We start from the raw sequence: 922,746 nt of genomic DNA, 5'->3' as shown, positions 1-922,746 counted from the left end.
GTTGAGAATGACAATAAGGAATTGGCATATCAATTTGCACATAAAATGAAACCCAATCTGGAAATGTTTGGGATCGACGTTTTAAAGGATATCACTGCTATCGAGGCCTGGACCCGAACTTCAAAGAATAAAGCAGCCATCACTTCAAATCTTGACAAGGTAGTAAGTACCGTGAAAACAGTGCTCAAAGAGCTTAAAGAAGATTTCAACTTATAATGCTTGCAGAGATCATCACCATTGGTGACGAAATTCTAATAGGTCAGATTGTTGATACCAATTCGGCCTATATTAGTAAGGAATTGAATAAACTCGGGATCCAGGTTTATCAAATTACCTCCATACAAGACGATCGCACACACATACTTCAAGCCTTACGGGACGCTCAAGAACGCGTAGATCTGGTCCTGGTGACCGGAGGTCTTGGTCCCACGAAAGATGATATCACCAAACAGACCTTTTGCGACTTTTTTAACGATGTATTGGTAGAGGACAAAGAAGTATTGGACCACATCTATTTCCTGTTCTCCAAGTATTTCGACAAGGAGCCCTTACCTTCCAATTTACATCAGGCTATGGTGCCTTCAACAGCAACGGTTTTAAAGAACGAACACGGCACGGCTCCGGGGATGTGGTTCGAAAAGGACGAGGTGGTATTTGTGTCAATGCCGGGCGTTCCTTACGAAATGAAACATTTACTTCAGAAAGAGGTATTCCCGCGTGTAATAAAACGGTTTCACACACCATTTATCTATCATAAGACCTTACTTACCTACGGACTGGGAGAAAGTGCCATCGCACATCGTATTGCACAGTGGGAGGACCAGCTGCCAAGGGAAATACGATTGGCGTATCTGCCTTCTTTGGGAAGGGTACGCCTGCGTTTGTCTTCCAGAGGAACCAACGAGCGCGTCTTAAAAGAAGCCGTTGAGGCCAAAATGAAACAACTGCACGCCTTACTGGACGATATTGCCGTGGGCTATGAAGAAGAAACCAGTATTGATCAGCGTATCGGGGCGCTTTTAAAACAAAAAGGACAAACCTTAAGTGTTGCCGAAAGCTGTACCGGAGGCGCCATTGCCGAAAGCATCACAACCAATGCAGGCGCTTCCACATACTTTATTGGAGGGGTGATCCCCTACGATACACAAAAGAAAGTTTCAGTACTGGGTATCGATGCCGGGCTTATTGAAGAACATACCGTTGTAAGTGGTCCCGTGGCCGAAGCAATGGCCGTACACTCTAACCGTTTGTTTAAAAGCGATTACGCTATTGCCACTACAGGTATTGCCGGCCCCACCAAAGGCGATGGTGAGGACGATATAGGTACGGTTTTTATTGCCATAGCAGGGCCGCATGGAGTGATCTCAGAAAAATTCAGTTTTGGTACGGCACGGGAACGTGTCATCACAAAAGCCACCAACAAAGCAATGGAATTGCTTCTCAAAGAAATTTTAAAAAACTGATTTTCTTTTGTTGCCCAGTCCGATTAATTTTTTTAAATTTGCAGCCTGTTTTAAAATAACTAATTAAAGTACAAGCAATGTCTAGAGTTTGTGAGCTTACCGGAAAGAAAGCGATGGTTGGAAACAACGTTTCGCACGCGATGAACAAAACGAAGCGCAAGTTTGATGTAAACTTGATGAAAAAGCGTTTTTACATTCCTGAAGAAGACAAGTGGATCACCCTTCGTGTATCAACTTCAGCGATAAAAAATATTAATAAAAAAGGAATTTCTGCTGTTATCAAGGAAGCGCGCGAAAAAGGCTTCTTGAACAAATAACAGTTGGACCATAAAAGTCGATTACAATGGCTAAAAGAGGAAATAGAGTACAAGTGATCTTAGAGTGCACAGAGCATAAAGAGTCGGGAAAACCGGGAACTTCACGTTACATCACAACGAAGAATAAAAAGAACACGCCGGATAGAATGGAATTGAAAAAATTCAACCCTATCTTAAAGCGTATGACCGTTCATAAAGAAATAAAATAAGTAAGTCATGGCAAAGAAATCAGTAGCATCGTTACAAACAGGATCCAAGCGATTAACAAAAGCCATTAAAATGGTAAAATCGCCAGAAACAGGAGCGTATACGTTCGTGGAATCTATCATGACTCCGGAAGCAGTAAACGACTGGTTAAATAAAAAATAACCACTAGACACTATATTTTTAAAGCCACTTTTTTAAAGAGTGGCTTTTTCTATTTTGTATCTTTACGGGCGTTTCCCCGCCTTTTGCGGGGCCGGGCTATCCGCTGTATCCCCAAAGTCGGTTGGGGGATGCCGCTCCTATCCCTAACGCAACTAATTCACAAAAGATGAGCTTCTTCAAGAAAATATTTACAAAAGATAAAAAAGAAACCCTGGACAAGGGACTTGAAAAGTCCAAGAATTCTTTCTTCGATAAACTAAGCAAGGCTGTTGCCGGAAAAAGTAAGGTCGACGACGATGTGTTGGACAACCTTGAAGAGGTGCTCGTTTCCAGTGATGTAGGTGTAAATACCACGCTAAAGATCATCGAGCGTATTGAAGCACGGGTGTCGCGGGATAAATACTTAGGCACAGAGGAGCTCAACGCTATATTACGTGAAGAGATCGCTTCTCTTTTAAGCGAAACCAATACAGGCAACGAAACCGAATTTGCCATACCGGAAAAGAACACGCCATACGTGATCATGGTGGTAGGAGTGAACGGGGTGGGGAAAACCACCACCATAGGGAAACTGGCCTATCAATTCAAAAAAGCAGGGAAGAGTGTTATTCTGGGCGCGGCAGATACCTTTCGCGCAGCTGCCATCGATCAATTACAGATCTGGGCAGATCGAACCCAAGTCCCCATTGTACGACAGCAAATGGGGAGCGATCCGGCCAGTGTCGCTTTCGACACATTGCAAAGTGCCGTAAATCAAAATGCAGATATTGTTATTATCGACACGGCAGGACGGCTTCACAATAAGGTGAATTTAATGAACGAGCTTACCAAAGTGAAACGGGTCATGCAAAAAGTAGTGCCCGATGCACCGCATGAGGTGCTATTAGTCCTCGATGGTTCTACCGGACAGAATGCCTTCGAACAAGCCAAACAATTTACCGCTGCCACAGAAGTAACCTCACTGGCTGTCACCAAGTTGGATGGAACCGCCAAGGGTGGAGTTGTAATAGGAATTAGCGATCAGTTTCAGATTCCGGTGAAATACATTGGCGTTGGAGAAGGGATGGAAGACCTTCAGGTGTTCAATAAATTCGAATTTGTGGATTCCTTCTTTAAATAATTTGCTCAGAACCGGAAGGTTATTTTTAGTGGTGAAGGGATTTGTCAGGTAATCTGTCCGCTGTTTTCTTAGTTCTTACAACTGTCAGGATCAATCTGCATAAGCGCCCTTACCCACTTTGAGCCACCACTTCTAATTCGTAATTCTAAATTCGTATATCGTAACTCCCAATTCGTAAATCCTAATTCGTAAATCATAAATCCCAATTCGTAATTCGGTTATCGTATAAATATTTATGTACATTTGGGTATAACTAAATAGAACTTGAATTTTTTATGATCCATCCGCATACGGAGTTACGATTTATCAGTGAAGAAATAGGACATGGCGTTGTCGCCACAAAATTCATTCCTGCAGGAACCATTACCTGGGTTCTTGATAAACTCGACCGAACCTTCAGCATACAGGACTTTCAGAAATTAGACAAGCTGTACCAGAACATCCTGGAGTATTACACCTACCGAAACAGTAAAGGGCAGTATGTACTTTGTTGGGATCACGGCCGATTCGTGAATCATAGTTTTAAATCCAATTGTTTGTCTACCGCTTACGATTTCGAGATCGCCATACGCGATATTCATCCGGGAGAACAGTTGACAGATGATTACGGTTATTTGAACGTAGAGACACCCTTTCGCGCAGCAGAAGAAGGTACGAAGCGTAAAACGGTCTACCCGGACGATCTTAAGAACTATCACAAAGTTTGGGATAAGAAGATTGCATCGGTCTTCCCCAAGATCAACAAACTGGAACAACCCCTCGGGCATCTACTGCAACCTGCCACCCAAAAAGAGATCGATGCTGTTATCGCAGGGGAAAAGGAACTTGCTTCTATTTTAGAGATCTATTTCCCTCAGTAACACATCTGTGTTTCGTTTTCTATTGTTTTCCCGTTTTTAAGGGGTATCTTTGCACACTTTTTTACGGGAATAGCATAGTACCGGTATTTTTCAGAAAGAAACAAAGATGAGAACCAAATCACTTAAAAAGAATAAAATCAACGTGGTCACTTTAGGGTGTTCCAAGAATGTATACGACAGCGAAGTGTTGATGGGACAGTTGCGCGCCAACAACAAAGAGGTGGTACATGAAGAGGAAGGAAATATCGTGGTGATCAATACCTGTGGTTTTATTGCGAATGCCAAGGAGGAAAGTGTGAACACCATTTTGGAATATGTTCAAAAGAAGGAAGACGGTTTGGTGGATAAGGTTTTTGTCACAGGATGCTTGTCCGAACGTTACAAACCCGATCTTCAAAAAGAAATTCCTTTAGTAGATCAGTATTTTGGAACGACCGAATTGCCCGGGCTGTTAAAAGCATTGGGTGCCGATTACAAGCATGAACTAATAGGGGAACGCCTCACGACTACTCCCAAGAATTATGCATACCTCAAAATTGCTGAAGGTTGTGACCGACCTTGTTCCTTTTGTGCCATTCCCATTATGCGTGGGAAACACAAGAGTACTCCAATGGAAGATCTGGTCACCGAAGCCGAAAAGCTGGCTGCGGCGGGCGTAAAGGAGCTTATTCTCATTGCACAGGACCTTACGTATTACGGACTCGATCTCTATAAAAAAAGAAACTTGGCCGAATTGCTTCAGAAGTTAGTGAAAGTCGAGGGGATCGAATGGATACGTTTGCACTATGCCTTTCCTACCGGATTTCCTATGGACGTATTGGAAGTGATGCGCAACGAACCTAAAGTATGTAATTATATCGATATTCCGTTGCAGCACATAGCAGACCCAATCTTAAAGTCGATGCGCCGGGGAACCACCAAAGAAAAGACCACGCGGTTGTTGGAAGAGTTCAGAGCGGCTGTTCCCGAAATGGCGATACGTACAACGCTTATTGTAGGATATCCCGGAGAGACCGAAGAAGATTTCCAAACGTTGAAACAATGGGTGCAGGAAATGCGATTTGAACGTCTTGGCTGCTTCACCTATTCGCATGAAGAGAACACGCATGCTTATAACCTGGAAGATGATGTGCCCGAAGAGATCAAGATGCAAAGGGCCAATGAGATCATGGAGATCCAATCGCAAATATCATGGGAATTGAATCAGCAAAAGATTGGGAAGTTATTTAAAGTCGTGATCGACCGCAAAGAAGGTGGTTATTTTGTGGGGCGTACCGAATTCGATAGTCCGGATGTAGACAACGAAGTCCTTATCAATGCCAAAGACGGCTATCTGCGTACCGGAGAATTCTTCAATGTGAAGATCACCGCTGCCGAAGATTTCGATCTCTATGGAGAATTGACATAGCTTGTTTTAAGCTTCGTGGAAAGCGTTGATGCGTTATAATTGCCCGGATTATTTTAGTACTTTTAAGGGTCAATAACCATTTTATATGATTCTTCGATCCCTACTCCTTGCAACATGTATAATTCTATCTGTTTCGTGTAAAAACGAGATTAAAAAAGAAGTGGAGAACACTTCCGAAGCGAAACAAACGGTAATAGAAACTCTCCAAAATCCTGCCACCGGCAATAGCACTTTACCACGCCTATTTAGTAACGGATCACAATTATTCCTCTCCTGGGTGGAGCAAAAGGATTCAGTCTCTTTATTAAAATACTCGGTCATGGCTCGGGGAGCTTGGCAAAAACCGGTTATGGTAACTTCTGGAGCAGACTGGTTCGTGAATTGGGCCGATTTCCCTGCGATCGCAGAGAACAACGGAAATATTCTCACGAGCTTCCTTCAGAAATCGGCAGAAGGAACCTACACATACGATGTAAAGCTGAATCTCTTCACTTCAGGTCGTTCGGACACATCTAAAGAAAAATGGAAAAAGAATTTTATCCTTCATGACGATGGTACAAAAAGTGAACACGGTTTCGTATCCATGATTCCCAGTGGTCCCGATGGCTTTTTTGTGAGTTGGTTGGACGGACGTCACACGAGTGGCGGACACGACACCCATGACGGACATAGTGAAGGGGGGGCGATGACATTGCGGGGAGCCGTGGTGACTGCCGAAGGAGAGATCACTCAGGAATTTGAACTGGATTCGCGCGTGTGTGACTGCTGTGGAACTTCGGCTGCGATGACCTCCAAAGGTCCCGTAGTGGTGTATCGGGACCGATCCGGGGACGAGATTCGGGATGTATCCATTGTACGTTGGGAGGCAGGAGCCTGGACCGCTCCAAAAACAGTGGCGGCAGACGATTGGAAGATAGCAGGATGCCCCGTGAACGGACCCGCTGTGGACGCAAAAGGAGATGCATTGGCAGTGGCCTGGTTTACTGCGCCGCAAGGAGAAGGAGATATTAAGGTAGCCTTCTCCAGCAATGGAGGCGTTAGCTTTGGACGTTCGTTTCGAATTGATGGAGAGAATGCCAACGGCAGAGTGGATGTCGTTATGCTCAATCAAGAAGCAGCTGCCGTATTGTGGATGGAACCTCGAGGTGAAGAAACAGTCCTTCAACTTATAAAAGTGAATATCCATGGTTATACCGAACCGCCTGTCACTATTGCAATAACCAGTGTTGAACGTACCAGCGGATTTCCGCAAATGGAATTGGTAGGCGATACGCTTTATCTGGCCTGGACGGAGGTAGAAGAAAACAGTAAAAGCATTAAAACGGCTTCAGTAGCTATAAGTGATCTTTAGGAAAAAAATTGAAAACACTACTCATTATTGGGCACACCTTCCCCGAACCTTCCACCACGGCAGCAGGAACCCGAATGATGCAACTCGTCGATCTCTTTCTAAAGGCCGATTATACCATTACTTTTGCCAGTACGGCGCTTCGTTCTGAGCGTGCTGCCGATTTGGATCTCTTCGGAATTAAATCTGTAGGAATTCAGCTCAATGATCCTTCGTTCGATCGTTTTATAACCCCATTGAGCCCCACCGTTGTCGTATTTGACCGTTACATTACTGAAGAGCAGTTTGGTTGGCGGGTAGCTGAAGCATGTCCCCTTGCACTGCGCATTTTGGATACCGAAGATTTACACTTCCTGCGCAAGGCACGTCAGACAGCCTATGAAGAGAAGATAGCTGTACAACAAGCTTATCTCTTCACCGAAACCGCTAAACGCGAATTGGCGAGTATTCTTCGTTGTGACCTTTCTTTGATCATTTCTGAAGTGGAAATATCGTTATTACAAAGTGTTTTTTCAATTCCGAAGACCTTGCTGTACTATCTTCCTTTCTTGATTGACCCTCCGTCTGAAACACGTATCAAGAGCTTACCGCGATTTGCAGACCGTAAAGATTTCATGACGATAGGCAATTTATTGCACGCGCCTAACAAAGAGGCGGTAAAGGAACTTAAACATACAATCTGGCCTAAGATCAGGCAACGTTTGCCACAAACACAAATACATGTGTATGGTGCTTATGCAAATCCGGAATTACAGACATTTCACAATGAAAGAGAAGGGTTTATCATACATGGCTGGGCACCTTCTGTTGAAGAGGTGATGCATAAGGCGAGGATTTGTTTGGCACCACTCTATTTTGGCGCAGGACTCAAGGGAAAGATAGTAGATGCTATGCAGTACGGCCTGCCTGTAGTAACTACTGCCATTGGTGCCGAAGGAATCTATAATGAAGACAGGTCCCCAACCAATGTACAGGACAGTGTTGACGATTTTGTGGCAGCTTCGGTCGAACTCTACACACAAGAGAATAAATGGCTTGAATTGCAACAAAACGGTTTCCATACAATAGCGACACGGTTTCGGAAAGAGGACCATTCAGAAAAATTCACAAAGCGGCTCCGTCTTCTTTTACAGCAACTCAAGGAACACAGAAATAAACACTTTATTGGCCAGATTCTTCAGCATCACAGTCTTCAAAGCACAAAATACCTAAGCAAATGGATCGAGGTGAAGAATAACCTAACAGGTTTATAGGATCAGGCTCAAGTTTCACGGCCGGGCGGGGAAACGCCAACTTTTAGTAAGCAACTTTTTTGCACTTAACGACCTCTGTGCTGAGTTCATGGCTACATCGAATGTCTAGCTTCAACTCCTTGTTCCCATAATTCAATGCACCACCTCTTTCAATTAAAATCGTATCTTTAAACCACTTGCATTAACCAAATAAGGGATCTTTTTGCATACGATCCTCCCGTTTAAATGTACAATGCTTTTATATCCTATTCGCATGCTGCCGATGGCAAGTTAGCACCTGCTTTACAGCTAGCGCTGGAAAAATTTGCAAAACCTTGGTTCAAGCTTAGGAACCTGCACATTTTTCGTGACGAATCCAGTCTGGCCGTTACGCCACAATTATGGCAGAATATTAAAAATGCATTGAGCGAATCAGAATACCTGATTTACCTGGCATCTCCGCGATCGGCTGCCAGTAAGTGGGTTTGCCGTGAAATAGAATATTGGCTGGAACATAAATCATTGGAAACCCTCCTTATCGTCCTTACAGAAGGGGACATTTCTTGGAGTGACAGCGCAGGCTCCTTCTATTCGTCGAACAACGCGTTGCCAGAAGTATTACAGAAATACTTTAAGTCGGAACCCTTATATGTGGATCTGCGAAGTTTTAATGAACAAGAGGATGTTTCACTGGCCAATCTGAAATTCAGAGAGAAGGTTTTGTTGCTCGCGGCCCAGTTACATGGGAAGGCTCCCAACGACATGGCCGGAGTAGAGATCAGGGAACACAAACGAATGATACGTACCCGTAACGCCGCTATTTTATTGTTATCTGTATTATTCATTGCTGCGGTCTCCGCTGCCATAATTGCAAACAGGAATGCCCGAGACCTCAGTGTTCAAATTAAACTCACACGGGACAGTTCTCGAGTGGCTCAAGAAGAAAGGGACAGGGCACAGGCCAATTTTCTTATTGCCGAAGCTCAACTGGAAAGTAACCCTACCAAAGCACTGCGTATTGCGTCACGAGCCTATCATAAACGTAAAGACTCCGTTATTTTAAGTAGAGCGTATCGTATCTATCAGAATAATAATATTTACACCCCGTTACAGGTTTCGGACACTCTTGGTTTTCCCATGACCGTATCTTTTATAAGCGACAGCAGTTATTTTATAATCCACCACAGCGCTAAGAACGAGCTTTTGAATGTGAGCGGAGATAACAGGGTTAGGGGAAATGTTTCAGAAGAGGGAAAAAAGCAAGAACGATTTGTCCTTCGTGATCTCACAGGTGCGGAAGTTGCGCAGTATGCTCCGGCATATAAAAATGTCTTTCAGGAAAAAAAACAGCAATTACTAGAAGGAATTCGCTTTACAGTAAACTATTCGGACGACCGATTTTATCTTCGGAATAAGCAAAACAACAGCCTTCTCAAGACGCTCGTATTCTATCAGGACGGAGCGAAAGAAAAAGCGAGCTTTATTTCACCGGATAATAAAAAGATTGTATCTGTTTGGAACGATGGGGCCATCCGAATGTGGGATATAGAGACCGAATTTCTTTCGGTATACAAAACCGGCAGCTTGCCAACCATTGAATTTGGTATGTCAATGGGAGAGGCAGCTTTTTTAGATTACAGCTCCTTGATTTCGTTGTCAACAGATGGAAAACACATGGTGGTAGCGACAGATTCAGAACTTCAGTATTGGGACTTACAAAACAAAGCATTAATCAATTCTTACTTGCTCAAGGACAACGAATTTGTGAACTGTGCAGGTTTTGATGAGACGTCGTCTTTTATTCATTTCAACACTACAACGGATAGTAGTTACACGTGGAATATAAATGAGGAGACCGCTAGTCGAATGACAAAGACCCAATCTCCGTGTAACTCGAGTGATGAGGATACAGATGCACAACCATATAAGATTGGAGGAAAGTGGAAAGAACGACTTTTTTTGGAAACAGCTTCCGTAGAACCCCAGTGGGTGGTAAAGTCGAATGAGCCTATTGAAGCCTATGTTCGTCTCCCGAAAACGGAACGGATTTTAACCATTTCTAATGATACGTTACGACTCTATAAAGATCCTTCTTATGATCTTAAGCGAAAACGTTTCTTAGCACCCCTTCGAAAACTAGTCAAGGAGGATCCAAAGGACGATTTTAGAAAGGTCACGTTTTCTCCTGATGAAACCAAAATGCTAATAAGCTTTATTGATTATGATGAGATGGAGCTCACCTACGAGCTTTGGGATCTGGTCGCCGGAGAACGTATGAGTGATTTCCCTTCCATTTTCGCCATGTTTAGTAGTGATGACCCTATCATCTGCTTCTCTCCCGACAGTAAGAAAATCCTTATTACCTATGGTAACAGACTCACCGTTTGGAATTGCCCGAAACCCTTACAGGAGATCCCTCTTTTCAGTAAAAACGACAATTAGTAGAGTTTTGCCAAGTCGCTCTCTGCCGCAATATATCCAAAGGAAGTCCAGTCGTCCTGTTCCATCATGATCTCGAAGACCTTTTCGGCTTGGGCAGCATTGCCTGTGTAATAAAGCCAGTTCCCCACAGCATAGGACAATGCAGATTTGGACGCTTCGGGAGCCTGCGGATTATTGTTTAGGGCGTTGAGCTCGATAGCTCCTTTGTAAAATAGACAGGCTCGGTGATAGGCTTGGTTCTCGATCACGTCCATATCTTCGGTAATGGGTTTCACCACGGCTTCGGCAGCGGTCTCATTTCCCATCCGGCGGTGTATCATATAGAGCCAATGTGACGTAGCGACAATATTGTCCGGATTGGTGGAAGTGTGTAATGCTTTATTGAATGCTGACAGCGCATTTTCCATATCGTGCTTTAAATAATATGCCAATCCCAAATGATAATAGATATTCCCGTGCAAGGTACTTACGGGAATGTTCTTTTCGTTTGGCATACCGTCGGGTTCAACCGTATCTTTTGTTCCCTCAATAAGTTGTGCTGCTTTTTTGAGATCGGTTATGGCCTTTTCGAATTTACGTAACGTAATGTAACGATGACCCCTGTGTCTAAGCAATCGGGCTTCGTTTGGGTATTTCTCTAAACCTTTGCTATAGACTGCAATAGCCTCATTATAATTTCCTGAATAAGCCGTAAACCTACCGTGCCAAATGATATTCTCGAGGGCATCCGGGTTTTGCAGATACGTTTCTTTTTTCTCGTTGGCTTGGTCGATCAGTTCTTTGGAAGGAGAAGGAGCATACAATGTGTCCCCCAACAGTGATATAGCTTCGTAGGAGGGGCCGGAGATCATTGCTTCTTTTGGAGCAGAGACGGGATTGTTCTCTTTTTTTGAATTGTTACACGCTATACATAAAAAGGCGATAAGAAGGAAAATGAGTGGTTTCATATATACATTTGTGAAAGGTAAAGATAAGGATTAAACGGCTGTTTTGGAGGTGTGATGAAGCACGCCTTAAATTTTTTATACAGTTAATCATGAAATCGTTTTTTTGCTATTTTTATGGGTGCTAATATGTTAAGCGATGAAAACTATTCAACACGGTATCATAGGTGCTGCATGCATCGTACTTTTTTTGTCTTGCGGGTCAACACGTACTACCGGAAATTCAAATCAAATACTTCGTGATGCACTGGATGTACCTGCTGTTTTTGAACCCGCCGAAGGCGTGTCTTTGGATGAGACATCTTGTAAAAGCCTCATGGTCGACACCAGAAACGGAACAAGGATCGTATTGGTATCTTCCGGACAAGGTGTAGGGGATTATCGGGTTCCTCCGCTGGCGTACGGACTTAAAGATGGAGAGTTGCTGCGACTGGACTGCAGCAGCGGTGCGGTGTTGGGTATTGTAATGGAATAACGTATACCATATCCTTATAGAACTCCATTGGCATTTCCCTGCAGTGGATTATGGTAGATACACATACTTGTTGAGATGAAGTGACAAAGTGAATTTGGACCATAACCTTAGAAGGCGAAGGAGATTCAATTAGACTGTAAGAATATTGTAAAATGAAAGGGACAACCGGAACGATTGAAATAGCCAAATCAAATTGATCTAAAATGAAAAACAAACGATTTATCATAATTATAGCAACAGTTGTGTTCCTATTGTTTTTGCCCTTTGTCGCCATGCAGTTTACTACACAGGTACGCTGGACATTGTTCGATTTTGTGATCATGGGAGTCCTTCTGTTAGGAACTGGCTTGTTGTGCGAATGGATCCTTCGGAAGGTGAATAAGACCCCCCAACGTATCCTCCTCTGTGTTACTGTCATAGCGGTATTTCTTCTAATTTGGGCCGAATTGGCCGTTGGCGTGTTTGGAACCTATTTTGCGGGACAATGAGCATGTTACAAGATGAATATTTTTCTATATTTATATCAATTTAGGACACCATGATCTTTTTAATACTCCTAGGTCTAGTTACGCTTACTCTTGCGGGTATTATTGTTGCAGTTCGTACCAAGAATAAACAAACCCGCCGCACCGTAATAGTGTCGGTGGTCCTTATTAACATTGTAAGTGCAGTGTCACTATTCTATCTCATTCGTATGTTTGGAGGGGGTAGGTGGTAATTTTTTCATTATGAAAAATCTATTTTATCTGTTATTTTTATTACACTGTGTGCAGGGTGCAATAATGATTCGGGAACAAACACAGAAGAAGCGTTGCGCATCCGACTAGCGAATAAAAGTCAATATTTATATGAGTCAATTCGTGTAAATACCTCCACAGGTTCGGTCTCTTTTGGCGATCTTTCGGCGATGCAAGAGAGTGCATACAAAGAATTTGAACTCGCATATCGATATGCCTTCATAGAACTTGAGATTGGAGGTGTTATTTTTACCATTCAGCCTATAGATTATGGGGGTGAAACACCCTTAAAGAACGGTAAATACACCTACGAAATTCGCGCAAATGATTCGCAGGATCGCTACGGAAAACTAAGTCTGTCCTTGGTAAGAGATGAGTAATCACAGTAAATGCCGTAAAGTGTCAACACATTCTTTCGGTAACAAAAAAATCAATAAAAGGAAATACCACTTTAGAGATATTTTATTTTATGGATTCGAAACCGGCTATTTGTTTGCGTCTCTTTGTTAAAAACAGTACCTTTTTTTAAATTGCATTCATGATAACTCAAATCTTTATAGCACTTTTGTTCATCGCCTTGGGAGTGCTTATTAAATACGGAAAAGCCTATGGCTTGATCGCAGGCTATAATACAATGTCCAAAGAGGAAAAAGCTCACTACGATATTAAAGGTATTGCCACACTTTTTCGAAATGTGATGTTTACCATGGCGGCTATACTTCTGTTGGGAGTGTTATTGTCTTATTTGCTGAAGGAACCTTCCATAGAAACTATTACATTATTCGTGGCAATCCTTACCGGGGTTCCCTATCTTTTAGTACGGTCTAATTCGAAGATCTACCGAAAGGAGAAATAAGCGGTCAAGCAATAGGATGTGTTCCTTCTATTTCTGCTACCTTTACCATTCGATCCTAAATTCAATTCATGCACTTTACCGAGCTCGCACTCAACAAACCAATACTAAAAGCCTTATATGAAAAAGGCTATGAAACCCCAACACCCGTTCAAGAGATGACCATTCCCATTGTTCTGGAAGGTAAGGATGTGATCGCTTCTGCCCAAACAGGAACCGGAAAAACGGCAGCTTTTGCGTTGCCAATGTTGCAACGTTTGTTCCACCGGCAGGATGTAAAAAAAGGGAGTGGAAAGGTGCGTGCTGTGGTCGTGAGTCCAACACGCGAATTGGCGGTACAGATCGCCGAAGAATTTAAATTATACGGTAAATACACCAACCTGCGTTCGGCAGTGGTCTTTGGCGGTACTTCCTTAGAGCCGCAAAAAGATATTTTAAATAAAGGGGTCGATATTTTGATCGCCACCCCGGGACGTTTGCTGGACCTTCGCAAACGGGAAATTGTGGATCTTAGCGAGGTGGAGATCCTTGTTATCGATGAAGCCGATCTCATGCTGGATATGGGTTTTATCGATGATGTGCAAAAGATCGAACGCTTATGTCCTGAATCCAAGCAGATTTTATTGTTCTCTGCAACACTTCCCGTAAAAGTGGTGCAACTTGCCAAAACGATCTTAAAAGAACCGGAGCGAGTGGAAGTGACACCTTTGGGTACTTTGGGAAAACAAGTGGAACAACTGTTATACTATGTGCCTAAACGCAATAAAATTGAATTATGCTTGCATTTGCTTCGGAACGAGATCAAAGGTAATATCTTGATCTTCCGAAGAACAAAAAATGGAGTCGATAAACTTGAACAAACGCTACTGAAGAATAATTACAACGCAATTAGCTTACATGGTGATAAGACCCAAAGCGCACGTCAGTTAGCACTTAACGATTTTAAAGCCGGAGAAGCGTCCATTCTTATAGCTACCGATGTCGCCTCACGCGGAATCGATATCGACGGACTGGATGCTGTGATCAATTTCGATCTACCTAACATCCCGGAAACATATATTCACCGAATAGGTAGAACAGGTAGGGCAGGTCTCAAAGGGATGGCGTATTCCTTTTGCGCAGCCGATGAGAAAGCCTATGTAAAAGAGATCCAGAAGATCATTCAGGGGGCGCTTCAGGTGGTGGAGGATCATCCGTACCCGCTTGATCCGAAAGCAAAACCACCCGTCCATAAGAAAAAGGGTAGCAAACACAAAAAGGGTCGTAAATCTGCTGCTTCCAAAAAGAATAAAAAACGATGGTATTAAAAGAAAGACCAGAGGTAGGTAGTACATCTAAGTAACGCCCCTTTTATCGAATAAGTAAGAAAAAGATTACAATTTTAAATTGTAATTGTAAATTTTATCCTACATTTATTCATACCCCTTACGCTTTACTTAGGACACAACTGCTTGTGCTTTTAATTTTTACAAAGATGGAAAAAGCACTTAACTACCGTTTTACACGCCGTTCTGCCAATTATATGGAATGGTTGTGTCACGTGATCAAATCGGAATATTATTTTCAAGTGGATTCTAGGATCCTTCCCACTGAGAACAGTGCACGGCAAACCTATTAGTGAAATTTGCCAAGCTCTGGGTATTCCAAATGCTACAATGTAAACGCATTATTGTTCACGAAGAACACAGCATTTACTAAGAATAACTTGCCATTTTCCCAAAACGAACGGAACAGCACATCGTCGACCAGATAGATAATACTGCCTCGTCCCATGCGTGCTTCTCCAAAGACCAAAGAATTCTTTAATCCTGCTTTGGCATCTGCGCCGGAAAAACCGGAAACACTCACGGCATCTCCCTTGATATACCCTACGTTATAGCCACTTTCCAGAAATTGATAAGATTCATTTCCTTGTTTTAAACTGAAATACGTATCGCCATACCCATAAGCCAGAGGGTGTGAACCGTCTACTGTCACTCTGTAGATACTTCCCGTGATAAAATCTTTTACACTTTCTCGCTCCCTTTGATCGTATGGAATGAGATTTCCTTTTTCAGTTTCCTCTTTTTCTTCTTCCGAAGCATTATTCTTAAGGTCAAATCCGTCCTTGCCTTCAAAAGTGCTTACGGCACGTCCCATAGCGATCAGCTTACCTCCATCGCGAATCCAATCCTTGAGGTCGTCCATAACACTCTCATTGAATACGCGTCCGTACCAACCTTCGGGCAGAATGATCACATCGTATTTTCTAAGGTCTATCCGAGGGAAATCTTCGGTATCTATAGATGTGATAGGATATTTTAACTGCTGCTCAAAGAAATGCCACAGGGTCCCATAGCTCAATGAAGAAGTTCCGTTTCCTTTCAACACAGCAATGCGCTGTTTGTTCACCAATTTTACATCGGGAGAACCAAAATCGGTATTGGTATCCCCAAAACTAGTAGGGGATGCAAATAAGGCTCGTTGATGTGCATTGGCGATCTGTGTCACCTTCGTGTCAAAATCTTGGTGCATACGGTTATCGCTTCGGGTGATGATCAGGCTTCCTTTGTCAAATTTATTACCGGCAAAGCTCACATCCTTTTCAGTGAACCGTACACGAATACCCTCTTGCAGTAATTCCGCCAGAAAACCGGCATCTTGTAAACTGTTCCATTTTGCAATATAACCCGCCGAGCCAGGTGCGGGTGAATTTAAAGCACTTGCTGTTGGCGCATTCCCGGTGGAGGAAACAAGCGTTGTGCTGGCGATGGTTTCTAAGCCGTAGGCATGGGGGATGCTCCAGGCGGTGATGTCGTAGGTTAACGGATCACTCAATTTCGCATCCGGTTCAAATAAGACCTTAACCATTTTTCCTTTTGGCTGATTGGTACTTACTACCAGTGCGCCGTTGGCATCCATATTGCCTTTTTCATTTTTTGAATAGTTGAAACCACTCACGGTACCTCCACTCGCAAAACCATACTGTATCTCATGCTTGTCAAGAAGATCGGTCAGCGATTTTATCTTGTCCGGATTTCCTTTTAACACATAGCTTTTATAGAGGAGGTCACTATTATTAAAGAATTTTTTGAATTCGGTATTAAGCTTTGCGGCATTTTGCGATGCGATCTCCACGGTAGAAAGACCCGTGGTGGTATGGTGAGCGACACGGTCCACCAAGGTCAGTACATAGCCCTCGTCGGTCTCGATGCCCAGTCCGGCCATTCCATGACCTGCTTGTTCATAGGTCATACCAATGGCCCCCATAAACGTAGGGTAGGTGTCCCCATAACTTGGGTACAAAAGATCAAACCGCTCTCGGGTGAAGAACAGCCATCCTTCCTTATCGAAATAGCGTGCATGATTCTTCCCTATCTGGGTTTGGAAGTCGCGCTGCCAAGGAGAAATCACTTCGTGGTAAGGCTCTGCTGCGGGCGCAAAATAATAGGGTTCGTTGATGCCTTGTTCGTGAAAATCCACGTGTACGTGTGGCATCCACTGGTTATAGATCTTAAGCCGTTGTCTGCTTTCCACCTGAGTGGCCCAGGCCCAATCCCGGTTAAGATCAAATAGATAATGGTTAGGTCTGCCGCCCGGCCAGGGTTCATTGTGTTCTGTCGCATCTTGGGCAGTATTATAAGGTGTAGCTTTTACCTGGTTGTACCAGTTTGCATAACGATCACGGCCATCGGGATTGACACATGGGTCAATGATCACTACCGTGTTTTGCAGCCAATCTTTCTTTTCGGTAATAAGGGTATATAAGGTTTGCATCGCAGCCTCGGTGCTGGAAGCTTCGTTGCCATGTACATTATAGCTAAGCCAAACAATGGTGGTAGTAGGAGAAGCATTTCCGGAGAGCATGCCAATGTTCTTTAAATTATCGGTACGTATGGTCTCAATGTTTGCAAGATTCTGCATACTTGACACTACGGCATAGGTAAGCGGCCTCCGCTCATTTGTCTTGCCGTAGGTTTGGTAGGTGACCATATTACTGTTGGCTGCTACGTGTTCGAAATAGCGAACCACATCGGCATGTCTTGAAAATTGTGTGCCTATCTCATACCCTAAGAACTCTGAAGGCGATTGAAGTTGTGCAGAAATGGTTATGGAAAAAAATAATAAGAGAAGCGTAAGTAAACGTGTCATGAAATGCATGGATTAATTTGAAGGTTAAAGCTAAGAAACTATTCCCAAATACAATTTCTGAATTTCGTTTTTTTAAGATTAACGTATCTTTAAACCTTAAACCCGTTAAACTGTTTATTTTTGTTACAGTTTTCTAACTTCGCTTATGTCCGTTACTACTTTTCCGTATTCTGAAACCGGTTACTTTTCAAAGCTTATATGCGATTATCTTGAAAAAGTGCCTTCACTTTCGGCATTTTATCACCGGGAACCGGATATTTCGGCCTTCAAAGAACAACTTGAAGAAAAACGAACGCAGTTCACGGCGGCTCAGCGAAAAGTATTGGCTACTCGCCTTTTGGCGCAATACAAAGATCTGCCGTTGTCCCAGGCAACGCTTAGCAATATCGATCTGCTCAAAGAATCGAATACCTTCACGATCACAACCGGTCATCAACTCAACCTTTTTACAGGACCCTTGTATTTTTTATATAAGATATTTTCGGTTATCAATCTGGCAGAGACCCTTTCTGCAACGCATCCCAACGACCATTTTATACCTGTGTTCTGGATGGCGACCGAAGATCATGACTTTGAAGAAATCAATTATTTTAATCTCTTCGGAAAAAAAATTTCATGGGAAAACGCTTCCGGTGGTGCTGTGGGACGCATGGCTACGGAAGGGCTTTCCAACCTATTACCGGAACTGAAGGAAGCTTGGGGCGAGGGTGAAACAGGAAAAAAATTGCTGTCCTGGTTCTCTGAAGCTTATACCCAACACAACACCTTGGCCGATGCTACAAGGTATTTGGCCAATACACTTTTTGCTCAATACGGGCTGGTGATCATCGATGGAGATGATGCCGAGCTAAAAAAGCAATTTATTCCCTATGCCGAAAATGAACTGACCCAAAAACAGTCGTTCCAACACATCACGCGCACGACACAACAGCTCACAGACCTCGGTTATCCCGAACAAGTACACCCAAGGGAGATCAATTTGTTCTATTTGAAGAACGGGCTGCGGGAACGGATCATCGAGCGTGACGGAACTTATTTTATAAATGAGACGCGGCAATCTTTCACGGCAGAAGAAATACTTACTGAGCTGCATACCTACCCGGAGCGGTTTTCCCCTAATGCGCTGCTGCGACCTCTTTATCAGGAAATAATTCTACCTAACCTCTGCTATGTTGGCGGCGGCGGAGAATTGGCCTATTGGTTTCAGCTGAAGGATTATTTCGACGCCACAAAAGTCCCGTTCCCTGTACTGCTTCTACGTAATTCGGTGCTGCTGCTTCCGAAGCAACTTTCAGAAAAACTTAATAAATTGAAGGTACCGATCAAGGACCTTTTTAAAAGCCCTTCAGCATTGCGTACACAATGCACGCACCGGGATTCAGACATTGAGATAGACTTTTCTAAGCAACGCACACATTTGCAACAACAGTTTAAAGAGCTCTACGATCTCGCCGAAAGGACCGATGCTTCGTTCGTAGGGGCGGTGGCGGCACAGGAAAAGAAACAACTTAACGGACTGGATCATCTGGAGAAACGTCTGCTGAAAGCGCAAAAACGAAAACTCGCTGATGCGCTGGACCGGGTATCAGCGCTGCAATCGCAATTATTCCCCAAGGAAAGCCTACAAGAACGAAACGCAAATTTCTCTGAATTCTATCTGGTGCATGGCGATAGTTTGCTCTATGAGCTCAAAGAAAAGCTCGATCCCCTTCATCCCGAGTTTACGGTCATTACTTTATAAAGTAGCCAAGCGGCTGTTGAAGAGATAGTCCTCGTACGTATTGTTATAGTGAACCTTCTTTTCGATGGATCTGATCACTTGGGTGGAGAAATCGGTTTCATACATATCGCCCATTACATTAAGACCGCCGGGACTAAAAACATTGATCTCCATCAATTTATCACCTACAATGTCAATCCCTACCAAGAACATCCCGTCTTGTACCAATTTGGGGCGAACGATCTCAGCCAGTTCTAAAATTTGATCGGAAATTTTTGCCTTTTGCGGTCTTCCGCCTGCATGAATATTACTGCGAATATCCCCACTGGCATTGACACGCTTCATAATAGCATACTGTCCGTCTTCCGCCTGTAACGGGACGCCGTTCATAAGAAAAAGACGGATATCACCATTTTTGGCTTCCGGCAAGTATTCCTGTGCGATCACAAATCCGTCTCTACTTATAGCATCAATGGTCTGGGCCAGGTTGTGTTCGTTCTTCTTATCCATCATAAAAACATTGGTCCCCCCGGAACCTTGCAACGGCTTTAATATCATTTTTTGCTTCTGCTCTTTAAAGAACTCTTTTATCTCCTTATGATCGCGGGTAATGATGGTCTTTGGTCGAAGGATCTCAGGAAAATGCTGAAAATACATCTTATTTACAGCGCCTGCGAGACTGCTTGGGTGGTTGAGAACAATCACATTGTCTCGCGTAGCGATCTCGCCAAAGATGAAAGCAGCATTTTGAGCCCAGTCACGTTCGTTGATCTCATCCGAAGGATCATTCCGAAGAAATAGAACATCCAGCTCCTTAGACGTTATCTTGGTGAATTCTTCTTTTTGCACCGCCTTGAAATAGGTCTCCTGCGATTTGAAATTCTTACCGGTGATCGTTTTACACCGAGCCGATAAGTGGCCGTCACTGGCATAGGCCAATTCACCTACGCCAATAAAATATACATCGTGATCCCTCTTGTAAGCTGCAAACCCCAAAGCGGGGGTAGTGAAATTGGGTTTTTCGGTAGTATGGTCATTAATAATGAATGCAATTTTCATAATAGTTAATTTAAGAGATCTGTAATGTGAATTCCTTTTTTTACGCGTTCTAAGCGCCTCTCTACGCCTTCCCTGTCCAGAAAACGTGGCAGTTCCGGAGGCTGCAACACCTCACGGTGTAATAGTTCTTCCACAAGGGGAACATGATTGGTATTGAATTTTCCGGTGTAGAGTGTTTCAAGCCTCCCTCCGTTTTCAATATAGTCCAGTACATGCTGGAGACCCGATAGGTAGACTGCGTCTTTGGTAAGTCCCCCGCCACGATAGATACGCATTGTTATGTAATAGGCTGTTTTTTCGGGGAAGTTATGTGTGTGGTGTAATAGTGTGAACGTCTCGATAAAACTGGCACCTCGTGTAAGGGAATGTGCAGCCACCACTCGTCCTGCTAATAATCGTAAGCGATTGATGGTAAGACCATCGACCAGATATTCCGCCAATACTGCCAGTCCTTCTTGTAATTGATCGTATCCCGCAAAGCCGGCATACATTTGTTTTATAGGTTGTTTCTTACCATTACAATAGGTGAGGATATGGGTGGCGATCTCGTGTTGGATAAGCGCGTCACATCTACTGGCGTCCATGGATAGCTCATCGCTAATAAGTAAGCGCGTTTCCGACACCATGATCCCGGCAACGTCCTTTCGTATCTCGATGGAAAGCTGCTGCTTCGGAAATTTTTCTTGATAGTAATCCAAACTCTCCTGGGCATGTTCGGCAAATTCATGGCAATTGATGCGCTTCATGGCCGTATCCGGCGCTCCTTTTCTGAATTTTTTCAGCAAGGCCATGGCTGTATTTAAGGTGTCCTCTTCAATGCCACCATATAAACTCTCACCAATAAACCGAAAGTTATCGGTACCGCGTTCCTCAAGCATGGTGAGTTGTTTTTCGATCTCTAATCGTTTGTCCCTAAGAATGAATGCCAGAGTAGGGTCGTCTATCTTCTCAATTGGGATATCGTATAGTTTTCTTTTTTCTTTTTCCGGATCCAAGGCGACCAATCTATAGGTAAAGGCCGGATCCTTGGTAAAGTCACTCTCTTTAAACCGTTCCCACTGTTGGGAGCTGTTTACAGGTGTGGTTCGAAGTAAAAAGGACATGCCTTCACTTATTTCAGCAAGCGCCTGGTCTGCTTCCAAAGTGATCCTGTCGATATTTGTTTTACCCAACATCAGGTAGTGATGATACGGATTTGCCGTTTGTACACGGATGAATTCGTAGACGGCTCTCTTGATGATCTCGGACAAGCGTGAAACGAATTTTCGATAGAAAATAGAGAAAACTGCGTTCTCTTCGGGGCGTTCATAGATGGTGGGTACCGCCAGACCCAACGTAAGGCTTCCCGTTGCCTTGGATTCTTCTATATTGAGCAAAGGCGATAAGTGTTCCGGGTGTCGCTGTGCGGTATCGGTTACGACAACAGAAATTTCCGGATAAAGAATGCGTAGTTCGTTAATGCCATTCTCGAAAGCCGCGATGGTAGCCGGAGCTTTGCCTTTTGGACAGGATACCATAAAGGAGGCTTGGTGGTCTTCCCGTACGGGCCACATTTCAATTATTAGAAATGAATTGAGTTTCTTGGAAATGCTTCTTGATAAACATTCAATAAACTCCGAAATGGGAACAGTATCCTTTACGATCAAATAGGATGCTTGTGTCTTTAACAGACCCGAAAAGTAAGGATCGTTTTTTTTATAACGATACACACAAATATATGGTAAGAGCTTATCGATATGTAAGCGTCCGTTTTCCGGAAGGATTTCGTCTACCGGTAATTCCGCTTCCAGATTCTTGCAGATGTCGTGAATGAGTGATGATTCGATCATATCATTAAAAATACCACATTTACACACCTGTTGCCGCTGTGATGATATGATTTAGCATAGTTTTAACTGAAAACGGAGGTTCTATAACGTTCCCTTAGGAAATCTCGAAAGGACGGGAAAAACCTGTAAATTTTTTGCGAAGCGTTTTAGTCAAAATGAATTTTTACCTTACTTTTGCCTATGCAAAACAACGTCCTTATTTTAGATTTTGGGTCGCAGTACACGCAGCTTATTGCAAGACGCGTTCGAGAACTGAATATTTACTGCGAGATTCACCCCTATCATCACATTCCGGAAAATTTAGAAGAATATAAAGCCGTCATTTTATCGGGTAGCCCGTTTTCGGTGCGCGCCGAGGATGCGCCGCATCCAGACCTTTCAAAGATCAAAGGTCACAAACCGCTGCTGGCGGTTTGTTACGGCGCGCAATACCTCGCTCACTTTAATGGTGGAAGCGTTGAACCTTCTAATATTCGTGAGTACGGACGTGCAAAACTATCGACCATTATTAACAGTAACGGACTCTTTGCCGGCATCGAAGAAGATACTCAAGTGTGGATGAGCCATAGTGATACCATCGCCAAACTTCCAAAGAACGGGGTACGCCTTGCAAGTACCGATGACGTTGCAAATGCAGCATTCTTTATAGAAGGAGAGGAAACCTACGGGATCCAATTTCATCCGGAAGTATACCATACAACCCACGGCAAACAATTGCTGGAGAATTTCTTGGTTCATATCGCCGAAGTTCCCCAAACATGGACCCCGGCGGCTTTTGTAGGAGAGACGGTTCAAAATTTAAAAGATCAGTTGGGAAATGACAAGGTCGTTCTTGGACTGAGCGGTGGCGTCGATTCAACCGTAGCAGCTATCTTGCTCAACAAAGCCATCGGCAAGAACCTATATTGTATTTTTGTGAATAATGGCTTGCTTCGGAAAAATGAGTTCGATAGTGTGCTGCACCAGTATAAGGATATGGGCTTAAATGTAAAAGGAGTAGATGCTTCGGCACGTTTCTTGAAAGCCTTAGAAAATATAAATGATCCCGAAGCGAAACGGAAAGCAATCGGAAATGCGTTCATTGAAGTATTCGATCACGAAGCACATTTAGTAGAAGATGTGCACTGGCTGGCACAAGGGACCATTTATCCCGATGTCATTGAAAGTGTTTCGGCTACGGGTGGTCCTTCGGCTACTATAAAATCACACCATAACGTAGGCGGTTTGCCGGATTTTATGAAATTGAAAGTTGTGGAGCCTTTGCGAATGTTATTCAAAGATGAGGTGCGGCGCGTTGGGAAAGAGATGGGGATCGACCCCGAATTACTGGGGCGTCATCCTTTTCCCGGACCTGGTTTGGCCATTCGAATTCTAGGGGATATCACTGCCGAAAAAGTACGTATCTTACAGGAAGTTGATGCGATCTTTATCAACGGACTTAAAAAATGGAATTTATACGATAAGGTTTGGCAGGCAGGCGCTATATTGCTGCCTGTACAAAGTGTGGGTGTGATGGGAGATGAACGTACATATGAAAAAGTAGTGGCGCTGCGCGCCGTGGAATCGACAGATGGGATGACGGCAGATTGGGTAAATCTTCCGTATGCATTCCTGCAGGAAACAAGCAATCATATAATAAATAGAGTAAAAGGCGTTAATAGAGTAGTGTACGACATAAGTTCGAAGCCACCTGCTACCATTGAATGGGAATAATATGAAACTATTGATCTATATTACATTTGTTTGCTTCTTGAGCTTAGGTTGCGGAACTGCAGCACAACAGGAACAATACAAAACGCACGTGGTGCAGCCCGGAGAAACGGTGTACAGCATTGCTAAAAAGTACAACACGACCGAGGCGGCCATTTATAGGCTTAATCCCGATGCGAAACAAGGGGTTCAAACCAATGCGGTACTTATCCTGCCCTTATCTAACATGGTCAGTGCAGGGAATGAGAACACCTCTTTTAACATGCACAGGGTGAAGCGAAAGGAAACGCTCTTTAGTATTTCCCAACTTTATAACGTGCCTGTAGAAGATATTAAAAAATACAACAAGGAGTTGTATTCCCGTCAATTGAACAAAGGAGAGAAGATCCGTATTCCAATCGCTTCGGAAACAAATAATGCTACGGTGATTACCAATACTTCACAGACGAACACTCCTTCTAAAAATGCTACCCATAAGGTATTACCAAAGGAAACTAAATTCGGGATTGCCAGAAAATACGGTATCTCTGTAGCCGAACTGGAAAAAATGAATCCAACACTGGGAGTATCGCTTCCGGTGGGAATGGTGCTAAACGTACCGGAGGATTCTGTTACCGAATCGGCTGTGATCGAAGATGAGAAGTACGACTTTTATGAAGTACAGGCAAAGGAAGGCTTCTATCGCCTTAAAGTGAAACTGGGATTGACCGAAGAAGAGATCGTTGCCCTCAACCCTTACACAAAGGATGGACTAAAGGAAGGGATGGTGCTCAAAGTTCCAAAGCAAGGTGCCGCTGTGATCGGTTCAGAAGCGAAGAAGGTAGATCTTGAGAACTATATTAAAAACAAAGCTAAAAAGAGAGTGGCCGTGCTTTTGCCTTTCCGATTACAAAGAGCAGAAAGCGATTCCACCGATGTGAACATCAGCCTGCTAAAAGGGGATGCTACCTTGCGCGTAGCGCTCGATTTCTATAGCGGTGTGCTTATGGCAGCAGACTTTGCCAAGGACAAAGGTATTTCGGTTCAACTGGATGTGTATGATACCGAAGCCAGTACAAGTGCGATCGGGAATATAATCGCCCGTAATAATGTAAAGGAAGCAGATGCAGTGATCGGTCCGCTACTGCGACAAAACGTAGAGAAAGCAGTATCTGATCTTAAAGGGACCTTAACACCGGTTTTTTCGCCGCTTAGTAACAAGCAGATCGAATCTGCTCCTAATTTGTTTCAAACCTTACCTTCAGACGAACTACTTCAAAATACTATGTTGCAGTTCTTAAAAACGAGTACTACAGATAGGAATGTGATCTTGGTAAGTGATGCGACCAAAACCGCTCAAAAGAATACAATCATGACAGCAATTCCCAGAGCACGCCCTGTAAGTCCGCGTAAAGGGAATTTTTTATATCAAGGAGATATCGCCTCAAAAATGGAAGCCGGAATGGAGAATTGGGTAATTCTGGAATCCACCGACCCTGTATTGGTAAGTAATGTGGTAGGCCTTTTAAATGGTATCCCCGAAAGTAACAGGGTTCGTCTCTTCACTTTAGACAAGAATGAAGCGTATGATTACCACGATGTGTCCAACATGCACTTGGCAAAATTAGGATTTACATTTCCGTCTGTTAACCGAAGTTATAATTACAATGAGAGAAATGCATTTTTAATTTCCTACAAGAACACCTATGGCGTGCTTCCTAACCGGTATGCGGTAAGAGGATTTGATGTAACATTGGATGTACTGCTGCGCTTGGCCTCCGCAGACGATCTTTACGATTCCATGATAATGGATGTAGAGACCGAATACATAGAAAACAAGTTTAGATATACAAAGAATCCTTTCTCAGGTTATGAGAACCAGGCTGTCTACCTTATAAGATATACCAACGACCTGCAATTTGAAGAAGTAAGATGAGTACGGCCAAAGTAATATACTTGGGTGATCTTCGCACCGAATGCAAGCACTTGCAATCGGGTAGTACGTTCATTACCGACGCACCTCTGGATAACAACGGCAAAGGGGAGGCCTTTTCACCAACCGATACCGTCGCAACGGGATTAGCCAATTGTATGCTTACCATGATGGGCATCAAGGCTCGGGACCTTCAGGTAGATCTTAGCGGGACGACGGCGCTTGTCACCAAGACCATGGCGGCAGACCCGCGACGTATCGCTAAGATCGAAGTAGAGATGCACCTTCCGGAAGGGATAGACGACAAATCTAAGATCATTTTGGAACGAACTGCCAATACGTGCCCTGTTCATTACAGCCTGCATCTTGACATAGAACGAGTAGTTATCTTTCACTGGAACGGTACCGGCGCCTAACACGCAACCCGACTCAATAAAACAGGATTTTTCACGTTAATTGCTTATGAAATTGCTCACGGCCATTCTTATTTTATTGGTTGGATTATTTTCTTCGGAAAATGCCTCGGAAAAGATTCCTTGGCGCGGACCTGATCAATTGACGTGGTCCGATTTTCAAGGCATTCCGGAGGGAAATAGTAGTTATGTGGCCAGTACCAATTCGGGTTTGTCCTTTTCGTATTCCTATTCTGAAAGGAACGGGGAACGCATTTTCGAGTATACTATACAAAGTAATTTCTATCCGAAGCTCTCTTGGTATCGTCCCGAAGCTGCTTCAGCATACATTCTGAAGCATGAACAAACACATTTCGATATTTCCGAACTCCATGCTCGTATCTTCAGAAAGCGAATGGCGGAATTCAATTTTTCAGAAAAAAGAAAAGAAGAGGTCCGCCGTATCTACGAAACGATCGAAACCGAACGAAAAGCAATGCAGGATCGCTACGATGAGGAGTCCGATCATTCAAAGAATGAAGTAGGAGAGCGTGCCTGGCGCATTTTTGTAGCAGAACAATTAAAAGCTTACGATGCCTGGAGATAACCATCTAGGCCCTAGCCGCGAACATCTTATTGAACTCGCTAATTATAAAATGCCCTTTGGCAAATATAAGGGGCAATACCTCGTAAACCTTCCCGAACCCTATTATGTGTGGTTCAAACAGAAGGGCTTTCCTCCCGGGAAACTGGGCAATCTTATGGAAGAGATGTTTGAGATAAAACGCAACGGACTCGAAGATCTGCTTAGAAAGCTCATTGATAGGTAGCAGGATTTTTACCCCTCATCCTTCTTTCGCTAATACTATTGCATAGAATCATAAATTGGGAAATCACTATTTCCTTTCCATAATAAAAATGTATCTTTGCATCCCGTATAGCTAATTCAGCAAAGTCACTCATGAACACTACTAAGTACATCTTCGTTACGGGCGGGGTATCATCTTCATTAGGAAAAGGAATTATTGCAGCTTCACTGGCTAAACTACTGCAGGCCAGAGGGTATCGGGTGACCATACAAAAGCTGGACCCATATATAAATGTCGATCCCGGAACCCTGAATCCATACGAGCATGGCGAATGTTATGTTACCGATGATGGAGCTGAGACCGATCTTGACCTGGGTCATTACGAACGGTTTTTGAATGTATCTACCTCGCAAGCAAATAATGTAACAACCGGGCGCATTTATCAGAGTGTGATCGAGAAGGAACGACGCGGAGAATTCTTGGGCAAGACCGTTCAAGTGATCCCGCACATTACTAATGAAATAAAAGAACGTGTTCAGTTACTGGGCAACACCGGTGAATACGACATCGTTATCACAGAGATCGGGGGTACCGTAGGGGATATCGAATCATTACCTTATATAGAAGCGGTGCGTCAGTTAAAGTGGGAGCTGGGAGATGATAATGCCTTGGTGATACATCTTACGTTGGTTCCATATCTTTCGGCTGCGGGTGAGCTAAAAACGAAGCCTACACAACACTCGGTTAAAACTTTAATGGAAAGCGGAATACGAGCCGATATATTGGTATGCCGCACCGAGCACGAGCTTTCCGATGACCTAAAACGAAAATTAGCACTTTTTTGTAATGTGAAGAAAGAAGCAGTGATACAGTCTATTGATGCTTCCACGATTTACGATGTGCCTAATATGATGCTTGATGAAGGCCTTGATACTGTGACCCTTCAAAAATTAAATCTTACCGAAGCCAAGAATCCCGACCTCACACGATGGAATCAATTCTTGCAGCGACATAAAAACCCCAAAGGAAAAGTTTGTATAGGCCTTATAGGTAAATACGTAGAGCTACAAGACAGCTACAAATCCATATTGGAAGCCTTTATCCACGCCGGAGCCGAAAATGAAGTGAAAGTAGAGGTAAAAGCGATCCATAGTGAACACATCGATGCAAAAACCATAGAGAGTGAATTGTCTAATCTCGATGGTATTCTGGTCGCTCCCGGTTTCGGAGAACGGGGGATCGAAGGGAAGATCGAAGCCGTGCGCTATGCACGTGAGAACAACCTTCCTTTCTTAGGGATATGTTTGGGCATGCAAATGGCAGTGATAGAATTTGCACGTACCGTATTGGGCTTAAAAGATGCCAATTCGACCGAAATGGACGAGCATACTGCGCATCCGGTCATTAGCCTGATGGAAGATCAAAAATCGGTAACGATGAAAGGCGGAACCATGCGTTTGGGTGCATGGAAGTGCGAACTAAAACCGGGAAGTCTGGTAGAGGGGATCTATAACACACAAATGATCGCAGAGCGCCACAGACATCGTTACGAATATAACAATTCATATCGCGAGCAGCTTAACAAGGCCGGGATGGTGGCTACCGGGATCAATCCCGATACCGGGTTGGTAGAGATCGTTGAGATCCCATCACACCCATGGTTTGTTGGTGTGCAATACCACCCGGAGTATAAAAGCACCGTAGCAAATCCGCACCCCCTTTTCGTTGCATTCGTCAAGGCGGCTCACGAACACGCAAAAAAAAAGTAAACGACAATTTGGCGCAATCTGCAGTTGGGCTGGATTCTTGATTACCGAAAGTGATATTACAAATAATTGCTTCTGAAAAAAGTTTGGAAGCCACATGAATTTATGGAAGAAAAGAAATTTGACAGAAACTCGCTTATTGGGTTCTTATTGATAGGAGGGGTATTGGTCTGGATGCTCTATTTTCAAAGTCCTGCACCCGAAGCAGAAGGGACACAACCTTCGCAGACCGAACAGGTATCGAATACTACAGATCCTTCAAAGACAAATACAGATAGTACAACGGTGGCTTCAGGTGCCAATGATATTGTTTCTGGAACTACGTCAGATTCCCTTGCCTTCGAACAAGCAAAGAACCGATTGGGATCTTTTGCATATTCTGAAACGCTGGCTTCTGCAAGCAATGCCACGACAACACTGGAGAACGATCTACTCTCCTTAAAAATAAGCAACAAAGGGGGCTATATCACCGAAGCGAAGCTGAAACAACACACGATGTACACGGGAGAACCTGTATATCTCATTAAGGATGATAATGCATCTTTGAACCTTCAGTTTTCTTCAGAAAATAGAATGCTTAATACCAAAGACCTTTACTTCGAACCGAAGCTTACGCAAGAGGGAGAGAACAAGGTACTTACCATGCGCCTTAAAACTTCGGAAACTGCTTTTGTGGAGTATCAATACATTTTGCCCCCCAATGAATATATGCTGGGCTTTAATTTGCGTACGCAGGGGTTGGAGAATGTATTGAATACCTCGCAGCCCATGTATTTGGATTGGGAGTTGAAAGGATACCGTCATGCCAAAAGCATCACCTACGAGAATCGATATTCCCGACTCACCTACGAATTTGAGGACGGGGACGATCATTCTAAACTATCGCCCTCGGGAGACGATGAAGAATTGGAGAAAGATGTGACTTGGATGAACTTCCGTCAGCATTTCTTTAGTTCCATGTTGTTAACCGATACTCCTTTTAAAGAAGTGAAACTTACCTCTACAGATTTTGTGATCGACGAGGAAGTGGATACGGTCTATACTAAGAAGTACGGTGCCAATATGCTATTGGAACCCAAAGGAGGTACTCTGGCTTATACAATGAACATGTATTACGGTCCTACTGATTACCAGATCCTTAAGACCTACGACAGAAATCTCGATGAGGCCATGCCGCTTGGATGGGGAATCTTCGGGATGATCAATAAATATATTATCATTCCTCTTTTTGGAATGTTAAGTGATTTCCTGCCGGCCGGTATTGCTATTATCGTCTTGACCATCCTTATTAAACTGGCCTTATCGCCGGTGCAATACAAACAGTATTTGTCACAGGCGAAGATGAAGGTCTTAAAACCCGAATTGGATGAAATTCGTGAGAAGTATAAGGATAACAAAATGAAGGTTCAGCAGGAAACATTGAAACTTCAAAATGTGGCAGGTGCAAGTCCGCTCAAGGGTTGTTTGCCGGCATTGCTTCAGATCCCGGTATTTTATGCGCTGTTCACTTTTTTCCCAACGGCTTTCGACCTCCGGCAAAAAAGCTTTTTGTGGGCCGAAGACCTTTCAAGCTATGATACTATCGCCGAACTACCATTCCATATACCGTTCTATGGCGATCATATTAGTTTATTCCCTATACTCGCATCCCTCGCGATATTTGTCTATATGATGATGACCATGGGGCAAAGCATGCAAACACCACAGCCCGGAATGCCCAATATGAAGATCTTGATGTATATCTCGCCACTATTCATGTTGGTATTCTTCAATAATTATGCAAGTGGTCTGTCATTGTATTATTTTGTTTCAAACCTCATTACCATTGGGATCATGCTTGTGATCAAGAACTTTATTATTGACGAAGAAAAGATCCATGCCAAGATACAGGTAAACAAGAAGAAGCCTAAGAAACAAAACCGTTTTCAGCGCAAGATGGCAGAGATGATGGAACAGGCAGAACAACAAAAGAAAGCAGGAAAACGCTAAAAAATGGCATCTTTTTTGTTTTGTTGCTTGTGAGAATCAATAGAATAACGATTCCGTCGTTATAGTATAAATTTCAGTCTATGAGAGTGTTTTTTTTGGTCTTCTTCGGAATGATATTTACAAGTATGTCTTCTTTTGCACAAGACGACATCAATCAAGTTGACGCCGAGGGCAAACGTCATGGTGTCTGGAAGAAATATTATCCTAATTCTAAACAGCTTCGGTACGAAGGAACTTTTGATCACGGAAAAGAAGTGGGAACCTTCAAGTTCTATTGTGAAGAATGTAAAGAAAATCCTTCCGCAGTAAAAGAGTATAAACCTAACTCGAATATTGCTCGGGTAAAGTATTATACCATTAAGGGGAAGCTGGTGAGCGAAGGTGACATGGACGATAAAGATCGTATAGGGGAGTGGGTCTATTACCACAAGAAAACTAACGATGTTATGACACGTGAATTCTATAAGAACGGAAAGTTGGACGGAAAGAAGATCACCTATTACCCCAATGGCACCATTACTGAAGAAGTGAACTATACCAACGGACTTATGGAGGGGCCTAATCTATACTACTCTCCCGAAGGTGTGCTCATTAAAAAATTGAAATATCGTAACGATCAACTGCAAGGTGAGGCGTTCTATTACGACGCATCCGGTAATGTCGTGATCGAAGGATTCTACAAGGACGGTCAAAAACACGGCTTGTGGAAATATTATAAAGACGGTAAAGTCGTACTCGAAGAGACCTATCCCAAGCCTGTGGAAAGAGGGAACTAAAGGTAAAGCGGCTTTTAGCTGCTTTTTTTATTTTGTAACTTTGCACATTCATAAATGATGAAGAAAAAAAGAGTTGTCGTTGGTTTAAGTGGAGGCGTGGACTCCAGTGTAGCCGCCTTTTTACTAAAGGAACAGGGCTATGAGGTCATTGGTCTGTTCATGAAGAACTGGCATGACGACTCTGTGACCATATCAGACGAATGCCCTTGGCTGGAAGATAGTAATGACGCTATGTTGGTCGCTCAAAAACTGGATATCCCTTTTCAAACAGTAGACCTTAGTGAACAATATAAAGAGCGAATTGTGAATTATATGTTTCACGAGTATGAAATGGGACGAACCCCCAACCCCGATGTGCTTTGCAATCGAGAGATCAAATTCGATGTGTTCATGAAGATCGCTCTCAATCTGGGTGCCGATTTTGTGGCCACAGGACACTATTGCCGTAAAGGAACCCTGGTAAAAGAGGGGAATGAAGTGTATCAACTACTGGCGGGCAAAGACCCTAACAAGGATCAAAGTTATTTCTTATGCCAATTATCGCAGGCGCAATTGTCTAAAACACTGTTTCCGGTTGGCGAATTATTGAAGCCGGAGGTGCGGAGGATCGCTTCAGAACAAGGATTGATCACAGCCGAAAAAAGAGACTCGCAAGGCTTATGCTTCATAGGTAAGGTGCGGCTTCCGGAATTCCTTCAGCAGCAGCTGGCACCTAAAGAGGGTGTGATCGTTGAGGTTCTTTCTGAATTTGAAGGTTACAAAAAAGGAGTGCCCAGCTTTGCTTCCGAAGAAGAGAAACTAAGATATTATTCTGAAAAAACCAGTTATTCAAAAACCGATGGTAAAGTAATCGGCACCCATCAAGGAGCTCATTATTTTACGAAAGGACAACGAAAAGGACTGGCTGTAGGCGGAACTCAGGAACCGTTGTTCGTGCTGGACACCGATGTCAAAGAAAATGTGATCTATACGGGACAGGGGAAAACGCACCCGGGCCTCTACCGAAAGGGCCTGTATGTAACCAATGACGAGGTTCACTGGATACGCGAAGACCTTACGCTTTCCACAGATGAGACCATGGAGGTCCTTGCGCGTATTCGCTATCGACAGCCCTTAGAAAAGGCGACCTTGCATCAAACTGTTTCAGGACTTTATGTTATCTTTGAAAGACCGCAGTCTGCCATTACCGAAGGTCAATTTGTGGCCTGGTATCGTGACGATGAATTGTTAGGCAGCGGCGTCATTGCTTAAAAGGTTACTATGAAAAGATCATTACTTATAATCGCATTCTTAGTGTTTCAATGGGGGAGCGCTCAGATCGAGGATGCTCTTGTCTTCTTTGCAGATAAAGAGAATGTCGCAGCTTCTATTGCTAATCCTATTACGATTCTTACTCAGGATGCCATCGACAGGAAACAATTACATGGTACAGTCATAGATGCACGAGATGTCCCGGTGAATGAAAATTATATCACGCAGCTAAAGAATACTCCGGGAATCACGGTATACGCTAAGTCGAAGTGGATGAACGCCGTTTATGTGCGGGGCACACAAACAACGATTGAAAATTTGTTGAGTTTGTCTTTTGTAACACAGGTAGAGTTCATGAATAAGAATCTCAACTTTGCACCCGCAGCTTCCGGGCCCAATGATAAATTTGCGTTTGAGACCCAACAAGGCCGAACGATCTATAATTACGGCGCAGCCACAAATCAAGTAGAGATGTTGGCTGCCGACTATCTACATGAGCAAGATCTTACAGGTGACGGCATGGTGATCGCCGTATTAGACAGCGGTTTTCCCAATGTGACCTCTAATCCTGCTTTTGCCGAAATTATTTCTGAAGGTAGGTTGCTGGGTACCTACGATTTTGCCGAACGACAAGTGAATGTAGATGGAACAGGATCACATGGGGCACTCACTTTTAGTGATATTGGTGGCTTTTTGCTGAATGAATTTGTGGGAACAGCTCCCGAAGCATCCTTTTATCTCTTTCGAACCGAATATGCTCCCACCGAAAATCCCGTAGAAGAGGCGTGGTGGGTTGAAGCTTTGGAACGGGCAGACAGTCTGGGTGTGGATGTGGTAAACACCTCCTTGGGCTATCAAGATTTTGATGACCCTAGTTACGATCATACATATCAGGATCTAGATGGTGAGACCACCATCGCTGCACGTGGTGCCAATCATGCTTTTGATAAAGGGATGTTATTGGTCACTTCTGCCGGAAACGACGGCAATGGATTTACTTTTGTCGCTACACCTGGGGACGCGATCGGGATCCTTACGGTTGGTGCCGTAGATGAAGATGGTAACTATGCTTCTTTTAGTTCTATAGGACCCACCGTAGACGGTAGGGTCAAACCCGATGTCATGGCGCAAGGACGCGACGCTGCAGTGGTATCGCAAAACGGAAATGTGACCACTGCCAGCGGGACCTCCTTCAGTTCTCCTATCATGGCCGGTGCAGTAGCTTGCCTTTGGCAGGCACGTCCCGAATTGCGAAACGATCAGGTAATGCAAATCGTAAGGGAGTCGGCAGATCTTTACAACAATCCCACCCCTCAAATGGGCTATGGTATCCCTAATTTCGAGGAGGCGTACAATGCTGCACTGCTGTTGGGGGCCGAAGAATTTTTCTTGGAACAACAATTTGCTGTCTATCCCAATCCTGTAGTGGACCTATTAAATGTGTCCTTTCCGAAGAACATCTCGGGTGCCACATTGGAACTTTACAATGTCTTGGGTGAAAAAGTACTTTCAAAAGAGATCTCTAAAACCGATAATTACGTGAACTTATCGCATTTCGCCTCCGGAATGTATATCGCAACCATTAGGTCTGGTGACGCTGGTAACGCGTTTAAAATCATTAAAAAATAGTGTCAAATAGAATTACCCAACTTTTTAATATTCAATTTCCACTCATTCAAGCAGGGATGATATGGAACAGCGGCTGGAGACTTGCCAGTGCTGTTAGTAATGCCGGAGGCTTGGGACTGTTGGGTGCCGGCTCTATGTATCCTGAAGTCCTACGCGAGCACATCACAAAATGTAAAAAAGCAACCACTAAGCCCTTCGGTGTAAACGTCCCAATGCTTTATCCGGATATTGATACTATAATCGATATCATTATCGAAGAGGGAGTGAAGATCGTTTTTACTTCGGCGGGAAATCCAAAGACCTATACTGCAAAACTAAAAGATCATGGGGTAACGGTGGTACATGTAGTGAGCAGCGTTAAATTTGCCCTAAAGGCACAGGAAGCGGGTGTAGATGCTGTTGTAGCCGAAGGATTTGAAGCCGGGGGACATAACGGACGTGAAGAGACCACAACCTTTACGCTTATTCCTATGGTGAAAGAGCAGATAACAGTACCGTTGATCGCTGCGGGCGGGATTGCAAACGGGCGTGGCATGCTGGCGGCTATGGTGTTAGGGGCAGACGGCGTACAAGTGGGCAGTCGCTTTGTTGCTTCAGAAGAATCGTCCTCTCACCGCGCTTTTAAACAAATGGTAGTAGATGCCAAAGAAGGAGATACGTTGCTTACCCTAAAAGAACTGGCGCCCGTGCGTATGCTTAAGAACAAGTTCTTCGAAGACGTGATGGAATTGTATACGACCAATCCCACCAAGGAAGCATTACAGGAGCTATTAGGCCGTGCACGTGCAAAACGCGGTATGTTCGAAGGTGACCTGGAGGAAGGTGAATTGGAAATAGGACAGATCGCCGGGCTCATACACGATATTAAACCGGCGGCACAGATTGTGGAAGAAATGATTTCTGAATTTGAAGCCGTAAAGAAAGAAGCAGCAAATCTTTAAGACGCTCTTTCAGCTATCCGTACAACGTGTGTGGTTGTATGTGATTCCAATGCTATCGTATTTTGGACACATGACCAAGGTTTTCTAAATATGCCTAGTTCTCCCGGTATTATCGTCTTTACCCAAGTACCTACAGATCGATTTCCACCTGGTTTCGTATGATGTCCTCGAAAGTTTCTCGCTTTCTTATAAGATGAGCCAATCCCTTATACCAAAGTACTTCTGCAGGTCTGTAGCGCGAATTGTAATTGCTGGACATTGTAAAACAATAAGCCCCGGCATTATGGAACGCAAGGATGTCACCTTCACGAATCTCTGCGATCCGGCGATTGTTGGCGAAGGTATCGGTCTCACAGATGTAACCTACTACACTGTAAAATCGTTCGCGACCTACGGGGTTAGAAATATTCTCGATCTCATGCTGCGAACCATAGAGCATTGGGCGAATTAAATGATTGAACCCACTGTCTACTTGAGCGAAGACCGTAGAAGTCGTTTGTTTAACAACATTCACCTTAACCAAAAATTGTCCCGCATCACTTACTAAGAATTTCCCGGGTTCGAACGCCAGGGTGAGGTCCTTTCCGTAAGATTCGCAAAATGCATTGAAGCGTGTGCTCAACTTTTCTCCCAACTCTTCAATATTCGTTTCTATGTCTCCTTTCTTATAAGGTACTTTGAAGCCACTGCCAAAATCAATAAACTCCAGATCGTTAAAGTTAGTAGCCGCTTGAAACAGAATTTCCGAAGCATACAAGAATACATCAATGTCAAGAATGTCACTGCCAGTATGCATGTGGATCCCGTTGATGCGCATTTTTGTATTTTCTACTATCCTCTTGATATGAGGCATTTGGTGTATGGAGATCCCAAACTTGCTGTCGATATGCCCTACTGAAATGTTGGTATTACCGCCTGCCATGACATGCGGATTGATACGAATACACACGGGAATAGAAGGATGTTTTGTCCCAAATTGTTCTAGTATAGATAAATTGTCAATATTGATCTGCACGCCTAATTCTGCGGCACGCTCTATCTCCTCCATAGACACCCCATTGGGTGTGTAGATAATGTCATTGGGTTCAACGCCTGCTTCCAAGGCCAGTCGTACTTCTTGAATAGAGACCGTATCCATACCACAGCCAAAAGAACGAAGAAGCTTTAATACTGAAACATTCGATAATGCCTTTACCGCATAGTTGACCTTAAGGTTCTTTACGTTCTTAAAAGCTTGTGTTAATCGTTTGTATTGGCCTTCCATGATTTGGGCGTCGTACACATACACAGGACTATCAAATTCCTGAACTACTCTTAAAAGGTCTTGCGAATTCATTTTGTTTCAGTTTATAAAATAATTTGCCAAAATTACACTCTATTGAAAGATTAACTTTAAAAAAAGACCTAAAAGTTCCGGATTTTTTTATTCTGAAGGGATTTCGGGAGAAGCCCTTCAAAAAAGATTAGTGCAATCCTCTAACATTTGCTATTTTTGCTGTTCCAAAAAACGACAAACACGTACTATGAATTTACACGAATATCAAGGAAAAGAAATATTAAATAGTTTTGGTGTTGAAATACAACGTGGCATCGTCGCTACAACTCCTGCCGAAGCTGTAGAGGCCGCGAAGAGATTAACCGAAGAAACCGGTACCGGATGGCATGTTATCAAAGCACAGGTCCATGCCGGAGGTCGCGGAAAAGGGGGTGGTGTAAAACTGGCCAAGAATCTTCAGGAGGTAGAACAGATCGCAGGAAACATTATTGGAATGAATTTGGTAACACCTCAAACCAGTGCAGAGGGTAAAAAAGTACATCAGGTGTTGGTTGCCGAAGATGTCTATTATCCGGGTGATAGTGAACCCGAAGAATATTATATGAGTGTACTGCTTAACAGAGGCACCGGAAAAAACATGATCATGTACTCTACCGAAGGAGGCATGGACATTGAAACCGTTGCTGAAGAGACACCACACTTGATCTTTCACGAAGAGATCGATCCTGCTACTGGATTAATGCCATTTCAGGCCAGACGAATTGCCTTTAACCTTGGGCTAAACGGTCAGGCTTTTAAACAAATGACCAAATTCGTAACTGCATTATATAAAGCCTACGAGAATAGTGATTCCTCACTTTTCGAGATCAATCCTGTCTTAAAAACAAGTGATGATAAAATAATTGCCGTCGATGCCAAAGTGACCATTGATGATAATTCATTGTTCCGCCATAAAGATTATGAGGCAATGCGAGACCTTCGTGAGGAAAATCCTACCGAAGTAGAAGCGAAAGCAGTAGGCTTGAATTATGTGGACCTTGACGGAAACGTTGGATGTATGGTGAACGGTGCCGGATTGGCAATGGCTACGATGGACCTCATCAAGCAGGCAGGCGGAGAGCCGGCAAATTTCCTGGATGTTGGAGGAACAGCAGATGCCGAACGTGTGGAAGCTGCTTTTAAACTTATTTTAAAGGATCCTAATGTGAAAGCGATACTTGTCAATATTTTTGGAGGTATTGTTCGTTGTGATCGTGTGGCACAAGGAATTGTAGATGCTTACAAGAACATGGGTACCATTCACGTTCCCATTATCGTTCGTTTGCAAGGAACCAATGCGGATATTGCAAAGGAGATCATTGATAATAGCGGACTGGATGTGCATAGTGCCATCGAATTCCAAGAGGCAGCCGATAAAGTGCAAGCTGTGCTCGCATAAGTCCGGGACATATACTTATAGTACGCCTTCTCAATTTTTTGGGAAGGCTTTTTTTTTGATTGATACACAGAACATTGCGTTAACAAAATGTTAAATGTACGGTTGAAGCGTAACACATCTAACAGAATACGAGTCTATTAAGTATATCAATCTTTAAAACGAACAGTTATGAAACAAATGAAAGCCTTTTTGGTAGCCGGAGTGCTACTTGTAGGAACCCTTGCATCGGCGGCAAGTCTGCCTTCCGAAATTGAACTAGACCCAACTACCCTTCAGTTTGAAAAACTTTTAAAAAGCCCCTCTTTCGAGGTTGAAAACGACGTACCGGCCATGGTCACCTTTATGTTGAATGACGAGAGTGAGGTGGTTGTCCTTTCTGTGGAAACCGAAATGAAAGTCGTAGAATTGTATGTAAAATCACGTCTTAATTATAAGAAATTGGACGCCGATCTGGATACAGGCAGAGTTTACAAGCTACCTGTCCTGCTTAGATCTGAAGGTTAATTGTTGCAAGTTATTCATAAAATCCCGGCCTCATCATCCGGGATTTTTTTTATTTTTACGGCATGGATAAATTTGTGAACAAAGCACTTATTAGTGATCTTATTGCCCTGGCAAGGGCCGATGAGAAAGTAACCGAGGTAGAATATGATTTTATCGTACGTTTGGCAGAACGTATGCGAATTTCTTCAGCTGAAGTGAAAGAACTTTTCGAGAACCCGTTACCCTCAAAGCCATTACTAACCGAACTGGAACGTATCACACATTTCTACAAACTGGTATTAGTTATGAACGTAGATAAGGAAACCCACCAAAAAGAGATCGTTGCAGTACGTAATTTTGGTCTTAAGATGGGGATACGTCCCGGGGTGGTCGATCAAATCTTACTACGGATGGAAGAATACGAAGATAAGATTATTCCTTCAGAACAACTTCTAAAGATATTTCAGACGTATTACAACTAAATATTTTTGCTGGCTTGTGCTACTTTTTTAACATCTGTTGCCGAATCAAAAGCTTCTTTGGCTTCCTTCAGAAGTAAGCTCAATTCCTTCTCTATCATTTCTGTATACCCTTCATCAAATGGTGATTGCTCTTTAAGGTATCCCAGCATCCATATAAGTTTTTGGACGATGATAGGATCGTGTTTACAGTACGTGCGCAAACTAGCCATCACGTTATACAGCAATTCTTCGAAGTTGACGACAGCGACCTTCAAATAGGCGTTCCCTTTATAAACCAATACCCCCGAATCCCGTTTTTGCATTCGCAACGAGAATAATTCAGTTAGGTAATCTATGGCATTGATAGCGGTGCCGGGATCATTGACCCCCGGAGACATGGCTTTCACGGCAATCTCGGTAATTTGCTTAAAGGCAAGAATATAATTGTCTTCTACCAATTCTCCTCGGGCAAAATTAATGTTGGAAAGTATTTGTTTCACTGTTTCGTCTTCCAGCTTCTTTTCAGAATATAAGAACGGCGCATTCTTTAAAACAAATAGCCCTTTGGGCACTGAGATATAGAATCGAGTATCTAGTTCTTTAGCAATGGTAATAATATTGCGCAATGAAATGTTTTGAAAATACCCGCTCGTAATTGGGGTATAGGGATGCCAGTCCTTGGTATCAGGAAAATTTTCAATAAGCGCGGCATCCTTTTCATTCTCTTTTTCGATAATGGTACTCAACCGTTTGCGTGACTTATGGTAGATGGAATCCAGAATATTATTGATCTGAATGCTCTGGGAAATATTATGGATAAAATATAAGAACAGTACCAGACATAAAATGGTGAATACAATACCCAGCAGGATCGAAAAGCCAGGCAGTGTATATTTTTCGTCTGTGGGTTCGATGGAAAATAAAGTAAAGATGTTGTAGAGGATGGTGGCGAGATAGGAACCCAGAATGATCTGGTGGTTTTTATCGGAGATCAAGCCCGGTAATAATCGCGGAGAAAAATTACTGGACGCTTGGCTCAGTAGTAGCATGACCATCGAGAAACTAAAGACCATCATCGAAATGAGTCCGCCTATACAAACACTCAATATGGTAAGTGCCGTATCACCGTCTTCTAAGACAAGTTGAGGAAATTTTTCAATCAGCTTCTTGGATATTCCTTTATCTTCCAGAGACATCATGAAAAATGCGAATGCGAATCCTGCGATGGATATTAGGGTGGGGTAGAACGCGATCTTACTTTTTATGGTGTTAAAGAAAGTGACCAATCGCACGTAAACGTCTTTCATAAGCCTCGGTATTGTTTTTAAAAGTACCTATATTCGGATGCTTTTTTCTTAAAATTCATTTAAATCTTATTTTAAAAACTCATGAATGCGTCAAAAAGGCAGCTTATCAACTCGTTTTTAGGTCAAAATGTCCTGATGGATATTGTGGAACCTTTATTGTTATATCTGGTATAGAAAAAGTGAAATTTTTTATACTAAAACATAATGAAAGTAGTTAATAAAAATAACGTTTGGTTCCCTTCATTTTTTGAGGGTCTCATTCCTGAAAACAGACTGGATGTGTCTAATTATGAAAACTTTAGCATTCCATCTTTAAATATTAAAGAGAATTTATCGACCTTTGTAATTGAACTGGCAGTGCCCGGTTTAAAGAAGGAAAACATTGCTGTTGAAATCGAAAAAGAAGTATTAAAAGTTTCTTCAAAAGGTTCGGAAGAAAATGAAAAAAAGACTCCTTTTAAGTACGCTCGTAAAGATTTCGATTTTACAAATTTTGAGCGGTCTTTCATACTTCCGGAAACAGTTGAAGCCGAAAAGATTGATGCTTCGTATAACAACGGTATTTTAATGATACAAATACCAAAAAAGGAAGCTAATAAAGAGATTAAAAGAATGGTTGAGATTTCATAATTGAAATTTAATTTGGTTAGTTAGTTGAAAATGACCACGTGCTACTCAATCGGTGCGTGGTTTTTTTATGCCCTAATTTTCAGGTTTATCCGCGTCCTCTTCTCCGTCTGCCGGAAGTTCTTTCTAGACGTGTGGCTTGCGGTGCGTTATCTGAATGTGAAACAGCATCTTTTAAGCCCTGCAATTCCTTCGCTGTAAGATCGCGCCATGATCCTGTTGGCAGCGATCCCAATTCAATATTCATGATGCGTATGCGTTTCAATTCCACGACCTCATATTCCAGATAGTCGCACATTCTTCTTATTTGTCGGTTTAACCCCTGTACCAGAACGATCCTAAAAACAAATCTACTTACACGTTCCACCACACAAGGTTTGGTAGTTACTTCCAACTCGTGTAGCGGTACACCCTGACTCATTTTCTTGACAAACTCATCGGTTACCGGTCGATCTACCTTAACAATGTATTCCTTTTCATGTTCGTTCCCGGCCCTTAGGATCTTATTCACAATATCGCCGTCGTTGGTCATTAACAATAAGCCTTCGCTGGGTTTGTCCAACCTACCAACATGAAAAATCCGCTCCTTATGGTTTATAAAATCAACCACATTTCCTTCTACACGCCTATCTGTGGTACAAGTAATACCTACCGGTTTGTTCAAGGCGATATAGACAAGCGTATCATTCTCGGTGATCAATTTCCCATCCACCCGTATCTCATCATCGGGCATGGCACGATCGCCTAAGGTTACCTTAGTGCCGTTCAACGTAACACGACCTTCCTCAATGAGGGTGTCTGCTTTTCGACGTGAACAAAAGCCACTGTCGCTAATGGCTTTATTGATTCTAATGGAGTCGGGATGGTTTGACATAACACGCAAAGATACTACAATGAAAACGTTCTTCGAAAAAAGGTTAAACTTCCATTAAAGATAAAGACTGTTTTTTAGGGTTTCAGTACTTTTAAACACTAACAAGATGTTATGGCAATATTGGGGAGTATCATAAAAACAGCTATCGACCTTAGGGATTCTTTGGTTTCTGAAAAGACACCTTCTGAAGCACAGCAAATGGTACTTAAACACTTATTGGAAACTGCAAAGGATACAGCCTTCGGAAAGTATTACGGTTTTAAGAAGATCCTTTCTTCCGAAGCGATAGAGAAATCTTTTACCGAAGCCGTTCCCTATCACGATTACAGCAAAATGAAAGAGGAATGGTGGGATCGAGTCATCGATGGAATGGAAGATATCACCTGGCCGGGAAAACCGGCTTATTTTGCGCTTAGCAGCGGGACTACAGGTAAATCCAGTAAACGGATACCGGTAACCAAAGAAATGATAGATGCCATTCGAACGGCAGGGGTCAAGCAGGTGGGCGCATTGACCAATTTCGACCTTCCCTCCGATTTTTTCGAGAAAGAGATCATGATGCTGGGAAGTTCAACAGACCTCCAATCTCGTGGAGAGTTCCTCGAAGGAGAGATCAGCGGGATCAGTGCCAGTAACATTCCTTTTTGGTTTCAGGGCTATTACAAACCGGGTGAGGACATTGCAAAGATCGATGACTGGGATGAACGTGTCGAAACTATTGCAAAACGTGCAAAAGAATGGGATATAGGCGCTTTAAGCGGAATTCCGTCGTGGATAGAGCTTATGATGAAAAAAGTGATCGACTATCACAATGCGCGAACCATTCACGATGTATGGCCAAATCTGCAAGTGTATACCAGTGGCGGCGTGGCCTTTCAGCCATACGAGAAATGTTTTAAACAGTTGTTGTCCAAACCGGTAACCGTGATCGATACGTACCTTGCTTCAGAAGGATTTATCGCCTTTCAGCAACGCCCCGAAACAACCGCAATGAAGTTAGTGACCGATAATGGTATCTACTTCGAGTTCGTGCCTTTTAAACCCGAATATATTTTGGAAGACGGCTCTTTGGACCAAAAAGCACCGGTTGTGAGTCTTTCCGAAGTGCAGAAAGATATCGATTATGTTTTACTCATAAGTACGGTGTCCGGGGCCTGGCGTTATCTTATTGGTGACACCATTGCTTTTACCAATGTTGAAAAGGCCGAGATCAAGATCACCGGACGCACCAAATTCTTTCTCAACGTGGTGGGATCACAACTTTCAGTCAATAAAATGGAGACGGCTTTGAGAGAACTGGAAAAAGAATTTGATATTGAGATTCCCGAGTTCACCTTGGCAGCAGTAAAGATCGATAATGAGTTTTACCACAGTTGGTATTTGGGCACGGAGGCCGGTACAGACCCCAAAAAACTTTCCGAAGCACTGGACGAGGCACTAAAAGAAGCGAACAAAAACTATAAGGTCGCCCGATCCAAAGCTTTGAAAGGGGTAAAGGTAACTACGGTATCTCCCAATGTTTTCTACGAATGGAATGCACGCAATAAAAAGAAGGGCGGACAAGTAAAAATGGAGCGCGTCATGAACGAAGAGAAATTTGCAGATTGGGAAGCCTTTGTAAAAACCCAATAGACGACTACGCCAATTCCCCTTCATTGATCAGTTGCATGACCTCTTCAGGCGACATATACAGATTTCGAATACGCTCTTTATATTTTTCTGAAATGTGGGCATGTTCCAGGATAAAATTCTTGGTCTGCAAAATATAATCGCCCATCCCATGTCTAATGGCATAGGTGTCTGCAGCACGTTCCACTTCCTGAATATGGGCCCGTGAATATAGATACTTGATCCCAAAGAGCAGCATCGAGAAACGCCCCCTGTTCCTGTAATCCATTACATGACCCAACTCGTGGCCCAGCCAGCCAACGATCACGTCGCTTGGAATATCTTCAATGGTGAATTCTTCCTGATCGATCTGTATGCGACGGCTTATTAGAATTATATACGAACGATTCTTTCGGGTGGTCAGGAAGCTCTTCCAGGTAGGCTGCGCCTGCATCGTCGATTTCTTGATATGATCCTTGAAGCGGAAGATGATCTCGCTTGCATATAGCTCCGGATAATGCGAAAGCGCTGTTAAGGCCTCTTTTTTAATGCTATCCGGAATTTGTTTATTATCAAGCTGAATGTCTTCTGAAGTTATCATAGGGAAATATACAAACTACAGAAGCTACCTACTGTTAAGGGGGTTATAAAACTTCTTCCAAGCTTTTCTGAAGCGTCTTTATCTTATCCCGAAGCTTTGCAGCCATCATAAAATCGAGATCCTTCGCTGCTTTTTCCATGGCTTTTCGGGTGTCACGTATCTTCTTTTCGATCTGGGCCTTGGTCAAATATACATCATCAGGTTCGGCGGCGGCCAATGTATCTGCCGTTTCAAAGGTATAAGCCTGCTGCTTGGATTTGGTAAGTGAATTCTCAAAGGATTTTTTTATTGCAGTGGGTGTAATGTTATGTTCGGCATTGTAAGCCAGTTGTTTCGCTCTTCGGTATTCGGTCCCGTCAATGGTTGCCTGCATGCTTTTAGTGATCTTGTCGGCATACATAATGGCTTTTCCGTTAAGGTGTCTTGCCGCTCGCCCAACTGTTTGTGTAAGCGATCTATTACTTCGCAAAAATCCTTCTTTATCTGCATCAAGGATCGCTACGAGTGATACTTCAGGAAGATCAAGTCCTTCCCGTAAAAGATTCACCCCTACCAATACGTCGAAGAGTCCTAAACGAAGGTCCTGCATGATCTCAACACGCTCCAGGGTATCCACATCGCTGTGAATATAGCGACACCGTATTTGAACACGGGTCAAATATTTGGTCAACTCCTCGGCCATTCGTTTGGTAAGTGTGGTGACCAAAACGCGTTCGTCTTTTTCGATACGCAGCTGGATCTCTTCCAAAAGGTCGTCGATCTGGTTGAGACTTGGACGCACTTCTATAGGAGGATCTAACAGTCCGGTGGGGCGAATGATCTGTTCGACATAGACACCACCGCTCTTTTCCAACTCATAGTCTGCGGGGGTAGCACTCACGTAGATCACCTGATTTTGTAACGCTTCAAATTCTTCGAATTTAAGAGGGCGGTTGTCCATAGCCGCGGGTAGTCTGAACCCATACTCCACCAAATTCTCTTTCCGAGAGCGATCTCCGCCATACATGGCGCCCACTTGTGGGATGGACACGTGACTTTCATCTACGATCATCAAATAATCTTCGGGAAAATAATCCAATAAACAAAAGGGACGTGTCCCGGGGAGTCGCCTGTCGAGATAACGCGAGTAGTTCTCGATGCCGCTGCAATACCCCAGTTCCCGGATCATCTCCAGATCGAAATTGGTGCGTTCTTCCAATCGTTTTGCCTCCAGATGCTTTCCGATCTCTTTAAAATAATCAACTTGTTTCACCAAGTCATCCTGTATATCCCGAATGGCACTTTGTAAAACATCCGGAGAGGTAACAAACATATTAGCCGGATAAATATTGAGGCGATCATATTTTTCTAGAACCTCATTGGTTTTGGGGTCAAATGATTCGATCTCTTCGATCTCATCTCCAAAAAAGTGAATTCGGAACGCCATATCGGCATAGCTCGGGAACACATCTACGGTATCTCCTTTTATTCTGAAACGGCCGTGGTTGAATTCAGCCTCGGTACGGGAATACAGACTCTGGACCAACATGTGTAATAACTTGGTGCGAGAAATGATCTGTCCGCTCTGCAAACCGATTACGTTCTTCTGGAACTCGACCGGATTCCCAATGCCGTACAAACACGATACGGAAGCAACTACTAATACATCCCGTCGTCCCGAAAGGAGAGAGGATGTTGTACTCAATCGCATTACCTCGATCTCTTCATTGATAGAAAGGTCTTTTTCAATATAAGTTCCACTTGAAGGAATGAACGCTTCCGGTTGATAATAATCATAATAAGAGACGAAGTATTCAACCGCATTCTTGGGAAACAGGTTCTTGAACTCCGTATATAATTGTGCCGCCAGTGTTTTGTTATGCGCCAGGACGAGCGTAGGTTTTTGTACCGCTTCCACTACATTGGCTACAGTAAAGGTCTTTCCACTTCCTGTAACACCTAGGAGTGTTTGGTATTTTTCATCTGTTTCGAGTCCTTCTACTAAAGACTTGATCGCCGTGGGCTGATCTCCCGTTGGTTTGAAATCGGATGTGAGTTTGAATTTCATAGCTTATTATCAATCCATGGTAAAGGTAAAAAACCTAAAAGTATTTAGATTATTTACAGCTAAAAGAAATAGTGGACCTTTATTCCTGCGGAAATATTTATTCCTGTGACACTACCTTCCTCTTTCTTGAAGTTTAAAGAGTCGCCTAGTTTAAAGATCTCAAAAAAAGCAGGGGCATATACTATATCTGTTTCTTCCGGATTCACAATATTCTTATAAGAGATATCTCGTGTTTTCAGTCCTAATCCGTAATACAGATTGAGTCCAAAGCGGTTGCTTAGGGATATCAAGTGGCCGTGCTTCAAATGAAGGCCGTACTTTTCTCTTTGAAAATCGGCTCGGTCATATTGTACTTCGGTATTCGCGCCTTCCGGAAGGTAAGAGGCATCCTGAAAAGTATCTGTGTGATTTATATAGAATACTTCAAAGGAGAAATAGTTTATTAATTTTTTTCTTTCAGAATATAAAAAATAAATTTCCGGACGAATTTCCCATAATCGATAGGCAGTTCCTCTACTATCCGAATTGAAATTTAATCCTTCACTTCCATACCCAAGATCGATCCCAACGGCCCACTTTTCATTTATTCTCCCTGTAATACCTATACGGTATCTTGGGTGTATGAGATCAAATGGGGTGGATGTGTTAAAGGAGAGATAGAAAGAGGAAGAAATAGTTGTAGTGTCTTTAACTTCAGTTTTTTGTGCCATTGCCATTAGTGAAAGCAGCAAACACACAGAGATAAGTAGGTATCGCATCAATTTAATTTATAGGGGCAATCTTAATAATTAATATATACAAATCCTAGGTACGGCTTCGGAAATTCGGGGTCATTTAACTGCAGTACATAATAATAAGTGCCCACAGGTACCAGGTTCCCGGTGAAGAGAAGTCCTTCGGTAGCAACGCCATCCCAGAATCCGTCATCATTTCGGGAAGTGTGAATAAGATTTCCTTCTCTCGAATAGATCTGCAATTTGAAATCAGAAAATACATTCAGTAAACCGGTGATCTCAAAGAGATCGTTGATGCTATCACCATTAGGAGAAAATCCTTGTGGAATAAAAGGGGCGCAATTTTCGGTAGTCAGTAAAAATTCGCCCACGGTAAAACATATTTCGTTTTCAAGGCGTACATAGATGGTTTGTGGATCTGCACCGTTTACATAGGCTCCCGGATCACTTATAGGATCTACTTGTGCCACGGCATTGTCGAAAGTGGTGTAGTAGGTGATCTCATCATTTGGATCTGTAGAAATAAGATCATTTTGTACGGTAAGATCGAAAGTTGCGGTATCATTTCCTTCATCGCACAATAAAAGATCTGGCAGCGGACCAATAGGAGGGATGCTGCCAAACACAACGTTTACATCGAACGTATTATTGAAATCGTTCAACTCGAACACCACACCGTTTCCGGTACCGTCATCATCCACCACTGCTGTTAACAGGAACATGTCGGGCGTATTCTGAGGTAATGTAAATTCGATCACTCCAGCCTCGCTTCCACCAATGGGAATAGTCGTGGTTGTTTGAGACTGTGCTACAAGTTGGCCATCTACATAGAAGGCAATGGGTGTATTTGATGGAAGTTCGGCGGTTGCTTCCAGATTATAGACCGTATATTCAACTACCAGATCGCGTTGGCGGCAGGCATTCAGATCGTTATCAATGGTGATGGTAGCATCGGGCAGCGGACATTCGACAACTTCAATAGCAAAACTATCGACCACAAAGCAATCCGGATTACTCACGCGTATCCAGATGGTCTGTGGATTGGTGGTATTCTGATAATTCTGCGGATCGGCAATTGGATTCTCATCGTTTAAAGCATCTTCTTCAGTAAGGTGATATGTGATGGTATTTACAGGATCTATTTGCGCCGTAGCTTCAGAAAGATCGAATAATTCGGTTCCAAAGACATCACAAAGCTCAAGGTCTGTAAGACCTATGATCTCCGGAAAAACCAGAAGATGAAAGTCCAGTAGAAATCCATTATTGTCCTCGTTCGTTTCATTCACGATCCCCGTTCCGGTGCCATCGTCGTCCACAAATGCCTTCAGGATAAAATCGGCAGGGATCCCGGGAGGAATGGTAAGGCTAATAGAACCACTTTCCGATCCGCCAATAGGAAGCTCCATAATGGTGGCAGCTTGTCCAATAAGTTGGGTATTGGCATAAAAGGCAATAGGTGTATTGGCCGGAAGTTCATCGGTGCTGTTAACGTTGTACACCGTATAATCAACTTCAATGTCACGATCGCCGCACTCGGTAGCACCTGTCACGTTATCGATCTCGATGGTCGCATCGGGCAGTTCGGTATTAAGAACTGTGATCACATTGTTGACGATCACAAAATCCTGTCCGGAAGTAAGTCGGATGGTCGCATTTTGATCACCGGGCTGGATGTTGTTCTCTATATTATAGAAATCAATATCCATATTGTACAGATCATTGGCGCCCGTAAAGCTGTTGGTACTGTTAAATTGATTGTCTGCAGGATTTAGTGGCGGATTACTAATCACATTCCCGTTAATGGACAAGGTCTCATCAACAGCAAGGGACGCATCCCCTTCCCAGGTGAGGAACCCGATCTTGGCGCCGGTATTGTCAAGTACGTTGAGGTTGTCTAATGTAATGACCAATTCACTGTTGACGGCAGAGACAAATTCAAATCCGTCAAAAATGTTCACCTGATTGAGCGGTAGTGATGAATCTTCGTAGATCACATTGATAGCCCAGCCCCCAAAATTGGTAGTACTTCCTGCACAATAATTAATAATATCTGCAGTGATGTCGAATTCTGAAAGAGTATAGGTGCCGTCACCCATTGCCTGAACAAGGTCGGTCACATCGGCATACGCACCAAAGTAGGTTCGAATTTGTCCTGTGATCAATTCGAATGTTCTTTCTGCTATGACAGGGGTGCCGTTAAGTTCTACCTCAAAATCACCTTCGCTTGAGCCGGCCCAGTAAAGTTGCGCAGCTATTAGCGTCCTTCCTGCTCCAAGCGTAAAGTCGGCACTGCTCTCCGTTAAAATTTCACAGGGAGCCGGATCGCCGTCAATGACAGTATTTTCGGTTAAATTAAGAGTGTTTCCGAAGGCAAGATAATCATAACGACCGTTAAATTGTTGAAAGAGCTCAACGTCCTGAGACAGACCGGGTAAAGCCAATAGCAATGATAGTAACAGTGTAATTTTTCGGAATCTCATAGCGTCTGTTGATTGCTTTCTAAATATAGGCAATTTTACAGTAGTTTCCGAAGCGAAAAGATCACAGTGCTTAAAGGTCTCTTCGCTTAAGGATCAAGAACGACCAATAAATGAATAAAAAAGTCCATGCCAATGCAATGGCGATCGCAATGGGAGAGACATCATAACTTTTGGTAAAGGCGTCTCCCAATTGACTTGCGGCAGATTGCACAGCTCCCAATCGGGAAAACGGTTCAATAATAAGATTGGACATGGCCTCCAGAGGGAAAAACTGCATGACGGTATCTGCCACATCGCTGTCGCGAAACAATCTCCATTCTAAAACGCCGTAAATGATCTTCTCGATAATGTACCAAATGATCAGGAAACCTAAGGCAAAAGCAGAACGTTTTACCAGAACTCCCAGAAAAAGACAGAATGAGAAGAACGCCACCAGCTTTATGAAGTACGCCAGAATATATTCAAAATCACTAAAAATAATTCCTATCTCCTTATAATCTGAAAAACTCATCCCCAAAATAAAAGAGACGATAAAGAGGAATATTGTTGAGATAACAGCAAATAATAATACGGTAAGAAATTTAGAGATCACGAACTCTTTTTTACTCAAACCGTCAATGAGATTCTGTTTTAGCGTTCTATAGCTGTACTCATTAGACATCATAGAAACAATAACAATGGCTAAAAAGATTTTTAGCAAAGCCCCCATGTACGAATTAAAATGCCAAATAAAAGGGAAGTTGAAGATTCCTTGATCTGCTACCCTAAAATTAAAACTCCCAAAATTGAATTCTATGGAAGCGATCAGGGCGATGAAGGTGATCAATACAAAATAAACTATGGAGATCACCCTGGCCGCACGGTTGTATCTTAGTTTTTGAAGTTCAATGTTGAGCAGTCGTAGCATGGCGTTAGTTTTGGTGTTTGGTGAGTTCAAGGAATTGTTCTTCAAGGCTCTCCTTGCGTTTCACTAAATGAGATACCACAATACCTTTTTCGAACAGAAACCGATTCAGTTCGGCGCTATCCATAGGGGCATTCAAATAAGCGATCAAAAGTTCACCTTCACGCTTCAGCAAGCCAAAATCTGAATTCCCTTCGAGTGTGGCTTGTAATGCCACCATATCTGCAGCTTGTAAAGTAAAGAACCCATGACTGGCATTCATAGAATCCACACTTCCCACATAAAGGCTCTTTCCTTTTCGAAGGATCACCACGTGCGTACATACTTTTTCCACTTCATCCAGTAAATGGGAGGCGAGTAGAATGGTTGTACCTTCGGAAGCAATTCGTTTAATGATCTCCCTAATTTGATGAATCCCCTGCGGATCCAGGCCGTTGGTGGGTTCGTCCAGAATTAGGATCTCGGGATCGTTCAGCAAGGCCGAAGCGATCGCCAACCGTTGTTTCATTCCCAGAGAAAATGTACTGAATTTACTGTTCTTCCGCTCAAGGAGCCCTACGGTCTCCAATTTCTCTTCTACCTTTGAAGCATCGACCTCTTTGATCTTACATACCAGTTCTAGGTTCTGAACTGCCGTCATATACGGATAGAAATTGGGTCGTTCAATAATAGCACCTACCTTCTTTAACGCTTCATGTGTCGTGCCCTTGCCATCGAACCAATGAAAATTCCCACTGGTCTTGTTCACTACATTGAGAACGATTCCCAGGGTTGTACTTTTTCCGCTTCCATTGGGCCCTAAGATCCCGTAGACATTGCCCTTCTCTATAGTAAAAGAAAGATCGTCCACAGCTGTAATAGGACCAAAGCGTTTGGTGAGGTTGTTAATGGTAAGAATGCTTTCCACAAGCTTGAAGGTTTGATTAGTTATCTATGTGACGATTGTCTGCGGGTTTTGTTACAAACTAGCTTTTTTGTTCTTGATTGAAATACACGAGATAATAGTACATTTGCTTTTCTTCATCCCAGCCCTTTTCAACGAATTTCTCGGCGCTTTCAGCATTGACAAAATCTAATTTTATTTGAATGTTCGTATCGAGATTGATCACATTCTTGATCTTTTTTCGCGCTGCGGTAACCGCTGTATTTGCGATAGGGAACGTGGTAAGGTCCTCAATACTGTATTTGGGTGCACGTTCGGATTTGTAATGATTGAACTCCGGAATAAGATCCGGGTTTTCGATGACCTCATTCATGAACGCCGATTCCTCAAAGGTATCGTTCTTGGCAAAATGATTCACAGCGCGGTTCATGAACATCACCTCCTCTCTTTTATCTTCGGCAGGGAACACAACGTCTTTGGCAAAATCCTGACAGAACTTCAAATATTTCTTTGTCAAAAAATTCTCATCTTCAAAGGCACCTACACCCAAGAAACTTTCCAGCCAGTAGCGTGCATCGTAACGGTTGCTGTCTACCGAAAGCACCTTATACCCTTCCTCTTTCTTTACGTTGAAGATAAGGCAGCCTTTGTCAAGCTTATTGAGGTTCACGCCTTGCTGAAGGTTGGCTTCCAACTGATTCTCTTTTTCTGAAAACTGGAGAAAATCTTGTTTGATCTCTGATTTGAAGATACCAATTCCGTCCACCTTTTCATTATCAATCTGGAGGTTTTCCAAGTACGCTATATACACTTCACCGCTCTTAATATGCGGATGCATGGATTGGTCGTACAGGTGCTTGGTGATCTTCTTGCTCTGTTCGTGAATACTTTCAGGTTGCAGGAATATTTCAGAAACAATGGTAAATAACTCATGAAATTCGAGATCGGTCTCATGTGCAAATTGATAGTAATTCTCTTCCTTATCACGAAATGGCTTCAGAAAGAATTCCTTCAATAGAGGTGTTAGTTCATCGTTGGTCTTATATGGTTCCGAAGAGAGTAATATGGGTTCGTTTTTACTCTTGTTGCCTACGCGATGAATGGAAAGTGACGCAATATGCGCCGAATATAGATTGATCATTCGTTAGAATCGGGTTTTAATTGTTAGGTGAATGTGAAACGACGTGAGCTGTTTAGTTCCAGTTTTCGTCGAAATCAAGGTTGTCGTAATCTTCAGGATCGAGATCGTATTCTTCGTCAAAGTCATCGTCTTCATCGCCTTCTGCCATAAATTCTGTTTCCGGAGCTTCTTCCGGGATCTCACCATGTGCGAACATTAGGTTGGGGTAGATCATTCCAGCTTCAGGTTCGGCCACCTCTGCCAATTCTACCAAGAAGGTCCACATGGACAAAAAATCGTAGATGTAGATCATTTTTGTTTCCTCTTCAGAAACGACGTCTTCAATATGAGTTTCGTTCATAACACGCAAAGCACCGGGTTCTTCGCTCATGTCAAACAGGGCGATCTCCTCGTTCTGCTCCCATGCATCGTTACTGGTATAAAATGAAGCCATTTCCTGACCTCCAAAACCGAAAGCCTGGGTGATCGCATTGTGAAAATCTTCAAGCGTGTTACTTGCTTCAATCTCAATATCTCTGAAGACATCTTCGTGGGTGTCTAGAATTACTCTGAAACGATAGATCATGATAATGAAAAATTAGAGGGCAAAGTTACGAACTTTTCCACTCATTTCTTTGCTGAAAGACTTGTAAAACCATGTAAAATTGGACGCCAAATAATACTGCAGCCAATACAAGATGCAAGGGTTGTGACAGAATTGGAAAATCGAAATAATACATAGAGATTCCCGTAACGGCTTCTGCGATCACAAGTAGTAGCAATAAGGTTGTTCTTTTCAGTCCATAGTCCAGAACCCGATTGTAGTACCAAATCACCAAATGTACGAGTACGATAAGGATGGAGAAACTGCGGTGAAAGTAAAAGGTAAGATCGGGATGTGTAAGCCACTGCGATTTTGCTTCGTACCCCAATAATGCGATCTGTTCATCCACAAATTGGCGTACTTGGGTGCCTAAAATTATCTGTACAAAAGTGAAAACAAAAGCAAACAGCACCACGTAGCGATACCCAAACGAAACATTGTAGTTCTTGTGCTTTTTCTTGGCGATGTACAGCAGGTACAGAAGCAGCGCAACGATCACCAGTGCCATGACCATGTGAATGGTGATCTTTACAGGAGCCAACACCGAATAAACCACCGTTGCGCCTAACCAGGCTTGAAAACCCAGTAAAAAGACGGCTAACCAGGATAGAAGGGTAATGTATTTTTTCTTTTTCCATTTCCTGAAGGAAATTACAGCCATGATCAAGATGGCAAGGCCGGAGAGTGCTCCAAATAATCTATTTATATATTCGATCCATGTATGCCATACATTAAAGATGGCATAATCGTGTTTTGTATAGGCTTTCCACGAAGCAGGATTATAGGTTTCGGAGGTTGTAAAATCTTCGATCGCAACCTTTAAGGTATCATTGCGGATTATTACCTGTCCTTCTTTAAAGCTTCGGTTGGGTTGCCATTCCAGCTCCGAGGCATCGGTGGGAGGGATATAGTACCCAAAGCACTTAGGCCAGTCCGGGCATCCCATGCCGGAACCCGTCATGCGCACCATGGCACCGGCAATAATTACTAAATAGACTAAGATTAGTGAAATTTTAACCCATTTACGGTACATTATTTTACAGGTGTTAAGTTAAGTTCTGCGCCTTTTTTTAGCATATATTCTTTGGCTGCATCGTATTCATTGGGGATCGTTCCTTCAAGTATAGCCTCTTTTATGGCATCTTTAATAATTCCAATTTCTCGTGAAGGCTTTATAGCGAATGTTTCCATAATTTCCTCTCCGCTTACAGGAGGCTGGAAATTTCGAATGTGATCGCGCTCTTCTACTTCCTCGATCTTATCGCGTACTAATTTAAAATTATTTTGGTATTTCTTAAATTTCTTCGGATTCTTTGTGGTGATATCTGCCTCGCAGAGCGTCATTAGGTCTTCTACATGCTCTCCGGCATCAAATATGAGTCGGCGTACGGCACTATCGGTCACGTCTGTTGCCAATACAATGGGTCGAGAACTCATAAGCACCATTTTTTGAACAAACTTCATTTTGTCATTCAAGGGCATCTTTAAACGCTTGAACAACTTGTACACCATTTTGGAACCTACAAACTCATGGGCATGAAAGGTCCATCCAATTTGTTTGTCAAATCGTTTGGTGGGAGCCTTCCCGATGTCATGGAGCAACGCCGCCCAGCGCAGCCATAGATTATCGGTAGCTTTCGCTATATTATCCACAACTTCCAGCGTATGCCAAAAATTATCTTTATGGCGTTGCCCTTCTTTTTCTTCAATTCCTTCCAGCGCAACAAGTTCAGGAAAAATATAGGGCAGCAATCCCGTTTTGTGCAAGAGGGCAAAACCTTTTGAAGGTTGGTCTGCGAGCAGGATCTTATGGATCTCGTCTACAATACGTTCTTTCGAGATGATCTTAATGCGATCTGCATTTTTGGTTATCGCATCCAGCGATGCTTTTTCGATGACAAAGTCCAATTGTGTTGCGAACCGAATGGCCCGTAACATGCGTAGCGGGTCGTCACTGTAAGTTACTTCCGGGTCGAGGGGAGTTCTAATTATCTTCTTTTCTAGATCCTCAAGACCGTTGAAAGGGTCTAACAGTTTTCCGAATGTATCACTTTGAAGGCTTAGGGCCAGTGCATTGATCGTAAAGTCCCTTCGGTTCTGGTCATCTTCCAGCGTGCCGTTCTCTACCGCGGGATTCCTGCTGTCCTCTGTATACGACTCTTTACGCGCCCCAACAAATTCCAGTTCAATCCCTTGGGACTTCAACATCGCTGTTCCGTAGGTCTTAAATATCGAAACCTTCGGATTACCGGGCAATAATTTGGCAACTTCCTTCGCCAGAGCGATACCACTTCCCACCGCAACAATGTCTATATCTTTAGCTTCCCCGCGCTTCAGAAGAAAATCCCTTACATAGCCTCCTATCACATAACTATCCATTTGTAAATTACCGGAAGCTCGAGAGATCAAAGAAAAGATGGGGTGCTCTAATGCGGTTCTATACGTAGGATTTGGATGCATTGTTAAGATCTAATTACTTGCACGGTGCCATCATTTTTTAGCTTGATGATCGCCGACGGAGAAACGGATTTTCTATCGCGATGCAAATTTACGACATAGTCTACGCCCTCCAAAATTTGAGGACTCATTTCTTGAAAATGCATTGGGGTCGCTTCCCCGCTAATATTGGCAGAAGTTGAGACCAGAGGGCGGCGCAGTTTGCGTATCAAGCTATTACAAAACTGTTCTTTCACGACGCGAATGGCAAGCGAGTTGTCTTCTGCAATTAAATTTTCGGCTACGCGAATTGGGTCGTCATAAATAATGGTCGTGGGCTTGTTGGCGAACTTCAGTACATCATAGGCCACTTCCGGTACACGTTCTACATACTGTTCCAGCATTCGAAAATCATTCACGAGACAGATCATGGATTTGCGCTCTTCCCGTTTTTTTAATTTAAATATCTTTTGAACCGCGGCGGGTTGGGTCGCATCACAACCTATTCCCCAAACAGTATCGGTAGGATACAGAATGATGCCCCCTTTTTTTAATACGTCCAAACAATTATTGATCTCTTGTTCCATTACGCAAGCTTTTGTATTGTGTTCTTTTCAAAAATATAAACAGGTGCCACCTCATGTAGCGGAATTCCCAGAAGTACTTTTTTATATAGATCCAGATATTTTTTTGTCATAGCTTCGGAATTGAAGGTCGAAACAGCATGCTCATGGCATTTTTTTGGATCATATTGAAAAGCATGTATTGCCGCTACCAGTCCTTCCGAAGCATTTGAAACCACACCTACCTCCGGAGTGATCAATTCCGGCAGAGAACCGTTGGTAGTGCCAAAAACCGAACAACCGGCATACAAGCTCTCTATAATGGCTAGCCCAAAGGGTTCATGCCACTCTACCGGAAATATCAACGCTTTGGATCGTGACATGATCGTTATTTTTTCACGATCATCTACCATGCCCTTAAAATGAACTTTAGGGTTCACTAGGTACCGTATTCCACGATTGATATTGCGAAATGTCCATCGGTCACCTCCCATAATTTTAATGGGCCATCCCGCCATTACCGCTATTTTTGCCGCGCCAAAGGCGTTTTTCACTTTCCAGGATACCTTTCCCAAAAAATGAAGGTAGGTGCGTTCATGATCTAGGTTAGGTTTCGGGTAATCACTCCAGTCCAATCCGTTGTGAACAAACACTTCCGATCCGTACCGCTGCGCCTGATTTCTGGATATGAATACCGTATTGAGGTCAATGATATCACCCGGCGACGGATTCCCGTGCATGGTGATGAGGTAAGGTTTGTGTAAAGGTCGGTCGGGCCTATAGTTCATGTGTACAACATCGATATCGTCCGGGACCTGTTCGTTAAGGTCCTTGGAAACATCCAAAGGAAGGATACGAGCAAATCTGCCGCCGGAGCCACCCGGTACCAAAAAAGTAACTTCGTGCCCCAAGGCATGCAGTGCTTTTCCTAAACCCCAGATCACTCGTTCTGTTCCGCCATAGGTCGTGGCTGGGATTTTTCCCGAACGGTCTACAATCAATACCTTCATGAAGTTTTCTGCTAAAGCTCAAAATTACTATATATTTGTGACTTCAACGGCAGCTATTTCCTATGAAAATACTACACATTTCCGGAGCCCGAAGTTGGGGTGGCAACGAACAGCAATTGGTCGACCTTATCCCGGAACTGGAAAAATTAGGGGTGGAAAATATCATACTAGGCGTCACCAATTCTCCGCTCCACAATTACATAAAGACAACCTCAATTCAATTTATTGCAGCGAAAGACCATAAACTGAACAAGCGATCCAACTATCGTTATTTAAAAACAGTGATAAAAACACAGGACCCGGATGTCATTCATTTGCATACAAGCGACTCTGTGACGGTCTTTACAATATCCGATCTGCTCTACAATTTGAAAACACCTTCCGTCTTTTCAAAAAAAGGAATGGGGAACAGTATGAGCCGGCTTAGTATCTTCAAGTACAACTATAAGCACATTAAGGCTATTATTTGTGTTTCAGAAGCAGTAAAAAGATCTATGGAAGAACTGGTGATGAAACCAAAGAATGCACACAAGCTCAAGGTAGTCTACGACGGGATCAACACCAACAGACTTACTCCAAAACGATTCGAACAGCTCACAGAACTATTTCCTATCCCTAAAGACAAACCGCTGGTGGGCAATATTGCCAATCATGTAAATGCAAAGGATCTTCCGGTCTTGCTTCGGGCGATCCAACACATGGTCCAAACATTGAACTATACAAATTTCCATCTGGTTCAAATAGGAGAGGGGAGCCGGTTGACACCGGAATTGGAGCAGTTGGTGCAAGAGTTGTCTATCGGTCCCTATATCACTTGGGCGGGATTTCAGCAACACGCCACAGACTTTTTACCGCAACTGTCGGTCTACGTTATGAGTTCCCAGCGTGAAGGACTCCCTTTGACCATCTACGAAGCTTTTTATAAGAAAGTACCGGTGGTAAGTACGCGTGCGGGAGGGATCCCAGAAGTGATCACAGATGGGGAAAACGGTTTTCTTGTGGATGTGAAGGATCACGAGGCCTTGGCAAAAAAACTGAAAACACTTTTAGAACATCCTGAAATGCAAAAATCGTTTGCCGAAGCGTCCTATAAAAAGTTTATTGAGAATTTTGAAGCGGCGCTCACGGCACAGAATACGTTAAAAGTGTATGATTCTATTTTATAATGAAAACAGCCTTACTCATATCTACTTATAACTGGCCACAAGCTCTTGAGCTTGTTTTTAAAAGCCTTGAGAATCAATCGATGAGGCCCAGTGAAGTGTTGATCGCCGATGATGGTTCGAATGAGGAGACCAAGCATTGTATTGAAAATTTCGCAGGTAGCTTCACTGTACCGGTTAAGCATATTTGGCATGGGGATGATGGCTTTAGAAAAGCGACTATTCTGAACAAAGCAATTGCGGTCTCTACAAGCGATTATATCATTCAAATTGACGGGGATTGCATCATGCATAAAGATTTTATTAAGGATCATATTTCAAGTGCTCAAAAAAAAAACTATTTGTATGGAAGTCGTGTAACGATCAAAAAAGATTTTGTCGATGCTCTATTTTCTGAAAAAAAAATAAACTTTAATTTCTTCTCTAAGGGAATTAAAAAGCGAACACGCACATTGCGGATACCATTTTTAAGCGGGCTTTATAAACCGCAGAAGAATTTCTCAACCAAGTTTAGAGGATGCAATGTTTCCTACTGGAAATTGGATGCAGTTGCTGTTAACGGATATAATGAAGATTTTACCGGGTGGGGCCGTGAAGATTCAGAACTGATTTTAAGAATGATCAATTTTGGCATAAAAGGAAGACGTCTTCGATATAAAGGCCTCGTATATCATATTTGGCATCCTATAAAGTCTAAGGATAACCTAGATAGGAATAACGAACTGGAACAGCGAACCATTCGAGAAAGGATTTCATGGTGTGTAAACGGTATTGATAAATATTTATAATGAATGAGATCAAAGATTCAAAACGACTTTAAGGCAAGAGGCACGGCGTTAAAAGAATTAATTGCTAATTTTAAAAATCACGGAAAAGTTCTTGGTGACGGAGAACGAAACACGATAAAGCTTTTTGAGCTGGACGAAATAACAATCAATGTAAAGTCCTTTAAACGTCCCAATCTCTTAAACCGCATTGTCTACCGATATTTTCGGAAATCGAAAGCCGAACGTTCCTACACGTACGCCAATATGTTGTTGGAAAAAGGCATTGGAACCCCGCAACCCATCGCATATTTTGAAAACAGCGATCTTCTAGGACTGAAAGACAGTTATTATTTGAGCCGGCATTTGGATTATGACCTTACCTACCGCGAATTGGTGCATGAGCCGATGTACCCGGATCACGAGAATATTCTTCGTCAGTTCACCGCCTTTACTTGGAAATTACACCAAAACCGGGTGCTTTTTAAAGACCATTCCCCGGGCAATACCCTTATCGTGAAAGAGCGGGAGGGATATGCCTTCTATCTGGTGGATCTTAACCGTATGGAATTTAAACCGCTCACCTTCGAAGAGCGAATTCGAAATTTTGCCCGACTTACCCCAAAAAAGGAAATGGTTGCGGTAATGAGTGATGAATATGCCAAACTTACAGGTGAAGATTATGAAAAAATTTATGACTTGATGTGGGAACTTACTTCAAAATTTCAAGAAAAATACCACCGGAAAGTGCGTCTCAAACAAAAATACCTATTCTGGCGCCGCAGACCGTAACCGCTTTAGTTCTTTATAGCGTTCTACCACGCTCAACGCATTGAGCTTGCTTATAATCCAGCCTTTCTTTCCGTCTAATATCCCCAGGCGAATGATATAGTGGGTTAGAAATTTGTACAACGGCTTCAGATAGTGCTTTAAGACAAAATAACGTTCCCCTTTCAGAAATAATTCTTTTCCCTTCAAACGACCGTAAGCGATCATTTTTCCCTTATAGGTGTCGTAATCGTCGTAAAAATAATGGAGTAATTTATGTTTCAGGATACCGCTTTCTCCATTTACCTCCAGATTTTCGTGGACCAATTTCGACGGAATGTAGGTCGCTTTGTCCTTCTGAAACAAGCGGTAGATCTTATCGCTTTGCAGTCCGCTAAACCGAAGTGGTTTTCCGCAGAACATAAATTGTCGGTAAAAAAAATAGGCCGCTTTTGGTTGCTGAAGTGTTAGAGTGTGTTCGATCTCCTTCCGAAGCATACCCGGAATACGTTCATCGGCATCCAAAAATAAGACCCACCGGTTCGATGCTAAGGAGAGTGCATAGTTACGCTGCGAAGCATAATCTTCAAATTTCTTTTGGAACACCTGTACCCGCCTATCATTTTGAAGAAACTCAAAGGTGCCGTCGGTACTGTATGAGTCTACCACAATAATTTCATCGGCAAAAGCCACCGTATCTATAGCTTCCGGAAGGTGTTTCCGTTCGTTGAAGACGATCAATAAAGCACTAAGTTTTGGCATGAGCAGCAGTTCGCGATCAAAAATAGTTATTTTTGCACAATGGCAACGCCCAAACTTTCAGTAATACTCAGCACATACAATCAGCCGCAATGGTTGCAAAAAGTCCTATGGGGCTACGAACACCAAACCGAGACCGATTTTGAATTGATCATCGCCGATGATGGTTCTTCGGTAGAAACGCAGCATCTTATTAAAGGTTTTCAAAAGCAGTCTGCGTTGAAGATCGTTCATGTATGGCACGAGGACAATGGATTTCAGAAAACGATCATATTAAACAAGGCCATAGAAGCTTCAACCACCGATTATCTGTTATTTAGCGATGGCGACTGCATTCCGCGGAAGGATTTTGTAGAAAAGCATCTATTGAACAGGGCTTTCGGATATTTCTTATCGGGAGGATATTTCAAGTTACCTATGGACATTTCAGAAATGATCACACAAGACGATATTCGTTCCGAACGGTGTTTTGATGTGGAATGGCTTAAGAAGCACGGGCTAAAATCCTCATTTAAGAACAACAAGCTAAATGCCTCAGGTTCAAAAGAAAAGTTCCTGAACTGGATCACTCCCACCGAAGCAACCTGGAACGGTCATAACGCCTCAGGCTGGAAAGAGGATATTGTAAAGGTCAATGGTTTTGACGAACGGATGCAATACGGGGGCGAAGACCGCGAGATGGGAGAGCGGCTCTTTAATTTGGGAATAAAGGCAAAACAGTTACGCTACACCGCCATTTGTGTGCATCTGGATCATGCCAGAGGCTATGTAAAACCCGAAATGCTCGAGAAGAATGCCGCCATTCGAAAAATAACCAAAGAGACAAAGGCTGTCTACACGCCTTTTGGGATTAGAAAAAGCTAAGTGGTAATTCTATTTAAAAAATTCTTAAGCTCAGGAATTATAAAGTCCGGAGCAAACTGTCTGTACAGTCCGGCGAATTGTTTTTTGTAGTGTTTAGGATGCTTTTGGTAAAGTGAGGGATAGAAATCCTTTAAATGCACCGATGCGTTCGTTCCTTCATTTTCATAACTGTTCCAGGCTTCCTTTAAGATCCAGGGAGCAAAAATGGAGAAGGTAGGGATGCCCAAGGCTTTCGCCATATTCACGGCGCCGCCTTCGTTGCCAATAAGCGCATCACATTGAGCCGTGAGCGCCAAGAATTCCCGAAGATCCTTCCCGTATACATCCTTGTGAATGTATTCTCTCGTCTTTTTAGCGCATAAAGAGATTAAAGTATCTGCTTCAGCCTGTTGTTTCGGGATATAATTGAAAAGCAGTTGAGCGCTGGTATATTCCACAATAGCATCCAGCAGTGTTGCCATATAGGGCAACGGGTACGTTTTTTCGAGACCGCTTCCTAAAATCCCGATCATAAATACAGAAGACGCTCCTCCTATCTTTTTTTCTTCAAGCATCTTCGTGGCAACCTGCAATTCGGCCGGCTGTAGATAGATCTTGGGTTTCGGGATCTCTGAAACAGGACCAATTAAGGGTTCAACCAATAATACCCGATTCTCAATGGCAAGTCCTTCATTTTTTTGTGAGGAGGAAGCAGGCTTTACGGTTTGGGTATACATGGGTTGAGTATACCATTTAAAATAGGAGATACGCTTTGACGCTTTGGTAGCTTTTGTTAATAAGGCACTTCTAAGCTTTGCATACACATCGATGACAACATCGTATTTTTCTTTGACGATCTCTCTTTGAAATAAATTGGCCGATTTCTTGGAGGTTTCCATTTCTGAAGTGAAAACCCATAACCTATCAATAAAAGGATGATGTGCCACTACCGCTTGTGTGGACGCATTAATAAGATAATCTAACCGTGCAGCGGGATATTTTTCTCGTAACAGTTCAAAGAGAAGTGATGTAGTAAGGACATCACCAATCATTTTATGTTGAATAACGAGAATTTTCATAGGTTTCAGTTACACCGCCACATCGTATTCACGGAGTGCATCATTCAACGAAGTTTTTTTATTGGTACTTTCCTTACGCTGACCAATGATCAAGGCGCAGGAAACCTGATATTCCCCCGCCGGAAATTTTTTGGTATAACTTCCGGGAATAACCACCGATCTTGCAGGAACAATACCTTTCATCTCTTTGGGAGTTGCACCGGTCACATCTATAATTTTCGTTGAAGCCGTAAGTACTACATTGGCACCCAGTACTGCTTCGGTCTCTACTCGAACACCTTCCACCACAATAGAACGTGAGCCAATAAAAGCGTTGTCTTCAATAATCACGGGGGCGGCCTGTAAAGGTTCTAACACTCCGCCTATCCCTACGCCACCGCTTAAATGCACATTCTTGCCAATTTGAGCACAGCTGCCAACGGTGGCCCAGGTATCGACCATGGTACCTTCGTCGACATACGCACCAATATTAACGTAGCTGGGCATCATGATCACCCCCTTCGAGATATAAGCGCCATGGCGCGCGACCGCATGAGGAACGACACGGATTCCCTTTTCGGCATAGCCTCTTTTTAAAGGAATCTTATCGTGATATTCGAAGATCCCAACTTCCATGGTTTCCATCTTCTGAATAGGAAAATATAGCACCACGGCCTTTTTTACCCACTCATTTACTTGCCAGCCCGTTTTGGTTGGGGCGGCACAGCGTAAGCTGCCTTCGTCACAAAGGCGTACTACTTCACGAATGGCACGAATTGTATCCGGATCTTGTAATAAGGAGCGATCCTCCCAGGCCTTTTCAATGGTTTGTTGTAATGGAGTCATGTGCAATTGGCGTGTTATTCTCAAGAAAAGGTGTCATCGTATGTATGTTAGCCCTTTTGTATCCTGAAAAGCGTTCGTTATAACTACAAAGATACAGGTCAAAATGAAATGTATGTACTATTTAGCATACTATTATCGAAACCCTTATTTTTGCAGCACAATGGGACGCATACTAGCTATTGATTTCGGAACAAAACGCACGGGTATAGCCGTTACAGACGCATTACAAATTATTGCTTCTGGATTGACTACCGTGGCCACCGCAGAATTGATGCCTTTTTTAAAGCAGTATATTGCTTCGGAAGGGGTAGAATTGGTATTGGTAGGCGAACCAAAGCAAAGGGATGGCAGCCATAGCGATGTAGAAGAGGAGATTCAAAAATTTCTGAAAGTATTTTCAGAAACCTTTGAAACACTACCGGTAAAAAGAGTGGATGAGCGGTTTACAAGTAAAATGGCGTTTCAGACCATGATCGATAGCGGACTCAAAAAAAAACAGCGGCAAAATAAGGCGTTGATCGACGAGATTAGTGCGACTATCCTGCTGCAGGATTATTTACTTACTTTGAATCGCTAATGTTTTTTAGTTTAAAAAGTATAAGCGTGGTCCAGGAATACATTAGAAATATTATAAAAGAATGATTTTACCCATAGTAGCATACGGAGATCCGGTTCTTCGAAAAAAAGGAGAGGAGATCTCCAAGGAATACCCCAAGCTCGATGCCCTCATAGAAAACATGTTCGACACCATGTATGGTGCGAGAGGCATTGGATTAGCCGCCCCGCAAATAGGCGTGGCTATTCGATTGTTTATAGTGGATGCCACTCCCTTCGAGGATGATGAGGACCTTTCCGAAGAGGAACAAAAATTTGTTTCGACCTTTAAAAAGGTATTCATTAACGCCAGAATCTTACAGGAAGAAGGAGATGAGTGGGCCTTTAACGAAGGTTGCTTGAGCATCCCGGATATTAACGAAGATGTATTTCGGCAACCGAAAATCACCCTGGAGTACTATGATGAGAACTTTAAAAAGCATACCGAGGTGTACGAGGGTATCGTGGCAAGGATCATCCAGCATGAGTACGACCATATTGAAGGAATTTTATTTACCGACAAACTATCTCCGCTTAAAAAACGTTTGATCAAAGGGAAACTAGCGAACATTTCCAAAGGAAAGATAGAGCCCAAATACCGAATGCGTTTCCCGCTTGCTAAAAAGAAACGTTAACACCTTTGGAAATAAAAATGAAACCAAGCATATTTGCACCTTCCTTTTTAAAAGTAACATCAAAGGACACTTAATTATACAGGACTAATTTTATGAGTTTAGAAAAGATCTTATCGATTGCCGGAAAACCCGGTCTTTATCAATTAAAGACACAAACCCGAAATGGTTTTGTGGCCGAATCACTGCTCGACGGAAAGAAAATTACCGTAGGAACACGACACAATGTGAGTTTGCTTTCAGAGATTGCGATCTATACCCTAACTGAAGAAGTTCCGTTGCGAGAGGTGTTTCAAAAGATTTCTGAGAAGGAGAACGGTGGCGCAGCAATGAGTCATAAGGCTTCCAAGGATGAATTGGAGGAATACTTCTTCGAAGTACTCCCGGATTACGATGAGGACCGCGTCTATGCGAGCGACATCAAGAAAGTGATCCAGTGGTACAATTTATTACACAAGAGCGGGATCACCGATTTTTCTGAAACTGAACAGGAAGCATCACAAGATAAGGAAGCTTCAGAAGCACCCGTCACCAAAGAGCCGAAGAAAAAGGCAGCGCCAAAGGCTGCTAAACCCAAGTCCGATGCGCCAAAGGCCTCTTCAGCAAAAAAGGGAGGAGCCTCAAAAAATACTTCAGCAAGAAAAAAATAAGTTATAAAGCCTATATATAAAAGACCTGTCACTGTTCGAGCGACAGGTTTTTTAGTTCGTACTTTTTAAAGAGAGCAAGTACATGAACGAAGCATTTCCATTACTTTTGTTTTATGAATTCTAGAAAAGACCAACTGGCTGCACTGGATCGGCTGCTTACGATCATGGATGAGCTTAGGGAACAATGCCCTTGGGATAAGAAACAAACCATGCTCACCTTGCGGCACCTCACTATTGAAGAGACCTACGAGCTAGGAGATGCCATACTCGAAAACGATCTTCAGGAAGTTAAAAAAGAACTTGGCGACCTGTTGCTTCATATCATTTTTTATGCGAAAATTGGAAGTGAGACGAACGATTTTGATATCGCCGATGTTGCCAATGATATTTGCGAAAAATTGATCTCGCGGCATCCGCATATCTATGGTGACATCACCGTGGCAGATGAGGAGGAGGTGAAAAAGAACTGGGAGAATTTAAAATTGAAAGAAGGGAAAAGCAGTGTGCTCGAAGGTGTGCCCAGATCGTTACCTGCGCTTGTAAAGGCAAATCGTATTCAAGACAAGGTAGCCGGTGTGGGCTTTGATTGGGAAGAACCCAAGCAGGTTTTTGAAAAGTTACAGGAAGAGCTGGCAGAACTGCAGCAGGAAGTAGCGGCCGAGAATACTTCAAAGATCGAAGCCGAATTTGGCGATGTGCTGTTCTCTATGATCAATTATGCCCGCTTCCTGAAGGTCGACCCCGAAAATGCATTGGAGCGTACCAATAAAAAATTCATCAAGCGCTTTCAGTATTTGGAAGGAAAGGCCAAAGAGATGGGCAAATCAATGAAAGACATGACCTTGGCCGAAATGGACGTGTTCTGGGAAGAAGCGAAACTCTTAAAGTAGTACAGAAGTTGTGAATTTGTGAGTTGTTCATTTTGTTTTGCTCACTGAAAGCCGTCATTTTGTAAAATAGCTGAGTCGTCCGTCGATCTTCAGGCCGGAAAACCCAAGATGCGTCCGGATCCATTGCAGGGTTTCTTCCGAGTAGAAGATCACGTGTGTAGGGTCGTTCTTATAATACCACTCCTCAAAAGATTGCTGTTTCGGGAGGAGCTCTGTCATACAAAACAGTGTTCCGCCGGGGCGCATTATTTCATATAGTAATTTGAATTCGTCCAAAGGGCGATGGAAGTGTTCGATCACCTCACAGCTCACTATAAAATCGTAGGTGCGTGAAAGCACTTGCTTTTCAGGATGAAAAAAAGGGTCATACAGCTGCATAGCGTACCCTTTTTCCGAAAGTAATTTGGAGATCACCGGACCGGTTCCCGCACCAAAATCCAATCCCGTTGCGCCCTTTTTGAACATTTTGGTCACATGTTGCACAATGGGACTGACAAAATGTTGATAGTTAAGGTCTTCTACATCATTTTCATGAAGAAGGTAGCGTCCTTTTTCGGTTTCGGGGTCTAGAAAAACAGATGGGTCCTTAAAAACGGAACTGCAATTACCGCATTTCCAATAAGGAATGGCCGCGAAGGTCCCTAGAAAACTGACCTTATCACTATGGCACAAAATACAGGGTACCACAGTCATGAGTTTTTATCGTATGGATTTGATCTTGGAAAGTTTTTCCTTCCAAACTTCCAGTTGTTCTTTGTGTTTTGCAATATTCTTACGCACTTCCTTCACTAACGGATTATCGCTTTTCGCATCCTGAAAGAAACCAAGATTGTTCTCCAACTGTCTAATCTCGTCCTTAGTTTCACTTATCTTCTTAGTGATAAAGAATTGTTCGTTCTGAAGTTTGCGTTCATCTTCCTGTGAGACCATACTGTTCAGTTTGTTCTCGAACTTAATAAGTTCGGCCTCTTTTTTACTCAGGTCGAGTTTTTTAAACAGGGCATCCAGCGTTGTATTGAATTTTTGGTCAATGTCCTTTTTGTTGTAAGGAACGCGACCCACCTTCTTCCATGCGCTAATCGCTTCTTTGATCTTAGTAAGATCTTCCTTGGGATCCTCGCCAAGCTCAAAATTTGAAAGGGCTTCCAGCTGTTGTTGTTTAATCTCCAGATTCTCCTTCTCTTCTTTACTGGCTTCATTTTTTTGAGCGTGCAATCGATCAAAATAATGATTGCAGGCACTTTTAAATTGTTTCCAGATCTTGTCGCTGTCCTTACGCGGCACATGACCAATCTTTTTCCAGTCGCTTTGGATCTTTTTCATGAGGGGCGTTACCTCATTAAATTCGTCACTATCCTTATGCTCTTCTGCGATCTTGATGAGTTCCAGTTTCTTCTCAAGATTTTTGTATTGCTCTTTCTTTTGATTCTTATAAAACGAATTTTTCTCATGATTGAAGGATCGTGTAGCATCCTTGAACATACTCCAGATCTCCTTGTTGTTGGCACGGGGAACCTTTCCGAGGGCAAAATATGCGTCGCGCAATGCCTGTACCTTCTTCATGGCATTTTGCCAAGATTGATGGTTTGGTTTAGTGTTTGCCGTAATGGAAGCGATCTCTTCCACCAGTTCTTTTTTCTTTTCAAAATTGACCACGAATTCCTTCTCCATCTCCGCGAGTTGCTCCTGCCGCTTATCATGGATGACCTTGGTGGCTGCGCTAAATTTATCCCAGACCTCCTCTCTGTATTCTTTGGCAACAGGACCAATATCTTCCTTCCACATCTTGTGAAGCATCTGTAATTCTCTAAAAGCCTTATTGATGTCTTTTTCCTGTGCGAGCTCGTCTGCGCGGCCTATTAATTTCAGCTTTTGCTCAAGATTGTGCTTAAAGTCCAGATCCCGAAATTCACGGTTGAGATGGAGAAAATCGTAGAAATTCTCAACGTGGTGGTGATAGGTATTCCAGACGATATTGTATTTATCACGGGGGATGGCGCCGGCTACGTGCCAACGATCCTGTATGTCCTTAAAGTGTTTGTAGGTGGTGTTGATATTCTCTTCGGCATTGAGCAACCCCTTTAGTTCTTCAATAAGCTCTAAGCGTTTGTTGAGGTTTTCCTGCAGGTCCTTCTTCAGGCTTTTATAATAATTGTTTCGCTTTTCTTTGTAGTCGAAATACAGCGAATTGAACTCCTTTTTTAACGGGGTGGTATAATGAAAATCGATGATGTTGCCACCTTCTTCCAAAAAGGTCTCTTTCTTCTGTTCAAGTTCTTCGTTGAACTTGGCATTGAACTCGGTCTTGATCTCTTCTGCCTGATTCTTAATTTCTTGTACGGGCTTCGTTTTTAAGAGTTTTTCAAATTCTGAAACAAGTTCTTTCTTTGTAAGTGAATGATAATCCTTTTCTTCTTCGGAATCGTCGTTCTCATCGTCCTCTTCCTCGTCCGAAGAGCTTATTTCCTCCTCGTCCTCCTGTTCTTCATCCTCGGTTTCGGTTTTTTCTGAAACTTTTTCGGGAGAAGATTTTTTTTCTGCTTCTTCCGAAGGAGCCGCAGTAGCCTCCTTTTCTGTAGGTTCTTCGGTTCCACCTTCTGAAGGATCCTCCTTTTTTTGAGCCACAGCTTCCTCTACCAAGGCCGAAGCGAGGGCTTCATTCTCGGCTTCCTCTTTTGGAGCTTCCAATTGCTTTTCGGCAACTTTTTCAGCCTCTTCCTGCAGGGCTTCACCAATGGCATTCTCACCTTCGGGAGCGTCCTTTTTTAAGGATTCTTTCGCAGCTGCCGTTTCTTTTTCTTCGGGGATATCACTCTTATTCTTGTCAGACATATCTTTCAATGTTAGGTTCGTCATTCTTGAACGTTCAAGATACTAACAACTGTGCACTTGGCAAAGAAACCCTTTGAAATTTGGGTAATTTTTGAAGAAATTTATGATTTCCAGATACTCCAGGATTTCTTCGCTTGATATTCGAGCATTTTCATACCATTACTCACGCGAGCGCCTTTAGCAAAGCCGCGTTTCATAAATTCGGTTTGAGTGGGATTGTAAATGAGATCGAAGAGAACATGGTCTTTTGTGAGACCTTGATAGGGAAGGGGTGGAAATGCTTCGGTGTTGGGAAAGGTTCCTAAAGGCGTACAGTTTATAATGAGGAAATACCTGGAAAGCAACTCTGATGTTACATCCTTATAGCTCAACTCTAAGGCAGCCGGAGTTCTCGACACGAAAAGGTATTCAAAGTCCATCGTTTTTAACACATACGCAATTGCTTTGGAAGCGCCTCCCGTGCCTAAGATCAGCGCTGTCTTTCCGCGCAGCGGTAACAGATCGGCCAATGCTTTTGCAAAACCGTAATGATCTGTATTGTAACCCACCAGAGAGCCATCCTTATGTATCTTGATGGTGTTGACCGCACCAATCGCTGCCGCTTCTTTGTCCACCTTATCGAGATAAGGAATGATAGCTTCCTTATACGGAATGGTAACATTGAGACCTCGCAAATCGGCATGATTTTTAAGGATCGCCGGGAAGTCTTCCAGCGTTTGTATATCAAAATTTTGATAGGTATCCGGGCGCTGTTCCTTTTCAAACTTATACGTAAAGAATGTTCGGGAAAAGGAATATGCTATGTTCTTGCCTATTAAACCGTATCTAGCCATCTTGTTGGGTTCGTGCTTTTTGATACCAGTCCAAACTAAGGACCAATAATATTCCTACAATGATAAAAAATATGGCGAAGATTACCTCGAGCGAAAATTCTGAAGGCCAGTATCTATCGTACCCCATAATGATCTCCCGTCCATTGGCATCGAATTGCACGTCGCCATTTCTATCGTAAGCCAAGAGCTTTTCCTTCCACGGCCATACCACACCCAGAGAGCCGGCTATAAACCCAATAATCACTGCATAGGTCGCTTTTTTGAAACGCTTTAGAACATAGGCTAGTAAATGCGACAGCGAAACAAGACCGGCAAGAGATCCCAGGGCAAAGACCACCAGCACCTTTAGTAATTCAATTCTTCCGGTATTGTCCACAAAGCTGAAATCCCACTGGAAGATATCGGCGACGGTATCGAACAGCGCATTGACCGAATCGACCAACAACAACACATAATTCCCTAACAGGATTAAAATAAAAGACCCCGAAAGGCCCGGCAGGGTCATGCCGGAAACACCTATTATTCCGCAGAAAAAAACAAAAAAGAGATTGCTGTTCTCCCTTGCCGGTTCCAAAAAGCTAATACTCACCCCGGCCAGGATCCCGCAGAGCAGATAAGCCACGTACTTTCTGTTCCAATCGCCAAAATCTTTAGCGATAAAGTAAATGGAGCCAATGATCATTCCGAAGAAAGCACTCCAAACATACAATTCGAAGTGTACAATAAGGTAATCCAGTGCTTTTGAAACACTAAAATAACTTATCACCATCCCCAGTATGAGCAGTCCCAGAAAGCGCCCGTTCACGTATCGAAAGAAACTGTTGAATCTGCCGTTTATCAAAAGGGCGAAAGCTTTCCTGTTTATTTTTTGAAGCGAGTAGATAAATTCTTCGTAAAATCCCGCTACAAAAGCAACGAGACCCCCGGATACACCGGGAACTTTATTGGCAGCACCCATTGCCAGTCCCTTTAAGACGAGCCAGACTTTATCACCAAAGGAACGTTTTTCGTACATGGTTGCTTTTTAAGACTGAAAGCTAATGGTTTCAGGTTAGGGTTTAAGTTACGGATGCAATAGTAATTGTTTATTATTCTTCGACGCCATGATGTTCCTTCTTTCCAACGGCAATTCGCTCAAGAACAAAGATGCTCAAAAAACCGAAAATTATAAAGAGCAAGGCCATCAACAGTTGCGGATCTTCAGCATATTGGGTTGGAAGGATACTTCTTTCTATAAAGGGCACTTGGAGGCCGTCATGACTGGTGCGATAGGAAAGCACTTCTTTCCACGGCCAAATTTTATTGAGTGCACCAATCATAAATCCGGTTAGAACTGCCAGGATCATGTTCTTATGGTGTTTAAACATCCAGTTAAGTACTCGAGAGAAAACCTTAATTCCAACAATGGCACCTAAACCAAAGATGCACACCTTTAGAAATGCTTGTGAGAAAATTTCCCAGTTCGCTTTTGAAATGCCTTCGCCCAGATCGCTTAACGTACCGATGATCACTTGGTAGGCTCCCAGTAATAACAAAATAAAGGCGCCTGAGATCCCGGGGAGGATCATGGCAATAATGGCTATAAACCCGGCAAAGAACAGAAACCAGATGCTGTCCACCGAACCAAATGGTTTTGCCAGGGTAATGAGATAGGCAAAGACCGCTGCCAGGATCAAGGCTACGATCACTTTTCCGTTCCAGCAGGCGATCTGCTTACCTACAAACAAGATACTGGCAATCACAAGTCCGAAGAAGAACGACCATACAAGAATAGGATGGAATTCTAAGAGCCAGGTGATGAGTTTTGCGAAGGACAGGATGCTAATGGCGACCCCCAAGAACAGCGCAGCTAAAAAACCAAGATTGTAGTGCCTCCATGCCGCAAGGAAACCTTTCTGTTTCCAAATCGTGAAAAATCCTAGATCGATGGAATGTATGGTCTCTATAAGTTCTTCATAGATTCCGGAAATAAATGCAATGGTTCCGCCCGAGACGCCCGGAACGACATCGGCGGCACCCATGGCCAGTCCTTTTAATGTTACAACAAGATATTGTGCGAGATTACGTGAGGGCATACGTTTTTTTGGTTACCCTTCAAAAATACACAAATAAACCTGATAAGGTCTAGTGGCTTTTTATAATTTCTTTCACCCGTTTATTTTGGAAGACAGTAGGAAACAATTCTTCAATAATTAAGATGAATTCAGGATCATGAGAAAGCGCATTCTTTAAATGAAACTCTCCTTTATTGTCTTCATTGAGATAGTAGAACAAACCTGCCAGTCTGTATTCGATCTCGGCATTTTCCTGATAGAATTCCATGGCCTGAAGGAGGTTGTTCACGGCAGCTTCATATTCTCCTAATCGAATAAGGATGTCGGTTCGGGAAAGCCAAGTTTCCAATTCATAATTACCTAGTTCTATGGATCTCCTAAAGCCATGTTCGGCCTCTTCGAACTTGCTTAGTCTATTGCTTATTTTTGCATATCGCTTCCAGTAGAGCACATTCTCGCTGTCGATATTGATAGCTTTATCGATATAATAGAATGCTTTTTGATAATTCTTGCGCTTAAAGTAGAAATCGGTGATGGCGATCCAGCCTTTGTCCAATAACGCATCTTCTTCCACACACTTGGTGTAGAATTGTAAGGCGAGCTCGGCGTCGCCTAATTTTTCATAACATTTTCCTATACGCAGCAAAGCAAAAGAGGTAGGATCGTCTAAGCCTAGTGTGATCGTATAACTGTCTATGGCTTCATTGTACAACTTCATGCGCTCAAGCACTTTGCCTTTTTCAAGATACGCTCCAATAAACTTGTCGTCACTAATTATGGCAAAATCGAAAGCCGCCAAAGCCTTCTTATAATCCTTAAGCTCCATGTATTGTTTCCCAATCTGGTGCCATGCGACCTCGCAGTAGGGATTCTTGTTTAGGAAATCGTTGAGATAATCTATGGCAGCCTCATGCTCTTCAAGGAAGTCAAAACAGTAGATAATGTTATAAAGGGCCGAGTAATCCTGCTCGTCCTCTTCCAGACATCTCATAAAATAATGCTTGGCGTTCTGGAAATCCTCCAAGAAAAGATATTCCATACCCAGTAAGGACAATACATCTGCTTGATCTGCAGTGATCTCCAGGGCTTGTTCTAACAGCTGGATCGCCTCTTTATGCTTATCGCGTCGGGAGTAGATGTTGGCTTTTTGAATGTAAATCTCCTCGTTGGACTGTTCAAGCACATATAGTTCGTCTAACAGTGCTTCGGCAGTGTCCAACTGATCCTCAAAAATGTACATCTCAATGCGGAATAGTTTGAGATTGGTAGAGGAAGGGTGTTGCTCCAAACCCAGTTTGGTCGCCTTCTTTGCAAGGGCGATCTTTCCATTTTCAAGATAATAGTGAATGATCTCCTCGAATTCTTCAGAGTCGAAGAAGAGAACACTATTAGTTTTTAGCATGGATTCAAATCGGGTAAGTGAGAAGTTGTTATGCTCGTTAGGGCTCAATTGCATACGCAGCGGTTTAACTGTTTCTTCTATTTTAAAGATAATAATGTAATAAGGAATTCAATAGTTATGCCGTGATTGTTGTTAACAGGCTTATTAACAGAATTTTTAGTGTTTAGTTTCTTGAGAATCAAAGGGCTGCTCACGATATATTTTTCTCAACCGAGTCTAGCACATCGGTCAGAATGTCACATCCTTCTATTATTTCTGCTTCTGAAATTGTTAGCGGAGGGGTAATACGTATCGCTCTGCCTTCAAATAGCAACCAAAATAGGATCAACCCCTTTTCCTGGCATTTAAGGATTATTTCTGAAGCAATTTCCGAAGATTCCACCATTACAGCCAACATGAGGCCTTTGCCGCGTACTTCCTTGATTAAATGGTGTTTCAGTAACTTTCGGAAGAGTTCTTCCTTACGAGGCACCTGTTCCATGAGGTTGGTTTCGGTAATCTCTTTTAACGTTGCCAAAGCCGCCGAAGCTATTACCGAATTCCCGCCAAAAGTGGTAATGTGTCCCAGTTTTGGTTGATCACTAAGGGTTAGCATATGTTCCCGCGACGCGGTGAATGCACCGATGGGAAGTCCGCCACCCATCCCTTTTCCCATAACGAGAATGTCGGGGATACAATTAAATTGTTCGAACCCGAAAAGGGTTCCCGTTCTGCCAAAACCGGGTTGGATCTCGTCCAATATCAATAAAGTCCCAGTTGCATCACAGCGCTCACGCACCTTCTTTAAATAATCGTTTTGGGGCTGGATGAAACCTGCTCCTCCTTGAATCGTCTCTAATATAACAGCGGCTGTCTTTGTGGTGATCTTTTTAAGGTCTTTTTCCAAATTAAAGGCAATAGGGTGGCAGTGAGGAATCAAAGGACCAAAAGGAGTTTTTCGCTCTTCAAAACCCATCACGCTCAAGGCTCCAAAGGTGTTTCCGTGATAGGCGTGGTGCGCATATAAGATCTCAGAACGACCCGTTACGCGACGCGCGAGCTTCATTGCGCCATCAATGGCTTCGGCACCACTGTTCACCAAATACGTCGATTCTAGGGGTGCAGGAAGTTTTTCAGCAAGAAGCTTCGCAAGTGCCACCGCCGGTGTTTGGATATATTCTCCATAGACCATCACGTGCAGATAACAGTCCAGTTGTTCCTTTACTGCGTTGATTACTGCCGGATGGCAATGTCCTAAGGAACAAGCCGAGACGCCCGCAACGAAGTCCAAGTACCGCTTGCCCGATCTGTCAAAAATATAACTCCCTTGGGCATGGGATACTTCCATTGCTAAAGGATGGGGGGTCGTTTGCGCCTGATATGAAAAGAAATCCTCTAACATCACTTATTGTCTTTCTTTACTGAAGCTCGTTTCAGTGCAGTGCTGTCTTTTTTCGAAATTCCTTCTTCCAGCTCGGACGTTTCTGTCATGGGTTGAGGTGCTTCTGGATCGTTCTGAAGGTCCTTCGGTTTTAATTTAGAAGCTTCGGGGATATCAAGGTCTTCTTCCGGTATTTCATCAAAAAAGGCACCTTCATCTTTGGGTAGCGGGATTCCCTTGATCCTGGGTAGGACGGGTGCCGGCTTCCCTTTAAAAAGATCGTTCACCGAATATAGCCGTTCCTCACCCCGCCAATTAAATCCGGGTAACAGTCGCGCATTCTCCGGAAATTCTGAAGGAGGGTAGATCTTTCCCTTCGCTTGTTTTATGAATTTGATGCCGCTTATTTGCTGTTCCTCCAAATATAGCTGTATGGAACTTGAGACCGTATTATTGATGCCTATCAACTCCTGCTTATCGTTTCGGGGATAATAGATCACTTGAGCGTTCTTAATGATATTCACCGTATCCAGCTCGTTATTAGTGAACAAGCCTATAAGCCGTTCTCCCGAAACCTGGTTGTATCCGGCGCTGTCCTTCTGAATCAGGAAGGCGTTGTTGAAGACCTTCAGAGTATCCAGTTTTTCGGTTTTTGTATTGGAAAGAATATGGATGGTATCGCCTATCATTTGATTCTCTCCTGTCCACAGCACCGGATTCCGAAGTAATTTTGTAATACCTTTCTGTTCATTTACGTAGATAGAATCGCATTTTCCGCTTGTGGGGTCTTCTCCCGGCAAGCCTTTTTTAAAGAGTCGCGCCCTGTAAAACCCTTTAATGATGCGTTGCTCCTGCTTTCCGGTTACCTGTAGTGTGTCCGCATGCACATATATGGAATCGTTATCTCTTAGGGTAACCGCTACGGCTCGTTTTGTGATAAAAACGGAGTCCTTGTCCCGAAAAACTTCTGCATAATGCCCTCGTATAATGCTTTTGTTGATAGTGTCTAAAACTCGAATATTGTTGGTGGCAGAGGCGAAACTCTTGTTCCGGTCGAAGTAAATACTATCGCCATACAATATCCTGTTATTGTAATCAACCCTTGAATTCTTTACAAAATAACCTGTATCGTTTCGGGTATCGTAATAACCGCGTTCACAATAAACGGTGCTGGTCTCACTCACAATAGTGGATTCGCCATAGAGATAAGCACCTCCGGTTTCAGAATAGAAATCCAATTGCGGACTGTGTACCGTATATTTCGGATTTACGATCTTCACATCCGACAAGAACTGGTATTTTTTCGTTTCGGCGAAATACCTCCCAATACGACTGGTCAAAGTGCTTGCAGTGTCGCGTACCGTCCCCCCGGTGCGATAATAAGCTTGTTGTTTAATACGGTCAAAATACAGCGTATCGGTGCGCAAAGTGGTCTTTGGTTCGGTAAGAACGACATCACCACTGGCGAAGGCAAATTGCGTATTTCCGTTGTATTCGGCGTATTTGCTGTTCATCGATACGGTGTCACCCTGCGTAATGCGAACCGTTCCGTAGGCTTTTACAAAATTATCTTTTAGATAGACAAACGCCTGATCGCACCACATTTCCACTCCTTCGTGAATGATATAAACTTGCCCTGTTTCATCTTTGGTATAAATGACGGCATCGGGGAATTCGGGTTTTTTTTCCAGATAACCCGATTGAACGGAGACGACCGTCTTTTCTTTACCGGTTTGTGCTATAGAAACATTTCCGAAGAAAAAAAGGACAAACAGAATTATGTAACCTGATAGTTTCAAAAAGAGTGTTTTATGTGTAACAACGTCAACTATCAACGAAACCGTATGTTATCTGTGAATCGTTTGTGTTCTGTCCGGCCCTACTGAAACGATCTTGATAGGCCCTTCCAGTTCCTTCTCTAGGAATTCGATATAGTTGATGAGCGCTTTTGGCAGTTGAGAGGCATTATTCATTTTGGTGAGGTCCTCTTTCCAGCCTTTCATTTCAGTATAGATAGGGGTTACGTTCTCGGCTTCGATATTATAAGGGAGGTGGGTAATCTTTTCTCCTTTATAATTGTAGGCTGTACATACTTTCAGCTTATCAAAGCCGCTTAATACATCCCCTTTCATCATCATGAGTTGTGTAACTCCATTCACTTGAACGGCGTACTTTAGTGCAACAAGGTCCAGCCAGCCACAACGTCTGGGTCGTCCGGTCGTAGCACCAAATTCGTTTCCTACACGTCCCATGGTCTCGCCATAGCTGTCAAAAAGTTCCGTAGGGAACGGTCCGCTCCCAACGCGGGTAGTATACGCTTTAAAGATCCCAAATACCTCGTTGATCGCCCCCGGAGCAACTCCCAATCCTGTACAAGCACCGGCAGCCGTGGTATTCGAGGAGGTCACGAAGGGATATGTTCCGAAATCGATGTCCAATAACGAACCTTGAGCTCCTTCCGCCAGAACGGTCTTATTGTTCTTCTGTGCCTGATGCAGGTATTCTTCACTATCGATAAACTGCAGTGATTTAAGCACTTCAATTGCTTCAAAGAAGTCGGCTTCCAGTTCGGCCAGGTTGTATTGGAGGTCAACATCGTAAAAATCGATCATGGCTTCATGTTTATTTGCCAGATTGCGGTATTTCTCCTGCCAGTTGCTTAGTTCGAGATCTCCTACGCGAATGCCGTTACGGCCTGTTTTGTCCATATATGTAGGACCAATTCCCTTAAGGGTGGAGCCAATCTTAGCCTTTCCTTTTGAAGCTTCGGAAGCTGCATCAAGCAAACGATGTGTGGGTAAGATAAGATGTGCTTTTCGAGAGATGAGCAGATTCTTTGTGAAATCCCTGTTGAACTTGGCGAGATTGTCCAATTCCTTCTTAAAGATGACCGGGTCGATCACGACTCCGTTCCCTACCAAATTCACAGCATTGTCGTGGAAAATTCCACTGGGGATGGTGTGCAGAACATGCTTAATGCCATCGAATTCTAAGGTGTGTCCCGCATTTGGTCCACCCTGAAAACGGGCGATGATATCATAGTTTTTAGTAAGTACGTCGACGATCTTTCCTTTTCCTTCGTCTCCCCATTGTAGTCCGAGTAGTAAGTCTACTGCCATAGTCATTTAAGAATTGTCCCGTGTTGTATCGGGTGTTTTTTTGTTTCCGTAGAAATACAGCGAATGTTTTGTGATCTCTATATCGAAAACCTCTTCAATAGTTTTTTTTATAGTCTGAATACGCGGATCGCAGAATTCTATCACTTCTCCGTTCGAAAGAATGATGTGATCGTGTTGGCGATCGAAATACGATTTTTCGTAATGAGCTTGGTTTTGACCAAATTGATGTTTGCGAACCAGGCCACACTCTAACAACAGCTCAATAGTATTGTACAAGGTAGCTCGACTCACACGATAGTTCTTGTTCTTCATATTGATGTACAAAGACTCAATATCGAAGTGATCATCGTGATCGTAGATCTCCTGCAAAATGGCGTAACGTTCAGGTGTTTTACGATGGCCTTTCTCTTCCAAGAAGCCTGTAAACACATTCTTAACGATCGCCTGATTATTTTGGTCTGTTTTCGAACTCATTGCAAAGCAGCAAAGTTACTCAATTATGAGCGTGTAACTTTATCAATTCCGTTTATTTTTTTAATGTTGGCCACCAGGTTCTCAAGAATAGTTTTGTTCTTCACTATGACCACGATCTTACCGGTAAAAACTCCGTCATTACTGTCGAAGTGAACACTTTTCATATTGATGTGGAGGTTGTTGGAGATAACTTTAGTTACTTCGTTCACCAAACCTATTGTATCAATCCCAGTGATGGAAAGTTCGGCTTTGAACTCACGCTGTGTGGAATCGATCCACTTGGCCGGCATGATGCGATAGCTGTAATTGCTTCGAAGCTGCACTGCATTTGGACAATTCTTCTTATGGACTTTTATGCCTTCATTTACGGTCACGAAGCCAAACACGTCGTCTCCGGGAATAGGGTTGCAGCAATTGGACATCTTGTAATCCAATTTTTCTTCCTCTTTTCCAAACACCAGCTGATCGAATTTCTCGGTGATCTCATCTCTGTTTATCTCCTCGAGATTTCCGGGTTTACGAATACGGTTCTTAAAGAAACTTACAAAAGCGTTACTTCTTGAAGCAGCAAAATCCTTTAGTTTTTGATTGTCTATAATACCGGCTCCTACGCGATAGAACAAATCCAGACTGGTCTTAACTTTAAAATATATAACGAGTTGGTTAATGGTCTTTTCGTCGAGTGTTATCTTGAGCGACTTGAGCTTACGGGCCAATACTGCCTTGCCTTCTTCGGCAATTTGTTTTTGCTCTTCTTTTAAGGAAGATTTTATCTTGGAACGGGCACGTCCGGTGGTTGCGTAATCCAGCCAGTTTATGGTTGGTTTGGCTTTTTCGGAGGTCATGATATCCACTTGATCGCCACTCTTCAATTCATGGCTTAAGGGAACTAATTTTCCATTTACCTTAGCACCTCGTGTATGAAGTCCTACCTCGGTATGAATGTGGAAAGCAAAATCCAGAGCGGTCGACCCTTTTGGCAAAGAATAAAGGTCTCCTTTGGGCGAGAAGGCGAAGATCTCTTTAGCATAGAGGTTTAATTTAAATTCTTCTACAAAATCGACGGCATTGATCTCGGCATTTTCTAGGGTATCCTGTAATTTGTTCAACCAATCGTCAAGTCCGCCGTCCTCTTTCTCCTTATTCTTGTACTTGTAATGTGCCGCATATCCTTTTTCGGCGATCTCATTCATACGTTCACTGCGAATTTGTACCTCTACCCACCGACCTTTGGGACCCATTACCGTTATATGGAGGGCCTCGTAACCGGTAGATTTTGGAGAAGAGATCCAATCGCGCAGCCTGCTGGGGTTGGGTCTAAAATGATCTGTGACAATAGAATAGATCTTCCATGCCAGAAATTTTTCAGCTTCTATGGTGTCACTTTTATAGATGATCCTCACCGCAAATTTATCGTAAACCTCGTCAAAGCTCACATTTTGAGACATCATCTTCCTGCGAATGGAAAAGATGGATTTGGGACGCCCCTTGATGGTGTAATCAAGATTTTCTGCATCCAGGGAATCCTTTAGGATCTGAGAAAAGGTATCTATATACTCGTCTTGCTTTTCTTTGCTTTCCCGGATCTTACTGTGGATGTCTTCGTACACTTCCGGCTCGGTGTATTTAAGACCTAGGTCCTCGAGTTCGGTCTTGATATTGTAAAGTCCTATACGATGGGCCATAGGAGCGTAGATGTAGAGTGTTTCCGAAGCGATCTTTGCCTGCTTCTCTGCCGGCATCGACTCCATGGTCTGCATGTTGTGAAGTCTATCGGCTATCTTAATGATGATCACCCTTATATCTTCGTTTAGGGTAAGTAGCATTTTTCTGAAATTCTCTGCCTGAAGCGATACATCCTTGTCATACGGCATGTTCGAGATCTTAGTAAGTCCGTCGACAATGCGCGCCACCGTCTCTCCAAACATTTGTTCGATATCGGCCAGGGTGTACGAAGTATCTTCCACGACGTCATGAAGCAGCGCTGCGACAATAGAAGTGGCATCCAGCCCTATTTCTGAAGCTACAATTTTCGCTACAGCAATGGGGTGGAAGATATACGCTTCTCCCGATTTTCTTCGCTGGTCCTTATGTGCATCTACGGCAACATCAAAAGCCGACCGGATCAACTTTTTATCTTCGGCTGAAAGCGTACGATAACTGATCTTTAATAACTCTTTGTATTGTTTGGCGAGTTCCTTCTTTTCTGCTTCTATCACCTCTTCTGTCATACCTCTAAAGTACAATTTACCAATGGAACAAACAACAAAAGTTATGCCTCAATAATGCCCTTCTGCAAAGGATTTAAACAGTTACTTGCGTTTCAAATTCCGGAAACGCTGTAAGAGAGGTGGGTGGGAATAGTGAGCAAAAACATACGCAGGATGCGGCGTTAAGTTGCTAAGGTTGTTGCGAGATAACTTCTTTAGGCCCGAAATAAGTGGTTGAGCATTATACGTCGCTTTAGCAAAATTGTCGGCTTGAAACTCGAATTTTCGGGAGATGTAATTAAGCAAAAGGCCTATTACTTCGGAAATAGGGGAGTAGAGTACTCCAAAAGCGATCAACCCTATATGAAAGGACGGTGTAGCGACACCCAATGCTTCAGAAAGTAATACACTGTCAACGAACAATGAAAGCAACCAAAATGTAAACCCTGTAGTGACAATCGAAATAATCAAATTGACAATAATATGATTCCGCTTGTAATGCCCTACTTCATGTGCGAGCACGGCTACGATCTCTTCTTCCTCAAGATCTTTCAGCAAGGTGTCGTATAATGTTACTCTTTTTTCTCTTCCGAAGCCTGAAAAATAGGCATTGGCCTTTGTACTTCGCTTGCTGCCGTCAATAACAAAGATCTTATCCAGTTGAAAGCCTACCGTTTGCGCGTAAGCCTCGATCTTGGTGCGGAGCATCCCCGGTTCTAAGGGCGTTTGCTTGTTGAAAACAGGTACAATGAGACGTGCATATAACAGGTTCATGAGGATGGTCACCACAGTTACGATCGCCCAGGCATATATCCAAAAATTAGGCCCCGTCGTTTCATAGAACCATATAATAGCTGCTAGCAGAATTCCTCCCAGTATGGCAAGCATTGCCCAGCCCTTCAGTTTATCGAGGATAAAGGTTTTAAGGGTGGTTGTGTTGAAGCCGTACTTCGCTTCTATGACAAAGGTGTTATAGTAGCTAAAAGGAAGACTTAAAAGATCACCTGCAAGAAGAATACTTCCGAAGAAAATAAGAGCGATCACAATACTGTTTTCACTATAGGAGCGTGCCCATGCATCTACCCAGGCAAAACCGTCCAGAAAGAAAAAAGCAATCGTGATCAATAGTGTGAAGGTGCTGGTAAGAAGCCCGAAGCGATATTTCTCTTTTTTATATTTCTGAGATTTCCGGTAGGTTGCTTGATCGTACACATCTTCCAGTTCTTCCGGAATGGGATCGTTAAAATGCCGTGCGTTTAAATGATCAAGAATTTTGTCAAAGATGAAACTTAACGTTAAAATTCCAATGATGATGTAAAATACTACCTCCGGTGTCATATTTTTAAAAGCTGTTGCTTCAATTAACCAACCACACTCGTCATTTTAAAAAGTTGCGTTGTCGTTTGGCCTCAAAGATAAGGATTCCTGCAGCTACCGATACATTCATCGAATCTATTTCGCCTTCCATTGGAATGATAATATTTTGGTCGCTGTTTGCCAGCCACTCACGGGAGAGACCATCGGACTCGGTTCCTACGACCAGGGCAGCTGCTTGTGTAAAATCGCAGCTATGGTAAGGTTTGGATGCCTGAAGCGCAGCGCAGTATACGCGTATATTCTTATCCTTTAAAAATTGCAGGATCTCTGTAGTACTTCCGGTAGCCACCGGATTGGTGAACAGGCAGCCCACACTACTTCTAATAATATTAGGATTGTAAATGTCGGTTCTGGGATTGGCGATAATCACCGCATCCAAACGTGCTGCATCGGCTGTACGAAGCAACGCCCCAATATTTCCGGGTTTTTCGGTCGCTTCCGCAACGAGAATCAAGGGATGTTTTGATGTAAATGAAAGACGCTCCAAAGATAGAGATCGTGCTTCAGCAATGGCCAGAATGCCTTCAGTAGAGGAGCGATACGCCAGTTTCTGGTATACATCTATCGTGATCTCGATAAATTCGGCCTTACTGTTGGACATTTCCTTGATCACGTAGAGGTCTTCTTCGGAAACGATATCGGAACAGAACAAAACGGTCTTCAGAAAATAACCTCCTTTTATCGCCAGATGAATTTCTCTTTGACCTTCGATAACAAAAAGGCCGGTCTTCTTGCGTTCACGTGACTTCTCGGAAAGCTGAAGGATCTGTTTCACCAACGGATTTTGCAGACTGGAGATTGTTTTTTCCATGATGCAAAGATAGAAAGAGGTTTACTATTTAAATATTATTATCTTTCGAAAAAATTTTTGATTATGAAAAGATGGTTACTCCTCACGCTTGTTGTTTTTAGTTGTCAGTATACCATGGCTCAGGTCACAGCGGGTGTTCCGGACCCGATCATTTTATGTGATGTAAACAATCCGGGTGACGAGACCGAAGTATTCGATCTTACCATTCGAGAGGGGCAAATTATTAATGGACAGAGCAACGTGGTGGTGAGCTATCATCCAACTTCCGGAGATGCGCTAAGTGGTACTAATCCGTATCCCAATCCTATGGCGTTAACCAATATTGCCAATCCACAAGTGGTTTTCGTTCGACTTCAAAGTACGGCAGGACAAGGTTGGGATGTCACAACTCTGGACCTTATCGTTCCATTAATTCCTGTAGTAGCAGCGGTTCCTGATGCTATTTTTTTAAATGAAGGAGATAACGATGGCAGTGCTGTTTTCGATCTTACCATCAATGAGTCACAAGCGTTAGGTTCCCAAGATCCATTCAGGTTCCAGTTTAAATACTACCAGGCTGAAGCGGATGCAATTGCAGATGAGAATCGTATTACAGACCCCGAAAATTTTCAAAATACGGCGAACCCTCAAACGATATTTGTGCGTATGGCGCCGCTGGAAGATCAATGTGATTTTGAGGTATACAGTTTTACTATCGAAACCGATGGGGTTTTGGGTGTTTTGGACATTAGTTTGAGTAATTGCAGTATTTTTCCTAACCCGGCTTCAGAAACGGTCACTATTTCATTTAACCAAATGGTTTCGTCTATTCATGTGGTGCTTTATAATGTATTGGGAGAGAACGTATTCTCTGAAACTGTTTCGGTACAGAAAGGACAAAGTCGTATTGACGTTTCGACATTACCCGAGAACATATACTACTTAACAATTTCTTCCGAAGAACAAACAGTCGTCAAAAAGCTCATTAAGATTTAACTGAATTTTCGCTTACTCCTTACTGTCGGGTTTTAGAACGATCTGTGATGATTTACGGATCCCTAGTCCGGATCTGGCTTCTTTCACGTCCAGTTCGGTTTTTTTGGTATTGAAGTTCGCTTTAAAAAGTAGGGGCGTGCTACCCGGTCTTTTTAATGCCTTGACCTCAAAAGCAAACGTATCACCCTTTTTGGTACCTACCCCTTCCATCATGAGTCGGCCGTTGGTGTTGATAATATGGATGTTATAAGAAGTAGCATCCGTATCCTTACTCACGAGTATGTGGTAGCGTATAAAATGACCTCCGGGACAATAATCGTCCTCAGTGATCTCGGCTATAATACCGTTGGTGTCGTAATCGTACGTATTTTCAATGATCTTTTCATTGAACAATAAACTGAGATCTTTCCCCTGGCAAACCAATTTCTTTGCCTTGGCAGGGGATAAGGGTATTGCGACATGTTCGTCCTGAAGCTCATTTAATATCTTGGTGGCTTTCACTACCGAAAGGCTTTGTTTTTCGATATCCTGGGACTTCATTCCACGAAAACTTTCCATTTTTTCTGCTTCGGAAGGAGGTAGTACGACTTTATTATCACCCAGGCGATAGCTTATCATCGTCTTGGCAAATTTGGCCTTTTCGGCAATTAACTTGTCTGCTTTCTGTTCTTTTAGGAACGTATCGATTTTCTTATAACTGCTTGTATCGCCTTTATATGCCAAAATATGAAGGATACTTCTGGAAACAGATGGATCTACCTTGCCTAAGAAGTTCTCTAGGGTAGCGATCTTTTTTAGTTTACCTCCCAATCGCAATACGGTGTTGCTTTTAATAACAGCCGGTTCTTTCTTGTCTTTTAACACTGTTGTAAGCAGGTCCGTTGGGTCCACGTCTTTTTTGCGGCTCAGCAAATTGAGCGCATTGATGCGTGTTTCGGGTGCAATTTCCTTCGACCGACTTAACGCTATCAACTTGGTCTTAGTCGTCCGACTACTTATTTTTCCTATATCGTTACTATACATGATCTTATGGTTTTTTATTAACAACCCGAATTCATTAAACAATGACTCTTCATATCATTTCCTTGACTATTTGTTAGGTTAACCGAGGTACGCATGTTCCCGCCCGGGACGCTGCCGCTTTGTTGCATCAAGTTATTATTGGTGCTGTTCTTGTGTTTAAGTTTTAGGTAATGGCCAACTTCATGAGCGAACGTTCTTGAGGCCTGTTCGGGACCCCACAGCCCGAACACCGAACCATTCATGCCTTTGTCGTCTTTGTCTTCGCACGGGCCATTGACCGCAGACCTTCCTAAGATAACACCCGTGCCGCTTGGAACGTTCAAAATAATAGGGACAAAGGTGTCGATGCCATCATTATTCACTGTCCACGTGTCTGTGATGTCTTCCATCTCTCCCTTGGTGGTACAATTCTCATGTCCTTGTGCGTCGGCAGTATCGACAGAGAAGTGTAGGATTCTTCCAACGCCCACGCCACGTTGGCGGTAAATGTTACGTATACGATAGATACAGTAATCAATAAGGTGAAAATGATCGTTGGAGGGGAGGCTTGTAGCCGGATTGGTATCCACTACAAATTGATCTGCCCCAATTTTAACGATATTCAAATTTACAAAATCATCATCCAGGTCGTTTGCCAATTGCAGTAAAGAAACAGAAGATGTTGTAGTTCCTGTTAAGCCTTCGTCTGCCGGTACCCGCGAACGTCTAAATCCGAAGAAGTCCCCCAAGACAGAAAAGTTCCCGGTAGTGTCAATGCCGGCGCAGTTTGCCAATGCTCTTATCGATGCCATAATTCTATTATTGAAGGTTTACAAGTATATCTACATAACCTCTTCCGTTTGCGAGAGGCGTCAAGGCTTTGCCAATTATAGTTCCCGGCTTGGCATTATCTTCTGCTTTCATGGCATGTCCTTTCGTGAGCGATGTTGTTAACATATCGCCTACTTCAATAGGAAAATAATCGGCATCTACCTTACAGGACACTTTACCCAACATTGCCACAGGGGACCTGTTCTCACGTTCGGGGTGACGGTCTAGTATCATTCCGGGTTGATAATTACCGGCACCGCTAATCACACCAACCACAGTAGTGTCATATCCCACTGTACAAGGTTTCAGCTTCCCTTTTTTGTCAATGACCACCACCGATCCCGGATCGACGCCCGAAGCGGGTAGTACATCGAAATCTTCAGCAAAATCAGCATTCTTCAAAATGATATCGCCTGTGTCCCCGTTAAGCTCAATAGTTCGCTCTCCATTGGAATTATTGATGAGCAGATCACCGTCATGGCCATTGGCTCCTAGTTCAATATTGCCGTGTTCTCCGTTTAAATGAATGGTTTGCACCCCGTCTGATGATTTCATAAAGATATCTCCATCACGACCGTTTGCCCCAAGGGTGATATTACCTTCCTCGCCATTTAACTGTATGGTTTCTACATCGCCTGCATTCTTAAGACTAATATCTCCGTCGTGTCCTCGTCCCCCCAAACGCAGGTTCCCGTGGTCACCGTTAAGGTGAATGGTATTGACGCCGTCCGAAGCAAAGAGGGTGAGATCTCCATCACTTCCGGCTGCGCCTAAAGAAATATTACCGTTATCCCCGTCCAAGTGAATGGTCTGTACGCTTTTCGAATTTTGAAGGGTTATATCGCCGTCATGTCCCTGTCCTCCCAGCCGCATATTTCCGTGATCACCGTTAATATGCACAGTATTGGTTCCGTCTGACGCATAGAGGGTGATATCCCCGTCGTGTCCTTGCGCTCCCAGAGAGAGATTTCCGTTGTCCCCGTCTAAATGAATGGTTTGCACATTATTTGAATTCTTCAGGAAGATGTCCCCGTCATGTCCCTCTCCTCCCAGTCTCATATTTCCATGATCACCGTTGATGTGAACTGTGTTGGTCCCGTCGGAGGCATAAAGAGTCACATCGCCGTCGTGTCCCTCAGATCCTAAACTAATGTTTCCGTTGGCACCGTCGATGTAAACCGAGTTGACGCCGTCTGTATTCCTAAAATACATACGTCCTGCCGTACCGCTCCGTCCTACATAGCAATTGGCACTACTTCCCGAGAACTTTATTGTCTCTTCATTAGCTGTGTTAGCAATGTTAATGGTTCCGGCTTGATCGGGGCCGCCAATGATAAATGTGCCGTTGCTTGATTGAATGGTACAAATTGTATTTCCGGAGGTATCCTTTATTATAAGGTTCCCGTTCGCTCCTGTAGTTCCAATAATCACTTCGGCAGTATTGCCATCGAGTGAAATAGTTGGTACTTTGTTCGTGTCGTGGATGGTGACTAAACCTTCATGTTCAACAGCCATAATTAAAATTTTTAAGTTAGTATGTTATTTTAAAGATTCGATAGCGCAGTTGGGGATGTTAGTTGCACATTTTAATATTTAGTAAAAGTAAGGTAGGATCTCAATTGATATTCAAGGCATTAGATCCTTTTTAATAGAGGATTTTCCCTGTTTTTTTTAAGGGTTTTCTGAAAAAACACTTATTTGTTAAAGGTTTCTGAAGTTGAAGCGACCAAGCAGTAGGATTTCTTAATTTTATAATGCAACCGAAAAAATTTTAACCATGCGAACGATCAATCTGTTAGTTACAAGTCTTCTGGTTTTTACAGCATGTAAGAACACAGAAAAGGAAACTCCTGTTTCTGAAACAACCCCTATGGAAGAAACTGTCGGGGATACCACAAACCACCCTCAAGTTCTTGCCGCTGTTTTTGAAGCACACGGCGGCTTCGATCGCTGGCAGCAAATGAACAACCTTTGTTTTGAAATGGAAGGTGCAAGCGGTACAGAAACACATACCATTTCATTAAATAACCGATATGTGAAGGTGGAGACCAAAGCCTGGACCATTGGGTACGATGGGAACGATGTTTGGCTCCTTGAAAATAAAGACGATGCTTACAAGGGCAATGCTCGTTTTTATCACAATCTTATGTTCTATTTTTATGCCATGCCCTTCGTACTTGGGGATGAGGGTATTGAATACACACAGATGGAACCCACTACCTTAGATGGTGTGAGTTACGGTACACTCAAGATAGGCTATGAAGCAGGCGTAGGAGATTCTCCGGACGACGAATATATTCTGTACTATCATCCGGAAACTTATAAAATGACATGGCTGGCGTATACCGTCACGTATGGTGAAGGTGAGAAAAGCGATGACTGGCACTTTATAAAATACGATGACTGGCAGACCGTAAATGGTATTGTATTGCCAAAAAAACTAACATGGTACAATGTTGAAAACGGTAAACCCACCGATGAGCGTAGTGATATTACGTTCGATAAGGTCACCCTTACCGAAACAAACCTGGAAGCTTCGGTGTTTGAAAAACCGGATAAAGCTGTAATTGTAGCCCAGTAATAAAAAAAAGCAGCTCACCTAGCTGCTTTTTAATGTTGCATACCAAACTTATTGTCTGGAATACTTTTCTGTGTAGCGTTTCCATAGTTCGGTTTGATGCGTTTCTAAAGAGATCTGCCTTCCATCGATGAATGCATGGGTAAGCTTATTAGTTCTCATATCCAATGCATCTCCTTCAGAAATAAAGAAAGTGGCACTTTTCCCGGGTGCCAGCATTCCGTAGGCATCATCTATTCCCAATATCTTGGCTGTATTAGAAGTGATCAATTGCAAAGCGGTCTCTTTGTCCATGCCTTGTCCCACCAGTTGTCCGGCGTAAAACGGTAGGTTTCTGGTTTGAAAGTTCGCCGCATCCGAATTCTGTATCGCTACCAACAGACCGCCATCGACCAGCAGCTTTGGTAATTTGTACGGGAAATCGTAATCGTCATCTTCCATAAAGGGTAAAGAATGAGTGTGACGCACCAGGACGGCCACATCGTTCTGTTTTAGAAAGGGAATGATCTTGTCTGCTTGATAGCCGCCAACGATTACCACATGTTGAATACCGCTCTCCTTCGCAGTGGAGACGGCATCGATCATTTCTTTCTCTCCATTGGCATAGACATACAGTTTCTGAGTTCCGTCGAACAGACCCTGCATGTTCTTAAAGCCTTCATTTTCATAGGAAGCATCGGTCTTACCATAGGCCTTTGCGTTCGCTATGAATACTTTTAGTTTATTGATATCTTCTTGGTATTCTTTATTAGGGCTCCAACCACGGCCTTCACCCATCCACCAGCGTCCCCGCCGAAAACTGTTGGGCCAGTTAAGGTGTACGCCATCATCTACTTTTACTGCAGCATCTTCCCAGTTCCAGGCATCAAACTGCACCACCGAAGACGTCCCGGAGATCATTCCTCCCTGAGGGGCGATCTGTCCGAGCAATACGCCGTTAGGGCGCATACTTTCCACCACTTTGCTTTCGGCGTTATATGCGATTATGCTTCGAATGTTAGGAATATAATCTCCTAATTCGTCTTGGTCGTCCGTGGCACGAACCGCATCCACCTCTACCAATCCCAAGGATTTTGCAGGAGCGATGAAACCGGGATAAAGGTGTTTTCCCTGAGCGTTAATGACGGTTCCTTTTAATGGACTGCTGGGTCCGCCAACCATAGTGATCTTACCATTTTCGAATGTGATCACACTGTTCTCCATAACAGTTCCATTGCCAAGATGTGCGGTAGCTCCGGTAATCGTGATCGTCTCTTTTTGAGCAGGAGCAGGGGTTTGTTGTGCCGTTGCGATCGTCCCTATACTCAATGCCATTAGCAGGCCTATTTTTTGTAATGTCTTCATGTTCGTTTAGTTTAGGGTTTCACATTCAAATTGGATATTTTCTTTTCGTTGGGGCGGTCGTGTCTTGCCACCACCTTCTTTTTCGGTAAGCATCATCTTTATCAATTTGTTGCGCTCTTCGGCGATCGATTGGCGTTTTGCTTTGTCCCGCTCTATATCGAAATAGACTGTTCCTTCTATGATGGTCTTTTCAGCTTTGGCATAGACCGATAAAGGGTGGTCTGTCCACAATACAAGATCGGCGTCCTTTCCTTCTTTGATACTTCCCACACGGTCATCCAAATGGAGCAATTTAGCAGGGTTAAGCGTGACCATCTTCCAGGCTTCTTCTTCGCTCATTCCACCATACTTCACCGTCTTTGCTGCCTCTTGGTTCAACCTTCGGGACATCTCGGCGTCATCACTGTTGATAGCTACAGTAACTCCTTGGTTGCTCATGATAGCAGCGTTGTAGGGGATGGCATCATTTACTTCAAACTTATACGCCCACCAATCACTAAACGTAGAGCCACCCACACCGTGTTCCTTCATCTTGTCGGCTACCTTATAGCCTTCTAAAATGTGCGTAAAGGTATTCACCCGGAACCCAAATCGTTCGGCAACTTTCATGAGCATATTGATCTCACTTTGAACGTACGAGTGTGAGCTAATAAACCGTTCTCCGTTTAAAATCTCTGCAATGACCTCCATTTCCTCGTCGTACCGAAAGGGTTGCCCGCTTTTCTTTTTTGCATCGTATTCTTTTGCTCTATTGAAATAGTTCACGAACAGCTGTTCCACACCCATACGGGTTTGTGGAAATCGCTCAAAACTTTGCCAGTTGGATTGTTTTACGTTCTCCCCTAAGGCAAATTTTATAAATTTCGGACTGTTATCGTAGATCAGGTCATCGGCACTCTCACCCCATTTCAGTTTAATGATGGCAGAGCGACCGCCTATAGGATTGGCTGAACCATGAAGTATCTGTATGGAAGTCACGCCTCCGGCAAGGTTACGATAGATATCGATATCCTCCGGATCGACAACGTCCTCGATGGTGACTTCTGCCGACGAATTATGTCCTCCTTCGTTAATTGCCAATGCAGCAATATGGGAATGCTCATCGATCACCCCGGCTGTTAGGTGTTTTCCGCTGGCATCGATCACCATGGCACCTCCCGCAGACAGATTTTTACCAATTTTAACGATCTTACCATTTTTCACCAGAACATCTGTATTTTCCAGCACTCCTTCGGCTTCACCGGTCCACACGGTTGCATTTTTGAATAACATGTCTTGTGGACGCGGCTTCGTCTCAAACCCGTAGCCTACATTAGGATACGTGACCGGGACGATCTCCGGAGCTTTATCTTTAGTGTTTTCTTTCTTTTCTTTTTCTTTTGCTTCGGAAGCATCGCCGGTTCTAACAGCTGTAAAGGTGGTTTCATTTCCATTGGGAAGGATTAGCTTGCCCGAAAAAGCGGTTCCTTCCGAAGTGATCAAAGAAGAGGTCATATAGGTCTCATTTGTACTTTCGTCGGTAAATGAAAGGGTAACCCAATTACCCGAGTAGTCCAGTTTTGAAGGGTAGGTCGTTTCACCTAGTTTTACTTCAGATTTCAGTTTTGAAGGTTCTCCCGAGATCACCAACGTAAAGTTCTTTCCGTTTGCAGCTACACTATAAGTTCCACGAATGTCCTTTTGATCCATATCATTGATCACGTTTTTCTGTCCCTGCACCCAGTTCTCGTAGAGCGTGGTTTCTTTATCGAAGATGGGTCCTGACGTAATCAGGAAATTAGCATAGCGTCCTACCTGCAAGGATCCTACCTTATCACTTTGTCCTAAGAGCGACGCAGGAATGGTGGTAAGCGCCTCCAGCGCTTTGGTCTTATCAAGTCCATACTCGAAGGCCTTGTTCAATTTTTCGTTAAATTCTGAAGGTTTTTTAAGTTCGTGTGTGGTAAGTGCATACACAATGCCATTGTCTGAAAGTACTTTCGGGTTCATGGGCTCCTGGTTCCAGGCGCGCATGTCTTCCAAAGAAATATAATTGGCCAGATACGGGTTGCTAACGTCGAAAGCATCGGGGAAGTTCACCGGAATTATATATTTAGAATTGGTAGCTTTAATATCCTCTATAAGCTCATATTCATCACCGCCACCCACAATTACGTAGTTGACGTTGAAGAGGTCGCCTATTTTATCGGCACGCAGGTTATTATCCTTACTCCCTGCTTCGAAGATAGAAACAAGGTTCTTGTTTTCGATCAAGGCCTCCAAAGAGCGATCCTTTGTAGGTGCATTGCCCTTAGAATACCAATCGGCATCGTAATACATTTGTCGTAACAGTGCCATGGATCCCATGAGTGAGCCGGGGTAGGATTGCCGGCTGGTAACACTTTTTTCGAAGGAAAAGAAATTCCCTGAGGCATCTTCCAGGATGCGATTGGCATCCCCCTGAGTATCGTTAAGCGCAACCAGAACTCCGGTTCCACGGGCAATACCGTCCATGATATGAGTATTCACGACACCAAATCCTGCCTTTCGAAACTCGTCGGCATCTTTACTGTCGTACTTGAATTTAGAGATCGCTGCGCTCTCGGGCATAACGTGGTCATTCCAGTAATAGCCTTCCCTGCTTGCTTCGTATTGTGGAGAACGGCCGTTCCCTTCGGCTCTTTTTGGTTTTTCTATTCCGAAACTGGTATATGGATCTATAAAGGAGGGATAGACGTGTTTGCCGTCCAGATCCACAATCACCGAGTTCTTTGGGATCGTAACCGACCGACCGACAGCGACCACCTTACCATTTTGAATCAATAAAGTTCCGTTTTTAATTACCTCTGTGGGCGTTACGTACACGGTTGCATTGGTAAACGCCGTGTAGTTGTTGTTCTTTTCTTTAAGACCATCGTTTTCAGGAAAATAGACCTGAGCTGTAAGCAGTGAGGTAAAGAAGAAAAGTAGTAGAATACATGAGAGTTTTTTCATTTGAAGGATTGTATTTTTAAAAGGTTTTAAATATAGGAAGCTCAACTAAATTACGAAGGACTTCGGTCGGGCTTTTAACATCTTCTTAAGATTTTTAACATTAAAAGGGTTTGTCTTCAAAATAATTCACGACCAGAGCCACCATATAACTATAGCTCATAATTCCCTGCGATTGGTTATTGGCTTTTAAAAATTGATCCCAGAAGCTTTTCGAGAAGGTCTCGAAGGGATTTTGGTAGCTCGCCCAGAACTCCCGCATTTCTTTATAACTTTCTAGAATACCCGGATTTACAGTGAGCAAAATGGTATCGTAGGCATCGATATCCCTTCTTGCGATCTCGTTTATGCAGTAGCGTAGCGCAAAGATATAACCGGCATATTGAATATAGGGATCTTCATTGTGCAGGGTGGCCAAAGTAGCGATGAAATTTGCTTCATTTTCGCGCGCATAACCTATTTGGTGGGCCTCTTCGTGGCAACTCACCACGGGAAACTTATAGGTCTTTATGAGGTTGTTAACTTGTGCCTCTCCCGAAAAAGGATTATAATAACCACTGTAACCCATATAGGTGAGTCCCAAGCTCCAGCCACTTTTTTTGATACTCTTTGGAGAATAAGCAAGATTAGGAAATTCTTTTTCCAGTCGTTTGTAGCCATTTATCGATTTTTCGAACATCTCTTTTTGGGTATACGGCAGCTCGATTTTAACAGTATCGGCATAACCCAGTTCGCGGTGCAATTCATTGGATTTTGCAATGAGCCGCTCTGTAGTTTGTATAAGCTGCTCGGTGGTGTAATCACTGTTGAGCTCTAAGGTGGTGTGTAGCGGAAGTCGGTAATAATTTAACCCCCAGACTATATTAAAGACAAAATAGATGATGGACAGAGTCGCTGTTATATCTACAAAGAACCATACAGGTTCACGCCATAATCTATGGTAATTCTTGTAGATCCACCGTATGGCCAGGACTATTAATAGGATATAAAATACGTCTCCAATGGAAAAAGGAATCCACCCGAAGAGATATCTGGGAATTTTTGATAGGATAGGGTAGATACCCTGACTGTAATACGTCTCCACAAACCGGGGATAATGCCTCAAGATCTGTAAAAAGACAATTTGAAGTGGAAATGCCAAGGCTAAAATGAGTTTGGGATTTCGGAGCGAGAATCTTCCTCTAAACGAATTATTCAATGAGTATCTTTTTTGTAATGAATGTTCCGTGATGTTTAAGACATAAAAAATAAATGCCGGGTGTAAGTTGTGATATGTCGTATTCCCTGTAGTCTGCCTGAACGTAAAACGGAACCTGCAATTGTGGTCCTTATGTATTTGTGAATGTTATATTTTCGACTTGCTGAAAACTCGGCAATACTATTCTGTTTTTAGAATCTTTCATAAAAGTAATAAAAGCTTGTAACTTTGTGCTAAATTTTAAAAATACTATGAACGAAGCAATAAAAAATCTGGAACCAAAAGCCGTTTGGAAGAATTTTGCCGATCTGAATGCGGTACCTCGTCCTTCTAAAAAAGAAGAACGCGTGATCGCCTTTATGAAAGACTTCGGAAAGCGATTGAAGCTGGAAACTGTGGAAGATGAAGTGGGGAATGTGATCATTCGAAAGCCTGCCACGCCCGGTATGGAAGATCGCCAAGCAGTGGTGATGCAGTCACATTTAGATATGGTGCATCAAAAGAACAATGATACACAATTCGATTTCGACACCCAAGGTATTGATATGTATGTAGACGGAGATTGGGTTCGGGCCAAAGGAACTACTCTGGGAGCCGATAACGGTTTGGGTGTCGCTACCATCATGGCTATTCTTGAAAGTGACAATATAGCACACCCGGCACTGGAGGCATTGTTCACTATCGATGAGGAAACGGGAATGACCGGTGCCATGGGATTGAAAGGCGGATTGTTGCAAGGGGATATTCTTCTAAATCTCGATACTGAAGAGGATGACGAAATAGGAGTAGGGTGTGCCGGCGGCGTCGATGTGACTGCCACCCGAACGTATGATGAGCTGGTTGGTCCTTCAGCATCCGAAACCTGGGTTGTTGCCGTAAAAGGATTACAGGGCGGGCATAGTGGTATGGATATTCATAAGGGACTTGGCAATGCAAACAAATTAATGAACCGTTTGCTATACGCCACCCGGGAATACCTTCATATTCATGCTATCCATGGGGGTAGTTTGCGTAATGCCATTCCCCGAGAAAGTGAAGCATGGGTCGTGGTTGCTTCGGAAAAGGAAAAAGATTTCAGATCGGCCTTTAACGCTCAAAAAGAGGCAATACTTTCAGAATATAAAGAGCTGGAGCCCGGTTTGAAGATCACTATAGAAGCAGCTTCATCTTCAGCAGAAAAGGTAATGGACAAAACCCATCAAGAAGAACTGCTAAACGCTGTTTATGCCGCACATAATGGTGTGTACCGAATGAGTCCGGCGATTGAAGATCTGGTAGAAACCTCGAACAATATTGCGAAGATCACTGTTGCAGATGGTAGAATTAAAATTGAATGTTTAACGCGCTCCTCTGTAGCTTCTTCGAAAAATGATTTAGCCAATACATTAAAAGCTACGTTCGAGTTGGCAGGTTGTGATGTGAAATTTTCCGGTTCCTATCCAGGCTGGGCACCTAATATGGACAGTCCTATTTTAAAAGTTATGGACGAACTGTATACAAAACTGAATGGTGAGAAAGCTCACGTTGCTGCTTGTCATGCCGGGTTGGAATGCGGCATTCTTGGTCAGCATTATCCGGATATGGATATGATCTCATTTGGCCCGACCATAAAAGGAGCTCACTCCCCGGATGAGCGTGCCAGTATTTCTTCCACGCAAAAATTCTGGGAATTTGTTCTGGAAACCTTAAAGAACATTCCGAAGAAATAACGATGTATACCATTAAAAAAGCCGCTTTTTTAAAGCGGCTTTTTTATTTTTATTCTGCGGTGCCTACCAATTCCAGTTCAAAAACCAGATCGGTATTAGGTGCGATCGTTGGCGGATACCCTCGTTCTCCATACGCCAAATGCGAAGGGATAAAGAGTGTGATCTTATCGCCCGTTTGCATGCTCAACAACCCTTCTCTAAAACCTGGGATCAATCGGGCATCAGTGCTGTAAACTGTAGTGACCGGCGCATATTGTCCGGCCGCTTTTCTGCCTTCATCAACGGTGTTGTATCGTTCAGCTACTTCAAGTATATTCGAATCGAACAATCTTCCATTCTCGAAATAACCTGCATAATTCATAAGAACTTCGCTTCCCTCTTTCGGTTTTGGACCTTCTCCTTTTTCATTGTAGTAGATCATAATACCGGAAGGTAGTGTTTCGGCTTTTTCTTTAACTTCATCCAATTCTTGTGCTTTTACCTTGGCGATCTTATTGAGCGCTTCTTCCTTTTCCAGCTTTTCCTTTTCTATGGTTTCCATTTGTGTAGTGAAGTTGGGAACTTTCGCACCCTTTTTAACGATGATATTCACCTCTTGCATTACAACGGGATCTACCGGTTTGTCGCCTGGCTTGGTGGTTTCTACCTGGCCTATGGCGTCCACGATCTCTTGTCCTATGACTATTTCCCCAAAGACCGTATGCTTATTGTCCAGCCAGGGTGTTTCTTTTAAAGTGATGAAGAATTGGCTGCCATTGGTAGCAGGGCCTGAGTTGGCCATGGAAAGGATTCCTTTGGAATCATGTTTTAAGCTGTCCACAAACTCATCCGGAAAACGGTAACCCGGATTTCCACTCCCATCACCTTTTGGGTCTCCTCCTTGGATCATAAAATCTTTGATCACACGATGAAATGTGAGACCGTTGTAGAATTTCTTTCCTTTATATGTAGAATCCACCATGCTGTTATTTCCTTCGGCAAGTGCCACAAAGTTGGCTACCGTAAGCGGAGTGGCCTCATGATGTAGCTTTGCTACAAAGGTTCCCTTGTTGGTAATAAATTCAGCATACACCCCTTTTTCAAGATCGGGGTATTTATCTTCGCAGGCGGCGAAAGACAGGGTTACTAATAATAAGAGCAATGTGATTTTTTTCATAGGTTCTATTAATTTTCTTTTGGTTCTTCTATTGATTTTAACGTAACTGTACTTTGCACCGGTATATTGGTGCCAAGTTTATCTTCAATGCCATAATAGCCAAATGCTTTATACGAGGGAAAGAGAAAGGTAACCTGTTCACCTTCTTTCATTAGTTTTATTCCGTCACGAATCCCGGAGATCAATTCTTGATTGGTTTGGTCTACGATATAGGTCTGTAGTCCGTTCTCTTCTTCCGAAAGGATCGTAGTGCCTCCAAGATCTTTAATGTCGAATGTGAAGGTTACTTCATCTCCAAATTCGGGCATTTTAACACTTACGGTGTCTTTAACATTGTAAAAATACCAAAATCCACTTTCTGAAGCAATGTAATCCCGTTCGGGATTTGCTTTCATGAGTTTGGTGATACGGGCTTCTTCTTTCTGAAAGATCTTTTTATTCCGTTCGGCCGATTCCTTTATAAAACTTCCGGACTTCTGTTGCACGGGGCGTCGTGCTTCAGGAGTTTTACATGCCGAGAGGCTTAATGTTAAGAAAGCCAGTATAAGTAGGTTACGATACATGAGTAAGTTCGTTTTTATAGCTAGGCAAGATACTAATAAATTCAGTAATTGTTTCATTCAAGGATTTTGAACTTCTCCCTCCGGCGGCATTGATATGACCGCCACCGTTATAGTGATTGCGGGCAAAGTCGTTTACAGAGAAGGTCCCTTTGCTTCTAAACGACATCTTTACGATGCTTTCCTGTTTGTTCTCGATAAAGATCACGGCAAAATAGATCCCTTGAATGGATAAGGCATAGTTTACGAAACCTTCGGTATCTCCCTTTTTGAAGTTATGTGCATCCAATTCCTGTTGTGTCAATGTGATGTAGGCGGTATGCAAATCCGGTAGGATAGTGAGGTTGTTCAATGCTGTTCCCAGTAGCTTCATCCGTTCGGGGCTATTGGTATCGTAAACCGCTTCGTGGATTTGTGCATTGGAAGCCCCGGCTTCCATAAGTTTGGCGATGACCAAGTGTGTCACTGCCGTAGTCGATGGAAATCGGAATGAACCCGTGTCGGTCATAATTCCGGTGTATAATTGTGTGGCAATGGTCTCGCTCAACTTGTCCAATCCATCCAAAGCTTCCATAAAGTGATACACCATCTGTGAGGTAGAACTCATGGAAACATCGCTGTAAGTAGCAATGGCATAATCATCGGGGGCTTGATGGTGATCGATCATGACAAAAGCTGCCTCGCTTTCTTTGAGGATGTGCTGAAGGTCACCAGTGCGGTCTAAGCTGTTGAAATCCAGAGTGAATATCACATTTGCTTCAGAGATCAATAGTGCACTACGAGACGTATCTTTTTCGTGAATGACCATCTGGTCGCAACCCGGTAGCCATTTTAAAAAATCGGGAAAATCGTTGGGCATCACCACGGTTGTTTCATGACCTAATTGCTTCAGAAAATTTGCAAGAGCCAAGCTGGAGCCCACGGCATCACCGTCGGGATTCTTATGGCCAATGACCACTATTTTTTTTGGTGTTTCCAGTAGTTTTTTAACTGTAGACGTTGTTTCGGCATTCATAGGCTGCGAAGATACAATTAATTCGCATTTTTGACTTCAGCTACCTTAAAACACTTCCGAAGTGCATAGCGTATTAAACTATTGTAAATAACTTGTTTTTGTAGCTAAATGGGTTACTTTTGCACAAAATTTAAAAAAACCATGCGAACAAATAGAACGTTTACAATGTTAAAGCCCGACAGTGTTGAAAAAGGACACGTTGGTGCTATTTTGGAAAAGATAAATGCTGCCGGTTTTAGGATCGTAGCCATGAAATTAACGCAGATGACCACGGCCGATGCCAAGGCTTTTTATGCGATCCACAAGGAACGCCCTTTCTTTGGTGAGTTGGTAGAATATATGACCCGAGGTCCTATTGTTGCTGCCATCCTTGAAAAGGACAATGCAGTGGAAGATTTCCGTACCCTTATTGGTGCTACCAATCCGGCCGATGCCGCCGAAGGGACTATTCGTAAATTGTACGCGGCTTCTATTGGAGAGAATGCGGTACACGGAAGTGACAGCGATGAGAATGCTGCCATCGAAGGCGCATTCCATTTTTCGGGTAGAGAGATGTTCTAGAGCATTTTTAAAAAATAAGAAGACTGTATAAAAATTAGTGCTTAACGACAAGGCTTACTAGTTTTTTATACAGTCTTTTTTTTTTACCGAAGGATGAGTTTCTTTATCAACGTTTTTCCCATGTGCTCATTGAGCAATCTAATGATCTTTTCTTTTCCGTAGCTCAACTCCTCACGCAGCACCGAAGAACTCAAGGAAACATAGAGCGTGTCGCGGTCCAGCTGTACCTGCAAGGTGTATTTGTCTATTGTTTCACCCATAACAGCATGCCAGGCATCTTTTACCGAGACCTTGTCTAATCCGGACTGAAGACGATTCGCCTCAATAAAATTTTTGAGGACATCACCCAGGGTATTTTCTCCATCTCGTTTGGCCATACTTTTTTATTCTGAAAGATTAAACCCCCGATAGCGTCGGTAGGTGTATTCCTTTTGATCTCGGTTCTTTACTTTTAACACGCTATCCTTGACAAATACTACTGTTTCCTTCCAGCTGTCGAAGGCAGTATTGTAATGGATACGTAAACTATCGTCTTCAATGATTAACTGAAATTTTTCCGACGAATCGGTCACCGCAAAACTGCCGTCAAATTTTGGCGCAACCTTTTTTCGAACCCCGCTGTCACCGGTTACCTCAATAAAATCGATCAAGGGACTCATTCCAAAATCGCGTTTTGTCCCGTCTGCCAAGGTCACCGATGCTATCTCCCAATATCCTTCCAGCAGTTCTTTTTGTTCTTCGGGTGTCTGTGTGTTGCATGCAGCCATGAGCAACATAAGTGAAAGGATACAGAGTAAGGTTGATTTCATGGTTTGAATGTTATGCCGCATACAATTATTGATCCGTTCCCAAGGGGAACATTTTATAGGTTTGATGCACTTTTTTCACTACTTCTTCTGTGCGGCTGGCATGCGTGTCGCTTATAAACAATTGTCCAAAATCTTCGTTATCGACCAAAGTGATGAGGTGCTCCACGCGCCGCTCGTCCAATTTATCAAAAATATCATCCAATAACAAAATAGGCGTTACGTTGCTCTGCGATTTTATAAAATCGAATTGCGCCAACTTTAATGCGATCAAGTACGATTTTTGTTGACCCTGCGAGCCAAATTTCTTGATGGGATGCCTGTCAATTTCAAAAAGAAGATCGTCCTTATGGATTCCGAAATTGGTATACTGAGTGACCTTGTCTTTGGTTAGATGCTCTTGAAAAAGGTCTATCAACGGCTTATCTTGTAACTGGCTGGTGTAGGTAAGTGAGACGGTTTCACTACCGCTGCTGATCGATGCATATCTTTTTAAGAAAATAGGAGTGAATGCTTCTAAAAATTCGGTCCGTTTCTCGTAGATGGGCGTGCCAAGTGCGTGCAATTGTTCGTTGTATATCTCAAGTGTATCCCGGTTAAACGTATTGTTGACGGCAAAATACTTTAAAAGTGAATTACGCTGAAGCAATACCTTGTTGTAGTTGATCAATTGCTGTAAGTAATGCGAATCTCCCTGCGAGATCACACCATCCATGAATTTCCTTCGCGTTTCGCTTCCTTCAATAATAAGGTCTCTGTCGGCCGGGGAAATAATAACCAGAGGCAGGAACCCTATGTGTTCACTAAATTTATCGTAGGCCTTTCCGTTGCGCTTGATAAGTTTTTTTTGTCCGCGCTTGGCGCTCACCACGATCTTTTCGTCGTGTTCTTTCTTCTTGTAAAGCCCTTCTACTACAAAGAATTCTTCGCCGTGACGAATATTTTGTGTGGTGATGGGATTGAAGTAGCTCTTACCAAAGGAAAGGTGATAGATCGCATCGAGCACATTGGTCTTTCCTATACCATTATTTCCAACAAAACAATTGATTTTAGGATCGAAGGAAAAGCTTTCCGATTCAAAATTCTTGTAGTTTAATAATGACAATGATTGTAAATGCATGCGAATGAGACTGGTATGATTTAGAGTTTGGGTGTCAACTTTTCAGAAAAAAATCAAAAAGCAGGTTGCAAATTATCGAAAAATAAGGAATCTTTTCCCTTTTAAATTCTAATAAAAATTTTATTTTTGCGCTTCAATAAAGAAATCTATGGCAACCTACAAGAAAAGAGGTGGTAAACCGAAAACAAAAGTTGAGAAACAATCTCAACTAGAAGAGAACAGTACAACAGCAGAGGTATTCAATACCTTAGATGAAGGTGCTTCCAGAACCGAGGCCTGGGTAGAAAAGAACCAAAAGTATATTCTTATTACTGTTGGTGCTGTAGCTGTGTGTGTGTTAGGTTATTTAGGATATCAGCAATTTATCCAAGGTCCCAAAGAAAGTGAGGCCATGAACGAGATGTATCAAGCTCAGGCTTATTTCGAGCAGGCTTTGACCGCAACTTCGAAGGATTCTCTTTATAACCTGTCCCTAAACGGTGGTGAAGGTAAATACGGTTTCTTGGACATTATCGATAATTACGGTGGGACGCCGGCAGGGAATCTTGCAAGTTATTATGCGGGAATGGCGTACATCAATACAGGAGAATATCAAAAAGCGATCGATCATTTGGACGATTTCAAAAGTGACGATGCGATGCTCGGTCCCTTGGCCAAAGGTGCTATTGGCGATGCGTTCGCTCAATTGGGACAACCCGACGATGCGTTAGGGTATTATGAGAAAGCGGTTTCATTAAGCGATAATGAGGTGACAGCACCCCGTTTTCTTCTGAAAGCCGGTTTAACGGCCATGAATCTTAACAAATTTGATGTGGCGTTGAAACATTTCAACCGCATTAACGAAGAATATCCGAAATCGGCTGAAGCTACAAAAGCACAACTTTATATTGGTCAGGCCGAAGCAATGCAAGAATAGATGGCTACACACCATAAAAATTTATCAACTTACGATAAAGACACGATCCCAAACGCGAAAGACTTTCGGTTTGGGATCGTTGTTTCTGAATGGAACCATGAAATTACCGAAGGTATGTTTCAGGGGGCTTTTGACGCTTTAAAAGATTGTGGTGCGATCAACGATAATATTGTGCGATGGGATGTGCCGGGCAGCTTCGAACTTATTTACGGTTGCAAGCGCATGCAACAAAGCTACGATATGCTGGACGCCATCATAGCCATTGGAAGTGTGATCCAAGGGGAGACCAAACATTTTGATTATGTGTGTGAAGCCGTTGCACAGGGGATCAAAGACTTGAATGTGCAGAATAATATTCCTGTAATCTTTTGTGTACTTACCGATAATACACGCCAACAGGCGATCGACCGAAGCGGTGGTAAACACGGCAATAAAGGCACCGAAGCTGCTATCGCCGCCATTAAGATGGCGCAATTGCGTAAGGATTCCAAATTTTAAAATTTCAGAGCGGTTCCCGGTTCGGAACGATAATTGTTTACAAGAATGGACGGCAAAGTACTTCTAAAACTGCCGTAATTTAAGTACATTTGAAAACGATTAGTTATGGGAATTTTAAAAACACGCAAGAACAAAAAATTTAGTTATAATCCGCGTTACTACAAACACGAAGGCGACGGAAATCCTTTTGAGATAAGACATAAATTCGACGAATTTAGATCGACTGTAGGGTCTTCTCCCGGGTTGAAGGGAAAATTCAAGCATGCCTGGGAAGAACTCAGAGCCTCTAAGGATCGCGGTGTCAATAAACGCATTATCCTAATCGTGGCGGCTTTGGTCTTGCTATTTCTGTATATTATCGATTTCGATTTGTCCATATTTTTTCAGCAATACTAATGACTGATATCATCCAGCTTTTACCGGATCATGTTGCCAATCAAATAGCAGCCGGAGAGGTCGTTCAACGTCCCGCTTCTGTGGTCAAGGAATTACTGGAAAATGCCATAGATGCCGGGGCAACCAAGATAACGTTGGTGGTGAAGGATGCCGGGAAGACGCTCGTACAGGTCACCGACAACGGGATTGGGATGAGTGTGACAGATGCACGTCTTTGTTTTGAAAGACATGCGACCTCCAAGATCAAATCGGCCGATGATCTGTTCAACTTACACACCAAGGGGTTTCGGGGAGAGGCTTTGGCCTCTATCGCAGCCATTGCACATGTGGAGCTGAAGACCCGTACCGAAGCTTCGGAAGTTGGAACGAAGATTTGTATTGAAGGCAGTGAAGTGACCTCCCAAGAAGCAGCCGTAGTGCCTAAGGGGACTACCATTTCAGTAAAAAATCTATTTTATAATATTCCGGCGCGTCGAAACTTTCTTAAAAGCAATCCGGTAGAGACGCGGCACATCATCGATGAGTTCCACAGAGTTGCACTAGCGCATCCTCAAGTGGCCTTTTCAATGTTGCATAATAATGACGACGTGTTCAATTTACCGGCGAGTAATGCGCGGCAGCGTATCGTTAATATCTTCGGAAGTAAGACAAATGAAAAATTGGTCCCCGTTTCCGAAGAGACCGAGATCGTAAAAGTTGAAGGGTTCGTCATTAAACCACAGTATGCAAAAAAAAGTCGGGGTGAACAGTTTTTCTTTGTGAACGATAGGTTCATAAAGAGCCCGTACTTGCATCATGCGGTAAGCAATGCCTTCGAAGGACTGCTCAAGGATGGGTTGCAACCCGGTTATTTCCTGTTCCTTGCGGTGGACCCGCACTCCATCGATATTAACATTCACCCCACTAAAACAGAGATAAAGTTTGACGATGAGCATGCTATTTATGCCATGCTTCGGGCAACGATAAAGCATAGTTTGGGGCAGTTCAGTATTGCCCCTGTGTTGGATTTCAACAAAGATTCGGGCTTCGACACTCCCTATGATTACAGTAAGAAACAACCTGTCGCACCTACGATAGAGGTGGATAAGAACTTCAACCCATTTCAGAAGGAAAGCTTGCAGCGCAATAACTCCGCCGGCTACAAACGGGAGAAGGGTTCCTCCTGGGAATCACTTTATGTAGGACTGAAGCAGGAAGAAGGTGTCGTTTCGGGATTGGAGAATATCGAATTTGAAAGTGAAGAGGTAAGCGGACGCTTGTTCGATACGGCTGTGGATGTCGATGGACAAATCACCTTTCAGCTACATAATAAATACATTATTAGTCCCATTAAAAGCGGGATGATGGTGATCCACCAACACTTGGCTCACCAACGTATTCTCTATGAAGAATTACTGAAGAACATTACCCTTCAAGAAGCCGTTAGTCAACAGCTTTTGTTTCCGTTGACGCTCCATTTTTCGAATCCCGATCTGGAAATTCTTGAAAAGGTAAAGGAACAATTGGAACATACGGGCTTTGCTTTTTCAGAAATAGGGGGTGAACAACTTAGTATCAATGGTATTCCGGTAAATTTGCTAGAAAGTCAGGTAGGGGATGTGTTGGAGCGGCTTATCAATGATATCAAGGAAGAAGTACCGGATGCAGGCTTTAGCCAAAACGACCTGTTGGCAAAATCCATGGCAAAAAGTATGGCAGTTAGAACCGGAACTGCCTTGAACCGAAGCGAACAGGAACATCTGGTAAATCAATTGTTCGCTTGTAAGGAGCCAAGCATCGCTCCCAACAACAAACCGGTGTTGGTTACGTTTGATGTAACCGACTTCGATAAAAAATTCAATTAGATGGGAAGAATCACCGAAACTGTTAAAGTATTAATCATCATCAATGCGCTGTTCTTCATTGGCACGTTGTTGTCTGAAGATATTTCCTATCGGTTATTTTCCTTGTACTATTTTGAAAATCCGAACTTCAAGTTCTGGCAGCCGGTAACGCACATGTTCATGCACGGCGGCTTCATGCATATTCTATTCAACATGTATGCGCTTTGGGCCTTTGGTTCGCCATTGGAAATGCGATGGGGACGAAATAAATTTCTCTTTTTCTATTTCTCTGCCGGATTGGGAGCTGCCTTGATACATACACTGGTAGGGTACTTTCAGTTTCACAGCGGATTTGATACATTGAGTGCATTAGGCGCCAGTGACACAGAGATATGGGAAATGCTGAATAAAACCCTGGAACCCGGCAGTTGGCGGGATATTTCCAACGTAAGTAGTGAAGCTATGCAGCAGTTCTTTGGAGCATGGAATGTCCCTGCAGTAGGGGCTTCCGGAGCGATCTACGGGGTGTTAGTGGCCTTTGGCCTTATGTACCCCAATGTGGAACTGATGTTGATCTTCCTGCCCATACCCATTAAAGCGAAATATTTTATCCCGGCCTTGATCCTTTTGGACCTCTTCTCCGGCGTAACAGGTTTCTCATTGTTTGGGCAGAACATTGCCAATTGGGCACACATTGGAGGTGCATTGTTCGGCTTCATCATGGCATATTACTGGAAAAAGAATAGTTTTGATAACACACGCTGGTATTAACTATGGCTGCGAATAATCTATCGTATCAATTTAAAACGGCTTCGGTAGCGATCAAATTGATTGTTATCAATCTGTTGATCTTCTTAGTGGTGAATCTGGGCGCTTTCCTGTTCGATGTTCCGCGAGAACAATTAACAGCTTGGTTCGTACTTCCGGATTCCTTTGGAGAGTTCATACTGCAACCCTGGTCCTTCCTAACATATAGTTTTTTGCATTTTGGGTTTTGGCATTTGTTCTGGAATATGCTGTGGTTGTATTGGTTTAGCGGATTTATCTTAAATCTTTTCAGTGCCAAGCGATTCCTGGCAGTATATCTTTTGGGTGCCCTTTGCGGCGGACTCCTTTATGTGCTGTCCTATAATTTGTTTCCTGTGTTTACCAACAGCAGGGGTTATCTATTAGGAGCTTCGGCAGCGGTTACGGCCATTGTTGTATTTATAGCTACATATTCGCCAAATACCCAAGTTCGAATTATTTTCTTTACCGTAAAACTGTGGCATATCGCAGCGTTCTTTGTGATCAAGGATCTGGTTCAGCTTCCAACCTCAGGGAATGCCGGTGGATTGCTTGCCCATTTAGGTGGTGCCATATTAGGCTACGTGTATGCCTTACAACTGGCAAAAGGAAACGATATAGGGAAATGGTTTGAAACCCTTATGGACAGGGTAGCACAATGGTTCACGCCGCGTGCTAAAAAACCATTCAAAAAAGTACATCGTACAACACCGCATAAAACAGGACGTTCTAAAAAGACAGAAGACAAGTCCGGCTATCAGAAAAAAGTAGATGCCATATTGGATAAGATAGGAAAGAGCGGGTATGACAGCCTTACCAAGGCCGAAAAAGATTTTCTGTTCAAGGCAGGAAAAGAAGACTAACGAATGCGTTCAAAAAAGGGGCTATTACATTCGGTGATTTACTGGAGCAATATCATTGCTGTGATATTGCTGTTGGTCTCGTTTGTATTGCCGTACCTTAGGCCATCGGCTTTTCCAACGCTAGCGTTATTGAGTCTGGCGGTTTCTCCCTTATTGTTGCTCAATGTGTTATTCATGATCTACTGGATGTTTCGGGGGAAACGTACCTTTTTAATCTCGATGGTAGTATTGATCATCGCTTACCTTCATTTTAATCCGTTTTTTGAGTTTTCTTCGGAAGGGGATGCTTCAGAATATACGCAATCCCTGTCGCTGTTGAGCTACAATGTGCGCCTTTTCAATGCCTATGAGGAGGATCCTTCCGAAGGGGTTTCAGAAACAATAAACGCTATCATTCAAAACGATACACCGGACATCTTGTGTATTCAGGAGTATTACCGGGAAAGTACGTTCGATTTTTCAGAATATCCCTACCAATTCATTCATTTTAAAGACGGGAATAATAAACTGGGGCATGCGATTTTTTCAAAATTTCCGTTTGCGAAGACAGGCGCTTTCGATTTTGAAGATTCGCACAACAATACCTTGTTTGCCGATATTGTAAAAGGCCCCGATACGCTGCGTGTCTACAATCTGCATCTGCAATCGCTCGGGATCCTTCCCAGAGTAGAATATTTGCAGGAAGGGAATAAAGAGCGTTTACGTAAACGTATGTCACGGGCATTTGTAATGCAGGAAGAGCAAGCCGCAGCGATCCTTGCTCACAAAGCGATGTCGCCCTATCCGGTGATCATTAGCGGTGATTTTAACAACACCCCCTTCTCTTACGTATATAGAACCCTGCAGGAGGGAATGACCGATGCCTTTGTAGAACGAGGTTCCGGGATAGGAACTACTTTTAAATTTGACGGATATCCTATGCGGATCGATTATATTTTACCGGAAGCTTCGTTTGACGTACTGCGCTTTGAAACAATAAGAGATTCCTTTTCAGATCATTATCCGGTAAAGGCGACCGTGGGTTGGGGCGCTAAAAAAATGGAAGAAGACGATTAGATGAATGCTAGCTTTTGCTTTTCTAAATAATGAAGTGCATTAGGGCCTTCATTGCATAACAGGTCTAAGACCGAGAGATTGGGTAAAAAACCGTGGTGTGCTTCCAAAACCTGGGTATAAGGTTCCAGTTCATACTTCTTTTCTCTGCGGGCATTTACCATTTCCCGAAGATCCTGCTGCGCAGGAGATCTATAGTATTCGGTGGTGGTTGTAATGGGAACCTCCATGCCCAGCAGGTCGTGCAGCACCTTAAAAATACGCAGATTATGCGTCTGTAAACCGGCTACTTTTTCAGAAAAAAAAGGCGCCAGCTCATCTTCATAAAATTCAAAGAACGGAGAGGTTCGATAGGCAGTTTGAATCGATCTCCAATGCTGTTTCTGCCAATCGAAATCATTTTCAACCACTACATCTTTTGTCTTTTGTCTGTTTCCATCGGTAGCGTGTTTTACAGGGACATTAAGCAGTAGCCTGCCATTATTATGCGCTATGTAAGTGCGGTTGCGATAGGTTTGTTTCTGGTAGTTGTCTTCAAGCTCCAATACTACCGCATCAGCCTGTGCAGCAGCTGCCATCTGTGCGATGCATGGGAAATAGGTAGGATAGATGAGAATTTCTTTCATAAGTAATTCCTTGATTAGAGGCCTGCTCGAGGTCTTGTGATCATGCCGGTCGTAGTGAAAATACTTTGGTACGATACAACGGTGAGGCCATCCAATGCTATTATTTATCCTTTTTGTTTTTTTCTTCTTTTTCTGAAGAAATCAAACCCAAACCAAGCGATCACGGCAATAAGGAAATACTTAAAATAAGAGACCGGTTCACCGCTGCCACCCACCGTTGTGAACATACGCTCCCATCTAATTTTATTGGCAATACCTTTTCCATTGGTATTCCAGCTCATCCAGACGAAAACAGGTTTCCCAACCACATGGTTAAAGGGAACATATCCCCAGGTGCGCGCATCTTGGGAGTTGTTTCGGTTGTCTCCCATCATCCAATAGTAATCCATTTTAAAAGTATACTCGGTAAGTGCAGCACCATTGAGCATGATTTGTGTACCGGACTGTGTGATCTTGTTATCGATCCCTATTTCACTTCCCTCATAGACTTCAATAATCCTTTTATAGAAAGGCAGGCTTTCGGGTGTGATCGCAACTGTGGCTCCTGCTTTTGGAATGTAAATAGGGCCAAAGTGATCGTTGTTCCATTGATAATTTGCATCATAGGGAAAAACAGATTTGGTAAATTGTCCTTTTGGAGCGCCGGTTTTAACAATAGTGTCCAGATTGGGGTAATTCTTGAACTTCTCATATTCCTCATCGGTCATGTGTGTTTGAAACACTCTGTAAGATGGTGGATCGTCCAGGGGATAGAGGTCTGTAATGTTGTATTGCTCCGCAGCGAACTTTGGGTTCAAGGGCTTTGAGGTTGCAAACTGATAACCAAACTGTAATTTGGCGCGGTCCGGTAATTCGTTTTGCTGTCCGTTGATATACACATAGCCATCACGAACCTCCAGGGAATCACCGGGCAAGCCTACACACCGCTTTACATAGTTCGATTTCTTATCGATGGGTTTTTGCACGCTGCCTCGCATGGTTCCGGGGTTGATATCGATCAAGGTATCTACAGGCCAGCTAAACACGACAATGTCGTTGCGTTCTATCTCTTGAAATCCCGGAAATCTAAAGTATGGGATTTGAGGTTTAGGAAGGTAGGACCGTGTCTTGACCACAGGGATCGTATCGTGCACCATAGGAAAAGATATAGGCGTCATAGGTGCCCTCGCTCCATAATGATATTTGCTTACAAACAGAAAATCACCCACCAGTAATGTTTTCTCCAAGGAAGAAGTAGGTATCGTGAACGGCTGCATAAAGTAGGTATGCACAATGGTGGCTGCTACCACGGCAAATAAGATACTGCTTACCCATTCTCCTGTGGATGTTCTGGGCTTTAGACTTCTGTCCTTGATATGCACTACCTTTTGGGTGTAGTTCACATAGTAAATGTACAATCCTAACGTAATAAGCACGAATGCCGTATCGGAAGTACTGTTCCTTCCAAAGCTGCGCAGAGTTTCCACCCATACCACCGGAAACATGATGAGGTTTACAATGGGTACAAAAAGAAGGATGGTCCACCACCACGGTCTGTTGATAATCTTCATAAGGATCACTGCATTGTAAATAGGTATGGCAGCTTCCCATGCATGCCTTCCGGCAACCTTATATAATTTCCAAGTTCCTAAAAAGTGAACTATTTGTATCAGCAAGATAAACAAGAACCATTCTGTCCAACTCATATATGTATTTTTTCTGAAGGCTAGGCCTTTATTTAATTATTCGGTGATCTGAAGCACATCTTTCATGCTAAAAACACCCTTTTTCCCTTGCAGCCATTCCGCAGCTAGGATCGCTCCTTTCGCAAAACCGTCCCGGGTATGCGCCTCGTGTTCAAGTGAGACCGAATCAACTTCAGATTCGTACCGAACGATATGGGTGCCTTTCACGTCATCTATACGCTTTGCCGTGATGGTAATAGCGTCTTCCTTTTGTTCGTCCAATTTCCACATTTTCTTACCAGAATGCGTTAGCATTCCTTCTGCCAACGAGATGGCCGTACCACTTGGCGCATCTTTCTTTTGAGTATGATGGATCTCCTCGATCGATGCAATATACTCTTTCCATGGTGCAAATACCTTTGCGGCATACGCATTTATGCTGAAAAACAAATTTACTCCCACACTAAAGTTGGACGCATATATGAAGCTTGCGTTACGGTCTTCACAGATTTTTAATACTTCTTGATAACGATCCAACCAGCCGGTGGTGCCGGACACCACAGGAATATTGTGTTTAAAACAGTTGGTGATGTTTTCTACGGCTGCTTCAGGAGAGGAGAATTCAATAGCGGCATCGGCTTCGTCTAAATTCCCTTCCGAAGTACTGCTGGACTGTTTATAAACGATCTCATGCCCTTGTTCTTTCGCAAGCCGTTCGATGGTGTGTCCCATTTTACCATATCCCAATAGTGCTAATTTCATTTTAGATGATATTTTAGGGAAATTCCGTAGTTAGGATGCGAGTCGATGCGGTTCAACTCGAAATTGGGCTGTAGTGAAAGGTCATCGCTTACATTGAATTGTTTTAAGTGCGCATCCACATTTGCATCTACAATATTGACCAGATAGAACGCCAAAGCCACAATGATACTTACATCTTTATTTTTTTGTGCGGTGCGCTGTGCATCGATCAATCGGTCGGTAGAAATGCCTTGAAACTCATCGTCGGTAAATCCCGCCAATCTGCGCTTATACGCATCTCGAAATCGGTCGTAATCGTTGTCATTGTCAATATAAAAGTACACGCCCGTCGCTATCCCGGCATACACGATGGGAATTTTCCAGTATTTTTTATTGTACGCTTGTCCCAGTCCCGGAAGCACGGCAGAGTAGAACGCGGCCTTTGAAGGGGCCAACGGATTGTATGCTTCTTTAGGGGTATTGGTATTTTCAACGATCAACACTTTTTCTTCAGTGACTGAAAGTGAATCCGTAGTTTGGGAAAAAACAGTTCCTGAACATAGGAGAAATAAGAAGATATGGAGTCCCTTACGCTTCACTTTTAATTAGCTTGAGGATGCGTTGCAGGTCTTCCTTACTTTTAAACGGAACGATGAGTTGTCCTTTCCCCGAACCGGAAACTTTTACATCTACGTTACTGTCAAACAAAGCGGCAAGTTCTTTTTTAGCTTCCTTCGCAAAGGAAGGAACAGTTTTTTGTTTAGGCGTGTCGGTGTTGGCAGGCGACTTGTGTTTACGAACCAATGCTTCTGTATCGCGAACCGAAAGTTGTTGCGTTAAGATCTTTTCGTAGATCTCCAGTTGATCGTTGGTATCTTCGATATTGATGAGGGCACGACCATGTCCCATAGAAATGAAACCGTCACGCATTCCTGTTTGTACAATGGGATCCAGTTTTAACAGACGTAAATAGTTGGCAATTGTAGAACGATTCTTACCTACGCGATCACTTAATTCTTCTTGAGTGACCTCTATCTCTTCTATTAACCGTTGGTAGGAGAGGGCGATCTCTATTGGGTCCAGATCCTGACGCTGAATATTTTCCACCAACGCCATTTCCAGTGATTCCTGGTCGTTCGCTATACGAATATAGGCCGGGATGGTTTCTAATCCAATTAATTTTGAAGCGCGGAAACGTCGTTCTCCACTGACTAACTGGAATTTATTGAAGTCCATTTTCCGAACCGTAATAGGTTGGATGACCCCTAATTCCTTAATGGAAGAAGCTAATTCCCGAAGCGATTCTTCATTAAAACTGGTTCGAGGCTGAAACGGATTTACTTCTATGGTATCCAACTCCAGCTCTACGATACTCCCTACCACCTTGTCTGCATTCTTATCGGTTGCAGATCGTATATCGTTGGAAGGATCTTTCAGCAGCGCAGAAAGTCCGCGTCCCAAAGCCTGTTTTTTTGTTGCCTTTGCCATTAGCGCTTATAGATTTTTTTCAATTAATTCCTGTGCCAAACTTAAATAATTATTGGCTCCTTTACTGCCGGCATCGTAGCTAATTATACTCTCGCCAAAACTGGGAGCTTCACTTAAACGCACGTTTCGTTGAATGATTGTTTTGAATACCATCTCATCAAAATGTTTTTTAACTTCATCCACCACCTGATTTGAGAGTCGGAGGCGGGAATCGTACATGGTAAGCAACAAGCCTTCTATATCCAATTGCTCGTTGTGGATCTTTTGTACACTTTTAATGGTATTCAACAATTTTCCTAATCCCTCCAGAGCAAAATATTCGCATTGGATTGGGATGATCACACTATCTGCTGCGGTAAGAGCATTAAGGGTCAATAAACCAAGAGAAGGCGCACAATCGATCAAAATAAAATCGTATTCACCTTTAAGGTCCTGAATGGCCTTTTTCAACATCGATTCACGGTTCTCCTTATCCACCAGTTCAATTTCAATGGCCACAAGGTCAATGTGTGACGGAATGAGATCGAGATTGGGGGAACTGGTCTTTATAATTGCCTCTTTCGCTTTAATGGTATGTTCCAGCAATTGGTACGTGCCAATCTCCACATTCTCCACATCTATTCCCAGACCGGAAGTTGCATTGGCTTGAGGATCTGCATCTATCAGTAAAATTTTCTTTTCCAGCACGCCTAGTGAGGCGGCCAGATTAACTGAAGTTGTGGTTTTCCCTACACCTCCTTTTTGGTTTGCGATCGCAATTATTTTACCCATCAATTTCCTACAAGATTAAGGGTTAAAAATACGATTAATTATGCGGATAGAAAATGAATTTTGTTAACAGGAAGTAAACAGAAGAAGGAAGAGCTAACAGGCTTATTATTTGGGCCTTTCAGAAGGAGTTGAATAAGGGAAAAATTCGTTTCCCCTTAAAAGAAAACGCAGACTGCTTACAAAGATTGACATTTCCGTATCTTTATCCTGAAAAAGCAATGGCGTTGAAACGAATTAGGATATTTTCGGTGAAAGGTATGTTGATCCTGCTGATGACAGGCTTGGTCGTCGTGGCCATTGGGTATCACTCGCTGTCCAACCGGCACCAAGCGATTGTTAAGACCAAACTGCTTCATGCGTTTCGGATCATCGACCCCGATTGGGAGATCCGGCGAAACGATGCAGGGGTTGTTTTGGAGTCACCGGACCTGTTGGTTGATAATATCTATCAATCTATGGATGGGCCTCAGGCTATGCTAAACCTTGATCTTAACCCGGATGCGGCTGCAGTGAAATGGATCACGGGATTCAAGGCTGAAGTGTATCGCGAGGGCACGAACGTTCATAACAACGATTTTTTGTGTCACACCAACATCGACTTTTTTGATCCCATCCACTATAAGAATTTAAATTTTCCGCAGCGTATCAATGCGCAATACCCGCGTTTGGGCACTTTGTCCAATGGAATTAATGATCTGCAATTTCCTCAAGGATATGGATTTCCGGTAGCTGCTAACGATAAGTTCATTGTAGCATCCAGAACCCTGAACCATAATATCGAAGATGCCTTCTTTAAAGTGAAGCACCGCATTTCTTTCGAGTTCGCGCCGCCTCAAAGTCATTTAAAACCGTTAGTTCCAAGGGCACTTGTCCTATTACAGGACTACGACCGGGAGAACCCTTATAATCCAAATAAGAAGAAGGACCCTTCACTGTGTACGCCTATCGACCTCAAGAATCACTCGTTCTTAAATAAGGAAGGTGAGAAACTGTCGGCACATTGGATCTTACCCGAAGGAAACCATAGATACGAATTTGATGTCACCTACCAGTTAGAGTTGAAAGAAGACACAACAATCCATGCCATGGCCGCACATTTACACCCGCACGCACAGTCCTTTACGCTATATGATATTACAGAGGAAACTGCCGTGTATACGTTTGAATGTGAGAATTACAATAATAAAATCGGACTGAAAAAAGTACCGGTCTATGCAAGTGAGGAAGGCTTGACCCTGTACGCCGATAATAGTTACAAATTAATTCTGGAAACCAAAAATCCATCTGAAGGCTTCAGTGATATGATGGCGGTTCTCTTTGTGTATCTATACGACAGGGAAATGGATGATCATCTGAGATCGCAAAGGTCTCTGACTAGCGTCTTAGACTAGCTAAACTTCGAATTTCCGGGCTAACACAACCAAACCGAAACCTATACTTTTTGGAACGAATCATGGCAAGTGTTTTAATAACGCCAAAAACCTAAAAAATGGTTGCGCTGCAATTTATCCATTTTTATTTTTTGCCACCACGATACCTTTATTTGCTCTTTTTGGAACGTATCATGGCTTCGAGCATATCCCACATTTCGGAGGGGACATCTTCCAATAAATTCATTTGTCCGGCACCTTTAAGCCATTCTCCGCCATCGATGGTCACTACTTCGCCATTGAGGTAGGCAGAGAAGTCTGAGACCAGATACGCAGCTAAATTTGCGAGCTCCTGGTGGTCACCTACGCGTTTCAGAGGTACTTTTTTAGCAAGATCGAATTTCTCTTTCAAATCGCCCGGCAACAGTCGGTCCCAGGCTCCTTTGGTAGGGAAAGGGCCCGGGGCTATCGCATTGAACCGCATACCATATTTTGCCCATTCTACAGCCAGTGAACGTGTTAATGCCAGTACTCCTGCCTTGGCTGTGGCACTGGGAACCACGTACGCAGATCCGGTCCAGGCGTAGGTGGTTACAATGTTGAGTACCACCTTATTGGTTTCTTTTTGTTCTATCCAATGCTTTCCGAAAGCAAGTGTGCAGTTCTTTGTTCCTTTTAGAACGATATCGATAATGGTGTCGAAGGCATTGGCCGATAAGCGTTCGGTGGGTGAAATGAAATTACCTGCCGCATTGTTCAGTAAAACATCCACCTTGCCAAATTCTGCTACCGAAGCTTCAACCATGGCTTCCACTTCGTCATAATTTCGAACATCACATTGCACCGGAAGTACTTTTCCTCCGGTTTGCGCTTCGAGTTCTGCTTTGACATGCTCCAGTTTTTCAATATTTCGAGAAGTGATCACAACATTGGCCCCCAATTCAAGAAAATAGGTGGTCATCGATTTTCCCAGTCCGCTGCCGCCTCCGGTAACTACTATTGTTTTTCCTTTTAAAGCGTCGTCACGTAACATTTTCCCCGAGTAATTCATAAAGTGTATTTTAAATGTCTTGTAAAAGTAAGGTATTCTGTCATATATGTTATGCGTGCACAGCGTTTATTTCTGAACGTTGCTTTCGATAGGCGATACAATATTCAAATCGATCGTCATTGGCGAGTTTTGGATGTTCAAAGGTACCTGCATACGACATTCCGATCTTTTGCATTACTTTTTCTGAAGCGGTATTACCCTGAGCCGCGAATGCATATACTTCGTCTAACTGAAATGCCGTAAAGGCCGCATGCAGACACACCGCAGCTGCTTCGGAAGCATACCCCTTTCCCCAGGCAGATCGCTTTAAGCGCCAACCCATGTCGACGGCCGGAGTAAATTTGCTCTCCCAAGGCTGTTGCATCAATCCCGTAAAGCCGATAAACTCGTTCGTTTCCAGGAGGTCTACGGCAAAGTAACAATAGCCGTAGGTAACAAAATGATGTTGCATTCTTTCTATAAAAGCTTCAGATTCATCAAGGGACAAAAGTTTCGGAAGGTATCGCATCACCTCGGGATCGCGCCCCATTTCAGCAAAAGGAATAAGGTCAGACTGCTCCCAATTCCGAAGTCCGAGTCGTTGTGATCTAATGAGGTATTCCATTAATCAACCTCCGAATCCATTAATATCTGAAGCATTTCGATCGCGGCCACACTGATCTTGGTACCCGGTCCATACACCGCAACGGCTCCGGCATCGAACAGAAACTGATAATCTTGCGAAGGGATCACACCTCCAACGATCACCATAATATCATCACGACCGTAGCCTTTCAACGCTTCTATTACTTGTGGTACTAAAGTTTTGTGCCCGGCAGCAAGGGATGAGATCCCCAGGATATGAACATCGTTCTCGACAGCTTGTTTGGCAGCTTCGGCCGGGGTTTGGAACAAGGGGCCAATATCTACATCAAATCCTACATCGGCATAACCGGTAGCTACTACTTTGGCTCCCCTGTCGTGACCGTCCTGACCCATTTTTGCGATCATGATACGGGGACGACGACCTTCAGATTCTGCAAATGCATCCGCCATGGCTCTCGCTTTTTCAAAAGAAGGGTCTTTTTTAATTTCTTTACTATACACGCCGCTAAAAGATTTTATTTGTGCTTTATACCGTCCAAATTCGGCTTCAAGCGCATCACTTATTTCCCCCAAAGTCGCACGTAATTGCGCTGCTTCTACCGCTAAAGCTAGTAAATTTCCTTCACCTGTCTTGGCACATTGGGTTAATTTTGATAAGGCAGCGGCCACGGCTTCTGCATCGCGCTTGGCTTTTATGGAATCAAGGCGCTCTATTTGTGAAAGACGCACCTTCTGGTTGTCCACATCCAGTATTTGTAAGGGATCTTCCTTTTCTAAACGGTATTTGTTAACTCCAACGATCACATCCTGGCCACTGTCGATGCGTGCCTGTTTACGTGCGGCCGCCTCTTCGATCCGCAGTTTTGGAATACCGGCTTCAATTGCTTTGGTCATCCCGCCCAGGGCTTCTACTTCCTGGATGAGTGCCCATGCCTTTTCAGCGATATCGTTCGTTAGCTTTTCGACGTAATAACTACCGGCCCATGGATCTACTGTTTTCGTGATCATGGTTTCTTCTTGTAGGTATAGCTGTGTGTTTCTTGCAATACGAGCTGAGAAATCTGTAGGAAGGGCGATGGCTTCGTCCAGTGCATTGGTGTGAAGAGATTGGGTGCCTCCAAAGGCGGCCGCTGCGGCTTCAATACAAGTGCGCGCTACATTGTTGAACGGATCTTGCTCCGTCAAGCTCCATCCGCTGGTCTGGCAATGAGTACGAAGCGCCAGCGATTTGTCGCTTTTTGGCTGAAACTGCTTCACTAGTTTGGCCCATAACATTCGTGCTGCCCGCATTTTAGCGATCTCCATGAAATGATTCATCCCAATCGCCCAAAAGAAGGAGAGCCGGGGTGCAAAACTATCAATGTCCATTCCTGCTTTTAGACCGGTGCGAATATATTCCAAGCCGTCGGCAAGCGTGTACGCAAGTTCAATGTCGCAGGTAGCTCCGGCTTCTTGCATGTGATAACCCGAGATGGAAATGGAATTGAACTTTGGCATGTTTTGAGAGGTATATTCAAAGATATCGCTCACGATCTTCATGGATGGTGTAGGGGGGTAGATATAGGTATTTCGTACCATGAACTCTTTTAGGATATCATTTTGAATGGTCCCTGCCAGGGCTTCGGGTGCAACGCCTTGTTCACGGGCAGCGACTATGTAGAACGCCATTATAGGAAGTACGGCACCATTCATGGTCATGGAAACACTCATCTTATCCAGGGGGATCTCATCGAAAAGAATTTTCATGTCTTCTACGCTGTCAATGGCAACTCCGGCCTTTCCCACATCGCCCACAACACGAGGATGATCGCTGTCGTATCCTCGGTGTGTCGCCAGATCGAATGCAACCGATAAACCTTTTTGTCCGCCCGCCAGATTCCTTCTGTAAAAAGCATTGCTTTCTTCGGCAGTGGAAAAACCTGCATATTGTCGTATGGTCCAGGGTCGGCGCACATACATGGTAGCATAAGGCCCCCGGAGGTTGGGGGCAATTCCTGCCACAAAGTCCAAATGCTCCAGGTCTTCGATATCCTTAGGGGTATAGCGATTCTTTAGATTGATGTCTTCTGCTGTTTTAAAAGTTTCAGTGTTCTCAGTGTTGAATTCTGAAGCTTCCAAACGAAGGTGCTGTATGTTCTTTCTACTCATGGTCCAATCGTTGCTGTTCTACTTTTTCTGCTAACCGTTTTTCGATAATGGGCGCTAAGAGGGTTTTTCGGGCTTTGGTCTTGACAAAGGGGAAAAGCTCTATGGTATCCTTCATGCGGTCGTCAGGATGTTGTTGGATATTGGTGCCCACCAGTTTTAAGTCTCCGCTGTCGAACAAGGCTTGCTCTTTCTCTGCACTTTCCTTGATCTTGCGTTGTAAGGTCCCGTCTTTTAGTTGTGTTAGAAACCCACCGCCGGCTTCGATGGTTTTAAATACATCAAGTGCCTTTTGCGCCATTTCGGCTGTTAGTGATTCCAGATAATACGCGCCGTCTGCCGGATTACTTACGGCATCAAAATAACTTTCAGCTTTTAAGATAAGCAACTGATTGCGCGCTATGCGTTCTCCAAATTCGTTGCTTTTGTGATAGATGGCATCGTAAGCCATATTGCAGACCATATTAGCACCCCCTAAAACAGCACTCATACATTCGGTTGTGGTGCGCAGCATGTTTACATTGTAATCGTATAGTGTCTTGTTGCGCTTGGAAGGAGTTGCCATAATATGGCACGTTTCTGAAAGGCCGTATTCTTCAGCCAAGACAGCGTAAAGTTTTCTCAGGGCCCGGATCTTTGCGATCTCAAAAAAGTAATTGGAACCCACAGCCACTTGAAATGTTACGGTGGTTTGGGGAGCAAGCATTCCCTTTCCAGAAAGGTGATTGAGATATTCATGAGCGTGCGCCAGAGCGTACGCCAATTGCTGTACCATGGTGGCTCCTGCATTTTGATACAGACCACTATCGACACTTAAGATGTTAGCCGAAGGATCTTTTTGAAAGATGCTTTCGAGGATGGTATGATCCTGCTTCAGATTATGGTACCAATTTCCGGTACGGGCTAAATTCCCAACCAGATCAACGTTGTAGTAGACTACGGCCTTGTTGGCGTTGAGGTATTCTTTCAGCAGCAAAAGAAATGCTTCCGAAAGGAAATGCCATTCAAAATAAATAGGGGTAGTGTCGAAAGGAAATTCAGCAAAGACAGCAGGAATGTCAAATTCGTGTGCGGCTATAAAATAGACGGTCTCTGCACCTCTTTTAACAGCGTCCCGTGCAATGGTATTAGCGATCTTCTCGTCGTCTATAAAAACAGCTTGACCAATGGACCACGACTGCGGTGCGCCGGGAACAGCGCCAAACGGATGTGAGACATCATCTCCGTGATAAAAAGGCTTTACATCAATTCCCTCCGGACTGTTCCAGACCAAGGTTTCATTATAATCGGCTCCTTTTAACTCATACTGGATCTTCTGTTTCCACTGTTTGGCAGAAACCGGATCAAATTTGTCAAACAAAAATTTACTCATTCTTTTTCTTTTCTTGAATACTGTCCTCGTGTTCAATAAGGAAAATATCTTCGTTCTCTTTCTTCAAATAATATTTTTCACGGCCAAACTTCTCGATCTCATTGCTGTCTTGCATCTTTTCAATAAATGCCTTGTCGGTATTGATCTCATTCTGGTAGAATTCCTTGTTTTCCTCCAGAGCATCAATGTCGTCGTTGAGTTCCTTGTGGATAAGAAAGGAATTGGTATCAAAAAAAAGCATCCAGACCACAAAGAACAACAGGATAAGTACATAGGTGCTGCCCAATATCTTTATCCATCTTTTATTTTTTATTTCTGAAAACTTCATCATACTATGCTAGTTTTTGATGAATGATGGTTCTAATAAGCTCCACTGCCACAGTGTTATACCTATTGGTAGGGATGATGATATCTGCAAACTCTTTTGTGGGTTCAATGAATTGCTGATGCATGGGTTTAAGCGTTGTTTGATATCGTGTAAGTACTTCAGTAAGATCGCGTCCTCTTTCGGAAATATCTCTTTTTAAACGTCTAATGAGACGCTCATCACTGTCGGCATGCACATATACCTTAATATCGAACATCTCCCGAATTTCCGGGTGTGTTAGGATGAGGATCCCTTCTACAATAACTACTTTTTTGGGATAGGTGGTCACGGTCTCGGAGGTGCGGTTATGCGCTACAAAGGAATAGACGGGTTGTTCAAAAGATCTTCCCGCTCTAAGTTCTTCCAGATGTTCCACCAGTAAATTAAAGTCAATAGCCTGTGGATGATCGAAATTGATCTTTACCCGTTCTTCAAAAGAGAGGTGACTGGTATCTTTGTAGTAGGAATCCTGTGAGATGACGCACACTTCGTCTGCGGGAAGTTCTTCGATGATCTGTTGAACAACCGTAGTCTTACCACTACCTGTTCCTCCGGCGATGCCAATAATGAGCATAGAATTTTAATTTTGACAAAGGTAATGAGATTTGGCCTTTTAGAAGGATTCTGGTTTTTCTTTATTTTGCCACTGCAGCAACTTCTTCTTTGGTAACCGGTTTTGTTTGACTGTTTCCCCAGGAATTCATTACGTAGTTAAGAACATCTGCCACTTCTTGGTCGCTCAGGCCCATGGGGGCCATCACGCCATTATACACAACACCATTAACGGTGATCTCTCCTTGTTGTCCGTATTTTACGGCATGAATGCTTTCGGTTCGTTTTTCGCTTAGCCAGTTGGAATTTGCCAAGGGTGGAAAGTTTCCGGGAATTCCTTTACCATCGGCCATATGGCACTGCATACAGAAATCTGAATACACAACGGCTCCCCGCTCCATGCTTTTTTTCAAGGGGTCCTGGTCATTAGAAGCGACGGTTTCCGCACCTATTTTAAGGGAGGTTTTCTTTTTTTCTGAATTGTTACACGAAACACCTGCAAAATAGATCAACAGAATGCTTAGGATTTTCTTCATAATTTAATGTTGATAAGGGATGAGAATTATAGTTTTTCTAAACTGCATACAACTATTTTAAAAGTGATCACTACATGTTTATAACACTTAAACTACAGAAAAATTTTCGATAAAAAAACTTTGTAAAAAAAACTCATAAGCGTTAACCTTCTTCTTGAATAGCTGCAAAACCGCAAGGAAGTCCTTTCTGGTTTTTACTAAATGTTTGTAATCCTCACTATGATAATTGTCATATTTCTTTCTTCCATTCTATGATTATAGTCATAGTTAGTCATATCTGTCGCCCATACATTTGTATTAAATAAAACATAGCGATATGAAAACGAGACTTCTATTACTTTTCTATTTTTTTCTAAGCAGCAGTGCATTGCTCCTAGCGCAACAATCAGAACAGGCTGATACCAATGTAACAGATAAAGTTCTTTTACAGGAATTCAAGTTGAATGGAAACAAATCCACCTTTCTTATTAAGGGAACTTCTTCTCTACACGATTGGGAAATGATATCAAAATCTTTTAATGGATTCTTCATTGTAGAAAATGCCGAATCTGCGAACCCGACTCTTAAAGACATCCAAGTAACATTGGGAGTAACAACCCTGGAAAGTGATAATAGGGTAATGAACAAGAAGACGTATGATGCTTTAAAGAATGATGAACACCCTAAAATATACTATAAGCTCAAACAAGTGAAGAGTATAAAGGCGGTAGGTAATGATACATACAAAGCCATACTAAACGGGACTTTAACTATTGCAGGTAAATCAAAAGTAGTGGACATTGCGGCCACACTGGTACTAAATAGTACTAAGGTAAGTATTCACGGAGAAAAGGCTTTAAAGATGTCAGATTTTGATGTAGAACCTCCCACCGCATTATTGGGGACACTCAAAACTGGAAACGATATAACAATTGAGTTTAACTTAAACTATTTATAACCATGAAACACTTAATGAAAAAATTAACCGTATTAGGTCTATTCTTCATGTTCGTAGTAAGTTACGGACAAAATAAACGAAGTTTAAATAACTTTAGAGAGCCAAGTAAAGAAGGTATTAATGTCTTTGAAGCTCCCAAAGATACTTCAATAGTTAAACCCTTTGATGGTGTTAAAGTTCGTGTAGGTGGATCATCCGCTTTACAGTTTCAAGCTTTAGACCACGAAAATGGGTTTGTAGCTACAGACGACCCCGCTAACCCTTGGTATGAAATGTTACCTCTTATAGAAATAGGGGATAATTTTAATCTTGCCACAGCCAATTTAGATCTTGATGTTGCTTTGGCAGATGGGTTGCGTATGCACCTAAGAACTTATCTTTCTTCAAGACACCACCCGGAACCTTATGTAAAAGGAGGGTATCTGCAAATTGATAATCTTAACTTTATTCAAGAAGGCATGTTGGGCAACCTAATGAAATATGTTACTGTTAAAATAGGGCATATGGAAAATAACTATGGTGACCAACACTTTAGACGTTCAGATAATTCATCGGCTATCTACAACCCCTTTGTAGGAAACACAATTCTTGATGCCTTTACCACCGAAGTTGGTGGGGAGTTATATTATCGAAACAACGGATGGATAGCAATGGTAGGAGTTTCTAACGGTAAGTTGAACCAAGCTGTAAACAATCCAGAAACTACTTCTCCCTCATTATTAGGAAAATTAGGATATGACAAACAAGTAAATGAAGACTTAAGAGTTAGGCTAACTGGTTCTATCTACAACACAGCACATGCCAGTCGAGTTTATTTATATTCTGCCGATCGCGCAGGATCAAGATATTACTTAGTTTTAGAAGATGAAGAGGCCAATACTACAAGTAACTTTAGATCCGGTAGATATGACCCTGGATTTAGAAATGAAGTTACTGCCATCATGATAAACCCATTCGTGAAATATCAAGGTTTGGAAATATTTGGACTGGTCGAGTTTACCAGCGGGCGTGCAGATTCTGAATTTGAAGATTTCATCACGTTTAAACAAAAGAAACGTGATTGGACACAACTTATGGTAGAAGTGCTCTATCGATTTGGCAGTAACGAAAACTTCTATTTAGGTGGCCGTTATAACACTGCTAGCGGCGAAGAAGCAGGCAGCGGACTGGATGTGACCATCGACAGAATTAATTTTGGCGGTGGGGTGTTCTTAACGAAAAATGTTTTAGCTAAACTTGAGTACGTTTCTCAAACCTATGATGGATTCGCTCCAGGAAATATTTACAATGATGGTAAATTTAGTGGAGTCGTATTCGAATCTGTCATTAGTTTTTAAAAGTTTTTATTGAAAAAAGAAGAAGGTCGTTACTTGGTAACGACCTTTTTTAATTATTGGGTTCAATTTTAACAATTCCTTCTCCTTCAATAGCAATATAGATATAGCCATCCGGGCCTTGTTTTACATTCCTTACCCGTCCCACATCCTCTGCGACCTTTTCGCGATCGACCACCTTATCGCCTTGCAAGCGCAACAGCTCAACGTAATTAAATTTTAAGGACCCTACTAAAAGATGTCCTTTCCAATCGGGGTAGCGATTACCGGTCACAAATGTCATTCCGCAGGGAGCAATGGAAGGCACCCAATAATAGACAGGCTGTACCATTCCGGGTCGCGAAGTTTCATCGGTAAATTTGGTTCCGCTGTAATTTATTCCATACGATACCACCGGCCAGCCGTAGTTGGCACCCTTCTCTACAATATTGATCTCATCACCGCCTTTAGGGCCATGCTCGTGCATCCAGATAGCCCCGGTCTCGGGATGTTTGTCCATGCCTTGTGGATTGCGGTTTCCGTAGGTATATATGGCTTTTATCGCATCCGCTTGATCTGCGAACGGGTTATCGTCCGGGATCCTTCCATCGTCATGCAGGCGATAGATCTTACCCCCGTCCAGCGTGATATCCTGCGGATTGGTATCTCGATCGCCACGATCACCAATAGAAAAATACACATACCCCTGATCATCGAATTCGATACGGGATCCAAAATGTTGCCCCCTCGTGGAATTTGGGGTGGCTTTATATAATTTTTCGATAGAGACAAGAGCATTGTCCTCCAGTTTACACCTTATAAGCGCGGTATTTCCACCCTCACCCTCACCTTCAGAAGAGGCATAGGTAATATAGATCCAGCCGTTATCGGTATAACTGGGATGTAGTTCTATGTCCAGAAGTCCGCCTTGACCACGGTTGTATACTTCAGGGACATTGGCGACGGATGTTTTTTGGCCGTCTTTATAGTGAATGAGCTCGCCGCTTTTTTCAGTAATTAGCATACTGCCATCCGGGAGCCATGTCATTCCCCAGGGATTAGAAAGCCCTTCTACCACTGCTTCGATGGTGTAGGTACGAGCTTCTGTGGTAAGCGCCACATCGTTCTTCTTCTTGGGCTGTGCACAGGCAACGACCAATGGAAGTAATAAGGTGTAAAAATTGATCTTTTTCATAGTATTCTGATTGAATGAAAAGATACTAAAAATGGACTACAATTGAAAAACCCCGATCAGAATTTTGATCGGGGCCTTTGCGGGGGATTTTGTCTACCTGCATGAAAATGAGAACTTCGTTGCAAGGTCTCTGACATACTATATACGTAAAAATGGCAAAACGGATTTTCTTAAACCCAAATATTCATACAGTAAACATGCAGGGAGACGACCTTTGTCAGGCTTGTAGGGGATCACCGGGATATGACCTTAGAATCAATACTTTGCATATTGTATACAGTATAGCTATAATATAGTTATGGTATGCCAATAGCGTAGTTACAGCGTACCTATAGCGTAGTCATAGCGTACTTATAGCGTAGTATCCCCGGTAATAACTCCTATATACCCTATGGATACTTCTACCCTAAAGGCATTGTTAGTTAGGAGCACTCGCAGTATGATGTGGTTACCATCTCGGGATACCGCACGTTCTTACCCGTATTGAGGCTTTAACTGGGTATAGATTCCAGGCGCAAACGTATTGTAAAAAATAAAACAGAATCTCACTTGTCCGGCTTTCAAATTTACCTATTTTTGCACCTTGTTTTTCGGGTCTGTTACTGTTGTATTCCAACAGCGAGCCACAAAACGATTTATTGATGACCATTTCGGGGTGTAGCCCTTCGACGCTGTAAGGTGTCGCTCAGGATAAACTCCGCCCGGTTATCGCGCCACGCTATGGCGTGGAGGTCGTCACGCCGAGGCGTGACCACCCCAAGCTAGAGAAGATGAGAGTATATATTCTTTACAGCAACACACGTTCTAGATATTATGTAGGTCAAACTACAGATGTCGAAAAGAGATTGAAAAGACACAACAAGGGATTAGTTCCATCAACAAAGTATGGCATCCCTTGGAATTTGATTTTGCAGATTGAGGTTGATGATCGGTCTCAAGCCATGATGTAAGAGAAGAAAATAAAGGATCGTGGAGCAAAACGATTTATTGATGACCATTTCGGGGTGTAGCCCTTCGACGCTGTAAGGTGTCGCTCAGGATAAACTCCGCCCGGTTATCGCGCCACGCTATGGCGTGGAGGTCGTCACGCCGAGGCGTGACCACCCCAAGCTAGAGAAGATGAGAGTATATATTCTTTACAGCAACACACGTTCTAGATATTATGTAGGTCAAACTACAGATGTCGAAAAGAGATTGAAAAGACACAACAAGGGATTAGTTCCATCAACAAAGTATGGCATCCCTTGGAATTTGATTTTGCAGATTGAGGTTGATGATCGGTCTCAAGCCATGATGTAAGAGAAGAAAATAAAGGATCGTGGAGCAAAACGATTTATTGATGACCATTTCGGGGTGTAGCCCTTCGACGCTGTAAGGTGTCGCTCAGGATAAACTCCGCCCGGTTATCGCGCCACGCTATGGCGTGGAGGTCGTCACGCCGAGGCGTGACCACCCCAAGCTAGAGAAGATGAGAGTATATATTCTTTACAGCAACACACGTTCTAGATATTATGTAGGTCAAACTACAGATGTCGAAAAGAGATTGAAAAGACACAACAAGGGATTAGTTCCATCAACAAAGTATGGCATCCCTTGGAATTTGATTTTGCAGATTGAGGTTGATGATCGGTCTCAAGCCATGATGTTAGAGAAGAAAATAAAGGATCGTGGAGCAAAACGATTTATTGATGACCATTTCGGGGTGTAGCCCTTCGACGCTGTAAGGTGTCGCTCAGGATAAACTCCGCCCGGTTATCGCGCCACGCTATGGCGTGGAGGTCGTCACGCCGAGGCGTGACCACCCCAAGCTAGAGAAGATGAGAGTATATATTCTTTACAGCAACACACGTTCTAGATATTATGTAGGTCAAACTACAGATGTCGAAAAGAGATTGAAAAGACACAACAAGGGATTAGTTCCATCAACAAAGTATGGCATCCCTTGGAATTTGATTTTGCAGATTGAGGTTGATGATCGGTCTCAAGCCATGATGTTAGAGAAGAAAATAAAGGATCGTGGAGCAAAACGATTTATTGATGACCATTTCGGGGTGTAGCGTAGCCCGGTTATCGCGCCTGCTTTGGGAGCAGGAGGTCGCAGGTTCGAATCCTGCCACCCCGACAAAAAAATCTGAACAGAAATGTTCAGATTTTTTATTTGTACAAGCCTTTAAAATACCTATTTTTGCAATTCCAAATTCGGGATGTGGCGCAGTCCGGTTAGCGTACACGGCTGGGGGCCGTGTGGTCGCAGGTTCAAATCCTGTCATCCCGACTAAATAAAAGCTTTGGTTTTTGTAGAAAGTTTACTTTCTTAAAAAAACTAAGGCTTTTATTTTTAAATAAAGCAAAGCTTTATTTGCACTGAGGGTTTATTAGGATTCTATAAATCCCTTTTTGTGTATTATAAATTTCTTAAAAAAACTAAGGCTTTTATTTTTAAATAAAGCAAAGCTTTATTTGCACTGAGGGTTTATTAGGATTCTATAAATCCCTTTTTGTGTATTATAAATTTCTTAAAAAAACTAAGGCTTTTATTTTTAAATAAAGCAAAGCTTTATTTGCACTGAGGGTTTATTAGGATTCTATAAATCCCTTTTTGTGTATTATAAATTTCTTAAAAAAACTAAGGCTTTTATTTTTAAATAAAGCAAAGCTTTATTTGCACTGAGGGTTTATTAGGATTCTATAAATCCCTTTTTGTGTATTATAAATTTCTTAAAAAAACTAAGGCTTTTATTTTTAAATAAAGCAAAGCTTTATTTGCACTGAGGGTTTATTAGGATTCTTTAAATCCTGTCCGCCCACTTCAGATTAAAATACTCTGTTTTATCGTATGACCTTCTTTCAGTATACTACTAAAAAACTTAGTCCATGCTTCCGAAAATAATTTACCTATCTGCTTCCGTTAATTCTTTTTTTACAAGATAGAAATCAATTTTCTCATGGGAGGTATTTGAAACACGCTCCTCCATCTCTTCCAGGGTCTTTGGAGGCGGTACTATTACTTTATCCCCTTTTTTCCAATTGAGAGGGAGGGCTACTTTGTGTTTATCTGACACCTGTAATGCTTGTAATACGCGCAAAATCTCATCCATGTTGCGGCCCACATTCAAAGGATAGTACATGACCAAACGAATCTTCAAATAGGGATCAATAAAGAAAACGGCGCGTACAGCAGCAGTTTCACTTTCATTGGGTTGCAACATGCCATAGAGCTTCGCCACCTTCATGTCGATGTCTGCTATAATGGGGAAGTCCAGATATACATTGGTTTTTTCCTTTACGTTGTTCACCCAGGCGAGATGCGAATGAATGCTATCGATACTTAAACCTATTAACTTTGTGTTCAGCGCCTCGAACTCTTTTTTTCTTTCGGCAAAACCGCTAAGTTCGGTGGTGCATACCGGAGTGAAATCGGCCGGATGTGAAAATAGTACGACCCATTTTCCGTCTGCGAATTCTGAAAAGTTCAACTTTCCATGTGTCGTCACTGCATTAAAATCCGGTGCGTCATCTCCAATACGCGGCATAGTGCTTAATTCATTTTCTTGAATTTCCATAGTTCTTGAATTTAATGATGTTTAATGATGCTAATGTAAGATACCCTCTTGTTCACGACAGCAACTTATGTTACACAGTATTGAACACCGTCGCTTTGTACATCTTATAAAGGTATGGCTGTTTCTCGTTTACAACTATGACTTACATCATACCTCTTTTTCTTCTGAAAACTGAGCGTTATCATGGTAGTTCCGGAGATCATGAGCTACATTGTACCAGCTTAAAAAAAATTCAATATGAGACATGTAGCGATTACACTATGCTTCACAATGTTGCTTTTAGGCAGCAACACTGCATTATCACAAAACAAGTGGTCGGCTGAGTTCCGACCCGGGATTAACTTTCCTACACAAGAGATCAATGATTCGGAACTCAACACGGGTTTCGGATTTGAAGTCAAGGTTTCATACCACCTCATGCCGCATCTATCGGCATACGGTGGTTGGGGATGGAATCAATTTAAGCTGGAGGAGCGTTCTTTTGGAGATCCCAAGATAGACCTTGAAGAGACAGGGTACACCTTTGGCTTCGAATTGACCATTCCGCGGGGAACAGCTCCTATTTCATTTTTTGTGAATGCCGGAGGGGTTTACAATCATTTCGAATTCGAGAACAATCAAGACGGCACTGTTATAGACAGCGACCACGGACTGGGGTGGCAGGTAGGAGGAGGAATGGCATACGAATTCATCGAGAACTGGTTCCTCCGTCCCGAACTGCGCTATCGAAGTCTGTCCAGAGATTATACCGTAGCAAACACCCCCGTTGAAAGTTCGTTGCGCTATGTTGGCTTCGGAATAGGTGTGGCTGCTACATTTTAAGTAGGGAACATGAAAGTAGTATTTGTCATCCTGCTCGCTTTACACGGATTGATCCATTCCATCGGATTCGTAAAAGCATTTGAACTGGCCACGATCGATCAGTTTCAAACATCGGTCACAAAACCGCAAGGAATACTATGGGGCTTGGCGACATTGCTTTTTCTGGTAGCGGCTGTACTCTTCTTATTACGGCAGGAATATTGGCCTGTGGTTGCACTTATAGCAGTGATCGTATCTCAAATTTTAATTGTACTTTTTTGGAAGGATGCCAAGTTTGGAACAGCGGCAAATATTATTGTGTTGGTCGTTGCCACGATCGCGTTTGCATCTAATATGTTTGAGAAGCGCACGAACAAAGAAGTGAGCATGCTGTTTGGGGAAACCGGGATTGATGCTAAGGCATTGATCATAGCCGAAGATCTACACGAACTTCCTGCCGTGGTTCAAAAATGGTTACATCATTCCGGCGTTCTATGGAAACCCGCAATTGCTGCCCTGCGACTGAAGCAGCGTGGTGAAATGAAAACGACAGGTGAAGGCGTCTGGATGCCTTTTACAGCCGATCAATACATTAGTCTTACAGATCCCGGGTTTGTATGGACCACACGGGTACAAATGAACAAACCCTTATTTTTATTGGGTCGAGACAAACTTTACAAAGGTGAAAGTGAGATGCGTATTTCGTTGCTTTCTTTATATAATGTGGTGGATGAAGGTCCTAATGCGAAGATCGATTCCGGCGCCATGCAGCGTTTCTTGGGAGAAATGTGCTGGTATCCTTCATTTGCAGCAAGTAAATTCGTGAGCTGGGAAGAAGTAGATGCAACTTCGGCGAGGGCTACGCTTCGGTTGGGAGATAAAGAAGTTTCGGGACTTTTTGTTTTTTCCGAAGAAGGAAAACTTCTTACATTTGAAGCAGACAGGTATTACGGAGGGACTGAGGATGCCAAGATAGAAAAGTGGATTATTACCGTAGATTCCTATAAAGAATTCGGGGGTTACTATATTCCCAATAAATGCAGCGCCACCTGGAAACTGGAGACGGGAGATTTTACCTGGTTAAAACTGGAGATCACAGAAGTGGATTACAATAACACCCTCTTATACATGAACAAATGATTGAAGCACTGAAAGAACATTACGGATCGTTATTCGAGACCGAACTGCTTGAAGAAATTGCCGAGGTTGGTATCTTTAAAGAAGTACCCGAAGGTCATAAGTTCATCGAGATTGGGGAGTATGTTCGTTCCATGCCATTGCTGCTTTCAGGGGCGATAAAAGTGTTAAGGGAAGATAACGACGGCGATGAGTTGTTGCTTTATTTTTTGGAAAGAGGCGACACCTGTGCTATGACCATGACCTGCTGTATGGGACAAACCAAAAGTGAGATCCGGGCCATCGCCGAGCTGGACACACAACTCATCATGATCCCTGTTCAGAAAATGGAAGAATGGACCGGAAAATACAGATCGTGGAGAAATTTTGTATTCGAAAGCTACCACGACCGCTTTAATGAACTCCTGCACACGATCGACAGTATTGCTTTCTTCAATATGGATGAACGATTGCTTAAATACCTTCAGAATAAAGTAAAAATAACCCAGGAGGATTTGCTGAACACCACCCACCAGGAAATTGCCTATGAGCTCCACACATCCAGGGTAGTGATCTCTCGCTTGCTGAAAAAACTGGAGAATTTAGGAAAGATAGAACTCCATCGAAATAGCATAAAAGTAAATTCTTTATAACTTCTCTGTAACAATAGTTACTTCTTTATAGTATCTTGCCATCTACTTTTGCCAAAGATAGAGTCGATTAAAAAGTGGAAATAACCGAAATTTTAGGATACATAGGGGCATTGTTTATTGGGGTCGTTCTGGGTCTTATTGGAGGGGGTGGGTCCATACTTACCGTGCCTATTTTCGTATATCTGCTGTACATCAATCCGGTAACCGCTACGGCATATTCCTTATTTGTAGTAGGGCTTTCGGCCTTGGTTGGGGCCTTTCAAAATATGAAGAAGGGGCTCGTCGATTTTAAGACCGCCATTGTTTTTTCTATTCCGGCTTTTATTGCCGTGTACATCACTCGAAAATTTATCGTGCCCGCAATACCGCAAACACTTTTTACGGCAGGTGATCATGTGATCACAAAAAATGTAGGTATCATGGTATTTTTCGCCATTATCATGTTGTTAGCTGCGATCTCCATGATACGGTCCAATGGCAAAGAGGGTGTCGAGACGACGAAGGTGCAATTCAATTATCCCTTGATTGTTATTGAAGGTCTGGGGGTTGGGCTGCTCACCGGAGTGGTGGGTGCAGGTGGAGGATTCCTCATCATTCCTGCCTTGGTGTTGCTCGCTAAACTACCTATGAAAAAAGCAGTCGCCACATCCTTGTTGATCATTGCAATCAAATCCCTTATTGGTTTTATTGGCGATATTGAAAATCTGGACATCGACTGGACCTTCTTACTAAGCTTTTCAGCCTTGTCGATCGGAGGGATCTTTGTGGGTATATGGTTGAATAACTTCATCGACGGGAAAAAGCTTAAAAAGGGCTTTGGATGGTTTGTCTTGCTAATGGCCTTATATATTATTCTCAAGGAATCCTTTCTGTAAACTTCGTGTAACAAAAGTTACTGTGGTTTGCAATAATTACTACAATCTTTGTCGTAGCTACAAGAAAGCTTATTACTAATCCTTACGGCAGGTGTAACCTTACATCGATAGTGCAAAGCGGAATAATGCTTCAATAAAATATATATTGGTAATACATTTTCACGCCGACTTTGTTGCGGCTGGGACAACCTAAAGGATGTAGAGGGCGGCTTTCAAGCGATCGCACAGACCAACGTACCCAGATCGGAGTGCGTTGGTCCAACGACCTTAGGCTAATGATTGCATCCGGCCGGGGTGAGGCCTGTCCGGATGGTTTTTGGTTGATTTGTTGAAGAATAGCCCGGCGAGCGCCGGGCTATTTTTTATATTGGAAATCCAAACAGTTAAGTGCGTTCACCACCCTATGATATTTATCATTTTATATCCCTCTGTGCTGAAGTATTTTTATGCTATATAAATTAAACAATTAGCTATGACCATTCGAATCCAGTTTGTCAAGATCCCTACCAGCGAAACAATGTCTAACTATGCGACCAAAAAGCTTGAAAAACTTGCAGCCAAATTTCCATGGTTGATCAATGCCGATGTCTATTTTAAAGTGGCAGATACCGCTTCGGGGACCGTACATAGTTGTGAGATCGAATTGAGTGCTCCGGGTCCCAGAATATTTGCCAGTTCTACTGAAAAGAATTACGAACTGGCGGTGAAGAATACGATATCCGACCTTCAGAAACAATTAAAGAAACGCAAAGCCACCTTTACGGCTCACTAATCTAAAAATAGAACAGATGAAAAAAATTCTAGTACCCGTCGATTTTTCAGAATATTCAGACTATGCCCTTGAAGCTGCGGCTTCCATAGCCAAATCTCAAGATGCCGAGATCATTGCGCTGCACATGATGGGCCTTTCGGAAGCAGTGATCAATAAGGACGAATCCAAGGAAGTCTTTGAAGCCATGTACTACTTGAAATTGGCACAAAAACGATTTGAGGAGTTCTTAGATAAAAAATACCTAACAGATGTTAAGGTAACAGACACCGTATACAATTACAAAAACTTCAACGAGATCAACGATGTGGCAAAGGAGCACGGAGCCGATCTAATTGTAATGGGATCTCATGGTACCAGCGGATTCACAGAGGTGTTTGTTGGCTCTAATACCGAAAAGGTAGTGCGGACTTCAGAGATCCCGGTGCTGGTCATTAAAGGCAACCCCAAACAATTCTTATTGGAAAATGTGGTGTTCGCCTGCGATTTTGAAAAGGAAAGCATTCGCGCGTATCAAAAGGCAATGAAGCTCTTTAGACAATTCAACACCAACGTGTATTTGTTGCATGTCAATTTGCCAAACGAACGTTTCAGAAGTACTTCAGAGATCGAAGAAAAAGTAAGAGAGTTCCTGTATCAAGCCGATCTTGGAAATTTAGATTCTCTTGACAATGTTGTCTATGTTGCAGATTATTCGGTGGAAGACGGTGTCTTCAGCTATAGCAATAAAATAAATGCAGATGCGATCGCTTTAGCCACACACGGAAGAAAAGGACTGGCGCATTTTTTCTTCGGAAGCGTAGGCGAGGACCTGGCAAATCATTCAGATATTCCGGTACTTACTTTTAAGATCTAGTTTCAACCAATTAACTAAGTTTTTTGCAAGAGGTTTCAGCAATGGGACCTCTTTTTACGTTACCGTATGGAGCGCTATCTCGATCATAGTGCTAAAGGTAGATTCTCTATCGTCTGCCGAAACCTCCTTTTTAGATACCAAAGAGTCTGAAATAGTGAGAATAGCCAGTGCCTTGACCTTGAATTTAGCTGCAATAGTGTACAGTCCGGCCGCTTCCATCTCGACGCACAACACTCCAAAATCAGCCCATTTTTTATACGAATCGAAGTCATCGTCGTAGAATTCATCTGCCGAAAGCACGTTGCCGGCTTTTATGGGGATGCCCTGGGCTTCGGCGTATTTCGCTGCCTTCATAAAAAGCTCGAAATCTGCGGTGGGGGAATAATCTGAATTGATAAAACGTGAGTTGTTGATCCCCGAAGTAGAAGAAGCGGCCATGGCAATAACAATATCCCGCAACTGGATATCGGGTTGATACGACCCGGCGCTGCCCACACGAATGAGGTTCTTCACGCCGTAATCGTTTATTAGTTCGTGACAATAGATAAGTGCCGAAGGGATTCCCATACCCGTTCCCTGTACAGAGATTCTTTTGCCATGATAGGTTCCCGTATACCCCAGCATGCCGCGAACATCATTATAACAAACGGCATCCTGCAAAAATGTATCGGCGATCCACTTTGCACGCATGGGATCACCCGGTAACAAAACCGATTCTGCGATCGCTCCTTTCTTGGCTTCAATATGTATGCTCATGCTGTTTTTTTTAGGTTTCTGAAACAATTGCGATACCCGATGAGGTGCCAATGCGACTCGCCCCCAGTGTTATGAACGCACGTGCCGCGGCCGCATCTTTTATTCCTCCTGAAGCTTTCACTTTAACAGCGGGCCCTACTTCTTCCAACATAAGGGCAACATCGTCCCGGGTTGCACCGCCCGTACCAAAGCCTGTCGAGGTCTTTACATAATGTGCACCCGCTTTTACGGCTATATTACAGGCAATACGTTTTTCTTCATCGGTGAGAAAACAGGTTTCAATAATGACCTTGAGAACGGCCTCTCCAATACTTTCTTTGACAGCGGTGATCTCTTCGCGAACACTTTTGTATTGATGTGCTTTTAAGAGGCCAAGGTTCATGACCATGTCGATCTCATGGGCCCCATCTTTAATGGCACGCTTTGCTTCGCTTCGTTTCGATTTGCTCGAGGCTGCCCCTAAGGGAAATCCAACGGTCGCTGCTACTTTTACGGGTGTGTTTAAAAGCTCGTTACTCGCAAGAAAGACATAACAGCTGTTTACGCAAACGGCATAAAAATGGTATTTTTTTGCTTCCTCACAAAGTTGCACCACATCTTCTGGTGTGGCAGTAGGAGAAAGTAAGGTATGATCGATATATCGCTGTAACTCCATTAATTATGTGCGTTTATAGCTGCGATGATCGCATCCTTTTGCAAGACACCCGACTGGCGCCAGCGTTGCTGCCCGTCTTTAAAAAGCAAAAGTGTGGGAACTCCCCGAACATTGAATTTAGCCGCGGCCGCTTGATTTTTATCCACGTCTATCTTTACGATCTTTATGGTATCTCCCAGTTCGTCTTTAACTTGTTTCAGGATGGGTGCGAGCATTTTACAGGGACCACACCAATCGGCATGGAAGTCTATAAGCACAGGAGTTTCAGAATCTATTATGGTACTAAGGTTTTGTTTCATACTAACGGTTTTGTGATATAGAAAGGTAGTTCTTTCCGAAGAAATATTAACCCAAAAGCGGATTGTTCTTATACTTTCGAAGCACCGGAAGCAACTTTGTTAAGGGTATTTGAATAGAATAGGTTCCCGTATAGGAAGGACATATTACACAGTCGTCAAAATAGAATTCCACCATATTATCATCGACAACAAAATTGTTCTTGTATTCAAAGAAATCGTCTTCAGAGATCTCCCAACAATCGTAGAAGAATTCGCCCGAAGCGATCTTCTCGTTCAATAATTCGTTCAGGATCTTCCGCAGTTCTTCTTCGGAGCCATCGATAAAGAAATCCTCATAGTTCATGAATACCGAACGCACCAGATCGAAATTTAGACAGTCGAATGTGTAAGAAGGATGCATGGCACCGGCATAGTAGTTCTCTTTGTAGAAAAGCACGCTAATTAGCTTTTCGTTAATAGCATAGATCTTGTAATCTACCTTTCGCTTTTCCCGGTAACGATTGGTGCGCAGCGTATCACAGTACAGTTCCTTATCTTCCAGGATCTGTGCTTCCACCCCTTTTATATCGATATAGTACTTTTGGAGGTATTCATTAAAATTATTGTAGGAAGGCTTCAGGGATTCATTAAGATACGGATATTTAAAATCCAGCACATACAGATCTTCCTCTTTAAAAAAAGACTTTGCAGTTACCAGTTCTTCAAGCTCCGATCGTTCATCCTCTTTCTGGATGAGTTCCGTTCGCTTGATCTCTATGGTCTGCTGTTTTTTTAGGTCGGAATCTTCCAGTGATCTCACGAGGGAGTCTTCCACAGGATCTGTGGCGTCTTCAATAAAAGTTCCATCTCCCTTTTTATCGGGGTCGTTTTTACAGCCGAAGAGGATTGCTACAAGGGTTACTGCTAGAATTACTCTTAGAATATGCATGATTTGCTTTTTAAGAACTGAGGGTTAATTTTAATTTGGAAAGGAGAACCAATTCCGATTTGTTGGTGCCGGCAAAGGCATCGGCGATGGCATGCGCCGTTTTCCAGATAAGTTTCTTTCGCTTGTCGTCAAAAAGGTTCTCATGCTCCATTTTGAACTCGCGAAATTCTTCAAAACAATCATCGGCTTGGGCATTGTTGTAATCAAGCCATCCAAATACGATCTCGATCTGGAATGCCGCATCGCTGTGAAATTCATCTTTAACTTCATCTACGTTCATCCAGTGCGATGAAACTATGTCCAAAAGCATATCATATTCGGCTTTGCGAACGACGTTATCGGCAGCCGCCACGGCGTAAAAAAGTTTTCCAATCTTTTGGTAGAATTCCAATTCGGCCGGATGTGTAGTGTCCATAATTTCAGTGTTTTAAATATTGGTTAAAAATAACAAATTCCGCCGGCATGTTTTATGATAAAAATCAGTTCCGATAACTCTATTAAAATCATTACATTTGGGGGAATGAAGGTTTTTGAAGAAAAAAAGGACACCATTTTCAAACTTCTTTCTGAAGCTATTTCTGAAGGAATCATTATTGTAAATGCCCGTCAAGAAGTGGTTGCTTCAAATGGGGCTGCCAATGCCATGTTCGGGTACGAGGGCGATGAATTGATCGGGCAATCTTTAAATCTTCTTATTCCGAAGGAATACCACAAAAAACATGAGGGACACTTTGAAGCGTTTGTAGAAAATAGTGACAAGCGACAGATGGGACATGGGCGTGATCTGTATGGGTTGCGGAAGGATGGTAGTGTCTTTCCTGTAGAAGCCGGCCTCAACCCTTTCGAGATCAATAAGAGTACCTACGTGATGGCCTTGGTGAGCGATATTTCCGTACGGAAGCAACAAGAGAAGGAAATAAGAGTGCTCAATGAGAGCTTGGAGCAACGGATCGAACAACGTACGAAAGAGCTTCACAGCACCATCATCGAATTGAAAGATGAGGTAATCAAGCGAAAAGAGGCAGAGAACAAGATGAAAGAATCGCTTCGCAAGGAACGTGAATTAAACGAGTTAAAGACAAAATTCCTCTCCTTGGTCTCTCATGAATTTAAAACACCCTTGAGTGGGATCCTTACTTCGGCTACTTTGGCGAGAAAATACACCCAGACCGAGCAACAAGAAAAGCGGGAAAAGCATTTAAAGACCATTCAAAGTAAAGTGAAATACCTCAATAATATCCTGGATGATTTCTTATCCATAGAGCGTATTGAAACGGGTAAAGCTACCTACAAATTTAGCGAGTTCCCTTTGAGTAAGGTGATCAATGAGGTGATCTACGACGCGAACATGTTGTTAAAAGACGGGCAAAAGATCAATTACCCTCAAAATATTGATGATATCGTGATCGAGTTTGATGAGAAGATACTGGAACTCATTCTAACGAATTTAATTAATAACGCGATCAAGTATTCTCCGGAGCACACGGTGATCGATGTTCAGATAAAATTGAAAAAGGACGATTTGTCGATTTCTATAACAGATGAAGGAATGGGTATCCCCGAAAAGGAACAAAAATTTATATTCAATAGATACTTTCGGGCCGAGAACGCCCTTTTGGACCAGGGCACCGGAATTGGCCTCAATATTGTGAAAAGTCATTTAGAAAACTTGGGCGGTACTATCGTGTTCAGCAGTAAGGAGCATAAAGGGAGTTCCTTTACCGTGGTCCTTCCCATAAAACATAATTCATAATGAAGCGTAGCATGAAAACCATACTTATCATAGAAGACGATGTCGCCCTTCGAGAGAATACGGCAGAGCTGCTGGAACTTTCAAATTACAACGTATTAACATCGCCTAACGGCGCTGCCGGCATTGAGCAAGCCAAGAAGGAAAAACCCGATATTATTGTATGCGATATCATGATGCCCGAAGTGGACGGATATGGGGTGCTACAGGCACTTGCCAACGACGTTAATACACGACAGATCCCCTTTATCTTTCTTTCTGCAAAAACCGAACATAAGGAAATTAGAAAGGGAATGGATCTGGGGGCCGATGATTACCTCACAAAACCCTTCGATGAAGAAGAACTTTTAAGTGCCATAGAAAGCCGCTTGGCCAAATCGAGCATTCTGTCGGCCATGGCAAAAGAGATTCAGCAAGCAGCGTTAGCGGAACAGGACGAGGATAGCGTTCGCAGTTTGCACGAGCTAAAGAATTTCTTCGACGATAATGGAACGATCATACAAGTAAAAAAAGGAGAACCCGTCTATAAAGTAGGGGATCATTCCAACAACATTTTTCTAATTTTAAAAGGGGTGGTAAAAAGTCATAAGATGGATGAAAGCGGAAAGGAATTAACGACCGCTTTGCACAAAGCCGATGACTTTCTGGGCTTTACCTCATTTGATGAAAATTTCCCTTATCAGGAATCGGCAACCGCCGTTGAGGATACCGAGCTGGCAGCGATCTCCAAAATGGAATTAAAAGAAGTACTGGGCAAAAGCAGGAACGTTTCCTTGGAGTTAATGAACGTGCTCACCGACAACCTTTCAGAAATAAAGGAACAACTGCTGCAAATGGCTTATAGTTCCGTTCGGAAAAAAACAGCACAGACCATCCTTCAATTTGCCGAGGTATTGAACAAGAAATCGGAAGACTCCATAAAAATATCCCGCAATGATCTTGCGAGTGTGGCAGGGATCGCCACCGAGAGCCTCATTAGAACCCTATCGGGCTTTAAGAAAGAGGGACTTATAGAGATCGAAGGGCGAAACATTAGAATACTCGACCTGGAGCGCCTTCAAACCATCGAGTAGTTTTTTTCTAAAACTGACTATTGTCATTCTTTAGCTGACACGTTCCAAATACTTTTGTCTTGTTACAAAGTAGTGAGATGAAGAATATTCTTATCCCGACAGATTTTTCTAAAAATGCCCAGAATGCAATTAGGTATGCATTGTCTTTTTTTGAGCATACCCCTGCCAATTTTTTTCTGTTGCATGTCTCGCTGGTGGAAGAATTGAATGAAGAAGAATGTTTCTATAAGTATTCTGAAACGGTTCTGGACCAAAAAGTGGTCTACGACCCTTCCGAAACATTAACCGCCGAACTTAAGAAAATGCAAAAACTTGCGGTCAACAAAAGACACCGGTTTTATGCAGTTCATGAGTATATTCAGTTTGTGGAAGCCATACGCAAACATGTGGATGAGAAGAAGATCGACTACATCGTCATGGGAACCAAGGGAGCTTCCCAATTGAACGCATCTACCATTGGCAGCCATACAGGGGAAGTCATTACCCGCGTAAAATGCCCGGTACTGGTGATCCCGGAGCAGGCGAGGTATACCCCGCCTAAGAACATTCTTTTTCCTACCGACTTCAATATGTTTTACAAGTCCCGGATATTGAAGACCCTTTCAGAAATACTTCAGTTAAAAGAGGCTGTCCTAAGTGTATTGTATGTTTCCAAGAAAGTGCATGAATTGAGTTCCCTTCAGCAAAAGAACAGGAATTTCTTGCAGGAGCATTTTGATAATAAGCCGCATCAGTTCTATTATATTACAGACTTGAATATTGATAATGCCATTGAGAGTTTCGTGGCAAAGAATAATACCGATATGATCGCTATGGTGGCCAAAAACCTTAATTTCTTTCAGCGTATATTATTCAGGCCTACGGTAGAGAAAATAAGTTATCATACCAAGATTCCTTTCCTGGTCTTGCACGAATAGAACTATTTGTTTTTACCAATGGGATGATCGTCGTAAAAATCATCGAAGGTTTTGTGGGTTGTGTAATCATCTGTTAGGACGCGGTAGACAGTATAGACCAACACCGCCTGGCCCAGGGTTGTAAGATAGAATACCCAACCAAAAGGCATGTCCATAGCGACAAAGATTACAACGGTAAGCAGGATTAAGGTGGTAATGGCCACCCATGTTAGTGCACTGGGTTTCATTTTTTTATTTACAAGGTACCATTTGTGCCGTAATTTTTATCTTAAGGTTTCGCTAAAAATCAAGCGGTTAGCTGATAATTGTCATTCTTTTTGTAAGGCTCTCAGCTTATATTTGAGACTACTAAAATGTAATCCTCTACCATGCGAAAAGTACTCATTCCAACCGATTTTTCTGAAAATGCCATGAATGCGATACGCTATGCGTTAGAATTGTTTAAATACGAGCGAAGTGAGTTTATCATTTTTCATGCGTATGCAGATGAGGTCTATGAGAACACCCTCGAGATGTCTCGGGAACTCTTTGAAGCGTATAGAGAAAAAGTTCAGGAAAAGTCGGACACCGAACTACAACATGTTCTTGCCCAAATGCTTGCCATTTCGCCCAATCCCAGACATGCATATCATTCTCTATCGGTTTTTGGAAGTTTGGTAGATGTATCGAACGATCTGGTAGATAAGGAGAATGCCGATGTTTTGGTGATGGGAACCCGAGGCGCTACCGATCAAAGAGACATCACTTTTGGGAGTAACACGTTACAGGTTATCAAATACGTGAAGTGTCCCGTTCTCGCCATACCTTCCCGGTTTCACGACGTACATCCAAAGCATATACTCTATACAACAGATTATTTACTGCCCTGCCAGCGTCGGGAGATCAAAATGCTGAGCACCCTGGCCAGAAAATTTGTTGCAACCCTCCATTTTCTGTACATTACTGCGTTCGATAATTTGTCGTACCGGCAGCAGGACAATAGGACCCTGTTGTCTTGTTTGCTGGACGAGAACAAGACGGTGTTCCACCAACAAGCCGGAAAGGACATACCGGCTGTTATAAGGGATTTTATTGAGACACATGATATTGACCTATTGGTAATGACCAATTCTCGGCATTCCTATTTGGAATCGCTTTTACACACCTCCAAGATTCAGGATATCGGTCTGAAGATCCAGATCCCGTTTCTGGTATTGCAAAATTTACCTCGAAATTGAACGTAAACTCACAGTCATGAAAAAGATCCTATTACCTACCGATTTTTCTGAAAATGCCATGAATGCTTTGCGATATGCCATGAAATTTTTTGAAAAGGAATCCTGTACTTTTTATTTACTGAACACCTTTACACCGGCCGCTTACAATGTAGGAATCATGGCCGATAGCTATTCGGCACTTCGATTGCAGGAGATCGTTCGGGATAATTCTGAAAAAGGACTGGAGCGTATCGAGAGTTCCCTGCAAAAGGAATTCAATAATCCCAAGCATTCTTTTGAACGTATCGCCAGTTTTAATCTGCTCGTTATGGAAATGATCGATCTGGTAGAAACAAAGGGAATTGACCTTATTGTCATGGGAACCCAAGGCGCAACAGGGGCGAAAGAGGTCTTTCTGGGAACCCACACTACGTATACAATTAAAAAAGTGAAGTGTCCTGTCCTGGCCGTACCTTCGGGATTCCATTATGAAGCCCCAAAGGAGATCCTGTTCCCTACCGATTACACCTTGAATAAGACGAACCCCTATCTTTCATTGATCAAAGAGATATGTAAGGACCACGTGGCCCGACTCAATATTTTGAACGTGTACTACGGGGAACCCTTATCAGAAGAGCAGGAAGGCATCAAGGACTTTCTCGATCATTATTTTGAAGAGAACGCACATCTTTTTCACATTGCCGAAAATACCGATGTTCTTGGAGCGATCGAAACCTTTCAGATAAAACAAAAGATCAATTTGCTGGTGATGATCCACAACAAGCATTCCTTTTTCGAAAATATGCTTTTCAAGCCGGTGATCAATCAAGTGGCTTACCATACAAACATTCCCTTTTTGGTAATCCCGTCTCATAATAATACCTGAAAAGGCAGGTGGCATTGATGCCCAATGAAACAACATTCTAATAGCTAACAGGACCTCCATAGTTTTAAAGTTTTGTTAGAATTTGACCTTCGTTTTTTTCGTTTCGAAAGTCTTTTTTAAATTGATTCTAAAATCTGAAAATATGAAAATTAAACAATTTGAATATGAGCCCCTTTCACATTTTTCGTATGCTATTATCAGTGACGGAAAAATGGCACTGGTGGATCCCGAAAGAAATCCTCTTCAGTATTACAAGTATGCAGAAGATAACGATGCAGAGATCGTAGCTGTGTTTGAGACACACCCGCATGCCGATTTTGTGAGTTCACATCTGCAGATCCATAAGGAAACCGGTGCCACCCTTTACTGCAGTAAAAAGACGGGGGCGGATTATCCACATGTAGCTTTCGACGATAACGATGAAGTGGTTATAGGAGACTGCACCTTTCGGGCGATCAATACACCGGGCCATTCCCCGGACAGTATCACTATTATTGCTTCGGAAGAGAATAAAACAGCCCTATTTACAGGGGATACCTTATTTGTGGGCGATGTGGGGCGTCCGGACCTGCGTGAAAAGGCCGGCCATATGAAGGCCAAACGTGAAGAATTGGCAAAAATGATGTATGATACCATGCAAAATAAGTTCACAGATCTGCCGGACACTGCCTACGTCTATCCTGCACACGGCGCAGGCTCCCTCTGCGGAAAAGGAATGAGCGAGGACGCTTCGTCAAGTACATTGGGTAATGAACGAATTGGGAATTGGGCATTTAAAAAACAAACCGAAGAACAATTTGTAAATCATTTGTTGGATTCACAACCTTTTATTCCGCACTATTTTGGTTACAACGTGGATGTGAACAAAAATGGAGCTGAAAACTTACGTGCTGCTTTAGGCAAGATCCAATGTAAAATGAATGCAACAGAAGCAGCGCAAGACCCACTCATAATAGACATTCGAGATGAAGAGAACTTTAAAAAGAATCACCTGCCGGGAAGTATAAACATTATGGCGGTTTCGGACACATCAAAGTTTGAAACTTGGTTAGGATCGATCGTACAACCGGATGAGAAATTCCATTTGGTTGTGGACGCTATCGAAAACGTTGAAAGAATCCTTCAACGTACTGCAAAGATCGGCTATGAAGCGAATGTCGAAACTGTTCTTACTCTTGGCAAGGTAAATTTGGAGAAGTCGCCGTCATTTCATTTGGAAGCTTTCAAAAAGAACCCGAAAGATTACACCATCGTAGACGTTCGTAACGAGAGTGAAGTTTCCGAAGGGAAATTGTTTGAAAACGCTATCCCTATTCCGTTGCATCAATTACGTGAAAATACAAACGAGATCCCTACGAATAAACCTATTGTGGTACACTGTGCCGGCGGATACCGTAGCGCAGCGGGAACTAGTATTCTTCAGAAGGCGTTCGAAGCGACCCCTATTTACGATCTTAGCGATGACGTAAAAGACTTCAATTAACAAAATTCGCATTATAAAAGCTAATGGCTTCGTTTATTACAGACACCCCAAAGGGGTGTTTTTTTTTACACGTTAAAATCCTTCGGTAACATTGGTTACTGACCCACCTTTTTATACGCCGTAGGTTTGCATCAAATTAAACGTTGTAATGAAGATCAAAAATATAATTAGATTAATCGCTTTGCTGCCTGCAATGATGATCGCGCAGCAAACAGTACCCATTTCCAAGGCCGAGGTGCTGGCAAAGGTGATTCAGCAAAACAATAAACTAAAAATTGGCCGGCAGCAGGTTCTTGCCACAAAAGGTGATTACAATCAGACGAATGCTGTTTTTCTACCAAACATAACCGCTTCCCATAGCGCGACCGCAACTACAAATCCGTTGATGGCATTTGGCTTTAAGCTGAATCAGGAAATAGTTACCCAAGCCGATTTTGACCCTAACAAACTGAACGACCCTTCGCAGATTGAAATTTTCGCAACCAGATTGGAAATCCAGCAACCCCTTATAAACCTTGACGGAATATTCCAACGAAAAGCTGCAAAAGCAACATGGGAGGCAACTCAAATGCAGTTGGCGCGCACGGGAGATTACCTTTCCCTAGAAACCGAAAAGGCCTATATGCAGTTGCAGTTGGCCTATAAAAGTGTCACCGTATTGGAAACCGCTCTCAAAGCAGCCAAGGAGAACTTTCGGTTGGCAAACAACAGTTTTAAACAGGGTTATTTGCAACAAAGCGATGTTCTGGCGGTGCAAGTACGCGTTACCGAAGTGGAAAACCAGTTACAATACGCCAGGAGTAACGTGATAAATGCTTCGGAATATCTTGAAGTGCTAATGAATGAAGAGATTTCGGGTGTTTTGAAACCAACAGATTCTTTAATGGTTGCTTCGGAAATGAATTCCGCAGAAACCCTTTCCAATTCCCGAGCAGATATACAGGCAATGGAGTTTGCAGCAGAGGCCTACAAACACAATTACAATGCAGTTAAAATGACGTTTTTGCCAAGACTGAATGCTTTTGGAAGCTACGAACTGTACGATGATAAGATTTTTCAAGCAGACGCCAATGGGTATTTGTTTGGTGCAGCCTTGACCTGGAATCTTTTTGAAGGTTCAAAGCGTTTCGGGAAAACACAAAAGAGCAAGGCCGAATTCAACAAGGCGAACCTGGAACTGGAACAGTACAAGGCCGAAAGCCAATTGGAGCTGAACAAAGCAAAACGGATGTATCAGGATGCAAAGAACAATTTAAACCTGACCGAATTGGCGCTGGAACAATCTAAAGAAGCTCTTAGAATCCGAACCAACAGATTTGCGGAAGGCTTGGAAAAAACCACAGATCTCTTGATGGCCGAGACACAGTATTCCCAAAAACAGTTGGAGTATTTCAATACCGTTTTTCAGCATAATTACGCCTTGGCATACCTACAATTCTTAACAAAAAACTAATCAGTGATGAACAAAATATATACACTACTACTATTTTCGGCAGTACTCAGTTTTACTGCCTGTAATAATTCTTCTGAAGAGAAGAACACAGCTAAAACGTCTGCAGTGCCTGTAACGGTAAGTTCAGTAACTGCGGAAAACAATACGCCATTTTTAACCGCCAGCGGAAAGATTGAAGCTGCCAACAGTGCAACCCTCAGCACCCGAATGATGGGCTTTGTGGATAAGGTTCACGTGAATGTGGGTGAAAAGGTTACAAAAGGACAGTTGTTGGTAAGCATCAATAATGCTGACCTATCCGCAAAACAAGCGCAGACCAGCGCTGGCATTACCGAGGCGCAAGCCGCTTTTAAGAATGCGGAAAAGGATTATCAGCGTTTTCAAAATCTATTTGCCGATAACAGTGCGAGCCAAAAGGAACTCGACGACCAACGCGCCCGCTACGAAATGGCAAAGGCCAGATTGGAAGGAGCCAAGCAGATGAAGAACGAAGTGCAGTCCCAGTTTGCGTATGTAAATATTCGTGCGCCTTTTAACGGTGTAGTTACCAATAAATTCATTGAAGCCGGCGATATGGCAAATCCCGGTGTTCCACTTGTTTCAGTAGAAGGCCCGGGCAATTTTGAAGTTACTGCCTCAGTGCCCGAAAGTGATATCTCAAAAATAGAATCGGGAGTGGAAGTACAAGTGGTCGTAAAATCTATAGATAAAATACTTCCGGGAACGGTTACCGAAGTAAGCACTTCGGCCAAAAACACGGGCGGGCAATATTTGGTAAAAGTGGTTCTGGACAAAACAGATGCAGACATTCTCTCGGGAATGTACGTAACGGTACAATTCCCCATGGAAAAGAAAACAGCGGTGAATATGGTCTTGATACCGCAGGAAGCCTTGGTGAAACGCGGACAATTAACCGGGATCTACACTGTGAGCCAAAGCAACACGGCCTTACTGCGCTGGTTGCGTTTGGGAAGGACCTTTGGCGATAATGTGGAAGTGCTTTCCGGTTTGGCCGCAGATGAAAACTATATTATTTCTACCGAAGGAAAACTTTTCAACGGTGCGAAAATAACCATTAAACAATAATCATGAAGGACGGATTAGCAGGCAAAATTGCCAAGTTATTTATAGGCTCGAAGCTTACGGTGCTGTTGATGATCGTTTTCATGGTCGTAGGCGTATGGAGCTCTTTTTTGATTCCGCGGGAGGAAGAACCTCAGATTGATGTGGCGATGGCCGACATCTTCGTGGGCTATCCCGGTGCTTCCCCAACCGAAGTAGAATCGAGGGTGGTAAAACCTTTGGAGAAACTGGTTTCCAATATTCCGGGGGTGGAATATGTGTATTCCACTTCCTCAAAAGAAGGGGCGATGGTCATCGTGCAGTTTTATGTGGGCGAAGATATAGAGCGTTCTTTCGTAAAACTTTACAACGAAATGAACAAGCATATGGACCAAATGCCTCCGGGCGTAACCATGCCGCTTGTAAAACCACGTGCCATTGATGATGTGCCTATGCTTGGGATAACGCTTTGGAGCGAAAGCTACGACGATTTTCAACTGAAGCAGATTGCAGACGAACTCACGCAGGAAATTGAAGAAGTAAACCAGGTTTCCGCTACCCAGAAAATTGGAGGGCGAAACCGACAGCTGCGAGTAGTTTTAGATAAGGATAAACTGGCGGCAAGTGGTTTGGACTTTTTGGGCGTTGCCGACATGATAAAGGCAAACAACCAGCAAATGAGCTCAGGTAGTTTTGATAAGAACGATACAGAGTTTTTGGTTACTACGGGGAATTTCCTAAAATCTGCCACCGATGTTGAAAACCTGGTTGTTGGTGTGCAGCAGAACCAACCCATTTATTTAAAGCAAGTGGCCGGTATTTTTGACGGTCCCGAAATTCCGAGGCAATATGTTTCCTTTGGTTTTGGTGGTGCGGCTGAAAATGCTTCAGAATACCCTTCGGAATATCCTGCCGTGACCATTTCCGTAGCAAAAAGAAAAGGTGCCGATGCCATGCAGATCGCCGATGTGATCATAGACAAGGTGGATCATTTGCGAAACAACCTGATCCCCGACGACGTTCACGTAGAAATTACACGAAATTACGGGGAAACGGCTTCACAAAAAGTTTCGGAACTGTTGATGCATCTTTTGGGAGCAATCCTGGCCGTTACCTTGATAGTGATGCTCGCAATGGGCTGGCGCGGGGGTTTGGTGGTATTCCTTTCGGTGCCGATCACATTTGCGTTAACACTTTTGAGTTATTATTTACTTGATTACACATTGAACAGAATCACACTGTTCGCTTTGGTATTCGTAACGGGCATTGTGGTGGACGACTCCATTATCATTGCGGAAAATATGCACCGGCATTTCAAAATGAAACGCCTGCCATTTAAACAAGCGGCTATTTACGCAATAAACGAGGTGGGTAACCCAACCATTTTGGCAACTTTTACGGTAATTGCTTCGGTATTGCCTATGGCTTTCGTATCCGGATTGATGGGGCCGTATATGTCGCCAATGCCTATTGGGGCTTCCATTGCGATGATATTGTCGTTGTTCCTGGCGCTAACCATAACACCGTATTTGGGGTATATATTCCTTCGTGAAAAAGAGAAGAAGGGAAAAGCTCCCAAAGAAGAAAAACCTTTGGAAAGTACTTTTATTTACAGGATTTATTCAAAACTTGAGACCCCTTTAATCGAAAACAAAAAGACACGTTGGTTGTTTTTGGGAATTACCGTGGTGATGCTTTTGGGTTCCGTGATGATGTTCTTTACCAAATCGGTTGCCGTGAAAATGCTTCCTTTCGACAATAAAAACGAAATGCAGGTAGTGATCGATATGCCCGAAGGAACCACTTTGGAGCGTACTGCAGTGGTTGCCCGTGAAATTGGTCAATATCTTTCCGCACAGCCGCTTGTAGTAAATTATCAAAATTATGTGGGCACTTCGGCACCGATAACCTTTAATGGTCTGGTACGCCATTACGACCTTCGCGGAGGCAGCAATATGGCCGATATTCAGGTGAATTTGGTTGGAAAAGGAGACCGAAGCGAACAAAGCCATGACATTGCGAAACAACTTAGGCCACATATACAGGAAATAGGGAAGAAGTTTGGCGCGAATGTAAAAATCGTGGAAGTGCCGCCGGGACCACCCGTGCTTTCAACCATTGTGGCAGAAATTTATGGTCCTGATTACGATCAGCAGATTGCGGTTGCTAAGAAAGTTGAAAACATCTTGAACGAAACCCAAGATGTGGTTGACGTGGACTGGATGGTGGAAGCAGACCAAAAGGAATATGAGTTCATAATAGACAAGGAAAAGGCGATGCGCTACGGCGTGACGCCTCAGCAGATTGTTTATACCATGAATATGGCGCTTTCAGACAGCCCGGTAACGAATCTGTATGCTGAAGATGCTACAGATCAAGTAGGCATTTTGCTTGCCTTGGATGAAATGGAAAAATCCACGATCCAGGATATTTCACAATTGAAGATTGCTTCAAAACTTGGTAATATGGTTTCGGTGGGTGATTTGGTAAATATTCAAGAAAACACCCGAGCCAAGAGTATTTACCGTAAAAACCAAAAACGAGTGGTTTATGTTTTGGCAGATATGGCGGGAGAGCTGGAAAGTCCTGTATATGCAATTTTGGGAATGACCGATAAGCTGAACAATATAGAACTGCCAGCAGGCTACAAAATGAACGAACTCTACTTGCAGCAACCCGAACACGAAGATGATTTCACCGTGAAATGGGATGGCGAATGGCAGATAACCTTGGAGGTTTTCCGCGATTTGGGGATTGCTTTTTTAGGAGTCATCATCATCATTTACATTTTGATTGTAGGTTGGTTCCAAAATTTTAAAGCACCGGTCGTAATGATGGTTGCCATTCCACTTTCATTAATAGGAATTGTGCTCGGTCACTGGATTATGGGAGCGTTCTTTACGGCTACATCTTTTATTGGGATGATCGCCCTGGCGGGAATAATGGTGCGAAACTCGGTGCTGTTGATCGATTTTGTAAACCTGCGAACCGCGGAAGGCATACCGTTAAAGCAAGCCGTAATTGAAGCCGGTGCCGTACGGACCACCCCAATTTTATTGACGGCGGGCACTGTAGTAATTGGTGCTTTTGTAATCCTCTTTGACCCAATATTCCAGGGGCTTGCCATTTCACTAATGGGAGGCACCATAGTTTCCACGGTGTTAACGTTACTCGTTGTGCCGCTGGTCTATTATATGATTGAACGAAAAAACTTTAAAGAATAAAACGATGAAACTACTAATTGTAACCGTTGTGGACGCATTTCAAAAGGATGTTCTGCAACTTTTCAAAAAAGCGAATATTGAGAGCTACAGCGGCTCCGATATTGAAGGGTATAAAAATGCTTCTTCCTTTATGATGAATTCCAGTTGGTTTCCATCGGAAAAAGGAGGAGCGGACAGCAGTATGTTTTTCTCTTTTACTGAAGATGAAAAGATTGATTCCTTTTTCAACTTAGTGATTCGATTCAATGAAACGTTGGAAACCAATAATCCTATTCATGCGGTGGTGGTGCCCATAGAGCGGAGTATATAAATAGTTTCCCAACTCCCCAATGGTGCGTACTTGTTTGCGTTCCTCCTCCATTGGAGGCGTTTTGGGAAGAAAAGCAATAAATAGTAACTCTAAATTCAATAGTATGATTAACAGATATATCAGGGCAATTGCCGGAACTTTTATTTTGATCAGCCTCCTTTTGGCTGTGTATGTGAATATCAATTGGTTGTGGTTCACAGGTTTTGTGGGCGCCAACTTGTTGCAATCATCCTTTACAAAATGGTGTTTGATGGAGAAGATCTTAAAAAAGCTTGGTGTAAAGGATAGTGATGAAATGTGCTGTGCATAAAAAATGATCGCCTTATAAACTTTTAAACCTGTTTCGTAAATTTATTCGGAACGGGTTTTTAGGTATTTAAATCTTTCTGAATCAGGGAATATGATTTTAATCATTTAAAAACTGTATTGTAAGGAATATATTTGAATTCACCGGAAGAGTCAACAAATACGGTATTGAGCAGCACAATGATTCATTGACAACTCAAAATTTATTCTTCGGGTTTTAAAAATGGTAAAAATGAAAAAAATCCTTGTACCTACCGACTTCTCAAAAAATGCATATGCGGCACTATTTTATGTCTCCAAGCTATTTGGGAGCGAAGCCTTGCAGATCACGCTTGTCCATTCTTTTGGTGATGAGATTAGCACACTTACAAGTCGTGTGGACATTGGCCGTTCTGAAGGTATTGTTGACAAACTTTACGCTCAATCTGAAGATGATGGCAAAAAGTTTATGCATACAATTAAACTTGACTTAGGGGATCTGCCCCATACGTACGATATTATTTCTACACCTGCACAATTGCCTCGCCTAATTAATACCATGATAGCCGAAGAAGGGTTCGATCTTGTAGTGATGGGATCCAAGGGCAGAACAGGAGCAGAAGCTGTACTTATGGGAAGCACGACCCTAAAAGTAATCCAAAAATTGGAAGGGTGTCCATTACTTATAGTACCCAAAGAAGTAGATTTTAATATCCCATCAAACATTGCCTTTGCTACAGATTTTAATGAATTTTACCAACTTTCAAAGTTAAAACCATTGCTTCAGTTGGTGCGACATTATAATTCCACCCTTCATGTAACTCATGTAGGAGAAGCCGAGTTAAATGAGGAGCAGCGGCATAATATCGAGCAGTTTAAAAATGATCTGATTGAATTTAATTCAGAAATACACTGGCTTCAGAAAAAAGAAAATATTTCAAACACATTGCACACTTTCATCGATGATAAAAACATTGATTTGTTGGCGCTGGTATATCATAAACACAATTTCATCGATACACTTTTCCGTGAACCTGTGGTGAAGCGGATGGGAAAAAACACACACACGCCAACCTTAGTGATTCCGATTAAATAATAAAAACAATAATGATGAAGAAGAGAATATTAATCCCAACCGATTTCTCCAAGAACGCGTGGAACGCCATTGCCTATGCTGCCGATCTCTACAAACGCGAAGAGGTAGCCTTCTATTTGGTGCATGCGTATGGAGATTCCCGTTCGAAGATCGCAAAAGAAAAAGCAGAAAAAGAACTGCAAAAGACCTTACAGCATTTAGAGATACGAACCATCTATTCCGGACATACCTATGAATCGTTGGCTTTAGATCTTTTACCATTAAAGGCACTTAAGAAAACTATTGAAAAATACGATATTGAACTTGTGATTATGGGAACCAAAGGTCAAACCGATGCGACAGATGTGCTCTTTGGAAGCAATACCATCAATGCCATGGAAAAAATACGAAACTGCCCCGTGCTGGCAGTGCCAGGTAACGTAACCTATCAGGAGCCAAAGGAGATCGTTTTTCCTACCAGCTACAAGACCCATTACAAGAAGCGTGAAATGCAGTATTTGTTCGAAATTTCCAGGATCACGAATGCGCCTATACGCATTTTGCATGTTCAAGAAAAGGAAATACTTAGCGATACGCAACAACACAATAAAGAATTGCTTGAAGACTGTTTGGATGGCACACATTTTACTTTTCACTGGCTGGAGAACGTAAATATTCAAGAAGGGCTTATGCAGTTTGTAGAAGAACGCAAGAGCGGTATGATCGCTTTTATTAATAAAAAGCATCTTTTCTTCGGAAGTGTTTTTTCGAACCCTTTAGTAAAAAAATTAGGTCTGTATTCCAAAGTACCGGTCCTCGCATTACACGATTTCCGAAATTAACCATAGATGAAAGAAAGCCCTCAAAAATTTGATGTTGTGAAGTCATCGGGTGAGGTGGTACGATTCTCTGTGGAGAAACTCAAACGTTCCTTACTGCGAAGCGGAGCAGATGATAAAGCCGTGGAGCATATCATAGATATTGTCCGGGATGAACTCTACCAAGGAATTTCCACAAAGGAGATCTACAATCGTGCATTTGCGCTACTCAAGAAAAAGAAATCGGTGTATGCTTCCAAATACAAGTTAAAAAAAGCGATCTACGAATTGGGTCCTACGGGTTTCCCCTTCGAGAAATTCATAGCTGCCTTACTGTTCTATTCAGGTTATGAGACAAAGACCGGGCAGATCTTGCAAGGGCGTTGTGTAGATCATGAGGTAGATGTTGTCGCTCTTAAGAACGGCCAACATATTGTGGCCGAATGCAAGTTCCACAGCGAGGAAGGACGTAACTGCAATGTAAAGGTGCCCCTCTATATTCATTCCCGGTACAGGGATATTGTCGCTTATGGCACAGAACTTAAGAACACGGAGATCACGCCCAATGAAGGATGGGTCGTTACCAACACCCGTTTTACCAAAGATGCGATCGAATATGGTACTTGTGCAGGCCTGGTATTATTAAGCTGGGATTATCCTAAGGGCGACAGTTTAAAGGAACGCATCGACCGTTTGGGATTGTATCCAATTACCGTATCTACCTTGCTATCCTCAAGAGAAAAGCAGTTTTTATTGAGCAGGGATGTAGTACTCTGCAGAGAACTGGTCAATGATGCGTTCTATTTGGATCATCTGGGGATCTCTAACGGCAGAAAGATCAAAATTCTAGCAGAGGTATCTTCTCTGTGTAAAGTTACACTATGACAAAGATCAAAGTACATTTTTTAGGTGCTGCAGGAACGGTTACAGGGTCTAAATTTCTTCTGGAAACACCGGAGCAGACTATTTTAATTGATTGCGGAATGTTTCAAGGGTTGAAAGAGCTTCGGGAAAAGAACTGGGAATATTTGCCCATCGAAGTTTCAGAAATAGATGTAGTACTCCTTACTCACGGACACCTGGACCACACAGGTTATTTACCGCGATTGGTAAAGCAAGGCTTCCGCGGAAAAATTATAGGTACTGCGCCAACGCTTGCGATTACCAAAATAATATTACTGGACAGTGCGAAAATTCACGAGGAGGAGGCAGATAAGGCCAATGAAGAAGGCTATTCCATACACCAACCTGCCGAACCTTTTTATAGCGTGGAAGAAGCTGAGGTAACCTTAGGTTTTTTCCATGCTGAAGAAAAAGATAAATGGATTGAACTTTCAGAAAATATAAAATATAGATTTAGATATAACGGCCACATTATAGGTGCCACTTTTATTGAACTTGAGATCTTCGGAAAAACCTTTGTTTTTTCGGGAGATATCGGGAGAGAACACGATTTGCTTCTTTTTCCGCCGGAACGACCGAAATGGGCAGATTATCTTTTTCTTGAAAGTACCTATGGCAATAAGCTTCATCCGCAGGAAAGTGTTTCAGAAAAACTGGTAGAACTCATCACCAAAACCATTCACAACCGTGGGAATTTGATCATTCCTTCTTTTGCGGTGGAACGGCTACAGGCGTTGATGTTTCTGCTTTGGAAATTGTACAACGAAAACCGAATTCCGAACATCCCGATATTTATAGATAGCCCTATGGGCAACAATGTGCTTTCTGTGTTTCAGAATTTTCCCGATTGGCATAAACTGCCTATAAAGGATTTCAACGCAATGAACAACCGGATGAACATAATCACTTCCTATAAAGAAACCTGGGAAACCATTGACAATCCGCAGCCAAAAGTGGTGATAGCCGGTAGCGGAATGGTAACCGGCGGAAGGGTTTTAACCTACCTCAAACAAATGATAGATCAAACCAATACCACCGTTTTATTGGTAGGTTATCAAGCCGAAGGCACTCGCGGAAGACAACTTTTGGAAGGGGCGAATGAGTTGAAATTCTTCGGAAAATATTATCCCGTAAAAGCCGAAATTCATCACATTGAAAGTCTTTCGGCCCATGCAGATCAGCAAGGACTATTGGATTGGGCAGGTAACATTAAAAACATCCCTGAAGAAACATTTCTTATTCACGGGGAGCCTACGGCACAGGATGCGTTGCGGGTGAAATTACAGAATACGTATGGCTGGAAGGTAACTATTCCGAAGTTATATGAGATAAAAGAGATTTTTGTCTAACGATTTTACATTGAAAGCTGAGGGATATCATATTTAATCAAGTGCTGTTTTTCTAGTTTTAATACGTAATCAGGCTTTTATAACAAGCTGAATGCGAACTCTTGTATTAATAATTATTAAAAGGAACCTATTAAAACCATTTCAAACAAAAGATCATGCGAATACACTATATTTTTTTAGGATTACTATTGGGAGTCTTGAGCGGATGCGCCTCCAGTAGATTGGTGAACCAATGGAAAAGTCCGGACACCCCGGTCTTTGAAGCAAACAAGGTATTGGTGATCGGGATGACGGCCAACATCGATTCAAGAAGGATGTTTGAAGATGAGTTGGTGACCCGTTTGGAGAAGGAGGGAGTGATCGCGGTGAAAAGTGTTGACTTCTTTGATACTTCCTTCACCAATGCCGAAAGGACGGAAGCCGAACTCAATACCATCGAAAACCAATTGTTGCAAGCAGGTTTCGACGCTGTGTTGATATCGAAGGTTATTGGTTCCGAAGATCGAACTACCTTAGTAGGATCGATCAACGCATTTCGAAAGGACATGGGGTCTTTTAGGGAATATTATTATGAGAATCAGCGTATCTATTCGGAAGCGCAACAGTCTTCCTCTTACAAGGTCTATCACACCGAAACCTCTCTCTTTTGCTTATGTCCGGGAAAAGAACGCGAGTTGTTATGGAAAGGCATGATAGATGTTGTGGATCCGCAGCGCCCGCAACGTGCCGTGGCAGATTATGCCAGAATTCTAATGAAGGAAATGGCACAACAACAAATGCTGTTGGTCGCCAATTAATTGAGTTAACAATGTATTATTAATAAGGGAATCGGACTTTCATAACTTATTTTTGAAGTTGTCGATCCAAAAAGCAATCTATCCAGAAAGTGTTGTTCTTCCACTATTACCGTATGCAATTCCACAGGCATGAGTTGCTCAAACGCTTTTATTGCCATAGCTTCCGGAATATCCTTTACGCGAAATAACTGGTAATTGAGCATCTTTTGTAAACGGTCTAAGTTGGCAGTATTACCTTTTGTTGTAGCAGCGTTTCCAGTTTCTTTAATATCCAGAACTTTCAAATTGGCTTTGTGTAATGACAGGACCTCTTTTAATAAGGGAACCTGTGATATGGGAAAGGTCTGGTAATTAAGAGACAACAACACCGAACTAATTGGAACAAACCGATAGTCTTCAGGAACCGTAAGCACTGTACAATCTACTTTGCGGATTACCTGCAGTGTGTTACTGCCAAACACAACTTCTCTGGCATTGGTAGCACCATTTGTGCCCATAATAATAAGGTCTATATTGTGTGTTACCACCGCTTGGTTCACGGCATCTGTAAAGACGTCATAGTCCAGCAAAGGTTCAAACGTATATGTTTCTTCGGAAGATTCCTCACGCAGGCTTTCGGTCAATTCTTGAAGTTTGGCTTCATTGTCCTCAAGAACTCCTTCATAGATGGATCCCGAAGGAGAATTCGTCATCAGTTCAGATAAGGTATAGTCTGATGTTTTTTGAACATTCAGCACATAGAAATGAATAACTTGACCCTTAAAGAAATGCATGGCGTATGTTATGGCATTCATCGCATTCACTGAAAAATCTGTAGGTAAGAGTATATATTTCATAGGATCAGAATTTAACTCAAAAATAGAAAGAATTGTAAAGGACCTATATGATTTATATCATATAGTGCTTCAAGGAAAGCTTATTCCTTCAAATGCGCTAAAGTAATATTCTTGAAACGTTCGCGCAGTGCCGTCTTTTCGTCCACTATAAGTTCGTGAATGGCACAAGGGTTCTCGGCATCACAGTTGTCTAAATTTAAAACACACTCCTGGAGCCGGTCTTTTCCTTCCATTTCAATAATAATATCCAATACCGAGTTCTTCAATTGTGCTTCAGTAAGGTAAAATCCGCCGTGTCTTCCCTTGGTAGAAGAGATGTAGTTTTTAGCAGCCAATTGCTGAAAAAGTTTAGAAAGAAATGCCTTCGGAATATCGGTTGCTTCAGCAATCTCCTTGACCAGTAATTTATGTTCTTCCGAAGCATTTGCCACTAAATAGACCAGTGCCTTTACTGCATATTTCGACGAATGTAACAACATGAGATCGCATTGTTGAGCTTGCTGGGATTAAAGATACATTATAAAAAGAGAAAACAATCCTTTTATGATAAATATCATATTTTAAATTGGTTTCCGCTAGTACTTTTGGCCCATAATATTTAATCAAATGTACCATGAAATATCTATTTAAATCGCTGTCGGTTCTTTTTGTCTTCACATTATTAAGCTGTGGAGGAGGCGATGAAAAAAAAGAAAAGGAACAAGTTAAAATTGGAAGTTACAAAAAAGAAGAAACAACCAAGGCAGTGGAATCGACTCCTGCCAAAACCGCTACTATCGATCTATCCAACAAAGGAGTAGGACCTATTAAGAGCTTGGAATTACCAGCAACGATAGATCAAGGTTTGGCAGCTCAAGGACAGGAATTATTTAAAACCAAATGTACAGCGTGCCATAAAGTAGGTAAGAAGTTTATTGGGCCTGCTCCAGATGGTGTCACTAAAAGACGTTCTCCCGAGTGGATCATGAACATGATCTTGAATCCGGAAGAAATGGTACAAAAAGATCCTATCGCAAAGCAACTGCTTATAGATTATAATGGTTCTCCAATGGCAAACCAGAGTTTGACCGAAGCAGAAGCACGAAGCATTTTGGAATATTTTAGAACCCTGGAATAATAATTCACCAACCAATCAACCAGTCAACAAACACTTTATAGTGATTTTGGCGCAAACACGAACCCCATGAAAACAATCATTAAACTCGTACTGGTTTCAATCTTAGTTTTTTTTACCAACTGTAAATCTGAAACCAAAAATGAATCATCTGCCGCCGCCTCACCGGCGACAACAGAAGAAGTTGCAGATTCGGATCGACAAGGGCAGGCATTTTTAAAAGATGACGAAGGAAAGCCTACCGTATTGCACATTGCAATTGGATCTAAGGACCACTCTACCTTGGTTGCGGCTGTACAAGCAGCACAATTAGAAAATGCGCTTGTAAATGCCGGCCCGTTAATGGTCTTTGCACCAACGAACGAAGCTTTTGAAGCCCTTCCTGCTGGAACCGTAGAAGATTTACTGAAGCCTGAGAACAAGGGAAAACTAGCCTTTATCTTAAAGCATCATGTTACTCCCGGAAATTACGACAAGGAATTTTTGAAAAAGTTCAAATCGCTGGGGCAAGCGAGCAATGAGAACGTTCCTGTTGAAGTGAAAGGTGACGATGTTTATGTAGGAGGAGCCAAGATTATTGCAAGTGTTCCTGCCGGGAACGGTATCGTGCATGTGGTCGATAAGGTGATTCTTCCAAATAATTAATTCAGAAAAACAACCATTTAATCAAATACTATCATGAAAAAATCAATTTATTTCCTATTGTCGTTTGTGGTCCTGTTCGGGATGATAAGCTGTAACAATAGCGAATCATCCAGCAACAAGAATAAAGGAGCTTTAAGCTCCAATGCCGCAGAGAAGGTCTATGTGGCCCCGGGAGAATACGATGAGTATTATGCGTTTATTTCCGGAGGTTTTAGCGGACAGCTCTCTGTCTACGGATTACCGTCGGGGCGTTTGTTCAAAGTAATTCCTGTGTTCTCACAAGACGCTGAAAAGGCGTGGGGGTACAATGAAGAAACTAAACCCATGTTAAACACTTCTCATGGATTTGTGCCTTGGGACGATGCGCACCACCCGGATATTTCTCAAACCAATGGGGTTTTGGATGGCCGTTGGGTGTTCATTAACGGTAACAATACACCGCGTATCGCAAAGATCGACCTGACTACCTTCGAAACGACCGAGATCATTGAGATACCTAACAGTGCCGGTAACCACAGTTCTTCATTCGTAACCGAAAATACAGAGTATGTTGTGGCAGGAACACGATTCTCTGTACCAATTCCACAACGGGATATGCCTATTAAAGACTATAAAGGGAACTTTAAAGGGTCATTATCATTTATAAGTGTTGATCCGGAAGACGGGGGAATGGATATAAAATTCCAGTTGTTAATGCCCGGATTCGATTACGATCTATCCCACCCAGGGAGAGGAAAATCACACGGATGGTTCTTCTTTACAACGTATAATTCTGAAGAAGCCAACACCCTGCTAGAAGTAAACGCTTCTCAAAACGATAAGGATTTTATTGCTGCGGTGAACTGGAAGAAGATAGAGGAATATGTGAACAACGGCGGTGGTACCAAAATGCCTACCAACTATGCGCACAACGTATACGACGAGGAAACACATACGGCAACTTCTACCATGAAGAAGGAAGTATTGGTGGTTGATCCCACCGAAGTACCGGGAGCTGTTTTCTTCTTACCAACACCAAAATCACCACACGGTTGTGACGTAGACCCTTCGGGAGAATATATTGTTGGAAACGGAAAACTATCGGCTAACCTAACCATACACTCCTTCACCAAGATGCTGGATGCCATTGAGAACAAGAAATTTGACGGTGAGGCATACGGTATCCCGATCTTGAAATTTGAGGATGTACTGGCCGGAGTGGTTGAACAACCGGGATTAGGACCGTTACACACCGAATTCGACGATAAAGGAAATGCATATACTACTTTCTTTATCTCTTCGGAAGTTGTTAAGTGGAAATTAGGAACCTGGGAAGTAGTCGATAGACAGCCATGTTATTATTCTGTAGGACACTTAATGATCCCCGGTGGAAACTCAAGAGAGCCTTCAGGAAAATATGTGGTTGCCATGAACAAGATCACAAAAGACCGATACCTGCCAACAGGTCCGGAAGTTACCCAGTCGGCTCAATTATACGACATATCCGGTGAGAAAATGGAACTGTTGCTGGATTTCCCAACCATAGGGGAACCACACTATGCAGCAGGTATTGCAGCCGATATCGTAATGAAGAATTCTAAGAAGATCTACAAGATTGAAGATAACAAACACAAGTACGGTATCAAATCTGAATCTGAAGCTCGTGTGGAACGACAAGGAAATGAAGTGCATGTATACATGTCCATGATCCGAAGCCACTTCAATCCGGACAATATCGAAGGGATCAAGGTTGGGGACAAAGTATATTTCCACGTGACCAACCTGGAGCAAGATTACGATGTGCCTCACGGTATTAGTATGATCGGTGCTAACACATCAGAGTTATTGATCATGCCGGGACAAACCGAAACCTTTGTCTGGGAACCTAAACAGGTGGGTGTATGGCCATTCTATTGCACAGATTTCTGTTCTGCGCTGCACCAAGAGATGCAAGGATATGTAAGAGTATCTCCCGCTTCATCACCACTCGAACTGAGCTGGTCATTGGGAGAGGATTAATTAGTTGTTAATAGCGGAAATACATTTGCGTAGTGATTAGTGGTATTTCCATAAAAAGACGGGAGTTTTCGACTGCTCCCGTCTTTCATTAAAAAATAAATTGTCATGATAAAATCGCGTATACTAATGGGACTTTCAGCCGTGTTGATCTTAGGGCTGTTTCTTTTCCCGCTTTGGAATATAACTCTAGAAGCACCACAATATCCTATTCCGTTGGGAATGGATATCTACATCAATGATTTTGCCGACACAAACCCTCATGATATTAAGAATATAAACCTCATGAACCACTATGTGGGAATGAAGTATATCCCGGAAAGTATACCGGAATTTCAAATCTTTCCCGTAGTGATCATTATAATGAGCGTACTTGGCCTGTTCCTTGCTTTCAAAGCAAATTACAAATGGTTCTTGGGATGGTTTCTGCTTATGTTCGTATTGGCCGCAGCAGGGATCTACGATTTTTATCTCTGGGAACATGACTACGGACATAACCTGGACCCTAAGGCAATTCTAAAATTTACCAATAAGGATGGTACCGTTATGGGTTTTCAACCTCCTTTGTTTGGAACTAAAGATATTCTTAATTTTAAAGCACATAGTTATCCGCAATTTGGAGCCTACTTTCTGGCAGCAGGTATGGCCTTGTCGCTGGTTGCCTATATTTTGGGTAAAAGGTTCAAAAAGTTACATTGAAACATTAACAACATGAGAACGATTTTTCACTTACTGCTTATTTTTAGCCTCTTTGTGTCTTGTACAATCAAACCGCAAGAAATTCACTATGGCGAAGACGGCTGCGTCTATTGTAGTATGACCATAGTCGACAGGCAACATGCTGCACAGTTGGTGACCGATAAGGGAAAAGCGTACAAGTTCGATGCTGCGGAGTGCATGCTGCATTTTATGGTAGAAAACGATATGGAGGTGGAACTTTACCTCGTCACCGATTATTCTCAACCCGAAAAACTTATTGATGCCACCACGGCTACCTTTATTATTTCTGAAAATATCCCAAGCCCTATGAGAGCCAATCTTTCGGCTCTGGAATCAAACGAAGTGGCCCGGGAACTTCAGAAAGAAAAGGGAGGCACTCTTTTTACCTGGGAAGAGATACAAGATCAGGTTTCAAAATTTTAAAGTGTTCACATCATTTACAGGTTTCTTGAAAAATCCATTGGTACATAGCATCCTTTTTTTCCTGTTTGGCATCCCAGTGTTGTTTGCTAATACACTGGAAGTTTGTTCTTCTTGCTCCTTTAAAGGTATTCGGGAGGCGGTGCAAATGGCACAACCTTTTGATACTATCTTGGTACGAAAAGGAACCTATATAGAATATAATATCATTATTGATAAACCCCTTACCATTCTGGGAGACAATTACCCTGTGATCGACGGGCAGAATAAAGGCGAGATCATTCAGATCGTTGCCGATAATGTCACTTTGGACGGGCTTTTTATCATTAATGTGGGCACCAGTTATACCGAAGATTATGCGGCGGTACGCGTGGTAAAAAGCAAGAATTTTATCATTCAGAATTTGGTCTTGGAAAAACTTTTCTTCGGAATTTACCTAGAAAAAGCAAGTGACGGGAAGGTGTTTCACAATAAAATTATAGGGGATGCCAAAGAAGAATACAATTCAGGTAATGGTATTCAATTGTGGTACAGCAAGAACATTGAAGTAGATCAAAACATCATCACACACGTAAGGGATGGAATCTATCTGGAATTTTCAGATTTTTGTAAGATCACGAACAATACAAGTTCGCATAATATAAGATACGGCCTGCATTTCATGTTCTCCAATGACGATGTTTATCAGGATAATACCTTTCAGAATAACGGCGCGGGTGTCGCTGTGATGTTCTCCAAAAGGATCGAGATGTACAATAATATCTTCAAGGATAATTGGGGATCTGCTTCCTTCGGAATTTTACTGAAAGAGATCAACGATTCTGAAATTATAGGTAATGTCTTTGAAAGTAATACCGTAGGTATCAACATAGAAGGATCCAACCGTGTGAACTATAAAGACAACGACTTTATTAACAACGGATGGGCCATTAAATCCCGCGGAGCCTGCTATGCCAATCTTTTTACAGAGAACAATTTTTTGTATAACTCATTCGATCTTTCGTATAACAGCAAGCTCAACGATAACAGGTTCAGTGATAATTATTGGAGCAATTATACAGGATACGACTTGAACAAAGACGGTATCGGGGATGTACCCTATCGTCCCGTAAAACTGTTTTCTTACGTCGTGAACAGAACCCCCGAAGCTATTATCCTGCTGCGAAGTTTGTTCATCGATATTATCGATTTTTCAGAAAAAGTCTCACCGGTATTTACACCGGATAACCTGGTGGATGCTTCCCCTAAAATGAAAAGAATACCCCATGATTAGCGTACAGAACTTACATAAGAAATTTGGAAAGAACCAGGTGCTGCAAGGTGTAGATCTGGAAATAGAGCAGGGGGGGATCTTCGCTATCCTCGGCCCTAACGGTTCCGGGAAAACAACACTCATTAAAAGTATCCTGGGGATGGTGATCCCAAATTCGGGCGTTATCAAAATTGAAGGAAAACCAATTAAAAAGGACTGGAAGTATCGGCATAAGATCGATTACCTTCCGCAGATCGCCAACTTTCCTTCAAATCTTACGGTTCAGGAACTTATCAATATGATAAAGGACCTTCGAGGAAAAAATAACGTGGACGACCAACAACTTATAGAACTTTTTAAGTTACAACCTTTCTTAAAAAAGAAACTTGGTAATCTTTCCGGAGGAACCAAACAAAAGGTGAACATTGTACTGGCCTTTATGTTCGATAGTCCGCTGCTTATCTTGGATGAACCTACCTCCGGTCTCGATCCAATATCCTTGTTGCGCTTAAAGGATTTGATCAATTCAGAAAAAGAAAAAGGAAAGACCATCCTTATCACTTCCCACATTATGAGCTTTGTGGAACAAGTGACCAACGATATTGTCTTTCTACTGGAAGGAAAGATCTATTTTAAAGGAAGCATCACACAACTGAAGAAGCAGACAAAGCAACCTGATTTCGAGCACGCCATTGCGTCAATTTTACAACAAAGCTATGATTAAAATTCTCAAATATAGTTTTTACGACCTTATGCGTAGCCGCTGGAGTTACGTATACTTCGCCTTCTATCTTTTGCTAGGGGTCGTCCTGCTTTTTCTCAACAACGATCTGTCTAAAGCGGTGATCACGCTCATGAATGTGATCATTGTGCTGGTACCTCTAATCGGGACCATCTTTGGGGTGATGTACTATTACAATTCGAAAGAGTTTACCGAACTGCTATTGGCACAGCCCGTAAAGCGCACTTCCATATTTTTGGGTCAGTATTTAGGGGTTGCACTTTCACTCTCCATGAGCCTCATCATTGGGTTGGGGGTTCCCTTTATTTTTTACGGCATCTTTAAGTCCAGTGCCATTTGGGACTTTTCATTATTGCTGATAACCGGAACTTTTTTAACGCTCATCTTTACTGCCCTTGCCTTTATGATCGCACTGTCCAATGAAAATAAGATAAAAGGATTTGGGTATGCCATTTTACTGTGGCTGTTTATGGCGGTTATCTATGACGGGATCTTTCTAATGTCCTTGATCGCTTTTGAAGAGTATCCCTTAGACAGTTTTTCGCTTATAGGCACCATGGCAAACCCTATTGATTTGTCGCGGGTGCTTATTTTACTGAAACTTGATATATCGGCCCTACTTGGATACACGGGAGCGGTCTTTCAGAAATTCTTCGGAACCAGTTTCGGTGTGATCGTATCTATTGCCATGTTGTTATTGTGGGTGGTTATACCCACCTGGATCATTCAGCGAAAAGCAAAACGGAAAGATTTCTAGGATATGAGCATTATCATTTTCTGAAGCGCTGTAAAGGCCCACCTTTGCCGAAAATTACTTCTATGAATGCTACTGCCCATAACACTATTAACGTTGTATCTGCCGCCGATGCGGTCTCTCTTGTTAAATCCGGAGATCGCGTTTTCTTTCAAGGTGCCGCAATGACCCCCAATGTGTTGATCAACGCATTGTGCGACCGATATGAAGAACTTTCAGATATCGAGATCCTTCAGATCCACACACATGGTGATGCCAAATATACGCGCGAGCCTTATTGTAAAGCTTTCAACCTTCACAGTTGTTTTGTAGGAGAGAATGTACGAAAAGGTGTTGCGGCACATACGGGGGATTATATTCCGGTGTTCTTGAGCGAGATCCACTGGTTGTTCCGCAGGAATATCCTTCCGCTGGATGTTGCTTTTATTCAGGTTTCTCCTCCTGATAAGCATGGGTATTGTTCCTTAGGTGTTTCGGTAGATATTACATTGCCGGCCATTCAAACAGCAAAGAAGGTAGTAGCGCTAATCAATCCCCGTGTCCCCAGAACCCACGGAGACGGGATTATTCATGTGGACAAGATCGATTTTGGCGTGAAGATAGATGCCCCTATTCATTTATCACCCTTGGGGGAACCTTCAGAAATAGAAGCCACCATTGGAAAATATGTGGCAGGTTTAGTAGAAGACGGTGCAACATTACAAATGGGGATTGGTAATATACCCAATGCCGTACTAAGCAATCTTATGAATCATAAGCGTCTGGGGATCCACACCGAAATGTTCAGCGACGGATTATTGCCACTGGTAGAAAAGGGCATTATTACCGGAGAAGAGAAGGAGATCAAGACCGGCAAGATAGTAACCTGCTTTGCCATGGGAACCCAGAAACTGTACGATTTTGTGGACGATAATCCCATTGTGCATTTCAAGGAGGCCGGCTATACCAACGATACCGCCATTATTAGACAAAATCCTAAGGTAACGGCCATCAACAGCGCCATCGAGATCGATCTTACCGGGCAAGTTTGTGCAGACTCCATAGGGGCCTATCAGTATTCGGGCGTTGGAGGGCAGATGGACTTTATTAGAGGCGCATCTCTTTCCGAACGCGGAAAGCCTATTATTGCCATGCCCTCGGTGACCACCAAGGGGTTGTCCAAGATCACTCCCTTCTTAAAAGAAGGAGCCAGTGTTACTACAACACGTGCTCACGTCCATTATGTGGTTACCGAGTACGGCGTTGTGAATCTCTTTGGTAAAAGTTTGAAACAACGGGCTAAAGCCCTTATTTCTATCGCCCATCCAGACCATCGGGAAGCATTACTTCGAGAAGCTTACAATCGTTTCAGCATCTGCTAAACGCTTTCATACTGAAGAAGCTAAAAAAACTTTTTAATAAAGGGTTATCGATGATATCTTTCTATTGTTAATAACCCTTTTAATAACTCTAGTGAACACTATCTGATATTCGCCATAATCTTACTTAATTTTATAAAAGATAAAAAGGTCTTTTATACTTAATTATGTATTATCACGATTTTCAAGTTGTTCTGCAAGAAGTACCCGGCGAGATTAGTTTATGTTTCTCAATTTCCGGATGTCCCCTGCGCTGTGAGGGCTGTCATTCTCCTTACCTATGGAAGGAAAAGCAGGGAACACGTCTCACCTGTAGTCTTTTCCATCAAATCGTATACAGGTACAAGGGCTTTGCCGGCTGTGTTGTTTTTATGGGTGGGGAATGGCATCGAAAAAAGCTTATCAAGCTCCTTAAGATCGCCAAAAGTGAAGGCTATAAAACCTGTTTGTATACCGGGGAAGAAGAAGTAGCACCGGAAATAAGGACTCAATTAGATCTTCTTAAAACCGGTAGATGGGAAGCGGCCAGGGGAGGTTTGGACAGTGCAAATACAAATCAACGATTCACCGAAGTTAAAACTAATAGAAATCTCAACCATTTATTCACCAAAAACTCAATGATATGATACGACTCACAAATGCTCAGGTACACAAGAAGATTGATTTTATAGATCATTACATCTGTTCGTCCAATGCTGCCGATGGCTCTAAGGTAGACGCCAATGCCAATGTCACCTCCAAGAATATTGCCACTATGGAGGCAGAATTAAATAAGGACATCAATATTCAAGTAAACAGGGCACTGGTAGCTCGTAAAATTGCACAGCTCTTTGGAGCGTCTACAGCAAATGAATACCTGCGACAAATTGAAAGCCATGAAATTTATGTACACGACGAAACTTCTTTGAAACCGTACTGTGTAAGTATTAGCATGTATCCTTTTTTGCTTGACGGACTTACTAAACTGGGAGGGGAGAGCAGAGCCCCAAAGCACTTGGAAAGCTTTTGTGGTGAGTTTGTAAATCTGGTATTTGCGGTAAGTTCACAGTTTGCCGGAGCCTTGGCAACGGTGGAATTCCTTTTGTATTTTGATCATTTTGCTGTCAAGGATTACGGAAAAGAATACCTCACGACCCATGAAACCCTTATCGCAAATCACCTGCAACATGTGGTCTATGCGATTAATCAGCCGGCAGCGGCACGCGGATATCAATCGGTGTTTTGGAATATTTCCCTTTACGATGAGGCCTATTTTAATAGTATGTTCGGAGAATTCGTTTTTCCGGATTTGGTGAAACCGGAGTGGGAAAGCGTGAAGCGCTTACAAGCTTTTTTTATGAAGTGGTTTAATAGGGAACGCACCAAAGCGGTGCTCACTTTTCCGGTGGTAACTGCCGCTATGTTAGTGAATGAAGGAAAACCGGTAGATGCCGAGTTTACCGAGATGTGCGCCCAAGAGTTAAGCGAAGGTAATTCCTTTTTCATATACCAATCTGAGAATGCCGATAGTCTGGCTTCCTGTTGTAGGCTTCGGAATGAGATAAGTGACAATACATTTAGTTATTCGCTGGGAGCCGGAGGTGTTGCGACCGGCTCTATTAATGTGATCACTCTTAATATGAATCGGTTGGTGCAAAAAGGAGCGGATATTGTGGCAGAAGTTCAGAAAATACATAAGTATCAGGTTGCCTACCGAAAGCTTATTGAAGAATATGAAGTCGCAGGCTTATTACCCGTCTACGATGCGGGTTTTATTTCACTGGAGAAGCAATTTTTAACAGTAGGGATTAATGGCATGGTTGAAGCTGCAGAGAGTGTGGGAATTGCTGTAAAGAACGAACATACTTACAAGCAATTTGTAAATACATACCTCAAAGCCATTTATGATGAAAATAAGAGAGCCAAAGAAAAATACGGATATATGTTCAATACCGAATTCGTCCCTGCAGAGAATCTGGGAGTAAAAAATGCAAAATGGGATAGGGAAGACGGGTTGATGGTGCCTAGAGATTGCTACAATTCTTATTTCTATGTTGTGGAGGACGAGCAGACCAATTCACTCGACAAGATTCTATTACACGGAAAGGAAATCATCCAATATCTTGATGGCGGCTCGGCTCTGCATCTCAATTTGGAAGAAACCCCTAACAAAGAAGGTTTTATTAAGCTAATTCACGCAACAGCTGCAGCCGGGTGTAATTATTTTTGCTTTAACATTCGTATAACCATCTGCAATGAATGTGAACATATCGACAAGCGAACCCTTTTCGAATGTTCGCATTGCGGTTCTGCGAATGTGGATCATGCGACCCGTGTAATAGGTTATTTAAAACGGGTGTCCAGTTTCAGCTCTGGACGTCAAAAAGAACATCATTTGAGGCATTACCATAAACAGAAAAAAACACACACGGTAATGGAACACCGGGCAGCTCTTTTCAACACAAAACTTTCTCAGGAAAACCATTCTGTACGGCATCTTTTAAAAGGCTAAACTAGAGCAACTTTGACCAATATCTTTTCTCTTTTCTGAAATGATTTCCAGAAAATGATATTGGTCATATTTTAAAACAGAAAGAAAACCAAATATTTGTGTAAAAGATAAAAAGGTCTTTTTATAATTTTAAATTCGATTTTTATGCTATCCAAAAAACAAGCCCGAGCCTTTTTTCTCGGAGGGACATTAGTCACTTTTTTAGTGTTCATCGGACTCACCATTTTCTCTTTTAGTAAGGGACAAGATCAAACCAATTACGAAGCCATCACCGAACAGGTCGTTCGAGGAAAGCACATTTGGGAGACCAATAACTGTATGGGATGCCATACATTATTGGGCGAAGGTGCATATTATGCGCCTGAACTTACAAAGGTCATGGATCGCCGTGGCGAAGGTTACGTTAAAGCAGTGCTTACAACGCCTAATGCCTGGGCACCCAACGGTCGTAAAATGGTTGCATATGGTTTTTCAGAAGAAGAGGCCATGGATGTGATCGCCTTCTTTAACTGGATTGGAGAAATCGACTTAAACGGTTTCGATCGGGTCGTTTCACCTTTAGCGAAAGATGAACCATCAATAGAGAACAATTAAAAACCAACGAACATGAAATACAAATCACAGAAAGTAGCCTATTGGTTCTTTGCCTTATCAATGCTATTGCTCGTTCTTCAGCTTACCTACGGATTTATAATGGGTTTTGCGCGAATCGGGTTGGATGGCCTCCACGAATTTATTCCTTTTAACACTGCCAGAGCAGTACATACTAATTTATTGGTGGTGTGGTTACTCTCCGGCTTTATGGGAGCGGCATACTATATTATTCCCGAAGAGGCCCAACGGGAACTGGTAAATGTAAAACTGGCTTATGTACAGCTCATCTCCCTCGCGGTGGTGGGGGTTGCAGCTATTGTGGGTTATCATTTCAACTGGTGGGAAGGACGTAAATTCCTCGAGATTCCAAGACAACTGGATTTCCTAGTGGTCGCAAATGTCCTGTTGTTTCTGGCACTAATCCTTCTCACCCTTTTTAAAGGAAAAAGAAAGACCACCACAGCTCTGGTACTGTCTATGGGACTTCTTTTTGCTGCCTTGTTATATCTGCCGGGAATGCTTCCTTTCGACAGTCAGGTGACAGATTCTTTCTTCCGCTGGTGGGTCGTTCACTTATGGGTGGAAGGTGTTTGGGAATTAATTATGGGAGGTATTCTCTCTTTTCTCTTGATTAAACTTACAGGTGTCGATAGAGAGGTCATTGAAAAATGGTTGTACGTTATCGTTGGTCTTACCTTCCTGTCCGGGATACTTGGTACCGGTCACCACTATTACTACATAGGTGTAAATAAAATTTGGTTGATCGTAGGAGGTATATTCTCAGCTTTGGAACCGTTGGCATTTCTTGGAATGGCCTTGTTCGCGGTCAATATGTACCGCAAAGGGGAAAAGAAACACCCCAATAAAATAGCGTTGTTCTGGACACTGGGTTCTGCTATTGTATCTTTTGTAGGTGCCGGTTTGTTAGGATTTGCTCATACGCTGCCGCAAACCAATATCTACACCCACGGAACACTAGTTACCGCTATGCATGGCCACTTAGCCTTTTGGGGAGCCTACGCTATGATCGTTCTCGCAATTATAAGTTATTCCTTGCCAAACATGACCGGAAGGAAGTTTTATGACGGGGTGCGCGGCCGACTCGCTTTTTGGACAGCAAACATAGGAATGATCGGGATGACGGTCGCATTTGGAGTTGCCGGGGTAGCTCAAGTATATCTGGAACGTAAATTTAAAATGGATTTTATGGCTGTACAGAACGAGATTAGTATACACTTCGTGGTACTTATTCTTTGCGCCACCTTATTTGCTGTGGGCATCACAACCTATATTATCGATTTTGCCAAACATGGGCGCCCCACAGACGAAGCCTTGGAAAAAATAGAAACTTAAACACTTTTGGCTAATTCAACGAAAAAGGTCTGAAGCAGGTTCCGCTCATACCTAAACCTTGACTCCTTTCAATGTAGAAGCTGTTCTCGGGCCTTTTTTAAACAATCAACAACATGACAAATATCGCTTCAATCAACGGAAAAAAAGTAGATCTCGAAACAGAGGCACGAACAATTACCCAACCTTTTTACAAGGCCGTGGATCGTGAGATAGAAGTTTTTCAGCACGCCTATAAGAATAAGTTACCTTTACTCCTTAAAGGTCCAACCGGTACGGGTAAAACACGCTTTGTAGAATTTATGGCTCATGAACTCCATCGGCCAGTGATCACCATTTCGTGTCATGAAGAAACCTCTTCTACCGACCTTATTGGGCGTTATATCATTAAAGGTGCCGAAACCGTCTGGATCGATGGCCCATTGACGCGAGCCGTTAAGGAAGGAGCCATTCTTTATATGGATGAGATCGCCGAAGCCCGACCCGATGTGATCGTGGCCATCCATTCGCTTACCGACCACCGCAAGGAACTTCATATCGATAAATTAGGACTCACAATCGCAGCACATCCTGAGTTTATGCTGGTGGCTTCCTTTAACCCGGGGTACCAAAAAGGGTTTAAAGAGTTAAAACCTTCCACAAGACAACGCTTTATAGCACTCTCCTTTTGTTATCCCAGTGAACGAAACGAGGCAGAGATCGTAACTCAAGAAACAGGAGTGGAACGGGAAATTGCTAAAAAACTGGTCCATATTGCCAATAAGATTAGAAACCTAACAGAACTGGGGCTTACTGAGACCGTCTCTACAAGACTCCTTGTAGATGCAGCCATGTTGATCGTTACGGGATTGCCCAAAAGAATCTCGGTAAAAGTTGCCATAGTAGAACCGCTCACTGATGATGTCGAGATCACTTCGGCTCTTACCGATTTGTGTGATCTAATGATCTAACTGCCGCTGTTATGTTCGAACCCGATGAATTCCTTTTTTCGAAAGTAGCCAATTTCCTTAAGAACCGGAAGAAGATTGCCCGGGAGGCAAATCTACATGCCGTAGAGCTCATGCTAATCAAACCAAGGCTTACCCTCATTGCGAGGGCCGTATCCGGTGCAGCCATAGAAATCTATCCTGCAGAATATGAGGGAGGATACAAGAATAGTAATTTTTTCCTGCCGACGCGGTTTGATAGGTTCCCTTTGGAAGCAGAAAATACAGCTTTCTACCTATATCGTGTACTCTATCTTGCTATACAGAAGAGTCTGAACTTCAATTTTGTTACGGGCCAAGAACACACTCTGGAAGAGGCCCGCGAGAATGCCTTGGAAACTTCCGAAATGGTCCTGGCAGAACTTTTTCATCAATATCCCATGGTGGAACCCATCCATGACAGGCTAAAAGCATTGTTTATAAAAGATGCTTCGGAAAAAGGACAACCGGATACTTCCTTCCTTTACGGGAAATGGATGCACAACGATCCTGAAGCAATTGCAAAAAAAACACTTCAGCATATTTCAGAAAAAGTGAAAAGCGCCATTGAGGAGGAGATACATACCATTCTTAAGGCGAATGCCGTGGAAGAGATCGTCTCTCTCGAAATTGACAAGAAAGCGCAAGAAGATTATGTGTTGACCCATAACTTTGAAAAAGTGGAAACCGCCGAAGAGTGGGAAGGGGGTTGGCGCGATTTTGACGGAGATGACGAATTGGACGACCACGCCAACGCATTGGAAGATCTGCAAATGAAACAGACCGTTAGGGTGGATGATCCCACGCATTCGATCTATCAAGCCGATTTTATTGAGAATACGACAATTTCAGAAAGTGCTTCGGTAGCTTCGAAAGCTTTTCATCTGCTTTACGACGAGTGGAATTACGCCAAACGCATATATAAGCCCGATTTTTGTAAGGTCTATCCAAAAATTCAGCAGGAGACGGATAGTGCTTATTATAAGCGAACGATCCAAGAGAATGCTTCTACTTTAATGGGACTTCGGAAAATGCTAACTTCTGTTAATAATAAATACCGCCAACAGCGACGACAGACCGATGGCGAAGAATTCGATCTGGACGCAATCACAGACCTTTTTGTGGATGTTCATTCCCGGCGCACGCCTTCAGAAAAAATTTACTTGTCAAAACGGAAGAAGGAAAAGGATTTGTCCATTTTAATTTTACTGGACAGCAGCCTTTCCAGTGACGGGTATGCCGCCGGGAATAAAGTGATAGATGTGGAGAAACAGGTTTCCATCATCTTTGGAGAGATTTTGGAAGAGTTCAACGTCGATTTCTCTATCCATTGTTTTTACTCCAAAACCCGAAATTACAGCACGTATCTAACCATAAAAGGATTTGATGAAGACTGGAACAAGGCTAAGCACCGTATTGGTGCGGCAGAACCCTGCGGTTATACTCGAATTGGCGCCGCATTGCGACACTCCGGAGCTTTATTGGATCAGCGAGACTCTAAGAACAAATGGGTGATCTTGATCTCTGACGGAAAACCAAATGATTACGATAAGTACGAAGGAACATACGGGATACAGGATGTGAAACAAGCACTTCGGGAATTGAATCAGCGGGAAATACATTCCTACGCCCTTGCGATTGAGGCACAGGCGAAATACTATCTTCCCCAGATGTTCGGCCAAAACCATTATCAGATCCTCACTACACCTGTAGAACTTCTTCAGTCTTTAGTGAAACTGTACGATAAGATAAAACACCAAAGTTAGTATCATGGGATTTGCAAAAATTGATTATAAAAACCTTTATTATCCGCCGGGGGGTATTTTACTTTGGATTGTTATCTATTTAGAACTGATCACTTTTGGAATCGCCCTGGTATTTATGGCTTTAGATGCACAGGAAAACCCTCAGTTATTTCATGATTCAAGACTATTGCTCAATCGAACCTATGGGATGATCAATACAGTTTTCTTGCTCAGCAGTGGTTGGTGTATGGCCCAATCGGTTCAATTATTTAAAAAACAGGAATATCAAAAAAGCCGAAAATTTTTATTGATTACCATTTTGGGAGGATTGCTTTTTTTGGGGTTAAAAAGTATCGAATATTATGATAAGGCAGCAGTTGGATTAGGGATAGACTATAATACTTTCTTCTCTTATTATTGGATGTTAACTCTATTTCATGTAGTGCATGTGCTTGTGGGACTGGTAATCTTAGGCAGTTTGTATTTAGGACTTCGTGATAACCCCTACGGGACAAAAACGGAAGACATTGAAGCCGGCGGGGCCTTTTGGCACTTGTGCGACCTTATCTGGTTGCTGCTCTTTCCCGTTCTCTATTTACTTTATTAGCTATGGAAAAGACACTCAACATAACTTGGCTATTGCTCTTATTTCTTACTATTACCTCTCTTATCTTCTCTAATCCGGAGTTGCAACAAACGGCTTCTATCCTCATGGGGCTGGCGATTCTAAAGATCATTGGAGTAGCTTTTTATTTTATGGAACTTCGACGCGCTCATCTGTTCTGGAAACTTCTCCTTATTTTCTTTTTACTGTTGCTTTGTGCGGTTTTACTTCTTTTGTAAATAAAATTCTAGGGAATCGACCTGTCAATCTTCACACGAACATCTACCGCTAAAAGGGTGGTGTTTGTACCAATAAGCGGGTTGATATCCATCTCGGTGATCTCGGGGGCGATTTGTACCAGGCCGGCGATTCGCTTAATGATGTCAATGAACACGGTCTCATCAATCCCTTCAGTACTGCGCACCCCCAGCAGCAATTTGTAGCCCCGCAGGGAACGGAGCATTGCTTTCGCTTCTCTTTCTGAAATGGGAGCCAAGCCGGCAGCGAAATCATTGAGGATTTCTATAAAGATTCCGCCAAGACCACAAAGAATGGTGTGAGGAAAATAAGGTTCTTTTGAAACTCCCACGAACAATTCCAACCCTGTTAGTTGCGGCTGAACCATCACAGCAGTAGCTGCTTCAATTCGCATCAATTGATCGAACGCTTCCGAAGCCTCCTCTAAAGAAGTAATATTGAGAAGCACCCCTTTTGCATCCGTTTTATGCAGTGGACCAACGACCTTCATTACCACCGGGAAATCCAGTTTTTTTACTTCGGAAAGAAGGACATCTTTTTGGTTTTCCACAAGCATTGTTATTTGAGGAATTTTTGCCGCATACATGAGTGCTTCGGTGTCTTTGATATTTAAATACCCGTCTTTGTTTCTGTCGATGATTGCTCGTATGCTTTCAGAATCCATGGCAGGAAGTCTTACTTCTTCCGAAGCAGGTTGCGGAGTTTTATATACTTGTGTGAGTGCTTTCCCCAAAACCACTTCATCGGGAAAATTAATATGCCCCTGAGCGATAAAGGATTGAATTTCCTTTTGGGCATTGATCACCGAAGGCAATACCGGAAATATGGGTTTTTTACAAAGGTCCAGCTTTACGCGAAGCACATTGTAAACATGTTCCACATCGAACAGCCCCGGACTGCCAAATACTACCACCATCGCATCAATGTGATCGAATTTATGCTCACAATAATCGATGATGATGCCTAACTGTTCGGCCGTCCCCGTAGCCAGAAAATCGATAGGATTGGCCACAGAAGAACCGGGGTGCAGATAGGTCTTTAATTTCTCGGCATCGGGGCCCTGGATAGGAGGAATGTTCAATCCTCCGTTGGCTAAGGCATCGGCCAGCATCACAGCCGAGCCCCCGGCATGGGTTATTATCGCAATGTTCTTTCCCTGCAGTGGTTTGTATTTGAAGATGGAAGCCACACTCAACAACTCTTCCCGACTGCTGCAATATACAATTCCCGCTTTTCGAAAAAGAGCTCGAACCGTCATGTCGCTACTAGCCAGGGCTCCTGTATGTGATGTTGCTGCCCGACTTCCTTCGGCTGTACTTCCGGCTTTAATAGCAGCTATTTTCACACCCTTTTTTCGCAACGAAGTTGCGTGTTTCTGAAGTTTTGCAGGATCTTTTATTGTCTCCAGATAGAGCAGTTTTACCGGCGCATCTCGGGAGGGATCAAAATGGAGGTCCATATACTCCAAAATATCCTCGGTGCTTGTCTGGGCGCCGTTTCCAACCGAGAATACATTGGCGAAAGTGACTCCTAACGCCATCCCGGCTTCAATGATAAATACTGCGGTCGCCCCAGATCCCGAGATAAGATCACACCCTCCTGGGTCGAAAGTGGGAATTGGAGACGTGAAAACTCCTTTATAGTTTTGCGTGATCACCCCTATACAATTGGGACCTATCAAACAGCCGTTCACGCTGTTCACCACATCGGTAATTTGTTTTTCTAAAGCTGCCCCTGCGGGATCTGCTTCTCCAAAACCAGCCGAGATGATAATAAAGGCTCTGGTCCTTTTTTGTTGGGCAAGAATCGTGACAACTTCCAGGCAATAAGGAGCAGGAATGGCCAAGATCGCAAGATCGGTCTCGGGTAAAGATTTTACCGAAGCATGGGTGGCAATACCCTGTACCTTTTCTTCTTTCAGGTTTACCACAAAAAGGTCGCCTTTAAACCCTCCATCGAGTATATTCTTCAGCATTTTGCCGCCCGGTTTTTTTACATCATTGGAGGCTCCAACTACTACAATACTTTGTGGGGACAGTATTTCTTTATTCAGCATAGGTTCAGAAAATAAACTTATAAAATTAGGAAACAGAAATGAGCTTCAGAATGATTAAAATCATATCTCTGTTATAGAATTAATTTTTTTTAAAATGAGAACAAGACTGATAAATGTCATATTTGAAGGAAACGTTTTTGGGTATTTTTAACAACTTATTATACCTAACTAAAATGTCAAAAATTACAAAAAGGTACATTTTTGTGATCGCAATTTTACTTGCACTCTTTTCAGTTTACAATTACTTTATTTACACTTCCGAAGCATACACGGCCACAGCGGCTCTTTCGCCACAGGCGGTAAAAGGACAGGAGTTGTGGCAGGAAAACAATTGCTGGTCCTGCCATCAACTATACGGTTTGGGCGGTTATTTGGGACCCGATCTCACCAACGTGTATTCTCACCCCGACAAAGGTCCTGTTTATATCAATGCCTTTTTGAACAGTGGTGTGAAAAGTATGCCGAAATTTCAGTTTTCAGAGAATGAGAAGGCCGCTATTATTGAGTATTTGCGTATGGTTGATGAAACTGGTTATTATCCCAACTTTGACGCCAGCATCGAAAACAGCGGTTGGGTTACCTTAAAATACAAAAATGGCAGATAAGCGTTCTCTGTACTTTCTTATTTTTGCCTTAAGTGCTCTTTTGGCGGGGATCATTTTCGGACTTACGGCTTCGCTTCAGTACGTCTACCCCGAACTTTTAAAAGAATATACTCCCTTTACCAAATTACGGCCTTTTCATGTTACTTCAGTTATCTCATGGATCGTATTGGCAGCCACAGGAAGTATTTATTTCTTCCTTACGCAGGTAGAAAATCTAAAGCTGTTCACCCCGCGTTTACTGGGAGTTCACTTTTTTCTTTTTTTACTCACGGGAATAGGGATCTACATTTCCTACGCCCTTGGATATATGGAAGGAAGGGAATATTTCGCCTTTGCGCCTGTTTTTGTCATCCCTGTTCTTATAGGGTGGGTTCTCTTCGGAATTAATTATTTTGGGACACTTCGGAAAAAAGTACGCAACTGGCCCGTCTACTATTGGATGTGGGGAACAGGAATCGTTTTTATGGTTTATCATATTTCTGAAGCACATCTTTGGCTTTTTGACTATTTCAAAATACATTTTGTAAAAGACATGTCCGTGCAGTGGAAATCCTATGGTTCTTTTACGGGCTCCTGGAACATGTTGGTCTATGGTATCTCAATCTTTGTGATGTCCAAAATTAAAAAGGACAGCCAGCTGGCCACTAGTAAGATCGCCTTTTTTTTCTACTTTTTAGGGCTAACAAATCTTATGTTCGGGTGGGCGCATCATACCTATTTTTTGCCTACACAACCCTGGATCCGGTATGTCGCCTACGCAGTTAGTATGACAGAGTGGGTGGTCTTGGGATCCATAATCTACAATTGGAGACGATCACTTCCTAAGGTGGACCGCATGAACCACCCTATGGCTACACGCTTTATGATGTCTGCAGATATATGGATCTTTCTAAATTTAATACTGGCCTTGCTTTTTTCCATACCGGCGATCAATTTTTTTACACACGGCACCCATGTTACAGTAGCCCACTCAATGGGCACAACTATAGGGATCAATACCACTATTTTGCTTTCTGCTCTTATGTTTATTATAGGAAAAGCAAATGCAGCTTTTACGACCCAACAATGGCTTATTAAAAGAGGACTGCAGCTTTTCAATGTGTCGCTTTTTCTTTTTTGGTGTGCCTTGCTTATGGCAGGAATCAAGAAAAGTTATTGGATGTACGGTATCCGGCAGGGCATTTTTTCTGAAATGCAGGACGGTCTCACAATGGTATATGGGGCGATAAGTTTCTTCGGGTTGATACTGGTCATTTCTTTATGTATGATCGTAATACCCTTATGTAAAGGGTTTGTTCAAACAGTTCGTTTGGGACGGACTTAAAGTATCTCAGTTTGTTTTAAGGTGAGATAGGTTCCTTTTTCCAAGGATTCTGCTGCAAATTCTGCAATGGTTTTATCACGAAAATTTGTAAGGATCTTTTCTTTAAAAGGGGCTACCATGGCGTGTGCAGGGCAGGGGTTTCGATCATTACATTCTGAAAGCCCTAAAAAACACTGATTGAACTTATCGGTACCGTCAATGCAGGTGATCACGTCCCAAAGCGACTTTTTTCGATTCTTCTCGTCCAGATAAAATCCGCCGTTGGGCCCTTTTGTTGAAGATACCAATCCGTTGTTGGTAAGCTGCTGTAATAATTTAGCTAAGAACGAAGGTGGTGTTTCCAGTTCTTCAGCGATCACCTTGACATTTATCTTTTTTGTTTCTGAAGTATGAGTTGCCAGATATAAGATCGACCGGATGGCATATTTTGAAGCGTTTGAAAGCATTAAAGGGGTAATTTTATTCAGGCTAAGATACATAAAAAGAGATAAAGGTCTTTTTTGTTCCTGAAATTATCGTAAGCGCTTTACGATTAGCAGTTTTAAAGGACACAACAATGATTTTAATCATATTTATTGAAAGGCAATCTGTTTAGTTTTGCGAGAAAAGTAACTCCCTTGAAAGAAAACTTAACTGAAGCCATTGCGAAACTTAAAAAAGAAAAGAACGCAGTTATTTTGGCACATTACTATCAGGAGCCGGACATTCAGGAAATAGCCGATTATGTAGGAGATAGTTTGGGACTGTCCCAAAAAGCGGCAGAGACCAATGCAGATATCATTGTTTTTGCCGGCGTTCATTTCATGGCAGAGACGGCCAAGATCTTAAATCCTGCTAAAAGAGTAGTCCTGCCCGATCTTAATGCGGGGTGTTCTTTGGCCGATTCGTGTCCGCCGGAAGCCTTTGCGCAACTTATCAAAGAGCATCCACAGCACGTAGTCATTACCTACATCAATTGTTCCGCAGAGATCAAGGCCATGAGCGACCTGGTATGTACTTCTTCCAATGCGTTGCAAATAGTAAATTCTATTCCAAAAGAAGTTCCCATTCTCTTTGCACCCGATAAGAACTTGGGAAAATATATTCAGAAAAAAACAGGGAGAGCGCTGTTATTGTGGGACGGTGCCTGTATCGTCCACGAAGCATTTTCCATAGAAAAACTTTTGGCACTTTACAGTGAATACCCGGGCAGTAAGATCATTGCTCACCCCGAATCGGAGGCGCATATACTGGATGTTGCCACTTATATTGGTTCTACTGCAGGGATGATCGACTATGTTAGGTCTTATCCTTCGGAGACATTCATTGTCGCCACCGAAGCGGGCATCTTGCACAAAATGCAACAAGAAGTGCCCAATACTACTCTTATCCCTGCTCCGGCAGAGGAAGACAACAGTTGTGCCTGTAGTGAATGCGCCTTTATGAAGCTCAATACACTTCAGAAACTATACAATTGCCTTCTATATGAAACACCTCAGATCGAAGTTTCAGAAAGCATTCGGCAACGTGCGCTAATGCCTATTGAACGTATGTTGGAATTATCAAAGTAATATGACAGAGACACAGTATCTTATTATAGGATCGGGCGTAGCGGGTTTATCCCTGGCGATCAAACTGGCCGGTGAATTTCCCGAACGAACAGTCACTATTGTGACCAAATCCCACGTGTCGGAGTCCAATACCAAATATGCACAAGGCGGTGTAGCTGCTGTATTTAATGCTGAAGTAGATTCCTTTAAGGAACATATTCATGATACGCTTGTGGCAGGAGATGGGTTGTGTGATACTGCTGTGGTAGCACGTGTAATTGAAGAAGGACCGAAGCGCTTGCGGGAACTCATGGACTGGGGTGTTCGATTCGACACAGATCCACAGGGAAATTTTGCCTTGGGAAAAGAAGGCGGGCATTCAGCATCACGTGTATTGCACCATAAAGATACGACCGGATCTGAGATTGAGCGCGCTTTGTTGGATCGCGTCCGGCGATTTGAAAACATTCGAATATTAGCCCATCATTTTGCGATCGACCTTATTACCCATGCTCCGTTGCCGGGAAGTCAAAGGGATACCACTCAATGTTATGGGGCCTATGTGCTCGATGAGAAGACCGGCGAGATCATAACCGTTAAAGCAAACAGCGTTACGCTGGCAACAGGAGGCGTTGGGAAGGTCTATGGGCATACTACCAATCCTGCTGTTGCAACGGGAGACGGAATCGCAATGGCATACAGGGCAAAAGCCTGTATTCGGGATATGGAATTTATACAATTTCACCCCACCGCTTTGTACGAGGGCCACGACGGAGCATCCTTTCTTATTTCGGAGGCAGTCCGGGGTTTTGGGGCGTATTTGCGAAATTCCAAAGGAGAGCGTTTTATGCGTTATTACGACGACAGGGAAGAACTGGCATCCCGGGATATTGTAGCACGGGCGATCGATTCTGAAATAAAAGCTTCAAAAGTACCCTATGTCTATCTGGATTGTACACATCTCGATATTGAGGCCTTCAGGCATGAGTTTCCCAATATTTACAAGGCCTGCGGGCATAAGCAGATAGCTATTTGGAAAGATTGGATCCCGGTGGTTCCGGCGGCACATTATGTGTGTGGCGGGATTGTGGTTGATCGCTGGGGGAGAACCTCGGTTAGGAATCTTTTTGCCTGCGGTGAAAACTCCCGAACAGGATTACACGGCGCCAACCGACTGGCCTCTAATTCCTTATTGGAAGCTGTGGTTTATGCTCATCGAATTTACAGTTATCATTGTAAGCATACTATCGAACCTTCGACTGTGGCACTACCCGGATTCCAAATGGAAAAAGGCCCGCTTCTGAAGGGGAAACTGCTTCAGAAGACCACAGAGAAATTACAGCAGCTTATGCGAACACAGGTAGGAATAGTACGAAGTACTTCCCAGCTGGAAAAAGCCAAAGAAGACCTTGCTCAAATCCATGAAATTACCGAAACGCTCTACAGAGACCATTCGTTGCATACTGCATTGTGTGAATTGCGTAATATGGTGACCGTCGCGCACTTGATCATCACACATTCTTTGGAACGTACTGTAAACAAAGGAGGTTACTTCAATATTGACTATTCAGAATCAAATAAAACAAAAAAACACGTATGAAAAAACTTATAAAAGATTCCGTAATGGCAGCCATGACCTATGCTGAATATATGTTGCTGTTCAAGCAATTGGTGCAAAACGGGCAAACCACAGGAGAACTGACAAAAGAGAAGATAGATTTTACAAAACTTAATTACAGCCGAAGCAAAAGACTGGATAAAACTCTTTTCCTAACAGAGATCCAGGCCAAACGACTTAAAGATAGTTCCCAACCGCAAACCTGGTTGGTCCTTTCCGAACCTTGGTGCGGAGATGCAGCGCAAACTCTTCCCTTACTCAACAAAATTGCAGAAGCGGTGCCTGCTATTCAATTAAAAATCGTTCTAAGAGATGAACACCCCCAATTAATGGACGCCTTTCTTACAGCGGGTGCACGGTCCATTCCAAAGCTTTTAATCTTGGATGAAGAATTTGAAGTGACGAGAAGCTGGGGCCCGCGTTCTCAGGCAGCCACGCAATTGGTTTCAGACTATAAAGCAGCCCACGGAGCTTTGGATGCAGCGTTTAAAGAGACGCTTCAAATGTGGTATAATAAGGATCGCGGACAAGCCATCATCAAAGAACTCATGGAGATTGTGGAACAGGAAAACCCTAAAGAAGTTAAAATAGATTAGGTTGCTTTCTTGGTAAATTGTTTAAGGAACAAGATAGCGATAGCAATAAGAAGGAGCAGGCTGGCTGCCGAAAGTAATGAATGATAACTGCTGAATAATCGCCCGTTCGTCCACACCAGAACTCCTTTATAGAACATAAGCATTTCAGTAAGTAAAAATCCGATAAGATAAAGTATATAGGTGAAACCTGATAAACGGAGTAATTGGAATTGTTTTAGAAAAGCAAGAATAGCAATGCTAACCACTCCTAAAAAAACCCAGTGGATATAACTTATTAGGAGATCAATGTTGGATGAGATACGCTGTGCGAAAAGCGGAAAGGCTCCCAAACACTGGGCGGCAAGTTTTACCGTTAGGAACACTCCCGAAGTCGCCAGCAGGAAGAGAACTGCTGGTGAAAGAGAATGCTTCAGAAGCGCACGTTCCTTAAAAAGTCTCAAGAACAACATTCCGAAGGCTGTTAATTGAAAAACACCTCCCAGCACCGCCAATAGGTAAAAAACAGGATGCGGATTCATCCACAATACCGATAAAAAGAAGGTAAGGAGTACCCCGGCATTCAGCAGAAAAAAGAATTTACTGAAGGCTTTGCGGGAAAACGTAAAATGATACCGTTCCAGGATCACGAAGAATATTCCGCAAATGGCGACAATAAACCATCCGTTATACTGAAAGTGAAGAAAAAAATAGATCGCATTGCGATACCAGGGAGAACTGCTTCCCAAGGTGGTCATAATGGCCCCTAAAGCCCATGGGCCAATGCTGGAAATAATCAAATACCAAAGCGATATACGGATCAACTTAAAAGAAGGTAATTGTTTTTTAGAAGCCGGAACGTTTTTCAGAAAAAAATAACAAAACCAATAGGAAGCCAGTAGGAAAAGTGTGGAAAACAAGATGGAGAAGAAGGCATATCCTGTAAAAGGAAAGGATACCATCATTCCCACAATGGTAAGCTGTGTGACCCAAAAAATAACCCGATACTTTTTTTCAATTGGTTCCTTTTGAAGAAAACAATAATATAAAAGCGTAGTGAGGGCCGTATACACCCAGCCCAGCAACGCGACATGAGAATGAGTGTGTACAATGAACCGATAGGTCACAGGGACATCCACCACTTGGTACAAGCGCAAAACAACACCCAGCAGCGCAATGATCAAAAAATAGCCAAGGGCGATCTGTATGTGTGTTTTTAAGTGCATTTCGAGCTTCACCTACAAAAATAAAAAAGGAAGCGTAATGCCGCTCCCTTTTTTATGTACAGGACATTGTTCTTATTTTAATTGCTTTTCCAATTGAAGTGCTTTGGGATGAAGTATATTGTTCTCCAAATGAATGTGCTTGTGCAGATCCTGCTCAAATTCATCCAGTTTATCGTATAAAGCCTTAAAGGTGTTGCAAGCCTCTTGTGGCGGAGTATATTGATTGGTGAGTCTCGCGATCTCTTTAAAGCGATCCCCAACCTCTTCATGCTCGTGTTCCATCATACGAATAGGATTATCTACCGAACCAAAGTTACGTTCGGGTACCGAAGTTCCCTCTTTTTCGGCTCTTACCATCTGTTTGATAAACGGGAAGAGGATCAATTCTTCTTTTTTCATGTGCGCAGAAAGTTCAGAAGCGATCTCGCGAACCAGACGGTCGATTTCGATCACCTCACTGTAATGATGTCCGTGTACCTTGGATACTTTGGAGGCGTACATTAGCAAGAGCGGAAGATTTTCTTCCACATACTCATGATGGATGTTCACAATGTAATCGATCAAAAATGGAAGCTTCCAAGTATTGTAATCGTTCGAATCTTCTACCGAAGAACTAATTTGCAGGAGATCGTTCGCTAAGGTCTCATAAGCGACACCGTTCTTTTCGCATACTTTTTCAATGGTCACACCTCCGCCACAGCAGAAGTCGATATTGTATTTTTTAAATACATGAGAGGCTTTGATGTTTTCGGTAACGATCTGGGCTACGGTTTTATCTTTTGTAATTGTCATAGTAGTTGTTTTTACACAGCAAAAATCGAAAGGAATTTCAGGGTAAAAAATGATATTTCTCATAAAAAGATAAAATTATCTTTTTTTAAAAGTATGGCTTTTTGTTATGACATTTGTCATAGGTCTATTTTGTTGTGTGACTGATCTTTACAATAGATTATTAAATGTTTTTGATATGAAAAAAAATATGGGCGGCACAGACCGCATGCTTCGCATTGTAATTGCACTGGGAATCTTGGCACTTTACTACTTCAGAATTATTGAAGGGACGCTGGGGATCGTACTTTTGGTACTTGCCTCAATTTTTGTGATAACCAGTTTCGTGAGCTTTTGTCCCTTGTACGCTCCTTTTGGGATCAGTACCTGTAAAAGGAGATCTCAAAAAGAATAAAGGGTTCGGTTGATAGCTGACATAAATCATTTTTTAAAAAACTCATAATCCTAACCTTTGCCAAAGGTATAATGAGCAAATTTTAATCTATGGCTATATGCTTCCATTGTGGGGATACTTGTGTTGACGCGGTCATTCCCTACAACGAAAAGACATTTTGTTGTCATGGTTGTAAAACCGTTTTTGAGATTCTTAGCGAGAACGATCTGGGTTATTATTACGATCTCGAGAAGACTCCGGGAACGACTCCCGGTGAAGTTTCTGGTAAATTCGATTTCTTGGACAACACTGCAATTGTCGATAAGCTTCTGGAATTCAACGACACGAGTACTCAAATAGTTTCTTTCGTTATACCTTCCATTCATTGCAGTTCTTGTATTTGGATACTGGAAAACCTTCAAAAATTACATCCGGCAGTAACGACCTCTCAAGTTAATTTCCCGGAAAAGACCGTTCGAGTCACATTTCAATCTGAAAAAGCTTCTTTAAAAGAGATTGTCTTGTTAGTGTGTCGTATTGGCTATGAACCCAATATCTCGCTGGAAGATTCGAATAAGAAGAAAAAAAGATACAACCGAAGCCTTATCTATAAGTTAGGGGTTGCAGGGTTTGCATTTGGAAACGTGATGTTCCTTTCATTCCCCGAATATTTTGACCTGGGAAGGGGAGAAGAAGAGTTTTGGCTGGAGCAGTTCAAACATGTTTTTCGCTGGTTAATGTTTACCTTCTCACTGCCGGTGGTTTTCTACTCCGGGCGCGACTATTTTACCGCAGCGTTTAGAGGAATGCGTTCGGGTTTTTTAAATATTGACATTCCTATTGCAATTGGGATCGCAGCACTATTCATTAGAAGTACAATGGATATTGTCTTCGACTGGGGTTCGGGCTTTTTCGACAGCCTCACCGGACTGGTCTTCTTTTTGTTGTTGGGAAAATTCTTTCAGCAAAAAACCTATGCCTTCCTTTCTTTTGAACGTGACTACAAGTCTTATTTCCCCATAGCCGTAACTCGTTTGCACAGGGACGATCGGGGAATTATTTCCGAAGAACAAACAGAGGTCTACGAAGTTAAAAAGGGCGATCGCCTGCTTATTCGAAATAACGAATTATTGCCGGTAGATGCCATTCTTATCAAGGGAACTGCTTTGATTGATTACAGTTTTGTAACAGGCGAAGCCGAACCGCTAACCAAGGGAAGCGGAGATAAGCTTTTTGCCGGAGGAAAACAAATGGCGGGTGTGCTGGAAGTTGAGGTGCTAAGACCTGTAGAGCAAAGTTACTTAACCCAATTGTGGAGTAACGAAGTGTTTCAAAAGGAGCGACCCAATCTGTTTCAATCCCTTACAGACAGTATTAGCAGGAGATTTACAGTAGCGGTCCTGTCTATCGCTTTTGTATCGACCCTTTTTTGGTTATTATACGATCCGTCTCAGGCGTTCAACGTATTCACGGCCGTATTGATCGTTGCATGTCCCTGCGCCATTGCGCTGGCTTCTCCATTTACCTTGGGAAATTTACTGCGAATCTTCGGAAAGTATAAATTCTACCTAAAGGAAGCTTCAGTGATCGAGCAGATCGCAAAAGTGGATACTGTGGTGTTCGATAAGACCGGAACTCTTACCACACATAAAAAAAGTTTGATCACGTATGAAGGGATCGCACTTACTTCGGAAGAAGAAACCTTGTTAACCAATACACTGCGTGCGTCCAATCATCCGCTAAGTCGGGCTTTGTACGATATGCTGAAGGATAACGGCATACAAACCTTAGACGAGTTTGAGGAAGAGACAGGTCTGGGAATGTCTTCGCGTGCTAATGACCTTCGTATGAAGGTTGGGTCGTCTAGTTTCGTGGGCAGCGGTAACAAAACCGAAGCAACCCTGTCGGCACAGGGTGCGGCAAGAACTAAAGTACATGTGAGCAGCAATGAAGAGTACAAAGGATGCTATGTTTTTCATAACGAATATAGAGAAGGGGTCGCTCAGGTTTTCGAAGACCTGCATAAGGACAAGGAGCTTATCGTATTATCGGGGGATAACGAAGGTGAACGAGAGCGGCTGCAGGGGTTGCTCCCATACGGTACCCGATTGCTATTCAACCAAAAACCTAATGACAAGTTAGAATTTATTCGTTCGTTACAAGAACAAGGGAGGACGGTAATGATGGTAGGGGACGGGCTCAACGATGCAGGAGCATTAAAGCAGAGCAACGTAGGGATCGCTATTTCTGAAAACATAAACGTTTTCTCCCCGGCCTGTGACGGTATCTTGGATGCTTCCCGTTTTTCAGATATCACCCGGTTTTTTTCTATCTCAAAGAAAGGGATCAAGATCATAAAATGGAGTTTTCTATTGTCTTTGCTATACAATATTGTAGGTGTTTCGTTTGCTGTTACAGGAAATTTACTACCAGTGATCGCAGCTATTTTAATGCCGTTGAGCTCCATAACCATTGTAGTATTTACCACCCTGGCAACACAATATGTAAGCACTCACTTAAAACGATTTTAAATAAGGTATAACTGACCGATGTCATATTTTAGGGAACCCTACGGTACTAATTTTACAGCATAATTCAGGTAGGTATGAGTATTATTTATGTATTACTAACCATAAGCGTTATTGTAGCTTTGGTATTCTTCGCAGCATTCATTTTCTCAGTAAAAAGAGGTCAGTACGACGACACATACACCCCTTCGGTTCGTATGCTCTTTGAAGACGAATTGATCAAAGACACCACAATTTCAACCCAAAATAAATCGAATAAACAATCAAACACTAATCAAGAGAAACACGAATCACTATGAAAATAGAACAATTCTATTACGACAATAAAGTCGTTAAGAAATTTATCTGGGCCACCCTTATTTGGGGGATCGTTGGTATGACGATTGGGCTCATCCTCGCGTTTATGTTCATGTTCCCTAACATGACCGATGGGATCTCCTGGTTAAGCTTTGGACGCTTACGTCCGTTGCATACCAATGCCGTGATCTTCGCCTTTGTGGGGAATGCCATTTTTGCCGGGGTATATTATTCTTCCCAACGTTTGCTAAAAGCCCGTATGTGGAGTGATTTTCTAAGTAATCTCAACTTTTGGGGTTGGCAGTTAATTATTGTTGGGGCTGCTATTACGCTGCCCTTGGGTTATACCACTTCCAAAGAATACGCAGAATTGGAGTGGCCTTTTGATATTGCCATTGCCTTGATCTGGGTGGCCTTTGGAGCAAACCTGATAGGAACTATTTTAAAACGCAGACAACGACACTTATACGTGGCGATCTGGTTCTATCTGGCAACTTTCGTTACGGTGGCTGTGCTTCATATCGTCAATAGTATTGAATTACCTGTGAGTGCCTTAAAGAGCTATTCGGCTTTTGCCGGAGTACAGGATGCTTTGGTACAATGGTGGTACGGGCACAATGCGGTGGCATTTTTCTTGACCACTCCGTTCCTGGGATTGATGTATTACTTTGTCCCCAAGGCCGCCAATCGACCCGTATATTCCTATAAACTATCTATTGTTCACTTCTGGTCGCTCATATTTATCTATATCTGGGCCGGGCCTCACCACTTGCTGTACTCTGCATTGCCCGATTGGGCACAAAATTTAGGAGTTGCGTTCTCTGTTATGTTGATCGCACCCTCATGGGGTGGTATGATCAATGGGCTTTTGACCTTGAGAGGAGCGTGGGATAAGGTACGAACCGATCCTGTTTTAAAGTTCATGGTCGTTGCGATCACAGGTTATGGAATGGCAACTTTTGAAGGTCCCATGTTATCTTTGAAGAATGTAAATGCCATCGCTCACTTTAGCGATTGGATCATTGCGCACGTGCACGTAGGTGCCTTGGCGTGGAACGGCTTCTTGACCTTTGGTATGCTGTATTGGATGGTGCCTAAATTGTTCAAAACAAAACTATACTCCATCAAACTGGCGAACTTCCATTTTTGGATCGGGACCTTGGGGATCATTATGTACGCGCTTCCTATGTATGTCGCCGGATTTGTTCAAGCATCTATGTGGAAACAGTTCAACCCGGATGGAACGCTTACGTATGGAAACTTCCTGGAAACAGTGAGTGAGATCATGCCAATGTATTGGATGCGCGCTATTGGCGGTAGTTTGTTTATTATAGGTGCCTTTATTTCTCTTTACAATGTTGTTAAGACCGTACGTAACGGAAGTAAGGTTTCCGATGAACTTGCCGAAGCTGCAGCACTCGAGAAAGTGACCAAGAAGCGAACCGCAAAAGAGGGGTACCACACCTGGCTGGAGCGTCGCCCTGTAAAACTCACAATCTACGCTACTATTGCGATCTTAATTGGAGGAATGGTGCAGATCATCCCATCGCTTATGGTCGATGAATACGTACCTAAGATCTCCAGTGTAAAACCTTACACACCGCTAGAACTTGAAGGACGAGATATTTACATACGGGAAGGATGCGTTTCCTGTCATTCACAAATGATCCGTCCGTTTAGAAGTGAAGTGGAACGCTATGGAGAGTACTCAAAGTCCGGTGAATATGTTTACGATCATCCATTCTTGTGGGGTAGTAAACGTACCGGCCCCGATCTGTTCAGGGTAGGTGGTAAATACAGCGACAACTGGCATTTGAACCACTTCTATGATCCACAGAGTACGTCTTCCGGCTCTATCATGCCATCGTACAAATGGTTGATACAAAGCAAACTTGACAAATCCATGACCGAAGCCAAAATGGAGGCAATGGTTTCTCTGGGCGTACCTTATACTGAAGAGGACATCGCACGGGCACAGGAGTGGATGGATGAGCAGGGCGCAACGATACAACAAAACCTTTATAGTGATCCCGATTTCGTGAAAACCTATGAAGCCGACAAACAATATGCGCAAGAGAACGGTGAGACCTTTATTGAAATGAAGGACCGTGAGGTGGTCGCGATCATCGCTTACCTGCAACGTCTTGGAACCGATATTAAAGTAACCAACAATGCTGAAGCTTCAGCGCAAAACGATTAAGTATGTTACGATTTATCAAAGGAAATTTAGAAAACATCGATGGGGTACAGATCTATCCTATTATTTCACTGTTGATCTTCTTCATATTTTTTGTAGTCCTTTTTTGGTGGGTCTTTACCGCTAAGAAAGAACACATTAGTGAAGTTAGCAACATTCCACTTGAAACCAACAACCAACAAAACGACGATTTATTATGAGAACAGGAACCTCCTATTTACGGATCATCACCTTTATGGTCCTCGCATTTTTTCTACTGGAGTTCACTATAGATTCCGGCGATCAAATGGCCATTGAGAAATATCCAATTATCTGGGCAGTACTTGCCATGTTGGTATTGTTTGCCATCGCTGTGGAAATCATTTCGGAAACTTTGAAACGTATTCTTTTTAACGGGTTATCTCCGGAAGCTCAAGGGCGATATCTGGCTGCGGAAGCAGCTAAAAAAGAAAATCGGTTTGGTTGGTTCAAGCGGCTCTATAAGAAGTTATTGGGAAGCAAGCCGGTAGAGAAGGAAGGGGAGATCATCTTAGATCATAACTACGACGGGATCAAAGAACTGGACAATAATCTGCCGCCTTGGTGGGTATATATGTTCTACGCTACCATCATCTTTGCCGTAGTGTATATGGTGCGCTATCATATATTCGATGATGCCAATCAGGATGAGGAGTATGAAATTGCCGTAGCAGAAGCCCGTGCGGAGATCGAAGAATACAAGAAAACAGCCAAAGACCTTGTAGACGTAAATACAGTAGAACTTCTTACCGGTGCCGAAGATATCAACATTGGAAAGACCATTTTTGAGGCGAACTGTGTTGCCTGCCATAAATCTGATGGCGGCGGGGGAATTGGACCCAATCTGGTAGACGATTATTGGATCTTGGGTGGAGGTATAAAGAATGTGTTCAATACCATTTCTGAAGGAGGCCGCGCAGGAAAGGGAATGGTGGCTTGGAAAACCGACCTTAAACCGGCCGAGATGGCCCAGGTGGCCAGTTATGTATTATCGTTGCATGGAATTACTCCTGCCGAAGCGAAAGAGCCGGAAGGGGAACTTTGGATAGACGAAAATGCACGAGTGGACAATGTTTCGGTCGAAGTGATCGATTCTACCAAAGTACAGGTGATCATGACCGATGATCCGGTCGTGGAAGATCTCACTACAGACAATCAATAACGCAAGAATTAAAAATATAACGACCCTTGGAGACCCCAAAGAACGAAAAGTTTAGAGACAGTATTGGAACTGTTACCAAAGAAGGCAAACGGGCTTGGGTCTTTCCTAAGAAACCTTCGGGAAGGTTATATGAGTATCGCAAATATGTGAGCTACGTTCTTTTAATTTTTCTATTTGCCGCTCCTTTTGTCAAGATCAATGGAAACCAGTTTTTAATGTTCAACGTGCTGGAACGCCGTTTCAATATTTTCGGGTTCCCTTTCTGGCCTCAGGATTTTCACTTGTTCGTGATCATGATGATCATTGGGGTAGTGTTCGTAATCTTCTTTACGGTTGCCTTCGGAAGGATTTTTTGCGGATGGATCTGCCCGCAGACCATTTTTATGGAAATGGTCTTCCGAAGAATCGAGTACTGGATCGACGGGGATCGCGGAAAACAGATACGATTGAACAAGATGCCGTGGAATGCTGAGAAGATCAGAAAGCGTGTTCTTAAATGGACCATTTTCTTTATTATCTCTTTTCTAATAGCCAATGTGTTCCTGGCTTATTTGATAGGGAGTGATCGGTTGATACAATACATATTGGACGGGCCTTTTAGTCATTTGAGCACGCTCATCTCTTTATTGATATTCACGGGCGTGTTCTATTTTATCTTTGCCTGGTTCCGCGAGCAGGTATGCATCATTGCTTGTCCGTATGGCCGCTTGCAAGGGGTTTTACTAGATAACAAATCGATTGTGGTCGCGTACGATCATAAACGTGGTGAGAAGGAAGTGGGGCGTGCGAAATTTAAAAAGAATGAGGACAGAGAAGCCAGTGGAAAAGGTGATTGTATAGACTGTTTTCAATGTGTGCATGTATGCCCTACCGGGATCGATATTAGAAACGGGACACAACTGGAATGTGTTAATTGCACCGCGTGTATCGATGCGTGTGACAGTATTATGGAAGCCGTGAACTTACCCAAAGGGCTTATTCGTTATGCAAGTGAGGATAATATCGAGAAAAAAGCAAAATTCAAGTTCACACCGCGTTTAAAGGGATATACGGCTGTCCTGTTTATTTTGGTTGCTGTTCTTACGGGAATGTTGTTTCTAAGGAATGACGTGGAAGCAAGGATCTTACGTCTGCCGGGGCAATTGTATGAGCATAAGGATAATAATATGATTAGCAATGTGTATACCTTCAAATTGGTGAATAAGACCAGTGCGGCAATCGAAGGGGTACGATTTGAGTTGCTTTCGCACAAGGGGGAAGTGAAACTGGTGGCACATGACGAATTCGTTGTTCCTCCGCAAGGGCTATCTGAAGGAACGTTGTTCATTGAGATCAACGCCAGTGCGTTGACAGGTGATAAGGATAGAGTGGAAATAGGGGTTTACAGTGGAGACCGACTGGTAGAGACCACCACGGCTGCCTTTTTAGGACCGCGAAGTTATAAGTAAAATGCGTGAGGGACCCGCCGCAGGCGGGCTGGTAGAGCGAAAATCCCGCAACCGCGTAAGCGGTGAGGAATTGCAGCGATAGCCCGACGCAGGGACGACGGGGTGAAAACCCGGCGACACTGGGGCACGCCCGGATAAATAAATTTAACTAAAACCGCGTCTTAAGACGCATACTATTATGAAAATAAACTGGGGAACGGGATTAGCGATAGGAATGGTGCTTTTTATAGGATTCATCATGTTCATGGTGATTACCATGAGTACAGACGACCGATACGATTACGATCTGGTCACTGAAGAGTATTATAAGAAAGAACTTGCCTATCAACAGGAGATCGACGCCGAATCGAACCTGAAGGATTTCTCGAAAGCAATTTTGGGAAGGAAGGTAGCAGAAGGCTGGCAACTCACATTTCCGGAAGAAATCGATGTAACAAAATTGCAGGGTACAGTGTTCCTATACAGACCGTCTAATAAGCAACTGGATTTCGATCTCCCAATCGAAGTGTCCGGATACAATTTGCTCATACCTGACGAACGCTTGTTAGACGGTCGATGGAACATTACCATGGCGTTGCGCTATAATGATAAAGACTATTTATACAAAGCAGAAATAACCTATTAATATGTTCCTATCGGCATTGATTTTTGGGCTTTTGGGTAGTTTTCACTGCGTTGGCATGTGCGGACCCATTGCCTTTTTATTGCCGGTAGACCGTAAGAATCCCGTAAAGAAATCCGGGCAGATCGCGCTATATCACATTGGCAGATTGGTTTCGTATGGGATAATTGGCTTGCTCTTTGGATTGCTGGGCAAGAGTTTTTATCTCTTCGGAATGCAGCAGCAATTGTCCATAATCGTTGGTCTTTTAATGATCTTATTGATCCTCCTGCCATATAGAACCGTGAGCAGATATAACTTCTCCAAACCCATTTTTAAAGCAATTTCTGCGGTTAAAAGCCGTTTAGGAGCGGCTCTAAAAAAACGAAGCCCCGATACCTTTCTAACCATAGGTTTTCTAAACGGATTTTTACCATGTGGACTCGTTTATATGGCGGTTTTTGGAGCCATCGCTTCAGGAAACGCGGTGGAAGGGAGTCTGTATATGGCGGTTTTTGGCTTGGGAACGATACCTTTGATGACCACTGCTATTTATTTTGGAAATTTTCTAAGCGGCAAAGTGCGACAATATATACGGAAGTCGATTCCGGTATTTGTGGTGCTCATGGGCTGTTTGTTCGTTGTACGAGGCCTGGGACTGGGGATTCCGTATATCTCCCCAACACCCATGATGGAGACCGTCTCTTCGAGCTATCAATGTCATACCCCGGTCCTTTCTGAATCATTGGGGCCGGAATATCAACCTTTAAAATAAGTACCTATGATTGTATCTAAAATACCATTAGTGGATTGGGGCATGGGCACCGCCATTATCGTTGTTTTTGGCGTGGTTTGCGCCGTGATGATCCTTGTCGTTCTTAACATGGTCAAGGGAGATAAGAAAAAATAGGATGCTCGAATGAAAGCTGTTTAAAGATCAATGCGGTATAAGAGGACGTCTTCCGATTTACCCCGAAGCTTCAATTCTCCTAGTTTTGTGAACGAGAACGACGTGTTTGGAGGAAGTTTTCTCATTAAAGCTTCCGAGATCAATGCTTTGGCGTCGTAAGTGTTGCACTGTGCTTGTATTCTGGCAGTGGTATTGAGCACGTCGCCCGTATAGATAATGTCCTTCTTAATGATACCTATCTCACCGGTAGTGACCTCTCCAATATGGAAGCCGGCCTTAAAGGAAGGCACAATGCCAAATTCTTCCAGATATTTTTGACGATTCTTAAATAGATCCTTCTCTATTTTGCAAAAGCAATTGATACAGTTGTTCTTATAGAGCCCTTTCTTTTCGGGCCAAGAGATCACAATTTCATCACCAACGTATTGATAGATCTCTCCTGAGGTTTCAAGGATAGCGTCCGTCATATTGGCGTAATAGGTCTTAATAAGCTGAAAATACTGGGCATGGCCCATATTCTCGGCAATGGTGGTGGATGATTTCATGTCGAGGAACATGAAGATCCTGCATTCCTGATTGGGATGATGGTATCTTCCGAGTAAAAAATTATAAAGCAATCTCCGCCCTATGTATTCTTGTATGTCTGAAAAAATCAAGGCGATGTTCAAGGCAACTCCTGCGTAGATCACGATAGACCAAAAAGAGAATTGCCCCATGAATTCCTGAATTCGGGCTGTTGCAGAAGCATCCAACGTTCCCGAAGGCGCGTTCACCCAACTTGTGACTATCGTAAGAACCAGTAAGAATAATAGGATAAGGAACAAATAGATGAGACTTTTCCAAAAGATCTTTACCCATAAAGGCTTATTTACAAACTGTTTGTGAAGCCAGAATACCTCTATCGACCCTTGTGCAACGCCCATTAGCAGACTTCCCAAGCTGAAATACAGGATGTTGTTTCCAAAATAATAATCGATCCCGGTTGTGGGATATGAAGTGGTATTACCCAAAAGTCCTACCTCCAAAAGGGCATACAGCATTCCAAAGATGAGCCAGATGATCGCAAAAACGATTATTTGACGAAAGTAATGACCGTATTTTGGATGTATCATTAGTTAAAGATATAAAATAGACGCATACCTTCCTCTCGATATTTGATACAAAAAAAAAGGGAAGCCATTGACTTCCCTTCACCTATTAAACTAAAAATCAAACGCTATATCGTCATAGAGAATAATTGCGTTTCGGGTTTTTTACGTTGGAGCAACAGATCGAAGGCCATGCAAATGTTTCGAACAAAGGGACGTCCTTTTTCGGTGACTATTAATCCGTCTTTTTGAAATTCGATCAAGCCGTCCTTCTCGATCTCCTTTAATTTTACCAATACATCCGGCAGTTCTTGAAAATAGTCTTTGGGGTCACTCCAATAGGTTTCAAGCGAGCACATGAGATTGAGAATGTGTTTCCGGATCACCAGATCTTCGTTTGTGAGTACATGTCCGCGATATACGGGAATTATGTTATTTTCCACCAGATCCTGATAGGCTTCCACACCTTTCTCATTCTGTGCGAAACTATACCAGCTGTCGCTAATGGCTGAAGCTCCCAAGCCAATCATTACCTGCGTTTTGGAGTCGGTGTAGCCCATAAAGTTTCGGTGGATGGTCTTCGATACCGAGGCCTTGAATAAACTGTCTGTAGGCAAAGCGAAATGATCCATGCCAATTTCAACGTAACCGGCATCGAGCAGCATCTGTTTCCCGGTTTCGTATTGCACTCGTTTTTCTTCAGCCGAAGGCAAATGCTCCTCTTTAAAGCCGCGTTGTCCATTTCCTTTTAGCCACGGCACATGTGCGTAGCTGTAAAAAGCAATTCGATCCGGCATGAGTTCTTTGGTTCGCTCGATGGTATGAATAATGTGTTCTTTTTTCTGAAAAGGAAGGCCAAAGATAATGTCGTGCCCCACCGAAGTAAAACCGGCATTACGTGCTGCTTCGGTCACTTTTTTTACATTTTCGAAGGGTTGGATTCGATGGATCGCCTTTTGCACTGTCTCATTGTAATCCTGCACGCCGTAGCTTACACGTGTAAACCCAAAGGAAGCCAATACGCACAGATGCTCGTCACTGGTATTATTTGGATGACCCTCAAAACTAAGATCGGCGTTAGGAGCTTTTTTTGTTCTTCGGAATAGCCCTTCCAGGAGCATTTGCAGATTTTGAGGCGTAAAAAATGTAGGTGTTCCACCGCCCAGGTGTAATTCTTTAATTACGGGGCGTTCCTCAAAGATATCGATATACAGCTGAAGCTCTTTAAGAACCGATTTCAAGTACGGGACCTCTACATCGTGATTTTTGGTGATTCGCTTATTACACCCACAAAAGGTGCAAAGGCTTTCACAAAAGGGTAAGTGGATATACAGGCTAATGCCTTGTGAATCGTTGCTTTCTAAAAAACTTTTCTTCAGGGATTCTTTCCAACGTTTTAATGAAAAGGTCTCATTGTCCCAATAGGGAACCGTGGGGTAGCTGGTATAGCGAGGCCCTGCGACATTGTATTTAGTGATAAGGGGTGCACACATATTTTTCGACTTTTATAGAGCAAAACTAACGGACATACCTGATGTAGAAAATGATATATATCAGCTTCACAAGAGCATATACGTGGTGCGTAATTAGCGGTTTTTTTTGGGCCACATCGCGTCTTTTTTATTTTACCAAACAAGAAAATATGCTATTTTTGTAGTCCCTTATAACCGAATACCTACTTTCATTGTTTAAAAAAGACGTTATATACGTACTCGTTCAGTTTTTCTTTTTTGCCTTGTTTTTCATAGCATGGGAAGACAATTTTGGTATAGAACTTCCGCAGTGGTTCGCATTTGTGTGCTTAGCATTTGTAGGCTTTGGAATTCTGGTTATTGTTCTTGGTATTTTGAATCTGAGCGATTCCTTCAATATTTTTTCTCCCCGAGAAAAACATGCTAATCTAATTTCTTACGGAATCTATAAATACGTACGACATCCTATCTATTTAGGAATCCTTATTTCAATGATCGCTTATGCCATTTACAGTGTTTCGGTTATAAAATTGGTCATCTCCTTAGCCTTGATCGTTGTTCTCTATTTGAAATCTTCATACGAAGAGAAACTGCTAATGAAGGATTTTTCAGATTACAAGGACTATAAAAAAACTACGGGACGTTTTTTTCCGAAGAAAAACGATAGGCATTTGCAATAATTAAATACCTATTATTAATACCTTTTACTATCCTATTTTTAAGTAAAGTTGCTACTTTTGCAGTCTACTAATTTATTAGAAAGAATTATATTATGTCTGATACCATAGAAAGAATAAAATGTTTGATCATTGGATCGGGTCCGGCGGGATATACAGCTGCGATCTACGCTGCCAGAGCCGACCTGAAGCCCGTGATGTATACCGGAATGGAACCCGGCGGTCAATTGACCACCACCACCGAAGTTGATAATTTTCCCGGTTACCCCGACGGGGTAGACGGACCGACGATGATGGTACAATTGCAACAACAAGCCGAACGTTTTGGTACCCAAGTACGTATTGGTATGGTGACGGCAGTAACGTTTAGTGATGAAGTGGGTGGTATCCATAAGATCACAGTGGACAATGCCACAAAACTGGAAGCTGAGACCGTGATCATCTCGACAGGAGCCACTGCAAAATATCTGGGATTGCCTAGCGAGCAGCGCTTGCGTGGCGGCGGCGTATCGGCCTGTGCCGTTTGCGACGGATTCTTTTATAAAGGACAGGACGTTGCCATTGTAGGGGGCGGAGATACCGCGGCTGAAGAAGCGACCTATTTGGCCAACATCTGTAATAAAGTGACCATGCTGGTGCGTAAGGACTATATGAAAGCCTCGAAGGCAATGCAACACCGCGTTACCTCGACCAAGAATATCGATCTTAGGTACAATACAGAGATCGATGAGGTTTTAGGAGACACCGTTGTGGAAGGATTACGTATGATAAACAATGAAACCGGAGAGAAGGAGACGATAGCCATCACCGGATTATTTATAGCCATCGGGCATAAGCCAAACACAGAGATCTTTAAAGGACAGATCGACATGGACGAGACAGGATATATCATCACCAAAGGGAAAAGCACCAAGACCAATAAACCGGGTGTTTTTGCGAGCGGAGACGTACAGGACAAAGAATATCGTCAGGCTGTGACAGCTGCAGGAACCGGATGTATGGCGGCACTGGATGCAGAGCGTTATCTGGTAAGTATTGAAAGTGAGGTTCCGGCCTAAGACAGTACCACGTTTATAAAATAATAAATTCGAAGTGCTTAAAGTGCTTCGAATTTTTTTTACAATTTACTGAAGGTCAAGAACTGCATACTGCCGTTGGTACTTTCATCGAAGAGCTCTACTCGGGTAGCACTGGCAGAAGTGATATGCCAATTATCTGAAAGTTCTCCCAGTAAGGTGGCACCGGTGAACGTTAACAATAATTCTTCGTCATTTTCAATTCCATCATCGTCTGAAGCATCATTGGACGCATCTTCGTACTCCCAATTTCCTGTTTCGCTAAAAATATCGTTGACTGCATCCACAGATCTGTCTGTTTTAAAATTGAAAGTGAAAGAGGAATAGTCGTTTGTGTGATCGGCGTTGTTATTGAAAAAATAGGAAATCCGCCATGTTCCTTCCGGAAGGTCGCTCACTACATTTGCATTGACATTAGTGACTGCATCGTCATCATTGGATTTGCAACTTTTGAAAAATAAGGCAGAAAAAATTAAAAAAAGCAGTGCTGAAAAAGGAACTACATACGATCTCATGGGGATAAACTTTGTGCTAGTGTAACGATAATTTTTTGAGTTTATTTTAGAGATTTCAGAAAAATTGAACCTCTTTGTTTACGTATAAAATTAAGGAGCTTTGTGGTCGTAGCTCAAGACTCTGGCCAATTGCCAATGGCCCTCATTCAGTAACCAAAGATGTGTGAAAAGCGCCGTACTTCCGGGTGTTTCCATTGCCCCGTTCCTGCTTTCGAAAAACCGATGGCTCCCCATTTGAATCGCTCCGTATAGTGTTCCATTATCGTAGAGGGGAAATACTTTTAAACTTCCGGCAACGAGTTCGCGGCGCGACACAAAGTCGGGGGAACCGCAAATGTTTTTCTTCATTACTTCCATGAACTCTTTCTTTGAATGTTGAATTCCCCCTTGATCGTGATAAAACTCCAGGTCTTCTCGAATAAGAAGATGCAAAGGTGAAGGATCACAACGATTGAAGGCCACATCGAACAACAAACTGTCGTTGGATTTCAGCGTTTTAAAGAGCTCTGATGAGGTTGCAACTTGGGCGGTTGCATTTGTGGTAAAGAGAATAAAGAGGATGTATATTATTTTCATAATGGATAAATAAAAATAAAACCCCTAAGCCATGGAACAACTTCGGGGTCTTAATGGTTGGTTAGACCGTTGATTTTACATTTTGTGAACTCCTCCGCTGCGGCTGCTAGTATTGGTGACCGCTGTCGGGTCGCCATAGTAATTGATATCACCACCGCTACTGGCATCGGTTCGAAGTTCGTCCTTTACGTGCACAGTAATATCGGCACCACTGGAAGCTTCGGCGTTGCAGGTTAGGACCAGTAAGTTCTTGGCATTAAGATCGCTTCCGCTGGAAGCATCTGCAATTAATTTTGAAGCTTTCCCGCTAACCTTTAGATCGGCACCGCTACTGGTTTCAGCATAGACTTCCTTTGCAAAAACTTCAGCTTCGAGGTCGGCTCCGCTACTGGCATCAAGAGAAACACGCTCGTTTCGTACCACAGAATTAGCGATCACATCGGCACCGCTGCTGGCTGCTATCGCAGTGAGTGAAACGTAGGTTATATGCACTTTTTTTGCTTTGGAGCGACCAATATTCTTTCCGTTGACCACTCCAACAGAAAGTTTTCCATTCGTTATTTCGGTCGTGATGATATCGTGCAGGTTCTCATCGGCTTCTACCACGATCTTTTGTTCCGTTCCTTCGGAAAGGAACACATCTATTCCGGCACTGCCTTTTACTTGATCAAATGCTTCGGTGGCAGGGCGTTCTTCGGTAACAACATTTCCGTCACCATCGGTTTGACCCAGTGAAATATCGAAATTACAAGAGGCAGTCGCCAAGGCGATAAAAAGTACAGCTACAATTTTAATTGCTTTCATATCGTTGATTTTTAAATTAGTTATCTATGGTAAGTTGAATTGAATCTGAATGACTGCCCGGATTGATCTTTACCCCGTTCTCATTAATGATGATCTCGTGCGGACCATCATCTTCATTCCACTCTTCTTCCAGTTCTTTTTCCCAATCATCTCCTTCGGTCTCGGGATCTCTTTCTGAAGGATCCATATCCTCAACGGGACAGTCCAAACATTCGGTCTTGTTGTTCAAGATTCGCAGGTAATGAGATTCATCACCATTGTCCAGAATATCTCGATAGCTCGATGAATTGCGGTGAAATGAATAGGTGTTCTCTTCAGCATACAGGATCGTTCCTACAGGCAGATACAACAGCACCTGTACTTCCTGGTCACGGTATTTATTTTCGATCCCGGTTAAAAAATACCCATCTAGCATAAGTTTAGTTCCTTGAAGATTGTACGCATAGGAAATGGCCTCTGCGCGTTGTCTGGCTTCAAGGAGACTTCGGCCTTCCGCGTGCTTTTCGATCACGATCTTCGCTACAGAATCGTTGGTAGAACGAACGATCAACCTGATATCATTTGAATAAATGATCTTCTCATCGTTCTCGTCGTATTTGATCTCAACACCTCCGCTACGTCTCACCGTGTATTCATATAGATTATTCGCCGCCATCTCCAGACGCAAGGTGTCCCCGGTACGAACGGGTAGGGTGGACTCTTCAATGAATTCGCCGTTATAGGCTTGTTCTGAAGCTTGTTGTACTCCTAAAATTCCCAAGCCAACAATACTGAAGAACCACACCACAAGCAGGATGATCTTGGCCGGTGTTCCAATGGATTTTAAATTATCTATAAGTAGTTTTAACCCGAGGATGAACAATACAAAGAAGGGAATCCCTACGGCAAAAAAGACCAGTAGTGAGATAAGCCACAACGGTGCATTGGTAGTGTCTACCAGCGAAATGTAATCCATGACCTCACCATGTCCCCATAGGTCCATGGAACCAAATGTGAACAATCCCACGATCAATCCTACCAAGGTCGATAAGGACACAATAATTAAAATCACTCCTATGAATTTGACAAATATTTTAAGAAGGGTAAGAAGGATACTACCGAGAGCATCGAAAAAACCGGAAGCACCGCTTTTTACTTTTTTCCCGTATTTGTCATAGTCTGCGTTCTTTACCTTATCCGCGACAGTATCATATCCTTCTTTGAACTTTTTTTCAATATTCGATATATTGATGGCCTCCCCGGTCATTTTTAGTTTGTCTGATGTACTTTCTGCTGCGGGGACCAGTATCCAAAAGAGGATATAGATCACAATAAAGAATCCGCTGGATAATACAGTAAGTAATACCCATGCCAATCGTATCCAGATGGCGTCTATACCCATGTAGTGACCTAATCCTGACGATACTCCCGAGATAAATTTATTATCGATATCCCGAAACAGTTGTTTGTAGGAAGTAGTGCGTGTGCGGGATTTTACCGAAGGCGGGACATCTTCAAAGATCTCTTCGTCCACCATGTAGTCTTCCGGCTGTCCCATGACCTTTATAACGGCGTCCACTTCTTTTAGGGTAACAACATGTGCGCTGCTTTCTAATTTTTCAGAAAAAAGCTCTGCGATCCTTGCTTCAATGTCGCGCAAGATCTCGTCACTTCCCTGAGGATCTGACAGCGATTTTTTTATCGCGTCCAAATAGCGTGATAATTTTCCAAAGGCATCTTCATCGATGTGGAAAAATGTGCCTGCTAGATTTATATTTACTGTCTTGTTCATTTTGTGGTTTTTTCGCTGGTTACTCTATTTACAGCCTGCTGCAATTCGCTCCAGGTGGTATTTAGTTCTTTTAAAAATAGTTTACCGGTTTCGGTCAATTCATAATACTTGCGCGGTGGTCCGCTGGTGGATTCTTCCCATCGATACGCCAGTAGTCCCGCATTTTTAAGACGGGTCAACAGCGGATAAATGGTTCCTTCCACGACAAGCATTTTTGCGTCCTTAAGGGTTTCAAGAATATCGCTCGTATAGGCCTCCCCGTCTTTAAGAATGGAAAGGATGCAATATTCCAGAACTCCTTTACGCATTTGCGCTTTTGTGTTTTCGATTTTCATCTGTCTCTTCTGTTTTTAAATCATTTGGAGCAGTTAGGTACTATGTCTTTGTGATTAGTAAAGACACCACCGGCTTACTTCACCTGCTCTTTTTTACATGTTGTGAATAACTGTTCGTTTTTGTTGATGCAATGAGTGTTCGTAGTATGAAATGCTTCTTTACAAAGATCTGTCGCAGCAAAAGACGTCTCTTTTGCCTGCAGTTGCATTCCACCTCCCGAAAGAGTGTTCATGACAATCGCCAATAAAATACTAACTAGTGTGCTCATTATTTGATTGCTTTTGTCCCGAGCTAGCTCGAGGGGTTGTTTTTATAAAAGGGATACATAAAGGATATTTGTACTCTTCTCCTTGGGCGGCACGTAATGTGGCCGAAATGACTGCGTATAGTTCCAGAACAAAAAGTCCAAACAATAACAATACGATCAAAAAGAACAATAATATATAGCCGCTAAGGTTTCGTATATCCGAAAAGTGTATGTCACGGGCCGTATGCTCCACAGCATCGATCAAGGACACAAAGTCTGTTACAAAAAGCAGGAAAAAAGGTAAGCACAGCAACCCTATGAGTAAGGTGTAAACAAAAAGGCTTAATTGAAAATTGATCGCTTGCTTGCCGTGATGATCCACAAATTCGTTCTCCTTATTGAACGTCCATAGTAATAATGGAGCAAAAAAATTGGCGAACGGAAAAAAATACTTCAGAAAAGTGGATAGGTGTATAAACGCGCCCAGATTCTTGTGTGTATTAGTTGTAGTTGCTTCCATGATTTTCAGTTTCCTATACAAATATATGTCTAAAAGAAGGTATTATGTTACGCATAGTACTATAATTAACATTTTTTTAACATAATTTAATTGTCCTTAAAATGTGATATCTTAGCCGAAAATCCTTCAGAAATGCCTTTAAAGCCTAGTCAGATCAACACTTTTTTATTTTTCAAATTACCTTCGGCCTTCCTGTGTGGTGTTCGCCTTCGGTCCATTTCCGAAGTAAGTTGCACAACAACTGTTCGGCATAGATGGATCAATCAAAATCCTTTTAGATCGATGTTTTGGGCCGTTCAAGGCATGGCAGCAGAGTTAAGTACAGGTGCGTTGGTGATGTCCTATATAAAAGAGAGCGGCGCACCGGTATCCATGCTTGTAGCAAATAATAAGGCGAGCTTTTTAAAAAAAGCACGTGGAAGGATCAGCTTCACCTGCACAGACGGACAAAAGATCCGAGCGGCTATAGACGAAACCCTGGCAAACGGGGAGGGGGTTACCTGCTGGATGCATGCAGAGGGGGTAGACGCACAAGGAGATGTGGTCTCTCGGTTCGATTTTGAATGGACTGTGAAGCGGAAGGGCTGATTTTTTTCTTCGGAAATGGAGTGGATATAAATTCTTACTTGTAACAAAACAGGTATGCTTTCTACAAATAGTTGCAATAACCAAAAAACCAATACGCATGCAAGCACATGAAATAGATTACACCATCTACGGTGAAGAAATGCAATACGTAGAAATAGAGCTGGATCCCAATGAAGGCGTCGTGGCAGAAGCTGGGAGTTTTATGATGATGGACGATGGAATCAAGATGGAGACCATCTTTGGCGACGGATCTTCGAAAGACAATACGGTCATGGGTAAGATCTTTGGCGCAGGCAAAAGATTGCTGACAGGGGAAAGCCTTTTTATGACAGCTTTTTATAACACTCTGCACGGGAAAAAACACGTGAGTTTTGCTTCTCCCTATCCGGGAAAGATCATCGCGATCGACCTACGTAAGTTCAATGGAAAATTTATTTGTCAGAAGGATGCTTTTCTGTGTGCGGCCAAAGGAGTTTCCATTGGTATTGAATTCTCTCGAAAATTGGGTCGCGGACTCTTTGGAGGCGAAGGATTTATTATGCAGAAGCTCGAAGGAAACGGTATGGCCTTTGTGCATGCCGGCGGAACCACTGCGACAAAAGAGCTTGCCCCGGGAGAAAAATTGAAGGTCGACACCGGATGTATCATTGGTTTTGATCATACAGTGGATTACGACATCGAATTCGTGGGAGGGATTAAAAATACGTTGTTTGGCGGAGAAGGTCTGTTCTTTGCGACCCTTACAGGACCGGGAACGGTATATATTCAATCATTACCGTTTAGCCGATTGGCAAAAAGGGTATGGGCATCGGCTCCGCAAGGTGGCGGAAAAGATAAAGGAGAAGGCAGTATTTTAGGGGGATTGGGTGATCTTTTGGATGGAGACAACCGATTTTAACACCTCATTTTTCTTCAAAATGAAATAATGAATCGATTTTTTTGTTATCTTTAAGGAGCTTAATCTAAAAATCTTCTGCCTATAGCATAACAACTACGTAACCTATTTTAAATTCAATTTAACTATGGCTAGAGCAATGTTTGACTACACAAAAGCTGTACTCGCAAAAGTTAGTTTTGATGTTAATCTGTTCTGCAAAGAGTTGAAAAAGGCGATGACGCGATTGCTTCCTTATGAAATCGAGGAACTTAAAATCTGGGTTGACTCTTTGATCAAGCAGAACCCCCAACTAAATCAATGTTTAATCTATTTAAATCCATAAAAAAAGGCTCTGTTTACAGGGCCTTTTTTAGTTTTTAGGCTTCGGACTTATGATCTTTACATCCTGAAAGGCGATCGCACCGCGGATCACCCCGGAAATACTATCGTACAGCGCATTGATGATCTGCAATTTTAACTCATTCTTATTGTACAAAAGACTTACCTCTCGGGCGGGAGAAGGTTCGGCAAAGTAGCGGAGGTTCTTTTTGTATTCTTCTGAAATGTCCAGCGTATGGAGAAAAGGCAATAAGGTCATCCCTAAACCTTCATTAGACAATTTAACCAGTGTTTCGAAACTACCGCTCTCCAACTGAAAGCTCTCACCCGCTTGCAATTTTGATGCCTTGCAAAGATTAACCACCCCGTCCCTAAAGCAATGACCGTCTTCCAACAGCAAAATATCATCCAGGTCCAGATCCTTCCCTTCTATCTTCTGTTTTTCGTACAGGCGATGTTGCTCCGGGACATAACCTACAAAGGGTTCGTAATACAATACCCGTTCTTTTATACTTTCAATTTCCAGCGGAGTAGCTGCAATGGCCGCATCCAGATGCCCGTCCTTTATTTTATGAATGATCTCATCGGTCGTGAGCTCTTCTATCTTAAGCTGGACCTTGCCATAGCGTTTGGTAAAATTCTTCAAGAACATTGGGAGCAGCGTAGGCATGACAGTAGGAATGATCCCTAACTTGAAAGCACCTCCAATAAACCCTTTTTCTTGATCTACCACATCTTGCATGCGATCGGCCTCATTGACGATATTGCGGGCCTGATTCACTATTTTTTTCCCGATGGAAGTAAGTTCGATGGGTTTCTTACTTCGGTCGAAGATTTGAATGCTCAATTCTTCTTCCAGTTTCTGAATTTGCATACTCAAGGTAGGCTGTGTCACAAAGGTCTTTTGAGCAGCTTTGGTAAAATTTTGATGTTCGGCTACCGCCAAAACGTATTTTAACTGGGTGATGGTCATAACTAAACTAAATTAAGACCAAAGATACGATTTTGTATTGATAAAATCTATGACAGAATTCGGTATAAAAAGTTTTTATCTATAAAAAAAGGTCCGAAGCACGTACTTCAGACCTTTTCATGGGATCGGGTAAAATCACATAATGATTTCTAAGGTCAGAGGTTGGTCGCCGACATCAAATTTTGCTTCTTTCCATTGCGGGGGACCAAACGCAAGGACATTGTTGGAAGCGCCAAACATTTCTTTTGGCATTCCATTCGCTTCAAAATCCATTTGTTTGTTGTCGTTCTTGTCATGAAAGAGAACGACAGCATAAGTGCCGGGCTTTACGTTGGTAAAGGTGACCGTTGCCTTGCCATCGACAATGGCGCTTTCCAACCCCATAAGTGGTTGTTTTAAGAATGTAAGCTCATCGTACAATCCAAAAATAACATGTCCTTCTGTGCTTTGCACGGGTACAGTAACAGTGAGGGTAATTCCTTCGGAAGGAGATACGGTTTCAGATTGCGCTTGCAGTAAGAAGGAAGTTAGTGTAAGGCTGAGGGTAAATAAAAGTGTTTTCATAATTTGAATGTTTAGCGTTAGTGTTTTCTTCTGAAGCAAAACTCCAATAAAACCTGATGGTGGAAAAATGAAAACATCCCAATTGTCGTTTGCTTGGGATGAATTGTATGTTTTTGAGTTGTGGGAAGTTTGGCGCGGTAAATAAAACTTCTATTTTAGACCCTTCGCTCTGTTACAATAAGCCCTTTGCTTTGATCTCGAGATATTTGTTGATTGTGTTGACGGTAAGATCTTCCGGAGCGGTCAAAACAGTTTGTATGCCGCGTTGCTGAAGTTCTCGAACCATCACTTTTTTATCGAACTGAAATTGCTGTGCAATGGTTTGATCGAATATTTCAGGGATGGTTGTAGTTTCTGTTTCACTCAGGCTTTTTAGTTCGGTATTTTCAAAAAAGATTACGACCAGCACATGCTTCTTTGCAATTGCGAGCAAGTAAGGGAGTTGCCTGTGTAACGCAGAGATATGTTCAAAATTAGTATACAAAAGGAGCAGGCTTCTATGCGTTATCCTTCGTTTCACAAGCGCCTGAAGGGTGCCAAAATCTGAATCCAGGAATTTGGAATCTATATTATAAAGTGTGTCAAGAATTGTGTTGAGATAGGTCTTTTTGGCAACCGCGGGTAGGTAGCTTCCCAACTGATGCGAAAAATCCACCAGGCCTACTTTGTCTCCTTTTTTCAATGCAATGTTCGAAAATGCCAATGCACTGTTGATCGCGTAATCCACCAGTTTCAAACCATTAAAAGGCATTTTCATCACTCGGCTGGTGTCTATGACCGAGTAAACAGGTTGCATCTTTTCATCTTGAAACTGATTTACCATTAATCTCGCCTGCTTTGCCGTGGCTTTCCAATTCACAGTTCGAACGTCGTCGCCTACCACATATTCCTTGATCTGTTCGAACTCCATAGTGTGACCTATCTTTCGAATCTTCTTTAGACCTATATGTGTCAAACGGTTATCGATCGCTAAGAAATCATATTTTTTCATTTGAATGAATGAAGGGTACACTTTAACCATCTGTTCTTTGTTAAAGGTATACCGTCTGCGTATCATACCAAGGCTGCTGGTGGCATAGCAGTTCATATTTCCGAAGATATATTCCCCGCGTTCCACCGGTCGGACGATATAGGACATTGTGTTTCTGTTTTTCCCGGGAATAGTTATTTTTCTGAAAAAATCCCGCTTTTGAAACTGCACCGGTAGTTCTTCAACTATCGCGACATTCACAGTAAAGGAATATGCATTCTTTAGCTGAAGCAGTACTTCATTTTCATCACTATTGGAGAATTTTTCGGGTAGAATGCGATCCCCCTGAAGCCCTGTCGTGCTGTACAACATGCTCATCTCGATGATCACGACAGCTGCAAAGAACACTACACCTATCCAAACAATACCATAGAGGGATGGTACCCAATACGAGAGGAGAAATAAAAACGCGATCGAGCTAAGCGTGAAAAAGAAACGCTCACTTAGATACAAGGATTTGAGGAAGGTGATCACTAGCGGGGTATTTCAACAGATTGTGCAATCATATCGATCACTGTTTCCGGGGTCATCCCTTCCATTTCACGTTCGGGTGACAGAATAATACGATGCCGCAGCACCGGAGCCAAAGCTCGTTTCACGTCATCGGGGGTTACAAAATCTCGTCCGTTAATGGCGGCAAAGGCTTTCGAGGCGTTCATGATTGCCAGTGACGCACGTGGAGACCCCCCCAAATATAAATGTGGGTGATTTCTAGTCTTGTCCACTACTTGAGCTATGTAGTTAAAGATCTTCTCTTCAATAAGGACCTCCTGTACCTGTGCCCGAAATTTCTTCAAGGTTTCGGGTGTGATCACTGCTTCAATTTGCTCTTGTGGAAGATCGAACTTCCTGTCGTGATGTGTTTTAAGAATAGTAACCTCATCTGCCAGGCTGGGATAGCCAACTTTTATCTTAAAAAGGAATCTGTCCAGCTGAGCTTCGGGAAGGGCGTAGGTACCTTCCTGTTCGACCGGATTTTGAGTCGCCAAGACCATGAACGGATATTCCATGATGTACTGCTGACCATCCATAGTGATTTGTCGTTCTTCCATCACTTCAAAAAGGGCGGCCTGCGTTTTGGCAGGCGCTCGGTTGATCTCATCGATCAAGACCACATTTGAGAAGATAGGTCCCTTCTTAAACTCGAATTCGGAGGTTTTCATGTTCAACACAGATGTGCCAAGCACATCACTGGGCATGAGATCCGGTGTAAATTGTATCCTGCTAAAATCTGTATGCAGGGTTTTGGCAAAAAGTTTTGCGGTGATGGTTTTGGCGATCCCGGGCACCCCTTCTATTAGCACATGACCGCGAGCCAAAAGACTAACAATAAGAAGTTCAACAAAATCGTGTTGACCAATAATGATCTTTCCCAGTTGGGATTTGATACCATCTACTGCTTCTTTTAGTTCGTCCAGCGGTATGCGGTTGTTAAAATGTAATTCGTCGTTGGGTACTTCAGGATTTTCCATCGAGTGTCTTTTTATAGGTAGTAATTCTTTTGTTGAGTTCCAGTAGTTCTTCCTTAGAAGTCTGTTCTTGTTGCAGTATCTTTTCCATAAAAGTAAACAGATTTTTGGTGTCTTCAAGACTGTTGCCGCTTCGTGCCGCCACTGCTGTAAAAAAGCGGTTGTTTGTTGTGTCTGTCGGGATCCGAAGACGGGTGCGGATGTATTCAAAAAAAAGAGTGATCTGCTTTTTAGCGATCTCTTGTGTTTGCTGTTGATCTAAATACATCCCGGAAATGGTTTGAGTGTATTCGAATGTTTTGTTGGTAACAGGATTAACAATAGGAATGCTGCGTTGTTTTCTTTTTCCTTCAAACAAAACAAAGAGTACAGCACCTATAAGTACCGTATAATAGGCCCATTTCAAATACTTATTATTTAATAAGATATATAAAGGCGATATGTTTATGCTTTTTCCCGATTTGTAGTGCGTATCCCAATACACAGGGCGCCCATCGTTGATATAACCTAACATATCCTCTGTATAACGTATATGTTGTTCCGTGAGCAGAAAGTAATTTGAGAATACTTCAGGTTGAGTGTGCAGGTAGAAAGTGCCTTTTCCCACTGGTGCCTTAATAAAATTGATCAGGGGTTTTGTGATCTGCAAGGTGTCATTATAGGGTTCACTTACGCCAAGTACGGTTTGCGACAGTGTATCCAATTCTGAAAAATAGGGCATTATCATATCCCGTTGAACGTGATAAGGCTTGTCTTCCTTAAAATTCTTGTTCACCAGTTGCAGCATAGGCTCTGTTACAAACACATCCGGCAACCATGCGTTCTTTGTTTCCAGCTGAAGCGTATCCAGTAATGGTGTGCTGTGGAAGGTGGCGGCGGCAAATACCGTGTTCCCCTTAGCCACCCAGGCATACATTCGCTCCAGTTCTGCATCGTCAAAAGAAAGGTTGTTATTTATAAATAAATAGGTGCCGGACAAGGACGTGTCTCGCAGGTTTTCGAAGGGTGGCTGCCGCATGTCAACAAGATCTTCCCCAAGGCGTTTCTTCAGGACATCATGCATCACATAGGTGCCCAAGGGTATTTTGTCTTCTTGGGTGTAACTGGGAAACCAGTTTACAGGCAAGGGGCGTGTTGCTTCCAAATAAACCAGTGCCGCTACCATGAGCAACAATCCGAAAAATACGAGCTGTTGTAGTTTAGTCATTGGTCTTAGGGAGTTGTTGTTCTAATTTCTGAAAGGTTCGTTGCGCCACCTGATAATCGGTTTCGGTGACGGTAAAACTGCCGTACCAGATATAATCGTAAAGATTAGTGACTTTTTGAAACTGAAGGTTGAGCGGTCCCGAAGCCATTTCGGCTATATAATCGCTGTTCGTTTTATCGAATTCGTAATCGATAAGATGAGCATCGCTCAATTGTTTCAAGATCAACAGATACGAATACCGTACCGCCATACGGTAATCCTTTTCCTCCAGCGCTTTTTGAATAAGGTTTTTAATGTCGCGGGTCTTTATGATCTCTTCTTCTTCGGTAAAGAAAACATCCGGAGCCTCGGCCGACTTTAAAATTTTGGCCCCGGGATTAAGCCTGTAGAACAACCAGATGATAAACCCGATAATTCCGGCAATAATAAGATATGGCAGGATCTTTAGCATAAAACCCCAGAACCTTTTGTTCATCGAGTCGCCCAAGAGCCATTCCCAAAATTTAAACCACAGTCCGGCCAACCAGCGCTTGAATTGTTCCCACCAATTATCTTCATCGGGTGTTGCTTCGGTGTAATTGAAAGCTTCGTCCTTTTTATAGTTCGCAATGGTCTCTTTACTTAGTTCCATAGGACGCACCTCACTTATGGTATCGTACTGAAGTACTTTTTCTTCAGTAACCGTAAGGGAGTCCTGTGCCTGCGCTTCCGAAGCACAGAAAAAAAAGAATACTAAAATTAAAAGAATTCGCATTTGTCTATACCTCGCGGTCCCCTAAAGATTCGATAGTTTCCATGGTTCCTGTGAAGTGTTTCTTCTCATTTAAATTGTAATAGATAAGCGCCGTAGCGATCACGATGATCGCCTGCAGTAAATATTGAGCAATGATGCCAATAGAACTCAAAGCCATATAGATCCAATCGAACATCTCACGCGGATCTGCCGAAACTGTTTCGGCGATCGCAAATCCCTTGATGAAAAAATAAATGTATTGCGGAATTTGAAAGATCATAATAACGATATAGTACAGGATCATAAGTACCAGTAAGGTGGCAAATGTGATCCACCACTCTCCTTTAATAAGCTGGAAGCTATAACCAATACTATCTGTTACGTCCTTTTTGTCGAAAACATGTATGGAAAATGTAATCGATAGAACCACCGCAAGATAGATGCCGGGGGCGATACAAAGCACAACGCCAATTGCGATCATCAAGCCTCCCAGGATGCTCAATCCCAGCAGACTCCAAAAATGCTGCCGTACACCGGCTGTTACTTCTTCTTTGATGATCGTTCCATCGTTTTTTATATAGGACTTTATGCTGTGTAATACGGTGCCGTAAAGGAGCGCATAATATGCCATCCCTGAGATCATAAGAACGAATAACGAGACCATAAAACTTCCTGTGAAATTTTCTATGGAAGTTCCCATTCCTAAGCCTCCCATTCCCATGCCTCCAAAAACAGTTTGCATATAATAAACATAAGCGAGTACGAGTATCACCAGGGCAGGCCCCGCGATCCTAAAAATAAGACCGAAGAGTTGCTTTCCGTTTCCTCGTAAAAACTTGAAGGTATCGCTTAGGATGTCGCCTAATTCTCGTTGCTGCTTAAACTGCACGTGATCTTTCATGGTCTCTTTTAAGTTTTATGGGGTAGTATACATAATAGAACAAAATAAGGAATAAAGAGCTGCCAATGATCAAAATTGCCAGCCAGTCGGGCATTTCGGTGTGACGTGTCACAAATCCTTCCAAAAATCCGGCGATGATAAAGAACGGGATCGTGCTCAACAGGATCTTGATGCCATCCTTGGCACCACGAACAAAAGACTGTCTTCTGGTATAGGTTCCCGGAAATAAAATACTGTTTCCCAGTACCAGCCCTGCACAACCGGCAATAATGATAACTGATATCTCAATGGTCCCATGGATCCAGATAGTACGAGCCGATTCCCATAGCAGTCCTTGGTCGTAGAAGAAATACTGAAACGACCCCAGCATGATGGCATTGCGCATTAAAATGAACAAGGTACCCAGGCTCAAAAAGATCCCAAAGCTGAAAGCCAAAAGTGCCACCCGTATATTATTGATGGTAATACCCAAAAACATATTGAGCTCATTCATCTCTTTGTAGACCGCCATAGCGTCGCCTTTCTCAATATTGTTAAGGGTCATGTTCACATAAGCGTCCCCAAGGATCAACCGAACGAAATTTCCATCGGTCGCAGCCGAATATGCTCCAATCACTGAAAAAAGCAGAAAGGTTATAAATGCAATAAGCAGTTGTTTGTGATAGCGTGAAAAGAACAAGGGGAATTCCCGGGTGTAGAACGTGATAAAACGCGATCTGGATTCCCGTTTGGTTTTATAGATCTTTTGATGCGCCAATACAGATAAGCCGTTGAGGTATCGAAGTGTATTGCTTTTAGGATAAAAGGTTTGAGCATAACTTAAATGGTCGGTAATTTCAAGATAAAGCGCACTTAATTCGTCGGGATGAATTTGAACATTATTCCGAAGAACACTTTCAAATCTTAACCATTTATCTTTATTTTGTTTCGCAAAGGCAGCTTCGCGCATGATCTCACAATTGGTTTGCCTCAAAGAAACAGATTTAATGGATAATTTTCAAATAGAAACCGCTCAAAATGTAAACATTTCGCAGAATGTAGCGGGGGTGGGAGAGCGTATTCTTGCCTACCTTATCGATTCGGTTCTGATTGTAATTTACGTCATTGGAGTGCTTATTGTCCTGGATGCCATCTCGTATGTGGACGACGATGCTATCTTTTTACTTTTTATGTCTCTGGGGCTCCCTATATTCTTATATCATCTGTTGTGGGAAACCTTCTGGAACGGGCGAAGTCCGGGGAAAGCCGCCATGAAGATACGGGTGGTCAAACTGGATGGTTCCAAGCCGGCATTCTCTAATTATTTTATTCGTTGGCTGCTGCGACTCATTGATGTAAGTATTTCCAGTGGAGCCGTAGCAACCGTTACCATCCTCCTAAATGGTAAGGGACAACGACTGGGAGATATCGCCGCTACCACAACCGTCATCACCGAAAAGAAAACGGTTCATTTTTCGGAAACTTTGCTCATGGACCTTCCGGATGATTACACCCCAAAATACCCGCAGGTAACTGTCTTCACCGATACCGAAATACAGACCATTAAGAATGTTCTTTTGAAAGCAAGATTTAATGGAAATAAAGAAGTGATACTCAAACTATCCGATAAGGTAGCTTCGGTGATGGAAGTAACCACAGACGAAGAACCTGTCGCTTTTATTGACAGAGTGATCAAGGATTATAACTATTATACCCAGAACATGTGAGTTTATTCTTCATCATCGACATCTTAGGAACGATTTCCTTTTCCATTTCCGGCGTCTTGACTGCCTTAAAGAAGCGAATGGATCCTTTTGGCATTCTCATCATCGCTTTTGTCACCGCCGTAGGAGGCGGAACCTTACGGGATGTGTTGATCGATTTCCCCATAACCTGGATGCGTAACCTCACCTTCGTATATGTGATACTTGGCGCGGCTGTGTTTGCGGTGATCTTTAGACGTTGGTTGGGGTATATTAGAAGGTCTCTCTTTTTGTTCGATACCATTGGGATCGCTTTGTATACCATTGTGGGTGTGGAGAAGGGCCTTGCTGCCGATCTCCCGCCGCTTATCTGTATCGCCCTGGGGACGATGTCGGCTTGTTTTGGAGGGGTGATCCGGGATATCTTATGTAATGAGATCCCGATTATTTTCAGAAAGGAGATCTATGCCACGGCCTGTATTTTGGGTGGGGTGACGTATTTTATATTGCTGAAAACTTCCCTTAGTGAGAATTGGGTCGTGATTCTGTCGGGTTCTGTGGTGATCACCATTCGGTTGCTGGCGGTGTATTTTAAGCTATCATTGCCCAGTATTTATACGAAGAAGGAACTTACTCAACACTAACATCCTGTATATATACATTTTGAAGCGGCCAGTCACCATCGTCTGCAGGAAGGTTGGCGATCTTTTCAACTACGTCCATTCCATTGGTGACGCGGCCAAAGATGGTATAATTGCCATTAAGGTGTCCGGTAGCGCTCCGGGGGCCAAGAAAAATAAAGAATTCGAAAGGAGCGGACTGCTTATCGGGGTTCTCCCGGTATTCCTTCGCTCCGCTTACCGTTCCATAGGTATGTTTCCTTCCCGGTACGATCTCTGCCGGCAGCAGATAGTCACTTCCTATCGCATTTCTTTTGCGGGGCGTACTCACATTATCGCTATTACCGCCTTGGATGATAAAATTCTTGACCACGCGATGAAAAAAGGTGTTGTTAAAATAATTCTGTTTTGCTAAATACACAAAGTTTGCCCGATGCATGGGCGTATCCTCATAAAGCCGGATGTCTATAGTGCCGTGATTTGTGGTAATACGAACCTTCGTTTCAGGATTTTCGGTCCCGTACTGAGTAAGGAAAGAAACGACGTTCTCCTGAGTGATCTTGGGGTAGGAAGTTGCTTCAGAAACAGCAGTGGTATCTGTTTTTTCAGTTTCCGAAGCGATCGTGTCCAGCGGTGTTTTTACGGTCGTTTCGGTTTTTTCTTCGGAAGTGTTTTTCTTATCTTCACAACCTTGTAATAACCCCACACAAACAATTCCTAACACGAGTAACTTTTTCATAATGCACTTTCAAGAATTTGAAAAACGGATTGTAAAAGTAACAAAAATGGATCTTCCCGGAGAATCCATTCAGCTAAAAATGGCTCCTATCGAGCGTTTGCTGGAATTGAAAGCCATCGCCAGACAGCAGACCAAACCTCGTAAGGCAGGCGTTATGGCGTTGTTCTATCCGTCGCAAGCCTACGAAACACATTTGATCCTGATTCTAAGAAAAACGTATAAAGGAGTACATTCTGCTCAAGTGGGTTTTCCGGGCGGTAAAATGGAATCTGGTGATGCTTCCTTGCAGCATGCCGCATTGCGGGAAACCGAAGAAGAGGTAGGTGTACCGTCCAACCGTATTGCGGTGCTTAAGGAACTAACAGAGATCTACATTCCGCCAAGCAATTTCTTTGTACAGCCGTATTTAGGAATCACAGCCGAAACACCCTCTTTCGTGCCGCAGGAAGATGAGGTTGAGGCGCTAATAGAAGTTCCATTACTGCATTTTATGGACGACAGTATTCTGGTGACCAAAACACTTACCACTTCGTATGCCACAGATATAGAAGTTCCGGCCTTTTTACTGAACGGTCATGTGGTCTGGGGCGCCACTGCCATGATGCTGAGCGAAGTACGGGAATTGCTGAGACAAGTACTGTAACGGGGTATTTTTAGTATCTTTGTGTTTCGGTTTTTTTAGAACTGAAGTTTGTAATAAAGAAAATTGAAATCAAACACATGGGGCTTTTTAAAAGAAATCCATTTGGACATATATTATTTCTGAAGCGCTGGCTCATAAGGATACTGGGTGCGCTTACCCATAGACGATTTAAAGGATTCAATACGTTAGAGATCGACGGTAGTGAGATCATTAAAGCCTTACCCGATAAGAACGTTCTCTTCGTGTCTAACCATCAAACCTATTTTGCCGATGTAGTGGCGATGTTCCATGTCTTTAATGCTGCTTTGAGCGGGAGGGAAGATAACATCAAAAATATTGGGTATCTGTGGAACCCGAAGCTCAACATCTACTTTGTTGCGGCCAAAGAAACCATGCAGTCGGGATTACTGCCAAAAATTCTTGCGTATGCCGGTTCTGTGAGTATTGAACGTACCTGGCGTGAAAAAGGCAAGGAGGTGAACAAGCAGGTAAAGATGAGTGACGTAAGCAATATCTCCAAAGCCTTGAACGACGGATGGGTAATCACTTTCCCTCAGGGAACCACCAAACCATGGAAACCCATTCGGCGAGGGACGGCTCATATCATAAAACAGAACAAACCCATTGTAGTCCCTATTGTGATCGACGGATTTAGGCGTTCATTTGATAAAAAAGGAATCCGGGTTCGAAAAAAAGGGATCCTTCAATCCATGGAGATCAAAAAACCCTTAGATATTGATTATGAGAATGAGACCATGGACCAAATCGTTGAGAAACTGGAATATGCTATCGAACAACATCCTTCCTTTCTAAAGGTGATCCCGGCAGATGAATTAAAGACCGAAGAAGAATTGAACAAAGAACGACAGTGGCGTTATTAATTTAACTTTATTGTACCCTTCCAATCTACTCCTAAGACATATTTCTATTAAAGAAATGGAGATCCTCTTAGATCTCCATTTTTTCCAGTTCATTGTAGTTACGTTTAAGTCGGCGTAGTAAGATTCCGTAGATCAATCGATAGAAAAGGAGTAGCAGTCCAATTATAATAACCCCGCCTATTAATTGACTTAAAAAGAATACCGAGGTAAAACTTTCGGGTGGAATGGCGCTGTAACCCTCGTACGTACTGGTCATTAATTCGTACAGTTGATCTTTTTTAGTGTAGTAAAACATATTTACCCCAATAAAAAGTAATACCGAAACACCAACATTATAGATCACGAAGTATTTTACTGTTCTTCGGGTTTTAAGGATGTTCCCCATTAATTCTTTGATGGAATCCGTCACCCGAATCGTGCGGTAGTTCTTATAAAACAGAAGGATGAACACCACAAACACGGCATAATGGAAGATGTTGATGATCATGAAAGTGATCTTAAGACCAATGCCATTATTGATCTCTCTGCTTGACTCCGGAACTAGAAATGCCAAGACGGTCCATAGTACGATCTCTCCTATACTTATTAGGAAGATCCATTTTACGATGGAAGAAGACTTTTTGAGTAACATCTTATAGATGTCTTGATACGACAATTTAGGAAACTCCTGCTCCCTGGTCTGCCACTGCTTCTTTAATAATTCTAACTCATCCATTGGGGGTTACGGATTTAAAATAGTTCTTAATTTCTCTTTAATACGGTTCATCTTCACTCGGGCATTGACTTCTGAAATTCCCAGTGTTTCTGAGATCTCTCTATAATTCTTATCTTCCAGATAAAGGAACACAAGTGCTTTGTCAATATCATTTAGGTCCTTCACTGCGCTGTACATTAATTTTAACTGCTCTTCTACGGTATTATCGTAGGCTTCGGCTGTGATCTTAAAACTCACGGCTTCAAAATCCTGCGTTTTTATGGACCGTTTTGATTTTCGGTACAATGTGATCGCAGTATTCAGTGCCACCCGATACATCCAGGTACTAAACTTCGAATCGCCCCGAAACTTAGGAAACGCCTTCCATAATTGAATAGTTATTTCCTGAAATAGGTCGTTATGCGAATCGCTGTCATTCGTGTACAAACGACATATCTTGTGGACAATGTTTTGATTTTCTTCCAGCTGGGTTACAAAACTATGTTCAAGCTCTTTTGTCAATGGTTTTTTGTTAGTTAATCAATTAGTGTGGTTGCTCACTTCTTTGTTACAAAAATCATAAAAATTATAGGAATTATAGGCGCTTCACGAGACAAATAGTACCTTTATGGAAGAAGAAGCATCTTATGAATATTCCCGAAACGAAACACCCCCGAATTGTAGTGATTGGGGGTGGATTTGCCGGTATTGCCTTATTAAAACAGCTAAAGAAGGTTCCCGCCCAGATCGTCCTTTTCGACCGTCATAACTACCATACGTTCCAGCCGTTGCTGTATCAAGTTTCAACTGCCGGACTAGAGCCGGATTCCATTGCATACCCGCTTCGGAAGATCTTTAGAAATTTAGAGGATTTTCATTTCCGATTGGCGGAAGTAGTTCAAATTCATCCCCAACAAAAAGAGGTAGAAACATCCATTGGCAGTCTGGCCTACGATTATCTTGTTATCGCCACGGGAACGCGTACCAATTTCTTCGGAAACAAGAACATTGAAACACACAGTATGCCCATGAAGACGGTACCGCAGGCATTGAATATTCGCAGTTTGATGCTTCAGAATATTGAAGCCGCCGATATTACCGATGATCCCGAAGCACGAAAGCGATATCTCAATTTCGTGATAGCCGGTGCCGGGCCAACCGGAGTGGAACTAGCCGGTGCGCTGGCTGAATTCAGAAAAGGGATCCTTGAGAATGACTACCCCGAACTGGCGGAAGAAGATATGGGGGTTCACTTATTAGAGGGTTTTGATCGTGTCCTGCCACCTATGAGCGAAAAATCTTCTAAAAAAGCACAACGCTTCCTCGAGAAGCTGGGAGTTGAGGTCCACTTGAATACTATGGTGGAAGACTTTGACGGCACCACGGTGACCACTAAAGATGGAAAAACTTTTAAAACAGCCACTTTTATTTGGGCCGCCGGAGTTACAGGAGCACCTATAGCGGGAATCGACGGGGAAGCACTAATTCAAAAAACCAACCGCTACAAAGTAGACCGATTTAACAGGGTAGCAGGGTTCGAAGGGATCTATGCTTTGGGTGATGTGGCACTCATGGAAACAGAGGATTTTCCCAAAGGTCACCCGCAAGTAGCACAACCGGCCATCCAGCAAGGGAAACATCTAGGCAAGAATTTGAAGCGTATGTTCGAACAAAAGGAGTTAAAGCCTTTTTCGTATTACGATAAGGGTACCATGGCCACCATAGGTCGTAATAAAGCTGTAGTCGATCTAAAGAAATGGCATTTTGCAGGAGCTTTCGCCTGGTTCCTGTGGATGTTCGTGCATTTGTGGTTCTTGGCCGGATTTAGGAACAGGGTTGTGACCTTTTTCAACTGGACCTATAATTATATCAATTACGATCGTGCCGCCCGACTTATCATTAGGCCATTCAAGAAATCTTTATAGATAAAAATAGTTCTTGACACGGTTTCTTTACAGTCAATACCTACTCTACTTTAACACGTAAGGGCCCGCCATTGGAGATCCATCCGCCGCCAACTTCATCAATATTGACGTCCAGTTCGTCGCTGGTGTCGATGCTTTTTATGTTCACTTTTACTTCTTCATACGTATCCACACCTTTTAAGTTCACATTCAATTCATCGTAGGTGTTGATATCTACGATGCGTACATCCATAGTATTGTTTTCTGAAATGGGAACCAATTGATATTTCGTCTTTGCTTCCGGTATTGAAGACCCTTCCGAAGCATACGCAACAGGAACAATGTCCAGTTCTTTCATAACATTAAGGGTAAGACAGATCGCTATTACGGTAAGGATAACTTTTGTATACGTATCGGTTTTCATAATAATAGGTATTAAGATTTAAAAGTATTTATCAAAGATCATTCCCAGAGTAGGTGACGAGTTCCATTTCTTCTGCTTTTCCGCGCAATTTTTCTTTACCTACTTCCTGTTTTTCAATTCCTTTGGGCGTTTTATACGCTATGTTGGCAAACTCTTTAGAAGCGAGGATGTCGACACCAAGTTCATTGCATAAGGAGACAATACGAGCGGTGGTGTTGAGCACATCCCCCGAAAAAGCGATCTCTCGCTTTATTTGTCCTATTTCACCTACCATAACGGGGCCAAAATGATAGCCGGCTTTGAACTCCGGAGCGAAGCCGTATTTTTTTATATAGCGCGATTGTTTATAGGCAATGATGCGTTTCATACTATAGTAGCATTGTAAGGCATTGGCATTTTTTAATCCCCATTTCATTTTCCATGATACCACCACTTCGTCACCTACATATTGATAGACCTCCCCGCGGGTTTGTACGATGGCAGGGGCAATATCTCGAAAGAAATCCTTCAGAAAATTGAAATACTTTTCTTCACCAAGTTCTTCGGCGATACCGGTGGCATTACGTATGTCGGCAAACATGAAGATCCTTCGCTCACTCTTCGGCATAAAATAACGTCCCATGAGGTAATCGGGAAAAACACCGGGACCGTATTTGTCGTTAACGATCAATACAATAAGTGTTACGATCACGATCACAAGCCAAACAATGAAGTTCTTGATGAAGAGCCAGGTCCCAAAGAACAATTGTACCTCATAGATCACATCGGGATGGTAGAAGGGGAGTCCCGCATCTTCACTGTAAAAATAGAGTGCGCCAATGGTACTTACCATGAGTGCCGCAATGACATAAGCGATCACAATATAGAGAAGTGCTTTCCAAAAAGCATGTTTTCGAAGCCAGCGCTCCATGAGATTCACTGTAACGATCCCTCCAATAATTCCTGCAGAGATCCCAACGATCAAGTTGGCCGTAAAAGCTTGCTGGAAGTCGAAACTTGAGCTTAGTACCCCATTGCTGATGAGCGTAAAATACTCATAAAAGAACAGCGCATTGGAGATCAATACCCAAGCGACGAGGATCCAAAAGGCACGCCGGGTATAGAACCAAAGCTGTCGGGAGGTATATCGTTTAAATCGCGGTGCTTTCAACTCTTAGCAGTTTTTGTATTTATCATGCAATCCCACACCCTTTAGAATCATGGGTTCGATCTTCTCAAGTCTGCTCTCTTTTGTTTTTTGCTGTTTGGCATCACCAATATAAGCGGCGTATTCGCGCTGTTTTCCCGGGGTTAATGCGTGGAAGGCCTCCTTTAGTTCATTATTGTGTTTCAAAGCCTCTTTAAGCAGTGGCGGTAGGATGACCCCTTTTTTGCGTTTTATTTTCACTTCTATCCCCTCAATACAATTTTTAATGGCTTCCTGAAGGTATTGCAGGACGATATGACGCTCGATTGTATCACCGGCTTCAAACCGCCACTGTCGCAAAGCCTTGGTTACACCTTCCTGTGCATTGACCAATTTTTGATGGGTGTCTTTAAGGAAGACCCCTTGGTGAAACCAAATGGCGTAATGATTTTTAAAGGCCGCCATGCCTGCTACTAATTTCCCGTTCAATGTGTATGTGGGGGATCCCCATTTAACCGTTTCCTTTAGTTCAGTTTGCTGAAAAATTTCACGAAGTTCTTCTAATTTGTCGGTCCATTTTTCATGCGTTTCGATGTATCTGTCTATTTTTTCTGAATCGGTCATGAATGTTGTTTTATCTTTCGAAGATACCCTTTTTCACAGTCACAATTTTTAAAGAAATGTTATAATTCATTTTACAGTTCGTACTGCTTATCCTACAGTTGAGTTGTTTTTTTTCTGAAATTGTTGCCTCATTATGCAATTTTGATCTCAATAATCAACCAATCGATATCATGCAGCATCCTTCGTTAAATGTACCGTACACTATTCTTCTCTTTCTAATCATGGGTTTTCTTCCCATCTTGGCGCTTGGCCAAACCATCGTTTCAGGAACTGTAACCGAAGCCAACGGAATGCCCATTCTGGGGGCGAACGTATATTTAGAAGGAACGTACGACGGGGCTTCCACAACCGAACAAGGGGGTTTTTCGTTTGAAACTACCGCCACAGGGGTACAGGTTCTGGTGGTGTCTTTTCTTTCTTTCGAAACCTTTACCATGGCAGCCGATGTATCTCAACTGCAAGATCTAACCATAAAACTGCGGGAAGATGTTAATTCACTGGATACTGTCACAATTTCGGCAGGGACATTGGAGGCCAGCGATAACAGCAAGGTTTCGGTGCTTAAGCCTTTGGATGTAGTTACTACGGCCAGTGCCTTGGGCGACTTTGTAGGTGCCCTGCAAACACTTCCCGGTACGACCACCGTAGCAGAGGACGGCCGACTGTTCGTAAGGGGAGGGGATGCCGGAGAGACACAGATCTTTATCGATGGGATCCGGGTATTTACGCCATATACACCTACCACCAACAATATCCCTACACGCGGTCGGTACAGTCCGTTTTTGTTCGACGGGATCACATTTTCAACAGGAGGCTATTCTGCCGAATACGGACAAGCATTGTCATCGGTGTTGCTTTTAAATACCATCGATGAGCCGGACCAAGAAAAGACCGAGATCTCCTTAATGACCGTAGGAGGTGGACTGGGCAACACCCAGAAATGGGAAAAGAGCTCCCTTAGCGTAAATGCAACCTATATCAATCTGGCACCTTATATTGCCGCTTTTCCCGACCGGAATGATTGGCAGAAGCCTTTTGAAGGGTATGCCGGTGAGACAGTCTTTCGGCATAAACTTAAAAATGGTCTCTTTAAATTGTATGCAGCCTTCGACGGCACCGATTTCGAACTTACACAGGAAGATATTGACCTTCCTGAAGGTCTCGATTTCAAGCTCAATAACAAGAATTTTTACACCAATGCAAGTTACAGTGCTGACCTTGGCCTCAATTGGAAGCTATTTGGCGGCGGCAGTTTTACGTATGCCACCACAAAACTTGGTATCGTGGATAGCGATATCAAGGATACCGAAAGCTCCGCACATATAAAGGTAAAGCTTCGGAAACGGTTTAGTAACAGGGTCAAGCTTAGCTTTGGAGCTGAGCAGTTCTTGACCGATTTCAAAGAGGATTTTAAAGACCCTGCTTTTGCTGAAAGCTATGGCTTTCAGAATAACATCGCTGCGTTATTTACGGAATGGGATCTTATCTTTTCTCGAAAGTTTGCAGTAAAACTGGGGCTAAGAGGAGAGTACAGTGCCTTGTTCGATGACGTAACCGTCTCGCCACGATTTTCAGTAGCCTATAAAACAGGAAAGAACAGTCAGCTGTCGTTGGCCTACGGAGATTTCTTTCAGCAACCCAATAGTGATGTATTGAAATTCGAAACCAATCTGGAAGCCAGGAAAACACAACACTACATTCTCAATTATCAATATACTGCGGACAACCGCATTTTTAGGGCCGAAGCCTACAGAAAGCAATACAGCAGTTTAATAACTTATGATACCGACTTTACGCAACCCGACAGCAATTTTACGAATGACGGAGATGGCTTTGCACAAGGCATTGATATTTTTTGGAGAGATAATAAGAGTATCAAAAATGTTGACTATTGGGTGAGCTATTCATTGCTGGATACAGAGCGTACATATCAAAATTTTCCTGTAGCCGCAACGCCTTCTTTTGCAAATACGCACAATGTTTCGGTTGTTGGGAAATACTGGATCGATGCATGGAGAAGTCAGGTTGGGTTTAGTCATCAGTTTGGCAGTGGCCGCTCTTTTACAGATCCTAACGAACCGGGATTCCTTCAGAAAAAAACACGCGATTTTCACAGCACAAGTTTCAATTGGGCTTATTTGATCTCCCAGCAACAGATCCTCTATTTTTCGGTGAACAATGTTTTTGCGTTCAACAACGTGAACGGATACCAATACGCGAGTACCCCTAATGCAAATGGAGTGTTCGATCGCAGAGCACTGACTCCGGCGGCAGATCAGTTCTTTTTTATTGGCTTCTTTTGGACGATAAGCGAGGACGGCAGCGATAACCAGCTGGATAATCTGTAGCATTTGACAAAATCAAAGGTTGCGATGTCTACAATTCATCCCCAAGATCCTACAGTTGAGTTATTCTCTTTTTTATAAAAGTCTTGACCATCGCATCTTTGAACCATCACTTTTAAATCAATACACATCATGCAAACAGTAATTACGTATCTAAGCTTTCTTATCACCACAATGATCCTTCACGGTCAAAACACCATTGAAGTAACCATGACCCATTTCGACAGTAACGCGGGAATAGTAAAAGTAGGTCTTTACAATGCTGAAGACACCTTCCTGGAATGCCCTTACAAAGCGCTGTCGACCAACATTTCCGAAGAAAGGGCGCAAGTAATTTTTTCTGAAATCCCCGACGGTATCTATGCGATCTCTTGCTATCACGATGAGGACAATAACGGCAGTTTGAACATGTTCATGGGTATGATCCCAACCGAATCCTACGGGACCTCGAACAATGCTCCCTCCAGATTTGGCCCGCCAAAATGGAAAGATGCCGCGTTTGAAGTGAAGGACGGTGTGGTGCGTAAACTGGAAATAAAATTATAGGAAAGCGACCAGCATGAATGACTGTGGCTTCCTTAAAAATGAAAAAATACAGGTCATATAAGGTCATTCTTAATAAGAGTATTAATTTTAGTTGGCGGAACGATCTTCCTCCACATCAAAACACAGCAACCAATGAGAAATCTAATAATCTTCAGTTTTTTACTAATCTCAGTTTCAGGGATCAGTCAGACCCAATATGAGCAAGGTATGCGCAAGGCCTTTGATCTGTGGCAAGGTGACAAGCCGTGGGAAGCCGCCAATCTGTTTGAACGCATCGCCAATGCAGAACCGGACAATTGGTTACCGGCCTTTTATATTGCGCAGATCAACATTATTAATAGTTTTTCTGAAAAGGACCCTGAAAAGCTCAATGCACAATTAAACAAAGCACAGGAATTTTTAAACAGTGCTAAGGCCTTATCACCCAATAACCCCGAAGTATTGGTATTGGAAGCACAGTGGTATACGGCCTGGGTGGTGTTCGACGGACAAAAATACGGGATGCAGTATGCTGGAAAAGTTGCCGAGATCTATCAAAAGGCAATGAAATTAGCTCCCGAAAACCCGAGGGTAGTACTCGGAAAAACCGAATGGGATATGGGAACGGCACGCTATTTTGGTCAGCCTATCGACGGGTATTGTGAGGAATTGAAACGAGCCGTTACATTGTTCGATTCGTTTACTCCCGAAGGAGAATTTCATCCGCAGGGAGGAAAAGAGTATGCCGAAAAAGTAGTAGCTTCCACTTGTAACTAACAAACTATGAACAGAATTCTTAAAGAGCTTGGTAAAGCCTTTTTTGTAGGAACGTTGATCTTTATTGTAATCGGGATCATTCGTTACTTCAATGGGGAACGTATCGATAATGGCAAGCAATTGCTTATCATGTTCGGGTACAACCAACTCTACTCGGTAGTGCTCTATATGGCCAATGCCTTGTTGATTATCTATTTGTTAAAGCGCTATAAGAATGAGCTTTTTAAAGTGTATAATTTATCTAAGGGGATTCTGGGAGCCATTGCAGTAACGATCCTTAGTTTATTCTTCCTTCGATTTATTACGGAAGTAATGATCGCCGGTGACACTCTCACCGAATTCATCGCAGGAGAGAGTGTACAATATTATTATGTGTCGTTTATTATCTCGGCCGTAGTGACCTCCATTTTTTACGCATTCTATTATTACAAGTATTCTCAGGAAAAGAAGGTTAAGGAACAAAAGATCATTGCCGGTACTGCTTCTGCAAAGTTCGATGCGCTGAAGAATCAACTGGATCCTCATTTCCTTTTTAACAGCTTAAACGTTCTTACCAGTCTTATTGAAGAAAATCCGGAAGCAGCGACCCGGTTTACCACCTCTTTATCCAAGGTATACCGATACGTCCTAGAACAAAAGAACAAAGAACTGGTTACCGTAGCCGAAGAATTAAAATTCGCTCAGCTCTACATGTCGTTGTTAGAAATGAGGTTCGAAGATAGTATCGTATTTACGGTTTCTGACAGTATCACAAATACCGATGCAAAGGTCGTACCGTTGGCGCTTCAATTGTTGTTAGAGAATGCCGTAAAACACAATCAGGTTACACCGGAGCGAAAATTATTTATCACCATATATGAGGAAGATGGCAATTTGGTGGTCAAGAACAATGTGCAGCCCAAACAAGTTGTAAAAGAAAGTAGTGGTGTGGGGCTGCGTAACATTCGACAACGCTACTATTTACTCACCGATAGACCGGTAACGATTCGGGAGGACCAAAAAGAATTCAGCATTGCCATACCAATGCTTACTAAAGAAACAAATATCATGAAAACACAAGAGACCTATATTTCAGAAAAAAAATACGAACGCGCTAAAAAGCAGGTAGAAGAACTAAAAAGCTTCTATGTACATCTCACCATATACTTACTAATGATCCCGGTGTTCGTCTGGCTCAATTTTCGCTCCACAGGATTCCCTTGGGCAATTTTCCCCATCGTGGGTTGGGGATTTGGGGTCATGGGCCATGCTATGGAAGTGTTCCATTACAATCCGTTTCTGGGGAAGGATTGGGAAGAGAAGAAAATCAAGAAACTAATGGATGATGATAAATTTAAAGACCTTTGAATATGAACGATCTCGAAAAGCAAAATAAATACATCCGTGCGAAAGAGCGGGTAGCCGATATTAAAAAATTCTATACCAGTTTGATGTTGTACGTTGTGTTTATAGGATTTCTAGCAGCGCTTAACTATTACACCAACGAACTAAGATATCCCTGGTTTCTATGGGCAGCCTTCGGTTGGGGGATTGGTATCGTGATCCAGGCCGTTAAGGCCTTTCGATGGATGCCTTATATGAATAAGGAATGGGAAGAAAGAAAGATCAAGGAGTATATGGAAAAGGATTCAGAAAATAGCTCCGGGAATCGGTGGCAGTAACAAACAATGACATGAATACACCCTCCAATAAATACCATAGAGCAAAGAGTAAAGTACAGGCTATTAAAGGATTCTATTCCCATCTGTTCTTGTACTTACTGGTAAATGCCGGACTGCTGTTCTTTAGGATAGAATGGGCCCCAACGTTGTTTTCGGACCAGGACGCAGCATTTATCTCTTGGCTGGACTGGAATACGTACGGCATTACCCTCTTCTGGGGATTAGGATTGCTCTTTCACGCAATTTCAGTCTTTGTGTTTAAACTAAATTTTCTCAAAAAGTGGGAGGCACGTAAAATAAATGAACTACTAAAAAAAGAAGAAGAAACCTATAATCGACACGACTAAATTGACTCTTATTATGGAACCTTTTGAAAATGAACAATATAAAAAAGCACAAAAGAAAGTCAAAGAACTAAAAGGCTTTTACTCGCACCTTACCGTGTATATTGTGATCAATCTCGTTTTGCTGGGATTACAGCTGCTAGTATTTCAAAATGGTACCTTAGGATTTGAGGTTCCTCGCTGGTCCATGTTCACCACTCCGTTTTTCTGGGGTATTGGTTTAACATTTCACGGTTTGTATGTCTTTCAGGATAGGTTCCGCTTTTTTAAGAACTGGGAAGAACGAAAGATACGAGAGTATATGGAAAAGGACGAAGAAGAAATGAATAAAACAAAAACGTGGGATTAGGCGTAGTTAAAAAAAATGTTATTCCGGAAACCTCAAATAGATACACCCTCATTGAAAAGAAAGACACGAAAATTCTCAATACATTAATAGTATGAACGTACTCATTATAGAAGATGAAAAACCTTCGGCACGTCGCTTACAGCGAATGTTGACCACTTTAGATGTCAAAGCCGAACAAATGCTTCACAGTGTTGCAGAAGCCATAGAATGGTTTTCGAACAATCCGCACCCCGATCTTATTTTTTTAGACATTCAGCTAAGTGACGGACTTTCCTTCGAGATCTTTGAGACCGTGACTGTGGAAAGTGCTATTATCTTCACCACCGCTTTTGATGAATACGCCTTGCAAGCCTTTAAATTGAATAGTATTGATTATTTGCTGAAACCCATAGACGCTCATGAACTTGAGACGGCAGTAAAAAAATATAAAAATCTGAAAGCACCCGCAAAGAAGGTTCAGTTAGATTTCGAGGATATTAAGAAATTACTCGTCAATCCGGTAGAACGTGAGTACAAGAAACGATTTACCACGCGAATCGGGCAGCATATCAAGATGATCCCCGTGGACGAGATCGAATGTTTCTATTCTGAAAACAAAGGAACCTACGCCCATACGGTCGATGGCCGGGATTACCTGTTGGATACTACCTTAGAACAACTGGAAGCCGAGTTGGAGCCACAGACTTTTTTTCGAATTAGCCGAAAGTTCTATGTCAACATTAAAGCCATTCGCGACATTATCTCTTACACCAATTCTCGTTTGCAACTTAAACTGAACAGCTTTAAGGCCCAAGATGTGATTGTAGCCCGTGAGCGGGTTAAGGATTTTAAAGTGTGGCTGGAATAAAAGAAAGAAAGCGATTATTTCTTTTTTGGGTCGATCCTGTTCTCATTGAAGGAAGAGGGTAAAAGCTTCGGAATGAATTTCACCAACAACGGAAGGAGCACCGTGCCGCCGGGCAGCAAAAAGATAGTAAGCGAAGGGATGGTTTTGCACACATCTAGTAACTGCTCCTTGACTTTGTGTCTTTCTTCTTCGGAAAGATCCCGTACCGTAGATTGTGAAAGCAAGACCAGAAGCTCGCCACTTTCCTCCAGCTCTTGTTGTAAGCGCTTCTTGTTCCGAAGGATCAGTAATTTAACAGTGGCGGCAGATTGTTTGTAGAAGAGACGTACCGGATTGGAATACTCAAAAAGTTTTATCTTACTTCCGTAAGCTTCAGAAAATAGACTTAGCTCCTTCAGACTTTTGGTGAGTTCATCTTCCGAAAGTTGCATAAAAGCGATAAGGTCTTGTAGAAATTTAAACTCTGCCAAGTCCATCTGGTGATCATCCCATACGGCGATCGTGCAAATATCCAACAGATACTTTTTTTCCAGAAGGTTCAGTTTTTTCAATCTGGAAAGGTTTTGCAGGGTGATCACCTGTGTTCCCGATGCTGTCTCGATAAGATATTCCGAAGAAGATTCGAACAGTTCAATAAGAAGTCGGTCGTATTTTGTTTGTTTCCTTTTGGCCTTCAGTGCTAAAAAACAACAGCTTATCACTAAGGTTTCCAGCAGCTTAGCGTAATTTTTTATGGCTCTGGGAGTATCCAGCCATCGCATGAATGCTAATACATCGGCATAGAGTAAGGCGTAAGTAAGAATAGAGGTGTTATTCTTTTTTAGGGAGGTATTGGTCTCTTGAAGCCTTGCGGACAAGATATGTTCCAGTTCCTGGGTGGGAGTTTGGGACAATGTCAACTTTTTAAAGAAGCCGGTCTTTCCTTTTTCCAATTGTTGGTAAAACGTAATGATCTTTGGTACGGCTTCACTGAAGTTGTTCGTATTGTTAAAATAACAGTAAGTAGTCAATAATGCATGGAATAAATTGACCTTGGTGTATTCTTCTTTGGTAAGTTGTAAACTACTTACATTCTTTCCCAGCAATGAGGAGACTGAAACCCCAAAGATAAACCCCACCGATTTCAAATCTGAGTAGAAATCAACTTCGTTCTTATTTGAGCCAAGGAGATCCTCAGGCCTAAAGCCGTTTAATAGTTTTGGTATCCAGTCGGTCGCAGAAGGATTCACAATAAATAAAAAGGATTATCTTAAATTAGTATTAAATGACGGCACTTAACAAAGGATTGGGTGATTCGTAGATTACATTAACAAAAGATTAACTGTGGGTGCAAAACCAACACTGTACTTTAGACGTAAATAACTATGAACAAGTAAAAATAATTAATTAAAAGAACTTAAATTATGAAAAAAACGAAACTTTTAGCAGCCATAGGAGGCTTTGGCTTAGCGGTGCTTGCAGTATTTTTAATTGCTGCAGATCACATCGACGCTCCGGCTGTTGCAGGGACTACAAGTGACATTGCAGATTTTTATGCATTTGAAGGGGATAATCCTAACAATACGGTGCTTATCGCAACCTTACAAGGACCCTTAGAGCCCGGAACAGTCACTAATAACGCTCAGTTCGATGAAGATGTATTAGTGGAATTCAATATTGACCGTACAGGTGATTTTGTTGAAGACCTTGTAATACAGGCAATAAAAAGAGGCGATTCTATGTACTTTTTTGGCCCGGTAGGACCAACGCAAACAGGTCTTTCGAGTATTGTGGAAACATCTGTAGCACCTACAGCTGTAAAGATATCTACATCTGCCGATGTGCAAACTGCAACCAACAATGGAATGACCTTCTTTGCTGGTCCGCGTAGAGATGCATTCTTCTTCGATTTTAACCGATTTAATATGGTTGCGTCAGGATCTGTAGCACCCGAAGGATTTTTACCACCGGGACAGGCAGATGACTTCTTTGATAATTTGAACGTCCTGGCGATTGTAGTAGAAGTGCCTAATTCTTTATTGGGAACTGCACCTACACACGTAGCTGTTGCCGCGGGATTATTTCCTCCGGGAGCACTGCCAAACGCCTATAACGTTTGGGTAACTACAAAAAGAAAGCAATAATTAAATAACCATTTTAAAAGATATAAATATGAAAACATATAAATTCAAATTTTTACTAATAGCTATTTGTGCTTCCATTTTTGTTGTTGGCTGTAGCGATGATGATGATAACGTAATTGAACAAATAAGTTGTAGTGATGGCATACAGAATGGAGATGAAGAAGGTATAGATTGTGGAGGAACGGCATGCGGACCTTGTATCTCTGCTTTTACAGGTACTTTCGTACAGGAAGATGCAATGGGACGACCGGGGATCAATACCGTGTTTAGTTCTAATGCTACGATTAAAAATAATTTCAACACGACCATTGTAAGTGGACGAAGTGCATTTACCGATGGATTCGAAGCACAGTTAGAAGGATACCACGATGTATATGGAACTGCATTAGGAATCGATATTGACTATGAAACAAATATATTAGGTTTGGACGCACCAACCTTTGCCTTTGTTCTTTCACAAACAGATGCATTGCAGGTAGCACCCAACGGAACGACTACCTATTTTGATGGTACCAATGCGCTCACAGGGCGTACGTTGAGTGATGATGTGATCGATATCTCGCTTACCTTAATGTTTGGAGGTGCCGATGGAATGCGTTTCGACGGAAACAATGGAACCCCTCAACTTACCAGCGATGGTGTGGATGCAGGTGACCGTGACTTTTCATTACCGTTCCCGTATTTGGAAACTCCAAATCAATAATACCTAATACCAATAAGAAGAAAAGGGCAAGCGATTGCTCTTTTCTTTGTTTAAAACTATTTCAAAATGAAATATATATACTATACCATATTACTGTGCTTGGGAATATCCTGTACTTCTAAAATAACTGAAGAGCCTGTAACAAGCGCAGAAGATTATAATACTTATTTAAAGAATTCTTCCAGCGACTCTTTTAAATCTGCGACCGAATCCAAAGAATTTTGGAACCAACGGCTCGCGGCAGATACGTCCGGAGTAGGGGAGATTGGACCATTGGCCGGTGCTTACACCTCACTTTTTGATGCTACCGGCAACGTACAGAACTTAAAAGATGCAGAAGTCCTCATTAGAAAAGGATTGGCAATTTCTGCCAACGACAAAGAAGGTTTTGCCCGTAGTTTGGCGCACAACCTAATTGCGCAACATCGCTTTAAAGAAGCACGAGAGGTGCTGGAGCAATATTATTCCGGGCCTTCCAATAAAAAGGATACCGAATATATGCTCTTTGATGTGTATATGGAAACCGGCGATTATCAAAAAGCCGATACCTATTTGGGTAAGATAAAATCCAACGGGGATTATAATTATCTCATTAGGTTGGCAAAATGGAGTGACTTCAAGGGAGATCTCGATGCTGCGATCAAGTATATGGAGAAAGCAAAGGATGTTGCAGAATCCCGTAATAGCACACCGCTAAAGATCTGGACCTATTCAAATCTTGGAGATTTTTATGGACATGCCGGACGTATTGAAGATGCCTATACGATGTATTTGAAAACTCTTGAGTTTCAGCCCGACAATGCGTATGCAAAAAAAGGAATTGCCTGGATCGCGTATGCTTCGGAAAAGAACACTGAAGAAGCCAATCGTATTCTGGATTCCATCATGGTGCAGCATAAGGCACCCGATTACTATCTTCTGAAGGCTGAAATGGCTGAATACAATGACGATGCTTCCGAAGCAGCAGCATTCACCAACAAATTTATCGCTGCTGTGTCACAACCTCAGTATGGTGCGATGTACAATGCTTATCTTATCGAGATCTATTCCGAAGAAGACCCACAAAAAGCCCTGGAAATGGCAAAGCAGGAAGTGGAGAACCGCGCAACTCCCGAAACATATCACTTACTGGCCTTAGCACAACTAAAGGCAGGGAACGAAAAAGAAGCGCTGCAAACCGTACGGGACCATGTTGTAGGTAAAACATTCGAGCCTATGGCAACTTATCATACCGCACTTGTATATAAAGCGAACGGCATGGAAAAGGAAGTAGCACCTTTAAAAGAAGAATTACTTACTGCCCAATTTGAATTAGGCCCTGTTTTAACAGAAAAAGTAAGACAATTATAATACTATTAGAAAACCAATACCGCCAAGTTTGCGTAAGTATAGTTGAAAGGTTGGTCATCTATCAGTTTTGATAGGTAGTTGACTTCCGGTATTACCGGTTTTCAGAGTTTTTTTGTTAGTTGAAGCGCCCTCTAAAAGAGGGCGCTTTTACTTTATATACTAAGAAAATACTTTGGTAATTAAGGTGCTACGGCACCTAAGGTATACAGTTGTGACAGCGTAGGCGTTTCACTTCCACCTTCTGGTTCCAGCGTAATTCCAAACGCTTCCGGGTCGGGGATGTTCTCAAATTTGTAGACACCTTTTTCACTAGCGGTTACAGCACTAAGCAATCCCACGCTTGTAGGTGTTAGCGGGTCTAACTTAAGTGACCATACTTGGTACACTGTTCCCGCTGGAGGTGTTGGCAAGCCAGAAGCATCGATATAGGCAATATTATCGGTTTTGTTATAATATACCTTGGCGTAGGCGGCTGGAGCCACGGCTTGATTTCCTGGCAATATAATGGTGTTGTACTCCTTAGAACGGATCACGGTTAAAATATCATTGGCTTCTGTTAACTCGCCTTCAATTGTTGTAAGCTGTTCTCTCAATTGCTCATTCTCTGTCGTGGTTAACTGTATATCATCCTGTAAGGCTGTATTTTGCTGAAGCATCCAGAAGATACCTGCAATACACACAATTGCTGCTGCCCACCCTGCGATCGCAGCCCAATTGGTAGAAGATCGATCGGTGTCCTTTATGGATCGCACCTTGCGAATCGAATTCAGGATATAGGTCCAGATCATCGCCGGAAGGGTAGGTGCTACCGCTTCAGCGAGATTGATCAATGAAGCTTCAATGGTTTCCACTTCGCCTCGCAGTTGCGGGTACGTAATTAGTGCCTCTTCTACCTCTGTGATCTCTTCCGAAGAAAGGGATCCACAAACGTACAGCTCTAATTTACCCGAATCTATAATTTCTTTTGCGCTCATAGTTGTTTATTGACCAAGAACCATGGTTCTTAAATCTTTAATGCAATTTCTATTCCGTGTTTTTAGTGTCCCCAATGGAATATCGAGTTCTTTCGCAGCATCAGCCTGCGTAAACCCTTTAAAGAATAACAGATCAATGATCTTTATACAAGCAGGTTTTAGGGCGTCCACGAATTTTTGTATTCCAATGGCATTTGTCTTTTGGTTTAGGTTATCACTTCCAGACAAAATATCTACGAAATTTGTAGTACTTAGGTTTTTCTTACTGTTCTTAAAGGCCTTGGAACGTGTTTTATCGATAGAGGCGTTTCTCGCAATATTCAAGAGCCAAGTGAAGAATCGACCCTTGGAAATATCGTAAGAAGCCGAATTCTCCCAAACCTTTACAAATACATCTTGCAGCACCTCCTGTGCAATATCTTCATCCAGAACAATGCTGTAAATAATACCATAAATCGCTTCAGAATAAAGCGAATAAATTCTTGAGAAAGCAGTTTCATTTTTATTCTGCATTTCTAAGATCAACGAATTGGGTTGTTCCATAGGATTTTTTGTTAATGCGCTAATGTAACATTTTTTTTTTTTCATTTCTACGATTACTTCGGTTTCAATAAATTCAAACTTTTTGAAAGAATATGATTAGCAGTGTGTTAAAATTGTTTTTACGATCATTAAAAATTTGTTTCCCACGCTAATTTTGATAGCTTTGTGAATCATCAAGTAACCTACTTATATCTAATCTTTAACTTTTATTCAATGAAGAAAATTACTTTAAGCATCGTCATGGGACTGCTGTGTGCCTTTTCAGGAAACATGTTAGCTCAGGACAACGCAAAAGCTATCAATGACCAATTGCGTCAGTTGGTAGAGAACGGCACCCACACAGCACAGGATGTCCAGTGGGAAATTACTAGCGAACACACAAGTCGTATTAGTAATACTCACCATATTTATTATAGACAGATAGTAAATGGTCTACAGGTCTATGGTACCGAGTCTGGCATTCATATTCTTTCTAATGGAGAGATTTTGGCGGCAGACACTAAATTTATTGGTGGAACTTCTGCCAAATTACGTGGTTCGGCTACTCCTTCTTTAGGAGTGGTACAAGCGGTACAGGCAGCAGCCGGTCAGTTGGGTTATACCATAAGCGGCTCCTTAGAGGTGCTTACCAGTAAAAGCACACTCGATCAAGAATCTTTGTTGAGTGAAGGAGGTATCTCCTTAAGCCCGATACCGGCGAGATTGATGTATCAATTAAATGAAGCCAACGAGCTTGTCCTGTCTTGGGATATCTCGATTCAAGAAAAAGCCCAGCAGAACTGGTGGAGCATGCGGGTAGATGCATCTACAGGAGCTATCATCGATAAAGTGAACTGGATGGTGAGTTGTTCTTTCGAACATGACCACAGCGAACATGAAGTAGAATACGATTACAATAAAAATCTCTTCGATATTCCTAATTATGCTGAAATAGTGGCGAACGGATGTTCTACAACCTGCTATGAGGTTTTTGCCATGCCTCTTGAAAGTCCGTACTACGGGACGCGCTCTATTTTGAGTGATCCTTCCGATGCTACCGCCTCACCTTTTGGATGGCACGATACTAACGGCGCTCCGGGAGCTGAATTCACCACAACCCGAGGTAATAATGTGAATGCTTATGAAGATGGGGACAACCCCGGATACCAGCCGGACGGAGGTGCAAACCTTAACTTCTCCGGACCCGGATATCCTTTTAGTCAAATTTATTCAGCAGGGAACCAATATGAGAATGCTGCGATTACCAACCTTTTTTACTGGAATAATATTATTCATGATGTCCTGTATCAATACGGATTTGATGAAGCAGGAGGAAACTTTCAGGAGAACAACTACGGAAACGGAGGTTCGGGAAGTGATTCGGTGAACGCTGAAGCTCAAGACGGTTCCGGAACGTGTAACGCAAACTTTGGAACTCCTGCCGATGGTGGGAATCCTACCATGCAAATGTATGTTTGTAGCGATAAGGACGGCGATTTCGATAACCTAGTAATCGTTCACGAATACGGTCATGGGATCTCCAATAGATTAACCGGAGGACCCGCTGCGGCCGGATGTTTAGGAAACAATGAGCAAATGGGAGAAGGCTGGAGTGATTTCTACGGTGCCTTGATGACTATCGAAGCCGGAGATACGGGAACAGATGCACGTGGCGTTGGAACCTACTTATTCGGACAAGGAGCCGGCGGCCCGGGAATTCGTAATTTCCCCTACAGTACCGATTTTGCCGTAAACCCTCAGACCTATGATGATATTAAGACTACCTCAGGGCCTCACCCTCTTGGGTCCATCTGGGCAACCATGCTATGGGACGTAACCTGGGCGTTGATCGATGAACACGGATTTGATACAGACTTTTACAATTTTACCGGAGATCCAAACCTTGATGCGGGGAACATACAAGCCTTCGCATTAGTGACCGAAGGGATGAAATTACAGCCTTGTAGCCCTGGATTTGTGGATGGTCGTGATGCGATTCTTGCAGCCGATCAAGCGATCTACGGAGGTGCTAACTATTGTCTTCTTTGGGATGCTTTTGCAGCAAGAGGATTAGGATTTAGCGCAGATCAAGGCTCATCGAACAGCCGAACCGATGGTACCGAAGCTTTCGATACGCCTTCAGGGGTAGCAACTTTTACCGCACCAGATGATGTATGTGCAAACACCGAAGTACTTACCGGACTAGGCGGTGGCTCACCTATTGGAGGTGTCTACAGTGGACCGGGCATTACAGATGACGGAAACGGACTCACGTACTCGTTCGATCCTGTTGCAGCCGGTGTAGGAGTACACACCATTACATACAGTGTCGCAGCAAGCGCTTGTGCTGCAGCGACTTCAGCAACAGATTCTATTGAAGTATTGGCAATTCCACCCGGACCAACTACGGTAGGAGTAAGTGATTTTTGTGTGGGGGATTCTGTAACACTTACCGCTACATTGGTAGATCCTGCCAATGTTATACGCTGGTTTGACGCACAGGTTGGAGGCACCTTCTTGTTTGAAGGAACAAGTTACACCTTTACACCTACAGGAGATGTAACCGTATATGCGCAAGAAACGCCTCCCGGACCATTATCACAATTAAAGATTTCTGAAGTTTCCACCGAAGTACCGGACCGTTTGGAAATTCAAAATGTGGGCTTGGCTGCAGATTATACCGGATATACTGTTGCAGTAAGCGATAATTATACCGATATCAACGATGTAAATTCTATAACGCAAACGCTGGGTGCCATGGCAGCAGACTCGGCCATCGAGTACAATGATGATGGCGGCCCGAACGATTGGGGAAATAATATCTTCTGGGATAACAATGGAACCGGATGGATCCTCATTATAGATGATGCCGGAAATGTGGTCGATTCTGTATTCTGGAATTGGACAGCAGCCGGTATTTCGAACTTCAACGTTACTATTAATGGATTCAATATCACCGCAGCCGACCTTGACTGGACCGGTGACGGAGCAGATTTTTCGGTTGCTTGTAATGATTCTTACAGACGACATGGAGAGACCGATGGCAGTGCCGATTGGGCTGCAGGATGCGAGGCTTCAGATTACGGAGTGGCGAACGGCGACATCAACCTCGGATTTGCCGGTTGTTTAGGAGATCGTACTCCTACCGATGCTACAGTGGAAACAATCGATCCCGTGATCACTTGCCCCGCAGATGAGACCGTGACCGTTAATGAAGGAGAAATGTATATGCTACCGGATTATACCGCTTTAACAACAGCAACTGATAATTGTACTGCCTCTCCTTTGATTTCTCAGGATCCACCCGCAGGGACTATGGTGGGCGCAGGTACTACGGTGATCACCATGACTGCCACAGATGAGGCAACGAATGATGCTGAATGTACCTTCACACTTACCGTGGAAGAAGTATTAGGTGTTGCCGATTCAGAACTATATGCTGCAATTGTGCTATATCCTAATCCAACAAGCGGACAATTAACATTGTTGAACAATTCTACAACGCCTTTGGTTGAGGCAGTGATAACCGATGTGAACGGAAGAACGATCCAAACGATCGACCTGAAAGATCAAACCGGAGCTACCGAATTTACCATTGAAACCCTGTCCACCGGATTGTATTTTATTACCATACATGCGGAAACGACTACTATTGTTAAAAGAATAGTGAAACAGTAAGTTTAACACAGATATTTATTAATCAAACCCTCGTACTTAGCAATAAGTTCGAGGGTTTTTTATAATTTGATAAGTTTGGTAGGGTTTTTGTCTATTTAACTGTATACTATATAGATGCTTGTAATGAAACATAAAGTAAACATGAATAATCCCCTGTGTCCCTAAAAAGAAACATTGCGAGGAGCATCTTACAAAAAAGCCCGTCCCGGAAGTATTCTTCCGGGACGGGCTTTTTATTTGCAAAACGTTTTCTAAGAAAGATATCTATTGCTGAATAATCCCTCCGCAACTTACACGAGCACCGGCATCACCGCTGGGCTGACTTTTAAAATCGTCTGCTCCTTGATGTACAATAATGGATTTTCCAAGAATGTCCTTCTTTTCATCCCCACACCCTATACACCATTCATCGGTTTGCATGGAGATAGAACCACTTCCGGATTCATCTGCTTCAAAATTACCGATGTCTCCTTTGTGATATCCACCTTCATCTCCCCACTTACCGTGTGGAGCGAATGTAGGGTTCCAGTGTCCTCCCGCCGATGAACCGTCTGCTGCCGAACAGTCTGCAGATTCATGAATATGAATGGCATGGGTACCCGGATTGAGGCCTTCTACTTTAGCTTCAAAAGAGACGATTCCGTTCTCCTCCGTAAAATATGCTTTTCCAGAGGCTTTTGAGTCGCTCTTGGACATGAGGCGAAGTTCGACACTTTTAACTTCCTGTTCCACCTCTTTGGTATCTTCTACCATTTCTTCGGTGGTTTCATTTTCGGCATCCAGTTCTTTTTTATCGTTCTTACAACTCATAAAGCCCAGTAGAGCTATGGTCGCAACGGATAAGGCTATTTTTTTCATTGTTTCAGTTTTTTATGGTTATTATCGTAAATATTAAAGGTACTATGATTCCGCTCTGTAGCCAAAACCTTTACAAAATCTTAGCACTTAGTGCGGTGATTTTATCAAATCTTTGGGATCTGTGATCCCTCTTTTTATATTTTCTGAAATGTGGAGTGCTTTGTCGATACGTGTTTGCGAATTCTTGAACCGAAGGATATAATAGATGAGTGAACGTTTTTTCCCATCACTGAAGGCTTCAAACATAGCTTCAGCTTCAGGATCACTTTCTAGCACAGCCGAAAATTCTTCGGGCATTTCAACACCGTATTTTGAAGTGTCCTCTACCATCTCCACCATGAAACAGTCTTCGGAAAAAACGCCTAACTCTTTTTGATATCGCTTTCCGAAGCTCACAAGAAACCGTCCCTTTATTTGTTTTAGTGCTCCATGGAACTGAATTTCAGTATCCTTGAAATAGGCGCAAAACTGCACCCTGCTGTGTCCTTTTTCAATAAAGGGAAGAGCAATGGCCTGAGGGATTTCAAGAGTATGTGTTCCTTTCACGGCTACTTCAAATCGTTTGGAACGCAGCAACCCCATTCTTTTAGGCGATTAGTTTGGTGATGACCTGCGTGGCCGTATGCAATGTCTTATGGACCGGACATTTTTCGGCGATTTCAAGCAGTCTTTTTATCTGCTTTTCATCCAGATCGCCCTCCAATCGTATTTCACGAGTAAATGTATCGATCTTGGCTGTATCCAACTCACAGTTCTCACAATCCTGCGCATAATCTTTATCATAGCTGGTATGCACTTCTACGTGCCGTACATCCCAGTTCTTCCGGCGGGCGTACATTTGAATCGTCATTGCCGTACATGCCGATAGACCTGCCGAAACAAGTTCGTATGGGGTAGGACCAAAGTCGTTGCCGCCAACACGCGTTGGCTCATCTGCTACCATATAATGACTTCCTAATTTCATTTGGGTGGTGAAACCGTTAGCTGCCTCCAAACTGGCAACAACGTCGTGTTGTGTCCTCACCTTCGTTACTTCCGGAATGCTGAGATAGCGAGAGGCCCATCCCGCAATCACTTTTCCGACATACAAAGAATCTTGCTTTAAGGATAAGAGGTGGTCTGCTCCGTCTAACGAAACAAAACTTTTGGGATGATGGGCTGCCAGATACAGTTCTTCTGCGTTCCGGATGCCTACTGTGGTGTCCTGGGGTGAATGGAGAATAAGAATAGCTTTGCGTAAATCCTTCAATACCTTTTGAAGGGACTTCGTTTCAAGATCGTCTAAGAACTGTTTCTTTATTTTGAATTCCCTACCACCTAAATTTACCTGTGCCACGCCCTTTTGCTGAATTTCAGCCAGTTCACTTTTTATCAAATGCTGCACGTGCAACGGATTGCTGGGAGCCCCAATAGTGGCTAAGGCTTCTACAGAGGGTAGTTGCATCGCTGCATAGATAATTGCAGCACCACCTAGGGAATGACCTACCAGTAGGGAAGGGGCTTTGTGATGTTGTGACAAATAAGCTGAAGCAGCAATAAGGTCTTCCACGTTTCCTGAGAAATTGGTGTCTGCAAATGCGCCTTCACTTTCGCCCAATCCTGTAAAATCGAATCGCAATACCCCAATTCCTGAAGCAGTGAGGGCTCTGCTAATATTCTTCACGGCCAGTAAGTTCTTGGTACAGGTAAAGCAGTGTGCGAATACCGCAAAATTGTGAGGGTGTCTATCTACAGGAAGTTCTAAACGACCTGATAGGGTTTGCCCCTCAGCATTCTTAAAACTTACTTTTTCAAAGTTCATACATTAATTGGTTTCGGGTTGTTTCTTTCTCAGGTCTGTGTTTATGTTCAATACAAGTTGGAGTCGGTCATAGGCTCTGCCGGGAAGGTGCAGCTTCATATAACCTACCTGTATGGCAATATCTTGTGTGATTCTTCGGCCTAACGCACCAAATAATCTGTTTTGGTTGAAAACAGGTTCTCGCAGGTCCAAGAATATTTCATCAAACGCTATTAAGAACCATTTTTCCGTTAAGGGGTAATTTACTTGCAAGCGACCACGAACCCGATGACGGGTTATGGATTGTGCGGGAAGCTCAATGAATCGATGTTCTATTCGGTATCGATTCTGTAAGCCAAACTTACCAATTCGGGTGCTATGAGTGAATTGTTCAAAAATCCTGTTCTCCCATGTATTCTTCTCCAAGGGTGTGTCCTCGAAGGTGGGGTCTCCGTTAAAATACCCGTAACCCAGCGATGCCTGGGCATTTTGTGCTACGGCATAGTTCAATGCTGTGATGGCCCAAAATTGTTCCAAATGGGACGTTACTTCATATACATTATACTGCAGCTCGCTGTGAAAACTTAGCTTATCACTCAGGGTATTCGTGCCAAAGTAAACATACCAGGCTCCCAACGTGTTTTCTCCTGTGTTTTGGGCATCGGTACTTATAACCCAAAAAAGGATCAATAGTCCAAGTAAGTAACGCTTAGAGCCCTTCATTTTCACTACAACTCAGCGTCGATCTTAGTGGTGTTGGAAGTGCCATCATCCATGGCTTCCATACCTTCCCCTTTTAAATATTTATCTAAGAATTCTTTAATTTTTCCGTAAGCTTCTATCTGGTTCTCCTTTTTAACGAATCCATGACCTTCATCTTCAAAAAGGACGTACTCAACGGGGACTCCGTTTTTTCGAACCCCTTCGACGATCTCATCAGATTCCACTTTCAGTACACGCGGATCTTGAGCTCCTTGAAGCACGATCAAAGGTTTGGTGACCTTGTCCGTATGGAATAGCGGTGAAATTGTACGTAAGCGAATAGAATCTTCAGTATTGGGATCACCCATTTCGGTATACAGCGCATCCTTAAAAGATTCCCACCATGGCGGAATGCTCTTTAAGGTTCGCAACCAGTTGGTCACTCCAAAAATGTTCACGCCTACTTTAAATTCTTCCGGCGCATAGGTAAGTGCTGCCATGGTCATATAGCCTCCATAGGAACCTCCCAAGATACCAATCTTATCACCATCGATCACATCTTGCTGTGCAAGCCAATCTTTACCGGCGATACAGTCCTTTAGATCCTTATCACCGTGATTTTGATCATCCATTTTAAAGAAGGTCTTTCCGTAACCGCTACTTCCACGGTTGTTGACAGCCAGAACAGCATATCCGTGATTTACCAAATATTGGATGGTAGAATTGAAGCCTTGACGTGATTGTCCGCCCGGTCCGCCATGTACCCAGACCAAAGCCGGAACTTTGTTGTCCTTAGAAGCTTGTTTAGGTTCGTAATAGATGGCAGGGATCTCAAGTCCGTCAAAAGATTTAAAACGAACTACTTCGGCAGCAACCAGATCATTAGCGTCAATGGCTTTATTCAGCACGTCGGTAAGTTGTACTACTTCTTTGGTCTTTAGGTTATAGCTGTAGGTATTGCTTGGCGTATGGGATCCCCCAACACTAAGCAAGGCCATACTCTCGTCTTTTGAGAAATCTACATCATAAATACTTTGTCCGTCAAATTTAGGAAAATCCACTCGATCACCGGATACAACTTCTACAACTTCCAATACGGTTTCGGCATCTTCATTAGTAAATAATAATTGATACGTCCCGTCTTCGGTAAAATAAAAGTTAGTAATATCCCAGGGTTTGTCCATTGCTTTCACCTTGGTGCCTTCGTTTAAATTGTACTTCATTAAATAACTGAACTCTGCATCTTTATCTGTTGTATAATAAAATGCTTCTCCGTTCGGTGAAAAATCTTGTGCTGCATTACCACTAATGGTGTCATTGATCTTTGTAGTGGTATTGGTTTCTGTATTTAAAAGGAACAGATCTACATCGTTTGTATTGACCGCTTTGGACAAAGCCATGTACTTTCCGTCATCGCTCATTCCACCATATTCCATTCCTTCTTCGTTCTTGTAGAGCATTTTCGATTTGAAGTTAGTGATGTCCATCTCATAATGGTCCATATACCGTGGATCACGCTCATTGCTTCCATAAAAGAACCGCTTTCCATCTTTGGACCATCCTCTAAAAAGTGCACGTACATTTTGTGCAGGGGTAAGTCTCTGGATCTCTTCACCGTCCTTTACATAAATCTTGTAGATCTCATCGCCATTACCATCCATTCGGAATAAAATACGGTCGTCTTCGGGGAAATAAGAAATTCCAAAGACCGACGCACTGTCCGATTTGGTAACAGGCATCCATTCACCACCATCAGAAGGCACGGTATACATATTATAGATACCGGATCTATTACTGGTCATTAGAACCTTCGACTTATCGGGGGAATACCCGTTTGCGAAGGCGTTCTCATTGTCCATGAATTGCTCGATAGTATACTGTTCCACCGTTTCGGCTACTTCAGTTTCTTTTTTCTCTTTTTCCTTGCAGGCAAAGAAAAGTATCGAGAGGGTGCATAAAATTAAGACTCTTTTCATTGGTTTCGTTGTTAGTTCGTTTTGAATGTTTTCACCTCTTCAAAAGGTGAAAGTGTTAATTGTTCCATCTTAGACCTATATTCGGGCCATTCGGTTACAAAAAAATCATTGGTAATTTTCAAAGCCGCGTCCAATTGATCTTCAGCATGCTTTAAAAGTGTTTGTTCGGTTTGGGTCAAACCATTAGGACGGCTACCGCTGTACCAGTTCGCGGTTCCAATACGCTGCATAACGGTTACTTCAGGATTACGGGTAATCCCTTGACGGTCGTCTTCTTTACCTAAATATAGCGCTACGATAGAGTCGATCTTCTTTACGATCTCCTTGCTCGCTTTTATCTCATCTTTATATTTTTTGTCATCCTCTTTTTTCAATTTTTTACTGAAATCTTCGGCCGTGTTCTTACTTTCTATTAGTTGTTTTACAGCATCCGCCGCTGTTTGTGTAAGAGCTTCCAATTGTTTGGATGCGGCGTAGCTTTCATCGATTGCTTTTTTGGGAACGATCAATCGTGGATCTGTAGCCACATTAATGCTTGTAGTAGAAGTCATATCCATATATTGCAGCTCTACTTTATACGACCCCGGTTTTACTGAAGTACCGCCGGGCTCATTCTTTCGCTCCCGCAAATTTCTGGAAGGGCGATCCACCCCTGCCTCATCCATGTACCACGTCCATTTATAAATTCCTGTGCTATCCGGCACCTTGGTCTTTAGAGTACGTATAAGACGGCTGCCATCATAGATCTTCATATAGAGTGAATCTTTAGAGGGGCCTTTATCTTTTTCTTCGGAAGTGGTTGTGTCTTCAGCCGTGTCTTTTGATTCGTCCTTGTCTGTTTCTTCTTTATTAGCTTCCTCCTTTTTCTGAAAGTAATAGGCGATCTGTGCGCCATAGGGTCTATTCTCGCCATTGTAGATGGCATCAGCTCCAAATCGGCTGCCTGTAGGCTGTTGGTAGGAAGCTTGATAGGCGGTAGGAGGGTCGAACACCTTTATGTCTGATGACAGAAGTGCTTTGTTCTTGGCAATCTCCCGAAGCGGACGAATATCGTCCAATACCCAGGCGGCTCGTCCAAAGGTTCCTATTACAAGATCGTGCTCTCGCGGGTGTATCACCAGATCCTTTACCGAAACCGTTGGAAATCCATGAGTCCATTTCATCCATTTGGCACCTGTGTCGAACGAGATATACAATCCGTCGTCGGTTCCCAAGAACATTAAATTGCGTTCTACGGGATCTTCTACAATACTTAAGGTATAACTAGCAACATCGTTGGCATCTACGATCCGTTCCCAGGTCTTTCCGTAGTCTTTGGTGCGATACGCATAGGGCGTATAATTGAATCTTCGATAATCGTTTGCAACAAGCAGTGCTTCTCCCTGCTTCTTGTTGGAAGCTTTAATTTGGGTGATCCAACTGCCTTCAGGAAGTCCTTTAATGTTCTTGGAAACATCTGTCCAGCTTTGTCCGCCGTTTTGAGTGTAATGAACACGGCCGTCATCGGTTCCTACCCATAGCATGTTTTGCTCCAGCGGTGAAGGTTCAATGACCAAGATGGTGGTATGATTCTCGGCACCTGTTGCATCCATAGTCAATCCGCCACTTTCGCTTTGTTTCTGCTTTTCTGGATCGTTGGTGGTAAGGTCCGGCGAAATGACCTCCCAAGTGAGTCCTTTATCTGTACTCTTGTGAACAAACTGGCTTCCAAAGTAGAGTGTATTGTTATTAAAAGGGTCGATATTGATCGCCGCGTTCCAGTTGAAACGCAGTTCTACCTCCGGGTCGGGATGCGTAGGTCGCACGGTATAATTGTTTCCGGTGAGGTAGTCGTACCGACTTACAAAACCTTGTTGGCTCATACTCCAGCCATAACGACTGTCGTCCACATCGGGAACGACATCAAAGCCATCTCCAAAGGAGATCTCTTGCCAATAGTCATTACGGATGCCTTGATCCTTCCAGACGTACGCAGGGCCTCTCCAGCTTCCGTTATCTTGCATTCCGCCGTATACATTATAGGGAAATTCGTTGTCTACATTAATATGATAGAATTGGGCGACAGGTAAGTTTCCAACAAAACGCCAGGTTTTTCCGCCATCATGTGTGATGTTCATACCACCATCATTGCCGTCTATCATAAAACTGCCGTCGGTAGGATGGATCCACCAGGCATGGTGATCCGGATGGACACCATTGTCCACTCCGTAAGCCGGCATCAATTCTTCAAAATTCTTTCCGCCATCTTCTGAAACATTCACATAGGTAAATACCGAGTAAACACGATTTTCGTTTTGCGGGTCGACATAGATTTCAGAATAATAAAAAGGGCGGTTCCCGATATCTTCTTTATCGTTGATCATCTTCCAGGTGAATCCGCCGTCTTCACTTTTGTATAATGCATTTTTCTTTGCTTCCACCAATGCATAGACCACATTCGGTTTGTTACGTGCAATGGCAATACCAATACGCCCCAAGTCTCCTTTTGGAAGTCCGTCTTCATGCGTGCGTTCCTCCCAGGTATCTCCGCCATCGTGCGTGATAAAGATACCGGAGCCATCACCGCCAGATGTAAAGAACCATGGATCGCGTTTGTGTTCCCAAAGCGCAACGATCAATTTGTTGGGATTGGTGGGATCCATGACCATGTCTGCTACTCCTGTTTTGTTGTTGGCGAAAAGAATCTTGTTCCATGTTTTTCCGCCATCGGTTGTTTTAAAGACCCCCCGCTCCGGATGCTCTCCCCAAGGAGAACCGATAGCACCCACATAGACCGTGTTAGGATCGGTAGGATCTATGATCACACGATGAATGTGTCGCGTTTTCTCTAATCCCATGGATTTCCATGTCTTTCCTCCGTCCAGTGATTTGAAAATTCCATAACCACCGTTCAAACTATTACGCGGATTTCCTTCACCCGTCCCTACCCAGATCACAGAAGGATTGGATTGTTGAATAGCAACTGCCCCTATCGAGGCCGTCACTTGTTCGTCAAAAACAGGCGACCATTTAATACCACCACTGGTAGATTTCCATAAGCCACCGGATGCAGTCCCTACATACATGATATCTGGATCATTGGTGACCACATCAATGGCTGTCACCCGACCCGACATACCCCCCGGGCCAATGTTTCTGGGTTTCATGTCTTTTAAGATATCCATGGATATTTCTTGAGCAGATAGAGTGGCTCCTATACAAAGTAGGAATAGAAGAAAGATTTTTTTCATTGTTTATTGATTGATAAAATTTTGAATTGTGTTTGAAATTATAAAGTTACTAAAATGTTCCAAGCTGCCAACTCTTAAATAGCTGTTAATCCCTTCTTCATCCTTTCAATTTATAGTAAATTTAGAAGATGAAAAAGAATCTTGCACGCTCCGGCTTTGTGTTCACTAAACACACTCCCCAAGAGCAGTCATTATTTGAACGCCTTTTTGAGATATTTCAAGAACTGATCACGCATACTTCCGGAGATTTTGATGAAGCCATCGATTGGCTGCGGCAATTGGACGAAGAATACAAGCTTACAACGCCTGAATATTCGATCGATGACTTTATAGAAGATCTAAAGAAACGGGGTTACATTCGAGAAGAATTTCGTCCGGATGGCAGCGGGAACGGTGACGGAAAAGGATCGAATACCATGACAGAAAAGTTGGAACGTTCGTTGCGAAAAAGGGCGTTGGAGCAGATCTTCGGAAAGTTGAAGCGAAGCGGTTCCGGGAATCACAAGACCCGCTATACCGGGCGTGGCGATGAACAAGCGGGAGAATACAGGGATTATCAATTTGGGGATCGACTGGAACAGATCTCCATGACCGAGAGCTTAAAGAATGCCCAAATAAACCATGGTCTGGGAACATTCAATCTGCAAGAACGGGACCTCATTGTAGAGGAAACCACCTACAAAGCACAAATGAGCACTGTGTTGATGATCGATATTAGTCATAGTATGATTCTTTATGGAGAAGACCGTATTACGCCTGCCAAAAAAGTAGCGATGGCTCTTTCTGAACTGATCACTACGCGATACCCTAAGGATACCCTGGATATACTGGTTTTTGGAAATGACGCCTGGCCCATAAAGATCAAGGATCTACCTTATTTAAATGTAGGTCCGTACCACACAAATACCGTGGCCGGATTACAACTTGCCATGGATATGTTACGACGAAAACGAAACACAAACAAGCAAATCTTTATGATCACAGACGGTAAACCCAGTTGTTTGCAACTTCCCGATGGGCAGTATTACAAAAATAGCAACGGATTAGATCCATACATTGTAAATAAGTGTTACGCTATGGCAGCTCAGGCGCGAAAGCTACATATTCCAATCACAACCTTCATGATCGCCAGCGATCCCTATTTACAGCAATTCGTGGATGAATTTACACTGGCAAATAAAGGAAAGGCCTTTTATACCGGGCTGCAAGGCTTAGGTGAAATGATCTTTACCGATTATGAAACTAACAGAAAAAAAAGAATTAGATAGTAGGAAATAATGAAAACAGAAAATATTAAAACCTTCGGACAATTAAAGCAGGCAGGATTCTCAAATCGTTCTATTAAGGATGAACTGCGGCAAAATCTCCTTCAGAAAATAATGAAGAAAGAAACTACGTTCGAAGGGATACATGGCTATGAATACAGTGTGATACCAGAGTTGGAACGCGCTATTTTATCCAAACACAATATCAATCTATTGGGCTTACGCGGGCAGGCGAAAACTCGTCTGGCACGTCAAATGGTCCAGCTCCTGGACGAGTACATTCCTATTGTGGCGGGTAGTGAGACCAATGACGACCCTTTTGCACCAATTTCCAGGTATGCGAAGGAATTGCTGCAAGAGAAAGGAGACGGGACACCTATTTCTTGGCTGCATCGTGACGATCGGTTTGCTGAAAAACTTGCGACGCCGGATGTCACCGTAGCCGATCTTATTGGGGACGTGGACCCGATTAAGGCCGCTAATTTAAAACTTACATATGCCGACGATCGTGTGATCCACTTCGGAATGATCCCCAGAGCGAATCGATGTATTTACGTGATCAATGAGCTACCCGATCTGCAAGCGCGCATACAGGTTGCATTGTTTAATATTTTACAGGAAGGGGATGTGCAGATTCGCGGATTTAAACTGCGCTTGCCGCTGGATATACAGTTTGTGTTTACTGCCAATCCCGAAGACTATACCAATAGAGGTAGTATCGTTACACCGCTGAAGGATCGTATAGGTTCACAGATCTTAACACATTACCCTGAAGACATAGACACTGCACGAACTATTACCCAGCAAGAAACCTTACAAGCCATCCAAGAAAAACAACATGTCTATGTTCCCGAACTTGCTAAAGATATTTTAGAACAAATAAGCTTTGAAGCTCGTGAAAGTGAGTTTGTAGATTCAAAAAGCGGAGTAAGTGCACGATTGAGTATTACCGCTTTTGAGAACTTATTAAGTACCGCAGAACGAAGGGCACTTCAAAATGGAGACGCACAGACCACCGTTCGCTTGAGCGATTTTATGGGAATCATTCCTGCGATTACAGGAAAAGTGGAGTTGGTCTATGAAGGAGAACAAGAGGGAGCCTCTCATGTGGCAAGACAGCTTATTTCGAACGCAATTCGGAGTCAGTTTTTGGAATATTTTCCCAAAATCGAAAAGCTCCAAAAGGAAGGCGATCCGGATCCTTATAGCGCTACGGTCGCATGGTTCTTTGAAGAGAGTGGATTCGAATTACTCGATGCTCTTTCAAACGAAGCGTATATCGCTCAACTAGACCGCATAGGACCGCTGGAAGATATATTAGCTACCTATGTGCCGGATATTTCAGAAGAAGAGAAGCCTTTTTTTAAAGAATTCATTTTGTGGGGATTGGTGGAATTCAAGAAGTTGAGCAAATACAATTTAAGTGACGGTATTCGTTTTAAAGATATCTACGGAAGCTATATAAGTGGGCTATAGGAGATCACTCATTGCTTTTACAAGCAATACCAAGCCGCTTATCACCATGATGGCGATTACCCATTTTCTGAAAGCAAGTCTGCTCATGCGCTGAAGCAGTATCTTTCCGAAGAGATTACCGAGAGTGGCCCCCAGACCCAACGCAATCCCGTAGATCCATAGCTCTTTGGTGAGCAAACCAAAATAAGTGTAACTACCTATTTGTGCCAGCCCCAGAAAGAAAGCCTGTGCCGCTTTTGTTCCTACCAGCTCCTCTTTTTCAATACCAACATTCAACAAGAACGGATTTAAGATAGGGCCCATCCCACCGGTAAAGGTTCCTATGATAGAGATAAAGAAACCTAATGGAATGAAATACCAAAGTTGTACAGGGAAGGAACGTTCTTTTTTCCCGAAACGATACTGAAAAAAGGTACTTACCAAAAACAAACCCACTACAATCTGTATCCATACAATATTGGCTTCAGTAAATAACCAGGCCGCTAGAATGGCACCTAGCATGGCCGCAGGGACATAATACCAAAAGACACTCCACACAATATGTTTCCAAAAAATGATAATACGCGACGGGCGACTTATCATGGTGCCCAAATTTAGAACCGGCGCAGTTTGAGAGGTTCCAATAAGAAGGTTCAAGATAGGAATTTGCATTAATGCACCACCCCCTCCGCTAATGGTAGAAAGGGTAAAGGCAGCGGCCCCTAGGGTAAATAGAACTGCGAGTAACCAGAACTGTATGTCTGCAAAAAATTCAGTCATAAAAAAACTGCCGTAAAACGGCAGTCTTAAATTACATTATTTTATAGAATTATTGTTTTGGAATGACCAATTCTTGACCAGGATGTATCATATCGGGGTTCTTTAATTGATCGCGGTTCGCTTCAAAAATAGCATTGTACTTCATGGGGTCTCCATAATAGTGTTTAGATATTTTGCTAAGGGACTCACCGCTCTTTACCTTATGGCGTGCATACACCGAGGTGTCTGCTACCTTAATGTCGGCCATGATATCGTTTGGGTTTTCACCTCCTACACGTTTTATCTCATCCCACAGGCGGTCTTTATCATATTGTGTGTTCGCCACCCCACGTACTTCTAAGGTATTTCCTTTTACTTGAACATCGCCGTTCTGAATCTTTAATTTTTCACCCAGATCGAGTACGCTTTGATACTTTGCTTTAACCATTTTTTCCTTTTTTTAAGTTGATTCTTTAAAGATACAAATTTAGAAAGTGAGAATTTTAACTTTAGGTATTTTTTAACCGTGTAACCGCCTGTTATTGTTGTGATAAGAGCGAAAATCGTTTAAGGAACATTTAACATATAATTAATTCGGCTTTAATACAATATTCACAATAGTAGGAGTACATTTGATTCAAACAAAAAATCAACGTTATGAAATTTAAAACAATGTTATTGTCCTTAGCAGTCGTAGGAATGCTTTTTGCTTCTTGTGATGACTCTAAGAAAAAGGAAGCTGAAGCGAAAGCTGAGGCAGAAAAAATGGAAATGGAAGCTAAAATGGCAGCCGAAAAAGCGGAAGAAGAAGCTAAAATGGCCAAAATGGAAATGGAAAAGAACTCCATTGCCTCAATCGCTATGGGAAATGAGAACTTCTCTACCTTAGTAACTGCTTTGAAAACAGCCGATCTAGCCCAAACTTTTATGGAAGAAGGTGAGTATACTGTTTTCGCTCCAACCAATGATGCCTTTGCTAAAGTACCACAAGCTACGTTAGATAATTTAATGAAGCCGGAAAATAAAGAACAACTTCAAAACTTATTGAAGTATCATGTAGTTTCCGGTGAGTGGAAAGCAGATGCGGTTGTGAAAGCCATTCAGGAAAATAACAATAAATATAATGTAACTACCTTACAAGGAGAAAATCTTGTATTGTCTTTAAAAGGTGACAAGGTTATTGTTAAAGATGCCAAGGGTGGGACAGCTACAGTTGTTATGGCAGATGTGGATGCTTCAAACGGAGTAATTCACGCGATTGACAAAGTAGTGATGCCTAAGAGCTAAACTATTTTACATACAACACATGAAAAGGACCTCGATAGCGAGGTCCTTTTTTTTATAAATTAGTTGTTAGTCATTGCTTCTAAAACTAAAAGAAAGCGAAGTCCCGCTGTGTGTTTGAAAGCAGAGCTGTTGTATCTCAATATCGTTTTCTAGATTATTGATGTGTGCTACAACTGCATCCCCCGTCCATAAAACTATGGGTGTCTTCGTGCCAGGGGAAGGCTTGATTGTACTTGTTCTGTTCCCAATAAAACGGCTTTCGCTCTTTGGGTCGGTTTCCAATTTCGTTCATGGTAGTTGCGTCGTATAATCGGCCATTGGACATCACCATCTCGATGGTACGTGTATTCTCAATCGCTTCCAAAGGATTCTCTGTAAGAACGATCAAATCGGCTAATTTGCCTTTTTCCAGCGAACCGATATCGTTTCCGGCTCCAATATATTGAGCGGCGTTGATGGTAGCTGTTTTTAGCGCCTCCATGTTCGTCATCCCGCCGGCTTTCAGCATCCACGTCTCCCAGTGTGCGCCAAGTCCTTGTAATTGTCCGTGGGCACCCATATTGACCTTTACGCCGGCATCGCTCAAATCCTTCGCTGTTTCAGAAACTAATATATGTCCCCATTGATATTCTTCATCGGGGACCATGGTTCGATGTCTGGCCCTGCTGTCTATTACGCTGCGAGGGGTGAATTGTAATAACTTATCGTTTTCCCATACATTATCACGTTGATAATAATAGAATTCGCCATTCAACCCTCCATAGTTTACAATGAGGGTAGGGGTGTAACCGGTGCCGCTCTTACCCCATATCTCCAAGACATCTTTATAGACCGGTGCCACCGGAATGTTGTGTTCAACGCCCGTATGACCGTCAATGATCATGGTTATGTTGTGATAGAAGGTAGAACCTCCTTCGGGTACGACATTGATCTTCATTTCACGTGCCGCTTGTAATACTTGCTGACGTTGTTCTCGTCGCGGCTGATTGTAACTTTTAACACTTTTTGCGCCAAATGCTTTTGTACGCCGAATGCTGCTCCGTGCATCTTCCAAACTGTTGATAAGTGCCTTGAAATCACCATCGGCTCCGTATAAAATAAACCCAGTGGAGTAAAGGCGTGGTCCTACCAGTAAACCTGCTTTTTGTAGTTCGGAAAGTGAAAAAACGGTTTCTGTATTTGCTGATGGGTCGTGGGCAGTAGTGACACCAAAGGCTAAATTTGCCATGAACTGCCAGTTCTGTTGCGTGGTTAATCCATTTCGAAAGGCGCCAATATGAGCATGTGCATCAACAAGCCCCGGCATGATCGTTTTTCCTTTGGCGGGATAGATCTTCGCATCCGATGGTATCGCGATCTTAGAAGAAGGTCCTACCGCTTCAATAGTTGCGCCATTTACCACAATGGTTCCTTCTTCAAAAACAGTATCACCCTCCATGGTAATGATACGGGCATTGGTAAACGCAATACGCCCAGTAGGTTTATCCACAGCGGCGGTCAATCCAATTTGGATGCCTTCATTTTGGAGTTCGGGTACTGTTTTAGGAGATCCGGGTAAAAAAGTAAATCGGTTTTTAAGTTCATTGCTGTAATAGCGATCTCCCAACGTCCACATTATTTTTTTACTGTCCGGAGACCAATGGATACTTATCCCCGCATCTTCGGCGATCTGCGAAACCGGAACATAATTGGATTTGTTATCGAGATCTATGGTTTGACCGTTCATCACCAAAGGAGCAACAAATACTTTGTGAAGATTTGTAAAGGCGATCCATTCGTTATCGGGGCTGGGGATCAATCTGTTGGCATACTTGGAAGTTACATGTTCTTTTTCGTCATTTCCTTCAAGATTAACACTAATCAATTTTTTTTCGAGGCTTCCAAAATACGTTCCTCCAAGTTGTAAGAAAATTCTTTTTCCATCCTTCGTGAACATAGGGAACTCTCCTTTATCGGTAACTTTTTTTAGAGCATCGCCATTAGAACGCATGGTGTATATCCCGGAATTCTTTGTATAAGTCTGGCCTTGATCAATATTTCCATTCTCTTTTCTGAAAGTGATGTGCGTCCCATCGGGAGCGTAAGAAGGAGTGCGGTATATTCCTTTTTCTGAAGTTAATTTAACAGGAATACCTCCTGAAGCAGAGATTTTAAAAATGGCACCTTTCTCAAGATCGTTCCAGGTAACGAAAACAATATCGTTTCCATTCGGGGAGAATACAGGTTCGAACTCAAAATCGGTGCCGGTTGTAAGTCTTGTTGGCGTTCCGTTGGGCAATTCTTTCTTCCAGAGATGTCCAAGGGACTGAAAGATAATCATTTTTCCGTTAGGCGAGGTCACAGCCTGCCGGATCATTTTAGGAGTAAAGGTTTCTGTTTCAATAGGGGTTGTAAAGTGCACCGTTTCGGCAAGATCGATAGTGACATCTACTTGAAACGGTATGTTGGTCACTGAAAGTGTTTCAGTATCTATTTTTTGGATCTTTCCGCCACTCCAGAATACAATCTCGGTATTGTTGGGCATCCAACTGAGATTCGGATAAACCCCAAAGATCGCCCAAGCTTCCTGTTGATCTTTATTGAGTTGGTCAAAAACCGGCCATTCTTCACCGGTTTCCAGATCATGTATGTAGAGTACACTTTTGGCGCGAACCCGTTTTACAAAGGCTAATTTCTTTCCATTGGGAGAAACCGTTGGACGTGCCGCTCCACCGGGTCCGCCGGTAATTGGTGTTGTCTCACCGGTTTCAAAATCATACCGTTTTATGACGTAGATTTCTTTGTTGGGATCCTTGTTGTACTGAAAAAAACCTCCGGGGTACATATCCTCACTATAATAAAGATATTTTCCATCTGCTGAAATAAAGGGTTCGTTGACGTCCTGCTGATCGTTTTTTCGTTTGGTAAGTTGGAGTCCGCTGCCTCCGGTGATATGATATTGCCACATTTCTCCTGCACCTAAACTTCGACCCGAGGTAAAATGTTTTCGAGCTACTAAATATCGACCATTCGGCATCCAGACAGCGTTGTTAAGCAACCTGAAATCTTCTTTGGTAACTTGTTTGGCATTGCGGCCATCGGCATCCATGATCCAAATATTATCGCCGCCCCCTGCGTCACTTGTAAAAGATATTTTTGTTCCGTCCGGACTAAATCTTGGCTGGATCTCAAACGGAATTCCGGTGCGTATGGGTATAGCTTTTCCTCCGGTAACAGGCAGGGTGTAAATATCACCCAATAGATCAAAAACAATGGTCTGTCCGTTGGGACTTACATCTAAGTTCATCCAAGTACCTTCGGTCGTTGTAAAACTATGTGGTTTGTATTTAAAATCTTTTCCGGGAGCTGCTACTTTCCAAGTAGTATCCTCTTCTTTTTTATCCTTCTTCTTTTGAGCTGAAAGGTTGAATGTTAGGAACAAGGTTATCAATAGGAGTACAAATCGCATAATCATTGTATTTATAGAATGCTAAAGATACAATTTATGAACAAAGTAAGCGGGTGGTCTTGTATAAGAAGGGAGATACTTCCTCCATTAGAAAAATCTTAGGTCGTTGCAGGAATAGCGATCGACAAAGGAGTGTCACAAATGGTAGCGTGAATATTCGTGGCACTCCCTTGATATTCTCCGTCGATTTGAAACGGGACCGGTTCTTTGCATCGAATGCGCGCTTCCGTGGTAGAATAGTATTCTGCAAATTCGGGTGGAAGTTCGACTTCATCGCGAAGTGTCTTTAGGATCTCGATAATATCCAGACTTTTAAAAATAACCACTTCAAAATTACCATCGTTCACCGCTCCTTTTGGATTTATGGTGGCCCCTGTTCCAAATTTTTGTGCATTGGCGATCGCCAATAAGATTCCTTTCTTCTGAAAGCGTTCACCATTCAACGATATCTCAAATTCAAACGGATAATCGCAAGATAATAAGGTAGGAATGGACTGTAGAAAATATCCAAAGGCTCCGCGAATATTGGAAGCTTCATAATGTTTTATAAGTTCTGCATTGATGCCCAGATCCGAAATATGAAGGCAAAATTGATCGTTGATTCGTATGCGGTCCAACCTGGCGATTGTATCTCCTAGCGCCACTTCGATTTGTGCGTCTAATGCGGTAGGAATTTTTAAATTATTAGCCAGGCCATTGGCAGAGCCTCCCCGCAGGATGCCCAAAGGAATTACTTGATCTGTGATCGCTTCGGCTGCTAGTTTTATGGTCCCGTCACCGCCAAGCACAATGATGCGCTGAAATTCGTTTTTGGAAAGCACCTTCTTCAGCTTCACCAGATCCTCCTGTCCAGAGGTGACAAAGGATTGTATATGTAGTTTTTGAAGCTTTACAGCTTCATTTAAAGTGCGAACAATACCGTCTTTCTCAATGGCTCCGGAAATAGGATTTATAATGAGCAAAATGTTTGAATCTAACTGCATTCAGAGGAATTTATCATTAAAATTAGTTATTTTGTGATATATCAGGCGTTAGGAAAATCTTAATTTGTGAAAGTAGATCTTAAGTTATATCGGGGTTATGTGAGTGATGCAGAGTTGATAGTATACGGCCATGTTTTTAAATCATGGGCTCCGGATAAATATCGTATTGATCGAAGGGGGCTTAAACACGCTTATTCAATTTTGCACATGTTCCTCATTTCACCTATGCGCAATGCGAAGATCACCTTGGAGTTCAAAGATATTTCTGTTACGACAAGGACACTGGATGACGGGTATTTTCGGTTTACCATTCCCTATAACTATCCCTTGGAAAGCGGCTGGCATCCCTATACGGTAAGTTGTGACACGGGTCGTTTTGGGGTCGTGGAAAGAGGAGAGCTCTTAAAACCGTTTAAAAGTAAGTTCGGGATCATTTCGGACATTGATGACACTTTTCTAATTTCTCATAGCCATAACATCTTTAAAAAACTTTATGTGCTTCTTTCCAAGAATATTAATAAACGAAAGATATTTAAAGATGTGGTTGAACATTATCAGGCGTTGAGCAGATTTGGGCAAGAGGGTGAGCTTGCCTTTAATTCCTTTTTTTATGTGAGCAGCAGTGAATGGAACCTGTATGCCTTTATCGATGAATTCGCCCGTATTCATGAACTTCCCAAGGCCGTGATCAAACTGAAAAAGATAAAATCGGGCATAACAGATTTTCTCTTTACCGGCGGCGGGTCTCATGATCATAAGTTTGAGAAGATAAAGGATATCATCAGTTTTTATCCAACACTCACCTATGTGTTGCTGGGAGATGATTCACAAAAGGACCCCTTTTTATATGAGCGCATCTGTAAAATTTTTCCGAAGAACATTAAGGTGATCTATATACGGCAAACCGGAAGTAAACAAAAGGATAAAGTGAAAAAGACCTTAGCCAATATTGAACAAATGGGGGTCACAATCTATTACTACAAACACAGCCACGATGCGATAGCGCACTCAAAGCAGATCGGGATCATTTGATCATTGCCTGGACTTTATACCCTCTAAGCATAATCGAACGATCTCTTTTACTCGTTTCGCACGTGTTTCGGGGCGTTTTGCCTGAAAGAGCCAACTTAAATAACTTTTGCGATATCCTGCTGCAAATTGATTGAAATTATCGAAAGCTGCGGGAGATTTATTAAAGGCCTTCTCAAGCTCGGGAGGGATAACACCGTTTTCCACATCGTCCATAGCATTCCAGGTACCGGATGCTTTGGCGTGCCGTATTGTTTTCCAGCCACTTTCATGTATCAAGCCGGCTGCTTCCAATTCTTCAATGTACGACTTGTTGAGTGCACTCCAATAGCTTTTTGGATTGCGAGGGCAGAAGTATTGTTGCCGTTTTCCATTGCCCAAACTTCGCACCGTACTATCTATCCAGCCGTAGCATAGCGCTACTCTCACGGCTTCCTCCCACCGCATGGTTGGCACGTTTGTTTCTAATTTGTAAAAGACGAGCAAGACTCCTTGAGGGTGGGAGTGATGGTGTGTTTGTAACCATTCACGCCATTCTATATCCCTGGGAAAATAAAGCTCCGGCTTTTCTTGCACTATTCCAGTTTTTCGGAGTTTACAAAAAAGTCTCTTTTAATTTCTACGGATTGTATTTTTTCTGAAAATGTTTTCGATTTCCATTCTGAAGTAGGAAAGATCCATTCTTCCTCTTCATTGACCAGAGCGATCACCGGCATGTCGAATCCTTTAATAATATCCTCATACCGAAACGACAGTTGGTTGCCGTCCACCTTATACTCTACTAAAGGGATCATGGTGGTACGCAAATACTGTTCCCAGAACTCGGTTAAGTCAATACCCGAAGCTTTGCTTATATATTGCTCGACCATTGCACTGCTAACAGTTTGATGGTAAAAATCTTTGTTCAAACCTCTTAGAATGGCGCGCCACCTTTCATCATCTTCAAGCAATTGCCGAAGCGTATGCAAAATATTCGCCCCTTTGTAATACATATCACTGCTTCCTTCATGGCGCACGTTGTAAGTCCCAATAATGGGGCGGTCGTTCTGTATCATTCGGCGGGTCCCGATGACATAGTCGGCGGCGGCATCCTTTCCATAGTGATAGTCCAGGTATAGATTTTCGGAATAAGCGGTAAAGCCTTCGTGCAACCACATATCGGCCACATCTTGATTGGTAATATTATTTGCGAACCATTCATGTCCTGCTTCGTGGATAATAATAAAGTCGAATTTTAAACCCCACCCGGTGCCTGAAAGATCATTCCCAAGATATCCGTTACCGTAATTGTTTCCGTAGGTCACGCTACTTTGATGCTCCATGCCAAGATACGGTACTTCAACTAGCTTGAAACTATCCTCATAAAAAGGGTAGGGGCCAAACCAATGCTCAAAAGCTTCCATCATTCCTGCTGTTTGTTGAAATTGCTTGCGGGCTTTTGCTTCGTTCTCTCGCAATACCCAGTAGTCCATGTCCAAATCGCCTTTCAATCCGCTATAGGTTTCTCCAAAATGCACATAGTCCCCAATATTGATGTTCACACCATAATTGTTTATGGGATTGCTCACATTCCAATGCCAGGTCTTCGAGTTGTCATTTTCGTTAGTACCCACTAATCGTCCGTTTCCTACACCCACCAGATCCTTTGGAGTAGTTATACTTATGCGAACACCTTGATCGGGCTCATCGTACGGGTGGTCTTTATTAGGCCACCAGACACTGGCGCCAATTCCCTGATTGGCGTTTGCGATAAAGAACTTTCCGTTCGTATCTTTTTGCCAGGTAAACCCGCCATCCCAGGGAGGACGCCTTGCTACGCGCGGCTTACCCGAAAAGTAAATGGCGAGCTGTTCATCACTGTCCTTAGGTTGTTCTTTTGTAAATTGAATAAAATGGGCAGTCCCTTCCGAAGTGAAAGAAAGTGATTTTTGCCGGTAGATTATAGAATCTATCTCCATGGGTGCCTGGAGGTCGATCTGCATTACATCATGAGATTTCAATACTCGATAACGTATGGTATTGCTTCCTTGTAAAGATTTTGTGTTGGGGTCAACAGTTACCTCAAGTTTGTAGTGTTTTAGATCCCACCAAGAACGTTCGGGTGTGATACTACCTAGAAGCGAGTCCTGCCGATTGAACGTTTGAGCACTACTGTTTATAATGCTGAAACAAATAAAACCAAGTAAAAAAATAGTTCTTTTCATTAGGCTATCTGAAGTTTGAATTCGGAAAAACGACCACACTTTCATGACCGTTGGCACCCACCGCAGCGACACCAAAAAAGAAGTTATCAATGACTATACCGTCAAGCGTAAACTCTGAAACATCACCCACATATCTGCTATGGTCCCAGGTTGGGGAAGTGGTATCGCGCCAATAGATCTTATATCCGGTTGCGCCCTCAACCTTATCCCATTTTAATTTCGCCGAAGGTTCTACGATCCCCCCAATAGCAACGTTTTCCGGTGCCGGGGGTGCCCACGCAAGGCTCGCCATTGTGATCGCATTCACCGCGGTTAATTTTTTTGCGTAATCGAAATTGACGAATTTCAATTTGTCTCCGTACTCTATGCCGTCCTCGGTTCGAATATCCTGATGTTGCTGGGTGTAATTCTCATGCGCCTCCATAATTCTAATACCGGCCCATCCCAGATCGTTAAACGGACGATGATGCCCGCCCCGGCCAAAACGGTCCAGACGGTAGATAAGCATAGGGTTCATTTCGGGCATATAGGTTTGGGTAGTTTTATGGACATAGCGCGCCAACTGTCTGGATATTCCATCTACTTCTCCTCCGTAGAAACGACGGGCATTTCGTTGCCGGTCTGTTTCGGTAGGAGGAACAGGTTCGCTAAATATCCTAAAATCAACGTTACTAATTATTCCATCTACGCCTTGAATGTTTCCAATCATATCATTATTGAGCACACCTATTATATCCCAACCCTGGGCTTTGGCATACTCCGCAAAACCTTTACCTCCAAATAGTCCTTGTTCTTCTCCGCTTAATCCTAGATAGACGATACTGCTTTCAAATTTATATTTGGACAGCACTCTCGCTGCTTCAATGGCTCCCGCCATCCCGCTGGCATTATCGTTGGCTCCTGGCGCATCTTTCGTATAATCACTGCCATCGCTATTTCGGGAATCGATATCACCACTCATAATGATGTATCTATTGGGATACTTGGTTCCTTTTTGGACAGCAACGACATTTACAATCCACGTATCCTTTGGGATACGGTCATTGCCATCGGCTTTTACAAAATCTTTCTGCGTAAATACATCTAGACAATTTCCACAATCCTGCGACACCTTTTCAAATTCGGCTTTTATCCACCGTCGTGCAGCACCTATACCACGAGTGTTGCTTAGTGTATCACTAAAAGTATTTCGGGTGCCAAATCCGGCGAGCTTGGTAATATCCGCCTCTATTCTTTCTGCTGAGACCGCCTCAATAATATCGTAAATACGCGCATCTGTCTGGCCTGTTACTAACGTACCAAAAAACAATAGGAGTAATAAGAATCTATATTTCATTTTCTGAATTTTTCTTAAAAATACTAAAAGTTCTCAAGTTTCCTTATTGTATAAAGGTAACTTTCGAGATCCGTCCGTCCGCTACTTCATAGATCGCGATCGCTTGTAAGGTGCCGTCATTTACGGTGACTTTTTCTTCATCGATCACCTTGTTCCCAATTACGATACGATTTTGAATTTCACAATGTAAATTTGGCGTGGCAGCAAAAAAACCGGCATAGCCGTTGCGCATTGCAAGTTTACCTTTTGTAGAAAGCGTATCGGGAAAATTAAATAATTCTATATCCTCTGCATAGGTAGCCATAAAAGCATCAATATCCCGATCATTGTATGCCTGCAGTTGTGTTTGCACAATTGCTTCGGGTGCTTCGGAAGGATTAGTATCTTCAATAAAGGTCATGCTTTTTATCTTTCCGTTGTCGACCTCATAAATGGTCACCTGCCGGTGTGTTTTTCCATTAATCGCCACCTGTTCCTCGTCAATAACAGTATTTTTCAGCGTGATCCTCGTCACTACCGAAACATTAGAAGTGGCCGTCCTGTCGAAGAATTTTTGATATTCATTGCGTAGGTTGTCCTTTCCTGTATAGAGCACCTTATTTGGAAAGCGACGAACGATCACATCTTCTGAAAATACATTTACAAAGCCTTCCAGATCCCTCAGGTTAAAGGGCTCTATATGACTTTCAACAATTGCTGCCGAAGAAGGTACCGCAGGTTCTGCGACTAGGGCCAGCATCTTCCCGTCCGGACTAGCTGCGAGTCGGGAGATGTTCTTAATTGCCAGAGAAGACAGATCTGCCAGCGGTTGCCAGTCGTTGTCTGAAAAAGTATCGTAATGATATAAGCGGGCACCGCTGCCCAATATCATGGTACTTGCGTCCAGCCACGTATAGTCTTGAATTCCAACGGGTAATTCGGTTACGAAGAAACTTTCTTTGGTATCCATGTCCAGAAGGTAGATATCGTGATTCCCGGCATCATTGACCGCCGTGTAACTTAGAGAATTTCCTCCGGGGACCTTATGGATGGATCTTCCTGAATTTTGAAGTAAGGTGTCGATGGTTTTTTTCTGAAGGTCGATCAACACAAGGTCCAGTCGATCATCGCTTAATACCGAGGCGAGGATCTTCCGGTCATTGTAAGCTGCAAAATAAGCCACTTGAAGTCCTTGGATCATTTCAGTTGGTTGTGCTTTTCCCGAAGCTCCCTCGTAGCGATACAAACGTTGTAATCCGTTGGTGTCCAATCGCACTGCAGCAATCGAAGCGGACTCAGGGATGCGCTGAGGAGAGTATTCACCACCGGAAGAGGGTGTGTTGTACCATTCTTTTGTAGATGTTTCAAGATCGTAGCGCGCAATATCGGTCTGACCGTTATTGTTTCCGGCAAAGAGTAATTGAGAGTTGTTGAGAAAAGACGGCTGACTGTCATAGCCGGGATCCCGGGAGATATTCTGAATTTTTTTGATATGCCAAATTCCGTCGTTAGAAGGAACCTTCAGCAAAAAAACATCTGTATTGGACTGCCCTGTGAGAATACCTATTCCGAAGAAAAAACAAAACGCTGTAAAAAAGATTTTCATGTAGAACGAATTTGTTCTAAAGATAGCAAAGTTTGGACCATTTGTATAGAATCAAAAAACCGCTTCGAAAGAAGCGGTTTTTTTCAACTAACTAACCAATTTTCAATTTATGAAAAAAATTGAAGTCTTAGAACGGATATTTATTCTCCGCCGTTACCTTTTCGGCAATCATATTGCGTAATGCTACTATATTAGGCATGTTCTGGTATTTGGTAAAACGTTTAAGCCCCATAAGGAGCATACGTTGTTCGTCCCCTTCTGCGAAAGAAATAATGGCCTCTTTCGCCTTGGTATCGATAATATCGACGGCATGATACAAATAGAGTTGTGCCATGGCGATCTGTTCTTTATAGGTATCCTTTCCGAAGCGTTTTGCATTTTTCTCTACACGTAATATGGCGCTTTCTGCCATATAGATCTCAATAAGTATATCTGCTGCTGCCAAAAGCATCTGTTGGTGTTCTTCCAGTTCGGGGCCGTATTTTTGAACGGCGCTTCCTGCCACCATAAGAAAAACCTTCTTGAGTTTGGCAATCATGGCTTTTTCTTCGGAAAGCAATTCGGAATAATCCGGTGTTTCGAAAGATGGGATGCCGGTAAGCTCTTTTCCAACTTCGGTAGCAGGGCCCAATAGGTCTACATGACCTTTCATTGCTTTTTTAACCAACATTCCCACGGCAAGCATTCTATTGATCTCGTTGGTCCCTTCATAGATCCTTGCGATTCGTGCGTCACGCCATGCAGCTTCCATGGGGGTGTCGGCACTAAAGCCCATTCCTCCAAAGATCTGGATTCCTTCATCGGCGCAGTTCTGGATATCTTCCGATACTGCCACTTTTAAAATGGAACATTCTATGGCGTATTCTTCCACTCCCTTCAATTCTGCTTCCTGATGTGTGTTTCCTTCAGCCTGACGAATGGCGATCCTGTCTTCAATATCCTTTCCGGCACGGTAGGTAGCACTTTCACTCACGAACATGTTGGTGGCCATTTCTGCGATCTTTAATTTTATCGCACCAAATTTTGCAATGGGTGTATTGAACTGTACCCGTTCGTTTGCATATTTTACGGCTTCGGTGATTACACGGCGTTGTGCATCCAAACTTGCCGCAGCCAATTTGATCCTTCCAACGTTCAAGGCATTCATCGCGATCTTAAATCCGTTACCTCTTTCCGAAAGCATATTCTCCACAGGTACTTTTGTTTCGTTGAAGAAGACCTGACGGGTGGAGGAGGAATGAATCCCTAATTTTTTTTCCTCTTCTCCCATAGAAATCCCGTTGCTGGAATCATTTTCTACAATAAAACCGGTAATGTTTTTGTCGTCTTCAATACGTGCAAAGACAATAAACAGGTTACAAAAGCCTGCGTTGGAGATCCACATTTTCTGACCGCTGATCTTATAATGCGTCCCGTCTTCAGAAAGAACTGCTTTGGTCTTTCCGCTATTGGCGTCACTACCTGCACCCGGTTCGGTCAAGCAATAGGCACCAAACCATTCTCCGGTAGCGAGTTTGGGAACGTACTTCTTTCGTTGTTCCTCGGTCCCGTACAAGGTAATAGGCATGGTTCCAATACCGGTGTGTGCTCCAAAAGCCGTGGCGATAGAACCAGTCGCTCCGGAGATGTAATCGCAAACCAACATTGTGGTCACAAACCCCATTCCCAGTCCGCCGTACTCCTCAGGGACCGCAATACCCAAGAGCCCCAGTTCTCCGGCTTTTTCCATGATCTCCTCGGTGAGTGCGTAATCCTTATGCTCGAAGCGCTCTTTGTGCGGCCAAATCTCGCGATCCACGAATTCTTTCACCGAGTCACGCATCATTTTTTGTTCTTCTGAAAAGTCCTCGGGGGTGAAAATTGCCTCGCAAGGCGTTTCTTTCACTAAAAATTGTCCGCCGCGGAGAAGATTGTTATTTTTTGTTTCAGTTTCCATAATTGCTGTTATTTACGTGCTCCTCCGGGATTAGTTATAAAGACATATTTTTAACATTTCCCTGTATGTTGTAAGGAGATATTTTATACTAATTTCTATTTCAAAAACTCGTAGATGCCGGCTGCACCTTGTCCGGTTCCTACACACATGGTTACCATGCCGTATTTACCTTTCATATTTCGTTTTCGCATTTCATCGAATAATTGTACCGAGAGTTTAGCTCCCGTACACCCTAATGGATGCCCTAGGGCAATTGCGCCGCCATTTACATTGACGATCTCTTTGTTGAGGTCTAGTTCCCTAATAACCGCAAGAGATTGTGAGGCGAAAGCTTCGTTCAACTCGATCAACTCAATATCCTTTTGCTCTAAACCGGCTTGTTTTAATGCTTTTGGAATTGCCTTTACAGGACCGATACCCATGATACGCGGTTCTACCCCGACAGCGGCAAAGTTCACCAAACGCGCAATAGGTTCTAAATTGAGCTCTTTCACCATCTCTTCGCTCATGACCATGACAAAAGCCGCACCGTCACTCATTTGCGAGGAATTACCTGCGGTCACACTTCCGCCTTCGGCAAAGACAGGACGTAACTTGGCAAGTACCTCTAAGGAGGTGTCTGCTCGCGGTCCTTCATCTTTAGAGACAGTATATTTGGTGGATTCTTTTTTACCAGCATCGTTCACGAAGGTGTGTTCTATTTCAATAGGAACGATCTGGTCATCGAATTTACCTTCCTTTTGAGCGTTGAGTGCTTTTTGATGGGATTGATAAGCAAACTGGTCCTGATCTTCACGGGAAACATTGAATTGCTTGGCGACTGCTTCCGCAGTGAGTCCCATTCCCCAGTAGTAATCCTCATTCCCGGATTTTGCAACTTCATAATCGGGTGTAGGCTTATATCCACCCATGGGGATATAACTCATGCTTTCGGCACCACCTGCGATAATGCATTGGGCCATCCCACTTTGAATTTTTGCGGTGGCCATGGCAATGGTCTCGATTCCTGAAGCACAATACCTGTTCACCGTGACACCCGGCACATCTTCTATCTTCAACCCCATAAGAGATATAAGTCGGGCCATATTGAGCCCCTGTTCGGCTTCCGGCATGGCATTCCCAACCATCACATCGTCGATCCTGGTCTTTTCCAATTGCGGGAGTTCCTTCATGATGTATTCAATGGTCTCCGCAGCCAGTTCATCCGGTCGCTTGAAACGAAATAGTCCTCGCGGTGCTTTCCCGACGGCCGTTCTATATGCTTTTACTATATATGCTGTTTTCATTGTTTTGTATTTTGAATTATTGGCATTTTTGGATTTTTTGGAAATCTAAAAACTTCAGTATGGAATAATCTAATTTCTAAGCGGTTTTCCTTTTTGGATCATGTGTTGTAATCGTTCCAATGTTTTTCTCTCTCCGGCCAGCGACAAAAAGGCTTCCCGCTCTAGGTCAAGAAGGTATTGTTCGCTTACCATTGTGGGTTCAGAAAGATCACCGCCGGCCATCACATAGGCCAACTTGTTAGCAATCTTCTTATCGTGTTCACTTATGTAATTTCCGGCTTCCATGGAGTCGGTTCCAACGAGGAACATACCCAGTGCCTGTTTTCCCAATACTTTTACATCTTTCCGTTTCACGGGTTTGGTGTACCCTTGATCTGCCATCATTCTTGCTACTGCTTTTGCTTCGGCGATCTGTCTGTCTTTATTGACGATCACTATATCTTTTCCTTTCTGAAGGATACCTGTATCGTATGCTTCGTAGGCCGACGTCGATACTTTTGCCATTCCTATAGTAAGGAAATACTCCTGAAGCCTGTTTAGCTCTACGTCGTTCTTCTGAAACGTATCACTTGCCCGAAGTGCCATTTCTTTCGATCCACCGCCGCCGGGAATGACACCAACTCCAAATTCCACAAGGCCAATATAGCTCTCTGCAGCAGCAACAACACGGTCGGCATGCAGGGTCATCTCACAGCCTCCGCCTAAAGTCATACCGTGTGGGGCGACAACGGTTGGGATAGAAGAGTAGCGTAAACGCATACAGCTATCCTGAAAATATTTTACCGCTGCATTCAATTCGTCATATTCCTGTTCGACAGCCATCATAAAGATCATTCCAATATTGGCTCCCACAGAGAAATTGGTTCCCTGATTTCCAACAACCAGTCCGTCGAAATCCTTTTCAGCAATATCAATAGCCTTATTAAGTCCTGCCAACACATCACCTCCAATGCTGTTCATCTTGCTTTGGAATTCCACGTTCAGGATTCCGTCGCCCAGGTCTTCGACGACAACGCCACTGTTTTTAAAGACCTCAGCCGATTTTCGGATGTTGTCCAGAATGATAAACGCATCTTGACCGGGTACTTTAACATGTTTCTTTTTAGGAATATCGTAGTAGTAGGAAGCACCCTCTTTTACTGTATAGAACGAATCGATACCTGCGTCGAGCATTTCCTGTACCCAGGCTGCGGGTTCTTTGCCAATAGCTTTAATTAGTTCAATTCCTTTTTTAACACCTACGGCGTCCCAGATCTCATACGGGCCATTTTCCCAGCCAAAGCCGGCTTTCATAGCATCGTCGATCTTGTAGAGTTCGTCTGTGATCTCTGGAATACGTTTTGAAACATAGGCAAACATCCCCCCAAAGTTTTTGCGGTAGAACTCACCAGCTTTGTCCTTACCATCGATGAGGATAGGGAAGCGGTCAACCACTTTATCCACAGATTTAGTAAGTTCGAGGGTAGGGAAGGAGGCCTTTTTTCCGGATCGGTATTCCATGGTTTCGAGATCCATGCCTAAGATCTCGCTACTGCCATCCTCTTTTTTCACCTTTTTATAGAAACCTTGACCCGTCTTGCTTCCCAGCCAGTTATTATCCATCATGGTATTGATGAAGTTAGGCAATTCAAATACTTCGTGCTCTTCATCTTCGGGGACATTCTCATAGATGCCATTGGCAACATGCACTAAAGTGTCTAGTCCTACGACATCCACGGTTCGGAAGGTAGCTGATTTAGGTCTCCCTATCACAGGTCCTGTCAGTTTATCAACTTCTTCAATAGTTAAGCCCATATCCTTTACAAGATGGAACAAACTTTGTATCCCGAAGATACCAATGCGGTTCCCTATAAATGCCGGAGTGTCCTTTGCAATTACAGAAGTCTTTCCTAGGAACTTCTCGCCGTAGCCATTGAGGAAATCAAGCACTTCGTTGGAAGTTTTGGGACCGGGTATGATCTCAAAAAGTTTTAAGTATCGTGGCGGATTAAAGAAATGTGTTCCGCAAAAATGTTTCTGAAAATCGTCGCTGCGGCCTTCGCTCATAAATGCGATAGGAATACCTGACGTATTTGATGTGATCAACGTACCGGGAGTTCTGTGTTTTTCCAGCTTTTCGAACACTTGTTTTTTGATGTCCAGACGTTCTACCACCACTTCAATGATCCAATCTGCCTCTTTTACCTTAGCAATATCATCCTCCATATTTCCGGTCGTAATACGATGGGCAAAATCCTTATGATACAAAGGTGCCGGTTTCGATTTTATGGCAGATGCCAAAGCTTCATTGACCAATCTGTTGCGAACCACCTTATCATCCAACGTAAGCCCTTTTGCCTGTTCTTTATCTGTAAGTTCGCGTGGTATGATATCGAGTAGGAGCACTTCCACTCCAATATTTGCGAAATGACAAGCGATCCCGCTTCCCATGATCCCGGAACCGATAACCGCTACTTTATTAATTCTTCTTTTTGACATGATATACTAAATTTTTTCTTTAGAATAAATCTTTTTATTGTTAATGAGCTCCACAATAGTGTGTGCAACATCCTTGAAAGTTTGCAGGTCTTCTTCGGAAACGGATTCTTTTATGGCCTCATCAAACCGAAACACCACACTCTTGGAGAATTCCCGCATCTCTTTTCCGAAGGGAGTGAGGTGAACAATAACTCCTCTTCCGTCTAACGGATTAGGTTTTCTAACAATGAGTCCCTTCTCTTCCATAACCTTTAAGGTACGGGACAAACTAGTAGATTCCATTCCCATCTTTGGGCCTAAGGCTGTAGAAGCTGTTCCTTCTTCGGGATCAATGCTTATTAGCGCAAACCCTGTAGCCATGGTACTCCCTTTTTTCCCGGCTTCTTCGTTATACATTTTCTGAATACTCATCCAAGTGGAACGAAGTATGTAGTCAATGGTCTTTTCCTTCATACAAAACAATTGAATCTCAAATATACAAAATATTGTTATGCATGCATAACAAATAAGGAGAAATTTTCTGTTTGTAAGAAAAAATTTATAGTTTGGAAGGTAGAGTGCTTACTATTAGGTTTTTACGACAAAATCAATCAACACGCTTATTACCGTATTTGAAGCTTCTATGGTGAATACACTAAAAAAAAAGAGCCTTTTGGTGAAGGCTCTTTTTTTTTTCTGTTTCATAGTATCTTTATTCCTGCTCATAGATCTTTTTATACAGGTCCATATATTTTTCTTTGATCACTTTCCGTTTCATTTTCATGGTAGGAGTGAGGTGTCCATCTTCAATACTCCATACATCCGGAGTAAGTTCGAATTTCTTTATCTTTTCCCACTTTCCGAAGCGTTCATTGTAAAAATCAACCTCTTTTTGAATACGTGCGATAAGAGTTTCGTCCTGCACCAGTTCTTTAGGATCTGAAGATAAGTTTTTCCCTTTCCGTTTGTTCCAGTCTGAAACAAACTCCCAGTTAGGTTGAATGAGAGCTGCCGGCATTCTTTCTCCCTCTCCAATTACCATAATCTGATCGATAAACCTAGATTGTTTCATGGCATTTTCAATAAGTTGAGGTGCCACATATTTACCACCACTGGTTTTGAACATCTCTTTTTTTCTATCGGTGATCTTCAGGAAACCATCACTGTCGATCTCACCAATATCTCCTGTATGGAAATAGCCGTTTTTAAGTACCTGGGCGGTCTGTTCGGGATCTTTGTAATAGCCCATCATGACCTGGGGTCCTTTGGCAAGGATCTCACCATCGTCTGCGATCTTTATTTCGGTATCGGCAAGTGGTTTCCCAACGGTACCTATCTTAAATCCACCGTTACGCATATCGTTTACCGTCAATACCGGTGAAGTTTCCGTAAGACCATACCCTTCCATGACCGGAATTCCCGCTGCATTGAAGACACGCGCCAAGCGTGGTTGCAGTGCTGCACTACCCGATGCGATCGCTTCCAAATTGCCTCCAAGCGCTTCCTGCCATTTGCTGAAGATTAGTTTACGAGCCAATTTTAGTTTAGTTTCATACCACCAACCATTCTTTCCGTAGGGCTCCCATTGAAGGCCTAGATCCACCGCCCAGAAGAATAAATTTTTCTTTACGCCTGTAAGATCAGACCCTTTCGCAATGATCTTGTCGTATACCTTTTCCAGCAATCGAGGAACCGCCGTCATTACGTGAGGTTTGATTTCCTTTAGATTGTCACTAATGGTTTCAAGACTTTCAGCAAAATGGATGCTCACCCCACAGTATTGATACATATATAACAACATACGCTCATAGATATGGCACACCGGCAGGAAACTGAGCGCTTTCGATTTTCCAAATTCAATAGGAAGTCGTTTTTCGCTGTTCTTGGCGTTGCTCGAAATATTCTTGTGAGAGAGCATCACCCCTTTAGGACGACCTGTAGTTCCTGAGGTGTATATAAGAGTAGCTAGATCATCTTCTTTGATGGCTTCCATTCTAGCATCGAGTTCACTTTGATTTGAGGTGTCTTCTCCCAAGGAAAGGACTTCGCTCCAATTGGGACAGTTGTCAAGTTCGTCGAAACTGTAAACTCCTTTTAAAGAAGGGACGTTGTTCTTGATCTTAGCTATTTTGGCATAGACCTCGGCACAAGAAACAAAGCAGTATACCGACTCGCTGTGATTTAATACATATTCGTAATCATCTTCACTTACCGTAGGATATATGGGCACATCTTGTGCTCCTGTTTGTAATATGCCGATATCACAAATATTCCATTCGGTGCGATTGGTCATGGAAATGAGCGCCACTTTGTCGTTGGGTTGTACTCCCAGTCGCATGAGGCCCCGGCTTATAGCTTTTGCTTTATCTATATATTCTTGGGTAGACGTAGCTACCCAAGTTCCGTTTACTTTACTAACTAAGGATGCTTCCTGAGGATATTTCTCTAGCTGATAATAAGGGAAGTCAAATAGGCGTTTTGGATCTGTCATGGTTGATTCAATTGTGAAATTGCAAATTATGAAAAATTATTCAGTTTTTCTGAAATAAAAAAACCACGGCAAAGACCGTGGTTTATAGTGCTGTTAAGCTGCTTTTAGTATTATTCCTTAAGGATCTTTACTGTTTGGGTAGCTGTTTCCGAAGTAATCTTCAGAAGATATAATCCCGAAGCAAAACTTCCTGAATCGATTGTTTGTAATCCCGAAAGATGATGTGACCGCATCACCAGTTGTCCCTGTAAGGTATATATTTCCACAGCGTAATCGCTCGCCGTGGTGCCGATGGTAAATTCTTCATTTACCGGATTTGGATACACGCTAAAAGTGTCTTTTGAAAGATCATTGGTTCCCAATACCCCTTCTTCAAGGATATTTATCGTAAGGTCGTCAAAATAGAAACCATCCTGTTGTAATCCATTGTCAGACCGAAACTGGAATCGAACTAAAATAGTTTCGCCTAGATAATCGCTTAAATTAATTTCTTCCAGCACCCATTCCGGCTGATTTCCATCGTATAAAGGTTCTCCGGTTGGCTGGGCATTATTGGTACTGCCGGGATTGGTAAATTTTCCACACTGAGGGATCCAGCTGTTACTATTATTAGTGGAAACCTCAAACTGAACATAATCATAATCGTTCTCGATCTCCCAGGTAGCATAAAAGGTCACATTCGCTCCTATGGCGGTCGTAAGATCGATAGGAGAACTCAGGGAAATGGTCTTATTGGCATTCGCCGAATAGTTCCCGGAAGGGGAATCTGTAATTGAACTGGAAGGAGATACAAAAGTTGAAGAAGTAGTGCCCCATCCATTATTCGTAAAATTCTCTGTAACACTATCACCGGGATCCTGAAATACGACAGCTGTATTTCCTGCAATTCTGGTGACGGTTCTAGTACTGTCGAAACTTCCGTTATTCACTATAAGTTCGTAGACCACCACGTCGCCGGGCTGAGTACTGCCGGCCAAGGTGAATTGTATACTGCCTGTTTCTTGTTGAAGCACATCCAAAGAATTGAAACTTACTGGGCTGCTATTCGCTATAATATTTGCAGAAATGGGATTAAGTCTCACCGTAAAGGAACCCGATCCCGCTACGCCTAGACGCTTGATAGAAAAATCTGCATCCACGCTCACATTGGATCCGGTAAACAATGGAGCCGTATCTTTTACAGTCGCAAAGTTATTCACCATCTTGGCCGCGGTGATGTTGTGATACATCATTCCTTTCGAAATACTCACGATCTGGTTTGAAGGCGGCCAGAATTCCGGTCCTATTTCGGGAGTGAAAGCGTATATCTTATCGTGGGTACCCACGGTTCCATACATAAAGTCATCACTGTCTCCGGAAGCCGGGTACAGTTCGGAAGACAGGATGTTGTTAAACCCGTTTTGTGAGACCAGTTCTTCTGAAATACCTTTAAACAGAGCATCTTCAGGGGTAGGGGCATTTGCTGTATAACCATAAGGATACAATAATAAGTCGCCGGAAGTGTGATTGTTGAAGGCCATCACAAAATCATGATTTTCCACAAACCATTTCATCGCCTGCGTTTCCACTTCAGAAAAAGGAGAAGGTCCGTGATAGGTCTCACTATTGGGATTTGACGAAGCCCCTTCGCCACCCCAAATACCATTGTTTGGATTTCCGTTGATATAATAATCGTAATTTCTGTTGAGGTCTGTTCCTGTGCTGTTTTTGCGGTTCTTACGCCATAGTCCACCACCGTTCGGATTGGTCTTTTCGTTATAGAGATATCCATCCGGGTTGATCACGGGAACAAAATACAGTTCGGTGTTGTTTAGTATACTTTGTATTTCGGGATCACTGTTATAATTTTCCAACAAATACCACATAAAAAAGACCAGCTGAGAGAGCGAAGCGGGTTCGCGTGCATGGTGAATTGCAGTGTATAATATTTGGGGTTCTCCTTCGGAAGTGCTGTCCGGATTGTCACTAATTTTAACCCACTTGATACCGTTTCCTCCAATGGATGGAGTCGTAGAAGCATCGGGTTGTCCTTCGGTTAAAAAAGTACTGATATTCGCTTTCGCAGTAATTAGATTTGGATATAGTGCTTTCATGGCATCCAGTTCGTCCAACAGCTCCTGATAGGTTAAATACCCTCCCATACTGCCCAATTCAAAATTTGCCGGGGTTGTGTAGTCGATCGTTCCGTTCCCTTCGCAGCCAGGGTTCTTTTGAGGAGCTTCAGTATTGGCATTTCGTTGCAAAAAATAAGCCGCTACATCTTCAATGAGGACATCGACGGTAAATCCGGCATTACGCGCTACTGACAGTTCGGTACGCGAGAAATCTGAAATAATATAAAACCCCTTTTTGTGAGTTCCATGTTCAATAGGGATGCCCAGAGCACTTAAGCGGGAGAGGTCTTCCATAGAACTATAGTTAATCTTCGCGCGATGGTGTATTTCCTGAAAGTTTTGAGAGAAGCTTACTGTAGCAATAAGCAATAATAGAAATGCTAATTTTTTCATTAATTGGAGATGTTTGTGCGATTTGGAGAGCACAAGATAATGAAAACTAATAAGGTTTAGTAGCATTTGACAAATCTTAGTTATCAGCCATTTTGCAGTCAATTGCTAACGCGCCAGATTTTGATCTATCGAGCTTATCATGAAATAGAAGTAGTCTCCTCCCGCAGCATTTACTAATTTTGAATAGTTAAGCGCAATGATTTTATCATTTTTTTCCCAAACATAGGTTGTCATCGTATTTGAAATATAACCCGCGGTTGGCGTTTCGGTTATTTTCTCGGCAGGCTCAAAACCCAGTTTGGCAATTAATTCATTTTTTATCTCATTCACTTTGACCAAAGCAGTTTCATCGGTATAGATGATTCTGTCGAAAACGCCAAAGATCGTCGCATAATAACCGATTGTTCTGTTGTTTTTAATGTAGAAACCAATTAGATCTCCCTGATATACATTATCCTTTCTTGCAATGGAATAATCGAAGGTACCATCCGTTTCATTTTTAGTTTTATATACTCTCTTAAATGCCGGATAGGTTTTCTTTACTTCGTCTTCGGTAAGTCCTAGGCGGTAATTTTTAAAATACATAAAATCCATAAAGTTCTCATCGTTGGCAGGATTTGAAACCACGGTTTCTGCTTTTACCTTTTGTGGTTTTCCCTCTATTATTTGTATCCAATTGGGATATTTTTCTTGATAAGCTGTCATTGTAAGTTGGTCCCAATCTTTCCGTTCCTGTACCAATATTTCTTCTGTAATTTTTCCTGAAGCCTTTTGTAATAGTCCATATAAGGCGGTGATATTTGATACCGCACTTATATTATTTTCAACCGATTTATAGAATTCAATGTATTTCGGGTGTAAAAAATCTACAATTTCACCATTTTCATAGACCTTGGTTTTTATGTGGTCGTCCGGAAAATAAAGACGTGTATACAATAATTCCGGAGTTAAATTCCCGTACACAATGTGATTTGCTTTGGTGATATCGATCTTTTCAGAAAGATATAACAACGCTTTACCGTTATTGGTTTTATATACCGCATGGGTTGCCAAAAGGTTGTGGACATACAGGTGGAAGTTATCGTCCGGAAAACCCAAACTGTATATTTTATCGTTTTCAACAAATCCGAAATTAGTAGCAGATCGCTGCATTTGACTGATATTGGCTGTTATTGAATCCAACTTTTCGTAATCCACAGCTTGTGCGCAGGCTGTAAGCACAAAAATAAAATATAACGAGAGGGTTGTGAGTTGTTTCATATTTGAAGTACTATAGGTTTTGATTATTGGGTTATTTTAACAACCAGATTCGAACTAAAATAATTGCAATTATCAATGCAACCGACCAAAACTACCCATTCACCCGGTTCCGGATTTGTAAATGTGCATAATTCTTGTGCTCGATTTAAATTAGTACTTGCACAATCGGCTTCCCATGTATAATGCGAGTATTGCTTAAATGAGACCGTTGGATTTATTGTACGTCGAACAAAAAGATCGGCACTATTTTTAGAACCTATGCCACCTTCCTGTAAGATGACCTCCATAAATGACACCCCTGAGGGTACCTTAAAGCGAACTATCTTTTGATCTCCTCTATCTCCTTCAACCAAAACATTTATAAGTTCGGTGGTTCCTCCTTTATTCTGCGCTACCACTATTTTTTCTTTTATTTCGGTATCTTTTTTTAGGGCGATTTCTTGTACAGCTTTTGCTTCAGCCTCTTCCTTTTTAATTCTATTGGCTTCAGAAACAGCGAGTGCTTCCGCTGCTGCCAGTTGTTTTGCTTTGTTTTCGGTAAGACGTCGTATGTCTTCACTCTTTTTTGCTTCTTTGTCTTTCTTGCCTAACTCAATACAAGCAGGACATGGTGTGGCCCCTTCAGCATTAAAATTAGCCGCCTTTTTAACGAATCTGCATTCAGACATCACTCCGGAGAGATTGTGAGATTGCGCTAGCATAGGTAAGAAACCAAACATAAGCAACAAAAGGAGCAGGTAGTTATATATGTAATTTTTCATTTTTTAATTTTAGTGGGTATTTCTTACAAAAGTGTGTAACAAATCAATAGGAATCGCAGGGCTAAAGCAATACCCCAAAAGGAGTATTTTTTGAAAACTAAATCATTTCATGATTTTTACTTTCAATATATGAAACTGGTAATATAGCAAGACAACTTCTAGAAAATAGGATCGATGGGCTCTCCACTGTCTTCTGTTGTAAAGCAAGTATCCAAATAGATGTTACAGTTTGGCATACGTTCTTTGAGGGTAAAAGCTTTCTCAAGAATGTTTTCTTCATTTTCCTCTGAAGATAAAAATACTTCTTTAAGGCTTTTATTATCTAAAAGCTCATATACATCGGTTAATGAAATACTTGTTAATGTGATGTTTAAACTTTCCAATGATTTCATCGCATTAAAATACGGAATGCTTGTTTTGGTGATTTCTTTGTGTTTTCGCAAGTAGAGTAACGTTAATTCTTTGAAACCGGTCATGTGTTTTACACCTTCATCTGTAACATAGGATTCTTTTAAAATAATTTCATGAACTACAGGAACGCGTAGGCTTATAAAGTAAAAATATTCGTTGGTTTGATAATCCCCAAATCCATAGCCGCCAATAATTTGCCATTCTTTTTGAATGTCTTCGAGTTTTTCGATTCGAAAATGCCTTTGCCAGAATTTTTTTTCTTCCTTAGAGAGGCTTTTTTCATTCACAGGAGTCATCTATTTTTTAATATAAAGTATATAAGATTATTAATTATCCCACTCAGGACTCCATTCTGTTTCAGGAATCTTGGCTACAATCACGAGTTTTTCTTTAAATACCCAGCTCCAAATTTTATGTTTATTCGTGCGAACCCTCCATTCTGTTTGATTAAAATTTGGTTGACCGAAAAGAGCGTGTGCTTTATACACTGGTTGTTGTTGGGTTGAGTAGGTAATAATAATCTCATATAATGGCTTCTCTCCATCTAAATCGAAATAATAAACAATTTTTTGAATTTCTGATGTAGTTAAGTTTTCGAGAAAAACTATTCTGAAAGAATTTTCTTCAACAAGCTCTACACTTTTAATGATTTGTTCAAATTCACTTAATGGCATCCCAAAATAGATTTCTTTATTAATGCCTTCGGGAAATATATGTTCTTTAAAGGTTGCTTGGTTTTGAGCTAGTAATATGGTGCTCGAAAAAAACAACAATAGGTATAGATAGTAACTTGTATATCGCTTTTTTGTCTTCATATTCATTGTAAATTTAGTGTCTTGTATTCTTCCAATCCCTAACAATTTTCAAAAATTCTTCCTTATCTTCTAAAAGAATAAAGCAGGTAAATGAATTCACTTCATTACTTTCTTCTATCTGTTCATCATCGATATAATTGTATGTTATGTCTTTTGAAAATCTGAATTCACAAGATACATATTGTTCGTCAACAATTTTTGTGTAAAGTTCAAAATGATCCCAATTAATTTCAGAATAGGTTTCTTCAGTTTGAATACCCTTCCAATCTGTTTTGTATACAAAAGATTGGCTGGAAACCTTTTGTGAAATTACCATAAGATCACCACCGTACATAACCTTGGTAAATTTTTCCAGAAACGACTGAATTGGTGGATAATCATTTAATGGCAGTTCGCTTTTAGCCAAACTTGTTAGTGTAAATGTTGTGACAATAAACAGACAGATTGTAATGGCTCTTTTCATGATTTATTTATTTTAAACCGCTGTGCTAAAATTTCGTGATCAAAAGATAACACTCATAGTATTCCAATTCAGGCGAGCTTTTTCTGTTATAGACTTTAATCCAAACTCTGGTCGCCTCTTCTAAGGTGATGTTCAGGATAGTGATTCCATCTATTTCAGTATTTTCTTTTGCGATTAATTCATCGGTATTATAGTTATAGATAAATAAATCAATATCCTTTACTTCTGAAAATCCTCCCATACCAAAAATTTTATAATCTCCCGGTGCAAGTGTAATAAACGATGAACCCAGTCCGTCTTCCTGCAACTCAAATTCGACATCATGGATGTGTTTTAACCCGTTTTCTATTGCTTGGGCTTTAATTTTATCGAGGATTGTTTGTCCATAAGTAAATGAGGTAAATAAACTAACAAGTAATAAAAGCATAAGTTTTTTCATAGCTTACCGGGTTATAGTTTTTAAATAATAATAAGTGATTTTCAATTTGAGATCTTTTACAACAAGCTCCGAATTGGAGTTCTTTTTTACTTTGAAGCTGTTTTTTTCTGCTGTCTCCCATTCCATATGTAGCTTTTTTTTGTCCAATAAGTATTCCCCGGAAAGAGATTTATCCGGATTTCGTGAAGTATTGTAAAAGGCGCCGGAGTCTTTAAACTCAATTGTTGTCTGAAAAAACTTATCCAACAGTAATTCTGCTTCAGCATTGGTGCGTTCTAATTCGTCTACATTTAATTTTTGCCCCTCTGAAAGCTGATCATATAATGCAGTTTTAAAAATATCGATTAGTTTTCCTTCGCTAGCTTCAGAATTTTGAGCGACTTTTTTTTTGAATTCTATTTTCTGTAGTTGCCATTGCCCGGAGAATTGCTCGATCTTTTGAGCTGCTATTGTGTTAGTGATAAAGAAACTTATAAGAAGTGTGTATGGAACCCAGGCATTTATCTTTTGACGAATTAACGCAGGATATAACGATTTTCTTTTCATCGTAATTTTGACTGACGAGCTATAAAGGCTTTAATGCAGTGAACAATGAAACAAATAAAACGGTATTTTATAGTTCAAGCAATACCTACAAAGGAGTATTTTTCGGTACTATTTATAGCAACCCGGAGAGTATACTTTCTTTAATTAATTGAGAAGTATTTTTACAATTGGACTTGTTTAGAATATTAGTGCGGTGTTTTTTTACCGTTAGCGGACTGATATAAAGTTGGGAGGCAATTTCGTTTGTGGTATTTCCTTCGGCTATAAGTCGTAAAATATCCAACTCTCTTTTGGAGAATTCGATGGCAGCCTTTGACTGATTGACAGCGATATTCATATAAGAAGGCAAATTATTTAAACCGATAAGTGAAAACTGACCTGTATTTTTTTTAGCCAAATGATCTATTCGTGTGTGTATGTTCAATGATTTTCCAAACCCTCCATTTTCGTCCAGCGTTAAAATCAGGGCCTGATGATTTAACAGTGCATATTCACCGTTTTTCATTTTACTTCGAAACGAAAAGCAGGATTTATACTGTAAGACTTTATCAACCCCCAATGTCTTGAATAGAAACTCAATATTAGCTGCTTCGGCCTTTGCAACAAAATCCATGTCATCCGGGTGAATGGTATCAAGAATATCATTAAAAGTTACAGTTTTTGGATCGAAGCCGTGTATTTCTTCTATCGCCTCGCTTACGTTAGACAGAGACATATCGTAAAAATCGATCACATAATAATAAAAGGGTCCGGTGCTAATTAGGGAGCCAATTATTTTTTCAAAATTAATCTGTGGCAAAGCGGTATTTTCGCCGGCTGTCTTTTGAGACTGCTCCCATACAAGGTGGAGTTTGTCAATCTCTTGGCTCATAAAGATTGGGGTACATATAAGTAGTGTTTAACCAAACATTTGATTAAATTTCCATTTGGTTTTATTCCTTATAAAGAACGTTTATTTATTTTGATATCTGTTGCATACCTTCAAAAAAATCTTCTTTTTTAAAGGGTAGCGGTCCTTCGCCAAGATTTATGGCATCTGTGATGTGGTCATTGACAGGCTGCGCGATTAATTTTACACTTCCAAGTGAAACAGTAACGGTAAAAAGGAAGAGTATCAAAGGTGTAATACATGTTTTCATGATGGATTGTTTAAAATTTACACCACGAAACTAGAAGAGATGTCATTCTTATAAATAAACCAATTGACAATCGGTAGGTTTGAATTGACAATTTACATACACACAACCTATTAAAACCAAAAAGCCGATAAAGATTATCGTAATCGGCTGTTCCTAAAAATAGGTCTATTGTTTTTCAAGCCACAAACGTGCGTTCACAAAAGCCTCAATCCAAGGAGAAACCTCGTCTCTTCGATCCTTAGGATAATAAGGCCAATTCCACGGGAACGTAGAACGCTCTAAATGCGGCATCATGACCAAGTGTCTGCCTGTGGCGTCTGTCATCATCGCTGTGTTGTAATCACTGCCATTAGGATTGGCGGGCATACCTTCATAACCATATTTTGCAACAATATTGTAGTGCGATTCTTCCTTTGGAAAACTAAACTTCCCTTCACCGTGAGCTGCCCAGATACCCAGGGTGCTGCCTTCCAGCGAAGAGAGCATGACCGAATTGTTCTTCTGAATGGTTACAGAAGTAAAATTACATTCAAACTTGCCGGTATCATTGTGCAACATCTTTGGTTTTTCAGTGTCATTAGGAGTAAGGAGCCCTAATTCCACGAACAATTGACAACCATTACAAACACCTATGGAAAGGGTGTCATCCTTGGCAAAGAAATCTTTTAGCGCTTTGTTTGCCTTTTCGTTGTACAAGAAAGCTCCGGCCCATCCTTTGGCACTTCCCAGAACATCGCTGTTCGAGAACCCTCCTACAGCCGCCATGAATTTGATGTCTTCCAGAGTTTCACGTCCTTCTATAAGGTCGGTCATGTGTACATCCTTTACATCAAAACCTGCCAGGTATAAGGCACTTGCCATTTCCCGCTCACTGTTGCTTCCTTTTTCCCGAATCACGGCTGCTTTTATTCTTGGTTTGTTTTCCGGAATAGCAGGCAGCGTTCCTGAAAATTGCTTCGGAAAGGTGAACGAGAGGGGTTGGTTCTTATAATTGTCAAATCGTTCCTTTGCGTTTTCCGGACCGCTTTGTCGTCGATCCAGCAAATAGGAAGTTCGGTACCAGACATCGCGTATTTCTGGAATACTGAACTGTATGTTCTGTTGCGGATGCTTCAGCTGAAGGACTTCCGTTTCAGAAACACTTCCAAGTTTTACCACTTCAATATGCTTTTCTGAAAGGATTCTTTCGAGTGTTTCATCTTCCGAAGCCTGTATCACTACACCACAGTTTTCAGCAAACAAGACCTTTATAAGGTCATTTTCCCCTAAACCTGTAAGATCGAGGTTCGCACCCAGGTCTTGGTCGGCAAAACACATTTCGAGCAAGGTTGTGATCAATCCGCCCGAGGCAACATCATGACCCGCCAGGATCTGGTCCTCCATGATTAGTTGCTGTAAGGTGTTGAACACATTTTTAACGTAAGAAGCATTCTTTACGGTAGGAACTTCGGTTCCCACAGCATTCCGTATTTGGCCAAAGGACGATCCCCCCAGTTTAAAGCTATCCTGCGATATGTTGATGTAATAGATACTACCGCCCTTTTTTTGAAGGACCGGCTCGACGACCTTCTTGATATCTTGACAATGTCCTGCCGCCGAAATAATGACCGTCCCCGGAGCGATCACTTCTTCATTCTTGTATTTTTGTTTCATGGACAGGGAGTCTTTACCCGTAGGAACGTTAATTCCGAGGTCGATGGCAAAACCACTCACTCCTTGTACGGCTTCGTATAACCTCGCGTCTTCACCGGGGTTGTTACAAGGCCACATCCAGTTGGCAGATAAAGAAACACTTTTTAATCCCTTCTCCAGAGGCGCCCAAACGATGTTTGTAAGTGCTTCGGTAATAGAATTTCTAGATCCTGCCACCGGATCCACCAATCCGCTAATAGGAGAGTGCCCAATGGAGGTGGCAACACCTTCTTTACCATTATAATCTAAGGCCATAACACCGCAATTGTTCAAAGGTAATTGCAAAGGGCCTGCACATTGTTGTTTCGCAACACGACCCGTCACGCATCGGTCTACCTTGTTCGTGAGCCAATCCTTACAAGCTACGGCTTCCAACTGAAGCACCTGGTGAACATAGTCTTGTATGTTTTGTAGATCGTATGACGGATCTTGGTAATACCTTGCGATACGTTTGTCTTTTAGGATCGTTTTAGGGGAACTTCCAAACATATCGGCAAGTTCAAAATCCATAGGTTTTACACCAGTACTAGCACTTTCAAAAGTAAATCGGTGATCGCCTGTAACTTCCCCCACTTGGTACATGGGAGAGCGTTCTCGTGCGGCCACCCGTTGCAGGGTTTCAATATATTCTTTACCAATTACAAGACCCATACGCTCTTGTGATTCGTTCCCTATGATTTCTTTTGCTGAAAGAGTAGGGTCCCCCACCGGTAATTTATCAAGATCTATCTTTCCACCTGTTTCTTCCACGAGTTCACTCAAACAGTTAAGATGTCCTCCTGCGCCGTGATCATGAATGGAGACAATGGGATTTTTCTCACTTTCCACCATACCCCGAATGGCGTTGGCAGCTCTTTTTTGCATTTCAGGATTGGAGCGTTGTATGGCATTGAGTTCTATACCGCTAGAAAATTCGCCTGTATCTGCCGAAGAAACCGCAGCTCCCCCCATTCCAATACGATAGTTCTCCCCTCCAAGGATCACCACTTGATCTCCCGTCTTTGGAGTTTCTTTGATCGCTTGGTCTGCTTTTCCATAGCCAATTCCACCAGCCATCATAATCACTTTGTCGAAGCCGAGGGTACGGGCATCTTCTTTATGTTCAAATGTAAGCACAGAACCTGCGATAAGAGGTTGTCCGAATTTATTTCCGAAATCGGAAGCTCCATTACTTGCTTTAATTAAAATATCTAAGGGTGTTTGATACAACCATTCGCGTTCCTTTACAGCTTTTTCCCAAGGGCGATTGGCTTCTAATCTTGAATATGAGGTCATATAAACAGCCGTTCCCGCTAGGGGTAAAGAACCTTTTCCTCCTGCCAGTCGGTCACGGATCTCCCCGCCACTACCGGTTGCTGCTCCATTAAAGGGTTCTACGGTGGTTGGGAAATTATGGGTTTCGGCTTTTAAAGAGATGACACTGTCGAACTCCGTGTGTTGGTAATAATCCGGTTTATCCGCACTTTTAGGTGCGAACTGGGTTGCTTTTGGCCCTTTGATGAAGGCCACATTGTCCTTATAAGCCGATACGATATCGTTTGGATGTTCTTGGGATGTTTTTTTTATAAGCCTGAAAAGAGAAGAAGGCATTTCCCGTCCATCGATCTCGAAGGTGCCGTTGAATATCTTATGACGGCAATGCTCGCTGTTCACCTGGCTAAAGCCAAACACTTCGCTATCGGTAAGTTTGCGGTTCAGTTTTTCTGAAAGTGCTTCCAAATATTCGATTTCTTCAGTATTGAGAGCCAATCCCTCTTGTGCATTATAAGCAGCTATGTCATCGATCTCTTTAATAGGTTCGGGCTGGATCTTTATGGTAAAGAGGTCTTGATCCAACACACTGAACTTTTGGGAAAGCATAGGGTCGAAGTTGATGAAATCCTCATTAACATGCGTGAATTCCTCAATTCGAATAATTCCTGAAATACCCATATTTTGAGTGATCTCTACCGCATTAGTGCTCCAAGGTGTCACCATGCTGGTTCTGGGCCCAATAAAAAAATCCGTAACAACGGATTCCTCTAGTTTAGGCTGATTACCAAAAAGCCATTCTAATTTTTGAATAGAAGTAGGAGAAAGTTCGGCGGTAGTTTGGACAGCAAAAAGAGTTTGTTTTACATTCCCAAAAAAGTGGATCATCCAGAGAGTATTTAAATGAATTTGAAAAGTAATATTGCCATTTTTAGCAAAATGCAAAGGTAAATATTTTTAGTGGAATCTTATGTACTAAAAAGTTGTTGAGGTTTGCAAGAATTACAAACAAATATAGAAGTCTATTGTTTTGCTAGGTTTTTAGTTTCAGTTTTATAACTTATCTTGCAGATTCTAAGATTTATATTTAATAATCAAACATCAACTTATTATTTATTTAAAAACAAAACTATGAAAATGAAAAATTTACTTGTGGCGTTTGCCGTACTTTTTGGAGCAGGTCTTATAGCTCAAGAAGGTTCCGGTCCTACCGATGTGATCGTTGGAACATTTTTGGGTGAGACGATGCCGCTTCGAGATTACGCAAAGCTTGAAAGCGATCCCACCCGAACGATCCAGGAATTGAAGATCGTTGCCAACGGGAGGCGATCGAATGAACAAACCAACCCTAACGCACTACCAAGTGGGGAGGATCCCTTGCGCCAAGAAGATTTTGGGGACCAATACCGTTTTGCGTTAGAACAGAATTTTGATGGAGGATTTTCTTCAGAATCCGGTTTTATACCACCCGATCCAACCGGTGCTGTAGGACCAAATCACTATGTACACGCTTTTAATTCGGCGGTGAAAATTTTTGATAAATCAGGAACACTGTTAGTGGGTCCTGTTGCTCTAGGAACATTTTTAGGGAATGGAATGAATAACGGCGATCCCATTGTTATGTACGATCAATTGGCAGATCGATTCTTCGTGAGTCAATTTGGAACAGCAAACCCTTCTGCTCCAACAAATACTTTGGTAATTGGGGTATCGACTACAAATGACCCTACCGGAACCTATAATGTCTATACATTTACTTTTGGTGGTTTTCCAGATTATCCTCATTATACGGTATGGCCTGATGGTTATTACCTTACAGCAAATAAGCTGGGAGGAGATGCAAACAGAGTGTATGTAATGGAGCGCGATGTTATTTTAGCCGGGGGGCCTTCTCCACAGATAGTGGGATTCCCGTTACCGGGGATTGTTTTTAATCCCAACACTATTGAGAGTCCTGAGCCCGCAAACTTGTTAGGAACAACATTTCCTGCAAACGTTCCGGGTTACATTACTTTTTTACAGGATGACGGATGGAGCGGCGTAAGCTTTGATCACTTGAAAGTATGGGAGATCGATGTAGATTGGGGTACTATAGGTAACTCAATGATTTCGGCACCACTGGAAATTCCTGTAGCAGAATTCAATTCTACCTTTTCGCCATTCGGACAAGGAGATGTGAACCAACCGGGAACATCACAAAAAATTGATATGCAAGGAGGGATTATTTCGTACGCAGCGAATTACCGTAGTTTTGCCACGCATAACTCGTGGGTGATAACTTTTAACGTAGATGTCGATCTAGCCAACACTTCGGGAGTACGATGGGTTGAACTAAGAAATAATGCCGTAGACTCATGGACAGTTTATCAAGAAGGAACGTATGCTCCAGATGACGGTCACAGCCGCTTTATGGGGAGTGCCGCAATGGATGAACTGGGTAATATAGGAATGGGTTTCAATATTGCGAGTGCAGAGCTGCGCGCCGGTATTCGATTTACGGGTAGATTTAATGGAGATCCGCTTGGTGAAATGACTCAGGCAGAACAAGTGATCGTGGAAGGTAATGGTGTACAGACCTTTTCTAACCGATTTGGAGATTATTCACATTTGTCTATGGATCCTAACGGGACGACCTTTTGGCATACAGCACAGTATTTTGCTTCGATCAACAATTGGAGAACACGAATCGCCTCTTTCTCATTGTCTACGCAACTGGCCAACGATGTTGGGGTCGACAATATTATAGAACCCAATGATGGCGAACTTACAGCTACAGAGACGGTTGATATATCTATTCGTAATTTCGGATTGGCACCTCAAACCAATATTCCTTTGGAACTCTATCTGGATGGGAACTTGGTCGCTTCAGAAACTTTTACAGGTGTTATAGCGCCAAACGAAGCAGGCTCTTACACATTCACAGCTACGGTAGATCTATCTGAACCAAACCAGACCTATGAGTTGGAAGCAAGAACTGTTTTGACCGGTGACCAGTTGGCTGTAAACGATGCATTTGTTAAAGAAGTGGAGAACATTACTCTTGGTATTGATGATTTTGCCACAGAGGACTCTAAACTTATTATAACTTCTAGCGCTAAGAATCAATATAATATCTTATTAAAGTCACAGTATGAAGGCGTCGCCTATATTGCTGTTTACAATACATTAGGACAACAGATGGGTGTTAAAACGGTCCAGAACGAAGGAGGAGAATTCCGTCTTAAACTGGACATGTCTTATGCATCAAGTGGCGTCTATATTGTAAAGGTAGGAGGTCTTACCTCGAACGGTTATAAATCGGCGAAGATTATTGTCGAATAAATATTACAGAAAGTTGTAAAATGAAAGAGCGGACATTGTCCGCTCTTTTTTTATTCTACAATGATCTTTTTAATCACTTTTTTTTCTTGCTGCTGAAGCTCTAAAAGATAGATCCCTTCAGCAAAGGAAGCAAGGGAAATTGTGGTCTGCTGCGTATTTAAATTATTCTGAAAAACAATGCGTCCCAGCGTGTCATAAAGTACAACTGAAGATGGCTGAAAAGCACTTGTGGCTTTAATATGGATCACTTCCGAAGCAGGGTTTGGATATAGTATCACTTCACTAGCGACAAAAGCATCGGCAGATAGTAAATTCCAGCGATCTTCTGCCGCCGGGCCTCCCCAAATTAGCGTTGCCAGATACGGATTATCGATAAAAGGGTTTCGGTTGCCGTAGGCCGTTTCCAAATACGGATTGCGTTGGTCTTCATATTCACTTACAGGATCTTCGGCATTCCATTCCAGAAACACTTGAAGCATTTGCGTGCTACCCTGCGTGCTACCTACACCATTGAGAACAGGCAGGCAGCGGTCCCCATATCGGGTATACATATACATCATCATACGGGCCACATCACCTTTCCATTCGTCTCCGGGATACCAATTGCCACTACCTACATTGCCGGCAGTACCGGAACCATCTGCAAATTTCTTGCTCCCTTTGTTGTTGTTCATCTGCTGGTCACTGGCTCGCAGATTATGAGGATCAGCCCCGATGCCCGTGGTGCCATTGTTTACATCGCCCATATCGGGGTTGGCATTGGACCTGGCAAATACATGTTCACGATTGTATTCACAGCTTAAACCTCCAAAGTCGTCCTCGTCTCTAGTTCTGTCTGTAGTACAGTTTCCGTCTGTGTCATTATAACCATAGATTAAAAGGACATTGTTCGTATTGTTCGGGTCTTCATCGGTAATTTTAAGTGCATCACGAACATCACCATACGTAAATGTATTGTTAGAAATATCGATCTTGGATTGTAATTCAAAATAAAGGTCTTGTCCTGTTAAAGAAAGATCCACATCGTTATAATATGGTTGTTGACCATAAGTAAGCTGAACCGCCCATAAAAGTGAAAGTGTAAGGAGTACTACGTTCTTCATTCTGCATTATTTTTTTTAAGCAACGCCATGTAGAATCCATCGAAACCGGATTCACTCGGCCATATTTTTTTATCTTTTACTAAGCTGAAATCCTTACCCTCATCGCGTTTTAGGAAGGCCTTGATCTGAGCATCATTCTCAGACGGGAGGATAGAGCAGGTGGCATACAAAAGTTCTCCTCCGGGTTTTACCATTCTGGAATAAGAATCTAAGATCTCTGCCTGATTTTTTTTGATCTGCTTCAAAAATTCCGGATCCATCTTCCATTTGGAATCAGGATTTCGTTTCAACACACCCAATCCCGAACAAGGGGCATCGATCAAGACTTTGTCTGCTTTTTCAATAAGCTTTTTTATCACCTTGGTCGAATCGATCACTCGCGTTTCAATATTGTGAATTCCATCCCGCCGTGCACGGCGTTTTAGTTCATTTAATTTATTTTCATAAATATCCATGGCGATCACCTGTCCCTTATTCTCCATAAGCGAAGCGATATGAAGGCTCTTGCCACCGGCACCGGCACAGGCATCGATAACTCGCATCCCGGGCTTCGGATCAAGCAATTGCGCTACAAGTTGGGAAGATGCATCTTGCACTTCAAACCACCCGTTCTTAAAAGCTTCCGTAGAGAAAACATTGGCGCGTTCCTTCAGCTTTAAGGCATACGGATTACCGGGAACAGTTTCCGTTTCAATTTCTAGATCGGCCAGTTCATTTTGTACCTCGACCACCGTAGCTTTTAACGGATTTACACGAAGGACAACATCGGCCAACTCATTCAACGCAGCGATCTCTTTGTCCCATCGCTTGCCCAACTCTTTTTCCCCCAACTCATCGAGCCAGTCGGGGATGGACTCCCGATATTTTCTAATTTTAGACAGTTCATCAAAACGCCCTTTAATTCGGCGTACCGGGGTATCTTCCAGTTGCTTCCAATCCGGAAGTTTGATACCGTTAAGGGTTGCCCAAACTGCGAATAGACGAAAGAGGTTGGGACGGTCAAACGGTTCCTTCACTTCCGCGATCTCTGCATAGAGTCGTTTCCAGCGAACAATATCGTAGGTAGTTTCGGCGATGAAACTACGGTCCCGGGCACCCCAGCGTTTGTCCCGCTTTAGGGTATTTTTTAATACTTTATCGGCTTGCTTCTGCTCATTGAAGATCATGTGAAGTGAGTCGATAGTAGCAAAAACTAAGTTTCGGTGTAATTTCATTGCTTTATTAAAATTGGACTGCAAAGGTATCACAATCGGTATGAATTGTTTTGATTACTTTTGACAAAATTTTTTTCATGCGGTTCATTCCTGTCCTTTTCATTTCCTTATTACTATGGTCCTGTTCTACAGAACCAAAAAACACTTTTACTTCGGTTTCCGTAACCCCCGTTTTTTCCGATAGTTTGAGTATTCGCGCCATTGCGCCTATTGATGCTCACAAAGTGTGGTTTGCTGCAAATGAAGGGATGGTGGGCTTTATAGATGGAACTACGCCAAAATTGGCAACAATTAAATACGAAGATTCCTTCTTGCATTTCCGCGCGATCGCCACAATCGAAAACGCAGTGTTTGTGCTCAGTATTTCAAATCCTGCAGTGCTCTACAAAATTGGATTTGATGGTCGAAGCGCTACATTTATAGAAGAAGTCTATTTTGAAGAAGGAGAACGTGTCTTTTATGATTCCATGGCTTTTTGGAATGACAAAGAAGGAATTGCCATGGGTGATCCTACCGATGGCTGCTTGTCGGTTATAATCACCCGCAACGGTGGAAATTCCTGGGAGAAATTGAGCTGCGATCTGTTGCCACCTGTCACCGAAGGGGAGGCAGCTTTCGCAGCAAGTAATTCGAATATCGCTATTTACGGTGAACACACTTGGATCGCGACCGGAGGAAAGCGTGCACGTGTATTCCATTCGCCGGACAAGGGTAAGACCTGGGAGGTATTCAACACGCCTATAATTCAAGGAAAGGCGATGACCGGGATTTACAGTATTGATTTTTATAATGAAAAGGTGGGCGTGATCTTTGGGGGTGATTGGGAGGATAAAGCATTCAATGAAGGGAATAAGGCGATGACAAACGATGGAGGCAAGACATGGAAACTAATTAGTAATGGGGCCGGCCCGGGATACCGATCCTCGGTGAAGTTTGTTCCGGGAAGTAGTGGAAAAGGGCTGGTTGCAGTTGGATCACCGGGTATCTCCTACAGTGCCGACGAAGGGCGTTCGTGGAGCGAATTATCTACGGAAGGGTTTTTTGCACTGGAATTTGTAAATGATTCATTGGCCTATGCAAGTGGACAATATAAGATTGCAAAACTGAAGTTTCAGCAATAAAAAATGGGGTCTTCAGACCCCATTTTCGAATTGAACTTCATAAAAAATCACAATTCACAAAAAACCAACCAATTATTCTTTTCCTTTTCGTTGTCTGTATTGTTTGAGCAATTGTCGTTTAAAATCATCTTCTGCCTTTTTTAACCGAAGGATTTTCTTTGCCGACAAAACATTTTTGAGTTCTTGAAGTAATGCCGTACGGTATTGGTATTCCTTCGTGTGGAACTCGTTTATTTTTTCAATGAGTGTGTTAGCTTCCGACTCACTAATCACTTCGATACCATCATTCTTAAAAACTCGAAACTCGTTGCGTTCACTTTGTTTTAGCGTGTGCATTTTCTCTTCGTAGCTATTGTAGATAGGCCAAAACTTTTCGGCCTCGGCCGTTGTAAGTTCAAGTTCTTCGGTGATATATGCGCGTTTCAGTGCTTTTATCTTTTCATGGCGGTCTTCCTGCGCTACGGCGGTTACGCCAATAAGGACTAAAAGAATTACAATTCTTTTCATTTTTCTTGTATTAAGGTTGTTTCTTCCACATTATCTAAAAGATACTCTTCCACAGCAGCTTTTTTAAACAGAGAATTTTCGAAGGTTATTTCTGTAACATCTTCAGTCTCCAGCATGGCCACTACGTCGTAAAGATCGATATCCACATCTTCTTCAATATATTGGGTAAGCATATTCGTTTCTATGTTTTGGACTCCTTCAGAAGAAATAGAATTTTGTTGCAGCATAGAGAAGAACAATAACAGACTCGCGGCGATCCCCGCCACAGCAACCACGAAACGACGATCGAAGAGGGGGCGCACCTTGCCGGTTTCTTCTTCCCCAAGAACCGAATCCATAATGCGTTCATCCAACGATTCAAAATATCCATTGGGCGCAGAAAAACCGGTATTTTTTGGAATTCCTTCCGAAGCGATCGTTTCCATAAGCCGATCGTCTAAGGAGCCAAAATAGCCTTTTGGAGCCTTGAAACCGTGATCCGGGATGTTGTGTTCGTTGTTCATTGTAATTTTATGACTCTAAAAAAGTCAAATAGTTTCATCTGTCTTTATGTAGGCGGTAATTTTTTTCACGGCAATGTGGTAGCTGCTTTTCAATCCACCCACTGACGTATCCAGCACTTCCGATAATTCTTCGTACGTAATATCGTCAAAATACTTCATGTTGAAGATAAGTTGTTGTCTTTCCGGAAGGGTATTTATAGCTTGTTGTAATTTAAGCTGAATGGCAGAACCTTCAAAATAGACGTCACTTTCCAGTTTTTTAATGGCATTTTCTTTTGCTTCTTCTGAAGTAATCTGCGCTCGCTTCGCTCGTTTGTTTATAAATGTGATTGCTTCGTTGGTGGCAATACGGTACATCCAAGTGTAAAGCTTGCTGTCACCTTTAAACGAATCTATGTTGCGAAAAACCTTTACAAAAGTATTCTGAAGCACATCATCAGTATCATCATGATCCAGTACAATTTTTCGTATATGCCAATACAAGCGTTCCTTATACTGGGAGACAAGTTCCCTGAAGGCAGCTTCTTTTTGATCTTCCGATTGTAAGGCACTTACTAATGTATGTTCTTCAACCACGAAACAAATGTAATTTACATTAGGACTAAAGTTACTGGCAATGGTTTAATTATTAATAAAAAGGATCATCTTTTTGTGAAAAGATGTTGTTTATCGATAAAATGCAAAATATTCAGTTAAAAAGTAAAAAATATTTTTTTGTAGGAAAAATTTTACTACTTTTATCACATACTTCTTATGTATATGTTCTTTATTATTAGCCCCAACTGTAATAAGAACGCACTAAACGGGCCTAAGCGGGGGCTGGCCCGTTTTTTTTATGTCTTCTATCGAACTTAAATTATTCATCAAAAATGTAGGAATTATATTAACATTAGTTGATTAAAATATCGATGAAATGCATAGTTCATAGATTAAATGCAAAAAAAATTTGGTGAATTCGAAAGTTAAATATATATTTGACTCATACTTATGTTAAAACCGTCATCGCGTGCCCCAAATGCGATGACAAAGAAGTGAAAGAGCGGTGCCCCAAATCGCTCTTTTTCTTTTTATGCCAACGACTGCATTTCTACCAAATTATAGTACGTTCCTTTTTTTGCCAACAATTCGTTGTGTTTCCCTTGTTCTACGATCTTTCCTTTGGAGAGGACCACGATGAGATCTGCATTCTGGATGGTTGAAAGTCGGTGTGCTATAACTACAGATGTACGGTTCTTCATCATATTCTCCAATGCCTGTTGTACCAACCGCTCACTTTCGGTATCAAGAGCAGAGGTAGCCTCATCGAGGATCATGATAGGAGGGTTCTTTAAAACGGCACGTGCGATACTAAGCCGTTGTTTTTGTCCGCCACTCAATTTGTTGCCACTATCACCGATATTAGTATTAATGCCTTGTGGCAGACTTTTAACGAACTCCCAAGCATTGGCCACTTTTAAGGCATCGATGATCTCCTCATCGGTCGCTGTCATTTTTGCAACCAAAAGATTTCCCTTTACCGTCTCGTTGAATAATATAGAATCTTGTGTCACCAACCCTAAAAGTGCACGCAGTGACTGCTGGGTCATGTCCTTGATATCAATGCCATCTATAGCGATCCTTCCTAAATTCACATCGTAGAAACGGGTAATCAAATTGGCTATAGTGCTTTTCCCGCTTCCGCTTTGGCCTACTAACGCAACCGTTTGTCCTTTAGGAACACGTAACGAGAAATCTTGTAGCACCCATTCTTCTTCGTATTTAAAAGAAACACTTTCAATGTTAATTGCTTGCTCGAAAGCTTCTTTTTGTATGGCACCCTGTTTGTCTTTAATGGAAGATTCTGTTTCAAGGATCTCTAGCACCCGTTCGGCGGCGGCATTTCCTTTTTTAACGCCATAGCTCGCTTTGCTTATCGCTTTGGCAGGGGTTAGTATATTATAAGCCAATCCCATATATACAATAAAGAATTCGGGCGCGAGGGTCTTTTCAACCAATACCATGGAGCCACCGTACCAAAGCAATATGGCGATGACTACGATCCCGAGGAATTCGGAAATAGGGGAGGCCAAATTCTGGCGATTTAACAAGGTATTTGAAAATTTAAAAAAACGGTCGGTAGATTCAGAGAATTTATTTCTGAAGATCTTTTCTGCATTAAACCCTTTAATGATCTTAAGTCCGCCAAGCGTCTCCTCCAAAATCGACAAAAAGTATCCTTGTTCCTTCTGCACCTTATCGGAATGTTTCTTCAAGCTTTTTCCGATTCTGGAAATGATAAAACCCGATACCGGAATAAAGATGAATACGAAAATGGTTAACTCTGTGCTAATCGCCAACATGGCGATGATCGTAAACAGGATCATCAAGGGTTCCCGTACGATCAATTCCAAGATCGACAAGAACGAATGTTGTATCTCCAATACATCGCTCGTAATTCTTGCGATGGTATCTCCTTTGCGCTTTTCAGAATAAAATGAGACCGGTAGCTCCACGGTTTTCTTGTACAGGTCGTTCCGAAGGTCTTTGAGGACACCATTCCGAAGAAAGGTAATAAAGAACATCGCCAAGTAACCAAAGAGGTTCTTTAATAGGAAGGTGGCGATCACCAGGCCTATCATCATCATCAATGTATTCAATTCACCGTCTGAAGCGATCTTCTCATTGATAAAATAGTTCATATAATCCTCAAAATAATCTCCCAGTTTCAACACACCTTCGTAAGTAGGTTTTTCGCTCACCCGTTTCGAATTGTCGAACAACACCTTAAGCATGGGCATCAAGGAAACGAAGGCCAGCGTCCCAAAGAGAGCGTAGAAGACATTCGAGATAATGTTAAGCCATGCATACCCTTTGTAAGGGCGTGCATAACGAAGTATTTTTTTGAAGTATTTCATCAAGAAATGGTTAGGTGAGTGCGGATATTGTCTATTTTCTTCTGAAGTTGCGAAAGATCTCCCGAAGTATTGTGGACACTAATATAGAACTTGATCTTAGGCTCAGTACCACTGGGACGGGCCGCGATCTTACTGCCGTCTTCCGTATAATAAATAAGGACGTTCGACCGTGGGATTTTTAACACTTCGGAAGTATTGTTTTGGGCGTCTTTTGCAATACCAGACTCATAGTCTTCAATGCGAATCACAGGGCTCCCTGCGATCTCTTTGAAGGGGTGTTCACGAAGGTTCTTCATTATATTGGCGATCTCTTCGGCTCCCTTTTTTCCTTCCTTCACCAAAGACACCAAAAATTCTTGGTATGTTCCGGCGTGACGATAGATCTCCTGTAAATAATCGAACATACTGCTTCCGGCAGCTTTCTTTTGAGCAGCGATCTCACACGCAAGCAGGGTAGCGGTTACCGCATCCTTGTCGCGTACAAAGTCACCTACCATATATCCAAAACTTTCTTCGCCGCCGCCAATAAATTCCATTTCGGGAAAATCGTTGACCATCTTTGCGATCCATTTAAAGCCTGTAAGACCCTCCTTGTATTCTACACCAAAATGCTCTGCGATCTTACGCACCATAGGTGTTGAAACGATGGTGCTTGCCACAAATTGATTTCCGTTGAGCTTTTCATCCTTCTTCCATTGTTCCAAAAGGAAATAGGTCATGATGACCATGGCTTGATTGCCATTGAGAAGTTTTAAAGTCCCACTTGAATCCCGTACTGCGACGCCCAAACGGTCACAATCGGGATCGGTACCTATAACGATATCGGCCTGTTGTACTTCGGCATGCTCCAGTGCAATGCGCAAGGCTTCCGGTTCTTCGGGATTGGGAGATTTTACCGTAGGAAAATCACCATTGGGGGTAGCCTGTTCTTCTACAATATGCACGTTTGTATATCCGGCTTGTTCCAAAACCTTTGGCACCATAGTGATGGAAGTACCGTGTAAGGAGGTAAATACGATCTTTAGATTTTGTTTTGCTGCTTCAGGAGTGTTGAAACTACCATTTCGAAGCGATGCTTCGGCAAAAGCAGCGTCCACTTCGGTATCGATTGTTTCAATTAGTGCCTCATTGGCATCAAAGTTCACATCGGTATATTGTAATGTGTTTATTTCAGAAATGATCTCTGCGTCCTGAGGCGGTACCAGTTGACCACCATCTTCCCAGTACACCTTGTATCCATTGTACTCGGGAGGATTGTGAGATGCTGTGAGTACAATTCCGCATTGGCAGTCAAGATGCTTTACCGCAAATGAAAGTTCCGGGGTAGGGCGTAATTCAGAAAATAAAAAAACACGAATCCCATTGGCCGAAAAGACATCGGCCACCACTTTAGCCAGTTTTTTACTGTTATGCCTGCAATCGTATGCAATCGCAACCTTGATCTCTTGATCCGGAAATTGTTTCTTTAGATAGTTGGAGAGCCCTTGGGTGTTCTTTCCCAGAGTATATTTGTTGATCCTGTTGTCGCCAACGCCCATTTTTCCTCGCATCCCTCCGGTTCCAAACGCCAGATTTTTGTAAAAGCTGTCCTCAAGTCCTTCGGGGTCATGAGCGATCATATCTTTAATGGTCTGTTGGGTTTTTTCGTCAAAAAAGGGAGTAAGCCAAGCGTTTAGGCGTTCTAAGATTTTTGGATCTACGTAAATCATTCTGCTTAATTAGACTGCAAAAATAATGATTCTTAGCGGTTATTGGTTGAAGTTTCGCTGTTCTTTAACGATGTAGTTCTTCGCCTCTTTTTTGCTTCGTAATAATAATTCACCAAGAAATCCTGCCAAAAACAATTGCGTTCCCAGGATCATGGCGGTCAAGGCAATATAGAACTGCGGACGTTCTGTAATGAGCCTTCCTGTAGGGTTGATAAACAATTTGTCGATACCCAGATACAGGGCAAAGCCGAAACCAACAAACAAAGTGAAAGCTCCCCAGGCCCCAAAAAGATGCATGGGACGTTTCCCGAAACGAGACAAGAACCAAATGGTGATAAGGTCTAAAAAGCCACGTACAAAGCGTTCTGCGCCGAACTTGGTCGTGCCATATTTTCTCGCTTGATGTACCACCACCTTTTCTCCGATCTTGTTAAATCCGGCATTCTTTGCCAGTACTGGAATATAGCGGTGCATTTCGCCGGTAACCTCAATGGTCTTAACGACATTGTTTCGGTAGGCTTTCAATCCGCAATTAAAATCGTGTAATCGGACACCTGAGGTCTTTCGGGCCGCAAAATTAAACAACTTAGAGGGTAGGTTCTTTGCTACAACCGAATCGAAACGTTTCTTTTTCCAGCCGGAGACCAGGTCATAGCCTTGTGTAGTGATCATTGTATAGAGATCGGGGATCTCTTCGGGATTATCCTGAAGATCAGCGTCCATGGTGATGACCACATCGCCAATGGCTTTTGCGAATCCGGCATGTAATGCTTGTGACTTTCCGAAATTCTTTAAAAAACGGATTCCTTTTACCTCTGTGTGTTCTTGTGCCAGACGGTCTATGATCTCCCAGGATCCGTCTGTGCTACCGTCATCTATAAAGATCAATTCGTATAAAAAACCATTGGACCGCATGACTTTTGCGATCCAATGGTATAATTCGGTAATTGACTCTTCTTCGTTAAGAAGTGGGATGACAATAGACAGGTTCATGCAGTTGCTTCTAGTAGTTTTCCGGGCGGTTTTGTTTCATGATCAATCCGGCGATCAATGAAATGATAAAGCCAAAGAACAACGATGCAATAAGGCCCATGGCCGTCATAAACCACGGAGTCATGAACTTTTCGGTCATGCCCATAGCCATTTCCAATTGTTCTTCGGTCATTTGCGGATTTTGTTCTATCATGTTTTCACGAGTTACATCCAAGAGTTGTGTAACAAAATCCGGTTCGATCACGGTGACGAAAATATAGGTAAAAATAGAGCCAATAACGCCGGCAACCAACGATATGGCAAGTCCGGTTTTAATAGCCTCGCCTAAGGATAAAAACCCGCCACTTTCTTTTTTAAATGTTTTAAGTCCGTAGACAATAGCCGCTGCCATAATAATAAAGTTCAATGCCGACTGCCACCAAGGCTGGTCCATATGCATGCCTAGTACATAAACGATCACTGAGACCACGATGGTTCCAAGTGCCAATAGCAGTCCGTAATTAAGTGCGATCTTTTTCACTGAGGGTGTTTGAGTTTCCATGTATTGAAGTTTTTTGGTTTGGTCTGTTAGTAAACAAAGATAGGAAAACGTTACACATAATTATTGTGAAGAACGTATTCTTACTGCGTATTTCTGAAGGACGTAGGAAACAATCGTAATAGCAATGAACGCCGGAGTGATCGATAAAACACTTCAGAATAAAAAATACTTGAAAAAAATTGTTCATTTCTAAATTATCCTTAAATTTGCAGACTTAAAAAAACAGAAAGATTTTAAAAATAGAACTGATGAAACAAGGTATCCATCCTGAAAATTATAGAGTAGTAGCGTTTAAGGACATGTCTAACGACGATGTTTTTTTAACGAAATCTACTGCAGATACGAAAGAAACAATCGAAGTTGATGGTGTAGAGTATCCGTTGGTTAAATTGGAGATCTCAAGATCATCGCACCCGTTTTATACCGGTAAATCTAAGTTGATCGATACTGCCGGACGTATCGACAAGTTCAAGAACAAGTACGACAAGTTCAAGAAAGCACCTAAAAAAGAAGAAACGAAGTCTGAAGAATAAGCCTTCCCTTCTATAGATATTTAAAAGCCTTTGAGAAATCGAAGGCTTTTTTGTTTCAGGTCACAACACAACCTAACTTCTTTACTATCTTTACAAAAACCAACGCTAGTTCTTACGCATGAATTACATCTTATTCGACGGCAACGTACGCAATCAATTACTTCCCTTTACCTTCACCCGCCCTGTGGCCGATATTCGCATAGGGATCCTTACCATACGCGAAAAATGGGAACACCTGCTGGGGTTTACCACCACTACCGTAACCGAAGATTACTTAGCCGAAAAATGGCCTATGGTAGAGTTAGAGAAGAACGTTTTGATCAATGCCTCCTTTATTCCTTCTGAAAACTTGGCAAACCTCGTTAAAGGCCTTGCTGAAAATCAGGCACTATTCTATAAGGACGAGCCACTGGCTTTTTTTACTACTGAAGGACAGGAGGTCGATTTTGAAGCGTATGAGGTGATCCAGTATACGCACAACGATGTATTGCGCATTGAACACACCTGGGATATCTTTTCGAAAAATCACGAAGCGATCGAACGCGATTTTGAGATGTTAACAAAAGGCCGTAGCTCGCAACCCATCCCCGAAATGACCGTAACTTTCAACAAAGAACAGATCTTTATTGAAGAAGGGGCCCGTTTGCCGTTGTGCTCCCTCAATGCAACCGAAGGACCCATCTATATTGGTAAGAACGCAGAGATCATGGAAGGTAGTATGATCCGCGGCCCTTTTGCACTTTGCGAAGGAGCTACCGTTAAAATGAACGCCAAGATATATACAGGGTGTACGGTAGGCCCTTACAGTAAAGTAGGTGGGGAGTTGAACAATTCGGTGATCTTTGGCTATTCCAATAAAGGTCATGACGGCTTTCTAGGCAATTCTGTGATAGGAGAATGGTGCAACTTGGGAGCCGACACCAATAACTCCAATTTAAAGAACAACTACGCCGAAGTGCGCTTGTGGGATTATGAGACTGAGGGATTTGCCCGCACCGGATTGCAATTTTGCGGCTTGATGATGGGAGATCACAGCAAATGCGGTATCAACACCATGTTCAATACCGGGACGGTGGTTGGGGTAAGTGCGAATATCTTCGGAAGTGGTTTTCCCCGAAATTTCATTCCCAGTTTCAGTTGGGGCGGCAGCGGGGGTATGACCACTTACAAAACTCAAAAAGCGTTTGAAGTTGCCAAAGTGGTAATGGACCGGCGAGGTGTCGAATTTTCAGAAACCGATGCAGCCATCTTGGAACATGTGTTTGAAGAAACGGCGAAGTGGCGGCGCAATTAAGATGTTTGAGGCCTGATAATACAGGTACTTATTTTTCCTTCTTGACACGTTTCAGGATAAGGAAATTCTGCGGATTTATCCCTAAACCACTCACTTTTTTGTTCACGAAACGTACCGCCATGTCGTAGAACAAAGGGACTATGGGAGCTTCACTTATTACAATAGAGTCCATTTTTGTGTACAGTACTTTTCGGTCTTCAATATTAGACAACGTCAAAGAACGTTGGTATAAGCTGTCGAAGACAGCACTCTTAAAATGTGTGTAATTGGGACCGTTGGGCGTAAAGTTTGGACTGTAGAATAATGATAAATAGTTCTCTGCATCGGGGTAATCGGCGATCCAGCTGGCGCGAAAAATATCCAGCTCCCCGCTGCTTTTCATTTGTCGTAAAGTTGACGGTGGCACCACATCAATGGATACGGCAATCCCCAGCTTCTGGAGCTCCCTTTGAATGTATTCGCATAAATCCAAATATTGACTATTGGTTCCAATGACGATCTCGGGACGCTCGTCTCCGGTCTCAGCTTTGTATTGTGCTATTAATTGACGGGCCAAGGCAGGGTTGTGATCGTAGCCTTCAATGGTCTCATACCCCGGTAATCCTTTCGGGATGAAACCATGTGTGGCAGGAATGCCTACTCCGTTTCGTAAATAAGTAACCATTTTAGAGCGGTCAAAGCCGTAATTGATCGCCTGTCTTAACGCTTTGGACTGAATCTCCGGTGATTCGCTATCCATAAAAAACCCTAGATATTCTGTATTGAGAAAAGGACCCTTAATAAGGTAAAAATCGTCTTTGTAGTTTTTTTGAAGCTGTCCGGTAGTGGTAAGGATCTCATCCTTGTATGAATTATCCAAACTGTTCAGAAAATCCAGTTTTCCCTGTACAAACTGCAAGAACTCACTTTGCTTATCGGGTAAGAAGGTAATGGCTACAGCTTCTAGATATGGTAATTTGTGCCCTTCAGCATCAGTTTCAAAATAGAGCGGGTTCTTCCGCAGGACCAATTTTACATTCTCTTCCCACAGTTTAAACTGAAAAGGACCTGTCCCTACGGGATTTCTTCGGAATTCAGTACCGTAGTGCTCTACCGCTTCTTTTGGAACGACAGAGCAATATCTCATAGAAAGTAAGCCCAGAAAGGCAGGAAAGGGTTGTTTTAACTGAATCACTAGGGTGGTATCGTTGACTGCCCGATACGATGCTACATTTTGCATGACCCAGCTACCGGAGGACGCTACGTTTTCATCGGTGAGACGGTCGAAACTATAGGTGAAATCTGAAGCAACTACCTTTCTCGTTTCTTTTGCGCCAAAAGCCTTGTTTTTATGGAAATAAACGTCATCTCGTAAGTAGAAAGTATAGGTCGCTGTTGAATCGTTCACTTCCCAGCGTTTTGCGATATCGGGCTTGATATTGAGCGAATCATCAAGTTGAACCAGTCCGTTGTACAGTTGATTCGTAGGCCAAATGATCTGTGGATTTCGTGCAAAAGCAGGGTCTAGGGTTGGGATGTTACTGTGTTCGTTGTAGCGAAATACCAAATGATCGCGTTCACTCTCTGAAGGACCGGAGCAGGAGGTAACAGCAAATATGGAAAGCACGATGGTCGATTTGTAAAGTAGAGAATGGATTCGCTGTATCATACGTTTTAGGGAACCAATTTAAGTTCGTATTTTTGCCCCACGTTTGTCAAAAGTACAAGAATGAACGCTACAAAAAAAGTTGCATTTTACACTTTGGGCTGTAAATTGAATTACAGCGAAACTTCCACGATCGCAAGAAATTTTAAGCAGGAGGGATTTGATCGTGTTGATTTCAACGAAAAGGCAGATATCTACGTGATCAATACGTGTAGTGTTACCGAAAATGCCGACAGACGCTTCAAGACCATTGTAAAACAGGCGCAACAATCCAACCCCGAGGCTTTTGTAGCTGCAATAGGTTGTTATGCACAGCTAAAGCCACAGGAGTTGGCAGATGTCAACGGTGTGGACCTTGTATTGGGAGCGACCGAAAAGTTCAAGATCACAGATTATCTCAATGACCTTTCTAAGAACGATATGGGAGAGGTGCATTCCTGTGAAATCGATGCTGCAGACTTCTATGTTGGTTCGTATTCCATAGGCGACCGCACCCGGGCTTTCTTAAAAGTGCAGGATGGCTGTGATTATAAGTGTACTTATTGTACGATTCCTTTAGCGCGTGGGATATCTAGAAGCGATACGATGGAGAATGTCTTAAAAAATGCCCAAGAGATCGCAGAACAGGGTATACAGGAGATCGTGCTTACAGGAGTGAATATTGGAGACTACGGAAAAGGGGAATTTGGTAATAAAAAACACGAACACACTTTCTTAGATCTCGTTAAGGAACTGGACAAAGTTCCCGGTATCGAACGACTTCGTATCTCTTCTATTGAACCCAACCTATTAAGAAATGAGACTATAGAATTTGTAGCAAGGTCCAGCACCTTCGTTCCGCATTTTCACATTCCGTTGCAAAGCGGGAGTAATGCAATTTTAAAGTTGATGCGTAGAAGGTACCTACGCGACCTTTATCGGGATCGTATTGCTAAAGTTCGGGAAGTTTTGCCGCATGCCTGTATTGGTGTGGATGTTATAGTTGGCTTTCCTGGAGAAACTGAGGATCATTTTTTAGAGACCTATGAGTTCTTACACAGTCTTGATGTTTCATACCTGCATGTGTTTACCTATTCTGAAAGAGATCATACACCGGCAGCAACGATGGATGGAGTGGTTCCTAAAAAAATAAGGAACAAACGAAGCAAAATGCTTCGCGGATTATCTGCAAAGAAAAGAAGAGCTTTTTATGAATCTCAACTGGGAAAGACAAGAACCGTTTTGTTTGAAGGGGAGAACAAGCTGGGATATATACATGGCTTTACCGAAAATTACGTAAAGGTGAAAGCACCTTGGAATCCTGAATTGGTGAATACGCTCCATAACATCCAACTTACTGAAATCGATGAGGACGGATTGGTTCGGTTCAATTTCACCGTAGATACAGTACCGGCATAAAATTTTAAGAAAAGAGTTAAATACTAATACCCACAGGGAGCAAGTCCTTGTAAACGCGTCTGTTCTTCCTCATAAAGGAAGCAATTTCTGGACTGGTTGGAACCAAACTGATGCCCCTTTCTTTCACTTCTTCAAAAACCGCCTTGATAAATATTTCTCTAAACCCTTGATCTTCCATGTCTTGTGGCATGTCGTATTTTGTAAGAAAGATTTTTCGGTCTTGAAGCGCATACTCGATACGAGCCATATTATCGCCCACCTCAAGTTCAAATTGTCTTAAAAATTCATTGTCTGTAATCTGCACATCTTCTATCATGGGAGTTTATTTTAATTTAATTCATAGGAACTTCAATTAGAAGCACCCTGCTGTTTTCTTTTATGGTAAGGGAGATTGTATCTGTTTCCCAAACCCCAAAAGCGTCGCGATCGGTAAGTGTTTCATTATCAACAAAAACAGTACCAGTAATTACGAAAATATAGGCACCGTGGTTTTTATGGTGAAGCGTATAGGTAAGCTCTGTATCTTCTGAAAATTCGCCAATATTGAAGTATGCCTGCTGATGGATCCAAAGATCATCTCCGGCAGCTTCCGATCTTGGTTTCACTACAGCACTGAAGCAATTGGGTGTTAGTAACGGAGCAATTCGCTTCTGGTCGTATCTGGGGGTTACATTCTCAGTTTCCGGAAAGACCCAAATTTGAAACAAGGTGACAGCTTCTGTGGTACTCGCATTTTGTTCGCTGTGCTCTACACCACTTCCTGCGCTCATAACTTGGATGTCACCCGCCTTGATAACTCCTTCATTACCCATACTGTCCTGATGCTTCAAGGCTCCCGTTTGTGGAATTGTGACGATCTCCATATTTTTATGAGGGTGTTGACCAAAACCCATGGCAGGCGCCACAAAATCATCATTTAACACACGAAGCAATCCAAATTGAAGACGGTTTGGGTCAAAATAATTAGCAAAACTAAAGGAGTAATTGGCTTTTAGCCAACCGTAATTTGCAGATCCTCTGGTAGCTGCAGGATGTAAGACCTTCTTCATTGAACGATGCCCCTTTTTTTGGAATAAGATAATAGTATCTTTGTTCCGTAAATTTACGAAATATCTTTGGTCAAAACCATTTTTTCTACTACTAAAGCGTGATGAGCGAAGGAAAAACACATATCTATTTTGTTCCCGGGATGGCGGCCGGTGCTGAAATTTTCAGAAATATTTGTTTACCCGAAGATCAATTTGTGATTCACATCATAGAATGGTTGCTGCCCGAAAAAAACGAATCCATAAAAGGATATGCTAAACGGATGGCCGCTATCATCACCGAACCCAATAGTGTATTGGTAGGCGTGTCCTTTGGTGGGGTCGTGGTACAGGAAATGAGCGCTTATCTCGAATTGAAAAAGCTTATTATTATCTCCAGTGTGAAAACGAAGCACGAATTGCCTCGCCGCATGCGCTTTGCACGTAAGACCTTCTTCTATAAGATCATTCCAACGAGTTTGGTGTTAAGCGCAGAAGATCTCACAAAATTTGCCATTGGTCCGCGAACGGAAAAACGCCTTAAGATCTATCAAGAATACCTGCATGTTCGGGATAAGGGGTATTTGGATTGGGCGATCAAGAATATGGTTTGCTGGAAGCGAAACACTGCACTTCCCAACGTCTTTCATCTGCATGGTAATAAAGATGTGGTCTTTCCGTTAAAGTACATTAGCAATTGTGAGGTCATAGAAGGTGGAACGCATATAATGATCTTAAATAAAGGAAGAGAATTGTCCGATAAAATCATAGAAATCGTACAAAAATAAAGCTCCTTATCCCTTTTAAAAGGGCGGGTTTATGTTTATCTTTAAAGAAAATTAGATGTTATGAGCATATTGTCAAAAATTGGTTTGGTCACGGTACTTTTTGGGGTAAGTAGCTTGTGTGTAAATGCAGTACAGGAAGCCCCAACCGATGAGACCTTGGAGAAGAAAATGATAAACGATTACAATGTGTATGCGCTGCCTATTCCCGAATATATGGAATTTGCAGGGGAACCCGTACCATTGAATGAACCGGACATACGGGAACGTTTGGACAGGGAATTGTTGGTGAACACATATTGGCAGTCTAATATGCTGCTTATGATAAAAAGAGCACATAAATACTTTCCGGTGATCGAACCCTTGTTAAAAGAGCATGGCCTCCCCGACGATTTTAAATATCTGGCAGTCGCAGAAAGTGGTCTGGATAACGTACGATCTCCTGCAGGAGCCGCTGGTTTCTGGCAATTCTTGAGCAGTACCGGAAAGGAATACGGTCTTGAGATCAATGATTACGTAGACGAGCGCTATAATTTAGAAATGGCTACGGAAGTGGCCGCAGAGTACCTAAAGAAATCAAAAGAGCGATTTGGTAGCTGGACCCTGGCAGCGGCAGCTTATAATGCCGGTAACGGAGGTGTGAACAAGCAGATCACACGGCAAAAGACAGATAACGATTATTACGATCTTTTACTGAACGATGAAACAAGTCGTTATGTGTTTCGCATCTTGGCGTTCAAAGAAATCCTTTCGAACCCCAAAAAATACGGCTTCAACTACAGAGATAAAGACCTTTACAAGCCGGTGCCTACATACAAAGTGAAGGTGACGACCCCTGTAGACGATTTTGCCGATTTTGCGAAGACGCACGGAATCAATTATAAGATCCTTAAGATCCACAATCCGTGGTTGCGGGATACGTTCTTAAAAAATGCTTCAGGAAAGGAATACTTGATCGAAATTCCGGAAAAGGGATATTACAATACCGGACAATAAAGCATTGAATTGCTTTACAGGAGAACCAACGAAATCCCTTCGGATGCAGTTCTATGTCTTATGGTTTTGGATGATCCTTCGTAACGACGCCGTCCAGCGAGGCAGGAGGATTTTTCAGAAGGGATATTCCGTTTAAAAAAGCGTTGTAATTCAATTCGAAGGATAGATTGTAGGCTTCACTGTAAGGCAAGAGAACACCGCGACGTACGTCTACAATTTTTTTGGAGTCATCGATGAAGAACGAAGTGGGAAAACCAAGACTGTGTTTCATGGTCTGTACGATGTGGCAATGTGTGTTCTCTGTTTCGTCCACATACACAATCTTTATTCTTTTGCTGTATTCTTTTGCAATTTTTTTAATGTTTTCCTTGCTGTCCCAATAAAGGACCACAAAGTCCACATCTTTATAATTGGCATCTGCGATCTCATTGAGCGCAGGGATTTCACCTACGCCCGGAGTACACCAGGAAGCGTATGTCATTAAAAAGATAGGCTTTTTGAAATTGTAGAATTCTATGGTGCGCCCGGATAATTTCTTCACCTTAAAATTATCCATAAAGCTGTTATTTACCACATTGTTTATTAAGGAATCGAACAGGAATTCAGCCCGTTCAAAATCATTCTCTTCGTAAGCCAGCTGTGATTTTTGGGTATATTTCTTAATGTTTTTTCCTATCATCTGGGAAAAAAGGGTTTCGGGTTCAATTTTTTGAGATTGAACAGAGAAAGAAACCAATAAGAATAGAAGTAGTAGTTTTCTACCCATACGCATTGTGAGATTAAGTGAAACAAAAGTAGTAACTGTTAATCGCTATTGCGTAACTATTCGTTAAATGTACTAAAATACTCGTTAAAAAGCCAGCATTAGTAGGAGAAATCGCATGTAATTCAGTGAGTTATCGTCTGCCGCCTCGTCCGGAGCGTCCACCGCCAAATTGTTGTCTGGGTTGTCCCACACGTTTCATTTGTTCTTTCATCATTTTAATCTGCTCGTCCAGCATGTTGTGCTTGTCGAGCTTCTTGGCTTCGGCCAGAAGTTGTTCGGCTTCACGCTTTCGGTTCTTGGTCATAGCGATGCCGGCCAGATTTAATTTGGTCATAGCCATGTCTGCATCCATATTCAAGCCAAGAGAGACCGCTTTTTTAAAGTATTTTTCGGCTTCGTTCATATTTGTTTGGGAAATCATAAGGCCGTTGAGGTAATTGTAATAGCCCTGTTGTTTCTTCACTAGGGCTGCTTCCGGGTCCTGAATACGGTCCAACCATTTTTTTGCCCCCGGAAAATCTTGTTTCCGAAGACGCAAGAAGGCCATTAATATCAACTCATTCTTATAGTACAGGAAAATGAAAATTAGCGAAAAGAGGATGAGCATGATGCCATTTCCAATATTCCCTTCTACGAACTGCCAGACCGCAGCTGCAATGATCAATGCGGCTAATACTAATTTGATATTTTTGTTGAACATGAAATCCTTTTTTTGTGGGCGTCAAAGGTACTAAAAACATTCAAAAATATTTTATGTTTTCCGTTTGGGAAAGTAAAAAATGATTGTATATTTGCACCCGCCTACGCAAAACATTGTTATGTAATTGCTTCGGCAGGTAAATTCGGGACTATTCTAAGAATTTGCATAAAACATAAGAAAAGATTTTTCAGAAGATAAAGCACTAGAAAATGAGTAAAAGAACATTTCAGCCATCAAAAAGGAAGAGAAGAAACAAACACGGTTTTAGAGAGCGTATGGCGTCTGTAAACGGTAGAAAAGTACTTGCGGCTCGTAGAGCAAAAGGTAGAAAGAAACTTTCCGTATCTTCTGAAACGCGTCACAAAAAATAATGTTGATAAGTACTAAATAAAAGGTGTTGTTTTTAAAAGCAACACCTTTTTTTTATACCCTGTCGTATCGTAATTTTACAGCATCTTAAAAGGAATAAAAAAAATGCCTAAGAATCCCAATTTAAAATCCATCTTAATTATTGGTTCAGGTCCCATCATCATTGGGCAAGCGTGTGAATTTGACTATTCTGGTTCGCAAGCACTTCGCTCGCTTCGTGAAGATGGAATAGAAACTGTTCTCATCAATTCGAATCCGGCGACCATCATGACAGATCCCTCCATGGCAGACCATGTGTATCTGTTACCCTTAACAACCAAATCGTTGTTGAAGATACTTAAAGAACATCCACAGATCGATGCGGTATTACCAACTATGGGAGGTCAAACCGCTCTTAACTTGTGTATCGAGGCCGATGAAAAAGGAATTTGGGAAGATTTTGGAGTGAAAATAATTGGTGTTGATATTGATGCGATCAATATCACCGAAGACCGTGAGAAATTTAGAACACTCATGGAGAAAATTGGTGTAAAAATGGCTCCTCAAGCCACAGCAACTTCCTTCTTAAAGGGAAAGGAGATCGCTCAAGAGTTTGGGTTTCCATTGGTGATACGGGCATCGTATACCTTGGGAGGTGCCGGCGCATCCATTGTATACAGAACCGAAGATTTCGATGACCTACTTTCACACGGACTCGAAATTTCCCCTATCCATGAGGTCATGATCGACAAGGCTATGATCGGGTGGAAGGAATACGAACTGGAATTATTACGAGACCGTAACGATAATGTAGTGATCATATGTACGATCGAAAATATGGACCCCATGGGAATCCATACCGGAGATTCCATCACGGTAGCACCGGCAATGACGCTAAGCGATCGTACTTTTCAAAGAATGCGTGACATGGCTATACACATGATGCGAAGCATTGGAGATTTTGCCGGTGGTTGTAATGTGCAGTTTGCAGTGAGCCCAGATGATGAGGAAGAAATTATCGCAATTGAGATCAATCCGCGGGTATCTCGTTCTTCGGCGCTAGCCTCAAAAGCGACCGGTTACCCAATTGCGAAGATCGCTGCAAAATTGGCCATTGGTTATCACTTGGATGAACTTCAGAACCAAATAACGAAATCGACTTCTGCTTTATTCGAACCTACTCTGGATTATGTTATCGTGAAGATCCCTCGATGGAACTTCGATAAGTTTGAAGGATCAGACAGAACATTGGGACTGCAAATGAAAGCCGTTGGCGAAGTGATGGGGATTGGACGGTCCTTCCAGGAAGCCTTGCATAAAGCTACCCAATCACTGGAAATAAAACGAAACGGACTGGGTGCAGACGGTAAAAGTTATACCAATTATGAACAGATCCTGGACAAGCTCAAAAACGCCAGTTGGGATCGTGTGTTTGTTATCTACGATGCCATTCAGCTTGGCATTCCCCTTAGCCGCATCCATGAGATCACTAAGATCGATATGTGGTACCTGCGGCAGTATGAGGAGTTATATATGTTGGAACAGGAAATTTCACGGTATACACTCGATACCTTACCGAGGGAACTGCTTCTGGAAGCTAAACAGAAAGGTTACGGAGACCGCCAGATTGCACACATGCTAAAATGTTTGGAAAGCCAAGTGTATAAGAAACGCGATGAAATGAACATACAGCGTGTTTATAAATTGGTGGATACGTGTGCAGCCGAATTTAAAGCTGAAACACCCTATTATTATTCCACTTTCGAAAACGAGATGGAAACCGAAGACGGTACGCGCTATTCTGAGAATGACAGTGTGGTTACCGATAAGAAGAAAATCATTGTCCTTGGGTCCGGACCCAATAGAATAGGACAGGGGATAGAGTTCGATTACTGTTGCGTACACGGGGTACTTGCTGCCAGTGAGATCGGGTATGAGACGATCATGATAAATTGTAACCCTGAAACCGTTTCTACCGATTTCGATGTCGCCGATAAATTATATTTCGAACCTGTTTTCTGGGAACATATTTACGATATTATTCGTCATGAAAAACCGGAAGGAGTGATCGTGCAATTGGGGGGACAGACGGCTTTGAAATTAGCAGAGAAGTTGGATCGCTACGGAATAAAGGTTTTGGGAACCAGTTATCAGTCCCTTGATCTTGCAGAAGACCGTGGAAGCTTTTCTCGCTTACTGAAAGAAAACAACATTCCCTACCCTGAGTTCGGTACGGCCGAAACTACCGATGAAGCTCTGGCATTGGCAGATCAATTGGATTTTCCATTGCTTATTAGACCCTCCTACGTATTAGGCGGGCAAGGGATGAAGATCGTGATCAACAAAAAAGAACTGGAAGAACATGTGGTCGATCTTCTGCGAAAGATCCCCAACAACAAATTACTACTCGATCATTACTTGGATGGAGCTATTGAAGCAGAAGCCGATGCCATTTGTGACGGAGAGAACGTGTATATCATTGGGATCATGGAACACATTGAGCCTTGCGGTATTCACTCCGGGGATTCTAACGCCACATTACCACCGTTCAACCTTGGTGAGTTTGTCATGCAGCAGATAAAGGACCACACTAAAAAGATCGCACTGGCCTTAAATACAGTGGGACTAATCAACATACAGTTTGCGATCAAGGATGATATGGTCTATATCATTGAAGCAAATCCTCGCGCCTCGCGAACCGTACCTTTTATTGCGAAAGCCTATGGAGAACCGTATGTGAATTATGCCACCAAGGTAATGCTAGGACATAATAAAGTAACCGACTTTGAATTCAATCCGCAATTGGAAGGCTATGCCATAAAGCAACCCGTATTTAGCTTCAACAAATTCCCGAATGTCAATAAGCAGCTAGGACCGGAAATGAAGAGTACCGGAGAAAGTATCTTGTTTATTGACAGTTTGAAAGATGACGCTTTTTACGATCTATATTCGCGAAGAAAGATGTATTTAAGTAAATAATATTTTTATATTTACGACCCATACCTTTTTTCATGACGCATTTTTATTGTTTTTGGCTTGCCGGTTGTATCTCTATTGCCGCTTACTCACAACGCAAATCAGATCCGTTACCCGAAGACGTCTCCCTTGCCCAACAATTCCTTGGTCTATAAAACTAAAAAGGTCTATGCTAAACGATATTATCAAGCTTCCGAATGGGCAGAAATGCTCCCGTGGTTGGATGCTGCTTATGAATTTAGTCAGGAAAAGGTGCTCTTCAAGAAAGGATAGATTTTTTCTGAAGGTAGGGTTTGATTAAAACATCCTGTTATACAAACAGATGCAAATTTTAAAATTGTATCTTGTATCATGCGTAAAAATGATCCCTATGAAAAAAATTACGATCCTTCTTTGTTTATTGTCTGTTACACAACTTTTTGCACAAACCACATTTGAAGTAGATTGGGACCAAAGTGTTGGGGGTGCTGCTACCTTCACCATTGAGACGGGAGATACGGTGAAATGGATCTGGGCGAATGGTGTTCCGCATAGTGTCACTTCCCAACCCGGTAGCGCCGAAATGTTCGATAGTGGGATTCTCACAGGAATGGGAACCGAATTTTCACAAACATTTACAGTTGTGGGATCCAACCCTTATTCGTGTGACGTCCACCCAAACATGACAGGTACCATTACGGTAGAGCCATCGCTCTCTGTCGAAGAAAAGTTTGCGAAAAACATCAAGCTATACCCTAATCCTGTTTCCAGCGAGTTAATGATCGCATCACTTTTTAGATTTGATTCCTATGAAATTTATGATATTACAGGGAAAAAAGTGGGTCAAGGAATAGGCGAGGGCACCTATACCTACTTAAATGTCTCTTACCTCAATACGGGTGTGTATTTTGTAAAAGTGAGAGCGGGAAATCTTCAGGCCACTACAAAACTCATAAAGAAATAGCATAATACTAAGTTGAAGGAAAAGTTCATGAAAAGTTAAATGATGTTAGTTCCTGTTGAAATGAGGTGATTGTTCTTCTTCCACTTTGGTGATAAAATAGTTTGTGTCCCCCCAGAAAAAGAAGGTGTCAAAACGTTCTACATACGTAAGTTTTACATACCGCCCTTGAAATTCTTGTAGTTTGGAGATTACCTCTTCTTCTCTATCCAGCACTGAAAATTCAAAGATCTGGGCACCGCTAATTCCCTGACTTATCTCGCCTTCCCAAGTCTTTACGATAACACCTTTATGACTAAACTTAATTAATTCCCCGGCACGCGTACCTTCGCTATATGGTACAAAAGCAACAAACGCAAAATATATTAAATATAGCGCGAGAATACTTCCTAATATGATGAAGAGGATCTTTTTCATGGGGTGTGGCTTAAGGATTGTAAAGTTAAGTAAATCTTTTAGGTGTGGACGTTGAATTAATTTTCAATTAACTATCAATAAGACCGAATACCTAGAATGATTCCTTTATGCGCACCACAGAACTTCAACTTCCCTATTGTTGTAGCTATGCGACATTAACTCTCGTTTTCATCTTCAGCTTTCTTTAGAAGTTTATCGTTCATGGACTTACTTGCTTTGGAACCAAGCCTTTTTAATTTTTCGACTCGGGTAATAAGATTCCCTTTGCCCGTCAATTTCTTCATGGTAGAATCGTAACTTCCCTTGACTGTATTTAATTGGTTACCCACTTTAATAAGATCTTCGGTTAGATTGACAAACTGGTCGTATAGACGTCCGGCCTGTGTCGCGATCTCTAACGCATTCTGCTGTTGTTTTTCATTGGTCCACATACTGTCAACCGTACGTAGGGTAGCTAATAGGGTAGATGGCGTGACGATAACAATGTTCTTTTCGAAAGCCCAGTTATACAGGCTGTTGTCCTGATTTAAAGCTACGGCAAATGCGGGTTCTATTGGGATAAACAGAAGTACAAAATCCGGACTCTCGATCTTATAGATGTCCTGATAGTTTTTAGCACTTAGTTGATCGATATGTTTCTTCAAAGAAGCAATGTGGTCCCTTAGGTAGCGAGCGCGATCATCTTCTTCGTCTTCATTCACAAAACGTTCGTAAGCGACCAGAGAGACCTTAGAATCGATGATCATTTTCTTGTTGTCCGGAAGGTGCAAAACAACATCCGGTAATATGCGTCGCCCTTCGTCATTCGTAAAACTGTTCTGAATGAAATATTCACGATCCTTTTCCAATCCGCTCTTTTCCAATACCCGTTCCAATACCAGTTCCCCCCAATTTCCCTGTATCTTACTGTCGCCTTTCAAGGCTTTGGTAAGGTTGGTCGCTTCTTTGCTCATTTGTTCATTAAGCTCCTTTAATCCAATAATCTGTTGGCGAAGCATCGCATGGCGGTCGATACTCTCTTTATGGCTGTCTTCAACTCTTTTTTCGAACTTGTCTATTTTTTCCTGAAGCGGTTTTAAGATCCCATCCAGATTCTCCTTGTTCTGTTTGGTAAACTTCTCCGATTTGTGATCCAAAATCTTATTGGCAAGATTCTCGAATTCTTTGGTAAATTTCTCCTGAAGCTTTTCTACTTCGGCTTTCTGTTCTTTATTCTTCAGGTCGAGATTTTCGAAGGCCGCATTACGCTTTGCGAGTTCAACATTTAGAAATTCTTTCTCCTTTCGAATATTTTCCTTTTCAAGTAAGGCGACCTCCAGACGCTCGTTCTGGTTCTTTTCTTGTTGTTTTAATTGTTCTAAACGTGCTTCGAGGGCCGTAGTTTCATTCTTGCTGCGCATACGGGCAAATAGATTTCCAACAAAAGCGCCTATAAACAGGCAAACGAAGGCAATGATGAAAAGCAGAAGGGTTTCGTTCATGGATGCATCTTTTGCGTAAAGATACTTATTTCAAGAGTGACTTCACAACACCAAAACAGCTAATTGATTCTTATTTTATGCTTCCAAAGCGCCCCGTTTTGGGATCGAAACGGATAACATCTTTAGGGAAAAGTGCGTCAAATCTCCCGGCGGTGATCAAATTGCACGGCTGGTCCACAAAGGTTCCGTCGCTGGACATTACAACCATGAGATCACTCAATTGTATGGCGAGATCAATTTCATGGGTAGAAAATAGAATGCATTTATTTTTCTCCGTAGCCAGTCGTTTCAATAATTGAAGCACGTACGCTCTGTGATACAGGTCTAAATGAGTGGTGGGTTCGTCGAGAAGAATGAGCGGCGTATCCTGTGCCAGCGCTCTCGCAATATATACCCGTTGCAGTTGTCCGTCGCTTAGTTCAAAGCACTTTCGCCGGGATAAGGAATTGGTATCTGTGACCTCCATGGCCTCATTGACGACCTTTATATCTATTTCTGAAAGTCTTCCCATCCAATTAGTATAGGGTTGTCTTCCAAGAGAGATCAACTCTTGAACGGTCAAATTCTTAGAGGCAGGCGTTTCGGTTAGAACGACGCTCAATTGGGCAGCCAGACCTAAAACCGAATAGCTCTTAAAGGGTTCTCCCTGAAGCAAGACGGAACCTTCCAACGGGGGTTGCATACCGGACAACGTTCGAAGCAAGGTGGATTTTCCAATTCCGTTAGCACCTACCAATCCTACAAGGGTGCCTTGCTTCAGTGAAAACGATATCCCTTCAGCGATCACGTTCTTATCCTTTTTAAGCGCGTATCCTATCGCCAGTGCATGAACATCTAGTATGGTATGTTGTTCTTCCGAAGCCATTAAAAAAGTAATTTTCGTTTACGTACCAATAACCAGATCACAACCGGAGCTCCCACTAACGATGTAATTGCATTGATGGGGAGTGTGTATTCACTAAAAGGCAATTGTGCGATCGTATCACAAATGAGCATCAAGATGCTCCCGCACAGCATGACGGCAGGAATGAGCGTAAAATGATTTGAAGTAGTGAACCATTGTCTGGTGAGGTGGGGGACCGCCAGTCCTACAAATGCTATGGGACCTACAAACGCTGTGATACTCCCGGCCAGAATACTAGTGATGATGATAATCCAAAAGGTCGTTCGTTTTAGGTGTAATCCCATGCTCTTCGCATAATTTTCACCCAGCAGTAGTGCATTTAACGATTTACTGCGCAAAAAACTTAACAAAAAACCACCGCCGCAGAAGAGACTTAGCATAGCAACACCTTGCCATGACTGGTTTCCTAAACTTCCAAAACTCCAGAAAATATATTGTTGAAGTTGTTCTGCATTACTAAAATAAGACAGCACAGCAACCACCGCCGCAGTAATACTCCCAAACATCAATCCAATAATAAGAATGGCCATGGTATCTTTTATTCTGAAGGTGACGACTAATACGGTTAAAAGAACTAAAAAACTACCCATTGCAGCAGCAAGTACCAAGCTCCACTGACTTAGAAGCAGTCCGCTTACATATCCTCCAAAAGCACCGGCTCCCAAGATAAGCAATGCAACCCCCAAACTGGCACCGCTGCTAATTCCTAAAACAAAAGGTCCCGCCAAAGGATTTCTAAAAAGGGTTTGCATCAATAGGCCGGAGACCGCCAGACCTCCTCCGGCTAAGACGGCTACTACCGCTTTGGGTAATCTATAGTCCAAAATAATAAAGTGCCAGGAGCTTTTACTGGCCTCCCCTCCAATAAGGGTGGTGACGATCTCATCAATTGGGATGGCGACCGAACCGAAACTAATATTTATTAAAAGCGCAGCAAAAAGCAACAGTATGAGAAATAGGAACGAGACTCTGTATGTTTTTAAACGCTCCACTATTCAAGTTTGCTGAAAAAAAAGAATTCGTACTCCGGAAGTAGGTGTGGGTGGAGGATCTTTATCATGTCCTGTAAAACAAGATCCGGCCGGTTAGGGGCCAACTCATAGTAGAGCACTCCTCCTGTAACACCTTTGTTAGTAGTAAAGCTGAAGACGTTCTTTTGTTGAAAGGCTTCAAACTCGGCATATACGGGATGGGATTCCAGCATCTGTTGCAAGCCTGTAAACTGCCCCGGTCCAATCCAAAAGTCGGCATGTTGTCCCTTTTCCAACACGGCTTCCAGATTCAAAGAAATACTACCGGTTCCTTCCGTAGCATGCCAGAGATATTCACCATGAGCATCTTCGATCAACTGCGCTGCCCAGCTGTTACCTTGTGGAAGATACCACACATCCTGATACATAGCCCCACTTAGCACGGTGGGCTTTCGTCCGGCTGAAGCTGCGAGCTCCTTTGCGGTCTGGTAGTTGAATTCGATCTCTTTAAAAATACTGTCGGCTTTCTTTTCTTTTCCAAAGAGCAGCCCAAAAAATTTGATCCATTCTGCCTTTCCCAAAGGAGTTGTTTCGGTCCAATCTGCGTTGTACAGCACCGGAATTCCGGTTTTTTTGATAGCATCCACGGTTTTGTTGCCTCCTTCTACGGCAAAGGTCACCACCGCATCGGGATTGAGGTCGATAAGGACTTCGGTATTGATGGCTTCGTTCTTTCCAAGTTCTTTAATGGCACCCGCATTGATTCGATTTCGGGTGGTCTGCGATGATATATAGTCTAAGTTAGGAAAGCCTACCAAAGCGGAAGATACGTCCAGCATTTCCAACGAAGGAATGTGCGTGGTAGAAGTAACCACCACAGATCTTACCGGAACTTCTATAACGGCATCGTATTGTTTGGAAGTAGGGGCATTTGTGCCTTTTTCGATCAGCAGGTAGGTGAATTCTTCTTTGGCACCCGGCCACGGATTCGTGATCGTGATGGTTTTATAGCCGTCCATATAGGCGATTCTAAACCCTTTGGCATGTTTTAATTCTTTTGTGTGTACAGCTCCTGCTTCCGAAGAAGAAGTTCGCTTTGGGTCTTTGCATGAAATAGAGACCAACACAAAAAGTATAAGAAGGATGGGTATTCGCATGTTCAAAAATAGTAGTTTTTGTGTTGTGTGACTACCGAATTAAAATCTTATTTTCGCAGTGAATTTTGGTGCGTACCTTCCTAATCCGGAAAATACGCTTAATAGGGAATTCGGTGCAATACCGAAGCTGTACCCGCAACTGTAATCTGTCATGCCGTTGGCATGATCGTACAAAACTTCAAAAACCACTGTCAGCTTTAGGATGACGGGAAGGTTGTACATGAGAAAGCCAGGAGACCTGCCAACATTCAATAATGTTAAACTTTCGGGATAAAAGTTTGGATTGAAATGCGCTACTGTTTCCTGATTCATTTAGGTATACCGGCGTTCTATTTTAAATCTTTTCCTTTTTCCGTTTTAATTCGTTCCTGTAAGGAGCAAGAAAACGATGATAAAAGTATGTATTACCCTTTGCGGGTTCCTGCTTGCTATTACTGCAGCAGCACAAACAAGTGAAACAAGGGAGCAACTGGATTCGGTTACCATAGTGACCAAACGACCAACCGCTCGAAAGAACACAGGAAAGGTCACTTCCAGTATTACTCAAGAAATGCTTAGCTCCAATCCCGGTAAAACGGTAGCGCAATGGATCAATGAGGTTTCTGGGATAGAAATTAACGGTAGTTCCGGTAATGAAGGACAGAACCTTGGCTACTTTGTACGTGGAGGGCGAAACAGGCAGGTACTCATACTTGTGGATGGTGTTGCTTTATCAGATCCGTCACAAATTGCGAACGACTACGACCTTCGGCTACTTCCCTCGTCTGCTATTGAGCGAATCGAGATCATAAAAGGGGCTTCCAGCGTCCTTTATGGCTCCGGAGCTGCAACGGCCGTGATAAGTATCACTACGCGAAAAACGTCCGAGGCACCAGTTGCCGCTACGTTCACGTCCAGTTACGGTACTAATTCGGCTGCCGAAGACGATGACAGTGACAGCACGATCGAGGCTTTTACAAATCATGTGGCCTTTCACGGGACGCTCCGCAAGTTTTTCTATAGAGCCGATTTTGGAAATAGGTATACCAACGGACTTTCGGCTGTGGCAGCACCCGCAGGAGAGCCACCCTTCGAATCTGACCGCTTCAACAGGATCAACGGACGCTTCAATCTGGGGTATCAATTTTCAGAAAACGTAAAAATGAGTCAGTTTTTCAGCTTTGATAAGTTCAAAGCGGGTTTTGACAATTTCAGCTACGAAGATGCTAACCACTTGTCGGTCACAGAACAATTGCGTACCGGTGGAAATTTTGAATGGAAATACAGTAACGGAATTTACGTTTTTAATGATACCTACACATGGGTCGAGCGAGTGATCACATCGGGCATTCCTGCGCGCTACGATTCGAAGGCCTACAATTTGGATAATTATGTGAATCATAAATTCTCAGAACACCTTTCTGTCATGGTAGGATTTGGGTATCAATACAGCGCATTCAACGCCTTCACCATCCCTTTTGGAGGAACTACTTTTATTGAGGATGTAAACGAGGACAATGCCAAATTTAACGGTTTCGACCCATACGTCAACTTTGTTTATAGCGCACCTTTTGGGTTGAATCTAAGTGCCGGAATGCGTTTAAACACACATAGCAGCTACGAGCCTCACTTGGTCTATCAAATCAATCCGTCGTATGGATTTCACTTCGGAAAGGGTACAATGAAACTGCTGGGGTCTTACAGTACAGCATTTATTACGCCTTCGCTGTATCAAGTATTCGATCCGCTCTACGGAAACAATACCTTGTTGCCGGAAGAGAATGCAACCATAGAAGGAGGATTCGAGTTCACTTCAGAAAAAGAGATTAGAATAAGCGCTATTTACTTCCGAAGGAATGAAAAGAACTATATTGATTTCATCCTAGCAGACCCGGACCAGTTCGAATATCAATATAGAAATACAGATGAAGTTTTTGAAACCGAGGGTGTGGAAGTAGAAATATCCAAGCGGTTCTTTGAGTTGTTGCGGTTTTCGGCAAATTACACCTTTACACAAGCCGATGCGCAGTTTGCACTGCGTATTCCGAAACATAAGATCAATGGAAATGTAAGCTATCAAATTAATGATAGATCCACCATAAGCGCGCAGTATCGTTGGACAGATGATCGCGAGGATTCTTATTTCGACCCCGTAACATTCGAAAATACAAGGGTGATTTTGGGAGCTTACAATGTGCTGGACCTTAATGCATCAACCAACATAGGAGAGCATCTAACTCTTTTTGCCGCACTAACAAACGTTTTGAATACCGAATATGAAGAACTATATCGCTATCAAACACTGGGCAGGAATTTAAATATAGGTTTTACCCTTCGATTTTGATCGCGGCAGACGCACGTGTCCCTAAGAACAACTCATAAAAGCCCATGTTAGTGTTTTTCTGCAATCATGATTTGATGAACCGGCGTTAAGGCTTTACTTTCAGAAAGTTCTTCCAAAGGCATAAAGGGTGACCGTAACGGAACAGGAGTACCGGTGATGGCATTCAAGGCAGCAGCCAGTAAAGGTTCATTTACGTTCCCCAGGGTTCCCAAATTGCTGTAGTCTTCCGTTAGCTGAATGTCCGGCATCAAACCATCCACATAATCTGTAGTGCCATTGGCATTTGCGGTTTTGAAAACAAGCGGTAACATCGCATAGGTGTGCCCCGGATTGGCCTGACTTCTACTGAAATTGGGAGCAGGAGCGTCATACAGCAGGAAAGAAGCTTGGAATTTTCCGGTGGTTGCACCGCCTACTTGTACTACATTTATATAAGGTGTCAATCCGTTTATAACAAGTTCACTGGCAGAAGCAGTTCTACTAGTGGTCAAGACATACAGATTAGTAAGATTTAAACTATTGAGCGGTTCTCCCGATCGCAAGCTTGTAGTAAAGACTCCGTTCTGGGCATATTCTGCCTGACGATCTTCGTTCCATTGTTCGGTATAGAACAATTCTCCGGCGAATTGTCCTGTGATCATTCCGGAAAGATCCGTTGCCGTGCGAACAGAACCACCCCCATTATAGCGCAGATCTAGAACAAGATCGGTCACGCCTTCTGCCTTAAATTGCGCAAAGGCCGCATTCAATTGAGAATCGAAAGACCCAGTAAATGCATTATACATAAGGTATCCTATCTTTTGTCCATCGACATTTAAGGTAGTAGCAATGTAGATTGGGTTTTCGGCTATTTCCGCTTTGGTAAGGGTTACACTACTACCTGTAGGTATAATGTTTTGTCCGTCGAAATCCGCCAAGCCAATGGTATAGGTCACCGGACTTAACAGTTCGTTGAAATTTGATTCAGTGAGTTGTTGGCCATCTACGGTATTGAAGATCACGCCTCGTTCCAGTCCGGCTGCAGCAGCGCTGGTGTTGGGGATCACATAACGAACATAGCCAAATACATTCCCGCTTCCATCGGGATAAAAGACGAGCCCGTACTCCATACCGTTGTTTAGTGTGATACCGTTTAGAGCATTTTCCAGCGCAATATAATCATCTACCAAAAGGCTAAAGCGATCCTGTGGAGCTTTCAGAAAATCAAAGAGTGATTCCGGAGTGTCGAAAGCACTTAAAAAGGCGTTCAATTCCTCCGCATTTCCAAATGCATCGTTTGCTAGTTCCGGGGTTTCAGCTTTATAGAGATAAAAGAAGTTAAGCCCTCGGTAAATAAAATTTTGAATATCGAGTGTGGTGGATACCTGTGCGTTATCATCGCGATCCTCGAAACAGGAGGTAAAGGTTATTGAAACGCAAATTAAGAGTAGTAGGGTTGTCTTTTTCATAAAAATAATATGGGATATCTCTTGTAAACCCCTAAAATAGATACATTATTGTGAAACATCAACTAAATTGTAACAAAATTGTAAGTGACTCGTCGTAATGATAGACCGCCCTGCTTTTTGAAGTTAAGATAGCGGGAGTTCTAACCAACCAACACATGAATCAAAAGGAGTTTTTAACAACCGTCATGCCTTTTAAGGATAAGCTGTACAGGCTTGCCAAACGACTGCTTGTGTCTCGTGACGAAGCCGAAGATGCCGTACAAGAGGTCTTTTTGAAGTTGTGGAAGGGAAAGCAGCACATGAAGCGTTATAAGAACCCCGAAGCTTTTGCCATGACGATGACGAAGAACTATTGTTTGGACCGGTTAAAGTCGAAACAGGCAGGAAACCTGAAGATTGTTCACAGTAACTTTCAGAATCATGAGAATCTGGAAAAGAAGATAGAAGCAGAAGATGGTGTGGCGTTGGTCTTTACAATCATGGAGACGTTGCCGGAGCAGCAAAAGATGATCCTGCAATTGCGAGACGTAGAACAATTTGAATTTGCAGAGATCGCAGAAATTTTAGACAGTAATGAAACAGCCATCCGTGTGGCATTATCACGGGCCCGTAAGACAGTTCGGGAAGCATTGATAAAACAATATAAATATGGAATTAGCTAAAATAGAACGGTTATTAGAGTCCTATTTTGAAGGGACGACCAGCTTAGAAGATGAGCGAATGCTCCGTGAATATTTTTCTGGCGCAGCGGTAGCCGGGCATCTGGCAGTTTATAAGCCAATGTTCGCAGGACTACAGCAAGCACGTCAAGAAGTTTCCCGAAGCGAAGTTTCATTGCCTAAAGATACGAGTTCAAACTCCAAATGGTGGTATGGAATTGCCGCACTACTGGTGGTGGGATTGACCATAGGAAGTGTCTTTTTCTCCCAACCCGGATTAACCAGTGAAGAGCGCGAGGCATTGGCAGCTTTGGAACAGACCCGAGAAGCAATGTTATTGTTATCTGCCAATTTTAATAAAGGAGCGGAAGAATTGGGATACTTGAACGAGTTTACCAAAGGAACTGCCACCATGAAACATATTGAAGAATTTTCAGAATCTAAAAACAAAATTTTAAAATAATCTATAAACACCAAGCACATGAAAAAGTTAGCAATTTTAGTAGCCCTTGCATTCGCACCACTGGTTTCGAATGCTCAAAACTTCGACTCTTTTGAAGATGAGAAGGATGTCACTTCGGTTGTAGTGACCAAGAATATGTTCAAACTTCTTAGTAAGATCGATCTGGAATCGAACGATCCCGAAGTGAAAGAATATATGGAACTGGTCAATAATCTAGATAACATCAAGGTATACACCACCGAAAATCCTGCTGTGGCACAAAAAATGAATACCGCAGTAGCCAATTATATTGGTAAGGCGAAAGGTTTAAGTGAATTGATGCGCGTAAAGGATGATGGAAAGAATATAAAATTCTATTCCAAAGAAGGAAAGAATGAGAATTTTGTAAGTGAGCTGCTTATGCACCTTGACGGTGAAGTTGATGGAAAGAAAATGACAGTGATCATGAGTATTACAGGAAATATCGACCTCAAGAAGATCTCCAAGCTTACGCAGGATCTTAAAGTTCCGGGAAGCGAAGAACTTAAGAACATTGACAAGAAAAAATCATAACCATGGTACTTTTAAAATATATAACAGCACTCACTCTCGCTCTATTGGCCTTGACCGGTTGCAATGATGGAACCTCCTTGCAACGCTATTTAGTAGATAAGCAAGATGACGATAAGTTTGTAAAGATCGATCTGGCAACCAGTTTGTTGCAAAGTGACGATGCAAGTTTTACCGAAGAAGAAAAGGAGATCCTCAGCACCGTTAAGAAGATCAACGTGGTTGCCTACCCAATAAAAAGCGGCAATGTTGCAGAATATGAAGCTGAAAAGGCAAAACTGAAGGAAATCATAGGGCAAGAGAAATATAAGACCCTTATGAAAATGGGCTCTAATAATCAAGGTGCTACTTTAAAATACCTTGGCGAAGAGGATGCCATCGATGAACTAATTGTATTTGCCAGTGACAATGAAAGAGGTTTTGCCGTCTTCAGACTTTTAGGAGACGATATGCGGCCGGACAGCATGCTGAAACTGATGAACTCTATAGATCGGGGAGACATTGATGCCTCTCAATTAAAAACAATTGGAGAATTATTTGAAACAAAAACCGATAGTAGCGCTATGTAATTAGGCACTGTCAAAATAAAAAAAGGCTTCATCATGAAGCCTTTTTTTATTTAAATCCCGGTGTAATTTCCGGGAGTGATAGCATGCATTTCTTTTTTTACGGCTTCATGGATCTCTAACGATTCAATAAAATTGGCAATCGAGGTTTGATTGATCCGTTCGTTGGTTCGTGTGAGACCTTTTAATGCTTCATACGGATTGGGATAACCTTCACGCCTAAGGATGGTCTGGATGGCTTCTGCTACGACCGCCCAATTGTTTTCCAGGTCTTCTGCAAATTTCTCTTCGTTTAGAAGCAATTTGTTCAAACCCTTTAATGTGGATTGAAACGCAATAAGCGTATGTCCAATAGGGACTCCTATATTTCGTAGTACGGTGCTATCCGTAAGATCTCGTTGCAACCTGCTAATAGGAAGTTTGGAAGACAAATGTTCAAATAGTGCATTTGCAATCCCCAGATTTCCTTCACTGTTCTCAAAATCAATAGGATTGACTTTATGGGGCATAGCAGAGGAACCTACTTCCCCCTTTTTAATCTTTTGCTTAAAATAATCCATGGCTACATATTGCCAAATATCACGATCCAGGTCGATAAGAATGGTGTTGATGCGTTTTAAGCAATCGAATAAGGCTGCCATGTGATCGTAGTGCTCAATTTGGGTCGTAGGGAACGAATGGTGAAGCCCCAGACGGTCTTGTACAAACTCAGTTCCAAACGCTTTCCAGTCGGTAGTGGGGTATGCCACTTTGTGTGCATTGAAATTTCCTGTTGCACCTCCAAATTTAGCAGCACTCTTGATGTCGTTCAAAAGATCGAATTGTTCATTCAGCCGAACCACAAAAACCTCGATCTCTTTACCCAAACGCGTTGGTGAGGCCGGTTGGCCATGAGTGCGTGCCAACATGGGTATGTCGGCCCAGTCTGACGCTAATTCTTTTAGTTTATCCCTTACTGTAAAGAGTTGCGGAACATACACGGCATTCATCGCATCCTTTAGGGAGAGGGGGATAGCCGTGTTATTGATATCCTGCGACGTAAGTCCGAAATGGATGAATTCTTTGTATTTCTGAAGACCTAAAGCATCAAATTTTTCTTTGATAAAATATTCTACCGCTTTTACGTCGTGATTGGTGATCTTTTCGGTTTCCTTTATGTGTGCCGCATCTTGCACAGAAAATGAAGTATACAGTTCCCGTAAATCGGAAAAAAGAGTCTTGTCAAAATCAGATAACTGAGGCAGCGGAAGCTCCACCAATGCAATAAAATATTCTACTTCAATCTGCACCCGATACCTAATTAAGGCTTCTTCAGAAAAAAAAGGAACAAGGGCAGCTGTCTTAGTGGCGTATCTACCGTCTATAGGCGAAATGGCTTGTAAAGCATTGGTGATCATAAGCGTTATTTTGAAGCTGCAAAGATACGGAAGTATCCACAGTTAGACCGTACGGGTGTGGATTTTTTAATGAGATCGTTTTCGCGGGGGAGTCTGTAATTTTTTTAGCAGGTGTTTGCCTCGAGCGCGATAGGCGGCACTGTGTGCATGCATATTATCGGTGAGGATGCGAAGCAGCTCGGGATGGATCCACCGGAATTCGGTACCAAGATAATAAAGGCCGGACATGGCATATACCTTACAAGCGACCTTTTCGTTCCCCAAAAGCCAATCGAAGCAACATGAGGTCATTTGCTCCTTATGCCGGTTCGTAAAAGCTGCCGTGATCTTTGGTTCTCTATTCTTGTAATTTGCAACTGCGATCATTTCACAAATCTTAGCTATAGGGCGCAATGCCTGATCTTTTTTCACTCTGGGCAGGGATTCGAAAAATAAATCAAAATGCGGGATCAGCAACGATAACTCTTCCATGCATACAAATTCCAGCACCCACGAAGCACGAAAGGAGATTTCGTCTTCTACTTGGTAGCAATACTGTAGAAGTTCCGGCAGTGTTTCGGGGTGAGATAAGACCCATTGCGCAACCTCCAGACGTGATTGGCGGTAAGCTTTAATATGTTCCAGTTTTTTAAAGAGCGCTTCAGATTTCATACCACTACGAATTTAATGCAGCGACTACCTTTGGGACACCCGTGGTCGCTTTTTCGGCAAAAACGGTGACACGTTCTGAGGACCGTATGGATGGATTGGGATCTACAAAATAAACGGAAGTGTTGTAAGAGGCGTATTGTATCAATCCTGCCGCAGGGTACACCTGCATGGAAGTACCCACAATAATAAGGACTTCGGCTCGAGCTACGATATCCATCGCGACTTCCATTAAGGGAACCGCTTCTCCAAACCACACAATATGCGGACGCAGCTGATGATTGTGCTCACAAAAATCACCAATATTGAGATCCTGTTTCCAATCAAGAATAAGTGATTCGTCGAAAGTACTGCGCACCTTGAGCAGTTCCCCATGTAAATGAATTACATTACTGCTGCCGGCGCGTTCATGAAGATCGTCCACATTTTGGGTAATGATGGTAACTTCGTGATCCTTTTCCAGATCTGCTAGGGCATGATGAGCGGCGTTGGGAAGCACTTCAAGCAATTGTTTGCGACGTTGATTGTAAAAGTCGAGTACCAGAGCAGGGTTTTTATGAAATCCTTGTGGGGACGCAACTTCCATGACATCGTGCCCTTCCCATAATCCATTACTGTCGCGAAAGGTCTTTAGACCACTTTCGGCGCTAACTCCGGCGCCTGTAAGTACTGCAATTTTCAAAATAAAACTCGTTTTGGTTGCATTACGAAGGTATGTTTTTTTGCTGAAAATACACATGAAGTGTAAGGCGCCTCTGGATACTGAAGCTTCATAGATCCATATACCGCTTGCCATGCACAGATGTTCAGTTTCCCGTTATTCCGTTTCCCAATAAGTTGTCTATTGATTGTTTCCGAAGAAAAAAATACACTGTATCTTAGCGAAAATCTCATGCTTTTGGACTTACAACTGTTCGAATACTTACAATCATTATTAACCGACAGGAGGCGGCAACTCTTCTCCAATGTCCTTTCGCAGCGTACACGTCATTTCACGGTGGTGACAGAAGATGTGTATCAATTGCATAACACCAGCGCTGTAATGCGCACTTGCGATGTGTTTGGGATCCAGGACCTGCATGTAGTAGAGGAACGGCTGGGAAAACGTATCGACCGTGAGATCGCCATGGGTGCACAAAAGTGGGTAAGCCTCCACAGATACAACGGGATAAAAGAGTGTATGAAAACGCTTCGGGAGAACGGCTATCAGATCATTGCCACCACACCGCACAACGATGCTACCTTGCTTCACGATTTCGATGTTGCGAAAAAGAGTGCTTTTTTCTTCGGAAAAGAAAGCGACGGACTTAGTGATACGGTGCTTCAGCAAGCGGACGGATTCCTAAAGATCCCTATGTATGGTTTTACTGAAAGCTTGAATATTTCAGTATCGGCAGCCATTATCCTACAGGAAGTTGTCACTAGAATGCGCATTGAAAATGTAGACTGGGCTCTTTCCGAAGCAGAGAAACTTGAGATCGAAATGGAATGGACCCAACGAACCATAAAAAGCTCGCAAGAAATCATTGAACGTTTTTACAATGATAAAAAGTCGTAAATTTAATCCAACAACCAAAAACTCCTCACTATGATTTTCCTTTATATTTTATTAGGCATTATTGCACTGCTCATTATTTTAGCGCTGGTGGCTCCTAAAAAGTACGATGTACAACGAAGTATCCTTATTCGAAGACCGCTTCCCGAAGTCTACAATTATCTTAAATTTATAAAGAATCAGGATCATTGGTCGCCATGGAAAAAACGAGACCCAAATATGAAACAAACGTTCACAGGCACAGACGGTACCGTGGGTTTCATTTCAAAATGGGAAAGTGACCACAAACAGGTGGGCTCCGGAGAGCAGGAGATCATGACGCTCATTGAGAACGAAAGGGTAGGAACCGAGATACGGTTCTTAAAGCCCTGGAAGTCTGTAAGTAATGGGTACTTGCTGGTAAGGGAGGTAGAGCCTAATGAAACCGAAGTGATCTGGGGCTTCAACGGCGAGAACAAACCACCTATGAACATCATGATGCTATTCTTCAATATGGACAAAGCAGTTGGCAAAGACTTTGAAGAAGGATTGGCTTCCTTGAAAATCGAATTAGAAAAAAATAACCTGTAAGACTATGGAACATAATATGTTTGCTTGGATCGAGATACCGGTCAATGATATGGCGCGGGCTCAAAAATTTTATGAAACCGTTTTTAAGATCGACATTCAGCTAGTGAATTTTGGCGGATTCGAGATGGGTTGGTTTCCCTTTACTAAAGACGCTCCCGGTGCTGCCGGAACGCTTGTGAAGCAGGAGAGTTATATTCCCAGTACCGAAGGCCCTTTGGTCTATTTTTATAGCAAGGATGTGCAAATGGAACTGGATAGGGTAGAAAGTGCAGGAGGAAAGATCTATCAAAAGAAGACCCAAATTTCTGAAGAACATGGATACATGGGTGCCTTTATAGATTCTGAAGGCAATCGAGTAGCGCTGCATTCTCAAAAGTAAGTTTTAAACTTAAACCTACAATCCAAGAATCCAATAATCCCCTCGCCACCTATGCAACTTGTATTTGCCACGCATAATAAAAATAAATTCATAGAAGTAAAAGCGCTATTGCCCAGCCACTTAGAGCTTTTAAGTTTAACCGATATAGGGTGCCTGGAAGATATTCCCGAAACGGCTTTCACTATTGAAGGAAACGCCGCTTTAAAAGCAAATTATGTACGTGATCGCTACGGATACGATTGCTTTGCCGATGATACCGGCTTGGAGGTGGCAGCACTTAATAACGAGCCGGGTGTCCACAGTGCCAGATATGCGGGTCCGGAAAACGATGCCGATGCCAATATGCAGAAACTGCTGTACAATTTGAAGGGAAAGCAAGATCGTTCTGCTCGTTTTAAGACCGCGATCGCCCTTACCCTTAAGGGTGCAAATACTATGTTTACCGGTATTTGTGAGGGGGAGATCACAACTTCGCCGCGTGGAGAAAAAGGATTTGGTTACGACCCTATTTTCTTGCCCAAAGAATCATCACAAACCTTTGCAGAGATGAGTCTCGTCGAAAAAAGCCGGATTGGACATCGCGGCAAGGCCATGCGCCAGCTTATCGAGTACCTTTCAGAATAGATTATCCTTTCGAAAGAATGCGATTGAGGGGAACTTTGATCCCTAAATAATGATGTACTCTTGTAATATCATCTTTTACCACACGGGTAGCAGAGGTGTGTATCCCCAGATCGATCGTAATAATGTCTGTAATACGATAGTTGACCGCCATTTTTATAGGGATATCAAATGATTGAATGTCTTCTTCGTTGACATTATAATCACCGTCAAACATAGACGTATCGAGCATATATGCAAATCCACCACCCAGGTTCAAATAAATATTGGTATTCCATAGCTCGGCTGTTATATAGGGGATGAAGTTAAGGGACTTAAATACGTTGTCATCAAATTCGGTGGCGGAAGTTTCGGTGTAGTAGAGCTCTCCAGCGATGCCAAAATGTTCGTGGAAATAATAGGTGCCGTACGCACCTACACTATAATTGGTTTCGAAACCGGTGGTTCGTGAGCCTTCAGAACCGCCTCCCGGTCCGCCAATCACAATAAAAGAACTATCCGGAATATTAAAAGAGGTACGGTCGTAGTTTACCATCGGACCCACTTCCAATTGCTGAGCCATGGCTGGAATGGAAAAAAGGGAACATAGAAAGAAAATTAAAAGTGCTGAGTTTTTCATGAAGCGGTATGAGTCTTTGAATAATTAAACGCGTTAAATATAGATAAATATTCGAACTGTTTTTTTCTGAAAAAGAATTGTCCGATAATCATAAAAATCTCACAATCAAAATTGAGAATCGGAATTAAAGAGTATCTTTGCGCCCTCGTTCGCCGAATCAAAGTACGGCGAATTAGAAAATCCTCAGGGTGAGGTAGTACTGCACGAAGTGATAAGGTTTATTTGTCGAGTCCGCTTCAGTAAGTACAAATAAACACTTATTATTCAATATGTCTACATTTAAAGAGTTAGGCCTTAACGAGCAATTGCTTCAGGCCATTACCGATATGGGTTTTGAAACCCCTTCGGAAGTACAAGAAAAAACAATTCCAATCCTTTTAAGCAAAGAGACTGATCTGGTTTCACTGGCACAGACCGGTACCGGAAAGACGGCTGCATTCGGGTTTCCCATGTTGCAAAAGATCGATGCTCAAAGCAGAACGACCCAAGGATTGATCCTTTCGCCCACGCGAGAGCTATGTCTGCAGATCACCAACGAGATGAACAGCTACGGAAAGTATATAAAAGGGCTCAATATTGTTGCAGTTTACGGAGGTGCGAGTATTACCGAACAGGCCAAACAGATCAAAAAAGGGGCTCAGGTTATTGTAGCGACACCCGGCAGGATGAAAGATATGATCGGTCGAAGAATGATCGATATCTCCAAAATAGAATATTGTGTTCTCGATGAGGCCGATGAAATGCTAAACATGGGTTTTTATGAGGACATCACCGAGATCCTTTCACATTCGCCCGAAGATAAGAGTACCTGGTTGTTTAGCGCTACGATGCCTAAGGAGGTTTCCACCATTGCCAAAAAATTTATGCACACTCCTGTCGAGATCACGGTAGGGTCTAAAAATGTAAGTACTGAAGCCGTCTCTCATGAGTACTATTTAGTAAATACACGAGACAGATATGCTGCATTAAAACGACTTTGTGACGCCAATCCCGATATATTTTCGGTGATCTTTTGTAGAACGAAGCGCGACACTCAAAAAGTGGCAGAACAACTTATCACTGACGGCTACAATGCTGCAGCGTTGCACGGTGACCTGAGTCAGAACCAGCGTGATCTGGTGATGAAATCCTTTAGAAACAGGCAGATCCAGATGTTGGTTGCTACAGATGTGGCAGCGCGGGGGATTGATGTAGATGATATCACTCACGTGATCAACTATCAACTCCCGGACGAGATCGAGACCTACACCCACCGAAGTGGTCGAACGGGACGTGCTGGCAAGAGTGGTGTGTCCATGGTGATCGTTTCCAAAAGTGAAGTTCGAAAGATAAGTGCTATTGAAAAGATCATTCAGAAGAAATTCGAAAAAAAGGATATTCCCGGCGGAATGGAGATCTGCGAAGTGCAGTTGTTCCATTTGGCTAACAGCATCAAGAACACGAAGATCAATCACGAGATCGATATGTATCTGCCAAATATCAACGAGGTATTAATAGATTTCAGCAAAGAGGAATTGATTAAAAAGGTTTTCTCGGTTGAATTTACAAGATTCTATAATTACTACAAGAATGCCAAGGACCTCAATGCACCTGGTGGAAGCGGGAGAGACCATGACGACAGTGATTCTAAAGATTCCACTCGCTACTTTATTAATATAGGAGGGAAGGATGACTTCGATTGGATGACGCTAAAAGACTTTTTACGCGATCTGTTAGGTTTGGAAAAGGACGATGTGTATAAAGTAGATGTAAAAGATAGTTTCTCATTCTTTAATACCGATACCAAACATGAGGAAATGGTTTTGGGTATTTTCAACGATTTCAAACTCGACGGAAGAAACATTTCTGTAGAAGTTTCTAAGGATCGCGGCGGAAGAGGACGAAGTGGCGGGGGCCGAGGCCGCAGTGACCGAAGCCGAAGCACCCGTGGTGATAGTAAACGAGGCAGTTTTAAGAGTGAAGGCGGCTCAAAAGGAGGCTTTAAAAAACGCGGAAGCGAAAGCGGCGGAGATCGTCCCAAGTTTAGCGGTAAAAGTCGCAGGAAAAATGAGAAACCTCAAAATACAGGGACAGGCGGGAGACGTCGCCGTAAAGGATAATTTCTGAAAAATACAGATTCATTGAAACTTTCGGGAGAAAAAGACGTCTATATTGTGTACTTTTATGCCTTCACGCTATGAAACATCTTCTTGTACTTATTTTTCTCCTTACGTCAGTTTGTGCGATTTCCCAAGAGTCTATTGTTACGCCACCCTTGATAAAGGGTAAGGTGCTCAATGATGCAACAGATCAACCGTTGGAGAATGTGAATATTGTCAATTTGAACAGTGTTGTGGGTGCTACTTCCAACGCCGAAGGGGATTTTGAGATCCGGGCGGTAGTCAATGATACCTTATATTTTAGCTATTTAGGGTTTAAATCAATTAGAGTACGGGTTACCAATGACTGGTTAAAATTTGGGGACATCAAGATCAAGATGACCGAACTGGGAATTGCCTTGGAGGAGGTAGTCGTGCGACCAATACAACTTACGGGCTATGTGGAGGTGGATGCGAAGACCATTCCTATTTACGATAATTACCGATATCGAATAAGCGGTGTAGGCTCCGGTTACGAAGGAGGGAACCAGCAGCCCGGTGCAGTGACCAAAGTGCTGAGCGCTATTTTCAATCCGGCTGATTTTCTATATAATGTGTTTGGAAAACGACCCACACAAATGCGAAAGCTTCGGAAAATGAAAGAGGATGATGAGATACGTAATTTGCTTCAGAGTAAGTTCGACAGAGAAACCCTCATGGCCGTGCTTCAGTTGGAAAAAGTGGATATTGACGAAATTCTGAATAATTGTAATTATTCAAAAGATTTCATTCGCACAGCGAACGACCTTCAGATATTGGACGCCATCAATGAATGTTACGAAGAATACAAAGTGTTAAATAGAAAGAAAAAATAGTTTTCATTTTATTTAACAAAATCGTAGTTCTTTTAGGGTATTTTTAAGCGAATACAAATTTTAAGCAAACCATGAAAGAGATCATTGCTCAACAACGTACTTTCTTCAATACCCATGCCACGAAAGAACTCTCCTTTCGACTGGACCAGTTAAAAAAATTGCGAGATATGCTTAAAACGCATGAGCAGCAGCTGGATGAGGCTATTTATAAAGATTTCAAGAAAAGCCCCATAGAAAATTATATGACGGAATTGGCCTTGTTGCACAAGGAGATCAAGGACGTAAAGAACAATCTTCATTATTGGGCCCGCAAAAAGCGCGTGGCTACCAATCTGGCAAATTTTCCTGCTTCCAGTTATCTGTATCCGGAGCCGTTAGGGGTCTGTTTAGTGATAGGAGCTTGGAACTACCCGTATCAATTGTCGTTCGCACCGGTGATCGCGGCCATAGCTGCAGGAAATACTGTGGTACTAAAGCCTAGTGAGTTGCCATCACATACATCCTCTTTAATGGCAAAATTGATTCAGGATCACTTCGATCCGGCGTTTTTTACGGTAGTAGAAGGAGGTGTTGAAGAAACTACTCAATTATTAGATCAAAAGTTTGATAAGATCTTCTTTACCGGTAGTACAAAGGTTGGAAAGATCGTTTACAAAGCCGCTGCGCAGCATCTTACCCCTGTTACTCTGGAAATGGGAGGTAAGAGCCCGGCCATTATTACAAAAGATGCTCATTTAAAAATGACGGTGAAACGTCTCATTTGGGCAAAATTTCTGAATTCGGGTCAAACCTGTATCGCTCCGGATTATGTGATGATCGAAGAAGGGATTGAAGAAGAATTTCTGAAACTTGCTAAAGAAGAGATTCTAGGCGCAGAATACGCTTTTGAAAATGATAACTACGTACAGATCATCAATAATTCCAATTTTGATCGCCTTGTTGGCTTACTCAAAAAAGATACGATCTATTATGGCGGTAAAACAGATAAGGAAATGCGTTACATACAACCAACGCTTATGCACAATGTCACTTTTGAAGATGCCGTGATGCAGGAAGAGATCTTTGGACCTCTTTTACCCGTAATACGTTTTGGCAGTTTAGACCAGGCCATTGAAAAGATACAAACTTTATCAAAACCTTTGTCTTGCTATATCTTTACCGGCAGTAAGCAAACAGAGCGCAAGCTATTGAAAGAACTATCGTTTGGCGGAGGAGCCATTAACGAAGCGTTGATGCATGTGAGCAATCCTCACTTACCCTTTGGTGGTGTAGGGAAGAGTGGAATAGGAAATTATCATGGCGAAGCCGGATTTGAAGCTTTTTCACATTATAAAAGCATCCTAAAAAAGCCAACTTGGCTGGAACTTCCGTTAAAGTATCCGCCTTATTCGTCTTCGAAGTTTAACTGGTTAAAGCGACTTTTGAAGTTATAATTTCACCTGTTGATGCTACAATTTATTCTTCATTACAGCTTACACTTTTTGTTTCCGGGACTGGTGACCTGGGTCTTTTTCAGACACCAATGGCGGCTTGCCTGGGCGATCATGGTCGCAACCATGCTGGTGGATCTGGACCATTTACTGGCAACGCCAATTTTTGCCGAAAACCGCTGTAGCATAAATTTTCATCCACTGCATTCGTATGTTGCCATTGCGGGATATGCGCTTCTGCTGTTTTTTAAGAAAACCCGAATTATAGCTGTAGGGTTATTGCTGCACATGGTAACCGATGGGATAGATTGTATCTGGATGAAATAATCTATTGATGATGGTACGGCTCGTTTTTAAGGATCGTAAAAGCACGGTAAAGTTGCTCCACGAAAAACAACCGTATCATTTGATGGGAGAAGGTCATGGCAGACAGGGATAGCTTCCCATTGGCTCTTTGGTACATTGCTTCGGAAAATCCATAGGGCCCTCCAATAACAAAGACCAACTGCTTGAGACCGCTGTTCATTTTTTTCTGAAGGAATTCAGAAAAACCAACAGACGAATGCGTTTTGCCTTTTTCATCCAAGAGTATTACAGTATCGCCGGGTTGTAGTTGCTTCAGGATCAATTCGCCTTCTGCTTGTTTTTGTTGTTCTTCTGAAAGATGCTTCGCATTTTTGACATCGGCAATGACCTCCATAGCAAAGGGCACATAAAAGCCCAAGCGTTTAGCGTAATCTTCCGTCATAGCTGAAAGTTGAGTACTGTCGGTCTTGCCAATAACGAGTAAGGTAATTTTCATGGGCACATCATTCAGAATTCAAAAATACAAAGATAAAATTTGTGGTCTTCCCCGCGAACCCTTCGGTCTTCAAACTTTTTAAGTTATTTTAGCTAAAAATTGGCTCGCTATGATTTCAAAAAAGCAATTCAATAAAGAAGTGGATCGTATTATCTCCAATGCGATACGGGAAGATGTAGGTGACGGTGATCACAGTTCTCTTGCCTGTATCCCTGAAGATGCTAGGGGGACGGCAAAGCTGCTTGTGAAAGATGACGGGATCATTGCAGGAGTAGATTTCGCACGACAGGTTTTTGAGTTTGTAGATCCGGGTCTGGAGCTTGACATAAAAATTACAGATGGAAGCGCCGTGAAATACGGGGATGTATGTTTTTATGTTTCGGGTTTGTCACAATCGATCTTAAAAAGCGAACGCTTGGTACTAAACGCCATGCAGCGAATGAGTGCCATAGCGACCAAAACACGACAATATGTTGAGGTTTTGGAAGGAACAGGAACGAAGATCCTCGATACCCGCAAAACAACGCCGGGGATTCGTGCGCTCGAGAAGTGGGCTGTGAAGATAGGAGGTGGTGAGAACCATCGTTTTGCACTTTACGACATGATCATGCTAAAGGATAATCATATTGACTTTTGTGGCGGGGTGACGAAAGCCATCGAAAAAACCAAGGAGTACCTTCGTGAGAGCAGTATAAACCTAAAAATCATAGTGGAAGCGAGGGATCTTTCAGAAATTGAAGAGATCCTAAAGAACGAAGGTGTGTATCGAATTCTTATCGATAATTTCAATTATGAAGACACTAAGAAAGCCGTTGCCATGATTGGCGACCGCTGTCTCACCGAATCCAGTGGAGGGATCACTTTGGAAACGGCAAGAAAATACGCCGAATGCGGGGTAGATTATATCTCCAGTGGTGCTTTAACACATTCCGTTCACAACATGGATCTAAGCCTAAAAGCAGTTCGATGAGCACCGATGCCGGCAGAAAGACCACGCTACTTACACGATTGAAATCCTGGTTGACACACAGGATCGATCTTTTGGTAGCACGGAGTAAACGAATTAAACTTCCCGGTTTTCACGGCCTTACACTCTATGACCTTATGGATATTTATGGATCCGGGATCATTAAAGGGACTTTTTCATCACGTGCCACTTCTATTGCGTATAGTTTTTTTGTGGCTTTATTTCCCTTTTTACTTTTTATACTCAACTTAATTCCGTTGGTTCCCATCGAGGGATTTCAAACCCGCTTCCTAATATTCATTGAGGATCTATTGCCTCCTCAGACGGCAGAGTTCTTTTACCCGACCATAGCAGATATTGCAGTGAACCCAAGAGGGGGAGGGCTGCTTTCTTTTGTATTCTTCTTATCACTTTTTTTAGCGGCAAACGGTGTGAACGCCATCTTTAGTGCGTTTGAATATTCCTTTCACGTTACCATGAACAGAGGGTTCTTTAGACAGTACAGTATTGCGCTGGTGGTCTCTATCTTTTTGGCATTGTTGTTGTTAATTACGGTTGGGGTCATCCTGTATGGTGAATATATAATAAACAACTTGAAAGGAAATGAATACATCCAGAATGACCTTTTTTGGATCTCAACACTTCAATTAATTGTATTTGTCGTTATGGTGTATGTAATTATTTCCACCCTCTATTATTACGGGACCAAAGAAGGAAAAGAATCCCGCTTTTTTTCGGTGGGAGCATTGATAACCACCTTATTGTTTATGTTAACCACATACCTCTTTGGTATCTATATAAATAATTTCTCAAATTATAATGAGTTATATGGGTCCATCGGTGCACTTTTAATAATGATGTTATATATTTGGATCAATGCAAATTTGCTGCTGCTAGGGTTTGAATTGAATATTTCGTTGCAGCGGCTTAAGGATAAATATTAATTTTTTAGAACTAAAAACGTAAATACACTCTCATGAAAAATCTACTATTACTAATTATTGCTTTGGTCACCGTGAATGTTTCCATGGCACAAACCCAGGTTGGCAGTGTTACATTGCCCAATTCACTTAGTTTTAGCGGCGATGACCTAGTATTGAACGGTGCGGGTATCCGAAAAAAGGCGATGATACTTAAATTGTACTCCGGCGGATTGTACCTTCCAAAAAAGTCAAGTGATGCTAAGTCCATAATCAATGCCGATGAATCCATGGCGATCAGACTGGTGATCACTTCTGGTTTTGTATCCAGTGACGCCATGAAAGAAGCTGTGGAAGAAGGTTTTGATGCTTCCATGGGAGGCGATACTTCCTCTTTGAAATCGGAGATCCAAAAATTTATTAAGTTCTTTAATGACGAGATCGTGGAAGATGATACCTTCGACATTACCTACCAAAAAGGGAAAGGTGTCGTAGCCTATAAGAATGGCAAGGAGCTTGGCACGATCCCCGGAATGAAATTCAAAAAAGCTCTTTTTGGGATCTGGATGGGAAATGACCCGGTAGATAGTAAGTTGAAAAAAGCCATGCTCGGAAACTAAAGAAGGCACCATGAAACTAAAATCAATTTTTTTATTCGTTCTCGCCATAACTGCTTCTGCCGTTCACGCCCAAAGTGTACTGGGGAAATGGAAGACGGTAGACGATAAGACAGGCGTCACCAAATCGGTGGTGGAAATCTACGAACAAGACGGAAAGGTCTATGGAAAAGTAGTAGAGATCCTGAATAAAGACAGACAGGACGCTGTTTGCGATCAGTGTGAAGGAGCCGATAAGAACAAAAAGATTTTAGGGCTTACTATAATTCGCGGACTGGAAAAAGACGGTGAGGAGTACAACGATGGTCACATTTTAGATCCCGAGAATGGAAAATTGTATAAATGCTATATCGAATTGGAAGAGCCTAACAAACTAAAAGTAAGAGGCTATATAGGATTTTCCCTCATAGGGCGATCTCAATATTGGTATCGTGTGAAATAAGACTTGTTTATAAGTAATGAGAAAGGCCGCCTGTTATATGGATGGCCTTTTTTAATTTTATACAGAAGTTCCATATTCAGCCTTTGGTGAAGAGGGAACAATTCGAAAAGCCTTTTCATATTTTTAAATTACTGTACTAAAACAAGAATAATAGGCAACACGCCACAATGTCAAGTAGTGTATTTTATAGATGTCATATTACCCATTCCCCTAAAACAAGCCTTCACATATCACGTGAACAAAGACGAGGCGGCATTTTTAAAACAGGGGATGCGGGTGGCTGTGCCCTTTGGTAAGACCAAGATCTACACCGGGATCGTGTATCAAGTCTATGCGAATAATCCGCCGGGGTATGAAACCAAATCGATCGACCAGATCTTAGATGAGACGCCCATTATTACGGCTACTCAAATACGTCATTGGGAGTGGATGGCAGATTATTATATGTGTACACTTGGCGAAGTGATTCGAGCCGCTTTGCCTAGCGCATTTTTGTTGGAAAGTGAAACTATAGTGATGTTAGCTTCGGAAAAGGAAGTAGATGAATCCGATTTCTCAGACGAGGAATTTCTCGTGTTCGAAGCGTTGCAGCATCAGTCCGCACTTCACATTAACGATATTAGATCGATCCTGGATAGGAGCAACGTAGTAAAAGTTTTGCAAACAATGCTTCAGAAAGGGGTGATACAGGTGCAAGAAGAGGTGTTCGAACAATACACACCCAAATTAAAGCGCTACATTAAACTTAGCGCTCACTATTCCGAAGAAGAAAACCTAAAAGAGCTGCTGGACCTTTTAACACGTGCTCCAAAGCAGCGTGCCGTATTGATGACGCTCTTTATGCTATCGTCACAACAAAAGCGTCCGGTGGATTCGGTCACCCTTCAGAAAAAAAGTGATGCCTCGGCAGCGGTGCTTCGATCCTTGCTTGATAAAGGAATTCTAGAAGAGTTCTTTATACAAAAAGATAGAATTGAATATTCGGGTGAAGATACCGCAGCGATTAAAACGTTGAATCCCGCACAAGAGCAGGCATTTGAAGAAATTAAGACATCGTTCGAAACAAACGATGTTACCTTACTTCACGGGGTTACTTCCAGTGGGAAGACAGAGATATATGTGCGCCTTATTGACGAACTGCTTGATAGCGGAAGACAGGTGTTGTACATGTTGCCGGAGATCGCATTGACGACACAGCTGATCTCCCGGCTTCAAAATTATTTTGGTGAACGGGTCTCGGTCTACCATTCCAAACACTCTATTAATGAACGAGTAGAGGTGTGGAAGAACGTTTTGGAAATGCAACAGAAAGCACGGATTGTAATTGGTGCGCGCTCGTCACTTTTTCTGCCTTTTCAGAATTTAGGACTGGTCATCGTAGACGAAGAGCACGAACCTTCTTTTAAGCAATACAGTCCGGCCCCACGTTATCACGGACGCGATAGTGCTGTGGTGTTGGCGCAGTTGCATAAAGCAAAGTTGGTCATGGGTTCTGCAACACCTGCCATAGAAACGTACCACAATGCCAAGACCCATAAATATGGCATGGTAACTTTAAAAAAACGCTTTGGAAATGTGCTCATGCCCGAAATATCACTTATTGATATCAAGGAGAAGCATCGGAAAAAGCAAATGACGGGGCATTTTAGTGATGTGTTATTGGAAGAAATCACCGAAGCACTGGACAATGGAGAACAAGTGATGTTGTTTCAAAACAGAAGAGGATTTTCACCTGTGGTGGAATGCACCACCTGCGGGATAGCGCCTCAATGTCCCAATTGTGATGTAAGTCTAACATACCATCAGCATAAAAATGAATTACGCTGTCACTACTGCGGATATCATATGATAATGCTCCAAAGTTGTACAGCCTGCGGAAGCGAAACACTGGATACCAAGGGTTTCGGCACCGAACAAATTGAATCTGAGCTTCGTGTTTTATTCCCCGAACAACGTATTGCGCGCATGGACCAAGACACCACGAAGGGGAAATATGCCTATGCAAAATTGATCGATGCCCTGGAAAACCAAGAGATCGATATTCTTGTAGGGACACAAATGCTTGCGAAAGGATTGGACTTTAGAAATGTGAGTCTGGTGGGTGTGATGAATGCCGATAACCTTTTAAATTTTCCCGATTTCAGGGCTCATGAACGTAGCTTTCAGTTGTTACAGCAAGTTTCGGGGAGGGCAGGCCGTACTCAAAAACGCGGCCGGGTATTGATACAAACCTATAATCCATACCACCAAATCCTTCAGCAGGTAAGTGTTAATGATTATGAAGGTATGTACAAGCAGCAGGTAGAAGAACGCTATCAATATCAATATCCGCCGTTTCACCGACTTATAAAGATCACCTTTAAAGATAAGAATCAGTATAAGATGCAGCAAGCTGCTGCATGGTATGGGCAGGCATTGGAGTTAAAACTGGAAGAACATGTGCTCGGGCCTGTAGCGCCGCCAGTCGCACGAATAAGAAACAAATATATAGCCAACATACTGGTGAAAGTTCCCAAGACGCTCTCTTTGAAAAAAACAAAGTCGTACATAGCAGGAGTGCAGCGAAGTTTTAATTCACTGAAAGAGTTCTCCTCGGTAAGAGTATTAATAGATGTAGATACCTTTTAAGATCGGATGCTGGCGGCAAGCGCCTCCACTAGGTCTGCTTTACGGTTTCTACTAAGTGGCAATTGCTCTTTATCCAGCTCGATCACCTTACTGTTGTAGCGTTCTACCTTGTCCAAATTAACAATATAAGATTTATGGATACGTAAGAACCGATCCTCCGGCAATAAGGATTCGAAGGCTTTCATGGTAGAAAGAACCACAAGAGCATCGTGCTCGGTGACCAATTTTACATAATCACCCAAGGCCTCGATATAGCGGAGTTCGTTGAGAAACACCTTCCGTTTTTTAAGGTTGCTCTTCACAAAAATAAAGTCTTCTTCGTCAAAGCCGTCGTCGTTCTTAAGCTTGTAGTTAGTAATAGCTTTGTGAACAGCATTCAGGAAACGTTCTTTGGAGATCGGTTTCCGGAGGTAATCAACAGCATCGTAATCGAAAGCTTTAAAAGCATATTTCGTCTTCCCGGTCACAAAGATGATCTGTGGTTTATGGGTAAGGTCATCTAAAAGGTCAAAACCGGATAGAATGGGCATTTCTATATCCAGAAAGATAAGATCGATCTCGGTAGTGGCCAAACCCATTTTCGCTTCAATAGCATTGTTATATTCGGCTACCAAATTTAGAGAAGGATGGTTTTCAATAAGTTTGACGATGGAAAGTCGTTGCAACGTAGAGTCGTCTACAATAGCACATTTAAGTATTGGTTTATCCACTGTTAGCTAGTTTAATAATACAGCAATTATAAGTAAAAAATCGATGAATGGCAAGTTTTTTTAACATTTGTCGTAAAAATTACACACTTTATCTTTTTTTGTAGGAAAAGAACCATGTTTTGAAAGTATTTTAATAAGGGTTTGAAAATTAGAATTAATGTAGTATTTTTGCACGCTCTTGGCAAAGCGCCATGAGTGTATAAATAATTTTTAAGTACGATTTTTTATGAATCATTATGAAACTGTTTTCATCTTAAATCCCGTTTTATCTGAAGAACAGATAAAGGAAACAGTTAAGAAATACGAAGATATTCTTGTTTCTAAAGGTGCTAAGATGATATCAAAAGAGAATTGGGGGTTAAAGAAATTAGCCTACGCAATTCAACACAAAAAAAGTGGTTTTTACCATTTGTTCGAGTACACCGCTCCCGGTGACGCTATCAACGATTTAGAGGTTGAGTTTAGAAGAGATGAACGTATCATGCGTTATCTTACCGTTACTTTAGACAAGCATGCGATCGCTTGGGCAGAGAAAAGAAGAAACCGTAACAAACAAACCGCATAATCATGGCAACTTTACAACAACAAGCAAAAGGAAAAAAGGACGGAGAGATTAGATACCTTACTCCGTTGAACATCGAGACGTCAAAAGCTAAGAAATACTGCCGTTTTAAAAAGTCTGGTATTAAGTATGTGGATTATAAAGATCCGGATTTCTTATTGAAGTTTGTGAACGAACAAGGAAAGATCTTACCAAGACGATTAACAGGAACATCGTTGAAATACCAACGTAAAGTAGCTGTTGCCGTTAAGAGAGCTCGTCATTTGGCATTGATGCCTTATGTGGCCGATTTATTAAAATAAAAAGCAGATAGGATTATGGAACTTATATTAAAGAACGACGTAGAGAACCTAGGATTTGCAGACGATGTAGTGACTGTAAAGAGTGGATACGGAAGAAACTTCTTGATTCCTAACGGGCACGCTGTGTTGGCAACTCCTTCTGCAAAGAAAGTGTTGGCAGAGACGTTAAAGCAACGTGCTTACAAAGAAAAGAAGATCATCGAAGATGCTCAAAAAGAGGCTAATAAATTAAACGGTCTTGAAATCAAAATGACGGCTAAAGCCGGAGAAGGTGACAAATTGTTTGGATCTGTTACCAATGCCGACCTAGCGGAAGCTTTGGAAAAAGAAGGTGTTTCTATCGAAAAGAAATACATTTCTATATTGGGTGGTAGTATTAAGCGTACCGGTCAATACGAAGCCACAATTCGTTTCCACAGAGATGTGATCTCGAATTTCACATTCGACGTAGTAGCGGAAGCAAAGTAATTTTTTGACCAGAACATATAAAACCCTCCCTGTGAAAGCTTCGGAGGGTTTTTTTATTACATCTCATGAAATATACCCGACTTACAAAAGAGCAGTTTGAAGCATTGCACTCCGAATTTATCAATTTCTTGGCCACACAATCTATCACGGCCGAAGAATGGACCTCTATCAAAGCGAAGCAGCCAGAAGTAGCCGAACAGGAACTGGATGTTTTTAGCGATCTTATCTGGGAAGGAGTGCTGTCTAAAGCAAAATATCTGGAGAATATATCGCCTCAGCAACTGTTCCTCTTTAAATTGGAAGCAGAGAAGATGCGGTTGATAGTTGTGAAGGTAACCGATACGACCAAAGATATTACGACAGCCGAAGGCTACCGATGGCTCCAACAGAACTATGCTTCAGATACCGTAGAGTTCCTTCAGGCCTCAAAGGAATATTCAGATGACAAGCACATGGATATCTTTGAATTGATCCGGCAAGGATCGGTCATTACCAAAGGAGAACTCTTCTCGTTCTTCAGTAAATTACTTCAGCAATAGAATAAATAGAATATTGTCGTAGATCTGCCAAAGCTGCTGCTGTATGCTAGGTGTTATGACTATTCGTAGCGTAAACTTTCTATAGGATCCAGTTTAGCTGCCTTTGCAGCAGGGTAGGAGCCTGCGATCACTGCCACCAAAAAGGTGATCAATGTCGCCCAGAGCATGGCTGCCCACGGCAAAGAATAATCGAACTCAAAAATGTTGGAGATCAAGAAACCGGCAATAACACCCAGCAAAATGCCAAGAATACTGCCAAACTGACCAATAACGATGGTTTCCATAAAGAACTGGGTAGAGATGGTAGAACTTTTGGCTCCCATCGCTTTTCGTACCCCGATCTCGCGTGTGCGTTCGGTGACCGAAACCAACATGATGTTCATAAGAGCGATGGAAGATCCCAGAATGGTGATGATGCTAATGATCCACGCCGATATTTCCAGAACTCCTGTGATCTGTCCAATACGATTTATGAGGTCGTCACTGCGTTCAATTCCAAAGTTATTCTCCTCCACAGGGTTCAATCCTCTTACATTTCGGAACGATACAATGGCTGCATCTTGAGCTCCCTGCATCATTTCTTTATCCTGAACCATGACACTAATGGTGTAATTAATATTAGGGTCGGTAAATATGCCGCGAGCGACCTGTATGGGGATCAGTACTTTAAGATCTTGGTTGTTTCCGAAGGTGGAGCCTTTCGATTCCAAAATTCCCACGACCTTGAACTTTACGCCGCGAATACTAATGGTCTTGTTGAGTGGATCGTCATTTTTGAAAATACTCTTGACAAAATCAGACCCTATTAGACACACCTTATTATTGTTCTGAATATCAAAAAAGGTGAATGCACGTCCGCGATCAACTTTTGTACCTGTATTCTCCAAATAATTCTCGTTCACCCCATACACCTGTACTTCGGGATCTGTCTTCTCACTCTCAAATTTCACCTCAGCCGAACCGGTACCTCGAAAGCTCACCGATGTTTGAGAATAGGGAAAATCGTATACATCTATAAACTCCCGGATGTTGTCATAACTAATAATAGGATTGATCTTTTCTCTTTCGCCGCTCCCTCCGCGCTGTACATTGAATTCGTATTGTTGAATGTTGAAGGTATTGGCTCCCATCGAAGCAAAATCGTTGGAAATGGTGTTCTCTAAGGCTTTCACTAAGCTTAAGATTCCTACCAATGCAAAAATTCCAATTGCAATGATTACGATGGTCAGGACCGTTCTAAGCATCTGACTTTTAATCGAATCGAGAGCGATACGAACATTTTCCCGAAAGAGTGAAAACATAAAGAAGTGGTTTGGTATTTCGTTAGACTATAATATGTCTATAAAGTTACAATTTCCCCAATATTTTAAGATATTTGCAGAGAGTAAAATTAAACCGTATGTCATACTCAGCTTGCTGAAGTGCAGTCGATGGTTTAAGACTTAAAAATCCAACAATCCAATCACCGTGTCAAAAAAGCCCTCCATTCCCAAAGGAACCCGAGATTTTTCTCCTCAAGAAGTTGTAAAACGCAATTATATCATCGATACCATAAAAGCGAGTTTTACACGCTTTGGTTTTCAGCCTATTGAAACACCTTCGTTCGAGAACAGCGAAACACTTATGGGTAAATATGGAGAAGAAGGTGACCGGTTGATCTTCAAGATCTTGAATAGCGGTGATTTTCTTTCAAAAGTTGATGATACTTTATATGCTGAAAAAGACAGTGGTAAAATAACACAACGTATCTCCGAAAAAGCACTTCGTTACGACCTTACTGTTCCGTTTGCGCGTTATGTGGTGCAACATCAAAACGAGATCACCTTTCCCTTTAAACGGTATCAGATCCAGCCGGTATGGCGCGCAGACCGCCCTCAAAAAGGACGCTTCCGAGAGTTTTATCAGTGTGATGCCGACGTAGTGGGCAGTGATTCTCTATGGCAGGAAGTGGAATTTGTGCAACTGTACGATGCGGTGTTCGCTAAGCTGAAGTTGGACGGAGTAACCATTAAACTGAACAACCGAAAGATATTAAGCGGTATTGCTGAAGTAATCGGGGAAACCGATAAGCTCATCGATTTTACCGTGGCTTTGGACAAACTGGACAAGATAGGCGAGGAGGGAGTGAAGACCGAAATGCGAGGCAAAGGTATTTCTGAAACAGCCATACAAAAAGTACAACCGCTATTTGAAGCCAAAGGGAATGCTTCAGAAAAACTAACGCTGCTAAGCGAACTTTTAAAGACTTCAGAAACAGGTAAAAAAGGAGTTTCAGAACTGGAATTCATCGTGTCTACAATTTCAGAAATAGGGCTTCAAACGGCAAATTTGGAGATCGATGTCACCCTTGCACGCGGACTCAACTATTATACCGGAGCGATCTTTGAAGTAGCCGCTCCCGAAGGTGTGAATATGGGAAGTATAGGCGGCGGCGGGCGTTATGATGATCTTACAGGTATCTTCGGTCTGCCAAATGTAAGCGGCGTGGGCATTTCCTTTGGCCTGGATCGTATTTATCTTGTGATGGAAGAATTAAACCTGTTTCCCGAAACGGTTGCGGAAGGCAGCAGGGTGCTCTTCATCAACTTTGGAGAAGCAGAAGCACGGTACGCATTAAAAGCTGTCACCCGACTCAGGCAACAAGGTATTAGCGCCGAGTTGTATCCTGATGCGGCAAAAATGGGCAAGCAAATGGGGTATGCAGACAAGCGGGATATTCCGTTTGTGGTCTTGGCAGGTGAAAAGGAAATGGAGGATGGCCAGTATACGCTCAAGAATATGAAGTCCGGGGATCAGGATCAACTTAACTTAGATGCACTTTTAAACGCCTTAAAATAAAAAAACCCTTCCAAACGGAAGGGTTTTTAGTAGCGAGAACGAGACTTGAACTCGTGACCTCCGGGTTATGAATCCGACGCTCTAACCACCTGAGCTACCTCGCCGTATTTTGCGACGGCAAAGATAGAAACAAATTCATGGGTCGCAAAGATTAGTTTCATTTTTTTAATCTTCATTTCAATAAAAAAATGTAGCTTTCATTTATCCGTTAAAATTAAAATATATATATTGGGCTGCAGCTAACTAAAACTATGGACGACAAGATTAAATACGAGATGGAGTTTCCTATACATGTTTCACCTTCTCTTTTATACCAGTACATTTCAACGCCTTCCGGCATGAGCGAGTGGTATGCAGATAATGTAAATTCCAGAGGTGAATACTTCACTTTTATCTGGTCCGGCAGCGAAGAAAAAGCGCGTTTGCTGGGAAAGAAAAGTGGTGAGCGTATTAAGTTCAAATGGGTGGACGATGAGGAAACCGATTATTATTTTGAATTGCGCATTCAAGTAGATGAGATCACCAAAGATGTTTCTTTGATGGTCACCGACTTTGCGGAAGAAGATGAGATCGAAGAAGGGAAAATGCTATGGGAAAATATGATCTCCAATCTTAAACAAATATTAGGTTCAGCTTAACAGATCAATCGCACCCTTACTTTATGTTCGGGATAAATAATAGTATCTTTGCGCCGTTTCCAAAACTAAAGAAACGGCTTTTTTTATGATCAATTTCAACGGAATCATCAACGATACTTTCGAGAACAATGCCCTTGCTTCTAATAGGGGTTTGCAGTACGCCGATGCAGTATTTGAAACGATTAAGGTCTCTGCCGGAAAGATCCTTTTTTGGGAAGATCACTATTTTAGGTTAATGGCGTCTATGCGTATCCTGCGTATGGAAATACCTATGGACTTTACCATGGAATTCTTGGAAAGTGAGATCCAAAAAACGGTTGCCTCCCAAAAGAATCAGGGATCGGCCTTTCGCGTGAAATTACTGGTATGGAGAAAGGCAGGAGGGATGTATGCGCCTGCTACGCATGACGTGGATTATCTTATTGTCGCTAAGGTGTTAGCGGAGCCTTTCTACACACGTAACGAAGCACCTTACACCGTGGAATTGTTTAAAGACCACTATGTCACCTCAGGATTGCTGTCTACGCTAAAGACCACGGCTAAGACCATTCATGTATTAGGAAGTATTTATGCTTCAGAAAATGATTATGACAATTGTTTCCTCCTCAACGAGAAAAAGCAGATAGTGGAAGCCCTTAATGGGAATATTTTTCTGGTGAGTGGTTATAAGATAAAAACGCCGCCCTTGGAAGATGGTTGTCTCAATGGGATCCTTCGGAAACAGATCATGGCTATTGTAGGGCAATTACCCGATTATATACTTGAAGAAGCCTCCGTTTCTCCCTTCGAACTGCAAAAGGCCGATGAGATCTTTATCACCAATACCATTATGGGCATTCAGTCTATTTCGGCATACAGAAAAAAGGAATATAATTCAGCGGTAGCAAAAGACCTATTGGCGAAGCTTAATGTGAAGGCACGCCTCGGCTAATTGTAGATTGGATTTTCAGGGGCATTGGACCATATCACATAATCGCCTCCAAATTCTATCATTTTCTCTTTCCAGAAGTTAGAGTACGATTTTCCAATAATATCATTTTTATAGTTATTGGGGGCCACTACCCAACTGTTTACTTCCAACTCCTGCTCCAACTGATTGCTGTCCCAACCGGAATATCCTAAAAAGAATCGAATTTGATCTTCACTCAGCCTGTCTTCTTGAAGCATCCCGATAATGGCGTTGAAATCACCACCCCAATAGATACCGTTGGAGATCTCAATACTATCGGGTATGAGTTCCGGAATACGATGAATGAAATAAAGGTTGTCCTGTTCTACAGGGCCGCCGTTGTACACCATTAGGTTGGATTGCACCTCGGGCACAAAATCTTTTAGACGATACTCTAATGGTTTGTTTAATATAAACCCTACAGATCCGGATTCATTATATTCGGCGAGAAGCACCACCGAACGATTGAACGAAACGTCTCCTATAATAGAAGGTTCGGCCACCAGAAGGACTCCTTTGGTTGGTTTTAACGATGTCATCTTTGGGTTTTAGTTATTTAAATCTAAGTATTAATTTTTGAATAAACAACATCTGCCCCGGAAACTATGGGATATAAAAGAGAAAACCCTCTGCAACATCGTTGCAAAGGGTTTTCAAATAGATACGAGGTATCTAAATTAGTTTACAGCATTTGCAAGTTCAGAACCTGCTTTGAATTTAACTACTTTCTTAGCTGCAATTCTGATAGTTTTTCCAGTTTGCGGGTTTCTTCCGTCTCTGGCAGCTCTTTTAGATACTGACCATGATCCGAAACCTACCAATGATACTCTATTTCCTTTTTTTAGGGACTTCTCAACGTTTCCTAGGAAAGACTCTAAGGCTTTTTTAGCGGCTGCTTTTGTGATTCCGGCATCTTCTGCCATTGCATCGATTAAATCTGATTTGTTCATAGTTTACTGTTTAAATTAAAATTGTTGGTTAAACTTCTATTAATTGCTCTACAAATTTAATCGGATTATCCATCCATGCAAGTAATGACGCGGTAAATCCGCGTTTTTGTTGATAACTTAGAACCATTGTTAATAAAGCAGGCGTATTTTCTGTCAATTTTGCAATAGCAATAGCAGCAAGGCTTCACATCACTTTGGCGTCTTCGGCTATGGTATAACCATTTAAAAGATCAGCTGCAGGCATCCTGCGTTTCCCGGGTAATTGCAATTCCTTTATATGAAGGTAACCGTCTTTGACAGCTATTTTCATCTCTTTTTTGGTGGTATGTATGCTCCCCGGTGTACGGTCATGAGATACGATCTCGGGTGTGGCTTCATAGACCTTCACCTTTAACGCTTCGCCATGGTTGTTCAATATGGTCCAGGCCACCGGATAAGGATACAGGCCTCTTATAAAGGCATCAATTTGCATGACTGTGTTATTCCAGTCGATACGCGTATTCTCAGGGTTCAGTTTTGGCGCCTCCTTATAAGAAGAGGATTGCGGTTGGCGCGTGGTTGTAACCGTCCCTTTAGCGATCTTTTTAACCGTCTCTACCACAAGGGAGCTGCCCAGTTCTATAAGGGTGTCGTGCAGACTTCCTGCGGTCTCTCTTGAAGCGATCTCGATCTCTTGGGAAGCAATGATGGCGCCGGTGTCGATCTTCTCATCAATAAAGAAGGTAGTGACCCCCGTTTTCGATGCTCCGTTCATTATCGCCCAGTTAATTGGAGCGGCACCTCTGTATTCCGGCAGTAATGAAGCGTGTAAATTGAAGGTCCCATATTTAGGCATGGACCAAACAGCCTTTGGCAGCATTCTAAAGGCTACGACTATTTGGAGATCAGCTCTTAAATTTGCTAAGGCAGATAAGAATGCATCCGATTTTAAATTGGGGGGTTGTAAGATCTTCAAACCTTGGGATTGGGCAAAACTCTTTACTGCCGACTCACTTACCTTTTGGCCGCGTCCAGCGGGCTTATCGGGAGCTGTGATGACACCTACGACCGTGCAACCGGCCTCAAGTAATTTTTTTAAGACACCCACGGCAAAATCCGGGGTTCCCATAAATACAATTCGAAGGTCTTTCATGACACTATATAATATTGGTGTTTGGTGTTCATTTTTATTTTTTCTGAATCAAGCAACAGCTGAAGCACTGAAAGTACTTTTGCTTCAGTGAAAGTAAGCTTTTCTGAAATGGCCCGAGAGCTCATTTCGCTTTCTTCCAATAAATGAAGTATCGCTCCAGCAATGACCTTTGCTTCTTTGGGGCTGGTCGTTGATTTTTGTGATGCGCATACGCTACAAATTCCGCAGGGAGAAAGCGTCTCTTCCCCAAAATACGAAACCAATTGCATGCTGCGACACGTTGTATCGTTCTCGATATACCGAAGCACAGCCATGACCTGTTCCTGTTTCTTGGCATGTAGCACCTCTACGTCTTTCGCCACTACATTGATGGTCTTGTCATCTTCTCTGGGGACGAGAAAGGTAATGGTTGCATCGGTTTCATAGATCATAAGCTCAATGAGAGCATCCCGTTCCAGCTGTTTAAGAACTTTAAGAACTTCATTCATGGGCTGCCCGGATTTTTTAACAACCAGATCTAGATTGATGAAAGTTGCGGTATCGAAAATACCGCTGTACAAGCGCAGAATGGTTTTTCCTACCACCGATGCAAGGATATCTTTTTTAAAGTATTCCAGCACTTTTTCTGAAGAGACCAAAAACTGTAATTTCGATTTTCTTCCAAACTCCTTGGAGAGTTGAAGCACGCCTAATCGATCCAGCGTGTTCAATCCGTTATAGGTGAGCAATGAATTTAAACTATAGGTTGCGCAGAACTCAGTAAAATTGAAGTTGTGCTGTGTAAATTCGCCCTCACCATAAGATACATGAAAGTAATTGCTAAGGGTGCGGTATAAAAGCTTAAGGTCTTTTGGAGTAGGGAGGGAGGCTATAAACTGTTTCTTTATTAAGGTTTTGTCGTATTCACTATACAGGACAATGGCACAGGCAAAATTTCCGTCACGTCCTGCGCGACCGGCCTCTTGAAAGTAGCTTTCCAGGCTTTCCGGCAGCTGTATGTGGATCACGAAACGAACATTGGGATGGTCTATTCCCATCCCGAAGGCATTGGTCGCTACCATGGTACTAATACTTCCGGCCTGCCAGGCACGTAAGCGTTCTTCACGATCAGTTTTGGAAATTCCGCCATGATAGAATGATGAAGAGATTCCTAGGTTCTGAAGGTGCGTGGCAGTCTCAACGGCACTGTTTCGACTTCGTACATACACTATGGCAGATCCGGTGTTCTTCTTCAACAGTTGTTCCAGTCGATACAGTTTATCTTCTTCAAAACAAACTTGATAAGAAAGGTTTTGGCGAACAAAGGAACTTTTAAACACCGAAGGCAGTTCCATTTGCAACTGTGAGATCGTGTCTTCCAGAACCTCGGATGTTGCGGTTGCCGTAAGGGCGATCACAGGCACCAAAGGGTGCAGCTCCCGTAATACAATGATATTCCTGTATGCAGGTCGAAAATCGTTACCCCATTGTGAAATACAATGTGCTTCGTCCACAGCAATAAGGTTGATGTTCATTTGCCGTAAACTGTTTTGCACGATCTCCTGCTGTAATCGTTCGGGTGAGAGATACAAGAATTTGTAATTTCCGTAAATGGCATTGTCCAAGAGCGTACGAACTTCTTCAAAGCTAAGTCCGCCGGTGATGCTCAACGCTTTGATCCCCTTGTCTTGCAGGTTTTTTACTTGATCGTTCATCAATGCGACCAGTGGAGAGATCACGACACATATTCCTTCCATGGCCAGGGCCGGTACCTGGAAGCATAAGGATTTACCGCCGCCTGTGGCCAGTAGAGCCACTGTGTCCTTTCCATCCAATACCGAAGTAATGATCGCTTCCTGCATGGGTTTGAAGGAAGGATAGTTCCAATAGGTGGCGAGGATTTGATGTGGTGTGCTCAATAGCTGTTTTCCAAATGACTTAAAATATAGTTTCTTCTACTGTCAATAGATCCCACAGGTACTTCGTGCACGGAATACCCGTATTTTTTATATCCTTCCAATAAAAAGCGATAGATCTTTTCGGCTTCTGCAAACGACTCGTAACGCTCATTATCCTGCTCGTAAATTGCTTCCCACGGAGGTAACAGAAAAATGGCATCGTAGCGATGCGTGTTACAAATCTCAGAAAAATTCTCGGGATAGTGCGATTGTACATAGTCCATATACGCTGTGACATCAGGCATGCCTCTATCATAGAACAAGAAATCGGTACTTTCATACTCCTTGGCATGGTGGAACTGCTCCAAACGTCCTTCCAGAAGTTTTTTACTGAACAGGATTGGATTTTCTAAAAAAAGCTGAGCAATACCCTCTTTTTGGGCATCTCGAATCACGTCTCTTGAGATTTCGTGCATGCACTTATAACCGGAATTTTCTAAATGACTTATTAATGTGGTTTTTCCAGAGCCCGGGCCTCCGGAAATCACAATTCTTTTCGTTTTCAATCGTTTCAATTTTATACAAAGTACGTAAATATTATTGAGACCGAAAGTGTATCTTTGTCGATGCATCCCCTAGAATTACTTCATGAAACAAGATAAGAATACCCAAGAATTTTACCAGCGTCTAAAACAACAACTTAGCGATGATACCGTATGGCCGGCTCCGTATTTATTCAAATTCATAGTGCCTGCCGAACTGGAAAAAATTGCTGAGATCGAAGCTATTTTCGACGGTACCGAAGCTGTGATCAATACCCGTGATTCATCCAAAGGGAACTACACAAGTGTTTCCATTAAAGTAAATATGGCATCGCCCGATGCGGTGATAGAGAAATATCTTGAAGTTTCTAATGTCGAAGGGGTTATTTCATTATAAATTTAGTATTTTGCAGTCAAGATTTACTTCAGAGTTCAAACTTTCCATTTAACTACACTATTTTGATAGATAACTTAGAATACAATACAGAGCGTCCGCATTTGATCATACCTGAATACGGTCGGCATATCCAAAAAATGGTCGATTATGCCATTTCAAAAGAGGACAGAGAAGAACGCAATAAAGTGGCAAAAAGCATCATTTCGGTGATGGGAAACCTCAACCCGCATTTGCGCGATGTACCTGATTTTCAACATAAATTGTGGGATCAATTGTTTATCATATCCGATTTTAAATTGGATGTGGACTCTCCCTTCGATAAGCCTTCAAGAGAAGAATTGATGGAACGCCCGCAACCGCTTGAGTATCCACAAAATCATCCTAAATATCGTTTCTACGGAAACAATATCAAACGAATGATCGATGTTGCGAATAGCTGGGAGGAAGGAGATAAGAAAGAAGGCTTGATCCTGACCATTGCCAACCACATGAAGAAATGCTTTCTAAATTGGAATAAGGATACTGTTGAAGACGATGTGATCTTTCAGCATCTTTTTGAACTTTCCGAAGGAAAAATCAATTTAAAGAACAGCGATGAGGATTTGTCGAAACCACATGACCTGTTGAAGAACAAAAAAAGATTCAGCACCAGCAATACAAATACCTCCAGTAAGAAGAACTACAAAGGAAACCGTAACCGAAAACGTTACTAAAAAAGCACGCGCACAAAATATGGGAACTTTTCAAATTGAGGGCGGTCACAAGCTAAAAGGTGAAATTCGCCCGCAGGGTGCAAAGAATGAAGCCTTGCAGATTTTATGTGCCGTATTGCTGACTTCAGAAGAGGTAATTATAGAGAATATTCCGGATATTCGTGATGTCAATAAACTTATTGACATCCTGGGGAATTTAGGCGTTAAGATCCAAAAACTGGCCAAAGGTAAATTTGCTTTTAAAGCAGATGACCTTAAACTGGAATATCTAGAATCTGAACTTTTTAAAAAGGAAGGAAGCTCGCTTCGCGGGTCGATCATGATCGTTGGACCATTGCTGGGACGCTTCGGAAAGGGATACATACCACGTCCGGGTGGAGACAAGATAGGGCGCCGACGTCTGGATACCCATTTTGAAGGATTCATTAATTTGGGGGCAAAGTTTCGATACAATAAGGAAGAACGATTTTATGGGGTAGAAGCGCCTAACGGACTTACGGGAACGTATATGTTGTTGGATCAAGCTTCGGTGACCGGAACGGCTAATATTGTAATGGCCGCAGTTCTTGCCAAAGGGACCACTACCATTTACAATGCAGCTTGTGAGCCATATTTACAGCAGTTGTGTAAAATGCTCAATGCGATGGGAGCAAAGATAAGCGGTGTTGGTTCTAATTTGCTTACTATTGAAGGTGTTGAAAGGCTGGGAGGTTGCTCTCATAGAATCCTTCCCGACATGATCGAAATAGGGAGCTGGATTGGTCTGGCAGCTATGACCCAGAGTGAAATCACCATAAAAGATGTAAGTTGGGAGAATCTTGGGTTAATACCCGATACCTTCAGAAAACTAGGTATTACACTGGAAAAGAAAGGGGACGACATCTACATACCTTCACAAGATGAATACGAAATACAAGGCTATATAGACGGATCGATACTTACGGTGGCAGATGCGCCCTGGCCGGGCTTTACTCCGGATCTCCTAAGTATTGTACTGGTTGTATGTACTCAGGCAAAAGGCAGTGTGCTGATTCATCAAAAGATGTTCGAGAGTAGATTGTTCTTTGTCGATAAGCTAATTGACATGGGGGCTAAGATCATCTTATGTGATCCGCACCGTGCCACCGTGATCGGACATAATTTTAGCTCTACGCTTAAAGCTACAACAATGGTATCGCCCGATATTCGGGCCGGGATCTCATTATTGATCGCCGCCTTGTCTGCTAAAGGAACGAGTACAATTCACAATATAGAACAAATAGACAGGGGATATGAGAATATAGATACCCGCCTAAGGGCCATTGGCGCAAAAATCACACGGATCGAATCATAAAAAAAGCCTCCAATAGGAGGCTTTTTTTATGATTTCGATTTTCGATTCTTATTGATCTCGTCCTGGAGTTTTCGTCGTAACTGTTGTTGTTGTTCGATTGTCTTTTGCCTGTGTTCCTCGAATTCAATTTCGGTTTCGGCAAGTTTTAATTGTGCCTCCTTTGTAACCGAATTACTATTCTTGTACTTATAGATAAAGAAGCCTAATGCCACTAGCAACATTAGTATAATCGCCCACATGATGGAATTGTAAGTGGATTTCTCTGTAAGCATTCCAAATAGCTCAATTCCATTTTCCTTTTTTCGGGAGAGCGCCAGGTCTTCTTTTGTACTGGCAAGTTCCTGTGTTAATGACGAGATCTTGTTTTTTTGTTGATCCAGGGATCCTTCCGAAGTTTGAATTTCGGCTTTAAGTGCAGCGATCGAATCCATGATATTTTCGCGCAATTTGTTGATCTTGGTTTTTTTGATCACTTTGTAATCCTGATAATTGTTGGAATTATCTACCACGTCCACAAATTGATCTTCCAACGAGTTGGTAAGCGTCTCTTGCGCTTCCTCTTGTGCGTTGAGCATGAAGACACAAAAAAGAAAGGGGAGGAGTGTCGTTACTTTTATTTTCATAGGTCTAGTGTTAGGATTGTTCTCGTTACTTAACACTGCAAGAGTAGAAAAATTGTACTAAACAACCCAAAATTAAGCCCTAATTAAAATTTATTTAACAGAAACCAAGGCGTCGTTATAGCAAAAATTTAATGCACCGGAAGGGCACTTTTTAATTTGTGAAATGATCTTTTCGGTTTCAGCTCCATCCAGATCGATCCACGGTATTACTGTGGTTCTGAAAACTTCTGAAAGGCCTTTGGCACATTTCTCGGCGTGGATACATTTTCTGGGTTCGAAAGTTACGGTAATCTCACCGTTGGTGAATTGATTGTCATAGGTTTCCATAAGCATACATTTGGGGGTTATGTAACTACCTTATATTCAATTATATCGATAAATATATGCAATTTATCGGATAAACAATTAATTATTTTAGAAAATTCCTACAAAAAAGATTAAGAGACTGCTTTTTTATAGGTAGACAAAGCTCTTTCACGGGCTTCCTTATGGTCCACGATCTTTTCCGTATAACGATCTGTATCAAACTCTTCGACCCACTTTTTAATATACTTATGGTCCTTATCAAACTTCTCAATTTGAGTGGTAGGATTGAAGATCCTGAAATACGGTGCTGCATCCACACCGCTGCCGGCAGCCCACTGCCAATTGCCCACATTGCTGGCTTGTTCGTAATCCAATAGCTTTTCAGCAAAATAAGCTTCCCCCCACCGCCAGTCGATCAACAAGTGTTTACATAAAAAACTCGCTACCACCATGCGTACTCGGTTGTGCATATATCCTGTCTCATTTAATTGCCGCATGCCAGCATCCACCAACGGATATCCTGTTTTTCCTACTTTCCATTTTTCGAACTGTGCTTCGTCGTTCTGCCAGGTAATTCTATCGTATTTTTTCCGAAAGGCATTCTCTACGGTCTCCGGGTAATGCCAAAGGATCTGCATAAAAAATTCTCTCCAGATCAACTCTTGCCAAAAGGTCTCATTCTTTTCTGCAATCGCTTTTTTGACCATTTTTCGAATGCTCACTGTCCCAAATCGCAAATGCGGTCCTAAATGGGAAGTGGCATCTTGTGCAGGGAAATTACGTCTCTTTTCATATTCATGAATGGTGGTCGGAGTTACATCGTAGTCGGGTACTTCTATCTTCGATCTTTTAAAGCCCATGTCCGATAGGCTTAAGTTTGGCAGCCGTGAGTGTTGGAGTAGAGAATTTAAATGTTGTGATGTGTAAAAGATATTAAGATCGAACTCATTCTTGAATTTTTCCTTCCAGGTTTTCATATAGGGAGTATAGACGACATATGGATCTCCGTCATCTTTTACAACTTCATCTTTCTCAAAGATCACTTGATCCTTAAACGTGTGGAATCCAATCTCTTTTTCTGAAAGGAAGGCACGCACGTTATCATCCCTTGATCTCGCATAGGGTTCGTAGTCGTGATTGGTGATAACATTGGCGACATTAAATTCAGAAAGAATGTGCTCAAAAACTTCTTTAGGGGATCCATGATACAATGCAATGCTACTGCCATGCTTCTGAAGCTCTTTTCGCATGTTCTGAAGCGTTTCAAAGATAAAACAAACTCGGGCATCGTCCTCGGGAAGTTCGTCCAGGATCTCAGTATCAAAAATAAAAATCGGGAGGACGGGGTGCTTTCCATGCAGTGCTTTGTAGAATCCTACATTGTCATCTAAGCGCAGGTCTCTCCGAAACCAAAATATATTTACGAGATCTGCCAAATTACTGAATGTTTAAAGTTGACATTCCGCCGTCTACACCAAATATCTGACCCGTGATCCAACTGGAAGTATCTTCCAATAGAAATGATGCCATCGCCGCAATATCTCCGGTGGTACCAACACGCTGCATGGGGTGACGCTGCGCCATAGTATCTTTCTTTGATTCGTTGGACAATAATCGCTTGGCGAGCGGTGTATCGGTAAGCGAAGGCGCAATAACATTTACTCGAATAGTAGGTGCGTATTCTGCGGCCAGCGCTTTTGCAAATCCTTCTATAGCTCCCTTAGCAGCAGCAACACTGGTGTGAAAAGGCATTCCAACCTTTACGGCGACTGTGCTAAAGAAGACCAGGCTGGCAGTTTCAGCAGTTTTAAGTTTGGGTAACAGCCCGTGGACAATTCTCACCAGAGAGAAAAAATTCACCGACATATCCTCTTGGAAGTCATTTTCAGACAACATTTTAAAAGGCTTCAGATTAATACTGCCGGGACAATATACCAATCCGTGAATGGTTTCCGGAAGTTCCAGGTTGGTAATGTCATCCTCCAGCGCATTAAAGGTATGGTGGGTGGTACCTTCAGGTATGGATTCGCGGCTTCGGGAAGCAATATGGACATCGTGTGTATCTTTCAACAATAGGGCGATCTCCTTACCTATACCGTAAGAGCCTCCAATAAGCAATACTGTTTTCTTCATAGTTTATAATTTTCCGAAGAGCATTTCTAACTTTTCTTTGCGATAGTTGAAGATTTCGTCCAGTTTGGGTTTTACAAGGACAGGGTGGAGCCATTGGCCAATAATTCCGAAGGGCAATTTGTAATGGATAATATCCTCCATTTCCACGCCACCTTCTATTTCGTTGATAAAATGTTTATGATGCCAAAGAGAGTAGGGACCAAAACGTTGTTCGTCTACAAAATAATTTGTGTCTTTAACATGGGTGATCTCCGTTACCCACTTCGTTTTTATATTAAGAACGGGAGTGACGATGTATTCGATGATCTGGCCAGCATACATGGATCGGTCTGCTCCCGATTGAATATGGAAACCCATATAGTCCGGAGTGATGATCTTTAGATTTGCTGGATCTGAAAGAAAATCCCAAGCTTGTTGTTTTGAGATGGGAAGTCTTTGCTTGGCATGCAGTGAAAATATCTTCATAGAGTCGTATCAACGAATTAATTTCCCAGATTTCTGTAGGAAAATTTTTTGTTGATACGTACCAAACGATACAATTCAAAGCCCTTGACTTTTTTCTTTCTTCCGAAAATTTTTTTTAGAAACGCGAACATGATTTCAACTTTTTAGTAAAGTTAAAACCGTTTGATGATTAAATCTAATACTTAAACAAAAGATTAACAGAATGTTTCACAGCAGGTATCGTCCTTAACCAATCTGCAACTCATTACAGCAAATAAACATCCTATTATTGGAGCAACAATATAAACCCAAAGATGTTGAAGGTTCCACGACATCAGTGCAGGCGCTATGGATCGCGCCGGATTCATACTCGCTCCTGTGATAGGACCGGCAAACATTGCTTCTAATAACACCACACCGCCAATGGCGATCCCTGCGATCACCCCGATCTCTTTGGATCCGGTGGAAACATTAATTATAACCACCATTAAAAAGAACGACAGCAAGATCTCAAAAATAAAGACGCGCCACACTTCTATTTGCGGGATGGTGGCACCCAGGGTCTCACCCTCGGGAAAAAGCATCCATACGAAACCGCTGGCTAACAGTGCGCCCAGCAGTTGTGCTATAATGTACAATGGCACATCCTTCCAGGGGAATTTCTTTGCATACGCAAAAGCAATGGTGACTGCCGGGTTGATGTGTGCTCCGCTTATATCACCAAAAGCGTAGATCATCGCCATCACGATGAGTCCAAAGGTAACGGCAACTCCGGGATGCGTCACAGCACCCTGTGTTACCTCATTGATAACGATGGCACCCGTCCCGCAAAAAACCAGTCCAAAAGTTCCAATAGCTTCAGCAATAAAACGTTTCATTGCGCAAAGGTACACTTGTTTTGGAAACTGAATTTAAGGTTTTGTTAACTTTTTAAAGAAAGTGTTGTTGTAACTTCGTAACACTAAAAAATCCATAAAATCTCATCCAATGAAAAAATTATTTCTATTTGTTTGTACGGTGCTTATCGCTTCCGGCGGTTTTGCACAGATACAGACTCCGGCACCAAGTCCGTTTCAAAAAATTGAGCAAAAAGTTGGCTTGACCGATGTTACACTTGAGTACTCAAGACCTGCCATGCGTGGAAGAACCATTTTTGGGGATCTTGTTCCTTACGATAAAGTGTGGCGTACAGGTGCCAACGCAAATACCAAGATCACCTTTAGTGACGATGTCATGATTGGTGGAAACACGTTAAAAGCAGGAAGCTATGCTATATACACCAAGCCCGGCGCACAAAACTGGGAGGTCTATTTTTATAGTGATGCCAACAACTGGGGAACACCTCAAACCTGGGATGACAGTAAAGTTGCTGCCAAAGTAACAGCCAGTACTTATCCTCTGCCTATGGATATTGAATCGTTTACCATGAGTTTCGATGACATTACAAATGACTCAGCAAACCTTGGTATCATGTGGGAGAAAACCTATGTAGGGGTTCCTATAAAGTTCCATACCGATAAGATGGTAGGGGCAAGTATTGATAAAGTGATGAACGGCCCCGGAGCGAACGATTATTATGCAGCCGCTGTATACTATCTGGAAGCCGGTAAAGATATCAATAAGGCAAAGACCTGGATCGACAAAGCGATCGAATTGCGTGAGCAGCCTGCATTTTGGTACCACAGACAGCAATCGTTGATCTATGCGAAGGCTGGGGACAAGAAAGGCGCTATCAAAGCCGCAGAGAAGTCATTGGAATTGGCTAAAGCAGCCGGAAACGATGATTATATTGCCTTGAACCAAAAATCGTTGAAAGAATGGGGGGCGATGTAAATCACCTCTCTTTATTAATAAAAAACCCCGTACTTACGGGGTTTTTGTTTTTATTGCAATTTAGGATTTTGCGATATGTTTAAGGGCAGCGCGTATCTTCTTCTTAAGATCTTTGTTTTCGGTATAAAGCACAATTCCCGAACGTTTCAATGCGTAGGGATTATAAATATCCTTTTCGTTGAATTCATTAAGATCGATGCGGTCAATATTTTCTGAAGCGAATTCATAAATAAGATCCTCAAGTTCCGGATTGCGTTTAAGGTCCAACACCAATCCCTTATTTTTCGAGTAGATCATTCCGAAGCGGATCGAACAGCTTTCAGAGCAGGGAACCTTCTTAATTCCCGGCTCTTTACTTAGGGTCGCCACCTCTTGATACTCATCAAAATACCTATCGTCGGTTACGATCTTGGCTACGATCATTTCTATTTTTTCATCCAAAGTAACCGCCTTCTTATATTCTGTGATCCAAGCCTTGTTCTCTGCCTGAAGGGTACATTGATCAGTCCCTATATGCTGTCCGCAGAGAACCGCATTAGATAAAACGAAAAACAACAAACAGATCTTTTTCATGATGACCTTTTTTAGAGTCACCATAGCATAAATAAGTAGACAGGGTATAACGAAGATAGTAAAATTCCTTCACCCTATGCGAACTTTCCTACGAATTTCAAATAGAAGTATTCTGAAAAACAACCGTTTAGACGTGTGTTTCTCTCATGCGCTGTATTCCGAACGCCATAGCAATTACGGTCACACAGCCCACAAAATTAAGCCACAGGTATGGCAGATTGATCAGCTCGTATTTGTCCAGAAGGAACAAAGCGATTACCAGTACTTGATTGATAAGCGCTGCTGTAAATACGGCATTGCCCTTTACATATTTAAAAAAGAAGGCCAAAAGGAACACTCCCAGGATGTTTCCATAGAAAATGGAACCTATAATATTCACTAACTGAATTAGATTGTCGAATAGATTTGCGACACTCGCTACCAGAATGGCGATCACACCCCACAAGAGCGTAAACCATTTTGAGGCACGGACAAAGTGTTTTTCATCGCGATTACCCACAGACCGCTTATAGAGGTCAATAGTGGTGGTAGAACCCAGCGCGTTCAGTTCGGAGGCGGTAGAGGACATGGCAGCACTAAGGATCACAGCCAGCAACAATCCAATCAATCCGCGGGGCAGGTTATTCAATATAAAATGGATGAACACATAATCCTTGTCGTTTGTTTCGGCAAGTGGATTCGCTTTTAGTATCAACGCTTTGGATTGTTCGCGTAATTCATTTTCGGTGATGTTAATGATCTGTATCTCTTCCTGAAGCATTTCTTTTTCTGAAAGCGTTTCGGTGCGGGCAAATTCTAACTGCTTTGCTATTAACTGATCGTCTAAAGCATCTTTTTCTTTCTGAAGCTGCTCATAATCTGAAGCATATTCCGAAGCAAGTACATCCGCTTCCGCAGCCGGATTAAAATGCAATGGTGAACTGTTGAACTGGTAAAAAACGAATACCATCACACCCACCAATAAAATAAAGAACTGCATTGGAACTTTTAGCAAACCATTGAATATCAGTCCCATTTGACTCTGTCTCACAGATTTTCCCGAAAGATAACGCTGCACCTGACTTTGGTCTGTCCCAAAATAAGAGAGGGCCAAAAAGCTCCCGCCAATGATTCCGCTCCAAAAAGTATAACGGTTATTAAAATCGAAAGAAAAATCCAGGATGTCCATTTTACCGCCGGCTCCTGCAATGTCGAGGGCTTTGGTGAAACTAATGTCAAGCGGCAAATAATTCAGTATTAATAAAAAGGCAATGAACATTCCGCCAAAGATCACCGCCATCTGTTGTTTTTGAGTAACACTTACGGCTTTGGTACCGCCACTCACAGTATAGATGATCACTAAAGTTCCAATAATTATGTTCAGGTACAATAAATTCCATCCTAATACGGCCGAGAGAATAATTGCAGGTGCAAAGATGGTTATCCCGGCGGCGAGTCCGCGCTGTATCAGAAAGAGAATAGCGGTAAGGGTACGTGTCTTACGGTCGAAGCGCGATTCAAGGTATTCGTAAGCCGTAAAGACCTTTAATTTGTGATAGATAGGGATAAACACAAGACAGATTACCACCATGGCGATGGGAAGGCCAAAATAGAATTGAACGAACCCCATTCCGTCGTGAAAAGCCTGACCGGGCGTAGATAAAAATGTAATGGCACTGGCTTGCGTGGCCATGACACTTAACCCTATGGTCCACCAACGGGCTTCGTTCCCGCCTTTTAAATAATCGGTTACGTTCTTGCTGCCACGTGTCTTATAGGTACCGTAAAGAACTATAAATAATAAGGTGCCTCCCAATACAATCCAGTCTATCTGCTGCATATTATGTATAGTGTTGCATTAGAAGATAGAATAAAAAAATGTAGATCGCATTAAGAACCAGAACCACGGTGTAGCTCCACTTCCATACGAATGGGTCGCGTTCTTCGCTCATATTATTTTCCAATTGAAAGCAGGTTGGCAAAAAGGCGATAAGCTCCCGGAACACCTGCCGGTAATTCCCTGAAAAAGCTTAGTCCAGTGTAAATATAGTACCCTTTTCCATAACTGGCAACCAACAAGGCACCCTTTGTTTGTGGCTCTCCCTCGTCATTCATGCCTAAAATAGGGGTAAACTCCTCCGACCATTCATTTGGAAAATACAATCCCCGCTCCTGTACCCAATTATCAAAATCTTTTGTTGTAATTGTATTTGGCGTATTCATCACTTCATGCTTTGGCGCCAAGATACGCACCTCACTTTCCTCGTCGGTTACCCTGTCTCTGGACAATGACAAGGGGAGGGGTGCAAGTGCATCAGTCACCAATCCGCGGCTGGTGTTGTATTGGACAATAAGTGTTCCGCCGTTTTCTACGTATGCATTGAGTTCCTGCTGTTTAAAAGCCATTTCCGGAACGGTGTTATAGGCACGTATTCCAACGACTATCGCATCAAATTGCTTTAGATTTTCTCGGTATATTTCTGAAGGTGGGATCGTTGTCACTTGGTACCCTATCTGTTTTAAACTTTCCGGAACTGTATCTCCGGCGCCGTTGATATAACCAATGTGTGCTCCTTTTTTCTGAATATCGATTCGCACTACTTTCGCTTCCGAAGGGACCAAAACACTCTGTACCGGGATATGGTCATAGTCTATGGTGATCAATTCGGAGTCATGGAAAGTATCCCCTACCTGAAGCAGTGGCCGTAATGTGCCCTCACTCTGCTGTTTGGGAGGTGTTACAGTAAATAGTAAGGTTTGTTCTTGCCCCTTATTGGTGATCTCGAAGAATTGCTGCTTTGGCGTCACGGTCCATCCTTCCGGATGTTGCAAGATCGCCGTGCCGCTTACATTATCGCGACCGGCACGAACAATGACGGGAACCTCTCTTTCTTCTTGAGAAGCGAAGATAAGAACCTTTTCCGGGAGGCTCGAGGTCACCTCAGGAAGCACCTCAAAAGGCTGATATACCTCCCCATCCACGGGGTCGTTGTATTTATAAACAATGTTCCGAACCATTGGAATCTCTACACCGTTAATAGTTAGCAAAAACTTTACAGGAAATTGATTTACCTGCTCCGGAAGACCGATCAGGGTCGGATCTTCTACACGGTACATTCCCAAAGTCCCTTTTTCTTTGAGCCAATAGGGAGAACTGTAGGAGGTGGCTGAAAAAGAATATTCACTGCTTTCTAAAGTATAGCGTTCGTTCTTCTTTAAGGGTGTTGGAACAAAGGTAGCCGGAAAAGCAATAATTGGAGACGTCACCGCATTAAGTGCGATATTGGCGCTGGAGCGGTTCACAGCTTCCACGGTCACCACAACAGCACCTTTAGGAGCTACTGAAGCCTGATTAGCAACCGCTTCCAAAAAAAGTCCCGAGCAGTCTGCAATCACGGCTTTCAGTTCTTCTGTCTTTATTGTTTTCCAATGACTCTCGGGTAGCTTTTGAAGTAATTGGTACGCTTGCACCAGTTGTGGAACACTTTCTGAAGGATCCTTGAAATTGAAATTCTTTTCGACTTTTTCTAATATCGCACCAATGGCAGCTCCTCCCTCCAGGCGTGACCACGACGTGTCGATTCCATCGAAAAGATTGGTTCTGTCCTTGGGGAAATCGCCTTTTAAAAATTCCAGATATTCTGTTTCACTCCCTCTGGAGCCGGTACTTCCAAACCCCTGCGACTTGTGCATGCTCCGACTTAAGGAAGCGATCTCTCCATTGGAAAGTCCCAAGGATGGATAAAAATTGCCGGTCTCCACTTCTACCAGGTTGGTCTTATCGGCTTTATCAAAATTCTCCCGGCTTCCGTAGAACCACCAGGAGGTATTAAAAAATAAGCGCTTGGGCTGCCATGTTCCGTATTCTTTTGCGATCTCGGGATATTGGGTTGGATCATTTACAAGATCAAAAGCTTCAAAACTCAACATGGCCGAGGAAGTGTGGTGGCCGTGGGTCGACCCCGGATTTCTATGGTCGAATCGATTTACGATCACATCGGGTTTAAATTTTCTAATGGCCCGTACAACATCGGCCAGTACTTCATTCTTATTCCAGATGGCGAGTGTCTCATCGGGGTGTTTTGAATACCCGAAATCATTGGCCCGGGTAAAATACTGTAGGCCTCCGTCCGTTCGTCTGGCGGCCAATAATTCTTGGGTACGGATCACACCCAGCAACTCTCTGATCTCGGGTCCAATAAGATTTTGTCCGCCATCACCACGTGTGAGGGAGAGGTAAGCGGTTCTGGCTTTCACGTCATTGGACAAGAACGAAATAAGTCTGGTATTCTCATCATCGGGATGTGCGGCAATGTAAAGTGCTGAACCTAGAAAGTTAAGCTTCTGAATATTCTGAAAAATTTCTGAAGCCGTTGGCTTTTGAGGTTGTTGTGAATGTAAATAAGAGGTTGAAAAGGTATAAACAAATAGGATCGCAAGTAGTGTACGCATGGAAACTTCTTTGAGATGAACAAGGTTTCCAAAGATACCCAAATTAGAAAAAGGCATTAATCTATTGGCTGTTCTTTAACATTTTTGTCTTCTTCAAGTAAAAATTCATCCAATTCATCAGGTTTAATAACACTTACGCCTTTTTGCAATAAAAGTGAATTAGGATAGGTGACAATTTCGCCTTGCGTGGTACGTATAATGAGATGAAATGCTTTAATGTCTTCAATTATCCCGCCATAATCGTACTCCTTATCGTGTATCTTGATATAATCACCAATCTTGTAGGGAAACGTAAAGAACATGATCACACCGCTTGTAATATTGCTTAAGATGGACCATTGAGCGAAAAACCCTATCCCGATCACTGCAAAAACAGAGGACATAACCCAACCAAGATCCTTGAATTCCACACCCCATATTAGGATCAAGCCTAGGATTATGAGGAAGATCGTTGCAAAATCTATATATTTTATGATCAAACCCGTTCGATGTTCTACCCGTTCCGATTTTCTGGCAAATCGTTTTACAAGCCGCACTAGAATGAGACGTACAATAAGGAAAATGACCAGATGGGCTCCGGTTTGAATAAGTTGGGTAAAATAGTTTTCTAAGATCATTGTGTTTATCTTAAGCCTAAGGAATCCCTTAATACTTGGTCTTTATTTCGGTTTTGTGTCCAATAGGGCGTCCTAATACGTTTCATTTTTACCGCCGTGGTTTTAAGTCGGAGTGTGTCATTAGGATCGGTAGCATTGGTTTCTTCCCACTTCTCGATCTCGTAGGGGAACCTACTTGTAAAATACCAGGTGATCTGTCGTTGGAGGTTTGGATAATTCACAGTGTAAGAAGTAAGAGAATCTCCTTGTTTTAAACTCGCAAATGCCGGGTGGGCTGCGGCTTCTTTATGACGCAGACGTAAATATTCAAAAGCCGGTATTACAGATACATCACCGGTGGGTAGTTCTTCCGGGTTGATACGAATAATATTCCACAGTTCATTTTCCAACCATGTGCGCTCCAGTGTAAACTCTTGATCGGCTTCACCTTCAAAATATGAATGCGAGATTATTTCAAAGTTCTTTTGGTTATTGAGTTGCATATAAACTTGACCGCACCATTCTTGTACCGAGTGACTTATTTTTTGAGCGTGCCCTTGCGTTTCGATAGGACTAAAAACACTTGTCATAATAGCGTAGGGATAGATGCCGGTCACAAAGTTTTTTGTACTGTTCAATTTTAAAACGGCAAGTGTTTCTTCGGACGGTGAATTGGCCTTAACCTGCGCCTTGGGTAAAAAATCCTCGGTGACAAAGATGTTTACCGCTGTTCCCTCCCTAAGCTCTCCGTAACGTTCTTGCGACAACTGGTACGAGGTGATTTCAGCCACACCCGAGAACCAGTATTCCTTAAACGCGTCAGTAAGCGTCCGGCGCTTTTCCTGCTGCTCTTCAGTTTTGTGGGTCGTGCTGCCGGATAGTGAGGAATCATTTTCCTTATTCTTACATCCTAACAACAAGGAAAGGGTTACTAAGGTAAGTAAAACAACAAAAAAGGGGTATTTCATGTGCTGGAATTTTCAGCAAAAATAAAGGAAATCTAACGTTTTCCCAGTTCCATTAACGTTTTGTAAACAAGTCGGGTAGGTAACCCCATGACATTGAAATAGCAGCCTTCAATTCGTTCGATCCCAATGTAGCCTATCCATTCCTGTATTCCATAACTTCCTGCCTTGTCGTAGGGTTTATAGGTATCCAGATAATAATCGATCTCTTCTTCCGAAAGAGATTTAAACCAAACTTTGGTAGTATCGTGAATGGTTTTTCGGAAATCTTTTCCTGAAAAACATACAGAAGTAATCACCTCATGCATATCATTGCTTAAAAGCTTTAGCATACGTTTGGCATCTTCACGATCCTTGGGCTTTTCAATAGCTCCATCTTTCCAGACAATGGTATCGCTGGTGATCACCAGTTCTTTTTCTGAAATATTTTGAAAGGCAGCAGCCTTTAGTTGTGACAGATAATCTGTAATAGCGGCACCTCTTAATCCTTCGGGAAAGGTTTCATCTACCGGGCGAACGTCTGTGGTAAAATCTAAATCCAGCTCCTTAAAGAAATGTTGTCGCCGAGGGGATCCCGATGCGAGAATGATTTTATAATCTTTTAGATATTGTTTTAGCATAGCGTTTCAGTTAAAATACAGCTCATTACGAATATAAATAGTTAAGGGTAGATGGCCATGGAGCAAATTCCGAAGAACATTATAGCTTTCAGTAAACGTGATAAAATGAGGTAATCCTTGGGTTGTTCTGCGTTCCAGGAACGTACACAAAAATAGAGCATGGGGGCTACAATAAGAAACAAAAAGTACAATACCGTTAACCTATCATGATATAGATACCTGTACATATAAAGGACTACAAGTAATGTAAGCAACAGACCAAGCAGGAACACAACGGTAATCGTTCTTTTACGTCCAATGGCTATGGGTAATGTGGTTAGACCACCGTTCTTATCGCCGTTGATGTCAACGATATCCTTCACCAACTCCCTGATGAAATTCAATAGCAACGCAAAAAGACCGTAGTGCAGTAAAATTTGAAAAACGCCGGCTTGTGTTTCACGGTTATCGACGGTAATGGCCGGAAGCAAATCAAAAAGTCCTACGATCAACAGACTTATGGCTACGAGTCCGGCAATTAAAAAATTGCCAATCAACAAGACACCCTTTACATAGGAAGCATATAGGTACAGCAGTGCCGCGATCACAATAAACAAGGCCGCAAACCCCGGTCGGTGTATACTGTTGGAAAGATAGAAACCTAATACAACACCTGTGATGGTACATATAAAATACACTCTCAAAGCGAATTTTTCTGAGATCGTCTTTCCAATGAGCCGTGATTTTGGCTTATTGATCCTGTCGATCTCTACGTCGTAGATATCATTGATGATATATCCTCCCGCAGCAATAAAGATAGTGGCCAGCAGAAGAATTGTAAACTGAATCCCATCCAGAGCAGTGGATGCTTCCAGATTTTGAAAGAGTCCGTATTTTGTCAATAGCTGCACCAATGCTATAAGCAGGAGATTTACAGGGCGGATGAGTCTAAGAAAATTCATGAAGCGAAGGCATGAACTGTTAATCGTATTTAGCACTGGCAGGACCGTTGCTTATCCATTTTCCTTGAACTTTTAGTACCTGTTCAATGATATCACGAACGCAACCTTTTCCTCCTTTTTTATGCGAAACATATTTGGAGATCTGTTTGATCTCCTGGACCGAATCCTGCGGACAGCAAGGCAGGCCCACATATTGCATGACCTCCAGATCCGGCAGGTCATCACCCATAAAAAGTACGTTCTCACGATTTAAACGGTGCGACTCCAAATAGGTTTGCAGTGCTTCGGTTTTGTGATGGGTCCCTAAAAAGATATCGGTCACGCCAAGTCCCTCAAGTCTTTTCCGAACGCCTTCGTTGGTTCCTCCCGAAATGACACACACCTTAAACCCGTTTTCGAGGGCAGTTTTCAAGGCATAACCATCCTTGGTATTCATGCTGCGGTACATTTCACCGGAAGTTGTAACGAGTATATTTCCGTCGGTAAGTACTCCATCCACGTCAAAAACAAAGGTAGTGATGTGCTGAAGGTATTCTTTATAGCTTTTTTCCATAGGATTTCTGAATGGATTCCGTTAGCAATTTGTACAGTTCCTTATACCTGCTGTCGTGAAGCAAATGTACATGTTTTTCAATAGTATTTAGATCCTTGCGCCTAGCGGGACCGGTTTGTGCTTCGGAAGGGGATAAATCCTCGATCTTCCGGGCAGTTTCAGCAATGAGAGGTTTTAAGAGCTCGAAAGGTACACCCGATTGAGACGTGATATCTGCCCCAATTGCGTAAAGATGGTTCACAAAGTTGTTCACGAACACGGCTGCCAGATGTAATTTGGCGCGTTCTTCGGAAGAAATTGATACTACCTGATGCGATAGTACGACCCCCAGTTTTTGAAGCAGATTGCGATCCTTCTCATTTCCCGCTTCTATGCAAATAGGTGTCGTTTTGAGATTTACAGCCCGTTCTTTCGAAAAGGTTTGAAGAGGGTAAAACACCCCTTTTCGGTTTTTTTCTGAAAGTGTTTCCATGGTCACTCCGCCGGAGGTGTGAACCACCAGTTTATCGCGAAACGGCAGTGCTTCAGAGAACGAAGCAATGGCATCATCGGGAATCCCGATAATATAAACGTCTGCGGGTTGCAGTTGCGAAAGCTGCCGGGTGAATGGTATGCTATCTATTTCCGAAGATAAACGAATATTATTTCGGCTATATATCTGTTTAACAGATACTTGTTGTTTTTTATGTAAAGCAGTACATAAATGATGGTTGACATTCCCGAAACCTAAAAAAGTCACTGTGATCATACCACAAAGTAAAAACTTTTTAATGAGTCTGTTTTCAAATTATCCAATAACTTTGTAACACCATGAGAACAGATATCACCAATAGGGAAGACATCTCACTTTTAGTACGGACCTTTTACGGTCGTGTACAAAAAGATGCGTTGCTAGGTCCTGTCTTTAACACCACCATCTCGAACTGGGAATCGCACTTCGAGCTGCTCACAGATTTCTGGGAAACCAATTTGTTCTTTAAAAAATCGTACAAAGGAAATCCCATTACGGCACATATTAAAGTCGATGAGGCCTTTCATGGCGGTATAAACGAGGTCCATTTTGGAACGTGGATCAATCTTTGGCATCAAACGATAAACGATTTGTTTGAGGGAGAGACAGCACAAATTGCCAAGAACCGAGCTAGAAACATGGCTACCTTCATACATTTACGAATGTTTGAAGCTCGTAAAAAATAATAACGTTAAAACGCACATTTCGTCTTCAAATTAAGAGGTTAAAATGCTTGCAATTTCATAAATTTGCACCAAAATTCGCCTCATGCAAAAGAAAATAGCTGCCGTCCTCTTTTCCACACGTTTAACTGCTGTTTTATTCCTTGTTTTTGCTGCTGCCATGGCACTTGGTACATGGCTGGATCGCTTTGAAGAAACCTCGCCAACTCCTTATACACGAGAATTGATTTATAACGCCTGGTGGTTCGAAGCCATCATGGTGATCTTTGTGATCAACTTTGTTGGGAATATATTCAAATACAATCTGCTACGGAAAGAAAAGTGGGCAACCCTCACTTTACATTTAGCTTTTATATTGATCTTAGTTGGAGCTTTTGTTACACGTTATATAGGCTATGAAGGAGTAATTAGCATTCGGGAGGGAGCTACCGAGAATACCATGCTTTCGGAGCATACCTACCTTACAACCTTTATCGACGGTGATTATGTGGTGGATGGCGTCCCACAACGTCGTAAGGTGCCACCCAAACGGTTGAATCTTTCGGAGCGGTTGGACAATGATTTCAGTATTACCACCGACTATAACCAAACCCCGGTTACAATCACTTTTAAAGAATTTATTAAAAATGCCAAAGAAGGACTCGTTCCTTCCGAAGATGGTGAAGAATATCTCAAGATCGTAGAAGCAGGAGACGGAAACCGTCATGATCACTGGGTAAAAGTGGGTGGCGTAAGTAATATCCACAACGTGCTTTTTGCTGTAAACAATCCTACCGAAGGCGCTATAAATATCACCTATCATACAGATGGCAGTTATACGCTGGAAACTCCGTTTGAAGGAAGTTTTATGCGCATGGCAGACCAAATGCAAGGTCGGGTGGTGCAAGATAGCACACAACCCCTCATGCTACGGTCGCTATATCAATTGGCGGGTATGGCCTTTGTGATACCGGAACCGGTAACCAAGGGAGCATACGGCATTGTGCGCGTGCCCAAGACTGAAAAGACCAATAAAGATGCTTTGATCGTAGAAGTTACTGCCGCCGGTGAAACAAAAACTGCCGAACTGCTAGGAGGGAGGGGGAGCGTTCCGGATCCTACCAAAGTAGAGGTAGGCGGACTGGATGTATATCTGGCGTATGGAAGCAAAACACGCGAATTGCCTTTTAGTATAACGTTAAACGATTTTATTGCCGATAAATATCCGGGGACCGAAAAGGGGTATTCAGCTTTTAAGAGTAAGGTCACGGTAAATGATTCTGAATCGGATTTCTTTGATTATGAGATCTATATGAATCATGTTTTGGACCACAAAGGGTATCGCTTTTTTCAGTCTGGTTTCGATCCCGATGAGAAAGGGACCATACTTTCTATCAATCACGACTGGTGGGGCACCTGGATCACATATATAGGGTATTTTCTCCTTTATCTAGGTTTGATGGCAATCCTTTTCGACAGGAATACTCGTTTTGCCTCTTTAAAGAATATGCTTAATAAGATCAAGAAGAAAAAATCTAAAATGGCAATGATCTTTTTGCTGTTCTTTACCCTGGTTGGATATGCTCAACAGCCCGCGGTAAACCCTAAACATACTAAGGCTACGAAGACACAGATCGATTCTATGATTCAAGCCAATGCCGTCTCCAAGGAACATGCTGCTAAATTTGGCCAGTTGATCATCCAGGACAACGGACGGATGAAACCGGTAAATACATTTGCAAGCGAATTGCTTCGGAAAGTGAGTAAAAAGAACAGTTACGAAGGACTCAATCCGGATCAGGTGTTCTTATCTATGACCGAATTCCCGGCACTTTGGTCTCAAACACCCATTATCGCCTTAAAACGTGGGAACGACAGTATTCGGAATGTGTTGGGTATGGCGGAAGACACTCAAAACATTGCACTTTTAGATCTTTTTGATGACGAGGCTAATTTCAAACTACAACCGTATCTTGAAGCAGCGACAAGCAAGGCGAATCCCAATCAGTTTGAAAAGGATCTGGTAAAGGCGTATGAAAATTTCTATGTACTGAACCAAGCGTTGAGCGGAAGCATTCTGAAGATATTTCCGCTACCCGACGACGAGAACAATAAATGGGTTTCCTATCCCGAATTGAATGAAGCAAACTTTAAGGGTATGGATTCTACCGTGACCCGCACCATTCTGCCTATCTATTTCCAAACGCTTCGTCAGGCACGACAAACAGGAGATTATTCCGAAGCAGAACAGATCCTGGATGGTCTCACGCAATTTCAGAAAAAATACGGTAGCGAGGTAATGCCTTCCGAAGAAAAAATAAAGGCAGAGATTCTATACAACAAAGTGGATCTGTTCAACCGCCTGTATAAGTATTATGCAGTTTTAGGTGCATTGATGTTTCTTTTTATCATCCTTCAGATCTTCACTCAAGCCAAAGTGGTTACAGGAATTATAAAGACCTTTAAAGTGATCATTTGGATCTCGTTCATTCTTATGACGGTGGGCTTGGCCGCGCGATGGTATATTAGTGGTCACGCACCTTGGAGTGACGCATACGAGTCGGTTATATATGTAGGCTGGGCCACGGTCTTCTTTGGACTCGCTTTTGGCAGAAAAAGTGATCTAACTGTGGCATCAACTGCTTTCGTTGCTGCTATAATTCTCTGGGCCGCACATTTAAACTGGTTGGACCCCGCAATAGCAAATTTACAACCTGTATTAGATAGTTATTGGCTAATGATCCACGTGGCAGTGATCGTAGCCAGCTATGGACCATTTACGCTGGGAATGATCTTAGGGATGACTTCTTTACTGCTTATGCTGCTCACAACTAAAAAGAATGTGCTGCGAATGGATCTCAATATAAAAGAGTTGACGGTCATTACAGAGATGTCGCTAACTGTTGGACTTGTTATGCTGACCATTGGAAATTTTCTTGGCGGTCAATGGGCCAACGAAAGTTGGGGGCGTTACTGGGGCTGGGACCCTAAAGAAACATGGGCCCTTATAAGTATTATGATCTATGCCTTCGTAATTCATATGCGTTTGGTTCCCGGATTGCGCGGGAGATGGTTCTTTAATGTTATGGCTGTTTTTGCCTATGCCTCCATCATGATGACCTATTTTGGAGTGAATTTCTATTTAAGCGGATTGCATTCATACGCGAGCGGAGATGCTCCTGCAACTCCTACTTTTGTTTATTACATTGTAGCGTTCGCCTTGATACTTAGTACTGCAGCCTATTTTAGGTATAAAAAATTCTATAATAAAAAAGGATAAGCTTTTTAAAGCTTATCCTTTTCGCCATTAGTTGGTATTTGGTCGGGGATATATTGGGGGGCTAGTTATAGATATAGTCCGGCTGATTGTCGACCATGCGGTAATCCTCTTGAATCTGTTCGCTGATCTCCAATTTGTGATATAGTTCTTTGGTTAGAAATTCGATATCGTTTTCGGTAGTTTTAAGTTTTCGAGCTATTTTCGCATTATCTTTTCCTTCTGAAATATATTGAAGAAGCTTGATTTCCAATCCGTCGAGATCGTAATGCATGATCAAATTTTCTAAATAAACATCCTCCATAAGCTTTGCTGCATTCTTACGGTTCATTACCTCTTGACGCTTTAGAAAGATGCGAAGCTCTGTTTGACGCAACTGATTTTCTTCCTTGATAGCACGCATGCGATATACAATTGCATAGCTAATAACCAGCATTTCTACCAGAAGAGCAGCTTTTAAATGGTACGTTTGCGTCATTAGAAAGTCGCTTCCTATATTCTTTAATACAAAGAAATCGATTGCAAACAATAAGGGTATGCAGGTAGCGATCACGTAAAATTTAGGATAATTCTTCCTGCTGAACAACAGTGCACCTACTACAAAATAGGTAATCATGATACTCATGAGAACGGCATTGGTAATCGTCGCCAAAATTGTGGTTTCCGAAATCCATGCCACCGTAGCTGTTACAGCAGTTATTCCCAACAGTGCCATGGTCACCCATCGCAATTTGGGAAAATGCTCACTTAAACTCAGGTATTTTGAGGCAAATGAAGCAGCAAATCCTACTGCGAATAGCAGTAAGGTCGATTGCAAGGCCGCGGTATTTGAAATTATATCAAGTCCGAAAAAGGCAAACAATCCGTCATTAAAGAAGAACGCGCTTATAAAGCCCGTTAGTGCCAGAGAATAATGTAAGAATAACTTCTCATCAAAAAGGAAAAAGCAAACAAGGTTCAATAGTATCACCATGATTGCAAAACCGTAGTACATTCCATTTTTAAAGGAGACGGCTAATTTTTGTGCAGCAAGCGGCGTAGTTGCCATCATAACTTCGGAAGCATTTTCCAAACTTCCTGTAGAAATTACTGCATTATTGTAGGAATTTTCCTCAATCAATGAATATTGAAGGCTCGTTGCGTTGATCGTATTGTGATACGCCAAACTGCTTTTCGGGGATTTATATGTATTTGTTTTGGGGAGTGTGCCCACCGGGGTGTCCGGTGTTTTTAACTCAATTAATTTTTTTGAAGTCGCTTTAAAAGCAAGGAGTTCCGAGCGATTCATGGATGTGTTATTTGCCGAAAATACTGTAAGCGGACTCACAAAAAAGGCAAATACAAGACACAACGCGAGGGGTAAAAATCGTAGCCTCATATAAGTAGGTTTTAATAATTTGGGTATTCGAATATACACAAAAAATACATTTCACCTAATAAATTTGCGTTTAATCGATATTTTAACACAAAAAATAGCCGAGATGTATTCCCGGCTATGTACGATTTATTTGCAGGTATTGGTTTTTACAGCTTCCCAACCATATCCTCGGGTTTTACCCAGGCGTCAAATTCTTCGGCAGTAAGATAACCAAGATTCACCGCTTCTTCTTTTAAGGTAGTACCGTTTTTATGGGCCGTATTGGCTATTTCAGCAGCTTTGTAATACCCGATTTTAGGGTTAAGAGCTGTGACCAGCATAAGAGAATTGTTCAATTGTTTCTTGATCACATCGTAATTTGGTTCGATTCCCTGCGCACAATGTACATCGAAAGATACGCAAGCATCGCCTATCAGTTGTGCAGATTGCAGGAAATTAGCAGCCATGACGGGCTTGAATACATTCAATTCGTAGTGACCTTGCATTCCTCCCACAGCTATGGCCATATCATTTCCTACAACTTGTGCGCATACCATGGTGAGTGCTTCACATTGCGTAGGATTCACCTTTCCGGGCATGATGGAAGAACCGGGTTCGTTTGCAGGTATGATGATCTCTCCAATTCCGCTTCGAGGGCCACTGGCCAGCATTCTAATGTCATTTGCGATCTTGTTGAGCGCTACGGCCAATTGTTTTAAAGCGCCGTGCGACTCTACAATAGCATCATGTGCTGCAAGAGCTTCAAATTTATTTTTTGCCGTGATAAAGGGAAGGTCTGTAAATTTTGCAATAAACGAGGCAACGTTTTCAGAATACCCTTCAGGAGTATTGATTCCCGTACCCACGGCAGTTCCTCCCAAGGCCAATTGTGCAAGATGGGGCAGCGTGTTCTGTAATGCGATCAAACCGTGTTCCAGTTGTGAGGCATAACCGCTAAACTCTTGTCCCAACGTTAAGGGCGTGGCATCCATTAAATGAGTACGTCCAATTTTTACCACTTTTTTAAAATCTTCGGATTTTTGAAGCAAGGTCTTGTGAAGTTGCTGTACGCCCGGAATAGTATTCTCGATAAGCTTCTTATATGCCGCAATATGCATCCCTGTAGGAAAGGTGTCGTTAGAGGACTGCGATTTATTCACATCGTCATTAGGTTGCAATGTTTTATCACCCTCACCAATCTTTTTACCCGCCAATTGATGTGCTCGGTTGGCGATCACCTCATTCACATTCATATTGCTCTGAGTCCCGCTTCCGGTTTGCCAAATCACCAAAGGAAACTGTTCGTCGTGCTTACCGGTCAAGATCTCATCACATACCTGGGCGATAAGATCGCGTTTTTCTTCAGAAAGGACTCCTAGTTCGCAATTGGTGTACGCGGCAGCTTTTTTTAAATAGGCGAAACCATAGACGATTTCCAAAGGCATGGAAGCCGGGGTTCCTATTTTAAAGTTATTTCGGGAGCGTTCGGTTTGAGCGCCCCATAATTTATTGGCAGGTACTTTTACCTCACCCATGGTATCTTTTTCAATTCTATAGTCCATAATATACGTTTCAAAAAGCAGTACAAAGGTACTGAAATAGGTAAAGGTACTCAACCAGAGAACGGTTAATTTCCGGTGAATAATTCAGAATTTTTTATTGTTTTTTCTGAAAAAATCCCACTATCTTTGAAACGTCTTAGAAAAACACGTTTTATTATGTTCGAATTTGATCAATACTTAGGATTTTTAGCATTCTTGACCATCTTGACCATTGGCTTTTGGTTGATGATCTTTTTAATTTCTTTTATTCCTTATTGGATAGGAGGAGCGTTGTACGAGAATTGGAAATTGAAACGTGAAGCAAAAAGAAAAGAAAGAGAAGCGTAATAACTGCATTTAAATTATATAAAAAAAGGAGCTACACAGTAGCTCCTTTTTTTATGTGGCAAATTACCTTTGAATCCTAACCCTCGAAATCGAAGTCGTCATCTCCACCGTTGCCATCTCCACGGCCCCGCTGACGCTTTTTCTGTTCGTTGAATCGATACGTAAAAGAGAATGTGAATTGACGTTGTCTCCATTGAAATTCGCTGTAACTTCTAAACGTTTCAGTTTCAGTAAGTGACTGTCGCTTTCTTGTGTTGAACAGATCACTTACATTGAAGGCCAAAGTCGCATTGTCATTGATGATATCTTTACTTAGAGCAAGATCTACAGATAAGAGCCCTTCTGTTTCTGTTTGTGCATTATTGCTCGGTCCCCGATAAAAGGCATTTGTTTGCCAATCGATCTTCGCAGGTAGGGTCACTTTGGCACTTCCACGAGCGAACCAACTTGTATTTTCAGCACCGTAATCCACACCGTTGAACGCTCCGTCGGTCACGAACTTAAAGAAATTGAAACTACCATTAAGACGTAGCCATTTTAACGGATTGTAGAGTGCTCCGGCTTCAAAACCATAACGTTGATTGGTGGACAAGTTAATTGGAATGGTTCGAATGATGGGAATTCCATTAGGGGTCAATTCTCCGGTGTCTTCCTGAATACGTTCAAAAGAATCGGTTTCGTATTGATAATAAATAGAGGACGTTAGTGTGAATTTCCCCCATCGCTTTAAATATCCAAGATCGAATGCGCTTGCATAAGCAGGATCTAAATTCGGATTCCCTTGAAACACATTCGCTTCGCTGGACCGCGATGGAAAGGGGTTTATAAACCAGCTGCGAGGTCTGTTGATACGTCTATTGTAACCTAGGGTTACGTTCTCGCTTTCTCCTAATTCGTAAATTAAATTTACTGTAGGAAATAAGCCCGTATAGTTCTTATCAAAATTGATATTGAGGTCGTCATTGCCCGAACCACCCACATCTTCGGCGTCTACCTTTCCTTTTAATTGTGTGTTCTCCATTCGCAACCCAAGTAAAAAGGAGAACTTCCCGAACTTATTTCCGTATTGCGAGTATAATGCATGTACATTTTCATTGTAAGTAAAGATATTGGACAAGCTGTCGTTTCTTACAAAGCTTCCGCTTGTTCCCACTTCTTCCAATAGGAGATAGTCGGTAACAGTTTCTTCAAAATTTCCACGATATCCGGCTTCAAACTGGGCATTTTCGCCAATAGGCAAAACATAATCGATTTGTGCCAAATATTCTTGCTGATCTTCTACAGTTGTAATGTCTTCGGCAGAGAGTTCTTGGGAAACCGGAAAGGTATTTCGCTCCTCAATAAAGGATTTTTCGGTCTCTGTATCATTCTCATACTGGAAATCGGCGGTAAGTTTATGACCGTCCTCACTAAAATTATTTACGTAATTAAGCGAGAATTGATAGCTTTCATCTTCTTCGGTTTCAGTTTCAATTCGTGTTCTGCTTACCGCAAGTGCATTACTTCGGTTAAATTCATTGGTAATATTGGTAGTGACATCTTCGTTGTCTCCCGTTCTTAGAAATCCGGTTGCCGTAATTGAGGAATTGTCCGTAAGGAAATATTCAAACCCCAAGTTGGTATTGAATCCTTTACGTAAACGATCGTAATCGCGATCTTCGATCACCAATGGATTCTCACGAGTATCTGAAAAGTATAAATTTTCAAAATAAGCATTTCCGGGAGCATCACTGTAGCGAATTCCGGTGGTGTTAAAAATATTGAATTTGTCCGTACGCAAATTGATGTTACCGGTGATACCGCTGCTTATTGGGATTCCCAGATTGGTTTGGATAGAACCGTTTAATCCTAAGGTCTTTTCTTTCCGAAGGATAATATTAATAATACCTGCCGTACCTTCGGCATCATATCGCGCAGAAGGAGAAGTGATCACCTCTACGCGTTCAATGGATTCGGCCGGCAATTGTCGCAAGGCATCGGTTGAACCAAATCCTGCAATGGCAGATGGTTTTCCGTTGATGAGAATACGTACATTCTCATTCCCGCGCAAACTAATGGCTCCTTCCACATCCACATTCACCGAAGGAACATTGTTAAGCGCATCACTTACCGTGGCTCCACTGGTAGTGAGGTCTTTTCCAATGTTGTATATCTTCTTGTCCAATCGCACCTGCACCTCAGTGGTCTCTGCCCTAATCACAACTTCGTCAAGACTGGCGGCATCTACTGCTAAGGTCATGGTGGGGAGAGTGGTATCCTCAAATAACCGCTGATTGGGAAGTTGTTTGGTCTTGTAGGAAATAAATTCAAATTGAACGGTATAAACTCCGGGAGCTACATCGATGGCGTAGTTACCATCTATGTCCGTAATTCCGCCGGTTACAATATTCTTATTTTGGTCGATAAAGGCAACAGTTGCATATTCTAAGGGAATATTCGTTCCATCTTCTATAATCTTTCCTGAAACGGTAACAGGGCCGTTGTTTTCAGCACGTTGCGAAAAAACGGTGGCTGTGGCTACTAAAAGTAGCAGGGCAAAAATTTTTTTCATTGTCGGTTTTACTTCTTTCGACTGCGAAAATACAGGCAGGTTTAAGCCGCTTATGCCAAATTTTTGTTAAATAAGTAAAGGCTAATTATAAAATTGAATCTACCGCTTCCAAGGGTCTGCCGATCACTGCCTTAGCTCCTTTTACTACAATAGGGCGTTGTATTAACCGTGGATGCGTTACCATGGCTGTAATGATCTGGGCGTCGGTCAATTCTTTTCCTTTGTAATCGGATTTCCAGATCGCTTCATTGGTACGAACAAGTTCTATAGGAGAGATCCCTAATTTTTTAAGCAGTTCCTTAAGTTGTGTTTTGGTGAACGGTGTTTCCATGTAATTGATGACCTGTACTTCTTCCGTTAAGGAAGTAAGGTGTGTGTTACATTCTCGGGATTTGCTGCAACGGGGATTGTGGTATAGCGTGATCATTTTAAGTTGGAAATTTTAGATTATTAGTGTTTTGTGAGTTTCTTAAAAGGGTAGCGATTTAAGTTCGGCGGTATAATCAAATTGCAGGTCTTCATGAAGTGCCTTGATCTTTCGCTCGATCAATTCCTTCTGCTTATCGTAGACATACAACATAGCCTTGTTCTTTTGAATAGAAGGGCTGAAAGCTGACATCTTCTCACAAAAATAGAGTAATAACTCTACCTCAGTCTCCTTGTTTTGAGAATACCGAATGTACCGCTTTAGAATGCGAAGGATCTTTCGCAAGCTTTTTTTGATATAGTAAAAATTGGTGTGATGTATTTCTGAAAAATAACGATCCAGTTCTTCCTTGGTATTTTGAATAAAACCCGCTTCATCTTCTACATCAAACAGTAAATAGGTGAGGAGCTCTTTGTTTTCTGTCTTGTGTTTTGTCAATCGAATGACAAGCGCTTGCAGTTCGTCAACCGATTTGTGTTTCAGTTCTTTCTTTAGTTGTGCAAGGCTGGCGGGTTTCAAATATTGATAGTTCTTTTAGGTTCACACCAAAGATAGCCATTCATCTCGAATCGCTTTCAACTAAATAATCGTTATCTTTTTTTTGATGTTAAATATTTGATAAAGAGAATAGTAAATAAATATTTTGTTGTATATTTAGTCTATCATATTGGGGTGCTAATTTATAGCTGAGAATATACCCATAGAACTTCGTCGGGTAATGCCAACTGAAGGAATATGATTTGCAAAGGGAACGTTGGTGTTTTTAAATCAAGTTCCCTTTGTTTTTTTATAATTCCTCGCTTTTTTCTCCTTGCCCGGTCATCATCAAATACGCTTTTAAAAAACCGTCGATCTGTCCGTCCAGAATCGCATCTGTGTTACCGCTTTCATGACCGGTTCGCACATCTTTTACCAGTTTGTAGGGGTGCAGGACATAGTTCCGTATTTGTGAACCCCACTCGATCGCCATCTTGCTGTTCTCGATCTCTGCACGTTGCGCCTGTTGTTTCCGAAGTTCGATCTCATACAGTTGCGATTTTAACATTTGCATTGCTTTCTCACGATTTTCCAACTGCGATCGCGTTTCACTGTTATGGATCACAATACCACTGGGATGATGGGTGAGTATGGCCTTTGTTTCAACTTTATTCACATTTTGGCCCCCAGCGCCACTGCTTCGAGCAAAATCCCAGGAAATATCGGCAGGATTGATGTCGATCTCGATCGAATCATCGGCAAGCGGATATACGTACACGCTTGCAAAGCTTGTGTGCCGCTTCGCATTACTGTCGAAAGGAGAGATCCGTACCAATCGATGCACCCCATTCTCGCTCTTCAACCAACCAAAGCCATAATCGCCCTCAATTTCAAGGGTGACCGTCTTAACACCGGCAACGTCTCCTGCTTGAAAGTTGAGTTCTTTTACCTTAAAACCGTTTTTTTCGGCCCACATGAGATACATACGCATGAGCATGCCGGCCCAATCGCAACTTTCGGTGCCTCCGGCGCCTGCCGTGATCTGAAGTACCGCACTTAGATCGTCCCCTTCTTCACTCAGCATGTTCCTAAACTCCAATGCTTCAATCGCTTCGAGGGCCTCCTCGTAGCGGGTCTCCACGTTTTCGGCAGTTCCTTCTCCTTCTTTAAAGAATTCAAAGATCACCTCGGCATCGTCGGTGAGTGTGACAGCCGTTTCATAATCGGTGACCCATTTCTTTTTATTCCGAAGGATTTTCATAAAAGCTTCGGCTTCCTGTGGGTTATTCCAAAAGTTGGGATCGAAGGTTTTCTCTTCGTCGTTGGTAATTTCTATTCGCTTTCCGGCAACGTCAAAGATACCTCCTTAACGCATCCAGGCGATCTCTAAGATCTTTAAGCTGATCGTATGTAATCATAGCTAAGTTTTCAACAAAAATAGAAATACCCCCGTCAAACCGAAACTATTTTATCTGAATTTTATAGTTTTAGGGCTAACTAATTGTGTAGTAGTTCTAAAAGCGACCTTTTCAAGGAGCATTAGGGGGAGAATTGCTGTCGGAAATCAAATTCTATGAAATATGTGATGTGTTGTATCGCTTTGTGCTTCGGAATGTCTACCGTTACCGGGCAGTTTTTATCAAAAAAAGAGCATTTGCAAAAGTTTGAAGGCTATTTCAATTTCTACTATTCTGAAGCAGAAGGAAACATCTATCTTGAGGTCGATCAACTGGATACCGAATTCTTATACGTCCATTCTCTGCGTACCGGGCTGGGCTCGAACGATATTGGTCTGGACCGAGGCCAATTGGGAGGCGGTGAGGTTGTAAAGTTCGTAAAGGCCGGCAATAAACTTTTATTGATACAATCCAACCTTCAATACCGTGCCGATACCGATAACGAACTTGAAAAACGCTCCATTACCGAAGCCTTTGCTCGCTCGGTATTATTCGGTTTCGAAATTAAAGAGACCCAAGGAACAAAGTACATCATTGATCTAACTCCCTTTCTCCTGCAAGACGCTCACCAAGTAGCCCAAACCTTGAAGAACAATAAGGAAGGCACCTACAAGCTAGATAAGGATCGAAACGTTCTTTGGATGGAACGCACCAAAGCTTTTCCAAAGAATGTAGAGTTTGAGGCGCTCCTTACTTTTACAGGCGAACCTTCGGGACGCAATCTTCGTACGGTTGCCCCCAATGCGAACGCTGTTTCCGTAATTCAGCATCATAGTTTCGTGGAACTGCCCAAGAACACTTATAAGCCCAGGGTATTCGACCCGCGTAGCGGTTCGTACCCTATGAGCTATATGGACTACAGCACGCCTATTTGGGAACCTATCACCAAACGGTTTATCATGCGGCATCATCTTGAGAAAAAAGATCCTAACGCGTTGCGTAGTGAGGCAAAAGAGCCTATTGTCTATTATCTTGATCCGGGAACACCCGAGCCCATTCGGTCGGCGTTGTTGGAAGGGGCTCGTTGGTGGAATGAAGCTTTTGAAGCTATTGGGTATACCAATGCCTTTCAGGTGCATATGCTGCCCGAAGATGCAGACCCAATGGATGTACGTTATAATGTAATCCAATGGGTACATCGTTCCACACGCGGGTGGAGCTATGGATCGACCATTTCCGATCCCCGTACCGGAGAGATCATTAAAGGACACGTAAGCTTGGGAAGTCTTCGCATTCGACAGGATTTCATGATCGCACAAGCCTTGGCCAATCAACCTTTTGCACAGAGCGATACCAACTACCGGCAAATGCTGGATATGGCTCTGGCGCGAATTCGACAACTCTCTGCACATGAGGTTGGTCACACCATTGGCTTTGCACATAATTTTGCAGCAAGTACCAACGGACGTGCCAGTGTTATGGATTATCCGCATCCCACGCTTCGGTTAACAAATGGAATCGTAGATTTTAGTGATGCGTACGCTACAGGAATAGGAGCGTGGGACAAAGTGACCGTAGCCTACAGCTATAGCGATGTGCCCGAGGGGATCGATGAAGAACAATATTTAAATTCGCTGTTACGTACAGCATTTGAGAATGGCTTGCGCTACATCACAGACAGCGATGCACGAGCGCGCGGGGGCGCACATGTTGGTGCCCATTTATGGGATAACGGAACGAATGCTTCAGAAGAACTGGAAGCCGTATTAGCCCTTCGGAAGAAGGCGATCTCAAATTTTTCCGAAGATAATATCCGAACCGGAGAGCCTTATTCCCTCTTGGAGGATGTCTTCGTACCACTCTATTTCTACCATCGGTTCCAAACTGAAGCTGCGGTAAAGCTCATAGGCGGGTTAGACTACAATTATGCTCTTAAGGGCGAAGCAGGAACGATCGTCACCACCCTTCCGAAGAAACAACAGCAACGGGCACTTAATGCGGTGCTAAGCACCCTAAGCACCGAAACCTTGGCCATACCCGAGGTCAAATTAAGGCTGTTTCCTCCACGAACATACGGATATGGACGCACTAGAGAATCGTTTAAAAGTGAGATGGGCGTGGCTTTTGATGCCCTGGGAGCTGCTGCCACCTCCAGTAATATGACCCTTGGGTTGTTATTACACTACGAACGTGCCAACAGATTGGTACAGCAATATGCCCTCGACCCGAATAACCTGGGATTGGAAGACGTGTTAAATCAATTGGTGAAAGCAGTTTTTTCACCCTCTGAAAACACCGCCTACAGAAAAGAAGTACAACAAACCATCCAGTATACCACATTACAAGCTTTAATGCAGCTGTCGCTTCATAATGGAGCAATCGCACAAACCAAAGGCCTTGTGAACGAGACTATTGACCAACTGGCCAAGGAGCTATCTAAAAAGGAAGATGCCTTTAGTAAACAATTGAACCGGGAAATTGCTACATTTAGGGTCAAGCCTGAAAACTTCAAAGTGGTGGCACCGCCCGATATTCCGGATGGCAGTCCTATTGGGAGTTTTCAATGCTTTGCTATTCATCCATAAAATTGATAATCATGAAAAAACTAACCATTTTATTGATCATTTGTACAGTCTCCTTAAGTATGGCACAGCGCGATGAGGTCTATGTCCGTAATGAGGTCTCGAAATTCGCTAAAAGTTTGCAGGAGCGGGGGATTGATACTTTTTTTGTGAACGAACGGTTCTGCACAGGAACTGTAGAAATGTTTACACTTGATGATGGCTCCCGATGTATCACACAAGGTACTTATCTTGAGAGCTTTGTATTTTGGGAAGAAGAGGGAGCGCCTATGATCAAGAAATTTGACAATTGCGGTTGGTTCTATAGTCTTCCTTTGGAAACCAATGAAGCTATTGATTTTTACAAGGAACATACCATGGATTTACAGACCAATAAGGTAAAAAGGTACGATGCAGGACCTATGCGAACCGGTCCGCTGCTTCGCACCGAAGTGAACAATTGCCATAGAGGCTTTGATTTTTACAGTGCAGATAGTATAAGCAGTCATGAATACAATCTACTTTATTTAAAAACGAACCGAGATGCTCCCAATATGAACTACGATTACAACCAGAGACTTAAAGTAGTTGCACTGGATACCCTTTTAGATCCTATTATTGAAAAAGCTCAACCAAATTTCCGAAGACAAAAAATATAACACATGCTTATTGACCTACGAAGTGATACGGTGACCAAGCCCACCAAGGGCATGATGGAAGCCATTCTCAATGCCGAAACAGGAGATGACGTATATAAGGAAGATCCAACAGTTAATGAGCTGGAAGCAAGATTGGCAGCACTTTTTAAAATGGATGCGGGTTTGTTCTTTCCAACCGGAAGCATGGCGAATCAAGCGGCCATTAAAATGCATACACAGCCCGGAGAACAATTGATTTGTGACAAGTGGGCGCATGTATATAATTATGAAGGCGGAGGTGTTTCCTTTAACAGCGGTGTATCCTGCAAACTAGTCGATGGCGACCGAGGAATGATCACTGCCCATCAAGTGAAGGAGGCTATTAATCCCCCGGACTTTTATCACAGTCCGCTTACCTCTTTGGTTTGTTTAGAGAATACCACGAACAAGGGGGGAGGAGCCTGCTACGATTTTGAAGAGATGTTGCGAATTCACCAGGTAGCCAAAGAACACGGCTTAGGTCTGCATTTGGACGGTGCACGGTTAATGAATGCGATTGTTGCAAAGAAAGAGGCACCTGAACAATACGGTAAGATCTTCGATACCATCTCCATCTGTCTCAGTAAAGGCCTTGGTACTCCGTTGGGGACGGTATTGATAGGAAATAAGGAAATCATGCAAAAGGCAATGCGGGTGCGTAAGGTGCTGGGAGGTGGTATGCGTCAAATAGGCTATATGGCCGCAGCAGGGTTATATGCGCTGGATCATCATGTAGAGCGCCTGGCCGAAGATCACAAGAAGGCCGGAGAGATCGCCAAAGCCTTAGAAGCACAAAATTATGTTCGAAAGGTTGAACCTACCGAGACCAACATTGTAATATTTTACCTTTCCGAAGGGATGTCCGAAATTAAATTCATGGAAGATCTTTCGCAGTTACAAATTAGGATAAGTAATATGGGGCAGGGGAAGCTGCGTGTGGTAACCCATCTGGACTATAACGATGCCATGCATGACCGATTTCTGAATGTACTAAGCAATTACAATTAAAAAAAACCTCTGGCGTGAGGTTTTTTTATAGCTGTTACTAAGTAAACTCTGGTTATTCTACCAATTTCACATCGGCACCGGGAGCATTCTTCGCAACCGAAGCCATACCGTTCTTTGCGCCAGATTCACCTGCATACATTTGGCTACTGCCAATTATTTGGCCATTACTTGACTTTATGTTGAAGTGGACCTTTCCGTTCTTGGCGGTCTTCATTTCGAAAGAATTTTCATCACCGCAATTCTTTTTTACCGATTCGATACCATTCATTGCAGATGCTTTGGAAGCATACATTTGGCTCGATAGAATTACCTGACCATTTCCGGCTTTTAGGACAAAGTGAAATTTGTCACCACTTTTCTTTAGTTCAAACATTTTTTTTTGATTTTAAAATTAGACTTGAAAATGTTCTTCAATATCGCAAAAAAAATCAAGTTTTAAAACGAAAACGTCATAGGATTTCTACAGAAGCTCTTGTCAATTATTTCCTTACCTCAAAAACAGTCTATTCAAGCTTATAGAACCCCTGTTGAAAAAGAGTCATTCTAAAATATATATAGAGGCTCGAAAGCGGATTGATCATTATTTGAACATATCCAATCCCGGAATATTAGGCATGCCCTCCTTGGCAACCGCAGCGATCTCGGCTTCATGGATCTGCGTTGCTTTATCAATCGCCTTATTGAGGGTCAACACCAAATAATCTTCAAGCTGTTCTTTGTCTTCCAGCAGGCTATCCGCAATTTCAATATTCTTCAATTTACGGTTGGCAGTGATGGTAATTTTCAATAATCCGTCTGAACTTTGCTCGTCTACCAGTACGCTATCCAGCCTTTTTTTTGTCGCTTCAACTTTTTCTTGGGTTTCTTTGAGTTTACCCATCATACCCATAATATCTCCAAACATAATTTTATCATTTTAATTCAGGCAAATTTACTACTTTGCATTTCTAATATTCAACATTTCCTTTATGAAATATCTGATCGCTATGTGCGCAGTAACCCTTACTTTTGCCGTTTCATGCAGCAATAAAGAATCTTCAGAACAAACTATGGATAGTACGCCACCTACTGCCGAAAAAATCGCCAAGAACCTTGAAAAGCACGGAGACGTGAGGATCGACAACTATTATTGGCTCAACCAAAAGGATGATGCCGAAGTGATCGATTACCTGGAACGAGAAAATGATTATTACGAAAAGATGACTTCGCATACCAAGAAGCTAAAGGAGGATCTTTTTGAGGAAATGAAGAGCAGGATCAAAGAAGACGATGCTTCGGTACCTTATTTTTATAATGGATACTATTACATCACCAAATTTGAAACGGGAAAAGATTATCCTGTTTACACACGAAAGAAGGGTTCATTGGATGCAGAAGAGGAAATAATGTTCAATGTGAATGAAATGGCCAAAGGGCACTCCTTTTACGACCTAAGAGGTATCAACGTGAGTCCCGACAACAAATGGGTTGCTTTTGGTGTCGATACTTTAAGCCGAAGAAAATATACCCTACATATTAAGAATCTTGAAACCGGTGAGATACAGCCTCAATCGATCCCGCTTACCACCAGTGGTTCTACTTGGGCGAACGACAATAAAACACTTTTTTACACTAGAAAGGATGAGCAAACACTGCGCTCCAACCAGATATTCAGGCATGTACGGGGCACCGACCCGGCAAACGATCAATTGATTTATACAGAAGAAGATGAAACGTTCAACACTTACGTCTATAAAACTAAATCTGATAAATACCTCGTCATTGGCAGTTACAGTACATTGACCTCCGAATTTCGCACATTGGACGCCAATACCCCCAACGGAACATTCAAGGTCTTACAGCCAAGAGAGCGCGGACTCGAATATAACATCTCGCATTTTGGAGATCACTTCTATGTATTGACAAATAAAGATGCTTCCACCAATTTTCGTCTTATGAAGACTTCAGAAAATAAAACCTCAAAGGAAAACTGGGTCGATGTGATCCCGCATCGTGACGATGTGCTTTTAGAGGACATCGATATATTTAAGGACTTCTTGGTAGTTAGTGAACGAAGCAATGGGTTGAACAAGATCAGGATTATGAGTTGGAATAATCAGGAGGATTACTACTTGCCATTCGATAATGAAACCTACACTGCTTATACCACCCAAAACCCCGAATTTGATACTAAAGTACTTCGCTATGGGTATAATTCCTTAACCACTCCGGCCTCTGTGATCGATTTTAATATGGAGACTCGCGAAAAAACAGTTAAAAAGGAAGTTGAGGTTTTAGGGGGTAAATTCGATAAGAATAATTACGAGTCCAAGCGTGTATGGGCTACTGCAACCGATGGTACCAAAGTGCCCGTTTCCCTGGTGTATCGCAAAGGCATTAAGAAAGATGGTAGTAACCCGCTGCTATTGTATGGTTACGGATCTTATGGAGCTACCATCGATCCCTATTTTTCATCTTCGCGGTTAAGTCTTTTAGACAGAGGCTTTATTTTTGCCATTGCCCATGTGCGAGGAGGGGAGTATCTGGGGCGTAAATGGTATGAGGACGGGAAGTTATTAAAAAAGAAAAACACCTTCACCGATTTCGTTGATGCGTCAAAATTTTTAATCGCAGAAGGCTATACATCCAAGGAGCACTTATATGCTTCGGGAGGTTCTGCAGGAGGGCTTTTAATGGGTGCAGTAGTGAATATGGCACCCGATATCTATAACGGGGTAATTGCATCGGTGCCATTTGTAGATGTAGTAACAACGATGTTGGACGACAGTATCCCTTTAACAACGGGAGAATATGACGAATGGGGTAATCCAAATGAATTGGAGTATTATAATTATATGAAATCCTACTCACCCTACGATAATGTTACAAAACAGGCATATCCCAATATTTTGGTAACGACGGGTTATCACGATTCGCAAGTGCAGTACTGGGAACCGGCAAAATGGGTTGCGAAACTTCGTGAATACAACACAGGCGATAGTAAAATCTATTTTCATACCAACATGGACGCGGGCCATGGAGGGGCTTCAGGTCGATTTGAGGCCCTGAAAGAAGTAGCCATGGATTATGCATTTTTACTCGATTTGGAGGATATAAAAGAGTAATTAAAAATTTTAATGTACCTTTGTACGGTTTTTAAACTTAGGAAGGATTGTCTAAGTTTTGTAAAAAAACTCCCTATATGAAAGAAGCAATTCAAGCCCACAGTAATGTGTTAGAACTTATAGGTAACACACCTCTTATCAAGCTCAACACTATTACTTCAAAAATGAAAGGCAACTACTTCGCAAAAGTGGAAGCTTTTAATCCGGGACACTCTACAAAAGATCGTATTGCACTTTACATCATCGAACAAGCCGAAAAGAAAGGCATTCTAAAGCCTGGTGATACCATTATTGAAACTACGAGTGGTAATACCGGTTTCAGTATAGCGATGGTGAGTATCATAAAAGGATATGAATGCATCCTTGCCGTAAGTTCGAAATCCTCCAAGGACAAGATCGATATGCTGAAGACTATGGGAGCCAAGGTATATGTATGTCCCGCCCATGTGAGCGCCGATGACCCGCGATCCTACTATGAGGTGGCAAAACGCCTTCATAATGAGATCAAAGGTTCAGTATATATCAATCAGTATTTCAACGAATTGAACATAGATGCTCATTATTACACCACAGGTCCAGAAATCTGGAACCAAACCAACGGAAAGATTACACATCTTGTAGCCTGTAGTGGAACCGGAGGAACGATCTCCGGTACAGCGCGTTATTTAAAGGAACAAAATCCGGATATCAAAGTTATTGGGATCGACGCATTTGGTTCAGTTTTGCAAAAATATCACGAGACCCGTGAATTCGATGCAAATGAGATCTATCCATATAGAATTGAAGGATTAGGCAAGAATTTGATCCCTACTGCGACCGATTTTGATACCATTGATTCATTTATAAAAGTTACAGACGAAACAAGCGCACATACTGCGCGAGAGCTCGCCAAGACCGAAGGCCTGTTTGTTGGGTATACCAGCGGTGCGGCCATGCAAGGTCTAAAACAACTGGACGAAGAAGGCATTTTTACTGAAGAAAGCAACGTAGTTGTGATATTCCCGGATCACGGTTCACGCTATATGAGCAAAATCTATAGTGATGACTGGATGAGCCAGCAGGGCTTCTTCGATGCAAAATCAGAATCGCACGTAAGTATTGAATACATAAAATAAAACCAAATATTCCCATTAGAAGCCGTTGCGAAAGTAGCGGCTTTTTTTATGGATGCTTCTTAAAAATAAATGTGTTATAATACTAAATTTAAGTATTTTTGCGCCATACAAAGAAACAAGCTGTATAGATGAAAGATTTATTCGATAAGATTTATAAGGATAAAGGGCCTCTTGGAAAGTGGGCGGAACAAGCAGAAGGCTATTTCGTATTTCCAAAACTGGAAGGACCTATTTCCAACCGAATGCGTTTTAAAGGAAAAGAGGTAATCACATGGAGTATCAATGACTACCTTGGATTGGCCAATCATCCCGAAGTTCGTAGGGTAGATGCGGAAGCCGGTGCAAAATATGGCTCGGCATATCCAATGGGTGCTAGAATGATGAGTGGTCACACGGATCTTCATGAACAATTGCAACGTGAATTAGCAGCCTTTGTAAAGAAAGAAGCTGCATATCTGTTAAATTTCGGGTACCAAGGAATGGTCTCTACCATCGATGCCTTGGTCTCAAAAGACGATGTGATCGTTTATGATGTGGATGCCCATGCGTGTATCATCGATGGCGTTCGCCTGCATTTAGGACAACGATTTACCTATAAGCACAACGATATGGAAAGTATCGAAAAGAATTTGAAACGTGCCGAGAAAGTTGCCGAAAAGACCGGAGGCGGTATTCTTTTAATTTCTGAAGGTGTCTTCGGAATGAGAGGGGAACAAGGTAAATTGAAGGAGATTGTTGCCTTAAAGAAAAAATATAACTTTCGTTTGTTCGTGGACGATGCACATGGTTTTGGAACCCTCGGAAAAACAGGTGCCGGAGCAGGAGAGGAGCAAGGCGTACAAGAAGAGATCGATGTCTATTTCGCAACATTTGCGAAGTCTATGGCCAGTACAGGAGCATTCATCGCAGCCGATGAAGAGATCATTAACTACCTAAAATACAACTTGCGCTCACAAATGTTTGCTAAATCGCTGCAAATGCAACTCGTAGAAGGTGCACTGAAGCGCCTGGACATGTTACGCACCATGCCGGAATTGAAAGACAAACTTTGGGATAACGTAAATGCCTTACAAAACGGGCTTAAAGAACGTGGTTTCGATATTGGTACCACACAAAGTTGTGTGACACCTGTGTATTTGAAAGGAAGTATTCCTGAAGCAATGGCTCTGGTAAAAGACCTGCGTGAGAATCATGGTATTTTCTGTTCTATTGTAGTGTATCCCGTGATCCCTAAAGGCTTGATCCTTTTACGTATGATACCAACTGCTTCGCATACCATGGAGGATATCAACGAAACTCTTGAAGCATTCTCGGCGATACGAGAGCGATTGGAGAATGGTACCTATAAGCGTCTTTCAGCTGCTGTAGCAGCTGCTATGGGAGAGTAAATAGTAGATAAGATTTTGTATTTATATTAAAAAACCTTCTCGTTGTGGAAGGTTTTTTAGTTATCTATTCAATTTATAGAGGTTTTCCAAGAATTTAACTTTTTCTTCTTCATTCCATTTATCTGTAAATACAAGTAGACTTAAGAAATTGCCATTTACAGACCCAAATAGAAAAATATTATCCATTTTTCCATCATTGAATTTCCAAATTATATATTCCAATTTAGAATTTTCTTTGAGTTTATCAGTTTTTTGCTTCAGTTCTATTCTGTAATCTGAATCCCATTTGTAAAATTCTTGTACATTTTCAAAGTCCGACGCTAAACTCTTGTAAAAAGGATAAGCCTTCTTAGGATTTTTAGCAACAGCTATTATTACATTTTCTTCATTTTTCAAGTAGGTTTGTCCAGAGTCATCGATCGAATTTAGCTGCGTCCACGCACCAGGAATTCTAACTTCAGTAGTGTTGGTCATCACCGTTGTGAAATTATTGACCTCTTGACTAAACACCAAAAGCGGCGTCATTAAAAGAAGGATAAATATTGAGCTCAATTTTACCATAATTTTCGTTTTTTTTTACACGTAACGCCTGCTATAATGACTTTCTAAAGGTACTCCGCTCTTTGTGCTGTACCGGATTATAATCTTTCCAAAGCAACTGTACAGCAGTATTCTCAATAAGCTCCGGATTGGTTTCTACCGTTTGTATGCCCTTGGCATTGAACAAATGCTGCATTTCTTCAAAAATAATTGCAGTCACTCCTTTTCCCTGATACTCCGGATCGATACCAATAAGGTAAAAGGCGGCTTTGTCGTTCTTCTTTTGAGCCTGTAATATGTGATACCAACCCAGCGGCATTAACTTTCCATTTGCCTTTTTTAAAGCTTCGGAAAAAGAGGGCATCACAATGGAGAATGCAATTAGCTTTCCTTGTTGGTCCTTGATACACGTAATATAATCCGGGTGGATAAAACTGAAATATTTTTCCTTGTAATAATCAATTTGGTACTGCTGAATGGGGACGAAGGTCTGTAAGGTATTGTAGGTTTTATTCAGTAAACCGAACATGGCATCCACATAAGGAAGGATCTCTTTCTTGTTCTTAAACCGAATTACGCTAAGTCCGTAACGCTCCCGAATGATCTTACTGAACTTTTGTACCTTTTCGTAAATAGTATCCGGAATCTTCATGGTGTATTCCACCCAGGTGGCTTGCTTTTCGAATCCCAGCGCTTCCATGTGTTTTGCATAGTATGGAAAGTGATACCATGTGATCATGGTATTTAATTCTTCGAAGCCTTTTGTGAGAATTCCGGCCTTTTCCATATTGGAAAAGCCTACCGGCCCTTCGGCGTATTCGAGCTTGTTCTCTCGCCCCACCTCATATACCTTCTCCATCAATGCCTTAGTGATGTCCAGGTCATCGATCATATCCAACCACCCAAACCGTACTTTTTTCTTGCCTATTTCGTCGATCTCTAATCTGTTGATGATCACGGCAATCCTTCCTGCCGTCTTTCCATCCTTCTTTGCTAAATAATAGGTAGCTTCAGCATTTTTAAAAACAGGATTCTTTTCAGAATCGAGTGTATTCATCTCGTCTTTGATCAAGGGAGGGACCCAATACTTGCAGTTTGCATAGAGCTGAAAAGGAAAAGTAACAAACTCTTTTAGTTGCTTTTTATTGGTTACTTGTAAAACTTCTATCATATAATCAGTGTGCTAGATTCCACCATCGCCGCCATCACCATCGTCTTCCACGGCGTCCATTCGTTTATTCTTTTTCTTTTCTTTTTTGTTCTTGGCCTTACGTTCTTTTCGGCTGGCTCTGCCTGCTTTGCCCTTTTCTTCGATATACTCATCGGAGTCATGCATGTCAAACCGATATGCCATTCCAATGCGCCCATAGGTGCGCGAGGGTGTATCCTTGAAATTAAGTATCACAGATCCGTCCACATGAAAATTCTCGTTTATAAGGACGGCCACACCGCCGCGAAAAAGCTGGTCGGCATAGAAATCACTTTTAATGCCTTGATTCTCGACAAAAACAGAAAACCAATCGGTAGGGGTATGTGTAAGCGTTAGGATGTAGGAATATACAGGTTCTTCGGTAGTTACCCTGTCGACGATAATATTGGTCACGAAAACAAATCCACCTATCCAGTTATTTTGTGTGGCTAAAACGAATTTAGGACTTATGGTAAGATCGTCCATTGAAGTAGAAAACGGATTGGTAAGTTTATCCACGGCATTTTCGGTAAAATCGATATTTGCTCCGGCATATACTGAAACTGCGGGAACAAGATCTTTCCACTGAAAACGGTTATTGGCTTTCCAGCTATAGAGATTAGGGCCTTCCTGATCCATTTTCCGATAAGGATCGTACACTAAATATTTTGCACCTATGGTATTGCTTCGGAAATTACTCACTTTAAAATCCGGCCGGCCCGCAAGCGTAGGGTACGAATAGGTATTGGACTGGAATTCACCCATTAAACTCACTTCAAGTTCTTCTTTAAAAAAACCATAGCGCACACTGTAATCCAAAGCAAAGGCACTGGTCTCGGTTTCTAACAAGCGATGTTCCTCTTTTCCCAAACTGAAACCGCTCTCAAACTGAAGCACTCGCTTTCCTACCGAAAAGGCACCTTGCGAAGCCCCGGGGCGATTGGAATTAAGTTCGTCTGTATATTGACCCGAAACATGAATAAAAGGAAACAGAATGAGGAAAAGTATTGTGAGATTTTGGGTTCGCATACAATGTTCGGTTTAGTTCAAAGATATAAGATTTTATCATTTATTTAATAGTAGAATTTCGTCTTTTTCTGTGTCAATCCGTACTTTTGAAGAAGATTTGTATTCCTTATGATAACTTTTTTAAAAACGGTTTTAATCATTCTTCTGGTATACTTCGGGTTAAAGTTTTTAATCCGACTGCTAACCCCTTATATCATGCGGTATATAGCTAAAAAGGCAGGGCAACGATTTGAACAAGCATTTGGGAATAATCCCTTTGATGCTCAAGAAAAGAAAAAAGATGGCAGTATTACCATCGATAAAATGCCATCCTCTCGCAATAAATCCAAGTCTACCGTTGGTGAGTACGTAGATTACGAAGAAATTGATTAATTTTCAGCCTTCATAATTCATTCGTAAGCTATGCAGCGATTTTTCAAGAATTTTCTTCCTCATATTGTTATCCTTTTATTATTCATTATTGCTTCGCTGGCGTATTTCAGTCCGGTATTACAAGGAAAAAAAATCTTTCAAAGTGATATTGTCCAATATACGGGCATGGCGAAACAGCACAATGATTACAGGGAGTCTACAGGGAAGGAAACCTACTGGACCAATGCAGCGTTTGGTGGCATGCCTACCTATCAGTTAGGCGCTAAGTATCCCCATAATTACATTAAACAACTGGACCTGACGCTACGGTTCTTACCGCGTCCTGCCGATTATCTCTTCCTGTATTTTATAGGGATGTACATTCTTTTTTTAATACTGAAAGTAGACTACAAGCTGGCATTTCTGGGGGCATTGGCATTTGGATTTTCAACCTATCTTATTATTATCCTGGGTGTGGGACATAATGCAAAAGCACACGCCATTGCATATATGCCTCTGGTGTTGAGTGGTATCATTCTTACGTTTCGCGGGAAGTATGTCTGGGGTTTTATTCTAACCACCATTGCTTTGGCTTTGGAATTGGCAGCCAATCACTTTCAAATGACCTATTACCTGTTACTTTTGGTGTTGATCATTGGAGCAGTATATCTGGTGGATGCATTCAGAAAGAAAATGATCCCTCATTATTTTAAGTCGGTAGCGATCATGGCCGTGGGCGCCCTTATCGCCGTAGGTCTAAATGCGACCAACATTATGGCGACCAAAGAATATGCCGATACCTCCACACGGGGTAAAAGTGATCTTACATTACAACCGGACGGCTCACCCAAGGTGGAATCCTCCGGGCTTGATTACGAGTATATTACCGAATACAGTTACGGACGGTTAGAGAGTTTTAATCTCTTCATTCCCGGGTTTATGGGAGGTGGTTCGGGTGATGCCTTACCCGATGACTCTGAAACACGAGAACATCTTCTGCGCATGGGCGCTTCTCCCCAAGATGTCAATCAAATATTGAATCAGGTACCGGTATATTGGGGAAAACAACCCATAGTTGCAGGACCAGCCTATATAGGCGCCGTTGTTATTTTTTTGGCTCTTCTAGCTCTTTTCTTAGTGAAGGGTCGTTTAAAATGGTGGATCAGCGTTGCATTTCTGCTTAGCTTATTCTTGTCGTGGGGAGACAACTTTGCCTTTTTAACCAATTTGTTCATAGATTACGTTCCCTTATACAATAAGTTCAGGGCTGTGTCTTCCATACAGGTGATTATCGAATTGGTACTTCCTATATTGGCGATTGTTGGCTTGCATCAGTTCTTTTCATCTTTTGAACGTGAGGAAATAAAAAAGAAGGCCTTGCTGTATGCAACAGGAATTGCCGGAGGCATCGCAATACTATTCTTGTTGTTAAAATCTACGTTGTTCGATTTTACGAGTCCCTACGATAAATTTTTTATTGAAGAACTGGGCATGCCTTTTATAGAAGCTGTTCGGGGGGATCGCATGTCTATTATGACCTTAGATACGCTTCGCTCGCTTATTTTTGTACTTCTTACTTCTTCGGTGCTTTGGCTTTTCATGAAATCGAAACTGAAATCGATGACGACATTGGTAATCCTTGCTGCCTTGTTGCTTATCGACCTCGTTGGGGTTGGAAAGCGTTATGTCAATTCTGAAAACTTTGTTGCAGCACGCGTGGTTGATGAACCTTTTCAGAAAAATGGAGCCGATCTTCAAATATTGGAAGACGACGGTTACTACAGGGTTTTTGATGCTACAACCAATCCCTTTAACAGCGGTCGTGCCAGTTATTATCATAATGCTTTAGGCGGCTACCATGCGGCGAAACCCGGACGTATGCAGGACATAGATACCTATTATCTTTCAAAAGGGGATATTGGTATTTTGAACATGATGAATGTGCGTTACATTATTACGCAGGGAAGAAATGGTGGGGCTGTGGCACAACGCAACCCGTATGCGAATGGAAGCGCATGGTTCGTGGAGAACGTAATGATCGCCGAAAATGCCGACCAGGAGATACGTCTGTTAGACAGTTTAAACACCAAAGAAACAGCAATTGTTCATGCCGATTTTGCTTCAGAATTACCCCTAAAAGATATTCAGCGGGATTCTACGGCAACCATTGAACTAGTACGTCACCAACCGGACCACCTGGTCTATGAAACATCGTCCTCTTCGGCTCAATTGGCACTTTTTTCAGAAGTATACTATCCAAAGGGATGGAATGTGTATATCAACAATAAACCTGCTTCATATTTTCGTGCAAACTATGTACTGAGGGCCATGACGATACCGGAAGGGAATCACAAGATAGAATTCAAGTTCGAGCCTAAAGTGATCCAGACCGGCAGTATGATTAGTCTTGGAAGTAGTGTGCTGTTGGTACTACTAATTTTTGGCGCACTCTTTTATAACTACCGCAAGCAAACGTCTGTAAAACATAAAGATTCTTGACCAAACGAGTACTCATTATAGCCTATTACTGGCCGCCGGCAGGAGGTCCCGGGGTGCAACGATGGTTAAAATTTGTAAAATATCTTCCACAGTTCGATGTCGAGCCTATTGTATATGTACCCGAAAATCCAAGTTACCCTATCATCGACCGAAATTTGGAAGATGAAGTACCACAGGACATCACTATTCTAAAAAGTTCTATCAAAGAACCGTATCGATTTGCGCGTTGGTTCTCTAAGGGAAAGACAAAGAAATTGAGCAGCGGAATGGTTCCTGCCAAGAATCCCGGACTCTTGGAGCGTTTTTTACTTTATATTCGGGGAAATTTCTTTATTCCAGACGCACGAATAGGCTGGGTAGCACCTTCCGTTCGTTATTTGAGTGCGTACCTGGATAAAAATCCGGTGGATTTAATTATAACAACCGGACCACCCCATAGTTTGCATTTGATCGGCCTGGGCTTACAGCAGCAAATGTCGATCCCCTGGCTGGCAGATTTTAGGGATCCCTGGACAACAATTCATTATCATAAATCTTTACAACTCACCAAGGCATCGGCACGAAAACACAAGCGACTTGAGGCGCGGGTATTACGTCTAGCCGATCATATTCTTGTAACGAGTCCGACGACCAAAAAAGAATTCGAGATGATGACAGAAACGCCAATTTCGGTGATAACGAACGGTTTTGAGATCGCTAATGACATCGTTCGTAGACCGGATACAGCATTTTCCATAGCGCACATCGGTTCTTTGTTGAGTGAACGCAATCCAAAAGTATTGTGGAGGATTCTTTCTGAAATAGCTTCGGAAGAAAAAGAATTCAAGAAGGATCTGGTATTGAAATTTGCCGGTGTAGTAAGCGACACAGCGATGGCGAGTATTACGGCTTTCGGACTTGAGAGAAATGTAGAAAACCTGGGATATGTTTCCCATTCGGAAGCATTACAGCTTCAGCATAATGCTCACGTATTACTGTTAGTCGAGATCGATCGTCCCGAGACCCGTGCTATCATTCCGGGAAAACTCTTCGAGTATCTGGCAGCCAAACGGCCTATTATTGCCATTGGACCCGAAGGCAGTGATGTAGAGGTGATCCTTTCAGAAACTAAAAGCGGTCATTATTTTACCTATCACGACGAGGAACGCTTAAAGTCACATATCCTCGAACAATACAAAGCTTTTAAAAACGGGGAGTCGACTACTACTACCGATGCTGTGGAACAATACAGTAGACCTGCTTTGACCAGGCGATTAGCTTCCTTACTGAAAGAAATAACGCAGTAAAAGGCGAAACCCCCATTTGGCAAATGCCGCCTGAGGGTTTCTAACTAACCAACCAAAAAAATCTTACTGTCCTCGGCCTCTTCTTGAGGTATTTTTTGAACCTGAACTCTTTCGAGCTCCGGTCGAGGATTTGGAAACTTGTTTTCTAGTATTTGTTTGTTTCCGAACATTGGATTGTTTTCTGGAAACAGAATTACTTCTTGTGTTCACCGAACTCTTACGAGCGTCTGATCGTTTTATCGCCGAACTACGCTTTGAAACACGTCCTGTGGATGATACCTTGGAGCGTGATTTGTTAACGGCATTTCTATTGTTCACCTGAGGCCGGCCTTTTGAAACCGAATTCTCTCGCTTTGAGTTGCCTTTAGAAACAGTGCTTCGTGTATTTCTTGTCGTATTCTCTCGCTTAGCGATGCCGCGCGAACTGCTGTTGTCGACCCGATTCACATTCGAGTTGCTTCGGCTTTTATTGTTAGAAAAGCGGTCGTCTTTGTTCGCAATACCTCTTGAATTGGTATTACGGGCATTATTGATCTTATTGCGATCATCCTTTGAAACATTACCTCTACTGTTGCTGCCACGATCGTTAGTTCCATATCGATTCTCCTTACCAGCAATTCCTCTAGCATTATTATTGTTTCTGGACGTTACATTCTCCCGTCTCGGATTGTTCTGCGCCATAGAATTTCTTCGGTTGGCATCGTAATCGCGGCGTTTGGCTACACGGCCGTCTTTATAATGTACACGACTCCCGGGTCTGTGAAAATCTCTTCTTCCGTTGTGGTACGCCACTCTATGTCTGTTGTTGTAATACTGTCTATGGTGATGCCAGCTGTAACGGTGCGGATTATAATATCTTCTGTATGGATAATCGTATACGATACACGTAGAATAGAACGGGCGGGCGTAATACACATGCCAAGGGCGATAAATATATCTTGGGGTCCATAGATTTATATAACCTGTACAGTGTGAAAAGTAGCCATAAGGATTATAATATACATGTAATCCACCTACACGAACGATGCGTCTATCGTTATAGCGAATTTCTGTAGAACCAGCCTGTACGATGCGTCCGTATTCATCGTAATAAATGGGAACATCCTCAATTTGGATCACTGCGCCATAATCGTCGTATTGTATATATGCATCATAGTCGTACCCGGAATTGAAGTTAATATTCACATTCTGGGTGTTGATATTTACATTTACGTTTCCGCCACGATCACGACCCAGGTAAACAAAGTCAAACTGACCATCGGGAAAAACTGAAAACTCTACGCCTCCTTCTACAAAGATGTAGGCAGAGCCATCGTAAGAATAATTGGCGGGAGCACTCTCCGGTGCAGATTCCGCTTTGCTGGTAATGCCTATCATAAAGAAGGCAAATACTAATGCTACTGTCTTTTTCATACTGTTAAGATTAAGGTTGTACTTGCTTTAATTTTTTTGGTCAGCTTGTACACTCTGTAAATAAACAACGACCGTGCCAAAAATGTAAAATATTGATCTACAGGGGTTATTGAGATTTTCCTAACAGTGTTTCGTATAAAAACGAAATCCGCCGAGTCTTTTAACAGATTCGACGGATTTCTAACTAACCAACCAAAAAAACTATAAACTAATTTTTCTTTCTTTTTCGTTCACGGTCATTCCAGTCTTCATATTCATCATCACATTCATAACCGTGGTCATTATAATTATACCAACCTTCGTGCCACAATTTTTTATTGTATCGATTTACATATCCGATTATATCACGAATTCTTCCGAAGCGATCATAGACAAGGGTCATTTCACCTACTTGTACTAATCGGCCTCGATGATATCTAAGGTAGATACTACCAATCGATTTCACTTTCCCGTTTCGTTGATATGTAATATAGGAATCCCCTATACTTCGTACACGTCCAAAACGGTCTGTAGTAATTGCGTTCTTATAGTGGTAGCGACCTGTTCTATAATGAACTGCTCCGGGAGCTCCATTGTAGTACACTACTTGATGTCCTCTGCGTGGACGGTTCGATACCGGAGTTTCACCTGTAAAATCATAATAAAAAGTTCCATCGGTGGCAATAGTAAAAAGAACACCATTTTCTACAAAACGAATTTCCTGCGCGTTGTAATAGCGATGTTTCTTACCCTTTTGAACCTCGTATCGATGGTTCTTTTGTGCAAAGATCTGTGTAGTGCTTCCCACGAGGAATACAGCTACTAAAAAGACTGCTTTTCTCATAATACTTTGTTTTTGGGTTATGTCACACATTAGCTGTGTAACGTACGCTATTTCATTGGAAAGAACCAATAGCCATGCCAAAAATGTAAGTATTTGATTCGCAGGGAGAAACAATAAATAGGATAGATACGGATCGTTCTAGATCTTGTCTTTTAAATAGTCGGCAGTATATGAAGCTGATGTTTTGGTGATCTCCTCGGGTGGACCTTGGGCTACTACTTCGCCACCTTGTTCCCCTCCCTCTGGACCCAGATCAATAATGTGGTCTGCGCATTTAATGAGATCCAGATTGTGTTCTACCACGATCACAGTATGGCCCTTATCCAGCAGCGCATAGAAAGAAGCCAATAATTTTTTAATATCGTGAAAGTGAAGTCCTGTGGTAGGTTCATCGAAAATGAACAGGGTTTTATCGCTCGAGGTTCCCTTAACCAGAAAAGATGCCAATTTAATTCGTTGTGCTTCACCACCCGAAAGGGTAGAGGAACTCTGTCCTAATTGTACATAGCCCAATCCTACGTCTTGTAAGGGTTGTAGTTTTGACACGATCTTTTTCTGCTTATGTTCATTGAAGAAAGCGATTGCTTCATCTACGGTCATAGTAAGCACGTGATGGATGTTCTTTTTTTCAAACATCACTTCCAGGATCTCTTTTTTAAAACGCTTGCCGTTGCACGTATCGCATTCTAAGTGTACATCGGCCATGAACTGCATTTCTATGGTTACTTCCCCTTCTCCTTTACAGGTTTCACAACGTCCGCCGTCCACGTTAAAACTGAAATGTTTCGCTTTATACCCACGAATATCCGATAGTTTTTGAGAAGCGTAGAGATTTCTGATGTCATCGTATGCCTTGATATAGGTCACGGGATTGGAACGACTGGATCGTCCAATTGGATTTTGATCTATGAACTCAATACTTTTTATACTGCTGAAGTTTCCTTCCAATGAAGAGAACTGTCCCGGTTTCTCACCATAACCCCCAATATGACGTAAGAGGGCAGGGTAGAGAATTTTCTTTACAAGTGTACTTTTTCCACTTCCTGAAACACCTGTCACCGCCGTAAAAACACCTAACGGGAAGGTAACATCAATGTTTTTTAAGTTGTTATGTCGTGCTCCTTTAATCTCGATAGCATTTTTCCATGCGCGTCTTTTTTGAGGTACTTCAATTTCCAATGCCCCATTTAGATATTTTGCCGTTAATGAGTTTGAAGCAAGAATTTCCTTAAATGTACCTGTAGCCACTACTTCACCACCAAACGTTCCTGCTTCCGGACCGATATCGATAATCGCATCGGCTGCTTTCATGATATCCTCATCATGCTCCACAACGATCACGGTATTGCCGAGATCACGCAGAGACCTCAATACGCCAATAAGACGTTCGGTGTCCTTGGGGTGCAGACCAATACTGGGTTCGTCAAGTATATACATTGAACCAACCAAGCTACTACCCAACGAAGTGGCTAAATTAATTCGTTGGGATTCCCCTCCTGAAAGCGTGTTAGATTTCCGGTTTAGGGTTAGGTAGCTTAAGCCTACGTCCATTAAGAACGAAAGACGGTTGTTGATCTCCAATAAAAGGCGCTTTGCCACTTTTTGGTCGAATTCATTCAAGGTAAGCGTTTTGAAGAAGTCTGCGACCTTATGGAGTGGTAATTCAACTAGTTCTTGTATCGCTTTGCCTTCAATTTTTACGTACCCGGCTTCAGGGCGTAGCCGTTTTCCTTTACATGTGCTGCACTTCGTTTTACCGCGATAGCGAGAAAGCATCACCCTATTTTGGATCTTATAGCTTTTGGATTCAAGAAAACTGAAAAAACTATGTAGTCCTTCGAAGTATTTATTGCCATCCCAGACCAATTGTTGTTGTGCTTCGGTGAGTTCGAACCAAGGTTTATGGATAGGGAAATCGAATTTATAAGCATTGTGCACCAGTTGATCACGATACCATCCCATACTGTCGCCGCGCCAAGGAAAGATCGCATTCTCGTAGATGGACAGTGCAGTGTTGGGAACCACCAAGTCCTCGTCGATCCCTATCACATCGCCATATCCTTCACAGGTAGGACAGGCCCCATACGGATTATTAAAACTGAACAAATGCACATTGGGCTCTGTAAATATAATTCCGTCGGCCTCAAATCGGTTATTGAACTCTTGAATCTTATTATTTGAAAGATTCTCAATAAATAATTCTCCCTTTCCTTCAAAAAAAGCAATTTGTACTGCATCTGCCAAACGATGATAAAAATCTTCGTCTTCTTTGGTAATAACGCGATCTACCACAAGCAGAACCTTTTCTTTCGGGATATTACCATCCCACGCATCGATCCGCACGACGTTTTCACCTACTTTAATTCGTGCATATCCTTGTTGGGCAAGGGTTTGTATCTTGTTTTCCAAAGTTCGGCCTTCTTCTAAATGAATAGGGGCAAGGAGGAGAAGCTTTTCGTTTTCGGGAAACTTCTTGAGAAATGCAATTACGTCGCTTACAGTATCTTTTTTCACCTCTTTTCCTGAAACGGGAGAATATGTTCTTCCAATTCGGGTATAGAGCAGTTTCAAATAATCGTATATTTCTGTTGAAGTGCCTACGGTCGATCTAGGGTTGGTGGAGTTCACTTTTTGCTCGATGGCAATCGCAGGAGCGATTCCCTTGATCGAATCGACTTTGGGCTTGTTGAGACGTCCCAAGAATTGTCTGGCATATGAGGAAAGACTTTCTACATATCGCCGTTGCCCTTCAGCATACAAGGTATCGAAGGCCAAGCTTGACTTTCCGCTGCCGGAAAGGCCTGTTATAACCACTAATTTGTTCCGTGGAATAGCAACAGAGATATCCTTGAGATTGTGCAGTTTTGCTCCTTGGATTAGGATATTCTTTTTAGTATCTATCGGTTCAGTAATCAAGCTAATTTGCGGTTTTTTTCGATCCTTTTTGCGATTGGGAATGCAAAGATACTATATAGATTTATGGAATGCACGTTAACATTTATTATATTTTTTTTAAGAAAAAACTCACTTTTTTTTGCAATTGTGATTTCTTTGTTGTTATATTTACCCCTCATAACGTCATTCTCTAAAATTATTGCCTATAGCATATTATTACTTTCAATAAAAAAACATAGCAGCTGAGCAACCAATATAATAGTTGTTTATTTTTTAAAAAAAAGTATTAGTATGAAGCAAAGTCCCACAACCGATGCCTTCCTTGTGAGCGCATATATGAATGGCAATGAATCTGCTCTTTGTGAACTTATTACCCGTCACAAACAAAGAATCTACAGTTTTATCTATTCCAAAGTCTTCGACCGCGATGTTGCGGAAGATATTTTTCAAGACACTTTTATAAAGGTTATCAAGACTTTAAAACGAGGTGCTTATAACGAAGAAGGAAAATTTCTCCCTTGGGTCATGCGTATTGCACACAATTTGGTGATCGATCATTTCAGAAAGAACAATCGAATGCCAAAGTTCGAGAACAAAGACGATTTCAATATTTTTTCGGTACTGTCAGACGGAGCCTTGAACATTGAGAAACAAATCATAAAAGGGCAGGTGGAGAGTGATGTAAGACGGCTTATTGAAGAGTTGCCGGACGATCAAAAACAGGTCTTGGTCATGCGTATATATAAGGATATGAGCTTTAAGGAAATTAGTGAGCAAACAGGGGTGAGTATCAATACTGCTCTGGGAAGAATGCGCTACGCACTTATTAACTTACGTAAGGTCATTGAGAAACATAATATTATATTGACGAACTAATACAATAAAGCATTTTTTGCGACGTTATTAGGTAACATTAACCTCAAAATTACGTTCTATGCAAAAAATGTACTCTGAAACTTCACGTACGGAGCGCGTGAATAAAGAACTAGCTCCAAAAGAAGAAACCATTCGATTTCTTCTGGATTATTCGAAGGCTTTAAGTGTTATAGATTATAATAAATTGAAGTTTGAAGCACTTCTAAACTAAACTTTGGAAAACCCCCGAACAGCGTTTCGGGGGTTTTTTTATGCCTTTTTTAGAGAGATCTTCTTGTTGTATTCTGAAAGTACTGACTTTCTACCTATCGTTCTCGTAATTATATCTTTTTCCAAGTCCCAGCCACGCGCCGGGGAATATTGCCTTCCATACCAGATAATTTGCAAATGTAATTTGTTCCAAAGGTCTTGCGGAAATAACCTTTTGGCATCTTTTTCTGTTTGGACCACATTTTTTCCGGTGGAAAAGCCCCAGCGGTACATGAGACGATGGATATGTGTATCAACAGGAAATGCAGGGATATTAAACGCTTGGGACATCACGACACTGGCCGTCTTATGACCCACAGCAGGAAGCGCTTCCAATGCCTCAAAATCAGCCGGAACCTTACCGTCGTGTTTATTAATCAGTATTTCTGAAAGTCCGTGGATCCCTTTAGACTTCATAGGGGAGAGGCCCACCGGTTTTATGATGTCTCGAATCTCTTCTACTGAAAGTTTCACCATATCGTACGGATTGTCTGCCACTTCAAATAGAATGGGTGTGATCTGGTTTACCCGTACATCTGTACTCTGTGCCGAAAGTAATACAGCGATCAAAAGCGTATAGGGATCTTTGTGGTCTAATGGGATGGGAATTTGAGGATATATGTCATTTAACGTTTCAATAACGAAATCTACCTTTTCTTGCTTGGTCATTTTACCTATTTTTATACAAAAATAGCGAAATGAAGACATTACAAGCAGGCGATACAGTGCCAAATTTTACCTCGGTCGATCAGGACGGCAATACAATCAAACTATCCGATTATAAGGGAAAGAAACTCGTCGTTTTCTTTTATCCGGCGGCTAATACACCAACTTGCACCGTAGAGGCTTGCAATTTAAGTGATCATTACAAAGAATTACAAAAAGCAGGGTATGAGATACTAGGCGTGAGTAAGGACACACAACGCAAGCAAAAGAATTTTAAAGAAAAATACAATTTTCCATATCCGCTACTCGCAGATACCGAAAAGGAAGTTATCAATGCCTTTGGTGTTTGGGGACCTAAAAAGTTTATGGGACGCAGCTTTGATGGCATCCACCGTATAACGTTTGTGATTGATGAAAAAGGAGTTGTATCACGTGTTATTGATAAAGTGAAAAGCAAGGAGCACGCTGCTCAGATCCTTAATTCGTAGCTTCTTTTGCGGGTAAGGCAGCACAACTAAAGAGACACTTCTCCTTAATGATCTCTGAGACACCTTTGGGAAGCATTTCTTCCCAGCCTTCTTCTCCGTTTTCGATCATGGAAAGTACTTCTCTTGAGAAGATATCGAGGATATCGGGGTTGAAATCTGTGATGTCCACTACTTTTCCGTTATACTTGAAGAATTTGTAGAGTTCCTTCATTCGCGGATGCACTTTCAGGTTCTCACTATTGGTGTATTCGCCAGTTTCAGGATCACGCATAGGGTATAAATATACCTTTAGATCTTTAAAGAACAGCTTTCCGAAGGCTTCCAGGATACCACCACTTAAATGGCGGTAATATTTCTCATCAAAGATATCTACCAGATTATTGACACCCATGGCCAAACCAACCCTCATTTTGGTATAACGACTAAAATATTCTACTAGTTTATAATATTCCTGGAAATTGGAGATCATTACCGTATGTCCCAGCGAACACAGGAGTTTGGCGCGATCCATAAAATCTTCTTCATCGATCTCACCTTCGGCCCGAAGGTTTGAAAGGGTGATCTCAAAAATAACCTCTGTGCGTTCCTTTTCTACCTTGTTTTCCTTCAGAAACATCTCACACGACTTTTCGTACATATCGATGTTTACCTTGGTTACCGGTCTGAAACTTCCCCGAAGGGCTAAAATATTCTTTTTGTAAAGGATCCTTGCCGGTAGGATATTGTTACCGTCGGGACCAAACATGATGGCATCGGTCATGCCATTTTTAATAAGCTGTAAACTCATAAGGCGGTTGTCCACCTTTTCAAATTTAGGGCCGGAGAAATTGATCGTATCGATCTCGATCTTATCCTTGTCTATATGATCGTAAAGATATCGAAGGAGTTTTTTTGGCGTGTCGTACTTGTAGTATGCTCCATAAATTAAATTTACACCTAAGATCCCTAGCGTGATCTGCTGTAGCATGGCGTCGTTCTCATGGAATCGTATGTGCAGCGTGATCTCGTTGTAACCCTCCTTTGGATCTACTTGATACCGTATGCCTACCCAACCGTGGCCTTTGTATTTCTTAGCAAAATCAATGGTTGCAACGGTATTGGCATAAGCGAAGAACAATTTATTGGGATGCTTTTCTCTAATGATACGTTCCTCGATGAGGTTCATTTCATGGGAAAGCATTTTTATTAATCGTGATTCGGTCACGTACCGGCCATCTTCTTCGATGCCGTAGATCGCATCACTGAAATCCTTATCATAGGCCGACATGGTCTTAGCGATCGTCCCTGAGGCGCCACCTGCCCTAAAGAAATTACGCACGGTTTCCTGCCCGGCACCTATCTCTGCAAAAGTTCCGTAAATATTCTCATTGAGATTTATACGGAGGGCCTTACTTCTAATGGACGGAATATTCTCAAATTCCTTGTCACCTAAAATATGTTCGGGCATAGCAATTTCCTATTAAGACATCTTTCCTACAAAGGTAACAAATACCATAGGTAAACAAAAAAAATACTGTTATTTTTGTGCCAATGAAACAGCCCTTGACGATTACATTTTTAGGTACCGGAACCTCGCAAGGAATCCCCGTTATTGGCAGTGATCATCCCGTATGCAGAAGTACCGATCCTAAAGATAAAAGGCTACGGGTTTCGGTCTTGTTACAGTGGGATACTTTTTCGTATGTGATCGATATAGGTCCCGACTTTCGGCAACAGATGTTGCGTGAAAATTGTAAACATCTCAATGGTGTTCTTCTAACCCACGAACACAGCGATCACACAGCAGGGATCGATGATATTAGACCATTTTACTTTCGGCAAGGAGATATCCCGTTTTATGCACACCCAAGAGTGTTTCAGCAACTCCATGAGCGCTTCGCTTATATTTTTGAATTAGAGAACAAATATCCGGGAGCCCCTACCATTACTGAAATTGCCATAGAGAAGGATACCGAGTTCGAACTTCATGGGAAACGAGTTACCCCTGTGGAAGCATTTCATCATAAGCTACCTGTTCTTGGTTTTAAAATAGATGGGTTCACTTATCTTACCGATGTGAAAACGATGGCAGCTTCAGAAATAGATAAAATAAGAAAGACCGATGTCCTTGTGGTAAATGCCCTTAGAGAACAGGCACATCCTTCGCATTTTAATCTTTCAGAAGCCTTAGCATTTATAGAAGAGGTTCAGCCTAAAAAAGCTTACTTAACGCATATAAGTCACTTATTAGGCTTTCACGAAGAGGTGTCAAAACAGTTGCCGCCTAACGTGTTTCTTGCTTACGACACCCTTAAAATCACTTTATAGTTATGAGAAAAAGCATCTTTATGTATTTGTTCTTCTTTGCGGTCCTGTTTATTATTTTTCAATATATGAACGAAAAAACCATTTTTGAGGCTCAGGAGAAAAAGATCACGGTACTTTCCGAAAAAGTTGCAGCGAATGAGACTGTGATCGATTCTCTTAACCAACGCGTAGTGGACCTCGACTATTTTACGCTTCAGGGAAATGAGAACGCCATGGTCTATCTGGAAACATCGGGTTTTGAAGCCGCCGCGGTGGAGGCATTGGTGAGTGATGTCATCTACGAGAACAACTTTGTAAAAGAGGGAAATCCCCTAGTGCCATTTGAGGGTATGAACGGTCCCATGCGCATCAATAAGGTTCGCTTCTTAAATCATCGATGGGTATTGGCAGATTTTACAGACGGTACATATTGGGGGGAAATGATTCTGGAGTATTCATTCAATGCGCAACAGCAATTAGAATTTAACACCTTGGCATCATTGCTGTACCCAAAATCCTAATGTTTTAAAAGCCATTCTTTCAGCTCATCGAAATTTTGAGGTGCTACGCCATGACCTACCGGAAATTCGGAATATTCACAAGGAATATTGAGTGCTTTTAAGAAGGGCTGGGTCTTTCGGGCCCATTGAACCGGAATTACCTGGTCGACACTTCCGTGCGAAGTGTATACGTTTAAGGAAGAGAAATCATTTTCGCTGTAGCCCTCTTTTAGGATATCTTCATTTATGTAGCCACTTAATCCTATCACATTCTTAACTTTTTCGGGATAGCTTAAGGCAACGGCAAAGCTCAATATGGTCCCTTGACTAAAGCCCAACAATGTGATTTCCTTCGGATTTGCGTTATAGACATTTACCACGGCATCGATACAATTTGAAATAAGATCCCTTGATGCAATGGCTTGTTCGGTATCGCTAAATTTTCCGTCGGAATTGTCGAAATAGATATTATACCATGCATTTCCATACGGTTGCATGGGTATAGGTGCCTTTAAGGAAATAATATGATGGGTTTCGGGCAATTCTGAAGCAAATGAGAAAAGATCGTTTTCGTCGCTTCCAAAGCCGTGTAGTAAAATGATGGCCGGTGCCATGTCGACACCCTCTTTAGGGGCTCTGTAATTATGTTGTAAGGGCAGTTCTTTCTTTAGCATGGTTCAAAAATAAAAAGATGTCACTTGCTAAGTGACATCTTAGTCATTAAAATTTTTATAAAATTTTATCCAATCCCCTTAAACCAGTCCTGAAACTGTTCTCCTAAAAGCGGAACTAACTTCTTTTCCCCTTGAATGGCTCCTATAAATCCTAGGATCCAGAATACTAAGATCGCCAATTGCAGGATCCATCCCAAGATTGGAATACCTACAACCGAAATTATAATGCTCAATACCACAGCCACTACCATAATCCCTAATGTCTGCCTAATGTGAAAAGCCCCGAAGTCGGTTTTTTTATCGTTGTGCATCACCAGTGCGATGATCCATCCAATAATTGTAATGTAAGCCAGAATGGCTACAGTTTTTCCGTTGTCTACTGAAGTGTTTGTCATGAGTTTTGATTCGATTAGTATTTAGTTAGATCCCTTAAAGATAGGATAACTAATCTAAAAATGTAAACCACGACTGAAATTTCTCACTTAACCAAGGAATTCCCATCTTTCTGTTAGTCAGCGCCATAACCAGGCAAAACAGCCATAGCGCGACACTCAACCAATAGACGTAGATTCCAATAGGATAATTCTGTAACGCTACCGCCACGAACAACAGAATGACCAACCCGAACATATTTTTTATATGCCAAGTAGCAAATTCGTGCTTTTCATCTCGATTCATTGAAATCGCAATGAGCATGCCTATAAAAGTGATATACGCAATAATGGCTTTGTTCTTTCCGGGAGGAGTGCTCATGTGATTAACTGTTGAGGACTAATTTTTTATTGCCATAGATCCCGTAGGCTTTGCCCTTCAACTCTTTACCTCTGAACGCAGCGTTCTTGGAGGTGGAAACAATATCTTTTTCTGAAAAGGTCCAGGAAATATCAGGATCGAAAAGGGTGAGTGTTGCCTCGGCACCTTCAGTAACGGAAGTGACAGGAATTTTAAAAACCGATTTTAAACGAGTAAGAGCTGCAATGGCAGTTTCGGTATCAACAACACTTCGCAAGGCTCCGAAACAGCTTTCCAGACCGATACTTCCAAAACTGGCATGGTCGAACTCTGTTTTCTTATGTTCTATATCAATAGGGTCGTGATCGCTTGTAACTCCGTCGATCACGCCTTCTTTTAATCCCTTTTGCAACGCTTTTATATCTGTAAGGGTTCGCAATGGCGGCATAAGTTTGTAATCGGTATCAAAGCTCTCCAGCAGGTCATCGGTAAGACAAAGATTGGCAACGGCTACGCTGCAACTTATTTGCAAACCATTCTTTTTTGCCTCTTTAATAAGGTTTACTGATTTTTTGGTGGAAACAGTAGGAATGTGGAGCTTACCACCGGTATACTCCAAGAGGTACAGGTCTCGCGTGATCTGTAATTCTTCGGAGAGAGCAGGAATTCCCTTGAGTCCAAGTTTGGTACTATTCACTTCCTCGTTCACCATACCGTTGCGCGCTACGGAAGGATCGAATGGAAACGATTGTACAAGCGCATCGAAATTTTGAGAATATTGTAGTGCGATCTTTATAAGGTTCGCATTTTCTATAGACCTTTTGTAATCGTAGAAGGACACCGCTCCTTCGTTGCTCATGTCATACAATTCTGCTAGATCCACTCCTTTACTTCCCAATGTTAAAGCACCTATGGGATAAAGGGAAACCGGTTGCCCTTCAGCTTTGGAGCGAAGGAACTTGATGTTCGATTTACTATCGGTTACCGGGTAGGTATTGGCATTGACAGCTACCTGTGTGAAACCGCTGTGAGCAGCAGTCTTTAGACCATGGGTTAAGGTCTCCCGTTCTTCAAAACCCGGCTCTCCAAAGGAGACACTAGGATCAAACCAACCCTGTGATATGTGTAGGTTGGGGAGTTTTATTTCTTTAACCTTCTTTGGGTTGCTTATAGAAGTGCTTATTTTAGAGATCTTGCCTTTCTCGATAAGTACATCCCTCTTTTTTAAATGATGCTTACTGGTAGGGTCAACAATTACGGCCGATTTTAGTAGTACGTTCATTTATAGAATTTTAAGATAAGCATTTCCATGACAAGAAATAATAAGGCAAAAATAGCAAACCATTTCCAAAAACTGTTAATAGAATTTGCTTCACTTATAGTTTCAAACAATGCTTCAACCGATTTGTGAATTTCGACACCTTCCCAATCCTCCGGATCTGCATATTGTAACACGCTTTCATCCCGATCGTAATTGAAACTAAGGTGTTGAATAAATTCTGTGCCCTTTTCAATTTGATACGTCCCTGCCGTTGCAGGCTCGTCCTGTGTAGTGATATCTACTTTATTTGCCTTTGTTTGCTGAAGCGGAATGAACTGTAAACTACTGTCCCTTATCTTCACGATCTCATCCTGAAGCAGCGTTACGGGTACCGAAAACTGATTTTGTTTACCAATCTCGTAGTACAACTTAGGCAGCGGTAAACTCTGTTGCGCCATATTGTACAATGTAGGAACAATAAGCGGAGAATTTTGAAAATTAGAATTTTCAGAATTGATAGAGGTTGCAAAGAGATAGCTTCCCTTATTTCCTATCAAGAATGGTTTGCCGTCTTCAAAGGCCAGGGCCGAAGTGGCATTTGTACTAAGCGGGAAGTAGGAATTCACCTTTGGATACTGGAAATTGACGACCCGCTTTTCAAATACGTTTTCATAGAGTGGGTGATCGAAAACAATTTGTGTGATCTTACGTTCTTGATCCACTCCCACAGCAAAACTACCCAGACCAAAAAGACCTAAGGCCGAATTATAAGAACTTAGATCGCCGGTTTCAGAAGGAATTATTAAGAGGCTACCTCCATTATTCACAAACGATCGCAATGCGGTGACGAGGGAAGAAGGCAATTTTTCCAATTCGTTCAGAATAATAAAATTCTGATTCGGAATTGTATTGTAATCTACGGCATCATGTGCCAGTTGTGTGTATTCAAATTCAGGTTGATCGAACAAACGCTGTAGGAAGTTGGCATTTGCTTCATTAATGCTTAGAACCTTTATCTTTTCAGGAGCATTACTGCTAAAAAAAAGTGTGTTATCGTACACGATGTTAGGATCGTTCAATGTCACATACCCTACAATGGCACCCGTATTCTCTAAGTCGAATGTAATGGTTTCTGAAGTTTTTTCAGAAAGATCAACGGCCGATTTAGCGATGAGATTGGCCGCTTTGTAGAGTGAGACCGAAATGGGTTGTGTGTATGTTTCCGAAGCAGAAACGACCACCTTCAACTGTATAGTATTCACCGACTTCGAAGCAATATAAGCGGTGTCGATACCAATGTGGCCGGTAGCGACAGGGCGAAGGGGTACAGCGTCGATGCGCAGCTCTTCGGGAATCTCCGGAAACGCTTCTTTTTGTTGAAAATCGGAAATATAAATAAGCTGCTTTGAAGCATCGGGGGCGTTAGAAAACAATTGCTGTGCCTTTAGAACGACTTCGGCCGGGGTGAGTTGCTTTTGGGTATAATCCACTCGCAATAATTCATTCTTGAAATCTTGTACAGTGACATTCCTTCGGTCTTGATTATTGGTGAACCAACTAATTTGTTCATTTCCCACAGTTTGCTCAAATACATCTTGTAGGGCTCGTTGTAATAACGGACCCTGCGGACCTTTTGCCTGCATACTAAAAGAGTTATCCACGTATACCACCGTTTCCTTATTTGTGTTCAGGGCAGAACGTGATGCCGTAAAGGGTTGAGCAAAAGCCACGATAATACAGGCCAATGCTAGCAGGCGCATAAGAAGCGTTAGCCATTTTTTAAGTTGTGAACTTTTTCTGGTCTGGATGGTGACTTTTTGGAGGAAAGCCACATTGGTAAAGTCTATCCGCTGGAATTTTCGAAGCTGAAAAAGATGAATAATAATTGGGATGAGCAGTAGAAAAAGGGCATAAAGTATTTCGGGGTGTTTAAACTGCATTCCAAGAACAATTTGTCATCTCAACCGGATAGGTCGCAGAAAATTTTATCCAAGCTTTTACACGTCTAAGTTAAATCCGCTGCATCCGGCTGGGGCCAAAGATATAAAATGCATCCGATTTATAGCTATTTCTTAATGGTAAACGTAAAAGTACTTCCAACACTCATTTCCGAATCGAGATGTATGTCACCTCCCAACTTGGTCACAAGGCTCTTTACAGTAGCCAACCCAATTCCTGTACCTTCTTTACCCCTGCGATCCTTGATCCCCGCTGTCTTGAACAGTTGGAAGATCTCCTCCTGTTTTTCAGGTTCGATACCTCTTCCGTTATCGGTTATTTGAAAGGTATAATAACTATCGTTTTCTGAGACCACAGCTGTAACGGTGCACAGTTCTTTCGGATTGTATTTGAGGCCGTTGTCAACCAAATTCAGCACGATTTGTGTTAACGCTGCCTTGTTGATATTTCTAAATATACCGTTAGTAGGGTAGCAAAATTCAGAATCCTTTAAAATGAGCATTTCGCTAATGGCATCAAAGAATTCACTATAACTAACATCTTCTTTTTGTGATTCCGAAAGACTGTCATTCCTGTAAAACCTAAGTATCCCGTTGATATACTCCTTTAGTGTTAAAGAAGATTCTTCCATATATTCGAGATATTGTAATGAGGTTTCGCTCAATGTCGTTGCATTCTCCTCTCTTAGTAAACGCGTAAGACTGGTGATATTGGCCAACGGTGATTTAAGGTCATGAGAAACGACATGTGCGAACGAGTGGAGACGTTCGTTTCGCCGCTTTTGCTCTGCCTGCAATTCCAACAGGTGTGCATTTTTTCTATGTAGTTCAAATAGGTTTACCACCTGTTTTGCAAGAAGTTTCAATGAATTTTTTTGTTTTTCTGAAAGGGCTCTCGGCTTCACATCATAGATACATAGGGTCCCCAGGGCATAACCGTTCTCATTGCGAAGTGGGGCGCCGGCGTAAAAAACAGTACCGTATTCTTCAATAATAGGATTGTCGTAAAACCGTTCGTCCTTTCGAGCGTCCTCTACAATAAACAGGTCATTGTCGTTTAAAATGGCATGACCGCAAAATGAAATATCACGCGGCGATTCCTGTATATCGAGTCCAAAATGAGATTTCAAAAAATTACGGTCCTTATCCAAAAGGGTCACTAACGAAATAGGCACGTCGCAAATGGAAGCGATCAAAGCAGTGATGTTGTCGTAATCAACCTCGGGGAGCGTATCTAATAAATTGTAAGAATGTAATTCGGCCAAACGTTCGGCCTCATTATAAGGGGCTTTTGGGGAAATCATAGTTTACTGTTAGCAGGTGAAATATACGTAAGAAAGGACACCTCTGGATGTTAAGAAAGTGATAAAGTTGATGAGGGTTGTCAAGTTATTTAAACGTGAATTCGAACGTAGTGCGTTTTCCAAGTTCTGAATTGACACTAATGTTGCCACCCATTCCATTGACTAATTTTTGGACGGTAGAGAGACCGATCCCGTGTCCTTTTTTGCCATTCCTGTCTAAATTGCCCACGGTAGTGAACAGATCGAAGATCTCGTTTTGCTTGTCTTTAGGGATTCCCATACCGTTATCGGACAATACAAAATGATACATATCGTCGGTTTTGGTACAGGTCATATCGATCACGATCTTTTCCTTATCGTTATACTTTAAGCTGTTACCTATTAAATTGAGAAGGATCTGCTCTAAGGCGGCCCTGTTGCAGGAGAGTTCGAGATTTTCTTCAGGAAAGTTGATCTCACAATCAATATCGATATTCAATAGGTCCACGATTTCTTCCAGAAGTTGGTTGAGGTCGAAGGTCTCATGTGAGCCGGAGGTTAGTTTGTCACTCTCGTAATGCGCCAGTAACCCCGAAATATAATCGCTCAATGTAAAGGATGACTGCTTGAGGTACGATATGTATTTCTGAGCCTGAGTATCTAGTTGTTCTGAATATTTTGCTTTGAGAATATCTGCTGTCAGGATCATATTTGCTAAAGGCATTTTCATATCGTGCGAGATCACGCCTGCAAAGTTCTTTAATTCATCGTTTTTGTTCTGCAGCTCCTTTTGAAGCAGTTCTAATTGTTTGTTCTTTTTTCGTTCTTCAAACAAGTTCATCACTTGACGCGCTAGGGCAAGTAAGGTCTTTCTTTGTTTGTCATCCAGCGTACGCGGCTTTACATCGAAAACGCAAAGTGTTCCAAGAGGAAATCCATCCGGATTTATAAGTCGGACCCCTGCATAGAAGATCGCACCCTGCTCGCTTACCAGAGGGTTGTTTTTAAAGCGATCGTCCTTTCTGGCATCTTCAACAATAAAGATGTTGGATTCGTCCAGAATGGCATGTCCGCAAAATGAAATGTCGCGTGGCGACTCATTAAACGGAATACCATAATGAGATTTTAAGAAATTACGATCGGCATCCAGAAGTGTAACCAAAGATATTGGAACGTCACAAATACTTGCCACCAGCGCAGTAATATTATCGAAGTCCTCTTCGGGTAGCGTGTCTAACAGGCTATAAGATTTTACTGCGTTAAGGCGCTCTTGTTCATTCTTCGGAAGCGTAGGTGTGATCAATGTAAGATTCTGTTTTATTTGATAGACCTACAAATATCGTAAAACCGAAAGTGTTACGTTAACATTTTACACAAAAAAGTTAACGCGTAACATTGCTTCTTGACTGTCATCCCTCTTTGATGCAAATAACAAAGAGGTTGCTAATAAAAAAAGCTCCAAAGATCCCATGAGGATTTTGGAGCTTCTATGTATTAATACATTTTGGTTATGGTATGCAAACTTCGAACATCATAGACCAGTTGTTCCCTCCAATTGATTCACCATCTCCCCAAGCAGTTTCCGATTGACCGGTAGCGGCATTGGTTACAACGGCATGTGCTGCCACAGTGACACATTCACCCGATGCAGCAGGAATTGTGATAACCGTTACAGTAGTAGTTCCTGCAGGGTGAGTCCCTTTGTATGGGAATTTTCCAATCTTAGGATTTCCTCCTCCGTTAACGGGCAAATTACTCAAGTCTCCCACAAATAAGTGTGTCTCATCAATACCCCAATCACCTTCCGAAGCATAGGTGACTACAATAGTGCCGTCTATATATTCCACATTTACGGTACCGGCATACATATTTTGTCCTGCCATGAGATCCGTCGTATAAATGGATGAAGTGGGATCCGGCACCGTTCCGTCACCAATTTCAATGATAAGATTTGAAGAATCATTGACGGGTAAAGTATCTTCTTTTTGGCAACTAAGCAGTACTAAAGAACAAAGCGCAAGTAGTGTAATTTTAGTTTTCATAATAAGTAGGTTAAGTTGTTAGGTATCCAAACATACAAAAAAAATACATATAAACGATAAAATGTGTGTTTTATCGATAAAAGTGTAATGTAAATTTATTATGTTAAAAATTTTCGAAGACCCCCAAACCAAACAACGCAAAATCATATTTAACAGGATCAATTGCATCCAAACGGCGCAGGGAAGTGTCTAATTCTACTAAGGCCTTTGCATCATTTTGCCTCCGGTTCAACAACTGTAACTTTCGTGCCACATTACCGCTGTGAACGTCCAACGGGCAGGACAATTGAGAAGGGGAGAGGCGTGACCAAATTCCAAAATCGACCCCGGCAGCGTCCCGGCGTACCATCCATCGTAAAAACATATTGATACGTTTCGCCGCAGAATTCTTCAAAGGATCACTGAAATGTTTTTCGGTTCGGGGGAGGTGAGGTAATGCAAAGAACAAGCTTCGCACGTGGTGGATCCCTTGCTGCAGGGTTTTTCCTTCCGAAGCATTTTCAAACACCTGTTCCAGTCCGCCATGATGTTGGTAAATGTTCTGTAAGGCTTTCAGAAAATAAATAAGATCTTTTTCATTGAAAGTACGATGTACAAAACCGGCAAATCGTTGGGTGTCTTTTTCAGAAAAGTGCATCACGAAGTCATAAGGTGACCATTCCATAAGCTCCATGAGCTTCGTACCATTTGTGATAATGCTTTTTCTGTTCCCCCAGGCAATAGTGGCTATTAAAAACGCTGCGATCTCAATATCCTCTTTTTTCGTGAAAAGATGGGGAATTTGAATGGGATCGGTCTCAATGAACTTCGGCTGATTATAAAAGGCGGCTTTTTCGTCCAGAAACTCCTTTAGCTCACTCCGGTCCATAGATTATACTAAAATTTTTCCGTCCTGCATGGTCAATTTACGATCGGCCATATTAGCCAACTCCTCATTGTGTGTAACGATGACAAAAGTTTGTCCAAAAGTATCGCGAAGGGTAAAGAACAGTTGATGCAGATTCTCTGCACTTTCGGTGTCTAGATTTCCGCTGGGCTCATCGGCCAGAATGATGGCCGGATCATTCACCAGCGCCCTTGCCACTGCGACTCGTTGTTGTTCCCCGCCCGAAAGTTCGTTGGGTTTATGACCTTCCCTATGTGAGAGGCCTAAGAAACGAAGCAATTCTTTGGCTTTCTTTTCTGCTTCCGAACGTGTGGTGTTCTTAATGAAAGCCGGAATACAAACATTTTCAAGTGCTGTAAATTCGGGTAATAACTGATGAAACTGAAAGATAAAGCCTAGATTTTCATTCCTGAACTTAGCCAACTGCTTTCCTTTAAGGGTAGCGATGTCCGTCGCATTGATTTCTAAGGATCCTTTAGCTGTCTCATAGCCATCTAAGGTCCCTAGAATTTGAAGGAGCGTGGTCTTTCCTGCCCCCGAAGCACCTACAATAGAAACGATCTCACCTTTCGAAATATGGAGATCTACTCCTTTTAATACATGGAGGTCGTCATAATATTTGTGGATATTCCGGGCTTCGATCATTATTTTTTTGTTTGGGATGAAAATACTACAATTTCATAAAACTGGAACTAAGAGTCTGTGTTTAAAAGTCCCCTTATGTTATTGTAGTCCACAAAATAAGTAATTCGGAGAGAAAGGGTATTTTGCTGGGGTTGATCAAAAAGGTTTTTAAGGCTTTCTCCATACCCTAAGGTCGATTGAGAATCGAAATTAAAGATCTTGTTTCGATACAGGAGTGTCGCCTCGCTTCCCGGTGCAAAACGCCAGCGAAAACTGAGGTCTAAGTTCCAAATGTTGAAATTGGCATTGGGATCATTTTCTGAAAAATCGTAATCAGCCTCGGTAAGCGTGCCATCTTCGTTTAAGGTAAAAAATACATCTTCCGAATAGTCTGCGGTACTCCAAAAGTTTCGGAAACGTAAATCCACTGCTTTATAAGGATCGAAATTATAACTCGCCCGAATACTGTTTTCAATATTAATACGCTCTCGCTGGCCAAAGAAAATTTCTGTTTCTGTATTGTCAACATATCCAAAATCTTTCTCCCGGAACGAAAATTCAGAAGAAAGGATCATTAAAAATTTATCTGAAAAGCGATAGCGGGGTTCAATATCGAAAAACGTGTTTTGTCGGCTTTGGGTATCGAAATAGGTACGGTATCCAAAATTTATATCGTAGGCAAACTTCCTGCGATAATCTGAAGAAACAAACACATTGCCACCAAGGCTGGCACCAAACGCCACGAAGCGCCCGGGGACTCTTGGCTCAAAATAGTCATCATCTTTCGAAAAATAGCTCATATTTCCTCCAAAGGCGAATCTGCTCTTTAAGACGAAGAACGTATTTAAGTTCAGGGTGTTACCTATCTCCACATCCGGGCTATAGCGTCTGCGATGTCTTGCTGTAAGCTCAAAACGATAGCTGTTGAACCACTGGGTAGGTTCGAATATTTGGTAGGAGGCACCCGCTACAAAATTGTTGAAATTATTCTCAAAATTCAACCCCAGATCATTAATGTCGTAAGTGGTATTGGCAAAATCGTGTCCTACCCGATATCGAAACTTCCCTTTTATCCTAAAGATATCCAATTCTGAAAGGAACCCGGTCTTTGTGCCGTCAACACTGTTCACATTGCTTACAATCGCTCTACCGGAGCTTCGGTAGTTGTTGCCTTTATCGGCCACATCGAAAACAAAAGCAGACGTATTTCCGTCCCTAAAGCTCCCTTCGCGCGTTACATTGGTGTTGATTAGCGATACTGAAGAATTACCGTTAAACTGCTGGTCTAATACAACAATATTATAATTGGAGAGCGGTTCTACAAGTACGCTTCGGTTGATGTTGTTCACCGTATCACGAATGGTGGCATAGGTCTTTTCAGTTATGGCATTAAAGAATCCAACGCCTAACTTTTCTTTTGTCCTTCCGGAGATCTTGAGTGCATTCAGCAAGTTTACTTTAGCGGGATAGTTGTCAATGACCTCTGTGTCTTCAAGGTCACCCACATCGCCTGTAGGACCACTGCCCACGCGTCTTGAGAAAAAGATACGTCCAATATTGAAGAGGTCGGTTCCTTCTGTGAAAAACTGGCGGTTCTCTCCAAAGGTTTGTTCAAAAGGGCCTAAGTTTAATGTCACCTCATCGAAAGATGCCTGACCAAAATCGGGGATGAGGGTGGCATCCAGTGTAAAACTGTCGCTCAACCCATATTTAACATCCATTCCCGCAGAGAGGTTTGTTTCTGTTTCACCATCGAAATTAGTGACCACGCCTTGTCCGAAGGGAAAGAAAGTAAGCCGAACCGGCGGATTGATATCTCTTACACCTGTAACTAGGCCATTGTATTGTGTTTCTTGTCCTACGCTGTTCTTTATAAAATTCCAAGTGTGGGTCTGGTTTTCCCGTATTAAACGCCGATAGAAATTTACACTCCAGTCCTGCACGGTCACTTCGGGAAAACGAAGGGCGTTATAGGGGATTTTAAATTCGGCATACCATCCTTTGTCATCCTTGGAGATCTTACACTCGAAGACTACATTGTAGCTGAAATCGAAGTTATTCTGCCCTCGTATCGCATCGCCAATGGTCCCTGCACTTGTAACATAGAACCGCGTTTCGTTAATACCATCGTTATACGTATTAAGGGCTACCGAAAAATAATCGGCTTGAACAAAAACCTCGTCCCGTTGTGAGAACTGACTTAAAATGCGGTCGGGTTGAGGATCGTATAGATACGCAGCCACATACACTGCTTTATCGTCGTATGCCATTTTCACTTCGGAAGCATACCCTTCGGGGATCCTGCCTTCATTTCCGGGCTCGTACATAAAAAAGTTCCCGTAAGCCGGTAATGATTGCCATACGGCATCGTCTAAGATTCCGTCGATACGCGGCGGTTCCTCAATTCGGACTGCTTCAATGGATTTTTGTTCTTGAGAGAAACTCTTCAGAAAACTTAAAAAAAGAAAACAAAAAAATAGAATAGAAAAGGTTCTGGATATATTGCCCATTTTGTGATTTTGATTGATGACAAAGGGATCGTCGACAAAGCTAACGCACTACATTGGCCGGAAGTATTAACAAAAAGTTAAAATGACGACATAGAAAGAAAAGCGCAGCTTTTAAATTGTAATATTGTTTAATATATGACTAAAAACTTAGAACAAATAGTACTGGCAGGAGGTTGTTTTTGGTGTACGGAAGCCGTTTTCCAGCGCATTGAAGGTGTTGAACAGGTGATCTCCGGCTACACCGGAGGAACCATTAAGAATCCGGCGTACAGAGAAATATGTACAGGCAGAACCGGACATGCCGAGGCAATTAAAATTTCTTTCGATCCTGCCACTGTGTCTCTGGAAACTTTATTTGAGGTTTTCTTTGCCACCCACGATCCTACCACCTTGAACAGACAAGGAAATGATAAAGGAACGCAATACCGCAGTGCGATCTTCTACGAAAACGAAGCTCAGAAAGAGCAAGCGGAAGCCTTTATCCGGTTACTAACGGAGCATAAGGTGTTCGATCGGCCTATTGTGACCGAAGTGAGTCCATTGGATGTTTTTTATAAAGCTGAAGAGGATCATCAAAACTATTACAATGACAATACCCAACAGCCCTATTGCCAATTTGTAATTACGCCAAAGGTAGATAAGGTCAAGAAATTCTATTCAGAAAAACTAAAGACAACATAAATGGGATCCTACAAATTCTTTGAAGAATACAACCACGAAGTGACCGACGATCTTCGCAATAATTTTTCAGAAATACTAAAAGGTGTTGGAGAGGATATTACCCGAGAGGGGATCGTAAAAACCCCCGAACGGGCCGCCAAAGCCATGCAATTCCTTACTTCGGGTCATTGTCAGGATCCGGAGGAAGTACTGCGAAGCGCCATGTTTGCAGAGGGCTATAACGATATGGTGATCATCAAGGATATAGAGTTATATTCTTTATGCGAGCACCACATGCTGCCTTTCTTCGGAAAAGCACACATCGCATACATCCCCGACGGCCATATTGTTGGTCTAAGTAAGATTCCGCGGGTAGTGGATATTTTTGCACGCAGACTCCAGGTACAGGAGCGCCTCACCCATGATATTCTGGAGTGTATCAATACAACATTAAAACCCAAAGGAGTCGCTGTGGTCATTGAAGCTTCTCACATGTGTATGATGATGCGGGGGGTTCAAAAACAGAACAGTGTAACCACGACATCGGGTTTTAGAGGACAATTTGAAAAGATAGAAACACGCAGTGAATTCCTCAAGCTCATTAGTAGTGATCTTGCATAATTTTGGCATCTTTATTGCGTTCTATGTATTGAACTAAATAAAAAACTATGCAACAGTCTAAATATAAATTACTTCGGAAAGGGTTACTCTTTGATGCTGTGGGTATGATCACCATGGCGATACCGGTCGTTGGTCCCTTTTTAGACCTTCTTTGGGCACCTTATGCCGCAAAGAAGATGAATGATATGTATTCCGGAACATCCGGAAAAATAGCTTCGGTGATAGTGTTCGTAGAAGAAATTCTACCCGTAAGCGACTTTATTCCAACTTTCACCCTCATGTGGTTGTATACCTATGTTTTTTCAGCACAAAAGCATCCTCAACCGCAACCAATTGAAGTTAAAGTGAACGAATAAAAAAAGCCCCGTACGGGGCTTTTTTATTAGATCGACAATTTTAATCGTATCAATATATTTCTTCCAATATCAGGAATACCGTCATTTTTAAGTCTGGACAGATGTGAAATGTAGGTCTCGTTGGTAAGGTTATTGACAGTCAATGAGCCTTCCAACAAAACTTCCTTGAACTGAAAAGAGCTGCCGCCTCCTATGCTCAGCAAACTGTACCCGGGTGTTGAAGTTTCAAAAGTACTCACATTAGATTGATCGAATACATTTTTGAGTCGGATAAAAGTATAGGTGTCCTTTCGAATTGTCCCGGGATTGAATTCCACTCGCAGAGTATTTGTAAGTGCGTTTGCCGGAATCAACGGTAAAAACGCTTCCGAAGATAATTTCCCCGTAACCGTTTCAAAACTGCTTTCCACATGCAACCAATCCAATGGATGCGGATGTATATGCAAGCCAAATTCACCACCATACAGATATGCATCGTTTTGTACATAATCGAACACCGGATTTTCGTCAATAAATGTTCCGGTAGGTGTAATAAAGATATAATCGTTGATGGTGTTGTAAAAACCGTTGGCGATCAATTCAAAATGATCGTTTCTAAATTCTAGTGAAAGATCTGTTTGAAAGTTCTGCTCGTTTGTAAGATTTGGATTACCAACTTCATACCTATTGGTGCCTTCATGCACCCCGTTTGAAGTAAGTTCGGCCAGGTTGGGCGCCCTAAAACCACTGGCAAGGTTAAGTCGGCCTAACAATTGCTTCGTGACATCCCATTTAACTCCAATGGCAGCATTAAGACTGCTAAAACTTCTATCCAAGGCAGGGATATATTCCGGGTCATCTACTGTTCCTGAAGCTTCACTTTCCAGAACACGGTTATCCAGTCGCAACCCCGCTTGAATATCTAATTTCTCTAAGTGATAATGGGTTGTGGCCAATATTCCAATATCCTTGGTCGTAGCATCAGGGATGAGGATCTCTTCGCCAAAATTCTCGTTGGTCTGGTACATGCCTTGCAGGCCGACAATGGTTTCGAATTTGCCCATTAGCGGCAGGTGGTAAGCGAGGTCGTAGTTTAGCGTATTAAGCTTTAACCTAAGAGCAGCTTCATCCATTTCGGGTGTGTTAGGCTCTTCGGCTTCTTCAAATTCCCGTCTGTCATTAAATAAATAACCTACTTTGGCGTGAAGACTGGAATTGTTGAAAAAGAAAACATTGTCCCAACTCAAGATATGATTATCAACTTCCTGATAAGGTGCTAATAGTTCTCTTGATGAAGAGGTTTCTCCAAGACTTTCGGGCAGTCCCAAGTTTGACCGATTGTAATTATAACGAAGTGTCGATTTTAGTTTTGTATTCTGAAATTGCACTCCGGAAGTGATGTCGGTTTCATTGAAACGCGAGTTAATTACATCCAGATCGTTTCCTGTTCTATAATCACTATGTGTTCCGTACATAGCACGTAACAAGAAGCGAAACTTTTCCGAAGAAGTTTTAAAACCCATGTTGGAAGCACTTCCAAGTGTGTTTGTAAAATAAGTGGTCTCCAGATCCACATGTAGGCTATCGGCTGTTGCGAAGCGCTCGGGATTAAGATAAAGGACACCTCCCAGTGCGTCACTTCCATAAAGCAGGGTAGCAGGCCCCTTTATAACTTCTACGCTTTCAACACCTGCGCCGTTAATACCCAGTCCGTGTTCATCTCCAAACTGCTGGTTCTCTAGCCGTACGCCCTGCGCATAGGTAAGGACTCTGTTTGCACTTAATCCGCGTATCACGGGTTTTCCAATACTTGTACCTGTGCTAATGGATGCTACACCGGGGATGTTTGTTATTCCTTCGGAAAGCGTTGTAGAACCTTGTTTCTTTAATTGGTCCATCGAAATGCGCTCTACCTTCATTACATTATCACTCTGGAGTTTGTGAAAAGGGGTCGAGATGATCACTTCTTCGATCTCTACCGCACTTTCTTCAAGGGTAATAGATACTATCTCTTCTTTTCCTTCTGAAAAGAGCACGGTACGCGACACGGTAGCATACCCCAATAGCGAGTAGATTACTTTGTAAGTTCCATTTGGAATATTGGAAATAGTATAGGTGCCATCCAAACCGGCAATAGTTCCTTTTTCAAGATGTGGTAGGTAAATAGTAGCGGAAAGCGGCTCATTTTCTAATGAATTGACCGTTCCCGAAAGGGAATTCTGAGAATTTGCTGAAGCTATAACAAAGACAGCTCCCAGCCATATATATAGGGATTTCATAATTTTTTTCTTAATAATTAAACAATGGTATTAACTAATAAGAAAAGTGGGGAGGCCCACGCAGGTGGGGGTGTTGAAGAGCTATGGTTTGTAAAAGCCCTTCTTGAAAAGAATCAATTTTAGAATAGGGGAGCGCTACGGCAATAGGAGGATTATAGCGAGGCTCAAAGTTAAAACTACTAAGGTGAAAGTCACAGATAGGGCAATCGGTGTCGGTTTCATGAAAATGCACTGAATAGTCGTTGCAAACAGTGTGCTGGTGCTCTTCAAAAAGATGAGAGAACTGAAAAACAGAAGGGAACAGCAAGGCAAACACCAAGAAAGGCGTTATAAAATGCTTGCTAATTTCGTTCTTCAATAACATTATTCGTTCCTAATTAAAAACCCTAATCTTAAACTACGCAACATCTTCTTTTCAAATTCCCAAAAGAAGGTATACTCACCAAATAACCACCCAAATAGTACTAATAATACTTGGTAAAGCGGAAAAATGATCACTATACGAACTGACCAATAGAGTGCCCAGCCCATTTCTCTGGTAATCCCTACCCAGCTTGTTAAGGGTCCTGCAAATTTTGCAGCAGTACTACCTGTGATGGCGAACACCACAAAAATAACAAAAAGCTGCCAGTTAGAGTTGATGTTCCAACGTTCTTTCAAATGCTTCATCGCAGCCGCTGCCTGTATTTTTGTTCGAAGTATTGAAAATAATTATAGAGCAGGTAATTTACCTCATGACCGTAATCTATATTCGATCTATATTCGATCTCCTGTGGGTACAGTGTTCTTGAAAATGACAAATTGCGAACGCGGTTGTTGTATTCCAGCACGTAGAAATAATTGCGGTTTTCCAAATAGCTTGTTTCATAATAAGATCGAGGGGGTTGTGTGATCAACCAAGCATCGAAACCTGGCTCAATGATTAGGATCTCATATTCTAAGCTGTCATTAGCGATACGAATGGTATCTGATGTGCCGCTCGTTAAAGTATCTCCCTTCATTGCAGACTTGCTAGAATCGCAGCTGTAAATACCAAGAGCGAGGATACATAAAACTAAAAAGAATCTCATAGTATACATTTTCATAAAATTACAAAAGGTTCTTGTTCGTGTGAATGATTTTAACGGGCTTTAACATAAAAAAACCACGCAAGGCGTGGTTAAAGGTTTTTTTATGAATTTATTATCTTCCGAAGAGACCTCCAAGAAGCCCTCCCTTTTTAGATTTATTCCCGCCGCCAAGCACCATACCTGCAATATCATCGACCACGCTACCGTCGCCATCGCCATCTAACAATGTTTCAATAAGACTCTGCTGCTTCTTTTGCTGCCTTCGTCCGCCCCCTAACAGGCCTCCGAGTAAACTGTCTAATCCCGACTCCGATTGTACGTTTTGCTGTCGCTTTTCTTTCCCCAGATATCCTAAGACAATAGGAGCAAGAACAGCTAAGATTTGCATGACAGAATTGCTGTCTACACCCGACTTTTTTGAAATAGCGCCTACTACATTATCTTGAGAACCGCCCAATACATGCCCTAAGATACCGAGTCCGTCGATCTTTACCTCTTCATCGACACCGCCACCAAAAAGCCCTCCAAGGTTATCTAATATACTCCCGTCATGCTTTGCGTTCAAGGCATTCATTAATCCGGAAGCACCCTCTGATTTCGAGGTATTTCTTTTCATGGCACCCATTAATAAAGGGAGAGCCATGGAGACGACTGCTGCGGTCTTATCTTCGGGCTGGTTTGTTTCGTTACTTACCCCATTGATTATTTGTCTTCCAAGATCACTTTGGATTAAATCTACTAGGCCTGCCATATATTTTGTTTTTAGTTAAAGTATAAAAGTATGTAACTATCTGGTGGCAGGCTTTAAGATTGCCACGATCTGTTCTGCCAACTCGGTGCCAATTCGGTCTTGAGCCTCGTCTGTAGCCGCCCCGATATGAGGGCTCAATGAGATCTTTTCATTCATAAGAACTTTAATAGCAGGAGTGGGTTCCTGTTCGAAGGTGTCCAGACCGGCGAAAGAAAGTTGTCCGCTATCCAGTGCTTCAATAAGTGCTACTTCATCGATAACACCGCCACGGGCAGCGTTTATTATGGCCGCTCCCTTCTTCATTTGACCTATTTCCTTGCGTCCAATTATATAGTCTTTTTGTGCAGGAACATGAAGGGTGATGAAATCACTGTGTTTTATTAATTCTGAAACCGGTTCTGTCTTGATCTTTAATGTAATTTCTTGTCCGTCGTAAAACTTTAATGTTATATCTGCTTCTCCTACATGACTGTCACTGGCGATCACCTTCATACCGCAGCCCAATGCAATTTTTGCTACTTCACGTCCGATACGACCAAATCCAATGATACCGATGGTTTTTCCGCGCAATTCACTTCCGCCGGCATAACTCTTCTTAAGGTCTTTGAAACGGCTGTCTCCATCCAAAGGCATGTTTCTGTTTGCATCATGCAGGAAGCGTACGCCTCCAAAAAGATGGGCAAAGACAAGTTCCGCCACCGACGAAGAAGAGGCAGCTGGGGTATTGATCACCTCTATTCCTTTCTCACGGGCATAGGCCACATCTATATTGTCCATTCCAACACCACCCCGGCCAATCACTTTAATTGAAGGACAAGCGTCGATCACGTCTTTTCGAACTTGAGTGGCACTGCGAACCAGAATAACGTCAATGGAATGCTCGTTTATAAAGTTAATGAGTTGTTCTTGTGCGACTTTGGTGGTGATCACCTCAAAACCTTCTTTTTCCAATGCTTCGATTCCGGACTTTGAAATGCCGTCGTTCGCTAATACTTTCATAATACGTGTTAATTTTTAATTTTTTCTCTGGTGTTATTGTTTCGTTTAGACAGTTTTAATTTGTCCGTTCTAATTCCTGCATTACATCTACCAACACCTGCACGCTTTCCAAAGGTAAGGCGTTGTACATAGAAGCGCGATAGCCCCCAACACTGCGATGCCCGTTCAGTCCATTGATGCCGGCCTCTTTCCAAAGGTTGTCGAAGCGGTCTTTTTGGGCACTGTCGGTTAGATTGAAGGTTGCATTCATTTTCGATCGGTCATCTTTATTCGCAACGAATCCTTCGAACAAAGGGTTGCGATCTATTTCATTATAGAGTAGCCCTGCTTTTTGGTTGTTTATTTTTTCAATGGCAGCCACTCCTCCCATGTCCTTTAACCATTCTAACGTTAACATGGAGACATACACCGGGAATACCGCCGGGGTATTGAACATGCTTTCTTTGCCAATGTGAACTTTGTAATCCAACATAGAAGGGATCTTTCTCGAAACCTTCCCTAAAATATCTTCTTTTACAACAACCAAGGTAGTTCCCGCCGGGCCCATATTTTTTTGAGCCCCTGCGTATATAAGTGCAAATTTTGAGAAATCCAATTGCCTTGAAAAGATGTCACTGCTCATATCACATACCATAGGCGCTTTTATATCCGGGAAACTTTGTATTTGGGTGCCAAAGATGGTATTGTTACTGGTACAATGAAAATAATCGACGCTTGAAGGCACCTCATAATTTTTTGGTATGTAGTTGAAATTACTTTCTTTAGAAGAAGCTACTTCAACAATATCTCCAAGCAGCTTTGCTTCTTTTATGGCCTTATCGCTCCACGTACCTGTATTCAAATAGGCAGCTTTATTCTCCAATAAATTATAAGCTACCATTAGAAATTCTAAACTGGCACCTCCTTGTAAGAATAATGCTTGATAGCCTTTATTCTGGAGTCCCAGATGCTCGAGGGCCAAGGCACGTGCTCGGTCCATCACAGCTACAAAATCTTTACTGCGATGTGAGATTTCTATGAGTGAGAGATCCAAGCCGTTAAAGTTCAAGACTGCTTCTGAAGCTTTCTGCATTACCGACTGCGGGAGGATACACGGACCGGCACTAAAATTATGTTTTTTCATTGAATGTGAATGTTTTGCGATACAAAGATGTAAATTCTAACAGCAAATGGGGTTAATATATTGATAATTTATTAAGATAATTTCAACAGGAATGTGAGGGTGTCCACGCCATCGGCGTAGTCCCATAAACGAGGTGTTTGTGCCTCGCCAAAAGGTATGTCGTCTTTAGAAACGATACATTGAATATAATCATCCTGTGCATTCAGTGTTTTGCGTACTGCCGAAACATCTGTGTACGATTCCCAAAAAACGACGGAGATAGGTGAGGAGAAGCCTGTGTCGTTCTTCAGCAAAAGAAACTCATTGTCCAAAAGGTCCATCCCGCTCATGAGATAAACCGCTTTATTGTAATCGTAATTATTGATGTATTTCGTGTTATAGATAATGTCTTTCCAGGAATACATAGCCTTAAAGAAAGAGTCGAAATTATAGCCTTGAGGAACATAGATCTTAGATACATTGCGGCATCCCAGTCCGAAATACCTGAAAATATCATTGGCCAGGTGTTCTAATTGCTCCTGCGTTTCGTCACCTGTAAGAATAGCGACAGCATTTCGGTTCTTTCGGATGATGTGCGGATACTTTCCAAAGTAATATTCAAAGTACCGTGCCGTATTATCACTTCCGGTAGCAATCACTGCGTCAAAATCCTGCAGTTTTCCTTCGGAAAAGGTTATCATTTCATCAAACTCCGGTTCTACGGCAACCAAATAAGATGCCAGATAAGGCAGTAGTTGCTTGTCGTTAGAGGATAGTTTACCAAGAAAGCGATGCCCCGAGATCAATACGGAAAGGAAATCGTGAAAACCTACTAAGGGTATGTTTCCGGCCATGATAACGGCAATCGTCTTGGAAGGTGTATTATTGAAGGTATACGCAGATAGCCAGGTTTTGATCTGTGATTCGGAAAGTGCTTCAGACCAACTTTTACAGGCAAACCGAAGGTTTTCAGGAGTAAACCAGCCGTTGTGGTGCTGTGCTTCTTGCAAACGTTGCTGCATTCCGAAGAAAAATTCAGAATTAAATGGTATATCTTGCTTCATCTCAGCATTTTCCTCACCAAATTGGTCCAGAAACCGGCCTAGTGTACTAAATGCGTTAATTCTTTGTTGTAATTGCATACGAAGTTTGGAGTTGCCCTTTATAGACCTTAAATTTGCGGCAAAGTTAGAAAAAGAAATACCGATGGCCATTATAATAACAGATGAATGTATTAATTGCGGAGCTTGTGAGCCGGAATGCCCAAATACTGCGATCTATGAAGGAGCAGATGACTGGCGCTATGCAGATGGAACCGATCTGGAAGGAAAGGTTGTACTTCCTAATGGAAAGGCTGTGGATGCCGGTGAAACGCAAGAACCTATAAGTGATGAAATATATTACATAGTTCCCGATAAATGTACCGAGTGTAAAGGATTCCATGATGAACCGCAATGTGCGGCTGTTTGTCCGGTGGATTGTTGCGTGCCGGACGAGGATCATGTAGAAAGTGAAGAAGTCCTGTTGGGCAAACAGGCATTCTTACACCATAAGGAATAGCGTTATAATACAGAAAATGTCATCCTCGTTCCTTTACAGGAAGTCTCTGGATGACATTTTCTTTTTGTTGCGAGGGCGTTTTGGCCTCAAGTTACATTTTATCTTTCTTCATGACCTTTGTTTCTGCCGGGTCCAACTTGTATATGGTGTATACAATGGAATCGGTTTGAGGATCATAACTTTCCACTACAAAATGTCCGTTCTGGTTAAAATAACCAAATGAGTTATCTCCGTTTTGAGACATTAAATAGTATCCTTTTTGTGACGACGGACGTATTACTGCATATTCCATAGGTTTCGTGTCGTCTTCTGTCATGGTCATCAATTGAAAACCATTGGTAGAATGTGGCTCGAAGCGGTATGAAACACCATCATTGGAATAATTCACATCTGTTTTCACCTGGACCGGCTCCATGACAGTATTGAAATTGTGTTTTCCATCGAAACTGGTTAGTGCCAAATCCTGACTCTGTTTGGTCGTAACTTCCTTCGTTGTAACGTCCATTCCTTTACTGTCCTTAACGGTAGTTTTTGTTACCGTGGTGGTCGTTTTTTCGTTCTCGTTCTGAGTTACCTGCGAAAACGCAGTTGTACACGCTGCTAAAGCGAATACCATTAATATCTTCTTCATAATAGTTTCAGTTTTAGTTTTGATTAATACTTAATTAAAAGTACAGTAGACGAATGTTAAATACCGATAACGGCATGATAAGACTTTCCTAAACTTTTTTGAACCACCCAGTAATTATCTTAATTTTTCTTAAAATATAGGTTTTGAAGTGGCTGTGGTGCCTCATATATCAAATCCGCAGTTTTTCGTACTTTAGACACATGCCCGCTTGGTTAAACATTCTTATTACGGTACTTGCCATATATATTGGTATTAGTATAGCCCTGTATTATCTTCAGGAATACTTCTTATTCAAGCCCGAAAAATTACCCAAAGATTTTAAATTCTACTACGACAACCAGATCGTGGAAGAATACAATCTGGAGACGCGCGATGGTGCGACCATCAATGGCTTGCATTTTCGGGTCAAGAATCCGCGTGGGGTAGTGATGTACTTAAAAGGAAATTCAAAAAGTATTAAAGGGTGGGGGAAATTTGCTGTAGATTTCACACGAAACAAGTACGATGTTATCATGGTCGATTACCGCGGTTTTGGGAAAAGTACCGGAAAACGCTCTCAAAAAGCGATTAAAAACGATCTACAGTATGTTTACAACACCATACGAGAGCGCGTGGACGAAAAATATATAATTCTGTATGGCAGATCTCTGGGGTCCGGCTTTGCTACAAAGCTTGCCTCGATGAACAACCCGAAAATGTTGATACTCGATGCCCCTTATTACAGTCTTTCCAAGGTAACAGGTCGTTACATGCCCTTTATGCCTTTGTCTATTATCATGCGTTATCCGCTGCCTACTTATAAATGGCTAAAATATGTAAACTGTCCGGTACGTATTATTCATGGAACCCAAGACAAGCTCATACCATTTAGCAGCAGTGTAAAGCTCTCACAGATCAAACCAAAGCAAACCCGGCTGTACCCTGTAATAGGTGGAGGGCACAAGAACCTGAACAATTTTGAGGAATACCATAAGATCTTGGAAGAGATCATCACAGCAAAGGATGCTAATATAGATCTTTCCACTACAAGCCTTCATGTTAAACATTCAGCGAAAAAATAAGATGGGATATTTCAAAAAAGCACTCATCGTTATTCTATCGGCGCTCCTGCTTTCCCTTACATTACTTTATGCTATGCAAACAAAACTTCTTTTTCATCCCACCCAACTGCCGCAGGATTACACGTACACTTTTAAAGAACCTTTTGAAGAGCTTTTCTTGGAGACTCAAGATGGGGCACGCCTCAATGCCCTTCATTTTAAAACAGACTCTCCCAAAGGAGTGATTCTATATTTTCACGGAAATGCGGGCGATCTTTCCCGATGGGGCGATATAACAACATATTTTCTTCCTTTTGGATATGATGTCTTGGTCATGGATTACCGAACTTTTGGGAAAAGTACCGGAAAACTTTCCGAAGAAAACCTTTACGAGGATGCGCAACTCTGGTATGAGCATTTACTGAAAAAATGGCCCGAAGAAGCCATTGTCGTATACGGGCGTTCCCTTGGAACTACTTTGGCGACTTATGTGGCGGCAAAGAATAACCCCAATCAACTTATTTTGGAAACCCCCTTTTACAGTATGACCGATGTAGCGCAACGCCGATTTCCGATACTGCCAGTAAAATACTTGCTGAAATTTAATTTTCCTACCTACTCGTTTACAGGAAACATCGAGTGTCCTATAGTGATATTTCATGGAACCAATGATGCCGTGGTACCGTATGCTTCAGCAAAAGATCTTGAAAGTCAATTTCCCGAAGCACTGGTATCGTTCGTCACCATTCCGAAGGGAGCCCATAATAACCTTGTGGAATTTGAAGAGTACCAGGCGGCGATTGCTGAGGTATTAAACTAAAAAGCCCTCGAAACATCGAGGGCTTTTTGTGGAGTGACGTATTTAATGACAGCGATTAGTTGTCTTTTTTAAGCTTGGCCATTCCTTTTGGACGGCTTTCCAGTTTCTTCCTATTCTCAAGCATTTGCGCCTCGAGTTCTTTCTTTTTTGCGGCTAAAGCAGCTTTTTCAGCTTCCGCTTTTTCAAATTCTGCTTTTTTTGAAGCTTCCAGGTCGTTCTCCAACGTTTTCTTCTTTACGGCAACCATTGCCTTGTTTGTAGTGTTTTCTTCGTTGGCTTCGGCAACTACCGCTGTCTTGTCGGCATTTTTGGTGATCACTTTTGCTTCTTGGTTCACCGCTCCGTTCTCTTCCACCTCGATGACATCGATATCGGCTTTGGTCTCTTCAACTACTTTAGTGACAACCTTGTCATTATCTGTCATTGTGACCTTTTTGACGATGGTCTTTTGTTGTATATCCTTATTTTCTTGCGCCTGCATGGTAAAAGTTCCCATGGCAAGCAGACAAAGTATTCCCATTAATTTTTTCATGATCCGGTTTTTTAGATTATTGAAGTAAAAGTAGCTAAGGACTTGTTAAAAGTCTGCCAATTTCAAGTCAAAGTTTTCCTATATTTTAGGATAAAAGTTCCCATGAAAATTCTGCCGATTTCTTTTTCTGAAACCCTATATTTGCACCCTCAAAACAAATTATAATGAAAGCAGGGATCGTAGGATTGCCCAACGTAGGGAAATCCACTCTTTTTAATTGTTTGTCGAACGCTAAAGCACAGAGTGCAAACTTTCCGTTCTGTACCATAGAACCCAATATAGGTGTTGTAAACGTGCCGGATGAACGTTTGGTGAAGTTGGAAGAAATGGTAAAACCCGAGCGAGTGATACCGGCTACTGTCGAGATCGTTGATATCGCAGGTTTGGTAAAAGGAGCGAGCAAAGGAGAAGGGTTAGGGAATCAGTTTCTCGGAAATATTCGTGAGACCGATGCGATCTTGCATGTCTTGCGATGCTTTGACAATGACAATATTGTTCATGTAGACGGTAGCGTGAACCCCATTCGGGATAAGGAGACCATAGATATCGAGTTACAATTGAAAGATCTGGAGACGGTCGAGAAAAAGCTGGAAAAGGTAAAAAGAGCTTCCCGTACCGGAAATAAGGAGGCCGTTAAAGAAGAAGCGGCACTTCAAAAGATAAAGACGGGATTGGAAGCAGGTATTTCTGTTCGTGCCATAGACTTGTCTGCCGAGGAGCGTGAAGATTTTGTAAAACCGTTACAATTCATTACCGACAAACCTGTAATGTATGTCTGTAATGTGGATGAGAATTCGGCTGCTAATGGAAATGCCTATGTGGAGCAGGTCAAAGAAGCAGTTGCCAATGAGAACGCCGAAGTGATCGTTCTGGCTGTTGGTACTGAAGCCGATATTACAGAGCTGGAAACTTTTGAAGAGCGACAACTTTTTCTGGAGGATCTGGGATTGCAGGAACCCGGTTCGGCAAAGTTGATACGTGGGGCCTATAAATTATTAGACCTTCAAACCTACTTTACAGCAGGTGTAAAAGAAGTGCGTGCATGGACCATTCCGGTAGGGGCGACGGCACCTCAAGCAGCCGGCGTGATACATACCGATTTCGAAAAAGGGTTTATTCGTGCGGAGGTTATTAAATACAGTGATTATGTGACCTTTGGAAGCGAAGCGAAAGTGAAGGAAGCAGGAAAGATGGGGGTAGAAGGTAAAGAATATATTGTTCAAGACGGGGATGTGATGCATTTCCGCTTTAATGTATAACAGAAAAAGCAGCGTTATTGCTGCTTTTTTATTTCAGTAAAATTTAAAACTTTTAAAATGTAAGTCGTAGCGCCATCCCGCGATACGCATCCCCGGTCATATTATTTCTGCCTACTGAGGGATATACTGAAAGGTTGTCATTTTTCTTTTTATGTAATTCAGGAACAAGGATTCCTGTAGCCGCTCCTAATACGTATCCAAGGGTAACATCGGTTAAAAAATGCTGCCCTGCCTCGATCCTTAAATAAGCCACCACTGCAGGTACAGTAGCTGCCCCGGCCCAGACCCAGGCTTTTCCGGCTGCATCAGGATTGAAATCGCTGTAAACCTTCGCTGCAAAAAAAGTAGCCGTAGCGGAAGCTGCCACATGTCCTGCGTAGAAAGAGCGTTGACCATTATTAGACAATCGTCGCGACATGGAAGTATCGCCGCTATCATCATACACATACGGTCGTGACCTGTCAATAAGGCCAGCCGTAAACGAATACATGGTGGCGGTTGTGGCGAGCGTTTCAATGTATAATACTGCGATCTGACCGGTATGATCGTTTATTTCATCGTCGAATAGAAGTAAAAACGGAGATCCAAAAGAAAAGGCAAAGGGAATGTCACTTAGTTTACTTGCAGACTCCGAATGGTTTCCGGCAGCCCATCTGTCAATCCCGTTAATGTCATCAATATTCAAGTTATTGAACTCCTCAAGGGTAAGATCATCTTTGTTCTGTATTATAAGGAGCCCACCTGCGCTCCCGGCAAGACCTAAGCCTGTCCAGATCGCATCTGTTGTCCAATCTAATTCATATGGAGAGCCATTTTCTTGAGCAAATGACCGAAACTGCGTAGCGAGTGCCATAATAATAGTGATGGCTAGTATTGTTGTTTTCTTCATATCTCAAATATAGATAAGGCACCTTGGGTTTCATTTTGGTTTAACATTTCCTTAGTTGAATTTTAGGGAATGATTCGGAAATGATATCTTCGTGATCATGGAACATTTTAACCTTCAAGGCAAGAAGTGGTGGGTACTCGGAGCTATTTTCATAGTATTGCTGCTGGAGTTTCTGTTGTTTATGGATCGACCCTTCTTTTGGGATGCTCTTACCAAAGCGCAACGTGCTAACTGGCTTTATACGCACGATTTTTCCCAACTTGTGGTTCCAACCGACTTAAATTCGGGGCACCCTCCTTTGTGGATCGGAGGGATCGCTCTTTTCTGGACGATCTTCGGAAAGGCGCTCTGGTCTGCAAGGCTACTATTACTTCTTGTGAATCTTGGGGTGTGCTATCAACTGTGGATCATGTTATGTCGTTTTTTCGGAAAGGAAGTACCTTGGTGGTTAATGCTTCTTGTTTTTATAGAACCCACCTTTCTGGCGCAAACCACAAGCCTTAACAACGACATGCTTCTTTTATTTTTTACTTTGTTAGGCTTAAATAGCTTGCTTGCAAACAAGTGGAATTGGTATGCGCTTGCCTTAAGTGGCATTCTACTCACCAACTTACGCGGTATCTATATTTTTATAGCTCTTACGGTGCTTCATGTTATATTGGTTAGAAAAGACCTGCTGGTGTATCAAAGCAAGATGCTTAGAGGGTATCTCATTGGTCTCTTCGTGTTCCTGATGTTCCTCATCTATCAATACGTAATCCTTGGCTGGGTCATTATCACGCCAAACCCTCATTATTCCGGTCACAGGGAAGCGGTTCCTGTGCGCAGTGTGTTAAAGAACACTGTGGTGTTTATAAAGAGCATTCTGGAAAATGGACGGCTGTTGGTGTGGATACCACTGTTTCTGTTACTTTGGCGTTCTTTCCGAAGGAAAACAGTGCTGTCTGCTTCTATACGTTCGCTGCTGTTGGTCTTATCGGTTTTTCTTGTTGTTTTCTTTTTGGGTTTTGTGCCGTTCAGCAACCCTATTGGTCCGCGCTATTTAATGGTCTGTTACTTGCTGGCAGGGGTATTGTTCATTAAGCTCCTCTATGAGTTGCCTGTAAAGGGATACCTTCGGAAGGGTTTGTTGGTCGCTATGGTGATTGGGTATGTAAGTGGCCACTTTTGGATCTATCCGCCCACCATTGCACAAGCCTGGGACAGTTCTTTGGCCTACGTACGCTACGACGCTGTAGAGGAGGACATGCTGGAGTATATCTCAAAAAAGAATATCCCTGTTTCTGAAATAGGTTCGCAGCTTCGCATGAACTTTAGGAAGATCGCAGCCGCAGATGCTTCAGATGTGAAGGACCTTTATTTTGCAACTCCAAACTTAGATGTCAATCCGTATTACTTGTTCTCCAACATCGAGAATGCCACTTCAGACGAAGAGATACGGGAACTTCAGCAACATTGGGAAGTGATAAAGAACATCGATCACTGCGGGGTATTCATCACCCTTTATAAAAATCCGGAATTTTAAAAAAGAGTGTCTTCTTCTGTTCAAAACTTAGCTTTATATCCATGCGTGATTGCTATATTTTCTTAACAATGACACCGTATTTATTGTTAATTACTTTCCCTTTTTAAGGTTTCCATTTTGTAGCTGAAACCCTATATTTAGGCACATTCAAGAAAAATCATGTCACAAACACAATACACAGAAGATAACATACGCTCGCTGGATTGGAAGGAGCATATTCGTATGCGTCCGGGTATGTATATTGGTAAATTGGGCGACGGTTCGTCACCCGATGATGGCATTTATATATTGCTGAAAGAGGTCATAGATAACTGTATCGACGAATTTGTGATGGGCGCAGGGAAGACCATTGAGATCCGGATCAAGGATAAAGAAGTGAAAGTTCGCGATTATGGGAGGGGAATTCCCTTGGGTAAGGTCGTGGACGTGGTTTCCAAAATGAACACCGGTGGGAAGTATGATACGCGCGCCTTTAAAAAATCGGTGGGGCTTAATGGGGTAGGAACCAAGGCCGTAAATGCGTTGTCCTCTTTCTTTCGAGTAGAATCGGTTCGAGACAACCAAATAAAATATGCCCAGTTTAGTCAAGGGGAGCTTACTGAAGATTCAGAAATAGAAGAAAGTTCAAAACGCAAAGGTACCAAGGTGATTTTTTCACCGGATGAGAGCATTTTTAAGAATTTCAAATTCCGAAGCGAATACGTCGCAAAGATGCTTAAAAATTACGTTTACCTTAATCCCGGGTTGACGATCGATTTTAACGGTGAGAAGTTCTTTTCGGAAAACGGGCTGAAAGACCTGCTGGAAGATAACATGTCTAAAGAAGATATGTTATATCCCGTGATCCATTTAAAAGGAGACGACATTGAGATCGCGCTTACACACAGTAAAACCCAATACAGCGAAGAATATCACAGCTTTGTTAACGGGCAGAACACAACCCAAGGAGGAACGCACTTAGCGGCCTTTAGGGAGAGTATCGTAAAGACCATTAGGGAATACTTCGGAAAGAACTATGACGCCAGCGATGTGCGCAAATCGATCGTAGCGGCGATCAGCATTAAAGTGATGGAACCCGTTTTTGAGAGTCAGACGAAAACAAAGCTCGGTTCTACAGATATGGGAGGGAAGCTGCCAACCGTTCGTACCTATATCAATGATTTCATAAAAACGCAACTTGACAATTACCTTCATAAAAATACCGATATCGCCGAAAAGATCCAGCGGAAGATCATGCAGGCCGAACGGGAGCGTAAGGAGCTATCCGGTATCCGAAAGCTCGCAAAGGACCGTGCAAAGAAAGCAAGTTTGCACAACAAAAAACTGCGTGATTGTCGCGTTCATTTTGGAGATATTAAGAACGAACGAAATTTAGAGAGCACCTTGTTCATTACCGAGGGAGATTCGGCAAGCGGAAGTATAACCAAAAGCAGGGATGTCAATACGCAGGCGGTTTTCAGCTTAAAAGGAAAACCACTCAATTGCTACGGTCTCACAAAGAAGATCGTGTATGAGAATGAGGAATTCAACCTGTTGCAGGCAGCCTTGAATATAGAAGAGTCTATGGAGGACCTGCGCTATAACAACATTGTGATCGCAACCGATGCCGATGTCGATGGGATGCACATTCGTTTGTTGCTTATTACATTCTTCCTTCAGTTTTTTCCCGAGATAATCAAGGAAGGGCATTTGTATATCCTTCAGACGCCTTTGTTCCGTGTGCGAAATAAAAAAGAAACGATCTACTGTTATTCCGAAGAAGAACGCATTGCGGCGATTGAAAAACTTCGACCAAAACCGGAGATCACCCGATTTAAAGGTTTGGGCGAGATCTCTCCGGACGAGTTTGTGCATTTTATTGGGGAAGACATACGTCTCGACCCTGTAATGCTGGACAAGTCGATGAGCATAGAAGAATTGTTGTCTTTTTACATGGGCAAGAACACGCCCGACAGACAAGAGTTTATCATCGATAATCTAAAAGTTGAACTGGACAAAGTTGAAGCCTGATGGGATTGTTGTATGATAAGCGCTGCTGCGTTTGCGGCAATAGTGTTATGTCTAATAAAAGTGATTAAATTTTCATGAGCGAGGAGTTAGAAAATAACGAAGAAGCGAAAAATTCCGGTCCAGATTATCTGGGAGAACACGAAGATACCAGCGGCGATACTATTACCAAAGTAACGGGAATGTATCGCGATTGGTTCCTGGATTATGCGAGTTATGTGATTCTGGAACGAGCCGTTCCCGCCATTGAGGATGGTTTTAAACCGGTTCAAAGGCGCATCATGCATTCCATGAAGGACTTGGACGATGGTAGGTATAATAAGGTCGCCAACATCGTAGGACATACCATGCAATACCACCCGCATGGGGATGCGAGTATTGCCGACGCCATGGTGCAAATAGGGCAGAAGGACCTTCTTATCGATACACAGGGGAACTGGGGTAACATTCTAACGGGCGACCGGGCAGCTGCATCACGGTATATTGAGGCACGGTTGTCCAAATTTGCGTTGGATGTAGTATACAACCCTAAAATCACTTCTTGGCAGGCCTCCTACGATGGCCGAAAGAAGGAACCTATTAACCTGCCGGTCATGTTTCCACTGTTGTTGGCACAAGGAGCGGAGGGGATTGCGGTAGGTCTTTCTACAAAGATCCTTCCGCATAATTTTATAGAATTGATCGATGCCTCCATAAAGCATTTGCAAGGCAAACGATTTACCCTTTTACCCGATTTTCCTACGGGCGGGATCATGGACGCAACCAGCTATAACGACGGGCTTCGCGGAGGAAAGGTAAGAAGTAGGGCCCGTATCTTGCAACACGATAAGAACACCCTGGTGGTGCGTGAGATACCCTTTGGCACTACAACCACTTCTTTAATAGAATCGATCCTAAAAGCCAACGAAAAAGGGAAGATAAAGATCAAAAAGATCGAAGATAACACGGCAGCACAAGTAGAGATCATGATCCATCTTCCGGGCGGTATTTCACCCGACAAGACTATTGATGCCCTGTATGCCTTTACGGCCTGTGAGACTTCCATTTCGCCTTTGGGTTGTGTGATCGAGGACAATAAGCCATTGTTTATTGGTGTTTCTGAAATGCTTCGCCTGTCGACCGACCGAACCGTACAACTTCTTAAGAGTGAGTTGGAGATACAATTGGAAGAGCTTGAAGAACAATGGCACTTTGCTTCTTTGGAGCGTATCTTCATCGAAAACCGAATCTATCGCGATATAGAAGAAGAGGAGACATGGGAAGGGGTGATCCGGGCGATTGACGAAGGATTGCAACCCCACATAAAACATCTAAAACGTGCCATTACCGAAGAAGATATCGTCCGACTCACTGAAATACGCATCAAACGCATCTCTAAATTCGATATCGATAAGGCACAGCAAAAGATTGATGCGCTGGAAGATCAGATCGCTGAAGTGAAGCATCACCTTCAGAATTTAATTGATTACGCCATCGATTATTTCAAGCGGCTTAAAAAAGACTACGGCGAAGGGAAAGAGCGAAAAGCGGAAATTCGTGTCTTCGATGATATTGAAGCAACCAAAGTGGTGATCCGCAATACAAAACTATATGTGAATAGGGAAGAAGGATTTGTGGGAACCAGCCTTAAGCGTGATGAATACGTAACCGATTGCAGCGATATCGACGACATTATTGTTTTTACCGAAAATGGAACGATGATGGTCACTAAAGTGGATGCAAAGACCTTTGTTGGAAAAAACATCCTCCATGTGGCTGTTTTTAAGAAAAAAGACAAACGGACCATCTACAATATGATCTACAAGGACGGCCCGCGTGGGGCTACCTATGTGAAACGCTTTGCCGTAACTTCCATAACAAGAGACAAAGAGTACGATCTTACGGCAGGAACTTCGGGGTCTAAAGTGCTTTATTTTACAGCAAACCCCAATGGTGAGGCTGAGGTCGTCACGGTGCTTCTCCGGCAGACCGGAAGCATAAAGAAGTTGAAGTTCGATCTTGATTTCGCCGATCAGTTGGTGAAAGGACGTGCCTCCAAAGGTAATATTGTAACCAAATATGCTGTTAAGCGCATTGAGCTTAAAGAAAAAGGACTATCTACCCTAAAACCAAGAAAGATCTGGTTCGATGACACCGTACAGCGCCTTAATGTGGATGAACGCGGAGAGTTGCTGGGGGAGTTTAAAAAAGAAGATCGTTTGTTGATCATTAATCAGAAAGGTGTAGTAAAGACTGTCATCCCCGAGCTTACGCTTCGTTTTGACGACGATATGATCGTTTTAGAGAAATGGGAGCCCAATAAGCCTATTTCGGTGATCTACTGGGAAGGTGAAAAGGAACTTTTCTATGTAAAACGCTTCTTGATAGAAAATGAGGATAAAGAAGAACTTATTATCACAGACCACCCAAAGTCATACCTGGAACGTGTTTTTACTGATTATCGTCCTGTTGCCGAAGTTGTTTTCGTTAAGGAGCGCGGCAAGGAAAGAAAGGATAATGCTGAAGTAAATTTAGAAGAATTTATTGCCGTAAAAGGAATCACTGCCATGGGTAATCAGTTGACGAAGGACAAGGTGCTGGAGATCAATGCGTTATCTTCACTCCCATACGATCCGCCAAAACCGATTCCTGCCGAAGAAATGGATGTTGTCGATGAAGAAGCCGTTGTCCCGGAAACTACTTCAGAAAAAAAGGATAAGGAAGAAGAGCCGCCTACCGATGAAGAAGGTCAAACCCTGTTATTCTAACTATAATTCATGAAAAGTTTTATTCGAGAGTTTAAAGATTTTGCCATCAAAGGCAATATGATTGATATGGCGGTAGGTATTATTATTGGTACTGCATTTAACAATGTGGTAAATACCTTGGTGAAGAAAGTAGTAATGCCACCCCTTTCACTACTCACCGATGACGTAAATCTTGCAAATAGAAAATACCTGTTACGAGAAGCTACAGACACAGCCGAAGAAGTTGCCATAGGTTACGGCGAGTTGATCGAGGTATTGATTGATTTTGCGATCATTGCGCTCACGATTTTTGTGGTCATCAAATTTATCAATCGCTTTAGGAAAAAATCCGAAGACCCTAAAAATAAACAAGTTCCTACCCCCAAAGATATCGAGCTGCTTGCCAATATCGAACGCCTTATGGAACAACAAAATGAACTAATAAAGAATGGCTCGAAGAAATTATAAAAAACCTTGTAGCTTTGTAGGATATTTCTTAATTAGCTGACACTAATAAAAATACTCGAAATCTATTTATAGGTTTCCACAAAAAAATGGTTATTATCCCCAAACGCTACTATTGGTTCTCCTTTGGTATTATGCTCGCTATTAGCATTACCTGTCTGTTTATCTACGGAAAAGCCAAGCAACAACTCGATAACGAATACAAGGCCCAGATCCAGACGGTAGGACGACTATCTGTTCAAGATTTTGAGCGGACCGTTCGGAATAATATAGGTTCCCTCGAAAATATAAAGGATCGAATTGAGGAAAGTGAGGGTGCGTTTATGCAGTATTTCGAATCGGATGCCAATCGTATTATTTCACAGCATCCATCGTTTCGTTTTATTGAATTTATAGACAGTGATGGGATCATTCGTCAAATTGTACCATTGATCGCCAATGAAGAAGCTTTGTTGCTGGATATAAAGCCATTGGAGTATCGCTATTCAGAATGGATCAATAATAGTCGAAAGGATATTACAAATATGACACCTTGGATCCCGCTGACGCAAGAAGGAGAGGCATTTTTAGTAGATGTACCTGTCTACATAAAAGGAAAATTCTATGGTACGGTGACCGCGGGGATGGATTTTAGTTCGCAATTTGATGAGATCTGTGAAACATTTAAGGACCATTCGGTATTGTTAACAGATCAAAACGGCACAGTCTTTTATTCATACAACGAACCCAATCCGGGCGATTTTCCTACCGATAGGCAATTTGAGGCAGGAATGAAGCCTATTGGCGCCTCAGGAAAGACCTGGTCATTTCAGTTGCTATACCGCGATAATGAGATCTATAAAGAACGTGAATTGATTCAACTTATAGGTTTATTCTTCGGATTTCTACTTTCGTTTGTTATTAGCTTGCTGGTTTTTCTGTTTCTGAAATCTCGACATAATAAGGCTCACCAAGAAACGATCAACACCACGCTATCTCTCTTAAATACGGAATTAGAGGAACAAAAGCAGGAGGCTCAGAAAGCCTCAACGGCAAAATCGGATTTTCTCTCGAATATGAGCCACGAGATACGAACACCTCTAAACGCTATTCTTGGATTTGCTGATATTCTTCAGACCAAGGATTTGCTTAAAAAGGAACGCGTTTATTTGAAGCTAATGCGAAACTCCGCGCAAACACTTTTGGTCCTTGTAAACGACATCCTGGATATGGAAAAAATCGAATCAGGGAAGATGGAAGTTTCCGAAGATCGATTTAAACCAGCCGACCAGCTTCAGAAAATCATCAATACCTATAAACCTCAATTACAAGAAAGAACATTGGAGGTGAATAAGGAGTTTTCATCGCACTGTAACAGCACCGTCCTGGGAGATGTGTCAAAATTCAATCAAATCTTTACTAATTTGCTTACCAATGCCATAAAGTTTACCAAAACCGGTGGCATCACTATTCGATATACCGAATCCTTTGAGAAAGACCGGTTGAAAGTCTCCTATTCGGTTTCCGACACCGGCGTGGGGATTCCAAAAGATAAATTACCGTCTATTTTCGATCGCTTTGTTCAAGTTGAAAACGGCTTTAGAAAGCGCCATGAAGGGGGCGGATTAGGATTAGCGATCACGAAAGAGCTGGTTCACCTGTTAGAAGGAGAAATAGGTGTGACAAGCAAAGTGGGCAAAGGAAGCTGCTTTGCCGTGGAAATGTCCTTTCCTTTGGTCGAGGACCGGCCCGGCACGATCAATGAAAGGAACAAGGACCTATCGCACATAAAAAGTCTTATTGTTGATGATAATAGAATTAACAGAATGATCCTTTATAATATACTTCTGCAAGTGGGAATACGTTCGGAAAGTGTAGGCAGCGGATTAGAGGCCATAGAAAAGACTAGGAAGCATAACTACGACCTTATCTTTATGGATATTCATATGCCTGATATGGATGGTTTTGAAGCCACTGAGAAATTACTTCAAATACAGGAAGATCTAGTTGTTTTAGGTCTTTCGGCAGACGTCACCAAAGAAGCCATTAGAAACGGCAGAGCGTCCGGTATGTGTGATTATCTCACCAAACCGATCGATAAAGAGGCCTTGTTTAGGATATTGAACAAGCACTTTTCTTCAAAACCTCTAATATCAAAGAGCTCTTGACTTTTACAACCCTAGAGGTGTGCTTATTTTTCAGTTCGTTTTAGTTGCCGTACGCCGGCGATCAAGAATAAATCCCCAACGACTATTAGTCCCAGCCAATAATACCAGTCCGGGGCTTGCGCTTGAAATTCAGTAACGATAAAATAGATGCCTATCCCTAAAAGAATCAATCCGGTTATGAGCATTAAATATGCGTTACGGCGTGCTGTTGGTTTATCCATTTGTCATTTGGTTTAATTATCTAAATTCTCTTCGGGGAGTGTTGAAACGATCTCACTGGTCGTTTTTCGATAACGCATATTGAGAAATTCAATAAATAAGGAGAATGCAATTGTAAAGTACAGGTACCCCTTTGGGATCACCCCAATCTCATTACCGAATACAACCAAATGCGAGAGGTGAGCTCCTTCCGCAATCAGCATAAAGCCAATAAGGATCAAAAAGGCCAGCCCTAATAGTTGGACCGTGGGGTGTTTATTAACAAAGCGGCCCACCGGATTTGCAAAGATCATCATGATAAGTACAGAGATCACAACCGCAATCACCATGATCACCAAAGCGTCGTTGGGGTCGTTACTAATACCATTGGTCATACCTACTGCGGTTAGGATAGAGTCGAAAGAAAAAACAATATTTATTAAGCTTATTTGAACGATTGCTTTACTTAAAGAGGTGGCTCGGCTCTTTTTCACTTTCCTTGCATCGTGTCCTTTATCCTCCACTTTCTCATGGATCTCGCTTGTACTTTTATATAAGAGGAACAGTCCTCCTATAAATAAGATAAGTCCTTGTCCGCTTATACCGGCTTCAATCCATGACAGGTGAATGTTCCAAAAAGGAGCCTCCATAGCGACGAGCCAAGAGATGCCAAACAGCAGGATGACCCGTATAAGCATTGCGAGAAAGAGCCCTATGTTGGTTGCTTTTTTCTGAAGGTTCGAGGGTAGTTTGCTGGCAGCCAGCGAAATGAAAATGATGTTGTCGATCCCCAGAATAATTTCCAGGAAAGTCAAGGTTAACAATGCCACTAAGGCATCCGGCGAGCTTAAGATTTCGAACATTATTTTACTTTTTTAGCGGTTCCTTTTTGTTTTCTGGTTTCTCCTACTACGTTGTACTCAAAGACATATTCGTTCTTGCCGGTAGTGAGGATCTTCATATGGATGGCTTTTTCTTCAGACCGGTTCTTTGGGTTTTTCTTTTTAACGATGTACTCGCAATCGTTTATCCATCGCACCGAGGAAGTATCTCCTTTACCTCTAAAATAATCAATTTCTATGGAATCGTTACGTATAAAAGTTGTTGTAAGTACTTCTGTACCTACAACAGCTTCAAATTCAAAGGTTCCTGTTTTAAAGTCGGTGCAATTTCGTTCCGGCTCATAACAACCCACAAACAAAAGCAGTGAAAAAAGATAGCAGAAGCGCATTTTTTTAGATTTTATGCGAATTTCTGAAATTTTAAGGAGAATAATTAATTTTCGTAGGTCTTAAAAGTACCGTCGCTATAAAAAATCACGATCCGTTCTATAACTGCTGAAGCGGAAGTAGTTTCTGAAGGATGCTTAGTCGGAATGGAAACGGATTGTTTTGTCGCTTCTTTCATTTCTGAAGCAGTTATCCGGGAAGATGGGGCAGAAGGAGTCGGATCATTTTTCTTATCGGACGGGAAGTCACCTTTTCCGTTTAACAACCAGTATAATTCTACTTCTGGAAATTGCTGAATCACCTTCATCACAAAATCCAAACTGGGTTTGTTTCTACCCGATAGCAAATGCGAAATAGTGGACCTGTTAAAATCGATCGCATCCGAAAAAGCCGTAGCCGATAACCCGTAATAATCGAGTATTTTTTCCAGTCTTTTCGAGAAATCGTTGCTGTTTACCATTGTAACAAGGGCGTTTGTTGTAAAACGTTTACAAATGTAAATTATTTTATCTATGATACCAATTATACTGGGTAATTAATGTTATCTACCTATAATTAATTGTTTATATAACTACATTTAATACACTGAAAAAGAATATAATAAAAATATTTGGTGCATTGCGAGCATATTACGTGGTGTTTTTCTCGCTTTAGACACATAAATTGTTTACAAAAGTACCCCCAACTGCTGTTTTTACTTGTTTACACATGTAAACAAGGCTTTGTTTACCTTTGTAATCACATAGAATTTGTATGAACTTATCCACTTGGTATGCTGCCCATTTTGAATCCCGATTAAGGGGAAGATATCTTAGCTTGAAGCATATCGATCCCTTGCTGAAAAGTTTCAGTAACCGACTAAAAATTTCGTATCCGGGAAACTCTGAACTGGGTAAAAAAATTCCACTTATTACATTGGGTCATGGATCGAAGATCGTTCTTGCATGGTCACAAATGCACGGCAACGAATCAACAACTACCAAAGCACTTTTTGATCTGTTTCGGTTTTTAGACCAGAAGAATGACTTCCAAGAGGAAATTGAACATTTTCTACAGGAATACACTTTGTATGCTTTTCCTATCCTCAATCCCGATGGAGCAGAACGGTATACCCGGGAGAATGCCAACGGTGTAGACCTCAATAGGGATGCGGTGACACTGTCGCAATCCGAAAGCAGGTTGCTTAAACAGGTATTTGATGAAGTACAACCTAATCTTTGTTTGAATTTACACGATCAGCGCACTATCTACGGACTTCCAACGGGTTTACCGGCAACGATATCATTTTTAGCACCGGCAGCCGATCCACAGCGGGCGCTTACGCCTGCCCGCGAGGTAGCCATGCAGAAGATTATAGTGTTGAACGCCTTTTTGCAGAACTATGTGTCCAATCAGATTGGGCGTTATGACGATACGTTTAATGTAAATTGTGTAGGCGATGCATTTCAACAGGCCGGTGTCCCGACCATTCTCTTTGAGGCGGGGCATTTTCAAAATGATTACGAACGCGAGATTACGCGGAAGTATATTTTCTTGGCATTTTCGAAGCTTTTTGGCTTGCAGGGTGCTTCAGAAGTAGTTTCAAGTACCGATCAATACTTTTCTATTCCGGAGAACCGTATTATTTACAAAGATGTGATCATTCGGAATGTTTGCTTCAACAATAACAATAAACCCCGGGATATTGGAATCCAGTTTTCAGAAATACTTACAAATGAACAGATAGATTTTGTCCCTCATATCGACGAACTTGGCGATCTTTCCAATTATAAAGGGCATAGAGAGATAGATGGCCAGGGGTGCACCGTATTGGTTAATTCTCATCAAAATACAAACGTGGGACAGAAAGTTTCAATTATATCTAACAAAACAGGAGATTCTGTATTATTTATTCCTGAAATTTGACCTTAGACTACTAAAAACATATTAATTTTGTTACAGAAAACAAATTCCTTCTGCCATGGCAAAATTTAAATTAGACGAAACAGACCATCAAATTCTCGATATGCTTATCGAGAACACCCGTACTCCTTTTACCGATATCGCAAAACGGCATAAAATTTCCGCAGGAACTGTGCACGTGCGTGTCAAGAAAATGGAAGAGGCCGGAATCATTATTGGATCTTCCCTCACCCTGGATTATCAAAAACTGGGTTATTCTTTTATTGCTTATGTTGGTGTCTTTTTAAATAAGACCTCGCAAACTCAATTTGTGTTGGAACGAATTAATGAGATCCCTTTTGTAACCGTGGCCCACGTTACTACAGGGAAATTTAATATCTTCTGTAAGATCCGGGCAAAGGATACAAGCCATGCCAAAGAGATCATTTATAAAATAGACGATATAGAAGGAGTTACACGTACAGAGACCATGATCTCCTTAGAAGAGAGCATTAATGATAAGAAACGGTTGATGCACTCAATCTTTCAGAACATTACAACATAACTGCATGACAACTGCCGATCTTTCTCTCTCTGAGTATCAACCGTATTTTAAGAATTATATGGATAGCGTTGGGGAAATGTCCCTTATGGAGAGCCTTACAAAAGGACTTTTAGAGACGCAGTCATTTTTTGAAAGGATCCCCCAAGAAAAACATGCGTATCGCTATGCGCCGGACAAATGGACTCCCAAAGAGATCTTGTTACATCTTATAGATTCCGAACGGGTCTTCTGTTCTAGAGCCCTGCATTTTGCCAGAGCAGCAAACACCGAATTGCCTGGGTTCGATGAAAATGAATTTGCCGCAAACTCGAATGCGAATTTCCGTACAATGGACAATTTGGTAGAGGAGTTTGTAGCTGTTCGAAGGGCGTCTGTCCTTTTGATTTAGAGCTTTTCTAAGGATGTGTTGCTGCAAAGGGGAAAAGCCAATCAGGCGGAGGTGTCCGTGAGAGCCTTGGGTTTTCTTATTGCCGGACATGCTGTTTATCACTTGAAAGTGATCGAGGAACGCTATTTATGACCTCACAGGCTGTATTACCAATTCCTTAACTAACTTTAAATAAATCTTAGCATCAAATCTTTTGAATTGCCTGTTATTACTGGTATACTTGGGTATAGAAAAATTAGTAATAACAAAAAAAGAAAAGATTATGGAAAAGAGAATTGCAATATTAGCGACCAACGGATTTGAAGAATCAGAATTGAAATCTCCAAAAGAGGCGATGGAAGCTGAAGGTTTTACCGTAGAGATCGTAAGTGAAGAAAGTGGAAAGATTAAAGGTTGGGCCGATGGAAATTGGAGCAACGAATATCAAGTAGACAAGACACTTAGTGATGTTTCGGCAGAAGACTATAATGCGCTCATGCTTCCCGGTGGCGTCATCAATCCGGATAAACTAAGAAGAAATGAAGACGCATTGACCTTTGTGAGGGATTTCTTTAAACAAGGAAAGCCAGTGGCAGCCATTTGTCACGCACCACAAATACTTATTAGCGCCGATGTGGTGAAAGGCAGAACAATGACTTCGTTCAACTCCATTAAAGATGACTTGAAGAATGCTGGCGCCAATTGGGTAGACAAAGAAGTCGTAGTAGATGAAGCACTCGTTACGAGTAGAAATCCAAACGACCTTCCGGCATTCAACTCAAAGCTCATCGAGGAAATAAAAGAAGGAAAGCATGAATTACAGCATGCATAATCTTTAACAATTCATACACAAAAAAAAGAGGCGATATTCGCCTCTTTTTTTATTCTTCTTCATCTTCTAAGATTTTCTTTTCGGGGATTTCAACAATGGGTTCTGTAAAATCTTCTTCGGCATAATCTTCTTCATCAAAATTGGCCATAGTTGTTTCTAAGCGTGAACTCACCTTTACAAGGTATATGGTATCTTCTGTACGAACCTCGACCGCTTCGACCGTTTCATTCTTCGCATTCTTAAAGACAATTACATGATCGTCGTCATACCCGTCGGGATACTTCTCCACAAGTAACGAGAGAATTTCGGGAGTTAGTTTTCTATAGTCTACAATAATGCGTTTCATACTTTGATGTCACAAGTTGGTTTGGGTTTTAAAACTACTAAAAAATGTATAGCCACAAATTAATTCAGTGTAAATTTTCAAAAATTTTTATAGTAATCGAACGCTTTGTAAATAACCTCATTAGGCACTTCGCAACACATCTTGTGCTTACCAATATCTTTCAGTAGCACAAAACAAACCTTCCCGTGACTGTTTTTCTTGTCAAAAACCAGCAGTGCTACAATTTTTTCTATATCCTCTTTTGTGAAGTCTGTTTTCGGAAAATGCTTCAGAATAATGCTGGTGATTTCTGAAAGTTTTTTTGATGGAAAGCCTTCCAGTTCCGAAGAAATATAGGTAGCCAGGATCATTCCAATGGCAATAGCTTCACCGTGCAATAAGGTGGTTTTTTGGGTAGATTCCAGACAATAGGACTCAATGGCGTGTCCCAGTGTATGCCCGTAATTCAAGGTCTTGCGCTCGTTCTTTTCCAGCGGGTCCTTTAATACTATGGTGTTTTTTATCAATACAGAATCCCAGATAAGCTGTGCTGTTTCCTCATGATTTTGCGGGTTGAACGATTGAATCTTCGTCCAGTATTCTTCGGAATGGATTAAACCATGCTTTAACATTTCAGCATAGCCGGAAGTAATGTGTTCGGCCGGTAAGGTATCTAAATAGCCAGGATCTATGAAAACAGCGAGAGGTTCTTTGATGACCCCGATCTGATTTTTCAATGCCCCCAGATCCACACCATTTTTGCCACCTACCGAAGCATCGACCATAGCGAGTAGGGATGTGGGGACATGAATAAACTCAATCCCTCGTTTAAATGTAGCCGCAACAAATCCCCCAATATCTGTCACCACGCCACCCCCTAAATTGATGAGCAGGCTTTTCCTGTCGGCTCCGCGACTGGAAAGATCTTCCCACAGGGCAACACAGGTTTCAATGTGTTTGTGTGCTTCCCCGGCTTCAATTACAAGAACTTCGGGTTGCTCCAAAAATTTAATTTCTGAAAGGAATTTAGGTAAACAAACTTCGAGCGTGTGGTTATCGGTAAGTATGAATATATGCGAAGGTTTCAAGTCGTCCAGTACTTTTTTGAGGTAGGTAGGAAGGTTGTTCGTTGCGTAGACCGATCCGCGCTCTTTATGAATAATTTTATTCGTCATGAAACCCATTTTGTTATTTAAATAGACACCAAATCTAACTATATTTGTGAACTTTATTTTCAATTTATGGTATCAAAATCGCTTTTTGATAATACTGAAACGGCCTTTGCTCTTAAAAGTGATTCAGAATTAGAACGCGCCTATTTTCTCTTTAAAATGATTGCCAATGAACCTTTGGTTCGTATTGGAACAGCCGCAACAAAACTGGCTTTGAATATGCATCTTCCGGTAGAAGGCTTGATACGCTCCACCGTTTTCGATCATTTTTGTGGAGGGGTGAACGAAAAGGATTGTATGTCTACGGTCGATAGTCTGGAGGAAGCAGGGGTCTCTTCGGTGCTGGACTATTCAGTCGAAGGGAAGGAGGAGGAGAAGCAGTTTGATGCCACCATGGAAAAGATCATAGACCTAACCCGCTTCGCAAAAAATAAATCGGCTATGCCGTTTTCGGTGTTTAAACCTACCGGACTGGGCCGTTTTAAGATCTGGCAAAAAGTAACCGAAGGCGCCACACTTTCTGAAGCTGAGCAAGGGGAGTGGGAACGTATAAAACAACGGTACCATCATGTTTGTAAAGTCGCACAAGAGTGCAACATCGCTTTATTGATCGATGCGGAAGAATCCTGGATGCAGGGAGCAGCCGATGGGCTCTGTGAGGAGATGATGGAGATCTACAATAAAGAAACACCTATTGTCTTTAATACCCTGCAGTGCTACCGCTGGGACCGTTTTGAGTATTTGAAGGAGCTCCACAAACGCGCGAAAGCAAAAGGATACTTACTCGGATTCAAAGTAGTGCGTGGTGCTTATATGGAGAAAGAGCATGATCGTGCCGAAGATAAAGGATATCCCACCCCAATATGTGCCAGTAAGAGTGCCACCGATGAAAACTTCAATACTGTAACCGATTATATCTTAACCCATTTAAGTGACATCTCACTGTTTTTAGGCACCCATAATGAGGTAAGCAGCTATTTGGCCATGGAGACCATGGAAACGGAAAGTTTGTCGAAAAGCGACGGACGTATTTGGTTTGGTCAGTTATACGGGATGAGCGATCATATTAGTTTTAATCTTGCGAAAGAAGGGTATAACGTAGCAAAGTACATTCCTTTTGGGCCGGTAAAGGATGTTATGCCCTATTTAATACGGCGAGCCGAAGAGAACACCTCGGTGGCCGGACAAACCAGCAGAGAACTTACCTTGCTGAAACGAGAGAAGGAACGACGTAAATTGTAGTGGTTGGATATTGTATCAATAAAAAGCACGAATGGAATCGTGCTTTTTACATCAAACTAACCAACTATGAAAACAATTAACAGGGAGTAATACTTTCTGAAAATTCAACTAAAGGGCTTTTACTTTTCAACTCCCCAGTTTACTCAAGTAAAAGCCTTTAGCTGAGGTAAATAAAATGAAATTAACACTATAAATTTTCGGGTTTTTTCCGTCAATTGCAACCCTTCCATATCGCCATTCTTGAATAAGCAGTCGTTATTCACGAATGCCTGCTTCCAAAACAGATCCTACGCATTTGATTTTCAATAAAGTATAAGCCGTGTCCGGTAAATTCAAGGTTCTTCGCCGATATTGCGGTCAGCGTGGCAAATTTTAATAACTTTAAATAGTTTGTTTTAATATGCGTTTACCGCTTCTCATATTAAGTCTTCTCGTCCTCACCGGTTCCATGTTGGGGCAATCTAAGCTACCCCAAAACCTACATGCTCTTGAGGATGAAGCTCTATTATATTGGTTCGATGAAGTAGGGGGTGACTCCATCACTCAAGAAAGAATCGCACGGGTTTATTTAGAGAGGGCACGAAAGGAAAAGGATACCATCAAAATGGCCCGGGGCTACGATCGCTTGGCCCGGATCTTTCATCCGGAGAAGAACCTTCAATTTGCCGATAGTGTTATTGAACTAACTAAGCATAAAAAGCACATAACATATCCAGCATTAGGATACATATTAAGAGGTTATAACTATAGTGAATTGGGAAATTTAGTTCAATCCACCAAAGAATATTTTAATGCCTATTTATTATCAAAAGAACAGAATAACTTACAACAACAAATTTATATTCTAGATGTATTGATATCATCAAAATCAGTTTGGGGTAATAAAGAGGAAGCCCTAGATCTGCAACGTAAACGTCATAAAATAGTATTTTCAAAAGAGTTTTATTCAGAAATTATTAAAAGCACGAGAAAAGAGTTCCAAAATAATCTTAAAATAATAGCGGATCGGGAAAAACTATCATCTTGGGAGAATTTTGTTTTTTGTTTTATAAATTTAGTCAAAGTAGATTCAGCTAGATTCTACTCAAAAAAAGCATATAATCAGCTTGAAAAATATAATGGACTTGACAAAAGTTTACATTTGCGTTGGTTATTAGAAGCTGATATTGATATTGAATATTTAGATCAGAACTATGACTTGGTGATTAAAAAGGGTAGAACATTTCTTGATTTATATCCTGACTCTAGTCCAGATACAAAATTTAATATTTATATGCTTAACGGATTATCTTTAATTGAAAGAAATGACTACCGAATGGGAATTAAAAATCTTTTAAAAGCTGATTCTATATATAAACGGAATGTTTTGAAAATCTATCCTGCCGACAGAAAATTGTTTGAAAAACTTTACGATTACTCATCTTTAGAAAATAATATTCCAAAACAAATAGAGTATTTGAACAGTTTATTATTCATTGACAGTATTTGTAAAAAAAATTATCAATATTTTGAACCTCAGATAATTAAAAATGTTGAGACTCCTCGGCTACTGGCAGAAAAAGAAAAATTAATCAATGAACTTCAACGTAAAAATGAAATGGCCACTATATCAAATTGGGCCATTGCTGGATTATTAATATTAAGTACCCTAGGATTTTTTTATTATTTCAACCGTCAATTGCTCTATAAGAAACGATTTGAGAAGCTGGTGGCATATTCACAGAATGAAGCGACCCCTACTAATGGAGAACAAGCTCTTCCGGCCAAGCCTTCTAATGAGTTAGTAGAGAACATTCTGCAAAGTCTTGTAGCGTTCGAGAGAAATAAAGAATACCTCTCCCAAAAGATATCTCTGGGGTATTTGTCGAAACGGCTGGATACCAATTCCAAATACCTCTCTCAGGTGATCAATATGGAAAAAGACAAGAGCTTTACACAATACATTAATGATCTTAGGGTCACGTATGCTTTTAAAAAGCTGGCTGCAGATCCAGTCTTCAGAAAATATACTATTAAAGCTATCGCCGGGGAATGTGGCTTTAAAACAGGAGAATCCTTTTCAAAAGCTTTTTATAAGAAATACGGAATTTACCCTTCTTATTATCTAAAGAGTCTGGAAAAGAAAGAATCTCTAGATTAGTTTTTTGCTTCTACCGAAGCTTTTAAGATGGTTGCTCGTTCCTCGCAATTTTCAACCATAATGGTGATCACTTTTGCGGTAACTGTTCCTTCGATCACATACTGCTTGCAGGTCTGCAGATCGGTATTGCTTTCAGAGAAAAGTACATCACCGTCATTTAATATAGATTCGATGGCGGTGGAGTCCAAACCATTACGACGTAACGTACTCAAAGCATTCTCCGAATAGAATCGTTCCTTTAAGCGGATGTTTTTTAAGGTGCGGGCATTTGGGCCATAATCACAGGAAGCGCGCTTTCCTCCCAGAAAAAAAAGTAAGATGACAATACCAATGCTAAATCCACCCAGATAATAGGCGATACGATGTGCTAATTTCATGCTGATTAAAATATAAGTAGGTTGATATCGCTGTAGGAAAGATCGAACCACTCGGCTACCGACTGACTTGTTAGTATACCGCGGTAAAAATACAACCCATTTCGCAAACCGCTGTCAAAACGGATGGCATTTTCCAGTCCGCCACATTCTGCAATATCCAAAAGATAGGGGGTAAAAATATTGCTTATGGCTATAGAGGCCGTTTTGGGATAGCGGGCGGGTATATTAGGAACGCCATAATGTATAACTCCGTACTTAATTTGAGTAGGTTCTTTGTGCGAGGTCATTTCAGTTGTTTCAAAGCAGCCGCCCATATCGACACTCACATCTATCACGACGGCACCATTCTTCATGTTTTCGACCATGGTCTTGGAAACGATAATGGGGGAACGGTCTTTGCCTCGTACAGCTCCGATTGCCACATCACAGCGGCGCAGTGCTTTCATTAAATTTTTAGGCTGTAGGGTAGAGGTGTAGAGGGTTCGCCCTACGTTGCACTGAAGGTTTCGTAATTTGGTAATGGAACTGTCGAATACTTTTACATTCGCTCCTAGTCCCAAGGCAGACCGTACCGCAAATTCTCCCACTGTCCCGGCGCCTATTACCACGACTTCCACGGGAGGCACACCACTTATATTGCCAAACAGCAAACCATTTCCTGCTTTGGCGTTGACCATGATCTCTGCCGCTACCAATACCGATGCCGTCCCTGCGATCTCACTTAATGCTTTAACCACAGGGTAGCTGTGATCTTCGTCTTTTATAAATTCGAAGGCTAAGGCCGTAATTTTCTTTTTAGCAAGTGCATCGAAATATTTTTTTTGCTGTGTCTTTAGCTGCAGTGCCGAAATAATCACCGTTTTGGGCTTGATGAGTTCGATCTCCTCCAGAGTAGGGGGTTCCACTTTAAGAACGATGGGGCATTCAAAGACCTGTTTGCGATCTTTGGTGATCTTTGCTCCGGCCTCACTGTATTGTTGATCGGAATATCCGGCTTCATCTCCGGCGGCTGATTCTACCAGTACCCGATGTCCGTTATTCACAATGGCTCCCACCGCATCGGGCGTTAGACAGATACGTTTCTCCTGAAAATACGTCTCTTTGGGGATACCAATATACAGTTCTCCCTGCTGCTTGAAGACTTCCAGTTTCTCTTCCTGGGGTAACAGTTGTGCTTTGGTAAATGGTGAATTGGATGTGGCCATAGGTGCTACAGGTTGGTAGTACCAAGGTACATATTTAATTTAAAATGTAAAACCGGCAACTTAGCGAAATAAGTCCTTGATCTGTTGCCAGGCAGTTTTTTTTGTAAATAATTCTTGTTCGAAAGATTGTAAATCATTTTCTCTAATTTTAGAGAATAATTTAGCTCTAACCAAATATACTGCAGGAACTAAAACCATCATTAAAGGTATAACATAGTATATTTCTAACTCATCCATTCCCCCATTTTCATTTATTACACCCCACAATTGAAAAGCATACATTGCGATGGGTACGAGGATGATCCAGTGCCACCAATGACGACATGTAAAGAACCAAATCAAGAGAAGAAATAATGGTACTGCTTTACCAACGCAGTACCAAGCCAAATGATACAAAGAAGGATAACTTGTCCTTAATGTAAAAAAATAAGTTTCCCAAGAAGTTGAATCACTTGGGAAACTTTCATATGAATAAAATACAAATGGAGTAGCTGCTATAAACATTACTATTATACCACCTACAAATAAAGAATATTTACCCGTTTTGTAACGGCTTTGGCTTGTCAATTTGTTGTGGTGTTTGTCCATCTTCTATGCTTTCCGGAGTACAAGAGATAAATAATCCAGCCCCGAAAATTGCAACGATTAAAAAGTACTTTGTTAATTTCATAATATTTGTTTTTGTGAGGTTTATCATACAAACCTAGCACGAAAAAAAACAAGTATTTCAAGTATGTTCGCCGTATCTTTATAAGTTAGCTTTAAGCCAAAAAAATCCTGCTTAAAAACTACTGCGATTTGGGGCGAGCATGATTAAGAATCCTTGTGTTTATTATGAAATCTCGTTACAATTTACTTCACTGGCAATATCTTTAGGGTTCTACTTCCGTTTTGGTTTTTTGTTAGTTGTATGCTTGTACTGTCTTTTGGTAATAATGTTTCAATTTTATTTGGCCACTCGATAAAATTCCAATGACCGGAATAAAAATAATCCTCTATTCCTATATCCATCGCTTCTTCATTGCTCTCAATTCTGTAAAAATCGAAGTGATATAACATATCATCCTTCAGCATGTATTCATTAACGATAGAAAATGTTGGGCTCGTAACTGTATCAGTTACACCTAAGTGCTCTGCAAGTGCTTTAATAAGTGTAGTCTTTCCTACACCCATATCTCCATAAAATAGTAAGGTCTTGGTGGGGGCTGCCAACAAGAGTTGATCGGCTATTGCCGGAATATCTTGGAGAGTATATGTCAACTGCATGTCACTAGATTGCGAGCAAATATAGAATAATTTCTCGATTATTAACAAAAAATATCGATTATCTGTATTTAAATAAGTAAATTCCTACAAATTATTTGGGTTCTAAGACCGCAAATGGAATGATCATCTCTTCCAAAGAAACACCGCCATGCTGATAGGTGTTGCGATAATAACTTACATAATGATTGTAATTATTGGGATACGCAAAGAATAGGTCGCCTTTTGCAAAAATAAACGAACTGCTCATATTTATAGTAGGGAGATGTATTTTTTTAGGGTCTCTGGCGGCCAGCACATCCTTATCTTCGTAGGTAAGACTCTTTCCTGTCTTGTAACGTAAGTTCAAACTGGTATTCTTATCTCCAATCACTTTGGAAGGGTTTTTTACATTGATCGTCCCATGATCGGTCGTAAGGATTAATTTAAAGCCTAATTGGGCTGCCTGCTGAATGATCTCCATTAGAGGCGAGTTTTTGAACCAACTCTGAGTGAGAGAACGATAGGACTTATCGTTGGAGGCCAGTTCCTTGATCACTTCCATTTCAGTTTTGGAATGGGAGAGCATGTCTACAAAATTGTACACCACCACAGTAAGATCTTCTTCCTTGTGGGTCTTAAAATTTTCAACAAGTCGCTTTCCTTGTTTTAAACTGGAAATTTTATGATAACTCCAATTTACATTCAAGCCTAATCGCTTTAACTGCGATGCCAGAAACTGCTCTTCGAACATGTTCTTTCCACCTTCCTCGGTATCGTTCAACCAATAATCGGGATGCAGCTTCTCCATTTCGCTGGGCATCAATCCGCTAAATATGGCATTACGGGCATACTGTGTTGCTGTAGGCAGAATGCTGTAGAACAATTCTTCCTGTGTTTTTTTATAGGAACTCTTCAAGAAGGGCTCAAAGGCCTTCCATTGATCATAGCGTAGGTTGTCAATGACCACAAAAAGCGTTTGTTGTTGGTCCTTTAATTGCGGCACTACCTTTTCCTTAAATAAGGTATGTGACATCACAGGTGCCTCGTTGCCGCTCTCAAACCAGGAGGGATAATTCTTATCAATAAACTTACAGAATTGGCTGTTGGCTTCTATTTTCTGAGATTCCAAGATCTCGAACATGCCGGAATCTTCAATATTCTCCAGTTCTAATTCCCAGTATACCAGCTTTTGATACAGTTCTGCCCATCCTTCAAAAGTATTGATCATGGACATATCCATTGCGATCTTACGGAACTCCTGCTGATAATTGGAAGTAGTCTTTTCTGAGATCAATCGCGAATGATCCAGATTCTTTTTTAAACTAAGTAGAATTTGATTCGGATTTACCGGTTTTATCAGGTAGTCGGCGATTTTAGATCCTATAGCTTCTTCCATGATATACTCTTCCTCACTCTTTGTAATCATAACTACGGGAAGTGCTGCTTGATATTCCTTGATTTCAGCTAAGGTCTCCAGGCCTGTTAGCCCGGGCATGTTCTCATCCAAGAAAACGATGTCAAAATTCTGGTTTTTTATTTCAACGAGCGCTTCGGTACCACTTTGTGCCGTAGTTACCTTGTAGTTCTTGTTTTCAAGAAAAATGATATGGGGTTTTAACAAATCGATTTCGTCGTCTACCCAAAGTACTTTAATGTCGCTCATATATGTATATTTGTTTATTATTGGAATTGCGGTTGAGAGGTTTCCTGCTAACACTTCAAAATTAATTCCAAAGTCACGCACAAAGGTACGTGTCAATACTAATTAAAAGTTAAAGTTTGAATACCACAGGCAAACTCAAAATTATAAACGACCCCATCTATGGTTTTATTACCATACCCAATTCGCTGGTCTTTCAATTGATCGAGCACACCTACTTCCAAAGGCTGCGTCGAATTTCTCAAATGGGCATGTCGTATTTAGTATATCCGGGGGCGCACCACACACGATTCCATCATGCACTGGGCGCCATGTTTCTTATGCAAAGGGCCGTACAAGTACTGCGACAAAAGGGTGTTTCAATTTCAAATGATGAAGAAGAGGCACTGTGTGTTGCGATCCTTTTGCATGATATTGGGCACGGGCCATTTTCTCATGCTATGGAACACAGCATCGTTGAAAATGTAAGCCATGAGTATATTTCTCTCCTGTTTATGGAGGAATTGAATCGAAACTTTAACAACAGATTAACGCTTGCCATACGCATATTTAAAGACGAATACGACCGAAAATTCCTGCATCAGTTAATTTCGGGACAATTAGATATGGACCGGCTCGATTATTTGCGGCGGGATAGTTTTTATACCGGCGTACAGGAAGGAACCGTAAATTCTCAGCGTCTTATCACTATGCTTAATGTTCACAACGATACTTTGGTCGTGGAAGAGAAGGGGGTGTATTCGGTCGAAAAATTTATTATCGCCCGGCGATTCATGTATTGGCAGGTCTATTTACACAAAACAGGGATCGTTGCAGAACAATTGTTGATGAACCTGCTTAAGCGTGCAAAAGAGTTAACACAACATGGTCAGGAGTTACCGGCCAGCGATGCATTGTCCTTTTTTCTGAAGAACGCTATCGATAAAGATCAATTTTCAAAAGAAGTATTAAATACCTTTGCAAAACTGGACGATTACGATGTGGTTTCAGCTATGAAATCCTGGATGACTCACGACGATTTTGTGCTCCGCAATTTGGCTGAAATGCTTTTGAACAGGGACCTCCTAAAGATTAAGATCAAGAAAAAACCTTTTTCAGAAATACAGATACAGGAAAAACGAACTTCGTTAATGGAGAAGTACAAGTTGAGTAACGCCGAAGCCAAATACTTTGTATTTAACGGGGAAATAGAAAATTTGGCCTATAGAATGGACAAAGACGCCATCTATTTGCTCACAAAAACAGGGAAAGTGGTAGATGTTGCCAGGGCCAGCGACCAACTTAACTTAAAAGCATTGTCTAAAACCGTAGTGAAATATTATCTGTGCTACCCAAAACCCAAATACTAATCCTTTTTTTCTATTTTTGCAAGGTTATCAAAAATAATACACTATTAATTTTTGATTATGAAGGATTTATGTCGTAAAGCACAGCCAAAAAACAGTAACAACTTGTTAAATGAAATTTACAGCAGCCCAAATCGCAGGAATTCTTAATGGTGAAGTTGACGGAAATGAAGACGTGGAAGTTTCGAAACTTGCAAAGATCGAAGAAGGCAGCGAAGGGAGTCTCACCTTTCTAGCCAACCCTAAGTACACACATTTTATCTATTCTACCGATGCTTCTATCACTATTGTGGATAAAGGTTTCGTTGCTGAAAATTCAATTTCTACTACATTGATCCGCGTGGAAAACGCCTACAAGGCTTTTTCACAACTATTAGAATATTACAATCAGGTGAAGATGAATAAAACGGGTATCGAGAAGCCGGTTTTTATTTCTGAAAGTGCCAAATACGGTGCAAATATTTATGTGGGCGCCTTTGCCTATATCGGGGAAAATGTGACCATAGGCGAGAATGTGAAGATTTATCCTAATGTATATATAGGTGATAATGTAACCCTTGGCGACAACGTGGTGGTATTCGCCGGAGCTAAGATCTATTCTGAATCGATCGTTGGAAACCATTGTGTGATACACAGCGGAGTGATCTTGGGAGCTGATGGCTTTGGGTTTACTCCAAATGATAAAGGAGAATACACCAAAGTTCCGCAAACCGGAAACGTGATCCTTGAAGATAATGTGGATATAGGAGCCGGAACCACTATCGACCGCGCTACCTTGGGATCCACGGTAATTAGAAAAGGAGTCAAGCTGGATAACCAGATACAGATAGCACATAACGTTGAAATTGGAGAGAACACGGTAATAGCCGCACAAACAGGGATTGCCGGATCTACAAAGATTGGGCGTAATTGTATGATTGGCGGTCAAGTGGGTATCGTGGGGCACATTACCATTGGGGATAATGTGCGAATACAAGCACAAAGCGGAATTGGTCGAAATGTGAAGGATAATGAGACCTTACAAGGCTCACCGGCTTTAAATTACGGCGATTTCAATAAAAGTTATGTACACTTCAAGAATCTTCCAAAATTTGTCGAACGATTTAATACTTTTGAAAAAAAAATAAACAATGACTGACTGCATGGTAAAACAGCGAACGATTGGTAAGGAGGTATCCTTAACGGGAGTCGGACTTCACACCGGGAAGGAAGTGACCATTACTTTTAAGCCTGCCCCCGAGAATCATGGGTATGCATTCGTACGCGTGGATCTTGAAGGGAGCCCCGTGATCGAGGCAGATGCCAATTATGTGGTCAATACCCAGCGCGGAACGAATTTGGAGAAGCTGGGTGTTAAGATCCAAACTTCCGAACATGTTCTCGCTGCATTGGTGGGAATGGAAGTAGATAATTGTTTAATGGAGCTGAATGCTTCCGAACCACCCATCATGGACGGATCGTCCAAGTTCTTTGTGCAGGCCATTTCCGAAGCAGGGATCGTAGAACAGGAGGCACCACGGGAAGAATATATTGTCAAAGAAGTAATATCCTATCTTGACGAAGAAACGGGAAGCGAAATCACAGTGATTCCGGCCGATGAATACCAGGTAACTACCATGGTCGATTTTGGCACCAAAGTACTGGGGACACAAAACGCATCGCTCAAACATCTCTCCGAATTTAAAGATGAGATCGCCGACGCTCGTACCTTTAGTTTTCTGCATGAGATCGAAATGCTGTTGGAGCACGGCCTCATTAAAGGCGGGGATTTAAATAATGCAATAGTCTATGTAGATAAAGAATTGTCTCCAAAGACCATGGAGAAATTGCGTGAGGCTTTCGGAAAAGACAAAATATCTGTGAAGCCTAATGGTATCCTGGATAATCTAACACTTCATTATCCCAATGAAGCAGCCCGTCACAAACTGCTGGATGTAATTGGAGATCTTGCACTGGTGGGAATGCGTATTCGCGGGAAAGTGATCGCTAATAAACCCGGTCACCATGTAAACACACAGTTCGCTAAGAAGCTATCCAAAATTATCAAGATAGAAAGCAGGAACAAGATACCTCAGTTCGACGTGTCGCTTCCTCCGGTAAAGGATGTGAACCAGATCATGGAAATGCTACCACACCGTCCACCGTTCTTATTGGTGGATAAGATCTTGGAGTTATCAGACACTCATGTGGTAGGTTTAAAGAACGTAACCATGAACGAACCCTTCTTTGTTGGGCATTTCCCGGGGGCTCCCGTAATGCCCGGTGTTCTTATTGTGGAGGCAATGGCACAAACGGGAGGGATATTAGCATTGAGTACCGTGCCCGACCCCGAGAACTATCTTACCTTTTTTATGAAGATCAACAATGTAAAGTTTAAACAACAGGTAAATCCTGGGGACACACTTATCTTCAACTTAGAGCTCATAACCCCTATTAGAAGAGGGATCGTGCACATGCAGGGAAATGCGTATGCCAATAACAAACTAGTGACCGAAGCCGAACTCATGGCTCAGATCGTCAAAACAAAAAATGTAGAATGAATCAACCGTTAGCATACGTCCATCCGGGCGCTAAAATCGCAAAAAACGTGGTCATTGAACCTTTTACCACCATTCATAACAATGTGGTGATAGGTGAAGGGACTTGGATAGGGTCCAATGTGACCATAATGGAAGGAGCGCGCATTGGAAAGAATTGCAATATTTTTCCGGGAGCGGTCATTTCGGCTATTCCGCAGGATCTTAAATTCAATGACGAAGATACCACTGCAGAGATTGGAGATGGAACGACCATTCGCGAATACGTGACTATCAATAGAGGTACATCAGATCGTGGAAAGACCGTAATTGGCAAGAATTGCTGGATAATGGCCTATTGCCACGTTGCGCATGATTGTATTGTGGGGGATCATTGCATCTTTTCTAACAACAGTACATTGGCCGGACATATTACCGTGGGCGATTATGTTGTACTGGCGGGAATGACCGCAGTACATCAATTTTGTATGATAGGAAACCACGCCTTTGTTACCGGAGGATCGCTGGTTCGAAAGGATGTGCCGCCTTATGTAAAAGCGGCTCGAGAGCCTCTTTCCTATGTGGGGATCAATTCTATAGGTTTACGCCGAAGAGGGTTTTCTCCTGAAAAGATCCGGGAGATCCAGAACATCTACAGAATTCTCTACCAAAAGAATTATAATAACACCCAGGCTGCGGAGATCATCGAAGCAGAGATGGAGGCGACGCCGGAGCGCGACGAGATCCTTCAGTTCATCAAGAATTCCAAACGTGGGATTATGAAGGGCTACTTCAGTTCAAATTAATTAATTTCAGAAAAAAAGACACCGTATATATGGCAACAAGCTCAGACATTAGAAAAGGATTATGTATTCGTTATAACAATGATATTTATAAGATCATCGAATTTCTTCACGTAAAGCCCGGAAAAGGTCCGGCATTCGTTCGAACAAAGCTTAAGAGTGTTACTTCAGGAAAGGTTATAGACAACACATTTTCTGCAGGACACAAGATCGAAGACGTACGTGTAGAAACGCATAAGTTCCAGTATTTGTACAATGAGGGAGAAACCTATCATTTTATGAATACGGAAGATTATTCCCAAATACGACTTCAAAAGGACGCTTTAGATGTGCCGGAATTGATGAAAGAAGGAGAAATCGTAACTGTGATCATCAATACCGAAGATAATTCACCACTTTCGGTGGAAATGCCTGCGCATGTTATCCTGGAGGTCACTGCTACCGAGCCCGGAGTAAAAGGAAACACGGCTACAAACGCCACAAAACCGGCTACTGTTGAAACTGGGGCAGAGGTGAACGTTCCTTTATTTATCAATGAAGGTGATAAAATTAGAATCGATACTGAAAAGGGGCAATATCAGGAGCGTATTAAAGAATAATACGGGACTATGAAGCGAAGCCTTGAGGAGATTGCCAAAACCGAAGCCGAATATTGGAATGAAAATAAGCTAGACCGACGAAAGATAAAGAAACTTCGAAGGCATGCTTTCTATTATTCCTATAAACGCGAGGCCGGGATTCTTCAAGAGATCGTAGCTACATTTGATGGTAAGGAACTGCTCGAGATCGGCTCTCATTCCTGGATGGCATGGATCAAAAATAAAACCACGCCAAAAAAGATCACTTGTATAAATATTTCTGAAGTTGAACTTCAAAAAGGAGCAGCTCATGCCCAGGAGGTTGATTTTCCAATCGATTTTCACCTAATAGATGCCAACAATCTTACGTTTCCGGATGCTTCATTCGATGTGGTATACGGCGGGGCGATCCTTCACCATCTCGATATAGAGAAAGCAATGTATCACATTCACCGTGTGCTGAAACCCGGGGGTTACATTTTGTTTACAGAACCATTGAACATCAACCCGCTCTACAAGGTGTATCGCAGACTAAATCCGAAGGAGCGCACACCCGATGAGCATGCGCTGGTATCTTCAGATTTTAAACTAATCCGAAAGAAATTCACCTTCAAACATCATTTTTTTGATTTTTTTAGTGTTATTTTTGGGTTCGTGGCATTAAAAATCTATGGCGATAAAAATTACGATAATTGGATCAATAAACTTGGGTATCAATTGGATGTACTATTTTCAAAAGTGCCATTTTTACATTTCTTATTTGCCCGCGTGATCATTTACGGAGAAAAAAAATAACAACACCATGAAATTTGCACACCCCCAAACCTTAGAGGAGATTGCAGCTATAATTAGTGCAGATTACGTTGGTCCCGCCGATTTTCCGGTGTTGGGGATGAACGAGATCCATGTGGTGCGTCCCGGAGACATCGTTTTTGTTGATCACCCTAAATATTACGAGAAAGCCTTGAATTCTCAAGCGACCATTATTCTTATCAATAAAGAAGTAGAGTGCCCGCCGCGAAAAGCATTGTTGATATCAGATGATCCGTTTCGGGATTTCAATACGCTTACCAATTATTTTAGACCGTTCAAACCGGCTACAGCCGTAATCGCACCTTCGGCATCGATAGGTAAAAATACAGTTGTGCAACCCAACACATTTATTGGTAATAATGTGGTCATTGGCGATAACTGTACCATTCATTCCAATGTGTGTATCTACGACCACACCATTATTGGGAACAATGTTACCATACATTCCGGAACGGTCTTGGGAGCAGATGCCTTCTATTATAAGAACCGCCCCGAAAAATTCGACAAACTTATAAGTGGTGGAAATGTTGTCATTATGAATAATGTAGACATTGGCGCACTGTGTACCATCGACAAAGGGGTTAGTGCATCTACTATCATTGGTGAAGGCACTAAACTGGATAATCAGGTGCATGTAGGTCACGATACAGTAATAGGAAGTCGTTGCCTCATTGCCTCTCAGGTAGGTATTGCAGGATGTGTCCTTATCGAGGATTTTGTAACGATCTGGGGGCAGGTAGGTATTACAAGCGGCATCACCATTGGCGAGAAGGCGGTTATTTCGGCGCAGAGTGGTGTGAGTAAGTCGCTACCGGGACACAAGTCTTATTTTGGCACCCCGGCAGATGAATTCAGAAAAAAATACAAGGAATTGGCATCTATACGGCTCATTCCAGATATAATTGATAAACTTGACAAAATACAATGAGTAAAGCAGCTAAAGAAATAGTTCGAAATTTTTATCGTTCCAATATCTTAAACGACGATACCATCCTCGACCGTTTTTTTCATAAAGACATCGTTCTAATATGGAACAGTTCCAATGGACTGTCTATCATGCATTATGATGATCTGGTGAATTTCTTTTCGGAAGTACGTCGATCCTATAACGATCTGCGAGTTGAGGTAAGTCATTTGTTATCCGATGCTAACCATGTAACCATTCGATACAAATATTATATCCGTACCATGGAAAACCCTGATGAAGAACTGGGCATCGCCCATTTTATAGCTATTTGGGAGGTGAAGGATGATAAGCTGTATCGCGGTTATCAAGTGAGCCAACCGGTGACCGATAAAGATGACACCACAGAATCCTATCACAAGGTTAAAGTGTAAATTCCTTTAAAATCGTAGAGAATTACAGTATCTTTGCCATCGATTTTTAGATCGATCACCAACAAATTTTTAATCATAAATAGTAAGAGACAGCATGAGTGTTTTAGTTAATAAGGATTCAAAAATAATTGTTCAAGGGTTTACCGGAAGTGAAGGAACATTTCACGCCGAACAAATGATAGCCTATGGTACCAATGTGGTTGGAGGTGTAACGCCCGGTAAAGGAGGGCAATCCCATCTCGACCGTCCCGTGTTCAATACTGTTGAAGAGGCAGTGAAGGAAACCGGTGCCAATACGACTATTATTTTTGTTCCACCTGCTTTTGCTGCCGATGCTATTATGGAAGCGGCCAATGCGGGGATCAAGGTGATCATTACAATTACCGAAGGAATCCCTGTAGGAGACATGATCAAAGCTGCAGACTATATTAAAGATAAGGACTGTCGATTAATTGGTCCTAACTGTCCCGGAGTGATCACACCGGGCGAAGCGAAGGTTGGGATCATGCCCGGTTTCGTTTTCAAAAAAGGAAAAGTGGGTATTGTTTCTAAATCGGGAACACTTACGTACGAAGCTGCAGATCAAGTGGTAAAACAAGGGTTAGGCATTACTACAGCAATTGGAATTGGTGGTGATCCAATCATTGGAACTACCACTAAAGAGGCGGTAGAGTTGTTGATCAATGATCCTGAAACAGAAGCTGTGGTAATGATTGGTGAGATTGGCGGACAACTGGAAGCCGACGCCGCCAACTGGTATAAGAACAGCGGGAGTAAAAAACCTATTGTAGGCTTTATCGCAGGTGAGACTGCACCAGCAGGACGAACCATGGGGCACGCAGGAGCCATTGTTGGTGGAAGCGACGATACAGCACAAGCCAAGAAGAAGATCATGAGAGAATGTGGGATACATGTGGTAGATTCACCCGCCGAAATAGGGAAAAAGGTTGCCGAAGTAATGGGATAATGCATTGATGCTATAGATATAAGCCTCCTAACAAAGTTGGGAGGCTTTTTTTATGGCAAAGCCGAAGTGATTTCCTATATTTGAAGGGATTCAAAAACGCATAACACAATGAAACTATTAGAAGGGAAAACAGCCATTATTACAGGGGGTAGCCGCGGAATTGGAAAAGGAATTGTTGAAGTATTCGTGCAACACGGCGCCAATGTTGCTTTCACATACAGCTCCTCCTCCGAAGCAGCCGAAGCGCTGGCTAAAGATCTTTCCAAAACCGGTGTAAAGGTCAAAGCATATCAAAGTGATGCTGCTAATTTCGAGCAATCCCAGGAACTTGCCAATACTGTCCTAGAGGAATTTGGGAGTATTGATATTTTGGTGAATAATGCCGGGATCACTAAAGACAACCTTCTTATGCGTATTTCTGAAGAGGACTTCGATAAGGTGATAGAAGTGAATTTGAAGTCGGTGTTTAACATGACCAAAGCCGTACAACGCGCTATGCTCAAGCAGCGCAAAGGCTCAATTATCAATATGAGCTCGGTGGTAGGCGTTAAAGGAAATGCCGGACAAACTAATTATGCAGCTTCAAAGGCCGGTATCCTCGGCTTCACGAAATCGGTAGCACTGGAACTGGGTTCTCGCGATATTCGATGTAATGCCATTGCCCCGGGATTCATAGAAACAGAGATGACCGGAAAACTGGACGAAGCTACTGTACAATCCTGGCGCGATGCTATTCCGTTAAAGCGTGGCGGGACTCCCGAAGATATCGCAAATGCCTGTGTGTTCTTAGCAAGTGATCTTTCTGCATATGTGACCGGACAAACATTGAATGTGGATGGGGGAATGCTTACCTAAAAGATTACGCTTTTCTGTGCCAACCAAAAAAGAAGGCCTTTTAACAGGCGTTCCTTTAAAGCGCACACCTTAAAAATTCTATGACCGCAGAAATCATACTTTATATAGTAATAGCCGCTGTGATAGCCTTGGCTGTAGCAGTGTTTATGTACGGATATAAAGTTACCTATTCGGCGTCCTTGAAATGGGTATTTGGCGTTCTTCGCTTCCTGACCATTTTTCTTATTTTGTTGCTTTTAATTAATCCGAAGTTTAGAAGTGAGACCTATACAGTCGTAAAACCAAAACTTCCCGTGCTTATCGATAATTCAAGTTCTATTAGCGAACTGGATCAAACCTCCAGTGCTTCGGAAGTGCTTTTACTCTTTCAAAATGACGATGACCTGAACGATAAGTTTGATGTTTCGTATTATAGCTTCGGAAGCGATTTTAACGCACTTGATTCTTTGTCTTTTTCAGAAAAGAACACAAATATTTCGAAAGCACTTACCGGTGTGGACCGATTGTTTCGCAACGAGATCGCCCCAACTGTTTTGATCACCGACGGGAATCAAACCATAGGGAATGATTATGAGTTTTCGGTATCGACATTTAAAAATGCGGTCTTTCCGGTTGTATTGGGCGATTCCATTACTTATACCGATCTAAAAATCGAACGGCTCAACACCAACAGATACGCTTTTTTAAAGAATGATTTTCCCGTAGAGGCCATAGTGGTGTACAACGGGAGTAACACGTTTACCACACAGTTTAGTGTGACACAGGGTGCAGCGGTTGTGTATAGGGAGAATATCTCTTTTTCTGAAACCGACAATTCAAAGACCATCTCCTTTACTCTGCCGGCTTCCAGTGTAGGACTTCAGAAATATACAGCACAAATAATTCCGCAGGAAGAAGAACGCAACAAGGTGAACAACAGCAAACGATTTGCCGTGGAAGTGATCGACCAATCTACGAACGTGCTAATTGTGAGCAGTATCATTCATCCCGACCTGGGTGCCTTGCAAAAATCCATTACTACCAACGAACAACGAAAGGTCACCGTAAAGAAACCGGGAGAAGCCGTTTCCCTGCTTAACGATCACCAGCTTGTATTGCTGTATCAACCGGATAGAGCGTTTTCCTCTGTCTATCAGGAACTGGAACGACTGCAGAAGAACGTTTGGGTGATCACGGGGATGCAAACCGACTGGAATTTTCTTAATGCCGTGCAAAACAATTACTCCAAAGAAGCAAGCAGCGAACCTGAGGATGTTTCAGGGATGCTGCATCCTAATTACGGTACCTTTGCCGTAGAAGATATTGGTTTTGATTCTTTTAGGCCGCTTACAGCTTCATTTGGTCTTTTGGAGATGAATGTGCCGCATGAGACGCTATTGGAACAAACGATCAATGGCTTTACCACCGGTAATCCTATGCTTGCTACCTTCGAGATCGACGGAAGGAGAGGAGCGCTGTGGGACGGTGAAGGACTGTGGAAATGGCGTGCAGAGACCTATTTGGCCACCAATGAATTTGAGGCGTTCGATCAATTTATTGGGAAATTAGTACAATATTTGGCATCTAATAAGCGGCGAAGCCGACTCGAAGTATCTAGTGAGACCTTTTATTATAACAATAACCCGATAAAGGTCACGGCCCAATATTTTGACAAGAATTTTGTTTTTGACCCTAGAGCGTCGCTCTCCATAGCCGTACTTAATACAGAAACGGAAGCACGTGTTACTTTTCCCATGTTACTGCGTAACAACTTTTATGAAGTAGATCTCAATAGTTTACCGGCGGGAGAATACCAATATACGGTCTTGGTGAAAGATGAGGCCACGAGCCGAAGCGGGAATTTCACAATCTTGGATTTCAATGTAGAACAACAATTCTTGAATGCAAATGTAACAAAGCTAGAGCGGGTAGCGACTAATAGCAAGGGAAGTGCGTTCTATGCTTCGGAAACAGAAAAGTTAATAGCCAATTTGGTGGCAGATGATCGTTTTCAATCTATTCAAAAAAGCGAACAAAAAGTGGTACCTTTAATCGATTGGAAATACCTGCTGGGACTTATTGTTCTTTTGTTGGCTTCAGAATGGTTTATCCGCAAATACAACGGACTTATCTAATTTAAAACATAATATACCTCATGGAAAAATTACCTAAAATCGGGATTCCCGTAATTATCATTTTAATTCTTTTAATCATTGTTATTGCCAAGTCGGCCGTTACCATAGGCTCGGGAGAAGCTGGCGTCCTTTACAAGACCTTTGGCGGAGGTGTGGTTACAGATGAATCACCCCTAGACGAAGGATTTCATATCGTAGCACCTTGGAACAAAGTATTCATCTATGAAGTGCGACAACAAGAATTGTTTGAGAAAATGAAAGTGTTATCCTCAAACGGATTAGAAATTCAGATCGATGCCTCTGCTTGGTTTCAACCGGTATACGGTGATCTTGGGAAGCTTCACCAAAACCTTGGAGAAAACTATTTACAACGGGTGATACAGCCGGCCATTCGAAGTGCGGCACGAAGTGTGGTTGGTCGTTATACTCCGGAGCAGTTGTACAGTAGTAAGCGGGATGTGATTCAAGATGAGATTTTTGTAGAAACAAAGAAGATCTTGGACAAGCAGTTTGTGCAATTAAATGAAGTGCTGGTAAGAGATGTTACATTACCGGGCACTATAAAAGACGCTATTGAGCGTAAGTTAAAGCAGGAACAGGAATCGTTGGAATATGAATTTCGTCTTGTTACGGCAGCAAAAGAAGCAGAGAAAGTAATCATTGAAGCGCAAGGAAAGGCAGATGCAAACCGTATTCTAAGTGCTTCATTAACCGATAAGATCCTTCAAGACAAAGGGATTGAAGCAACGTTAGAACTGGCAAAATCTCCTAATACCAAAATAGTTGTGGTTGGTTCCGGCGAAAGTGGCTTACCATTGATCCTGGGAAATAATTAACTAATAAAGATCATTTTATCCTCAAACCGCTTCAGCAAAGGAGCGGTTTTTTTATTTCCGCTTCCACAATTTAAAAATAAGAAACGCCGATACTCCCGCGATAATAATAAGCACGGCCGCTCCTATTGTATTTCCGTAGATCACGTACCCGGTAGCAAATAAGGACACATACACAAATAAGATACCTAATAGCATGGAAGCGAGGTCTCGGGTAAATACATCTGTCGTAGTCTTGAGGGGAATGTTCTTTTCTTCAGCGATCTTTTTAAAAGGTTGCCAGCCTTTTCCATAAGGGGTAATGGCATTGTAGAAGGTGGCGAGTGTTTTAGTGTCCGTGGGTCTTGTAAGCAATGTCACTGCTATCCAACTTACCGTGGTGATGCCTACACCAATAACTAGTTTTTCATGGTCCTCCAAACCAAGTTCTGCGAATTCAAAGACGAGTGCTACCACAAAGGAGACTACCATGCCCGTAATTTCACTATATGCGTTCACACGCCACCAGAACCATCTCAGGATAAAGATCAATCCTGTGCCCGCACCAATCTGTAATAAGATTTGAAACGTACTTAGAGCACTACTCAAGGCTAACGCTAGTAGCGCTGCAAAAGCCATCAACAGTACCGTTGAGATCCTCCCAATCGCCACGAGTTCTTTTTCTGAAGCTTCCGGTTTTACAAAACGTTTGTAGAAATCTAAAGAAATATAAGAAGAACCCCAGTTAAGGTGTGTTGAGATGGTGCTCATAAAGGCCGCGATAAGGGATGCTACAACCAAACCTAGTAAGCCGGCGGGAAGATTGGTTAGCATGGCAGGATACCCAAGATCATGGCCCAGAACCGCATTTGGAAATTCATTTCCTATGTCTGAAAGCTGCGGATAAAGAACTAGTGAAGCCAAAGCGATAATGATCCAGGGCCAGGGCCGAAGGGCATAATGGGCCACGTTAAAAAGTAGTGTTGCCCCTATGGCATTCTTCTCGTCTTTAGCCGAGAGCATTCGCTGTGCGATATATCCGCCGCCGCCCGGTTCGGCTCCGGGGTACCATACGCTCCACCATTGAACCGCTATTGGGATGATCAATAAAACTAAAATAGATTTGGTGTCACTAAAATCAGGTAAGAAGTTAAGCTTTCCTGCCACATTCTCATGAGCCAATAGATTGTCAAGACCGCCAATCTCGGGCATGGATACAATGTAGTACGCTGCCCAGATAGATCCTATCATCGCTACGATAAATTGAAGGAAGTCTGTAAAGATGACACCTCGTAATCCTCCAATGGAACTATACAGCACCGTTACTATAGACGCATACAACACACATTCCCAAGGAGCGAGATCGAACATGATACCGCCAATCTTGATGGCTGCCAAACATACGGAAGCCATGATCATCACATTAAAGAAAACACCCAGATACAGGGCTCTAAAGCCTCGTAGAAAGGCAGCTTCTTTGCCGCTATAGCGTAACTCGTAGAACTGAAGGTCGGTGAGCACCTTAGACCGACGCCATAGCTTGGCATAGACAAAGACTGTTAACATACCTGTGATCAAGAAGGTCCACCATACCCAGTTGCCGGAGACACCATTTTGCCGCACGATATCGGTCACGAGGTTGGGGGTGTCTGCAGAGAATGTAGTTGCTACCATGGAAATACCCAATAACCACCACGGCATATCTCTACCCGATAGAAAAAATTCTTGAGTGTCTTTACCCGATCGTTTCGCAACAATGATCCCGATCAATAGGAAAATAGCGAAGAAGGAAACTATAAGGATCCAATCGAGGGATGCTAACTGCATATTAGTATACTTTTAAAGCTTTGGCTTGTCCTACCCAGTTATCGCGCTCTATTCGGCCGGGGAAGAAATCTATGAGCTCTGTAATGGTACGAATGTCTTCATCTTCCAGTCTGCTTATTTGTTCGAAGGTGTAAATGCCTATTTCGTTTAGTTTCTGCTCGATATAAGGGCCAATCCCGTTGATCTTGGTTAGATCGCTTCGTTCCGAAGCATCGGCGTATCCAAAATTGTCAAAATTTAGTTCAGGAGCCGATTTGGTGTAGGTCACATAGCTTGTGCGTGCCTTTTCCATGATTTTCTCGGGAGCGGGTGCAGCGGCAGCGGCATGTTTGTTCTCTTCTTGAGTTTCCTTCACTACCTCGATGATCTTTGGACGAATTTCAGTAAAAATGGTCTCTATATCATGTACGTTGGAAGGAGTTCGCAGTAAATTAACCTCTTTTTTCAAGCGATTTATAGTTTTTCGATACTTCGACTTATTGAGCCACCAGGACGCGAAATAACCAATGAGGAAAGTGCTTAACATAAGGATGAAGATGCCGCTGTAAGCCGGTAATTGGTTTAAGAATTCGGTGGTGTCTGTCATTTGTCTAAATAAAATTTAACCTCCACTCTTCGGTTGGCATCCCTGCCTGCGTCGCTTCGGTTGGTGTCGAGGGGTTCTGCTTCGCCTTTGGAAACAGCTTTGATTTTAGTAGGACTAATATCGCCTTTATTTATTAAATACCAACGTACCTGGCGCGCATATTGGAGACCTAAGATATAATTGTCGTTGGCATTTCCAACATTATCGGTGTGTCCTACCACCTCCATTTGGATATCGGGATTCTGTTTTACAATAGTAACTACTTCAGCAAGAAGCGTTCGCAAATTCTCGTTCACTAATATTCCTGTGGTCGTAAAATTAGGATAAGCGATCCTGCTTTCGGGAATTTTACTGGTAAGTTCGTTGATACGAGCCGTGTCCAGAGGTTTAAAGAAAAAGGTAAAACTATTGCTAAAGGTATTGTTATTATCAAACTCTATCGACTTAATGTGCGGTTTGATAACGATTCTTTCTGAAGGAATACCGGTTTTGATCAATATTTCTTTCAATTGCTGCCCTCGCTGGATTCCTAAGTTGGGAGACTGTATATCTTCTGAAGCACTATACTGAGACGAAATATGAATCTCTCTGTTGGGATGCTCCAGTAAATAGGTGTTCAGTTTGTATTTGAAATCGACAGCGCTTGGCGGTATCTTTAAAAGAGCGCTGTTCTTCGTGATGGTTATTCCTTCCGGAAACAAGAATATAATATCGCCTTCATTAGATATCGCCTTTAGACCCGACGGTGCTTCGGAAATTTCTTTTTGATTCTCCTGGGTTACAAATATGGAATCTTTAATGGACTGTATGGGTAGAATCGAATCACCAAGGTCTTCATACAAGTCATTAGATACGCCGTTAGTCTTGTTCTCCTGCTGTTCTGCAGTGGGGTTTAAATTTGCTTTGGCCGTTTCCTTACCGGGCTGAAGCCAGAAATACAACCATAACCCAAAGAACGACCACACCAAAAAAACAGCAAATGCAATTAAAAAATTTTTCATTTCGGGGGTGAGGTCTGTATTACAATGGATTATGGTTACTAATGGGTCTTAAACAAATCTATAAAAATTAATCGGCTTTATTTTGATAAACATTCACATCTTTTTCAACGAATTTTGAACAATATTTTACCTATATTTGTTCCCAACAATGAGAAATCTAAATGTACATCATCATATCACGGTCTTCGCTCACGCGAGGTGATATGGTATTTGTAACTTTTAACAATATCCAAAAACCCGTTTGAGCAATCAAACGGGTTTTTTTATGCCTTACAACCAAGGGACTTTATAAACAGTAAAAATGAAGAAATGAAAAAACTTAAAATTGCGATTCAGAAATCAGGACGACTTCACGACGAATCGATTGCACTGCTAAAAGATTGCGGGATCGCCATCGACAACGGCAGGGATCAACTCAAGGCACCCGCCAAGAACTTTCCGCTGGAGATCTATTATTTGCGCAACGGAGATATCCCGCAATACCTTATTGATGGGGTTGTAGATTGTGCGATCATTGGCGAAAATCTATTGGTAGAAAAAGGAAATGGGATTCGTATCGCAGAAAGGCTGGGCTTTTCTAAATGCCGTGTTTCGTTGGCCGTAGCAAAGATCTTTGAATACGATTCTATTCAGGATCTTCAGGGAAAACGAATTGCAACATCCTATCCGGTCACGACTCAAAAATATTTGCAAGACCGGGGTATTGATGCCGAATTACACATTATTAACGGAAGTGTGGAAATAGCTCCCAACATTGGACTGGCAGATGCTATTTGCGATATTGTAAGTAGTGGCAGCACCTTGTTCAAGAACAATCTTAAAGAGGTTGAAGTCCTTCTTAAGAGCGAGGCGGTTCTGGCTGCTTCCCCGAGAATCACAGACGATTCGTTGCAAATACTCAAAAAATTGCAATTCAGGATCCAGTCGGTATTAAAAGGGCGGGATTTCCGCTATGTATTATTGAACGCACCCAACGACCGCATAGAAGCGATCACAAAGATCCTTCCAGGGATCAAGAGCCCAACCATTCTACCGTTAGTAGACGCGGGATGGAGCAGCATACACTCTGTGGTGAACCAAGAGGTTTTTTGGGATGTGATTGAAGAATTAAAATCAGCCGGGGCCGAAGGAATTCTGGTATGTCCTATCGAAAAAATGATATCTTGATGAAACGTTTTTATAATCCACCACAAGACCAATGGGATTCTATCCTGGAACGTCCCACACAATCTCAAAAAGAGATCGAAGCGACCGTAACCGAACTTTTTTCTGAAATAAAGGCCAAGGGCGATAGTGCTGTGCGTCGATTTACGCAGCTTTTTGATGGCATTGAGTGTGCTGCATTTCGCATTTCTGAAGAACGCATTGACCAATCACAACATAACATTTCAGTAGAGCTTAAAGATTCGATCGCACTGGCTAAGGAAAACATTACGAAGTTCCATGCGGCACAAAAAACCGAAAGGATCTTTGTTGAAACTTCACCCGGAGTTAGCTGTTGGCAGGAAAAAAGACCTATTGAGAAAGTAGGCCTCTATATTCCCGGTGGCTCTGCACCTTTGTTCTCAACAATATTGATGCTGGCTGTTCCGGCAGTCCTCGCAGGCTGTAAGCAGATTATTCTGTGTACGCCTCCAAATTCACAGGGCGAAGTGCCTCCGGTCATTCTATACACCGCTCAACTGTGTGGTATTTCCGAGATCTACATGGTAGGGGGTATACAGGCGATTGGAGCTATGACCTTTGGAACTGAAACCATTCCAAAAGTGTACAAGATATTCGGACCCGGAAATCAGTATGTGACCGTAGCCAAACAGCTGGCTACTAAGTACGGTGTTGCTATCGATATGCCGGCAGGCCCCAGTGAGTTGCTGGTTTTTGCAGATCAAACTGCTAATGCGTCCTTCGTTGCAGCCGATCTCCTTAGTCAGGCCGAACATGGTGCAGATAGTCAGGTGATTTTAGTAACTACTTCCCGTAGCATTATAGAGCAAGTAGCGGAAGCCGTGGCTCTGCAATTGGAAGTATTGCCTCGGAAAGAGATCGCCCGGCAAGCTCTTGAAAACTCAAAACTCATTCTGGTGGATTCCAATGAGACCGCTTTACAGTTGATCAACAGTTATAGTCCGGAACATTTTATTGTAGTAGCCAAAGATGAAACATTCTTTACACAGCATATCATGAATGCAGGTTCTGTTTTTATTGGAGATTACACCCCCGAGAGTGCGGGTGACTACGCTTCAGGAACCAACCATACACTTCCAACCAATGGCTATGCCCGTCAATACAGTGGTGTCAACTTGGATAGTTTCTTTAAAAACATGACCTTTCAGAAAATCACTAAAGAAGGCATCCGTACACTTGGTCCTGCGATCGAACGAATGGCAGAGGCAGAAGGTCTTCAAGCGCATAAGAATGCAGTAAGCATCCGTTTAAAATCCTTGGAAAATGAAAGATAGTTTTAATATGTCAAAACTCCTGCGTTCCAATGTCGCCCGCTTAGACCCTTATCGGTCTGCAAGAGATGAATTTAAAGGAGGAAATGAACCAATGGTTTTTCTGGATGCTAATGAGAACCCCTATCCCAATGGGGTGAATCGTTATCCGGACCCATATCAGCAGGATCTAAAGGAGGTTTTATCTCGTTTAAAGGACGTCCATACGTCTAAAATATTATTAGGAAACGGAAGTGATGAAGTGTTGGATCTGCTTTTCAGAGCATTCTGTGAGCCGGGGATTGATAATATAATTACGGTGCCACCCAGCTACGGAATGTACAAGGTTCTGGCAGGGATTAACGATATTGAGAACAGAGAAGTGTTTTTGTCTCCAAATTTCGAGCTTAGGGTACAAGAGATAGTAGGAGCTCAAGATGAACGATCCAAATTGTTGTTCCTTTGTTCTCCAAACAATCCTACAGGAAATAGTTTTTCTGAAGAATGTATTCTACAGCTGTTGAATGCATTTAATGGTTTGGTAGTTATTGACGAGGCTTATATCGATTTTTCCGAAAAGGAAAGCTGGTTGAAAAGACTCGATCAATTTCCAAATCTTGTGATCGTTCAAACCCTTTCTAAAGCATATGGTTTGGCCGGAATTCGCTTGGGGATGTGTTATGCTTCCGAAGCGATCATTGCAGTATTACATAAAATAAAGCCACCTTATAATGTTAATGAACTTACGCAGCAACGTGCGATGGATCGTTTGCTTAAAACAGATGAGGTAAATAATGAAATTAGTTGTCTTTTAGATGCTAAGGAGATATTATATAAACAATTACTTGACATATATTTTGTGAGTCATGTCTATACATCAGATGCTAATTTTATATTGACAAAAGTAGATGATGCATCCAAGAGATATGAACAATTGATTAAAGCCGGTGTGGTGGTGCGCGACAGAAGTTCCCAGCCTTTATGCGAAAACACCTTACGCATTACTGTGGGCACAAAGACCGAAAACGAACACCTTATAGCTGTATTAAAAACCTTATAACATGAAAAAGAGAGTACTATTTATAGATCGCGACGGGACTATTATTAAAGAAACAAAGGACGAACAGATTGATGCTTTTGATAAGATGATCTTTTATCCGAAGGTTTTTAGCGGATTGGGGCGTATTGCCAAAGAGCTTGATTATGAACTGGTAATGATCACGAATCAGGATGGTCTTGGGACAGAGGCATTTCCTGAAAATACATTTTGGCCGGTTCATAATTTTATTATCAATTCTTTTGAAAATGAAGGGATTGCGTTCAGGAAGGTTTTCATTGACCGCACCTTTCCCCACGAGAATGCCAACACCCGAAAACCGGCCACAGGGTTGCTGTCCGACTATTTTTCAAATGAATACGACCTTGAAAATTCGTTTGTAATAGGAGACCGTTTAACCGATATTGAGTTGGCAAAGAATTTGGGCGCAAAAGGGATCTTTATTAACGATGAAACTAATCTCGGTACTGCAGAGATCACGGTTAAACGAGAAGCTCTGAACCCTTATATCGCTTTAGAAAGTAACGATTGGGAACAGATATATACTTTCTTACTGAAAAAGGATCGCACCGATGTTTTAAAACGTACTACCAACGAAACAAAAATCTCTATTGAACTCAATCTTGATGGTACAGGGGAAAGCGCTATTGATACAGGCTTACCCTTCTTTGACCACATGTTGGATCAGTTGGCTCGTCATGGTCAAATGGATCTTAGTATTCAAGTGATAGGAGACCTTGAAGTAGACGAGCACCACACTATTGAAGATACGGCCATTGCATTGGGAACGGTTTTCGCCGAAGCATTGCGCAATAAACTAGGGATCGAACGGTACGGATTTTGTCTTCCTATGGACGATTGCTTGGCGCAAGTAGCGATCGACTTTGGAGGACGGAATTGGTTGGTGTGGGATGCTGAATTCAAGAGGGAAATGATTGGAGAAATGCCTACCGAGATGTTCTTTCATTTCTTTAAATCCTTTAGCGACGGGGCCAAAGCCAATATAAATATTAAAGCAGAAGGTACCAATGAGCACCACAAGATAGAGGCCATCTTCAAGGCGTTTGCCAAGGCGATCAAAGCAGCCGTAAAAAGAGATACCGAAAAAATGGTACTGCCTTCAACTAAAGGAATGCTATAAAATGAATGTTGTAATAATAGATTATGGAGCCGGCAACATACAGAGCCTTCAATTCGCTTTAAAACGCTTAGGCGTGGAAGCTGTACTCTCAGGGAACGCAAACGTAATACGTGCAGCCGATAAGGTTTTATTTCCCGGAGTGGGCGCTGCCGGGAGTGCTATGGACAAACTGCGTGTTACCGGATTAGATAAGGTAATTCCCTCGCTAACCCAACCGGTGTTGGGCATTTGCTTGGGAATGCAGCTACTTTGTGCAGCTTCAGAAGAAGGCAATACCCAAGGTTTGGGTGTTTTTTCAGAAAAGGTAGTGAGATTCCCACCTACGGTCAAAGTACCTCAGGTGGGATGGAATACCATACATAGCTTGAAAGGCCCTTTGTTTGAAAGCATTGCCGAAAACGAGTTTATGTACCTTGTACACAGTTACTATGTGCCTCCTTGTAAAGCAGCAGTAGCACTTACAGAGTATGGAGTGACATACGCCGCAGCAATTGAGAAAAATAACTTTTACGGGGTACAGTTTCACCCCGAAAAAAGTGCGCAGACCGGAGCGCAGCTTTTAGATAACTTCTTAAAATTATAATATGAGGATCATTCCTGCAATTGATATTATCGATGGAAAATGTGTGCGACTCTCAAAAGGCGATTACAGCACTAAAAAGATCTATAACGAACACCCGTTGGAAGTTGCAAAACAATTTGAAGCACATGGGATACAGCATTTGCATCTGGTTGATCTGGATGGTGCCAAAAGTAAGCATATTGTGAATCATAGTATTCTGGAACAGATCGCGACCAAAACCTCCCTTAAAGTCGATTTTGGAGGAGGCTTGAAAAGCGACGAGGATGTGAAGATCGCATTTAACAGCGGAGCCTCGCAGGTAACAGGCGGGAGTATAGCTGTAAAGGACCCGGAACTGTTTTTGGATTGGTTGCGGCGTTACGGGGATGATCGTATTATTTTGGGGGCCGATGCGCTTGACGAGCAAATAGCAATAAGTGGTTGGCAAGAAGCTTCGGGAGAAGAAGTTATTCCGTTTATTAAGAACTACAGTGAAAAAGGTATCCGCTATGTAATCTGTACCGATATTAGCAAAGACGGGATGTTAGCAGGTCCCTCGTTTTCCTTATACCGAAAGATCCTTACCGCGATTCCCGAAATCCAACTGATCGCTTCGGGTGGTATCAGTACTTTTGAAGATCTACCAAAACTGTTTGAAATAGGGTGTGAAGGTGCTATTTTAGGAAAGGCAATTTATGAAGGACGAATCACACTATCACAATTAGAAACCTATATACAATGCTAACAAAACGAATTATACCCTGTTTGGATATAAAGAACGGACGTACCGTCAAAGGAGTCAACTTTATCAATTTAAGAGATGCCGGGGATCCTGTGGAGCTGGCGACACTTTATTCTGAAAATGGGGCAGACGAACTTGTGTTTCTGGACATATCGGCTACCGAAGAAGAACGGAAGACATTGGCAAAACTTGTGTTGCGTATTGCTGAAGCTATCAATATTCCCTTCACGGTAGGCGGCGGAATTGCTTCGGTCGAGGACGTACGGTTGCTGTTGCGAAACGGAGCCGATAAGATCGCTGTGAACTCTTCCGCAGTAAAAAATCCAAAACTTATCTCGGAACTGGCCGAGGCTTATGGTTCTCAGTGCATAACCGTAGCGATAGATGCCAAACGCGTCGATGGTGGGTGGAAAGTTCATTTGGTTGGTGGAAAGGTAGCGACTGACCTGGATCTCTTTGAGTGGGCAAAGAAGGTAGAAGCACTGGGTGCCGGTGAGATCTTGTTCACCTCCATGGAACATGACGGCACGAAAAACGGCTTTGCGAACGAAGCCCTGGCAGAGCTTTCTAAGGTGGTCAATATTCCTGTTATAGCTTCGGGAGGAGCAGGGACCATTCAACATTTCAGGGATGCATTTCAGTTGGGAAAGGCAGATGCTGCCTTAGCGGCCAGCGTGTTTCATTTTAAAGAAATAGAGATCAAAACATTAAAAGAAGAGTTGCGGGATGCCGGCATCCCGATGCGCTTATAAACATATCGATATGAGAATAGATTTTCAAAAATACAAAGACGGACTTGTTCCTGCGATCGTACAAGATTTTGAAACACAGCAGGTATTAATGCTTGGCTTCATGAATGAAAAAGCCTACGAAGCAACCAAAAAGGGTGGGCATGTTACTTTTTACAGCAGAAGCAAGGAACGCTTGTGGACAAAAGGAGAAGAGTCCGGCAATTTTTTAGAGCTCGTCTCCCTTGCAGTGGATTGTGATTCCGATACATTATTGGTTCAGGCACGTCCAAAAGGACCGGTATGTCATACAGGAACCGGGACTTGTTGGGGAGCGGAAAACAGGACTAAGTTCGGGTTCTTGACTACGTTGGAAGGCATTATCCAAGATCGAAAGGAGAATGTAGACAAGGAAGATTCGTATGTATCAAGTTTGTTTCGGTCCGGGATCAATAAAATAGCACAAAAAGTAGGAGAGGAAGCGGTGGAGGTCGTGATCGAGGCAAAAGATGATGATGCTAGTGCTTTCTTAAATGAAGGGGCCGATCTCTTATTCCACTACCTCATTTTACTAAAGGCGAAAGGCTTTGGTTTGAAAGATATTGAAGAAACCCTAAAGAAGCGGCATTTATAAATACATTTGTTTTCCTATCTTTAAAAAGATAAAATATAAAATATGGCTGCAAAGCGAAAACGCAAGATCAGAATCCCAAAAGTAAAGCCGAGGAAAGTACAGAATTCAGTTCCCGGAACGGTCACTTATACAGGGAAGAAGCGAGCCTTGGTCACCAAGTTAGAGATCATTGATTATTCGAGGGACCATTACGACAGGATCGACACTTCCGACGTAGAGATCGCATTTAAATTCAAAGGTACCAATCACGTTACATGGATTAATGTTAATGGGTTAAACAATACTGAAGAGATCGAACGCCTGGGGAACTATTACAATCTGCATCCGCTTATACAAGAGGATATCGTTACCACCAATCAACGGCCCAAGATCGACGAATATGAAGATTATTTATTTATTGTGTTCAAAATGCTCCATTATACCGATGATGGAGAATTTGTGAACGAACACGTGAGCATGGTGGTGGGAAGAGATTATGTGGTGACCTTCCAAGAGGCCGATGGAGATGTCTTTGATGGCGTACGTGATCGACTGGAGAATGGCAAGGGCCGTATTCGCAATGCGGGAGCCGATTATTTGATGTTCGCATTGTTAGATGCCGTGGTAGATAATTACTTTAGTGTTATAGAATATCTAAGCGGGAAGATTGAAGAACTGGAAGACCTGTTGTTCGAGGCGAAAATAGAAGATGATATTACTCAGGACATCCAAGACCTTAAGAAGGAAATACTGCGTATTCGGAGGGCTGTGGTACCGCTACGGGAGGTCATCAACCGGTTGGAAAAGACAGATACTCATTTGATCGAGGACCGCACACAAAACTACATTCGCGATCTCTACGATCATATTATACAAGTAAGTGAAAGCGTGGACATCTACCGTGAAATGATCTGGGGCCTCATGGATATGTACATGACGACCATTAGCAATAAAATGAACGAAGTAATGAAGGTCTTAACTATCATGGCTTCTATATTTATTCCGCTAACATTTATGGCTGGTATCTACGGTATGAATTTTGAGCACATGCCCGAGCTTCATTTTAAATACGGATATTATTATCTGTGGGCAGCAATGATCCTAGTGTTTATTGGGATGCTTTATTATTTTAAACGAAAGAAATGGTTATAAAAAAAAGGCTGAACACGTTTCAGCCTTTTTTTATATTGGGTCGAAGAGCTTATCGCAGCCACCCTTTTTGTGCTGCTCCTTTGCTGTAATAATACAAAAAGATAGCAACTATTATTACAAAGAGCGGCATGGCTATAGCTTGAGGGCCATAAACATCCATGGCGGCAGTTGCCAAAAGCCAGTACAACATTTGAACCAGCACTGCGATCAAGGAGATAAGGAACAATGGGATGGCCCATCGCTTGCGGAGTAAAAGGAACAGACTGCCTAGGAGTCCCCCAAATACAGCTGCAGCAAATACTGCGATATACCATGAAGGCAGACTGTCTACGAGTGCAATTTGTTCTACAGTCATTGCCTGCTGTATTTCTTCTTTCATCGTGGTCATAGAAAGGAATTGGAAAATACCCATACAGTTCCAAATAAGTGCGATGATCGCAATGATCCAAAAGCCTGTGTTGGGTTTGGTTGGAGTAGTCATAATCAATTGGTTTAAGAGTTGTATCTCATAAAAGTACATATTTTAATTTATCTTTATGTTTCAAAATATAATAGATGAACCCAACAGTACCCAAAGAAGCCTTTACTTTTCTCGCTGAATTGAAAGAAAACAATCATCGGGATTGGATGCAGGAGCACAAGAAGGAATATCAGCGAAATGAGCAAGCCTTAAAAAAGTTCTACGGCTCGGTGGCGGAAGGGTTGAGCAAGAACGATGAGATCGCAAAAATGAAAATTTTTCGTATCAATCGCGATATTCGTTTCAGTAATGACAAAACTCCTTACAATGTACACCGTAGTGTAAGCTTTAGTAGGGCAGGAGATCACAGGCGCGGAGGGTATTATTTGCGGTTGGAGCCCGGAAATTCTTTAATGGCGGGAGGTTTTTTTGATCCAAATACGGGCGACTTATTGCGAATTCGGAAAGAATTTGAAATGGACGCTTCAGAAATACGGAAGATCCTTCAGCAAAAGGACTTCAAAAAAGCTTTTGGAGGTTTTAATCAGGAATATGCCGTAAAGACTGCTCCCAAAGGTTTCAGCAAAGAGGATCCCAATATCGATCTCATCCGCTTGAAGAGTTATTTTGTCACTCATTCGTTTTCTGACGAGGAGGTGGTTGACCCTAATTTTAAAGAGAACCTGCTTTATCAATACGGCCTTTTACGACCCTATTTCAATTATATGAGCGATGTATTAACGACCGATCTTAATGGGGTTTCATTACTATAAATTGAAATAAAGCAGAAATTACTTGTAATTATAAGCTTATTTGCTTATTATTGCTAATTATAAGCTTTAATGCTTGTTATTATTAAATATAAGTGTAACGCCTTTTTCTATGAAGGAAGTAGCCATACTTAGCGGAGATCTTATCAATTCTTCAAAATATCCCAAAGGGGTACTTCTGGAAGTAATCGCTGCTATCAAAACAGTTTTCTCATCCTTGGAAACACAGTATCCAAAATCCGGAATATCCTTCTCAATATACCGCGGGGACAGTTTTCAAGGGGTCACAGAACAGCCGGAACTGGCATTGACCGTAGCGCTACAACTTAAAGCGGCAGTGAATATGTACACTGCGGAAAAACATTCGACCAAAGCCAAAACACCTGTGGCCGATCTTCGCATTGCCATAGGTATAGGGGAGGCCGAGTATCAAAAAGGTTCTTTAGCCGAAAGTAATGGACCGGCATTCCAGTACTCGGGAAGAACCCTCGATGCAATGAAGGCTGAAGGAGTGAAAATGGCATTGACCACGGCGTATCCGGAGATCAATGATGAGTTCAAGGTAAGTTTGAAGTTGTTGGACTCCATTACAAACCGCTGGTCTACAGCATCGGCAGAGGTGGTGTTTTATTTGCTGAAAGGTCTTACAGAACAACAGATCGCAAATGAACTTGATAGAAGCCAAGCTGCCATCCATTTACGCAAAAAAGCTGCGGGTTGGGAAGAGATCCAATTGCTTTTACAAAGGTATCAACAGATTACTAAAAAGTACTTTTCATGAACCCTCAACTTATCCTTGCCCTGCAACTATTACTAGCCCATGTGATCACCGATTTCGTACTGCAGTCGGGGACATTGATAGAACAAAAGCGCCTTAAAAAAGCAAAAGCACCCTTTCTGTATCTGCATGCCTTCTTGGCCGGGGGGATCACGTATCTTTTATTACAAGATTGGTCCTTGTGGTATGTAGCCCTCATTATTAGCGTGACTCATTTCTTTATAGATCTTTGGAAGCTGCACCAAGGAGAAGATTCGCTTTCATATTTTATAATAGACCAACTGTTACATCTCTTTGTATTGCTTCTTATTTGGCTGTGGCTCACGGCTTCCTTTTCGAAAGTGTTACCGTTTATAGACACCTTTTTTACTTCAACCAATGTATTGGTAGTGCTTATCGGCTATCTAATTGTGATCTATCCCGTTGGGTTTCTTATTGGTAAAGCAACGCAACGCTGGCAGGAAGAGATCGCAAAAGAGGGAGAGCGTACCAGCCTGGAGAAAGCGGGGAGGTACATTGGAATTTTTGAAAGAATTCTTGTGCTCACTTTTATTCTGAGCGATAATTTTTCGGCTATCGGATTTTTGATAGCAGCAAAATCCATTCTAAGATTCAGTGATAAGAACAAGAGCGGCGCACGAAAACAAACCGAATACGTGCTTATAGGCACGCTCATGAGCTTCGCTCTAACGATTATTATCGGGTTCTTAATGCGCGTACTCGTATTCTAACAACTGAATATTACTTTTTAATCGTTCTTTTACGATATTCATCATGCGTTTGTTCAAGGCTGAAGAATTCCGGATATAACTTTCGTATTCAGCTAGTGTGAATTGTCCAATGATGATCCCTTTTAAGGAATTTCTGAATTTCATGTCCTTGTGAATGGCATTCTCAATATAATCCAGTCTTTTTTCAATAGAAAGGTCGTAAAAGACCCTTTTATGCTTCTGCACATAATTCTTAAAAACAGCCACCAACAGATCGTTCTGTAGTTTGGCTACAGGTCGCAAGGTGTTGTTTTGAAAATATTCGTCGGTGGACATTCCGGGTAAGACTTGAGCAGATTTGATAATAGGGCGTAATTGCAGCAAGGCGGCATCGCGAGGTTCCATAGAAATTGGGTTTTACTAAAAATAAGGATTGTTTTGTAGCTATTTTCTGAAAAAAGCCATAGTTATAAACGTGGTTTTCAACAATTTTCAAGTTAAAGTAATCTTAATCAGATGCCCGTTGTACAAGGGTTTATATAACTTTAAAACAAAAAACATGGCCACAGTTACTTCTGTTAATCCGTATTCCGGAAAGGAATTAGAATCCTATAAAACGCATACCAAAACTGAAATCTCCGAAATTTTGGAAAAGGCCAGCGACAGGTTCCTTTCTTGGCGGGAAACATCTTTTGCCGAACGGAAAAAGTTACTACTCGCCGCCGCGACCGAACTTAAAAAGAATACTAAAGAGTATGCAGAAACAATAACGCAGGAAATTGGAAAACCTATTTCCCAGTCCGCTGCTGAGGTTGAAAAATGTGCATGGGTCTGCGAATACTACGCCGAAAATACCGAAAAACATCTTCAGGATGAAGTCATTAAAACCGATGCCAAGAAGAGCTACGTGTCATTCGAGCCCATGGGTGTCATACTCGCGGTCATGCCCTGGAACTACCCCTTCTGGCAAGTATTCCGTTTTGCGGCTCCTGCACTTATGGCCGGTAATATAGCGGTATTGAAACATGCCTCCAATGTATTTGGCAGCGCGTTGAACATTGAAAAAGTATTTAAACGGGCAGGATACCCCGGTCATTGTTTTACTACTTTACTTGCAGGAAGTGATGCTATAGAAGAAATCATTGAAAATCCTATAATCAAAGCGGTGACGCTTACGGGTAGTGTTTCGGCGGGAGCAGCAGTAGCAGCGACCGCTGGAAAAAATATTAAAAAGACGGTACTGGAACTTGGAGGGAGCAACAGTCTGGTGGTTTTAAAAGATTGTGATATGGAAGCTACGTTAGATATATGCGTTCAAGCGCGTTTTCAAAATACGGGTCAAAGCTGTATTGCAGGAAAACGTTTACTGATTGATGCTTCCATTGCTGACGTGTTCGTAGAGAAATTACTTGTAAAGGTAAGAGAGCTTAAGAGCGGCGATCCTATGGACGAAAAGACATATATAGGAACACTGGCCCGAGAGGACCTTGCAAAGGATCTGGAGGAGCAGGTCAATGTATCGTTAAAAGAGGGCGCCCAACTTAGAATAGGAGGGAAACGGCAAAGGGCATATTTTGAACCAACCATCCTTACTGAAGTATCGCCCAAAATGAAAGTGTTCAAAGAAGAGACATTTGGGCCTGCTTTGGCAGTAACCACATTTAAGTCCATCGATGAAGCGATCGAGCTTTCAAATAACTCAAAATTCGGATTGGGGGTTTCTGTTTTTACAAAGAACGTGGAGGCCGCCGAAAAAATCGCATACCGCTTTGAAGAGGGTGCTGTATTCATCAATGAATTGGTGAAGAGCGATCCTCGGCTTCCTTTTGGTGGAGTCAAGGACAGTGGTTATGGCAGGGAACTCAGTCAGCACGGTATTCGTGAGTTTGTTAACCGAAAAACGATCTATATCAATGAATAAAAAAAACCTCACTTAAAAAGTGAGGTTTTGCATTATAATTTGATAAAGATTAAGCCTTGCTCAAGAACTCCTCCTTTGGTTGAATGCTAGGTTTTGTCATATCATTCTTTTCTAAAAAGTTCATAAACTTTTCACCTTCCTTTTTCATGATATTCTCATACCGTTGCTTTGCTGCTTCAAAATCTTCGGAAATAAGTTCGAAATTCTGCTTTAAAGCTCCTGAAACACGATCGTAACTGGTGGCTACATTGCTATATAAAGCGCCCATGCGCTCTCTAAGTTCAGGCTCGGCAGATGCCACATAGTTGTCTCCGGTGGTGATCACAAGGTCTTTCCGAAGGGATTCCAGCGCATCGTAGAGTTTTTGGGCGTCTTTTTTTCCTTTTGGATGATTGGCAATGACATCTTGTGCTTTTTCTTGTGTTGCCGTGATCTCATGCACCATATACGCAAGGTCTTCCACCATAGTATACAGCGTATTGGTAAGCTCCTCTTGCTCTTTACGCTCTGCCAGCGTACCTAGCGAATCTTCATCATAAACTACATCAATGGTGTGTGTATAGGTGTCCTTGCCTTTGGTAAGAACAACCTTATATGTTCCGGCGGGAACTCTTGGTGCTGTAAACCCGCCAAATGAAAGCGTTTTACCTTCGGCCATTTTGGGTGCTACTGTATTAAAGCCCCAGTTTACTACATTGATCCCTTTAGATTTTCCAGGAGAAAGTGTTGTAAGGGTGTTTCCTTCCATATCCTGAATTTCCATGGTCATTTTTCCGAAGGTATGTCGTTTCTGAAGGTAGTATACAATGCGCGCAGCGTTGCTTTTGTTGGCACCAACAAATTGTGTTTCGGCACCAAAACTTCCTGAGAATCCGCTTCCTTCTGTCATAGTGAAGGGTTCCGTTTTAAAGAAATGAACATCTTTTGCTAAAACTGTTTGATCCAGTTCTCGCAACGGACTGATATCGTCAATAATGATCACCCCACGACCATGCGTTCCCATAACCAGATCGTTGGTTTGTTTTTGAAGATCGATAAAGTGAACCGCAACGGGAGGCATGTTATTTGTAAAATGCGACCAATTGGCGCCTCCGTCTATAGTAACATACAGACCCATTTCAGTGCCTAAGAAAAGCAAATCCTCGTTTTTATAATCTTCTTGAATGTTTCTTACAAAGGCATTCTCTTGAATATCATCACTAATGATCGATTTCCAAGTTTTTCCATAGTCTGTTGTCTTTAGTGCGTATGGTTTCATGTCGCCGCTGGTATGGCCATCGAATACGGCATAGGCGGTCCCTTTTCCATGAACACTTGCTTCAATATGATACACCCAGGTGTTTGCAGGGATACCAATAAGATTAGGAGTGACATTGCTCCAGTTCTTTCCGCCATCGGTGGTGACCTGTACATTGCCGTCGTCCGTGCCAACCCATAGGATGTTTTGATCCAGGGGAGATTCTGCAATGGTAAAGATGGTCGTGTGATTCTCTGCGCCGCTGTTATCTACTGAAAGTCCACCGGATTTCGCCTGATCCTGTTTCTTAGGATCGTTGGTGGTAAGGTCGGGAGAGATGATCGTCCACGTGTCCCCCATGTCGTCCGATTTATGAACGAACTGACTTCCCATATAAAAACGATCGGGGACATGAGCACTCACAGCCATAGGAGCATTCCAGTTGAAACGCAGTTTTACATCACCTTTCTTCGGAAGGGGTTGAATGGTCTTTGTTCTGTTCTTATCAACGTCGTATCGCCAGACATTATCTGCGCCTTGCATTTCAGAATAGATAATATTCTTGGTAGGATGTTTTAATACCCGAAAGCCGTCACCATAGCCCACACTGTTCCAATCTCTGGCGGTCACACCACCCGGAGCTGAGGAAGGCCCGTACCAAGAACCGTTGTCCTGAAGTCCTCCATAAACGTTATAAGGTTCTGCATCGTCCACACTAATGTGGTAGAATTGAGAAAGCGGAAGGTTTTCGACAATTTCAAAAGTTGTACCTCCGTTCCACGAGCGGTAGACGCCTCCGTCTGTACCGGCATAGATAATATCGCTGTTGTTGATGTCGAAAACGATATCGTGAATGTCACTGTGCATATTCCCGAGATTTTTGAATGTCTTTCCTCCGTCGCGACTAATGGAACCTGTCAATCCTCCCTTTACAACTACATCCGGATCCTTAGGATCGACGGTGATGCGGCTGAAGTAGAACGGACGAACGACGAGCCCAAAATCATTGTTCAAATGTTCCCAGCTCTCACCTGCATTGGAAGAACGCCATAATCCATTCTTCTTTGGGTCTTCTGTTTCAAGCACAGAATAGAGAATGGCTGGATTACTGGGCGCTACAGCGATCGCAATGCGACCCAATTTCCCCTTTGGGAACCCGTTGTGTATCTTGTTCCAGGTCTTTCCTGCATCGGTTGATTTATATAAGGCACTGTTTTCTCCCCCGGAATTGAATCCCCAGCCTGTTCTTCGAAATTGCCACATGGAGGCATACAGTGTTGAAGGGTTCTTTGGGTCCATGATCACATCTGCCGCTCCGGTAGAACCATCCACATAGAGAATCTTATTCCAGGTTTTTCCGCCATCGGTCGTTTTGTAGACCCCGCGATCCTCGCTATCGCTCCAAAGTGCACCAAGCACGCCCACATATACTTCGTCTGTATTATTTGGATTGATCACAACAGAAGCAATACGTTCACTGTTCTCAAAACCGGGAATTTCTTTCCAGTTATTTCCTCCATCGGTAGACTTATATAAACCGTCTCCAATAGATACCGAATTACGGGTCCAAGTTTCTCCTGTACCCACCCAGATGACCTCATCGGGTTTTTTTGGATCGAGCGCAACTGCGCCAATAGATTGTACATGATTATCGAAAATAGGAACAAAGGTGGCACCCCCGTCGCTGGACTTCCAGACACCACCTCCGGCGGCACCTGCATAAAGAATCCTTGGATTGGTGGGATGTGTTTCCATGTCGTTGATACGTCCACTCATAAGAGCGGGTCCAATGTGGCGCGCATTCATGTCGCCAAACAGTTCTTTTCCTTTTAATGCGATCTCCTGAGCTTCGGTAGCAATAGGGAGAAGGGCAAGGCCTAGTAATGCAATGAGTATTCTTTTCATTTAAGTTGGTTTTAGGTAAAAAAAAACCCCATATAAGGATGGGGTTTCGTAAGGTGGTTAACAGTTATTTTTCTTCTGGATAGGAAAACATAGTGTCGTCGATATCCGGATTCAGTTTAATTTCAGTAAGTGTGATCTGCATGCCGGGCTGGTCCTTTACTCCCTGAACAATAGCGAATGGGAAATACAACCCGTCCACTTCTTGATAATCACTAAACTTAACCTGAGCCATCATCCCTTTTCCTGGGCCTTGAGTAATTTCCTCTTCTACTACAATAGGAACAAAATTTTCAGTATCGAAATAATAATAGCTTACATCTTCCACTTCATTCCCGTCTACCATGATAGGTTCTTTTACCAATTTTATCTTATAGGTCTCAGTGCCTTCGATAGTTTCGTTTCCAATGAGCTCGACGGTGTAGTTCTTATCTTTGTAATTCAAGAAAGGATCCGGGAAGTCATTGAGATTATTCTTAAAATTGTTGGTCGTTTCGGCGTCGCTCTTTTCGGCAGCCATCGTCATTTGGTTGGTTCCCCAAAGGGTTTCACCATCGTATACTTCCTGATAAAAAGTTTGGCCCTGTACATCGGCTTTCATCATTTGTTTACCCGATTTGGTTTGCACCTGAATAATGGGCAATTGCATTCCCTGAACATTGATTTTTCCGGTAAATTCAATACCGCTAAGCTTTTCCCAGTTCTCAGCTCCTCCGGTATTTTCAAGATAATTTGCTATGATCTCATCAGCGGATTGTGCACTGAGAGGTGCGATTGCTACAAATAGGAAAGCAAGTATAAAAAGTTGTAATGTCTTCATGTCGTTCTTTTTAGGTTTACGTTTACGTAAAGGTAAGTCTCAATTCTTACTTTTCTGTTACACCCGCTTTCTTTTTTTTCTGAATTTTAACATACTACATTCCCTATCTTTATAAAAAATGGCCTCATCATGAACTTCGGAAAAGTCCAGAACCCTGCCGAGATCGATTTTACGCTACCGGCCGATCACGCAGGTACCGGTAAAAAACTTTCAGAATACATCCCAATAGAAAAGCCATCACTTTACGTGGGATGTGCCAAATGGAATCGTGCCGACCTAAAAGGATTTTATCCCAGAGGAACTAAAAATGAATTACAGTACTATTCCACTCAGTTTAACAGCATCGAACTTAACGCGACCTTTTATCGAATTTTTCCGGTGGAGACCTTTGCAAGGTGGTATGAAAAGACACCTTCGGATTTCCGATTCTTTCCCAAGGTCTTTCAAGGGGTAAGCCATTGGAAACGGCTCAACGATTTTGAAGTGTACCTTAACGAGTATATACTCCATGTCTCGAACCTTAAAGAGAAATTACAAATGCCCTTTTTGCAAATGCACAATAACTTTTCACCCAAAGATATCGACCGGCTACCCGGTTTTTTTGAAGCGCTTCCTAGTGATATTAAAATAGCGGTTGAATTTAGACATACCGATTGGTTCAACGACCCCAACGTAGCCAGTGAACTGTACGCCATTTTAGAGCAATACAAAGTGACAAACATCATTGTCGATACCGCCGGACGGCGCGATCTGCTGCACATGCGAATGACGAGTGATTCGGCTTTTATTCGTTATAATGGTGCAAACCATAAGAGTGATTACGGCCGACTTGATGACTGGATCGACCGGCTGGAAGCTTGGGTAAAAATGGGATTGCAGCACATTTATTTCTTCGTGCACCAAAATGTGGAAAAAGCATCCCCCTTACTAGCAGCCTATTTTATTGAAAAGGCAAACCATCGCTTTGGTACTTCGCTTCATATTCCGGTCATGGATTCGATCGCTACAAAGGTCTAGCTACATGTCCAATTCCACTTTTTGAACCCCGTTCGCCTGTTCCTTAGCGCGTTTCAGTTGTTCTTCAGAAGGTGGCTTTGGTTGCTGCTCAGCCTTTTTATCTGGCTCGTACGTAAGATTTGTATAGGTAGGAAAATGGTCCGAATTAATATCGGCTCCCAATTGTATCTCCTTCAGCCGAAATTCCGAAGAGATAAAAACGTGGTCTAACGGCCACCGAAGAATGGGGTTGTTGGCATTAAAGGTATTAAAGAAACCTCGTCCGCGACGTACATCCAACAATTCTCCTACATTTTGAAAGAGTTCGGTAGTTGCAGACCAGGCGACATCGTTAAAATCCCCCAAAACGATCACCGCCAGTTTCGATTCACGCGAAAAATTAGCGATCTTCATCATCTCCGCATCGCGGTCTGAAGAACTGGGGTTGTGCTGCGGCATGGGAGGGGTAGGATGGATGGTATACAATTGCACGCTATCCCCGGAGCGAAGCACCACCTTGCTGTGAATGGAAGGAATACTGTCGTCCACCAAATAGTGCACTGTGGGGGCTACGAGCTTTAACTTGGAATACAACAACATCCCGTAAGTATTGTCCAACGGCACTTCCACACGGTGATTGTATTCTGAAGGCAGATCTTTTACGATCGCATTACGCCATCGTGCGTTGGTTTCTACAAGCAGAAGGATATCAGGGTCCTTCGCCTTAATATCATCCATGAGGAGCTGTGTTTTTTTATTTTTCTGAAAGACATTGGCAGTGTAGAGCTTTAATTCCAGATCTGGTGTTTCGTTGGTGGCGGCTAAAACTTCTTCTGAAGCGTACGGCATATATGAATGAATCTTGAGATATTGAAAAACAAAGCAGCCAATTAGAACACTTACAAAGGCATAATCTTGCCAAAGCTTTATATCAAATCGCATAAAATAGGTGATAAGCGCGACCATTGTAAGTATGGTGAGTTGTATGTGCGGAAAGTCGAACATTCGTATCCACCAATAATCCATGGCGATCAATGGAATGAGTGTTAAAACAACAGCAACCGCTCCAATAATTTGGAGCACGGGCTTTAGAGACATAGGTTTTTAAGGTTGGTTGGTTTAAAGATACCCAACACTTTCTAGAATCAAGGTGACTTTAACAGGATTTTATTGAGATCACTCCCCGATGGAGACTCAAATACCTCTAATCCAAAGTAGGGGACGGCAGCCAAAAGATGGTCGAAGATATCGGCCTGAATGTGTTCGTAGTTTTCCCAGTTCTTATCATAACTAAAGCAAAAGATCTCAATGGGGATCCCTTTATCGGTAGGAGCTAAATGTCGCACCATTAAAAACAGATCTTTGTTGATGGCCGGATTCTCATGCAGTAAGGCATCTGCGTATTTTCTAAAAATCCCGAGGTTGGTTTGATTCCTGCCGTTGATGAGCAAACTCTTATCGGCTTCGACCAAACGATTGTATTTTTCAACGTCACGCTGCCGGTGTTCGATATAAGGTTTTATAAGCTGTATCTTCTTAAGATCCTCAAGTTCTTCGGCAGAAAGGAACTTGATCGAATTCTGCTTGATATGGATCGATCTTTTTATTCGGCGCCCTTTGGATTCCTGCATGCCGCGCCAGTTCTGGAACGAATCTGCAATAAGACTATAGGTTGGAATGGTTGTAAAGGTGTTATCGAAATTTTGAACACGAACCGTGGCAAGGTTGATCTCTGTCACATATCCGTCAGCACCATATTTGCTGAATGTGATCCAATCGCCAATACGAACGATATCATTCACCGAAACTTGAATACTGGCCACAAAGCCTAATATGGTATCCTTGAAAATAAGCAGGATCACTGCCGAAGCAGCCCCCAGCGTAGCCAAACTTGTCACCGAATAGCCGGTGAGCTGATTGATGATGAGGAACAAGCAGATACCCCATACAAAGATCATCATCACTTGTATATAACTGTCCAGAGGTTTGTCGTTGTACCTTTCTTTCCCTTGAAGATAATTACGTGTGGTCCGCAAGACACTTCGCACTACGAGAGCACATAAAATAACCAAATAGATATTGATAGCCACCAGTGCAATACTCTGTATAAAAGGATACTCTAACAGAATGATAGGAGCGAGGTACCAAACCACCGCCAAGGGAACAAAATGTGCAATAAAACGCGGGAAGTTACTTTGTACCAGATAGTCGTCAAAGCTTGTTTTCGTTTTTACACTGAAGGCTTTAAACGCCTGAACGATGAATTTCCTTACAATAATGTCTAAGATAAAAACAACAGCGCTTACAATTACGATATTTATAAGCGTATTTAGTGCGGTTGCCAAGGCAGGATTCATACCTTCGTTAATGAAAACATTTTGAAGGATACAACTGTACTCAATAATTGTTTCTTTGTCCATTATAAGTACTTTTTTTCTACATAGAACGGTCCGAATGGGATCACCGAACAGCCCATGACAATAAGTAAGGTTCGTACAGACCATTGTAGTTTTTCATACATAAAATAGGCTCCAATGAGGTACAAAATAAAAAGAACTCCGTGCGCCATTCCAACGATCTGTACCATCTGCGGAAGATCCCAAATGTATTTAAGCGGCATAGCGATGCCTAATAGGACCAGGAACGAAATGGCCTCGAGCGTACTAATTATTTTAAATGCTTTTACTGAAATGTCCACGAAAAAATTTTGCTGCAAAGATACAGCAACTCGCATAGCTAGATAAATTTTAAGAATATTTTATAGAAAATAAGTTTTTGAGAAGGCGCACAGGGTGGTATCTTTAAAAACCTAACGATCCTCTATGATAATACAAGATACGTCTCCGACCGAAACCATCACACGTTCAATCGAATCTTATTACGATAAGTTTTTAGCGGTACTTCCACGTATTGCCCTTGCGATCTTTATAATAGTAGCGGGAATCTTGATAGCGCAATTGATCACTAATTTCTATAGGCGAAGGATCCTAAAGCGTGCTACAGACCCGCTAATGGCCCGATTTCTGGCGCAGGCTATAAAGATTATCCTCATTTTAATAGCGGTCATGATCGCCCTTCAGGTTGCAGGACTGAGTGGGATCGCCACAGGGGTTTTAACGGCTGCCGGTGGTGCCGCCATTATTTTAGGATTCGCTTTTCAGGATATCGGTAAGAACTTTCTGGCGGGGATCATATTAGCTTTTAACAGACCTTTCAGCATAAATGATACTATTAAGATTGAAGAAATGTTTGGGAAAGTGAAGGCACTTAATTTTAGATACACACATATTAAAACAACCGATGGTAGGGATATTTACATTCCTAATAGCGACGTTTTGACCAAACCCGTAGAAAACTATACAGCCGATGGGTTTTATCGTGTCGATTTTGTAGTAGGAATAGGGTATGAGGATGATATTGAGGCTGCCAAACAGCTTATTTATGAAATATTGAAACATCATGACGGAATCGTTCAGGATAATGAACATGAGAATTTTGTGATCGAGGACGAGCTTGCAGCCTCTACAGTGAACCTTAAGATTTTCTTTTGGGTGGAAACATTAGATTACCGAAAATCATCTCGCGTATTGCGTGGGATCGTGATCAAAAAAGTGAAGGAAGCCCTTAGTGAAGCCGGCTTCAACTTACCGGCAGATATCACCGAGCTTAAATTGTATGGGAATGAAGAAGATATCCCGTTGCGTGTTCGTAAAGACCCTCGTGATGAAACACCTTTATTGCCAAAAGACACTTCTAAGGAGTAAACCTATTTTGGGCAAGGCAGGGGAGTGTTCAAGGTTTTAAAGTTCCAATTCTTTTGATAGCTGAAATGCCACCATTCGGTTCGAATGGTCTGGAAGCCATGCGCTCGCATACCTTCAATAAGCAGCTTTCGATGGAACAGGATCTCTTCTGAAAAGTTATAATTATCTATATGGGCGGCACGACCAAAGAAATCGTAGTCGCTCCCCATATCCACAAAACACCCGTCCAGGGTCTCTAAGGTGATATCCACGGCGGCTGCTTTGTTGTGGATGGAGCTGTTCCCATACGGATTGGCGACATAGGTTGGACGCGGAACCTTGGCCCACATTTTCTTCTGAACGTCCAGCGGTCTATAGCAGTCGTAGATCTTGATTCGGTATCCTTGTTCGCAGAAATACTGATTGGCGCGTAGTAATGCTTCTGCTACTTCCGGACGCAACAAGCAAACAGCACAGTCGTACAGCGTTTCACCAATAAAATTATCGGGGGTGGCATATCGTATTTCATAGGAGAATTCAGAAGAAAGTTCAGAAAGGTCCACCAACGGTTCTTGGGTAATTTCTTCCGAAGAAAAACCTAAAATTAGAACCCCAATGGCAAGGTAAAGTACTGTCCTCATCGTCCTTAAATTTAAGGATTAATTAATAAGAATTGAAAACACCCTTTGTAACTTTGAAAAAAAGAAGAAAAATGCAAAGACTAGAAGGAAAAACAGCACTTATCACCGGAGGCACTAAAGGAATAGGCTACGGAATCGCCCAAGCCCTCTTAAAGGAAGGAGTAAAGGTAGCGATCACCGGACGTGAAGTGGGCTCAACACAAAAAGCAGCAGAAACCTTGCAGCGTGAATCAAATGGCACTGCGTTGGGACTTGCGGCAGACGTACGCAGTCTTAAAAGTCAAGAACAGGCCGTTCAAAAAATTGTCAACTCGTTTGGGCACCTAGACATTGTTATAGCAAATGCCGGTTTAGGACATTTCGCAACCGTAGAAGATCTTACTGAAGAACAATGGAAGGAGACTATAGAGACCAACCTAACCGGTCCATTCTTTACACTCAAGGCTACGGTGGATCAATTAAAGAAAAATAAAGGTTATTTTATAAGTATTAGCAGTTTGGCAGGGACCAATTTCTTTTCTGGTGGTGCTGCTTACAATGCCAGTAAGTTTGGCCTTACCGGTTTTTCACAGGCAGCCATGCTGGATCTCCGTAAACACGAAGTTAAGGTAAGTACCATCATGCCCGGATCTGTCGCTACTCATTTTAACGGGAATGAACCGGATGCGGGAGATTCATGGAAGATCCAAATAGAAGATATTGGAAAATTAGTGGTCGATTTGCTAACGATGCATCCGCGTACCTTACCCAGCAAGATTGAAGTACGCCCTACCAAGCCGTCCAACGGTTAAGAAATAGGAAATTTTAATGGGTACTATGTTTTGCTAGATAGCGTTTACACGCTATGATTACTTAGACAGTGAAAAAGATATTGCCCAATTCTCTGCATCCTCTAATCGTTCAAAAAAGGCAAAACTCTTGTCGAAAATCTCTTGTTCCTGCATGGCTCTTTCTCGTTCGGCTTGATTGCGTGAAACAATCGCCAAAGCTTGGGTGTTTTTGAGTCGGTTCTGTTTGTAGATATTGAAGTCAATACCATGATCATTTTCCCTGTCTGCAATTAGTACGATAGGTCGATTCTTATAATGATTTCGGAGTTTGCGGCGCAATTCGTTGGTAATTTTAAGATCAAAGTGCACGCCTGGTTTTACCTTTATGATCGCATATGTATCAGAGAAGGTAAGATCATAATATTCAGTGATGAGTAGTGTCTTCATAGAGATTCAATTACCTATACTATAAATATAGTATTTTCAGTAATTGGTTTTACAAAAAAAAAAAAGCGACTCTTTTGAGTCGCTTTCCGAATAGTTGTTTACTTTCTTTTAATTGGCAGAAAGCAAGGCCAAGAACTTATCTAAGTTAGGTAATATTACGATTCGTGTTCTTCTGTTTGTCGCACGCCCTTCTTTGGTTTCGTTTTCGGTTAGGGGATGAAAACTACTTCTGCCAGCTGCGATCAATTTCTCAGGTTCAACTCCGTACTTCTCTTGAAGGATTCGAATTACTGCCGTAGAGCGTTCAACACTAAGATCCCAGTTATCTTTAATGTATGACCCTTCTTTCACGGTTTGCGAATCGGTGTGACCTTCTACCATTACTTCTAAGGCAGGCTCACTGTTGATCACATTGGCAAGACGCTCTAGCAACTTATTCGCATCTGGGTTCACGCGATAACTTCCAGATTTGAACAAAAGTTTGTCTGAAATAGTGATCATAACTACCGTTTCATCGATGTCGATCTGTATATCATCCTCTTCACCTTCAGCAACCAGACTATTGTCAAGGTTCTTTTTCAGATTGTAAGAAATAATAAGATTCATAGAATCCTCAAGCGTTTCCGCCTTGGCTAATTCAGACTGGTCCACATTCGCCAATGCTTGCTTCATTTTCTCTTTATCGTCGTTAGAGATGACAACATTCTCATACTGTTGAAGTCGGTTGTTGTTGCTGTCGGTAAGAGATTGGATCTTCGCGTTATAACTGGCAACACGTTCTTCGATCTTGGCGTACTTCGCTTCAATCTCTTCTTTTTCAAGTTGCGTTTTAGCCAGAGTAGAGCGAGTGTCGTTATACTGACCTTCTAATTCAACGTACTTTTTTTTCGAAACACAGGACGTGGTAAGAAATACCCCGGAGAGCAGGGTTAGTGCAATTAATTTTTTCATTTTACTAAGTTTTTAGGTTTGTATGACAAAGGTAGGTACAAGTGGCACCAAAATATTCTTTATGAAATCCCATTGTTTTGTTAAATAAGCCTTAAGATCGGGGCACACTGTTAATTGTGTTCAACCAGTAGCACTTTGAAAAGAACAAAAAAAAAGGATACTCGTGGCATCCTTTTTTATATGTATTAAAGCGATTCTTAAGAATCGGATTGGAGTCGAAGTTGATTCTTTCCAAAATCCAGTGTTCGAATGGGAAATGGAATGTTGATATCCGCCTCATCGAAATGTTTCTTGATTAATTTGATCGCTTTGTGTTGCGCTGCTAATTTGGGTTTGGGTTTCGTACTTTCGATCCAGAATCGTGTCACGAAATTAATAGAACTGTCGCCAAATTCCGTAAAAAAGAATTCAACCCCTTCATCCTCCTTTTGTTCAAAATTTTCTGAAATGATCTTCATGACCAGGTCTTCCACTTGCTGAAGATCACTTTCATAGCCTACACCGCAAGACACATCGACCCGTGAGCGGTTGCTCCATGAATAGTTAGTGAAAGGATTGTCCACAAAAGTGGAATTTGGGATGATTACATATTCGTTATCGGTTTGACGTATCACAATATTCCGAAGCGTGATCTCGGAAACATATCCCTTCTTATCTTGTGTTTCTATAAAATCTCCAATGCGCACTTTTGGCAAAAACGACAATACAAGCCCAGATACTGTATTGCCCAGCGTGCCTTGCAGCGCCAAACCAATGGCCAATCCTACAACACCCGCACCGGCCAAAATAGAGGTAAGTGCCTTGTCGAGTTCCATCACGCCTAATGCGATAAAGAAGCCCACCAGAACGATAACAGCAAATACCAGTTTGCCCAGCATTTGACGGATAGATTCCTGATTGATCTTTTTGAATAAAACTTTTTTCGAGAATTTCGAGAGTATTTTGGCCAAGAACCAAAACAAAAGCATTACAAGAATGGCTACTGCGAAATTGGGTAATTTTAAAATGATCGCATCCAACCAACCATCTAGTTTGTCCCATAGGTTAGCTACGGCATCATCGAGTGAGAATTTGTCTTCCATAATATTTAAAATAAGGTGGAAAGCATAAACGTCCCTGTAATCCAAAGAATAAGGGAGAGAATACCTCCAATAATTAAAAAATGTTTGAATTTGTAAATACCCATACCGTAAATTAGGGTATTGGTCTGATAGCCCATAGGCGTGAAAAAACTAAAATTGGCGCCAAAGAGGACAGCGAGAATAAAGGGTTTAAGGGGCAGCATTAATCCCGCAGCTACTGCAATGGCAATAGGCGTCATGATGATGGCCGTTGCATTGTTGCTAACCACGCCACTCATGATCATAGTAAATAAAAAGATCAAACCGATGATCACCATATTGGAACGCCCACTTAAAAAGTCGAGAAGTTTGGCAGACAACCATGTATCTGCTCCTGTATTGTGCATAGCAATTCCCAGCGGAATCATTCCTGCCAATAAAAAAATGACTTGCCAATTGACGCGGTGGTATATATCATTAAGCTCGATACAGCGGGTTAATAATAGCAAGCTCACCCCCAGAAGTGCACTTATTAAAATACTAAGCACACCACTCGCGGCCAGTCCAATAACCAACAGAAGGATGGAAAAAGCAGTTCCTCTTTTTAGCGGGCTGCCTTCCAGTTTTGATTCGTGTTCCCGAAGTACCGCTACATTTTCTATTTGACTTAGAATATGGATATCGGGCTTTGGCACTTCTACTAATAAACGGTCTCCTGGTTTTATCCTGATTTTTTGAATATCCTTTCTAATAAGACGTTCCTTTGTGTTACGTATGTTCACCCGTTTCTTAACAGCTATGGGCGTCGCTTTTAAAAGAGTTTGCTGTCTGATTTGAGTAAGCGTTTTTCCAATAAGATTGGATCCCGGGAGAATAAGTAATTCGATAAGGGCATTGCCAAGGAATGCTTTTTTAGATTCTTTTTCATCGCCATCCGGTTCCGGAAGCTGATCATTTGGAACACGATCTTCATGTATGGTAAGCCCTTCGGCATCGTTTAAGCGAGTAAGGTTTTCCAGATCACACATTAGCAGTAACGCATCTCCTTCCTTTAGGGTTATATATTGTCCCGGGGCATTTGTGATCTGTCCGTCACGAGTAAGCTTCAGTAAGGAGACATCTTTATTGTTGAATAAGAACGTATTACCTATTTGTTTGTCGATCAGGGACGAATCTTTGTTGATCACGGCTGTAGTTACAAAATTCTGAAGGCCGTAGCGATCTTCTATAGAATCTTCGGAATCGTTTGGGAGCCATCTAGACGCGATGGTTACCACTATGATTCCTATGAGAAGAAAAACACTTCCGAAGAGGGTAAATTCAAAAAAACTGAAGCGTTCTGCACCCAGATTTTGTGAGACCGAATTAACAATCAAATTGGTCGAAGTACCCATTAAGGTACAGCTTCCGCCCATAATCCCCGCAAAAGATATGGGGAGCAAGAGTTTCGATTTTGAGATGTTGAAGCGCTTGGAGAGTTCGTCTATGATCTTGATAAAAACAATCACAACGGCCGTAGTGCTTATAAATGCCGAGATCCCTGCGGTAATGAACATAAAGATTGGAAGCAGGATGACCATGGGGAGTATGTGTAGGTTTTTAAGCATACGCGCCAGAGCAGAGATCACACCGGTATCTTCCATGCCAATGGCAATGATCATAAGAGATAGCACCGTAATGGTAGCAGTGTTGGAGAATCCGGCGATCGCCTCTTCCGGACTCACCAATCCAAAAAGCGCAAGGGATACTACAATAAAGATTGCGATCTTATCTACCGGAAAGACTTCAAGGGCAAATAAAAGTATGGTACTAAGAAGAATGGCAAAAACAAGTAGAATTTCCAGAGTCATAGGCCCGTATTGGTCAGTACCCTAAAGATACAAGTAGTGCCCAGACAAAACCATTAAGAAAAACTTAAAATATTGTCTAGGCACTTATTATCTTGGTTATTTTAGGGAAATACTATCCCAAAAACTTCTTTAAAATATGACTCTTCGATTGTTGACGCAAGCGTCGTATTGCTTTTTCGCGAATTTGTCTAACGCGTTCCCTGCTAAGATCGAATGTATCTCCAATCTCCTGCAGCGTCATGGCGGGTTGACCACTAAGACCAAAATTCAGTTTTACTACATCGCCTTCGCGTGGTGATAAGGTGTCGAGGGCGCGACTTATCTCAATCTGCAACGACTCATGGATTAGATCTTTATCCGGGTTGGGACTCTTCGAAGAACTTAACACATCATAGAGATTATTATCGTTCTCACCTTCTTGAAAAGGCGCATCCATCGATAAACTTCTGTTTGCGTTCTTCATGGATTGTTTCACACTGCTAATGGTCATGTCCAGCTCTTTAGCGATTTCTTCTGCAGAAGGTAATCTTTGGTGAATCTGTTCCAGATGGACAGATGCTTTTCTAATCTTATTGATATCACCAATCTTATTAAGCGGTAAACGAACAACTCGGGATTGCTCGGCGATCGCTTGAAGGATCGACTGGCGAATCCACCATACAGCGTACGAAATAAACTTGAATCCGCGTGTTTCATCAAAGCGCTTGGCCGCTTTTACCAAACCAACATTACCTTCATTGATAAGGTCCGGAAGGCTCAATCCCTGATTTTGATATTGTTTGGCAACAGAAATTACAAACCGCAAGTTCGCACGTGTTAGTTTGTCCAATGCTCTTTGGTCTCCTTCACGAATTCTTTGTGCCAACTCAACTTCTTCCTCAGCGGTTATCATATCGATCTTGCTCACATCCTGTAAATAGGTATTTAAGGATTTCGTCTCTCTGTTTGTAACCTGCTTCGTAATCTTGAGTTGTCTCATATATTTATCTGTTTAATTATTGATAACAAGGCATAATATCACTTAAAGTTAACAATTCCAAATTCTTAACATTATTTGTTAAAATAGCGTGCTGTTACGTACATTTTAGTATCTTAAATAAAAAAATGTCAATTCTTAAACCGTTCTTTCTTCTGCTTCTGTTGTGCAGTTCTAGGATGATCGCACAAATTCCAAAAGAAGTGCCGCATCCGGATACCAATTCGCCCGTTGATCTTACTAATCCGGCCGATGTGATTATTTATATTGTCATCCCGCTACTCTTTGTTGGGCTCTATTTTATTTGGCGACGCGGAAAAAACAGAAAATAGTTTCATAGTATTATATTTGGTGTAATTATTGCTATCATTGTTTCTGAAATTTATGTGGACCCAACGTATGAGACTATTTCTTTCCTTTATTTTTCTTTTCGCAGCTGTATTCGCCTCTGCTCAGATCGAGAATCCAACGGGAACAGTTCAATTTGAAGCTTCAGAAACGACACCAAATAACGATCCTTCCGGATTTGAGCTCCCGGCTGTAAAAACACCTAGTTTAAGCAACCCTGATACGCCTTCAAAATACGATTACCTGGGTGATACTAAAGAAGAAAAGCTCGATATTACCAAGGGAGACGGTCTATTAGAATATAAAACCGACACAGCTCCGAAATATTTCACCAAGGATAAAGCAGTCACCAACGAAGTAGGAGGGGACCAACATTTAGGGGATATTAAAACAAAATCAGGGATCGTAACTATAATGTATCGTGATCATGAATATGTAGATGGTGATAATATCCGAGTTTTCGTCAATGAAGATATTGTACAATCGAATGTTACGTTAGGAGGCAGTTTCGGCGGAATTAATATCACTTTGGATTCAGGTTTTAATCGAATCGACTTCTTAGCCCTGAATCAGGGAACGTCCGGACCGAACACAGCAGAACTTCATGTGTACGACGAAAATGGAAAATTGATCTCTGCAAAAGAATGGAACTTGCTCACCGGAGATAAAGCCACTATTGTCATTGTAAAGGAATAAACCTTGTCTTGGCAAAGTAGTTTAAAGTATATTTTTAGAATGTAAAGTTTACTTTACAAAATAATAACTATATTTGTCATATTGTTAACTTTACTTATACATTATGACCTTAAAAGATATATACGAATGGGACAAACGAAGTTTGGAACGCATCAAGAAGTTTCAGTTAGCCACAAAATACAAGAAGGTGGGAATTGGGCTGAGTTGCTTTGTTGTCCTAGTCATGGTCGCTCTAAGATTCACTGAAGCAGAACCCGCCTGGATAAAACCACTGCTCAACAACCTTATGTTACTTGGTCTTTTGATCGTTTCCGTTTCAAAAGAAAAAATTGAAGATGAATATATAGTCATGTTGCGATCGCAATCATATCGTGTGGCATTTCTGCTGGGCGTTGTATATGTTTTTGTACAACCTTATGTCACCTATGGTGTTTCGCTGTTAATAGAACCTGAAACGGCTCGTGTGGAGATGAGCTATTTTCAGGTGTTGACATTTATGCTTTTAATCCAGCTTATGCTCTTTCATGTGCTCCTAAAGAAATGTCACGCATGAAAAATACACTTAAGGTAGAACGCGCCATTCTTGATCTTACACAAGATGAACTGGCCCAAAGAATTGGGGTCTCGCGCCAAACCATTAATTCGATTGAAACCAACAGATATGTACCTTCTACGGTTCTTTCATTAAAATTATCGGCTGTCTTCGGAAAATCGGTAAACGCTATATTCTCACTCGAAGAAGGAGATTGATATATTCTTTTTCTTCCATGCGATCGTTCATGGTTCCTATATTTATTTTTTTTATGTCTGAAGGGTCTCTCGTACGTTTCAAGATTTAAGAAGTATCTTTACTGAAAATATTTTTTATGGGATTGACCAACAATGATATCATGAAGAAATTGCGTGTGGCTCACAAATTACGGGATGAGGATATCGTTCACATTTGTAGTTTGGTAGATTTTGCAGTTTCAAAAAGCGAACTGGGTGCGATCTTCAGAAACCCGAATCATCCTAAATATATGGAATGCGGGGACCAGTTCCTACGGAACTTTTTAAACGGACTCGTAATCCATTTGCGAGGCCCCATGCCACCTAAACAGCCTTCAGAAAAAAAACCAAAAAAAAGCTGAAAGAATCCTAAAGGATCCGTTCAGCTTACTTCTGGTCGGTCGGTCTGCTTTTTAAAGTACACTCGGCTTCATACGTATCCAGTTAGGATCTTCGATTGAAGTGGGTTCGTTCACATTGGCGTGAAGAACGAACGGGCGTAATTTTGTTCTAATTGTTTTGATGCGATGCATCGTGCGGCGTGATTTCATTTTATTCGATTTTCTGATTGATGGGACAGGTAGCTGCCTATCTAAAACGACGCTTGTTGTTCCAAACATACGCCTTGGAAGTACTTATTCTTTCTGTTAATTGATTGCTGTCTAAGGTTCTCATAATTTTAAGTTTTAAATGGTTTATACTATATAGACGACAGGGCTTTAAATTTGTTACAGTACTATGCATTACAAAGTAATGATTTAACAAAAATTTAAGATTTGAACAAAAAAAATCCCTGAGATCATCAGGGATATAGTCTTCTTATGTGCTATGCGCTTTAGAAACCTTCGGGCAGGGGAGCGGTCCCGGTTTCGGCATTTCCCATATCAATTGTAACAGCGTCCAATGTTTTTGATATAAATCCTTTTCTGTATATAATCAAATTCAAATACATGTCGATAGGTGTGGCGGCGAATGCAGACCCTATACGAGTATGAAACTCTGAATTGTTCACAAAGGCACGTAAGAACCAAGTTTGTGTCACAGGATTTGCGTACGCGTAGATTTGATATCCTTCAATATTGTCGTTAGCGATCGTACTGTGGGTCATGATGTCTGTGTCACTGCTAACCGTTTCTAAAAAATAATATCCCTGTACGGTCACGATATAATCTTCAGTGGAAATCTTGGTATCGTAGTCTTGCAACCCGTCCTTTGATAGATTTCTAAAAACAAACTCGGCATAATTAATAGGGCCGTATTTACTCTGAGAAATATCATACTGCACAATATTATCTGAAGGAGACAAGATCAAAAGTTTTGAGCCGCGTATTTCTGTAAAATCTCCGGGATTCTCCAGATACAGACTGCCTTCGGTTTTAACGTCCCCCACCACATCGAGGGTCGTAGTGGGGTTGATGGTGTTGACACCCACTTGTGCAACTATTGCAAGGTTGCTTAGGCCCAATAACAATAAAAATATAGCTTGTTTCATAATTAATACAGGTTAGGAACCGATGAAGCGATGCCGGTATTGCTGCCGCCAAGGTCGGTTACAATAGGGGTCAAGTTTCGGTAATAGGATTTGTCGTATATTATTAAGGTCACATGATAATTCACGGTATCTCCGGGTGATAGGTCCAGCGTTCTGTTGCGGATCTCTAGATGCCAGCTACCGCCACTGGTAAAGGTACGCACCACAAAATTTCCAATGGATTTTGTTGTGCCACCTGGTACTTTCTTAATGGCATCTCCTTCGTACCTAAAATTAGCGACCCCTACCACATACTTACTATCGTCAAACTGAAGATCGAGGTCGGTAAGATTGTCGAGCGATATATTGGTAAAAGAGTAGTTCACTACATTTACCGGAGCAACGTTTAATGTATTTACATCGAGAACAGTGATCTGTCCAACGGGTGTGGTATTTGTGGTTCTGGTGATAAGTTTAAAGTCTTCATCGGCAGAAGAAACGGTCCCAAGGGAACCTACCTTAAAGGTATCTTGTATCAAGGCATCTCCAACCACATGAAGATCGGCTTCGGGTGTGGTGGTTCCAATACCCACTTGACTCATGACAAGCGGCGTTGCGAATAGCAAACAAAGGGTTTTTAAAGTTTTCATAGGGAGTAGGTTTACTGAATAATTGGGGTTACGGCACTTCCGGTAGTCCCATCGCCCATGGGAATATTCACAGTGCCAAATTGTTTTGAAAGATCTTTCGAAAAAATTAGGGTCTTTATGGTCCAAGTTCCAATGGCATTCACATCGAGATTGGCTACCATGGGGTAATCTGCAATAATATGCCAAGTACCATTTTTAATAAAAGTTGCGGTATAAGGTAAGCTTGCGTTATCAATAGCGTTGGCAGAGGTACTAATCACCAATTCTTCATCAAAATAAGCCGAGATGGTAATTAATACAAATTCTGAAGCATCAATACCCGTGTCAAAATCCCGTACCCAGTCCAAGTTGGGATTGGTGATCACATATTCTTGAATATATCCCAGGGCAGCTCCGGTAGGATTACTTACATCCAGAGATTTTAAGCTGTCATCTGTATCTTGAATGAGAAAGGTAGATGCCTGTCCCTCCTTAAGAGGATCCATGGCTACATCAATAGAACCGGAGATTTGAACATCTCCATTTACTTCCAGCATTTTTCGGGGTGTGGAAGTATTAATTCCTACTTGAGAAAGTACGGGGGCACTTATGCATAGGATCCATGCGAAAAGCAAAATGCTCTGTAGGTAACTTTGTTTCATAATCAATCAATTTGGGACTACAAAGATAGACCCTTGACACGTAACTTGTTGTTAAAGAATATTTTGCGAGATGTTTTACAACGAGTATTAAATGCATTTCATCGAAAAAATAAAGAAACATTGATTTTTGTGTAGGAAAAAGTAAGAAAGAGGCAAGAAAATGGACTACAAAATAGATAGGCTCCTGAAGCTTATTTAATTCACGATTTAGAAGGGGATATTCCCGGGTGGATATACGTTTCGTTTTGGATATTATGAATCTTCATCTTCGTCATCTTCATCTTCATCGTCCTTATAGATGAGCGGATGCTCGTCTTCCTCGAGGCCAACTACCCGAATAATGCTGGTAACCGCATTGTAAAGCATGAGCACCACACTTATTAAGGCACCACTCAATAAGGCAGAAACTCCCAGGGAAATATAGTAAATGGTAACAAACCAGTTGTTGGGTACATTATCTGCTTCCGAAAAAGGTATGTTCAGCACCTGAAAGGTTACCAAAGCAACAATAAATACAGCGGTATCTATACGTGCAATACGCAACACATGTTTGTAATGCGCTTTTTTCAATTTCGATTTGGATCCCGAACTAATACTTAATAGAGTGAGTAATAACGCCAAGATGGTCGCAGAAGCCAATGCGATCGTGTTGCATAGGGTGTTGATCCCGGGTAGGGAAGAGGCCAATAGGTCTCTCGCTTCATAACCGCTTAGATTACCAAGGAGAAATGCTCCTGTACCTGTGACAATGGTAGCAAAGATACCGCCAAATAAAGCACGCTTGTTGTATGTGGTCAATCTCATATAAATGTGGTATGATGGTTCTCTCAAAGATACACAATTCTCTCACGAAGAGGAAAAAGGGAATTGCCCTGTAATTTGGTCAATCGTTGCGTATTAGCGTATTCTTAACTTTTTTTCCAACACAATATCTGTATATTTGCAGCGTTAACCTACACCATCATTTTACTAAAATAGTACCGAATATAATATTGCACATGAAATCAGCCCCTAAAACAAAGAAGTACAGTCTAAAAAGACTACATACTTATTACAGTTATACAGGATTTTATCGTTTTGTGGGAGCGAGCCTAAAAAAAGCTTTACTACCCATTGGCGGTTTTATTCTTTTGATCGTTCTGTTAGATCAGTTTGTAATCGATTTCAGTGATTTCTTCACACATGTTACCAATACCTATGCACCCGTGGGTATCTTGTCGGTGTTTTTTGCTTCAGAATCTCTTCTTGGGCTTATTCCGCCGGAGATATTCATAGCGTGGTCCGATAAGACAGCCTCACCAATGGTGTATCTTAGTCTCTTGGCTATTCTTTCGTATCTGGGTGGTATCGTTTCCTATTTTATAGGAAAATTGATCCTTCGTATTCCTTCGGTATATAATTACGTGGAGGTGAAAATGGCAAAACATTTACGTAATGTACGTAAATGGGGAGGCTTCCTAATTATAGTTGGTGCTTTGCTTCCCATACCTTATTCTATGACCAGTATGGCCGCCGGGACGATAAACTACCGATTTAGAAATTACCTGCTGTTTGGTACCTTACGCTTTGTGCGATTTTATCTTTTTGCTATCGCAATATTCAGCTTGGTATAACGGGCTTATTCCCGGGTTTCGAACGTCGCTTCCACCAGTTTAAAAGGGAACGCATTCTTCGTTTTTTCCATTTCTGCTTCGGAAAGTGTTCCGGATTCTTTCTGAAAGGTTCTCAGGGCATACATGCTTCGTAACTCACTATAGGCGGCCGTGATCTCATCCTGTACCGCAATGAATACCGAATAAGGTGCTTTTCGATGTGTTGTTAGAGATAAAACGGCTTCTTTTGGATTGTCGGAAGAAGCGTTACTTCCTTTTCCGAAGCAATACAAACAACTCCCATCCCCATTGTTCTGCACGAACTCTTTAATGTGATGTTGAAGATCGCTTAGGGGCATAATCTCCCTATTGACAAGTAGATCACCTTCAGCACCTACCACAATGCGAAACACGTTTCTTTCAATGTGTTCGGTGGTACAATCTGCTCCCACGGGACACGGCTCCGGAAGCCCACGAACAATACCCTTATCGTTAGAAAGCGTAGTTGTGACCAAAAAGAAAATAAGTAATAGAAAAGCAATGTCTGCTGTACTGCCTGCATTGATCGCAGGTGTTTTGTTTGAAGATCTCATAATACGTTCAATTAGTGTTGATTAGAGAAACTTCAAAAAAGATGCCACACCTGCGCTAGCTATTCATTCACGTGCTCCATGAGCTGCTCGTAGGTCTCAACGTTTATGTATAGTTTATTGTCCAGACTTACTACCGGATTGGTCATTGCGTCCAACGTGGTTGAAGCTCCCACAAAGGCCTTACTTAATTGAGCCTCCATTTCCGGCACTTCGCTCAACACGAGTTTTCTATATTCGTATACACTGGCATCGAGACCACTTACAATGGCATCGCACGTAGTACACTGATCTGTGATATAAATGGTAATGTGTTTCTTTGGAGCGATCTTTATAAGTTCATGCTCGGGTTTCAGCACCCGTACCGACAAACTATCGTTCGCTTCAATGGTGTAGGTGTATTTGGGAGTTTCACCTCTTTCAATAATCAAGCTCTTCACATTTACTTTAGACGTGGCAGGAACACGAACCAGACGAGGCTTTCCTTTAGGCTGCCGAAAACCGGTGCCCTCCACGGTTAGCAACACATCGTAATCTTTGAGATTCTCATTGATGGCATATAGAAATAGGCGGTTTCCTTTTTGTTCTTCCAAGATGGTTATTGGTTTCTCCTGAGAGAAGGAGTTCATAAAAGCTAAAAGAAATAAGACTAGAGGAGTAATTTTATACATAAGATCTAATTTTTTCGAAAGGTATAAAAAAGTTTAAACTTTCACATTTTTAGTTGCACACCATCAAACGATCACAAATTACTGTAACAGAATTATAATTATTACTTAAATTGAAACAGGAAACGGTACATTCTTTGTAATTTAACAGTATCTAACAATAAAAATTGATACTATGACAATTCTAAAAGTTTCTATTGCGCTTTTTTCAATGGTCTTTTTGCTTAATTGCAACACTACAAAAAATACCGGGAATGCTATGACTTCAGATACCTCTAACAGCACAACATCTAACTCCGGCAACGATATGAGCGGTGAAAATAACGAAGCGAGTATGATGGAATCCGGATACAGTAAGGGTGTTATTGTCTATTCCGATAAAGAAGGTGATTGTCCTTATACCATTCAGGTGGTGGGTAGTGATGCCATGTTCGATCCTGTGAATCTAAGTGAGAATTTCAAAAAAGCCGGAGAGAAGATCTGGTTTACGTATTCACCATTGCGCATGATGAACCGATGCGACAAAGCAAACCCTGTAAACGTAGATGATATTAAAACACGATAGGCCTTCTATTGTATATTTAAAAAAAAAGTTGCTTGCAGTTTGGTTGCAAGCAACTTTTTTTAGTTGTTGAAAATTGTCCTTATTAATTATTGTTTGATGACCTTAAGTTGTCCGTTGCCCTTATCCGAACTTAAGGTGATAACGTACAATCCATTGGCCAAGCGGTCTTCCAGCTCAAAACCCAATTCGTTCACCCCTTTTTGCAATTGAACCGCTCTTTCGGTGATCAATTGCGAATTGATGTCGTAGATACGTAATGTCGCCGCAGCAGGTCGGTGTGTTTCGATACGTACATTGAAATATTTCTGAATTGGATTGGGGTAAGCGGTAAGCCGGATATCTTTTACCTCAGGAAACGAAAATAGTTCTACGGCTAATGTCCCGCGTGGAACTGCGATAAAGACATTTTCCTGTAAGGTCTCTATATCGGTGTTCCGAAGAATGATCTCCGAAAGGGTCGTGTTTTTCAATGCCGTGATCTCATCACTGCTAAAGGCGGGATCGTTCTCATAATAGAACCGATCTCCATCACGTAAAAACTCGAATTGCATCTTTAGAAGGGTAGACATACCTTCGCCTATAATACTATTAGGAAGGTGATCCTCGCTCATAAACCCGATCCACGGATCCACTTTGCTTATGTCTCCATAAACCGTTTGTAATACCGAACTTAGGTTTGGATCAGAAGTTAGGCTGTTAAAATCAGCATGAGGGGTAAGCAGGATGTCTTGGCGTATGGTGTTGTAATCCGGCAAGCCTCGCTCACGGGCACGAGCAATATTAATGGATAGTAGGTCAAGTCCGCCCGCACCCGGAGGTCCGAAAAGAAAATTTCGAATATCATCCATGATCATCGGATCGACCTTTTGATGTTTCTGTGCCGCAAGACCGCGAAAGAACGGTGCGATACCGCCTTCGTCCTTGAGGATCAACGGATTAAAAAATGCATTTCTAAGATCTACAGCTCCAAACGACCAATCGTTCCCAGCTTCGTCGTATCGAACAATGCGTCCGTTCACCATGGTATGCCCAAAGCGATAGCCTGCTGCCGAAAAAACATTCATAATGGTTGGGTCGACCGTGGGATCATAACCTGTGTAGGGCGCCAAGGTAACACCCATAATAGGTAAGAACTCTTCGTAGGTGACCACTTCAATCAGCGCGCCTACTATCTTTCTGGCTCTTTGGAACAGTTGTTCGTCGGTCCAGCTAGGATGCTGCACTTTCAATTCGTCACATAAACGGTTGTGCTCCAACACCCATAAGGTGTGAAATGCCATAAGTCCGGGTTGTTCATTGATTCGAACATCACCGCCTACAAAGAATTTTTCCGGCAGTGGAAACCCGTCCAGTACCATGAAGGGTGCCGTTGGGTCGATCTCACTGCCGTACTCCCCGTCAACTGTATTCCATGGAAGTAAGTTTCCTGCCGAGGTCTTTAACTTCCCGTCGATGTGGGTACGCAACCAGTTTGCTCTGTTCTCGTCACTTCCATACACACCAGATCCGTCTATAAAGCTGGTGATCTCATTAACATGTTTACGCGGATTTCCGGCATTGGTCCCCGTAGCAGGATCGCTCAAGGAGCGGAACATTCTAATAGTGACGGTGCCCGTACAGAAGGGATCAAACAAAGCATCGCATTCAGGGACGGGGATATCATGAGCTTCAGAGAAATTATCGTCGTTCAGATTTACATCGTGGTCTATAAATTGACCCCAACCCCAAACAAAATCACTTAAGTCCAGTTCATTGGCCATAAATTCAGACTGGCTTCCTAAGGCATTGCTCACCACCCGCGGGTTTTCTCTATCCAAGCCGCCCGGTTCACTAATAAGATCTGTGTACCCGTTGGTCGTGTAATTTCTAAAGTTTTTCTTCGCTACACCCCAATCTGGGTTGGCAGCATTATTTCCGGTTCCGTCAAAACTGCGATTCTCTTGCGCAAGACCTTCAAGGCCTATAAGCAAGAGGCTAAGGAGTAATAGTCTTTTCATAATTGGCATAATTCTTTGTTAGTTCCCCAAATGTACAAGGAAATCTTCAATTGGAGAAACACCCCATTGCTTTTGGAGATGTTGTGACTTGAGGGTTGTCCCTTCGGAATGTATTTCAGTTAAAAGAAACTTTAACAAGGAACATTATTTTTTCAGAAACCTTCATGGAAAACCTATAAAAGGGAGTATTTTTGCACTCCCGAAACCAAGGAAGGCATGTCAGAAGAGATTATAGGATTACAAGAACGAAAGACCGACAAAGAGCTGTATAGCTACCAGCAAGGAGCTATTAGTAAGATCTTCGAAAAATTCGAATCGGCCCCGGACGATTATCACCTGCTGTACCAATTGCCCACAGGAGGCGGGAAGACCGTTATCTTTTCTGAAATGGTCCGGCAATACCTTAAGCACCACAACAAGAAGGTGCTCGTGATGACTCACCGTATCGAGTTATGCAAACAAACCTCCGAAATGCTTACCAGTTTTGGTGTTGTTAACAAAGTAGTGAACAGCAGCGCCAACTTAGAAGACCAAGGCAAATACAGTTGTTTTGTCGCGATGGTGGAAACCCTCAACAACCGTCTTAACGAAGATAAACTCGACATCTCCGATATTGGACTCGTAATTATCGATGAGGCCCATTACAATTCCTTTACCAAACTCTTTAAGTTTTTCGACAAGTGCTTTATTCTGGGCGTCACCGCCACGCCTTTAAGTTCTAACCGGAGTTTGCCCATGAACGACAATTACGACGAGCTCATTGCAGGTGAATCCATTGAGAATTTAATTGAGAACGAATTTCTGGCCAGAGCCGAAATCATTCAGTACAATATGTCGCTCACGTCACTGGAAGTAGGTTCCAATGGTGATTATACCGTAAAATCTTCAGAAGATCTCTATGCGACTAATTCTATGTTAGATACCCTTTTGGAGGCGTATAGAACCCATTCCGAAGGAAAGAAAACACTTATCTTCAATAACGGGATCAACACTTCGGTACAAGTGTACTACACCTTCAAGGCGGCAGGGTTACCCATCGCACACCTCGATAATACGGCTTCCAAGAAACAACGTAGGAAGATACTACAGTGGTTTCGGGAGACACCCAATGCCATATTAACGTCGGTGAGTATTCTTACTACCGGTTTTGATGAACCTACCATTGAGAGTATTATCCTGAACAGAGCGACCAAGTCTCTTACCTTATATTATCAAATGATTGGACGCGGATCAAGGATCCTGAACAACAAATCGACATTTACAGTAATTGATCTGGGTAATAACTGTTATCGCTTTGGACCCTGGGGTGCAAATCTGGATTGGCAAGCAATTTTCAGGTCACCCGATTATTACATGGACCGGTTGCTGGACGATTTTGAACTGGAAAGCAATTTTCGATATGAAATGCCGGAAGCTGTCCGAGAACAGTTCTCAAAATCCAAAGAGGTGTATTTCGATATCAAGGAAACGTATACCGATGCTATTACCAAAGGAGAATCCTCCAAAGTGGTTTTAGAGCGTTCTATTGAGCACCATGCCTATATCTGCACCGAGAACAGCGAGGATGTGTATGACGCTCTCAATTTGGCCAAATTACTTGGAGATGATATCGATCACCGAATTGAGAAATATGCGCAATGCATCAGCAAGAGCACACACAACTTTATAAGCTGGTTAAAGGACGATTACAGGTTGAAACTACGATCGTACCTTCGTGAGCATTTCGACGCTATTTTTGAATCGATACATGGTCATCCGCCGGAAGACTAATGTTTTATTTTAGTTGAATGGCCCCAATGCCTGCACTCCATAGTTCTTGATTATAGGCAGGGATGGAAGTTCTCAACAATGTATTTCCACGAGCCTTTAAGTTTTTCCATTGAGCGTCCAGCTCGGCTTTCCTTTCTTTTGAAGGTGTATTCACACTGGGCAAACTGCTCTCGGTGTGGTTGATCAAAAAGAGGTATTCGGCTGTGAATTTATTAGGGAAATTCTCCACATCATCGTAGGCTTGTGATTTTCGTTGTATCATTTCCTCATCCCACGCCTTCAATTGCTGCAGTAAGGCGGTTCCGGAAGCAATCAAGGACCTATGTTCATTTGTTTCTTTAAGAAGTGAAACAATACCCGAGACCTGATCTTGAGCATCTTTTAAGGTGTTCACCATGTGATGCATTTCGGTAAGGTTCGCTTCCATCTCTGTCATAAAGCGGTCGTACTCTTCATACTGCCCGGACGGCAAGCTAAACGCAGGATTGGGTAAGATAACGGCTTCCGTGGATGCTTTCGCTCCTTGATGCATTAATGTGATCTGGTAGGTTCCCGGCGGCACCACATGTCCCCGGAATCCGGCCTCGATATAGGTATTGGGTATACCCGGCATAATAGGATGCCGCATGTCCCATACAAAACGATTTAATCCTTCATTTTTTGAAAGGACGGGAGCAGGAGGCGGGCCTCCGCCATCGTTAGGGACATACTTTTTGTCTTTTTCTGAAGATACTGTGCGTATCACTTCGCCTTTCGCATTCTTTATTTCCATACGAATTGGGATCGAGTCATGTATCTTCGGAAGGGTGTAGTACAGCACAACTCCGTTGGCAGGATTTACGCCTTCAAAGGGATCGGTGCCATCGAAAGCGGCGGCATTTCCGCTCAGCGGACTGTACCATGAGCCATTGACGGCAGGCTCCGGCGTGAAGATATGTAGCCCTTCTTTCTTTTTCTTGTATTGTGCGATCACGGCGAGGTCGTCCAGGATCCAAAAGGAACGACCGGAGGTTGCTACCAACAGGTCACCCTTATGCACCTTAAGATCGGTAATGGGAGTTATAGGCAAATTGAGTTGAAAAGGTTCCCACTGTACGCCTCCGTTCCAGGAGATATATACCCCTGTTTCGGTACCGGCATAAAGAATGTCTTTATCTGAAGGATCCTCTCGGACCACTCTCGTAAATGCTCCGTAGGGAATACCCTTGCTAATATTCTGCCACGTTTTTCCGTAGTCGCTGGTTTTATAGAGCGCCGGGGTATAATCGTTGAATTTATACCGTGTCGTTGCAATGTACGCCGTTCCCGGCGAGGCATGCGAAATATCGATAGCGTTAATGAGGGTTTCCTGTAACCCTTTGGGAGTGACATTCTCCCAGGTCTTGCCGTTGTTTCTGGTGATATGGACGAGACCATCATCACTTCCGGTCCAGAAAACACCTTTTTCATGTGGCGATTCAATTAAATAACTAATGGTGCCGTAATTCTCTGCACCTACGGCTTCATTGGTATACGGTCCGCCTCCGTTTCCTTGCTTCTCATCCTGATCTCTGGTAAGGTCAGGAGAGAACTCTTCCCAGTTCTTGCCCATGTCTGTTGTCTTCAATACCAGTTGTGCGGCGTGATAGAAAGTTCCCGGTTCATGCTGAGACCGGATAATGGGAGCATTCCAGTTGTAGAGGTATTTCATGTTCCTTGCTTCCCTTCCCAGATATTGGATGGGGGCTGCCATGATATTCGTACTTGCCTTGGATTCCATATCCAGTACTTCAATCGTGCCTAAATAACTTCCTCCAAGTACATATTTCGGTTGGTCGGGGTCAAAAGCCAGGAAAGCACTTTCACCTCCCGCAGCATAGGTCCAATCTTGCGCAGTAATGCTACCACGCCCTAAGCTAAGGCTAGGGATCCTAACCGATGTGTTGTCCTGCTGACCTCCATAAAGGTTATACGGGTACAGGTTGTCCGCACTGATGCGATAGATCTGAGCCGTTGGCATATTGTCTTGAGTCGACCAGCTTTTTCCGTAATTAAAAGAAACGGCTGCGCCTCCGTCGTTTGCGATCACCATATTCTTAGAATTCTTTGGGTTGATCCAAAGATCATGATAGTCACCATGGGTTCCTGTGATCTCTTCCCAGGTGGTCCCGCCGTCAATAGAGCGAAGGGCAGGAGCACTAAGCACATAGACTACATTTTCATTATTGGGATCTGCAAATACTTCGGTGTAGTACCAGGCACGTTGGGTCAACCGATTGTCGCCGCTTACCTTCGACCAGCTTTTTCCGGCATTGTTCGAAACAAATAGGCCGCTTAAATCTTTTTCAGTGTCGCTTTCTATAAGCGCATAGACCTTTTCAGAATTGGACCTGCATACAGCGATCGCCATCTTCCCTTTTTCTTCAGGGAGTCCCTCATGGATCTTATACCAACTGGTACCTCCGTCTTCCGATTTATAAAGGCCGCTGCCTTCACCACCGCTGAGCACCATCCACGGCATGCGCTGGTGATGCCACATGGCGGTATAGAGCACATTGGGATCGTTCATGTCCATGGACAATTCGGTGCTGCCCGTCATCTCGTTGACGAACAATACTTGTTCCCAGGTCGTTCCCCCATCGGTGGAACGATAGACCCCACGCTCTTTGGTTGGACCGTGAAGTGCACCCTGTGCAGCAACATATACGATATCGGGATTTGTAGGATGGATCACGATACGAGCGATCTGCTGGGTCTTTTCCAAACCGAGTTTTTTCCATGTCTTTCCCGCATCGGTCGATTTGTATACACCATCGCCGTAGGAGGTCATCACGCCACGAACGGCATGTTCTCCCATACCACAATAGACTATATTCGGATTTGATTCGGAAACGGCAACCGCACCTACTGAACCGGTCTTAAAAAACCCATCGGAAATATTTGTCCACCGCTGCCCGGCATCCTCGGTTTTCCACAGTCCGCCCCCGGTTGTTCCCATATAGTAGGTGAGAGGATCGCCCACAACACCGCTGGCGGTCACAGAGCGGCCTCCCCGAAAGGGACCAATGTTCCTGTATGTTAAAGGTTCAAAAAAATGGTTGGCTTCTTGTGCTATGCCAACTGCTGTAAAGAGTATAAGTAAAAGTGAAGTGGTTAGTTGTTTCATATAGTTGAGTGTTCAAGGTCTTTCTCAAAGATAGATGAAAAAGATCAACCTTCAAACACACTTAAAACAGTTCAAAGACATATCCCAATAGCCAATACAAAATAATGAATACCACTATGGTCCCAATGCAGCCACATCTTCCGCCTCCTATCTTTTTGGCTCCCCAGGCAGCTGCCAGAATACGCAATAATTTTTTCATAACTCAAGTTCTTTGTTTAAAAGTACAGCATTTTGACGGTGCGTGAAGCAACGCTAACAGTTTTATAACAAATTAATTTTTACGGAATGGCATGTTTTATTTCCTGCATTTGTTTTAGCTTCGTAGCACGCTTATGAAGACTAACGATCCTTATGCAGCCCTTCGTTTTAGGGAGTTCAATATCTTTCTTTTGGTACGTTTTGCCATGGTGTTCGCATGGTCTATGCAGTTTGTTGTCATTGAGTGGGAGGTGTATAGTTTAACCAAAGATCCTCTTTCCTTGGGGATCATTGGGTTGATGGAGGTAATACCCGCCGTGGGACTGGCCCTTTTTGCCGGCCATGTTGTGGATCAAAAGGAGAAACGTGGATTGCTGCTATGGTGTATTTTAGGCTTCTCGGTTATCAGTCTGGGTCTGTTCTTGATCACGTGGCCTGAAGTAGTAGGTGATCTTAGTACCCAAAGAGTGCTTTATGTTATCTATGCTCTGGTATTTCTTGGGGGTGTGGTACGTGCGTTTATAGGTCCCACGATCTTCTCGCTGTTCTCCTTGTTGGTTCCGAAGAAAATATATCCCAATGCCGCGACCTGGAGCAGTTCTGTATGGCAGATGGGGACCGTTGTAGGTCCCGCGATCGCCGGACTTTCCATCCATTGGATCGGGGTGCACTGGTCTATGTGCTTTGTATTTTTCTGCTCATTGGTGGCTGTGATCGCGCTTATATCCATTCCGAAGAAACCTATATTAAATCCGAAGCTGGGAGAACCGGTACTGAAAAGCTTAAAGGAAGGTGTGAAATTCGTGCTTTCCACCAAGATCATCCTGGGTGCTATCACCCTCGATATGATCGCAGTGCTCTTTGGAGGTGCCGTGGCATTATTACCCATCTTTGCGCAAGATATCTTGAAGGTAGGTCCCGAAGGTTTCGGAGTGCTGCGTGCGGCGCCTGCCGTGGGTGCGTTGCTCATCATGTTCACCTCGGCCTATTTTCCATTGAACAAGAACGCCGGTTTGAAGTTGTTGGGGGCCATCTTCGGATTTGGGGTATGTATCATCGTCTTCGGATTGTCCACCTGGTTCTGGATATCGGTCATAGCGCTCTTCCTTAGTGGCGTCACCGATGGTATTTCAATGATCATACGGCAAACCATCTTACAACTGCGAACCCCCGACCATATGCGCGGCAGGGTGGCTTCGGTAAATTCGATGTTCGTGGGGTCTTCTAATGAACTGGGAGCTTTTGAAAGCGGACTAACGGCCAAGTGGATGGGAACGGTGACGGCCGTAGTGTTTGGAGGAAGTATGACCCTGATCACTGTGCTCTTCACGGGTGCGATCTCACCTGCCTTTAGGAAGTTGGATCTACGGAAAGATATTGAGGCGTATGAACGGGATGAGCCAAACACATAACTATTCAGAAAAAATAGATCTAATAACGAAAAGACAGTAAAAAGGAATACGTACTATTGTATTCGCATTCCAAACGAACATTATGCCCAAATCTGCCAATCTTACGCTGGTCATCCTTGCTTTCTTTTCCATCTATGTGATCTGGGGCTCTACATATTTGCTCAACAAAATAGCCGTAGCAGAGCTTGCACCGTTCATGTTGGCCTCCATTCGATTTATATCGGCGGGGCTGCTGATCTTCGGGATCTGTAAGGTCATGGGAATTTCCATTGCCATTTCAAAGCGTCAACTTATCAATACCGCCGTAGCGGGCTTTCTGTTCCTTACTTTCGGTAACGGTCTCGTGGTATGGGCATTACGGTATGTAGACAGTGGCTTTGCCGCTCTTGAAATATCGGCTCAACCCCTTGTTATCCTTATCCTGATGCGGGTCTTACAAGGGAAGAAGATCAAAGCGATGTCTGTTATTGGCATTATTTTAGGCGTTATTGGTGTCTATTTGTTGGTTAGTCAGAAGCAAGTGCTGCATCAGGAAAACAGTGTCACGGGCATGGTGATGATCTTTCTGTGTATGGTAAGCTGGGCGTATGGCAGTCTATTTGTCGGCAAGGCCGACCTTCCCTCCAATTATTTTGTGAATACAGGATACCAGATGTTGACTGGCGGATTGATGCTTCTTCTCGCAAGCTTATTGATGGGGGAGACGTGGAGTCTGCCTGCGGCATGGAGTGCATCGGTGCAATGGTCTATGGTCTTGTTGATCGTCTTCGGAAGTATTGTTGCCTTTACATCCTTCAATTATTTACTGAAAGTCGTTTCTCCCGAAAAAGTAGCGACCTCCACCTATGTCAATCCCATTATAGCACTCTTATTGGGGTGGTATTTTTTAGACGAACAGATAACACTGCAATCGGTCGTGGCGGCGGTGATCCTGCTTACCGGGGTCTATTTTATCAATACTTCGAAGAAACTGGCGGGCTACGAGCGCTTCGCTACGCGATCCAAGCACAAACCTTGACCGGTGTGGCGTTGCGGCTTTCAGAACCTCTTCAGAAAAAGTGAAAAACAGGCTGTAACAAATTATAAATAGTTGCGTCTACTACAAATAAAACTCTTTATGAAACATTTACTGGTATGTGGCCTTGCGCTGAGCCTTCTCGCCTGCGGCCCTTCTAAAACAGGAAACGATCTTGCAGTACAAACTCCAATAAAAACAGCCCTTGACCTTACCAAAGTGGTGGATGACAAGGTGCCTGTGACCATCGATCCGGGACGCTTTACACAAGAAACAGTAACCTACAGACTACCTAAAGTCGTGCAGGGGACGTATGCGATTAGCGACTTCGGTTATTTTGTGGACGATTTCACTGCCTACGATTATAGTGGAAATGTGTTGCCAAGCACAAAGGTCGATACCAACACCTGGACGATCACCAATGCCACACAGCTAGACAAGATCACTTATTACGTGAACGATACGTTTGATGTTGAAGGAGAAGGGAAATCTCCTTTTTCACCTTCAGGGACCAACATTGAGCCCGACAATTACGTATTGAATCTACATGGTTTTATCGGGTATTTCGATGCCTTGAAGAACAATCAGTATCAACTGGATGTGACCGCTCCGTCCGATTTTGAGCGGACATCGGCGCTTCAGAATACAGGAGAGACCACCAATGCAGACGGGACGATGACCACCAGTTATTTCGCACCGCGGTACTTCGATATTACCGACAACCCTATGATGTACGGGAATCTTTCCGTAGAGAAATTCATGGTAGGCGGCATTGAGATCGTACTAAGTGTCTACTCGCCCAATAAAGTACATTCGGCCACCAGCCTCAAGCCTGTGATGTATAAAATGATGGAAGCGCAAAAAGCCTATTTAGGGGATATCGACAGCACACCGCGTTATGATATCTATCTTTATCTTTCGGATGGAAGTGATGATGCCCCTTCGGGATTTGGTGCTCTGGAACATCACACCTCCACGGTAGTCGTAATGCCTGAAGGCATGCCTGTGGACATCCTGGAAAACGGAATGGTAGATGTGGTAGCGCATGAGTTCTTCCATATTGTAACACCGCTTTCAGTACATTCTGAAGATGTGCATTACTTCGATTACAACGATCCTACCTTCTCAAAGCACTTGTGGATGTATGAAGGTGTCACCGAATATTTTGCACAGCATTTTCAGATCTATGAAGGTCTTATTGAAGCCAACGATTTCTACGGCATCGTTATGGAGAAGATCCAAACCTCTTTGGGGCTCGATGACAGCATGAGCTTTACGGAAATGAGCGAAAATGTGATTGATGAGCCATACGCTTCGAATTACTACAATGTGTATCAGAAGGGTGCATTGATAGGTATGTGCATCGATATCCTGATGCGGGAAGAAAGCAATGGCACCCGAAGCATGCTTTCACTTATGAAGGAACTTTCACAGAAATACGGAAAGAACAAACCTTTTGAAGATGATACTATTATTGCAGAGATCACCGAGATGACATATCCCAGTGTAGGTGCATTTCTTAAAACGCATGTGGAAGGAACCACACCGATCGACTATAACACCTTCTTCGAAAAAGTAGGATTACAGATGGTCGAAGGACGTGTAGAAGGGAATTTTATCATGAACGGGAATGTACCCATGGTAAGCGGAAGCCCCGATAAAGGGATCTTCTTTACCAATCTGGCGACACAGAACAGTTTCTGGGCTGAGCAAGGAGTACAGGCCGGAGATGTGATTAAAAGTGTGAATGGGACCGAGGTTACCCTGCAGAACGCCAACACCATCTTCCAGGAGGTGTACGGATGGGAAGTAGGAAAAGAGATCTCTGTTATTCTGGAACGAGACGGATCGCCTGTGGTGATCGAAACCGTGACCACACAACCGTATGTCACCGGACAGAAACTGGAAGAAAATCCTGCTGCCACAGCACAACAGATCGCTTTACGCAAAGCGTGGTTGAAGGGATAGGTTTCTGAGAAGCTAGATAATAGATGTTAAATAAAAACCTCAAAGATGTAAAACGCATCTTTGAGGTTTTTTTATGGGTATGTTTGTAGTATTCGATGCTTCCCTGCTCGAAGCACAGGCGAGGCTCAGACTGACAACACTTTAGGCTTAATTGCCCTCGTCCAGGCCACCGCGGCGGTTAGGGGACTTGGGTTCCGGCCATTCCAGTTGTTCTCCGGTTCTGGAGCTTACGGGCAGTATGCTCTTTTCCCGGGAGGTTGTGTCGGGATCCTCGCTGGCCATATACGCCAGAATCGCCGTAAGGATCACATTGTCCCGTACATCATCAAAGATGATCTTATCGTAAGTATCTCGGTTGGTATGCCAGGTGTAATTCCAGTACGACCAGTTAAGTGAACTCAGACTGAACGCAGGCGCACCCGCTGCCTGAAACGAAGCATAATCTGATCCTCCTCGTGCCGGCGTTCCCGGGAAGGTCGTTTCGATGCCATCGGTGATGCGGTCCGGGACAGGTTCCAGCCAGCTGGAAAGATAGTCGTAGGCGTGCAGGAAGCCACCGCCGGACAGGCGTACCACGCGGCCTGTTCCGTTGTCCTGATTAAAGACCGCCTGTACATTCGCGACGATCTCAGGATGGTCTTCCACAAAGGCCCTGGAACCGTTGAGCCCCTGTTCTTCACTGCCCCAGTGTCCTGCCAGAATGGTACGCTTCGGATTGGGGTAATATTTTTTAAGAAGGCGCATGGCTTCCATCATTATTAGCGTTCCCGTACCATTGTCGGTTGCACCGGTACCGCCGTCCCAGGAATCGAAGTGAGCCGAAAGAATGATGTATTCTTCGGGCTTTTCGGAGCCTTTTATTTCAGCAATGGTATTGAAGGTAGGCACCACACCCAGTTCTTTGGAGAGCGCCACCACATTGAGTTTTGGTGTGTGGCCCGATTGCGCCAGACGGTACAGCATGCCGTAATCTTCCAGTTCAAGATCCACCGTAGGGATCTTCTTGGTGCGCGCACTAAAGATCTTGTTCACTCCAAAACCATTGGACCAGTTGGATGTCACTATGCCCGCAGCCCCTGCCGCTTCGAGAGCTGCCGGTAAGGTTCGGGAGGAGTAGCCCATACGTTTTAAATTGTCTCTCCATGCCGTGGTCTGTTGCTCACGTTCTTCTTTCATCTTTGCAAAGGAAGCTTCCGTAGCGAACTCTTCCCAGTTGTAATCGGGGCGACCGGTGGGCTCCAGCATATCGATCAAGACCAGTTTTCCTTTTACGTTAGGCAACCAACGAACAAACTCGAGGGAATCTTTGACCGTTGGCAGAATAATCACCTCTGCGGTCACACCTTGTTTTGAAGTACCAGGGTTCCAGGCCAGCTGCGTCCCACGCAGGCTTTGTACCCGCGGGTGGATCATATCGATATGGGTGATGCCCCGTTCCCAGCCGCGCCATTCCCCATAGGCTTCGTTTCTGGCCGGAATACCCCAGGAAGCGTATTTCGCGACCGCCCAGTCGTGGGCCTTCTTCATTTGCGGTGTACCCACCAGTCTGGGACCGATGAGATCCATGAGTTCGTGACCCAGAGGTTGTAATTGAGAATTCTCTGTAGCTTCTTTTACGATGTTGTCGATCACCGGATCGTTGTTCTGGGCGAAGACGGTATGCAATGTCAGGAAGCACAGGAGGAGAAGGAATCTTTTTTTCATAAGGTTGGATTTACAATTGGAATTTTAAATATAACAATACTTCTTTTACTATTTAGTTGATATTTTAGAATCGTACATGATTTCAGGAATGGATCATAAAAAAACCCTGCCAAAAGCAGGGTGTGAGGTTGATAGAACCGTATTTTCTTAACGATGGATGGCATAGCTGCTCGCCCTGCCATACAGGGCCAGTTTTTCCCAGACCCCCCATTCTTTAAGTTGTTCGTTCCATTGTTGTAGTAATTTCTTCATACGCTTTCTGTTTAATGGTTCCTATTATCCGTTTCATTCCCTAAACGAGCTTCAGTGTGAACTGTAATCGTTTCAGAAAAGAACAGACCTTGTATTCCAAGCGCCGGAAGGAACAGGATCATGAAGAAACGCCGAAGCGTTCAGAAATAAGAAGAGGGGGTATGCTATAAATGTACGAAAATTCTTCCATATAAGTGCTGCTTTTCAGAAATATTTATCTGAATATCAGCTTATTTCCCCTTCGCCCACGGGTTCATCGGTCGTAGCGATACGGGAATTATTGAAACCGCTGTTGTCGTTAAAATGGACATATACCGGGCCTTCGTTGCGCAGCATGTCGATTAGGTGTTCCAGTTGTGACTCGCGGTAGTAGAACCAGTAATAGTTGCCCGAATTGGTAGCAGGAGGGAGGTCGGTGACGGAATCCTCCTTAAAGTTCACAAAGCATACCTTTCCGCCGCTGCCTTTCAGGTTGAGATTGGTGCGGGTGGTGTTTCGTGAGGACCAGGAGTAATAGTTATAGGTAGTCACCTGAAAAGAAGAAGAAGCCATAGTGTTGTGGTTTTAGTTTCCACAAAGATCGGCAGTAGCAGCGGGACGGCTGTATGGTAAATGCCTGAAATACTCGGAGGGAAAACCCCTATTTTTTTGAGGGATGCGTATAAAAAATCCCGCAGTTGCGGGATTCGTGTTGTTTGATATTGCGTGGATTAAGAGGTGGCGTCGTGCGCTTCGGCTTTGGCTTTCCCTTTTAGTTCTTCGTACTTATCGGTCAAGGAACGTTCTACATCCTGAGCGCCTTCTTTAATCTTCTGGCCCACATTGTTGACCTTTCCTTTTAAGCGCGCTTTCTCGTCATCACTCATGTTCTTGTACTTCCAAAATGCGAATGCACCGGCTGCGACTCCTAACAGTGCCAGCAAACCTTTTCCTTTGTTGTTCATAGTATCTGTTTTTTTATTTGTTGTGTATTAAAGGTACGTCGGGATTTCGGTTGAACCATAGGGAATGGGGACTTTAGGATAAGTTTAATACAGAGTGCTAAGGAAGTATTAAAATGGGGTATTGGATTGTTCTTTTTCTCATTGCCGTGGAATGTTGGTGTAAATGAAATTTTCTTTTTATTTATTTTCTTTTTTTGCTCCTCCAAAAAAAGAACGAAAAAAAGGAGGCCTTTTACGAGGAATTTCCCGGCCTTTGATGCCGGGAACCGCCCCCAAAACTCCGCGTCAGCCACCGTTGGTGGCTTCCTGGATCTCGAAGTTTTGTGTGCATATTCTGGCGTAAAAGGGTTGTCCTTCATATCAAAATATTCGTATTATATGAAGGTTTTAGGTGAGTAGCAAAATCAAACTAATTTATTTATTCGCAAACCCCTATTACCCTTCACTAATCACCGTTCACTGCTCACTATCAAGGGCGTATCGTAGGAAGCAAGCGTCGAATCGGAAGGACTTTTTTTCCTATCGAATTTATTCAATACTATTTACTAAGTCCTAACCCCTAAGTCCTTGCTATTCACTATTAGCATATGTCACTTCGAGTGATGCGCCGGAGGTGCATTGTATCGAGAAGTATTGTTTTTCTTTTTTTATTTCTGCTTTTTCCCATTGCCGCAAAAAGAAGCAAAAATGTCTAGGCTGCAGAAACCATCCCTAAATGCTACGTCGGTTCGCTACACGTTCCGAACTCGGGCTGCTTTCGCAGCCCTCAGACAGCGATTTTACGGGATATTTTCTGAGGCCGTGTTTTGATTCTAAGAGGCTTTCTCTTTTATAGTGCTGACTCATTACTAAATCCGTAACTCCTAAGTCCTAATCCCTAAGTCCTAGCTGCTCACTCCTCAGGGGTAAGGTGGGGATAAGGTGGGGATAGAGTGGGGTTAAAGTGGGGTTAGAGTGGGGATAGGTATTTAGGAAAAAACGGACAAAAACGGACAAAACGGACAAAACGGACAAAACGGACACATGGCTCATTTATGGGTCTATTTTGGTTAAACTTCCAGTGCCGTAAGATTTCAATTTCTTTCAGAAAGGATACTGCACCAATTAAAGTGTTGTAAAATAATCATCAATTAGATTCAGCAATTCATTGGCCCTCCTCACTATAATCGTTGCCCAAACTCTAGTTCTCCCGGCTATCGTTATTTCGAGGTTACAAACTTGATAAAAACGCGAAGAATTTACCTTTTCCATGAAATAGTTCTTATCAAACGAATCCAATTTAGCCGGAATGTCATTATTTTGATATTGAATAGAGTTTATAAAATCAGCATATTGAGTGTTATACTTGTCCAGTTTATTTCCTGCAATTTTTAATCTGCTGTAATACTCTATAATTTTTTTTCGGAGACTATCATTTCTTATTTTTCGGAGATTTCCTGTGCTTTCTAATTCATTAAATGTATTGGTATGACCCGACCAAATAAATCCCGGACCCTCTCCGGCAATTTGAAGATCATTGATAAAGCTAATTGTATCATTTACAACAAACTCACCTTTGTAAAAATCACGACCTAATTCTAATCTTTGAAGTTTCAATTCGTATTCATCTAGGATGTACGCATTAATCGCAGAAATGTCTTTTTTTATATCTTCTTTGATGCTCAATAAGTAACTTTCTTCTATTCTTTTATTTTTAAAAGACTCATGCTCATTATTAATTTGTAAGGCAATCAAGATTCCAATAACCACTAATATAATCTCTCCTAGTCCATACATTAAATACGTACGAATTTTGTTTTCGTTGAGAAGGCGTTTTCTGATTTTTCGAAAAAATTGAATCATCAAATACTTGTTTTTTTCTTAATATGTATTAAAAATATAACAATTCGGGATTTCAAAAATAAAGATTACCCGGTCTTGAGCATGATTAGCTGCTTTATCTGTTAGCAATAGGGATAGTGTTGAGCTTTGCAAGTACACAGCAAACCGAAAATCCTCGCAGATTTTCAGAAGTAGGCGAGAACAAGCAATTACTTATAGCCATTGTTAGCCTACGTTATTTTTAGATGTTTTGGCAATCGATTGTACCATTTTATTGTGCTATAGCAAGCTTTATGCATAAATACATTCAGTTGCTCTAAATCCTCTTCAGGACATTCAATTCCAGTTGATTCAAAGTTAGATTTTGCGTGAACAATTCCATTTCGTGTTGAGTATAAAACGTTCCCCAAATGATTAATCACTCGGTCTTTGATGTCTTTCTTTGATTTATATTCTAATTTTTCAACGTTAGCTCCATTTCTTATTGACAAAGGCAAATCATCGTAAATGTCTACAAGGTCAAATGTGTTGTCTATTAGAGATTTAACCAGTTCTTTATCTCTAATACTTTTTTCATAGTTCTTGGTCAAATCAAAGATTGATGCAATGAAGTCGGCATTTAATGATGTGGCATTAGATGAATCTAATTTTTTACGCATAGCCTCAAAAGCATCTATTTTAGAATAAAACGGTGCGAAATATTCAAAAATCTTGTAGTACGTGAGGTATTTCAAATCATCACTAATAGCTTGATTCGCTTGGATGAATAAATCCATTGCAGGATTATAATCTTCTGTGGCATCCGGAAGATTACTAATTTCTTGCTGAAATTCTTCTTCATCGAATTCGTCTGGATGGTGGAAAGTTGAAAAATTGAATCCTATTTTATAAGTGTGAGACAACTCAAAAAAATATGATTTTATTAATTTTTCTTCATCCTCATCTGATAAACGACTTTCTTTATTTGGATACATTACTTCAACTGCAACGTGACTTGAACAAGGTGGATGATATTTGCTGTATTCATCCTTTTTTGTAGCAGCAATACCTATTAAAATAGGTTCTGTTACTATCTGTAAACTGATTCCATCTTTAGTGGTTGATTGTAAAAATCCTAAATAGAAAATTGGTCCAAGCTCACTTGCCGTAATTACTCTTTGTGTAATAGTATCAGTAGTTACCTTGTTATAATCGTGGATTTTTAATGATTCTATTTCATTTAAATAAACAAGTAAATTATCGGTTTCTACTTCTATTTCAGCCTCTTCCCTGGGAAATGGAAAGTAGACATATTCCAAATCCTCATCTATTTCATCTTCAAGAGGTTCAATTCCATAATCCGTTTCGAGTATTTGGAATCCCTTTTTAATTAATTCTATTTCTTCTTTTGATATTGGCATTTTTCTAATGTAGGCTAACACCTGCTATCCTATAATAAGTTAACGATTATATAGGTCATGAAGGGCTATCGTGCAATTTGTTATAAAGGGGAGAACTCAAATATAGAAAATAATTGAATAGGGGTGTGGGGATGTTTTGTAAAAACGTAACTAATTAGTCAGTACGTTGGCACTGTTGTTCGATAGGATATAGCTATCATGACACCAGTTGATGGATAAATTTCGCTACAACGCGCCATGTGGGAGTGTCAAAAAACAATACTTCAAGTACATGTTCCAAAATTATAAATGCTCCCACATATTTTAAGACCGGGTGTACGCTGCCATTTTTCCATTTGTCCCATAGTATAGCGATCAAAATCCAACTGTCGGCTAATACAACGGCGAACCAAATGTCGGGTCTGGTTATATCCGGAAAATAATGCCGGAACCGAAACCAGGCAGGCCAGAGCACTACTAGTGTTGCTAATAGCATTAACCGTTTGTGCGCTGCTCCATTCTTCCTATTTATGACACCGGCAAGAACAAGACTGATAAACATTAGTGCTGACGTAAGGACCCCCAGAAAACCTGAAATTGCAGTATCCCCGAATCCCAGTCCTAGTTCTTTGTGGACTGCATAGAGACCAACCGGTACCATGGTGAATGTAGTTCCAATCGCAATTAATACGCCTACAATGCCAAGCGTCATATGAAGGCGGTACTTATTAATATTGATAAGGAATGTTTGAATAAAGAAAAGGGTAATCCAGCTAAATGTAAATGCTCCATGAACATACACGATACCTGGAGCCGAAAAGCTGCCTTCAGTTATCGGAATAATGAAGGTCTTTGCAAAGCCAATAAGTACTGCCAAAAGGCCTACAATGGCCATGAGAAAAAAATAAGATGGTTTTGAAGTCTTTATACTTTCCATTGGTACTAGCCTTTTTTTGAATATCGCGTAACAAGTGATCGAATCAAAAATAGCTTGGCTATTATGTTTCTTATTACCAGTGTACTACGTATTGTGTTGTATTAGGGGAGAACTCAAATATAGAAAATAATTGAATAGGGGGAAGGGGTATTGTGGAAATTGGGTTTGTTGTTTTTCTTTTTTTCCATTACCGCGGCATGTTGGTGTAAATGAAATTTTCTTTTTATTTATTTTCTTTTTTTGCTCCTCCAAAAAAAGAACGAAAAAAAGGAGGCCTTTTACGAGGAATTTCCCGGCCTCTGATGCCGGGAACCGCCCCCAAAACTCCGCGTCAGCCACCGGTGGTGGCCTCCTGGATCTCGAAGTTTTGTGTGCATATTCTGGCGTAAAAGGGTTGTCCTTCATATCAAAATATTCTTATTACATGAAGGTTTTAGGTGAGTAGCAAAATCAACCTAATTTATTTATTCGCACCCCTATTGCCCTTCACTAATCACCGTTCACTGCTCACTATCAAGGGCGAATCGTAGGAAGCAAGCGTCGAATCGAATGGACGTATCCCTTCTTTCGAATTTATTGCTAACTCCTAAGTCCTAAACCCTATTACTGGCTATTCACTCTTCACCACTCACCACTCACTACTCACCACTCACCACTCACTACTCACCATTCACCACTCACTACTCACTAATCCCTACTCTTTACGCGGCTTCAGCGGGGTTGGGGGATTTATTTTCAATATTTTAACATAGTATTGTGAGGTGGCGTGTGTGATTCACCTACCTTTGGTTCAAATTATGAGTAAGCCTTTCTTCCTTTAGTATCCTTTCCGAACAAACGAATCATTTGCTTTTCTTCATTCTTTACCCGCTTTAAGACAGGGTTTATAACACAGGTATGTCCGTTATTTAATACCGTACGGAATGCTTGTTATTGATGTCTTCTCATTTAATATTTTAAAAATCATGATCAAACAATTGATACAACGATTACGACCTACTAAAAACAGAACAATTATTAATACAATTAAAACAACAGTAATGACACACGGAACAGTAAAATTTTTTAACTCAGCCAAAGGATTTGGCTTTATCACAGTAAAAGACACCAATCAGGAAGTTTTTGTACACACTACCAATCTTATCGATGACATCCAGGAAGATGATCACGTTCAGTTTGACGTAGAAAAAGGCGAAAAAGGCCTGAGTGCCGTTAGAGTAAGTCTGGTATAAACCACCTTATTTTTCGACAGAAAGTAAAACCATCACCATCGTGATGGTTTTTTTATTTTTAAGGATGCTGAAACTGAATTACATCGCAGGATGGATACAACTGATACGCCTTCACTGTTCACTGCTCACTGAATCTCGAAGTTTTGTTTATGCCTTCCTCTCGCTATGCTCGTCGGAGGCCGGCTTGATGAAAAGGATGTCTTACGATTAATAATTACGGTGTCACTTCGAGTGATGCGCTGGAAGCGCATTGTATCGAGAAGTATTTTTTCTCTTCTTCTCATTACCGCGGATGTGTTGTCTTTAGTATTGATTATTTTTTTTAGATCAACTTTCTTTTGCTGGTCCAAAAGAAAGTTGCAAAGAAAAAGACCCTTCCTCCGTTTCCTAGGAATTTTTCAGCAAGCTGAAAACCACCTCGCCAACTCCGCGTCGTTGCTTTTAGCAACTCCTGGATCTCGGAGCTTGGCTTCGGTTATTCTGGATGAAACGGATGCCTTAAATTGAAGCATTATGCTCTAAGATGTTTTCTGAGGCCGTGTTTTGATTCTAAGCGGCTTTCTCTTTTATAGTGCTGACTCATTACTATCTACTAAGTCCTGACTCCTAAGTCCTAACCCCTAATTCCTAAGTCCTAACCCCTAATTCCTAAGTCCTAGCTATTCACCACTCACTATTCACTGCTTACCGCTCTTTGTTCACTACTCACGAAATACTAATTTTACTAATGTTGTTCGTGTTTTTATCACTACCTTTAGGACTCGCTAAACTAAACCCTTCCTTGCATGAAAACATCACCTGTAAAAGCCTATGGAACCAAAGCACCCGATGCCGATCTGCAACAAATGGAGATCAGCAGGAGGGAGCTCACAGCCGGTGATGTAGAGATCGATATCCATTATTGCGGGGTGTGTCATTCCGATCTGCATTTTGCACGCAACGACTGGGGGATGACCCAGTATCCTGTGGTGCCCGGTCATGAAATTGTTGGTACGGTGAAGCGGGTAGGGGAAGACGTTACCCGTTACAGTGTGGGAGATCTGGTGGCCGTGGGCTGTCTGGTCGATTCCTGCCGAACCTGCGATAATTGCAAAAAGGATCTGGAACAATATTGTCCGGAATGGGTAGGTACCTACGGTGGCTACGACAAGCATCTGGATACCAATACCCATGGCGGCTATTCGGAAACCATTGTGGTGGACGAGGCCTTCGTATTGCGCGTACCGGATAATCTGGATAAGGCAGGCATAGCGCCTGTTCTGTGTGCTGGAATTACCACCTGGTCGCCCTTACGACACTGGAACGTTGGTAAAGACAGTAAGGTGGCCGTTGTAGGTCTGGGCGGTTTGGGTCATATGGCGATCAAACTGGCGGATGCGCTGGGTGCCCATGTCACCCTGTTCTCCAGATCTAAGAGTAAGATAGAAGATGCCAAAGCCTTAGGCGCCGACGCAGTGATCATTTCCACAGACGAAGCAGCCATGGAGCGTGCCGCAGGCACCTTCGACCTTATTATCGATACGGTGCCCTATGCCCATGACCTCAATCCTTATGTGGCGACACTGAACACCAACGGGACGCTGGTGGTTGTAGGTTATTTGGGACCATTGGACCCCATGCTGGTTACCGTTCCCATGATCATGGGACGTAAATCGGTGGCAGGGTCTTTGATCGGTGGTATTGCAGAAACACAAGAATTACTGGATTTCTGCGGAAAGCATAACATCACGTCGGATGTGGAGGTCATCCCCATTCAAGACATCAATGCCGCTTACGAGCGGATGTTGCAAAGCGATGTGAAATACCGCTTTGTGATCGACATGAGAAGCTTAAAGCAATAAGTAATTAGAAGCGCATAACATAAAGTATTTTAGACAGTTAAAAATAAATTATAAATAGAGTAATAATCCATAAAATATAACATTGGGAAAATCGCAACAAACGTATAGTAAAACTGAAAAGGAAAAAAAACGTGCTAAAAAACGGGAAGACAAACGCAAAAAAATGGAAGCCCGTAAATTAGAAAAAGAACAAAACGGGACCACAGGCATCGAGTTCGCCTACGTGGACCATTTGGGAAATCTGGTAGATACGCCACCGGATCCCAGTAAAAAGATAAAAGTAGCCGCAGACGAAATCGTCATTGGGGTTCCTAAAATGAAAGACGAAGATCGAGAGGTCTTCGATCCGGTACGAAAAGGAACGGTGTCGTTCTTTGACCACTCCAAAGGCTTCGGATTTATTATCGATGGCGAGAACCAAGAAAAATACTTCACCCACGTAAGCGGGCTGATCGATGAAATAGCCGAAGGCAACGCCGTATCCTTTGAACTTGAAAAAGGGCAACGCGGGATGAACGCCGTAAAGGTAACCCTGGTAAAATAACTCTAGGTCACTTTTAGTGCCGAGCTTGCAAGGCGCATTGAGAGGTCAATAGATTTCAGTTGACCAATCCGTAAATCATTTTTAAAAATTTGTAAAAGACCTTGTGTGGGTTTATATTACTACTGTTTTTAGTAAAAAATAGTACGAAATGTCAAAAACTTCACTTGAACGATCGCTCGGATTTTGGGATATACTGATGTTTGGGGTGGGAGGTATCGTGGGTGCCGGTATTTATGCCATTATCGGACAAGCAGCAAGCCTGAGCGGGAATATGCTTTGGTTGAGCTTTACGATCGCTGCTTTGGTCGCACTTCTTACGGCCCTTTCGTATGCAGAGTTTGTGAGTCGGTTTCCCGATGCAGGCGGGAGTTTTGAATATATCAAACAAAGTTTAGGATATAAAACCGCACTGGTCCTTTCGGTGGCAATGACGTTTACCGGTATCGTTGCCCCTGCTGCCATAGCCATTAGTTTTGCCGAGTATTTAAGCCGACTCATACAGTTACCCAACTGGGTTGCGATAACAGGAATTATCGTTCTGATGGCCTTGTTCAATATAGTAGGGTCTAAGTACAGCTCTTATTATAACATCGTAGCCACTATAATTACCCTTCTTGGGTTAGGAGTGGTCATTGCATTCTGTGTGCCAGATTGGGGTTCTGTAGCCTTATTTGAAGTGGGTGATGCGGGGTATATAGGAATCATGGGCGGCTCTGCCCTTATCTTTTTTAGTTATGTTGGTTTTGAAGATCTGGTAAAAATGGCCGAGGAAACCAAAAAGCCGAAGAAAACAATGCCAAAAGGCTTGTTATTAAGCGGCGTGATCGTTCTGGTGATCTACGTGATGATCGCGGTGAGTGCCATCAGCACCTTCGGCGCGGAGGAATTATCTCAAAAAAAAGGTCCGCTCGCCTCTGTACTAGAATCCCAGTGGGGCGCCGTGGGAGGGACCGTCCTGGTGATCGTTGCTCTTTTTGCCACGAGTAAAACGGTCTTGAGTAACCTGCTTGGAACTTCAAGACTGCTTTATGACATCGCCAGAGACAGTAAAATATCCTGGTTAAAGAAATTCACCACCCTGAGCGGCTGGGGTAAAAACACACCCAACTACGCCATTGGAGCACTGGCGTTGATCACAATTGCCTTTGGTTTGATCGGGAACCTAAAAGTAGTAGCCTCTATAAGCAACATATTTGTCTTTACTGTTTTTGGGACGGTGAATGTAGCTTTATTGCGTTTCCGAAGTAAAAACAGAACGGAAAAAGAAAAAGATGTATTCCGAATTCCACTAAATGTGAACAACATTCCCATACCAACGGTTTTGGCCTTACTTACCATCATTATGCTCTTCGGGTTTAATATTTATAACTTGCTGTACAGTACCGCATAGAAAAAAGATCACAAAGAAATTGAGTGCAACAAAATTAAAACGAACCATTGGTCTCATCACCGCAACGTCGATAGGGTTGGGGGCTATGCTGGGTGCCGGTATTTTTGTGTTTCCGGGAACTACCTGAAAACGCCGATCTGATACTATGGTCGGAAGCGTTGGATTCAGAACGGGATTTCTTGTATCACTTTATTCTGGAAAAGAAATCGCTGCAGGTCGCTTCCCCAAGTATCATTATACTAAAGCGGGAAGGGGAGTAATTAGTTACTTCTCACCATATTAGCAGCGTATAGAATTCAAATGACATATTGGACTTTTACATACTTACTCACCGGATATTATTTTTTGGCGTTCAAAATCTCCTGAAGTCCATTTTTGACGATATAGCCGTAACCGTCGATATCTATAATTATGTAAAATACTGCGTATACGTCGTATTTGCCTTAGTTATTGCATTTGTACTCTAAATTGAAAAGGATTTAGTGATCGATACGATAAAGGGTTCTGGTGTCGAATTTCCTTATCGATAATTTGTTTGCTACTGGAAGAAGAATAGATCGCAAAACGGCTGTGACATAATAGCTGCCGATATAATTCGCTTACACGAATTTATATCTGATATTATATCAAATACAGTAGTATTCGCCGTTTTGCTTTAATGTATCTACTTGTACTATAAACTGAAAAGGATTTAGTGAACGATACGATGTACGATAAAGGTTCTGGTTTAGAATTTCCTTATCGATAATTTGTTTGCTAAGGGAAGAAGAATAGATCGCAAAACGGCTTTGACATAATATCTGCCGATATAATTCGCTTACACGAATTTATATCTGATATTATATCAAATACAGTGGTATTCGCCGTTTTGTTTCAATGTGCTTATTTGTACTATAATTTATATTATGTAAAATAGAAAAAGTTGTTATAAGGAAGGCCTATGCCCTCAATGCTCAATGTCAACTTGGTATAGGCCTTTTATTTCTTAGGTGCCTAAGGGTGTTTATTCTTCCACCTTGATCGCTTCCACATAGCCGTCATACCGTATGGATGTGCGGTCGGTGCTGTTAATGTCAATGGTACTTTTTAGGTTGGGAAACAGCGTGAGGATCACACTGTAGGTTTCATTCCTTTCACTGATCTCAAATTTTATGGTATAACGATTCTTTTCTTCATCCTTGCTTACCGTATACGTGGATGGAACGCCTTCAAATTCGATGGCGCTGTTGTTATCAAAACTCACGCCGGTGCGGCGCTCTCCGTAATACGGCAGATATGCCGAAACTTCGTTGCCTTCCACACGAAGGAAATTACTGTTCCCGATCAGGTTAATTCTACTGACACTGCTTCCCGCCGGCAGTAATCCGCTGTTGCCCACAGCGTTCAAGCCGCTGGTGACCATGGGATTCGCCACATCCGATTCAATTTGAAAGGCTTCCGCAGCGACCATCGCATCCAGCACCTTAGCCGAGTTTGCGTAAGCGGTGGTGTCCTTAGGCGTACCGCAGCTTATTAGTGCGGTGGCCATTATGATTGTGAGTATATATTTCATAGCATTTTAGTTTACGAATTACATCATAAAATACGCAAAATCCGTACCATTTGCAACCCATTTCCCCCTCTCTTAGTCCGAGTACGAGACGTACAGGAATATATAGCCGTCTGTGGTAGGAACCACCTCCAGCACGCGTACTACCTGATCTTGGTAGATCACCTCACCTTCAATGAATTGCCCCGATTGCTTGCCGTAGACCTGAGCGTCGGTAAGCGCTACGAGCAGATCGCCTCCCTGTGGGGCGGCCATATCTCCCGCTTCTATCTCAAAGTCGCTTGTAGGCGTGGAATACACTAATTTCTCGAAATAGACAGTTCCTTCGGGATCTGAATAGGTCACATTTCCCTGTTTGTTCATGAGCTGGTCGATCGCTTTCTGTGCATCCACGTAATACGGATCTTCATTTCCGTAATTCCGAATGTATTCCACATAGGCCGGGATACGCCGTGAAAGTACGGTATTGTCCCAGTCCAGCTGGTGTTCTTCGGAAAGTCCCTCCCCCTCTTCCGTTACTTCTTCTTGTTGGGTTTCTTCTGAAGTGTCTGCGGTGGCCGTATCCCCGTCAAAGAATCCAAAAACCCATAACAGCAGCAGAAAACCAAGAATACCTCCAACAATGTATCCTATCTTCTTCCCCGACCCGGACGTTTTTGGCGGGACCTTCTTGCTTACGGCCGTTACAGCAGGGCTTCCTTTTATATGTGCTGCGCTGGCGCTTGTCTTTAAAGCGTAGTTCAGGTCCTCTACCAGCCGTGTCAAACCTTTCTCGTAGGTGGTTTCGGTAAAGTCGATATGCTGTTTGCGCGCCAATCGCATGGGAACGGCGCAGGGTTCGATCTTGATCGGACTCACATGTTTGTCCAGTTCCAGGGCATAGGACATCTCATCCTTCACATTGTTTGAAGCTACCGAGGTAGCAGACAATACCAGGATCATGGCATCTGCATTCTTGATCTCCCTTTCAATTACATTATCCCATTCTTCTCCGCTGCGTATGTTCTTGTCGAACCACACTTCAAAACCCATGCTCCGCAGGTCGGTGACGAGTTTGGAAACATATTCGGTATCTGCTCTTGAGTAACTGATAAAAATTTTATTCTTGCTCATTCTTTTGGTTGTTTCAATGATTCGTTATTAGGTCATAGGTTTTTTCAAAAATGTCGCGATCACAAACATACAGTTCGCCGGAAACGCCTTTCATAAGCCAGTCGCCGGGTTTTCCGCGCATGGTCCCTTCCATGGCTTCCACTTGAAATGCTTCATCCATCTGTATACACTCGATAAGCAGTGGTTTTTTGACCGCTTTCTGAAAGACAAGGTCTTTGGTGTGACGTGGATCGATCTTGCGCATGTCTAAATTTACGTCAAAAAGCTCAGTTTCAGAAATGTAATGAAATCATCTTCATGGGTATTCATCAAACTGGTATATGCCATGTATGCATTGGTATGAATCGATAACTTCTGACGTACATCGGCTCGTTCTGCCGCTTTTGCGTAATACTCCCGTGCCGATTCGAAATCGGCGAGATACATATAGGCCTCCGCGAGGGTTGCCTGTTTCCACAGGCTGTCGAACGGATCTTCCTTGGCGGCTGCTAAGGCCTGTTCGGCATAATCCCGCATGCCTCCCCGGTCCTCTTCATACGTAAGACTCATAAAAGCGCGGTTTATGGCGTGGTAATACTGTTGTTCCCTGTGCCCTTTCTGGGTCGAGATCTCCAATCCTTTGCTGTAATACTCCGTGGCCTTCTCCCCGTGATGTACTGAAAAATCCTGAAGGAAGAGCCGCTTATGTCGCCCTGCCAGCATTCCCAGCAGATCGGTATTTTCTTTGGATAACGGATGCTGGGTGAGGATCTCCATAACCTCTTCGTGACGGTCCATGCCTTCCAGTGCGAACAGTAACTGTTTCAATCCTTTTAAGGTGATGGTGTCTTTCTTCGGAAGGAGTTCCCGGATCACCGCTTCGTATTCTCCCAACAGCATGTTGATCTGCGCCTCATCGGTATATTTGTTGAAGAACGTATTGTTGTTGAGCCCTTCCACGATAAGGCGGTAGCCATCGTGTTCCCGTGTTGCAGGTTGCACCATGGAAAAGTGATTTCCGGCCACGGTGATCCGGTCCTCGTCTTTAAAAGGTCCGAAACCCGAAGAAATAGGGATCTCCACATCCTCGGTGCCGGCCACTACTTTGAATTTAAAGGGGTAGCCGTCGCTGAAGGTCTTTTGCCATTCTTTCCGAAGCGAGGTGATAAAAGGAGCTTCGGCATGGAGTTCTTTCAGCCGAGTGTAAAGATTTTTTGGAACGCTTCCCTCCTTCACTCCCCCACTGGGCGTTGCGAAGAGAAAGACATGACTCAATTTGTTCCTGTCTTTTTCAGGAAGGTCCAGCAGGGCACGCTGTACGACCAGGCCGCCCAGACTGTGACCCACCAACGCGATGCGTTTGTATCTGCTAAACCTGTATTGAATGGCGCTTGCCAGATTATCGGCGATCAACTGAATATCGTTCACTGTTGCCCAGATACCTTTACCCATGGATGGTTTGGCGTGTTGTGAATACCCAATGGGGAAAAGGTCCCAGCCTTGCATCTGCGGATCGGCCATGATGAATTCGGGGATCTTTCCGAAAGTATCTGCCGCTTCCCCCGAAAAACCGTGTACAAAGATCACCACACTGGTCGCTTCTTCGGTCTCCCGAAACCGGGTCGTCACCTCTTTCACCGTTCCTTTGGCGGTGGCGATATCTGTATCGGGTACTACTGTATCTTTCATCAGGACACCGGGAATGCGGCTCAGGATAAAGTCATCGTACATTTGAAGGTTCACAAAGGGACGCTGGGTGGGTTTGCGCTGCGGGACGGTTTTCATCAAGTAGTTGATGGCATCTGTCATGCGAATATAGGGTTCCTCGAAAGTAGTTTTGTGCTGGCCCTGCAGTACTTCCAGCAGGCAGGTGGTGAACAAACTGTTCTGGGCTTCTTCCAGGATCCAGGAAACTTCTTCTGCCCTACAGGAGGAAATAATGGAAATACCGCGTCCATCGTCGATTCTGTGAATAAGGCCTTCCGGATTACGCAGGCGGTTCTTCAAATCGGAGGTGTTCAATTTTTGAGACGCTTTTGTCATTCCTTCGGCATGGCAACAATCCAGAAACAAGATAAGCCGTCGGGACCTAAGACTATGAATACGCTCTTTGAGTTCGGTGGCGTGCACCCATGTTTCCCGATACTCCTTTACATTGAAGTCATTGGGTTGCAGATAGTAATGTGACTGGTTCTCATCTTCAGGTTTAAGAGGCTCGTCCGGATGTTCCAGTTCCAGAATGTCATTGTCGGTATAGGTTCCACCGTGCCCCGAGTAGAACAAAAAGACAGAAGAATCCTCATCGACGGTCTCAATAAGCGCATCAAAAGCCTTGAGAATATTATCGCGGGTTGCCTGCTCCTCGGTAAGTAAGGTGATGTTCTCTTTTTTGTAGCCTGCCAGGTTCGGGTCTGATAAAAGGTCATAGATCGCCCGGGCATCTTCCACGCTGGCGGGAAGATCGGCTCCCACGCCTATCAGAATCGCGTATGCTTTATCAAGTGTTGTCGTGTCACTCATTTAAATGGCTTTGTATAATACATTGATCTCCTCTGCCTGACGCCTTGATATATCGGGTTTGGCGCTATTTACCAGAATAAGAAGGGAGCGCATCAACTCACTATTCTCGTGAGAGATCACATTCTTGCGCGCCAGTTCGTGCGCCAGTAAAACGGGTGTTTTACCTTGGGTGTCCAGCTGAGCTTCTTCGGCAAGTTCGAACAGAGAATTTTCCATAAGCACTTTGATATCCATCACCTGCTCGAAGGGCGTTCGTATATCAGAATGCTGCTGTAGATCTATGTTCCCCTTGGCGACGGCTTCCGGTTTTGTCTTTTTGAACTTGTCCTTTGTTTCCTCCAAGAGTTTCTCAAAGGTCATCGCGATGCCACTGCTGTCTACCTTCAGCGAGCCCATGCGCTTAAATATTTCCTGAAAGGAACGCCTGAAATAGAAAAGTATGACCAGAAGCGTCACTGGCCAAATGACCACTTCTATCAGGTTGACAAGTAATTCGAACGGACTAGGATGTATTTGTATGAACATAGGTATGAGTTTAATGCCAATAAGTCATAATTCTTTTAAATTCCGGCAGGTCTTTATATGCCGTAAAATGCGGATCGTTCTGAAACGTCTGTGGCGTATAGGTATTCCCGTCGGCAACGGACTTCAATAAGTACTTAAGCGCCTCTTCCCTATTCCCCACAGCGGCAAAATATTGCGCCAGTCCGTAATCGATATTTCCATATTGATATTGGGTACGAAGCGCTTCCAGAGAACGGATTCGTTCTTCTGCTTCGGAAGGATCACCCGTATGATACAAGGCCACAGCTTGTTTTACACGGATCTCCGAATCATCAGGGTTTTCGATCGCTTGTTTTTTCAGAAGGGGTAACAGTTTCCCGTATGCTTCGGAAAAATACAACGCATCGATCTGTAAGTTGCTGTTTTCTTGAGTGGTTTCCGGTTCGAGCACCTTGTTGAAATACTGTGTGGCCTTTTCCGAAGCACCTGCCATAAGCGCCTCTCTGCCGGCTATAAGATAGAGCGCACTAACATCTTCGTCCGCTCCTGTGATCGCTTCCTTTTTCAAGAAGGCTTCCAGATCGTTAAAGGCTCCGGAGCGCACATACGCTGCGACCAGCGGACGTCTTAAATACAATTCCGTTACCTCAGCCAGGATCGAGGGCATGGTTTCTATGACCGCCCGGTATTGTTTTTGCTCCACCTGCGACAACGCCCGAATGTAATAGCGGTGCTGACAGAACGTACAGTTGGAGAGCTCCATTTTTTGCATATCGATACGGGAGAAAAGCGTATCGACGTCCTTTGGTCTGTTCACATATTGATGGGCGACCACCAGTGTAGAAGCATTGGTCTGCATATCGAAGGGCGCAAAGTTGTATTCGTTCACAACCGTCGCATAGATCTTCTTGTTGTTACCGGAAAGCAACGCATCGTAATGATTGAGCAGGTTGATCTGTCGGCGGTTGTCTCTTGAATTGGGAACTATCTTTTGTAAGAGTGAGTCGGCTTTTTGAAATTCGCCCTTGTTATAATAAAAGCCCACGCGCAGCACTTTCGGTTCAAAATAGTTAGAATCCTCTGCTATGGCCTCATTGAGCAGTTTGATATAGCGTTCGCCGTTGGCAAAGTTGCTTTTGGCATCCAGCAGCGCCTGATACGCTTTGTACTTAGGCGGATCCTCCTGAAGGCTCAGGTTCTTCGCATCACTGGTGCTGAAATAGCCCAGAATAAGCTGTTTAAGTGATTCAATGCAATCCAGCGGCGACTTCGCATCACATTCCACAGGCGGGAACGAAATAAGCGTTTCATCGATGTCACCGTCCATGATAGAAGACTGGAAGATAAGTTTTGGGCCGTTGAGAAAGAAATTTCCGGTGATCACCTTGCCCGGTTTAAAGTAGTTCTTCAGGACGCTCTGGTTATCGACGTTCTTTTCCGAAGCTTTAATAATACTAATGTAATCGTTCACGATCTCCGGAGAGACCACCTGCCCCAGCTGATGCTGAGTGATCCCGTGTGTGATCCAGTCGGCCGTCATCTTGCTCACGACCTCGTATTCTGCATTTCCTGTATTGTTTCCGAAGTTAAGGATCCCGATCTTATCGGTCGCTGCCACTGAGGCCAGGGAGACCCGGTTTCCGAAGGCATTGTTGGCGATAAGTGAAACCGCCACCACCACCAGAATACAAATCACGGCCAGCGAAGAAAAATACATTCGTTTGAACTTGCTGTACTTCTTCAGGCCTTTTTCTGAAAGATCCTCTTCTGTTTCCGAAGGCGCGATCCTGCTCTTCCAGATGTAAAAGATGTAGAGGGGAAAGCCTAACAGCAGTGCGATAATGAGCACGGTCACCGAACGTTCGGGAAGGGCTAAAGGCTGCCAGGTAACCGCCAATACCTGAATAAGTACCCAGGAGGATACGATATAAATAGAAAGCATTTTAAATACTTCCTTCTCACTACACTCTTTTAGAAAAGAATTTAGTTTCATGGGGTGTATATGGCACTTCTAAATTGCTGAAATAGAGAAGCGTTTCTTTGGTTTAGTTAGAAGTTTTCACTAATATAGTAAATAATTAACTCTTAAAAGATATAAAGTCATGGCAAAGAAAGCAACCTCCAAACCGGGTGTAAGTATTAACCCAAAAAAGTCTGCCGGGACATCGAAACCCGGAGTGAGTATCAACCCTAAAAAAGGAGCGACGCCAAAACCGGGCGTTAGTATCAATCCGAAGAAAAAATAACCACACCTTCTACCGGAGGGTCAAGGACCTTCTGATCATACAAAGAAAAAACTGTTGTAAGGTATCTCTGTTAGTCACATTTCGACAAGTTCCATGTGACAACCATCCACTGTAGATTCCCGGCGTATGAATATTTCCTACTGCCCGGGATGATACTTGATGCCTTCGGTAATGATAAGTCCCGCGGTAGCATGTTGCGTATAATATTCGGCATGCAGGTATTCTGTTGGTCATAGGCGCCATGACGACGCGGTTGGGCAGTTTCAGGGCACCCACAGTGTACGGTGGCAAGACCGGTTGTTCTTTATTCAAAGTTTCATTTTTTATTCTTCTTCTTCTCGATCGGTTTGTTCGCCTCCGGGAGTCATTTCAATGCGTTGATGCATGCGATCCATTGCATTTGAGATCTCTGATTTCTCTTCTTCGGAAAACCCTTCAGGATTCAGTTTCACCTTACCGTTGCCTTTCGGAACAAAGGATTCTGCTTTTGTCACCTTGCGAAAATTGGACGAGCGGTGGTACGCATTTTGGAAATCGGCGTGAGGTCGTTGTTTTGATTCTTTTGGTTTCATAGTCGTTCTGTTTTACTTGGTTTTAATTAATTCTCTTCGGAAGTGTTTTTAGGGTCGTCATGAAAATTGCCGTTGAAAGCAAATGCTGAACGCGTTTTACGCTCGCTTGTGGGCGTTTCGATCTTCTGAAGGTCTTCGGGAAGATCACTGCTGTCGCCACCGTAATATCCTATGGCCAAGGCCGTAGCTACATGATAGTCGTTCGTAAATTCAAATTCGGCATGCGCTTCCTCGTGTTTTACACCGGCCATTTGGTGAACCGCAATGCCCATGCTTTGTGCCTGAAAGGTGAGATGTGCACTAAAGGCTCCCAGATCGTGTAGGGCGTGAAAATTTTCTTTCCCCTCGGCCTTTGTCTTTTTAAAGGCAGCCAGCATGAGTACCGGAGCGTTCCCGGCCCATTTCTGATTAAAAGGGTCCAGACACTCAAAGATACGGTTGTAGGTCTCACCGCCCTTTGCTCCCCAGATGATCCGCCAAGGCTGGACATTACTGCTGCTGGGTGCCCATCGTCCCGCTTCCAGTAATAACTGGATCTCAGTTTCCTGCACTGCTTGGTCTGAAAACACACGCGGGCTCCATCGTTCCTGTAGTAAAGGGTGAATATCGTGTTTCTTGAGTATCTTCTCTGTGATCATATCTTTTTTGTTTAAAGTTACAGGGTCACATCTAAACACAATGAATCTTTATAGATACTTTATCATGATTTTATGGAAACTTTAACGCAACAGACCTCGGAACCCCGTCTTTGATATGAGATAATAATTTCCGCCGGTATTGAAAAAGGTTCCCTTGCGAAGGATTACTTTTGCGGAATGAAATTACGAACCGCTCGCACCCAAACCGAATTTATCGCCCTCATGGCCGCCCTCATGTCGGTAACGGCCTTGTCGATTGACGCCTTGCTTCCGGCCTTGGATGTGATAGGTGTTTCTATAGATACCAAGTCCCCTGCCGACAATCAGCTGCTTGTTACGATGATCTTCCTGGGGCTGGGTGTAGGTCCTCTTGTCTTCGGTCCCCTGTCTGATGCGATTGGCCGGAAACCTTCGGTGTACATGGGTTTTGCCGTATTCGTGATCGCCAGTTTTATCTGTGTTCATGCCACAAGTCTCGAAGGAATGGTCTTTGGGCGTATTCTGCAAGGAATAGGACTGGCCGCTCCCCGAACCGTTTGTATCGCCATTATAAGAGATCTTTATAACGGAGACGAGATGGCTCGAATCATGTCTTTTGTAACCGTGGTATTTCTTTTGATCCCTATTGTGGCACCTGCTATGGGTAAGTTCATATTAGAAGTATATACTTGGGAGGGGATTTTCTATGTACAGATATTAATAAGTATGCTGGTTGCTGTATGGTTCTGGATTCGACAAGAAGAAACTTTAGTTCAGGAACATCGAATTCCCTTTGCGTTTAAACGTATTTTACTGGGATTCAGGGAGACCTTGCGACACAAACGGACGATGGGCTATACGTTTATTTCCGGATTTATCGTTGGGTCGTTTCTGGTCTACTTAAGTGCTTCGCAACAGATCTTCGAAACGCAATATGGGCTTACCGAAGCGTTTCCTTATATATTTGCAGGTCTGGCCGTTTCCATAGGTCTGGCAATCTTTTTGAACGGTACTTTTGTGATACGCTTTGGAATGCAACGGATGGTAACGACATCGTTACTTGGATTCCTTATAGTTTCGGTACTATACGTTGTACTCTTTTTCAACACACCACAGCCTCCCATTTACATCTTATTACTATTCTTTGCGGCTCAGTTCTTTTGTATTGGATTTCTTTTTGGAAATTTACGTGCCTTAGCGATGGAGCCCGTAGGTCATATAGCGGGGATTGCTGCAGCGGTCACCGGACTCATATCCACCCTTATGGCTGTGCCGATCAGTACGTTTATCGGCCGATTTGTAGTGACCAGTACACTACCCTTGTTCTTAGGGTTTTCGTTGTGCGCTATGATCTCGATAGGAATTTTGATATGGATAAAACGAACCGTATAAGTATTGTTTCCAATTCTGCAAAACCTATAAAGGATTAACATTTTATTATTGCAAATTGTAACGGTTACTTTATACATTCGCAAAAAATATTTTATATGCTCGTCTGGGGGTTATTCATTCTCGTTATTATTTTCTTTTTAGCATTGGATCTGGGTGTTTTTAACAGAAAGGCTCACGTAATCAAAACCAAAGAAGCGTCCATTTGGACTACCGTTTGGGTTTCTGTGGCGCTCGCTTTTTCCGGAGTCGTGTATTGGTTGTTCGCCAATGAAATGGTAGCGAATCCTACCGGTCTCTCCCCTAACAATGCCATGCTGAAATATATCACAGGGTATTTGATCGAACTGTCGCTAAGTATCGACAATGTCTTTGTAATCGCTGTAATCTTCTCCTCTTTCGGGATTCCGGATAAATACCAGCACCGGGTGCTGTTTTGGGGTATCTTGGGAGCCATCTTTTTCCGGGGGCTTATGATCTTTTTTGGGGTAGCCTTAATCAATAAGTTCGATTGGATCATTTATGTGTTTGGTGCCTTTTTGTTATACACAGCTTACAAGATGTTGACCTCCGCAGACACCGATTTCGATCCTCGTAAATCGGCTATGTATCGTTTGATCCGAAAATATTTCCCGGTTTCCCATGTAATGGATGGCGAGAAATTCTTTATCAGGCGAATGGGAGTCCGTGCCGCTACCCCACTGTTCATTGCCTTAATGATCATTGAGCTTACAGACATCCTTTTTGCACTGGACAGTATTCCTGCTATTTTGGCCATCACCGCAGATCCTTTTATTGTGTTTAGTTCTAATATACTGGCGATTCTCGGGCTTCGTTCCATGTATTTTTTGATCTCACGAATGCTTCAGAAGTTTCGATACATTAATTACAGTCTGGTTGTGATCTTAAGTTTTGTGGGGGTAAAAATGATTCTATCGCATCATGTGCAAATTCCGGAGTGGTTGTCGTTAGGGATCATTAGCTTGTCCCTCATTGGTGGAATTGTTGCCTCTCTTCTTATCCCGGCAAAAGGCGACCCGCTTTCGCACTCCTAATTTCACAAAAATATATTAAAAGTTTGGCGTCCCCTCTAGGCTATTGTATCTTTAAATATCATTAAAACCTAGAATACTATGACTATAAATTTCGAGTATCACAACGTAAGTGCTAGTCCGCGTCTGGAAGGATTAGCTTCAGAAAAACTTAGCAAACTAGAAAACAAATATGACTTTATCGTTGCTGCCGATGTTTACTTCAAGAAAGAGAACACCAGCACACCGGAAACCGGAATGATCTGCGAGATACGACTGAACGTTCCCGGAACCACCTTATTCTCACAATCCAACAATGGTGCTTTCGAGGTATCGCTTGCCAAAGCAACCGATGAAGTGAAAATTCAGCTTCAGAAGAAAAAAGAGAAAATGCAAACATATTAATCATGGATGATATGGGAGTACTCGCCAGAGACGACAAACAATTTACATTAATTTATAGTAGTGAAACCCGTGTGGGTACGCACGCTCTCTCCTATTTACAGGGCATTGAGGATAAACTACTGGCCATTGATATCGCCAAGACGAAAGTGGCCGATACCCAGTGGGCAGAGATCGCCGAGGCTATGGGCTGTAAGATTGGTGATCTCGTCGACAAGCGAAAGGTAGAGGCCAATGACACTTCGGAGTTTGACAGCAATGACTGGCTAAAGATACTTCAGAACAACCACGAAGTATTGTCCCATCCTATTGCTATCAATGGAGACCATACACTGCAGATCGAAAATGCTACCGATGTGCTGGAATTCTTCGGAGTAGATTCCGCAGGGCTAAAAAAAACAATGCACACCGAAAAACCTAACATAGAGAAGACCACCAAAGGAGAAAAATTTAAATAATTATAAAGAATACCTAAGAAAAAAGCCAGATGATACATTCATCTGGCTTTTTTTATAAGTAGGTCTCGTATTATTGTTTGACTTCCGAAACCGGCTGTAAGGTAGGTTTCAGCTTTTTGTAGAGGTCTAACTGCGGACCCGTAAGAATATCGCCCATTTCGGCGGTTTCATTTTGTTGCAGGATCACGAGTTGATCTAACTTTTCTTTTCCGGTATACGCCTTTTCGATCTTTTGTCTTCGAATAAGGAATTCTTCGATTTTATTTTTAAATAAAAGTTCTTGTTTGGAAGACAGTGCCAATTGTGCATTGTATGCTTCTGTGATCTTATCGGCTTCCACTTCCAACTGGTCGTTGTCCTTTTGAAGGAATGCGTCCTGTGACAAGGCAGAGACACTGAACAAAAGGGTTAGGACTAATAATATCTTTTTCATAGCTTTATTTTTCATTTAATATACAGTGTAACACCTGTATCCACAAGAAAATTAAAACTGTTTAACGTCTGTTTTAACAAGCGTTAACACAATACTATGATAAGAACTGATAGTAACCGCACTTTAAGTATGCTCCTTCGGTAAACGTGACAGGATGATCTATATCGTGATTGGTGGTTTTCAAGAGCTTGTAAGGCCTTCCGGTTTTATCGAGTGTCGTCTGATTGATCTCGAAGAACTCTTCTTCGGAAACCCTAGAAGAACAAGAGGCCAGTACAAGCATACCTTTGGCGGCAGTCAATTGCGAACCCAAGAGCGCCAATTGTGCATACTTCTTTTTAGCCGTTGGTATCTCCTCTTTTCGTTTTGCAAACGAAGGGGGGTCGATCACGACTACGTCAAAGCGCTTTTTTTCAACAGCTAATTGTGCAAGGACGGTAAACGCATCGCCTGCAATGGTACGGTGTGTGCCCGTAAACGAATTTCGGTTCACATTTTGTTTCGCCACCTCCAAGGCCTGCTCGCTTATGTCCAGACTGGTAACTTCTACCGCACCTTGCACCAAGGCATGGACCGAGAATCCTCCTGCATACGAAAAAACGTCCAGAACTGTTTTCCCTTTAGCGAAACGACCAACTTGTTTTCTGTTGTGACGGTGGTCTAAAAAGAAACCGGTTTTGTGCCCTTTGATCACATTCGCTGAAAAACGGACGCCGTGCTCCAAAAAGTCAATCTCCTCTTCCGGTAAGCTGCCATACAGCACTTCGCCGTCGCTTAATCCATGTGAACCGGAGGTCTGCAGCATTCTGCTAAGCCGAAGCGCCACCGTGTCCACACCCAGCATCGCGATACATTTCTCCAGTATATCCTTCAAATAAGGAAACCAGATGGCCGAATATAATTTAACGACCAGCACATTGGCATATATGTCAATGATACAGCCGGGAAAACCATCATTCTCCCCGAAAACAAGCCTGTAACTGTTGGTGTTAGAATCGAGCAATTCGGTTCGCAGCGCGTACGCGCGTTCTATCTTTTCTGAAAAGAAATCACTATCTACATTCGTTCCCCCTCCACTATGAAGCATTTTTATTTGAATGGGTGAGCGTGGATCGTACAATCCAATACCCATGGGTTTGTTCTTGGTGTGGCTAAAAATGATGCATATATCTCCGGATTGCCCATGCAACGGGATCTTTACAATACTGTCGGAAAAGATCCACGGATGGCCGTTTCGAACACTGCGTTCTCCCACAGACGAAAGTTTTACCGCAAGTCTTTTTGGTTCGATCTTCGGAAGGGTGACGTTAAACATCAATTGATCTTTTTATGAATGATCGCAATAGCGTCGTTCATGGTTCGCAGATTCTCCATGTCCTCATTGGCAAACTCAACATCGAAGGTATCTTCCACATCGAGAACGATATCCACCAAATGAGCAGAGTTAATATTTAATTCACGCGTGAGGTCACTGTCCGGATGCACTTGGGAAGTGTCGACATCTTCAGGTAGATACCCTTGTATTATGGGTAGTAATTTGGCATAGATAGCTTCGGTAGTCATAGCAATTTTAATTTTTTCTAAAGATAACACACGCATTGACATCACCAAAGCCAAAGCTTGCTTTTACTATGGTCTTTAAAGGTGTCTCCAGGTATTGCTGCGGAATGCATTCTGTATCGATACGACGGGTGATCTCCGGATGCAGATCCTCGCAGTTGAGGTTGGGGGCTATAAAATTGTGATACAACTGAAGCACCGCAGCTACAGATTCCACAGCCCCACTGGCTGCGAGACAGTGGCCCACCATGGATTTCAAGGAATTTATATAGGGAAAATCAGTACCGGATCTTTTAAGGGCAGCGCACCAATTCTCTATTTCCACAGGATCTTTTACCGTGGCCGTGAGATGCCCATTGATATAATCTATATCGGCCCCCGTGACCCCTGCATCGCACAACGCCATTTCTATACACTGTTGCACTGCTTCACTGTTCGGGGCTGTCATACTGCCTTCCAAACGCTGTCCGCCACTGTTCACGGCACCTCCCAGAACTTCGGCATAGATAGTGGCACCGCGTTCCCGGGCACTGTCCAGAGATTCCAACAGGAACGCCCCTGCCCCACTTCCGGGAACAAATCCGCTGGCAGATGCACTCATGGGACGAGAAGCGCGATGTGGCTCATGGTTGTGTTTATAGGTAGTGACCTTCATCGCATCAAAACCACCCCAAACATAAGGTCCGTGATCGCAGGTACTTCCGCAGAGCATCTGCGTGGCTTTTCCCGCTGCGATCCGTTCATACCCCATAAGAATAGCTTCAGTTCCCGTAGCACAGGCAGATGAATTGGTCGTAACTATGTTTCCCGCACCAATCATACCACCTAAATAGGCACTTACCCCACTGGCCATGGTTTGAGCCACGGTAGTACTTCCCAGGCGTCTAACCAAACCATCATCTAACTTATAGATAGCTTCTCTAAATTTTTCCACGCCACTGGTGCCGGTACCGAAAACGATCCCAAATTGCGTCAGCGCACCATCCGTCTTCCCGGCGATATCCAATCCGGCATCCTGTAATGCATCCATTCCCGCGATGACGCCGTAGCATATTCCACTGCTTTGAAAGTTCTTCAACTGGAGTGATGAGAAGTACGCAGCGATCTTTTCTTCAGAAAGCGGAGGAATACCTCCTAACTGACATGAAAAATTGAGTGCTTCCAGTTCCGGATAGTGTTTTACACCAGATGTCCCATTTTTTAATGCTTCAGTAAAAGCGGGGACTCCCACACCATTTGGCGATACTACGCCAAGGCCTGTTATTACGACACGTTTTCTCATGATGACTTTTTTTGAAGCATGCCAGAGATCACTCCTTCACAAACAAGGGCTCCGGTCGGGTCGCGTAGCTGAACTTTACATTTCAACTTATTGAACCTAAAGTATATCTTTTTAGATACAACGGTCACTAGTTCTCCGGGAACAACGGCCTTGTAAAAAGTAACTTCATGATGGCTCAGTGCAATGAGGGCATTCTCCTTAGAGATCGTGCCGGTCAAAAAGATTCCAAGACATACCACGCCGATTTGTGCCATGCATTCGGTAAGGATCACACCCGGAGTAACAGGCCTATTTTTAAAATGACCTTTATAAAAGTACTCATCCTCTTTAAATCGATATGTTCCGGTTATACCTTCTTCAGAAACAGCCTCCAGTGTGTCCACGAACAAGAAAGGCCTGGAGTATGGCAATTGGTCGAGTATGGCTTTAAAAGAAGGTTGCATTAGCGAATACTTTCACCTCCATCTACCGTCAAGACAGTCCCGTTAATCCATTTGGCTTCATCCCTGCATAACAGATACACCGCATTGGCAACATCTTCGGGACGCGTTAATCGCTTAAAAGGATTTCGCTTCTTTGCCATCTTTGCCAATCGATCACTGCCCGGGATCATTAAAAACGAAGGAGTTTCTGTGGTGCCTGCCTGTATACAATTGGTTGTAATATCCAATGGGGCCAATTCAACCGCCATATTGCGCATCAAAGCTTCGAGGGTTGCTTTTGCCGCCGAAACCGCCCCGTATCCCGGCCATGCCTTGGTATTCCCTTCACTGGTAAACGCAATGTTCCGGGCGTCCCTGGAAAAACAATCTGCTTCGATAAGGGATCGTGTCCATTCGTACCAACTTGAGCCCATTGCATGCAATGTAATATCAATATCTTCTTTGGAAAGTGCCGCAGTTTCAGGACCGCTCATGGGCTTCAGACTACCTTTTGCCACACTGTGTATCAAGACCTTTACACACTGCTTGGGAAGTTTAGCGATGATCTCTTTTCGGTTTTCCTTCTGAAGAGCGTCTTTATTAAAACTTATCACACGAACTCCGTGTGCGATCATTTCAGCAACATCGACCTCCAATTCTTTAAGTCTGTTTTTGCGATCGCGGTGAACGATGCAGATATTATAACCGTGGGCTGCCAGTTTCTTGGCACTTGCAAGTCCGAGACCACTACTTCCGCCCAAGACAAGTGCCCAAGGTGTATTGTTAGCGGTATTGCTTTGCTCAGAAGTTGCTTTTGAAGACTTTTCCTTCCCTTTCTTTTTTTGTGATTTCGTATTCATACCTTTCGTCAAAACTCAAGCAATACACGTTGTGCCGAGAAACCGGGTCCAAAACTTAACATGAGACCTAGTTCACCAGATAGTATATCGCGATCCATAAACCGTTCCAGTACATATAAAACCGTGGCACTGCTCATATTTCCATACAAGGTAAGAACTTCTTTTGTATCCTCAATGTTTTTACCCAGACTTCCAAAAAGGTCTTCCACGGTTTCCACGATCTTTCTTCCCCCGGGATGAAAGATGAGGTGTTCCACTTCTTCTATAGATCTTTTGTTCTTGGCCAGAAAGGGATGTACGATCTTAGGGAAATGCTTGGCAATGGTTTCTGGGACTGACTTGTTCAGGATCATTTGCAGGCCTGTATTTACCAATTTGAATCCCATCATAGCGGTTGCATCATAAAAATGATACATTTCGTCATCAAGGATCTTGGGTCCTGTATCATTCTCATTGGAAGACAAAAGGACACATGCTGCTCCGTCACCAAAGATAGCCGCACTTATGATATTCACCATGGAGTAGTCATTGAGTTGGAACGTGGCGGTGGGCGATTCGATGGCGATAACTGCCGCTCTTTTTCCCGGATTAGCCTTTAAGAAGTTGTTTGCGTAGATGACACCCGAGACACCGGCCGCACAGCCCATTTCGGTGACGGGGAGGCGGACGACATCTTGTCGCATCTTCAGGTCATTGATGAGGTAAGCATCTACTGACGGGATCATAATCCCGGTACAACTTACCGTAATAAGAAAGTCGATATCGGTTGGTTTCCACGCTGCTTTTTGCAGCGCCTTTTCCAAAGACTGTTTGCCCAGTTTCCGCACTTCCCTCACATAGATGTCGTTGCGCGCTTCAAAAGAAGTGGCATCAAAAACCTCGTGGGCATCCATAATGGAATACCGTCTGTCAACTCCGGCTCCTTCAAAAATCTTGATTACCTTGCGCTTAAAACGAGCGTCCTGTCCCTCCAGCCAAGCTTCGACAAATGGAAGTATTTTCCGGGTCTCACGGCTATAAGGCGGTAATTGTTTGGCAACGGTTGTAATCTTTACACTCATTTGTTTGTTTTAATGATCCATTGATAGCGAAACGCCCATTTCCAGCGAAGTCGTTGTTCTGTATTTGGGAAGTGTTTTTGCATGTTCTTTATATCACTTCTTTTGAAACCCCGCGCAATGGAAACCAATCCGTCATGTTGCGCCGTACGGGTATTGATAAATATTTTACTGAATATACCAAACAGCCAAAAAGCCCACCTGCTGCGGTGTAAGTCGTTAATGATCACGCCAACTTTCGCGTTGTGCAAACAAATACTCAATAGCTTTAAAATATCGTTTCGTCCAAAGTGATGTAAGAATAAAGTACACAAGACGATATCACAGTCGATCTCTTGCATGGCTTCGGAAAAGACATCCAATTCCCGAAACGTGATGGAAGGGTACCCACTGGAGCGTATTTTTGCTTCTTCCAGGATGTGATGATTGGCATCCACACCAATTAGTTGGAAGTGATAGCCGTTCGCTTCAGCTAAATCTGCGCACTTTCGAAGGATTTCCCCGTCACCACAACCCATGTCTACGATCGTGATAGGACCATCCTTGGTATGTGAGCGCAATAATACTTTTAGACCATCCAAAGTAACCGAAGTTCCGCCCAAATAACTATTGATAATCTTGAGATCGGTCAATAAGAGCTTCATTTCCTCCCCTTGTAGTTCGAAGCTGTCCATGATCTCCGGTTCCGTGGATCGATATTTAGAGCTGTATGTTACCATTTAGAAAGGTTTACCATGTGTTTGCCGAATGAGTGCGGGCACCATTCTTGGAAAGGCCGTCGCTACCTTGTAACCCAAGTCACTCAATACGGGTTGCAGCAATAGCGACTGTACCCGTCGCCCGGTTTGAAGGCGTTTTAAAAAGGCTGACTGCCATGCTGTTGTGTAAGCTTTTTCCAATACAGTTCTATCGCGGAGTCCCTTTTGTGCGAAATCGAGATATAGCTCCGAAAAAATCTTTGCTGCGTGAATTGCCATGGCCATTCCGTTGCCACACAGGGGATGGATCAACCCCGCACTGTCCCCTATCATAAAAATATGATCCTCAACAGGTCTTTTGGACTCAAAGGAGATCTGGCTAATAGCAAGGGGTTTATCAAACAGGGCTTCGGCTTCCGAAAAGAAATGCTTCATATGCGGATTCTTCGATATGACCTCTTTCTGAAAATCCGGGATGGTTCTGAAGCGTTTGAACGACCGGAATGTAGTAATATAACAAGCGTTCACCGCATTCGTTTCGGTTTTGGAAAGACCGCAATACCCGCCTTCAAAATTGTGCAATGCGACGGTGTCTTCAGGAAACGTATAAGTGTAATGTGCTTTTACCGCTAACCAAGGAGATTTTTGCTTTATGAATGAGCGACCTAAAACACCGTCTATATTGGATCTCTTTCCAAAGGCACCTAACACAAACGATGCCTGATAGGTGTCGCCCTTTTGGGTAGCTACCACAAAGGTGCTGCCTGCAAAGGTTACTTGATCGACAGTATCGAACACAACGGTCGCCTGCTGCCGTACATGTTTGTAGAGCAAGTCATCAAAAGCAAAGCGGCTTATTCCAAAACCCCCTTGAGGTAATTCCACCTTTAATGTCTTTCCGGTTTTTGTACTTACTTGAAATGTTGTGATCGACCTTGCACCTATGGCAAACGGGTGGATGCCTAAATGATTAAGATAAGGCAATACCTCATTAGAAACATATTCGCCGCAGACCTTATGATGCGGATAGGTATATTTCTCAATAATTAGCACACGGCATCCCGCACGGGATAAATGTAAGGCTGCGGTAAGTCCCGCCAATCCTCCACCAATAATGAGTATTTCCCAAGTTGTGTTGTGAGCCATTACTTAAAGAACGGTGTTTTTTTCGGCATAAAAAAATCCCATACACTGTTGTATATGGGATTTATTTTTACAGAAGTTAAAGGTTAATTGCCTTGTGCTTCATTTTGAGCTTCTTGCTTCATTTTCTCGTTAGGAACGATCACAATATTCACACGTCGGTTCTTTGCACGCCCTTCGGCGGTACTATTATCCGCTACAGGTGCTTGCTCGCCATACCAGTTGGTAGTAAAACGACTTGCGCTTAAACCTTTTGTTTGAGTAAAATAATTGGTTACGGCATACGCTCTCTGTTCCGATAACTTCATGTTGTACTCATCTGCCCCCACACTATCTGTGTGGCCAACGACCAGTACATTCGTATCAGGATATTCGCGAAGGATGCCGGTCAATTTATCCAAAGTAGCCTGCGAAGCTGCGTTGATATTATATTTGTTCGTATCAAAATAAACACCACTGTTCTCATCGAAAGTGACAACGATACCATCGTCCACGCGTTCTACCTGAGCGCCCGGGATCTCATTTTCGATCTCCTTAGCCTGTTTGTCCATCTTGGCACCAATAAGGACACCTGCGGTACCTCCAACAACTCCTCCAACAACGGCACCGAGTTCTCCATTACCACCTTTTCCAACATTGTTACCAATGATGGCACCTAATATGGCTCCACCTGCAGCACCGATCACGGCACCTTTTTGTTTGTTGTTTGCATTTCTGGTGGCTTCACAGCTTGACATACCAATAAGTAATACGATCGCTGCAAGCATAGTTGCTACTTGTTTCATTCTTGTTTTCATGTTATTCTTCGATTTTAGAAAAGTTCATATATATTTTGAAAGGCTCTCCGTCCAGTGAAACTGTTTGCTCCCATTTCATAGAAGATTCGTTCAATTGAGACAATCGCACTCGGAATCCTACACTGTTCTCAGATTTACCTTTGTCATTGGTTGGCTTCAGTAAAAAATCATATAAGCCGGAACTAGGATCCATCTCCTGGATATCGAAAATAAAATTTCGATCTCCCGTAGGACAGTTACCGTTGTTTATTGTATAAACCCCGGTATTGTTGTTTGGGATAAATCGCCAGGTGCTGCCCTCAAAGCATTCCTTAGACGTATCACTAAAAAGGGTAACATTAAAGGTTCCAGACTTGTTGTATGAAATTTCGTCCAATGACCAATACCCTTTTATTACTTTTCGGGATTCTTGAACGGTCTTGGGTGTTCCGCATGCAAATGCTACGGCTGCAATTACAGCCAATACGAGTATTTTTCTCATGTGTTATAGGTTTATGTTAGGTTAAATGTTTTTATCTTCTAAACAACCTTGAGAGTAATGAGATTACCAACAAGACAATAAAGATGTAAAAAATGATCTTGGCGATGTCGGCTGCACCTTCGGCAATACCTCCAAATCCAAAAACGGCTGCAATAAGTGCAATGACTAAAAAGATAATAATCCAGCGTACCATAATTTTGTGATTTTAATGATTAGTATGATACTAAGGTACGCAACAAATGATCTGGTGAAGAATCTTTGTTTAAAGTTTAACAGCAAATGTTAAAATATTAATAATGCAATAAATCCAGTAATTGTTGTTTGAATTTGCCCTTCGGAAGGTATTGAGCTTCCAACTGACTCGCAAAAGGGATGGGAGTTTCCAAACTGGCTACTCGCTTTATGGGTGCGTCTAAATACTGAAAGCAATTTTCAGAAATCAAGGCGGAAATATCTGAGGCAATTCCACCAAACAAAGAATCCTCCTGTAGGATGATCACTTTACCTGTCTTCTTTACGGAAGCAAATATGGCATCCGTATCTAAAGGCAACAGTGTGCGCAGATCGAGCACGTCTGCTTTCACATCCGGAAGGTGTGTTAAGGTGTCCAACGCCCAGTGCACGCCTGCACCATAGGTAATCACCGTTACATCTTCTCCTTCTTGCAACAGGGCTGCTTTACCAAGCGGCAACGTATAGTAATTGGTTGGTACCTGTTGACGAACACTTCGGTATAAAGCCTTGTGTTCAAAGAACAACACCGGATTGGGATCTTCAATGCTGGTTGCCAAAAGCCCCTTCGCATCGTATGGGAATGCCGGATACACTACTTTAAGTCCGGGGGTATGTGTAAACCAGGCCTCGTTGGTCTGACTGTGGAATGGGCCTGCGCCTACTCCCGCACCACATGGCATACGAATAACAACATCGGCCTTTTCATTCCAGCGATAATGCGATTTAGCCAGATAGTTGATAATGGGATTGAAACCTGAAGTGACGAAGTCTGCGAACTGCATTTCGACCATGGCTTTAAAACCTGTGATAGAGAGTCCCATGGCAGCCGATACAATAGCCGATTCACAAATAGGTGTATTTCGCACGCGCTCTTTGCCAAAGGCTTCCACAAAACCTTCAGTGATCTTGAAAACGCCTCCGTATTCGGCAATGTCCTGTCCCATGAGTACCAGATTGTCATGGCGCTCCATAGATTGTTTCAAACCTTGTGAGATCGCATCGATCAATCGCAATTCTTCGGTCTCGTTGTTCTCTTTAACCTCTTGATATACAAATTCTTTATATACGTCATTTAACTCGTTGCTTTCAACAGCTTTTATTTCAGCCTCATCAAACGCAATGTCCAGATTTTCATTGATCTCGTGTACGATTTCCGATTTAAATGATACTTCATCTTCTTCTGTTAGAATGTTGGCATTCCGCAAGTATTCGGCATAGTTCTCCAGCGGATCTTTTGCCGCCCATTGGTCCATTAGATCCTGAGGTACATATTTGGTACCGCTTGCCTCCTCATGGCCTCGCATCCTAAAGGTCTTAAACTCCAAGAGCACAGGACGCGGTTCTTTGCGCATGCATTCCACAATGGTCTTAAGCTTTGTATATACTTCAATAATGTTGTTCCCTTCAATAATATGCGATTCCATGCCGTATCCTTTCCCTCGATCGGCAATATGCTCACAAAAATACTGCTCTCGTGTAGGCGTTGACAGGCCGTACCCGTTATTCTCCACACAAAATAAAACGGGTAATTGCCAAACCGAAGCCACATTTAAGGCCTCATGGATGTCCCCTTCACTCGTCCCCCCTTCCCCGGTAAAGACAGCACATACCTGATTATTCTTTTTAAGTTTATTGCCCAATGCGATCCCGTCGGCAACTCCAAATTGGGGCCCCAAGTGAGAGATCATACCTACAATTTTAAATTCTTGAGTCCCAAAATGAAAACTTCGGTCTCTGCCTTTTGTAAAACCGTTTGCTTTACCTTGCCATTGCGAGAAAAGCCGGTATAAGGGGATATCCCGTGAAGTAAATACACCCAGATTGCGGTGCATGGGAAGGATATACTCCTCTTTGTCCAGCACTGCAGTAACTCCTACCGAAATAGCTTCCTGACCAATCCCGCTGAACCATTTGGATATCTTTCCTTGCCGAAGTAAAATGAGCATCTTTTCCTCGATCAAACGAGGTTTTAGCATGGCTTTGTAAAGGGAAATAAGAGTTGTATGGTCGAGGTCGTGATTGGTGAAATCGAAATGGGTATGCGCTGCAGTTTTAGTTTTCATGTGTATGGGTTACAAACTCCAAAAGTAGAAAAAAAGCGAGTGAGACCACGAAATAAAGTAGATTTTTTATGTGTGGAAATGCGCCTGTATTTTGGTATCTTTGTGCCGTTAATTATACGTATTATGAATAATATACCCAGCGTAGATCTTGCCGATTTTATTTCTGGCGATCCCGATAGAAAAAAGAAATTTGTCAATGAAATTGGTCGTGCTTATGAAGAAATAGGATTTGTTTCTTTGAAGAATCATTTTTTAAGCGACGATCTGGTTGAAAACCTGTACAAAGAAGTAAAATCCTTCTTTGCGCTGCCCGTCAAGACAAAGGAACAGTATGAGATCGAAGGTCTTGGGGGTCAGCGTGGTTATGTTTCCTTCGGAAAAGAACACGCCAAGGGTAAAAAGGAAGGTGATCTAAAAGAATTCTGGCATTTTGGTCAGGAAGCTTCCGAAGATGCCAACCTTCCTGAAGCCTATCCGGATAATGTTGTGGTAAGTGAACTACCCAACTTCAACGCTACCGGAATGGAAGCCTATCGCATGCTGGAAAAAACGGGTATCTATGTGTTGCGGGCCTTGGCGATCTACATTGGATTGGATGAACATTATTTTGATCATTGGGCGACCAACGGGAACAGCATCTTACGTCCTATCCACTACCCTCCCATCACCGAAGAGCCTAAAGGTGCAGTTAGAGCAGGTGCTCATGGGGATATCAATCTAATTACGTTGTTGATGGGAGCCTCTACGGGAGGATTGCAGGTGCTTCGCAAGGATGGCGAATGGATCGATGCGATTCCGGAGGAAGATGAACTGGTGATCAACGTAGGCGACATGCTAGAACGGCATACCAATAATAAGTTACGTTCCACTATACACCGGGTGGTGAATCCGCCCCGGGACCAATGGGGTACGGCAAGATATTCGATCCCTTTCTTCATGCATCCCCGAAGCGACATGAAGTTGGATTGTTTAGACGAATGTATTGATGAGCAACACCCAAAGGCCTATGATGACATTACTGCCGGTGAGTTCCTTCATCAACGTTTGGTAGAAATAGGATTGATAAAAAAGTAATGGATTTAAAAGATCAGCTAAAACAATTATTTCCGGATCACGAGCCTTCAGAAATTCCTGAAGAAGCGCCCGAAACGACTGTTTGGTTGCAGGATGAGCCTCTAATTTGTAAATATGAAAAACGAAAAGGTAAGCCCATTACCATCATTGAAGGGTATACCGGCGCCGATCATGATTTCAAACAACTAGCGAAAGAGATCAAACAACTGTTGAGTGTTGGCGGCAGCTTTAAAAATGAACAGATTATTATTCAAGGTGATTACCGTGATAGGATCATGACCTTCCTTCAGGAAAAAGGATTTAAAACGAAACGTGTTGGAGGATAACCGTAGCTTACGAATAGCAGAGTCTGAACTCATCCTGAACCCCGATGGGAGTATCTATCACCTCAATTTAAAACCGGAGGATCTGGCTACTACCGTTATTGTAGTAGGAGACCCGGAACGGGTCGATCTGGTGTCAGACTATTTCGATACCATCGAACTAAAGGCCTTTCACCGCGAATTCAAAACACACACGGGAACCTATAAAGGGAAGCGTATTTCAGTCCTTTCAACGGGTATCGGGACCGATAATATTGATATTGTGTTTAATGAGCTGGATGCGCTGGTCAATATTGATTTTGAATCGCGTACTGTAAAAGAGGATCACACTGTCTTGGACATTATACGCATAGGCACTTCCGGGGCCCTGCAGCCGGAGATCGCTGTTGACAGTATGCTGGTGAGTGAACTGGCAATGGGTTTTGACACTTTATTACATTTCTACGGAAACACAAGATTCTTAGATTCGGAAGCTTCAGAAGCCTTTATGAAGCATACACAATGGAGCGTTCATAAATCACACCCGTATGTTGTGCATGCAGACCCCGAACTTTTGGCAAAATTTGCTTCAGAAAATATTCAAAAAGGATTCACGACTACAAATGTCGGCTTCTATGGACCGCAAGGGCGTGTGCTTCGTTTGCCACTTCAGGACCCAGCTCTTAATGAGAAGATCGCTGCGTTTGAGTATCGTGGAAGAAGGATCACCAACCTCGAGATGGAAACAGCAGGAATCTATGGTATGTCAAAATTACTGGGACACCGTGCCATATCCTTGAATGCGATCTTGGCAAACCGACCCAACGGGGAATTTAGCAGTAAACCCAAAGAAGCCATCCACAAGCTTGTTCAACATACCCTTGATGTACTTGTATCATGAAAACGATCACCATAGGCGGCGTCCCCGAGCATTTTAATCTACCCTGGTATCTTACCCTAAGGAACAAAGAATATCAGGAAAAGGGGATCAATCTTCGCTGGAAGGATTTTTCCGGGGGAACCGGACAAATGAACAAAGCGCTTCGTTCGGGAGAGATCGATATGGCTGTCATCCTTACTGAAGGGATCATCCGCGATATCATAAAAGGAAACCCCAGCAGCATTGTTCAGGTGTTTGTAAAATCTCCGTTAATTTGGGGAATTCACGTAGCCGATACAGCTCCCTATACAAATGTAGAAGACCTTAGAGGCACGCATGCGGCTATCAGTCGTTTTGGATCGGGCTCACACCTCATGGCGTATGTACATGCCGAAGATAAAGGCTGGGATATGGAAAAGGACCTTAAATTTAAAGTGATCGGTGATCTTGAAGGGGCCTTGGAAGGCTTGCCCAAAGGACAGGGCGACTATTTTATGTGGGAAAAATTCACTACAAAACCGTATGTGGATGACGGGCCTTTTCGCATTCTAGGGGAATGTCCTACACCCTGGCCGTGTTTTGTAATCGCCGTACGCAACGAATTTATAGCCTCACATGGTGAAGCCGTTCGGGATATTTTGGAAATTATTAATCGTACTACAAGTGATTTCAAGAACATACCCGGTATTGCCACCATGATCTCAAACAGGTACGGACAGCAGTTGCAGGATGTAGAAGAATGGTTAGACCTTACGGAGTGGAGTCAGGAGAATTTAACAGAACTACAAGTAGATCGAATTCAATCTCAATTGCTGAAACTTGATCTTATAAAGAATAAGATGTTGTCCAAGAGCATATTACATAATTTCTAAAAATAAATTACAACAACACGCAACCTCTGGAGCATCCGTGCATCTTTATATTATAAAAGTAAGAGATATGTATACATTTTTAATCGTATTGGGGGCCTTGCTTGTAACTAACTTCTTGTTGTTGCAATTTAGCTGTAATGACGCCTCCGAATCTGAAGTACCCGAAGAAGAATAGATCATCTCCTCCCCGCTTCTTCCGGGCGTTTATAAAATTACCATACAATGGGCTCTTGCCCATTTTCCTTTAAAAACTTATTTGTTTTGCTGAAATGTTTGTTTCCAAACCAGTAGCCTCTGTTGGCACTTAATGGCGAGGGATGTCCACTGCTTAGTACCAGATGTTTGGAAGCATCTATCTTGGCACCCTTTCGTTTGGCATATCCGCCCCATAATAAGAAGACAAGTCCTTCTCTTTTTTCTGAAAGACGCTGTATAACCGCATCCGTAAACTGTTCCCATCCTTTGTTTTGATGACTGCCTGCTTGATGTGAGCGCACCGTTAATGTGGCATTAAGCAATAAGACACCCTGATCTGCCCACCGCTCCAGATTACCGGATTGTGGCACCGATCTTTGAACATCTGCTTGTAATTCCTGAAAGATATTTAGCAATGACGGAGGCTTTACGATCCCATCTGCCACCGAAAAACACAAGCCGTTTGCCTGCCCCGGTCCGTGATACGGATCCTGCCCCAGGATAACAACCTTTACTTTGTGAAAAGGGGTATGCCGGAAGGCTGCGAAAATTTGATTCCCGGGCGGGAAACAGGTGTGTGTTGTGTATTCTTCTCTCACAAAATCTGTTAGATCTTGGAAGTATTTCTTTTCAAATTCATCCTCCAATGCTTCCTTCCAGCCGGCTTCAATTTTTACATCCATTATTAGTACTTTTGTGCTACCTTCATGTAAAATTACAAGAAACCCGGGGAATGATCCGCATAGATAAAAAAACTTTAGAAGACTTAGAATTCCCTGCTGTTTTGAAACAGATCTCAACATTCTGTGTCACAGAACCGGGCACCGAAACTGTACTCGCTATAGCGCCATACAGGAATAAAACGGAGATAGCTCCCGAATTGCATCGCGTTCGGGAATTTAAAGCCTCTTTGGAAGGCGATAATCCAATTCCCAACCACGGTTTTGACCCTATATTCAGAGAGCTTCGCATGTTGGAGATCGAGAACAGCAGTTTAGACGTTTCAGGGTTTCGGCGAATTTTGACAATTTCAGAAACCACCAAGATCCTTCTTGCCTTTTTTAAGAAATATGAAGAATTCTATACCTATTTAAATGATTTTTCTGAAACGATTCACCATACACCGCTTATAGGTGATTCCATTGGTGCGGTTATCGACAGGTATGGCGAGCTTAAGGATGATGCTTCAAATGATCTATTCGAGATCCGACAGCGCCTGCGGGTGGTGCGCAGCCAGATCAACTCGTCGTTCACCAAAGCTTTGAGTCGCTATGGACAGTCTGATTACCTGGACGATATTAAAGAGACCATCGTTGAAAACAGGAGGGTCCTAGCGGTAAAGGCAATGCATCGTCGCAAGATAAAGGGTGCTGTGCTGGGGAGCTCTAAAACAGGAAGCATCGTGTATATCGAGCCTCAGGAAACCTTGGATTTTGCAAATGAATTGAGCAATTTACTTTATGAAGAACAGGAAGAGATCAAACGCATACTAAAGGCGCTTACTGAAACAATACGACCCTATTTTGAATTGCTTTCAACGTTTCAGGATTATTTGATTACGATCGATACACTTTCGGCCAAAGCAAAATATGCCAAAGGGATAAACGCTGTTTTACCGAGGATCACTTCAGAAAAACACATCCTTCTGCAAAAGGCGTATCATCCGCTCCTTTTAGTATCCAATCGGAAACGTAAAGAAATCACCTATCCGCAGACCATAGAACTTGACCCTCAAAAGCGCATCATCGTGATCTCGGGGCCTAATGCGGGCGGAAAGAGTATTACCTTAAAAACAGTGGGATTGTTGCAAGTGATGTTACAGAGTGGCATGCTTATTCCGGCAGATCCGCAAAGTGAGGTGTGCTATTTTGACAAAGTACTCACCGATATTGGGGACAACCAATCGATCGAAAATCATTTGAGTACCTATAGTTACAGGCTCAAGAAGATGAACCAATTCTTAAAGAAATGCAATGAGAACACCCTTTTCCTTATCGACGAGTTTGGAACAGGTAGTGATCCTGAATTGGGCGGGGCGTTAGCAGAAACATTTTTAGAGGTGTTCTATGAGCGAGAAGCCTTTGGAATCATTACGACCCATTATACCAATCTGAAGCTTTTGGCAAATGAACTGCCATTTGCAATGAATGCGAATATGCAGTTTGACAGTAAGAGTCTGGAGCCGCTCTATAAGCTTCATCTGGGAGAAGCAGGAAGCTCTTTTACCTTTGAAGTGGCACAGAAGAACGGGATCCCTTATAGTTTGATCAATAAAGCAAAGAAAAAGATAGCACGAGGGAAAATACGATTTGACAAGACCATTGCGAACCTTCAGAAAGAGCGGTCACAGCTACGGAAGACTTCAGAAAATCTAAAGACCGAAGAACAAAGAGCCAGAGAAGAAAGCAAACAACTGGAAGAGATCAATATTAGGGTTCAGGAAAAATTGGAAAGTTATCAGGAATTGTATGATGCCAATCAGAAATTGATAAGTCTGGGAAAAAAATTCGACCAACTTTCAGAAAAATATTTCAATAACAAGAAAAAGAAAGCTCTTATCGATGAGCTTCTCAAGCTGGTGATGGTCGAGAACAGCAAACGCAGGAAAATTGCTCCTAAAGTAAAGCAGAAAGAAACGGCCAAGAAACGTGTTACCGAGAAAGAGGTCGAGGAAAAGGTGGCGGTGATACGAAAGCGTAAAAAAGCTGAAAAAGAAGAGGCCAAGAAAGCACCTCCTTCCAAACCCAAAGTAGCCCTTAAGGTGGGTGACAGAGTACGCATGATAGACGGCAGGGCAATTGGCACCATCGATACGATAGAAAAGAATAAAGCGATCGTTAACTATGGCATGTTCACGACCAATGTTAATATGGAAGAACTGGAAAAAGTATGAGTCACAACGTATCACACAAGATAATTTTATTCGACGGGGTCTGTAATCTTTGTAACAGCTCGGTAGTTTTCATTATAAAACGGGATAAAAAAGATGTCTTTCGATTTGCAGCCTTACAGAGCAATGTGGGGATGGTACTGGTGAACGAACATGATATAGATACTTCAAAAACAGATTCCATCATACTTATTGACGGCAATAAAAGCTATGAAAAGTCTTCAGCTGCATTGCGTATTGCCAAAGAACTTTCCGGGGCCTACCCCCTTCTCTACGGCTTTATGATTGTACCTAAATTTATTAGAAACCGGGTCTACGACTATATTGCAAAGAACCGTTACCGCTGGTACGGCAAAAAGGAAAGCTGCATGATCCCCACCCCGGAACTTAAGTCGAAGTTTCTGTAGCTGCTTTATTAACAACGAAAGACTTTTTAGGTTAAGGCACTGTGGTTCAGATATTAGCCTGAATTCTACATCCCTAAGCTGTAGGAAAACTGTAAACCGGCTCAAAATTCGATATTAACAAAGTGAGAAACCTACACCGATAATATTGTTTTATTGTCGAAATTTTAACGCAGCTAAAACAATTTTCTGTAACTTTAAAGAAATAGTAACTAACATTAAATATTTTATTATTATGAAGAGAATTACATTAGCGTTAAGCTTAGTGTTTCTAGTTGGAAATACATTTGCACAAACGCCAAGTTCGGCCATTCAAGCCGAATTACAACAAGAACAACTTTTTCGAACACAGGTTCAGAACACAACCACCATTGATGACCTGCTGGCACGAATTGCAGCTCAGGGTAATCAAGCCGGGGTTGACACTAGTGAGTTCACAGCCGTAGAACGGCAAATGATCCATGCGTATTATAACTCGCAAAACAGAAATTCCTTGGCTAATATTATTCCTACTGCGGGGGCTACAGAGACCTTCGCCGTGGCGACCGGTGATTTCTTTTATGATCCAACAGATGGTGTGAATGGAGGTCCGGGAGGTGTCTGTACAGGAACCTCATCAGGCGATCCGGGAGATTATCCTAATTGTGGGTGTACTACAGTTACAACCTTGACCGGTACTGGTCTAGAAGTAGAATTTTTATCATTTAATATTTTCGGAACCTTTGACATTCTTAATATTTATGATGGTCCGGATACTTCTTCACCACAAATTTATGACAGTAATTTAAATGCAAATACCGATACCCTTGCCGGAATGATTGCCGCTAATGGATCTGCAGTCTTTACTTCGACCAGTGGAGCTTTGACCTTTGAGTTTAGTGCAACGGCTGTTGTTAATTCGTGTGGTTGGGAGGTAGAAGTACTTAACAGCGGCGGTGGCGGCGGTATGGACGAGGTCTTTGCCTTCGATGCAGGATTCTGTTCAGACGATATGGGAACCTTTGCTTTAGGAGGTCCTTATACGATCAATGCCGTGAACACGTCAACTTCTCAATTGTTTGCCGGAGATTATGATGGCTCCGGGAACTTATATGCGCTTGACAACGCAACCCTCTCTCTTATATCAATTGACCCGGTAACCGGTGTTGAAACAACTGTAGGGCCTTTGACAAATATTCAGGCAAATCACGGAGTTCGCGGACTGGCTTGGAATTATAGTAATAGTACAATGTATGCACTTACGGGATTCGGAGATGATCATACAATCTATACTGTAGATCTTGCTACCGGGACACTTACCGTTGTGGGAACTGCTGTGTTACCAGGGGCTTTAGGAATCTGGTTAGCCATCGATAATGACGGGAACGGATATATGGCAGAATTAGGGGCAGATGTCCTCTACGCTGTAGACGTTAGTACAGCCGTTGCAACCCTTATTGGACCTTTAGGTATTTCGATCAACTTTGCACAGGATGCCGATTTCGACCCTGTTACAAACACACTATATATGGGTGCGTATATTGGAGGTGGTGCAAATGAATGGGCTTCTGTAGATATTTCAACTGGAGCAGCGACTGCTTTAGGACCGGTGAATGCAAACTGTGCCGAACTAGGTATTGTGGCTATCGCAGGGACACCACCACCTAACAATGATGTTTGTATAGGAGCGACTCCCGTAACGTGCGGAGAAATTGTTGTTGGCACTACAGCCGATAATACCGATACCGGTGGGTTTAATGCCTCTCCGGACGAGTGGTATTCCTTTACAGGAACCGTTGTGAATGAGATCGTGACACTTTCGTTGTGTAGCGGTACTTCGTACGATTCTATACTTACTGTGTATGATGCCTGTGGCGGAGCCGTGGTTGTCAATAACGACGACGCTTGTGGCCTTCAGTCTGAAGTATCCTTTATTTCTGATGGGGTAAGTACATATTATATTGCTGTGGAAGGATTTGGAACTGGTTCCGGTGCTTTCAACATGACGGTTAGTTGTAACCCGGTGGCTGCCAACGACGAATGTGCGAATGCTGAGACCATTAGCTGTGGACAGACTATTTTAGGCTCTACCAACTTTGCCACCTTGGATGCTGCGGCTCCGGTGTGTAACACTTCGATCACTGCGCCCGGTGTTTGGTATACCTTTACCGATACTAGCGGCTTACTAACCGACTATGTGGTATCACTTTGTGATGGTGGCACTGCTTATGACAGTAAACTTACGGTGTACTCGGGAGACTGTGGTACGTTGACCTGTATTGGTGACAACGACGATCCCTGTGGTCTTCAGTCGGAAGTAGCCTTCCAGGGTGATGGTAGTACAACCTACTACATCCTAGTACACGGATTTGGAGGCGCTCAGGGCGACTTCTCCTTGAACCTTAACTGTACTCCGGTACCTCCGCCAAACGATATGATCGCCAACTCCATTGATGTGGATGAGATAGGATTCCCTTATACCGATCCTAGCGTAGCGATGCCTGCTGCAACGACAGAGGCCGGCAACCCAACGGGGTGTAACATAGACGGAGCCAATGGAGTTTGGTACAACTTTGTCTCTCAAGGAAACGGCGGAGCGTCTTGTACGATCTTGAATCCTGGAGGAGCAAGTTCAGTAACGTTCTATACAGCTCCGGATGAGAGCTCGACCGAAGCAGAACTTACTTTGGTGCCTCAGGGAACCAACCAGTGTGGTCCGGGCGTGAATGCATCGATCAATACGGTAGCCGGACAGGCGTACTATGTGTTTGTAGTGAACACAGGAGCTGCGTCCGATATCTTGATCCAGGGTTACTTGTTAGGTGTGGACGAGAACGGAATCGAAGGCTTTAGCTTCTATCCGAACCCGGCCAATGAGATCTTGACGATAAGTGCACTGGATACCATCGAGCATGTGGCCGTATACAACATGCTGGGTCAAACGGTGTTGAACCAGAAGATCAATGCTACAAGTTCACAACTGGATGTTTCAGGATTTGCTACAGGGACCTATATCCTGAAAGCAACCGTGAACGGACAGATAGGAACGTATCAGATTATTAAAGAGTAGTCTTTTTCAGACTAGATTAGTTAATACCGGAAAAGCAGGCAATTTTGCCTGCTTTTCTATTTTAGATTCTGAAGAATGAAATCGATGGTATTGTTGGAATTGGTATTGGAGTGGAACGCCTCGTTCTTGTAGGTGATTTTTTGTGCGAGACCTTCCTGTTGCCATTTCTGTATGGTTTGCTCATGCTTTAAGGATACTTTCCCTGTCAACATAAGAGACAGATCACCTCCTGTTTTGTAGTGATCATATACTTTTTTAAGTCCGGTAAGGTATTTATAATCTTTGGTAAAGCCACCCCCTCGATGAGCCCGAAGGGAAATGTTATAGGCCTCTTCCCTATTGAGCTTATATTGATTGTGTAAAAGATCGAAAGTATCGCAAAAATTAAATCCTTTATGGAGGCTATCTGCAGCCAGCACACGATACGAAAGCTCCTTTAAGCGGTATAGCGTAAGACAATCGCTCATATATTCACTAAAAACCGCAAGCCCTTCCTGTGTTTCCACATTGTTTGGAAATCCGTTATGAAAGATCTTTAAAGCTTGTTTCATCCCGTTGAAAGTGGTGACCAGATGCACCCCTATCTCATGATTGGCGAGAACTTTTAGTTGATTGGCACTAAAACGATGATTTTTCTTTAACAACATACGTTGTGTATTATTCTGAACCATCGCTGCGGCCGTGATCTTGGTAGAATGCTTTATGGATACCTCAAAATCGTATTTTTTTGAGAATTCCAGAAAATACTCGGTAGCCTCGTCGGCACTAAATACTGGGAACATTTCCTGGTTGTATTCTTCATCTTGAAAATGAAGAATGAATTGTGCATTCTCTACATCCTTTTGGGTAGGCGTACCAAACGATTTAAGAGCATTGTAATAAAATTTTCTTCCTTTCCCAATAGTTTCGATGCATTGGACCAGACCGGAATAGTCGTAGATCACATCTCTGTAAAACTTTTGAGTATCCGGATCTCGAATACTGTCTATATCCTGTGAGAAGAGCGCTTGCTGCAACTTATGTGCATCAAAATCGATCTTTCGGTATTTGAAATTAGGATTGATATTGTACTTGGAAGCAAAAAAATTCCGTTTTTCCTGCTCAATGTTGATCGGGTTGACATAATTAAGCAATTCGATCTTTTGGACCAATTTATTTAACTGTTGATCGATTCGGAAAAGGTTGGGGTGTGCTTCGGTTAGTACGCTGGGATAGGTCATGCGTCAGTTTTATGCATACTGTAGAACTGGCCGGCGTGTTCCTTTATCTTTTGCTGAAGTTGTTTTTCGATTGCTGAAACCATTTCAGGATAGATAACTTGCCGCAGTTCATCACAGTATATCTTTTTGAATTCTGTCGCCAAAACTAAGGTATTTTTAAAATTTTGGGTAATGAATTTGAGAAAATATCCATTTCCGAAGAAAGTATCGTTAATTTTAGAAGTAGCTTCTAATCCGTTGGGAAACTTCAATTCTGAAAGGGAATGCCGCCAACGTTCTATAATTTTTTCAAATCGTTCGTTATCCACATTTGTGGTTCCCAAATTTATTACAGGAACTTCGCGATCCCACCGCCGCCAATTATAGGAATGCATGTCGTATACGACCACACTTCCAAACTTTTCTTCTAACTTCTTTATTAATGCATGCACCACTGTATAGAATACCGCATGTTTATTGCGACTTTCGTTTTTTTCAGCTTCAGTGAGTGGTTCTTTCCAAAGCTCTTTCCCCCAGGCTGTTTCAAAAATTGCATTCTCAGGATCACGATTAAGATCGTACTCGAACCTGCTGTCTCTGCCGGCGATCACAATTGGGTGCGATGCAATGAAATCTTTCGTACAGGGATCTTCTTCAAACCATCGGTCATAGGCCGTATGAAGGCATTTGTCCCACAGTTCTTTTCTAAATTGATGTCCATCATGCACGGCTCCACATACGTAGGGCACGTAACGATCGATCTTTAACGTAAATGAATTATCTTCTGAAACGGCTTCAAAACAATCTTCCCGTTGGATCTTTTTGATAATTTCTGAAACGAGCAGCCTTTCCATTATGCTTCATCTACATGTTTACGAAGTTTGTGGCGACGCTCGAAAGCAGATACTCGTTCCAGTACCTTATCTTCCACAAAATCAATGATCTTTTCCTGAACCTTCGTTTTGTATACACGATTCATATATGTAATACCTCCCGGAGACATGACGTTTACCTCTACCAGCATTCCATTGATCACGTCGATTCCCACAAAATAAAGTCCGTCTGCAACCAGCTTAGGGCCTATTCTTCGGCAAAGTTCTTTCTCTTTTTTCGATAAGGTATGCTTTTGAACCGATCCCCCGGCACTTACGTTGGAGCGATGATCCTCCTCCCCCGGCACACGCTTCATGGCTCCAATGGGTTTTCCATTCAGCAGTAAAATACGTACATCTCCTTGATCTGCGCCCTCTATATATTCCTGAAGGATCACATAGTTGGTCGTACCGTCGCGGTTGTCGATATAAAAATCCAGAAGCGAGTTGATGCTGAGCATTGCGCGCTTTTCAATTAAGATCACGCCGGAACCTCCAAAGCCGTTGAGAGGCTTCAGGATCATTTTATCGGGTCCTTCTTTTATGGTTTTTTTTAAGTATTCTTTGTTCTTTGTTACGTGTGTGCGAGGGATCATCTCATTATGGTCATCTTCAAAGACGGCCGTATAGAGTTTGTTATTGGCACGCCGAATACCGTCCAGATCGTTCATAATAAACACATCGTCCTTGACAGAATCCAGAAAATTGAGCATGATCATATCCAGCGGCGGATTGCTTCGGAGGATGATAACATCAAAACCGGCTAAGGGCAGCATTTCATCGTAGAATTCGGCATGCGTATGAAATGACTTCAAACTGGAGGAGATCTTGTCTTTTCTTTTGTAACATTTTGAAAAAGCAAAAGCAACACTATCACGGATGGTCAAGTTAGCGGGTGTAGTGATCGCCAAACCGTGCCCCCGCTTTACAAACTCATGGATCATTGCAAGTGTTGAATCGTCATCGGGCTTGATCTCTTCCCAAGGATACATAATGAAGCAAACGTTCATAAAGGCTGGTTTTTGATTTCAAACTAAAGATAGCAATTATCGAATAATCTGAAAACCTTTCCTGTTCTTATTGCCCATACACCCTAAAGTTATCGAAACCGGCAAAATCATCATTTCCGTTCTGATCGATGCGTACTGAGATCCTTACGTTTGTAACACTATTAGGAACCACGATTACCTCGGTCCCTTCTGCGGTGAGGTTACCTGCCCCGTTCACTAAGGTAACGACCCCTTGACTTACGTCGTCGTGATAGACCTCATACTGTATATCATCTCCTGCATCATATTGATACACGTCATAATCAAAAGAAATTCTAGCATTATTTAGCGAGGAAACGTTCACGTTCACAAAAGCGATCTCATGAAAGAAATTACCACCGCCGTTGGGATTGTCAAGATCACGACAGCCCAGGAAATTTCCGGAAACAAGGTCTATTGCACCGGTTCCGGCTCCAAGTGTGGTAACAATATCCCAAATATCATCACTCACATTATATGTTGCCGGCGTAACAGTATAGTTCCAGCTAATGTTGGTGTCAAAATCTTGAATGGCCAAGGTTGTAGCTTGTGTGCTAAGCGTATAGACAATCTCCCAGTTGATCCCGTTCCACACCTCCAGAGTTCCGGTGCTCTCCACGAAGATCAATAAACCTGTGTCGGTAGAGGTGGTGGGAATAACATCACGTTCTGTCTGACTTGGCACTCTGGGTGGCATGAGACCGCCATAGTTCACATTGTTCGTTGTGCTGCTAATGTCTAACATTGCTGCGTCACTTGGGCTAACGGTTCCGATCCCTACCTGGGAAAGACCGAGGTAGCAACTGCTGCAAAATAATAAAAGGACTAATTTTTTCATGCTATGATTATTTTAAATCATAAGCAAATCAAATTTCAAGCGACTGAGGGCTTACCACATTCCAAAACAACAGCGTTCTCTCTTTTAAGAGATGCTTACATTTTGAAATGGACGGTAAAAATACTCGGGAAGTTGAACCTCTAAGTTAGGAAATTATTATTAAATCTGAAAAAAACCGCTTACGAGTCCAGATCGAAGGTTTCAGTAGGGTTCTCCTGTGGTTCGTACTGTAACATCCCCTCGCCGTTCGCAATAATTGTTGAAACGGTAGCGTCACCGGTTACATTAACAACCGTACGGAACATATCCAGAATTCGATCTACAGGAAAGATGATCGCGATCCAAGCCGGATTTAAACCAACCGAATCCAGTACAATGATCAACATTACCAATCCGGCACTGGGAACGGCGGCTGAACCAATGGAAGCAAGTGTCGCGGTGAGAACGATCGTCAACTGCTGCCCCAGCGTTAGATCGATCATGTGAAGTTGGGCCAAAAATACAACTGCCACTGCTTGATACAAACACGTTCCATCCATGTTCACGGTGGCACCAATAGGTAATACAAAGCTCGTTATCTTTTTATCTACACCTAGATTCTCTTCTACACACTCCATGGTCACCGGTAAGGTAGCCGCACTGCTCGAAGTTGAGAATGCAAGCGTTTGTGCAGGACTCATGGCCTTGAAAAAGCCTGTGTAAGGAATTTTCTTCACAAATAACTTTAAGATGGTCGGGTACACTACAAAGATCATAAGCATTAGGCCTAAAAAGACTGTTAATGAGTACCAGCTTAATCCTTTAAAGATCTCATAAACTTTACCAATATCGTCGCCGGCCATCTTACTCACGACACCAGCCAGAAGTGCAAAAACAAAGAAAGGCGCAGCCTGCATCGTTAGATCCACCATTTTAAGGAAGACCTCCATGGCACTATCCATAAAACTCGTAACAGCTTGCGACTTTTCGTTCGGGATCAATAATAAGCATACACCAAAGAACAACCCGAAGAAAATGATCTGTAACATCAGTCCGTTGTCTGTAAGTGACAGAAAGAAATTCTGTGGCACGAGGTCCACCAAAGGTTGCAAGGGAGTCGCATCCTTTGTCTCATCTGCGGTTTTCATCTTTTCTGTGACCGCGGCATCTTGTAATTCACTTTTGGATAGCTCTGTGATACGTTGTGCCCGTTCAAAAAATTCGGGTTCTTGCAGATAGTTGATACCATCCTTTATTTCGTATCCTTGAGAACTTGCCCAGAGCTCGTAGCTAATCCTGTTGTCGATGCGACTTTGTTCATCTACCAATTTTCCGGGCTTAACCACATTTACAAGTGCCAATCCAAGGCTTACCGCCAAAACAGTAGTGACCAGATAAGCGAGCAATGTTTTTCCTCCCATTCGACCCAAACTACCGGCGTCACCAATATTGGCCACACCGCTAATAATGGAAACCAACACCAGGGGAACAGCGATCAATTTCAGTAAATTGATAAAAATAGTCCCGAACGGAGCGATCCAATTGATCGTGAAGGAACTCCATCCCAACTGACTGGACAGCAACGCCCAAATAATACCCAATACCAATCCGATGATTATTTTCCAGTGCAGTGCTAATTTTTTCATAGGTGTTGTTTATTTTTCGATGTTGAAAGGCGTTAAATTACGTATTAATATTTACATTTTGGAAACCCGGTTCAATAACCAAAAATCGGCTAAAACAAGTGCAGCCATTGCCTCTACAATAGGCACTGCGCGGGGTACCACACAGGGGTCGTGCCTTCCTTTTCCCTGCATTTCTACAGTTTCTCCTTTTTTGTTGATAGTTTCTTGTTTTTGCATAAGTGTAGCAACGGGCTTGAAAGCAACCGAAAAGTAAATTTCTTCTCCATTACTAATTCCTCCCTGTATGCCGCCACTGTTATTAGTTTTGGTGGTACCATCCTTATTGAACGCATCGTTGTGAATACTTCCCAGTAGCTTTGTTCCTTCAAAACCGCTACCGTACTCAAAACCTTTTACGGCATTTATGGACAACATCGCCTTCCCCAGTTGGGCATGTAATTTGTCGAAGACCGGCTCCCCAAGACCCATAGGAACATTTTTGATTACACAGGTGATCACTCCGCCTACGGTATCCCCTTGCTTTCGAACCTCCTTGATATACGATTCCATGGTCTTTGCCATGACGGGGTCTGCACAGCGAACCGGATTTTTTTCTATTTCTGAAAAATCCAATTCTTTATAGGGCTTGGTGAGTTGTAATTTTCCAACTCCTGAAACATAGGCATTAATTGAAATGCCTTTTAAGATTTGTTTTGCGACGGCACCCGCAACGACCCTACAGGCGGTTTCCCGCGCCGAAGAACGTCCTCCGCCGCGATAATCTCGTGTGCCGTATTTCTTTTCGTATGTGAAATCGGCGTGTGAAGGCCTGTAGGTATCTTTAATATGGGAGTAATCTTTCGATTTCTGATTGGTGTTTTTTATAAGGAATCCAATAGGGGTGCCAGTGGTGGTGCCTTCAAAAATGCCGGAAAGAAACTCTACTTCATCTTCTTCCTTACGCTGTGTTACAATGGCCGACTGTCCGGGTTTCCTTCGTTGCATCTCTGCGGCAATTGCTTCAAAGTCGATCTTAATTCCCGCAGGACACCCGTCTATGATGCCGCCTATGGCAGTACCATGTGATTCGCCGAAGCTAGTGAGTTTAAAAACTGTTCCGAAGGAATTTCCAGCCATAATCGCATTTTGAACAAATGTAAATGTTCTAATTGAATCCTAAAAATAAACTATTTGCTTAATGTTTCAGAAACACTAAAAGCCCAAACATAACCTTCAGTAGAACTAATGATAACACTGCTGTAAAAATAATTTGATCCCGTTTAGATTTCTTTGTAAGAAATTATTGCCCTTGAAACGAAAAGTTGAAGTAGTGGTCTTGTCCGACATCCATTTGGGGACCTATGGATGTCACGCTAAGGAAGTCTTACATTATTTGAACGCTGTAAAGCCAAAGAAGTTGATCCTTAACGGGGATATAGTGGATATTTGGCAGTTTAGAAAGCGGTATTTTCCAAAAGCACATCTCTTGGTGATCAAAAAGATCTTTGCGCTGGCAGCCAAGGGAACCCAGGTCTATTACGTTACCGGCAATCACGATGAAAAGATGCGACGCTTTACAGGAACGAAGATGGGAAACATTCGTGTTGTCGATAAACTGGTTCTTACATTAGATGGAAAAAAAGCTTGGTTCTTTCATGGCGATGTATTTGATGTCTCGATACAACACGCAAAGTGGCTTGCGAAATTAGGAGGTTGGGGATACGACTTGCTAATACTGTTAAACAGACTTATCAATACGCTTTTAGAGCGAATGGGCAGAGAGAAATATTCACTCTCTAAAAAAATAAAGGACAATGTTAAAGGTGCCGTAACGTTCATTTCAAATTTTGAGGCAACAGCTTCTGAACTTGCCATCGAAAATAAATATGATTTTGTGGTCTGTGGTCATATACACCAACCTGCCATAAAAAAAGTGGTGACAGACAAAGGTAGCTGCGTTTACATGAATAGCGGCGATTGGGTTGAGAATCTAACGGCTCTGGAATATAACAACGAGCGCTGGCATTTGTTCCATTTCAATACGAAAAAGCGCATCCCCAATCCCGATGAATGGCCGGCCGTAACAGAAGACACCGATATTTCTTCCCTTATTTCTGCTTTTTCGGCTTACAGTGCATTCCCAATCTGATCGCTTGGCAGGAGTGCATGTCGTAAAATACTAACAGGATGGAGTGCTTTCTTTGCGGTGCCATCCTCTATTTGATGTCTGCAACTGGTGCCATTCGCCGCAATTATGGTATCCTGTGACGCTTTGCGAAGCACCGGAAATAGTTTTAATTCCCCTATTTGCATGCTCAGATCGTAATGCTCTTTTTCATAGCCAAAGCTTCCCGCCATGCCACAACATCCGGAAGGGATGATTGTAGGGTTATAGTTAACGGGCAGATTGAGCAGATCGAACGTGACTTTTTGATTGCTGAGTGCTTTTTGATGGCAATGCACATGGATCTTTATTTTTTTTGCTTCGGAAGTGAACTGTTTAGCGGTGATAGTGCCTTTTGCGATTTCTGAAGCGAGGAATTCTTCTATCAAGAATGTGTGTTTGGTTATTCTTTCAGCTGAAGGGAGATCGGTCGTTAACCGAAGATATTCATCCCGAAATCCCAGAATGGCCGAAGGTTCAATGCCAAGCAGCGGGGTGCTTTCAGCAACAAGATCCTTTAAAAATGTTATGTTCTTATCGACCTGTATTTTGGCTTCCTCCAGCATTCCTTTGGAAAGTAGCGCACGTGCGCTGTCAAGATGATCTACAACCGTAACCTTATACCCCAACCCGATTAGCAACTCATACGCATCCACTGCGATCTGCGATTCCAGATAATTACTGAACTCATCAACAAAAAGCAAAACAGAATATCCAGTAGAAGTCTGATTGTTAATACTTTTGTATAACTTACTGAAACTTTTACTTGATATACGTGGCAGCTTCCGTTGAGGGGCAATTCCGTTCCATTTTTTTATCTGTTTCGAGAGCCAGGCATGGCCGAATATCCAATTCGATACTCCCGGAAAACGTGCGGCTTGCTTATTGTAGAAAGAACTCTTTCCGAAGCGTTTATTGGAAGGTGTTATACCGTGAACCTTTTGATATTGGTAAAGGAATTCTATTTTGGCAGTAGCCATGTCTACATTGCTGGGGCATTCACTGGAACATGCCTTGCAACTTATACAAAGATCGAATACCTCCTTAAGTACATCCGAATTAAACGCATTTGCATTTTTAGGATTTGTGAGCACTTCTCGTAAAGCGTTGGCCCGGGCGCGCGTCGTGTCCTTTTCGTTTAACGTAGCATGATAGCTGGGACACATGGTGCCGCCGGCAGTTGCCGGTTTTCGGCAATCCCCACTCCCGTTGCACTTTTCTGCCAAGCGCAGGATTCCTCCCGAATCTTCAAAATTGATCTTAGTGACCACTTCAGGTTCTTTTCTGTTCACTTCATAACGCAACGATTCGTCCATTTTGTAGGCATCTACGATCTTTCCGGGATTCAATATAGAACCGGGATCGAAGGCTTGTTTGATACGTTGCAGTAAACGGTAGTTTTTCGATCCGATGAGCATGGGTAGAAATTCGGCTCTTACAATTCCGTCCCCGTGTTCCCCGGAAAACGAGCCCTTGTATTTTTTTGTGAGCATGGCAACATCGGTGGTGATCTTTCTAAAGAATGTTACATCCCTGGCTTCTTTCAAGTTTAAAATGGGCCTTAGGTGTAATTCACCCGCGCCGGCATGTGCATAATACACTGCATTCTGGTCGTATCGCGCCATGAGGTCGGAAAACTCGCCAATAAACGCCGGCAGATCGGTTAAGGCAACCGCTGTATCTTCAATACAGGCGACCGCTTTCGCATCACCTACCATGTTACCCAGTAAACCAAGACCTGCTTTGCGTAACTCCATGGCCATATCGATCTCTTCACCCCTAAGTACCGGAGCACTGTAACTTTGCGCCGAGTGCTGTAATGATTGCAACAGTGCATCTGTTTGCAGGGAAAGCTCGGCCGGGTCATGCGACCTTAACTCCAATAGCAACAGGGTCTTTGGGGCGCCTTCTACAAAAAAGCGGTACGCTTCATACTTCTTGTTCTTTTTTGTACAGTTGAGGATGATGTCATCCATCATTTCGCAGCTGAAGAGATTGTGCTCCATGACCTTATTGACATCGTTCAAGCAGTTGCGAAGGGTTTCATAATGCGCAACAACCATAGCCGAATGTATGGGAGGGAGCTCATCCAGTTGAAGAACGATCTCTGTGGTAATTGCAAGTGTCCCTTCACTTCCGCACAAAAGCGAACAAAGGTTTACGGGCGCTTCAGAGGTCGAGAATACTTCAGAATCAAGCAGCGCATCGACAGCATAGCCGGTATTCCTTCGGTGGATCTCTGGTTTAGGGAACTCTTTTTTTATCTCTTTTTGTACTTCTTCCGAAGATAATTCTGCCAGAAGCATTTTGTAGAGGCACCCTTCAAAAGTTTCTGATTGTGCTTTTTGAAGAAATTCAGACTTTGAGAGGGGTCCAAATTCTGCCAGATCTCCATTTGAAAGCACCGTTGAGAGTTTAAGAACCTTATCCCTTGTAACTCCGTATTGAATGGAGGTGGTACCGCTGGAGTTGTTGCCTACCATCCCTCCTATCATACAACGGTTGGAAGTTGACGTATTAGGACCAAAAAAAAGTCCGTATGGTTCCAGGAACCTATTTAAATCGTCGCGAATAACGCCCGGCTGTATGGTAACGGTTTTAGCCTTTATATCCACCGCGATGATCTTTGTAAAGTATTTTGATACATCCACGACGATACCTTCCCCTACACATTGTCCTGCCAATGAGGTTCCTGCAGTTCGCGGAATGAGTGAAGTTTTATATTCTGTCGCAAATCGCACAAGACATTGAATGTCCTGAACGGTACGAGGAAAAGCTACGGCTATGGGTATTTTTCTATACACCGAAGCATCTGTAGCATAGATGGATCTGTGGAGTTCATCCCAACGGAGATCTCCTTCCAATTGGTTGGATAATTGATGTAGGAAGTTTTCCCATTCCATGACCGTAAATGTAACAAACAAGAGGCATTTCTTTAACAAAACTTTCTATAATACAAGTTAATTTTTCGGATAGCCTTAACATGTTGCCATAGATAATAGGACTACTTTTATTCCGTTAACAACCCTAAACACATAAATATGAAAAAAGTACTTTTAGTAGTTATCGCGATTGTTGCCTTCTCAATGCAGGCTGAAGCTCAAACGGTAGCCAAGAACGCCTTAGGTCTCCGGCTTGGGGATAGCGATGGCTTTGGAACCGAGATAAGCTATCAGCGCGGACTGGGTGACAATAACAGACTTGAAATAGATCTTGGATGGCGTAGCAGTAATAATTTTGACGCCTATCGAATTACGGGACTGTACCAATGGGTATGGAATCTTGACGGTGGCTTTAACTGGTACGTTGGTGTTGGTGGAGGTGTTGCACAGGTAGACTTCGATGACGATTTTCCCGGTTTTAATGATGACACTGAAACGTATCTCTACGCCGCAGGGGATATAGGGATCGAATACGATTTTGATATTCCGCTGTTATTATCACTGGATTTCCGGCCCGAAATAGGTTTTGGGGATTTCAATGACGATGTTGATTTCGACATTGCCTTAGGTATTCGCTATCAATTTTAAGCGCATTACTTGATAAAAATTAAAAGACCCGCAAGTTGCGGGTTTTTTGTTGCTGTTATCTGAAGTTTTCTTATTACTTATTAAACGAATATTTAAACACTACCGGAACCGATTGTTTTTCGAACTTTACAAGGATGAACGGGGAAGTGAGCACTGTAGTCACATAGTCGCCGGATTCTGGAGATTCACCACCAATATACAGCACTACTTGCTCTTCTTCTCGTACAATGGAGTCTATCGCTACCGAATAGCCACCTGAGGAAAGTTCGCCGGCTGTTATAAATGCGACCTGTTGTTTCGAAAAATCAATTTCAGGAACAGGAAGTCCGGGTTTTCGGGTACTGTTGATCGTATCATAAACACGTTGCAGTGCCGATTGATCTGTCAAAAGACGTTCTTGTTTATTGGTAAAATTACTGTGACTACCCTGTTCAATAATAGTAAAATCTATGGAATCGGTCATTGGAGGTTTCGAATTGTTCGTGCTACTTTTACAGCTCAACATAAAGCTTAGAAGCACTATACAAAGCCCAATGGCTGTTTTATTATATTTTCTGAAAGGCTTTTTCATATAAGGTTTCATATAATGGGACCACATTTTTAGTATCGAACTTTCGGGAGGCTTCCTTTGCTTGCTTTTTGAACTGTGCTAAAGTTTTATCATCCTTTAGGATCTGCAATGCATTGGTCGCCATCTCATCCACATTACCCACATCACTTAAGTACCCGCTCACTCCTTGGACATTTACCTCTGCCAACCCACCGGTATTGCTGGAAATTACCGGGACGCCACAAGCCATTGCCTCCAGTGCAGCAAGACCAAAGCTTTCCTTTTCTGAAGGTAATAAAAAGAGATCTGTAAAACACAGGATCTTATTGATCTCGCTACTGTTCCCTAAAAATAATACTTTTTCCTGAATTCCTTTTTTAGCACACAAAGCCTCACAGGCTTCCTTTTCGGGACCTTCTCCTACCATTATGAGCTTAGCGGGTATCTTTTTCTGAATACGGTCAAAGATCTCTATAACATCCATGACACGTTTTACAGGGCGTAAATTACTAATATGCGTAATGATTCTTTCGTCCTTATCAGCCATAAGATCACGCTGACACTCGGTATACGGGTTGTCGTGTTTTGCCACATCAATAAAGTTGGGAACCACATCAATTTCGTTCGTGATATCGAACAATCGCAGTGTATCTTCTTTAAGACTCTCGGAAACCGAAGTTACCACTTCACTTTTGTTAATACTAAACGTCACGGCAGGTTTATAAAATGGATGGTTTCCCACCAATGTGATATCGGTTCCGTGTAAAGTGGTTACCATGGGAATATAGATGTTCTCTTCTTCGAGCATTTTTTTTGCCATATATCCCGCATATGCGTGTGGGATCGCATAGTGCACATGTAGTAATTCGATACCGTACAATTTTACCATGTTCACCAATTTGCTCGATAAGGCCAATTCATAGGGCTGATAATGAAACAACGGATAATCCGGGACTGTTACTTCGTGATAGTGAATATTGTGCGATACCAGTTCTAATCGTACAGGCTGATTGTAGGTAATAAAATGAATCTCATGGCCCCGTTCTGCCAGGGCGATACCCAGTTCGGTAGCTACTACGCCACTACCCCCAAAGGTTGGATAACAAACTATCGCAATTTTCATAGGTCGGTGTTTTTAAAATCGATCGCTTCGTAGATAACAGATTGGATATTACTTCTCAAATTGCTGCCAATTAGTTTCCGGTTGTCGGCACTAGGATACGTTCTGTTAGAAAGAAATACATACACGATCTCTTCGTCGGGATCTGCCCAGGTAAGCGTTCCGGTAAAACCACTATGACCAAAACTCGTCATGGAAACACAGCCGCATGTAGGGCCAACATCTCCCAATTGAGGTTTGTCGAACCCGGCGCCGCGTCGTATATCGCTTTCACAGTAATAGCACGTATTAAAAGCGTCCAGGGTTTGGGGTTTAAAGTAGCGTTTTCCGCCATAAAAGCCTTTCCAAAGATACATCTGCATAATTTTAGCAACATCATTCGCATTACTGAAAAGTCCGGCATGACCTCCAACCCCGCCTAACATTGCTGCTCCTTGGTCGTGAACATATCCGTGAACTTTCTGCATACGGAAACTGTAATCGTCCTCTGTGGGAACGATATCGATCTTAGAGAATTTCTGAAGCGGATTATAGGTTGTATAATTCGCACCCAGATTCTCATAAAGATTACGCTGTACCAGCTTGTCCAAAGGAGTTCCGTAGAATTCTTCCAGATATTTTTTCAGTATGTAATAAGGCAAGTCGCTGTATTTGTATCCCGGTCTGTCCCGTAATTCACTCTTCCGTATGATATCGTAGATAGAATCTTTATAATCTGTACGCATATACAGGTCTTCTGCTACTTGCAGATCAAATGTTTCAGAAATAAATTTTGAATAATACTTTTCTGCAGGTTGCTTTGTGACCGAGTCCAGCGTTCCAATATAAAAAGGAATCCAGGCTTGTAGTCTTCCTGTATGGGTAAGGATCTCTTTAAGGGTGATATCCCCTTTATTCGAATTTTTATATTCCGGGAGCATTTCAGAAAGTTTGGTGTCCATCGACAAGACATCGCGGTCTACGAGTTCCATCACCAAGGGCAGTGTTGCCAAAATTTTGGTAAGCGATGCCACGTCGTACACATCATCACTTTTTACGGCATTCTTGTTTTCCTGAGTGTGGTAACCAAAATTCTTCTGGTACACTACTTTCCCCTTGCGAGCTACCAATATCTGCATTCCCGGGGTCATGCCTCCATAGATTCCTGTGCGTGCGAGCGAATCTATTTTTCGTAGCGTAAAACTGTTCATACCCACGCTCTCCGGTGTACCGTATTGCAAACGATTCATACTGTTCGTTTCAATAGAGGTGTGCAACGGAAGATCGGGTCCCAAAGAAACCGGCAACTGACCGTTTGCCTTTCTCGCTCCAAAAATCAATTGAGCAGACAGTTGCTGACTCACTTCGCTATTTTGGTATGAAAGCACAATACCTTCAAAATTGGCACGGCTTCTCAGGCCTAACAACGCATAGGGTCGAGCAAATACATCGAGGATCACCTTATTTGTGCGAGCGATCTCATAGATCCAGACCAATTCATTTTCAGTGAACTCGTAATCTTTCCAGGGTGACGCATTCGATTTATGAAAACCAATGATCACATGTGTGTAGGTGGCTAACTTATTAATGTAACCGTCTAAATCTTCTGCTTTAACCCAATCCACTTGTGCATATTGTTGCAATTGCTCCAAAAAAGCACTGCCGTCGTCATCGCCAAAATTCACATAGGCAATGGAGCTGTTTTGCAAGTCTTTGATAGGAAGAATATCTTGATCATTCTTTAGCACCGTAAGCGCCTTTTCCATGGATTCTTCATAAAGGACTGCATCTTGGACCGTATTGAGCTCTTCAACTAAATAATTAGTATCCACCGGGGAATAATTGTGCAGACCTACCTTGTATTTTGCGTACAGAATTTTTTTCACTGAATGCTCCAGCCGTTCTTCGGTAATGACTTTTTCACGATAGGCATTCACCAATAGCTGGTGTGCTTTCGGGATGTCTTCAGAAATCAGTAAAACATCGTTCCCTGCGAGAAACGCAGCCAGATCTATCTCCCCGGGTGACGAAAAGTTGGAAGCTCCTTTCATATTCAGGGCATCGGTAAAAATGAGTCCGTTAAAACCCAGCTGTCCTTTTAGCATATCTGTAACGATGGTTCTGGATATGGAAGATGGATAATCGCTGCGCTCTTCTAACGATGGGACATTTAAATGAGCAACCATCACACTGCTGAGACCGTTGTTGATAAGACGTTTGTAAGGATAGAGCTCTACACTGTCTATGCGTTCTTTACTGAAGTTGATCGTGGGAAGCGTCTTATGAGAATCGGTATCGGTATCACCATGACCGGGAAAATGTTTCGCATTAGCCAAGATTCCTGCACGTTGCATACCCTTCATAAACGCTAGGGCCTTTTCGGTTACATTTTCTTTATCTTCACCAAAAGAACGATTTCCGATAATTGGATTCTTCGGATTGGTATTAATATCTGTTACGGGAGCGAAGTTAATGTGTACGCCCAGTCGTTTGCAGTGTTCACCAATACGTTCCCCCACTTTTTCAACGATATTATTGTCCTTGATGGCGCCCAGTGTCATGTTCCAGGGGTACGCAAAGGTAGAGTCCAGCCGCATGGCAAGTCCCCATTCGGCATCCATGGCGACCATAAGCGGAATCCGTGAGGATGCTTGAAATTCGTTATTCAGCTTGGCTTGTCTCATGGGTCCGCCTTTCGAAAAGATCACCCCGCCAATGTATTGATTGGCGATTAAGTCTTTCACCTTATCGGTTTTGGACGTGGGGTCACTGGAAAACACATCGACCATGAACAATTGACCGATCTTTTCCTGAAGGGACATATTGCCATAGATACTATCGACCCATTTTTGTTGATTCTGAAAATCGTCCTTGACGATTAATGGATTAACTTGCTGTGAAAATACAGGGAATAGAACGAGTGCAAGAAGTGAGGTTGCAAGCAATTTTTTCATATACTGAAAGGTACAAAAACTATGCTAAAAATCGATTGTGCCAACTTTCTTTTGCCGGAACTTCCCAATTTTCAAGGTACTCGGCTTTGGTGTTTACCAGATTGTTGAAAACCACCGTATTGGGGGAGACAGAGCGTGCTTTTGCCATTTTTCTGAAATCGGTCAAAGGCTTATATGCAATAAAATCTCCGGAATAGAACGTGACATTCATTTTGTCCAGGAGATCCACATCAAATTCTTTTTCCAATGATTGAATAAATCGCACTGAAGCATCGATACTGCATCCTGAAGCTGAAGCATTGGCTTGGTTAAGACCGATCACTATAAATCGATTGTATTTTAGTTCGAAACCAGCTTCCAGATCGGTACCATGTGCGGTCCATGCCTCCAAGAACTTTGAGGTCCTATCTTGGATGGTTGCAATTTCTTCGTCGGTAAGTTTTCTATTCGCTTGATAGATCCATACACGGGAATCATCGGGTAAGTTCTTAAAGTCGGTCAACATGGTTACAGGTCTTCAGCATTTGCAATCATCTCTGCGACATCCAATACTTGTATATCGCCTTCTTTTTCTTTTCCTTTTACACCGTCGGTAAGCATCGTATTACAGAAGGGACAGCCGGCTGCAATGATATCGGGTTGTGTTTCTATGGCTTCTTCGGTACGTTCAATATTCACTTCTTTATCACCCGGTTCTGCCTCTTTGAACATTTGAGCTCCCCCTGCCCCGCAGCAGAGTCCGCGCGACTTACACCGCCGCATTTCAACAAGTTCTACTTCCAGTTTTTCAAGAAGCTCCCGAGGGGCTTCATATTCGCCGTTAGCACGTCCCAAATAGCAGGGGTCATGGAAGGTGATTCGTTTTCCTTTGAATTTTCCACCTTCAACCCGTAATCTGCCTTCTACCAGAAGATCTTTCAAGAACTGTGTGTGATGTATCACCTCATACGAGCCGCCCAGTTCCGGGTATTCGTTCTTGATGGTGTTAAAGCAGTGCGGACAAGCCGTAACGATCTTCTTTACTTCATAGGCATTTAATACCTCAATATTGCCCATGGCCTGCATCTGGAACAAAAACTCATTGCCAGCGCGCTTCGCCGGGTCTCCGGTACAACTTTCTTCGGTTCCCAACACAGCAAAGTCTACTTTGGCATTGTGTAATAGTTTTACAAAAGCCTTGGTGATCTTCTTTGCACGATCATCAAAACTTCCGGCACAGCCTACCCAAAACAATACTTCGGGTTGCTTTCCCTGCGCCATGTATTCGGCCATTGTGGGTACTTTTATCGGTTCGCTCATGTCTGGTATCTTTACTCTTTAAAAACCTGAATGGTCACTTCTTTTTCCACCAGATCGGTGAATTTTCCTTTATAGCGGGTTGCTTTTACCAAATGATTATCAACCCAGTGATAATTACCACCTCTGGGTTTTCCCATCAACAAACTGTGATATTTAAAACCGTGTTTGTCCAACCAAGTTTCGGTCACTTCTCGGTGTTCTTCGGTGCGGGAAGTGAAAAAACAAATAATATGACCTTCATCGTACCACTTGTTCAACGTTCGTAAGGCATCCGGAAAAGGTTCACAGGTTGCCATTCGCTCCGGCTCTTCATTTGGGATGTCGTCCGTTATGGTTCCATCGATATCGATCAAATAATTCTTGACGTCTTCGGGTAATACCGGGCTTACATGTTCTCCATTAATGTGGGTGTCCCGCAATAGTTTATTTAAATTCTCCGCTTTCATTTATTCGTTCTTCCAGTTTAATCGGTCCATTTGATTGTACGGCCATGGGGCTCCGTTATTCTCTATATTGGTCATCGCAACATTCAACTCCTGTGGGGCAGCCGATTGTTCCATGACCAAATATTGACGCATATCCATAATAATGGACAGGGGATCAATACTTACAGGGCAAGCTTCCACACAGGCATTACAGGTGGTACAGGCCCAAAGTTCTTCTCTAAGGATATAATCGTCCAATAATTGTTTGCCATCGGGTTTAAACTCGCCATTGGCCTTAATATTCTTACCCACTTCCTCCAACCGATCGCGGGTATCCATCATGATCTTACGCGGGGATAGCTTTTTTCCGGTTAGATTTGCCGGACATTCGCTGGTACAACGTCCGCATTCGGTGCAGGTATAGGCATTGAGCAGTTGGATCTGGTTTAAGTCCATGACATCGCTTGCGCCAAACTTAGCCGGTGCTTCGGTCCCTTCGGCAGGAGCAGCAAACGGATCGGCATTGGGATCCATCATAAGTTTTACTTCATTGGTCACCGATTCCAGATTCTTGAATTTTCCCTTCGGAACCACTTTTCCGAAGTAAACATTGGGAAATGCTAAAATGATATGCAGGTGTTTAGAGAAGTAGAGATAATTTAAGAACACCAAGATCCCCAAAATATGCAGCCACCAGGCCGTGCGTTCGATAAGAATGAGTGTGCTTTCTGAAAATCCTTCCAGTAAAGGTACTATATACTGGCTCACAGGGAACATTCCTGCCTGGGTGTAGTGGTCTGCTCCTATACGTTGTAATTGCAGGTCTGCTGCATTCATGGTAAGAAAAAGGACCATCAATACCATCTCGAAATAAAGGATATAGTTGGCGTCATTCTTTGGCCATCCTTTCATTTCACGCGCCCAGAAACGTCTAATTTTTTGGATATTACGTCGCGTCCAGAAGAAAATAACACCCACCAAAACTAAAAGGGCCAGAATCTCGAAGGTGGCTATTAAATAGTCGTAAACAACACCCATCCCCGAGAAAATACGATGTGTCCCGAAAAGGCCGTCGATAATTATCTCCAGCACCTCTATGTTGATCACAATAAATCCAACGTACACGATAATATGTAAGAGACCCGCTACAGGTCGCACTACCATTTTGGACTGCCCGAGTGCGATGCGCACCACGTTGCTCCATCGTTCTGCCTTGTGATTGGACGCATCTACTTCCTGCCCTAATTTTATATTACGAATGAGTTTACGGATATTCTTAGTAAAATAACCAATACCCGCTATAAGGGCGATAAGAAATAGTATATTAGGAATGTACTGCATGTTCTATTGGTTGGGATCTTCCGGCGGACTGTATTCTTTTGGTCGTTTACCGAAAAGTGAAAAATGAACGTATCGTTTTGGATTCAGTTTCAGGTCTTGCATGAGTTGTTCCAATTGCTTTGAAGCGCCTTCTAAATTTTGATATAGGGCATCGTCTTTCAACAGTTTTCCAACACTACCTTCACCGTTATTTATTCTGGTAACGATATCATTCAGTTGCTCGGTTACGGCTTGCATATCGGCCACCATCTTCCCGGTTTCGATCTGTGCCAGCGAATCTGACAGTTTTGCAAAATTCTCGGCAGTTGTATCAAGATTCGTGAAGGTACGACTTAGTTTATCGCTGTTCTCTGCCAACAGTCCATCCATACGATTGGTGACACTGTTAAAGGAAGCGAGTGTACGATTAAGACCTTGAATTGCTTCCCGTAAATTATTTCTGGTAGGCTCGTCGACAATATCTGTAAACGCCAGCAAAAGTGTATCTACTGTGGCCAATGTATTATTTACCTTCTTTTCCAGAGGACCCAGCCGTTCTGTCACGGCATCCAACATTCCTTTTTCAATCTCTCCTTTTAGCGTATCTCCGGATTGAGCGATGCTATTCACATCGTAGGTAGGAAAAATACCCAGTGACTTCCCTCCTATCAAACCACTACTGTAGATGCGCACCAGACTGTTACGGGAGAAATCGAAATCCTTTTCTACGGTAAATTCAACTACCAGACCGCCAGACTGATTTGCAAAATCGATGTTTTGAACCTTACCGACTTTAAGACCGTTGATGGTAACAGGAGCCGACTTGGCCAGGCCTTCGACATTTTTGTATTTCACGTAAAAAGTACGGTGATTCTCAAGCAGGTTCGTGCCTTTCAGGAAACTGTACCCAAAGATAAACAGCAAGATAGCGCCAATAGCAAGAATTCCGGTTTTAACTTCTCTAGATAGTCTCAAGGGGTATTGTTTTCGTTGAAAACAAATTTAGAAATAAATATAGAAAAAGCCCTTTATTTATCTTCGGAATTTAAGACTTCGGAAAGTTTAACTTTTTTCCCGTCTTTAAAGGCAACGACATAACAGGAAGAATATCCTTTCTCTCGCGCAAAGGCTTTCATAAGTTCGATCTTATGGTAGTCTGAAGTTTCTCCGTAGTAATATTTAAAAAGACCGTCTTCCTTATCCCGGCTTATGTCTTTGAGGCCTTTAAAATTCGACGCTTTGGTATCTATCTTTTTACTGCTTGCAGCAAGCTGGACTTTAAAGGTTACATCTTTATAAATCTTCTCTTCGGTGGTTTCTATGGCTTTGTCGATCTCCTGTTGCGTTATTACAGGATTCTTTGCTTTTGGCGTACCTAATGCAATATTCTTGTAGTATGTAAGAATTCCTTCCGCTATGGAAATAGCCATCTCTGATTGGCCTTTCTTAGAATTGAGATAAGCCCCTTCACTATTATTGGTAAGAAAACCTGTTTCTATAAGTACACTAGGCATGTAGGTTTGATGGAGAACGATAAATCCTGCTTGCTTCACACTTCTATCTTTCCGTTTCAACTTATTGGTAAAATTATTCTGAATTAAACTGGCGAGCATGATACTTTGATCTAAATACTCTTCTTGCATTAGGGTCAAGCCAATAAAAGATTCTGGTGCGTTGGGGTCGTATCCTGTATAATTTTCTTTATAATTTTCTTCCAGAAAAATTACTTCATTTTCCTTCTTGGCGACCTCTAAATTCCGTTCATTGGCATGTAGCCCCAAAACAAAGGTTTCTGTGCCAGACGCTTGAGAATGGTGCGCATTGCAATGTACAGAGACAAAAAGATCGGCATCTGCTCTATTTGCGATCGCACCCCGTTCCCATAAATCAATAAAAACATCGGATTTACGCGTGTATATTACTTTAATATTCGGGTCTTTTTCTATTATGGCACCTATCTGTAATACAATGTTTAAGGCAATTTCTTTTTCTTTATACCCGTTGCCTACGTTGCCACTATCATGTCCTCCATGTCCGGCGTCCAAAACAACTACAAAGGGTTTTACTGAAGAATTTTTGGAATTAGTGAATGAAGTAAATAACAAGAGGCCGGTGGCAAGTACGAAAAAAGACAAAAGTTTCGTTTTCATATAGGTATAACGACAGTTAGAAATTGATATTTTAAAAATGCATATTTAAAAAACACAGCCCAAAAAATATGCTTAATTTTGAGGTTTCAAAAACTAAGCCAAATGTGTTTCAGGTTTTCAGCTGTACTTTTTGGCAAAATTGAAGAAACTTAATGAAAGTTCCACGGTCTAATTAGTATAATTCTACAGTACCCAGCTAAATTATATTTTTTATACCGAAAATTACAAAATAACAGCATCGTAGCATTGCAAACCAAACGGCAATTTTTTCCGATTTTTCTCACACTTCTGCTTTCCTGCAGTGCTGTACTATATTCGCAGGACATTCCTTCCAAAAACGAGGTGAACCTGCCTTCCGAAGCAAAAGAAGATTCCGTCACAGTTCCTGTGCGGGATATACTGCCGGAAACGACCGAGGTGGTCGCAGATACCGTGCGCACAGATACTATTGTTCCGCAAAAGGAATTTCTTGACGATGTGGTAGATTACTATGGTGAGGACTATGTGTATCTGGACCGCAAGAGCAACAAGGTCTACATGTACAACAAAGCATATATTGTCTATGGCGATATGCGCATTGATGCCGGTTTGATCATTCTGGATTACAACAAGAACGAAGTAACGGCCAAAGGGATCGACAGTGCCGGGGTCTATTCTCAACGCCCTATATTTGTGCAAGGCGGTAACAGAGCCGAGCCCGATTCTTTGCGTTTCAATACCAAAACGAAGAAAGCGATCGTCTATAATACCCGCACCGAACAGAATGGTTTTAACGTGATCGCTGAAGCGACGAAGAAGGAAAATGATTCGGTTTATTTTCTTCGGAATGTGAAGTTCACGACCTCCAAGAACATCGAAGATCCGGAATATTATTTTTACACGCGTAGAGCAAAGTTCGTTCCTAAGAAGAAGATCGTAACCGGTTTGACCAATATGTATATAGCCGATGTGCCTACACCTGTGGGATTGCCGTTCGCATATTTTCCTCTCACTGAAGATCGTGCTTCCGGATTTATCATTCCCACCATAGGAGAGAACAGCAATCGCGGATTCTTTTTTCAGAACGGGGGTTATTATTTTGCCATCAACGATTATTTGGACCTCACGGTCTTAGGGGATTATTACACGAACGGCAGTTATGGATTACGGGGAGAATCGGCCTATCTGGTGCGGTATAAGTTTCGGGGGAATGTAAGTGTGCGCTATGAGAATCTTATCAATAGTGAACGCGGCTTCCCTGATTTTAGTCAGAGTTCGGTATACAACATTCGCTGGAGCCACACACAGGACCAAAAAGCGAGTCCGTCTTCGACCTTTTCGGCTTCGGTAAATTTGGGAAGTAGCCGCTATTTTCAACAATCGATCAACCAAACCAACAACGCCAGTGCTCTGGTGAACACCTTGAACTCATCCGTATCGTATTCAAAAACCTTTGAAGGAGAGCCTCAGGTTAATTTTACACTTGCAGGTACGCACAGCCAAAATACCAACACTCAGGAAATCACGATGTCCTTACCTAATATAGATGCTAATGTTTCTAGGATCTTTCCTTTTGCGCCCGGTACCGGTGTAAAGCGTGGTGCGTTTCAAAATATCAATTTTCAATACAATGTTGCTGCCGAGAACCGGTTCAGCACGGTCGATTCTCTATTCTTCAAGCCCGAAATGTTCGAAACGGCCCAGGTGGGAGCGCGACACAACATTCCTGTATCGACCAACTTCAAAATACTTAATTATATTAGTGCGTCTGCAGGGACGAATCTTCAGGAAGTATGGGTTTTAAAAACCATCGAACGGCGTTATGATGCTACGCTCAATGATGGTATTGGAGGAGTTGTAGAGGATACCATTCCCGGATTTGACAGATATCTCACGTATAATTTTTCTACGAGTTTAGGAACCACTGTTTATGGTTTGTTCAATTTCGGAACGGATAAAAAGATACAGGCGCTTCGACATGTCATGCGACCTTCAGTGAGTTACAATATTAACCCGGGTTTCGATCAATATTACGACGAGTATGTGATCCCTGCCACAGCAGATCCTACTGTTAACGATGAGATCGTTCAGTATTCCAGGTTTCAGAATTCGATCTATGGTGCTCCCGGCCAGAATTATTCCAGTAACATTGGAATATCATTGAGCAATACTTTTGAAGCCAAGATACGTGACAGGGACACCACAGCCACAGAACCTAAAAAAGTGATCCTGCTCAATAATTTCAATTTCAGTACAGCATATAACCTTGTGTCAGATTCGCTCAATTGGCAACCGCTTCGAGTAACCGGTAGCATCCCTATCGTGGACCGATTGGATTTTAACTTTAGCGGAACCTTGAATCCGTATGCCCTGAACAGCAATAACCGAGAGATCGATGTATGGAATATAAACAACGGTGGGAGTCTGTTTCGATTGACAAATGCCAACGTGAGTATTAATTATTCTTTTTCGAGTACGGATTTTGAAGGAAAAAAGGACGATGATCCAAAGGCATTTGAAGATGAGACCTTTAGAAACGGTGGGCGCCCCGATGATCTGTTTGGAGAAACTACCGATATTTACGACGGTAATATCTACAAGGAAGATGATGAAGACGAAGATAAGACCGATATTGGCTGGTACAATTACAAGATCCCATGGGACTTTAGACTCGCGTACACCATGACCTATTCCAACAACCAACGACAGAATGAGATCTCCTCGCAATCACTCATGGTGAGCACTAATTTGGAATTGTCTCCCCGATGGCGCGTTGGTGTTTCTTCGGGCTACGATTTTAAGAACAAAGGTGTAACGCTAACGCAGTTCAGGTTTCAGCGTGATCTCGAAAGCTGGCAGATGAGCTTTAACTGGACCCCTATAGGGAGTATAAATACCTCCTGGTACTTTTACATAGGTATCAAATCTTCAGTATTAAGTGACATTAAATACGACAAGAGAAGAGAATCAGACCGACAGTTATAACCGTAATTTATTTCAACCATGAAAAAGATCATTCAAACCGACAACGCACCTGCACCCATTGGCCCATATAACCAAGCTGTACTAAAAGGCAATCTGTTATTCACCTCGGGACAAATCGCTTTGGACCCGAAGACAGGAGCTTTGAGAACCGATGACATTACTACCGAAACCAAACTGGTAATGGAGAATCTTAAAGCTGTCCTTGCAGCTGCAGGCATGACGTTTGAACACGTTCTTAAAACGTCCATCTTTATAAGTGATATGAAGAACTTTGGCGCCATCAACGAAGTATATGGGCAGTATTTTGATGAAGCAACCGCACCGGCGCGTGAAACAGTAGAAGTAGCAAATTTGCCGAAATACGTAAATGTCGAGATCTCTATGATCGCTTCACTGTAATTTAATTTTCTTCATTCTCACGTGTGCCTTGAGTGTTGAAATCTGCAGGCATTGTGTCGTCGTCCGGAGTTACAGGAAGGAGTTCATCAGATTCTTTGGTGAGTTTTCTATTGAAAAGTTTGTTGACCAGTTCAGCAAACGTATCAAAATCTACCGTGTACGAAACTCCTGCACCCTGTTCGAAGATCTGATCTTCTCCAATAAATTGAATATCTGCTTGTCGGTTGAAGAAGTTTATACGCAAACTACCATCCTCATTCACCAACCATTGTACTTCGATGTCTCCCGCCACGGCAGTCTCGTTCACCCCTCCTACCGGTACCCCTACTTTACCGTTGATGAGAATACGTTCATTGATTTGTGTGGAGAGCGTAATCCCAAAGCGATCTGCTGTTTCCTGATTTGGTAATCGGGACCCTTGGGAATAATCAAGTCCCACGCGGAACTTGCTGTCCTGATCGGCAAAGATCTCGTTAACCAGTCCGGAGACACGTTCCACCAACGTGCCGGTAAAAGCATTGGAACCTTCATAATTGTCATTCACAAAAGAACCTGATGCTAACAAGAAGAGCGCCTGCTTCTCACGTTGTTCGGCATTTTGAAGCTTGTATTCCAGTTCGCTCTTTACAATAGAACTAACTCTTGGAAAATCTATACGGAAATTGATGTCGGGTTGAATGAGCTCGCCGGTAAGGTCTATATACACTTCTACAGGAATTTTTCGGTTCACGGCAGGATTGTCCAGCAGTATTGACGGATTGGCTTGCGTTGAATACAGCGCGCTTAAATCTAAATTAGCACGCTCCGGGCTTCCGTCCCACGTTATGCTTCCGCCGGGAACTACTTGTATGGTCTTTTGAATGATCCCTCCGTACCGGAAATCGTATTCACCACTAATCACCAAGAAATCTCCCCACATTCTAAACTTTCCGAGGGTATTGATTTCAATGAGCAAGATCCCGGCACCACGACCTTTTAAGGTAGAATTATTCACCTGGTCCACCACCACTTCAACTTCAGCTTTGTCATTAATGTCCAATTCAAAATTCAAGGATAATCCTTTAACTTCTTCAGAAACGATCGTCTCACCGCTAATACGCGCCTGCTTTTCTTTGGGTGACAAAAATTTTATAAATGAGTCATCACCTATAGACTCTGTATCACTTAGCGGAATTTTAAAGGTGGTTCCTTCTTCGGTGGTAGCGACTACATCTATGACTAATTCTTCCACAGGCCCTCGAATGGCAGCAGTCCCGCTTATAAAGGCTGTACCGTAATACAGTGCATCTTCAGCGGGCTCTGTATCCAGAACAAGAAGCCGGTCCGGCGCATCGATATTGAGGTCCAGCTCCCAGTTGCCAAAATTGGTATGTGTAGCATTTCCGGAGAGCGTTCCGGTCGTCCCGTATTTAGTATCGGTTATCTCTGTGCGACCCAGATCGAACTTATTCTTCGTTAAAATGATCTGTGTAGCGTTGTCCAGGTCAAAATCGGTGTTCAAGTATGGAATCCTCAGACCTGCTTCCTCAAGAGCGACTCGCCCGAAAATATCGGGCGATTTGTAATTACCGGAAACGCGAATGTTCCCGGAGGCCAACCCTCGAATGTTTGAAATCACATCAGCACCAAACGGGCTAAAGGCGTGCATGTTGAAATCGTTCAGGTCTACATCGAGGCGGATTTGAGGATTCTCCGGTGATACGTCAATGTTTCCAACCGCATTGATCGACTTCACATTGTTATTGGTCAAGGAGGTGTTGATACTGTAGTTGGTAAGATTCTCATTGCCCCTTACCGCTAAGTCAAGATCACCAAAGGCCACATCATTAATGATCACGTTGTCGATGGTTACCTCACTGTTTGGATAGTAGGCTCCATTCTTCTGAAGGAAATCTAATTTTCCATTCACATTTCCCTGAAGCCGCAGGCTGTCGATGTCCGGTGTGATGTTTCCAATGTTCACATCATTGAACTGAAGCTTTATATTCTTAAAGGTAGAATCCCGAAGGGTCCCAGCCAACTGGATGATTTCGTTGTTATGACTAAATACAAGCGAATCTATTCGAACATCCTTGAAGTTATCATCGAACACAACCTTGTTCAAATCGTTGTTCTTCTCGTTGATATACCATACATTGTCTTTAAAGGTAATATCAGATCTTTTTACACCTACCACCGACTTCCCTTGTTCGTTGATGGTATGGAATAGGGCTAAGTTGAAGAGATCTTCCTTTTTCTTGCCGCCTTTAAATTCTGAACGAATGTATAGGGTATCATTGATAGTCTTATTAATTACATTCACATCCGTGAGATTATAAAAACCTGTGTATACCGAATCTACCGAAATATAGGCGTTGTAAATAGGGTTGTCGTTGTCTACCTGAATGTTCACCCTCGACAGGTAATTGTCCAGTACGATGATCTCCGGGGAGCGGAAATCGAGCTGGAATTTTGATTCATCGGAAGATACCGATCCTTTTATTCTTGTATTCTCCCCTAACTGAAGCTGTGGTACAAACACTTCCACGATCTTATTAAACACCTTGAACTCGTAGTCTATGTATTGATCGGTTGTTACTTCCTGCGGGATGTAATTGGTGTAGATACTTCCAATTCCGTTCACAAAGAGATTTGGGATATCTTCAAGCAGAAATTCTCCGGTGATCTTTCCGGTGATGATGTCTGGCGAATTGATCTCAATAGTACGAACGGGTCCTTCGAAACTGGAGATGATGGTAAAGTCGTCAAAGAAAAAATCGTCATCTGCATTCTGGTAGAACGTTTGGTTAAAGGTAATGGTACCCCGTGCATCATCCACCGTTGTCCCTTCCATATCCATGATTATCTTACCGGCAAAAACTGAAATACTGTCTCTTGTAAATAAATTCAGTTGATTGAGCTCGGCGAATTCCACATCGGCTTCAAAATCGTATTGATTAGCATCTTTCGAAACATCTACAAGCCCTTTGAACTCCATCTTTAGATTGGGATCGTCAATGGTAAGTTCACCATCAAAAAGCGGATTCCTCAAATTACCCGAGATGTTGATCTTTTTGTAGTTATACCCTTCAAAAGTAAGTGACGAGATAGTTCCTGTGATACCCGTGTTGACAGATTCTTGCGAGAAGCCCCGCCCGTCTACCTTAAGATTTGCTGTCACCTTCCCTAAGGAACTGGTTCCGGCTATCTTTCCTAATGAAAAGTTATTGAGTACGATGTTCCCTTTGTAGTAGGCATAATCGAAATTATTAATATTCCCGACACTTAGATCTACTTTTGCGCCCCCAATCCCCGATGAGATGACGCTGTTAGTTAACAGATCGGTCGTGGTGATGGTCGTATTCCCCGAAAAGGTGAATGTTCCCAGGTCTTTTAGTTCCTTCGGAATGACATCTCCCAAAATACGGGGCATAAAACGGCGCAGATCGTAGTAATTGGTGGTAATAGCGTGTCCTTCGGCTTTTATGGAATAGTCGGTGTCCACAGCTAAGATGTCTTTTACCGTAAAATCACCCGACACTTGAGTGTCACCTGTGGCGAGCCGGGCATTGGTAAACTCGAAATCGTTCAAGGTTCCCTTAAAGTTTCCATCGATACTAATTACTTGGTCGGGACCAAATTCATTATAAAAACTGTTTAGATCGTTGGTCGAGAGCTTCGAATCGTTGAAATTAGCAGTGATGATCACTCCTTTTTCAAAGTCGGATAGATTTCCGTCGGGATAGCTTAAAATAATGTCTCCTGTGATCGTGGATGCTTCAGTAATAAGGGTGAGTGCTTCAAATCGCATTTCAGTAAGCGTATACGAGAAATCACTTTTTAGATCCTTAATTATAAAACCGCGCTCGGCGTCCAAGGATAAAGATCTTATGGAAGCTTCAATTTCGGGTCCTGTGATCTTGAAGTCGTTCGCCAGTAGATTTACATCCCTAAGGTGGAAAACGTTAGGATTCTCAAGATTTTCATTGGTGATTTTCACCACACTTTCCGTAAGACTCACGTCATTACTGAACAGGGAGAAAGGACTTTCACTTTTTTGTCCGGTATCGAACTTTTCAGCAAAAATGGTAAGATTGTCTGTTTCTTCGTCTTTGTAGGTGGTAACATAGAGCTTTGCTCTTTCAAGGTCAATATTGCCGAAGCCCAGATCTCCTTTTATTAAATTCTGGAAGTTTACAATGTTGGTCTCTAATCGGTCTGCGTAAATAAGTGTATCCTCATGATGATCGGCAATATACACCTCTCGAATATCCACTTCTCCTTTCCAATTCAGGCCAAGGCGCTTTATTTCAATGTGTGTTCCGTAGGTTTCATTGAGATTGTCTGTTACTTTTTTAGCAACATAGGTTTGAACGGAAGGAATAGAAAGGATAATAACTAAAAGCACAAGCAGCAATACAATTATTGCGAAAGTGCGAAGTATTATTTTCCTAAGTTTTTTGATACGCTTTTAAAGTTTTAATTTTGACTCCAATAAATATGCCTTTTTCATTTTGAGCCAACAAAATTGTTACATACTCGGTATTGAATCCTCCTGTGACGACACAGCTGCCGCTGTGATCAACAACGGTATTATTTTGTCTAATGTTGTTGCCACACAAACAATTCATAAAGAATATGGTGGTGTGGTTCCAGAATTGGCATCACGTGCGCATCAACAGAACATCGTACCTGTGGTTCACCAAGCATTGCGCAAAGCAAATATCGACAAAAAAGACTTAAGTGCCATAGCTTTTACGAGCGGTCCGGGATTGATGGGTTCGTTGTTGGTAGGCACCTCATTTTCAAAGTCTTTCGCCTTTGGTTTAGGGATCCCATTGATTGATGTCAACCACATGCAAGCACACATTCTGGCTCATTTTATCAAGGCCGAGGGACAAACAGCACCTTCCTTTCCCTTTCTGGCCCTTACCATAAGTGGTGGGCACACCCAAATTGTAAAAGTTACCAACTATTTTGAAATGGAAATTCTTGGAGAAACCATTGACGACGCGGTTGGTGAAGCCTTCGATAAGTCCGGAAAGATCTTAGGACTCCCATATCCTGCAGGCCCGCATATCGATGCACATGCCAAAGCAGGTGATCCCCATCGTTTTTCTTTTACAAAACCTAAAGTAGGACCGTTGGAATTTAGTTTCAGTGGTCTAAAGACGGCTGTACTCTATTTTATTGAACGGGAAGTAGCTGCAAATCCTCAGTTTATTTCAGAAAACATCAACGATATCTGCGCAAGTTTACAATATACCATTGTAGATTATCTTATGGATAAGATCAAGAACGCTGTTAAGAAGACAGGCATTAAAACCGTTGCTATTGGTGGAGGTGTTTCTGCCAACAGCGGAATTAGGAATGCATTAAAGGAGGCTGAAAGCACCTACGGATGGACCACACATATTCCACGTTTTGAATATTGTACGGACAACGCCGCCATGATCGCGATTGTAGGCGAATTAAAATATAAACAACATGCCTTTGCTAAGAACACGGTAGTGGCAAAAGCACGAATGAAACTGTAATGGATACAAATTCCGAAGCATTGGTACGACGAATCCGGGTGGCTGTATTGCCCTGGAATCCACACATCACCGAAAAGAAAATGTTTGGGGGATCTTGTTTTTTATATAAAGGAAAAATGTGTGTAGGAGAGACCAAAGGCAGGCTTATGGTACGTGTTGTACCCGGGAAGATGAACCAGACATTGAACGATCCGGATGTTAGTCCAATGGATTTCACCGGAAAACCAATGAAGGAATTTATTTTTGTTGCTGAAAAAGGTTTCGATTCTGAAGCGAAATTGCAGCACTGGATCGAACTGGGTATTGAACACGCCCAATCTAAACAAATTGGCTAATGCAGCTATTCTACCAGCCTCATATTTCTGAAGCTTCTACGGAAGTGATCTTCGACAAGGAGGAGAGTCGCCATATTTCCAAAGTCCTTAGAAAGCAGCAGGGCGATAAATTACTTGTCACCAATGGGACTGGGCTTATCTTCGAAACCACTTTGGAAGAGACCCAACCAAAAAAATGCACTGCAAAGATCCGTTCGACACAACAGCAAGCGCCACTACCCTATCGTTTGCACCTGGCAGTAGCACCTACCAAATTGAACGATCGATACGAATGGTTTCTGGAAAAGGCCACAGAAATTGGTATTTCTGAAATAACGCCTATTATCTGTGACCATAGTGAACGGAAACAGATAAAATTAGAACGTTATGAGAAGATCCTTTTGAGTGCGATGAAGCAATCGCTAAAAGCTTACCTGCCTGTTTTGCACCCGGCTGTATCTTTTAAAGATTTTGTGGGATCTAACGACACTTCAGAAAACCTGCGTTGTATTGCTCATTGTGAAGAAGGCTCCAAAGCATCCTTGAAATCGGAATTAAAAAAAGGAGTTTCTGTTGTATTGCTCATTGGTCCCGAAGGAGATTTTTCAACTTCAGAAATCGAACTAGCCAAAGAGAGGGGTTATATTCCGGTAAGTCTTGGAGATTCTCGTCTCCGTACCGAAACCGCAGCCATCGTCGCATGCCATAGTGTAGCCTTTGTTAATGAAGATTAGTTTAAAGGGACGTGATACCTACTAATTATCGTTTCTTTTGGCGTACCATCTTTTAGTCGGTAAATCTAATTATACCCTATCGATATATTCGTTAACTGTCTTATTTTGAGGAAATTTCATACATTTTTGGTGCCATAGAGCCTATCGGTTCATGTTTTTAGAAGCAGCACCAAACGTTCATGAAATATACCTTCAAATTCAGTAAAAACATTGTCAACTACTGTAAACACTAGCTTTTTATTAATTTTTGACTGTAATTAACTCTTTGAAACACTGCATTTAAACGATATTATTTGCACTTAATCGTAAAAAAACTAAAATATTTATTCTTTTTTTAAAAAATATTACTTAGTTTGGCTCCTGTAAAATAAGAATGTTCATATGTCCCCAGCAGCCCGAAAATTTGAACACTCCTTGAACTTGCCTACTATTGCTTCCGGTATTCTTACCGTTACAAACGCGTTCATTGAGGATTCCAGGTCACTAGACCAAACCTTAGCGATCTCCCACAATGGGATGGCTCCACAGCGTTTGGTGCAAGACTGGATGAAATTTACAGATCTACTTGGAAGCGGTATTCTTTCCAAAATTTCGTAGACGTATCTATCGCACCACATCCCTAGTTTTCGTATTTTTGAACACGATGCGATTACTTTCATTATTTTTTATAATAGCCCTTGCCCCTCTTTTTGTGAATGCTCAGGAGATTGCCGTGCTGCAATACGGCGGAGGAGGCGATTGGTACAGCAATCCCACGGCCTTACCCAATCTTATCCAGTTTTGCAATCAGCAAATAAACACAACCATAGCACGTAAGCCTCAAACGGTCACACCGGGAAGCGTGGATATTTACGATTATCCGTTTGTGCATATGACCGGTCACGGTAATGTCTATTTTAGCGCCGAAGAAGCCGAGAACCTGCGGAATTATCTGCTTAGCGGCGGTTTTCTGCATATTGATGATAACTACGGAATGGATCAATTTCTTCGGAAGGAATTGGTCAAACTGTTTCCCGACAAGGAACTGAAGGAACTTGCGGGAAATCATCCTATTTTTTCCATAGCCTTCCCATTTCCGAAGGGTTTGCCTAAAATTCATGAACACGATCGAGGTCGGCCACAAGCATTCGGAATTGAACACGAGGGACGCCTATTATTGCTTTATACCTTCGAGAGTGACTTAGGTGATGGCTGGGAAAATCCGGAGATCCACAACGATCCTGCCGACGTGCGTCAAAAGGCATTGCAAATGGGGGCCAATATTATCATGTATGCCTTCGAAAACTAATGAACTCTCAGCTTTCCCATAACGCTACCCCCTTCTCTCCTAAAAAATTTCCTACTGTTGTGCTCTGCGATTCGCTTCACAGTCCGGCGAACATTGGAGCTCTCTTTCGGGTCTGTGAGGCATTTGGTGTGGAAGAGATCCTCTTTTACAACTGTGTCCTTAATATTGAATCGAACAGATTGTTGCGAACCTCCCGGAATACGCATCAAAAAATGGCATATCGCGAAGTGACGGATCTTGCTTCAGAAGTTGCCCGGTTAAAAAGCAAGGCTTATACTTTTATTGGATTAGAGATCACCCAAAACAGCGTGCCTTTGGAAACACTTTCCCTTCCGAAGTCATCAAAAACCGTACTTTGTATTGGCGGAGAACGACATGGCATTTCAGAAGATTTATTAAATCACACAACGGTAACTACACACATCACTATGTACGGTGAAAACAGCAGTATGAATGTGATCCAGGCGGCAGCTATCGCCCTGTTCTCCTTAACAAAACTTTGATACTTTCGTAGGGGGATTGTGCTATCTTTACGCAGTGAAAGCAAAAGCAAGAAGTATCGCTTTGGGCATCTTAAAAGCCTTGGCGGTTATTACAGGTATATTTATTTTGTTCTGGTTCGTCTTTAAGATACAGGCGCTCCTGCTTTATATTGGTATCGCAATGGTGGTCTCCTTAATCTTTAGGCCGGTCGTCCTTTTTCTAACAAGACGCCTGCGTTTTGGCAATACCTTAGCCGCATTCTTCACACTCCTGCTGGTCATTGGCTCGGTAGCGCTTATGTTACGTATCTTTGTTCCTATTATCATAGAACAAAGCAAGAACATCGCAGAAATCGATTTCGCATTGGTAAAATCAGACTTGAACGAACTTAACATCCAGGCAAGTGATTATCTGGGCGTTGAAAAGATTAAGATCGTCGAGGCGATAAAACGAACCGAATATGTACGAAACTTCAATTTGGAGATCATCCCCAGTTTTATTGATATTTTCTTCAGTAATATTGGCGGCTTCGTGGTAGGGCTTTTTTCGGTGCTCTTTATCTCGTTCTTTTTACTAAGGGACGAAAAACTTATAGCACGTGCGGTACTGGTGTTCGCGCACCCCAGCAGGGAGCAGCGGTTTTTAAATGTACTTACCAAGGTAAAGGAGCTGTTGTCTCGGTATTTTCTGGGGTTGTTGCTACAGATCATGATACTTACGCTTTTCTACTCTGTATTATTGCTCTATTTGGATATCCATAATGCTATTGCCATTGCACTTATTTGTGCTTTCCTGAATATCGTTCCCTATTTAGGACCGCTTTTTGGTAGTGTGGTCATGATGCTGGTGGTGGTTTCTAACAATCTTGGAGCCGATTTTTCTTCAGAATTGTTACCTTTACTGGTGATCGTGCTTATTGGCTATTCTATCGCGCAATTGTTCGATAATTTGATCACTCAACCTGTGATCTTCGGAAAGAGCGTTCGTTCGCATCCACTGGAAATATTTATAGTGATCCTGATTGGCGGGTATCTGGTGGGTATCGCAGGAATGATCCTTGCCGTGCCGGTCTATACCACCTTAAAGGTAGTAGCGAAGGAATTCCTTTCAGAATATAAGATCGTGAAACGTCTTACCAAAAACCTGTAGTCCCTATTGAACCACAATCTCCTGCATACCGAAGTCCAGACGTTCATCCGTTCGTATGACGGGCCGCTGGAACAACTTGCGTTTTCAAAAAGTCCGTTTACCAAGGTCACTGTTCAGGAACTGTTACAGCAGATCGAAAGCAGAAGAAAGACCGAGTTAAAATTGCCCACCTGGTTTTCTTCGGAAGGGATCTACTACCCGCCAAAATTGAATATTGAGCAAACTTCTTCCGAAGCAACAGCAGCGTACAAAGCATCTCTGGTATCTGGTGCGTCATTGGCCGATACAACCGGAGGTTTTGGAGTGGACAGTTATTATTTTTCGAAACGTTTTGAAACGGTAAATCATTTTGAGATCGATACTGAGCTTTCCATGATCGCTGCACACAATTTTGAAGTTCTGGAGAGCCGCAATGTTCGATGTTTTGCTCAAAATGGTATAGAAGCGGTACTACATTCATCCTATGATGTTATTTATGCCGATCCTTCGCGGCGTCACGATGTGAAAGGAAAAGTCTTTTTTCTCTCCGACTGTGAACCGAACATCCCGGAGCATTTAGAAGCGCTTATGGACGTATGTAATGTGCTGCTCATAAAGACCTCCCCTATGCTGGATCTTTCGGTGGGTATGGAAGCATTAAAATATGTCTCTGAAATCCATATTATCGCATTAAACAACGATGTGAAAGAGCTCTTGTGGGTGCTTAAGAAAAGATCCCTGGCATCTAACCCAAGGATTTATACCGTCAATGTAACAAAAGAATCACCGCAGCAATTCGACTTTTCTTGGGGGACGAAAGCTTCAGAAGTGTTCGATACACCACAGCGCTTTTTATATGAACCCAATGCTGCGCTTATGAAGAGCGGCGCGTTTGGGTTGCTTTCAGAAGTATTCCGCGTTAAGAAGTTACATGCCAACACCCATCTATACACCAGTGAGTCCTTACGGGAATTTCCAGGGCGTCGTTTTGCAATCGATGCCTGTGTTCCTTATAACAAAAATGCGATGAAGGACGCTCTTACGGTTACAAAAGCGAACATAGCAACCCGTAATTTTCCCGAGTCGGTTGCAGTGATACGCAAAAAATGGAAGCTCAAGGATGGCGGGGAGCACTATCTTTTTTTTACCACTACATTGAACGACAAAAAAGTGCTCTTGATTTGCAGTAAAATATAAAAAGCTTGCGATTACTTGCTAACTCTTTTGAAATAAGCCGAATAAATTAGGGTAAAAAAGGCTGTATTTTTTTGCGTTATACCAATTGAAAAGTTACATTTGCATCCGCATTTTACGATGACGTTCATTAATTATTGGAGAGGTGCCAGAGTGGTAATGGAGCAGATTGCTAATCTGTCAACGGGCAACCGTTGCCGGGGTTCGAATCCCCGTCTCTCCGCAAGTTGTATAATAGTAATGTAGCCATTACATATACGGGGTGTAGCGTAGCCCGGTTATCGCGCCTGCTTTGGGAGCAGGAGGTCGCAGGTTCGAATCCTGCCACCCCGACAAAAACCGGACAACAGTTCGGTTTTTTAGTTTACATGAGAATCCGGTCGCATAGCTCAGCTGGATAGAGCACCTGCCTTCTAAGCAGGCGGTCCCAGGTTCGAATCCTGGTGCGATCACAATAAATAATCCTTGCGTAAAATCAAGCTTGCTTGAATTTATTAGCAGGGATTTTTTGGTTTCATAAACTTACGGTTAAGGCTTCGTTAAAAATGAGCGGTATTTGAAGTTCGGAAGGTGGTTCTTTTTAAATTTAGTATAAAATTTGAAGTCATGAAAAAACCTAAGAAATTTCCGGAACAGTCACAGGAACAACCGGGAAAAGAGCACAAGATGCATCCTCAACCCGAAATTATACGCAGTACGTATAATGGAAGTGATAAACTAAAGAACAAAGTGGCCCTCATAACGGGCGGCGACAGTGGTATTGGGAGAAGTGTGGCCGTTCATTTTGCCAAAGAAGGAGCCGCAGTGGCTATTATCTATCTCAAAGAAGATAAAGATGCCGCACAAACCAAGAAGATGGTAGAAAAGGAGCAACAAAGCTGTTTGCTCCTCGAAGGTGACATTACGAACGAATCATTTTGCATAAAGGCGGTACAACAGGTGATCGACACGTTTGGACGGCTGGATATTGTCGTCAATAATGCTGCTGTGCAATTTCCTAAAGATGATCTGGCCGGGATCTCAATTTCGGAAATGAAGAAAACCTTTGAAGTGAATATCTACCCGTATTTCTATATCCTGAAACCTGCGCTGGAACATCTAAAAGAAGGCGCTGCCATCATCAACACCGCATCTGTTACTGCATATCGCGGAAGCGACCACCTGCTCGATTATTCCGCAACCAAGGGAGCAATTGTAAGTTTTACCAGATCGTTGTCTCAAATGCTTGCTGACAAAGGAATTCGCGTGAACGGAGTTGCACCGGGCCCTATCTGGACGCCCCTTATCCCGGCCACCTTCGATGACATATCAGATTTCGGGCAGGATACGCCGCTTGGAAGAGCCGGCCAACCCAGTGAGGTCGCTCCGGCCTATGTATTTTTAGCTTCTGAAGACAGTAGTTATATCACGGGTCAGTTCCTCCATGTGAATGGCGGGGAGATGATAGGATCTTAGTTCACCACTGCGTATCTTCTTTTTAGCTATTGACTACAAAAGCATGAATCACGCCCGGGATCCATCCTATAAGCGTTAAGATGACGCTAATCAAGAAGGTTGTACCTAGACCATGCTTCAGAAAAACAGCTAAAGGCGGTAAAAGAATACTTAAAATGATCGTTAGTAAAGACATAGTATATGTTTTAATGATTAATTAATTATTGTTTAAATGGATAAGTCATTCTACGTGGCGTCCCGGTTCACATCTTTCAGAAGCCACTGGTTTACTTGTTTCTGAGCGTTTGTGGTATGCAGAACGACGATATCACCCGTTGTTTCGAATACTACAGCTCTAACCTCATTGAGATCCAACACATTCGCTTCTCGTAATTTAGAGCGCAGATCGCCTTCGGTCACTCTGGCTTTTTGCAAATTCTTATCCAAGATCTGCTGTCCATCCATAAGGAGCAACGGCTGATTATCTATTAATTTCTGAAAAAGTTTCCATCGTCTAAGTAGCGCTGCGCTGAGTTGCAGTACATATACCGCTAAGAGGCCTATGACTCCTTCCACCAGTGATACCGATTTTGAGAGTATGGTAGTTGCGATTATGGATCCGATGGCTACTGTCATTGCAAAGTCAAAACTTGACATCTTTGAAAAACTACGTTTACCGAAGAGTCTCGTGAATAGGATTACGGCAATATAAATTGCAATAGAACTAATAATAACAGCAATAAGAGAGGGAATTGAAATTTCAAACCATTTTTCCATAACAGATAAAAATTAAAAACCCGTTTGGAAACGGGTTTTATTAGTAAATACTTCTATGCAAGTGCTTTTTTATTAAGCCTACCTTCGGCTAATTTGTCCAACTTGTTATCGGCGTTGTATTCTTCATCCAAGGTGGTTTGCAACTTCTTTGCGATCTCCTTATGGCCTAATTCCTTCGCAAAACGAACCGCCGTGCCGTATCCCGATATTTCGTAGTGTTCTACGCGCTGTGCACAGGCGATTAGACCGGCATCCTTTACATCTCCGGGAGCGTCTTCTTTTATCATTCCATCGCACTCTTCGATCAAGCCTTCCATCGCATCGCACTTTGTGTTTCCCGGATTTACACCCAATGTATCACAGATTTCTTTAATACGTTCGAATTGCGTTTTGGTTTCTTCCAGATGTGAAGAAAAGGCATCCCTTAATTGATTGTCTGAAGCAGCTTTCACCATATTAGGTAATGCTTCTACAAGTTGCTTTTCAGCTGAATATAGGTCCTTCAGCTCGTGTTCAAATAATTCTGACAGGTTTTTCATAGTCTTATGTGTTTAATGATTAAGTTCTATTAAAAATATAATTTACATCATCTATCAAAAAGAACTTTGTGACATCTTAACATCAAAAGTTAAAGCCGATTTAAGAAATAGAATTTCGGAATCAGTTTTTAAGAAAATATTAATCGCGGACGGTGGGTGTGTTGATATCACAACTAAAACAAGCGATCAAACTTAATGGTAGCTCAAGGTCTTCGGAATCTTTTAAGGGTTCTGAAAGCACACCTTGTTCTTCTATAATTTTTTTGAATTCTATGGCGTATTCATGCAGATCATCGCGTCTTCTTTTGATCTTGGCCACAATAGTATCTCCATTTAATACTCGTAAGGAATGAGGCCATTTAGCTAGTGCTTCTTCAATCAGCGCATCTGTAAGGTTCTTTTGAATATACCGAGCTTCCTCTAAAAATATGGATTTTGGCGTAGCGTATAAGAAATAGCGATCGAAAGGATACACGAGGCCGGAAATATAATCTATTTTTGGTTTAAACGGCCGCAAATGGGGCTCTACATTCTTACTGGAGACAATTTGTGGGACAATTCCATCAATATCGAAGAATGCATTATCCCGATCACTGGGAATGGGGATTCCAATAAACTCATTGTTACGCTTCACGACGGCCCAGCCCCATTGTTTTACATGACGGTCCCAATCACCAATTACCAGATCGAACAGCCGACTTCTAACTAATTGTGATTCATGAATCTTAACTTTCTTCCCGTATTTCAATTTTAACTCTTGTAATGCTTCGGTATCAATTAATTCCACAACATCCTTATATGCTGTCCAGTTTTTACTGCCTTCTGTTTCATATTCAAGCCAATATAGTTTATTTCCATAGGCATCGTTGTAATGTTCTAAGGATGTTTGTTTGGGTATAAATACCGCTTTGGGGTGTGTATGTAATATATTTAATGCTTCTGCCATTTCTGCTGCAATCCATGCGCCATAGGGATGTTGCGCAGACACTCCGTCGATAACAATATTCTCTAAACCGAGGAAACGAACGTAATCGGGAACAAGTGCGTCAGGATTTTTGGCAATACTACGCAAGGTATACACGATCCCGTTACCACCCATGAGTGTCAATGAGTTGGTTTGTTTTCCACCCCCCTCTTCAATCACTTTCGTGCCACCAAAAAGTGTGTCCAGGTATACAACAGGAACTTTTATAGGTGTGGACCAGGCCTCGCGATAGTGATCCCCTTGAATAAATCGCTTTAGATCGTTCGCAGTATATTGAGAACTGGCTGCAACGATCACAGAGTCCAAAAGCCTGAAATCTCTTTGTTCAATAGTATTAAGATCAACAACAATATCAGTGGAAGCAGCATCGTCTGTACTGAGCACGGACGAATAAAGAAGGACTAAAAGCAGAACGAGGAGCATTGCTAATATGATTCCGGTCTTTTTCATACTGTATATATTGTTATCAAAATTATCTGTCAAATTTATAATATTCTAAGTAAGGATGTGGCATTTCTTCTATTGAGGGTATGATCATATCTCTGCCCATAATGCTGAAGGTTATGCCGTTACCGCCATACCCCAGTATGTAATGTTCATTTTTGTCTGCATCCGGCTTTCCCATATAGGGCAGTCCGTCCTTTGTTTCACCAAATGTACCGGCCCAGCTATAGTCTTTAATGAACGGAATTGAGGGAAATGTTTTCTGAAACATTTTGATTAATTGTTTTTCTTTCTTCGATAATAGACTGTCCCTGGTTTTGGCATTTTTATAGGGGACGTCTCCTCCTCCCATAATAATTCGTCCGTCTGCCGTACCTCTGTAATAATGGTATGGCGCTGCTGTATCCCAGAAGATCATATCCTTGAAAGGAGCTGGCAGTTCGCTGAATGCTTCCGAAGCGATTGCATAGGTACTTTTAAGATCGACCAATTGAGAAGGGATGGTTTCTACGCTTTCGAAACCGGTACAATTAACTACATTAGATGTTGTTATTTTAAAACCTGAACGGGTTCTAAGCTCAATTGCACTGTCTTTTTTACGATGCTCTACAATTTCAGATTTATCAAAAATTCTTAATCCTTTTTTTACGGAAGCAGCTAAGAGGTCTTGTGCAAAAATATAAGGATTCATCACCGCACCCGACCGAGACCTTATCGCAGCATACCCCTTTCCTATTCCTAACTCTCTAGTGGCTTCTTTTGTTAACCATTCAACTTGAAAACCATGTGCTAAACGTGCTTCATATTCTTTCTCTAAAAAAGATATATCCTTTTTATTCGTGGTGAACCATACACTGTATTTCTTTTCAAAATCACAATCACTGGAAATTTTTGATACCAGATTCTCAACAGTAAAAATAGCACTCTCACATTGTTGAAAACTAGTAACTGCACTGGTAAGACCTACTTTTTCCATCAATTGAAACAGGGGCACATCTATTTCATACTGAAGCATCGCAGTGCTGGCAGCAGTACTTCCGTGACATATATCTCTTTTTTCAACCAGAAGAACATCATAGCCTTCTTCTACCAGTTTATGTGCTATTAGTGCGCCGGTAATTCCTCCCCCTAGCACTGTAATTGCAGCCGATTCATCTTTACTAATTGAAGAATATGAAAACTTCAATGAATTTTGTATCACCCAAAGAGGTTCATTAGAACGTACATCCATAGTCGTTTCTTTAACTTAAAATTACTATGGAAATAAATAGGTCTTCCGCATCTTAGCGAAATTTTAACGTCGAGCAGTCTGTATAACTTGCCATCTCTTTCGGTTACCTCTCTCCAATCTTTTGTTACAATAGGTATATTTCTCTCGCAGACTGTGAGTTATATTTGCAGAACCCACTGAGATTTTATTCTTTAAGTATGATTTCAAAGGTCAATTACCTCGATCACAACTAAGAATATAGACGAATTAGGGGTTTAATTGACTTAACTACACGTGAGGAGTAAATACTGTCTTTGAGGAGGCAGTGCTTTTTTATTCAGGGTATTCTACACGTAAATGGTAGATATTGTTAAGTTTCTTTTTAAGAATTTTTTTGATGCTTTGGATTTCCTTAAATGTAACATTTGCGTTCAAAAACTGACCTTGTTCCATCTGCACATCGATGATCTTTTCTACAAAGGCATCGATCTTAGTAGACGTAGGGTCTTTCAAACTTTTGCTGGCAGCCTCAACACTATCTGCCATCATTAGAATGGCTGTTTCTTTACTGAAAGGAATAGGACCGGGATAACGAAAGTCCTCTGGGTCTGCTGTACCGCTTAGTTCTTTTTCTTTTTTGTAGAAGTAATAGACGAGACTTGTTCCGTGATGTGTTCGAATAAAATCGATCACACGATCGGGAAGATTGTTTTTACGTGCGATCTCGATCCCGTTGATCACATGTGCGATTATGATCTTGGCGCTCTCCTTAGGTGCGAGCTCACTATGGGTATTGAAAGAATTTACTTGATTCTCGGTAAAATTGGTCGGATTAATCATTTTCCCGATGTCGTGATACAAGGCTCCAACACGTACCAGCATGGCATTCGCTCCAACTTCATTGGCAGCAGCTTCAGCTAAGTTGGCCACATTCAGCGAATGATGGAATGTTCCGGGGGCCTTATTGGACAGTTCTTTTAGTAGTTTAGAGTTTGTATCGCTCAACTCCAGCAGCGAAACATCAGAAACCAATCCAAAAACCTTTTCATATAAATAAATCAACGGATGTGCGAACAAGGTTGCGAGTCCGCAAAGAACAAAATAACCAAATGTCTCCCAGTTGATGAGTTGAACGTTTCCTTCCTGAATCAAAAAGAAAGCGAAATAACCCACAATATAAATAAATGTAATCTGCCCTACCGAAATGAACAAATTTGCACGTTTGTACAGTTCAGAAACTGTTAGAATGGTCACAATACCGGCGATGATCTGGAGGAACATATACTCAAAACTGTTGGGAACTACAAAGCCAAGCAATAAAATGGTCAATACATGTACGAATAAGCCCAGACGTGGATCGAAAAATGCTTTAATGACCAAAGGTAAAATGCACAACGGTACCACATAAACATAGGCAGCATCGATCTTTACAACGATCGTCGTTAAAAAGACCATGAGCACAACATTGAAGAAAATGAATGTGACCTTGGTATTGTTGTGAAAAATAGCCGGACGGTATTTGTTGAGAAACAAATAAAGCATAAGAAATACCAGCGACACCAGCAGTGAGTAACCAACAAGAAGCCAGACGTAGTTGGATTTGCTCCAAACTTGCGATTGATATTCGAGCTTTAGACTGTTTAGTATTTGGTATTTGTCGCCTTCTACTACTTCACCTTTGGCTATAATCCTCCCCCCTTTTTCAATAATACCTCGGTTGGGATTGATCGCTTTAATGTCAGATTCGATAGCAGCTTCGGTAAGTTTCGTGTTAAAACCAACATTGGGAACTACAGCCCGTGCCAGCAGTTTTTGAAGTAATTCCTCAGTATCTTGTGCATTGGCTTCGACAACCGCATTTCGAATTGTCTTGTTGAGATCATCCAGCTTATACAATTGCGCATACGTGATCTCCTCTACTTCACTTCCTTTTGTCAAGTAAATTAGTTTTTCTTCGGAATAGGGATGAATCTCGTTGGTGATTCCTTTATCATAGAGGTCCGAAATAATAGCACTTCCCAGCCGAAGTGTTTTGCTTTTTGAAGTGGTATAAACACTGTCTACAAAGGTCTGTTCAAAAAGGTCCTTGAACCGAAGCACCGCTTCAGCAGCAACCTCGGGATCGTAGTCGAAGTAAGGGATAGCGTTTACCCGAATGTCCTCTTTTTCCTTTTCCAGTGTTGCGGCATCTTTCTTAATGGTAAAACTAAAAGGAGCATACAGGTTCTCATATTGCCATGGTTTTCCTTTTTGGAAATTATACTTGAACTGCCCGCCCTTCGGAAGCAAATAGATCACCAGAATCGTTGCAATAATAAACAAGAATCCTTTGTAAATATAGGACTGGTTTTTTGTAAGGAATGAAAACAGATTGTTCATACAGGTCGATCTGGAAGTAAAGGTATAAATATAGAGCGATTAATCCCATACCTGCTCTTGTGAAAGATTGATAAATTAGTTTTAAATATGTAAATTTGCACTTCCTGTTCTGAAGGTATAAATACTTCAGAAAATTCAATGTAAAATAAAAAAAGATCCAATGAGTAAAGAAGTTGTAATTGTCGCCGCGGCACGAACCCCAATAGGAAGTTTTATGGGAAGTTTATCATCATTAACGGCTACCCAGTTGGGTTCGGCAGCTATAAAAGGCGCACTGGACAAGATACAGTTAGATCCCTCATTGGTTCAGGAAGTATATATGGGCAATGTGGTGCAAGCCGGTGTTGGTCAGGCCCCGGCCAGACAAGCAGCCCTAGGAGCCGGTATCCCCGATACAGTTCCGTGTACCACCGTCAACAAAGTGTGCGCTTCAGGAATGAAAGCAGTAATGAACGCAGCACAGGCGATCGCCTTGGGTGATGCCGATATTATTGTGGCAGGTGGTATGGAGAGCATGAGCAATATCCCGCACTATGTACACATGCGTAATGGAGTGAAGTTTGGCCCTGCATCACTTGTGGACGGCATGCAAAAAGACGGTTTGGTGGATGCCTATGATCAAAACGCTATGGGCGTATGTGCCGATCTGTGTGCTTCTGAACACAATTTTTCCAGAGAAGACCAAGATGCATTCGCTATAGAATCCTATAACCGATCAGCCAAGGCGTGGAGTGAAGGAAAGTTCAAAGAAGAAGTTGTCCCTGTAGAAGTGCCCCAGCGAAGAGGTGAGCCTGTGATCGTTTCGGAAGATGAAGATTATAAAAATGTGCGTATGGATAAAATACCGTCTTTACGTCCTGCTTTTTCAAAGGACGGAACGGTAACCGCGGCTAATGCTTCCACTATAAATGATGGTGCAGGAGCCATGATCCTTATGAGCGCAGAAAAGGCAAAAGAATTAGGGCTTACTGCCCTGGCGACGATTAAGAGCTATGCCGATGCCGCTCAAGAACCAAAATGGTTTACTACCGCTCCTTCAAAAGCTTTACCCAAGGCATTGGCCAAAGCAGGTATAACAAAAGATGATGTTGATTACTTCGAATTCAACGAGGCCTTTGCTGTTGTTGGATTGGCAAATATGAAACTATTAGGGCTAAACGATTCCAACGTCAATGTAAATGGCGGTGCGGTATCTTTAGGGCATCCCTTAGGCTGCAGTGGAGTGCGAATCCTTATCACATTACTAAACGTGTTGATCCAGAACAACGGAAAGATTGGTGCAGCTGCGATCTGTAATGGTGGCGGAGGCGCATCGGCGATGGTGATTGAAAGAAACTAAGCTGTTCTTTGGGTAACCAGACACGATGAAATACGGCATTTGTAATTTAAGTATTGTTCCCCTTCGGTTAGAGCCCTCAGACCGAAGTGAGATGGTGAGCCAGTTATTGTACGGAGAAACGTTTAAAATACTGGAACATCGAAAAAAATGGAGCAGAATTCGTCTGGATTTTGATCGGTATGAAGGTTGGATCGACAACAAGCAATTTATAGAAATCCCCGAGGAAACCAGTAACACACTTAAAGAAAGCACGGCTTCATATTCTTCTGATCTTGTGGATTTTATTATTGCTTCGGAAGGGCAACTTCTTTCTATCTGCATGGGAAGTTCTCTAAATGCGATCCAAATGTTGGAACACGCTTTTGAAGGGAAATCAATTTCAGAAAAACTTCCTAAAGAACATCTGCTTGATACCGCATTGCTCTATTTAAATGCTCCTTACTTGTGGGGCGGCAAGACTCCCTTCGGAATTGATTGTAGCGGATTTACCCAAATGGTATATAAGATTAACGGCTATAGTATATTAAGGGATGCAAGTCAACAGGCTACTCAAGGAGAAGCCCTAAGTTTTATAGAAGAAAGTGAACCCGGGGATCTTGCTTTTTTTGACAATGCCGAAGGAGCCATTACTCATGTGGGTATTATTATGAAGGATAACCATATTATTCATGCCCACGGAAAGGTGCGTATTGACAGACTGGATCACACCGGCATCTTCAATTACGAGCGACGCTGTCACACGCACAAATTGCGGGTCATTAAACGTATTATATAAAAAAAGTCTCCGCTAGGGAGACTTTTTTATTTATTGTTATAAGTAGTGTCTACTGACCTTCCAGTTGTTGAACCTTTGCTTTCAGTTCTTTCGCTTTTTCATCACGGCCTAACTGGCTGTATATGTTCATTAGCGTTCTCGCATATTCTACATTATCCGGGCGTGCTTGAAATGCAGCCTCCAGATAGGGCACCGAACTTTCCTGTACCTCATGTAACTTAATTTTTAACGCATCATATTTTTTGAAATCTTCTCGAGAAGTTCCCAAGGCATTCATTTCTTCTACAATGGGTGTTTGTTTGTCCAAAATAAGAGAAGCCATATTGATGTTTGCAGATGCATAGGTAGGGTCAATCTTTAAAGCTTGCTTATAATACTCCATAGCTTTTTCGGCATTTCCATTTTCGGCACTTGCAACACCTAAATTAAAATAGAGTTCCGGATTATCCGGGTCTTTTGAAATTAACTGACTAATCAATGAATTGTACGTTTCCTTATCTCCCATTTCGTAATAAAGATCCGCTTCGGTACGAAGCAATACCATATCATCCGGATTTTTTGCGCGAAGTCCTTTTAAAAGATCCAGCGCCTTTTCAGTTTTCCCTTGTTGAATGTAGATCTGTGTCAGGTTCCGTATAATATCTTCCTGTTGATTTTCACTAACCTTAGTTTGCGGATTGGTGTGTGTTCCTGCTTTTAGCATTAGATCTCGCTGGCCTACAGAACCAAATGACTCTTCTTCTCCCGTCTCCTTATTGATGGCAACTAATTGTGTTTGAATTCCTGTATATCCGATATCTAACAATTGATTATAATATTGAATAGCTTTATCATATTCCTGGCCGTTCTTAGCACTAATGGCTGCATTCGCCAAAAAGATGGTATCGGATTTGCTTAAAGAATATGCCTTTTCATACTTCTCTGCCGCCGATTTGAAGTTCTTTGAGTTGAAGTCATTGATGGCACTGTTCTCCATCTTCTCGCGTAGCTTTAAGAATATTTGAGAATACGCATCATCTCTCTCGATACTAGGATCTGCTGCTTTCGCTTTCTCAAGGTCGTCACCTGCCATGGCTAACTGTGTAAAATCTGCCCCGGGCTTTCCTAGATTCACTCCGGCTCTAATTAGATAAAAGTCTGCTTTTTCGTCATCATCTGCACTTCCAAGCATAGGCTCGGCTTGAGATAAGTAAGTCATGGCTTCATTATAATCCCCGGCTTGTAGCGCTTTATCGGCTTTCTTGATCTCTTTTTTTTGAGCAAGAGCACCCATAGCAACCAAGAGTGCACTTGCCATTAAAACTGAATTTTTCATTGTTTTGAGTTTGATTTTATTCGTTGTTTTCGGTTTGTGTGTCGTTTGTATCAATAGTAGTGCCATTTTCCGGTGCATCGTTATTTTCGTCTACATCATCATCATCGATCACTACTTTTGCCACAGCGGCAATGGCATCGTCTTCTCGCACTTTTATTAATCGAACGCCTTGAGTGGCACGTCCCATAACGCGAAGATCTTCTACTGCCATCCGTATAGCAATGCCGGACTTATTGATGATCATTAGATCGTCGTTGTCACTTACATTCTTGATAGCTACTAATTTACCTGTCTTTTCAGTAACATTAATGGTTTTAACACCTTTTCCACCACGGTTCGTGATCCTGTAATCTTCAATACTGGAACGCTTACCGTACCCGTTCTCAGCGACCACCAGTATATCAGATTCATGGTCCTCAACTGCGATCATCCCAATTACTTCATCGTTTTTATTTGCCAGTGTGATCCCGCGAACACCGGAGGCATTCCGTCCCATAGGTCGTGTCTTTTCTTCTTCGAATCGAATTGCCTTCCCCGAACGAACAGCAAGCATTACCTGGCTATCGCCTGTGGTTAATTTCGCTTCTAACAGCTCGTCACCTTCTTTAATGGTAATAGCGTTTATTCCATTGGTTCTGGGACGTGAATATTGCTCTAACGGGGTTTTCTTTACTTGCCCCTTCTTGGTCGCCATGATCACGTAATGATTATTGATGTACTCTTCATCTTTGAGGTCCTGAGTACAAATAAACGCCTTCACTTTATCATCGGGTTCAATGTTCACTAAGTTCTGAATAGCACGACCTTTTGAGGTGCGGCTACCTTCCGGGATTTCAAAGACACGCATCCAGAAACACTTTCCTTTTTGCGTAAAGAACAACATGTATTGGTGGTTAGTACCTACGAACAAATGCTCTAAAAAGTCCTCATTCCTTGTAGCGGAGGCTTTTTGACCTACCCCTCCTCTGTTTTGTGTCTTGTATTCGGTGAGAGAGGTTCGTTTAATGTACCCGGCGTGTGAAATGGTGATCACTACTTTCTCGTCGGCGATTAGGTCTGTGATACTTACATCTCCTCCGGCATATTCTATGACCGAACGACGCTCGTCTCCGTATTTGGACTTGATCTCGAGTAATTCGTCCTTGATGATCTCCATTCGCCGGTCTTTTTTGGCAAGAATGTCTTTGTAATCTTCAATGGTCTTCATTAATTCGTCGTATTCGCTTCGAAGCTTATCCTGTTCCAGACCCGTTAACTGGCGCAAACGCATTTCTACAATGGCCTTAGCTTGTATTTCTGAAAGCTCGAACGTTTTCATTAACACTTCCCTGGCCTCATCTGCATTGGCAGAAGCACGTATCAATCGAATTACTTCATCTATGTTATCCGAAGCGATAATAAGTCCTTCCAGGATGTGGGCACGTTCTTCGGCCTTGCGCAACAAGTATTCTGTACGACGCACTACAACCTCATGTCGATGCTCGACAAAATAATGGATCAATTCTTTCAGGTTGAGCATCTGTGGACGCCCTTTCACTAAAGCAATATTATTGACACTAAAGCTTGATTGAAGCGCAGTGTACTTATACAGCATGTTCAGTACAATATTGGGAATTGCATCTCTTTTCAGGATATATACAATACGCATCCCTTTCCGATCGGATTCATCACGAATATTCGTGATCCCTTCGATCTTTTTCTCATTTACAAGATCGGCCGTCTTTTTGATCATATCGGCCTTGTTCACTTGATAAGGAATTTCAGAAACAATAATACATTCGCGCCCGTTCACTTCTTCAAAAGAAGCTTTACCGCGCATTACCACACGCCCTCTACCGGTATGAAAAGCTTCTTTTACCCCTTCATAACCATAAATCACCCCGCCGGTTGGAAAGTCGGGAGCCTTGATGTGCTGCATCAATTCATCGATGCTAATATCGTTATTTTCAATAAAGGCGACCGTTCCATCGACGACTTCAGTTAGATTGTGCGGAGGCATATTGGTGGCCATACCTACTGCGATACCTGAAGCACCATTGATAAGGAGGCCGGGGACACGTGTAGGTAGCACTGTAGGTTCGTAAAGGGTATCATCGAAGTTTAGTTGGTGATCCACCGTTTCTTTGTCGATGTCTGCCAACATGTCTTCCGAAATTTTTTGCATTCGGGCTTCGGTGTATCGCATGGCTGCGGGGCTGTCTCCATCTATAGAGCCAAAGTTTCCTTGTCCGTCAACCAGCATATATCGCAAACTCCATTCCTGTGCCATACGCACCATAGCGTCGTATACAGAAGTATCGCCATGCGGATGGTACTTACCAAGAACCTCTCCTACAATTCTCGCCGATTTTTTGTGAGCTCCGGTCGCTCTAACACCCAGTTCGTGCATTCCATACAACACACGTCTGTGAACAGGTTTCATACCATCCCTAACATCAGGAAGTGCACGTGACACAATGACCGACATTGAATAATCAATGTAAGCCGACTTCATTTCATCTTCAATGTTAATTGGGATCAATTTTTCGCCTTCAGCCATAAAATTTTACTTTATTATTTAGTCGTTAAACATAAGGAGCAAGATACATTATTTTGCAAGTTTTTACAGGGGATTCCAGCCATAATATTCACGTTTTTATTAACAAATTTTAACATGAAAACCGTTAATAACTATACGCCTTTGTGCTTTGATTTTAGTTAGTTTTTTTGTCCTTTTACTACAGCACTTTCAAATGGGGTATGGTTTTTGTCCCTTTTCTAAGGAAATTTAGTATTTTTAAAGGCATTAGAGGATATAGATTTATGGATGATAATTTTTCCCCAAGAGTAAAAGATGTAATTGCATACAGCAAAGAAGAAGCATTGCGGTTAGGTCACGATTTTATAGGCACCGAACATTTAATGCTCGGCCTTTTGCGTGATGGTAACGGTAAGGCTGTAACTATATTAAACGCACTGGATGTGGACCTGAATCACCTTCGCCGAAAGGTAGAGATTCTAAGTCCGGCCAACCCCAACATCGGGACTAGCGAAAACGATAAAAAAAACCTCCATTTAACCCGTCAGGCGGAGCGTGCCCTTAAAACAACATTTCTAGAGGCAAAACTATTTCAAAGTTCATCGATCAATACAGCTCATTTGTTGTTGTGTATCCTTCGCAATGAGAACGATCCTACAACGAAATTGCTTAACAAGATGAAAGTGGATTACGACGGTGTGAAGGATCAATTCAAACTTATGATTGCGAACGACGAAGACTATATAGACAGCCCTACTTCAGAATCATTTCCAAATGATGACGATACCCCACAAGAAGATGCTTCCAAAGAGAATTTATTCTCCGGGTCCAGCACCAAAGGAACCAAGAAGTCTAAAACGCCTGTTTTGGATAACTTCGGAAGGGATCTTACCTCCATGGCCGAAGACGGAAAATTAGACCCCGTAGTAGGACGAGAGAGTGAAATACAGCGGGTTTCACAGATATTAAGCAGAAGAAAAAAGAACAATCCGTTACTCATTGGAGAACCCGGAGTGGGGAAATCTGCTATTGCTGAAGGTTTGGCCTTGCGTATTGTGCAGCGAAAGGTGTCGCGTATCTTGTACGATAAACGGGTAGTGACCTTAGACCTTGCCAGCCTGGTTGCCGGAACAAAGTATCGCGGACAGTTTGAAGAGCGCATGAAGGCTGTGATGAATGAACTGGAGAAGAATGACGACATTATTCTGTTCATCGATGAGATTCATACCATCGTTGGCGCAGGCGGTGCTACCGGATCGCTGGATGCCTCCAATATGTTTAAGCCTGCGCTTGCAAGAGGTGAGATCCAATGTATTGGTGCTACTACCCTGGACGAATACAGACAATATATCGAAAAGGATGGAGCCTTGGAACGTCGATTCCAAAAGGTATTGGTGGAACCTACTACAGTAGCCGAGACCATTGAGATCCTTCATAATATCAGAGATAAATATGAGTCGCATCACAACGTGCAATATACCGAGGATGCCTTAGAGGCTTGTGTGAAATTGACGAACAGGTACATGACCGAGCGTTTTCTTCCGGACAAGGCCATAGACGCTATGGATGAGGCAGGATCTCGTGTTCATATCACTAACATCAATGTGCCGGAGAAGATATTAACGATCGAGGCAAAATTGGAAGAGGTACGTGAATTGAAGAATTCCGTAGTGAAAAAACAAAAATACGAAGAGGCAGCGAAATTGAGGGATGATGAGAAGAATCTTGAGAAAGAGCTGGCGACCGAGCAGGAAAAATGGGAAAATGATTCAAAATTACATAGAGAAACCGTGACCGAGGAAGACGTAGCTGAAGTTGTCTCTATGATGACCGGAGTTCCTGTAAATCGAATCGCACAAACTGAAAGTACCAAACTTTCAAAACTGCCGGACCGCATCAAAGGAAAGGTCATAGGTCAGGATGAAGCGGTTGCTAAAGTGGTTAAGGCCATTCAGCGAAATCGTGCCGGTTTGAAGGATCCTAATAAACCTATCGGCTCCTTTATATTCTTGGGTCAAACAGGTGTAGGTAAAACACAGCTTGCCAAAGTACTGGCACGCGAGCTTTTCGACTCCGAAAATGCACTGGTGCGTGTGGATATGAGTGAATATATGGAGAAGTTTGCGGTTTCACGTCTTATTGGAGCACCGCCGGGGTATGTGGGTTATGAAGAGGGCGGACAATTGACAGAAAAGATTCGCCGTAAGCCGTATGCTGTCATCCTGTTGGACGAGATTGAAAAAGCCCACCCCGATGTATTCAATATGCTGCTACAGGTATTGGACGACGGGCAGTTGACAGATAGTCTAGGGCGTAAGATCGATTTTAAGAACACCATCATTATAATGACCTCGAACATTGGCGCCAGAAAGCTGAAAGATTTCGGGCAAGGCGTCGGATTCGGTACTGCTGCGAAAGAAAGTCAGGCGGATGCTAACTCGAAGAGTATCATCGAAAATGCATTGAAAAAAGCATTTGCTCCGGAATTCTTGAACCGAGTGGATGATGTTATGGTTTTTAACCCGTTAGACCGTGACGATATTCACAAGATCATCGATATAGAACTCGACAAGCTCTTTGACCGTATCAAAGATCTTGGATATGAACTTACCCTTACCGAGAAGGCAAAGGATTATATAGCAGACAAAGGTTTCGACAAAGATTATGGGGCAAGACCTTTAAAGCGCGCGATCCAGAAATATATTGAAGACGCTTTGGCCGAAGAGATCATAAATTCCAATTTGCAAGAAGGTGATGGTATCACTATGGATCTTGACGAAAAGACGAATGAACTCACCATAAAGATCAAAAAGCAGAAAAAAAAGACAGAGTCATAAAATAGTGAAGTCAAAAAGAAGAACCACCTGCATCTTAGTATCAGGTGGTTTTAATTTTTTATGAAGGAACGAAAACAAATCAAAAAGCGCATTGAAGAAGCCATGATGGAGACCGAACACTTGGTTGCCAAATACCGAGAATTGAGTAAGCCCATTGCTCCAGAAAATGCAATTGGTCGTGTTTCGCGCATGGACGCTATTAATAATCGTTCGGTCAACGAAGCTGCATATAGAAAAGCCGAAGTGAAATTAAAGAACCTCACCGTAGCACTTTCCAAGATAGATGATCCCGATTTCGGAAGATGCAGAAAGTGTAAACAACCCATACCAATTGAACGAATCTTACTTATGCCACAGGTGACCACATGTGTGAATTGTTCAAAATAATACTTCAGAATGAATAAACAACAACTATCCAATACCCTAAGAAAATTAGGTTTTTTACACGTTGCGGACAAAGCACGTTTTTATCAGCAATTAGTAAAGAACAAGAAAAAGAACGATCGGTTTTTAGAAAACCACCCAGAGGTGAAACTTCCACCGGATTATCTCATCTACGAATCTCATGAGATGAGCTATGAGAAATACTACACAGGAGGTGAAAAAACGGCCCAATGGCTGGTGGATTATTTAAAACGACACTCCGACCTTAAAAATAAAAACATATTGGACTGGGGCTGTGGTCCGGCGCGGATCATTAGACACCTGCCCAATATCCTTCCAAACGATTGTTCTTTTTACGGAAGTGATTATAATCCGCTTTCCATCGATTGGAATACCAAGAACCTTCCGCATATACATTTCAATCTGAATACACTGGAAGCAAAGCTCCCCTATCCTGATGCACATATGGATATTATTTATAGCCTTTCGGTCTTTACCCATCTTTCTGAAAGATTGCACTACGAGTGGTTTGCAGAACTTTTAAGGGTGCTTAGTCCGGGTGGGATCATGTTCATTACCACTTCTGGGAATAACTATATTCCGCTCTTAACCGATGGGGAACGCAAACTATATGAGCAAGGAGCTCTCGTGGCACGCGGACAAGTAAAGGAAGGACACAGGATCTACACAACGTTTCACCCTCTGGCCTTCATGAAAAACTTATTCTCGAATGTAAAGATTCTCGAGCATATCGAAACACCGCCACAGGATGGATGGCTCCCGCAAGACATCTGGATTGTACAGAAACCACTATAGGTATTTCTACAATTTTTGTATCTTGAAAATCTCAAATCCAACCAAATTGAATATCACCACACTACAATATGTTTTCGGGACGGTAGAAATTTATGATAACTATCTCATTACCATTATGCATGAGGGCATTACTGTCATTCCCGAATACAATAAAGACCTGCTTGAAATTTCTAAAACCTATTTTAAGAACAGACCGTTTGGGTACATCTCATACCGAAAAAATTCGTATGCGGTAGATCCCCGTGTCTACATTGAAACGTCCAAGATCGAGAACCTCATGGCATTCGCCGTTGTTAGTACCCACGAAATAAATATTTCCAACGTAGAGATCGAAAAGATCTTTCTAAAGAAACCTTTTCATTTATTCGACGCCCTTTCCGAAGCAAAAGCATGGGTGGATAAGATGGTGAACGAAGCAGATTGAATCTTACTCGAATAGGATCTCATTATCGATAGAGAAACTTTGAATAAACGCTATGGCGGCATGGATATCATCGGCCAACAGGCGATCCTCTGCCACAAAGGAAACCGTTTCCCGAAATGATTGAAGGAAAGATTCTAAAAACGGAGAGGTTTTTTTTGGTCTTCTAAATTCCATGGCTTGCGAAGCATTTAACAATTCGATCGCTAATACGGTCTCCAGATTCTCAACAATACGCAAACATTTTGTTGCGGCGTTGGCTCCCATACTCACATGATCTTCCTGTCCGTTCGACGAAACGATCGAGTCTACAGAGGCCGGAGTTGCCAATTGTTTGTTTTGACTTACGATACTGGCAGCGGTATATTGCGGTATCATAAAACCACTGTTCAAACCGGGGTTGTTTACCAAAAAGGCCGGTAATTCCCGCAAACCGGAAACCAATTGGTAGGTTCTTCTTTCAGAGATATTAGCCAGTTCGGCCATGGCAATAGACAAGTAGTCCAATCCCAGTGCCAATGGTTGCCCGTGAAAGTTTCCACCGGAAATGATCTTATCTTCGGCAACAAAAATATTAGGATTGTCGGTTACTGAATTGATCTCGGTCTTAAAAGACTTCGTTACGAACACGATAGTATCTTTGCTAGCCCCATGTACCTGCGGGATACAACGAAAAGAATACGGATCCTGTACGTTCTTCTTTTCCGATAAGCCTAATTCGCTTCCTTCTAAGAATTCCACAATACGCTCGGCAGTTTTAACTTGTCCGCGATGCGGACGGACCAAATGCACTAATGGATCGAACGGACTCATATTACAATCGAATGCGTCTACCGAGAGGGCACTTATCACATCGCTTAGGTACGATAGCTTATGTGATTGTAATAAGGTGTAGACACCGTAGGCGCTCATAAATTGTGTGCCATTTAAAAGAGCCAGTCCCTCTTTTGCTTCTAAGGTGATAGGTTTCCAATTGTATTTTTTGAGCACCTTCGCAGTACGCATACGTTTCTCACCTACAAAGACTTCGCCTTTGCCCAATAACGGGAGCGATAAATGCGCTAAGGGAGCCAAGTCTCCCGAGGCTCCTAAACTACCTTGTGTATATACCACAGGGAGCAGGTCGTTATTATAAAAGTCGATGAGTCTTTCGACGGTCTGTAACTGCACACCACTGTATCCATAACTCAAGGATTGTATTTTTAAAAGCAACATCAATTTTACAATGGGTCGGGGTACATAGTCACCTGTACCGCATGCGTGCGACATTACGAGGTTTTCCTGTAATTTTGAAAGATTGTCGTTTGCGATCTTCACATTGCAAAGCGAACCAAATCCGGTATTGATACCATAGATAGGTCGTTCATTGTTCTCCATCTTACCGTCGAGATAGGCTTTGGACTTCTTTATGTTGAATGCTGCTTCTTCAGATAATTCCAGCAGTTTATGGGACTCAATGATCTCTTTTACGGTAGGTAGATCCAATATCTCGGAACTGATATAATGGGTTTCTTGCATCGATTGGGTTGTTTGTCCCGCAAAAATACCAATTTATACCAAAGGTTTTGTAATTTTAGCCAACTCATTGTCTTCTTTAATAGTAAATGGACAAATTGTAAACACTTATGAAAAAATTAGCATTCCTTATCGTTTCGCTGGCGATCATTTCGTGTAATAAGGACGAGAAAACAACCGATTATATACTTCTTAACGGAACTATTGAAAATTCTGAAGAAAGCACTGCCGTAGTTCGGGGTTACGATCTTGAAGAAAAAATTCCCATTGCTTCCAACGGTACGTTGAGCGATACACTCTATTTGGATACCAACGGTTTCTACGAACTTTATATTGGCAGAGAACGTACACTTACTTATTTAGAGAATGGGAAAACTCTTTCTTTTACCGTAGATATCACTCAATTCGACGAGAGCATTACCTATTCAGGGGATCTCGCAGCCGAAAATAATTATTTAGCTGAAAAGTACCTCCTTTCAGAAAAAGAGAAACCATTTCAAGAGGTCTTTTCCATGTCTGAAACCGATTTTGTTACTGAAGCGAACAGCATTCATTCCAAATACGAGGAGCTGTTAAACAATACCGAAGGTCTTTCCGAAGCGTTCAAGGAACTAGAAAGTAAGGAACTGGATTACGAACACATCATGAATCTGGAAAACTTCCAGGAATACCATCGTTACTTTACCGGAAACAGAACGTTTAAAGTATCAGACCGTTACTATGAACCCATGGAAAACATCGATTATGCCGATACTTCGGCCTTTCGTAAATCCATCGCCTATCCGCGTATGCTCGATACCCACTTTAACCGACTTATCAATGAAGCTGATAATGATGATCCTACATTGGCCTATTTGACCAAAGTGGACGAATCGTTGCCCGATGGCTATGCCAAGGATCAATTATTGTATGGTTTCTTGGAATTTGGTATGCGTCCCGATGCGTCCTTGAATGACGTTTATCAAATTTATAAAAGCAGCGCCCCCGATCCTGAAAATCTGGAAAAGATAACGGCACGGTATAACAAACTGCTACCGCTGCTACCGGGGAACGACTCCCCTACTTTCAATTATGAGAATCACAAAGGCGGTAGCACCAGCCTGTCAGATCTAAATGGGAAATATGTATATATCGATGTCTGGGCAACCTGGTGCGGCCCATGTATACGGGAGATCCCGGCCTTAAAGGCGGTAGAGGAAGAATTTGACGACAAGAATGTGGCTTTTGTAAGTATTTCTATCGATGAAGAAAAAGATTACGATACTTGGAAAACCATGGTAGCCGAAAAGAACTTAGGTGGGATTCAATTAATGGCCGACAATAACTGGAATTCAGATTTTGTTGAGAATTATGGTATTTTGGGTATACCTCGATTCATTCTTATCGATCCGCAAGGAAAGATAGTATCTGCAGACGCACCACGCCCGTCAGATCCAAAACTTAGAGACATGCTACAGGAACTATTGTAAAGCAACTAGCTTAAGCTTGTTCGGTTTCGGGAGCGTCTTGTTCAAACAAAGACAGATAAGCACTGCCAATGTGCTCAATGATATCTCCGGCGATAACCGCTTCAAACCCTTTTTCTTGAGAAACTATATTACCGGCACTGCCGTGCAGGTAGACTCCAAACACTGTGGCCAATAATGGATCGTATCCTTGTGAGAGTAAACCGGTGATCATACCGGAAAGTACATCACCACTACCCGCAGTGGCCATGCCCGGATTGCCCGTAGTATTGATGTACAATTTTTCTTCAAAGACAATGATGGAGTTTGCTCCTTTAATAAGCAATACAATCTCGTGCTTTTTTGCAAAGGCCTTTGCCTTGTCCAGTTTATCGTAATCTGAACTCCAGGATCCGATCAATCGCTCAAGCTCTCCGGGATGTGGTGTCAAGATAGAGTGTTTTGGAAGTTGACCTAGTAATTCAGTGTGAGAGGCCAGTATATTTAGGGCATCTGCGTCGAGGAGCAAAGGAATTTCTATGTTCGCTAAAAACTTCTTGAAAGCAGTCACGGTTTCTTCATGAACGCCTATACCCATGCCTATCCCTGCAGCCGATGGTTGAAAGTCATATTGAATCTCCGTCACGAACATTTCGTGTTCGTCTGTGAGTACCATCGCTTCAGGGATCGCCGTTTGGAGGATGTTATAACCACACTTTGCAGTATACGTGGTCGCCATACCGGCACCGGTACGTAACAGAGCTTTGGTAGCTAGAACCGCGGCACCCATCTTTCCGTAACTTCCTGCTATTAGTAGCGCATGACCGTACGATCCCTTATGAACGTACTTTTGTCGTTGTTTGTAGAACAATTGTGCTTCCTGTTTTCCAATAAGCTGTGCCAAGGGTTCTGCGTTACTGAGAAATTCTGCATCCAGACCAATATCAATGGCTTCATAAAAGGGTACGTACGCTCCGGTTTCAGGAAGGAAGAAAGATAGCTTAGGTACTTGAAAGGTAAGCGTATGGTTAGCTTTTAAGACTGCTTCCGGATCACTCAAGGGCTTTTCAGCAAACAACCCGCTGGGAATGTCTATTGACAGTTTAAATGCTTTGCTGGCATTGAGATATTGTATAAGTTTTTTAACCCAACCATCCGGACACCTATTGAGACCAATTCCAAAGATGGCATCGATAATAATATCCTGTGGAGCGATGGTAGGGAAATCGTCTTCAGATTTCATCAATTTAGGCCAGTTCTTGGTCACATTCTTTACACGGTCGTAGTTTATTAAAAACTCCTTGGACCGTTTGTCACTGCAATTTACCACGTACAGGATGACATTGTAGCCGTGCTCAATGAGTAATCGACCCACCACGAGGCCGTCGCCGCCATTGTTCCCGATACCACAAAAGATATGAATAGGAACCTGCGCTCCTTGCATGCGTTGATGCAACCAGTTAAATATTTGTGTTCCCGCTCGCTCCATAAGATCTACAGAAGTAATTTCTTCCTTTTCTGTTGTGATCTTATCGGCTTTGTATAATTGTTCTGAAGAAAATATTTTCATTTGCTCGTTCTTTTTTATTGTACCAAAACACGACCGCTTTTACACTATGCCTGAAAACTATTGATCTAAAAAGTGGACGTATTACCCACAGAGTCTATCTTGTATTTTGTTAGATGTTCGGTTGAGATACGAACTTGCAAGTTACTACCCCTGTTGAAAACAATCAAGCAAATCTTTCGTTACCTTTTACAGATAACATTACATTTGCGAAAAATTTAATACACATGAAGCAAACTGCTCTTTCTCACGTTCACGAACAATTAGGTGCTAAGATGGTGCCCTTTGCCGGTTATAATATGCCCGTTTCCTACGAAGGAGTGGTAGCGGAACATGAAACGGTTCGCTCAGGTGTGGGTGTTTTTGATGTTTCTCACATGGGAGAATTCCTGATCACGGGTCCAAACGCCTTAGCTCTTATCCAAAAGGTCACCAGCAATGATGCTTCCAAATTGGTGGATGGGCAGGCGCAATACAGCTGTTTACCCAACGCGTCAGGAGGAATTGTAGACGATCTAATTGTATACCGACTCGATGCCGAAAAATGGTTATTGGTGGTGAATGCTTCAAACATCGACAAAGATTGGGATTGGATTAAAAGTCACAATACTATGGGTGCCGAAATACGAAATCTTTCAGAGGATTTTTCCTTGCTGGCGATTCAAGGTCCCAAAGCTGTGGAAGCAATGCAATCCTTAACGAGTGTAGACCTTTCAGAAATTAAATTCTACACCTTTAAAGTGGCAGATTTTGCCGGAATTGAACACATTATTATTAGTGCGACCGGTTATACAGGAAGTGGTGGTTTTGAGATCTATTGCAAGAACAGCGAAGTAGCGCAAGTATGGAACAAAGTGATGGAAGCCGGTGCCGATTATGGTATTAAGCCTATTGGATTGGCCGCACGTGATACCCTGCGCTTGGAAATGGGTTATTGCCTCTACGGAAATGATATTAACGACACCACCTCTCCCCTGGAAGCGGGCTTAGGATGGATCACAAAATTTACAAAAGACTTTGTAAACTCTGAAGCGTTGAAAAAGCAAAAAGAAGAAGGAGTCGATATGAAACTGGTTGGATTTCAGCTTAACGAACGCGGCATTCCACGACAAGGCTACGAAATTGTTTCAAAAGATGGATCAGTTATCGGAACGGTGACCAGCGGTACCATGTCTCCGTCATTGAACCAGGGAATTGGTCTGGGCTATGTCCCCGCTGAACTCAGTACTCCCGGAACAGAGATCCTTATTCAAATTCGAAAGAACACGGTGCCGGCTACGGTAGTGAAATTACCGTTCTACAAAGGCTAATATGATCGATTACAAGCAGGTATTAGAAGACATTCACACAGAACTCCTGGGTATTGAGGATACGGGTGAAGTGGCTTCTTACATTCCTGAACTGGCTTCTGTTTCCCAAGATAACTTTGGAATTTACCTTAACCGGATCAACGAAGAGAATTATTGTGCAGGAAATTGGAAGACACGTTTCTCGGTTCAAAGTATTTCCAAAGTGCTCTCTTTGGCCAAAGCATTATCACTGGTGGGAACATCTATATGGAACCGAATGGACGTAGAGCCCTCCGGAGATCCCTTCAATCATTTATCGCTTCTCGAGATGGAAGAAGGAATCCCCAGAAATCCGTTGATAAATGCCGGAGCTATTGTCGTTGCCGATATCCTTATCTCTGAACTGAAAAATCCTAAAGAAGATTTTCTGGCGTATGTTCGGGGCTTGGCGAATGATGCGACCATTAATTATAACGAACGGGTTGCCACATCTGAAAAAGCTACCGGGTTTAAGAACTACGCTACTGCCTATTTGCTTAAATCATTCGGTAATTTAAACAATCCCGTAGACCAAGTACTCGATTTCTATTTTCATCAATGCGCTTTGGAAATGAATTGTGAGCAATTGTCAAACGCCTTCTATCTATTTGCCAATCGCGGAATATGTATGCGCAATAAGGCACATCTTACGCTCACACAGGTAAAACGTATCAATGCGATCATGCTTACCTGTGGGTTCTACGACGAAGCAGGAGAATTTGCTTTCGAAGTCGGACTCCCGGGAAAAAGTGGTGTAGGCGGAGGTATTGTGGCTTTGCTGCCTAACGAATACATTCTGGCCACCTGGGCGCCGGGCTTGAACCCAAAGGGAAATTCCTATCTTGGGATGCAGGCACTTGAAAGATTCACCACAAAAACCGGAGCGTCCATTTTTTGATCGTTCATTTTCTCTATTGATTCCATGAAACAAATCCCTCAAAATAGAATTCTAATTATAGGCGCCAGTGGTTTTATTGGCCATGCGCTCTATAAGGAACTACAATCCTATTTTGATGTCTACGGAACGTATTGCAACGACATTAAAGACCTAAGGGATAATAAGGTGTTTTTTCGGTTTGATGTCACAAAACAGACGATTTTAGAGGTCCTTGCTGAAGTAAAACCATGCGTGATCATCTCTTCGCTAACAGGAGATTTTGCATCACTGCGAACCATGCACCAAACCTTGGCTAATTACGTTCTCACCAATGAAGGAACCAGATTATTGTTCTTGTCTTCTGCGGCTGTTTTCGATGGCAAGTTCGCATATCCATCGTACGAGAACGATCTCCCAATGGCCGAAAGTGACTATGGCAAACATAAACTTGCAATAGAGAAGATCTTACGGGAACTGCCCAAAGAGACCTACGCGATCCTGCGATTACCAACCGTATTGGGAGTAAACTCTCCGACGATATTTCAGCTAAAACAAACTATAAAACACCATGCTTCCTTTGAAGTCTACCCAAATCTTATCATAACGGTTACAACAGCCAATAAGATCGCTCAGCAAATTCACTACATCATCAATCAAAGACTCACGGGGATCTTTCATTTAGCCAGTAGCGATATGGTGCACCATGAAGATCTGTTTCGGGAGCTAACCGATAAATTAAGCAATAAATTGCCTATCTTTAAGCGTGTTTTCAGTCGGAATGAGGAAAGTTATCTGGCTATCCTTCCGAAGGAAAACAAACTACCAAAGCAGTATCGTATTTCGGTGGCAGAGGTCATTGAGGACAGTACGCTTAAAGAAGAGATAAGTACCTTAAAATATTAGTGCCTTATGAAAGCGTTGAGTGAAAAAGAAATTAATGAGAAATTACAAGAATTCGAAGGCTGGGATTACAGTGAAAATGCCATCCATACTACTATCGAGTTCCGTGATTTTAAAGATGCCTTTTCGGTAATGACGCGCATTGCTTTTGAAGCTGAAAAAATGCAGCACCACCCCGATTGGTCCAATACATACAACACCCTGAACATCAGTCTGTCTACACACGATGCAGACGGCGTGACCGAAAAAGATTTTAAACTGGCGAAGATTATTGACGACTTGGTAAGCTAAAATTTTGTACTTTTTTAGCCGAATCAGTTAGCCCTTCATGATCACACGTTTTTGCTTCGGGATAGTATTTTTTACTATTGCAACGATATTCGCTCAGGATTCTTCCCTGTTCTGCGAACAGACGCAGGCATTGAAACTTCTAATTGAAAAGGAGCACGTACGTCCGAAGCCACTGGATGACAGCCTTTCGGCAGGTGTTTACGACCAGTTTCTCGATCAATTGGATCCAAACAAACGGTTCTTTACTACACAAGATATTGCAGTTTTCGAAAAAGACAAGCTTCAATTTGACGATTACATACGCACAGGCAGCTGCGATTTTATTTCAATCTACAGCAGCACATTAACCAAACGCATTGAATTTGCTAAGCGCAGTCTGCTGTTATTGCAGGAACAACCTCTTGATTATTCTGGTACTGATACGCTTGTTTTTACACCCGGCGACTCCTTTAAATATGTAGCGACCGAAGCCCGGATCGCCAAGTATTGGAATAAGAAAGTACGCTACGGAGTTTTGATGCGACTTATTGAAGAAGATTCAATTTTTGCGTCAATACAGCGAAACTTTAAAGAACGTGAAGCCTTGGTAAAACCCGTTGTGATCCAAAGGGAAATTTGCATCCTGGACGAACTGCTTCATCAAAATGGAGGTATTGAACGTTTTGTACAGGAAGCGTTTCTAAATGCTTATGCCAGTTATATGGATCCCAATACACTTTTCTTCAATGATACTGAAAAGTCCGTATTCGAATCGACTTTGTCAACGAACTCGATGTCTTTCGGCTTTATGACTTCTAAGAACGATAGTGGCGAAATAGTGATCGAATACATCACTCCCGGAAGTAGCGCCCATCGCAATGAAGATTTTGAAGAAGGAGATATTATTAAATCATTGAAGTCCGGTAACGATACCATGGAGCTTGTTTGTGTTTCAAATAAAGATATACAAGCTTTTACTCAAGATGAAGCACATTATACCATTGAATTCAGACTTAAAAAACAGGACGGTTCCATGAAAACGGTAACGCTGAGCAAAGCAGAGATCAAGGTAGAAGAAAACACTGTACAAGGTTTTATTTTGGGGTCGGACACCAAAATAGGATATATCAATGTACCCAGTTTTTATACCGATTTTGAATCTTGGGACGGGTTGGGTCTTGCCAACGATCTAGCCAAGGAACTGTACAAATTGGAAAAGGAAAATATTGCTGCGTTGATTATAGATCTGCGGTTCAATGGCGGCGGCTCTATGAAAGAAGCGACCGACCTTAGTGGGATGTTTGTAGACCGTGGGCCCTTATCGATTATAAAGTACAAAGAAGGCGAAATTTCAACTTTAAAGGATGCCAAGCGCGGCATGCTGTTCACTAAACCGCTTTTGTTGCTTGTGAATGGATTTAGCGCTTCTGCTTCAGAATTTTTTGCCGGAGCCATGCAGGATTACAACAGAGCTATTATTGTAGGAACACCTACGTATGGTAAATCTAGCGCCCAGACCATACTTCCGCTTAGCAATGAAAAAGAACTGGGATATTGTAAGATTACGGTAGATCAATTTTACCGCGTAACAGGAAAGAGTTTGCAATCGGAAGGGATTATTCCGGACATTCAGTTGCCGGACATGTACGATCGGTTGCCAAATGGAGAAAAACATCTAAAGTTCGCACTCGCCATAGATTCCGTACCCGTCACTTTAAAGCACAGAGCACTAACGCCTTTTCAATTAGGGCAGATCAAGATGCGAAGTGCGAAGCGGGTAACTGCCAGCACCGGGTTTCAGAACATTCGAAAATTCAATGAACTCCTGGTAAACAGCTACATTAACAAGGATACAACCTACTCATTAACCCTCGAAAATGTCTATAATGATTATACAGGATCTTTAAACCTCTGGAAAAAATATGCCGACGAGTTGGAAGGCTATACTGCATCCATGGTGGTTTCAAATACCATGGTTACCAATGAGTTGCTTGCGTATAGTTCTGAAGAAAAGAAAGCGAATACAATTATTCTGAAAGAGATCACTTCAGATCTCCAAATTGAAGAAGCCTATCACATCTTAACCGAATATCTTTTAGCACCAAACACACATTAATATGAAACTGAAACTCCTTTTTATTTCCTTTCTCATTCTTGGCATCTCAAACGTAGCGCACGCACAGAACTTTAAAAATGCCTTGGAATACTTAGAATTTATTTCGAGTGAACAAGAGATTATTACCAAAAACATGTGGAAATACACAAAGGCTATTGCTCACAGCAAAAATGAACGCAGTGTGGACGGCTCTCGAAACTCCCTCATTAAATCGATGGAGCGAGCAATCTTAAAAATAGAACGCGCCGAGGGATTTGACGGAGATACTTATAAAAATCAGGTGCTCGAAAATCTAAGATTGAATGAAAGCTTAATGAAACAGGATTATGAGAAGATCATTGATATGAAGGCCGTCGCAGAACAGTCTTACGATCAAATGGAAGCGTATATGCTGGCACGCGAACTCGCCGATAAAAAAATGGCAGAAGCTCAGCAGGATTACGAAACACATTTCTATGCATACGCTGCAAAGCATAATATCGATATTATTGAAAATGAATCGGATCTTGGGAAAAAGATGGCGATCTCTTCGGAAGTCTTTAAACATTACAATGATATGTACCTGCGTTTCTTTAAAGTGAACATTAATGATGTATACCTCTGGGAAGCTATTGAGAAAGGTGATGTAGGGGCCATTCAGCAAAACGGGAATGCATTGCAGCAAATGGCCGAAGAAGGTTTGAAGCAATTAACTGAAGCAGAACTGTATAAAAGCGACCCTTCCTTGTTAGAAGCAACCCAACGCGCTTTTAATTTCTTTATAGAAGAAACTGAAACGAGCATTCCACAAGTAGTTGCATTCTTACTGCTCAGCGACGAGGTCGAATCCATTAAAACAACCCTCGAAAAAACACCCGAACGCAAACGCACAAAGGAACAAATAGATGGTTATAATCTAAAAGTAAAAGAAATAAATAAAGCTATTGGCAACTACAATAAATTGATGGCCTCCTTAAATAAAGACCGTCAACAAGTGATCAATAATTTGAATCTTGCCAATGAAAAGTTTTTGGCTAAACATATTCCCAAGGACTAACAGATTTTATAAATTTGCCAAAAATTCTGTAAATAAACAGTTACTATGGGAAGAGCGTTCGAATTTCGCAAAGCACGTAAGATGAAGCGGTGGTCCGCAATGTCCAAAGCCTTTACACGTATTGGTAAAGATATTGTTATGGCCGTTAAAGAAGGCGGACCCGACCCCGATGCTAATTCCCGCTTACGTGCCGTGATTCAAAATGCCAAGGCGGTGAACATGCCCAAGGATAACATTGAGCGGGCGATTAAACGGGCGAGTGACAAGAATCAGGGCAATTATAAGGAGGTTTTGTTCGAAGGTTATGCGCCTCACGGGATAGCAGTACTTATTGAAACCGCTACCGATAATAATACACGAACCGTAGCGAATGTTCGCTCCTACTTTAATAAATCTGATGGAAGTCTCGGCACATCCGGATCGGTAGTTTTCATGTTCGATCACACCTGTAACTTTCGCATTCAGGGAGAAGGTATGGACTTAGAGGAATTGGAGCTGGAATTGATCGATCACGGCGTGGAGGAGATTTTTGAAGATGAAGACGGTGTGTTGATCTATGCTCCTTTCGAAAGTTTTGGGTCGATACAAGCCTATCTGGAAGAAAACAATATCGAGATCCTTAGTTCAGGATTCGAGCGAATTCCTCAGGTCACCAAGAAACTTTCAGAAGCTGAGGCGGCAGACGTCGAAAAATTGCTTGAAAAGTTGGAAGAGGACGATGATGTACAAAATGTTTACCACACCATGGAAGAATCTGCTGAATAATAAAAAAAGCCATCTTTTTCAAGATGGCTTTTTAATTTATAGAGGGCCTTACTACTCTTTATAAAATGACAGTGAAGATGCTCCTGACAACAATACGTTCATTGTAGGTGCAATATTTCCTCCGGCATTTATATTCTGAAAGGCCAGTACCCTACCCCCGCTATTTGCTCGTTCTGCAATAAATACAGTGTTTGTTTCTTGGTCAAATTCTGCAGCGACCGGGTTCCCCAAGAAGGTGCTGCTTCCGGCCACACGCACTTGGTTTCCTGCTACTGCCATCGTTTCTCCGTTGGCAACGGCATTGAATTTAGTTTGAAAGTCGCTAATTACATGAAAACCTCCATCAGCATCCAAAGCAGCGTCACCAATATCAGTAAGGATCATTGTAGAACCATCAAAGGCAAGCCCGTGAGTTCGCGTAATACCTTCGATGGTGATACGCTTATTCGCAGCTACGGTGGCGTCTGTGGTATTGGTTGCCGTGAAATTGGTAAATACAGCGATGTCGGAAGTTTTATCCACCACTGCAAATAGGTCGTTGCCTACGAACTCAATTCCCCATACTGCAAAATCAACTGTCACTGTATTTCTCAAAGTGAATCCGTTGGAATCCTTAACGTATACAAAGAACCGACCGTCGGCAGTATTAGGATCCCCGTCGACATCGGCGTTGTCTGAAACAACATAGAAATTCCCATTGACGGCTACATCTCTGGGACTTTCCAGATCTGCCGAGCTGGATATATTAGCATTGATAGTGATACCATCTTCGGCTACAGAGATATTCGCATAGGAATTTAACTGTAAGAAGGATCTTGAAGCTTGTGTTACGGCATCGGTTGAACCGTCGTAATGAATACCTTCAGAATCAAGGGATAGTGTTAAGAAGGTCTTTGAGGTGGCAGTACTGGGTTCACTCACATCGTATTTTGTTACGTTTCCATTAGAATTATTGGAAGCGTAAAGTTCTCGACGTGAATCGGCAGTGGGTCCATCATCATTTCCTGTGTCATCGTCGCTGCTACATGCGGTTGTCATCAGACCCGCGAAAAGCAGTAGTGTTAAAAATTTGTACATTTTCATAGTGTTACTTTTTAGGTTTGTGGCTAAATAACTAGAAAATGAAACAATACGTATTTTTCTTTTACAAGATTAACGAGAATTTAACCTGCTGTTGTTGAAAGTCAAAGGGTTACTGTCTAGCTAACATGAGGGCTTTAACAGAGATTTAGATTAATGATGTGTTAAGAAACGAAAGAGGATCACATCAATTTGTTAAGAGTATTCCGGCACCTTACCTACGATGTTTTCAAAATAAGTGCGAAGCAACCGAGTGTCCTCATCAATGTCGCCGGAGATATAGAATGGTGGATTTATGGTCACTGTTTTAGTAGCATAATCGAAGGAAACCGGAATAATGGGCACGTGGGCGGCTTGTGCAATATAGTAAAAACCCGTTTTCCATGCCTCCACTTTTTTGCGTGTACCTTCCGGTGCTAAGGCCAGCCTGAACTCTTCTTTTTTTCTGAAGACTTCAGCGATCGCCTCCACCTTATTCTGGCCCGAGGTCCTGTCGAGCGGAGCGCCTCCCATCCACCTAAAATACCAGCCAAAGGGCCATCTGAACAATTCTTTTTTGGCTACAAAATTGATTTCGGTTTTTAGGATACGACGAGTAAAAACTCCTATGAAGAAATCGTGCCAACTGGTATGCGGAACCACGATCACAACGGCCTTTTTGATAGAAGGGTCAAAACTGCCCTCGATCTTCCACCCCATTATTTTAAAAAAAATAAATTTTGTTAGGCCCATCTCTTGCTTACCCTGTTTTACATTTTAATGTAGAGTTCCTTCAATTTATCTCTGGTCATTATTGTTTCCCAATGCTCACCCAATGCATTCTCCCATAAGGGGACCAGACTTAAAGCGATATCTATCATGGTATTCAATTGTGCTTCGGAAAGATTACTACAGAGCCCTGTTGGGATATCAATGTTATGCTGCTTCACCATTTTCTTGAAGAGGGCGACATCTTTCGGGTAGAATTCAGCCAAATGGTCGAATACAATACAATTCCCGATCCCGTGTTTTGTACCCAGTACGTAGGAAAGTCCGTAGCTCATCGCGTGTGCTACACCCACTTGCGAATATGCAATGCTCATACCACCGTGCCATGAGGCCATCATCAATTTTCCTCTGGATTCTTCATCGGGTAATCCTTCATCCAAAAAGATCTCCTTACACAGGTCGTAAGCTTTCTCACCGTAACTCTGACTAAATGCATTAAGAAACGTACCGTTAAGAGATTCTACACAATGAATAAAACAGTCCATCCCTGTGTAGAACCATTGATTCTTCGGAACCCCTATTGTGAGTTCCGGATCCAGAACCACTTGATCAAAGGGCGTGAAATCACTGTTGATACCAAGTTTTCTCACAGGTCCGGTAAGAACCGTAGTTCGTGAAACTTCAGCTCCCGTACCCGATATTGTAGGAATACCCACATGATAAACCGCCTTGTTCTTTACGAGGTCCCAGCCTTGATAGTCTGCAGCACTGCCTTTATTTGTTAGCATGATCGAGACTGCTTTTGCAAGATCCAACACGGTTCCACCTCCAATACCTATGATGCCTGATGGTTTATAGGTAAATTCAGATTTAATGTCTTTTACAATTTGATCCACCTGCGTAGTTTTTGGCTCTTCTTCCGCAGAAACGAACAATAATTTGTCATTGAACCGAAGGTGTATCCTGTCCAATAGATCCTTGTTCTGCTTAAAAACATCATCGACCAAGAAGATAAAAGGTGCTTTGTCTTTACGTTGCGGTGCCAAAATGGAACCTAACTGGTCAAAACAACCCTGCCCAAAAACCACCTTGGGAACCATTGGAAAGTTTCGGAATTTGTTATTAACAGTTTCCTTCTTCTCTTCTTTCAACACTTTATTGGCTCGTATAAGGTCTTCGGGCGTATCGATCTCGATCCCTTGTGCATTGGAAATAGCCATTTTTATATTTTTTCCATACTCCAGATAACGTATGCATTCTATCTTCTCGGCCGCTTCCAGAGTTCGCATAGGCAGCCTATAGAAGTCCATTAAAGCCGATTTACGAAAAGCATAGATTCCTTTGTGCTTGTAATACTGTACAGCTACATTCTTATCTCTCGGATACGGTATAGGTGAACGGGAAAAGTATAGTGCAAAATTATCTTGATCCACGATCACTTTCACGCAGTTAGGATCACTTATCTCTTTCCAGTCATGAATCTCGGTCATTAGAGATGCCAGATCGATCTTTTCGGCATCGGGCCCGTCGAATACACTCAATACCTGTTCCAGCCCTTTTTTACTCGTAAAAGGCTCATCTCCCTGAACATTGACCACTATATCGACATTCATGTCGGCTACTGCTTCGGCGATCCGGTCACTGCCGCACTCGTGTTCACGCTTGCTCATAATGGCTTTACCCCCGTTCAGTTCAATTTCATTAAAGATGATCTCGCTATCGGTGACAACGAAGACTTCATCAAAGAGATTGGTCTCTTTTGCTGCTTCGTAGGTTCGAACGATCACAGGCTTTCCGCCTAGATCTTGCATTAATTTTCCTGGGAATCGAGAGGCGCCGTAGCGCGCCGGGATCATTGCTATTATTTTCAAACTAAAGTGTATTAAAGTCTTGTTTTCAAAAATAAGAAGATTAACCAGTAGTGTTGCGTTTTTTGCGAAGCTTTTTATAAAACTTATACAGGCCGAAAAAAATTAACAATACGCAAACAAAGGCCAGAACAGGAAGGAAAATAGACAAGATGGCTAGAACCGTCGACGTACCCGCTTCTATGGTGGAAACCACCGGATTGGCAAGACCACCTGTTGTAGCGGTAGAACCCAGCCGAATCGCCGATGTATTACCCTGAACTGCCGCTGCTGTCCCTCCACCGGCAATGATCGCCAGCGTCCATGTAACGATTGGATCCAGATTTGTAACGGTGGCCACCATAACAGCGGTACCCGCAATAGCTGCCAGTGGAATAGCAATCGTATCTAACGCATTGTCCAGCCAAGGAATGTAATATCCCGACACTTCTACCAACGTGGCGACCCCTAAGGTGATCACAGCCGTAAGACTGCCCATCCATTGCCAGTTTTCGTTAAGCGGTATCACATCGTAATGGGCGGCGAGGCTCATGACCAATAAGGGCAAAAACACCCTGAATCCCACAGCCGCTGCAAGACCGATGCCTAAAAAAATACTCAATAAGATCTCAACCCACTCCATAGTCACTAATCTACAAAAAACTCATCTTTAAAACCTATGAGGTACAATTTTTCTTGAGCCCTCGTAACCGCAGTGTACAACCATCGTAAATATTCCTTGTCAACCCCGTTGGGCAAATACGGTTGTTCCACAAACACAGTGTTCCATTGTCCTCCTTGCGATTTATGACAGGTGATGGCATAGGAGAACTTTACCTGAAGTGCATTAAAATATTTATTGTTCTTGACCGAAAGAAAGCGCTTGTAATTCGATTTTTCTGAAGCATAATCCTTTTGAACTTCCTGGTACAGCCGGTTAGAGTCTTCATACGAAAGTGAGGGTGCTTCAGAAGTGAGCGTATCTAATAAAAGCACTGTTTCAAAGGGAGCCATTTTAGGATAATCGACCATTCTAATATTTACTTCCGCGAAGCGAAATCCATATAATTCTTTAATACTGAAGATCTCCAGCACCTCAATAATATCTCCATTGGCTATAAACCCTGCCTCACTTTCGGTCTTTACCCAAAAGTAATTATTCTTAACCACCATGAGATAATCTCCGGCAGATAAGTCCTCCTCTTGATATAAAATACGGTTTCGGATATTTTGATTGTAAAGGTTTGCTCTTTTGTTAGAACGCACAATGATCACGGTGTCTTCATTTCCCAATGTTGCATAACTATCTTGTATGGCTTCCATGAGTTCTTGTCCGTCCAACGGACGTATTACTTCAGGATAGGGTAATTCAGAAAACTTAAATGCTTCATACAGCCCGTCTTCTATACGTGTGCGAATGTGCGTAGCATTCACCAGAATGCCACTATCCCTTTGTTGTCGTACGACCTCGTCCAATTCGATCTCAATGACCTCTTTATTATAATGGCTTTCCAACGTATGTTTATCTAAGGCAGGACTGATGTTCAATTTCACGGGAGGCAACTGTGCCGTGTCTCCAATAAGTAACAATTTGCAATTCTGACCATTGTAGACGTATTCCATTAGGTCGTCCAAAAGCGATCCGTTTTCGAATAATTTCGATTCCTGATTAATATCCGGAACCATAGAAGCTTCATCGACTATAAAAATTACATTTCGGTGTTTGTTCTTCTGGAGTGTAAAGGAAACCCCTCCCCCTTTTTGGCTTTTTGGATAATAGATTTTTTTGTGAATGGTAAAAGCTTCCTTGTTAGCGTAGTTACTAATCACTTTAGCCGCGCGTCCGGTAGGGGCCAGTAATATAGAAGATCGTCTTGCTTTCCCTAGGTTTTTAACCAACGTACCCACCAGCGTTGTTTTTCCTGTTCCGGCATAACCCTTCAATAAAAATGTTTGACTTTTTTTATCGCTTAGGGTAAAATCGGCCAACAATTGCAGAGCAAGATCTTGCTTAGCGGTGGTATTGTGGGGGAAATCATTTTTTAAAAGGCTGTAAAACTGCGAAATATCCATGAATGTTGTAGGCGTCTAATAGCCCTTAAAGATAGCCATGATTTTTTCGGATTATACTTTAACGAACAAAAAAAAATTGTAGATTTGCGATAGACCTATTAAACAACATAATTAAACTATCAAAATAATGAAAATAGTAATTCAACTACTACTTTGGATTGTGATCGCTTTTTTGGGATATCAACTTTATACTTCCATTAGCGGACCTATCGCTTTTAACGAAGTGAAAGAAGCACGTTACGCCAAAGTGATAAAAAATTTGAAGGATATTCGGGATGCAGAGTTGGCCCATCAAGAGATTACAGGGAATTTCACAGGAAGTTTTGATAGTTTGGTTCGGTTTATCGATACAGCACAGTTTGCTATTGTACAGCGTCGCGACACTAGTTTCGCCGATGTCGCTAAGAATAAGGCTTTTGGAATCGATGAAGGATATTTTATCGAAAAAGTACTTATCGATACCCTTGGTTATACTCCGGTAAAAGATTCGTTGTTTGGCGGTGGCGATCGCTACAAGACCATGATGAATATTCCCGTAGAAGGCGTAGATACCAAAATTGAACTTCGGGCCGGTAAGCTTAAAAAGAACGATGCTACCTACTCTGTATTTGAAGCACGAGTACCAAAAGATGTGATTTTAGCCGATCAAGACAAAGACCTTTTAGCTCAGGAAAAGCAAGTGGTTTCTGTAGACGGTGTTAATGGACCTTACATTAAAGTGGGCTCAATGAACGAAGTGAACACGAGCGGGAACTGGCCAAAAATATACGATACTGTTAAAGACCAATAACATAGATCCAAACATTCAAAAGAAACTGTCCGTTCAAATTGCCTTGACCGGACTTTCTTTTTTAGTGTCAAATTCAGACACGAAGGAGCCTATTTTCTACACTGAAAAAAAGTTTGCTACACCGCGCACCCCCGAAGAACTGCTGCTTGAGCTCGAACAATTTTTTTCAGAAAATAAAGAACTGGAGAGCTCTTTAGAGATAACACTAATTTATGCAACGAATGTATATGCGCCCGTACCTTTATCATTATTTGATGAGACAAAGACCAGTGAGTATTTAAAATTCAATTCAAAGATACTGGCGAACGATTATATCTCACATGATGCCTTGGAATCGGTTGGAACAGTGATTGTCTACATTCCGTTCGTGAACATCAACAACTATATCTTCGATCGTTTTGGTAGTTTTCAATACTATCACGCAACCACCGTCCTATTGCGATCGTTCCTAGCTTCAGAAAAGCATACGCGGGACGCTAAGGTCTTTGTTCACGTTACAGAGACCCACTTCGATCTCCTGGTGTTAAAAGATGGTGCGCTTCAGCTTTGCAATAGCTATTCGTATAGAACACCCGAAGACTTTGTGTATTACATACTTTTTTGTTTTGAACAACTGAAACTCAATCCTGAAACAGTTCCCGTGACCTTCTTCGGAAGCATTTCAGAAGAAAGCGATCTGTTCCAGATAGTTTATCAATATATTAGGAATGTATCGGTCGCAACACCCCCTGCCACTGCAACACAAAATTTAACCATGGAGGAACCCAACTCCAATTATTTATTGACCCTAAGCCTATAATGCGAATCATTTCAGGAATACATAAAGGAAGACGCATCACTGCTCCAAAAACACTACCGGTACGGCCTACCACAGATCTTGCGAAGGAGTCGCTTTTCAATATTCTGAACAACAATTACCACCTTGATGAAATTACCGTGCTCGACCTCTTTTCCGGGACCGGAAATATAAGTTATGAATTTGCATCACGCGGCGTTCCCGTCGTAATGGCGGTAGATGCTCACTATGCCTGCGTCCAGTTCATTCAAAAAACAGCTGAAGCACTTGCGCTTCCCATTACAACCGTAAAGGGCGATGTGTATAAGTTCTTAGCGGGTCAAGGACAGTCCTTCGATGTTGTCTTCGCAGACCCTCCATACGATCTTCCTCAAGAACAGTTTGAAGCCATTGTGCAACTCATTTTTGAGAATTCCTGGGTAAAACCAAATGGAATGCTTATTATTGAGCATTCAAAACACATGGACCTTTCGTCGCAACCTAATTTTTCGCAAGCCAGAAAATATGGTGGTTCGGTCTTCAGTTTTTTTCAACAAACCTCATGAAGCCTTCCATAGTTAAAAAAATTAAACTTGATTTTGCAAGAATAGAGATTCACCAGCACTATATGATATCGCAAATCAAGGAAGGACTTGATTTTGAACAACCTCACTTGGAAGCAATTTACGAGATGTTTGAAACGTACTTCTCCGGCCGGCCCTTTGTTTCCATAGCCGACAGAAAGAACGATTATACCATCAATCCAAATTTGCTCAAAGATACTCGTTACAAGAATCTTTTAGGCATTGGAGTTGTGTGCTATTCGGAAGCCTCTTACAACAACGCCCTTTTTGAAAAAACCTTTTTTAAAGGAAAATTCGAGCCGTTCTATGAGATGGAGGCCTGTAAAGAATGGGCATTACAACTGGTGGAAGATTTTAATAAATCGAATTGATCCAAGACATTCTATTCAGGGTTTTGCGGCTTCGGGAATTTTCTGCGTCTTTAAAAAGCTGTCGAAAAAAAGTTTAAATTTGAGTGTGTTCATATTACACGTTACACTTTATGGTTCCCGCTCCCGGTTATTCAATAAATATTGGCTTTGCCGATTTCGATTTATACGACAATTATCTGGTTGGAACCATCCACGAAGGTGTGTTGTTCGATGTGCCGCACATCAATAAATTCCATGAGATCTTCGACAGGCACTACTACAATCGTCCTTTTGGATATATATCGAATAGAAAGTTCGATTATACTATCAATCCTAATTGCTATTCAGAATCAAAGAAATACAATTCACAATTGGTGGGTGTTGCCACCCTGTGTTATTCTGAAAATACCTTTAAGATGGCCTCTTTTGCCGAAGAATTCCTAGCATGGCCACATAAGGCTTTCTACACCATGGAAGAATGTAGAGCGTGGATAGATAAACAGTTGGAATTATATAAAAAAGCAGACCTGTAAGCCGGATTCTGTATTCGCACAAGGCGAATCCTTATCATTTATCTGGGCGTGCTGTTACCAGCACGCTCTAGCTGCCTACCCTCCTGCATCGGGCGGGGACCCTCAAGCACAGGTTTACGTGGCATTTCACCGCATAGAGTTTACCCGATTTCACTACAGCATTACCTGTACATCCTTTCTGTTGCACTTGTCCTCTTACGCCAAAGCGTAAGGACGGCCGTTAGCCGCTATGCTTCCCTATGGTGTCCGGACTTTCCTCACCGATAGCTATCGGAGCGATAAGGCGGTCTGCTTTTGCAAAAGTACTCCAATGTTAATAAATACCGTAAAATAGCAAGCCCTAATTTTTAAAAACTAAGCCTACATCTTTATATTTGTTTTTCGCTTATGGAACATTTCATTGTATCGGCCCGAAAGTACAGACCCACCACGTTTAAAGACGTTGTAGGTCAGCAGGCGATTACAAATACGCTCCAAAATGCCATAGAGAACAATCATTTAGCCCAAGCACTTTTGTTTACCGGTCCGCGTGGTGTTGGAAAAACCACTTGTGCACGGATCCTGGCAAAGCAGATCAACCAAGACGGGACCCAAAAAGCAGATGAGGATTTTGCATTTAATATCTTTGAACTCGACGCTGCTTCCAATAACTCGGTTGACGATATTAGAAATCTCATTGACCAAGTGCGCATTCCACCTCAGGTAGGAACTTACAAGGTCTATATAATCGACGAGGTTCATATGTTGTCCTCTGCAGCTTTCAATGCATTTCTCAAAACCTTGGAAGAACCGCCAAAACATGCAATTTTTATTCTGGCAACGACCGAAAAACATAAGATCATTCCAACCATTCTATCGCGGTGTCAGATCTTTGATTTCAAACGGATCACAGTGCAGGATATCAAAGGCCATCTGGCCGATGTCGCAAAATCAGAGAACATACAGGCAGAAGACGATGCCCTTCACATCATTGCTCAAAAGGCCGATGGAGCCCTTAGGGATGCACTTTCTATTTTCGATCGTGTGGTGAGTTTCTCGGGGCAGGAATTGACGCGACAAGCTGTTACCGAAAATTTGAATGTGCTGGATTATACCTACTATTTTGCGATCACCGATCTGCTGCTTCAGAATAACATTCCCGAAGCACTGGTTGCGTATGATGCCATTCTGGCACAAGGTTTCGACGGACACCATTTTATAACCGGGCTAGCTTCTCATTTCAGAGATCTGCTGGTCTGTCAAAATCAAGCGACCATCCAGTTACTGGAGGTTGGTGAGCAAGTGAAGACCATGTACTTTGAGCAATCACAGAAAACTCCACACGACTTCCTGATCGATGCCATTGAGCTTGCCAACGACTGTGATCTCAAATATAAAAACAGTAGAAACCAGCGGTTGTTGGTAGAACTTTGCTTGTTGCAACTGGCTTCTTTAACCGCCAGAGGCGAAAAAAAAAATCCTAATTCCTTCGGAAAGAAGAAAATTGAACGTTTCGTAATACCGCCCTCTTCTTTTACTGAAAGGACGATCGCTTCGGAAAAGCAAACAGCTCTTCCGGAAGTTACCGAAACCATTTCCGAAGAAACCGGTCCAGCTGCTGATACACCATCAGAATCGTTTGTTTCCTACACAACTGAAGCTTCTGCGGGGATAACACCTTCCGAAGAGAGAAACGATCTTGTTATTGAGCGACCCCGTATACTCGCAGAACGAAATGCGAAAAAAGTGTCGGCTTTATCCTTAAAGAGCATCCAAAAGAAGCAAGCGATCCAAAAAGAACGTATTGCCAATCAACCGGACGAAGAGAACCTTCCTACAAGCGACTTTAATGAAGACCAGATGATCGCGGCTTGGAAGGAGTATACCGATACAGTAGAAAAAGACGGAAAGTATAATCTGCTTTCACACCTTACCATGGGCGTGCCAAAACTTGAAGGATCCTTGATCCATTTGGAATTCCCAAATTCCACTATTAAGGTCGAAGTTGAAAGAGCTAAGTATGAATTGCTTGGTTTTCTGCGAGAAAAATTACAAAATTACGACATTGACCTTTCCATAGAAGTAAACGAGACCATCGAAAAGCGTTATGCGTATACCACGCGTGAAAAATTTGAAAAATTACGAGAAAAGAATCCTCTAATAGAAGAATTGCGAAAAGAGTTCGATCTGGATATTTAAAAGATGATTTCTTTTATCCTTGACCGGAGGAATATTTTCCTTTAACCCAAAAAAAACAAACATGTTAGGCTTGCAGTTACCTACAGATCCACGCTGGGTCAACATAGTTGAGAAGAACATAGAAGAAATTCTTACCGATCACGCCTACTGTGAGCAGAAGGCGGCCTCCACAGCGATCTCGCTTATCGTTTCCTTTCCCGAGTACACCGAATTGGTACAGGAAATGGTCGCTCTGGTAAAAGAAGAGATAAGCCATTTCAAGATGGTGCATGACAGGATCCTGGAGCGGGGTTGGGTTATGGGTCGTGACCGCAAGGACGAGTACGTGATACAGATCACACAGTTTTTTCCGAAAGGAGGCAGCAGGACCACACAGTTGGTACATAGATTGTTGTACGCCGCGCTAATTGAAGCCAGGAGTTGTGAACGATTTCGTTTGCTAAGTGAAGAGCTGGAAGATAAAGAGCTGGCAGAATTCTACAGAAAATTAATGGTTAGCGAAGCAAATCATTACACCATGTTCCTCCGTTTTGCGAGGCAGTATGGCGACCGAACCGAAGTGGATGCGAAATGGAAAGAGTTACTGGAATTCGAAGCACAGTTTATGAAAGACCTTGGTAAAAAAGAAACGATCCATGGTTGAGTGGTCATAGAATGTGGTACGATCAATCCTGATTGACTTCGAGGGATTCTGCTATCTTTTCGTTATATAAGCTCTTAATGATACCATCAGACAAACCGATCTTTGGCACAAAGATATTCTTTGCTCCTGCCCATTTCATTGCAGAAAGATAGATACGCGTAGCCGGAACGATCACGTCTGCCCTGTCCGGGTTCATATCCATCTGTGTGATACGCTCATCTAAGGTATAGGAACGAATAAGATCGTAGAAGGAAGCCAGATAAAAATAGCTTAAAGGTTTTCCTATCTTCTTACCACTGTTCTTATAGATACTGTTAATGTTTCCCCCCGACCCGATCACAGAGATCTTCTTATAGGGCTTGGTGTTCGATCGAATCCATTCTTCCACCTGTTGCCACATGGTGTCTTCCACCATGTCGTTCAACAATCGTACGGTCCCTAATTTAAAGGATTTTGAGGCTACGGTTTGGCCTTCGGCAAAAATGGTGAATTCGGTACTTCCGCCGCCCACATCCACATACAAAAAGACCTTGTCGTTCTGGATCAAGGATTTAAGATCTGTGGACGCAATGATGGCGGCCTCGTCATTTCCATCGATGATATTTATAAAAACGCCGGCCTCTTTTTTAATTCTATCTGCAATTTCCTGTCCGTTGGTAGCTTCACGCATAGCTGAAGTCGCACACGCCTTAAACCGCTTCACATTGTGGGTGTTCATCAGCAGTCGAAAGGCATTCATGGCATCGATCATACGTCGTGTATTGACCTCGGATATCTTTCCTTCCAAAAACACATCGGCTCCCAATCGAATGGGTACACGAACCAACGATGTTTTTTTAAACAAGGTGTTTTTTCCTTCTTCTTCAACCACTGTAGCGACAAGCAAGCGTATAGCATTCGAGCCGATATCAATGGCGCCATATTTTTCAATGTGTAACAAATCTATTGTTTCAGTTTATTTTGGTAATATTCATACAACTTGAACTGCGAGCGGACGGCACCATTATTAGGTTTACGGTAGGCATTGTCTTGTTTTGCGGAAATGACCCTTGCTTTCACATTATCACTCCAGCAGATCTCAAACGTATCTAATAATTCGGCTCTAATCCCTTCATCGTAGATTGGGCAGGTGATCTCTACCCTGTTGTCCAGATTTCTTCCCATGAAATCTGCGGAAGAAATATACACCTTTGGATCCTTATTATTTTCAAAGATGAACAATCGGGGGTGCTCCAGGAACTTATCAATAATGCTTATCACCTGAATATTCTCACTCATACCCTTAACGCCGGGAACCAGACAGCAAATCCCTCTAACGATCAAGCGAATGGGGACTCCTGCCCTGCTCGCTTCATACAACTTATCGATCATTTTATAATCGGATAAACTATTGAGTTTAAGTTTTATTCCGGAGGAAAGCCCAAATTTTTTATTTTTTATCTCTGCTTCAATCAGGTTGTAAAGTGCATTACGGGTGTAGTGCGGTGAAACGATGAGATGACGATATTTCTTTATCTTGTAATTGACCTCAAAAAAATCAAATACTTTATTGATCTCCTTGCAAATGCTTTGATTTGAGGTGAATAGTGTATAATCGGTATATAGTCGTGCGGTCGACTCATTGAAATTTCCGGTGCTTATAAAAGCATACCGTTTAAGTTTGTCTTTTTCCACACGTTCGATCAAACACGCTTTGCAATGGACCTTAAGTCCCTTTACCCCAAAGATAAGGCGCACACCTTCACTTTGCATTTGCTCTGCATATCCAATATTGGCTTCTTCGTCAAAACGTGCTTGCAGTTCTATTTGGACTGTCACTGTTTTCCCATTCTTCACGGCATTGATCAACGAACTGGCAATGTGGGACACTTGTGCAAGACGGTAGATGGTGATCTTTATGGATCGAACATGGGGGTCCAAAGCCGCTTCACGCAGAAATTTCACAACGTAAGAAAAAGTTTGATAAGGTGCATGCAACATAAAGTCCTTTTCCGAGATCTTATCGAACAAACTCCCTTGTAAGCTAAGCCCTGCAATGTGTAAAGGAGTTATCTTTTCATATAAGAGATCGTTACGTCCTAAGCTGGGAAAATCCATATAGTCCCGTCTGTTATGGTAGCGTCCTCCGGGTATCACACTATCTGTGGTGTCAATGCCCATTTTATCCATTAAGAACTTTAATGTAGAGGGTTCAATACTTTTGTCGTACACAAACCGAACCGGGTCACCGGTGCTTCTATCCTTTACACTTTTGGATATCTTGTCGATAAAGCTCTTGCTAAGGTCACTATCAATATCCAATTCGGCATCACGGGTAATCTTGATCATGTGAGCCGAGATACTGTCGTACTTGAAAATACTAAAAATGTTATGAAGACAGTGGCGAATGAGATCGTCCAAAATAATGATATACTGTCTGTCGCCATTGGGTGGCAGTACAACAAATCGTTCGATAACCTTTGGAATTTCGATAAGGGCGTAATTGTTCTTGGACTCAAAAGTATGGTCGTCTTTAGACATTACCATTTTCACCGCCAAGTAAGCAGCACTGTCCTTCAACGTTGGAAATTTTTCCAGTTCACCGATCATGATGGTTACCAGGGCCGGACTTACCTTCCGAATAAAGTAATCGGAAATAAAGGCCCCTTGTTTTGCGGTAACTTCGGTTTCATTAATAATGAAAATATTTTCTTTTTGAAGCTCTCTTCTAATTTTACTTAAAATACGAAGGCTGGTTGCCTGCTGCTCGATGACGGTTTGGGTGATCTCTTCCAGTAATTCTTTTGCTGAAATTCCTCCCAAGGCACTCCTTCCGCCTTTACCTGCATCCACAATTCTCTTGATGGTGGCATACCGGACCTTGAAGAACTCGTCCAGATTATTAGAGAATATCCCCAGGAACCGAAGCCGTTCCAGTAACGGGACCGTTTTATCTCCTGCCTCTTGAAGAACACGCGCATTAAACTGAAGCCAGCTCAATTCACGATTGAAGTAGGTATTCTCTGTAATATTGTTTTTAATAAGCTCTACCGCCATTATTTAAGATCTCTAGGGAAAAGGGTCTGTATTGTTTTTCCGGTGGTTATATCGCTCCATGAGTTTTCTTCAAATTGTATCATGACAAAACCACAGGTAGGAACATTGTCAATATATCTATTTCCAAGCATATTCGCAACCGAAGTGAATGCATGATTGTGACCCACGATCATCACACGATCCAGAGAATTGTCTAAACTTTTAATGATGTTCATTACATTTTGCCCGCTAAAATCGTAGAGACTATGATTTGTCACAAATTTAGAATCGGGAATATTGAATGCGTCCTTAAAGTAATGCGCCGTCGACAAAGCTCTGTTGGCATCGCTGGTTACGATCTTTTGTGGGGGATCTACCTGACCTTTTAAAGTATTAGAAACCAGTTCGCCATCACGTTTACCTCGTCCTTTTAAGGGGCGTTTGTGATCTTCTACGTCGTATTTCCAGGACGACTTTGCGTGCCGGACCATATAAAGTGTTTTCATTTTTATAAACTATGCTTTTTTAAGATTTTCACATTCGGTTGGGATGTGCCCAACCAAGGTGTATAATAAATTAAACTAAATTCTTAAGGTTGTAATCGGTCAATTTCCCAATCGTGACCATGCAAGCGATACCGGATGCGGTCGTGCAAGCGATTAGGTCGTCCCTGCCAGAATTCGATCTCTACAGGTGCCACGACAAATCCTCCCCAATTCTCGGGTTTGGGGACCTCCTTGTTCTCATATAATTTTTCCAGTTCCGTCAATCGAGCCTCTAATGCTTCTCTGTTCTCAATCTTCTTACTTTGATTTGAAACCATTGCTCCCAACTGACTCCCTTTAGGTCGAGAATGAAAATAATTGGTGGCATCGGCTTCAGAAGTTTTGGAGGCTTTCCCTTTAATGATCACTTGGCGTTCCATCACAGGCCAAAAAAAAGAGAGGCACACATGATTGTTGTTTGAAATGGAAAGTCCCTTTTCGCTATTGTAATTGGTGTAAAAATAAAATCCGTTCTCATCGTATTTCTTCAGCAATACCACACGACCTCTGGGATAGCCATCGACCCCAATGGTAGTGAGCGTCATCGCATTCACTTCGTCAACACCGCCGGTTTGTTCAGTTTCATAATACCATTTACGGAATTGTTGCAAAGGATTGGGATCCACCGAATTTTCGGACAATTCGCCTTTTTCGTACGATTTCCGTTCTTTGTGCAAGTTATCTCTCATACACCAACTTTATTGCAAGTTACAAGTTTTACCAAAGGTAATAAAAGGGTGTTTATTAAATAGCTGTTAATTTTCCCTAGAGCTTAAATACCTTTCCGTCTTCGGCCAGTTCTACATTCTCGAAGACCTCTTGTGCTTCCTTACGAAACAATTCAAGATCACCGTACCTGCCGGAATAATGCCCTAGGATCAATGTCCCAACCTGAGCTTTCTTTGCTATTACACCGGCTTCTTTGGCAGTGCTGTGTTTGGTGGGTTCACATAGATGATAGTGCGCCTCCAGGAAAGTGGCCTCATGATACAGAGCGGTCACCTTTTCAATTTGGGGTACGATCTCGGGATAATAGGCAGTATCACTGCAAAAGGCATAGGATTTTGGCGGATCGGGATCAAAAGTGATCTCCTTATTAGGGATGGTCTTGCCGTCCTTATTGGTCACATCAAACCCTTGCTTTATCTTATTGTAGTAACTAAGGTCTATGTTCGCTTTACGGGCAGCGTTGATGTTAAGTTTTCGATCTCCCGGTTTTTCCTGAAAAAGGAAACCGTTGGTATAGACGCGGTGATCTAAGGGGATGGTGGTTACTGAAAGTGAATCGTCTTCATATAATAACTGTGGAACATTTGAATCCAATTCATGAAAATACAAAGGATAGTTGGTCCAAGACTTGCCTAACTTCAACTGAAGCGTGATCGCTTCCTTGATACCTTTAGGTCCATAGATGTTGAGCTCGGCCTCACGTCCTAAAAGCCGGAAGGTAGAGATAAGGCCCACCAAACCAAAGAAATGATCCCCATGAAGATGTGAAATAAAGACATGACGAATCCTAGAAAATTTAACCTTGTAGCGTCGCAACTGCACTTGTGTCCCTTCACCACAGTCGATAAGGAACAAATGACCTTTAACTTCCAACACCTGCGATGTAGGATGTGCAGAAGCTCTGGGGGTAGCCGAATGACAACCGAGTATGGTAAGTTTCATGTGCTAATTGATTATTAAAAGATCTCGGTTTTTCTAAAACCCAAGATCCCGCTCTATTTCTTCCATCTCAATAATATCTTCTGCTTCCTGTAATGTAGGAACTACGATCATTTCGAATGGAATATCATCAGGATTGATGGCATCATTGACGATCACAAACGAGAATTTAGTCTTTCGGTGAAGGTTGGAAACTTTCAAGAACAATAACAATTGGGGAAGCTCAAGGTTTTCATAATCCAAAAGGTTTAACACTACGTTCTGTCTTTTGAACTTATTGGGGATTTGATATTCCAAAAAACCCGCAAAGTCATGGATATCATCTTTTTCGTCCGCAAGTTCCACGAAAGTGCTGTGATTTTTAATCTTCATGATGCTGAATTTTTGATGCTAGTAAATAAATAACCGCCATGCGAACAGCAACCCCGTTCTGTACTTGTTCCAAAATAATCGCCTGCTTACTGTCTGCCACATCACTGGTGATCTCAACACCTCTATTGATAGGCCCAGGGTGCATCAAGACGATCTCTTTTTCAAGACTATCCAACAATGCTTTGTTCACGCCATATTGTTGGGTATATTCTCGTGTTGTCGGGAAATAGCTAATCTCCATACGTTCGTTCTGAACGCGAAGCATGTTGGCTACATCGCACCAGTTCAAAGCCTTACGAAGGTCACCTTCTACTTCCACTCCTAATTTGTCTATGTATTTGGGTATAAGTGTTTTGGGGCCGCATACTTTAACTTTAGCTCCAAGCTTTTGAAGTGCGAAAATATTAGAAAGGGCAACACGGGAATGGAGAATATCTCCTACGATCACTACTTTTTTGCCGGCTACATCCCCCAGCCGTTCGCGTATGGAATAACAATCCAATAAGGCTTGTGTTGGATGCTCATGTGCGCCGTCTCCCGCATTTACAATACTGGCCTTAACATGTTTCGACAAGAACACTCCTGCCCCCGGATTGGGATGTCTCATAACCACCATATCCACCTTCATGGAAAGAATATTGTTAACCGTATCGATAAGCGTTTCTCCTTTTTTAACAGATGAAGAGGCTGCCGAAAAATTGATAACATCTGCAGATAACCGTTTTTCGGCCAGTTCGAACGAAAGTCGGGTGCGAGTGCTGTTCTCAAAAAAGAGATTGGCGATGGTAATATCGCGCAGTGAAGGAACCTTTTTTATGGGCCTGTTGATCACTTCTTTGAAATGATCGGCGGTTTCGAAGATCAACTGTATGTCATCTTCGGTGATGTACTTTATTCCCAGTAAGTGATTTACACTTAGTTCTTTCATTTGCTATTATTCTAAAAACACGCCTGTGTTTCGCTTTTTTCTACTTATGGTATTTCTACCGGTCTTCCGTTACCATTAAGAATGGCTATTAATTATTTACCAAATACACGGCATCTTCCCCTTCATTCTCTTTCCAGCACACCTTTACCTTCTCATTGTTGATAGCATCCACCTGTCGTCCTCTGTAATCCGGTTGAATAGGCAGGTGTCTGCTGAAACGTCTGTCGATCAACACCAAAAGTTCTATCTCGATGGGACGTCCAAAGGATTGTACGGCCGTTAAAGCAGAGCGAATGCTGCGTCCCGTATAGAGCACATCGTCTATAAAGACTACTTTCTTGTCTTCCACAATAAAATTGATATTGGTCTTATTGGCTTCCAGAGGTTTGTCGCTGCGCCTAAAATCGTCCCGGTAAAAGGTAATATCCAAATATCCCAAAGGGATGTCTTTGATCTTATATTCGGTAGCGAGAAGTGATTTAAGGCGTTCTGCCAGATACACACCTCTTGGCTGTATGCCTATAAGTACCGTGTTTGAAAAAGAATCGTGATTTTCTATTAATTGACAAGCCAAGCGATGAAGTGCGATCTCTACTTCTTTTGCGTTCAATAACACTTTTTGGCTCATAGGTAGTTCTGAAATCTATTCAGGGTACAAATTTAGGGGTTTTATTTTAAAATGTATCAATTATTTGCGATTCCCTCATGGAGTGTTTCTTAGGATTCATTATTTTCTTCGTTTAGGTGCCCGATGTGTGAAAACCCATTGAGCAGTTTACAACCTACATTCGGGCATGAATACAGCAAAGTGAAGCCTGCATTAGGGATTGCGGCAAGCTACCCCGCCAAGGGCGTGTAGCGCCAAAAGCCCGCCACAAATGCAGTGATGGCCGGCCAAGGGTGCATTTGTGGAATGCCCAAATAAAAAAGCCCCTCAAAAAAAATGAAGGGCTTTAAATACAGGATTAGATCCTTATTGTAAAAGGGCGGTTTACTTTTTCTTCTTACCGTCCATTTTATCTTTCAATTCCTGAAGTTTTGCGTTGGCATCTCCTAAGGTAGGTTTTGCCTCTTCAGCCTGTGCCGCTTGTTTTTTAGCAGCCTGCTTTACGATCTTCGCTTCTTCTTCTTTGTGGATTGACATGTGTGATGCAACCACCTTTTTGAATTCTTTATTGAACTCAATGATCTGGAATTCTGCTTCTTCGCCTTTCTTTAAGCTGGAACCATCTTCCTTTTCTAAGTGACGAGTTGGGATGAACGCGCTGATATCTTCATTGAAGTTGATAACGGCACCTTTGTCCACGATCTCGTCGATAGCAGCAGTGTGCTTGGTTCCCACAGCGAACTCATCCTCGTACTTATCCCAAGGGTTCTCTGTGGTTTGCTTATGGCCTAAGCTTAACTTACGACCTTCCACATCCAATTCCAATACGACTACCTCAAGGGTGTCACCAATATTGGTGAACTCACTTGGGTGCTTGATCTTCTTGGTCCAAGACAGATCGCTTATATAGATCAATCCATCGATCCCTTCCTCTAATTCTACGAACACACCAAAATTGGTAAAGTTGCGTACAATTCCTTTGTGGGTTGAGCCAACAGGGTATTTCTTGGTAATATCTGTCCAGGGATCCTGCGATAATTGCTTGATACCAAGAGACATCTTTCTGTCTTCGCGATCCAAAGTAAGGATTTGAGCTTCTACTTCGTCACCAACGTTCACGAAATCCTGTGCGCTACGCAAGTGCGTAGACCATGACATTTCACTCACGTGGATCAATCCTTCTACCCCTTCGGCTACTTCGATAAATGCACCGTAGTCGGCAATAACCACTACTTTACCTTTTACCTTATCGCCTACTTTCAACTCATCACCAAGAGCATCCCACGGGTGAGCGCTCAATTGTTTCAATCCTAATTGAATACGTGTCTTATCTTCATCGAAGTCAAGGATCACCACATTCAATTTTTGGTCTAGTTCAACGATCTCATTTGGATGGTTGATACGTGACCAAGAAAGATCGGTAATGTGAACCAATCCGTCAACACCACCAAGGTCAACAAAGACTCCGTACGAAGTGATGTTCTTCACAACACCTTCCAGTACTTGTCCTTTCTCTAACTGACCAATGATCTCTTTTTTCTGTTCTTCGATATCTGCTTCGATAAGCGCTTTATGAGAAACCACAACGTTCTTGAATTCGTGGTTGATCTTCACCACTTTGAATTCCATGGTCTTTCCAACATACACATCGTAATCACGAATAGGTTTCACGTCGATTTGTGATCCCGGCAAGAATGCTTCAATACCAAACACATCTACGATCATACCACCTTTGGTACGGCATTTCACATACCCGTTCACGATAGTACCTTCGTCGTGTGCTGCATTTACGCGATCCCACGCTTTAATTGTTCTTGCTTTACGGTGAGAAAGGATCAATTGTCCTGTGCTGTCTTCACGCACATCGATCAATACCTCCACCTTGTCCCCAACCTTAAGGTCCGGGTTGTAACGAAACTCGTTCAAGGAAACGACACCTTCAGATTTTGCGTTGATGTCAATAATGGCATCACGGTCTGAGATATACACTACTTCTCCTTCTACCACTTCATCATCTAAAGTATCTACGAAGTTTTCGGCTACTAATTTTTCAAATTCCTCCAGCTTACCATCGTCGATAGGATCGATCCCCTCTTCGTAGTTGTGCCAGTTAAAATCGCTTAGGAATTTTTCAGGATTGCTCTCTTTTAGAGACACTTCCTTTTGAGGTTTTGTAGTTTCCTCTTTTTTTGTTTCAGTCGCTGCAGTTGCAGTTGCTGCTTCGTTGTTTGCAGTTTCTTCTACTGCAGTTTCTTTTGCTTTATCAGCCATTCGTTAAAAGTTGATCGCTTCGGAAGGAATTCCGCAACAGATCAAGGGTTTGTATTCTGCAGGTCTACTGAAAATTGCTGCGACGCACCCACAGAAGGGTTGTTTTATTTTATATTTTCTTCCCTTTTATTTCAGTATGTCGCTAAAAGGGCTGCAAAAATAGTGTTTTTGTTTTGATTTTCAAAAGGTTCCATGCAGGTAGTTTTTATTTTTTTTAATCTAAGGGTTGCATTGTCGATCATTCTGAAAGAATAAATGCTACTTTTAAATAAAATTTCTAAGGAGTTGTCTTCAATAATCATATAATTACAGCATGGATCCATATTTTAAAGAACAACATACAGATCGATCGTGCTTCCCGCTACTGGTTCGTATTCTTAGGATAGCAATCATCCTATTATGCTTTACGGCGCCTGCACTAATGTTAAGTCAAGTGCTTCCGGCACAGCAGGAACATCGTTCCTTATGGCAAGATTTCACCTATGATATGGGGAATGTATTCCAAGGAATCGGTTTTGCCTACAGCCGACCAATATACTGGGATGAGGACAGTCTCCTTCCGCTCGCTTCGACCGTAAGCGGCACATTACTGCTTTACGTTTTTGACGATGATATCAATGAAGGATTCGGAAAACATGAGACCCAAATACCCGATCTCATTTTGGACTACGGTTATTATGCCGGTGCGCCACAAAATAACTATGGTTTAACGGGGGCAGTGTACTTGACGGGTCTTTTCACCCGCAATGAAAAATTGCGAAGAACCGGTGTTTTATTAATTTCTTCAGCCACTGCCACGGGTTTCTTACAACAGCTATCTAAATCGGTAGTAGGAAGAGCGCGACCGGGAGCCGATCTCGGAAAGAACCACTTTCGCCCTTTTGGCGGTAGCCCTGCGTATCGTTCGTTCCCTTCAGGGCATGCCGTGCTTACCTTCACCAATGCACACATTATAGCCAAACAATTTGACAATGCTTGGGTAAAAGCCGGAATATACGCTGTCGGGATTATTCCAGGAGTCACCAGAATTTACGCAAAAGCGCATTGGGCCAGTGATGTTTTTCTTAGTTGGGCAATGAGTTTTTTTGTTGTAGAAGCGATCGATTTTTATCTGGACAGAAAATATTCTGAAAAATATAATGATTCAAAAAATTCTTCCAAAGTCGGATCTATTGATTTTACCTTTAATGGTCATAGTATTGGCGTGCTTTATATTTTTTAATCAAACTTAATTGATCTAATCTTTTATAATTTTTCTATAAATTAATTCGTTATTTAATTGAATCCTCAGGATATAAAATCCTGAAGACAAACTGCCTGTGTAAATTACTTTCTCATAAAATCCTGATTCAGCTTTATCTGAAATAATGTCATTTACCAATACGCCGTTTGCATTATATAATTCAATTTTTATATCTGTTGATTCAGTAAGATTGATCCAAAGATTTGTAGTACTATTAGTTGGATTAGGAAAAATTTTAATCTTACTATAGTCATCATCAATGTAATCTATAACGTTTAAAGTGTTTTTTTGAGTTATCGTTACATTCCTTTTATTTCTAAAAAGACTATTTTTATATGGATTTCTATTATGGGCATAAACTGAAATCTGGGTATTATTATCGATATATCTTTTTTGAATTATATCTTCAAATCCATCACCATCTAAGTCCACAATTACAACTCCTAGATCCACAGGATCATTTAGATCCTTAAAAATTAGTGGAGGATCGTTATATTCATTATCATATCCTGTATTATCAGCGGCCCAACCAGTACCTGTATTAAGATGCACCTTTTTGGCTTCGTTATTACTTACAACAAAATCCTTGAGACCATCATGATTTACATCTATAAAACGCACTCCTGTTTCATCATCATTTTTCGCTATGGGATAAGGCGGTGTGTAGTTATATTCATATCGCCAAATAGTACCGTTTGAGGAGATATAAGAATCATTAATATAGGCAGCTTTAATAGAATCTGTGGCATTAATTTTTCGAGAAATCAACATATCATCAAAAGTATCTCCATTTAAGTCTACAAATCGGACACCCACATCCTTTATACCATCTGCTTTCGTATGATTTGGAGTGACATATATTCCTGAAGTATCTTCTACCCAGCCAGTGCCAGTATTTAAGAATACTTTCTTAATTGTATTCTTTGAATTTTTAAATCTTCTTAAAATCATATCTTTATAACCATCATGGTTTACGTCAACAAAACGTACACCAGTGTCTTGGCCATCTTCTGATAAAGGATATGGAGGTTGATATCCTACTGCGGCAGTTATCCAACCAACATTCTCGCCTCCATTAATATAGGCTGCTTTGACAATTTCATATGGGGAATTTATTTTTCGATGTATGAGCATATCATCAAATCCGTCACTATTAAAATCAACGAAACGAACGCCTACATCGTAATGACCATCAGCCGAGATATGATAAGGCACTTGATACTGAACACTATTAGTATTAGAGTTCCAGCCTTCATTTAACACATTGATATTATCAGTTGCTTTGGTTTTAATACCACCATTATTTAAAAACACATGCTCTTGCTTATTATTTGCATCAATATATCGGTTTATAATATAATCCTTTAAACCGTCATGATTAACATCAATAAAACGTACTCCATGGTCATTTATATTAGCAGAAGAGAATGAAATTAAATTTCGAGGATTATAATTCTTTTTTTGCATCCATAGAGATCCCGGACCAAAATTATTGTTTTCAAAAACTATATTGTTATCAGAAAATACCAGAGGATTATCTAATAAATACGGAAGTATATTGTCAAAGAAATGTACATCTTGTGTTATAGATGTAGTATTATATCCTGTAACTATAGGGTTATCTATTAACAATGAATTTTCACAAGTTTGAGAATTGTTTTTTACTTCAATATTTTTACTAAACTGATCTAAATATATTCCAGCACGAATCTCACCGCTTCCAACATCCATACATTGAATAACATTATTGACTATATGTACTGTAAAAGATGGATCTTGGTGAAAACCACCGACAGTATATATTGCTGCACCATCATTTAATTCAGTCATAACATTTGAAATAACATTGTCTTCTATTATGTGCCCTCCATAGGATGTAAATTGTTCTCTAAAAAAGCCAAGACTGATGCCAGAATAAGGTAAGTCAGATATTATATTTTGACTAACAGTGGTATGTCTTAGATTTCCAATAAGAACACCAACACTCCCATGATATTCATTAGCTACATTAAGAACACTATTACTGTCAATGGTGTTATTTTCACTAATACTAGCTCCGTTTAGTCCATAATACCATATTCCTCCCATTGTTATTGCATTAGACGAAATATCACTGAATTCATTGTTCAAAATTAAATTTTCAAAACATCCGTCAAAAAACCTAATAGCGGAACCCCCAAGATGCTTAAAAACATTATCATTAAAAGTAATATGGTTGGATTTTGTTACCGAAATATTACCGGGAGTCTGCTCAAATATTACTATGTCTCCGTTCATACTACCTGCAAATTGATCCCCTTGACCATGTAAATATCCCTTTTCGGTACTCGGCCCATACCATGTTGCATGTGTAAAAGTCAATCCATGAAATTCAATATGACTTACTGTATTAATATCAATTAATTTTTCGAGTTTTGGGATAACAAAATTGCTTTGTGAAATTATAGTTCCGCTTATGGGTTTATAATATAAAAATTGAGTATTCTTATCGAAGTACCATTCGCCTTCTTCATCTAAGAATTCAAGATTATTCTCAATCTTATAAATATTTTCTCCCTTCATCATATTCTTTTTCCATTCTGGAGTGTTTTCATTTAATGGGTCAATATACTTATATAATAAATCTGCAAACACATCTTCAAATACCCATAAACTTTGCCCTAAACCTCCATTAATTTGCTTAATTGGTACACGAATTTCTTTCCACTCATATCTAACAACAACTTCAATATCAGAGGGATTGTTTAAGTATGAAAAATCAACATCAAAATTATATTTGTTATAATTTAATATATCCAGATTAGCATTTGTGTTTAAATCTTCTAACGAACTTTGGGCTCTAACCGCTCTTTCATCATCGACGTACATTTGGCGAAAATCTTCTAAATTATAGGAAGAAAGATTCGTTTTATAGATTCCAGAAGTAGCACATTCGCTGCATATTTCCCAAATTGGCGATATTTCCATCCCTCCACTGATAATTGGTGATTCATTAGAATAATTTTTATAGATAATTTTGGAGTTTTCAGTTCCGCTATTCGCTGAGTTAAATGCGATACTGTCATTTAACTTATAGACTCCTCCTCGTATATAAACGTATCTATCTTGGGTTTGAGAACTCGATGTAATTACATCTCTAGCTTTTTCAATTGTCTTGAATGGAGATAAAATTGACAGGCCATTATTAGAGTCATCTCCGTAAGTAGCTACATAATAGTTTTGGCCGATAGCTAAACTTGAAAATAGAAAAACAATGAATAGGCTGAATATTTTCATAATTGCAAATATTTAAATTAAAGACAGATGTTACAATTTAAGAATTATATTCAAGTAAAGTATGAAAAATGCCTTAATCTAAATCCTTCCCGCAATACGGTCTTTCGCTAATTGTAGGATGGTATGAAACTGATCTTCCAGATTCATTTCTGAATTGTCTATCTCTATGGCGTCAGTTGCTTTCTTAAGCGGGGAATCGGCTCTTGTGGTGTCGATGCGATCCCGTTCGGTGACATTTTCCAGAACTTCTTCAAACGTGGCGGTATCTCCTCGTTCCTGAAGCTCCCTAAAGCGTCTGCCGGCGCGTTCTTTGGCCGAAGCGTTCATAAATATCTTCAATTCGGCATTGGGAAATACCACGGTACCAATATCGCGGCCGTCCATGACCACTCCTTTGTTCTCGCCCATGGCATGTTGTAATTTCACTAGCTTTCGACGTACTTCGGGTATGGTCGCAACGGGACTTACCCATTCTGAAACTTCCATAGTGCGAATTTCTTTTTCTACATTTTGGCCATTGAGGTACATTTCGGCTTTACCGCTATCGTTTTTTCTGAAATCCAGTGTGATATCCGGTAAGGCAACGACGAGATTCTCTATAAAAAGTTCGCCTTTGTAGATAAATTCGTTCTGAAGCGCATAGAGGGTGATCGCCCGGTACATCGCACCGCTGTCTACATATACATACCCCAACCAATCGGCCAGTTGTTTGGCAACCGTACTTTTTCCCGTAGAAGAGTAGCCGTCTATGGCAATCGTAATTTTTCGCATTACTGCAAGTTAATATTTAATCCGAAATTACTGGTGGAAGCTGCTGTACTATATTTTACATAGGAATAACTAAAACGCAACTTGTTCAACCGAAGGGAAAACCCGGCGCTCAAACCGGAAAAAGCTCTTTTCTCTAAAATACGCAATTCTTCCCCGCGTCGCAGGTTATATCCAAGTCGCAGGTTAAAACCTCCTTCGGGAAAGATCTCGATCCCAACAATGGCATGGCGAAATGCGTGATCTATAAAATTGATCTTCTCTTCCTGTGTATTTCCTTCCAGGTCGGTTACAGATTGGTTGGGATTAGGAAACGCCACTTTCCACTGCTGCATATTCTCCATAGTGAAGTGCCATCGGATTGGAATGTTTTGAAGCGTTTGTGAAATTCCGAAGATCAATTCGAAAGGCAAGGGTTCATAATCCACGCTATACGGTGTGAATTGTGTGCCTATATTTCGGGCTACACCTGTAATATGAAGGTCCCAGTCTTCGTATACATACATAACACCAATATCAATGGCGCCTCCAAAAGAGGAATACTGTTCCAGTGTAGAAGAAATAAATTTTACATTGGCTCCTACGTGAAAATTTGTAAATGCGATGTTTCGGGCGTGTCCAAACGAAAGTGCCACTTCGCCGCCGCTAAATGAACTTGTTGGGTTCCCAAATTCGTCGTAACCGTCAAACTTTCCGTAGTTAATATAGGTAACACCAGTATGGATCACCTGCGTGCGTCGGTCCCACAGATATGCGTAAGATGCACTGCCGTAATTTACATCTCCAATATAATTGAAATAGTTGAGTGACAACTGATTGTCCATTTCGGGATTGATCGCTGCTGGATTAAAAAGACCCTGTGTAGGGTCATAATCGTAATTGGTCACTGTTTTTCCTCCAAGCGCCGCTTGCCTGGGTGAATTCACCAAATTAAGAAATTGGTAGGTCGACTGTCCCCCTACTTGCGTGATCGCCGAAGTAGTTATCAATAAGAACAATACGAAGAATACCTTTTGGATCATGCGTTGTGAGATACCATTACCTGACACTTAAAACGAATGCAAGTATAATTTATTTTCGGGAGGGCACGAAATGATTCCCTGCTATAATTTTTTTGCATTCTTTACTTGTTCCTTCGTCAGAGCCAACTCGAGCACATCGCTCATATCGGTGACGTAGTGAAAGGTAAGTCCTTTTAAATACTCCGGTTTTATCTCAGCGATATCTCGGCGATTCTCTTCACAAAGAAGGATTTCCTTGATGTGGGCACGTTTAGCAGCCAAGATCTTTTCTTTGATTCCTCCCACAGGAAGTACCTTACCGCGTAATGTGATCTCTCCTGTCATGGCAATACTCTTTTTCACCTTTCGTTGTGTGAACAAGGATACCAGGGACGTGAGCATGGTAATTCCGGCGCTTGGGCCATCTTTTGGTGTTGCACCTTCAGGAACGTGTATATGTACGTTGTATTTCTCAAACACTTCCGGGTCTATGCTTAATTCTTTGGCATTCGATTTAATGAATTCCAGCGCTATGGTCGCCGATTCTTTCATTACTTTCCCAAGATTTCCGGTCATGGTCAATTGCCCTTTTCCTTTGGACAAAGCCGATTCGATAAAAAGGATATCCCCTCCTACTCGCGTCCATGCCAGACCGGTCACCACACCGGCTACATTGTTGTTCTCGTATTTATCACGAAGCATTTTTGGAGACCCCAGTACCTCTACAATAAGTTCCTTGGTGACTTTCGGGTCGTATTCTTCTTCCATTGCGAGCTTCATGGCTGCATGGCGCACCATTTTTGCAATCTGTTTCTCGAGTCCGCGTACGCCGCTTTCCCGGGTATATCCTTCCACGATCTGTTCTAATTGCGGTTTTCCAATACTAAGGTCCTTTTTTGTGAGACCGTGTTCTTTTAATTGCTTCGGAAGGAGGTGTTTTTTGGCAATTTCTACCTTTTCCTCAATGGTATAACCTGTTACATTAATGATCTCCATCCTGTCCTTTAAAGCGGGTTGTATGGTGCTAAGACTGTTTGAGGTCGCAATAAACATGACCTTGGAAAGATCAAAACCTAATTCCAGAAAATTATCGTAAAAAGCATGATTCTGCTCAGGGTCCAACACTTCCAGCATAGCCGAGGATGGATCTCCTTGACTTCCTACCGACAATTTATCTATCTCATCCAGTACAAAAACCGGATTGCTCGTCCCTGCCTTCTTCAAACTCTGTATGATCCTGCCAGGCATTGCGCCAATGTAGGTTTTACGATGACCTCTAATCTCGGCTTCATCGCGCAGTCCTCCCAGGGACATTCGAACATATTCACGACCTAGCGCCTCTGCGATCGATTTCCCGAGAGAGGTCTTCCCAACTCCGGGAGGTCCGTAGAGACAAAGAATGGGTGATTTCATGTCGTTACGAAGTTTCAACACCGCCAAATATTCAATGATACGCTGTTTAACATCGTCCAGACCGTGATGGTCTCTATCTAATATTTTACGTGCACGCTTGAGATCAAACTTATCTTTACTGTATTCATTCCACGGAAGCTCCAGCAACAGATCTAGGTAATTACGCTGTATGCTAAACTCTGCCACCTGCGGATTCATGCGCTGTAGTTTTGCCAACTCCTTGTCAAAGTGTTTTGCCACCTCCTTGCTCCATTGCTTTTTCTTCCCTCTCTGACGCATCTCTTCGATCTCTGCTTCGGAAGAATTCCCGCCAAGTTCCTCCTGAATGGTCTTCATTTGCTGATGCAGAAAATATTCGCGTTGCTGCTGACTGATATCACTTTCCACCTTCGACTGAATGTCCTGTCGTAGTGATAGCTTCTGAATTTCGATATTCATATACCGAAGCGTTTCCAAAGCACGCTCCTTCAGGTCATTGATCTCCAGCAGTTTTTGTTTTTCGGCAACTGAAATATTGAGATTGGAGGAAACAAAATTGATAAGAAACGAATTGCTTTCAATATTCTTGATAGCAAATGCAGCTTCCGAAGGAATGGTAGGACTTTCTTTAATGATCTCTAGGGCCATTTCCTTGATAGAATCTATAATCGCAATAAATTCCTCATTCTCCTTTGCAGGGCGGGCTTCGGCCACTTCGCGAATCGTCGCGGTCATATAGGGATCTGTAGTAAGGACTTCTGCCACTTCAAATCTTTTCTTCCCTTGAATGATAACGGTAGTGTTCCCATCGGGCATTTTAAGCACCCGCAGGATCTGCGCAACAGTTCCAATGGTATTAATATCCGGCAGTTGCGGCTCTTCCTTGTCTTCGTCCTTCTGCGAAACCACCCCTATAACCTTTGTGCCGTTATTGGTTTCGTTTATAAGTTTGATCGACTTATCGCGTCCGGCCGTGATCGGGATCACTACACCCGGGAAAAGTACTGTGTTGCGAAGGGGAAGAATGGGTAATATCTCCGGCAAGTCCTCCTTATTCATGGCGTCTTCGTCTTCGGGCGTCATTAACGGGATCAATTCGGCATCTTCATTAAGATCTTGAAATGACAGACTGTCTATGGATGTGAGTTTTGTTTTGGACATAGTGTATTTTCCGACATTGTGTCACTAAAAATAGTGGTTACAATGTGTTATGTATATTAATATTTGTATAAAATTTCTGAAATACTACTGATAAACAGGCATTTCACGTATCAATTCACCGGTATATTTCAAGAGTTATGCCATCTTTCAGTAAAGTGAAGCGAAGCGAATTCAGAAATTATTTTACACGCAAGTGTAACAAATAGTATCTTGGTTCATCTTTAGACTAAACAATTGTTTTTTTGATACTAACCAAACAAAATATTGATTCGTTACTCGCTCTTTGTCAAGAAGGCAATAGACTGGCACAGCTGGAAGTGTACAACCGGTATCAACATGCCATGTTTAATACTTCCTTACGTATTGTTAAAGATGCTGCGGAAGCTGAGGATGTCATGCAGGAATCGTTCATTACGGCTTTTGAGAAGCTTTCCAGCTTTAAAGGAGACGCTTCTTTTGGAGCATGGTTAAAGCGTATCGTGGTTAACAACAGCATATCTCAATATCGTAAGTCGCAACGGTTCACCTCTATTCCGGATCACACGTTCATAGAGGTAGAAGATGACAGCACTGCCGATGGTTTGCCGGAAGAAGATTATACCAGCCTAAAGGTAAGTCAGTTGCTGTCCTGCGTGGAACAACTGCACGACAGCTATCGCGAGATTCTTACGCTTCATTTTATTGAAGGGTACGATTATGAAGAGCTTTGTGAGATATTAAATATAAGTTATGCGAATTGCAGAACCCTTATTTCAAGGGCTAAAGAGAGTTTGCGAAAAAAAATACTAATTAGTTATGAATACTAAGTACACACCCAAAGCATTTGACAATTCTCAAGGACGTTTCGATGTACACGACACCCCATTGGGACATGAAAAGCGATTTTTACAGCGCCTTGAAGCTTCTAAGCCCATTGCTAAGAAGGAGAACAGGTGGTGGAAACCGTTGTCAATTGCTGCTTCGATTGTGGTGCTCCTGGGATTTGGGTTTACCTTTATGCCCGGTACCGCACAAGAAGCCGATCTGGCGAGTGTTTCTTCAGAAATGAAACAAACACAGACCTTTTTTACCACAACCATCAATAAGGAACTGGATAAGTTGAAAAGCTATTCCACGCCCGCAACCAAAGCGTTGGTCGACGATGCTTTGGCACAAATGGAAATCCTTGAAACTGAATATGCAAAGCTGAAAGAAGATCTTGTTGCCAGTGGCAACGACAAGCGTGTGATCTACGCCATGATCTCTAACTTTCAGAACCGCATTGACCTTTTGGAACAAGTGATCTCTACCATAGAAGAAGTTGAAAATCTAAATAACACACAACATGAAAGCACCATTTAAAACACTTATCTTCCTTTTACTCGTTCCGGCGGTGATATTTGCCAATCCGGACAAATTCAAAGGAAAATACACCAAAGAAAAGACCTTGAAGAAAGAGTTCACGGTCAATGCCAATGCGGGATTACGTATCAATAATTCCTATGGTAACTTAGATATCGTTACCTGGAACGAAAACAGAACCGTGATCGAAGTACACATTATCACCAACAGCGATGATGAAGGCCAGGCACAGAAAAAACTAGACGAAATAACTGTAGAATTCTCAGGAAATGGATCTCTCGTTTCAGCCAAAACGATTTTTGGTGAAAAGAAAGGAAACTCCTGGAGCTGGTGGGGCAGTAAGAATAATAACGTTTCCATGGAGGTCAATTATACCGTGAAAGTTCCTGTGACAAACAGCGTAGACCTTAGCAACGATTACGGCACTATTAATCTAAATAGGCTGGAAGGGAATGCTAAGATACACTGCGATTACGGACAATTGATCTTGGGAGAGCTTTTAGGCGAAAACAATTATTTGAACTTTGATTATACCGACAAATCTACCATAGGATATATGAAGAGTGGAAAGATTAATGCAGACTACTCGGGCTTCACCCTTGATAAAGCAGGAGATATAGAACTTACGGCAGATTATACCAACTCCGAGATACATGAGGCCAGAGATGTCAATTACAATTGCGATTACGGGAAAGTAGTGATTGATAAGGCCCGAAACATTACCGGAAGAGGAGATTATGTAAGCAATAAATTAGGAACTTTAAGCGGTTCACTTAACTTAAACACCGACTACGGCAGTATCACTATAGAGCGATTGACCGCTTCCGCAGGAGATGTGACCATCAACGCCGATTATACCGGAATTAAACTAGGTTTCGATAGTGATTACAGTTTTGATTTTGTGGTACGTACGTCGTACGCCAGTGTGAAAGGAGAAGAGTATGTAACAGTGACTCGCAGCGATAAAGATTATACCAGTAAATCATTGGAAGGTTATCACAAAAGCCGCGGCTCCGGTAAAAAAGTAGATATTATTTCAAATTATGGAGGCGTGACCTTCCGAAAGTTATAAACCAATCATAAAACAGATACCCATGAAAAAACAAATACATTTAGCAATAGTCAGTTTACTTATTGTTTTAAGTACTTCTGAAGCCACTGCGCAGTGGGGAAATAAAAAAGTAGAAGGCAATGGAAATGTCACAACCAAAACAAGAACCACCCAAGTGTATGATGCCATTAAGGTAGTAGGCTCTATGTCCGTTGATCTTGAAAGTGGTTCGGAAGGAACTATTTCGGTAACCACAGACGACAATCTGCATGAGTACATCATTGTAGAGGTCACAGATGGAAATACGCTAGTGATTCGCACCGAAAAGAATGTCGCGCTTCGAACCAAAAAAGGAATTCGTGTCACGGTGCCATTTCAGGATATCAGTGCCATTGAGTTGGTTGGCTCCGGTGATGTGAAGACAAAGGCCCCTATACGCAGCAACGGATTAGAATTGGCCGTAATTGGCTCCGGAGATGTAATTCTCGATGTGGAAACCGAGAATCTGGATGCAAAAGTCACGGGTTCTGGTGATATGATCCTGAGCGGTCGTACCACCAACCTGGAGCTAAAACTAAGCGGCAGTGGCGATTTTAAAGGAATGGATTTGGTAGCCTTGAACACCGAGGCCTTTGTTTCAGGTTCCGGGGATGCCAAAGTAACGGCCAGCAACAGTTTAAAAGCCAGAGTGAACGGGTCGGGTGATATTCGCTATTCAGGAAATCCTTCTAAAAGCGATACCAAAGTGTCCGGTTCGGGCTCTATAAAATCAATGTGATTAGGGTTACTATAACAAAAAAAGCCTCCGGTTGGAGGCTTTTTATATTTATGTAGTTTCAGTTTTAAGGATTCAGCTGCACTGTAAAGCTGCCATTCGTGATCGCATAGATAGCAGGGTCCTGTCCTGTTGAATCTTCAGCTGTGAACTGGAAGCGTCCTTCAATAATTCCGGAAACCGTATCGTAACTAATGATCTCCAGGGTTCCGTCACTGGAATTGAAATTGCGCGGCATGGTCGTGTCTGGAATAAACAGACCAACATTCTCGGTGCCGTCAATGATCGCCGGAACCAGCGGATACATTCCTACTTCGATGGAAGAAGGAAAATTAAGACGTATGAATTGTGTATTCGCCTCATCTTCGGCTGAAATAAAGATCACAGGGATATCATTTACAGTAGTTTGTACAATATCTATAAGACTTGCCGAAAACGGAGCACCATCCACTTCAGCATTAACTTCATTGGTCACAGGACTACTATTGTCTACATAATCCACAGAAAAACTTCCTTCCGCAATATTTACCGCGGTTGGATCTGAACCTAAGGGATCTGTAGCCGTAAAGGAAAAGGTAGCTTTCAGTTTTCCGGTGATATTTCCAAACTCTGTAAAGGTGATGCTTCCATTGGAGGAAGAAAGGTTTTCTCCTCCCGTACCCGCATTATAGATCGCTATTAATTTTGTCCCGTCTGAAATACCTGTAAAGAAATCGAATGTTCCCACGCCAAGATCCTTTGGTATATCAATACGAATGGTGGCCCCTGTGGTATCTATCGCTACAAGGTTTAACAGGTCAAAACCGCCTACGGTGGTCTCTGTAATGGTGAGCGTGATGTCCTCAAAGATCTCGCCTTCGACTTCGGCATAAAATTCATCTTCAGGGTTACCGTTCCCTCCGTCTTCGATGGTAAAAACAACCTTATTGAAAGCCCCGTCTGAAAGGGTTACATTTTCTATAACAGGATTTCCACTTCCGTCTAAAATAGGGTTTCCATCGGCATCCAGCGCAAAACGCCCCCCGATAAAACTAAACGTCCCTGAAACGGTGAGTGCCTCCATATCCAGATTAGTTATGGTTAATTCTCCTGTGCCACCCAGGGCTGCAAATGAAATATAAGGATTTGTTTCGTTAGAGGATTGCGCATACATACCGAAGGTAGGAGTCCCCTGTCCGGCGGTAAGGCTAAAAGTGCCTTCAGCAGGATCAGCGACCGAGAGTGTTACGACCTCGCCCGTTGTGGCATTTGTTGAAGTGATCACTAAAATATTTCCGGAAAGGAGCCCGGAAGAAGTTTCCGAAGCGAAATCCTGGTTGTTGACGGAACAGATGAGTTGTCCTTCTTCCGCTTCAGCAACGGTATCGTCCACAAATTGACCTTCCAAAGGTTCGTTATCACAAGCAGTAAATTGGAAAGCAAGAAAGGCAACAAGCAACCAATTTAAGAGTTGAAATTTTTTCATAAGTAAGTAAGTTTTCTCAGGTAATAACCGCAAACATAAGTAAAAATTGTTTATTTCATCGATTTTCTTGGTACTCGAAGAAGCAAAATAACACCAATAATAAAGAAGACCACTAAAAACAATACTGAATTGCGCATGCTCCCTGTTATGTGATCTATAAAGCCGTAAATGACCATCCCTATTACAATTCCAATTTTTTCTGCGACGTCATAAAAACTGAAATAGGAAGTCGTATCCTTGGTCTCCGGTAAAAATTTTGAATAGGTAGAACGCGACAATGCTTGTATTCCTCCCATCACTAATCCAACCACTCCTGCAGTAGCATAGAACCGTACAGGTGTTTCTACAAAATAAGCGACGATACAAATCCCTACCCAAATAATATTGATAACTACCAGTGTGACAATGTTTCCAAATTTTTCGGAAGCTCGGGATGTGAGGGTCGCTCCTATTACGGCTACCAACTGGATGATAAGAATGCTGGAGATCAAACCAATGGTCTTTTCATCATTTCCGCCCCAGGCGATTTCCTGCTCTCCAAAATATGTTGCGACCAGCATCACGGTTTGTACAGCCATGCTATAAACAAAGAATGCAGCCAGATAACGTTTTAATGTACTGTTTTCGGAAAGAGAGCGATATACGTTTCTCAGTTCTCTAAATCCATTCAGCAGTACCCTTCGCGTAACCTTGTGTCCGGAGGAAACACCTTTGGGGAGATGGTAAAAAGAATACTGACTAAAGGCGATCCACCAAACACCTACCGTAATGAACGAAATGCGCATCGCCTTCATACTTGCCGCATCCCCCTCCCCTAATCCGAAATATTGAGGCATCATGACCATGACCAAATTAAAAATAAGCAATAGCACGCTTCCAATATATCCCATGGAATAGCCTTTAGCACTTATTCGGTCCTGTTGTTCATTGTAAGCGACATCCGGGAGATATGAATTATAAAAAACCAGACTTCCCCAAAATCCCACCAACCCGAAAAAATAGCATGTTAAGCTTATATAGATTCGGTCCAGATCGAAGAAATAGAGGCCAATGCATGATACGGCACCCAAATAGCAAAAGAACTTCATGAAAACCTTCTTATTGCCTACGTAATCGGCAATACCCGAAAGCAAAGGCGATATGATCGAAACCATTAAAAATGCTGCAGCAGTTGTATAACTAATTAGCGGGGTGCTTCGAATGGCTCCGCCAAATACGTTGACAGTCTCAACATTGGCCACATTGAACAAGGCTTGATAATAAATGGGGAACACCGCAGATGCGATTACCAGACTATACACCGAGTTCGCCCAATCATAGAATGCCCAAGCGTTCAATAATTTTTTACTTCCCTTTACCAGTTGTGCCATATTCCGTGATTAATCAAGAAAAAATCCCGCTGCAAAGCGGGATTCTAAAGTAATCATTATAGTGATAGTAGCACAAATTATTTTTTAAAAGACGTCACTCCAAACTTCCGTGCTTCGGCTTTTGCCTCGGGAGCCCAGGCTGTTATATTATTGATACGGGTAGTACTGGAAGGGTGAGTACTTAAGAATTCGGGGGGTGCACCGCCGCCATGTTGTTGCATTCGTTGCCATAGTTGCGCCGCAACTATGGGGTCATAACCGGCAATGGCCATTAAAGTAAGTCCGATACGGTCTGCTTCTGTTTCATGACTTCGGCTAAAGGGCAGCATGACCCCCAATGTAGATCCAATACCATACGCCTGATTAAATATCTGTTGGTTCTTAGGATCCTTACTCAATGCCAGATTACCGGCTACTGCACCTAAGCCTTGTAATTGTGAAGCACTCATTCGTTGTTGTCCATGATTGGCCAAAGCATGAGCTACTTCATGGCCCATGATCGCTGCAATACCTGCCTCACCTTGTGCTACGGGTAGTATCCCCGTGTAGAATGCGATCTTACCTCCGGGCATGGCCCACGCATTAATATCCGGGCTTTCAATTAAATTATATTCCCATTCGTAATCATTTAAGTATCCTGCGTATCCATTGGCCGTTAAATAACGTTCGGATGCCATGGCGATCTTCCGCCCAACATTCTTGATCATTTGTGCATCGGCGGTACCGGTAATCACTTTGTTTTCAGCTAAGATCTGATTGTATTGCTGAAATGCCATTGGGTAAATTTGTGAATTAGGAACCAAGGCCAGTGTTTGTTTCCCTGTAAAAGGGTTTGTGGTACAAGCGAGGAACAATAAGGTTACCGCAAGAAAGGATAGTGTTTTTTTCAGTTTCATAATTATATTCTTTGTTGATCTTTTAAAAATAGCGATATAAAATTTCAATTGTTATAAAAAAAATATAAAAACGAAGGGATCACGTTCGTTTTGGGGAAATATTAAATATTGATACCTGTTTTTTATATCAATTTTAAGAAAGATGGGGACGTAACCTATTATTTTTATAAAGTGGAACAACTTTTGTAACACACTAACAAAAACAAACACCATGAAACATATCATTCTACTATTGGCAGTAAGTGCGGGAATCATTTTTAGTTCTTGTGAAGGTGATCCGGGACCTCCGGGAGAACCCGGTATTAATATTTTAGGTCAGGTATTTGAAGTAAACGCTACTTTTTCCGAAGCAAACAATTACGAACAACTTTTTACAATCCCATCTAATGTAGAGGTTTTTGAAAGTGATGTGATCTTGGTGTATTGGTTGGAAGATGTGGTTCCTGATGGGAATGGCGGGTCTTTGGACGTGTGGAGTCAACTTCCTCAAACGATCTATACAGCCGATGGATCCTTTCAGTATACCTTCAATCATACTTTTGTAGATGTGTTGTTATTTCTACAAGGGGATTTTGATCTTTCCCTGTTAGGTAACGGGTTTACGAACGACCAAATCTTTAGAATTGCAGTAGTTCCTTCGGAGTACGGATCGGCTGACCTCACCATGGAAGAATTAATGCGAATGTTCGAGATTTCTACAAACGATATTGAAACCATACCCTAAATATTTAAAAAATAATGAAACAACTACCGATCATTGCATTAACACTATTATTTATAAGTTGTAATTCTTCGGCACAAGATAAAAAAGAGGCTCAGGAATTCCCTGTTACTAAAACCGAAGCCGAATGGAAGGCAGCGCTTTCAGAAATGGAATATTATGTACTGCGGGAAGAAGGTACCGAGCGGCCTTTTTCAAGTGAGCTTAATAAAAATTACGAACCCGGCACTTATGTGTGTGCGGCCTGCGAAACGCCTTTATTTGAAGGAAAACACAAGTTCGATAGCGGTACAGGCTGGCCAAGTTTCGATCGCGCGATCGAAGGAAATGTAGCCTATTCGACCGATACGAATTTAGGATACACCCGTGTAGAGGAACATTGTGCCACCTGTGGCGGACATCTTGGTCATGTATTTGAGGATGGTCCCGAAGAAACCACCGGAAAGCGACATTGCGTCAATGGTGCGGCACTGGATTTCATTCCCATGAAACAATAATGAAGAAAAAAAAGACATATCCTGTCGAAAAGACAGAAGCGCAATGGCTCCAAGAATTGGGTCCCGAACGCTATCGTATCCTTCGGGAAAAAGGAACCGAACGTCCCTTTACCGGCACCTATAATCTTACTGTCGACAAAGGAACGTATCTCTGCGGAGCCTGTAATATTCCTTTATTCAAAAGCAATAGCAAGTTCGACAGCGGTTGCGGATGGCCTTCATTTGATGAAGCCATTGACGGTGCTGTAGAATACATTCGGGATACTTCCCATGGTATGATACGTACTGAGATCCTTTGTGCTAACTGCGGAAGTCATTTGGGCCATGTGTTCAATGACGGTCCCACAGAAACAGGTCAACGGTATTGTGTGAATTCACTTTCAGTAGACCTTCAGAAAGAATAAGCATTTGAAAAAGAAAAAGAAACAAGCGGAACTTTAAACGAGTTCCGCTTTTTTTGTATAAATACCCGGCGGGCCTTCCCTGTTCCACTTTCATTTTGTAATTTCGTGACATTAATTCACAGAACATATATTCAGAAGATGAGTAAATACGATATCATAGTACTGGGAAGTGGTCCGGGTGGTTACGTAACTGCCATAAGAGCCTCTCAGTTAGGGTTTAAAACAGCAGTCATAGAAAAAGAAAGCCTAGGGGGTGTATGCCTTAACTGGGGTTGTATCCCAACAAAAGCCTTATTAAAAAGTGCACAGGTGTTCGATTATTTAAAGCATGCAGAAGACTACGGATTGATCGTCAAAGGAGCCGATAAGGACTTTAGCAAGGTGGTGGAGCGAAGTAGAGGCGTAGCCGATGGAATGAGTAAAGGTGTACAATTCCTAATGAAGAAGAATAAGATCGATGTTATCAATGGCTTCGGAAAGTTGAAACCCGGGAAGAAAGTAGATGTCGATGGAAAAGAGTATTCTGCAGATCATATCATTATTGCCACGGGAGCACGCTCGCGAGAATTACCAAATTTGAAGCAGGACGGGAAAAAAGTAATTGGTTACCGCGAGGCAATGAGCCTTAAAACACAACCAAAAAGTATGATTGTAGTAGGAAGTGGTGCCATAGGTGTTGAGTTTGCACATTTCTATAACGCTATGGGAACCGAAGTAACCATTGTAGAGTTTTTGCCGCATTTGGTTCCTTTGGAAGATGAGGACGTTTCAAAACAATTTGAGAAGTCATTCAAGAAAGCAGGTATCAAAGTGATGACATCTTCTTCCGTAGAAAAACTTGATGCCTCCGGAAAACTGGTAAAAGCCACGGTGAAGACCCAAAAGGGAGAAGAAACGTTAGAAGCAGAGGTCGTCCTTTCAGCTGTAGGGATCGCTTCCAATATTCAAAATATAGGACTTGAAGATGTAGGGATCGTTGTAGATCGCGATAAGATCATGGTCAACGATTGGTATCAAACAAATATCCCCGGGTATTACGCCATTGGTGATGTAGTTCCCGGCCCAGCCTTGGCGCACGTTGCTTCGGCAGAAGGGATCACCTGTGTAGAAAAGATAGCGGGACTTCATGTTGAGCCTATTGACTACGGAAATATTCCGGGATGTACGTATGCGACACCAGAGATCGCCAGCGTGGGAATGACCGAAAAACAAGCTAAAGAAGCCGGTTATGAGTTAAAAATAGGGAAGTTTCCTTTTTCCGCAAGCGGAAAAGCCAGTGCTGCCGGAACTAAAGATGGTTTTGTTAAGGTAATCTTTGATGCAAAATACGGAGAATGGTTGGGTTGCCACATGATCGGAGCCGGAGTGACCGATATGATCGCTGAAGCAGTTTTAGGACGTAAATTAGAAACAACCGGACACGAAGTTTTAAAAGCTATACATCCACATCCCACCATGAGTGAGGCTGTTATGGAAGCCGTAGCCGATGCTTACGACGAAGTGATACATTTGTAAGATAGTTTTTTACAAGAGCAAAAGCGTTTGATCTCCGTAATATTGTGGGACAGACGCTTTTTTTAATTCTTGGCTAAAAAACTCTGTACAGCAAGTTCGTAGCTCTGTAAGCCGAATCCCAAGATGATTCCTTTTGTGTTTGGGGCAATATAAGACGTATGCCGATACTCTTCTCTGGCGAAGGTATTAGAGATGTGTACCTCTACCACAGGGGTCGTTATCGCTTTTACGGCATCTCCAATTCCCACCGAAGTATGGGTATATGCTGCGGCATTAAGAATAATGCCGTCATAGGAAAAGCCCACTTCCTGAATTGCATTGATCAATTCGCCCTCAACATTGGACTGGAAATGACTCAGGGAGACCTGTGGAAATTTTTCTTGTAGTCGTTCAAAAAAATCTTGAAAAGTTTCATCACCGTAGATATCATTCTCTCGCTTACCCAGAAGGTTCAGATTAGGACCGTTTATTATAATAATCTTCATAGTTCAAAGATATAGAAATAAAAAAAACGGAAGTTAAAGCTTCCGTTTTCTTCGTTTAGTTTATAAAATTTAATTAAAGAACCATCCAACTGATAAGCTCACTACAGAGTTCTTCGCGTCAACGTCTTCTTCCGTAGAAATGTTAGTAAATCCTATTGCATATCTCGCTTGGAAAAATACGCCCATTGGCAAGCGGTATTGAGCACCTATCGCCGCGCTGAGATCTAAGGATTCAGTCCCATCTTTTAAATCGATCTCCTCATCCAAGAATTTCAATTTACTCCCCACGTTGATTCCAACTTGTGGGCCTCCTTGCAGACTAAACCCATCAGCGAGCGTCACATCAACAAGAATAGGTATGTTGATATAGTCTAAAACAACATCATTATCCCCGTCTTCATCATTAAAGGAATATCCTTGAGAAGAGAATAGTACCTCAGGCTGAATAGCTATTAATTCACTTAGCCCGATATTAACAACAGCTCCCCCGTGCAAACTGGTCCTTCCGTCCAGATTGTCGGCATCATCACCATTCACTGAAGCAAAATTAGCGCCTGCTTTAAGTCCGAAGCTAATTTCTTGTGCTTCGATGGTTGTCAATGAAAATACTGCAAAAGCAGCCAGTAAAATTAGTTTTTTCATAATTTGAATATTTAAGTGTTAGTTATATATAAAACTACTAAATTTATTAATATGCTCCACCTTCCATACGAGTGATAGTTACTAACGCACTTATTAACAGTTTTTTAGAGGCTTTCAAATAAAAAAGGAGTGGTTTTACCACTCCTTTTTACTAAATGATTTAATTCTGCTTGTTAGAATTTGATCCCTGCAGAGAAGGAAAGCGTTGAGTTGGTTAGATTATCTCCAATGAATCCTTCGTCATCGTCTTCATCCACATTAGAGATCCCGAACATATATCGCGCCTGAAAGAAAACACCATTGTTCAATTGATAAGCCAATCCGCCACCAAGGCCAAGATCGAACCCTGAAACTGAATCGCTTACATCGGTAGTTCCTTCAATTTCATCGCCGTCGCTGTCTCCTTCCACAGAAATTTCGGTTTCAGCCTTTACATTAAACCCAAATTGTGGTCCGGCCTCAATACTGAGTCCGTCGGTGACATAATATTTCGCCATCACAGGTACATTGATGTAATCCAGCTTCAGCTTCGTTTCTAACGTATCACCGAAGAAGTCGGTTTCTTGTTGTAGCCCTTGCTGCGAATACAGCACCTCCGGTTGAACGGCAAATGTTTCAGAAACAGGTATTTCAACAACCCCACCTAAATGGAATCCTGTACGTCCATCGGCGTCTTCAACGGCATCGCCTGTTAATTTCGCAAAATTGACCCCGGCCTTTACACCAAGTTTTACTTCCTGTGCGTTCGCTGTGGCCATTGCCAAAGGCAAACAAATGAGCATTAACATTACTTTCTTCATAATTTGATTTTTTAAGTTTAGACAAACCTACTCAAATCAAATCCTAAAATATGCAAAGCAAATCCTAAGTCTTTCTTAATGGATTACAGGAAAGAATAACCGACGGATAGGGTAACTACACTGTTCTTTCCGTTTTTAGTACCATCTGTATTGATAATGTCGGTTAATCCGAAATTATACCGCCCATCGACTCGAATACCAAAGGGAAATTCAAAACCGGCACCTACTACGCCTGTGAGGTCAAAAGATTCGGATTCTGCTATGTTATTAAATACTTCTGTAACATTATCGTCCACCACAAAACCAAACTGAGGACCAGCGTGAATTTGTAAACTCTCGGTAACGTAGTATTTTAAAACTACAGGAACGTTTACATAATTCAAATCAATTTCTCCGCCATCAAATTCTGCACCTTGTTGCGAATAAAGTAAATCTGCTTGAAGACCAATTTTGTCCCCAAATTTAGCTCCCGCAAATGCACCAACCACAAATCCTGTTTTATTTTTAAGACCCGAAGCATCCGTTATGTTTGAAAAATTGGCTCCTGCCTTTATACCAAGGTCAAGTCCCTGAGCATGCACAGTAGTTCCAAATAGAGCGATAACGGCTAATACAATCAATTTTTTCATATTCATAATTTTAAATTAGTTTATTCAAATTTACTGTAAAACGTTTAATTGCTTTCAATTATTTTAAAAAGTACTTTTACATCACAGGTATAAAAAAGAACCATCTCATGAAATGGAAACAGGCGCGGAGCGATTACGGTCATTATTTGAAGATTGAGCGCGGTCTTTCCCAAAACTCTATAGACAATTACTCGCTGGACATCCTTAAATTAGAGAAATGGCTTGATTCTAATAATATTCTTGTTTCCCCAACTGTAATTTCTGAGGAGACGGTGCAAGAGTTCATTTACCATATTGCAAAGAAAGTAAATCCCAGAACACAAAGTAGGATCATTTCCGGATTACGGGGTTTTTTCAACTATTTGATCTTTGAAGAATACCGTTCCACCAATCCGTTAGAGCTTATCGAAAGTCCTAAAATTGGCCGTAAACTTCCCGACACGCTATCTATAAACGAGGTTGACATGCTTATAGCCGCGATTGACCTTAGTAGCCCGCAAGGAGAACGAAATCGTGCGATCTTAGAGACCTTATACGGGTGTGGGCTGCGGGTATCGGAATTGATAGGGCTGAAACTCTCCGATCTATTCTACGACGAAGGTTTTATAAAAGTGACCGGTAAAGGCGACAAACAACGTTTTGTTCCTATTGCCGCCACCACGATCAAATATATAGAGATCTATCGCAAGGACATACGCAGGCATCAACCTGTGGATGTACTGGCACAGGATACCTTGTTCCTCAACCGACGCGGGAAACCTCTAACCCGAGCTATGATCTTTACCATAGTAAAGCAACTGGCAGAAGTTGCAGGGATACGTAAAACCGTGAGTCCGCATACGTTTCGCCATTCTTTTGCGACCCATTTACTGGAAAATGGCGCCGATCTAAGAGCGATCCAGCAAATGCTCGGACATGAGAGCATTACCACTACCGAGGTTTATACCCATATTGACACCACGCACCTTCGTACTGTGATCGATACGTATCACCCCAGGAAAGATAAAATATAGTTGCGTTAAATAAACGCTAAAGTGTCTGCTTCGTTTTTGAAAAGCAATGTGCTTTCGTATTTTAATAAAAAAGAAGCAACTATGAAAACACTACAATTTAAAAATGGCGATACCATGCATTCCTTGGGCCTTGGAACATGGAAATCGAAAGGAAATGATGTAAAAAATGCCGTAAAAGAGGCGCTCTATGCCGGATATAGGCATATTGATACGGCGGCTGCGTATGACAATGAAGAATTTATTGGCGAGGCTTTAGCTGAAGTATTTGCCGAAGGTAGGATCTTTCGTGAGGATGTATTCATCACTTCTAAATTGTGGAACGATTCCCACGGGGAAGGACAAGTAATACCGGCACTTCAAACCTCGCTTAAAAAGCTGCAATTGGATTACCTCGATCTCTATCTTATGCATTGGCCCATCGCCTTTAAGTTGGGCGTTAGCTTTCCCTCCTCCCCTTCAGATTATGTCTCCCTTGAAGAAGAACCGCTATCTATGACGTGGAAACAACTGGAACAGGCCAAAGATGCCGGGTATGCCAAGCATATTGGCGTTTCCAATTTCAGTAAGAAAAAATTACAAGCACTTATTAAAGACGCTTCGATCATTCCCGAAATGAATCAAGTAGAGCTTCACCCTCTGTTACAACAAAAGGACTTGTTGGATTTCTGTTCTTCGGAAGACATACTCATGACAGCCTACTCTCCGCTTGGATCCGGAGACCGTTCCGAAGGAATGAAAGGAGACGATGAGCCAAATCTGTTGGAAATCGAAACACTTCAGAAAATCGCCCGAAAACGAGACGCCACCGTAGCACAGGTATTAATTAGTTGGCACATGCATCGTGGGACGGCGGTTATACCCAAATCTACAACCAAAGAACACATTGTCGCTAATTTTAGAGCAGCCGATGTGAAACTGGATAAAGAGGATATGGACAGCATCGCCGAACTCGACAAACACTATAGATTTATCACGGGAAAATTCTTTGATGCGCCCGAGAAAGGTTATACCAATGTATACGATGAATAAAAAAAAGCCTCCTTTCGGAGGCTTTTTTTTATTTGGCAATATTTACCGCCCGGGTCTCACGGATTACCGTGATCTTTACTTGTCCCGGATAGGTCATATCGGTTTGTATCTTTTGTGAGATCTCGAACGACAGCTGCGCCGCTTTCTCATCACTTACTTTTTCACTTTCCACCATCACACGTAGTTCTCTCCCCGCCTGAATGGCATAAGCCTTGTTCACGCCATTAAAACCAAAGGCAATATCTTCCAGGTCCTTTAATCGCTGGATGTAGGAGTCCAGCACCTGCCGTCTGGCACCAGGACGCGCACCACTAATGGCATCACACACTTGAACAATTGGTGACAACAAATTCGTCATTTCTATTTCATCATGGTGTGCCCCTATGGCATTGCATACTTCTGGTTTTTCACCATATTTCTCAGCCCATTGCATCCCTAGGATAGCATGGGGAACTTCCGTTTCGGTTTCCGGTACTTTACCAATATCGTGCAAGAGACCTGCACGCTTCGCTAGTTTTGCATTCAAACCTAGTTCACTGGCCATGACACCACAAAGTTTTGCTACTTCACGTGAATGTTGCAGCAGATTTTGACCGTAAGAAGAACGATACTTCATGCGACCCACTGCTTTTATAAGTTCCGGTTGTAAACCATGGATACCCAGATCGATCACGGTGCGTTTTCCCACCTCAATGATCTCTTCCTCTATTTGTTTGGTTGTTTTCTTAACGATCTCTTCGATACGTGCGGGATGAATTCTTCCGTCGGTAACAAGTTTGTGTAAAGAAAGGCGTGCTACTTCACGACGCACAGAATCGAAACAAGAAAGAATGATCGCTTCCGGCGTATCGTCTACGATGATCTCAACACCTGTCGCTGCTTCAATGGCACGAATATTTCGGCCTTCACGACCAATAATACGTCCTTTCACATCGTCACTCTCTAAGTTGAAAACCGAGACACAATTCTCAACGGCTTCTTCGGTCCCGATACGTTGAATGGTGTTGATCACGATCTTTTTAGCTTCTTGCTGAGCGGTCATTTTCGCCTCTTCAATAGAAGATTGTATGTATGCCATGGCGTCGGTCTTTGCTTCTTCCCGAAGATTCTCTATAAGTTGCGCTTTGGCATCTTCGGCAGAAAGACTTGAGATCACCTCTAGCTGCTCGATCTGTCCACGGTGGAGTTTATCTACTTCAGATTGCTTTTTCTCTAAATAAGCAAGTTTCTCGTCGTAGTCCTTTTGCTTTGCCTCCATGTCGGCATTAAGTTTTTTGGCCTTTGAGAGTTCGTTGGAAACTTGAGATTCTTTATCGCGAATGCGCTTTTCAACGTCAGAGATCTTCTTATCCCTGCTTAGGATCACTTTTTCGTGTTCCGATTTCAATTCGATAAATTTTTCCTTGGCCTGAAGGATTTTATCCTTCTTTATAGACTCTGCCTCCGTTTTTGCTTCTTTCAGGATCGTAGCGGCATTCTTCTTTGCCGACTTCACAAGTTGTGAGGCATTATTGCGCTCCAACAACTTTGCAATAAGGAAACCAATGGCTATCCCTACGATCGCTACTATAATTATGGTAATAATATTATCCATTTTCCGATCTGTTTTTGGTGTAAAAAAAAAGCCTACATTAATAGATGCATTTTGAATAAACTCCTTAAAAACAAGTTTAGGGCTAACAAGCTGATCAAGTATCCGCTCAAAGACGGCTCGCTTTTACAACTTTAACTCACCCTTTTTAAAGAATTCGTGTTGAGTTTACCAAAAAATAATATTAATGTAGGCAGTAACCTTTGTATTTAAAAGAACTTAGTATTATGTTAAATGCTCCTGCAACAATTGATTTAAAGCTTCCAGCTTGTCCTCAATGTGTCGTTCATCAGTATTCTTATCAATTCCTTTTTGCTCCACCTGAGCGGCAAATTGCAAGGCGCACATGGCCAATACATCCTGCTTGTCCCTTACGGCATAGCTTTTTTCGAACTTTTTTATCATTTCTTCGATCTTCTTGGCGGCTTTTCTAAGGCCTTCTTCCTGCGCAGGGTTTATAGTTAACGGGTAGACCCTATCTGCAATCGAAATCTTGATTTTTAATTGGTTCGACATGATTTCAGTTTACTCGGAAAGTTGTGCGATACAAAGATCGATCTCCCGAACTAAAGCATTTATTTTGAGTTTTGTTTCTCGTTTATGTTGGTCGCTGCCAAGTATTGAGTTTGCTAATTTTAATGAGGTGCATTTTTCCTGCCATTGCTGAATCTCATTTTCGTATTCGTCATGGCGTGACTTTAAAAGTTGCAGTTCTTCAGTCAATGCTACATTAGATTGCTTCAGGATTTCATGTCGGTGAAGCAGTTTGCTAATCCTATTTTCCAAAGAATCAACAATTTCTGAAAGATCACTCATTAATTGTTTATTTCAATACTATACAGACAAAGTTAACACACATCCCCTAATAAGACAACTCTTTTCTATAATTTTTTGTAATATTGAATTACGATCACAATAAAACCTCCAACTCCCCATTAATCTATATTGAATTATGCATTTTATGAAGAATACACTTTTGTTATGCCTGCTTATTATTGGAGGTCTTGGCTTGCAAGCACAACAGTCGGTTCCAACAGATTATTTCTCGAATCCACTGGACATTCCCCTTATTCTTTCAGGCAGTTTTGGGGAATTGCGCAGCAATCATTTTCACAGCGGATTGGATATAAAGACCCAACAAAAAGAAGGGCTTCCCATCTACGCTCCTGCCGATGGCTATGTAAGCAGGATCAAGGTGGCTCACTATGGTTACGGAAAAGCGCTGTATATTCAACATCCTAATGGGTACAGCACTGTATATGCGCATCTTCAGAAGTATGCAGGAGCTATCGAACAATACGTGAAGGAAAATCAGTATAACAAAGAATCCTTCGAAGTAGAATTATTCCCTGATGCTTCCAGGCTCACAGTGAACAAAGGAGATATTATTGGTTATACGGGTAACAGCGGAAGCAGTGGCGGGCCCCACCTGCATTTCGAGATAAGGGACGGGGCTTCTCGTCCTATGAATCCCATGTTATTTGGCATTGACATCCCCGATTCTAAAAAGCCGCTTATTAACAGTGTCATGGCCTATCCCATCTCTGAAGAAGCCCATATCAACCGTTCACAAAATCCTGTAAAACTGCGATTAATGCTCCAAAAGGATGGGTCGTACAAGGCAGAGAAGATCACGGCGCACGGAAAAATTGGTTTTGGGGTCTCGGCCTACGATCAGCAGGATGGTGCGTCGAATAAAAATGGTGTATACAAGATAACGACGCACTATAATGGAACCGAAAGTTTCAAGGTGTTGTTTGAAAAATTTTCTTTTGATGAAACACGGTATCTTAATCGTTTTATTGATTATTACTACTGGATGAACAATAAGAGCAGGGTCCAAAAATTGTTTCGGGAGGCCAACAACCCCTTAAGTGTGATCACCAATGAAAACGAGAATGGTTTTATTACTGTCGAAGATGGTTTCAGCTCTAATTATACCATCGAAGTAACCGATTTTAAAGGAAACGTAATCAATATCACAGTTCCAATAGAAGGTTCCAACAGCGAAATTCTGGAACCAAAAACAGTCGCTAAGACCGATGATTTTATTTACGCCAACCAGGCCACTTCAATATCTAAGGGTAAATTTAGCGTCTATATCCCTGCCAACAGCTTATATGAAGATACTTATTTGGACATACAGGCACAGGGCGATACACTTCTATTACATGAGGATGTGATTCCTATTCACAAAAACATTACCATCACCGTAGATGCATCCAACTACGACCCCAAGGATCTCGATCGCTTATATGTTGGCCGTCTCAACTACCGCGGCGACCCCTACTATAATACCACCACAAGAAAGGGAGATAAGCTCTCGGCATATACTCGTACCTTCGGTTCTTATGTTCTTGTGGCAGATACCACAGCTCCTTCGGTAAAAGCATTGAACTTTGACGACGGAAAGTGGATTAGCAAGAACGAAACCCTTCGGTTTAAGATTACAGATGACCTAAGTGGTATTAGCAGTTACCGCGCTACGGTGAATGGAAAATTCATCTTATTAGAATATGATTACAAAAAAGACGTTCTAACCTATGATTTTGATGATGGTGTGATTACCGATTCTGAAAATAATTTGAAACTGATTGTTATCGATAATGTGGGAAATAGTACTACATTTGAAGCAACCTTTTTCAGAAAATAATTCAAAAAATTGCTTTTGAAAACAAAAACCTTACCGCTACTTCTCCTGTTATTCTTTACAATTGCAAACGCACTCTCGCAAAATGCGACCATAAAAGGGATTGTTCTTGATGATACCAATACACCCCTTCCGGGAGTGAATATTAGTTACCGAGCAAACGCCGGGACACAAACCGACATCAACGGTTATTATTTGCTCGAGATCCCGTCTAATGAAAGAGTAACACTTACCTTTTCATATATCGGGTTCAAGGAAATAGAACTGTCCGTCACACTGGAGCCCAACGCCGATTATGAGTTCAATCCGGTCATGAAAACGGATATTGCTCAGATCGGGGAAGTTGTTATTTCCCGAAAAAAACAAAAACAGGTTGAAGGAATTACCACCATAGCACCGGAAGTAATTCGTAAGATTCCGGGGGCCAATGCGGGTGTAGAGAACCTTTTAAAGTCCCTTCCAGGGGTAAGCGGCAACAATGAGCTTAGTACGCAGTACAATGTTCGTGGTGGTAATTACGATGAGAATTTGGTCTACGTGAATGAAATCGAGGTATACCGCCCATTTTTAATACGCAGTGGACAACAGGAAGGCCTTAGTTTTGTGAATAGTGACCTCACGCGCTCGGTAGATTTTTCGGCCGGAGGATTTCAGGCGAAATATGGAGATAAGCTATCTTCGGTGTTGGATATAGAATACCGCCAACCGGTGGATTTTGGCGCCACAGCAGATCTTAGCCTTTTGGGAGCGAGTGTTTCGGTGGAAGGAATTTCAAAAAGTGAACGATTACGTGGTATCGTAGGACTTCGTTACAGAGACAACAGCTTGTTCGTTGAGGCCAAGCAAACCGAGACCAATTTTAAACCTAAGTTCGCCGATGCGCAGACCTATCTTTCATATAAATTCACAAACAAGTTCGAATTAGGGTTTTTAGGGAATGTATCAATCAACGATTACAGTTATCAGCCGCTTACACGGCAAACAAATTTCGGGACACTAACCGACCCCATTGCGTTGTTGGTGTTTTATGAGGGTCAGGAAGAAGATCGCTACAATACCTATTTTGGGGCGTTAAAAGGGACCTATGTGGTTTCTGAAAACTATACTGCCAAGTTCATCCTTTCGGGGTATCAGACCACCGAGCAGGAATATTTCGACATCCTTGCGCAATATCGATTGGGACAAGTAAATACCAATATAGGCGACGAGAATTTGGGAGAAGTAGAGTTTACCGAAGGAATTGGCGGTCAACTCACTCACGCTCGTAACGATCTGGATGCTTTGATCATCAACGCAGAGCACAAAGGGAACCTTTCCCTTAGCGAGAACAAAATAGAATACGGAATAAAATACACCCGCGAAGATATAAGAGACCGTGTGCAGGAATATGAGATCATCGACTCTGCAGGGTTTTCTATACGTCCGCCGATAAGTGATTTTGCAAACGATCAACCCTATACACCTTTCGATACACCCATTGTACCCTTTACCGAGATACGCGCACGAAACGATGTTCAGATCGACCGGATTTCAGGATATGCCCAATGGAGTCGGCGAACTGAATGGGGAACTAACAAAGTTTGGCTCAATGCAGGAGTACGGGCGCATAACTGGACCGTAAATGGAAAGGATATTACAAGTACCACGCAAACAGTTTTTAGTCCCAGAGCTCAAATTTCCCTTAAACCGGAATGGGAGATGGATATGTTATTTCGCCTTTCGGGCGGATTTTATCATCAGCCACCGTTTTACAGAGAGTTGCGTGATTCTACGGGAACCGTTCGGCCCGGGGTTAAAGCACAGCAATCGATACACATAGTATTTGGGAATGATTACAGTTTTGATCTTTGGGGAAGACCATTCACGCTTAATTCGGAAGTGTATTACAAAGATCTTACCGATGTCAACCCCTATACCCTGGAAAATGTGCGCATTCGGTATAGAGCCCGAAACAATGCCGTAGCCTATGCCTATGGCCTGGACATGCGGCTCTCCGGCGAGTTCGTTCCGGGGACCGAGAGCTGGATAAGCTTCGGATATCTAAAGACCGAAGAGAATATCGACGATCGGGGTTATATTTTTCGACCCACCGATCAACGGTTAAAATTTGCGATGCTCTTTCAGGATTATGTGAAAGTGATCCCGGACCTCAAGATGTATTTGAATTTAGTGTATAACACAGGACTCCCGGGAGGATCTCCAAGCTATGCAGATCCCTATACGTTTCAGCGTCGATTGCGAGATTACAAACGGGCCGATGTAGGTGTTTCCTATGTTATTGTCGATCAAAAGAAATTGCGGGATAGCGGCTGGCTGAAGCCTTTCGAGGAATTGACGGTGGGTGCAGAGATCTTTAATATTTTCGATGTACGGAATTCAATTACCAATACGTTTGTACGCGATGTTTACACCAAAACACAGTATTCTATACCTAATTTCTTGACCCCTCGTGTATTCAACGTTAGGGTGACCATGAAATTCTAGCGTTGTTATTCTGAAATAAACGACTGAAGTACTTCAACTACATAGTCTATTTCTTCTTTGGTATTGAAGCTACTAAAAGAGAATCGGATACTTGGTTTTTTAAGGTCTTCTTCGGAAAGGATTTCAGACAAAACGTGCGAACCTTTTTCACTACCGCTTTGGCATGCACTTCCTTTTGAGCAGGCAATTCCTTTAAGGTCCAACTGAAACAGAAGCAACATGGCCTTTTCCTGCGAAATCGGCAAACATACGTTAAGTAATGTATAGGTGCTTCTCTCATTATCTTCGCAGGCTCCGTTGAACTTCACGCCTTGGATTTTTGCAGCAAGTTCCTGTTTGAAATAATCTTTCAGTTCCAAGATATAGGTACGCTCCTTTTTCAAGTTTTGATAGGACAGTTTAAGTGCTTCGGCCATTCCGGCTATTGCATAGACAGCTTCGGTTCCTGCACGCAAGCCCCGCTCCTGTTCTCCTCCGTGAATAATAGACTTAAGATTGCTGTTCTTTCTAACAAACAAGAAGCCGGCACCCTTGGGACCGTGGAACTTATGAGCTGCTGCTGCTGCGAAATCGATAGGTATTTCAGAAAAATCCAATTCGTAATGTCCCACAGATTGGACCGTATCACTATGGAACAATGCATTATGCGCCTTGGTGAGGGTTGCAGCGCGTTTAAGATCGAGCAAAGTACCCACCTCATTATTAACGTGCATTAAGGAAACAAGCGTTTTTTGATTAGATTCTTTAAGCAAAGATTCCAGATGATCGAAGTCCACCACACCACATTCGTCTAATTTCACATAAGCCACCGAAATATCATATTGCTGTTGAAGTTCTTGGACTGTGTGAAGGACAGCGTGATGTTCGATTTTACTTGTAATGATGCGTTTAACCCCCAGGTCTCGCACACAACTTTGAAGCACCAGATTATCTGCTTCAGTGCCGCCGGAAGTGAAAATGATCTCACTGGCGGCGACTTTTAAATGTCCTGCAATTTCTTTACGAGCATTTTCAAGTAATGATTTAGATGATCTACCGTATGAGTGTGTAGATGAAGGATTTCCGTATTCTGTTTTAAGTACTTCAGAAATACATCGTATGACCTCACTTCGAAGTTGTGTGGTCGCAGCGCTATCAAAATAAACTTTCTTCATAGGCGGCAAAAATACATATTATAATAGACTAAAATACCACAGTTCTAAAGAAATCCGTTTCTTTGTAACAGTTGCAAATATATTATAAACTATGAACAAAATAGTAGCTCTCGGACTTCTTATGGTTACCTGCTTGACGTCCTGTGATGATGGTGATGTGATCGTTACCACCTTTAATTTTGAGGATGCCAACCTTCAGCTGTGTGGTGAGCCGGGGTCGTATGTCTTTTTTAAGATCAATTCCTCCACAGCCGAAAGCCTTTCATTACAACTAAGCACTACCGAAACCCTCTTCTTAGAGAGCGAAACTATAGATTTCAATCTGGATGCTTCAAACGTTGTTAACTATCGAACCTATTCAGAAGCGATAACAAACAGCTATTTTTGCAGCAATTTTCCGCCAACCAGTCCTACGGTCACTATCGAGTATTTGGCAACATCGGGCGTCGCTACCCTTATCACTACGACCCTACTTAATGACAATGATTCGGTTGAAGAAGATCCGGAGAGTACGCTGGATACCGATAACGATGGTCTTTTGAACTATTATGATTTTGACGATGATGGGGATAATGTTCCTACTGCAGTAGAAATTGGTCCCGACCCGGACAATCCCCAAAACACCGATGGAGATGCTCTGCCTGATTATCTGGATACCGATGATGACAACGATGGAATCTTAACTCGTAACGAAGCCGGTGGCGGTCTGGATCCAACACAAATGATCACAGATCCAACCGTTGGTCCCGATTATTTGAATCCGGCCGTAGCGGTTCCCGTTACGGTTGAGATGTACCGCGAACACAATTACAGTCTAAAAAGCAGCATCAGCTTGTTCTTGTCCAATGTGGTGCTAATTAATGGCGAGGAACAGATCATTCAGGAGTCCTTGGACATGGGCAGTATACAGGATATAGTAGATACTACTATAACGATCACGCCCGAATTCGTCAATTAAGACGTTTTATTCTGAAAGATATACACCTCAGTGGCACCGCGACCAAATTTTTGATAATCGGCGTCATAAAACTCGATATTCTCATACCGTTTAAAAAGATACTCCAGTTCTGCCCGCAGGACGCCGTCCCCCACTCCATGAATAAATACGATACGTTGAATGCGTTTCGAAATAGCAAAATCCAGTTGCCGTTTTGCGGTGTCTGTCTGTATGGTTAACATATCGTAATTGCTAAGTCCTTTTTGACTTTTGACCAATTGATGTATATGAAGGTCTACCACCATAGGAGGGGCCGACCGTTCCCTTGGTTTAACGCGCGGGGCATTTTTTCTTTTTTTTGTTTCTTTTTCTGAAATAATTCCTGATATATTATCAGGTATCAATTCTCGAGCAGCAAAGGCTGATTTCTCCACAACCAGTTCATTCTTATGGAATTGCATTTCAAATCCATCGTCTGTGACAATAGTGATGTCGTCACCTGAAATTGCAGTGATCGTTCCGGAAATTATATCATCTAACACTGAAACTTTTGTGCCTTTTTTCATCGGTTATTTATTCATAAAGAAGGAAAATACATCAATTTTTTTAATATCATGTAAGAATTTTACAACTCCCTGAGTATTAAATTTCTGCGATTTTTCACTTAAATTGTTCGTAAATACAAAAATATTTTTAAATTTACCACGGAAATAGTGGAATTTTCCCCCCAGAAAACCCACGTTAAACCAGTGAAATATGAAAAACCTACTACCCCTCGCAACGATGTTGCTCTTCTCTGCTGTGTCCATTGCTCAGCTTTTTGTTAAACCCAATGGAGCCACTGATTCCTATGTATATGTAAATGACCAAGTACTTTACGTGGATGGTTATGTCAATTTACAGGAAAATAATCCTGGCACAACGAGAGCAAGTATCTATTTAAGAAATGAATCACAATTAGTACAAGGAGGAACTGTTTCCTCTAACACCGGAAATGGTTATATCTCTGTATTCCAAAACGTACCGGATGATGACGCATGGGATTATACCTTTTGGGGTTCTCCTGTGGGAATCACCTCCGGAAGTGGAAATCAAAATTTTGGTGTTGGCAGAGTGAATGATTCACTAAGCTTGACCAATTCGGTCGTAGCACTAACGACACCAGGTCACAATGGGGGAATCAATCCTCTCACAATTTCAAGACGTTGGTTGTACAGACGCCCTGCCGGTGTTAATAACTATGCAGCGATCAACACATCAAATGTTGTACCTCCGGGATATGGTTTTACAATGAAAGGTGTTGGTACCGTCAATCACAATCAAATTTATGATTTTAGAGGTCGGGCGAACAGCGGAAATATTAGTGTTGCTGTAATACCGGGCACTTCGGTTCTGGCAGGAAATCCTTATCCTTCTGCATTGGACCTTAACCGTGTGTTCTACGATGCCGATAATACCGAAATCAGTGAATTTTGGTATTGGGATGAAGACAGAACTGTTGATTCCCACTTGTTTACACAAAACAAAGGTGGTTTTGGAATATACGTTCCAGGTCCTAACGATCCCAATGGAACCACAGATAACGGCTTCTATACCCCGGCACCCTTCCTTAATTATGATGCCGGTGGAAATCCAAGTGGAGGACAAACAGGTGCAGGAGCGGTGTATGCTCGACGTTTTGCTCCTATTGGACAAGGTTTTGACATAACTACTCCTAATGCGGGAGGTGATGGTGTAATAATATTTAAGAACAGTCACAGACGATATATTAAAGAAGGCGCTGCCAATGGGTCTCAGTTTAGAACTCCTGTTACCGGTTCTTCAACCGGAGCTGATCCGGGAGGAACAGTTACAGAACCTGATGACCGATTACCGCATTTGCGCATTAATGTTAAAATGAATAATTCGCATATTCGTCAGTTGGTATTAGCATTTTTTGATGAGGCTACAGAGAAGTTTGACAGAGGGTTGGACGGAAGAAGCCCGATGGATGCAACATCTGAAGCTTACTTTCCTATTGGAGACGGAAACGAGATGGAAGAATATGTTATTCAAACGCTTCCTTTTGAAAACGGAACGGTTCGCGTACCTCTAAATTTGAAACTTAATGGACAAACCACCGTTAAATTCACAACGGTAGAGCAGGTGAATATGGATCGCGAGGCTTATTTGTACGATAATGTTACCAATACATATCACAATTTTACGCAAGATTCAGGTGCCGAAAAACTTTTGCCGGCTGGACACTATCAAAATCGTTTCTTTATAGTATTTAGAAACAACGGAAGTACGTCTGATCCTAACTCTGAACTTTCTTTGGCTGCTGAGCAACGAAATATTGTTATAGAAAGTGTTGAGTTCTTTCAAAACAATCCGGTTTCTCAATTAGAAGTTACAAATCCTGAAGGGTACACTATAAAATCCGCTCATATCTATGACATGTCCGGAAAACTTGTGGTAAGCAGAAATGATATTGGTGATGCTACAAATTTCACCTTTTCTACCGCTACCTTAAGTGATGGTGTTTATTTAGTGAAACTTACAACGGATGATGACATAGCGATTGATTATAAGATCACTATCCGTAATTAAATATATCCTTTATGAACTTAGAGGGCCTGGAAGACTATATGTTGGAATGTACCAATAAGAGTCTCTTCGGGGTAGAATGTTTAGGCTGTGGCATCCAACGTGCCACAGCCTTACTTTTTAGAGGCGAATTCATAGCAGCATTTAAAATGTATCCTGCCATCTATACCCTACTTATTTTAGCATTGGTAGTTATTTTAAATCTTTTTATAAAGTTTCGATTTGCCTTTCAGATAAAGGTCGGGCTATTACTTCTCAATGTGATCATCATAATAATAAGTTATGTTATAAAGATGAATGCGGTTCTCTAATTCGCTAAAATTTGTACGAATACAAGTTCGGTTTAATTTATTTCGTTTAAATTTATAGAGTTAATCAACTAAATCCACTTTCAATTATGGAAAAACAAAAATTACCTAACGCTACCCTTATTCTGGTTTTTGGTATTGTCTCTATCGTAACATGTTGTTGTTATGGTGTTCTTGGACTTATCTTTGGAATTATTGCTATTGTCATGGCTAAAAAAGCCACTGCAGTCTATATGGCCAATCCCGAGCAATACACAGGCTACCAAAATGTAAAAACAGGAAAAATCCTAGCCATTATTGGTATCGTACTAAATGCGATTTATCTTGGATATGTAATATTCTTATTCGCAACACTGGGAATGGACGGCATAATGAATATGAATCAGGAAATTATGGAGCAATACGGAATGTAATACCTCTATAAAAGAATTTAAAAAAGCGGCAATTTGCCGCTTTTTTTATTGTTTATATTCTACACTATTATTTTTCGAACGTCTTTAGGGTATTGATAATGATCTCAATACATTCTCGTAATTGCGATTCGTTCATAACCAACGGAGGTGCAAATCGAATAATATTACCATGAGTAGGTTTTGCTAATAATCCATTATCACGCAGTTTCAGGCAAATATTCCAAGCGGTATCGCTCTCTTCGGTATCATTGATAACAATTGCATTCAATAAGCCTTTTCCTCGCACTAATGTAGCGATGTTGCTGGTATCAATATATGCTTGTAATTCACTGCGGAAAAGCGCACCGAGTGTATCTGCATTTTCTGCCAGAGCTTCTTCTCTAACCACTTCCAAAGCAGCCATAGCCACTGCCGCTGCTACCGGATTACCTCCAAAGGTGGATCCATGTGTCCCGGGTTTTATCACATTCATAATAGCATCATTTGCCAAGACAGCCGATACGGGATATGCGCCGCCACTAAGGGCTTTCCCAAGGATCAGGATATCAGGTTTTACATCGGGGGTGCCACTGCAATCCTTTTTGGGACAATCGCAGTTTCCACAAGTAGCTAACAAACGACCCGTACGAGCAATTCCCGTTTGAACTTCGTCGGCTATGAACAGCACGTCATATTTCTCACAAAGTGCTTTGGCTTTTATCAAGTAATCTTCGGAAGGAACATATACCCCTGCCTCTCCCTGAATAGGCTCTACTAAGAATCCGGCAATATTCGGACTACTAGCCATTGCCTGTTCAAGTTCAGCCAGATTATCGTAAGATACCTTAATGAATCCATTTGTGTAAGGTCCAAAATTCTTTCTGGCAATAGGATCGTTGGAAAAAGAAATAATAGTCGTCGTCCTTCCGTGGAAATTATTTTCACAGACAATGATCTCTGCTTCATTTTCTTCAATTCCCTTTTTCTCGTAAGCCCACTTTCTGCATATCTTGATAGCCGTTTCTACCGCTTCTGCTCCCGTATTCATAGGTAAGAGCTTGTCGAAATTAAAATATTCGCTTGCGTATTTTTCGTACACACCCAACATATCATTGTGAAAGGCTCTGGAAGTAAGTGTAAGGCGTTGTGCTTGATCATTCATAGCATCAACAATTTTTGGATGGCAATGCCCTTGATTCACCGCACTATACGCCGAAAGGAAATCGTAGTACTTTTTGCCGTCCACATCCCAGACATAGACTCCTTCACCCCGAGTCAATACCACCGGTAGTGGATGGTAATTATGTGCTCCGTATTTATTTTCTAGATCGATCGCTTTCTGGGAAGCTGTTTTCTCTAACACTGCCATTTTTTTCTGAAATTATTGGTAGAACAAAGTTAATTCCTGCTTTCCGGAGAGAAATCATCCGTAGGCCCGCAAATTACTAAAATATTCCCACATTTTTTGACCATCTCCACCATTTTAAACGTTCTAATTATGCTATTTTTGCACGATGTCCAGAAGAAAGAACAACCGAAAGATTTTTGAAGACGTAGCTGTCATCGATGCAGGAGCTAAAGGAAAGGCGATCGCTAAAGCGCCTGACGGCCGGGTGATTTTCATCGATAATGCTGTGCCCGGTGATGTTGCTACCATACAAACCACTAAACAACGAAAGGCCTACTACGAAGGTTCGGCTGTTTCAATTTCCAAATTTTCTGAAAGAAGGGTCGAACCTGTCTGTGAACATTTTGGCGTGTGCGGCGGCTGTAAGTGGCAAAACATGAGCTATAAAGATCAGTTGTATTTCAAACAGAAAGAAGTAGAGAACAATCTAATTAGGCTTGGAAAGATAGAGCTTCCCGAGGTGCAACCTATTCTTGGATCCGAACGCACTTATTTTTACCGAAATAAGATGGAATTCTCTTTTAGTGATAACAAGTGGTTGACCCTGGATCAAATTAAAAGTGACGAAGTGATCACCAATCGCAATGCTCTTGGATTTCACATTCCGGGAATGTGGGATAAGATACTGGATTTGAATAAGTGCTATCTTCAGCAAGACCCCAGCAATGCCATTCGGGATTTTGTCAAGGAAAAAGCCGAAACGCTCGATTTAAAGTTTTTCAACACGCGGAAACAAGAGGGATTCTTAAGGACTTTGATGCTGCGTACTTCTTCTACAGGGGAAGTAATGGTGCTGATCCAATTCTTCCAAGAAGATGCTCCAAAGCGCATGGCTCTATTAGATGCCATAGCGGCCCAATTTCCTGAAATAACCTCCCTCCTGTATGTTATCAACAACAAAGGAAATGATACGATTTACGATCAAGAAGTTATTTGTCATGCCGGTCGCGATCATATCTTTGAGGAAATGGAAGGGCTTACTTTTAAGATCAACGCTAAATCATTTTATCAAACCAACAGTGAGCAAGCGTATGAACTTTATAAAGTTACAAGAGATTTTGCGGGTCTTAGCGGCTCGGAAATTGTTTTCGATCTATATACAGGAACAGGTACCATTGCACAGTTCGTAGCAAAGAATGCTAAGAAAGTAATTGGTGTAGAGGCTGTTCCCGAAGCTATTGAGGCGGCCAAAGAGAATGCTCAACGCAACTCCATAGACAATGTCTCTTTTTTTGTAGGTGACATGAAAAAGGTTTTCAATGACGGTTTTTTGCGGGAACACGGTCAACCCGACCTTATCATCACCGATCCGCCAAGGGACGGGATGCACGCGGATGTGGTACAGCAATTGTTGCAAATTAAAGCTCCCAAGATCGTCTATGTAAGCTGCAACAGCGCAACACAGGCACGAGACCTTGCTATGTTGGATGTGCAGTACAAAGTAACCAAAGTACAACCGGTAGATATGTTCCCACAGACCCACCACGTAGAAAATGTTGTACTTTTGGAAAAACGTTGATGTATGCTGAAAATGACCCGGAAAATTCTATGACAAAATATGTTCTTTTAATCCTAACTGTTTTATGTGTCTTTACCGGATGCACTCGTGATGATATCTGTGCTGAAGGTACCGCCACTACTCCAATGCTAATAATCACGTTTAAGGATAGTGCCAATCCCGCAGATGCAAAAGAGGTTCCGAATCTCACAGTAAAAACTTCCGGATTGAACGGTGTAGCAATACTAAGCCGAACTACAACAGATTCAATAGCCATCCCCTTAAATACCAATTTAGACATGGCGTCTTTTATTTTTAAAAAAGATGACGGAGGCAGTACTCCAAATGATGCTATGGTAGCTTTTACATATCAACGTGAGGATCTTTATGTAAATAGAGCCTGTGGTTTTAAAACCATATTTACCAATCTTACCACGCAAGAAGAGGATCCAAATACAGGAAATTGGATTGCAAGTATAGAAACCCTTAATCCCACCGTAGCGAATGAGACGTCTGCGCATCTTACTATCTTTCATTAGTATTTGTTTGCTAACGAGCCTGTCAGGTTCGGCACAGCAGGCAGAAACCGCTCAGGACACACTCAAGATGCCTTCGGAAGCGTACGGCATACGTTTAGGTGCCGACCTTTCCAAACCGTTGCGTACACTGTTAGAAGATGGTTATTCCGGATTCGAGGTTGTTGGAGATTTTAGGATCTCACAAAAATTCTATATCGCCGCAGAAATTGGAAACGAAAAGAAAGATCTTTTTGAAGCCTATTTGAACTCCACGACATCGGGAAGCTATGCCAAAGTTGGCGTTGATTATAACGCTTACACCAATTGGCTAGGCATGGACAATGCAATTATAGGCGGGCTTCGGTACGGTTTCTCCAGTTTTTCTCATGAGCTTCTGGCCTATGGTGTCTATACGACTAACCAGACCTTTCCGCAGACATTTAAGGTAGATCCACAAGAATTCAACGGGCTAACGGCGCATTGGGCAGAATTGATCGTGGGTGTTAAAACCGAAGTACTCAACAATCTTTATCTTACCCTTCAGGTGCAGCTAAAACGTAAACTAAGTGAAGATGAGCCTGAAAATTTTGACAACCTTTATATCCCGGGATTCAATCGAACTTACGATTTTAGCGAATTCGGCGTAGGTTACGGATATTCACTTTCCTACCTTATCCCGATTTTTAAAAAGTAACTACTGTTTCTTTTCCTTTTTACTGCCTTCGTACATTTCGTAACGAACAAATTTACTTTCCAGTTTCCCGTTATATAGCTTAATTCTAGTTGAAGGTCGTAAACCAACATGTTTTAAGGCCTCCATGTTGGAAGTGATCATCCATGCCTGTGTCCCGGCATATCCGTGTTTCAAGGTGGAACCTATGTCGGCATAGAATTTAGAAATGTCTGCAACCGAAATCCTCTCATCATAAGGCGGATTAAAGATCATGTATAATTGTCTTCCCGTCTCCTTTTCACTTTCGAAAAAATCCTTCACTTCAAAATCTATAAAATCCTGAAGATTGGCGTTTTTAGCATTTTCCTTTGCTTTTTTAACAGCAACCGGATCTTTATCGAATCCGTATATCTTAAAGTGAAAATCGCGCACTTTATTAAGTGCTGCATCTTCAATTCGCTCATATAGATCCACATCAAAATCGGGCCAGGTTTCAAATCCAAATTCGTCCCTATTTAAATTTGGGGGGATATTACAGGCTATCATTGCAGCTTCGGTAACAATCGTTCCACTCCCACACATCGGATCCATTAGGTCACATTGTCCGGACCAACCTGAAAGCATGATCATTCCTGCTGCCAGAACCTCATTGATGGGTGCAAGGGTACTTTCGGTCTTATACCCTCGTTTGTGCAGGGAATGTCCCGAACTATCGAGAGAGACTGTACAAATGTTCCGGTCAATATGGATATTGATACGTAAGGTGGGGTGGTCCAGGTCTACATTGGGACGTTCTCCTTCCCTATCTCGAAAGCGATCTACAATGGCATCCTTTGTTTTAAACGCTACATATTGAGAATGGGTAAATTGTTCGGAATATACGGTGGCATCTATTGCCAAACTGCCATTGGCACTCATGTAGTTCTCCCATGGCATATCGTAGACTCGTTTATAGAGATCTTCTTCAGAAAACACATTGAAGGCTGTAATAGGTTTTAAGATCTTAATGGCAGTGCGACAACAAAGATTTGCTTTGTACATAAATCCGGTATCCCCTTCAAAAGAAACATTTCTAGTTCCTGTCTCAATGGCGCTGGCACCCAACTGTCTCAATTCCTGTGCTAACAATTCTTCCAGTCCATAGAGGGTTTTGGCAACCATTTTAAAATTTTTTCCCATAGTGTCATTCATAAAGTCCTACAAAAATACAGTATTTTAGCAGCGGAAAAATTGATTCATGCAAAAAGAGACTGATAATTGGTATACTTCCTGGTTTGACACTCCGTACTACCATATTTTATATAAGGATAGGGATTACGATGAAGCGGGGTTTTTCATGAAGCGCATTACTTCTTTCTTGGGATTATCCAAAGATGCCGAAATTCTTGATCTTGCTTGCGGAAAAGGGCGTCATTCAAAGTACTTGAATACCCTGGGTTATAAGGTAATTGGTGCCGACCTCTCGCCCCGAAGTATAGCGTATGCTAAACAATTTGAGAATGAACGTCTTCAATTTGTAGTGCACGATATGTGTCAGCCTTTTTCTTCCAAATTTGATGCGATCTTCAATCTATTTACCAGTTTTGGCTATTTTGAGTCTGAAGAGGATAATGTAAAAACCATTAAAGCGATCAAGAATGGCTTGAAAACGAACGGTTATGGGGTGATCGACTTTTTGAATGTTCATTATGTAGCAAAACATTTAATCCCTTCTGAAACTAAAACTGTGGAGGATATCGATTTTCATATTGAGCGCCATATAACGGATGGATACATCTACAAGGATATTCGTTTTCAGGACAATGGGCAACAATATTCCTTTACAGAACGAGTAAAGGCACTTACGTTAACCGATTTTTTGGTTTATTTTGAAGAGGCTGGCGTATCACTTCGGCATTGCTTTGGTGATTACCACCTGCAGGAATTCGATCAAGATACCTCCGAACGCCTTATCTTAATATTTAATTGATGGTCTATATCGTACTCTTTTTAGCTGTTGCCGTAGGCTATTTGATCGCAGAAGGACTCAAAGCCCGTGAGATGAAACAGCTTACCATCTATTTGGCTTTTAGTGGCGCTTTCCTCCTATCCATGACCATTTTGGAGTTACTTCCTGAAGTGTTTGAAATGCCAACAGAGCGAATAGGAATTTTCATTATGGGTGGGATCTTGCTTCAAATTTGTCTGGAATTCTTTTCAAAAGGAGCTGAACACGGTCATATTCATTTACACTCAGATAAACGCAACTTCCCGTGGTTACTATTTATTAGTCTTGCGATCCATGCACTGTTGGAAGGATTTCCTATTTCCGAAGAGAATAATATCCTTATAGGAATCTTGGTGCATAAGATCCCCGTGGCCATCATACTATCGTTCTTTTTTATTAAAGCGAATTACAGTAGAACCGTTACGATACTCTTTATGACCTTATTTGCGCTTATGACGCCGCTGGGGAGCTGGTTTTCAACTTTTGAAACACTCCAAATGTATCATACCGAAATTACCGCGGTGGTGATAGGTATCTTCTTGCACGTTTCTACCACCATCCTATACGAAAGCAGTAAAGACCATAAGTTCAATTTGGCCAAGCTTATTACAATTGTTTTAGGGATCGTGATTGCCTATATCATCTAGAGAGTTGTAACCTAGGACCTAGATCACATCCAAAAAGATAAAGAAGAAGTGGGCGATGCTGCCGCCGAGAACAAAAAAGTGCCAGATCACATGGTTGAAAGGAATTTTCCGAATCGCATAAAAGAGAATTCCAATAGTATAAAAAGCCCCTCCTAGCATGAGAAGTGCTATCCCCAGGGTGGATTGTTGCTCCAACAGATTTTCAAGATCGACCACAATTAGCCAGCCCATGATTAGGTAGAGAAGTAGTGAAAGGATTTCATACCTGCCTGTAAAGAATATCTTTAATACAGTACCGAAAGCTGCAATGCCCCAGACGGTCCAAAAAAGGTACCAACCGGAGCTCGTTTCCAAAGATATCAATGCCACCGGTGTATACGTACCGGCAATGAGGAAGTAAATACTGATATGATCAATTTTTCGGCAAGTTTCCTTCCAGGATTCATGGGTCACAGCATGATAAATGGTGGAGGCTGAGAACAACAGAATAATAGAAAAAGAATAAATAATAATACTGAAGGTGCTGTATGCGGTTTTTTCTGAATCGAAAATTAACAAGAGTACCAATCCCACGACTCCGAGTATAATTCCCAGTGCGTGTGAAGTCGCATTCCACAATTCTTCTTTTTTAGTTTGTTCCACCCGATCTGATATTAAGGTATAACTTTTTTTCTGAAAATCTATTGTATAAAAAAATCCCTCATCGTTTAGATGAGGGATTTTAAAGAAGGCGGCGACCTACTCTTCCACAATGTAGTACCATCGGCGCAAACGGGCTTAACTTCTCTGTTCGGAAAGGTAAGAGGTGAGCCCCGTCGCTATAACCACCTTAATTTTAAGTGCGTTGTGAGTAGTGATCGAGTCCTCGATTCACCTTTCACTTTTCACTGTCACGCTTTAGCGTAACAAATATCTTAACATATTGAAATAAGAATAGGAAAACAGCCTTATAAAGCATTGAACAAGCCCATGTAAAAGAGTTAGCTCCCTCCCCGAAGGGAGGGAACGACGTACATAAGCATATGGGTTATTAGTATCACTCGGCTACGTACGTTACCGCACTTACACCTGTGACCTATCAACGTGGTAGTCTCCCACGACCCTTTAAAGAAATCTCATCTTGTGGTGGGTTTCGCGCTTATATGCTTTCAGCGCTTATCCCTTCCGAACGTAGCTACCCAGCAGTGCCCTTGGCAGGACAACTGGTACACCAGAGGTTCGTCCAACTCGGTCCTCTCGTACTAGAGTCAGATCCACTCAAATTTCTTGCGCCCACTGTAGATAGAGACCGAACTGTCTCACGACGTTCTGAACCCAGCTCGCGTGCCACTTTAATGGGCGAACAGCCCAACCCTTGGGACCTTCTCCAGCCCCAGGATGTGACGAGCCGACATCGAGGTGCCAAACCCCCCCGTCGATGTGAGCTCTTGGGGGAGATCAGCCTGTTATCCCCGGAGTACCTTTTATCCTTTGAGCGATGGCCCTTCCATGCGGAACCACCGGATCACTATGCTCTACTTTCGTACCTGATCGACTTGTAGGTCTCTCAGTCAAGCTCCCTTATGCCATTGCACTCTACACACGATTGCCAACCGTATTGAGGGAACCTTTAGAAGCCTCCGTTACTCTTTTGGAGGCGACCACCCCAGTCAAACTACCCACCAAGCACTGTCCCCATATACATGGGTTAGGCTTCAAATAAGTAAAGGGTGGTATTTCAACAGTGACTCCACGACACCTGGCGATGCCGCTTCGAAGTCTCCCACCTATCCTACACATTACTTATCCAAAGTCAATACTAAGCTATAGTAAAGGTTCACGGGGTCTTTTCGTCCCACAGCGGGTAAACGGCATCTTCACCGTTACTACAATTTCACCGAGCTCATGGCTGAGACAGTGTCCAGATCGTTACACCATTCGTGCAGGTCGGAACTTACCCGACAAGGAATTTCGCTACCTTAGGACCGTTATAGTTACGGCCGCCGTTTACTGGGGCTTCAATTCAATGCGTCGCCGAAGCTAACATCTCCTCTTAACCTTCCAGCACCGGGCAGGTGTCAGGCCCTATACTTCATCTTTCGATTTTGCAGAGCCCTGTGTTTTTGATAAACAGTCGCCTGGACCTCTTCACTGCGGCCCCGCCAATGGCGGGGCGACCCTTCTCCCGAAGTTACGGGTCGATTTTGCCTAGTTCCTTAGCCATGAATCTCTCGAGCACCTTAGAATTCTCATCCCAACTACCTGTGTCGGTTTAGGGTACGGGCTGCTTCACTCGCTTTTCTTGGAAGTCGATACAATGGATTATCACCGCAGCCGTAGCCTTAGTGTACTATCGCCGTGTTACCACTGGCTTCAACGTGCTATTCCGTCAGCACGCACCATCTTCTCGCCTCCGTCACTTTTAACGTGAGCAGGTACAGGAATATTAACCTGTTGGCCATCCACTACCCCTTTCGGGTTCGCGTTAGGTCCCGACTAACCCTCAGCTGATTAGCATAGCTGAGGAAACCTTAGTCTTTCGGTGTGCGGGTTTCTCGCCCGCATTATCGTTACTTATGCCTACATTTTCTTTTCTATCCGCTCCAGCATACCTCGCAGTACACCTTCAGCGCAAATAGAATGCTCCCCTACCACTTATATAAATATAAGTCCATAGCTTCGGTAGTATGTTTATGCCCGATTATTATCCATGCCGGATCGCTCGACTAGTGAGCTGTTACGCACTCTTTAAATGAATGGCTGCTTCCAAGCCAACATCCTAGCTGTCTGTGCAATCCAACCTCGTTATTTCAACTTAACATACATTTGGGGACCTTAGCTGATGGTCTGGGTTCTTTCCCTCTCGGACATGGACCTTAGCACCCATGCCCTCACTGCTGATCAACATTTTATAGCATTCGGAGTTTGTCAGGAATTGGTAGGCGGTGAAGCCCCCGCATCCAATCAGTAGCTCTACCTCTATAAAACTATAAATCAACGCTGCACCTAAATGCATTTCGGGGAGTACGAGCTATTTCCGAGTTTGATTGGCCTTTCACCCCTACCCACAGGTCATCCCAAGACTTTTCAACGTCAACGGGTTCGGGCCTCCACTATATGTTACTACAGCTTCACCCTGCCCATGGGTAGATCACACGGTTTCGCGTCTACTACTACTAACTATATCGCCCTATTCAGACTCGCTTTCGCTACGGCTCCACCTCTTAAAGGATTAACCTCGCTAGCAACAGTAACTCGTAGGCTCATTATGCAAAAGGCACGCCGTCACACATAAATGCGCTCCGACCGCTTGTAAGCGTATGGTTTCAGGTTCTATTTCACTCCCTTATTCAGGGTTCTTTTCACCTTTCCCTCACGGTACTGGTTCACTATCGGTCTCTCAGGAGTATTTAGCCTTACCGGATGGTCCCGGTGGATTCATACAGGGTTTCACGTGCCCCGCACTACTCAGGATACTACTATCAATAACGCTCTTTACCTATACCGGGCTATCACCGTCTATGGCCACGCTTTCCAACGTGTTCTAATTCATCGCGCATCAAATATCGTAGTCCTACAACCCCATTATTGCCGTAACAACAATGGTTTGGGCTAATCCGCGTTCGCTCGCCGCTACTAACGGAATCACTTTTGTTTTCTCTTCCTCCGGCTACTTAGATGTTTCAGTTCACCGGGTTCGCTCCTATAAATAGGTAATACATCTTCAATGTACTGGGTTGCCCCATTCGGAAATCTGCGGATCAAACGGTATGTGCCCGTCCCCGCAGCTTATCGCAGCTTATCACGTCCTTCATCGCCTCTGAGAGCCTAGGCATTCCCCATACGCCCTTACTTTGCTTATTGTACTTTTTTGCTCTTTAATGAGTTATTCAATTATCGTCATTAGCCTATTAGTAGATCGATGACGGTAAACCATCAACAATAAACCAAAAAACTAATAACTACTTTATTATTTGCTTTTCTCGTATTCTTAATTTCAATATGTCAATGAACGTTTCTGATCTCACTACATTAATTCAGCTAAAAATTAATCCAGGTCATAAACCAAATCTCTTTCAAAACCCTCAGTCATCAGAGTGCCACTGCGTGGCCGCCCTCAAACTTCAGCTTTGAGAATGCATTAAAAGCATTCATCGTGGAGAATATCGGAGTCGAACCGATGACCTCCTGCGTGCAAGGCAGGCGCTCTAGCCAGCTGAGCTAATTCCCCATTTTTCAGTTGTCAGTTATCAGTTAACAGTTATCAGTTAATTGATGACTTTTAACGTCAACTTGGGATACCCAACTTCTAAAATTTCCTTTATTTTAATGAACTTCATTTCGATAACGCCTAAGCGTCATCCGGCTGCTTCGCTAAAAATGCCTGCTAAACATCTTAGTAACGCTCGGCCCTGTAGCCTCAGGTAGACTTCCCTTCGATAAACTCAGGATAAACTTCTCGTCTGTCTTTCGACCCTGTAGTCTCAGGCAGACTCGAACTGCCGACCTCTACATTATCAGTGTAGCGCTCTAACCAGCTGAGCTATGAGACTGTTGGTAAGTCGTTAGCTATTAGATAAAACTAATACCTAATTCCTCTATAATAATATAAAATTGACAGCTAAACCAAGCCAAAAACCAAGCGATCTCTTAAAAGATCACTCTTATCGTCGTACATCTCTAGAAAGGAGGTGTTCCAGCCGCACCTTCCGGTACGGCTACCTTGTTACGACTTAGCCCCAGTTACTAGTTTTACCCTAGGCAGCTCCTTGCGGTCACCGACTTCAGGTACTCCCAGCTTCCATGGCTTGACGGGCGGTGTGTACAAGGCCCGGGAACGTATTCACCGCATCATGGCTGATATGCGATTACTAGCGATTCCAGCTTCACGGAGTCGAGTTGCAGACTCCGATCCGAACTGAGATAGGTTTTATAGATTCGCTCCTGCTCACGCAGTGGCTGCTCTCTGTACCTACCATTGTAGCACGTGTGTAGCCCAGGACGTAAGGGCCGTGATGATTTGACGTCATCCCCACCTTCCTCACGGTTTGCACCGGCAGTCTTGTTAGAGTTCCCGACATTACTCGATGGCAACTAACAACAGGGGTTGCGCTCGTTATAGGACTTAACCTGACACCTCACGGCACGAGCTGACGACAACCATGCAGCACCTTGTAATCTGCCCGAAGGAGGAGGTGTTTCCACCCCTGTCAGACTACATTTAAGCCCTGGTAAGGTTCCTCGCGTATCATCGAATTAAACCACATGCTCCACCGCTTGTGCGGGCCCCCGTCAATTCCTTTGAGTTTCATTCTTGCGAACGTACTCCCCAGGTGGGATACTTATCACTTTCGCTTAGCCACTCAGACCGAAGTCCGAACAGCTAGTATCCATCGTTTACGGCGTGGACTACCAGGGTATCTAATCCTGTTCGCTCCCCACGCTTTCGTCCATCAGCGTCAATATAGTGTTAGTGATCTGCCTTCGCAATTGGTATTCTATGTAATATCTATGCATTTCACCGCTACACTACATATTCTAACCACTTCACACTAATTCAAGACAACCAGTATCAATGGCAATTCTACAGTTGAGCTGCAGACTTTCACCACTGACTTAGCTGCCCGCCTACGGACCCTTTAAACCCAATGATTCCGGATAACGCTTGGATCCTCCGTATTACCGCGGCTGCTGGCACGGAGTTAGCCGATCCTTATTCTTACGGTACCGTCAAGCCCCCTCACGAGGGGGTGTTTCTTCCCGTATAAAAGCAGTTTACAACCCATAGGGCAGTCTTCCTGCACGCGGCATGGCTGGATCAGGCTCTCGCCCATTGTCCAATATTCCTCACTGCTGCCTCCCGTAGGAGTCTGGTCCGTGTCTCAGTACCAGTGTGGGGGATCCCCCTCTCAGGGCCCCTACCTATCGTAGTCTTGGTGAGCCGTTACCTCACCAACAAACTAATAGGACGCATGCTCATCTTATACCGTAACCTTTACTATAAATGTGATGCCACATATATAGACTATGAAGGATTAATCCAAATTTCTCTGGGCTATACTCCAGTATAAGGTAGATTGCATACGCGTTACGCACCCGTGCGCCGGTCGTCGGCGGTGCAAGCACCCCGTTACCCCTCGACTTGCATGTGTTAGGCCTGCCGCTAGCGTTCATCCTGAGCCAGGATCAAACTCTTCATCGTCAAATCTTAAATATTACTATATACGATTAACCAATAAAAGCCCGACCTCAAAAAAATCTCAAGAGTTTTTAACTTAGTTTAGTTTCAATATAGATCACAAACGTTTCCATCTGTAATCCATACGCTGTCAATTTCAATATTCCAATGAACTTTTTTATTTCCTTCGCTCAATCCAAATCGTGTTTTTATAGTCACTCATTGTTTTAGCGGGTGCAAATATACAACCCCTTTTTCCATTCTACCAAATCAATTTCACCTTTTTTTTAATCTTTTTTTCGAACTAAAAATAAGCACTTGAAAACTACCTATTTATCGTATGAAAAAATGTGTGTTAGGGATTGAGGCGGCATCCTCTCCGGCGCAAAGGCGAAGGAGAGATAAAGCCGAAAGCCCGCCGCTGTACTGCCAACAGCAGAAAGCGGAACACCCAAAAAAAAGAGCGAACTGCCAAGATACACAAAACAAAAACAACTCACAAGACTGAACCTGAACTAGTTATTAACAGTGCGCTTATTCCAGTGTTGTGTGAGCTCTAAATAATCGATAGAAAATGCCGGTTTTTGGCGCTCTAATATCTCTGCTTGAAAGGAACGCTCTAAAATGTCCTCGATAAGATAATCTTCTTTACTGGAGAACGGGCGGTATTCTTCTTTAATAGAGATATCGAAGAGGTTGGCCTTTGTATTGTACCAAAATGCGCGCCAACCGGTACGTAATTCTTTTACAAGATCGAAGGCTGTTCGTCCCGTTTGTCTGTGAATGAGCTTTACAAGGATCTGGCCTTCGGTGCGGGTTAATTTTTTTAATTCTTCGGAAAACTCTTCCTCAATGTACTTTTGAATACGTTTGGTATAGACTTTTCGATCGCGTTTTCGCTCAAGGGTCTTTAAGCGTTCGGTCATGGTAGTGAGCCGTTCTGCTGCCATTTTCGCAAACGGATATACTTTACGTGTTTTACGCCTCAAGATGAGATAACGTCTGCGATCGTCCTTAGAGTCGAACTCCAACTTACGAAGCAGGATCACTTCGTCCAGATCGATATATTCGCGAGGAATGGTATCCCCATCTATAATATAGTAAAATGTCTCACTGCTGTCATTTTTCTGTTCGGCATATCGCTCTTCGGTTTGTGCTTGCGACAGGAAACCGACCAAAAAACAGATACCAAATATATAGGGCCTAATTTTCATAAATGTCTTTAGCGTCTCTTATACTAAAATCGTTCCAAAATTAAACAAATTGCGTCCCCGTACTTTATTTTTAATTCTTAATTTTGAGCCTCACTTTAAATTTATTCCATGGCAAAGTCTATCTTAACAAAAGAATCTTTCACATTTTTAGAGAATTATCTTAACAATGCCGCTCCCACAGGATATGAATGGGACGGTCAAAAACTGTGGATGGACTATTTGAAGCCGTATGTGGATGAGTTCATTACCGATACTTATGGAACGGCAGTTGCCGTGATCAATCCGAAGGCATCCTACAAGGTCGTGATCGAAGGACACGCCGACGAGATCTCGTGGTATGTGAACTATATAAGTGATAACGGGTTACTTTATGTGATTCGAAATGGGGGCAGCGATCACCAAATCGCCCCTTCCAAGATCGTAAACATCCACACTAAAGATGGGATAAAGAAAGGCGTCTTTGGATGGCCGGCGATCCATACGCGAAATAAATCTAAAGAAGAAGCGCCCAAGCCTGAGAACATTTTTATTGATGTGGGTGCCAAGGATAAGGAAGAAGTGGAAAGCATGGGAATACATGTTGGTTGTGTGATTACATACCCGGACACCTTTCATATCTTAAACAACAATAAGTTTGTATGCCGTGCTTTGGACAATCGTATGGGTGGTTTTATGATCGCAGAAGTAGCACGTCTTCTTCATGAGAACAAGAAAAAATTACCGTTTGGTCTCTATATAACCAATTCGGTGCAAGAGGAAATAGGACTGCGCGGAGCCCAGATGATCGCAGAGCGTATTCAGCCCAATGTAGCTATTGTAACCGATGTGACCCACGATACCACGACGCCCATGATCGAAAAGAAAAAACAAGGTCATGCCGAGATCGGTGCCGGACCGGTGATCGCGTACGCCCCAGCGGTACAGCAAAAGCTACGCGACCTTATCGTCGATACGGCCGAAAAGAAGAAAATCCCTTTTCAACGTGCAGCCCTATCACGTGCCACAGGTACCGATACTGATGCCTTTGCTTACAGTAACACCGGGGTCGCCAGTGCTCTCATCTCATTGCCTCTGCGCTATATGCACACCACAGTTGAGATGGTACACCAAGATGATGTGGAGAATGTGATCAAACTTATTTACGAATCATTACAGCGTATTAAAAAGGACGAAACATTTAGTTACTTCGATTAATATTTTCTGAAAGATTTGTTATTTCCTTAAGAAAATTTAGCAGGAAGGAAATGTATTTTTAGCCCATGGTCATTAAAGCACCTCAGGTTAAGAAAATTTTGAAGGATCCAAAGAAAGCAGCCCAGGTTGCTAATTTGATCTACATTACCGAAAACAAACTCACCATACAGCGACACCGCCATGGCCGAGGTTTCTATTATACTTATAAAGGTGATAAAGTAGCCGACAAGAAATCCTTGCGGCGATTCAAAGAACTGGTGATCCCTCCAGCATGGGAAGACGTGCGGATCACACACCTGCAGAACGGACATCTGCAAGTGGTGGGAAGGGATGAAAAGAACCGAAAACAATATCGATACCATCCGCACTGGTCCCAACTTCGCAACAAGACCAAGTTCTTTAAGATGGCGTCCTTCGGAAACATACTCCCTACCCTTAGAGCACAAGTGGAGCGCGACTTGAAACTTCCTAAAATGAACAAACGGAAGTGTCTTGCCTTGGTCTTGCGATTGATGGAAGAAACACACATACGTATAGGCAATGATTACTATGCACAACGTAACAAGACCTACGGGCTGTCCACGCTTCGAACGAAACATTTGAACATCGACAAGAACCAATTCAAATTCAGTTTTACCGGAAAAAAAGGAAAGAAGCATTCGGTGACGGTTCGAAACAAGAAACTTCGCAAGCTCATCATGCAATGTCAAGATATTCCTGGGTGGGAATTGTTTCAGTATTATGACGAAGACGGCAAGCACCATAGCATCGATAGTGGGATGGTAAACGACTACATTAGAGAATTGAGTGGCGATTTCTTTACAGCAAAAGATTTTAGAACTTGGGCGGCCAGTAAGATCTTCTTTGAAACATTGTACGAATCAGGTATTCCAGAATCTGCTAAAGATAGAAAAAGCGCCATCTTGGAAGCTTACGACACTGCTGCTGAAGGCCTTGGAAACACAAGAACAGTTTGCAAAAAATATTATATCCACCCTATGCTGCCGGAATCCTACGAATCCGGAGCTATTAAAAAGTATTTTCGTATCTTAGATGAATCCTCAAGCACTGACCCACATCTTTCTTTAACCGAAACTACTCTGCTACAGTTGTTTAGTGAATATAAAGTCGTATTAGACTAAAATCACCCTATTATTTAATCCTTTGGTAACCTAGAATTAAACCTACAATTCGAGGTCCCGGGTATTTTTGTCTCTTAAAAAATAAATAATGAAAAAGTTACTACTATCCATTAGCATCCTTGCTCTCTTACTTTCCTGTAATGCAGATCCCGTAGCAGAGGGAACCGATTTAGATCTAACAGCACCCGTATCTCTGCGAGAAGTACCCACCTTTAAAGGAGTGTTCACGACTATGAATTCAGAGTTTAGAGCTACCGTACATATCCTATTTCCAAACGAGAACGGTTTTTCTACAAGCACAATGGGTTCAAATTATCCAAGTGCCACCCTTGTGCTACAAAACGGTGCGATCTATACCGCCGATGCTTCAGAGAGCGTAGTTCCCAACACTACTATCAAAGATCTTGAGTTTACTTCCAACGATCTTCGACTTACATTTTCCGTAGAGGCCGACGGCAGTCATCCAACAGTGAGCAACGTACGTTTCAAGAACATGGAAAGTTCGATCATTGTTGCAAAACACACCCGGCAAGCCCCGGTGACACCGGTAACGGGAACCTATAACTGCATCAATTGCAATGGTCACCCCAATCTGGATGATGGTCGTGTGCAAACCTTCAATATGATGTTTACCACCGCCAATGGTGAAAGTGCCGTAACAACACAATCGCTTTTAGGCAGCACTCAGTACAATGGTATTGGCTATCAGGATAATTGCCTTGCCAATGGTAATTTTACGAACTGCGAAATGAACAGCGGGGACGGAAGCACAACCACAGTAGGCTATTTGGCCAATGGAAATCCAGTCTACTGGACCGGCACACATAATTTCAACAACGAAGCCCCGGGAGCCAACGATTGTTCCGGGGTGTGGGGTACATGGAGCTGGCAATCAAATAGCTACGGAGTACTTACCGGACAGTTTGAGAGCGATCCATTAGTAGATTGTTTTACTGAGATCCTTTTTGAAGATTTTGAAGATGCAACCGTGGCCTATGTTGCCCTGCCTGTTGACGATATCTCGGATATTGCGAGCGAGGATTACTACGGTATAGTATCTTTAGGTAGTTTCGAACCTGGAGATGATGTTTTTTACAGTAATTTACAGGGCAACGGATTTTATGGTGCGCAGGATACCAATGGTGCTAATGTTCCAACAGAGTCGATTACTTTAACATGGACAGACGTAAATGTAGCCGGGCTGACAACGCTTAGAGTTTCCGGTTTCTTTGCTGAAGATGATGATGAAAATAACGAAGATTGGGATGTATCCAGTTCGGTTCGATTCGAATATTCCTATAATAATGTAGATTGGTCACCAGCTCTTGCTATTGAAGCTGAACTAGGCGGAACAAATTCAGTCCCTAAGATCGATACTGATTTTGATGGCTTTGGTGATGGTATTGAAATATCGGATGCATTTATAAAACATGCGAATACCCTTCCTACCAATGGAAACAGTTTAGTAAGCATTCGTATTATCATTGAAGATCTTAACGATGGAGATGAGGACATTGCCATTGACAATGTACGAATTGAAGGACAATAAGATACCTGGCTAAATTATAACAGGAAAGGGCTGCCAAACGGTGGCCTTTTTTTATCTTAGCCGTTAAACTCCCAACCCCGTGTTATTCAATTCGTTTGATTTTGGATTCTTTCTGGTTATAGTATATGCGCTCTATTGGAGTATAGGAACGCACAGAAGAAAGGCTCAAAACCTACTATTACTTGTGAGCAGCTATGTGTTCTACGGACTCTGGGACTGGCGGTTTCTCTTTCTATTGCTAGGTAGTTCGCTAATCGATTATTTCGCCGGACAATTACTACAACGAAATACTCAAAAATCGTACAGAAAACTAATTCTATGGAGCAGCCTTCTGTGGAACCTTGGCGTGCTGGTCCTTTTTAAATATTTCAATTTCTTTACGGAAGGTTTTACAGAACTATTCGCTGTTTCTGAAGGCAGTTATGATTTTTGGAGCGTGGTGATCCCCGTCGGACTCAGCTTTTATACCTTCCAAACTATGAGCTATACCATTGATGTCTACCGAAATCGTATCGCTCCCACAAAGAACATATTGGATTTTTTGTGTTTTGTGAGCTTCTTCCCTCAGCTGGTCGCCGGACCCATTGAACGTGCAAGTCATCTCCTGCCCCAGTTTGAGAATAAAAGATCCTTCGATCTACAGACAACCAAAGAAGGACTGCGGCAAATCTTATGGGGCTTGTTTAAGAAGATCCTAGTAGCCGATAAGCTTGGTATTGCCGTCACCATGGTGTTTAGTGCCCCTAGCGAGTATGGATCCATCATGCTCGTTTTTGCAGCCGTGTTGTTTTGCTTCCAGGTCTATTGCGATTTTTCGGGTTATACAGATATCGCCATAGGCACCGCAAAGCTTTTTGGCTTCTCACTTAGTAAGAACTTCAATCTACCCTATCTGGCCAAAAGCATGACCGATTTCTGGCAGCGCTGGCATATCACCCTAACACAATGGTTTACAGATTATGTCTACCTTCCCTTGGTTAGATCATCAGCGCGTGTTACCATCACCATACGTACCATGGGCATGGTCATTACCATGTTTTTGGTGGGACTTTGGCATGGTTCCAACTGGACCTTTATAGCTTTTGGTGTTTTTAATGGACTTATTTTGGCGTTAGAACGCATCCCTTTATTTCCCGGTAAAGGAACGCTTCGGAAGCAATTACAGTCGGCTCCGTGGCTTTTCTCACTGGGATATGTATTTATAATGTTCACCGTATCTGCCGTTTTTTTCAGATCCGCTTCCATTTCCGAAGCAGGACTCATACTGCAACGCATTCTAAGTTTCACCCCGGACACCCGTATTACAAGTCTCATAGGTGTGAAGCTGCTTTATTTGGTTTTTTTACTGATTGCCGAAATGCTTACGCGCAAAAAGGACTTTCCCTTGCAACAGTTTGAATTTCATTTCAAGCAACCGATACGATGGGCGCTGTATTATGTGGCGATCATTTTGTTGATACGCTATGCCGAACCTAAGGAAGCCTTTATCTATTTTCAATTTTGATGCCGAGATCCTTTGTAAAATACCTGCTCGTGTTCTTCCTTCCTGTAGTTGTAGGCTATACTGTAATGGAGTATCTTACGCTTGGGCTGCCTTCCGGCTACAAGAAACATGGTGACATCCTTAAACAGAAAGCATCTCAACTGCAAGTCCTTGTACTGGGTTCCTCTCAAATGAAGGATGCAGTGAACGCCGCTCAACTCGAGCCGCTTACGCTTAACCTTGCTTCCGGAGACCAGCATCACAATTCCGACTTCAAATTACTAAAAGCATTGGTGCCGAAACTCCCCAATTTGCAGACGGTTGTTCTTGAAGTATCTTATAGTCATTTCGAACTACCTCATAACGGTCCGAATTTTTGGAAAAATGCTGTTTACCTCAAGTATTATGATGTCAATTGTTTTGAAAGGGCCACTTATTTTAAAGACCGCCTGATCTATCTCTCCTTTCCTGCTTTTTATTCTGAAAAGATCTACGATCATTATATTGTTCAAAATGATCCTGCCGGATATAATTCGTCTGGATTCGACACACTCAATTATGCCGGTGTGTTCAAAAAACTGAATTATGACGAATCGAAGATCGCATCGCGTCGTTTCAAGATCAACACCGAACCTGACCTTGCCGTATTTAAGAACAACACCGGTTATTTTTTAGAAATGCTCGATTATTTAAAAGCGCAGAACCTACAGGTGGTGATTTGTCATATTCCAATGTACAAGTCTTATTTGCCGGTACGTCACCCGGAAATCCTTCACAGGCGAGATAGCATGATGCAGGTGGTTTCAGATCGCTATTCCAATGTTGTGGTACTGGACAAAGAAACAGATACGCTTCAGTTCTCCGCAACACATTATTGGAATCAAAGCCACTTAAATCCAAACGGGGCTGCAACGTTCACAATAATGCTTCAGAAGGTATTAGACAGTTTACATTAAGTTTTTTTCAGCTTAGCAAAATACAGTTTTGCTTCTTTTACCACGCGTGGTGCTAATAGAATCGTGGCTGTCATGGTAGGAATGGCCATGAAGGCAAAGAAAGTATCGATCAGGTTGATCATGAGGCTTAAAGACGTGGTTGCTCCCATAAGGATGCTTGCGATATATATATAATTGTAATAATTTTTGTATTTCGCCCCGAACAAAAAGGACATACATTTTGTTCCGTAGTAAGAATAGGAGAATAAGGACGAGATACTAAAGACAGCAATACACAAAAGTAGCGCGTATTTGCCATATACAGGGATAGCCTCCATAAAAGCATTGGCTGTTAGGCTTACCCCATTCGCTTCTGTGGATTGCCAAACGCCTGTCACCAAGATCGCTAATGCGGTAAGCGTGCATATAATAAGAGTGTCAATAGCAGGTCCCAACATGGCTACCAATCCCTCCCTGATGGGTTCATTGGTCTTTGCGGCTCCATGCGCCATAGGAGCGGTACCGATACCTGCTTCGTTTGAAAAGGCTCCGCGTCGAATTCCCAGTACAATGAGTCCTCCCACAATACCTCCTAAAAAAGTATCTCCTTCAAAGAAGGAAGCTGAAAAAGCATCGGTAAAGATAAGTGCCAGATATTTGGGAACAACATCGATATGGACTCCAAGAATAAACAAGACGAGCACAAAATAAAGAATGACCATTGCGGGAACCATGCGTGAGGCGGTCTTGCTTATACGTGAGAGTCCTCCCAAGATCACGATGGCTGTAAGTGTCGCTAAGACCACTCCCACTGCTATATTGCTGTTAAAACCCGAGTAGAGTCCTGCCGGCTTCAAGAGTATATCATTGATCGCCTGTGTAAGCTGATTCACATTAAATACAGGCAATGCGCCCACCAAACCTGCTACACTAAAGAATACTGCTAAGGGCTTCCATTTTCTTCCCAAACCTTCCGTGATAAAATACATGGGGCCGCCTTGTAATTCTCCGTTGCTATCCTTTCCACGGAAAAGTATCGCCAATGTTGCCGTAAAGAATTTTGTAGACATTCCTATCACCGCACTCACCCACATCCAGAATACAGCCCCGGGCCCTCCAATGGCGATCGCCACAGCCACACCGGCTATATTCCCCATTCCAACTGTAGCCGAAAGTGCCGTTGTAAGGGCTTGAAAATGGCTTATTTCCCCTGCATCACTTTCATTGTCGTAGCGCCCTCGCAAAATAGCAATAGCATGCACCAAATAACGAAAAGGCAAAAACCGAATCTTGAATATTAGATAGAGTCCACCGCCTATCAAGAGAAAAAGAAGTCCCTCCCAAGCATAGTGGGACGACGAAGCAAAAATTTTGTCTAAAAGTTCCAGAGTGCTTACTGTATTAGCAAACTAAAATAGAACTTAAATTTTTAAATTCGGCAGATATGTTTTTATTTGTACTGCCAATGAAACTACTGCTAACCACCATTACGATACTACTCTCGGGCTTCTTATGCGCTCAAGACGCGACTCAGTGGAAAAAAACCTCGGTATTGTTTGTGCCGGAACTGCTACTGGGAAAGACCGCTGAGTCCAACGATGGTTTTCCAGAAAGAGACCTTCAAAAACAAATTGTTCTCAACATTGGCAGGGATCATGAGCGTAATCCGCAAGAATGGGCACAGCGACTTAAAGGAGTTCGCACAGGGATCGGACTTGGTTATACCGATTTCGGAAATTTGGATAGCTTAGGTATTGCCCTCACTGTTATTCCCTACATTGAATTTCCCATATTTGGGAGCAAGCGTTTTACAACACTCGTGGGGATGGGTGGATCTTATTTTACTGAAAAGTACGACGCGATCGAAAATCCAAACAACAATGCTGTTACCACAGATATTACCTGGGCGTATCGCACCTATCTCTATTACCGATTGGCATCTTCCAAAAGTATCGACTGGCGGGTGGGTCTTGGTTATTCCCACCATTCTAACGGGCATACCCGATTATTGAATCAAGGTTATAATTCTTTCCTGCTGAGTGTTTCGGCTGCAATTCTGAATCCCTTACAACAAACTGCCACAGAAAAAGATACCAACCCTTCTAACTACGACCGAAGCATTCATAGCTATGTCGATTTCCGAAGCGCAATAGGACAAAACGTATTCGCACTGGCATTCAATGAGAAAAAAGAGGTCTATGGTGTAAGCACGGAATACGGCCATGTTTTCAACAATACCTTCCGTTTGGGAATAGGTCTCTACTATCGGTTCTACGAACATTATTACGATTACATTCAAGGAAATGAATCTTTGGTACAGGAAGGCCGGGAATTTGAATCGTACAAAGATGCACCGGTTTGGAATTCGAGTACGATTGGTGCTTTCATCCATGGTGAATTCTTATTGAATCATATTGGACTGGACCTTCAGCTGGGTTATAATTTTCACAAACCCGCTTACAGGATCGAATGGCGTATCAATGAAGGTTGGGACAACACGCCCAGAGATATTCCCGAGTTTTGGGAATTGGGAGAGTTTGGCTCAAAATTTAAATTAAAACACCGTATCTCTTCCCGCTTAGGATTGAAATACTATGTGATCGGCACTTCAAAATCACCTAAGCACAATGTGTACTTTGGCGCGCATATCAATTCGAATTTGGGTCAGGCAGACTTTACTGAGTTGGCTGTTGGATATGTGTACAGCTTTCGTTTCAAAAAACGCAATTAAAAAACCCCTTCGCAGTTGGAAGGGGTTTTCTATTAACTAAAATGAGAACATATTATTTAGCTAAAATCAATCTATGTGTTGACGAAGCATTTTCAGAAACAACGTTTATAATATATACGCCATTTGCCATTCCGTTAAAGCTTACATCGTTTGTACCGGTTACTGAAGAGAATCGTTTCAAGATCTTTCCTGAACCAAGTTCTACAATAGTCACCTGTATCTCCGAACCGAATTGTACAGGAATTGCGATCGTAGCCGTTCCTTGTGAAGGATTCGGATAAATAACGATGCCACTTCCATTGTCTACTATGTCATCGATAGACAATAAGATATCCTGCGCCTCGAAAGCACCAATATCACGTCGCCCTTCAAAAACGGTCTGCCCAATTTGATCGTCGAATAAATCTGCAGGATCTCCTGCATTGTACGCCACAGAGCCGACTAAAAGTTCATGCGTTTCGGTTGTGCCGCCGTTATCCTGTAACGGGCCAAGTATTGGGTCTGCACCTTCGATGTCGTTGGCCTGTTCAGGAAATGCTCCTGCGTCATCGTTCCCAATAAGGTTATAATCATTCGAAACAAAGGTTCCATTTACATCTATTCCTGAAGAGGCTGTATTGGTAGCCACCAGCGTATTTTTCAACGAAGTGGTGGTCGTACTTTCAATTCCTCCACCAGTACCGGCAGAAACATTGTTCGCTACTGTCACTGCATTCAAGTCGAAACTAGCACCATTGTTTTGAATTCCGGCTCCGGAAGCCGAAGCAGTATTCCCTGAAATAGTACTCGTCATCACAGTCACAATACCTCCACCGTTATTATAGACCCCTCCACCTTCCGCAGCGTCATTGGTATCGATGGTCGAATCGATAATGTTCATCGTTGTACCATTCTGGTTCCACAATCCACCACCTTCGTTTGCGGCAAAATTACCCGTGATAGTACTCGTAAGGATATCTATGGTACTGCTGGACCCAGTAACATGCAGTCCGCCTCCATTCCCTGGATTCGGAGTTCCGGCTGCACTGTTCACATCGTTCCGTGTCATTATGGACGTTTCGAACGTTAGGGTCCCGTCGATTAGTTCGATGGCACCACCTGCTCTATTTGCAGCATTCGTTTCAAAATTTGAGTCGGTTACTGTAACATCTCCGGCAACACTTAACAATCCTCCTCCAGATCCTGAAGTTCCTGTTGCCATGTTTCCGATAATCAATGTCCCGTTAAGAATATCCAGTGTTCCTCCGTTATTGAAGACGCCACCTCCTCCGGTGTCTGGGTCTGCTCCTTGGGCCATATTTCCTTCAATGGTCATTCCGTCAATGGACATGACCCCAAGACTGTTCCAAAGACCACCCCCTTCACTTGCGGCGATATTTCCGGTTGCAGATCCCCCTGAAATTATAGCATCTCCCATTCCGGTGATATGCAATCCACCACCATTTCCGGGAGATGAAGCTGCTGTATTGGTTGTAAGATTACTATTCATTAGCATCAAGGTATTTCCTGCAATTGAATTGTCCTCAATTCCGCCCCCGGCTCTTTCTGCTGTATTTCCGATGAGATTGGAATCACTCACAGATAGAATTCCTTGATCGTTCAGTATACCACCGCCTGAACCCGAAGCTCCATTGGCGATATTATTGCTGATGATTGCATTCATTACCGTAAGTGTTCCCCCGGCGTTGAAGATACCTCCACCACCTTCGTTAGCAGCTGCACCACTGGCTGTGTTCTCATCAATAGTCGTTCCGTCTACCGTCATGGTTCCCGTTCCGTTCCATAATCCACCACCTTCAAGTGCCGCTGTATTTCCACTCACTGTACCAGCAGTGATCGTTGCGTCTCCGGGACCTGTGATATGCAAGCCACCTCCGTTACCCGGTGCCGCTGCTGTACTATTATTCAACAGATCGACATTGGTAAGTGTAAGGATATTACCTGCTACGGAAGTGTCCTCAATTCCGCCACCGGCTCTCATGGAAGAGTTACCACTCAATTCAGTATCAGTTACTGTTAAGGTTCCCATGTCGTTGAGAATTCCACCTCCCGAACCGGAAGCTCCATCGGCTATGTTATTGGTGATGGTTGCATTCATCACAGTAAGTGTACCACCGGCGTTGAAGACTCCTCCACCACCTTCGTTGGCAGCTGCACCACTGGCAGTGTTCGCATCTATGATCGTCCCGTCTACCGTCATGGTTCCCGTTCCGTTCCATAATCCACCACCTTCAAGTGCCGCTGTATTTCCACTCACGGTACCATTGGTTATATTTGAATCATCGGCTCCTGTGATGTGTAAACCACCTCCGTTACCAGGAGCAGAAGCTGTGCTGTTGTTCAAGAGATCCACATTGGTTAGCGTTAGGAGATTCCCTCCTGAAGCTACTTCAATTCCACCACCGGCTCTCATGGAACTATTTCCATTTAATTCGGTATCGGTTACCGTTAAGGTTCCCATGTCGTTGAGAATTCCACCTCCCGAACCGGAAGCTCCATCGGCTATGTTATTGGTGATGGTTGCATTCATCACAGTAAGTGTACCACCGGCGTTGAAGATACCTCCACCCCCTTCGTTAGCAGCTGCACCACTGGCAGTGTTCGCATCTATGATCGTCCCGTCTACCGTCATGGTTCCCGTTCCGTTCCATAATCCACCCCCTTCGAGTGCCGCTGTATTTCCACTCACGGTACCATTGGTTATATTTGAATCATCGGCTCCTGTGATGTGTAAACCACCTCCGTTACCAGGAGCAGAAGCTGTGCTGTTGTTCAAGAGATCCACATTGGTTAGCGTTAGGAGATTCCCTCCTGAAGCTACTTCAATTCCGCCACCAGCTCTCCTGGAAGAGTTACCACTCAATTCGGTATCAGTTACCGTTAAGGTTCCCATGTCGTTGAGAATTCCACCTCCCGAACCGGAAGCTCCATCGGCTATGTTATTGGTGATGGTTGCATTCATCACAGTAAGTGTACCACCGGCGTTGAAGACTCCTCCACCACCTTCGTTGGCAGCTGCACCACTGGCAGTGTTCGCATCTATGATCGTCCCGTCTACCGTCATGGTTCCCGTTCCGTTCCATAATCCACCACCTTCAAGTGCCGCTGTATTTCCACTCACGGTACCATTGGTTATATTTGAATCATCGGCTCCTGTGATGTGTAAACCACCTCCGTTACCAGGAGCAGAAGCTGTGCTGTTGTTCAAGAGATCCACATTGGTTAGCGTTAGGAGATTCCCTCCTGAAGCTACTTCAATTCCACCACCGGCTCTCATGGAACTATTTCCATTTAATTCGGTATCGGTTACCGTTAAGGTTCCCATGTCGTTGAGAATTCCACCTCCCGAACCGGAAGCTCCATCGGCTATGTTATTGGTGATGGTTGCATTCATCACAGTAAGTGTACCACCGGCGTTGAAGATACCTCCACCCCCTTCGTTAGCAGCTGCACCACTGGCAGTGTTCGCATCTATGATCGTCCCGTCTACCGTCATGGTTCCCGTTCCGTTCCATAATCCACCCCCTTCGAGTGCCGCTGTATTTCCACTCACGGTACCATTGGTTATATTTGAATCATCGGCTCCTGTGATGTGTAAACCACCTCCGTTGCCAGGAGCAGAAGCTGTGCTGCTGTTCAAGAGATCCACATTGGTTAGCGTTAGGAGATTCCCTCCTGAAGCTACTTCAATTCCGCCACCAGCTCTCCTGGAAGAGTTACCACTCAATTCGGTATCAGTTACCGTTAAGGTTCCCATGTCGTTGAGAATTCCACCTCCCGAACCGGAAGCTCCGTCGGCTATGTTATTGGTGATGGTTGCATTCATCACCGTAAGTGTTCCCCCGGCGTTGAAGATACCTCCACCCCCTTCGTTAGCTGCAGCACCACTGGCAGTATTTCCATCAATAGTTGTATTAGTAACAGTCATTGATCCACTACCGTTCCACAATCCGCCACCTTCAAGTGCGGCATTATTCCCATTAACGGTTCCGTTAGTTATCGTGGATGTACCAGGCCCCGTCATGTGTAATCCACCACCGTTACCCGGCGCAGACGCTGTTGAATTATTATCCAAATTCACATTGAACAAGGTGATATTTCCCACAGCGACAGAAGAATTGTCTTCAATTCCTCCTCCTGCTCTTTTGGCAGAGTTGTTGGAGATCGTTGTGTTATTAACCACAACAGTTCCGCCATCAACATTTTGGATTCCTCCTCCGGATCCTGCAAGTCCTGTTGCAACATTATTGGAAATGGTTGTGAAATTCTGGACCATAAGCGTTCCTCCATTATTAAAGATTCCACCACCTCCATTGGTAGGATCGTCTCCACCGGCAGTATTACCGTCTAACAAAGAGCCGTCTACGGTCATTGTACTTCCTGTTTGATTCCATAATCCGCCTCCTTCATTGGCTGCATCATTCCCTGAAATCGTAGCTCCTGCAATATTAATGGTCGCTACTCCTGAAACGTGCAATCCTCCTCCGTTTCCTGGGGCAGGTGTTCCTGCAGAACCGTCCACATTGTTGGTAATAAGAGATGTATTGAACATATCTAAAGTACCGTCTATAATTTCAATTCCACCTCCGGCACGGTTCGCTGCATTGTTATCGATCATCCCACCAATAATGGCTACAGTTCCTGCTGTTGAGAAGATACCACCACCAGATCCTGAGGTTCCGTTCGCTATGTTATTCTGAATGGTTCCATTGATAATCCCCAGGTTTCCACCGTTATTAAAGATACCTCCGCCACCATTGTCTGCAGCCGATCCGCCGGCTGTGTTGATATTGACCATCGTATCGAAAACATTCATAGTACTTCCGGCCTGGTTCCAAAGACCTCCTCCTTCGCGGGCAGCTTGATTTGCAGAGATAACCGCATTGTTAATATTTGTTGTGGTCACTCCCGAAATATGGATTCCACCTCCATTACCCGGAGCCGGTGTTCCGGCAGTACCGTTTACATCGTTAAATGCAACTACAGTCCCGTCCAGATTCAAAGCACCATCGATCACTTCGATCGCACCACCGGCACGATTAGCAAAATTTGAGAAAATTGTGATATCTGCTATGGTCACTGTACCGTCTGTAGACATAATTCCTCCCCCGGAACCAGCCGTTCCATTTGCGAAATTATTATTGATGGTCGTACCATTAAGAATATCCAGTGTCCCTCCGTTATTGAAGATACCTCCACCGCCATTATCGGTAGCATTTCCACTGGCAATATTATTTGTGACCGGAGCATTTACGGTCATCGTTCCTGTTCCGTTCCAGAGTCCGCCTCCTTCAGAAGCAGCCATATTAGCATCAACAGAACCACCTGTAACAGTTGCGTTCGCGGTTCCTGTTATATGCAATCCTCCTCCATTACCGGGTGCAGCTGCTGCAGGAGCTACTCCTGCATTGTTAGCGTCCAGAGTTGTATTGGTAAGGGTCACAGATCCATTGATCAATTCGATCCCTCCTCCTGCTCTATTGGCAATGTTTCCGGTTACAACGGCGTCTGTGATTATTACGGCTCCTGCTGTACTAAATACACCTCCTCCGGAACCTGAGACTCCATCGGCAGTATTATTTGTTACTGAAGTTCCCGCAAGAACGTTCAATGTTCCTCCATTATTGAAGATTCCACCACCACCATCATCTGCCGCAGCTCCACTGGCCAGGTTCGAATCTACCTGTGTAGTTCCTACACTCATTATTCCGGTATTGTTCCACAGACCTCCTCCTTCAAGAGCAGCTAGGTTATTGGTTACCGTACTATTGGTCATTGTAAGTCCAGAACCTCCCGACAGGTGAATGGCTCCTCCGTTTCCGGGGTTGGCCATAGCGCCCAGTCCAATGTCCACACCGGCCGAGTTTCCATCGAAGGATACCCCGTCAATAGTGATCACGGTTCCTGAGTTCTGTTCTATAGCTCCACCGGCTCTGCTTGCATAGTTACCATTAATGGCAAGTCCGGAAGCCAGTATCAAATTCCCGTTGGTATTGTTAAAGATCGCACCACCACGGCCACCAGGAGTGGCTCCCATGGCAATGTTGGCTGATAAAGTTGTTGTGGCATCTATATCGACGGTTCCGCCTCCAAGGTTAAAAATTCCTCCACCACCGGTGTTGGCACCTAAGGCACTGTTATCGATAATGGTTGTTCCATTGATATCCATAAGACCACTACCATTCCATAGTCCGCCACCTTCGTTGGCGATATTATTGGTAACCGATCCTCCGTTCAGTGTAACGTTTCCTGGACCTGTAATGTGAATTCCCCCTCCATTACCGGGAGTTGCTCCTGCATTGTTTCCATCCAACATTATATTTGTAAATGTTGACGTAGTTGGTGCAGATACATTAATTTCAATTCCTCCACCGGCACGATTGGATGTATTGCCTGTAATGGTAATTCCATCGAGGTTAAGTATTCCGTTTAAGTTCAAGATCCCACCTCCAGAACCTAATGTTGTTCCAGAAGCTGTGTTGTTCGTAATCGTACTTCCACCATCTACCGTAAGTGTTCCTCCATTGTTGAAGATTCCTCCACCACCATCATCGGCTGCGGCACCGCCTTGGGCGTCGTTTCCGTCAATTTGAGAACCGGTAACGGTCATAAGACCTGTATTGTTCCATAATCCGCCTCCTTCTCTACCTGCGATATTATTTTGAATAAGTCCACCGATAAAGGTCGAATTGGCTGTACCTGAAATATGAACAGCACCTCCATTCCCTGGATTGGTGCCTGCATTATTCTGACTTAAATTATAGTTTCCATTTATTATTAGGGTTCCATCTATAAGTTCGATAGCTCCACCAGCACGATTTGACGCATTAAAAGACATCACCACGGCGGTAATTGTAACATTTCCATCCACACTCATTATAGCACCACCAGATCCAGAGATCCCATTGGCTATGTTGTTGGCGTATGCGCCTCCATTAACGTCTAGCGTACCTCCATTATTGAAAATAGCTCCACCACCATTTGTGGCATCATCACCACTTGCAATGTTTCCATCCATAATAGGAAGGTTTACGGTGAGCGTACCTAAATTGTTCCATAAACCACCTCCTTCAGAAGCAGCTAAATTGTTTGAGATATTACTGAAAAAGTCCACCGTAGCACTTGTAGTTCCAGAAAGGTGTAAGGCACCTCCATTCCCTGGATTAGCGGTTATTGTATTTCCTAAGCCAATATCTACTCCAGCGGCGTTTCCTTGCATGGTTATTCCGTTTAAAAGTAATAATCCTCCAGAAGTATCTTCAATCGCTCCACCAGCTCTACTGGCATAATTACTGTTTATAGCAAGACCCGAAGCAAGAACGAGGCTACCATTTGTGTTGTTGAATATGGCACCTCCACGACCTCCTGGCGTTGCTCCAGAGGCTATGTTCGCTGTTAAAGTTGTGGCGGCATCGATATCCACGGTTCCATTTCCATTATTAAAAATTCCACCACCTCCGGTATTAGGACCTAATGCGCTATTTCCAGTAATGATGGTTCCATTAATATCCATTAATCCACTTCCATTCCATAATCCGCCGCCTTCATTGGCAACATTATTCGTGATTGATCCACCATTAAAAGTGGTATTCGCGGAACCAGTTAAGTGTAATCCGCCACCGTTACCCGGATTCGGAGTTGTTATTGAATTTGAATCCAATGTTAGGTTGTTAAACACGTAGGAAACTCCTCCATTGATTTCAATTCCTCCACCAGCGCGATTGGCTGAATTTCCGGAAATTGAAATATTATCTATTGTAAGGGTTCCTCCTAACGTAAGGATTCCTCCTCCAGAACCTGAGGCTCCTGTGGCTGTGTTTCCAATAATGGTACTCGTACCGTCCACAATTAGTGTTCCGCCATTGTTGAAGATTCCTCCACCACCATCATCGGCAGCTGCACCTTGGGCAACGTTTCCTACTATTGAGGTATTTGTTACCCTCATTGTTCCCGTTCCATTCCAAAGTCCTCCCCCTTCGAGGGCAGCAGTATTAGCACCTATATTCGAATCTATAATCGTCGCGTTTGCACTTCCAGTTAAGTGAATCGCACCACCGTTTCCTGGGCCACTGTTGGCAATGTTATTGCCAAAGTCGGCGTTGGCTATGTTCAACATTCCTCCCGCAGACATTTCTATTGCACCACCCGCCCGGTTGGCTTGGTTCCCTTGGAAGAAACCTCCCGTAGGCAACCCGTCGATATCAACTGTTACATTGGCTGTTGCAAAAATCGCACCACCCGAAGCAGATCCATTTATCGCTAGGTTGTTATTAAAGTTAGTGTCGGTGATGTCAAGGTTACCCCCTACGGTAAAAATCCCACCACCACCAGTAGTTCCACCTGTGGCGATATTGTCGTCAAAACTTACGGAGCTGATGGTCATAAGACCGGTTCCGTTCCAAAAACCACCCCCTTCAACGGCAGTATTGTTTGAAACGATTCCGCCTGTTATGGTCGAATTTGCAGCTCCTGTAATATGCAGTGCCCCACCATTTCCTGCTGCGGTTCCTCCAAGAGCAATATTGCTATCAAAATTTGTATCAGTTATTAAAATGTTGTCCGCACCATTCTTTTCAATAGCTCCTCCGGCCCTTACCGCAGTATTTCCATTGAAAGCACAGTTTGTAATCGTTGCAAGTCCACTTAGATCTAACAAGATGGCTCCACCACTACCGGATGCTGTGTTTACTGCTCGGTTGTTTGAAAATGTTGTATTTGAAAAATTACTCGAAGCATTTCTAACGAGTACAGCCCCGCCACCTGCAGTTCCGTTGCTTTCGTTGTTGTCGAACACTGCGTTATTCACAGTAAGTGTTCCACCTACGACTGCGATAGCCGCCCCATTTTCGACGGTATTAGTATGCAAGAAATTTTGAAGGGTGACCGCATCGAATGTAGTATTGGTCCCTCCCGTTGCAAGAAACCTATTGGCACCCGAGTTACCATCAATTATGGTTGTTCCGGCACCATTTCCCGTAATCGTAATATCATCTGTTATGGTTATTCCGGAGGCTAAAACTATGGCATTTCCATCGGTGAGCACATCAAAAGTTATCGTATTCAAGCCAGGTGCTGCATTTGCATCTAAAACGGCCTGTCTTAATGATCCTGCGCCGGCATTGTTTGAATTAAGAACTACAAACTGTCCATAGGACAAGGTAGTAGTTAATAAAATTGAAATCAGCAAAAAAAGATTTCGAGTAGTTTTGTTTTTCATGATTAGTATTATTGAAGGTTAATATATTTTCCTTGAAAACTGAAATAAAAAAAAGTATCACAAAGCATAAATAGCTCATAATACTTTTAATAAAAGCGATGTATTTTTGTCTTCATAGGTTGATTTTTTACAGTGTGTTTCTCGGGGGGAGCAAAAGAATACACCTAGGTATTTGTTAGAAGATACGTAGCTAAGAGGGGGGCGGTTTTCTTAAAATGTGTTAAAAAATGTTAAGATTCAGCAGCTTAACTTTTATAGAACCCTCCTTATTTAGATAAAACCTTAAAGACAGTATATTCATTTATGGTTGTCATACTACAAGCCAACAACTAATAAAAATGAAGTAGGAAAAATTGTTTGTATGGAATTGAAGAGAACTGCTAGCCTTTCAAGAAAGCGACTACAATCAGAAATGCAGGAATTATCGCTGCTTCAAATAATTTAAGATGTTGGATTCAATACGACCGTGAAGATCTGAAACGTCACCTTTTATAAACGCTTCACCGGTAATATTTTCGTATAGTTCGATGTAGCGCTCGGATACGCTGCTGATGTAAGCATCACTCATTTCGGGCACTTGTTGTCCTTCCAGCCCTTGAAAACCATGTTGTATGAGCCATTGGCGAACAAACTCCTTAGATAACTGCTTCTGCTCTTCTCCTTTTTGTTGTCTTTCTGAATAGCCTTCAGCATAAAAATAACGGGAAGAATCGGGGGTGTGGATCTCATCGATAAGAACGATCTTTCCTTCTTTTGTTTTTCCGAATTCATACTTGGTATCCACAAGTATTAATCCGCGTTTCGCGGCGATCTCACTTCCACGCTGAAACAGTTTTCTGGTATAATCTTCCAACTGAAGGTATTCCGCTTCAGGAACAATTCCTCGCTCCAACAACGCTTCACGAGAGATATCCTCATCGTGATCTCCGGCTTCGGCCTTAGTAGCCGGCGTAATGATAGGTTCCGGAAATTTATCATGCTCCTGCATGCCGTCGGGCATGGCTACCCCGCAGAGCATGCGTTTTCCCGCTTTGTACTCTCGGGCCGCATGACCACTCAAATAACCACGGATCACCATTTCTACTTTGTACGGCTCACAGGCTTCCCCAATAGCAACATTAGGATCGGGGGTGGCGAGCAACCAATTGGGTACCAGATCTTCTGTGTCGCGCATCATCTTGGTAGCAATCTGGTTAAGGATCTGTCCCTTAAAAGGAATTCCTTTGGGCATGACAACGTCGAAAGCGCTCAGCCTGTCGGTGGCTACCATGACCAGAAGGTCGTTCTCTAACGTATATACTTCCCTTACCTTTCCGCGGTATACTGCTTTTTGTCCCGGAAACTGAAAATTTGTTGCTGTAAGCGTTTGCGCCATTTCTTAATCTACGTTTTCAATATTCTTGTATGCTGCAATGACCTCCTTGACCAGACGGTGACGGATCACATCTTTGTCATCCAGATAGATCATGCCCACTCCGTTAACATCCTTCAATACCAGCAAGGCTTCTTTTAGACCGGATATCACGCGTCTTGGCAGGTCGATCTGACCCGGGTCTCCGGTGATCATGAATTTTGCATTCTTACCCATACGTGTGAGGAACATCTTCATTTGTGCGTGGGTGGTGTTCTGTGCTTCATCGAGGATCACGAAAGCGTTATCCAAGGTACGACCCCGCATGAATGCCAAGGGTGCGATCTGGATGGTTCCGTTCTCGATGAACATCTCTAATTTCTCATGCGGAATCATATCGCGCAAGGCATCGTATAAAGGTTGCATATACGGATCCAGCTTCTCCTTAAGATCGCCGGGAAGAAAACCCAGATTCTCCCCAGCCTCCACTGCCGGACGTGTGAGAATAATGCGCTTCACCTGTTTTTCTTTCAATGCTTTTACCGCTAAGGCCACCCCGGTATACGTCTTACCTGTTCCCGCAGGACCCACGGCAAAGACCATATCGTTCTTCTGCATTTTCTCCACCAACTTACGCTGATTGGCCGTTTGGGCCTTGACCAGTTTTCCGTTCACCCCGTGTACCAACACCTCATTACTACTTGGGGAGGTCTCGTATTCTTCCGGGCCCGCACTTTGCAGGATACGCTCGATGCTGTTCTCGTCGATCTTATTGTATTTGGCAAAATGATCCAGCAACATGGAAATACGCGAATCGAATTCCTCGAGTACCTCTTCGTCCCCGTAGACCTTGATCTTGCTACCGCGAGCAACTATTTTTAATTTAGGAAAGTATTTTTTAAGCAGATCGATATTAGCGTTTTGGAGGCCGAAGAAATCACGTGGGCTAATCTCTGTCAATTCGATAATAAGTTCGTTCAAAAGCGGTGTGGTTAAATTTATGAATACAATATGCAAAATAGTTTTGCTACTCACAAAAGTAACCTATTTTTGTGGTACTTGTGTAAACAAAATATCAACAATTAGCCCATGCCCATCATTACGTTAACGACCGATTTTGGAGAGAAAGATCACTTTGCAGGTGCGGTTAAAGGGGCTATCTACAGCGAACTGGATACCGTGCGTATTGTTGATATCTCGCACTCGGTTTCGCCCTTTCATATCACCGAAGCTGCCTATATCATACAAAATGCCTATCGCAGTTTTCCCGAAGGAAGCATTCATATCATTGGGATCGACAGTGAGTTGAATCCCGAGAATACCCACATTGCTGTATTCTTGGACGGACACTATTTTCTATGTGCGAACAATGGTATCATTTCGATGTTAGCTTCGGAAATAAAGCCGGAGAAGATCGTAGAGATCAATATTCACGATCGAATTACCAGTAACTTCCCGGTGTTGGATGTATTCGTGAAGGTTGCCTGCCATCTTGCCCGTGGCGGAACTCTGGAGGTTATCGGCAAGACTATTTCAGAAATAAAAGAACTCACGGGCATCCGTCCGGTAGTGAATTCAGAATCCAACCAGATCATAGGAAACGTGATCTATATAGATAACTATGGTAACGTGATCTGCAATATTACCAAAACCCTCTTTGACGATGTAGGGAAAGGACGGGATTTCAGTATTGCAGCACGCGGCGCTACGTTTACGAAAGTCCATACGCATTACAGTGATGCTATTAATTTTGAAGTACCGCCGGAGCGCCGTGAAGAGGACGGCAAGAAACTTGCCTTGTGGAACTCGTCCAACTATCTGGAACTGGCTATCTATAAGAGTAATCCATCCACCGTGGGTAGCGCATCGACCTTATTTGGATTGGGTTTTCGTGACACCATTACCGTAAATTTTAATTAGCATGTTCACAAGAATTGTAAAAATGGAATTCCAAGAGGCCAAGATTTCTGCCTTTTTAGATAATTTTGATACGGTAAAGGAAAAGATCCGAAATTTTCCGGGTTGTCATCTTCTGGAATTGTATCGTGACAAGGACGACAGTAGCATTTTTTTTACATACAGTAAATGGGAAAACGTGACCGACCTGGAGACCTATCGCAACAGTGCGCTTTTTAAGAACGTTTGGGCAACAACAAAACCGATGTTCCGTTCTAAAGCGGTGGCCTGGAGTGTGGATACGGAGTATAGTGGGTAGGAATTAGGAGTTAGGAAAAATAAATGGTTGCAATTATTAAAAGAGAGATCAATGCATTTTTTGCCGGCCCGATCGGGTATATGGTGATTGCTACCTTTTTGGTGATCAATGGTTTGTTCCTTTGGGTGTTTGCAGGGACCTTCAACATCCTCGACGCCGGATTTGCAGACCTATCGGCCTTCTTCGAACTGGCGCCTTGGGTGCTCTTATTCCTTATCCCTGCCGTGACCATGCGGGCGTTCAGCGAGGAAATGAAGATGGGTACTTTAGAATTGTTGTTAACTAAACCTATTGCCCTTAAAAACATTGTTCTTGGAAAGTATTTTGGTGCCGTGATCCTTATCGTGATCGCACTGCTTCCTACCTTGTTGTATATCTTAACTATTTCCAATCTTGGAAATCCGGCGGGAAACTGGGACATTGGAAGTACTATCGGGTCTTATATCGGACTGCTGTTCTTGGTATTTGCTTATACAGCTATTGGAGTATTTGCCTCCACCCTATCGCAAAACCAGATCGTAGCCTTCCTTATTTCAGTGATCTTCTGTTTTGCCTTGTATTACGGATTTGAAGGTGTAGCAGAACTCACGGGTTCTGCCATGGTTCAAGAATTTGGAATGAAAGCGCATTTTGACAGTGTAGCGCGAGGGGTCCTTGATACCAGAGACATTGTCTATTTTATAAGTATTGCTGTATTCTTTATAGGAGTAACGGTATTAAAGCTTCGGAAGGAATCGTGACACACACGAACAAAAAACATATCACCACTTTCGTTGTCCTGGTTCTGGGGCTTGTCGTTTTGAACGTGCTTTCACAGTATGTGTATCATCGATTCGACCTCACTCAGGACCAGCGGTATACTCTTTCCGAAGCAGCCAAAGAAACCATTGCCTCTGTGGATTCACCCATTATCGTGGATGTATTCCTTAGCGGTACTTTTCCTCCCGAGTTTCGACGCCTACAAGCGGAAACGAAGCAACTGCTGGAAGAGTTTGCCGCTTATAATCCGAATATCCGCTACGAATTTATCGATCCGCTGGAAGGTGAAGAAGATCCGGAAGCCATTCGCCAGCAATTGGCCAACTTCGGGCTCACTGCCGCGCAGGTAGAAGTTCGTGAAGACGGTAAGATAAGTACCGAGCTCATCTATCCGTGGGCGCTCGCCTACTACAACGATAAGACCGTAAAGATCCCCCTACTCAAGAATCAGTTAGGGGCTTCTTCGGAAGAACGGGTGAACAGTTCTATCCAAAATCTCGAATATGCCTTTGCCGATGGGTTCAACAAACTGGTATTTCCGAAGAAACGAAAAGTAGCCGTACTCAAAGGGAACGATCAGTTGGATGATCGCTACATCGCCGATTTCTTCACCACGCTGCGGGAGTACTATTTCATAGCACCTTTTACGCTCGATTCTGCTGCGGTGAACCCCTTAAAGACGCTGGAACAGCTACGCAGTTTCGACCTCATTGTTTCTGCAAAACCACAGCAGGCTTTTACCGATTCAGAAAAATATATTCTCGATCAATACACCATGAACGGCGGAGCCTCCCTTTGGCTCATCGACGCAACCGAACTCCAGACAGATTCTATATCGGGTAAGACCATTGCTTTCGGGACCGATCTCAATCTAACCGACCTCTTCTTTAAATACGGACTGCGCATCAACCCCAACCTTGTGAAAGATGTTTACTCTGCTCCTATCGTACTGGCTACGGGGATGGAGAACGAAGCACAGTACAACAGGTATCCGTGGTTCTACAATCCGTTGAGCGCCAGTGGCAGTGATCACCCCATCACGAGCAATATCGAAGCCGTGAAGTTTAGTTATGCCAGTGCCATCGATACCTTGCCCAACGCTTTAAGGAAGACTGTACTGCTCTCCTCCTCTCCTATCACCAAGATCGTGGGATTGCCGGCAGAGATCGACTATGACAAAGAGATACCGAAGAATCTTCAGGTAGTGAATGAAGGTCCGGACCCTTCAGAGTATACCGCAGGCGAAACCCCATTGGCGGTATTGTTGGAAGGCAGCTTTCCTTCTGCATTCACGAACAGGATCAAGCCTTTTCCACTTTCCGAAGATAAGACACAAAGTGTCCCTACCCGAATGGTGGTAGTGAGCGACGGCGATGTAATTGTGAATCAGTTGGACCGCAATCGGCCGCTGGAACTGGGCTTCGATAAAATGACCAATGCCTACTACGGAAACAAAGAATTTTTGCTCAATACGGTGAATTATTTGCTGGACGACAGCGGACTTATAAACATTCGCACAAAGGAAATTGCGGTACCCTTCCTCGATCCGCAACGAACCGCCGAGCAGCGCAGCCAATGGCAACTCGTTAATGTCTTGCTACCATTGGTGTTACTGGCGCTATTCGGGGTGGTGTTCTCCTACCTTCGGAAGCGCAAATACGCCCGTTAGTTGTTAATAAGTTAGTTTTCTTATACGTCCCAATTGAAATATATTTGTAGGGATGCATCACGGCTAGTGCGCCGGGGACAGTGGCGCAAGATGACACACGGAAACTAACAGATAGAAATTTAACGTAGATGAAATTTATTGTATCGAGTTCGTATTTATTAAAGCAATTACAAGTATTAGGGGGCATTATCAACAACAACAATACCCTGCCTATTTTAGATAACTTCCTCTTCGATCTGGACGGAAGCACCTTGGTGGTATCGGCATCGGACCTGGAGACGACCATCTCTTCGCAACTGGATGTGGAAAGCAATGAGAAAGGCAAAGTATGTATCCCGGCGCGATTGCTCTTGGATACCTTAAAGACCTTTCCGGAGCAACCGCTCACCTTTACCATAGAAGACAACAGCACTGTGGAGATAAGCTCCAACCACGGGAAATATGCACTGGCCTATGCCAATGGTGAGGAATTCCCAAATGCGGTGGTCTTAAAAGATCCTTCTTCAACCGTGATACAAGGTGATATCCTGGCCACGGCGATCAGCAAGACCATCTTTGCCAGCGGGAACGACGATCTGCGACCGGTGATGAGCGGGGTGTTCTTTCAGTTCTCTACGGAAGGGCTCACCTTTGTAGCGACCGATGCACACAAATTGGTAAAATATACCCGCGAGGACGTTTCGGCCTCACAAACCGCCGAATTCATCATGCCGAAAAAGCCGCTGAACCTGCTAAAAGGGATCCTGGCCGGAAGCGAGGATGAAGTGGTGATCGAATACAACGAAAGCAATGCCAAATTCTCTTTTGACGGCACCCAGATGGTCTGCCGCCTTATTGACGGGAAATATCCCAACTACGAAGCGGTGATCCCCAAGGAGAATCCAAACAAACTCACCATAGACCGCAATCAGTTCCTGAACTCGGTACGGCGGGTGTCTATCTTCTCGAACAAGACCACCCACCAGATACGGTTAAAGATCGCCGGAGCCGAACTGAACATCTCTGCCGAAGATATCGATTACAGCAACAAGGCCGAAGAACGCCTTACCTGCGACTATCAAGGAGACGATATGCAAATAGGCTTTAACTCGCGGTTCCTTACCGAAATGTTGAATAATCTAACCAGCGACGAAGTCTCTCTGGCCATGTCGCTGCCCAACCGGGCGGGGATTCTCACGCCTGTGGACGGACTGGACGAAGGCGAGCAGGTCACCATGCTGGTAATGCCGGTGATGTTGAACAATTAAACTGAAAAGGTTGCGAAAGCGGCCTTTTTTTGGTTTTGGGGGCGTTGACTTAAATTGTGATACAGTTTCATGATCAAGACACTACGCAACGTTCAAGACTTATATGCGAAGAAGGATATCCTAATTATTAATTCCATCAGAATTAGTATCTTGGATTCCTAAAGAATAACAGACCCATCGACCATGCTGAAATTCTTTCGAAACATCCGCAGAGGCCTGCTAACCGAGAATCGCTTCGGAAAATATGTGCTGTATGCCATTGGTGAGATCATCTTGGTGGTGATTGGCATCCTCATCGCTTTGAGCATTAACAACGCCAACGAACGACGCATCACCCGGGAAAAGGAGCAAACCTACCTAAAAGGACTGGAGAGCGAATTTGAAGCCAGTAAATTGAAGCTTCAAACCCTCATTGAGGTCAACGAGCGCAGTTACCAAAGTGCTAAGGCGCTTCTTGTCCTGCTACAGGATACTGCGACAGTACCGGAAGAAGCTCGTTTATCACAGCTCCTTTACGACGCCTTCGCTTTTGAGATCGCCTACAACCCTAATAACTCACTATTAGATGAGATCATCAACTCGGGAAGCCTGAATGCTATTTCCAATGACGAGCTGCGGCTCTATCTCACATCCTGGGAATCGATTATTGAGAATATTCGTATTCAAGAACAGGACCTTCGCCATCAGCGTGAGAACGTGCGGGAAATGCTTCGCAGTGAAAATGGGAGTATCCGTACGGTCTTCGACCATACCAATGTGACCGAAACCGTGTTAAACATCCCAGTGGCAGAAGAGAATTTTAGTAATCTTCCGCTCCTGCAAAGTCGCACCTTCGAGAATAAAGCTTTGTCCTTTGCCCTCACGGCGATCAGTGCGGAGAGTTCCCACTACTTGCCCCTTCATGAGCAACTGGAGACGATCCTGACGTTGATCGCTTCGGAAAAAACTGATTAAAACCCGGTAGCCCGGCAAGCGCATCGTACATCCTGTTCAAAAAAGCAAAGTCTAACGAATTTCTGATACTGTAGACATACAAGTGAGAACAATACTTTCGCTACAACCGTATTCCTATGGCTATTTCGACGCCGATAGACCGCATTCATTGTTTCCGGTGTACAGAGATTGACAAAGTATATGTATCTTTAGGTTCTTAACTTTGATAACCTACATCCAATGAAATTAGGAGCTTTTTCTATCAGCCTAAGTGTTCAAGACCTTAAAAAATCTAAAGCCTTTTACGAGACCCTGGGGTTTGAGGTCTTTGCCGGATCCCTTGAACAAAACTATCTTATAATGAAACAGGACACCTCTCTTATTGGTTTGTTTCAGGGGATGTTCAATGAGAATCTTCTTACATTCAATCCGGGATGGGACACGAATGCACAGCCTTTACCCGATTTCGATGATGTGCGCGACATTCAGCAGCGATTAAAGGAACACGATATACCTCTGGAGCGTGAAGTGGACCCGACGACTTCAGGCCCCGGCAGCATTGTCTTGAAGGATCCAGACGGGAACATAATTCTGCTGGATCAACATCGCTAAGATCAGTGATGCAAGTTGAAAACTCCCTTTTTTAACACTATCTCGATGGTTTATTGTATTTTTAATATACCTAACAATAAATCTCATGACACGCCAACCATTTGCTGACCTTGCTCGGCAATTCAATATTACTATTAGCGGTAAGGGCTCACAACCCATGCTATTTGCACATGGCTACGGCTGCGACCAAAATATGTGGCGGTTTGTGTCACCTCATTTTGAGGCCACACATAAAACGGTGCTATTTGATTATATAGGCGCGGGGAAATCGGATGTCTCTGCCTACGATCCCACTACGTATAGTTCTCTGGACGCTTATGCCGATGATGTGATCGCTATCTGCGATCATTTAAACCTGAGCAACGTGATCTTTGTAGGGCATTCCGTAAGCAGTATGATAGGCGTACTGGCAGCAAATAAACGATCGGATCTCTTTTCAAAATTGGTATTGGTAGGACCATCACCCCGTTATATCAATGATGAGGGGTACATTGGTGGTTTTGATCGCGGTTCTATTGACGATCTGCTAGAAGCACTGGATAGCAACTATCTGGGATGGTCTACGAGTATGGCTCCTGTGATCATGGGCAATCCCGAACGACCCGAGTTGGGTAAGGAATTAAGCAATAGTTTCTGCCAGACCGATCCTGAGATCGCCAAGAACTTTGCCCGTGCTACTTTTTTGTCTGATAATCGTGACGATCTTACAAAATTAAAGGTCCCTGCCTTGGTCATGCAGTGTTCACAAGATGTGATCGCACCCCTGGAAGTGGGTACCTATGTCGCAGAACAAATACCTAATAGCACTCTAAAAATACTCGAAGCCACCGGGCACTGTCCTAATCTCAGTGCTCCGGAAGAGACTGTTCGCACGATACAAGAATTCCTTAAAACCTAGTGTGTATGAGTGAACCGGACATAGGAAATGACCAACACTCACCTGAGCTCACGATCGCATTAGAACTTTACGACAATGCACCTTGTGGCTCGATCTCTTTTTTTAAGGATGGGACGATCTATGCAATCAACCAGACCATGCTTACCTGGCTGGGGTACACACGTGAAGAGCTGGTTGAACAGCGAACGTTACCCAGTTTGTTCCGTATAGGCGGACAGATCTTTTTTGAAACCCATTTCTTTCCGCTTATTAAAATGCAGGGATTTGTGAATGAAGTCTATTTTGATGTAGTGCGGAAGGATAATAGTATCTTTCACGCCTTGATCAATGCCCGGGAGATCCCTTCGAAATCCCGACAAAAAGAACTTTTTCAAGCCACAATTCTTGATATAAGCGATCGCTGGAAGTATGAAAAAGAATTGTTACATGCCAAACGGAAAGCAGAAGCCGATTCTAAGGCCAAGGCCGAGTTCTTGTCAACCATCAGCCATGAGATACGAACGCCTCTCAACACCATACTGGGTATTGGTCATCTGTTACATGAAACCCCATTGAACGAAAATCAGAAGGAGTATGCCCGGCTGTTGTTGCATTCTTCAGAAAATCTACTAAGTCTCGTCAACAATTTACTGGACCTCAGTAAGATCGAGGCACAAAAAGTCACCTTGGAACAAATGCCCTTCCATTTAGGAGAACTCTTAGAGCTCATGCATGAGACCTTTTCGGTACGTGCGCGAGCCAAGGGGATCCAATTGGATATCTCCATCGCCAAGAATGTTCCGAAGCATTTAACAGGTGATCCTGTAAAGCTAAATCAGATCCTTACCAACCTAATAGGGAACGCGATAAAATTCACCAAAACAGGGACAGTTCAACTGGCTGTTACCGTTGAACAGAAAAAAGCCGAAACTTACCAAATTCATTTTTCAGTAAGCGATACCGGTATTGGGATCCCTCCTGAAAAACTTGAAGCGATCTTTCAAGAATTCTCTCAGGCAAGCTACGATGTTAGTGTTGAATTCGGCGGAACGGGTCTGGGACTAACTATCTGTCAGAAGTTACTGGAACTCCACCAAAGTAAGATGGAAGTGAAAAGCACTTTAGGCAAAGGTTCCACATTTAGTTTCTCGATCTGGTACACAGCTGCTGACACCCCTTCCCCTACCAAAAAAGCAAAAAAAGAACGCAGGAATCTGTTGATACTAAAAGATATGGACGTATTGGTGGTTGATGACAACCCCGATAATATCTTTATTGCCACCCAGTATCTCGATCAATGGGAAGTGCCGTATGCCACTGCCGAAAGTGGGAAAAAGGCACTGGACATGGTCCGGAAGCGTTCCTTCGATCTTATACTCCTGGACCTTCAAATGCCCAAGATGGATGGTTACGAAACCGCACGGAAATTACGCAGCCTTCCGCTGAAAACACAGCCTGTAATCGTGGCATTCTCGGCTTCCGCCGCTGGCGAGGTCGCCGATCTGCTCGAAGCTGCAGGTATCGATGATCATCTTTCAAAGCCTTTTAAGCCAAAGGATTTTATGGATACTTTGCTAGAACACAGCAGCCACCGAAAGAAAATTTCTGCGGACAATGTCAATCTTAAACCGTCGGTAGCAGCTTCCGAAGGTCAAAAAAAGAAAAAGACCAAAGCTGCTTCAGAAGACACCCCGAACACGGTAAGTTTCAAGATAGATCGCTACGCAAAAATGGCCAACAACAGGCCGGAGTATATTAAAAAGTTCGTGTTAAGCACCCTGGACGCCTTTGCCACCTATAAGCAGGATTTTCAAAATAGTGTCAAGACCAAGGACCCGGAGGGCTTTTCGAACTTGATCCATAAGAGCACCATGTCTTTCTATTATATTGAAGCAGATCGCTTAGGGTCGCTCCTAATGGCCTGTCGAGACGCTTTACAGGATGATACTGCGGATGACGGTACATTTAAGAAGTTGGCAGCGGAATGCCAAGCTGAGTTCGACACTATAATACGTGGACTCACCCACATAGGTGAAACATAAGCAGTGACTTCGGTGCCATAGCCTGTTTGTAATTAAATTCGTATTTTTATACGTATCAACCTTTTAGCAGTACAAATTCCACTATCATGAGATGCTATCCGTTCCTTCTGCTCGTTCTTGTCTGTTTTGGCTGCGCCGAAACAACCACCAAGGCGCAAACTAAAACCACCGAAAATGCCTCCCGGAAACAACAATCCCTGCCGGATTGTGAATGGTGTGGCGCCATGGATGCTCCCGAATCCCTTTCCTGGTCCACCACTATCGCTCCGGAAGAGGAGCCCGGTGCACCACTTATCTTAACCGGCACTGTCTATTGGCAGGACGGGAAGACCCCGGCCGAAAACGTTTGGATCTACGCATACCACACCAACGCCAAGGGCATTTATCCAAAACGAGGCGATGAGACCGGAAATGGCCAGCGACACGGGTATTTGCGCGCTTGGGTACGAACCAACGCCGAAGGTAAATACCGGTTTGAGACCATACGCCCGGAAGCTTATCCGTCGCGGTCGGAGCCGGCACATGTACACATGACCGTGGCCCATGACTCCTTTCCGGAATATTGGCTGAACGGTACTCAGTTTAAAGGAGATCCGCTCCTGCCCGAAACCCTTCCGGCCCTCACCGATCGTGACGGCGGATTCCCATCTACCATTGCGCTCACCAAAGATTCCGAAGGGAATTGGCTGGGTAGTCGGGATATAGTATTGGCAAAAGACGGTTTGGGGGATTAAGTTCTTCTACAAACACAGGTTGGCAGTGTAACATTAAGGCTATTACGAAATAAAACGAATGGTCATAAAGTACGAAGGTGCTTCCCCGTTGCTCGCTTTAACCGCATTGACGATAGGCAGCACAAAGCCTATGATACCGACCCCAATAAGCAGTAAGATCCCAAGACCCAATAATAAGATGGCCGGAATACTAATGATGATATACAGCAGCAAGCTGAGTTGAAAATTGACAACGGATTTTCCATGAAGGTCCATCCCTTCGACCTTATCTTTGGACGAGAGCCAAATGATAAGCGGGACGATAAGACTTCCGAACCCTATAAGATACCCCAATAGCTGGGAGAGATGCGTGATGACCAGTAGATTGGTATCGGTTCTTTTGTGTGTGTGGTTGATGACTTCCATTTTGATTGATTTTGAGATTGATTAAAATAAACTGATGACCCAAGTGGTAAGAAAAAAAGCGGCAACTGCCACACCAATGAATATCAGCAAGGGAATCCAAAGATGTTTCATTCCGTTATCGGGCTTTTGTTCTTCCATGGTCTTGTTTATGGTATTGGTAGCAGAAAAATACAAATTGTTACAGCATCCGGCAAGGAACTCCTTGTATAAAAGGTAGCACCAACTAAAAGATACTTTGTACTTTTGCCAAAAACAGGCGTTCCGCAGGGAACCATGCTCATGACATATACAGATACCATAGTCGCATTAGCCACCCCTTCGGGTGCAGGAGCCATTGCCGTGATTCGGTTGTCCGGCGGGCAAGCGATCTCTATTGCTTCCGGGATGTTTCATTCGGTTTCCGGTAAGGTGCTGTCCAAGCAGAAAACCCATACCGTTCATTTGGGACATATAAAAGATGGCGAACGCGTGATCGACGAGGTTCTGGCAACCGTTTTTAAAAACCCGAATAGTTATACCGGGGAAGATGTGGTGGAGTTCTCCTGCCACGGAAGTCATTATATTCAGCAAGAGATCCTGCAATTATGTCTTCGGAACGGCTGCCGGATGGCCACAGCCGGAGAGTTCACCCTACGGGCCTTCCTGCATGGAAAGATGGACCTAAGTCAGGCTGAAGCCGTAGCCGATCTCATTGCGAGCGACTCTGAAGCCTCTCACCAGCTTGCGATCTCCCAGATGCGCGGCGGATTTTCAAATGAGATACAAAAGCTTCGGGAAGAGTTACTCAATTTTGCATCGCTTATTGAGCTGGAGCTGGATTTTGCTGAAGAAGACGTAGAATTTGCGAATAGGGAGGCGTTTCAGAAATTAATCACCCGTATCACGCAGGTACTGAAGCGGCTAATAGATTCGTTTGCGACCGGAAATGTGTTGAAGAACGGAATTCCCGTCGCCATTGTGGGGGAACCCAATGTGGGGAAATCGACCCTGCTCAATGCTTTGCTGAACGAAGAACGCGCGATCGTAAGTGACATTGCCGGAACCACACGGGATACCATTGAAGATGAGATAAGCATCGGAGGCATTGGGTTTCGGTTCATTGATACCGCCGGGATCCGGGAGACCCGGGATACCATTGAAGGTCTGGGTATTCAAAAGACCTTTCAGAAGATAGAACAGGCGAATGTGGTGCTCTATCTATTCGACACCCAGCGCCTCGAAAAACCTTCCGCATCTGCTAATGACGGGAGCTCCCCTCAAGGGGTTATGGTTGAAATCAGACGCATTCGAAACAAATATCCGCAAAAACCCATACTGGTAATTGCCAATAAGGTGGATCGTCTTACGGCAACAGCGCGCGAGGAACTGCAACAAGAACTAAAGCATATCACCCAAGGCGATGCCAAGACCCGTACCCTCCTCCTATCGGCCAAGACAGGTGAAGGCGTGGAGGCGTTACAGGAGGCACTGCTGGAGTTCGTTAACACCGGAGTCCTGAGAAACAATGAGACCGTGGTCACCAACACCCGACATTACGATGCCCTGCTAAAAGCTTTGGAAGAGATCCTGAAAGTACAAGAAGGATTGAACAGTAATTTAAGCGGGGACCTGCTGGCTATTGACATTCGGCAGGCCTTATATCACTTTGGGGAGATCACCGGCGAGATCACCAACGACGACCTGTTGGGGAACATCTTCGCTAATTTTTGTATCGGGAAATAACCCATTTCCTTATTTTCTTGTGAGCTAAATAAAAGTGTGGTATCTACATTGCCCAATATAACAACAGCGACATAGGATTGGCTATCTCTCCTGAAATACACTTTTTAATACAATACACCCTATCCCCGTTTACAGCAAGTCTTTGCCACTTTACCGAATTATACGTAAATGTATACCGTAAGGGATTCCCTTCAAAAGGAAATAATAGGATGAGAAAATCTCCCATCGACGGAGCATATACAAATTCGAATAGGTTTCTTCGATTTAGTTGTTGTAATAATATTTCTTCCCAGCTTACCTTGTAACTATAGTTATAATGTATTTTGTCTTCTACGATAGCATTTAGAACCGCAGGATTCGTGTTATAAGATCTTGTGCATAATTCCCAAAAACACTTGTTTGGATCGATTATGGCATCGGTTTGTTTAAAGAAAAATTGATTGTTCATTCACTGTATTATACAGATGCTTTACTACGGGATGGCCGGTATTTTAGGGTGCGTCGATCTATTCAACAATAATTTTAATACTTTGCATTGCATGATATGAAGATTCAACAAGAAGGAGGTACATTCCGGGATTGTAGTGTTTCAGGTTTAGTTCCATTGAATCTCTATTCTCTGTTTTGAACGAGCCTAGTTTCGTACCTTTTATATTGAATAAATCAACAGAGTTAGAATCCTTCAAATTAATTATTTCAAAAATATTACTGCCTGATTTAGAAAACACTTTAACAACATTCTTCGGTTTTACTATTTCCGGGGTACTAAGTACAAAGAACGGTTCACATTCATCGATGATACTTAAGTCTGAATAGAACGATTCTCCGTTTTTAAATACACAAGCAACACGGCCCACACCATTGATATCCGGATCACCGCTAGGAGCCGTAATAATTGATAGAGACCCAACACCCTCAACCCAGATCGCATTATTTGTACTAACGGTATTTGACTCCGCCGGTGAAAAATAAAAGTGGTCGTAATTGTTTCCATCTACCAATTGCCGTGGAATAATAGAATCTACTTTAAAGTAACCTGCATCCTCCGGAAATGGCGTTATGGGATTTTTCATATCGATGGAATCACCAACTTCAATAGAGAAGTCGTAAAGGAGGTAGTCGTAAGTACCTTGCGGCAGAATGGCTTTTAGAAAGACTTTCTTTTGAGAAACATCCTCTCGCAACAAAAAACCTCTGGAAATATAATGATAACCATCAAGGATTTTAAAGTTCATTCCATCAACTAAAGTATCTCCATTGGTGTAATATACGTCTGTTTCACAGGTTCCTGAAAAACAAAACCTTACATTCCATTCGTTATAAGTGTCTAGGAGTGGTTTATATTCTTGTGAATATGAAGGATGTGAAGTAGATAAAGCAATTAAAAGCAGAAAGAGAATCCTCATATTAATATAATTCGAAATAGATCATTGATCGTAACAAATTTAATGTAAGTAGGTTTAATTACCTAACAGCTTTATGGTTCAGGAATTAAACTTCTGTTAAACAAAATTAACATTTACCTATTTTTTGTAAATTTGTTATTACAATGAAGCAGTTCTTCAATAAAATAATGTCTTTAGCAATGGCTTTTGTAGTGTTATTCTCTACAATGTCATTTGCTGTGAATATGCATTATTGTGGAGGTACTTTAGTGGAATCTGTTTTATTGCATAATGCCAAAGGTTGCGGAATGGATATGGAAAATCCTTCCACTGAAGGTTGTTCTATAACAATGAAAAATTGTTGTGATGATGAACAGTTAGCCATTGAAGGTCAAGACGAACTGCAATTGCAGGTTGACAAAATTACCTTTGATCAACAAGTATTCATTGCATCTTTTGTATATACTTACATCTACCTTTTTGAAGGTTCAGATACCGATATATCTTCCTTTAAAGAATACAAACCGCCACTCGTCATAAGGCGTATCTACAAGATTGACGAGACTTATTTAATTTGATTTTTAAACAATAGGCTTTTTTATCCTATGACGGTATAGTCGTAAGGATAATTTGCTGTATTCGGTGTTTTCCTGCACTTATGTCTAATTGTTTAATTATCAAAGTCAATGCTAAATAAAAGCATAAAATTTCTAATCGAAAACAAACTCGTTGCCGTCTTGATGCTCGTCGCATTTATAGGATTCGGTACCGTATATGCACCATTTAATTGGGAGACGTCCCGATGGCTATCGGGATTGCCCACCGACCCCGTTGCAGTAGATGCCATACCGGATATTGGTGAGAACCAGCAAATCGTTTTTACCAAATGGGATGGTCGCTCACCGCAAGACATAGAGGACCAGATCACCTATCCCCTTACAACATCTTTACTTGGTATTCCCGGCGTAAAAACCATTCGTAGTTCGTCTATGTTCGGTTTTTCAAGTATCTATATCATTTTTGAAGAAGACATCGAGTTCTACTGGTCGCGCAGTCGCATTCTTGAAAAATTGAACTCACTTCCTGCCAATCTTTTACCCGATGGCGTCAATCCATCACTCGGACCAGATGCCACAGGTCTCGGACAGATATTTTGGTACACGCTTGAAGGTCGTGACGAAAACGGAAACGTAACGGGTGGTTGGGATCTACAGGAATTACGCAGCATTCAGGATTACTATGTAAAATATGGATTATCTTCTGCAAGCGGTGTTTCTGAAGTGGCTTCCATTGGTGGGTATGTTCAGGAATATCAAATCGATGTCAATCCTGAATTAATGCGTCAATACAACATTGGTTTAAATCAAGTGGTAAAAGCGGTTAAGGAAAGCAACAGGGACATTGGAGCACAAACTTTAGAAATCAATCAGGCGGAATATTTGGTACGTGGATTGGGTTATGTAGAATCTATTGCAGATATTGAAAATGCGGTAGTAGATTCTGAAAACTTCACGTCTATCCGCATCAAAGACGTAGCAAACGTCCATTTGGGGCCTGCTGCCAGACGTGGCATTCTCGATAAGGAAGGTGCCGAAGTCGTAGGCGGTGTGGTGGTCGCTCGCTATGGTGCAAATCCGCTGGAAGTTATCAATAATGTTAAGGCTCAAATCGCCGAAATAAGCTCTGGACTTCCCACGAAAACATTGGCAGACGGTCGCACTTCGCAAGTAACCATCGTGCCGTTTTACGACCGTACAGAACTCATTCAGGAAACTTTGGGCACGCTCAACGAAGCCTTGGCTTTGGAAATCTTGATTACCATTTTGGTCATTATTATAATGGTCTTTAATCTGCGTGCATCCATCCTAATTTCCGGCTTATTGCCCGTAGCTGTTTTGATGGTTTTTATCACGATGAAGCTCTTCAACGTAGATGCAAACATCGTTGCCCTTTCGGGTATTGCCATTGCCATCGGTACAATGGTGGATGTGGGCGTTATACTTGCCGAAAATATGATACGGCACTTGGAAGATGAAAAGCTCCGTCTTAATGAAAACGGCAAAGAATACACCACAAACGAAATCATCTACAACGCAACTGCCGAAGTCTCTGGTGCTATCCTAACAGCAGTTTTAACAACCATTATTAGTTTTCTGCCTGTATTCACAATGATAGGTGCCGAAGGAAAACTGTTCCGTCCGCTCGCTTTTACCAAAACAATGGCACTCACGGCATCACTCGTCATTGCGCTATTTATTATTCCACCCATTGCGGCATTTCTTTTCCGTAAGACGAGTGTGCGGGAACGTACACAGTATGCTATCAATGGCGCACTTGTACTATTGGGATTTCTCGCCATCGTTTACGGCTTTTGGTTGGGGCTAATTCTTATCGCCTTTGCCGCCACTTCATTTTTAAATATGCGCGGTACGCTTTTGCCAAAGCGTAAAAACCTGCTTGACATTATCATTTCATCTGTTGCCATTGTGTTCTTGCTCGCTACGTATTGGCGACCCTTAGGCTTTGACCGAAGCGTAGTAATGAACCTGATATTTGTTTCCATCATCTGTTTCGGACTGCTTGGTGTGTTCTCAATTTTCAGGATATATTACGAGCGTATTTTGAAATGGGCACTTCAAAACCGATATCTATTCTTAATCATTCCGGCTACCGTGCTGACGTTGGGTATTCTCATAATGCGAAATACAGGTAAGGAATTTATGCCAGCACTCAATGAAGGTTCATTCTTGCTGATGCCTACATCCCTTCCGCACGCTGGTGTTGAAGAAAACAAGCGTATACTGCAACAGCTGGATATGGCCGTGGCGAGCATCCCTGAAATTGAAACCGTAGTGGGAAAAGCGGGAAGAACGGAAAGCGCACTCGACCCGGCACCACTCTCGATGTACGAAAATGTCATTCAGTATAAATCTGAATATATGCGGAATGCATCTGGTGAACGACAACGCTACAAGGTCAATGACGATGGGTTGTTTGTGCTGAAGAACGACAAATTCATTATCAACCCAAACAACGAGATAGACGAAGACGCCAACTATGCTGAAGCTTCGCTAAAAACTACCGCCACACGCGAAGATTTGATTGAAGATGACGATGGCGAATACTACCGAAATTGGCGCCCTGACATCGAAAGTCCAGATGATATTTGGAACGAGATTGTACGTGTGACCAAGTTGCCAGGCGTGACATCTTCACCCAAGTTGCAACCTATCGAAACACGATTGGTAATGCTCCAAACGGGAATGCGAGCACCTATGGGTATCAAGGTAAAAGGCCCCGATTTAAAGTCCATAGAAAACTTCGGACTGCAACTGGAAGATATTCTAAAACAAGCCGAAGGTGTTAAGGAACAAGCTGTTTTTGCAGACCGAATCGTGGGCAAACCCTACTTGCTCATAGATATTAAGCGAGACCAATTGGCTCGATATGGCGTGTCCATAATGGATGTGCAGGAAGTTCTTCAAGTGGCGGTTGGCGGAATGCCGCTCACGCAAACCGTAGAAGGTCGTGAGCGCTATGCCGTTCGGGTTCGCTATCCACGAGAATTACGGGCAAATCCAGACGACCTAAAAAACATCTATGTGCCCGTTGAAAAAGGAAGTCCTGTACCGCTTGGCGAATTGGTAGATATACGCTACGAGCAAGGACCACAGGTGATTAAAAGTGAAGACACCTTTCTAACTGGCTACGTGCTGTTTGACAAACTCGATGGCTTTGCCGAAGTGGATGTAGTAGAAAATGCCCAAGCCTTGATTCAAGAAAATATCGATAACGGTTCACTAATCGTACCGCAAGGCATCAGCTATCGCTTTACGGGAACGTATGAAAATCAATTACGGGCAGAAAAAACCTTATCGGTAGTCGTACCACTCTGTTTGCTCATCATTTTCTTGATTCTGTATTTCCAGTTCAGGTCGGTTGCTACATCGCTTATGGTGTTTACCGCAATTGCCGTAGCCTTTGCAGGTGGCTTTATAATGATATGGCTGTACGGGCAGGATTGGTTTTTCAATTTCGGCTTTTTTGGCGAAAATCTGCGGGATTTGTTCAATATGAAAACCATCAATTTAAGTGTAGCCGTTTGGGTAGGTTTTATCGCCCTATTTGGTATTGCTACGGATGATGGCGTGGTAATGGCCACCTATTTAGACCAATCATTCAAAAGCAACGAACCAGACAATAAAAAGGGCATTCGTCTCGCCACTTTGGAAGCCGCAGGTAAACGTATTCGTCCGTGTTTGATGACTACTGTAACTACGGTACTGGCACTACTTCCCGTACTTACATCCACAGGCAAGGGAAGCGATATAATGATACCGATGGCGATACCCATTTTTGGCGGAATGATAATCGATGTTACGTCCTATTTCCTACTGCCAGTCTTATATAGCTGGAAAAAGGAATACCAACTTAAAAAAGCAAACAGATGAAGAAATTAAAATATATACTGGTGTTCTTGTTTGTTTCCGCTTTCGCGAAAGCGCAACAATTACAATCCTACATTAAGGAAGCCGAAGCGAACAATCCAGAAATTCAAGCCTTTGAACTGCGCTATAATATTGCCGAAGAAAAGGTAAATGAAGCCAACTGGATTCCAAATACCGAAGTGAGTGCCGGCTATTTTGTGAGTGAGCCTGAAACCAGAGTCGGTGCGCAACGTGCACGAATAGGCGTAAAACAGATGTTGCCGTGGTTCGGTACTATTACAGCTCGTGAAAATTATGCCACCGCAATGGCAGATGCTGAATATGTGGACATCACGATTGCAAAGCGCAAGCTCGCACTTTCGGTCGCACAATCCTATTATAGCCTGTATTCTATACGTGCCAAGCAAGCTGTGCTGGATGAAAATATACAGCTATTGCAAACCTATGAGCAACTTGCACTCACGTCTGTAGAAGTAGGTAAAGCGAGTGCCGTAGATGTGTTGCGACTTCAAATACGGCAAAATGAGTTACAGCAACAAAAGGAAGTTTTGGAAGAAGAATTTACGGCAGAACAAACAGCTTTTAACAATTTGCTCAACCGTGAATCAATGATGACTGTTGACGTAGTTCCAGAAATGGAAATTCCGCAGGAAGACCCTTTTTATGACAATGAAGCGCTGGCGCTCAATCCTGAACTGCTCAAATACGATAAACTTTATGAATCTGTGGCACAATCTGAACTACTCAACCAGCGTGAAAGCTTACCTATGATTGGTTTTGGTGTGGATTACTTGCCCGTAACCGAACGTAGCGATGTTAACTTCAGCGATAATGGGAAAGATGTATTGATGCCAATGGTGTCGATTTCTATACCCATTTTCAATAACCGCTACAAATCCATTTCAAAACAAAATGAACTGCGACAGCAAGAAATAGAGACCCAAAGGGAACAGCGATTGAATGTGCTGGAATCCGCTTTCGCGAAAGCGCAATCACAACGCAACCAAGCTCGCATTGCTTACTACACACAAGAACGCAATCTAAAACAAGCCCAAGATGCCGAAGAAATTCTGGTAAAAAATTATGAAACTGGCACTATCGATTTTAACGATGTGCTGGACATTCAGGAATTGCAGTTGAAGTTTCAGATGAATCAAATCGAGTCGGTGCAAATGTACTATGTACAATCGGCCATTATTAACTATCTAATCAATTAATTATGGTCAAGGATTTTTACATAAAAAATATGGTATGTGATAGATGCATCAAGGTTTTAAGGGATGTACTGGATAAACAAACTATCGAATTGTTACAAATCGAATTGGGTCGTTTGCGCCTAAACATCGAGAGCGATGATGAAATCGAAAAATTGAAAACTTTACTTGAAAGTAATGGATTTTCCCTAATTGGCAGTACCGAAGAAAAACTCACAGAGCAGGTTAAGGTAGAACTGATTAAAGCATTACAAAAATTGCCTTTGGAACTCGATAAGAAATTATCCGCTCACTTAGCCGATGCATTGGGTCACGAGTATTCTAAAATCAGTAAGGTCTTTTCAATTACCGAAGGCATTACCATTGAGAAGTACTTCATCAAATTGAAAATAGAAAAGGTAAAGGAACTGGTACAGGCCAAGGAACTCAACTTTACAGAAATGGCACAGCTGCTGGATTATAGCCATATCAACCATTTGAGTGGCCAGTTTAAAAGCGAAACGGGTATGAGCCTGACCGAGTATAAATCACAACAGAAAAACTTTAGGAATTCATTGGACAAAATTGTATAGATAACAACCATAATTATGACACAAGCTGTTGATTTACAGCAGTAATTTTATCCAAATAAAATTAAGAACTATGAAATATAAAATCACATTACTTCTAACAATGCTTATCACTTTTGGTGCAAAAGCCCAATTGGTAGCGAATGAAACTGAAGAAAATGTTGACAACTGGCCAGAACGGATTTATGACCTTACTATAGATTATAAAACCGTAAACTTTACGGGCAAGGATGTACAGGCAATGACCATTAATGGTGGCATACCTGGTCCCAATCTCGAGTTCAACGAAGGCGAGTTTGCCATTATCAACGTTACCAATAAAATGGATGTGGAAACATCTGTCCATTGGCACGGGATGATATTACCTAATTTCCACGATGGCGTACCGTATTTGACCACACCACCTATCCGTCCAGGGGAAACCTTTCAATACAAGTTTGCATTGAAACAATCTGGAACCTATTGGTATCATTCCCATACTGGGTTACAGGAACAACGTGGGGTGTATGGTTCATTACAGATAAATCCAAAGGAAACCGATTTAGAATATGACAAAGATTTGGTCTTAGTGCTTTCGGATTGGGTAGATGAAAATCCACAATCTCAACTTAAAAATTTGAAGCGTGGCAATGAGTGGTATTTAATTAAAAAAGGTCAGGTTCAAAGTCTGGATAAATTAATTGCCCAAGGCGCAGTAGGTGCCAAGTTAAAGATGGCGTGGCAACGTATGCCAGATATGGCTATTTCAGATAATTATTTTGACAAGTTTTTTATCAATGGTGGTACTTCACAGGAATATCCAGATTTTCAGCCCGGCGAGCGCGTGAGGCTTCGATTTGTAAACGCAGCCGCAGCGTCTTATTTCTGGCTCACATTTGGTGGCGAAGACCCAATGCTCGTATCTGCCGATGGACTTGATGTGGTTCCAGTAGAACATAACAAAACTTTGATTGGCGTTGCCGAAACCTATGATTTTATAGTGACGATTCCAGAAAGTGGAAAACTTCAAGTAAGAGCTACGGCACAGGATGGTTCTGGCGAAGCTTCGGCATTTATAGGAACTGGAAATGTACTGGAAGCACCTGTAGTTCCAGAACCTAATCTTATAAAGAATATGAAGCAAATGATGTCTATGGGTATGAAGATGGGCGCACCTGCTTCAAAATTTAATCCTTCAAAAAACGATTCCATTCAAGTAATGGAAAAGTACAAAATGGATATGGGCGGAATGCAGATGAATAGTATGTCTATGATGGATGATAATATGAAAAAGGGTGAAATGGAAATGGATTCTACCAAGATGGCTCACACTAAAATGGACCATTCTAAAATGGATATGAAGGATGATAAAATGAAAATGTCCAAGTCAGAAATGAAGATGAACAAAGGCAAGGCCAATATGAAAATGGATGGCGGTATGGATATGGGCGAAATGAAAATGGGATATATGGTGCCAAAAGATAAAGTGGTAGGCGATAATATGAAAACGGGTGGTAATCCCGAGTTCAATTACAACTACTTAAGGGCTAAAGAACCTACCGAATTTGAAAACGATAAGCCCGTAAAGGAAATGCTTTTCAACCTTACAGGAAATATGAACCGCTACGTCTGGTCTATCAACGGTGTGCCCCTTTCAGAAACAGATAAGATAAAAATCGAGCAAGGCGAAGTCGTGCGTATCACACTTAACAATCTCACGATGATGCACCACCCTATGCACTTGCACGGCCACTTCTTTAGAGTATTGAACGAGAACGGTGAGTATTCACCACTAAAGCATACTGTTAACGTGGCACCAATGCAAAAAGTCGTATTTGAGTTTGCCGCTGATGAAACTGGTGATTGGTTTTTCCATTGTCACATCCTTTATCATATGATGAGCGGTATGGCAAGGGTTTTCAGTTACGATACACCTCGTGACGAACGATTAGAAGGCTACCCACTTACTAACCTTACCAACGAAGCAGACCACATATTCACTTGGGGCGAAATCACGGCTGCAAGTCATATGACCGAGCTTTACGCTACTGCAACAAATATCAGAAATCAATTTGCGCTAAGGGGCGAATATGGATGGAACAAAAATCTGGAAGCCGAGTTTACCTACGAGCGCTATCTCAATGATTACTTCCGAGTTTTTGGTGGTGTAAATGTAGAGAATGAAGGTGAGGACAGCCTTGAAGAAATAAACACAACCGCTATTGCTGGTGTACGATGGTTAATGCCATTGCTCATTAATTCAGATTTCAGAATTGACAGCAAACTGCGTCCACAGATAAGTTTTAGTACGGGCTTTATGATTTTTCCCCACCTTGGAATTTATGGCGAGTATGAATACCAGATGGACTTTGGCTGGGACGGCAAATTACCCGAAGGTCAGGACTTTGAAGAAGAAACCACGTGGCAAGTTGGACTTGAATACGTATTGAGCCGTGACTTCTCATTAATGGGAAGCTATGACAACCGCTTTGGCGCTGGTGGTGGACTCTCATTAAGATTTTAGAACAATTATTAACTTAAATAAATAACAAAAATGAAAACAGTAAAAAGAACAATAGGTACAATGGCACTTGCTGCTATAATGGTGTTAACGGTTTCCTGCAAGGATGGAAACAAAAATGAACCTGCTGCACCTATGAGCAACGAGATGCACCAAGAATCTATGGATGACAAAGACAATATGGCAATGAATGACAACCAAGATGCAAAAGCAGTCCTACAAGACTACTTTAAACTAAAAGATGCACTTGTCGAGACGAATAATGACAAAGCAAAACAATTGGGTGCCACGCTGGCAAGCACTTTAGGCAGTTTTGATGCATCGAGCTATTCAGATAACGAGCAACAAGAACTCAAGGATATTTTGGAAGACGCAATTGAACACGCAGAACACATTTCAGAAAGTGATATGGCACACCAACGTGAGCACTTTAAGATATTAAGCAAGGATGTTACCGATATGGTTGCCATTACCGGAACTGAGATGAAGATATACGAGCAATTCTGCCCTATGTATAATAATAATGAGGGTGGTGCTTGGCTTAGTATGAACGAAGAAATTAGAAACCCCTATTTCGGTGACAAAATGTTGAAATGCGGTAAAGTACAGCGAGAAATCAACTAATTGAAGTTTTTAAAAATCATAGCGTGGCTTGCCCTTGTGGCATTTATTGTGATTCAGTTCTTTCCAACAACCCTGAACGAGAGAGATACTGTACCGCAAAGTGATTTTATGGTCGAAAATCAAGTGCCTGCAACGATAAAAAATCGGTTGCAGGTTTCTTGCTACGATTGCCACAGCAATAATACAGATTATCCGTGGTATAGTAAGATACAGCCTTCGGCTTGGTATCTGGAAGACCACATACAAGAAGGTAAGGACGAACTTAATTTTAATGAATGGGCAGAGTATTCAGACAGGCGAAAGAATAGTAAACTTCGGTCTATCATAAGCCAAATTGAAGAAGATAGAATGCCTTTGGATTCTTATGCACTCATTCACAGGGATGCAATTCTTTCAGATGAAGATAAGAGGATGATAATAGATTATATAACAGCGTTAAAAGACAGTTTGGAATAAAGTCCTGATATGGGAAGTGCAAGTTGATGGTTGGTTAGTTAGTAGCCCTTCCCTTGTCAGGCACAATAAAATAAGGATGTATGAATGATTTTTTAAAACAATGGGGCGAAGCCGCCTATACGACTACCGGATTTTTCTGGATGGCGCTCTGGGCATTCATATTGGGTTACATCATCAGTAGTATGATACAAGTTTTCGTGACCGAAAAACGGATGCAGAAAACAATGGGCGAGAACGAGAAGAAAAGTGTACTTCTTGGGACATTTTTTGGTTTTATAAGCAGTTCGTGCAGCTTTGCCGCACTCGCTTCTACCAAGTCCATTTTTAAGAAAGGTGCAAGCTTTGTATCATCCATTGCATTTTTACTTGCATCTACAAACCTTGTCATTGAGCTTGGTATAATCATTTCCATTTTCTTGGGATGGCAGTTTGTAGTGGGCGAATATGTGGGTGGTATTTTACTCATACTCATTTGTTGGGTTCTCATTCGCATTATCAATCCCAAAAAGCTCATCGAAAAAGCACGGAAAAATCTTGAAGGGCAGGATGATGATGAAATGGAAGATTCCAAAGACTGGAAAAAACAGATTCAACAGGAAGATAGCTGGGCAAGGGTCGCCAAGAAATATAAGATGGAATGGCAAATGGTCTGGAAGGATGTAACCGTAGGCTTTACCATTGCAGGTATCGTTGCCGCCTTCGTCCCAGATTCGTTTTTCCAAACGCTGTTTATAAATAGTGGTCAAGGTAAAACCGATTTTACCTTTCTCGAAGTTATGGAACATATTGTTGTGGGTCCGGTTGCGGCATTTTTAACTTTTATCGGCTCGATGGGGAACATTCCATTGGCAGCTTTGTTGTTTGGTAAAGGTGTGAGTTTTGCAGGTGTAATGGCATTTATTTTTAGTGATTTGGTAGTTTTTCCCGTGCTACGCATCAATGCAAAATACTATGGCTGGAAAATGTCTTTTTTTATCGTATTCCTATTGTTTACAGCATTGATAGGTACGTCCCTTGCGCTTCATTATAGTTTTGATTTGTTGAGCATATTACCAGACCCATCACAGGTAAAAATTCAAGACAAAGAACATTTCAAAATTGATTACACCTTCTATTTGAATATTGCTTTCCTCGCTATTTCAGCGTATCTGGTTTATCTCGGATTTTTCAAGAAAAAAGATGTGGAACACTCAATGAATGAAATGGCACCAAAGAGCTCTTTGCTTGAAAGTGTATTAAAATATGTTGCTATCGCTTGCTATATCTGGCTGGCAGGTGGTTTAATCACTAAATTTTTAATTCTATAACAATGAAACACACCTATCACATACACGGAATGACCTGCAACGGTTGCCGAAACCACGTCGAACAGACGCTTTCCAAAATAGAAGGTGTTACTAATGCATCTGTCAATTTAGAAAAAGCCGAAGCGACAATAGAAATGGAATCCCATATTCCCATAGAAAAATTTCAAGGTGCGCTGAAAGCTGACGGTGGGCAATACAGCATCCATCAAAATGGGGAACATCATCATACCCACGATAAGAAGAAAGTTGAGAAACCCAAAGGCAAAGGAACGGGTACGTTCTATTGTCCGATGCATTGCGAGGGCGACAAGACTTACGACAAACCAGGCGATTGTCCTGTTTGCGGGATGGATTTGGTTGAAGAAGTGAACCTAACGGCTACTTCCGACACCCAATATACCTGCCCGATGCATCCCGAAATTATTAAGGATGAACCGGGAAGCTGTCCAATTTGTGGGATGGATTTAGTTCCTATAGAACCGGATTTATCCGCAGAAGAAAAGACCTATAAAAAACTGCTTAAAAAGTTCTGGATAGCGGTCGCTTTCACATTGCCCATTTTTATGATTGCAATGTCCGAAATGCTACCCAACAATCCATTATATGATGTTTTAGAATTAAAATATTGGAATTGGATTCAATTTGCGCTCTCTATCCCTGTGGTATTCTACGCCACTTGGATGTTCTTTGAGCGCGCCTACCGTAGTATAAAGACTTGGAACCTCAATATGTTTACCCTTATCGGTATCGGTGCAGGCGTTGCTTGGCTGTTTAGTGTGTTCGGGATGCTCGTGCCAGATTTTTTCCCTGACCAATTTAAGACCGAAGCAGGTACAGTTCACGTTTATTTTGAAGCGGCAACCGTCATTCTAACTTTGGTGCTACTTGGGCAGGTTCTGGAAGCTCGTGCGCATAGCAAGACCAATTCCGCAGTCAAGGAACTTTTAAAACTGGCACCGAATAAGGCGGTTAAGGTGGTAGATGGCGAAGAACAGGAAGTGGCCATCGATGAAATCGAATTGGGTGATATTCTGCGTGTAAAGCCGGGCGATAAGATTCCCGTAGATGGTGTAATTACCGAAGGCGAAACTTCCATCGATGAATCGATGATTACTGGCGAACCCATTCCCGTAAACAAATCTACCGATGATAAAGTAAGTAGCGGAACTATCAACGGTAATCAGTCTTTTTTGATGAAAGCAGAAAAGATAGGGTCAGATACCCTGTTATCACAGATTATACAGATGGTCAACGATGCCAGTCGCAGTCGAGCACCAATTCAGAAATTAGCAGATACCGTTTCGAAATATTTCGTGCCAATCGTGGTCATTATCGCTGCTGTGACATTCGGCGTTTGGGCAATTTGGGGCCCAGAACCAGCCTATGTATATGCCTTGGTCAATGCCATTGCCGTATTGATTATTGCCTGTCCGTGTGCTTTGGGGCTTGCGACACCAATGTCCGTAATGGTCGGTGTTGGTAAAGGCGCACAAAACGGGGTGCTTATCAAAAATGCCGAAGCTCTTGAAAAAATGGATAAGGTAGATACCCTAATTGTCGATAAGACCGGAACGATAACTGAAGGAAAACCTACAGTTGAGAAAGTGGGATCTTTCGACAATGGCTTTACAGAAAGCGAAGTACTACAATTCATTGTTTCCCTTAACAGCCAAAGTGAACATCCGCTGGCAGAAGCCACCGTAAAATATGGAAAAGAACAAGACGCAGAGTTTTTAAAAGCAGATGGATTTAATGCAGTTACCGGAAAGGGTGTTGAAGGTAAAGTGAACGGAAAGGAAGTAGCCTTGGGCAACGCCAAAATGATGGAACAGGCAAATGCCACGCTTACCGAAGCTATGGAAAACGAGGCACAGTCCTATCAAAAACAAGGGAAAACGGTTTCCTATCTCGCTGTTGAAAGTCAAGTTGTAGGCTACGTGGTCATCGGTGACAAAATAAAAGAAACGAGCGCAAAAGCTATCAAGGATTTGCAGAATAAGGGAATTGCAGTCATTATGCTTACTGGCGATAATCACGATACAGCCCAAGCTGTCGCGGATGAACTTAACCTTGCGGATTTTCAAGCGAGTATGCTTCCAGAGAACAAGTTACAAGAAGTCGAGAAATTACAAGGCCAGGGTAAAGTGGTTGCAATGGCAGGCGATGGCATCAATGATGCACCTGCACTTGCTAAAAGTGATGTAGGCATCGCAATGGGAACAGGAACAGATGTCGCCATTGAAAGTGCAGCCATTACATTGGTGAAAGGCGATTTACACGGTATCGTAAAGGCAAGAAACCTAAGCGATGCAGTAATGCGCAATATCAAACAAAACCTCTTTTTTGCAATGATTTATAACACGCTGGGCATCCCTATTGCAGCAGGACTACTGTATCCGTTTTTCGGAATACTCTTATCGCCAATGATTGCGGCCTTGGCAATGAGCTTTAGTTCGGTTTCGGTAATTGCCAACTCATTACGTCTAAAAAGTAAAAACATATAATCTAACTAATTGAATACTTATGAAATATAAAATTTTGATAATCCTATTGGTAGTTGCTGTCAGCGGATGTAAAAACGAAGGAAAGAACAATTCCGAAATAGGGACAGAACACAATCATACCCAAAGTGAACCTAAATCCGAGAACAAAAAATCCCTTAGCCCACATACATCGGCAATGGCGATGATAGGCAATGCACATATTCATATAGATTATTCGTCGCCGGGCGTAAGGGATAGAATTATTTTCGGTGGACTGTTGGCTTACGACCAAGTCTGGCAGGCTGGTGCCCATATGGCTACTTGGTTGGAAACAAATATGGATTTAGAAATCGACGGTAAAGAATTGAAAGCTGGGAAATACGGGTTTTTTGTAATTCCAAATCAGGAAGAATGGACTGTCATTTTCAACAGAAATTGGAACCAACACGGAAAGGATGACTATGATGCGAGCGATGATGTATTACGATTTAAAGCAACGCCTAAAATTTCAGCAGAAATTAAAGAACATTTAGAATATGAAGTAAATAAAACAACTGAGACTTCCGGAACAATCTCAATGAGTTGGGAAAAAGTCACGATTGAATTTCCTTTTGAAATAAAATAATATGGTGAACAGAAAAACAGCGAAATGGATTAGAAAAGCGCACCGCTATTTAGGTATTTTTTTAGGTATTCAGTTTCTGATGTGGACGATTAGCGGGATGTATTTTAGCTGGACGGACATAGACGAGATACACGGCGACCATTTTAAGAAAGCAGCACCTGTGCAGGCCTCATTTAATGATTTGCTCGGCACATCCCAACTTGCTACAAAAAAACCCATCCAATCTTTAGAACTTCTGGAAATAGCAAATGAACCTTACTATTGGATTAATGAAGCACAGCTTTATAATGCAAGAACGGGACAAATGAAAAATGGAATTTCTAAAGAAGAGGCACAACAAGTTGCAAATAGGTATATGTTGAACGATTTAGAAATAGCAAAAATTCAATTAGTCGATTCTGTAGGGTCTCATCACGAATATCGTGGTCGCCCACTTCCAGCTTATGAAATCTCGTATGAAACACCACAAAATTTAAAAGCCTATGTGGCGGTTGAGAATGGCGCTTTTCAAACGGTGAGACACAGGGATTGGCGCTGGTTTGATTTTCTATGGATGACCCATACAATGGATTATCAGGGAAGGGATAATTTCAATACGTTGTTGTTAAGGGCATTTTCACTTTTGGGATTGATAACTGTCTTAAGCGGTTTCGTTTTGTGGTATATCAGTTCCCCATCAATCAGAAAACTAAAAAAGAAAATTAAATAATTAGTAACAAATAAAACCAAAAATTATGAATTCAAATGAACACAAAAATTCAGGAAAATCAAAAAACCATTACACACGTTTTGTAGCAATGCTCGCTTGCTCTTTTGTAGCCATGTACATTACCATGTATTTAAATACCTATGCCATAGATCATGTATGGTTCAGTTTAACACGATTCTATATGACGTGTTTGGGGATTTCAGCAATGGCAGTCATCATGTGGTTTTTTATGCGGAAAATGTACACCGACAAAAAGAAGAATATTGCCATACTTGCAGGTAGTTTTATCCTGTTTGCAGGTGCTTTAGGATTGGTAAGAGCACAAGCACCCATTATTGGTGATGTACTTTATATGAAAGCCATGATACCGCATCATTCTATCGCTATTCTAACAAGTGAAAGAGCGGATATTCAGGACCCGGAAGTAAAGAAATTAGCAGAGGACATCATTAAAGCACAACGAAAAGAAATTAAAGAAATGAAAGCAATGATTAAACGATTAGAGAATGAAAAATAATAAAATAGTCTTATACGTAAGCTTGCTCGTTGCAGGGGTATTACTGGGTTGGTTGTTCACTAATGCTTTAGGGAATGGGAGCTCATCTAAGGAAGAAACAGACCATGATCACGATGCGGTTGCAGAAGCCAATCAAATGTGGACGTGTTCTATGCATCCGCAGATCATGCAACCCGAACCGGGTGATTGTCCCATTTGCGGGATGGATCTAATTCCTGCGGAAAGCGGTAGCGACGGTTTGCCGGCAGACCAATTTAAACTCACCGAAAATGCGATGGCCCTGGCAAACATTCAAACCACCATTGTCGGGAAAGGCAATGTGGAGGGTAATACCCTGAAATTATCGGGTAAAATTGCCGAAAACGAGGAAGAAAATGCTGTACAAGTAAGTTACTTTTCGGGGAGAATTGAGCGGTTGAATGTAAGTTTTACAGGCGAAGAGGTCCGTAAAGGTCAATTACTGGCAACCATTTATTCCCCAGAGCTCTATGCAGCACAACAGGAACTGATTACCGCAGCTTCTTTAAAAGAATCGCAACCTGCTTTGTACAAAGCGGTTCGAAATAAATTGAAATTATGGAAGCTCTCTGAAAATCAGATCAATCAGATAGAAGCATCCGGAAAGGTAAAAGAAAACTTTCCGGTGTATGCGACCGTTTCAGGTACCGTTACAGAAAAACTAGTAGCCCAGGGTGATTACGTTAAACAGGGACAGCCCTTATTAAAAATAGCCGATCTTACTACCGTTTGGGCAAATTTTGATGTGTATGAAAATCAAATTGACCGCTTTAAAAAAGGACAGGAAGTACTGATCACCACCAATGCCTATCCAAACAAGGAATTTAAAGGGGTTGTCGATTTTATAGATCCGGTTCTAAACACGCAAACAAGAACCGTCACCTTGAGGGTCGTGCTAAGCAATAAGGACGCTATATTTAAACCGGGAATGTTTGTAACTGCAACTGTGGAAGGCGTTAGCGGTACTAAAGACGAAGTGCTAACCATTCCCGCATCAGCTATTCTGTGGACAGGTGAGCGGTCGGTAGTGTATTTAAAAACCAATCCGAACGAACCCGTCTTTGAAATGCGTGAAGTTACATTAGGCAATAGCGTTGGCAATGAATACGAAGTTCTGGAAGGGCTCTTCGTGGGAAATGAAATAGTAACCAACGGAACGTTCACGGTAGATGCCGCAGCACAATTACGAGGCAAGAAGTCGATGATGAATAAGGATGGCGAAAAAGTAACAACGGACCACGAAGGACATTTGGGAACGGGCAATAGTTCTTCCGGCGAAGAAAGCGATCCTGCCCATAGGAATGAACGATTGGAAGTTTCGGCGCAGTTCAAACAACAATTAAAGACTGTTTTCAATGCGTACATTAATGTAAAAGATGCTTTAGTAAAAGAAGATCCCACAAGTACTTCAGCAAGCGCAACAGCGCTATTAAATACATTGAGCAAGGTAGATATGAAATTGCTTTCAGATACTAAGGCACATGACTATTGGATGACATTAGCAGGCAATATAGAATCATCTGCCGCTTCCATAGCTAAAACGACAGATATAAAAACACAGAGAAACCATTTCAAGCAATTATCCTTACATCTTATCAATACTGTTCAATTGTATGGTGTCAATGAGAAGGTCTATGTAGAATTTTGTCCAATGGCAGATAACAACAATGGTGCGTATTGGTTGAGCAAAGAAGAAAAAGTAATCAACCCTTATTTTGGCAGTGCCATGCTAAGCTGTGGTGAAGTAAAACAAGTAATAGAATAATAACAATTAAATTTTTAAAAATGAAGAAAGTAATTTTAAGTATCGCTGTAATAGCAGCCCTAGGGGTGCTAAGTTGTAAAACGGAAACCAAAAAAGAAACAGAAACAGCAACAACCGAAGTTTCGCAAGATATGGCAATGACCTCGTTATCGTTTGGTGTAAGAGGGAATTGCGGCATGTGCAAAAGCACCATCGAGAAGGCTGCAACGGGTGTTGAGGGAGTTGCAAGTGCGAACTGGGATGTCGATAAAAAGAAAATAGATGTTTCTTTTGACGATTCAAAAACAGATGCAATGGCAATTCACAAGGCAATCGCAGCTTCGGGGTATGATACCGAGAAGGTTGCCGGTGATGAAGCAGCTTATAATGATTTGCCCGGCTGTTGTAAATACGACCACGACATGATGATGAATCAGTCCGGTGACATGAAAAGTGATGACCCTTCCCATGACGGTCATTAAACCCATACACAAAGAGCCTTTTCCGGAAGGCTCTTTTTTATTTCACGGCGTCAATAAATGCAATAGTACGCTGCAGGCAGGTTATGGTGTGTTCTATGGTAAAAGCTCCTTGGGCAAGACCTTGGCTCAAGGTGAGGGTATACACGGGATATCCCGGGGTGTGCATGCCGTGAGAGCAGGGTTTACTACGCTATGACTACGCTATAACTACGCTATAACTACGCTATAGGTACGCTATAAGTACGCTTTAGGGTGGGTGTAAGCATACCGTATCTATACTATAGACAGGGTGTTATATATACTAAACGCAACGTATTGACGTTCTTATACATACCTCAATGACGATCGGTGGCCCTCTAAAAACTAAGATTATGGCACGACAAACAGGTATTATTACCTTTATAGGTACCCTTGGGGGTATCAATTTTTATCAGGACAAGAAAAACACAAGAAAAGGGAATCACAACCTGGCTAAGACAGCGGGTGGCGGGTTTACCCGGGAGGCTATCTTTAACGACCCGAATATGAAGCGGGTTCTGGAGAATGCCACTGAATTTGGTCATTGCTCGTACGTGAACAGGCGTTTCCGACTTGGAGTGGAGGCCTTCTTTCCCGAGTATCATTTTAAATATTTAAACCGCCGACTCATGTCGTTGTTTACCCGGCTCAAGGATCTCGATACCGATAACAGACGCGGCAAACGGCGGGTGGGTGCGGGTATGGAGCATCCACAGGGACTCGCATTGCTACAATCGCATAGCTACACTCCAGACTGCGATGTGTCCCGCATCCTTCCCTTCGATCTCAGTTATGATCCCGAACGCTTCCGTACGCACATTAGCGGAATAGATGTACAGGCGATCCCGTTCCCCAAAGGAGCCGATTATGTACAGTTGCGGTATGGGATACTGGAATTTGATTTCCATACACTGGAAAAAGCACGGCATTCCAGCGAACCGATATTACTGTCGCGGGATGACACCCGAACCTCGCTCGAACTCCTCCCTTCCACCCTTCCGCAGGGCATAGGGATCCCTTTGCCGGTGATTGGGGTGTGTTTCCTTCAGGAGATCAACGAGACCTTATATCCGTTGCAGTCGGCAAAAAGTGTAGGGTTCTCATTGGTTCCTACTCCATAAGGCTAAGCATCCTTTGAAGTAATTTCGTAGTGTATGGGTTTGAACGAACCATTGTTACTGTCGGGTGCGGAGCATGCCGTAAGACCTACCACAAGGTCTTCTAAGGCTTCAAGGAGAACGTAATCGCCCGCTGTACTGGTGGGCGCAGCGACGGTTAATTTTCCATTTTGATCGAACCGAACATTCATAAATATGTTAAAAGCAGTTGGAATATCATCCGGTTCAATACCAAAGGGTTTGAGATTCGTGTATAGATTCTCAAAACAGCTGGGATGATATCCTTTGTGATCGTACATGATCTCAAACGTTTCGGGGCTGCACGGGGCGAGCAGGAAATCATTTCGACCGTTGGTATCTTCGAGTATTTTCATTAGAGGCCGGCTTCGGTTACTCCATAGCCGGTTTCCTTTTGTGATAAGAATAGATGCTTCAAAATCGAAGGTTTTTCCGCCGGAGATCTTTTCCTTGAAATCATGCGCATTGAAACATACCATATCACTTACTTGTTCACCATGAGGGTCAATTACCTTCAATATGTCTCCTTTAGCCAATCTGAATGCCACTCCGCTTTGTTTGGGTATTGATTGTTCCATTTATTTCTTGTTCTTTTATAGGATTGTCGTTAGAAAATATATCTAATGAGAAGCATGAAATGGGCATTTCCACGCGGCTTCTACGTGACGGCCGCTGTACTGTCGTGCTTCACTTTCTTCACCAAAATCTTTTAATACGGGATTCACGGATCCCTGTAAGGTCTTATCTCTTCGTCTAATCGTATCCCGCACCCGTTGATATGTTCCCATCTCCCGTAATTTATCGAATTGCCAATGTAAGTTAAATACTAAAGTAACCACCGGTGCTCTCCGCGCTTTTCTGGAGCTTTTGGGATGCATGCCCACAATATAGAAGGCGGTGCCTCCAATACTGAAACTAAACGAAGGGTCATCGGGATCCTTACTTACAGCAGAATCCCAGTTTTGTGTATCCGCTTCGTGTATAAATTGCAGTTGTTGCCAAAGTAATTTTTCGAACTCGATCTCTGAAAATACGTCCACGTCCGGGAATGTTGCTATAAACGTTTGAAAGGTATTCGCTTCAAAATCACAGGTATCAAGATACTCCTTTAGATCTGAAAGGATGTGAGCAGCCGTGCTCCGGGTTCCGAACGAAGGATACTCCTTTAGGGTAACAGCATCCATGGAAAATACGGTCTGCGCCATCACACAGGGGTGATCTTTGGCAACAATAAAGTCTTTAAAATCGGAATACAGATCTGCAGATTGCTCATTCAGGGTTCTTGCGTGTGCCATCGGTGTAAGGTTTAGATTTATTTTAAAACTATAGGAAAGTGAGAGGTCCCTCTTTATAGTTAAGAAAGTTTTACCATAGATTTAATTCGCACTTAACAACCTTTCCTTTATTTTCATAAAAATTTTTAAAAGAACCTGCTGCATTTACTAGCAAAGCATAAGCACAAGGGCATCGTATTGCTGTCCTCTGAACGCGTGTTAACAACCGACAGACGTTATGAAATTCATTCAATTACTATCTATTCTGGGCATCTCGGTGGGGGTGATGACCGTTTTCACTTATATCGTTTCTGCCTTATGGGACAAACGCTTTGGTCAACCGGAACTGTTGACCCAATTAGTAAATAGCTCTAAGCTGATGAAAGGAGCCAAACCGCAGGGAAAATGGATAGGCTGGGTTTTGCACTATGCTTTTGGCGGAGTCTTTCTATTCGGGTATGTCTACTTGAGAGCATTATTTGAATTGCCGGTGACTTTCTTATGGGGATTAGGATACGGATGCGTTGCCGGAATTTTAGGAATTCTTGGCTGGATGTCGTTATTCAAGTTTCACCATGATCCTCCGTTTGTGGATCGCCATGCTTTTTATACCCAGTTATTTCTGGCACATATCATCTTCAGTCTCACCCTAAGTTTATTGTACCTGCTGCTTAGTCCTTTTTCCTATAGCGTACCATAAGATACAACATGATCATATTGAGCCCCAGCGAAATGCCATTGGTTGCTATAATTGGGATATCGCTTTTCAATATCCCGTATACCACCCATAACCCTACTCCCAGAATGAGTATGGTAAACATAAAGGGCGAAACGTCTTCCACTTTCTTGGTGTACCATGCTTTTTTAATCTGAGGGATCACCGCGATGGTGGTAAACGCACCGGCCAGAAGTCCAATGATGGTGGTTAATTCCATTACTTTCTATATATCTTCCTATTAGAGTTTCATTTACTTTTACATATTAATGCCGGTAAGATCGGTGTGAGCTTACTCTTATCGAAGTTACAAAACCAACGATCAGATAAAAAAGGTTTTGCAGTACCTTAACAAAATTGAAAGGTGTGGTGTTTGTTTTCAGGGGATTACTCTCTATTTTATTCTGAAAAATACCGACTCTATGGAACTCAATAAATGCATCTTAGATACACGTAAAATATTTTTTATGAAAATGTTTTTCGTGTCAGAAAATAATCTACATTCGCGCTCAATTTAACATCTAATTTTTTCAACAAATGAAAAACGTAATTTTAAGTGCTTTCGCATTAATGGTATTAGTAGCATTTTCTTCTTGTCGTGAGACTACCGAAGAGAAAGCAGAAGACGCAGTAGAAGAAGTAACTACTACTGAGACTATGGAAACTCCTGTAACTGAGACTACAGAAGCTACCGAAACTGCTATTGAGACTACTACTGGAGTAACTGATACAGTTGCTACAGAGAAAGTAGAGATCAAGTAAGAAACACTTTAGACATACTACGCTCTTGGGCGTATCGTACAGAAGCCTCCGCAACCGCGGGGGCTTTTTTGTTGTTATGAATTACCGGAAGGGGTGGTGTATTTCTTAGCGATCGCATCCACACAATTGATGCCATCTATGGCTGCAGAAATAATCCCCCCGGCATACCCGGCACCCTCCCCACAGGGATAGAGTCCGCGTACCGATATGTGTTCCAGTGTTTCAGGGTCTCGCGGAATACTTACCGGAGAAGAGGTTCGGCTCTCCGGGGCATGGAGCACTGCATCATTGGTATAATAGCCTTTCATCTTCTTACCGAATGCGACAAAGGCCTTTTTTAAACGTTTGGTGAGAAGTGCCGGAAGTACCTCATTGAGGTCAACCGAAGTGATGCCGGGCTGATAGGATGTCTTCGGAAAGTCCTTGGAAACACGTCCTTCCACAAAATCGATCATGCGCTGGGCCGGTACATGCTGGGTGCGTCCCGCTGCTTCCCAGCAACTGCGTTCCACGAATTTTTGAAAGTCCAAACACACGAAAGGATCTTCGGGGCTATAATTGGGAAGATCTTGAGGCGCCACACTTACCACAATACCGGAATTAGCGTACGGATTGTTACGTTTGCTGGGGCTCCAGCCGTTGGTCACTACTTCTTGCTGCTCCGTGGCACAGGGCGCAATAATACCGCCCGGACACATACAAAAGGAATAGACCGCCATGCCGTCCACCTGTTCTACCAATGCATAGGAGGCCGGAGGCAGATAGGGATTATCATGTTCGCCGTGGTATTGTATGGTATCGATATGTTCCTGCGCGTGTTCCACCCGTACCCCAATGGCAAACGGCTTGGCTTCCAGAGACACCTTTTTACGTTGAAGAAGGTAGAAGATATCCCGAGCCGAATGGCCCGTGGCCAAGATCAGATCGGTGCAGGGAACGATGTTTGTTTCATTGATATGAATAGCAGTAACAGCTCCATTGCTGATCTCCAGGTCTGTAAGCTTACTTTCAAAGTGTACCTCTCCCCCTGCCGTTATGATCGCTTCCCGCATGTTCGTAATGATCTTGGGGAGTTTGTTGGTCCCTATATGCGGATGTGCATCCACCAGGATATCGGGGTCGGCCCCGAAGTGAACGAACCATTCCATCGCTTTCAGTACATTGCCTCGTTTTTTGGAGCGCGTATACAGTTTCCCGTCGGAGTAGGTTCCGGCGCCCCCTTCGCCAAAGCAATAGTTGGATTCGGGGTTTACGATCTCGTCCTTATTGATGGCGGCAAGATCCCTTCTGCGGGCCCGTACATCCTTGCCGCGCTCGAAAACAATAGGCTTGAGACCGGCTTCTATGGCCCGCAGTGCCGCATAGAGTCCGGCTGGGCCTGCGCCAATAATGTGAATGCTGCGGGCGTTTTTCACCTGCTTCGGAATAAAGGCAGGCATGCTTTCACGTATTTCGTGCTGCATCCAGAATTCCAGTTGAAGGTTGACCTTGATGGGCTTACGGCGTGCGTCGATAGAACGTTTCCGAATGCGCCAATCGGAGATATCCCCTTTCCGAAGCATTGCTTTTTCGAGTCCCACTTCCAATACATAGGGAGCATCGGCCGCCTGCTGCGGTGTCACTAAGATCTGAACCAGTTTGCTCATGGCTCATTCGAACTAAAGGTGTATCGGTAGGAAAGTCCTCCCCCTATCACCGTGGGAAATGTGTTACTTGCATCAACACCTCCCAGTACCGTAAACGTACCGTATTGATTGGTAGCATAGCTAAGGGACACGGCATTGTGCCAGTTCTTAATAGCGGGTTCTATGGGTGCCCGGAAATTTCCCAGCTGGGAGGCATAGGATGATCGTAGCATCCATTCCCAGTTCTTAAAAGCACCGGAAACCCCTAAATGATGTACATTAACACGATTATTTGCCAAGGGAGATGTGTTCTCAGTTACCGGAATATTCTCATCATAAATAATAAAAGGAAAACCTATAGTGGTTTGTTCATAACTCCATCCGCTGCGATAGAGATTATTAGTAAAATAATTATCGATCGCACTTTCTCCTCTGCCTTTACTCTGATTAGTAGTGGTGGTATGTTCATAAAGAACGGCTTTAATCCATTTTGTATTTGCGGGCTCATAAGATAGCCCCCAAACACCGTCCGGGAGGTTGTTCCAGCGGGCACCTGACCCGTCCTCGAACGGATGTTCATGATAAAAAACCCATTGTCCGATGGTTGTATTCCATCCATACTCAAACAAATAAGTTCCTAAGTGATTTCCCACGGCATTTTCAAATGTAGACCCATTGAGTGTAATATCCCTTCTTCTCGCGGTAAAGACATCCAGAAACGTATCAAGACCTTCCGGAAATTTCCCATAGACGGGCGAGGTTCCACCCCATTGCGCCACATGTTGAATCCCTATGGTCATATGATGATCCTTATTGAAAGTAGTAATGAGCCCTAATCGTTTGTAATGAACCCTGGTATTCTCGACATAGCGGTCGTCATTCAATTGATAATGAGCGATCCCCCAGTCCAAGGCAAATGTATGTGTTAAACGAAGCGGTTGAGAAGCTTCCACAAGTAATCCGGGCAGTGGGCGGGCATTTTGAGACCACAGAAAATTATTTCCCGAGGCGGACAAACCATTTCGACTAAGTTCTTGCTTTCTTGCACCAAGCGTGGCCTTCAGCCAGTTATTCCGAAACGAGATAAATATATCACGTCGTTGCAACTCGTCTGCAACCCCATCCCGGTAAAACCCCGCAATTCCTGCTTCCAATATTGAATTTTCAAAAGAATAGGTTGCTTGAAAGCCAGCTGTGCCCGATATATTGGTTTCGGGGTTTAATGCCGTATTGGTATTGGTATAGAACCAGAAAGGAAGTCGGTCCTCATTCGAAAAGGCTCCGGTTGCCTCTATGCTTCCGTTGTAGTTAAATACCTGAGCCGTACCCATAAAACCCATACAAAGACAAAGCACGATAAAGAGAGACTTCATGAGTTGGATGGTTTTAAATGCATATTATTTATACTACCGTCGAAACATACGATCCCGCAGTGACTTCTTTTCGTTGGAATAGGTATACCCGTATTTGTTTCCGTAGCCAAAATTACTCATGGTCACATTGTTAAGAACCACAGCCATATTAGCGAGGCGACCATCGTTGATAGCATCCTTAGGGAACTCAAGAAGGCGCTTATCGGTAAAGCCGGCACGGACCACATACAGTAATATATCGGCCATCTTGTTGATGAGGATCGTATCGGTCACCAACATAGAAGGTGCCGTATCCACAATAATATAGTCGAAATCCTCACTAAGCTCATCAAAGATCCTAGTGGTACGCTCCTGCATAAGGAGTTCGGCAGGATTGGGCGGGATCACGCCGGACAGCACGATGCTGAGATTTGGATTGTACTCACTCTGTGCGGTCAGCTCCCCGGCCGTTAGCGAGGGGTCGATGATGTATTCGGTAAGACCTTTGTTCTTCCGAAATGCTTCAGGAAGGTATCGGTGCAGCTGCGGATTTCGGATATCGGCACCCAACAACACTACCTTCTTACCTGTAAGGGCCAGTGTAAGTGCCAAGTTAAAGGCCACAAATGTCTTCCCTTCCCCTTTTATGGTCGACGTAACAAAAACGGTCTTGGTAGCCGCCGCTTCCTTTTCCTTGTTCACGAACAGGTATTGCAAGTTGGTACGCAGAATACGGAAGGATTCAGCGAGAATGCTTCGGTCGTTGTGTTGGATCAATTCGTCATCGCTCTTTTTCAGCCTAGGGATCTCACCTATCAATGGTGTATCAGTAAGCACGCGTTCCACATCACGACGATTAGCCACTTTAGTATTCAAGAGGAAACTTCCGTAGACTCCTATAAAAGGAACCAACAAGCCCGCCAACAAGGCGCCCATATATATTAACGGGCGGTTAGGTGCCACCGGGGCCTTGCTGCTGTATGCCAGGTCCACAATCTTCGCTTTGGGAGCCGTTACTGCCAGGGATATGGAAGCCTCTTCCCGTTGTTGCAGTAAAAAGAGGTATAATTGTTCTTTGATGGTTTGCTGACGCTCGATCCCTCTGTAGAGTTTTTCCTTGGTAGGCACTTGTGCGATCTTGGAATTAAGTGCCGCTTCCTGATAATTGAGGTCACGCATGGAAACCTTTAGCGCATTGCTGGTATTCTTCAGGCTGCTTAGAATCCCTTCGCGTATCTGTTCGATCTGATTGTTCACGTTCACCACGATAGGGTTCTTAGCAGTGGAGGTCTTGAGCAGTTTGTTTCGCTGTAAGATGAGCTGATTGTAATTGTTGACCGCCTCCCCTACTTCCTGACCGTCCAATCCGATGTTTGAAGGCAGAAGGTCGTTCGTGGATGAGTTCTCCATATAGTCGATCATGGTATTCGCCAATTCCAGTTGGGTCGCAATCCCCGATTGCCGGTTATTGTATTCGCTGGCATTTTGCAGAATGATCTGTGCCTCGGTCTCAATATCGGTCAAGCGGTTGCTACTCTTAAATTGTTCTTTGTTGCGTTCTACGGAATCCAGTTCTCTGGTAATGATCTCCAGTCTGGAATCAATAAAGTTCGAAGTCTTCTGCGCTACCTGATTCTGGTCGTTGATAGCATCCTTGTTATACTGAAAGATAAGCTCGTTGATAAAATCCTCGGCCTTTTCAGGGACAGGCGATTGCAAGCGTACGTTCACCACATTGCTGTTCTTGATGTCATTGGCTACCGTGATGCGCTGCTGATAAGCTAAAGCAACCGCTTCTACCGGACGGTAAGTCACTGAGATCTGCCGATCTATAAAGCTTTCAAAAATAGACATATTCTCCAGATTCGGCAGGACCGTGATATCTCCAAAAGGAAGTGATACCCGCTCCCCGAAGGTATACGTTCCCTGCATGGCTCCCGATTGGGTTTCCACTGCATATTCCGTACTCGACTTTATTTCGAAGATGAGCGTGGGCACGGGATTGGTGCGGGTGCTGTCTGCAAAGGATAAGTACTGCACCGTGAACGGTTTGTATTTGTATAATTCGGAAGCCTTCACGGTTCCCAATGACTGATAGGTGATATTAAGGTCCAGTTCACGAACCACATCGGAGATGATCCGCTTGGAATTGAAGATCGCCAGTTCATTCTCGATCTTGCTATTATTGAATTTAGAGAAAAAGCCGCCCAGATCCGCAAATGCGGCCAATTCTGAAGGTCCGCCACCACTTCGTTCATCCTTGATGATGACCGTAGCATGAGTTGCATAGGAAGGTGTGGTGTACCGTAAATAGATAAACGCCAGGATCACGGCAACGATCACTCCCAGTACAAACCAATACCAGTGACGGAGGTACTTTTCGACCAGTTCTCTCAGGGAGGTTTCTCTTGCTTCGGAATTGTTCATGGGTGTGTTCATATAGTTTCCTTATCGGGTTAAGATAATCACGGTACTCAATACCACAGTTACCAGCGACAGTAAGGCCGGGATATCCGGAAGGAATCCGGATTTCTTTACGCCTTTTAAAGAGGGTTCCACATAGACCACGTCATTTTGTTTGAGGAAATAGAATTGGCTGTCAAAAAAGTCGGTTTGTGTAAAATCCACCCGTCCTACGATGCGTTTTCCGTCGTTCTCGCGGATGATCACCACCTCATTCCTGTTGCCGTCCAGGGTAAAATCCCCTGCCAATCCAATCGCTTCGGGCAAGGTGATCCTTTCATCCTTTATAGCATAGACCCCCGGATCGTTCACTTGCCCCAGTACCGTGATCTTGAAATTCATAATGCGAACGTCAACCACAACGTCCTTAATATATTCTGAAAGTTTTGCTTTCAATAGTGTTTGCACTTCCCCGCGCGTCTTTCCTGCTACAGGAACATCCCCCAACACAGGAAAACGGATGTTTCCCTCGGCATCCACTAAATACCCCTGTAAACCGGGGTTGCTGTTCCCTACGTTGTTCTCCAGACCCGTAACACGCTCGAAGGGTTTTACCACTTCACTATCGATGGAAGAGATGGAAATGTGAAGTATATCGTTGGGTTCTATGATAGGCTCGAACGTTTCCTTGATCATAGCCTGATCGATGGATTCGGCATCCTGAAAATAAAGAATTTGTTTCTTGGTAGCACAAGACATTAGACTTGCGAAGGTAAGAACGAGTAAAATTGCTTTTTTCATGCGGTATTTTAATGATGCAAATATAAGGTTATAAATAAAACGTACCCTTCATTCTCAAAAACGATTACGGCACTTTATGCATTTGTGTATCTTGGGGCTCGTCCAGGGATTCAAATTGTGAATTCTCGCTCTTGAACTCAGGCACCATTTCCTTCAGCAACTTCACTATCTTCTCGTCTTTCCGCTTTGTGGCTGTCTTGACGATCTCTTTTACCTTTACCTTAAAATCCTCGAATTTTACCACCGGTACCTTGGTAATCATGATCTTGGGATGGTGGGTTGGTAAGGCGGTTGAGGAATCATTGAGCAGTTCTTCAAATAATTTCTCCCCGGGTCGCAGACCGGTAATCTTGATATCGATATCTGTATACGGCTCCAGCCCCGACAAACGAATCATACGCTCTGCCAGATCCAGGATCTTAACCGGTTTGCCCATGTCGAAGACATAGATCTCCCCTCCGTTCCCCATGGTTCCCGCCTGCAATACCAACTGGCAAGCCTCCGGGATGGTCATAAAATACCGTATGATATCGCGATGTGTTACCGTCACCGGACCCCCCTGCGAAATCTGTTTTCTGAAATGCGGAATCACCGAACCACTAGAACCCAGCACATTCCCAAATCTGGTAGTAATGAAGCGTGTACGCACCCCTTTTTCATTCTGAAGCGATTGTACGTACATTTCGGCGGCTCGTTTTGAAGCCCCCATCACATTGGTAGGATTCACAGCCTTGTCTGTAGAGACCATTACAAACTTATCGATATCGTGGTTGAGTGCCAGGATGGAAAGGTTTACCGTCCCCAGGATATTCACATAGATCGCCTCGTGCGGATTCCGTTCTATAAGCGGCACATGTTTATAGGCCGCTGCATGATAGATGATATTAAAATTGTACTTGGAGAACAGCAGTCCCAGTCGGTACATATTGCTTATGTCTGCCAGTTCGGTGATAAAATTAAGATTGGGGTAATTGAGCTGTAAATAGATCTCCAATTCGTGTAATGCCGATTCTGCCTGATCGAGAATTACGATCTGTTCCGGTTGGAACTCGGCTACCTGTTTCACGATCTCACTCCCAATAGAACCTGCCCCGCCTGTGACGAGGATCGTCTTTCCGAAGAGATCGTTCTTAATAAGTTCATTATCGATGTGGATGGGCGTTCGTTCCAAGAGGTCTTCGATCTCGATGGGACGAATCTGATTGTGAATGTCCTCTTTTTTGTTCCATGTTTCCATATTAGGCACATTAAAGACCTGTTTGTTGTGTGCGATACAGTCCTCAATGATCTCGTTCTTGATCTTTCCGGGGAGTGTTCCACTTATTATAATGACCCCGTCCACCTGCATTTGCGTAAGCGTTTCAGCAAAACTATGTTTTATGGGAACTACCGGCTTCCCTAAGATCTTAAGTCGTTTCGAATCTTTTTTCTGGGTGATGAACCCCACCAGTTGAAACGGCAGGTGCGACTCTGTCGTTATGGCTTTTCCTAAAGAGATAGTATAATCATCCAACCCGATAATCGCTACTTTCTTTTTTAAACCGCCACTTGCCGAACTTCTCAGAAATTGATAACTTTCCTTCACCGCCACGCGAAATAGCAACATAAGGGTAAAAGATAGCAACCCGTACAAAAGTACAGAGGTCGTTAAAAAAATCTTTCCCTCTCCAATTACGCTTGCATAAACTCCATTGAAGATTAAAACGACTGCCATGGTTGAAAAGGAAGAGAACGCCAGTTTCAATACATCTGTAAAAGTAGAGTGTCGAATAATGCCAGAATACGTTTTGTATACAAAGAAGAAGATGAAATTAACCGAAAGGATTGCAATCGCCTGCCAATGGATAGAGAGTTGATCGAGAAACGTAATTGGTGTCCCCATCAAAATAAGGTATACCATAAATAAAGTGGCGATGCTAATAATGGTATCAATGACTATCACGATCCAACGGGGTAAATAGCGTTGATCGAGGAGTTTCAATTTATTATCCCCAATATAAAATCGACTAAATATTTGTTTCATAGGTTATTAATAAGACTGGGAGTCAGGCAAATATAACTAATATCTACTTATATTCTTCCAAAACTGCTTGGATCCTTTGCTTCTCCTTTTCGGTTATATTAGACCCAGAAGGCAGGCACACGCCCTGTTGAAAAAGCGTTTCAGAAATCTTTGCGCCGTAATAAGGTGCGTCCCAATACACCGGCTGTAAATGCATAGGTTTCCAAAGCGGACGTGATTCAATATTGTGTTCTGCCAAGGCGTTTCGAATCCCTTCGGAAGAAATACCGGCACGGGTGGGATCTACGGTGATACAACTAAGCCAATGGTTGGAAACCATCTGCTCTGAAGGTTCAGAAAACACTGAAACACCATCCCAGCCCTCAAATATCTCCATATAAAAATCATGCATCTTCCTGCGCAACTGCACATGGGCATCCAACACTTCCATTTGTCCGCGGCCGATCCCCGCTGAAATATTACTAAGACGATAGTTGTAGCCTATCTCACTGTGCTGGTAGTGCGGGGCTTCGTCCCTCGCCTGAGTCGCTAGGAAAATAGCCTTTTCTTTTATTTTTTCATTCTTTGAGACCAGAGCTCCGCCGCCGGAAGTAGTAATGATCTTATTCCCGTTGAACGAAAGAATTCCGATCGTTCCAAAGGTCCCACATTTTTGTCTGTTATAACTGCTCCCCATAGCTTCCGCACTGTCTTCGATCAATGGAATCTCATATTTTTGTGCCACTGCCAAGACCTCTTTCACTTTAAAAGGCATCCCATAGAGATGGACTGCGATAATGGCCTTGGGTTTCTTTCCTTTAGAGATACGGTCTTTGATGGCCGCTTCCAAGTGATCGGGGCAGATATTCCAAGTATGCGGTTCACTATCGACGAAAACAGGCGTAGCTCCCCTGTAGACGATAGGGTTCGCGGAAGCTGAAAAGGTCATGCTCTGGCAAAGTACCTCATCCCCTCGCTCTACTCCTAAAAGAACTAGTGCCAGATGCAGTGCTGCTGTTCCTGAGCTCAAGGCCGCGACATGGCAGGATTCCCCCAAATATTTTTCAAGGGATGCTTCAAATCCGTTCACATTGGGGCCTAAAGGAGCCACCCAATTGCTCGCAAAGGCCTCTTGCACATACTCGAATTCTTTCCCTCCCATGTGCGGAGAAGAAAGCCATATTTTTTCAGGATTCATTTGTGTATTTTATAATTCTTGCAGGATTTCCATAGACTATCGCATGATCCGGGATGTCTTTTGTAACTACAGCACCTGCACCCACTGTTACCCATTTTCCAATAGAAATTTCCGGAAGAATGATACTCCCTGCTCCGATCAAACTTCCTTCTCCAATAGTGACCCCACCAGATACAGCGGCTTGAATTGCAATATGCACGTGGTTGCCCACTTTAGCATTATGGGAGACGACAGCTCCGTTATTGATGATACAAAAATCCCCCACGGAAACTGCCGCATCTACCACAGCTTTTGGATGTACCAATGTTCCAATACCCATGGTGGAGGAAGGGTATATTACTGCCGACGGGTGCACACTGCTTGGGAAAGATTGAGTAAGTCTTTGTGCCACTTTCTTTCGATTTAAGTTATTTCCAATTGCTATACAGGCATATTGCGTAGTTATGTCTACTTTGCTCGTGTGAAATACCGGAACCCCTAAAATTGATTTTTCTTTTGGGGCATCATCGACAATAAGGACAGGAGAAAATTCACCTATACATTTTAATAGTTCAATAACGGCATAACAATGTCCCCCGGCTCCGTATACAACAATATCCCTCATAACTCTTGACTTCCTTTAAAGCGCTCCATTGTCGCAGAATCAGATGCATTCACCTCCTTAGTCGAAAAAACCTTAGTTATGGTCAACATCAAAATCCTAATATCTAACAGAAAACTAATTTTATTTACATATTCCACATCCAACTCGAACTTTTTCTCCCAACTGATTGCATTACGCCCATTCACCTGTGCATATCCTGTGATTCCGGGTTTAACCAAATGACGTTGCCTTTGGAACTCGGTATACAGAGGAAGGTATTCCGGTAAAAGTGGTCGAGGCCCTACAAAACTCATCTCTCCTTTAATTACATTTATTAACTGGGGAATTTCATCTAATGAAGTGGCTCTAATAAATTTACCCAATGCAGTTATTCGTTCTTTATCCGGCAAAAGACTACCATCCTCATTCTGTGTATTCTTCATTGTTTTTAATTTGATAATTAAAAAATTCTTCTCGTTCTTGCCCGGGCGTAATTGATAAAAAAACGGATTTTTTTCTCCGGAAGCAACAATGATCAAAATTGTAAGAAGAAGAATGGGACTCAATATAATAAGCATCATACCGGCGAATACAAAATCAAAAAAAGGTTTTATTACCGCCCTATACATTACTAATAAATCTATGAAAATACATCATTAAAAAACATTACAATGTCTACAACATATTAAATATCAAGAGATTTTAATTTAATATTTTAGTAAAATCATAATACGTATCTACGCGTGCAAAGGTATTTAAATAGTTTAATTTAATATGCTTATCCCCCTTTAAAAAGGACAACAACTTCATCAATCGCTTAGCCTTTGTCTTTATAGACTTCTACCATTTCGGATATTGCAGATTCGATAGACTTAACAGGTGAGAAATTTAAAAAAGTCTCAATTTTATTTGAGCTGTAGATGACTTTTGTAGTTAAAGCATTTATTCTTGACTCTGTAAGCGGATTGTTATTTCTTATTGAAAGTAAGAGGCTAATAACTTGTGCTAGCTTCTTAGGGATCCTATACTTAGGAATAGGCTTTTTAAGTTCTAATGCAACAAAACCAATAAAGTTTTCAATATAATCCCAAGAAGACACATTGAATATCTGGTCTTTTGCATTGTCATTAATGGCTGCCAAGAAAAGTGCCTGCACTACATTGTCTACAGGTACATAATTAACAATAGCACCTTTCTTTCCTATATAGAAAAACATTTTCCTGTCTACCATTTCAATTAGTTTATAAACTGACTGATTGGTCATTGATCTTCCAATAATATTTGATGGACGAATAATGGTAAAAGAAATATTAATAAGGTTTAAATCCCGAATCACATTCAAATCTGCCTGTAACTTGGTCTTTTCATATAGGCTAATAGGATGACAAGGTTGATTTTCTGTGACTGTACCATAATAAACTGGGCCATATACTCCAACACTACTTAGTTGAATCCAGTGTTTTACGTTTCCTTTGGCTGCTTCTATCAAATTGTTAGTTCCATCAATGTTAGTGGCTACCATTTTAGAGGTGTCTAAAAGTTCGGCAGCACAGTGATACAGAACATCGGTATTCTTAAGAAAACCCTTTAAAATTGTGACATCGGATAAACCCCCGTTATGAATTGTGGTCTTTTTAAAATCATTATCTTGAGATAAATCCTTTCTCGATAAAATATGTACATGGTTTCCTTCCTGAAGATGTTTTTTTACTAACATTCTTCCTACAAATCCAGTTGCTCCAGTAACCGCTATCTTCATATTAACCTAGTAATTTTCTATAGAAGAGAACCCACTCATTTGTAATATTTTTTGATGTAAAGTTTTTCAAGACAAATTCTCTTCCGCCATCACCCAGTCTCTCCCTTTTCTCTTTATCTGTATGCAATTGTTGCATTTTGTCGTATAATGAATCTATATCCCCTTTAATATGATATAAACCTGTTTTATCATTCAATATTGTTCCTTTTAACCCGTAGGTATCACTGCAGATCACGGGAATTCCGCATGCCGATGCCTCTATTACGCTTGTTCCAAAACCTTCACGATGGCTTGGCAAACAAAATACATCCACCGCTTGAAGGTATTTTTCAGGATGGGAAGTAGGGCCTACATATTGTATTACCGACTTGTTCCCCACTATTTTTTCAATTTTCAGCATCAATTGGTCTTCATCATACCCTATTATAAGAAGTTTAGCGTTGTGATTGGCGGCATTTAACTTTTTAAAAGCTTTGGCTAATTCTAATAACCCCTTATCAACATTGAGTCTTCCCAAATAACAGTATATAACATCATTTACATTGTAGCCTAAAGCAGTGCGTTCCTGTGACCGATTGAACCGCGGAGAAAAAATTTCAGTATTCACCCCACTAATTGATCCCTTTCCAAGAACTTGTGAATTACTAGGACTTACAATATTTTGAGAGATAAGATATTCTCTTTGTGAATGGCTATCAACGAGAATTTGAGTAGCAGCATGTACAATTAAACGATCTAAAAATCGTAACAGCCTCTTCAACAATCCTTTTTTAGTATACCATACCTGCCCTGTAAAAATATGTATTCTGTGCTCAACTCTCACTAATTTTGCTGCTAACATGGCAAGCAAGCCGGCTTTTGGAGTGACAGAATGTACGACATCGAATTCGTACTTCTTAAATTTTCTGGCTAATAAAAAAAGAGCTCTGATATCCTTGAAAAATGCAATCTTTCGATAAATTGGAATGTGAATAATATCTTTTAATCCGATTTGCGGAAATGTATCGATACTTTCATTCTCAAAATTTGCAAAAAGATAAACCTCATAGTGTTTTCCTAATTCAGAAAAATGATTTAAAAGAAAAGCTTTAGCAGTCATAGGTGCTGCTACTACAAAAGCAATTTTTTTTCTTCCTCTTTGTTTCATAATTGGCTAGTCAGCTATGCTAATTCCTGATAGAATTGAAGATGCAGGTTAATCATTTTTTCTATATTAAAATTTTCAGCCCGTTGTATACATCTTAAACATATCTCCTCATAATAATCTTCATTATTCATCAGTTTGAGTATCTCATCTGCTAATATGTTGTGTTCCCCGCGAGGAAAGAGAATTCCAGCACCTTCAACTATCTCCTTCAGTCCCGGTACGTTTGATGCCAAGAAGGGTTTGGTTGAAGCCAGTCCTTCAATACTTGATAGGGACAAACCTTCATAATAAGAGGATAGTACGACCAGGTCTGCAGTTTTTAAAAGAGAAGGTACATCCATACGCCATCCTAAGAAAAATACTCTTTCTTCCAATCTCAGCTCTCTGGTCAAGACAATACATTCCTTCTTGGTAGTGCCATCCCCAACTAGGATAAGTTTGCAAGTTGGAGGCAATTGTGTCATAGCTCTTATAAGAGTCTTTTGATCTTTCTGCTCTCTAAAGGCGGCAGTCATTATTATTAGCGTATCTGAATCTTTAATAGAAGTTTCAATTGACTGGCGACTTACAGGTGTCGCTTTTTTTATTTCGGAAAGATCTACTCCGTTCTGAATAACCTCAAAAAATTTTTCAGATATCTTTAAATGTGTTATTAATATCTGCTTGATCTCTTCTGAAATACAAATAATCTTATCGTATTTTTTATATACAAGCCTGTCGATCATTCGGTATAACCTATTTCCAATTCGACGATTCCAGGTATTGTGTTCGGTAAAAATAAACTTAGCCTTGCTACGAGCAAATCCTTTTGCAAATGCCGCCCAATATAATGCCGGAAAAAGGTGCACATGGACAATATCTGCATCTTTAATGAGAGGAGCGATCTTAAAGATTAGATTAGGGTTATATAGATTGGCATTTGTCAATTTATGGATCGCAATCGTAGGCTGCTCTTCTAATTTTTTTAAAAAGGGATATTCGGACCCGTCAAGTAAAATAAGTTCGATTGTATGGCCTTTGGCAGCAAACTTTGGTAAAATATCAAGTACGAGTTTTTCAGCTCCACCGGTATTTAGACTATTTATAATGTGAATAATTTTCAAATCGCTTTATTTTTAACAAAGATCCTTCTATGGTATAGAATCCATATCCCAATAACCAAAAAAACAGGAATGAACATATTCTTCTGGCGTAACATAATCCCTAAATTCCCCAAAATTAAGGAAAAGGCGAGGGTTCCCATGAGAAAATAAATTAACATTCCTTTAATAAGATAATTAGACTTCCTAATTGTAGCAATAGGTTTGTTTAGGATAATGAGAATAGTGAGTAAAAGTAATATTAGGTTCTCAAAGGATGCTAATATTGCAAATATTCCATTTATATCAAAAAACAAGGGCCTATATAAAAAAGTAAACATTTTAAGAGGCAAGGGATATCCACTTATATCTACACCGGAACCAGTAGTATCCCTATTCAATACAGAAGCTCTTTCTGCGGTGTATTCTGAGATAGCAGTGCTTTCAAGACTCTCTAATTGCACAAAATTCAAAACATAATCGAATATCGAAACGAATCCGATAATAAATATCATGAATATGATTACTTTTTGATAAACTTTCAATTTTCCATCTATCAAATAGCCTCCTCCAAAAGCTGCCAAAAGGAATAAGGTGATGTGAGGTCGAATAGTTATGGATACTAAGACAGCAATAAATAACCCAAAAAATCTTTTTTTTACATTTCTAATGGAATAAACAAATAGAATTATACTGAAAAACAGTAAACTGTCTTTACCTACTCCCGAGGACCAAAAATGAAGGTTCGGAAGAAATAAGAGTGTTGGAAAGATTGAAACTCTAAAAAACTTTAGTTGTTTCAACTTTTCCATATCAGGCATTAATTCCTTTATTATTTTATAGAGATAAATAAATCCGATATATCCCAATAAGGAATATGCTAAATTCCCTGTGAACAAAGAAAGATCTAAGATTACGGCTGGTATATAATTTAATAAGTATACGAAACTGTTTGCTCTTTGATTCACGATAAGGAATAGAATGTCATCGAAATCACCCATTTGAGGTACCACCCAGTACTGAATAGAATCTCCCCCATTTGCCATTATATAAAAATGAAATGCGATGGTAATCCCAAAGTGGTAAAAAAACAATTGAGTAAGTATTTTCCTGTCGTAACGAGAAAAACCCTTAAAGAAATTCTTTAGGTTTATCCCTACCAGAAATATAATGATACAAATACAAATATCTAAGAGGACCATCGCTGTGATTCTTTTTTAAACACTTCCTCTACTCTTTTTCTAGTAGTTTCAGTTAAAACCATTTCCTGTTTTTTATTCTTAGTGACCTTGCGAAACAACCATTGTCTAAAGGTAGCACTAAAAATCCTGGAGAAATAATCCTTGAGTCCAAGTTGTTTCAGTATATAAAAGAGCTTTTGAAATCGAAGTGCCTTACTTTCGTTCTTGTGTTCTGTCGTCACAGGTGTAAACGGAATGATGCCTAAAAAGCTTTCCAAGGAAGAGAAAACCTTTTGCGGGTGCTTCATAAGGTCCTCAAAACGAATGATGTGAATACGGTCAAAATGCTGTTCGAATCGTCTCACAGCGCGGTCATAGCAACTCATTCCAAGGTAGCTGTGCCATTGTAATGTACCCTGATCGTATTTTTCGAGATCACTCAACATCACTTTTTCGAAGGACCTTTTTTCCTTACCAAGACTTAGGTTCATCTTGTAATGTGAAAAAGCACGTTTAAACGGGTCTCTTAAAATTATTAGGATGCCGGCCCGGGCGTTATACTCCTTAATTAAACCTGCTGTTTCGGGTGCGTGCAGGTATGCAGTACTGCCTTCAGCTCTATAGGTCTCGCTACGGGCCAAGGAAAACAGTCGGGCATATTGTGCTTCTGTTTTGATCTTTGTAATATGGAGTGGTTCCGGAAATTGGTGGTCCAAGTACCTTTGGAGATCGAAGAAACGAGAGTCCTGGTACAGCGCCGCCGGCAATTCATTTACAAAATAATGAGGTTCTTTTACAGGTGACACGTAGATCTCCGGGTGTGTGGAGAGCGTCTCGATAAAAGACGTTGTGCCTGCTTTCATAGCTCCTACAATAAATAAATTTGCTTTATTTCCCATGACGCTTTTTAAAAAGTTTAAAAAATGGATACGTTCTCTTGTAGGGGAAATGAAACAATATCCACAACAATAGTCGTTGCCAACCTGTTAGCAGTTTCTTAGCCACTTTGTACACTTCACGATCCTGAGCTCCTGTATAGGTCGCGTAATTCTTAATATAGGTAAGCAGTACGAACCGATTGCAATAGGTAATGAAATGGTTCTTTTCTTTTGCTGAAAGATGCTGCTTTGTTGTAAGCAAGGTCTCTAAGAACAGTTTAAAATCGGATGGGTGATAATATGCTTTGGATGCGCCACCACTTCCCGAATTCCTGTAAAAGGACAGGTTCTTATTACTGAAGACCACATCTTCCCCTCTACTAAGACGAATCCAAAGATCGTGATCTTCATGCATTTTTTGTTCCTCTCTGAAACATCCGCTGCTAAGCAGATGCGATTTCGAGATCATAGCGTTGGAAGAATTGATGAGCGGCAGGTATTTACTAATCACTTCAATGTAATTGAGTATTCCTACTTTACCATCTTTAGGAAGAAACGGATTGTTGTAGCGCATAACGTGATCACTAAACACGTGGCTTCTCCCTGATGCGAACAAGTTATGCTTCGGATATGCTTTTATGCAGGTAACCATCTCTTTCAGAAAGTCGGGGGCCCACCAATCATCGGCATCTAAAAATGCGATCCAATTATAGCCGGCAGCTTCAATACCCGTATTTCTTGCTGCAGATACTCCCTGATGCACTATGGGAATCAATTTAAGTCGGTTGTCCTTTACACCTGAGGCAACCTCCAAAGAGCTATCTGTGCTACCATCGTCGACGACAATAAGTTCGAAGTCGGTGTACGATTGCCGTAATACCGAAGTGATCGCTTCTGCGATGTAGGCTTCTTTGTTGTATAATGGAATCACTACCGATATCATCTTGTGCTCTTATGTTCCAGTGAATGTAATAGAAACGTTCTAGAGGCTTCCCGCCACCTTTCAAGCTTTCTGTACACTGCCTCATAGTCGATGGTCTTGGAACATAGTCCTGAAACAACCGCTGTGGGTTCTGTTATCAATCGTTCCTCCAGCCCCAGTTCTTTTACTAGTGAGGTGAAACGTTCTGTTCCCCTCTTTTTATTTGCAATGGCGATAAATGGTTTCTTAAAAGTAATGGAAAAAAGCATTCCATGATAGGAGTCGGTAATGACGAATCCGGCATTGTATATATGGGACAACCATTCCCCGGGGGTTGGTTTAGACATGCCTTCGTCCTTTCTTCTGTCATCCTTATCCGACGTCATACTGAAAACCGTATCACTGTATTCTTTTGCTGCCAACTTCAGCAGGGCGTCCCAATGATGCTCTTCGTCCAAGAAATATGTGAAGATCCCTTTTTTGGGAGTTTCTTCCGTATCCCTATCAAAGAATTGATAATAGAATGTTTCCTCCATAAGTAACGTAGGATCCAGGACATGTTTTGCTGTTGTGCAGGCAAAATTATCGGTACAAAGTTGTACGCCGCTTGCTTCCCGAACGGAGACGGCCGAAAAGGAACTTAGTAGTTGTTTAATTTCCTTCGAAAACTGAGGGTGCTCCCAGCGTGCCGTTCCGAAGGAAGCCGCATAAGCGATCTTCTTAACGGAAGGATCTTCCACAAAATCTAGAAATGCATTCCGCCAGATGGTTCGCATGTATTCCATACGCCACACTTGATCGCTTCCTGTAATAACAGCTTCCAAAGGTATTTTCGCTATGGTTTTTCGCAATTGTGCATCGGAATATATGGGTTGGGTTCGTTGGGGTATGAATTCTTTGATGAATCGTGCAATAGAACGTGCCTCTTTTTGTCGGGCGCCAACATTTTTATAATCGACAACGCCCGTACTCCCCAACGCAGTTTTAATAAGGCGACGCCATTTTGGACTTGGGTACCTTCTGTCAAGAAGCAAAGGGTCATATCCCTGCTCCTTAAGGAACGCCATAAGAGCTATTGCCTGAAGAATTCCGCCATAGTTTGTAAACAATGGCATGGTAAAGATTCCTATTTTTTTTGACTGTGGCACTATATCGATTTGAGTTCTGCGGTTATATCCTTAATTAACGTTGTGTAAGCCTCTTCACTGCGCTCTATACTGAAATACGTTGCGCGTTGTTTTCCGTTTTCTGAAAGCTGCTGCCATCGCTCTTTGTTTGCAAGAAGCCTCTCTAATTCTTGAGGTACGATATCTTTGGTCCATTGATCCGGTTTGGGGATAAGGACACCATATTCCGTTTGGCAGGGCAATGTTACTTCCTGTTTCCAATCGGGAAGCAGTATTTCTCTGGGTCCGCCGCAGTCTGTCGCAATTACCGGAATACCCAGTGCCATAGACTCTACGACCACTAAGCTGAATGATTCGGAAGAAGATACCATTAATGAAGCTCTCGCCTTTGCGATCACAGGGTACGGGTTCGTTAGATTTCCGGTTACGATTACATGGGATGTGAGTTCCTTATCCCTGATCGACTGTTCGATCTCCTCTCGCAAAGGGCCATCGCCAACCAGTACCAGCTGCGTTTGGTGGGTTTTCAGGTACCCCTCAAGGTGTGCAATGAGTTGGAGGTGATTCTTTACCGGGCGAAATCCAGCCACATACACCACATACGATTCTGGAAGCGTTGTCGGTGTGGGTGCCGCTGCCTTTTTCAAAACCGATTTCAGGTCGATCCCGGCGTAGATCACATGATGCGGATTAGGAAGCTTGTAATGCGCATCGAACATATCTTTTATATAATGCGAAACCGAAATAATATGATCTGCTTTGTTGTAGGATCGTCCTACGAAATAATCGAGCCATTTGGATCTGCCCGTTCTAACACTCCACTCCCCGTGAAGTACACAAAGCGTTACATCGTTGTTTTTACTCCACACATTGAGCATGTTAGGCATTAACAAGTGACTTATAGCCACTGTGGCTTGTTCTTGTTGCTTTAGTTTTTTTAGTGCCTGTAAAAGTTGCCATTGTCTTCGAACCTTTCCAAAAACAGTTTGTCGTTTGGGAACATCGAGATCGATCACCGCACCCGCGTGATCGTACTCCTGCTCACCGGAATTGTAACGAACAAAACTGTGATCGAATTCCTTAATGAGTCCGAAACTAAGGTCGGCCGCAAACTTTTGAGCACCGCCGTCATAGAGCGTGGGGATGATGGATATAATGGTTGTCTTTCTCATCCAAGTATTGGCTTTAGCTGAGTGACAATTTTTTCTCCGTATGCTGAAACAGGTTCGGGGCTTTTCACGTATGCTTCGTTAAAGGAGTGAAGTTTTTGTGAAATTAAATAAGGCTGTACTTCACACCCTTTCTTCATTCCCAAAATAAGGGCATGCATGCGAGCTGAATAGACGTGCGATGCTTTTGTAAAGAAATGCAAGAGATCTTTCAAGGAAGCTATGGAAGCTATAGAGATTTGTACATTATACTTTCCCTTTATGAATGCTTGAAACTCTCTACATTCGGCAGCATCGGTCAAGGTAGTATAAAATAACAGCACCTCCAGCGATCGGGACCTGTAATCCAACAAAACTTTATAGAGCATTTCAAAGTAATCTTCTTTAGAGAATGATGCTTCAGTGTTGTACTTTTTAAAGACTTCGGTAAAATTCGTGATACCAAGCAATGCGACATCTTCTTTTATTTTCTTCGGACTCGTTTCTTTTTCCGAAGCATAAAATGCAATATCGGGTATTACGACCGAATCTCGCTTAAAAACAGCTTTACAGATGCTTTGGGAAAAAGTGTCGCGTACATAAATTCCGTCCATCCTTTTTATTCCCTTTTGATATAAAGCGCGTTCCAATCTACTATAATTGCCCGAGAAACCTACACCAGTTAAATAGATGGGGGCAGTGGTATGTTTTTTAATGGCTCTTGACAATGCACTTATGGCAACCGCAAATCCGCTGGGTGCTATTGTTCCCGCACTATTTATAAGTTGTCCACCACCAATAAGGATTATATCGAAAGTATTCTTTTGAAGGATAGAGCGAATATGTTTTTTATGTTTTATGTACCAATATTGAATATATAATATCCCCTTGATCTGACTCATGAACGAATTACGCTTCGCATTTTTAGGAAGGGCTTTCGTATAGGAATATGAGGGCAAGGTTTGTATGGATGGTTTAGACAAGTACAGGAACTCCGTATCGAAATCATGATCTGTTAAAAGAGCGAGCATAGCCGCTCTAATGGCCTGGTCTCCCAAATTATCACTATACCCTTCATTGATCACTAATGCCTTCTTTTGTTTCATCCGTTATTGTTTTTAGTTTTTGACAACTGCTTACGTGAAAGGGTGAAAAGATCATGCAACAACTTTTTATTCAGAAATATCAATCCGAAAAAAGAACTGCCGATTAAAAAAAGATCCAGATACAAATTAGTAAGCTGTGTTAAAAAGGCAAAAATAATCGCTACGGAAGTAAGTGCGACCAGCTTGACGTTGTTCACTTCAATTTTAAAGAAATGGTCGGTTTGTATCTTTCGTAAAACATACATCACCAAAAAACTGAAAAATGTTCCCACTGCCGGGGCATATAATCCTATATGTTTCAAGAGCAATAAGCTAATCAATATGTTCACAATTCCGCCGGCCAAGGATGTTGTGAATATATGCTTTGTACGTTTCGCCCGCTGATAACCCACTCCCACATACGATGCAAAGGCCTGAAAGGCCACACCAATAAAAAGAAAAGGTAGATATTTCCACGCTTCAAGATAGACCGGATCGATAAGAAAACGAACCAAATAATACGAAATAGAGATCAAGAAAATAACCAGCGTGAGTTCTAAGGTGATGAACTTATCAAAAAGTTTCGAGAAAAAAGCGGTGTTCTCCTTGTCGTCCTTCACACTTATCCCATGATCCTGCCACGCTAACAGGAAAATAGAGTTCACCAGCGTTACCACTGCAGGGAATCTGGTAGAAACGGCATAGATACCATTGGCTTGTATATTCAGTAAAAGAACGATCAAATATTTATCTGCCGCATTAATGAGCCACCAACTCACCGCATTAGGTACCAATGGCAAGGAATACATCACCATTTCTTTCATTTCGGAGCTGTTGAAGTGATGGTTGGAAAATACTCCCTTCCAAGACAGATTGAACACAACATAGGTAATGGTGATCATCCCCGAAATAACCGATGCCAACAGCAAACTCTCCAACCCCATGTCTAAAACCGACAGAAAAAGTACGGTACACCCTAAAAATGTTAAGGTATACAGTATTCCGGAAGCTGCAAATACCTTCGTCTTACCCAACCCTCTTAGTATTTTTTGCAGGAAGGGCAAGTAGCAACTTATTAAAAGCATGAAAGCAAAATACCCGGTGTATTGGAAGGAGATGAAAAACGTAAGTATGTAATAGATTACAAAGAAAGCTGCTGCGATCCCCGTTATAATTACGAATCCGTGAAAGATTATCCTTGCTTGTCTTGCAGTGTCTTCTTTGGCTTCCAGAAGCCAACGATAGATCGCTTCGGAGGTTTGTAGGGTAATGATGGGAGCAAGCAAATTTATAGAAACGATTATAAGATCGTAGGTTCCAAACTCATCCTTTGTAAGGTAAAAGGAGTATAGCGGGAGTAATAGAAATGTAAGGGCTTTGGAACCAAAGTTCCCTACAGCATAGATCAACGTATTCTTTAAAATGCTTTTTCCCTGTCCCATTTACAATTTTAAACGATCTCGATACTGTGCTATCTCTCTTCTTTTCTGAAAGCCTTATAGTATCATCCCCGCCGCTACGGTCTCGTGAGTGGCATCATCTATCAAGATGAAACTGCCTGTTATCCTGTTGTCTCTGTATTCGTCGATCATAAGAGGTCTTGTTGTACGCACTTTAATACGTGCTATATCGTTCATGGCCAACTCCTTATTTTCTTCCTCGCGCGAATAGGTGTTGATATCAATCTTGTAAAGAACATCTTTTATCATTGCCTTTTGTTCATTAGAGGTGTGCAAGATGGTATACTTTGCGCGCGGTCTTGCCGCATCATTATGCAGCCAGCATAGCATGGCGTCGAATTCTTGTGTAGACGTTGGTTTGTTATTGGTCTTAACGATCATATCACCTCTGCTCACATCAATATCATCTTCCAATGTTATAGCGGCCGACATAGGTGCGAAGGCTTCTTCCAAAGAACCGTCAAGGGTATCGATGGTTTTGATCTTAGAAGTGAATCCTGAAGGAAGTACGGTGACAGCGTCACCGGGTCTGAATATACCACTGGCTACCCTACCCGCATATCCTCTGTAATCGATGAACTCGTCTCGTTGTGGTCTTATCACCGTTTGAACCGGAAAACGGGCATCAATTTTATTAATGTCACTGCTTATATGCATGTGCTCCAGTGTGTGCAACAGTGGCGCTCCTTGGTACCAATCCATGCGGGTGGAGCGATTTACCACATTATCGCCGTCCAAAGCACTAATGGGCAGAAATTGAATATCCTTGGTGTAGAGTTTCGATGAAAATTCCTCGAACTGGATGATGATATCATTGTATACCTGCTCTGAATAACCGACAAGGTCCATTTTATTAATACACACTATAAGGTGTGGTATTTGAAGCAAGGAAGCTATAAAGGCATGGCGCTTTGTCTGTTCGATCACTCCGTTTCTGGCATCGATCAATATAAGTGCTGCGTTTGCGGTAGATGCTCCCGTTACCATGTTCCGGGTATATTGAATATGCCCCGGCGTGTCGGCGATAATGAACTTTCGCTTTGGGGTAGTGAAATAGCGGTAAGCGACATCTATGGTAATTCCTTGTTCTCGCTCATCTCTAAGTCCGTCTGTAAACAGGGCAAGATCTACCCCTGCATGTCCCTTTTTCTTACTCGTGGTTTCTACAGCAGCCAACTGATCCTCAAAAATAGCCTTACTATCGTAAAGAAGTCTGCCAATAAGTGTGCTTTTACCGTCATCTACACTTCCGGCAGTGGTGAATCTTAATAATTGGTTGTTATCAATATGCATGATGAAATTTTTTGGAATTATCTTAAAAATACCCTTGTCGCTTTCTGTCTTCCATAGCGGTCTCGCTACGTTTATCATCGCTTCGGTTACCTCGTTCGGTTTGCTTCATGGCAGCTACTTCAGTTACGATCTTTTCCAAAGTATCAGCTTCACTTTCTATGCCTCCTGTAATCGTGATATCACCCAGCGTCCTGAAACGTATCTTTTTGGTATGTACTGTTTCTCCCTCTTCCAGTTTTAAATGCCGGGATACCGGAATCCAAGAATTGCTTCGCCAAACCACCTCGCGCTCATGCGCAAAGTATAACGACGGGATCTTGATGTTCTCCCTAAGGATGTAGTTCCACACATCCATCTCTGTCCAGTTACTAATTGGAAATGCTCTAAAGTGCTCCCCTTCAAAATGTTTTCCATTAAGCAGGTTCCATAGTTCGGGACGTTGATTCTTAGGGTCCCATTGCCCGAAGTCATCCCGATGCGAAAAGAAACGTTCTTTGGCCCTTGCTTTTTCTTCATCACGTCTCCCCCCTCCTATGGCACAATCTACATGGTGCATCTCGATGGCGTCCAGCAAGGTTGTGATCTGCAAGGCATTTCTGGTAGCATTCTTACCACGTTCTTCCGCCACCCGGCCTTGATCGATAGACTCTTGCACAGAACCTACAATTAGCTGAGCTTCAAGCTCTGTGATAAGGTCATCACGAAACTGAATGGTTTCAGGAAAATTGTGGCCGGTGTCCACGTGCATTAGCGGAAATGGTAATCGTGACGGATAACAGGCTTTTTTAGCCAAATGTGTAACTACGATGGAATCTTTTCCTCCGGAGAACAGTATCACAGGATTCTGAAACTGCGCCCATACTTCCCTTAGAATAAAAATTGCTTCAGACTCCAATTCGTCCAAATAGTTCAAATAATACTTGCTCATTGTATATCAAGTTTGTTTTCTATCGCTTTTAAAATTTGTTTCACGGCACTCGCAACGGGCACCTTCATGGTGTCAATCTGTACATGTGGCGCTACCGGAGCTTCGTAAGGTGCATCTATACCCGTAAAATTCTTGATCTCGCCGGCACGCGCCTTCGCATATAAACCCTTTACATCTCTGCGTTCACACTCTTCCAGCGGGGTATTGATAAATATTTCCACATAGTTTGTATACCCTACAATCTTTTGGATCGTTTCCCGATCCTTGGCATATGGTGAAACAAACGCCGCCAATACTACCAGACCTGCGTCTATCATAAGGTGAGAAACCTCTGCAATCCTGCGTATATTCTCGGCACGGTCTTCGGGTGAAAAGGTTAAATTGGCATTAAGTCCTTTTCGCACATTATCGCCATCCAAAGTATAGGTGTGAATGCCTTGTTGCACCAATTGTGCTTCCACAGCATTGGCAATTGTAGATTTTCCGGAACCGGACAAACCTGTGAACCATATTAAAAAGCTTCCATGACCGTTACGTCGATTTCGCTTCGTTTTATTTACTGAATATTCCTGTTGAACAATATGCTTCATTACTATTCTAACTTGCGTTTTTCTAATCCGTAATCCATTCGATACCAAACTCTTTCGTGAAGATAATATAAAATCATCTTTGTGATCAACTCTGCAAATCCAATTTTAAGACCGGTAAAGGGATTCCCGGAAATGATCCACGAAATGATCATCGTATCCAATGTTCCCAAACCGCGCCACGTGAACGTCTTCGCTATATGTCTTTTCCTGCTTTCCAGTATTTTACCGTTCTTGGATAGGTTCACTTTAAACCAAACACGTTCGTGGATAAAATACAAGATCATTTTAGTGATAACCTCAGCGAGACCAATTTGTAAGCCTAATAACGCGTCTCCTGTAATCAACCATGAGAGCAGTATGGTATCCAGGGTTCCCACAATACGCCAAGTAATGGTCTTTGCGAGGTGCCTTTTATACGATGTGTCAGTCATTAGGCGGTTACTAAAAAGTACGGATTCAATAGGTTTTCCTTATTATATCGCAAGGGTTTTTGAGTACTGTTATCTATAACTTTCACCTTCACCGCTTCACAAATAGCCTGACCCGCAGCGGTATCCCATTCCATGGTGGGTGCAAAACGCGGATACACGTGAGCCGCACCTTCGGCCACCAAACAAAATTTTAAAGAACTTCCCTTAGAAACTATCTCAACCGAATTTTCCTTTTCTATTTCTGAAATAAACGCCTTCGTGTCTTCATTTAAATGCGAACGACTTCCTACGATCTTGACGGGAGCGTCCCCTTTTAGGTCGGGATGTATTTCTGAAGCATTCGCAAAGATCTCATCTACGGGCACTGTTTCCGAAGCCAATTCGATCTTATACGCCTTAGTTGCGTCATGAGAGGTAAAATAGAGGGTTTTGCTAACGGGAACGTAAATAACCCCTAATAAAGGCGCATTATCCTCTATTAGCGCAATGTTTACAGTAAACTCACCATTTCGCTTGATAAACTCTTTGGTGCCGTCTAATGGATCCACGATCCAGCAGCGTGTCCAGTTTTTTCTTTCTGAATAAAGTATACGTTTGTTCTCTTCGCTAATGATTGGAATATCCGTTTGCGTAAGATAGCTCATGATAGCCTCGTTCGCGTGTTTATCGGCTGTAGTAAGTGGCGAATTGTCATCTTTGGTTTCGATGTCAAAGTCCGTTTCATAAATGCTCAGTATCTTTTCGCCGGCCTCCAAAGCCGCTTGTATAGCCAAGGTCAAATAAGGTTTCATAGATTGGGAATTTATTTGAAGCGCCAAAGGTACAATAATTACGGTAAAGAATCTTGGCGACAGCTTGATAACCCATATTTAAATAGTATTCTTTACAGTTTCTTAAAATGCAGAAATTCAGCGTTAAAAAAAGATTAAAGAGCTCACAAAAATTGGCACTCGCTTGGTTTGCTCGTACTTTTGAAAGAACCAAAAAATTAAACATATGAATTACCTGAATCTCGATAAAACTAAAATCACCAAAACCGCACAAGAACTCAATGTATTATTAGCCGATTACCATGTTTATTATCAAAAACTACGAAATTTCCACTGGAATGTGGTAGGCAAGAATTTTTTCGATCTTCATGTAAAGTTCGAAGAGATGTACGACGATGCCAAACTCAAGATCGATGAGATCGCAGAACGCATCCTCACACTTCGGTTCCAGCCGGTGAGTAATTTTTCAGATTATCTGGAAAAATCCAATTTAAAAGAATCCGCTTCAACACTTGATGATGTAGAAATGGTAAAGACCCTTCTCAAGGACCACGGTACCATTATTGAACACATGCGTAAGGTGATCGAAAAGGCAGATGCTGCCGGCGATGAAGGAACCATAGACCTAATTGGTTCTTATATTGCAGATCTGGAAAAAACAAGTTGGATGCTGGATGCCTGGTCCATGAAAACGAACGATACGCATCCCAAAGCCTAAGGATGCGAATAAAACAGAGTCTGTCTTCGGGCAGACTTTTTATTATGAAAAAATTCCTGCTCTTTTGTTTTATTGGTATCTCCATAAGTTGTCAAGACTTTGGAAAGTTAAAAATCCTTGCCTCTCTTCCAATTGCCTTAGATGAAGTTAGCGGCATGGAACATCTTGCCAATAGCGACCTGGTATGGATGGTGGCCGATGCCGGCAATGCGCGTACCGTCTTTGGTATAGATCCATCTACCGAAGCTGTCAAGAAAACCATCACGATCGATAATGCCAAGAACAGAGATTGGGAAGATCTCGCCGATGATGGTAAAGGAACGCTCTATATAGGTGATTTTGGCAATAATAATAACGCCCGCAAAGACCTTGTTATCTATACCATTCCAAACCTAGTTTCCATTGAAGGGGATAGGACCACCGCAACAAAAACAAGCTTTTCATTAGAGGATCAAACTGAATTTCCTCCTAAGAAGCGCGAACGAAATTTCGATATTGAAGCCTTTATCTACTTTAAAGAGCATTTCTATCTCTTTACCAGAAACCGCAGTTCTAAGTTCGACGGGACCACAAAACTGTATAAACTTCCTGCGCGTGCCGGTACTTTTGAAGCCGAATATATCGATTCATTTAAAACCTGCAAGGATCCTTCAGATTGTGATGTGACCAGTGCTGCCATCGATCATGAAAACGGTACACTAGCCTTGCTAACTTACAACAAGGTGTTTCTTTTTAGAAACTACACGGGAGATCGCTTTTTTGAAGGAACGGTAGAGGAGATTAAATTAGGTCATAAATCACAAAAGGAGAGTGTTAGTTTTAAAGATGCCACTACTTTATACATTGCCGATGAACGCAATGGCTATGTAGGCGGAAATCTCTACGAGCTTTCCATCAAAAACTAACGCCAAAGCCATAGGCAATTCGCCAACCTTCCGCACCGTGGAAGGCACTCACATTCCCTAGGATCGCATCTGTCCATTTTAACAGGACTCCGCCACCATACGACTCGTGCCACTGACGGGAACGCTCGTCGGAAACCCACACACGACCTACATCATAGCCCGCAAAAACATTGATCGCCAACGGGAAGAGAAAGGTTTTGAGTTCTTCAAAACTATATAAGAGATCTGCGCTTCCCAACAGGTTCTGATCACCCGTAAATCGCTCGTTACGGTAGGATCGCAAGCCTCGCGCAGCCCCTAATTGCGCCGATTGATAGAATTGAGGACGGTCGCCGATGGTAACAAAGCTTTTTGCCTCCGTTTTAAGCACCAGCCTGTTATTGCTTAACAACGAATTATAAAAGGTCACCCCAGCATCAATAAAAGCATTTAAGGTTTGAGAATCCAATGCGTCAATAGCGCCTCCTTCTACTTGAAACAGCATCCCTTTGGTGGGAAAATAAAGATCATTAAAATTCTTGTAGCGATACGTAAGCGAGGGTTTTAAAAAATAGGAGCGTGCGCCAAATGCTTCGGAAAAGTTCTGATCGAAAAAATTAGCACCGTTACGAATTATATCTACCGCCTGAAGGTTCAAGCCAATCTGAAAAAAACTACCGTAATCTGAAGCCGTTTCAAAACCGAAACCTCCTTCGTACCAACTCAGGTTCACTCTGTTGAAATCGATCCCTAAACGTTCATCATCGTTACGAGTGTCATTTCCGAAGCCAAAGAAATTTTGTGTATAATTCTTCGAGGTCGCTCGTCCTTGCAACAACATATTGAAGGAACCCACAGCTGCTGCATATCGCTTGGCGAACTCAATGTCCAGTCCTTGTGTTAAAAAGTGGTACTGGGTACTTAGATTGAATTTACGTCCGTAGGGATTGGTAATAAACTGGTCTACTGTCTTTTCGAACCGGGCAGCGATAGAAAATCCCGTGTCGGGGTTATAGCCTGTAAATAGGCCTATACTGCCACCGGTTGATGGTTTTTTCTGGTAATCGTAAAGATTTGCTTCATAGAAATTCGTAAACCTGAATTGTGAGCCCCCTTTATTCACGATCTCATGGTCCTTGGACCGGCGATCGTACACCTTAATTCCTTTCCCGTTCTTTATATTGTACCGATCCTTTTCCTGTCCGCCAATAATACGAAGTAATACAGGTCGATCCCCTTCCCCGGTCACCGTGAACACATCGTCATCATCTAAGCCGTAAAGCCATATTTCGTTAGTTTCCTCACTGTTAAAGGTGCGATCGAACAACAGCTCTCCTTTCGCCCCATCTTTGATCCTATAACCTACAATTCGAGTAACCCCACCCGGAAGTCTGGTGATCTCAAAATAATCATCTTTGTCGGTTCCGGTGATCATTTGAAATTTAATGAAGGCGCTGTAATAGCGATCCACGATCGAGACCAAATTATCCTTTCGAGCTAATAAATGTGATTTGATCTCGACGATGGTACTGTCTTGTACCTCTTTAGGGAGTGCTTTAAAGGCTTCATCCACGATCTGCTCGTTCAATGCTTTTTGTAAGATACGGGCCTGTTCAAGCCATACCGTTTTATCGCTGCGCTTTACCAAGGCTCTATCGAGTTTAGAACCTGCTACATTAAACCACTCTACGTCATGGATGTCCGGTCCATAGACTCCAAGCTGATTGACACCTCCCATGAGCTTCCGAAGTAAGTTTAGAAAACTTCCATCAAAATTCGCAAATACTTGGTCACGGTCTCGAGGGATAGGAACGAATACAGTTTTGCCCCCGTCATTCTCGAAAACGGCCCAACGCCATTGATCGCTGTGGCGGTCCCAGTCTCCAATGAGCATGTCGAAGATACGTGCCCGTATGTATGCCTCTTCATCAAGAACGAAATCTTCATCTTCTCTAAGTCTGCTTAAAAGATCATCGGTACTTTCAATATCATCCGGATACCCAAAGTTCTTTTTATGTGTGTACTCGTCAGAAGGTTTTTCAACGATCATGTACAGTTGATCTCCGTATTCTTCATTGTATTTCCCTAATGCTCTTTGTTGGGGGACGTAAAATAGTTCAGGGGTCGTATAGTAGACTCCTGCCGCTTTTGCCAGCGTTGGAATCGCAAAAGCCGCATAGGGATGTGCCGCTGTATAGAAATCCAGGATCAGTTCTTCAGTAACAGTTTCCGAGAAATATTTATCCCCGTCCACGCCTTTAAACGTAGTGCTTTTTAAAAATTGAGTTGCACTTTTCTTTAAGGCTCGCATATTGTACTCTTTTCCCTCCTTGGTCAATAACCGCAGCGATTTTGTCTGGTGTCCGCCTCCCGGACGTTCGATAGTAAGCCCTCCGTAGAGCGTATCGAGGATAGCGACCTTGGCCTCCACTTTAGTTCCATAGACCGCACGATAGTGGTTGCCCCAGAAGGATGTAAAAAAATCGGAACGATCTACCAGATCCAGATCGTAAACCGACGCTTCCATGGTTTTGGGAAAATCTGTGGGAAGATGGTCCAGCTTTGGGGGCACAGGTGCGGCGATCACTTTTTTCTGAAACAACTGTGTGGTGTTCCCTGCGGCGTCAACACCAAAAAATGTGGTCCAGGCACTACCATCCGCTAAAATCGCTACTTCGGCGAACCCCTGCCCTCCGTGAGAGAAGAATCCGTTGTCACTAATCCCTACGGGTTTGGTATCATTTCCTGCGCCGGAAATAATCTGATGTATGGCTCCTTGTTCTATATACTGAAGGTTCTGCTCGTGACCCGAAACGACTAAGATGCGTTGCTCGTTTTCGGTAAGTAAAGGAATCAAGGCATCGACCATTTCTCTGTACCGAAGGTTAAACCGGTCCTGAATGGAGGGGCCGCCCTGCGAGCGGATCTGTGCCACTAAGGTCCCTATACCCGGAAGCGGTATGTTTCCTTGCAAGGGAAACAAATGATCCCGCGCCGAAAAACGCCCGCCGTGAAATCCATTGGTGTACAAAGGATGATGCATTGCAAACAGCACCAGCTTGTTGGCATGGTCTTTTAGTTCGCCTTCGATCTCTAATAGCAGCTTTTTTCGTGTCTTGATCTCACATTTATCATTCATGCCTGAGTGCTTGTCCCAGTTTTCCAGGTACCACTGACTATCAATTACCAGAAGTTGAATGGATTCTGATATTTCGATACTTTCCAATGGGCACCCATTATTGGGTGTTAGCACTTCGTCTGTATCAAGCGCTTTCTCCAAATAATCTTCCATGACCTCCAACCCCCTCGTACCATCGAATTCCCAATCGTAATTTCCGGGTACAAAGAACGCCTTGGCTTTGCTTGCTTTAGAAACCGCCACTTGTCTTTGCAGATGTTCTTTAACTCCCGCTTCGCTCTTCCCTCTTACATTGTCACCCAAAAACAGAATGTGGTTTTTTTCTGAAGGTATTTTAATGATCTTTTCTTGAACAGAATTCAATACCATATCGCTATTGGGACCCCAGGCATTTCCTAAAACGAAGAAGCGGGCTTTTACAGAGACTGTGTCCTGCTCTTTCTCCCATACTTCCGAAGCGTCCCTATCGATCACTGTGCCTGAAGTTGCACAGGAAACGATAAAAATCACACTAAAAAGTAATAAGATTCGAAATCGTTTCATAGCTGTATACTGCTTATTAAAAGGTAATGCCCAATCCAAAGACATAACGCGTCCCTTCCACCGAATGAAAAGCGCTAAATGATCCGTTAAGCCCCCCCGAACCGTTGATCCACAGGCCACCGCCCAATGAGTTATGCCATTTGTCGGAATCCTGACCCGGTATCCATACCTTTCCAAGATCGGCTCCCCCATAGACCCCCACCTGAATAGGAATGAGCTCTATTTTAAATTCGTCGAAGCTGTACCGTACATCGGCACTTCCTACCAGGGATGATTTCCCTGTAAACCGTTCTTCTCTGTAACCTCGCAAGCCGTTATTGGCTCCCAAGGTTATTCCTTGATAAAACTCAAAATTGTTGTCAAAGTTAAATCCGGCCTGAATGTTTGTTTTCAGCACTACCTTTTTGTTGACCGTCAAGGCATTATAAAATCCCAATCGGGTTTTAAGGAACCCAAAAATCCTGTCCAGGTCATTCAAATTATCAGTAGCTCCCACCGAGAGGTCGAACATCATTCCCTTTGTTGGATTCAACGGATTGTCATAACTACGATAGTTATAAAGTCCCTCCAGCGTCCCGAAATAGGAAGTTTCGTTTAGTATGAAGGCTGCGTTGGGGGAAAGGGAGGCCGGCAACGGACTGTGCAGCCTAATTGCTTCCACCTTTGCGTGTAGTTTGAAGAAACTACCAAAATTCGAGTTTCGGAGCAATCCAATATTGGCTGCGATGGTTTGTAGTTCAATCCTGTTGTTCTCGATCCCGAGTTCCGCCTCGGGATTAACGGTCTCATTTCCGTAGCCAAAATAATTAACAGTATAGTTGGGGCTGGTAAAATAAAGTCCGAAACTAAGATTTTTATCGTTCTGAATATTAGCATATTCACCGTTATATTCTACATCAAAACTTGAAGTGTCAAAATAGTAAGAAGCACGTGCTGTGTGTTTTTGGGAAAAAGGATTTCGCTGGTAGTTATTCACTACATATGTGTATTGCACCCCCATATTCATTCCGTCGTCCGGATTGTAGCCTAACACCGAAGCATAATCGTTGGAACGTGTGATCTGTTTTCGATAGTCGTAAACATTCAGGTTGTATACATCGGTAAAACGAAGGCTTCCCCCTTTTCGCTCCTCCACAATGCTTTCTCTGCTTTCATGATCGTACACTTTGGCGTTTTCGCCTTCAATGAGCTTATATGTATCGATCCCCTGCCCTCCTATCAGTCTAACAAATATTAAATCTCCCTGCGTATCGCCATGTATTTCGAAAGTGTCTTTACCGTCCAAACCAAAGATCCAGATCTCGCTAGTGTCCTTGGTTCTAAACGTGCGGTCGATCACCGGTTCCTTTCGATCATCCTTGTAGTTTGAATAGACCTTAACATTGGTCATGCCATCGGGCAGCCTTGTGATCTCAAAATAGTCGTTATAATTACTTCCTTCTATGGTTTGCTGTGTCGCCAAATAGGAATAGTAGCGATCTGCGATGTCTACCAGATTTTCCCGACGGGCCTTTAAGGTTTCAATGATCTCTTTTAAGGACTCATCACGAACCGCTTCAGGGACCCTCGTAAAAGCCGCATCTATGAGTGAATCGGTTAGCGTTTTCTTAATAGATTCGGCCAGGAAGATCCATTGTGCTCTTCCCGAACGCTTGAGAAGTGCTCTGTCCAGAATGATTCCTTCTTTATTGAAATATTGCAAGTCTCTTATATTCTCGCTGTAGATCTGTTTCTGATTATTACTTCCGAAGATAGACTTCGCCACGTCAAGGATGCTCCCTTCGAAGCTGGAAAAGGCATCGTCTTGATTCTTTGGGATGGGAACGTACACATTTAGACTGTCGCGATTGTAATACTCAGCCCAGCGCCAATAATCACTTTCTCGGTCCCAGTCTCCTATAAGCATGTTGAAGAGTCGGGATTTAATATAATTTTGTTCATCCACCCGAAGATCGGCCCGAGAACGCATTTTAATAAGGATATCATCCGTGGTCTCAATGTCGTCCGGATATTCGAAAGTTCTTTGACCCTCACTGTCTTCATTGGGTTGTATTGAAATATAATACAGATCGTTTCCAAAGTCCTCGTTGTAATTACCGAGACGCTCCTGCTTGGGAATATAATACAGCCTTGGTTTCGTGTTAAAGACATCGATGGCATCGGCCAAGAGAGGAATGGCCATCTGGGCATAAGGATGCGTTGCGGTATAGAAATTACTGTCAAAATTGTCGGGAAACGATATTTCCTCTTTTGCATCGGTTTCCTGAGAGGCTTCCACATTTTGAGGGTCTAACGGCACGTCTATTTTAGTAAGGAAACTTAGCGCGTTCTTCTTTAGGGTACGCATACGGTATTCGTTTCCATCCTTATCCTGTAATCGCAGTGCCTTAAAATTCTTATTGCTGGATTCACCAATGATTGTGACCCCTCCAAATAGCGTATCCAAATAACCAATTGGAGCTTCAACCGGATGAGCGTACACCTCTTTGTATTTTCTACCCCAAACCGTCTTAAAGAACAACGCTTCACTAATAGAATCTTGTTTGTAGATGGGCACGCTTATTGTTTTCTGGGATTCCGGCAGTTTTGGCAAGCTGCTGATGTCATACGGTTTAGGAGGCGCAATGATCTCTTTCTGAAATAAGAGCTCGGGCGTGTAATTTTCTCCAACACCATAGTATTTAACCCATGACGAGCCGTCTTCGAACACATCCATAACAGCAAATCCTAGTCCGCCATAGCTAAATTCACCAAATTGTCCCAGATCTGCAAAGCTCGATTTGGCACCATTTCCCGTTTGGATCTGAATCAAACCCTCCTGCTCTATATGGTGCATGGTATGTTCGTGACCAGAGGCGAATACAAGACGTTTACTTTTTTTTGCAATGGTCGCCAGGCGTGTCATTAATTTATTATACAATTCGTTGTATCGGTCCTGCACCGAAACACCCCCTTGTGATCGTATTTGGGCGACCAAGGACGACAAAATAGGCAATGGTAACTTTTTTTGAGTAGGGTACAAATGCTTCTTTAAAGCAAAGTGACCTCCATGGGCCCCGTAGGTAAACATAGGGTGGTGCATGGCAAAAAGAATGGTCTTACCCTGGTTCTTTTCCAGTTCTGTCTCTATTTCTATAAAGAACTTTTCCCGCGACTTGATCTCACAATTCTCATTGATGCCCGGATCTGTGTTCCAGTCCTCCAGATACCATTGGGTATCTATCACGATCAATTGTATGTTCTCACCCAGATCGATACTTTCTAAAGGACAACCCCCGGAGGGCCGTAAAAGATTTTTTCCTGAAGCAAACTCCAAATACAATTCTTCACGACGCAATCCTGCGAGACCATTGTTATACCAATCGTGATTTCCCGGTATAAAAACGATCTCACCTTTAAAATCTTCGAGTGCTTTAAGTTGTGCATCCAAGTGATTCTCGGCCCATTTACGTTCCAAAGGTTCATTTTGGGGAGGCATTCCGTCAGGATAGATATTATCGCCTAGATATATAGCATAATCGCCTTCGGTGTCCTCATCCTTTAAGAGATTTTGAAGTGTTTTAAGGGCGTCGCTCATTCCGTTCATTGGGGAAAGTCCGGCATCTCCAATTAAATAGAAGGTTTTTTCTATCTTTTTTTCTGAAGGATATACCACTTGCCTATCGGGTTCGCGATAGAGCGCATCATAAGAGGCGCACGAACCGAATAGTACCATGACTAATAGAACGAAGACACTTTTTTTGATCATAAAAAATTACATTGAAACGGCAAGGCCAAAGGTTAATCGTATTCCTTCGTCTCCGGCGAATACATTAAGCGTACCGCTTAGGATATCGGCCGCATTCACCCAGAAACCACCTCCAAAATCGGTGTGCCAAACGTCTGAATCTTCATTGGGGATCCAAACGCGACCTGCATCGGCTCCACCAAAGATACCAATTTGTACCGGTGTTAATCCGGTCTTGAACCTATTGAAACTATACCGAAGATCTGCGCTTCCGGCTGCTGCTGTCTTCCCCGTAAACCGCTCGTCACGATAGCCCCGCAGCCCTGTATCACTTCCCAGTTGGGCCGCTTGGTAGAATTCAAAACCATCGCCCAGTCGTACTTGCCCTTGTGCCACGGTCTTTAATACCAGCTTTCGGTCTTGGGTTATGGCGTTGTAAAATGCTACATACGGATTCACATATCCAAAGAGATCATTGGACCCCTCTATATCTTGTGTTCCCCCAACAGTGAGGTCGAATTTCATTCCCCGTGACGGATTCACCTTGTTGTCATAGCTCTCATATCCATACGTGGCTTCCAGAGAAGCAAAGAATTTTGTCTCATCCAGTTCGGTTACAGGAAACATACTGATAAAACGACCCGGAGTATCCTCTACTTCAAAGCCGTCTAACCTAGCAGTAAAGCGATACAGGCTGCCGTACGGCGAATCCTTCTGAACACCGAAATGTCCTCCATAACCTCCAAGACGCACCCTGTTATAATCCAGATCGAAGTTATCTTCATCTTCATATTCGAGATTAGAGGTCTCATTTCCGAAGCCAAAGAAATTCACGGCATAATTCGGGTTTCTAAAGTGTCCGCCTATCAGGAAGTTATAGCTTCCGAAGATATTCGCAAACTCACCTTCATAACGTAGATCGAAACTCTGGGTCGCGACATAATAGCCTGCGGAAAAACGATGCTGCTGTGCAAAGGGGTTTTGTTGAAAGCCATTTACCGTATATACATTGCTGATCCCAACTTTAAAACCGTCATCTGGGTTGGCTCCAATAGAAGGTAAGAATAAATTGGTGGATTGTATTTGTTTGGTATAATCGTAGGTGTTGAAATTATAATTATCGGTAAGTCGGAAACCGGCACCTCCCTTTTCTTCAATCGTATTCTTTTGACTTTTATGATCGTATACCTTTATCTTTCTACCGTTAGCGATCTTATAGGTGTCGTTGTTCTGCCCTCCTACGATACGAATAAAAATAGGATTGTTTCCGGTTCCGGACACTTCAAAAACGTCGTCATCATCCAGTCCGTAGACCCAAAGCTCCTTAGTGTCTTGCGCATTGTAGGTCCTGTCTACGATCTTTTCACCTTTTTTTCCGTCTTTGATTCGGAACACCTTAATATTGGTCTCCCCGTCTGATAAACGAGTGATCTCGAAATGATCGTCTTTATCGGTTCCGGTAACTATTTGAAGTTCAGAAAAATAATCGTAGTACTCACCGGCTATTCTCACAATGTTATCCCGTCGGCCTTTTAATTTATTCTTTATATCCTGAGCCGTCTCATCCATCGCCTCTTTTGGGAGGTCGTTAAATGCGTTCTCGATCACGGCATCGGTTACGTTTTGTTGCAAATAGGTGGCTTGTGCCAACCATTCTTCTCTTCCGTAATTCTCTACCAGTGCTCTATCCAGTTTAATACCGGCAGCATTGAACCATTTGGTGTGTTTCAATTCAGAATCGTACACTTGAAATTGCCGTGACGTACTGAACAAGGCTCGCACCACATCCAGTAATCCCCCGTCAAAATTGGCATACACCTGATCCCTATCTCGGGGAATAGGAACAAAAACATCCTTGCCATCCTGATCTTTAAACTCTGCCCATCGCCATTGATCGTTATGGCGATCCCAATCCCCTATGAGCATATCGAACACACGCGCCCGGATATAGGTCTTCTCATCGACCACATTCTCTTCATCGCTTCTTATCTTATCTAAAAGATCGTCTGTGCTCTCAATATCATCCGGATAGTTAAAAATTGCACCATCGTAAGGTTCATCCGGTCGTTCAACTATCATGTAAAGCTCATCTCCATAGGCATCGTTGTATGCACCCAAGGCTTTCTGTTTTGGGACATAGTATAACTTCGGATTTGTATGAAAAACATTCGCTGCAGCGGCGAGTTTCGGGATTGTAAATGCTCCATACGGATGCGCAGCGGTGTAAAAATCGAGAATAAGGTCTTCGGGAAGGGTATCTTTAAAATCGTCTTCCACTTCCTTATCCTTCACAATAACTGTTTGAAGGAATTGCACAGCACTCTTCTTCAGTGCCCTCATATTATAATCACGGCCTTCCTTATCCTGAAGCCGAAGTGACCTTGTTTGATGTCCGCCGCCTGCTCTAATCACTTTCAAGCCACCATAGAGGGTGTCCAATTGTACTACCGTAGCCGTCACTTCGGTACCGTATACCTTTCGGTAATGATCACCCCAAACCGTTTTAAAAAAACCTGTTCTCTCTACCCGATCATCATCGTAGACCGAAGCTTTTACAGTTGCCGGGAAAGAATCCGGTAAACTAGAGGTGTCGTATTTTTTGGGTGCAGTTATAATGTCCTTCTGAAAAAGGAGGGTCGCATTACTATCTTCCTCCGCTTTATAGAAAGCCGCTTGCGAAGAGCCGTCTTTATACACGGTCACTACCGTAAAACCAGGTCCACCAAAACTAAACAAACCATGTGCTCCCAAGGCGGCCGCCGTTGGATCCCCGGCTGCTCCCGAAACGATCTGTTTAGTGTTCCTGTCTTCGGAATATTGAAGCGATCTGTCGTGTCCTGAAACAAAGACCAGTTGATCATGGTCTTTTGCCATAACATTAAGGCGACTCATTAGATCGTTATACCTTTCATTGTAGCGGTCCTGTTTTGAGATCGCACCCTGGCTTCGTACTTGTGTGATCACCGTCGCCAATCCGGGAACCGGCAGTATTTGGTTTAGGGCGGTATAACGTCCCCCGTGCTTTCCATTGGTAATGAGTGGATGGTGGGTGGCAAACAGTATGGTCTTTCCTTTATTCTTTTTAAGTTCTCCTTCAATTTCAATGAAGAATTTTCGGCGTGTTTTTATCTCGCACTTATCATTCATCTTGGGGTGGTCATCCCAGCTTTCTATATACCATTGGGAGTCAATAACGATGAGTTGTATATCATCACCTATCTCAATACTTTCCAAAGGACAGCCGTTATTAGGTTGCAGTATATCTTTTCCGTCGTAACGGGCTTTCAGGAAATCTTCTTCATATTCAAGACCATCCACACTGGATCGCCAGTCCAATTCGCCGGGAAGAATCATTACTTTGCCTTTATGCGCCTCTATGGCCTTTAATTGATCCTTGATATTTGATGCTTTTGAAGGTGTTTCAGAAGACATCCCCGATGGATAAAAGCTATTGCCTAAAAAGATCACATGACTGTTCTTTGAGGTATTTTCTTTGATATATTCTTGAAATGACCGCAATGCCACAGAAGATTCGGCCTCTTCAACATACCCCGCATCTCCCAGCAAAAAGAAAGTGTGATCCACCTCTTTCCCGGATGGAGGAAGCTCTTGATTTGTGTCCTTGGTACGATATTGTGGTTGGTGTGTTGCACATCCAAAAAGGAAGGAAACTCCTATAAAAGTTATAATGATGTTAATTTTCTTCATGTAATTTATGAGCGATTTATTTTTTAGTAATTTGGATGATTAATTCAACACTATGAGCGATATCGTCGAGGCAGCAGATCAATTTATCCTTAATCTATTTAAGGAGAAATTACCAAACACATTTGTCTATCACAATTACACCCATTCCAAACGTGTTTATAAAAGTATAAACGAAATTATTGAAGATTCACAAATTAATGTTAAAGATGCCACGGTCCTTAGACTGGCAGCATTACTGCATGATACGGGCTATACTGTGACTCGTGAAGGACATGAAGAAGAGAGTGTAAAGATCGCCACAGAGTTCCTTGAATCGCAGAATGCAGATCCCGAAATTATAGAAGGAGTCAACAAATGTATCATGGCCACAAAGTTCAAAGGAACACCTGAAGGACCTTTGGAGGAGATGATCCGCGATGCCGATTCTTCGCACTTTGGAAAGGATTATTTTGAAGAAGCCAGCGAATTCCTGCGGCAAGAATACAAATCGCAAGGGATCCAAAAATTCTCACCGCGCGAATGGCGTGATGAGAACATCAAGGTCCTAATAGAAAAGCATCAGTTTTACAGTGATTATGCTCTTCGAAATTGGCAAAAACAAAAGGAGGACAACCTTGCCAACCTTATAAAGGGCAGGAAAAAGGATAAAAAACGCTTAAAGCGTGAAGACCTTAAGGCACAGCTTAAAATGAAATATAAGGATGCGAGTCCGGACAGGGGAATCCAAACCTTCTACCGTACAGCACTTCGAAATCACATTAAGTTAAGTGATATAGCCGATACAAAGGCCAACATTTTATTATCTGTAAACGCTATCGTCATCTCGGTGATCTTGGCGAATCTCTTCTCAAAATTTGACACTAATCCCTATCTTATTTGGCCTACTGCGGTATTTGTGATATCCAGTGCAGTGACGATGATCCTAGCAGTGATCGCAACGCGACCCAATGTAACCCGAGGTGAATTTACTAAGGAAGATGTGGAAAATAAAAGTGTGAATCTTACCTTCTTCGGAAATTTCCACAAGATGGAGTTAGATCAATACCAATGGGCTATCGGGGAATTGTTGAATGACCGTGACTATATCTATTCTTCGCTTACGAAAGACCTTTACTTTTTAGGTAAAGTGCTGGACAGGAAATACCGAATCCTCCGCCTTACCTATACGATCTTTGTAGTGGGAACGATCATTTCTATTATTGCATTTGGCGTCTCGTTCGGACTAGCAGATATTCCTATTGATGAAGTAAAAGAGATCGTCGACCCGAATGCCTAAGAATTGATCTGTGACATGAGGTCGTCGTAGGTGTAATATTCCTTTTGATGATCGCTTGTTTCATTCACATACAGTACACTAACGCGTAACGCCTTAAGACCTGTAACGCCCTGTAGATCCTCCAATTCCAGAATCTCTACATCGGTGTCCAATTGCTTTTGGTGCTGAAGGAAACTAATATATTTTAAGTATTCCTCTTCATCTTCCTTTTGGGAATATACAATGGTGATCTTCCCTGCCTGCGTGATGCGCTCTTCGGTACCTTTAATAAATGCTTTGTCGACTCGTTTTTTAACCACCTCGTAACGCGCATTATACGTTCCGTCGACATCAAATCGTTTTTCATCCATACGGAACCGAAGTGACAACGGGCTATTAAACGACAGGATCATAGACGCCACACTCATGGCTACCGGTAACCGTTCTTTCAATTTGTAGTAATTGTTCTCCATTTCGCACATGACCTGCAGTTGCCACAACCTAAGATTATATAAATACACTTTGTTGAAACTCTTGGTCTTCGTAATGGCTTCGCCAATATAAAGATTGTGTTCTACTCCGTCGGTTTTGAAACGCTCAAAGTAATGCGGATACATTTGCTGGGCTTCGATCTGTTTTTTATCGAGAATGGAGGCCATGCGCTTGTTTATAAGCATTACGGAGTCATCGTAATCTTTTCGGTGCTTGTAGATCAAGCCCGTAGCGGTATCTACAAGGTCCTGGTATTTTTGTATAAGCAGTTTCAGTGTTTCGCTTTTCTTACTTAGGTGTGTGAACAATGGAATGATCTCCTTCCGCAGAAAAGTAAGCACCTGCCGTTCACTATCTACTTGAAGCTCTTCTTTTAGATCTTCCAGATACTGATTAATTCTGAAAGCAATATGCTCATAAATAGGAAGGTTCTCAATCGCATGGATCTTATGAATGATCTTTTGAACGTGTTTAAGCTGAAGCACCAGATCTTTTTTGGTAGCCTCATTGCGTGCTGTTGAAGAGCCCTTGACATCAATTTGTCCATAAAGCGGATACACATCGTTAAAGACAATTTCCCTGAAATAAGAGGGCTCCCCTTTTGCCAGGCTGCTCAAATAACGTTTCGCTTCTTTTTTGAATTTCCAGTGTACACTGCTGTGAATAGACGTACATTCTTCCTGGATCACCAACTCCAACTCATTCTCTGCCTGCTCTTTGGAGCGTACTACAGAGTCGATGAGAAATGGCATGACATCCTTTAGTTTGTTCGCGTTAATGGTATTCAATCCATTTTCCGTAGGTGACACAAGTTCCAGAACTCCAAGTACCTTTCCTTCATCCACGATAGCCGCAAACAAAGCACTTTTTATATTTTGTTCCAACAACTTTTTATAGAGCACATTCTTTGGATAAAGTTTGTGGTATTTTTCGGTGTTGGTTACACAGTACAGTTCATGCTTCTTGAAAAGTGTGTAAAAGGAAGCGTCGCAAAGTGCATCGGTACATACCTCACTATTCTTATCATCCAGGATATAACTGTTCACGTTCTTATAGAGCAATCGTTCGAAGGTACCATCTTCCTCGTTAAAGTCTGAAAAGCCCATTTTTAGGTCTTTCAGATTAAAGATCGTTCTAAATATGCTCTCCATATCCCTGCCCAGATCCCCTGTTTCCGATTCGTGTCGCAGCAAATGTGATTTGAAATCGGAGATGGAAACATCGGTTGTTACGTCAAAGAGATTTGCGATCACAAAGCCTTTGAATATCCAGCCTTCTTCGGGAAATTTTTCCTTCCAGATCTCGATATTCTCAAAATTCTCCATGAGCTCGTCCACATCTTCTTGCGTGATCTCCACCGCCTTGTCGGTCTTTTCCACATCCATAAAATCACCATTATACATCACGCGATAATTGCGAACGGTTCCGCCGGCATCGGGTATATTGTAGTAGAAGGGTCTTTTAAAATCAATCTTATAGCCGTAATACGCATTAAGTATAATGCTGCAGCCCATGATGTAGAAATACTTCTCATCAAAATTAACAAGCTCCGGTGTGAATTCTTTACCGGCTTGCTTCAAAATATTCTTATACCGTTGTGTGGCCTTGAAGACCATCGTTTGAAAGGGGGTGGTTGCCACCTTAATTTCGTTTAAGGTCAAGGCTTCATTAAAGATATCGGCCAGTAAGAAATCAATTTGCTCTGCATAAGCCTGCAGATCGGATTCATCGTCAAAACCTTCAGAAAGGACAGGAAATTCTTCCTCCAATTTTAAAACCGCACGGGCACGATCCTTTCCAAATTTGGAACCGGTGTCCAGCACGTTTCGGTAATGGTCGAAAAGCTTTTTAAAGCTTATCTTAATATGTAGTGGAAATGCTTCCTGCTTTGCCTTCATCTTCAATTTGTTGAACGTATAAAATTACACAATTATGAGCAATACCTCATTGGATTAACAATAATTTGAGGATTCGCTTTTTTTTCAGAATAAATTGTCGCTATTTTTGTGCGAAACTTTCTTAAAATTATGAGACGACTTACAACAATACTTGTTACACTTGTATTAATTTCCTGTGCTTCAGACTCGAACACCTTTTATTTAGAGGGTACTGCCGAAGGATTTGCAGACGGTACAAAGATCTATGTGTACGAAGTCGATCACAACCAACCTAAGGTAATTGATACCCTTACCGTCGAGAACGGTAGTTTTTCGGCAAGTTACCCAAAAAGTGAGGCCATAACAGTAAACTATCTGCGTGTAGATAACACGAATGCTTCCATCGTTTATTTTCCTGAAAATGAAGATATGAATGCCACTATCTACAAAGACAGCATCAATTCTTCCTACATCTCCGGAGGGAAACAAAACGAGGCCTATCGATCATTTGCACAACAGATCCGAAGCTTTAACAAACGAAAGCAGTCCAGCATGGAACGTTTTAAACAAGCGCGAAATGAGCAGGACAACGTTGCCATTGCAACCATTCAACAAGAGAATGCCGCTTTAGTGACCGAAGAAGGAGAATACAAGAAACAGTTCGCCCGTGAGAACAGCAATTCGTTGTTTGCGGTTATGTTAATTTCTGAAATGCTTACGCGAAAAGAGATCTCTGCTGCCGAAGCTTCCGAATTTATAGATAATCTGGCTCCTAAGATCGCAGCATTACCTGTCACAAGCGACCTGAAAGCAGTGATTGCCAATGCCAAAAAGGCCGATATCGGTTCTAAGGCTCCGGAATTTTCTGCACCAACGCCATCAGGGGAAACCTTATCTTTAAACGAAGCCTTAGGAAAATACACCATCATCGACTTCTGGGCATCCTGGTGCAAACCATGCCGTATGGAGAACCCTAATGTGGTGAACGTTTACAACAAATATCACGATAAAGGACTCAACATTATTAGTGTGTCACTCGACAAGGATAGCCAAAAAGACCGATGGATACAGGCTATAAAAGATGACAACATGGACTGGTACCATGTTTCAAATCTTATGTTCTGGAACGATCCTATCGCTCGTACCTATAATGTACGGTCTATACCGGCTACTTTCTTGTTGGACGAGAACGGTGTCATCATAGACAAGAACCTCCGCGGACCCGCACTGGAAGCAAAGATCGCATCGTTGCTGGGCGACAAATAAGGTTATTCTAACAGAAAACTTACATTTACCGTAGTCCTGATCTCCATCTCACCCGGAGCCATGGTCTGTTGACCCCCCGCTTCGGCATCCATAGCCATGGTCTTATACATGGGCGAAGGTGTATTCGACATCCGGTATTCACTTATACTCACAGCCTTGCTAATGGTTTGATTCAAAACGCTGGCATATTCTTCCGCTTTTTGTTTGGCATTTAATACAGCCTTTTTACGTGCTTCCGTTTCCAGTGCCTCACGGTTAGACGCATCGAAAGCGATATTATCTATGTTGTTGATTCCGCTGGAAAGCAGTGTGTTCATTAATGACTCGTACATAGATAGATCGCGTAATGTTACGGCAATCGATTGGTTTGCCGCATAATTATAGGTCTTTGTATTGTATTCATAATTCTTGTTCAACCTAATGTATTGCGTTCTCACGTCCTTATCGGGTATACCTAACTTCTTTAAAGAGGATAGCACTTCATTAACGATCCTGTCGTTCTCCTTCTTTACTTCCTGAGCGATTTTCCCTGTATTCTCGACACGTACAGATACGGTGACCTCGTCCGGGACCACCCGAACAATCCCTTCTCCGGTAACATCGACGGTAGGAGGCAAAGATGTGTTTTGTGCTGTTGTCATAATAGTTGTAGTTAATAGTACTAAGGTGATGATCTTTTTCATAAAAGTAGTATTTAAATTTTTCCGAGTTTGTGTAATACAAAGAGCAATGCTATGGGAACTGCCAAAACGATCACTATCCAGAGGCTTGTTTGTACCAAAGTGGGTACAAATGCTAACGTTAGAGCGTATCCCGCAATAGCACCACCAAAGTGTGCATCATGCCCTATATTCCCTCTCCTGCTTTTCATTCCGTAGATGGAATATAGCAAATAAAGCAATCCGAAGATCCACGCAGGGATCGCTAAAGGGATAAAAAACAAATACAATCCCATATCCGGGTAGAATAAAATAGCTGCGTACAGGATCCCTGTCACAGCACCACTTGCTCCAACCGCACTGTAATGGTATTCGTCCTTATGAAAATACAGCGACAATAGATTACCTACCAATAAGCTTGCCAGATAGATTAGCACAAATTTGGTCACACCAACGGCCCCGATCACTACGCCTGCGAAAAAATACAAAGTGATCATGTTGAACAATAGATGTGTAAAATCAACATGTAAAAAGCCCGACGTAAGCATTCTAATATGTTCTCCACGTCTAATACCGGCGATGTTGAATTTATATTTCTCAAAAAACGTAAAATCATTAAACCCCTTGATGGATATGGCAACATTGGCTGCAATAATGATCAAGGTAGCGATATGGATATCTTGCATAAAGTTTCAGATTGATAGGTGGTTTGTAATGCAATAAATTTAGTTAGTTTTGCGATAACTATAGCTATGCAACGCGTACTTTATATTCTTTCGTATTCCCTACTTTGGTTGCTCTCTATCCTTCCTATGTGGATATTGTACATCCTTTCAGGCGGCTTGTATCTTGTGGCATATCATCTTATAGGATACCGAAAAAAAACGGTTCGCGAAAATTTATCCCTTGTTCTTTCTGAAAAGACCGAAGCCGAAAGAAAAACGATCGAAAAACAATTTTACAAGCATCTCTGCGACCTTATAGTAGAGACTGTAAAGACCATTTCTATTTCTGAAGCCGAATTGAGAAAACGGTATGTAATTAGCAACCCCGAACTTTTAGATCGCTATTTTAAGGAAGGACGCAGTACACTGGTATTTTGCGGTCATTACGCCAATTGGGAGTGGAGCTCTATTATCAGTTCGGTCATGCCGCATGAAGGATACGGCGTGTATAAGAGTCTGGACAATCCGGCCTTTAATACCCTGGTCAAGAAGATACGCGGTAAATTTGGAGCGACCATTATTACCAACAAACAGGTGGTGAAGGTCCTTTTCCGAAAGGCGAAAGAAGGTGCAAGGACCACAACCCTCATTGTGGCAGACCAAACCCCGCGTCCGGGAAATTTTAAACACAAAGATACCTTTATGGGCATTAAGGTGCCTGTGTTCACCGGCACGGAAGAACTCTCAAAAAGACTGGATTTCGTTGCGCTGTATCTTAAGACCGAAAAAATAAAACGAGGGCATTACAAAGCAACTTTTATTCCCTTGGCCGAAGATCCCTCCTCCTATCAGAATTATGAACTTACACGAATGTTCCTTTCTGAAATTGAAAAGCAAATAGCAGAAGCTCCCCAGTACTACCTCTGGTCGCATAAACGATGGAAACATCGCGACCGGTAGAACGCTTGTAACTCTTTTTGCGCCCTAATACGACTACACGTTTTCTTATTTCCCGGTATATCAACCTTCGTTTTCATACGAAGCCTAGTTGTTGACCAGCGCTTTTATTTCGCCAATAAAGCGTTCTGCTAGCCCATCGGCCTCGGCTTGGGTTTGTGCTTCGGTATAAATACGAATAATGGGTTCGGTATTGGATTTTCTAAGATGTACCCAGTTAGTCGCAAAATCGATCTTAAGACCGTCTATGGTATTGATCTCTTCGGAAACATAGTTCGAAGCAAGCTGCTTCAAGATAGCATCGACATCCAGTTGAGGAGTCAATTCGATCTTTTTCTTACTCATAAAATACGAGGTGTACTCCTTCCGAAGCTCACTCACAGAAAGCTGTTTTTCTGCCAAATGACTTAAAAACAGGGCAATTCCTACAAGACTGTCGCGGCCATAATGCAATTCGGGATAGATAATACCCCCATTTCCTTCTCCGCCTATTACCGCCTTGGTCTCCTTCATCTTTTCAACGACATTCACCTCTCCTACGGCACTCGCAGTATACTGTCCTCCATGTTTTTGTGTAACGTCCCGTAGCGCTCTGGACGACGACATATTAGAAACCGTATTCCCCGGGGTATGCCTCAGTACATAATCGGCGACGGCCACCAGCGTATATTCTTCCCCAAACATCTCACCGTGCTCATCCACAAAGGCAAGTCGGTCTACATCGGGATCTACAACGATACCAAGATCGGCTTTTTCTTCCACCACCTTTTCCATGAGGGCAGTTAAATGCTCTTTTAACGGCTCCGGATTGTGAGGAAACTGTCCCGTTGGATCACAATACAATTTCACGGGGTGTACATCCAACGCATTAAGCAACAGCGGTACGGCGATCCCTCCGGTAGAATTAACACCGTCGACTACTACTTTAAACTTTGCCTTTTTAATAGCATTGGCATTGACCAATGGCAGATCAAGGATCTCATCGATATGAAGATCGATATAAGCATCATTCCTGGTGATCTTGCCCAGCGCATCTACTTCAGAAAAACGAATGGCATCCCCTTCGGCCAGATCGAGGATCTCTTGTCCGGCTGCCGCATCTAAGAATTCTCCTTTGTTGTTGAGCAATTTTAAAGCGTTCCACTGTTTTGGATTATGACTCGCAGTTAGAATGATCCCACCGTCGGCGTGCTCCATAGCCACTGCCATCTCTACGGTTGGTGTGGTTGACAAACCCAGATCGATCACGTGTATACCCAGCCCAACCAAGGTTTGCATCACTAATTCCTGAATCATGGCACCGGAGATACGAGCGTCCCTCCCAACTACAATTCGGTGGTCGCTCTTGTTGCGCTGTTGTTTGACCCAATACCCATAGGCCGATGCGTATTTCACCGCATCGATAGGGGTGAGATTGTCGCCCGGAGTGCCTCCAATAGTACCACGAATTCCTGAAATGGATTTAATCAATGTCATAGTGCGTATTTTTCAGCAAAGATACTTTTTTAAAAACAGAATTCTTAGCGGGGTTTTTGTAAATTGTACCTAATGAATTTTCTCGCCCATATATATCTTTCAGGGGATGACGAAGGGATTGTCATTGGTAATTTTATTGCCGACGGCATTAAAGGTAAACGATACATGAAATATCCTCCCGCCATTCAAAAAGGCATCCTCCTGCATCGGGCGATCGACAGTTATACCGATGCCCATCCCACCGTTCGAGAGAGTACCGCAAAATTGCATGAGAACTACGGGCATTACAGCGGGGTGATCGTAGACATATTATATGACCATTTTCTAGCTAAGAATTGGGGAAACTATCACGAGGTTCCGTTAGAGAAGTTTGTGGAAGATTTTTATGCGTTATTACGTCATAATTTTTCGATACTTCCCGCCAGAATACAACGTATGATGCCCTACATGATCGCAGACAACTGGCTGGTGAGCTATGCCACGATCGCCGGCATCGGAAAGATCCTGTCGCAGATGAATGTGCGCACCAAACGTGTAGCTAAAATGAATCTCGCCGTTATCGAACTGGAACAGCATTACGATGCATTCGAAGAAGAATTTACCCGGTTTTTCAATGATCTAATACTCTATTCTGAAAATAAACTGAGAGAACTATGAGGTTTGTCCTTTTAGCAAGCATTGTCTTTGCATTCCTTTCCTGTAAGCAAGAAACAGACCGGCCGGTAGCCGAAGTTTCCTCCAAACAAGCTATCCACGCCAAGAACGCCATGGTGGTTTCGGCACGGGAAGAAGCCTCCAGGATTGGTATAGAGATCTTACAGAAAGGAGGAAACGCTTTTGATGCGATGGTAGCCGTAGAAATGGCCTTAGCCGTAACTTACCCCTATGCAGGAAATCTTGGCGGTGGCGGTTTTATGGTCTACAGAACACAATATGGCGAATTGGGGAGTTTCGATTACCGGGAAAAAGCACCTCTGGCAGCATCCAAAGATATGTATCTCGATGCAGCGGGTACATACATTTCCGAAAAAAGCAAAACAGGTGGCCTCGCTGTAGGGGTTCCGGGAACAGTGGCCGGTATCTTTGCCGTTCGAGAAAAGTTAGGTACCTTACCTATGGAGGTGCTGCTGGAACCTGTGATACGATTGGCAAGGAAAGGGTATGTGATCACCGAAAAGCAAGCCATACGATTGAACGAATACCGTCCCGCTTTCGATTCGGTCAATAGAAACCCTTCAATATTTTCTAAAGTATATGTTGCCGGTGATACCTTGAAAAATAACGCACTTGCTTCCACTTTGGAGCGAATCGCTAAAAATGGACGCGCCGAATTCTACTTGGGAGAAACCGCAGAAAAACTGGTCACCTTTATTCAAGACAACAATGGAATTATAACGAAGGAAGATCTTGAAGCCTACGAAGCTGAATGGCGGGAACCGCTCACTTTCCACTATAAGGACCTAAAGGTTATTTCTATGGGTCCGCCGTCCAGCGGTGGTGTGTGTCTGGGACAGATACTGAAGATGGTCGCGCCGTATCCGCTTCAAACATACGGTCATAACACTGTTCCCTACATTCAGGTGTTGGTAGAAGCCGAAAGGCGTGCCTACGCCGACCGAAGTTACTATTTAGGAGATCCCGATTTTGTTAAGAACCCTATCGATTCACTTCTAAGTGATTCTTATGTAAAGGCACGTATGGATTCGTTCAGCTTTGAAGCTGCCACACCGTCTAATTCGCTCACTCATGGGACTATTTCGGGGTATGAAAGTACAGAAACCACACATTATTCCATTGTAGATCAGTTTGGAAATGCCGTAGCCGTCACAACCACGTTAAACTCTGCTTACGGTTCAAAATTGTACGCCCACGAACTGGGTTTCTTTCTCAACAATCAAATGGACGATTTTAGCGCAAAGCCGGGAGAGCCTAATATTTATGGTCTCATAGGAGGTTCTGCCAATGCGATCGAACCTCAAAAAAGAATGCTAAGTGCCATGACCCCAACCATCGTCGAAAAGGATGGGGCGCTGTATATGGTCGTTGGAACCCCGGGAGGTGCCACGATCATTACATCTGTAGCACAAACCATCTTAAATGTCTATGAGTTTGAAATGGACATGCAAACGGCTGTGGATGCGGCTCGCTTCCACCATCAATGGCTGCCTGATGCCGTTCGTTATGAGCTGGGGCGATTTTCGGATTCCCTAGTGAATGCCCTGGAACGAAAAGGCTATCCCAGAAATACTCAGGTAGACCCAACCATAGGCAAAGTAGACGCTATTTTGATCTTACCCGATGGTACTTTGGAAGGCGGGGCCGATTTTAGGGGAGATGATACGGCCGTTGGATTCTAATCGGTTTTTTAGCCGTTAATCGGAATTGTTATACCACATATCGAAATGTAGGGTTTTTACTACAAATTGAGTCTAAAAAGGCTAAATTTGGAGATAATAACTATAAATTGTAGGAATTATCAGTAGTGAAGCTAAGGTAACTATTCGCCTTTGGGGAGCTCAACGAATCCATTCAAATATACTATTATTAAGAACAATCGATGCTACTCTAATAAGAATAGTAGGGTTTTCTTTATGAGTTGGGGATACGCCGCTTCTTTTCATTGCTTTCACCTGGAAGGCCCGTTATGAGAAATAAATCTTTCTTAAAGGATTTGTATGCCCTCATCCCACTCGTATTTAGTGGGCTTCTTTGTATTGCCCTCCTATTTCTTCTTTGGCAAAAGAATAATGCTTCTCCCGATTTTGCAACAACGCTTTCCGGTCTTTCCTCTCTGTTTATAGCGATTAGCGGATTCTTGAGCGCAGTGATCATGGTCTATCTGGCTTTAGCCGCCATGAATCTTAAGAACACGCGAGCGAATGTGATCGACAATTTGGGCAAGGTGACCGAAAAGATGCACCATTTTCGCACGATCGTAGATATACTCTACCGCTCAAAAATGTGGCTTCCGGGGCTAAGGGACTATATAGATGACGAGTTTGCGGGTCTCAATTTCTTTGAAGTTAAGGAGTTCTACAAAGGTAAATCCAAGATCGCTATCGAGTTCCTTCAGGAGAACCACAATTATGCAGATACAGAGAATCTTTATCTGGAGCTTAAATCGCTTTTAATGACGAGTCCGAAGGATAAAACCATTCCGGAGAACATACACTATCCAAAAATCTACAATCAGGATATTGTTGCCAAATGGCTGGAGCACAAGTGCGGTTCGGGGCTTTGGTTCTATTTTGGGTATAAATATGCAGTTTATAAAGAAGCCTTAGACCTGAATGCTGTTTTTGAAAGACACCAAGAAAAGATCATGAAGTTGGCCAATACCATTGATAGCGAAGCTTTTGAAGACTCTTCCTTCAATGAAGTGTTCCTCTCTAAATTAGGTGAGTACATGACCAAGGAAGTGTTGCCTAAACTCTTTCAGTTTCAGTTCAACTCCACGAAGAGCATGCCTAACCTTATAAAATATCTTTACGGTATTTTCCTCACCTTGGTGTTGTTTGGCGTGTTAATGCCCCTATGCTTTTTGTTGTTCGGCCTTTCTACCTTAGTTCTTATCACGAGCTACTCATTTGTAATAAGTCTTATCTTCTTTATTGCGACAACCTTCTATCAATTCCTATCCAAAGAAGCGAATTCGTAGGTCATTCCTTTTTTAAAAATTTCTTCTGAAAATTAACACCTTGACGCTGGGATGCCTTCTAAATTTTCATATCAATTGAGTACCTTTGCAAACTATGATAAAAAATGAAGATTTTATTGAAGTTCTCGGGGCACGAGTTCACAATTTAAAAGACATTGATGTTCGCATTCCCCGTGAAAAATTGGTGGTAATAACAGGGCTTTCGGGCAGCGGAAAATCTTCATTGGCCTTCGATACGATCTACGCAGAAGGTCAGCGTCGCTACATAGAGACCTTTTCGGCGTATGCCCGCCAATTCCTAGGCAGTCTGGAACGGCCGGATGTGGATAAGATAGACGGTTTGTCTCCTGTAATTGCCATTGAGCAAAAAACCACCAGCAAAAGTCCTCGTTCTACTGTAGGAACCATTACAGAGATATACGATTTTCTTCGTCTATTCTATGCACGTGCCAGCGATGCCTACAGTTATAATACGGGAGAAAAAATGGTAAGCTACAACGACGAACAGATAAAGCAGCTTATTATTGAAGAATTTAAAGACAAGAAGGTAAGCGTACTAGCTCCTGTGATTCGTTCTCGAAAAGGACATTACAGAGAATTGTTTGAGCAGATCGCGAAGCAGGGATTTTTAAAAGTTAGGGTGGACGGCGAAGTACTGGATCTTACCAAAGGGATGAAGATCGACCGTTACAAAACCCATGATATTGAGATCGTAGTGGACCGACTCAAAATCTCTGAGGACACCGAAAACGACAAGCGTTTGTCCGAAACGATCGTTACAGCCATGTATCATGGGGATGATGTACTCATGGTACTTGATAACGAGACAAATGCTGTACGGTATTTCAGCAGATCGCTCATGTGTCCCACGAGTGGTGTCTCTTACCCCAACCCCGAACCCAATAATTTCTCCTTCAACTCGCCAAAAGGAATGTGCCCAAACTGTAAGGGATTGGGTAAATTATACGAAGTGAATCTCGATAAGATCGTTCCCAACAAACAACTGTCCATAAAACAAGGTGCTTTAGCCCCTCACGGTCCGCAAAAGAGCAATTGGGTGTTCAAACAACTCGAATTGATCGCAGAACGCTACAATTTCAAATTAAGTGATCCGTTTGAAAGCATCCCCGAAGCCGCACAACAAATGATCTTTTACGGCGGTAATGAAAAATTTGATATCGAGTCCAAGACACTTGGGATCACTCGAAACTATAAGATCGATTTTGAAGGTGTTGCGACCTTTCTTCAAAACACCTATGAGGCCAACGAATCAAAATCCCTGAAGCGATGGGCCAAAGAATACATGAATAAGATCGCTTGTCCGGAATGCGAAGGTTCACGGCTTCGGAAGGAATCGCTCTATTTTAAGGTGAACGGAAAGAACATTGCCGAACTTGCCCACATGGACGTGGTCGAACTGGCCGCCTGGTTCGCAACCTTAGAAGCGAAGCTTTCTGAAACACAACGCAAGATCGCTTCAGAGATCATAAAAGAAGTGCGTTCCCGCTTGCAGTTCTTAGTGGATGTTGGACTTACTTACCTTGCACTGGACCGAAGCTCTAAATCACTTTCGGGAGGGGAAGCACAGCGTATTCGACTAGCGACACAAATTGGATCTCAGTTAGTAGGGGTGCTATATATTTTGGATGAACCAAGTATTGGTCTACACCAAAGGGACAATGAAAAGTTGATCCATTCATTGATCCAGCTTCGGGACATTGGGAATTCGGTCATTGTGGTAGAACATGATAAGGATATGATCGAACACGCCGATTATGTGATCGATATTGGTCCTGCAGCAGGTCGTCATGGCGGGGAAATCGTTTCGGAGGGGACTCCTTCAGAAATAAAAAAACAGCATACCCTTACGGCCGATTACCTAAATGGAACGAAAGAGATCGAAATTCCGAAGAAACGGAGAGAAGGCAACGGAAAGATCCTAAGTCTTACCGGAGCGACGGGAAATAATCTAAAGAATGTGAGTGTGAGCTTTCCGTTGGGCACTATGATTGGTGTTACAGGTGTTTCCGGCAGTGGAAAATCCACCCTCATCAATGAGACCCTGTACCCTATTCTCAACGCACACTTCTTTAATGGTGTGAAGAAGCCCATGCCTTATAAAAAGATCGACGGACTTAAACATATCGATAAGGTCATAGATATCAATCAATCACCTATTGGAAGAACACCCCGTTCCAATCCTGCAACCTATACCGGAGTGTTTTCAGAAATAAGGAATCTATTCGCTAAAGTACCGGAGGCCATGATTCGTGGCTACAAGCCGGGGCGTTTTAGTTTTAATGTCGCCGGCGGACGTTGTGAGACCTGCAAGGGTGGTGGTCTGCGGGTGATCGAGATGAATTTTTTACCGGATGTGTATGTTGAATGCGAGACCTGCCAGGGAAAACGTTTTAACAGAGAAACTCTGGAGGTCCGTTACAAAGGAAAATCCATTCATGATGTGCTGGAAATGACCATTAATGAGGCATGTGCTTTTTTTGAACCCATCCCGAAGATTTACCGAAAACTTAAGACAATAAAAGATGTTGGACTGGGCTATATTACGTTAGGTCAACAATCCACCACGCTCTCCGGCGGAGAAGCTCAGCGAATTAAACTGGCCACGGAACTCTCAAAAAGAGATACCGGGAATACGTTCTATATCTTGGACGAACCTACCACCGGTCTGCATTTTGAGGATATTAGGGTGTTACTGCTGGTCTTGAACAAATTAGTGGACAAAGGGAATACGGTAGTGATCATTGAACACAATCTGGATGTCATTAAAACCGTTGATTATATTATAGATATTGGTCCCGAAGGAGGTAAAAAAGGCGGTGAGATCATGGCCCTTGGAACACCGGAGGAATTGATAAAAGATAAAAAAAGCTATACCGCACGTTTCCTTAAAAAAGAATTACATTAGCGGCCCAGCCTTGTTTAGGGGAAACCCATGACAAATTGTTATAACTATGTGACCCGGTGACCGGTTCACAACGGAAGAAAGAAAACGAATTCATGAGACACGAGAATACTCCGAAAAACTGGAACGAAGTAAAGACGAACGACTCCTGGGCGATCTTTAAGATCATGGGAGAGTTTGTGAATGGTTACGAGAAAATGAGTCGTATTGGTCCCTGTGTGTCGATCTTCGGATCTGCACGTACCAAACCGAATCATAAATATTACAAACTGGCCGAACGCATTGCTAAAAAAATCACAGAGAACGGTTACGGTGTGATCACGGGCGGTGGCCCCGGGATCATGGAAGCCGGTAACAAGGGTGCACACCTGGCGGGCGGAACTTCGGTAGGGCTCAACATTACCCTTCCGTTCGAGCAACATGACAATCCGTACATCGATAGTGACAAAAGCATAGACTTTGACTATTTCTTTGTACGAAAGGTAATGTTTGTAAAATATTCTCAGGGCTTTGTGGTCATGCCGGGCGGATTTGGCACATTGGATGAGTTCTTTGAAGCCTTCACCCTCATTCAGACCCATAAGATCGACAAGTTCCCGCTAATCCTGGTCGGCACCGAATTTTGGAGCGGTCTCATGGATTGGATCAAAAATACCCTGCTTGAGATGAACAACAACATTAGCCCGGAAGATATGGACCTGGTTCATGTCGTGGATACAGAAGATGAGGTGCTGGACATCCTCAATAGCTTCTACGATAAATATAACTTAAGTCCGAATTTCTAATTTACAACGCCCCTAATTGATGCTGAAAAAAGGTCTATATATTGCTTTTATCTTCTTCGGTTTTACACTTTCTGCCCAGGAAGTGATCAAGACCATGTTCTATAATTTACTGGAGTTCCCCTCTGCCTTGCCGGGAAGTCGTTCGGAGATACTTCGTAATGTCTTGAACGATTACGAACCCGATATCTTTATGGTGTGTGAACTTGAAAACGAAGTTGGCGCAGATCTAATCTTGGATATTTCTTTAAATGACGGTGACGGCCAGTATTCGCGCGCACCCTTCGTGCTTAATCAATCGGGTTCCTCTAACTTGCAACAGTTACTTTTTTTCAGGACAGGAATGTTTACACTGGAATCTTCGGAAGTGATCACTACCAATATTCGTGATATCAACCACTACAGGTTAAAACTTAGCACCACAGACGGAACCACCAATCCGGTATTCTTAGAAATATTCGTGACCCATTTAAAATCCAGTCAAGGAAGCAGTAATGAAGCACAGCGTTTGGATATGGTCACTGCTTTTACAGATTACTTAAGCACCATCGACCCAAATGCATACGTGATCTTCGCCGGAGACCTTAATTTGTATGATGCTAACGAACCCGCCTATCAGGAGCTTCTGGACACCTCCAATAATATCACCATGGCCGACCCTATCGATCGTCCCGGGGACTGGAATAATAACATCGCCTTCCAAGACATCCATACCCAGAGTACCCGTATAAGTTCGGGAACTTTCGGTGCCGGTGCCGGTGGCGGCTTGGATGACCGTTTCGACTTTATAATGATCTCCCAGAATATGACCTCAGATCCTACCTTGCGCTATGTGCCGGATACGTACAAAGCCTTCGGAAATAACGGGAACTGTTACAATAACGACATTAGCGACGCCTCTTGTGATGGAGTGTACGGTCAGTTATTACGAAATTCATTATTCAGCATGAGCGATCATCTTCCTGTGGTGATGGAATTGGAAACCGACAGACAGATCGTTCTTGGCGTGGCAGACATACATTCATCTGAAAGCGGTTTCCGTCTCGAGCATACTATTGCTTCGGAAATACTTTCCGTACAAATAGATGGGTTTGTGGAGCCAATGACCTTTGACATTTATAACGTGTTGGGGCAGCGGTTGATGACCGTGAACAGTGCTGCTTCCGAAGCAATCACAATACCGGTAGCGCATCTTGCCAACGGCATCTATTATATAAAAAACAGGGTTCCCGGCAGTAAACCTCTCAAATTTCTTAAGACTTCTTGATCCTCAAACGCCTTTTAATACTTGTTTTTTGTTGCTGGACAGTGAGCCTGTTTGCCCAGCACGACATTGTTATAGATGCTACCCTGGATCCCGCAAAGAAGGAAGTGAATATCAAGCAGCAGGTCACTTTCAGGAACACATCCAACACGCCACTTTCGACCATCTATTTTAACGATTGGGCCAATAGTTTTTCGAATAAGACCACCCCTTTAGCGAAGCGATTTGCCGAAAATTACGACAGTTCCTTCCATTTTGAAAAAAAAGAAGATCGCGGCAGCACGACAGTATTTAGCATTGCCAATGCCACAGGACTTCCGCTGGAATGGGAACGTGGTGAAGCCGTGGATATTTTAAAAGTAGCTTTGCCGGAACCGTTGCTCCCCGACCAGGAAGTAACATTAAAATTTCTTTATACGATCAAGATCCCCAGCGATAAGTTCACGAGATACGGTGTGACGCGTGAAAATGACTATAGATTACAGCATTGGTATATATCTCCGGCTGTGTACAATGGTGAATGGCAGGCGTACAGCAACAAAAATACGGACGACCTGTATTTACTGCCCTCTCACTTTACGATCACATTCCATACGCCCCTGCGCTACCATGTGATATCAGATCTTACAGTTGTTTCTGAAACCATTTCCGAAAAAACGAAAACAACACGACTCGAAGGTGCAGATCGAGTCAAAGCGATCGTACATTTAGAACAACAATCGAATTTTAAAAGTGTGGTGACAGATCGTGTTGAGGTGATCACAAATCTAGAGGATAAGAAAGTGTCACCTCCTATAAAAGCCTTATTGATAGACCGAATCACTTATTTCTTAGAGAACAGGTTAGGTGAATATCCTTTCGAAAAGATGGTAATCAGTGAGTCAGACTATAAGAATAATCCTGTTTATGGTTTAAATCAGCTTCCCGATTTTATTAGTCCGTTCCCCGATGGTTTCGAATACGACATGGAACAGCTTAAGGCCATCACCCGAAACTATATAGAGAATACACTTCCTCTTCACCCTCGCAATGATTACTGGCTCACGGGAGCTCTACAGATCTATTTAATGATGGATTATGTGGAAACCTATTACCCAAAAATGAAGATCATTGGAAACCTTAGCAACTTTTGGGTGATCCGCTGGTCGCATGCGTCGAAGCTGGAATTCAATGATCAATACCCGCTTCTCTATCTCAATATGGCGCGAAATAATTTGAATCAAGCGCTTACGACCCCTAAAGACTCTCTGGTAAAGTTCAATAAGAACATTGCAGGTGACTATTACGGTGGTGACGGACTGGATTATGTAGCCGACTATTTAGGGAGGGACCAATTGAATAATGCGATCAAGGAGTTCTATGCGAATTATCGATTAAAGCCTGTAACCTCCGGGCAGTTTAAAGAGACACTTACTGCAAACACTACGTTACCTATCGATTGGTTCTTTGACGACTATGTGGGAACACATACCACTATTGATTTTAAGATAAAGAAAGTCCGAAAACGAGGGGACTCATTAGAGGTTTTGGTGAAGAACTTACGCAATAATTCCATGCCTGTTTCGCTATACGGTATCAATAAAGAAAGTATCGTTTTCAAACAATGGCTTTTACCTGTCGACTCTACCGCAACGGTCATGGTTCCTGCCAAGGATATTCGAAAATTAGTACTTAATTACGAGGAGATCATCCCGGAATATAACCAGCGAAATAATTACCATAATGTCTCAGGTCTGTTGAACCGTCCGGTCCAATTCCGCCTTTTTCAGGATGTAGGTGACTCGAGGTACAATCAGTTGTTTTTTATGCCCGAATTCGATTACAATCTCTACGATGGTTTGATCCTTGGAGCAAAACTTTATAATAAAACCGTACTTCCGAAGGCTTTTCATTACAATTTCACACCGAAGCTTGGATTGCGTTCCAACACCTTACTGGGAAGTGGTTCGCTTATCTACACACAACAATTTAAGGACCAGCCGCTGTATGCTATGCGGTACGGGATCGCCGGAAGCTATCTGTCCTACGACGAAGACCTCTTTTTCCGAAAGTTCACTCCCTTTATGACGTTTGCTTTCAGAAATGAGGACCTGCGGAATAATGAAAAACAATTCATTAATTTAAGGAGTGTCAACATTTTTAGAGACGACAATCCTATGGACCCGGATCAAGACCCCAATTATAGTGTTTTCGACCTGCAATATGTGTATTCTAATCCTAACCTGATCAATTATTTCAGAGGAGTTGTGGATTATCAGATCTCAGCTAAATTCAGTAAAATTTCCACTACCTTAGAATACCGAAAATTATTTTTGAACAACCGCCAATTGAATCTGCGATTCTTTGCGGGCATCTTTGTCTTTAACGATACCCGGGAAGATGAAGATTTCTTCAGCTTTGCGCTGGACAGACCTACCGATTATCTCCTGGATTATAATTATTACGGAAGAAGCGAAGATTCCGGTTTATTCAGTCAGCAACTTATAATCGCCGAAGGTGGATTTAAGTCGCAGTTGGAACCGGCCTTTGCCAACAGTTGGATCACAACCGTGAATGCCAGCACGAATATCTGGAAATGGATCTATGCGTATGGAGATGTGGGCTTGGTCCATAATAAAGGCAGAGGCACCAATGCAGTTTTTGATACCGGAATTCGAGCGAACCTAGTCGCAGATTATTTTGAACTGTACTTTCCTCTCTATTCTAATTTGGGGTGGGAACCGGGACTACCCAACTACGATCAAAAAGTTCGTTTTATCGTCACACTGGACATAAAGACATTGTTAAGTCTTTTCACGAGGGAGTGGTATTGATGGTTGGATTCTGAAAAACGTATGCATACACTAAAAATCTTTGTTCATGAGTTTCTTTAACGACTGGCGCATCATTGTACTCTTATGCCTAACCTTGGGGCTGGCACCATTCTTTCCCGAACCACACCTGTGGGGAAAGATTAAATGGATCGCCGGCGGTGCCAATGGTATGACATTAACAGATTGGTTTGATGTAGTAATGCACGGTCTCCCCTTTCTTCTCTTGGCGAGATTGCTAATTATGAAGCTATTACCGAAATCTAAATCCTAAGCCTGCAAAATTGCCTCATTTTCGCTACTTTTGTAATCCCTAATTTTTTGAAGATGCAAACAAATCCGGAGACGAATAGCGAACTTTCTTTTGATGATTTTAAAGCCGAGGTCTTGAACGACTACAAAATTGCAGTAACCAGTCGGGAATGCAGTTTACTGGGGCGACGGGAGGTCCTCACGGGAAAGGCAAAGTTCGGGATCTTTGGAGATGGTAAGGAAGTACCGCAACTCGCATGGGCAAAGGCTTTTAAAAACGGAGATTGGCGAAGCGGGTATTACCGCGATCAAACATTTATGATGGCCATTGGAGAACTTTCCATACAGCAGTTCTTTGCCGGACTCTATGCGCATACCGATCTTGAGGCCGATCCTATGAGTGCCGGTCGTCAAATGGGTGGTCATTTTGCCACACATAGTCTGGACGCCCAAGGCCAGTGGAAGAATCTCACTGCGCAGAAGAATAGCAGCGCCGACATCTCTCCTACTGCGGGACAAATGCCACGACTATTAGGTCTGGCACAGGCATCCAAGATCTTCCGTAATGTAAAGGGTATTAAAAATAAAACAACATTTTCCATCAATGGAAACGAGGTGGCCTGGGGAACCATTGGAAATGCGAGTACCAGCGAAGGCTTGTTTTGGGAAACCATCAATGCCGCGGGCGTATTACAAGTACCTATGGTCATGAGCGTGTGGGATGATGCCTATGGAATTTCAGTACATGCGAAACACCAAACCACTAAAGAGAATATCTCTGAGATCCTTAAAGGATTTCAACGTACGGAGGAAGATCAAGGCTATGAGATCATGCGCGTAAAAGGATGGGACTACCCTGTCCTTATAGAAACCTATCAAAAAGCAAGCGCACTGGCTCGTGAAGAGCACGTACCGGTATTGATCCACGTACTTGAACTTACACAACCTCAAGGGCACTCCACCAGTGGATCTCACGAACGCTATAAAAGTGAAGAACGACTTCAGTGGGAACGTGAATACGATTGCAACTTAAAGATGCGCGAGTGGATGATCGCAAATAATATTGCAACCGAAGCTTCTCTCGACGAGATCGAAAAGTCCATTAAAAAAGAAGTTCGTGATGGAAAGAAAGCAGCCTGGGAAGCCTTCTTAGCACCGCAACGGAAAGAACAACAAGAAGCGATCACTTTATTAGCGAATCTGGCAGAAAGCTCTTCCAATAAGAACTTCATCGAGAAGATCAAGAACGAGCTCGCTTCAGATAAGGAACCCCTCCGCAGAAACATTGCGGCTGCTACTCGAAAAGCTCTTCGATATGTGGTGAACGAAGAATCTTCAGAAAAACGACAATTACTGGACTGGATCGAGAATTACTTTGAGACCATTCAGCCTAAATACAGCTCAGACCTTTATTCCGAAGCAGAAGAGAATGGCACGACGATCGAAGAGGTACCGCCGGTATACGCAGATGATGCCGAAGAAGTGGACGGTCGATTGATCCTTAGAGATAATTTTGACGCGATCTTCTCGAAGCATCCTGAAGTACTTATATTTGGAGAGGATGCAGGCAAGATAGGTGATGTAAATCAAGGGCTTGAAGGCATGCAGGAAAAGTATGGCGAATACCGCGTAAGTGACGCCGGAATTCGAGAAGCTACTATCCTGGGTCAAGGAATTGGCATGGCGATGCGAGGCTTACGTCCTATTGCCGAGATCCAGTATCTGGACTATATTCTCTATTGTCTTCAAATCATGAGTGATGACCTTGTTACGCTGCGCTATCGCACCAAAGGGCGCCAAAAAGCTCCTCTAATTGTTCGTACACGGGGCCATCGCCTGGAAGGAATATGGCATAGCGGATCCCAAATGGGTGGATTGGTCCACCTACTTAGAGGGATGTATATTTTAGTGCCAAGGAATATGACAAAGGCGGCAGGATTCTATAACACCCTGCTGGAAACCGATGAACCGGCACTTATTGTTGAGTGTTTGAACGGCTACCGTTTAAAAGAGAAGATGCCTAACAACCTTGGATCGCTTCGAACGCCTATAGGACTCGTGGAAACTGTAAAGGAAGGATCTGACATTACCCTCGTTTCCTACGGAAGCACGCTGCGTATTGTCGAAGACGCCGCAAAAGAACTACAACAGGTCGGGATCGATGTCGAAGTGATCGACGTGCAGTCGCTATTACCTTTGGACCTCAACCAAGATCTGGTAAAAAGCGTCCGTAAGACCAATCGGTTATTGGTGATAGACGAAGATGTCCCCGGTGGCGCTTCGGCCTATATTATGAACGAAATCGTGGATGTTCAAAACGGGTACCAATATTTAGATAGCAAACCGCAAACCCTGGCTGCGAAACCACATCGTCCGGCCTATGGAACCGATGGTGATTATTTTTCAAAACCTTCAGCAGAAGATATTTTTGAAACCGTCTATCGTATAATGCATGAAGCAGACCCCAAGAACTTTCCAAAGTTAAGGTAGTCTTAAAGTGCTATGATTCTGAGACCTAATAGTGTATCTTAAGAAAAAAAGCTAAGAAATCACTATTATGAAAAAAATTACGCTACTCCTTTGTTCCCTTTACATAGCGGGTTTTATGATTGCTCAGGAAACCCCATTGAACAATGATCCCATTCCTGAAGCCGAAGTACCTCAAGTCGTGCTCGCTTCACAAAAGGCCAACTTTCCGGATGGTTATGTAAATGAGTGGTTCATCGATCGCGGACTCACTGCCGGCGATGATGCACCCGTGCGTTACATATCACAATTTGGCGATAGCTTTAGTACCAACACTCATTTCGCTACCTACTTACCCAATGGTATGCTGTTCTACGATGCAAAGTTTCTGGAAACCGCAATTATCCCATCCGATATCATGATACAGGTTCGGAAAGCCTTTGACGATTATGAAGTTGAAAGCGCCCGGCTATTCACGCTTTACGAACCAAAACGACAGATATATCAGGTAAAATTGAGAAATCAGGCGTACATTCAAATGGCCTACTACAGCATTGATGGGAGGCCGATCCCTAAAAAAGAGCTCCCTGAAGCACTCTTGGTTTTTAAGTATTGATGTTTTTTTTTGGAAAGCTGAAAAAATTGTCTAATATTTGATATTCAAGACGAAAAGAAACAAGTCATGTTTTTGATCCTAGTAAATAATAATAATAATAATAATAATAACGCCCGGACGTAACAGAAACTTGTACCCTATACTTAAGACCCGTCAAGTTTCCAACCTGACGGGTTTTTTTGTGCCTAAATGTTCTGTGTCCAATGAGATAGTTACTTCCTTAGCAAGGAAGTATCGAATGAAATATTAACTAACCAAATAAAATATAGAAATTATGTGTGGTATTGTATGCGCCTTCGAACTGAAGCAACCTTCTGAAAAATTACGGCCCCAACTATTGGAAATGGCCAAATGTATTCGTCATCGCGGTCCCGATTGGAGCGGGATCTTCGATTCCGAAAAAGCGATCCTGGCCCACGAACGTCTTGCAATCGTGGATCCTACTTCGGGGAAACAGCCCCTGTTCTCTCCAGATAGGAATCTTGTCCTGGCTGCCAATGGAGAGATCTATAACCACCAAAGTCTTCGGAAACAATTTGAAGGACGCTACGAGTTTCAAACAAAAAGCGACTGCGAAGTGATCCTGGCACTTTATAAAGAAAAAGGGAATACTTTTCTGGACGAACTGAACGGTATTTTTGGCTTTGCCATCTACGATGTTGAACGGAATGCATATTTAGTGGCGCGTGACCACATGGGTATCATCCCGCTGTATATGGGTTGGGATAAGGACGGTACCTTCTATGTCGCATCCGAATTAAAGGCGTTGGAAGGGGTTTGTACAAAGATCGAACTTTTCCCTCCCGGACATTACCTGGATAGCGACGAAGGAACACTAAAACGATGGTACCAACGGGATTGGATGGCGTATGAGGCGGTTAAGGATAATGAGACCAGTATTGCGGCACTTCGGAAAGCCTTGGAAGATGCGGTGCATCGTCAATTGATGAGTGACGTACCGTATGGCGTATTACTTTCCGGCGGACTGGACTCTTCCATAACATCAGCCATTGCAAAGAAATATGCCGAAAAACGTATTGAAAGTGATGACCAAGACAAGGCTTGGTGGCCGCAACTCCATTCTTTTGCGATAGGACTGGAAGGTTCTCCGGATCTTGCCGCAGCCCAAAAGGTCGCCGATCATCTGGAAACGGTCCACCATGAGATCAAGTTTACCATCCAAGAGGGTATCGACGCATTGCGTGATGTCATCTATCATTTAGAAACTTACGACATCACTACAATTCGCGCCTCGACCCCAATGTACCTAATGGCAAGAGCTATTAAAGCCATGGGGATAAAGATGGTGCTGTCCGGAGAGGGAAGCGATGAGATCTTTGGGGGGTATTTATACTTTCACAAAGCGCCAAATGCTGAAGAATTTCATAAAGAGACGGTGCGAAAGTTAGAGAAACTCCACATGTACGATTGTTTGCGGGCCAATAAATCACTCGCTTCCTGGGGAATCGAAGGTCGTGTGCCATTCTTGGACAAAGAGTTTATGGATGTAGCTATGCGAATCAATCCCAATGATAAGATGATCAACGGCGAACGTATGGAAAAATGGGTGCTTCGCAAAGCATTTGAAGACATGCTCCCTGCCAGCGTCGCTTGGCGACAGAAAGAACAGTTTAGTGATGGTGTGGGATACAGTTGGATAGATACCTTGAAGGAAATGGTGAATGAGCAAGTTACCGATGAACAAATGGCGAATGCGCAATACCGATTCCCCTTGCAAACGCCTACAAGCAAAGAGGAGTTCTTCTACCGGTCCATCTTCGAAGAACACTTCCCTAGCGATGCAGCTGCCTTAAGTGTTCCTTCGGTTCCCAGCGTAGCGTGTAGCAGTCCAATTGCCTTAGAATGGGATGAGAGCTTTAAGAATATGAATGATCCCAGTGGCCGTGCAGTAGCAAAAGTACATGCCGATGCGTATCAAAAATAGATAGGAACGAACGCATTGCAGGAGAAGCTGTTAATTTCCATTAAAAAGCTACTAAAACCAAGTTAAACAGGGAGCTGGGAGCATTCATTCCAACAGATAGTTCGTATCTTAAGGGTATGGAAAAGATATTAGTAGCCGGTGCAACAGGCACCACAGGAAAAAAAATAGTAGCCCTCTTAAAGGATTCTGAACAGTTCACACCTGTGGCCATGGTTCGGAAACAGGAACAGCAACAGGATTTTGAATCTCAGCAAGTAGCTACCGTACTTGCCGATCTCACAGGGGATGTGTCCCATACCACTCAGGGTATTGACCGGGTGATCTTTGCAGCCGGCTCGGGAGGTAAGGATGTTGTCAATGTGGATCAGGAGGGTGCAAAGAAACTTATTGACGCTGCCAAAAAAGATAGGGTAAAGAAATTTGTGATGCTAAGCTCCATGGGAGCCGACAAGCCCGAAGAAGCTTCAGAGATCCAGGAGTATCTAAAGGCAAAACACAATGCCGATCAATATTTGGATATAAGCGGACTCACTTTTACGATCGTACGTCCGGGGGCTTTAACAAACAACGAAGGACTCGGTAAGATCAAGTTGGAGCACAAACTCAACGAACGCGGTGAGATCCCACGATGGGATGTTGCGAGAACACTTGTGAAGAGTCTCGACACAGAAGTCGCAAAAAATCAGGCATTCGAGATCCTTACCGGCGAAACTAAGATCGAAAAAGCTGTAGAAGAATTTCAGGTGCTGTCATAAGGTATGTGATATACAAATAGATCAAAAAAGCAGCATAGAATCCTGCTTTTTTACGTATCTAATATTTCGAGTAGGCCACATTACGGCAACCATTTTTTATCAAAATTGGGCTTTCGCTTCTCTAGAAATGCATCCCGGCCTTCTTTGGCCTCATCAGTCATGTACGCCAGTCGTGTTGCTTCCCCGGCAAAGACCTGTTGCCCCACCATTCCGTCGTCGGTAAGGTTCATGGCGAATTTCAACATTTTAATGGACGTTGGCGATTTTGCCAAAATTTCCTGTGCCCATTCAAAGGCAGTCTGCTCTAGAGATTCATGCGGGATCACGGCATTCACCATCCCCATTTCATAAGCTTCTTGTGCGCTGTAATCCCTTCCGAGGAAAAAGATCTCCCGTGCCCGCTTCTGCCCTACCATTTTAGCCAGATATGCGCTTCCGTAACCTCCGTCAAAACTGGTCACATCGGCATCGGTTTGTTTGAAGATGGCGTGTTCCTTGCTGGCAAGGGTGAGATCGCACACTACATGCAAGCTGTGTCCTCCGCCAACCGCCCAACCGGGCACAACACAGATCACCGCTTTGGGCATAAAGCGAATTAAACGCTGTACGTCCAGAATATTCAATCTGTGATACCCATCGTCCCCAACATATCCTTGGTGACCTCGTGCTTTTTGATCGCCACCACTGCAAAAACTATAGACACCGTCTTTTGGTGACGGACCTTCTGCCGATAACAACACAACGCCAATACTTGTATCTTCTTGTGCGTTGTGGAAGGCATCCAACAGTTCAGATGTGGTCTTGGGGCGAAACGCATTACGTACTTCGGGACGGTTGAAAGCGATACGTGCCACTCCGTCGCATTTTTTATAAGTGATATCTGAATATTCTTTCGCCGTTTTCCAATTCGGTGTATGCATAATTCTTATTTTTACGTCAAAGATAAGACTTCTGGACACATTTGCCTATGGCAGATTTAGGAAGTACTAAAAGAAACACCATGCGAATTTTATTTTTTTTCTTCGGAATTTTTTTCCTTTCATTTCCGCTTTCAGCGCAAACGCCTTACCAGTTTACCGAAGTCATAGACCTGGAAACCACGCCGGTGATTAGCCAGGGCCGAACCGGAACCTGCTGGAGCTTTTCGACCTCTTCCTTTTTAGAATCGGAGATCATGCGGCGCACAGGGAAGCAGATCGATCTTTCCGAAATGTACACCGTGCGTAACATTTATCCGCTAAAGGCAGAGAATTTTGTAATGCGACAAGGCAAAGCGCAATTTAGTGAAGGCGGCTTGGCGCACGATGTCATCAATTCGGTTGCAATGTACGGGTTAGTACCTAACGAAGCATACAGTGGTTTGTTCCCTTCCGAAGAAAATCATAACCATGCCGAACTGATTGCGGTTCTCGAAGCCATGGTCAAAACCTATGTGGAGAATCCCGGGCGTTCTTTAAGTTCTACTTGGAAAAAAGCCGTCGCCTCGGTACTTGATGTCTATTTAGGAAAGAACCCTGAGACCTTCACCTACGAAGGTAAGCAATATACACCAAAGACCTTCTTGACGATGACAACACTCGAGCCATCCGATTATGTGACCATCACCTCTTTTGCTCATGCGCCTTTCTATTCTGAATTTATCTTGAATATCCCGGACAACTGGAGCAATGGTTCTATGTACAATGTCCCTCTAGACGAAATGATCTCTATTGTAGATCATGCACTGGAGCAGGGTTTTTCGGTGGAGTTGGATTGTGATGTAAGCGAACGAACTTTTTCATCGAAGGATGGCGTAGCGGTTGTTCCAAAAGATTCTGAAAACAATATCAAAGCCTTGCAAGGGATCTATCCCGAAGCCGTTGTGACCCAAGAATTCCGGCAACAGGAATTTGAGAACTACAGCACGACCGATGATCATTTAATGCATATCACCGGTATGCTTCGCGACCAGAACGGTACCAAATATTACAAAGTAAAGAATAGCTGGGGCACGGACGAAAGTCGAAACGCCAATGGTGGTTATGTCTATTTTAGTGAAGCCTATATGCGCTTAAAGGCCATTAGTATTATGGTGCACAAAGATGCTGTTCCAAAGAATACCTCAAAAAAGTTAAACTTTTAGTGGTTTTTGATAATTGGGAATCATTTTTGATACATTTGCTCACATGAGAAACGTCCTTTATCTCCTTTTTTTTCTTCCGCTTTTGGCGAGTGCGCAATACGATTTTGAGACACGTTATTTCACGATCACCGCCGAATCACTTCCGGAAATAGAGGAACTTACTACTACGTCTTTTACGCTGGATAAGGCTCCGGTCCTCAACACCAAGCTTAAGACCTTCCAGATGAATACCGAAAATTACCGCCAACCCGTAGACATGATCACGGCAATTGCAGCGAACGAAAATTTCGTACAACGTAAGGTAGATGCTGCTCCGCTGTTACAAAAAGAATTTGGTTTTACCGTAAGAGGACAAGGTGTATATCCGGCTGATGCTGCTTCGGGAGTGAAGAATATTGCATATAAAGAAGTGCGTGGTCTTGACCTGTTAGATCCCTGTCCACCGGTGGGTATCTGTTCACGCTGTGCTCCTTATCGTGTAGGTAGAGGGTATTAAATTTTAAACTCCAAAAGTAAGATTACGATCTAAAAGTTTTTCACGTAGCGTTTCACCTGTGCTAAGTTCACCGAAACAGAAAAGCATCCACTTCCGGTCTTAGTTTTCTTCTCCTCCCGTATCAAAGTCATCGATAAGTTCGATCCCATCATCCTTGATCTCTATCTGTTTATCTTTGTAGAGGGTTCCTATCGCCTTTTTAAAGCTTTTCTTGCTCATCCCCAATTCATTTTTTATGGTGTCGGGGTCGGTCTTATCATGCAAGGCTAAGAAGCCGCCGGCTGCTTTAAGTTCATCCAGGATGAAATTAGCGTTCGGTTCGATACTTCTGTAGCCGGGAGGTTGCAGGACTACGTCTATCTTATTGTCCTCACGCACTTTTTTTACATAAGCGGTAAGCCTGTCACCACTGCGTATGTCCTCAAAAATATCATCGATATAAATCAATCCCTTGTGCTTTCCGTTAACGATCACATTGGCTCCTTTTTCAGTAAGATGTGTCACCAGTACATCCACAGTATCGAATTTTGCTACGGTTACTTCGGTGTTATCCACAAAACGATTGGTCTTGCTGGATCCTACAAGCCTGTTTGTTACCTCGTCCAAATAAAGGTAAACAATATACCAACTCCCTACTTTCATGGGGCGTGCCTGTTCCTTGAACGGGACGAACAATTGTTTTTCCAGACCCCAATCCATAAAAGCTCCATATTCGTTCACATCACTGCAATGCAGATAACCGAAGTTGTGCAGTGTCACAAAAGGTTCTAAAGTGGTGGCTATGGGTCGTTCTTCGTTATCCAGATATAAAAATACCTGCAACTCGTCCCCAATTTCAAAGGATTCCGGTTTGTACTTGTGGGGTAAAAGCACTTCATTACCTTCCGAATCGCCTAAATACAGTCCCGGGTCGGTCTCTCGAAGAATGCTAAGTGTATTATATTCACCAAGTTGAATCATAGCTGCAAAGATACAATTTCCGAAGCGATAAAAAGGACAAAAAAATGAAGCGAAATTCAATCCTATTTGTTAATTTCACGATCGATGAATGCGACATCTCCCCACAATTTTCCCGCATCGGTTTCACTACGCCATGTTTTGGAAACAGATCTGGGCATGGTGTTTTTTTACGATAATATCGTGGTTGTAGAAGCTTATGAAGGTGTCACGATATCCTACATTACAGGTTTCTCCATTTTGATAAAAGGCCTTCAAAAATTAGGGACGCGCCCTTGGGTGTATATAGCGAACCGCATCAATTCTTATTCGGTGAATCCCAATGACTATAAATACTTAGAAAAAATTCCAACATTAAAGGGTCTGGTCATCATTACCCCCGATGAGATTGGAAAGAAAAATGCGGCACTGGAAGCTAATTTTTTTAACAAGCCATTTACCGTAGTGGATGATTTGGCTTCGGCCTACAAATGTGCACAGTCGTTCCTTGCCGGAGACACGTCTACTTAATGTATTTAAAATAATCCAGCAGCACCGTATCGTTCACTTCGGAAGGCGTGAATATTTCCAGTAATATAGGTCCTTCTGAAGCAGTAAAGAAGCTACCTAGCGCACCTTCCAAAGCCGCTGTATCACGCACGGCTGTATACTCAAACCCGAAAAGCTCACATAAAGGCTTGGCTGTGAGTGTATGTTTGGTCTCAAAGAATGTCCCAAAATTCTCGGCTTCCTTAGCGCCCGGTAAAATTCTAAAGATCCCTCCACCTCCGTTATTTACCACTATTATCTTAAAATCCTTCGGAATGTATTGATTCCAAAGCGCATTGCTGTCGTAAAAGAAGCTTAGATCACCCGTAATATAGACGGTAGGTATTCCTGAAGTTATTGCGGCGCCAATCGCCGTGCTCGTGCTTCCATCAATACCACTGGTGCCTCTATTGCAAAAGACCTCGATAGAAGGATGAATATCAAACAATTGGGCATATCGGATGGTTGCACTGTTGCTTAATTGCAGATGAATGCCCTTGGGGAGACGACGAAAAACAATAGAAAATACTTTAAAATCTGAAAACGGGACTGAAGCCACGTATTCGGTATGTTTTGTCCGCCTTTGTTGTTGTATAATGTCCCAATGTGATTGATAAGTACTCTTTACCGATTGGGCTCTTGGCAAGAAGGTCTGTAAAAAACTGTTGGCGGTAGTCTTAAAGTGGTGATCAAGTTTAAAGTAGGTGTCGTAGGCCCGTTTGGTATCAACATGCCAATGGAATTCCGGCTTGAAGTTGCGCAAAAAGGCCTTTACTTTCTTGGAGACTATCATTCCTCCAAAAGTAAGTAAGACTTGAGGGCGCAATGCATCAAACCCTTCAGCGTCCAAAGGTGCGATCAATTGATCGATGGACGGAAAGAACGCAGGATGATGCGCATTGGAGGTTGCTTCGGTAAAGACGACCACACCGGGGTCATTCACCAGTGCATCAAACCATTTGGAGTCTATAGAATGCGGTGGCATCGCACCTAAGAGAATCATCTTCCGCTCTGCCTTGTTCCAATGCTTCAGAAATAAAGAAAGATCTTCGGTGACCGGAACATGGTGCTTCCGTGCCGGCACATGCTGGGGGCGCACTACAAGGTCATCTACAGTGTGATAAAGTGGTTCAGAAAAAGGAACATTAATATGGACAGGACCTTGCAGCTCGATAGCTGTATTTAAAGCGACATTTATTAGGGTCTCATTGGCTATTTGATGAGCGGCACCTTCCTCACAATTAGCACTGTAAAGAATATGATTGGCAAATACATCTTTTTGCCGAATGGTTTGTCCGTCACCAATTTCAAGCAGTGCCGAGGGTCTGTCGGCCGAAAGGACCACTAACGGGATATCGCTGTAAAAAGCTTCGGCAACTGCTGGATAATAGTTCAATAAGGCAGAGCCCGAGGTACAGACCACGGCCACAGGCCTTTTTAGCTGTTGTGCCATACCTAAAGCAACAAATGCCGCACAGCGTTCGTCCACAATACTGTAGCAGGTAAACCCGGGGTGTTCTGTGAAGCCAATGGTAAGCGGAGCATTGCGAGAACCCGGAGAGATCACGATATGATCAATGCCTTTGGCAAGACACAATTGTGTCACCGTTTGAGATAGTGGCTTATCTGAAAATTTCATCGGCCTCAAAGGTACGAAGTCGGATAGAATATTTAAAGCATCGGCTGCAATACCTGCAACATGGTTTGCAATTTAAATTGGGTCTCCTGCCATTCGGCATATGGCACCGAACCTTTGGTTATCCCGCCGCCGGCATACAAGGATGCCGTAGTACCTGTGATCTTCATGGCGCGCAGATTGACATACAACACCGAGCACTTATCATCCCCGCAAATTGGACCTGCAAAACCGGTATAGAATTCACGGTCGTACTGTTCGTACTCTTTTATAAACTCCTTTGCAAATTGCTTTGGAGTACCACAAACCGCAGGTGTAGGATGCAATGCTTTGGTGATGGTCTGCAAGGTAGCTTTTCTACTCTTGAGAATGCCTGTGACATCCGAGCGTAAATGCGCCAATGTCCCGGCCGCATGCGTATAAGCCTTAGAAACTTTAAGTACGTCTGTTACCTTCTGAAGGCTGTTGGTTATGGCATCGGTGACGATCTGTTGTTCTTCGATCTCCTTTTCATTCCAGTAGATGGGTGTTTTTTCTGAAAATTTCTGAGTACCGGCCAATGCCATGGTGGTAAAGGAATTCTTTTCCGTCTTTACAAGGATCTCAGGAGTGGCCCCACACCAGAGATCGGTGTCAGGATGGTACCACAAATACCGGAACGCCTTCGGATAAAGCATAAAAAGCCTTTGAAATACTTCCGAAGCACTAAAACGGGACAATGAAACCTCCTTCTTGCGGGAGACTACGATCTTTTCCGCCTTATGGTTCCGTATGGCCTGTAGCGCTTTTTCCACCAGCTGTTCATGCCTGTTCTTGTCTTGAGCAGTATCCCGGAGAGAAACTTCTATTGATGCGAGTTTTTCTTTGGGCAATACAACTTCAAAGCTGTCGGATCCCGATGCAGGTATACAACAATTTTGATCTTTGAAATCGAACGGAGCCATGATAAAACTCTTCTCTGTAAAATTTTCTGTGCGATGCAGTTGTGCATCCCTTTGAAAACAGGCTATGACCCTATCACTGTCGGGTAAGGCATAGAGTACAAAAGGGAGCTTTTTGTGAAAATGTTCTTCGAGTTTTTTAGCGAGTAAAGTTAGTTCCATACATGTTATGTACGTAAAGTTAGGGTGGTTAGTTTTACCATGGAAATCAATTCGTTTTTGTCATTCGTGATAGGAATCTGCCACAATTGTGTAGTCCTTCCCTTGTGTAGGATCTTGGCCGTGGCGTAGACAAATCCGTCGCGTACACTTTTCACGTGATTGGCCGAGATCTCGATACCTCTCACTTGAATTTCCTTGCTCCCCAGAAAAACAAAGGAGCCGGCACTGCCAACACTTTCGGCCAACGCCACGGATGCCCCGCCATGCAGGATGCCATCCGGTTGATGAACCCTTGGGGTGACCGGCATTCGGGCCACGATGGTATCTTCGGTGACATCGATGAATTCGATCTGCAAGGTCTCCAACAGATTGTTCTTGCACAAATCGTTACATTGATCCAAAATGTCTTGTTTCGTTTTCTCCATAGCTTTGCGTTACCTTTGTAAAATTACAAAATCGACTCCAACTATGTCTTCAGAAAAACAGGTTTCTTTTCAAACCACCAATACCTATTCTACTCGCTATACTTTTTCAGAAAAAACCAAAAATGTTTGGTTTGTGTTTCACGGAATGGGCTATCTAAGCAGGTATTTCCTGAAGTACTTTGAAGCACTCGATCCCGAGTCTAATTATATCGTCGCACCCCAAGCACCATCAAAGTACTACATGGGAAAAGAATTTAAACATGTGGGCGCCTCCTGGCTTACGCGCGAACAAACGATCCCGGAAACGCACAATGTACTTGCGTATATCGATGCTGTGGCTCAAGCAGAGCAGGATGCATTAACCCAAGCACCCCGCATCATTTTCTTAGGTTATTCTCAAGGGGTGTCTATTGTAACCCGTTGGATGGCGAACCGAAAGGTATCCTGTGACCACCTTGTTCTTCATTCCGGCGGAATCCCAAAAGAACTTACTGCGGCAGACTTTGCATATCTGCCCGAAGCAACTGCGGTTACATATCTCTACGGAACCAAGGATCAATACATTACCGAAGCACGAAAAACAGAAGAACAGCTTAAAGGCACCCATTTGTTCGGATCCCGACTCAAGATCGAGGTTTTTGAAGGCGTACACGAGGTTCATACCCCCTTCCTTAAAAAATTACAGTAGGTTCTCTATTAAAATTTTTGTGCATTTCATCGATTTTTTTTGCATTATAACTTTTAATATCATTAATTTACCTTATAATGTAAGAATAATCAACCCCCGAATCATGAAAAAATTCCTACGAAACTTTAGCCTCATGTTACTCACGGTACCGCTTTTTGCACAAGTACCGGCCAAAGAAAAGCAAGCATTGTTAGACCTGTATGTTGCTACCCAAGGGGAGCAGTGGATCAAATCATGGGATACGAATACTCCTGTAAACGAATGGCAGGGAGTGACCGTAGAGAACGATCACGTAGTGAGCTTGAGCTTGTTGTTCAATAATGTTCAAGGTATTATTCCGGCCTCAATTGCCGACCTTGAGATGTTGCGTACCTTAGAATTATCATTCAATAAGATCACGGGATCCTTACCCGAAAGTATAGGAGATCTATCCCTGTTGGAAGTATTGGCTTTTAACGGAAACAAATTAACCGGTACCATTCCGGCTTCCATCGCAAAGCTCTCTAAGTTGAAACAATTGCATTTAAGTAGCAATGCGCTTACCGGGAGCATTCCTGAAAAAATCGGAAATTTGACCGAACTGGAGATCTTTAATGTATTCGATAATAAACTTGAAGGAAATATTCCTTCAGGGTTGGCCGTTAACAGAAGTTTGAAGGAATTGATGGTAGCCGAAAATAGGTTGACCAGTACTGCCGATTTTTCTGCAGTGTTATTGACGAACTCAGGTTCAAAGTTAAATTTAAAAGAAACCCTATTAAACCCTCCGGCTCAGTCGGTTATAGCGATTGAAACCCCGGATGACGGTAATTAGTAAGAAAAGTAATACAAACACCCTCATTAATTTAACATTTTACGAAAAAGGATGTTAGATATAGGTTAAGAAATTAGGTGTATTCGATAAAAACCCTATATTGCTCACGATATTACAGTTCATTTAGATATAAGGATTAATATTGGTTAATTAATGGTCTTATATTCTGATGCAGCGGCTCCTCCAGGGAGCCGCTTTTTTTATGCCTGTGATACAAGGGATTTTCAATCCGACTTTCTGTTTATTTTACTATCTTACAATAAGTTCCGGTTAATGATCGTCTCATGAGAACGCAGGTCTTTTATTTTCTTCTATTGCTGGCATTGTCGTCTACAGCCACTGCTCAGGTCTTTACAGGCAGCTTCGACCTTGTTGTTGCGCAGCAGTATCCTAATGGGAATGTGCGTACCGATACCGTCTCCTATTTCTTCACCCCCAAGCGTATCGCCATGATCCTCCACGGGCGTGGCAAGGAATCCGATATGCGTATGATCTTCGATAATGATACAGAGGAAATTGTTGTTTTATTCCTGTTGGATGGTAAAAAACTGGGGTATACCCTACCCATGGATGAAGCCCACTGGCCCGGGATGCCTCATGCACTTAAATCTCCGCCAAAGACCTTACCGCTCGCTACGTCCGGATCAGAAAAAGAGATCGAAGGTCGCAAGACCCGTGAAGTTCGTTCTGAAAATGACGACTACGTCGCAACCGTCTGGATCGATATTGACATCCCATTATCCATGACACAAGTGCTAAGCTATCAAAGTGTAGGAAAAGGAAAGTCGAAGAAAGAGATCGAACTTTTCAATCAGTTAGGTGTTTCAGGGTTTCCGTTAGAAGTCCTTCTGAAAAGTAAAAAAGGAAAAGCCGATGTCCAACTTAAGGTCATCAACCTTAGTACTAATGTTGATGCCGCTGTGTTTTCTTCCGAAGGATATACCGTTAGCAAAATGGAATAAGGTCAGTTCGCAGTCCTTCAATTGAATCTGCATGTAAAAAAATATTGGTACATTTAGATCAAACTTTTTCTATGAAATACTATTGCTTACTCTTTTGCTCGTTTGTTTCCCTGAGCGCGATATCTCAAAGTTATTTTCAGAAAAAACCCACCTCCACTCCCATCGTCCACCGCAGTGTTGTGACGCCCATTGTTGCCACCATCGGCTACCAAGGCTATGATGAGACCCAAGCGTATTTTGGTGAGGGAGAATACGAGATCTTTCTCGATCTGGTGGATGGAACGCTGGACAAACCCATTATCGTACTCGATGGCTTCGATCCGGGCGATAGCAGAGATATCACAGGTCTCTACAATAGTCTTAATTTCGACGGACAGAACCTCGCCGATATTGTGCGTAATGAGGGTTTTGATATTGTAGTGCTCAATGCTCCGGCCTATACCACGGACGGAAAGGCGATCGACGGCGGGGCTGATTATATCCAACGAAATGCCATGGTCTTGATTGCGCTTATCGATCTGCTCAACGATCAAAAAGTAGGCGACGAGGAACTAGTGATTCTGGGACCCAGTATGGGTGGACTCATAGCCCGCTACGCCTTGTCGTATATGGAACAGAACAGTCTCGATGCCGAAACACGGCTCTATATTTCCTTCGACTCGCCACACCGCGGCGCGAACATTCCCATTAGTTTGCAATACCTTATTAATTATTTAGCGCAGGAAACCGGTGACCCGGATGCACAAGCCATCGTGGATAATGTCCTTAATTCCCCGGCAGCCAAAGAAATGTTATATGATCATTTATTAGGACATTTACAGGCAGGTTCTGATTATCTGCAGGACCCCAGCAAGTTACTACCCATAGGTGCCCCCGATTTTAGGGATGCCTTTCAGGCAGAACTGGATGCTTTGGGCTTTCCACAGAACGTGCGAAATGTCACGATGGTGAACGGTAGCGGGCAAGGGACCACCACAGGAATGGCAGGGATGCAAGTAGTAGATACGACCCTGGACCTGGGTGGTGGTGCTACTGCCAATGTGCTCTTGCATTTTACTCCAGAAGCAGGTATGACCAACAATGTGACCGACTTCCGGTCCTTCTTTTTTGGGATCCCTGTAGACACCTTTCTGGCAGATGCCCAGGCCTTCGGGTTTACGGATGGTGTGGATAGTTCACCCGGCGGGACTTCCAACATTTCCAATGCTTTGGGTGACGGAAGTGGAAACCCGGTGATCGCCGATTTCATTGCAGCACTGGACCAGGATGCGTTTTCTTTTATTCCTGTGATCTCCGCTTTAGCGATCGAAAATGAAGACGACTGGTATGCCGCACCCGACATAGGTGGTACACACACTTCCCCGTTCGTAAACAGTTACATCCCACAAACCAATGAATCACACGTGATGGTAACAGCCGCCAGTGCCCAATTCGCATTGAATGAGATACGACAGCTTTTAGGAATCGAAGAACGGGACACCCTGAATAGATATGCTCTGGCCCAGAACCCTATTGGGGAACTGCTCCAACTACAAGTGCCGGACGAAGGTCGCGGTACCGTCACGCTGCGGGTATTTGCGATTACGGGTCAGCAGCTCTTTATAAAGACATTCACGAACCCTTCCGGCACCATTCGTCTTGACCTGCCTTTGGCCTCCGGAAGTTACTTGCTGAAGATTACCGATGCGGCAGGCAGCGAGACCCTGCGATTCCTTGTAAACAATTAATGATTATGCACTTATTCAAGATCAATAGGATACGTACCTTGCTGTTGCTATGTTGCGGCCTTATGGTAAGCAGTCTTACGGCTCAGAATTTTGAAAACAATGCAGAAGATGCCATTTTGCAACAAGTCTGGCAGCCTTTTAAGACGTCTTACGAAGCACGTGATGCAGAGGCCTTCAAAGCGCTGCATGCTGACGATATGCTGCGCATTACAGATGAAAATCTGCTTACCGGCATGCAGTACAAGGCATCCATAGACAATTGGAAACCCCTACCCGCCGACAGCAGTATATTTATCGATTTTGCATTGGAAAGTTCGAAAGTGTCCGGCAGCCATGCATATCAGGTAGGCTATTACCGAGTGCTCTTTACCGAAAAGGATAAGGAACCCACTGCCTACTACGGTCAGTTTCATGTCGTGCTGAAGTTACTAGACGGTCGTTGGATGATCGTACAGGATTTTGATACCGGCACCGTTAACGGACAGGCCGTGAATGCCGATTTCTTTAACAATGCACGATTGATGAAGTTACATTAATAATTATCGACTTTATGGAGCTTGGTCACTACCATTAAAATGTAGTTGAAAATTTACATTATTTTATTAACGTTTGGAGCCATGATTTATTTAAAGCGCATGTAACCGGGAATAATTATATATTTATCAAAAATAGCAACCACGATAAAATGTGGTTGCTATTTCATAATAAACCGACTACAACCAAGAATTATGAAAAACTTATACCTTTTCTTACTGTTTACGATCACTTCGGCACTTTTCACCAACAGTATTTTTGCACAATGTGATGGTATTACGGTCGAAAGCCTTACAAATCCCGGGCCTTATGAGGTTGCCACACTTACCGAAGCCGACGGGATACGCAATGGACCCGATTATAACGGTGCAACGGTCTATTATCCAACCAACGCTACACCCCCCTTTGCCAGTATTGCGATCGTTCCCGGCTTTACGGCGGCACCTTCCAGTGTAGCGGAATGGGGGCCTTTTTATGCATCACACGGTATTGTCGCTATCATCATAGGTACAAATTCACCTTTCGATTTTCCGGAGGCACGGGCACTGGCACTATTGGATGCTCTGGAAACGATCCGACAGGAAAACGTAAGGGTCTCGTCCCCACTGGAAGGTGCTCTAAACCTTGAACAACTTGCTGTAAGCGGGTGGTCCATGGGTGGCGGAGGTGCGCAAAGGGCGGCTGTATTAGACAATTCTATAGCCGGCGTTGTTGCCTTATGCCCCTATCTTACAAGTCCTCAACTGAATCATGAAAGTCCGGTACTCATTTTTAGTGGTGAAGCTGATACGGTAGCCCCTCCCGCGCAACACGCAGATATTCACTACAACGTGACGCCAAGTACCACCGATAAGTTGCTGTTCGAAATCGCAAATGGAAATCACTCCGTAGCGAATTCGCCGAATGGCGGAAATGGTGCGGTGGGTAAAATTGCATTGTCATGGCTCAAATTATATGTAGAAGATAATGACTGCTACTGCCCTTTATTGACAGAAACTCTGTTAGTAGACCCTCCTGCTGCGTCTAAGGTCGAACAAGATTTTAATTGTGAATTGTTAGGAGTCCCCTTGGATGAATTGGTTGCTGAAATATATCCCAATCCGAGTGATTCGAGAATATTTATAGGATCAACCACGCAGCCGCTACTTAAAGTCGAACTTTATACCACCCTTGGAGAGCATCTGTTGCGCCTTGAAGGCAACGTAACATTTCTGGACGTGTCGAATTTTGCATCAGGTATCTATGTAATAAAACTATTTACCGAAAAGGGTGTCACAACACAGAAGGTCATTAAAAGATAATTTGTTGGTACCCTAAGTATTGCGAAAAGGCGGCATTCGGTTTTAATTGAATTTAACCTTATCTTTAATGTGATATATTTAAGACGAATTGGTTGTACATATTATGAAACAGCTGTAATAAGTCGTTATAGGTTACTAAAACATCAATGAAGCAATTGGGCTCAATTCTAAGCTGTCCTTAAGTGAGTTAATTTGAATTGGATAATTGAATCTACCTACCTCAACACGTCTTACGATATGGTGTTTTAAACATTTCAGAATAACTGCATCATTTTATGAAAAAGATTTCCAAAGAACAAACAGAGATACTTCTTAGCACCCTCGAAAAGCGTTTCAGCAAGAATCCACAGCGCCATCAAGGATTGGTGTGGAGTAATGTTCAATCGAAATTGGCTTCTCTTCCCACAGCACTATGGTCGCTCCACGAAATGGAACGCACCGGCGGGGAGCCCGATGTGGTTGACTACATTTCTGAAACAGATACCTATGTATTTTTTGACTGCTCGAAAGAGAGTCCGAAAGAGCGTCGCAGTCTATGCTACGATCAAGAAGCCCTGGAATCCCGCAAGAAGTTCAAACCCTCGGGAAATGCGGTGGATATGGCTGCAACCATGGGAATCGAACTCCTTGATGAGGATCAGTATCTATATTTACAAACACTGGGCGACTACGATACTAAAACTTCCAGCTGGATTAAAACCCCGGAAAACATGCGAGCCTTAGGTGGTGCTCTCTTTGGGGACCGTCGCTTTGGCAGGGTGTTCTTCTATCACAACGGCGCCGAATCCTACTATGCCGGACGGGGTTTTCGAGGATGGATCTCACTTTGAATGCTATGTTATTGACCTAAAAACTAAAACGTCCAAATGGTGTTTTAACGATTGCTTTTTTGAATATCTTTATTATGCTGTTGCTTGGCAGTACATTAATAAGCACAGCGAACTCTACACATGAAAACAAAACACTACCAAAGTTTATGCATCCTGTTCGGTTTGCTCGTCGTGTGCAATACCATCTTGAACGGTTGTTCACCCTCTCCGGAAAAATCCATCATTAATATTCCCGAAAATAAGGTGGGATTGATTGGTTATGGTTCCCTAACCTCCAAAGAAGCCATAGAAGAAACTGTGGGTCATGAATACCGCGATTCAGTCTATCATATTCACTTGATGGGCTTTAAAAGAGCTTGGAACTTTGCAGGTGATACGAATGATCCGGCTCTTCCCAAAGAGCTCTTGGCATACCAGCCATTTTTTGTACGTGATGGCGATACAATTCCAATTCATAAAGCCGTTTTCTTGAATATCATGCCCGAAGCTTCCCAAAGTATTAATGGCGTACTATATTTTGTAACTCCCCAGGATCTGGAGCGTATCGATGCTATGGAATTGGGGTACGAACGTATAGATGTAAGCAATCGATTACGTGAATACACTATTGAGAATGGAACAGTCTACGCGTACAAAGCAAAACCTGAATATATTCTCAATAGTTCGAATGATAGCGTCACGGCTATTATCGATAAGGCTTATGTCGATTTGGTATTTCAGGCCTACGCACGCATGGGAGAAGATGCACGAAAGGAATTTGACGCTTCTACTAAGCCATTCGACTCAAAGCTCGTGGCACCAATTCTATATTTAAAAAGAAGAGATACGTTGTAAATAAAGAGCGGTAATGGATAGTTTTTCCACCGGGAAGTTCATTGAAATGTATTTATTTTATACTTTTAGTCTTACGAACGTCATCCTCTAAAAAGACGTTTTGAAACATCTACCCATGAAAAAAACTGATCGCATAAAAGTTTCGGTAATGGTCGATGCGCCGCTGGAGACCGTATGGGCGTACTGGGTGACTCCAAAACATATCACCAAATGGAATCAGGCATCACCCGATTGGCATACGCCGCGTGCAACAAATGATTTTAAAGAGGGAGGTCACTTCAACTACCGTATGGAAGCCAAAGATGGAAGTGTGGGATTTGACTTCACCGGAATGTATACCGAGATCAAAGAAAAGGAGCGTATTGCCTATACCCTGGATGACGGGAGAGGTGTACGTGTTACATTTATGCCAAAAGATGACGGAGTGTTGGTTGAAGAAACCTTCGATCCCGAGGATCAAAACTCAAAAGACCTGCAGCGTGCAGGTTGGCAGGCGATCCTCGATACCTTTAAATTTTATGTAGAGAGCCATTCCTAAAAAATCTATGCCCATGGAAACATTACACTTTAATATCCGCATTCAGGCATCTGTTGCAATTGTGTACAAAACGATGATAAGTGATGCCGGCTTTCGCCATTGGACGGCAGCCTTTAATCCTACCTCCTATTTTAAAGGAAACTGGAAAGAGGGCACGAAAATACTTTTTCTAGGTGAAGATGATGAGCAGGGACAAGGCGGAATGGTTAGCCGTATACGGGAACTACGTCCTCATGAATTCATCAGTATTGAACATTTGGGAATTGTTCAAGACGGTAAAGAGATCACTACCGGTCCCGATATTGAACTATGGGCCGGCGCCCGTGAGGAATACACTTTTATCCCGGAAGGACCGGAGACCACCCTCCTTAAAGTGAGTATGGATGCCAATGAGCAGTGGAAGAGCTATTTCGAGACCACCTGGCCAAAGGCACTGGAAGCTCTAAAACACTTATGTGAATCATAATTTCATGTTGCTTCAAGATCGTCATCGCCTCTTTTTTCTTCTATTATCCATTGTGAATAAGTCTCAATATGTTATCTCATAGTGCGAATAGAATAGCAAAAATTATTAGGCCTTTATTTCGGGTGTGTCTCATATTTTACGGCACAATGGTCTTTTCTTCCCGAAGAAGGTACCCAATAAAAAATGCCCTGCTTTCACAGGGCATTTTTTTCAATTTATCATTGTGAAGTTCCTGCTTTTGCAGCAGAATAGTTCGCTCAAAAAAGGCTACTTGACTTCTTCGAAGTCTACATCTTCCACATCGGCGTTTTCACTGCCGTTCTGGCTGGACGTATCACCCTGTGGCTCTCCTCTTGGAGCGCCTTGTTGGGCTTCGGCTTGTGCTTTGTACATCTCTTCGGAAGCTGTTTTCCACGCTTCGTTGATCTTATCCAAGGCAGGCTGAATGTTTGCAACCTCTTTAGTCTCGTATGCTTTTTTCAATTCTTCCAATGCATCTTCAATTGGCTTCTTCTTGTCATCGGACAATTTATCGCCAAATTCTTTCAGTTGCTTTTCGGTTTGGAAGATCATCGCATCGGCTTCATTGATCTTATCCACTTTTTCTTTAGCAGCCTTATCACTTTCTGCATTTGCTTCGGCTTCAGCTTTCATCTTCTTGATCTCTTCTTCGGTCAACCCGCTGGAAGCTTCAATTCGGATGTCTTGCGTCTTGTTCGTGGCCTTATCGGTAGCACTTACTTTAATGATACCATTGGCATCTATATCAAAGGTTACCTCGATCTGCGGCACCCCGCGTTGCGCCGGTGGAATTCCGTCTAAGTGAAAACGGCCAATCGTTTTATTGTCCGCCGCCATAGGACGCTCTCCTTGCAATACATGGATCTCCACACTAGGCTGATTGTCTGCAGCGGTAGAGAAAATCTGTGATTTCTTGGTAGGAATGGTTGTGTTCGCCTCGATCAACTTGGTCATCACACCACCCATGGTCTCAATACCTAAAGATAATGGTGTCACATCCAGCAGCAAGACATCTTTCACATCACCCGTCAAGACACCACCCTGGATCGCAGCACCAACGGCTACTACCTCATCAGGATTCACTCCTTTGCTGGGTGCCTTTCCGAAGAACTTTTCAACAGCTTCCTGTACGGCAGGAATACGTGTAGAACCTCCAACAAGAATGATCTCGTCGATATCGCTCTTAGACAGTCCGGCAGCTTTCAACGCCGACTCACAAGGCTTAATGGTTCGTTTCACCAAATCGTCGATCAATTGCTCGAACTTAGAACGGGTCAAGGTCTTTACCAAGTGCTTTGGTCCGCTGGCGGTGGCTGTTACATAAGGTAAGTTGATCTCAGTCTGAGAAGAGGAAGACAATTCGATCTTGGCCTTTTCGGCAGCTTCCTTCAAGCGCTGTAACGCCATAGGATCTTTGCGAAGGTCCATATCTTCTTCTTTCTGAAATTCATCTGCCAACCAATTAATGATCTTTTGGTCTACATCATCACCTCCCAAGTGGGTATCACCATCGGTAGACAATACTTCAAAGACACCGTCACCCAATTCTAAGATGGATACGTCATGCGTACCACCACCAAAGTCAAAAACAACGATCTTCTGGTCTTGTCCTTTTTTATCCAATCCGTACGCCAATGCAGCTGCTGTAGGCTCGTTGATAATACGACGCACTTTTAATCCGGCGATCTCCCCGGCTTCTTTGGTCGCTTGACGCTGACTGTCGTTAAAATACGCAGGAACGGTGATCACCGCTTCTGTAACGTCCTGTCCCAGATAATCTTCGGCCGTTTTCTTCATTTTCTGAAGGATCATGGCACTCAATTCCTGTGGTGTATACAGACGTCCGTCGATGTCCACACGAGGCGTATCGTTATCTCCTTTTTTCACATCAAAAGCAGCGCGTTCGGCTTCCGCTTTCGATTCAGAAAACTTATTCCCCATAAATCGTTTGATGGAAGAAATGGTTTTCTTAGGGTTGGTCACCGCTTGTCGTTTAGCGGGATCCCCTACTTTAATTTCACCACCTTCAACAAACGCAATTACAGAAGGTGTGGTTCTTTTTCCTTCGGCATTCGGAATTACAGTTGGCTCGCTACCCTCCATTACGGCGACACACGAGTTGGTAGTTCCTAAGTCGATTCCAATTATTTTACTCATAGTGTTATAGTTATATATTTTACTAATTCAAATTATTAATTACGCTCTGTGTATGACAAGGATTATGCCAGCGGGGAGGTTCTGCCATCCTGTCATATTTCTTTGGGCAAGTCTTCTCTTTGGGGCGACGTCAAAGAGAAGACCGGGCTTTCGGCAATACGCGGTATTCTGCCTCAATCCCTCTTGCAAAGAATAGGGAAGATAAAATTGTTCACAACTTCATTTTGTTGAATTGGAATATTTCCATAATTTTGGAATATATCCAATACATATGTTTATTAATGTACATTCCTACTACAGTCTCCGTTACGGCACTTTGAAACCCAAAGACTTGCTAGAGCAGGCACAACAATTGGGAATCGGTTGTTTTGCATTGACCGACATCAATACCACCTCAGCCTGTTTAGACATCGTGCGTTTAGCACCCGAGCATGGAATACGTCCTGTTCTAGGTGTTGATTTCAGACGGGGGGCGCAACAGCAATTCATTCTTTTAGCACAGAACAATGAAGGTTTCCGTGAGATCAACGCGTTTCTATCAGATTGCCTGTTACCGGGTAACGAGATTCCGCAGCAAGCTCCTGTGCTCCCACATACTTTTACCATCTATCCATTTAACTCCTTCTCACATCGAGAACTTAATGAGAATGAATTTGTGGGAGTTCATGAAACGGACCTCAATCGGTTGAAATTTTCCTCCTGGCGACAACAATTGCATAAGTTGGTTCTATTACACACGGTATCCTTTAAAGACAAGAAGGATTTTAATACACATCGATTGCTGCGGTCAATAGACAACAATACTTTACTTAGTAAGTTAACTGTTTCACAACAGGGAAGAGAAACAGATCTTCTGGCCTGTGAAGCTTCTATAGCGAAACCGTTTCATGAATTTCCCGAACTTATTGTAAATGCAAAGAAATTACTTGATCGCTGTCATATCGATTTCGATGTTAGTAAAGGAATCCCTCAGAATCAAAATACATACACAGGCAATGAAGTCCTTGATTTCAAACTATTAAAAAAGCTTACTTATGCGGGAATCCCTTATCGTTACGAAACCGCCGGAGATAAGATTCTGGACCGTATCGAAAAAGAACTACACATTATTAAAGAAAAAAAGTTTGTCTCTTACTTTCTCATCAATTGGAAGATTCTCAAGTACGCTCGCAGCAAGCAATATTTTTACGTAGGCCGCGGAAGTGGAGCTAATAGTGTGGTGGCATATTTACTTCGCATCACCGATGTAGATCCCATAGAACTCGACCTTTATTTTGAAAGATTCATTAATCTATATCGTAAGAACCCTCCCGACTTCGATCTCGATTTTTCGTGGAAGGACCGGGATGACATCACTGCCTTTATCTTTCGTAGATTTAAGAATACAGCCCTTCTTACGGTCTACAACACCTTTAAGTATAAAGCTTCGGTCCGGGAGTTGGGAAAAGTATTTGGGCTTCCCACATTAGAGATAGAACTTCTTTCCAAAGGAGAATATACCTATAAGGAATTGGACAAATTATCACGACTGGTAATCACTTACAGCAAATATATTCAAGGGTTTCCTAATTATTTGGGCATCCACGCAGGGGGTATCCTTATCTCCGAAAAACCCATCCATTATTATACTGCCACATTTATGCCCCCAAAAGGATTTCCTACTACACAGTTCGACATGGTAGTTGCAGAAGATATAGGTTTGTATAAATTCGATATTTTAAGTCAGCGTGGTTTAGGAAAAATAAAGGATGGTGTATCCATCGTGAAATACAACCATCCCAACCTGCCACCCATTGATATTCATGATATCAAACGGTTTAAGGAAGACGAACGCATCAAAGACTTATTGCGAAATGCCAAAGCGATTGGTTGCTTTTATGTAGAGTCCCCGGCAATGCGAATGTTGCTTCGAAAATTAAAGGTAGACAATTATCTGGGACTGGTAGCGGCTAGCTCGGTCATTCGGCCCGGCGTAGCGAAATCGGGAATGATGCGCGAATACATCCTTCGTTATCGTTATCCCGAAAAGCGAAAAGAAGCACATCCTGTCATGCTGGATATCATGCCTGAAACCTACGGAGTGATGGTCTATCAAGAAGATGTAATAAAAGTAGCGCACTACTTTGGAGGTCTCACGCTTAGTGAAGCAGATATGTTACGTAGAGGAATGTCCGGAAAATTCCGTTCACGAGAGGAGTTTTTAAAGGTCAAACAACAATTTTTCGACAATTGTCATGTTTCGGGAAAATCGGAAACACTCACTGCCGAAGTATGGCGGCAAATAGAAAGCTTTGCAGGATATGCCTTTGCGAAAGGCCATTCGGCCTCATACGCCGTAGAAAGCTATCAAAGTCTTTTCCTTAAAGCATATTACCCCTTGGAATACATGGTCGCCACATTGAATAACGGAGGAGGATTCTATTCCGCCGAACTTTATGTCCATGAAGCACGCATGCATGGAGGAACTATTGTAGCACCCTGTATCAATCACAGTACCTCTGAAGCGACCATTCAAGGAACAACGATCTTCCTTGGCCTTGGTTTTTTGCATGCACTGGAAATCAACATCATCAAAAAAATACTCACAGAGCGTCAGCAAAGAGGATATTATGAAAGTCTCGACGATTTTATAGACCGTGTGGTCATTTCCATAGAGCAGATCAACATCCTTATAAAAGCAAATGCCTTTCGTTTTACCAATAGAAACAAGCGTGAGCTACTGTGGGAAGCTCATATGAAAATTCACAAAGTCAATCTTGAAAACACCGAATTAACCCTTTTTAAAACTAAAAAAATGAACTTTCACACTCCACAGCTACCCAACACACGTATGGAAGATGCCTTTGATGAAATGGAACTCCTTGGCTTTCCGCTGTGTAATCCTTTCGATCTGCTCTTGGCTCCGGCAAGAAGTAGTATGAGAGCAAAAAAGCTCTCTGCTTTTATAGGAAAGAGCGTAACCATTGAAGGCTACCTAATAGCCACAAAGCACACGGCCACTTCTCAAGGAAAGCCTATGTACTTTGGCACTTTTCTGGACCGTGATGGAGATTTTATCGATACGGTGCATTTCCCTCCCGTGGCAGCAGCCTATCGTTTTCGAGGAAAAGGAATCTATGGAATCACCGGAAACGTCATGGAAGAATTTGACTGTATATCCATAGAAGTCACAAAAATGGTACGCTACCCTATTATTCAAGATCCTAGATATAGTGATATTCAGTCGCGATCAAGCTCTGTAAAGAATTTTAATAGGCGTATTCGCCCAGTACAAAAAGTATAAGAGGTCCCGTACAAAAAACTCACAATCTATTTCTTTAAGATCAATGAATAGTCAAGATCGTCATATCGTTCACATGGACTTAGATACTTTTTTTGTATCGTGTGAACGGTTATTAGATAACCGATTAACTGGGAAGCCGGTACTTATTGGAGGCACCAGTGATAGAGGTGTAGTAGCATCCTGTAGCTATGAAGCGAGGGCTTTTGGTATTCATTCGGCTATGCCTATGCGATTGGCCCGACAACTCTGTCCTGAAGCGGTAATCGTTCGTGGTAACTCGGGTATTTACAGTAAATTTTCAAACATGGTAACCGATGTGATTAAAGAAAGTGTCCCCTTGTACGAGAAAACTTCGGTCGACGAGTTTTATATAGACCTTACCGGGATGGATAAATTCTTTGGTTGTCATCAATTAGCTTCAGCACTACGAACCCGTATTATTAAAGAGACCGGATTGCCTATCTCGTTCGGGCTTTCTTCCAACAAAACGGTTTCAAAGATCGCTACGGGTGAGGCAAAACCTAATAATGAGATGCAAATTCTTAGCGGTACTGAAAAACCATTCCTCTCTCCGCTTTCGGTACGCAAAATCCCCATGGTGGGAGAAGTGACCTATCGTTCCCTATGTGATCTGGGAATAAAACAAATAAAAACAGTACAAGAAATGCCCATAGAAATGATGGCGCGTGTTTTTGGAAAAAACGGAGAAACAATCTGGAAGAAAGCAAATGGAATCGACAATTCTCCTGTAGTACAATACACCGAGCGAAAGTCCATCTCAACCGAACGCACTTTCGATAAAGACACTACCGATATACGGAAACTGGAGGGTATCATTACTGCGATGGCCGAAAATCTCGTGTATCAATTACGCCGAGCAAATAAACTAACAGCCTGTGTGACTTTTAAGATTCGATACTCCGATTTTCAGACCTATACGCAACAAAAACATATTCCATATAGCGCTGCCGATCATAAGATCCTTCCGGTTGTAATGGAATTGTATAAAAATTTATATCAAAGAAGGATGCTCGTCCGGTTAGTGGGTGTGCGGTTTAGTCATTTGGTGGCCGGGGGGCAACAGATCGATCTGTTTGATGATAATGAAAAGATCATCAATTTATATCAGGCCATGGACAAAATGCGAGAGCGTTATGGGGATCGCGCAGTAATCAAAGCTTCAGGGATGGGGGCAAAAAGTATTAGCAGATGGAATCCTTTTACAGGAGAGCCACCTCCATTGTTAGCCAACAGAAGACAATAAAAAGATACATTAGTCACCGAACTGCTCCTTGAGCTCGGGATATATTACTTCCTCCGAAATTTCCGATACATTGCCGGGGTACTCCTTTCCACGTAATCTCGTCACAGAATGCGCTTTTAACTCGTCTTCCGGATATTCCTGAATTAGTTTTTCAATACGTTTTTTATCCAATTCATCCTCCATAGGCTGCAACCAATCGTCTTCCTCTTCCTCTAATAGTATAACAGGCATTCGAGGACCTTTCAATTTGGGATTATTATGAATTCTACTAAGCAACGTATTTCCTGTGGTGGTAACGATTGAAAAAGTCAATATCACACCCCCCGAGTCAGGGTCACTCCATTCACTCCACAATCCCGCCAGTGGCAAAGGTTTCCCGCTACCATGATAAATAAAGAAGGGATACGTACTGCCGTCGAAATGGTGATGCTCATAAAATCCATCTACAAAGATGATACAGCGATTAGACATGGCAGATGTACGAAAAGACGGTTTGTCAAAAATTGTTTCTCCCCGCGCATTTAAGGTATTATTCCATAATTTCTTTGATTGTTCTATATCCTTTACCCAATGCGGAATCAACCCCCAGGTGGCTACCTCCGGAAAATCAGGGGATCGATCGGTATAGATTAATATTTCCGGATGACTGAATCCTGAGGAATGATAAATTGGCAGATCGGTTAAAGGAAGTAATCGCTCCATGATCTCATCAATTGCCTGTAGATCGTTACGGCGCCTGGCTCTGTTCAACTGTGCTTCTAAACTCGCTTTAATATCATAACACATCCGTCAAATAATTTAAACGGAAGATACAACATAAACCTAATTTTTTATAAGGCCATGATTCGTATACTTGTAAAATAGAAACTTATATTTGCCCTATAACTTATCCCATGGAAAGCATTAGTGTTTTTGACATGTTAAAAATAGGCGTTGGACCCTCCAGTTCTCATACCCTCGGTCCGTGGCGGGCTGCTGGCCGATGGATCGACGCATTGAAGGCCAAAGGGCATTTTGAGGAGGTTGAAACTGTTACTGTCGATCTCTATGGCTCCCTATCCCTTACCGGAAAAGGCCATGCCACCGATACCGCAGTAATGTTAGGGCTTTCGGGGGCAGATCCTATTACCTTTCCTATCGAGCGTATTGAAGACGAGATACGTACTATCACTTCAGAAAATAAAATAATGCTCAACGGCGAACGGGAGATTCCCTTTATTCCGAAGGAAAACATCTCCTTTAACAGGAAATTCTTGGAATTCCATCCCAACGGGATCACCTTTAGGGCAAACCTGAAAAATGGCAAGAAAACTTCTGAAACCTACTTTTCTATCGGAGGAGGATTTGTCGTGCAGAAGGAGCGGAAACGCGCTAAAAAGAAACTGGAAAAATTTGCACAGTTCCCACATCAAGTGGAAACAGCAGCCGATCTACTGCTTCACTGCAGAACCCACAATAAGTCTACATCTGAGATCGTCCTCGAAAATGAACTGTCTCTTAGAAATGAAGCAGAGATCAACCAGGGCTTAAAAGCCATCTGGGAGGTGATGTTGGACTCTATGTATGTGGGCTGCCACACCCAAGGGAAGCTCCCCGGCGGACTCAACGTACAGCGGCGGGCATTCGATATGCACAAGAACCTTATTGGAGATGCTTCGTACACGAATCCGGAAGAGTGGATCGAATCGATCCGTGGCACCGAAGTGAAATTCCGTCAAATATTAAAATGGGTATCCTGTTTCGCACTGGCGGTAAACGAGGTGAATGCTTCATTGGGAAGAGTGGTTACGGCACCTACCAACGGCAGTGCAGGTGTGATCCCTGCTGTGATGATGTACTATATGGTCATTGAGAATCATGATGCCAATTTTGAAGATGTTCGAAAGTTCATGCTGGTTGCGGGTGTGATTGGCAGCCTCTTTAAAAAGGGAGCGACCATCTCGGCTGCCATGGGCGGTTGTCAGGCAGAAATTGGTGTTTCTTCTGCCATGGCAGCAGGAGCGCTTACCGAACTTATGGGAGGAACCCCCGAACAAGTCCAGATGGCCAGCGAGATCGCTATGGAACACCACTTAGGACTTACCTGTGATCCCATAGCCGGTTTGGTACAGATTCCGTGTATCGAGCGTAATGCCATGGGTGCCATTAAAGCGATCAATGCATGTGAAATGGCATTGGACGGCGACCCGACACAGGCCAAAGTACCTTTGGACAAGGTAATTGCCACTATGTGGGAAACAGCTAAAGATATGACCAGTAAATACAAAGAAACCAGCGAAGGAGGCTTGGCAGTACAGGTGAACTTAAGCGACTGTTAATGTCCGCAATCGGTTTTTCTTCTTGAATCGATCAAATGCAGGATCTTCCAGCCGGCATTGGTTCGTGCCAATGTAAAGGCATTTGCGCCACAATGACTGAACTGCCCGTTGAACCAAAATTCGTAAGGGGTCCAAACGTGGGCTAAATTGCCGTCGATCTGTACCTTATAATCCAACAACCGCTCGTCCCATTGTTGTGTTTCGGGCCGATTGGCGATCGCCAGTAACAGATCGGATGCTTTTCCATTTGAAATCTTATGATTTCCTTCTGCGTCGGAAGAAGCAGTTTGCATTACCATATCTTCCGCCATAACGGAACGCATCTTCAACGTATCCCCTTTGTGAAATCCTTCAAAAAAAACATCGATCACCTCTTTGGCTTCAGCTTCAGTTAAAGCTGTCTGCGCAAAAGTTAAAGAAACGGAAAAAACACAAAGGAGTAGTACAACGAACTTCATAATAGATTGTATAAGGATTGATTCTCAAAATTAGTACTTTTACCGCTCAATTTGTTACAAAACGTATGTCAGTAGCCAAAAAAGAATACAAGCGGATCACGACCAAGACCCTTGTGGATATGAAAAAGAAGGGAGAAAAGATCTCCATGCTCACCGCTTACGATTTTACCATGGCGAAGATCGTGGACAGCGCCGGGATCGATGTCATCCTCGTAGGGGATTCGGCTTCCAATGTAATGGCCGGGCATGAGACGACGCTACCTATCACACTCGATCAAATGATCTACCATGCGGCTTCGGTCGTGCGGGCCATACAACGAAGTCTGGTGGTGGTCGACCTTCCTTTTGGCAGCTATCAAAGCGACCCGAAAGAAGCACTGCGATCTGCTATACGAATTATGAAGGAAAGCGGTGCACATGCCGTGAAACTGGAAGGCGGAAAAGAAATTAAAGAATCGATAAAACGCATTTTGAACGCAGGAATTCCCGTGATGGGACATTTGGGTCTTACCCCGCAGTCTATCTACAAATTTGGAACGTACACCGTTCGAGCCAAGGAAGACGAAGAGGCCGAAAAACTAAAGGAGGATGCGCTATTGCTGGAAAAGGCCGGATGCTTTGCTGTGGTCTTGGAAAAAGTACCTGCGAAATTGGCTAAGGAAGTCGCCGAAAGTCTAACCATACCTATCATTGGTATTGGTGCCGGAAACGGTGTAGACGGGCAGGTTTTGGTTACTCACGACATGATCGGGATGACACACGAATTCCATCCGCGTTTCCTTCGGAGGTATTTGGATCTGTATTCGGAAATGACCGGTGCCTTTCAGCGGTACAGTGACGATGTAAAAAGTGGTGATTTCCCCAATGATTCGGAGCAGTACTAATTTTTTTTAAAAGCTTCCAAAGCGTATTCCTGAACTAAAAAATCATTCAGAAGAATTTATTATCGCACCATTATCTGTACATAGCACCAAGGAAAATCTTCAAGTCCTCTATGAAGACAATCATTTAATCGTTATCAATAAACGTCCAGGAGATATCGTGCAAGGAGATAAAACGGGTGATATGCCGCTTTCAGAAGTGGTAAAGGAATACATCGCCGAAAAATATAACAAACCCGGCGCTGTCTATCTGGGCGTGGTGCATCGGTTGGATCGTCCTACGAGTGGGATCGTTGTATTCGCACGAACATCGAAGGCTTTAACGCGATTGAACAAATTGTTTTCAGAAAGAGAAACAGAAAAAACCTACTGGGCGATCGTGAAGAATATTCCGGCCAAACCTGAAGGAACCCTGACTCATTATTTAAAGCGTAATCCAAAGCAGAACAAATCGTATGCGCATGAGAAAAAGGTTCCGGACAGTAAGAAAGCAGTGCTTCATTATAAGGTGAAAAAAGCGCTTCAAAATTATTATCTGTTGGAGATCGATCTCGAAACGGGCAGACATCACCAAATTCGGAGTCAGTTATCGGGTATAGGCACTCCTATCAAAGGAGATCTAAAATACGGTTTCGATCGCAGTAATAAGGACGGCAGCATCCATCTACACTCCAGAAAGCTAAATTTTGTGCATCCCGTACAAAAAGAAGAGGTTAGTTTCGTAGCGCCGCCTCCGGACGACCCTATATGGAATGCCTGTGACTGATCACAGTGAAATGATCTCGTTCTTAAGACCATAGATCACCAGCCCTACCCTATTCTTTATATGTAGTTTGTTGAACAGTTCTTGACGATACCCGTCGATGGTCTTTGGGCTCAAGTTCATGACCGCTGCAATTTCTTTATAGGTCATCTCACTGCAGGCCAGTTGCATGAAGGTGATCTCATTTTCTTTCAGGACCAGATCTACTGATGAATCATCGGGACGAAGAGAGTGCAGTAATGTTTCAGCAACTTTTTCGGAATGGTAATACCCTTTTTCCATTACTTCATTTAGGGCCTCTTCCAGTTTATCGGGATGAATGTCTTTTAGCAAATACCCTTTAGCACCACTCCGAAGCATCCTTAGTATTACAGTTTCATCATCTTCCATGGAAAGTGCCAGTACTTTAATGGAAGGATGATTTTCAGTAAGCCATTTCACGGTCTCAAAGCCATCCATAACAGGCATATTGATATCAAGCAAGATGATATCCGGCAGTTGAGCATTTTCTTTAATTTTTTGCTGAAGGTCTGCACCGTTCTTGGCATGATAGAGGACATCGAATCCATTGAAAGTTTCGATTAATTTTTCCAGTGACCCGGCAAATAGTAAATGGTCATCAACAATTGCTACGTAGTTAGGTTGTTTTTTGGTCATGGGAATAGGGATATTGCAATACCATTTGGGAGCCTTGACCCGGTTTGGAAGTTAAAACAAATGTAGCTTCCAGTAATTCCGCGCGGCTTTTCATGGTTTCCATACCACTATTACCACTTTTCTTATCAGGATCGAAGCCCACACCGTCATCAATAACGGTGATTTCAAGGGTATCAACTTTGTAATCTAAATGTACAAATAATTTAGTTGCCTTAGCATGTTTCATCACATTTGAGAAACATTCCTGAAGAATCCTAAAAATAATTATTTCGTTCTCACCTTTAATTACCTCCTCTTTGCCTGTTATTTTTAGCGCTGCTTTTAGAAAATTCAGGCGATTAAACCGTGCTATTTCCACCTCTAAAGATTGTATCAATCCGTTCTTACGGATCACATCCTGATTAAGACTTTTGGAGAGAGAGCGCACTTCTGTTACAGATTCCTTTACCACCTCCTTTGTTTCCATGATCCTTTGGTGCAGTTCGGCGGGAGCTGCGTTTATAAGCATATTTAGCTGAATATTCGCTACGGAAAGCAATTGCCCCACATTATCGTGGAGCTCCCAGGCAATGTTTTTTAAGGTTTGTTCCTGGATCTCGAGTTGTGCATTGACCAATTCGGTTTGAAATTTCTTTTCTGCTTCAAATCGTTCCAGCAAATACTTGTTCTTCTTACGCTGAAATGCAATAAAGAAGAGTACCACAAAAAGGACCAAAAAGAAAATGACCGCAATAAAGTATCCAATTAATAAGACCTCTTCTTTTTCGAGCATATAATAAATCCAATTATAAAGCTGCAGTACATGAAAATATTCGCATAAAGATAAACATACACTTTCAATTCCACGAGAAATGTATTGTTTTTAAAATATTCTGAAAAGATATCAATAGGGGTTACGCATAAATTGAAAACTAGTACCCCAGCTGAAATGTACAGCGGCAAAAAGTGCTTCAACTGAAGCAACATATCACTTCGCAACAATTCAAAATAAAATAATACAATACTGATTGATAACAAAAGAGTGCCAACGAGCGAAACAAATTGTGAGTAACTTGTAAAGAACGTGTCTGTTATAAAAAAGCTTAAAATGGATGAAAAAATAAAAAAGCCAAGAAAGCCAGCCAACAGCAATCGCCATGAAGCAGAACGTAAGAACGATCGAAAATAGTAGATAAAAAAACTAAAACTCAGTAATGTATAACCATTATAAAGCCAATAATTATTTTGAAATAAAGTGTCTTTCACAAAAGAAAAATACTTGTACTGTGTAAAATGGGCTATTCCTGCGTAATACCCGGTCAGTTCAACAAAAAATGTGATCCACAGAAAAAGCACTAAATAGTTAGTGCTTTTTAATTGAGCATTTTTTCGAATATAATACGTTCCGGCAACTGCTGCTCCCAATTCAAGTAGCAATATTGGCAGCGTATGTTGTATGAAATAAGTAAAATCCAATTTAATAAGCTTTGGGAGGCCACCCTCCTGCTCCCCTGTTCAACGGATCAATATTGTAGTTATTATTGGCGCTGGAAGCAGTTCCTTCGGTCGCAGACAATAGAACCGTTCCCTTGTTGGGTTGCGGCAGGTCGTATGCTGCATAGTATATCCGAATACCCGGTTTTGCTATATTTTGTTCCGAAGAAAGTTCGCGAACATAATCCAAGAACTCTTGTAATTCATCCAGACTGTATACCACTTCATACGAGTCTGAAGTTCCTTTGGTGTCTCTGTAATTCTTTTGCAGATCTTTTCCTTCTTGAACGGTAACGCATTTGGCTGGTCTTCCCATAATTGATTTTGTTTAGTTGGTTAATTGATCTTAAAATTAGTTAAAATCTTTGGTTGTCACCTCACATATCTAAGAATAGGGGAAAATACCGCTCCTTGGAACAGGGTTTTTCCTATGGTATAACTTTCGGCAGCAATCAACTTTTTGAGGAAAAAGCCTTTTGTATCCTATTGGTAATACCTGTAAATTAGACGATTATATACTATCCGCATTTTTATGAGCACTAAAAATTCAAAAATTACTCGGTTTATCGACGGTGTGAATCAGTCATTACGTTCGCTCAAAAACTTTGTGAAATCTATTTGAGTTTAAAGCAAACCTCATCTCCTGCTCGTTTTTGTGCCAAGGTATTTATCGCACTCTCCGTTAGCTGAAGCACACGTGCATAGCCCCCTGTAGTTTGTGCATCCCGCATGAGTACCGCACAATGACCCGACGGCATCAATTGAACGGTTCCCGGTTGCACGGGAGCTGTAATGATCTCTGTGGCCGTTAGACCGTGGAATCCTTCAAGAAGGTAAGCCATACGATTGCTTTTTGAAGAGACCGTAGCAAAGGTAGTCACTAAAGCTTCCTGAAAGGAAGTTGAGAGTTGATCGAACTCCGGCCCTTTTAAAACCTCCAGATAACGACGCTCGAAAACGGTTCGGTCTATCTTTACCGAAGCTGTTGTTTTTTCTTTTGCTGAAGTGATTTCAGATATACGCAACACATCACCGGAGCTGAGTGATGCCTTTGGAGTGACTCCTTCATAGAAACTATAACTGCCCATAATGTAGTCGGATTGAAAACCTCCAAGCACTGCCAGGTATGCTCTTATACCATATCCCGGCAATCCAAATTTTAGAACACCCCCCGGCCGTACATGAACACGGGTATTCAATGGAATTTCCACATCATTATACGTAGGTGAAAAACCTGCTCCTGTGATTGCAATGACGGTGGATTGTGTGAATCGAAGTACCGGACCTATGTGGGTGATCTCCAGCACGGCATCCCCTTCGGCATTGCCAAGCAGTCTGTTTGAAAGTCCGGCAGAAAACTGGTCCATAGCGCCACTCACAGGAACTCCCTGAGACCTATAACCAAATCGCCCCATATCCTGGATGTTCGTATACATCCCTCCCGAAAGTACTTCAATCACGATACACCTCCTTTTCAATATTATAGGATCGCTTTGCCACCTTTGCAGCAATGGTTTCAAATTCCTTTAAAGAGATACTGCGGAACTTAATATAATCGCCGGGGGTCACAAGTGAGGGAATCGCTTTTTTGGGATCGAACATCACCAACGGTGTTTTACCGAGTATGTTCCATCCCCCGGGACACGCCATAGGGTAGATTCCTGTTTGTCCCCCGCCAATAGCCACTGCTCCTTGATCTATCTGCGAGCGGGCGGTAGGTTTTCGAGGATGGAACAGCTGTGGATCCAGACCTCCCAAATACGGAAAACCCGGTAGAAACCCTAAAAAATAGACTTGGTATGTTGGAGCAGTATGTTTTTGGATGATCTGCTCCATAGTCATTTTTTTTGCTTCGGAAAGTTCCTTCAGGTCGAGACCAAAAGTTTCATCATAACAAACCGGTATGGTGATACAATAATTGGTGATAGCGGATTCAGTTTCAGAAACAGAAAGATCCTTCAGCAAGGCTATAAAAGTTTCAACATTGACATGATCGTTTACAAAAACGGCTAAGGAATGGTAGGCTGGCACAACATCAACGATCTTTTCAGAAAAAGAGTGAAGCACTGCGTCACGCCAAGCCAAAACCTCTCTATGCACCTCCTGAGAAATTTCGGGAGGAAAGGAAATGAGGATCCCGTGCTTTCCAAAGGGTCGAATGCTGGGTGCTATATTCATGATAATGGAATGGAATGTTGCTGCATCTTTTCATGAATATACCGTAAAATAGGGACTGCTGCCGCATGATCGCTATGAATGCAATAGGTGTGTGCAATAATGGGCTGAACACGTCTGGATATACTTGTAACCGATTGAGAAGCGTACATCTCTAACAACTGCTGCCAAGCTTGTTGGGGACTCTCAATAAGAGCTCCTTTTTTGGAACGATCTACCAGAGATAGGTCGTCGTTATACCTTCGGTCGATAAATGCTTCGAACACCAGGGGTAGTAGGTTTTCGGCTTTTTTTGCTAAAATAGACCGGTGTGGAACATATAGTTTTGGTCGTATCTTGGTCGCTACTATAGCCTCCACTACGGCATCGGCGGTTGGGGCATCCACTGCTGCATAATTGTAAAGAGCACCGTGCAGTTTGATATGATGCACAGGTACCGCTTCGGTTTCGCAAACAGCATAGAAATGGATCAATTGATCGAAAATGCTCCGGGTGAGCTCACTTTTGGTCATACTTAGTACTTTCCGCCCAAAATGATCGCGATCGGGAAAGGAAGGGTGTGCTCCCACGCCCACATGATGTTTCTTTGCGAGCTGTACGGCGGTCCGCATGCTAACATCTGTCCCGTAGTGTCCGCCACAGGCAATACTACAGGAAGTGATCAAAGGCATTATGTTTTCATCGTTTCCGGTGCCTTCACCAAGGTCTGCGTTAATATCTATTGGCTTCTTGGTCATATTATCTCGAATACTTTAGCCAGACTCTTCAATCCCAATAAAATGCTGGTAAGTACTATGAGCACGCCCAGGATATTTTGTATTACGGTATTGCGATTGATCCCCATTACCGAATTTCTATTGACAACCCACAACAAAAATATCGCAATGACAGGTAATAAAATACCGTTAGCTACCTGTGCAAACTGAATGATCTCAATAGGTTTGATCCCTAAGGATGAAAAGAGGATGCCCAATCCCAGAACACTCATCCAAACTGCTCTAAATTTTGAACTTCGCAATCCGTTCTGCCATCCAAAACAACCTTTTACAACATAGGCTGCCGCTAAGGGAGCCGTTATAGCTGAAGTGATCCCTGCAGCAAATAAGCCTATACTTAAAAAATACGTTGCGAAACTGCCAAACAGCGGTGCTAAGCTTTTGGCTAGGTCTGAGGCATTTGACACCTCACTTTGCTGTATTGCCGCTGCCGAAATGATGATAGCCATGGATACGAGCCCTCCCAAAAGGATTGAGATATAAAGATCCTTACGAGCAGCAGCAAGCTCCCCCACTCCGTTCCACTTTTCCTTGACCAGAGAAGCATGAAGAAACAGATTGTAGGGCACCACAGTGGTGCCTACCAACGCGATGATGGTGAGCCAACCCTCTTCCGGAACCTTAGGAACAAAAACCCCTTGCAGGATTTCGAAAACATCCGGAAAGGTAAGCACAGCAGTGATCACAAAGGATATGCTCATAAGTAGTACTAAAGCTATAAGACTGCGTTCTATTATTTTATAATTCCCAATATAGAGCAGTAGAAATGCCAATGCACCTATACCTAAACTAAGCAGATTGATCTCCACACCTGCAAATGAAAGCATGCTGTGTTCAAAAATAGTTTGAAGGCCCAACACTCCTCCGCTGATATTCCCCGCCTCGTAAGCTGCATTTCCCAGTAAAATTGCCGACAGCATTAGCAGTATCGCAAGACCTTTGGCAAAAGGATGTCTTATTTCCTTTCTTATATTCTCAGCAAGCCCCATGCCCGATACAAGACCGAGCCTCGCTGCCATTTCCTGGAGTACGATCGTAGCGATGATGGAAAGTGCCATCGCCCAAAGCAAGGTGAACCCAAACTGAATACCGGCCAAAGTACAGACCGTAACCGTTCCGGGGCCAATGAAAGCGGCTGCGACTAAGGTTCCGGGGCCAATATTGTTGAAGCGTTGTTTCAAACTTTTAAGATCACTTGTTCTGCTAAAGGTATCAAAAAAAAAGGGACGCCTATGGCGTCCCCTTCTTCAACTATTAAAAATTAAACTTACATCTTAACATCTTCCAATTTTACTTCTTCTCCTTCCTTATTCAACAACTTTACTTCATCGAAGCCCATTTTCTTGAACTGTGCAAACTGCGTTGCAGCGTCGCCCACTACCAAGTAAGCCATTTTGGACTCATCTAGGTATTTATTGGCCAACTCTTTATGTTGTTCCAAGGTCATATTCTTGATCACTTTTTCTTCATTTTCGATATAGTTGGGAGGTAGCTCATAGCTGCTCATTTCCTGAAGCATTCCAAGCAACGAGAATTGTGTTTCAAAGCGACGTGCATTGGATTTGATCAAGGCATTCTTAGTGAATTCCAGATCTTCTTCCGAAATTCCATCCTTGTATTTAGCGATCTCATCTTTGAATATCTTTACAGATTCTCCCGTAGTGTTGGTTCTAACACTGGAAGAAGCCGTAAAGGTTCCGGGGATCTTACTTCCGCTAAAACCGGTACGGGCGCCATAGGTGTACCCTTTCTCTTCCCGAAGGATAAGATTGACATTCCCTGAAAAAGATCCTCCCAATTTATAGTTCATCACCTCCGCCGGATAGAAATCCTTGTCGGTTCTAGGTAAGGCAATGTAACCTATATTGATCACAGATTGTTTTGCATTCGGGATGTCTACAAAATACAGAGAAGCTTTATCGCGTGTATTTGCAATAGGATATTCCGGAATGGTCACTTCTTTTGCCTTCCAACGCTCCTCCAGACCGTTTAGGCTCTTCAAAGCTTCCTCCTTATCAATTTTTCCAACCACGTGAAAGGTACTGATGCTTGGAGAAAAATTCTTAGTATAGAATTCCTTCAAATCGTTTATGGTGATGGCCTGTACGGCTTCTTCTGTTCCGCTTATAGGGTAACTAAAGATATGATCCTCACCATATAAAAGCTTGTCGTAAACCCGATTGGCAACCACATTCGGATTGGCATCGGCTCTTTTAATCTCATTGATGGTCTTGGTCTTAATACGTCCAAATTCTTCTTCGTCCCATCGCGGCTCCAACAGGATCTCTTCAATAAGCTTCATTGTCTTATCGAAATTACGCGTTAAGGTATTTCCGCGGATCACGATCGATTCGTTTGTGGTATACATATTAATTGAAGCTCCTAAAAGTTCGATCTCTTCTTCCAATTGCTCCGGTGTTTTGTTTGCCGTTCCTTCCATCATGATATCTGTCATTAGGTTGGCGACACCATTCTTATCTTTACTGTCCATTAAATGACCGCCTTCTATCACCAAACTGAAATTAACGGTTGGGATCTCGTTCTGCTCAATTCCGTAGACATCCATACCATTAGAAAGTTCTGCTGTCCAAGTATCAGGAATTGTCAGCTTCGGAGCTTCTCCTTGAGTCGGTTCCACCGATCGGTCTATTTTAGAAGGAGTTTTTGCGATCTCTTCATTAGAATCTGTTACTGTCTTGGTCACATTCTCTTTGATCTCTTCTTCTACAACGGCGGCCTTTTCAGAATTGGCAGCGATAAGGTCCAATTGTCCTTTTGGAACAAAACTGGTCATTACATACGGCTTATCTTTAATGTAGGTGTTATAAACTCTCATGACATCTTCTTTTGTCACTTTCTTGATATTCTCGATATCCTGCTCTATAAAACCGGGATCTCCTGCAAATACATTGTACTGTGCTAACTGGAAGGATTTACCCAACACACTGGAAATACCATTGTAGAATTGTGTTTCCAGACCTGCCTTGATACGCTCAATATCACGGTCGGTGACACCTTCTTTTTCAAATAATTGAAAGGCTTCAAAAATTCCTTCTTCTACTTTCTTCAAGTCCACACCGTTGTTCGCGGTGATACGGATATGAAATTCTCCGGCCAATTCCTGTGCATTGTTATATGCATTGGTCTGTGAGGTGAGGTCTTTTTGTTTCACCAATACCTTATACAAAGGTGCCTTCTTGCCTTGCGAAAGGATCTCTGCAAGAAAATCAAGTGCATAGGCGTCTTCGGTATATTGTTCCGGTGTAGGCCAAACCATATTTAACTGAGGCGCTGTGGCAAAATTATCTTCGTGATAAAAACGTTTGGTCGTTTCTAATGTAACGGGTTGTGGTTTTAATGGCTCAACTTCTTGACGTCGTTTGATCTCACCAAAATACTTTTCTATCATTTGCTTGGCTTCCTCTTTTTCAAAATCTCCTGCCAGTACCAAAGTTGCATTGTTAGGCCCGTAAAAACGATCATAGAATTCACGAACATCTTCTACAGTTGCATTTTGCAGATCGACCAATTCCCCGATCACCTGCCAGTTGTAAGGATGGCCTTCGGGATACAGATTCTTGTCCAAAACCCAATTTGTATGTCCGTAAGGGTTGTTGTCCACACGCTGTCTCTTCTCGTTCTGTACCACTTCCTGCTGATTATAGAAAGCAGATTCGGTTACAGTATTGATCAAATATCCCATACGGTCACTTTCCAACCACATGATCATTTCCATGGCATTCTTGGGAACCACTTCATAATAGATCGTCCCGTCCTTCCAGGTCCCGCCGTTCAACGTTCCCCCGGCATCCTGTATCTTCTTAAAGAACTGATCCTGTCCCACATTCTCAGATTCTTGGAATAACATATGCTCAAATAAATGTGCGAACCCGGTACGTCCGGTTTTTTCACGGTTCGATCCCACCCCATATTGTATGGCTAGTGAGACAATGGGGTCGCTCTTGTCTTGGTGCAATACAACGTCCAAACCGTTCTCCAGTTCGTATTTTTCAAAATCGATGGAGAGTTGCGCGGTTTCCTCGGCCTTATCGGCATTTTCATTTTTACAGGATGTCATTGCAAATGCTATAGCAAACAGGAAGATTGCCAGCATTTTAAAAGAATTTCTTGAAGTCATTTTTTGATTGTTTTTATAAGAGTGCTAAAGATACAATGGCAATGCAACACAATTCTTAAAAAAGTGTTAAAACAATATCCTTACAATCGGCCTAAGTGTCTCCATTACCCGAACCACCCGTCTCTGTCTAAACTTCGGTATTTGATGGCTTCCGAAATGTGATCTCCGGCAATTTTTTCTGAAGCTTCCAAATCGACGATGTCAATTTAGCAGAAATATAGATATTTAAAACACCACTACCTCTAAAAAGCATATAGTTATTGATTCCCCGTTCTCCCAAGCATTGTCACTATAATAAATGCCTTGATATAACGACGATTCTTTGGAAGGAAAAATTAAATCTTGACAAGAACTAACTTGGCCAAATAGTGGTATTATTGAAATGAAGAAAAACCCCAAGATTAATTTAATATTAAACATAAAAATTTAGTTTTCAATTATTTATGGGGAGAATATAAAATTAATAAAAAAATAATGAAAGAAAGTATTGTATATATTCCATAATTTTGACTCACAAAATTATATATATTATGTGTTTTAAACTTCAATAGCAAAGGAAAAAAAACCTATTATTGAAACTTTTGGTTGTATCTCGAAAATAAAATTTTGTACTGAACTTATTTTACAATAAACTTTATTGTATTCTTTGAAAGATCCGATATAATATTGATAAAATACAATCCGGATTTGAAGCTATGATCTATCAAAATTTGTAACGATGAATTAATATTTTCTGAATAAACTACTTTTCCCTGAATATCTGTAATATTAAAAGAAGTTGCGTTTGTTTCTTCCAAAAATTCTAACGTAAATAATCCATTATTTGGATTAGGATAAAGAGTAATTAAATTATTAAACACTTCATCAATATTTCCTAAATTAGTTGACAGCTTTACAATCCAAAAATCTCTACCTCCATGATTTCCACTAACATCTCCATCGTTAGAATCACTGCTTCCAGCAACAATAAAATCCCCATCTAAGGTCTGATCGGTAGTGTAAGCGGAATCAAAATTACTTCCGCCTAAAGATTTCTGCCAAACTATGTTACCTAAATTATTTAATTTTACTATCCAATAATCCTCATTTCCATGATTTCCGGTAACATCACCGTCATTTGAATTACTATATCCCCCGATCATATACCCGCCTTCCTGTGTTTGTTGTATATTATATCCAGCATCAAAAAGGGACCCACCTAAAGATCTTTGCCATTCAATATCGCCTGTATCAGAAAGTTTTATTACCCAAGAATCGGCTCCACCTTGATTTCCAATTACATCTCCATCGTCTGATTGAGAAATTCCTACAACAACATATCCGCCATCTAAAGTTTGTTGAATAGAATTAGCAGTATCAATATCACTTCCCCCAAAAGATTTTTGCCATTCAACATCACCCCCAGTGGACAATTTTACAATCCAATAGTCACTACTTCCATGGTTTCCTGTTACATCTCCGTCATTTGAATGACTGAGTCCTGCTAAAATGTAACCATCATCTGATGTTTGCTTTATTGAATGGTTTTCTTCATAGTTTGAACCACCTAAGGATTTTTGCCATTCTATAATTCCTAAATTATTAAGCTTAATAACCCAATAATCTGCACTTCCGTGATTACCCGAGACATCACCATCGTTTGAATCGCTGACAGCCGAAACGATATAACCGCCGTCGGTGGTTTGCTGAATAGCACTAACGCCATCATTACCAGTCCCTCCAAAAGTCCTTTGCCATTCTATCACACCAGCTGAATCTAATTTGACAACCCAACAATCAGTTCCTCCATGATTTCCAGTAACATCTCCATCATTTGAAATACTAGATCCCCCTACAATAAAACCGCTATCTTGAGTTTGAATAATAGAATTAGCAATATCTCTATCGCTACCACCTAAAGATCTTTGCCAACCTAATTCTCCCGAAGCATTAAGCTTAACAATCCAAAAATCATAATCGCCATGATTACCTGTGACGTCTCCATCTGTAGAATTGCTTCTTCCGCAAATTATATAACCCGCATCAGAACTTTGTATAATCGAAGAAGCAAAATCTGTAACACTACCACCTAAAGATTTTTGCCATTCAATAGCTGGTTGCGATAAACAACTAATTGTATAAAAAAATACGAGTACTGCCAAGTTTTTAGCTTTCATAAAAAAAATTTACTAAATATACTTAATTTGTAAAAGTCTTGTATCCAAAATACCAGTAAAAGTAAATATTTGTAAATAAATCTAACCACTCATCCCTATCTACATTTCGATACTATTTTGCTCCTTTCTTTGGCAAAATCACTCAGCGTGCTACCCCAACCAACCGTCCCTATCCAAACTTCGGTATTGGATGGCTTCGGAAATATGAGTTCCCAGGATCGCTTCGGAAGCATCCAGATCGGCTATCGTGCGAGCCACTTTCAAGATGCGGTCATAGGCCCTGGCCGAAAGGTTCAATCGTTCCATAGCGGTCTTCAGCAACTGAAGCGATCCCGTATCGAGTTTGCAATAGGTGCGAATCTGCTTTACCCCCATTTGAGCATTGTAATGGATCTGCGGAAATTTGGAAAAGCGTTCCGCCTGAAGCTTCCGAGCCTGCGTCACCCGTTCTCGTATGGCCAAACTGTGTTCTCCTTTTCGTTCTTCACTTAACTTCTCAAAAGGGACCGGTGTCACCTCAATATGAAGGTCGATACGGTCCAGCAGCGGACCCGATATCTTCCCAAGATATCGTTGCATCTCGGCAGGTGAGGAAGTTACAGGTGCATCCGGGTCGTTAAAATATCCGCCCGGACTCGGGTTCATACTTGCAACCAGCATAAAACTCGAGGGATATGTCACTGTAAAGCGCGCTCTGGAAATAGTGACCTCCCTGTCTTCCAGTGGTTGTCGCATGACCTCCAACACACTGCGCTTAAATTCGGGAAGTTCGTCTAAAAACAAGACCCCGTTATGCGCCAATGAGATCTCTCCCGGTTGCGGATATTGACCACCGCCAACTAATGCCACATCTGAGATGGTGTGGTGCGGACTGCGAAACGGTCTGCTGGTCATCACCCCTCCCTTTTCTAAGGTCCGGCCCGCCACACTATGGATCTTGGTCGTCTCTAAGGCTTCAGACAGCGACAGTGGCGGCAGAATACTAGGTAAACGCTTTGCAAGCATGGTCTTTCCGGAGCCGGGCGGACCAATAAGAATAATATTATGACCGCCAGCAGCGGCGATCTCCATACATCGCTTGATGGATTCCTGGCCTTTTACATCGGCAAAATCATGTTCCGGGTTCTCAAGGCGTTCGTAAAATTCGGCTTCCATATCCACAAGGGTCTGCGGAATGGGTATCCCTTCGTTAATAAGATCGATCACTTCTTTAATGGTATCGGCACCGTACACCGCGATGCCGTCCACGATAGCGGCTTCTTTTGCGTTTTGCTTCGGAAGGATAAAGCCTTTAAAACCTTCTTCTTTGGCTTTAACAGCTATGGGTAGTGCCCCGCGAATGGGTTGCAGGCTCCCGTCCAGAGACAACTCTCCCATGATAATGAAGTTGGATAAAGGGACCTCTTCTGTTATTTGCCCGGTGGCAACCAAAATGCCCATGGCCAAAGGCAGGTCGTAAGCAGAACCCTCCTTACGCATATCGGCCGGAGACATGTTGAGAATGAGTTTTTTTCCGGGAATCTTATACCCGTTATTCTGGAGAGAAGCGGCAATGCGGTAGTTACTTTCCCGAATTGCATTATCGGGCAGCCCCACAAGGTGATACCCTATTCCTTTATCTACATTAACTTCTACTGTGATGGTGGTTGCGTCAACGCCAAAGACGGCACTCCCGTATACTTTTGTAAGCATGATCGATCATTAATCGGGGAGTTGACTGCTGAAGGACTAAGGTAGTAAAAAATACCTTCCGAAGAAAATAACAACCTAATCTATAATGATGGGCGGCACCAGATCGTTGTTAATAGCAAATATCACTAAGCCGGCAATATTCTTTACACCGGTTTTTTCTAAGAGGTTCTTGCGGTGTACTTCTACCGTACGCGGACTAATAAACAAGGTTTCGGCGATCTCCTGGGTCGTGAGCTGTTTACAAATAAGCTCTAAGACATCCCTTTCACGCGGCGTTAAGAAATTTTCGTCAAATACAGATTTCTCATCTGCAATAGCAAGCGAAGCAGCACGCTCGTTGAGGATCTGCATCACGTAATTATCGTAATAAAAGCCATTGTAATAAACTTGTTTGATGGTATGTATCACTTTTTCGGGGGGTGAATTCTTTACCAAATAGGCACTGGCACCCACATCGATCATGTTTCTAATAAATGGTTTTGTATTGTAGGTGGTAAGCGTAATAATACTAATCCCGGGATATTCTTGTCGGATGCGTTTGGTTGCTTCCACACCATTCAGTTTTGGCATTTTAATATCCATCACAATGATACCGGGTAGTTTTGTTGCTTTAGCGAGGTAGTCCAAAAGCTCCTGACCGTTCGATGCTTCATGATCGATCTCAATGGAAGCGTCACGGGAGAGGATATAGGACATCCCCACCCTAAAAAGTTCTTCATCGTCTGCCAGTACCACATGAATCTTCTCACTCATCTTTCTATTCGTATAATCAATTGAACACCTTCCCCCGGATTTGAGACGGTTGCTAACGATCCGTTCAAGATCGCCACACGATTGGTAATACCGCTCATCCCGAGGCCTTTCGCCAATTTTTGGGTATGAGGATCAAAGCCCTTTCCGTTATCTTCGTATTGTAAAGATAGTTCGTTTTGTTCGGTTTTTAAGGTGAGTTGCAAGGTGGTCGCTTCGGAATGTTTTATTGCGTTATTAAATAGCTCTTGCACAATACGAAACAAATGCAATTCCTTTTCCGAAGGTAAAAATCCTTCCTCATACGAAAGATCATAACGTATTTGAAACTTTTTTGTCTCTCCCACCTCATCGCATAATTCTTCCAGGGCTGCTTTGAGACCAAATTTTTCTATGGTTGGCGGCAAGAGGTCATGAGCGATCTTACGGGAACTTTCTAAAATTGTGGAAGTGATGGACAGGATCTGCTTTCCAATGGTGTTGGTTTGCCGGGAGGAGATATTTTCTTCGGTTAAAAAATTGGCATTGAGCGAGACCACGTTGAGCTTTGAGCTAATGGCATCGTGAAGGTCCTGTGCGATACGCTTCCGCTCCTCTTCCTGAGTAATCAATGTTGATTGGATGACGTCCTTTTGGTGTTCGATCTGCATGTTCGCCTTTTCCAGTTCGGTTTTTACGATCTTCTTTCGGCTGAAATAGAAAAAAGCAATGATCGCTGCCGACATGAGGATCACCATGACGAGCGCTGTAATAATGATTACGATAATCTGATCTTCAGAAGAAATCATACTAATTCTTGAATTTTATTACCACACTATGCGAGTAATTCTTCCACCATTCCAAAATGATAAGCAATTGAAAAATAAGATACAAGGAGATATTGATATCCTGTAATAGACTGGGTATGTACGCCGGAATCGTCTCATCTAATACCAGATTCCCCGAGGCAAAGATGAGGATACTTGACAAGAGATAAAAGAAAATACCCACATTCACAATAAGAAACTCTTTCTTTCCGGATAAGGAGCGGTAGAAATACAATAAGGAATAAAAGACCAATAGACCTTGTGTGATACTAGCACCTATGGGGTTGTAACGAAAATACATATCCGGAGTGACCATGTATTGCACCCCGATAAAAAGCAAGGTTGCTCCTCCTACAAAAAGAATCCATTTCTGCTTAAGTAACTGATAATAGAATAGCGAGAGAAAAATAAACTGAGATACAAAGTAATATACGAACAAGTACAAATTAGGTTGGCTTGGATAGACATATTTATGCAAACGCAAGGAAATTTGAACCAGTGCTATGGCAATAAGGTAAAGGGTAAAGATTTTGTAGGTTTTGTTGTTCTTTGAAAAACCAAGAATATAAAAAATGGGGTATATAACCGACAAATAGATCGTAATATCCCCCAGAATATCGAATACATCACTCATTTAGTTCAAAGCGCTGTTTGGATCACATTTTGGAGGACAAGGCTCTGAAAAGTCCCAGATCCCGTTGGCTCCTGCATCAATAGTATTGAGCGAGACAGGCAGTAGATCCTCATACACGCCTTCTCGGTTCTTTTCGGTTCCAACGATGATCAACTTTTCGGTATTGGTTGCCGTGTCAATTCCCAGATACGCTCGTACACAGGCGTCCCCTGACGTAGGGTTCCCCATTTCGGCAAGTACGCCTTGCAGATCTTGAACAGGAATTAAAAAGGCTCGTGCGCTGGTGGAGGGTGTACTTCTCCAGTTCGCGGTCCAGTCCTTTGCCTGCTGGAGGGTGATCTTCTTATCGGTCTCACTCATAATTTAGTTGTTTAAGGTTATTATCAGACTTAAAAGTATAAAAAAACCAATGGTTATCAATAGGATCCTTGGTAAAGATTGATCGACAAAAAAGGAAAATAATTAGTGCTTACGAATACGTTGCAGCAATTGCAAGGTTGCCGTATTGTCAATAGAAGAGTCGTCTCTGGTTTGCACCGCACTCAATGTGTTATGTGCCAGTTTTTTACCCAATTCAACCCCCCATTGATCATAACTGAAGATATTCCACAGTATTCCCTGTACAAACAACTTGTGTTCATAGAGCGCCATAAGCCTTCCTAAGTTATTTGGTGTGAGTTTTTCCAGTAAAAGCGTGGTGCTAGGTTTATTGCCTTCAAATTTTTTGAACGAATTTTCGACAGTAGTCCCCAGAGTTCCTTGCATTAACGCTTCAGATTGGGCCAAACAATTCGCCAGTAATATACTTTGGTGTTCGTTATTTCCGTGCAGCGATTCTGAAAATAGAATTAAATCCACAGGGATCATTTTTGTCCCCTGATGCAAGAGTTGAAAGAATGCGTGCTGTGCATTGGTTCCGGTAGTTCCCCACACAATGGTCCCGGTCTGGTAGGAAACGGGATCTCCGTTCCTATCCACACTCTTTCCGTTGCTTTCCATCACGGCTTGTTGTAAATAAGGTACTAATTTGGTTAGGTACTGGGAGTAAGGTATGACGGCCTCGGTCTCGGTACCAAAAAAATTATTGTACCATACAGACAGCAACGCAAGTGTCACGGGAATGTTCTTCGCGAATTCTGTTTCTTTAAAGTGGACATCCATTTCATGAGCTCCTTGCAGCAACGCTTTAAAATGGGTGTACCCAATAGAGCAACATACGGATAAGCCCACAGCACTCCACACTGAAAAACGTCCGCCTACCCAATCCCATAAAGGAAAGGTATTTTCTTTAGCAATACCAAAAGCTTCCACGGCTTCCAAATTTGTGGAGACCGCTACGAAATGTTTCTCAATAGTCTCAGCGGGCGCTTTTTCCAAGAACCATCGCCTTGCTGTATGCGCGTTGACAAGGGTTTCATGGGTTGTAAAACTTTTTGAAACCACAATAAACAGCGTCGTCTCACGATCTAACTGCTGTAACGTCTCTGCGACGTGGTCTCCATCTACATTTGAGATAAAATGCACCTTCAAATGGTTCTTGTAGAACTTCAGGGCCTCGGTCACCATTTCCGGACCTAACGTACTTCCTCCTATACCAATATTCACTATATCGGTAATGGGCTTTCCTGAAAATCCCTTCCACTCCCCGCTTATCACTGCTTCCGAAAACTGCTTCATTTGCTGCAGTGTTTCTTCAACATCCGGGTTCAGATTTTCAAAATCACGCAATGCGGTATGTAGCACTGCTCTTTTCTCGGTCTCATTGATAGGATTTCCTGCAAACTGTGCGCTAATTGCTTCCGGGAGTTGAACTTCCATAGCCAGCTCATACAGGAGTGAACGTGTTTTTTCGGTGATCCTGTTCTTTGAAATGTCAACATACATGGATTCCCAGCTTAATCCCATACGTTCGGCACGACCTGGCTCCTTTGCAAACATATCCGGGATGGTGATGTCCCGCAGCTCCTCAAAATGGTGGGTAAGCTTTTTCCAGGCTTCCGTGGTGGTAGGATCTATGGCGGGTAATGACATGTGGTTTATTCTGTTTAGTGTTTTTTTGTTGTATTTCCGTTTTGGATCCTATGGGTCCTGTAATAATCTATCAATCCGTCAATGGGTCGTTGTAAGACCTTTCCCAACTGTAATCCATGTTCCTTACAGCTGTCGCGTAGGATCTTTTCTGAAAAATGAGCAATGGAGCCCATAAAATGTATCGGCACCTTCTTTGCTTCGGAAAACGGAAGCACCCTGCAAGCTATGAACTCATCGACCCCTTTCCGAATCAGTTGGTAAAAATAATCGTTTATCGCTTCCGAAGTAAAAATAAATTCAGCAAAAGAAGCAAGATACGCATTCGCATTTGTGCGTTTGTATAAGTTCAGCTTGATGGTATCGGGTTCCAGATCGAACCTGGCGGCAAATTCTGATGCTGTCTCGGCAGGCATCCGCCCATAAAAATAATCCCGAAGCAATTGTTTGCCAAAATAGTTGCCACTGGCCTCATCCATCACCGAATAGCCCAAGGAAGGCGCCACCGTACGTAAGGTTGTTCCGTCAAAATAACAGCTGTTTGAACCTGTTCCCAGGATACACACAATACCCGGAGTGGTGGTGACAGCGTGAACCGCTGCAACCATATCTTCTTGAACCGATATGGTAGCCTGCGTAAAGATCCGGCTTAAGGTGGCCTGCAACATGGCGACCGGTGTTTTTGTGCTGCAACCGGCCCCATAGAAATCAAGGATGGTCACCTTTTCTACCACACTTTGCAAGGCATTGTTCGAGAGGATGCGTCTTTCGATCTCTTCTTGTGGCACCACCGCCGGATTCAACCCGGGTGTCTGGGTCTTAAGCAGCACGTCACCGCTGTGATCCATCAAGATCCAGTCGCATTTGGTCGAACCGCCATCGGTAAATAGAATCATAATTAAAGGGTTGCCACGTGTACTGCCAAGTCGATAAGTTTGGCAGAATATGCATACTCATTATCGTACCAAGCCACTAACTTAAAGAAATTATCATTAAGGGCAATGCCGGCTTCGGCGTCAAAATTACAGGTATGAGGATCACTCACAAAATCTTGTGAAACGACGGGGGAATCAATATACTGCACAATGCCTTTATACGATCCTGATGCCGCTTCTTTAAAAATAGCTTTGATCTCGTCGAAAGTAGCAGGTTTCTCCGTGCGTACGGTAAGATCGACCACCGAAACGTCTGTCGTTGGGACACGAAACGCCATCCCGGTCAATTTCCCTTTTAGTTCGGGTATCACCTTGGTCACCGCTACGGCTGCTCCGGTTGTGGTAGGGATGATATTGCTAAGCGCACTGCGTCCTAAACGATAGTTCTTTCGTGAGGGTTGGTCTACGGTAGACTGGGATGCCGTAACCGAATGGACGGTGGTCATTAGCGCCTCTACAATACCCAGCTTCTCGTGTAGGATCTTGGCCATTGGAGCCAAGCAATTGGTGGTGCAGGAAGCATTCGAAACGATAGCGTCTGAAGCTTTTACTTCGGAATGATTCACTCCCATAACAAACATGGGAGCTGTTTTAGAGGGTGCCGAGATCACGACCTTCTTTGCACCTGCTTTTAGATGACCTGAAGCTGCTTCGACCTCTTTAAAGATTCCTGTGCAATCCAAAATGATCTGTGCTCCTACGGCATCCCACTTTAAATTTGAAGGATCCTTTTCGGAAGATACACGAATTGTTCGTCCATCTACCAAGAGATTGCCGTTCTTAACTTCTACCGTTCCCGAATATTTTCCATGTACCGAATCGTATTTTAAAAGATAGGCCAGATGTTCTACGTCCAGCAGGTCGTTTACCGCCACTACCTCCAATGCGGGATTTTGTGCCGCAATCCTAAATGCAATTCTTCCAATACGTCCAAAACCGTTAATTCCAATTTTTATACTCATCTATTCAATCCTGTTTATCTCGTTGTCAAGTACAACCTTCATTATTATATTCATGTGCTCAGATTAGATCGAAGTGATATCTGCTACACGTATTAGTTCTTCGTCAATGACATTGGTTCCTTTTATCGCTTCTGTAAAAGGAACAGACACTACTTTATTATGCACCAGCCCAATCATGACATCTCGTTCCCCGCGAAGCAAAGCATCAATAGCACCAACCCCCAGTCTGCTTGCCAAGACCCTGTCATAACAACTGGGTGCTCCGCCCCGTTGTATGTGACCTAATACGGTGACCCGTACTTCGTATTCCTGCAAATGGTCTTCGATGTATTTTGCGAGTTCAAAAATATTCTTTCCTATCTGGTCACCTTCAGCCACCACCACGATGCTTGAAGTCTTCCCGGATTTCTTACTTCGTTTTAAAGAAGAGACAAGCCGTTCTCGACCCAAATTCTGCTCCGGGATAAGGATCTCTTCGGCTCCTGCGCCAATTCCGGCGTTTAAAGCGATATCTCCTGCATCGCGCCCCATGACCTCTACCAAGAACAACCGGTTGTGGGAATTAGCGGTGTCCCGTATCTTGTCGATGGCCTCCACTACTGTGTTTAAAGCAGTATCATAACCAATGGTAAAATCGGTTCCATTGATATCATTGTCAATGGTTCCCGGTAATCCTACCACCGGAAAGTTGTGTTCCTCATTAAAGACGATCGCTCCGGCAAAAGTGCCATCGCCACCAATTACGACCAAGGCATCTACCTTTTCTTTCCTTAGGGCATCGTAGGCTTTTTGCCGACCTTCCTTCGTTCGAAATTCTTTGGAACGGGCCGATTTTAAAAAGGTGCCGCCTCTGTTGATGAGATTCTTTACAGAACGGGCGTCCAATTGCTTAAAATCACCTTCTATGAGCCCCTGAAGACCACGATAAACGCCCACACATTCCAATTGATGATAGGCGCACGCACGTACCACTGCACGGATGGCAGCATTCATGCCCGGCGAGTCACCACCACTGGTTAAAACAGCAACTTTTTTTATTTCGGTATTCATTACGGTAAAACTATGATTTAATTTTAAAGAGCACAATGACTTGAGTCATTTTTATCACAGTATTGCGGGCTTTATGCTAACGACAAGAATCTTTCATTTTGGTAAAAAAATACGTGTTTGTACGTATGGACTTGCGTACTTATGAAATTTATCTTTGGTATTGAATTAGTGAATAGGTATCGGAATATTTTTTGTGGGGATAGAAAATTTTTTCGATGCGCTTTTTAGAAGTTGCTTAAACGCTTTTAAAATTTACTAAGTTAGGTTTGTTATAGCGTCCAGGTGAAGACCGGGACGCTTTTTTTATACCCTATCCTTTCTAATTATTTTTGAAGAATTGTAAACTCTATAGACGAGTCATTAAAGACCTTGTGAGTTTGTTTCTGAAAATCACTTTCCTTTGCTTCAAAGATATTGGGAACGTACGTTTGCGGATTGAGATCGATCAAAGGGAACCAGGTGCTTTGAACTTGCACTTGAATCTTATGACCTTTTTTAAACGTGTGGTGTACATCCTGTAGTTTGATCGTTACCGGAGTTTTTGTGTCGGGAACAAAGGGTTCGGGATTGCTGAAATCATTTCTGAAACGACCTCGCATCACTTCACTGCGAACCATCATGTGGTAATTGCTCATCTTTAGATAATCCTGCGTTTCTTCATAATCGGGTGCGTCCGGTGGATATACATCTACCACCTTCACGATCCAATCGGCATCCGTCCCTGTTGTGGCCACCTGCAATCTAGCAAGAATGTCGCCGGCCAGTGTGATATCCTCTGTTAACACAGGAGTTTCAAAGACTAGAACATCGGGGCGTCGTGCTGCGAAACGTTGATCGTCCGTCATGTACTTTCGGGGGGTGAATACCATCTTGATATCTTCGGAATAAGGCACCGGTTTCTTTGGGTCACTTACAAATTCTTCGAAGGTGAAGCTTTTTTCAGCAAAAGGATTGAGACGTTGCCCCTTCTGAAGCCAATAGGTTTTTTTTGAAGTGTTTTTCGGTGGCCATTCAGAATAACTGTTCCATTCACGCGATCCGGAATCGAACATATACGCTTCAGGCAGCCCTGTGTTCCCGTCACCAGCTCCTTTTAAAAAGTGATTGAAGAATTTTGTTTCTACATCTCGCTGGTAATCTCTGGACAGGTTATCCCCAAAATACACATTACCAATCGCCTGCCGCACATTGAGTCGGGCCCAGTCGCCATGACTCCAGGGGCCAAACACCAGCGTGTTATACGTATCGCTGGTTTCTTCTATGGTTTCATAGGTTTCAAAAGGTCCGTACAGATCTTCGGCGTCAAACAAACCGCCTACAACCATTACGGCCGGTTTTATATTCTTTAAATGCTGAATGATCCCGCGAGAACGCCAAAATTCATCATAATTGGGATGCTCTTTCAATTGCTGCCAAAACACGTTATCTTCTTTGTAGTATTGATCTAGGTTGGATAAGGGTCCAATGTCCAGAAAGAATTGATACTGGTCTTCAGTCCCCAGTTCGGGAAAAGAATACCAAGCTTCGGTGGTAGGCTGGATCTTCTCATATCCAAAAACGGCAGTGGCACGCCAATAGCTTAGCAAATATGCTCCGTTGTGGTGAAAATCGTCAAAAAAGAAGTCTCCTATACACGCCTGGGGTGAAGATGCCTTTAACGCCGGATGTGCATCCAGCAATGAGTAGGTAGCGTAGAAACCCGGATAGGAAATCCCCCAGGTACCCACTCGCCCGTTGTTATTGGCAACATTCTTCACTAACCAATCAATACTGTCGTACGTATCGCTGGCCTCATCCACCTGATTTCCTGTCTTGTTGGGGATATAGGCACGCATATTGTCATACACACCTTCACTATTCCAGCGACCGCGAACATCCTGATATACAATAATGTTCTTCTCCTTCATTAGAAACTCATTGGGACCGATCTTAGAACGAAACTGATCTTCCCCATAGGGTTGACAACTATACGGTGTTCGTTGAAACAAAATGGGGTACGAATTCGATGTATCCTTTGGGGCATAGATCACGGTAAACAACTTCACACCGTCCCGCATTGTGATGTAGGTTTCGGTTTTGGTGTAATTATCCTTTACAAACGTATCTTCTTGCGCAATGGCAAACGTTCCTAAAAGAATGGCAATAACGATTAAAAGGCTGCGTTTCTTCATGATTTATTTTTTTGCTTCAGAAAAGTTCTTTAATCCTTCTTTCAGCCAATACAAGTATTCATCGGCGTCGGGCGTATATGCGGCTGGCTTGTTCAGAAGGTTAAAATCAGCATCCATCAAGACATAATAGGGTTGCGAATTGTTCTGAAAGTTCAGTGTCTGGAAGGTAGCCCATTTATCTCCCACCGTTTTAATGGACTTCACACCACCTTTGGGTTTCAGGTAATTGAATTTTTCGTCCTCTTCCAGTTCTTTCCTGTCATCCACATAGAGCGAAATAAGTACGTATTCGTTATTGATAACATCAAAAATATCATCCCTGCTCCACACCTGCTCTTCCATCTTTCTACAATTTACACATGCCCAGCCCGTAAAATCGATCATGATAGGTTTCCCTGATGCTTTTGCCGCTGCTACGCCGGCTTCAAAGTCCTTATAGGCCTCTAAGCCCAAGGGTGCTTCGGTTTCTTTATCGTACAGACTGTAGAACAATGGCGGTGGAAACCCACTTAACAATTTTAAGTTCGCATAACTGGAATTGGTGAGACCCGGCACCAGATACAACATAAAAGCAAAGCTTACAACGCCAACCAATATATTACCTACTGGAGGTCTTTTTTTCTTAGGTCCATCGTGTGGAAAACGAATCACGCCAAACAGATACAAAGCCATTCCCAAAGCACACAGGATCCAGATCCCGATAAAGATCTCGCGCTTCAATAATCCCCAGTGCTCTACAAGATCGGCGTTGGAAAGGAATTTAAACGCAAGTCCCAGTTCAATAAATCCAAGGACTACTTTTACCGTGTTCAACCAGCCTCCGCTTTTCGGAAGATTGTTCAACCAGTTAGGAAACATGGCAAAGAGTGCGAACGGCAGTGCGAGCGCCAGACCAAATCCACCCATTCCGAAGCTAAGTTGCATGGCGCCACCGTCACTGGTAAGAGAACCACCTAAGAGGGAACCCAATATAGGTCCGGTACATGAGAAAGAAACGATCGCCAATGTAAGAGCCATAAAAAAGATCCCAATAAAGCCACCTATACTGGTCGCTTTGCTGTCCATTCTTGAACTCCATGAACTTGGTAAGGTGATCTCGTAAAATCCGAAGAAGGAAAACGCGAATACCATAAAAATGATAAAGAAGATCACATTAAGCGTCACATTGGTAGAAATGTTGTTCAGTATCTCCGGATCCAGCGAATCCAACAGATGGAACGGAAGACTTAAGAGCACATAGATCAAAAATATAAACAAACCGTACAGGATCGCATTGGCCAAACCATTCTGTCTGTTCTTCGCACTTTTGGTAAAAAAGGATACCGTCAAGGGTATCATGGGGAACACACAAGGCGTAAGTAAGGCAATTAAACCTCCAACAAATCCTAGAAGAAAAATGGTGAGAAAACCTTTTTCCTCGCTTTCATCGTCCGGTTCAAATCGTTCTTTGCCCTTTAGGTCTATGGACAGGGCAGCTGTTTTTTCGAGATCGGCTTCTGTGAGTTCTGCAGACGTTGCTGTAGCCGATGCATCATTCAACCCCAGCTTGAAATTTTTAGTATCGGGTGGTAAGCATTTTTCATCATCACACACCGAGTAGTAGATCTCTACTTCAATGGAGAGATCCTCAGGATTTATTACACGAATGGGTTGGATAAAAACCGCTTTCTTTTCAAAAAAAACAATATCTGCTTCAAAGACAGGATCCCATATAGGATCCACTTCCGGCTCCTGTGTCTTCCCAATAAGCTCAAACGTTTCAGCAGTAGCGTTAAAAGCAAACTCTGTTGGGATGGGTCCAAGCTCCACGTCTGCTTCTTCCTGACTGTAAAGATGCCAACCTTGGTCGATGTTTGCAGTCATTATTATATTATACACATTGTCCTTTTCCTGCTCCACGGTTACTTTCCATGAAACGGGGTCGAGGATCTCTTGAGCAAGCATGGGAGAAAAAAATAAACCAAAGAAAATGAGGAGTGCACTAAACTTTTTCATACTGTATTTAGGGAGTTGTTGTAATTTCTAGAATGTGTTCTGTTTTATCTGTTGCTTTAAATCTATCGTCCATTCGCATCCCAACGACCCAAATAATTCGATCTTCACTACACAACAGCCAAATGTTTTCTTTCGCCACCAAAGATAACTTTTCATCTTTAAAAAACTTACTCAATTTCTTTTTTCCTTGCATGCCAATGGGTTGAAAAATATCACCCTTTCGCCATTTTCGAAGTTGTAAAGGATACGATATTTTATCCTTATCTACATAAATCGTACTAGGAGTCGTATTCCCTATCTTCTTGGTAGATTTAAACTGAAGACTTTGGGGATAATTGATTTTTTTTTCATTTTCTGAAATAAAAAAGTCAATATTTCTTTCTTCCGAAGGGATCTCGGTAAGCAAGAACACGTCTCTGTCTTTTAGCAAACGGTGGGATACTGAAAAAATTTGCTTTCCGGATTGTGCCGTAATAAGGTCCGAAATATCTTCCCAGGAGGTAAATCCAAAAGGTGCCAATAACTCATAAAGCAGCGCTTCGGTATGAGGCAACTCTTCCAGTTTAATAATATCGATCTTATAACCCCCCTCAATTTCCGAAATGGCCAAATTGTAAATAAGTGCCATATAATCTTCGATAAGATCACGGCTTGATTGTAAGTGTTCCCGGGTTTTTTTAAAATTCTGAAGCACTTGTGGAGCAAGGTCTTTGTACTTAGGCAGTACCTCCAGACGTAATTTGTTTCGTTGATACTCGGTCTTGAGGTTGCTGCTGTCTTCCCGCCAATACCACTTCTGTTGCTTAGCAAAGTCTATGATCTCTTTTCGGGTAAAGGGAAGCAACGGTCGTACAATACTGTCGTTTTGCGCAGGGATGCCCGTTAAACCTCGCAATCCCGTGCCTCGAGTGAGATTGATAAAGAAGGTTTCCAGATCGTCGTCGGCGTGATGTGCTGTTAAAATATAATCGTATTGAAAATCCTTCAACAATTCTCCAAACCAGCGATACCGCAATTCGCGGGCTGCCATTTGAGTAGATAGCTTAGAGGCTGTCGCATACGCCTTTGTATCGAAGGTTTCCGTATAGACCGGCACCGAAAGCCTTTCGGCGAGATCGATCACAAAAGCTTCGTCCTCGTCACTTTCTGCGGCGCGCAGCGAGAAGTTACAATGTGCCAGTCCTATTTCAAAAGTAAGCAGGTGCATAGCACGAGCAAGGACCACACTATCCAAACCGCCACTACAGGCTATCAATAACTTCTTTCCATGTAAGAAAGAAAAGTTCTTGGCAATATGATCTTGTAAGGTCTCGAGCATGTTCAAAGGTACATCTATAGTGCTTAACATTCCAATACTTCGCGCATGGCTTTCGCTTTTAAAAGACACTCCTCATATTCGTTCTCGATACGAGATTGAGCAGTAATGGCACCGCCCACAGAAAAGCTAACATATTTTTTTTGAGCGTTATACAAAATGCTTCTAATTACGACATTGAAATCGAAATCACCGTTGGGTGCAAAATAACCCAGAGCGCCGCTGTATACACCGCGCCTGGAATCTTCCAATTGTTCGATGATCTTCATGGCCGAAATCTTAGGAGCTCCCGTCATGCTTCCCATGGGAAACGTATTCTTTAGAATAGCAACAGCCGATAGGTCGTCATCCACTTCACAGGAGATGGTCGATATCAATTGATGCACTTGTTGAAAAGTATAGACCGTACAGAGTTCATCCACTCGCACACTTCCTTTTTTAGCGATACGAGAGAGGTCATTGCGTACAAGGTCTGTGATCATTATATTCTCGCTTCGTTCTTTGGGATCATGCAACAGCTCCATCCGAATCCTGTGGTCTTCTGCGACATCCGGGACTCGTTTCGCGGTCCCTTTTATGGGTTGTGACATCACGTGATTTCCTCGCTTCTTCACATAACGCTCCGGTGAGGCCGACAGGATATAATGATAACCCAGTTTCAGGTATCCGGCGAAAGGGGGATTCGAGATCGTATTCAAATGATGGTATGTTCTAAGGGGATCGATGGCTGTCCCTTCAGAAAAGAACTCCTGACAAAAATTGGCTTCGTAAATATCGCCGCGTTCAATATGACGCATCAACTGCGCTACTTTTTCAAAATAGGCATCCTTAGAAGTGCGCAACTGTATTTTTAGCGGACTGTTCTCTTGGTTGTCTGTTGCTTCGGAAATAATTGTAACTAGGATCTCTTGCCAATCCCGGTCCATTTCGTCTGCTACAAGAGGTAGATACTGTAGTGTGACTTCCGTTTCAGAAAAAAGAAAGACTTTTTTAGGCTGAAAGAAATAAAGGTCCGGAAATTCCAGTGCATCATGATTCTGGGACGAAAGTGCTTCAAGGTCGTTCTTTAGATCATACCCCAGATATCCGAACCACCAATCACGATTGGAAAGGTATTCCTCCAGGTCGTTAAAAGCCCCGGCAGCATCGGTAACCAGCGAAGTAAGACCGTCTACTGCCAGCACGGCCTCATAGTGTGAATCCATCTGTTCGTATTGATTAGAATCCAACCAGACCACCTCCTCATACTGCTGTGCCCATTGCAAAATGCGCTGCTTTGCATTTTCGTCCAGCGTAAAAGTGATCTTTTTTTCACTACGCATTACGAGTCGATTTGATGTAAGAAATTTTGAAGGACATCGATGAATCCAAGATATAAGGTCTCATTTGTGATCTTTTTATCGGTTACTGAAAAATTTTCAGAAAAGGATGGAAAAGAGAAGCTTTCAACGATCTCTGCACCAAAACGCGGAAGCGTATCTTTGGTATATGCCATGGCCGAAGCAGCGCCTCGTTTCCCATTAGAAGTACTCATAAGGAGCACCTTCTTCCCATCTAAAAACTTTCGATCCAGACGAGACAACCAGTCGGTTACATTCTTAAAAAAGGCAGAAACCATTCCGTTGTGTTCATTCACCGAGATCAGTAGCGCGTCGGCTTCACGGATCTCATTCTTCAGCAAGGTCAACTCCACGGAATAACCGTCTTGTTTTTCGATATCTTCACTAAACAAGGCCAAATTGTAATCGGTGAGACGGATCACTTTCACTTGGTGATCGGCTATTTGAGAAGCCGCAAAAAGAACCAATTCATGGTTTATAGAAGTACTGCTGTTGCTGCCTGCAAAGGCCAAAATCTTTTTCATTGTTCAAAGATATTCAAATTAATAGAAACCAAATCAAGGTCTTTTCCTACAAATAAATGCAAAAAATGAGGTTATTTCTTACAAATAGAATGCGCTTCATCGATTTTTGATTACATGTTATCGAATTCTTTTGAAATACAACCGTTTATGTTTGGCAACAAACAATTTCCGTTCTAATATTGCTCCACGATAACCCCAAATTATCATTACTTATGAAGAAAACTACTTATGCAATTATTGCACTGTTATTAGTTGCTTTTGCCCCCGCAATCGCACAAGTTGGCATTGGAAATACGAGTCCTAAAAGTATTCTGGACATTTCCGCATCAAATCCTTCCGCTCCCACAAACTTGGATGGCATATTAATTCCTAGAATTACCTCTTTTCCCGATATTGAGCCTGGTGAGGCACAAGATGGAATGATGGTCTTTTTGACAACCGCAGTAGGTACAAACGACAAAGGCTTTTACTATTGGGATAACCCCTTATCTAAATGGATTTCTGTAGGATCGGAAGAATGGAAACCCGGTCAGAATGATTCCGGAGATAAGTTGATTTATGCTACTCGAGCCAAATTAACAGGCACCGATATGGTTATAACCGATGATGGACGAATTGGATTCGGAACGAGTGACCCTGTTGAACGATTCGAATTTAGAGGACCAGGTGATAATGATTTTCAAATAACCAGTGCCAATACAAATCCGCCAAACTTTATACTCTATAACACTGGTGGTACCATCGATACTCCTACAGCTTTAGCGACCGATCAAGAAATTGGAGCCCTCGTGATTAAAACTCATGATGGGACCGGTGTAAGGGAGAACGGAGGGTTTCGATTTTATATGGATGGAACTCCTACTCCGGGTAGTGTTCCTTCTAAATTTGTGATTAGCACAACGCCAGACGGATCTGTGTCCCAAAGAGAACGAATCATTGTTCGAAGTACAGGTAATGTTGGTATTAGTGAACCAAATCCCACGGCCTCTGTACACATCCGTGCTGGAAGCACTGCTGCAGGTTCGGCTCCCTTGAAATTTACTCCGGGTGCCAACTTATCTGCTCCGGAAGCAGGAGCAATGGAATTCGATGGGAACAATTTATACTTTACCCCTTCAACAGTACGTCAAACGATCTTTAAAGGTTTATCTAATTCAGCTTCTTTAAACTTTCCGGTAATTGCTGCAGGAAACTCTTCCGACCTAACGATTACTGTGCCAGGTGCTTCCGTTGGAGATGTTTGCATGATAGCACCCAATGGCGCCATCGAAACTGGTCTTTCATGGAACGGTTTTGTAAGCGCTGCAAATACGGTTACTGTAAGAGTTTTTAATATACGCTCTACCTCTGTTGATCCTGCTGCGAGAAGTTGGAGAGTTAATGTGTTAAAATAATGTGTTCATCGATCACCCCGCAATACGATTGATGAAAAACAAAAACCATCTGCAAAAGCAGATGGTTTTTTATTGAATTGACTTTTAATATAATTATACGTGAAGGGCTCTGTCTTCGGTAGCGGCTAAAGCTGCTTCTTTTACCGCTTCTGCATACGTTGGGTGCGCATGGCTCATACGGGCAATATCCTCTGCACTTGCACGAAATTCCATAGCAGCAACCGCCTCTGAGATCAAATCGGCGACACGGGCTCCAACCATGTGTACACCCAGTACTTCATCGGTTTCTTTATGCGCAAGGATCTTCACAAAACCATCGGTATCACCACTGGCGCGTGAGCGACCCAAAGCTCGCATTGGGAACTGTCCTACCTTATATGCCACACCGGCTTCGGCAAGTTGTTCTTCCGTCTTACCTACCGATGCAACTTCAGGCCAGGTATAGACAACTCCGGGAATTAGGTTGTAATCGATATGTGGCTTCTGCCCCGCAATGATTTCAGCAACAAATACACCTTCTTCTTCAGCTTTATGTGCTAACATCGCTCCGCGAACCACATCGCCTATTGCATAAATATTCTTCACATTGGTCTGTAGGTGTTCATTCACTTCTACCATTCCGCGTTCATTGATCTTTACTCCTGCGTTTTCAGCTTTAAGACCGTCGGTAAACGGACGGCGCCCTACTGAAACCAGACAGTAATCTCCTGTAAAACTTACTTCCTTATCTTTCTTGTCGGTTGCGGTAACCGTGACCTCATTCTTCTTTCGAGATACGGCAGAAACCTTATGTGAAACGTAGAATTTCACACCTTGTTTCTTCATCACCTTGGTAAGTTCCTTACTTTGTGCACTATCCATTGTAGGGATGATCCTATCCATGTATTCAACGACCGATACCTCAGCTCCAAGTCTGCGATAGACCTGACCTAACTCCAATCCTATCACACCGCCCCCAATCACAATGAGATGCTTGGGTATTTCGGTGAGTTCTAAAGCTTCGGTTGAGGTAATGATACGTTCTTTATCTATTTTAATGAAAGGCAAGCTTGCCGGTTTACTTCCTGTAGCAATAATGGTATTCTTGGCTTCGATGGTTTCTTTCTTCTCGCCATCGATCTCGATATGTGTAGCGTCCTTAAATGAGCCGGTTCCTGTAAAAACATCTACTTTATTCTTGTTCATCAAGAATTCGATGCCTTTTGTAGTTTGATCCACAACCGATTGTTTTCGCTCGATCATTTTCTTAAAATTGAGCTTGATCTCTCCCGGGATCTCGATCCCATGCGCTTCAAAATGCTTCAGCGCATCCTCATAATGATGTGACGAATCCAGCAGTGCCTTACTTGGAATACATCCCACATTTAAACACGTACCCCCAAGTGTATTATATTTTTCGATGAGTGCGGTCTTCATTCCCAGTTGGGCGCAACGTATAGCAGCGACATACCCCCCGGGGCCGGAACCGATTATTGCAACATCATAGGTGCTCATAAAGTAAATTTTAGATTAACGATTCACCAAGGCAAGAGCTTCGGTGTTTGCAGTTGCAAAAGTACAAATGTTTTATGGTTGAACAAGACGGTTCCATGCTCAAAATTAGCTTTCCTTTTTCTTCTTCGGAAGGAAGTAAGATAATCGGAAATCAGCTAAGGGTTAGAACGGTTGTGTTCTTTACTTTATTGATTGAAAACGAACTTTGCGTACTACCAATATGTTGTAAGGTGGTTAATTTTGAAACCATGAACATTCTAAAGTGCTCCATATCCTTGACCAGCACCTTTAGCAGATAGTCGTACTCTCCACTAACGTGAAAACACTCCAGTACTTCGGTGAGCTGGGTAACTTCAGATTCGAATTTGGTAAGATATTCCCTTGAGTGTTGTGTTAATTTTATCTGACAGAATACCAGCAACTCCAGATCTACTTTTTCCGGTTCCACCAAAGCTATATATTTTTGAATCACCCCTTCCCGCTCCAGTTTTTTAATCCGTTCGTATACCGCAGTGACCGAAAGATTCAGTTTATTGGAAAGTTCCTTATTGGTCTGTTTTGAATTGTGCTGCAGGTAGGATAGTAATGCTTTATCGGTAGAATCTAAAGGTATCATGCTGAAAAATTTTCAGCAAAATATGCAAAACACAGCTATTTTAGAAATATTTTCTGTCTAAACTTATATTTTAAGATTTATTAACTGTTTTCATGGACTTTTATTGACTTTAAATCTACTTACTAGTACATTTGAAATATATTTTATTCTGAAAACTATGGCATTTAAACCAGCAGACAAGATACAAGATCTTCAATATTTTGGAGAATTTGGCGGTGTAAATCCGTCCATATCCGATTCCTCTACCTATACGTTCCTATCGGCTAAAACCATGTTCGATACCTTCGAAGGAAATGCCGAAGGCTGTTATTTATATTCACGGCATACTACGCCTTCCAATCTATATCTTGGCGAAGCGCTAGCAGCCATGGAAGGTACAGAGACAGCCAATGTAGCGGCCAGTGGTATGGGAGCCATTGCACCTACCATCCTGCAGTTCTGTGAACAGGACGACCATATTGTTTCGAGCAGGACAATCTACGGCGGCACCTATGCTTTTTTAAAGAATTTCACGCCACGGCTTGGTATAAAGACTTCATTTGTCGATATCACCAAACTAGAAATGGTTGAAGCGGCGATAACGAGCAAGACCAAGATCATTTATTGCGAGTCTGTAAGCAATCCCTTATTGGAAATAGCCGATCTGGAAGGTCTGGCAGGGATCGCCAAGAAGCACAACATTCCGTTACTAGTGGATAACACCTTCTCTCCTTTAACGATCTCGCCAAAAAAACTAGGAGCAGATGTTGTTTTACACAGTTTGACCAAGTTCATAAACGGCAGCAGTGACACTATGGGTGGTGTGGTATGCGGAAGCCAGGAATTGATCGATACGCTTCGCAATGTTAATGACGGTGCCAGCATGCTTTTGGGTGCGTCAATGGACAGCTTGCGGGCAGCTTCCATTTTGAAGAACCTTCGTACTCTTCATATTAGAATAAAACAACACAGTCATAACGCCTTATATCTGGCCGAAAAGTTTGAAGCAGATGGCATAAAGACGGTGTATCCCGGACTAACCTCCCATCCCGGACATGAGTTGTTCAAGAAAATGATGAACAAAGAATATGGATATGGCGGCATGCTAACCATAGATGTTGGAAGTTTGGACAAGGCCAATCAACTCATGGAACTTATGCAGGAACGAAATTTAGGGTATCTCGCCGTAAGTCTGGGCTTTTATAAAACACTATTTAGTGCTCCCGGCACCTCGACATCTTCAGAGATCCCTGAAGAGGAACAGGCAGCGATGGGGCTTACCGACGGGTTGATACGTTTTTCCATTGGATTGGACAACGACATAGCGCGTACCTATCAAATGATGCGTGATTGCATGGTAGATCTTGGAATCCTTCAGGATCGATAAGACAAAAGGAGCACATATTGAACGCATTTTAGGACTGTTATTTGATATTTGCATAGCATTCAGCAAAATCGTAACATTACATTTCATTTCAACGACCCGTTTATGCAAAGCCAAGACATCAAGCCCCGAGAACCCCAAGACGAACATATTGTAGAGAATGCAGAACTCAATATCTGGGAAGCACTTATCCCTGTGTTTGCTTTAGTGGCCATGCTCTTTTACAATGTGTTTTTTGCCTTTGGCGACGATGCGCTAAGCGGAAGTAATCAATTTATCCTTATCATGGGTGCAGCCGTAGCGGCAGTGGTGGGGATCTACAATAAGGTAAGCTTCAATCAAATGATGGAAGAGGTTGCCGAAAACATAAAATCTACCGCCGGCGCCATTCTAATTCTATTAATGGTGGGAGCTTTGGCAGGTACGTGGCTTATAAGCGGTATTATTCCCACCATGATCTACTACGGTCTCCAGGTTTTGAATCCTACCATCTTTTTAGCTTCCTGTGTGATAATTTGTGCGATCATTTCGGTGGCAACGGGTAGTAGTTGGACCACTTCGGCAACCGTGGGTATTGCACTTATTGGTATTGCCGACGCTTTGGGAATTTCTTTAGGGATGACCGCCGGTGCTGTACTTTCCGGTGCTTATTTCGGTGATAAGATCTCTCCGCTAAGCGATACTACCAATCTGGCTCCGGCCATGGCAGGAACCGATTTGTTTACTCATATTCGGTATATGCTTTATACCACTGTTCCAACGATCTCTGTGACGCTCTTGATCTTTATTATTATAGGGCTCAATATTGATACCGCCGGAACGGCAGACACATCTGAAATACTCGCAGCAGTAGAGAGTGCCATTACTGTTAGTCCGTGGTTGTTCGTGGTGCCGTTATTGGTCATTGTACTTATCGTTAAAAAAACACCGCCTCTTATTGCTCTTCTTATTGGTACCTTGCTGGGAGGTATAGCAGCCCTTATCTTTCAACCTGACATTGTAGCAAGCATTGGAGGAGGAACCTCTTTAGATTTTACTTCAGGATATAAAGGGGTAATGAATGCGATCACGGTGGACACTGCAATTCCTACAGAAAATGCTGCGTTAAAAGATCTTTTTTCAGCCGGCGGGATGTCCGGAATGCTAGGAACTATATGGTTGATTCTTTGCGCGATGGTTTTTGGTGGAGTTATGGACGCCATAGGTGCTTTATCGGCCATTAGCAAAGCCTTGTTAAAACTGTTCCATACCACCTTTGGCCTTTTTGCCAGTACAGTAGCAAGTTGTTTGGCTTTGAACGTCACAGCGAGTGATCAATATTTGGCCATCGTGGTTCCCGGAAAAATGTATGCAAAGGCATTTAAAGAAAAAGGGCTCGCCCCCGAAAACTTAAGTCGGACGCTGGAAGACAGCGGGACGGTCACCTCGGTACTTGTCCCATGGAACACCTGTGGCGCATACCAGAGCGGCGTGTTAGGAGTTTCTGTAGCCGATTATTTCGTGTATGCATTCTTTAATTGGATGAGTCCGTTCACAACGCTTCTGTTTGCTGCTTTTAGAATCAAAATTCGGCAATTGACAGTGCCAAAAAAAGGGTAAGGAACCTTTCAGAATATTCACAAAAATTTAAGTGAAATTCCTTTTTTTATACTCTTTTGATTTGGTACTTTTGCAGGCTGAAAATAAGTACTAAAAATTCAAAAGAAAACTATGGCATTTGTAGGAAAAAAATTTCCAAATTTATTTGTTAACGCTATCGACAAAACAGGCGTTACTAAGAAAATAAACATCTTAGAAACCGCAAAATCGGAAGGTAAGAAGGTCATCCTTTTCTGGTATCCAAAAGACTTTACCTTTGTGTGCCCCACCGAGTTGCACGCGTTTCAAGCCGCTATGGAAGCGTTTGAAAAAAGAAATACCATTGTTATTGGAGCATCTTGCGATACTCCCGAAGTGCACTTTGCCTGGTTGAACACCCCAAAGAACCATGGTGGGATTGAAGGCGTAACCTACCCTATTTTAGCCGATACCAATAGAAACCTTTCGTCGCAGTTAGGTATTTTGGATATCACGAACGAGCGATATGATGAAGAAACCGGGAATGTACTGGTGGATGGTGACAATGTAACCTATAGAGCAACCTATTTGATCGACGAAGAAGGAACTGTCTTTCATGAAAGTATCAACCACATGCCCGTGGGAAGAAACGTCTCTGAGTTTCTACGATTGATCGATGCTTACGCGCATGTGCAACAAAACGGAGAAGTATGTCCTGCCAACTGGCAAGAAGGAGCTTCGGCAATGCACGCAGATCGCGAAGGTGTTGCACAATACCTCTCACAGCATTTAAATTAATTTTAGTTAAGTAGTTTAGTTTAGTAATTTAAGTTGGTTAAGCACCCTTTCTTCTGTTCACAGAAGGAAGGGTTTTTTGATGAATCAGATTTAAAAATACTACCCGAGTGGGTAATGACAGGAGTCAATAAAAAGCTGTACACTGTACGTGAAACGCTGCGAGTAGTGAGCACCGTTGATATCTGAAGTATTATTTGTATTTTTAAAGAGCTAACCAACTGTTTATGAAGAAGATATTTATATTTATTCTTCTTGTCTGTTTTATTTCTGAAATCAATTGGGCACAAAAGAACTATCGATTTCAAACCTATGGAGTAGATGACGGGCTTTCGCAGTCGAACATCCGCGTTATTCTTCAGGATTCGTTAGGGTTTTTGTGGTTAGGCACCGCCAAAGGGCTTAACCGATTTGACGGACAAACATTCAAGACCTACCAACCCTCAAAAGATTCCACACAATCGGGATTGGTGCATCAGGAAATTAACGACATTATTACTGATCGTGAAGGAATATTATGGATCGCTACGCTCAACGGACTTTCCAGATTCGACCCGAAACTTGATAAGTTTACCAATTTCAAAACTGTCGGTGATTGTATTGATTGTTTGATACGAGGACATATATCCACCCTCCTGGAAGATGGAGAATTTATTTGGATAGGAACCGCCGGTGGACTGTCACGCATTCACAAGACCGAATACACGATTACTTCCTGGCCTTATGTGGAAGGAGATACAGATGGTCCCAAAAAAACCTCCATTAGAGAAATGGTAAAACTCGACACCAATAAATTAGCGATCGCGTCCAACGAGGGAATTTCCATCTTTAACAGCCTCACTAATACCTTCACTCACATTACTGAAGCCGAAGGACTTTTAGAAAACAAGGTCCAGTCTTTGTTCCGGGATTCCAAAGGGCGCTTTTGGATAGGGTATGAAACACTGGGGATGAGTCTGCTTACCGGAAGCTGGGAAAAACCTACGTTCCGACACTATCCTTTTGGGAAAAACGGGCCCGCTCACGGTTTTGTATACTGTATTGAAGAAGCCCCCGACGGAAGACTATGGGTCGCTACGTTCAACGGACTCACGATCTTCGATACCAGAACAGAAACTTTTCAGCAAATTCACAAAACAAAGGGAGCACTACACACCCTGGCTTCCAATCAAATTCTATCGCTCTACCGTGACGATGCAAACAGGATGTGGATAGGTACGCAACTGGGACTAAACCTTTACGATCCTTACCTCGATCAATTCACCTACCTCGTTTCAGAAAAGAATAATGAACGTAGCCTTGCGGCCAATGAGACCTTTTCAATTTTTGAAGACTCCAAAGGAGGGCTATGGATCGGTAACTATGCAAACGGATTAACGGTAATTCACGATCTGGAGGGGGAAAAACACTTCCGTCACATAGCAGCAGGAAATGGTCTAAAACAACTCTCCGGCGCACAAGTATTGGATTTCGAGGAAGATGATCTGGGACGGATCTGGGTTGCTACATTTAATGGTATCAATATCATTGATTGGCCGGATCGCAACACAGATCAATTTACGATACGTCGGTTCCCACTTACATCCGTACCCAATAACCCTCACCTGTCACAATACACCTATATGGTAACAAAAGGCCCCAATGGAACCATGTGGATAGGAACTCACGGTGCAGGAGCCATAATGATTAGTCCTGATGGACAAATGAAACAATATTGTTTTCAAGACAAACCACAAGGCATCACAGAAAACATTGTATTGAATATCGCTTTCGATGATAAAGAACGGGTGTGGTTAGCTCATAATCCCCTTGGGATTTCAACTATAGATACGTATGAAACTACAGATTTCTTTACTCATATTGCCCCTAATCCTTTGTTCCAGCTCAACAGCATACATCAAATTTTGTTCGATTTCAATAACGGCGTTCTTATAAGTACCGATACCGGGCTCATCCATTTCAAGGACAAAGATGCGCTGCGAACCGGTACAAATACACAATTTACAGTGTTTGATGAAGCAGCAGGAGTAAGCGACGATGTGGTTTATGGTATTGAAAAAATCAAGGAGGGTACTTATTGGCTCAGCACAGGAAATGGATTGTCCATTTTAAATACACAAACCAAGGAAGTAGTGCCCATAAAAGAAGTGCTTGGTCCCTTTAACTTTGAGTTCAATCAGGGTGCTTCGGAATTTACAAAAGACGGAACTCTATATTTTGGAGGGGTTGACGGCGTTGTGTCGATACGTCCGGAGGCCTTTCAAAAAAACAAAAACCCACCTCGTGTGTACTTGTCGGATGCCCGTATATTAAACGAACCTATACCCATTTCTGAAGCGAAGACAAAAAAAACCAGTCTTCCAATGGATATGATCTATCTGAACAAACTAACATTACAACCAACCGATAAGATCGTATCCTTTTCGATACAACCCGTCAATTTTACACTTCCGAAGCAAACTACCTTTTCCTATAAATTAGAAGGTTTTGATGAGGGCTGGACAACCACTACCAATCCTGTAATAACACGTTCCAATCTCGATCCGGGGACCTACACCTTGATAGCCAAAGCTGCGAATAATGACGGTCTATGGAGTGAACCTGTTGCGTTACAAATAGAAATGATCCCGCCTTGGTATCGCACTTGGTGGGCCTATATCCTGTTTGCAATGGGCGTAGTAGGTCTCGTATATATGCTGCTCAAATTACGGTTGCAACAAGAGCGCAAAGTAGAGTTAGCAAGAGCCCAGGAGCGTGATATCTTTCGAAAAAGAAGCTCTCGTGACTTTCACGACGAAGCCGGCACGCGCATTACTCGCATCGCTTTGATCACGGAGCTCGCCCGATTGGAATCGAAAGATAATTTGGAGCTACAACAATACCTGACTCAAATAGATGATAACCTGCAGGATCTCAATAACGGGATGCGGGATTTTATTTGGACGTTGGATCCTGCAATGGATAATGCCTATGATACCTTAACGCGCTTTACCGAATTTGCAGGAAATTTCTGCGAATGTGCGGGAATACAGTTTAAATCCGAGGATTTATCTGCAGACCTAAAGTCGCGGGAACTCAATATGGCCGAAAGACGACATGTGTTATTGATACTTAAAGAGGCCCTTAACAACAGTGTAAAACACGGTGCCCCGAGCCTCGTACGCTTTGGCATCCTGCAACGTCCGGGAAAACTCATTGTAACCCTTGAAGACAATGGTAGTGGCTTTAAAACAGAAGAAAATAATGGTGGATACGGCCTCTCTAATATGCAGGAACGTGCCGAAGCACTCGGAGGGATCTTAACCATCGATTCCCACACCCGAAAAGGGACAAAACTCACCCTTACTTTGGAAACTACCCGCTTGGGTAATTGATTATCAGCGTTTTGAATTGTATCTTTCTGAAAATTAATGGATAAACCACACATCATAAAAATTTGCATTGTTGAGGACGATGCTCTTATACTGAAATCTCTTCAGCAGGTATTGAACAATGCCGAAGGATACTCGGTCACAGGAACGTTCTTTTCTGCGGAAGCAGCTCTGGAGAATCTAAAAGAACATCATCCCGATGTATTACTTCTGGACATCGATCTTCCCGGCATTAGTGGCTTAGAAGCTATCCCGAAGATAAAGAAACTGCAACCGGAGCTTAACATTGTGATGCTCACAGTTCATGACGAATCTGATTTAGTTTTTTCTGCCCTGCGCTTAGGTGCTATCGGATATCTGGTAAAGGGATCCAACTCTAAGCATTTGCTTCGGGGCATTTCGGAAGTATTTCAAGGGGGTGCGCCCATGAGCCCTTCCATTGCTCGGAAAGTGATCGCATCCTTTACACCGTCACAAGATAATACACTAAGTGAAAGAGAACTGGAAGTCCTTCAGAAATTAAGCAATGGCACTAATAACAAGCAAATTGCAGAGGATCTGTTCGTCTCCAACAACACCATTAAAGCACATATAAAAAACATTTATAAGAAGCTTCACGTGAATTCACGTGCCGAGGCAGTGAGCAAGGCCATAAAAAAGGGGTGGATTTAAAATTTTTGTACTAAAAGCTTAGCAGGGAAAAAATGTAACCTTCAGATTTAAATACAATTATCAATTATGAAGAATAAAATAGCGATCATTGTTATTGTGTTTTCAGCAATTTGCCAAGCACAATCGTTCAAAGGTAGTTTTGACCTTAAAATTTCACAGGAAAGAAGTAGTGGAAACCGGCATACTGACTCTATTTCTTATTTTTTTGGAGAGGATAAGACATCTATTATTATCCGTACCGGAGGCAATCAGCCGGATTTGCAATTGATCTTTAACCCCACCGACTCGATCATTACAGGCCTTTTCGAAACGAACGGTAAGAAAGGCGGTTATATACTTCCGATGAATGAAAAATATTGGCCAACAATGAAATATGCTACAGGTGAAAAAGATATAGTTTCCAACTCAGAGCTTAATCATACTGAAAGAAAAAAAGATATAAACAGCTACATTACCCATGAAGTTTCTTGCAGTAATGACAAAATGGAGGCAACATTTTGGATAGCCGAAGAGATCGAGCTGAGCCTAACACAGGTAATGGCGTATCAATTTGTAGGCTCAGGCAAGGAAGGTGAAGATATTAAAATAATAGCCGATTGCGGCATTAAGGGACTTGCACTTTACACGAACCTTTTTGATAAACAACGAAACAGCACCATCATTCTTCAAATAGTAAATCTTTCCACGGAAATAGATTCAGAGATTTTCAACACCGAAGGTCACGAACTTATGGATATGCGGGACCAATAAAAACATTTAAAAAAAACTGCGCCACACCTCCCCATCATTGCTTGAAAAGCAAAGAGCGCTGTCTACACAGCGCTCCTAATTTAATTCCTGCTCTCGTTTTTATTTAAAAAGACAATCCACAGCTTGCACGCCTCGCAAACCGGAAGGTATTTCATCGCCCAACTGACTGTAGGCTGATTGGGGAAAACCTTTAAGTCGCAGTCCGCTAACAATAACATTCCCGCCATTTTTTATATCAACAGCATACTCCCTAACAGATACTTCTACTGAAGCACCGGCCAGAGAAGTTCCGCCGGGGTTCACCATAAGCATTCCGGGCCCAAAGATATAGCTGTTTGCTTCGTTCTGCGGTGTTTGTGAGACGACATACTGCACGCCATTTACAAGAAGTGCCGGCACTCTCATTTCCATAGGATTACTGTAATTTAATGGATCCATCTCGGGTTTTTGATCGGGATGTAAGGTTGCGCTGGAGGGGCTGTACAAGTTACTGCCAACCGATTGCCAGTTGATTCCTGGTACAATGGGTTCAGATCCGGTAAAAATCGCTTGATGCCTGTTTTGTGCCTTGATCCGTAATGTCGGTAAGCTTCCGTTTGCGCTGCCATCGAACCGGGCTTCTTGAGCATAGGAACCGTCCTTGATTATAATAGTCACCGGTTTCCCTTGAATTCGTTTGGTATTGGCTTTCTCGATAGCCTTTTGTAATGTGGCCAACGGGCTGGCTTCACTCCCACTATTGCTATCATTTCCGTTTACAGCAATATATATTTTTTCTGAAGTATCACTGTCATCGGGCTCATCAGTTGTGTCATCGTTCCCAACACCGGTCCCAGAATCAATAAGGTCCGGATCCTCCGGATCTACTTCTGTCCCTTGTCCTCCAAAACAAAGTTCGTCTAAGAATACTTCACTACCCTCCTGACTGGGAAATTTCATAGCCAGAGCGATGGCATTGGTCCCATGAGGATAAGAGCTGGGAAAATCCTTTCCAACCATTTGTATTTGCAGCATAAGTTTTTGAGTCTTGTCTAATCGATTTGGAAAATAATCCAAAGGGATTTTGAATTCGGTCCATATTCCTGTATTCTTTTGAATGACGTTTTCAGTTCTTCCGGGACGTACCCCACCTGTCAATTGTTCGTTGCCATCCATTAGCACGGGCCATATCCACAGCTTGTCTCCCGCTTTTAAGTTTGCTTTATAATACCCCTTTAGATAGCCCGGAGAACGTCCTTTTGGAATATCGATGACCAGTGCTTTATAGATCGCAGACTCGTTCCCTCCAGCCATGAGTTGGTTACAGTCTTGCGCTTCACAACTTACCAAACTGGAACTGAATGCACCTTTCGTTCGAAGTTGGATCTGTATGGCGGGAGGCATCTTAGCCCACTCTTCGGGTTTTTTTTCTTTTAAGAAGTCGGCTACGGAAACATTGATCATTCGTATCCCGCTTCCCACTTTCCCCGGTGTTTTGAAAACATTCCGCCAGTCGTAACCAGACATTTCATTGGCTTGTCCTTCATTTCCGGCAATATTTGTCGTGTTCCAAAAGTGAGGTCTGTCGTTACTTGACCAATCTTCAAAGTTCCCGTTTGGCAACAAACAGTCTTGAGCAGCCACTGAAAATGTCACCATGCATGTGAGTAATAAGATTATATTCTTCATAAGAATTACAGATTAGTTAATTGTAAACTCGGTTCTTCGGTTCTTGGCCTTATTGATGGCCGAATCATTAGAAACTATTGGAGCACTTTCTCCCTTGCCTTCAGCAGAGAGTCGTGATGCATCTACATTGAATTTTTCAACCAGTGCATTCTTCACGGCAGTAGCTCTGCGCATGCTTAGATCCATGTTGTGGGCATCAGATCCATCCGAATCTGTATGTCCTGTGATGAGGATGTTCTTGCCGGGTTCGGCTTTTATCGCTTCGGCGATCTCTTTCAGTATACTAAAGGCTTCAGGTTTTAGCTTGTCACTGTCCACATCGAACGTGATAGCTGTGGTTGTGTAACTGCCTGTTTTAAATAATTTTTGACGTGGTTCGGGTAATCCTTCAGCAACGCGTAAATTGGTGATTAAAATTGCCTGATCGTCCTTGAGACCATACGTATCGAATAAAATACTTCCAAAATTCTCATTGTCGTTTACGGCCCGAGGCGCATCAAATATCTTTTCGCCATTTATATAAGCTCGATATCTCTTCCCTTTTACCGAAATAGCCACGTGCATTCCTTTCTGAAAAGCCTCTCGAATATCCTTATTGGTTTTCCCCATGGCGAGTTCACCATCTCCTTCGTGGTCAATGGATTTTAAAAATTGCTCTTTTACCCAATCCGGAAACGGCGAAAAATAGCTTGATACATATCGTCGGCCAATTTTTAAAGCCTTTTCCCCATCGCCTAAGTACACCCAAAAACCTGCGGTTTGCGATGTATTCTTGGTCATTATATTGAATGTTCGAACATCAAATTCTACCGTAAAATCTTTCGGCAAATCTTTTGGCAAGTCCGGTTCGTACCAGGTATCATTATATAACTTGAGCCATTTTTGTTTTGGGTTGTCACTTAAAGTTACCAATTCACCGGATCCTTTGGTGTTCCAAAGCTGGGGAAAATCTCCCACCGGATCGTTGGCAAAATCGTCGAAAAGGATAATGTCCTCTCCGGGCACCCAGTCACTGGAAGAATACATAGATATTTCTTCTGTTTCCGAAGTTGGAGGAGCGTCATTTCCACCCGAGCCGGATGTGCTTCCATTTGGTGTCCCGCCGCCTGGATTTGAGCTACCGCCATCATTTCCCAGTATGGTATCCATGACCTTTTCTGTTTCTTTCTGGGTCTTATCCTCTAATTTTCTTGTAGCGGTGTTTTCGGCTTTCTTTTTTAATTTTTTCAGAATTTGTGCATCGGCACTTACAGTCCCTGCCACTAGAAAAAGTAGCGACAGACCCATTGTAATAAAGATGTGTTTCTGTTTCATTGTTATAGGATTTAGATGGGGAAGATTAATATGGTTTCAAAGCTACCATACATATAAGTAACTGTCAATTACCCGGTTGGGTGATTTTCTTGTTCAAATAACTATTGCTTATAATGCTTTGGCAAGACTTTTAGAATTAACTACAAAAGATTATGTAATTTTATACTGAAAAACAGAGACCATGGCCTCAATCACACTGGGCGGAGAACCCGCCGAAACCTCCGGAACGCTTCCTAAGCAAGGAAGCACTGCTCCCGATTTCTCACTTGTGGCAACCGATCTTTCCACGAAATCCCTAGCGCACTATAATGGCGCGCGAAAGATCCTCAATATATTCCCTAGCGTAGACACAGGCATTTGTGCTGCCTCGGCACGGAAGTTCAACGAAGAAGCCTCCAAGCTCGACAATACCAAAATCTTGTGCATCTCAAAAGATCTTCCTTTTGCGCAGAAGCGCTTTTGTGCGGCCGAAGGTCTGGAGAACGTCGAAATGCTTTCAGATTTTAGAGAAGGTCGCTTCGGAAAAGAATACGGATTAAACATCACCTCGGGTGCGTTCCAGGGTCTGCATTCACGTGTGGTATTGGTGCTGGACACCCATAATAAAGTGATCTATTCACAACAGGTGCCGGAAATTGGTCAGGAACCCAATTACACATCGGCACTAAACGCACTTCGCTAATGTGGAATTCGTATTTGGGTAAACGTTTGAAAGGTTTTGGTTATGCCATTAAAGGTGCCTGGATGCTTCTTAAGAACGAGCCAAGCATACAGGTGCAATCGGTAATTGCCGTCTTGGTTACCATCGCCGGATTTTATTTCGAGATCTCTGCCGTGGAGTGGATGTTTCAGGTGATCGCCATAGGCCTGGTAATGAGCATCGAAGGGCTGAACACCGCTGCTGAAGAGATGGCAGATTTTGTCCATCCGGACTTTCATAACAAGATAGGGTATATAAAAGACGTCGCTGCCGGTGCGGTCTTCTTTGCTGCCATTGCGGCTGTCGTGATCGCGTGCATTATTTACCTTCCGAAGCTATAGTAAGCTATTCAAAGATCTTTCTCAAAAACTACCCAACAGGGTGATTGACAAGAAGTTATTTGGTTTGTAAGTTTATTCCCAAATAAAGTTATTCCGTATCTTTAAGAAGGACTAACACTAAAATTGAAGGATTATGAAACTAACAACCACCCTGGTTTGCATGTGCTGTTTTATACTATTCGGTCATGCACAGCAGCAAGACGCCCCCTCCCCCATTATCTTTATTTACGACGCCAGCGGTTCTATGTGGGGCCAAATGCAAGGCAAGACCAAAATGGAAATTGCATCTGGGGTACTTTCAACTGCTATCAACGAACTTCCCGAAAATCAAGAAATAGGGTTGGTCGCCTATGGCCATCGCAAAAAAGGAGACTGCAATGATGTGGAAACGCTGCTCCCTATGGACAATAGTTCAAAAACTAAAGTTTCATCTGCCGTAAAGACCATTAAACCATTGGGGATGACACCACTTGCCTATTCTGCGACCACAGTAATTGATCAGCTTCGGAAAACTAAAAAGAAAGCCACCATTATTTTGATTACCGACGGGATAGAGTCCTGTGATGGCAATATCTGTGATGTTGTAAAAGCAGCTAAAATGGAGGGTATCGATTTTAAGTTGCACATAGTTGGCTTTGGTCTTAAAGCCAATGAAACCGAACAGTTAAAATGTGCTGCAAATGCCGGTGACGGCAATTATTACGACGCAGCAGATGCCGGTGGACTAGGAGATGCCATGAATGAAGTCGTGGTGCAAACAGTTGATAAGAAAGAAGGAAATTTTGGCGTCTACGCCGTTAAAAACGGAGTGCCTATTGATTCATGGGTAAGGGCCTATTCAACCGATTCCAAAAAAGAGGTCGCTGCGGTACGCACCTATGGAGAAACACGGTATATGTACCTGCCACCGGGAAAATACGATCTTATCGCCCAACCTTTATCTAGTAATGTAAAGGCTGTCACCATTAAAAACGTAGCGGTTATTGACGAAAATAAAACCGAGCGCACCATAAGTTTTGATGGTGGCAAAATTGCTACAAACACGACAAACAATGGAGAAGGATGGGATACCATGGTGAAAATTATAGATGAAAATGGTGATGTGGCGGCAAGTGGCCGCACCTATGGAAGGGTAAAAGAGCTTGAAGTAAATCCGGGTACCTATAAAGTTGAAATTCAGGCCTTAGCTATGAAGGGCCTTGACACCTATCATGAGGTGGACAATATTACCGTCACTGCCGGGGAAACCACTCCAATTGAGCATGATTTTAAAACCGGCTCCATACAGATCTATGCTAAAGTGGGTGGTGAAGATATTGATTCAATTGTAAACATTAAGGAAGTAAATACCGGGAAAGGTGTTGATGCCGGCAGGACCTATGATCGTGGCAAAGAGTTCCTGGTAAATCCGGGCACGTATCAAATTAAGATACAACCTTTGGGGGTGCATAAAGACAAAAATCCACAAACCATTACCGTAGAATTAAAGAAAGGCCAGACCATTACCAAGTCTCTAAACTTTTAAGGATGAAAAAACTACTAAAACCAGCGTGTATCGGGTTTTACATCCTCATGCTGATCACATTTTTTGTTGTAGGTCTTTATTATGCCGGTTTCATTGAAGCCGGAAAGAATCAAGGACTCGCAGGAGGTGCGATTGTACTGGGGTGGGGTGTATTATTTGGCGGGGTCGCATTTATAGCTGCGTTCTTTATAGCCTACTATCTTGAGATCGGTATGCTGGTAAGGATCAATTGGGTCTTGCTCATTGCGCTGTTTTCGTTATGTGGTTATAAATATTATCAGTTTCAACAACGAGATGCGCTTCGCGAAGAAACGAACGAACCATTTGAACGTACACCAACCAAAACCACACAGCCAACCGCTTATCTCTCCATGAACCGCCGTAACAAAAAGGTTTTGAACCGAGTACTTACTGAAAACGATTCGTCTATGGGCATGGGCTATTTTTCACCTAATTATTTCGACCATCCTACATTGTATTTCTACGGAAATCCGAATCTGGAAAAATCGCTGATGGAGCATAGTCCTTACGATAGTATTACTTTTACCCGAAATAAGTACAACAGTTTCGAGATCGCTACAGCACCCCCATGGTTAGTACCCGATATGTTAAAATTGGACTACGATATGCTTTACTTCAAGATCGTAAGTATTACTGAAGAATTTGCAGAGATCGTCGTCAATGCCCAGAACAACCAAACTGCGTATGTGAGTAAAAGATCGGGAAAAGTGAAGCTTTGGCCCGAATTCCTTCTGGGGGTACATTCGGTTGAGTTCCTGCCCAATTCGAATGAAAATATTAGAGCGCGTCATTTTGAAGCTTCTGGAGTGATCAAAACACCACATTCGTTCATGCGACCCATTCGCGTCAGGAACGACTGGATGGAAGTGTTGCTGCTCGATGATGACTTTCAAACGGTTGGTAATGGCTGGATACAATGGAAAAGGGAGGGGGAACTGCTTATTCTCTTCAATCTTTTAAGCTGAAATGCTTTCCGAAGTTTTAGAAAATTTTATGTAGATTGGGACGTTTGATATTTGTATTTTTGCGCTAAGACAACCCAACCTTACATGGCGAAGAAAAAAACCGCTACATCCAAAAAAGCCAAAACCCCACGTAAAAAAATATCTTTTTCGTTGTCCAAACAACAGAAGATTATCTTGGGGAGTTTTCTTTTTCTATTAGGAGTTGCCCTGCTATTCTCATTCGCTTCTTACTACTTCACATGGCAAACCGACCAAAGTGACCTTGGCATCATCGCCGAAAGAGAAATGGAATCCAAAAATTGGCTGAACAAGTTTGGTGCTAATGTGGGACATTTCTTTATCTATGACGGCTTTGGTATTTCGGCCTTTATTCTGGCATTCCTAATTACATTAACAGGAATTTATTTTTTCTTCGACTACACCAAGAAACAATTAAAACGGTTTTGGTTCTGGGGAGTATTACTAACCATCTGGATTGCCGTATTCTTTGGGTTCTTTGCCTCAAAAAGCACCTTGTTAAGCGGCACCATAGGGTATGAACTTAACGATTTGCTTCAGGATTATTTAGGACTCATAGGGGCTATACTCGTTATGACCTTCTTAGCCATCATCTATTTGGTCGTACGATTAAAAATGACTCCTGACCGCGTCGCAACGGCATTAAAAAGTACCAAGAAAGAGATCCACAAGGATTTTACTTCGGAAACGGTTTCAGAAGCATCCATTTCTCAAACCGATTATGAAAAGGAAGTGGTGGAAGCCGTAGTGGGCCAAGAAAGTACCAGCGTACCTATGGATATTTCCGAAGAAGCAGAAGAAGAACTTGAAGAACCTACCCTAAAGACCACACAGCCTGTTGCTGTTTCTGAAGAGAACGATGTCGCCATGGAGATCGAACAAGCCCCGGAAGAAGAAACCGTTGAAGGCGATCTCAGCAAAAAACTGGTGGCAGATTTTGGAGAATTCGATCCCACACTCGAGCTCAGCAACTTTAAATTTCCTTCCTTGGATCTGTTGAAGGATTATACCGGGGGGAAAGGAATTACCATCGACCAAGAAGAGCTGGAGGAGAATAAGAACCGTATTGTCAATACACTTAATAACTACAAAATAGGCATCGCCAATATTAAAGCTACCGTCGGGCCTACAGTTACCTTATACGAGATCGTACCTGAAGCAGGGATTCGTATCTCCAAGATCAAGAATTTGGAAGATGATATTGCCCTATCGCTATCGGCTTTGGGGATACGTATCATTGCACCCATCCCGGGACGCGGAACCATTGGAATCGAAGTGCCCAATAAAAACGCGAAGATCGTTTCCATGCGCTCGGTGATCGCTTCTCCAAAATTTCAAAACGCCGAAATGGAACTTCCCATGGCCCTGGGCAAGACCATCTCCAACGAAACCTTCGTGGTGGACCTGGCAAAGATGCCGCACTTACTTATGGCCGGGGCAACCGGTCAAGGGAAGTCGGTGGGACTTAACGCCATCCTTACCTCGCTGCTCTATAAAAAGCATCCTGCCGAAGTAAAGTTCGTGTTGGTAGATCCCAAGAAAGTAGAACTTACCCTCTTCAATAAGATCGAAAGGCATTATTTGGCAAAATTACCCGACACCGAAGAAGCGATCATTACCGACACCAACAAAGTGGTCTATACGTTGAACTCGTTGTGCCTGGAAATGGACGCACGTTACGATCTGTTGAAAGATGCCATGGTTAGGAACATCAAGGAATACAATGTGAAATTCAAGGCCCGAAAGCTGAATCCCAACGAAGGACACCGCTTTTTGCCATATATAGTCTTGGTGATCGACGAATTTGCAGATCTTATCATGACCGCCGGAAAAGAGGTAGAAACTCCTATAGCGCGCCTGGCACAATTGGCACGTGCGATCGGGATCCATTTGATCATCGCTACGCAACGGCCATCGGTAAACGTTATCACGGGGATCATTAAAGCAAACTTCCCAGCGCGTATCGCATTTAGAGTGACCAGCAAGATCGACTCTAGGACGATCCTCGACAGTTCGGGTGCAGATCAGCTTATTGGTCGTGGCGACATGCTTTTTACACAAGGGAATGACCTTACGCGCCTCCAGTGTGCCTTTGTTGACACGCCGGAAGTAGCAGATATCACAGATTATATCGGTTCGCAAAAAGCCTATCCCGATGCGCACCTCCTCCCGGAATATGAAGGAGAAGAAGGTGGCACAAATCTTGATATTAGTATCGAGGAACGGGATAAGATGTTTCGTGAAGCGGCCGAAGTACTGGTCATTGCCCAGCAAGGATCTGCTTCGCTCTTGCAACGTAAGCTTAAGCTGGGATACAATCGTGCCGGACGCATCATAGATCAACTTGAAGCCGCAGGTATCGTTGGTCCTTTCGAAGGAAGTAAAGCACGACAGGTCCTTGTTCCAACAATAGAAGCATTGAACCAACTATTAGATAATGAAAGTAACAACTAGTAACATGAAAAAAATTGCCTTTTTAGTATGTACCCTTTGTATGGTTTCGATCGCCGGAGCACAAGATGCGAAATCATTGCTCAACGAGGTTTCGGCCAAAGCAAAGAGCTACGACAACATTCTCATTGACTTTAAATACAATCTCAATAACGCCAAGGAGAACGTGAACCAGGACACAAGAGGAGATGTGACACTTTCTGGAAACAAGTATGTCCTTCACATGATGGGGACGACGCGTATGTTCGACGGCAAAAAGATCTACACCATCGTGCCCGAGGATGAAGAAGTGACGATCTCCAATTACAACGCACAGGACGATAAGGAGGTAACACCCTCTAAATTGCTTACCTTTTATGAGAAAGGTTATACATACAAGATGGATATTGTACAGAACATCAAAGGACGTAAAATACAGTATGTAAAATTGATCCCGATCGATTCTAAGGCTGAAATGAAAGATGTCCTTTTGGGCATCGATGTCCAAACCAAACATATTTACAAGCTCATTCAAACCGATGCAAAAGGGACAAAATACACCCTTACGGTAAATTCTTTTAAAACCAATCAGCCGTTATCCAAGACATTATTTACTTTTGATGAGGCCAAATACAAACAGGATGGCTATTACATCAATAAGCTGAATTAACCGTCACAGTGAAAATGCTGGATCGATACATATTGGTAACCTTTTTGAAGACGTTTTTTAGCGTCTTCATTATTTTAATGTTCATTTTTGTTTTACAGACGATCTGGCTGTATATAAGTGAATTGGCAGGAAAGGACCTGGATGTATGGGTGGTCCTAAAGTTCCTTTGGTATGTATCGCCCAGATTGATCCCGCTGGTATTGCCCCTCACGGTGTTAGTAACTTCATTAATGGTTTTTGGGAGCTTTGCTGAAAAATATGAGTTTGCAGCCATGAAGTCTACCGGTATTTCATTGCAGCGTGCCATGCGCAGTCTTACTTTTTTTATACTTGCGCTAGCTGGGATTGCTTTTCTGTTTGCCAACAATGTAATCCCCTATTCGGAATATAAGTGGCAGAACTTACGCCGAAACATCGCCCAGGTGAGCCCGTCCATGGTGATCGCTGAAGGTCAGTTTAGCCAAGTGGGAGACGATTTTAACATCAAGGTCGAAAAGAAGAGTGGAGATCGTGATCAATTCTTGGAGAATGTAGTGATCCATAAAAAAAATCCGCAGCGCCCTAATGGAAATTACACGGTGATCATAGCAGACAACGGGGAGTTGGTTAGTTCGGAAGGTAGCAACACCCTTTCGCTTATTTTGAATGATGGTCATTATTACGACGAGATCCAAGTTAGGAATCCACAAAAACAAAAAAGTCAGCCGTTCGCTAAGAGTTATTTTGAAAGCTACACCATCAATATCGATCTTACGGCTTTCAACAGTACCGATATTGAGAAAGAGAACGAACTGAACAATCACAATATGTACAAGATCAACGAATTGTTCGTCGAGATCGATTCGCTTTCCAATAGCTATACCAAGGACATTGAAGCTTTTTCAGACAATATGTATTTCCGTAGCGGGTTCTCTAAATTGAAAGATACCAGGCCAAAGGAAAAAGATTCGGTGGCAGCAGTTAATTCTATTCTGGATATTTACAATCCGGATCTGCAACTGTCTGTAGCCACTACGGCGCTTAATAACGTGCGGGGTACCCTGCAAGCGGTTCAGGCAAAAAAAACTGAATTCCTTCTAAAAACAAAACGGTTAAACAAACATGAGATCGCATTGCATGAGAAGTATGTTCTTGCCATTGCGTGTATTATATTATTCTTTGTAGGGGCTCCTTTAGGAGCGATCATTCGCAAAGGTGGTATGGGCCTCCCCATGGTAGTAGCCGTGCTGTTGTTTCTCACGTATCATTTTATTGGGATCTTCGCAAAGAACAGTGCAGAAGACGGAAGTATGCACCCGTTTATTGCCAGTTGGCTGAGTACGGCCATTATGCTGCCGCTTAGTATTTGGTTGACATACCGTGCAACGACCGATCAAGGGATTTTTGATATCGATTCTTTCTTGCAGCGCTTCAGCCGACTATTCAAAAAGAAGGAAACTGCTTCAGAATAGTGAATATCTCCAGAAAGAACAGGATAAGTACCATTCCTTTTGAATTAGTTGCTCATTTTTTAGTATGATCTATTTCTTTTTCAGCAATCAAATTTCCCTCACAACCTAGCACTTCGCACCATAAACTATTTACGTATCTTTGCATTTTCAAAAGAGGCTATGATTACGACAGAAAAAAACATGAAGATCCAACTCAATACAATTTCCGAAGCGATAGAAGATATAAAAAAAGGAAAGGTGATTATTGTCGTGGATGACGAGAACAGAGAGAATGAAGGCGATTTTATTGCAGCGGCCGAAATGGTTACGCCCGAAATGATCAACTTTATGGCAACGCATGGACGCGGTTTGATATGTGCGCCCCTTACAGAAGATCGCTGTAACTCTTTGAATCTGAATATGATGGTGGAGAATAACACCGTATTGCATCACACACAGTTCACGGTGTCTGTAGATCTTATAGGTCACGGGTGTACCACGGGTATCTCGGTACACGATCGGGCAAAAACCATACAAGCATTGGTGGATGAAACTACCAAGCCGGAGGATCTGGGCCGTCCCGGACATATCTTTCCTTTGAGAGCCAAAGAAGGCGGGGTGTTACGCAGAACAGGCCACACCGAAGCAGCCATTGATTTGGCACGTCTTGCAGGACTTCAGCCTGCCGGTATCCTTGTAGAGATTCTCAATGAAGATGGTACCATGGCGCGCTTACCGCAACTAATGGAAGTGGCAAAGAAGTTCGACCTGAAGCTTATCTCCATCGAAGATCTTGTCGCCTATCGCATGGAACACGATTCTTTAATTAGAAAAGAAGAGGATTTCACTATCAATACAAAATTTGGACGTTTTAGATTGCGGGCCTATAAGCAAACCACAAACGATCAGGTCCATATTGCTCTTACCAAAGGAGATTGGAAAAAGGAGGAGCCCGTTCTTGTTCGTGTGAATGCTACCTTGGTCAACGGAGATATTCTGGGGACGCTTACCAACAACGCCGAACAGAAACTGGACGATATGTTCAATGTGATCAACTCAAAAGGGAAAGGAGCTATAGTGTTTATCAATCAGCAGAGCCAATCCTTGAATCTTTTGCAGCGTTTAAAGGAATTGCGAACGGCCCAGCGTGAAAATGAGATCGCAAAAGCGCCCAGGATCGCAATGGACAGTAAGGATTTTGGCATTGGTGCTCAAATACTGCACGATCTGGGCATACATAAGATACAATTGCTTTCCAATAGCGAACAAACCAAACGCGTAGGCATGATAGGCTACGGATTGGAGATCACGGAATATGTGAATTACTAAAGTATATCCGTGATAACCCGGCGCATCGTAGCCGCACGGTCCTTCACCTGAGCCTCCGGCCAGCCTATCTTTACCAAACATGAGATAGTACGGCCCATCCAGGCATCGCTTTTAGAGAAATCGGTGCTATTGAGATCCTGCATCTGCTGGCGGATCTCCTGTGGCAACCTCCCCAACGCCTTTAGTTCTTTAAGGTGCTCCCAGCCGTTTATGTAGTGCCAGTTATTTGTGTACCAGTAGAAACAGGCATCGATCCCTGCTTCGGAAAGAGCGCTATGTGCTTTTTTGGCAAGTGCTTCTGTGGGGAGATAGATATTTAAAAAGGAATAATTCTCTTCGCCTCCCTCGGGAACCCTTCTGAAGCTTACTCCTTCAACACCGCTTAAGGCCTCACGTAAGATGGTATAGTGGTGCTTCTGGCATTTCAAGATCCCGTCCAGTTTGTCTAGTTGTGCCAGCCCAACAGCGGCATTTAATTCAGAAATGCGGAAGTTATACCCAAGTGTGGGATGTGTTTCAGCCCCGCGATCATTCCCTATGTGGTCATGACCGTGATCCTGAAACTGATCGGCGTTGATCTTATACGCTTCCTTGTTGGTGATCACGGCACCACCTTCACCACACGTAATGGTCTTCACATAGTCAAAGGAAAAACATCCCAGATCGCCATAACTTCCCAAAGGCTTGCCTTCGAAAGTTCCTCCAATCGCCTGACAGGCATCTTCGAGAAGAATGAGATCGTGCTTTGAGCAGATATCCTTCAGTTTTCGCAGGTCGGCCATAGACCCACACATGTGCACAGGCATCACACAGCGTGTTTTAGGTGTAATGGCAGCTTCTACGGCCTCCGGATCCAATGTAAGCGTGTCGTCAATATCGACCAGCACCGGGACTGCACCCAGCATCATAATAGATTCAAAACTGGCGACAAACGTAAACGTAGGCATGATCACCTCATCCCCGGCGCCCACTCCGGCGGATGCAAGCGCAACAGTTAGGGCCGCCGTACCGCTGGATACCAGTTGGCAGTGATTTGCCTGCATACGTTCTGCAAAGGCTGTTTCAAACTCTTTTGCTTTCCAATGGCCGTTGCGCATACCGTCGAAACCGTAGCGCATAAGCACACCACTTTCCAAAACATCACTCACTTGTTTTCGCTCTTCGGCGCCAAATACTTCAAATCCGGGCATAATTTTTTCTGTTAGGTGTCACATTGTTGTATAGATGTGATACAAAGGTACGGGTTGCGTTTGCGATTTGCAATGGAAATATGGAGCCGTAACGGCAAAAAAAAGAGCGGGACATCCCGCTCTCTGTTTATTTGATCGCTATCTTCTTAGGTGGTTTTGGTTTCGCCTCTTCCTTTTTAGGAATGGTGATGTTTAAAACACCATCTGTATAAGAAGCTGCGATCTTTTCACCATCTACAGAATCTGGAAGGGTGAACGAGCGCTTAAAAGCGCTGTAATTGAACTCCCTGCGCGTATAAGAACCGTCTTGGCCCTTTGTTTCGTTTTCCGACTGTTCTTCAGCCGAAATCGTAAGCAGATTGTTTTCCAGATCAATGTTGAAGTCTTCCTTCTTCATCCCCGGCACGGCCATCTCGACTTTGAAATCGTCTTCATTCTCCAGAATGTTCACGGCCGGTGCACTGGTTCCCGACTTAAAGGTATCCGGTAATCGAAACCAATCGTCGTCATTAAAGGGACTCCACATGTTTGGAAACAGGTTGTCGTGTCGTTTCATCAGTTTCATAGGACTGTTATTTTAAGGTTTATACTTCAGTTCGTGGTACTATTACTTTAATAGTCCGTATTACAATGAACAAATTAAGTACCAAAGCAATACAGGTCCTTTTTTCTGAAAAAATTTCAGAAGAAAGTGACATTAGTTCACTTGAAGCGAGGTGGTTAGTGACATTTTTTCAGTTTTGAAGGTGTTACACAAAATGGTATGAACTTTTATACCCTTGCTTCCGAAGCAAAGAAATTAGTAACTTTAAGCTACCAATTATTCTTATAAAATGGCCTACATAGATTATTATAAAATTTTAGGGTTGGACAAGGGTGCTTCGGCCGGAGATATCAAGAAAGCTTACCGAAAGCTGGCCCGAAAATATCATCCCGATGTCAATCCCAACGATGCCGAAGCCGAAAAAAAATTCAAGGAGATCAATGAAGCGCATGAGGTGTTGAGCAATCCCGAACACCGCAAAAAATACGATGCCTACGGAAAGGACTGGAAGCATGCCGATGACATAGAACGCGCACGTCAACAGCAACGTCAACAACAGCAATATCAAAGTGCTTACAGCGGACAAAACGTATACGATGAGTTTGAAGGGGAAGGGTTCTCAGATTTTTTCGAGTCGATGTTTGGAGGTGGAAGGGCTTCTTCCGGCGGTGGTTTTGGTGGCAATGTGCGTTTTAAAGGGCAGGATTATAACGCACAGTTACAGTTGGACCTTCGGGATGTATACGAAACCCATAAACGAACCCTCACGGTCAATGGGAAGAACATTCGGTTGACCATCCCCGCCGGGGTGGAAGACGGACAGGTGATCAAGATCAAAGGCCATGGTGGTGAAGGTCGTAACGGTGGCCCCAAAGGCGATCTCTATATCCAGTTCCAGATCACCAATTCAACGCCTTTCAGCAGAAATAAAGGCGATCTGTATAAAACCGAACCTTTAGACCTCTATACTGCTGTGCTGGGCGGGGAGTTAGAAGTAGAAACTTTTACAGGTAAGGTAAAACTAAAAGTAAAACCGGGAACACAGCCCGGAAGTAAAGTGAAATTGAAGGGAAAGGGATTTCCAATATATAAAAAAGAGGGCAGTTTTGGTGACCTTTATATTACCTACACTGTATCCATCCCTACGAAACTTTCAGAAAAAGAAAAAGAACTGTTTCAGCAACTCTCAAAAATAAAGTAAGATGAAAAAGACCGAATATATTACCGTACAGCAACTCTGTGCCAGCTATGAGATAGAGACCTCTTTTGTATCCACCCTTCACGAAATGGGCCTGGTACAACTGAAACAGTTAGAGGACACTTCCTGCATCCCTCAAGAAGCAGTACATGATGTGGAACGAATGATCCGCCTGCACCGGGATCTGCGTGTAAACCCTGAAGGGATCGACGTGATCTTTAATTTACTGGAAAAAGTAGAAATGATGCATGAGGAACTTAACAACCTCCGCAACCGGTTAAAATTGTACGAGCCGTAAGCGTTCGTTATTTCATCTCGATCACCACTTCATCCACGCCACGACGCACTTTTTTAAGGTCGGCAAAGAAATCATCGTCGGCGCGATACCCCACCGGCATCACCAGCACCGACTGTAATCCAAGGTCTTTCAATTGGAGCAGTTCGTCATAGGCTTCCGGTAAAAACCCTTCAATAGGACAGGCATCGATCCCTTCCAGAGCGCAGACCGTAAGCAGATTCCCCATGGCAATATAAGCTTGTTTTTGCATCCATGTTTCCACTGCGACCTCGGGCTTTTCGGTAAACTCTTCGATAAGGAATTTCTCAAAAGGTTTCAGTATCGCTCTGGGTGTGTTGCGGGTATGCTCTACCCTATCGAAATATTCGGTAATGTAATTCTTGGAGATGGCTGTTTCAATACAAAAGACCAGGACATGGGAAGCATCGCGAACTTGCACTTGCTCCATGGTTAAAGGTACCAATTGCTGTTGCAGTTTGGTATTGCTAACGATCACCAGCTTTAGTGGCTGCAATCCGTAAGAAGTGGCAGTAAGATTAAATGATTCTTTTATCACATTTAATTTTTCTTCGGAAAGCTTTCTGGATGGGTCGAATTTTTTAGTAGCGTAACGCCATTGGAGGGAGTGGAGGATTGATCTGTTCATTTGCTCTACATTTACGTTACAAAGGTACTTGGTTTTCATTTTAAAAAAAGGGAATTGCCATAGACCTTAGCAGAGGGCCGATAGACCACTCTTATGATGTATCCGAAATATCGTATTTTCGTCATCGTGTCTATAACATTATACCTATGAAAAAACGAATTTCAATTATGATTTGCATCCTATCGTTAATCACATGCAGTGCCATAGCTCAGAACATCTATCCAACAAAGATCGAAGGATGTAATACCGAACGATTTGGCTTGGAGAATGATTCGGTGAGTGCAAGAAAGAGTAACGAAGCATTGATTAAGTTAATCACCAAGAATATTGATAATGATGTACTTTCAGACCTAAGAGGGGTCCTCAAAATCCAAATTATAGCATACGACGATTTAACGTCGTGTATGATAAGCTATGAAAATGCCACAAATAAAAGTATAGGAGAAATCAATATAACAGGTATAAAAAAAACAATCGACAATGAATTGATCTGGGATAGTGTAGACAAAGTTGTTTCTCCTATGATCGAAATCTATTTCTTAATTGATACCGTTACAGCACGGAGAATGGGTTTTAGCGGGAACCACGGATTGCATGAATTATCCAATTAACACCAAAACTTGCCTTTGTGATGCAGATTCCAACAACCAACCTAACTCCTTATTCCAGACTCCTAAAAAGTAACTCCTAATTCCAAACTCCTAAATCGTAACTCGTAATTCCTAAATCAAATACAATGTCAACCTTAGAAACTTTAAAAGACCGTAGCGAAACCAGAATCTTCAAAGCCGTCTTTCCTAATACAACCAATCATTACGACACTTTGTTTGGAGGCGCCACACTCCACTTAATGGACGAAGCCTCCTTTATATGCGCTACGCGTTTCAGCCGGAAAAAAGTGGTCACCGTTTCGACGGACAAGATCGATTTTACAACGCCTATACCCCAAGGCACCATTATTGAATTGGTGGCACGTGTAGATAAGGTAGGACGCACAAGTTGTGTAGTGCGCACAGAAGTCTTTATGGAGGATATGTACAGCGATTCCAGAGAAAAAGTAGTGACAGGATATTTCACCTTTGTAGCTGTTGGCGACGATAAAAAACCTGTCCCTATTATTGACTGATAAAAACAGAAAAAAGGTTTAGGAAATAAAAAAAGCTTACTATATTTGCAACCGCTAAAGGAGAAATGGCAGAGTGGTCGAATGCGGCAGTCTTGAAAACTGTTGAGGGTCACACCTCCGGGGGTTCGAATCCCTCTTTCTCCGCAAAAGAAACCCGCAACGAAAGTTGCGGGTTTTGTGTTTTCAGAAGCGGGCGAAACGTGTTTCAGCTCGCAGCGGAAAACGCAAAACCCAGCAAGCGAAGCTTGGTGCCGGTTTTATGGTTGTACAGGATCCCCGCTTTGGGATCACGAGCAAAGCGAGTAATCCCTCATTCTTACGTGCTAGCATCTGTTAGAAAGTTTCAGCTCGTAGCGGAAAACGCAAAACCCAGCAAGCGAAGCTTGGTGCCGGTTTTATGGTTGTACAGGATCCCCGCTTTGGGATCACGAGCAAAGCGAGTAATCCTTCATTCTTTCGTGCTAGTACCTGTTAGAAAGTTTCAGCTCGCAGCGGAAAACGCAAAACCCAGCAAGCGAAGCTTGGTGCCGGTTTTATGGTTGTACAGGATCCCCGCTTTGGGATCACGAGCAAAGCGAGTAATCCTTCATTCTTTCGTGCTAGCACCTGTTAGAAAGTTTAAGCTCGCAGCGGAAAACGCAAAACCCAACAAGCGAAGCTTGGTGCCGGTTTTATGGTTGTACAGGATCCCCGCTTTGGGATCACGAGCAAAGCGAGTAATCCTTCATTCTTTCGTGCTAGTACCTGTTAGAAAGTTTCAGCTCGCAGCGGAAAACGCAAAACCCAGCAAGCGAAGCTTGGTGCCGGTTTTATGGTTGTACAGGATCCCCGCTTTGGGATCACGAGCAAAGCGAGTAAAATTCTTCATTCTTACTTTTATTATTCTCTGAGGCCGGGCAATATTCTCATTCAACTATAGAACCTGACAACCCCACGTATTTGTTTATGCATTAGTTCAACTGAATTTAACTATATTTAAACTGAAAGATTGAACTATGAATATTACCTCTAAATCCATCAGACCATTTATTGGAGCTAAAAACTATCAAACTTCTCGTAGCTTTTATCTGGATCTGGGTTTTAAGGAGGTCCCTACTTCCCGCAAGATGTCATACTTCTACAAGGGAGCATTCGGTTTTTACTTACAGGAGGCCTACGTAAAAGACTGGGTTGATAATTCCATGATCTTTCTGGAAGTAGAGCATTTAGAAAACACATTAGTATCCATACAACGATTAAAGTTAACCGATAAGTACGAAAATGTACGACTGTCTAAGATTGTTCAAAACGATTGGGGGAATGAGTTCTTTCTTCACGACCCGTCCGGAATTTTATGGCATATCGGTACTTTTAAAACACAGACCAAGCAAGTAAAGAAGCAGCCAGATGAGGCATAAGGTCATATTCCTTCATGCAGAAACGTAGATCATAATAATTCAATCCATGGAAAAAACAGGGATCTTAATAATAGCAATTCTCATTTTCTTACTCTTCATTTTTCTATTCTGGAGGATAACGAGTGGCTATGCCGAAAAAGAATACGGAACGAAAATGTGGAAGCATTGGCCCGCACAACTATCGTATTGGCAGGCGGCCATACTATATAGTACCGGAGCTACTGCTATTGTAATGGTTATTTTAAAGTGGGCCGATCTTTTCTGAAGTAATATATCTAATTAACTAAAAACATCACAGCTTCCGTTTGGCAGCAACAAGCGCAGTCACCCACCAACGATACGAAAGATGCTATTTTGATCAATTAAAAAAAGCATAGCGTATTTTTCCCGGATCATTTTCCCAAACCAATCTTCACCTTTGAGCAGTTATTTTTATATTTGATTCTTACGTAGAATCAATATATACCATTCTTAAAACAACGTAAAAGTTTAAATGTATTGATTATTGAACAAACCGAATGAATGAAACACTAATCAATGATTTTTACTGCGCATCACCAATAAGGTAAAAGAACACGTAGGCGAACATGGCAGCACTATGACCATAAATTACAACTGTATATTTTCAATTTCTCTTTTCTTTCTATTCGCTTGCAACGGACCGGAGAAAAAAAAGGATGTGCCTGGGCAAGAAGAAAACCCAAAAAGTGATGCCCATGTGCATATCATGAGTCCGCAATTAATTAAGGCCTGGAAGGAACTGGGAATTCCTTTTTCGAAAAACGATGATTATTACGCCAATATTGATTCTATATTGAAAACAAATAATGTGGCGGTTCTAAACCTGATCGGAATGGGCTACGTCTACGGGAATCCTGAGTTCTACCAAGGTAATGATGCCTATGAAAAGTTAGTGAGTGAAAATAATTACGTTCTACGCGCTGCCAAGAAATATCCAACCAGAGTTACTCCCTATATTTCCATCGATCCGCTTCACCAAGGCGCCACAGAGGAATTAAAAAGATGTGTGAGCATACATTCCGATGTTGGTCTAAAACTTCATTTTAATACGTCTCAAGTATATTTAACAGAACCCGATCATCTGGAAAAAATAAGAGAAATATTCGCACTGGCTTCAAAATACAGAACCCCAATATTGTTACATTTTGACAACGGGCACCCTAAATTTGGTAAGCCGGACGTGATCCTGTTGGTAAAGTCGGTTCTATCTGAAGTCGACGCCTTAAATATCACCATCGCCCATTTTGGAACATCCGGGGGATTCAATCAAAAAACAAAACAAGTAATCGATGCCTTTTCGCAGCTAAAATCTGAAGGTGAAATTCCGTCAAAACATCGTATTCGGTTTGATATTTCAGCGGTTGCATTAGATAAAGACAGTGACGGAGTGAAGAAATTAACCGAAAAAGAATTTTCAGAATTAAAATTGTATTGTGAAAAGATCGGGTACGAAAATATCGTCTTCGGAACAGATTATCCTCTATACACTGCAGCTATATATAGTAGAATTTTGAGGGAAAAACTCGGATTGGAAAAATTTGAATCAGACAGCATACTTCATAAAAACCTTGCTCCCCGTGATACCAAACAATAGTCCTTTCTACTGAACCGTCTCCTAGGTTAACTTATCCATAGCCCCTTCTTTTTTCCCAAACCAATCACACATACCAATTCATTAATTTTCTATATTTGAGTGTTGCTATTCATTTTCTGGAACTAGAAAGTGCGGGAGACGAAAACTGGGCAACAATCGCAATAACTTTGTGAACATGATGAAGTTACGTTGGAAATTAGTTAGCTTCCCTTCTGATGAATTAAGGTCATTTGTTTTGACCCTGATTGCGACTTTAATTGGCGTATTTATAGCAATATCTTTAACGAATTCCGGTCTCCGAAAGAAAGAGAAGGAAGATACCCTAAAACTGCTCAACACCTCAAAATTGATTGTGATCAATACCAGAACGTATAGTGTGGAATTGAGCAATAGAATCCGAGCCCTGGAACAGGACACCATAAATTCCGATAGTACAAGGATTTCAAATGTGAAAAAGAATAATCCAATTCCATTCCCGCATTTACTGGAAACTGTTATAACAAACGAAATCTTGTCAAAGAATATATCAGAATATTCCCATAACGAAATTTATACAGAATTGATAAATCTAAAAAAGTTAGCCGATTATAAAACGGCGGCTTTGTACGAGCAATCTTTATCTGACCTCATATACTTATTGGACTTGGAAATTCAATTTCAGAAAGGTGAGTTGGAAATTGAGGAAATTGGGAAAAAAATGAAACTAAAACATAACGAATTTTGAATACCCCTGTTTGCCACGACGCTTCCGCAGGCACACCAAACCATAGCTACAAGGGGTGTTAGCGTGCATAACATGAACTTTCCTGAAACAGAGTGGCTATAACTCAACTGTATAGCAATACATCAAACTAAAGATAAACACACGCTACTATCATCAGAAAATCAGACGCTTAAAAATCCTTATTTAGATTTATTATAAATAATTTGTTTATATCAAATGACGAATATATTTTTGTCGAAAATTTACTATTTATAATAAGTCTAAATAAAAGCAAAATGAAAATCCTCTTACCGGTCTTAACTTTATTGCTGCTAACACATGTGTCCTTAGCACAAAACGGAACAATTACTGGAACTATAAAAGACAGCAATGAAGCACCGCTTTTTGGTGTAAATGTCTCAATAAAAAACACATCCATAGGCACTCAAACTAATGAATACGGCGACTTTGTATTATCTAATGTAGAACAGGGCGAATACACGCTCTTAATTTCATACTTAGGTTTCAAAACCAAAGAAATTCAACTTACGGTTGCTAATGATCAAAACTCAGATCTTGAAACCATAACACTTTACGAAGGAAATGAAATTCTAAGTGAGGTTACTGTAGAAGGAGAACGTCGCAATAAATTCTCCAGAAAGAAAACAGCCTACGTCTCTAAACTCCCCTTAAAAGACATCGAAAACACACAAGTGTATAGTACAATTACCAATGAGATCTTAAAATCACAAGTGGTTACAAATTTTGACGATGCCTTAAAAAATGCTACCGGCGTTGAGCAACTCTGGACTTCAACGGGTCGCGGTGGCGATGGTGCCGGCTATTATTCCCTTCGTGGGTTTTCCGTGCAACCGCAATTAGTTAACGGACTTCCGGGTCTTACAAACGGAACAATTAATCCGGCTAACATTGAACGCATTGAAGTACTAAAAGGCCCTTCCGCAACTTTGTTCGGGAATGCAGTTAGTTCATATGGCGGACTTATAAACGTAGTAACCAAAAAACCTTACGTTGGAACGGGTGGCGAATTGTCTTTTACTTCCGGAACTTACGGATTAAACCAGATCGTCGGAGATTTTAATACTGCCTTAAGCAAAGAGGATAATTTGTATTTCAGACTAAATACGGCCTACACAACAGAACAGAGCTTTCAGGACGCCGGTTTTAGAAAGTCCTTTTTTGTTGCACCATCATTATCCTATAAGGTAAACAACAGACTTTCCTTTTCTTTTTACGGAGAAATTACCCAGGCGGAACAAACAAATCCAACCTTTTTATTTCTAAATAGAAGTGCTCCAACTGCCGCATCCAATCTTGATGAACTCAATTACAATAACAAGTTATCGTTTACGAGCAACGATCTAACCTTACAGAATCCTACACAGAATTACAGAATTGAAATGGACTACAAGGTGTCCGATACGTGGCAATCGCAAACGTTACTCTCCAAAAGTTCCACATCTACAAAAGGATACTATTCTTACTTATTTGATTATGGGATTTTAGAAGGTAACACCTATTCTCGTTTTATCAACAAACAGAATGCAAACACCCAAACAACAGATATCCAACAGAATTTTATTGGAGATTTCAAAATCGCTTCGCTACGAAATAGAATGGTTGTGGGTATCGATTATTTTAACGAAACACAAACAAACAACAGCACAGGTTATGCATTTTACGGAAATGTGACTCCAAGTGGCGGGTCCAATGGAGATAATCCATTTACACCAGACGTGGAAGACGATCTTTTTCCGCTCTCAACTTCAGGTGTTGATGCGGTATTGGCATCACAAGGCGTGAGTAACGTAAAGTCGAAATACCACATTTATAGTATATACGCATCAGACGTTATCAACTTCACAGATAATCTTTCGGCAATGGTAGGTTTAAGATTAGACCATTTTGACAATGAAGGCGATGTAACGAACCTTGAAGATGGTTATGACCAAACAACCTTATCACCAAAATTTGGAGTATTATATCAGCCTATTAAAGATAAGCTTTCTGTGTTTGGAAACTTCCAAAACGGATTTACAAATGTTGCTCCTCAATTAGTAGGTGATCCCGATGATGGCCCGCAAACTTTAAAAACCTTCGACCCGGAACAAGCCAACCAATTGGAATTTGGTATTAAAACAAATCTTTTTAACAACAGGTTAAATGCTACGGTAAGTTATTATGATATCAAGGTAAAAGACCGGGTAATTACTGACCCATCATCCCCTTTCAACAAAATTCAAGGTGGCGAAGTGGTAAGCAAAGGTTTTGAAATTGAAATAAATGCGAACCCGATCAAAGGTTTGAACATTAGAGCTGGTTATAGCAATAACGATAGTGAAACGACCAGATCCGACAATACCGAGATCCTAAACAGAAGACCTCTAGAGGCCGGTCCGGAAACACTTTACAATTTTTGGGCAAATTATGAATTTCAAGACGGAACTTTTGACGGTTTTGGTGTCGGATTAGGATTTAATGGCGCAAGTGAACGTTTTGCGATTAACTATGAATCAACCGGCGAATTTATTTTACCAAGTTATACGATTGCAAATGCTTCCGTTTTTTACCAAGCCGATAAATACCGAATAGGATTAAAGTTAAACAATGCCTTCAATAAAGAATATTATAAAGGCTGGACAACTATAAATCCGCAAACGCCAAGAGCATTATTCGCAAATATTTCATATCAGTTTTAATTAGTCAAGTGAAAAAGAGCAAGTGCTTTTAGAATCACTTGCTCTTTTAAATTTTTTCCAATGACCTTCAAAAAATTCATATTTCAGCTTCATAAAATATTAGGCCTAACTACGGGTGTCGTGGTTTTTATTGTGGCAGTTACGGGTTGTTGCTGGGCGTTTAAAGATGAAATTGAAGGTCTTTATGACGATTATAAAAAAGTAAGCCCGCAAAATCAACCTATCTTAACACCTACAAAAGCAAAGGAATTAGCTACAGCGATTTTTCCAAACAACACAGTTCACGGAACGCTGTTCAAAAAAAAGGAGGACGCGATTGAAGTTATATTTTACGATGCCGAACCGGAATTCTATCAGAGTGTTTTCTTAGACCCGTATTCAGGCGAAGTGATCCAGGTTGATGATCATCTTTCAGGATTTTTTGCATTCATTTTAAAAGGCCATATGCGGCTTTGGTTACCTAAAGCTATAGGCGAACAAGTAGTGGGTGTTTCGATTTTAATTTTCATTGTAATCATCATTTCAGGCTTCATACTATGGCTGCCTAAAAAACGTAAAAATCTAAAACAACGCTTAAAATTCGATTGGAAAAAAACCACGCGTTGGAAACGTAAAAATTTCGACTTACATACTGTGGTGGGCTTTTACATATGTTCACTTGCCTTGATCTTAGCTTTTACGGGCTCAATGATGTCTTATAACTGGTTAAAATATGTGGTCTACAAATCGACAGGCGGACAAAAAGAGGTAAGCTTTATTATTCCTGAAAATGTAAGCGAAAACGGAATGAGGGAAACGAAGATCCCAATGGATTATCTTATTGAAAAATTGTCTAAAGAAAATCCAAATGCTGAAAGTTTTGAATTGCACTACCCCAAAACTGCCGACGAAAGTATTTACGTGGAAGTTTCAAACAGCAAAGGACTGTATTACGATTCCGACTATAGATTTTTCGATCAGAACACTTTGGAGGAAATTGAAACGCCAAGTATTTACGGAAAATATGAAAATGCAAAAGTGGCAGACATAATTCAGCGCATGAATTACGACATACACATTGGTGCTATTGGCGGAATTGCAGGAAAAATTATCGCGTTTTTGGTTAGCTTACTAACGGCAAGCTTACCGGTAACCGGTGTTTTATTGTGGTACGGACGAACGTATAAAAAGAAAAAGGCTCTTAAAAGCAATAAGAATGCGTAATGAGTTACGATCCCCCGCTACAGATCAATGCAACTCCCAACTACACCTCCCCTTGGTTCTGTTTTCTTTAGTTGAGCCCTGACCTTGTATACTGGAATAAATACCTTGGTCTCAATTAAAAAATAATCCTCTCATCCGAAGGGTCACGTCATACCATCAGTAACAGCACCACAGGCCCCTGCAAAGGGCATTCAAAAGTTTGGGACGAAACAACGCCTGAAGCAGCGAAGCTGCTTCCTTCGCAATAAGAGGCTTCCGCAAAAAATAAAAGACCCGGAAGAAGGAGCCGCAAGTAATATACTTGATATGATATGTGATTTCTACCATAGGGGCTGCTTTCATAAGATTTTTCAACTTTCTTTCAAAAATAATGATGACATCCTAAGATCCATCCGATGTATATGTAGAGACGCATTGATCTTGCACCAAATGCGTTGTCCCCAACCCTACCTGCATACCTGTTCATGCTCATTAATCTGTACGTTATGAGAAGCGTTTTATTTGTCTTAGTATTCATGTCGACGCTGGGCTACGCCCAAGTGGGAGTTGGCACTACAACGCCGGACGCATCGGCCGCCTTGGATGTCAGCAGTACAACCGCGGGGGTTTTAGTACCTCGAATGACGGAGGCACAGCGAACCTCTATCGCAACACCGGCTACCGGACTGTTGGTGTATCAAACGAACAATACTGCAGGGTTTTGGTTCTATGACGGGAGTGCTTGGTCGTCTCTTTCTGTACCTGCCGTAAATCCTTCATGGGAATTGCAAGGAAATGTAGGCACGTCGCCGGGAACAGATTTTATGGGAACCGCAGACGATCAGGATGTGGTTTTTAAGAGAAATAATGTATTATCCGGAAGGCTTAACGCAAACAACCTCTCATTTGGTGTATCCAGTATGAGGGATCTGAATCCCGCTGGGTCAAGTGCAGAGAATACTGCCTTCGGAACAGCTACCCTTCAGTCTCTCACATTTGCGAGTCACAATAGTGCCTTTGGATACCACGCCTTGCATTCCAACACCAATGGCGCTGATAACAGCGCGTTTGGCCATTATGCCCTGTACTCCAATCTGGGAGGGGAAGAGAACAGCGTTTTTGGTTACAGAGCTATGGAAAGCAGCGAAGCGGGCCAGGAAAATGCTGTTTTTGGAGCGTATGCGCTTTCTTCTAATAACTGGTCCGGCGGTAACGGCAACTGTGTCTTTGGATATGACGCGATGAGAGACGCTACCAATTCAAGATATAATTGTGCGTTTGGTCATGACAGTTTAAAAAGCAATACCGGAGAATACAATTGTGCGTTTGGTAGAAGAGCTTTATATAGCAATACATCAGGTTCGTATAATGTGGCGATAGGCCAATTATCGATGAGAAATGCCGACCTAGGCTCAAATAACACCGCTGTGGGCAACGGCTCCCTCCAAAACAATTCAGTCGATGGAAACACGGCGATTGGATCAAATGCCATGGGTTCGAATACTACCGGCCTTCGAAACACGTCGGTGGGAACGCAAAGTTTAGATGAGAATTTAACGTCTTCAGATAATACAGCGGTGGGATATAATACGTTATCCACTAATTATGATGGCCACTGTACTGCCATGGGTAGTTTAGCTTTAGCCGGTGTGGGCAGTGTGGAATATGCTACAGCTTTGGGTTCTAACGCCTTCACTACAAAAGCAAACTCTATTGAATACTTTGACAATTCAACGGCCATTGGCTACAATGCCCAGCCGGGTGCCAGCAATACCATTCGCTTAGGAAACAGTGCTGTAACCACCATAGGCGGATATGCAAACTGGAGCAATGTAAGTGACGGACGATTTAAAACTAATATCAGTGAGAACGTCGCGGGATTGGACTTTATCCTCAAGCTTAAACCCGTGACCTATCAACTGGATTTACAGGCTTTAGCCCGGTTTCTGAACACACCTGACGAGCTCAGGATAAAGGATGCAGAAAATAAGAAAAGTAAAGAAGTGCAAATTGGTTTCATTGCCCAGGACGTTGAAAAAGCCGCCAAGGAAATAGGATTTGATTTTCACGGTGTCGACGTGCCCAAAAGCGAAACATCGCATTATAGTTTACGCTATGCTGAATTTGTCCCGCCCTTGGTAAAGGCAATTCAGGAGCAACAAACCATGATCCACCAATTACGTATGGAGATCCAAGAGCTTAAAGCGGAAATGAATACACTTAGCAGTCATTCGAATTGATAGACATCCTGTTCCTCTACAACGAATACGCTAGGAAAACAAAGAACCGGGAGACCAAACACCGGCCTTGAACTTTTCATAAGCACGCCTCACTCCCATACAGCGGATCAATAATAGTTAATGCAGTCACTTACAAACCGCAAGTCACTCATTCTATACAACCCTCCTCCCCTGTTATATTATTTTTTATATTTGAGTACTCCCCTTATTGAAACTTGGCATGAGACCCCTGTCTTAAGAATGGAAGAGCGATGGTATCATGTTAATAACACCTGTTGGCATCTTTTAAAAACCCGGACCCATGAAAAGAACAAAAATTATTTTGGCACTGGCTTTCTGTTTGATCTTTGTCTGTCATATCAATTCTCAGGAATTTTCCACCAATGCTATCGCACTAACGAATGTTACGATTATCGATGTTGAAAATTCTCAACAGTTGGACGATATGACCATCATCATTGAGAAGGACAAAATTCTCTCGGTAAAACCGAGTGGTTCGATCGATGTAAACGGAATTACAAATAAGATCAATTTAAAGGGAAATTATGTGATTCCCGGGCTCATTGACTCACACGTTCATCTATTCAGACCAAAGCATCGAAAAGAGATCTTGACCAAACTCTTATATTCAGGTGTCACTGCGGTTCGCGATATGGGAGGCGATGCAAGAGTGTATCAAGTGCTTAATAAAGAAATTGAGCAACACAAATTAAAAGGACCGGACATATACTATGCTGCCAATGTTTTTGGTCCTACATTTCTAAAAGACCCAAGAACCAAATTTTCCAATATGGGATTCGAACCGGGTTCAGCCCCCTGGATGCGACTTGTGGAAGAAAATTCAGATCTGGAAAAAATTGTCACCGAAGCGAAAGATGCGGGTGTCACGGGTCTCAAAGTATACTCTAATGTAAGTCCGCAGTTACTTACAAACATCAGCAGTATCGCTCACAAAAACGGACTGAAGATGTGGAGTCATTCCAGTATATTCCCGAGCAAGCCTTCTGATGCGGTACATGCCGGGGTGGACGTAATATCACATAGTGTTGGGATGATCTTTGAATTGGAAAATAAAATGCCGGATTCTTTCAATGATGCTATTAGCAACTATGTTCCGCTTCAGGACTTTAAAAATACAGACGCTTCCGGTCCTGAATTTATAGCGCTGTTCGAAAAAATGAGAACAAATAATACGATCTTCGAACCCACATTATCGGCGTGGAGTTTAAAGATGCGTTCCGAAAATTCTAAAACGGAAAAAAAAGCTAAGCCGAACAACCCGACCAAACACCTTTCAACCGCAGCAAAGAGTATGGATGTTGCTTCAATAGACAAATGGGCACAAAGAATTACAGAAGCCGCATATAAGAACGGCGTGACCATAGCTGCAGGAACTGATTTTAGTCAGGATATAAAATGGGTTCAGGATGAGATCGAATTGCTAACAGCATGTGGTTTGACGAACATGGATGCTATTAAAGCTGCTACATTGAATAACGCCAAAGTGATCGGCATTGAAGATACGCACGGCTCGATTGCAATAGGAAAGACAGCGAACCTGGTTGTACTGGCTGAAAATCCCCTGGAAAACATTGAAAATATCCGTACGGTACTCTCGGTATATAAAAACGGAATCGAATATAAAAAGCCGGAATAAAAACGCATGCCTTCAAGGGCAATAGGTAATTCCCTGTCTGCAGGGAGTCAGGAGCTCACCTGATTCTATCACATACTAAAACAGCGCATGTGACCACAAACCGAAGAACGGAATAATCCGGATATTTGGGTAACCGCATGTGCGGACATGAGGAGAATGACAACTACCATAAAAAAGACCTCTCCCAAGCCGCAAATCTTTTTCAGACTTTCGCATTGTAGCTAAATACCGGCATATCAATTGGTTATGCTGTGAGTTTAATCTATTACGGCAAATATTTTTTGTTTTTCGGCTTTTATTTATTGTTTATCAATAAATATGTTCTATCTTTCCCCCATCAATTTTAACGCATTAAACGATATGTCAAAAGGAAACAACTTCGTATTTAAAGGCTTACATATTGTGGCCTGGGTGATTTTTGTAGGTTTATGTATTGAAGCCGGCGGCTTAATAGTAAATTTCATTTTTAATATGTTTAAACCTGAATATGTCCAAAATCTTTATCAGTCGTTGGACTTGACCGAAATGTATAAAGACAACCAATGGGCTTTCTTCGGTATCTACAGCTTTATTCTATCCATTTCATTGTTAAAGGCTTTCCTGTTCTACATAGTGATCAGGCTCATGCTCAAAATGGATCTCACAAGACCTTTTAATACTTTTGTATCGTCCCGGTTATTGCAAATTAGTTATTATACGCTCGCAATTGGACTGTTTAGTTATATTGGCAGAGAGATCGCTAAAAATTTAATGTACCACGGTTATGACACCGACAGCTTAAACCAATTTTGGGCAGACAGCCAAGCCTTCATATTAATGGGTGCCGTGGTTTATATCATTGCGATCATCTTCAAAAAGGGAGTAGACATTCAAAACGAAAACGACTTAACAGTATAGACTATGGCAATCATTGTAAATTTAGATGTAATGATGGCAAAACGGAAAATGTCACTAAATGAACTCTCGGACAAAGTTGGGTTGACTTTATCTAACCTTTCAATATTAAAGACAGGAAAAGCCAAGGCAATTAGATTTAGCACGTTGGAATCAATTTGTAATGTGTTGGAATGCCAGCCGGGTGACATTCTTGAATATGTGAATGACGAACCATAAACAACAACCCCTAACAGCCTATATAACTTAGAGGAAAGTGGTAAGTTCAGGTTTTGTGCTTTTAAGTAAATTTGGTGCTAAACTGAAGCCGTTTCCAACACTATTGCGACAGTACTAATATTAATTGAATAATTATGAATAAAGCTTTTTACATCGTAACCTTTCTTCTGTTTATCACAACGGTTGGCCACTCACAAGAAAACGAAAAACTCTTTGCTATGATTTATTCTAAAGGAGAAGAATGGAATGATAGTATCTCTACTTCCGGGCAACCGTATTTTAAAGAACATTCACTCCACCTTCAAAAATTGAGAAAGCAAAATAAGATCGTAGTGGGTGGTCGATATTCAGACGTTGGGTTTATGATTTTGCAAGCTAAGGATATGGCGGAAGCTAATGAAATCACCAAGCAAGATTCATCGGTCGTAAAGGGCATATTTAAAGTAGAATTATTTGAATTCTCAACCTTCTATGAGGGATGCATAGATAATGATAGATAGATTGGAAAACGCATGCTAAAAAAATGGAAAACGAAATGAGAGCGATGATTGATCGGTTTCTTGTGGTGGAAGATCAACAAAATTAAATAGATTTTAAAAGTGATAAACCCTAACACACGCAACCGTTCTCAGCACAAATAACGCCTCCCGCCCCCCTGCTTTCCACTAAATAACAGCGAAAACCCACGATCGTAACCATTTATTTACCGTAATCCCCTGTAAGTTACTTATCTTTAGGATACGTTAAACCAAACTTTTAAGCATGGGCACGGATATCAAACCACCTACTTCCTTTTGGATCGTGGCAGTTTTTGCGCTTTTTTGGAGTATCCTTGAGATCTACTTTAGTTCTTTCGAAATAGATCTGCTGGAGGAGAATCTAACGGTAGAGGAATTTGACAATATGCAGTCGCTGCCGGTCTGGTATATCGCTGTGTTTATGATCGCCCTGTTTTCGGAGATCATTGGTATTTTCATGCTTTTTATCAGACAAAGAATTGCCGCTGTATTCTTTGCCATCTCATTGATCACTTTACTCTTTATCGAGTTCTATTGGCTGTTCATCATCGACATTAAAAAAACATCGGTCGTATTCTCGGTGATCATCCCTCTGGTGGTGATCGCAGTAGCGGCATTCCTGTATGTCTATAGCAAAAGAGCCGCCAGGAAAGGCTGGCTTAAATAGCCAAGTGTACATGAGAAATGGTAGTACGTAGGATCTGTTACGGCACCCCTCACTTTAAATCACCATCCCCACCCCTATCCAATTATTTTCTATATTTGAGTTCTCCCCTTTTCGAAAACATGGCATGATAGCACGATCCTAAGACCTAAGTAGCAGAGGTATTTGCGCAATAGTATGTGAGGTAACACATTTGAGAAATGAACTTTAGATTGTCTTTTCTAATAATATTATTTGGACTCCATTGTTTAGGGCAGAACAGTTCTGAACTTGAAAACTATGGTTTGGATAATTACGACTGGCAAAAACTCTTAAGTGTAACAATACAAACTGATGATGGCGCTCATTACTTTTCCGATGACCAAATGATCGCTGAACTTGAAAATAAAACGAAACGTCAACAATGTGGAAATATCCGAAAATGGAAATCTGCTTTTGCCACACTACCATATGGTCCGGATAAGGACATAGCAATTGAAAAAACCTATATCTTATTCTGCGAATTTGAAAACGGACTTAAAATCCCATTTAGATATTTTCCCCAACAGTATGCTATATATGATATGCGATATGAATTTCATTACTTCTATACATTTCCGGAAATGAATAATAGGATGCGAAATGTGGTAAATGAATGTATAAAAGCATTTGAGAATTTAAACTGAATTTTGCCTTTTAAAATTGAAAGAAGGGCTATTGATGGAATAATTTGGGAACTGAAGGATGCAATTGAATTATAAATCGCCTGAACTAAAGGGTAGCTAGAAATGTGCTACAAAAATGTATATCGATTATTGCAAGAATATGCTGACTAAAAATATTCAGTTTCAAAATCAACGTCTCACCTACTCGGAATAAGTTGTATCTTGAAACCAAACAACAGGGCGTTATACATACCGTTGACTTCAATTAATATGAGTAAATTATTGATCATACCGCTGATATTTTTAAACGGACTAAGTTTGTTTGGACAAATAGAAATAGAGACCAATTATTTAGATGCTAACAATTGGATTCTTATGAATAAGATTTCAGTTCGACAATTTGTAAACGAACTTATAAGACCAACAGATCAACCTGACAATCCTTCAAAACATAAGTATGTTTTGCAAACAGTTGGGCAACAAGACGCTAATTGGATAACAAAAGAAGATGTAAAGTTCTTGATAAAATTAATGGATTCAAAAGAAGATGCGAAATGTATCATGCAAATTAAATCCTCATATATGCCCACTGTCGAAAAACCTACATTAGGAGATCAAGTTATTCTATTGATTAATGCTTACCGGCAAAAATTAAACTTCCCATATGAATTAACACTATGTGGAGATTTTGGAGGTAAGGAAAGATCTGAAATAAAAAGATGGTGGAAAAAAGAAAAATCTAAATAACCGTGACCTACATCACCTATAGCGACATTCCTGTGTTGGTCAATAGAAATGTATCACCACACACCCCTATCCAATTATTTTCTATATTTGAGTTCTCCCCTTCAGTAAAAGAATGCATGTTATCTCGATCATAAATGGTAAATAATAAAGATATTTGGGTAATAGCAGGTGTTAGGCGCAACGTAACAAAACTGCAGACTCTTCGTCTTCAATAAACAAAACAATCTTTAAACCATTATGTTAGAAAATATATCGGAACGAAAAGAAGCGTGGAAAACAATATTTTTGTTTCTGGTATTAGTTATTGTTCTTACTTCGCCTTTCCATTATGCCATAGTAAATTTATATCCTTCTCGAATATATGTTGGAGCTATCATGTGGTGTCCTGCAATAGCTGCATTTATTACCTTAAAAATTAAAGGACGTAAAATCTCATCACTACATTGGAATTGGGGAAATTGGAAATATATCCGATGGTCTTATGTTGTTCCTGCCTTATATGGTATAATCACTTATGTGCTTCTTTGGATTTTCGGTTTTGGAAATTTAGCAAATAGCGAAACAATTAATGAATGGGGAAAAGAACTTGGCTTATTTGGCATAGGCACTTTAAGCACAACATCAATAACTATCATAGCTATTATGTTGTTAGCAACTATAGAGGTTATTAGAGCATCTGCAACAACATTAGGGGAAGAAATTGGATGGCGAGGATTTTTAATCTATGAATTAAGAAAGGTTCTTTCATTTACTGGTGTATCAATTTTTAGTGGATTGATTTGGTCTTTTTGGCATTGGCCATTGCTAGTTTACTATAGTAACAATGTCCTATTAGAATTTACAACGTTCACTGTCGTAATTGTTTCTATGTCATTTATTATGACTTACTACACCTTTAAATCTAAAAGTTTATGGCCAGCAGTAATTTTTCACGCTGTAAGCAATGTATATATTCAAAAAATATTACCCGAATTAACAATTAAAAATGCAGGAAAAGAACATTGGCTTGGTGAGAACGGGATCATGTTTGCAGTAGTGACTGCTGTTTTCGGACTCTACTTTTGGAGAAAAGCAGTAAAAGAAAAAATATAAGAACACCCGTCTTGCCTGAAATAATAGTCAGCCAAGATACATCATGTTAACGAAGAAAAAGTGGCTAAAAAAAGAACGAAGCGCATAGTACGAATCTCCTTGTTGCTGGCAACGATCGTATCCCTATATTTCGTGCCCTGGCTTCTCGTAAAGGCGTGGATACTACCCCTGCCCGATACCGTACAAGAACAGCTGGAGGAAGCGGTAGATCACGGATTTGAAGGGATGCTCATCTACATAGACCAAGCGGACGAACCCCCACAGTTATTGGCTGCGGGCTGGCACGATCGAGAAGCCAAGATCCCGGCACGGCCGGATGCCCGCTTCAAGATCGCGAGTATTAGCAAATTGTATGACGCCGTGGCGGTGACCAAACTGGTGCAGGAGGGTCGGCTTTCACTGGATAAGACCCTCGCCCATTACCTGCCGGAACTTGTGGGCCGCATCGAGAACGCAGAGCACATTTCCCTGAGATTGCTCCTGCAACATAGAAGTGGCATCCCCAATTTTACAGACACACCCGATTTCTGGGCAGCGCCTACACAGTCCTATCAAGAGAGTCTGGCACTTATACTGGACCAACCTGCCAACTTTAAGCCGGACGAAGACTACCAATACTGCAATACCAATTACCTGCTCATCAATAAGATCATGGACGATGCCCTAGGGTATGATAACTTTCAATATACCAAGGAAAAAATTCTAGAGCCGCTGCAGCTACACAATACCTTCGGTTCACTTGCCGAAGTGGATCTAGCGAATGTCATGAGTGGCTACCATGTAGGGCATCCGTATGACCTAAAGACTGATGACCACGGCATGCTGGCCACTGCCGAAGACGTAGGGATCTTCCTAAGAGCCTTGAACGATGGCTCCTTGTTGGATCCCAAAGAACAGGAAATATACACGGAAGTCTACAAATACGAACATGCCGGATGGGTGCCGGGCTACCAAAGCTTTGCCACCTATCATAAGGACCTCGATGCCGTGATGGTGGCGTTCTATAGCACCACCGATCCCGACCTGTACTATTGGAACCTGTCGGAAATTATTAACCGTAGAATCCTAAAAATCCTGAAAAAATAAACATAAGATGACAGTATTAGTAGTCGGCGCCAGCGGTGCCACAGGAAGACATTTGGTCGATCAGTTGTTGCGCAACGGGACGAAGGTTAGGATCATTGTGCGTTCCATACAACGAATCCCGCCGTCTTGGGAGCAACATGACAATGTAGAAATCCATATCGCCAGTCCGTTGGAGCTATCTGAAACAGCCTTGAACCAATACACGGCCGACTGTGATGCGGTGGCGTCCTGTTTAGGGCATAACATCACCTTTAAAGGCATCTATGGGCAACCCCGGAAACTGGTCACAGAGGCAACGAAGCGACTGTGCCAAGCCATCAAAAGTCATAAACCGAAAAGCCCCGTCAGGTTCGTTTTAATGAATACCTCCGGAAACAGCAATCGAGATTTAAACGAACCTGTATCTTTTGCACAAAAATGCGTTATTGGTCTTCTTAGATGGTTGTTACCACCACATGTAGATAATGAACAAGCAGCGGATTATTTAAGGACTCAAATTGGTCAAAATAACAGGTATATTGAATGGGTGGCTGTTAGACCTGATGGTTTGATAGATGAAGAAGTGGTAACACCATATGAATCATATCCTTCACCAATTAGAAGTGCAATTTTTAACGCTGGTAAGATAAGTCGCATCAATGTGGGACACTTCATGGCACAGTTGATCCTTGATTCCCAGCTGTGGGATAAATGGAAAGGTCAAATGCCTGTAGTTTATTCTAAAACATCTATTTCAAACTCCAAAAAATAAAAAACACTACGCCTAACAACGCATATAATTTATGGCTCAAATGGTTAAGGGAATTGTATTTCCTACAAATAATCGTTCATTAGTCATGCGGGTAAATACGTAGTGGCGGCGCCAGTGTCTTCCTCTCGCTGAAAAAGCTCGTCGGAGACAGGCGGCTGTTTCGCACGCTACGCTTCCACATGTTTCACAGAGGACCATTTCTCATCCCCTTCATCCTTTTCATTTTTCCCACACCAACCCCCACCCCTATCCAATTATTTTCTATATTTGAGTTCTCCCCTTTAATAAAAGAATGCATGTTATCCCGATCCTAAGTGGTACATAATAGAGATATTTGGGTAATAGCAGGTGTTGTATGCCATGCTGAAAAAGCCAACGCGCAAATAGGCACATTTGGTTTTTGCCGACCCACAAGTCCAAACGCAAAAAACCAAAAGAGCCTATTTTTTTGCCCACGCTCGAACGGAATAGCAATGAAACGAACGAAAAGTATATTGAAAAATGAGATAATCGAAATATTTGGGCTATTTTAGCGACTTAATTTTATGCGGACATGAACCGAATAAAGGAAGTACTTGAAGAGAAAGGAATTAAGCAAACTTGGTTGGCTGACAAGCTTGGAAAAAGTTACAACATGGTCAATGGCTATGTTCAAAACCGGCAACAACCAAGACTTGAAATCCTTTATGAGATTGCTGAAATTTTGGAAGTATCGGTTAAAGAACTGCTTGTAGAAAAGAATAAGGATGCTGAATAATATTATCGAACATAAAAAAAAGGAATGGCTTCAATCTAACGATTGCCCTGTAAAAGACCTTGTTCTTTACATGAAAGAAAAGGGAAACTTGAGAGATACCCAAATTGAAGCCATTGAAACATATTTGTTCCTGAAAATCAAAGGACAAAACAAACCACTTTGGAAACTATTCTCAGAAGGTTTCTTTACAAACGGAACGGACTTATCAAAACTCAATATTAATCAAAAGGCAAGGGACTTTTTATCAAATAACAAAGCTGCTCATGCACTTTATGACTTTTCACGACAAAAAAATGGAGACACTACTTTACTGCCCGAACTTGAAAAACTTATCGTTGACAAGCCGACCGAATTAGATTACGAACAAATCATTAAGAACATTTTTTACAATGTGGATTATGCAGATTACCTAATGAGTTTGCCAATGGGTGCAGGAAAGACCTATTTGATGGCTGCATTCATTTACATTGACTTGTATTTCGCACACAACGAACCAGAGAATAAAACCTTTGCTCATAATTTCTTGGTGTTAATTCCTTCAGGACTAAAATCTTCGATTGTACCAAGTTTAAGAACGATAGAGAATTTTGACCCTACTTGGGTAATTCCTGACCCAGCCGCAAGCGAATTGAAACGTATGTTGAAGTTTGAAATTTTGGATGAGTCACGTTCTACCAAGAAAAGTAATCGTGTTGTAAATCCCAATGCAGGGAAGGTTAACGCCTGTTTACCAAATCCCTTTGGTCGTGTATTCGTAGTAAATGCGGAAAAAGTAATTCTTGACCGATTAGAAGTAACCAACCAGTTAGAAGTATTTGAAAAAACAGAAGATGAAAAAGACAAACAAGCGAACGAACTAAGGAATTTAATCGGAAAAATTCCAAACCTTTCCATTCTTATTGATGAAGTACACCATGCCGCAACTGACGACATTAAACTTCGACAAGTAGTCAATAAATGGCAAGCAAAAGGGAATATTACCACTGTTTTAGGATTTTCAGGAACGCCCTATTTAGCCAAGGCAGATAAAATTCAAGTTAACGAAGAGACTTTTTTCAAATTCTCTCAAATCACCAACACGGTTTATTATTATCCACTTGTAACAGCTATTAAGAGTTTTCTAAAAACACCAAAAGTGAAAATCGGGCAAAACCTTGACCGCTTTCAAATTATCCGTAAAGGTATTGAAGATTTCCAAGCTACTTATGGCAGTAAAAAATACAAGAACGGAACTATTGCCAAGATTGCGATTTATTGCACCAACATTGAAGTGTTGGAGGCAGAAGTTTATCCGTTTTTAACAGGTGAATTAAAAATCAACCCTGCTGAAATTCTAAAATTCCATAAGGGAAACAAGGAGTATCCACAACCAGAAGGAAGTGAATTAGAATTTCGCTCTTTGGATTTGCCTATTTCAAAAAAACGATACATACTACTTGTGCAAGTTGGGAAAGAAGGTTGGGATTGCCCAAGTTTAACAAGCGTCATACTTTCTCAAAAAGGAGATAGCCCCAAAAATATGGTGCTACAAACAAGTTGCCGTTGTTTACGCCAAGTTGACCCTGAACAGGATGAAACGGCTCTCATTTGGCTGAATGACTACAATGCCAAAACACTGAATGACCAACTCAAAAAGGAACAACAAACTTCCATTGAGGAAATCAACAAAATAAAGAAAGAAGGTAAAATTGAATGGGTTGAGCGTTTTTCAAGAATGGAACTTTTGGACTTGCCTTTGGTAGATTTTTACCAACTCAGGGTAAAATACCAATCCATTGATGAAGAAACAGAAGCGCATACCAAAACCAAACTTCAAGAATTAGTCAAAAACATAGACCAATACAAAGCGGCTGCATTGGTTACAACTGCTGAAATAAGCAATTTGGATGAAGGCAACATAGCCATTATGAAACAAACAGGTTTTGATGCTGCCAATTTCAATTTATGGGTGCATGAAATCTCAAAAGAAAGTTATGGTCTAATCAAGACCACAGAATTACATACATACGATACAGAACTACAAAGCATTTTCAAAAAGGTAACGTATGAAGAAAATGACGTCCTTTTTTGGAATGAATTGTATGACATATACACCATCAACAGCAAAATAAGATTGGCTTTCAGTATTAAGCGAGACTTAAAAACTGAAAGTGAAGTTATCCCTGAAAATGCTAATTTACTTTTGGTTGACAAGCTTGGTTCGGTAGAAAAGAATGATAAACTCTACCCTGAAAAAGCGGATGTAGATAAAATTTTGGTGGTTGATGAATCAGGTGAGGACATAGAAATTGACTTGACCAAGGCAAGAGCAGATTATGACAAAGCCTTGAAAACTTTGGAAGATGCAGGAATGGGTCATATGATGTCGTCTTGGGAAGATTTCCAAAAGAAGTACGACCATTCTCTTGCAGTACGTTCCAAAGACAAAACTTTCCACTATTTGCCTTACAACTTTGTACAAAGTGGATTTGAAAAAGACATTTTACAAAAAACATTGCAGCTCGACAGTTTCAAAGAAAATAGCTTGGAAGTTTATTACAATGGAGAGAGAGGATTAACCGAGTTTGTGATTAACTGCTTTGCCAAAAACGGGAAAAATTGGAAAAATATAGGACGTTACACTACCGATTTTCTCATTATCCAGCGCAGGGAAAAAGCTATACACAAAGCCCTTTTGGTGGAAACCAAAGGCGAAGGTTTTAAAAATGACCCTGCGTTTCTGCAAAAGAAAAACTTTGTAGAAACAGAGTTTTTAAAGCAGAACAACGACAAGTTTGGTTACCAGCGTTTTGACTTCTTGTATTTGGAAGACGGAACCGATATAGCCAACAATATTGTAACGATAAACAACAAGATTGACGAATTTTTCAAAGAATAAGATATGCCCGTAAAATACATACCATACGTACCCAACACCGTAGAAGGTCAGGCTGTGCTAGACAACATTAGCCGCACTCAACGTGTATTGCGTTATCGCGATAACGACAAAGTGATTTCTAAAATCATGCGTGGGATGCCATACTACGAAATGGAAAAACAAGAACAAGTAGGCGAAGAAAGTGAAAACTTGGTCATCCGTGGCGAGTGCCTTTCTGCTTGTGCCTACTTGAAAGAGCAAGGCATTAAAGTGGATTTGGTGTACATAGACCCACCTTTTGCCAGCGGTGCAGATTACGCTAAAACTGTAAATATCAGAAGAGATCCAAAACTAGCAGAGAAAATAAAAAAGGCTGAAGAAGAATTAGAGATTGATGAACTCAAAGCCTTTGAAGAAACCATGTATGGCGATATATGGCAAAAGGAAGATTATCTGAATTGGATGCATGAAAATTTAATGGCTATAAAAAGTATCATGAGTGAAACAGCCAGTATTTATGTACATCTTGATACCAAAATCGGGCATTACGTAAAAATATTATTGGATGAAGTTTTTGGAGAAGAGAAATTCATCAATGAAATTATTTGGTATTACAACGACAAATTTGCGACTGGAGGTAATTCAATGGACAAAAATCATGATAATATCTTCTTATACTCAAAAGAGCAAGACTATGTTTTTCATCCGATAATTATTCCAAAAGATAAGACAACAACTAGGGCATTACGAAAAAAGGTAGATGGTAAAACAGTGAATGTCTTAGATGAGAATGGAAATAAAATATATGAGCAGTACAGTGAAAAAAAAGAGGATGATGTTTGGCAAATAGGTCGAACAATTTCAAAAAATGAGTATCTAAGTTACTCTACCCAAAAGCCTGAAAAATTGCTTTCAAGAATAATTAAAGCAAGTTCAAATAAGGAAATGACCGTTGTTGATTTCTTTGGAGGTAGTGGCGTAACCGCTAAAGTAGCTCATGATTTGGGTAGAAAATTTATCCATGTGGATATTGGCATTAACAGCATTCAAACCACCAGAGACCGTTTAGTTGAAGTAGGTGCCAGCTTTCAGATTTTAGAAATCAAAGACGGTGTCAGCTTGTTTCGCAATCCACAGCAAACTATGGACAAGTTGGCTAAACTCATTCCAGGCTTGCAACAAAAAGTGCCAGGTGTTGGAAAATTTTGGTTTGGTGCTTTACAAGACAGTAAATTGGGAACAGTTCCAGTTTACGTACCTAACTTAATAGACGGCTCTGAAAAGGTATTGGATGTTCCTGCCGTAAACAGAATCATCAATGAGGAACTTCAAAATTTAGAAATTAATGCACAAAAAGCTATTGTCTATTACGTAGATGTGGACGACCACAAGTCATTAGAAAAATTCATCAAAGACAACAATGCAACGCAAACCACTATTGAACTAAAGGATTTAAAAGAAATCCTGCACGCCATTGTAGTTGAAGATGAAATAGAAACCAAAAGCATCAAAACCAAAGAAGGATTTGAAGTAGAAATAACCAAATTTGTCAGCGACCGCCTCAATCAGAAAATCAATGATTTTAACGAGAAAGGAAATCTTCAAGCCATTAACAAAGGCAAGAAGTTCTCGCCTATCACTATCAGCGAGGAAGGTTTGGAATTAATAGAATACCTTTCTCTTGATTGTGAAAATGCAGAAGGTGTTTGGTCAAGCAGTTCAGAAATTAAGATTGACAAGCTCGGCTACATTTCAGTAAACGGACAGAAAACCAAAGATTTTTGGAACGGCAAAATTTCAGCAGACAAAAAACCGCTAAGACTGAAAATCAGAAACATCAGCGGAGACGAAACGGTAAAAGTATTTGAATAAAAAATAGCCCAAATATGCCAACGCTTCAAAGCCACCCACATTGCCAAGCCGCTCAAGCCAAACGCACCAGCCAAAGCTTGTCAAAGAGTGTGTCTTTCCCAACGCACGGACGAAAAGAAAGCACGGGCATACAACAACGTATATAATTTATGGCTAGATCCAACAGGCATCGCATCTCCCCTAATATTTGTACTTTAGTCGAGCTGACAAAAAAGAAACAGCGGCTTTGCAGTTGCTTCTGATTCGCACGTCCCGCCTCCGGCGTGACTTCCCACAAACGCTACCGCGTTTTGTTGGCCAGCCGAATCGAAGCCGCAGACCGCCACAAATCATATACAAAACCGTTGTGCACAATTAGAAAATGAAAGAAAAACTATCGGAATTAAAAAGTAGAGCTCAAAACCTTCGATATAACGACAAGAAGGAACTTGATGATATCCAACGCAAAACGAAAATGTTTTTGGAAAAACTCTTTCCAATGAAGTTTACTTATCCAGGTGAAGTTGACTCTATCAATTTCTATCCTTCCTATCATGTTTCTGGAATGGGCAGTGGTCCTTATCAAGAAGCTTGGTCGAAGGGTAAAGAAGAGCTAATAAATCTATTAGACACCAGAATTGAAGAAGCCGATATTTTATCTAAACAAACTGTGGAAAGCAAACCCAAAGTTCAAGTCGTAGAAAAGGTTGTTACCGTTGAAGACCACTCGAAGATTTATGAACTAAATCAAGAAATCAAAGCACTAAGAGAAAGTAAAAATCTTTGGCAGAAAATGAACTGGACTACACTAATTACAATAATAATCAGCCTTTTAGGTGGATCATTCTTTTTCGGTAAATACGTTGGTCAAGTAAAATTCGAAAAAGAGAAAATAGATCTCTTTACTGAAAATCAGGATTTAACGAATCTAAATGACAGTCTAATTTCTGTAGTTGAAACTCAGAACAAGAAAATTGTAAATATGATAGAACAATTACCTCAGGAACCAATAGAGCTTGAAGGACCATTAGAAATCACTATTTCATTTGGAGGACCCCTTACGATTTTTAACGGCAATGTTTTGATTGAAGCAGAAGAAGATTTTGACAATGCTATTCTTGATTTTAAAGGGATTTTGGGAATTTCGAAAACAGTCAACGGAGAATTTGACACTCTAACAATTAAAGTGTCTAAAGGAGACAGGTTTTTCTTTAAAGATGAAGAATCAATAATTTGGGCAGTTAATGTTCTAGATACGAGTATTGATGTTGATTTAGAACTTGTTAAAAAATAAAACTGTGCAGAACAACACCCATAAGCAATAGCCCCTGCGGGACGCTACTTCTCATGGCCGGAGCCGTTGGCAACAATTCAAACATAACATTT

The 922,746-nt window shown here is 42.5% G+C and carries 853 protein-coding genes, 9 tRNA genes, 3 rRNA genes, 2 other RNA genes, 2 pseudogenes and 2 riboswitches (1 of these 871 only partly in view); of the genes and pseudogenes, 440 read left to right on the top strand and 429 right to left on the bottom strand.

From position 1 onward, the window contains the following. The 11 genes from JS40_RS05610 to JS40_RS05570 all read left to right on the top strand — a co-directional run. Nucleotides 1-216 carry the 3' portion of an Hpt domain-containing protein gene (locus tag JS40_RS05610; protein ID WP_034259022.1) on the top strand. 126 nt of this gene lie to the left of the window's left edge, so 216 of the gene's 342 nt are visible here — the last part of the coding sequence; its start codon lies off the left edge, out of view; it ends in the stop codon at nucleotides 214-216. After that, a complete protein-coding gene (locus JS40_RS05605; RefSeq protein ID WP_034259021.1) occupies nucleotides 216-1,463 on the top strand; it encodes a competence/damage-inducible protein A in 1,248 nt (415 codons plus the stop codon). Before JS40_RS05610 ends, JS40_RS05605 begins: the two co-directional genes overlap by 1 nt. Nucleotides 1,464-1,540: 77 nt before the next feature. Continuing rightward, nucleotides 1,541-1,780 carry a 50S ribosomal protein L28 gene (rpmB, locus tag JS40_RS05600; protein WP_034259020.1) on the top strand — a complete coding sequence of 80 codons (240 nt, stop codon included), beginning with the start codon at nucleotides 1,541-1,543 and terminating at the stop codon, nucleotides 1,778-1,780. Nucleotides 1,781-1,806: 26 nt separating this feature from the next. Beyond that, a complete protein-coding gene (gene rpmG, locus JS40_RS15065; protein WP_084677443.1) occupies nucleotides 1,807-1,989 on the top strand; it encodes a 50S ribosomal protein L33 in 183 nt (60 codons plus the stop codon). Between the two features lie 7 nt (nucleotides 1,990-1,996). Further along, a complete protein-coding gene (locus JS40_RS15060) occupies nucleotides 1,997-2,149 on the top strand; it encodes a DUF4295 domain-containing protein (RefSeq protein ID WP_084677442.1) in 153 nt (50 codons plus the stop codon). Nucleotides 2,150-2,315: 166 nt separating this feature from the next. Beyond that, entirely contained in the window at nucleotides 2,316-3,269 is a 954-nt protein-coding gene (gene ftsY / locus JS40_RS05595; RefSeq protein ID WP_034259019.1) for a signal recognition particle-docking protein FtsY, read from the top strand. Between the two features lie 275 nt (nucleotides 3,270-3,544). Continuing rightward, nucleotides 3,545-4,129, top strand: coding sequence for an SET domain-containing protein (locus JS40_RS05590; protein WP_034259018.1), 585 nt, complete (start codon nucleotides 3,545-3,547; stop codon nucleotides 4,127-4,129). 106 nt (nucleotides 4,130-4,235) lie between these two features. Further along, nucleotides 4,236-5,537: a 30S ribosomal protein S12 methylthiotransferase RimO gene (gene rimO / locus JS40_RS05585; RefSeq protein ID WP_034259017.1), complete on the top strand. Its 1,302-nt coding sequence runs from the start codon at nucleotides 4,236-4,238 to the stop codon at nucleotides 5,535-5,537. Nucleotides 5,538-5,622: 85 nt separating this feature from the next. Beyond that, nucleotides 5,623-6,888: a hypothetical protein gene (locus tag JS40_RS05580; protein ID WP_034259016.1), complete on the top strand. Its 1,266-nt coding sequence runs from the start codon at nucleotides 5,623-5,625 to the stop codon at nucleotides 6,886-6,888. A gap of 8 nt (nucleotides 6,889-6,896) precedes the next feature. Further along, nucleotides 6,897-8,138, top strand: a complete 1,242-nt coding sequence (locus JS40_RS05575; RefSeq protein ID WP_034259015.1) for a glycosyltransferase — start codon at nucleotides 6,897-6,899, stop codon at nucleotides 8,136-8,138. A gap of 225 nt (nucleotides 8,139-8,363) precedes the next feature. Continuing rightward, nucleotides 8,364-10,559, top strand: coding sequence for a TIR domain-containing protein (locus JS40_RS05570; protein ID WP_034259014.1), 2,196 nt, complete (start codon nucleotides 8,364-8,366; stop codon nucleotides 10,557-10,559). Here JS40_RS05570 and JS40_RS05565 read toward each other — a convergent pair. Beyond that, nucleotides 10,556-11,506, bottom strand: a complete 951-nt coding sequence (locus JS40_RS05565) for a tetratricopeptide repeat protein (protein WP_034259013.1) — start codon at nucleotides 11,504-11,506, stop codon at nucleotides 10,556-10,558. The two genes, JS40_RS05570 and JS40_RS05565, sit on opposite strands and share 4 nt — an antisense overlap. Before the next feature lie 136 nt (nucleotides 11,507-11,642). Here JS40_RS05565 and JS40_RS05560 point away from each other — a divergent pair, with 136 nt between their 5' ends. The 6 genes from JS40_RS05560 to JS40_RS15450 all read left to right on the top strand — a co-directional run bounded on the left by JS40_RS05560 (nucleotide 11,643) and on the right by JS40_RS15450 (nucleotide 15,186). Then, nucleotides 11,643-11,978 (top strand): hypothetical protein, encoded by a 336-nt coding sequence (locus JS40_RS05560; RefSeq protein WP_034259012.1) that lies wholly within the window; start codon nucleotides 11,643-11,645, stop codon nucleotides 11,976-11,978. 203 nt (nucleotides 11,979-12,181) lie between these two features. Further along, on the top strand, nucleotides 12,182-12,466 hold the full coding sequence (locus JS40_RS05555) for a hypothetical protein (RefSeq protein WP_034259011.1): 285 nt from the start codon (nucleotides 12,182-12,184) through the stop codon (nucleotides 12,464-12,466). A gap of 323 nt (nucleotides 12,467-12,789) precedes the next feature. Then, nucleotides 12,790-13,095: a hypothetical protein gene (locus tag JS40_RS05545; RefSeq protein WP_152558139.1), complete on the top strand. Its 306-nt coding sequence runs from the start codon at nucleotides 12,790-12,792 to the stop codon at nucleotides 13,093-13,095. Between the two features lie 158 nt (nucleotides 13,096-13,253). Next, a complete protein-coding gene (locus JS40_RS05540) occupies nucleotides 13,254-13,571 on the top strand; it encodes a DUF3784 domain-containing protein (RefSeq protein ID WP_034259008.1) in 318 nt (105 codons plus the stop codon). 68 nt (nucleotides 13,572-13,639) lie between these two features. Then, entirely contained in the window at nucleotides 13,640-14,875 is a 1,236-nt protein-coding gene (locus JS40_RS05535) for a DEAD/DEAH box helicase (RefSeq protein WP_034259007.1), read from the top strand. Nucleotides 14,876-15,042: 167 nt separating this feature from the next. Beyond that, nucleotides 15,043-15,186 carry a hypothetical protein gene (locus JS40_RS15450; protein ID WP_160172954.1) on the top strand — a complete coding sequence of 48 codons (144 nt, stop codon included), beginning with the start codon at nucleotides 15,043-15,045 and terminating at the stop codon, nucleotides 15,184-15,186. Nucleotides 15,187-15,218: 32 nt separating this feature from the next. On the opposite strand, the gene JS40_RS05530 is transcribed toward JS40_RS15450, so the two are convergent. After that, complete coding sequence (locus tag JS40_RS05530; RefSeq protein ID WP_034259006.1) at nucleotides 15,219-17,699, bottom strand: M14 family metallopeptidase; 2,481 nt, start codon at nucleotides 17,697-17,699, stop codon at nucleotides 15,219-15,221. A gap of 145 nt (nucleotides 17,700-17,844) precedes the next feature. Here JS40_RS05530 and bshC point away from each other — a divergent pair, with 145 nt between their 5' ends. Beyond that, the gene (gene bshC / locus JS40_RS05525) at nucleotides 17,845-19,440 is read left to right on the top strand and encodes a bacillithiol biosynthesis cysteine-adding enzyme BshC (protein WP_034259005.1); all 1,596 of its coding nucleotides are present in this window, start codon (nucleotides 17,845-17,847) and stop codon (nucleotides 19,438-19,440) included. Here the strand turns inward: bshC and JS40_RS05520 are convergent. Together JS40_RS05520 and JS40_RS05515 are read right to left on the bottom strand one after the other, a co-directional pair. Next, nucleotides 19,435-20,478 carry a glutathione synthetase gene (locus tag JS40_RS05520; protein WP_034259004.1) on the bottom strand — a complete coding sequence of 348 codons (1,044 nt, stop codon included), beginning with the start codon at nucleotides 20,476-20,478 and terminating at the stop codon, nucleotides 19,435-19,437. The two genes, bshC and JS40_RS05520, sit on opposite strands and share 6 nt — an antisense overlap. Nucleotides 20,479-20,483: 5 nt before the next feature. Next, nucleotides 20,484-22,307: a peptidase MATCAP family protein gene (locus JS40_RS05515; RefSeq protein ID WP_034259002.1), complete on the bottom strand. Its 1,824-nt coding sequence runs from the start codon at nucleotides 22,305-22,307 to the stop codon at nucleotides 20,484-20,486. A gap of 180 nt (nucleotides 22,308-22,487) precedes the next feature. Here JS40_RS05515 and guaA point away from each other — a divergent pair, with 180 nt between their 5' ends. From guaA to JS40_RS05460, 11 genes are all read left to right on the top strand, one after another. Further along, nucleotides 22,488-24,020, top strand: coding sequence for a glutamine-hydrolyzing GMP synthase (guaA, locus tag JS40_RS05510; protein WP_034259000.1), 1,533 nt, complete (start codon nucleotides 22,488-22,490; stop codon nucleotides 24,018-24,020). 1 nt (nucleotide 24,021) lies between these two features. Then, nucleotides 24,022-25,932 (top strand): LysM peptidoglycan-binding domain-containing protein, encoded by a 1,911-nt coding sequence (locus tag JS40_RS05505; RefSeq protein WP_034258998.1) that lies wholly within the window; start codon nucleotides 24,022-24,024, stop codon nucleotides 25,930-25,932. Continuing rightward, nucleotides 25,929-26,345 (top strand): OsmC family protein, encoded by a 417-nt coding sequence (locus tag JS40_RS05500; protein ID WP_034258996.1) that lies wholly within the window; start codon nucleotides 25,929-25,931, stop codon nucleotides 26,343-26,345. Before JS40_RS05505 ends, JS40_RS05500 begins: the two co-directional genes overlap by 4 nt. Before the next feature lie 46 nt (nucleotides 26,346-26,391). Continuing rightward, nucleotides 26,392-26,928 (top strand): DUF922 domain-containing protein, encoded by a 537-nt coding sequence (locus JS40_RS05495; protein WP_034258994.1) that lies wholly within the window; start codon nucleotides 26,392-26,394, stop codon nucleotides 26,926-26,928. Then, the gene (locus JS40_RS05490) at nucleotides 26,915-27,151 is read left to right on the top strand and encodes a DUF3820 family protein (protein WP_034258992.1); all 237 of its coding nucleotides are present in this window, start codon (nucleotides 26,915-26,917) and stop codon (nucleotides 27,149-27,151) included. The genes JS40_RS05495 and JS40_RS05490 overlap by 14 nt, the downstream gene beginning before the upstream one ends. Nucleotides 27,152-27,282: 131 nt before the next feature. Beyond that, nucleotides 27,283-28,899, top strand: a complete 1,617-nt coding sequence (locus tag JS40_RS05485) for a CTP synthase (protein ID WP_034258990.1) — start codon at nucleotides 27,283-27,285, stop codon at nucleotides 28,897-28,899. Nucleotides 28,900-29,001: 102 nt separating this feature from the next. After that, a complete protein-coding gene (gene yidC, locus JS40_RS05480) occupies nucleotides 29,002-30,885 on the top strand; it encodes a membrane protein insertase YidC (RefSeq protein WP_034262134.1) in 1,884 nt (627 codons plus the stop codon). An 80-nt stretch (nucleotides 30,886-30,965) separates the two neighbouring features. Beyond that, nucleotides 30,966-31,661, top strand: coding sequence for a toxin-antitoxin system YwqK family antitoxin (locus tag JS40_RS05475; protein ID WP_034258988.1), 696 nt, complete (start codon nucleotides 30,966-30,968; stop codon nucleotides 31,659-31,661). A gap of 54 nt (nucleotides 31,662-31,715) precedes the next feature. Beyond that, complete coding sequence (mnmA, locus tag JS40_RS05470) at nucleotides 31,716-32,912, top strand: tRNA 2-thiouridine(34) synthase MnmA (protein ID WP_051957505.1); 1,197 nt, start codon at nucleotides 31,716-31,718, stop codon at nucleotides 32,910-32,912. Nucleotides 32,913-32,921: 9 nt separating this feature from the next. Further along, nucleotides 32,922-34,541, top strand: coding sequence for a S8 family serine peptidase (locus tag JS40_RS05465; RefSeq protein ID WP_034258986.1), 1,620 nt, complete (start codon nucleotides 32,922-32,924; stop codon nucleotides 34,539-34,541). Further along, a complete protein-coding gene (locus JS40_RS05460; RefSeq protein ID WP_034258984.1) occupies nucleotides 34,541-35,482 on the top strand; it encodes an NAD(P)H-dependent flavin oxidoreductase in 942 nt (313 codons plus the stop codon). The genes JS40_RS05465 and JS40_RS05460 overlap by 1 nt, the downstream gene beginning before the upstream one ends. 130 nt (nucleotides 35,483-35,612) lie before the next feature. Here the strand turns inward: JS40_RS05460 and lysA are convergent, their stop codons facing one another. Continuing rightward, complete coding sequence (lysA, locus tag JS40_RS05455) at nucleotides 35,613-36,818, bottom strand: diaminopimelate decarboxylase (RefSeq protein ID WP_034258982.1); 1,206 nt, start codon at nucleotides 36,816-36,818, stop codon at nucleotides 35,613-35,615. A 187-nt stretch (nucleotides 36,819-37,005) separates the two neighbouring features. Between lysA and sucC the strand changes: the two genes are divergently transcribed. The 3 genes from sucC (at nucleotide 37,006) to JS40_RS05440 (ending at nucleotide 39,161) form a co-directional block, all read left to right on the top strand. Next, on the top strand, nucleotides 37,006-38,196 hold the full coding sequence (sucC, locus tag JS40_RS05450; protein WP_034258980.1) for an ADP-forming succinate--CoA ligase subunit beta: 1,191 nt from the start codon (nucleotides 37,006-37,008) through the stop codon (nucleotides 38,194-38,196). Nucleotides 38,197-38,364: 168 nt separating this feature from the next. Further along, the gene (locus JS40_RS05445) at nucleotides 38,365-38,700 is read left to right on the top strand and encodes a hypothetical protein (protein ID WP_034258978.1); all 336 of its coding nucleotides are present in this window, start codon (nucleotides 38,365-38,367) and stop codon (nucleotides 38,698-38,700) included. 62 nt (nucleotides 38,701-38,762) lie between these two features. After that, on the top strand, nucleotides 38,763-39,161 hold the full coding sequence (locus JS40_RS05440; RefSeq protein ID WP_034258976.1) for a co-chaperone DjlA: 399 nt from the start codon (nucleotides 38,763-38,765) through the stop codon (nucleotides 39,159-39,161). On the opposite strand, the gene JS40_RS05435 is transcribed toward JS40_RS05440, so the two are convergent. Then, nucleotides 39,158-40,447 carry a DUF2254 domain-containing protein gene (locus JS40_RS05435; RefSeq protein WP_034258974.1) on the bottom strand — a complete coding sequence of 430 codons (1,290 nt, stop codon included), beginning with the start codon at nucleotides 40,445-40,447 and terminating at the stop codon, nucleotides 39,158-39,160. The two genes, JS40_RS05440 and JS40_RS05435, sit on opposite strands and share 4 nt — an antisense overlap. A gap of 279 nt (nucleotides 40,448-40,726) precedes the next feature. Between JS40_RS05435 and JS40_RS05430 the strand changes: the two genes are divergently transcribed. Beyond that, nucleotides 40,727-41,077 (top strand): Hsp20/alpha crystallin family protein, encoded by a 351-nt coding sequence (locus JS40_RS05430; protein ID WP_160172953.1) that lies wholly within the window; start codon nucleotides 40,727-40,729, stop codon nucleotides 41,075-41,077. 85 nt (nucleotides 41,078-41,162) lie between these two features. Here JS40_RS05430 and rluF read toward each other — a convergent pair whose 3' ends face one another. Then, nucleotides 41,163-41,948 carry a 23S rRNA pseudouridine(2604) synthase RluF gene (gene rluF, locus JS40_RS05425; RefSeq protein ID WP_051957503.1) on the bottom strand — a complete coding sequence of 262 codons (786 nt, stop codon included), beginning with the start codon at nucleotides 41,946-41,948 and terminating at the stop codon, nucleotides 41,163-41,165. A 111-nt stretch (nucleotides 41,949-42,059) separates the two neighbouring features. Between rluF and JS40_RS05420 the strand changes: the two genes are divergently transcribed. After that, nucleotides 42,060-43,580 carry a GH3 family acyl-acid amido synthetase gene (locus JS40_RS05420; RefSeq protein WP_034258970.1) on the top strand — a complete coding sequence of 507 codons (1,521 nt, stop codon included), beginning with the start codon at nucleotides 42,060-42,062 and terminating at the stop codon, nucleotides 43,578-43,580. A gap of 4 nt (nucleotides 43,581-43,584) precedes the next feature. Here JS40_RS05420 and JS40_RS05415 read toward each other — a convergent pair whose 3' ends face one another. The 12 genes from JS40_RS05415 to JS40_RS05360 form a co-directional block, all read right to left on the bottom strand. Beyond that, nucleotides 43,585-44,157 carry a hypothetical protein gene (locus JS40_RS05415; RefSeq protein WP_034258968.1) on the bottom strand — a complete coding sequence of 191 codons (573 nt, stop codon included), beginning with the start codon at nucleotides 44,155-44,157 and terminating at the stop codon, nucleotides 43,585-43,587. 43 nt (nucleotides 44,158-44,200) lie between these two features. Beyond that, nucleotides 44,201-46,204 (bottom strand): excinuclease ABC subunit UvrB, encoded by a 2,004-nt coding sequence (gene uvrB, locus JS40_RS05410; RefSeq protein WP_034258966.1) that lies wholly within the window; start codon nucleotides 46,202-46,204, stop codon nucleotides 44,201-44,203. Nucleotides 46,205-46,263: 59 nt separating this feature from the next. Continuing rightward, nucleotides 46,264-46,962 (bottom strand): hypothetical protein, encoded by a 699-nt coding sequence (locus JS40_RS05405; protein ID WP_152558138.1) that lies wholly within the window; start codon nucleotides 46,960-46,962, stop codon nucleotides 46,264-46,266. Between the two features lie 23 nt (nucleotides 46,963-46,985). Beyond that, nucleotides 46,986-49,418: a T9SS type B sorting domain-containing protein gene (locus tag JS40_RS14775; RefSeq protein ID WP_051957502.1), complete on the bottom strand. Its 2,433-nt coding sequence runs from the start codon at nucleotides 49,416-49,418 to the stop codon at nucleotides 46,986-46,988. A gap of 70 nt (nucleotides 49,419-49,488) precedes the next feature. After that, nucleotides 49,489-50,325 (bottom strand): ABC transporter permease, encoded by an 837-nt coding sequence (locus JS40_RS05395; protein ID WP_034262127.1) that lies wholly within the window; start codon nucleotides 50,323-50,325, stop codon nucleotides 49,489-49,491. A 4-nt stretch (nucleotides 50,326-50,329) separates the two neighbouring features. Beyond that, on the bottom strand, nucleotides 50,330-51,229 hold the full coding sequence (locus tag JS40_RS05390; RefSeq protein ID WP_034258962.1) for an ABC transporter ATP-binding protein: 900 nt from the start codon (nucleotides 51,227-51,229) through the stop codon (nucleotides 50,330-50,332). A gap of 58 nt (nucleotides 51,230-51,287) precedes the next feature. Further along, entirely contained in the window at nucleotides 51,288-52,346 is a 1,059-nt protein-coding gene (locus tag JS40_RS05385) for a nucleoid-associated protein (RefSeq protein ID WP_034258960.1), read from the bottom strand. A 52-nt stretch (nucleotides 52,347-52,398) separates the two neighbouring features. Further along, the gene (locus JS40_RS05380; protein WP_034258959.1) at nucleotides 52,399-52,911 is read right to left on the bottom strand and encodes an IS1096 element passenger TnpR family protein; all 513 of its coding nucleotides are present in this window, start codon (nucleotides 52,909-52,911) and stop codon (nucleotides 52,399-52,401) included. Nucleotides 52,912-52,936: 25 nt separating this feature from the next. Continuing rightward, nucleotides 52,937-53,962: a COX15/CtaA family protein gene (locus JS40_RS05375; RefSeq protein WP_034258957.1), complete on the bottom strand. Its 1,026-nt coding sequence runs from the start codon at nucleotides 53,960-53,962 to the stop codon at nucleotides 52,937-52,939. Then, nucleotides 53,962-55,389 (bottom strand): CCA tRNA nucleotidyltransferase, encoded by a 1,428-nt coding sequence (locus JS40_RS05370; protein ID WP_034258955.1) that lies wholly within the window; start codon nucleotides 55,387-55,389, stop codon nucleotides 53,962-53,964. The genes JS40_RS05375 and JS40_RS05370 overlap by 1 nt, the downstream gene beginning before the upstream one ends. Nucleotides 55,390-55,391: 2 nt before the next feature. After that, complete coding sequence (locus JS40_RS05365) at nucleotides 55,392-55,952, bottom strand: L-threonylcarbamoyladenylate synthase (protein ID WP_034258953.1); 561 nt, start codon at nucleotides 55,950-55,952, stop codon at nucleotides 55,392-55,394. Continuing rightward, a complete protein-coding gene (locus JS40_RS05360) occupies nucleotides 55,952-56,938 on the bottom strand; it encodes a glycosyltransferase (RefSeq protein WP_034258951.1) in 987 nt (328 codons plus the stop codon). The genes JS40_RS05365 and JS40_RS05360 overlap by 1 nt, the downstream gene beginning before the upstream one ends. Nucleotides 56,939-57,000: 62 nt before the next feature. Here JS40_RS05360 and JS40_RS05355 point away from each other — a divergent pair, with 62 nt between their 5' ends. The 3 genes from JS40_RS05355 to JS40_RS05345 are packed head-to-tail and all read left to right on the top strand — an operon-like array spanning nucleotide 57,001 to nucleotide 59,657. Next, the gene (locus tag JS40_RS05355) at nucleotides 57,001-58,104 is read left to right on the top strand and encodes a glycosyltransferase family 4 protein (RefSeq protein ID WP_034258949.1); all 1,104 of its coding nucleotides are present in this window, start codon (nucleotides 57,001-57,003) and stop codon (nucleotides 58,102-58,104) included. Then, nucleotides 58,104-58,889: a glycosyltransferase family 2 protein gene (locus JS40_RS05350; protein ID WP_034258947.1), complete on the top strand. Its 786-nt coding sequence runs from the start codon at nucleotides 58,104-58,106 to the stop codon at nucleotides 58,887-58,889. Before JS40_RS05355 ends, JS40_RS05350 begins: the two co-directional genes overlap by 1 nt. Before the next feature lie 3 nt (nucleotides 58,890-58,892). Next, the gene (locus JS40_RS05345) at nucleotides 58,893-59,657 is read left to right on the top strand and encodes a lipopolysaccharide kinase InaA family protein (RefSeq protein WP_034258945.1); all 765 of its coding nucleotides are present in this window, start codon (nucleotides 58,893-58,895) and stop codon (nucleotides 59,655-59,657) included. On the opposite strand, the gene JS40_RS05340 is transcribed toward JS40_RS05345, so the two are convergent. Next, complete coding sequence (locus tag JS40_RS05340) at nucleotides 59,634-60,395, bottom strand: glycosyltransferase family 2 protein (protein WP_034258943.1); 762 nt, start codon at nucleotides 60,393-60,395, stop codon at nucleotides 59,634-59,636. The genes JS40_RS05345 and JS40_RS05340 overlap by 24 nt on opposite strands. Nucleotides 60,396-60,434: 39 nt before the next feature. On the opposite strand from JS40_RS05340, the gene JS40_RS05335 reads away from it, so the two are divergent. After that, on the top strand, nucleotides 60,435-61,256 hold the full coding sequence (locus JS40_RS05335) for a glycosyltransferase family 2 protein (RefSeq protein ID WP_034258942.1): 822 nt from the start codon (nucleotides 60,435-60,437) through the stop codon (nucleotides 61,254-61,256). On the opposite strand, the gene JS40_RS05330 is transcribed toward JS40_RS05335, so the two are convergent. Together JS40_RS05330 and JS40_RS05325 are read right to left on the bottom strand one after the other, a co-directional pair. After that, a complete protein-coding gene (locus JS40_RS05330) occupies nucleotides 61,253-62,314 on the bottom strand; it encodes a glycosyltransferase family 9 protein (RefSeq protein ID WP_034258940.1) in 1,062 nt (353 codons plus the stop codon). The two genes, JS40_RS05335 and JS40_RS05330, sit on opposite strands and share 4 nt — an antisense overlap. A gap of 9 nt (nucleotides 62,315-62,323) precedes the next feature. Then, entirely contained in the window at nucleotides 62,324-63,139 is an 816-nt protein-coding gene (locus JS40_RS05325; RefSeq protein WP_034258939.1) for a 2,3,4,5-tetrahydropyridine-2,6-dicarboxylate N-succinyltransferase, read from the bottom strand. A 160-nt stretch (nucleotides 63,140-63,299) separates the two neighbouring features. On the opposite strand from JS40_RS05325, the gene ruvX reads away from it, so the two are divergent. From ruvX to mazG, 4 genes and pseudogenes are all read left to right on the top strand, one after another. Beyond that, nucleotides 63,300-63,716 carry a Holliday junction resolvase RuvX gene (gene ruvX / locus JS40_RS05320; RefSeq protein ID WP_034258937.1) on the top strand — a complete coding sequence of 139 codons (417 nt, stop codon included), beginning with the start codon at nucleotides 63,300-63,302 and terminating at the stop codon, nucleotides 63,714-63,716. A gap of 61 nt (nucleotides 63,717-63,777) precedes the next feature. Then, a complete protein-coding gene (def, locus tag JS40_RS05315) occupies nucleotides 63,778-64,368 on the top strand; it encodes a peptide deformylase (RefSeq protein ID WP_034258936.1) in 591 nt (196 codons plus the stop codon). A gap of 92 nt (nucleotides 64,369-64,460) precedes the next feature. Further along, a pseudogene (locus JS40_RS05310) lies at nucleotides 64,461-64,877 on the top strand (DUF5606 family protein); the annotation flags it as partial. A 251-nt stretch (nucleotides 64,878-65,128) separates the two neighbouring features. Next, complete coding sequence (mazG, locus tag JS40_RS05305; RefSeq protein WP_034258933.1) at nucleotides 65,129-65,905, top strand: nucleoside triphosphate pyrophosphohydrolase; 777 nt, start codon at nucleotides 65,129-65,131, stop codon at nucleotides 65,903-65,905. A 54-nt stretch (nucleotides 65,906-65,959) separates the two neighbouring features. Here the strand turns inward: mazG and JS40_RS05300 are convergent, their stop codons facing one another. The 13 genes from JS40_RS05300 to JS40_RS05240 all read right to left on the bottom strand — a co-directional run bounded on the left by JS40_RS05300 (nucleotide 65,960) and on the right by JS40_RS05240 (nucleotide 82,377). Beyond that, nucleotides 65,960-66,598 (bottom strand): class I SAM-dependent methyltransferase, encoded by a 639-nt coding sequence (locus JS40_RS05300; RefSeq protein WP_034258931.1) that lies wholly within the window; start codon nucleotides 66,596-66,598, stop codon nucleotides 65,960-65,962. 6 nt (nucleotides 66,599-66,604) lie between these two features. Beyond that, nucleotides 66,605-68,737, bottom strand: a complete 2,133-nt coding sequence (locus JS40_RS05295) for a DUF349 domain-containing protein (protein WP_051957667.1) — start codon at nucleotides 68,735-68,737, stop codon at nucleotides 66,605-66,607. A 101-nt stretch (nucleotides 68,738-68,838) separates the two neighbouring features. Beyond that, nucleotides 68,839-69,570 (bottom strand): shikimate dehydrogenase family protein, encoded by a 732-nt coding sequence (locus JS40_RS05290; RefSeq protein WP_034258930.1) that lies wholly within the window; start codon nucleotides 69,568-69,570, stop codon nucleotides 68,839-68,841. Continuing rightward, the gene (locus JS40_RS05285) at nucleotides 69,563-70,585 is read right to left on the bottom strand and encodes a DUF368 domain-containing protein (RefSeq protein ID WP_034258929.1); all 1,023 of its coding nucleotides are present in this window, start codon (nucleotides 70,583-70,585) and stop codon (nucleotides 69,563-69,565) included. The genes JS40_RS05290 and JS40_RS05285 overlap by 8 nt, the downstream gene beginning before the upstream one ends. Before the next feature lie 73 nt (nucleotides 70,586-70,658). Then, a complete protein-coding gene (locus JS40_RS05280; protein ID WP_034258928.1) occupies nucleotides 70,659-71,645 on the bottom strand; it encodes a DUF368 domain-containing protein in 987 nt (328 codons plus the stop codon). 49 nt (nucleotides 71,646-71,694) lie between these two features. After that, a complete protein-coding gene (locus JS40_RS05275) occupies nucleotides 71,695-73,080 on the bottom strand; it encodes a tetratricopeptide repeat protein (protein WP_034258927.1) in 1,386 nt (461 codons plus the stop codon). A gap of 136 nt (nucleotides 73,081-73,216) precedes the next feature. Beyond that, nucleotides 73,217-74,407 (bottom strand): aspartate aminotransferase family protein, encoded by a 1,191-nt coding sequence (locus tag JS40_RS05270; RefSeq protein WP_034258926.1) that lies wholly within the window; start codon nucleotides 74,405-74,407, stop codon nucleotides 73,217-73,219. After that, nucleotides 74,407-76,185, bottom strand: a complete 1,779-nt coding sequence (locus JS40_RS05265) for an OstA-like protein (RefSeq protein WP_034258924.1) — start codon at nucleotides 76,183-76,185, stop codon at nucleotides 74,407-74,409. The genes JS40_RS05270 and JS40_RS05265 overlap by 1 nt, the downstream gene beginning before the upstream one ends. A gap of 48 nt (nucleotides 76,186-76,233) precedes the next feature. Next, a complete protein-coding gene (locus tag JS40_RS05260) occupies nucleotides 76,234-77,505 on the bottom strand; it encodes an adenylosuccinate synthase (protein ID WP_034262123.1) in 1,272 nt (423 codons plus the stop codon). Nucleotides 77,506-77,511: 6 nt separating this feature from the next. After that, nucleotides 77,512-77,979 (bottom strand): Fur family transcriptional regulator, encoded by a 468-nt coding sequence (locus JS40_RS05255; RefSeq protein WP_034258922.1) that lies wholly within the window; start codon nucleotides 77,977-77,979, stop codon nucleotides 77,512-77,514. 23 nt (nucleotides 77,980-78,002) lie between these two features. Then, nucleotides 78,003-80,210 carry a RelA/SpoT family protein gene (locus JS40_RS05250; RefSeq protein ID WP_034258921.1) on the bottom strand — a complete coding sequence of 736 codons (2,208 nt, stop codon included), beginning with the start codon at nucleotides 80,208-80,210 and terminating at the stop codon, nucleotides 78,003-78,005. An 81-nt stretch (nucleotides 80,211-80,291) separates the two neighbouring features. Then, on the bottom strand, nucleotides 80,292-81,527 hold the full coding sequence (locus JS40_RS05245) for a M48 family metallopeptidase (RefSeq protein WP_034258919.1): 1,236 nt from the start codon (nucleotides 81,525-81,527) through the stop codon (nucleotides 80,292-80,294). Nucleotides 81,528-81,567: 40 nt separating this feature from the next. Then, nucleotides 81,568-82,377: a TrmH family RNA methyltransferase gene (locus JS40_RS05240; protein WP_034258918.1), complete on the bottom strand. Its 810-nt coding sequence runs from the start codon at nucleotides 82,375-82,377 to the stop codon at nucleotides 81,568-81,570. A 63-nt stretch (nucleotides 82,378-82,440) separates the two neighbouring features. On the opposite strand from JS40_RS05240, the gene JS40_RS05235 reads away from it, so the two are divergent. Then, nucleotides 82,441-83,352, top strand: a complete 912-nt coding sequence (locus JS40_RS05235; RefSeq protein WP_084677441.1) for a T9SS type A sorting domain-containing protein — start codon at nucleotides 82,441-82,443, stop codon at nucleotides 83,350-83,352. A gap of 12 nt (nucleotides 83,353-83,364) precedes the next feature. On the opposite strand, the gene JS40_RS05230 is transcribed toward JS40_RS05235, so the two are convergent. The 3 genes from JS40_RS05230 to JS40_RS14770 are packed head-to-tail and all read right to left on the bottom strand — an operon-like array spanning nucleotide 83,365 to nucleotide 86,700. Then, a complete protein-coding gene (locus tag JS40_RS05230; protein WP_034258915.1) occupies nucleotides 83,365-84,375 on the bottom strand; it encodes a hypothetical protein in 1,011 nt (336 codons plus the stop codon). Nucleotides 84,376-84,392: 17 nt separating this feature from the next. Then, nucleotides 84,393-85,166 carry a hypothetical protein gene (locus JS40_RS05225; protein WP_034258913.1) on the bottom strand — a complete coding sequence of 258 codons (774 nt, stop codon included), beginning with the start codon at nucleotides 85,164-85,166 and terminating at the stop codon, nucleotides 84,393-84,395. A gap of 7 nt (nucleotides 85,167-85,173) precedes the next feature. Continuing rightward, nucleotides 85,174-86,700 (bottom strand): hypothetical protein, encoded by a 1,527-nt coding sequence (locus tag JS40_RS14770; protein ID WP_051957501.1) that lies wholly within the window; start codon nucleotides 86,698-86,700, stop codon nucleotides 85,174-85,176. 262 nt (nucleotides 86,701-86,962) lie between these two features. On the opposite strand from JS40_RS14770, the gene JS40_RS05215 reads away from it, so the two are divergent. Then, nucleotides 86,963-87,766, top strand: coding sequence for a DUF6503 family protein (locus tag JS40_RS05215; RefSeq protein ID WP_034258911.1), 804 nt, complete (start codon nucleotides 86,963-86,965; stop codon nucleotides 87,764-87,766). A 48-nt stretch (nucleotides 87,767-87,814) separates the two neighbouring features. Here the strand turns inward: JS40_RS05215 and JS40_RS05210 are convergent, their stop codons facing one another. From JS40_RS05210 to JS40_RS05200, 3 genes are all read right to left on the bottom strand, one after another. Continuing rightward, a complete protein-coding gene (locus JS40_RS05210; protein ID WP_034258909.1) occupies nucleotides 87,815-89,107 on the bottom strand; it encodes an amidohydrolase family protein in 1,293 nt (430 codons plus the stop codon). Nucleotides 89,108-89,113: 6 nt separating this feature from the next. Further along, a complete protein-coding gene (locus JS40_RS05205) occupies nucleotides 89,114-92,080 on the bottom strand; it encodes an amidohydrolase family protein (protein ID WP_034258908.1) in 2,967 nt (988 codons plus the stop codon). Between the two features lie 100 nt (nucleotides 92,081-92,180). Next, complete coding sequence (locus tag JS40_RS05200; protein WP_233273940.1) at nucleotides 92,181-93,275, bottom strand: DUF3810 domain-containing protein; 1,095 nt, start codon at nucleotides 93,273-93,275, stop codon at nucleotides 92,181-92,183. Nucleotides 93,276-93,526: 251 nt separating this feature from the next. Here JS40_RS05200 and JS40_RS05195 point away from each other — a divergent pair, with 251 nt between their 5' ends. Further along, the gene (locus JS40_RS05195; RefSeq protein WP_034258906.1) at nucleotides 93,527-94,984 is read left to right on the top strand and encodes an aminoacyl-histidine dipeptidase; all 1,458 of its coding nucleotides are present in this window, start codon (nucleotides 93,527-93,529) and stop codon (nucleotides 94,982-94,984) included. Nucleotides 94,985-95,033: 49 nt separating this feature from the next. On the opposite strand, the gene JS40_RS05190 is transcribed toward JS40_RS05195, so the two are convergent. Genes JS40_RS05190 through JS40_RS05180 form a run of 3 tightly spaced genes read right to left on the bottom strand, consistent with a single transcriptional unit; the run spans nucleotide 95,034 to nucleotide 97,715 of the window. Continuing rightward, complete coding sequence (locus JS40_RS05190) at nucleotides 95,034-96,140, bottom strand: peptidylprolyl isomerase (protein ID WP_034258904.1); 1,107 nt, start codon at nucleotides 96,138-96,140, stop codon at nucleotides 95,034-95,036. An 8-nt stretch (nucleotides 96,141-96,148) separates the two neighbouring features. Then, the gene (gene gldI / locus JS40_RS05185; RefSeq protein ID WP_034258903.1) at nucleotides 96,149-96,703 is read right to left on the bottom strand and encodes a gliding motility-associated peptidyl-prolyl isomerase GldI; all 555 of its coding nucleotides are present in this window, start codon (nucleotides 96,701-96,703) and stop codon (nucleotides 96,149-96,151) included. Beyond that, nucleotides 96,693-97,715: a DHH family phosphoesterase gene (locus JS40_RS05180; protein ID WP_034258902.1), complete on the bottom strand. Its 1,023-nt coding sequence runs from the start codon at nucleotides 97,713-97,715 to the stop codon at nucleotides 96,693-96,695. The genes gldI and JS40_RS05180 overlap by 11 nt, the downstream gene beginning before the upstream one ends. 141 nt (nucleotides 97,716-97,856) lie before the next feature. On the opposite strand from JS40_RS05180, the gene JS40_RS05175 reads away from it, so the two are divergent. Continuing rightward, a complete protein-coding gene (locus tag JS40_RS05175; protein ID WP_034262116.1) occupies nucleotides 97,857-98,276 on the top strand; it encodes a nucleoside-diphosphate kinase in 420 nt (139 codons plus the stop codon). Between the two features lie 83 nt (nucleotides 98,277-98,359). On the opposite strand, the gene JS40_RS05170 is transcribed toward JS40_RS05175, so the two are convergent. From JS40_RS05170 to recF, 3 genes are read right to left on the bottom strand one after another with little or no spacing between them, the layout of a single operon-like run. Continuing rightward, nucleotides 98,360-98,653, bottom strand: coding sequence for a DciA family protein (locus JS40_RS05170; RefSeq protein ID WP_034258900.1), 294 nt, complete (start codon nucleotides 98,651-98,653; stop codon nucleotides 98,360-98,362). A gap of 6 nt (nucleotides 98,654-98,659) precedes the next feature. Next, nucleotides 98,660-99,085 carry a lipocalin family protein gene (locus tag JS40_RS05165; protein WP_034262113.1) on the bottom strand — a complete coding sequence of 142 codons (426 nt, stop codon included), beginning with the start codon at nucleotides 99,083-99,085 and terminating at the stop codon, nucleotides 98,660-98,662. A gap of 25 nt (nucleotides 99,086-99,110) precedes the next feature. Continuing rightward, complete coding sequence (recF, locus tag JS40_RS05160; protein ID WP_034258899.1) at nucleotides 99,111-100,202, bottom strand: DNA replication/repair protein RecF; 1,092 nt, start codon at nucleotides 100,200-100,202, stop codon at nucleotides 99,111-99,113. 148 nt (nucleotides 100,203-100,350) lie between these two features. Between recF and JS40_RS05155 the strand changes: the two genes are divergently transcribed. The 7 genes from JS40_RS05155 (at nucleotide 100,351) to JS40_RS05125 (ending at nucleotide 106,540) form a co-directional block, all read left to right on the top strand. Then, on the top strand, nucleotides 100,351-101,118 hold the full coding sequence (locus JS40_RS05155; protein WP_034258897.1) for a tetratricopeptide repeat protein: 768 nt from the start codon (nucleotides 100,351-100,353) through the stop codon (nucleotides 101,116-101,118). After that, on the top strand, nucleotides 101,119-101,616 hold the full coding sequence (ribH, locus tag JS40_RS05150) for a 6,7-dimethyl-8-ribityllumazine synthase (protein WP_034258896.1): 498 nt from the start codon (nucleotides 101,119-101,121) through the stop codon (nucleotides 101,614-101,616). It begins immediately after the preceding gene. A 105-nt stretch (nucleotides 101,617-101,721) separates the two neighbouring features. Then, nucleotides 101,722-102,012: a hypothetical protein gene (locus tag JS40_RS05145; protein WP_034258894.1), complete on the top strand. Its 291-nt coding sequence runs from the start codon at nucleotides 101,722-101,724 to the stop codon at nucleotides 102,010-102,012. Further along, entirely contained in the window at nucleotides 102,012-103,856 is a 1,845-nt protein-coding gene (mutL, locus tag JS40_RS05140; RefSeq protein WP_034258893.1) for a DNA mismatch repair endonuclease MutL, read from the top strand. Before JS40_RS05145 ends, mutL begins: the two co-directional genes overlap by 1 nt. After that, nucleotides 103,857-104,606, top strand: coding sequence for a rhomboid family intramembrane serine protease (locus JS40_RS05135; RefSeq protein ID WP_034258890.1), 750 nt, complete (start codon nucleotides 103,857-103,859; stop codon nucleotides 104,604-104,606). Between the two features lie 2 nt (nucleotides 104,607-104,608). After that, a complete protein-coding gene (locus JS40_RS05130) occupies nucleotides 104,609-105,484 on the top strand; it encodes a rhomboid family intramembrane serine protease (RefSeq protein WP_034258888.1) in 876 nt (291 codons plus the stop codon). 3 nt (nucleotides 105,485-105,487) lie between these two features. Continuing rightward, nucleotides 105,488-106,540, top strand: coding sequence for an endonuclease/exonuclease/phosphatase family protein (locus JS40_RS05125; RefSeq protein WP_034258887.1), 1,053 nt, complete (start codon nucleotides 105,488-105,490; stop codon nucleotides 106,538-106,540). Here the strand turns inward: JS40_RS05125 and JS40_RS05120 are convergent. The 6 genes from JS40_RS05120 to JS40_RS05095 form a co-directional block, all read right to left on the bottom strand. Beyond that, nucleotides 106,537-107,163, bottom strand: coding sequence for a WbqC family protein (locus JS40_RS05120; protein WP_034258885.1), 627 nt, complete (start codon nucleotides 107,161-107,163; stop codon nucleotides 106,537-106,539). The genes JS40_RS05125 and JS40_RS05120 overlap by 4 nt on opposite strands. A 104-nt stretch (nucleotides 107,164-107,267) precedes the next feature. After that, the gene (gene lepB, locus JS40_RS05115; protein WP_034258883.1) at nucleotides 107,268-108,848 is read right to left on the bottom strand and encodes a signal peptidase I; all 1,581 of its coding nucleotides are present in this window, start codon (nucleotides 108,846-108,848) and stop codon (nucleotides 107,268-107,270) included. Nucleotides 108,849-108,884: 36 nt separating this feature from the next. After that, nucleotides 108,885-109,589, bottom strand: coding sequence for a 4-hydroxy-tetrahydrodipicolinate reductase (gene dapB, locus JS40_RS05110; RefSeq protein WP_034258882.1), 705 nt, complete (start codon nucleotides 109,587-109,589; stop codon nucleotides 108,885-108,887). Beyond that, on the bottom strand, nucleotides 109,586-110,167 hold the full coding sequence (locus JS40_RS05105) for a DUF5683 domain-containing protein (protein WP_034258881.1): 582 nt from the start codon (nucleotides 110,165-110,167) through the stop codon (nucleotides 109,586-109,588). Before JS40_RS05105 ends, dapB begins: the two co-directional genes overlap by 4 nt. Further along, nucleotides 110,157-111,056 (bottom strand): ParB/RepB/Spo0J family partition protein, encoded by a 900-nt coding sequence (locus JS40_RS05100; RefSeq protein WP_034258879.1) that lies wholly within the window; start codon nucleotides 111,054-111,056, stop codon nucleotides 110,157-110,159. The genes JS40_RS05105 and JS40_RS05100 overlap by 11 nt, the downstream gene beginning before the upstream one ends. A gap of 6 nt (nucleotides 111,057-111,062) precedes the next feature. Next, nucleotides 111,063-111,827, bottom strand: a complete 765-nt coding sequence (locus JS40_RS05095) for a ParA family protein (protein ID WP_034258878.1) — start codon at nucleotides 111,825-111,827, stop codon at nucleotides 111,063-111,065. 218 nt (nucleotides 111,828-112,045) lie between these two features. Between JS40_RS05095 and JS40_RS05090 the strand changes: the two genes are divergently transcribed. Next, a complete protein-coding gene (locus tag JS40_RS05090; protein ID WP_233273939.1) occupies nucleotides 112,046-113,218 on the top strand; it encodes a hypothetical protein in 1,173 nt (390 codons plus the stop codon). A 148-nt stretch (nucleotides 113,219-113,366) separates the two neighbouring features. Here the strand turns inward: JS40_RS05090 and JS40_RS05085 are convergent, their stop codons facing one another. The 7 genes from JS40_RS05085 to JS40_RS05055 form a co-directional block, all read right to left on the bottom strand. Further along, nucleotides 113,367-114,248 carry an SDR family oxidoreductase gene (locus tag JS40_RS05085; RefSeq protein ID WP_034258875.1) on the bottom strand — a complete coding sequence of 294 codons (882 nt, stop codon included), beginning with the start codon at nucleotides 114,246-114,248 and terminating at the stop codon, nucleotides 113,367-113,369. A gap of 49 nt (nucleotides 114,249-114,297) precedes the next feature. Then, the gene (locus JS40_RS05080; RefSeq protein ID WP_034258873.1) at nucleotides 114,298-114,852 is read right to left on the bottom strand and encodes a GNAT family N-acetyltransferase; all 555 of its coding nucleotides are present in this window, start codon (nucleotides 114,850-114,852) and stop codon (nucleotides 114,298-114,300) included. Further along, nucleotides 114,852-116,981: a methylmalonyl-CoA mutase gene (gene scpA, locus JS40_RS05075; RefSeq protein WP_034258871.1), complete on the bottom strand. Its 2,130-nt coding sequence runs from the start codon at nucleotides 116,979-116,981 to the stop codon at nucleotides 114,852-114,854. Before scpA ends, JS40_RS05080 begins: the two co-directional genes overlap by 1 nt. Continuing rightward, the gene (locus JS40_RS05070) at nucleotides 116,974-118,350 is read right to left on the bottom strand and encodes a methylmalonyl-CoA mutase subunit beta (RefSeq protein WP_034258870.1); all 1,377 of its coding nucleotides are present in this window, start codon (nucleotides 118,348-118,350) and stop codon (nucleotides 116,974-116,976) included. Before JS40_RS05070 ends, scpA begins: the two co-directional genes overlap by 8 nt. Continuing rightward, entirely contained in the window at nucleotides 118,343-118,681 is a 339-nt protein-coding gene (locus tag JS40_RS05065) for an FtsB family cell division protein (RefSeq protein WP_316932506.1), read from the bottom strand. Before JS40_RS05065 ends, JS40_RS05070 begins: the two co-directional genes overlap by 8 nt. 1 nt (nucleotide 118,682) lies before the next feature. After that, nucleotides 118,683-119,291 carry a uridine kinase gene (gene udk, locus JS40_RS05060; RefSeq protein WP_034258869.1) on the bottom strand — a complete coding sequence of 203 codons (609 nt, stop codon included), beginning with the start codon at nucleotides 119,289-119,291 and terminating at the stop codon, nucleotides 118,683-118,685. A 61-nt stretch (nucleotides 119,292-119,352) separates the two neighbouring features. After that, nucleotides 119,353-119,805, bottom strand: coding sequence for a c-type cytochrome (locus JS40_RS05055; RefSeq protein WP_034258868.1), 453 nt, complete (start codon nucleotides 119,803-119,805; stop codon nucleotides 119,353-119,355). A gap of 316 nt (nucleotides 119,806-120,121) precedes the next feature. Here JS40_RS05055 and JS40_RS05050 point away from each other — a divergent pair, with 316 nt between their 5' ends. Together JS40_RS05050 and JS40_RS05045 are read left to right on the top strand one after the other, a co-directional pair. After that, nucleotides 120,122-120,742, top strand: coding sequence for a YceI family protein (locus tag JS40_RS05050; protein ID WP_051957500.1), 621 nt, complete (start codon nucleotides 120,122-120,124; stop codon nucleotides 120,740-120,742). A gap of 14 nt (nucleotides 120,743-120,756) precedes the next feature. Then, the gene (locus tag JS40_RS05045) at nucleotides 120,757-122,079 is read left to right on the top strand and encodes a hypothetical protein (protein WP_084677530.1); all 1,323 of its coding nucleotides are present in this window, start codon (nucleotides 120,757-120,759) and stop codon (nucleotides 122,077-122,079) included. A 49-nt stretch (nucleotides 122,080-122,128) separates the two neighbouring features. Here the strand turns inward: JS40_RS05045 and JS40_RS05040 are convergent, their stop codons facing one another. Beyond that, nucleotides 122,129-123,250 carry a PQQ-dependent sugar dehydrogenase gene (locus JS40_RS05040; RefSeq protein WP_034258866.1) on the bottom strand — a complete coding sequence of 374 codons (1,122 nt, stop codon included), beginning with the start codon at nucleotides 123,248-123,250 and terminating at the stop codon, nucleotides 122,129-122,131. Between the two features lie 770 nt (nucleotides 123,251-124,020). On the opposite strand from JS40_RS05040, the gene JS40_RS15055 reads away from it, so the two are divergent. The 6 genes from JS40_RS15055 to JS40_RS05025 all read left to right on the top strand — a co-directional run bounded on the left by JS40_RS15055 (nucleotide 124,021) and on the right by JS40_RS05025 (nucleotide 125,525). Beyond that, nucleotides 124,021-124,200 carry a GIY-YIG nuclease family protein gene (locus tag JS40_RS15055; RefSeq protein WP_084677439.1) on the top strand — a complete coding sequence of 60 codons (180 nt, stop codon included), beginning with the start codon at nucleotides 124,021-124,023 and terminating at the stop codon, nucleotides 124,198-124,200. Nucleotides 124,201-124,369: 169 nt separating this feature from the next. Further along, nucleotides 124,370-124,549, top strand: a complete 180-nt coding sequence (locus JS40_RS15050; RefSeq protein WP_084677439.1) for a GIY-YIG nuclease family protein — start codon at nucleotides 124,370-124,372, stop codon at nucleotides 124,547-124,549. 169 nt (nucleotides 124,550-124,718) lie between these two features. Further along, complete coding sequence (locus tag JS40_RS05035; RefSeq protein WP_034258865.1) at nucleotides 124,719-124,958, top strand: GIY-YIG nuclease family protein; 240 nt, start codon at nucleotides 124,719-124,721, stop codon at nucleotides 124,956-124,958. A gap of 109 nt (nucleotides 124,959-125,067) precedes the next feature. Next, nucleotides 125,068-125,307, top strand: a complete 240-nt coding sequence (locus JS40_RS14765) for a GIY-YIG nuclease family protein (protein ID WP_034258865.1) — start codon at nucleotides 125,068-125,070, stop codon at nucleotides 125,305-125,307. Then, nucleotides 125,298-125,372, top strand: a tRNA-Pro gene (locus JS40_RS05030). The genes JS40_RS14765 and JS40_RS05030 overlap by 10 nt, the downstream gene beginning before the upstream one ends. A 78-nt stretch (nucleotides 125,373-125,450) precedes the next feature. Further along, a tRNA-Pro gene (locus JS40_RS05025) sits at nucleotides 125,451-125,525 on the top strand. Between the two features lie 616 nt (nucleotides 125,526-126,141). On the opposite strand, the gene JS40_RS05020 is transcribed toward JS40_RS05025, so the two are convergent. Continuing rightward, nucleotides 126,142-126,813, bottom strand: a complete 672-nt coding sequence (locus JS40_RS05020) for a peroxiredoxin (protein WP_034258864.1) — start codon at nucleotides 126,811-126,813, stop codon at nucleotides 126,142-126,144. Between the two features lie 237 nt (nucleotides 126,814-127,050). Here JS40_RS05020 and JS40_RS05015 point away from each other — a divergent pair, with 237 nt between their 5' ends. From JS40_RS05015 to JS40_RS04990, 6 genes are all read left to right on the top strand, one after another. Further along, nucleotides 127,051-127,635 (top strand): outer membrane beta-barrel protein, encoded by a 585-nt coding sequence (locus tag JS40_RS05015; RefSeq protein WP_084677438.1) that lies wholly within the window; start codon nucleotides 127,051-127,053, stop codon nucleotides 127,633-127,635. 9 nt (nucleotides 127,636-127,644) lie between these two features. Then, the gene (locus JS40_RS05010; protein ID WP_034258862.1) at nucleotides 127,645-128,754 is read left to right on the top strand and encodes a DUF6920 family protein; all 1,110 of its coding nucleotides are present in this window, start codon (nucleotides 127,645-127,647) and stop codon (nucleotides 128,752-128,754) included. Then, nucleotides 128,751-129,383 (top strand): Crp/Fnr family transcriptional regulator, encoded by a 633-nt coding sequence (locus JS40_RS05005; RefSeq protein ID WP_034258861.1) that lies wholly within the window; start codon nucleotides 128,751-128,753, stop codon nucleotides 129,381-129,383. The genes JS40_RS05010 and JS40_RS05005 overlap by 4 nt, the downstream gene beginning before the upstream one ends. A 74-nt stretch (nucleotides 129,384-129,457) precedes the next feature. After that, nucleotides 129,458-130,258, top strand: coding sequence for a sulfite exporter TauE/SafE family protein (locus JS40_RS05000; RefSeq protein WP_034258860.1), 801 nt, complete (start codon nucleotides 129,458-129,460; stop codon nucleotides 130,256-130,258). Between the two features lie 472 nt (nucleotides 130,259-130,730). Next, nucleotides 130,731-131,030 carry a ribosome hibernation-promoting factor, HPF/YfiA family gene (gene hpf, locus JS40_RS04995; RefSeq protein ID WP_034258859.1) on the top strand — a complete coding sequence of 100 codons (300 nt, stop codon included), beginning with the start codon at nucleotides 130,731-130,733 and terminating at the stop codon, nucleotides 131,028-131,030. A gap of 16 nt (nucleotides 131,031-131,046) precedes the next feature. After that, on the top strand, nucleotides 131,047-131,883 hold the full coding sequence (locus tag JS40_RS04990) for a universal stress protein (protein ID WP_034258858.1): 837 nt from the start codon (nucleotides 131,047-131,049) through the stop codon (nucleotides 131,881-131,883). 54 nt (nucleotides 131,884-131,937) lie between these two features. Here the strand turns inward: JS40_RS04990 and deoD are convergent, their stop codons facing one another. From deoD to JS40_RS04965, 5 genes are read right to left on the bottom strand one after another with little or no spacing between them, the layout of a single operon-like run. Further along, on the bottom strand, nucleotides 131,938-132,639 hold the full coding sequence (gene deoD, locus JS40_RS04985) for a purine-nucleoside phosphorylase (RefSeq protein WP_034258857.1): 702 nt from the start codon (nucleotides 132,637-132,639) through the stop codon (nucleotides 131,938-131,940). A 10-nt stretch (nucleotides 132,640-132,649) separates the two neighbouring features. After that, on the bottom strand, nucleotides 132,650-133,294 hold the full coding sequence (gene deoC, locus JS40_RS04980) for a deoxyribose-phosphate aldolase (protein ID WP_034258856.1): 645 nt from the start codon (nucleotides 133,292-133,294) through the stop codon (nucleotides 132,650-132,652). After that, complete coding sequence (gene trxA, locus JS40_RS04975) at nucleotides 133,294-133,593, bottom strand: thioredoxin (RefSeq protein WP_034258855.1); 300 nt, start codon at nucleotides 133,591-133,593, stop codon at nucleotides 133,294-133,296. The genes deoC and trxA overlap by 1 nt, the downstream gene beginning before the upstream one ends. Nucleotides 133,594-133,639: 46 nt before the next feature. After that, nucleotides 133,640-134,521 (bottom strand): RsiV family protein, encoded by an 882-nt coding sequence (locus JS40_RS04970; protein ID WP_034258854.1) that lies wholly within the window; start codon nucleotides 134,519-134,521, stop codon nucleotides 133,640-133,642. A 10-nt stretch (nucleotides 134,522-134,531) separates the two neighbouring features. Then, on the bottom strand, nucleotides 134,532-134,936 hold the full coding sequence (locus tag JS40_RS04965; RefSeq protein WP_034258853.1) for a hypothetical protein: 405 nt from the start codon (nucleotides 134,934-134,936) through the stop codon (nucleotides 134,532-134,534). Between the two features lie 105 nt (nucleotides 134,937-135,041). On the opposite strand from JS40_RS04965, the gene JS40_RS04960 reads away from it, so the two are divergent. From JS40_RS04960 to JS40_RS04950, 3 genes are all read left to right on the top strand, one after another. Further along, nucleotides 135,042-136,274, top strand: a complete 1,233-nt coding sequence (locus tag JS40_RS04960) for a PAS domain-containing sensor histidine kinase (protein WP_034258852.1) — start codon at nucleotides 135,042-135,044, stop codon at nucleotides 136,272-136,274. 11 nt (nucleotides 136,275-136,285) lie between these two features. Further along, nucleotides 136,286-137,344 carry a response regulator gene (locus JS40_RS04955; RefSeq protein WP_034262106.1) on the top strand — a complete coding sequence of 353 codons (1,059 nt, stop codon included), beginning with the start codon at nucleotides 136,286-136,288 and terminating at the stop codon, nucleotides 137,342-137,344. A 77-nt stretch (nucleotides 137,345-137,421) separates the two neighbouring features. After that, nucleotides 137,422-138,261, top strand: coding sequence for a universal stress protein (locus JS40_RS04950; protein WP_034258851.1), 840 nt, complete (start codon nucleotides 137,422-137,424; stop codon nucleotides 138,259-138,261). A 2-nt stretch (nucleotides 138,262-138,263) separates the two neighbouring features. On the opposite strand, the gene JS40_RS04945 is transcribed toward JS40_RS04950, so the two are convergent. Further along, nucleotides 138,264-138,488, bottom strand: a complete 225-nt coding sequence (locus JS40_RS04945) for a hypothetical protein (protein ID WP_034258849.1) — start codon at nucleotides 138,486-138,488, stop codon at nucleotides 138,264-138,266. A 141-nt stretch (nucleotides 138,489-138,629) separates the two neighbouring features. Between JS40_RS04945 and JS40_RS04940 the strand changes: the two genes are divergently transcribed. From JS40_RS04940 to JS40_RS04880, 13 genes are all read left to right on the top strand, one after another. Then, nucleotides 138,630-139,478 (top strand): universal stress protein, encoded by an 849-nt coding sequence (locus tag JS40_RS04940; RefSeq protein ID WP_034258847.1) that lies wholly within the window; start codon nucleotides 138,630-138,632, stop codon nucleotides 139,476-139,478. 16 nt (nucleotides 139,479-139,494) lie between these two features. Next, entirely contained in the window at nucleotides 139,495-140,343 is an 849-nt protein-coding gene (locus JS40_RS04935) for a universal stress protein (protein WP_034258845.1), read from the top strand. A 142-nt stretch (nucleotides 140,344-140,485) separates the two neighbouring features. Continuing rightward, nucleotides 140,486-141,826, top strand: coding sequence for an MBL fold metallo-hydrolase (locus tag JS40_RS04930; protein WP_034258843.1), 1,341 nt, complete (start codon nucleotides 140,486-140,488; stop codon nucleotides 141,824-141,826). Nucleotides 141,827-141,974: 148 nt separating this feature from the next. Beyond that, on the top strand, nucleotides 141,975-143,279 hold the full coding sequence (locus tag JS40_RS04925) for a TolC family protein (protein ID WP_034258841.1): 1,305 nt from the start codon (nucleotides 141,975-141,977) through the stop codon (nucleotides 143,277-143,279). Between the two features lie 6 nt (nucleotides 143,280-143,285). Further along, complete coding sequence (locus tag JS40_RS04920) at nucleotides 143,286-144,365, top strand: efflux RND transporter periplasmic adaptor subunit (RefSeq protein ID WP_034258838.1); 1,080 nt, start codon at nucleotides 143,286-143,288, stop codon at nucleotides 144,363-144,365. Between the two features lie 2 nt (nucleotides 144,366-144,367). Further along, the gene (locus JS40_RS04915) at nucleotides 144,368-147,565 is read left to right on the top strand and encodes an efflux RND transporter permease subunit (protein ID WP_034258837.1); all 3,198 of its coding nucleotides are present in this window, start codon (nucleotides 144,368-144,370) and stop codon (nucleotides 147,563-147,565) included. 4 nt (nucleotides 147,566-147,569) lie between these two features. Next, nucleotides 147,570-147,875, top strand: a complete 306-nt coding sequence (locus tag JS40_RS04910) for a hypothetical protein (protein WP_034262104.1) — start codon at nucleotides 147,570-147,572, stop codon at nucleotides 147,873-147,875. 103 nt (nucleotides 147,876-147,978) lie between these two features. After that, nucleotides 147,979-148,185 (top strand): YgaP family membrane protein, encoded by a 207-nt coding sequence (locus JS40_RS04905; RefSeq protein ID WP_034258835.1) that lies wholly within the window; start codon nucleotides 147,979-147,981, stop codon nucleotides 148,183-148,185. A gap of 228 nt (nucleotides 148,186-148,413) precedes the next feature. Continuing rightward, on the top strand, nucleotides 148,414-149,256 hold the full coding sequence (locus tag JS40_RS04900; protein WP_160172951.1) for a universal stress protein: 843 nt from the start codon (nucleotides 148,414-148,416) through the stop codon (nucleotides 149,254-149,256). 14 nt (nucleotides 149,257-149,270) lie between these two features. Then, nucleotides 149,271-150,077: a universal stress protein gene (locus JS40_RS04895; protein ID WP_034262103.1), complete on the top strand. Its 807-nt coding sequence runs from the start codon at nucleotides 149,271-149,273 to the stop codon at nucleotides 150,075-150,077. 6 nt (nucleotides 150,078-150,083) lie between these two features. After that, nucleotides 150,084-150,938, top strand: a complete 855-nt coding sequence (locus JS40_RS04890) for an ATP cone domain-containing protein (RefSeq protein ID WP_034258831.1) — start codon at nucleotides 150,084-150,086, stop codon at nucleotides 150,936-150,938. Next, nucleotides 150,935-152,305, top strand: a complete 1,371-nt coding sequence (locus tag JS40_RS04885; protein ID WP_034258829.1) for an MBL fold metallo-hydrolase RNA specificity domain-containing protein — start codon at nucleotides 150,935-150,937, stop codon at nucleotides 152,303-152,305. Before JS40_RS04890 ends, JS40_RS04885 begins: the two co-directional genes overlap by 4 nt. 155 nt (nucleotides 152,306-152,460) lie before the next feature. Then, complete coding sequence (locus JS40_RS04880; protein ID WP_034258827.1) at nucleotides 152,461-153,102, top strand: hypothetical protein; 642 nt, start codon at nucleotides 152,461-152,463, stop codon at nucleotides 153,100-153,102. A 5-nt stretch (nucleotides 153,103-153,107) separates the two neighbouring features. Here the strand turns inward: JS40_RS04880 and JS40_RS04875 are convergent, their stop codons facing one another. Together JS40_RS04875 and JS40_RS04870 are read right to left on the bottom strand one after the other, a co-directional pair. Next, entirely contained in the window at nucleotides 153,108-153,938 is an 831-nt protein-coding gene (locus JS40_RS04875; protein WP_034258826.1) for a universal stress protein, read from the bottom strand. Nucleotides 153,939-154,018: 80 nt separating this feature from the next. After that, complete coding sequence (locus JS40_RS04870; protein ID WP_034258824.1) at nucleotides 154,019-154,417, bottom strand: RrF2 family transcriptional regulator; 399 nt, start codon at nucleotides 154,415-154,417, stop codon at nucleotides 154,019-154,021. 134 nt (nucleotides 154,418-154,551) lie between these two features. Between JS40_RS04870 and JS40_RS04865 the strand changes: the two genes are divergently transcribed. From JS40_RS04865 to JS40_RS04785, 17 genes are all read left to right on the top strand, one after another. After that, the gene (locus JS40_RS04865; protein ID WP_034258822.1) at nucleotides 154,552-155,055 is read left to right on the top strand and encodes a cytochrome c; all 504 of its coding nucleotides are present in this window, start codon (nucleotides 154,552-154,554) and stop codon (nucleotides 155,053-155,055) included. A gap of 66 nt (nucleotides 155,056-155,121) precedes the next feature. After that, a complete protein-coding gene (locus JS40_RS04860; protein WP_034258820.1) occupies nucleotides 155,122-155,697 on the top strand; it encodes a fasciclin domain-containing protein in 576 nt (191 codons plus the stop codon). 33 nt (nucleotides 155,698-155,730) lie between these two features. Beyond that, nucleotides 155,731-157,695 carry a Sec-dependent nitrous-oxide reductase gene (nosZ, locus tag JS40_RS04855; protein WP_034258818.1) on the top strand — a complete coding sequence of 655 codons (1,965 nt, stop codon included), beginning with the start codon at nucleotides 155,731-155,733 and terminating at the stop codon, nucleotides 157,693-157,695. A 105-nt stretch (nucleotides 157,696-157,800) separates the two neighbouring features. Continuing rightward, nucleotides 157,801-158,391, top strand: coding sequence for a hypothetical protein (locus JS40_RS04850; RefSeq protein WP_034258816.1), 591 nt, complete (start codon nucleotides 157,801-157,803; stop codon nucleotides 158,389-158,391). A 12-nt stretch (nucleotides 158,392-158,403) separates the two neighbouring features. Beyond that, complete coding sequence (locus JS40_RS04845) at nucleotides 158,404-158,835, top strand: nitrous oxide reductase accessory protein NosL (protein WP_034258814.1); 432 nt, start codon at nucleotides 158,404-158,406, stop codon at nucleotides 158,833-158,835. A 61-nt stretch (nucleotides 158,836-158,896) separates the two neighbouring features. Next, the gene (locus JS40_RS04840; RefSeq protein ID WP_394332690.1) at nucleotides 158,897-160,105 is read left to right on the top strand and encodes a nitrous oxide reductase family maturation protein NosD; all 1,209 of its coding nucleotides are present in this window, start codon (nucleotides 158,897-158,899) and stop codon (nucleotides 160,103-160,105) included. After that, nucleotides 160,098-160,808 (top strand): ABC transporter ATP-binding protein, encoded by a 711-nt coding sequence (locus JS40_RS04835; protein WP_034258812.1) that lies wholly within the window; start codon nucleotides 160,098-160,100, stop codon nucleotides 160,806-160,808. Before JS40_RS04840 ends, JS40_RS04835 begins: the two co-directional genes overlap by 8 nt. After that, on the top strand, nucleotides 160,801-161,583 hold the full coding sequence (locus tag JS40_RS04830) for an ABC transporter permease (RefSeq protein WP_034258810.1): 783 nt from the start codon (nucleotides 160,801-160,803) through the stop codon (nucleotides 161,581-161,583). The genes JS40_RS04835 and JS40_RS04830 overlap by 8 nt, the downstream gene beginning before the upstream one ends. Nucleotides 161,584-161,645: 62 nt before the next feature. Continuing rightward, entirely contained in the window at nucleotides 161,646-162,941 is a 1,296-nt protein-coding gene (locus JS40_RS04825; RefSeq protein WP_034258808.1) for an acetyl-CoA hydrolase/transferase family protein, read from the top strand. 164 nt (nucleotides 162,942-163,105) lie between these two features. Next, the gene (gene nrdG / locus JS40_RS04820) at nucleotides 163,106-163,564 is read left to right on the top strand and encodes an anaerobic ribonucleoside-triphosphate reductase activating protein (RefSeq protein WP_034258806.1); all 459 of its coding nucleotides are present in this window, start codon (nucleotides 163,106-163,108) and stop codon (nucleotides 163,562-163,564) included. Beyond that, nucleotides 163,561-165,429, top strand: a complete 1,869-nt coding sequence (gene nrdD, locus JS40_RS04815) for an anaerobic ribonucleoside-triphosphate reductase (RefSeq protein ID WP_051957498.1) — start codon at nucleotides 163,561-163,563, stop codon at nucleotides 165,427-165,429. The genes nrdG and nrdD overlap by 4 nt, the downstream gene beginning before the upstream one ends. Nucleotides 165,430-165,573: 144 nt before the next feature. Continuing rightward, on the top strand, nucleotides 165,574-166,023 hold the full coding sequence (locus JS40_RS04810; protein ID WP_034258804.1) for a c-type cytochrome: 450 nt from the start codon (nucleotides 165,574-165,576) through the stop codon (nucleotides 166,021-166,023). A 12-nt stretch (nucleotides 166,024-166,035) separates the two neighbouring features. Then, nucleotides 166,036-167,376 carry a cbb3-type cytochrome c oxidase subunit I gene (locus tag JS40_RS04805; protein WP_034258802.1) on the top strand — a complete coding sequence of 447 codons (1,341 nt, stop codon included), beginning with the start codon at nucleotides 166,036-166,038 and terminating at the stop codon, nucleotides 167,374-167,376. Between the two features lie 113 nt (nucleotides 167,377-167,489). Next, nucleotides 167,490-168,323 carry a CbbQ/NirQ/NorQ/GpvN family protein gene (locus JS40_RS04800; RefSeq protein WP_084677437.1) on the top strand — a complete coding sequence of 278 codons (834 nt, stop codon included), beginning with the start codon at nucleotides 167,490-167,492 and terminating at the stop codon, nucleotides 168,321-168,323. 11 nt (nucleotides 168,324-168,334) lie between these two features. Continuing rightward, a complete protein-coding gene (locus JS40_RS04795) occupies nucleotides 168,335-170,104 on the top strand; it encodes a nitric oxide reductase activation protein NorD (protein ID WP_034258800.1) in 1,770 nt (589 codons plus the stop codon). A 4-nt stretch (nucleotides 170,105-170,108) separates the two neighbouring features. Further along, the gene (locus JS40_RS04790; protein WP_034258798.1) at nucleotides 170,109-170,690 is read left to right on the top strand and encodes a cytochrome c oxidase subunit 3; all 582 of its coding nucleotides are present in this window, start codon (nucleotides 170,109-170,111) and stop codon (nucleotides 170,688-170,690) included. Nucleotides 170,691-170,692: 2 nt separating this feature from the next. Then, complete coding sequence (locus JS40_RS04785) at nucleotides 170,693-170,926, top strand: cytochrome C oxidase subunit IV family protein (RefSeq protein WP_034258796.1); 234 nt, start codon at nucleotides 170,693-170,695, stop codon at nucleotides 170,924-170,926. A gap of 8 nt (nucleotides 170,927-170,934) precedes the next feature. Here the strand turns inward: JS40_RS04785 and JS40_RS04780 are convergent, their stop codons facing one another. Further along, a complete protein-coding gene (locus JS40_RS04780) occupies nucleotides 170,935-173,001 on the bottom strand; it encodes an acetate--CoA ligase family protein (protein WP_034258794.1) in 2,067 nt (688 codons plus the stop codon). A 173-nt stretch (nucleotides 173,002-173,174) separates the two neighbouring features. On the opposite strand from JS40_RS04780, the gene JS40_RS04775 reads away from it, so the two are divergent. Both JS40_RS04775 and JS40_RS04770 read left to right on the top strand, forming a co-directional pair. Continuing rightward, nucleotides 173,175-173,606, top strand: a complete 432-nt coding sequence (locus tag JS40_RS04775; RefSeq protein WP_051957497.1) for a c-type cytochrome — start codon at nucleotides 173,175-173,177, stop codon at nucleotides 173,604-173,606. After that, nucleotides 173,596-174,930, top strand: a complete 1,335-nt coding sequence (locus tag JS40_RS04770) for a cbb3-type cytochrome c oxidase subunit I (protein WP_034258792.1) — start codon at nucleotides 173,596-173,598, stop codon at nucleotides 174,928-174,930. Before JS40_RS04775 ends, JS40_RS04770 begins: the two co-directional genes overlap by 11 nt. Here the strand turns inward: JS40_RS04770 and JS40_RS04765 are convergent. After that, a complete protein-coding gene (locus JS40_RS04765) occupies nucleotides 174,927-175,376 on the bottom strand; it encodes an RrF2 family transcriptional regulator (protein WP_034258790.1) in 450 nt (149 codons plus the stop codon). The two genes, JS40_RS04770 and JS40_RS04765, sit on opposite strands and share 4 nt — an antisense overlap. Before the next feature lie 171 nt (nucleotides 175,377-175,547). Between JS40_RS04765 and nadA the strand changes: the two genes are divergently transcribed. Genes nadA through JS40_RS04750 form a run of 3 tightly spaced genes read left to right on the top strand, consistent with a single transcriptional unit; the run spans nucleotide 175,548 to nucleotide 178,673 of the window. Next, a complete protein-coding gene (gene nadA / locus JS40_RS04760; protein ID WP_034262092.1) occupies nucleotides 175,548-176,480 on the top strand; it encodes a quinolinate synthase NadA in 933 nt (310 codons plus the stop codon). 1 nt (nucleotide 176,481) lies between these two features. Further along, the gene (gene nadB / locus JS40_RS04755) at nucleotides 176,482-178,059 is read left to right on the top strand and encodes an L-aspartate oxidase (protein WP_034258788.1); all 1,578 of its coding nucleotides are present in this window, start codon (nucleotides 176,482-176,484) and stop codon (nucleotides 178,057-178,059) included. After that, nucleotides 178,056-178,673, top strand: a complete 618-nt coding sequence (locus JS40_RS04750; RefSeq protein WP_034258786.1) for a thioredoxin family protein — start codon at nucleotides 178,056-178,058, stop codon at nucleotides 178,671-178,673. Before nadB ends, JS40_RS04750 begins: the two co-directional genes overlap by 4 nt. Here JS40_RS04750 and JS40_RS04745 read toward each other — a convergent pair. Both JS40_RS04745 and ric read right to left on the bottom strand, forming a co-directional pair. Beyond that, nucleotides 178,670-179,875, bottom strand: coding sequence for a hypothetical protein (locus tag JS40_RS04745; RefSeq protein ID WP_034258785.1), 1,206 nt, complete (start codon nucleotides 179,873-179,875; stop codon nucleotides 178,670-178,672). The genes JS40_RS04750 and JS40_RS04745 overlap by 4 nt on opposite strands. Before the next feature lie 72 nt (nucleotides 179,876-179,947). Beyond that, the gene (gene ric, locus JS40_RS04740) at nucleotides 179,948-180,667 is read right to left on the bottom strand and encodes an iron-sulfur cluster repair di-iron protein (RefSeq protein WP_034262089.1); all 720 of its coding nucleotides are present in this window, start codon (nucleotides 180,665-180,667) and stop codon (nucleotides 179,948-179,950) included. A gap of 175 nt (nucleotides 180,668-180,842) precedes the next feature. On the opposite strand from ric, the gene JS40_RS04735 reads away from it, so the two are divergent. The 10 genes from JS40_RS04735 to JS40_RS15630 all read left to right on the top strand — a co-directional run bounded on the left by JS40_RS04735 (nucleotide 180,843) and on the right by JS40_RS15630 (nucleotide 190,198). Further along, nucleotides 180,843-181,058 carry a YgaP family membrane protein gene (locus tag JS40_RS04735; protein WP_034258783.1) on the top strand — a complete coding sequence of 72 codons (216 nt, stop codon included), beginning with the start codon at nucleotides 180,843-180,845 and terminating at the stop codon, nucleotides 181,056-181,058. A gap of 89 nt (nucleotides 181,059-181,147) precedes the next feature. Beyond that, entirely contained in the window at nucleotides 181,148-183,568 is a 2,421-nt protein-coding gene (locus JS40_RS04730) for a heavy metal translocating P-type ATPase (RefSeq protein WP_034258782.1), read from the top strand. Between the two features lie 74 nt (nucleotides 183,569-183,642). Further along, nucleotides 183,643-183,864: a cbb3-type cytochrome oxidase assembly protein CcoS gene (gene ccoS / locus JS40_RS04725; protein WP_034258780.1), complete on the top strand. Its 222-nt coding sequence runs from the start codon at nucleotides 183,643-183,645 to the stop codon at nucleotides 183,862-183,864. Next, nucleotides 183,861-186,062 carry a cytochrome-c oxidase, cbb3-type subunit I gene (gene ccoN, locus JS40_RS04720; RefSeq protein WP_034258779.1) on the top strand — a complete coding sequence of 734 codons (2,202 nt, stop codon included), beginning with the start codon at nucleotides 183,861-183,863 and terminating at the stop codon, nucleotides 186,060-186,062. The genes ccoS and ccoN overlap by 4 nt, the downstream gene beginning before the upstream one ends. A 2-nt stretch (nucleotides 186,063-186,064) precedes the next feature. Beyond that, a complete protein-coding gene (locus JS40_RS04715; RefSeq protein WP_034258777.1) occupies nucleotides 186,065-186,259 on the top strand; it encodes a cytochrome c oxidase subunit IV in 195 nt (64 codons plus the stop codon). Continuing rightward, nucleotides 186,256-187,239: a cbb3-type cytochrome c oxidase N-terminal domain-containing protein gene (locus JS40_RS04710; protein ID WP_034258776.1), complete on the top strand. Its 984-nt coding sequence runs from the start codon at nucleotides 186,256-186,258 to the stop codon at nucleotides 187,237-187,239. The genes JS40_RS04715 and JS40_RS04710 overlap by 4 nt, the downstream gene beginning before the upstream one ends. A gap of 26 nt (nucleotides 187,240-187,265) precedes the next feature. Further along, entirely contained in the window at nucleotides 187,266-188,687 is a 1,422-nt protein-coding gene (gene ccoG / locus JS40_RS04705; RefSeq protein WP_034258774.1) for a cytochrome c oxidase accessory protein CcoG, read from the top strand. Between the two features lie 178 nt (nucleotides 188,688-188,865). Continuing rightward, nucleotides 188,866-189,312, top strand: a complete 447-nt coding sequence (locus JS40_RS04700; protein ID WP_034258772.1) for a FixH family protein — start codon at nucleotides 188,866-188,868, stop codon at nucleotides 189,310-189,312. A 1-nt stretch (nucleotide 189,313) separates the two neighbouring features. Continuing rightward, the gene (locus tag JS40_RS04695) at nucleotides 189,314-190,063 is read left to right on the top strand and encodes a sulfite exporter TauE/SafE family protein (protein WP_034258771.1); all 750 of its coding nucleotides are present in this window, start codon (nucleotides 189,314-189,316) and stop codon (nucleotides 190,061-190,063) included. A gap of 6 nt (nucleotides 190,064-190,069) precedes the next feature. Further along, nucleotides 190,070-190,198: a hypothetical protein gene (locus JS40_RS15630; protein WP_262482543.1), complete on the top strand. Its 129-nt coding sequence runs from the start codon at nucleotides 190,070-190,072 to the stop codon at nucleotides 190,196-190,198. A 20-nt stretch (nucleotides 190,199-190,218) separates the two neighbouring features. Here the strand turns inward: JS40_RS15630 and JS40_RS04690 are convergent, their stop codons facing one another. Next, nucleotides 190,219-191,310 carry an adenylate/guanylate cyclase domain-containing protein gene (locus JS40_RS04690; RefSeq protein ID WP_034258769.1) on the bottom strand — a complete coding sequence of 364 codons (1,092 nt, stop codon included), beginning with the start codon at nucleotides 191,308-191,310 and terminating at the stop codon, nucleotides 190,219-190,221. Between the two features lie 104 nt (nucleotides 191,311-191,414). After that, on the bottom strand, nucleotides 191,415-192,779 hold the full coding sequence (gene hemN / locus JS40_RS04685) for an oxygen-independent coproporphyrinogen III oxidase (protein WP_034258768.1): 1,365 nt from the start codon (nucleotides 192,777-192,779) through the stop codon (nucleotides 191,415-191,417). A gap of 191 nt (nucleotides 192,780-192,970) precedes the next feature. Here hemN and JS40_RS04680 point away from each other — a divergent pair, with 191 nt between their 5' ends. Further along, nucleotides 192,971-193,438, top strand: coding sequence for a methyltransferase family protein (locus JS40_RS04680; RefSeq protein ID WP_034258767.1), 468 nt, complete (start codon nucleotides 192,971-192,973; stop codon nucleotides 193,436-193,438). 92 nt (nucleotides 193,439-193,530) lie between these two features. Beyond that, on the top strand, nucleotides 193,531-194,493 hold the full coding sequence (gene trxB, locus JS40_RS04675; protein ID WP_034258766.1) for a thioredoxin-disulfide reductase: 963 nt from the start codon (nucleotides 193,531-193,533) through the stop codon (nucleotides 194,491-194,493). Between the two features lie 59 nt (nucleotides 194,494-194,552). Here trxB and JS40_RS04670 read toward each other — a convergent pair whose 3' ends face one another. The 7 genes from JS40_RS04670 to JS40_RS04645 all read right to left on the bottom strand — a co-directional run bounded on the left by JS40_RS04670 (nucleotide 194,553) and on the right by JS40_RS04645 (nucleotide 199,280). Continuing rightward, nucleotides 194,553-195,026: a hypothetical protein gene (locus tag JS40_RS04670; protein WP_034258765.1), complete on the bottom strand. Its 474-nt coding sequence runs from the start codon at nucleotides 195,024-195,026 to the stop codon at nucleotides 194,553-194,555. Between the two features lie 90 nt (nucleotides 195,027-195,116). Further along, on the bottom strand, nucleotides 195,117-195,602 hold the full coding sequence (locus JS40_RS04665) for a nuclear transport factor 2 family protein (RefSeq protein ID WP_034258764.1): 486 nt from the start codon (nucleotides 195,600-195,602) through the stop codon (nucleotides 195,117-195,119). Between the two features lie 75 nt (nucleotides 195,603-195,677). Then, nucleotides 195,678-196,406: a head GIN domain-containing protein gene (locus tag JS40_RS04660; protein ID WP_034258762.1), complete on the bottom strand. Its 729-nt coding sequence runs from the start codon at nucleotides 196,404-196,406 to the stop codon at nucleotides 195,678-195,680. Between the two features lie 16 nt (nucleotides 196,407-196,422). After that, complete coding sequence (locus tag JS40_RS04655) at nucleotides 196,423-198,177, bottom strand: PspC domain-containing protein (protein WP_034258760.1); 1,755 nt, start codon at nucleotides 198,175-198,177, stop codon at nucleotides 196,423-196,425. Then, nucleotides 198,174-198,512: a PadR family transcriptional regulator gene (locus tag JS40_RS04650; RefSeq protein ID WP_034258757.1), complete on the bottom strand. Its 339-nt coding sequence runs from the start codon at nucleotides 198,510-198,512 to the stop codon at nucleotides 198,174-198,176. The genes JS40_RS04655 and JS40_RS04650 overlap by 4 nt, the downstream gene beginning before the upstream one ends. Before the next feature lie 74 nt (nucleotides 198,513-198,586). Beyond that, nucleotides 198,587-198,781 carry a hypothetical protein gene (locus JS40_RS15345; protein WP_152558136.1) on the bottom strand — a complete coding sequence of 65 codons (195 nt, stop codon included), beginning with the start codon at nucleotides 198,779-198,781 and terminating at the stop codon, nucleotides 198,587-198,589. Continuing rightward, the gene (locus JS40_RS04645) at nucleotides 198,765-199,280 is read right to left on the bottom strand and encodes a DUF4870 domain-containing protein (protein ID WP_051957496.1); all 516 of its coding nucleotides are present in this window, start codon (nucleotides 199,278-199,280) and stop codon (nucleotides 198,765-198,767) included. Before JS40_RS04645 ends, JS40_RS15345 begins: the two co-directional genes overlap by 17 nt. Nucleotides 199,281-199,412: 132 nt before the next feature. On the opposite strand from JS40_RS04645, the gene JS40_RS04640 reads away from it, so the two are divergent. The 3 genes from JS40_RS04640 to JS40_RS15560 all read left to right on the top strand — a co-directional run bounded on the left by JS40_RS04640 (nucleotide 199,413) and on the right by JS40_RS15560 (nucleotide 201,088). Further along, complete coding sequence (locus tag JS40_RS04640) at nucleotides 199,413-199,868, top strand: DUF4442 domain-containing protein (protein ID WP_034262085.1); 456 nt, start codon at nucleotides 199,413-199,415, stop codon at nucleotides 199,866-199,868. A 97-nt stretch (nucleotides 199,869-199,965) separates the two neighbouring features. After that, nucleotides 199,966-200,766, top strand: coding sequence for a TIGR00266 family protein (locus tag JS40_RS04635; protein WP_034258755.1), 801 nt, complete (start codon nucleotides 199,966-199,968; stop codon nucleotides 200,764-200,766). A 124-nt stretch (nucleotides 200,767-200,890) separates the two neighbouring features. Next, nucleotides 200,891-201,088: a hypothetical protein gene (locus JS40_RS15560; RefSeq protein ID WP_034258752.1), complete on the top strand. Its 198-nt coding sequence runs from the start codon at nucleotides 200,891-200,893 to the stop codon at nucleotides 201,086-201,088. Nucleotides 201,089-201,115: 27 nt separating this feature from the next. On the opposite strand, the gene JS40_RS04625 is transcribed toward JS40_RS15560, so the two are convergent. The 8 genes from JS40_RS04625 to JS40_RS04590 all read right to left on the bottom strand — a co-directional run bounded on the left by JS40_RS04625 (nucleotide 201,116) and on the right by JS40_RS04590 (nucleotide 208,910). Beyond that, nucleotides 201,116-202,057, bottom strand: coding sequence for a LysR family transcriptional regulator (locus tag JS40_RS04625; protein ID WP_034258750.1), 942 nt, complete (start codon nucleotides 202,055-202,057; stop codon nucleotides 201,116-201,118). A 135-nt stretch (nucleotides 202,058-202,192) separates the two neighbouring features. Next, a complete protein-coding gene (locus JS40_RS04620) occupies nucleotides 202,193-202,621 on the bottom strand; it encodes a DUF2141 domain-containing protein (RefSeq protein WP_034258749.1) in 429 nt (142 codons plus the stop codon). A gap of 172 nt (nucleotides 202,622-202,793) precedes the next feature. Beyond that, complete coding sequence (locus tag JS40_RS04615; protein WP_084677433.1) at nucleotides 202,794-204,125, bottom strand: DUF58 domain-containing protein; 1,332 nt, start codon at nucleotides 204,123-204,125, stop codon at nucleotides 202,794-202,796. Continuing rightward, the gene (locus JS40_RS04610; RefSeq protein ID WP_034258747.1) at nucleotides 204,125-205,123 is read right to left on the bottom strand and encodes an AAA family ATPase; all 999 of its coding nucleotides are present in this window, start codon (nucleotides 205,121-205,123) and stop codon (nucleotides 204,125-204,127) included. The genes JS40_RS04615 and JS40_RS04610 overlap by 1 nt, the downstream gene beginning before the upstream one ends. Next, nucleotides 205,110-206,327: a DUF4350 domain-containing protein gene (locus JS40_RS04605; protein ID WP_034258744.1), complete on the bottom strand. Its 1,218-nt coding sequence runs from the start codon at nucleotides 206,325-206,327 to the stop codon at nucleotides 205,110-205,112. The genes JS40_RS04610 and JS40_RS04605 overlap by 14 nt, the downstream gene beginning before the upstream one ends. After that, nucleotides 206,320-207,081 (bottom strand): DUF4129 domain-containing protein, encoded by a 762-nt coding sequence (locus JS40_RS04600; protein WP_034258742.1) that lies wholly within the window; start codon nucleotides 207,079-207,081, stop codon nucleotides 206,320-206,322. Before JS40_RS04600 ends, JS40_RS04605 begins: the two co-directional genes overlap by 8 nt. Nucleotides 207,082-207,085: 4 nt before the next feature. Then, nucleotides 207,086-207,961, bottom strand: a complete 876-nt coding sequence (locus JS40_RS04595; RefSeq protein WP_034258739.1) for a hypothetical protein — start codon at nucleotides 207,959-207,961, stop codon at nucleotides 207,086-207,088. Further along, a complete protein-coding gene (locus tag JS40_RS04590) occupies nucleotides 207,939-208,910 on the bottom strand; it encodes a stage II sporulation protein M (RefSeq protein ID WP_034258737.1) in 972 nt (323 codons plus the stop codon). The genes JS40_RS04595 and JS40_RS04590 overlap by 23 nt, the downstream gene beginning before the upstream one ends. A 37-nt stretch (nucleotides 208,911-208,947) precedes the next feature. Here JS40_RS04590 and JS40_RS04585 point away from each other — a divergent pair, with 37 nt between their 5' ends. Together JS40_RS04585 and JS40_RS04580 are read left to right on the top strand one after the other, a co-directional pair. Next, the gene (locus JS40_RS04585) at nucleotides 208,948-209,667 is read left to right on the top strand and encodes an RDD family protein (protein WP_034262082.1); all 720 of its coding nucleotides are present in this window, start codon (nucleotides 208,948-208,950) and stop codon (nucleotides 209,665-209,667) included. After that, nucleotides 209,664-210,287 carry a trimeric intracellular cation channel family protein gene (locus JS40_RS04580; protein WP_034258734.1) on the top strand — a complete coding sequence of 208 codons (624 nt, stop codon included), beginning with the start codon at nucleotides 209,664-209,666 and terminating at the stop codon, nucleotides 210,285-210,287. Before JS40_RS04585 ends, JS40_RS04580 begins: the two co-directional genes overlap by 4 nt. Here the strand turns inward: JS40_RS04580 and JS40_RS04575 are convergent. After that, nucleotides 210,274-211,002: a peptidylprolyl isomerase gene (locus tag JS40_RS04575; RefSeq protein WP_034258732.1), complete on the bottom strand. Its 729-nt coding sequence runs from the start codon at nucleotides 211,000-211,002 to the stop codon at nucleotides 210,274-210,276. The genes JS40_RS04580 and JS40_RS04575 overlap by 14 nt on opposite strands. Before the next feature lies 1 nt (nucleotide 211,003). Here JS40_RS04575 and JS40_RS04570 point away from each other — a divergent pair, with 1 nt between their 5' ends. Next, nucleotides 211,004-211,645, top strand: a complete 642-nt coding sequence (locus tag JS40_RS04570; protein WP_034258731.1) for an NUDIX hydrolase — start codon at nucleotides 211,004-211,006, stop codon at nucleotides 211,643-211,645. Nucleotides 211,646-211,722: 77 nt separating this feature from the next. Further along, nucleotides 211,723-212,526: a lysophospholipid acyltransferase family protein gene (locus JS40_RS04565; RefSeq protein ID WP_034258729.1), complete on the top strand. Its 804-nt coding sequence runs from the start codon at nucleotides 211,723-211,725 to the stop codon at nucleotides 212,524-212,526. Nucleotides 212,527-212,593: 67 nt separating this feature from the next. On the opposite strand, the gene JS40_RS04560 is transcribed toward JS40_RS04565, so the two are convergent. Together JS40_RS04560 and JS40_RS04555 are read right to left on the bottom strand one after the other, a co-directional pair. Then, on the bottom strand, nucleotides 212,594-213,241 hold the full coding sequence (locus tag JS40_RS04560; RefSeq protein WP_034258727.1) for a hypothetical protein: 648 nt from the start codon (nucleotides 213,239-213,241) through the stop codon (nucleotides 212,594-212,596). A 6-nt stretch (nucleotides 213,242-213,247) separates the two neighbouring features. Then, nucleotides 213,248-213,742, bottom strand: coding sequence for an RNA polymerase sigma factor (locus JS40_RS04555; protein WP_034258725.1), 495 nt, complete (start codon nucleotides 213,740-213,742; stop codon nucleotides 213,248-213,250). A 125-nt stretch (nucleotides 213,743-213,867) separates the two neighbouring features. Between JS40_RS04555 and JS40_RS04550 the strand changes: the two genes are divergently transcribed. Next, nucleotides 213,868-215,145, top strand: coding sequence for an NAD(P)/FAD-dependent oxidoreductase (locus JS40_RS04550; protein WP_034258722.1), 1,278 nt, complete (start codon nucleotides 213,868-213,870; stop codon nucleotides 215,143-215,145). Nucleotides 215,146-215,185: 40 nt separating this feature from the next. Here JS40_RS04550 and JS40_RS04545 read toward each other — a convergent pair whose 3' ends face one another. From JS40_RS04545 to JS40_RS04535, 3 genes are read right to left on the bottom strand one after another with little or no spacing between them, the layout of a single operon-like run. After that, on the bottom strand, nucleotides 215,186-215,548 hold the full coding sequence (locus tag JS40_RS04545; protein ID WP_034258720.1) for a hypothetical protein: 363 nt from the start codon (nucleotides 215,546-215,548) through the stop codon (nucleotides 215,186-215,188). A gap of 31 nt (nucleotides 215,549-215,579) precedes the next feature. Continuing rightward, nucleotides 215,580-216,698 carry an adenylate/guanylate cyclase domain-containing protein gene (locus JS40_RS04540; RefSeq protein ID WP_152558135.1) on the bottom strand — a complete coding sequence of 373 codons (1,119 nt, stop codon included), beginning with the start codon at nucleotides 216,696-216,698 and terminating at the stop codon, nucleotides 215,580-215,582. 3 nt (nucleotides 216,699-216,701) lie between these two features. Beyond that, entirely contained in the window at nucleotides 216,702-217,298 is a 597-nt protein-coding gene (locus JS40_RS04535; RefSeq protein ID WP_034258717.1) for a YdeI/OmpD-associated family protein, read from the bottom strand. 170 nt (nucleotides 217,299-217,468) lie between these two features. On the opposite strand from JS40_RS04535, the gene JS40_RS04530 reads away from it, so the two are divergent. The 8 genes from JS40_RS04530 (at nucleotide 217,469) to JS40_RS04495 (ending at nucleotide 224,146) form a co-directional block, all read left to right on the top strand. Then, on the top strand, nucleotides 217,469-219,646 hold the full coding sequence (locus JS40_RS04530; RefSeq protein WP_084677432.1) for a TonB-dependent receptor: 2,178 nt from the start codon (nucleotides 217,469-217,471) through the stop codon (nucleotides 219,644-219,646). Nucleotides 219,647-219,775: 129 nt separating this feature from the next. Next, complete coding sequence (locus JS40_RS04525) at nucleotides 219,776-220,189, top strand: DUF2141 domain-containing protein (RefSeq protein ID WP_034258714.1); 414 nt, start codon at nucleotides 219,776-219,778, stop codon at nucleotides 220,187-220,189. A 132-nt stretch (nucleotides 220,190-220,321) separates the two neighbouring features. Beyond that, complete coding sequence (locus JS40_RS04520; RefSeq protein WP_034258711.1) at nucleotides 220,322-220,945, top strand: tetratricopeptide repeat protein; 624 nt, start codon at nucleotides 220,322-220,324, stop codon at nucleotides 220,943-220,945. A gap of 6 nt (nucleotides 220,946-220,951) precedes the next feature. After that, entirely contained in the window at nucleotides 220,952-222,292 is a 1,341-nt protein-coding gene (locus tag JS40_RS04515) for a 2TM domain-containing protein (RefSeq protein ID WP_034258708.1), read from the top strand. 2 nt (nucleotides 222,293-222,294) lie between these two features. Continuing rightward, entirely contained in the window at nucleotides 222,295-222,606 is a 312-nt protein-coding gene (locus JS40_RS04510; RefSeq protein ID WP_034258706.1) for a 2TM domain-containing protein, read from the top strand. An 11-nt stretch (nucleotides 222,607-222,617) separates the two neighbouring features. After that, nucleotides 222,618-222,953, top strand: a complete 336-nt coding sequence (locus JS40_RS04505) for a 2TM domain-containing protein (RefSeq protein WP_034258703.1) — start codon at nucleotides 222,618-222,620, stop codon at nucleotides 222,951-222,953. A gap of 13 nt (nucleotides 222,954-222,966) precedes the next feature. Next, entirely contained in the window at nucleotides 222,967-223,299 is a 333-nt protein-coding gene (locus JS40_RS04500) for a 2TM domain-containing protein (RefSeq protein ID WP_034258702.1), read from the top strand. A gap of 91 nt (nucleotides 223,300-223,390) precedes the next feature. After that, nucleotides 223,391-224,146, top strand: a complete 756-nt coding sequence (locus JS40_RS04495) for a LytR/AlgR family response regulator transcription factor (protein ID WP_034258700.1) — start codon at nucleotides 223,391-223,393, stop codon at nucleotides 224,144-224,146. Nucleotides 224,147-224,160: 14 nt separating this feature from the next. Here the strand turns inward: JS40_RS04495 and JS40_RS04490 are convergent, their stop codons facing one another. Next, nucleotides 224,161-225,375 carry an LETM1-related biofilm-associated protein gene (locus tag JS40_RS04490; protein ID WP_034258699.1) on the bottom strand — a complete coding sequence of 405 codons (1,215 nt, stop codon included), beginning with the start codon at nucleotides 225,373-225,375 and terminating at the stop codon, nucleotides 224,161-224,163. A gap of 174 nt (nucleotides 225,376-225,549) precedes the next feature. On the opposite strand from JS40_RS04490, the gene JS40_RS04485 reads away from it, so the two are divergent. The 3 genes from JS40_RS04485 to JS40_RS04475 all read left to right on the top strand — a co-directional run bounded on the left by JS40_RS04485 (nucleotide 225,550) and on the right by JS40_RS04475 (nucleotide 228,322). Then, nucleotides 225,550-226,269 (top strand): DUF4331 family protein, encoded by a 720-nt coding sequence (locus tag JS40_RS04485; RefSeq protein ID WP_034258697.1) that lies wholly within the window; start codon nucleotides 225,550-225,552, stop codon nucleotides 226,267-226,269. A gap of 28 nt (nucleotides 226,270-226,297) precedes the next feature. Next, nucleotides 226,298-226,972 carry a DUF4331 family protein gene (locus tag JS40_RS04480; RefSeq protein ID WP_034258695.1) on the top strand — a complete coding sequence of 225 codons (675 nt, stop codon included), beginning with the start codon at nucleotides 226,298-226,300 and terminating at the stop codon, nucleotides 226,970-226,972. 66 nt (nucleotides 226,973-227,038) lie between these two features. Further along, nucleotides 227,039-228,322 (top strand): tetratricopeptide repeat protein, encoded by a 1,284-nt coding sequence (locus JS40_RS04475; protein WP_034258692.1) that lies wholly within the window; start codon nucleotides 227,039-227,041, stop codon nucleotides 228,320-228,322. A 179-nt stretch (nucleotides 228,323-228,501) separates the two neighbouring features. Here JS40_RS04475 and JS40_RS04470 read toward each other — a convergent pair whose 3' ends face one another. Together JS40_RS04470 and JS40_RS04465 are read right to left on the bottom strand one after the other, a co-directional pair. Further along, on the bottom strand, nucleotides 228,502-229,296 hold the full coding sequence (locus JS40_RS04470; protein ID WP_034258690.1) for an anti-sigma factor: 795 nt from the start codon (nucleotides 229,294-229,296) through the stop codon (nucleotides 228,502-228,504). Nucleotides 229,297-229,302: 6 nt separating this feature from the next. Further along, nucleotides 229,303-229,839, bottom strand: a complete 537-nt coding sequence (locus JS40_RS04465; protein WP_034262076.1) for an RNA polymerase sigma factor — start codon at nucleotides 229,837-229,839, stop codon at nucleotides 229,303-229,305. A 213-nt stretch (nucleotides 229,840-230,052) separates the two neighbouring features. Here JS40_RS04465 and JS40_RS04460 point away from each other — a divergent pair, with 213 nt between their 5' ends. Next, a complete protein-coding gene (locus JS40_RS04460) occupies nucleotides 230,053-233,496 on the top strand; it encodes a M36 family metallopeptidase (protein WP_051957494.1) in 3,444 nt (1,147 codons plus the stop codon). A 264-nt stretch (nucleotides 233,497-233,760) separates the two neighbouring features. Here the strand turns inward: JS40_RS04460 and JS40_RS04455 are convergent, their stop codons facing one another. The 6 genes from JS40_RS04455 to JS40_RS04430 all read right to left on the bottom strand — a co-directional run bounded on the left by JS40_RS04455 (nucleotide 233,761) and on the right by JS40_RS04430 (nucleotide 242,042). Beyond that, nucleotides 233,761-234,354, bottom strand: a complete 594-nt coding sequence (locus tag JS40_RS04455; RefSeq protein WP_034258689.1) for a superoxide dismutase family protein — start codon at nucleotides 234,352-234,354, stop codon at nucleotides 233,761-233,763. A gap of 87 nt (nucleotides 234,355-234,441) precedes the next feature. Next, nucleotides 234,442-234,936, bottom strand: coding sequence for a YdeI/OmpD-associated family protein (locus JS40_RS04450; protein ID WP_034258687.1), 495 nt, complete (start codon nucleotides 234,934-234,936; stop codon nucleotides 234,442-234,444). A 4-nt stretch (nucleotides 234,937-234,940) separates the two neighbouring features. Next, entirely contained in the window at nucleotides 234,941-236,155 is a 1,215-nt protein-coding gene (locus tag JS40_RS04445; protein ID WP_034258685.1) for a bifunctional alpha/beta hydrolase/OsmC family protein, read from the bottom strand. A 3-nt stretch (nucleotides 236,156-236,158) separates the two neighbouring features. After that, a complete protein-coding gene (locus tag JS40_RS04440) occupies nucleotides 236,159-236,857 on the bottom strand; it encodes a DUF2490 domain-containing protein (protein WP_034258682.1) in 699 nt (232 codons plus the stop codon). 5 nt (nucleotides 236,858-236,862) lie between these two features. Continuing rightward, entirely contained in the window at nucleotides 236,863-238,812 is a 1,950-nt protein-coding gene (locus tag JS40_RS04435; protein ID WP_034258681.1) for a S9 family peptidase, read from the bottom strand. Between the two features lie 11 nt (nucleotides 238,813-238,823). After that, on the bottom strand, nucleotides 238,824-242,042 hold the full coding sequence (locus JS40_RS04430) for a WD40/YVTN/BNR-like repeat-containing protein (protein WP_034258679.1): 3,219 nt from the start codon (nucleotides 242,040-242,042) through the stop codon (nucleotides 238,824-238,826). 128 nt (nucleotides 242,043-242,170) lie between these two features. On the opposite strand from JS40_RS04430, the gene JS40_RS04425 reads away from it, so the two are divergent. Next, the gene (locus tag JS40_RS04425; RefSeq protein ID WP_034258678.1) at nucleotides 242,171-243,310 is read left to right on the top strand and encodes a vWA domain-containing protein; all 1,140 of its coding nucleotides are present in this window, start codon (nucleotides 242,171-242,173) and stop codon (nucleotides 243,308-243,310) included. A 9-nt stretch (nucleotides 243,311-243,319) separates the two neighbouring features. After that, nucleotides 243,320-244,783 carry a MoxR family ATPase gene (locus JS40_RS04420; protein ID WP_034258675.1) on the top strand — a complete coding sequence of 488 codons (1,464 nt, stop codon included), beginning with the start codon at nucleotides 243,320-243,322 and terminating at the stop codon, nucleotides 244,781-244,783. Here JS40_RS04420 and JS40_RS04415 read toward each other — a convergent pair. Together JS40_RS04415 and JS40_RS04410 are read right to left on the bottom strand one after the other, a co-directional pair. Further along, nucleotides 244,778-245,542, bottom strand: a complete 765-nt coding sequence (locus JS40_RS04415) for a sulfite exporter TauE/SafE family protein (protein WP_034258674.1) — start codon at nucleotides 245,540-245,542, stop codon at nucleotides 244,778-244,780. The genes JS40_RS04420 and JS40_RS04415 overlap by 6 nt on opposite strands. Nucleotides 245,543-245,591: 49 nt before the next feature. Continuing rightward, entirely contained in the window at nucleotides 245,592-245,969 is a 378-nt protein-coding gene (locus JS40_RS04410) for a LysM peptidoglycan-binding domain-containing protein (protein WP_034258673.1), read from the bottom strand. Between the two features lie 209 nt (nucleotides 245,970-246,178). On the opposite strand from JS40_RS04410, the gene JS40_RS04405 reads away from it, so the two are divergent. Continuing rightward, nucleotides 246,179-246,808 (top strand): fasciclin domain-containing protein, encoded by a 630-nt coding sequence (locus tag JS40_RS04405; RefSeq protein WP_034258671.1) that lies wholly within the window; start codon nucleotides 246,179-246,181, stop codon nucleotides 246,806-246,808. 154 nt (nucleotides 246,809-246,962) lie between these two features. Here JS40_RS04405 and JS40_RS04400 read toward each other — a convergent pair whose 3' ends face one another. Both JS40_RS04400 and JS40_RS04395 read right to left on the bottom strand, forming a co-directional pair. Then, nucleotides 246,963-250,262: an amidohydrolase family protein gene (locus tag JS40_RS04400; RefSeq protein ID WP_034258669.1), complete on the bottom strand. Its 3,300-nt coding sequence runs from the start codon at nucleotides 250,260-250,262 to the stop codon at nucleotides 246,963-246,965. 92 nt (nucleotides 250,263-250,354) lie between these two features. Beyond that, a complete protein-coding gene (locus JS40_RS04395) occupies nucleotides 250,355-251,239 on the bottom strand; it encodes a diacylglycerol/lipid kinase family protein (RefSeq protein ID WP_034258668.1) in 885 nt (294 codons plus the stop codon). A 66-nt stretch (nucleotides 251,240-251,305) separates the two neighbouring features. On the opposite strand from JS40_RS04395, the gene JS40_RS04390 reads away from it, so the two are divergent. Continuing rightward, the gene (locus JS40_RS04390; protein ID WP_034258667.1) at nucleotides 251,306-252,271 is read left to right on the top strand and encodes an App1 family protein phosphatidate phosphatase; all 966 of its coding nucleotides are present in this window, start codon (nucleotides 251,306-251,308) and stop codon (nucleotides 252,269-252,271) included. Here JS40_RS04390 and JS40_RS04385 read toward each other — a convergent pair whose 3' ends face one another. From JS40_RS04385 to purL, 20 genes are all read right to left on the bottom strand, one after another. Beyond that, the gene (locus JS40_RS04385; protein ID WP_034258666.1) at nucleotides 252,272-252,844 is read right to left on the bottom strand and encodes a YdeI/OmpD-associated family protein; all 573 of its coding nucleotides are present in this window, start codon (nucleotides 252,842-252,844) and stop codon (nucleotides 252,272-252,274) included. It abuts the gene before it with no gap. Continuing rightward, entirely contained in the window at nucleotides 252,844-254,472 is a 1,629-nt protein-coding gene (locus JS40_RS04380) for a M1 family metallopeptidase (RefSeq protein ID WP_034262070.1), read from the bottom strand. The genes JS40_RS04385 and JS40_RS04380 overlap by 1 nt, the downstream gene beginning before the upstream one ends. A gap of 4 nt (nucleotides 254,473-254,476) precedes the next feature. Further along, complete coding sequence (locus tag JS40_RS04375; RefSeq protein ID WP_034258665.1) at nucleotides 254,477-255,808, bottom strand: M28 family peptidase; 1,332 nt, start codon at nucleotides 255,806-255,808, stop codon at nucleotides 254,477-254,479. 43 nt (nucleotides 255,809-255,851) lie between these two features. Further along, entirely contained in the window at nucleotides 255,852-257,393 is a 1,542-nt protein-coding gene (locus JS40_RS15340) for a nuclear transport factor 2 family protein (RefSeq protein WP_152558133.1), read from the bottom strand. Nucleotides 257,394-257,520: 127 nt separating this feature from the next. Continuing rightward, entirely contained in the window at nucleotides 257,521-259,329 is a 1,809-nt protein-coding gene (locus JS40_RS04365; RefSeq protein ID WP_034258664.1) for an acyl-CoA dehydrogenase family protein, read from the bottom strand. Nucleotides 259,330-259,424: 95 nt separating this feature from the next. Next, complete coding sequence (locus JS40_RS04360) at nucleotides 259,425-260,615, bottom strand: acetyl-CoA C-acyltransferase (RefSeq protein WP_034258663.1); 1,191 nt, start codon at nucleotides 260,613-260,615, stop codon at nucleotides 259,425-259,427. A 69-nt stretch (nucleotides 260,616-260,684) separates the two neighbouring features. Then, on the bottom strand, nucleotides 260,685-263,093 hold the full coding sequence (locus JS40_RS04355; protein WP_034258662.1) for a 3-hydroxyacyl-CoA dehydrogenase/enoyl-CoA hydratase family protein: 2,409 nt from the start codon (nucleotides 263,091-263,093) through the stop codon (nucleotides 260,685-260,687). Between the two features lie 6 nt (nucleotides 263,094-263,099). Further along, nucleotides 263,100-263,546: a MarR family winged helix-turn-helix transcriptional regulator gene (locus JS40_RS04350; RefSeq protein WP_034258660.1), complete on the bottom strand. Its 447-nt coding sequence runs from the start codon at nucleotides 263,544-263,546 to the stop codon at nucleotides 263,100-263,102. Nucleotides 263,547-263,784: 238 nt separating this feature from the next. Continuing rightward, nucleotides 263,785-265,563: an AMP-dependent synthetase/ligase gene (locus tag JS40_RS04345; RefSeq protein ID WP_034258659.1), complete on the bottom strand. Its 1,779-nt coding sequence runs from the start codon at nucleotides 265,561-265,563 to the stop codon at nucleotides 263,785-263,787. 110 nt (nucleotides 265,564-265,673) lie between these two features. Further along, nucleotides 265,674-268,070 (bottom strand): M14 family metallopeptidase, encoded by a 2,397-nt coding sequence (locus JS40_RS04340; protein ID WP_034258658.1) that lies wholly within the window; start codon nucleotides 268,068-268,070, stop codon nucleotides 265,674-265,676. 105 nt (nucleotides 268,071-268,175) lie between these two features. Then, the gene (locus JS40_RS04335; RefSeq protein ID WP_034258657.1) at nucleotides 268,176-269,330 is read right to left on the bottom strand and encodes a hypothetical protein; all 1,155 of its coding nucleotides are present in this window, start codon (nucleotides 269,328-269,330) and stop codon (nucleotides 268,176-268,178) included. 23 nt (nucleotides 269,331-269,353) lie between these two features. Beyond that, nucleotides 269,354-270,091, bottom strand: a complete 738-nt coding sequence (locus tag JS40_RS04330; protein WP_034258655.1) for a cell envelope integrity protein TolA — start codon at nucleotides 270,089-270,091, stop codon at nucleotides 269,354-269,356. Between the two features lie 158 nt (nucleotides 270,092-270,249). Beyond that, on the bottom strand, nucleotides 270,250-270,789 hold the full coding sequence (locus JS40_RS04325; RefSeq protein WP_152558132.1) for a hypothetical protein: 540 nt from the start codon (nucleotides 270,787-270,789) through the stop codon (nucleotides 270,250-270,252). Nucleotides 270,790-270,828: 39 nt separating this feature from the next. After that, nucleotides 270,829-271,317, bottom strand: a complete 489-nt coding sequence (locus tag JS40_RS04320) for a hypothetical protein (RefSeq protein WP_152558131.1) — start codon at nucleotides 271,315-271,317, stop codon at nucleotides 270,829-270,831. A 13-nt stretch (nucleotides 271,318-271,330) separates the two neighbouring features. Continuing rightward, entirely contained in the window at nucleotides 271,331-271,780 is a 450-nt protein-coding gene (locus tag JS40_RS04315; protein ID WP_034258651.1) for a hypothetical protein, read from the bottom strand. 25 nt (nucleotides 271,781-271,805) lie between these two features. Beyond that, a complete protein-coding gene (locus JS40_RS04310) occupies nucleotides 271,806-272,219 on the bottom strand; it encodes a hypothetical protein (RefSeq protein ID WP_034258650.1) in 414 nt (137 codons plus the stop codon). A gap of 3 nt (nucleotides 272,220-272,222) precedes the next feature. Further along, nucleotides 272,223-272,765, bottom strand: coding sequence for a hypothetical protein (locus tag JS40_RS04305; protein WP_034258649.1), 543 nt, complete (start codon nucleotides 272,763-272,765; stop codon nucleotides 272,223-272,225). A gap of 112 nt (nucleotides 272,766-272,877) precedes the next feature. Then, nucleotides 272,878-273,636, bottom strand: coding sequence for a LuxR C-terminal-related transcriptional regulator (locus tag JS40_RS04300; protein WP_034258648.1), 759 nt, complete (start codon nucleotides 273,634-273,636; stop codon nucleotides 272,878-272,880). A gap of 85 nt (nucleotides 273,637-273,721) precedes the next feature. Continuing rightward, nucleotides 273,722-273,904 (bottom strand): hypothetical protein, encoded by a 183-nt coding sequence (locus JS40_RS04295; protein WP_034258647.1) that lies wholly within the window; start codon nucleotides 273,902-273,904, stop codon nucleotides 273,722-273,724. A 165-nt stretch (nucleotides 273,905-274,069) separates the two neighbouring features. Then, complete coding sequence (purL, locus tag JS40_RS04290) at nucleotides 274,070-277,735, bottom strand: phosphoribosylformylglycinamidine synthase (protein ID WP_034262062.1); 3,666 nt, start codon at nucleotides 277,733-277,735, stop codon at nucleotides 274,070-274,072. A 249-nt stretch (nucleotides 277,736-277,984) separates the two neighbouring features. Here purL and JS40_RS04285 point away from each other — a divergent pair, with 249 nt between their 5' ends. After that, entirely contained in the window at nucleotides 277,985-280,168 is a 2,184-nt protein-coding gene (locus tag JS40_RS04285; protein ID WP_051957492.1) for a T9SS type A sorting domain-containing protein, read from the top strand. A gap of 50 nt (nucleotides 280,169-280,218) precedes the next feature. Here the strand turns inward: JS40_RS04285 and JS40_RS04280 are convergent, their stop codons facing one another. Together JS40_RS04280 and JS40_RS04275 are read right to left on the bottom strand one after the other, a co-directional pair. Next, a complete protein-coding gene (locus tag JS40_RS04280; protein WP_051957491.1) occupies nucleotides 280,219-281,271 on the bottom strand; it encodes an endonuclease in 1,053 nt (350 codons plus the stop codon). Then, nucleotides 281,268-282,485 (bottom strand): RsmB/NOP family class I SAM-dependent RNA methyltransferase, encoded by a 1,218-nt coding sequence (locus JS40_RS04275; protein ID WP_034258644.1) that lies wholly within the window; start codon nucleotides 282,483-282,485, stop codon nucleotides 281,268-281,270. The genes JS40_RS04280 and JS40_RS04275 overlap by 4 nt, the downstream gene beginning before the upstream one ends. Before the next feature lie 77 nt (nucleotides 282,486-282,562). Between JS40_RS04275 and JS40_RS04270 the strand changes: the two genes are divergently transcribed. After that, nucleotides 282,563-283,606 (top strand): WD40/YVTN/BNR-like repeat-containing protein, encoded by a 1,044-nt coding sequence (locus JS40_RS04270; protein ID WP_034258642.1) that lies wholly within the window; start codon nucleotides 282,563-282,565, stop codon nucleotides 283,604-283,606. Nucleotides 283,607-283,678: 72 nt separating this feature from the next. Here the strand turns inward: JS40_RS04270 and JS40_RS04265 are convergent, their stop codons facing one another. The 7 genes from JS40_RS04265 to JS40_RS04235 all read right to left on the bottom strand — a co-directional run bounded on the left by JS40_RS04265 (nucleotide 283,679) and on the right by JS40_RS04235 (nucleotide 290,753). After that, on the bottom strand, nucleotides 283,679-284,113 hold the full coding sequence (locus tag JS40_RS04265; RefSeq protein WP_034258641.1) for a hypothetical protein: 435 nt from the start codon (nucleotides 284,111-284,113) through the stop codon (nucleotides 283,679-283,681). Further along, on the bottom strand, nucleotides 284,110-284,616 hold the full coding sequence (locus tag JS40_RS04260; protein ID WP_034258640.1) for a hypothetical protein: 507 nt from the start codon (nucleotides 284,614-284,616) through the stop codon (nucleotides 284,110-284,112). Before JS40_RS04260 ends, JS40_RS04265 begins: the two co-directional genes overlap by 4 nt. Before the next feature lie 24 nt (nucleotides 284,617-284,640). After that, a complete protein-coding gene (locus JS40_RS04255; protein WP_034258639.1) occupies nucleotides 284,641-285,192 on the bottom strand; it encodes an RNA polymerase sigma factor in 552 nt (183 codons plus the stop codon). Nucleotides 285,193-285,683: 491 nt separating this feature from the next. After that, complete coding sequence (locus tag JS40_RS04250; protein WP_034258637.1) at nucleotides 285,684-287,510, bottom strand: ABC transporter ATP-binding protein; 1,827 nt, start codon at nucleotides 287,508-287,510, stop codon at nucleotides 285,684-285,686. Then, entirely contained in the window at nucleotides 287,510-289,219 is a 1,710-nt protein-coding gene (locus tag JS40_RS04245; RefSeq protein ID WP_034258636.1) for a phospho-sugar mutase, read from the bottom strand. The genes JS40_RS04250 and JS40_RS04245 overlap by 1 nt, the downstream gene beginning before the upstream one ends. 39 nt (nucleotides 289,220-289,258) lie before the next feature. Continuing rightward, nucleotides 289,259-290,212 carry a glycosyltransferase family 2 protein gene (locus JS40_RS04240; RefSeq protein ID WP_034258634.1) on the bottom strand — a complete coding sequence of 318 codons (954 nt, stop codon included), beginning with the start codon at nucleotides 290,210-290,212 and terminating at the stop codon, nucleotides 289,259-289,261. A 10-nt stretch (nucleotides 290,213-290,222) separates the two neighbouring features. Further along, nucleotides 290,223-290,753, bottom strand: a complete 531-nt coding sequence (locus tag JS40_RS04235) for a DUF4199 domain-containing protein (RefSeq protein WP_034258632.1) — start codon at nucleotides 290,751-290,753, stop codon at nucleotides 290,223-290,225. A gap of 248 nt (nucleotides 290,754-291,001) precedes the next feature. On the opposite strand from JS40_RS04235, the gene JS40_RS04230 reads away from it, so the two are divergent. Together JS40_RS04230 and JS40_RS04225 are read left to right on the top strand one after the other, a co-directional pair. Continuing rightward, nucleotides 291,002-291,286 carry a type B 50S ribosomal protein L31 gene (locus JS40_RS04230; protein ID WP_034258631.1) on the top strand — a complete coding sequence of 95 codons (285 nt, stop codon included), beginning with the start codon at nucleotides 291,002-291,004 and terminating at the stop codon, nucleotides 291,284-291,286. Nucleotides 291,287-291,404: 118 nt separating this feature from the next. Beyond that, on the top strand, nucleotides 291,405-292,580 hold the full coding sequence (locus JS40_RS04225; RefSeq protein ID WP_034258630.1) for a GlmU family protein: 1,176 nt from the start codon (nucleotides 291,405-291,407) through the stop codon (nucleotides 292,578-292,580). A 28-nt stretch (nucleotides 292,581-292,608) separates the two neighbouring features. Here JS40_RS04225 and JS40_RS04220 read toward each other — a convergent pair whose 3' ends face one another. Then, on the bottom strand, nucleotides 292,609-294,228 hold the full coding sequence (locus JS40_RS04220) for an ABC transporter substrate-binding protein (RefSeq protein ID WP_034258629.1): 1,620 nt from the start codon (nucleotides 294,226-294,228) through the stop codon (nucleotides 292,609-292,611). A gap of 60 nt (nucleotides 294,229-294,288) precedes the next feature. Between JS40_RS04220 and mtaB the strand changes: the two genes are divergently transcribed. After that, the gene (gene mtaB / locus JS40_RS04215; protein ID WP_034258628.1) at nucleotides 294,289-295,623 is read left to right on the top strand and encodes a tRNA (N(6)-L-threonylcarbamoyladenosine(37)-C(2))-methylthiotransferase MtaB; all 1,335 of its coding nucleotides are present in this window, start codon (nucleotides 294,289-294,291) and stop codon (nucleotides 295,621-295,623) included. 16 nt (nucleotides 295,624-295,639) lie between these two features. On the opposite strand, the gene JS40_RS04210 is transcribed toward mtaB, so the two are convergent. After that, nucleotides 295,640-295,939 carry a GNAT family N-acetyltransferase gene (locus tag JS40_RS04210; protein WP_034258626.1) on the bottom strand — a complete coding sequence of 100 codons (300 nt, stop codon included), beginning with the start codon at nucleotides 295,937-295,939 and terminating at the stop codon, nucleotides 295,640-295,642. A 16-nt stretch (nucleotides 295,940-295,955) separates the two neighbouring features. Beyond that, nucleotides 295,956-296,672, bottom strand: coding sequence for a pirin family protein (locus tag JS40_RS04205; RefSeq protein ID WP_034258625.1), 717 nt, complete (start codon nucleotides 296,670-296,672; stop codon nucleotides 295,956-295,958). A 101-nt stretch (nucleotides 296,673-296,773) separates the two neighbouring features. On the opposite strand from JS40_RS04205, the gene JS40_RS04200 reads away from it, so the two are divergent. Together JS40_RS04200 and JS40_RS04195 are read left to right on the top strand one after the other, a co-directional pair. Then, entirely contained in the window at nucleotides 296,774-297,436 is a 663-nt protein-coding gene (locus JS40_RS04200; protein WP_034258623.1) for a hypothetical protein, read from the top strand. Nucleotides 297,437-297,496: 60 nt separating this feature from the next. After that, nucleotides 297,497-298,429 (top strand): lytic transglycosylase domain-containing protein, encoded by a 933-nt coding sequence (locus tag JS40_RS04195; RefSeq protein ID WP_034258622.1) that lies wholly within the window; start codon nucleotides 297,497-297,499, stop codon nucleotides 298,427-298,429. 58 nt (nucleotides 298,430-298,487) lie between these two features. On the opposite strand, the gene JS40_RS04190 is transcribed toward JS40_RS04195, so the two are convergent. Continuing rightward, nucleotides 298,488-299,195: a TlpA family protein disulfide reductase gene (locus JS40_RS04190; RefSeq protein ID WP_034262057.1), complete on the bottom strand. Its 708-nt coding sequence runs from the start codon at nucleotides 299,193-299,195 to the stop codon at nucleotides 298,488-298,490. A gap of 130 nt (nucleotides 299,196-299,325) precedes the next feature. Further along, entirely contained in the window at nucleotides 299,326-299,895 is a 570-nt protein-coding gene (locus tag JS40_RS04185) for a hypothetical protein (protein WP_034258621.1), read from the bottom strand. 209 nt (nucleotides 299,896-300,104) lie between these two features. Between JS40_RS04185 and rpmH the strand changes: the two genes are divergently transcribed. From rpmH to JS40_RS15040, 4 genes are all read left to right on the top strand, one after another. Further along, nucleotides 300,105-300,266 carry a 50S ribosomal protein L34 gene (rpmH, locus tag JS40_RS15045; protein ID WP_084677430.1) on the top strand — a complete coding sequence of 54 codons (162 nt, stop codon included), beginning with the start codon at nucleotides 300,105-300,107 and terminating at the stop codon, nucleotides 300,264-300,266. Nucleotides 300,267-300,369: 103 nt separating this feature from the next. Then, nucleotides 300,370-303,222, top strand: a complete 2,853-nt coding sequence (gene carB, locus JS40_RS04180; RefSeq protein WP_034258619.1) for a carbamoyl-phosphate synthase large subunit — start codon at nucleotides 300,370-300,372, stop codon at nucleotides 303,220-303,222. Between the two features lie 57 nt (nucleotides 303,223-303,279). Then, entirely contained in the window at nucleotides 303,280-303,492 is a 213-nt protein-coding gene (locus tag JS40_RS04175; RefSeq protein ID WP_152558130.1) for a hypothetical protein, read from the top strand. A 97-nt stretch (nucleotides 303,493-303,589) separates the two neighbouring features. Continuing rightward, a complete protein-coding gene (locus JS40_RS15040) occupies nucleotides 303,590-304,162 on the top strand; it encodes a T9SS type A sorting domain-containing protein (protein ID WP_160172950.1) in 573 nt (190 codons plus the stop codon). Nucleotides 304,163-304,207: 45 nt separating this feature from the next. On the opposite strand, the gene JS40_RS04165 is transcribed toward JS40_RS15040, so the two are convergent. From JS40_RS04165 to JS40_RS04145, 5 genes are all read right to left on the bottom strand, one after another. Continuing rightward, nucleotides 304,208-304,576, bottom strand: coding sequence for a hypothetical protein (locus tag JS40_RS04165; RefSeq protein ID WP_034258617.1), 369 nt, complete (start codon nucleotides 304,574-304,576; stop codon nucleotides 304,208-304,210). A gap of 155 nt (nucleotides 304,577-304,731) precedes the next feature. Continuing rightward, entirely contained in the window at nucleotides 304,732-306,057 is a 1,326-nt protein-coding gene (gene rmuC, locus JS40_RS04160; protein WP_034258616.1) for a DNA recombination protein RmuC, read from the bottom strand. 70 nt (nucleotides 306,058-306,127) lie between these two features. Next, nucleotides 306,128-306,922: an ABC transporter ATP-binding protein gene (locus tag JS40_RS04155; RefSeq protein ID WP_034258615.1), complete on the bottom strand. Its 795-nt coding sequence runs from the start codon at nucleotides 306,920-306,922 to the stop codon at nucleotides 306,128-306,130. Beyond that, complete coding sequence (locus JS40_RS04150) at nucleotides 306,922-307,953, bottom strand: iron ABC transporter permease (protein ID WP_034258614.1); 1,032 nt, start codon at nucleotides 307,951-307,953, stop codon at nucleotides 306,922-306,924. The genes JS40_RS04155 and JS40_RS04150 overlap by 1 nt, the downstream gene beginning before the upstream one ends. After that, the gene (locus tag JS40_RS04145; RefSeq protein ID WP_034258613.1) at nucleotides 307,953-309,089 is read right to left on the bottom strand and encodes an ABC transporter substrate-binding protein; all 1,137 of its coding nucleotides are present in this window, start codon (nucleotides 309,087-309,089) and stop codon (nucleotides 307,953-307,955) included. Before JS40_RS04145 ends, JS40_RS04150 begins: the two co-directional genes overlap by 1 nt. A 49-nt stretch (nucleotides 309,090-309,138) precedes the next feature. Continuing rightward, nucleotides 309,139-309,349, top strand: a riboswitch (cobalamin riboswitch). 128 nt (nucleotides 309,350-309,477) lie between these two features. On the opposite strand from JS40_RS04145, the gene JS40_RS04135 reads away from it, so the two are divergent. Beyond that, nucleotides 309,478-311,412: a TonB-dependent receptor plug domain-containing protein gene (locus tag JS40_RS04135; RefSeq protein WP_034258611.1), complete on the top strand. Its 1,935-nt coding sequence runs from the start codon at nucleotides 309,478-309,480 to the stop codon at nucleotides 311,410-311,412. 47 nt (nucleotides 311,413-311,459) lie between these two features. Here JS40_RS04135 and JS40_RS04130 read toward each other — a convergent pair whose 3' ends face one another. Further along, nucleotides 311,460-312,860: a S41 family peptidase gene (locus tag JS40_RS04130; protein ID WP_034258609.1), complete on the bottom strand. Its 1,401-nt coding sequence runs from the start codon at nucleotides 312,858-312,860 to the stop codon at nucleotides 311,460-311,462. 155 nt (nucleotides 312,861-313,015) lie between these two features. On the opposite strand from JS40_RS04130, the gene JS40_RS04125 reads away from it, so the two are divergent. The 4 genes from JS40_RS04125 to JS40_RS04110 are packed head-to-tail and all read left to right on the top strand — an operon-like array spanning nucleotide 313,016 to nucleotide 315,100. Beyond that, nucleotides 313,016-313,522 carry an RNA polymerase sigma factor gene (locus JS40_RS04125; RefSeq protein WP_034258607.1) on the top strand — a complete coding sequence of 169 codons (507 nt, stop codon included), beginning with the start codon at nucleotides 313,016-313,018 and terminating at the stop codon, nucleotides 313,520-313,522. Then, nucleotides 313,509-313,982, top strand: a complete 474-nt coding sequence (locus tag JS40_RS04120; RefSeq protein WP_034258606.1) for a hypothetical protein — start codon at nucleotides 313,509-313,511, stop codon at nucleotides 313,980-313,982. The genes JS40_RS04125 and JS40_RS04120 overlap by 14 nt, the downstream gene beginning before the upstream one ends. An 18-nt stretch (nucleotides 313,983-314,000) precedes the next feature. Then, nucleotides 314,001-314,534 (top strand): DUF4252 domain-containing protein, encoded by a 534-nt coding sequence (locus tag JS40_RS04115; protein ID WP_034258603.1) that lies wholly within the window; start codon nucleotides 314,001-314,003, stop codon nucleotides 314,532-314,534. A 2-nt stretch (nucleotides 314,535-314,536) separates the two neighbouring features. Then, nucleotides 314,537-315,100 carry a DUF4252 domain-containing protein gene (locus JS40_RS04110; RefSeq protein WP_034258601.1) on the top strand — a complete coding sequence of 188 codons (564 nt, stop codon included), beginning with the start codon at nucleotides 314,537-314,539 and terminating at the stop codon, nucleotides 315,098-315,100. A gap of 50 nt (nucleotides 315,101-315,150) precedes the next feature. Here JS40_RS04110 and purB read toward each other — a convergent pair whose 3' ends face one another. From purB to JS40_RS04095, 3 genes are all read right to left on the bottom strand, one after another. Next, nucleotides 315,151-316,494, bottom strand: coding sequence for an adenylosuccinate lyase (gene purB, locus JS40_RS04105; protein WP_034258599.1), 1,344 nt, complete (start codon nucleotides 316,492-316,494; stop codon nucleotides 315,151-315,153). A gap of 66 nt (nucleotides 316,495-316,560) precedes the next feature. Further along, nucleotides 316,561-317,145 (bottom strand): hypothetical protein, encoded by a 585-nt coding sequence (locus tag JS40_RS04100; RefSeq protein ID WP_034258598.1) that lies wholly within the window; start codon nucleotides 317,143-317,145, stop codon nucleotides 316,561-316,563. 4 nt (nucleotides 317,146-317,149) lie between these two features. Continuing rightward, the gene (locus JS40_RS04095; protein WP_034262051.1) at nucleotides 317,150-317,827 is read right to left on the bottom strand and encodes an SIR2 family NAD-dependent protein deacylase; all 678 of its coding nucleotides are present in this window, start codon (nucleotides 317,825-317,827) and stop codon (nucleotides 317,150-317,152) included. Between the two features lie 207 nt (nucleotides 317,828-318,034). On the opposite strand from JS40_RS04095, the gene JS40_RS04090 reads away from it, so the two are divergent. From JS40_RS04090 to JS40_RS04075, 4 genes are read left to right on the top strand one after another with little or no spacing between them, the layout of a single operon-like run. Continuing rightward, nucleotides 318,035-318,700 carry a TrmH family RNA methyltransferase gene (locus JS40_RS04090; protein WP_034262048.1) on the top strand — a complete coding sequence of 222 codons (666 nt, stop codon included), beginning with the start codon at nucleotides 318,035-318,037 and terminating at the stop codon, nucleotides 318,698-318,700. A gap of 30 nt (nucleotides 318,701-318,730) precedes the next feature. Next, nucleotides 318,731-319,267 (top strand): SRPBCC family protein, encoded by a 537-nt coding sequence (locus JS40_RS04085; RefSeq protein ID WP_034258596.1) that lies wholly within the window; start codon nucleotides 318,731-318,733, stop codon nucleotides 319,265-319,267. Nucleotides 319,268-319,271: 4 nt separating this feature from the next. Next, a complete protein-coding gene (locus JS40_RS04080) occupies nucleotides 319,272-319,646 on the top strand; it encodes a VOC family protein (RefSeq protein ID WP_034258594.1) in 375 nt (124 codons plus the stop codon). A 51-nt stretch (nucleotides 319,647-319,697) separates the two neighbouring features. Further along, nucleotides 319,698-320,270, top strand: a complete 573-nt coding sequence (locus tag JS40_RS04075; RefSeq protein WP_034258592.1) for a non-canonical purine NTP diphosphatase — start codon at nucleotides 319,698-319,700, stop codon at nucleotides 320,268-320,270. A 1-nt stretch (nucleotide 320,271) separates the two neighbouring features. Here JS40_RS04075 and JS40_RS04070 read toward each other — a convergent pair whose 3' ends face one another. Then, nucleotides 320,272-320,886 carry an outer membrane beta-barrel protein gene (locus tag JS40_RS04070; RefSeq protein WP_034258591.1) on the bottom strand — a complete coding sequence of 205 codons (615 nt, stop codon included), beginning with the start codon at nucleotides 320,884-320,886 and terminating at the stop codon, nucleotides 320,272-320,274. Between the two features lie 269 nt (nucleotides 320,887-321,155). Between JS40_RS04070 and JS40_RS04065 the strand changes: the two genes are divergently transcribed. The 4 genes from JS40_RS04065 (at nucleotide 321,156) to JS40_RS04050 (ending at nucleotide 325,596) form a co-directional block, all read left to right on the top strand. Further along, on the top strand, nucleotides 321,156-322,985 hold the full coding sequence (locus tag JS40_RS04065) for a DEAD/DEAH box helicase (RefSeq protein WP_034258589.1): 1,830 nt from the start codon (nucleotides 321,156-321,158) through the stop codon (nucleotides 322,983-322,985). 77 nt (nucleotides 322,986-323,062) lie between these two features. Beyond that, complete coding sequence (locus JS40_RS04060) at nucleotides 323,063-323,839, top strand: carboxypeptidase-like regulatory domain-containing protein (RefSeq protein WP_034258587.1); 777 nt, start codon at nucleotides 323,063-323,065, stop codon at nucleotides 323,837-323,839. A gap of 71 nt (nucleotides 323,840-323,910) precedes the next feature. Then, the gene (locus JS40_RS04055) at nucleotides 323,911-325,272 is read left to right on the top strand and encodes an aldehyde dehydrogenase (protein WP_034258585.1); all 1,362 of its coding nucleotides are present in this window, start codon (nucleotides 323,911-323,913) and stop codon (nucleotides 325,270-325,272) included. Between the two features lie 12 nt (nucleotides 325,273-325,284). Then, entirely contained in the window at nucleotides 325,285-325,596 is a 312-nt protein-coding gene (locus JS40_RS04050; protein ID WP_034258584.1) for a DUF6122 family protein, read from the top strand. A 1-nt stretch (nucleotide 325,597) separates the two neighbouring features. On the opposite strand, the gene rlmH is transcribed toward JS40_RS04050, so the two are convergent. Continuing rightward, nucleotides 325,598-326,071, bottom strand: a complete 474-nt coding sequence (rlmH, locus tag JS40_RS04045; RefSeq protein WP_034258582.1) for a 23S rRNA (pseudouridine(1915)-N(3))-methyltransferase RlmH — start codon at nucleotides 326,069-326,071, stop codon at nucleotides 325,598-325,600. Between the two features lie 109 nt (nucleotides 326,072-326,180). On the opposite strand from rlmH, the gene nadC reads away from it, so the two are divergent. From nadC to priA, 5 genes are all read left to right on the top strand, one after another. Then, nucleotides 326,181-327,041: a carboxylating nicotinate-nucleotide diphosphorylase gene (gene nadC, locus JS40_RS04040; RefSeq protein WP_034258581.1), complete on the top strand. Its 861-nt coding sequence runs from the start codon at nucleotides 326,181-326,183 to the stop codon at nucleotides 327,039-327,041. Then, complete coding sequence (locus JS40_RS04035) at nucleotides 327,038-327,982, top strand: YihY/virulence factor BrkB family protein (RefSeq protein WP_084677428.1); 945 nt, start codon at nucleotides 327,038-327,040, stop codon at nucleotides 327,980-327,982. The genes nadC and JS40_RS04035 overlap by 4 nt, the downstream gene beginning before the upstream one ends. Nucleotides 327,983-328,014: 32 nt before the next feature. After that, nucleotides 328,015-328,578 (top strand): chalcone isomerase family protein, encoded by a 564-nt coding sequence (locus tag JS40_RS04030; protein WP_034258580.1) that lies wholly within the window; start codon nucleotides 328,015-328,017, stop codon nucleotides 328,576-328,578. Between the two features lie 10 nt (nucleotides 328,579-328,588). Further along, nucleotides 328,589-329,017: a DUF2147 domain-containing protein gene (locus tag JS40_RS04025; RefSeq protein ID WP_034258579.1), complete on the top strand. Its 429-nt coding sequence runs from the start codon at nucleotides 328,589-328,591 to the stop codon at nucleotides 329,015-329,017. Nucleotides 329,018-329,194: 177 nt separating this feature from the next. Then, nucleotides 329,195-331,645: a replication restart helicase PriA gene (gene priA / locus JS40_RS04020; protein WP_034258577.1), complete on the top strand. Its 2,451-nt coding sequence runs from the start codon at nucleotides 329,195-329,197 to the stop codon at nucleotides 331,643-331,645. Here the strand turns inward: priA and JS40_RS04015 are convergent. Beyond that, complete coding sequence (locus JS40_RS04015; protein WP_034258576.1) at nucleotides 331,642-332,355, bottom strand: LytR/AlgR family response regulator transcription factor; 714 nt, start codon at nucleotides 332,353-332,355, stop codon at nucleotides 331,642-331,644. The two genes, priA and JS40_RS04015, sit on opposite strands and share 4 nt — an antisense overlap. Before the next feature lie 226 nt (nucleotides 332,356-332,581). Between JS40_RS04015 and rpsF the strand changes: the two genes are divergently transcribed. The 4 genes from rpsF to JS40_RS03995 all read left to right on the top strand — a co-directional run bounded on the left by rpsF (nucleotide 332,582) and on the right by JS40_RS03995 (nucleotide 334,226). After that, nucleotides 332,582-332,920, top strand: coding sequence for a 30S ribosomal protein S6 (rpsF, locus tag JS40_RS04010; RefSeq protein WP_034258574.1), 339 nt, complete (start codon nucleotides 332,582-332,584; stop codon nucleotides 332,918-332,920). A 2-nt stretch (nucleotides 332,921-332,922) separates the two neighbouring features. Beyond that, nucleotides 332,923-333,219, top strand: a complete 297-nt coding sequence (gene rpsR / locus JS40_RS04005; RefSeq protein ID WP_034258573.1) for a 30S ribosomal protein S18 — start codon at nucleotides 332,923-332,925, stop codon at nucleotides 333,217-333,219. 15 nt (nucleotides 333,220-333,234) lie between these two features. Further along, entirely contained in the window at nucleotides 333,235-333,687 is a 453-nt protein-coding gene (gene rplI, locus JS40_RS04000; protein WP_034258572.1) for a 50S ribosomal protein L9, read from the top strand. Nucleotides 333,688-333,752: 65 nt separating this feature from the next. Next, nucleotides 333,753-334,226 carry a DUF6495 family protein gene (locus JS40_RS03995; protein WP_034258571.1) on the top strand — a complete coding sequence of 158 codons (474 nt, stop codon included), beginning with the start codon at nucleotides 333,753-333,755 and terminating at the stop codon, nucleotides 334,224-334,226. Between the two features lie 59 nt (nucleotides 334,227-334,285). Here JS40_RS03995 and JS40_RS03990 read toward each other — a convergent pair whose 3' ends face one another. Beyond that, nucleotides 334,286-335,527 (bottom strand): ABC transporter permease, encoded by a 1,242-nt coding sequence (locus JS40_RS03990; protein WP_034258569.1) that lies wholly within the window; start codon nucleotides 335,525-335,527, stop codon nucleotides 334,286-334,288. Between the two features lie 166 nt (nucleotides 335,528-335,693). Between JS40_RS03990 and hisS the strand changes: the two genes are divergently transcribed. Next, the gene (gene hisS, locus JS40_RS03985; RefSeq protein ID WP_034258567.1) at nucleotides 335,694-337,064 is read left to right on the top strand and encodes a histidine--tRNA ligase; all 1,371 of its coding nucleotides are present in this window, start codon (nucleotides 335,694-335,696) and stop codon (nucleotides 337,062-337,064) included. Between the two features lie 30 nt (nucleotides 337,065-337,094). On the opposite strand, the gene JS40_RS03980 is transcribed toward hisS, so the two are convergent. Then, nucleotides 337,095-337,168: transfer RNA gene (locus tag JS40_RS03980), tRNA-Met, on the bottom strand. A gap of 147 nt (nucleotides 337,169-337,315) precedes the next feature. Here JS40_RS03980 and JS40_RS03975 point away from each other — a divergent pair. Both JS40_RS03975 and JS40_RS03970 read left to right on the top strand, forming a co-directional pair. Continuing rightward, on the top strand, nucleotides 337,316-337,702 hold the full coding sequence (locus tag JS40_RS03975) for an START-like domain-containing protein (RefSeq protein ID WP_034258565.1): 387 nt from the start codon (nucleotides 337,316-337,318) through the stop codon (nucleotides 337,700-337,702). Between the two features lie 85 nt (nucleotides 337,703-337,787). After that, nucleotides 337,788-338,633, top strand: coding sequence for an aminotransferase class IV (locus JS40_RS03970; RefSeq protein WP_034258564.1), 846 nt, complete (start codon nucleotides 337,788-337,790; stop codon nucleotides 338,631-338,633). Here JS40_RS03970 and JS40_RS03965 read toward each other — a convergent pair. From JS40_RS03965 to JS40_RS03945, 5 genes are all read right to left on the bottom strand, one after another. After that, on the bottom strand, nucleotides 338,630-339,190 hold the full coding sequence (locus tag JS40_RS03965; protein WP_034258563.1) for a YqgE/AlgH family protein: 561 nt from the start codon (nucleotides 339,188-339,190) through the stop codon (nucleotides 338,630-338,632). The genes JS40_RS03970 and JS40_RS03965 overlap by 4 nt on opposite strands. A gap of 138 nt (nucleotides 339,191-339,328) precedes the next feature. Then, the gene (locus JS40_RS03960) at nucleotides 339,329-339,601 is read right to left on the bottom strand and encodes an HU family DNA-binding protein (RefSeq protein WP_034258561.1); all 273 of its coding nucleotides are present in this window, start codon (nucleotides 339,599-339,601) and stop codon (nucleotides 339,329-339,331) included. Between the two features lie 184 nt (nucleotides 339,602-339,785). Next, nucleotides 339,786-340,733, bottom strand: coding sequence for a methionyl-tRNA formyltransferase (gene fmt / locus JS40_RS03955; protein WP_034258559.1), 948 nt, complete (start codon nucleotides 340,731-340,733; stop codon nucleotides 339,786-339,788). Then, entirely contained in the window at nucleotides 340,730-342,631 is a 1,902-nt protein-coding gene (locus JS40_RS03950) for a RecQ family ATP-dependent DNA helicase (protein WP_034258557.1), read from the bottom strand. The genes fmt and JS40_RS03950 overlap by 4 nt, the downstream gene beginning before the upstream one ends. Further along, on the bottom strand, nucleotides 342,628-343,176 hold the full coding sequence (locus JS40_RS03945) for an AAA family ATPase (protein ID WP_034262044.1): 549 nt from the start codon (nucleotides 343,174-343,176) through the stop codon (nucleotides 342,628-342,630). Before JS40_RS03945 ends, JS40_RS03950 begins: the two co-directional genes overlap by 4 nt. An 82-nt stretch (nucleotides 343,177-343,258) precedes the next feature. Here JS40_RS03945 and JS40_RS03940 point away from each other — a divergent pair, with 82 nt between their 5' ends. The 3 genes from JS40_RS03940 to murA all read left to right on the top strand — a co-directional run bounded on the left by JS40_RS03940 (nucleotide 343,259) and on the right by murA (nucleotide 345,595). Beyond that, nucleotides 343,259-343,549: a DUF493 family protein gene (locus tag JS40_RS03940; RefSeq protein ID WP_034258555.1), complete on the top strand. Its 291-nt coding sequence runs from the start codon at nucleotides 343,259-343,261 to the stop codon at nucleotides 343,547-343,549. A gap of 62 nt (nucleotides 343,550-343,611) precedes the next feature. Beyond that, complete coding sequence (locus tag JS40_RS03935) at nucleotides 343,612-344,262, top strand: DUF4290 domain-containing protein (protein ID WP_034258554.1); 651 nt, start codon at nucleotides 343,612-343,614, stop codon at nucleotides 344,260-344,262. A 19-nt stretch (nucleotides 344,263-344,281) separates the two neighbouring features. Beyond that, nucleotides 344,282-345,595 (top strand): UDP-N-acetylglucosamine 1-carboxyvinyltransferase, encoded by a 1,314-nt coding sequence (gene murA / locus JS40_RS03930; RefSeq protein WP_034258553.1) that lies wholly within the window; start codon nucleotides 344,282-344,284, stop codon nucleotides 345,593-345,595. A gap of 26 nt (nucleotides 345,596-345,621) precedes the next feature. Here murA and JS40_RS03925 read toward each other — a convergent pair whose 3' ends face one another. The 6 genes from JS40_RS03925 to JS40_RS03900 all read right to left on the bottom strand — a co-directional run bounded on the left by JS40_RS03925 (nucleotide 345,622) and on the right by JS40_RS03900 (nucleotide 349,979). Next, nucleotides 345,622-346,218 carry a hypothetical protein gene (locus tag JS40_RS03925; RefSeq protein ID WP_034258552.1) on the bottom strand — a complete coding sequence of 199 codons (597 nt, stop codon included), beginning with the start codon at nucleotides 346,216-346,218 and terminating at the stop codon, nucleotides 345,622-345,624. A gap of 90 nt (nucleotides 346,219-346,308) precedes the next feature. After that, nucleotides 346,309-346,545: a (4Fe-4S)-binding protein gene (locus JS40_RS03920; RefSeq protein ID WP_034262042.1), complete on the bottom strand. Its 237-nt coding sequence runs from the start codon at nucleotides 346,543-346,545 to the stop codon at nucleotides 346,309-346,311. 110 nt (nucleotides 346,546-346,655) lie between these two features. Beyond that, on the bottom strand, nucleotides 346,656-347,960 hold the full coding sequence (locus tag JS40_RS03915; RefSeq protein WP_034258550.1) for a cryptochrome/photolyase family protein: 1,305 nt from the start codon (nucleotides 347,958-347,960) through the stop codon (nucleotides 346,656-346,658). A gap of 1 nt (nucleotide 347,961) precedes the next feature. Further along, on the bottom strand, nucleotides 347,962-348,657 hold the full coding sequence (locus tag JS40_RS03910) for an SDR family NAD(P)-dependent oxidoreductase (protein WP_034258548.1): 696 nt from the start codon (nucleotides 348,655-348,657) through the stop codon (nucleotides 347,962-347,964). A gap of 3 nt (nucleotides 348,658-348,660) precedes the next feature. Then, nucleotides 348,661-349,122 carry an SRPBCC family protein gene (locus JS40_RS03905; protein WP_034258546.1) on the bottom strand — a complete coding sequence of 154 codons (462 nt, stop codon included), beginning with the start codon at nucleotides 349,120-349,122 and terminating at the stop codon, nucleotides 348,661-348,663. 194 nt (nucleotides 349,123-349,316) lie between these two features. After that, entirely contained in the window at nucleotides 349,317-349,979 is a 663-nt protein-coding gene (locus JS40_RS03900; protein WP_034258544.1) for an MIP/aquaporin family protein, read from the bottom strand. 109 nt (nucleotides 349,980-350,088) lie between these two features. Here JS40_RS03900 and JS40_RS03895 point away from each other — a divergent pair, with 109 nt between their 5' ends. Further along, complete coding sequence (locus JS40_RS03895) at nucleotides 350,089-350,934, top strand: DUF2911 domain-containing protein (protein WP_034258542.1); 846 nt, start codon at nucleotides 350,089-350,091, stop codon at nucleotides 350,932-350,934. A 60-nt stretch (nucleotides 350,935-350,994) separates the two neighbouring features. On the opposite strand, the gene JS40_RS03890 is transcribed toward JS40_RS03895, so the two are convergent. The 9 genes from JS40_RS03890 to JS40_RS03850 form a co-directional block, all read right to left on the bottom strand. After that, the gene (locus JS40_RS03890) at nucleotides 350,995-351,507 is read right to left on the bottom strand and encodes a hypothetical protein (protein WP_034258540.1); all 513 of its coding nucleotides are present in this window, start codon (nucleotides 351,505-351,507) and stop codon (nucleotides 350,995-350,997) included. Nucleotides 351,508-351,634: 127 nt separating this feature from the next. Beyond that, a complete protein-coding gene (locus JS40_RS03885; protein WP_034258538.1) occupies nucleotides 351,635-353,326 on the bottom strand; it encodes a sodium:solute symporter family protein in 1,692 nt (563 codons plus the stop codon). A gap of 113 nt (nucleotides 353,327-353,439) precedes the next feature. Next, nucleotides 353,440-355,938, bottom strand: a complete 2,499-nt coding sequence (locus JS40_RS03880; protein WP_034262041.1) for a PIG-L family deacetylase — start codon at nucleotides 355,936-355,938, stop codon at nucleotides 353,440-353,442. Between the two features lie 56 nt (nucleotides 355,939-355,994). After that, nucleotides 355,995-356,555, bottom strand: a complete 561-nt coding sequence (locus tag JS40_RS03875; protein WP_034258536.1) for a mechanosensitive ion channel domain-containing protein — start codon at nucleotides 356,553-356,555, stop codon at nucleotides 355,995-355,997. Between the two features lie 5 nt (nucleotides 356,556-356,560). Continuing rightward, a complete protein-coding gene (locus JS40_RS03870) occupies nucleotides 356,561-357,502 on the bottom strand; it encodes a hypothetical protein (RefSeq protein WP_034258535.1) in 942 nt (313 codons plus the stop codon). A gap of 32 nt (nucleotides 357,503-357,534) precedes the next feature. Beyond that, nucleotides 357,535-358,119, bottom strand: a complete 585-nt coding sequence (locus JS40_RS03865) for a Maf family nucleotide pyrophosphatase (protein WP_034258534.1) — start codon at nucleotides 358,117-358,119, stop codon at nucleotides 357,535-357,537. Nucleotides 358,120-358,160: 41 nt separating this feature from the next. After that, a complete protein-coding gene (locus JS40_RS03860; protein WP_034258533.1) occupies nucleotides 358,161-359,060 on the bottom strand; it encodes a geranylgeranylglycerol-phosphate geranylgeranyltransferase in 900 nt (299 codons plus the stop codon). A 19-nt stretch (nucleotides 359,061-359,079) separates the two neighbouring features. Continuing rightward, nucleotides 359,080-359,613 carry a KdsC family phosphatase gene (locus JS40_RS03855; RefSeq protein ID WP_034258532.1) on the bottom strand — a complete coding sequence of 178 codons (534 nt, stop codon included), beginning with the start codon at nucleotides 359,611-359,613 and terminating at the stop codon, nucleotides 359,080-359,082. Further along, nucleotides 359,597-360,361 (bottom strand): Rossmann-like and DUF2520 domain-containing protein, encoded by a 765-nt coding sequence (locus JS40_RS03850; RefSeq protein ID WP_034258531.1) that lies wholly within the window; start codon nucleotides 360,359-360,361, stop codon nucleotides 359,597-359,599. The genes JS40_RS03855 and JS40_RS03850 overlap by 17 nt, the downstream gene beginning before the upstream one ends. 62 nt (nucleotides 360,362-360,423) lie before the next feature. Between JS40_RS03850 and JS40_RS03845 the strand changes: the two genes are divergently transcribed. Both JS40_RS03845 and ccsA read left to right on the top strand, forming a co-directional pair. Next, nucleotides 360,424-360,810 carry a group III truncated hemoglobin gene (locus JS40_RS03845; RefSeq protein WP_034258530.1) on the top strand — a complete coding sequence of 129 codons (387 nt, stop codon included), beginning with the start codon at nucleotides 360,424-360,426 and terminating at the stop codon, nucleotides 360,808-360,810. An 82-nt stretch (nucleotides 360,811-360,892) separates the two neighbouring features. Beyond that, nucleotides 360,893-364,066, top strand: coding sequence for a cytochrome c biogenesis protein CcsA (gene ccsA / locus JS40_RS03840; protein ID WP_034258529.1), 3,174 nt, complete (start codon nucleotides 360,893-360,895; stop codon nucleotides 364,064-364,066). A gap of 61 nt (nucleotides 364,067-364,127) precedes the next feature. On the opposite strand, the gene JS40_RS03835 is transcribed toward ccsA, so the two are convergent. Together JS40_RS03835 and fumC are read right to left on the bottom strand one after the other, a co-directional pair. Continuing rightward, a complete protein-coding gene (locus JS40_RS03835; RefSeq protein ID WP_084677427.1) occupies nucleotides 364,128-365,441 on the bottom strand; it encodes a 7TM diverse intracellular signaling domain-containing protein in 1,314 nt (437 codons plus the stop codon). Between the two features lie 146 nt (nucleotides 365,442-365,587). Continuing rightward, nucleotides 365,588-366,982: a class II fumarate hydratase gene (fumC, locus tag JS40_RS03830; protein WP_034262038.1), complete on the bottom strand. Its 1,395-nt coding sequence runs from the start codon at nucleotides 366,980-366,982 to the stop codon at nucleotides 365,588-365,590. Nucleotides 366,983-367,138: 156 nt separating this feature from the next. On the opposite strand from fumC, the gene JS40_RS15515 reads away from it, so the two are divergent. After that, nucleotides 367,139-367,309: a hypothetical protein gene (locus tag JS40_RS15515; RefSeq protein ID WP_034258527.1), complete on the top strand. Its 171-nt coding sequence runs from the start codon at nucleotides 367,139-367,141 to the stop codon at nucleotides 367,307-367,309. Between the two features lie 76 nt (nucleotides 367,310-367,385). Here JS40_RS15515 and JS40_RS03820 read toward each other — a convergent pair whose 3' ends face one another. From JS40_RS03820 to prfB, 4 genes are all read right to left on the bottom strand, one after another. Next, nucleotides 367,386-369,860 (bottom strand): TonB-dependent receptor domain-containing protein, encoded by a 2,475-nt coding sequence (locus JS40_RS03820; RefSeq protein ID WP_034258525.1) that lies wholly within the window; start codon nucleotides 369,858-369,860, stop codon nucleotides 367,386-367,388. Nucleotides 369,861-369,945: 85 nt separating this feature from the next. After that, nucleotides 369,946-370,287, bottom strand: coding sequence for an arsenate reductase (glutaredoxin) (gene arsC / locus JS40_RS03815; protein WP_034258523.1), 342 nt, complete (start codon nucleotides 370,285-370,287; stop codon nucleotides 369,946-369,948). Nucleotides 370,288-370,329: 42 nt separating this feature from the next. Beyond that, entirely contained in the window at nucleotides 370,330-370,806 is a 477-nt protein-coding gene (locus tag JS40_RS03810; protein WP_034258521.1) for a hypothetical protein, read from the bottom strand. Between the two features lie 139 nt (nucleotides 370,807-370,945). Next, nucleotides 370,946-371,037: riboswitch (TPP riboswitch) on the top strand. Between the two features lie 37 nt (nucleotides 371,038-371,074). Then, nucleotides 371,075-372,182, bottom strand: a protein-coding gene (gene prfB, locus JS40_RS03805; RefSeq protein WP_152558129.1) for a peptide chain release factor 2 whose coding sequence is annotated in 2 segments (ribosomal slippage) — nucleotides 371,075-372,118 and nucleotides 372,120-372,182 — 1,107 coding nt in all. Because the reading frame shifts where the segments join, the coding sequence is not laid out codon by codon here. A gap of 155 nt (nucleotides 372,183-372,337) precedes the next feature. Between prfB and JS40_RS03800 the strand changes: the two genes are divergently transcribed. The 3 genes from JS40_RS03800 to JS40_RS03790 are packed head-to-tail and all read left to right on the top strand — an operon-like array spanning nucleotide 372,338 to nucleotide 376,407. After that, nucleotides 372,338-374,746: a zinc-dependent metalloprotease gene (locus tag JS40_RS03800; RefSeq protein ID WP_034258517.1), complete on the top strand. Its 2,409-nt coding sequence runs from the start codon at nucleotides 372,338-372,340 to the stop codon at nucleotides 374,744-374,746. 11 nt (nucleotides 374,747-374,757) lie between these two features. Next, nucleotides 374,758-375,381 (top strand): hypothetical protein, encoded by a 624-nt coding sequence (locus JS40_RS03795; RefSeq protein WP_152558128.1) that lies wholly within the window; start codon nucleotides 374,758-374,760, stop codon nucleotides 375,379-375,381. A 3-nt stretch (nucleotides 375,382-375,384) separates the two neighbouring features. Beyond that, the gene (locus tag JS40_RS03790) at nucleotides 375,385-376,407 is read left to right on the top strand and encodes a threonine aldolase family protein (RefSeq protein ID WP_034258514.1); all 1,023 of its coding nucleotides are present in this window, start codon (nucleotides 375,385-375,387) and stop codon (nucleotides 376,405-376,407) included. 52 nt (nucleotides 376,408-376,459) lie between these two features. Here the strand turns inward: JS40_RS03790 and JS40_RS03785 are convergent, their stop codons facing one another. Next, nucleotides 376,460-376,780 (bottom strand): YegP family protein, encoded by a 321-nt coding sequence (locus JS40_RS03785; RefSeq protein ID WP_034258513.1) that lies wholly within the window; start codon nucleotides 376,778-376,780, stop codon nucleotides 376,460-376,462. Between the two features lie 207 nt (nucleotides 376,781-376,987). Then, nucleotides 376,988-377,311 (bottom strand): YbaB/EbfC family nucleoid-associated protein, encoded by a 324-nt coding sequence (locus tag JS40_RS03780; protein WP_034258512.1) that lies wholly within the window; start codon nucleotides 377,309-377,311, stop codon nucleotides 376,988-376,990. 64 nt (nucleotides 377,312-377,375) lie between these two features. Here JS40_RS03780 and JS40_RS03775 point away from each other — a divergent pair, with 64 nt between their 5' ends. The 3 genes from JS40_RS03775 to JS40_RS03765 all read left to right on the top strand — a co-directional run bounded on the left by JS40_RS03775 (nucleotide 377,376) and on the right by JS40_RS03765 (nucleotide 382,014). After that, nucleotides 377,376-379,511 (top strand): S9 family peptidase, encoded by a 2,136-nt coding sequence (locus JS40_RS03775; RefSeq protein ID WP_034258511.1) that lies wholly within the window; start codon nucleotides 377,376-377,378, stop codon nucleotides 379,509-379,511. A 77-nt stretch (nucleotides 379,512-379,588) separates the two neighbouring features. Continuing rightward, a complete protein-coding gene (locus JS40_RS03770) occupies nucleotides 379,589-380,626 on the top strand; it encodes a cysteate synthase (RefSeq protein ID WP_034258510.1) in 1,038 nt (345 codons plus the stop codon). A gap of 128 nt (nucleotides 380,627-380,754) precedes the next feature. Beyond that, nucleotides 380,755-382,014 (top strand): cysteate-C-fatty acyltransferase, encoded by a 1,260-nt coding sequence (locus tag JS40_RS03765; RefSeq protein WP_034258509.1) that lies wholly within the window; start codon nucleotides 380,755-380,757, stop codon nucleotides 382,012-382,014. A gap of 60 nt (nucleotides 382,015-382,074) precedes the next feature. Here the strand turns inward: JS40_RS03765 and JS40_RS03760 are convergent, their stop codons facing one another. Genes JS40_RS03760 through JS40_RS03750 form a run of 3 tightly spaced genes read right to left on the bottom strand, consistent with a single transcriptional unit; the run spans nucleotide 382,075 to nucleotide 384,772 of the window. Next, on the bottom strand, nucleotides 382,075-382,575 hold the full coding sequence (locus JS40_RS03760; RefSeq protein ID WP_152558127.1) for a hypothetical protein: 501 nt from the start codon (nucleotides 382,573-382,575) through the stop codon (nucleotides 382,075-382,077). Between the two features lie 31 nt (nucleotides 382,576-382,606). Beyond that, nucleotides 382,607-383,725, bottom strand: a complete 1,119-nt coding sequence (locus JS40_RS03755; RefSeq protein WP_034258505.1) for a GTP cyclohydrolase — start codon at nucleotides 383,723-383,725, stop codon at nucleotides 382,607-382,609. Between the two features lie 12 nt (nucleotides 383,726-383,737). Continuing rightward, nucleotides 383,738-384,772, bottom strand: coding sequence for a transporter (locus JS40_RS03750; RefSeq protein ID WP_034258503.1), 1,035 nt, complete (start codon nucleotides 384,770-384,772; stop codon nucleotides 383,738-383,740). Nucleotides 384,773-384,880: 108 nt separating this feature from the next. Between JS40_RS03750 and JS40_RS03745 the strand changes: the two genes are divergently transcribed. The 3 genes from JS40_RS03745 to JS40_RS03735 are packed head-to-tail and all read left to right on the top strand — an operon-like array spanning nucleotide 384,881 to nucleotide 388,908. Next, nucleotides 384,881-385,144, top strand: a complete 264-nt coding sequence (locus JS40_RS03745) for a DUF4834 family protein (protein ID WP_034258501.1) — start codon at nucleotides 384,881-384,883, stop codon at nucleotides 385,142-385,144. Nucleotides 385,145-385,174: 30 nt separating this feature from the next. Further along, nucleotides 385,175-387,622 carry a YfhO family protein gene (locus JS40_RS03740; RefSeq protein WP_034258499.1) on the top strand — a complete coding sequence of 816 codons (2,448 nt, stop codon included), beginning with the start codon at nucleotides 385,175-385,177 and terminating at the stop codon, nucleotides 387,620-387,622. Beyond that, the gene (locus tag JS40_RS03735; protein WP_034258496.1) at nucleotides 387,619-388,908 is read left to right on the top strand and encodes a glycosyltransferase; all 1,290 of its coding nucleotides are present in this window, start codon (nucleotides 387,619-387,621) and stop codon (nucleotides 388,906-388,908) included. The genes JS40_RS03740 and JS40_RS03735 overlap by 4 nt, the downstream gene beginning before the upstream one ends. A gap of 63 nt (nucleotides 388,909-388,971) precedes the next feature. On the opposite strand, the gene JS40_RS03730 is transcribed toward JS40_RS03735, so the two are convergent. From JS40_RS03730 to uvrA (JS40_RS03720), 3 genes are all read right to left on the bottom strand, one after another. After that, complete coding sequence (locus tag JS40_RS03730) at nucleotides 388,972-390,321, bottom strand: hypothetical protein (protein ID WP_051957488.1); 1,350 nt, start codon at nucleotides 390,319-390,321, stop codon at nucleotides 388,972-388,974. 208 nt (nucleotides 390,322-390,529) lie between these two features. Then, nucleotides 390,530-391,144 (bottom strand): hypothetical protein, encoded by a 615-nt coding sequence (locus JS40_RS03725; RefSeq protein ID WP_152558126.1) that lies wholly within the window; start codon nucleotides 391,142-391,144, stop codon nucleotides 390,530-390,532. A gap of 138 nt (nucleotides 391,145-391,282) precedes the next feature. Beyond that, complete coding sequence (gene uvrA / locus JS40_RS03720; protein WP_152558125.1) at nucleotides 391,283-394,060, bottom strand: excinuclease ABC subunit UvrA; 2,778 nt, start codon at nucleotides 394,058-394,060, stop codon at nucleotides 391,283-391,285. 270 nt (nucleotides 394,061-394,330) lie between these two features. Between uvrA (JS40_RS03720) and JS40_RS03715 the strand changes: the two genes are divergently transcribed. Both JS40_RS03715 and JS40_RS15510 read left to right on the top strand, forming a co-directional pair. Beyond that, complete coding sequence (locus JS40_RS03715) at nucleotides 394,331-394,915, top strand: RNA polymerase sigma factor (RefSeq protein WP_034258491.1); 585 nt, start codon at nucleotides 394,331-394,333, stop codon at nucleotides 394,913-394,915. 58 nt (nucleotides 394,916-394,973) lie between these two features. Further along, nucleotides 394,974-395,126, top strand: coding sequence for a hypothetical protein (locus tag JS40_RS15510; protein ID WP_173402305.1), 153 nt, complete (start codon nucleotides 394,974-394,976; stop codon nucleotides 395,124-395,126). A 38-nt stretch (nucleotides 395,127-395,164) separates the two neighbouring features. Here the strand turns inward: JS40_RS15510 and JS40_RS03710 are convergent, their stop codons facing one another. Beyond that, nucleotides 395,165-395,833: an endonuclease III domain-containing protein gene (locus tag JS40_RS03710; protein ID WP_034258489.1), complete on the bottom strand. Its 669-nt coding sequence runs from the start codon at nucleotides 395,831-395,833 to the stop codon at nucleotides 395,165-395,167. Nucleotides 395,834-395,862: 29 nt separating this feature from the next. Between JS40_RS03710 and bcp the strand changes: the two genes are divergently transcribed. Continuing rightward, complete coding sequence (bcp, locus tag JS40_RS03705) at nucleotides 395,863-396,318, top strand: thioredoxin-dependent thiol peroxidase (RefSeq protein WP_034258487.1); 456 nt, start codon at nucleotides 395,863-395,865, stop codon at nucleotides 396,316-396,318. Here bcp and JS40_RS03700 read toward each other — a convergent pair. After that, nucleotides 396,308-397,765, bottom strand: a complete 1,458-nt coding sequence (locus JS40_RS03700) for a nicotinate-nucleotide adenylyltransferase (protein WP_034258485.1) — start codon at nucleotides 397,763-397,765, stop codon at nucleotides 396,308-396,310. The two genes, bcp and JS40_RS03700, sit on opposite strands and share 11 nt — an antisense overlap. Nucleotides 397,766-397,848: 83 nt before the next feature. Here JS40_RS03700 and JS40_RS03695 point away from each other — a divergent pair, with 83 nt between their 5' ends. Together JS40_RS03695 and JS40_RS03690 are read left to right on the top strand one after the other, a co-directional pair. Then, a complete protein-coding gene (locus tag JS40_RS03695; protein ID WP_394332683.1) occupies nucleotides 397,849-398,625 on the top strand; it encodes an MBL fold metallo-hydrolase in 777 nt (258 codons plus the stop codon). A gap of 2 nt (nucleotides 398,626-398,627) precedes the next feature. After that, nucleotides 398,628-399,125: a hypothetical protein gene (locus JS40_RS03690; protein WP_034258484.1), complete on the top strand. Its 498-nt coding sequence runs from the start codon at nucleotides 398,628-398,630 to the stop codon at nucleotides 399,123-399,125. On the opposite strand, the gene JS40_RS03685 is transcribed toward JS40_RS03690, so the two are convergent. From JS40_RS03685 to JS40_RS03635, 11 genes are all read right to left on the bottom strand, one after another. Further along, nucleotides 399,122-399,778 carry an alpha/beta hydrolase gene (locus tag JS40_RS03685; protein WP_034258483.1) on the bottom strand — a complete coding sequence of 219 codons (657 nt, stop codon included), beginning with the start codon at nucleotides 399,776-399,778 and terminating at the stop codon, nucleotides 399,122-399,124. The two genes, JS40_RS03690 and JS40_RS03685, sit on opposite strands and share 4 nt — an antisense overlap. 65 nt (nucleotides 399,779-399,843) lie before the next feature. Then, nucleotides 399,844-400,173, bottom strand: a complete 330-nt coding sequence (locus tag JS40_RS03680) for a DUF4870 domain-containing protein (RefSeq protein ID WP_034258482.1) — start codon at nucleotides 400,171-400,173, stop codon at nucleotides 399,844-399,846. Between the two features lie 49 nt (nucleotides 400,174-400,222). Then, nucleotides 400,223-400,531 (bottom strand): hypothetical protein, encoded by a 309-nt coding sequence (locus tag JS40_RS03675; RefSeq protein ID WP_034258481.1) that lies wholly within the window; start codon nucleotides 400,529-400,531, stop codon nucleotides 400,223-400,225. Nucleotides 400,532-400,535: 4 nt separating this feature from the next. Further along, nucleotides 400,536-401,792 carry a dihydroorotase gene (locus tag JS40_RS03670; protein ID WP_034258479.1) on the bottom strand — a complete coding sequence of 419 codons (1,257 nt, stop codon included), beginning with the start codon at nucleotides 401,790-401,792 and terminating at the stop codon, nucleotides 400,536-400,538. Further along, entirely contained in the window at nucleotides 401,789-403,711 is a 1,923-nt protein-coding gene (locus JS40_RS03665) for a BatA domain-containing protein (protein WP_034258477.1), read from the bottom strand. Before JS40_RS03665 ends, JS40_RS03670 begins: the two co-directional genes overlap by 4 nt. Nucleotides 403,712-403,836: 125 nt before the next feature. Further along, complete coding sequence (locus JS40_RS03660) at nucleotides 403,837-405,033, bottom strand: sensor histidine kinase (RefSeq protein WP_034258475.1); 1,197 nt, start codon at nucleotides 405,031-405,033, stop codon at nucleotides 403,837-403,839. Nucleotides 405,034-405,118: 85 nt separating this feature from the next. Continuing rightward, complete coding sequence (locus JS40_RS03655) at nucleotides 405,119-406,315, bottom strand: sensor histidine kinase (protein ID WP_034258473.1); 1,197 nt, start codon at nucleotides 406,313-406,315, stop codon at nucleotides 405,119-405,121. Between the two features lie 205 nt (nucleotides 406,316-406,520). Continuing rightward, nucleotides 406,521-407,054 (bottom strand): hypothetical protein, encoded by a 534-nt coding sequence (locus JS40_RS03650; protein ID WP_034258472.1) that lies wholly within the window; start codon nucleotides 407,052-407,054, stop codon nucleotides 406,521-406,523. 103 nt (nucleotides 407,055-407,157) lie between these two features. Continuing rightward, a complete protein-coding gene (locus JS40_RS03645; protein WP_034258471.1) occupies nucleotides 407,158-407,922 on the bottom strand; it encodes a TIGR02757 family protein in 765 nt (254 codons plus the stop codon). A 3-nt stretch (nucleotides 407,923-407,925) separates the two neighbouring features. Next, nucleotides 407,926-408,585: an ABC transporter ATP-binding protein gene (locus tag JS40_RS03640; protein ID WP_034258470.1), complete on the bottom strand. Its 660-nt coding sequence runs from the start codon at nucleotides 408,583-408,585 to the stop codon at nucleotides 407,926-407,928. A gap of 47 nt (nucleotides 408,586-408,632) precedes the next feature. Next, nucleotides 408,633-411,074: a DUF5916 domain-containing protein gene (locus tag JS40_RS03635; protein ID WP_034258469.1), complete on the bottom strand. Its 2,442-nt coding sequence runs from the start codon at nucleotides 411,072-411,074 to the stop codon at nucleotides 408,633-408,635. A gap of 135 nt (nucleotides 411,075-411,209) precedes the next feature. On the opposite strand from JS40_RS03635, the gene msrA reads away from it, so the two are divergent. Genes msrA through JS40_RS03620 form a run of 3 tightly spaced genes read left to right on the top strand, consistent with a single transcriptional unit; the run spans nucleotide 411,210 to nucleotide 412,711 of the window. Next, nucleotides 411,210-411,755, top strand: coding sequence for a peptide-methionine (S)-S-oxide reductase MsrA (gene msrA / locus JS40_RS03630; protein WP_034258467.1), 546 nt, complete (start codon nucleotides 411,210-411,212; stop codon nucleotides 411,753-411,755). Beyond that, nucleotides 411,756-412,355, top strand: a complete 600-nt coding sequence (gene folE, locus JS40_RS03625; RefSeq protein ID WP_034258465.1) for a GTP cyclohydrolase I FolE — start codon at nucleotides 411,756-411,758, stop codon at nucleotides 412,353-412,355. A 47-nt stretch (nucleotides 412,356-412,402) separates the two neighbouring features. Continuing rightward, the gene (locus JS40_RS03620) at nucleotides 412,403-412,711 is read left to right on the top strand and encodes a hypothetical protein (protein WP_034258463.1); all 309 of its coding nucleotides are present in this window, start codon (nucleotides 412,403-412,405) and stop codon (nucleotides 412,709-412,711) included. Nucleotides 412,712-412,737: 26 nt separating this feature from the next. Here JS40_RS03620 and JS40_RS03615 read toward each other — a convergent pair whose 3' ends face one another. From JS40_RS03615 to JS40_RS03580, 7 genes are all read right to left on the bottom strand, one after another. Next, nucleotides 412,738-414,969, bottom strand: a complete 2,232-nt coding sequence (locus JS40_RS03615) for a TonB-dependent receptor (protein ID WP_034258461.1) — start codon at nucleotides 414,967-414,969, stop codon at nucleotides 412,738-412,740. 363 nt (nucleotides 414,970-415,332) lie between these two features. Continuing rightward, nucleotides 415,333-415,638 (bottom strand): DUF6787 family protein, encoded by a 306-nt coding sequence (locus tag JS40_RS03605; RefSeq protein WP_034258458.1) that lies wholly within the window; start codon nucleotides 415,636-415,638, stop codon nucleotides 415,333-415,335. Further along, nucleotides 415,635-416,039 carry a DUF6146 family protein gene (locus JS40_RS03600; RefSeq protein WP_034258456.1) on the bottom strand — a complete coding sequence of 135 codons (405 nt, stop codon included), beginning with the start codon at nucleotides 416,037-416,039 and terminating at the stop codon, nucleotides 415,635-415,637. Before JS40_RS03600 ends, JS40_RS03605 begins: the two co-directional genes overlap by 4 nt. 112 nt (nucleotides 416,040-416,151) lie before the next feature. Next, nucleotides 416,152-416,790, bottom strand: coding sequence for a DUF937 domain-containing protein (locus JS40_RS03595; protein WP_034258454.1), 639 nt, complete (start codon nucleotides 416,788-416,790; stop codon nucleotides 416,152-416,154). Nucleotides 416,791-416,826: 36 nt separating this feature from the next. Beyond that, a complete protein-coding gene (locus JS40_RS03590) occupies nucleotides 416,827-417,789 on the bottom strand; it encodes a D-2-hydroxyacid dehydrogenase (protein ID WP_034258453.1) in 963 nt (320 codons plus the stop codon). A 55-nt stretch (nucleotides 417,790-417,844) separates the two neighbouring features. Next, nucleotides 417,845-418,912 (bottom strand): 3-phosphoserine/phosphohydroxythreonine transaminase, encoded by a 1,068-nt coding sequence (gene serC / locus JS40_RS03585; RefSeq protein ID WP_034258452.1) that lies wholly within the window; start codon nucleotides 418,910-418,912, stop codon nucleotides 417,845-417,847. A gap of 71 nt (nucleotides 418,913-418,983) precedes the next feature. Further along, nucleotides 418,984-420,033: an acyl-CoA reductase gene (locus JS40_RS03580; RefSeq protein ID WP_034258451.1), complete on the bottom strand. Its 1,050-nt coding sequence runs from the start codon at nucleotides 420,031-420,033 to the stop codon at nucleotides 418,984-418,986. Between the two features lie 64 nt (nucleotides 420,034-420,097). Here JS40_RS03580 and JS40_RS03575 point away from each other — a divergent pair, with 64 nt between their 5' ends. Continuing rightward, complete coding sequence (locus tag JS40_RS03575) at nucleotides 420,098-420,451, top strand: 4Fe-4S dicluster domain-containing protein (RefSeq protein WP_034262030.1); 354 nt, start codon at nucleotides 420,098-420,100, stop codon at nucleotides 420,449-420,451. 91 nt (nucleotides 420,452-420,542) lie between these two features. Here the strand turns inward: JS40_RS03575 and JS40_RS03570 are convergent, their stop codons facing one another. Further along, a complete protein-coding gene (locus tag JS40_RS03570; RefSeq protein WP_034258450.1) occupies nucleotides 420,543-421,082 on the bottom strand; it encodes a hypothetical protein in 540 nt (179 codons plus the stop codon). A 200-nt stretch (nucleotides 421,083-421,282) separates the two neighbouring features. On the opposite strand from JS40_RS03570, the gene JS40_RS03565 reads away from it, so the two are divergent. Continuing rightward, on the top strand, nucleotides 421,283-422,143 hold the full coding sequence (locus JS40_RS03565) for an alpha/beta hydrolase (RefSeq protein WP_034258449.1): 861 nt from the start codon (nucleotides 421,283-421,285) through the stop codon (nucleotides 422,141-422,143). Nucleotide 422,144: 1 nt separating this feature from the next. After that, complete coding sequence (locus JS40_RS03560; protein WP_034262027.1) at nucleotides 422,145-422,942, top strand: alpha/beta hydrolase; 798 nt, start codon at nucleotides 422,145-422,147, stop codon at nucleotides 422,940-422,942. 55 nt (nucleotides 422,943-422,997) lie between these two features. On the opposite strand, the gene JS40_RS03555 is transcribed toward JS40_RS03560, so the two are convergent. Next, the gene (locus JS40_RS03555) at nucleotides 422,998-423,474 is read right to left on the bottom strand and encodes a hypothetical protein (protein WP_034258447.1); all 477 of its coding nucleotides are present in this window, start codon (nucleotides 423,472-423,474) and stop codon (nucleotides 422,998-423,000) included. A gap of 164 nt (nucleotides 423,475-423,638) precedes the next feature. On the opposite strand from JS40_RS03555, the gene ychF reads away from it, so the two are divergent. Beyond that, nucleotides 423,639-424,733, top strand: a complete 1,095-nt coding sequence (gene ychF / locus JS40_RS03550; RefSeq protein WP_034258445.1) for a redox-regulated ATPase YchF — start codon at nucleotides 423,639-423,641, stop codon at nucleotides 424,731-424,733. Between the two features lie 52 nt (nucleotides 424,734-424,785). On the opposite strand, the gene JS40_RS03545 is transcribed toward ychF, so the two are convergent. After that, nucleotides 424,786-425,622 (bottom strand): phosphatase PAP2 family protein, encoded by an 837-nt coding sequence (locus JS40_RS03545; protein ID WP_034258444.1) that lies wholly within the window; start codon nucleotides 425,620-425,622, stop codon nucleotides 424,786-424,788. A 97-nt stretch (nucleotides 425,623-425,719) separates the two neighbouring features. Between JS40_RS03545 and JS40_RS03540 the strand changes: the two genes are divergently transcribed. The 5 genes from JS40_RS03540 (at nucleotide 425,720) to JS40_RS14760 (ending at nucleotide 434,492) form a co-directional block, all read left to right on the top strand. Further along, complete coding sequence (locus tag JS40_RS03540) at nucleotides 425,720-427,147, top strand: glycosyltransferase family 39 protein (protein ID WP_034258442.1); 1,428 nt, start codon at nucleotides 425,720-425,722, stop codon at nucleotides 427,145-427,147. A gap of 159 nt (nucleotides 427,148-427,306) precedes the next feature. Next, nucleotides 427,307-429,157, top strand: a complete 1,851-nt coding sequence (locus tag JS40_RS03535) for a DNA topoisomerase IV subunit B (protein ID WP_034258440.1) — start codon at nucleotides 427,307-427,309, stop codon at nucleotides 429,155-429,157. A gap of 74 nt (nucleotides 429,158-429,231) precedes the next feature. Continuing rightward, nucleotides 429,232-431,901 (top strand): DNA gyrase/topoisomerase IV subunit A, encoded by a 2,670-nt coding sequence (locus JS40_RS03530; protein ID WP_034258437.1) that lies wholly within the window; start codon nucleotides 429,232-429,234, stop codon nucleotides 431,899-431,901. A gap of 9 nt (nucleotides 431,902-431,910) precedes the next feature. Then, nucleotides 431,911-432,348: a large-conductance mechanosensitive channel protein MscL gene (gene mscL, locus JS40_RS03525; RefSeq protein WP_034258435.1), complete on the top strand. Its 438-nt coding sequence runs from the start codon at nucleotides 431,911-431,913 to the stop codon at nucleotides 432,346-432,348. Nucleotides 432,349-432,434: 86 nt separating this feature from the next. Further along, on the top strand, nucleotides 432,435-434,492 hold the full coding sequence (locus JS40_RS14760; protein ID WP_051957487.1) for a hybrid sensor histidine kinase/response regulator: 2,058 nt from the start codon (nucleotides 432,435-432,437) through the stop codon (nucleotides 434,490-434,492). 23 nt (nucleotides 434,493-434,515) lie between these two features. On the opposite strand, the gene JS40_RS03515 is transcribed toward JS40_RS14760, so the two are convergent. From JS40_RS03515 to JS40_RS03500, 4 genes are read right to left on the bottom strand one after another with little or no spacing between them, the layout of a single operon-like run. After that, a complete protein-coding gene (locus JS40_RS03515) occupies nucleotides 434,516-434,713 on the bottom strand; it encodes a hypothetical protein (protein WP_034258433.1) in 198 nt (65 codons plus the stop codon). 12 nt (nucleotides 434,714-434,725) lie between these two features. Further along, nucleotides 434,726-435,553, bottom strand: coding sequence for a TerC family protein (locus JS40_RS03510; RefSeq protein WP_034258431.1), 828 nt, complete (start codon nucleotides 435,551-435,553; stop codon nucleotides 434,726-434,728). Beyond that, complete coding sequence (locus tag JS40_RS03505; RefSeq protein WP_034258429.1) at nucleotides 435,553-435,921, bottom strand: hypothetical protein; 369 nt, start codon at nucleotides 435,919-435,921, stop codon at nucleotides 435,553-435,555. The genes JS40_RS03510 and JS40_RS03505 overlap by 1 nt, the downstream gene beginning before the upstream one ends. Nucleotides 435,922-435,965: 44 nt before the next feature. Beyond that, nucleotides 435,966-436,379, bottom strand: a complete 414-nt coding sequence (locus tag JS40_RS03500) for a helix-turn-helix domain-containing protein (protein ID WP_034258427.1) — start codon at nucleotides 436,377-436,379, stop codon at nucleotides 435,966-435,968. Nucleotides 436,380-436,672: 293 nt separating this feature from the next. On the opposite strand from JS40_RS03500, the gene JS40_RS03495 reads away from it, so the two are divergent. From JS40_RS03495 to JS40_RS03480, 4 genes are all read left to right on the top strand, one after another. Continuing rightward, on the top strand, nucleotides 436,673-437,824 hold the full coding sequence (locus tag JS40_RS03495) for a M14 family zinc carboxypeptidase (RefSeq protein WP_034258424.1): 1,152 nt from the start codon (nucleotides 436,673-436,675) through the stop codon (nucleotides 437,822-437,824). 55 nt (nucleotides 437,825-437,879) lie between these two features. Beyond that, on the top strand, nucleotides 437,880-438,365 hold the full coding sequence (locus JS40_RS03490) for an Lrp/AsnC family transcriptional regulator (protein WP_034258421.1): 486 nt from the start codon (nucleotides 437,880-437,882) through the stop codon (nucleotides 438,363-438,365). Nucleotides 438,366-438,369: 4 nt separating this feature from the next. Further along, on the top strand, nucleotides 438,370-438,753 hold the full coding sequence (locus tag JS40_RS03485; protein WP_051957486.1) for a DinB family protein: 384 nt from the start codon (nucleotides 438,370-438,372) through the stop codon (nucleotides 438,751-438,753). Nucleotides 438,754-439,015: 262 nt separating this feature from the next. Beyond that, nucleotides 439,016-439,564, top strand: a complete 549-nt coding sequence (locus JS40_RS03480) for a type 1 glutamine amidotransferase domain-containing protein (protein ID WP_034262023.1) — start codon at nucleotides 439,016-439,018, stop codon at nucleotides 439,562-439,564. A 49-nt stretch (nucleotides 439,565-439,613) separates the two neighbouring features. Here JS40_RS03480 and JS40_RS03475 read toward each other — a convergent pair whose 3' ends face one another. Further along, a complete protein-coding gene (locus tag JS40_RS03475; RefSeq protein WP_034258419.1) occupies nucleotides 439,614-439,910 on the bottom strand; it encodes a hypothetical protein in 297 nt (98 codons plus the stop codon). A 77-nt stretch (nucleotides 439,911-439,987) separates the two neighbouring features. After that, entirely contained in the window at nucleotides 439,988-441,064 is a 1,077-nt protein-coding gene (aroB, locus tag JS40_RS03470; RefSeq protein ID WP_034258417.1) for a 3-dehydroquinate synthase, read from the bottom strand. A gap of 66 nt (nucleotides 441,065-441,130) precedes the next feature. On the opposite strand from aroB, the gene JS40_RS03465 reads away from it, so the two are divergent. Then, the gene (locus JS40_RS03465) at nucleotides 441,131-442,303 is read left to right on the top strand and encodes a proline dehydrogenase family protein (protein WP_034258415.1); all 1,173 of its coding nucleotides are present in this window, start codon (nucleotides 441,131-441,133) and stop codon (nucleotides 442,301-442,303) included. Nucleotides 442,304-442,703: 400 nt separating this feature from the next. Next, entirely contained in the window at nucleotides 442,704-444,443 is a 1,740-nt protein-coding gene (locus JS40_RS03460) for a helix-turn-helix domain-containing protein (RefSeq protein ID WP_034258412.1), read from the top strand. On the opposite strand, the gene JS40_RS03455 is transcribed toward JS40_RS03460, so the two are convergent. The 5 genes from JS40_RS03455 to porX all read right to left on the bottom strand — a co-directional run bounded on the left by JS40_RS03455 (nucleotide 444,440) and on the right by porX (nucleotide 448,933). Beyond that, a complete protein-coding gene (locus JS40_RS03455; protein WP_034258410.1) occupies nucleotides 444,440-444,820 on the bottom strand; it encodes a DUF4258 domain-containing protein in 381 nt (126 codons plus the stop codon). The genes JS40_RS03460 and JS40_RS03455 overlap by 4 nt on opposite strands. A 5-nt stretch (nucleotides 444,821-444,825) precedes the next feature. Continuing rightward, nucleotides 444,826-446,025, bottom strand: a complete 1,200-nt coding sequence (locus JS40_RS03450) for an alanine dehydrogenase (protein ID WP_034258407.1) — start codon at nucleotides 446,023-446,025, stop codon at nucleotides 444,826-444,828. 60 nt (nucleotides 446,026-446,085) lie between these two features. After that, the gene (locus JS40_RS03445) at nucleotides 446,086-446,613 is read right to left on the bottom strand and encodes a hypothetical protein (RefSeq protein WP_034258404.1); all 528 of its coding nucleotides are present in this window, start codon (nucleotides 446,611-446,613) and stop codon (nucleotides 446,086-446,088) included. Between the two features lie 264 nt (nucleotides 446,614-446,877). Further along, complete coding sequence (tsaE, locus tag JS40_RS03440; RefSeq protein ID WP_034258401.1) at nucleotides 446,878-447,291, bottom strand: tRNA (adenosine(37)-N6)-threonylcarbamoyltransferase complex ATPase subunit type 1 TsaE; 414 nt, start codon at nucleotides 447,289-447,291, stop codon at nucleotides 446,878-446,880. A 91-nt stretch (nucleotides 447,292-447,382) separates the two neighbouring features. Then, nucleotides 447,383-448,933: a T9SS response regulator signal transducer PorX gene (gene porX, locus JS40_RS03435; RefSeq protein ID WP_034262021.1), complete on the bottom strand. Its 1,551-nt coding sequence runs from the start codon at nucleotides 448,931-448,933 to the stop codon at nucleotides 447,383-447,385. Nucleotides 448,934-449,049: 116 nt separating this feature from the next. Between porX and JS40_RS03430 the strand changes: the two genes are divergently transcribed. The 12 genes from JS40_RS03430 to JS40_RS03375 all read left to right on the top strand — a co-directional run bounded on the left by JS40_RS03430 (nucleotide 449,050) and on the right by JS40_RS03375 (nucleotide 461,096). After that, the gene (locus tag JS40_RS03430) at nucleotides 449,050-450,279 is read left to right on the top strand and encodes an HD domain-containing protein (protein ID WP_034258398.1); all 1,230 of its coding nucleotides are present in this window, start codon (nucleotides 449,050-449,052) and stop codon (nucleotides 450,277-450,279) included. A gap of 109 nt (nucleotides 450,280-450,388) precedes the next feature. Beyond that, nucleotides 450,389-451,414 (top strand): UDP-3-O-(3-hydroxymyristoyl)glucosamine N-acyltransferase, encoded by a 1,026-nt coding sequence (gene lpxD / locus JS40_RS03425; RefSeq protein ID WP_034258395.1) that lies wholly within the window; start codon nucleotides 450,389-450,391, stop codon nucleotides 451,412-451,414. Further along, the gene (locus JS40_RS03420; RefSeq protein WP_034258393.1) at nucleotides 451,407-452,816 is read left to right on the top strand and encodes a bifunctional UDP-3-O-[3-hydroxymyristoyl] N-acetylglucosamine deacetylase/3-hydroxyacyl-ACP dehydratase; all 1,410 of its coding nucleotides are present in this window, start codon (nucleotides 451,407-451,409) and stop codon (nucleotides 452,814-452,816) included. Before lpxD ends, JS40_RS03420 begins: the two co-directional genes overlap by 8 nt. Further along, nucleotides 452,813-453,598 carry an acyl-ACP--UDP-N-acetylglucosamine O-acyltransferase gene (gene lpxA / locus JS40_RS03415; RefSeq protein WP_034258391.1) on the top strand — a complete coding sequence of 262 codons (786 nt, stop codon included), beginning with the start codon at nucleotides 452,813-452,815 and terminating at the stop codon, nucleotides 453,596-453,598. The genes JS40_RS03420 and lpxA overlap by 4 nt, the downstream gene beginning before the upstream one ends. 29 nt (nucleotides 453,599-453,627) lie before the next feature. Beyond that, a complete protein-coding gene (gene efp, locus JS40_RS03410) occupies nucleotides 453,628-454,194 on the top strand; it encodes an elongation factor P (protein WP_034258388.1) in 567 nt (188 codons plus the stop codon). Nucleotides 454,195-454,203: 9 nt separating this feature from the next. After that, on the top strand, nucleotides 454,204-454,968 hold the full coding sequence (locus JS40_RS03405; RefSeq protein ID WP_051957485.1) for a class I SAM-dependent methyltransferase: 765 nt from the start codon (nucleotides 454,204-454,206) through the stop codon (nucleotides 454,966-454,968). Nucleotides 454,969-454,975: 7 nt separating this feature from the next. Continuing rightward, the gene (locus JS40_RS03400) at nucleotides 454,976-455,914 is read left to right on the top strand and encodes a UDP-3-O-(3-hydroxymyristoyl)glucosamine N-acyltransferase (RefSeq protein WP_034258386.1); all 939 of its coding nucleotides are present in this window, start codon (nucleotides 454,976-454,978) and stop codon (nucleotides 455,912-455,914) included. After that, nucleotides 455,911-456,324 carry a nuclear transport factor 2 family protein gene (locus tag JS40_RS03395; RefSeq protein ID WP_034258384.1) on the top strand — a complete coding sequence of 138 codons (414 nt, stop codon included), beginning with the start codon at nucleotides 455,911-455,913 and terminating at the stop codon, nucleotides 456,322-456,324. The genes JS40_RS03400 and JS40_RS03395 overlap by 4 nt, the downstream gene beginning before the upstream one ends. 94 nt (nucleotides 456,325-456,418) lie before the next feature. After that, on the top strand, nucleotides 456,419-457,291 hold the full coding sequence (gene sucD / locus JS40_RS03390; protein ID WP_034258381.1) for a succinate--CoA ligase subunit alpha: 873 nt from the start codon (nucleotides 456,419-456,421) through the stop codon (nucleotides 457,289-457,291). 108 nt (nucleotides 457,292-457,399) lie between these two features. Continuing rightward, nucleotides 457,400-458,146, top strand: coding sequence for a 3-oxoacyl-[acyl-carrier-protein] reductase (fabG, locus tag JS40_RS03385; RefSeq protein WP_034258379.1), 747 nt, complete (start codon nucleotides 457,400-457,402; stop codon nucleotides 458,144-458,146). A gap of 80 nt (nucleotides 458,147-458,226) precedes the next feature. Beyond that, nucleotides 458,227-460,260, top strand: coding sequence for a vWA domain-containing protein (locus tag JS40_RS03380; protein ID WP_034258377.1), 2,034 nt, complete (start codon nucleotides 458,227-458,229; stop codon nucleotides 460,258-460,260). A gap of 20 nt (nucleotides 460,261-460,280) precedes the next feature. Beyond that, entirely contained in the window at nucleotides 460,281-461,096 is an 816-nt protein-coding gene (locus JS40_RS03375) for a prohibitin family protein (RefSeq protein ID WP_034258375.1), read from the top strand. A gap of 51 nt (nucleotides 461,097-461,147) precedes the next feature. Here JS40_RS03375 and JS40_RS03370 read toward each other — a convergent pair whose 3' ends face one another. Genes JS40_RS03370 through JS40_RS03360 form a run of 3 tightly spaced genes read right to left on the bottom strand, consistent with a single transcriptional unit; the run spans nucleotide 461,148 to nucleotide 464,486 of the window. Then, nucleotides 461,148-462,899, bottom strand: coding sequence for a sodium:solute symporter family protein (locus JS40_RS03370; RefSeq protein ID WP_034258373.1), 1,752 nt, complete (start codon nucleotides 462,897-462,899; stop codon nucleotides 461,148-461,150). Nucleotide 462,900: 1 nt separating this feature from the next. Then, nucleotides 462,901-463,485: a hypothetical protein gene (locus JS40_RS14755; RefSeq protein WP_051957484.1), complete on the bottom strand. Its 585-nt coding sequence runs from the start codon at nucleotides 463,483-463,485 to the stop codon at nucleotides 462,901-462,903. Next, nucleotides 463,482-464,486, bottom strand: a complete 1,005-nt coding sequence (locus tag JS40_RS03360; protein ID WP_034258371.1) for an OmpA family protein — start codon at nucleotides 464,484-464,486, stop codon at nucleotides 463,482-463,484. Before JS40_RS03360 ends, JS40_RS14755 begins: the two co-directional genes overlap by 4 nt. Before the next feature lie 309 nt (nucleotides 464,487-464,795). Between JS40_RS03360 and hisG the strand changes: the two genes are divergently transcribed. From hisG to corA, 9 genes are read left to right on the top strand one after another with little or no spacing between them, the layout of a single operon-like run. Then, on the top strand, nucleotides 464,796-465,653 hold the full coding sequence (gene hisG / locus JS40_RS03355) for an ATP phosphoribosyltransferase (protein ID WP_034258368.1): 858 nt from the start codon (nucleotides 464,796-464,798) through the stop codon (nucleotides 465,651-465,653). After that, nucleotides 465,653-466,945: a histidinol dehydrogenase gene (gene hisD, locus JS40_RS03350; protein WP_034262014.1), complete on the top strand. Its 1,293-nt coding sequence runs from the start codon at nucleotides 465,653-465,655 to the stop codon at nucleotides 466,943-466,945. Before hisG ends, hisD begins: the two co-directional genes overlap by 1 nt. Next, nucleotides 466,935-467,981, top strand: coding sequence for a histidinol-phosphate transaminase (gene hisC, locus JS40_RS03345; protein ID WP_034258365.1), 1,047 nt, complete (start codon nucleotides 466,935-466,937; stop codon nucleotides 467,979-467,981). Before hisD ends, hisC begins: the two co-directional genes overlap by 11 nt. 1 nt (nucleotide 467,982) lies before the next feature. After that, a complete protein-coding gene (gene hisB / locus JS40_RS03340) occupies nucleotides 467,983-469,119 on the top strand; it encodes a bifunctional histidinol-phosphatase/imidazoleglycerol-phosphate dehydratase HisB (RefSeq protein ID WP_034258362.1) in 1,137 nt (378 codons plus the stop codon). Nucleotide 469,120: 1 nt separating this feature from the next. After that, nucleotides 469,121-469,702 (top strand): imidazole glycerol phosphate synthase subunit HisH, encoded by a 582-nt coding sequence (gene hisH / locus JS40_RS03335; protein WP_034258359.1) that lies wholly within the window; start codon nucleotides 469,121-469,123, stop codon nucleotides 469,700-469,702. Nucleotide 469,703: 1 nt separating this feature from the next. After that, entirely contained in the window at nucleotides 469,704-470,426 is a 723-nt protein-coding gene (hisA, locus tag JS40_RS03330) for a 1-(5-phosphoribosyl)-5-[(5-phosphoribosylamino)methylideneamino]imidazole-4-carboxamide isomerase (RefSeq protein WP_034258357.1), read from the top strand. Beyond that, entirely contained in the window at nucleotides 470,420-471,175 is a 756-nt protein-coding gene (gene hisF / locus JS40_RS03325) for an imidazole glycerol phosphate synthase subunit HisF (RefSeq protein ID WP_034258355.1), read from the top strand. Before hisA ends, hisF begins: the two co-directional genes overlap by 7 nt. Before the next feature lie 10 nt (nucleotides 471,176-471,185). Beyond that, on the top strand, nucleotides 471,186-471,785 hold the full coding sequence (hisIE, locus tag JS40_RS03320) for a bifunctional phosphoribosyl-AMP cyclohydrolase/phosphoribosyl-ATP diphosphatase HisIE (RefSeq protein WP_034258353.1): 600 nt from the start codon (nucleotides 471,186-471,188) through the stop codon (nucleotides 471,783-471,785). 42 nt (nucleotides 471,786-471,827) lie between these two features. Further along, nucleotides 471,828-472,916 (top strand): magnesium/cobalt transporter CorA, encoded by a 1,089-nt coding sequence (corA, locus tag JS40_RS03315; RefSeq protein WP_034258351.1) that lies wholly within the window; start codon nucleotides 471,828-471,830, stop codon nucleotides 472,914-472,916. Between the two features lie 49 nt (nucleotides 472,917-472,965). On the opposite strand, the gene JS40_RS03310 is transcribed toward corA, so the two are convergent. Beyond that, the gene (locus JS40_RS03310; RefSeq protein ID WP_034262011.1) at nucleotides 472,966-473,397 is read right to left on the bottom strand and encodes a hypothetical protein; all 432 of its coding nucleotides are present in this window, start codon (nucleotides 473,395-473,397) and stop codon (nucleotides 472,966-472,968) included. 74 nt (nucleotides 473,398-473,471) lie between these two features. Here JS40_RS03310 and JS40_RS03305 point away from each other — a divergent pair, with 74 nt between their 5' ends. The 3 genes from JS40_RS03305 (at nucleotide 473,472) to JS40_RS03295 (ending at nucleotide 475,655) form a co-directional block, all read left to right on the top strand. Further along, nucleotides 473,472-474,149: a DUF2461 domain-containing protein gene (locus JS40_RS03305; RefSeq protein ID WP_034258349.1), complete on the top strand. Its 678-nt coding sequence runs from the start codon at nucleotides 473,472-473,474 to the stop codon at nucleotides 474,147-474,149. A 109-nt stretch (nucleotides 474,150-474,258) separates the two neighbouring features. Continuing rightward, nucleotides 474,259-474,927 carry a hypothetical protein gene (locus tag JS40_RS03300; protein WP_034258347.1) on the top strand — a complete coding sequence of 223 codons (669 nt, stop codon included), beginning with the start codon at nucleotides 474,259-474,261 and terminating at the stop codon, nucleotides 474,925-474,927. Further along, a complete protein-coding gene (locus JS40_RS03295; protein WP_034258345.1) occupies nucleotides 474,924-475,655 on the top strand; it encodes a DUF3307 domain-containing protein in 732 nt (243 codons plus the stop codon). The genes JS40_RS03300 and JS40_RS03295 overlap by 4 nt, the downstream gene beginning before the upstream one ends. On the opposite strand, the gene JS40_RS03290 is transcribed toward JS40_RS03295, so the two are convergent. After that, complete coding sequence (locus JS40_RS03290; RefSeq protein ID WP_034258343.1) at nucleotides 475,632-476,039, bottom strand: hypothetical protein; 408 nt, start codon at nucleotides 476,037-476,039, stop codon at nucleotides 475,632-475,634. The two genes, JS40_RS03295 and JS40_RS03290, sit on opposite strands and share 24 nt — an antisense overlap. A gap of 154 nt (nucleotides 476,040-476,193) precedes the next feature. Between JS40_RS03290 and JS40_RS03285 the strand changes: the two genes are divergently transcribed. Further along, on the top strand, nucleotides 476,194-477,555 hold the full coding sequence (locus tag JS40_RS03285; protein WP_034258341.1) for an NAD-dependent succinate-semialdehyde dehydrogenase: 1,362 nt from the start codon (nucleotides 476,194-476,196) through the stop codon (nucleotides 477,553-477,555). A gap of 49 nt (nucleotides 477,556-477,604) precedes the next feature. On the opposite strand, the gene JS40_RS03280 is transcribed toward JS40_RS03285, so the two are convergent. Together JS40_RS03280 and JS40_RS03275 are read right to left on the bottom strand one after the other, a co-directional pair. Further along, on the bottom strand, nucleotides 477,605-480,697 hold the full coding sequence (locus tag JS40_RS03280; protein ID WP_034258339.1) for a WD40/YVTN/BNR-like repeat-containing protein: 3,093 nt from the start codon (nucleotides 480,695-480,697) through the stop codon (nucleotides 477,605-477,607). Between the two features lie 64 nt (nucleotides 480,698-480,761). Continuing rightward, on the bottom strand, nucleotides 480,762-481,514 hold the full coding sequence (locus tag JS40_RS03275) for a LolA-like protein (RefSeq protein ID WP_034258338.1): 753 nt from the start codon (nucleotides 481,512-481,514) through the stop codon (nucleotides 480,762-480,764). 129 nt (nucleotides 481,515-481,643) lie between these two features. Here JS40_RS03275 and JS40_RS03270 point away from each other — a divergent pair, with 129 nt between their 5' ends. Further along, on the top strand, nucleotides 481,644-482,531 hold the full coding sequence (locus JS40_RS03270) for a DUF72 domain-containing protein (RefSeq protein ID WP_034258336.1): 888 nt from the start codon (nucleotides 481,644-481,646) through the stop codon (nucleotides 482,529-482,531). On the opposite strand, the gene JS40_RS03265 is transcribed toward JS40_RS03270, so the two are convergent. From JS40_RS03265 to JS40_RS03255, 3 genes are read right to left on the bottom strand one after another with little or no spacing between them, the layout of a single operon-like run. Then, nucleotides 482,532-483,608 (bottom strand): endonuclease/exonuclease/phosphatase family protein, encoded by a 1,077-nt coding sequence (locus tag JS40_RS03265; RefSeq protein ID WP_034258335.1) that lies wholly within the window; start codon nucleotides 483,606-483,608, stop codon nucleotides 482,532-482,534. 47 nt (nucleotides 483,609-483,655) lie between these two features. Continuing rightward, nucleotides 483,656-484,930, bottom strand: coding sequence for a mechanosensitive ion channel family protein (locus tag JS40_RS03260; protein ID WP_034258334.1), 1,275 nt, complete (start codon nucleotides 484,928-484,930; stop codon nucleotides 483,656-483,658). Then, nucleotides 484,930-485,244, bottom strand: a complete 315-nt coding sequence (locus JS40_RS03255; protein WP_051957482.1) for a DUF3817 domain-containing protein — start codon at nucleotides 485,242-485,244, stop codon at nucleotides 484,930-484,932. Before JS40_RS03255 ends, JS40_RS03260 begins: the two co-directional genes overlap by 1 nt. 88 nt (nucleotides 485,245-485,332) lie before the next feature. Here JS40_RS03255 and JS40_RS03250 point away from each other — a divergent pair, with 88 nt between their 5' ends. Beyond that, nucleotides 485,333-486,274, top strand: coding sequence for a mechanosensitive ion channel family protein (locus JS40_RS03250; RefSeq protein WP_051957481.1), 942 nt, complete (start codon nucleotides 485,333-485,335; stop codon nucleotides 486,272-486,274). 2 nt (nucleotides 486,275-486,276) lie between these two features. Here the strand turns inward: JS40_RS03250 and JS40_RS03245 are convergent, their stop codons facing one another. Further along, entirely contained in the window at nucleotides 486,277-486,894 is a 618-nt protein-coding gene (locus JS40_RS03245) for a M15 family metallopeptidase (RefSeq protein WP_034258332.1), read from the bottom strand. 71 nt (nucleotides 486,895-486,965) lie between these two features. Between JS40_RS03245 and JS40_RS03240 the strand changes: the two genes are divergently transcribed. Next, the gene (locus JS40_RS03240) at nucleotides 486,966-487,685 is read left to right on the top strand and encodes an SDR family oxidoreductase (RefSeq protein WP_034258330.1); all 720 of its coding nucleotides are present in this window, start codon (nucleotides 486,966-486,968) and stop codon (nucleotides 487,683-487,685) included. A gap of 57 nt (nucleotides 487,686-487,742) precedes the next feature. On the opposite strand, the gene JS40_RS03235 is transcribed toward JS40_RS03240, so the two are convergent. The 5 genes from JS40_RS03235 to JS40_RS03215 all read right to left on the bottom strand — a co-directional run bounded on the left by JS40_RS03235 (nucleotide 487,743) and on the right by JS40_RS03215 (nucleotide 492,952). Further along, the gene (locus tag JS40_RS03235; RefSeq protein WP_034258329.1) at nucleotides 487,743-488,111 is read right to left on the bottom strand and encodes a hypothetical protein; all 369 of its coding nucleotides are present in this window, start codon (nucleotides 488,109-488,111) and stop codon (nucleotides 487,743-487,745) included. Between the two features lie 108 nt (nucleotides 488,112-488,219). Next, entirely contained in the window at nucleotides 488,220-489,062 is an 843-nt protein-coding gene (locus JS40_RS03230) for an OmpA/MotB family protein (RefSeq protein ID WP_034258328.1), read from the bottom strand. A gap of 197 nt (nucleotides 489,063-489,259) precedes the next feature. Then, nucleotides 489,260-490,144 carry a mechanosensitive ion channel family protein gene (locus JS40_RS03225; RefSeq protein WP_034258326.1) on the bottom strand — a complete coding sequence of 295 codons (885 nt, stop codon included), beginning with the start codon at nucleotides 490,142-490,144 and terminating at the stop codon, nucleotides 489,260-489,262. A gap of 5 nt (nucleotides 490,145-490,149) precedes the next feature. Continuing rightward, nucleotides 490,150-491,973 carry an SLC13 family permease gene (locus JS40_RS03220; protein WP_034258323.1) on the bottom strand — a complete coding sequence of 608 codons (1,824 nt, stop codon included), beginning with the start codon at nucleotides 491,971-491,973 and terminating at the stop codon, nucleotides 490,150-490,152. A 112-nt stretch (nucleotides 491,974-492,085) separates the two neighbouring features. After that, complete coding sequence (locus tag JS40_RS03215; RefSeq protein WP_034258320.1) at nucleotides 492,086-492,952, bottom strand: sigma-70 family RNA polymerase sigma factor; 867 nt, start codon at nucleotides 492,950-492,952, stop codon at nucleotides 492,086-492,088. 125 nt (nucleotides 492,953-493,077) lie between these two features. Between JS40_RS03215 and JS40_RS15335 the strand changes: the two genes are divergently transcribed. The 5 genes from JS40_RS15335 to JS40_RS03195 all read left to right on the top strand — a co-directional run bounded on the left by JS40_RS15335 (nucleotide 493,078) and on the right by JS40_RS03195 (nucleotide 495,123). Continuing rightward, on the top strand, nucleotides 493,078-493,281 hold the full coding sequence (locus tag JS40_RS15335; protein WP_233273938.1) for an adenylosuccinate synthetase: 204 nt from the start codon (nucleotides 493,078-493,080) through the stop codon (nucleotides 493,279-493,281). Between the two features lie 67 nt (nucleotides 493,282-493,348). Continuing rightward, entirely contained in the window at nucleotides 493,349-493,993 is a 645-nt protein-coding gene (locus tag JS40_RS03210; protein WP_034262004.1) for a hypothetical protein, read from the top strand. A 103-nt stretch (nucleotides 493,994-494,096) separates the two neighbouring features. Continuing rightward, the gene (locus tag JS40_RS03205; protein WP_034258318.1) at nucleotides 494,097-494,546 is read left to right on the top strand and encodes a hypothetical protein; all 450 of its coding nucleotides are present in this window, start codon (nucleotides 494,097-494,099) and stop codon (nucleotides 494,544-494,546) included. Then, nucleotides 494,543-494,743: a helix-turn-helix transcriptional regulator gene (locus tag JS40_RS03200; protein ID WP_034258315.1), complete on the top strand. Its 201-nt coding sequence runs from the start codon at nucleotides 494,543-494,545 to the stop codon at nucleotides 494,741-494,743. Before JS40_RS03205 ends, JS40_RS03200 begins: the two co-directional genes overlap by 4 nt. 116 nt (nucleotides 494,744-494,859) lie before the next feature. Further along, nucleotides 494,860-495,123: a DUF1456 family protein gene (locus JS40_RS03195; RefSeq protein ID WP_034258312.1), complete on the top strand. Its 264-nt coding sequence runs from the start codon at nucleotides 494,860-494,862 to the stop codon at nucleotides 495,121-495,123. 51 nt (nucleotides 495,124-495,174) lie between these two features. Here the strand turns inward: JS40_RS03195 and JS40_RS15445 are convergent, their stop codons facing one another. From JS40_RS15445 to JS40_RS03175, 5 genes are all read right to left on the bottom strand, one after another. Next, the gene (locus tag JS40_RS15445; protein ID WP_160172949.1) at nucleotides 495,175-495,312 is read right to left on the bottom strand and encodes a hypothetical protein; all 138 of its coding nucleotides are present in this window, start codon (nucleotides 495,310-495,312) and stop codon (nucleotides 495,175-495,177) included. Between the two features lie 284 nt (nucleotides 495,313-495,596). Then, nucleotides 495,597-496,253 carry a hypothetical protein gene (locus JS40_RS03190; RefSeq protein WP_034258309.1) on the bottom strand — a complete coding sequence of 219 codons (657 nt, stop codon included), beginning with the start codon at nucleotides 496,251-496,253 and terminating at the stop codon, nucleotides 495,597-495,599. A gap of 2 nt (nucleotides 496,254-496,255) precedes the next feature. Then, on the bottom strand, nucleotides 496,256-496,882 hold the full coding sequence (locus tag JS40_RS03185; RefSeq protein WP_152558124.1) for a hypothetical protein: 627 nt from the start codon (nucleotides 496,880-496,882) through the stop codon (nucleotides 496,256-496,258). Between the two features lie 11 nt (nucleotides 496,883-496,893). Beyond that, the gene (locus JS40_RS03180; protein WP_034258304.1) at nucleotides 496,894-497,523 is read right to left on the bottom strand and encodes a hypothetical protein; all 630 of its coding nucleotides are present in this window, start codon (nucleotides 497,521-497,523) and stop codon (nucleotides 496,894-496,896) included. Nucleotides 497,524-497,775: 252 nt separating this feature from the next. Further along, nucleotides 497,776-498,327: a hypothetical protein gene (locus JS40_RS03175; RefSeq protein WP_034258301.1), complete on the bottom strand. Its 552-nt coding sequence runs from the start codon at nucleotides 498,325-498,327 to the stop codon at nucleotides 497,776-497,778. Between the two features lie 194 nt (nucleotides 498,328-498,521). Between JS40_RS03175 and JS40_RS03170 the strand changes: the two genes are divergently transcribed. Next, nucleotides 498,522-499,136: a YqaA family protein gene (locus JS40_RS03170; RefSeq protein ID WP_034258299.1), complete on the top strand. Its 615-nt coding sequence runs from the start codon at nucleotides 498,522-498,524 to the stop codon at nucleotides 499,134-499,136. A 5-nt stretch (nucleotides 499,137-499,141) separates the two neighbouring features. Here the strand turns inward: JS40_RS03170 and JS40_RS03165 are convergent, their stop codons facing one another. Then, on the bottom strand, nucleotides 499,142-499,708 hold the full coding sequence (locus JS40_RS03165; protein ID WP_034258297.1) for an ExbD/TolR family protein: 567 nt from the start codon (nucleotides 499,706-499,708) through the stop codon (nucleotides 499,142-499,144). Nucleotides 499,709-499,767: 59 nt separating this feature from the next. Further along, nucleotides 499,768-500,376, bottom strand: coding sequence for a hypothetical protein (locus tag JS40_RS03160; RefSeq protein WP_152558123.1), 609 nt, complete (start codon nucleotides 500,374-500,376; stop codon nucleotides 499,768-499,770). 172 nt (nucleotides 500,377-500,548) lie between these two features. Between JS40_RS03160 and JS40_RS03155 the strand changes: the two genes are divergently transcribed. Then, nucleotides 500,549-500,938 (top strand): hypothetical protein, encoded by a 390-nt coding sequence (locus JS40_RS03155; RefSeq protein WP_034258293.1) that lies wholly within the window; start codon nucleotides 500,549-500,551, stop codon nucleotides 500,936-500,938. Between the two features lie 86 nt (nucleotides 500,939-501,024). Here the strand turns inward: JS40_RS03155 and JS40_RS03150 are convergent, their stop codons facing one another. Then, nucleotides 501,025-502,935 carry a peroxidase family protein gene (locus JS40_RS03150; protein ID WP_051957479.1) on the bottom strand — a complete coding sequence of 637 codons (1,911 nt, stop codon included), beginning with the start codon at nucleotides 502,933-502,935 and terminating at the stop codon, nucleotides 501,025-501,027. Nucleotides 502,936-503,151: 216 nt separating this feature from the next. On the opposite strand from JS40_RS03150, the gene JS40_RS03145 reads away from it, so the two are divergent. Further along, the gene (locus JS40_RS03145) at nucleotides 503,152-504,705 is read left to right on the top strand and encodes a DEAD/DEAH box helicase (RefSeq protein ID WP_034258291.1); all 1,554 of its coding nucleotides are present in this window, start codon (nucleotides 503,152-503,154) and stop codon (nucleotides 504,703-504,705) included. Nucleotides 504,706-504,709: 4 nt separating this feature from the next. Here the strand turns inward: JS40_RS03145 and JS40_RS03140 are convergent, their stop codons facing one another. After that, nucleotides 504,710-507,850 (bottom strand): WD40/YVTN/BNR-like repeat-containing protein, encoded by a 3,141-nt coding sequence (locus JS40_RS03140; RefSeq protein WP_034258288.1) that lies wholly within the window; start codon nucleotides 507,848-507,850, stop codon nucleotides 504,710-504,712. A 61-nt stretch (nucleotides 507,851-507,911) separates the two neighbouring features. Beyond that, nucleotides 507,912-508,049 (bottom strand): hypothetical protein, encoded by a 138-nt coding sequence (locus JS40_RS15505; protein ID WP_034258285.1) that lies wholly within the window; start codon nucleotides 508,047-508,049, stop codon nucleotides 507,912-507,914. A 133-nt stretch (nucleotides 508,050-508,182) separates the two neighbouring features. Here JS40_RS15505 and JS40_RS03130 point away from each other — a divergent pair, with 133 nt between their 5' ends. From JS40_RS03130 to JS40_RS03120, 3 genes are all read left to right on the top strand, one after another. Further along, nucleotides 508,183-509,460, top strand: a complete 1,278-nt coding sequence (locus JS40_RS03130) for an MFS transporter (RefSeq protein WP_034258281.1) — start codon at nucleotides 508,183-508,185, stop codon at nucleotides 509,458-509,460. Nucleotides 509,461-509,542: 82 nt separating this feature from the next. Next, nucleotides 509,543-510,478 (top strand): EamA family transporter, encoded by a 936-nt coding sequence (locus JS40_RS03125; RefSeq protein WP_034258276.1) that lies wholly within the window; start codon nucleotides 509,543-509,545, stop codon nucleotides 510,476-510,478. Nucleotides 510,479-510,577: 99 nt separating this feature from the next. Next, complete coding sequence (locus JS40_RS03120) at nucleotides 510,578-512,443, top strand: M61 family metallopeptidase (protein ID WP_034258273.1); 1,866 nt, start codon at nucleotides 510,578-510,580, stop codon at nucleotides 512,441-512,443. Between the two features lie 147 nt (nucleotides 512,444-512,590). On the opposite strand, the gene JS40_RS03115 is transcribed toward JS40_RS03120, so the two are convergent. The 6 genes from JS40_RS03115 to JS40_RS03085 form a co-directional block, all read right to left on the bottom strand. Continuing rightward, nucleotides 512,591-514,147 carry a M20/M25/M40 family metallo-hydrolase gene (locus JS40_RS03115; RefSeq protein WP_034258270.1) on the bottom strand — a complete coding sequence of 519 codons (1,557 nt, stop codon included), beginning with the start codon at nucleotides 514,145-514,147 and terminating at the stop codon, nucleotides 512,591-512,593. 477 nt (nucleotides 514,148-514,624) lie between these two features. Further along, on the bottom strand, nucleotides 514,625-514,951 hold the full coding sequence (locus JS40_RS03110; RefSeq protein WP_034258267.1) for a hypothetical protein: 327 nt from the start codon (nucleotides 514,949-514,951) through the stop codon (nucleotides 514,625-514,627). 158 nt (nucleotides 514,952-515,109) lie between these two features. Beyond that, the gene (locus JS40_RS03105; RefSeq protein ID WP_034258264.1) at nucleotides 515,110-515,343 is read right to left on the bottom strand and encodes a hypothetical protein; all 234 of its coding nucleotides are present in this window, start codon (nucleotides 515,341-515,343) and stop codon (nucleotides 515,110-515,112) included. A 1,104-nt stretch (nucleotides 515,344-516,447) separates the two neighbouring features. Then, nucleotides 516,448-517,119 (bottom strand): DUF6090 family protein, encoded by a 672-nt coding sequence (locus JS40_RS03095; protein WP_152558122.1) that lies wholly within the window; start codon nucleotides 517,117-517,119, stop codon nucleotides 516,448-516,450. Between the two features lie 275 nt (nucleotides 517,120-517,394). Beyond that, nucleotides 517,395-518,564 (bottom strand): hypothetical protein, encoded by a 1,170-nt coding sequence (locus tag JS40_RS03090; RefSeq protein WP_034258256.1) that lies wholly within the window; start codon nucleotides 518,562-518,564, stop codon nucleotides 517,395-517,397. 196 nt (nucleotides 518,565-518,760) lie between these two features. Next, the gene (locus JS40_RS03085) at nucleotides 518,761-519,480 is read right to left on the bottom strand and encodes a hypothetical protein (protein WP_034258254.1); all 720 of its coding nucleotides are present in this window, start codon (nucleotides 519,478-519,480) and stop codon (nucleotides 518,761-518,763) included. Nucleotides 519,481-520,520: 1,040 nt separating this feature from the next. On the opposite strand from JS40_RS03085, the gene JS40_RS03075 reads away from it, so the two are divergent. The 4 genes from JS40_RS03075 to JS40_RS03055 all read left to right on the top strand — a co-directional run bounded on the left by JS40_RS03075 (nucleotide 520,521) and on the right by JS40_RS03055 (nucleotide 524,487). Next, complete coding sequence (locus JS40_RS03075) at nucleotides 520,521-520,712, top strand: cold-shock protein (RefSeq protein WP_034261998.1); 192 nt, start codon at nucleotides 520,521-520,523, stop codon at nucleotides 520,710-520,712. A 785-nt stretch (nucleotides 520,713-521,497) separates the two neighbouring features. Then, complete coding sequence (locus tag JS40_RS03065; protein ID WP_034258247.1) at nucleotides 521,498-522,553, top strand: NAD(P)-dependent alcohol dehydrogenase; 1,056 nt, start codon at nucleotides 521,498-521,500, stop codon at nucleotides 522,551-522,553. An 82-nt stretch (nucleotides 522,554-522,635) separates the two neighbouring features. Beyond that, nucleotides 522,636-523,097 carry a cold-shock protein gene (locus JS40_RS03060; protein WP_034258244.1) on the top strand — a complete coding sequence of 154 codons (462 nt, stop codon included), beginning with the start codon at nucleotides 522,636-522,638 and terminating at the stop codon, nucleotides 523,095-523,097. 148 nt (nucleotides 523,098-523,245) lie between these two features. Beyond that, complete coding sequence (locus tag JS40_RS03055; RefSeq protein WP_034258240.1) at nucleotides 523,246-524,487, top strand: APC family permease; 1,242 nt, start codon at nucleotides 523,246-523,248, stop codon at nucleotides 524,485-524,487. Between the two features lie 1,003 nt (nucleotides 524,488-525,490). Here the strand turns inward: JS40_RS03055 and JS40_RS03050 are convergent. The 6 genes from JS40_RS03050 to JS40_RS03025 all read right to left on the bottom strand — a co-directional run bounded on the left by JS40_RS03050 (nucleotide 525,491) and on the right by JS40_RS03025 (nucleotide 532,145). Then, the gene (locus tag JS40_RS03050) at nucleotides 525,491-526,039 is read right to left on the bottom strand and encodes a DUF4251 domain-containing protein (protein WP_034258238.1); all 549 of its coding nucleotides are present in this window, start codon (nucleotides 526,037-526,039) and stop codon (nucleotides 525,491-525,493) included. Between the two features lie 72 nt (nucleotides 526,040-526,111). After that, nucleotides 526,112-527,149 (bottom strand): toll/interleukin-1 receptor domain-containing protein, encoded by a 1,038-nt coding sequence (locus JS40_RS03045; RefSeq protein ID WP_034258236.1) that lies wholly within the window; start codon nucleotides 527,147-527,149, stop codon nucleotides 526,112-526,114. 13 nt (nucleotides 527,150-527,162) lie between these two features. Continuing rightward, nucleotides 527,163-527,393, bottom strand: coding sequence for a PGDYG domain-containing protein (locus JS40_RS03040; RefSeq protein ID WP_051957478.1), 231 nt, complete (start codon nucleotides 527,391-527,393; stop codon nucleotides 527,163-527,165). An 8-nt stretch (nucleotides 527,394-527,401) separates the two neighbouring features. Continuing rightward, nucleotides 527,402-529,648, bottom strand: a complete 2,247-nt coding sequence (locus JS40_RS03035; protein WP_034258234.1) for a caspase family protein — start codon at nucleotides 529,646-529,648, stop codon at nucleotides 527,402-527,404. Next, entirely contained in the window at nucleotides 529,649-530,173 is a 525-nt protein-coding gene (locus tag JS40_RS03030; RefSeq protein WP_152558121.1) for a hypothetical protein, read from the bottom strand. It abuts the gene before it with no gap. A 10-nt stretch (nucleotides 530,174-530,183) separates the two neighbouring features. Next, entirely contained in the window at nucleotides 530,184-532,145 is a 1,962-nt protein-coding gene (locus JS40_RS03025; protein ID WP_034258228.1) for a tetratricopeptide repeat protein, read from the bottom strand. A 109-nt stretch (nucleotides 532,146-532,254) separates the two neighbouring features. Between JS40_RS03025 and JS40_RS15440 the strand changes: the two genes are divergently transcribed. Continuing rightward, nucleotides 532,255-532,398, top strand: coding sequence for a hypothetical protein (locus tag JS40_RS15440; RefSeq protein WP_160172948.1), 144 nt, complete (start codon nucleotides 532,255-532,257; stop codon nucleotides 532,396-532,398). A 9-nt stretch (nucleotides 532,399-532,407) separates the two neighbouring features. Here JS40_RS15440 and JS40_RS15330 read toward each other — a convergent pair whose 3' ends face one another. From JS40_RS15330 to JS40_RS03015, 3 genes are read right to left on the bottom strand one after another with little or no spacing between them, the layout of a single operon-like run. Beyond that, nucleotides 532,408-532,710: a hypothetical protein gene (locus JS40_RS15330; RefSeq protein WP_152558120.1), complete on the bottom strand. Its 303-nt coding sequence runs from the start codon at nucleotides 532,708-532,710 to the stop codon at nucleotides 532,408-532,410. Between the two features lie 11 nt (nucleotides 532,711-532,721). Then, nucleotides 532,722-532,970 (bottom strand): hypothetical protein, encoded by a 249-nt coding sequence (locus JS40_RS03020; protein WP_034258226.1) that lies wholly within the window; start codon nucleotides 532,968-532,970, stop codon nucleotides 532,722-532,724. 26 nt (nucleotides 532,971-532,996) lie between these two features. Further along, nucleotides 532,997-533,608, bottom strand: a complete 612-nt coding sequence (locus JS40_RS03015) for a nitroreductase family protein (protein ID WP_034258225.1) — start codon at nucleotides 533,606-533,608, stop codon at nucleotides 532,997-532,999. A gap of 177 nt (nucleotides 533,609-533,785) precedes the next feature. Here JS40_RS03015 and JS40_RS03010 point away from each other — a divergent pair, with 177 nt between their 5' ends. The 4 genes from JS40_RS03010 to JS40_RS02995 all read left to right on the top strand — a co-directional run bounded on the left by JS40_RS03010 (nucleotide 533,786) and on the right by JS40_RS02995 (nucleotide 536,867). Further along, complete coding sequence (locus JS40_RS03010) at nucleotides 533,786-534,979, top strand: multidrug effflux MFS transporter (RefSeq protein WP_034258224.1); 1,194 nt, start codon at nucleotides 533,786-533,788, stop codon at nucleotides 534,977-534,979. Between the two features lie 95 nt (nucleotides 534,980-535,074). Next, on the top strand, nucleotides 535,075-536,031 hold the full coding sequence (locus JS40_RS03005; protein WP_034258223.1) for a TerC family protein: 957 nt from the start codon (nucleotides 535,075-535,077) through the stop codon (nucleotides 536,029-536,031). 78 nt (nucleotides 536,032-536,109) lie between these two features. Next, complete coding sequence (locus JS40_RS03000; RefSeq protein WP_034258221.1) at nucleotides 536,110-536,412, top strand: HPF/RaiA family ribosome-associated protein; 303 nt, start codon at nucleotides 536,110-536,112, stop codon at nucleotides 536,410-536,412. 2 nt (nucleotides 536,413-536,414) lie between these two features. Further along, nucleotides 536,415-536,867, top strand: a complete 453-nt coding sequence (locus JS40_RS02995; RefSeq protein ID WP_034258220.1) for an arsenate reductase family protein — start codon at nucleotides 536,415-536,417, stop codon at nucleotides 536,865-536,867. 70 nt (nucleotides 536,868-536,937) lie between these two features. Here the strand turns inward: JS40_RS02995 and JS40_RS02990 are convergent, their stop codons facing one another. The 13 genes from JS40_RS02990 to JS40_RS02930 form a co-directional block, all read right to left on the bottom strand. Beyond that, complete coding sequence (locus tag JS40_RS02990; protein ID WP_152558119.1) at nucleotides 536,938-537,300, bottom strand: hypothetical protein; 363 nt, start codon at nucleotides 537,298-537,300, stop codon at nucleotides 536,938-536,940. A 94-nt stretch (nucleotides 537,301-537,394) separates the two neighbouring features. Then, a complete protein-coding gene (locus JS40_RS02985) occupies nucleotides 537,395-538,615 on the bottom strand; it encodes a class I SAM-dependent rRNA methyltransferase (protein WP_034258217.1) in 1,221 nt (406 codons plus the stop codon). Further along, entirely contained in the window at nucleotides 538,615-538,863 is a 249-nt protein-coding gene (locus JS40_RS02980; protein WP_034261992.1) for an acyl carrier protein, read from the bottom strand. Before JS40_RS02980 ends, JS40_RS02985 begins: the two co-directional genes overlap by 1 nt. 7 nt (nucleotides 538,864-538,870) lie before the next feature. Then, on the bottom strand, nucleotides 538,871-540,142 hold the full coding sequence (locus JS40_RS02975; protein WP_034258215.1) for a beta-ketoacyl-[acyl-carrier-protein] synthase family protein: 1,272 nt from the start codon (nucleotides 540,140-540,142) through the stop codon (nucleotides 538,871-538,873). Further along, entirely contained in the window at nucleotides 540,139-540,585 is a 447-nt protein-coding gene (locus JS40_RS02970; RefSeq protein WP_034258214.1) for a 3-hydroxyacyl-ACP dehydratase FabZ family protein, read from the bottom strand. Before JS40_RS02970 ends, JS40_RS02975 begins: the two co-directional genes overlap by 4 nt. Then, complete coding sequence (locus JS40_RS02965) at nucleotides 540,585-541,424, bottom strand: SDR family oxidoreductase (RefSeq protein WP_084677425.1); 840 nt, start codon at nucleotides 541,422-541,424, stop codon at nucleotides 540,585-540,587. Before JS40_RS02965 ends, JS40_RS02970 begins: the two co-directional genes overlap by 1 nt. Nucleotides 541,425-541,432: 8 nt before the next feature. Beyond that, the gene (locus JS40_RS02960) at nucleotides 541,433-542,485 is read right to left on the bottom strand and encodes a type III polyketide synthase (RefSeq protein ID WP_034258213.1); all 1,053 of its coding nucleotides are present in this window, start codon (nucleotides 542,483-542,485) and stop codon (nucleotides 541,433-541,435) included. Next, a complete protein-coding gene (locus JS40_RS02955; protein WP_034258211.1) occupies nucleotides 542,482-543,201 on the bottom strand; it encodes a methyltransferase domain-containing protein in 720 nt (239 codons plus the stop codon). Before JS40_RS02955 ends, JS40_RS02960 begins: the two co-directional genes overlap by 4 nt. Continuing rightward, entirely contained in the window at nucleotides 543,202-544,326 is a 1,125-nt protein-coding gene (locus JS40_RS02950) for an NAD(P)/FAD-dependent oxidoreductase (RefSeq protein WP_034258209.1), read from the bottom strand. 83 nt (nucleotides 544,327-544,409) lie between these two features. Beyond that, entirely contained in the window at nucleotides 544,410-545,108 is a 699-nt protein-coding gene (locus JS40_RS02945; protein ID WP_034261987.1) for a YiaD family glycine zipper/OmpA-like lipoprotein, read from the bottom strand. A 13-nt stretch (nucleotides 545,109-545,121) separates the two neighbouring features. After that, a complete protein-coding gene (locus JS40_RS02940) occupies nucleotides 545,122-545,601 on the bottom strand; it encodes a lipocalin family protein (RefSeq protein ID WP_034258208.1) in 480 nt (159 codons plus the stop codon). Between the two features lie 31 nt (nucleotides 545,602-545,632). Further along, nucleotides 545,633-545,794, bottom strand: coding sequence for a DUF1328 domain-containing protein (locus JS40_RS15035; RefSeq protein WP_034258206.1), 162 nt, complete (start codon nucleotides 545,792-545,794; stop codon nucleotides 545,633-545,635). Nucleotides 545,795-545,891: 97 nt separating this feature from the next. Continuing rightward, nucleotides 545,892-547,898 (bottom strand): alpha-ketoacid dehydrogenase subunit alpha/beta, encoded by a 2,007-nt coding sequence (locus JS40_RS02930; protein WP_034258204.1) that lies wholly within the window; start codon nucleotides 547,896-547,898, stop codon nucleotides 545,892-545,894. Between the two features lie 123 nt (nucleotides 547,899-548,021). Between JS40_RS02930 and JS40_RS02925 the strand changes: the two genes are divergently transcribed. Genes JS40_RS02925 through JS40_RS02910 form a run of 4 tightly spaced genes read left to right on the top strand, consistent with a single transcriptional unit; the run spans nucleotide 548,022 to nucleotide 551,026 of the window. Further along, nucleotides 548,022-548,972, top strand: coding sequence for an isopenicillin N synthase family dioxygenase (locus JS40_RS02925; RefSeq protein WP_034261984.1), 951 nt, complete (start codon nucleotides 548,022-548,024; stop codon nucleotides 548,970-548,972). Then, a complete protein-coding gene (locus JS40_RS02920; RefSeq protein ID WP_034258202.1) occupies nucleotides 548,972-549,298 on the top strand; it encodes a translation initiation factor in 327 nt (108 codons plus the stop codon). The genes JS40_RS02925 and JS40_RS02920 overlap by 1 nt, the downstream gene beginning before the upstream one ends. After that, nucleotides 549,288-550,175 (top strand): nucleoside phosphorylase, encoded by an 888-nt coding sequence (locus tag JS40_RS02915; RefSeq protein WP_034258200.1) that lies wholly within the window; start codon nucleotides 549,288-549,290, stop codon nucleotides 550,173-550,175. The genes JS40_RS02920 and JS40_RS02915 overlap by 11 nt, the downstream gene beginning before the upstream one ends. Then, nucleotides 550,172-551,026, top strand: coding sequence for a substrate-binding domain-containing protein (locus JS40_RS02910; RefSeq protein ID WP_034258199.1), 855 nt, complete (start codon nucleotides 550,172-550,174; stop codon nucleotides 551,024-551,026). The genes JS40_RS02915 and JS40_RS02910 overlap by 4 nt, the downstream gene beginning before the upstream one ends. Before the next feature lie 212 nt (nucleotides 551,027-551,238). Here JS40_RS02910 and ung read toward each other — a convergent pair whose 3' ends face one another. Then, a complete protein-coding gene (gene ung, locus JS40_RS02905) occupies nucleotides 551,239-551,904 on the bottom strand; it encodes a uracil-DNA glycosylase (protein ID WP_034258197.1) in 666 nt (221 codons plus the stop codon). Nucleotides 551,905-551,954: 50 nt separating this feature from the next. On the opposite strand from ung, the gene JS40_RS02900 reads away from it, so the two are divergent. From JS40_RS02900 to JS40_RS02890, 3 genes are all read left to right on the top strand, one after another. Then, on the top strand, nucleotides 551,955-554,114 hold the full coding sequence (locus JS40_RS02900; protein ID WP_034261982.1) for an endonuclease MutS2: 2,160 nt from the start codon (nucleotides 551,955-551,957) through the stop codon (nucleotides 554,112-554,114). Then, nucleotides 554,111-554,518, top strand: a complete 408-nt coding sequence (locus JS40_RS02895) for a thiol-disulfide oxidoreductase DCC family protein (protein ID WP_034258196.1) — start codon at nucleotides 554,111-554,113, stop codon at nucleotides 554,516-554,518. Before JS40_RS02900 ends, JS40_RS02895 begins: the two co-directional genes overlap by 4 nt. Before the next feature lie 232 nt (nucleotides 554,519-554,750). Next, nucleotides 554,751-557,564, top strand: coding sequence for a T9SS type A sorting domain-containing protein (locus JS40_RS02890; RefSeq protein ID WP_034258194.1), 2,814 nt, complete (start codon nucleotides 554,751-554,753; stop codon nucleotides 557,562-557,564). A 56-nt stretch (nucleotides 557,565-557,620) separates the two neighbouring features. On the opposite strand, the gene JS40_RS02885 is transcribed toward JS40_RS02890, so the two are convergent. The 6 genes from JS40_RS02885 to aroC form a co-directional block, all read right to left on the bottom strand. Continuing rightward, a complete protein-coding gene (locus tag JS40_RS02885) occupies nucleotides 557,621-558,784 on the bottom strand; it encodes a peptidase MATCAP family protein (RefSeq protein ID WP_034258192.1) in 1,164 nt (387 codons plus the stop codon). Continuing rightward, nucleotides 558,781-559,617 (bottom strand): N-formylglutamate amidohydrolase, encoded by an 837-nt coding sequence (locus JS40_RS02880; RefSeq protein ID WP_034258190.1) that lies wholly within the window; start codon nucleotides 559,615-559,617, stop codon nucleotides 558,781-558,783. The genes JS40_RS02885 and JS40_RS02880 overlap by 4 nt, the downstream gene beginning before the upstream one ends. Beyond that, the gene (gene gshB / locus JS40_RS02875) at nucleotides 559,617-560,645 is read right to left on the bottom strand and encodes a glutathione synthase (protein ID WP_084677424.1); all 1,029 of its coding nucleotides are present in this window, start codon (nucleotides 560,643-560,645) and stop codon (nucleotides 559,617-559,619) included. Before gshB ends, JS40_RS02880 begins: the two co-directional genes overlap by 1 nt. A 67-nt stretch (nucleotides 560,646-560,712) precedes the next feature. Further along, complete coding sequence (locus JS40_RS02870) at nucleotides 560,713-561,501, bottom strand: hypothetical protein (protein WP_034258187.1); 789 nt, start codon at nucleotides 561,499-561,501, stop codon at nucleotides 560,713-560,715. A gap of 179 nt (nucleotides 561,502-561,680) precedes the next feature. Continuing rightward, nucleotides 561,681-563,126 (bottom strand): dicarboxylate/amino acid:cation symporter, encoded by a 1,446-nt coding sequence (locus JS40_RS02865; RefSeq protein WP_034258185.1) that lies wholly within the window; start codon nucleotides 563,124-563,126, stop codon nucleotides 561,681-561,683. A 51-nt stretch (nucleotides 563,127-563,177) separates the two neighbouring features. Continuing rightward, nucleotides 563,178-564,242, bottom strand: coding sequence for a chorismate synthase (gene aroC, locus JS40_RS02860; RefSeq protein WP_034258183.1), 1,065 nt, complete (start codon nucleotides 564,240-564,242; stop codon nucleotides 563,178-563,180). 172 nt (nucleotides 564,243-564,414) lie between these two features. Between aroC and JS40_RS02855 the strand changes: the two genes are divergently transcribed. Further along, a complete protein-coding gene (locus tag JS40_RS02855; protein ID WP_034258182.1) occupies nucleotides 564,415-565,254 on the top strand; it encodes a UDP-2,3-diacylglucosamine diphosphatase in 840 nt (279 codons plus the stop codon). Here JS40_RS02855 and JS40_RS02850 read toward each other — a convergent pair. Then, entirely contained in the window at nucleotides 565,233-568,172 is a 2,940-nt protein-coding gene (locus JS40_RS02850; protein ID WP_034258181.1) for an FAD-binding and (Fe-S)-binding domain-containing protein, read from the bottom strand. The genes JS40_RS02855 and JS40_RS02850 overlap by 22 nt on opposite strands. Nucleotides 568,173-568,310: 138 nt before the next feature. On the opposite strand from JS40_RS02850, the gene JS40_RS02845 reads away from it, so the two are divergent. Next, a complete protein-coding gene (locus tag JS40_RS02845) occupies nucleotides 568,311-568,799 on the top strand; it encodes a hypothetical protein (protein WP_034258179.1) in 489 nt (162 codons plus the stop codon). A 73-nt stretch (nucleotides 568,800-568,872) separates the two neighbouring features. Here JS40_RS02845 and JS40_RS14750 read toward each other — a convergent pair whose 3' ends face one another. The 9 genes from JS40_RS14750 to JS40_RS02800 form a co-directional block, all read right to left on the bottom strand. Then, a complete protein-coding gene (locus JS40_RS14750; RefSeq protein ID WP_160172947.1) occupies nucleotides 568,873-569,262 on the bottom strand; it encodes a protease complex subunit PrcB family protein in 390 nt (129 codons plus the stop codon). 82 nt (nucleotides 569,263-569,344) lie between these two features. Further along, entirely contained in the window at nucleotides 569,345-570,472 is a 1,128-nt protein-coding gene (gene bshA, locus JS40_RS02835) for an N-acetyl-alpha-D-glucosaminyl L-malate synthase BshA (RefSeq protein ID WP_034258177.1), read from the bottom strand. Further along, nucleotides 570,469-573,402, bottom strand: a complete 2,934-nt coding sequence (locus tag JS40_RS02830; protein WP_034258175.1) for a serine hydrolase domain-containing protein — start codon at nucleotides 573,400-573,402, stop codon at nucleotides 570,469-570,471. Before JS40_RS02830 ends, bshA begins: the two co-directional genes overlap by 4 nt. Before the next feature lie 19 nt (nucleotides 573,403-573,421). Continuing rightward, complete coding sequence (locus tag JS40_RS02825; protein ID WP_034258174.1) at nucleotides 573,422-573,907, bottom strand: hypothetical protein; 486 nt, start codon at nucleotides 573,905-573,907, stop codon at nucleotides 573,422-573,424. A 2-nt stretch (nucleotides 573,908-573,909) separates the two neighbouring features. Further along, nucleotides 573,910-574,701, bottom strand: a complete 792-nt coding sequence (locus JS40_RS02820; protein WP_034258172.1) for a (Fe-S)-binding protein — start codon at nucleotides 574,699-574,701, stop codon at nucleotides 573,910-573,912. Between the two features lie 11 nt (nucleotides 574,702-574,712). Beyond that, the gene (locus JS40_RS02815; RefSeq protein ID WP_034258170.1) at nucleotides 574,713-575,147 is read right to left on the bottom strand and encodes an LNS2 domain-containing protein; all 435 of its coding nucleotides are present in this window, start codon (nucleotides 575,145-575,147) and stop codon (nucleotides 574,713-574,715) included. Further along, nucleotides 575,148-576,467: a 4Fe-4S dicluster domain-containing protein gene (locus JS40_RS02810; RefSeq protein ID WP_034258168.1), complete on the bottom strand. Its 1,320-nt coding sequence runs from the start codon at nucleotides 576,465-576,467 to the stop codon at nucleotides 575,148-575,150. A gap of 3 nt (nucleotides 576,468-576,470) precedes the next feature. Then, entirely contained in the window at nucleotides 576,471-577,421 is a 951-nt protein-coding gene (locus tag JS40_RS02805) for an MlaD family protein (protein ID WP_034258166.1), read from the bottom strand. 53 nt (nucleotides 577,422-577,474) lie between these two features. Then, nucleotides 577,475-578,596, bottom strand: a complete 1,122-nt coding sequence (locus JS40_RS02800; RefSeq protein ID WP_034258164.1) for an N-acetylmuramoyl-L-alanine amidase family protein — start codon at nucleotides 578,594-578,596, stop codon at nucleotides 577,475-577,477. Nucleotides 578,597-578,842: 246 nt separating this feature from the next. Between JS40_RS02800 and JS40_RS02795 the strand changes: the two genes are divergently transcribed. Continuing rightward, nucleotides 578,843-581,560 carry a putative LPS assembly protein LptD gene (locus tag JS40_RS02795; protein ID WP_152558118.1) on the top strand — a complete coding sequence of 906 codons (2,718 nt, stop codon included), beginning with the start codon at nucleotides 578,843-578,845 and terminating at the stop codon, nucleotides 581,558-581,560. Between the two features lie 18 nt (nucleotides 581,561-581,578). Continuing rightward, entirely contained in the window at nucleotides 581,579-581,959 is a 381-nt protein-coding gene (locus JS40_RS02790) for a RidA family protein (protein ID WP_034258160.1), read from the top strand. Nucleotide 581,960: 1 nt separating this feature from the next. Here JS40_RS02790 and JS40_RS02785 read toward each other — a convergent pair whose 3' ends face one another. Continuing rightward, nucleotides 581,961-586,346: a translocation/assembly module TamB domain-containing protein gene (locus JS40_RS02785; RefSeq protein ID WP_233273937.1), complete on the bottom strand. Its 4,386-nt coding sequence runs from the start codon at nucleotides 586,344-586,346 to the stop codon at nucleotides 581,961-581,963. Between the two features lie 106 nt (nucleotides 586,347-586,452). Here JS40_RS02785 and tsaD point away from each other — a divergent pair, with 106 nt between their 5' ends. The 12 genes from tsaD to JS40_RS02725 all read left to right on the top strand — a co-directional run bounded on the left by tsaD (nucleotide 586,453) and on the right by JS40_RS02725 (nucleotide 594,071). After that, complete coding sequence (tsaD, locus tag JS40_RS02780; RefSeq protein ID WP_034258156.1) at nucleotides 586,453-587,475, top strand: tRNA (adenosine(37)-N6)-threonylcarbamoyltransferase complex transferase subunit TsaD; 1,023 nt, start codon at nucleotides 586,453-586,455, stop codon at nucleotides 587,473-587,475. Next, a complete protein-coding gene (locus tag JS40_RS02775; protein WP_034258155.1) occupies nucleotides 587,475-587,810 on the top strand; it encodes a TfoX/Sxy family protein in 336 nt (111 codons plus the stop codon). The genes tsaD and JS40_RS02775 overlap by 1 nt, the downstream gene beginning before the upstream one ends. Then, a complete protein-coding gene (locus JS40_RS02770) occupies nucleotides 587,810-588,523 on the top strand; it encodes a 16S rRNA (uracil(1498)-N(3))-methyltransferase (protein ID WP_034258153.1) in 714 nt (237 codons plus the stop codon). Before JS40_RS02775 ends, JS40_RS02770 begins: the two co-directional genes overlap by 1 nt. Nucleotides 588,524-588,904: 381 nt before the next feature. Continuing rightward, a complete protein-coding gene (locus tag JS40_RS02765; RefSeq protein WP_034258151.1) occupies nucleotides 588,905-589,120 on the top strand; it encodes a hypothetical protein in 216 nt (71 codons plus the stop codon). A gap of 46 nt (nucleotides 589,121-589,166) precedes the next feature. Continuing rightward, entirely contained in the window at nucleotides 589,167-589,811 is a 645-nt protein-coding gene (locus tag JS40_RS02760; protein WP_034258150.1) for a DUF4159 domain-containing protein, read from the top strand. Then, on the top strand, nucleotides 589,811-590,314 hold the full coding sequence (locus JS40_RS02755) for a TrmH family RNA methyltransferase (protein ID WP_034258148.1): 504 nt from the start codon (nucleotides 589,811-589,813) through the stop codon (nucleotides 590,312-590,314). The genes JS40_RS02760 and JS40_RS02755 overlap by 1 nt, the downstream gene beginning before the upstream one ends. Nucleotides 590,315-590,348: 34 nt before the next feature. Continuing rightward, the gene (locus JS40_RS02750; protein ID WP_034258147.1) at nucleotides 590,349-591,443 is read left to right on the top strand and encodes an AI-2E family transporter; all 1,095 of its coding nucleotides are present in this window, start codon (nucleotides 590,349-590,351) and stop codon (nucleotides 591,441-591,443) included. Between the two features lie 6 nt (nucleotides 591,444-591,449). After that, nucleotides 591,450-592,619: a THUMP-like domain-containing protein gene (locus JS40_RS02745; protein ID WP_034258145.1), complete on the top strand. Its 1,170-nt coding sequence runs from the start codon at nucleotides 591,450-591,452 to the stop codon at nucleotides 592,617-592,619. Nucleotides 592,620-592,755: 136 nt separating this feature from the next. Further along, a tRNA-Ser gene (locus tag JS40_RS02740) sits at nucleotides 592,756-592,839 on the top strand. A 35-nt stretch (nucleotides 592,840-592,874) separates the two neighbouring features. Then, nucleotides 592,875-592,949: transfer RNA gene (locus tag JS40_RS02735), tRNA-Pro, on the top strand. A 45-nt stretch (nucleotides 592,950-592,994) separates the two neighbouring features. Beyond that, nucleotides 592,995-593,068: transfer RNA gene (locus tag JS40_RS02730), tRNA-Arg, on the top strand. A gap of 154 nt (nucleotides 593,069-593,222) precedes the next feature. Next, nucleotides 593,223-594,071, top strand: coding sequence for an SDR family oxidoreductase (locus tag JS40_RS02725; protein ID WP_034258143.1), 849 nt, complete (start codon nucleotides 593,223-593,225; stop codon nucleotides 594,069-594,071). Nucleotides 594,072-594,093: 22 nt separating this feature from the next. On the opposite strand, the gene JS40_RS15030 is transcribed toward JS40_RS02725, so the two are convergent. The 6 genes from JS40_RS15030 to JS40_RS02700 all read right to left on the bottom strand — a co-directional run bounded on the left by JS40_RS15030 (nucleotide 594,094) and on the right by JS40_RS02700 (nucleotide 600,384). Then, a complete protein-coding gene (locus tag JS40_RS15030; RefSeq protein WP_084677422.1) occupies nucleotides 594,094-594,246 on the bottom strand; it encodes a YqaE/Pmp3 family membrane protein in 153 nt (50 codons plus the stop codon). A gap of 50 nt (nucleotides 594,247-594,296) precedes the next feature. Further along, entirely contained in the window at nucleotides 594,297-594,827 is a 531-nt protein-coding gene (locus tag JS40_RS02720; RefSeq protein ID WP_034258142.1) for a DUF421 domain-containing protein, read from the bottom strand. A gap of 53 nt (nucleotides 594,828-594,880) precedes the next feature. Further along, nucleotides 594,881-595,366 carry a YciE/YciF ferroxidase family protein gene (locus tag JS40_RS02715; protein ID WP_034258141.1) on the bottom strand — a complete coding sequence of 162 codons (486 nt, stop codon included), beginning with the start codon at nucleotides 595,364-595,366 and terminating at the stop codon, nucleotides 594,881-594,883. Between the two features lie 139 nt (nucleotides 595,367-595,505). Then, nucleotides 595,506-596,801, bottom strand: a complete 1,296-nt coding sequence (locus JS40_RS02710; protein WP_034258140.1) for a hypothetical protein — start codon at nucleotides 596,799-596,801, stop codon at nucleotides 595,506-595,508. A 22-nt stretch (nucleotides 596,802-596,823) separates the two neighbouring features. Next, complete coding sequence (locus JS40_RS02705) at nucleotides 596,824-598,026, bottom strand: NAD(P)/FAD-dependent oxidoreductase (protein WP_034258139.1); 1,203 nt, start codon at nucleotides 598,024-598,026, stop codon at nucleotides 596,824-596,826. A gap of 312 nt (nucleotides 598,027-598,338) precedes the next feature. Further along, a complete protein-coding gene (locus JS40_RS02700) occupies nucleotides 598,339-600,384 on the bottom strand; it encodes an HD family phosphohydrolase (protein WP_034258138.1) in 2,046 nt (681 codons plus the stop codon). A gap of 160 nt (nucleotides 600,385-600,544) precedes the next feature. Here JS40_RS02700 and JS40_RS02695 point away from each other — a divergent pair, with 160 nt between their 5' ends. Further along, a complete protein-coding gene (locus JS40_RS02695) occupies nucleotides 600,545-601,723 on the top strand; it encodes an acetyl-CoA C-acyltransferase (protein WP_034258137.1) in 1,179 nt (392 codons plus the stop codon). A 25-nt stretch (nucleotides 601,724-601,748) separates the two neighbouring features. Next, nucleotides 601,749-602,498 carry a C40 family peptidase gene (locus JS40_RS02690; RefSeq protein WP_034258136.1) on the top strand — a complete coding sequence of 250 codons (750 nt, stop codon included), beginning with the start codon at nucleotides 601,749-601,751 and terminating at the stop codon, nucleotides 602,496-602,498. Between the two features lie 49 nt (nucleotides 602,499-602,547). On the opposite strand, the gene JS40_RS02685 is transcribed toward JS40_RS02690, so the two are convergent. Both JS40_RS02685 and gyrA read right to left on the bottom strand, forming a co-directional pair. Continuing rightward, nucleotides 602,548-603,813 (bottom strand): tetratricopeptide repeat protein, encoded by a 1,266-nt coding sequence (locus JS40_RS02685; protein WP_034258135.1) that lies wholly within the window; start codon nucleotides 603,811-603,813, stop codon nucleotides 602,548-602,550. Nucleotides 603,814-603,829: 16 nt separating this feature from the next. Next, nucleotides 603,830-606,352: a DNA gyrase subunit A gene (gene gyrA / locus JS40_RS02680; protein ID WP_034258133.1), complete on the bottom strand. Its 2,523-nt coding sequence runs from the start codon at nucleotides 606,350-606,352 to the stop codon at nucleotides 603,830-603,832. 263 nt (nucleotides 606,353-606,615) lie between these two features. On the opposite strand from gyrA, the gene JS40_RS02675 reads away from it, so the two are divergent. From JS40_RS02675 to JS40_RS02660, 4 genes are read left to right on the top strand one after another with little or no spacing between them, the layout of a single operon-like run. Then, nucleotides 606,616-609,168 (top strand): ATP-dependent Clp protease ATP-binding subunit, encoded by a 2,553-nt coding sequence (locus JS40_RS02675; protein ID WP_034258131.1) that lies wholly within the window; start codon nucleotides 606,616-606,618, stop codon nucleotides 609,166-609,168. 60 nt (nucleotides 609,169-609,228) lie between these two features. After that, nucleotides 609,229-609,555: a TraR/DksA family transcriptional regulator gene (locus JS40_RS02670; protein WP_034258129.1), complete on the top strand. Its 327-nt coding sequence runs from the start codon at nucleotides 609,229-609,231 to the stop codon at nucleotides 609,553-609,555. Nucleotides 609,556-609,564: 9 nt separating this feature from the next. Further along, nucleotides 609,565-610,368 (top strand): class I SAM-dependent methyltransferase, encoded by an 804-nt coding sequence (locus tag JS40_RS02665; protein WP_034258127.1) that lies wholly within the window; start codon nucleotides 609,565-609,567, stop codon nucleotides 610,366-610,368. A 22-nt stretch (nucleotides 610,369-610,390) separates the two neighbouring features. Further along, nucleotides 610,391-610,792, top strand: a complete 402-nt coding sequence (locus JS40_RS02660) for a hypothetical protein (RefSeq protein ID WP_233273936.1) — start codon at nucleotides 610,391-610,393, stop codon at nucleotides 610,790-610,792. Nucleotides 610,793-610,795: 3 nt separating this feature from the next. On the opposite strand, the gene hutH is transcribed toward JS40_RS02660, so the two are convergent. After that, a complete protein-coding gene (gene hutH, locus JS40_RS02655; RefSeq protein ID WP_034258125.1) occupies nucleotides 610,796-612,307 on the bottom strand; it encodes a histidine ammonia-lyase in 1,512 nt (503 codons plus the stop codon). Between the two features lie 107 nt (nucleotides 612,308-612,414). Here hutH and JS40_RS02650 point away from each other — a divergent pair, with 107 nt between their 5' ends. Beyond that, nucleotides 612,415-613,773 (top strand): TlpA family protein disulfide reductase, encoded by a 1,359-nt coding sequence (locus tag JS40_RS02650; protein ID WP_034258124.1) that lies wholly within the window; start codon nucleotides 612,415-612,417, stop codon nucleotides 613,771-613,773. A gap of 10 nt (nucleotides 613,774-613,783) precedes the next feature. Here JS40_RS02650 and JS40_RS02645 read toward each other — a convergent pair whose 3' ends face one another. Further along, entirely contained in the window at nucleotides 613,784-615,319 is a 1,536-nt protein-coding gene (locus JS40_RS02645; RefSeq protein ID WP_034258122.1) for a bifunctional ADP-dependent NAD(P)H-hydrate dehydratase/NAD(P)H-hydrate epimerase, read from the bottom strand. A 224-nt stretch (nucleotides 615,320-615,543) separates the two neighbouring features. Here JS40_RS02645 and gcvT point away from each other — a divergent pair, with 224 nt between their 5' ends. From gcvT to JS40_RS02610, 7 genes are read left to right on the top strand one after another with little or no spacing between them, the layout of a single operon-like run. After that, nucleotides 615,544-616,626: a glycine cleavage system aminomethyltransferase GcvT gene (gcvT, locus tag JS40_RS02640; protein WP_034261975.1), complete on the top strand. Its 1,083-nt coding sequence runs from the start codon at nucleotides 615,544-615,546 to the stop codon at nucleotides 616,624-616,626. A 1-nt stretch (nucleotide 616,627) separates the two neighbouring features. After that, nucleotides 616,628-617,542, top strand: a complete 915-nt coding sequence (locus tag JS40_RS02635; RefSeq protein WP_034258121.1) for a glutaminase — start codon at nucleotides 616,628-616,630, stop codon at nucleotides 617,540-617,542. Nucleotides 617,543-617,566: 24 nt separating this feature from the next. Further along, entirely contained in the window at nucleotides 617,567-618,424 is an 858-nt protein-coding gene (locus JS40_RS02630; protein ID WP_034258120.1) for a sugar nucleotide-binding protein, read from the top strand. A gap of 6 nt (nucleotides 618,425-618,430) precedes the next feature. Next, entirely contained in the window at nucleotides 618,431-618,712 is a 282-nt protein-coding gene (locus JS40_RS02625) for a 4a-hydroxytetrahydrobiopterin dehydratase (protein ID WP_034258119.1), read from the top strand. Nucleotides 618,713-618,749: 37 nt separating this feature from the next. Next, nucleotides 618,750-620,807, top strand: coding sequence for a S41 family peptidase (locus JS40_RS02620; RefSeq protein ID WP_034258118.1), 2,058 nt, complete (start codon nucleotides 618,750-618,752; stop codon nucleotides 620,805-620,807). Between the two features lies 1 nt (nucleotide 620,808). Further along, entirely contained in the window at nucleotides 620,809-621,843 is a 1,035-nt protein-coding gene (locus JS40_RS02615; protein ID WP_034258117.1) for a hypothetical protein, read from the top strand. 45 nt (nucleotides 621,844-621,888) lie between these two features. Next, nucleotides 621,889-622,608 carry a YebC/PmpR family DNA-binding transcriptional regulator gene (locus JS40_RS02610; protein WP_034258116.1) on the top strand — a complete coding sequence of 240 codons (720 nt, stop codon included), beginning with the start codon at nucleotides 621,889-621,891 and terminating at the stop codon, nucleotides 622,606-622,608. 51 nt (nucleotides 622,609-622,659) lie between these two features. Here the strand turns inward: JS40_RS02610 and JS40_RS02605 are convergent, their stop codons facing one another. The 6 genes and pseudogenes from JS40_RS02605 to JS40_RS02585 form a co-directional block, all read right to left on the bottom strand. Next, nucleotides 622,660-623,691 (bottom strand): hypothetical protein, encoded by a 1,032-nt coding sequence (locus tag JS40_RS02605; RefSeq protein WP_034258115.1) that lies wholly within the window; start codon nucleotides 623,689-623,691, stop codon nucleotides 622,660-622,662. Nucleotides 623,692-623,883: 192 nt separating this feature from the next. Next, nucleotides 623,884-624,420: a 1-acyl-sn-glycerol-3-phosphate acyltransferase gene (locus tag JS40_RS02600; protein ID WP_034258114.1), complete on the bottom strand. Its 537-nt coding sequence runs from the start codon at nucleotides 624,418-624,420 to the stop codon at nucleotides 623,884-623,886. A 17-nt stretch (nucleotides 624,421-624,437) separates the two neighbouring features. Next, complete coding sequence (locus JS40_RS15555) at nucleotides 624,438-625,496, bottom strand: iron-containing alcohol dehydrogenase family protein (RefSeq protein ID WP_034261973.1); 1,059 nt, start codon at nucleotides 625,494-625,496, stop codon at nucleotides 624,438-624,440. Between the two features lie 45 nt (nucleotides 625,497-625,541). Beyond that, nucleotides 625,542-626,252: pseudogene (kdsB, locus tag JS40_RS15550) on the bottom strand (3-deoxy-manno-octulosonate cytidylyltransferase); the annotation flags it as partial. Nucleotides 626,253-626,307: 55 nt separating this feature from the next. Beyond that, a complete protein-coding gene (locus tag JS40_RS02590; protein WP_034258112.1) occupies nucleotides 626,308-626,886 on the bottom strand; it encodes a DUF4126 domain-containing protein in 579 nt (192 codons plus the stop codon). A gap of 5 nt (nucleotides 626,887-626,891) precedes the next feature. Next, the gene (locus tag JS40_RS02585) at nucleotides 626,892-628,316 is read right to left on the bottom strand and encodes an ATP-dependent DNA helicase (RefSeq protein WP_034258110.1); all 1,425 of its coding nucleotides are present in this window, start codon (nucleotides 628,314-628,316) and stop codon (nucleotides 626,892-626,894) included. A 127-nt stretch (nucleotides 628,317-628,443) separates the two neighbouring features. Between JS40_RS02585 and JS40_RS02580 the strand changes: the two genes are divergently transcribed. The 4 genes from JS40_RS02580 (at nucleotide 628,444) to JS40_RS02565 (ending at nucleotide 630,836) form a co-directional block, all read left to right on the top strand. After that, the gene (locus tag JS40_RS02580) at nucleotides 628,444-629,106 is read left to right on the top strand and encodes a hypothetical protein (protein ID WP_034258108.1); all 663 of its coding nucleotides are present in this window, start codon (nucleotides 628,444-628,446) and stop codon (nucleotides 629,104-629,106) included. A 43-nt stretch (nucleotides 629,107-629,149) separates the two neighbouring features. Beyond that, nucleotides 629,150-629,905 (top strand): DUF3822 family protein, encoded by a 756-nt coding sequence (locus JS40_RS02575; RefSeq protein ID WP_051957475.1) that lies wholly within the window; start codon nucleotides 629,150-629,152, stop codon nucleotides 629,903-629,905. Next, nucleotides 629,905-630,447 (top strand): 16S rRNA (guanine(966)-N(2))-methyltransferase RsmD, encoded by a 543-nt coding sequence (rsmD, locus tag JS40_RS02570; RefSeq protein ID WP_034258106.1) that lies wholly within the window; start codon nucleotides 629,905-629,907, stop codon nucleotides 630,445-630,447. Before JS40_RS02575 ends, rsmD begins: the two co-directional genes overlap by 1 nt. A gap of 62 nt (nucleotides 630,448-630,509) precedes the next feature. Beyond that, nucleotides 630,510-630,836, top strand: a complete 327-nt coding sequence (locus JS40_RS02565) for a hypothetical protein (RefSeq protein ID WP_152558117.1) — start codon at nucleotides 630,510-630,512, stop codon at nucleotides 630,834-630,836. Between the two features lie 493 nt (nucleotides 630,837-631,329). Here JS40_RS02565 and rnpB read toward each other — a convergent pair. Continuing rightward, an RNA gene (gene rnpB, locus JS40_RS14980) (RNase P RNA component class A) lies at nucleotides 631,330-631,643 on the bottom strand. Nucleotides 631,644-631,735: 92 nt separating this feature from the next. Here rnpB and JS40_RS02555 point away from each other — a divergent pair. Together JS40_RS02555 and miaE are read left to right on the top strand one after the other, a co-directional pair. Next, nucleotides 631,736-633,526, top strand: coding sequence for a DNA polymerase III subunit gamma/tau (locus JS40_RS02555; RefSeq protein WP_034258100.1), 1,791 nt, complete (start codon nucleotides 631,736-631,738; stop codon nucleotides 633,524-633,526). 61 nt (nucleotides 633,527-633,587) lie between these two features. Further along, on the top strand, nucleotides 633,588-634,169 hold the full coding sequence (miaE, locus tag JS40_RS02550; protein WP_034261967.1) for a MiaE family protein: 582 nt from the start codon (nucleotides 633,588-633,590) through the stop codon (nucleotides 634,167-634,169). Between the two features lie 22 nt (nucleotides 634,170-634,191). Here the strand turns inward: miaE and JS40_RS02545 are convergent, their stop codons facing one another. The 9 genes from JS40_RS02545 to rpsA all read right to left on the bottom strand — a co-directional run bounded on the left by JS40_RS02545 (nucleotide 634,192) and on the right by rpsA (nucleotide 643,575). Continuing rightward, nucleotides 634,192-635,109, bottom strand: coding sequence for a Ppx/GppA phosphatase family protein (locus JS40_RS02545; protein ID WP_034258098.1), 918 nt, complete (start codon nucleotides 635,107-635,109; stop codon nucleotides 634,192-634,194). A gap of 2 nt (nucleotides 635,110-635,111) precedes the next feature. Then, a complete protein-coding gene (ppk1, locus tag JS40_RS02540) occupies nucleotides 635,112-637,205 on the bottom strand; it encodes a polyphosphate kinase 1 (protein ID WP_034258096.1) in 2,094 nt (697 codons plus the stop codon). Beyond that, nucleotides 637,205-637,690 carry a SixA phosphatase family protein gene (locus JS40_RS02535; protein ID WP_034258094.1) on the bottom strand — a complete coding sequence of 162 codons (486 nt, stop codon included), beginning with the start codon at nucleotides 637,688-637,690 and terminating at the stop codon, nucleotides 637,205-637,207. Before JS40_RS02535 ends, ppk1 begins: the two co-directional genes overlap by 1 nt. Nucleotides 637,691-637,773: 83 nt before the next feature. Beyond that, entirely contained in the window at nucleotides 637,774-638,418 is a 645-nt protein-coding gene (gene pdxH, locus JS40_RS02530; RefSeq protein ID WP_034258093.1) for a pyridoxamine 5'-phosphate oxidase, read from the bottom strand. A 76-nt stretch (nucleotides 638,419-638,494) separates the two neighbouring features. Then, entirely contained in the window at nucleotides 638,495-639,400 is a 906-nt protein-coding gene (locus JS40_RS02525) for a ribonuclease Z (RefSeq protein ID WP_034258091.1), read from the bottom strand. A gap of 33 nt (nucleotides 639,401-639,433) precedes the next feature. After that, nucleotides 639,434-639,769: a hypothetical protein gene (locus tag JS40_RS02520; RefSeq protein WP_034258089.1), complete on the bottom strand. Its 336-nt coding sequence runs from the start codon at nucleotides 639,767-639,769 to the stop codon at nucleotides 639,434-639,436. Further along, nucleotides 639,759-640,697, bottom strand: a complete 939-nt coding sequence (locus tag JS40_RS02515) for an aspartate carbamoyltransferase catalytic subunit (RefSeq protein ID WP_034258087.1) — start codon at nucleotides 640,695-640,697, stop codon at nucleotides 639,759-639,761. The genes JS40_RS02520 and JS40_RS02515 overlap by 11 nt, the downstream gene beginning before the upstream one ends. 88 nt (nucleotides 640,698-640,785) lie before the next feature. After that, complete coding sequence (gene pyrR / locus JS40_RS02510; protein WP_034258086.1) at nucleotides 640,786-641,325, bottom strand: bifunctional pyr operon transcriptional regulator/uracil phosphoribosyltransferase PyrR; 540 nt, start codon at nucleotides 641,323-641,325, stop codon at nucleotides 640,786-640,788. Nucleotides 641,326-641,688: 363 nt separating this feature from the next. Then, complete coding sequence (gene rpsA, locus JS40_RS02505) at nucleotides 641,689-643,575, bottom strand: 30S ribosomal protein S1 (protein ID WP_034258085.1); 1,887 nt, start codon at nucleotides 643,573-643,575, stop codon at nucleotides 641,689-641,691. A 313-nt stretch (nucleotides 643,576-643,888) separates the two neighbouring features. On the opposite strand from rpsA, the gene JS40_RS02500 reads away from it, so the two are divergent. Next, on the top strand, nucleotides 643,889-644,797 hold the full coding sequence (locus tag JS40_RS02500; RefSeq protein ID WP_233273935.1) for a phosphatase PAP2 family protein: 909 nt from the start codon (nucleotides 643,889-643,891) through the stop codon (nucleotides 644,795-644,797). Between the two features lie 15 nt (nucleotides 644,798-644,812). Here JS40_RS02500 and JS40_RS02495 read toward each other — a convergent pair whose 3' ends face one another. From JS40_RS02495 to lon, 4 genes are all read right to left on the bottom strand, one after another. Continuing rightward, nucleotides 644,813-648,094, bottom strand: coding sequence for a T9SS type A sorting domain-containing protein (locus JS40_RS02495; RefSeq protein WP_034258084.1), 3,282 nt, complete (start codon nucleotides 648,092-648,094; stop codon nucleotides 644,813-644,815). Between the two features lie 78 nt (nucleotides 648,095-648,172). Continuing rightward, nucleotides 648,173-648,865, bottom strand: a complete 693-nt coding sequence (cmk, locus tag JS40_RS02490) for a (d)CMP kinase (RefSeq protein ID WP_034258083.1) — start codon at nucleotides 648,863-648,865, stop codon at nucleotides 648,173-648,175. Beyond that, nucleotides 648,865-649,884 carry a type IX secretion system protein PorQ gene (gene porQ, locus JS40_RS02485; protein ID WP_034258081.1) on the bottom strand — a complete coding sequence of 340 codons (1,020 nt, stop codon included), beginning with the start codon at nucleotides 649,882-649,884 and terminating at the stop codon, nucleotides 648,865-648,867. The genes cmk and porQ overlap by 1 nt, the downstream gene beginning before the upstream one ends. Before the next feature lie 81 nt (nucleotides 649,885-649,965). Next, nucleotides 649,966-652,416, bottom strand: a complete 2,451-nt coding sequence (gene lon / locus JS40_RS02480; RefSeq protein ID WP_034258080.1) for an endopeptidase La — start codon at nucleotides 652,414-652,416, stop codon at nucleotides 649,966-649,968. Between the two features lie 242 nt (nucleotides 652,417-652,658). On the opposite strand from lon, the gene JS40_RS02475 reads away from it, so the two are divergent. The 4 genes from JS40_RS02475 to JS40_RS02460 are packed head-to-tail and all read left to right on the top strand — an operon-like array spanning nucleotide 652,659 to nucleotide 655,586. After that, nucleotides 652,659-653,222: an RNA polymerase sigma factor gene (locus JS40_RS02475; protein ID WP_034258078.1), complete on the top strand. Its 564-nt coding sequence runs from the start codon at nucleotides 652,659-652,661 to the stop codon at nucleotides 653,220-653,222. Next, nucleotides 653,212-653,757, top strand: a complete 546-nt coding sequence (locus tag JS40_RS02470; RefSeq protein ID WP_034258076.1) for a hypothetical protein — start codon at nucleotides 653,212-653,214, stop codon at nucleotides 653,755-653,757. The genes JS40_RS02475 and JS40_RS02470 overlap by 11 nt, the downstream gene beginning before the upstream one ends. After that, nucleotides 653,741-654,829 (top strand): hypothetical protein, encoded by a 1,089-nt coding sequence (locus JS40_RS02465; RefSeq protein ID WP_034258074.1) that lies wholly within the window; start codon nucleotides 653,741-653,743, stop codon nucleotides 654,827-654,829. Before JS40_RS02470 ends, JS40_RS02465 begins: the two co-directional genes overlap by 17 nt. A 22-nt stretch (nucleotides 654,830-654,851) precedes the next feature. After that, nucleotides 654,852-655,586 carry a head GIN domain-containing protein gene (locus JS40_RS02460; protein WP_034258072.1) on the top strand — a complete coding sequence of 245 codons (735 nt, stop codon included), beginning with the start codon at nucleotides 654,852-654,854 and terminating at the stop codon, nucleotides 655,584-655,586. Nucleotides 655,587-655,650: 64 nt separating this feature from the next. On the opposite strand, the gene JS40_RS02455 is transcribed toward JS40_RS02460, so the two are convergent. The 3 genes from JS40_RS02455 to JS40_RS02445 form a co-directional block, all read right to left on the bottom strand. Beyond that, the gene (locus JS40_RS02455) at nucleotides 655,651-657,048 is read right to left on the bottom strand and encodes a DUF6252 domain-containing protein (protein ID WP_034258071.1); all 1,398 of its coding nucleotides are present in this window, start codon (nucleotides 657,046-657,048) and stop codon (nucleotides 655,651-655,653) included. Nucleotides 657,049-657,098: 50 nt separating this feature from the next. Further along, nucleotides 657,099-658,418: an MFS transporter gene (locus JS40_RS02450; protein ID WP_034258070.1), complete on the bottom strand. Its 1,320-nt coding sequence runs from the start codon at nucleotides 658,416-658,418 to the stop codon at nucleotides 657,099-657,101. A gap of 77 nt (nucleotides 658,419-658,495) precedes the next feature. Then, the gene (locus JS40_RS02445; RefSeq protein WP_034258069.1) at nucleotides 658,496-659,314 is read right to left on the bottom strand and encodes a M48 family metallopeptidase; all 819 of its coding nucleotides are present in this window, start codon (nucleotides 659,312-659,314) and stop codon (nucleotides 658,496-658,498) included. 211 nt (nucleotides 659,315-659,525) lie between these two features. On the opposite strand from JS40_RS02445, the gene JS40_RS02440 reads away from it, so the two are divergent. The 4 genes from JS40_RS02440 (at nucleotide 659,526) to lpdA (JS40_RS02425) (ending at nucleotide 662,451) form a co-directional block, all read left to right on the top strand. Further along, nucleotides 659,526-660,038 carry a hypothetical protein gene (locus JS40_RS02440; RefSeq protein WP_034258068.1) on the top strand — a complete coding sequence of 171 codons (513 nt, stop codon included), beginning with the start codon at nucleotides 659,526-659,528 and terminating at the stop codon, nucleotides 660,036-660,038. 14 nt (nucleotides 660,039-660,052) lie between these two features. After that, entirely contained in the window at nucleotides 660,053-660,532 is a 480-nt protein-coding gene (msrB, locus tag JS40_RS02435; RefSeq protein WP_034258067.1) for a peptide-methionine (R)-S-oxide reductase MsrB, read from the top strand. Then, nucleotides 660,532-660,936 carry a peptide-methionine (R)-S-oxide reductase MsrB gene (msrB, locus tag JS40_RS02430; RefSeq protein WP_034258066.1) on the top strand — a complete coding sequence of 135 codons (405 nt, stop codon included), beginning with the start codon at nucleotides 660,532-660,534 and terminating at the stop codon, nucleotides 660,934-660,936. Before msrB (JS40_RS02435) ends, msrB (JS40_RS02430) begins: the two co-directional genes overlap by 1 nt. A gap of 138 nt (nucleotides 660,937-661,074) precedes the next feature. Next, the gene (gene lpdA / locus JS40_RS02425) at nucleotides 661,075-662,451 is read left to right on the top strand and encodes a dihydrolipoyl dehydrogenase (protein WP_034258065.1); all 1,377 of its coding nucleotides are present in this window, start codon (nucleotides 661,075-661,077) and stop codon (nucleotides 662,449-662,451) included. 62 nt (nucleotides 662,452-662,513) lie between these two features. On the opposite strand, the gene aroQ is transcribed toward lpdA (JS40_RS02425), so the two are convergent. From aroQ to JS40_RS02405, 4 genes are all read right to left on the bottom strand, one after another. Then, complete coding sequence (gene aroQ, locus JS40_RS02420; RefSeq protein WP_034258064.1) at nucleotides 662,514-662,936, bottom strand: type II 3-dehydroquinate dehydratase; 423 nt, start codon at nucleotides 662,934-662,936, stop codon at nucleotides 662,514-662,516. Between the two features lie 69 nt (nucleotides 662,937-663,005). Further along, on the bottom strand, nucleotides 663,006-663,578 hold the full coding sequence (locus JS40_RS02415) for a porin family protein (RefSeq protein WP_034258063.1): 573 nt from the start codon (nucleotides 663,576-663,578) through the stop codon (nucleotides 663,006-663,008). Nucleotides 663,579-663,751: 173 nt separating this feature from the next. Next, complete coding sequence (locus JS40_RS02410; RefSeq protein WP_034258062.1) at nucleotides 663,752-664,378, bottom strand: porin family protein; 627 nt, start codon at nucleotides 664,376-664,378, stop codon at nucleotides 663,752-663,754. 83 nt (nucleotides 664,379-664,461) lie between these two features. Beyond that, nucleotides 664,462-665,007, bottom strand: a complete 546-nt coding sequence (locus JS40_RS02405) for a porin family protein (RefSeq protein ID WP_034261961.1) — start codon at nucleotides 665,005-665,007, stop codon at nucleotides 664,462-664,464. A 107-nt stretch (nucleotides 665,008-665,114) separates the two neighbouring features. On the opposite strand from JS40_RS02405, the gene xerD reads away from it, so the two are divergent. Then, nucleotides 665,115-666,020 carry a site-specific tyrosine recombinase XerD gene (gene xerD / locus JS40_RS02400; protein WP_034258061.1) on the top strand — a complete coding sequence of 302 codons (906 nt, stop codon included), beginning with the start codon at nucleotides 665,115-665,117 and terminating at the stop codon, nucleotides 666,018-666,020. Between the two features lie 81 nt (nucleotides 666,021-666,101). Further along, nucleotides 666,102-667,049, top strand: coding sequence for an aldo/keto reductase (locus JS40_RS02395; RefSeq protein ID WP_034261958.1), 948 nt, complete (start codon nucleotides 666,102-666,104; stop codon nucleotides 667,047-667,049). A 28-nt stretch (nucleotides 667,050-667,077) separates the two neighbouring features. Here the strand turns inward: JS40_RS02395 and rny are convergent, their stop codons facing one another. The 4 genes from rny to JS40_RS02380 form a co-directional block, all read right to left on the bottom strand. Beyond that, a complete protein-coding gene (gene rny, locus JS40_RS02390) occupies nucleotides 667,078-668,643 on the bottom strand; it encodes a ribonuclease Y (RefSeq protein WP_034258060.1) in 1,566 nt (521 codons plus the stop codon). A gap of 57 nt (nucleotides 668,644-668,700) precedes the next feature. Next, nucleotides 668,701-668,808: non-coding RNA, 6S RNA (gene ssrS, locus JS40_RS15020), on the bottom strand. 57 nt (nucleotides 668,809-668,865) lie between these two features. Continuing rightward, entirely contained in the window at nucleotides 668,866-669,156 is a 291-nt protein-coding gene (locus JS40_RS02385; RefSeq protein ID WP_034258058.1) for a cell division protein ZapA, read from the bottom strand. 9 nt (nucleotides 669,157-669,165) lie between these two features. After that, nucleotides 669,166-669,456, bottom strand: coding sequence for a hypothetical protein (locus tag JS40_RS02380; RefSeq protein WP_034258056.1), 291 nt, complete (start codon nucleotides 669,454-669,456; stop codon nucleotides 669,166-669,168). A 145-nt stretch (nucleotides 669,457-669,601) separates the two neighbouring features. Here JS40_RS02380 and JS40_RS02375 point away from each other — a divergent pair, with 145 nt between their 5' ends. Next, entirely contained in the window at nucleotides 669,602-671,293 is a 1,692-nt protein-coding gene (locus JS40_RS02375; RefSeq protein WP_034258054.1) for a M23 family metallopeptidase, read from the top strand. A 15-nt stretch (nucleotides 671,294-671,308) separates the two neighbouring features. Continuing rightward, nucleotides 671,309-673,774, top strand: coding sequence for a TonB-dependent receptor (locus JS40_RS02370; protein ID WP_034261955.1), 2,466 nt, complete (start codon nucleotides 671,309-671,311; stop codon nucleotides 673,772-673,774). 5 nt (nucleotides 673,775-673,779) lie between these two features. On the opposite strand, the gene JS40_RS02365 is transcribed toward JS40_RS02370, so the two are convergent. After that, nucleotides 673,780-674,928: a cysteine desulfurase family protein gene (locus tag JS40_RS02365; RefSeq protein ID WP_034258052.1), complete on the bottom strand. Its 1,149-nt coding sequence runs from the start codon at nucleotides 674,926-674,928 to the stop codon at nucleotides 673,780-673,782. Nucleotides 674,929-675,019: 91 nt separating this feature from the next. On the opposite strand from JS40_RS02365, the gene JS40_RS02360 reads away from it, so the two are divergent. Further along, the gene (locus tag JS40_RS02360) at nucleotides 675,020-675,886 is read left to right on the top strand and encodes a hypothetical protein (protein ID WP_034258050.1); all 867 of its coding nucleotides are present in this window, start codon (nucleotides 675,020-675,022) and stop codon (nucleotides 675,884-675,886) included. On the opposite strand, the gene JS40_RS02355 is transcribed toward JS40_RS02360, so the two are convergent. Beyond that, nucleotides 675,883-676,431 (bottom strand): Smr/MutS family protein, encoded by a 549-nt coding sequence (locus tag JS40_RS02355; RefSeq protein WP_034258048.1) that lies wholly within the window; start codon nucleotides 676,429-676,431, stop codon nucleotides 675,883-675,885. The two genes, JS40_RS02360 and JS40_RS02355, sit on opposite strands and share 4 nt — an antisense overlap. A 190-nt stretch (nucleotides 676,432-676,621) precedes the next feature. Between JS40_RS02355 and JS40_RS02350 the strand changes: the two genes are divergently transcribed. The 3 genes from JS40_RS02350 (at nucleotide 676,622) to JS40_RS02340 (ending at nucleotide 679,175) form a co-directional block, all read left to right on the top strand. Next, on the top strand, nucleotides 676,622-678,457 hold the full coding sequence (locus JS40_RS02350) for a T9SS type A sorting domain-containing protein (RefSeq protein WP_034258046.1): 1,836 nt from the start codon (nucleotides 676,622-676,624) through the stop codon (nucleotides 678,455-678,457). Nucleotides 678,458-678,468: 11 nt separating this feature from the next. Next, the gene (locus JS40_RS02345; protein WP_034258044.1) at nucleotides 678,469-678,765 is read left to right on the top strand and encodes a DUF2752 domain-containing protein; all 297 of its coding nucleotides are present in this window, start codon (nucleotides 678,469-678,471) and stop codon (nucleotides 678,763-678,765) included. Nucleotides 678,766-678,851: 86 nt separating this feature from the next. Beyond that, nucleotides 678,852-679,175 carry a CCC motif membrane protein gene (locus JS40_RS02340; protein WP_034258042.1) on the top strand — a complete coding sequence of 108 codons (324 nt, stop codon included), beginning with the start codon at nucleotides 678,852-678,854 and terminating at the stop codon, nucleotides 679,173-679,175. 67 nt (nucleotides 679,176-679,242) lie between these two features. On the opposite strand, the gene rocD is transcribed toward JS40_RS02340, so the two are convergent. Further along, entirely contained in the window at nucleotides 679,243-680,523 is a 1,281-nt protein-coding gene (gene rocD / locus JS40_RS02335; RefSeq protein WP_034258040.1) for an ornithine--oxo-acid transaminase, read from the bottom strand. 145 nt (nucleotides 680,524-680,668) lie between these two features. Between rocD and rlmD the strand changes: the two genes are divergently transcribed. The 3 genes from rlmD to JS40_RS02320 are packed head-to-tail and all read left to right on the top strand — an operon-like array spanning nucleotide 680,669 to nucleotide 683,272. Then, nucleotides 680,669-682,081, top strand: a complete 1,413-nt coding sequence (gene rlmD, locus JS40_RS02330) for a 23S rRNA (uracil(1939)-C(5))-methyltransferase RlmD (RefSeq protein ID WP_034258039.1) — start codon at nucleotides 680,669-680,671, stop codon at nucleotides 682,079-682,081. A gap of 29 nt (nucleotides 682,082-682,110) precedes the next feature. Then, entirely contained in the window at nucleotides 682,111-682,599 is a 489-nt protein-coding gene (locus JS40_RS02325) for a DUF6452 family protein (RefSeq protein ID WP_152558116.1), read from the top strand. Then, entirely contained in the window at nucleotides 682,565-683,272 is a 708-nt protein-coding gene (locus tag JS40_RS02320) for a DUF6048 family protein (RefSeq protein ID WP_034258035.1), read from the top strand. Before JS40_RS02325 ends, JS40_RS02320 begins: the two co-directional genes overlap by 35 nt. Here JS40_RS02320 and JS40_RS02315 read toward each other — a convergent pair whose 3' ends face one another. Further along, nucleotides 683,273-684,430: a THUMP domain-containing class I SAM-dependent RNA methyltransferase gene (locus JS40_RS02315; RefSeq protein WP_034258034.1), complete on the bottom strand. Its 1,158-nt coding sequence runs from the start codon at nucleotides 684,428-684,430 to the stop codon at nucleotides 683,273-683,275. A gap of 58 nt (nucleotides 684,431-684,488) precedes the next feature. Here JS40_RS02315 and JS40_RS02310 point away from each other — a divergent pair, with 58 nt between their 5' ends. Both JS40_RS02310 and JS40_RS02305 read left to right on the top strand, forming a co-directional pair. Then, nucleotides 684,489-685,220 carry a class I SAM-dependent methyltransferase gene (locus JS40_RS02310; protein WP_034258032.1) on the top strand — a complete coding sequence of 244 codons (732 nt, stop codon included), beginning with the start codon at nucleotides 684,489-684,491 and terminating at the stop codon, nucleotides 685,218-685,220. Beyond that, on the top strand, nucleotides 685,220-685,885 hold the full coding sequence (locus JS40_RS02305) for a ZIP family metal transporter (RefSeq protein WP_034258031.1): 666 nt from the start codon (nucleotides 685,220-685,222) through the stop codon (nucleotides 685,883-685,885). The genes JS40_RS02310 and JS40_RS02305 overlap by 1 nt, the downstream gene beginning before the upstream one ends. An 18-nt stretch (nucleotides 685,886-685,903) precedes the next feature. Here JS40_RS02305 and trhA read toward each other — a convergent pair whose 3' ends face one another. The 7 genes from trhA to JS40_RS02270 all read right to left on the bottom strand — a co-directional run bounded on the left by trhA (nucleotide 685,904) and on the right by JS40_RS02270 (nucleotide 693,256). Beyond that, nucleotides 685,904-686,527, bottom strand: a complete 624-nt coding sequence (gene trhA / locus JS40_RS02300; protein WP_034261952.1) for a PAQR family membrane homeostasis protein TrhA — start codon at nucleotides 686,525-686,527, stop codon at nucleotides 685,904-685,906. A gap of 83 nt (nucleotides 686,528-686,610) precedes the next feature. Next, nucleotides 686,611-686,717: ribosomal RNA gene (gene rrf, locus JS40_RS02295) — 5S ribosomal RNA — on the bottom strand. Nucleotides 686,718-686,896: 179 nt separating this feature from the next. Next, nucleotides 686,897-689,727, bottom strand: a 23S ribosomal RNA gene (locus JS40_RS02290). 294 nt (nucleotides 689,728-690,021) lie between these two features. Continuing rightward, nucleotides 690,022-690,095: transfer RNA gene (locus JS40_RS02285), tRNA-Ala, on the bottom strand. Nucleotides 690,096-690,343: 248 nt separating this feature from the next. Then, nucleotides 690,344-690,417 (bottom strand) — tRNA-Ile (locus JS40_RS02280). Nucleotides 690,418-690,548: 131 nt separating this feature from the next. Then, nucleotides 690,549-692,066 (bottom strand): 16S ribosomal RNA (locus JS40_RS02275). The 16S, 23S and 5S rRNA genes sit together here with 2 tRNA genes alongside, the layout of an rRNA operon. A gap of 491 nt (nucleotides 692,067-692,557) precedes the next feature. Further along, nucleotides 692,558-693,256 carry a DUF4294 domain-containing protein gene (locus JS40_RS02270; protein ID WP_034258029.1) on the bottom strand — a complete coding sequence of 233 codons (699 nt, stop codon included), beginning with the start codon at nucleotides 693,254-693,256 and terminating at the stop codon, nucleotides 692,558-692,560. A 108-nt stretch (nucleotides 693,257-693,364) separates the two neighbouring features. On the opposite strand from JS40_RS02270, the gene JS40_RS02265 reads away from it, so the two are divergent. The 5 genes from JS40_RS02265 (at nucleotide 693,365) to JS40_RS02245 (ending at nucleotide 699,580) form a co-directional block, all read left to right on the top strand. Next, the gene (locus JS40_RS02265; RefSeq protein ID WP_034258028.1) at nucleotides 693,365-694,450 is read left to right on the top strand and encodes a M42 family metallopeptidase; all 1,086 of its coding nucleotides are present in this window, start codon (nucleotides 693,365-693,367) and stop codon (nucleotides 694,448-694,450) included. A gap of 98 nt (nucleotides 694,451-694,548) precedes the next feature. Further along, complete coding sequence (locus tag JS40_RS02260) at nucleotides 694,549-695,592, top strand: DNA topoisomerase IB (protein WP_316932503.1); 1,044 nt, start codon at nucleotides 694,549-694,551, stop codon at nucleotides 695,590-695,592. 88 nt (nucleotides 695,593-695,680) lie between these two features. Continuing rightward, the gene (locus JS40_RS02255; RefSeq protein WP_034258025.1) at nucleotides 695,681-697,141 is read left to right on the top strand and encodes a hypothetical protein; all 1,461 of its coding nucleotides are present in this window, start codon (nucleotides 695,681-695,683) and stop codon (nucleotides 697,139-697,141) included. Nucleotides 697,142-697,220: 79 nt separating this feature from the next. Beyond that, a complete protein-coding gene (locus JS40_RS02250) occupies nucleotides 697,221-698,645 on the top strand; it encodes an MBOAT family O-acyltransferase (protein ID WP_034258024.1) in 1,425 nt (474 codons plus the stop codon). Next, nucleotides 698,645-699,580, top strand: a complete 936-nt coding sequence (locus tag JS40_RS02245; protein WP_034258022.1) for a hypothetical protein — start codon at nucleotides 698,645-698,647, stop codon at nucleotides 699,578-699,580. The genes JS40_RS02250 and JS40_RS02245 overlap by 1 nt, the downstream gene beginning before the upstream one ends. On the opposite strand, the gene JS40_RS02240 is transcribed toward JS40_RS02245, so the two are convergent. Next, nucleotides 699,577-700,947, bottom strand: coding sequence for an alanine/glycine:cation symporter family protein (locus tag JS40_RS02240; protein ID WP_034258020.1), 1,371 nt, complete (start codon nucleotides 700,945-700,947; stop codon nucleotides 699,577-699,579). The two genes, JS40_RS02245 and JS40_RS02240, sit on opposite strands and share 4 nt — an antisense overlap. Before the next feature lie 56 nt (nucleotides 700,948-701,003). Here JS40_RS02240 and JS40_RS02235 point away from each other — a divergent pair, with 56 nt between their 5' ends. Beyond that, nucleotides 701,004-702,290: an acyloxyacyl hydrolase gene (locus JS40_RS02235; protein ID WP_233273934.1), complete on the top strand. Its 1,287-nt coding sequence runs from the start codon at nucleotides 701,004-701,006 to the stop codon at nucleotides 702,288-702,290. 52 nt (nucleotides 702,291-702,342) lie between these two features. Here JS40_RS02235 and JS40_RS02230 read toward each other — a convergent pair whose 3' ends face one another. From JS40_RS02230 to JS40_RS02220, 3 genes are all read right to left on the bottom strand, one after another. Next, complete coding sequence (locus JS40_RS02230; protein ID WP_051957471.1) at nucleotides 702,343-711,507, bottom strand: choice-of-anchor Q domain-containing protein; 9,165 nt, start codon at nucleotides 711,505-711,507, stop codon at nucleotides 702,343-702,345. 421 nt (nucleotides 711,508-711,928) lie between these two features. Next, nucleotides 711,929-712,882 (bottom strand): phosphoribosylaminoimidazolesuccinocarboxamide synthase, encoded by a 954-nt coding sequence (locus JS40_RS02225; RefSeq protein WP_034258016.1) that lies wholly within the window; start codon nucleotides 712,880-712,882, stop codon nucleotides 711,929-711,931. Between the two features lie 3 nt (nucleotides 712,883-712,885). Continuing rightward, the gene (locus JS40_RS02220) at nucleotides 712,886-713,839 is read right to left on the bottom strand and encodes a PhoH family protein (protein WP_034261947.1); all 954 of its coding nucleotides are present in this window, start codon (nucleotides 713,837-713,839) and stop codon (nucleotides 712,886-712,888) included. 108 nt (nucleotides 713,840-713,947) lie between these two features. On the opposite strand from JS40_RS02220, the gene JS40_RS02215 reads away from it, so the two are divergent. The 10 genes from JS40_RS02215 to JS40_RS02170 all read left to right on the top strand — a co-directional run bounded on the left by JS40_RS02215 (nucleotide 713,948) and on the right by JS40_RS02170 (nucleotide 723,946). Further along, nucleotides 713,948-714,778 (top strand): SAM hydrolase/SAM-dependent halogenase family protein, encoded by an 831-nt coding sequence (locus JS40_RS02215; RefSeq protein WP_034258015.1) that lies wholly within the window; start codon nucleotides 713,948-713,950, stop codon nucleotides 714,776-714,778. 1 nt (nucleotide 714,779) lies between these two features. Beyond that, complete coding sequence (locus JS40_RS02210) at nucleotides 714,780-715,073, top strand: putative quinol monooxygenase (RefSeq protein ID WP_034258013.1); 294 nt, start codon at nucleotides 714,780-714,782, stop codon at nucleotides 715,071-715,073. A gap of 23 nt (nucleotides 715,074-715,096) precedes the next feature. Further along, nucleotides 715,097-715,813 (top strand): gliding motility-associated ABC transporter permease subunit GldF, encoded by a 717-nt coding sequence (gene gldF, locus JS40_RS02205; RefSeq protein ID WP_034258012.1) that lies wholly within the window; start codon nucleotides 715,097-715,099, stop codon nucleotides 715,811-715,813. Next, the gene (gldG, locus tag JS40_RS02200) at nucleotides 715,810-717,501 is read left to right on the top strand and encodes a gliding motility-associated ABC transporter substrate-binding protein GldG (protein ID WP_173402304.1); all 1,692 of its coding nucleotides are present in this window, start codon (nucleotides 715,810-715,812) and stop codon (nucleotides 717,499-717,501) included. Before gldF ends, gldG begins: the two co-directional genes overlap by 4 nt. A 128-nt stretch (nucleotides 717,502-717,629) precedes the next feature. Next, the gene (dnaN, locus tag JS40_RS02195) at nucleotides 717,630-718,748 is read left to right on the top strand and encodes a DNA polymerase III subunit beta (protein WP_034258008.1); all 1,119 of its coding nucleotides are present in this window, start codon (nucleotides 717,630-717,632) and stop codon (nucleotides 718,746-718,748) included. A gap of 183 nt (nucleotides 718,749-718,931) precedes the next feature. Beyond that, on the top strand, nucleotides 718,932-719,702 hold the full coding sequence (locus tag JS40_RS02190) for a DUF6090 family protein (RefSeq protein ID WP_034258007.1): 771 nt from the start codon (nucleotides 718,932-718,934) through the stop codon (nucleotides 719,700-719,702). 219 nt (nucleotides 719,703-719,921) lie between these two features. Next, nucleotides 719,922-720,293: a VOC family protein gene (locus JS40_RS02185; protein ID WP_034258006.1), complete on the top strand. Its 372-nt coding sequence runs from the start codon at nucleotides 719,922-719,924 to the stop codon at nucleotides 720,291-720,293. 85 nt (nucleotides 720,294-720,378) lie between these two features. Then, entirely contained in the window at nucleotides 720,379-721,191 is an 813-nt protein-coding gene (locus JS40_RS02180) for an alpha/beta fold hydrolase (protein ID WP_034258005.1), read from the top strand. Nucleotides 721,192-721,196: 5 nt separating this feature from the next. Further along, complete coding sequence (locus JS40_RS02175) at nucleotides 721,197-723,212, top strand: PAS domain-containing hybrid sensor histidine kinase/response regulator (RefSeq protein WP_051957470.1); 2,016 nt, start codon at nucleotides 721,197-721,199, stop codon at nucleotides 723,210-723,212. Between the two features lie 86 nt (nucleotides 723,213-723,298). After that, nucleotides 723,299-723,946 carry a dioxygenase family protein gene (locus JS40_RS02170; RefSeq protein ID WP_051957469.1) on the top strand — a complete coding sequence of 216 codons (648 nt, stop codon included), beginning with the start codon at nucleotides 723,299-723,301 and terminating at the stop codon, nucleotides 723,944-723,946. Between the two features lie 42 nt (nucleotides 723,947-723,988). Here JS40_RS02170 and JS40_RS02165 read toward each other — a convergent pair whose 3' ends face one another. After that, a complete protein-coding gene (locus JS40_RS02165; RefSeq protein WP_034258004.1) occupies nucleotides 723,989-724,351 on the bottom strand; it encodes a DUF4870 domain-containing protein in 363 nt (120 codons plus the stop codon). A 279-nt stretch (nucleotides 724,352-724,630) separates the two neighbouring features. On the opposite strand from JS40_RS02165, the gene mnmE reads away from it, so the two are divergent. Then, complete coding sequence (gene mnmE / locus JS40_RS02160; protein WP_034258003.1) at nucleotides 724,631-726,073, top strand: tRNA uridine-5-carboxymethylaminomethyl(34) synthesis GTPase MnmE; 1,443 nt, start codon at nucleotides 724,631-724,633, stop codon at nucleotides 726,071-726,073. A gap of 43 nt (nucleotides 726,074-726,116) precedes the next feature. Here mnmE and JS40_RS02155 read toward each other — a convergent pair whose 3' ends face one another. Then, nucleotides 726,117-726,521, bottom strand: coding sequence for a hypothetical protein (locus tag JS40_RS02155; protein ID WP_034258002.1), 405 nt, complete (start codon nucleotides 726,519-726,521; stop codon nucleotides 726,117-726,119). 58 nt (nucleotides 726,522-726,579) lie between these two features. Continuing rightward, nucleotides 726,580-727,479: a T9SS type A sorting domain-containing protein gene (locus tag JS40_RS02150; RefSeq protein ID WP_034258001.1), complete on the bottom strand. Its 900-nt coding sequence runs from the start codon at nucleotides 727,477-727,479 to the stop codon at nucleotides 726,580-726,582. Between the two features lie 143 nt (nucleotides 727,480-727,622). Here JS40_RS02150 and JS40_RS02145 point away from each other — a divergent pair, with 143 nt between their 5' ends. The 14 genes from JS40_RS02145 to JS40_RS02080 all read left to right on the top strand — a co-directional run bounded on the left by JS40_RS02145 (nucleotide 727,623) and on the right by JS40_RS02080 (nucleotide 745,154). Continuing rightward, entirely contained in the window at nucleotides 727,623-728,036 is a 414-nt protein-coding gene (locus JS40_RS02145) for an HYC_CC_PP family protein (RefSeq protein ID WP_173402303.1), read from the top strand. Between the two features lie 108 nt (nucleotides 728,037-728,144). Then, nucleotides 728,145-731,909, top strand: coding sequence for an efflux RND transporter permease subunit (locus JS40_RS02140; RefSeq protein WP_034258000.1), 3,765 nt, complete (start codon nucleotides 728,145-728,147; stop codon nucleotides 731,907-731,909). Then, nucleotides 731,906-733,123, top strand: coding sequence for a TolC family protein (locus JS40_RS02135; protein WP_034257999.1), 1,218 nt, complete (start codon nucleotides 731,906-731,908; stop codon nucleotides 733,121-733,123). The genes JS40_RS02140 and JS40_RS02135 overlap by 4 nt, the downstream gene beginning before the upstream one ends. Before the next feature lie 2 nt (nucleotides 733,124-733,125). After that, the gene (locus JS40_RS02130) at nucleotides 733,126-733,692 is read left to right on the top strand and encodes a helix-turn-helix domain-containing protein (RefSeq protein WP_013188089.1); all 567 of its coding nucleotides are present in this window, start codon (nucleotides 733,126-733,128) and stop codon (nucleotides 733,690-733,692) included. Between the two features lie 70 nt (nucleotides 733,693-733,762). Continuing rightward, nucleotides 733,763-736,192 (top strand): multicopper oxidase domain-containing protein, encoded by a 2,430-nt coding sequence (locus tag JS40_RS02125; protein ID WP_013188088.1) that lies wholly within the window; start codon nucleotides 733,763-733,765, stop codon nucleotides 736,190-736,192. 30 nt (nucleotides 736,193-736,222) lie between these two features. After that, on the top strand, nucleotides 736,223-736,813 hold the full coding sequence (locus JS40_RS02120) for a DUF3347 domain-containing protein (protein WP_034257997.1): 591 nt from the start codon (nucleotides 736,223-736,225) through the stop codon (nucleotides 736,811-736,813). Continuing rightward, nucleotides 736,814-737,269, top strand: a complete 456-nt coding sequence (locus JS40_RS02115) for a heme-binding domain-containing protein (RefSeq protein ID WP_034257995.1) — start codon at nucleotides 736,814-736,816, stop codon at nucleotides 737,267-737,269. 80 nt (nucleotides 737,270-737,349) lie between these two features. Next, a complete protein-coding gene (locus JS40_RS02110; protein WP_034257994.1) occupies nucleotides 737,350-738,576 on the top strand; it encodes a permease in 1,227 nt (408 codons plus the stop codon). Between the two features lie 2 nt (nucleotides 738,577-738,578). Next, nucleotides 738,579-741,080: a heavy metal translocating P-type ATPase gene (locus JS40_RS02105; protein ID WP_034257991.1), complete on the top strand. Its 2,502-nt coding sequence runs from the start codon at nucleotides 738,579-738,581 to the stop codon at nucleotides 741,078-741,080. Between the two features lie 19 nt (nucleotides 741,081-741,099). Further along, on the top strand, nucleotides 741,100-741,684 hold the full coding sequence (locus tag JS40_RS02100; protein ID WP_034257989.1) for a DUF2911 domain-containing protein: 585 nt from the start codon (nucleotides 741,100-741,102) through the stop codon (nucleotides 741,682-741,684). A gap of 1 nt (nucleotide 741,685) precedes the next feature. Then, entirely contained in the window at nucleotides 741,686-742,393 is a 708-nt protein-coding gene (locus JS40_RS02095) for a PepSY domain-containing protein (protein WP_034257987.1), read from the top strand. Between the two features lie 25 nt (nucleotides 742,394-742,418). Continuing rightward, nucleotides 742,419-742,910: a DUF305 domain-containing protein gene (locus JS40_RS02090; RefSeq protein WP_152558115.1), complete on the top strand. Its 492-nt coding sequence runs from the start codon at nucleotides 742,419-742,421 to the stop codon at nucleotides 742,908-742,910. After that, complete coding sequence (locus JS40_RS02085; RefSeq protein WP_034257984.1) at nucleotides 742,900-744,693, top strand: efflux RND transporter periplasmic adaptor subunit; 1,794 nt, start codon at nucleotides 742,900-742,902, stop codon at nucleotides 744,691-744,693. The genes JS40_RS02090 and JS40_RS02085 overlap by 11 nt, the downstream gene beginning before the upstream one ends. A 20-nt stretch (nucleotides 744,694-744,713) precedes the next feature. Next, nucleotides 744,714-745,154: a heavy-metal-associated domain-containing protein gene (locus JS40_RS02080; RefSeq protein ID WP_034257982.1), complete on the top strand. Its 441-nt coding sequence runs from the start codon at nucleotides 744,714-744,716 to the stop codon at nucleotides 745,152-745,154. A 37-nt stretch (nucleotides 745,155-745,191) separates the two neighbouring features. On the opposite strand, the gene JS40_RS15625 is transcribed toward JS40_RS02080, so the two are convergent. Beyond that, on the bottom strand, nucleotides 745,192-745,320 hold the full coding sequence (locus tag JS40_RS15625; protein WP_262482540.1) for a hypothetical protein: 129 nt from the start codon (nucleotides 745,318-745,320) through the stop codon (nucleotides 745,192-745,194). Nucleotides 745,321-745,525: 205 nt separating this feature from the next. Between JS40_RS15625 and JS40_RS02075 the strand changes: the two genes are divergently transcribed. Continuing rightward, on the top strand, nucleotides 745,526-746,293 hold the full coding sequence (locus tag JS40_RS02075) for a hypothetical protein (protein WP_152558114.1): 768 nt from the start codon (nucleotides 745,526-745,528) through the stop codon (nucleotides 746,291-746,293). A gap of 2 nt (nucleotides 746,294-746,295) precedes the next feature. On the opposite strand, the gene JS40_RS02070 is transcribed toward JS40_RS02075, so the two are convergent. Together JS40_RS02070 and gntA are read right to left on the bottom strand one after the other, a co-directional pair. Beyond that, entirely contained in the window at nucleotides 746,296-746,886 is a 591-nt protein-coding gene (locus JS40_RS02070) for a DUF1989 domain-containing protein (RefSeq protein ID WP_034257978.1), read from the bottom strand. A gap of 42 nt (nucleotides 746,887-746,928) precedes the next feature. Beyond that, nucleotides 746,929-747,603: a guanitoxin biosynthesis heme-dependent pre-guanitoxin N-hydroxylase GntA gene (gene gntA, locus JS40_RS02065; RefSeq protein WP_034257976.1), complete on the bottom strand. Its 675-nt coding sequence runs from the start codon at nucleotides 747,601-747,603 to the stop codon at nucleotides 746,929-746,931. A 217-nt stretch (nucleotides 747,604-747,820) separates the two neighbouring features. On the opposite strand from gntA, the gene JS40_RS02060 reads away from it, so the two are divergent. Next, nucleotides 747,821-748,282, top strand: coding sequence for a hypothetical protein (locus JS40_RS02060; protein ID WP_034257974.1), 462 nt, complete (start codon nucleotides 747,821-747,823; stop codon nucleotides 748,280-748,282). Here JS40_RS02060 and JS40_RS02055 read toward each other — a convergent pair. Further along, on the bottom strand, nucleotides 748,254-748,517 hold the full coding sequence (locus JS40_RS02055; RefSeq protein ID WP_034257972.1) for a SemiSWEET family sugar transporter: 264 nt from the start codon (nucleotides 748,515-748,517) through the stop codon (nucleotides 748,254-748,256). The two genes, JS40_RS02060 and JS40_RS02055, sit on opposite strands and share 29 nt — an antisense overlap. Nucleotides 748,518-748,867: 350 nt before the next feature. On the opposite strand from JS40_RS02055, the gene JS40_RS02050 reads away from it, so the two are divergent. Further along, complete coding sequence (locus JS40_RS02050; RefSeq protein ID WP_152558113.1) at nucleotides 748,868-749,059, top strand: hypothetical protein; 192 nt, start codon at nucleotides 748,868-748,870, stop codon at nucleotides 749,057-749,059. Nucleotides 749,060-749,133: 74 nt separating this feature from the next. On the opposite strand, the gene JS40_RS02045 is transcribed toward JS40_RS02050, so the two are convergent. The 23 genes from JS40_RS02045 to cysQ all read right to left on the bottom strand — a co-directional run bounded on the left by JS40_RS02045 (nucleotide 749,134) and on the right by cysQ (nucleotide 774,842). Further along, complete coding sequence (locus JS40_RS02045) at nucleotides 749,134-750,705, bottom strand: NAD(P)/FAD-dependent oxidoreductase (RefSeq protein WP_034257969.1); 1,572 nt, start codon at nucleotides 750,703-750,705, stop codon at nucleotides 749,134-749,136. Continuing rightward, nucleotides 750,702-752,057: a capsule assembly Wzi family protein gene (locus tag JS40_RS02040; protein WP_084677418.1), complete on the bottom strand. Its 1,356-nt coding sequence runs from the start codon at nucleotides 752,055-752,057 to the stop codon at nucleotides 750,702-750,704. Before JS40_RS02040 ends, JS40_RS02045 begins: the two co-directional genes overlap by 4 nt. A gap of 33 nt (nucleotides 752,058-752,090) precedes the next feature. Then, complete coding sequence (locus JS40_RS02035; protein ID WP_051957467.1) at nucleotides 752,091-754,475, bottom strand: GumC family protein; 2,385 nt, start codon at nucleotides 754,473-754,475, stop codon at nucleotides 752,091-752,093. 9 nt (nucleotides 754,476-754,484) lie between these two features. Then, nucleotides 754,485-755,240 (bottom strand): polysaccharide biosynthesis/export family protein, encoded by a 756-nt coding sequence (locus JS40_RS02030; protein ID WP_034257967.1) that lies wholly within the window; start codon nucleotides 755,238-755,240, stop codon nucleotides 754,485-754,487. A gap of 64 nt (nucleotides 755,241-755,304) precedes the next feature. Continuing rightward, the gene (locus JS40_RS02025; protein WP_034257965.1) at nucleotides 755,305-757,263 is read right to left on the bottom strand and encodes a polysaccharide biosynthesis protein; all 1,959 of its coding nucleotides are present in this window, start codon (nucleotides 757,261-757,263) and stop codon (nucleotides 755,305-755,307) included. Nucleotides 757,264-757,306: 43 nt separating this feature from the next. Next, nucleotides 757,307-758,440 (bottom strand): DegT/DnrJ/EryC1/StrS family aminotransferase, encoded by a 1,134-nt coding sequence (locus tag JS40_RS02020; RefSeq protein ID WP_034257963.1) that lies wholly within the window; start codon nucleotides 758,438-758,440, stop codon nucleotides 757,307-757,309. Next, the gene (locus JS40_RS02015) at nucleotides 758,430-759,044 is read right to left on the bottom strand and encodes an acetyltransferase (RefSeq protein WP_051957466.1); all 615 of its coding nucleotides are present in this window, start codon (nucleotides 759,042-759,044) and stop codon (nucleotides 758,430-758,432) included. The genes JS40_RS02020 and JS40_RS02015 overlap by 11 nt, the downstream gene beginning before the upstream one ends. Next, nucleotides 759,041-759,652: a sugar transferase gene (locus JS40_RS02010; RefSeq protein WP_034257961.1), complete on the bottom strand. Its 612-nt coding sequence runs from the start codon at nucleotides 759,650-759,652 to the stop codon at nucleotides 759,041-759,043. The genes JS40_RS02015 and JS40_RS02010 overlap by 4 nt, the downstream gene beginning before the upstream one ends. 188 nt (nucleotides 759,653-759,840) lie before the next feature. Then, complete coding sequence (locus JS40_RS02005; protein ID WP_034257960.1) at nucleotides 759,841-760,782, bottom strand: NAD-dependent epimerase/dehydratase family protein; 942 nt, start codon at nucleotides 760,780-760,782, stop codon at nucleotides 759,841-759,843. 1 nt (nucleotide 760,783) lies between these two features. After that, nucleotides 760,784-761,929, bottom strand: coding sequence for a glycosyltransferase family 4 protein (locus JS40_RS02000; protein ID WP_034257957.1), 1,146 nt, complete (start codon nucleotides 761,927-761,929; stop codon nucleotides 760,784-760,786). 14 nt (nucleotides 761,930-761,943) lie between these two features. Next, nucleotides 761,944-763,032, bottom strand: coding sequence for a glycosyltransferase (locus JS40_RS01995; protein WP_034257955.1), 1,089 nt, complete (start codon nucleotides 763,030-763,032; stop codon nucleotides 761,944-761,946). Next, a complete protein-coding gene (locus tag JS40_RS01990; protein ID WP_152558112.1) occupies nucleotides 763,029-764,054 on the bottom strand; it encodes a hypothetical protein in 1,026 nt (341 codons plus the stop codon). The genes JS40_RS01995 and JS40_RS01990 overlap by 4 nt, the downstream gene beginning before the upstream one ends. 143 nt (nucleotides 764,055-764,197) lie before the next feature. After that, on the bottom strand, nucleotides 764,198-765,088 hold the full coding sequence (locus JS40_RS01985) for a sulfotransferase family protein (RefSeq protein WP_034257949.1): 891 nt from the start codon (nucleotides 765,086-765,088) through the stop codon (nucleotides 764,198-764,200). Continuing rightward, the gene (locus JS40_RS01980) at nucleotides 765,078-766,010 is read right to left on the bottom strand and encodes a glycosyltransferase family 2 protein (RefSeq protein ID WP_051957464.1); all 933 of its coding nucleotides are present in this window, start codon (nucleotides 766,008-766,010) and stop codon (nucleotides 765,078-765,080) included. The genes JS40_RS01985 and JS40_RS01980 overlap by 11 nt, the downstream gene beginning before the upstream one ends. Continuing rightward, the gene (locus tag JS40_RS01975; protein ID WP_034257947.1) at nucleotides 766,007-767,104 is read right to left on the bottom strand and encodes a polysaccharide pyruvyl transferase family protein; all 1,098 of its coding nucleotides are present in this window, start codon (nucleotides 767,102-767,104) and stop codon (nucleotides 766,007-766,009) included. Before JS40_RS01975 ends, JS40_RS01980 begins: the two co-directional genes overlap by 4 nt. Nucleotides 767,105-767,136: 32 nt before the next feature. Next, entirely contained in the window at nucleotides 767,137-768,288 is a 1,152-nt protein-coding gene (locus JS40_RS01970; protein WP_034257946.1) for a glycosyltransferase, read from the bottom strand. Continuing rightward, a complete protein-coding gene (locus tag JS40_RS01965) occupies nucleotides 768,285-769,370 on the bottom strand; it encodes a polysaccharide pyruvyl transferase family protein (protein ID WP_034257945.1) in 1,086 nt (361 codons plus the stop codon). The genes JS40_RS01970 and JS40_RS01965 overlap by 4 nt, the downstream gene beginning before the upstream one ends. Further along, nucleotides 769,367-770,791, bottom strand: a complete 1,425-nt coding sequence (locus JS40_RS01960; protein ID WP_034257944.1) for a lipopolysaccharide biosynthesis protein — start codon at nucleotides 770,789-770,791, stop codon at nucleotides 769,367-769,369. Before JS40_RS01960 ends, JS40_RS01965 begins: the two co-directional genes overlap by 4 nt. Before the next feature lie 54 nt (nucleotides 770,792-770,845). Beyond that, nucleotides 770,846-772,102: a sulfate adenylyltransferase subunit 1 gene (locus JS40_RS01955; protein ID WP_034257943.1), complete on the bottom strand. Its 1,257-nt coding sequence runs from the start codon at nucleotides 772,100-772,102 to the stop codon at nucleotides 770,846-770,848. 22 nt (nucleotides 772,103-772,124) lie between these two features. Beyond that, nucleotides 772,125-773,030, bottom strand: coding sequence for a sulfate adenylyltransferase subunit CysD (gene cysD, locus JS40_RS01950; RefSeq protein ID WP_034257942.1), 906 nt, complete (start codon nucleotides 773,028-773,030; stop codon nucleotides 772,125-772,127). Then, the gene (gene cysC, locus JS40_RS01945; protein ID WP_034257941.1) at nucleotides 773,027-773,620 is read right to left on the bottom strand and encodes an adenylyl-sulfate kinase; all 594 of its coding nucleotides are present in this window, start codon (nucleotides 773,618-773,620) and stop codon (nucleotides 773,027-773,029) included. Before cysC ends, cysD begins: the two co-directional genes overlap by 4 nt. 2 nt (nucleotides 773,621-773,622) lie before the next feature. Continuing rightward, nucleotides 773,623-774,051: a DUF2061 domain-containing protein gene (locus tag JS40_RS01940; protein WP_034257940.1), complete on the bottom strand. Its 429-nt coding sequence runs from the start codon at nucleotides 774,049-774,051 to the stop codon at nucleotides 773,623-773,625. Continuing rightward, on the bottom strand, nucleotides 774,051-774,842 hold the full coding sequence (gene cysQ / locus JS40_RS01935) for a 3'(2'),5'-bisphosphate nucleotidase CysQ (RefSeq protein WP_034257938.1): 792 nt from the start codon (nucleotides 774,840-774,842) through the stop codon (nucleotides 774,051-774,053). The genes JS40_RS01940 and cysQ overlap by 1 nt, the downstream gene beginning before the upstream one ends. A 205-nt stretch (nucleotides 774,843-775,047) precedes the next feature. Between cysQ and JS40_RS01930 the strand changes: the two genes are divergently transcribed. Further along, nucleotides 775,048-775,539 (top strand): Dps family protein, encoded by a 492-nt coding sequence (locus JS40_RS01930; protein WP_034257935.1) that lies wholly within the window; start codon nucleotides 775,048-775,050, stop codon nucleotides 775,537-775,539. A 44-nt stretch (nucleotides 775,540-775,583) separates the two neighbouring features. Then, nucleotides 775,584-776,444 (top strand): hypothetical protein, encoded by an 861-nt coding sequence (locus tag JS40_RS01925; protein ID WP_034257933.1) that lies wholly within the window; start codon nucleotides 775,584-775,586, stop codon nucleotides 776,442-776,444. On the opposite strand, the gene JS40_RS01920 is transcribed toward JS40_RS01925, so the two are convergent. Genes JS40_RS01920 through JS40_RS01910 form a run of 3 tightly spaced genes read right to left on the bottom strand, consistent with a single transcriptional unit; the run spans nucleotide 776,434 to nucleotide 787,540 of the window. Beyond that, complete coding sequence (locus JS40_RS01920) at nucleotides 776,434-780,105, bottom strand: bifunctional metallophosphoesterase/BamA family protein (RefSeq protein ID WP_034261929.1); 3,672 nt, start codon at nucleotides 780,103-780,105, stop codon at nucleotides 776,434-776,436. The genes JS40_RS01925 and JS40_RS01920 overlap by 11 nt on opposite strands. 16 nt (nucleotides 780,106-780,121) lie before the next feature. Further along, entirely contained in the window at nucleotides 780,122-783,853 is a 3,732-nt protein-coding gene (locus JS40_RS01915; protein WP_034257931.1) for a metallophosphoesterase, read from the bottom strand. A gap of 6 nt (nucleotides 783,854-783,859) precedes the next feature. Next, nucleotides 783,860-787,540 carry a bifunctional metallophosphoesterase/BamA family protein gene (locus tag JS40_RS01910; RefSeq protein WP_034257929.1) on the bottom strand — a complete coding sequence of 1,227 codons (3,681 nt, stop codon included), beginning with the start codon at nucleotides 787,538-787,540 and terminating at the stop codon, nucleotides 783,860-783,862. Nucleotides 787,541-787,592: 52 nt separating this feature from the next. Between JS40_RS01910 and JS40_RS01905 the strand changes: the two genes are divergently transcribed. After that, complete coding sequence (locus tag JS40_RS01905) at nucleotides 787,593-788,816, top strand: Pycsar system effector family protein (protein ID WP_051957462.1); 1,224 nt, start codon at nucleotides 787,593-787,595, stop codon at nucleotides 788,814-788,816. Here the strand turns inward: JS40_RS01905 and JS40_RS01900 are convergent. Next, nucleotides 788,813-791,185: a GAF domain-containing protein gene (locus tag JS40_RS01900; RefSeq protein WP_034257927.1), complete on the bottom strand. Its 2,373-nt coding sequence runs from the start codon at nucleotides 791,183-791,185 to the stop codon at nucleotides 788,813-788,815. The genes JS40_RS01905 and JS40_RS01900 overlap by 4 nt on opposite strands. A gap of 129 nt (nucleotides 791,186-791,314) precedes the next feature. Here JS40_RS01900 and JS40_RS01895 point away from each other — a divergent pair, with 129 nt between their 5' ends. Further along, on the top strand, nucleotides 791,315-792,430 hold the full coding sequence (locus tag JS40_RS01895; RefSeq protein WP_034257925.1) for a TlpA disulfide reductase family protein: 1,116 nt from the start codon (nucleotides 791,315-791,317) through the stop codon (nucleotides 792,428-792,430). A gap of 2 nt (nucleotides 792,431-792,432) precedes the next feature. Here JS40_RS01895 and JS40_RS01890 read toward each other — a convergent pair whose 3' ends face one another. Beyond that, nucleotides 792,433-793,113: an SIMPL domain-containing protein gene (locus JS40_RS01890; protein WP_034257923.1), complete on the bottom strand. Its 681-nt coding sequence runs from the start codon at nucleotides 793,111-793,113 to the stop codon at nucleotides 792,433-792,435. 11 nt (nucleotides 793,114-793,124) lie between these two features. After that, the gene (locus tag JS40_RS01885; protein WP_034257921.1) at nucleotides 793,125-793,775 is read right to left on the bottom strand and encodes a rhomboid family intramembrane serine protease; all 651 of its coding nucleotides are present in this window, start codon (nucleotides 793,773-793,775) and stop codon (nucleotides 793,125-793,127) included. A gap of 66 nt (nucleotides 793,776-793,841) precedes the next feature. Between JS40_RS01885 and JS40_RS01880 the strand changes: the two genes are divergently transcribed. Continuing rightward, nucleotides 793,842-794,714 (top strand): lysophospholipid acyltransferase family protein, encoded by an 873-nt coding sequence (locus JS40_RS01880; RefSeq protein ID WP_034257919.1) that lies wholly within the window; start codon nucleotides 793,842-793,844, stop codon nucleotides 794,712-794,714. Between the two features lie 84 nt (nucleotides 794,715-794,798). On the opposite strand, the gene glmM is transcribed toward JS40_RS01880, so the two are convergent. After that, on the bottom strand, nucleotides 794,799-796,187 hold the full coding sequence (glmM, locus tag JS40_RS01875) for a phosphoglucosamine mutase (RefSeq protein WP_034257917.1): 1,389 nt from the start codon (nucleotides 796,185-796,187) through the stop codon (nucleotides 794,799-794,801). Nucleotides 796,188-796,259: 72 nt separating this feature from the next. On the opposite strand from glmM, the gene JS40_RS01870 reads away from it, so the two are divergent. From JS40_RS01870 to JS40_RS01815, 12 genes are all read left to right on the top strand, one after another. Next, nucleotides 796,260-796,844 (top strand): acyl carrier protein phosphodiesterase, encoded by a 585-nt coding sequence (locus tag JS40_RS01870; RefSeq protein ID WP_034257915.1) that lies wholly within the window; start codon nucleotides 796,260-796,262, stop codon nucleotides 796,842-796,844. Then, the gene (gene ggt / locus JS40_RS01865; protein ID WP_034257913.1) at nucleotides 796,841-798,544 is read left to right on the top strand and encodes a gamma-glutamyltransferase; all 1,704 of its coding nucleotides are present in this window, start codon (nucleotides 796,841-796,843) and stop codon (nucleotides 798,542-798,544) included. The genes JS40_RS01870 and ggt overlap by 4 nt, the downstream gene beginning before the upstream one ends. Nucleotides 798,545-798,831: 287 nt before the next feature. Then, nucleotides 798,832-799,845 carry a hypothetical protein gene (locus JS40_RS01860; protein WP_034257912.1) on the top strand — a complete coding sequence of 338 codons (1,014 nt, stop codon included), beginning with the start codon at nucleotides 798,832-798,834 and terminating at the stop codon, nucleotides 799,843-799,845. Nucleotides 799,846-799,939: 94 nt separating this feature from the next. Beyond that, nucleotides 799,940-802,771 (top strand): excinuclease ABC subunit UvrA, encoded by a 2,832-nt coding sequence (uvrA, locus tag JS40_RS01855; protein ID WP_034257910.1) that lies wholly within the window; start codon nucleotides 799,940-799,942, stop codon nucleotides 802,769-802,771. A gap of 92 nt (nucleotides 802,772-802,863) precedes the next feature. Next, the gene (locus JS40_RS01850; RefSeq protein WP_034261925.1) at nucleotides 802,864-803,553 is read left to right on the top strand and encodes an LOG family protein; all 690 of its coding nucleotides are present in this window, start codon (nucleotides 802,864-802,866) and stop codon (nucleotides 803,551-803,553) included. A gap of 16 nt (nucleotides 803,554-803,569) precedes the next feature. Continuing rightward, nucleotides 803,570-804,817, top strand: coding sequence for a hypothetical protein (locus tag JS40_RS01845; RefSeq protein ID WP_152558111.1), 1,248 nt, complete (start codon nucleotides 803,570-803,572; stop codon nucleotides 804,815-804,817). A gap of 41 nt (nucleotides 804,818-804,858) precedes the next feature. Beyond that, nucleotides 804,859-807,627: a gluzincin family metallopeptidase gene (locus tag JS40_RS01840; protein WP_233273933.1), complete on the top strand. Its 2,769-nt coding sequence runs from the start codon at nucleotides 804,859-804,861 to the stop codon at nucleotides 807,625-807,627. A gap of 46 nt (nucleotides 807,628-807,673) precedes the next feature. Next, on the top strand, nucleotides 807,674-807,898 hold the full coding sequence (locus JS40_RS01835) for a hypothetical protein (protein WP_034257906.1): 225 nt from the start codon (nucleotides 807,674-807,676) through the stop codon (nucleotides 807,896-807,898). A 53-nt stretch (nucleotides 807,899-807,951) separates the two neighbouring features. Further along, nucleotides 807,952-810,366, top strand: coding sequence for an alpha-ketoacid dehydrogenase subunit alpha/beta (locus JS40_RS01830; RefSeq protein WP_034257904.1), 2,415 nt, complete (start codon nucleotides 807,952-807,954; stop codon nucleotides 810,364-810,366). Between the two features lie 67 nt (nucleotides 810,367-810,433). Next, nucleotides 810,434-810,958 (top strand): hypothetical protein, encoded by a 525-nt coding sequence (locus JS40_RS01825; protein WP_152558110.1) that lies wholly within the window; start codon nucleotides 810,434-810,436, stop codon nucleotides 810,956-810,958. Nucleotides 810,959-811,232: 274 nt separating this feature from the next. Then, nucleotides 811,233-812,903, top strand: coding sequence for an asparagine synthase B (asnB, locus tag JS40_RS01820; protein WP_034257901.1), 1,671 nt, complete (start codon nucleotides 811,233-811,235; stop codon nucleotides 812,901-812,903). Nucleotides 812,904-813,019: 116 nt separating this feature from the next. Beyond that, nucleotides 813,020-813,658 carry an SDR family oxidoreductase gene (locus JS40_RS01815; RefSeq protein ID WP_034257900.1) on the top strand — a complete coding sequence of 213 codons (639 nt, stop codon included), beginning with the start codon at nucleotides 813,020-813,022 and terminating at the stop codon, nucleotides 813,656-813,658. An 80-nt stretch (nucleotides 813,659-813,738) separates the two neighbouring features. On the opposite strand, the gene JS40_RS01810 is transcribed toward JS40_RS01815, so the two are convergent. Continuing rightward, on the bottom strand, nucleotides 813,739-814,578 hold the full coding sequence (locus tag JS40_RS01810; protein ID WP_034257898.1) for a 1,4-dihydroxy-2-naphthoyl-CoA synthase: 840 nt from the start codon (nucleotides 814,576-814,578) through the stop codon (nucleotides 813,739-813,741). A gap of 80 nt (nucleotides 814,579-814,658) precedes the next feature. Between JS40_RS01810 and JS40_RS01805 the strand changes: the two genes are divergently transcribed. Both JS40_RS01805 and JS40_RS01800 read left to right on the top strand, forming a co-directional pair. Beyond that, nucleotides 814,659-815,780 carry a C1 family peptidase gene (locus tag JS40_RS01805; protein WP_034261924.1) on the top strand — a complete coding sequence of 374 codons (1,122 nt, stop codon included), beginning with the start codon at nucleotides 814,659-814,661 and terminating at the stop codon, nucleotides 815,778-815,780. Nucleotides 815,781-815,823: 43 nt separating this feature from the next. Beyond that, nucleotides 815,824-816,276 carry a hypothetical protein gene (locus JS40_RS01800; RefSeq protein ID WP_034257897.1) on the top strand — a complete coding sequence of 151 codons (453 nt, stop codon included), beginning with the start codon at nucleotides 815,824-815,826 and terminating at the stop codon, nucleotides 816,274-816,276. Nucleotides 816,277-816,375: 99 nt separating this feature from the next. Here JS40_RS01800 and JS40_RS01795 read toward each other — a convergent pair whose 3' ends face one another. Then, on the bottom strand, nucleotides 816,376-817,236 hold the full coding sequence (locus JS40_RS01795; protein WP_034257895.1) for a CvfB family protein: 861 nt from the start codon (nucleotides 817,234-817,236) through the stop codon (nucleotides 816,376-816,378). An 84-nt stretch (nucleotides 817,237-817,320) separates the two neighbouring features. On the opposite strand from JS40_RS01795, the gene JS40_RS01790 reads away from it, so the two are divergent. Further along, on the top strand, nucleotides 817,321-817,743 hold the full coding sequence (locus JS40_RS01790) for a hypothetical protein (RefSeq protein ID WP_034257894.1): 423 nt from the start codon (nucleotides 817,321-817,323) through the stop codon (nucleotides 817,741-817,743). Here the strand turns inward: JS40_RS01790 and menD are convergent. From menD to JS40_RS01775, 3 genes are read right to left on the bottom strand one after another with little or no spacing between them, the layout of a single operon-like run. After that, nucleotides 817,736-819,400, bottom strand: coding sequence for a 2-succinyl-5-enolpyruvyl-6-hydroxy-3-cyclohexene-1-carboxylic-acid synthase (gene menD, locus JS40_RS01785; RefSeq protein ID WP_034257892.1), 1,665 nt, complete (start codon nucleotides 819,398-819,400; stop codon nucleotides 817,736-817,738). The two genes, JS40_RS01790 and menD, sit on opposite strands and share 8 nt — an antisense overlap. Nucleotides 819,401-819,432: 32 nt before the next feature. Then, a complete protein-coding gene (locus tag JS40_RS01780) occupies nucleotides 819,433-820,500 on the bottom strand; it encodes an isochorismate synthase (protein WP_034257890.1) in 1,068 nt (355 codons plus the stop codon). 5 nt (nucleotides 820,501-820,505) lie between these two features. Continuing rightward, complete coding sequence (locus tag JS40_RS01775) at nucleotides 820,506-820,925, bottom strand: PaaI family thioesterase (RefSeq protein WP_034257888.1); 420 nt, start codon at nucleotides 820,923-820,925, stop codon at nucleotides 820,506-820,508. A gap of 43 nt (nucleotides 820,926-820,968) precedes the next feature. Between JS40_RS01775 and JS40_RS01770 the strand changes: the two genes are divergently transcribed. The 10 genes from JS40_RS01770 to JS40_RS01725 all read left to right on the top strand — a co-directional run bounded on the left by JS40_RS01770 (nucleotide 820,969) and on the right by JS40_RS01725 (nucleotide 829,619). Continuing rightward, nucleotides 820,969-821,613: an alpha/beta hydrolase gene (locus JS40_RS01770; RefSeq protein ID WP_034257887.1), complete on the top strand. Its 645-nt coding sequence runs from the start codon at nucleotides 820,969-820,971 to the stop codon at nucleotides 821,611-821,613. A 103-nt stretch (nucleotides 821,614-821,716) separates the two neighbouring features. Continuing rightward, nucleotides 821,717-822,427 carry a leucine-rich repeat domain-containing protein gene (locus JS40_RS01765; RefSeq protein WP_152558109.1) on the top strand — a complete coding sequence of 237 codons (711 nt, stop codon included), beginning with the start codon at nucleotides 821,717-821,719 and terminating at the stop codon, nucleotides 822,425-822,427. A gap of 284 nt (nucleotides 822,428-822,711) precedes the next feature. After that, nucleotides 822,712-823,389 carry a DUF4412 domain-containing protein gene (locus JS40_RS01760; RefSeq protein ID WP_152558108.1) on the top strand — a complete coding sequence of 226 codons (678 nt, stop codon included), beginning with the start codon at nucleotides 822,712-822,714 and terminating at the stop codon, nucleotides 823,387-823,389. A 71-nt stretch (nucleotides 823,390-823,460) separates the two neighbouring features. Next, the gene (locus JS40_RS01755) at nucleotides 823,461-825,116 is read left to right on the top strand and encodes a T9SS type A sorting domain-containing protein (protein WP_034257884.1); all 1,656 of its coding nucleotides are present in this window, start codon (nucleotides 823,461-823,463) and stop codon (nucleotides 825,114-825,116) included. A 5-nt stretch (nucleotides 825,117-825,121) separates the two neighbouring features. Then, nucleotides 825,122-825,652: a YybH family protein gene (locus tag JS40_RS01750; RefSeq protein ID WP_160172946.1), complete on the top strand. Its 531-nt coding sequence runs from the start codon at nucleotides 825,122-825,124 to the stop codon at nucleotides 825,650-825,652. Nucleotides 825,653-825,844: 192 nt separating this feature from the next. After that, nucleotides 825,845-826,951, top strand: a complete 1,107-nt coding sequence (locus tag JS40_RS01745; RefSeq protein ID WP_034257881.1) for a poly(ethylene terephthalate) hydrolase family protein — start codon at nucleotides 825,845-825,847, stop codon at nucleotides 826,949-826,951. Nucleotides 826,952-827,226: 275 nt separating this feature from the next. Continuing rightward, a complete protein-coding gene (locus tag JS40_RS01740; RefSeq protein ID WP_034257880.1) occupies nucleotides 827,227-827,781 on the top strand; it encodes a DUF4256 domain-containing protein in 555 nt (184 codons plus the stop codon). Nucleotides 827,782-827,901: 120 nt separating this feature from the next. After that, nucleotides 827,902-828,615: a gamma-glutamylcyclotransferase family protein gene (locus JS40_RS01735; protein ID WP_034257878.1), complete on the top strand. Its 714-nt coding sequence runs from the start codon at nucleotides 827,902-827,904 to the stop codon at nucleotides 828,613-828,615. A 115-nt stretch (nucleotides 828,616-828,730) separates the two neighbouring features. Beyond that, nucleotides 828,731-829,153, top strand: coding sequence for an SRPBCC family protein (locus JS40_RS01730; protein WP_034257876.1), 423 nt, complete (start codon nucleotides 828,731-828,733; stop codon nucleotides 829,151-829,153). A 13-nt stretch (nucleotides 829,154-829,166) separates the two neighbouring features. Continuing rightward, on the top strand, nucleotides 829,167-829,619 hold the full coding sequence (locus tag JS40_RS01725) for an SRPBCC family protein (RefSeq protein ID WP_034261919.1): 453 nt from the start codon (nucleotides 829,167-829,169) through the stop codon (nucleotides 829,617-829,619). 267 nt (nucleotides 829,620-829,886) lie between these two features. Here the strand turns inward: JS40_RS01725 and dnaK are convergent, their stop codons facing one another. Further along, nucleotides 829,887-831,797 (bottom strand): molecular chaperone DnaK, encoded by a 1,911-nt coding sequence (gene dnaK / locus JS40_RS01720; RefSeq protein WP_034257875.1) that lies wholly within the window; start codon nucleotides 831,795-831,797, stop codon nucleotides 829,887-829,889. Between the two features lie 271 nt (nucleotides 831,798-832,068). Here dnaK and JS40_RS01715 point away from each other — a divergent pair, with 271 nt between their 5' ends. Continuing rightward, entirely contained in the window at nucleotides 832,069-835,080 is a 3,012-nt protein-coding gene (locus JS40_RS01715; protein WP_051957459.1) for a DNA polymerase III subunit alpha, read from the top strand. A gap of 43 nt (nucleotides 835,081-835,123) precedes the next feature. Next, nucleotides 835,124-836,344, top strand: coding sequence for a DNA polymerase IV (gene dinB, locus JS40_RS01710; RefSeq protein ID WP_034257874.1), 1,221 nt, complete (start codon nucleotides 835,124-835,126; stop codon nucleotides 836,342-836,344). A gap of 9 nt (nucleotides 836,345-836,353) precedes the next feature. Here dinB and JS40_RS01705 read toward each other — a convergent pair whose 3' ends face one another. Continuing rightward, complete coding sequence (locus JS40_RS01705) at nucleotides 836,354-837,130, bottom strand: SOS response-associated peptidase (RefSeq protein WP_034257873.1); 777 nt, start codon at nucleotides 837,128-837,130, stop codon at nucleotides 836,354-836,356. 107 nt (nucleotides 837,131-837,237) lie between these two features. Between JS40_RS01705 and JS40_RS01700 the strand changes: the two genes are divergently transcribed. Continuing rightward, on the top strand, nucleotides 837,238-838,662 hold the full coding sequence (locus JS40_RS01700) for an L-serine ammonia-lyase (RefSeq protein ID WP_034257872.1): 1,425 nt from the start codon (nucleotides 837,238-837,240) through the stop codon (nucleotides 838,660-838,662). Here the strand turns inward: JS40_RS01700 and JS40_RS01695 are convergent. Further along, entirely contained in the window at nucleotides 838,659-839,120 is a 462-nt protein-coding gene (locus JS40_RS01695; protein ID WP_034257871.1) for a nuclear transport factor 2 family protein, read from the bottom strand. The two genes, JS40_RS01700 and JS40_RS01695, sit on opposite strands and share 4 nt — an antisense overlap. A 65-nt stretch (nucleotides 839,121-839,185) precedes the next feature. Here JS40_RS01695 and panB point away from each other — a divergent pair, with 65 nt between their 5' ends. Together panB and JS40_RS01685 are read left to right on the top strand one after the other, a co-directional pair. After that, the gene (gene panB / locus JS40_RS01690; RefSeq protein WP_034257870.1) at nucleotides 839,186-840,004 is read left to right on the top strand and encodes a 3-methyl-2-oxobutanoate hydroxymethyltransferase; all 819 of its coding nucleotides are present in this window, start codon (nucleotides 839,186-839,188) and stop codon (nucleotides 840,002-840,004) included. A gap of 61 nt (nucleotides 840,005-840,065) precedes the next feature. Then, the gene (locus JS40_RS01685; protein ID WP_034257869.1) at nucleotides 840,066-840,767 is read left to right on the top strand and encodes an RluA family pseudouridine synthase; all 702 of its coding nucleotides are present in this window, start codon (nucleotides 840,066-840,068) and stop codon (nucleotides 840,765-840,767) included. Here JS40_RS01685 and JS40_RS01680 read toward each other — a convergent pair whose 3' ends face one another. The 23 genes from JS40_RS01680 to JS40_RS01565 all read right to left on the bottom strand — a co-directional run bounded on the left by JS40_RS01680 (nucleotide 840,768) and on the right by JS40_RS01565 (nucleotide 868,341). Further along, nucleotides 840,768-841,421: a response regulator transcription factor gene (locus JS40_RS01680; protein ID WP_034257868.1), complete on the bottom strand. Its 654-nt coding sequence runs from the start codon at nucleotides 841,419-841,421 to the stop codon at nucleotides 840,768-840,770. It lies immediately after the preceding gene. Beyond that, nucleotides 841,402-842,193: a sensor histidine kinase gene (locus JS40_RS01675; RefSeq protein ID WP_034257867.1), complete on the bottom strand. Its 792-nt coding sequence runs from the start codon at nucleotides 842,191-842,193 to the stop codon at nucleotides 841,402-841,404. Before JS40_RS01675 ends, JS40_RS01680 begins: the two co-directional genes overlap by 20 nt. A gap of 684 nt (nucleotides 842,194-842,877) precedes the next feature. After that, nucleotides 842,878-843,210 carry a hypothetical protein gene (locus tag JS40_RS01665; protein ID WP_034257865.1) on the bottom strand — a complete coding sequence of 111 codons (333 nt, stop codon included), beginning with the start codon at nucleotides 843,208-843,210 and terminating at the stop codon, nucleotides 842,878-842,880. A 298-nt stretch (nucleotides 843,211-843,508) separates the two neighbouring features. Beyond that, nucleotides 843,509-844,354: a 5-oxoprolinase subunit C family protein gene (locus JS40_RS01660; RefSeq protein ID WP_034257864.1), complete on the bottom strand. Its 846-nt coding sequence runs from the start codon at nucleotides 844,352-844,354 to the stop codon at nucleotides 843,509-843,511. Beyond that, a complete protein-coding gene (gene pxpB, locus JS40_RS01655; protein ID WP_034257863.1) occupies nucleotides 844,347-845,072 on the bottom strand; it encodes a 5-oxoprolinase subunit PxpB in 726 nt (241 codons plus the stop codon). Before pxpB ends, JS40_RS01660 begins: the two co-directional genes overlap by 8 nt. Continuing rightward, entirely contained in the window at nucleotides 845,069-845,806 is a 738-nt protein-coding gene (locus JS40_RS01650; RefSeq protein WP_034257862.1) for a LamB/YcsF family protein, read from the bottom strand. Before JS40_RS01650 ends, pxpB begins: the two co-directional genes overlap by 4 nt. Further along, nucleotides 845,803-847,026: an Nramp family divalent metal transporter gene (locus JS40_RS01645; protein WP_034257861.1), complete on the bottom strand. Its 1,224-nt coding sequence runs from the start codon at nucleotides 847,024-847,026 to the stop codon at nucleotides 845,803-845,805. Before JS40_RS01645 ends, JS40_RS01650 begins: the two co-directional genes overlap by 4 nt. An 86-nt stretch (nucleotides 847,027-847,112) precedes the next feature. Then, nucleotides 847,113-849,983 carry a M16 family metallopeptidase gene (locus tag JS40_RS01640; protein ID WP_034257860.1) on the bottom strand — a complete coding sequence of 957 codons (2,871 nt, stop codon included), beginning with the start codon at nucleotides 849,981-849,983 and terminating at the stop codon, nucleotides 847,113-847,115. A 617-nt stretch (nucleotides 849,984-850,600) separates the two neighbouring features. Continuing rightward, nucleotides 850,601-852,139: a T9SS type A sorting domain-containing protein gene (locus JS40_RS01635; RefSeq protein WP_051957458.1), complete on the bottom strand. Its 1,539-nt coding sequence runs from the start codon at nucleotides 852,137-852,139 to the stop codon at nucleotides 850,601-850,603. Nucleotides 852,140-852,289: 150 nt separating this feature from the next. Next, nucleotides 852,290-853,831 (bottom strand): YifB family Mg chelatase-like AAA ATPase, encoded by a 1,542-nt coding sequence (locus tag JS40_RS01630; RefSeq protein WP_034257859.1) that lies wholly within the window; start codon nucleotides 853,829-853,831, stop codon nucleotides 852,290-852,292. Between the two features lie 75 nt (nucleotides 853,832-853,906). Beyond that, the gene (locus JS40_RS01625) at nucleotides 853,907-854,584 is read right to left on the bottom strand and encodes a response regulator transcription factor (protein ID WP_034257858.1); all 678 of its coding nucleotides are present in this window, start codon (nucleotides 854,582-854,584) and stop codon (nucleotides 853,907-853,909) included. Next, nucleotides 854,581-855,369 (bottom strand): sensor histidine kinase, encoded by a 789-nt coding sequence (locus tag JS40_RS01620; RefSeq protein ID WP_034257857.1) that lies wholly within the window; start codon nucleotides 855,367-855,369, stop codon nucleotides 854,581-854,583. Before JS40_RS01620 ends, JS40_RS01625 begins: the two co-directional genes overlap by 4 nt. Before the next feature lies 1 nt (nucleotide 855,370). Beyond that, complete coding sequence (locus tag JS40_RS01615) at nucleotides 855,371-856,021, bottom strand: hypothetical protein (protein ID WP_034257856.1); 651 nt, start codon at nucleotides 856,019-856,021, stop codon at nucleotides 855,371-855,373. Next, nucleotides 856,022-856,381 carry a hypothetical protein gene (locus tag JS40_RS01610; protein WP_034257855.1) on the bottom strand — a complete coding sequence of 120 codons (360 nt, stop codon included), beginning with the start codon at nucleotides 856,379-856,381 and terminating at the stop codon, nucleotides 856,022-856,024. It lies immediately after the preceding gene. 102 nt (nucleotides 856,382-856,483) lie between these two features. Then, nucleotides 856,484-858,052, bottom strand: coding sequence for a glucose-6-phosphate isomerase (gene pgi, locus JS40_RS01605; protein WP_034257853.1), 1,569 nt, complete (start codon nucleotides 858,050-858,052; stop codon nucleotides 856,484-856,486). 14 nt (nucleotides 858,053-858,066) lie between these two features. Next, nucleotides 858,067-858,945 carry an N-acetylglucosamine kinase gene (locus JS40_RS01600; protein WP_034257852.1) on the bottom strand — a complete coding sequence of 293 codons (879 nt, stop codon included), beginning with the start codon at nucleotides 858,943-858,945 and terminating at the stop codon, nucleotides 858,067-858,069. Between the two features lie 2 nt (nucleotides 858,946-858,947). Then, the gene (gap, locus tag JS40_RS01595; RefSeq protein ID WP_034257851.1) at nucleotides 858,948-859,946 is read right to left on the bottom strand and encodes a type I glyceraldehyde-3-phosphate dehydrogenase; all 999 of its coding nucleotides are present in this window, start codon (nucleotides 859,944-859,946) and stop codon (nucleotides 858,948-858,950) included. 63 nt (nucleotides 859,947-860,009) lie between these two features. Next, on the bottom strand, nucleotides 860,010-860,996 hold the full coding sequence (pfkA, locus tag JS40_RS01590) for a 6-phosphofructokinase (protein WP_034257850.1): 987 nt from the start codon (nucleotides 860,994-860,996) through the stop codon (nucleotides 860,010-860,012). A 323-nt stretch (nucleotides 860,997-861,319) separates the two neighbouring features. Continuing rightward, entirely contained in the window at nucleotides 861,320-863,167 is a 1,848-nt protein-coding gene (locus tag JS40_RS01585) for a CocE/NonD family hydrolase (protein ID WP_034257849.1), read from the bottom strand. A 3-nt stretch (nucleotides 863,168-863,170) separates the two neighbouring features. Then, the gene (locus JS40_RS01580; protein ID WP_034257848.1) at nucleotides 863,171-865,162 is read right to left on the bottom strand and encodes a protein-disulfide reductase DsbD family protein; all 1,992 of its coding nucleotides are present in this window, start codon (nucleotides 865,160-865,162) and stop codon (nucleotides 863,171-863,173) included. A gap of 7 nt (nucleotides 865,163-865,169) precedes the next feature. Further along, nucleotides 865,170-866,549: a tRNA lysidine(34) synthetase TilS gene (gene tilS / locus JS40_RS01575; RefSeq protein WP_316932502.1), complete on the bottom strand. Its 1,380-nt coding sequence runs from the start codon at nucleotides 866,547-866,549 to the stop codon at nucleotides 865,170-865,172. After that, a complete protein-coding gene (gene pabB, locus JS40_RS01570) occupies nucleotides 866,504-867,799 on the bottom strand; it encodes an aminodeoxychorismate synthase component I (protein ID WP_034257847.1) in 1,296 nt (431 codons plus the stop codon). The genes tilS and pabB overlap by 46 nt, the downstream gene beginning before the upstream one ends. Next, the gene (locus tag JS40_RS01565) at nucleotides 867,799-868,341 is read right to left on the bottom strand and encodes an NADPH-dependent FMN reductase (RefSeq protein WP_034257846.1); all 543 of its coding nucleotides are present in this window, start codon (nucleotides 868,339-868,341) and stop codon (nucleotides 867,799-867,801) included. The genes pabB and JS40_RS01565 overlap by 1 nt, the downstream gene beginning before the upstream one ends. Before the next feature lie 212 nt (nucleotides 868,342-868,553). Between JS40_RS01565 and JS40_RS01560 the strand changes: the two genes are divergently transcribed. Then, nucleotides 868,554-869,735, top strand: a complete 1,182-nt coding sequence (locus JS40_RS01560; RefSeq protein WP_034257845.1) for a hypothetical protein — start codon at nucleotides 868,554-868,556, stop codon at nucleotides 869,733-869,735. Between the two features lie 93 nt (nucleotides 869,736-869,828). Here the strand turns inward: JS40_RS01560 and lpdA (JS40_RS01555) are convergent, their stop codons facing one another. Both lpdA (JS40_RS01555) and JS40_RS01550 read right to left on the bottom strand, forming a co-directional pair. After that, nucleotides 869,829-871,229 (bottom strand): dihydrolipoyl dehydrogenase, encoded by a 1,401-nt coding sequence (gene lpdA, locus JS40_RS01555; protein ID WP_034257844.1) that lies wholly within the window; start codon nucleotides 871,227-871,229, stop codon nucleotides 869,829-869,831. Nucleotides 871,230-871,380: 151 nt separating this feature from the next. After that, nucleotides 871,381-871,842, bottom strand: coding sequence for an Lrp/AsnC family transcriptional regulator (locus tag JS40_RS01550; protein ID WP_034261908.1), 462 nt, complete (start codon nucleotides 871,840-871,842; stop codon nucleotides 871,381-871,383). 160 nt (nucleotides 871,843-872,002) lie between these two features. Here JS40_RS01550 and JS40_RS01545 point away from each other — a divergent pair, with 160 nt between their 5' ends. From JS40_RS01545 to JS40_RS01520, 6 genes are all read left to right on the top strand, one after another. Continuing rightward, nucleotides 872,003-873,211, top strand: a complete 1,209-nt coding sequence (locus JS40_RS01545; RefSeq protein WP_034257843.1) for an aminotransferase class I/II-fold pyridoxal phosphate-dependent enzyme — start codon at nucleotides 872,003-872,005, stop codon at nucleotides 873,209-873,211. Between the two features lie 102 nt (nucleotides 873,212-873,313). Beyond that, complete coding sequence (gene nhaC / locus JS40_RS01540; protein ID WP_034261905.1) at nucleotides 873,314-874,807, top strand: Na+/H+ antiporter NhaC; 1,494 nt, start codon at nucleotides 873,314-873,316, stop codon at nucleotides 874,805-874,807. Between the two features lie 111 nt (nucleotides 874,808-874,918). Further along, nucleotides 874,919-875,563 (top strand): peroxiredoxin, encoded by a 645-nt coding sequence (locus JS40_RS01535; RefSeq protein ID WP_034257842.1) that lies wholly within the window; start codon nucleotides 874,919-874,921, stop codon nucleotides 875,561-875,563. Between the two features lie 224 nt (nucleotides 875,564-875,787). Continuing rightward, nucleotides 875,788-878,934, top strand: a complete 3,147-nt coding sequence (locus JS40_RS01530; RefSeq protein WP_034257841.1) for a sensor histidine kinase — start codon at nucleotides 875,788-875,790, stop codon at nucleotides 878,932-878,934. Between the two features lie 36 nt (nucleotides 878,935-878,970). Next, nucleotides 878,971-879,603, top strand: a complete 633-nt coding sequence (locus tag JS40_RS01525; RefSeq protein WP_034257840.1) for a response regulator transcription factor — start codon at nucleotides 878,971-878,973, stop codon at nucleotides 879,601-879,603. Nucleotides 879,604-879,669: 66 nt separating this feature from the next. After that, on the top strand, nucleotides 879,670-880,353 hold the full coding sequence (locus JS40_RS01520) for a hypothetical protein (RefSeq protein WP_034257839.1): 684 nt from the start codon (nucleotides 879,670-879,672) through the stop codon (nucleotides 880,351-880,353). A gap of 99 nt (nucleotides 880,354-880,452) precedes the next feature. Here the strand turns inward: JS40_RS01520 and JS40_RS01515 are convergent, their stop codons facing one another. Both JS40_RS01515 and JS40_RS01510 read right to left on the bottom strand, forming a co-directional pair. Beyond that, complete coding sequence (locus JS40_RS01515; protein WP_152558107.1) at nucleotides 880,453-882,021, bottom strand: hypothetical protein; 1,569 nt, start codon at nucleotides 882,019-882,021, stop codon at nucleotides 880,453-880,455. Nucleotides 882,022-882,033: 12 nt separating this feature from the next. Continuing rightward, entirely contained in the window at nucleotides 882,034-883,335 is a 1,302-nt protein-coding gene (locus JS40_RS01510; RefSeq protein WP_084677415.1) for an OmpA family protein, read from the bottom strand. A gap of 181 nt (nucleotides 883,336-883,516) precedes the next feature. On the opposite strand from JS40_RS01510, the gene tpx reads away from it, so the two are divergent. The 8 genes from tpx (at nucleotide 883,517) to ribB (ending at nucleotide 892,764) form a co-directional block, all read left to right on the top strand. Next, complete coding sequence (gene tpx / locus JS40_RS01505) at nucleotides 883,517-884,017, top strand: thiol peroxidase (protein ID WP_034257836.1); 501 nt, start codon at nucleotides 883,517-883,519, stop codon at nucleotides 884,015-884,017. Beyond that, entirely contained in the window at nucleotides 884,017-884,376 is a 360-nt protein-coding gene (locus JS40_RS01500) for a diacylglycerol kinase family protein (protein WP_034257835.1), read from the top strand. The genes tpx and JS40_RS01500 overlap by 1 nt, the downstream gene beginning before the upstream one ends. Before the next feature lie 133 nt (nucleotides 884,377-884,509). Beyond that, nucleotides 884,510-885,901 carry a vWA domain-containing protein gene (locus JS40_RS14745; RefSeq protein WP_051957457.1) on the top strand — a complete coding sequence of 464 codons (1,392 nt, stop codon included), beginning with the start codon at nucleotides 884,510-884,512 and terminating at the stop codon, nucleotides 885,899-885,901. A 2-nt stretch (nucleotides 885,902-885,903) separates the two neighbouring features. Further along, entirely contained in the window at nucleotides 885,904-886,887 is a 984-nt protein-coding gene (locus tag JS40_RS01490) for a hypothetical protein (protein WP_034257834.1), read from the top strand. An 84-nt stretch (nucleotides 886,888-886,971) separates the two neighbouring features. Further along, nucleotides 886,972-889,359: an FtsK/SpoIIIE family DNA translocase gene (locus JS40_RS01485; RefSeq protein WP_034257833.1), complete on the top strand. Its 2,388-nt coding sequence runs from the start codon at nucleotides 886,972-886,974 to the stop codon at nucleotides 889,357-889,359. Between the two features lie 4 nt (nucleotides 889,360-889,363). After that, entirely contained in the window at nucleotides 889,364-890,005 is a 642-nt protein-coding gene (locus tag JS40_RS01480) for an outer membrane lipoprotein periplasmic chaperone LolA1 (RefSeq protein ID WP_034261899.1), read from the top strand. 14 nt (nucleotides 890,006-890,019) lie between these two features. Further along, complete coding sequence (locus JS40_RS01475; protein WP_316932501.1) at nucleotides 890,020-891,456, top strand: LptF/LptG family permease; 1,437 nt, start codon at nucleotides 890,020-890,022, stop codon at nucleotides 891,454-891,456. 159 nt (nucleotides 891,457-891,615) lie between these two features. Beyond that, a complete protein-coding gene (ribB, locus tag JS40_RS01470; RefSeq protein WP_034257831.1) occupies nucleotides 891,616-892,764 on the top strand; it encodes a 3,4-dihydroxy-2-butanone-4-phosphate synthase in 1,149 nt (382 codons plus the stop codon). On the opposite strand, the gene JS40_RS01465 is transcribed toward ribB, so the two are convergent. Both JS40_RS01465 and JS40_RS01460 read right to left on the bottom strand, forming a co-directional pair. Beyond that, a complete protein-coding gene (locus JS40_RS01465; protein WP_034257830.1) occupies nucleotides 892,761-893,954 on the bottom strand; it encodes a DegT/DnrJ/EryC1/StrS family aminotransferase in 1,194 nt (397 codons plus the stop codon). The genes ribB and JS40_RS01465 overlap by 4 nt on opposite strands. Nucleotides 893,955-894,081: 127 nt before the next feature. Continuing rightward, nucleotides 894,082-894,519, bottom strand: a complete 438-nt coding sequence (locus tag JS40_RS01460; RefSeq protein ID WP_034257829.1) for an Hsp20/alpha crystallin family protein — start codon at nucleotides 894,517-894,519, stop codon at nucleotides 894,082-894,084. 268 nt (nucleotides 894,520-894,787) lie between these two features. Between JS40_RS01460 and JS40_RS01455 the strand changes: the two genes are divergently transcribed. Further along, nucleotides 894,788-895,699, top strand: coding sequence for a DnaJ C-terminal domain-containing protein (locus tag JS40_RS01455; protein ID WP_034257828.1), 912 nt, complete (start codon nucleotides 894,788-894,790; stop codon nucleotides 895,697-895,699). 1 nt (nucleotide 895,700) lies between these two features. Continuing rightward, nucleotides 895,701-895,994 carry a chaperone modulator CbpM gene (locus tag JS40_RS01450; RefSeq protein WP_034257827.1) on the top strand — a complete coding sequence of 98 codons (294 nt, stop codon included), beginning with the start codon at nucleotides 895,701-895,703 and terminating at the stop codon, nucleotides 895,992-895,994. A 7-nt stretch (nucleotides 895,995-896,001) separates the two neighbouring features. Here JS40_RS01450 and JS40_RS01445 read toward each other — a convergent pair whose 3' ends face one another. After that, nucleotides 896,002-896,640, bottom strand: coding sequence for an NAD(P)H-dependent oxidoreductase (locus tag JS40_RS01445; RefSeq protein ID WP_034261896.1), 639 nt, complete (start codon nucleotides 896,638-896,640; stop codon nucleotides 896,002-896,004). Between the two features lie 146 nt (nucleotides 896,641-896,786). Here JS40_RS01445 and JS40_RS01440 point away from each other — a divergent pair, with 146 nt between their 5' ends. From JS40_RS01440 to JS40_RS01315, 24 genes are all read left to right on the top strand, one after another. Next, nucleotides 896,787-897,251 carry a hypothetical protein gene (locus JS40_RS01440; RefSeq protein WP_034257826.1) on the top strand — a complete coding sequence of 155 codons (465 nt, stop codon included), beginning with the start codon at nucleotides 896,787-896,789 and terminating at the stop codon, nucleotides 897,249-897,251. Nucleotides 897,252-897,376: 125 nt separating this feature from the next. After that, nucleotides 897,377-897,766 carry an acyl-CoA thioesterase gene (locus JS40_RS01435; RefSeq protein WP_034257825.1) on the top strand — a complete coding sequence of 130 codons (390 nt, stop codon included), beginning with the start codon at nucleotides 897,377-897,379 and terminating at the stop codon, nucleotides 897,764-897,766. 59 nt (nucleotides 897,767-897,825) lie between these two features. After that, nucleotides 897,826-897,910, top strand: a tRNA-Ser gene (locus JS40_RS01430). 851 nt (nucleotides 897,911-898,761) lie between these two features. Beyond that, the gene (locus JS40_RS01420) at nucleotides 898,762-899,163 is read left to right on the top strand and encodes a VOC family protein (protein WP_034257823.1); all 402 of its coding nucleotides are present in this window, start codon (nucleotides 898,762-898,764) and stop codon (nucleotides 899,161-899,163) included. A 46-nt stretch (nucleotides 899,164-899,209) separates the two neighbouring features. Further along, a complete protein-coding gene (locus tag JS40_RS01415) occupies nucleotides 899,210-899,428 on the top strand; it encodes a hypothetical protein (protein ID WP_034257822.1) in 219 nt (72 codons plus the stop codon). A gap of 414 nt (nucleotides 899,429-899,842) precedes the next feature. Continuing rightward, nucleotides 899,843-900,778, top strand: coding sequence for an amidohydrolase family protein (locus JS40_RS01410; protein ID WP_160172945.1), 936 nt, complete (start codon nucleotides 899,843-899,845; stop codon nucleotides 900,776-900,778). Between the two features lie 175 nt (nucleotides 900,779-900,953). Then, nucleotides 900,954-901,502: a hypothetical protein gene (locus JS40_RS01405; RefSeq protein ID WP_051957455.1), complete on the top strand. Its 549-nt coding sequence runs from the start codon at nucleotides 900,954-900,956 to the stop codon at nucleotides 901,500-901,502. Between the two features lie 275 nt (nucleotides 901,503-901,777). Next, complete coding sequence (locus tag JS40_RS01400; protein WP_034257820.1) at nucleotides 901,778-904,201, top strand: TonB-dependent receptor; 2,424 nt, start codon at nucleotides 901,778-901,780, stop codon at nucleotides 904,199-904,201. A gap of 60 nt (nucleotides 904,202-904,261) precedes the next feature. Next, nucleotides 904,262-905,404, top strand: coding sequence for a PepSY-associated TM helix domain-containing protein (locus JS40_RS01395; protein ID WP_034257819.1), 1,143 nt, complete (start codon nucleotides 904,262-904,264; stop codon nucleotides 905,402-905,404). A 485-nt stretch (nucleotides 905,405-905,889) separates the two neighbouring features. Next, on the top strand, nucleotides 905,890-907,623 hold the full coding sequence (locus JS40_RS14740; RefSeq protein WP_152558106.1) for a tail fiber domain-containing protein: 1,734 nt from the start codon (nucleotides 905,890-905,892) through the stop codon (nucleotides 907,621-907,623). A gap of 301 nt (nucleotides 907,624-907,924) precedes the next feature. Continuing rightward, nucleotides 907,925-909,280 (top strand): amidohydrolase family protein, encoded by a 1,356-nt coding sequence (locus JS40_RS01385; protein WP_034257818.1) that lies wholly within the window; start codon nucleotides 907,925-907,927, stop codon nucleotides 909,278-909,280. A gap of 360 nt (nucleotides 909,281-909,640) precedes the next feature. After that, nucleotides 909,641-910,177, top strand: coding sequence for a DUF2975 domain-containing protein (locus JS40_RS01380; protein WP_034261890.1), 537 nt, complete (start codon nucleotides 909,641-909,643; stop codon nucleotides 910,175-910,177). Between the two features lie 3 nt (nucleotides 910,178-910,180). After that, nucleotides 910,181-910,393 carry a helix-turn-helix domain-containing protein gene (locus JS40_RS01375; RefSeq protein WP_034257817.1) on the top strand — a complete coding sequence of 71 codons (213 nt, stop codon included), beginning with the start codon at nucleotides 910,181-910,183 and terminating at the stop codon, nucleotides 910,391-910,393. Nucleotides 910,394-910,527: 134 nt separating this feature from the next. Continuing rightward, nucleotides 910,528-910,893, top strand: coding sequence for a YciI family protein (locus tag JS40_RS01370; protein ID WP_034257816.1), 366 nt, complete (start codon nucleotides 910,528-910,530; stop codon nucleotides 910,891-910,893). Nucleotides 910,894-911,155: 262 nt separating this feature from the next. Continuing rightward, nucleotides 911,156-911,578, top strand: coding sequence for a hypothetical protein (locus tag JS40_RS01365; RefSeq protein WP_034257815.1), 423 nt, complete (start codon nucleotides 911,156-911,158; stop codon nucleotides 911,576-911,578). A 197-nt stretch (nucleotides 911,579-911,775) separates the two neighbouring features. Continuing rightward, nucleotides 911,776-912,240: a hypothetical protein gene (locus JS40_RS01360; RefSeq protein WP_034257814.1), complete on the top strand. Its 465-nt coding sequence runs from the start codon at nucleotides 911,776-911,778 to the stop codon at nucleotides 912,238-912,240. Between the two features lie 249 nt (nucleotides 912,241-912,489). After that, nucleotides 912,490-912,966 carry a hypothetical protein gene (locus JS40_RS01355; protein ID WP_034257813.1) on the top strand — a complete coding sequence of 159 codons (477 nt, stop codon included), beginning with the start codon at nucleotides 912,490-912,492 and terminating at the stop codon, nucleotides 912,964-912,966. A gap of 237 nt (nucleotides 912,967-913,203) precedes the next feature. Then, the gene (locus JS40_RS01350) at nucleotides 913,204-914,058 is read left to right on the top strand and encodes a CPBP family intramembrane glutamic endopeptidase (protein WP_034257812.1); all 855 of its coding nucleotides are present in this window, start codon (nucleotides 913,204-913,206) and stop codon (nucleotides 914,056-914,058) included. A gap of 60 nt (nucleotides 914,059-914,118) precedes the next feature. Then, a complete protein-coding gene (locus JS40_RS01345; protein WP_034257811.1) occupies nucleotides 914,119-915,144 on the top strand; it encodes a serine hydrolase domain-containing protein in 1,026 nt (341 codons plus the stop codon). A 7-nt stretch (nucleotides 915,145-915,151) separates the two neighbouring features. Continuing rightward, nucleotides 915,152-915,895: an NAD(P)-dependent oxidoreductase gene (locus JS40_RS01340; protein ID WP_034257810.1), complete on the top strand. Its 744-nt coding sequence runs from the start codon at nucleotides 915,152-915,154 to the stop codon at nucleotides 915,893-915,895. Nucleotides 915,896-916,448: 553 nt separating this feature from the next. Further along, nucleotides 916,449-916,652: a helix-turn-helix domain-containing protein gene (locus JS40_RS01330; RefSeq protein ID WP_034257808.1), complete on the top strand. Its 204-nt coding sequence runs from the start codon at nucleotides 916,449-916,451 to the stop codon at nucleotides 916,650-916,652. After that, the gene (locus tag JS40_RS01325; protein WP_034257807.1) at nucleotides 916,642-919,530 is read left to right on the top strand and encodes a DEAD/DEAH box helicase family protein; all 2,889 of its coding nucleotides are present in this window, start codon (nucleotides 916,642-916,644) and stop codon (nucleotides 919,528-919,530) included. Before JS40_RS01330 ends, JS40_RS01325 begins: the two co-directional genes overlap by 11 nt. Before the next feature lie 3 nt (nucleotides 919,531-919,533). Continuing rightward, nucleotides 919,534-921,381, top strand: a complete 1,848-nt coding sequence (locus tag JS40_RS01320) for a DNA methyltransferase (RefSeq protein ID WP_034257806.1) — start codon at nucleotides 919,534-919,536, stop codon at nucleotides 921,379-921,381. Between the two features lie 361 nt (nucleotides 921,382-921,742). Further along, nucleotides 921,743-922,654, top strand: coding sequence for a hypothetical protein (locus JS40_RS01315; RefSeq protein WP_034257805.1), 912 nt, complete (start codon nucleotides 921,743-921,745; stop codon nucleotides 922,652-922,654). Nucleotides 922,655-922,746: the final 92 nt, after the last annotated feature.

Origin of the sequence: Altibacter lentus (assembly GCF_000746845.1) — a bacterium.
Lineage (GTDB): Bacteria > Bacteroidota > Bacteroidia > Flavobacteriales > Flavobacteriaceae > Altibacter > Altibacter lentus.
Note: the sequence above shows the minus strand (reverse complement) of the source record. Positions and strands in the feature narration are given on the sequence as shown.

What these genes read in the sequence shown, in the direction of transcription:
- JS40_RS05605 (WP_034259021.1), top strand. Translation starts at nt 216, where the DNA reads ATGCTTGCAGAGATCATCACCATTGGTGACGAAATTCTAATAGGTCAG.
- rpmB (WP_034259020.1), top strand. Translation starts at nt 1,541, where the DNA reads ATGTCTAGAGTTTGTGAGCTTACCGGAAAGAAAGCGATGGTTGGAAAC.
- rpmG (WP_084677443.1), top strand. Translation starts at nt 1,807, where the DNA reads ATGGCTAAAAGAGGAAATAGAGTACAAGTGATCTTAGAGTGCACAGAG.
- JS40_RS15060 (WP_084677442.1), top strand. Translation starts at nt 1,997, where the DNA reads ATGGCAAAGAAATCAGTAGCATCGTTACAAACAGGATCCAAGCGATTA.
- ftsY (WP_034259019.1), top strand. Translation starts at nt 2,316, where the DNA reads ATGAGCTTCTTCAAGAAAATATTTACAAAAGATAAAAAAGAAACCCTG.
- JS40_RS05590 (WP_034259018.1), top strand. Translation starts at nt 3,545, where the DNA reads ATGATCCATCCGCATACGGAGTTACGATTTATCAGTGAAGAAATAGGA.
- rimO (WP_034259017.1), top strand. Translation starts at nt 4,236, where the DNA reads ATGAGAACCAAATCACTTAAAAAGAATAAAATCAACGTGGTCACTTTA.
- JS40_RS05580 (WP_034259016.1), top strand. Translation starts at nt 5,623, where the DNA reads ATGATTCTTCGATCCCTACTCCTTGCAACATGTATAATTCTATCTGTT.
- JS40_RS05570 (WP_034259014.1), top strand. Translation starts at nt 8,364, where the DNA reads ATGTACAATGCTTTTATATCCTATTCGCATGCTGCCGATGGCAAGTTA.
- JS40_RS05565 (WP_034259013.1), bottom strand. Translation starts at nt 11,506, where the DNA reads ATGAAACCACTCATTTTCCTTCTTATCGCCTTTTTATGTATAGCGTGT.
- JS40_RS05560 (WP_034259012.1), top strand. Translation starts at nt 11,643, where the DNA reads ATGAAAACTATTCAACACGGTATCATAGGTGCTGCATGCATCGTACTT.
- JS40_RS05555 (WP_034259011.1), top strand. Translation starts at nt 12,182, where the DNA reads ATGAAAAACAAACGATTTATCATAATTATAGCAACAGTTGTGTTCCTA.
- JS40_RS05540 (WP_034259008.1), top strand. Translation starts at nt 13,254, where the DNA reads ATGATAACTCAAATCTTTATAGCACTTTTGTTCATCGCCTTGGGAGTG.
- JS40_RS05535 (WP_034259007.1), top strand. Translation starts at nt 13,640, where the DNA reads ATGCACTTTACCGAGCTCGCACTCAACAAACCAATACTAAAAGCCTTA.
- JS40_RS15450 (WP_160172954.1), top strand. Translation starts at nt 15,043, where the DNA reads ATGGAAAAAGCACTTAACTACCGTTTTACACGCCGTTCTGCCAATTAT.
- JS40_RS05530 (WP_034259006.1), bottom strand. Translation starts at nt 17,699, where the DNA reads ATGACACGTTTACTTACGCTTCTCTTATTATTTTTTTCCATAACCATT.
- bshC (WP_034259005.1), top strand. Translation starts at nt 17,845, where the DNA reads ATGTCCGTTACTACTTTTCCGTATTCTGAAACCGGTTACTTTTCAAAG.
- JS40_RS05520 (WP_034259004.1), bottom strand. Translation starts at nt 20,478, where the DNA reads ATGAAAATTGCATTCATTATTAATGACCATACTACCGAAAAACCCAAT.
- JS40_RS05515 (WP_034259002.1), bottom strand. Translation starts at nt 22,307, where the DNA reads ATGATCGAATCATCACTCATTCACGACATCTGCAAGAATCTGGAAGCG.
- guaA (WP_034259000.1), top strand. Translation starts at nt 22,488, where the DNA reads ATGCAAAACAACGTCCTTATTTTAGATTTTGGGTCGCAGTACACGCAG.
- JS40_RS05505 (WP_034258998.1), top strand. Translation starts at nt 24,022, where the DNA reads ATGAAACTATTGATCTATATTACATTTGTTTGCTTCTTGAGCTTAGGT.
- JS40_RS05500 (WP_034258996.1), top strand. Translation starts at nt 25,929, where the DNA reads ATGAGTACGGCCAAAGTAATATACTTGGGTGATCTTCGCACCGAATGC.
- JS40_RS05495 (WP_034258994.1), top strand. Translation starts at nt 26,392, where the DNA reads ATGAAATTGCTCACGGCCATTCTTATTTTATTGGTTGGATTATTTTCT.
- JS40_RS05490 (WP_034258992.1), top strand. Translation starts at nt 26,915, where the DNA reads ATGCCTGGAGATAACCATCTAGGCCCTAGCCGCGAACATCTTATTGAA.
- JS40_RS05485 (WP_034258990.1), top strand. Translation starts at nt 27,283, where the DNA reads ATGAACACTACTAAGTACATCTTCGTTACGGGCGGGGTATCATCTTCA.
- yidC (WP_034262134.1), top strand. Translation starts at nt 29,002, where the DNA reads ATGGAAGAAAAGAAATTTGACAGAAACTCGCTTATTGGGTTCTTATTG.
- JS40_RS05475 (WP_034258988.1), top strand. Translation starts at nt 30,966, where the DNA reads ATGAGAGTGTTTTTTTTGGTCTTCTTCGGAATGATATTTACAAGTATG.
- mnmA (WP_051957505.1), top strand. Translation starts at nt 31,716, where the DNA reads ATGATGAAGAAAAAAAGAGTTGTCGTTGGTTTAAGTGGAGGCGTGGAC.
- JS40_RS05465 (WP_034258986.1), top strand. Translation starts at nt 32,922, where the DNA reads ATGAAAAGATCATTACTTATAATCGCATTCTTAGTGTTTCAATGGGGG.
- lysA (WP_034258982.1), bottom strand. Translation starts at nt 36,818, where the DNA reads ATGAATTCGCAAGACCTTTTAAGAGTAGTTCAGGAATTTGATAGTCCT.
- sucC (WP_034258980.1), top strand. Translation starts at nt 37,006, where the DNA reads ATGAATTTACACGAATATCAAGGAAAAGAAATATTAAATAGTTTTGGT.
- JS40_RS05445 (WP_034258978.1), top strand. Translation starts at nt 38,365, where the DNA reads ATGAAACAAATGAAAGCCTTTTTGGTAGCCGGAGTGCTACTTGTAGGA.
- JS40_RS05440 (WP_034258976.1), top strand. Translation starts at nt 38,763, where the DNA reads ATGGATAAATTTGTGAACAAAGCACTTATTAGTGATCTTATTGCCCTG.
- JS40_RS05435 (WP_034258974.1), bottom strand. Translation starts at nt 40,447, where the DNA reads ATGAAAGACGTTTACGTGCGATTGGTCACTTTCTTTAACACCATAAAA.
- rluF (WP_051957503.1), bottom strand. Translation starts at nt 41,948, where the DNA reads ATGTCAAACCATCCCGACTCCATTAGAATCAATAAAGCCATTAGCGAC.
- JS40_RS05420 (WP_034258970.1), top strand. Translation starts at nt 42,060, where the DNA reads ATGGCAATATTGGGGAGTATCATAAAAACAGCTATCGACCTTAGGGAT.
- JS40_RS05415 (WP_034258968.1), bottom strand. Translation starts at nt 44,157, where the DNA reads ATGATAACTTCAGAAGACATTCAGCTTGATAATAAACAAATTCCGGAT.
- uvrB (WP_034258966.1), bottom strand. Translation starts at nt 46,204, where the DNA reads ATGAAATTCAAACTCACATCCGATTTCAAACCAACGGGAGATCAGCCC.
- JS40_RS05405 (WP_152558138.1), bottom strand. Translation starts at nt 46,962, where the DNA reads ATGCGATACCTACTTATCTCTGTGTGTTTGCTGCTTTCACTAATGGCA.
- JS40_RS14775 (WP_051957502.1), bottom strand. Translation starts at nt 49,418, where the DNA reads ATGAGATTCCGAAAAATTACACTGTTACTATCATTGCTATTGGCTTTA.
- JS40_RS05395 (WP_034262127.1), bottom strand. Translation starts at nt 50,325, where the DNA reads ATGCTACGACTGCTCAACATTGAACTTCAAAAACTAAGATACAACCGT.
- JS40_RS05385 (WP_034258960.1), bottom strand. Translation starts at nt 52,346, where the DNA reads ATGATCAATCTATATTCGGCGCATATTGCGTCACTTTCCATTCATCGC.
- JS40_RS05380 (WP_034258959.1), bottom strand. Translation starts at nt 52,911, where the DNA reads ATGATCTATCGTTTCAGAGTAATTCTAGACACCCACGAAGATGTCTTC.
- JS40_RS05375 (WP_034258957.1), bottom strand. Translation starts at nt 53,962, where the DNA reads ATGTACCGTAAATGGGTTAAAATTTCACTAATCTTAGTCTATTTAGTA.
- JS40_RS05370 (WP_034258955.1), bottom strand. Translation starts at nt 55,389, where the DNA reads ATGCATCCAAATCCTACGTATAGAACCGCATTAGAGCACCCCATCTTT.
- JS40_RS05365 (WP_034258953.1), bottom strand. Translation starts at nt 55,952, where the DNA reads ATGGAACAAGAGATCAATAATTGTTTGGACGTATTAAAAAAAGGGGGC.
- JS40_RS05360 (WP_034258951.1), bottom strand. Translation starts at nt 56,938, where the DNA reads ATGAAGGTATTGATTGTAGACCGTTCGGGAAAAATCCCAGCCACGACC.
- JS40_RS05355 (WP_034258949.1), top strand. Translation starts at nt 57,001, where the DNA reads ATGAAAATACTACACATTTCCGGAGCCCGAAGTTGGGGTGGCAACGAA.
- JS40_RS05350 (WP_034258947.1), top strand. Translation starts at nt 58,104, where the DNA reads ATGAAAACAGCCTTACTCATATCTACTTATAACTGGCCACAAGCTCTT.
- JS40_RS05345 (WP_034258945.1), top strand. Translation starts at nt 58,893, where the DNA reads ATGAGATCAAAGATTCAAAACGACTTTAAGGCAAGAGGCACGGCGTTA.
- JS40_RS05340 (WP_034258943.1), bottom strand. Translation starts at nt 60,395, where the DNA reads ATGCCAAAACTTAGTGCTTTATTGATCGTCTTCAACGAACGGAAACAC.
- JS40_RS05335 (WP_034258942.1), top strand. Translation starts at nt 60,435, where the DNA reads ATGGCAACGCCCAAACTTTCAGTAATACTCAGCACATACAATCAGCCG.
- JS40_RS05330 (WP_034258940.1), bottom strand. Translation starts at nt 62,314, where the DNA reads ATGAAAATTCTCGTTATTCAACATAAAATGATTGGTGATGTCCTTACT.
- JS40_RS05325 (WP_034258939.1), bottom strand. Translation starts at nt 63,139, where the DNA reads ATGACTCCATTACAACAAACCATTGAAAAGGCCTGGGAGGATCGCTCC.
- ruvX (WP_034258937.1), top strand. Translation starts at nt 63,300, where the DNA reads ATGGGACGCATACTAGCTATTGATTTCGGAACAAAACGCACGGGTATA.
- def (WP_034258936.1), top strand. Translation starts at nt 63,778, where the DNA reads ATGATTTTACCCATAGTAGCATACGGAGATCCGGTTCTTCGAAAAAAA.
- mazG (WP_034258933.1), top strand. Translation starts at nt 65,129, where the DNA reads ATGAATTCTAGAAAAGACCAACTGGCTGCACTGGATCGGCTGCTTACG.
- JS40_RS05300 (WP_034258931.1), bottom strand. Translation starts at nt 66,598, where the DNA reads ATGACTGTGGTACCCTGTATTTTGTGCCATAGTGATAAGGTCAGTTTT.
- JS40_RS05295 (WP_051957667.1), bottom strand. Translation starts at nt 68,737, where the DNA reads ATGTCTGACAAGAATAAGAGTGATATCCCCGAAGAAAAAGAAACGGCA.
- JS40_RS05290 (WP_034258930.1), bottom strand. Translation starts at nt 69,570, where the DNA reads ATGGCTAGATACGGTTTAATAGGCAAGAACATAGCATATTCCTTTTCC.
- JS40_RS05285 (WP_034258929.1), bottom strand. Translation starts at nt 70,585, where the DNA reads ATGTACGAAAAACGTTCCTTTGGTGATAAAGTCTGGCTCGTCTTAAAG.
- JS40_RS05280 (WP_034258928.1), bottom strand. Translation starts at nt 71,645, where the DNA reads ATGCCCTCACGTAATCTCGCACAATATCTTGTTGTAACATTAAAAGGA.
- JS40_RS05275 (WP_034258927.1), bottom strand. Translation starts at nt 73,080, where the DNA reads ATGCAATTGAGCCCTAACGAGCATAACAACTTCTCACTTACCCGATTT.
- JS40_RS05270 (WP_034258926.1), bottom strand. Translation starts at nt 74,407, where the DNA reads ATGTTAGAGGATTTCTTTTCATATCAGGCGCAAACGACCCCCCATCCT.
- JS40_RS05260 (WP_034262123.1), bottom strand. Translation starts at nt 77,505, where the DNA reads ATGGCAGTAGACTTACTACTCGGACTACAATGGGGAGACGAAGGAAAA.
- JS40_RS05255 (WP_034258922.1), bottom strand. Translation starts at nt 77,979, where the DNA reads ATGAGTTCGAAAACAGACCAAAATAATCAGGCGATCGTTAAGAATGTG.
- JS40_RS05250 (WP_034258921.1), bottom strand. Translation starts at nt 80,210, where the DNA reads ATGACAGAAGAGGTGATAGAAGCAGAAAAGAAGGAACTCGCCAAACAA.
- JS40_RS05245 (WP_034258919.1), bottom strand. Translation starts at nt 81,527, where the DNA reads ATGACACCGGAGGTAGTATTTTACATCATCATTGGAATTTTAACGTTA.
- JS40_RS05240 (WP_034258918.1), bottom strand. Translation starts at nt 82,377, where the DNA reads ATGGAAAAAACAATCTCCAGTCTGCAAAATCCGTTGGTGAAACAGATC.
- JS40_RS05235 (WP_084677441.1), top strand. Translation starts at nt 82,441, where the DNA reads ATGAAAAGATGGTTACTCCTCACGCTTGTTGTTTTTAGTTGTCAGTAT.
- JS40_RS05230 (WP_034258915.1), bottom strand. Translation starts at nt 84,375, where the DNA reads ATGTATAGTAACGATATAGGAAAAATAAGTAGTCGGACGACTAAGACC.
- JS40_RS05225 (WP_034258913.1), bottom strand. Translation starts at nt 85,166, where the DNA reads ATGGCATCGATAAGAGCATTGGCAAACTGCGCCGGCATTGACACTACC.
- JS40_RS14770 (WP_051957501.1), bottom strand. Translation starts at nt 86,700, where the DNA reads ATGGCTGTTGAACATGAAGGTTTAGTCACCATCCACGACACGAACAAA.
- JS40_RS05215 (WP_034258911.1), top strand. Translation starts at nt 86,963, where the DNA reads ATGCGAACGATCAATCTGTTAGTTACAAGTCTTCTGGTTTTTACAGCA.
- JS40_RS05210 (WP_034258909.1), bottom strand. Translation starts at nt 89,107, where the DNA reads ATGAAGACATTACAAAAAATAGGCCTGCTAATGGCATTGAGTATAGGG.
- JS40_RS05205 (WP_034258908.1), bottom strand. Translation starts at nt 92,080, where the DNA reads ATGAAAAAACTCTCATGTATTCTACTACTTTTCTTCTTTACCTCACTG.
- JS40_RS05195 (WP_034258906.1), top strand. Translation starts at nt 93,527, where the DNA reads ATGAACGAAGCAATAAAAAATCTGGAACCAAAAGCCGTTTGGAAGAAT.
- JS40_RS05190 (WP_034258904.1), bottom strand. Translation starts at nt 96,140, where the DNA reads ATGAAAAAAATCACATTGCTCTTATTATTAGTAACCCTGTCTTTCGCC.
- gldI (WP_034258903.1), bottom strand. Translation starts at nt 96,703, where the DNA reads ATGTATCGTAACCTACTTATACTGGCTTTCTTAACATTAAGCCTCTCG.
- JS40_RS05180 (WP_034258902.1), bottom strand. Translation starts at nt 97,715, where the DNA reads ATGAATGCCGAAACAACGTCTACAGTTAAAAAACTACTGGAAACACCA.
- JS40_RS05175 (WP_034262116.1), top strand. Translation starts at nt 97,857, where the DNA reads ATGCGAACAAATAGAACGTTTACAATGTTAAAGCCCGACAGTGTTGAA.
- JS40_RS05170 (WP_034258900.1), bottom strand. Translation starts at nt 98,653, where the DNA reads ATGGCCAAACGAGATGGAGAAAATACCCTGGGTGATGTCCTCAAAAAT.
- JS40_RS05165 (WP_034262113.1), bottom strand. Translation starts at nt 99,085, where the DNA reads ATGAAATCAACCTTACTCTGTATCCTTTCACTTATGTTGCTCATGGCT.
- recF (WP_034258899.1), bottom strand. Translation starts at nt 100,202, where the DNA reads ATGCATTTACAATCATTGTCATTATTAAACTACAAGAATTTTGAATCG.
- JS40_RS05155 (WP_034258897.1), top strand. Translation starts at nt 100,351, where the DNA reads ATGGCAACCTACAAGAAAAGAGGTGGTAAACCGAAAACAAAAGTTGAG.
- ribH (WP_034258896.1), top strand. Translation starts at nt 101,119, where the DNA reads ATGGCTACACACCATAAAAATTTATCAACTTACGATAAAGACACGATC.
- JS40_RS05145 (WP_034258894.1), top strand. Translation starts at nt 101,722, where the DNA reads ATGGGAATTTTAAAAACACGCAAGAACAAAAAATTTAGTTATAATCCG.
- mutL (WP_034258893.1), top strand. Translation starts at nt 102,012, where the DNA reads ATGACTGATATCATCCAGCTTTTACCGGATCATGTTGCCAATCAAATA.
- JS40_RS05135 (WP_034258890.1), top strand. Translation starts at nt 103,857, where the DNA reads ATGGGAAGAATCACCGAAACTGTTAAAGTATTAATCATCATCAATGCG.
- JS40_RS05130 (WP_034258888.1), top strand. Translation starts at nt 104,609, where the DNA reads ATGGCTGCGAATAATCTATCGTATCAATTTAAAACGGCTTCGGTAGCG.
- JS40_RS05125 (WP_034258887.1), top strand. Translation starts at nt 105,488, where the DNA reads ATGCGTTCAAAAAAGGGGCTATTACATTCGGTGATTTACTGGAGCAAT.
- JS40_RS05120 (WP_034258885.1), bottom strand. Translation starts at nt 107,163, where the DNA reads ATGAAAGAAATTCTCATCTATCCTACCTATTTCCCATGCATCGCACAG.
- lepB (WP_034258883.1), bottom strand. Translation starts at nt 108,848, where the DNA reads ATGAGTTGGACAGAATGGTTCTTGTTTATCTTGCTGATACAAATAGTT.
- dapB (WP_034258882.1), bottom strand. Translation starts at nt 109,589, where the DNA reads ATGAAATTAGCACTATTGGGATATGGTAAAATGGGACACACCATCGAA.
- JS40_RS05100 (WP_034258879.1), bottom strand. Translation starts at nt 111,056, where the DNA reads ATGGCAAAGGCAACAAAAAAACAGGCTTTGGGACGCGGACTTTCTGCG.
- JS40_RS05095 (WP_034258878.1), bottom strand. Translation starts at nt 111,827, where the DNA reads ATGGGTAAAATAATTGCGATCGCAAACCAAAAAGGAGGTGTAGGGAAA.
- JS40_RS05090 (WP_233273939.1), top strand. Translation starts at nt 112,046, where the DNA reads ATGGCGTTGAAACGAATTAGGATATTTTCGGTGAAAGGTATGTTGATC.
- JS40_RS05085 (WP_034258875.1), bottom strand. Translation starts at nt 114,248, where the DNA reads ATGAATTACTCGGGGAAAATGTTACGTGACGACGCTTTAAAAGGAAAA.
- JS40_RS05080 (WP_034258873.1), bottom strand. Translation starts at nt 114,852, where the DNA reads ATGGAATACCTCATTAGATCACAACGACTCGGACTTCGGAATTGGGAG.
- scpA (WP_034258871.1), bottom strand. Translation starts at nt 116,981, where the DNA reads ATGAGTAGAAAGAACATACAGCACCTTCGTTTGGAAGCTTCAGAATTC.
- JS40_RS05070 (WP_034258870.1), bottom strand. Translation starts at nt 118,350, where the DNA reads ATGAGTAAATTTTTGTTTGACAAATTTGATCCGGTTTCTGCCAAACAG.
- JS40_RS05065 (WP_316932506.1), bottom strand. Translation starts at nt 118,681, where the DNA reads ATGATGAAGTTTTCAGAAATAAAAAATAAAAGATGGATAAAGATATTG.
- udk (WP_034258869.1), bottom strand. Translation starts at nt 119,291, where the DNA reads ATGCTCATTATTGGCATCGCCGGAGGAACAGGTAGTGGTAAGACTACG.
- JS40_RS05055 (WP_034258868.1), bottom strand. Translation starts at nt 119,805, where the DNA reads ATGAAGAAAATCCTAAGCATTCTGTTGATCTATTTTGCAGGTGTTTCG.
- JS40_RS05050 (WP_051957500.1), top strand. Translation starts at nt 120,122, where the DNA reads ATGAAAACGAGACTTCTATTACTTTTCTATTTTTTTCTAAGCAGCAGT.
- JS40_RS05045 (WP_084677530.1), top strand. Translation starts at nt 120,757, where the DNA reads ATGAAAAAATTAACCGTATTAGGTCTATTCTTCATGTTCGTAGTAAGT.
- JS40_RS05040 (WP_034258866.1), bottom strand. Translation starts at nt 123,250, where the DNA reads ATGAAAAAGATCAATTTTTACACCTTATTACTTCCATTGGTCGTTGCC.
- JS40_RS15055 (WP_084677439.1), top strand. Translation starts at nt 124,021, where the DNA reads ATGAGAGTATATATTCTTTACAGCAACACACGTTCTAGATATTATGTA.
- JS40_RS15050 (WP_084677439.1), top strand. Translation starts at nt 124,370, where the DNA reads ATGAGAGTATATATTCTTTACAGCAACACACGTTCTAGATATTATGTA.
- JS40_RS05035 (WP_034258865.1), top strand. Translation starts at nt 124,719, where the DNA reads ATGAGAGTATATATTCTTTACAGCAACACACGTTCTAGATATTATGTA.
- JS40_RS14765 (WP_034258865.1), top strand. Translation starts at nt 125,068, where the DNA reads ATGAGAGTATATATTCTTTACAGCAACACACGTTCTAGATATTATGTA.
- JS40_RS05020 (WP_034258864.1), bottom strand. Translation starts at nt 126,813, where the DNA reads ATGGAAATTCAAGAAAATGAATTAAGCACTATGCCGCGTATTGGAGAT.
- JS40_RS05015 (WP_084677438.1), top strand. Translation starts at nt 127,051, where the DNA reads ATGAGACATGTAGCGATTACACTATGCTTCACAATGTTGCTTTTAGGC.
- JS40_RS05010 (WP_034258862.1), top strand. Translation starts at nt 127,645, where the DNA reads ATGAAAGTAGTATTTGTCATCCTGCTCGCTTTACACGGATTGATCCAT.
- JS40_RS05005 (WP_034258861.1), top strand. Translation starts at nt 128,751, where the DNA reads ATGATTGAAGCACTGAAAGAACATTACGGATCGTTATTCGAGACCGAA.
- hpf (WP_034258859.1), top strand. Translation starts at nt 130,731, where the DNA reads ATGACCATTCGAATCCAGTTTGTCAAGATCCCTACCAGCGAAACAATG.
- JS40_RS04990 (WP_034258858.1), top strand. Translation starts at nt 131,047, where the DNA reads ATGAAAAAAATTCTAGTACCCGTCGATTTTTCAGAATATTCAGACTAT.
- deoD (WP_034258857.1), bottom strand. Translation starts at nt 132,639, where the DNA reads ATGAGCATACATATTGAAGCCAAGAAAGGAGCGATCGCAGAATCGGTT.
- deoC (WP_034258856.1), bottom strand. Translation starts at nt 133,294, where the DNA reads ATGGAGTTACAGCGATATATCGATCATACCTTACTTTCTCCTACTGCC.
- trxA (WP_034258855.1), bottom strand. Translation starts at nt 133,593, where the DNA reads ATGAAACAAAACCTTAGTACCATAATAGATTCTGAAACTCCTGTGCTT.
- JS40_RS04970 (WP_034258854.1), bottom strand. Translation starts at nt 134,521, where the DNA reads ATGCATATTCTAAGAGTAATTCTAGCAGTAACCCTTGTAGCAATCCTC.
- JS40_RS04965 (WP_034258853.1), bottom strand. Translation starts at nt 134,936, where the DNA reads ATGGACACTACACATCCGGCCGAATTGGAATTCTACCAAAAGATTGGA.
- JS40_RS04960 (WP_034258852.1), top strand. Translation starts at nt 135,042, where the DNA reads ATGAAGGTTTTTGAAGAAAAAAAGGACACCATTTTCAAACTTCTTTCT.
- JS40_RS04955 (WP_034262106.1), top strand. Translation starts at nt 136,286, where the DNA reads ATGAAAACCATACTTATCATAGAAGACGATGTCGCCCTTCGAGAGAAT.
- JS40_RS04950 (WP_034258851.1), top strand. Translation starts at nt 137,422, where the DNA reads ATGAAGAATATTCTTATCCCGACAGATTTTTCTAAAAATGCCCAGAAT.
- JS40_RS04945 (WP_034258849.1), bottom strand. Translation starts at nt 138,488, where the DNA reads ATGAAACCCAGTGCACTAACATGGGTGGCCATTACCACCTTAATCCTG.
- JS40_RS04940 (WP_034258847.1), top strand. Translation starts at nt 138,630, where the DNA reads ATGCGAAAAGTACTCATTCCAACCGATTTTTCTGAAAATGCCATGAAT.
- JS40_RS04935 (WP_034258845.1), top strand. Translation starts at nt 139,495, where the DNA reads ATGAAAAAGATCCTATTACCTACCGATTTTTCTGAAAATGCCATGAAT.
- JS40_RS04930 (WP_034258843.1), top strand. Translation starts at nt 140,486, where the DNA reads ATGAAAATTAAACAATTTGAATATGAGCCCCTTTCACATTTTTCGTAT.
- JS40_RS04925 (WP_034258841.1), top strand. Translation starts at nt 141,975, where the DNA reads ATGAAGATCAAAAATATAATTAGATTAATCGCTTTGCTGCCTGCAATG.
- JS40_RS04920 (WP_034258838.1), top strand. Translation starts at nt 143,286, where the DNA reads ATGAACAAAATATATACACTACTACTATTTTCGGCAGTACTCAGTTTT.
- JS40_RS04915 (WP_034258837.1), top strand. Translation starts at nt 144,368, where the DNA reads ATGAAGGACGGATTAGCAGGCAAAATTGCCAAGTTATTTATAGGCTCG.
- JS40_RS04910 (WP_034262104.1), top strand. Translation starts at nt 147,570, where the DNA reads ATGAAACTACTAATTGTAACCGTTGTGGACGCATTTCAAAAGGATGTT.
- JS40_RS04905 (WP_034258835.1), top strand. Translation starts at nt 147,979, where the DNA reads ATGATTAACAGATATATCAGGGCAATTGCCGGAACTTTTATTTTGATC.
- JS40_RS04900 (WP_160172951.1), top strand. Translation starts at nt 148,414, where the DNA reads ATGAAAAAAATCCTTGTACCTACCGACTTCTCAAAAAATGCATATGCG.
- JS40_RS04895 (WP_034262103.1), top strand. Translation starts at nt 149,271, where the DNA reads ATGAAGAAGAGAATATTAATCCCAACCGATTTCTCCAAGAACGCGTGG.
- JS40_RS04890 (WP_034258831.1), top strand. Translation starts at nt 150,084, where the DNA reads ATGAAAGAAAGCCCTCAAAAATTTGATGTTGTGAAGTCATCGGGTGAG.
- JS40_RS04885 (WP_034258829.1), top strand. Translation starts at nt 150,935, where the DNA reads ATGACAAAGATCAAAGTACATTTTTTAGGTGCTGCAGGAACGGTTACA.
- JS40_RS04880 (WP_034258827.1), top strand. Translation starts at nt 152,461, where the DNA reads ATGCGAATACACTATATTTTTTTAGGATTACTATTGGGAGTCTTGAGC.
- JS40_RS04875 (WP_034258826.1), bottom strand. Translation starts at nt 153,938, where the DNA reads ATGAAATATATACTCTTACCTACAGATTTTTCAGTGAATGCGATGAAT.
- JS40_RS04870 (WP_034258824.1), bottom strand. Translation starts at nt 154,417, where the DNA reads ATGTTGTTACATTCGTCGAAATATGCAGTAAAGGCACTGGTCTATTTA.
- JS40_RS04865 (WP_034258822.1), top strand. Translation starts at nt 154,552, where the DNA reads ATGAAATATCTATTTAAATCGCTGTCGGTTCTTTTTGTCTTCACATTA.
- JS40_RS04860 (WP_034258820.1), top strand. Translation starts at nt 155,122, where the DNA reads ATGAAAACAATCATTAAACTCGTACTGGTTTCAATCTTAGTTTTTTTT.
- nosZ (WP_034258818.1), top strand. Translation starts at nt 155,731, where the DNA reads ATGAAAAAATCAATTTATTTCCTATTGTCGTTTGTGGTCCTGTTCGGG.
- JS40_RS04850 (WP_034258816.1), top strand. Translation starts at nt 157,801, where the DNA reads ATGATAAAATCGCGTATACTAATGGGACTTTCAGCCGTGTTGATCTTA.
- JS40_RS04845 (WP_034258814.1), top strand. Translation starts at nt 158,404, where the DNA reads ATGAGAACGATTTTTCACTTACTGCTTATTTTTAGCCTCTTTGTGTCT.
- JS40_RS04835 (WP_034258812.1), top strand. Translation starts at nt 160,098, where the DNA reads ATGATTAGCGTACAGAACTTACATAAGAAATTTGGAAAGAACCAGGTG.
- JS40_RS04830 (WP_034258810.1), top strand. Translation starts at nt 160,801, where the DNA reads ATGATTAAAATTCTCAAATATAGTTTTTACGACCTTATGCGTAGCCGC.
- JS40_RS04825 (WP_034258808.1), top strand. Translation starts at nt 161,646, where the DNA reads ATGAATGCTACTGCCCATAACACTATTAACGTTGTATCTGCCGCCGAT.
- nrdG (WP_034258806.1), top strand. Translation starts at nt 163,106, where the DNA reads ATGTATTATCACGATTTTCAAGTTGTTCTGCAAGAAGTACCCGGCGAG.
- nrdD (WP_051957498.1), top strand. Translation starts at nt 163,561, where the DNA reads ATGATACGACTCACAAATGCTCAGGTACACAAGAAGATTGATTTTATA.
- JS40_RS04810 (WP_034258804.1), top strand. Translation starts at nt 165,574, where the DNA reads ATGCTATCCAAAAAACAAGCCCGAGCCTTTTTTCTCGGAGGGACATTA.
- JS40_RS04805 (WP_034258802.1), top strand. Translation starts at nt 166,036, where the DNA reads ATGAAATACAAATCACAGAAAGTAGCCTATTGGTTCTTTGCCTTATCA.
- JS40_RS04800 (WP_084677437.1), top strand. Translation starts at nt 167,490, where the DNA reads ATGACAAATATCGCTTCAATCAACGGAAAAAAAGTAGATCTCGAAACA.
- JS40_RS04795 (WP_034258800.1), top strand. Translation starts at nt 168,335, where the DNA reads ATGTTCGAACCCGATGAATTCCTTTTTTCGAAAGTAGCCAATTTCCTT.
- JS40_RS04790 (WP_034258798.1), top strand. Translation starts at nt 170,109, where the DNA reads ATGGGATTTGCAAAAATTGATTATAAAAACCTTTATTATCCGCCGGGG.
- JS40_RS04785 (WP_034258796.1), top strand. Translation starts at nt 170,693, where the DNA reads ATGGAAAAGACACTCAACATAACTTGGCTATTGCTCTTATTTCTTACT.
- JS40_RS04780 (WP_034258794.1), bottom strand. Translation starts at nt 173,001, where the DNA reads ATGCTGAATAAAGAAATACTGTCCCCACAAAGTATTGTAGTAGTTGGA.
- JS40_RS04775 (WP_051957497.1), top strand. Translation starts at nt 173,175, where the DNA reads ATGTCAAAAATTACAAAAAGGTACATTTTTGTGATCGCAATTTTACTT.
- JS40_RS04770 (WP_034258792.1), top strand. Translation starts at nt 173,596, where the DNA reads ATGGCAGATAAGCGTTCTCTGTACTTTCTTATTTTTGCCTTAAGTGCT.
- JS40_RS04765 (WP_034258790.1), bottom strand. Translation starts at nt 175,376, where the DNA reads ATGCTTTCAAACGCTTCAAAATATGCCATCCGGTCGATCTTATATCTG.
- nadB (WP_034258788.1), top strand. Translation starts at nt 176,482, where the DNA reads ATGACAGAGACACAGTATCTTATTATAGGATCGGGCGTAGCGGGTTTA.
- JS40_RS04750 (WP_034258786.1), top strand. Translation starts at nt 178,056, where the DNA reads ATGAAAAAACTTATAAAAGATTCCGTAATGGCAGCCATGACCTATGCT.
- JS40_RS04745 (WP_034258785.1), bottom strand. Translation starts at nt 179,875, where the DNA reads ATGCACTTAAAAACACACATACAGATCGCCCTTGGCTATTTTTTGATC.
- ric (WP_034262089.1), bottom strand. Translation starts at nt 180,667, where the DNA reads ATGACAATTACAAAAGATAAAACCGTAGCCCAGATCGTTACCGAAAAC.
- JS40_RS04735 (WP_034258783.1), top strand. Translation starts at nt 180,843, where the DNA reads ATGAAAAAAAATATGGGCGGCACAGACCGCATGCTTCGCATTGTAATT.
- JS40_RS04730 (WP_034258782.1), top strand. Translation starts at nt 181,148, where the DNA reads ATGGCTATATGCTTCCATTGTGGGGATACTTGTGTTGACGCGGTCATT.
- ccoS (WP_034258780.1), top strand. Translation starts at nt 183,643, where the DNA reads ATGAGTATTATTTATGTATTACTAACCATAAGCGTTATTGTAGCTTTG.
- ccoN (WP_034258779.1), top strand. Translation starts at nt 183,861, where the DNA reads ATGAAAATAGAACAATTCTATTACGACAATAAAGTCGTTAAGAAATTT.
- JS40_RS04715 (WP_034258777.1), top strand. Translation starts at nt 186,065, where the DNA reads ATGTTACGATTTATCAAAGGAAATTTAGAAAACATCGATGGGGTACAG.
- JS40_RS04710 (WP_034258776.1), top strand. Translation starts at nt 186,256, where the DNA reads ATGAGAACAGGAACCTCCTATTTACGGATCATCACCTTTATGGTCCTC.
- JS40_RS04700 (WP_034258772.1), top strand. Translation starts at nt 188,866, where the DNA reads ATGAAAATAAACTGGGGAACGGGATTAGCGATAGGAATGGTGCTTTTT.
- JS40_RS04695 (WP_034258771.1), top strand. Translation starts at nt 189,314, where the DNA reads ATGTTCCTATCGGCATTGATTTTTGGGCTTTTGGGTAGTTTTCACTGC.
- JS40_RS15630 (WP_262482543.1), top strand. Translation starts at nt 190,070, where the DNA reads ATGATTGTATCTAAAATACCATTAGTGGATTGGGGCATGGGCACCGCC.
- JS40_RS04690 (WP_034258769.1), bottom strand. Translation starts at nt 191,310, where the DNA reads ATGATACATCCAAAATACGGTCATTACTTTCGTCAAATAATCGTTTTT.
- hemN (WP_034258768.1), bottom strand. Translation starts at nt 192,779, where the DNA reads ATGTGTGCACCCCTTATCACTAAATACAATGTCGCAGGGCCTCGCTAT.
- trxB (WP_034258766.1), top strand. Translation starts at nt 193,531, where the DNA reads ATGTCTGATACCATAGAAAGAATAAAATGTTTGATCATTGGATCGGGT.
- JS40_RS04670 (WP_034258765.1), bottom strand. Translation starts at nt 195,026, where the DNA reads ATGAGATCGTATGTAGTTCCTTTTTCAGCACTGCTTTTTTTAATTTTT.
- JS40_RS04665 (WP_034258764.1), bottom strand. Translation starts at nt 195,602, where the DNA reads ATGAAAATAATATACATCCTCTTTATTCTCTTTACCACAAATGCAACC.
- JS40_RS04660 (WP_034258762.1), bottom strand. Translation starts at nt 196,406, where the DNA reads ATGAAAGCAATTAAAATTGTAGCTGTACTTTTTATCGCCTTGGCGACT.
- JS40_RS04655 (WP_034258760.1), bottom strand. Translation starts at nt 198,177, where the DNA reads ATGAACAAGACAGTAAATATAAATCTAGCAGGCACATTTTTCCACATC.
- JS40_RS04650 (WP_034258757.1), bottom strand. Translation starts at nt 198,512, where the DNA reads ATGAAAATCGAAAACACAAAAGCGCAAATGCGTAAAGGAGTTCTGGAA.
- JS40_RS15345 (WP_152558136.1), bottom strand. Translation starts at nt 198,781, where the DNA reads ATGAGCACACTAGTTAGTATTTTATTGGCGATTGTCATGAACACTCTT.
- JS40_RS04645 (WP_051957496.1), bottom strand. Translation starts at nt 199,280, where the DNA reads ATGGAAGCAACTACAACTAATACACACAAGAATCTGGGCGCGTTTATA.
- JS40_RS04640 (WP_034262085.1), top strand. Translation starts at nt 199,413, where the DNA reads ATGCCTTTAAAGCCTAGTCAGATCAACACTTTTTTATTTTTCAAATTA.
- JS40_RS04635 (WP_034258755.1), top strand. Translation starts at nt 199,966, where the DNA reads ATGCAAGCACATGAAATAGATTACACCATCTACGGTGAAGAAATGCAA.
- JS40_RS15560 (WP_034258752.1), top strand. Translation starts at nt 200,891, where the DNA reads ATGGCTAGAGCAATGTTTGACTACACAAAAGCTGTACTCGCAAAAGTT.
- JS40_RS04625 (WP_034258750.1), bottom strand. Translation starts at nt 202,057, where the DNA reads ATGACCATCACCCAGTTAAAATACGTTTTGGCGGTAGCCGAACATCAA.
- JS40_RS04620 (WP_034258749.1), bottom strand. Translation starts at nt 202,621, where the DNA reads ATGAAAACACTTTTATTTACCCTCAGCCTTACACTAACTTCCTTCTTA.
- JS40_RS04610 (WP_034258747.1), bottom strand. Translation starts at nt 205,123, where the DNA reads ATGGAAAATCCTGAAGTACCCAACGACGAATTACATTTTAACAACCGC.
- JS40_RS04605 (WP_034258744.1), bottom strand. Translation starts at nt 206,327, where the DNA reads ATGACTAAACTACAACAGCTCGTATTTTTCGGATTGTTGCTCATGGTA.
- JS40_RS04600 (WP_034258742.1), bottom strand. Translation starts at nt 207,081, where the DNA reads ATGCGAATTCTTTTAATTTTAGTATTCTTTTTTTTCTGTGCTTCGGAA.
- JS40_RS04595 (WP_034258739.1), bottom strand. Translation starts at nt 207,961, where the DNA reads ATGAAAGATCACGTGCAGTTTAAGCAGCAACGAGAATTAGGCGACATC.
- JS40_RS04590 (WP_034258737.1), bottom strand. Translation starts at nt 208,910, where the DNA reads ATGCGCGAAGCTGCCTTTGCGAAACAAAATAAAGATAAATGGTTAAGA.
- JS40_RS04585 (WP_034262082.1), top strand. Translation starts at nt 208,948, where the DNA reads ATGGATAATTTTCAAATAGAAACCGCTCAAAATGTAAACATTTCGCAG.
- JS40_RS04575 (WP_034258732.1), bottom strand. Translation starts at nt 211,002, where the DNA reads ATGAAAAAGTTACTCGTGTTAGGAATTGTTTGTGTGGGGTTATTACAA.
- JS40_RS04570 (WP_034258731.1), top strand. Translation starts at nt 211,004, where the DNA reads ATGCACTTTCAAGAATTTGAAAAACGGATTGTAAAAGTAACAAAAATG.
- JS40_RS04565 (WP_034258729.1), top strand. Translation starts at nt 211,723, where the DNA reads ATGGGGCTTTTTAAAAGAAATCCATTTGGACATATATTATTTCTGAAG.
- JS40_RS04560 (WP_034258727.1), bottom strand. Translation starts at nt 213,241, where the DNA reads ATGGATGAGTTAGAATTATTAAAGAAGCAGTGGCAGACCAGGGAGCAG.
- JS40_RS04550 (WP_034258722.1), top strand. Translation starts at nt 213,868, where the DNA reads ATGAATATTCCCGAAACGAAACACCCCCGAATTGTAGTGATTGGGGGT.
- JS40_RS04545 (WP_034258720.1), bottom strand. Translation starts at nt 215,548, where the DNA reads ATGAAAACCGATACGTATACAAAAGTTATCCTTACCGTAATAGCGATC.
- JS40_RS04535 (WP_034258717.1), bottom strand. Translation starts at nt 217,298, where the DNA reads ATGACCGATTCAGAAAAAATAGACAGATACATCGAAACGCATGAAAAA.
- JS40_RS04530 (WP_084677432.1), top strand. Translation starts at nt 217,469, where the DNA reads ATGCAGCATCCTTCGTTAAATGTACCGTACACTATTCTTCTCTTTCTA.
- JS40_RS04525 (WP_034258714.1), top strand. Translation starts at nt 219,776, where the DNA reads ATGCAAACAGTAATTACGTATCTAAGCTTTCTTATCACCACAATGATC.
- JS40_RS04520 (WP_034258711.1), top strand. Translation starts at nt 220,322, where the DNA reads ATGAGAAATCTAATAATCTTCAGTTTTTTACTAATCTCAGTTTCAGGG.
- JS40_RS04515 (WP_034258708.1), top strand. Translation starts at nt 220,952, where the DNA reads ATGAACAGAATTCTTAAAGAGCTTGGTAAAGCCTTTTTTGTAGGAACG.
- JS40_RS04510 (WP_034258706.1), top strand. Translation starts at nt 222,295, where the DNA reads ATGAACGATCTCGAAAAGCAAAATAAATACATCCGTGCGAAAGAGCGG.
- JS40_RS04505 (WP_034258703.1), top strand. Translation starts at nt 222,618, where the DNA reads ATGAATACACCCTCCAATAAATACCATAGAGCAAAGAGTAAAGTACAG.
- JS40_RS04500 (WP_034258702.1), top strand. Translation starts at nt 222,967, where the DNA reads ATGGAACCTTTTGAAAATGAACAATATAAAAAAGCACAAAAGAAAGTC.
- JS40_RS04495 (WP_034258700.1), top strand. Translation starts at nt 223,391, where the DNA reads ATGAACGTACTCATTATAGAAGATGAAAAACCTTCGGCACGTCGCTTA.
- JS40_RS04485 (WP_034258697.1), top strand. Translation starts at nt 225,550, where the DNA reads ATGAAAAAAACGAAACTTTTAGCAGCCATAGGAGGCTTTGGCTTAGCG.
- JS40_RS04480 (WP_034258695.1), top strand. Translation starts at nt 226,298, where the DNA reads ATGAAAACATATAAATTCAAATTTTTACTAATAGCTATTTGTGCTTCC.
- JS40_RS04475 (WP_034258692.1), top strand. Translation starts at nt 227,039, where the DNA reads ATGAAATATATATACTATACCATATTACTGTGCTTGGGAATATCCTGT.
- JS40_RS04470 (WP_034258690.1), bottom strand. Translation starts at nt 229,296, where the DNA reads ATGAGCGCAAAAGAAATTATAGATTCGGGTAAATTAGAGCTGTACGTT.
- JS40_RS04465 (WP_034262076.1), bottom strand. Translation starts at nt 229,839, where the DNA reads ATGGAACAACCCAATTCGTTGATCTTAGAAATGCAGAATAAAAATGAA.
- JS40_RS04460 (WP_051957494.1), top strand. Translation starts at nt 230,053, where the DNA reads ATGAAGAAAATTACTTTAAGCATCGTCATGGGACTGCTGTGTGCCTTT.
- JS40_RS04455 (WP_034258689.1), bottom strand. Translation starts at nt 234,354, where the DNA reads ATGAAAAAAATAGCCTTATCCGTTGCGACCATAGCTCTACTGGGCTTT.
- JS40_RS04450 (WP_034258687.1), bottom strand. Translation starts at nt 234,936, where the DNA reads ATGGGGTTGCTGCGTTCCAAACGATTTGAAGTAGCCGTGAAAGGAACA.
- JS40_RS04445 (WP_034258685.1), bottom strand. Translation starts at nt 236,155, where the DNA reads ATGAACTTTGAAAAAGTAAGTTTTAAGAATGCTGAGGGGCAAACCCTA.
- JS40_RS04440 (WP_034258682.1), bottom strand. Translation starts at nt 236,857, where the DNA reads ATGAAGGGCTCTAAGCGTTACTTACTTGGACTATTGATCCTTTTTTGG.
- JS40_RS04435 (WP_034258681.1), bottom strand. Translation starts at nt 238,812, where the DNA reads ATGAAAAGAGTCTTAATTTTATGCACCCTCTCGATACTTTTCTTTGCC.
- JS40_RS04430 (WP_034258679.1), bottom strand. Translation starts at nt 242,042, where the DNA reads ATGAAAAAAATCTTTCTTCTATTCCTACTTTGTATAGGAGCCACTCTA.
- JS40_RS04425 (WP_034258678.1), top strand. Translation starts at nt 242,171, where the DNA reads ATGAAAAAGAATCTTGCACGCTCCGGCTTTGTGTTCACTAAACACACT.
- JS40_RS04420 (WP_034258675.1), top strand. Translation starts at nt 243,320, where the DNA reads ATGAAAACAGAAAATATTAAAACCTTCGGACAATTAAAGCAGGCAGGA.
- JS40_RS04415 (WP_034258674.1), bottom strand. Translation starts at nt 245,542, where the DNA reads ATGACTGAATTTTTTGCAGACATACAGTTCTGGTTACTCGCAGTTCTA.
- JS40_RS04410 (WP_034258673.1), bottom strand. Translation starts at nt 245,969, where the DNA reads ATGGTTAAAGCAAAGTATCAAAGCGTACTCGATCTGGGTGAAAAATTA.
- JS40_RS04405 (WP_034258671.1), top strand. Translation starts at nt 246,179, where the DNA reads ATGAAATTTAAAACAATGTTATTGTCCTTAGCAGTCGTAGGAATGCTT.
- JS40_RS04400 (WP_034258669.1), bottom strand. Translation starts at nt 250,262, where the DNA reads ATGATTATGCGATTTGTACTCCTATTGATAACCTTGTTCCTAACATTC.
- JS40_RS04395 (WP_034258668.1), bottom strand. Translation starts at nt 251,239, where the DNA reads ATGCAGTTAGATTCAAACATTTTGCTCATTATAAATCCTATTTCCGGA.
- JS40_RS04380 (WP_034262070.1), bottom strand. Translation starts at nt 254,472, where the DNA reads ATGAAAAGAACTATTTTTTTACTTGGTTTTATTTGTTTCAGCATTATA.
- JS40_RS04375 (WP_034258665.1), bottom strand. Translation starts at nt 255,808, where the DNA reads ATGAAATATAGATTCTTATTACTCCTATTGTTTTTTGGTACGTTAGTA.
- JS40_RS15340 (WP_152558133.1), bottom strand. Translation starts at nt 257,393, where the DNA reads ATGAAAATCTTTTTTACAGCGTTTTGTTTTTTCTTCGGAATAGGTATT.
- JS40_RS04365 (WP_034258664.1), bottom strand. Translation starts at nt 259,329, where the DNA reads ATGGAAACTGAAACAAAAAATAACAATCTTCTCCGCGGCGGACAATTT.
- JS40_RS04360 (WP_034258663.1), bottom strand. Translation starts at nt 260,615, where the DNA reads ATGAAAACAGCATATATAGTAAAAGCATATAGAACGGCCGTCGGGAAA.
- JS40_RS04355 (WP_034258662.1), bottom strand. Translation starts at nt 263,093, where the DNA reads ATGTCAAAAAGAAGAATTAATAAAGTAGCGGTTATCGGTTCCGGGATC.
- JS40_RS04350 (WP_034258660.1), bottom strand. Translation starts at nt 263,546, where the DNA reads ATGAAGGAAAAGACCATTGACTACATACTTCGTTCCACTTGGATGAGT.
- JS40_RS04345 (WP_034258659.1), bottom strand. Translation starts at nt 265,563, where the DNA reads ATGACAGATCCAAAACGCCTATTTGACTTCCCTTATTATCAGCTAGAG.
- JS40_RS04340 (WP_034258658.1), bottom strand. Translation starts at nt 268,070, where the DNA reads ATGAAAAAATTAGCATTTCTATTATTGCTTATTGCTACAGTAAGCTTC.
- JS40_RS04335 (WP_034258657.1), bottom strand. Translation starts at nt 269,330, where the DNA reads ATGAAACAACTCACAACCCTCTCGTTATATTTTATTTTTGTGCTTACA.
- JS40_RS04330 (WP_034258655.1), bottom strand. Translation starts at nt 270,091, where the DNA reads ATGAAAAATTACATATATAACTACCTGCTCCTTTTGTTGCTTATGTTT.
- JS40_RS04320 (WP_152558131.1), bottom strand. Translation starts at nt 271,317, where the DNA reads ATGAAGACAAAAAAGCGATATACAAGTTACTATCTATACCTATTGTTG.
- JS40_RS04315 (WP_034258651.1), bottom strand. Translation starts at nt 271,780, where the DNA reads ATGAAAAGAGCCATTACAATCTGTCTGTTTATTGTCACAACATTTACA.
- JS40_RS04310 (WP_034258650.1), bottom strand. Translation starts at nt 272,219, where the DNA reads ATGAAAAAACTTATGCTTTTATTACTTGTTAGTTTATTTACCTCATTT.
- JS40_RS04305 (WP_034258649.1), bottom strand. Translation starts at nt 272,765, where the DNA reads ATGAAAAGAAAATCGTTATATCCTGCGTTAATTCGTCAAAAGATAAAT.
- JS40_RS04300 (WP_034258648.1), bottom strand. Translation starts at nt 273,636, where the DNA reads ATGAGCCAAGAGATTGACAAACTCCACCTTGTATGGGAGCAGTCTCAA.
- JS40_RS04295 (WP_034258647.1), bottom strand. Translation starts at nt 273,904, where the DNA reads ATGAAAACATGTATTACACCTTTGATACTCTTCCTTTTTACCGTTACT.
- purL (WP_034262062.1), bottom strand. Translation starts at nt 277,735, where the DNA reads ATGATCCACTTTTTTGGGAATGTAAAACAAACTCTTTTTGCTGTCCAA.
- JS40_RS04285 (WP_051957492.1), top strand. Translation starts at nt 277,985, where the DNA reads ATGAAAAATTTACTTGTGGCGTTTGCCGTACTTTTTGGAGCAGGTCTT.
- JS40_RS04280 (WP_051957491.1), bottom strand. Translation starts at nt 281,271, where the DNA reads ATGAAGAACGTAGTACTCCTTACACTTTCACTTTTATGGGCGGTTCAG.
- JS40_RS04275 (WP_034258644.1), bottom strand. Translation starts at nt 282,485, where the DNA reads ATGAAATTACACCGAAACTTAGTTTTTGCTACTATCGACTCACTTCAC.
- JS40_RS04270 (WP_034258642.1), top strand. Translation starts at nt 282,563, where the DNA reads ATGCGGTTCATTCCTGTCCTTTTCATTTCCTTATTACTATGGTCCTGT.
- JS40_RS04265 (WP_034258641.1), bottom strand. Translation starts at nt 284,113, where the DNA reads ATGAAAAGAATTGTAATTCTTTTAGTCCTTATTGGCGTAACCGCCGTA.
- JS40_RS04260 (WP_034258640.1), bottom strand. Translation starts at nt 284,616, where the DNA reads ATGAACAACGAACACAACATCCCGGATCACGGTTTCAAGGCTCCAAAA.
- JS40_RS04250 (WP_034258637.1), bottom strand. Translation starts at nt 287,510, where the DNA reads ATGAAATACTTCAAAAAAATACTTCGTTATGCACGCCCTTACAAAGGG.
- JS40_RS04245 (WP_034258636.1), bottom strand. Translation starts at nt 289,219, where the DNA reads ATGATTTACGTAGATCCAAAAATCTTAGAACGCCTAAACGCTTGGCTT.
- JS40_RS04240 (WP_034258634.1), bottom strand. Translation starts at nt 290,212, where the DNA reads ATGAACCTGTCTATTGTCATCCCACTTCTTAACGAAGAAGAGTCAATT.
- JS40_RS04235 (WP_034258632.1), bottom strand. Translation starts at nt 290,753, where the DNA reads ATGGAAACTCAAACACCCTCAGTGAAAAAGATCGCACTTAATTACGGA.
- JS40_RS04230 (WP_034258631.1), top strand. Translation starts at nt 291,002, where the DNA reads ATGAAACAAGGTATCCATCCTGAAAATTATAGAGTAGTAGCGTTTAAG.
- JS40_RS04225 (WP_034258630.1), top strand. Translation starts at nt 291,405, where the DNA reads ATGAATTACATCTTATTCGACGGCAACGTACGCAATCAATTACTTCCC.
- JS40_RS04220 (WP_034258629.1), bottom strand. Translation starts at nt 294,228, where the DNA reads ATGATACAGCGAATCCATTCTCTACTTTACAAATCGACCATCGTGCTT.
- mtaB (WP_034258628.1), top strand. Translation starts at nt 294,289, where the DNA reads ATGAACGCTACAAAAAAAGTTGCATTTTACACTTTGGGCTGTAAATTG.
- JS40_RS04210 (WP_034258626.1), bottom strand. Translation starts at nt 295,939, where the DNA reads ATGATAGAAGATGTGCAGATTACAGACAATGAATTTTTAAGACAATTT.
- JS40_RS04205 (WP_034258625.1), bottom strand. Translation starts at nt 296,672, where the DNA reads ATGAAGAAGGTCTTACATCCTGCAGCTACCAGAGGATCTGCAAATTAC.
- JS40_RS04200 (WP_034258623.1), top strand. Translation starts at nt 296,774, where the DNA reads ATGAGCGAAGGAAAAACACATATCTATTTTGTTCCCGGGATGGCGGCC.
- JS40_RS04195 (WP_034258622.1), top strand. Translation starts at nt 297,497, where the DNA reads ATGAGCATATTGTCAAAAATTGGTTTGGTCACGGTACTTTTTGGGGTA.
- JS40_RS04190 (WP_034262057.1), bottom strand. Translation starts at nt 299,195, where the DNA reads ATGGGTAGAAAACTACTACTTCTATTCTTATTGGTTTCTTTCTCTGTT.
- JS40_RS04185 (WP_034258621.1), bottom strand. Translation starts at nt 299,895, where the DNA reads ATGTTCAACAAAAATATCAAATTAGTATTAGCCGCATTGATCATTGCA.
- rpmH (WP_084677430.1), top strand. Translation starts at nt 300,105, where the DNA reads ATGAGTAAAAGAACATTTCAGCCATCAAAAAGGAAGAGAAGAAACAAA.
- carB (WP_034258619.1), top strand. Translation starts at nt 300,370, where the DNA reads ATGCCTAAGAATCCCAATTTAAAATCCATCTTAATTATTGGTTCAGGT.
- JS40_RS15040 (WP_160172950.1), top strand. Translation starts at nt 303,590, where the DNA reads ATGAAAAAAATTACGATCCTTCTTTGTTTATTGTCTGTTACACAACTT.
- JS40_RS04165 (WP_034258617.1), bottom strand. Translation starts at nt 304,576, where the DNA reads ATGAAAAAGATCCTCTTCATCATATTAGGAAGTATTCTCGCGCTATAT.
- rmuC (WP_034258616.1), bottom strand. Translation starts at nt 306,057, where the DNA reads ATGAACGAAACCCTTCTGCTTTTCATCATTGCCTTCGTTTGCCTGTTT.
- JS40_RS04155 (WP_034258615.1), bottom strand. Translation starts at nt 306,922, where the DNA reads ATGGCTTCGGAAGAACAACATACCATACTAGATGTTCATGCACTGGCG.
- JS40_RS04145 (WP_034258613.1), bottom strand. Translation starts at nt 309,089, where the DNA reads ATGCGAATACCCATCCTTCTTATACTTTTTGTGTTGGTCTCTATTTCA.
- JS40_RS04135 (WP_034258611.1), top strand. Translation starts at nt 309,478, where the DNA reads ATGATAAAAGTATGTATTACCCTTTGCGGGTTCCTGCTTGCTATTACT.
- JS40_RS04130 (WP_034258609.1), bottom strand. Translation starts at nt 312,860, where the DNA reads ATGAAAAAGACAACCCTACTACTCTTAATTTGCGTTTCAATAACCTTT.
- JS40_RS04125 (WP_034258607.1), top strand. Translation starts at nt 313,016, where the DNA reads ATGAATCAAAAGGAGTTTTTAACAACCGTCATGCCTTTTAAGGATAAG.
- JS40_RS04120 (WP_034258606.1), top strand. Translation starts at nt 313,509, where the DNA reads ATGGAATTAGCTAAAATAGAACGGTTATTAGAGTCCTATTTTGAAGGG.
- JS40_RS04115 (WP_034258603.1), top strand. Translation starts at nt 314,001, where the DNA reads ATGAAAAAGTTAGCAATTTTAGTAGCCCTTGCATTCGCACCACTGGTT.
- JS40_RS04110 (WP_034258601.1), top strand. Translation starts at nt 314,537, where the DNA reads ATGGTACTTTTAAAATATATAACAGCACTCACTCTCGCTCTATTGGCC.
- purB (WP_034258599.1), bottom strand. Translation starts at nt 316,494, where the DNA reads ATGATCACCAATGCTTTACAAGCCATTTCGCCTATAGACGGTAGATAC.
- JS40_RS04100 (WP_034258598.1), bottom strand. Translation starts at nt 317,145, where the DNA reads ATGAAATCTGAAGCGCTCTTTAAAAAACTGGAACATATTAAAGCTTAC.
- JS40_RS04090 (WP_034262048.1), top strand. Translation starts at nt 318,035, where the DNA reads ATGCTTTTGGACTTACAACTGTTCGAATACTTACAATCATTATTAACC.
- JS40_RS04085 (WP_034258596.1), top strand. Translation starts at nt 318,731, where the DNA reads ATGATTTTCCTTTATATTTTATTAGGCATTATTGCACTGCTCATTATT.
- JS40_RS04080 (WP_034258594.1), top strand. Translation starts at nt 319,272, where the DNA reads ATGGAACATAATATGTTTGCTTGGATCGAGATACCGGTCAATGATATG.
- JS40_RS04075 (WP_034258592.1), top strand. Translation starts at nt 319,698, where the DNA reads ATGCAACTTGTATTTGCCACGCATAATAAAAATAAATTCATAGAAGTA.
- JS40_RS04070 (WP_034258591.1), bottom strand. Translation starts at nt 320,886, where the DNA reads ATGAAAAACTCAGCACTTTTAATTTTCTTTCTATGTTCCCTTTTTTCC.
- JS40_RS04065 (WP_034258589.1), top strand. Translation starts at nt 321,156, where the DNA reads ATGTCTACATTTAAAGAGTTAGGCCTTAACGAGCAATTGCTTCAGGCC.
- JS40_RS04060 (WP_034258587.1), top strand. Translation starts at nt 323,063, where the DNA reads ATGAAACATCTTCTTGTACTTATTTTTCTCCTTACGTCAGTTTGTGCG.
- JS40_RS04055 (WP_034258585.1), top strand. Translation starts at nt 323,911, where the DNA reads ATGAAAGAGATCATTGCTCAACAACGTACTTTCTTCAATACCCATGCC.
- JS40_RS04050 (WP_034258584.1), top strand. Translation starts at nt 325,285, where the DNA reads ATGCTACAATTTATTCTTCATTACAGCTTACACTTTTTGTTTCCGGGA.
- rlmH (WP_034258582.1), bottom strand. Translation starts at nt 326,071, where the DNA reads ATGAAAATTACCTTACTCGTTATTGGCAAGACCGACAGTACTCAACTT.
- nadC (WP_034258581.1), top strand. Translation starts at nt 326,181, where the DNA reads ATGATTTCAAAAAAGCAATTCAATAAAGAAGTGGATCGTATTATCTCC.
- JS40_RS04035 (WP_084677428.1), top strand. Translation starts at nt 327,038, where the DNA reads ATGAGCACCGATGCCGGCAGAAAGACCACGCTACTTACACGATTGAAA.
- JS40_RS04030 (WP_034258580.1), top strand. Translation starts at nt 328,015, where the DNA reads ATGAAAAATCTACTATTACTAATTATTGCTTTGGTCACCGTGAATGTT.
- JS40_RS04025 (WP_034258579.1), top strand. Translation starts at nt 328,589, where the DNA reads ATGAAACTAAAATCAATTTTTTTATTCGTTCTCGCCATAACTGCTTCT.
- rpsF (WP_034258574.1), top strand. Translation starts at nt 332,582, where the DNA reads ATGAATCATTATGAAACTGTTTTCATCTTAAATCCCGTTTTATCTGAA.
- rpsR (WP_034258573.1), top strand. Translation starts at nt 332,923, where the DNA reads ATGGCAACTTTACAACAACAAGCAAAAGGAAAAAAGGACGGAGAGATT.
- rplI (WP_034258572.1), top strand. Translation starts at nt 333,235, where the DNA reads ATGGAACTTATATTAAAGAACGACGTAGAGAACCTAGGATTTGCAGAC.
- JS40_RS03995 (WP_034258571.1), top strand. Translation starts at nt 333,753, where the DNA reads ATGAAATATACCCGACTTACAAAAGAGCAGTTTGAAGCATTGCACTCC.
- JS40_RS03990 (WP_034258569.1), bottom strand. Translation starts at nt 335,527, where the DNA reads ATGTTTTCACTCTTTCGGGAAAATGTTCGTATCGCTCTCGATTCGATT.
- JS40_RS03975 (WP_034258565.1), top strand. Translation starts at nt 337,316, where the DNA reads ATGGACGACAAGATTAAATACGAGATGGAGTTTCCTATACATGTTTCA.
- JS40_RS03970 (WP_034258564.1), top strand. Translation starts at nt 337,788, where the DNA reads ATGATCAATTTCAACGGAATCATCAACGATACTTTCGAGAACAATGCC.
- JS40_RS03965 (WP_034258563.1), bottom strand. Translation starts at nt 339,190, where the DNA reads ATGACATCGTTAAAACCAACCAAAGGAGTCCTTCTGGTGGCCGAACCT.
- JS40_RS03960 (WP_034258561.1), bottom strand. Translation starts at nt 339,601, where the DNA reads ATGAACAAATCAGATTTAATCGATGCAATGGCAGAAGATGCCGGAATC.
- fmt (WP_034258559.1), bottom strand. Translation starts at nt 340,733, where the DNA reads ATGAAAGACCTTCGAATTGTATTTATGGGAACCCCGGATTTTGCCGTG.
- JS40_RS03940 (WP_034258555.1), top strand. Translation starts at nt 343,259, where the DNA reads ATGAAACAAGATAAGAATACCCAAGAATTTTACCAGCGTCTAAAACAA.
- murA (WP_034258553.1), top strand. Translation starts at nt 344,282, where the DNA reads ATGGGAACTTTTCAAATTGAGGGCGGTCACAAGCTAAAAGGTGAAATT.
- JS40_RS03925 (WP_034258552.1), bottom strand. Translation starts at nt 346,218, where the DNA reads ATGAAAATAAAAGTAACGACACTCCTCCCCTTTCTTTTTTGTGTCTTC.
- JS40_RS03920 (WP_034262042.1), bottom strand. Translation starts at nt 346,545, where the DNA reads ATGGAAACCTATGACAATCAATTCACCAACGGTGAGATTACCGTAACT.
- JS40_RS03910 (WP_034258548.1), bottom strand. Translation starts at nt 348,657, where the DNA reads ATGAAGAAAACAGTATTGCTTATTGGAGGCTCTTACGGTATAGGTAAG.
- JS40_RS03905 (WP_034258546.1), bottom strand. Translation starts at nt 349,122, where the DNA reads ATGAAGATATTTTCACTGCATGCCAAGCAAAGACTTCCCATCTCAAAA.
- JS40_RS03900 (WP_034258544.1), bottom strand. Translation starts at nt 349,979, where the DNA reads ATGAAACGTTTTATTGCTGAAGCTATTGGAACTTTTGGACTGGTTTTT.
- JS40_RS03895 (WP_034258542.1), top strand. Translation starts at nt 350,089, where the DNA reads ATGAAAAAATTATTTCTATTTGTTTGTACGGTGCTTATCGCTTCCGGC.
- JS40_RS03890 (WP_034258540.1), bottom strand. Translation starts at nt 351,507, where the DNA reads ATGAAAAAGATCTGTTTGTTGTTTTTCGTTTTATCTAATGCGGTTCTC.
- JS40_RS03885 (WP_034258538.1), bottom strand. Translation starts at nt 353,326, where the DNA reads ATGCAGCAGATAGACTGGATTGTATTGGGAGGCACCTTATTATTTATA.
- JS40_RS03880 (WP_034262041.1), bottom strand. Translation starts at nt 355,938, where the DNA reads ATGCGTACACTACTTGCGATCCTATTTGTTTATACCTTTTCAACCTCT.
- JS40_RS03875 (WP_034258536.1), bottom strand. Translation starts at nt 356,555, where the DNA reads ATGATCTTAGAAAACTATTTTACCCAACTTATTCAAACCGGAGCCCAT.
- JS40_RS03870 (WP_034258535.1), bottom strand. Translation starts at nt 357,502, where the DNA reads ATGAAATACCCCTTTTTTGTTGTTTTACTTACCTTAGTAACCCTTTCC.
- JS40_RS03865 (WP_034258534.1), bottom strand. Translation starts at nt 358,119, where the DNA reads ATGCTAAAACAATATCTAAAAGATTATAAAATCATTCTCGCATCGGGA.
- JS40_RS03860 (WP_034258533.1), bottom strand. Translation starts at nt 359,060, where the DNA reads ATGAATTTTCTTAGACTCATCCGCCCTGTAAATCTCCTGCTTATAGCA.
- JS40_RS03855 (WP_034258532.1), bottom strand. Translation starts at nt 359,613, where the DNA reads ATGGAAAAAAGCTATAAAGAATACCTTCAGCACATCACTACCTTTGTT.
- JS40_RS03850 (WP_034258531.1), bottom strand. Translation starts at nt 360,361, where the DNA reads ATGATCACAGTGACTTTTTTAGGTTTCGGGAATGTCAACCATCATTTA.
- JS40_RS03845 (WP_034258530.1), top strand. Translation starts at nt 360,424, where the DNA reads ATGAGAACAGATATCACCAATAGGGAAGACATCTCACTTTTAGTACGG.
- ccsA (WP_034258529.1), top strand. Translation starts at nt 360,893, where the DNA reads ATGCAAAAGAAAATAGCTGCCGTCCTCTTTTCCACACGTTTAACTGCT.
- JS40_RS03835 (WP_084677427.1), bottom strand. Translation starts at nt 365,441, where the DNA reads ATGAGGCTACGATTTTTACCCCTCGCGTTGTGTCTTGTATTTGCCTTT.
- fumC (WP_034262038.1), bottom strand. Translation starts at nt 366,982, where the DNA reads ATGGACTATAGAATTGAAAAAGATACCATGGGTGAGGTAAAAGTACCT.
- JS40_RS15515 (WP_034258527.1), top strand. Translation starts at nt 367,139, where the DNA reads ATGTTCGAATTTGATCAATACTTAGGATTTTTAGCATTCTTGACCATC.
- JS40_RS03820 (WP_034258525.1), bottom strand. Translation starts at nt 369,860, where the DNA reads ATGAAAAAAATTTTTGCCCTGCTACTTTTAGTAGCCACAGCCACCGTT.
- arsC (WP_034258523.1), bottom strand. Translation starts at nt 370,287, where the DNA reads ATGATCACGCTATACCACAATCCCCGTTGCAGCAAATCCCGAGAATGT.
- JS40_RS03800 (WP_034258517.1), top strand. Translation starts at nt 372,338, where the DNA reads ATGAAATATGTGATGTGTTGTATCGCTTTGTGCTTCGGAATGTCTACC.
- JS40_RS03795 (WP_152558128.1), top strand. Translation starts at nt 374,758, where the DNA reads ATGAAAAAACTAACCATTTTATTGATCATTTGTACAGTCTCCTTAAGT.
- JS40_RS03790 (WP_034258514.1), top strand. Translation starts at nt 375,385, where the DNA reads ATGCTTATTGACCTACGAAGTGATACGGTGACCAAGCCCACCAAGGGC.
- JS40_RS03785 (WP_034258513.1), bottom strand. Translation starts at nt 376,780, where the DNA reads ATGTTTGAACTAAAGAAAAGTGGTGACAAATTTCACTTTGTCCTAAAA.
- JS40_RS03780 (WP_034258512.1), bottom strand. Translation starts at nt 377,311, where the DNA reads ATGTTTGGAGATATTATGGGTATGATGGGTAAACTCAAAGAAACCCAA.
- JS40_RS03775 (WP_034258511.1), top strand. Translation starts at nt 377,376, where the DNA reads ATGAAATATCTGATCGCTATGTGCGCAGTAACCCTTACTTTTGCCGTT.
- JS40_RS03770 (WP_034258510.1), top strand. Translation starts at nt 379,589, where the DNA reads ATGAAAGAAGCAATTCAAGCCCACAGTAATGTGTTAGAACTTATAGGT.
- JS40_RS03765 (WP_034258509.1), top strand. Translation starts at nt 380,755, where the DNA reads ATGAAAGATTTATTCGATAAGATTTATAAGGATAAAGGGCCTCTTGGA.
- JS40_RS03760 (WP_152558127.1), bottom strand. Translation starts at nt 382,575, where the DNA reads ATGGTAAAATTGAGCTCAATATTTATCCTTCTTTTAATGACGCCGCTT.
- JS40_RS03755 (WP_034258505.1), bottom strand. Translation starts at nt 383,725, where the DNA reads ATGATAGAAGTTTTACAAGTAACCAATAAAAAGCAACTAAAAGAGTTT.
- JS40_RS03750 (WP_034258503.1), bottom strand. Translation starts at nt 384,772, where the DNA reads ATGCGAACCCAAAATCTCACAATACTTTTCCTCATTCTGTTTCCTTTT.
- JS40_RS03745 (WP_034258501.1), top strand. Translation starts at nt 384,881, where the DNA reads ATGATAACTTTTTTAAAAACGGTTTTAATCATTCTTCTGGTATACTTC.
- JS40_RS03740 (WP_034258499.1), top strand. Translation starts at nt 385,175, where the DNA reads ATGCAGCGATTTTTCAAGAATTTTCTTCCTCATATTGTTATCCTTTTA.
- JS40_RS03730 (WP_051957488.1), bottom strand. Translation starts at nt 390,321, where the DNA reads ATGAAAAAGACAGTAGCATTAGTATTTGCCTTCTTTATGATAGGCATT.
- JS40_RS03725 (WP_152558126.1), bottom strand. Translation starts at nt 391,144, where the DNA reads ATGAGAAAAGCAGTCTTTTTAGTAGCTGTATTCCTCGTGGGAAGCACT.
- JS40_RS03715 (WP_034258491.1), top strand. Translation starts at nt 394,331, where the DNA reads ATGAAGCAAAGTCCCACAACCGATGCCTTCCTTGTGAGCGCATATATG.
- JS40_RS15510 (WP_173402305.1), top strand. Translation starts at nt 394,974, where the DNA reads ATGCAAAAAATGTACTCTGAAACTTCACGTACGGAGCGCGTGAATAAA.
- JS40_RS03710 (WP_034258489.1), bottom strand. Translation starts at nt 395,833, where the DNA reads ATGACCAAGCAAGAAAAGGTAGATTTCGTTATTGAAACGTTAAATGAC.
- bcp (WP_034258487.1), top strand. Translation starts at nt 395,863, where the DNA reads ATGAAGACATTACAAGCAGGCGATACAGTGCCAAATTTTACCTCGGTC.
- JS40_RS03700 (WP_034258485.1), bottom strand. Translation starts at nt 397,765, where the DNA reads ATGCCCGAACATATTTTAGGTGACAAGGAATTTGAGAATATTCCGTCC.
- JS40_RS03695 (WP_394332683.1), top strand. Translation starts at nt 397,849, where the DNA reads ATGAAACAGCCCTTGACGATTACATTTTTAGGTACCGGAACCTCGCAA.
- JS40_RS03690 (WP_034258484.1), top strand. Translation starts at nt 398,628, where the DNA reads ATGAGAAAAAGCATCTTTATGTATTTGTTCTTCTTTGCGGTCCTGTTT.
- JS40_RS03685 (WP_034258483.1), bottom strand. Translation starts at nt 399,778, where the DNA reads ATGCTAAAGAAAGAACTGCCCTTACAACATAATTACAGAGCCCCTAAA.
- JS40_RS03680 (WP_034258482.1), bottom strand. Translation starts at nt 400,173, where the DNA reads ATGACAAACACTTCAGTAGACAACGGAAAAACTGTAGCCATTCTGGCT.
- JS40_RS03675 (WP_034258481.1), bottom strand. Translation starts at nt 400,531, where the DNA reads ATGAGCACTCCTCCCGGAAAGAACAAAGCCATTATTGCGTATATCACT.
- JS40_RS03670 (WP_034258479.1), bottom strand. Translation starts at nt 401,792, where the DNA reads ATGAACGTACTACTAAAATCGGCCGTAATTGTTGACCCTACCAGTAAG.
- JS40_RS03665 (WP_034258477.1), bottom strand. Translation starts at nt 403,711, where the DNA reads ATGCAGTTTAAACACCCCGAAATACTTTATGCCCTTTTTCTACTGCTC.
- JS40_RS03660 (WP_034258475.1), bottom strand. Translation starts at nt 405,033, where the DNA reads ATGATTTCCCCAAAAGCCCCTTATAATGAGGCCGAACGTTTGGCCGAA.
- JS40_RS03650 (WP_034258472.1), bottom strand. Translation starts at nt 407,054, where the DNA reads ATGAAAACTAAAATTACACTACTTGCGCTTTGTTCTTTAGTACTGCTT.
- JS40_RS03645 (WP_034258471.1), bottom strand. Translation starts at nt 407,922, where the DNA reads ATGGACCGGAGTGAGCTAAAGGAGTTTCTGGACGAAAAAGCCGCCTTT.
- JS40_RS03640 (WP_034258470.1), bottom strand. Translation starts at nt 408,585, where the DNA reads ATGATCGAAGCCCGGAATATCCACAAATATTATGACGACCTCCATGTA.
- JS40_RS03635 (WP_034258469.1), bottom strand. Translation starts at nt 411,074, where the DNA reads ATGGGCAATATATCCAGAACCTTTTCTATTCTATTTTTTTGTTTTCTT.
- msrA (WP_034258467.1), top strand. Translation starts at nt 411,210, where the DNA reads ATGACTAAAAACTTAGAACAAATAGTACTGGCAGGAGGTTGTTTTTGG.
- folE (WP_034258465.1), top strand. Translation starts at nt 411,756, where the DNA reads ATGGGATCCTACAAATTCTTTGAAGAATACAACCACGAAGTGACCGAC.
- JS40_RS03620 (WP_034258463.1), top strand. Translation starts at nt 412,403, where the DNA reads ATGCAACAGTCTAAATATAAATTACTTCGGAAAGGGTTACTCTTTGAT.
- JS40_RS03615 (WP_034258461.1), bottom strand. Translation starts at nt 414,969, where the DNA reads ATGAAATCCCTATATATATGGCTGGGAGCTGTCTTTGTTATAGCTTCA.
- JS40_RS03605 (WP_034258458.1), bottom strand. Translation starts at nt 415,638, where the DNA reads ATGAAGCATTTGAAAGAACGTTGGAACATCAACTCTAACTGGCAGCTT.
- JS40_RS03600 (WP_034258456.1), bottom strand. Translation starts at nt 416,039, where the DNA reads ATGAGATTCTTTTTAGTTTTATGTATCCTCGCTCTTGGTATTTACAGC.
- JS40_RS03595 (WP_034258454.1), bottom strand. Translation starts at nt 416,790, where the DNA reads ATGGCAGGCCTAGTAGATTTAATCCAAAGTGATCTTGGAAGACAAATA.
- JS40_RS03590 (WP_034258453.1), bottom strand. Translation starts at nt 417,789, where the DNA reads ATGAAAGTATTAGCGAACGACGGCATTTCAAAGTCCGGAATCGAAGCA.
- serC (WP_034258452.1), bottom strand. Translation starts at nt 418,912, where the DNA reads ATGAAAAAACATAATTTTAGTGCCGGTCCGTGTATCCTCCCGCAGTCG.
- JS40_RS03580 (WP_034258451.1), bottom strand. Translation starts at nt 420,033, where the DNA reads ATGCAATTACAACAAAGAATTAACGCATTTAGTACACTAGGCCGGTTT.
- JS40_RS03575 (WP_034262030.1), top strand. Translation starts at nt 420,098, where the DNA reads ATGGCCATTATAATAACAGATGAATGTATTAATTGCGGAGCTTGTGAG.
- JS40_RS03570 (WP_034258450.1), bottom strand. Translation starts at nt 421,082, where the DNA reads ATGAAGAAGATATTAATGGTATTCGCTTTAGCAGCGTGTACAACTGCG.
- JS40_RS03565 (WP_034258449.1), top strand. Translation starts at nt 421,283, where the DNA reads ATGCCCGCTTGGTTAAACATTCTTATTACGGTACTTGCCATATATATT.
- JS40_RS03560 (WP_034262027.1), top strand. Translation starts at nt 422,145, where the DNA reads ATGGGATATTTCAAAAAAGCACTCATCGTTATTCTATCGGCGCTCCTG.
- JS40_RS03555 (WP_034258447.1), bottom strand. Translation starts at nt 423,474, where the DNA reads ATGAAAAAATTAATGGGAATACTTTGTCTGCTTGCCATGGGAACTTTT.
- ychF (WP_034258445.1), top strand. Translation starts at nt 423,639, where the DNA reads ATGAAAGCAGGGATCGTAGGATTGCCCAACGTAGGGAAATCCACTCTT.
- JS40_RS03545 (WP_034258444.1), bottom strand. Translation starts at nt 425,622, where the DNA reads ATGAAGAAAACAACAATACTAGCCATCACTATTATTATGGCACTCGCT.
- JS40_RS03540 (WP_034258442.1), top strand. Translation starts at nt 425,720, where the DNA reads ATGGAACATTTTAACCTTCAAGGCAAGAAGTGGTGGGTACTCGGAGCT.
- JS40_RS03535 (WP_034258440.1), top strand. Translation starts at nt 427,307, where the DNA reads ATGTCACAAACACAATACACAGAAGATAACATACGCTCGCTGGATTGG.
- JS40_RS03530 (WP_034258437.1), top strand. Translation starts at nt 429,232, where the DNA reads ATGAGCGAGGAGTTAGAAAATAACGAAGAAGCGAAAAATTCCGGTCCA.
- mscL (WP_034258435.1), top strand. Translation starts at nt 431,911, where the DNA reads ATGAAAAGTTTTATTCGAGAGTTTAAAGATTTTGCCATCAAAGGCAAT.
- JS40_RS14760 (WP_051957487.1), top strand. Translation starts at nt 432,435, where the DNA reads ATGGTTATTATCCCCAAACGCTACTATTGGTTCTCCTTTGGTATTATG.
- JS40_RS03515 (WP_034258433.1), bottom strand. Translation starts at nt 434,713, where the DNA reads ATGGATAAACCAACAGCACGCCGTAACGCATATTTAATGCTCATAACC.
- JS40_RS03510 (WP_034258431.1), bottom strand. Translation starts at nt 435,553, where the DNA reads ATGTTCGAAATCTTAAGCTCGCCGGATGCCTTAGTGGCATTGTTAACC.
- JS40_RS03505 (WP_034258429.1), bottom strand. Translation starts at nt 435,921, where the DNA reads ATGCGCTTCTGCTATCTTTTTTCACTGCTTTTGTTTGTGGGTTGTTAT.
- JS40_RS03500 (WP_034258427.1), bottom strand. Translation starts at nt 436,379, where the DNA reads ATGGTAAACAGCAACGATTTCTCGAAAAGACTGGAAAAAATACTCGAT.
- JS40_RS03495 (WP_034258424.1), top strand. Translation starts at nt 436,673, where the DNA reads ATGAACTTATCCACTTGGTATGCTGCCCATTTTGAATCCCGATTAAGG.
- JS40_RS03490 (WP_034258421.1), top strand. Translation starts at nt 437,880, where the DNA reads ATGGCAAAATTTAAATTAGACGAAACAGACCATCAAATTCTCGATATG.
- JS40_RS03485 (WP_051957486.1), top strand. Translation starts at nt 438,370, where the DNA reads ATGACAACTGCCGATCTTTCTCTCTCTGAGTATCAACCGTATTTTAAG.
- JS40_RS03480 (WP_034262023.1), top strand. Translation starts at nt 439,016, where the DNA reads ATGGAAAAGAGAATTGCAATATTAGCGACCAACGGATTTGAAGAATCA.
- JS40_RS03475 (WP_034258419.1), bottom strand. Translation starts at nt 439,910, where the DNA reads ATGAAACGCATTATTGTAGACTATAGAAAACTAACTCCCGAAATTCTC.
- aroB (WP_034258417.1), bottom strand. Translation starts at nt 441,064, where the DNA reads ATGACGAATAAAATTATTCATAAAGAGCGCGGATCGGTCTACGCAACG.
- JS40_RS03465 (WP_034258415.1), top strand. Translation starts at nt 441,131, where the DNA reads ATGGTATCAAAATCGCTTTTTGATAATACTGAAACGGCCTTTGCTCTT.
- JS40_RS03460 (WP_034258412.1), top strand. Translation starts at nt 442,704, where the DNA reads ATGCGTTTACCGCTTCTCATATTAAGTCTTCTCGTCCTCACCGGTTCC.
- JS40_RS03455 (WP_034258410.1), bottom strand. Translation starts at nt 444,820, where the DNA reads ATGAAATTAGCACATCGTATCGCCTATTATCTGGGTGGATTTAGCATT.
- JS40_RS03450 (WP_034258407.1), bottom strand. Translation starts at nt 446,025, where the DNA reads ATGGCCACATCCAATTCACCATTTACCAAAGCACAACTGTTACCCCAG.
- JS40_RS03445 (WP_034258404.1), bottom strand. Translation starts at nt 446,613, where the DNA reads ATGGACAAACACCACAACAAATTGACAAGCCAAAGCCGTTACAAAACG.
- tsaE (WP_034258401.1), bottom strand. Translation starts at nt 447,291, where the DNA reads ATGCAGTTGACATATACTCTCCAAGATATTCCGGCAATAGCCGATCAA.
- porX (WP_034262021.1), bottom strand. Translation starts at nt 448,933, where the DNA reads ATGAGCGACATTAAAGTACTTTGGGTAGACGACGAAATCGATTTGTTA.
- lpxD (WP_034258395.1), top strand. Translation starts at nt 450,389, where the DNA reads ATGAAATTTACAGCAGCCCAAATCGCAGGAATTCTTAATGGTGAAGTT.
- JS40_RS03420 (WP_034258393.1), top strand. Translation starts at nt 451,407, where the DNA reads ATGACTGACTGCATGGTAAAACAGCGAACGATTGGTAAGGAGGTATCC.
- lpxA (WP_034258391.1), top strand. Translation starts at nt 452,813, where the DNA reads ATGAATCAACCGTTAGCATACGTCCATCCGGGCGCTAAAATCGCAAAA.
- efp (WP_034258388.1), top strand. Translation starts at nt 453,628, where the DNA reads ATGGCAACAAGCTCAGACATTAGAAAAGGATTATGTATTCGTTATAAC.
- JS40_RS03405 (WP_051957485.1), top strand. Translation starts at nt 454,204, where the DNA reads ATGAAGCGAAGCCTTGAGGAGATTGCCAAAACCGAAGCCGAATATTGG.
- JS40_RS03400 (WP_034258386.1), top strand. Translation starts at nt 454,976, where the DNA reads ATGAAATTTGCACACCCCCAAACCTTAGAGGAGATTGCAGCTATAATT.
- JS40_RS03395 (WP_034258384.1), top strand. Translation starts at nt 455,911, where the DNA reads ATGAGTAAAGCAGCTAAAGAAATAGTTCGAAATTTTTATCGTTCCAAT.
- sucD (WP_034258381.1), top strand. Translation starts at nt 456,419, where the DNA reads ATGAGTGTTTTAGTTAATAAGGATTCAAAAATAATTGTTCAAGGGTTT.
- fabG (WP_034258379.1), top strand. Translation starts at nt 457,400, where the DNA reads ATGAAACTATTAGAAGGGAAAACAGCCATTATTACAGGGGGTAGCCGC.
- JS40_RS03380 (WP_034258377.1), top strand. Translation starts at nt 458,227, where the DNA reads ATGACCGCAGAAATCATACTTTATATAGTAATAGCCGCTGTGATAGCC.
- JS40_RS03375 (WP_034258375.1), top strand. Translation starts at nt 460,281, where the DNA reads ATGGAAAAATTACCTAAAATCGGGATTCCCGTAATTATCATTTTAATT.
- JS40_RS03370 (WP_034258373.1), bottom strand. Translation starts at nt 462,899, where the DNA reads ATGCAGTTAGCATCCCTCGATTGGATCCTTATAGTTTCCTTCTTCGCT.
- JS40_RS14755 (WP_051957484.1), bottom strand. Translation starts at nt 463,485, where the DNA reads ATGACAGACACCACCGAATTCTTAAACCAATTACCGGCTTACAGCGGC.
- JS40_RS03360 (WP_034258371.1), bottom strand. Translation starts at nt 464,486, where the DNA reads ATGAAAAATTTTTTAATTGCATTTGCTGTTTTTTTGGTGTGGTCGTTC.
- hisG (WP_034258368.1), top strand. Translation starts at nt 464,796, where the DNA reads ATGAAAAAACTTAAAATTGCGATTCAGAAATCAGGACGACTTCACGAC.
- hisD (WP_034262014.1), top strand. Translation starts at nt 465,653, where the DNA reads ATGAAACGTTTTTATAATCCACCACAAGACCAATGGGATTCTATCCTG.
- hisC (WP_034258365.1), top strand. Translation starts at nt 466,935, where the DNA reads ATGAAAGATAGTTTTAATATGTCAAAACTCCTGCGTTCCAATGTCGCC.
- hisB (WP_034258362.1), top strand. Translation starts at nt 467,983, where the DNA reads ATGAAAAAGAGAGTACTATTTATAGATCGCGACGGGACTATTATTAAA.
- hisH (WP_034258359.1), top strand. Translation starts at nt 469,121, where the DNA reads ATGAATGTTGTAATAATAGATTATGGAGCCGGCAACATACAGAGCCTT.
- hisA (WP_034258357.1), top strand. Translation starts at nt 469,704, where the DNA reads ATGAGGATCATTCCTGCAATTGATATTATCGATGGAAAATGTGTGCGA.
- hisF (WP_034258355.1), top strand. Translation starts at nt 470,420, where the DNA reads ATGCTAACAAAACGAATTATACCCTGTTTGGATATAAAGAACGGACGT.
- hisIE (WP_034258353.1), top strand. Translation starts at nt 471,186, where the DNA reads ATGAGAATAGATTTTCAAAAATACAAAGACGGACTTGTTCCTGCGATC.
- corA (WP_034258351.1), top strand. Translation starts at nt 471,828, where the DNA reads ATGGCTGCAAAGCGAAAACGCAAGATCAGAATCCCAAAAGTAAAGCCG.
- JS40_RS03310 (WP_034262011.1), bottom strand. Translation starts at nt 473,397, where the DNA reads ATGACTACTCCAACCAAACCCAACACAGGCTTTTGGATCATTGCGATC.
- JS40_RS03305 (WP_034258349.1), top strand. Translation starts at nt 473,472, where the DNA reads ATGAACCCAACAGTACCCAAAGAAGCCTTTACTTTTCTCGCTGAATTG.
- JS40_RS03300 (WP_034258347.1), top strand. Translation starts at nt 474,259, where the DNA reads ATGAAGGAAGTAGCCATACTTAGCGGAGATCTTATCAATTCTTCAAAA.
- JS40_RS03295 (WP_034258345.1), top strand. Translation starts at nt 474,924, where the DNA reads ATGAACCCTCAACTTATCCTTGCCCTGCAACTATTACTAGCCCATGTG.
- JS40_RS03290 (WP_034258343.1), bottom strand. Translation starts at nt 476,039, where the DNA reads ATGGAACCTCGCGATGCCGCCTTGCTGCAATTACGCCCTATTATCAAA.
- JS40_RS03285 (WP_034258341.1), top strand. Translation starts at nt 476,194, where the DNA reads ATGGCCACAGTTACTTCTGTTAATCCGTATTCCGGAAAGGAATTAGAA.
- JS40_RS03280 (WP_034258339.1), bottom strand. Translation starts at nt 480,697, where the DNA reads ATGAAAAGAATACTCATTGCATTACTAGGCCTTGCCCTTCTCCCTATT.
- JS40_RS03275 (WP_034258338.1), bottom strand. Translation starts at nt 481,514, where the DNA reads ATGAAGACATTACAACTTTTTATACTTGCTTTCCTATTTGTAGCAATC.
- JS40_RS03270 (WP_034258336.1), top strand. Translation starts at nt 481,644, where the DNA reads ATGAACTTCGGAAAAGTCCAGAACCCTGCCGAGATCGATTTTACGCTA.
- JS40_RS03265 (WP_034258335.1), bottom strand. Translation starts at nt 483,608, where the DNA reads ATGTCTCTAAAGCCCGTGCTCCAAATTATTGGAGCGGTTGCTGTTGTT.
- JS40_RS03260 (WP_034258334.1), bottom strand. Translation starts at nt 484,930, where the DNA reads ATGGACAAAGAAACAATTATTGAGTACAGTTGTATCCTTCAAAATGTT.
- JS40_RS03255 (WP_051957482.1), bottom strand. Translation starts at nt 485,244, where the DNA reads ATGCGAGTTGCTGTATCTTTGCAGCAAAATTTTTTCGTGGACATTTCA.
- JS40_RS03250 (WP_051957481.1), top strand. Translation starts at nt 485,333, where the DNA reads ATGATAATACAAGATACGTCTCCGACCGAAACCATCACACGTTCAATC.
- JS40_RS03245 (WP_034258332.1), bottom strand. Translation starts at nt 486,894, where the DNA reads ATGAGGACAGTACTTTACCTTGCCATTGGGGTTCTAATTTTAGGTTTT.
- JS40_RS03240 (WP_034258330.1), top strand. Translation starts at nt 486,966, where the DNA reads ATGCAAAGACTAGAAGGAAAAACAGCACTTATCACCGGAGGCACTAAA.
- JS40_RS03235 (WP_034258329.1), bottom strand. Translation starts at nt 488,111, where the DNA reads ATGAAGACACTACTCATCACTGAATATTATGATCTTACCTTCTCTGAT.
- JS40_RS03230 (WP_034258328.1), bottom strand. Translation starts at nt 489,062, where the DNA reads ATGAAAAAATTAATTGCACTAACCCTGCTCTCCGGGGTATTTCTTACC.
- JS40_RS03225 (WP_034258326.1), bottom strand. Translation starts at nt 490,144, where the DNA reads ATGGAAGACAAATTCTCACTCGATGATGCCGTAGCTAACCTATGGGAC.
- JS40_RS03220 (WP_034258323.1), bottom strand. Translation starts at nt 491,973, where the DNA reads ATGACTCTGGAAATTCTACTTGTTTTTGCCATTCTTCTTAGTACCATA.
- JS40_RS03215 (WP_034258320.1), bottom strand. Translation starts at nt 492,952, where the DNA reads ATGAGACAACTCAAGATTACGAAGCAGGTTACAAACAGAGAGACGAAA.
- JS40_RS15335 (WP_233273938.1), top strand. Translation starts at nt 493,078, where the DNA reads ATGTCAATTCTTAAACCGTTCTTTCTTCTGCTTCTGTTGTGCAGTTCT.
- JS40_RS03210 (WP_034262004.1), top strand. Translation starts at nt 493,349, where the DNA reads ATGAGACTATTTCTTTCCTTTATTTTTCTTTTCGCAGCTGTATTCGCC.
- JS40_RS03205 (WP_034258318.1), top strand. Translation starts at nt 494,097, where the DNA reads ATGACCTTAAAAGATATATACGAATGGGACAAACGAAGTTTGGAACGC.
- JS40_RS03200 (WP_034258315.1), top strand. Translation starts at nt 494,543, where the DNA reads ATGAAAAATACACTTAAGGTAGAACGCGCCATTCTTGATCTTACACAA.
- JS40_RS03195 (WP_034258312.1), top strand. Translation starts at nt 494,860, where the DNA reads ATGGGATTGACCAACAATGATATCATGAAGAAATTGCGTGTGGCTCAC.
- JS40_RS15445 (WP_160172949.1), bottom strand. Translation starts at nt 495,312, where the DNA reads ATGAAATCACGCCGCACGATGCATCGCATCAAAACAATTAGAACAAAA.
- JS40_RS03190 (WP_034258309.1), bottom strand. Translation starts at nt 496,253, where the DNA reads ATGAAACAAGCTATATTTTTATTGTTATTGGGCCTAAGCAACCTTGCA.
- JS40_RS03185 (WP_152558124.1), bottom strand. Translation starts at nt 496,882, where the DNA reads ATGAAAACTTTAAAAACCCTTTGTTTGCTATTCGCAACGCCGCTTGTC.
- JS40_RS03180 (WP_034258304.1), bottom strand. Translation starts at nt 497,523, where the DNA reads ATGAAACAAAGTTACCTACAGAGCATTTTGCTTTTCGCATGGATCCTA.
- JS40_RS03175 (WP_034258301.1), bottom strand. Translation starts at nt 498,327, where the DNA reads ATGAGATTGACCACATACAACAAGCGTGCTTTATTTGGCGGTATCTTT.
- JS40_RS03170 (WP_034258299.1), top strand. Translation starts at nt 498,522, where the DNA reads ATGAAATCAGCCCCTAAAACAAAGAAGTACAGTCTAAAAAGACTACAT.
- JS40_RS03165 (WP_034258297.1), bottom strand. Translation starts at nt 499,708, where the DNA reads ATGAGATCTTCAAACAAAACACCTGCGATCAATGCAGGCAGTACAGCA.
- JS40_RS03160 (WP_152558123.1), bottom strand. Translation starts at nt 500,376, where the DNA reads ATGTATAAAATTACTCCTCTAGTCTTATTTCTTTTAGCTTTTATGAAC.
- JS40_RS03155 (WP_034258293.1), top strand. Translation starts at nt 500,549, where the DNA reads ATGACAATTCTAAAAGTTTCTATTGCGCTTTTTTCAATGGTCTTTTTG.
- JS40_RS03150 (WP_051957479.1), bottom strand. Translation starts at nt 502,935, where the DNA reads ATGAAAAGACTATTACTCCTTAGCCTCTTGCTTATAGGCCTTGAAGGT.
- JS40_RS03145 (WP_034258291.1), top strand. Translation starts at nt 503,152, where the DNA reads ATGTCAGAAGAGATTATAGGATTACAAGAACGAAAGACCGACAAAGAG.
- JS40_RS03140 (WP_034258288.1), bottom strand. Translation starts at nt 507,850, where the DNA reads ATGAAACAACTAACCACTTCACTTTTACTTATACTCTTTACAGCAGTT.
- JS40_RS15505 (WP_034258285.1), bottom strand. Translation starts at nt 508,049, where the DNA reads ATGAAAAAATTATTGCGTATTCTGGCAGCTGCCTGGGGAGCCAAAAAG.
- JS40_RS03130 (WP_034258281.1), top strand. Translation starts at nt 508,183, where the DNA reads ATGAAGACTAACGATCCTTATGCAGCCCTTCGTTTTAGGGAGTTCAAT.
- JS40_RS03125 (WP_034258276.1), top strand. Translation starts at nt 509,543, where the DNA reads ATGCCCAAATCTGCCAATCTTACGCTGGTCATCCTTGCTTTCTTTTCC.
- JS40_RS03120 (WP_034258273.1), top strand. Translation starts at nt 510,578, where the DNA reads ATGAAACATTTACTGGTATGTGGCCTTGCGCTGAGCCTTCTCGCCTGC.
- JS40_RS03115 (WP_034258270.1), bottom strand. Translation starts at nt 514,147, where the DNA reads ATGAAAAAAAGATTCCTTCTCCTCCTGTGCTTCCTGACATTGCATACC.
- JS40_RS03110 (WP_034258267.1), bottom strand. Translation starts at nt 514,951, where the DNA reads ATGGCTTCTTCTTCTTTTCAGGTGACTACCTATAACTATTACTCCTGG.
- JS40_RS03105 (WP_034258264.1), bottom strand. Translation starts at nt 515,343, where the DNA reads ATGAACAACAAAGGAAAAGGTTTGCTGGCACTGTTAGGAGTCGCAGCC.
- JS40_RS03095 (WP_152558122.1), bottom strand. Translation starts at nt 517,119, where the DNA reads ATGTATGGACTAGGAGAGATTATATTAGTGGTTATTGGAATCTTGATT.
- JS40_RS03090 (WP_034258256.1), bottom strand. Translation starts at nt 518,564, where the DNA reads ATGCCAATATCAAAAGAAGAAATAGAATTAATTAAAAAGGGATTCCAA.
- JS40_RS03085 (WP_034258254.1), bottom strand. Translation starts at nt 519,480, where the DNA reads ATGGAAAGTATAAAGACTTCAAAACCATCTTATTTTTTTCTCATGGCC.
- JS40_RS03075 (WP_034261998.1), top strand. Translation starts at nt 520,521, where the DNA reads ATGACACACGGAACAGTAAAATTTTTTAACTCAGCCAAAGGATTTGGC.
- JS40_RS03065 (WP_034258247.1), top strand. Translation starts at nt 521,498, where the DNA reads ATGAAAACATCACCTGTAAAAGCCTATGGAACCAAAGCACCCGATGCC.
- JS40_RS03055 (WP_034258240.1), top strand. Translation starts at nt 523,246, where the DNA reads ATGTCAAAAACTTCACTTGAACGATCGCTCGGATTTTGGGATATACTG.
- JS40_RS03050 (WP_034258238.1), bottom strand. Translation starts at nt 526,039, where the DNA reads ATGAAATATATACTCACAATCATAATGGCCACCGCACTAATAAGCTGC.
- JS40_RS03045 (WP_034258236.1), bottom strand. Translation starts at nt 527,149, where the DNA reads ATGAGCAAGAATAAAATTTTTATCAGTTACTCAAGAGCAGATACCGAA.
- JS40_RS03040 (WP_051957478.1), bottom strand. Translation starts at nt 527,393, where the DNA reads ATGCGCAAGATCGATCCACGTCACACCAAAGACCTTGTCTTTCAGAAA.
- JS40_RS03035 (WP_034258234.1), bottom strand. Translation starts at nt 529,648, where the DNA reads ATGAGTGACACGACAACACTTGATAAAGCATACGCGATTCTGATAGGC.
- JS40_RS03030 (WP_152558121.1), bottom strand. Translation starts at nt 530,173, where the DNA reads ATGTTCATACAAATACATCCTAGTCCGTTCGAATTACTTGTCAACCTG.
- JS40_RS03025 (WP_034258228.1), bottom strand. Translation starts at nt 532,145, where the DNA reads ATGAAACTAAATTCTTTTCTAAAAGAGTGTAGTGAGAAGGAAGTATTT.
- JS40_RS15440 (WP_160172948.1), top strand. Translation starts at nt 532,255, where the DNA reads ATGGCAAAGAAAGCAACCTCCAAACCGGGTGTAAGTATTAACCCAAAA.
- JS40_RS03020 (WP_034258226.1), bottom strand. Translation starts at nt 532,970, where the DNA reads ATGAAACCAAAAGAATCAAAACAACGACCTCACGCCGATTTCCAAAAT.
- JS40_RS03015 (WP_034258225.1), bottom strand. Translation starts at nt 533,608, where the DNA reads ATGATCACAGAGAAGATACTCAAGAAACACGATATTCACCCTTTACTA.
- JS40_RS03010 (WP_034258224.1), top strand. Translation starts at nt 533,786, where the DNA reads ATGAAATTACGAACCGCTCGCACCCAAACCGAATTTATCGCCCTCATG.
- JS40_RS03005 (WP_034258223.1), top strand. Translation starts at nt 535,075, where the DNA reads ATGCTCGTCTGGGGGTTATTCATTCTCGTTATTATTTTCTTTTTAGCA.
- JS40_RS03000 (WP_034258221.1), top strand. Translation starts at nt 536,110, where the DNA reads ATGACTATAAATTTCGAGTATCACAACGTAAGTGCTAGTCCGCGTCTG.
- JS40_RS02995 (WP_034258220.1), top strand. Translation starts at nt 536,415, where the DNA reads ATGGATGATATGGGAGTACTCGCCAGAGACGACAAACAATTTACATTA.
- JS40_RS02990 (WP_152558119.1), bottom strand. Translation starts at nt 537,300, where the DNA reads ATGAAAAAGATATTATTAGTCCTAACCCTTTTGTTCAGTGTCTCTGCC.
- JS40_RS02985 (WP_034258217.1), bottom strand. Translation starts at nt 538,615, where the DNA reads ATGTTTAACGTCACCCTTCCGAAGATCGAACCAAAAAGACTTGCGGTA.
- JS40_RS02980 (WP_034261992.1), bottom strand. Translation starts at nt 538,863, where the DNA reads ATGACTACCGAAGCTATCTATGCCAAATTACTACCCATAATACAAGGG.
- JS40_RS02975 (WP_034258215.1), bottom strand. Translation starts at nt 540,142, where the DNA reads ATGAGAAAACGTGTCGTAATAACAGGCCTTGGCGTAGTATCGCCAAAT.
- JS40_RS02970 (WP_034258214.1), bottom strand. Translation starts at nt 540,585, where the DNA reads ATGCAACCTTCTTTTAAAGCCATACTCGACCAATTGCCATACTCCAGG.
- JS40_RS02965 (WP_084677425.1), bottom strand. Translation starts at nt 541,424, where the DNA reads ATGAATACGAAATCACAAAAAAAGAAAGGGAAGGAAAAGTCTTCAAAA.
- JS40_RS02960 (WP_034258213.1), bottom strand. Translation starts at nt 542,485, where the DNA reads ATGAGTGTAAAGATTACAACCGTTGCCAAACAATTACCGCCTTATAGC.
- JS40_RS02955 (WP_034258211.1), bottom strand. Translation starts at nt 543,201, where the DNA reads ATGGTAACATACAGCTCTAAATATCGATCCACGGAACCGGAGATCATG.
- JS40_RS02950 (WP_034258209.1), bottom strand. Translation starts at nt 544,326, where the DNA reads ATGGCTCACAACACAACTTGGGAAATACTCATTATTGGTGGAGGATTG.
- JS40_RS02945 (WP_034261987.1), bottom strand. Translation starts at nt 545,108, where the DNA reads ATGAAACAAGTAGCAACTATGCTTGCAGCGATCGTATTACTTATTGGT.
- JS40_RS02940 (WP_034258208.1), bottom strand. Translation starts at nt 545,601, where the DNA reads ATGAGAAAAATACTCGTATTGGCTGTAATTGCAGCCGTAGCATTTGCA.
- JS40_RS15035 (WP_034258206.1), bottom strand. Translation starts at nt 545,794, where the DNA reads ATGGTACGCTGGATTATTATCTTTTTAGTCATTGCACTTATTGCAGCC.
- JS40_RS02930 (WP_034258204.1), bottom strand. Translation starts at nt 547,898, where the DNA reads ATGAAAACTAAAACTGCAGCGCATACCCATTTCGATTTCACCAATCAC.
- JS40_RS02925 (WP_034261984.1), top strand. Translation starts at nt 548,022, where the DNA reads ATGAATAATATACCCAGCGTAGATCTTGCCGATTTTATTTCTGGCGAT.
- JS40_RS02920 (WP_034258202.1), top strand. Translation starts at nt 548,972, where the DNA reads ATGGATTTAAAAGATCAGCTAAAACAATTATTTCCGGATCACGAGCCT.
- JS40_RS02910 (WP_034258199.1), top strand. Translation starts at nt 550,172, where the DNA reads ATGAAAACGATCACCATAGGCGGCGTCCCCGAGCATTTTAATCTACCC.
- ung (WP_034258197.1), bottom strand. Translation starts at nt 551,904, where the DNA reads ATGGATGTAAAAATTGAAGCCGGCTGGAAGGAAGCATTGGAGGATGAA.
- JS40_RS02900 (WP_034261982.1), top strand. Translation starts at nt 551,955, where the DNA reads ATGATCCGCATAGATAAAAAAACTTTAGAAGACTTAGAATTCCCTGCT.
- JS40_RS02895 (WP_034258196.1), top strand. Translation starts at nt 554,111, where the DNA reads ATGAGTCACAACGTATCACACAAGATAATTTTATTCGACGGGGTCTGT.
- JS40_RS02890 (WP_034258194.1), top strand. Translation starts at nt 554,751, where the DNA reads ATGAAGAGAATTACATTAGCGTTAAGCTTAGTGTTTCTAGTTGGAAAT.
- JS40_RS02885 (WP_034258192.1), bottom strand. Translation starts at nt 558,784, where the DNA reads ATGACCTATCCCAGCGTACTAACCGAAGCACACCCCAACCTTTTCCGA.
- JS40_RS02880 (WP_034258190.1), bottom strand. Translation starts at nt 559,617, where the DNA reads ATGGAAAGGCTGCTCGTTTCAGAAATTATCAAAAAGATCCAACGGGAA.
- gshB (WP_084677424.1), bottom strand. Translation starts at nt 560,645, where the DNA reads ATGAACGTTTGCTTCATTATGTATCCTTGGGAAGAGATCAAGCCCGAT.
- JS40_RS02870 (WP_034258187.1), bottom strand. Translation starts at nt 561,501, where the DNA reads ATGAAAAAATTAGTCCTTTTATTATTTTGCAGCAGTTGCTACCTCGGT.
- JS40_RS02865 (WP_034258185.1), bottom strand. Translation starts at nt 563,126, where the DNA reads ATGAAAAAATTAGCACTGCACTGGAAAATAATCATCGGATTGGTATTG.
- aroC (WP_034258183.1), bottom strand. Translation starts at nt 564,242, where the DNA reads ATGGCTGGAAATTCCTTCGGAACAGTTTTTAAACTCACTAGCTTCGGC.
- JS40_RS02850 (WP_034258181.1), bottom strand. Translation starts at nt 568,172, where the DNA reads ATGGAATGGGAAAACTTCCTACATCAATTATCCAACCAATTGGAAGGA.
- JS40_RS02845 (WP_034258179.1), top strand. Translation starts at nt 568,311, where the DNA reads ATGAAAAAAGTACTTTTAGTAGTTATCGCGATTGTTGCCTTCTCAATG.
- JS40_RS14750 (WP_160172947.1), bottom strand. Translation starts at nt 569,262, where the DNA reads ATGACCGATTCCATAGATTTTACTATTATTGAACAGGGTAGTCACAGT.
- bshA (WP_034258177.1), bottom strand. Translation starts at nt 570,472, where the DNA reads ATGAAAATTGCGATAGTTTGTTATCCAACCTTTGGGGGTAGTGGCGTA.
- JS40_RS02830 (WP_034258175.1), bottom strand. Translation starts at nt 573,402, where the DNA reads ATGAAAAAATTGCTTGCAACCTCACTTCTTGCACTCGTTCTATTCCCT.
- JS40_RS02825 (WP_034258174.1), bottom strand. Translation starts at nt 573,907, where the DNA reads ATGTTGACCGACTTTAAGAACTTACCCGATGATTCCCGTGTATGGATC.
- JS40_RS02820 (WP_034258172.1), bottom strand. Translation starts at nt 574,701, where the DNA reads ATGAGCGAACCGATAAAAGTACCCACAATGGCCGAATACATGGCGCAG.
- JS40_RS02815 (WP_034258170.1), bottom strand. Translation starts at nt 575,147, where the DNA reads ATGAAAGCGGAGAATTTAAATAAACTATTGCGGGACACCCACATTAAT.
- JS40_RS02810 (WP_034258168.1), bottom strand. Translation starts at nt 576,467, where the DNA reads ATGCAGTACATTCCTAATATACTATTTCTTATCGCCCTTATAGCGGGT.
- JS40_RS02800 (WP_034258164.1), bottom strand. Translation starts at nt 578,596, where the DNA reads ATGAAAACGAAACTTTTGTCTTTTTTCGTACTTGCCACCGGCCTCTTG.
- JS40_RS02790 (WP_034258160.1), top strand. Translation starts at nt 581,579, where the DNA reads ATGAAAAAGATCATTCAAACCGACAACGCACCTGCACCCATTGGCCCA.
- JS40_RS02775 (WP_034258155.1), top strand. Translation starts at nt 587,475, where the DNA reads ATGGATACAAATTCCGAAGCATTGGTACGACGAATCCGGGTGGCTGTA.
- JS40_RS02770 (WP_034258153.1), top strand. Translation starts at nt 587,810, where the DNA reads ATGCAGCTATTCTACCAGCCTCATATTTCTGAAGCTTCTACGGAAGTG.
- JS40_RS02765 (WP_034258151.1), top strand. Translation starts at nt 588,905, where the DNA reads ATGTCCCCAGCAGCCCGAAAATTTGAACACTCCTTGAACTTGCCTACT.
- JS40_RS02760 (WP_034258150.1), top strand. Translation starts at nt 589,167, where the DNA reads ATGCGATTACTTTCATTATTTTTTATAATAGCCCTTGCCCCTCTTTTT.
- JS40_RS02755 (WP_034258148.1), top strand. Translation starts at nt 589,811, where the DNA reads ATGAACTCTCAGCTTTCCCATAACGCTACCCCCTTCTCTCCTAAAAAA.
- JS40_RS02725 (WP_034258143.1), top strand. Translation starts at nt 593,223, where the DNA reads ATGAAAAAACCTAAGAAATTTCCGGAACAGTCACAGGAACAACCGGGA.
- JS40_RS15030 (WP_084677422.1), bottom strand. Translation starts at nt 594,246, where the DNA reads ATGTCTTTACTAACGATCATTTTAAGTATTCTTTTACCGCCTTTAGCT.
- JS40_RS02720 (WP_034258142.1), bottom strand. Translation starts at nt 594,827, where the DNA reads ATGGAAAAATGGTTTGAAATTTCAATTCCCTCTCTTATTGCTGTTATT.
- JS40_RS02715 (WP_034258141.1), bottom strand. Translation starts at nt 595,366, where the DNA reads ATGAAAAACCTGTCAGAATTATTTGAACACGAGCTGAAGGACCTATAT.
- JS40_RS02710 (WP_034258140.1), bottom strand. Translation starts at nt 596,801, where the DNA reads ATGAAAAAGACCGGAATCATATTAGCAATGCTCCTCGTTCTGCTTTTA.
- JS40_RS02705 (WP_034258139.1), bottom strand. Translation starts at nt 598,026, where the DNA reads ATGGATGTACGTTCTAATGAACCTCTTTGGGTGATACAAAATTCATTG.
- JS40_RS02700 (WP_034258138.1), bottom strand. Translation starts at nt 600,384, where the DNA reads ATGAACAATCTGTTTTCATTCCTTACAAAAAACCAGTCCTATATTTAC.
- JS40_RS02695 (WP_034258137.1), top strand. Translation starts at nt 600,545, where the DNA reads ATGAGTAAAGAAGTTGTAATTGTCGCCGCGGCACGAACCCCAATAGGA.
- JS40_RS02690 (WP_034258136.1), top strand. Translation starts at nt 601,749, where the DNA reads ATGAAATACGGCATTTGTAATTTAAGTATTGTTCCCCTTCGGTTAGAG.
- JS40_RS02685 (WP_034258135.1), bottom strand. Translation starts at nt 603,813, where the DNA reads ATGAAAAATTCAGTTTTAATGGCAAGTGCACTCTTGGTTGCTATGGGT.
- gyrA (WP_034258133.1), bottom strand. Translation starts at nt 606,352, where the DNA reads ATGGCTGAAGGCGAAAAATTGATCCCAATTAACATTGAAGATGAAATG.
- JS40_RS02675 (WP_034258131.1), top strand. Translation starts at nt 606,616, where the DNA reads ATGGATGATAATTTTTCCCCAAGAGTAAAAGATGTAATTGCATACAGC.
- JS40_RS02670 (WP_034258129.1), top strand. Translation starts at nt 609,229, where the DNA reads ATGAAGGAACGAAAACAAATCAAAAAGCGCATTGAAGAAGCCATGATG.
- JS40_RS02665 (WP_034258127.1), top strand. Translation starts at nt 609,565, where the DNA reads ATGAATAAACAACAACTATCCAATACCCTAAGAAAATTAGGTTTTTTA.
- hutH (WP_034258125.1), bottom strand. Translation starts at nt 612,307, where the DNA reads ATGCAAGAAACCCATTATATCAGTTCCGAGATATTGGATCTACCTACC.
- JS40_RS02650 (WP_034258124.1), top strand. Translation starts at nt 612,415, where the DNA reads ATGAAAAAATTAGCATTCCTTATCGTTTCGCTGGCGATCATTTCGTGT.
- JS40_RS02645 (WP_034258122.1), bottom strand. Translation starts at nt 615,319, where the DNA reads ATGAAAATATTTTCTTCAGAACAATTATACAAAGCCGATAAGATCACA.
- gcvT (WP_034261975.1), top strand. Translation starts at nt 615,544, where the DNA reads ATGAAGCAAACTGCTCTTTCTCACGTTCACGAACAATTAGGTGCTAAG.
- JS40_RS02635 (WP_034258121.1), top strand. Translation starts at nt 616,628, where the DNA reads ATGATCGATTACAAGCAGGTATTAGAAGACATTCACACAGAACTCCTG.
- JS40_RS02630 (WP_034258120.1), top strand. Translation starts at nt 617,567, where the DNA reads ATGAAACAAATCCCTCAAAATAGAATTCTAATTATAGGCGCCAGTGGT.
- JS40_RS02625 (WP_034258119.1), top strand. Translation starts at nt 618,431, where the DNA reads ATGAAAGCGTTGAGTGAAAAAGAAATTAATGAGAAATTACAAGAATTC.
- JS40_RS02620 (WP_034258118.1), top strand. Translation starts at nt 618,750, where the DNA reads ATGATCACACGTTTTTGCTTCGGGATAGTATTTTTTACTATTGCAACG.
- JS40_RS02615 (WP_034258117.1), top strand. Translation starts at nt 620,809, where the DNA reads ATGAAACTGAAACTCCTTTTTATTTCCTTTCTCATTCTTGGCATCTCA.
- JS40_RS02610 (WP_034258116.1), top strand. Translation starts at nt 621,889, where the DNA reads ATGGGAAGAGCGTTCGAATTTCGCAAAGCACGTAAGATGAAGCGGTGG.
- JS40_RS02605 (WP_034258115.1), bottom strand. Translation starts at nt 623,691, where the DNA reads ATGAAAATGTACAAATTTTTAACACTACTGCTTTTCGCGGGTCTGATG.
- JS40_RS02600 (WP_034258114.1), bottom strand. Translation starts at nt 624,420, where the DNA reads ATGGGCCTAACAAAATTTATTTTTTTTAAAATAATGGGGTGGAAGATC.
- JS40_RS15555 (WP_034261973.1), bottom strand. Translation starts at nt 625,496, where the DNA reads ATGGTTCCCAAGGTGGTTTTTGGGCAGGGTTGTTTTGACCAGTTAGGT.
- JS40_RS02590 (WP_034258112.1), bottom strand. Translation starts at nt 626,886, where the DNA reads ATGGAGTGGGTTGAGATCTTATTGAGTATTTTTTTAGGCATCGGTCTT.
- JS40_RS02585 (WP_034258110.1), bottom strand. Translation starts at nt 628,316, where the DNA reads ATGGATATTTCGCAGTTTTACAGCCTTTTAAAAAATGATTTCCCCCAC.
- JS40_RS02580 (WP_034258108.1), top strand. Translation starts at nt 628,444, where the DNA reads ATGAAAATAGTAATTCAACTACTACTTTGGATTGTGATCGCTTTTTTG.
- rsmD (WP_034258106.1), top strand. Translation starts at nt 629,905, where the DNA reads ATGCGAATCATTTCAGGAATACATAAAGGAAGACGCATCACTGCTCCA.
- JS40_RS02565 (WP_152558117.1), top strand. Translation starts at nt 630,510, where the DNA reads ATGATATCGCAAATCAAGGAAGGACTTGATTTTGAACAACCTCACTTG.
- JS40_RS02555 (WP_034258100.1), top strand. Translation starts at nt 631,736, where the DNA reads ATGGAACATTTCATTGTATCGGCCCGAAAGTACAGACCCACCACGTTT.
- miaE (WP_034261967.1), top strand. Translation starts at nt 633,588, where the DNA reads ATGTTAGGCTTGCAGTTACCTACAGATCCACGCTGGGTCAACATAGTT.
- ppk1 (WP_034258096.1), bottom strand. Translation starts at nt 637,205, where the DNA reads ATGGCGGTAGAGCTTATTAAAAACAATATTACAGAGAATACCTACTTC.
- JS40_RS02535 (WP_034258094.1), bottom strand. Translation starts at nt 637,690, where the DNA reads ATGAAAACACTTTATATGGTCCGGCACGCAAAGTCGTCCTGGAAATAC.
- pdxH (WP_034258093.1), bottom strand. Translation starts at nt 638,418, where the DNA reads ATGAGAGATAACTTGCACAAAGAACGGAAATCGTACGAAAAAGGCGAA.
- JS40_RS02525 (WP_034258091.1), bottom strand. Translation starts at nt 639,400, where the DNA reads ATGAAACTTACCATACTCGGTTGTCATTCGGCTACCCCCAGAGCTTCT.
- JS40_RS02520 (WP_034258089.1), bottom strand. Translation starts at nt 639,769, where the DNA reads ATGAAGATTAAAAATCACAGCACTTTCGTGGAACTTGCGGACGAAAAA.
- JS40_RS02515 (WP_034258087.1), bottom strand. Translation starts at nt 640,697, where the DNA reads ATGAAAGAACTAAGTGTAAATCACTTACTGGGAATAAAGTACATCACC.
- pyrR (WP_034258086.1), bottom strand. Translation starts at nt 641,325, where the DNA reads ATGAGCCAAAAAGTGTTATTGAACGCAAAAGAAGTAGAGATCGCACTT.
- rpsA (WP_034258085.1), bottom strand. Translation starts at nt 643,575, where the DNA reads ATGGCTGATAAAGCAAAAGAAACTGCAGTAGAAGAAACTGCAAACAAC.
- JS40_RS02500 (WP_233273935.1), top strand. Translation starts at nt 643,889, where the DNA reads ATGGATCCATATTTTAAAGAACAACATACAGATCGATCGTGCTTCCCG.
- JS40_RS02495 (WP_034258084.1), bottom strand. Translation starts at nt 648,094, where the DNA reads ATGAAAATATTCAGCCTATTCATTGTTTTTCTATTTTCAAGTTTAGCT.
- cmk (WP_034258083.1), bottom strand. Translation starts at nt 648,865, where the DNA reads ATGCGAAAAATTACGATTGCCATAGACGGCTACTCTTCTACGGGAAAA.
- porQ (WP_034258081.1), bottom strand. Translation starts at nt 649,884, where the DNA reads ATGATCCAAAAGGTATTCTTCGTATTGTTCTTATTGATAACTACTTCG.
- lon (WP_034258080.1), bottom strand. Translation starts at nt 652,416, where the DNA reads ATGTCCAAAACAAAACTCACATCCATAGACAGTCTGTCATTTCAAGAT.
- JS40_RS02470 (WP_034258076.1), top strand. Translation starts at nt 653,212, where the DNA reads ATGAATACTAAGTACACACCCAAAGCATTTGACAATTCTCAAGGACGT.
- JS40_RS02465 (WP_034258074.1), top strand. Translation starts at nt 653,741, where the DNA reads ATGAAAGCACCATTTAAAACACTTATCTTCCTTTTACTCGTTCCGGCG.
- JS40_RS02460 (WP_034258072.1), top strand. Translation starts at nt 654,852, where the DNA reads ATGAAAAAACAAATACATTTAGCAATAGTCAGTTTACTTATTGTTTTA.
- JS40_RS02455 (WP_034258071.1), bottom strand. Translation starts at nt 657,048, where the DNA reads ATGAAAAAATTTCAACTCTTAAATTGGTTGCTTGTTGCCTTTCTTGCT.
- JS40_RS02450 (WP_034258070.1), bottom strand. Translation starts at nt 658,418, where the DNA reads ATGGCACAACTGGTAAAGGGAAGTAAAAAATTATTGAACGCTTGGGCA.
- JS40_RS02445 (WP_034258069.1), bottom strand. Translation starts at nt 659,314, where the DNA reads ATGAAACTGAAAAAAACACTATCCTTTCTTGCGGTAACCTTATTGTTC.
- JS40_RS02440 (WP_034258068.1), top strand. Translation starts at nt 659,526, where the DNA reads ATGAAACATATCATTCTACTATTGGCAGTAAGTGCGGGAATCATTTTT.
- msrB (WP_034258067.1), top strand. Translation starts at nt 660,053, where the DNA reads ATGAAACAACTACCGATCATTGCATTAACACTATTATTTATAAGTTGT.
- msrB (WP_034258066.1), top strand. Translation starts at nt 660,532, where the DNA reads ATGAAGAAAAAAAAGACATATCCTGTCGAAAAGACAGAAGCGCAATGG.
- lpdA (WP_034258065.1), top strand. Translation starts at nt 661,075, where the DNA reads ATGAGTAAATACGATATCATAGTACTGGGAAGTGGTCCGGGTGGTTAC.
- aroQ (WP_034258064.1), bottom strand. Translation starts at nt 662,936, where the DNA reads ATGAAGATTATTATAATAAACGGTCCTAATCTGAACCTTCTGGGTAAG.
- JS40_RS02415 (WP_034258063.1), bottom strand. Translation starts at nt 663,578, where the DNA reads ATGAAAAAACTAATTTTACTGGCTGCTTTTGCAGTATTTTCATTGACA.
- JS40_RS02410 (WP_034258062.1), bottom strand. Translation starts at nt 664,378, where the DNA reads ATGAAGAAAGTAATGTTAATGCTCATTTGTTTGCCTTTGGCAATGGCC.
- JS40_RS02405 (WP_034261961.1), bottom strand. Translation starts at nt 665,007, where the DNA reads ATGAAAAAATTGATTGTATTAGCCGTTATCGCTCTATTTGGAACTACT.
- xerD (WP_034258061.1), top strand. Translation starts at nt 665,115, where the DNA reads ATGAAATGGAAACAGGCGCGGAGCGATTACGGTCATTATTTGAAGATT.
- JS40_RS02395 (WP_034261958.1), top strand. Translation starts at nt 666,102, where the DNA reads ATGAAAACACTACAATTTAAAAATGGCGATACCATGCATTCCTTGGGC.
- rny (WP_034258060.1), bottom strand. Translation starts at nt 668,643, where the DNA reads ATGGATAATATTATTACCATAATTATAGTAGCGATCGTAGGGATAGCC.
- JS40_RS02385 (WP_034258058.1), bottom strand. Translation starts at nt 669,156, where the DNA reads ATGTCGAACCAATTAAAAATCAAGATTTCGATTGCAGATAGGGTCTAC.
- JS40_RS02380 (WP_034258056.1), bottom strand. Translation starts at nt 669,456, where the DNA reads ATGAGTGATCTTTCAGAAATTGTTGATTCTTTGGAAAATAGGATTAGC.
- JS40_RS02375 (WP_034258054.1), top strand. Translation starts at nt 669,602, where the DNA reads ATGAAGAATACACTTTTGTTATGCCTGCTTATTATTGGAGGTCTTGGC.
- JS40_RS02365 (WP_034258052.1), bottom strand. Translation starts at nt 674,928, where the DNA reads ATGAAGAAAGTTTATTTTGATAGCGCTGCGACCACACAACTTCGAAGT.
- JS40_RS02360 (WP_034258050.1), top strand. Translation starts at nt 675,020, where the DNA reads ATGAACAAAATAGTAGCTCTCGGACTTCTTATGGTTACCTGCTTGACG.
- JS40_RS02355 (WP_034258048.1), bottom strand. Translation starts at nt 676,431, where the DNA reads ATGAAAAAAGGCACAAAAGTTTCAGTGTTAGATGATATAATTTCCGGA.
- JS40_RS02350 (WP_034258046.1), top strand. Translation starts at nt 676,622, where the DNA reads ATGAAAAACCTACTACCCCTCGCAACGATGTTGCTCTTCTCTGCTGTG.
- JS40_RS02345 (WP_034258044.1), top strand. Translation starts at nt 678,469, where the DNA reads ATGAACTTAGAGGGCCTGGAAGACTATATGTTGGAATGTACCAATAAG.
- JS40_RS02340 (WP_034258042.1), top strand. Translation starts at nt 678,852, where the DNA reads ATGGAAAAACAAAAATTACCTAACGCTACCCTTATTCTGGTTTTTGGT.
- rocD (WP_034258040.1), bottom strand. Translation starts at nt 680,523, where the DNA reads ATGGCAGTGTTAGAGAAAACAGCTTCCCAGAAAGCGATCGATCTAGAA.
- rlmD (WP_034258039.1), top strand. Translation starts at nt 680,669, where the DNA reads ATGTCCAGAAGAAAGAACAACCGAAAGATTTTTGAAGACGTAGCTGTC.
- JS40_RS02325 (WP_152558116.1), top strand. Translation starts at nt 682,111, where the DNA reads ATGACAAAATATGTTCTTTTAATCCTAACTGTTTTATGTGTCTTTACC.
- JS40_RS02320 (WP_034258035.1), top strand. Translation starts at nt 682,565, where the DNA reads ATGAGACGTCTGCGCATCTTACTATCTTTCATTAGTATTTGTTTGCTA.
- JS40_RS02315 (WP_034258034.1), bottom strand. Translation starts at nt 684,430, where the DNA reads ATGGGAAAAAATTTTAAAATGGTTGCCAAAACCCTCTATGGACTGGAA.
- JS40_RS02310 (WP_034258032.1), top strand. Translation starts at nt 684,489, where the DNA reads ATGCAAAAAGAGACTGATAATTGGTATACTTCCTGGTTTGACACTCCG.
- JS40_RS02305 (WP_034258031.1), top strand. Translation starts at nt 685,220, where the DNA reads ATGGTCTATATCGTACTCTTTTTAGCTGTTGCCGTAGGCTATTTGATC.
- JS40_RS02270 (WP_034258029.1), bottom strand. Translation starts at nt 693,256, where the DNA reads ATGAAAATTAGGCCCTATATATTTGGTATCTGTTTTTTGGTCGGTTTC.
- JS40_RS02265 (WP_034258028.1), top strand. Translation starts at nt 693,365, where the DNA reads ATGGCAAAGTCTATCTTAACAAAAGAATCTTTCACATTTTTAGAGAAT.
- JS40_RS02255 (WP_034258025.1), top strand. Translation starts at nt 695,681, where the DNA reads ATGAAAAAGTTACTACTATCCATTAGCATCCTTGCTCTCTTACTTTCC.
- JS40_RS02245 (WP_034258022.1), top strand. Translation starts at nt 698,645, where the DNA reads ATGCCGAGATCCTTTGTAAAATACCTGCTCGTGTTCTTCCTTCCTGTA.
- JS40_RS02235 (WP_233273934.1), top strand. Translation starts at nt 701,004, where the DNA reads ATGTTTTTATTTGTACTGCCAATGAAACTACTGCTAACCACCATTACG.
- JS40_RS02230 (WP_051957471.1), bottom strand. Translation starts at nt 711,507, where the DNA reads ATGAAAAACAAAACTACTCGAAATCTTTTTTTGCTGATTTCAATTTTA.
- JS40_RS02225 (WP_034258016.1), bottom strand. Translation starts at nt 712,882, where the DNA reads ATGGCGCAAACGCTTACAGCAACAAATTTTCAGTTTCCGGGACAAAAA.
- JS40_RS02215 (WP_034258015.1), top strand. Translation starts at nt 713,948, where the DNA reads ATGCCCATCATTACGTTAACGACCGATTTTGGAGAGAAAGATCACTTT.
- JS40_RS02210 (WP_034258013.1), top strand. Translation starts at nt 714,780, where the DNA reads ATGTTCACAAGAATTGTAAAAATGGAATTCCAAGAGGCCAAGATTTCT.
- gldF (WP_034258012.1), top strand. Translation starts at nt 715,097, where the DNA reads ATGGTTGCAATTATTAAAAGAGAGATCAATGCATTTTTTGCCGGCCCG.
- dnaN (WP_034258008.1), top strand. Translation starts at nt 717,630, where the DNA reads ATGAAATTTATTGTATCGAGTTCGTATTTATTAAAGCAATTACAAGTA.
- JS40_RS02190 (WP_034258007.1), top strand. Translation starts at nt 718,932, where the DNA reads ATGCTGAAATTCTTTCGAAACATCCGCAGAGGCCTGCTAACCGAGAAT.
- JS40_RS02185 (WP_034258006.1), top strand. Translation starts at nt 719,922, where the DNA reads ATGAAATTAGGAGCTTTTTCTATCAGCCTAAGTGTTCAAGACCTTAAA.
- JS40_RS02180 (WP_034258005.1), top strand. Translation starts at nt 720,379, where the DNA reads ATGACACGCCAACCATTTGCTGACCTTGCTCGGCAATTCAATATTACT.
- JS40_RS02175 (WP_051957470.1), top strand. Translation starts at nt 721,197, where the DNA reads ATGAGTGAACCGGACATAGGAAATGACCAACACTCACCTGAGCTCACG.
- JS40_RS02170 (WP_051957469.1), top strand. Translation starts at nt 723,299, where the DNA reads ATGAGATGCTATCCGTTCCTTCTGCTCGTTCTTGTCTGTTTTGGCTGC.
- JS40_RS02165 (WP_034258004.1), bottom strand. Translation starts at nt 724,351, where the DNA reads ATGGAAGTCATCAACCACACACACAAAAGAACCGATACCAATCTACTG.
- mnmE (WP_034258003.1), top strand. Translation starts at nt 724,631, where the DNA reads ATGACATATACAGATACCATAGTCGCATTAGCCACCCCTTCGGGTGCA.
- JS40_RS02155 (WP_034258002.1), bottom strand. Translation starts at nt 726,521, where the DNA reads ATGAACAATCAATTTTTCTTTAAACAAACCGATGCCATAATCGATCCA.
- JS40_RS02150 (WP_034258001.1), bottom strand. Translation starts at nt 727,479, where the DNA reads ATGAGGATTCTCTTTCTGCTTTTAATTGCTTTATCTACTTCACATCCT.
- JS40_RS02145 (WP_173402303.1), top strand. Translation starts at nt 727,623, where the DNA reads ATGAAGCAGTTCTTCAATAAAATAATGTCTTTAGCAATGGCTTTTGTA.
- JS40_RS02140 (WP_034258000.1), top strand. Translation starts at nt 728,145, where the DNA reads ATGCTAAATAAAAGCATAAAATTTCTAATCGAAAACAAACTCGTTGCC.
- JS40_RS02135 (WP_034257999.1), top strand. Translation starts at nt 731,906, where the DNA reads ATGAAGAAATTAAAATATATACTGGTGTTCTTGTTTGTTTCCGCTTTC.
- JS40_RS02130 (WP_013188089.1), top strand. Translation starts at nt 733,126, where the DNA reads ATGGTCAAGGATTTTTACATAAAAAATATGGTATGTGATAGATGCATC.
- JS40_RS02125 (WP_013188088.1), top strand. Translation starts at nt 733,763, where the DNA reads ATGAAATATAAAATCACATTACTTCTAACAATGCTTATCACTTTTGGT.
- JS40_RS02120 (WP_034257997.1), top strand. Translation starts at nt 736,223, where the DNA reads ATGAAAACAGTAAAAAGAACAATAGGTACAATGGCACTTGCTGCTATA.
- JS40_RS02110 (WP_034257994.1), top strand. Translation starts at nt 737,350, where the DNA reads ATGAATGATTTTTTAAAACAATGGGGCGAAGCCGCCTATACGACTACC.
- JS40_RS02105 (WP_034257991.1), top strand. Translation starts at nt 738,579, where the DNA reads ATGAAACACACCTATCACATACACGGAATGACCTGCAACGGTTGCCGA.
- JS40_RS02100 (WP_034257989.1), top strand. Translation starts at nt 741,100, where the DNA reads ATGAAATATAAAATTTTGATAATCCTATTGGTAGTTGCTGTCAGCGGA.
- JS40_RS02095 (WP_034257987.1), top strand. Translation starts at nt 741,686, where the DNA reads ATGGTGAACAGAAAAACAGCGAAATGGATTAGAAAAGCGCACCGCTAT.
- JS40_RS02090 (WP_152558115.1), top strand. Translation starts at nt 742,419, where the DNA reads ATGAATTCAAATGAACACAAAAATTCAGGAAAATCAAAAAACCATTAC.
- JS40_RS02085 (WP_034257984.1), top strand. Translation starts at nt 742,900, where the DNA reads ATGAAAAATAATAAAATAGTCTTATACGTAAGCTTGCTCGTTGCAGGG.
- JS40_RS02080 (WP_034257982.1), top strand. Translation starts at nt 744,714, where the DNA reads ATGAAGAAAGTAATTTTAAGTATCGCTGTAATAGCAGCCCTAGGGGTG.
- JS40_RS15625 (WP_262482540.1), bottom strand. Translation starts at nt 745,320, where the DNA reads ATGCACACCCCGGGATATCCCGTGTATACCCTCACCTTGAGCCAAGGT.
- JS40_RS02075 (WP_152558114.1), top strand. Translation starts at nt 745,526, where the DNA reads ATGGCACGACAAACAGGTATTATTACCTTTATAGGTACCCTTGGGGGT.
- JS40_RS02070 (WP_034257978.1), bottom strand. Translation starts at nt 746,886, where the DNA reads ATGGAACAATCAATACCCAAACAAAGCGGAGTGGCATTCAGATTGGCT.
- gntA (WP_034257976.1), bottom strand. Translation starts at nt 747,603, where the DNA reads ATGGCACACGCAAGAACCCTGAATGAGCAATCTGCAGATCTGTATTCC.
- JS40_RS02060 (WP_034257974.1), top strand. Translation starts at nt 747,821, where the DNA reads ATGAAATTCATTCAATTACTATCTATTCTGGGCATCTCGGTGGGGGTG.
- JS40_RS02055 (WP_034257972.1), bottom strand. Translation starts at nt 748,517, where the DNA reads ATGGAATTAACCACCATCATTGGACTTCTGGCCGGTGCGTTTACCACC.
- JS40_RS02050 (WP_152558113.1), top strand. Translation starts at nt 748,868, where the DNA reads ATGGTATTAGTAGCATTTTCTTCTTGTCGTGAGACTACCGAAGAGAAA.
- JS40_RS02045 (WP_034257969.1), bottom strand. Translation starts at nt 750,705, where the DNA reads ATGAGCAAACTGGTTCAGATCTTAGTGACACCGCAGCAGGCGGCCGAT.
- JS40_RS02040 (WP_084677418.1), bottom strand. Translation starts at nt 752,057, where the DNA reads ATGAAGTCTCTCTTTATCGTGCTTTGTCTTTGTATGGGTTTTATGGGT.
- JS40_RS02035 (WP_051957467.1), bottom strand. Translation starts at nt 754,475, where the DNA reads ATGAACACACCCATGAACAATTCCGAAGCAAGAGAAACCTCCCTGAGA.
- JS40_RS02030 (WP_034257967.1), bottom strand. Translation starts at nt 755,240, where the DNA reads ATGAAAAAAGCAATTTTACTCGTTCTTACCTTCGCAAGTCTAATGTCT.
- JS40_RS02025 (WP_034257965.1), bottom strand. Translation starts at nt 757,263, where the DNA reads ATGAAACAAATATTTAGTCGATTTTATATTGGGGATAATAAATTGAAA.
- JS40_RS02020 (WP_034257963.1), bottom strand. Translation starts at nt 758,440, where the DNA reads ATGAATCCTGAAAAAATATGGCTTTCTTCTCCGCACATGGGAGGGAAA.
- JS40_RS02015 (WP_051957466.1), bottom strand. Translation starts at nt 759,044, where the DNA reads ATGAGGGATATTGTTGTATACGGAGCCGGGGGACATTGTTATGCCGTT.
- JS40_RS02010 (WP_034257961.1), bottom strand. Translation starts at nt 759,652, where the DNA reads ATGTATAGGGCGGTAATAAAACCTTTTTTTGATTTTGTATTCGCCGGT.
- JS40_RS02005 (WP_034257960.1), bottom strand. Translation starts at nt 760,782, where the DNA reads ATGAAGATAGCGGTTACTGGAGCAACTGGATTTGTAGGAAGAATGTTA.
- JS40_RS02000 (WP_034257957.1), bottom strand. Translation starts at nt 761,929, where the DNA reads ATGAAACAAAGAGGAAGAAAAAAAATTGCTTTTGTAGTAGCAGCACCT.
- JS40_RS01990 (WP_152558112.1), bottom strand. Translation starts at nt 764,054, where the DNA reads ATGGCAAATGGGGGAGATTCTATTCAGTACTGGGTGGTACCTCAAATG.
- JS40_RS01985 (WP_034257949.1), bottom strand. Translation starts at nt 765,088, where the DNA reads ATGGGAAATAAAGCAAATTTATTTATTGTAGGAGCTATGAAAGCAGGC.
- JS40_RS01980 (WP_051957464.1), bottom strand. Translation starts at nt 766,010, where the DNA reads ATGATATCGGTAGTGATTCCATTATACAACAAAGAAGCCTACATCGCA.
- JS40_RS01975 (WP_034257947.1), bottom strand. Translation starts at nt 767,104, where the DNA reads ATGCCATTGTTTACAAACTATGGCGGAATTCTTCAGGCAATAGCTCTT.
- JS40_RS01970 (WP_034257946.1), bottom strand. Translation starts at nt 768,288, where the DNA reads ATGAGAAAGACAACCATTATATCCATCATCCCCACGCTCTATGACGGC.
- JS40_RS01965 (WP_034257945.1), bottom strand. Translation starts at nt 769,370, where the DNA reads ATGAAACAAAAGAAGGCATTAGTGATCAATGAAGGGTATAGTGATAAT.
- JS40_RS01960 (WP_034257944.1), bottom strand. Translation starts at nt 770,791, where the DNA reads ATGGGACAGGGAAAAAGCATTTTAAAGAATACGTTGATCTATGCTGTA.
- JS40_RS01955 (WP_034257943.1), bottom strand. Translation starts at nt 772,102, where the DNA reads ATGCATATTGATAACAACCAATTATTAAGATTCACCACTGCCGGAAGT.
- cysD (WP_034257942.1), bottom strand. Translation starts at nt 773,030, where the DNA reads ATGAGCAAGTATTATTTGAACTATTTGGACGAATTGGAGTCTGAAGCA.
- cysC (WP_034257941.1), bottom strand. Translation starts at nt 773,620, where the DNA reads ATGAAGCATATTGTTCAACAGGAATATTCAGTAAATAAAACGAAGCGA.
- JS40_RS01940 (WP_034257940.1), bottom strand. Translation starts at nt 774,051, where the DNA reads ATGACTGACACATCGTATAAAAGGCACCTCGCAAAGACCATTACTTGG.
- cysQ (WP_034257938.1), bottom strand. Translation starts at nt 774,842, where the DNA reads ATGAAACCTTATTTGACCTTGGCTATACAAGCGGCTTTGGAGGCCGGC.
- JS40_RS01930 (WP_034257935.1), top strand. Translation starts at nt 775,048, where the DNA reads ATGAATTACCTGAATCTCGATAAAACTAAAATCACCAAAACCGCACAA.
- JS40_RS01925 (WP_034257933.1), top strand. Translation starts at nt 775,584, where the DNA reads ATGAAAAAATTCCTGCTCTTTTGTTTTATTGGTATCTCCATAAGTTGT.
- JS40_RS01920 (WP_034261929.1), bottom strand. Translation starts at nt 780,105, where the DNA reads ATGAAACGATTTCGAATCTTATTACTTTTTAGTGTGATTTTTATCGTT.
- JS40_RS01915 (WP_034257931.1), bottom strand. Translation starts at nt 783,853, where the DNA reads ATGATCAAAAAAAGTGTCTTCGTTCTATTAGTCATGGTACTATTCGGT.
- JS40_RS01910 (WP_034257929.1), bottom strand. Translation starts at nt 787,540, where the DNA reads ATGAAGAAAATTAACATCATTATAACTTTTATAGGAGTTTCCTTCCTT.
- JS40_RS01905 (WP_051957462.1), top strand. Translation starts at nt 787,593, where the DNA reads ATGAGCGATATCGTCGAGGCAGCAGATCAATTTATCCTTAATCTATTT.
- JS40_RS01900 (WP_034257927.1), bottom strand. Translation starts at nt 791,185, where the DNA reads ATGAAGGCAAAGCAGGAAGCATTTCCACTACATATTAAGATAAGCTTT.
- JS40_RS01895 (WP_034257925.1), top strand. Translation starts at nt 791,315, where the DNA reads ATGAGACGACTTACAACAATACTTGTTACACTTGTATTAATTTCCTGT.
- JS40_RS01890 (WP_034257923.1), bottom strand. Translation starts at nt 793,113, where the DNA reads ATGAAAAAGATCATCACCTTAGTACTATTAACTACAACTATTATGACA.
- JS40_RS01885 (WP_034257921.1), bottom strand. Translation starts at nt 793,775, where the DNA reads ATGCAAGATATCCATATCGCTACCTTGATCATTATTGCAGCCAATGTT.
- JS40_RS01880 (WP_034257919.1), top strand. Translation starts at nt 793,842, where the DNA reads ATGCAACGCGTACTTTATATTCTTTCGTATTCCCTACTTTGGTTGCTC.
- glmM (WP_034257917.1), bottom strand. Translation starts at nt 796,187, where the DNA reads ATGACATTGATTAAATCCATTTCAGGAATTCGTGGTACTATTGGAGGC.
- JS40_RS01870 (WP_034257915.1), top strand. Translation starts at nt 796,260, where the DNA reads ATGAATTTTCTCGCCCATATATATCTTTCAGGGGATGACGAAGGGATT.
- ggt (WP_034257913.1), top strand. Translation starts at nt 796,841, where the DNA reads ATGAGGTTTGTCCTTTTAGCAAGCATTGTCTTTGCATTCCTTTCCTGT.
- JS40_RS01860 (WP_034257912.1), top strand. Translation starts at nt 798,832, where the DNA reads ATGAGAAATAAATCTTTCTTAAAGGATTTGTATGCCCTCATCCCACTC.
- uvrA (WP_034257910.1), top strand. Translation starts at nt 799,940, where the DNA reads ATGATAAAAAATGAAGATTTTATTGAAGTTCTCGGGGCACGAGTTCAC.
- JS40_RS01850 (WP_034261925.1), top strand. Translation starts at nt 802,864, where the DNA reads ATGAGACACGAGAATACTCCGAAAAACTGGAACGAAGTAAAGACGAAC.
- JS40_RS01835 (WP_034257906.1), top strand. Translation starts at nt 807,674, where the DNA reads ATGAGTTTCTTTAACGACTGGCGCATCATTGTACTCTTATGCCTAACC.
- JS40_RS01830 (WP_034257904.1), top strand. Translation starts at nt 807,952, where the DNA reads ATGCAAACAAATCCGGAGACGAATAGCGAACTTTCTTTTGATGATTTT.
- JS40_RS01825 (WP_152558110.1), top strand. Translation starts at nt 810,434, where the DNA reads ATGAAAAAAATTACGCTACTCCTTTGTTCCCTTTACATAGCGGGTTTT.
- asnB (WP_034257901.1), top strand. Translation starts at nt 811,233, where the DNA reads ATGTGTGGTATTGTATGCGCCTTCGAACTGAAGCAACCTTCTGAAAAA.
- JS40_RS01815 (WP_034257900.1), top strand. Translation starts at nt 813,020, where the DNA reads ATGGAAAAGATATTAGTAGCCGGTGCAACAGGCACCACAGGAAAAAAA.
- JS40_RS01810 (WP_034257898.1), bottom strand. Translation starts at nt 814,578, where the DNA reads ATGCATACACCGAATTGGAAAACGGCGAAAGAATATTCAGATATCACT.
- JS40_RS01805 (WP_034261924.1), top strand. Translation starts at nt 814,659, where the DNA reads ATGCGAATTTTATTTTTTTTCTTCGGAATTTTTTTCCTTTCATTTCCG.
- JS40_RS01800 (WP_034257897.1), top strand. Translation starts at nt 815,824, where the DNA reads ATGAGAAACGTCCTTTATCTCCTTTTTTTTCTTCCGCTTTTGGCGAGT.
- JS40_RS01795 (WP_034257895.1), bottom strand. Translation starts at nt 817,236, where the DNA reads ATGATTCAACTTGGTGAATATAATACACTTAGCATTCTTCGAGAGACC.
- JS40_RS01790 (WP_034257894.1), top strand. Translation starts at nt 817,321, where the DNA reads ATGAATGCGACATCTCCCCACAATTTTCCCGCATCGGTTTCACTACGC.
- menD (WP_034257892.1), bottom strand. Translation starts at nt 819,400, where the DNA reads ATGAAATTTTCAGATAAGCCACTATCTCAAACGGTGACACAATTGTGT.
- JS40_RS01780 (WP_034257890.1), bottom strand. Translation starts at nt 820,500, where the DNA reads ATGGAACTAACTTTACTCGCTAAAAAACTCGAAGAACATTTTCACAAA.
- JS40_RS01775 (WP_034257888.1), bottom strand. Translation starts at nt 820,925, where the DNA reads ATGGAGAAAACGAAACAAGACATTTTGGATCAATGTAACGATTTGTGC.
- JS40_RS01770 (WP_034257887.1), top strand. Translation starts at nt 820,969, where the DNA reads ATGTCTTCAGAAAAACAGGTTTCTTTTCAAACCACCAATACCTATTCT.
- JS40_RS01765 (WP_152558109.1), top strand. Translation starts at nt 821,717, where the DNA reads ATGAAAAAATTCCTACGAAACTTTAGCCTCATGTTACTCACGGTACCG.
- JS40_RS01760 (WP_152558108.1), top strand. Translation starts at nt 822,712, where the DNA reads ATGAGAACGCAGGTCTTTTATTTTCTTCTATTGCTGGCATTGTCGTCT.
- JS40_RS01755 (WP_034257884.1), top strand. Translation starts at nt 823,461, where the DNA reads ATGAAATACTATTGCTTACTCTTTTGCTCGTTTGTTTCCCTGAGCGCG.
- JS40_RS01750 (WP_160172946.1), top strand. Translation starts at nt 825,122, where the DNA reads ATGCACTTATTCAAGATCAATAGGATACGTACCTTGCTGTTGCTATGT.
- JS40_RS01745 (WP_034257881.1), top strand. Translation starts at nt 825,845, where the DNA reads ATGAAAAACTTATACCTTTTCTTACTGTTTACGATCACTTCGGCACTT.
- JS40_RS01740 (WP_034257880.1), top strand. Translation starts at nt 827,227, where the DNA reads ATGAAAAAGATTTCCAAAGAACAAACAGAGATACTTCTTAGCACCCTC.
- JS40_RS01735 (WP_034257878.1), top strand. Translation starts at nt 827,902, where the DNA reads ATGAAAACAAAACACTACCAAAGTTTATGCATCCTGTTCGGTTTGCTC.
- JS40_RS01730 (WP_034257876.1), top strand. Translation starts at nt 828,731, where the DNA reads ATGAAAAAAACTGATCGCATAAAAGTTTCGGTAATGGTCGATGCGCCG.
- JS40_RS01725 (WP_034261919.1), top strand. Translation starts at nt 829,167, where the DNA reads ATGGAAACATTACACTTTAATATCCGCATTCAGGCATCTGTTGCAATT.
- dnaK (WP_034257875.1), bottom strand. Translation starts at nt 831,797, where the DNA reads ATGAGTAAAATAATTGGAATCGACTTAGGAACTACCAACTCGTGTGTC.
- JS40_RS01715 (WP_051957459.1), top strand. Translation starts at nt 832,069, where the DNA reads ATGTTTATTAATGTACATTCCTACTACAGTCTCCGTTACGGCACTTTG.
- dinB (WP_034257874.1), top strand. Translation starts at nt 835,124, where the DNA reads ATGAATAGTCAAGATCGTCATATCGTTCACATGGACTTAGATACTTTT.
- JS40_RS01705 (WP_034257873.1), bottom strand. Translation starts at nt 837,130, where the DNA reads ATGTGTTATGATATTAAAGCGAGTTTAGAAGCACAGTTGAACAGAGCC.
- JS40_RS01700 (WP_034257872.1), top strand. Translation starts at nt 837,238, where the DNA reads ATGGAAAGCATTAGTGTTTTTGACATGTTAAAAATAGGCGTTGGACCC.
- JS40_RS01695 (WP_034257871.1), bottom strand. Translation starts at nt 839,120, where the DNA reads ATGAAGTTCGTTGTACTACTCCTTTGTGTTTTTTCCGTTTCTTTAACT.
- panB (WP_034257870.1), top strand. Translation starts at nt 839,186, where the DNA reads ATGTCAGTAGCCAAAAAAGAATACAAGCGGATCACGACCAAGACCCTT.
- JS40_RS01680 (WP_034257868.1), bottom strand. Translation starts at nt 841,421, where the DNA reads ATGACCAAAAAACAACCTAACTACGTAGCAATTGTTGATGACCATTTA.
- JS40_RS01675 (WP_034257867.1), bottom strand. Translation starts at nt 842,193, where the DNA reads ATGCTCGAAAAAGAAGAGGTCTTATTAATTGGATACTTTATTGCGGTC.
- JS40_RS01665 (WP_034257865.1), bottom strand. Translation starts at nt 843,210, where the DNA reads ATGGGAAGACCAGCCAAATGCGTTACCGTTCAAGAAGGAAAAGATCTG.
- pxpB (WP_034257863.1), bottom strand. Translation starts at nt 845,072, where the DNA reads ATGAATATAGCACCCAGCATTCGACCCTTTGGAAAGCACGGGATCCTC.
- JS40_RS01650 (WP_034257862.1), bottom strand. Translation starts at nt 845,806, where the DNA reads ATGACCAAGAAGCCAATAGATATTAACGCAGACCTTGGTGAAGGCACC.
- JS40_RS01640 (WP_034257860.1), bottom strand. Translation starts at nt 849,983, where the DNA reads ATGACTTCAAGAAATTCTTTTAAAATGCTGGCAATCTTCCTGTTTGCT.
- JS40_RS01635 (WP_051957458.1), bottom strand. Translation starts at nt 852,139, where the DNA reads ATGAAAGCTAAAAACTTGGCAGTACTCGTATTTTTTTATACAATTAGT.
- JS40_RS01630 (WP_034257859.1), bottom strand. Translation starts at nt 853,831, where the DNA reads ATGCTTACAAAAGTATACGGGAGTGCCGTCTTTGGCGTTGACGCAACC.
- JS40_RS01625 (WP_034257858.1), bottom strand. Translation starts at nt 854,584, where the DNA reads ATGAGTGAGAAGATTCATGTGGTACTGGCAGACGATGAAGAACTTTTT.
- JS40_RS01620 (WP_034257857.1), bottom strand. Translation starts at nt 855,369, where the DNA reads ATGATTTCTTCTGAAGATCAGATTATCGTAATCATTATTACAGCGCTC.
- JS40_RS01615 (WP_034257856.1), bottom strand. Translation starts at nt 856,021, where the DNA reads ATGAGTGATGTATTCGATATTCTGGGGGATATTACGATCTATTTGTCG.
- JS40_RS01610 (WP_034257855.1), bottom strand. Translation starts at nt 856,381, where the DNA reads ATGAGTGAGACCGATAAGAAGATCACCCTCCAGCAGGCAAAGGACTGG.
- pgi (WP_034257853.1), bottom strand. Translation starts at nt 858,052, where the DNA reads ATGTCATTACCCGCCATAGATCCTACCACCACGGAAGCCTGGAAAAAG.
- JS40_RS01600 (WP_034257852.1), bottom strand. Translation starts at nt 858,945, where the DNA reads ATGATTCTATTTACCGATGGCGGTTCGACCAAATGCGACTGGATCTTG.
- gap (WP_034257851.1), bottom strand. Translation starts at nt 859,946, where the DNA reads ATGAGTATAAAAATTGGAATTAACGGTTTTGGACGTATTGGAAGAATT.
- pfkA (WP_034257850.1), bottom strand. Translation starts at nt 860,996, where the DNA reads ATGAATACCGAAATAAAAAAAGTTGCTGTTTTAACCAGTGGTGGTGAC.
- JS40_RS01585 (WP_034257849.1), bottom strand. Translation starts at nt 863,167, where the DNA reads ATGAAGAAACGCAGCCTTTTAATCGTTATTGCCATTCTTTTAGGAACG.
- JS40_RS01580 (WP_034257848.1), bottom strand. Translation starts at nt 865,162, where the DNA reads ATGAAAAAGTTTAGTGCACTCCTCATTTTCTTTGGTTTATTTTTTTCT.
- pabB (WP_034257847.1), bottom strand. Translation starts at nt 867,799, where the DNA reads ATGCGTAGTGAAAAAAAGATCACTTTTACGCTGGACGAAAATGCAAAG.
- JS40_RS01565 (WP_034257846.1), bottom strand. Translation starts at nt 868,341, where the DNA reads ATGAAAAAGATTTTGGCCTTTGCAGGCAGCAACAGCAGTACTTCTATA.
- JS40_RS01560 (WP_034257845.1), top strand. Translation starts at nt 868,554, where the DNA reads ATGAAGAAAACTACTTATGCAATTATTGCACTGTTATTAGTTGCTTTT.
- lpdA (WP_034257844.1), bottom strand. Translation starts at nt 871,229, where the DNA reads ATGAGCACCTATGATGTTGCAATAATCGGTTCCGGCCCCGGGGGGTAT.
- JS40_RS01545 (WP_034257843.1), top strand. Translation starts at nt 872,003, where the DNA reads ATGGCATTTAAACCAGCAGACAAGATACAAGATCTTCAATATTTTGGA.
- nhaC (WP_034261905.1), top strand. Translation starts at nt 873,314, where the DNA reads ATGCAAAGCCAAGACATCAAGCCCCGAGAACCCCAAGACGAACATATT.
- JS40_RS01535 (WP_034257842.1), top strand. Translation starts at nt 874,919, where the DNA reads ATGGCATTTGTAGGAAAAAAATTTCCAAATTTATTTGTTAACGCTATC.
- JS40_RS01530 (WP_034257841.1), top strand. Translation starts at nt 875,788, where the DNA reads ATGAAGAAGATATTTATATTTATTCTTCTTGTCTGTTTTATTTCTGAA.
- JS40_RS01525 (WP_034257840.1), top strand. Translation starts at nt 878,971, where the DNA reads ATGGATAAACCACACATCATAAAAATTTGCATTGTTGAGGACGATGCT.
- JS40_RS01520 (WP_034257839.1), top strand. Translation starts at nt 879,670, where the DNA reads ATGAAGAATAAAATAGCGATCATTGTTATTGTGTTTTCAGCAATTTGC.
- JS40_RS01515 (WP_152558107.1), bottom strand. Translation starts at nt 882,021, where the DNA reads ATGAAGAATATAATCTTATTACTCACATGCATGGTGACATTTTCAGTG.
- JS40_RS01510 (WP_084677415.1), bottom strand. Translation starts at nt 883,335, where the DNA reads ATGAAACAGAAACACATCTTTATTACAATGGGTCTGTCGCTACTTTTT.
- tpx (WP_034257836.1), top strand. Translation starts at nt 883,517, where the DNA reads ATGGCCTCAATCACACTGGGCGGAGAACCCGCCGAAACCTCCGGAACG.
- JS40_RS01500 (WP_034257835.1), top strand. Translation starts at nt 884,017, where the DNA reads ATGTGGAATTCGTATTTGGGTAAACGTTTGAAAGGTTTTGGTTATGCC.
- JS40_RS14745 (WP_051957457.1), top strand. Translation starts at nt 884,510, where the DNA reads ATGAAACTAACAACCACCCTGGTTTGCATGTGCTGTTTTATACTATTC.
- JS40_RS01490 (WP_034257834.1), top strand. Translation starts at nt 885,904, where the DNA reads ATGAAAAAACTACTAAAACCAGCGTGTATCGGGTTTTACATCCTCATG.
- JS40_RS01485 (WP_034257833.1), top strand. Translation starts at nt 886,972, where the DNA reads ATGGCGAAGAAAAAAACCGCTACATCCAAAAAAGCCAAAACCCCACGT.
- JS40_RS01480 (WP_034261899.1), top strand. Translation starts at nt 889,364, where the DNA reads ATGAAAAAAATTGCCTTTTTAGTATGTACCCTTTGTATGGTTTCGATC.
- JS40_RS01475 (WP_316932501.1), top strand. Translation starts at nt 890,020, where the DNA reads ATGCTGGATCGATACATATTGGTAACCTTTTTGAAGACGTTTTTTAGC.
- ribB (WP_034257831.1), top strand. Translation starts at nt 891,616, where the DNA reads ATGATTACGACAGAAAAAAACATGAAGATCCAACTCAATACAATTTCC.
- JS40_RS01465 (WP_034257830.1), bottom strand. Translation starts at nt 893,954, where the DNA reads ATGCCCGGATTTGAAGTATTTGGCGCCGAAGAGCGAAAACAAGTGAGT.
- JS40_RS01460 (WP_034257829.1), bottom strand. Translation starts at nt 894,519, where the DNA reads ATGAAACTGATGAAACGACACGACAACCTGTTTCCAAACATGTGGAGT.
- JS40_RS01455 (WP_034257828.1), top strand. Translation starts at nt 894,788, where the DNA reads ATGGCCTACATAGATTATTATAAAATTTTAGGGTTGGACAAGGGTGCT.
- JS40_RS01450 (WP_034257827.1), top strand. Translation starts at nt 895,701, where the DNA reads ATGAAAAAGACCGAATATATTACCGTACAGCAACTCTGTGCCAGCTAT.
- JS40_RS01445 (WP_034261896.1), bottom strand. Translation starts at nt 896,640, where the DNA reads ATGAACAGATCAATCCTCCACTCCCTCCAATGGCGTTACGCTACTAAA.
- JS40_RS01440 (WP_034257826.1), top strand. Translation starts at nt 896,787, where the DNA reads ATGAAAAAACGAATTTCAATTATGATTTGCATCCTATCGTTAATCACA.
- JS40_RS01435 (WP_034257825.1), top strand. Translation starts at nt 897,377, where the DNA reads ATGTCAACCTTAGAAACTTTAAAAGACCGTAGCGAAACCAGAATCTTC.
- JS40_RS01420 (WP_034257823.1), top strand. Translation starts at nt 898,762, where the DNA reads ATGAATATTACCTCTAAATCCATCAGACCATTTATTGGAGCTAAAAAC.
- JS40_RS01415 (WP_034257822.1), top strand. Translation starts at nt 899,210, where the DNA reads ATGGAAAAAACAGGGATCTTAATAATAGCAATTCTCATTTTCTTACTC.
- JS40_RS01405 (WP_051957455.1), top strand. Translation starts at nt 900,954, where the DNA reads ATGATGAAGTTACGTTGGAAATTAGTTAGCTTCCCTTCTGATGAATTA.
- JS40_RS01400 (WP_034257820.1), top strand. Translation starts at nt 901,778, where the DNA reads ATGAAAATCCTCTTACCGGTCTTAACTTTATTGCTGCTAACACATGTG.
- JS40_RS01395 (WP_034257819.1), top strand. Translation starts at nt 904,262, where the DNA reads ATGACCTTCAAAAAATTCATATTTCAGCTTCATAAAATATTAGGCCTA.
- JS40_RS14740 (WP_152558106.1), top strand. Translation starts at nt 905,890, where the DNA reads ATGAGAAGCGTTTTATTTGTCTTAGTATTCATGTCGACGCTGGGCTAC.
- JS40_RS01385 (WP_034257818.1), top strand. Translation starts at nt 907,925, where the DNA reads ATGAAAAGAACAAAAATTATTTTGGCACTGGCTTTCTGTTTGATCTTT.
- JS40_RS01380 (WP_034261890.1), top strand. Translation starts at nt 909,641, where the DNA reads ATGTCAAAAGGAAACAACTTCGTATTTAAAGGCTTACATATTGTGGCC.
- JS40_RS01375 (WP_034257817.1), top strand. Translation starts at nt 910,181, where the DNA reads ATGGCAATCATTGTAAATTTAGATGTAATGATGGCAAAACGGAAAATG.
- JS40_RS01370 (WP_034257816.1), top strand. Translation starts at nt 910,528, where the DNA reads ATGAATAAAGCTTTTTACATCGTAACCTTTCTTCTGTTTATCACAACG.
- JS40_RS01365 (WP_034257815.1), top strand. Translation starts at nt 911,156, where the DNA reads ATGGGCACGGATATCAAACCACCTACTTCCTTTTGGATCGTGGCAGTT.
- JS40_RS01360 (WP_034257814.1), top strand. Translation starts at nt 911,776, where the DNA reads ATGAACTTTAGATTGTCTTTTCTAATAATATTATTTGGACTCCATTGT.
- JS40_RS01355 (WP_034257813.1), top strand. Translation starts at nt 912,490, where the DNA reads ATGAGTAAATTATTGATCATACCGCTGATATTTTTAAACGGACTAAGT.
- JS40_RS01350 (WP_034257812.1), top strand. Translation starts at nt 913,204, where the DNA reads ATGTTAGAAAATATATCGGAACGAAAAGAAGCGTGGAAAACAATATTT.
- JS40_RS01340 (WP_034257810.1), top strand. Translation starts at nt 915,152, where the DNA reads ATGACAGTATTAGTAGTCGGCGCCAGCGGTGCCACAGGAAGACATTTG.
- JS40_RS01330 (WP_034257808.1), top strand. Translation starts at nt 916,449, where the DNA reads ATGAACCGAATAAAGGAAGTACTTGAAGAGAAAGGAATTAAGCAAACT.
- JS40_RS01325 (WP_034257807.1), top strand. Translation starts at nt 916,642, where the DNA reads ATGCTGAATAATATTATCGAACATAAAAAAAAGGAATGGCTTCAATCT.
- JS40_RS01320 (WP_034257806.1), top strand. Translation starts at nt 919,534, where the DNA reads ATGCCCGTAAAATACATACCATACGTACCCAACACCGTAGAAGGTCAG.
- JS40_RS01315 (WP_034257805.1), top strand. Translation starts at nt 921,743, where the DNA reads ATGAAAGAAAAACTATCGGAATTAAAAAGTAGAGCTCAAAACCTTCGA.